The following is a 922,746-nucleotide window of genomic DNA, read 5'->3' as shown; positions in this document are numbered from 1 at the left end:
CATGCCGCTCGGCGAGAGCACCGGGTCCCAATAGTATACGGGCTGCTCCATGCCTTCTTTCTGCTGAATGCCTTCGCCCACTTTCGGACCGGCATACTCGATGCCGTAGGTGATCGTTGGCCAGCCGTAGTTTTTGCCGGGCTGAATGTGGTTCAGCTCGTCGCCCCCGCGTGGGCCGAACTCCACTTCCCACAGATCGCCCGATCCCGGCTGGAATGCCAGACCCTGCACGTTGCGGTGTCCATACGAATATAATTCAGGACGCGCACCGGCCTGACCAGCAAAGGGGTTGCCGGGGGCGGGTTGCCCGTCTTTCGTAATGCGGATTACCTTACCCAGCCCCGACGTGAGCGACTGTGCCTGCGGGCGGGTGACCAGATCAGAGCGTTCGCCGGTGCTCACAAACAGGTTGCCGTCGGGAGCAATCAGAATCCGGCCGCCGTAGTGCAGCGTGCCTTTGTATGCGGGTGTAGCGCGGTAGATTACCGTTGGGTCTTGAATCGTTTTCTCGTCGGCGGCTAGTTTGCCTTTGGCAACGGCCGTCAGGTTTCCTTCGGGCAGTGGCTCGGAAAACACCCAATAGACCATGCGGTTTTTGGCGAAATCAGGATCGACCCGGACCCCGAGCAGACCGCCCTGACCTTTGGCGTTGACCTTCGGCAGGCCCGTAATGGGTTCGCTTACTTTACCATCTGCCGTAGCGATACGCATGGTGCCTTCCCGCTCGGTGATGAGCAGTCGACCGTCGGGTAGGCTGGTGATACCCCACGGATTTTTAAGCGACTCCGTCAGGACTTTCCCTTCGTAGGGTGTCGTCGTTTTCACGCCCGCAATCCGGGTCTGCCCCGCCATCGCTGGCTTGTAAGCTGAATTTGGCTCCTTGGTTTCTACCGGGGGAGAGCCCCTGCTGTCGATGCGGTGGTCTGGTTACCGGCTGTCTGCTGCCCGTAGGTGGTTAGTGCCAGCGCGGATGCCGCCAGGAGCAGGAATAGTTGAGTTGGTACTGTTGGCATTGGGGTGTTTTCGTCGTGGTTATTGGTTGAGTGGCAGAGGGAAACCCCTGTACTCTGTGTTTACAAATAACGAATAGCGAACAGTTCAAATTGGCTGATATAATGAGCAGTTCAGGCCAGACTCTGATTTCGCCGTCTGTTGTTCCTACTACCGGCAGGCTGTTTTCGCCAGTGCGTAGCGGTAGGTTCCGCCGGGTTGTTTCAGTACCCATTTGCCCTGCTGCTGTACGCGCTCGCCATCGCCCCAGGCAATTGAGTCGCCCGACAGCGTCATGGTCAGCACATGGGTTTCGGTCACGCCCTCGCCCGACCGTTGCCAGTCGGCGGTGATGGTGTTGCCGGTTCGGGTACCGCTGAACGGGCCACGCGCCTGGTCTTTCTCGTAGGGGTTCACGTCGATCTGCCCCGACGCCCGGTCGCCTGTCAGTACCAGTTTTAGCGAGGTTGTATCGCGATTGAATACCTGCCGAAAACAAAGCGAATCTGGTGGTGCCGATACTGCCGATGCCGTAGTCGTTTGCGTTACGGCTGTCGAATCGGCATTGGTGCTGTCTGACGACGAATTCGATTTGCAGCCCAGCCCGATAAGCAGGAGGATCAGCAGATGGCAAATAGTGCGAATGGAGTAAGGCATGTGTCAGGGATTTAACAAATCGATTGCGCGTAAAATCAACGGATTAACTCAGCTAAATACGGCAATCCGACCAGTATTAAGGGCATCCGGCCCGGTCAGAACAACATTTTAACCTGACCGGGGGTTTGCCAAGAACGAGACTTTGTCGCTCCGATGTATCTAGTTCCAAACCTTCTACCAATGCACACCGATTACCCAAAGGCCACTGTTCGGACAACGGCCCTGCTTCCTCTGCTGCTGCTGATGTTAGGCTACCTAACTTCCTGCAAACCCAACGACGACAACACGCCTACAGTATCGACGATCAACGACCTGATTGTAAACGGGAACGGGTCAGTCGGGAATCGGTTCACTTTGTTGAACGCAGCCCTTCAGCGGGCTGGTCTGAGCGGAACGCTGGGTCAGGCCGGAACATACACGTTGTTTGCGCCCACTGACGATGCATTCAAAGCCGCTGGCTATACCGATGCAAACGCTATCAGCGCGCTTTCGGTCGCCCAGCTACAGGCGGTGTTGCAGTACCACGTGCTGGCCACCCGGCTCGATGCTTCGTCGATACCAACGGGTTTCAACACGGCCCAGACTACGGCCGCCGGGAGTTCGGTTTACCTCTCGAAAGGTACACTAACAACAACGACCTCGACAACAGGTACCTCAACAACGGCTACCTCGACGACGGCCACTTCGACAACCGCGACGGTTTTTTCTGTCAACGGGGCTCGTATTCTGACATCAGGCACGAATGCCAGCAACGGAATCATATACCCCATCGACCGGCTGCTGCTGCCCCCGGCCTTCGGGGACATCGCTGCGACTATTCAGGGTATCCCCACGCTGCGGCCCACGCTGTCGTTTACGTTTTTGAATGCCGCCGTAGCCCGCGCCGGTATCCTGTCGGCACTGACTTCGACCACCGCGCCCGTCACCGTCTTTGCTCCGACCGATGCGGCCTTTACAGCCGCCGTTCCGTCGATACGGTCGGTGGCTGATGTGAGCGCGATGCCCGTTGATTCGCTGCGTAAAATTCTGACTTACCACGTTGTACCGGGTCGGGTATACAGCCCACTCATTACGGCCGGGTCGAGCCTGACGACGGCGCAGGGGGCACGATCACGGCTGGCACGAGCACTACCGCCCTGACCGTAACGGGTCGGCGTAACGGCGGCACGGCATCAGGCATTACCGCCCCCGACATTACGGCTACCAACGGCGTCGTTCACGTGATCGATCGGCTGCTGCTACCTTAATTCAAGCCATAAATTTGTCCCTGACAGCAGGATGCTGTGGGAGATAATAGCTGTCCTTTATCGACAACGCAAAACGGCCATTTCTGCACAGGAATGGCCGTTTTGCGTTGCGCTAGCCGGAAAAAACCGGAATCAAAACCGGCCCGGAACTGTTAGGTAAAAAGGCACTGATCTGTCGTCAGGGCTGGTATCTTTGTGGGCGGTAGGCGTATGCTGTGATGGCAAACTACCGACTGTTTCGTATTTGTATTGTCTGCTTTTTCGCATGGCCAAACCCCAGAAAAAACTGTTTTTGCTCGACGCCCTCGCGTTGATCTACCGCGCTCATTTCGCCTTCAGTAAGTCGCCCCGGATTTCATCACGCGGGGTCAATACCTCGGCCGTTTTTGGTTTTATGAACGCCATGATCGAGGTGCTGACGAAAGAAAAACCAACCCACATCGGGGTAGCGTTCGACTCGTCGAAGAAGACGTTCCGGCACGAGCAATTTCCGGAATACAAGGCCACCCGGCAGAAACAGCCCGAAGATATCAGCGTCGCGACGCCCTACATCAAGCAAATCATCGAAGCCATGCACATCCCAATTCTGATTCTGGATGGGTACGAGGCCGACGATATCATCGGGACCATCGCCAAGAAAGCGGCACTGGCTGATTTTGAGGTATATATGATGACGCCCGACAAAGACTATGGGCAGTTGGTCGAGGAGCATGTGCATATTTACAAGCCTGCGTTCATGGGCAAACCTGCCGAAAAGCTGGGTGTGAAAGACGTACTCGAACGCTGGCAGATCGAGCGTATCGAGCAGGTAACGGATATGCTGGGGCTGGTTGGCGATTCGGTCGACAATATTCCCGGTATTCCTGGCGTGGGGGAAAAGACCGCCCAGAAGCTTATTGCTGACTTTGGTTCCGTCGAAAACCTAATCGCCAACGCCGATCAGTTGAAAGGCAAACTGCGCGAGAACGTTACCAATTTTGCCCAGCAGGGCATGCTCTCGAAGCAATTGGCAACGATTCACCTCGACGTACCATTGGCGTTTGACGAAGACAAGCTGCGCCACACCGAATACGACAAACCCCGGCTGGCGAACCTGCTTGATGAGCTGGAATTTCGGCAGATGAAGAGCCGGTTGCTGGGTAGTAATTACGACGAGCAGCCACTGCCCACCGCGTTCCAGAACAAACCCGCTGCCGGGCAGATGAACCTGTTCGACTCGCCGGGTGGGGATGCACCGGCGTTCCTGCCTTTCCCAAACATGGGGCCGTAAACCCGTCGGGGGCCGACGAACTGCCGTTTGATTTTGGGTCGATTGGTAGCGAACCTTCCGGTACGAATGCGTCCGGTGTAGATGCTCCTGCACCGGCCGAACCGAAGAAACGGGCGAAGAAAACGCCTGTGCAAGTGCCTGCCGCGTCGGGGTCGGAAGCGACGCCCGATGCCGTAACCGAAACCGTTACGACGGACGATACGGCTGGTGCGGAGCGGTCCGTCGACACGGTGACGGAAGCACCGGCTTATCTGGATGTATACCCCGACTACGAAATCGATGAGGTACAGCCCGAACGCCGGAAAACCATCCTGACGACCGTTCACGACTACCGGCTGGTCGACACGGCAGCACTGCGCGACAGTCTGGTGCATTTTCTGAATCAGCAGGAAAGCTTTTGCTTCGACTCCGAAACGACGGCCATCGACCCCGTCGAGGCCGATCTGGTAGGACTTTCGTTTGCCTACCGGACGGGTGAAGCGTTTTACGTGCCCGTTCCGCCCGACCGCACCGAAGCGCAGGCCATTGTCGATCAGTTCAAGCCCGTTTTTGCCAACCCAGCCATCGAAAAGATCGGTCAGAATCTGAAGTACGACCTGCTGATGCTGAAAAAATACGGCGTCGAGGTGCAGGGCAAGCTGTTCGATACGATGATTGCCCACTATCTGATCGAACCCGAAATGCGGCACAACATGGACATGATGGCCATGACGTACCTCAACTACAGCCCGGTCGAGATCGAATCGCTGATTGGTAAGAAAGGCAAAGGCCAGCTGACCATGCGCGACGTCGACATCCAGAAAGTGGTCGACTATGCCGGGGAAGACGCCGACATTACGCTGCAACTCAAGCACACGTTTGCACCTCAGCTGGAGAAAGACAGCCTGCACAAGCTGTTCGATCAAGTCGAGATGCCGCTGGTACAGGTGCTGACCGATCTGGAACTGGAAGGTATCACGATCGATACGAATGCATTGGCCGAACTGTCGGCGACGCTGGAAACGGACATGCGGCAGGTGCAGCAGGAGATTTTCAGTATCGCCGGGGAGACGTTCAACATCGGTTCGCCGAAGCAACTGGGCGAGATTCTGTTTGACAAACTCAAGCTGGACAAGAACGCCAAAAAGACGAAAACCGGCCAGTATGCGACGGGTGAGGAAGTACTGTCGAAACTCGAAGGCGACAACGAGATCGTGCAGAAAATTCTCGATTACCGCGAACTGATTAAGCTAAAGAATACCTACGTCGACGCGCTGCCGCTGCTCATCAGCAAGCGCGACGGCCGTATCCACACGTCGTTCAATCAGGCGGTGGCCAGCACCGGGCGGCTGTCGTCGGCCAACCCGAACCTGCAAAACATCCCGATCCGAACACCACGGGGCCGCGAAATCCGCAAAGCATTCGTGCCACGCGGGCCGGAGTTTCAGATCATGTCGGCCGACTATTCGCAGATTGAACTCCGCATCATGGCCGCTTTCAGTGGCGACCAAACCATGCTGGAAGCCTTCAACAACGGCGTTGACATTCACACGCAGACGGCTAGTAAGGTCTTCCACGTCGGGCTGGATGAGGTGACGGGTGATATGCGCCGGAAAGCCAAAACAATCAACTTCGGGATCATCTACGGTATCTCGTCGTTTGGGCTGGCCCAGCGGCTGAAGATACCGCGAAAGGAAGCCGCGCAGATCATCGAGGAATACTTCGCGGGTTTCCCGGCGGTGAAAGATTACATCGATCAGTGCATCGAAAAGGCGCGGGGCTTTGGCTATGCCGAAACGATCCTGGGCCGTCGGCGCTACCTGCGCGACATCAACTCGCGCAACCAGACCGACCGGATGTTTGCCGAGCGCAACGCCGTCAACGCACCAATTCAGGGCAGCGCGGCCGACATGCTGAAGATCGCAATGATTCAGATTCACGAGTTCATGCAGCGCGAGCAACTGAAATCAAAAATGATCCTGACTGTTCACGACGAACTTGTCTTCGACGCCCACCGCGACGAGATTGACCACCTGCGCGAACGCGTTGACCACATCATGAAGCACGCCATTCCGATGGCCGTCAAGATGGAAATCGGCATCGGTGTTGGCGCAAACTGGCTCATCGCGCACTGAGTATGGCACGTGATATTTTTCATCCCGTCGTTCGGGACGTATTGCTAAATGATGGCTGGACAATAACTCACGATCCGTATTATATAAACGTTATGGATCGCAGTTATGAGGTTGATCTCGGGGCTGAACAATTGATGGGTGCTGAAAAGGGCCGGAAAAGATAGCTGTCGAGGTGAAGAGTTTTCTGGCTCCATCGTTCAATTATGAGTTTCATACCATTTTGGGGCAGTACCTGAACTATCACACGTTTATGGGTATTCAGGAGCCTGACCGCGTATTGTATCTAGCGGTGCCGATGGGAATTTACTCTACTTTCTTTACCGAGGCTGCTACTCAGCTAATTCTGACTAAATTCGGATTGAACGTGGTTGTCTACGATGTTGAGACCAAAACGGTAGAAAAATGGATAAGAAACTAGTTCACTATGCATCAATCATCACGGAATGGTTTGATGCGTTTATAAAGCGTCGAAATAGTGGCCCGGATGCTGAATATGAATTAATTACTGACACGGATCACGGTCATTTTCAGGTGATTCGTACCGGATGGCGGAAAGATGCTTTTGAGTACAGTGTTGTGCTGCATTTTCAACTCAAACCGACGGGAAAAATCTGGATACTGGTCAACAATACTGATCGGCTCATCACCGATGATTTGCTTGAGCGGGGCATACCATCATCAGATATAGTTATCGGCTTTTTGCCAGAGTATATGCGTGCCCACTCAGGGTTCGCTGTCGCCTAATTACCCGATTTCTAGGATACAACGTTTTCACAGGCGCATCAGGGCGACGTAGGTTTCTAAGGCGTCCCAGAGGTTTTGCAGGCGTAGGTTCTCGTTTTCGGCGTGCTGATTATTGTCGTGGTTAGCGATGGGCACCGTGATCGTTGGGGTGTGCAGAATCTGATCGAACAGGTACAGCGGCAGGCTACCACCGAGACTGGGCTGCACCACAATCGGCTCTTTCGCTGTCGATTGCACGGCTTTAACGACGGTTTGCGCGATGGGCAGATCGAGCGGAGTGCGCTGGGCACGGTAGCCTGATTTGGCGATGATCCGGGCGATGCGCGGGTACTTTGCACGCTCCTCGTCGGTGATGCTTTCGTTCTGTGTGACGTAATACCCCTGCGCCTTCACGTGGTCGATTACGGTCTGCACCTGCCGCTGCGGGTCGTTGCCAAGCACCAGCCGCAGGTCGAGGGCGGCCGTAGCAGACGTCGGGATGATGTTGGTCGCCAGCTTGCCGACGTTGGCGCTGGCAAAGCCGTTGATATTCAGCGAGGGACGCATCAGTAGTTCCGCCAGTGACTTGCCACCGCCTTCTGCCTGTCCGAAGCCGAGTTCCTGCCGAAGCTGCTCATCGACGGGCGGTATCCGGGCCAGTGCCTGCTTTTCTGATTCGCTCAGGGGCGTTACGTCGTCGTAGAACCCCTTGATCAGCACGTTACCATCCTCATCCTTCATCGACGTCAGCAGCCGGGCCAGCATCAGCGCGGGGTTAGGGGCCCAGTTGCCGTAGTGCCCACTATGCAGCGGCCGTTTCGACGCAAATACCTTCAGCTCCATATTCACGTCGCCCCGCACGCCGAACAGTACCTGCTTGCGCCCGGTCTGATGCACCGGCCCGTCGCAGATGATCCAGAGATCGCTGCTGAGCAGGGCTTTGTGCTTGTCCAGAATCTCACCCAGATGCACCGATCCGGCTTCTTCCTCACCTTCAAAGAAAAACTTTAGATTCACCGTCGGTTTCACGTTCATCTGCCGCAAGGCATCGTACGCGCTCAGAATGGCAAACACCCCGGCTTTATCGTCGGAGGTGCTGCGGCCGTAGATGCGCCAGTTTGGGTCGAAGGGTTCGCCCGCTTTGGGGAAGGGAATCGGCTGACCGCCCGCGTCGAGGGCTTGTGTGTAGAGCGATGGTTCGAACGGTTTCAGCCCATCCGCCCACTGATTCGGGTTGACGGGTTGGCCGTCGTAGTGCGCGTAGAAAATCACCGTTTGTTTGGCGCCCGGCACCCGCACTTCCCCATAGACGGCAGGCGGTACACCGGGTGTTTTGGCGTCGAGCAGTTTCGGTTCGATACCCCGTTTGCGGAGCATATCGGCAATGTATGCACCTGTTCGGCGGATGTTTACCGTATCGTAAACGACGTTGGGAATGGCCAGTAGCCCCTGGAATTCGTCGAGTAGCTGGTGTTCGTGCTGCTGCCGGTACGCGCGGGTTTTCAGCGTCAGGTCGTTTTGCGCATGGGCGACTCCAGTCAGCAGGAGCAGCAGCGCGAGGAGGGGTAATTGTCTGGTCATGGGCGGTTGTATGTTCCCAAGATAGCTATTGACAGCCGATTGCCGCCGACTACGGCCGCTTAATAAATCAATCAGCTATTTATGAGCGCCTTACAACGATATGTTCTGTCGTTGGGTCATGCCTCTGTACCTTTTCCTATCAACCGCTATGAACCGAATCCTTGACCTGCTGGTGTGGTTGCCCGTCGCGTGGCTGGCTACCGCCTGTACCGATAACTGTACCGAAACACGCACCTTCCGCCAATACACACCCGTCACCCTGTCGACCACGCAGGTGCGGCAGGCAATCAGCGTGATGGGCGCGCGCACGCTGGCGAAGCCGGGTAAAATCTACACCAAAGACGGCTACCTATTCATCAACGAACTGAAAGAAGGTATCCACGTCATCGATAACCGCGACCCGTCGGCACCGAAGCAACTGGCGTTTATCAACATCCCCGGCAATGGCGACATCGCCGTTCGCGACCACTTCCTCTACGCCGACAGCTACATGGACCTGGTCACGTTCGACATCGCTAATCTGGCCGACATTCGCGAAGTAGCGCGGGTGCAGAACGTGTTTACGCAAGGCCGGTTCGAGGGCGGCTGGTGGTTCTACCAGCCCACCAACAACAACGTGCTTATCAGCGATCAGCGGGTCGATTATGTTACGCAAACTGTTCAGACCAACTGCGAAGCAACCCCCGCATCAACGGGCTGGTGGGGCGTCGATGTGATGTTTGCAAGCAGCGCATCCAGCGATATAAAAGCTGGGTCAGCGGGTGGCAGCAGCGGCACGGGTGGGTCGATGGCTCGGTTTGCCCTGTACGACAAGTATCTGTACGCCGTCGGGTCGTCGGATATGAAGCTGTTCAACGTGGAAAAACCGGCCAGTCCCGCCCTGAGCACGACGTTGACGATGGGCAACGGGATCGAAACCATTTTTCCCTACAAAGACAAACTGTTTATCGGTTCGCAGACGGGCATGCTGATCTACGACAACAGCAACCCCGCGCAGCCCCGCCAACTGTCGACGTTCAGCCACGCCCGCGTCTGCGACCCGGTGGTTGTTAACGGCAACACGGCGTACGTAACGCTCCGGTCAGGCAACACCTGCACAGGCAACGCCAATCAGCTCGACGTGGTCGATGTATCGAATCTGGTCAGCCCCAAACTGGTGAAAAGCTACCCGATGCGTAACCCGCACGGGCTGGGCATCGACTTCCCAAACCTGTTCATCTGCGAAGGGGCCTACGGGCTGAAATCGTTCAACGCCAGCGACCCGCTTCATATCGACCGGAACATGCAGCAGTATATGGAAGATTTGCAAGCCTACGACGTGATTCCGCTCGGGACGGTATCGGGCCAGAAAATTCTGCTGATGATCGGGCAGGACGGCTTCTACCAGTTCGACTACAGCAACCCCGCCCGGCTGCGGCTGCTGAGCAAAATTCCCGTCACTCGCCCCATCCTGACCTAACATGCAACGGCTCCGTATGCTGGGCTGCCTGCTGGCGATGCTGGTCGGTAGTTCGCCGGGACTGTACGCGCAGGTCCCGGTTGTTGAAAAAGCGCACCCCTTCGTCAACTATACGGAGCTGGGTGCCCTGTTTGGGCGGGTAATTTACCCGTCGTTTATCGGGTCGCAGAGCAACGTGGTGCAGAATAAAGTCAACCTGACCATACAGACGTTCAACGGGGTACGGCTGCTGCCCCGGCTGGCGGTGGGGGCGTCGTCGGGGTCGACTGGTACAACGGGGCACTGCTGCTGCCGGTCGGGGCGGGGCTTCGCTACGACCTCACCACCGAGGAATTCGACCGGGAAAACATCCGCATCTTTGCCTCCGCCGATGTCGGCTATGGCCTGACCTGGCTCGACAAAGCATCGACGGGCTACGAACTGACGCGGGGTGGGCTGATGCTCAACCCCGGTATCGGCCTGCGTATTGGTAAGCCGGGGAAAGGCGCGTTTGTCATTTCTCTCAGCTACAAACGGCAGATGGTGGATGCCCAGCGACCACTAAATACGAACGATATCCGGCGCGACGAACACCGGATATACAACCGGCTGGCGGTGCGGCTTGGCGTTAGCTTCTAGAGTGTTGAACGGACAGGTCTGCTGTCCCCGGCAGCTTCCAGCTGTCGGAGCCGCGCTAGCGGCTAACTATGCACTTCCATTTTAGCCTGGCGGCTCGACAGCTGGAAGCTGCCGGGGACAACCTTATTGGTAAGTATATCTTCTTGCTGAACAGACAGCTATATCAACCTGATTGTATTGAATCGGTAAGAAATTAGAACATTCGCAGGACAGGAAACGAATTTCGTCGTTTTGCATTTCTCCAAGAATAATAGCCTCGAAAAGGTAATCAGTGGCAGTGGAATTGCACTGATATTCGCGAGACTTGCTAAACGTATGAAAAAGAATCTGCTTCCGCTGACGATGGGTGGCTTCGGTATCGGAATGACCGAATTCGTGATGATGGGTATCCTGCCGGACCTGGCCCGGACGCTGCACGTCTCGATTCCGGAAGCCGGTCACCTGATTTCGGCCTATGCGCTGGGTGTGGTGCTGGGGGCTCCATTGCTTGTAGCTATCGCGGGCAACTACCCGCCGAAGAAAATCCTGCTGGGGCTGATGGCTATGTTTACCCTCTTCAACCTGCTGTCGTCGTTTGCACCCAGCTACGAAGTGATGCTGGTTACCCGGCTGCTGTCGGGCCTGCCGCACGGCGCGTTCTTTGGCGTCGGGCAGTGGTCGCGAGTCGGCTGGCTGGTAAGGGAAAGGAAGCACAATCTATCTCGATGATGTTTGCCGGGCTGACGGTAGCCAACATCGTTGGTGTACCGCTCGGTACATATATCGGCCACGAATTGAGCTGGCGGCTGACTTTCGTTGTCATCGGTGTGGTGGGTCTGATTACGCTGGCGGGCATCTATAAACTGCTGCCGGATATGCCAGTAGTTGGGCAAACCAACCTGCGTAAAGACCTGAAACTGTTTACTTACGCCGAACCCTGGCTGATTCTGGGTATCACGGCCATTGGTACGGGGGGGCTGTTTGCGTGGTTCAGCTACATCGCTCCGCTGCTAACCGAAGTTGCGCATTTCCGGGCCGATCAGATCACCTGGATTCTGGTGCTGGCGGGCGTCGGTATGGCCGTGGGTAACCTGATATCGGGACTTGTCGCTGACCGCGTTTCGCCCATCAAAGCAACGATGCTGTTCCTGGGTCTGATGGTCGTCAGCCTGATTGCGGTGTACTACCTGTCGCCATTCAAGCTGCCGTTGCTGGCCATGACCTTCGTGACGGGGGCGATCTCGTTCTCGCTGGGCGCGCCCATTCAGATTCTGATGATTCGTGCATCCAACGGCTCCGAAATGCTGGCATCGTCGGTAACGCAGGCCGGTTTCAACATCGGCAATGCGCTGGGTGCTTTCCTCGGTGGTTTGCCAATCGCGGCCGGGCTGGGCTACGCATCGCCCCAATGGGTAGGTGCCGGGCTGGCCTTTGCCGGTTTGTTGCTGGGGGCGGTGCTGTATGTTCGTCAGCGAAACGCGAGAACGACCGTTGTCGATGTCGAGATGCCGGAAGAAATAGTAGCCTAGTAGCAGTAATAAATACCCCCCGGCCCCTGAGAGGTTGTTTGGGGAAGGAGTTTTTGTCATCCCGACGCCAGGAGGGATCTTCGGTAATAGGCGGTTTGATTCGTCAATACCGAAGATCCCTCCTGCGTCGGGATGACAAAAAAGGCGATTCTAGGATCCTGAAATCGTTCCCCAAACAACCTCTGAAGGGGAGAAGTTTGTTCGCGGACTTCTCCCCCTTCAGGGGCCGCGGGGTATTTATCACTGCTGAATTAGATTCATCCACTTGTGAATCTGGCGCGGATGCAGCCTGTCGGGGTTGCATCCGCTTTTTTTTTGCGCTCATCAACACCCACGCACGGGCTGTGTTCTTTTAGGCCGTTCATCCGATAGAACAGGCTATCGATCAGGCGAAACCGGTAGATTCGGCCCGTCAACCTAAACGAAAGAATACCATGCCGTTTCTTCTGATTTTATTGGTCCTCGCGGCCACTGTTGTGTTCCTTTCTGTTGTGATCGTGCAGCAGGGTACCGTAGCCGTCGTCACGATTTTCGGCAAATACGCCCGGATCATGACGCCCGGTCTGAATTTCAAGATTCCGTTCGTCGAATTCATTTACCGGCGCGTGTCAATCCAAAACCAGTCTGTCGAGCTGGCGTTTCAGGCGATCACCTCCGATCAGGCCAACGTCAATTTCAAGGCGATGCTGGTGTATTCGGTGCTAAATCAGGAAGAGGAAACGGTCAAGAACGTTGCCTTCAAATTCATCGATCAGGGATCGTTTATGCAGGCGCTGATCCGCACCATCGAGGGTTCGATTCGTAGTTTCGTGGCCACCAAACGGCAGGCCGAAATTCTGGGGCTGCGGGGCGAAATCATCGAACACGTCAAAGCCCAGATCGACACACTACTCGAAAGCTGGGGCTATCACCTGATCGATTTGCAGCTCAACGACATCGCGTTCGACGAAATCATCATGCGGTCGATGGCGCAGGTTGTGGCTTCCTCGAATCTGAAAGCTGCCGCCGAAAACGAAGGGCAGGCCCTGCTCATCACCAAAACCAAAGCTGCCGAAGCCGAGGGTAACGCCATTCAAATTTCGGCTGAAGCCGAGAAAAGTGCGTCGCAGCTGCGGGGTCAGGGGGTGGCATTATTCCGCGAAGAGGTGGCGAAAGGCATGGCCGAGTCCGCCAAAGTGATGACCGAAGCCAAACTCGACGCATCGCTGATTCTGTTCTCGATCTGGACCGAAGCTATCAAGCATTTCGCCGAAAACGGGAAGGGCAACGTGATCTTCCTTGATGGGTCAACGGAAGGGATGGACAAGACCATGAAACAGCTGCTGGCGGTCGAAAAAATGGGCGGGATTGCCACGGACAAGCCTGCACAGTAAACAAAATTCCGGTCGGGACGGGAACGTTGGTCGTTTCGTTTGTTCTTCCATAAAGACCATTCACAACGCATGAACAATCTGCTCTTTCCGACCGATTTCTCCGCAACAACCGACGCACCACTAGCCTGGGCGCGGCTGTTCGCGAAAAAAACTGGGGCCACTATCACCCTGCTGCACGTGTACCAGCCCATCGTTCCCGACACGACGCTGCCCAGCATTGCCGACCCCGGCGCGGGCATTGGCGTTGGGGCACCGGTCACGATGGAACTGGAAGATATCAGCCGGCGAAATCTGAACGAGTTAGGCACTACGCTTCAGGCCGAAGGTTTCTCCGTACAGTCGGACTGGCGGGTAGGCTCGGTTGAGGACGAAATCATCGACGCGGCAAACCAGTACAGTGCCGACCTAATCGTGATGGGCCGCAGCGACGTCAGTACGTTTTTTGATCGGTTGTCGGGGAGTTCGGTGAGTGATGTCGTTGATAAAGTGCGCTGCCCGGTGCTGGTCGTACCAACGCCCGATCAGGATGGAGATAAAGCAACGTACCCGGTGGACGTAAAGTCGATCGCGTATGCCATGCAGCCCAAAACAACGCAGAGTGACGTGGCAAAACAGACGGGGTCACTGGTCGATGCGTTCGACGCTACGCTGATGATTCTGACCGAAGAACAGATGGAGAAAACGCTGGCGGATCTGATTGTGATGGAGTTGTATCCGCAGACGGGTTTTATCGATAAACTACTGCATCCAAACCGTACCACTGCCCTGATCGCAAAATCGGATGTGCCGGTGCTGGTATATCATCAGCCGGAGTAGTAGGTGTCATATTAAAAAGCAAGTAAAGCTGCGGCAGAACTGGGTTACCTTTCAGGCAGTGGTGTATCAACGGCGAAACCATTAAATACACGATTACCATGAAATCTTTCGTCAAATCTACCCTCTTCTTTGCTGTAATGTTGTCGATGGCTGTTGGTTGTCAGTCGAAGAAAACCGAGTCATCGGCCGCAACCACCGACACGGCTACTATCGTTGAAAGCGAAACCGTCGTTAGCGGTGATTCGGCCATGATGATGACCGACACAACGAAAGTTGTTATGCCCGATTCAACGAAATAAACCAGTCCGTTTATACCACTGGAATACGTAAAATGCCCCGGTTCTGCAATTGCAGAACCGGGGCATTTTTTTTGATCTGCTAGCTTGTCTGGTAAGGCTGGCTGCGGGTTTGGTGTGGTAGGATGAGTGAGTCGGTTCTACGCTGCCGAAATCGCCGGGTGTTGTCAATAACAAAAAAATGCCGACCTATCCGGAATGTCTAGTGCGTTCAGAATGGTAAAAAACAACACTAGAAGGCGACCTGATAAACACGTTCGGTGAGTAGACAGTTGTAATCAACCTCACGTAGCAATTAGTACGCTATTGATCTCACCGATCAGCGCGCTTTGAAGGCGGGGAATCCAAGGAAAAAACAATAGCCTTAAATTGTGAATCGACGCATACGACCCAGCGATCTTGACCAGCCGCCTTACCACGAATTAACTCAGCTGCTTGCCAATCAGTGGAGTCAGACAACCCTGCCCGATCCGGAATTAACGCACCAGGATTACATACGAACGATTAATACACTGTTGCTGACAACGCAGAACCCGGAGCGCACAGCTGACGTCACGCGGGCGGTGCTTTTGCAGGCTACCACGCTTCATAAATCGGCGCGGTGGGTGGAGCAGGAATTAAAGTTCGAAGGTATGATCGAAGGGGCCGACCGGGCTGATTTTCTCCTCTTTGACCTCTATCAATCAGGCCAGCCCGACGATGCGCAACTTGATCTGTATAACGAACGCATGCAACGGTTCGTTACCCACAATAGCTGATTACTTTCCCGGATAACAGCCGATATAGTCACCCAAAATGGAGGCCGTATTAGTTAGTTTGTCTGGCAAAATAGCCGCCCGTAAACAGTAGTTTTTGGGGCTTCCCGCATTTACAATTAGTAGCTATGCGTAATTTTAACGGATTGCTTTTTCCTGTAAATCAAAAACAGAAAATATCCATGAGAAATCTGATTGTCGGTCTTGCACTGACCAGCTGCGTTACGCTGCCTGCGCTGGCGCAGTCGGGGGCAGCGTCACAGCCACAAGCGAAAGTCGCCAACGGTACATTGGCCGGAACGCTGGAGAGCAGCGGTGTTCGTGCGTTTAAGGGGATTCCCTTCGCAGCGCCACCTGTTGGCGATCTGCGCTGGAAAGAGCCCCAGCCAGCTGCCAACTGGCAGGGTGTCCGGCAGGCCACGGCGTTCGGGCCACGCGCGATGCAGCGACCAATTTTCGGCGACATGGGCTTCCGGTCGAACGGGGTCAGCGAAGATTGTTTGTATCTAAACGTCTGGACACCAGCTAAATCGGCAAAGGAAAAACTGCCCGTACTCGTTTATTACTACGGCGGAGGTTTCGTGGCGGGTGACGGCTCAGAACCGCGATACGACGGCGAAAGTATGGCAAAGCGCGGTATTGTGGCCGTTACGGTCAACTACCGACTCAACGTATTCGGCTTTATGGTGCATCCCGAACTGACCGCCGAGTCGCCCCACAAAGCGTCGGGCAACTACGGCCTGCTCGATCAGTACGCAGCATTGAAATGGGTGCGCGATAACGTTGCCGCGTTTGGTGGCGACCCCAACCGGATTACCATTGCCGGGGAATCGGCAGGGTCTGTATCGGTTAGTGCGCTGATGGCGTCGCCCCTGTCGAAAAATATGATGGCCGGAGCCATCGGCGAAAGCGGATCGCTACTTGGCACGCTGTCGCCGGTGTCGCTGGCAGAAGGTGAAAAACAGGGCGTTGCGTTTGCCGAACAGCTGGGTGCCAAATCTTTGGCCGATCTGCGGGCGATACCGGCCGAAAAGATGCTTCAGGCAACTGCGCAGCCCAACACACCACGCTTTTCTGTTGTGATCGATGGGTACTTTTTCCCGAAGTCGCCACTCGCGATTTTTGAGAGTGGTCAGCAGGCACACGTACCCTTGCTGGTTGGCTGGAATTCGGAAGAAATGAACTACCGGGCGATGCTGGGAAAAGAAGCACCGACGGTCGAAAATTACACCAGCGCGGTGAAAAAAATGTACCCCGAACAAGCCAACGACATTCTGAAGCAGTACGCGGCTCAATCGGATAATGATGTAGAATCGGTCGCGACGAGTTTAGCGGGCGATCGGTTTATTGGGTTCAGCACGTGGAAATGGTCGGACCTGCAAAGTCAGACGGGTGGCAAGCCTGTGTACCGGTATATGTACACGCGGGCGCGTCCGGGAATGACGGCAAAAATGGGCGATGCTACCCCCGGTTTGGCGGGTGGAGTAGTTAAAAACAACGACCCCAATGCCATCAAAATGCCGGTGGCTAAAGGGGCTGTTCACTCGGCTGAAATTGAATACGCGATGGGAAATCTGGGCACAAATACCGTCTACGCCTGGACTCCCGACGATTATACCGTGTCGAAAACCATGCAACAATACTTCGCTGATTTCATCAAAACGGGTAATCCAAACGGAACCGGTTTACCAAATTGGCCCGCCGTTGTACCGGGAAAACCTGCGAGTGTGATGATGATCGACGTAAATACGCGGGCTGAAACGGAAAAAAATCGGGACCGTTACCTCTTGCTCGATCGGTTTATGCTGAAGTAATCTGAGCCGTATTGGCTGGTGTGTTTTTCTTAAAGCGCTGTTAACTCTTTACGAGTTGACAGCGCTTTTTTTGGTTACATAGGGTAGTATAAAGCTATGTTTATTTGAACCCTTAAGTAATTGGTTTGTAGTGATATGGGCCACAAAATGATAGAAGTGAGTTAAATGCTTTTATGCAGGATAGTATAGCTACAAACGAAAAACATATACAGTTTTTCTGCGGCTGTGCAGTGTCATATAACCGTATCTGCTGAAAATAACGGATAGGTGTATTTAGTAGAAGTGTACTTTTTTGGACTCGACATTGTCAACTTTTTGCGTAAAAAAGTGTTGGTCGTAAAAGCAAACGTAGGAAAACTGTAAATGGGTTTATTACATTTGCAACGTCAGAAAATCACCCGATCGAATGAAAGCAAAAAATATTCGCTTCTACAAGCCCGAAGACAATAGCGTTCAGAAAGAAACGAAACCGGCTACCGAAAAAAAAGTGGTTAGTACCGGATATATTTCGGGCGCTGGTAAACTAGTATTTCCGATGAAATCAGTGGAACAACTAGGTTTGCGCCCTGAAGAAGGTCAGTTCATGGTTGGTACACAGGAGGGAAAGCGTAAAATTAAATCCCTGTATCTTGTTCCGGCGGGTGCTGACAGCGAAGAAAGTTTTGCAATGGATAAAGCAGCAAAAAGCTATACGATCTCGCTTGGCACAATTCTGCAGAAAGGGAAAATCGACTATGCCAACACAAAGTATACCTTTGTGATAAAGCCTTTTTCGTACGAGGAAGGAGTCACTGCCTACGAATTGCTGCTGGATGACGCCACTGAAAAGGTGCAATACACGGGCAAGCCACGTGGCCGTAAGCCAAAAAATACGGAGGTATAAGAAGCAGATTTATAAGAAAGGCCTGACCCCTCTACGGGTCAGGCCTTTTTGTTTTAGGGCTACGAAAGAGAAGGTAATCGCCGATTATCAGGCATATAAGTTCAGAATCTCCTGCGCCAGTAATAAGGCATCTCGTCTGGTGAGCGTAATGAGTGTCGCATCGGACGGAAACGAACCGGCGTCCGGGTCAGCGTAGGTGTTCAGCATCAGGTGGCAATCTTCCAGGCCGTCGCTGGCGTATTTGGTTGCGTAAATCAGCTCATGACGGCTATCCGGCTGTTTCGTTTTATAACGGTCCGTTTCTACGGAGAATGTCGTTTTTTTCATGTCGTTGTATTATGTGCGGGGCCGTGAAATGAATTGCGGATAAATTGTTTATTTTTAAACGCGAACAGGCTAAGTGCTGTTTTTAGAATATACGGTTTGTACGATAAACGGGTTTGATATGCACCCGTTCCATTTGTTTCCCGAATCTGCATGACCCGAAACCAACTCGATGATCTGATTGCGCGGGGCGAAGGTACCCAGCTCGAATTCAAGCGAACCATCTCTGCCGCACACCGCATAGCCCGCACGCTTGCCGCGTTTGCCAATACAGCAGGCGGTACATTACTGATCGGTGTGGCCGACGACGGGCGGATTGTGGGTGTGTCCTCGGAACCGCGAGAGATGCACCGGATTGAAGAAGCCATCGACCGGCTCGTTGACCCGCCATTGGCCATCAGCTACGAAGTACACAAACCCGACGGCCGCGTCATTCTGGCCATTACGATTGCTGAGAGCGAGGAGAAGCCCCACTACGCTATCGATGAGCATAACCGGCGGACAATCTATGTTCGGGCCAAGGACAAGTCCGTGCCAACCAGCAAATTGATTCTGGGGGGCGGGCCAGCCGATGCGCAACTGCTGAAATCGCCCACTGTCCGAACGCTGGTACAGTACCTGCGCCGGAATGAGTTCATAACCGACGACAAACTGGCCAAGCTCATTAACATCTCGGCGTACCGGGCGGGGAAAATGCTCCGGCAATTGGCCGAACAGGGGCTGCTACTGCTAATCGACAAGCAACGGCCGACGCGTTACGCACTGAAATTAATCGAGTAAACCCCCCGCTTTCGCCCGGAAACGGCGAACTTTGCGGCTATGAATACCGATACAACCGTCAGCAAAGAAACCGTCAGTCAGTTTTTCATGCAGTTGCAGGACCGTATTTGCCAGTCGCTGGAAGCAGCCGACGGAGCAGGGCAGTTTCGCACTGACGCCTGGGAACGGCCGGGTGGGGGCGGAGGCCGGTCGCGCACGCTGGCGGGCGGAGCCGTGATTGAAAAAGGGGGCGTGGGCTACTCGGCGGTCCACGGCGATGCGACGGAAGCAACACTGCGCTCGCTCAACCTGACCGAACCGGCTGAGTTCTACGCAACGGGCGTATCCATCGTGCTGCATCCGCGCAATCCGATGGTACCGATCATTCACATGAACGTGCGGTACTTTGAGATGAGCAGTGGCCATAGCTGGTTTGGGGGCGGTATCGACCTGACGCCCCACTACGTCGATGACGCCGATGCGCGCTGGTTTCACCAGTATCTGAAAACCGTTTGCGACCGCCACGATCCGGCCTATCATCCGCGCTTTAAGACCTGGGCCGATGATTATTTCTACATTCCTCACCGGCAGGAGACGCGGGGCGTAGGCGGTATCTTCTTCGACTATCTGAAACCCGAAAGCGACGCGCACAAGGCTGACCTGTTTGCGTTTGTTCAGGATGTGGGTAATGCCTTTGCTCCGATTTATACGCACTTCATGACCGCGAACCGCGACCTGCCGTTTGGTGAGCGCGAACAGCAATGGCAACGGCTACGCCGGGGGCGTTATGTGGAGTTTAACCTGGTCTGGGACCGGGGAACCAAGTTCGGGCTGGAAACGAACGGCCGCACCGAATCAATCCTGATGAGCATGCCCCCGCAGGCGAACTGGGCCTACGATTATCACCCCGAAGCGAATTCGCCCGAAGCCGAAACGTTGTCCAAGCTGGTGAAAGGTATTGATTGGGTGTGATCTTGTCCCAAACAGCAAGATGCTGTTTGAAATTCGGCTACGAAACAAACAGCAGGATGCCGCTTCGGCGGACCGATGTTTGGGACAAGATCCTCTACTCGCCAGCCTATTTGAGTTCTGTCACCTTGTTCAGATTCCAGACCTGGGTGGGATTGTAGTGGAGAGTGCCGTCGATGATCGTGAGCGGGCTATCGACGTTGTTGTGGTACAAGTGCCCGGTGCCGAGTCCCTGTGGCGGCAGATTACGAAACTTGGCTGTGTATTGGGCGATGGCATTCAGACCGATGTTCGATTCAAGTGCCGAGGTTATCCACCAGCCAATATTCAGCCGCCCGGCCAGTTCAATCCATTCGTCGCAGTGGCGCATCCCGCCCAGCAGTGTGGGCTTCAGAATGATGTATTGCGGTTGAATCTTGCGGAGAAGCCGGAATTTCTGAACGTATTCCATCTGCCCGATCAATTCTTCGTCGAGCGCGATGGGAACGGGCGTGTGGCTGCACAGGTCCGCCATTAGTTCGTGCTGCCCGGCCCGGATCGGCTGTTCGATCGAATGCAGCTCGTAGGTGGCCAGCCGTTCGAGTTTGTGCATAGCCTCGTCGGGCGAGAAAGCCCCGTTGGCATCGACGCGCAGTGTTATCTGATCCGCCGTATACCGGCTCCGGATCATGGCCAGCAGGTCGCATTCGCGCTCGAAATCGATAGCCCCAATCTTGAGTTTGATCGTCGTGTAGCCGGCCGCGAGTTTCTCGTCGATCTGCTGGCGCATAAACGATTCGTTGCCCATCCAGATCAGACCGTTTATCGGCAGGTTGCGTTGTCCGGCCGTGAAATCAGTTGGGAACAGGATCCGCTGCCCGTCCGACAGGAAATCGTGCATGGCCGTTTCAAAGCCAAACAGAATGCTGGGAAACGTAGGCTCGATTAGCTGATTCAGAATGATCGGGATGTTCCAGCTAAAGAGTTGCAGATCGAGGGCGGTAAACTGCTCGCAGTAGTCCTGTAGCTGCGTCTCGAAATCGGGCCGGTCATCGTAACTCAGGCCCTTCAGCGGGCCACACTCGCCGTACCCAACCACCGTCGGATCATCGGTGTCACACAGCCGAATGATGTACGACGTTTTCTCCGTCAGCGTACCGCGCGACGTACCCGCTTCGAAGCGAAAATGCAACGTGTATTTCAGGTAGTCGGCCTTTAGACTCATCAGACGGGTGGGTGTAGGAGGGGCTTTGGCAACCCTAAAAGTACTACTTTTGACTGCTCAGCAAGGGCAATGTTACGAAAATATTAGGTCGACAGACGGTGAGCGGTAACATACTGGTACCCCTGGGGTATTTGTACGGTGGAATCATGCGGTTGCGTAATGCATTCTACGACAATGGATTATTTAAAAAACAACGACCTGCCCTGCGGGTGATCAGCGTTGGAAACCTTACCGTAGGCGGTACGGGAAAGACGCCGATGGTGGAGTTTTTGATTAAACGGTATGGGTCAGATCGGGCATCGGGTTTGCCGGAAACGGCTACGCTGAGCCGGGGATACGGTCGCATCACGACCGGCTTCCGCATTGCGACCGATGCCGACACGGCGGCCACGCTGGGCGATGAACCGCTGCAACTGTACCGCAAGTTTGGCCGGTTTGTCTGCGTCTGTGTGGGCGAACGACGGGCCGACGCCCTGCATCAGATGCAGCAGCGATTCCCCCAGCTACGACGCGTGTTGCTCGACGATGCGTACCAGCACCGGGCCGTTGACCCACACCTGAATTTGCTGCTATCCGACTACAATCGCCCGTTTTACGCCGATTACCCGTTCCCGGCGGGGCGACTGCGCGAAGGCAGGGCCGGTGCTGCACGGGCCGATGCCGTCATCATTACGAAGTGCCCCGGTGCCCTGTCGGCCGACGAACAGCAGCAGATTCGGTGGGCTGTACACCGCTACAGTGGGGCGGGGGTGCCGGTGCTGTTTGCCGGGCTGCGGTATGGGCAGCCGGTTGCTTATGCCACGCAGCAACCGACCGACAAACTCAGGGCCGTGGTGCTGGTATCGGGGCTGGCCAACGCTGATCCGCTTGATACCTACGTGCGGCAGACCTTCGATCTGTTGACGCACCATCGCTTTGCCGATCACTACGCCTACAAACGCGCCGATCTCGACCGGCTGCTGGCCGATCAGCCACCCGGCGCAGCCCTGTTAACGACTGAGAAAGACTGGGTTAAACTCGACGCGCTGCTGACGACCGATGAGCGCGCTACGTTACCGTTGTATTACCTGCCCGTATCGGTGCAGTTTTTGCCTGGTTACGAGCAGGAGTTTGGCCGCTTGCTGGATGCGTTCGACGCGGGAGACAGACCGCCCCGGCCGCTTTCCGATGGGGCAAGGCCGCTGCCAATGTGACGATGATGTGGCCTCGAAAGAAAGTAAATCAACCCAGTTTCTTAAAAAAAGCTAACACGCACGTGCCGACACCGCGAACACTCGCTTTTGGCGTACTTTTGGGCTAATGAATAGATGCATACGTTTACTGGTTCTGTTTTTAAGCCTGGCTGGTGCAGCCTGGGGGCAGCAGATTCCGGGTGGTTTCGGCAATACGGGTTTCGGGGCGACTCAGCCCATGTCGACAACCAGTAATACACCTTCCGGCATTGACGATTCGACCAAGGTAATCTACGGCCCCACCACGACGCGCTACATACTGGAAGACGATATTCTGAACAACCGCCGGACGCTTTATCCCGTCGATACGACGATGGACGAAGTACACCGGTTTCTGTACGTACAGCGCAGTCACAATATGTATCAGGATCTGGGCGCGCTGGGTACGGCTATGCGCCCTGTGTTTGTGGCTATGCCGCAGCAGCTGGGATCACAGACGGGGTACAATGCCTATGATGCCTATGCTTACCAGCCCCTGAGTGTAAAATACTACAATACCAAGTCGCCTTTTACGGATATGTACGTGGCGCTGGGTGGCCGCAATCAGAACATTCTGCGGTTCGATTTCGCTCAGAACATTACCTCCCGCTGGAACGTCGGTTTTGCCGTGCAGCGCTTCACCTCGCAGAAGCAGTACGGCGTCGGCGGTACTAGCGATCCTAATAAGCTGCTGGCCCAGAACTGGAGCGGGGTGGTACATACGAACTACCGCTCGAAAAACGAGAAGTACACGCTGCTGGCAAACTTCATCAACATGAACCACTCGGTCGACGAGCAGGGCGGGGTGTTGTCAGGGACGGCGGTAACGGGTGAAACGATTGTTTATGATTACACCGGCAACTCCCGGCTGACGGGTGTGACGATCGGTAGGGGTTATTTCGGCAGTCCGAATAGCAGCGAAATCCGCAACGATTACCACATTTATCAGCAGTACGCACCGGCGGAGGGGATTCAGTTTTACGACAAACTCGACTACCAGCGCCACAAGAATTTTTATCAGGATACGACGCTGTCGCTCAACGTCGGTTTTTACCCGGCCGTGCTGGGCGACTCATCGAAAGCGTTCATCGACGCGCGGTTCAGGCTACTCGAAAACCAGTTTGGGCTGAAAGGTATCTTTGAGCGGAATGGCTCGGCGTTCAACTACCGGGCCTACCTGCGAAACCGGATTTATGGGCAGTACACGCAGTACGCAACCGGCGTTTCGCGCACCAATGAGTATGAGACCCGGCGCGTCGAGACGTTTCTGGGCGGCTGGCTGGGCTATTATTTCCCCGATAGTCTGTCGCAGATTACGGCGGAGGCTGAGTATCAGGTGGGTGGGGGATACCGGCTCCAGGGGCAGCTCACTAGCCGTCTGATAACGGCGGGTTACTCATCGATTTTCGTGCAGCCGACACTGTTGCAGGAGCGACTGCAAAGCAACCTCTTTTACTGGCGCAACGAGAATTTTAACCTAAGGGGATATAACCACGCGTTTGGCAAGCTGAACCTGCGCTACCGCAAGCTGCAACTCGAACCGGGGCTGGATTATTACCTGCTGACCAACTACGTTTATTACGACGAAAAGGCCATTGCCCGGCAGGCGTCCGGCTCGTTCTCGGTTCTGCAAACGGGGCTGGGGTACCGGCTTGAAGCGGGCAAGTTTCTGGCGTCGGGGCAGGCGTATTACACCTTGCAGTCGCGCCGGGATTACCTCCGGACACCGCCTATCTTCGTGAACGCCCGCTTCCAGTATGAAGTGCTGTACGCGAAAGCCCTGTACATTCAGGTGGGGGTCGATCTGCACTACAAATCGCTGTACTACGCCAACGCCTACATGCCCGCTACGCAGCAGTTCTACATTCAGAACAATCAGCAGGTTGAAGGGTACCTGCTGGCCGACCTGTACGCCAACCTGCGCGTCAACCGCACCCGTCTGTTCGTGAAGCTGACCCACGCCAATCAGGGCGTCTTCCAGCCGGGCTACTTCGTAACGCCCAACTACCTCCAAATGCGTCGCGGCTTCGCCTTCGGAGTCGACTGGTATTTATTTGACTAGGTAATTACCGTATAGTAATCCAAAGAAATTGTAAAAGTATTTAGGGATTTTCCTGGCTTTTGTGACTATACATAAATTCACATCAGTCAGGTTTCCGCATGCACTACCCGTCTGTTCCCGATGAGCAGTTAGTCCGTTTCCTCGCAGACGGAGACACCGCTGCCTTCAAAGAGCTGTACGATCGATACTGGTATAAGCTGTTCAGCGTAGCCTACCACCGGATCGGGACAAAAGAAGAAGCGGAAGAATTGGTGCATGACGTATTCGAGCAACTCTGGAATCGGCGTCAGAGTCTGGCTATCACCCACGTAGGGGCGTATCTGGTCGTAGCGATCAAGCACCTGTCGATGAACCACATACGGTCGCAGATTAACCATCGCCGGTTGCAGGAGCACCTTATCCTGAACCAGTTGCAGCAGTCGTTCGCCACGGAAGAGCTGGTCAATTTTACCGACCTGTCGGACGCGCTGGCCCATGTGCTGAAGCAACTCCCCGAACGCAGCAGCGAAATTTTTCGGCTCAGCCGCTTCGAAAATCAATCCGTCAAGGCTATCGCGGCTCAGTTCAATCTGAGCGAAAAGGCCGTGGAATACCATATCACCAAGTCGATCCGGCTATTGAAAGAGAATCTGAAAGCATACCACACCAACAACTAGCCATCCGGGTGTAACCTCTCAACCCGTGGCCCGGCAAACTAATTGGCTTATGTCGCAGTACGAATTCGACGAATTATTGCAGAAATATCTCGCCGGGGCCTGCACCCCGGCGGAGGAGAAGCTGATTCTCGACTGGTACAGCGAGATCGACAGCGAAGGGGCAGCACCGCTCAACAAAGCAGAAAAGCGGGCTATTCAGCAGCGAATCTGGCAGCGACTGGCCGCGAAAACAAGCCATTTTCCCGCTTCGCGCCAACCCGTCCGGTACGCGTGGGCAGCTGTCGTGGCGGCTGGTCTGGTCGGTATTGGCCTTTTCATCTACTGGTCTGGTCGGCCAGTTGCCGCAGAAACGGCAATGGCTGAATCCGGTTCTGTCGCCAACACCATCGTAACCGTCAACCGTATTAGCCGGTCGCAGGCTATCCGGCTCGACGACGGCACTGTGGTCGTTCTCAAACCGGAAGCTAGGCTGACCTACCCCGCTCACTTTGGCCGAACGCGCCGGGCTGTGACGTTGTCTGGGGAAGCCTTTTTTCGGGTCCGGCGCAATCCCGTCAGTCCGTTTATGGTGCAGACGGGCGATCTGATTACGGAGGTACTCGGTACCACGTTCACCATCAAATCGAGCGCCGATACCCGTAACGTCGAAGTCGCCGTGCTAACGGGGCGGGTGTCGGTGTACCCGGTGGCCGATCAGGCGCAGCGCGGCCGACACGAGGTCGTGCTGAAACCCAACGAACGGGTTACCTACCGAAGCGATAGCCATCAGCTGGTACCGACACTGGTCGACCAGCCCGTGTTGGTTGGGCCTGTCCGGGAGTTGCCGGATCTGACCTTCGATAAGGCCCCACTGCCAGCGGTGATGGACCGGTTACAGGCGCTCTACGGCATCGACATCGTGCTGGAAAACGATGCGCTCAGTACGTGTTCGATCAATGCCGACCTGAATGACCTCTCACTCTACAATCAGCTCGATCTGGTGTGCCGCTCGGTCGATGCCAGCTACGAGGTGCGCGGTACCAGCATCTTCATCCGGGGGAATGGTTGCCCATGACCGACCCGTTCCAACCTATTTTTTTACTGATTACCTAAACCGTACGTGTATGACCACAAACGTTTCCTTACGAACCCGGCTATCCGAATTGCTGCGTTTGACCCTACTGCTGACCATCGCCTGTAGCTGCTTCCTGCCCTGCCGGGCGGCCGATGGGCAGGAGATGCTGGACCGGCCCGTTTCGCTGGTACTTGAGTCCGTCGAGGTCAGGAATATGCTCGTACAGATCGAGCGGCAGACGGGCGCGCGCTTTGTATACAGCGGACAGACAATCCCGGCCAGTAAAAAAGTGTCGCTACGTGCGCAGAACCGCGTTTTGTCGTCGGTGCTGGCTGAAGTGCTGACCCCGCTGGACATCACGTTCGAAGAAGTCAGCTCGCGGATTCTGTTGCGAAAAACGACCGCCCCGCTCAACACAGCTGCGGCAGGTGCCGACGCCCGTGCGCCCCAAAAACCAGTGACCGGTCGCGTTACAGATCAGAAAGGGGGCGCAATCCCCGGCGTCTCGGTGGTTGTCAAAAATACGAACGTAGGAACGATTACCGACAGCGACGGTAAGTTTTCGCTCAACGCGCCCGACAACGGCATCCTGGTGTTCAGCGCCATCGGATTTCAGGGTAAAGAAGTGGCCGTTGGGCAGCAAACGCAGTTTCAGATTACGCTGGCTGATGCCAATCAGAATCTGGACGAGGTAATCGTTACGGCGCTCGGTATCAAAAAAGAAGCAAAACGGCTGGGGTATGCCACGGCGGTTGTGCAGCCCGAACAGGTCACTACCAACCGGACGGTTAATTTCATCAACGCGCTACAGGGGAAAATTGCCGGTGTCAACATTTCAAGTTTGGGTACGGGCGCGGCCGGAACCAGCAAGATCCGGATTCGGGGACAATCGTCGTTTTCGGGGCAGAACAGTCCGCTCATCGTTGTCAATGGTGTGCCCATCGATAACACGAACTTTGGGCAGAATACTGGTAATACCGGCAGTGATAACTCTGTCGCCAGCCGCGACGCCAATTACTCCGACGGGGGCGACGGCCTTTCATCCATCAACCCCGACGATATCGAAGGGATGACCGTGTTGAAAGGCGGTACGGCGGCTGCCCTGTACGGCTCACGGGCCAAAGACGGCGCGATTCTGATTACGACCAAAACCAAAGGCAGCGGGCAGGGCATCGGCGTGACGTTCAACAGCAACTTCACCACCGACCACCCGCTCGATTTCACTGATTTCCAGTACGAATACGGGCAGGGTGAATACGGCAACCGGCCAACGGCACCCAATCCGACGTCGGGCGTGTGGAGTTTCGGGGAAAAATTTGCCGGACAGAGTCAGGTGCTTTTCGGCGGCATCTCGCTGCCATACCAGCCCGTCAGAAACCGGATCAACACCTTCTACCGCGACGGCTATTCCTGGACCAATTCGGTATCGCTCTCGTCGGGCAGCGACAAAGGCGGCTTCAGCCTGTCGCTGTCGAACCTGACTAACAACGGCATCACCCGCAACAATACCTACGGCCGCAAGACGATCAACCTGGGGTTCAGCTACAACCTGTCGCCCCAGCTTACCGTGACGGGTACGGTCAACTACGCCAATGAACTAAACAACAACCCACCCCAGATTGCTCAGCAAGACAACAGCACGCCGACGGTGATTTATACGCTGGCCAATTCGCTGCCGCTCGATGTACTGGAGGCTAACCAGATCAACCCGGCGACCGGAAACGAGTACGTCTATTCGCGGTTTATGAACCGCACCAACCCGTACTTCGTCCTGAACAACAAGTTTGAAACGATCCGCCGGGACCGGCTTTTCGGCAACCTGACCGTTCGCTACAACGTAACCAGCTGGCTGTATGCGCAGGTGCGGGCCGGGCAGGATTTCTGGGCCAGAGATCAGGAATACAACTTCCCGACCGGGCAGGCATCGCTGGCGGCTGCTCCGGCCGGGTTCGTCAACGGGCGGTACGTGCAGGAGTCGCGTCGGTTCCGCGAGGTAAACACCGATTTCCTGATTGGTGCCAACCGCCGGTTTGGTAAGTTCGGTATCGACCTGACGGCGGGTGGCAACCAGCTTTACCGGCGCAGTGACCTCAATAGTGTCGCCGTTACGGATTTTGTGGTTCGTGGGCTATACGTGGTTCAGAACGGGCGGGTAAAAGACCCGATCTACGGCCTGAGCGAACGCCGGGTAAACTCGCTGTACGCAGCCGCCGAATTCTCCTACCAGGATTTCCTGTACCTCAACGCCACCGTTCGTAACGACTGGTTTTCGACGCTGGCTCCCGCCAACCGCAGTATTCTGTACCCGTCTGTCACGGGCAGTTTCGTGTTTTCGCAGGCCTTCAACAACCTGCCCGACTGGCTGAACTTTGGTAAGGTGCGGGCGGCTTACGCCGAAGTGGGCAGCGACGGCGACGTGGCTCCTTACTCCAACAACCTGTTCTACGCCGTCAACGCCAACCTGTTTCCCAATCCGGCGGGGCAGGGGCAACCGGTAGGATTTATTAATTCGAATACGATACCGAGTAAGACGCTGAAACCCAGCCGTACCTCCGAAGTCGAGTTTGGGCTGGAACTGAAACTGCTCAACAACCGCGTCGGGCTGGACGTGGCCGTGTACCGCAAAATTACCAGCGACCAGATCGTTGCGGCCCAGTCGTCGGATGCGTCGGGCTATACCAGTACGCTGATTAACAACGGGCAGAGCCGGAACCAGGGTATCGAAGTGCTGTTGAACCTGTCGCCGGTGCGTAGCCGGGATTTCTCCTGGGACGTGACACTAAACGGGGCCTATAACAAAACGAAGCTGCTGCGCCTGCTGACGACCACGCCCGGCGAACAGATCGTGGTAGGTACGGGCGTGTTTGTGGGCGACCTGCGGCAGGTTGTTGGCGAAGAGCTGGGGCAGCTTTACAGCTTTGGCTACCAGCGCAATGCTGCGGGGCAGATCGTGCATGGCAGCGACGGCCTGCCGCTACGTACGGCGGCTCCGATCTCGTTTGGCTCGGCATTACCCAAGTACACCGGCGGTATTACCAACACGTTCACGTACAAGGGGTTGAGCCTGACGGTGCTGATTGATTTCAAGCTGGGCGGCAAGATGATTTCGGGAACAAACCTGAACCTGTTCCGGCATGGTCTTCAAAAAGAAACGCTGGTGGGCCGGGGCGATGCCGACAACAAGATGGTTGGCGCGGGCGTCAACGCCAACGGGGAAGCCAACGCGGTGCGCGCTTTCGTGCAGGACTACTACTCGGTGGGGCGGTCGAAGAGTTTGGGCGAGCAGGTCGTTTACGACGCTGGTTTGTGGAAACTGCGCCAGATCAGCCTGGGCTACGACTTTACGAAGTTTCTGCCCAAGAGTCTGTTTATCAAGGGCGTTCGCCTGAGTGCAGTGGCCAGCAACATTGCCATCCTGAAAAAATGGGTGCCCAACATCGACCCCGAACAGTTCGGCTTCAGCTCCGACAACCTCGTGGGTCTCGAAGCTACGGGTTTGCCGACGACCCGCAGTGTTGGCTTCAACCTGAACGTAAAATTCTAACTCACCGACGCATCGTACCATCATGAGAACTATACTGCTTACGCTCAGCCTGTTCACCCTGCTAGCCTGCCTCGGCAGCTGCGACAAAGGGTTCGATCAGCTCAATGTGAATCCTACGGCGGCAACGTCGCTCAACCCGGTATTTACGTTCAACAACGCCATGATCAGTACGGCGTTTCCGACGTCGATTCTGGTGTTTGAAGAGCCGATTGTCCAGCAACTATTTTCGCCTAACTCCGGAATCCTGTCGGGTGGTAATTTCAACATCGACAACCGGGGGCCAACGGGCGCCAACGGCGGTATCTGGCGGCAATACTACCAAAACGTAGTCCGCTACCTGATCGACATTCAGGACCAGACCAAAAGCGACGCCAGCCGTGCCAACCTGTACCAGATGAGCCGCATCTGGAAAGCTTATACGTTTATGGTGCTCACCGATACCTACGGCGACATTCCGTACGCGCAGGCCGGACTCGGTTATCTGAGCGGAAACATCACCCCTCAGTACGACGCGCAGCAGGCTATTTATAACGATCTGATTAAAGAACTGACAGAAGCATCGGCCGCACTCGACGCAGGCAAGGCAACGGAAAGCGGTGAAATCACCTACGGGGGCGACATTACCAAATGGCGTCGGCTTGGGTATTCGACGCTCCTGCGGGTGGGGATGCGGCTCACGAAAATAAACCCGACACTGGCCCAGGCTACGGTGGTCAAAGCATTGGCGGGTGGGCTGATGCAGTCGAATGCCGATAACGCGGCTGTGCGCAACAATGCCAACTACCAGAACCCGGTTGGCACGCTCATTAACTCAACCGAGGCCGCCAACTTCTACCTCACCGGTACGTTTGTCGATTACCTGAAAGCAACGGCCGACCCCCGGTTGCCGTCGATTGCCGTCCGGTACGTCGGTGCCCGTAGCGGGCCGGAGCAAACGGCTACCCGCGCTGACCGTTCGGCGTCGGTACAGATCGGTATGCCCCTCGGCTACGACAACGGTACGATCGTGGCCAAAGCGCAGGCCAACAAACTGGCGAGTTTCTACGACTATACGCAGCTCGACCGCACCCGGCTCGGCAAATTCGACGCCCCCTGTTTTCTGGTGACGTATGCCCAGACTCAGCTGCTATTGGCCGAAGCGGCCCAGCGGGGCTGGGTCAGCGGCAACGCTGCCGACTACTACAACGCGGGCGTAACGGCCCACATGCAGCAACTGGCTGACTACGACGTCAATGCGGCTGTGTCGTCGTCGGCGATAACGACCTACTTGCAGGCCAACCCCTACGTGGCATCGCGGGCGCTGGAACTCATCAACACCCAGTACTGGATTGCTTCGTTCCTGAATGGCCCCGAGGTGTTTGCCAATTTCCGACGCAGCGGCTTCCCATCGCTCACGCCCAACCCGTACCCCGGCAAGGAAATAAAAGGAAACTTCATCCGGCGGCTCAGCTACCCGGACACCGAAATTGCGGTGAACCAGGCCAGTCGGCAGTCAGCAATCGACCGGCAGGGGGCCGACGATCTGGAAAGTCGCGTCTGGTGGGATAAGCAGTAGGTTTTGAGGTTTAAAGTCTAAGGGTTAACGTTTAAGGTCGCTCATTGCAAACAGCCTTAAACGTTAACCCTTAGACTTTAAACTTGTCTCTGAATTCCCTTGGGCTGTCGCCCGTTGCGCGTCGGAAGATGCGGTTGAAGTACGACAGGCTCTCGAAGCCGGTGCTGAAACAGGCGTCTGTCACGCTGCTCTGCTGGCGTAGCAACAGCTTGGCCTGTTGCACCCGGTACTGATTGACGTATTCGGTAAAGGTCATGCGGGTCATTTGCCGCATATACCGGCAGAACGCTTCGGGCGTCAGGCTGGTCAGGCCGGCGAATTCGGCCAAGTCGAGTTTGCGCCCGTAATGCTGGGCGATGTGGCTGTGTACGAGCTGAATCCGGTCCTGCTGCCGCCGGGTGTAGGGCGACTCGACGGGGTGGGAGTGAAGCAAGTCCGCATCGGGAGCAGCGGCCAACTGGTTGAAAATTGACAGTAACTCGACGAACTGCTCAAACTGACTGAGGCCGGGTAGCCGAAGCATCCGGTCACCGATGGCGGTTTTAGTCACTTCGCCAAACGCAATTGCCTGCCGCGACTGATCGAACAGTCGTCCGATGGCCGTCAGTTCGGGCGTCTGTGTCAGGGCGGTACCGAGAAACGTAGGGCCGACCTGCACGACAATCTTCCGGTAGTCGGTTCTGACGCCGTAGTCGAAATTCAGGTGCGGGATATACGGTCCGATCAGTACCAGATCGCTGTCGGTAAAGTGCGACAGATGAGTACCAACCTGCCGGGTGCCGCTGGCCCGGTCGATGTAAACGAGTTCGTACTCAGGGTGAAAATGCCAATAGTAGAAGTCGTTCAGGTGGGGCGTCACCAGAATACGGAACGAACTATCGGCGTCCGATCGAACGTCTTCGCGAACCAGTGAACTGCTTGCCTTTTTGAACATACCTGTGCGTTTAGGCGAGTCAAACTACGCAAAAGATCAATATTGTTCAACTTCTGGCTAGCCGGGTTGTGGAATAGGTGGTCTGGTTCAATGAATTTTGTCGTACTAATTCGCGAAATACTACTACGATGATTCCTGAACCACAGCAGACAATGGCCCCGACGATGGTGCCCAACAACGCCCACAAAGACATTCCCGGTAACCCCTCGACGGCCAAGAGCAGCCATCTTAAACTCAACGACCGGTCCAACGGGAAACCGTTGCGCGTGCTGTCGGAAGCCGATTGGCAGTTCTGGCTCGACAACGGTTATGTTGTGATTCCCAACGCCGTACCGCGTGAACAGGCGCAGCAACTGGCCGATTTACTGTGGGAGTTTGAAGAGAAAGACCCCAACGACCCGTCGACCTGGTACGCGCCACCCCGCGCCGAGATGCAGATGAAAGAATTGGTCGGCAGCGGCATGGTCGAGCTGTACAACCATCCGCTCGAATGGGCCAACCGGCAGACGCAACGGCTGTACGACGCCTTCGTCGACATCTGGGGCACCGAGAAACTGTGGGTGACGATCGACCGGGCGAACCTGAACCTGCCACTCCGCCCTGAAGACACGTTCAAGGGCTTTATTCACTGGGATTATGACCCCGAAACCCGGCCGCAAAACGTACAGGGTGTGCTAGCCCTCGCCGATCAGACCGACGAGAACATGGGCGGTTTCCAGTGTATCCCCGAACTGTACCGCACCTACGACAGCTGGAAACTAACCCAGCCCACCGACCGCAACCGCTTTCGCCCCGACACTACGGGTTTTGAGGATAAGCTAGTAAAGGTGAAAATGAACGCGGGCGATCTGCTGATTTTCAACAGTACGCTCCCACACGGTATCCGGCCTAACCGGTCGGAGGGGAAAGTCCGGCTGGCGCAGTACGTGTCGATGATGCCCGCCGAGGAAGACAATGAAGAACTGCGGCAGTGGCGTATCCGGTCTTGGCGCGACCGGATTGCCCCCGAAGGCTACGCGTTCCCCGGCGACCCGCGCGGCTGGGAGCAGTCGCGCTACCCCACCGCCGAACTCTCCCCATTGGGCCGTCGCCTACTTGGGCTGGATAACTGGTAGGGAGTGTAGCTTGTGTAGCCTAGAGCCGCGTCGGCGGGCCGGTCCAGGCTACACGTTCGCAGAAGAATACAAAGCCTGGTCAATATAAAGGGCATTGTGGGTAAATAATGAGTATGTATACGGCCAATTTGGCTTGTATTGGTAGAAGTCAACGGTCGGTGCGCCTGTTATTGGCCGCCGACCTTTATTTTAGTAGTGCTGTTTCAACAGCGTGCTGTCTATTTCTAATCTCAACTTGTTGTATGGATCCCTTTCAGATCAAAAAAGCTCCGGTAGAGTACGATGTTGCCATCGTTGGTTCGGGAGCCGGTGGCGGTATGGCCGCCTACTCGCTTGCCAAATCAGGGGCAAAGGTCGTACTGCTCGAAGCCGGAGGCTATTTCGACCCTGCCGACCCGAAATACATTACCCAGCTAAAATGGCCGTGGGAGTCGCCCCGGCGCGGTGCCAGCACGACCCGCCCGTTTGGTGATTTCGACGCGGCCTGGGGTGGCTGGGATATCGAGGGTGAACCGTACACAACGGCGAAAGGGACCGAGTTTCACTGGTTCCGCTCGCGGATGCTGGGGGGGCGCACCAACCACTGGGGTCGTATCTCGCTCCGCTTTGCTCCCGACGATTTCCGACGCAAAAGCATGACCGGTATCGGCGAAGACTGGCCAATCGGCTACGACGACCTCAAGCCATTCTACGACCGCGTTGACAAACTGATTGGCGTATTTGGCTCGATTGAAAACATGCCGTCGGAGCCGGATGGTATTTTCCTGCCCGCCCCTAAACCGCGTCTGCACGAGTTGATGATCCGCAAGGGCGCACGTAGCATCGGGGTACCCGTCATCCCGTCGCGTCTGTCGATCCTGACCAAGCCCATCAACGACGAGCGCGGTCAGTGTTTCTATTGCAGTCAGTGCGGCCGGGCGTGTCAGGCGTATGCCGATTTCTCGTCGTCGTCGGTGCTGGTGAAGCCCGCCATGAAAACGGGCAACGTCACCCTTATCAACGGCGCTATGGTCCGTGAAGTGATGACCGACCCGGCGACGGGCTTGTGTACCGGCGTCAGCTACGTCGACACGCAGACCTTGCAGGAGGTGACGATCAAGGCGAAGACGGTGGTGCTGGCAGCTAGTGCGGGCGAAACGGCGCGGCTGCTGCTTAACTCGAAGTCGGCCCGTTTCCCGAATGGTCTGGCCAACAGCAGCGGTGTCGTCGGTAAGTACATCAACGACTCGACAGGTGCCAGCCGGTCGGCGTTTATCCCGGCCCTGATGGACCGCAAACGGTACAATGAAGATGGTGTCGGCGGGATGCACGTCTTCACACCCTGGTGGCTCGACAACAAGAAACTGGATTTTCCGCGCGGCTACCACATCGAATACTGGGGTGGTATGGGCATGCCTGCTTACGGCTTCGGTTGGGGTATCGAAGCGATGAACGGTATGATGGCCGCCCGCGACGGGGCGAAAAAGCCGGGCGGTGGCTACGGTGCCAGCCTGAAAGACGATTACCGTCGGTTCTACGGTGCCTATATCGGCATGGCCGGTCGGGGTGAGCCGGTGCCGCTCGAAAGTAACTACTGCGAAATTGACCCCAACGTGGTCGACAAATACGGTATCCCGGTGCTGCGCTTCAACTACAAATGGTCGGATTACGAGATCAAGCAAGCCAAGCACATGCAGGATACGTTTGAGGAGATCATCCACGCATCGGGTGGTATCGCGTTGGGTAACAAACCCGGTGCTGACACGAACTACGGGCTGGAAGCGCCGGGCAAGATCATCCACGAAGTTGGTACGGCGCGGATGGGTAAAGACCCCAAAAACTCGGTGCTGAACGGCTATCAGCAGGCTCACGACGTGAAAAACCTGTTCATCGTCGACGCGGCTCCGTTCCCCTCGCAGGGCGACAAAAACGTTACCTGGACGATCCTGGCCAGCTCGATGCGCACCTCGGAGTACATTTCGGATTTGGCAAAGAAAAAGGTTTAAGGTTTTCGGTTTAAGGTTTAAAGTTGGTCTGATGGCGACGTTGCAACGGTTTGAGGAATTGAAAGCATGGCAACAGGCGCGTCTGGTATCGAAGGAAGTGTACTAGATTACGTCGAATGGCGCGTTTGCTTGTGACTTCGACCTGCGGAGTCAGATACGACGGGCGAGTGGTTCTGCTATGGATAACATTGCCGAAGGCTTCGAACGTGGAGGTAAAGGCGAGTTTATCCAGTTTCTCGGCATGGCCAAAGGATCGGCTGGCGAAGTACGATCGCAGCTGTACCGCGCCCTCGACCAACAATATATCGATCAAACCGCTTTCGATCACCTATGCAGTCAGGCAGAATTAATCAGCAAACTGATTGCTAATCTGATTGCCTACTTGAACCGAACTGATTACAAGGGTACCAAATACATTGTGAAAGAAGAGTTGGGGGAATACAACATTGAACCTCAAACGTCAAACATGAAACCCTACGAAGTATGAAACGCAGAGACCTGCTCAAAGGCATACCCGTTACGGCATTTGGCTTTGCCGTCAACCCCACAGAAGCGGCTGTACCCGCACCGCCAGACGTTAAGCCGCTAAAAATACCCGGCGGACGGCAGAAGTTCGAAGCCGTGCGCGACGCGGCTCTGAACGCCGAGAAGTTCTTTACCCCCACGAGTTGCAGACCGTTACCGTGCTGTCGGATATCATCATCCCGGCCGATGCGAAGTCGGGGAGTGCGTCGCAGGCGGGCGTACCGGCCTTCATCGAGTTTATGATGAAAGATCAGCCCCGCAACCAGACCCCCATGCGTGGCGGCATCCGGTGGCTCGATAACACCTGCACCAAGCGCTACGGCAAGCCATTCGTGGAGTGTACCAAAGCGCAACAGATTGATATGGTCGATCAGATTGCTTACCCAGCCATCGCGAAGCCTGACATGACACAGGGCGCGTCGTTCTTTACCATGATGCGCAACCTGACCGCCAGCGGATTCTTCAGCAGCCAGATGGGTATCAAAGACATCGGCTACGTTGGTAACACGCCCAACCAGTGGGACGGTGTCCCCGACGACGTGTTGAAGCAGTACGGCCTCGCCTACGAAGAGCGCGAACTGAACGCAGGCAAATAAGGTGTTTCTGAACTGTGATTTTTGTGATTGCTTTGATTTCGCTGATTGTTCTGAACTGTGATTCATCTGATTACATGATTTCGCTGATTCACAGGAAAGGAATCACAGTCTATCAAAGCAATCACAAGAATCACAGTTCAAGACCATCTGAACTGTGATTCTTGTGATTACATGATTTCCCTGATTCACAGAAAAAGAAAATCACAGCTAGTCAAAGCAATCACAAAAAATCACAGTTCAGACAAAATAAAACCCCGCATCGAATACGGATGCGGGGTTTTATTTTGTGAACAAATGGCAATTGCCGGTTACTAAGTGGGTCGAAAAGCTGTCGATTTTGTTGCTTTTTTTGTATATTTGGCATAAATCAATCGGACCGTCGTAGCGACGGTTGCTGACCGGGGAAACAAGGTCAGCGTTGTATCACATCAAGTAGCTGAACTCTTGACATTTTCCGAATTCAATCTCCACGACGACCTGTTGGCTGGCGTGGACGCCATGAACTACCTGAAGGCAACGCCCATTCAGGAGATGGCCATCCCCCGCATTCTGGAGGGGAAAGACCTGATCGCCAGTGCCCAAACCGGGACCGGTAAAACAGCCGCCTACCTCATTCCGCTGCTCGACAAGATTTCGCACGCCAACCACGACCACACCAGTACGCTGATTCTGGTGCCGACGCGGGAACTGGCCAAGCAGATTGACGAACAGGTGGAAGGCTTTGGCTACTTTGTACAGGCCAACAGCATCGCGATCTACGGCGGTGGTAAGGGCGACGACTGGGACAAGCAGCGCAAAGCCCTCGAAACGGGTGCTGATATCATCATCGCCACCCCCGGACGGCTTATCGCGCACATGCAGCTCGGTTACGTCAAATTCGACAAGATCGACTACCTCGTGCTCGACGAAGCCGACAAAATGCTCGACATGGGCTTTTCCGACGATATTCTGAACATTGTCGACAAGATCCCGGCCAAGCGGCAAACCCTGCTGTTTTCGGCTACGATGCCCAACAAAATCCGCACGTTTGCCAGTCGCATCCTGACGGAAACGGAAGAAATCCGGCTGGCGGTGTCGAAACCAGCCGCTGGTATCGATCAGCAATTTTACCTCGCTTACGACAATCAGAAGCTGCCGCTGTTGGCCCACCTGATTAAAACCAGTACCAAACCGGTACAAAGCATGGTACTGTTTACGTCGCGCAAGTCGGAAGTGAACAGCATCGTTCGGGCACTGAGCAAGCTTAATTACGAAGCGCGGGGCATCAGCTCCGACCTTGAGCAGGACGAGCGCGAAGTCGTGTTGCGCGATTTCAAAAACAAGTCGTTCCCGATTCTGGTGGCCACCGACGTGCTCTCGCGCGGTATCGACATTGACAACCTGACGCACGTGGTGAACTACGACATCCCGCGCGACGCCGAAGATTACGTACACCGTATCGGCCGGACAGCACGGGCCGCCACAACCGGAACGGCCATCACGTTTATCAGCGATCAGGACCAGAACCGTATTGTCGCGATCGAAAAGCTGATCGAGCGCGAGCTTGATAAGCAATCGATTACAGAAGAGTTAGGCATGGGTAGGTCGCCCGTGTTCGACCCGAAGCGGTTTAGCGGACTGCGTGGCAAAGGCGGTTCAGGCCGTGGAAATGGCGGACGCAACGACAACCGTGGCCGGGGCGACGATCGTAATCGTACACCACGCAACCCGCAGCCCGCGTCGGCTGAAACTACCTCAGAAGGAGCAGTTGAAGGGATGGTTAGCGAAACGAAAACTGATGATAAACGATCGTCGCGCAATGATCGCCGACGTCGGCAGAAGAACCGGCCTGGTACGGCTGAGCCGGGTATGACCCCGACCGCGAGTGATGGTGCTGCGACAGATGGACAGCAAACGCAGGCTGTCAGTGCCGATGGCGTACCCTCCGACAAACCCAAACGCCGGAAAAAACGTCGTCGGGGGCCACGTGGGGAAGGCCAATCGCCGGAAGCCGCGACAGCACCTCCCGTGCCGGTAGCGGAATAAACGAATCGATCAGATAGTGAATAAACAAAGCCCGGCTCTCAATGGCCGGGCTTTTTCGGTTGTAATGTGGCTGTGCGTGCGTAGTTTACAGACTAATCCTACCGCCTGTGACCGACCCTGTTTTCATCCTGACTGTGCTGTGTGCCAACGTCGTGCTGTGCGAATGGCTCATCAAAAAGCCACTTTTTGGGCATATCGGTACCGCCCTGCTGGTTATCATCCTGACGGCCGTAGAAGCTAATGTGGGGCTTATCCCGACCGTCGAAACACCGATTTACGCCGGGATCTTCGACTACGTCGCGCCATTTTCGCTGTTTCTGCTGCTGCTCAGCGTCAACCTGAAAGACGTACGACTGGCGGGTCTGCCCATGCTTACGATGTTTCTGATCGGCTCGGTAGGTACTATCGTGGGGGTGCTGGTGAGCGTGTGGGTGTTTGCGGCCCCGCAGACGGTAGGCAGACTGTTCTACGCGCTGGCGGGGATGTTTACCGGCACGTACATTGGCGGTAGCATCAACTTCCACGCGGTGGCCCTGCACTACGGCGTCTCGAAAGCGGGCAATCTGTTTATTGCCGCTACAGCCGCCGACAATATCATTACGGCGATCTGGATGGGGGCTACGATCAGCCTGCCGCGCCTGTTGCAGTCGCGCTACCCCCGGCAGTTACCCACCGCTGCGGCACCCGTTCCCGGCGGAATAACCGCTGCCGATCCTTTTTCTGACACGGAAACGGTTGGTCCGGCTGATCTGGCAATCCTGCTGACGCTGGCACTGGGGAGTATTTTTGTGTCGAAACAACTGGCGGCTGTACTGCCGGGCCTGCCGTTTGTGCTGATCCTGACAACGGTCGCGCTGGTGCTGGCGCAGTTCCGGCGCGTCAACCGGCTACGTGGTGGGCGACTGCTGGGCCTGTTCGGTATCTACGTTTTTCTGGCCGTGATCGGGGCGTACTGCGATGTGCTGGCCCTGGTGCGCGATGGCCAACTGGCCCTTACGCTGTTCGGCATGATTCTGCTGCTGGTGCTGATTCATGCCGGATTCATCTTCGGGCTGGGTGCACTGTTTCGGCAGGACTGGGCCGTGCTGGGTATCGCGTCGCAGGCTAACATCGGCGGGGCCACGTCGGCACTGGCGCTGGCCCGCAGTCTGAATCGCCCCGACCTGCAACTGCCCGCCGTGCTGGTCGGAACGCTGGGCAACGCTATCGGTACGTATCTTGGTATTCTGGTCGCTGAACTGCTTCGTTGACCGCCACTCCAGCCACTCATGCAACTCCACCCCATTCCGCACCATCCCAACCGTTCCGACGCTCTGTACCAATCCCCGGACGTACAGACGCTACTGGACGTGTACGAATCGTACTACCCAACTAGTGGGTTTACTCCGCCCTGGATTGGCTACTTCATCGTGCGCGATGGGACCGTTGTGGGGAGTTGCGCCTTCACCGGTCAGCCAGTCGATGGGCGGGTCGAACTGGCGTACATGACGTTTCCGGTCTACGAACGGCAGGGCATAGCTTCGTTTGCCTGTCAGGCGTTGCTGGCGATTGCGCACGAAACGGACCCGTCGATTAGCGTAATCGCCAAAACTAGTCCCGAACCCAATGCGTCGACCCGTATTCTGGAGCGCAACGGGTTTCGGTACGATGGCATCGTGCAGGATCACGAGATTGGCGATGCCTGGTTGTGGGTGCGTACGCCCAACAACCGGGTATAAAAGGGGCCACTCAGATACTTGGCTAACGAGGTTCTTTCGCTTCGCTTAAAAATAATCTTCGTCTTCACCGGCGGGGCGCTTGCCGAACAGATATGAAACGAACACATAAAAAATGCTTGATTTGAGGATTCTGTAAACAGAAGATTTTGGCTTTTTCTTGCTACGTGAAACTGATGTTCGGGTAAGTAACCGTCTGGATAAATTTATTGTCATGGATCGTGTCGATTAAGTATTACTACCGTCAAAGTACGATCGCTAACTGGACTCAGATGTTAAATCGGTGTTAAGTATATTGTACGGGTATTTTTTATAACGTGCAGATAGTCAGTTATTTATTTGAAAATATGATAGTATAAACGACTAACGCCACCGCTCAATTAAGAGCGGTGGCGTTAGTCGTTTATACGCAGAATGTATCTCAGTCTGCCACCACAATGAGTGGAGCAACGCGCTCCGGGCTGTTTTCGGGATCGGCTTTGCGTTCAACAGCCTTTCGGGCTATCTTCTTGAGTTTCACGTCGTAGAGGTCGGTACGCCGGTCTTTCAGCACCTGTACTGCCCCGTGCTCGTGCAGTTCTTTCAGCAGGCTCAGGTCGACGTCGGCGATCAGCACCATCTCGGTGTTGGGCGTCGCTTCGGCCTTTACCGCGTTGGTTGGGAACTGAAAATCCGACGGGGTGAAAACTGCCGACTGCGCAAAGTTGATGTCCATGTTATGGACCTTAGGCAGGTTGCCGACGCAGCCTGCAATGGCCACGTAGCATTCATTCTCGATGGCCCGGGCCTGCGCACAGTGCCGCACGCGTGAGTAGCCGTTCTGCGTGTCGGTCAGGAAGGGGACAAACAGAATCTGAATGCCCTGCTGAGCAAGAATGCGGCCCAGCTCAGGAAATTCAACGTCGTAACAGATCACCATGCCTACTTTGCCGCAGTCGGTGTCGAACGCCCGAATCTCGTTGCCGCCAACCATGCCATAGTGCTTCACTTCGTTGGGCGTAATGTGGATCTTGCGGTACTCCTCAAACGACCCGTCGCGCCGACACAGGTAAGCCACGTTGTACAGCTTCCCGTCTTCATCGACCAGCGGCATCGATCCACCCACGATATTGACGTTGTACGAGATTGCCAGTTCGCATAGCCGATCCCGTACCGGCTCGGTGTAGTCCGCTAGTTTGCGAATCGCGACAGGCTCCGGCAGGTCGTTGAACTCCGCCATCAGGGGCGTGTTGAAAAACTCCGGCAACACCATAAAATCGGCCCGATAGTCGCTGACCGCGTTAGCGAAAAACTCGACCTGATCCATAAACGCGTCGAGGTTTTTGAACAGACGCATCTGCCACTGAATTACGCCCAGCCGAATAATCGAGTCGGTATGCGGTTTTTTATCTTCCTCCTTGACGTAGTAAATGTTGATCCACTCCAGCAGCGTCGCGTACTCTTTCGACTCGGTATCACCGGGCAGGTAGCCACGCAACACCTTCCTGACGTGGAAGTCATTCGATAACTGAAAGGTCAGCGTCGGGTCGTAAATCTCTTTTTGCTTCACCTTCGTGATGTATTCACGGGGGCTAAGCTCATCGGAATATTTGTTGTAATTCGGAATCCGGCCACCAGCAACGATACCTTTCAGGTTGAGCTGTTCACAAACTTCTTTGCGGGCGTCGTAGAGCCGCCGGCCCAGGCGCAGATCGCGGTAGTCGGGGTGAACAAACACCTCGATACCGTACATGTAGTCGCCCTCGTCGTTATGCGTTTTGAAGGTATAGCCGCCGGTGATTTCGCTGTACGTGTGGTTGTCGCCGAAATCATCGTAGCGCACCCGAATGGACAGCGCGCAAGCCACCACCCGGCCGTCGACTTCAACGCAAAATTGACCTTCGGGAAACATATTGAGCAGCTTGTTGATCTTGCTCTTTTCCCAATAGTCACCGCCGATGCCGCTGTATACTTCGATCATCGCTTCCTTAAGGTCCTGATAATCGTTTTTCTGTAGATTTCTTACTTGTATATGCATAGTGTTATTTCTGACCGTTGATTGAGGTGATTTTTTCTGAACTGTGATTTTTGTGATTACGCTAATAGACTATGATTTTCTTTTCTGTAAATCAGCGAAATCAGATAATCAATTGTAATCACAGTTCAGGACAATCTGAACTGTGATTCGCCTGATTACTTTGATGGACTGTGATTTCCTTTTCTATGAATCAGTGAAATCACGTAATCAGATGAATCACAGTTCAGGACAATCAAAGTTCAAGACGATTTTCCAGTTCGTGCAGCATATCGTCGGTAAAGTCGAGGTGCGTGACGAAACGAACCAGATGCTTGCCAAACGATACGGCTTTGATGCCCTTGCTGCCTAAAGAATTAACATAATCGGCGGCTAGTATGGTTTCGGGAAGGCGGAAAATGACAATGTTCGTGTCGATGGGCAGAATGTCCTGCACGACCGGGAGTCGTTCCAGCATGGTCCCGATCCGGCGGGCGCGGGCGTGGTCGAGTTTCAGCCGTTCGACGTGGTGATCCAGGGCGTAGATGCCCGCTGCGGCCAGAAAACCGGCCTGCCGCCAGCCACCACCCATCAGCTTCCGGTACCGGCGCGCCTGCCGGATCACGTCGGCCGTGCTGAGCAGCACTGACCCTACCGGACAGCCCAGCCCTTTCGACAGACAGATGCTGATCGAGTCGAACAGTTGTCCGTAGGCCTGCGTCGGTTCGCCCGTTTCGACCAGCGCGTTGAACAGCCGGGCACCGTCGAGGTGAAGGATCAGGCCGTGCTCGTCGCACACCTGTCGGATGGCCGCAATCTCCGGGATCGTATAGTAGCAGCCCCCACCTTTGTTGATCGTATTTTCCAGCACTACCAGCCGGGAAAGGGGCTTGTGCGGGTCGGCGGGGGAGTAGATATGTCCGCGAATCAGGTCAGGCGTCAGTTTGCCGCGTTCGCCCTGCGGCAGACTCGCCGACGCCAGCGCATTGACCGAAATACCACCCCCTTCGTACTGATACACGTGCGACAGGTAATCGCAGATCACGTCGTCGCCGGGGCGGCAATGAGTACGGATGGCGAGCTGATTGGTCATCGTACCGCTGGCGCAAAACAGGGCCGCTTCCATGCCGAACAGGGCGGCTGCTTTGGCTTCCAGCGCGTTGACGGTCGGGTCGTCGCCCAGCGCATCGTCGCCGAGAGGGGCGGTAAACATAGCCTCGCGCATGGCGGGCGTGGGTTGCGTAACGGTATCGCTGCGAAGGTCAATAATCATTTTATAAAGGTCGGTCAGAATGCTGTGTGGGCCAAGCGATGCCCCGGTTAAGATTGGGCAAAATGCGCGTCAGCGTTGAACAGGCGCGGCAAATGTGTAGTTTTACGACGCACCGTTTACCCATCCATATGCTGGCTGCTGACCCGAATCATACGCCCATGACTATCGACGAGTACCTGCTTCGGGAGGAAAAAAGCGAGGTTCGCCATGAGTTCTACGATGGTCACGTGTACGCGATGGCAGGCGACACTGTCAACCATAACCGGCTGATCGACAATGCAAAGGATAGCCTGAAGAGCCAGGTCAGAAAGCGTGGCTGCCAGGTCTTCTTCGAAAATATGAAGGTCGATGTAATGCAGGGTGTATACATGCCATACCCGGACGTAGTGCTGACCTGCCATCCGTTCGATTTGCGGGGTGATGATACTGTCGTCCGGCAACCCCGGCTGTTGATTGAAGTACTGTCAAAGTCGACGGCTTCTCAGGACCGGGGGTTTAAATGGCTGCGTTACCGCCGGATGCTGTCACTGTGGTACTACATGCTAATCGACCAATATTCCACTACGGTAGAACTGTTTAGCCGGGTTGAGGAAACCGACGAATGGATCAACACCGTCTACGAACACCTGAACGACGTGATCGTATTGCCCCGGCTGAACTGCGAACTGCCCCTCGCCGATATCTACGCCGACATTGAACTGATTCCTGAACATTCAGCTGACACAAATTAAGATCAACACGGCGGCACAGAGAACACAAAGGTTTTATCACCAACTTTCTCTCAGTTCTCCGTGCCTCTGTGTTTAAAACTCATTTCTCGTGAATTACAATCTAGCTCAGATTACCGACGAAATCAGTGCCATCGCCATCGATGCGGGGGCGTTTTTATTGCAGGAACGCAGCCGGTTTCAGCCCGACGCCATCGAATACAAGGGCCTGAACAACCTGGTGTCGTACGTCGACAAAGAAACGGAGAAGCAACTGGTCGAGCGGCTTAGTAAGCTGCTGCCCGAAGCCGGATTTATCACCGAAGAGGGTACGACAGGGCAGGACGCCGACAAAAACGCGCTCAACTGGATCATCGACCCCCTCGACGGTACGGCTAATTTCATCCACAACCTACCCGTGTTCTCGGTCAGTATCGGTCTGGCGCAGGGCAGCACGCCTATTGCCGGTGTCATCTACGACCCCAATCGCGATGAATGCTTTTCCGGCTGGCAGGGTGGGGGTGCGTGGCTGACGCACAAAGGCCAACGCTCGCCAATCCGGGTGTCGGGCGCAACGAAGCTCGGCGAAAGCCTGATTGCCACTGGCTTTCCGTACTATCAGTTCGATCAGATGCAGCCGTATTTGCACATTCTGGAGTCGCTGATGCAGCAGACCCACGGCCTGCGCCGGATGGGGTCGGCGGCTATCGACCTGGCGTACGTTGCCTGCGGGCGGTTCGAAGCATTTTACGAATACAACCTCAACTCGTGGGACATGGCCGCTGGTGTGTTGCTCGTGCGTGAAGCCGGTGGTGTCGTCACCGACTTTACTGGTGGCAACGAATTCCTCTTTCGGGGCGACGTCGTTGCCGGTTGTCCCGCCCACACCGAGTTGATGGCCGTAATTCAGGAATATTGGGGGCAGGTTTAATGGTTAAGGTGTAAGGTTCAACGTTGTTGACCGACCTACCCTTAAACGTTGAACCTTAAACATCAAACGATTTATGAAATTCACCTCCGACCCCGACCCACTGCGGTACCCGATTGGGCAGCACGACCTGACTGTTGAGCCCGATGCTGAACAGGTACAGCACAACATCGTCAGCATTGCGGCCCTACCGCTGAAACTGATCGAACTGGTGCAGGACTGGTCTGACGAGCAGCTCGATACACCGTATCGGCCCGGCGGCTGGACCGTCCGGCAACTGGTGCACCACATCGCCGACAGCCACATCAACGCCTACCAGCGCACCAAGCTGACCCTCACCGAGTCGAACCCGACGATCAAGCCGTACGATGAAGGCGCGTGGGCCGAGTTGCCCGACTCGACCCTTCCGATCGTGCCCTCGCTGCACCTGCTGACGGCCCTGCATCAGCGGTGGGTAACGATACTGCACAGCCTGTCGGCCGAAGACTTGCAGCGGACGTATTACCATCCCGGCATGCACCAGTCGTTCACGCTGGCCACGATGACAGGTCTGTACAGCTGGCACGGTGAGCACCATTTTCAGCATGCCTACCGGCTGGCCGAACGGAACGCCTGGCTGTAAAGGATTGTTAGCCGACTATGCAGGAACTCATCATCGGTCTCATTTTTGCCGTAGCTCTGTTTTATCTGGGGCGTCGGGCATACCGTAGCTTTTTCAGCAAGAAAGCTGGTTGCGGCAAGGGGTGTGGCTGCGCTACAGATACCTCGGCGCCAACCGTACGAATACTGGAAAAAGGCAAGCTAAACCGGGTATCCTAACATTTTGCGGCTGGCCCCTGTTTACACAATCAGTAAATAGAGTAACCAATGCCCCGAATCTTTACATACGCCCTCTTACTCCTTTGCAGCCTGATTAGCTGTCAGCGGGTCAAACCTGAATTGCCCGTTGCTCAGAACTATGAACCGGCACTGACCGAACCAATATCGTATCTGGCTGGTCAGATCACGTTTCCAATCGATGAACTCGAGCGCAAGATCAACAAAGCACTTGACCCTGTGCTGGTTACGGAGGAGGCATTTGAAGGGAAATCGGGTGAAGCCTGGCGGCTGCGCGTCGAGCGCACTGGCCCTGTCAAGATTCACTACGACAATCAGCAGGCATTCTTCTCGGCCCCCCTGCGCGTATTGTACAGCAACCCGATTGCCCTGACAAAAAAGCGGAAGAGCCATACCTTGTGCGCCCTGTCAGTCAATTTCGCGTCGCCCCTGTCAGTTGGCGAAAACTGGCGCCTGACGACGCGCTCTCAGCTCAAAGATTACGAGTGGATTCAGAAACCGACGATTAAACTGCTCGGTATAAAAATCAACGTAACGAAGCTGGCCGACAACATTCTTCAGAAACGCCGGGCCGACATTCAGACGATAATTGACAAGGCGGTTCGCGACGAACTACAGTTGAACAAAGAGGTTCACAAAATATGGACTGATATGCAGAACCCCCTGCGGATCAGTAAGAAGCCCGCCGAGTTATGGCTGGTACCCAAGCCATTCAGTGTGGCAACCTCTCCCGTACGAGGTGGGAAAAACGCCATCATCGTACCCATTCGCATTGCGTTTCGGGTAGGAACGAAAGTCGGAGAAAAGCCAGTGCTGACGGAACGGGAGCCCCTGCCCCGACTCATGCGCCGTGATTCGCTGGCCGGTGAGTCGAGCCTACACGTGCTGACGTTTGTGACCTATGATGACATCAACCGGGTGTTGTCGGAGACGATTAAAAACGACAAGATCAGCCTGTCGGGTAAGAAGCTGACTATCAAAAATGCCGCTATATCGGGAGGGGGAAAGTCGCTGATTCTCAAAACGGATGTAAAGGGCATCGTCAACGGCACGCTCTACTTCCGGGGGAAGCCGCACTACGACACGCTGACGAATACGCTGACTGTGCAGAACCTGGATTTCGATGTGCAGACGCGCGAAACATTGATGAAAACCGCTGATTGGCTACTGCACGACTCCCTCCGCGACACACTACAGGCGGTTACGGTGGTGCCGCTCAGCAAAGAAATCGAGCAGTTGCCAACCAAAATAGAAACCGCCTTTGAGAAGGGCGGTCCCGGCAAAAACACCGATCTGGATATCAAAACCTTCCGGCTGGTTCCGCAGCGGCTCGTGGTCCGGCCCACCGGTATTCAGGTACTTATCAGCGTTCAATCGCGGATCAACGTGACCGTTCAGCATATCTAGGCGGGTTTCCATTTCCATAGGTATCTACTGGCCGTGCTGCGGTAGGGTTGCCACGGCGCAGCAATTTCGTGCAGCACCTTGTAGAGTACCCGTCCGGTCAGCCCGGCGGTTCGCTCCGGGTAAGCCCGCACCATACGCTGCCGGATAACCAGATCATCGATGGGAAATACGTCGGGTCGGTCGAGCACAAACAGCAGCAGCATCTCGACTGTCCACCGGCCAACGCCCCGGATGGGCAACAGATATTGCACAATTTCCTCGTCGGTCAGTGTATCGACGTAAGCCCGATCCAGCGAATGCTCCCCCGCGAACGTTGCCACGCTGCGCAGGTAGCCGATTTTCTGCCCCGACAGGCCCGCGCTACGCAGTTCGTCGGTTGTCAGCAGCAGCAGTTGATCGGCGTGAGGATAGTTGTCGGCGAACAGGGCGCGAAACCGGCGGAAGATAGCGTCGGCGGCTTTGACCGAAATCTGCTGCGACACGATGCTTTCCAGTAGAGCGAGGTACAGGTCGTTAGCCCAGTCGGCAAAGGCGGGTTGGGGGGCAGGCGTCTGCTCAATAATGGCTGCCAGAACCGGATCCTGACTGAGATGGCGAATGGCTTCGGGTGGCATGCAATGACTTGCTTTCGTGCAAATTAGCTGTGGGTAACGCGTTTGTGTTTATTGGAGAGAGGTTGTATAACTACCATTATGTTATTCGATTTTCTTAGTAGTGACAATATCCTCAGCTAACATCACTATGATTTCTTATACAGGAAAAATACTATAATGAAAGCAGTAATAAAGCTGCCAAACGCACCAGCAAAAACGTATCTGTAGAGTTTCACACGACTAGATTTTTCAGAATTAGAAAGTATGAAGTCAAAGTTTTCTATGATCGAAGACTTTAAAAATAATCTGTAGAATAAGTAAGGTATCATTAGTGCAAATACAGAAGCCTTTAAAAAATCAAGACGCAAGGGTCCTGAGAGCTTTACTATTATACCTTCGAGCAGAATTAATGCAGCTATATAATAGACGTACAGAACGGTACTAAATCTCGTGAAAGCGGATTTTTTAGCTGATTCAGGAGATTCACTTTTACAATAAGCCAGATAAGCCCCTTGCTGTAGATTAATAAGAAAACGCCTGAGATTGACTATCACTGATTTGTTATATAAGTGGAATTATAATAAGTAAACGCTTAAAACTGGCGCTGATCTTGCTTTCCTGAAGGCTTGAAGGCTAATCGAATAAAGGCAGCAGCAGTAACCAAATCAATGATACGCCAAGTTTGCTGAGGCAGATGAATAGGAACCAATGGGTTAAACAGGATAGCCACCATTAGCAAACCAATCAACGCTACAACTGAGTCCCTTACTTGTATAGCGACACAGATGGCTACGCCACAAACTATGATCCGCAAAAAGGTAAAAAAACCATAAGGCAGAGATAACGCAGCTAGAGTAGCCAGGAATAACAAGACAGCCGCTGTTAGGAGAATTGCTCGGTACATCTTCATGATCTAGAAAGAGAATATCCTAGTTTTTCATACTTAAACCTGTTATATAATCAGTTATATGTCAATCAGTTGCCAATTGTAAATCGCAGCTGCCATCCTTACAAACGCGCATCAAAACAGGCTTAGTTGTCCCTGCTTTTGGGCTGGTAACGCTCCTTCATGTTCGAGGAGCCATTGCTTGCGCCAAAGCCCACCCGCGTAGCCCGTCAGCGATCCGTCGGAGCCGATAATCCGGTGGCAGGGTACGACGACCCAAAGCGGATTTTTACCGTTGGCAGCCGCTACCGCCCGTATTGCCTTCTCGTCGCCCAGCCGGCGGCTTAGGGTCAGGTACGATTCCGTCGTGCTGAAGGGAACGTCGCGCAGGGCCTGCCAGACGCGCTGCTGAAACGGTGTTCCGGCCGGATTGATCGGAAAGTCGAAGGTTTGGCGTGTGCCGGCAAAATAAGCCGTCAGTTGTTCGGCTGCCTGTCGTAGTGGGAGAGGGGCTTCAGCAGTAGCGTTTTCCGGGGCGGGTTCGTCGGTGCAGGTGATCGCTGAGACACCCGTTTCGTCGCCTGTGATGAGCACCGGACCAAGCGGAGAGAGAATCGATAAAACAGCCATGGTAGTCGTAAATGGACTGGTAAGGTACGATTCTGGCTGTAGATAAACACGGGGCTAGTGCCGAAAATGAGCGCGCCAGCCACAAAAAACGCCCGACTTAGCTGAGTCGGGCGTTTGGGTACTGGAGCAAAGCGCTGGTCAGTGGGGCTGCTTGAACTGATCGTTGAGATTTTGCGCTTCGATGGCCGTTTCTGTTGGAATTTGTTCTGTCTCGTGGGGCAGGTTCGACGAAAGTGTCTGCGAATAAGGGATGTTCTGCGGGATGTAATCTTCGTCAGCGCCCGGTTTGCTATAGTCGTAGGGCCAGCGGTAAACGGCGGGTAGCTCGCCCGGCCAGTTACCATGACCGGGTCGGATGGGCGTTGTCCATTCCAGCGTGTTCGAATGCCAGGGGTTTTGTGTGGCTCTGCGGCCCCGAATCAGGCTGTTGATAAAATTATAGACGAAGATCCACTGCGCGGCAAACGTAACCACGGCGGCTATTGTGATAAACGAATTCATGTCACCGAACACATTCTTGGTGAAATCATAGCTGGTAAACGCATAATATCGGCGCGGAAAGCCAGCGATGCCGAGGTAGTGCATGGGGAAGAAAACCAGGTAGATACCCACGAATGTCAGCCAGAAGTGAACGTAGCCCAGGCGTTCGTCCATCATGCGCCCGAACATCTTGGGGAACCAGTGATACGTCCCCGCCAGCAGGCCGAAAGCCGACGCGGCCCCCATCACCAGGTGGAAGTGGGCGACGACGAAATACGTGTCGTGCAGTTGAATATCGAGCGCCGAGTTACCCAGGATAATACCCGTCAGGCCGCCCGAGATAAAGAACGAAACGAAGCCGATACAGAACAACATGGCTGGGGTAAACCGGATGTTGCCCCGCCAGAGTGTTGTGATGTAGTTGAACGCTTTAACGGCCGACGGTACCGCGATGATCAGCGTCAGAAACATAAAGATGGACCCCAAAAACGGGTTCATCCCCGACACGAACATATGGTGCGCCCAAACGCCAAACGACAGGAACGCAATACCGATCATCGAGGCAATCATGGCGCGATAGCCGAAAATAGGTTTCCGGGCGTTGGTCGCAATTATTTCTGATGAAATACCCAGCGCAGGCAACAGCACGATGTACACTTCCGGGTGACCCAGAAACCAGAACAGGTGCTGAAACAGGATGGGACTACCCCCCACGTTGGGCAATGCTTCGCCTTTGATATAAATCTCCGACAGGTAGAAACTTGTCCCGAAGCTACGGTCGAAGATCAGCAACAGCACCGCCGACAGCAGAACCGGAAACGAGATCAGGCCCAGAATGGCGGTCAGGAAAAACGCCCAGATTGTAAGCGGCAACTTGCTGAACGACATACCCCGGGTTCGCAGGTTGATAACCGTGGTGATGTAGTTGATGCCACCCAGCAGCTGCGATATGATAAACAGCGCCATGCTCCCCAGCCACAGCGACGTACCCAGCCGTGAACCGGGGATGGCCTCCGGGAGCGCACTCAATGGCGGATACATAACCCAGCCGCCAGCCGACGGACCCGTTTCGACAAACAGCGACGAGAACATAACGACGCTGGCCAGGAAGAAAAACCAGTACGACAGCATATTCAGGAAACCCGACGCCATGTCGCGCGCACCAATCTGGAGCGGAATCAGGAAATTAGAAAACGTGCCGCTGAGCCCGGCGGTCAGCACGAAAAAGACCATGATCGTACCGTGCATCGTCACCAGCGCCAGGTAGAACTCCGGGTCAAGCTGACCGTTTTCGCCAACCCATTTTCCCAGAATCGGGCTTAGAAAACCGAGCTTCATCGTCGGGAATCCCAGTTGCAGCCGGAAAATGACCGACATGCTGAGACCGACGACGGCCCAGAGAATCCCCGTGATGAGGTACTGCCGCGCGATGGTCTTGTGATCTTCCGAGAAAATGTACCGGCTCAAGAAACTCGGTGGTTCGTGATGCTGATGGGCAACCTGCGTGCCGCCTTCGGCTGAATCGGGCAGATCGGGCGGGGTGGCAAACGAGCCGTCCCGCATACGGCCGTAACCTGAGAATATCCAGCCCAGAAAAATGGCCGAGATGAGAAGAACGCCAGTAATAAGCATAAGGGTAGGGAGTTGAGTATTCGCAGACGACCTGCGCCGGTATAACGGCCGGGCTACGACAGCTACCCTCAACTCAAACATCTAGTGAGGAAATGGGTGACCCTCACTCGGTTGCCTTATCGGATTGGTGCGATGTTGGTGGATTTGTTCGAACGCGCTTCCCAATACTGCTACAGCGTCTGCTCCAGCGTTGGCGTATTCGCTCGCGCTGCTCGGGAATGCCCGAAGGGTATGGCATAAAACATGTAGTCGTCACAAAAGAAAAACCAGATTTTATTGTATTTATTTACGCTAATTGCTATTCAGTGATTAACAGATATCAGCCTTTAAAAAATACGGTAGTGAACGTATACATACTTCAATCAACAAAACTATGCTGACAGATGTGAAACGGCGGGTGTATACCTGGGAAGATGCGGAAGCTCCGCACTCCTGCCACTACGTAACCCCGAAGGTGATAGAATGTGTGGAGGCACTGCGCCCCCGGCGCATTCTGGATATGGGCGCGGGCAACGGAGCCTTGTGTGCCGATCTGGTTCGGGCCGGGTACGATGCCGTTGGAACGGATTACGACGAGAAGGGTATCGACATTGCCCGGCAAACCTACCCCAACCTGACGTTTTACGCCTACGGTGTGCAGCATGACCCGGCGGAGATGCTGGAAACCGAAGAAAAGTTTGATATGGTGGTATCTACCGAAGTAGTTGAACACCTGTACAATCCGCATCAGCTATTTACCTATGCGTCGGCAGTGCTGAACGAAGGCGGGTATCTGCTCGTGACAACGCCTTACCACGGGTACTGGAAAAATCTGATGATTACCCTACTTGGTAAATGGGACCAACACCACGCCCCGCTCTGGTACGGTGGCCATATTAAGTTTTTCAGCAAACAATCACTCCGGCAGCTTTTTGCCGACACGGGTTTCGACCCAATCGAGTTTCACGGCGTTGGCCGCTTTCCCTATTTCTGGAAAAGTATGGCCGTGCTGGGGCGTAAGCGGAGCTAATAAGAATTTGCTACGAAGCGTCGGTTGAGTCGGTTGGGGGCGTCGATCGGTCTGGGCGGCATCGGTTGCCCCAAAATTGCCGCATCCGGTCGCGCTGTTCGGGCGTCAGCTTCTGCCAGTGTTCGGCCATACGGCCTTTCCACTGGTCGCGTTTGAACGTGCCAAAGTCGGTCCGGTTCCAGGGGCCGCGAAAACCACCAAACAGCAGTCGCGACAATACCAGCAGGGCAATGGCCTGCCAGAAAGTGATGGCTGAAACTCCCCGTACCAGCAGGGGAAGGGTAAGGTTCCAAAGGCTCATTACAGCGAAGCCCATCACGCCCACAAACAAGGTCGTGAACAGGACAAATCGCAGTACCTGACTAAATCGAAATCGCTTCATAATTAAATTAACTCAGTGCGGTTAAGTAGGGGCTAAACTAGCTGATTAGTCGGTCAGGTCGTCGTACAGATCCTGGAGCCGTTCGCGCAGGTGCAGTATGGCGTATCGTTTCCGCGACAGTAACGTGTTGACCGAAACCCCCAGTTCAGCCGATATGTCTTTAAACGGTTGTCCGTCGATCTCGTGTCGCCAGAATACGTCCCGCTGTTCGGCAGGTAATTCCTCCAGCGCGTCGGTCAGCGAATCCAGAAAAGCCTCGCGAAAGAGTTCGGTTTCTGGTGAATTATCCGAGCCGATAAAGTCCATCAGCATCGGGATATCGTCGTCCAATGAGTCGTCACCGAGGGGCGCATTGAGGGAAACGGGGCGGGGCTTCCGATACCAGTCCGCGATTTTATTGCGGGCCACGGCGAACAGCCACGCGGCCGCCCGACCGATGGGGCGCGTCAGTCGGTACGCTTCCGTCAGTTCATAGAAAACGTCCTGAAGCACGTCTTCGGCGGCTTCGGTATCGGGCAGGCGACGGCGGATAAAGTCGAACAGGCGACCGCGTTCACGCCGGACCGTCTCCTGAATCTGGTCGTTCTGCGCCTGCCAGCCGCCTGAGTCTGGGCCATCCGGTGGAGTAATCAACTGGGTATATGTCAGCGTGGTTGCATTCACTGGTAAGCTGAACCATCGAAAGAGCGGCTCATACGGATAGAGTCGGTTTCGGAACAAAAATATTGTAGTGAACCGACCACTATTTACGGATTGTATCGCTGAACGGTCGGGATTGTGGTTTGCCGGGCAAGGGGTTGTACAGACGGTTGTTGGTGAAAAAGCAGTCGGGTATACGGCCTTGTGATTGGTTATCGTACTTTTGCGGTTACGTATGAGCACTACACAAAACGCGTCCGCCGAAACACCGGCGGCATCCTTGCAGGATATAATTGCCCACGCTAAGGAATACGGCTTCGTATTTCCGTCCTCCGAAATCTACGATGGGCTACAGGCCGTGTACGACTACGGTCAGAACGGGGTTGAACTGAAGAATAACCTGAAAACGCTGTGGTGGAAAGCCATGACGCAACTCCACGACAATGTGGTTGGTATCGACGCGTCGATTTTCATGCACCCGCTGACCTGGAAAGCGTCGGGTCACGTCGACTCGTTCAACGATCCGATGATTGATAACCGCGATTCCAAGAAACGGTACCGGGCCGACCAACTGCTCGAACTGAAAGCGGAAGAATATGCCAACGCGGGCGATGAAGCGCGCAGCACTGCGCTGTTACAGGAGATGGGTCGGCTGCTGGGCGACAATGATCTGGAGGGTGTCCGCAATCTGATTATCGCCGAAGGCATCAAAGACCCCGTGTCGGGCACCGACAACTGGACCGAAGTGCGGCAGTTCAACCTGATGTTTTCGACCCAGGTCGGTTCGCTGGCTGAAGACGCCAGCCTGATCTATCTCCGTCCCGAAACGGCACAGGGTATTTTCGTCAATTTTCTGAACGTGCAGAAAACGGGCCGGATGAAGGTACCATTCGGGATTGCGCAAATCGGTAAGGCGTTCCGCAACGAGATCGTAGCCCGGCAGTTCACGTTCCGTATGCGCGAATTCGAGCAGATGGAAATGCAGTTTTTCGTTCGCCCCGGCACCGATCAGGAGTGGTACGAACGCTGGCGCGATACGCGGATGAAGTTTCACCAGGCCATCGGCTTGCCCGCCGAGAAGCTCAAATTCCACATCCACGAAAAGCTGGCTCACTACGCCAACGCAGCCGTTGACATCGAGTACAAGTTTCCGTTTGGTTTCCGCGAGATGGAAGGCATTCACTCGCGTACCGATTTCGATTTGAAAGCGCACCAAGAGCTGAGCCGTAAGAAGCAGCAGTACTTCGACAATGACGTCGACCCGGCAACGGGTAAGCCCTACGGTAACTACATCCCGTACGTGGTCGAAACGTCGGTTGGGGCCGACCGGCTGTTCCTGGCGACGTTCTGCAACGCGTTTACCCGCGAAACCGTCGGCGAAGGCGACGACAAAAAAGAGCGGACGTACCTGAAGTTGCACCCGGCACTGGCACCCGTGAAAGCGGCTGTGTTCCCGCTGGTGCGTAAGGATGGTCTGCCGGAGAAAGCAGAGCAGATCGTTAAAAGTCTGCGTTCGGAATTCCGGGTAGTCTACGAAGAGCGCGACGCCATCGGCAAACGATACACCCGGCAGGATCTGATCGGTACACCGTTCTGCATCGCCGTCGACTACCAGACGCTGGAAGATGACACCGTAACGATCCGGTACCGCGACACCACCGAGCAGATTCGTATCCCGATCAGCGAACTCAAAGCCCGCATCGGCCAGGAAGTCTCGATGGAGCGGGTACTGGAAAAAATGTAGTTCAAGGTTTAAAGTCTAACGTTTAAGGTTGCCTTCACTGAACCTTAAACGTTAGACTTTAAACCTTGAACCTTAAACGTAAAAAGGGTGGTCGAATCAAGCGATTCGACCACCCTTTCTTTTTACAGCTATCGGGATCAGTTGAGGTGTGGCATCATAGAAACCAGTTGACGGCGTACTGTGCTCCACCGCCGACGCGACACTGGAAGTTTGTCGCCTGTGGTCAGGTGTACTACGCCCCCCGCGTCGGTCCGCTCCAGCCGATCGATGTATCGGCGGTTTACCACGCAGTTGCGGTGTAGTCGGATAAACCAGTCGGAGGGAAGTTTGGGGGTGTAGTATTTAAGGGTGCGGGGCATCAGCATTCGCTTGCCGTCCATCCAGTTGAGCCAGCTGTAGTTAGCAACGGCCTGCATATAGACCAGATCAGAAACGGGGAATGACTGCCGGCCTGACTCACGAAGATACAGTTTGAGCGGTGGCCAATCGGCGGGCATCGTGCGCGATGCAGGTGTGATAGATGAAAAGTAAGTCATACGGTTGATAGCGACTAGAGTTTGCTGGAGAAAGGCTGTATGCAATGTTAAGCAACGCCTAATCAACCGACTTACAGTTATGTAACACGTCCTATCAATTTTGGAACATCGCCCAAATTGGGCGCTCAGATGTGTATGAACGATCGGAAAGCAAGGATGAACGACAGCAGCAGCCACACACAGACTAGTGTGCTACGAATCGAATTGTGACCTAATGGTTATAGGTCAGCTGAGGATTAGCTCGGGCGATGCTGCTCGACAAATTCAGACGGCGTGACGCCGTAGTGCTCTTTGAACACTTTGGAGAAATAAGCGGGGTTGTCGAAGCCAACCGCGTAGGCTACCGACGATACCGACGTTTGCTCAAGCAACAGCTCGCCCGCCCGGTTTAGCCGCACCGTGCGGATCAGTTCGTTGGGGGAAAGACCTGTCAGCGTTTTCAGCTTTCGGTTCAGGTGCATCCGGCTCAGGCCAACGGCGTCGGCCAGGTCGCCAACGCCAAATTTGGCGTCGTTCAACTGGTCACGGATCGCGCCGTAAACCGTGTTCATAAATTCATCGGCCGGCTCGGGGCTGGCAACAGGAACGTGCCCCTCGCCCAGCAACTGACTCCGGAGATGCAGGCGGGTTCGGTGTTGCTGTTCCAGCCGGTTGCGCACCCGCCACCGCAGTTCATCGACCTGAAAGGGTTTGGTGAGGTAATCGTCGGCCCCGGCCGAAAGCCCCTGTAGCCGACTCTCGGCAGCCGACTTCGCCGTCAGCAGCAGAATCGGGATGTAGCTGGTGGCCGGATTTTCCTTGAGCTGCCGACACAGTTCGTACCCATCCAGTTCGGGCATCAGCACATCGCTGATAACCAGATTCGGCCCATAACGCAGCGCCATCTCAATGCCTTCCTTGCCATTACGGGCCCGCCGAACCGACCATTCGTCGTTGAGAACACTCGCGACAAACCCGGCAATGTCGTCGCTGTCTTCTACTAATAGAATCTGCACGCGACCCAGCTGCGCGTCGGTTTCCGACAATGCATCGGTCTCGTCGTTCAGGGGAGCGGCATCCGCCGGTTGGGGTTCTACCGGCGAACTGGTCGTGGCCGGTTCGAGGGGCAGATCGACCGTAAACGTCGTGCCCTGACCGGGCTGGCTCTCGACACGGATCGATCCGTTCATTAACTCCACCAGTTCGCTGACGTACGACAGCCCGATACCTGAACTTCCCACTGGCCGGTCGCTGGTGGCGTCGGACTGGTAAAAACGTTCGAAAATGTGCGACAGGTCGTTGGGCGCAATGCCTTTACCCGTATCGCTGACCGTAAGCCGGATGTAATCGACGAGCGAGTCGGTGGCGTTGGCCGGGTCGGTAACCAGCAGCGACTGATGCGTTAGCGACACGTCGATCTGCCCGTTGGCCGAGGTAAACTTCAGCGCGTTGATGAGCAGGTTATTGATGATTTTCTCCAGCTTATCGGGGTCAAAGCGGTAGGTGGCGCGCGTAAGCTGTGACTCAAACCGAAGCCGTACCGACTGCCGCTGCGCTTCATCGACGAATACCGCGACAATCTGCTCCACGAAATCGATCAGGTTGGCCTGCGTCAGTGTCAGGCGCAGATTCCCCGCTTCCATACGGGCAATATCGAGTAGTTCGTTGATAAGCCGCAGCAACTGCGTTGCGTTGCGGTGTACCATTGTCAGGCGGTTGCGTTGCTGTGGGTCGCTGATTTCGGCCAGCGTAAGCTCCAGCGGTGGCAAAATCAGCGTCAGCGGGGTGCGAAACTCGTGGGTAATGTTGGCGAAAAAGCGCGACCGCCACTGATCGATCTGCTGCAACTGCCGTGATTCCTGCTCCCGAAGAGCCACCTGACTGCGTAGCTGAACCCGCCGGACTCGCACCCGGATGAACAGTGCGACGAGCAAAATCAGCAACAACGCGTAGAGCGTATAAGCCCACCAGGTTGCCCAGGGGGCGGGCTGGATAATCAGGCGAATCTGTCGTGTGTCCGGGCTCCACACGCCCGACGTGTTCGACGCGTTGACAACGAAGGTGTACGTGGCGGGGGATAGATTGGTGTATGTCGCCGTGCTTAGGTTCCCGCTGTACACCCAGTCGTTGTCGAGCCCGACGAGTTTATACCGGAACTGGTTCTGCCCGCTTTGATTGTATTGAAGGGCCGCAAAATCGAACGCCAGGAAGTTCTGCCGGTGCGACAGCTGGATCGACGTAAGCTGGTCGGCGGCTGCCGCGATGGGTGAATTTTCATTAAATGGGCTGACCTCACGGTTGTTGATGCGCAGGCCCGTCAGGGCAACCGCCGGTGCGTAGGGGTCGTCTTGAATCTGGTTGGGCATAAAACTGGTATAGCCGCCCACCCCGCCGAAAATGAGCCGCCCGTCGGGCAGGGCAATGTCCTGATGGCGTGTAAACTCGTCGCTGGGTAATCCATCGGCACCGGAGTAGGTGCGAACTTCAAACGAGCGGGTATCGAACCGGCACAGACCCCGGTTGGTGCTCAGCCAGAGGTGCCCCGCCCGGTCGGCCTGGATACCGTGGACGACGTTGTCGGGCAAGCCCTGTTCCGCAGTGAACGTGCGTATCTGGCCGGTATGTTTGTCGAGCCGACACAACCCCCGGCCGTATGTGCCAACCCACAGATAGTCGTACTGGTTTGGGTCCTGGAGCAGGCTCAGCAGAAACCGGATCGGCAGTGCGTTGGGGCTAAGGGGGTTTTCGCGCCAGCGGATAATACGCTGGGCCGTGCGGTCGACCCGTACCAGCCCGTAATTCTGCGTTGCCAGATATACGTGGTCGCCGTCGACACTCATATCCGTAACATCGCAGACCGGGTAGGTGTCGGGCAACAGCGGCCACGCCAGAAAGCGGTTCCTGGCGCGGTCGTACTGGATTAGTCGTCGCCCGGCTGCGTCGGTCAGGGCCCACATGTTTTGGGCCGCATCGGTCGTGATTGCCTGAACGTGCAGCGCGCCGTTGACCAGCCAGTTATCGGGAATTCCTTTCGTTGGAAGCGGGGAAAACGTTTGTGTGGCAGACTGGTAGCGGTACAGCGGTAACTGCGGTCCGCCAAGCCACAGGGCGTCCTGATGGTCGAAGTGGTAACGAATACCCGCCGGACGTTGCCCGGCCACAGCAGCCGGAATCGCCGAAGCGGGCACTTTGATCTGCTGGGTCAGCCAGTCGAGGGCAAACGAGCGGGATGGCCGGGTCGTGAAGGGTAGCGGATTGAGGCTTAGTTTGACAATGCCGTTACCGCCCGTGCCAATCCAGAGGGTATTTGAGCGATCGACCAGCATACAGACCGGTGCGGACGGTATCTGCGGGGCGTTGATGGGCAGGGGCGAAAGGCCGGTCTTGTCGGTAAAAATGTTCAGGTCGACGTATTCTTTTCCGGCTGGCCCCTGCGCGAACAATGGCAACCGACCCTGCCCCGGTAAGTTAATCAGCAGCCGGGCGGTTGCCAGTCGCGGATTGACGACGTGTAGCTGACCAGCCGTGCCCACGATTAGTTCGCCGTTACTTCGCTGCCGGATCGACTGAATCGGCTGGTCGGGCAAGCCGTTCGTCACGCCAAACAGCCGTACTTGTCGGGTAGCCGGAACGTAGTGGTATAGTCCGGCCCGGCCACCTAGCCACACCGTGCCGTTGCGATCAGTCAAGATACTTTGAATCAGCACCGGATTGGTACCTGCGCCGGGCATCGGTTGTCGGTGCGTAATCTGTCCGGTGGCAGTGAGGTGAAACAGGAGACCGGCCCGCGTCACGATCCAGGCTCCGTTGGCCGTATCGACCGATATACCCGCTATGGGGGAACCCGCCGTGATCTGCTGAAACAGGGGGTTGTTCGACACCCGTACCGCCCGTTCTGATACGGGGTTAAACCGGTCGATGCGATTATTTTCGGCCTGTGCCCAAATCCAGCCTGCTTTGTCAAGTTGGATGTCAACGATGCTGCTGTACGAAAGGGAGTGATCGTTCAGTGGTTCGTAGTGGAACACTTTGAAACGAGCCCCATCGTAACGGCAGAGACCGTTGTGGGTGGCAAACCACATGAATCCCCGACGACTTTGCACCATAGCACCGATGTATCCCTGCGGCAGTCCGTTTTGAACGGTCAGGTATTCGGGTACGGGTGTTGCTGCGAAGCCAACCGGCATGGTCAGACCCACTAGCATTACCCAAAGCCAATACCGCAGCTTATGCATGGTGCATCGTACAGGTGAACTCAACTAACGACAGTCTTACGGTGAGTAACTAAAAAACGTCAATAGGTTTATAATTAGCGTTTGCCTACCCCTCATGCTGGGAAATTTTTCGGATTCGGGCAAGCTAATCGATTGACTATTGTGTTTAGCGGGTATGCACATCATTCTAAAAACGCCCGTTCGCCAATCACCGGATCAGGTGTGGGCTGGTTTTGACCGGACATTGTTCGACCGATTAAGCCCACCATTTCCCCCGTCGATGTGGTTCGGTTCGACGGTTGTCTGCGGGGCGACGTGGTGCATTTGCGGCTTAACTTCCTGTTTTTCAAGCAAGACTGGATCAGCAACATCGTTGACCAGCAGACGACCGCTGACGAAATTTATTTTGTCGATCAAGGAACAAAGTTACCGTTCTTTTTGGCTTACTGGCATCACCGGCACCGACTTCTGCGCGATTCGACCGGCGGTACCTGCGTGATCGATGACATCACATTTCGCACGCCCTTTCGCCTGACCGACTATCTTATTTACCCGGTGTTGTGGGTACAGTTTGCGTATCGGAAGCCCATTTATCGCCGGATTTTTGGGTCGGTTAAAAGCTAATTGGAAATTCTTTCGGTAGGTTAGAGTGGGCAGGTGAATGAGGGGCGTGGGCTGGCAGTTTGCGGGAGCGGCTTTCGGATGTGGCCGGTTTGCGTTATTTTTGTCTAGACCGCAACCCTCATTGCATGAAATTACCCAACTTGACTACACGCATTTTTCTGGGCATGGTGCTCGGTATCCTGATCGGTTATCTGTTTCCCGTAACCGATTCGGGTTTTTCCGGCACCGACCTGAATATTCTCTCCAAGATCTTTCTGCGGCTGATAAAAATGATTATCGGGCCGCTGGTTTTTGCTACTCTGGTGGTGGGCATCGCCAAACTCGGCGACTTCGGAACAGTTGGGCGCATTGGGCTGAAAACACTGGCTTACTTTTATTTCGCGACGATTCTGTCGCTGGTGGTGGGCCTGCTGGTGGTTAATATCATGAAGCCCGGCGAGGTGATGAGTCTGCCGCTGCCACCGAAAGGTACCGACACTGGTGTTGAAGTGCAGAAACTGACCTTCGATAACTTCATCACGCACATCGTCCCGACGAGTTTCATCGACGCGATGGCGACCAACGAAATTCTCCAGATCGTTATTTTCAGTATCTTCTTCGGCATCGCCGTCGGCTCGATCGGTGATTATGGCAAGGTGCTGATAAAGGCACTCGACGCACTTTCTCACGCCATGTTCAAGGTTACGAGCTACGTGATGTCGTTTGCGCCGTTTGGGGTGCTGGGGGCCATTGCCGCTGTCGTCGCGCAGCAGGGACTGGGTATTCTGGCGGGGTACGCCTACCTGATTCTGTGCTTCTTCGGCGGATTGCTATTCTTCATTTTCGTCGTACTGTCGGTCATCTGTCTGGTTGTGGGCATACCCTACGTGGCTTTGCTGCGGGAGGTGCGGTCGGCCATCGTGCTATCGTTCAGCACGGCCAGTTCGGAAGCGTCGTTCCCGCAGACCATCGAAGCACTGCGCCGGTTTGGCTGCTCCGAGCGGATTATCTCGTTTGTGCTGCCGCTGGGCTACTCGTTCAACCTCGACGGGTCGATGCTGTACATGACGTTTGCCACCGCCTTTATCGCGCAGGCTTACCACGTGCCGCTATCGATTGAGCAGCAGATCACGATGATGTTGACACTGATGATTACTTCGAAAGGTATTGCCGGTGTGCCACGTGCTTCGCTGGTGGTCATCGCCGGAACGATGTCGCTTTTCAATCTGCCTATCGAAGGGCTGGCCCTGTTGCTGGGTATCGATCAGGTGCTCGATATGGGCCGGAGCGCCACGAGCGTAGCCGGTAACGCTGTCGCTACCTGCGTTGTGGCCAAGTGGGAAGGTGAATTCCGGACGGAGCCGGTTAAGACTGAGGAGATAGCTGCCTGATAAGCTGGTGCTTTCCTGTAAGAAGTAAACGAAAACGCCCGGCTATCATAGCCGGGCGTTTTCGTTTACTTCTTTTTCTTTTTTCGATCGTCGACCATTTGCTTTATGGTCGGGGAGATGGCCTTTTCCTGTTCCAGCCGCTTGTTCTTAACGTACTGGAAAGCCAGCAGGCAACCCAGACACAGCATTAGCAGCCAGTAGCTTTCGCCAAAGCTGGTTCGCTGGTATTCGGCAATCCACAGGATCATGAAACCGACGCCACCCGCCAACAATAGTATCTCGTGCAATTTCAGCTTCATTACTGTTTCGGTTTACAGTTTGCGGTGTGTTTTCGCGTTGTGTGTTCTGGTCAATGCTCGCGCCAGCTACCGTAAACCGAAAACTGGCTTCCGAAAACTAACCGACTAGACCGCTTCCTTTCCCCGCATTTTAGCAAACTCCCGATACCGCCGAACGGTTGAGATACCGAAGCCAAGTACCACCACCAGCGTACCGATCCAGAGAATATTAACCAGTGGCTTTTCGTACGCTTTCATAACGATGTAATCGCGCTGCGTACGGTTGACGGCGAATGTAAACTTACCCGTCTGCGGATCAATCTGCGTCAGCTGAATCCGTACGCCCAGCTCATCGCTTGTCTCGGCGGGGTGCGCAACCATGCGGTCTTTGATAACGAAGGCCGGGTTTAAGACATTTTCCCCGTTTTTACTCAGCACCCGAACTTTCGCCCGGACAGCCGCGTCGGTTGCACTGATCTGAATACCATCGACCTCATTAGTCCGTGCGACATCGTCCAGAATCGCGACGTAATCGTTAAGGAAGAACGTGTCTTTGATCGCTACCGAATACGTTTCCGTTTTCTCCCACTTGTCTTCGGCATTCGGGTCCGGCACCGACGAGACGAAGGTGTACATGTCGCGGTCGATCTTGTGCCGAATGTCGGGCGATGCCAGCAGGCCCATCCGCTCATTTACCTGCGCCCGTGGGTACAGCGTAAAGATTTTGCCGCTCGGCTCGCGGTACTCGACGGCGTAATACGTGTTCTCGGGGTAGAGGGCCAGCGTATCGCCTTTTTTGTGATACAGCTTACCGTCCTGCACAATGTCGGTACGGGCGATGCCGTGGAAATTAAACTGCTTATCGCCCTCGATCAGCTCAATGTCATTTCGGGGAATATAGCCGGGCACGTCGCGAGCTTCAATCCGTTGTCCCCGAAAGGTAAGCTGATAGGGGCCCATCTGCTCCGGCTGATTCAGCCACAGCAGCTTGTTCTCCTTATTTTCCTTGTTGTCGTTTTTGGTGAACTCTTCCTGCTTCGAGATCAGCAGACCGCTGTCGTTGAGCGAAATCACCTTCGTGAATCCCGACGAATACAGAATACCGATCAGCATGAGGGCCATACCCATGTGGGCAACTGCACCACCCGACAGCCGGTAATTGCCCCGAATAACGTCGAGCAGAATCGATCCGTTGGCTGTCAGCGCGAAGACCGACGCGACAACCAGTACCATATACACCGGGTTTTTGATCGAGCTGAAAGCGATAATCGCGGCACTGATCAGCAGGGTTAGAATCAGCGGTGTCATTAGGGCTTCCCACTTGCGACCTTCGATCCGACGCCACCACATAAACTGCCCGATACCGGTCAGCACGGCGATGACAACGAAAAACCAGATCTGAAACTTAGTGTAGTGCGCGATCTGATCGGCGGGCAGGGCCAGGTTGGAAATCTTGCCAAATGACTCCATGATTTTGTTGTAGACCGGAATCGACGTGGTAGCGATGACCTGAAACGCGGCCAGGCAAAGGACCAGCGCGCCCATGAACAACCAGAATTCTTTCGTGTACACAGACGTCTCTTCGGCGTCGGTCGGCAGGTGTTTCCACTTCCAGAATGCCAGCCCAATCGCGACCACGACGAAGACCATCATGTACAGCAGCAACTGCCCCGACAAACCCAGATCGGTAAACGAGTGAACCGATGCATTGCCGAGTACACCGCTACGAGTCAGGAAGGTTGAGTACAGTACGAGCAGAAACGACGTAATCGTCAGGATGATCGTCGATTTAAGACCGGTCGAACTGCGCTTGGCAATCAGCATGGTGTGCAACGACGCGACCATGACCAGCCACGGTACGTACACGGCGTTCTCGACGGGGTCCCAGTTCCAGTAACCGCCGAAGTTCAGCGTTTCGTAGGCCCAGTAGCCACCCATCATAATACCGGTTCCCAGCACCAGCGATCCAAACAGCGTCCAGGGAAGAGCGGGGCGAATCCAGTTGTAGGGCTGATTGCGCCACAGACCGGCTATGCAAAAGGCAAACGGCACCAGCGACAGGGCAAAACCCAGAAATAGGGTAGGGGGGTGAATAACCATCCAGTAGTTCTGGAGCAGCGGATTCAGGCCATTTCCATCTTTGGGAACAAACGTCGGGTCGGCGGTGAAGATGGGCGCGTCGGGCATCGCTTCTGTTAGCAGGAGGAACGGCGACGAACCAACTTTGAACGTGTCACCGAAAACGACACCCAGAATCATCGACGCCAGAAACGCCTGTACCAGCGCAAAAATGGCCATCATGGGGGCTTCCCATACTTTACCCGCCGTGCGAATCAGCACAAAGCCGACGAGTGCGTCCCAGAACAGCCAAAGCAGAAATGACCCTTCCTGCCCTTCCCAAAAGCAGGAAATGACGTACTGCACCGGCAGCGACCGCGATGAGTGGCTCCAGGCGTAATGGTACTCGAAATAGTGATTGTAGATAATCCAGTACAGGCAGACCCCCACACCAGTCACGGCCAGACCGTGCAGGTAGAACGCCCAGCGGGCCAGCGTCCGCCAGTCGTCTTTCTCGTTTGCCGCAGCGACCGCCGGTTTCGCCGGACGACGCTTTGCCGTTTTGCCACCGAAGCTACCTTCTCCGGCATAGGCCAGTTGTGGTTCTTCAACCTCCACGGCTTCGGCCACCGACCGTTTGCCAATAGCCGATAGAAAATAAGCCACCGTAGCGACGAGTGCCGTCACAAACGACAGAATAACGAGAAAGTGGCCGAGTTGCCCGACTGTAGTATGTATCATTGGGTAATTAATCTATCGTATTCCGAGTGGTGACCGATCCAGAACCAGTAGAAAGTATCGTCTTCCCGAAAGGCCAACGCCCGAAACGAGTCGCCGACGCGTGCTGACCAAAGACTTTTTCGGTTACTAATCTCCTTGAAATGAATGGACGGATGAAACGAATCGCCTTTGAGTAGGTTGAAGTTTTTGTCCGCCAGTTCCTGAACTGATTCGGGTAATGTGTGGTACCGCTTCCAGAATTTGGCGGTTGTCCGGTGATTCATAAAGGAGACGTACGGCCCTGCCGAATGTCCTCTTTCAGTTCGTCGAGCAACGCGTCGAGTCGCCCACTGTCAGCATCCTCTTTTATTTGTTGATCCCAAAGCTGATTCCTGCGTTCAATCAGCCAATCGGCCAGAGTATGTACATCTTTTTCGGGGAGGGCTTCTATGGCCTGTTCTATCTCCTGTACGCTCATAGCTGTGCTGTTTTCGCTTCGTGTTCGGTAGTTTCCAGCTTACCGTCCTGGTATTTGGACGGGCACTTCAGCAGGATTTTCTGGCACTGGAAATGGTCGCCCTGCATCGCCCCGATCACAACGATCTGCTCCGACCGGTCGAAGTCCTGTGGCTTCGGGCTGCTGTAAACTACTTTCTCCGCCCGGTTCGCATTGTCGACCAGTGTAAACTCGAAGTGGTTTGGGTCGATGGCCGGGTTGTACAGCATATCGGTAATGCGGCCCTGTGCGTCTTTCTGCACCTTGCCGACCACATGAACCTGCTTGGCATCGCCATCTTTCGCGAGTTCGTTGGCCTGTGTGAAGTTGAGGTAAACACTGGCATCGCCCGCCGTCGAAACAATGATGCCGATAGCCAGCGCAATAACGATGATGCCGATGATGTGCGTAATTTTCATAGATACGTAAGCAACGATTTACGGGATATGTACTGACTAACGAATGCGAACGTCCGACTCGTGCTGGGGTGTGTCCTGCACGTCTTTTTCCAGCTTGCCCAGCCGCATATCGAGCCGAACGAGGTAGACGATAATGCCCGCGAAAACGGCCGCGATAACCGCCACAACGACCCATATCTTGCCGTCGGCCCGGAGCCGGTCGGCCATTTCGACGCCATCAGCAACGGGCTGCTGCGCCAGAACGCTTTGAGTTGTGAGCAGCAGAGAAGCCGCGAGGCCGGTTAGAAAATGCAAAGGGCGCATAAGAAAATCAGTACTAGCTTATCAACGAAAAAAAGGGGCGAAACATTCCGAAATTACTCATCGAGTGCTGCCTGTAATCGGCGCATTCTGACGCGCAGTTCGGTAATCCAGACGCCTAGTAGGGTAAAGCCGATAATAGCCGGATAAAACACCAGCCGTAAGTTGTTGTCCATGTCGTATTTACCGAAAGCAGGGTTGCCGCCGTTGCCGGGGTGCAGCGATGCATTCAGACGGGGGACGATGAAAATCAGCGGGATAAAAACGGCAAAGGCGAAGATGTTGTACACCGCCGAAATCCGGGCGCGACGCTGTTCATCGTCGAACGAGCCGCGCAGAATCAGGTAGGCGAGGTACATCAGCATCCCTACAGCCACACTGTTGAGCTTGGGGTCATTCGGCCAGGGTTCGCCCCAGGTGTAGTTGGCCCACAACGAACCCGTCGCGCAGCCGAGCAGCCCGAACAGGATCGACGTGTTGGCGAATTCAACGGCAATCCGGTCGTCGTCGGGGCGGCCGTTGCGGAGGTACTTAATCGAGTAAACCGCCGAGGTCAGCAGCAGAATGACCATACCAAACCAGAGCGGTACGTGGAAATACACGTTGCGAATGCTCTCGTTCAGAATCGGCTGACGCGGTACCACGCCCAGCAGCCCCTGCAAAATGACGTAGGTCAGAATAACCACCGCCAGCACTTTCCACCAGTTCTTTTTCATTGTTGTTTAAGCCTGTTCGATTAGTGTAATCAGCAAATCGAAACGTTTAAAATTCTATCAAAGTAGTTCACGGCTAAACGATTCCGTTCTATCTGGCAAAGGCGCATCATACGTCGGAAATGATAACGCAGTTTTACTGGCCAGATTTACGTTTGTCTCGTCGTAAACAACAACGACTTCCAGCGGACCAGTCGCCGGAATGGGCTCTGCCAGCGTCACCCGACCATTTTCGTAAATTCCCCTTATTGATGTCATACAGTATTCGGTTTTCAGCCTTCAGTTTCCGGTGTAACGTTCGTCGTGGGGTTGGCCACTGTATACCGTCTACCGCAAACCGAAAACAGAGTTAACTCCGCCATAAAAACGGAAAGAGCAGCCACGACAGTGTCAGTACGATCACGTCGATAGCGAGCACCACACCCATCTCATCCCAGTTTGAGCTACGATCAAGGCCGTCGAGAGCGTTTTTCGACAGTTTCAACAGCATCAGCAGCAGCGGTAGAATGATCGGGAAACTCAGCACCGCCATTAGCGTCGCCGGGTTCTCTGCCTTGCTGGCGATGCCCGATACCAGCGTTAGCGAAGCGGCAAAGCCAATCGCCCCTAAAACCAGCGTCAGCAGGTACATACCGACATCCTGCACGGGGTTGCCCAGTACGAACGCGTAGACGCCAAACCCCAGCAGCGCCAGAATCAGCATCAGCGCCGTGTTGTAGCCAATCTTCGACAGGATAATCAGTTGCGGACTGGCCAGCGTGTAATAGTACAGTTGCCGCCCGGCCCGTTCCTGCACAAAGCTTTTAGCAATGGCGTTGATGGCCGTAAACAGCAGAATAATCCAGAATAGCGTGTTCCAGACAATCGGCGTCAGCTGACCGCGCCGGGCGTTGAAGCTCAGATAGCAGACAAAAACGGCCCCGACAATGTACAGCAGCATACCGTTGAGGGCATAGCGTTGCCGCCATTCCAGCAGAAATTCCTTCCGCATCAACGCGCTCCACTGTCGTACCGATTCTGCCATACTGCAAATTTACGGCGCGATAATGAGGGGTAAAAGAAATAGTTTTGCGGGCTGAACGCCTATGGATTACACAAGCCTGATTACCCTTTGCTCCTTCGCCTTCCTGGCAGGTTTTGTCGACGCTATCATCGGGGGCGGTGGCCTGATTCAAACACCCGCCACGCTGTTTACCCTCCCGCAATACCCCGTCCCGACCCTGCTCGGTACAACCAAAATACCGTCGCTGTCGGGTAGCCTGATGGGGGCGTTTCAATATAGTCGGCGGGTGGCGGTGGTGGGGCGGTTTATTGGGCCGATGCTGGGATTGGCCTTCGGAGCCTCGTGGCTGGGATCGCTGGTGCTGACGCGAGTGCCGAACGGATTTATGAAACCGCTGGCATTGGTCATTCTGATTGCTGTATTCATCTACACACTGACCAAAAAAGATTTCGGGCAGATACCACAGCGCGTCGTGACGGCCCGGCAGCAGCAGATCAGAATGGCCCTGATGGGCATTGTCGTTGGGTTTTATGACGGCTTTTTCGGGCCGGGAACAGGCAGCTTTCTGGTGTTAGGATTCATTGCCCTGGTCGGCTTTGACTTCCTGCGGGCGAGCGCCCATGCCAAGCTGGTCAACGCATCGACAAATCTGGCGAGTGTACTCTTTTTCGTCAACAAAGGCACGATCATTTATGCCGTTGCCCTGCCAATGGCCGTCGCCAACCTGACCGGCGCGTTTCTGGGGGCGCGTCTGGCCATTCTGAAAGGCAATCAGTTTATCCGCGTCTTTTTCCTGCTGGTCATTGCCGCCACCATCGTGCGGTTTGCATGGGATATGGTTGGATAGGAGTAGGACAGGTAAAACTCCACACCCGCTACGACAGAGGCAACGACCGGCACGTCTTCACCAGCCAACCTGTTCAACTCACCGACACCACCCCGCTAACTCTCCCCGCCTGGCACGTTCGGGTACTGGTGAGGAAATGAGTTTAAGGTTTAACGTCCAAGGTTTAACGTTGTTTGCCTCCATCGGAGTAACCTCAAACCTTGGACATTAAACGTTAAACCTACTTCAAAATCGGCTCCAGGGCGGCCCGGTTCTCTTTGAGCCACTCGTGAATATCGCTGACGATGTCGCGGATGCCGAGTTTGGGTTCCCAGCCAGTGAGCTGCGTTACCTTCGTATTGTCGGTGATGTACAGGCGAATGTCGGCCGCGCGGTTTTCGGTAACCTCCTTGATCGGGATGGTTTTGCCCGTCACTTCCTGACACACCTTCGTCAGTTCCTGCAACGACGCGCTGCTCTGCGTGCCACCACCCGCGTTCAGGATTTCGCCGTTGACTTTGTCGATGTTGTGCAACTGCCAGTCGATCAGGCGGTAGAGGTCGGCGATGTGGAGCATGTCGCGGGTTTGCTTGCCCGTGCCGCCGTAGCCGATGTAGGCCAGTTGCTGCTCGAAGAAGTGCTTGGCAATCCAGAGCACCATCACGCCCTGATCGACCTTGCCCATTTGCCACGGTCCCGTAATAACTCCGCAGCGGTTGATGACCGTTTTCAGGCCGTAAAACTCGTTGTACTCCTGAATCAGCAGCTCCGACGCTAACTTGGTGGTGCCGTACAGCGACCGCGCGCCCGTCAGCGGGAAATCTTCGGCGATACCCTTCGACGATACGCCCGGAACCGGCTGCTCGTCGGTCAGGACAAAGCGGGTGTCGGCTTCTTCGAAATTAAGCGTCTCAATCGTTTTGATCGGGTAGACCCGGCTCGTCGACAGAAAGATAAAGTTGGCCTTGTGCTTCAGTGCGAAGTTCAGGCAGTTGACCGTACCGAACAGGTTGGTGTTGATGAGGTAATCCGGCGTGCCGTCCAGACCGGCCAGTACCGACGGCTCGGCAGATGCTTCGATCACCGTATCCACGGCGGGCAGCGCGTCGAAGTCTTCCTTGCTGCGAATGTCGCCGTGCAGAAACTCGATACCGGCCGCTTTCAGTCGGGGCAGACTTAATTCTGAGCCGCGCCGTTTGAGGTTGTCGAGCGCAAAAATCTGGTAATCCGGGTAGTTCTGCTTAAGCGAAATGGCCAGCGATGCGCCAACGAATCCGGCTCCGCCGGTAATGAGAAGTTTCATAAATTAAAGTATGAAAGAGCGAATGAGCGAAAGTGCGAAAGATTATTACGACGAAGTCGCGCTCGTTCACTCTTTCACTCGTTCGCTCTTTGTTTCGGTTGCAATGCGTTTGAGCCGGACGTTCTCGACAGGGCGGATAACAAGGGGTACTTTCTCGACTTTTACCGAACTGCTGTCCAAACCGAACCAACGGTCTTCGGGGGTCGTGAAGCTCTTGATGTTGAAGTAGATATTCATGATGAACCGCTCACGGGCAGGCAGTTCATTCTCGAACGACAGGAATTTTTCGAGCACAACGAAGCGGAAATCACCGATTACGTTTTGTCCCCGCAGCGATTCGTAACGGCTGGTAATATCCACTTCCTTATTCTTCACCATGTCCTCGATCACCTTACGGAAGAACAGGTTGATGCGCTGCTCAACCCGGAAACCGAGCCGGAACGTGACTTTGTAGGCGTCGTCGGGAGCCAGCGTATTCACCTTGTACTCCATGGTATACGGGTCGTCGGTCGTGTCGACGTGGACGAACCAATAGATGTCGGCGCGTTTGGGGCGTTTCTGGAAAATGGAATAGATAATCTTCGACTCAATTTCCGACTGCCGGGCCGCATTACTCATAAAGACGAGGTGCGTCGCGTACTTCGGGATACTGATGTCGCGGCTCAGTTCCTTGATCGTTTGCAGGTAGTGATCGATACGGACGTATTCCGTCAACCGAAGTTTGATTTGAAACGCCTGTAACCATACGTACATCACACTGGCAATGGCCGCGCCGATCAGTACCGATACGAAACCACCGTGGGGGAATTTAATCAGGTTGGCGATCAGGAAGGAGCCTTCAATAGCCAGATACACCAGCAGAAACAGGACAACCCCCACGCCTGGTATTTGTGCGTATACAGGTAGTACGACATCAACATCGTCGTCATCAGCATCGTCAGCGTAATCGCCAGACCGTAGGCCGCTTCCATGTTCGACGATTCGCGGAAGTACAGCACGACGCCCACACAACCCGCCCACAGGAGCAGGTTAACACTCGGTACGTAGAGCTGTCCTTTCTGGGCCGACGGGTAACGTAGCCGTACTTTGGGCCAGAAATTGAGTCGGATAGCTTCGCTAATGAGCGTAAACGACCCACTGATCAGCGCCTGACTGGCAATGACTGTCGCGGCCGTAGCAATGACGATACCGATGGTCAGGAACCAGGCGGGCATCACCTCATAGAACGGAATCCGGGTTTTCAGCACCTGCCCCTGAATGCTCAGCAGCCACGCGCCCTGCCCGAAGTAGTTCAGGATCAGGCAGGTTTTAACGAACACCCAGCTCACGCGGATGTTTTTACGACCGCAGTGCCCCATGTCGGAGTACAGCGCTTCGGCACCCGTCGTACAAAGAAATACCGAACCCAGCAGCCAGAAACCACCCGGATACTTCACCAGCAGCCAGTAGGCATAGTAGGGGTTCAGGGCCGTCAGGATGCCGGGGGCCTGAGCAATCTGCACCAGACCCAGCGTGCCGAGCATGACGAACCAGACCAGCATGATCGGGCCGAACGCCGTACCCACCACGCTCGTACCAAACGCCTGAATAAGAAACAGCACCGTCAGGATGATGATGACGATGGGGATAGTTTCGATGTTCGGATAAATCAGCGTAAGCCCTTCCACCGCCGAGGATACTGAGATGGGCGGGGTGATGATGCCGTCGGCCAGTAGGGCCGCCCCACCAATGATGGCGGGAAGGGTCAGCCAGCGGGCGTGCCGACGAACCAGCGCGTAAAGGGCGAAAATACCGCCTTCCCCCGGTTGTCGGCCCGCAAAATCAGGATGACGTACTTGACGGTTGTCTGAAGCGTGAGGGTCCAGAAGATGCAGGAGAGTGCCCCCCGGACAACGTCGGCCCGGACTACGTTGTCGGCTCCGATGATGGCACGGAGCGTGTACAGGGGCGATGTGCCAATGTCGCCGTAAATGATACCCATAGCCACCAGCAACCCGGCCGCTGTGACGGTATCTATATGTTTCTTTTCTTCCATGAAGTCTGGACGTAGTCGTTTCGCAAGTCCGCTGGCGTTGGTAAGACCGCGCAAAGATAAACGTTGTTATGCGTGTTTGACGTACTGGCTACGGAAAGATGAACGAACGGAGCGGGCCGCCAAATAGCTATCTACGCTAAATCCAAGGCAACCAATCAATCGTACATAATGACAGCTATCCTATCGATTATAGCTGTTGGTAGGACGGCTTAATTAGGTGTGTTTAGGCAGAGAGCCTGCTCAATTGAGCAGGCTCTCTCTGGTTTTTTGAAGGGTTCAAGGTTCAATGTCTAAGGTTCAAGGTTCCTCCGGCAGCAGCAAACAACCTTAAACCTTGGACATTGAACCTTGAACTCACCTAAGATACTGAGCCGCCGTTCCAGACGGGCTGGTCGGGCTGGAGCATAGCTAACTTGCCATCGCGGTCTTCAGCCATCAGAATCATACCCTGTGACTCGTGGCCCATCATCTTGCGCGGGGCCAGGTTTGCCAGGAAGGTTACCTGCTTACCGATGATTTCTTCGGGACTAAAATGCTTGGCGATGCCGCTCAGAATCTGTCGGGTGCCCATGCCATCGTCGACTTTCAGCTTCAGCAGTTTATCACTCTTGGGAACCCGCTCCGCTTCGGTGATCGTGCCGATGCGGATGTCCATTTTGGCGAAATCGTCGTACTGAATCTGCTCGCGCAGGGCAGGTACGGTCTTTGTTTCTAACTCATTCATTCGTTTGGCGGCCAACAGCTTTTGCATCTGCCGGTCGATTTCGTCGTCTTCAATTTTAGCAAAGAGCAGTTCGCCTTTGCCCAGTTCGTGCCCCTCGGTCAGCAGATCGGCCCGACCCGCGTTCGACCAGTCGAACGGGTCGGTGATGGCGAGCTGCGCCCGGAGTTTGGTGGCGGTAAACGGCAGAAACGGCTCGCAGACGATACTCAGCGTCGCTGAAATTTGCAGCGCCAGATTCAGGATCGTGTTGGCCCGCGCGGGGTCCGTCTTGACGGCCTTCCACGGCTCGGTTTCAGCCAGATACTTATTGCCCAGTCGGGCCAGGTCCATCAGGCTCGCGAGTGCTTCACGGAACCGGTACTGCCCGATCGACTGCCCGATACGGTCGGGGAACTGGGCCAGTTCGTCCAGCACCTGCCGGTCGTAGTCAGTCAGGCTGGTGATGGCCGGTACTTTATTGTCGCAGAACTTCTGCGTCAGCACAACGGCGCGGTTGACGAAATTGCCGAAGATACCGACCAGTTCGGCGTTGTTGCGGGTCTGGAAATCCTTCCACGTAAACTCCGAGTCCTTCGTTTCAGGAGCGTTGGCCGCCAGTACGTAGCGCAGCACGTCCTGCTTGTCGGGCATCTCTTCGAGGTACTCGTGCAGCCAGACCGCCCAGTTCCGCGACGTGCTGATTTTGTCGCCTTCGAGATTCATGAACTCGTTGGCCGGAACGTTGTCGGCCAGTACGTATGACCCTTCGGCCATCAGCATTGCCGGGAAGATAATGCAATGGAAAACGATGTTGTCTTTTCCAATGAAGTGCACCAGCTTCGTGTGCTGGTCGCGCCAGTACGATTCCCAGTCGCGGCCCTGCTGTTCGGCCCATTCTTTCGTCATCGAAATGTAACCGATGGGCGCGTCGAACCAGACGTATAGCACCTTGCCGTCAGTATCGGGCAGCGGTACTTTAACGCCCCAGTCGAGGTCGCGGGTCATGGCGCGGGGGCGTAACCCTTCCTTCAGCCACGACTGGCAGGCACCCGCCACGTTGGTTTTCCACTCGGGATGGCTGTTAACGTACTGCTCGATCTGCGGCTGCATCCGGTCGAGGGGCAGGAACCAGTTTTTGGTGGCCCGCAACACCGGCCGCGAACCCGACAGGGTCGAGTGGGGCTCAACCAGTTCGGTAGGGCTAAGGGCGGTGCCACACCGTTCGCACTGATCGCCATAGGCGTTGGGGTTGCCACAGACGGGGCAGGTACCGACGATATACCGGTCGGCCAGAAACTGATTGGCAACCTCATCGTAATACTGCTCGGTCACTTCCTCGACAAAATCACCCTGTTCGTAAAGCTTCGTGAAAAACTCCTGCGATGTCTTGTGGTGAACCGGGCTGGTTGTCCGCGAATAAATATCGAACGAGATGCCGAAGTCGCTGAACGATCGTTTGATCTGCTTGTAGTACTTATCGACAACTTCCTGCGGGCTGATCCCTTCTTTTTTGGCTTTGATGGTAATAGGCACACCGTGCTCATCGGTACCGCTGATAAACGCTACGTCTTTACCCGTGGCGCGCAGGTAACGAACATAAATATCGGCGGGGAGATAGCAGCCAGCCAGGTGGCCGATGTGAATGGGGCCATTGGCGTAAATCAGGGCTGCCGTGACGGTGTACCGCTGGGGATTTTCTACTGACATGAGTTGGTTTCGATTCCTGGCTTCTGGCTGCGCGGCCGATAGTACCAACCGGCCGATACACGTAGTTTGAAACCCATATTCACCCGTAAAATTAGTGATTCAGCACCATTCGGCAGTATGTTTACAGAAAGTGACTAGCCTACCCAACAGCAGTAGAATGAAACAACAGGCGTATCTATCACAGCGAAGTGTCTGTTTTTCGCGACCGTCAGTACGAAATTCTTACCCTGACTAAGTGACCGTTCGATCAACAATTTGTCGGCTCAGCGAGTCTACTGAGCATTTAACAGGATTGAACATAGCCAACTTTGTATACGGCTACTTAATTTGTGTGCATAATGGGCTAGTTGTTGATACAACTCGCTGAACCAGCAACAGGGTAGTTTGCCTGCTCATTGCTGCACTGTCTCCCTACCACCGTACGTTATACATGACTTCTCCCACTGAAACTAAACACGTATTTATCACCGGCGCTACCGGGCTTGTTGGCTCGCACATCACCCGCCAATATCTCAGCGCGGGCTATCGGGTCTCGGCCCTCAAACGACCGGCATCCAGCTACGGTCTGCTCGCTGACATAGCCTCGCAAATCGACTGGCATGAGGGTGATGTGCTCGATATTCCGTCGCTGGAAGCCGCCATCCAGCCGGGTACAGACGTTGTTCACGCTGCCGGCTGCGTGTCGTTTTTGGGTCGGGATGATAGCCGGATGGAACGAACCAACGTGGAGGGAACCGCCAACATGGTCAATGTATGCCTGAAAGTGGGCATCCGGAAGTTTGGCTACGTCAGTTCGGCTAAAGCCATGGGGCGGCCCAGTCACCGGCAGGAGTCGGACCCCGACAGTCAGTTTGAGCCTATCCTGATCGATGAAGGGCAGAAGTGGGAGGAGTCGCCCCGCAACTCGCCCTACGCCAAAACGAAGTACCGGGCCGAGCTGGAAGTGTGGCGGGCCATTGCCGAGGGGCTGACTGCCGTTATCATAAACCCCGTCATGACGCTGGGCGTCGGTAACTGGGAGCACAGCAGCCTTCAAATCGTCAGTTATATAGCCAAAGAAAAACGGTACTACGCGGGTGGTCTGATCAACATCGTCGATGTGCTCGATGTAGCCGAGGTGATGCTACGGCTCATGGAGAGCGATGTTGTTGCCCGGCGCTTCATCCTCTGCGGAGGCACCATTCCGTACAAATCGTTGTTTGATCAATTAGCGGGGCAATGCACAAGCGCGCGCCGGACATACGGGTAGCCCGTTGGGTTACCGCACTGATCTGGCCATTTGAAGTTGCCCGCGCCTGGTTATTCCGTACCACCCCGATGATTACGCACGAAACAGCCCGGTCGGCTAGTCTGCTTTACATCTACGACGGTCGCCGAATCAGGCAGACCCTTGGTTTTCAGTATCGATCGCTGGAGCAGACAATTCGACGGGTTGGGGAGGGCTTTCGGACGGGGAAAACGGGACGATAATATTTGCCGGAACCGGCTTGGATTTCCGTCTAACAGAGGTATATTGACTTGCCACAGGATAAACCGCGTCGATGATGCGGCCCCCATCCGATCAACAATTTTAGAGGCACACGTATGGAGCAAGAGTTTGAAGAACGGGAAGGGGACATAAAAGAGTCGATCCGGCGGTTTGAACAAATGCTGGATCAGCAGGAGAGTCAGTTTTTCGACCTTGACGTTTACGAACAAATGGTCGAGCATTATCTCAACCAGGGCGATCTTGATAAAGCGTTCAAAGCCGCCGAAGCGGGCCTCGAAAACTTCCCGTATGCGTTGGAGCTGATGCTCGACAAAGCCCAGATTCTGGCTAATTTTCAGCGCTTCGATGAGTCGCTGGGGCTGCTGGAACGGGCTTCACTATTTAATCCCGGCGATCTGGACGTATCGTTCATGGAAGGTTCGGTACTGAACATGGCCGGTCGCTACGAAGAAGCCATCAGCGTATTGGAGGAGTTGCTCGAACGCGCCGAGGATAAAGACGACATTTTGTTTCAGCTGGGGCAGAGCTACCAGAACTGGGGTAAGTATGCCGAAGCGATCACGCAGTACAAACGGTCGATTGCGCTGAATATCAACAACGAAAACGCGCTCTACGAACTGGCTTTTTGTCTGGACGTAACCGGTGAGCTGGAAAATAGCCTGAGTTACTATCAGCAACTGATTGATCAGGACCCGTATTCGTACAATGCGTGGTATAACATCGGTATTGCGTATAGCAAACTGGCCCGTTACACCGAAGCGGCCGAAGCCTACGACTACGCCATCATTATCAAGGAGGATTTTTCGTCGGCGCATTTCAACCTGGGTAATACGTACATGAACCTGGGGATGTTTGAAAAGGCCGAGCAGTGCTACCGCAGTACGCTGAAGTACGAAGAAGCTACGGCCGACACGTACTGCCATCTGGGGGCCAGTCTGGAGAAGCAGGACCGGATCACGGAAGCCGTTGCCGAGTACCGCGAAGCTATCCGGCTCGATGCCCTCTGGGATGAAGCCTGGTATGGTATCGGCGTTTGTCTGAGTGAGTCGGGCAAGTGGTACGAAGCACTGCCGTTTTTGCAGAAGGCAATCAAAATCAACGACAACAACAGCGAGTACTACCTTGCACTGGCCGAAACTGAGTACAAAGTAGGTAATGTGCTGTCGAGCGTAGAAGCGTTTGAGAAAGCCGCCGAAGTTGATGCGCAGAACCCGGACGTATACCTGACCTGGTCATTGGTGCCGTTTGATCAGGGCGATTTCCTGAAAGCAAACGACATCATTCAGATGGGTATCGACGATATGCCTGCTGAAGCGGATCTTTACTACCGGTCGGCGGTGTATCTAATTCATGGTGGTCACTATCGCGAAGCCCTGATTCGGCTTGAAGCTGGCCTGTCGCTCGATTACGATGCCCATGTACAGTTGTTCGAGTTTTTCCCCGAACTGGAAAAGCAGAAGGCGCTCTACAAAATCATCCAGCAGTATAAGAAGTGAGTTTAAAGTTTGTGCCGGGCGGTTTAAGGTTTAAAGTTGGCTACCGCTCGCTAAGCTGGACAGTAACTTTAAACCTAGAACATCAAACCTTAAACCTCCCGATTTGGGCACAAAAAACCACCGTTTCGCGGTGGTTTTTTGTGCCCAAATCGGGACTAATTGCTTTGGTCGAGGATATCTTTTCTGGAGATGTTTTCCGGCGGTGCCTGATTATACTGAGCGCGCCATTCCTTACTCTTGTAGTCGCCCCGCTTAACCGACCGGATGAAGTTTGCCCACGCGAAGGGGTTGGTAAACGCAAACGTCGGGGTGAAACTACGATTGGCGACCGATTCGCGACCCAGGAACTGCTGATTGACAAAATTCTGGAAGTTGCCCACAGCACCCATCGGCATAGTCGCAGCCATACGCATGATGGCGGCCGGATCGGTATTACGGGCAAGGTTAGCCCGTTCTTTCTCGTCAGGCAGTTTCAGATTTACGAACGCTTCCTTGAAAAGTTCTTCCGTTGCGTAGGGATAGACCTTTACTTCGGCCAGTGTTTTTACGTCTTCCTGCAACGCGACAACCGCCGAATAGGTGAGTTCAGTAAGTCGTTTCGGGATAACGTGATACTGCGCTTTGAAACCAACGTAGCTAAACACGATACTGTCGCCGGGGAAAACGGGTAAGGCAAAATAACCGTTCGGCGCAGTAAGCACGCCCTTCCCCGCTCTAGGAATGTAGACGTATGCACCCGGAAGCGGTTCGTTGTTTTTGCCGCTCGTCAGAAATCCGGTGAACGTTACCTGCCTGTCCTGCCCCTGTGCTCTGACGTCCGTAAGCGATCCCGCTGCCAGTAGCAGGAGCACCGAGAAGGCCATATAAACTAGCGATTGCCTCATGCTGATCGAATCAGTCCTCCGTAGATGCCGACAAGATAACGAAGGTAGTTGCGGACTTTCGTATCTCATCCAATCTTTTAAGATATGTTAAGAATCAGGCTGCTGACGCGCAGCCAATCATCAAAGATACTCTTTTTTGGCTTCATCAAGGTCGGTTTCCGTAAGTTCGCCCATCTGTCCCAGCGTAGTCAGCACCTCGATGGTGTGCGCCCGTTCGGGATCAGTCGACTTGTCGAATACGACATCGCCGTATACGGCCTGCTCAACGGCGTCGCGTAGCTGGTTAACGTTAGTCTCGGCGAATGATTGACTCGTGTTGTGGAGGAGGGGAGACGAGTGTCCGTCTGGTACGGTTGAATCGGATGTGTTCATGTGCGCGCGAAGTTTCTGTTTAATTAGTGTTAAACAGAAAAAATGCCCGTTGGTTAGTCCAGCGGGCATTTTTAACGTAGATGATTCTTCCGGGCCAAAAACGGTTACGTACCGACGCTCGTCAGGTAAACTTAGATCAGGGCTAGGGAAATAATTTCAGGAACGTGACAATGAACGGAGCTGCCAGCAGCAACCCGTCGAAACGGTCCAGAAAACCACCGTGGCCGGGAATGCTCGTACCGGAATCCTTGATAGCGATGCTCCGTTTGAACAGCGACTCGACCAGATCGCCGTAGGTACCCGTCACGACAATGATGGCCCCTACGCAATACCACTGCCACGGGCGCAACTCGTTGTCGAGCACAGCCAGCCCGAGGGCAACCAGCCCGGCTGCGACGGCTCCACCCATGGCCCCTTCCCACGATTTCTTCGGCGACACCCGCTCGAATAATTTCCGACGACCGAAATACGTACCGGCAAAATAAGCCCCGATGTCGCTGGCCCAGAGCAGCAACAGGCAGCCAATGATCGTGATCGGATGGAAGGAGTTGTCGCGCAGCGCCAGGATAATCAGCAGCGCAAACGGCATAGCCACGTAAATGATACCCAGAAATGTAAAGCCGATGTTGGTAAACGGCTTCATGTCGCGCTTTTTGTAGAGCTTGATTAGGAAGATCATCGACGATGCCGGACAGATTATAAAGTAGCTGCCCATGCTGATCTGGTTGGTTTCGACGAAGTAAGCCAGTACGCAGATCAGCGTTCCGACGACGGTGCCGTAGGCTGTCAGCGGTTCGAAGCCGTCGAGGCCCAGCAGTTTGTAGAATTCGCGCTGTGTGAGGGCGCTAATGAAGCAAAATAGCAGGGCCAGCGTCCAGGGAGCGTACCATAGCATGAAGATAATTAGTGGTGCACCGGCGACGGCCGCAATAACCCGCTGTTGCAGGTTAGTCATATTAGCTAAAGCTTGCTTCATTCTCCAGAATAATCTTGGCTACGATGGCGTCTTTGGTTGGCACGTGTACTTCGCTGTTGCCGAGCCCGGCGACGGGGTAACTGCTGCTCTGCCGGTTAATAACTACCGCCGGGATGTTGTGTTCGTGCAGGAGCGCTTTGGCCAGCTCGGCCCGGTGGGGCAGGGGCGTGGTAAGAATTGATTCCCAGGGTTCGTTCATTCTGTTGTTACTGAAAAGCCTGTTGGCAAAAGTGGGGTAAAACCTGATGGGCTAAATGAGCTGCGGACGGTTGCGTTGCTGAAAGTAGTAGAGCAGACCGGTCGTCAGTAGCCCCGCTGCCAGCGCGCCCAGCATTGGTACGGCTTCGGTCTTTTCAACATCGATACTGGTCATCTTTTGCTGGTACAGATAAACCATAAACACCGTAAATCCATTGTTGGTGAAGTGGGCTAGAATAGGCACCCAGATATTGCCCGACCAGACGTAGAGGTAGCCAAACAATGCGCCCATCAGCATCCGGGGAAAGAAGCCCAGAAACTGCACATGGATGGCACTGAACAGCGCAGCCGCCAGCCAGATAGCCAGGTGTTTGTTGCCGGTCCAGTACATCAGCATCCGCTGCAACACCCCCCGGAACAGCACTTCTTCACCGATGCCCGGTATGATGGCGATCACCAGCAGGGCCACCAGCAATTGCGGGGTGGTGGCGAAAGTGGTTAAATAGCGGGTGACTGCTGTTGTGCTTTGGTCTTTGTCTCGCACCCACTCTTCAATTGGAGCTAGTGTCTGTGGCAGGTGGATGTTCTGGTTCCACTCGATAATAAGCCCGTCGAAAGGCATAAACAGAATAACGATCAGCACGACGAGCGAGAATCCTGCGACTTGCTCCAGCGGGCGGGGATTGAACTGCGACCACGTCCGCCGTTCGATCCGGTACCAGTAGGCAAGGGCTGGCAGTAAGAATGAGCCGAGGTGATTGACCGCCTGCCAACTCATCAGTTCGTACCAGCCGCCCGGCAGCGACGCCGGGTCCCTGGCTATAATCCGCAGGTGCATCTTTACGTCGGCGTAAGACATCCCGCCGAACAGCATAAAGCCAAGCAGCATTAGCCCCGTGCTGAGTACACCACCCATCAGAATAAAGCCCAACAGCATCAGTAAGCCGCCAAAGGTAGGCGGGCGCGAAGTCGGGAGTGTGGGGGTATAATCTGCGTTCATAAATCGCGTAAATTTACAGACTCGTTTGTATAATCCGAAAAAGGGAACCGAATGGCCCTTTGAATTGTGCTAAATGAGCGTGTGAGCCTGCGCGTAGTCTGGCGCACACGCAACGACGAACGAACTATGGTAACGATTGGTAATATAGAACTACCGGATTTTCCGTTGCTGCTGGCTCCGATGGAGGATGTCAGCGACCCGCCGTTTCGGGCGGTGTGCAAGGCCAACGGAGCCGACCTGATGTACACGGAATTTATTTCGTCGGAAGGGCTCATCCGCGATGCGGCCAAGAGCGTGCAGAAGCTCGATATTTTCGAGTACGAACGGCCCATTGGCATTCAGCTCTTCGGCTCCGACGTCGAGACGATGGGCGAGTGCGCCCGGATCGCCAGCCGCGCCCAGCCCGATTTGATTGACATTAACTACGGCTGTCCGGTGAAAAACGTAGCCTGCCGGGGGGCGGGTGCCGCGCTCTTGCAGGACATCCCGAAGATGGTCCGCATGACCGAAGCCGTTGTAAAAGCGACTGATCTGCCCGTTACGGTGAAGACCCGACTGGGCTGGGACGAATCGACCAAAAACATCGGTGAAGTGGCCGAGCGGTTGCAGGACATCGGCATCAAAGCCCTGACCGTACACGGCCGTACCCGCGTGCAGATGTACAAAGGCGAAGCCGACTGGACACTGATTGGCCGGATCAAGGAAAATTCGCGCATTACCATTCCCATCTTCGGCAACGGCGATATCGACTCGCCCGAAAAGGCGCTGGAATACAAGAACCGGTACGGCGTCGATGGTGTGATGATCGGCCGGGCCAGCATCGGCTACCCGTGGATTTTTGACGAGATCAAGCACTTTGTAAAAACGGGTGAACATCGCCCGGCCCCGACCATCGCTGACCGTGTGGCGGTGTGTCGGCAGCACCTTGATTTTTCTATTCGGTGGAAAGGCGAAATCGTTGGCCTGTTCGAAATGCGTCGGCACTACGCCAATTATTTCAAGGGCCTGCCCGACTTCAAACCGTACCGGATGCAGCTCGTCACGACGGATTCCTACGCTGGTGTCAGCGCCGTGCTGGATGAAGTTGCCGAACAGTACATGGGGGTTATGGCGTAAGCCGTCTGGTCAGCATCGGCGTTCGACCGGGCGCGAGTAAAGCAGGGTGGTAACTTTGCTTTTTAGCCGGTTTGGTAGGTCTGCCAAACCGGTTTCCATCGTTTTGATTCCACTGGAAAGTAAACCGTTCTATGCTTGCTGCGTCCGTCAACAACACCGAATCTGTTACCATCGATTTTACGCCCGCCGGGCCAACGGTCAATGACGAGCCGTTTGCCTGGGATCTGGTTCGGCTGTCGGACCGGACGTTCAGCATCCTGCATCAGAACCGGTCTTATACGGCTGAACTGCTGGAACTGAACCAGACAACGAAGACCGTCAGTCTGAAAATCAACGAACACAAGTATACCGTTCAGTTAAAAGACCGCTTCGATCTGCTGCTCGAAAAGATGGGGATGAGCAACATGGCCAATGCGAAGGTCGATGACCTGAAAGCACCCATGCCCGGCCTGATCGTGGGGGTCAGCGTGCAACCCGGCGACGCGGTGCAGAAGGGTGATAGTCTGCTGATTCTGGAAGCGATGAAGATGGAAAACAACCTCAAAGCAGCCGCTGAGGGTACGGTCAAGGCCATTCGGGCGGCCAAAGGCGACCGGGTTGAGAAGGGGCAGGTACTGATTGAATTTGTATGAGCCGGTAGCGCAACCAATCGGTGAAGCGGTGCCACAGGCTTGTTCAGTTCCGCCCGTCAGCCTTTTTCTTCTATCTTTGCCCCCGCAAAAAGTAACCCCATGACATCACAGACGAACTACAAACGGATTCTGCTCAAACTGAGCGGGGAGGCACTGGCTGGCCCGTCGGGCTACAACATCGACCCCGCTGTGCTGGAACAATACAGCAAGGAAATCAAAGAAGTAGTCGACATGGGCGTACAGGTCGCCATCGTCATCGGCGGGGCAACATCTTCCGGGGCGTGTCGGGTGAGCGATCGGGAATCGACCGGGTGCAGGGCGATTACATGGGAATGCTGGCAACGGTTATCAATGCCATGGCGATTCAGAGTTCGCTGGAAAAGCACGGCATGTACACCCGTGTGATGTCGGCTATCAAGATGGAGCAGGTCTGCGAACCCTACGTACGTCGGCGGGCGGTGCGGCACCTCGAAAAAGGCCGTGTGGTCATCTTCGGGGCCGGAACCGGTAACCCTTATTTCACCACCGACTCGACGGCTGCACTCCGCGCCATTGAAGTAGAAGCCGACGTTGTGCTGAAAGGCACAAAGGTCAATGGTGTCTACACCGCCGACCCGATGAAAGATCCCACAGCGACGCGGTATACGACGGTTTCCTTCGACGACGTTTACGAAAAGAAACTCAACGTCATGGACCTGACCGCGTTTACGCTTTGCCAGGAAAACGACCTGCCGATTATCGTGTTCAACATGAACGATCCGGGTAGTCTGCTCCGTATCGTGCAGGGCGATACCAGCACCGGCACACTCATTACGTCGAACGTGTAATTCTAAAGTTGGACAGTTATAAAGTTGTAGAGTTGCTGGCGCGTCGGGTGATGGCGGTAGCAACTTTACAACTCTACAACCAGCCAACTCTACAACTATAAAAAGTACGGTAAAAAATGGAAGAGATCGAATTATATCTGGACGATGCCAGAGATACGATGGAAAAGGCCATCAAACACCTTAATATCGAATTGACCAAGATCCGGGCCGGGAAAGCCAATGCGGGCATGCTCGACGGTATTCAGGTCGAATATTACGGGATGCTGTCGCCCCTGAACACGATCGCAGCTATTAACACCCCCGATGCTCGTACCATCTCGATTAAGCCGTTTGAGAAAAAGATGATCGGCGAAGTCGAGAAAGCCATCCGTAACTCAAACCTGGGGCTGGCTCCCAACAACGACGGTGAAACCATCCGGCTCAGTATCCCGATGCTGACCGAAGAACGTCGGCGCGATCTGGTAAAGCGGGTCAAACAGGAAGTGGAAGTGGCTAAAGTTAACGTGCGCAACATTCGCAAAGATACCAACGACGGTATCCGTAAGCTGACTAAAGAAGGTGTATCGGAAGACGCCGTGAAAGTAGGTGAGGAGCGCGTTCAGAAGCTGACCGATACGTTCATCGCCCGCGTCGACGAAACGTTTGTCGCTAAAGAGAAAGATATTCTGTCGGTGTAAACAACGGACGGTTTTTGGGCGGGTCGATGCTACAGTTTGTAGTGTCGACCCGCTCTGTATTTGTAGTCATGTCAACCGCCACGATTCGGCCGACACCATGCCCCACACCTGCGGGGCTTGGCCTGTTCGGCTCAGACGGGTATCGGCCAATAGCCGCTGCCAGTTGAGTAGCTGCCGCGTTTCGATGTGAGCCGTCAGCCGAAAAAACCAGATCATCAGCTGAAGCAGTGCGCGTTGCCAGGGCCGGTCGGTCCGGACAAAATCGGTAATCAGCACGGTGCCGCCGGGTTGTAAAGCACCCGTAAGTTTCGGCAGCATATGGTCGCGCACGGTCGCTTCGGCAAACAGGTCGAGCACAAACGGCAGGATGATGATATCGAATTGGTCGGTTAGCTGCAAATCCTGCTCGGTACCGCGCTGAAAGTCGACCTGACCCGGTAGCTGCTCTTGAATCATGCGCCGACCTGCCCGCGCCAGCATTTGCCCCGATGCTTCCAGAAACAGCACCCGCCCCGGTTGCCGGGCGAGTAGCGGGCCGAGCAGACTCCCCGTTCCCCCACCGAGCACCAGCACCGACGCGCCCGATGAAATCTGCCCCAGCCATACTGTTTGCGCCCGCTCCAGCCGACGCCCGAACACAAGGCGGCTGAGCGCATCGTAAACCGGCGTAACGGCGTCGAAGTTGAAGCGGAAACTGTGATTCATTGGTAACGGCTGTCTCAAACAGCATCTTGCTGTTTGGCTAGGTCTGCAACCAAACAGCAAGATGCTGTTTGAGACAATAGATTACGCTTCTACAGCCGTTGTTGATACGGTTTGCGACTGTTCGCCAGCCACCGTAATTGGCTGATCGGCAATAAGCAGCGTGATCGGCTGGGCCGAAAAGTTCTGCACGGTTACGTCTTTCTGCGTGGCCGTGATCGCCAGCAGATTACCCCGGAAGCGGATTTTGAACGACAGCGCCTGCCAGTTGTCGGGGCAGTACGGCGCAAACTGCAACTCCCCGTCGTGGCTGACGCGCATACCGCCGAAGCCCTTCACCACGGCCAGCCACGTACCGGCCATACTCGTGATATGGCAACCGTCTTCGGTGTCGTTGTTGTAATCGTCGAGGTCGAGCCGGGCCGTACGCAGGTACATTTCGTAGGCTTTTTCTTTCATCCCCAGCTTCGACGCCTGAATCGAATGCACGCAGGGCGACAGCGACGACTCGTGTACGGTCATTGGCTCGTAGAAGTCGAAGTTGCGCCGAAGCGTGTCGGTGTCGAACTCGTCTTCAAAGAAATATAACCCTTGCAGCACGTCGGCCTGTTTGATGAAGCACGACCGCAGAATCCGGTCCCACGACCAGTTCTGGTTGAGTGGCCGCTGCCCTTTCGGGATGTCCGAAACCGGCATCAGCTCCTTGTCGAGGAAGTCGCTCTGCTGCAAAAACACCTGCCGCTCCGGATCGGCCGGGAGGTGCATATTGTCGATGATGTGCCGCGCCGTGGTCGTTTCCTTTTCTTCGCGGAAGTGAATCCGGTCGACGAGTTCGGCGTACCGATCAGGGGCAATGGATTTTACAATAGCCACCGCTTCGAGCGTATAGCGTAGCGTCCAGGCGGCAATGTAGTTGGTGTACCAGTTGTTGTTGACGTTGTTTTCGTACTCGTTCGGGCCCGTCACGCCCAGCATCACGTACTGGTTTTTCGCCTTCGACCAGTTGACCCGCTGACTCCAGAACCGGCTGATCGCGATGAGCACTTCCAGCCCGTAGTCGGCCAGATACTGCCGGTCGCCGGTGTAGCGTACGTAGTCATAGATGGCGTAGGCGATGGCTCCGTTACGGTGAATTTCCTCGAACGTGATTTCCCACTCGTTGTGGCACTCTTCGCCGTTCATCGTCACCATCGGGTACAGCGCAGCCCCGGCCCGGAAGCCCAGCTTCTGCGCATTCTCGATGGCTTTGCCGAGCTGCTTGTGCCGGTAAATCAGCAGGTTGCGTGCTACTTTCTGGTCGGCCGTCGACAGGTAAAAAGGCAGGCAGTACGCTTCGGTATCCCAGTAGGTGCTGCCGCCGTATTTCTCACCCGTAAAACCCTTTGGGCCGATGTTAAGCCGCTCATCTTCACCCGTATAGGTCTGGTTGAGCTGGAAAATGTTGAATCGAATACCTTGCTGGGCTGCTACGTCGCCGTCGATGGTAATGTCGTTGGTTTTCCACTTGTCGGCCCATGCCTGCTGCTGTTCGTGCAGCATCTTCTCAAAACCCTTCCGGCTGATTTTCTGAATAGCCGAGTGGGCTTCGCGAATGAGCGAGTCGCTGGGGAAATTCAGCGACGACAAGTTCACGGCGTATTTGTAAACGACCGTTTCCTGCCCCCGCCGACAGTCGAGCGAGATGCGATTGGCAACGTATTTTTCGTACTTGATCGGCTGCGACTGATAATCGATTTTCAGACCGTTCTGCTCGATCTCCACGCACATGCCCGTCGCGACGTGAAAGCCGGTTTTGCGGGTGCGCAGTTCGATGTACGCTTCGCCGTAGCCGGTTTCTTTCCGCACCTCATCCCAGAACGTTTCGTCGTAGTTGGCGTCGCGGTTGCGGATGGCCCCGTCGATGTAGGGCGTGATGGTAATTTTAGCGTCGAAATTCAGCGGAGTGACCGAGTAGCGGATGGCACCAGCTTCGTCGTCGACGATCGAGCAGAAACGTTTCGTGTTGATCTGTAGCTCTTTACCGCTTTTCAGGACGGCCACAAACTGCCGTTCCAAGTAGCCTTCCTGCATGTTCAGCTCCCGCCGGAAATCGCGGACTTCGCAGTGGGCGAGGTCAAGGCTTTCGTATTCAATATCAATGTCGATACCGATCCAGTTGGCAGCGTTGAGCACTTTGGCGAAATATTCCGGGTACCCGTTTTTCCACCAGCCTACGCGCGTTTTGTCGGGGTAATAGACCCCCGCTACGTAGTTGCCCTGCAAGGTTTTGCCACTGAATTTTTCTTCAAACGAACCGCGTCCGCCGAGCCGCCCGTTGCCCAGCGACATGACGCTTTCGGTGATTTCGTTGTAATCGCGGTGGAACCCTTCTTCAACAATGCGCCAGGGATCCTGAGTCAGGTAGTGTTTCATCAATAGGTCAGATCAGGTTGCCAGAACGGTTAATGGCTCACAATTCGTGGGCGAACCGCCTTGCAGAATACCCGGCAATCTACTGATTTTTTTGGGGATGATGGTCAACCACACAGTCGGGTGCCACCATCGCGAGAGAACCTGTCACAACCAGACTTACTCGTCAGACAGCAGTTCACCCGACGACGCGGCCAGGTAAGCCTGCCGGAACTGTTCTACGTCGCGCCGGGAGTCGAGGTCGACGGCCCCGGCTTCAAAGGGCACTTCCGAGCAGTCGTCGCGGTGCCGCCCGATTACCCATTTCACCCCTTTGTCGCCCTTTAGTTGCAGCAGTTCGTCAATGTACGTGCGGTCAAATAGGGCGGGCACGCTGAGTTGGGTGTCGTACCGGCAGGCCACGATGCCTTTGCCCTGATCGTCGTTGACCTCAACCATGTACAACAGCAGGCCAAGCGACACCATTGGCTGATCGACGTGCAGCACCAGTACCGCGTCGATGTCTTTGTGGGTCAGATAGAGCGCAGCCAGCCCGGTTTTCAGCGACGACGCCTGCCCGGTGGGCCAGGCGGGGTTGTCGATGAGCGTAACGGGCAGATCGGTGAGTTCGCCCGCAATACGGTCGCGGTTCGCGCCAAGCACCACCACCACGGGGCCCCGCTGAAGCGCCATCGCCGTTTCGACGGTACGGCGAATCAGGGTTTGCTCTTTATACACAAGCAATTGTTTCACCTCGCCACCCATGCGCGATGCGTCGCCCGCTGCCAGAATAATTGTTCCGATTGTCAAAAGAAAGCAGTTTTAGAGTCGTAGGTGGCTGATAGCGGCCGGCGTACGTTGCCAGGTGTAAAACGCCTAAGAGGGGCCGGTGGTTCGTTCGGCGAACACGCTTTCTGGGTAACCGATCGCTACCAGCGACAGCCCTTCGGCCGGGGCTGCCCGCCCTGCCCGCTTCCGGTTCCGGGCCTCGATTATGGCATCGAACTCCGCAACCGACAGGCGACCCTGCCCCACGGCGAGTAAGGTGCCGACGATAGCTCGCACCATACCGCGCAGAAATCGATCGGCCCGGATATGAAATGTCAGATCACCGGTGTCGTGCTGCACCCAATAAGCGAAGTCGATGCGGCAGTCGAACGTTTTGACGTCAGTTTTTACCTTGCTGAAACTCTCGAAATCGGTGTGCGTCAGCAGTAGGGAAGCCGCTTCGTTCATACGCACTACATCCACCGAAAACGGAAACTGATACGCCAGATCAGCCCGAAACGGGTCTTTCCGCCGACAAATCTGGTACTGATAGTAGCGGTAGGTAGCGGTAAATCGAGCGTGGTCGTCGGGCCCGACGGGAAAGCAGTCGTACACGGCCACGTCGGCATTGGTCATGCCGTTGAGCGAACGAATCAGTGTATCGGGCAGGGGTTGACTAGTCTCGAAATGGGCGAATTGCTGTCCGGCATGAACGCCGGTGTCGGTTCGGCCGCTACCCGTCAGGGCGATGGGCTCACGCAGAATAGTGCTCAGCGCCGTTTCAAGCACTTCCTGCACACTGATACCATTGGGTTGCCGCTGCCAGCCGTGGTAGTGAGTGCCCCGGTAAGCGAGTTCGAGAAAATAACGCATAAGTACGGCAAAACTACGAACCAGCCGCCGTAAACAGGTAGGGGCTTCGGATCGGGGCGTGTAAACAAACCCGTCAGCGAAGCCCCGTTCAAAAGAGGAAGGAAGACCGAACTAACCCGTCTGATTGGCAGGTCAGTTTCGTTAAAATAACTGAGTCTATAGACTATTGGTCATGCAAAAATCAACATGATCAGGCAAAGCGTCAAGTGTTTAGCTTACTTTTTTTTACACTTGTATGTAATTTTCGTCGTTCGAAGCGCAGGTCAATGACCATTTTAGAATCGCCCGACTTCCAGCCGCAATTCATCGACAAGCTGGCGGAGCCGGTCGGTGCTGGGCACGGGTGGCGGTAGTTGCTGGCTCACGAAAGCGCATATCTCCCATACTTCAAGCACATCTTTCAACCCGATTTCCAGATTGGGGGTATCGGCTCGGTCGGCGGTGAGCAGGAGCGAGCCTTTGATTTTTACCTGATTGTACACCCGACGGCTGCAAATGCCCTGATGTGCCGTCAGGACCACGTAAAACTTGCCGTCGGCAATGTCGAACCAGTTACGAACGAACTGCCCGACGAGCAGCGCACCGGGAAACGTGAAGTCGGCCCCGGCCTCGAAGGCGCGGTAGTGGCCATCGGTCAGGGTGGGTAGCGACATAACGGGCATCTGATGCACAAATTCGGCCTGCTGATACCGCTGACTATACTCAACGAACTGCGTCTGCATCACCACCGGAATCGCTACGCCCGACCCGGCGGGTGCGGCAGATACGGTTGCTGCCGGAGATTCGTAGTTGCGATTGAAACTCGGCATATCTGCCGAACGAACCGCTGCCGCAGGACGTGATTCCGGGCGGCTAAAGAGCGGGTCGTTGGCGGGGCCGTTTGACACGGGTTGAAACGAAACGCCGGATACCCCGTCGGCGGTTGAGGGCCGGACGGGTGGGGTGATGATGGGCGGAGCCGGGGCCGTGCGGGTTTCGCGCACGGGGGCTTCCTGATAGTACTTGTTCAGCACCTTCGCCAGCGGTTGCGGCATCGGGGTTGTTGGCTCGTCGTCGGCCGATTCGCCGAAAATATCGGGGAAGTCGGGGTGCTGAAACGGGTCAGAGTCGCGGTCGATTTTTCCGTCGGACCGGATGCTCGACCCATCGACCCGGGCGGCCGGTTCGCTGTGCCGCGCAGGCTGGCCAAGGGGGATGCTCAGGCTGGGGGTTTCGCGCAGTTTCCGCAGGTCCTGCCGGGTCAGCAGCTCGATGGTAGTGTTGAAGGCTTTAGCAATTGCCGTCATGTTCTGCTGGTTGGGGTTGGCGCGCCCTTCCTCGTAAGCACCCAGCAATGAGCGTTTGATGTTGATTTTGCGGGAAAACTGTTCCTGCGTCAGCCCGTTGAGTTTGCGCAGGTAGCGGATATTTTCGCTGACGAGAGACATGCGGTCGTGGTTTTGCTAAAGTTTTGCTAAAGATAGTCGTTTCGCCAACTAAATCGCAAACGAGCCAACTTCGTCGGGTTTTCGTTACATTTAATCCGCCGGGCCACTTTCTGGCCGGATGTTCATACCGCTATGCTAACCGAAACCCAACCATCTGTTCAGCGCAACGATTTCGCTGCGACCTTCGACCGTCAGCGTCGACACGCGCCACAAATGGCCCTGACTACAGCTAGCGAACGGATCGAACGAATCCGGCGCATTCAACGCTGGGTCGTGGCACATCAGGCCGACATCGAGCAGGCGATGTACGATGACTTCCGCAAGCCGCCCGCCGAGGTGATGATGGGTGAACTTATGGCCCTGAACGGTGAGATACGCCACACGATCCGGCACCTGAAACGCTGGATGAAGCCGCAGCGGGTCCCGACTCCGATTAGTCTGATCGGTACGACGAGCCGAATAGTACATGAACCAAAGGGGAATGTGCTGATTATTTCGCCCTGGAACTACCCGTTTGTGCTGAGTATCCGGCCGCTGGTGTCGGCGCTGGCGGCTGGTAATGTGGTTATTATCAAGCCTTCCGAACTAACGCCCAACACCGCCGGTCTAATCAGCCGGATGATTGCCGAGCTTTTCCCCGCCGACGAAGTGACGGTGTTCGAGGGCGACGCAACGGTATCGACGGCGTTGCTGGAACTGCCGTTTAACCACATATTCTTTACGGGGAGCCCGGCTGTGGGGCGCATCGTGATGGCGGCAGCGGCCAAACACCTGGCGTCGGTGACGCTGGAACTGGGGGGCAAATCGCCTGCTATCGTCGATGAGTCGGCTAATCTGGGGCAGGCAGCCGGGCAACTGGCGTGGGGCAAGTGCCTGAACAACGGGCAGACCTGCATTGCACCCGACTACCTGCTGGTTCACGAGTCGGTCAAAGCGCCGTTTGTCGAGGCTCTGCGCAATGCGATGGTGAGCATGTACAGCCCTGATGGGAAGCCGGTTGAAGCGTCGGACAGCTACGCCCGGATCGTCAACAGCAATCACTTCCGGCGGGTGAAAGCGCTGTTTGATGATGCGCTGGCGAAAGGAGCAACGGTTGCGCTGTGCGGGCAAATGAACGAAGCCGACAATTTCATCGCACCCACGCTGCTGGAAACTGTTACCGACGAGATGCGGGTGATGCAGGAGGAGATTTTCGGCCCGATACTACCCATTCTGACGTACCGCACGCTGGACGACGCGCTCCGCACGATCAATCAACGGGAGAAACCGCTGGCCCTGTACATCCACAGCCGCGACCGGCAACGCACGCAGTACATCATCGACCGGACGTCGGCGGGCGATACAGTCGTGAATGATACACTGCTTCAGTTTGGCAACGTCGAATTACCGTTTGGCGGAGTCAATAACAGCGGATTGGGGAAATCGAATGGCTTCTACAGCTTTCAGGAGTTTTCCAATCAGCGGGGCATTGTGAAGCGGCTATTCGGTACGCTGCGCCCCATCTACCCGCCCTACACCAACCGCGTTGAAAAAACCATCGCGTTCCTGATGCGGTATTTTTAATTGGGTCTAAGGTCTGAGGTTTAAGGTTCCTCCGGTGGCATCCCCTAATCCTGGATCTGTTAAGTTCCTGAATTTAAGCGGATGAGGGCCGAATTTTATTGGAGTGTCAATACCCCCAGCCCCCTGAAGGGGAGCTGCTCATTTACGGAACGCTCCCCCTTCAGGGGGCTGGGGGGTATTGATGATCAGAATTAATAGCCCTTCTCCCCATCCGGTAGTAACCACAGGAGGAACCACAAACCTCGAACTACAAACCGCAAACCCGCTATGCCGTCGTGCCGCCACAGCTGGAGCCGGCCCCGGCGGTGCAGCCGTAGCAGTGCTCATTGACGATGATGGCGCGCTGCATGAGCGCATCGGCGTCGAATTCGCTGATATGCCGACCCGGAACGCGAACCGTCAGGTCGAGCATCTGGTTGAAGTCGCAATCGTAGAGCTGACCATCCCAGCCGACCGAAATCATGTTGCGGCACATCACCCCCGCTGCTGCCGTCGGGTTGAAAGCGTTCACTAGCTTTTCCATGTAACTGTCGTAGTTACCCGATGCCACGAGGTAGTCGAGGTACCGGCTGACGGGGATGTTGGTGATGGCAAACAGGCTGTTGAACACGATGCCGAACTCGCTGAGCAGCACCCGCTTGAACTGCTGCTCCAAGCTGACCTGCGAGCCGGGCATAAACGCACCCGCCGGATTGTAGACCAGATTGAGCACCAGCCCGGTGTCGGGTTGGCCGTAGCCCACGGCGTTGAGCATGTGCAGCGCCTTGATCGAATCCTGAAATACGCCCTGCCCACGCTGCCGGTCGGTTTTGTCGGCATTGTAGAACGGTAGCGAACTGACCACTTCGATCTGATGCTGCCGGAAAAAGTCGGGCAGATCGTTGTATTTCGGATTGGCCACGATAATCGTGAGGTTGCAGCGTACGATCACGTGCCGCCCCAGCTTTTTGATCTCTTCCACGAACCACCGGAAGTTGGGGTTCATTTCGGGCGCACCACCCGTCAGGTCGACAACCGGAATGTTCGTTTGAGCCAGCACGTCGATGCATTGCTGCATCGTTTCGCGGGTCATAATCTCCTTCCGGTCGGGGCCCGCATCGACGTGGCAGTGTTTACAGACCTGATTACACATCTTGCCGACGTTGATCTGCAACACGTCGATGCCGGTGGGCCGCAGCGGAAACAGATCGATCGACTCCAGCTGATTCCGGAACGTCGGGCGTTGCCGGGTCTCGGCCTGCTGCTCCAGCAGCTCAATCTGCGCTGCCGCACTTGCCAGCTGATGCCCGCTCGCTTTAAGGCTTTTCATATTCTTCGTTTAAAGTTTGCGGTTCAAGGTTCAACGTTGCTGGTGCGCTTGTGGTAAAAACCTTACACCTTAAACGATAAACCTTAAACCCGCCCGTCACATTGATACCTGTTTCACTTTGTTCATCATCTGGACGCTGTGGACCAGCGTCGAGCCACTGCGGATGGCAGCGGCTACGTGAACAGCTTCCATCATCTGCTCTTCAGTGCATCCTTTTTCGAGCGTATCGTTGGTGTAGGCGTCGATGCAATAAGCACACTGAACCGTGTGGGCAACGGCGAGAGCGATTAGTGATTTCTCACGGGCGGTCAGCGCGCCTTCGGCAAACACCGAGCCGTAGTACGAGAAAAACTTGTCGGCTAATTCCTTCTGAAATTCGCTGATCTGGCCAAATTTCTTAAGATCGGCGGGGTCATAGTAGGTTTCCATGCGGGTATTAACGGTTTGTACGTGTGCGCTGTTTGTCACGAATCCGGCGCGCTGATTAACTAACAGCAACGGCGGAATAAGATTCATTGGATGGTTGGCCTTATATACGAATTATCGAAAGTACATAGTTTTTTCGGGGTCGAAATCAGTAGACGAATACTTTTGCGTTATCGCCTATGAGAACTCACCGCCTTGTACTGCTTTTCCTGATTGGCTGCCGGTTCGGTAGCGCGCAAACATTGCCGGTTCTCGACCAGAACCCGGCCAGTCTGCGCTGGTATCAGCTCAACACCCCCCACTTCCGGGTGCTTTACCCAACGGGCTTCGACAGTACGGCCGAACGCACCGCCGGGCGGCTCGAACAGCTGTACGAACCTGTCAGCGCATCATTAGGCAAACGCCCCCGCCGTATTTCAGTCCTGCTGCAAAACCAGAGCACCAGCAGCAACGGCTTCGTTACGCTCTACCCGCGCCGGTCGGAGTTTTTCGCTGTGCCACCCCAGGACCCAACGCTGCTCGGCACCCTCGACTGGCTCGATCTGCTGGCCGTGCACGAGTTTCGCCATGTGGTGCAGTACGACAAAGCGCTACAACATTACGGCCGGGTGCTGTATACGCTCTTCGGTAATACGGGCCTGTACGTTCCGTTGCTGACCGTGCCCGACTGGTTTGCCGAAGGCGACGCGGTCGGTACCGAAACGCTGCTCAGTACCAGCGGCCGGGGGCGGATTCCCAGTTTCGACCTCGGTATGCGCGCCAACCGACTCGCCGGACTCGACTTCGACTACCAGAAAGCCGTTTGTGGCTCATTTCGCGACAACGTGCCGAATCATTACGTGCTGGGGTATTTCATGACGACCTACCTGAAGCGTACCTACGGCCCCGACGTGTGGAGTCAGGTACTGAACCGGAACTACCGCCGATTCCCGTGGCCGTTCGCCTTTTCGCGCAGCATCCGCGACGTGACGGCGACAGCTACGCAGCCGGGCCTGAGCGTCGAAGCCTTATACCAGCAGTCGATGAATGACGCAACGGAAAGTTGGGAAAAACAGCGGGCGGGTCTGGTGCTGACGTCCGCTGCTGCGCTGCCTGCTTCGGTTGAAAAAGGCGCAACCCGCCGACCCGTGTTTACCAACTACCAGCACCCGCAGTTTCTGGACGACTCGACGCTGATCTGCATCAAAAGCGGGCTGGGCGATACCCCCGGCTGGTTCTCCTGCGGAAGAATAAGCCCGAACAGACGCTGCACGTGCAGGGCTTTCCCAAAGATCCCGGTATGCTCTCGGCCACGCCCGCGCTGGTCAGCTGGATCGAGTTTGGCTTCGACCCCCGCTGGGGGCAGCGCGTCTACTCGAATATCCGGCTGCTCGACGTAAAAACCGGCAAACTCACCCGCCTGACCCACCGCGCACGCTACACTACCGTTGCCCTCTCGCCCGACAACAGCCGGCTGATCGTCGTTGATAATACAACGACGTACCAAACCCGGCTCGTGATGCTCGACCGACAGACAGGCCGTGTGCTGAAGACGCTGGCCAACCCTGACGGGGCTTTCTACCAGCACCCGCGCTGGCAGGCCGACAACCGGACTGTAGTGGTCGTATGGCTTAAAAACGGGCAGAAGACGATTCAGCGCATCGACACCCAAACCGGAGAAGCCACCGATGTGCTGCCCCGCTCCAACGATAATCTCAGTCATCCGCAGGCCGTCGGTCCGTACGTATTGTACAATTCGCCCCGCTCCGGCATCGACAACATCTACGCCGTTGATACGCGGTCGGGGCAGGCTTTTCAGGTAACATCACGGCCACTGGCGGCTTACCACGCGGCTGTGTCGCCATCGGGACAGGCGTTGGCGTTCGATGATTTTGCCGCTACTGGTTCGCGTATCGTCACCACGCCGTTTGTCCCGAACTCGTGGACGGCTGTTGCGGCCGTACCCGCCAACGGGGGGGCAACTCCGCCCGTACGGTTCTTCGGCAAGCTACCGCAGCAGGACCCCGGTGCGGCAGCGGGGCGGGCCGTACTGCGCGATTCAACGCCGTCGGTGGCGTATCCGGCCCGGCGATTCAGTCGGCTGGGGCATGCGTTCAATCCGTATTCGTGGGGGCAGTGCTGGGGAGTACCGGGCAAAACCTGACGGTCGGCATCAATTCGCAGGATCTGCTGAGTACAACCCAGTTCGGCGTGGGCTATGCTTACAATCAGGCCGAGCAAGTGGGAAATTTCTTCGCGAACCTGAGCTATCAGGGCGCTTACCCCATTTTCGATCTGAGCTTCCAGCGGGGTAATCGAAACACATCCATTTACATCGACCGTGACCGGAATGCCCCTCTCGATTCGCTGCGCTCGGATCGCTGGCAATACAACCAGTTGTCGGCGGGTGTCCGGCTCCCCCTCCGGCTGACCAATTCGGCCTATGTGCGGTCGATGAATTTGTCGACGTACTACAATTACCAGCAGGTTACGGGCTACGACCTGCCCGCCCGGTACACGACTGATGTCGGGTTTGCGGGTTCGCTGAGCGCGCTGACGTACGGATTTAGTTATTCGCAGCTGTTCCGGCAGAGCAAACGCGATGTGGCTCCGCGATGGGGGCAGGCCCTGTCGGCGGTGTACCGCAATACCCCGTTCGGCGGTCGGCTCATGGCCAGTCAATTGGCTGTGCTGGGGACGCTGTATGTACCGGGATTTGGCAAACACCATTCGGTGCGGCTGCGGGGCGGGTATCAGCAGCAGGGGGTAGGCGACACCTACCAGTTTAGCCCGGCGGTGTTTTACCCGCGCGGGCAGGCTTATATCACAGCCCCGCAACTCGTTACGACCAGCATTGATTATCGCTTGCCCCTGGCCGACACGCACTGGTCAGTGGGGCGGCTGGCTTACGTGCAGCGTCTGAAAGGCGGGCTGTTCTACGATACGGCATTCAGCAGTGCGTATTCGACACAGACGGTGGGCGCGGACCTGAGTATTGTTTTCAACGTACTGCGCATCCGGACGCCACTGGAGGCCGGTGTTCGCACTACCTACAATACGAACACCGGCGCCGTAGTGGTCAGCCCACTCGTTATTGATATCGGTTTCTAGACCCGTTCGGCCCGCACCGGCTGGTCGGGCTGTAGGTCCATATAGTGCCAGCGCCCCCGGTTGGGGTTGGGCTGGGTGATTCCCAGTTTCTGGTCGACCTCGCGGAAGAGTCGGCGGCTAACCGGGAGCCACACGTTACCAACCAGCACTTCGGCTGTTTTGGGTGCCACTAGTCGAACCTTGACAATGTACCGCAGATTTACCGCGTATTGCCGATGGATCCGGACAAAGCCGGGGAGTTCGGCCAAACAGGCTTTCAGGGTTTTGGCAAGTAGCCAGTTGGTGTGGTCGGTGCAGTAAATCGTGGTGTAATTACTACTGCTCGACAGGTAGTCAATTGCATCAGACTGACTGGTTAGATTGATTCGCTTCATTAATAGAGTTTGTTGTTAGATTACATATACGGTTGAAATGTTAATACCGATTTCATTCTCCTGATTTGGTAGACTATCAACTATCGGACCAGTGAATGAAGAGCGAATGGTGTAATCGTCTTGCATGCGTGCCCGGCGGTGCCTACCTTTGTCCATCAAATCAGCCAGTCGGGTCTTTCGGAGGTTGATTTATACAGAGAGGTGTCCGAGTGGTTGAAGGAGCACGCCTGGAAAGTGTGTATACGGGCAACCGTATCGAGGGTTCGAATCCCTTCCTCTCTGCCGCTTTGTTGAACTAGTTAATAGCCACGCACTTCGGACGTGGCTTTTTCTATTCGTGTCAACTGGGTTTACGTGCCAAAACGGGCAGTCCACTCATCCTTCTATCCATGAAAAATCTTTTCACGGAACAAACGCTTATCCCGTTTCTCGAACAGTTCGATTTTTCGCTCGTCCTGCGGGCCGACACTCCCCATTATACCGTGCTGGTTGTCAGCGATCAGGCCGAACAGCTAACCGGCTACCGACGGGCTGACCTGGTAGGCAGGCCGCTGTTCGACTGCTTCACGGAGTCGCCGTTTGACCCGATCGGCAACGAATCGTTCCGGCAGGTGCTAGACACGGTTATCGGGCAGCGTCAGACGGTTACCCTGCCCACCTACGAGCAGACGAATGCCGCCGAAACAGCGGTCATATATGTCAAGAAGGTGCTGAAGCCCATCATCAACACCGATCAGGATGTTGCGTACGTGCTGGTTACCACGGCCGATGTTACGCAGGAGATCCGGGCGCAGCAGGCCGCCGAGCGTAGCGAGCAGCGACTGCGGACCGTAATTCAGCAGGCACCCGTCGCAATTGCCCTGTACCGCTCCCGCGACATGGTTGTCGAGCTGGCTAACGAGCGGATGCTGGCCCTGTGGAATCGGTCGGCGGATGTTGTCGGAACCCGGTTGGTCGACGTGCTGCCTGAAGCCGGATCGCAGGAAATCATGGCGATGATGGAGGGTGTTTTCGACAGTGGAAAACCCTACTACGGTGCGCAGTTTCCCGCGCTCGTCTGGCACGATGGCCGGCAGGAGGAAGGTTTTTTCGACCTAGTCTGCTCCCCCGTTCGCAACGCGGCCAATGAAATCACGTCGGTGCTGACCGTAGCTACCGATATTACCAGGCAGGTACAGGCTGGCAGGGACGTGGAGCGCAGTGAACAACGGCTTCAGGGACTCATAAACGAGTCGCCAATGGCTATTGCCGTGTACAGAGGGCTGGAGTTTGAGATTGAACTGGCCAACGAAGCCATGCTGACCATCTGGGGTAAATCGCCATCGGTTGTCGGGCTGCCGCTGCATCGGGCACTGCCCGAGCTGGAGGGACAACCGTTTCTGAACCAGCTGACCGGCGTTTTTACCACCGGTATTGCCTACCACGCCTGGGAAGCTCCGGCCACGCTCGCCGTTGATGGAAAGCTCATCCGGTCGCATTTTAACTTTACGTACAAGCCCCTGTTCGATGAAACGGGGCAGGTGTATGCCATTCTGAACGTAGCGATTAACGTTGAGGAGAGCGTGCAGAACCGGCAGCGGTTGCAGGAAAGTCAGGACCAGTACCGGCAGCTGGCCGAGCAGCTGGAAGAACGTGTACACCAGCGAACGCACGAGCTTGACACGCTGAATGACGCCCTGAGCCGGTCAAACGAAAACCTGCAACAGTTTGCTTACGTCGCCAGCCACGATTTGCAGGAGCCACTACGCAAAATTCAGTCATTCGGCGATTTGCTACTGGAGAGTTACGAACAGCAGTTGGGTAATGGGGTCGAATACCTCCGGCGGATGCAGTCGGCCGCCGGCCGCATGTCGACGCTGATTCGTGAACTGCTCAATTATTCCCGCATTAACACCACCAGCCACCAGCGTTTGAATGGGCAGGTGTCGCTGGGGCCGCTGATCGATCAGCTCAAAGACGATCTGCTGGTTGCCATTCAGGAAAGCAACGCCCGAATCGTCGTTGACCAGCTACCGACTGTGTCCGGCGATGAGCTGCAACTGCGGCAGTTATTTCAGAATCTGCTGAGCAATGCCATCAAATTCCGGCAGCCCGGCGTGCCACCCCTGATCCGCATCACCTGCGGCACGATCACGGACGCTCAGTTGCCGGCCGGTGTGGTACCGGTCAGTAAGGCGGCTCAGTACTACTGCATCGGCGTTCGGGACAATGGTATCGGGTTTGATGAGAAGTACCTCGACCGTATTTTTCAGGTGTTTCAGCGGCTGCACACTACGAGTCAGTATCAGGGTACGGGTATCGGGCTGGCTATCTGCGAAAAGGTCGTGACCAACCACGGCGGGGCTATCCACGCCGACAGCAAACCCGGCGCGGGGGCAACATTCAGTATTTACCTGCCCGTCAGCGACCCTCGTAAGCTGGCGTCGGTGCGGCTCTAATTCGGTCGATCATGCGCGCCCGCGACGAACTTATCCTTTTTGTGTCGGTCCTGAAATGGCTTGTGATCTCTACGGTTATTGGCTGTGTGGCAGGGCTGTGCGCATCGACGTTTATCCGCTTTATTCACTTCGTTATTGAGCAGGGCAATCGCTACGAGCACGTTTTTTACCTGCTGCCGCTTAGCTTTTTCATGGCTAACCTGCTGAGTCAGTTTGTCCTGAAACGGCACCTCGGTACAGACGCAGTTATTGCCGCCATCAACAAAAACCACGGCAAACTCGAAGGAAGCTTTATCCCAACCAAAGTCATCAACGTGGTACTGATTCTGGCAACGGGTGGCTCGGCGGGCAAAGAAAGCCCCTGTGCGCAGATCGGTGCCGGAATCGGGTCGGTATTTGCCAGTCTGTTCCGGGTCGACGACATCGACCGACGAAAGATGGTGCTGTGCGGGTTCTGTGCGGGCTTTGCCTGTGTGTTTGGCGCTCCGCTGGCCGGTGCGCTGTTTGGCATCGAACTGCTGGCGGTGGGCGTAATCCTGTACGACGTGCTGCTGCCCGCCTTCGTCGCGTCGATCACGGCTTATCAGGTATCGTCGGCGCTGGGGGTCACGTTTTTTTACTATCCGCTAAAATTTGTTCCGGCGTTCGGGCAGGGGTTCTTTCTGAAGCTGATGGCGGGGGGTATTTTCTTCGGCCTCTGCGCCTACGGTATGATCTGGGCGATCCGCAGCAGTACCCGCGTCGTGACGGGCATTCCGATCTGGCGCCCCCTCAAAGGCTTGCTCGGCGGGGCTGTACTCGTCGGGCTGACGCTGCTGTTCTCCCGCGACTACCTGGGGCTGGGCCTGAATCTGATGGAGTCGTGTGTACGCGGGGTGCCGGTTGTGGGTTACGCTTTTCTGCTCAAAGCCCTGTTCACGATCATAACGCTCAGCATTAGCCGCAGCGGTAGCGTTATCACCCCCATACTGTTCATCGGCGCAACGGCGGGGAGCTTCTTCGGCGATCTGGTCGGGGCCGATCGGGCTACGTTTGCCGCCATCGGTTTCGTTAGCCTGCTGGCCGGAACCACCAACACGCCTATTGCCACGAGCATACTGGCCATCGAGCTGTTTGGCGCGTCTGTTGCGCCTTACGCAGCCGTTTCGTGCGTTATCAGCTTTCTAATGTCGGGCCATCAAAGTCTGTACACGGCTCAGGTGCTGGCCGTAGCGAAATCGCGTGGTATCAGTGCCCGGCTGGGCCGGGAGATGGGTGCGTCAGACAACAAAACATGAGTAGCTGGTCTGCTAAACCGTGGTAAACAGATCTATTCCGAAAAAGTAAAGGCCCTTCTGGTTGGAAGGGCCTTTACTTTTTATCGTTTTTTCTTCGATCGGTCTGCGATTGATGAGCCAGTTAGCGGGGCCTCTGATACAGGCCGGTCTGGTTCGGGCAGCACCGGTTCGGGCGTCGAGGGGCCGTTGGTCGGCTGGTTGCGGGTCGATTTGAAAATGACGAAGCCGAACAGAGCAATCAGTAGCACGTTACAGATCAGGTCGATGGTATCGCCGGTGCGGGCCAGTGGCGGGTCGAAGCGGAACTCGACCGTGTGTTTACCCGCCGGTATCCGCATAGCCCGCAGCACGTAGTTGGCCCGGAAATGCGGTACCGGTTTTCCGTCGACAAACGCCTGCCAGTCTTCGTTGCCCCGGTAGTACACCTCCGAAAAAACCACGACACCTTCGCGAGCCGCATTGACGGTATAGGTCAGCTTATCGCCCCGGTAGCTGGTCAGTTGGACGCTGCTGCCCGTGTGGCCCAGTTGAGCGGGTAAGCCTGCCAGCTTAGGCATATCGGCCTGACTGACCAGGGCTGAGTCGCGGGTGCTGAGCGTTTTCATGGCTGCAATCTCCGCGTCGGCATCGGCTGCCGGGATGATGGTGCCGACAAACCAGCCCACGCCAAGTGCTTCGGGGTTCGTCAGTGCCGCCGGTTCAGTAGGCTGCTGCTGGGGGTTATTGGGGTTCGGCTGGGGCTGCTGAATGACGTATTTGACGTTCAGCATGTTCAGAATATTCAGCGTATTGCCCTGAAACGCGTAGGTGACCAGCTCCTGATACCGGCGCAGTTTGGCTGCATTGTACCCACCAATCGACCGGTGGAAATACGATGCCCGGTTGCTGCTCATAAAATCAGTCGTCTGATCGAAGACCCGGTACCCCAGCGATTTGTCCTGCTGAATTTGCAGATCGGCGGCCGTCGGCGTAAATACTTCCGCTGCCTGCGCCTTGCTGATAAAATCGTTGCTGTTCAGAAACCGCTTGTCGACCGAAAACAGATCGAACACGACCACTGCCAGCAGCAGCGGATAGAACAGCCCGCTCTTGAGTTTGCCGCTTACAAAGGCCCAGATCAGCCCGGCGGTCAGGATTATCAGGATGAACGACCGGAACGCATCGGCCCGAAGCAGCCCCTGTCGGTCGCTGATGATGGCGTTTAGAATGTCTCGGGCCGCTTCGCCGAAGCTACCGCTCAGCCGGTCGAGGTCGGTGGCCGTTTGAAACGTGAAGAACGTACCGCCCAGCAGTGCCAGCACCAGTGCCAGCCCAGCTGTCAATGCCAGACTGATCGTCAGTGGCTGCTTCAGTTGCGCGAACGTCAACTTTTGGTCGATGATGGCCTGAACACCCAGCGCGGCACCGACGGCCATAAACAACTGAGCCAGACACAGCGCCATCGTCATCGCCCGGAACTTGTTCAGGTAGGGCAGGTAGTCGAACAGCAGTTCGTTGAACCAGAGCAGGTTTTTGCCCCACGCCAGCACGATCATCAAGCCGGCTGCGCTCAGCAGCCACCACCGTACGGGGCCACGCAGCACAAACAAACCCAGCACGAACAGAAAGACAAGAGCCGCCCCCGCGTAGGCCGGACCGCCCACCATCGGCTGATCGCCCCAATAGGCTGGCGCGCCCAGTTCGGCATATTGCTTGGCCATGCCCGGATCGACACCCCGGCCCACCATCGCTTTGTAAAATTCGGAACTCGTCGTTAGCCCGCCACCCGATGCGCCACCGTATAGGTTGGGAATCAACAGCGTCAGGGTTTCGGCTTTGCCGTAGCTGTAGCTGAACGCGTAATCTTTGTCCAGCCCACCCTTCGATTCGGCAGCGGCCGAGTTGCCGTCGGGGTTAGTCGTTTTGGCGGTCAGTTCCGAGCGGCCCCGGATGGTTTCTTTCGTGAACTGGTTCAGAACCAGCAGGCGTTTGCCGAAGCTACCCGCGCCCAGCACACCGACGACCGCCAGCACCGCCAGCGCGATGCCAAGCTGTTTGCCCCGCCCGGCCCGCACCAGCGCGATACCTTCGATCAGGACGAGCAGACCCAGTGTCAGAAAAAGGTAGTACGTGATCTGGATGTGGTTGGCCCCGAACTCCATGCTCAGAAACAGGCCCGTAACGGCCGCGCCAATCCAGTACCGACCGCGCAGGCAGAGGATGACGCCTGCCACCACTCCGGCCCCGTAGCCCAGCGCCAGCAGTTTCGACACGTGCCCTGCTTCCAGGCTGATGATGGAGAAGGTGCCCAGCCCATACGCAGCCGCGCCCAGTGCCGATAGCCACGGGTTACACCCCAGCACAACCAGCAGAATATACGCGCTGACCATCATGATAAACACGATGCTGGCGAAGGGCGGCAGCAGGTTCTGTACCGCCGTGATGGCTTTGTAGATGTAGATGTGCGGGTAATCGAAGTCGATCATGTAGGCCGGCATCCCGCTAAAGAGGGCGTCGGTCCAGAGGGGTTTGATCCCCGTTTCTTTGGCTATCTCGCGGATTTCCTGCGTCGAAGCGGATGCCTGCTGCACGTCCATCAGGGCCAGCGTTTTGCCCGACAGCACCGGCGAAAAATAAACAATCGACAGCACCAATAAGCCCAGCACGGCGAGGATATGCGGCAGGTAGCGTTGAAAAAAAGACGGTTGGTTCATGGAGAATAGACAGTACAGCCCAAAGATAGGGCTTTCCTAAAAACGGATGGCGACGGGGATGGATTGTGAGACGGCCGAACGAATCGTTGCCGGAATGGCTACAGGTTTTCCAGCGTTCGGGTCAGGTCGGTGAACGCGCTGATGTTGTACCACTCGTCGGTGCCGAGATTCAGCCACTGACCGGGTGCTTTGGGGCGTTTGGGCTGGGCCATATCAGGGTCGTAATCGTTGGCGTAGACCGCCGTCATCAGCTTCTGCAAGGCCGTCCACGGCAACGACTGGTTGCGTTCGCGCCGGTTGCGAATGGTTGTGAACGTTACGCTGCGCTGCGCAAACGAAGCCGTTACCCGCACTTCAGCTTCGTCGGGGCCGATACGCAGGTAGGTCAACTCAAAAGGGCGTTCGCGGTTGTCGGCTTCGAGCGTGGCCTGGGTCAGTTCCTGCACTAGATATTGCCAGTCGTCGGTGCTGCCCGCCCCGGTATCTGCCGGGCGTCCTTGCCGGTCGGGGCCGGGATTCCGGGCAATTTTCAGTTCCCAGAAATCGTCGGCCTCGTCCAGCTTGTCTTCGTCGGCCGGTTGCAGCGTTGTCTGATCGGCCAGTTTTGCCACGGCCTGGAGCCACGCTTTCGGCAATCGGCCCGACCACGAAAAATCGTCGTCGCGGGTGAATCCTTCCGCAATCAGCTCATCGTCGTCGATATCGTCGCGGTCGGGGTAAGTAATCGACAGGTCGACCTGCAAAAAATCGCTGAACGCGGGACGCAGGTCGAGGGTGTAGAAATAAGCGTAGGGTGCGGGCAGCGACCGGGCGGTTTGAAACCGAATGCGAAGACTGGTGAATGACATAGCGTAAGAATCGACCCGTAAAATTAGCGGATTTGGGCGACTGTTGCCTGTCGGTCGATTTTGCCGGTTGCTGTTTCGCTGAATGCGTCGACGGTATGCCAGCTTTTCGGTACGGAATAGGGTCCCAGTACATCGCGTACGGCCTGCTGACTGGCGGCCCACTGCGCGTCGGTGAGCGAACAGTTTTCCAGCACCAGCACCACGCGCTGCCCCAGCCGGTCGTCGGGTAGGCCAGCGATAAACAGGCGCGGAGCTAGCCCGGCCCCGGCCAGCGTCGACTGAATCAGCCGCTCGATGGCTTCCGGCTGCACCTTGACGCCCCCGCTATTGATCACACTATCGGCTCGGCCCAGCAGCCGAAAGTGCATCGGGTCGATCAGGTCGACGACGTCGTTGGTCTGGATACGCTCGAAGTTGGTAGCCGCCGACGTGATGTGCAGACAGCCCCGCTCGTCGGTGCCGAGGTCGACGCCCGTCAGTGCGGTAAACACATCGGACACGTCGGGGCCATTGAGTCGGCGCAGGGCGATGTGCGACACTGTTTCGGTCATGCCGTAGGTGGCGTAGACGGGCGCAGTGATCGGCTGAATCAGGGCTTCTAGTGCCGGACTGGTAGCGGCCCCGCCAACCAGAATGGCCTTCATGCCGTCCAGCACCGCTTTTTTCTCCGGTGTTTCGGTCAGAATGGTTTGCAGCTGTAGCGGCACGAGCGCGGTAAACGCAAACGATTTGCCCGCAACCTCCGGCAATGCAAGCGGGTTGCTGACGGGTTCGACAATGGTCATGGGCAGCCCCAACTCCAGCCCGCGTACGAGCATCATGATCCCGGCGATGTAGTTGGTATTGAGGCACACCAGCGCGGCATCGCCCGGTTGCAGGCCCAGCGTCTGCCCCGTCAGGTGGGCACTTGCCCGCATCTGCGCGCGGGTCAGCTCGATCGGCTTAGGGGTACCGGTCGAGCCAGACGTGTGCAGGGTAAACCGTTCCTGCCCACTCCGCCAGGCATCGAGAAAATCTCTCATTTGAGGTTGTAAAGTTTTAGCGTTGTAAAGTTATAGAGTTGGCTGGCGCGTCAGACCATCCGGCGGCAGCCACGCGCGCCAGCAACTTTACAACTCTATAACTATCCAACTCTATAACTCTAAAACTATCTAACCACCAGAACACCCGCGCTGGGGCTGGAGACGTCGTAGGTTTTCAGGGGAACGGTGGCCGGGCCGCTAATGACCTTGCCGCTGAGGTTGTAGCGCGACAGGTCGAGCGGGCAGTAGAACTGGTTGTCGGCGGGGCGAAATACCAGAATCGTGTTGTCGTGCGAGCAGCGACCACCAGCAGCGACGTACTGATCGGCGTTGGTACGGGCCACTATGATGTTGTTTGTGAAGACATAGCCACCCTTGATACTGAGCGCCTGATTGGCTTTGTCGCTGAGGTTCAGCGTCAGCACGTCGGGTTGCGGGTCGGGAGCCGCTTCTGTACCGGAACAGCCCGATGTGTTGCCCGAGAAAAGCAGCGTAGTAAAGCCTGCGCCCAGTAGCTGAAAAAACGACTGGCGCGACAGGCGCGGGGTGGTAGGCGGGGTAGAGGGGGTTTCCATCGGTTTGTCGTACTTTTGTCGGAGTAGCGGATACAGTGTTGTAAAGATGCTTTTTTTTAGCAACAACCGCCGAAGAAACAAAGCTGTTGATCCGGCGGTTTGCCAATTCATATGGAAGAAGCCAAAGTTATTGTCAATCCAATATCGCCGGAAAAAGTAGCCGCATCGCCGGGGTTGCTCGAATACGCGCACACGGCGGGTGGGGCAGTAATCCGGCCCGAAGACAAAGGTAAGATAACGGGTCGGGCCGTAGCCGCCATGCGCGAGCAGACCGATATGCAGCTCAGCCAATTGTACAAGCAGATGCAGCTACTGGCCGAGCAGGCAACGGCGATCCGGCACCGGGTCGAAATTTCGGAGCGCATCTACGCGGCCCAGATGAGTTTTGAGCCAGTCGTAGGGCACACCTATCACTTTTACCAGCGCAAAAACGGTACCGATCTGCTATCGATGGTCGGCCCAACGGAGTGGGGGCGGAAATTCCCCTTCGAACGTTGCCTGGCGACCGTCCGGATGATGGCCGACCACACCTGGGATGTGCAGTATCACGATGTTTCATATACCGAATGATAGAATGATTGAGTGATTGAATAAGCTGACGCATCACATTCAATCACTCAATCATTCTAATACTCAATCATTCTATCATTCTAGCATTCACTCATTAAAATGACAAGCAATTACCCCTGGGAGACGATTAAGGAATATCAGGAAATCCTGTTTACCTATTACGACGGGATCGCCAAGATCAGCATCAACCGGCCACACAAGCGCAACGCATTTACCCCGCAGACGGTGAAGGAAATGTCGGAAGCGATGGAGTTGGCCCGGCAGGACGAACGCGTCGGCGTTGTTATTCTGACGGGTGAAGGGGGCGAAGCGTTCTGCTCCGGTGGCGATCAGTCCATCCGTGGGCACGGTGGTTACGTGGGTGAGGACAAAGTGCCGCGCCTGAACGTACTCGACCTGCAAATGCAGATTCGCCGGATTCCCAAGCCTGTTGTAGCGATGGTAGCCGGTTACGCGATTGGTGGGGGGCATGTACTGCACGTTGTCTGTGACCTGAGCATTGCCGCTGATAACGCCCGCTTCGGGCAGACGGGGCCAAAGGTTGGTTCGTTCGATGGCGGCTTCGGTGCTTCGTACCTGGCGCGGGTCGTGGGGCAGAAAAAAGCCCGCGAAATCTGGTTCCTATGCGATCAGTACGACGCTCAGGAAGCCCTCGATATGGGACTGGTCAACAAAGTGGTGCCGCTCGACAAGCTGGAAGAAACGACGATCGCGTGGTGCCGGAAGATGCTCGAAAAGAGTCCGATCGCGCTGCGTATGCTCAAAGCATCGTTCAACGCCGAACTCGACGGGCAGGCCGGTATTCAGCAGCTGGCCGGTGATGCTACCCTGTTGTACTACCTCTCGGAAGAAGCCAAGGAAGGAAAAGACGCTTTCCTCGAAAAGCGCAAGCCCGACTTCAGCAAGTTCCCCAAGTTTCCGTAAGGATAGTACGGGTTGGACCAGGCTTCCCATTATTCCTGAACAAACAAAAAGGTCAGCCGCGAAGCTGACCTTTTTTTACCCATCGACTTTATACGTTATGGCGTTTACATTTCTCTCCGCTGAGTGGCGCAACCTGATTTTCGCCAACTACCCCATAGACCGCGCTGTGTTGCAGCCGCTGGTGCCGCACGGTACCGAACTCGATGACTACAACGGCGTTTGCTTCGGCAGCCTGGTTGGGTTCAACTTCGAGAAGGTCAGGATGCTGAGCGAAGTGCCGGTGCCCTTCCACACTGAATTTGAAGAATTCAACCTGCGGTTCTACGTCCGGCGGAAGACCGACAAAGGCTGGCAGCGGGGCGTCGTGTTCGTGAAAGAGATCGTGCCGAAACCGGCTATCGTGTGGGTTGCCCGAACGCTTTACGGCGAACCATACGAAGCCCGCCCGATGCGCCACACCTGGCAAACGCACGACGATCGCCAGCATATCCGCTACGAGTGGCAGGTCGGCAGCGACTGGAATTATATCGACGTCGACGCCAGTCTGACGGGGAGCGAAGCAACGCCCGGTACCGAACCCTGGTTTATCACCGAAAACTACTGGGGCTACACCACGCGGAGCAACAAACACACCTCGGAGTTTGAAGTCGTGCACGACCGCTGGCAGATTTACCCCGTCAGCCGCTTCGACGTCCGCTGTGACGTCACCACCCTTTACGGGCCGCAATTCGCCCCCTTCTTCACCGGACCTCCCAGCAGCGTGTTCCTCGCCGACGGTGCCCCCGTCACGATCCGCTCGGGGCAGGATATTAAGGGGTGATTTTTGAGTTTGTGGTTTGTAGTTTGAGGTTCGTGGTTCCTCCGGTGTACAGCCATGCGGTAGCAACCGCCGGAGGAACCACGAATCTCAAACTACAAACCCAAAATCCTACCGATCGTAGTCCACCGTCTGGGGCTGTAGTTCGTCCAGTTGGCGGCCCAGTTGTCGGTGCCGAACGCGCCCCTGTAGGTTACTGAGGTAAAGAAACTGTTCAGGCGGTTACCGCTGACGGCATCGCTCAGCAGGGGTGAACCCGACTGCGGCAGGAAGCTGGGCGAGGTCAGCGTGAAGTTGTTGGCGTTAAGCAGCAGCGCCGATAGACTGCCCGACTGGATCACCTGGTTGTTACGCCCGGGAGTGATGTAGTACTGCGCTACCTGATCGGTCGTGACCACGCCACCCCCCACAACGGGCAACGGCGTATTGGCCAGTACCAGCCCGCGCAGGTCAATAATGCCGCTCGTCAGGCTGCTGGGCCCCGTGATCGATTCCACCCGCAAGCCTTCCGGATAACCGTAGAAAACAGAGTTGTACACGGCTACGGCGCTGTTCCGGCGGAGGTAAGCCCCCGACTGATAACCAGCGCGGGCGTTGCTCGCTGTTGGCGTTGTGCCAAAGGCGAAGCTGCTCATGTTGGCGAATACGGGTACGTTCTGCGTTTGCCCGTTGATGGCCACTACCGGCGTAACGTCGGTGGCCGCTGTTTCGTAGTTTTCGACTTCCAGCCCGTTGGACCCCGACGCGTCGAACACGTTGGGGTCGCGCAGGGAGGCACCGAACTGTACGTTGCCGGTATAGCCCCAGTCAACGGTCCAGTCGTCGTCGGTAGTGCGGTAAGCCATCAGGTTTTTCGCGTTTACCGTACCGCCAAACCAGGCGTAGGCATCACCGGCACCGTAGGATACCTGGATGTGATCGACGGTCGTTCCCGCCCCGACGCCGTAGAACGACAGGCCTGGCAACCGTACTCCAGTGTTTCCACCCATCGGCGCACCGCTGTACTCGATACGCACATACTGCATGACACCTGAGCTACCAGCCGGTTCGCCGTACGTTTCGACCGTGCCGCGAATGCTGCGTGGGTTGGCCGTGGTGCCGGGTCGGTTTACCGGCGACCGGCCGATCAGCACCACCCCGCCCCAGTCGCCGTAGTTACGCTGCCCGGCTGCTTTAGCCGACGTAAAGATGATGGGCTGGGTTGCGGTACCTCTGGCATTGATGAAGCCTCCCCGCTCGATTACCAGTGAGCCGGGCATGTTGGCTCCCGACGGGTCGGCGTCGGCGGCTGCCCCGCGAATAACCGTTCCCGCCGGAATGGTCAGCGTGTAGGTCTGCGGTATGTACACGAGGCCCCGGAGCAGATACACCGTGTCGCGGCTGAGGGTCCGGTTGCTGAAGATTGTTCCCTGAAGGGTCGCTGTGGGCTTAACCGGCTGCGGAGTTATGGTCAGCGTTGACGAACTCTGGGCTGTCTGCCCCCCGGTAGAGACACTAACTGCGCCAGTTGTGGCACTGGCGGGTACCGTAACGATAAGCTGCGTCGATGAGGCCGATACGATAGTGGCCGGCACACCCCCGATCGTGATCGTGTTGCTGCCGGGGTTGGTGTTGAAGTTCGTACCGGTGATCGCGATGGTGCTACCGACAGGGGCCGACGTGGGGTCGATGCTGGTAATCGTTACCGCCGTTGAGCCGGGGGTGGGTGTTGGGGGCTCCGGGTCTTTACAGGCGACGAAAAAGGCTGCCATACTGACAAACAGCAGCAGCAGGGCGGGTAATCGGTGAAGATTGGGGTTCATATATAACGGGTAATTAGTGGATATTCCAATTGGTCAGGAAGCACTGGCCTCAGCAGGTGCCAGTAGCGAAAGAAGCTGGCCGGCACCCGCGTGGATAGCGCTGCGGCCCGTCCGGGGTTCTACGTTTATTGTCTGCTCAGCCCGTGAATCCTCCCTGAATATCGCTGAAATTCAGCAAACTACGGAGGGTAACTGTAGGGGCTGGTATTAAGGCTGACCGGGCTACCAACCCGGCCACCAACCCGAAACTAAACAGCCTCGGGAACGGCTCTTGTCGACAACGACTGCTCGTACAACGCCAGATACTGGTCTGTGACCTTCTTCAGATCGAACCGGCTGGCAATGCTGGCACGGGCCTTTTGCCCCAGCGACTGCGCCAGTGCGGGATCGGTCAGCAACCGGTCGACGGCGGCAGCGATGGCGGTGGGGTCCGTCACGTCGACCAGCAGACCGCCCTCACCAACGACCCACGGCACGGCACTGAGCTGACCGGCTACTACCGGTATGCCACAGGCCATAGCCTCGGCGGGCACCATACCAAACGATTCTTCCACCGACGTGTGCAAGACCAGATTACTCTGGGCAATGCCCTGTAGCATGGTCTGGTGGGGCGTCAGGCCAAACAGGCGAACATTCGGAATCGCGTGCTTCCGGCAGAAATCGTCTGCCTGCTTACCCGGTTCAAACGCCGTACCGTAGGCCCACAGCACCGCGTCGGGGTGTCGCTGCTGAACCTGTTTAAACGCCAGCAGCGCTATTTCCAGATTCTTGTGCTTGGCCCAGCCATTCGCAGCCATCGTAATAACCGGGTGATTTGGTTTGATGACTTCGTCGAGCACGGGCATCACGACCGGGTTGGGAACGACCTGTATGCGCGCGGACGTCCAGGGCTGAACCGACCGGGCCGTGTAGGGCGAAACCGCCGTAAACCGGCGTCCCTTGTGAAACACGTACCGGGCCATACCCAGCATAAACAGCCGTTCCAGCGTGGGGATGTACTTCAGAATCAGCCGGGCATTGTCGTGGATGGTAATCAGCGAGTTGGGGTCGTAGGCCATGGCCGCCATCGCGAATTCGTAGGTCCAGTGCCCATGAACGACATCCGGCTTGTACTGCCGGAGAATATTCAGGATGTGCTTCCGCTCGACCCGGAAAAAGTCGGCCGTGCGGCCCAGGCGTTTGCCGTTCAGGCGGAAGATACGCTGGCGGCTGGGGGCCACCACGTACGTCAGGTTACCCTGCTCGTACACAAACGGTGGCTCGTCGTCGTCCAGCATCCGGTCGGTGGTAATGGCCAGTACGCGGTGGCCCTGCCGGAGTAATTCCTGAATGAGGTGGCTAACCAGGGGGGCTTCGGCCCGCCCCTTGGGAAACGTGCGTAAAGTTGCCGGGTCGAGACCAACCAGTAAGTCGTTGGTAGCGATAGGCGCAGCGATAGCAATATACATAACCGAGGTGGCTTGTCGTGTGTAATTAATAACGGGCCGCAGTGGCTTCGTTAACAGGTTCTGGGTTGAGCAGGGGGGCGTAGTACGTGCGTAGCAGGCGGGCGATTTTTTTCTCCCAGCACTGTTCGCGCGCAAAACGAAAGGCGTTGAGGCCCATCTCCAGTCGCTTTTCTTCGTTGTAATACATCCATTCGATGGCTTTGCCCAGCTGCTCGGCTACCGAATCGGGGTCGGTAACTGGCACCCGAATGCCCGTTGAGTCGTCGACGAGCTCGGCCTGCCCGTGCAGGTTTAGTGTTACCACTGGTAGGGTGTAGCCCATCGCTTCCATCAGTTGCCCCGGCCCGGTATCGCGCAGGCTGGTAAAGTAGAACACGTCGGCGTTGGCGTAGTGGGCTTTCAGATCGGTGTAAGGCACCTTGCCGACCCAGGTTACGCGCTTCTCCAGCCCGTACTGCCTGATATACTCGTCCACGTACTGCCCCATCTCTCCGTCGCCGATGATGGTGAAGTGTACCATGCAGGCCGGATCGACTTTGCTAAGGCCGTGCAGCGTCAGTTCAAGCCCTTTACGGGGCATCAGCCGACCTACCCAGATCAGTTCCAGCACCCGGTGCGTCGGCCGGTGGGTCGGCGTGGTCGGAATAAAATTTTTATCGATCCCGCCGAACACTTTGTCGACAGCCTGCCGACGACCGAGTTTATGGATCATCCGGCTGGTATCTTCGTTCCAAGACAGCACGTAGTTGGCCCGGCGTACCGACTCGTAACAGCCCGGATTGAAGCGCAGCATCAGCTTGCTGACGGCCGAGCGAAGTTGCTCTTTCAGCCAGTACTGTTTGAAATAGTGCCGGAACGAGACGGGAGCTTCCTGCCCGCCACCAACGGGCCCGTAGATGAACGGGCAGTTGAGCCGATACAGAAAACTGCCCATTTGCAGGCTCGTGTAGCTCACGTGATGAACCAGGTCGAAGGCTTGCTCTTTGTGCAGGGCCAGGGCAACTTTCGCGGCCGCCCACTGCCAGTAGATGTAGTGGAAATACAGCCCAAACAACCCCTTGTGGTAAGCATTGTCGATCCAGCGCGGAACGGTTACGTACACAAACGTCAGGTTAGGGTTTGGCGAACTGGCCAGTTTCGCTTCGATCTGTTTTTGCCCGATATTCCGCGTGATACACCATACCTTATAGCCATGCTGGCTGATGATTGACGAGTAGTTCCAGCCGTTGCCTTCTTCGGATCCCCGGTCGGGGATGCAGGCGTAGGCTGAGATCAGGATATTTTTCATAAACGTTGGCTTATAGAGAGAGCAGGAACGGCCGACGTCGATACTGCTTCCGGGCAAAAGCGGCTGTCGGCAGTATAGGGTTCAGGTAGGCTGGTATGGAGGAGCGTGCGTCGTGCGGGAAATCAGGAACTGGCGAGCAGGGCCGGTGACTCGGTCAGAACGGAGGGGTAGATACGTTCGGTAAACAAACGAATCTTGGTATCCCAAAGCTGGGTTTTGGCAAACGCGTAGCCCGCCTGACCCATCGCGAGCCGCTCGGCCGGGTGATGATACATCCACTCGATTGCCCTGGCCAGATCGGCCACGACCTGCGCTTCGGTATCGACCGGTACCCGGATGCCGGTCGAGTCGTCGACGAGTTCGGCCTGCCCGTGCAGATTGAGCGTCACCACCGGCAGCGAATACCCCATGGCTTCCAGCAGCTGATGCGGGCAGGAGTCGCGCAGGCTGGTAAAGAAGAACACGTCCGACTGTTCGTAGTAATCCTTCACCTGCTGAAACGTGACGTGCCCAACCCAGTCGACTTTATCGCGAACGTTGTAGCGGTCGAGGTAGCCCGGTACCTGATCGACCATCTCGCCCTTACCACCCACAATCGTCAGCGTAACGGGTACCGACGGATCGACTTGGCCCAGCGCCTGAATGGTCAGTTCGAGTGCTTTGCGGGGCAGCAAACGCCCTACCCAAAGCAGCTTGAGCGTAGCGCCGGGTATGTGCTGAATGGGTTCGGCGGGTAAGAAAGCCGCACTCAGGCTGGCGTCCCAGATGCGCTCGACGGGTGCCGTAGGCCGCAGGGTACGGGCCAGCTGGAGCGTGTCGAGGTTGGTTACAATCAGCTGATCGGCTTTCCGAACCGTGCGGAAGTAAGCGGGGTTGACGTATTCCAGTACTTTGCCGACCACGTCGCGCATCCATTCGCGGTTCCAGAACTCGCCGAAATACCGCTTCATGGACTTAGGAGCCCGCTGCCCACCACCTACGGGGCCAAACACGAAGGGCTTGCCGAGCCGGTACATGAAACTACCCAGCTGAATGCTGCCGTACGACACGTGATGAATCAGGTCGATAGGCTCCGTCTGATCCAGCGTTTTCGCCAGCTGCGCAGCCGTCCACTGCCAGTAGATGTAATGAAAATACATCCCCGTGAGTCCCTTGTTGCAAAACGTGTTGACCCAATCGGGCACGTGCACGTAGTGGACGGTCAGGTTGGGAAACTGCCCATCCGCCAGAATTGGGTCGATGATGGCCTGCCCGTCTTTTTTGGTCAGGCAGTGAACCCGGTAGCCCTGTTGACTCAACGTCGATGCATAAGTCCAGCCGGTTCCTTCTTCGGAACCTTGACCGGGGATGCAGGCATAAGCCGAAATCAATATTGTTTTCATAACGGTCGACTGGATTGGCGTTGCCGCTGATGCTGAATGTGGACGACGAACTACGAAACGGTCTGCTAACCGACCCGGCTCATCCGAATTTTGCGCAGCAGAAAACCAGCGCAGATCCGGCCAATGTCGAAGCAGAAATACAGGTGCTTGGTGCGCGAGTGTTCAATCGCGAAGTTGTACCGGACGGTCAGGTTAGTGGGCGACTTGATCGAGGTAAAGCTGTTAATGAACTGCTTGAACGTCAGTCCTTTCTCGACCTGAATGCCCGTTGCCCGGACAATTTCGTAGACGATGCTTTTGGCGTCGACAATGAGTCGGTACCCCGCTTTCCGGGCCCGGATCGAAAACTCGATGTCGGCCATGTAGTGGGCGTACTTCTCGGCGTTAAACAGCCCGACTTTAGCGAACACCTCCATCGGAATCAGCGTACCCCGGCCTGGTAGCGACTGCGACTCAACGTGGTCGGCCTTGCTGATCAGGTTTGCGTAGCTGTACTGATAATCTTCCGCGAGGTGACGCCCCCCGGCGGTGTACAGCTCAAAAGCCGACCCGGCGTATTCGAGCCGTTCAGGATTCTCGCTGTCGACACTGACCGACCCGATCAGGCAGGGCTTGTGGGCCTGCCAGGCGTTGAGCATCGATTGCAGGTAGTCCGGCTGTACGATGGTGTCGTCGTTCAGCGTCAGTACAAAGTGCGGGCCGTCGCCGTCGGTCTGCTTCATGGCGTAGCGGATACCGACGTTCGTAGCTTCGGTCCACCACAGGTTGCCATCGCCTTTGATGAGCACAACCTCGGGGAATTCTGTTTCGATCATGAGATCGGTACCGTCTGTCGAGCCGTCATCAACGACGATGATTCGGAAGTCGCGGTACGTCTGCGCCATCAGGCAGTTGAGACACTGCCGGGTGTAGTCGAGACGGTTGTGGACGGGAATTACGACACTAATCATAGGAGCGTGAGAACGTAAAGTAGGTAATTAATCGGCTGGCTGAAGCGCGTGTTCGTGTTCGTCTTCGTGCAGTTCCGGTACGGTAAACCGGTGCGCGGGCCGTTGCAGGCCGTAGAACATACCCATGCCGACCAGGCCCCAGTAGTAGACCGGAAGCTGGTAGGAAACGCCGTAGATCAGCCCGCCCGCTATAAAGCCAAACAGCACCAGCTGCTCGGTCGTATACAGTTGTTTCCGGCGGTAGATGGTAGCCAGCGTACCCAGAATAAGCAGCAGGTTGATCGCCAGTCCTACGGCACCGTAGTTGTACAGCTGATCGACGTATTGCGAGTGAATGATGGTCCCTTTTTCGGGGAAATCTTCGTGGCGCATCACTTCCCCGCGGTCGTAGCCGTCGTAGCGCCAGCCCAGAAGCGGGCGTTCAGGTACCAGCGCCATGTAGTGCTGCGACTGCTCCAGCCGCCAGCTGCCGGTATTGTCTTCTTTGGGGTCCAGAATGCCGTTGATGCTTTCCATAAAGGCATCGAACTTCTTATCCGAGAGCATCCCCGCCAGCGGAGTCGACAGGCTGACGACCACAATGAAGAACATAAACGTGCGACCCACCGGAAACCCTTTTTCCGACGATTTACTCATCAGCATCAGGCCTGTAACCACCCCGGCCGCGATGACCGCCGTTGAAATAACCGACCGGTGCAGCAGGATAACGATGAACAGAAAAACGGCCAGCGACGAAAACAGCGAAATGAGCTTGTGCTCCCTGTAGTACTGAACCAGAAAATACAGGAACGGCACAACCAGATACAGGGCTTCGGGGGCCGTTGTGGTGCGGCTCTCCGACGACAGCGAATACGTGTAAATCTGCCCCAGCAGAATCTGATTGACGAAAAACAGCACCAGTACCAGATAGCCGATGTACTCGAACCGGATCGGGCCCGATCGTTTGGCCGCGTAGTAGGCCGTCATGGCCAGCGCGCAGTAGACAAACCGTTTGATTACGAAATACGAGTAAACGTACTGACCGTATTCGTACTTCGATTCTAGTAGCAGCAGAATGGCACCGATGAAAATGGGCCATGCCATGATCTTGTAAAAGCGGGGCAGGTCGAAGAAGCAGATGACCAGTGAAACCAGCCCGACCAACGCCATGCCGCTCGTTACTTTGTCGAGCACGGGGTGCAGCGAGTCGCCACCGTAGGTCAGCGGGCTCAGGCCAAACAGGATCATGAAGAGCGCGAAGCGAAATAGCCAGATCGTCATGACAATACAGGAATTGGGGCCGGAGCCGGTGAGGACTCACTGCCGGTTAGCTGTTGGTAATAGGCCAGTAATTCGGCGAGGTTGCGCTGGTGGTTAAACACCCGGTCGGCGTAGGCCGCCTGCTGCTCGGCTATCTGCTGCCGCCGGTCAGCGTCGGCATAGGCCAGCAGTTCGTCTGCCAGTTCGGGGGCTGTCTTCCACGCGAGCAGGCCCAGCCCGTTGGGTACCATCTCCGGGATGCCGCCCGATGGCAGGGCTACCACCGGCACACCAACCGCCATTGCTTCGATCAGGGCGTAGGGGCAGTTGTCGTTGAGGGCCGTATGCACGTATAGATCGCTCTGCGCCACCAGCTCCCAGGGGGCCGACTGCCGCCCGTAAAACGTTACGTGGCCGGAAAGCTGCCACTGCTCGGCGAGGGCTTCGTACTCCGCCCGTTTAGGGCCGTCGCCGATCAGCCAGATCCGAAAATCCGGCTTACCCCGCAGCAGTAGTTCGCGCCCGATAGCCAGCAGCAGTTGCTGATTTTTCCGTTCGTCGAGGTAGCCAACATTGCTGATTATCAGAGGACCCTCGCCGGTATCGTGCCGACGGGGGGTGTAGGCCAGCTGAACCGAGTTACGCAGCACCCGCTTGTCGATGGTCGCGGGCAGAAACTGCTTCGAAGACGTGTAGGCGTAGTTCGAGACAAACACATAGTGGCGGATATGCGAGAACAGGTACACGTACCAGTTCGTAAGAACGCGCTTAACCCGCGGACCCAGCGAAAACACACTGACCAGTTCGCTCACCGGATCGTCGTTAAAGTGACACGTCAGCACGACCGGTACCGACGAGTCGAGGGCCAGCCGGGCAGCCGCGCCCGAGCGGGGGTCCTGCGCGTGAATCAGTTCGATACCAGTGTTTTTAAGCCGACGCGCAGCCAGATAGACCCCGGTGAAGTAAGCGAACTCGTCGTAGAAGGCCGCAAACGTGCCGCCCAGCGGACGCATCAGCCGCTTGGCAAGGCCGAGAAATTTGCGCCAGCCAACGGGCGTACTGCCTGCATCGATTACCTGCACACCAACACCATTGGCCATCAGGTCGCGGGTCAGCGTTTGGGTATACGTGACCACGCCCGAGGGCGAGTTGGTTGCCAGATAGGTTGCAATCAGTACGTTCATCGGAGTGCTTATTTGTTCATGAACTGATAGAGCCGCAGGGTGTAAATCGTGTTGGGCCGCTTGCGGAAGTTGTTGAGCAGGCTGTCGGATGCCGCTTCACCGTAGAGCATAAAGTTGTAGAACCGGTTTTTGCGCTTCGTGGCCAGCTGGCTGAACGTGGCTTTCATCGACCAGAACATAAACATGATAAAGCCGTACTTGTCGCCGTGGGCGTTCTGAAACACGCGCCGTTCGTTGCGGATGCGGTAGTAGTTTTTCCACGCGCCCGGCCAGGGGATGCCATCCCGATCGACGGAGGGGGGTGGAACAGCAGCGACGTCGGGACGGTGACTACGGGGAAGTGATTTTTCATCGCCCGCGTCATGTACTCCACTTCGTCGCCCCAGATAAACAGCTTCTTGTCGGGGACACCAATCGCCTTAATCACTTCCGAACTAATCAGCGTACCGTTGAAGAGCGACGCCACCCCGTAGATGAGGTCGTATCCGTCCATATCCGACACCCGCTGATAATCTTTGTTGTTCTGGCGGACGAAGAAGGCCAGCTCTTCGTGGTTCTTCACGTTGATCGACACGCAGTTCTTGATACCCGGTCCGATGTTAGGCGACTCGACCAGGTTTTTCAGCGCATCGGGGGTTGGGACGCAGTCGTCGTCCATGCACCAGATTTCGTCGTAACCGTCGTTGTAGGCCCGCTCAATACCCGTGGCAAACCCACCGGCTCCGCCCAGATTGGCCTGCGTAACGACCGTCAGGTCCGGCTGTTGGGCCAGCCATTCATCCGTCCCATCATTGCTGCCGTTGTTGATGACGTACACGGCGTTGGGCTGATGGGTTTGCTCCCGAATGCACGACACGCACACTTTCAGGTCGCTGAGCCGGTTGTACGTAACGATTAAGGTTGCTATTGTTTTCATAACTCTTGAGGGTGCATCAATGTCGCCCGGCTGGGCCGCGATGCAGGTCATGTGGCGATTGCATAACTGGTTATCGGTTTATGGTGCGGGTTTAGTAAGGGGGATTAGTGACGGCCGGGTAGTCGTTTCGACAGGACGTGCAGGCGGTCTTTGGTAAAGGCAATGGCTTCGGTAAGGGCCGAAAGCTGAACAACTTCGATCTTTTGCGACCGGAGGTATATGTACATCGCGATGGTGATGCACCCCTCCGTGATGACCCACGCCCAGGCCGCGCCGATGTGCCCGGAGGTCTTGATAAGCAGCATGTTCAGCGTCAGTCCGATAACGGAGCCCATGGCGGTAATGGCGAAAAAGGCTTTGTCCATCCGCAGGTTCAGCATCGTGTGCAGGCCCAGCAGATTACTAATGCCAATGGCGAGCGGCAGCAGGGAAACGATACGCAGAATCGTGATGGCGTCGCGGAAAGCGTCCCCGTAAAACAGCGTGATAAAAAACGGCGCGATGACCCACAGACCCAGCGAAATAACGCCCATAAACGCGGCCAGGGGAAAGAACGTTGTCCGAACCAGTCGCAGCCCCTGCTCGCGGCTGCGCCCGAAGGCGTTGGCCACAATGGGGAAAAACGCCTGATTCAGGGCGATACCGGCAAACGCCCGGCTGATGCTTTCCAGCCGCGTACCGGCCGCGAAGATGCCCACGTTGTAGGCATTGCTCAGCAGCCCCAGCAGAAACACGTTGGACCCGGCGTAGAGCGTGATGGTCAGCGACGAGAAAAACAGGGTGCGGTCGTCGATGAATCGTTGCTTGAGGTTCGTCCAGAGCGGCCAGCTGATCGTCAGGTTATAGCGCCGGATGGCTACCACCAGCGCCACCACACTGACCAGCACCTGCGCCACGCTCATCGACAGATTCTGGTAGATGTAATCGCCCGGTTGCCGGATCAGTACAAAAACCGACAGCGAAAACAGCACTTTGACGATCAGGTTGAACAGGGCTACGCGGCTCAAATCTTCCATGCCCTGATAGAGCCACAGCGGAAACAGCACTACCCCGATACAGGTCAGGTACGTGCAGGCATGCAGCACCCACTGCTCCCGAAACTCAGGAACAGCGATGACGATACCGGCAAACAGCACCGTCGACAGGATCCAGAGCAGCACCTTACCCGCCAGTACTTCACAAAAAACCCGGTTAACCTCGGCTTTGTCGGTTCGGTTGGCCGCGATATTCCGCACCGCAGCCATGTCGAAGCCGTAATTGATGACAAGGTTGAAGTAGGCAATAAACGCTAGTGAGAAATTGAGCAGCCCCAGCCGCTCCGGCCCAATAATCCGCACCACATAAGGCACGGTAAGCAGCGGCAGCAGCATGTTGGCGAGCTGCACGCTGAACAACGACGCTACGTTGACGACAAAGCGCTTGACGACCGACGGTGGTGCGTCGGTTTGTGGTTCGTGGATAGTATGTATTTCTTCGGTGGTCATTCGTAGATAGGAACAGAGCAGGGAAAGTACCCTGCCTGAAGCGTTAGGCGTGCGACGAGCGGGGGGCGTCAGGGCTTCTTTCAGGTTAAGCAGAATAAACAGGGGCACCACGCGCAGGTAGCGACTCGCCAACCGCCGGGGCTCCATCATCAGCCGGAAAAACCACTCCATCGACAGCCGCTGAATCCAGCGGGGGGCCTGCGCCACCCGGTTGGTGTGAAAGTCGAAAGCCGCGCCGACCGTAACCAGAAAATTGACGTCGACCAGCTTGGCCAGCCGGGCGGCAAACCGCTCCTGCTTGGGGCTACCCAGCCCGACCCAGACGATATTGGCACCCGACTGATTGATAGTGTCGGCCAGCTCCCGCAGTTCGGTGTCGGTCATCTCGCGAAACGGGGGGCAGTACGTACCCACAACCTTGTCGTTGCCGAATTTGCTACTGACGGCTGCTTTCAGCTCGTCGGCAACGCCTTCCTTACCCCCGCAGAAAAAGTGGGTCACGTTTTGGTTGGCCCCTTGCGACAGTACCAGCTTGAAAAAGTCGGGCCCGTAGCAGCGGGTCATCTGCTCGGCGCCCTTCCAGCGGCCCAGCCATACGCTCGGCATACCGTCGGGCAGCACCCAGTAGAACGAGTCGAGCAGCGCTTTAAACTCCGGCTTTTTGTAGGCCGTCACCAGCCCGTGGGCGTCGGTAGCACTGATGCAGTGACTGTGGCGGGGCTGGGTCGTTGCGCACTGATCCAGACAGCCCTGCACGGCCGAGTCAAGACCGGCGTCGTACAGATTGATTCCAAGAACGTTCATGAGTTGGGGTAGTTAGAGACTGGGTATCAACGGGCATTCCGATTGCCGTTCAGGGCGGCTTTCACCGTCCACCAGCAGATTTTCATATCGAGTCGCGACGACTGTCGGCGGATGTACAGGTGATCGTACCGCACGCGTCCCTTCATTTTGTAGAGCACGTCGGTTTCGCCCCGTGCGCCCCGCGCCTGTGCCAGTCCGGTAATGCCCGGCCGCACCGTATAGCGATCCTTATAGCCCGGCATCGAGTGCCAGTATTTGGCGTCGAGCGGAATGGGGTGGGGGCGGGGCCCAACCACGCTCATGTGGCCCAGCAGCACGTTGAGAAACTGGGGCATCTCGTCCAGATTGCTCCGGCGCAGGATGTGGCCCAGGCGCGTTACCCGTACATCGTTGACTGTTACCTGCTTGAACTCCGCATTCGGCGCGTGAGTCATCGTGCGGAATTTGAAGCAGCGAAACGGCTTACCGTCGCGGCCGGTACGCATCTGCACAAACAGAATCGGCCCGCGCGAGGAAAGCTTTATCAGCAAGCCGATCAGCGGGATCAGCCAGATCAGCACGGTAATGGAGACGACACCCGCTATTGCCAGATCAAACACCCGTTTTTCCAGGTTTCGCAAATCGGTGCGGGTTAGGGTGCGGCCAGCTTTACGCGAGCTTATGCGTACGTTCGCCTGATCTTTCTGAGGTGCTTTACTCAGATGCGTATACGTGGTCGACATAGCAAGTGTGGTTAACAGAATGACAAAGTGAGAGAGACGTGGTTGAGTAAGTCACGTAGGAGGTTGTACCGGGCTACCGGTACGAATAGCTGTTTTTGTACTGGTGGCTATAGTGGTAGGAGTTGCCCCGCTCTACAGCGTTCAGCACGATGCTGAGGTTTTGGAACCGCTGCTCCCGGTGCAGGTTGTCCAGAATCTTCAGGCAGTGCTTGGGGGTCAGGCCGTGACGAACGACGAACAGCGTCGAATCGGCCATGGGAGCCAGCAACTGAGCGTCGGTTACAATCCCGATCGGCGGAGCATCGACCATGATGTAGCGGAACCGTTCGCGCAGCGTGGCCATCAGCGTCCGCACTTCCATCCCGCTGAGCAGTTCAGACGGGTTCGGGGGCAGCGGCCCGCTCGGAATGATGAAGTAGTTGGGGTGGCCCGGCACGGGTTGCAGAATCTCGTCGAGCGTGGCTTCGCCGTTGAGGTAGTTGCTCAGCCCCACACTGTTGTCGATGCCAAATACCTGATGCAGCCGGGGCATGCGCAGGTCCATCTCCAGAATCACGGTCGGCTGCTTGAGCATCGCCATGCTGGCACCCAGGTTGAGCGACACAAACGATTTGCCTTCACCGCTGATACTCGACGTAAACAGGATAACCTGACTGGCGGTAAGGTCCGGATTGCCGATCTGTAGGTTGGTGCGGATGGTTCGAATCTGCTCGGCAATGACCGACTGGGTATTCTGCCCAACCACCATAACGTCGCGCTTCCGCTTGTTCATCACCTCGCCCAGAATCGGGACGTGGGTCATGTCCTCCACGTCGAGTCGGCGGGTCACTTTGGTATTAACGGCGTTCCGACCGGCGATCAGGGCCGTTGGCACCAACAGACCAACCAGTCCGAACAGGGCGTACATCACGGCACCGACGGGCTTGATGGGTGCACCACCGGCGGTCGGTGGGTCGACAACCCGGCTGTCGGCCTGCGTAGCGGCAAACAGCACGGCCAGCTCTTCCCGCTTTTTCAGCAGGTAGGTGTACAGATCGTTTTTGATGCCCTGCTGCCGGGTGATGTTGACCAGCGCCCGCTCCTGCTGCGGAATCGACCGGATCGACGACTCAACTTCCTGACTCTTGCTGGTGTACTCGCGCTGCGAATTTTGCAGCTGACTCTTCATCGTTTCGATGTTCTGGCTGATGTTCGCCTTCGTGCTTTTAATCTGATTATCAAGCGATACCAGCATCGGATTTTCTTCCGATGTAGTGGCTGCTTTCTCTTCGCGCTTCAGTTCCAGGTCCGACAGTTGGTTGATCTGCCCCAGCAGGGTTGCATCGGTAAGGCCCACGGTAGCGGGGGTGCTGCTGCGCTTGTTCGATGAGTTGTTGATAAACTTCTGAAGGTCGTTGAGCGACGCCAGCTGGATGTTTACCTGATTGATCTGCGCGTCGTTCTGCCGGGCCGTTTCGACCAGCGCCGACGCCTGCGTGCTCAGGTCAGTGATCCCCTTGCTCGACTTATACGACTCAACATCGCGCTCCACCGACGACAGTTCGCCCGACACCATCCGCAGCCGTTCTTCCACGAACCGCAGGGTGCTGGCAGCCACCTTGTTTTTGTCGACAACAGCCGCTTGGTTGTATTCCTGAATCAGCCCGCCCAGAATAGCTTCCCCTTTTTCGGGTACGGCGTCATCAAGCGTCAGATCGATCACCGTCGATGTTTTGCTGGTTGGTTCAGCCTTCAGCTTGCCCAGATACGTACCGATGGCCGCTGCGCGGGGCATCGCCTGTAAAAAGACGCTTTCCGTCGTATCGCTGACCGGCCGCCGGGTTACCACCCGCAACTGACCGTAGGGGGTCGTGATCGACTGGTTGAGCGGATAATCTTTGGCGTCGATCCGAACCGTTTTGTCATTGACGAAGTCCAGTTCAACCGGCTTTTTGTACACCGCGTCGTTACCTTTTTCGACCATTACCAGCACCGGCGATGCGCTGAAGATTTCGCGCTTGCCAAACGAGGTCTGCCGCAGGTACTTCGAGGTCAGGTTAAGGTTGTCGACCACCTGCCCCATCAGCGACGATGATTTCAGCACTTCCAGCTCGTTCTCGACTACTTTCTTCGGCGAGTAGGTTTCCAGCTCTTTCAGCGGGTTGCTTTGCTCGCTGCCCCGCTTTTCATCCTGAAGCAGCAGGCTGGCTTTGGTGCGATAAATGGGCTGCTGGTAAAGCAGATACACATACGCACCCGCCAGCGCTACCGCCAGCGACAGCACAAACCAGGGCCACCGTTTGAAAAAAGGTTGCAGATGAACCATCGCCGACGTGCTGTTTGGCTCGACGACCTGGTAAGGGATATATGATTGAGAAGATTTAGCCATAGTATTGAGTAAATGATGTCTGATTGGTCGGCTAGGGCCGGGTGGCGATAATGGCGATGATAGACAGGATGCCGGTTACGAGCGGAGCGACCAGATAAACTCGGTCGACACTGGTGGCGCGGGCCTTACCCGGTTCGATGTACACGATATCGTTGGGGCGCAGCGAGTAGTACGGTGATTTGAACGTTTCGCGCCGGGTCATATCCAGGCGGGCGAATACGCGTTTGTCGCCTTCCTCGCGAATCACCAGCACATTGTCGCGTCGGCCGTAGATCGTCAGGTCACCCGCAAGGCCCAGCGCTTCGGGCAGCGTAATCTGTTCGTTGGGGATGGTGAACAGCGAGGGTCGGGCCACTTCGCCCAGCACCGAGATGCGGAAGTTGGTATTCCGCACGATAACCGTTGGTTCTTTTAGGTAAATTTTCAGCTTGCTGGCAATCAGGTCACTAGCAGCTGCATTGGTGAGCCCGGCCACCGTTAGCTGACCGATCAGCGGTAGTCTAATGCTGCCGTCGGGGGCTACCAGATAGCCTGTTTGTCGGGCAAGTGGGTTCGTTGCTGCGTTAATGGGTGCGTTATTGTCGGCCACCGCTGCCGGGTTGAAGTAGTTTGAAGCCTCAGCGTTCAGGCTGCTTACCTGAACCGACAGCATATCTCCTTTTCGGATAGTAGGAACATAGGTCGATGCTACGGTGAGCGTGTCATCAAGGGGGCTGGCCGATTGGAAGTAAGCCAGCTTTCTTACGGGGGTACAGCTACTGATCAGAACCAGGCAACCCAGCAGGGCCACCACATAGTTACCAAGTCGTCTGCTGCTATTTTTACACGTACTAATCATCAACTAATCAAGCTTAAGTTGTAGGGGTGATGGTGGAGACTAAGGCGGAAAACAAGCAATTGATGCCTGCGGAGAGCTGCATAAAGCCTATCCGTCAGTATCGGAATTGCAATGACCGTTTACTCAGAATAAATAATTGACGAAGCCGGTAGAATCAGGTTGTTAGCTGACTTTCTTTTGAGAATCAGATTGACTTTTTCTACGTAGCGATAAACTGGTACAGACCTTGCTTCTGATTAATAAATCCGACTCAATTAGTGAGTCAGACGAAGGCATTCTATAAGTACGGCGAGCGAAAGAAACAATCCATTTTATCGGACATTCCCTACATCAAATATCACGTATAAGCCGGGTTGGGTGGTCTGATTTGGGGCTAATGTGATCTATTGGTTTAGTAGATTAATTAAACATAAAATTTATCTGATCTGAATAATTCTGAAATTATTGATCCTACTAGTTTAGGTGTATAGACTATTGGTAAACTATATAATATACTTTTTTGAACTTATAATATGACTTTTGTGGCTAATACCCGATAAGACATTTATTGATGAAACCGTCCTTTCTGAGTGAGTGGTTATATGAATTTATATCAAACAATGAAATTGTTATATCATTAAAACAGCAGTGATTTATCCGGCTGGTATTTTGACAAATCTGCGTCAATTAAATCCCAAGACCGATCAGTAAACAACCAATTGGTGTTTTATAAACTGAGCAGTTAAAAATAGAATTATTCTCGGATTTGAATCTGGCATAACTTGCTTAATTTATCGGTCCTAAATGCATTTGGGCACAGCATACGTATGCTGTGCCCAAATGCATTTAGGACCGATAATTAGAATACGCGCAGTGAAAGCTGGGTCTGATCGTCTTCCCCGTTGGTGTAACCATTAGCGGGGGTAGAGTCAATATCCGGCGTCTGACAGCTGAATACTTCGGCATTTGTAATCCACGTACCCGTCTGAATGACCCTGGCGCGGAACCAGACTGTTTGCTGACTGCCCGTGGGTAGGTTACTGAGACTGGTCGTCAGGGTTGCGCCGGCGTTGGTCCAGTTCTGGCCATCAACGAGTTGCAGGCCCGCCGGAAGCTGGTAGCGTAGCTGAACCGGCCCCGAAGCACTCCCGCCCGTATTGGCGACGGTCAGGCTTAGACTAACGATGTCGCCTAGTGCTGCCGCCGTTTTGTCGATGCTGGTCGCTACTGACAGGTCCGTGTAAGAACTGTTTGGCGCGGGCTGGTTGGATACGACGGCGGGGAGCGGAAGCTGACTGGGGTTGGGCGATTCAAACAGCGTGCTGATTTCCTCATCCGTGCGTGAATCAATCACGGCGGTATCGTCTTCGCCATCGGCCGTGCCCGAGTTCGGCGAACTGTCGGGATCGGGAAGGGGCGAATAACTAATCTGGGCTGCCACCCGGTAGCAACCCGGCTGCTTCGGACTTACGGTGATTGTAAACGTCGTGTCGCTGCCCGCATCCAGGTAGTAGGCGGAGCCCGTCAGTAAACCGTCCTGATACGTCATGCCTGGTGCGGCTACAAGCGTGAGGTTTGCCGGTAGCCGACAACTCCATTGCACCCGCCCCGTCAGCGGGGTACGGTCTTCATTACGCAGCGTGATCTGTATCGTTTGCTGACTACCCAAACGAACCATCCGGGTTCTGGTGCACATGCGCAGCGACAGGTCAACGGGGCCCTGCCCGGTCATGGGAGTGCTGCTGCGCATCAGTACAACCGACGAAAATGGACTGACCTGTACTGTTTGGCTGGTCGATTGTACGGAAGGGCTGTTGGTTTGCAGCGTGGTGGCGCTGGAGCGTCCACCGTTTCTGTACAGGTTGTTCAGCTGAATCAGGCTGTCGCGGGTGGTCGGGTTATACGCCAGATAGATCGAATCGGACGGGCTGGCAACCGACAGGTCGACTTCGTTGATACTGACGTTGTCGAACCAGACGGTCTGGCCGTTTTCCGCCAGCTGGGTTACCAGCAGAGCAGTAGGCTCGTTGTCGGTGGCGGTGAATGCCATCTCATAATGCTGCCGATCGGCACCGATCCAGACCATTTTACGGCTGCTCAGGTCGCGGTAGCCGCCGTCGCGCTGCCGAAGAAAAAACGGTATCTTCTGCCCGGCTCCCGACCCGATCGCGTCGAATCGAAGCAGGTACTGTTTGCCTTTCGTGACGGTGCCCACGTTGACAAACGCATAAAGAAACGAGTCGCGCTGCCCCGACGAACCCGTAAACCCAACGCGCAGGCAGTTGCCGTCGAGCTTACCCGACCGGTCCTGCACGACCTGCGTATTGTTGTTGGGCCCCCAGCTCGACCAGTCGCCGTTGTTGGTGTCGAACGTTTGGTTCAGGCGCGTCGCTCCCAACCGCGTCACCGTGTAATTGCGGTACGTAATGGGGCTGTTCGTCGAGGCAAGGTCCTGCCCCGATTGCGTTTGCCACTCGCCCAGCGTCAGGTCGTTACCGATGATAGAGCCATTGACTCCTTTCACCGCCCGAATCTTGACCAGATCATCGAACGGGCGGGCGTAGGTGTTTTTGTTGAACGTACCATAACTGGCCAGATCGTCAGACAGCGACTCGTAGGCGGCTACCAGCTGCGTAGCGGTCTTGCTGACGAACAGGTTGCTTTGCACGGTATTGCTGCGCGCCGGGCACCCGCCGTTGTTGTGCGAAATCTTAAACTGCCCTTCTCCATTGTCGATGCTGGTGTTACCGCTTACGGTCGTGTTGTTGGTGGCGTGCAGAAAGATGCCCAGCCCGGCGCACCCGAATACGGTATTGGCTTTTACGTCGATGTTGTAAGTGCAGTCGTCGAGGTAGATGCCATTGGCCCCCGAATAAGCACCGCCGGGCGTACCGGCGGCTGCGCCCGTGCCGCCATACACGATATTCGACAGGATGCGGTTGTTGCTCATGGCCAGTTTGTTGCCATTCCAAACGTAGATACCACCCCCGTCGCTCTTGGTCAGGCAGAAATTGGAAATGATGTTGCGCTGAATCAGGGCATTGTTGACGAAGCAGATACCGTTGAAGCCGAGGCTGTCGAGCACGTTGTCTTCCAGCAGTAACCCCCCCGATCCGGACGACAGAATCCCGACCGACTGTCCGTCGCCACTGCGCCCGCGACCGGCCTGTACGCCAACGGCCCGCACCGTGCTGCGCCGAATCGTAACGTTCTGGTAAGGGCCTGTGGTTATGCCGTTGTTATTGACGTTGTCGAGCTGAACGTCCTGGATTAGCACGTTGCTGCCGCTGCCTTCAACGTACACGCCATCCTCCCCGCCGTTGCTGACCCGGAGGCCCGTCAGGGTTAGCCCCGTTGCGTTGGTGGCGCGCAGGTTGGTTTTGCGGGCCTGTATCAGGTGGATATTCTGCACCGTCACGTAGTTAGCTGTGATGAGCAGGGCTTCGTCGAAAGCCGTCGCCGTAACGGCACCCGAAGCCGGCTTCTCCGTCGCGTACAGCTGAATGGTTTTGGCGTTTGGGTCGTAGTACCACTCGCCGTTCTGATCGAGGGTAGCCGGGTGATTCTGAATGAAATAACCCCAGCCGTCGGCCAGATTGTAGTTCGTGTTGTTTGTGAGTGACAGCGTGTTGCCGTTCTGGCCGGTGATTATTGCCCGATCCAGAATCCACTGTACGGGCCTGACCACGGCTTCGGCTCCCGTCCAGTTGGTCGTCAGCGGTTGCTGGCTGGTCAGCTGGGTTTTGCCACTGTGCGACTGAATGGTCAGGTAGCCTTTGTTGCTGTCGTTCGGGTTAGGGAATCGACCGAGCGGTAGCTGTCCGTCGTCGCGGAAGAGGGCCGTCACCCGGCTGCCGCAGCTGGGGCAGGGGGCCTGCCACCGGTTGGTGCCCACCTGGGTCCAATCCGTCAGGGGCAGTGCCCCGGTGATGCGCGGGGGCTGGCCGGTGCCGTAGGCGTCGACGCGGATGGGTTGCGTGGGCGAACCGGCCTGGCGGATGGTGAGCGTACCGGTGAAGGTGTCGCCCCGCCGGAAGAGGATGGCGTCACCGGCTTTGAGGGTGAGGCTGTTGATTTTATTCAGCGTTTGAAACGGGACATCCGACGACTGGCCGGTGTTGGTATCGCTCCCGGTGCTGGCTATGTAGTACGTGGTCTGCGCAAAGGTGTCGGCGGAAGCGAACAGCAGGCTACATACCAGCGTCAGCCAGCCAACGGGCCGACTAGCCGAATAGAAACGGGTGTTTAGGAGCGTGGGGAAACGGTGAATCCGGGCGTTTGACAATCCCATCGTATCGAGCAAAATCAGTAAGTATGGTCACGGTGCGTTCTTGGGATGGGTTAGCTGCATCGACCACGCTAATGCAGGATTAGTGAAGTCGGGTAAATTTGCGATTGCATTAAGTATACCAAATCCATAATAAATAAATAAAATAGATAAATTAATCGGCTTGTGATCGACAGTGTCAATCGCACAGCGCTACGAAACAAAACGGCCCGGCCCGCTCGGAGCGACTACGAAGAGCAGTCGTTCTGAACGGGCCGGGCCCTGGATCAGTGTTGTTGGGAGAATACTAGCGCATACCCGCGTAGGTTTTCAGCTTGTTGAAAATGCGCGTAGGTATGCTGTATTTGTTCAGCGTCTGCCGATGATAGTACGGCGTTGGTTCGATGTTGTCGGTCAGCGTGAATGTCCGCCGGGTGCCATCATCGAGTTGAGTTTTGTACCGGTTGTAGATGTTGGTGTGGGTGGCCTGATCGCCGAAGCCGATGTTCTGCACCTTCGAAACGGTCGGGTACACGCTCAGCCCGTCGGCCATGAACCGGTTGAAGCAGAAGCGGATATCCCAGGCGTCGGAGCGGCCTTCCATCTGATCCTGTAGCATCTTGACCAGATCGGAGCCGCCCTGCATAAACGCTTTTTGCTGCTGCCGGTCGTGGGCAAAGGCCGGATAGTCGGCCATGTCCCAGTCGATCGACTGCCAGCGGTCGCGCCAGGTGGCCCAGCCCCAGGGGCTGTGCCGCGGAATCAGGTAAGTGTCCGTCGTGTGGTCGGCGGGCTGCTTAAACGGAAACGTGTAGCCCGCGATCGAGTACACCCGTTTGTGCGGCTCGTACTGAACCAGCGCCTGATTCATATAGTCGAGGAAGTTGGGCGACGTAATCAGGTCGTCCTCCACGATGATAGCCGTTGGGTACCGGTCGAGCACGTAGGAGATGCCCCGGATAATGGAATCGGCACAGCCAATATTCTGCTTCGCGTAGTCCCGGTAAATCGACTTGAAACCCGTTATACCGTCCATTACCTCGTGAACAGCGGCAACACCGGGCTCGTCGGTTGGGCGTTTGGGGGCGTCAACAAAAATAAACAGGTCACTTTCCGGAGCCAGATAATTGGCCTTGAGTGCTTTTACTGTGGCTTTCAACTCGTCCGGACGTTTGTAGCCGAACAGAACAATTGGAGCAGGCATAATGGAAAAGCGGGTAAGCACACTACCTGACTAACACAGCACCGGAGACGAGCTATGGGTCGCCGGGGCTGCGGTCTGGCAGAAGAATAATTGACTGGATAGGTCCAGTCAGCGGTTTACTGAACAGCTTTGAGCTGCGTGTCGGTGTAGGTCAGGCGGCTGCGCGATACGGGCAGAATTTTGCCGTTGTGGAGCTGCACCCAGCCGGCCCGGCTTTTGCGCTGCTTGAATTCGCGCACGTACATTGGATTGACAATAGCTGACCGATGGACCCGGATAAAATCGAGTTTCTGATCGAACCACTGGAGGGGATGCGTAACGAGCGTAAAGCTACCGTCCCGGTAATGGACACGTGTGTAATTGGCTTCGCCTTCAAGCCAGACAATCATGTCAACAGGTGTGGGCTGCCTGTGCGCAGGTAGTTGAACTGTAATCATAGCGCTTCGTTGTTTTTGAAGATATGGGTATTATGTACCACGCAGGCGTCGCTACCGTATAAACGATAAACGTCGATTGCAACAGAGTGGGAAAATCTTTAAAACAGCTACGGCTAGTTGACGGCATCATACCGTTGGGCGATATGAGTTACGTCGTCAATGTTGTACAAATATTTAGCGGAATAAAATGAAATACACAATACGCGACCGTATTATTATCTACCGTGTCTGTAGTGTAAGTAAACCGGAGTAAGGGGCGTTATTCTTGTTTGTTAGCTGTAGTTTATCGCTTGTTTCCAGATATGAACTTATGTAAACAATGATACAGTACTTTTCTAACGGTCGATACTACTTATTCGATAAATACCCATTTGTACAGTTAATTCATATTTCGTGGCAAAATGAATTAACAAACTGTAGGGGCAGTGTCATCAAAATTGGATAATTACTCAATTTATTGGTATTGAGTAATTTAAGGTGTGCTTACCCATAAGATAAGCATTCGTGTAAGCGTACCGGTGCCGATAGAAATGCTTGTATCTTCGTAAGGAATTCGCAAAAAAGCTGTTACCACTATACCACGTTACTAAAAAAAACGAGGGCCAGATTCTATCGCTGAAAAGGGGTGGTGTAACGATATACGTATGAAAACTTCTGAATTGACGATAAGTGAGCAGGCATTGACGTTTGCCAGGACCGTACCCGGAAAGCCCGTTTTCCTAGTGCTGCGTGTCGCAACCAACGAGTCAGACACACAGATAACGGCGTCTACCAGCCTGCCTGATGTGTTTCAGCTTGCCACCGACAAGCGTCCAATCTTCGGATCGGCAGTGACGTTGGTGCCGGAACCGGCGGGAACGTACATACATATACGATATCAGCCAGCACGATCGGGCGTACACGAGGGCGAACTACTGCTTCAATCACCAACGAGCACCCAGACCGTGACGCTAACCGGTCGATGCACCCGCCTGGCGACGGACGATACCCGCACGAATAAAGCGTTGACCCGCACGGTTGGCCCAGCCCGATCCAAAACCGCATTTGGTCGGCTCGGGGCTACCGTAGCCGGATTGGCCGTTGCGATCGGTCTGTTGTATACGGGTATTACTTACCGCTGTCAGCTGGCTCCGTCGCTCTGCCGGGAAGAGCCGGTCGTTGGTCAACAGGCGGAGCTCGTAGCGCCAGTGGTGGAAGCGCCCGTTGCAGCCGCGCCGGTTGTCGATGTGGCACGCGAAACACGGACAACGCCGGCAAAATCGGTGCCTGCGCCGGTTCGCCAGCAAAGCGAAGACCCAGCTACGGCGCAGGCACCCCGACCGGTAACGCGTCGCAGCCAGTCGGTAGCCGCCAGCGAGTCGAAAGAAGCCGCCACTGCTGGCACATCAGCACCGGGTCGGTCGGAGCGCGCGGCCGAAGCCAAAGTAGAGCGGACCGTAAAACGGCAGGCTGAATTGCCCCGTCCGGTTAAACCGGCCACTGAGGAGAGTGATCTGGAGCGCGAACTAAACGGTCGCAGTAATCAGGACGTACCGCTGTAAACCATGCCGGGTTTATAAGCAGCAGTGAACACAAACATGAATCACCCCAGTCTGTCTCCGTGAGTAAACGAAGATAGGCTGGGGTGATTCGTGTTATAAACAGGCCCAAAGAATCATCTGTCAGGGCTGGAAAGGAAAATTGATTCGTGAGTGCGGTAATTGACGTCGAAGCGGCCTTCGCTACCGATGACGTTCACAAGTGGGTGTCTGCTTTAAATTGAAAGTAGAACGCTTGCGGGATGAGTACCTGCTATTTGCTAGTCTTGTTTGATCATCCGACAGTCTGTTTGTGTTAGTGATTATTTACAAGAGAAAGAGTCGGTTGAACCGGTTCATTGAGGCTCGTTTTCCCATTTCTGGCGGCCCCGGCGCAATCCTAATAGCCCGATGAGGCCCAGCAAACCAACCACGCCGATATTCGGCAGATTCGATCTGTCGCTCTCTGAATCGTTGTCATCAGCGGCATGGTACCCGTTATCTTGGGAATTGGTCTGGGCGAAGGTGGGAGTCATTATCCACAGCGTGGTACTCAGGGTCATTGCCAGACCGACAACCATCAGTACATTCATTCGACCGGCTGGTCTACCGCTGCCTGACCGTCGATTTGACAACCGATCTGGCCCTACCACGCCCACTGCGCCCAGCAGACCGAACAAGCCAACCCAGCCCAGCATCGTCTCGTGGTCTTCATTGTCTCGCTAGGACGTTTTGACGGATTGCTCGCCATCATAGCCGTGGTCGGTTTGTGCCCAAACGGGGGCTTGCGCTGTCAGGAGTAAGCTCAGGACGAGTGCGCGAATAAGAGTCAGCATTTTTTTCATTTTAGTCGGGTTTAAAAGGGTAATGTGATATCTCTTTTGGCTCCGGGACGAAGCCCAATACGTACATGTCAGCGGTAATCAACGTACCCAATTGTGTTTCCTTGACCAGGACCAGCTTCGTCAGCAGATCCACCCCAATCCCGAGTACACCGAAAATGACGTGGCATGGATACACTCAATCAGAAACTTCGAGTAGTCAGGGCGGATCGTTAAAATCAGTTTACGGCGTTTGTGCGGTTCGTCGAACTGGGCCGTTTGTTTTAAATCGATTTCGTTTGATCTAACATGGTCGTTTGTATTGAAGCCATACTCTTCACGTTTAAGTGAGGAAATGGTTTGCCAGACCCCATGGCCGGATCATAGCCTTAGTCAGGGGGTGTATTTCTCATTCTCATAGGTCTCCACTGAAGTAAAGGCACTGGCCAACAATAGATTGAGTAGTGTGCTCAGACAATCTGACGAGGAATTAATTTGAGAAATGACTAGTTGTTTGTACTCAATCAGCCCCTGTGATGCGTAAAAAGCTACTGGCCTTGTTTACGGTACTTATTTTTTCGGTCGTCGTTATCCAGGCCTGTACAAAAGAGGACCCCACTACGACCATAACGCCCACAGTAAGCACACCCGTCCAGGCCCTTACGGTTGCCAACTCAATTACCAATGATACGGCGCTGCTGGGTCAGGCTCTGTTTTGGGACCCAATCCTGTCGGGCAGTAAAGACATTGCCTGTGCTACCTGCCACCATCCCAATAATGCGTATACCGATGGCCTAGACCTGCCTTTGGGTACCAATGCTGTCGGTTACGGGCAAAACCGTCGCTTTCTGAAGCCCAACGACGTGCCGTTAACCAGACGAAATACGCAGACCATACTCAATGCAGCGTTCAATGGCATGGATGTGAGTGGAAGTTATGAGCCGTCGACCGCGCCCATGTTCTGGGATTCCCGCCTAAAAAGCCTCGAAAATCAGTGGATTGACCCGCTGACTACGTTTGAGGAAATGCGTGGCCATGCCTACACAGAGGCTGTTACGCTGGACAGTCTGGTGGCCCGGTTGACAAAAATCCCTGAGTACCGACAACTGTTTCAGACCGCCTTTGGCAGTAATCAGGCCATCACGGCGGCTAACATCGGGAAAGCTATTTCGGCGTTCGAGCGCACCCTGGTTGCTATAAATTCGCCCTATGACCGCTATCAGAAGGGGGATAAAACGGCGCTGACTGCTCAGCAAATTCAGGGGATGCTGATCTTCAAGGACGAAGGCTGTAACATCTGCCATTCGGGACCGATGTTTTCCGACTATAAACTGCACATCATGTCGGTGCCCGACAATACGCAACTGACCAGTTCTGACGCAGGCGCGGTGGGGAGCTATGCGTTCCGAACGCCCTCGCTGCGAAATGTTGGGCTGACGTTTCCGTACATGCACAATGGGGTTTTTCAGACGCTGAAGCAGGTACTGAAGTTTTATGACGACATCGGGGAGCCTATTTCGCAAAATCCACATGTGCCGGCGAAGCAATTGGACGCAAACATCCAGCGAATTGCGCTGCTCCCCGCTGACCAGGATAATCTAATTGCGTTCCTGAACGCCCTGACCGATCCTGCTTTCGACAAGTACATCCCCGCACGTGTGCCCAGCGGCCTTAATCCGGGTGGCAATATCCGTTAGGTAGACTCATTTAAAGAGCAATGTGGGTGTTTCGCTCCGCACACCAATCGTTTTTTCGCTGACTGCCGTTAGTTAAGTTAATTATTCCGACCGGTCGCGTTGTAAGGCCGACGTTTACACGTGTACGTTCGCTCAATAAGTCGATACGCTTAATAAATAAGTAATACAGTATATGACGGATCATTCTTGATAACCGCCTGAATAATAGTATGTTGGTTCTTTGGTATGTGCGTAGTAGATCGGCCGGGGGAAGCCATTTCAACTTAACCTACCGAACAAGGGTTTTACTGTTAACTAACTCAACACATGAAATCAATTTCACTCGTATTGCTGCTGCTACTGGTGCAGCATGTCCGGGCGCAGGACGCCCGCGACATGACACAGGCCGTGCATTATATCAAGCTGGCCAATACATTACGCGCTGTACACAAAGCACAGGCATCCATCGATTTGCTGAAGCGCGCCCTGCCCATCACGCAGCGGAAAAGCGCGTATTGGGAGGCTGTGACCAACGAACTACTAGGGTTGGCATACGGCGATCTGAACGAACAGAAACAGGCGCTGCCTTACCTGGAAAAGGCCCGGTCACAATACGCGCAGCTCAAATACGTCGCCAGCGGCTGGGCCGTCAATGAGGTGATTCGCGACATTGCCGGGAAGAACGTGTACGCTGGTATTCAGATCAATGCGTCGGATATTAAAGTAGCCATCTTCAAGACGAAGTACGAAAGCGAATTCTACGACAAAGACATCCAGTCGACGTTCGACATTGCCAACAATAATCTGTTTGCCGACGCATCGGGTACGTATCGGGTAGGGCAGGATGCGCTCCGTACCTGCCTCGACTCCATTCAGCACTACAACATCCCGAACGAGCGGATTTTTATCGTGCTGGGCAGTGAAGTGCGCGAAGGGCTGAACCGAACGCCCGAAAGTGCCCGCAACCTATACACGCAACTGGCGCAGGCACTGCCTAACGGACAGATTCGCATCGACACGACGGTGAACCCGCGCCGGGAGGCCGAACTCTTCACGATCGGGGCCATACCGCGCAAAGTGTGGCCGAGTACATCGGCCCTGAATATCGGTGAGAACAGCACGGTGGGTGGGTATATCGACGTCGACAAATCGTTTTCGGGTCTGTACGTGCCGGTGGGCGTCGGTACGCTCATGAAGCAGATCGAAGGTCGGCGGTCGCTGTCGATCGATGCGTTCCGGCGGGAAGCTCCGCGGCTGGTTAAAGCGGTAGCTGATACCGCCCTGACCCCGCAGGTCAGACGGCTGCGGTCGGGGCTGACGCAGCGGTCGACGGTCGGTATCGGGGGCGATGTAGCACTGGCGATTGTCACGTATCTGCACCCCGACCGGGCCAATACGGCGGCTATTCCGATCCTGGCGGATGATGTTGAGCGGTTCAAAAAGCTGGTGATGACGGATTACCGTACCCTGACCCGCCCCAGCCTGGATAACGTGGCCGACCCGGTCGCGCGAAACCGGGCGGAAGCCGATATCAGCGGATTGCTCGCCCGCACGAATGAAAAACAACTGATTACCGGCGTGCTATGGCTGGAGTCGATCATGAGGGCATACGGCGATGCCGGGGCGGCCAAACGGTTCGTCTTTATCCGGGATGCGGACATTAGCTGGGTAACGGGAAAATTTCTGGAAACCATCAACTACGAATACGAATCAACCATTGCCAAAGGGGCCCTGTACACCCGCTAGGGGAGCCGTGTTCCTTCGTTCTGAGTCAGTTAACCGCTGGTTCTTTTTTTTCTGAATCGAGTTATGAGCAAGCTGTGCGTTGCTGCTTTTTTTTACTGGACACTACTGGCCCTGACGCTGGTAGCTAGCCCGCTGTGGGCGCAGACGACGTATTACGTAGCAACGAATGGGCAGGATACCAACGACGGTAAATCCCTGCTGACACCGTTTCAGACGCTGAATAAAATCAATAGCCTCGCGCTAAAAGCCGGGGACGCCATCCTCTTCCGGCGGGGCGACACCTTTACCGGTACGCTCACCATCCGGCAGGGCGGTTCTTCCACGCAGCCCATCCGCGTCGACGCCTACGGCACCGGACAGCCCCCGCGCATCAGCGGAGCGCTACCCCTGACGGGCTGGACCCAGGCGGGCACCAACCGGTGGCAGGCCCCCTGCCCCAGCTGCGGCAGCCGGGTGACGGCTCTCTTCCGCGACGACAAACAGCTGCCACTTGGCCGCTTTCCCAACCCCACGGAAGCGGATGCCGGTTTCCTGACAATCCAGAGCCACGTTGGTACCAGTCAGCTGAACAGCCGGCAGGCGCTGTCGACCAACTGGGTCGGTGGTGAGGTTGTGGTCCGGCCGACCCACTGGATTATCGACCGGGCGTCGATCACGGGTCAGGGGGGCAATACGCTTTTTTTAAGCAACAAATCGACCTATGAATTAACCGACGGCTGGGGCTACTTCATTCAGAATCACCCGGCTACCCTCGATCAGAACGGCGAGTGGTACTACGACCCGGTGAAGCAGATGGTCCTGCTCTACGAAAGCCGGTACAACCCCGCTACCCAGTCGATCAGGGCTACTGCTTTCGACGACGGGATCAATATTGCCAATGCGTCGAATATCAGTATTCAGAACATACAGGTCGCCCAAACGCGGAGCCATCACTTGTACACCAGCAATGTGTCGAGTCTCAGCGTCAGCAACGCAACCTTTACGGGGTCGGGGGAGGATGGTATTACGCTGACCGGAACGGGGCAGAACATACAGATCAGTCAGGTGCAGCTAGCCGATGTCAACAACAACGGCGTCAACGTTGGCGCTTATAAACAGGTACTCTTTCGGAATAACAGCATACGAAACGTTGGGCTGCACCACGGAATGGGTAAAAGTGGCGATGGGCAGTTTTGTGCAATCCAGTCATCGGCGCAGGATCTGCTGATCGAGAACAACGTCATTGACAGCGTGGGGTACAACGGCCTGTTAGTCGGCAACAACACCACCGTTCGGCGCAACAGCATCAGCAATTTCTGCGCGATCAAAAGCGACGGCGGGGGTATTTATATGTGGAACGGCAACCGGCTACCCATGGCCAATGTCACAATTCAGAGTAACATTATCCGTGGGGGCATTGGCACAACGTCGGGAACGTCGGACACTGTTTTTAGTGGTGCACACGGCATTTTCATGGACGATTGCGTGTCGAACGTCAACATTCTGGACAACACGGTGTCGGCCTGTAACGGTACTGGTATAGCGTTACACGGTGTCAACAATGTGTCGATTCTGCGAAATACCAGTTTCAACAACCAGCTCGGCCAGCTCACGCTGTACACCTATAGCGGTATCTGCCCACCCCACGACAACGTTATTCAGCATAACAAATTCGTGGCTCGCGGCAGCACGCAGTCCGTTGTGGGATTTTACTCGAACCACGACGATTTGGCCAACTACGGCGCAATCGACCACAATTACTACGGTCGACCGTTTGACGATGTGCTGACCATCGGCACCGTATACAATGGGAATATCGTGGCTAATCTGGCACTGGCGCAGTGGCAGGATCGTTTCCAGCACGACTTATTCTCCCACACCAGCCCGGTTGATTTTACTGGTTATCAGGTGCAGAATGTCAACACGGCCAGCCGGATTGCTGATTCATTCGGACAGCAGATCGGTGGCTGGGAGTCGTGGAGCCTGCGCAATAACAGCCGCGTAAACTGGGACAACGACGGGCAACTGGACGGGGGAAGTATGAAGGTGGCGTTTTCGGCCCCATCACCCGCCCGTGACTCGTACCTGCTGCTCTACAAGCCCATACAGGCGGTGGTGAAAGGCAAATCGTACCTGCTGCGCTTCGACGCGGTAACGCAGGGGGTGAGCCAGCCGATTTCGGTTTACATTCGTCGGCACAACGCGCCCTACAACGACCTCACCGCCCGTTCGGCCAAGCTGGTAACGACCGGGCGGCAGCACTACGAAATTCCGTTTACCGTCACCGATTCGGAGTCTGACGCCCTGCTGGCGTTTCAGATTCAGGAGAACGGGCAACCTATCTGGTTCGATAACGTGTACATTCAGGAAGCGGTCGTACAGGCTGTTGACCCCGGTGGGTATATGCAGTTGCTGAGCAATCCCAGCCAGCGCGACAGCACCTTTACGCTACCGGCCAATGCCCGTGATTTGCAAAGCCGGGGATATAGCCAACAGGTTACGCTGGCCCCGTTTCAGTCCATCGTACTACTTCGCGACACCCTGCCGTTCGTCGACGTGAGCCTGTCGATGCAGCTGGCGCGGTCGACGGTGCAGCTCAACGATAACGCGGCTGTATCGGTTACGCTGCGCAGTGGGGCGGGGGCCAATAGCCAGGTGCCGAACCGCGTGCAATGGGCGTGTCGGCTACCGTCGGGGCTGACGCTGGCCGATACGCAGGGGCTGGTCTGGCGCGACAGTACGGTGATGGGCACGGTGCAGAAGCTAACCCGCGACACTACCTTCACGTTCCGGGTCCGGGCCGTCCGGACGGGCTCGTACCAGCTTAGCGCACAGGTTACGGAAACCGCTTATGCCGACCCTAACAGTTCATCGGATTCGGGCACAGACGACAACGAAAACGATATGGCCCGCATCAGTTTGAAAGTTGTTGCGCAGGGTTCGCTGGATACGACCGGCATTATCACGGCAACGGAACCGGGGCTGCCGGCGGTTCAGAACGCCGTTTACCCCAACCCGTCAGCGGGGAGCTTTACGTTTGTTGCCGATGGCGATTTGCAGCAGATCCGGGTGTTTGACCTCAACGGACGCGAGTACCTGCAACTGGGGGCCGTCCGGCGCGATCAGCCGATTCACTTTGGCGATAAGCTACCCACCGGGCAATACGTACTCCGGCTTCAGTATACGGGTGGCGATGCCCGGTCGATCAAGCTAATCAAGACGTCGCTTTGAGGGGCAATGACCGTAGTTGACTGTATAGCAAGGCGATACCCCAGCCCGCCAATCCCCACGCCACAACCGGCAGGCCAGCCATGATGGCCATCAGACCGACGATAAACCCGGCGAAGAGGAATGCCAGCCAGCGGTTTGGATCTACGGCGCGGCCATATGTAGCCATGTGCAGCAGCAACAGCCAGCCCCAGCCCGTCAGCCAGAGCAGCACCACATAGCCAACAGCAACGGCGTCGGGTCGATTTCGCAGCAATAGGGCCAGTTCGGGTAGCCAGATCAGGCCATACAGGAGCGTGTACAGCCCGGCCCGTCGGCCAGCCGAATAGGGCAGGTTGTCGAGCAATGGCAGATACCGCCCTTCAAACTGACTTAACTGGCGAGGTACCGATGCATGAAACAGCACGGCCAGCAGCAGCCCGATAAGCAGTAGCCGCTCGTCGTAATCGTCGGTGGGGTACAGGCGGCAAACGCCGATGAGCAACAGCCCCGAGCATCCTTTGGTCAGTAGCAGCGACAGCGGTTCGTGGCGCAGCCAGTAGGTCGGGAAGAACAACAGATAAGGCAATCGGAATGCTGGTCGGGGAAGACGGAACCGGTCAGGTGCCGGGTGGTGCAGCCGGTAATCGATAGCAGCCACCCCGACGCCAGCCAGACCAATCAGAAAACCGATGATGCAACTCAGGGCGAACCATTGGTCATAATGAACGGCACGGGCCAGCATCCAGCCCGCATAGCCGAGAATGGGTACCAGCAAACTAAGCATCACCGACGACCAGATAAGCCACCGATTGGCGCGACTCACCAGCCGGAAAGCCGCCAGAAACAGGTAAGTCGGATCGTTGAGCCGCGCCAGAACAAACGTGATGGCGTTAAGCGCATACAGCCCCCACAGCAGAAAAAACAGCCCCAGCAGCAAAGGCGATCCGAGAGCGGCCGTGATCAGGGCTTCGTGGTCCATCGGGCGCATGAAGCCGAACGCCAGCAACATCACGACCAGCAGCGACCCCGCGATCTGCTCGTAAAACGGCCGAACAAACAGGCGATTAAACAGCGGTATCATCCGGGATTGGTTGAATGGTACCGGCACTGACCTGCCAGCTTGCCGTTAGAGGAAGGCCCGTCAGGGTAATGTCCTGATGCGATGTTAACCAGACGGAAACACCCTGATTGACCCGCTCGCGCGTAAAGTCGAACAACCGACCGGCGGTTTCTACGTCGAGCGTGGTTAGTGGTTCGTCGAGCAGTACCAGCGTTGGTTGGCCCAGCCACGCCAGCAGTAGCGATAGTTTTTTAAGCATACCGCTCGAAAACGTGCGCGTGGGCTGGGTCCAGAAAGCGGTAACACCCAGCAAATCGGCCAGCTGATCGACTTGCCCGGCGGGAGCACGCTTCGCGTTGGCTACGAAGGTCGCGAGGTCACGGGCCGTCAGGAAGTCGGGGTAGAGCGGCTCGGCTTCGGCGTAGTTGACCCGTAGCCGGTAGTCGACGGGCTGTTGGCGGATGTCGTACGCCTGCTCCAGTATAATCTGTCCTGAAAAGGGGAGGAGCCCGGCTACGATGCGCAGAAATGTCGTTTTGCCTGACCCGTTGCTACCCCGGAAATAATGGATGCCGGGCGGAATGGTCAGATTCGGGACCGTCAGTACAGGGGTGCCATCGTAGGCTTTCAGCAAATTCGTAACGGTCAGCACAGGCAGTAGGAGTGAGGAGACAACCAGCGGCAAAACTACAGCCGTACCGCTGGTAGCCCCTTACCACTCATCACCATTTCAGACCAAGCCGTAACCCGGCCAGTCCGTTACGGGCGGGGGCTGCGTTATAGTAGCGGTTGCCCACAGCGTTGAGGTCATAGCCCAGCGAATATATCTGATTCAGCAGGTTGTCGCCACTGGCGTAGAAATCGACTGTCCAGCGCTGCGCCCATGTCAGCCGGTAGCCCAGCGTCGCCTGAAGTAACCGGGTTGGGTCGGAGCTGACCGTTCCGGCATCGTTTAGCGGAAACTCGTTCAGGTACTGATAGGTCAGGTGCGCGTACAGGCCCGGCCGCGTTTCAAAATCAAAACCCGCTACGACTGTCACCGGAGCCACGCCCGGAATGCGGTTGTTTGAGAGGTCGGCGCTGCCCTGCTGATAGTCGCGGAAGCGGTAATCGGTCAGCGTCAGGCTCGTCCAGAGCCGGCCCAGCGTAACAAACTGGCGAACGGCTGGATCGGGGTTGCTCCGCAAAAAATCGTACGAAAACTGCCCTTCCAGTCCCCGTTGATCGGTACGTCCGGCATTCACAAAGAACTCCGCCCCAGCCGCGTTCGACCGCCGGACAATGGTCTCCCGCAGTCGAAACTGGTACAGGGCCAGATCGACCCGTAGCCGCCCATTGCGGGTTGAGCCGCGCAGACCCAGTTCGTAATTAATGCCGCGTTCGGGGTTCAGCGTCGTGTTGAAGCCCCCCGCCGACGGCCGTACTTCCTGACTCGATGGAGCCGAATACCCTGTGCTGATGCTGGCGTAGGCCGACAGCCGCTGTCCGAACGTACGCAGCAGGGCCACACGTGGCAACCAGACCGGGTCGAACGTACGGGTTAGCTGTTGCGCCGGTACGGCGTTGGCCGATCGCACCGGGAAGCGCGTAAACCCGTAGCGAACGTCGTTGCGGCTCAGTCCGGCTGTCAGCCGGAACTGGGCGGGTAACTGCGTCTCGGCCTGCACGAACAGCGTCAGTTGGCGGGCGGTCAGTTCTTCGTCGGTTTGGATGGTGTCGGGTACGCCCTGCCGGTTGCCAAAGTTCCGGTCGACGGTGAAGGTGCGGAGCAGTTCACCCCCGGCGGTGAAGGTCGTCGGCAGGGGGCCGTTGGGCAGGCGAAACTGCGTGATCGTGCGGCCACCCAGCCCCTGATCGGCGCGTTTTTCGTAGTTGGTGATAAACGGATTCGCAAAGTCAGTTGTCGAGCCATACAGCACCGTTGTGTTCTGAATCCGGTCGTTCCAGCGGTACTCCTGCGATACGCCGAGCAAGCCAAACTTCTGGTAGATACCGGCCTGCTGCTGCGCGCTGCCGGGCAGGGTGGCCGTGGCTGGTCGCGATGCGCGCGGATTGGCCCGGTACTGCGCTTCGTTCAGCCCGCCCGGTGTTTCATAGTGCAGGTCGGAATAAAGGCCCAGCACCGAAATCGTGCGTTTGGCCGACACCGCAAACGAACCTGTCAAATTGAAATTATCGCGTACGGCGGCTGTGTGATCGCGGTAGCCATCGGCCTGCAAATGGTTGTAACTAACCGACACCGCCGAATTGTCGGTACCCGACTGAATCGACACGTTGTTGCCAAACAGGCCGTAGCTACCCGCCAGCCCCGATAGTTCGACGCTCGTTTTGCCGCTCGGCACCGCTAGTCCTCTGAACAGCAGCGTACCACCCGTACCTGCCCCGTACAGGCTGCCCGATGGGCCTTTGATGATTTCGACCCGGCCCAGCGCCCGCACGTCGAGGGCGTTGAGGGGGGTGTTGCCACCCGCGTCGGTCAGCGGAATCTCGTTCCAGTACGTCTTCACGTTGCGCACCCCAAATGGTGAGCGAATGGCACTGCCCCGAATCGCCAGCCGGTAACTCCCCGGCGACCGTTCATCAGCCCGGACACCGGGTATCGTGTTGAGCGCCGGGATCAGCGTCGGAATGCCGAACCGCTGATTCAGCTCGCGCCGACCCAGCAGACCAATTGATGCGGGTGTTTCCAAGAGCCGCCGGTTGGTGGCATAGCCCCGCACGATCACCTCGTTGAGCTGTAAGGTATCATCGAGCGAGCGGGTAAGGGAATCCGGGGCCGGTGTTTGTGCCGACGCCAGGGTCAGCGTACCAATAACCAGTACTGTTGATGCGTAGTAATACTTCATAAAACCCAATAAGAAGCCACCCAACGGCAGCGGGCCGGGGTGGCTTGGTACGGGATTAACCCGAAATTAACGCAAATGGTCGCGCACAGCGGAAAATTGAATTGTAAAGTTAGAGAGTTGTAGCGCTGTAAAGTTGCTGGCGCCGGAGGTACTGGACGCGCCAGCAACTTTACAACGCTACGACTATCCAACTTTACAACTTCTAGTTAGGAAGTTTCATCCGGTACAGGCGGTATGGGTAATCGGTTTTGTCTTCGCCGTCGTTGTACTTTTTGCCCCGGTTGATCTGCGCGCAGGTCAGGTATAGGTACCCATCCCAACCCACGGCGAAACTATCGGGCCAGATCAGCCGTCCGTCGCGGACGAGTGTTTTCAGCTCCCGCTTCGGCGTAAAATACCGCACAGCCTGATTGGGTGAATCGGTTAAGTACACGTTTCCGGCTTTGTCGGACGTCATACCGTGCGACACGCCCACCTCACCCATCGTTTCGACCTTCGCCGATAACTGCGCTGGACTGAGCGATTCGTTCCGCAGATCTTCGGTCGGGATGCGGTATAGCTTAGTCTGGTTGATGGCGCGGTAATAAAAATACCGATTGTCGTCGGTCAGGGCGATGCCGTTGACGTTACTGCTGAACGGCTTACCCGTTTTGTCTTTCACAATTTTGCCATCCAGCCGCAGCGTGAAGCCCGGTTCTGCTTTCGTCGATTTGTCGTCGGTCAATACCGTCCGGCTTTTACCCGTTTTCAGGTTCAGCACGACCACCGACGACCGTTTGGGGTCCGATAGGTAAGCATACTGATGTTCCGTGTCGATGCGGACATCGTTAAGCGCCGTCTGTTCGCGGGGTAAGTCGTTGAACCGGTAAATCTGTTCGACTTTGTTATTCGCCAGGTCGATCTTCATCAGCTTGACACCATCAGGAATGGTCGCTTCTTCACCGGGGTTACCGGGATCGAGCACCCAAAGCGCGTTGGTATTGTCGACAAACAGGGCCTGCACGTTCATGAACCGGTCTTTGGGCTTCAGCGAATCCCATTGATTCCATTCGGCATTGGGGTACGGTTTCCGTTCGCCGTTGACGATTTCGGCCAGGCCGTAATTGTAGTTTTCGGGCTTCTTGGGGAAGGTGACGAAAATTCGGCGCTCCTTGGAAACGCCAAGACCGATGGGCTGGAATTTGCCGAACTCGGCGACTGTTTCGAGCGGGGTTTGCGACTGACCCGGCTGGGCCTGCGTTGATGCGATACTCATTAGGGTAAACAGACCTAGTAGCTGCGTTTTCATGCGTTGAGCGTGACGGATAAACTGCTCAGATAACCGATCGTATGCGCTAAGGTTTCAAAATGGGCCTGGGTGGTACAAGTCGGTCGGCGCTAAATAATCTTCATCGGAATCAATAACATTCTGCGCTGAGTTTTCGGTTTGTAGTTTGTCGTTCTGCCATCACTGGTCAACCACGAACGACGAATCTCAAACCGAAAACTCAACGTTATGCGATTTCTGTCTGCCTGTATCGTCAGTAGCTTACTGGCTGGGTCTGTGATAGCCCAGTCTCCCCAATACACCACCATTGGTACCGTCATCAGAATGGACCCGCAGCTCGACAAACTGATTGCCCCCGGCACGACCATCGAAGTTGTCGGGTCGGGATTTGGGCATCTGGAAGGGCCGGTATGGGCCAGAGACAGCAGCTACCTGCTCGTCAACGACACTAAAGCGCAAACTACCTATAGCTGGTCCCCAACAACAGGAACGGCTAAATTCCTCGAACATACGGGTTACACCGGCCGACTGCCGTACAGCGAAGAGCCCGGCACCAATGGTATGTCGGTCGATTTGCAGGGGCGGCTGATCGTCTGCGATCACGGCGACCGGCGCATTGCCCGTATGCCATTGGTGGGTCATGGCGGCAAAGAAACCCTGAGCGACACCTATCAGGGAAAACGCTACAACAGCCCTAACGACGTGATCGTCCACCCCGACGGTAGCATCTACTTCTCCGACCCCTCATACGGCCTGCCGAAGAAGGATCGTGATCCCGCCCGCGAACAGCCCGTAAACGGTGTGTACCGACTCCCGGTCGACGGTAGCGGCCCGGCCACGCTACTCATCCGTGACATGACCCACCCGAACGGACTGGCGTTGTCGATGGATGGTAAAACGCTGTTTGTTTCCCAGTCCGATTCAACCAAACCGATCATCATGGCCTATCCCATACTGGCGGGGGGCAAGCTGGGCAAAGGACTGGTTTATTTCGACATGAGTAAACTGCCCCGGCTCCGCTACAAAGAAGTGCCGGACGGCCTGAAGGCCGATAAAGCGGGGAATCTGTGGGCAAGCGGCCCCGGTGGGTTGCTGATTATCGCGCCCGCTGGAGCTGGTAAGCCCGGCAAACTGATCGGTCGGCTCGATACGGGCGAAGTGATCGCCAACTGTGCCTGGGGCGACGACGGCTCAACGCTCTACATCGCGTCGGGAACATACCTATGCCGTATCAAAACCACCACGAAAGGCCGTATTCAGGGCAAACTCAGCCTTTAGCGCCAACGGATAGATAGAGTTGGATAGTTGAAAAGTTGTAGAGTTTGATAGTTGCAGAGTTGGACAGTTGCTACCGCGTCCAGTACATCCGGCGCCAGCCAACTTTACAACCATACAACTATCAAACTCTACAACTTTTTAAACAGAACTGGTATCGGTCAGTCACAGGCTGATACAGCGGCAAAAACAACTAGTGCAGCTAATCGGCGCGCCAAATCCGCTCGGCCGACTATATTTGTCATAGTGGTTTGTCGTTTGTCGCGTGTCGTTCGTAGTTAGCTGGCGCGCCGAACCAATAAACCACGAACTACAAACTGCAAACTGAACTATGCTGCGTACCGACTGGACCCGTGCTGAAATTGCCGACATCTATAATTCACCCGTTCTGGACCTGATTTATCGGGCCGCCACCGTACACCGCGAAAACCACGACCCGCAGGAAGTGCAGGTCTGTACGCTGCTGTCGGTCAAGACGGGTGGTTGCCCCGAAGACTGCGCCTATTGTCCGCAGGCCGCCCGCTACCACACCGCCGTCAAGACCCACAAGCTGATGGAGGTCGATGAGGTACTGACGGCTGCGCAACGGGCCAAAGACACGGGCAGTACGCGCTTCTGCATGGGTGCGGCCTGGCGCGAAGTGCGCGACAACCGCGATTTCGATAAGGTGCTCGACATGGTACAGGGCGTCAATGAACTGGGTCTGGAAGTGTGCTGCACGCTGGGGATGCTCACCGAAAGTCAGGCGCAGAAGCTGAAAGACGCGGGACTGTACGCTTACAACCACAACCTCGACACCAGCGAAGAATACTACGGCGACATCATCAGCACCCGCACCTACGACGACCGGCTCGACACGCTCGGCCACGCCCGCAAAGCCGGTATCTCGGTTTGCTCGGGTGGCATCATCGGCATGGGCGAGTCCGATCAGGACCGGATCGGGATGTTGCATACACTGTCGACACTCCCGCAGCACCCGGAGTCGGTGCCGGTCAACGCGCTGGTGCCGGTAGAGGGTACCCCGCTGGAAGATCAGCCCCGCGTGTCGGTCTGGGAAATGGTACGGATGATCGCGACGGCTCGTATCATCATGCCGAAAGCGATGGTCCGGTTGTCGGCCGGTCGCGTCCGGATGAATACCGAAGAGCAGGCACTCTGCTTCATGGCTGGCGCCAACTCGATCTTCGCCGGCGACAAGCTCCTGACCACGCCCAACCCCGACGAAGACGCTGATCTTCAGCTGTTCCAGACGCTGAACATCCGCCCCCGTAAAGCATTCAAGAATAACGACCAACCCGCCGTCGTTTTCGAGCAAATTCCTCTTTAAGAAGTTGTAAAGTTATAGAGTCGTATAGTTGTAGAGTTGCTACCGCGTCAGCCATCCGGCGGTAGCAACTCTACAACTATACGACTCTATAACTTTACAACTTAATTTCTATCGTTTGTAAACTGAAAAAGGCCGTCGCATGACGGCCTTTTTCAGTTTACAAACGATAGAAATTAATGACTCTCCATCGCCCGGAAATATTCTTTATCCAGAATGCGCTCCATCAGGACTTCCGCCATCAGTTTAGCGCGCTCTTTCTTCACCTCGTTCTTGTCTTTTGTTTCGACCTGAATGTTGATGATGTGGTTGATATACAGGACGTGTAGCGCTCCTTCTCCTGCATTCCACACAGCTTTGTCGCCTACGTTCTTAACGGGCTCGTATTCGCCATGCGCAACGGCGGGTTTGATTTGTGGCAGGTCTTTATCCGCTTCGCCTTTGGCCGAATCGGGGGGTGTGCCAGCAGCCTCGCCGGGAGTGGCCGTAACCGTAGCGCCCGAAAGCGTATCGGCTTTGGCAACGTCGTCTTCACCTTTCGCTTTACCTTGATACATCTTATCGAACTGATACGAAGCGATGAACATCGACTGGTAAGGGCGTTTACCGCCAAACGACAACATTACTTTGTTACCAGCCCACTCGTATTCGCAGCCTTTGCCCGTACTAACGTCTTCCAGTTTAACATCTTCACCAAGGTTGAACGTTTTGCGGAAAAGCTCTTCGTCGACAATGGCGCAGGGCTCATCGTAGATGACGTCAGACTTGATAACGTTTACGCCAGCTACTTGCTTGGCCAATATTTTGCTGCCGTAATCAGCCGTATTACCCGTCGATGCATCGGTGTCCGTGTCATAGCAGGACGTGAGCAGTAACACGGGCAGTGCGTACAGGAGTGAGTTGATTTTCATAGTAAAATGATGATGCGCAAAATTAACAACGGTTCTTTCTAATACCACCAGTTTCGGAAAGATGTTTGTAACGAATGCTGCGCAGACGATGCAGACACGGCTGTTGATCGCAACTGATTCCGGTTAATTCTGCGGCTTCAGCCGTATCCGCGTGCTATTCATCCTGTTAGAAGCCGTAGCTTTGCCTGTCATGACCGACGTTGAGACCATTCCGCTGCCCCCCGGCCGTAAAGCTTATTTCGCTTCCGACTTCCACCTGGGTACACCAACGCCCGAACAGAGCCGCGCCCGCGAACGGGCCGTTGTTGCCTGGCTCGATCACGTAAAAATCGATGCGTCCATCATTTTTCTGGTCGGCGACGTGTTTGATTTCTGGTTTGAATATAAGCACAGTATCCCGAAAGGATTTTCCCGCCTACAGGGTAAACTGGCCGAACTTACCGATGCCGGACTGCCCATCGTGCTCTTCACCGGCAACCACGATATGTGGATGAATAGCTACTTCACCGATGAAATGGGTATTCCGGTGTACCGGGCCCCGCGCGAGTATCAGCTGGGCGAAAAAGCGTTCCTGATCGGGCATGGCGATGGACTCGGGCCGGGCGATTACGTCTACAAACAGCTCAAAAAAGTGTTTGAGAATCGGTTAGCCCGGCGCTTGTTTCGGTATGTCCACCCAGATCTGGGCATTGGGCTGGCGCATAAATGGTCACGCAGTAGCCGGGCCAGCAACGAGAAAAAAGATGAAGAACGGTTCCTGGGCGAAGACCGCGAATGGCTCATGCAGTATGCCCGCGAAGTCGAACAGCAGCGGCACCACGATTACTACATCTTCGGGCATCGCCATTTACCGCTCGATTTGAGCGTGACGGCCAACAGCCGCTATATCAACCTTGGCGAATGGGTATCGGCCCGAACCTATGCTGTATTCGACGGCACCGACCTGCAACTACTAACCTGGCCCGACAACCAGCCGTACCAGATGAAACATCTGTAGGCTACAGGCGATTCGTCGGGGATTTCGTAAAAACGCATCGGCCCGAACTACCTAGTTCGGGCCGATGCGTTTTTAAGTATGGGCGAAAATTAAGCCTGCTGACCTTTCAGCACCTGCTCCACTTTTTCGGCGGCTTCTTTCAACAGCACTGCCGAGAAAACTTTCAGGCCCGACTCGTCGATGATACGCGCGCCTTCTTCGGCGTTGGTACCCTGCAAACGAACGATGATAGGCACTTTGATATCGCCAATCGCTTTGTAGGCTTCCACGACACCCGTAGCGACGCGGTCGCAGCGAACGATACCGCCGAAGATGTTGATCAGGATGGCCTTAACGTTTGGATCTTTCAGGATAATGCGGAAACCAGCTTCAACGGTTTTGGCATTGGCACCACCCCCCACGTCGAGGAAGTTGGCCGGTTCGCCACCCGACAGCTTGATGATGTCCATCGTAGCCATTGCCAGACCGGCACCATTTACCATACAACCCACGTTACCGTCGAGTTTTACGTAGTTCAGATCGCTGGCTGTGGCTTCAACTTCAAGCGGATCTTCCTCCGCGATGTCGCGCAGGTTAGCCAGATCGGGATGGCGGTACAGCGCGTTGTCGTCGAGGTTCACCTTCGCGTCGACGGCCAGAATCTTGTTGTCCGACGTTTTCAGCACCGGGTTGATTTCGAACATGGCTGCGTCGGAATCAACGTATGCTTTGTAAAGCGACGTCACGAACTTAACCATCTCTTTGAACGCTTCGCCTTCCAGCCCGAGGCCGAAAGCTACTTTGCGCGCCTGAAACGGCTGTAAACCAACGGCTGGATCGACCCACTCCTTCACGATCTTCTCGGGGGAGTGCTCGGCTACTTCTTCAATGTCCATACCGCCTTCGGTGCTGGCCATGATTACGTTGCACGCTTTCGACCGGTCGAGCAGGATACTCAGGTACATTTCCTTCGGTTCCGAAGCACCGGGGTAAAAAACGTCCTGCGCTACCAGCACCTTGTTCACCTTCCGGCCTTCCGGGCCGGTCTGGTGCGTGACCAGTACATTACCGATCAGGTTCTTGGCAATATCGCGCACCTCGTCGACCGATTTGGCGAGCGCAACGCCCCGCTGTTCTGAACCGACAACCTTGCCTTTACCGCGACCACCCGCGTGGATCTGGGATTTCACGACGACGAACTTTGAGCCCGACTGTGCCATGATCTGCTTGGCCGCTTCAACGGCTTTCTCGGGCGATTCGGCAACGATGCCCTCCTGAATGCGGACGCCGTACTTTTTGAGAATTTCTTTACCCTGATACTCGTGTATATTCATGGTAATGGCAACATGGAGTGTTGGAAATCGTACTTTTGTGCGGCAAGTTAAGCATAAATGAGTTTGTAGTTCGTGGTTTGTAGTTTGTAGTTGTGCACTGTGGCCGGACCAGGCCGCAATAATCTTTTGCCAACAGCCTACAGACCATAACTCGCAAACCACAAACGATAAGCCGGGTGCCCCTGTTACAAACCACCGATCTGCGCCGTCAATACGGTAATCTTCCCGTTCTTAAAGGTATCAATCTCGGCATCGACGCGGGCGAAGTCGTCTCGATCGTTGGCGCATCGGGAGCGGGTAAAACAACCCTGCTGCAAATTCTCGGTACGCTCGACCGCCCCGACGCCGGGACGCTCGAGATCGACGGGCAAAACGTCTTCGCCCTCAATGACCGCGATCTGGCCCGCTTCCGCAACGAGAAGATAGGGTTTGTGTTTCAGTTCAATAACCTGTTGCCGGAGTTTACCGCGCTGGAAAACGTATGCCTGCCGGCGTTCATCGCCGGGCGCGACGAAAAGGCTACTCGCCTGCGGGCCGAATCGCTGCTGACAACGTTGAACCTGGCCCACCGGCTGAACCACTTTCCCTCCCAGATGTCGGGCGGTGAGCAGCAGCGTACGGCCGTGGCGCGGGCACTTATCAACGAGCCGGCCATCGTTTTTGCCGACGAGCCCAGCGGAAACCTTGATTCTCAGAACGCCGAGGAGCTGCATCAACTGTTTTTTCGCCTGCGCGACGAGCTTGGTCAGACGTTTATTATTGTAACCCACAACGAAGTTCTGGCTACACTTGCCGATCGTACGATCACCATTCGGGACGGGGTTGTGTATGGCTGATACCAGTCGGTAATAAGTAGATATTCCGATGTAATGGCTCTTTAGCTGTAAGTAATACTACCTAATTTTCGTCGTACAGCAAGTTAAAATTAATAATATATACTACTGATATTCATATAGTTAACTTGCTAAGTAAAAAAAACTAACCGATATAGAACCAATTATTACTGCTTTTGTTTTATCATTGTGTCGAAAAGAAAAGTTTTTCATAACGTTGAGTAAATCAGAAAGCCAGGGGAGTGTCTCGCTTGGCTTTTTTGTTTGCCCGAGCGTTTGCGTCACCTTACCGTTCTCTCCGCAGGTGTAGTCACTATCGCCACTGACTGACGTGCTATCTACAAAGCTGACGAAATACAGGCTTCGCTGTCCGATCAGTTTGTAACCGATATCTGTTTCAAAAAATTACCTTTTGTTTTATATTTGGTCTTTAACCACCGTTCTAAGTAGCTGGGTGTCCTACTATACTTTTGCTTGCCAGTATTTGCCGGTTTACAGCAAAAGGCAACGCACGTATCGCCGGCTACAGCGCAATTTGTACTCATCAGTCGCTACCGTATATGAATGAAGAGCACAAGCCCTTCAATCAAAACGTTGTTATTAACAACGAACAAACACGTCTTTCACTCGAAGCCGCCAATATTGGAACCTGGAGCGTCGAACCTCTCGAAGGACAGATTTACTGGGACGAATTATGCCAGAAACTGCTTCATTTTGGTGCCGGTGAAACCGTCGCTTACGATCAGGTGCTGGCCCATGTTCATGCAGATGATGTTGGGCTGATACACGACACCAGCCGTCGGGCGTTCGATTCCCGGAAAGAGGCAAGCTACAACTTTACATTTCGTACAGTTAACCCCCATAGTCAGGAAATATGCTGGCTAAGTTGTAACGGCCGTGGCTATGTCGACGACGAGCAGCGGCTGTATCGGATTAGTGGTATCCTGCGCGATGTCACGCGGGACCGGCGGGTGAAACAGGTACGTACTGAAGCTCAGACGCGCTTTGAAGCAGCGTTCGACAATGCTTCACTGGGCTTCGTTATCACCGGTATTGATGGGGTGATCGTACTGGGAAATAAGGCATTTGGGCGGATGCTGGGTTACACACCCGAAGAACTGGTCGACATGCCGTATACCGGCATGATTCACCCCGATGACAGGGCGCGTAACGAAGCACTGATCGATGAGGTGGTGGCAGGTAACGTACCATTCTTTGATATTACCAAACAGTACGTACGGCGGGATGGATCGGAAATGTGGGTGCGTATGAATATGACCCCGCTGACCGATGAGCAGGGAAACATTCGTAACCTGCTCGGTATCGCGCAGGACATTACCCGCGATCTGGAAAAGCGTCGGGAGAATAACCGCCTGGGTCAGCTGGTCAGGAATGCGCCGGAGATGATGGTGTACATGGATCTAAACGGGCATGTACAGTTTATGAACCCATACGGGCTTGACTTGCTGGGGCTTACTGCCGAAGATGTGATAGGAAAGACTGTCGATTTTTTCAGCCCTCCCGAAGAACACGACCGGATTCGTACCGACATTCTGCCCAATATTCGGGTAGGGTCCTGGTCGGGCGAACTAATGAAGTGGCATCGGCTCAGCGGAGAGCGGATTCCGGTAACCACAAACATATACCCCATCAACGACCCGATTACGGGCGAACCCTATGGCATGGTCGCCATATCGCGGGATCTGCGCCAGGAAAGACAGGTGCAGCGCGAGATCGAAGCAAAGAATCGGGCGCTGGAACTGGCACTCGAAATCGGGCAGTTGGGTACGTACCAGATCGACCTGCAAACGAACCGGATTGTCGCGTCTGAACGGGCGCGTACGTGGTGGGGATTACCCGATGGTAGCTCGTCACTCGACGAACTGCTTGGCAAAGTGCTCCCGGCCGATCAGTCGAAATGGAGTGCTGTGCTGACGCAGGCCCGGCTTAAGAAACTGGACGGTCATCACGACCTGACGTACCGGATCATAAACCGGCAGACGGGCGAGTATCGGTACCTGCGCTCACTGGGGCAGGCCGTGTACGACAACGATGAAGCCGTGACGCTATCGGGAACGGTACAGGATATTACGCCCCAGATTCTAACGCAGTTAAAAATCGAGAAGTCTGAAATCCGGTTGTCGAGCGCCGTCGATCTAGCTGATCTGGGTATGTGGCAGATTGACCTGGCGACGGGGATGTTGACCTTTTCTGACCGCATCCGGGTGTGGTACGGCTTCAGCAGCGACGAACCAATTCCGCTGGAGCGGAGCTACGAGCCAGTTGATCCCGCCGACGTACAGTTACTGAAAGAAGCCCTTGATGGCGCGGCCAGCAGCGACAAAAAAAAGGAATACGACGTCGAGTACCGAATAAAGTCGCTAACGACAGGTCGTAAGCGCATTATCCATGCGAAAGGCCACGTCTACTACGACGCATTCATGGAAGCTTACCGGGTCAGTGGCACCATGCAGGACGTTACGGAGCAACGGCAGACCGAACTGGCGCTCGAAATGGAAGTGCAGGAGCGCATCGAGCAACTGGCAGCTACCAACGAGGAAATGGCTGCCATCAACGAAGAAATGATGGCGACCAATGAGGAACTGGCTGCCACCAACGAAGAATTTCTGGAAACGAATCGAAACCTGACCCGATCGAACCAAAACCTGGAGCAGTTTGCCTACATAGCCAGCCACGATTTGCAGGAACCGCTGCGTAAGATTCAGCAGTTTGGCGACCTCCTCAAGACGCGCTACGCCAATGATTCGACGGAAGAATATCGTTATCTGGAGCGAATGCAGCTGGCTGCCAGCCGGATGTCGGTGTTAATAAAAGACTTGCTGGCTTTCTCGCGAATTTCGACCCAGCAGGTAACTGCAACTGAGATTTCACTAACGCAGGTCATAAGTGTTGTGCAGGACAACCTGACGGTGTCGATTGAAGAATCAGATGCGCAGATTGACGCTGATAACCTACCTATGGTTCAGGGCGACGTAACACAACTGGAACAGCTTTTTCAGAATCTGCTCAGTAACGCCATCAAATTCAGCCGTGTCGACCTGCACGGCGACCCGGTGATACCGCATATCAGGGTCACGGCACGACTAGTGACGCTGGATGAACTTCCAGCGTCTATAAAGCCCGGCCGACAGATAAAAACCTACTACCGAATCGACGTTGTCGATAATGGCGTTGGCTTCGAAGAAAAATATACGAACCGTATTTTCCAGGTTTTTCAGCGTCTGCACGGTAATAACGAGTTTGCCGGTACGGGTATAGGCCTGGCAATCTGCCAGAAGGTCGTTACGAACCACGGTGGCATTATCACAGCAACCAGTCAGCCAGGGCAGGGGGCCACGTTCAGTGTATATTTGCCAAAATAGGCGTGGTCGGGCTTGTGATATAGATTTCGGGCAACTCAACAACCCACAAAAGACAAAACCCTCCGGCTGCGAAGCCAGAGGGTTTTTTAGTACACCAATCGAGTCGATCAGTATAGGCTGCGTGATGATTACATCATGCCGCCCATACCGCCGGGGTGACCGTGGCCTGCGCCACCAGCCGGAGCCTCTTCGGGCTCGTCGGCAATCACACACTCGGTCGTCAGCAGCAGACCCGCGATCGAGGCCGCGTTCTCCAGTGCCAGACGGGTTACTTTCTTAGGGTCGATGATACCAGCAGCGAACAGGTCTTCGTACGAATCGTTTTTGGCGTTGTAGCCAAAACCACCCTGACCGTCTTTTACCTTGTTGACCACTACCGAACCTTCACCGCCAGCGTTGGCAACGATCGTGCGGAGGGGAGCTTCCAGCGCCGTGCGGATGATCGCAACGCCAGTCTTCTCGTCTTCGTTGATCGTGTTAACACCGTCCAGCGACGAGATAGCGCGGATCAGAGCGATACCACCACCGGTTACGATACCTTCTTCAACGGCTGCGCGGGTTGCGTGCAGGGCGTCGTCGACACGGTCTTTCTTCTCTTTCATCTCTACTTCGGTAGCGGCACCGATGTACAGGATGGCAACACCACCCGACAGCTTAGCCAGCCGCTCCTGAAGTTTTTCACGGTCGTAATCCGACGTCGTGTTTTCAATCTGTGCTTTGATCTGGTTAACGCGACCTGCGATATCGTCTTTCGCACCAACACCGTTTACGATGGTCGTGTTGTCTTTATCGATCGTCACTTTGTCGCACTGACCGAGGTATTCGATTGACGCGTTCTCCAGTTTGAAGCCACGCTCTTCCGAGATTACCTGACCACCCGTCAGGATAGCGATATCTTCCAGCATAGCTTTCCGACGATCGCCAAAGCCCGGAGCCTTCACGGCGGCAACTTTCAGCGCACCCCGGATTTTGTTGACCACCAGCGTAGCCAGTGCTTCTCCGTCGACATCTTCTGCGATAATCAGCAGAGGACGGCCCGTCTGAGCCACCTGCTCCAGTACCGGCAGCAGTTCTTTCATCGACGATACTTTCTTTTCCGAGATCAGGATGAACGGACGCTCCAGCTCCGCTTCCATTTTCTCGGTGTTGGTTACGAAGTACGGCGACAGGTAACCCCGGTCGAACTGCATACCTTCAACCGTTTTAACTTCGGTTTCGGTACCACGCGCTTCTTCAACCGTGATAACACCTTCTTTGCCGACTTTCTTCATAGCCTCGGCGATCATCGAACCGATTTCGTCGTCGTGGTTAGCCGAAATGGTAGCTACCTGCTGAATCTTGCCGAAGTCGTCGCCAACGGTCTGTGCCTGCTCGGCCAGATTGCCCGTTACAGCCAGTACGGCTTTGTCGATACCGCGCTTCAGGTCCATTGGGTTTGCACCGGCAGCTACGTTTTTCGCACCGATCGAGTAGATCGCCTGCGCCAGAACGGTAGCCGTGGTCGTACCGTCACCGGCTGAATCAGCCGTTTTCGACGCTACTTCCTTCACCAGTTGCGCGCCCATGTTTTCCATGGCGTCTTTCAGTTCGATTTCTTTTGCTACCGTAACACCGTCTTTGGTGATGGCAGGCGAACCGAATTTCTTGTCGAGGATAACGTTACGGCCTTTAGGTCCGAGCGTAACTTTTACCGCGTCAGCCAGCGTGTCGACGCCTTTTTTGATGCGCTCGCGGGCTTCTGTATCGAAGAATATTTTCTTAGCCATGATTGTTAAGTTGAAAAAGTTGTAGAGTCGGAAGGTTGTAAGGTTGCGTTTGACAGTTGTTTGACTGACCACATGCTACCAAATCCTGCATACTCAGGTTAAAGGATTGCGAAAATATCGGATTCGCGCATGATGAGGTACTCCTTACCGTCGATGGTCAGTTCGGTACCGGCATACTTGCCATACAGTACCGTATCACCCACCTGAACCGTCAGGGGCTCATCTTTTTTGCCAGCACCTACGGCGATAACCGTACCGCGCTGTGGCTTTTCTTTCGCCGTGTCAGGAATGATAATCCCGAAAGACGTCTTTTCTTCTGCCGGAGCGGCTTCTACCAGCACCCGGTCGGCCAGCGGTTTCACGTTTACTTTCACGCTTTCCGTTTCTGTTACCATGATAATGAGTTGATTAAGGTTGTTAACTGATCTGTTCAGCCAGTATGACGGTCTTCACTCGCCAATTACTATGCCAGAGCCAAACCCTGCCAGATTTACCGCTTTTTAGCTGACAACCTGTCGATTTTCAGAAAACCGCCCTGAATATTTGGCCTGAAAGCGATCTGCGGCAATAATATGTGGCAATTTGGGTTAGATTCAATACCTTGAGAATGACACCATCTTTGCTCACTTGTATGAAAGCGCTGGCTCCTGACTGGTTTATGCAAAATTGGCTGGATTCTGAATACCAGCAATATGTCGTGATGGCATATTTACAGTCTGTTCAACAACACTTTGCCGGAAACCAGCTGCACCCCGCGCTGCCTGATCTGCGCGAACACTACAACAGGGGGGCTACGTTTATGCAGGGTAAGGGTTCGTTGAGCGCGTCGTTTCCCCGGCGGGTGCGGGGTATCAAGGGTCCACCACCCAGCATCGACTACGTTTCCGACGTGCCTGACGACAATTTCATGACTGAGATTGACGCCACACTCGCGTTTGCACTACCCCGTTTCCGGCAGGCTGTTGCTGAGGGTGAACAACGCTGGGCCGACATCGCGCAGGCACTAACGCTGGAGCCGGTGGGCCTGCTGCCATTACGCCCGGAAGAAGGCTATCTGTTTGTGTATGCGACGCAGCAACGAAAAACGGACGTGTACCAGTTTCGGCTTACGCTATATGCCAGTCAGGTACCGGGAGGCCGTATCGTGCGGTTCCGGTATCTCGAATCGGTGCAGCAGGGGCTGGCCAATACGCTCGAAAACATCAAGCTTGACCTCATCCGCCGACACACGCATTTACCCAATCCCGCCACGTTCCGGTTGGAAAGCAAACAGCCGCTACCCGTCGCCGAAACGCTGCTTCCCATCGCCAACCAACTCCTCGCGCAAGCGGTAGCGTGACGGTTTTCGGTATACAGTTTACAGTTTTCGGTTCACAGATGTGTGGCCTGGACGTCTACGTCCGGGTGGGCGCGTCAGCGACCAATTAACTGCCGCATGCACCAATTGGCCTGACGGCCACCCGGACCTGGAGGTCCGGGCTACACCACTAGCCCACAAAAACACAGCCACTTCCCGGATGGAAAGTGGCTGTAAGTAATACGGAAAACCGTAAACCGAATACCGAAAGCTTATTTCTGCGGTGTCAGGGCCGAGGTCGACGCGCCCGGCGTAGCAGCACCCGGAACCGCCTGACTTGGCGCAGCACCCGACGCAGCCGGACTAGCCGCTCCAGTGGCTGGAACCGGTGCAGGAGCCGTTGTCGGCAGCGTCTGCTGCTGAGCCCGGTCGACGTTGATGCTATTAATAACACCTGTCTGATTCCGGTCGACCATGATGTATGATGCCAACGACAGGACCATTACGCCTATACCCAGCCCCCAGGTGATTTGCTCCAGCAGATCGGTCGTTTTCTTGACGCCCATCAGCTGATTAGAGCCCAATCCGCCGAATTCTCCGGCCAGTCCGCCCCCTTTGGAGTTCTGGATCAGCACAATCAGAATGAGCAGTACGGTAAGAATACAAATAATGACAATCGTTGCCGTTAACATGAAAATAGAATTCTACGAGTTAAAATGCGTTCGTTACTGTAGTTAGTGTGGTGCGGCAAACGCTAGGTAGCCGATGCGTTACCAGCATCTAATTCAGCGATTTTTGCCGCAAAGTACGCATTTTTCTGCGGATTACGCTGCATAAGTTGCTGGTAGATTTCGCGGGCCTTTTCGACCTTACCCTGCTTAAGCAAAATCCTGGCGAAACTTTCGGTGACAAGCGCGCCCCCTCCGCTGGGTGTCCGTTTGGCCAAATCTTCCTGTTGCTGCTCCTCGTCGGGTCGGCGCTGTATCCGCGAAATGCTGGGCTCTTTCTGAATAAACGAATCAATCAGTTCGAGCTGCCGCTGTCGTTCCAGTTCGGTCGCTGTCAGGATGGGCGTGGCCGGGGCTTCGGCAATCTGCGTAAGTTCCTGCCGCAGGGTTGATTCCGACAGCGTGGGGTCTTCCGGGGTTGGGATCGTGGGCGTAGGGTCGACAAACAGCTGTTCCGGCTGATCGGCCAGTCGCACACCGGGCACCGTCAGGCGGGGCAAGCCACCCGTCAGACCCGCTTTCGACTTGAAGAACGCGTAACTCTCCTGCTGGTAATCGTCGGGGATGGGTACGTGCCGGGCCGATAGCTCGTTGAGCCGCGACAGTAGGTTATCGGACCACTGAAACTCATTGTCGATCAGCTTCCGCAGGGCGTTGCGGCTCAGCGCGTAGGCGGCTGCCTGCCGGACGTAAGGTACGGTTTGGCCCTTCTGATGGATGGACGCGGCCTTGGCGGTCAGGGTATACAGCGACTGGCAGTACGGATATGTAGCCATACTTTCCTGGAGCTGCGCAAAATCGGTAGCCGTCAGATCGTCGGGATGAGTTACCCAGTAGGAGAATGTTTCTTTGTCGATGGGAGTCACGGGCGAGGGAGGTTAGCAGGTATGTTACCGCACGAAAATGGCGAAAAATCGGCTAACAGGCAAAGCGATAAGCGGGCTGTACCTACCAGTCGGCGGCTGTTTTATTGAAGATGTCGAGTACGATCTGATCCAGAATCTGCGGGACAAGGCGGCTTTCGTTCTGGCTCAGCGTCTGGCTCTGGGGAAAATCCCGGTAGAACGAAAAAGGCTGTTCGAAGTTCTTGGTTTCGTCTTTGTTGTTGTAAAAACGCACCAGAATCGTGATTTGCAGCCGGTTGACGCCCGCCTGATCCTGGGCAGTGGGGGCCACCGGAATCAGTTCGTAACCCGTAATGTTGCCCTCCAGTAGCAGATCGCCGTTGGCCGGTACGACTTTCAGGTTGGTATATCGCTGGTAATATTCCTTCAGTCGTTCGTTGAACGTCAGCGGCAGGTTTGCCGGTCCACCGGCCGTTGCCAGCACGAAGTTGTTGACAGTAACCGTTTTAATCGTTGGCGACAGGGTAGTGCCCGTAAACGAATATACCCCGCAACTGCTGGTTACCAGCGAACAGAAGAGAAGCAACAGGTATGCAGTATACCGGGCCTTATTCTTCATCAATTTCATACTGCTTGATTTTACGGTAAAGTGTACGTTCGGAGATGCCCAGCGCCTGCGCGGCATACTTGCGCTTGTTATTGTTTCGACGCAACGCCTTCTGAATCATCTCTTTTTCCTGTCGTTCGAGCGACAGCGAATCGTCATCGGCGGTTTCGTGGGTCACATCTTCGACTTCCGTAAGGTCGTTGATGTCGCCGTCGGTTTCATCGTAAATCTGCACCGGCGGATGCGAGCCGTACGTTTCCGATGGGGGCGAGACTGTATTGCGGGGTACAGGCGTACTGGCGGAGGGCAGGTAGCGGCCCGACGATGGCTCGGCAGGGGCATACGCGTCGGCATCGGTCGGAATCGAATCGAACAGATCCTTGTGGTTGTTCAATACCTGACGACCGTCGACCTGATCGTTGCCCAGCACATCGCGCACTAGCTTTTTGAGTTCGTTGACGTCCCGGCGCATGTCGAACAACACCTTGTAGAGTAATTCGCGCTCGGAAAAATTATCGGCACCGTTACCCGTGGCACCCGGCGGAAACAGAGTCAATCCGCGATTGGGCTGCTGCGCCTGCTGGGGTTGGGGCAGGTACTTCGACAGGGTCATCGAATCGATGGGCTTGTTCTGCTCCGATTCCAGAATCGACACCTGCTCGGCAATATTTTTCAGCTGTCGGATGTTGCCCGGAAATGGAAACGCCACCAGCGTCTGCTTGGCATCGTCGGTCAGTTGCAGCGGCTTGATGCGGTAGCGTTCGGCAAAATCGGTCGTGAATTTGCGGAACAGCAGTTCGATGTCGGCACCGCGTTCGCGCAGGGGCGGCACAAAAATCGGTACGGTGTTGAGCCGGTAATACAGGTCTTCCCGGAATTTGCCTTTCTCGACAGCGTCGATCAGGTTGACATTGGTCGCTGCCACGACGCGCACGTCGGTTTTCTGCGTTTTCGACGAACCTACCCGGATAAACTCACCGTTTTCGAGCACGCGGAGCAGCCGGGCCTGGGTACCGAGGGGCATCTCGCCGATTTCATCGAGGAAGATGGTGCCGCCGTTAGTTGTTTCGAAATAGCCTTTGCGCGAATCGACAGCACCCGTAAACGAGCCTTTTTCGTGGCCAAACAGCTCCGAATCGATTGTGCCTTCGGGAATAGCTCCGCAGTTGATCGCAATAAACTGACCGTGCTTTCGGGCACTCAGGCTATGGATAATCTTGGAAAACGATTCTTTACCGCTGCCACTTTCCCCCGTTATCAGCACGGTCAGGTCAGTGGCGGCTACCTGCATGGCTACGTTGATGGCGTAGTTTAGGGCGGGTGCACTGCCTATGATCCCGAACCGTTGCTTGACGGACTGTATTTCCTGATTGTTCATTCAGATCTGCTTTCTATTTACGGTTCCCGGTTTTCAGTAGTCAGCTCCCGGTACGCGTCAGCCACCCGTAAACCATAAACCGAAAACCGTATACCGTAGATACTAAACTACTTCGCCCCGCAGCGTGGCCGATGTGCATTCTGTAACCAATACGTTGACGTACTGCCCTTTTTGCCAGTCGCCACGCGGGAAAACGACCATTTTGTTTTGATCGTTACGACCGCAAAGGTCTGCATCCGACCGTTTGGAAGGCCCTTCGATCAGTACGCGCTGCACCTGACCAACGTGCCGCTGATTGCGGGCGGCCGAGTGGGTAAGCTGTTTGGCGATGATCTCATTCAGCCGCCGTTTTTTGACGTCTTCGGGAATGTCATCCGCGTATTTCTTGGCCGCCAGCGTGCCGGGCCGCTCTGAGTAAGCGAACATATAGGCGTAGTCGTACTGGGCGAAATCCATCAGCGACAGCGAGTCCTGATGCTCTTCTTCCGTCTCGGTGCAGAAACCCGAAATCATGTCGGTCGATATGCCGCAGTCGTCGCCCAGAATCCGGCGGATGCTCCGGATCTTGTCTTCGTACCAGGGCCGGTCGTAGGTGCGGTTCATCAGCTTCAGCACCCGGCTGTTGCCGCTTTGGGCGGGCAGGTGGATGTAGTTGCAGATGTTGTCGTACCGCGCCATCGTGTACAATACGTCGTCGGTAATGTCTTTGGGGTGCGAGGTCGAAAAACGAACCCGCAGGTCGGGGTGAATCTGAGCAACGAGTTCGAGCAATTTGGCGAACGTGACCGTATCAGCCGTCGGCAAAACGGGTTCGCCCGGCTCGCCAATCTCCTGAACCGTATCTTCCGTGCCCCGCCATTTGTAGGAATCGACGTTCTGCCCCAGCAGCGTCACCTCGCGATAGCCCTGATCAAACAGATCCTGCGCTTCGCGGACGATCGAGAACGGGTCCCGGCTGCGTTCGCGGCCACGGGTAAATGGCACTACGCAGAACGAGCACATATTGTCGCAGCCGCGCATGATCGATACAAAAGCCGTTACGCCGTTGGAATTCAGACGAATAGGCGCAATGTCGGCGTACGTTTCTTCGCGGGAGAGAAAGACGTTTACCGCTTTCTGCCCTGACTCAGCTTCTTCGACCAACTTCGGAATGTCGCGGTACGCGTCGGGACCGGCCACGATGTCAACGACTTTTTCTTCTTCCAGCAGTTTAGTCTTCAGACGTTCGGCCATGCAGCCCAGCATGCCGACCAGCAGCGCCGGTTTCTGCCGTTTTAGCCCGGTCAGGTGCTTGAGCCGGTTTCTGACTTTCTGCTCTGCGTTTTCGCGAATGGCGCAGGTATTCAGAAAAATAAGGTCAGCATCTTCGGCGGTCGATGTTGTGGCAAAACCGGCGTTGCGCATCACCGACGCGACGATTTCGCTGTCGGCAAAGTTCATTTGGCACCCGTAGCTTTCGATATACAGGCGTTTCTTACCGACTGCTGGCTCATCGGGGGAAGTCCGAAGCAGGTCAACCTCTTCCTTGTCAGCCGGTTGGAGTATTGATAGTTCTGAAATCAGTGTCATACGTAAGCGTATCGGCTTCGTCAGCGAGAAAACCGATAGGCAAATTTACGAATATCCACCCGGAACGCTGTCATTTTGTCAGGAAATGCCGCGTTAAAAAATGTGAACATTGGGTTTAAAGTTTGAGGTCTAATGTTCAATGTTGAATCCGTAGATAGCAGCCATCGCGTTGATCTCGAATTACTTTAAACAGTAAACCTCAAACTTTAAACTCAGAATGGATAACCGATACCGAAGTTGATGACCAGCGGGTTTGGGCCACGGCTGAGCTGGCGGAGCGAAAACTTCGGCAAGATGAAGCGATCATCGACCAGCCTGTTTTCGCTGTCGAAGTACCGCCGGGCCGGGTCCCACACTTTGATGCCACCGTCGAGCCGAATGACGAAGAAGGAAAAGTCGATGCGCAGCCCTACACCCGTGCCAACCGCGATCTGTGGGAAGAACGAATCGAGCTGGAACGTAGCGCCGGGGCGGGTCGAGTTGTTGTTGCGTAAGGTCCAGACGTTACCCGCGTCGATGAAAAAAGCCCCGTTGATATCGGCACCCAAATGAAACAGACGCCCCCGCACTTCGGCCGATCCTTCCAGCAGGACGTTGCCGGGTTGCTCGAAGAGGTAAATAAACTGTTCGGTGTTAGGGTCGATGGCGGGTCGGTTGGGTGAATTGGCCAAGTACGGGTAAGCCGCCCCCGGCCCCAGGCGACGGGGTAACCACGCCCGGACGCTGTTGCTGCCGCCAACGAAAAATAGCTTTTCGTAGGGTACCGGTCCACCATCGGGGCCGTATCCATACGCTACACCCGTGTTGATCCGAAAAGCCAGCATCGCGCGGTTACGCAGGGGTATGTAATGCCGGAAGTCGACGTTGAAGCGCAGGAATTTGTAAAACTGTAAATTCGTATTGGCCGTGTCGATCAGACGGTTCGGCAGAAAATTCAGTGTCGTACCACCCGACTCGACCACCGTTCGGAGGAAGTTGGTTGGTCGGCGCAGACCGCCCTGTGAAATGCCGGGCGCGTTGTTGTTGTAGGTGTAAGCGAAGCTGATACTGGAACTCAGCGAACGCCGGAAACTCAGCTTGATCGTGCTGCCCAGGTTGGCCAGCGAATCAAGTTGCTGCTCGAATAACCGGCCCAGATCCGTATCGAAATTAGCGTTGATGAGGTTAACGTCGGCAATCAGGAAGCTGAACTGTTTGTTGGTCGTTGTCTGCCAGGAGTACGCCATCGTTCCGCGCAGCAGCGACCGCCGAAAGTCGGGCCGCAAGGTGTTGTTATAACTCAGACTGACCTGCGTGCGTGGGTTGTACGGATTGAACCGGTTGCGGAGTGGACCCGGGAACAGAATTTGTGGGAAAATCAGCGACGAGCTAATCCCCAGCTCCTGCGAGGTGTACACTTGCTTCGACGCGCCGGGAGCGGTCAGAAAGCCGGTTTGCGCTTCCAGCCCATACCGGCCGGTGAGTTCAAACGTTTCGAGACCGCCGAGCAGGTTGCGTGCGCGGAATGACAGACTCCCGAAGCCCCCCGGATAGCTCTGCGCCTGATACAGCACGGTCAAGCCCCCTTCGGCCGTGGCTTCGTACTTGTCGAGCGGAGTTGCCGTAATCAGCGTTTGCAGGCGTCGGCTGGTGGTGTCGGTGAAGTTGAGATTGACAAACTTGAACTGATTGAGCAGAAACAACTGCCGCTGTGTTTCGCGGTACTTGATCTGACTGTACAGGTCGCCCGGCCGGAGTAGAATTTTGTTGTCGAGCAGCCGCGACGACAGATTGCGGCCATTCAGCAGGTACAGCACACCGTTCCGCGTGACCGTGTCGGGCTGACTGACGAAAGCAGCTGGCTGGGTTTCGTCGGGGCTGATACGGACGTCGACGGCACCGATGCGGTAGACCGGGTGAGCGGCCATTCCCGGCGGGTTCAGCACGGTGAGCGACACGTCGACGGGGCGGTGCAGCGAGTCGGTTGCCAGGCGGTCGGTAGCGCGCCGGATGGTGTCGACATCACCAAACTGCACATACTGCCGCGTGAACGCGTAATACCCCTGATCCCGCAGCTGCGTTTCGATCCGGACGCGCTCGGCTGAGATAGCGTCGAGGTCGAAGCGATTCCCGACTTTTACTGCTGCCCGGTCGAGCGACTGCCGCACCAGCGAATCGACGCGTGGGTCGGCAATGTTGTACGTGACCGTACGGAGGTAGTAGCCCGCGCGCTCATTGACGCGGTAGTTGACCCGAATCTGACGGCCCCGCAGGGTGTCGAGCCGGTAGCTGGCCTGGGCGTTGAAAAAACCTTTGTCGAACAGGTACCGCTGCATTTTGACGGCGTTGGCCTGGGCGTCGCGGGCGGCAAAATAGGAGGGGGCTGCCCCAGGTTACGCATGAGCCAGTTGCCCTGTTCGGCCTTGATCCGCAGCCGTTTCAACTGCCGTTCGTAGCGCCGGTTGAGTTGGTGGAGGGCTTTCGGCTCGTCGGCCAGTTGCTGGCTTTGCTGCTCGAATTCATTAGTTTTGGCCTGCAACGCACGCACGGCGGCTTCGCGATTGTACGTACGCAGCCCCTGCTCGTAGAACCAGAGCCGGGGGGCAATCGGCAAACCCAGCACCCGGCTGTTCGGCTTCTGCGGAATCAGACTTTCGAGCTGACTGGTTTCAATGATTCGGTTGCCGCGTACGTTCTGCGAAGTCAGCAGGTAGCCGCTCCGGGAGCTGCGCGTCGTCAGGCAACCGGTCAGGCTCAGCAGCAGACCCAGCACAAGCACCCCTGTTCTGAAGCGGGATGACTGAGCGGTTGTCTGTGGGCCGGGTTGCCGATTCACTATCAAGTAGATATGCTTTCTAAAAATCAACTTAAATACGTTCAGTCGCTGCACCAGAAGAAGTTCCGGCAACAGTACGGGGCTTTTCTGGTCGAAGGGGCCAAGAGCGTGCAGGAAGTGCTGGCCGCTGATTTTACGGTCGAATTGCTATTGGCTACCGAAGCGTTTCACAAAGAAAACAGTCGGCTGACAGACCGCCAACGAACACCCGTCGAAATTGCGACGGTGGCCGAACTCGAACGCGCCGGTACGCTCGAAAGTAACAACGCAGCTATCGCCGTGGTCAGAACGAAGGAGAACACCCCTTTAGTCGCGGAAGCCGGTGAAATAGTGCTCGTTCTCGACGACATCCGCGATCCGGGTAACCTCGGTACGATTCTCCGCATTGCCGACTGGTACGGCGTCCGCAAGATTCTGTGCTCCGAAACGACCGCTGATGTCTACAACCCGAAGGTTATTTCGGCCAGCAAAGGCTCGTTTACGCGGGTGTCGTGGTGGTACGGCGACATTCGATCGGTGCTGGAAACCGCAGCCCGCGAGCCTGGCTTTGCGGCTTACGGTGCGTTCCTCGATGGGCAGAACGTACACAGCCTGTCGTTTGGGCAGGGTGGCTATCTGGTAATGGGCAACGAATCAAACGGTATCCGGCCGGAGATAGGGCAGTTCGTAACCGAGCGTGTGACGATCCCGCGCTTTGGCGATGCCGAGTCGCTCAACGTCGGTATCGCCACGGCCGTGCTGCTCGACAACTGGCGCAGGGGGTTGACGAATTTATCCCCAGCCCTTACATAAAGCTGCTCATGGCCGACTCGTTGGCCAGTTCTTCGGCGTGTTCTTTACCCAGATACCGGTCGATGAAGTGGTGGGCCACGTAGAGCAGGGGCGTCAGGACAATTGCCGACGTTGCCTTGTAGATGTAGTTAATGATGCCGACCGCCAGCACCTGCGTCAGCGACCAGTTGCCAAACACGTAAAAGGCGATCCCCAGCACGACGAACGAATCGACCAGCTGCGATACCAGCGTCGAGCCGGTTGCGCGAAGCCAGATTTTCTGGCTACCGGTGATTCGGCGCAGTGAGTGGAATACGTACACGTCAAGAATCTGCCCGATCAGAAAAGCCGTCAGCGAACCGATGATGATGCCCAGCCCCTGCCGGAAGATCATCTGGAATGCGTTATTGATATTGATCGGGTTGCCGGCCGCGTCTTTGGCGTTGACGTCGAGCCAGAATTGGGCGGGTGGCAGATTGGTTACGGCGTAGATAATGATGAAACTATAAGCCACAAACCCGGCCGTCAGGAACGAGATGCGCCGAACACCGGCCTTACCAAAGTACTCGTTGATGATGTCGGAGGTGATAAACACAAACGGCCAGATAACGGCCCCGGCCGTCAGGTTGAAGTCGAGGGTAAAGCCGCCGAAGAGGTGAATCTGCGCGGGTGTAGTACCCAGCAACGCTTCCGCCGAGAATATCTTGACGCCGATGATCTCGGCAATCAGCGCGTTGGTCAGAAACACCGCGCTCAGAAAAATGTACAGGTTTGTACGCTTGTTAGTAAAGGACGGGGACATAGCTGTTACGGTTCAAGGTTCAACGTCTAACGTTTAAAGTTCAAGGCTAATCCGGGGTAAACCTTAAACATCGGACTTTAGACGTTAAACACTATTTCAGTTTATATACATCCGGGTAGGCGGTTTTTTCATAGCGGGCGGCAAGGGCGGGAACACGCTGAAACAGCTTGCCGACAACCTGCTCCCGGTCGATGATAAACGTGGGCGGGTCGTTGCGGAAGTTGTCAAACACGTGTACAACGGCCTGGTAGTTATCCAGATTTTTCAGGTCGTACTGCGCCAGATCCCAGTTGAGGTAAGGCGTGGCGGGGCGGTTATCGCGGTAGGCGCTCAGATCTTCGCCGATCACCAGAATCGGCTCGTTGCGAATAACCGCCGGTAACGATGTTTTCTGCACGCGCAGGTTCGTGAGTTGCCCCAACTGCCCCGGTATCAGGCCCAGCAGGCCCTGATAAAACAGCAGCAGCATCAGGGCGAACGACAGGCCAAAGGCTGTTTCAGCCAGCCAGCTTTTGCGCTGATTCTCGAAGTAGAAAACCGCAAAATACGCCATTGGCGGCACGAAGCTCAGGAACGACATGGGCGCCAGAAACGGTACCAGTGCTATCGTCAGTACGGCCGTTACGAACCAGAGCATCATGATTTGCTGAATACGTTGCTGCACGTTGACATACCGGTTGCGCGTGTCGAACAGGCTCACAAACCCCAGTATGCCCAGCCCCATCGGAATTAGCAGCGAGAATAGAAGCGACTGAAAATCAGATAGATTGTACTGACGTACCCGAAATACCGACGACAATAAGTTCCGGTTGACATCGTCGAGGCCGTCGCGCATGTAGTAGAACAGCACCATCACGGCAAACGGAAACAGAAAGCCGAAAAAGGTGAGCGAGTGCTGCCGAAACGTTGCGCCCGTATACAGCAGCAGCGACACCGATGCCCAGACGATAAACAGGGCCGAGGGCAGGTAAAACAAGGCCGCCAGGCCGAGGTAAAACCCGACCTCAAACACTTCGTCGGTGGCACCGCGCCGTTCCATCTGCCGAATCAGCGTGCCAAACGCCAGCAACAGAAACGACGTCGACATTAGCACCGGCGATAAGGTCAGGCAGTCGAACGACAGGTGCAGAAACAGCATGTATACCAGCCCCGGCCAGAACGAACGGTCGGAATACACATCGCGGGCGTTGGTCAGATAGTTGAAGTAGACGATCTGAAACACCGATACGATCGTAGCGGCCAGGTGAAGGGCCAACGCCGAGCGGCCAAACAAACTGTGTAGGCCCCAGTACACCGTTGCCGATAGGGGGCTGATACTGTCCCAGACGTCACGGTACAGCAGATGACCTGCCCCCATCTGCTCACCGACCAGCATCCAGTTGAGTTCGGGAATGAGCAGGGGCATCGGGCGCAACAGCAGCGGCAACCGAATCAGAACCAGCAGGCCCAGCAGAGCCACGTACTGGTACGAAAAATAAGAGCGAAAAAAACTGAGCAAAGCAGGCAGCGCGTTTGGCCGATACCGATGCCGCCGGACCGACGCTATCAGCGAAATTACGCCCATTTTCGGCAGAACGAAAAAAGGTGCGGATATTTGCAACCGGGTCGAAACCGCAGCGACATTGTTTAGCGGCAGCGGAGAACGATTTGCCCGGCGAACTGTTCATCATCGTACCCAACCTTGCATCATGGAATCGAAACGACAACAGAAAGTAGCCCGTCAGCTACAAAAAGACTTAAGTGAAATTTTTCAGCGCGACGTGCCGCACCTGTTCAATGGTGCGTTCATCACCGTAACCAGCGTACGGGTGTCGCCTGATCTGAGCGTAGCGCGGGTATACCTGAGCTTCCTGGCGACCAAGAATAAGCAATTACTGCTGGAAACCATTCAGGAGAAAAGCAAAGTGATCCGACAGCACCTCGGCGACCGTGTCCGGCATCAGCTACGCATCGTTCCCGATATCAGCTTTTTCATCGACGACACCGTCGAATACGCCGACAAAATGGACAAACTCTTCGCCGGCCTCGAGATCCCCCCCGCGCCGGAGGAGGACGAGGATGATGAATGATAGAGTTATTGAATGATTGAATGGGCTTTTGCGCCAGCTTATTCAATCATTCCATCAGTCAGTCATTCAATCATTGACACATGAACCTCGCCCCCTGGATTGCCCGCCGGTACTTCTTTTCCCGCAAGAAACGCAGCTTCATCAGTTGGCTGTCTATCCTGTCGATGCTCGGCGTAGGTGTCGGGACGATGGCGCTGGTGGTCGTGCTGTCTGTGTTCAACGGCATGGAAGAGCTGAACCGGCAGATTTTCAAGACTTTCGAAGCCGATCTGACCGTGTCACCCAAACAAGGGAAACGCTTTGCGGCCCCGGCTACACTGATCGACAAACTACAGGGCGCAGCAGGGGTGGAGGCCATTACGCGCGTTGCGCAGGACAATGCACTGGCCCGCTACACTACCGGGCAAACAGTGGTGCGGCTGAAGGGTGTCGACGATAATTACCTCAATCAGACCGCCCTCGATTCAGCCCTGCTCGAAGGTCGGCTGCTGCTCCGGCGCGACGGGATCAACTACGCAGTCGTCGCCGACGGGGTCCGGGCCGACCTGTCGATTTCTCCCGCCGACATACTGACGCCCCTCGATATTCTTTACCCGCAAAACGGCAAAACACTTAACGCGCTCAATCCCGACATTTTCAACGAGCAGCGCCTGACAGTCGCCGGGGTGTTCTTCATCGAATCGCGTTACGACAACTATGTGTTGGCTCCCCTCGACGTAGCCCGCCGGTTGTTTGATTATCAGCCCGATGAAGTAACGACGCTGGAAGTTCAGCTCAAGCCGGGCGTCAGCGAGATACAGGCAAAGCGGGCTCTACAGGCAATCGTGGGCGATAACCTGTTAGTGCAGGATCGCGATGACCTGAATCTGGATCTATACCGGGCTATACGGGTCGAAAAACTGTTCGTTGCCGTTACGCTCGCGCTGATTATTCTGGTGGCTAGTATCAACATCTTCTTTTCGCTGTCGATGCTGGTGATTGAAAAGAAAAGCGACATCCAGATCATGTACGCGCTGGGCGCAACCAGCCAGCTGATTCGCCGGATCTTCCTGACCGAAGGGGCTATCATCGCGCTCAGCGGAGCGTTTACCGGGCTGGTGCTGGGTATTGGCCTGTGTCTGGCGCAGGAAACGTACGGCTTCGTCAGTATGGGAATGACCAGCTCGATTGTCGACGCTTACCCCGTCCGGCTGGAACTGAACGATATTTTACTGACGGGGCTACTGGTTGTGCTTATGACCGCCCTGACTTCGTGGTTCCCTGCCCAACGCGCAGCCACACAGGGGCCAGCCAAATAGGGGTTGAATCAACACACCGCGTTTTCCGAATCGCCGTTACAAGGATATAGATGTATTCGCTAGGATGCCGACGGCTGGTCCTGCCACAGAAAGAGTTGTTGCAAAGAACCCCACAACCGACGTTTCAGGTTTTGGTCGGCTTCGATGGTCGGTAGCGAATCGGCCATCAGGAAGTTGATACCGAAGAAGCGAACCGGGTGATAGCGATCCATGCCGATGTCAAGCTTGATACGGGTAAACGGCACGCCAAACGTGATAAAATGGTGGATATGCTTATCCTGCACCATCGCAGCAAAATCAATATCTTTCGCGCCGTTCAGGTTCAGCAGATCGACACCGTTGATGTTGAGGTTGACTGCTTTCAGAATTTTTTCGAGGAACAGCAAATTGCTGGGGTCCAGCTCTTCGTCGGCCAGCAACAGTACCTTGTGGTTAAGCTGAACCGGTCGTGTGCTGGGCTTGTCGGGTGGCCGCACGGACGGGGTCGAGGGACGGGGTGGGGCGGGCGGAAGCGCCGTTACCGACTCCGGCGGGGCAATCAGCGTTTCCATCGGGGCCTGTGCCACCACGACGACCGGGCCTGCCGCCAGACGATCCAAATCAGCCAGTAGATCCGGCTTTTCAACAATCAGCTCATCGGCAACGTCCGGGAGTTGTTCGGCTGCTACCGGCTCGGCAGGCGTTGCCCCCCACGATTCACCGGGGAGTCGAAACAGCTGATCGGTTTGGTAGAGCGTCTGGTAAAAAGCGTTGGCTGACATACGGCAAAGATACGGCTTTACGTACAGATGGCCGGTAAAGCAGAAGAGCCGAATCTGCTTTTAGACAGACCCGGCTCAACAAAATACGGTGGGAGTAGAATCGGTTACGATTCATCCACTGTAAAAGTAAGATAAGGTATTGCTACCCACATATGACCGATCGAAATTTAACGAATGCTTAAATTTGCACCGCCTGCCGGTGAATAAGTGCTTCGCGGTCGGGGCTGGTCGAGATAAAGCTGATTGGCAGATTCAGCGTTTCTTCGAGATACGACACGTAAGCAGCCAGTTCGGCAGGCATGTCGTCAAACATACGCGCAGCTGACAGATCCGTTTTCCAACCCGCAAACGAGCGATAAACGGGTGTGATGTCGGCGTCGATCAGGTCGTACGGCATCTGATCCGACAGCGTACCATCCGGCATTTTGTAGTGCGTGCAGACTTGAATCTCGTCGAAGCTGTTCAGCACGTCGACTTTCATCATCACTAGCTGCGTCACCCCGTTAATCATGATCGCGTAACGCAGGGCGGGCAGGTCGAGCCAGCCGCACCGACGCGGACGCCCGGTTGTTGCGCCAAACTCACGCCCTTCCTGCCGGATACGTTCGCCCGTTTCGTCGTTCAGTTCGGTTGGGAAGGGGCCACTGCCGACACGCGTGCAGTAGGCTTTGAAAATACCGTACACCTCACCAATCTGCCGGGGGGCAACGCCAAGACCCGTGCAGGCACCGGCCGCCGTCGTATTCGACGACGTAACGAACGGATACGAGCCAAAGTCAAGGTCGAGCAACGACCCCTGCGCTCCTTCGGCCAGAATCTTACGGCCGTCGTTCAGCGCGTCGTTGATCGCGTATTCGCTGTCGGTCAGTGAAAATTGCTTCATGAACTCCACAGCCGCGAAAAATTCTTCTTCCGCCTGCGGTAGTACCGACGCATAATCAAAGTTGTTCTGCTCCAGAATGATCTTGTGGAGGGCCACCAGCTTGCCGTATTTGTCGGCGAACTTGGGCGAGATCACGTCACCAACGCGCAGCCCCTGCCGGGCCACTTTGTCCTGATACGTCGGGCCAATACCACGCAGCGTCGATCCGATTTTCGACTCACCTTTCGCCTGTTCGTAGGCGGCATCGAGCAGCCGGTGGGTCGGAACGATGATCGATGCTTTACGCGAAATCTGAAGGTTTTTGGTCAGGGGCAGGTTGTACTTCGCCAGCGCGTCGATTTCTTTCTTGAACGTGATTGGGTCGAGTACAACGCCGTTACCGATGATATTCTGGATATCGCTCCGAAAAATGCCGGATGGAATCTGGTGCAATACGTGTTTGAAGCCGTCGAATTCCAGCGTGTGCCCTGCATTGGGGCCACCCTGAAACCGGGCGACAACCTGATATTGTGGCGCCAGTACGTCCACGATTTTACCCTTACCTTCATCGCCCCACTGGAGGCCTAACAAAACGTCAATCATGAATTACAAATTAAAAGATGCCCCTATCTGGAAGCCTTATTTTATCGTTGAATCGTAAGATGTCAACAGTCACTTTGCCGATTGGCGTCAGCGGTTCGATGAAACCACCTGCCAATCTGAAATGCTCAGCCCAAATATCGGTTCTAGGATTGTAGAAACGAACTATTTCTCTGTTTTCCCAGTCGATAGACGCAATGTCGCTTCCTTTGCTACGATTGCAGTCAGGGCAGGCATAAGCCAGGTTGATTGCGTCATTCGAACCACGGTGCTTACGACTTATGATGTGATCTACTTCGAAGCCAATGAATGAACCTACATCCTCTGCCAAGCAATACTCGCAGGCGTAGTTGGCACGTTCCGCCACTAATCTCCGTGTTGATGCTGGAACGGAACTGTTATTGGTGGACATACTGCCGGGCCTTCGCTTTCGCTAAGCGCATGATATGCTCGACTTGCATAAACTTGTCGATAAGGTCGATTTCTTCCGCCGTAGCCGATCCACTTTTTTCTTTTTCCAGAAGCTCATAAAAATGGTCATGCTGCTCTTCGGTTGCTCGGAAAGACAGCACCGTCTCGGGCTTGATATGAGCTAATAAAAAGTCAGCTAATTCAGCATACGGATTCATAGTCAAACAAGGAGTAGGTTTTTCACGCTTACCGATGCTCCTGAATATCGGCCGGATAGTCGACTGTTCCCTGCCGGGCATCGGGATGATCGGCGGGGGCGGGGTGTTCCCGGTTTTCGCAGAGGTCGCGGTTGCAGGAGCCGTAAAAAATCAGCGAGTGGTGCATCACGTTGAACTTCAACAGATCGCCCACCATGTTCTGAATGTTCTGTACACGCGGGTCGCAAAACTCCATCACCTTGTGGCAATCGGTACAGATCAGGTGGTCGTGCTGCCGGTAGCCGTACGACTTCTCATACTGCGCCAGGTTACGGCCAAACTGATGTTTCGTCACCAGGTCGCAGTCAACCAGCACGTCGAGCGTGTTGTACACCGTTGCGCGGCTAACCCGGTACTTTTTATTTTTCATGGAGATGTACAACTCGTCGACGTCGAAATGGTCTTCGCGGTGGTAGATCTCTTCCAGAATGGCGAAGCGTTCGGGCGTTTTTCGCAGACCCTTCCGTTCGAGGTAGGCTGTGAAAATAGTCCGGGCGGCTTCCAGATTTGTTTGCTTCGGCGCAGGCATGTCCGTTCCGATTGAATTAGTCAGGTGCAAAGGTAGGGGTTTCGGTTTGTAGTTCGTCGTTTGTAGTTCGGCGGTAGCATAACCACAAACTACAAACCACGAACGACGAACCGCATCACGAGTCGAAGCGGATGACTTCGAAGACACCCTGTACGCGTTCGAGTTTGCGCATCAGCGTTTCGAGGTGCTCCGTATCGTGTACATACAGCCGGATGTTGCCCTCGAAAATACCGTCTTTCGAGTCGATCGCCACCGACCGCATGTTGATGTGTAGTTCGTTGCTGATGACCCGCGTTACGTCGTTGATCAGGCCCACCCGGTCGGTACCGGTGATGCGCAGCCCCGCCAGAAACGCCAGCTCCTTCTGACTCGTCCACTTCGCTTTGATGATCCGGTTGCCGTGGTTCGACATCAGCTCGACGGCGTTGGGGCAGGTCACCCGATGAATTTTAATCCCGTCGTTGATCGTCACGAACCCGAATACGTCGTCGCCCGAAATCGGGTTACAGCACTTCGACAGTGTGTAATCGATTCGGTCCATGTCTTCGCCGATAAGCAGCATGTCGGCGTCAGCGCGTTCGCCATGAATCTTTTTAAGTTCTTTGGTGAACGACTTCCCATCCTGAATCGCGCTGGTGTCAATCTTGTTGGCGCGGTTCTCACGGGCTTCCTTGTCGGCCTTGAACTTACGCAGCTCCTGCACGTCGATATGGCCCTTCCCGACGCGATAGAAAAAGTCGTCAGTGGTTTTCGAGCCGAAGTACGCCCGCATCTGGTTGGTAAGCTCGTTGCTCATTTCCATCCGCAGCACGCGTACCTTCTTCATCACGAGGTCGCGGCCGTCGGTAACGTACCGCTTGTTTTCCTCCTTGATGAGATCTTTAATTTTGGTCTTGGCCTTCGACGTGACCACAAACCGCAGCCAGTCTTCGCTGGGTTTCTGCCGGTTGGAGGTGATTACCTCCATCTGATCGCCGTTTTGCAGTACGTAACTCAGCGGCACCAGCGTGTTGTTGACCTTCGCGGCCATACAGTGCGCCCCCACCTGCGTGTGAATATCGAACGCGAAGTCGAGGGCCGTAGCCCCCCGTTGCAGCACTTTCAGATCGCCCTTCGGCGTAAAGACAAAGACTTCTTCACTGTACAGGTTCGAGCGGAAATCATCGACAAATTCGATGGCCGCTTTTTTATCGCCACTACCCGCCGACTCGATCATGTCGCGCACCTGACTGATCCAGGTTTCGATACCCGCGCCGGTTTGTGTGTCGTTGCCCTTGTATTTCCAGTGGGCCGCGTATCCTTTCTCAGCAATCTCATTCATCCGCTCGGTCCGAATCTGCACCTCCACCCACTGCCCAGACTTGCTCATCACTGTCGTGTGCAGCGATTCGTAGCCGTTGGTGCGCGGGGTACTGATCCAGTCTTTGAGCCGGTCGGGGTTGGGTTTGTAATGATCCGTGACGATGGAATAAGCCCGCCAGCAAGCCGCTTTCTCCTGCTCCGGCGGCACGTTGAGGATGATCCGGACGGCGAAAAGGTCGTAGATTTCTTCGAACGGCTTTTTCGATTTACTCAGCTTGTTCCAGATCGAATAAATGGACTTGGGCCGCCCTTTAACGACGTATTGAATGCCGGTTTCGGCCAGATCGCGGTCGATGGGTTCAATAAATCGGCTGATAAACCGGTCGCGGGCCAGCTTCGTTTCGCGCAGTTTCTTGGCCAGATCCTTGTAAGCCTCCGGCTCGACGTGCTTGAGGTACAAATCTTCCAACTCCGACTTGATCGCGTACAGACCCAGCCGGTGGGCGAGGGGCGCGTAGATGTAAATCGTCTCCGACGCGATCTTCAGCTGCTTGTCGCGGGGCATCGAATCCAGCGTCCGCATGTTGTGAAGCCGGTCGGCGAGCTTGATCAGAATCACCCGCACGTCGTCGGAAAGCGTCAGCAGCATTTTCCGGAAATTCTCCGCTTGCTGCGAGGTGCCGTACTCGAAATAGCCCGAAATCTTGGTCAGCCCATCGATGATGCGGGCTACTTTGGGGCCAAAGCTCCGATCGATGTCGGCAATGGTCGTTTCGGTATCTTCAACGACGTCGTGCAGCAGGGCCGCTACGATGCTCGTCGGCCCCAGACCGATCTCTTCAACGGCGATCTGAGCAACGGCGATAGGGTGATAAATATAGGGTTCACCCGACCGTCGACGCATGTTCTTGTGTGCGTCGGCCGAGGTATTGAATGCCTTCTTAATCAACTTGGCATCATCGCCTTTAAGCATTGGCTTGGCCGCCCGTAATAACCGGCGATACCGTTTTAAAATCTCCTGTCGCTCCAGTTCCAGGTCGATAACGGGTTCGGCAGCGGGAGCCTGACGCCGTTCGGTCGTATTCATCATCGTAGGTTAAATTTTGGGGCAAGTCAGTCCCGGTGGTCGTACTCGTTCTACCAAGATAACAATTAAATAACAGGAAACTGAGCCGGTTTCAGGAAAAAAAGTGATCTGGTCAATTTGTATTTGGAGGGTAAATATTTTTGACTACTTTTGCACCCTCAAACGGGGCGAAGTTGTACAGTCGTGAAGTTGTACAGTTGCAAAGTTGTAAGGTTATAAAGTTGCCATTCGGCGTTAGTCAACCATACAGCAGGTCAACTATAAAACCTTATCACTCTACACCTTCAGAATCGCGGGCGTGGCGAAATTGGTAGACGTGCCAGACTTAGGATCTGGTGCCGCAAGGCATGGGGGTTCGAGTCCCTCCGCCCGTACAATGTTTAAAAGCGAAAGAGTGAAAGAGCGAAAGAGCGTTTGTCAAAAGCAATTCACTCTTTCGCTCTTTCACTCTTTCGCTCTTTATTTTTAAACCGACACAAACGTGGAGATTACCCTCGACAAAGCCAGCGATACCAACGCATCGCTGAACATTACCATCAGCCCGGCCGATTATAAGCCCGAAGTCGATAAGAAACTGAAGCAATACAGCAAAACGGTTTCGCTGAAAGGCTTCCGGGCTGGCCACGTACCGGCGTCGCTGGTGCAGAAGATGTACGGCAAGAGCATCCTCGTCGACGAAATCAACTCGATGCTGAGCAAGACCGTCAGCGACTATATCCGTGAGAATAAACTGCAAGTTGTTGGTGACCCCGTTCCGAATCGCGAACAGGCCGATGCCATCGACTGGGACAGCCAAAGTGATTTCGCGTTCAGCTACACACTGGGTCTGGCGTCGGAGTTCGACATCGACTTTGCTGAGCTGCCAGCTGTTAATCAACACGACATTCAGGCGGGCGACGCTGAAGTAGACAGCACAATTGCTGATCTGCAAAAGCGGTTCCACGAGCATACCCACGCCGACGAAGTGGGCGACGGCGACACGATCTACGGTGAGCTAAAGCAGGTAAATGCGCCGGAAGGTGCTGAAGGCTTTACGGCCAAGACTGCTTTCCCGCTGAACCAAATGGCCGAAGACGCCAAAGGTCAGTTCATCGGTAAGAAAAAGGACGACGTCATCACGTTCAACCTGGAGCAGGCGTTCCCTGATGAAAAAGCACGGGCAACGGCTACGGGCGCACCGAAAGAAGAAGTTGCTGGTCTGACCGGTGAGTTTACGTTCGCTATCGACGACATCACCCGCCACGAGCCGGCCGGTCTGGATCAGGCGTTCTTTGATAAAGTGCTGGGTGCTGGTGCCGTTTCTGACGAAGCTGAGTTCCGCACGAAGGTTGCCGAAATCATCAAGAGCAACTATAACCGGGAATCGGAGCAGCTGCTGCGTCTGGACATCGAAAAGACGCTGCTCGATGCTACGCCGATCATGCTGCCCGATGAGTTCCTGAAAAACTGGCTGCTGGAAGTGAACGAAGGCAAATTCACGCCAGAGCAAATCGATGAGCAGTACGGCGATTTCACCAAGTCGGTGAAACTGCAACTCATCAAGAACAAAATCGCTGATAAGGCGGATATCAAAGTCGATCAGGAGGAAGTACTGGAAGCAACGCGGCAGATGGTCCGGGAGCAATTTGGTTTTGCTGGTAGCGAAAACGAAGAGATGAACCAAACCATTGACCGGATCGCCCGCAACTACCTGACCGACGAGAAAAACAACGGACAGAACTATACGAGCACCTTCAACCGGGTGTTCGACGATAAAGTGCTTGGTTACGCCAAAGAGCAAATGACGATTGCGTCGCAGGACACGACCGTCGACGAGTTTAAAGCGCTGGTTGAAAATCGGCAGGCATAAGCAGACAACAGCCCCGACGATTCGGGTAGCTTGAAAGGGCAGTTCCATCGGCGATGGAACTGCTTTTTTTTGCCCGGGATTTTGACAAATGACGTTTGAAGTTGTCCAATCCGTGGGGTTGGAAAACCATAGTACCCCCCTGCGTCGTTTATAGGAGACTAACGACCCTACGAACCATCTTATACACTACTCGTACGTCAATGAAGCGTTTGTTGCCAATTCTTACCTTGTTTATCGGTTACCTGTTTATGGCGTCGACTCCCCCCGCTGATGATCCGGATGCGGTGCTGGGACGATGGCTGAGCAGTAAAAAGCGGAATCAGGTTCAGATCTACAGGCAGGGTGATAAATACTACGGTCGGCTGGTCTGGATGCTTGAGCCAAACGACCCGACAACTAAGCGCCCTAAAACCGACATTGAAAACCCCGATGTATCCCTGCGGAGCCGCCCGTTGCTGAACATGGTGATGATGAGTGATCTGGTTTATAAAGGCAACAACACCTGGACGGGTGGGCAGGTATACAACCCCGAAGATGGCAAGACATACAGCTGTGACCTGAGCCTGCGCGATCCTAATTCGCTCGATATTCATGGCTACGTCATGGGTATCAGTCTGTTGGGCCGCACGAAGACATGGACACGGGTGCGCTAGTCAGAACCATCTTTGGCATAAAAGAAAAGGCCGCTCCTGCGCAGGAGCGGCCTTTTCTTTTATGCTTGTCAAACCTACTGGTACTGGATGTACATGGGCTTGGGGTTCAGTGCGAGTACTTCGGCGGGCGTCATGATGCGCGAGCCGGGTTTGCGGAAGTCGTTCTCGTAGAACAGCTTGAAACCTGTGTACTGCACCGGCTCTTTCTCGATATAATCGCGGTACGAGTCCTTTTTGAGCACTGGCGGTCCCCAGCCGTCCATATCCATTACGATCTGTACGTTCGGGTTCAGCTTGATGTTTTTATAATTCTTGATCATACCCTGCGTGAAGCGGTGAACGACCAGCACTTTAGGCGGCAGGTTGTTTTCCTTCACGATGTTGCTCAGGAACGTTACCGCCTGGTTGATATCAGCCGCATCGTACGAACCGATTTTCTTACCCGGTTTAGCACCCGTCACCATCGAAAACTCCGGGTCGATACCCAGGTGAACGAAGGGCAACTTCAAGTATTTCTCCATGTACTTCATCTCCGGGCCCAGCGGGGCATGGCCGCGCTGAATATCCAGAAAAACGATTGCGTTATGCTCGTTGCCCCACTTCAGTACTTTTTTGATTGTCTTGTCGGACATACGCAGGCGATACCCGCCGTCTTTGCCGGGAGCGCCCTGCGCCGAGGTGGCAACGAGGTGAAGCGCGGGCTGAATCGGAGTGGACGGATCGGCTTTCTGCCAGTTTTTGATCTCGGCGTCCAGGCGTTGCAGCATTTCTTCCTTAGGGTACTTACCCAGCGCGCCCATTTTCTTGGAGTGCGGGTTACCGTAGTACGCAAAGATGCGATACTTGGGAAGAATAGCGCCTTTGGGGGCGTAGGTGAGCGAATCGAGGGTTGAATCGCCTGTACTTACTGAGCCGGAAGGACGGGTGACCGGCTTGACAGCGGCTGTTTCGGTGGCGTCGGCTTTGGCGGAATCACCGGCAGCAGCCGTAGTTTTTTGCTTTGATTCGGTGGAAGAACAACTGGTGGTGAGATGTCCCAGCAGCAGCAAGGATAAAGCGGCTAGCGGTAAGCGCATGGAGAGATTTTAGATCGATTTTCCTACAAGTATAGCGGGTAGGTATGGGTTTTCAAAGAACGAGCTCGCCGAGTCCCTGCCTGACCACGGTAAAGTCGTCATCGGTAGCGTCTACAATCGTGGATGGGATGTTGCCACCGTAACCGCCGTCGATAATAATGTCGGCCTGATGCTGAAATTTCTCGAAAATCAGCTCAGGATCGGTCGAGTACTCAATCACCTCGTCTTCGTCGCGGATAGAGGTCGTGATGATTGGGTTGCCCAGCTCATGCACGATCTGACGCGGAATGTCGTTGTCGGGCACGCGAATACCAACCGTTTTTTTGTTGGTGTTCAGCAGCTTCGGTACGTTGCCGCTGGCTTCGAGCAGAAAAGTATACGGCCCCGGCAATACCCGCTTCATCAGCTTAAAGGCCGAGTTACTGACGCGGGCGTAATCGGCGATGTGGCTCAGATCGTAGCAGATAAACGAAAAATCGTTTTTAGTCGGCTTAACGCCTTTGATGCGGGCTACCCGTTCAACCGCGCGGGCGTTGTGAATGTCACAGCCGATGCCGTAGACCGTGTCGGTTGGGTACACAATTACCGCACCCCGGCGCAGCGCCTGAGCTATGTAATCGATTCGGCGCGGGTCGGGATTGGTCGGGTATAGTTTCAGAAATTCGGCGGCCATTGTTAACTAAGGTCAGTGAGGTCAGTTCGTCCGTACTGTCGGATCTGGTTCACCTGTTAACGATGAATAACCCCGGCCAGTTTCAGCTGACGACTCAACTGCCAGTTCCGATAACGCCGGTACAGCCCATTGACCGGCAGGTGGACGTAGCTCATACCGAGGAAGAGCCGGGTTGCGGCACCGGGCGATTCGATACGGCTCAGCAGCTGCCCGAAGCGCAGCGCGAGGTCGAACTGCTCAGCGTAGAACGCCTTGCGAACGAACTGCCCGATGCGCCGGGCCAGAATATGCTGTTCGTTGTCGGTTTGGCAGGTATCGAAAGCGCGCTGACAGACTATGAGCGAAGACGCCAGCAACTGATTGTTGCGCTGCATAACCTGCGTCGACAGCGAGTCGGGCAGTCGGCGTTTGAGCGTCAGCACATCGTCCAGGTAAGCGTAGTGGTAGGAGCGGGCCGAGCGCACCCAGAAGTCGAAGTCCTCGAAAGCCAGCGACTCATCGTAGCCACCCAGTTCGTCGAGCACGCTACGGCGCATCATCATGGTGGGGGTACAGACGAAGTGCCGGTCGAGTACGTCGCAGAATACGTTGCCCGAAGGTACCCGCACCCGCGCCCGACCGTTGCTGTCGAGTGGGTAATGGGTACCCAGCCGATTGCCCTGCCCGTCGATGAAGGCTGCATTGGTGAACACCACCGCGTAGTAACCGGGTAATCGGTTGAACAGCTCGGCCTGTTTGGCTATCCGGCCGGGCAGCAACACATCGTCGGCTGCCAGATCGATCACGTACCGGCCCACGGTTAGCTTCAGTCCCTGATTAAAGGCGCGGTTCAGCCCAACATTGGTCGGATTTTTGATAACGCGCACGGCCGGGTGCCTAGCGGCAAACTCGTCGATCTGCTGAATAGATTGATCGGTACTGCCGTTGTCGATAACGACTAACTCAACGTTAGGATAGTCCTGCTCGACAACCGAGCGCAGCGCTTCCCCGACAAACGAACCTTGATTGTAGCAGGTGCAGATGACACTGACCCACGGCTTACTCTGGTTTAAAAACGGACTCATCGGCAGGTGCGTTGCCTGAACCGTGACTGATACCATAGTGTATGCTGCTGTTACTGTAGAGCGGGAACTAGTACTTAGTAGCAAAGGCTGTTCCCAATTGACAACCCAAAGTAGCCAGTTCCTGAGCAGTTATCCCTGTTCTTTTGAGCCAGCGGAAAAACAACTATACTTCATATAACTATGCCTACACCGGGCTACATACTATGTCTGTGTACCGATGAAGTCGCTAAAACCGGGCCGTGAGCGACCTAAATGAGCAGAATCGATGAAAAAGGGACGATTCGTAGGGGAAGTCTGGCACGGTTTTCGTTTAAAATTCAGTGTAGTTGGCACAGTCCACTACAAGGTACTTACATTTATGGGTTAGGGTTGCAAACACCACTTCGTTCATATGGAGGTGGTGTTTGTTGTTTTCGGGCCATCGGCACTTTTGGGTTCGCCCTTTTCGCCGTACAGAATCGCGTTCACTTCAAACCCCAGGATCAGCAGCAGCGCGATCAGGTTGATCCAGATCATCAGCGCGATCAGCGTACCGATGGAGCCGTACACTTTGTTGTACGAACCGAAATTCGACACGTAATAGGAAAAGCCCAGCGTAGTCAGCACGATCAGTACCGACGCGAGCACGCTGCCCGGCGTGATAAACGACCACCGCAGGTATTTGTCGGGGCCGAACCGATAAATGACAGACACTGTGGCAACGAACACCGCAAATACAACCAGATACCGGCCCAGCGCCAGCAGGTAAACAAACAGGTCGTTATTGAGCACGTTGAAGCGCAGCAGGTAATCGCTGATGACGCCCCCGACGATCAGGGTCAGGATGGCCAGGACCAGCGCAAAAGCCAGCGCGAAGGTAAGCCCCACCGCCACCAGCCGCATCCGGAAGAAACCCCGGCTATCGTCGCGATGCGACGAGTTGAAGGCGTTCATCAGGGCGACCAGCCCACTCGTAGCGGAGTACAGCGCAAGCAGGAAACCGAACGATAGTACGTTGCCGCGCGGTCGACTGACGATGTCCTGAATCGTGGTGCCCACCGTGCTGAATGTGTCGCCAGGGAGCAGGTCCTGTACAAAGCCCATAATCCGGTCGTCGAGGTGCGGAATGGGGATGTACGGGATGAGCGTAAAGAGGAAAATAACCGTGGGGAAAACGGCCAGAATCAGGCTGTACGACACCGAAGCGGCCCGTTCACTGGTATCGTTTTCGATAATCTTGTTACCCAGTTTTTTTAAAAAAACGTACCACGTAATCGGCGACTTGAACGGGTGATGGTTGTTGAGCCATGTCCGCAGCCCGCGCATTGGCTTCAACGCCAGTAGTTTGTCGAGCATGGATGGTGGTTTGTGGTATTCTGTTTACGGTATACAGTTTACGGCGAACGCAGGGTACGGTAAACTGTATACCGTAAACCTGATAAAGCAACCTACTCCCCAAAGAAAGGTTTGGCAAGGGTGGCCAGTTCGGGCGGGACGGGGCAGGGGCGACCCGTCGCCGATTTGACGAATACCAGCGTGGTGCTGCCGGTGTTGAGCAGGTGGCCGTGCTGGTTGAACACCTCGTACTGAAACAGCATCCGGGTGGTGGGCATCTGCGGTACCGTCACCCGGACGGTGAGCAGGTCGTCGTAGCGGGCGGGTCGGATGAATCGGGTACTCATGTCGTAAACCGGCATCCCGACGCCATCAGCTTCGAGGTCTTTGTAGTCCATGCCGATGTGCCGCATCAGCTCGACCCGGCCAATTTCGTAGAAGCGGGCGTAGTTGCCGTAATAAACGATGCCCATCTGATCGGTATCGTAGTAGCGAACCCGGATGCCCGTAACGTCGTGTGTCAGCATGGGGGCTTACTTCATAATCTTCATCTTCGTCAGCGCCTGCTGGTAGAGCCGGGCGTTGGCGAGGTGTTCCGACAATGTTTTCGAGAACGTATGGTAGCCATTGAACCGGGCGTCGACTACGAAAAACAGATAGTCGTGTTTCTCGGCGTTCAGCACCGCGTCGATGGTAGCGGGGGCGGGGAGGTTAATTGGTCCCGGTGGCAGACCCGTGTAGCGGTAGGTGTTGTAGGGCGAATCGACGGCCAGCTGTTTGTTGAGCAGTCGCCGGATGCCGAAGTCGCGCAGGGCGTAGATCACCGTCGGGTCGGCTTCGAGTTTGATGCCGCGCTTTAGTCGGTTGAGGTATACACCTGCCACACGGGGCTGCTCGTCGGTTTTGTTGGTTTCGGCTTTTACGATCGACGCCAGCACCTGCACCTGCGTCTGGGTCAGACCAAGGGCTTTTGCTTTGGCCTGCCGTTCGGGCGTCCAGAATTTCTTGTATTCGCTGCCCATCCGTTCCAGGAACGCGTCGGGCTTGATGGTCCAGAAAAATTCGTAGGTGTTGGGTAGAAACAGGCAGACGATGGTCGTGGTGTCGAAGCCATACTTTTCGCAGACGGCCGGGTCGTTGAGCCGCTTGCCGAGGGCGTCGGGGCCAAATTCAAATTTGCTGCCCAGCCGCTCGATGAGGTCGCTTTTGAGCCGGATGTTGTTGAATGTGATGGGCAGTGCATCCTGACTGCCGTTGCGTAGTTTGACGAGCGCGTCGCGGTTACCCGTGCGGGGTTTGATCTCGTAGCGCCCAACCTTCACGTGGTCGGGATACTTCATCAGCTTAGCCAGAAACCGGAACGATACTTCGTCGTCGAGGACCTTGTGGGTTTTCAGCGTATCCATGACCGACTCGAACGTCGACCCGCTGGGAATGAGCAGCGCGAAGGTTTTGTCGCCGTCGTTCGTCTGTAGATTTGGCGTCCGGAAAATCTGCCAGAAGTAAAACGTGAAGGTGGTGAGTAAAATGGAAACGGTAAGGAAGAGACCGATTTTAACGTTGCGGGACATAGCCGGGGGAATGAGTAAGCGGGGCAAAGGTACGAAAGAGTGGTGGACCTCACCCCCGGCCCCTCTCCTAAAACAGGAGAGGGGTGTCGTCAGCGACCAGCTAGCATTCGTTTCATCGTGATGCTAATGGCGAATCAGCTGTCTAGCCGATAAATAAAAGCCGAAAGCTTATCTGCCGCTAGTCACCCCTCTCCTGTTCTAGGAGAGGGGCGGGGGGTGAGGTCAACCGCTCTTTCGTACCTTTGCGCCAGATCATCCCCGTTTGTCCGCTGAAAACGCTGCTCATTCGTCACCCCTTTGGCCAGTCAGCCCTGTATACGCTGTCGTTCTGGCTGCTGTGCGTCAGTAATTTTCTGTTCTGCGCCAGCTTTCAGATGATGATTCCTGAATTGCCCGACCATCTGACGCGGCTGGGTGGCCGCGAATACGTCGGGCTGATTATCGCGCTGTTTACGCTGACGGCGGGACTGTCGCGGCCGTTCAGCGGTAAAATTACGGATACGGTGGGGCGGGTGCCGGTGATGGCGTTCGGGTCGGTTGTCTGCTTCCTGTGCGGTTTTTTATATCCGTACCTGCTGACGGTCGGTGGTTTTCTGACGTTGCGACTCGTGCACGGCTTCTCGACAGGTACCAAACCCACGGCAACGTCGGCTTACGTCGCCGATATCGTACCGGCCGACCGACGGGGGGAAGCTATGGGCATGCTGGGGCTGTTCACGGCGATGGGGATGTCGCTTGGGCCAGCTATCGGGAGCTGGCTGGCGGAGTCGTATTCCCTCGACGCCATGTTCTGGACCTCGTCGGCCTTCGCGCTGCTGTCGATTCTTATCCTGATTCAGATGCCCGAAACGCTGGTCAACACGCAGCCGTTTCGGTTTGGTCTGCTGAAGTTGCGGAAGAACGAAATCTTCGACCGGCAGGCCATCCCGCCGTTTGTCGTACTGCTCCTGCAATCGTTCTCGTCGGGCGTTGTGCTGACGGTTGTGGCGGGGCTGAGTAGTTCGCTGGGCATTGCCAACAAAGGGCTGTTTTTCAGCGTCTATACGCTGGCATCGCTGGCGGTGCGGCTGGTGTTCAGCCGCTCGTCAGACCGGCACGGGCGGGTGCCGGTGCTGCTTATTTCGACTTCGGTGCTGGCCGTAGCCATGGCGACGCTGATGTTTACCCATTCGACGATCCTATTCTGGACGGCGGCTGTGCTGTTTGGCATGTCGTGGGGTATGAATTCGCCGACGATAACGGCCTGGACAGCTGATTTGAGCGATGAAGCGACGCGGGGCCGCGCCATGGCGACCATGTACATTGCGCTGGAAGCAGGCATTGGCATTGGGGCCGTGGCTGCGGGCTGGCTGCTCAACCGCTTCGGTATGGCGCAGGGAATGTACGTTTCGTTTGGTGCATCGGCCGGACTGGCCCTGCTGGCCGTGGGTTATCTGGTCACCCGCCCGAAATAACGAACTACCGGCTGGCCTCCTGTCTGGTGCCGCCGGACTGGTAACAAATACGCTTACTGTGCTTTATCCTATCTCCTGCATATGAATCACCCCGCCGACACAATTGAACCCGGCATTCGCCCCCTGGTCGATGCGCTGAACGCTACCGGACTCGTACAGACGTTTGCCAGCTGCGAAGGGCATTACGACGCTGATGCGCAAACCCTGGTCGACCGAAATCTGGCGTATGTCCAGTTTATACCGGCGGAAGACGTATCGGCTGCGCTGGTGGAGCAACTGCTGATGTCGGTACTGATGCGGTTCAAAACGGCGCATGGCCTGATGCCCGTTGTGGTGGGCGGTTACAAACGCTATACCCCCATCGAAGGCGATACAATCGACGAAACATTCGTGCTCGACCTGCGTCCGTTTAACCGGTTCGACCCACCCGACCGTAAGCGCGCCGACACCGACCGGGCGATCGGGCAGGTTACAGGGCTGGTGAGACAGTTATTGTTTTAGAAATTCCCTCACCCCCAGCCCCTCTCCCAAAACAGGAGAGGGGTGACTCCAACGACTAGCGACTACAATGTTACTTATGGAGTTAGTATTACCTCACTCCATTAAATATCTAGACTTAAACAATGTACTGGCCGCAGGCTGATTCGCGGCTAGTCACCCCTCTCCTGTTTAGGAGAGGGGCCGGGGTGAGGTTATCGCTGAGGTCATTATCCCCCGGCAGTTCCTGAATCTGGTACGCGACCGCGTCGGACGCCGGTTGGGCGTCGAGGTGGAGCCAACTGGCGTATTCGCGGGTGAAGCTGGCGCCGTAGTACAGGATCAGGGCGGAGTAGAAGATAAACAGCAGGATCAGGATAATAGCCCCCGACCGGCCGTAGAGTGCCCCGACCGGGCTTTTTATCAGCAGCCGGTCGAGAATCTGTTCGCCTACGCCGAAGAGCAGGGCCGTAACGAGCGCACCCCGCCACACAGCCTGCCAGCGGATTTTAATGTCGGGCAGGTACTTGAAGAGTACACATAGCCACAGCGTCAGCAAAACCGTCGACAGCAGAAAACGCCCGGTGGCCATGAGCCAGAACGGTGGTGGAAACGAACTTGCCAATTGCGTTTTTAGGGGCATCAGCATCTGCTGCACCAGAAACGACCCCAGCACCAGCAGGCCCGTAAACAGAATCAACCCGAAAGCGATGGCCCGGTCGGCGGCTGATGCCCACCATCGTCGATGGGCCGCGTGCTTCACCTGCCACAACTGATTCAGCGAATTTTTAATGATCGCAAACAGCGTTGTCGAGGCCAGCAGGAGCAGGGCCACGCTGAGGGCCGTCAGCCAGCCGTTGGCGCGGGGTTGTTGCAGCCGCTGCGAAATATCCTGCAACTGCCGGGCACTCTGCCAGCCAAACAAATCGGCCATCGTGCGAAACAACTCCGTGCTGATCTGCCGGTCGGCGTCGGCAAGTACCTGTCCGTAGAGCTGCGTCAGGATGATAACGATGGGCGGCAGCGCAAAAAAGCTGAAAAACGCCGTCGCTGCCGCCATCCGAATGGGGTCATTCTCGGCCAGGTTGGTAAAGGCCCGGCCCGCAATCTGCCCAAACGAGCGAAGCTGTTTCACGATAAGTGGGTTACATGAAGACGCGACTGCCGGGCGCACCGGTCTCTACAAAATGAACTGGCTTAGATCCCGGTTTTTGACAAGGCCGGTCAGTTTTTCCTGCACCAGTTCTTTCGTCACGACCACCTGCGCGTTAGCCCCGATCACGTCGGGGATGTCGAACATGAAATCGTTCATCAGCTGACTTAATACCGTTTGCAGCCGACGCGCCCCGATGTTTTCGACCTCGCTGTTGACCTCGAACGCAATTTTTGCCAGTTCGCGCAGGGCGTCGTCGTTGAAGGCGAGCGACACCGATTCGGCCTGCAACATGGCTTCGTACTGCTTGGTCAGCGCGTTTTTCGGTTCTTTCAAAATCTGGTAGAAATCGTCTTCCGACAGGCTCTGCAACTCCACCCGGATCGGGAAACGCCCCTGCAATTCAGGAATCAGATCGCTGGGTTTGGCGACGTGGAACGCTCCGGCCGCGATAAACAGAATGTGGTCGGTGTGAATCGATCCGTACTTCGTGTTGACCGTGCTGCCTTCAACAATCGGCAATAGGTCGCGCTGAACGCCTTCCCGGCTCACGTCGGGGCCACCCCCGCCATTGCCCGACCGCGCCGACGCTACCTTGTCGATTTCGTCGATGAAAATAATCCCGGCGTCTTCGGCTTTGCGGATGGCTTCCTCCTTCACCTCGTCCATATCGATCAGCTTGGCGGCTTCTTCTTCCAGCATAATCGTGCGGGCTTCAGCGATGGTCACTTTCCGTTTCTTGCCTTTCTTCGGCATCATATTGCCGATCATCTCCTGAATATTCATCATCGACAGGTCGTCCATGCCCCCGCCCATAACGCCGATGCTGGGCGTAGCCGACTGCTGCACGTCGATGTCGATTTTGCGGTCGTCCATCTCGCCGGAGCGGATTTTTTCGCGGAACCGCTCGCGCGTCCGTTCGTTAAGCTCGGAGTCCGACGAACTGGCGTTTCCGTCGAATCCGATTGTGCTCGTCGCCGGGCTGGCTGATTTAACGGGCGGGATCAGAATGTCGAGAATGGCGTCTTCCACGTTCTGCTGCGCCCGTACTTTCACTTCTTCTTTCTTGGCCGTGCGGACCATATTGACGGCCTGTTCGACCAGATCGCGTACCATGCTCTCCACGTCGCGCCCGACGTAGCCGACTTCGGTAAATTTCGACGCTTCGACTTTCACAAACGGGGCGTCGGCGATGCGGGCCAGCCGCCGGGCAATCTCGGTCTTGCCAACGCCCGTTGCGCCGATCATCAGGATATTATTCGGGGTTATTTCGTGCTGCATATCGGCCGGACTGTTCATCCGGCGCCAGCGGTTACGCAGGGCGATAGCCACGTTGCGTTTGGCGTCGTGCTGGCCGATAATGTACTGGTCAAGTTCGGCAACGATCTGCCGGGGGGTAAGGTCTTTCAGTAATTCAGTCATTGACTCGGTATTGTACGATGAGTTGGTGTTTGTAGTCTAACATCAGAAACCCGAAAATGTGTCCAACATCCCGGATTTTGTCGTGGGGCGGTAGGGTTGGGGCAAATCTGTTATTTTTGAGCGGCCCGACTCAACCGGGCCAGTCGACCCTTATCTATTTCCTCATTATGCAGCTTACCCGTATGCTGGTACTGGCCCTCGGTATTACCGTTGCCCAGGCTCAGACCCCCATTCACCTGATTCCGCAACCCGTCAGCGTTCAGACCAAATCCGGTACGTACCGCCTGACCAACTCCACCAGTATTCAGTACAATCAGCCCGCTGGTAAAGCCACGGCCGACCTGCTGGCAAAGCAACTGAACGGCCCGACGGGTTTTTCGATCACCCCAAAATCCGGTACGTCAGGTAGTATTCAACTGGAAATCAACACCACGCCCGACGCGAAACTTGGCGACGAAGGCTACACCCTGAACGCTACGACGAAGGGCGTTCGTATCACGGCCAACAAACCCGCCGGGCTGTTCTACGGGGCGCAGACGCTGACGCAGCTGCTGCCCAAAGAGATTGGCAGCAAAACGGCGGTCAGCACCAACTGGACGATTCCGGCCGTGCAGATTACCGATTACCCGCGCTTCGGCTGGCGGGGCATCATGCTCGACGTGAGCCGTCATTTCTTCCCCAAGGAAGACGTTAAATCGTTTATCGACCAGATTGCCGCCCTCAAATACAACACCTTTCACTGGCACCTGACCGACGACAACGGCTGGCGTATCGAGATCAAATCGCTGCCCAAACTGACCAGCGTCGGTGCGTTTCGCGTGGCCCGCACGGGGCACTTCGGCGACCGGGCCGACCCCAAACCCGGTGAGCCAACACCCTACGGCGGCTTTTACACGCAGGACGACATTCGCGAGATTGTCTGGTACGCGCAGGACCGCAACGTGACGATTGTTCCCGAAATCGACATCCCCGGCCACAGCATGGCGGCACTGGCGGCTTACCCCGAACTAAGCTGCACGAAGCAGCAGGTAAGCGTCAACCCCGGCACCAACTTCGCCGACTGGTACGGCAACGGCACGTTCAAGATGAAAGTCGAGAACACGCTCAACCCATCAGACGAGAACGTGTATGTCTTTCTGGATAAGGTCTTTACGGAAGTGGCCGCGCTGTTTCCCAATCCATACATCCATGCCGGGGGCGACGAATGTTACAAGGGCTACTGGGCGCAGGACCCCGGCTGTCAGGCGCTGATGAAGAAACTCAACATCCACCACGTGGAGGATTTGCAGGGCTACTTCATGGGTCGGGTCGAGAAGATTCTGGCGGCTAAAGGCAAGAAGTTCCTGGGCTGGGATGAGATTCTGGAAGGCGGCATCTCGCCGACGGCAACGGTGATGAGCTGGCGGGGTATCAAAGGCGGTATCGAAGCGGCACAGATGGGGCACAACGTCGTGATGACGCCCACCACCTTCGCCTACCTCGACTACAATCAGGGCGATAATTCCGTCGACCCGCCGATCTACGCGACGCTGCGGACGCAGACGAGCTACAACTATGACCCCGTGCCCGATGGCGTCGATGCGAAGTACATTCTGGGTGGGCAGGGCAACCTCTGGACCGAGCAGATTCCGAACCTGCGCTACGCCGAATACATGCTGTACCCGCGCAGCTGGGCCTTGTCGGAGGTATACTGGTCGCCGAAGGCCGCCCGCAACTGGCCCGACTTCGTAACGCGGATGGAAAACCATTTCGACCGTGCTGACGTCGCGCAGATCAACCACTCGAAAGCGGTCTACGACGCCATCGTGAAAACCAGCATGAACGGTGATAAACTGATGCTCAACATGGCGGGTGAAATTCCGGGTCTGACCATCTACTACAGCACCGACGACACCATGCCCGACCAGTTTTCGACCAAATACACGCAGCCCGTCGCGCTCCCCGACGGCCCCATTACCCTACGCGTCGTTACGTACCGCGCCGGAAAACCCGTCGGCCATCTCATCACCCTCTCGCGCGACGCGCTGATGAAACGGGCAGGACAGTAGACTGTATGTCTCAGACAGCTTCCAGCTGTTGAGCCGTAGGCTTATTTGTTATGCTAATTTGTTGGCCGCTGTCGCGGCCCGACAGCTGGAAGCTGCCGGAGACAAAAAAGGCCAGTCCGAGCAATCGGCTGGCCTTTTTTGTTGGTTGGTGTAAACTACCGCAGCAACCGGTTGACGTCTGTTTTTAGTAGAGACGCGACCCTTCGCGTCTCAGCGCGCGTCAGCAATGCCATCCGGCGGTGTACCATCCGGGTGCTGAGACGCGAAGGGTCGCGTCTCTACTAAAAAACTACCGCAAAAACCGGTTGATGTCGATGCTGAGCGAAAGCTGGCTGGTTCCGGCGGTGGGGGCGGCTGAAAAACGGGCGTAGGTAAGCTGAAAACCCCGCGCCTGCACCATTGCGCCAAACGAGATGCCCGCCAGGCCGCTGCCCGTCGTTAGGCGGCCTTCCTGTCGTTTCTGGTGATTATAGCCAACCAGCAACTGCACGTTCCGGCTCAGCAGCAGTTCCGCTCCGATGCTCAGGTGCCGGGCCACTTTTTCAACTGTGCTGATACTCGTCGGGATGGGGTTACCGCTCAGGTCGTAGCGAACGTTCAGGTTCGTGTCGTTGTAGGCGATGTCGAAGCGTTGGAGATGGTGGGCCGTGAGCGTCAGCCGAATGGGTGCGTGGAGCGGCTTGACCGTAACACCCGCCTGCAAATCGAAGGGGAGGTCGGCGTTGGCCGGGCCGTAGTTTTTAAACAGGTAACCCACGTTTTTTGCCGTCAGGCCAAACGTCAGTTCGCGTTTCGGGTGCCGCCATACCCCACCGAAATCAGCCAGCAGGCCAAAAGCGGAATACGTTTCGATGGACGAACCGACCGCCTTGATCGTCGCGCCGAGTGTGAAATTGCCTTCCGTACGGGCGTGGGTCAGGCCGAGGGCGTAGTCGTTGGCGGTAAACGTGCCGAGCTTGTTCCCCGCCGGGTCGGTCAAGTCGAACTGCCCGTAACTCAGGTACTGCATGCCTACGGACCAGCTTGTCCGGCGGTCGGTGCGGGGTTTGACGGGTAACCCGTATTGCAGCGTGTAATACTTTGCCGCAGCCAGATACGGCATCAGGCTGATCGACAACTGATTAGTCGGCAGGGAGTCGGCGAGGGCGGGGTTGTTCTGAAAATAGGGTGCGCTGGGCTGCGTGGCCGTCGCTACCTGTCCGCCAAGCGCGGCCACACGGGCGTGGGTCGGCAGGTCGAGAAACGAAAAAACGCGCTGCCCACCCAGCGTTTGGGCGAACCCAATTTTGGTAGTAAGCAGAAGTAGCGCGTATAGCAGAAAACGACCCAAGCAGCAAACGGGAAAGAGCGTATGGCAAAGGTCAGCAAACGGCGTCAGAGCGCAAAACCCAGTTTCAGGCCGAGCGACAGGCTGGGGGCAGGGGTTATGCCCCGGCGGGTAAATGAACGCCCGAAGCCACAGCCGCAGGTTTCTACCGTCAGCTGGTCCGCCCCCTGATTGGTAATCAGCCGCACTCCCACACCCCAATAAACGTCGAGCAGCGCCCGCGAGAAGACGCGTCGGTGCGGATCATAAAAAGCGAACTGCCGCCCAAACTTGATGTGCGAACCGGCGACATACCGGCGGATATTGTGGGGATAGATGATGGTTGATACGCGCGTCACGGGATCAGGCTGACCAATGTATTCGGCCGTGGTGACGTTAGTTTGCTTGAACAACCCCTCGACTGCCCAGTAGTTGCCCAGCGGAAAATCGCTCCGAATCGCAATGCCCTGTTTGCGGTTGGTGCGGTAGCGGCCCAGGTAGAACCGGACCTCGGCCCGGCCGCGCCAGACTTCGGCATCCGCAAATTTCTTGATGTCGCTCTGGAACGGCGACAGATTCTTACCCCCGTAACCTAGTTCCGCCTGCACCGACGTTCGGCGACCGGTCCGGTACTCCAGCCCGGCCTGTAGCGTTGCGTCCTGATCGAGCACAGCAAGCGGAGACAGTTTCAGGACAAAGCGCGACGGGTGATTGTACGTAAGCGTTGAATCCTGCCCCAAAGCCGTCTGTAGGCATAGTCCAGTAAGCAACGCGGTGAGGTAACGTATTCGCATAAAAACAGGGCTAACTGGCTACGACACGATGATACAAAATCGGGTGGAACCGTTGGATTCAGTCGGTAAAAATTAACTTTGCCAATAACGATTTAGCTTTTCCAAACCCAGTCTATGCAGCCCGCATCCTCCGACACGACAGCACAAACAACCAATCATAAGCCAACAAAACCTGAACTGCTGGCCCAGAAGAACGCCGAAGCCGAACTCGGCGGGGGGCAAAAACGCATCGACGCCCAGCACGCTAAAGGCAAGCTGACCGCCCGCGAACGCATCGCCCTGCTGGTCGATGATGGGTCGTTTGAAGAAATCGGTAAGTTCGTCATGCACCGCACCCGCGATTTCGGCCTCGACAAAGAGCACTACCTCGGCGACGGCGTCGTGACGGGCTACGGCACCGTGGAGGGGCGGCTTGTGTACGTTTTCGCGCAGGACTTTACCGTGTTTGGCGGTGCTTTGTCGGAAACGCACGCCGAAAAAATCTGTAAGCTGATGGACCTGGCTATGCAGAACGGCGCACCCATCATTGGGCTGAATGACTCCGGCGGTGCCCGGATTCAGGAGGGCGTGCTGTCGCTGGCGGGATACGCGGATATTTTTTACCGCAACACCAAAGCATCGGGCGTGATCCCGCAGCTGTCGGCGATTATGGGACCGTGTGCGGGTGGGGCCGTGTACAGCCCGGCCATCACCGACTTTATTTTCATGGTCGAGCACACGAGCTACATGTTCGTGACGGGGCCGAACGTGGTCAAGACCGTAACCCACGAAGAGGTGACGGCCGAAGAGCTGGGTGGGGCCAGTACCCACAGTACCAAGTCGGGCGTGACGCACTTCGCCTGCGCCAACGAACTGGCCTGTATCCAGCAGCTCAAGCAATTGCTCAGCTACATCCCGCAGAACTGCGAAGACGACCCCATTCGCCTGCCCTACGAGTCGACCGACGAAAGCCGCCCGGCCCTCGACAGTCTGATTCCGGCCGGTGCCAACCAGCCGTACGACATGCGTGAGGTGATCGACGAGCTGGTCGACATGGGGAGTTTTATGGAGGTGCACAAGAATTACGCGGAGAACATCGTCGTTGGTTTCGCGCGGATTGCCGGGCGGAGCATCGGCGTCGTGGGTAATCAACCGGCGGTGTTGGCGGGTGTCCTCGACAGCAATGCCAGCACCAAAGCCGCCCGGTTCGTACGCTTCTGCGACTGCTTCAACATCCCGCTGCTGGTGCTGGAAGACGTTCCCGGTTTCCTGCCCGGTACCGATCAGGAGTGGAACGGTATCATCAGCAACGGGGCCAAACTGCTCTACGCGTTCTGCGAAGCCACCGTGCCGCGCGTGACGGTCATCACCCGCAAAGCCTACGGCGGGGCGTATGACGTGATGAACTCCAAGCACATCGGGGCCGACCTGAACTACGCGTGGCCGAGTGCCGAGATTGCCGTGATGGGGGCGAGTGGTGCCGCCGAGATCATTTTCAAGCGCGAAATCGCCGAGGCTGCCGACCCGCAGGCCAAGCTTCAGGAGAAAGTGCTCGACTACACGGAGAAATTCGCCAACCCGTATCGGGCCGCAAACCGGGGCTACATCGACGAGGTCATCATGCCCGCCGACACCCGCAAAAAGCTAATCCGGGCATTCGGGATGCTCAAAAACAAGGTAGCGGCCATGCCGAAGAAAAAACACGGAAACATTCCGCTGTAAGTTTTTTTAACACAGAGGCACAGAGAACACGAAGAATGCTTTAATGCTCTGTGTTCTCTGTGCGGCTAGTGTTGATTTTTATTGTGATGGACGGCTCAATCACTTGAGCGAATAACGGGTTTACATGGTAAGGAACAACCTTAAACCTTAGACATTGACCATTAAACTCAACAGTATGAACTACGATGCCGTTGTTGTCGGGTCGGGGCCGAATGGGTTGAGCGCGGCTATCACGCTGCAACGCGCCGGGTTGGGTGTATTACTGCTGGAAGGCAAACCGACCGTTGGGGGTGGGATGCGGACGGCTGAACTGACGCTGCCCGGCTTTCACCACGACATCTGCTCGGCGATACACCCGTTGGGAGCCGGTTCGCCCTTTTTTCAGACCCTGCCATTGGCTGACTTTGGCCTGACGTTCGCCAATCCGCCGATTGCCGCTGCCCACCCGCTCGATGGGGGGCGGGCGGCTGTCCTGCGCGGGTCGGTGGCCGATACTGCTGCCGGGCTGGGTGTCGATAGCGAAACATACGCCAGGCTGATGGGACCCATCGTAAACGACTGGCCGACGATGGCGGGCGACGTGCTGGGGCCACTACGCTGGCCGGAGCACCCCATCGATATGGCGAGTTTCGGGGTTAGTGCCGTGCCGCCGGTTACGCTACTGACGAAGCGGTTTCAGACCGAAGAAGCGCAGGCGCTGTTTGCTGGCATGGCCGCGCACTCCATTCAGCCACTGACTAACCTGACCACATCGGCGATTGCACTCGTGCTGCTGGCGGCCGGACACCTGCACAACTGGCCGATTCCGATTGGTGGGTCGCAGCGCATCGCCGACGCACTGGCGGGCTACTTCAAATCTATCGGTGGGACGATTGAAACCGACCGGATGGTGCGCTCGATGGCCGACATTCCCCCGGCGCGGGCCGTGCTGTTCGACCTGACGCCGAAGCAGATTCTCCAGATTACCGGTGATCGCTTTTCGGCCCTGTACCGCAAACAACTCGAAAACTATCGCTACGGCTTCGGCGTGTTCAAAGTCGACTGGGCACTCGACGGGCCGATTCCGTTTACCAACGCCGACTGTCGGCAGGCCGGAACGATTCACCTAGGTGGTACGCTCGAAGAGATTACGGCGGGCGAGCAGGCCGTAGCCGACGGTAAACATCCGGATAAACCGTACGTCCTGCTGGCGCAGCAAAGCCTGTTCGACGATACCCGCGCCCCCGATGGGAAACACACCGTCTGGGCGTATTGCCACGTACCCAACGGCTCTACCGTCGATCAAACCGACATCATCGAGCGGCAGATTGAACGGTTTGCGCCCGGTTTCCGCGACCGGATTTTGTCGCGCCACACAATGAACACCGAACAGATGGAAGCCTACAACCCAAACTACATCGGGGGCGACATCAACGGCGGTATAATCGACATCGGGCAACTCTTCACCCGACCCGTCATCAGCCTGTCGCCGTACAAAACCTCGGCGGATGGGTTGTATATTTGTTCGTCCTCGACCCCGCCGGGCGGTGGTGTCCACGGTATGTGCGGCTACCACGCAGCCCGCGTCGCCCTCGCCGACGTGTTCGACAAACCCGTCCCGTTCGCGCTGGCAAGGGGGTAAGGTTCGGTAGGCAGTTTACGGTTTTCTGTTTACGGCGGAGGGCAAACTGTGTCGACACTACGGAACCGTTCGCGTCGGCACTACTGAAAACTGTATACTGAAAACCCGTTTCTCAACGTGCTCAACAGATCAACGCTCTTACTGCTGGCTGGATTACTGACAAATCAGGTACAGGCGCAGACCACCACCGACAGCCTGCCCGTGGCGATTCAGCAAACGGCCAAGTCGGTGCAGCCGCAGAACATCGAAGCCCATATGCGCTACCTGTCTGACGACAAGCTGAAAGGCCGCAAGCCGGGTACAGAAGGCTACGAGATGGCGGCTCGCTACGTGCAGGACCAGTTGAAAAGTTTCGGCTTCAAACCCGCGGGGGAGAAGGGAACCTACCGGCAGGCGGTGCCGCTGCGTCGGGCGCAGGTGCGCGAAGACCGTAGCAACCTGACGTTCGTGCGCAACGGCCGCGACTTGCCCATGACTTACGGCAAACAGTACGTACTGAGTCCCAACTTCGGCAGTCAAACCAGCGACGTGTCGGCCCCGCTGGTATTCATGGGGTACGGCATCGACGCACCCGAACTAGGCCACGACGATTACAAGGGCGTCGACGTCAAAGGTAAAATCGTTGTGTGTGTCAACGGCGCACCGGCTAGTTTTCCATCGAACGAACGGGCCTACTTTGGGTCCGCAAAGGCAGAACTGGCCGCAGCGCATGGTGCCGTTGGTTTGCTGACGTTCAGCCTGCCGTCGGACGTTGGGTCGCGGATCATGGCGGCATCACCCCGCGCCCGGCAGGCTACTTACCGCTGGACCGACGCCAACGGGAAAGCCCAGCGCACATATCCGGAGTTGCGCGTTGTTGGGGCGCTGAGCGATTCCACCGCCCGGCTCCTGTTCGACGGCGCGCCCGTCTCATTTATGGATGCCATCACGCAGACGCGGAAGGGAGCCATCACGCCCGTTGCCCTACCGCTGTCGGTAAAAGCGCATACTGATACCGAACAGAACGACGGACTGATTGGCGAAAACGTGGTGGCTGTATTGCCCGGCTCCGACCCGGTGCTGAAAAACGAATACGTCGTCTACGTGTCGCACCTCGACCATCTGGGTGTCGGTCGGCCGGTGAAGGGTGATTCGATTTTCAACGGTGCCCACGACAACGCGTCGGGAACGGCGATAAACCTTGAAACGGCCCGGCTGCTGGCGTCGCTGCCCACGGCTCCGCGCCGGTCGATTTTGTTTGTGGGGGTGACCGGGGAGGAGATGGGCCTGCTCGGTTCCGACTATTTCGCCAGCAACCCGACCGTTTCGAAAGACAAGATCATCGCCAACCTGACACTCGATATGCCGTTTTTCTTCCACCCCCTGCTCGACATTGTCCCTTACGGGGCGCAGCATTCGAGCATGGGCCGGTCGGTGAATACGGCGGCCCGGTTCGTCGGTGTGAAAATCGCACCCGACCCGATTCCCGAACAGGCGGTATTCATGCGCTCCGACCATTTCAGTTTTGTGCGGCAGGGTATCCCGGCGATCTACATCAAAAGCGGCTCAACCACCGGCGACTCCCGCGACGGTACTAAACTCAACCTCGACTGGCGGGCTACGATCTACCACACGCCACAGGACGACATGAATCAGCCCTTCGACTGGACAGCCGCCGGACGCCATGCGCAACTCCAGTTTCTGATCGGCTACCTCACCGCGCAGGCCGACGCCCGTCCGGTCTGGAACGCTGGTGATTTCTTTGGTACTAAATTCGGCCCGGCATCCGCCAGCCGTCCTTAACGTTTCTGCGTATGTCATCCCCCAAATCGCCCAACGCCGGTGGCCCCGGCCGCACTTTTCTCATCGGCCTGCTGATTCTGTTCGGCCTCGCCCTCATCGTCGGTACGCTAAGTGTGCTGTTTCCGTAGCCTCGCTCCTTGTCTTGACGAGAATGGATATTCAGACACTACTTGACATTATAGGGAAAGCGTTCAAGGATGAACGTATAAACGGGCTTGTTGTAGACCGGTTTGGTTTAGCACCTGCCTATCCGGGCCTAATTGAGCACTCATACATTTTGGGTGTCAGTGCCCCCACAATCGTCAATTCGTTCAACTGCGTTGACAAATCAGATACGATCATCGACGTTCTGTTTGCCCGACTGACTACTGAGCAGCGTAGATACATAGACCGGGTCCGGGTGTACGATTCGGCCGACGAATACGAACGCCATGCCCGGTGTAATTTTGATAATTCGTACTACGGCTACAGTGAATCTCCGTTTATGCTTACGCAGACGCGAGCTGTCGCGTAGAACTACTCGATTATGACAGGTGGTCGGCCAAGTCTTCTATTAAGAACAGGATATGCGAGTCCATTCGCATTCAGATAGTTATAAATGCTGCCTTCTACAGATTGCGGCTGGGCCTCACTACACCAGTATACGTACAACTCTGTAATCCCTGTTTCAATCATAAAGCTATTCCAATGAACAGCTCGCTTTATCGATGGATTACCGACGACATTATTGATTCTGCCTTTTAGCTTTTGATTGATTACTTTGCCCTTTTGGGTGGTGCCACCAGCTTTTCCGAAATAAAGTAGATGATACTCTGTCTTATCTAAATAAAAACGTAGATGTTCTTCACTGGGCATACTCAAAATTTCTTTAGCGAAAACAAAATATAGACCGCTAACATCTGGCACGTACTTAGAAACTTCTCTCAAATGTTTGCTAGGCTTATCCTGCTCCGATTTGAAAACAAAATGACTAAAGCTACTTCGATTAAGCAAGGGTAAAATGGTCTCTTTCATGAATAGGTGTACACGCAAGTGTGCTCTCAATAAATGGACTTTCTGAGAAGTAGTTAAGTCTACACCACCTCCTCAATCGCCTGCAAAATCACGGTGCAGGCGTCGCGGATCTGGGATTCGGTGATGATGAGCGGGGGGGCAATGCGCATTGAATTATCGCAGAACAGAAACCAGTCGGTGATGACGCCGAGTTTGATGGCCCGGTCGATGATGGGTTTGAGAACGTCGAAGGAGTCGAATTCGACGGCCAGCATCAGCCCTTTGCCCCGGACGGCGCGGATGGCCGGGTGAACCAGCAACTGCCGGAATAGCTGCCCCTTGGCTTCGGCTTGTTCGTAGAGTTTTTCCTGCTGAATCACCCGCAGCGTCGCCAGCGAAGCCGCGCACGAAACGGGGTGCCCGCCAAAGGTGGTGATGTGGCCCAGAATCGGGTTGGTGCGGAGAACACGCATGATGTCGGCTGAGCTGATAAAGGCACCAATCGGCATACCGCCACCCATACCTTTCGCGCAAAGCAGTACATCCGGCACAACGCCGACGCCATCCTGACCGACGCCCTGAAAGGCCCAGAATGTACCCGTCCGGCCAAAACCCGTTTGAATTTCATCGAAGATCAATAGCGCACCAACTTCGGTACATCGCTCGCGGACGGCTTGCAGGTAAGCCGGGTCGGGAACGCGCACGCCCGCTTCGCCCCCAACTACTTCCATCACAACCCCGGCTGTGGCTGTCGTAATCTGATCCAAGTCGTCCCAATTATCGAAACGAATATGGCGCGTCGCGGGCAGCAATGGCCGGAAGCTGCGCTTGAAGTGCTCGTCGCCGGAGAGGGAGAGGGCACCCTGCGTGGCACCGTGGTAGGCGTTGACGCAGCTGACCAGTTCGGTACGGCCGGTGTAGCGCTTCGCCAGCTTCATCGCCCCTTCAACCGCTTCGGTACCAGAGTTGGTGAAGTAAACCGTGTTGAGCGACGGCGGCAGCGTACCGGCCAGCGCGTGGGCCAGTTGGGTCTGGGGCGTCTGTACGTATTCGCCATACACCATCAGGTGCAGGTACTTGTCGAGCTGGGTTTTAATGGCGTCGAGCACCTCCGGGTGGCGGTGGCCGACGTTGCTGACGCCGATGCCCGAAATCAGGTCCATATACCGCTGTTGGCTACCGTCTGGGCCGGCCGTCGAATAAATATAAACGCCCTCGGCCCGGTCGATTTCCAACGCCAGTGGAAAATCGGAGGTCTGTGCTACGTGTTCGAAAAATAACTGCCGCTGCGTGAGTACCTGCATGATGAAAAAACTACCTTACTATCCGTTTCTAACACCCTCGACCATGAAAACAGTTCTTTTCTGTCTGCTGCTGCTAAGTGCTTATGCTGCTTCGGCGCAGTCATTTCGAATCAGTCCACAGGATACCCAGCGTAAGGAGTCGTTTGTGCTCATGCGCGACGGAACCGTGCTGAAAGGCCAGATTCTGCGGCAGGACAGCTCGATTATCAGTGTGCGTCGGCGGGGGGGCGATATGAGTTTTGTCGAAGCCGATCAGGTCGTCAGTATCAGCGATAAGGAGCCCGAAGAAATGCGGCCTGCCGAACCCGCCAACGGTAGCTACCAGGTGTTTGTTTTTCGCGACGGTACGCAGATAGAAGGTACGTTTGTGAAGCGCGATAGCACGATGATTACGGTTCGTAAGCGCAATGGGAGATTAACGTATTTTGAACCCGAACTGCTGCTTAAATCCGACTCGGTATCGACGCTGACTACCGTACCTGTCAACAAGCACCGAAACCGTTTTCCCACCTGGATGCTGACCGGGCAGACGGCGTACAATCCCGAAAAAGGCCGTTTCTACTACCGCAATACGTGGTTGCTGTTGAACGAGTTTACTTACGGTATCACTAAGTTCTGGAGCGTGAGTGCCAACTTCGTCACCCCGATTCCGTACCTGCTGGTGCGCGAAACGTATGCGGGTGGCGGGAGTGCTTATGTGCAAAACAACAGTAGTATAAGCACCCGGTTTAGCGCGGCACTGGGTCAGTATGTACATGCCGCCGTGACGGTATCGTACCGGCAACCCTACGGCTACCCACAAGGCAAAGGAGAGGGCACGTTCCGGGGGCTACTGACGCTGGGTAGCAGTCAGAATAACCTGACGCTCGGCTACGGACTGGTGGCGACCCGTGCTCGATTTCTAATCTATTATAATCCACCTTACTATTCCAGTGCCCCGCCTGTGTACTCGTATGGTATACCCAATCGGTCTTTTCTAATAGTCGGTCTTGTGCAGAAACTATCGCCTGGTCTGACGCTTATCAGCGATAACCAGATACGGCTCGATAACGTGAATTTCTACGTCGATACGAACTGGAAAACGTCCCTGTCGGCGGCTCTGCGCATCGACCGGCCCCGGCACGCGTTCGATCTGGGGCTGTTCGGTTATGTCAATGCCGGGGAGTATCGGGTCAATGGTAAGCGGGTTAATATTCTGCCTTATGTCGGCTATAACCTGCTGATTGGTAAACCGTAAGATGATGACAGCTATAGGCGATTTGCTGACAACTAGTCCGGCTGTATTGCCGGAGGAACTGGTTGATGATCTGCTCCGGGGGCAGTCGTTTCGCGTCGAGCGGATTGTATCGCGGGGGCACGCGTCGCCGGACGATTTCTGGTACGATCAGGACGAAGCCGAGTGGGTGCTGGTGGTACAGGGGGAAGCCCGGCTACGACTCGAAACCGACGCTGAGCCAATTGAGCTGAAGGCAGGTAGCTACATCAACCTGCCCGCCCACGCCCGGCACCGCGTCGAGTGGACGCACCCGGACGTAGACACGATCTGGCTGGCGATTTTTTACACGGTGTGAGGCCGCTTTGCTTACTGCACACGGTACGAAAAAGCCGCGCCGAATCCTGAGATCCGGCGCGGCTTTTTCGTGAATGCGATAGGGGAGACTAGGTAGCGACAATGAACGGCGCGACGATCTTGAGAACGTCTTCCTTGCTGAGCGGCTCATCCCACGCCTGCGTCGAATTTTCCAGTGGAACGCCCGGCACGATCGAGGATATTTCCAGGTGAACGGTCGATTCGTCGCCCGCGTAAATGGCCGATGGGACGCCCGGACTGGTGTTGCCCGTTACCCAGGGTTTGACCCCCCGCAGCATCCGTACGCGTGCCGCGTGCTTGGCTTCGACCGAGTGAATTCGCAGGGCGGTGGTCAGAATGGGGTCGCTTGGCATCAGTACCGGAGCCTGCCCTTTGTAGGCCCGTACACCAGTGTCTTCAAAGGCCTGCGACAGCGTCAGGTACACACCGTAGTTGCTGAATGGGCTGGGAAACATGCCTTTAGCTGTAAAATCGAAGGCCGGTTTGGCAACAGCTGCGCTGCCCAGTGCATCCTTCAGGAGTTTTACGTGGGCGTTTTCGTGCTTCTGAATCTGGCCGTACACCGTCCGGGCGGTACCCGTCAGCAGCCCCGCCGAGTCCATGCCGACATTATAGTATTCCGCTTCGAGGTATTCCAGTGTCAGGGCGAAATTAAGCACGTCGACGATGGGTTGTGGGAGGGCCTGCCCATAGGCCCGGCTCACGGCCGACATTGCCACGACGGGCGCGGCCAACTGGGCAGCTTTGCGACCGATCATGGAAAACATACTCCGGCGCGACACGTGTTCCAGTCGGTCGTAAAGTTCGGGGTCTGTACTGGCTAAGTCAGCAATAATTCCTTGAATGTTCATGACATTGAGTCGGTTAAGCCATTGGTGTTGGCAGGTTGGCAGTAGAGAGGATTTCCTTGATAAACTTCGATGCAATCGGCACAACCTCGTTGGGCAGTTTAGCCGGGTCGAGCCCCGTCGCCGGGTCAACGACGTCGTCGCCCGCAAACTGCGCCGTGTTGGGGTAGCGCAACTCCCGAACGACTGCCGCGTGCCGAGCTTCCACCGACACGATGATTCCGCCGATCGCCAGGTTGGTTGCGTTGGTGAGCAGTTGCCCAGCCCCGTTGTAGGCCGCCGTCGCGAGGTCGGCGAAGGCGATGGCCGTGTCGAGTACGCTGTCGCGGTTGCGGAAGTTTACGCTGCTGTAGTCGAGCGTCAGCGTCGGGATCGCCATACTGCCGAGTACTTTTTTAAAAAATTCGCGGTGCGTGATTTCCTGGTTGCGCAGCTCGATAAACACCTGCTTGTCGATGTCGGTGGCGTTATCGTAGAAGTTGTCGCATACCAGTTCCAGAAAGCGCAGTTCGGCCTGTTCCAGCGCGTAGGCATAGTTCAGGACGCCAACATCTCCCGACCCCAGATCGATCACGTCGCCAGCGCGGGCATTGGCTGTGGAGCCACCGCCCGGCCCGGCCAGCGGTTCGGGAATGATGTTACTCGTGCAGGCATTCAGTACCAGACCAGTGGCCGTGGCTACCCCGGCATAGCGCATAAACATACGCCGGCCGGAGAACAGTGGAACAACGGGCAACACCGATAGCGGCTGCTTAGCCGGCGGTTGCTGCGGGGACACATTTTTCATACACGTTCCTGTTGAGTTGATTGACACCGAACGACTGCCCGGCATCGATAAGGTACGAATTGGTGAGCCAAACGGTTAGGTTTATTGCCAGAAAAAAAAGGAATAATTCGGCTAATTGATTGAATGGTATGTTTGGTATATATTTTTAGTAGATTAATTAACTTCGTGTAACATCCACCAGGCAGGAAGCAGGCCGTGAGCCGCTCATCCGACGCAGTAACCATCCGCCACGGTACGCACCAACAACGGCCTGACACGCTTAGCTTTGTGATGGTCACGGCGGCCCTATAACGGAGCCGAAGTTCGTGACAGAGTCGTCTATGAATTTTGTCGAGAATATTCGCGAGGGGCTGCGGTCCATCACCGGCAACCGCCTGCGCACTGTCCTGACGGCGCTGATTATTGCCATCGGCATCACCTCGCTGGTGGGCATACTAACCGCTATCGACGGCTTGCAGCAATCGGTCGATGATAGTTTCGCCGGACTGGGTGCCAACACATTCAGCATCGGTGCCCGGCAGGAGGTGTCCCGGCGCAGTGGGCGGGTGAGAAAACAGGACAAGCCCATTTCCTATCAGGAAGTGAATGCTTTCAAACAGCGGTTTCCGCTCGGCGCCACCATCGCGATATCGAGTCAGGTGGCAGATGCCGCACAGGTAAAGTTTGGTTCGCGGAAAAGCAACCCCAACATGCAGCTCGTGGGGGGCGACGATAGCTACCTGCCCGTAAAAGGGTACAGCCTGAGCCGTGGCCGCAATCTGAACACCAACGACCTGGCTTACGCGCTCAACGTTGCCGTGATTGGCAGTGAGGTAGCGAAAACCCTGTTTAAAGGAAAGCTCAACCCCATCAATCAGGTAATCCGGGTGGCGGGTGTGCAGTACAAGATTGTGGGGGTGCTGGACGAAAAAGGCGGGCTGACCGGCGGGGGCGAAAACCGAATCATTCTCGTTCCGCTCGACAATGCCCGTGCCGTAGCCGGATCCGGCAAAATGACGTTCGATATTACCGCTTCCGTTCCCAATGCCGCCGATCAGGACGAAGCTGTGGGGGAGGCTCGCGGAGTGATGCGGCTGGTGCGGCACGATCCACTCGGTCAGCCCGATTCGTTCGACATTGAACGCGCCGACGAACTGGCCCGCGAAACCGACAACATCACCGGTTATCTCCGCATCGGCGGGTTCGGCATTGGCTTTATCACGTTGCTGGGAGCAGCCATTGCCTTGCTGAATATCATGCTTGTGTCGGTAACGGAGCGCACCCGCGAGATCGGCATCCGCAAGTCGCTGGGAGCCACGCCCAAGCGCATCCGGGAGCAGTTTCTGATCGAAGCCATCGTGATCTGCCTTCTGGGTGGCGTGGGCGGGATCGTGCTGGGGCTGGGCGTGGGTAACCTGATCGCCCTGCTGGTCAGTGGGGGCAAAGGCGGCTTTGTGGTGCCCTGGCTCTGGATGGGACTTGGCCTGCTGGTTTGCGTTAGCGTAGGGCTGTTTGCCGGCCTTTACCCCGCCGTTCGGGCGTCGCGCCTTGACCCGATCGAAGCCCTCCGTTACGAGTAACGAAATCAGGTTTTTTCAGGCGGGGGCTTTCACTCTTTCGCCTTTTTCCGTACGTTTGCATCCACGTTCGCGTTCAGAACAGCTTCCAAGGCCATTTTGAACGTCTTTTTGCCGGGATGGCGGAATGGTAGACGCGATGGTCTCAAACACCATTGTCTGCAAGGACATGCCGGTTCGAGTCCGGCTCCCGGTACAGTTAAAATGCCTGATTAGCTCTTTCATGAGTTGGTCAGGCATTTTTCTTTGTCCGGGCTACGTGTGGTTCTCTATTATTTAGAATCTTTCTTAGTAGCTTTGCGGTCTACGCTGGTCCGTTCGTATGTTGGTATACGGGAAGGAGCCAGTCGACCCTCGTATTCACCCGTTCTATTGTATGAATAAGCTAGTAAGTGTTGTGCTGATGGGGGTTGCCCTGTCTGCGCAGGCGCAGAAAAATACGTTGCTGGAACAGTCGTTCTGGCAGACGAAGCCCGGCGTCGATCTGGTAAAGGCTGAGGTCGAGAAAGGCAACAGTCCGTCGCAGTTCAACGGTAGCAGCTTCGACCCCGTTGTGCTGGCGATCAATGCGCAGGCACCCAACGAAACGATCAACTACCTGCTGGCACAACCCGGCAACGGCGTCGACAAGATCACGCACGACAGCCGTAACTACCTGCACTGGGCAGCGATGCGGGGCAACGGCGAAATTGTGCAGAACCTGCTGGGCAAAGGGGCGAAAGTAAGCGCGGAAGATAGCCACGGCACCACACCCCTCAACTTTGCCGCCGGGGCGGGTATGGCCGATACGCAGGTTTACGATATGCTGATCAAGGGCGGAGCCAACCTCAAAAAAGACGTCAATCACGATGGGGCCAACGCGCTGCTGCTGGCCGTTGCCGCCGATAAAGCCCTCAAACTGACCGATTATTTCGTCTCGAAAGGGCTGGACCTGAAAAGCATGGACGCCAACGGCGACAATGCGTTCGGTTATGCTGCCCGGAGCGGCAACATCGATCTGTTGAAGGCGCTGCAACAGCGGGGCGTCCCCGTCGACCCGAACGCGATGATTATGGCCGCGCAGGGATCGCGTCGCGGACCCGCACCGGCAGAAGTGTTTCAGTACCTGGAAAGCGTAGGGGTGAAGCCGTCGGCGGTGAATAAGTCGGGTGAAAACGCGCTGCACGCGCTGGTACGTCGGCCCGGCCAAACAACCCTGATCGAGTATTTTATCGGTAAAGGTGCCGACGTGAATCAGGCCGATGAGGATGGTAACACGCCGTTTATGAACGCAGCCGCCAGCAACCGCGACATCGCCACGCTGGAACTGCTGACACCAAAAGTGAAAAATATCAACCAGGGGAACGCCAAAGGCACCACTGCACTGGCGCTGGCCGTGCGGGGCAATTCGCCGGAGGTCGTGACGTATCTGCTCGGCAAAGGGGCCGACATCAACGTAACCGACAAGGCGGGCGACAACGTAGCGGCTTATCTGATACAGGGTTACCGGCCAGCAGGCCCAGCCGCCGGTCCCGGTGGTATGGCTGGTGGGCCTGGCATGGGTAGCGCAGCTGGTCAGGCGCGTCCTGAAGGCGGGATGGGTGCTCCGCGTACCGACGATTTCAGCGCCAAGATGGCGTTGCTCCAGCAGAAAGGGCTGGACGTGAAAGCTCCGCAGCAAAACGGCAACACGCTCTACCATCTGGCCGTCGCCAAAAACGATATGGGGCTGCTGAAGAAGCTGGAACCGCTGCAAATCGACATCAACGCCCGCAACAAAGAGGGGATCACGGCGCTGCACAAGGCCGCGATGATCTCGAAAGACGACGCCATGATGAAGTACCTGCTGTCGATCGGGGCGAAGAAAGATATTTCGACCAATTTTAAAGAAACTGCTTACGACCTGGCCTCGGAAAATGAGTCGCTGTCGAAGGGTAATGTATCGCTTACTTTCCTGAAATAACTATGTCGTTTTTGCCCAAAATTGGTCTGCTGGCGCTTGTGCTGGCTTTTGCGAACCCTGCGAATACACAGGCGCAGCAGACGGCCAAGTATAAATGCATGATTCAGATGACAAACTACATGGGCGAAGGGGCCTACGTGGTGGTGTCGCTGATTAACCCAAAAGGAGCCTACGAAAAAACGCTGTATGTGCTGGGTTCCAACAAAAAATGGTACCCCGACCTGAAAGAGTGGCACAAGGCGCTGGCGAAGAAAAGTCCGGCGGTGAGTGCCATCACAGGGGCGTCGGTTGGTGGGGGCGACCGTGCCGTAAACGTCATCGACATCGACCCGGCGACCATCGGCAAGAACTACAAAATCCGGTTCGAGAGCGCGGTCGAAGACAAGGAATACTACGTCAAAGACCTCGAAATTCCGCTGACGACGGAAGCCCTGTCTGCCAAGAGCGAAGGCACCGGCTACATCCGCTACGTGCGTTTCAGCCCCAGCGCGGCTAACTGAGTTAGCACTCGTTTTTTGTCATCCCGACGCAGCCGGGCGGCCGGTGCCGAGGGATCTTCGCTAAAAGGCAATCTTACTCGCCACTACCGAAGATCCCTCGGCGCCGGCCGCCCTCCTGACGTCGGGATGACAAAAAGCATTCGGTAAAAGACTGTATAAGTGACGTTTTGCACGAATGACCATTTCCATCTGGCGATACAGCCACCTAGCCCTGGCTGTGTCGTCTTTTTTGTTGCTGGCACTGGCGTCGATTACCGGGATTATCCTGGCGGTGGAGCCCGTGTTGCAAAAAACGCAGCCGTACCGCGCTGAGGGTTTCACCGACGTTACGCTGGCGCAGACGCTGCCGGTACTGAAAAAAAAATACAGCGAGCTTACAGAGCTGAGCGTCGATCACAACGGCTTCGTCAGGGTACAGGGTAGCGATGCCGACGGCGAAAACGTAGACGCTTACGTTGACCCGCGCACGGGCAATGTACTGGGCGCGTTTACCAAAAAAAGCGAGTTTTTCGACTGGGTCGAGGCTCTGCACCGGTCGCTGTTTCTGCACGAAGCGGGCCGGTTTTTTATTGGCCTGACCGCTTTTCTGCTGCTGCTCATCACCGTGTCGGGAACGGCCCTGATTATCCAGCGACAGCGGGGCATTAAGCGATTCTTTACCCGGATCGTCCGCGACAATTTCGCCCAGTACTGGCACGTCACGCTCGGTCGGCTGTCGCTCATTCCCATCCTGATCATCGCCCTGTCGGGTACGTATCTCTCGCTCGACCGCTTCGAGTTGTTGGGTAAAGAAGAGAAGATTTCGCCCAAAATCGACCTCGACGCGATCAAAGACTCGCCAAAACGTACAATCGCCGAGATACCGGTATTTCAACAAACCCGGCTGGCCGATGTGCAAAGTATCGAGTTTCCCTTTGCCGACGACCCCGAAGAATTTTACGTCATCAAGCTCCGCGACCGCGAACTGACGATTAATCAGGTCACGGGCGAGGTGCTGAACGAAACGCCGTACCCAACTACGGTGCTGCTGGCAAACCTGAGCCTGAACCTGCACACGGGCCGGGCGAGCGCGGTCTGGGCGCTAATTCTGGCGATTGCGTCGGGAAACATCCTGTTCTTTATCTGGTCGGGTTTTGCCATCACGCTGAAACGACGCGCCAACCGGATCAAAAACAAGTACACCGCCAGCGAGAGCCGGTTTGTGATTCTGGTCGGGTCGGAAAATGGCAGTACGTTCCGGTTTGCCCGGTCGGTGCAGGAGCAGTTATTGGCGCAGGGCGAAACGGTGCATATGGCCGAACTGAACGGGTACATGACGTACCCGAAGGCTGAGCACCTGATTGTGCTGACGGCGACTTACGGCCTGGGCGACGCGCCAACCAACGCAGCACGATTTGCGGCTCTGCTGGAAAAACACCCGCAACGGCAGCCCGTCCGGTATTCGGTCGTTGGTTTCGGGTCGCGGGCGTACCCCGACTTTTGCCAGTTTGCCTTTGCCGTCAACACAATGCTATCGCATCAGTCGTGGGCCCAGCCGCTGGTCGACATTCACACTGTCGACGACAAGTCCCCGGCGGAATTCAGTCTGTGGGCCGAAGCGTGGTCGCAACAGGCCGACCGACCCATGCTGCTCGCCGACGAACTGCGCCACATCCCCACCGAGCTCGACACGCTAACCGTAACGGCCAACACCCGCACCGCCCAGCCCGACGGTACGTTTCTGGTCCGCTTACGGCCCCCGCGTCGGCAGCGCGTCAGGTCCGGTGACCTGCTGGCGATTTACCCCGCCAACGATTACCGCGAACGGCTTTACTCCATCGGTGTTGTCGCGAACAGCGGTAGTGACGATGTGCAACTGAGCGTTCGGCTGCACCCCGCCGGACTGGGGTCGACATTTTTGCACGAGCTGACGCCCGGTCAGAACATCCGCGCCCGCATCGTCGATAACGCTCATTTTCATTTTCCGCGAAAAGCGCCCGGCGTGCTGATGATTGCCAACGGTACCGGCATCGCGCCTTTCCTCGGCATGATCAGTCAGAACAAAACAAACGTGCCCACGCACCTGTACTGCGGCTTTCGGCACAGCGCGTCGTTCGAGATCTACCGCGAGATGCTGGAAACAGACCGTGTCGCCAACAAGCTCACCAGCCTGCACGTCGCCTATTCCCGCGAGGGCGACAAACAGTACGTCAGCGATCTGCTCACCCGCGACGCCGACCGCATCGCCAGTTTGCTGCAAACGAACGGTGTCGTCATGATCTGCGGCTCCCTGGCGATGCAGAAAGACGTGCTGACCCTGCTGGAAACCATCTGCCAGACCAAACTCAACCAGCCCCTCAGCCATTACCAGTCGCACGGGCAGGTACTGACGGACTGCTATTGAGTTGCTTTGCCATCCCCCGCAGGTCTGGGTCGGATGGCCGGAGCTATGACAAAAAAGGAAGGCAAAGCCGGCTTCCGTAAGCCGAATTCAGTAGCTTTGGTATTGCTCCAAAAGCCATTGGCCACGTATCAACTATGAATAAACTTGTCTACGTTTCGGCAGCCCTGTTGTTGGCAGGTGCCTGCAAACCCGCTATTGCCCAGAATCCAAAGCGCGTTGTTATTACCGGCATCGACGCGTCGAAGAAGCCGGGCGACGATTTTTTTATGTACGCCAACGGTATCTGGTCGGATACGGCCCGGATTCCGGCGAGTCAGACAGGGGTAGGGTCGTATTCGTTTATGAACTACCCGCAGCGCCTGCGGATGCAGAGCATTCTGGACAGCATCGCGAAGGGGAAGTACCCGGCGGGAAGCCTTGAACAGAAAGTCGGCGATTTCTACGCGTCGGGGATGGACATGGCCGCTATCAACAAGCGCGGCTACGAACCCATCAAACCGCTGCTCGCCCGCATCGACGCCGTAACCGACGTGCCCACGCTGCTGAAACTGGTGGCCGACGAAGAAAAAGCGGGCAACGGGTCGATCATCGGGTTTCGCGTTGGGCCAGATAATCGGCGCAGCACCCAGAACATCGCCCAGCTTCGGCAGACGGGTATTGGCCTGCCGGAGCGGGCGTATTACGTCAAAACCGACTCGTCGACGCTGGCGATTCAGCAGGCATACCGGCAGTATCTGACCCGGCTGTTTGAGCTGACCGGCACCAGCGCGGCTACGGCCCAGAAAATGGCGGCTTCGACCTATGACCTCGAAAAACAGCTCGCCAGTGCTCACCGCACTAACATCGAACTCCGCGACGTGCAGGCCAACTACAACAAAATGGCGGTGGCTGATCTGGCGAAAAAAGAGCCCGCGATCAACTGGCCGACTCTGCTGAAAAGCCTGGGTGCTACGGTGGATACCGTCGTGGTGGGGCAACCGGGGTACTACGACAAGCTGAATACGCTGCTGACCGCCGTGCCTCTTGCCGACTGGAAAACGTACCTGAAAGCCCACGCCCTGACCAACTACGCCAGTTACCTGAGCCAGCCGTTTATCGATGCGTCGTTTGCCTACGCGAAAACCCTGACCGGGCAGGCGGTGAAGAAAACCCGCGCCGAAGAAATGGTGCAGGCCGTCGACGGGTCGCTGGGTGATGCGCTGGCGCAGTTGTACGTCAAAAAATACTTCCCCGACGAAGCTAAAAAACGGATGCGGGTGCTGGTCGACAACCTCAAAAAAGCCTTTGAAGCCCGCATCAACCGGCTCGACTGGATGAGCGATTCGACCAAGACGAAGGCCGTAGAAAAGCTGTATGCCTTCACGGAGAAAATCGGCTACCCCGACAAATGGCGCGACTACTCGACCGTGACCGTGAAGCGGGATGCGTATTTTGAGAATCAGCTATCGGCGGAGAAAAACGATTACCAACATAATCTGGCCAAGCTGGGGCAACCCGTCGACCGGACCGAGTGGCACACGACCCCGCCAACGGTGACGGCCTACAACAACCCCCCGCTCAACGAAATCGTGTTTCCGGCGGGTATTCTGCAACCGCCGTATTTCGACGTCAACGCCGACGACGCCCTGAACTACGGTGGTATCGGTATGGTAATCGGGCACGAAATAACCCACTCGTTTGATGATCAGGGCGCGCAGTACGACAAAGACGGGAACGTGAAAAACTGGTGGCAACCCGCCGATTACGCCAAGTTCAAAGCCAGAACCCAGCAGGTGATCGATCAGTACAACTCGTTCGTCGTGCTCGATTCGGTACACGTGAAAGGCCCGCTGACCGTGGGTGAAAACACCGCCGACATCGCCGGAGTCGCCATTGCGTACGACGCCTTCAAGCTGACCGAGCAGGGTAAAAGCAATACAAAACTCGACGGCTTCACGCCCGATCAGCGGTTCTTTATTTCGGTGGCCCGGATCTGGCGGGTCAAAACGCGGGATGCGTTCATGCGGATGTACGTCAACACCAACCCGCACTCCCCGGCGAAGTGGCGCGTCAACGGGCCGCTGATGAACTTCACCCCATTCTACAACGCCTTCAACGTGCAGCCGGGCGACAAAATGTACAAGCCCGAAAAGGAGCGAATCACGGTCTGGTAAGCGGCCGACGCGCAAACCCGGTAGTAACAGCACTAGCCGGGTTTGCGCGTCGGACTAATCAACCCTGCGGCAGGATGATCTTGCTTCCGGTGTCGGCAGCGCGGTAGATACCCTCGATAACCCGCATGTCTTTCAGGCCCTCTATCCCGGCGATGTGGCTGGGCAACGGCTTTTTCTCCAGTATGTGCCTGCCGATGTCGTCCAGCAGTGCCGCCTGCTGATTGACCACCGGAAAATTGAACGGTCCCTGGCTGCTACGCCCCTTAAATGGACCGTAACTCAGAGCCGGATTGAGTTCAAAAAAACCATTGTCGGCAGCTGCGTAAAACCGGTCGATATTGCAGTTCGACGTCGTGGCCGACGTACAGACGGCTCCGCCCGGAAACGTCAGTTGCCAGGTGATGTTTTCCTCGACTTCCTTAAACAGACTGGGCATCGTGACCGGCCCATACTGCGCCGTGACGCTGAGTGGTTCTTCACCCAGCACGTAACGGCCGCTCTGCACGCAATAAACCCCCAGATTCATCAGCGGCCCACCCCCGGCGAGGGATTTTTTCAGGTGCCAGTCGTTGGGAGGAGTACCCGCCAATTGGTAGCCGAGCGAAGCGTCAATCAGACGTACCGGTCCGAATATGTTCTGCTGCCCCAGCCGCATAAGTTCGCTATGATGCGGTTCGTAGTGCAGTCGGTAGCCAACGGCGAGCTGAACTCCCGCCTTCTGGCAGGCGTCGATCATGTCTTGACAATCGCGCACGGTAAAAGCCATCGGCTTCTCCACGATGACGTGTTTGCCCGCCTGCGCTGCCCGGATCGTGTATTCCTTGTGCATCCCGTTTGGCAGCGTGATGTACACCAGATCGATGTCCGGGTTGTTTTTTAACTGATCGAAGGTCTGGTAGGAGTAGACGTTCCTGTCGGCTAGTTTATAATCCTGCTGCCACTGTGCGGCTTTGGCGGGCGTCCCCGTCACGATGCCAGCCAGCCGACAGTACCTTGATTCCGCAAACCCGCTCCTCAGTACATTGGCGTACCGGCCTAGTCCGCAAAGCGCCACGTTCAGTTTGCGGGCTGGCGGCTGGTCTGCGTCGTTTCTGGCGGCAAAAGACGGGTGGCTGACAGCCGCGCCAAGGCCCGCACTGATCGTTTCGATGAATAACCGCCTGGTATACTGGGTCATGGTAAGGTACGTTGGACGAACGAAACTATACCAGAGCGCAGCGCTACAGCTTTTTATTCGACAGGTGGCGGAAACGCAGGACGGATGGATGACCAGTGCAGGATACGTTCAAAATTTGAGTAACGAACCTGTGGCCTAACCGCTAGATTTGGCAATTTGAAGGACAACAAAGTAGGCGTCAGCCGGACATAAACGCGCTGGATTATGTTTGACCAATAACCGGTACCTGGTCAATCTTACTATTGTATCGTGCACCACTAATCCTGACAACGCGCTATGGCTGTTTCTCAAGTTGTCGATGATACCTTCGTCGACGTGCTGATCGTAGGGGCCGGGCTATCCGGCATCGGCGCGGCCTGCTGGCTGCAACGGGAATGCCCTGACAAACGGTACGTCATCCTGGAAGCGCGCGATGCGATGGGCGGGACCTGGGATCTGTTTCGCTACCCCGGCATCCGCTCCGATTCGGATATGTACACGCTCGGTTACGCGTTCAAGCCCTGGCTTGGCGAAAATGCCATCGCCGACGGTCCGTCGATTCGGGACTACATCGAAGAAACGGCCCGTGAACACGACGTACCCGCACACATCCGGTATGGCCACAAAGTCGCAGCTGCCAGCTGGTCGAGCAAAGACGCCTGCTGGACGGTAGAGGTGGAGCAACCGGCAACCGGTGCGCGGCTATCGATGCAGGCTCGTTTTTTGTACATGTGCAGCGGCTACTACAGCTACACGCAGCCACACCGCCCGGAATTTGCGGGCGAAGCTGACTTCGATGGTACCGTCGTGCTGCCGCAATTCTGGCCCGCCGATCTCGACTACACGGGTAAACGCGTAGTTGTGGTGGGCAGCGGAGCCACGGCCATGACTATCGTGCCGAACATGGCTAAATCGGCCGGACACGTAACGATGCTGCAACGGTCGCCGACCTACGTAGCCGCCCTGCCGAGTCAGGATACGTTTTCGCGACTGCTCCGGCGATGGTTGCCCGAACGGCTGGCCTACCGACTGACGCGGCTGAAAAATATAATGAGCAGCATTACCCTGTTCTGGCTCGTGAGGAGTCAGCCGAAGCTGGCGAGTAAGCAGATGATACAGGGTGTTTCTGACCAGCTCGGCCCCGATTACGACGTCAAAACGCACTTTACGCCCCGCTATAATCCCTGGGATCAGCGGGTGTGTGTAGTGCCCGACGGCGATTTGTTCACGGCCCTGAAAGCGGGTCGGGCAACGGTCGTGACCGACGAAATCGAGCGGTTTACGGCGGATGGGCTGCTGCTGAAATCCGGGCAGGCTCTCCCCGCCGATGTGGTGGTACTGGCAACTGGTCTGACGGTTCAGCTCTTCGGCGGAATGCAGCTGACCGTCGACGGGAAAAGCTACCAGCCCAGCGAATTGATGGCTTACAAAGGCATGATGCTGAGCGATGTGCCTAACCTGGCCCTGGCGTTTGGCTACACCAATGCTTCGTGGACGCTGAAAGCCGACCTGACGGCCCGGTATGTCTGCCGACTGCTGCGCTACATGGACCGCAAAGGCTACACCGTTGCCGTTCCTCGCCGGCAAGCCGACGTACAGCCCGTGCCGTTCCTGAATTTTTCGTCCGGCTATGTGCAGCGGGCCGGGAAGCTGCTGCCGCAGCAGGGCGCACGCCGACCGTGGCAGGTGCACCAGAACTACCTGCGCGATACCGTTGCCACTCGCTACAGCCGCCTTGCCGACGGGGTACTTCGCTTCGGCACGAAAGGCGTTATGCCCTGAATGGTTACTTGGGGAAGTACTTTTGTCATCCCGACGACAGGAGGGATCTTCGCTGATAGGTGGTTCTGCTTGCTTTTACCGAAGATCCTTCGCAGGCTCAGGATGACAAAATCTGTTCCCCAACAACCTTTAAACGGAATAGACAGAAAAGCAGCGAGCCTACCCCTTTCTGACCGGGGGTGGGCTCGCTGCTTTTCTATCAGTTAGCTGCTGTTATTCTGCTGCAATACTATTCAGCGCAGCCATGTCTTCGTCGGTGAGGGTGATGTTGCCGACAGCCATGTTTTCTTCGAGGTGTTTTACGCTCGACGTACCCGGAATAAGCAGAATGTTATCAGCGCGGTGTAGCAGCCAGCTCAGGGCGATCTGGTGCGTCGACACGCCGTGTGCGTCGGCGACACCTTGCATGATCTCGTCTTTTTTCGCATCCAGACCGCCCCCGATCGGGAACCACGGGATGAACACAATGCCCTGCTGCTGGCAATAGTCGAGCACCGATTCCCACTCGCGGTTGTAAACGCTATAACGGTTATGCACCGACGCGACGGTAAAGAATTCCTGCGCTTTTTTGATCTCTTCAATCGATACTTCTGACAAGCCGAGGTGCCGGATTTTGCCTTCCTGCTGGGCCTGTTTCAGAAAACCGAACGAAATCTCGGCGGGTACTTTCGGGTCGATGCGGTGCAGTTGGTAGAGGTCGATGTGGTCGAGTTTCAGGCGTTGCAGGCTACCGTTCAGCGCATCGTGCAGGTGCTGCGGGCTGGCGTCGTTGTTGATGTCGGCCCACGGACCGAAGCGAACCAGCCCGCCTTTTGTACCGATCACCAGATCGTCAGCGTAGGGGTGGAGCGCGTCGGCAATGAGTTGTTCCGACGTAAACGGCCCGTACTGATCGGCGGTGTCGATGAAGGTAACGCCCAGTTCGACGGCCCGACGGAGTACGTCGATCGAGTTTTGCGGGTTTTCGGGCATCCCCCAGATTGCGGGACCGGTGATACGCATGGCGCCGTAGCCGATGCGGTTTACGGTCAGGTCGCCACCCAGCGTCAGGGTGGTCGTAAGCGTGTTGGTTGTCATAGTTAGTTAAACGATTGTCTGAATTGCAGGGGTGATTGGTTGGTCTTGCTCTTGAATAGCTTGTTGAACGATTGCGGGTAGGTGAACCCCAGCTGATACGCGATTTCGCCGACCGATAACGTGGTGGTGCTCAGCATCGTTTTTGCTTTGTCGATGAGTTGCTGCTGAATATGCTGCTGCGCGCTCTGACCCGTCTGGTTACGAAGCAGGTCGCTCAGGTAGTGGGGCGACACGTTCAGCTCACCGGCCACATACTCGACGGTTGGCAGACCAGTGCGCAGACCCTGCTCATCATTGAAGTAGGCCGACAGCAGCGTTTCGAGCCGGGTGAGCAGGTCGTTGTTAATGGGTTTGCGGGTCAGAAACTGCCGACTGTAAAAGCGGTCGGCGTAGTGCAGGACTAGTTCCAGTTGCGCGATGATAATATCCTGACTGTGCCGGTCGAGGTTAGCGTGGTACTCCGTTTCGATGTTCGCCAGCAAGCCTTCGATCACCTGCTGCTCTTTGTCGGATACAAACAGGGCTTCGGTCAGTTCGTAGCCGAAAAAGCCGTATTGCCGGATGGTTTTCGCCAGCGGATAGCCCAGCAGAAAGTCGGGGTGAATCAGCAGTACCCATCCCTCCGTAGCGGCCGTTTCCGCCGACAGCAGCTGGCCGGGCCCGATGAACGACAGAATACCCTCGTCGAAGTCATAGCGGTTCTGCCCGTAGCGCAGGCCCCCGCGTAGTTCTTCTTCATACACACCTGATAGAACGGGTAGATCATCTGTCCGCTGGTCGTCTGTAGCGCCGAATCCAGCTGGTCCAGATGAAGAATGCTCACCAGCGGATGGACCGGTTTGGGCAGGTTCAGCAGCCGGTGCAGCTCGCTGATCGACCGGATGGTGCGGATGGATGATTCGTCTTTTTTCATAACTCGGTTGTGCGGTCTGCCAGGGCTTTGTTTTTCGCTTTATTAACAATACGAAGGTCGCCCGACTGGTAACGCCGAAAGTAGCCCGATTGCGGATTGTTGTATCCAAACCGGAGCGGGTAGCCAACGGTCTGGCTGTCAGTATAATCAGTCAGGGCTTCACTTTATGCAGGCAGTCAGCGTACTACGATCGACTGCCTGCACTGGCCGATAAGCGCTGCTGATTTCCTGAAGCTACCTTACTTAACTGATGAATCGAATGTCTGCTTATTTGCCAAAATCAGGTCCGTTACTGGTGGCCTGCCTGCTGGCTGCGTCTCCGGCTTTTACCCAGACACCCATACAACCCGCGCTGGGGCACCGGTCGATCAGGCTACTGACGCAAAATGGCCTGTCGTTCAAAGACCTTAACAAAAACGGGAAGCTCGACGCGTACGAGGACTGGCGGCTACCGGTGCCGACGCGGGTGCAGAACCTGCTGGGGCAGATGACGCTGGACGAAAAAGTGGGCCTTATGCTCATCAGCACGACCCGCATGGCCGGTGATAATTCGCTGCGGGGTGGCGATGGCAAAACGGAGATTACCGACGGCTTTAACGAAGAGGATCTCGTGCAGCCCAACAATATGTTTACCCGCAAGCCGCTGCCCGTGCCCATCATGTCGGCGGTGGGGACTACCAAAGGCGTCACGCAGTACCACCTGCGGCACTTTATTCTGCGCGCCAATCCACCGGCAGCGGTCATTGCCAGTTGGACCAATAACCTCCAAACCCTGTGCGAAACGTCCCGGCTGGGTATTCCGGCGATGGTGGCCTCGAACCCCCGTAATCACGTCACCATCGATGCCGCTGTCGGCCTGAGCGTTGGCAAAACCGCCTTCTCGACCTGGCCGGGCGAACTGGGGCTGGCGGCTATGCGCGACCTGAAGCTGACCCGCGCCTTTGCCGACATCGCCCGGCAGGAGTGGGCCGCCGTGGGGTTGCGCAAGGGCTATATGTACATGGCCGACCTGGCCACCGAACCCCGCTGGCAGCGCATCGAAGGCACGTTTGGCGAAGATGCAGACCTGGCAGCCGATATGGTGCGCGAAATCGTGCTGGGCTTCCAGGGAACAAAACTGGGCTCGACGTCGGTGGCCATGACGACCAAGCATTTTCCGGGTGGTGGGCCGCAACTGAACGGGCTGGATTCGCACTTCGACTGGGGTAAGTTTGCCCACTATCCGGGCGGTCTGTTTGCCTACCACCTCAAACCGTTCAAAGCCGCCATCGCAGCGGGTACGTCGGCCATTATGCCGTACTACTCGGCCCCGAAGGCTGGCCCGGCCGGGGAGTTTGAAGAGGTCGGTTTTTCCTACAACAAAGCGATCATTCAGGATTTGCTGCGGAAACAGCTGGGCTTTAAAGGTATCGTCAACTCCGACACCGGACCCATCGAAATGATGCCCTGGGGCGTTGAAAACCTGACTATTCCGCAACGCTACCAAAAAGCCCTAGACGCGGGCGTCGACCTGTTTTCCGGTACCGCCGATCCCACCATTCTGCTGGATGTGGTGAAGCAGGGATTGGTGCCGGAAACCCGCATCGACGAGTCGGTGGGGAGGTTGCTGGCGGAGAAATTTGCGCTGGGTCTGTTTGAAAATCCCTACGTCGATGTCGACAGGGCGCGGACGCTGGTGGGCAATGCTACTTTCCAGCAAAAAGCTGATCTGGCGCAGCGCAAGTCGATCGTGCTATTGCGGAATACGGCCAACCTGCTGCCCTTAGCGCCCAAAACGAAGGTTTATTTCGAAACGTACTACGATAATGGCCGGTCGGCCAGCCCGGTTACGGTGTACAAACCGACCAAAGCCACTAATCTCGAACTGGTGGGCACCAAAGAGGAGGCCGACGTGGTGGTGCTGTGGCTGATTCCGACAACCGGCGGTCTGTTTGCGTCCGCCGATAAACCGATCGATCTGACCCTCTCGAAGAACAAAATCGATCTGAAGCACGTCAGCACGCTGATGGGTAGCAAACCAACCGTACTGGCGATTAATTTCTCCAGCCCGTGGGTGCTGAGCGAGATCGAAGGCGACGCAAAAACGGTACTGGCCACGTTCGGCACCACGCCCGACGCTCTGCTGGACATCGTCGGCGGAACCTACAAGCCGACGGGAAAGCTACCCTTCACCATCCCGGTGTCTCAGCAGGCCGTAGCCGACAACAAATCGGACGTTCCCGGTATGCAGGAACCCAAAGGCTACGCCCTGTTTCCGTTCGGTGCTGGGCTGACCTACGGCCTGGTCCGGGCAGCAAAATAAGTTATCGTTTCGACCTGATTGGTGCCGTCGCGGGCGTGGCTACCTTGCGGAGTAACTCCTCGACGAACGATGCCCACACTACGTGCTTATCTTCTTTTGGCTGGCCTGCTGCTGACCGCGTCACTGAGTTTCGCCCAGACGCAGGGCCAGCTGAACGCCACCGCCTATGCCCGCTATCAGAAGGCAGATCAGGTTCTCAACCGGACGTATCAGGCGATTCTGAAGCAGTACCGTACCGACACGCTGTTTATTCAGAATCTGAACAAAGCGCAGCGGCTTTGGCTACAGCTACGAACGGCCGATCTGCGGGCCCGCTACCCGGAATATGAGTCTGGACACTATGGGAGTTTTCAGCCCGTCTGCGAATCCGACGAGCTAACCGCACTGACCGAAGCTCGCACCCGCCAACTGCGAATTTGGCTGACGGGCGTTCCTGAAGGAGAAATGTGTACTGGCTCCGTTAAATTCGTCCCCGAACCAAAACGGAAGTAAGGTTATCGGTGCCGAACAGGTTGACTACATTGTCCCCGGCAGCATCCTGCTGTCGAAGCCGATAGGCTAACTGATAGCAGCCCTATTAGCCGCTATCGCGGCTCCGACAGCAGGATGCTGCCGGGGACAATGTAGTCGCTCAATATGGGTAAGCGAGTAGAAAAGTACCATCTTCGTGCTGTCTGTCAATCCCGTAACCGTCCGATTGACGAACGAACCCACTTTTTGTGTACACCCATGAAGAAACTCTCCCTCTGTTTTGTCCTTGCCTTCCTGCTTGTAACGGGTTGTCTGGTAAATGCCCAGCCCGTTGATCCCGGTTTTATCAACGGGGATTTGCTCCCCAACGCCCCTGAATTGGCCGCGCGAGGCAGTTACGGGGTGGGCGTACGGACGCTAAAACTGGTGCACCCGGCCCAGGTGGATGTGCTGCACGGCAGCGCGGGTCAGCATCCGCTCTACGACCGCCCCCTGACGCTGGAGGTCTGGTATCCAACCCGGACATCGGCCAGTCAACAGTCGACCGTTACGTACCAGTCTACCCTGGGCCGGTCCAATGACCCGAAGCGGCCACTTGTTCCCTTTACGTTTCCGGGACGCGCCACGCGCGATGCGCAGCCCGACCCCAGCGGGGGCGCATATCCGCTGGTGATCGTGTCGCACGGGTATCCCGGTTCGCGCCTGCTGCTGACCTACCTGACCGAAAATCTGGCGTCAAAAGGGTACGTCGTGGTGGCCATCGACCATACCGAATCGACCTACAGCGATCTGGCGGCTTTCTCCAGCACCCTGTTGAACCGTGCGCTGGACGACAAATTTGTGCTGAACGAAATGGCCCGGCTATCGGGCAAAGGCAGCAACAGTTTTCTGTCGGGCCTGCTCAACGCCGACAATACCGCCCTGATTGGCTATTCGATGGGTGGTTATGGGGTGCTGAACGCGGCTGGTGCTGGCTACAGCCCGCAGGCACTGAAACTGTTCGGGCAGATGAGCGGGGGCAGCACGGCGCTGGAACCCCGGATGCTGGCCTCGCCCACCTACCAGGCATCGCTGGACCCTCGCATCAAGGCCGTCGTGGCGTTTGCGCCCTGGGGTATGGAGCGTGGCGTTTGGGATGCCGCCGGGCTGGCTAATCTGAAGCTGCCGACGCTGTTTATCGCGGGCGGCAAAGACGACATATCCGGCTACGAAAAAGGGGTCAAGGCGATTTACGAGGGGGCTATCAACGCCGACCGGTATATGCTCACTTACCTCAACGCCCGTCATAACGTAGCGCCCAACCCACCCCCGTCAGCCTCGATGCAACCCGGCGTATCGGCCGACGAGTACATGCACTATGCCGAGCCTGCCTGGAACGAACACCGGATCAACAATATCAACCAGCACTTCGTAACGGCTTTTCTGGGCATCCAGCTGAAGGGTATGGAGTATGGCAAGTATCTGGTAGCACCAGCCGGGGATTCGACTGAGGCATGGCCCGGTTTCAAGCCTCGCATGGCTGTCGGGCTGGAACTGCACCATGCCAAACCCTAATGGTCAAATTTGACCTGATACACGAACCATGTGCCAGTTCGTGCAAACAAATCAGGCTAAAAAAGGTACAGATTTACGGAGTACAGGGGCTTTGCGAAGGCCCGCATACCACAACGTAGACGAAGCGAATACAACATATACAGTATGCCCTCAGGATTTTTTGCCTTGTTAGATGATATTTCGGCGCTCGTAAAAGCCAGTGCCGCCAGCCTGGACGATATACCCACTCAGGTCGCCAAGACCACCGGAAAAGTGTCGGGCATTGTTATCGACGATACGGCCGTTACGCCTAAGTACGTCGTGGGGCTCGATCCATCCCGTGAACTCTCAATCATCTACCGGATCGCCAAAAAATCGCTGATCAACAAGATCCTGATCTTAGGCCCGGCGGCTCTGGTACTCGGTTATTTTGCCCCGTGGGCCATCACGCCTATCCTGATGGTGGGAGGTGCCTATCTGTGCTACGAAGGGTACGAAAAGGTGCATTCCCTGTTCGGTACGCCACACGATGAGCAGGCTGAAAACGAGCCAATACAACAGATTACGCCCCAGGAGCTGGAAGAGCAACGCGTGGCCAGCGCCGTCCGTACGGACATCATTTTGTCGGCCGAGATCATGGCGATCGCGTACAGTCAGGTGACCGGTCAGGCAATCGTCAACCAGATTGTGGTGCTGCTGGCCGTGGCCGTTTTCATTACCGTGGCCGTGTACGGGTTTGTTGGTCTGATTGTTAAAGCGGATGATCTGGGCGTCCACCTGGCCGGTGATAAGTTCTCGCCGGGCGTTCAGAAACTGGGTCGCGGTATCGTAAAATTCATGCCGCACTTCCTGACGATTCTGGGTTACGTCGGCACGGCTGCGATGCTTTGGGTGGGAGCCGAAATTATCGCCCACGGCATACCATATACCGCTCATCTGCTGCACGAGTTAGAGCAAAGTCTGGCCAGTATACCGGCCGTAGCCTGGTTCGCCAAGGCACTGGCCTGTGGCATCGCCGGACTTGCGTTAGGGTTCGTTATTGATAAAGTCGTGAAGCTGGTGAAGAAGTAAATCCGTGGTGGGTAGTTTGACCAGACTTGCTGATTTTACCCATCGCGGGGATAAATCGCATACTATTCAGCCTGCCTGCTATGATAGCCCTATTGATGTACGCCCTGGCCGCGGGTGCCGCTTTCCTGCTGGCGTTTCTTTGTCTGGTCGGGTTTGACGCGAAAAATCAGCTGGCCGTTCGTTGGTTTGGCCTTTTTCTAGTGTCGGTCGGTTTTGCGTTGATTGGTAGCTACGTCTGGAACGGTGGCTATGCCGCTGCTAACCCGTACCTCATAGTCATTTCGGAATTGCCCCGCTTCGCGATGGCTCCGGCGCTGTATCTCAGCATATGGCAGTTCACCCGGCCCCTACCGATGAAAAGGACACAGGTGTGGCCACATTTTATACCAGCCCTGCTCTTTTTTCTGTTTAGCCTGCCGCACCTTGTTTCCGGGTCAGCGCCCCCCGTTACACCGCTGCTACCCGACGGCTTGTTTCGGGGGCTGGGTCAGGTGCTGCGCTATAGCCTAAAACTTCAGTTTATCGTCTACTGGGTGCTCTCTTTTAGGTTGCTCCATCGACATCAGCGCCATGTGCTGTTGTTTGCTGCACATACTGAACCCATCCGGTTGACGTGGTTATACGGCTTGCTGGGCACCATAGCGGGCATGGGCATACTGTGGATTGTCCAGAGCATCCATCCCGACGAGCAGTTGACCCGATGGCTGAGCTACCCGTATCTGATCGGGGTGTTTGGTATCAGCTACTGCCTGGTAAATCAGGAAGAAATATTTGCATTCAGCGCGACCGAAAAAGAATCGGTTGATCGGCTATTAACGCAAGCCGACGACGCACAGGAGCCAGCCCGACCGGCGCGGCTACAGGAAGCGGAAATTGCAGCCTTGACGAAGCGACTTGACCAGCTACTCATCGCCGACCGGGTATTTACCGATCCGGACCTTGATTTGCCCCGCCTTGCCACGCAGATGTCGCTCTCGATCAATGACCTTTCGTATCTCATCAACGAAGGGTATGGCGTGAATTTTTTCGGGTTGGTCAACGGTCTCCGCGTCGACGAAGCGAAACGGCTCCTGCTTTCACCCCGGCACCGGCACTTGAGTATTCTGGGGGTTGCCTACGAAGTGGGATTTTCGTCTAAAACGACCTTTTACACGGCGTTCAAAAAGTACACCGGTCAGACCCCGTCAGCGTTTGTAAAGGCCAACCCACCGGAGAAAGGGATACGAACGGGTACAGTCGAACGATAACACCCGCAAAACCGCCCAGTCTTGCTGCATGGAAACAAAGCAGGAGCGTATTGGGACGGTTGGAGCCATTCGTAATTGTGTATGGCTCGGTTTAGTAAGTGGGCTGGTCAATGGGTTTGTTTTTCAACGAATCGGCCGAAAATACCTGACCCCCTGGCTACCCATTTCCGTGGTGGAGGGTGTGTCAATTCTGCTGCTGGTGTTGGGATTGGGGGCCGCGTTGGTCGCTCACTGGCGCAGCAGGCAGGGTAAGCCGGGCGGGCAGGCCATACGGTCGTGGCTCCAGTACAGTATCATTTACTGGCTGGCCCTGGACCTGTCGCTGTTTGGCTGGCAAAAAATTTTGAAACTCCAGATGATGGTGCCTCTGGGCATGCTGGACTCGCCATTCAGTAGTATGAGCGGAGAGACGCTGGTCTGGGCGTTTTACCGATGGTCGTATCCGTTTACGGTCGCGATTGCGCTGCTCCAGCTAGTCTCCGGCTACCTGCTCCTGTTCGCCCGTACCCGGCTGCTGGCTTTGCTACTGATGGTGCCGATGCTGGTAAACATTATCGGGCTTGACTATTTCTACGATATGCCGGTTTGGGTGCTGCTGCACGCACTGGTCTTACTGTCGGGCGTCGCCTATCTACTATCGCTATATGCCAGACAGATACGGGTATTTCTCCATAGCAAGATCGATGAACTAGTACCCAGCAGGCTTACGGTCACGACCCGAAATGCGCTCAAACTGTCAGTCTTCCTACTGCCCATTCTATTTTTTACGACGTTCGAATTCCCGGACAAACACCCTGCGCTGACCGGGAAATACCAGATAACGGATGTTGTGGTAAACGATACCCTTCAACGGATAACCAGCCCCAAAGACAGCGTGCTGAGCGTGGCGTACATAGATTTTGCGGATGATTTCGTGCTTGATTTCAACGACTACCGGTTCCGGTACATCGGCTCGTACCAATATCAGCCAGCTACGGATTCGCTCGTCGTCAACTGGCGTTACCCGGTTGGCAAGCCGCCCCTTATCGGCACGCTGACGAAGGAGGGCACGGGCCTACGCTTTACCGGCCTGATGGCGGGAAAAAGACTGAAAATGGTGCTACAGAAATAGGTGGATTCACCTTACCGATAGCCGACGCTGTTTCAAGCCCAGACCCGGCGATGAGATAATTTCGCCTGCGTCGGTGATGAGGATGTACTGGTAGTCGGGGTAGTGGCGGATGAGCTTCAGCCCGGCTGCTTTGCCCAGCACCATCATCGACGTGCTGAAACCGTTGGCCCGTTCGGCGCTGGGACCGAATACCGTCACGCTGCTTACACCCGTAGCGGGATAGCCGGTTTTGGGATTGATGATATGCGCGTAGCGTTTGCCGTTGAACACCACGAACTTCTCGTAACTCCCCGACGTCACGACAGCGGTTTTATGCAGCGGCACGACGGCGAACAGCGTGTCGCGGTGGAGCGGGTTGGTGATGCCGATGGTCCAGGGGGTGCCGTCGGGCTGGGTGCCCCACGTGCTCATGTCGCCTGAGCCGTTGACGATCCCGGCCCGGATGCCCCGTGCCAGCATCATCTGGCGGCAGCGGTCGGCGGCATAGCCTTCGCCCAGCGCGCCAAAACCGATTTTCATGCCTTTCTTCTTCAGGAAGATGGTCGAATTCGTTTTGTCGAGGATGATGTTCTGATAGCCCACGTTGCGCACCGAGTTTTTGATGGCTTCTGGGCTTGGCATGGCGGTCATTGAGCCGTCGAACTTCCAGATACGGTCCATCGCGGCAAAGCTGATGTCGAACGCGCCGTTGGTCAGTTTCGACAGTTGAATCGCCCGCTCGGTGAGGGCCATCACCTCTGCATCCACCCGTACGGGCGCGATGCCCGCGTTCTGGTTAACCTTCGAAATCTGCGTGTACGAACGCCAGTCGGAAATCAGGTTTTCGATGCGTGTCACTTCGGCAACGACCGTGTCGATGTTTTGCACCGCCGTTAGCGAGTCGTTGGCAACGAGCGTAATGTCCCACCGGCTACCCATTAGCTTCACCGTCCGTTTACGCAACACCTGCGCGTGGGCAAGGCCCGACAGGGTCAGCAGGAAAACCAAAAACGCGTGTTTCATCCCGCAAACATCGGCGTAATTTTTTAGACAGGATTACAGGATTGACAGGGTTTTTATTTACAGTGGACATAGACTGGGCTGACGCCATAAAGGCAGTAAAACAGCTATTTTCTGTCATCCCGACGTCAGGAGGGATCTTCGGAATTGACTAGAAAATAGCCCGCTACCGAAGATCCCTCGCAGGCTCGGGATGACAGAAAAAAAGCGCACATCTTGTGCGATTTCGCACAATTTGAATCTACTTACTTAGGGGTAATGGTTTGAAAATCAACAGATAACTGGCTGGCATCGTCTTTGGCGTAGTAAGAGGGAAAACGCACACTGATGGATCGTGAACTAGCCCCTGAATACGTAAGCCAATCCCGCCGGAAGAAAACGGGTTGGATACTGGTCGTTCTGGCCGGGCTGCTGGCCGTTGGTATTGGCTTCCGGCAGTTACTGAACACGTCGGTCGAGGCCAGTAAGATTCGCTCGGCGGTGGCGGAGATTGGGGCCGTTGAGAATACGCTGTCGGCAACGGGGGAGGTAATGCCCGCTTACGAGCAGATCATCACCAGCCCAATTCAGGCCAGTATCAAACGGGTGCTGTTGACGCCCGGTACCCGCGTCCGGGCGGGCCAACCGATTCTGGAACTCGACAAGTCGCTGACGAAGATCGAATACGATAAGGTCAACGATCAACTGGCCCTCCGGCAGAACGGTATCGATCAACTCCGGCTAAAACTGGACAAAGACCTGGCCGATGCGGACCTGAACGACCAGATCAAGGCGCTCAACATCAATAAACTACAGGCCAATCTCGATCACGCCCGGCGGCTGGTGCAGGTCGGCGGACAAACGCCGGAAGATGTGGTGCAGGCCGAAACCGCGCTGAACATCGCCCGGCTGGAAAAGAAGCAACTCGAAAACAGCCTGACTTATAATCGGCAGTCGATGCGGGCCAGTTTGCGCGAGTCGCAGCTACAGGCGCAGGTCGAGGCTACCAACCTGCGGGTGATGGCGCACAAACTCCGGCAGGCCGATATCCTGACCGACCGCGCCGGGGTGCTGACCTGGGTCAACGAACGCATCGGCTCCGCTGTAAATGAGGGCGATATGCTGGCAAAACTGGCCGATCTGGGCAGCTTCCGGGTCGATGGGTCCTGCGCCGACGTCTATGCCGATCAGCTTAAAACAGGGCAGCCGGTCATCGTGCGGGTCAACGAAACGGACTTGCGGGGCAGATTACACAGGTCAAACCAGCCGTGCAGAACGGCACGGTACAGTTCAGCATCGACCTCGAAAACAACCGGCATGCCTCGCTGCGGCCCAACCAGAAAGTCGACGTGTTTGTGGTGACCAACCGCCGGGCCCGGACGGTGCGGGTGGCCAACGGGCCGACGTTCAAGGGCAAACGGCAGCAGTTCGTCTGGGTGCTGACCAGCCCGACCAAAGCCGTTCGGCGCGAGGTCGAAACGGGCCTGTCGAACATCGACTGGGTCGAGCTGAAAAGCGGGGTGCAGCCGGGCGAGCGCGTCATTCTGACCGACCTCAGCGAGTATGAACACGTGCAGGAACTAACCATCGACCCAACCCCATGAGCCACCGTTTTACCCTTTTGCTGGCCGGGCTGCTGACCGCATCGGCTGCGCTGGCTCAGCCCGTTTCGCTGACCCTTGATGATGTGGTGTCGCTGGCCCGTGAGCAGTCGCTGGCTGGAAAACAGGCGGCTACACTACAGAAAACCAACTATTGGACCTTCCGTACATTCATGGCGGGCTTCAAACCGCAATTGAGTCTGAGCGGGTCGCTGCCCAGCTTTACCCGCTCGTTCGTGCAGGTGATCCAGCCCGACGGCACCATCGTGTTTCAACCCGTATCGAACAACAATTCGATTCTTAGTCTGTCGCTGAGTCAGAACATTCCCCTCACGGGCGGGTCGATTTACGTGCAACAGCAGGTCCAGCGGTTCGACAATTTTCTGGCGAAAAACACGCTCTACAACGGCGTCCCGTTTGAGGTCGGGCTGAGTCAGCCGCTGTTTCGGTTTAACCAGATGAAGTGGGACCGCCAGACCGAGCCGCTGCGCTATGCCGAAAGCAATCAGCAATACATCGAAGCGATGGAGCAGGTCGCTCTCGACGCAACGGGCTTCTACTTCGATCTGCTGGTGGCGCAGGTAAACCTTCAAATTGCCGAAACCAACCGCGCCAACAACGACACGCTCTACAAAATCGCCCAGCACAAACTGACCCTGGGCCGGATTTCCCGCAACGACCTGCTCCAACTCCAGCTCAGCGTGCTGAACGCCCAGAAAGACCTCGCATCGGCCCGGCAAACGGCGGAAGTAGCCGCGCTCAAACTCCGCTCGTTCGTCGGCTCCCGCGACGACCGGCCACTGGCGCTGGCTATTCCCAACCGGTTGAACCCGTTCACCGTCGACATCAAGCTGGCATTGGAACAAGCGTTTGCCAACCGATCGGCCGCGCTCACCTTCCGGCGGCAGCAGCTCGAAGCCGACCGTGATCTGGAAAAGGCCCGGAAAGAAAACGGACTGAATGCAACGCTGAACGCCAGCTTCGGGCTGTCGAACCGGGGGAGTCGTCCGACGGATTTATATGTTCAGCCGCAGGACCGGCAGTTTGTCGAAATTCAGTTCGTGCTACCGATCATGACGTGGGGCCGGGCCAAAGCACGTACCGAGACGGCGTTGGCCACCCAGCAACTGACGGTACAGATCGTTGAGCAGAACAAGCGCAGCATGGAACAGCAGATTTACACGCAGGTGACTTTGCTTGACATGCTGCGGCAGCAGGTGACGCTGACCGCCGAAGCCGATCAGATTGCGCAGAACCGCTACCAGATTGCCCAAGACCGGTTTAAACTCAGTGACCTGAGCGTCACCGATCTGGGCATTGCTACTCAGGACAAAGACCGCGCCCGGCGCGACGCGATCCTGGCCCTGCGCGACTACTGGCAGGTCTATTACACAATCCGGCTATTGACTTTATACGATTTTGAAACCAATCAGAAACTGACACAATCCCGATGATTAAACTGACCAACATCGAAAAGGTGTACCGCACCAGCAGCATCGAAACGCTGGCCCTAAGCACCATCAACCTGCACGTTGCCGCCGGTGAATTTCTGTCGATTATGGGCCCCAGCGGCTGCGGTAAATCGACGCTGATGAACCTGATGGGCCTGCTCGATACGCCCAGCAAAGGTACCGTCGAGATTGCGGGTCAGCTCGTTACGCAGTACCGCGACAAAGAGCTGGCCCAATTGCGGAATCAGCAGATCGGCTTCATTTTCCAGAGCTTTCACCTGATCAACGACCTGTCGGTACTCGACAACGTGGAGATTCCGCTGCTGTATCGGAAGGGCGATCCGGCGGGGGCGTCGCGCCGGGCGATGGCGAAGGAGGCCCTCGAAAAAGTGGGGCTAAGCAACCGCATGAGCCATTTTCCGGGGCAGTTGTCGGGTGGACAAAAACAGCGCGTCGCCATTGCCCGCGCCATCGTCGGCAACCCCGCCATCGTGCTGGCCGACGAACCGACGGGTAACCTCGACAGTGTGATGGGCAACGAGATCATGAACATCCTCCAGCAACTCAACACCGACGGCAGCACCATCGTGATGGTAACGCACGACGAAGCGATGGCCAAAAAAACGCACCGGCTCGTACGGCTATTCGACGGCTCGATGGTCGGGGATGCGGTATTAAAGAGCGAAAGAGTGAAAGAATGAAAGAGCGAAGTTCGGTCGCTCCATTGTGGTCGACGAAGTGGAACATAACCTGCGTTAGCCAATCGCTCTTTCATTCTTTCGCTCTTTCACTCTTTAAAATTATGATAACCAACTACATCAAAATCGCCTGGAAGGTGCTGATGCGGCACCCGGTCTACACGTTTATCACGCTCTTCGGTATCAGCCTGACGCTGACTGTGCTGATGGTGCTGACCTCGTTTCTGGATCATCTGCTCGGGCCGCATTACCCCGAGACGAAACGCGATCGTTCGCTGTACATTATGCAGATGGCGCTGCGGGATTCGACTCAGCAGGGGCAAAGCTCGGGGCCTATGAGTTTTCGGTTTTTGACCGATAACGTCAAAAGCCTCAAAACGCCCGAACGAGCGACGATCTGCACGTTCGTCAACAGTTCAAATGCGTATGTCGGGTCGCAAAAGATCAAGCTGAATACAAAGTTCACCGACGCGGACTTCTGGCGGGTCATGGACTTCACGTTCATCGACGGAAAACCTTACACGGAGCAGAACATCGCCAACGGCGACTATGTGGTGGTGATCAACGACGACCTGCGGAATCAGTACTTCGGTCGGGGGGAAGAATCGGTTGTTGGAAAACCGATCGAGATCGAAAACGTACGCTATCGCGTCATCGGGGTTGTCAAGGGCAGTCCGTTTACCCGTCCGTTCTCTTATGCCGACGTGTATTTTCCGTACACCACACCCAGAAGTAATTATCAGGAGAGCGGCATACGGGGCAACTATATCAGTATAATCCTGGCTAAGAAGAGCGCTGATATTCCCGCTGTTCAGGCTGAATTTCAGCAGCGAATGGATCAGATCCCACTGCCGATCACGTACTACGGCGCCAAGTACACCACACTGGAATTGAACGCGGAGACGTACGCCGATAACTTTCTCCGGCCCGTGCTGGCAAGAGATACCGGTCTGCGAACGATTCTCTTTGGCGTCATTGCCTTCGTGCTGTTTATGCTGCTTGGCCTACCAGCCATCAATCTGGTAAACGTAAACGTCAGCCGGATTATGGAGCGGGCATCGGAGATCGGTATTCGGAAAGCCTTCGGGGCATCCGTCAAAACGCTGGTCTGGCAATTCATCATCGAGAATATTTTTATCACGTTTATCGGTGGGGTCATTGCGCTGGTGCTGACCGGGATTGTCATTCACTTCATCAATCAAAGCGGCTGGATTGCATACGCTGATCTGACCATCAATCTGAGCGTGTTCATTATCAGTCTGTTGGTTTGCCTGCTGTTCGGTTTCCTGTCAGGAGTCGTACCGGCCCTACGCATGTCGAAGCTGTCCATCGCCGACGCGCTGAAAGCGTAAGGCGAAGGCGCGTATCATCCATTCAATCATTCAGTAATTCAATCACTCAATTATGATACGTCATCTGTTTAGACTCATCTGGAATAAAAAGCGGGCGCACACGCTATTGATCGTTGAGATCTGGGCGTCGTTTATGGTGCTGTTTGGCCTGTCTACCCTGATCGTGGTCAATGTCAGAAAGTACCAGGAGCCGCTGGGGTTCACCTATGATAACGTGTGGGCCGTTCAGCTGCACAACAACCAGGATACGACGGATGTGGCCAGTAAATTACTGCGTATAATTCAGCGCGTCAGAACCTACCCGGCGGTTGAATCGGCGTCAGGTATGGGCGATAATTTCCCCTTTTCTGCCTACCAGAACGGCAGTAGTATCACGTATAAAAAGCATGACGTACAAGCTGATTATTACTCGACGGACGACAACTTTGCCAACACGCTTGGTATCGCCGTGCCCACGGGACATTGGTACCGCAGTGCCGACAGCGTGGGTAAGTATAGGCCCGTTGTTATCAATGAGCAGATGCGAAAAGAACTGTTCGCTGCCGAAAATCCGCTGGGTAAAATCGTAAACGACCAGTACAAAATCGTCGGGGTAATCGATAATTTCAAAGCGAAGGGGGAGTTTATGGCCAACCGACCCGCCCTGTTTGAGCTAGCCAGGGCCAACAACACGTGGATAAATACGATACTGGTTCGGGTCAAGCCCGGCACCGACGCGGCCTTCGAAGCCACGATGGTTAAAGCTATCGCGTCGCAACTGCCGGGTTGGGGTGTCGAAGTCGATTACCTGACCGACTCGCGTAAGAATCAGCATAACCTGGTACTGGTGCCGATTATCATTGCGTCGATCGTCTGTGGCTTCCTGCTCATCAACGTTGCGCTGGGGCTGTTCGGGGTACTCAATCTGAGCATCACCCGGCGTCGGAGTGAGATTGGACTGCGCCGGGCGATTGGGGCTACCGGCAGCGGTGTATCGACCCAGTTTGTGGGCGAAACCTGGGTGTTGGCTACCTTTGCCATCCTGATTGGGCTGCTGCTGGCGGTGCAGTTTCCGCTGCTGAACGTGTTCGATCTTCGGGTGGGTGTGTATGTGACGGCGATGGGCATTGCCATGCTCATCATCTACCTGATCGTGACGCTCTGCGCCCTGTTTCCCAGTCGGCAGGCTGCGCTGATTCAACCCGCCACCGCCCTGCACGAAGAGTAATATGATTCTTGTCATCGACGACGATACCGCCATTCAAACCTCGCTTTCGCTGTTGTTCAGGAAAGCGGGGTACCGCGTGCGCGTGGCCGACGGCCCCTTCGAAACAAACGAGGTACTGGACCAGGAAACGCCCGCACTGATTGTGCTGGACATGAATTTTTCAATCGACACGTCGGGCGACGACGGGCTGCGGCTGCTGCGACGCATCCGGGAGCGGTTGCCCGCCGTGCCGGTAATTCTGCTGACGGGCTGGGGGACAATCGAACTGGCCGTTGAGGGAATGAAGGCCGGTGCCAGCGATTTTATTACCAAGCCCTGGCAGAATGACTATCTGTTGCAAGCCGCTGAGACAGCCATCAAACTGGCTGGTACCGATACCCGGTCAGTTAGTCGGCGGCAGCTCGATGAGCAGTTTCAGTTTGATAACATCGTGGGCAATGATCCGAAACTGCTCGACGTGCTGACGACCGTTGGCCGGATTGCGCCGACCGATGCCCCCGTTCTTATTACCGGCGAAAGCGGCACGGGTAAGGAACTCATTGCCGAAGCCATCCACCAGAACAGCCGCCGAAAGCGGCAACCCTTCGTCAAGGTCAATCTGGGCGGCATCTCCGAAACGCTGTTCGAGAGCGAACTCTTCGGTCACGTGCGCGGGGCCTTTACCGATGCCAAAGCCGACCGCGTCGGGCGCTTCGAGCTGGCGAACAAAGGGAGTATTTTTCTGGATGAAATCGGTGATCTGGCACCGGCTTCGCAGGTAAAGCTCCTGCGCGTCCTACAGGACCGGACGTTCGAGCCGCTGGGCAGCAGCAAACCCAAGGCGGTCGACGTGCGGGTGATCTGCGCAACGAACCGCGATCTGGAAGCGATGGTCGCGCAGGGCACGTTTCGGGAGGATTTATTTTACCGAATCAACCTGATTACGATACCCTTACCCGCCCTTCGTCAGCGCGCCAATGACATTCCCACGCTGGTTCGGTTTTTCCTCGACAACCTGAAAGTACTCTATAATCGGCCCGATCTGCGCGTCAGCGACGAGGCTCTTAGCTGGCTGAAGGCGTTACCGTTGCCGGGGAATGTTCGGCAACTGAAAAATCTGGTGGAGCGAACCGCCCTGCTCGTTCCCGGCAACGAACTGACTGTCGCCGACTTCGAGAGATACGTTCCGCCATCGGTGCCGACAGCGGCTGTGCGGTTACCGCAGGTTGGTAGCCTGACGCTGGATCAGATGGAACAGCAGATGATTCAGCAGGCTATGGCCTTTCACCAGAACCGGGTGAGCAAGGTAGCCCGGTCGCTGGGGATCACGCGCTTTGCGCTTTACCGCCGACTGGATAAATTCGGCATCGCCTACTCCGCCGACGAATGAGTTTTCTAACGCGTTACCTGCTCTACCTGACCGGTTTACATCTGACCCTGGCCGGACTGGCGTACACGGCCTTCAAAACGGAGCCGGTATGGCTCGTCGGTAGTGAGGTGGTATTGCTGGGGTCGCTGTTGCTCGGTGCGGATATGTACCGAACCTTTCAGCGGCCGGGTCAGTATATTGGGTCGGGTATTGAAGCCATCCGCGACAAGGATTTTACCATCAAATTCGTGCCGACGGGCAACCGGGACGTCGACGAACTGATCCGGGTCTACAATCTGATGATCGATCAGCTTCGGCAGGAGCGGACGCATCAGGCTGAACAGCAATCGTTTCTCGACAAGCTGATCGACGCGTCACCCATTGCACTGCTGATTTTCGATTACGACGGTCGCATTACGTCGGCCAATCCTAAAGCCGTCACCCTGCTACGGCGACCGCTCGATACGCTGCTGAATCGACTGCCCGACGAGATCGCCCATCCGCTGCTGAGTCAGTTTATGGGCCTGCCAGCCGAGCAACCCCAATTGGTTCAGCAGACCGGCATCGAGCGGTATCGGGTGCTGCGCGCAACGTTCATGGACCGGGGTTTCGCGCGGCAGTTTCTGCTCATCGAAGAGCTGACGGCCGAACTGATTACGACGGAAAAGAACGCCTACGGCAAGGTGATTCGGATGATGGCCCACGAGGTCAACAACTCCATCGGGGCGGTCAACTCCATCATGCAAACGCTAACACCGGAACTGCCCGACGCCGATTCGCAGCGAGCCATGCACGTCGCCATCGACCGCAACGACCGGCTGAACGGGTTCATGCGCCGGTTTGCCGATGTGGTTCGTATCCCCCCGCCCGTCCGAACGCGGGTCGATTTGCGGGATGTTGTGCAGCAGGTCGGGCAACTGATGGGACCACCCGCGTTGAAACAGGGGGTATCCATTACCGTAGCCGTACCCGACAACCCTGTTTGCCTGTCGGTCGACGTCGGGCAACTGGAGCAGGTGCTGGTCAACATCGTGAAGAATGCACTGGAAGCCTGCGAGGCTGGCCGTCAAGTGCAAATCCGGCTGGAAGCGCGTCGATTGCAGGTACTGAACAACGGTCATCCCATCCCGACGGAACTGGCGAACCGGTTATTCGACCCCTTTCTGAGTACGAAGGCGACCGGGCAGGGTATCGGCCTGATGGTTGTCCGCGACATCCTGCTGAACCACGGCTTCACGTTCTCCCTGAAAACCCAACCCGACGGCTGGACTGTCTTCCGCATCGAATGGGATCAACTGGGTAATGGGATGGTCTGACAGAGGTGGACCTACACTCTGTACTGCATCAGTAGGCAGACGGGTGCGGGAACGGAAAGCTGGTCACCGGTGGCGGTCAAGGTGTCACGGTCTGTGTCCAGTTTGAACACCGTGATCGTATCCGACTCCTGATGGCCAATCAGCAGATAGCCGCTGCGCTCGTCGAGCAGGAAGTTGCGGGGTTCGTCGCCACCCGTGTAGTGCAGACCGCGTTGGGTAAGCGTACCGTCGGCCTCTAAAGCAAAGATTGCCAGTGTGTTGTTGCCCCGGTTGGTCGCCAGCAGATGCTGCCCGTCGGTATCCAGGTGAATATGGCCCCCTGATCGCTCGCCAGTAAAGGTGTCGCTTAGGAAGGGGATGTCATCTTCCAGCAGTTCAACCGCGTTCGTCTGCCGGTCGCGTCGGAGCCGGGCCACGGTCGAGCTCATTTCTTTGAGACTGTACAGCCATTCATCGCCCGGATGAACGACCAGCATGCGGGGACCCGAACCAGCCGAGACACGTACGTATGGCGTTGCCGAACCGGCGCTGATACGGCCCTGCTGTTCGTCGATCTGGTACACATGAATCGTGTCCGTACCCAGATCTGACACGTACAGCAAGCGATTGTCGCCCGATACCACGCCCGAGTGAACGTGTGGCGAAGCCTGCCGCTCCGGATCGACGCTATGGCCCGTATGCTGAATCACCTGGCTGGCTTCGTGCAGTGACCCGTCCGGCGAAATAGGGAGTACGGTCAGGCAGCCACTCCCGTAGTTCGATACAAATGCCAGTTTACCGCTTCGGTCAATAGCGACATGGCAGGGAGCCTTACCCTGCGTCAGTTGCTGGTTCAGTAACGTCAACTGTCCCGTTTGCGGGTCGATGGCGTAGGCGCTGACGGTACCAGACTGATTCGGGCCTTGTTCGTCCTCTTCATTGACCGCGTACAGGTACTGACCCGACGGGTGAATGGCGAGAAAGGAAGGGCTTTTGCCATCATCGACTGTTTGCTGCAACGTAGCCGCTCCGGTGTTTGGGTCGAACGAGAATACGTAGATGCCTTTGCTGTCGCGAACAGCGTATGTGCCGACATAGAGCGTAGGATTGGCTGGCTGGGTCATAACTGAAAACAAACGATATAAACGCCAACCCCGTCTTTGGTGCAGGGTTGGCGTTCCCGCCGAATGTTCCGCCATTAATCAGCCACCGGTCCACCGCTACCTCAATCAAAAACGTTCCGGGCTCAGCCTTTTCGTTGACTGAGCCCGGAACGCGGATGAACTAATCAGTACACTTTTCTGTCGCAGAACGCCTTGCTCGCCACCCGGACGGGAGGCTGAATAAGCTCAGGTCATCATCCCCGAATGGGTGTCAGCCGACAGGCTACGCCAGCGATTTGCGGGCTTCGCGGTCGGGGTCGTTGACGAGGGCGCATGTGTCGTCGAGAACCATCGTTTCGCCGTTTTGGGGCGTGTAGGGTTTCCAGTTCGGTAAGCCGCCCCCGTTGGGATTGCCCGTCCGGGCGAAGTTGATGAACGAACCGGCCATCTTTTCCGACAGTGCCCGTGGCCGTTTACCCCCGCCGGTATGGGTCAGCATCAGGTCGGTGTTATAGAACCAGAAGCAGATATCGTCGCAGTGGAACGCCCGCATCCGGTTGTCGAAAAGGGGCGGTTGCCACCCAAACCAGGCCACGTAAACCGGCGCTTTCTGCTGCGACGCCTTCGCATCGGCGGCAGCAACGGCATTTTTTCGGTTCGATACGATCAGCGCCCACAGTTCGATGGGTCGCGCTTTGGGAAAATTTCGGGCGTAGGCGTCCACAATTTCGCCCGACCTGTCGCCGAAGCGGGGTTTGATCTTCTCCTTTACCCCGTCGAGCGAAATGCTTTCCAGTGATGCATCTGTCCGGTCGGGGTTTTGCTCGTGAAAGGTTGTGCAGATCAGCAGCGGAATATCTGCCGAGAAATCGCTGGCGCTGCCAAAAAAGGGTTTGTCGCTGAGGTAGGTGCCGTCTCCGACGGGCGAATAACCACCCCGTTGAATGTTCATCCGTTTGGCTTCGTCGGCCATTTTCTCCGCGGCCCGGTTGGCGATGTCGATGTACTGCCGCCACGGAATCTGTTGCAGCTTGTCGATCTCACCGGCTTGCAACCCGGCTTCCTGCATCACCTGCTGCCCAAGCTTTTCGGCGTACGCCTTGTTAGATCCCGCCAGTGAGGTGCCGCTCAGTGCCACGGCCTTGTGAAACAGCCCCTTCGCCGAAGGCATATTCATCAGCGTCGTCACCTTCGCGCCCCCGCCCGACTGCCCGATGATAGTTACGTTATTCGGGTCGCCCCCAAAATTGGCGATGTTGTTTCTCACCCATTCCAGTGCCGCGACCATGTCCAGATTACCCACGTTACCCGATGCGGCCAACGATTTGGCATCCGGCCCACCGGCGGCTTTCAGGTCGGTATACCCCAGCGGACCGAGTCGGTGATTGAGTGAGCAGAAGACCAGATTACCCTTCCGGGCAATGTTTTCGCCGTGGTAGCCGTCCTGTTCGATACCGTTGCCGTTGGTAAAGCCACCGCCGTGCAGCCAGACTACGACAGGTCGCTTCTGACTGTCGAGGGCGGGCGTCCAGACGTTCAGTTTCAGGCAGTCTTCCGACACATCGTCATAATTCCAGTGGTCGACAAACGACGCGTAGGGATTGGCGTACCGTTTTTCCATGATCTGCGGGGCCGAGTTACCCCACCACAGCGCCGGGCGAACGTCGGTCCAGGGCTCGGGTTTCTGCGGGGGCATGAATCGGTTTTTACCCGACGTATCGGCACCGTAAGGGATGCCCAGAAACTGGTTGATACCGCGCAGCACAAAGCCCCGCACTTTGCCGTACTGCGTGCTGGCCACGGCGATGTCGTCGCCCACAAACAGGACCTGATCGTCGGCGGCAGCTTTGGGGAGTTTGGGAGCGGATACTGTTTCGGCTACGGCCGATTGGGATGCGCCAAGGCTGGCCACGCCAACCCCCAGCGATTGCAAAAAATTACGTCTTGATGGATGCATGATAAAGCAGGCTTAGTAGAAGAGGAGACGGGCGAAATGTGCCGTCGTACTGCGTCTGAAAGCCTGTCTGTGAGCGGTTTTACTACCAGTAGTCTGAGTTTTCGCCATGGTCTCAAACATAGATGAATGAGGCCGTGTTACGAGCTGGTCGTTGTCGGTAACAAACGGGCTGGCGGCAGCTGATCAAAACGATTGTTTACTTCTGTACGGTAGAATAAGTAGTGTCTGGAGAATTCCTTATTTTTAAGGTCAGTGTTGCTGACCTGTCATCGTATTATGCTATAAACTACTGATTGCCAGTGTAGTCAATCAGTAAAAGGTCTATCCAAACCAACTGTTTTCTTACACCATGTATTTATTCAACCGCTGGTTTGTCGGTCTGCTCGTAGTGGCAGCGACCTGTGGCCAATCGGCTATGGCACAGCAGGGGCAGCAGCTTATCGACAGTCTGAAGACGTCGCTGACCCTGAAACTGCCCGATACCACCCGCGTTCACGCCTATTACGATATTGCCAACGCGTTTTACAAGCAGAGCCAGTTTGATTCGGCGCTCGCGTACCTGGGCCCGGTGCTGACGATTAGTCAGAAAAAAAAGTACTGGGCCGGGTTGGGTGATTACCATCGATTAAAGGGCACTGTACGGACGTACCAGGGGCAGTACGAAGACGCGCTGACCTGTTATCAGCAGGCGATCGAGCAGTACAACAAAGTAAATAAAGTACAGTCGATTGCCAAGACGTATCATAGCCTGGGGTTGCTTTACAAACTCATGGGCGACAGTCAGGGGGTCAAAGCCTACACCCGGCAGGGTATTGCCTACATGCAACAGGCTATTGCCATGAACCAGCGCCTGAAAGCGACCAAAGAACTGCGTACCAACTACATTAATCTGGGGATTCTGTACGAGGATCTCGGCGAAATAAAGCAGGGGCGGGAGTGCTTTTTAAAGGGGCTGGCACCGATGAACAACACGGAGGTGCAGCCCGAAGACGCACGGATATTCTACAACAATCTGGGTAAAAATTACAACGTCGAGAAAGACTACCAGATGGCGGTTCAGTACCTCGAGAAAGCGTTAGCCATTAATTTAAATCTAAAACGCTACAGCAGTCTGGCGCATAATTACCGTAATCTGGCGACCGCGCACATTGGACTAAAACAGCCCGACAAGGCAGTGATGTTCGCCGAAAAGTCGCTTGAACAGCTCAAACGGTCTGGCGACGCACCACTGGCGAATTCGGTGTATGGCACGCTGTCGCGCGCGTATGCCGCGGCCGGGCAGTACCAAAAGGCGTACGAAGCGGCCGTGAAGTACAAGCAGATTGGCGATTCGCTGGTGAATCAGGCGAAGACCCGCACCATTGCCCAGCTGGAAGGCCGCTATGCGGTGCAGCAGGCGACTGAAGTGGCCAGTATCAAAGCGAGCGCCGAGTTGGCTAAAACGCAGGCCGTTGCGCAGGTCGAAGCCAATAAAGCGCGGGAAATTGCGGCTATTCAGGCGGCTGAAACCCGACGGCTGGCGCAGATGAAAACGGTGGCCGACATCGAAAAGACGCGGGCAATCCTTGAGTTGCAGACCCAGTACGACACCCAGGCCAAACAGCGTCAGATCGCGGATCTGGGGTCGCGTAACCTGGAAAAAACGCGGCAGGTCGAGTACATGAGCGGTGGATTGGGCCTGATGGCCGTGCTGGTCAGTCTGCTCATCGGGCAGTACCTGATAATCCGGCGGTCGAATCAGAAGCTGGCCACGCAGAACGGTATTATCACGGGGAATAGTCAGCAACTGGCGACGCAGGCCGAGCAGCTGAAAACGCTGATGAAAGAACTTCACCACCGCGTAAAAAACAACCTCGCTATCGTGTCGAGCCTGCTGTCGCTACAGGCCAGTAATTTGCAGGACGAGAAAGCGGTGCAGGCGGTGCGCGTTGGGCAACAGCGGGTCGAAGCGATGGCACTCATTCACCAGCGCCTGTACCAGACCGACGGTATCACGACGATCAATATCCGGTCGTACCTGACCGACCTGGCGCAGAGTCTGATGTACGCGTATGGCTATTCCGACCGCGATTTTGACCTGGTAATCGACGCTGATGAGCAGGAGCTGGACGTTGATGTTGCCATCCCGCTGGGCTTGATTGCCAACGAGTTAATTACCAACGCGTTCAAGTACGCCTACGCCCAGAGTAAGCATCCCCGGCTGCGTGTTGGCCTGCACACGCAGAATGGCCTGACGCTGGAAGTGCAGGATAATGGCCCCGGCATTCACCCGGACGACTGGCTGCTGCGGGGTGGACGACCCTCGTTCGGTAAGCGGCTGGTTGCGTCACTGAGTAATCAGCTCGATGGACAGGTCGAGTTTATCCAGCAGAACGGCGCGCTGTGTCGGCTGCACATTCCCGAAGCGCGGCTCAGGGCGGCTTAGTAGCCAGCGGCCTGTCCGTCTTTGCGCGACTCGGTGGCCCCGTGGTACACCTTGTTTTTGGCGTCGTACATAATCGCCTGATACCCGCCGTAGCCGCCCAGCCCGTAGCCGACGCGGTGCCCCCGGCGCATCAGGTCGCGGATGGTCTCGTAGGGAAAGCCCGATTCCAGCGTGATCTGCCCGGAATCAACCATGCGTTCGCCCGTCGGCTCCGACGACCCCTGATGGTCGATGCGGGGAGCGTCACCGGCTTCCTGCGGGTTCATGCCGTAGTCGATCATGTTCATCAGAATCTCGACGTGACCCAGCGGTTGAAAGCTGCCGCCCATCACGCCAAAACTCATATACGGCTGTCCGTCTTTGGTAACGAAGGCGGGGATAATGGTTTGGAACGGGCGTTTGTGGGGCGCGTAGGTGTTGTTTTGCCCGTCGGTCAGGCTGTAAAGTTCACCCCGGTTCTGTAATGTAAAGCCCAGCCCGTCGGGTACCATGCCGGAGCCGAAGCCCCGGTAGTTGCTCTGAATTAGCGAGACCATATTGCCTTCGTCGTCGGCGACGGTAAGGTAGATTGTGTCGCCGTCTTTCAGGGCCGGGTTTCCCGCGTCGACCCGCGTGGCGGCTCGTTCGCCGATGAGTTTTCGCCGTTCGGCCGCGTACGGTTTGCTGACGAGTTCCTTCACAGGAATTTTGACGAATGCTGGGTCGGCGTAGTACTTCGCCCGGTCTTCAAACGCCAGTTTCTTTGCTTCGATAAAGGTGTGAATGTGCTCGGCACTACCCCACGGAATTTTTGAAAAGTCGTAGCCCTCCAGCAGGTTCAGCATCTGCAACGCAGCAATGCCCTGACTGTTGGGCGGCAATTCCCAGACGTCGTACCCCCGGTAGTTGGTCGACACTGGTTCGACCCATTCAGACGTGTGATCGGCGAGGTCTTTCGCGCTCAGAAAACCGCCGTTGCGCTTCATAAACGCGTCGATAGTCTGGGCAATCGGACCTTTGTAGAAGGCGTCGCGCCCACCTTTGGCGATTGATTCGAGGGTGTTGGCGAGGGCTGGATTTTTAAATACATCACCCCGTTTGGGCGCGGCCCCGCCCGGCGCGTAGGTTTCTTTAACGTTGGGGTACTTGCTGAACCGGGCAAGCATCGACGGCCAGTAAAACGCAGCTTCGTCGTGGACGGGGTACCCCTCGCGGGCGTAGCGGATCGCGTGCGACAGAATCGTCGGCATGGGCGTTTTGCCGAACCGTTTGTGCAACTCAAACCACCCATCGACGCAACCCGGCACCGACACCGGCAGCGGCCCGTCGGACGGAATGTGCATCAGCCCCCGCTTTTGAAACTCCGCCAGCGTCAAGTTATACGGCGACCGACCCGATGCGTTAAGGCCGTAGAGTTTCTTGGTTTTAGCGTCCCAGACAATCGCAAACAGGTCGCCCCGATCCCGTTGACGTGCGGTTCCACGACACCTTCCATCGCATTAGCGGCAATGGCGGCATCAATCGCGTTCCCGCCCGACCGCAGCACGTCGATAGCCGCCTGCGTCGACAGGGGGTGGGAGGTACAGGCCATCCCGTGCCGCGCCATTACCACGGCCCGCGTGGCGAAGGTTTTGCCACTAAGCCGGTCCTGCGCCGGGGCTAGTGTTGAGATTGATAGAAGGGCAATGGAGTAGGCGAGTAGTTGTTTGCGCATACGAGGTAGGGGTAAGGGTACAATATGCGACGAAACGGGCAGAATGTCATGTGCCCTCACCCCAACCCCTCTCCCAAAACGGGAGAGGGGCTATTGCTGGATGCATATATTTTTACCGTATGCGGGTTTAAAACAGGAGATGTCAAATTATTTTCAAACAGCAGAACCTCAGTGAAAGAAGAAAGACTGGACTGGTACACAACAAAAAGCCCCTCTCCCGTTTTGGGAGAGGGGCGGTCCGACGGGTCGGTTGGGGTGAGGGGAAACCAACTTTACTCCATCACCATTTCCGCGTGGGCGGGTGCTTCAATTTTCTTGCCGATGAACAGCAGCAGCAGCGGTATACAGACGAGGAAGAAGCCGCCGATAATTAGGAATGAGTCGGCATAGGTCATCACCATCGCCTGCTTGATCGCCCCGCCCTGCAACAGCCGGTATGCTTTCGCCGTCGCTGCGGCCAGGGCGTCGCCTTTCGAGAGGAACAGCCCCGTGTATTGCCGGATGCGCTCCGCCGAAATCGGGTTGTAAATCGACAGGTTGTCGGTCAGGCGCGAGATATGCAGCACTGAACGGGTCGAGATATAGGTCGTCATGATGGCCGTACCGAACGTACCACCCAACTGCCGAATCGTGTTCGACAGGGCCGACCCCTGCGGAATCTCGACGGGCGACAAATCGGCCAGCGTTACGGTCGTCAGCGGGATAAAGATCAGGCCCATGCCGATACCCCGGATGATGAGCGGCCAGAAGAAGTAGTCCGGCCCCGCGTCGGGCGTGATGTTCGACAGGCCGTAGCTGAAGCCGAAGAACAGCAGGAAACCGGCGGCAGCGTACCAGATCGGCGAAATCGCGTTTTTCTTCAGCAGACCACCCACGATCGGCATCATGAAGCCGGTCATGATCGAGCCCGGCATCAGCAGTAAACCCGTCTGACTGGCGGTAAAGCCTAGAATCGTCTGGCAGAACACTGGAATCAGGAACACCGACGCGAACAAGCCGAAACCGAGGATGAAGTTGAACAGCGTACCGACGGCAAACCGACGACGACGTAGCAGTCGCAGGTCGAGGATGGGTTGGCTGACGGTGAGCTGCCGCCAGATGAAGCCGATCAGGCAAAGCACGGCAGCCGTGGTCATGATGGTGATAAAGCTCGAATCGAACCAGTCTTTCTCTTCGCCCTTCTCCAAGATGATCTGTAAGCCACCAATCCCGACAATGAGCATGATAAGCGCGAGCCAGTCCATCCTACCCGCCAATATCTTCTCGACCGGTTCCTTGATGTACAGGTACGTCAGGACGGTAGCCGCGATGCCGAACGGGATGTTGATGTAAAACACCCAGTTCCACGACAGGTTGTCGGTGATGTAGCCGCCCAGCGTGGGGCCAATCGACGGACCGATGATGACGCCCAGCCCGAAGATGGCGTTGGCGATACCGATGTCTTCTTTCGGGAACGTCTGAATGAGAATCGACTGCGCCGTCGTCAGCAGGCCACCACCCCCGATGCCTTGAAGCACCCGAAAAAAGACCAGTTCCCAGACGTTGGTCGACAGTCCGCAGAGTACCGACGCGATGGTAAAGACGACAATCGACGCGGCAAAGTAATTCCGGCGACCAAGCTTGGCGCTGAGCCAGCCCGACATCGTAATCATCACGGCGCTGGCAGCCGCATAGCCCGTCACGACCCAGCTAATATCCCCAGCGACGCGCCGAGGTTCCCCATCATCTGGTTCAGGGTCACGTTCACAATCGACGAGTCGATTGTCTGGAGCAGGGCCGCTGTCGTCACCGTCAGCACCACCACCCATTTATCAAAGCCTAATTTCATTTCGTTGGGTTTCAGGTTTACTGTCTAAGGTTTAAAGTTGAAAAACTGCCCCAACCTTGAACCTTGAACAGTAAACGTTAAACTACTTTTGCAAATCCACCGCTACGTTGACGCTCATGCCGGGGCGAAGGCGGGCGTAGAGGGGGCGTTTTTGTCGAGGTCGATACGGACCGGAATGCGCTGCACGACTTTTACGTAGTTGCCCGTTGCATTGTCGGGGGGAGGAGCGAGAATTTGGCACCCGTCGCACCGGCAAACGAACCGACTTTACCCGTCAGCTTTTCACCGTCGAACGCATCGATGTCAATCGTCACCGTCTGACCGGGCTGCATCTGATTCAGCTGTGTTTCCTTGAAGTTAGCCGTCACCCACAATGTGCTGGTGTTCACGACCGAACACACCGCCTGACCTGCCTGTACCAGTTGCCCAAGCTGCACGGCCCGCTTCGAGACAACCCCCGAAATTGGTGCCCGCACGATGGTGTACGACAGTTGCAGTTTGGCCAGATCAAGATCGGTCTGCCGCTGCTTGATGGCTGCCTGCGCTACCGTAATCTGCCCTTCCGTGGCCCGACGCTGCGAACTGGTAATGCCCGTCTGCGTACCGGCAGCGGCTACCTGCGCCTGTGCCGTCTGGAGCTGTGCCTGAGCCGCCTGAAGCTGGGCGTTGGCTGCGTCGCGTTCGGCTTCAACGGCGTCGAACTGCTGCTGCGGAACGGTTTTTTCGGCCAGCAACCGGCTGTACCGCTCGAAATCCTGACCCGACTTACGGGCGCGGGCCTGCGCTGCTACTACGTTGGCCTGCGCCGTCGCGACCTGATTGCGGGCCGTAAAGACGCTGGCCTGCGAACTCTGGATCGTAGCCGAGGCCACGCCCACCTGCGAGCGGCTCACCCCGGCAGCGGCCATCGCGCTTTGCAACGCGGCTTCGGCCTGCTCAACCCGGATGCGGTAGTCGGCATCGTCGAGTACCAGCAGCGTGTCGCCCGCTTTCACCGGCTGATTGTCGGCAAATCGGATGGCTTTTACATACCCGCTGGCTTTAGGAATAACGGGGTTCACGTCCCCGTCGATCTGTGCGTCGTCGGTGGTTTCGTGGCGTTGCAGGTAGCGAAATTCGCTGTACCCAAAGAAAATTGCGACGACCAGAACGACGACGCCCGCAATGCGAAAAATGGTTGACTTGTTCACTGGAAAGTTAGTTTAATGTTTGTGGTTCAAGGTTTAAGGTTCTGTTGTTCGACAACTTTAAACGGTAGACCTTAAACCTTAAACCAATTATAGATTTGTCCCCGTGGCTTTCAGGAGTCGCTGGTAAGCGAGCTGGGCGTCGACGGTGGCGTTGATGACATTTAATTGAGCCTGTAAGAGGAAGCTGTCGGCTTCGAGCAGGTCGGTTGAGCCAACCAGCCCGTTGCGGAAGCGCGATTCCGTCAGGCGGTAGTTTTCCTGCGCCTGCCCAACCGCCGTGCGGATTACGCTCTGCTGTTCGAGGGCAAGCTGGTAGTTGTTATAGGCCGTCACGACTTCGGAGCGAATCTGATCGGCCTGCTGCTGACTCTGGATCGTGGCCTGATCGATGCTATTTTTGGCCGTATTCAGGCGACCCTTCATGTTGTAGAGCGAACCGATGTTGTAGCTCAGTCCAGCCCCCACGTTCCAGGCACTGACAAACGAGCTGGCCTGCGGAATCAGCCGGGCCGACGGGTTGATGTAGTTGTAGCCTGCCGATACCCCGAAGTGCGGATACATACCGCTTTTCGTGTTGCGTAGCTGCTCCTGTGCCGACTGTACCCGCAGCGAATTGGCTTCCGTTTCGGGCCGGGTCTGTTGCGCCTGCGTCAGAAACGTACTCAGTTGCTGCGTAACAGCCGCCGGATTAGCCAGCGTCGTGTCGACCGCAACGGACTGATCGTCGGGGAGGCCAAGCAGCAGGTTGAAGTTATATAGGGCCGTTTGCCGGGCCTTGTCGACTTGCAGGCGGCTCAGGTTGAGGTTATTTTTCTGCAACTGAATCTTCAGTACCTCATTGGCCGTCACGACGCCTTCTTTTTCCAGATTCCGGGCTTCGCGTTCGCGCTCGTCGAACTGCCTGATGTTCTGCTCGATGACCGTCGTTGACCGAATCAGCTTGACGATGTTGTAGTACGCGTCCGTGACGGTATAAACCAGTTCCGAACGGTTACGCTGCGCGTCGAGCCGACTGGCTTTGGCGAGTAGTTCGGCCGATTTCTCTGCCGACTTTTCCGCGAAGCCGCCGAAGATTTCCTTGCTGATCGTAGCGCCCCCGATGGTGGCGTTGAAGGCCCCCGCCGGGATGCCGAATAGCGGTTTGCCGTCGCTGCCTTCGCCGAAAGCAAACGGACCCGTCAGGCTGTAGCGCGAATAAGCCAGCTGCGCCGTTGCCGTGGGCAGGCTCCGGTCTTTGGCTTCCTGCGACCGGGCTTCGGCCGCCAGCGTGCGGGTGTCGGCCAGCCGGATACCCTTGTTGTTTTGCAGAGCGGTCTGAATGGCTTTGTCGAGCGGCATCACCGCCGGGCTGGGCTGGGCGATGGCACCACCCAGCAGCGTAAGCCACAAACCGGCTCCAATTACGTACTGTTTCATTGTGGTTTGTTTCTGATTTTATCCAGGAGTGTATTCAGGGTAGTCACTTCATCATCGGTCAGGTGGCTGACGATGGATTCAAAATCGCTGAACTCGACGGCTACCGTATCGACAAACTGTTTCGATTCCTCGGTCAGTCGCAGGTTCACACGCCGGCGGTTCTGCGGGTCGATTTCCCGCACAATCAGGTTCTTGGCAACCAGCCGGTCGGTCAGGCGGGTGACGTCGGAGTTCATGTCGGTCATTCGCTCTTTCAATTCCCCCGCCGACAGGCTGTTAGGGTACTCGTACGACAATAGCCGTAGTACTATGTATTGTTGAACCGACAGGTCGAACGGGGCCAGTTTCTGCGAAAAATGGTTGAAAATATAGCCGTCGGTCCGGTGGAGGTTGCCGATCAGGCGCTGGTGTTCATTGCGATAATTCTTGTGCATGATCGTTGTGGTGGCGCAAAGGTATAACTGATATTTGTTTAAACGAGTTTTGTTTGAACGGATATTATTTAGGTTTAATTGACGTTTAATCCCGTAGATTGGCGGTTGAAATTGATGGTTCGGCCGAACGGATGCTTCTTGCGGCCCCGGTCTTGTCGACAGGTGGGCCGGTTGGGCAGGCGACAAACAAACGAATGCAAAAACGACTAGTACGGAAACTTACTCCCGACGTGGCCGATGGCGCGTCGACCACACAACGCGACAGACAGGCAGGCAGGGCACTTATCGCATTACTGGCTGCTTTTGGCCTGGCTACTCCGGCACTACACGCCCAATACGCACAGTCATATACGCCCTACGACCCCGTTACGCCCAATGCAACGACCGTTCGGGTTGAGGTGGGGGCTACGGCGTCAATGGGGCGCAGATGCCGTTCTGGCTGCGCTCGAATCAGTGGGGCGCGGTGCCGTTGGCCGGATCGGCGGGAACTATCCGCGCCGGTATCTGGGGCGACCACAACGGAAACGCCCCAGACAGCACGACCACCCGTCCGAAGTTTGGCTGGAACTACGGCCTCGACGTGGTGGCTAACTCCGGTCTCAACGGGAAGGTGCTGCTACCCGAAGCCTACGCTGGTATACGGTTTGGCAAGTTCGAACTGTTTGCGGGTCGGCGTCGGCAGATTGTGGGCCTGTGCGATACGCTGCTGACGTCGGGTTCGTATATCTGGTCGGGGAATGCGCTGCCGCTGCCCAAAATTCAGTTCGGCACCATCGGCTACGTGCCCATTTTCAAAGGGGTGCTGGCCTTCAACGCCATCTACAACCACGGCTGGTTTGCCAACAAAGACGCGTCGGGCCGTGAGCTGATCGTGCGGAACTCGTACCTGCATCAGAAAACATTGTACGTACGACTTGGCAAACCTTCCTGGGCATTCCGGCTCTACGGTGGTGTAAACCACCAGGTGCAGTGGGGTGGTTATGCACCGTCGCTGCCCTCCGGACTGGCTAACAAGGGTTATCTGCCATCGAGCCTGCGGGCGTATCAGTATGTCGTATCGGCGCAGGCGTACCCCGATTTCACGATAGATCCTAACCTGACGGAAATCGACGTCGACAACCGGGTGGGTAATCACCTGGGCTCTATCGACGTCGGCGCGGATGTCAACATCGGTTCATTCAACCTGTTGATGTACCGGCAGAGCCTGGTTGAGTCGGGATCGATTTTTTACCTGACCAGCATTGCCGACGGACTGAACGGTATCCGCCTGCGCAATAATCAACCCGGCGACGGGTTTCTGACGCTCGACAATGTGCTGTTTGAGTTCTTTTACTCGAAAAGTCAGGGCGGACCGGAGTTCGTTATCAACGATCCGCAACGGCGGGGTAAGGTTAATTACTTCAACCACGGGCAGTATCAGGACGGGTGGATTTATGAGAACCACACTATCGGCACGCCCTTCCTGACGCCCCAGACCGACGTGCGGCCTAACCTGCGCACCGGCCGGGCTATCGTCAACAACCGGGTGGCGCTGTGGCACGGCGGCCTGTCGGGGCGGGTGGCGCAGCGGGTGCAGTGGCAGATGAAACTGTCGTACAGCCAGAATCTGGGTACATATGATTCCCCGTATCCGGCCAACACCAACCAGTTTTCGGGTATCCTGTCGGCCAGTTCACCGCTGACGCTGCCTGTGCTGGGCGACTGCGACCTGTCGGCGTCGGTGGCTTACGATCAGGGTCAGCTGTTTTACAATTCGACGGGCGTCTTTGCCAGTCTGCGCAAAACCGTGCGTATGCGTCGGCAGCCAAGCAGCGCAAGCAGCGAGTGGCGCGTACCGACCAGGTAGAGGTGCGAAGGCCGGACCGGTCGCGTCTCTACGTTTACTACGTAGCCATGAAAAAAATCCTGATTATCGAAGACGACCGGCGCATCGCCCAGAATATCAGCCGGGGGCTTCAGCAGGAGGGGTACGCAACGGAGGTCGTTTATGAGGGTATCAACGGGCGGCAAATGGCCCTGCAACCGGGAATCGATTTGCTGATTCTGGATATCAACCTGCCGGGCATCAACGGCTTTGAAGTGTGTCGGTCTGTCCGGGCCGAACGGCCGCATCTGCCGATTATTCTGCTCACCGCGCTGGACGAAATCGACGACAAAGTCGAAGGGCTGGCACTGGGGGCCGACGATTATCTGGTGAAACCGTTCGACTTCCGTGAACTCATCGCCCGCGTGGCAACCTGCCTGCGTCGGTCGGCCCTGCTCGGCGACGTGGCCGACCCCGCCGAAACCATCCTGCAACTGGCCAACCTGACCGTCGATCTGGCCCGGAAAGAGGTTCGGCGCAACAACACAACCATCGACCTGACCGCCCGCGAATTCGCCCTGCTCGAATACCTGCTGCGGAACCGGGGGCGCGTGCTGTCGAAACCCGACATTGCCGAAGCCGTCTGGGATCTGAACTTCGACACGGGCACCAACGTGGTCGAGGTGTACATCAACTACCTGCGCAAGAAGATCGACCGTGATTTCGAGCCGAAGCTGATTCATACCCGCCCCGGCATGGGGTACGTGTTAAAGGAAGAAGCATGACCATTCGCAACCGCATCGCGCTCCAGTTTTCGCTGATCGTCGCGTCGATTCTGATCGTCTTTTCCGTCGTGATCTACGTTGTGTCGGCCACCTACCGGCGCGAGGAATTCTACGACCGGCTGAAAAACAAAGGGCGGACGACGGTGCGGTTTCTGGTGGAAGTCAAGGAGGTCGACCGGGATTTGCTCAAGATCATCGATCGCAACACCCTGACGGCTCTGTTCAACGAAAAAGTACTGGTGTTTGACCAGCATAACCGGTTAATATACAGCAGTGTCGACGATCAGGTGATTGATTACTCGCCAGCCTTGCTGGCCGAAGTTCGCCGGGAAAAAGATATCGAAACCCACAGCGGCAGTAACGAACTGGTGGGGCTACTGTACCGACAGAACGGACGCGACCTGGTTATTCTGGCGTCGGCTTACGATGAGTTTGGGCGCAGTAAACTGGAGAACCTTCAACTGACACTCGGATGGGGACTATTCGTCGGCATAAGCATCACGATCGGGCTGGGCATTTTCTTCGCGGGTCAGTCGCTGCGACCCATCAGTCAGCTAAACGAGCAGGTGACGACCATCACGGCGGGAAATCTGCAACAGCGACTCGATGAAGGCAATCGGCAGGACGAGATTGCCCGGCTGGCCATCAACGTCAACGATTTGCTCCGGCGGTTGCAGCGGGCCTTTGAGCAGCAGCGCAGCTTTGTCTCGCAGACGTCGCACGAACTGCGAACCCCCCTGGCCGCGCTGAAATCCGAAATCCAGCTGGGGCTGCTGCACCCGTTGACGGTGGCCGAACACGAAACGATCCTGCAAAACCTGCTCTCGGATGCGGATCGACTGATCGGTCTGACGAACAGTCTGCTTCAGCTGGCCCGTACGCTGGAAACCATCGATCTGCTACCGCTGCATCCGATCCGCACCGACGATTCGCTCTTTGCCGCCCGCGACGAACTGACGACTGCCCGGCCCAGCTACCAGATTGCGATCGACTACGGCAATATCCCCGAATCGGAAACCGAAACGCTCGTGGCGGGCAACGAAGAGTTGTTGAAGCAGGTGTTCAGCAACCTCCTCGACAACGCCTGCAAATATTCGGCTGACCACACCGCCCGGGTTCGTATCAGCACCGACGCTACGCACTGCCGCATCGCCGTCAGCGACCGGGGCATCGGCATGACGGAGGCAGAGATCGCCCGTATTTTTGAGCCGTTCTACCGGGCCGAAACCGCCCTAGGCTATCCTGGTTTCGGCATTGGTCTGTCGATTACGGCCCGGCTAATTGATCTCCACCACGGCACGCTCACCGTCGAAAGCGCACCGGGGCAGGGGAGTACCTTTACCGTGTCGCTGCCGCACCTGTGAGCTTGCTGTACAGCGAGCGATGGCAAACGTAGGCTGTCGTTGATCTGGTTAGACTCAACCATCCCCTGTACCGCGTATGCTACAGGCTGGGTTAGGAGAACGGATGAAAATCGCCCTGACTTGAGTGGTCCAGGTTTCAGCTGGAGTTAAATCAACCGCTGGCTAAACAACTCATCAACAGCCTAGTAATTTCTGCTTACTTCGATACTTATGAGGCAGTTTTGACTTTACAACGCTGATCGGATATGCAACGAGCTAATTTTCTGAAAGCCAGTTTGGCGACAGCCACCTTGCTGGCATCTCCTTTCGTGTGGGCGGCCGATACCCTCAAACGCTACCGGGTCGACAAAGGGTTTAAAGTCGATGCGGGGAAAGATCGATTCAATCAGGCTATTTCCCTTTTTGATGGCGACACCTTCATGACGAAGGTATCCACTAAAGACACCAACGGAGATCTGTACGTGTACGAATCCCGGCGGGTGAAGGAAGGAGGGCCGGCTCTACACGTTCACTTCGAGCAGGATGAGTTGTGGTATGTGCTGGAAGGCGAGTTTCTGATTAAGGTTGGTGATGTCATTCATCAGGTGAAAGCGGGTGATACCGTATTCGGTCCTCGTAATGTGCCGCATTGCTTTGCTAAAGTGGGGTCTGGCGAAGGGCGTTTGTTGATGACGTTTCAGCCAGCGGGTAAAATGGAAGAGTGTTTCCAACAGATCAGTGCCGGGGTGCTGAAAACGATGAATGAAGCCCAACAGGATGCGTTTCGGGAAGCGCATGGGTTCAAGCGCGTGGGGCCGCCCATCAATCAGCTCAAACAGTAAGGCTCAGAAAATTGACTGAGCGTCGAGCACACCTGGCAAACGTCGATTCAGTAGTGGACGTAAAGAACAGGTGATCACAGCCAGGTGCATCGGCCAACGCTGAACTCATTAGCTGGCCGGGCTCGAAGAGGTGCCCAGTTTGTTTGGCCAGTGCATAGATGACCACGGGAGCGGCCAGAGTTCAGCTGCGGGTTCGATACAGATAGGGGCAATGCAATGGTACTCAATCTACCGCTTTCAGCGGGAACCAGCGGGCCATGGCCAGCATGAATACACTCATCAGCAGAAAGCCCAGCGCAGCCGCCAGTTGAACGCCCCAGCCGCCGGGGAAGTGTTCCATCGCCTTGAGCAAATCGTCGGTGCCACGAATCCAGTCCGGGTCTTTTTTCAGGGCACCTTTGATCAGGTACCAGCCCGTGACGGTGAGGGTACCCGCAACGGTCAGGAAACCGGCGAAGCTGCAAAACCGCAGAAACGCACAGACATAACGGTTCGATTCCTGCGGTAACTCCAGACTTTTGTAGACCTTGCCCGATACACCTTTGTACGCCTGTAAGCCCGCCCAGATCAGCAGTATAACCCCAACGGTGATAATCAGCCAATCGCCCCCGTCGATCTGGAGCAGGCGCGTCACCCAGAGTTTTTTGGCGTCGTCGGGGCCGCTGCCCTGCCCGGTCAGTAGCCGGAACGCGGTAATGCCCAGGCTGGCGTACGTAATACCGCTGAGCAGATAGTTCAGGCGGTACAGGATGCCCCACGGCCCCAGCCCTTGTCGTAGGGGTCGTTCCAGATTTCCACGATGCGCCAGAGTGTATGCCCCGCCAGTGCCAGCACCATCAGCGCCAGCAGCAGATGCCCCATCGTGTTCCCCGTCAGTTGGGTCAGAACCTCCTTGCGGTTAGGGTCGGCACTGTGCGGGCCGAAAGCCAGTTCGAGCGTAAACACGCCGATGGTGCCGTACAGAATTCCTTTAGCCAGATAACTCCCCCGCGCCAGCCACTCAATCCCCTGAATCGATTTGTCTTTTACCTTATCCGCAACAACCATACGTTCGAACCACCAGTGATCTAGTAGACTAACTCCGGCTGGCCGGTTAAGTTGTGAATAGATTCTTTTCAATGGGGCTTACAGCCAGCGTTCGATCCAGGATGGGCTGGCAAAAGAGTAGTTAATGGCCTTGTTCGGCTTGACCAGTCTGGCAACCGGGCGGGGTGGTTACGCAGTAAACAGCTGCGGGTAAACGCTCGGTTTGGTTGACTCATCCGACCCGATTATCTTGTGTGAATACATGATGAACACAGACACGACTGTACTTCCTGACGCTGTGACGAAGGCTCGCACGGCCACGCAACTGGTTTTTCTGGTTTGCGGGCTCGGTATGGCGAGCTGGGCACCGATGGTCCCCTTCGCCAAAGACCGGCTGGGGCTGGACGACGCCACGCTGGGGTTGCTCCTGCTGCTGTTGGGCGCGGGTGCGATGGTGATGATGCCCACATCGGGCTGGCTGGTGAGCCGGTTGGGTAGTCGCGTCGTCATTGCCGGGGCGGCCCTGCTGATGGCGCTGACCTTGCCCCTGTTGATGGTTCTGACCTCACCCGCTGCCATGGCCGTAACGCTATTTCTGTTCGGCGCGGGCGTCGGCGCGATCGACGTGGCCATGAACGCGCACGGCGTACAGGTGCAGAATCTGTACGGACGGCCCATTATGTCGTCGCTGCACGGGCTGTTCAGCGTGGGTGGCTTGTTCGGCTCGCTGGGGCTGGGCTTTCTGGTCAGAATGGGCCTAAATCCGCTTTACGCGATCAGCAGCATAGCCGCGCTGATGGTACTCATCGTGCTGACGCAATACAATCAGTTGTTTCCTGCCAACACCGAACGACAGGTGATGGCCCGTTTCGCGGAGGATACCGGCCAGTCGACAGCGGAAAAAACGCGGTTTGGCTGGCTGAAAGGCAGCGTGCTGTTTCTAGGAATGATGTGCTTTGCCGTATTTCTGTCGGAAGGCGCTATCCTCGACTGGAGCGCAATCTACCTGCGCGATACCAAAGGTGTCGACCCAACCCTGGCGGGAACCGGTTACGCGGCTTTCTCGGTAGCGATGGCCATTATGCGGCTGGTTGGCGATAAGCTGGTCGCGCGGCTGAGCGGCAAGGCGGTTGTGGTCGGTGGCAGTCTGCTGGGGGCAGCTGGTCTGGCAATGGCCGTTCTGGTTCCCGGCACATACGGGGCGTTGGCTGGCTTTGTGCTGCTGGGGCTGGGCGTGGCCAACATCGTGCCCATTTTCTTCAGTGCTGCCGGGCGGTTGCCGGGTGTTGCGCCTACGGTCAGCATACCTGCCATCACAACGATTGGTTATACCGGTTTGCTAACCGGCCCGGCCTTGCTTGGGTTTATCGCTCAGCAGTTTTCGCTCAGTGTCGCGTTGGGCTTTGTATCGGTGCTACTGATTCTGGTTGCCCTGAGTTACCAGCTGAAAGGACAGACCAACTGAATAAACCGTGTCCAGTGCGTCCTGAACTCCGTTCTAATTAATTTCTAAGGCATTTCTAAGCGCCTTCTAAACCAGCTCTAAGCCGCCTGCAAGGTTGGGTACGGAGCTTTGTGGCCGTATTGTACTCACCGTATGCGGCTATTGATTGCGCTTTTCTTCCTGACACTAACTATCCCCCGGCTGTCTCTTGCCCGGACATTGCCACCCGCCGATTCGTTGCCGTTGACGCTGCGGCAGGCCGACAGTCTGTTTCTGCGAAATAACCTGCTGTTGCTGGCCGAACGTTTTCGTATCGATGCGAGCCAGGCGCAGGTGTTGCAGGCGGGTTTGTACGATAACCCGACGGCGACGCTGGAGCTAAGTACCTACAACCCCGAAACCCGGCGCGTGCCCGACATCGGTCGGCAGGGGCAGAAAATCGTGTCGGTGCAGCAACTGCTCTACACGGCGGGAAAGCGCAACAAACGCGTTGCCCTGGCGTCGGAAGCCACCCGCCTGACCGAATACGAGCTGCTCGACCTGCTACGAAGCCTGCGCTTTGACCTGCGCAGTCGTTTTTACGCTATTTATTTCCAGCAGCAGACGCTGAGTCGGTTCGATCAGCAGATCAATACGTTGCAGACCACCGTGTCTGCTTATGAGGTGCAGTATGGGCGGAACAACGTGTCGCTGCGGGAGTTGCTGCGGCTGAAGGCCCTGCTGTTTGAGTTGAATAACCAACGTACGGCGATCCGCTTTCAACTCGCCGACGGTCAGCAGCAACTGCAAACGCTGCTCTCGATCACAACCCCCGTCCGGCCCGTCGTAACCGATGCCACGCTGACGCGCTATCGCCTGCCCACTCTCCCCGACGATTCGCTGCGGCAGCAGGCCCTGCGCAGTCGTCCCGACCTGCGGGCGGCTGAATCGTTGACGCGGCAGGCCGAACTGAACCATACCCTGCAACGCGCATTGGCCGTGCCCGACCTGCGCGTGGGCGGCACGTACGATCAGGCGGGTAGCTATGTACCCAACTACGTGGGGCTGTCTGTATCGGCCGATCTGCCAGTGTTCAACCGCAATCAGGGCGCTATCCGGGCGGCTAAATCGCAGATTGGCTATCAGCGCGAATTACAGCGGCAGCGGGCGATTCAGATCACCAACGAAGTCGACGCCGTGCTGGCGAAGGTGCGGGAAGTTGAAGGGCGTATGCAGACGATGGAGCCGCAATTCACCGATCAGTTCGAGCAGCTAAACCGGGGTGTGGTGGTCAGTTTCCAGAAAGGTAACCTGAGCCTGATCGAGTTTGTCGACCTGATCGAAGCCTACAACGACAGCGTGCAGCAACTCAACCGCCTGAAAGCCGACCGCGTCAGTGCCTACGAGGAGCTGAATTACCTGGTGGGACAGGAGTTGTTCTAGGGAGGGTTTAAGGTTTGTAGTTCAACGTTTAAGGTTGCTTGTCCCCGGCAATTACTGTCCCCGACAGCTTCTAGCTGTCGGCGGTCCGATGTCGGAGCCGACAGGCTAAGGAGGGAATACCAAGTGTCGGCCTGTTTACCCCCCAGCCCCCTGAAGGGGGAGCATTTCGCAAATGAATAACTCCCCCTTCAGGGGGCTGGGGGGTAAACAGACCAGCACTAAATAGCCTAATGGTCAGTGAAGTATTTGGAATATTTCAGATAACACACATGAAAAATAAACTGAGTTTACTCCTCATCAGCCTGACCCTGCTCACAGCCTGTTCGCCCGACAAAGCGGAGACGGGAGAGGGTGCGGAAAAAGTGTTTCGGCTCTCCGACACCATGATGCGCCGGATCAAACTTGATTCGGTCGTGACGCGCCCCGTCCGTAGCGAACTGACGCTGGTGGGCAAGGTCATGGCCGACGAAAACCGGGTCATCAAAGTATTCCCACTGGTCGGGGGCGATGTCGAAGCGGTCAACGTCGAGCTGGGCGACTACGTGCGGAAGGGGCAGGCGCTGGCGTCGATCCGGTCGGGCGAGGTGGCCGACCTGGAACGGCAGGGCATTCAGGCGCGGTCGGACCTGCTGCTGGCCGAGAAAAATCTGCGGGTCGCGCAGGATTTGTTCGAGACCAAACTCAACTCGCAGCGGGAGGTGGTCGCGGCCCAGAAGGAAGTCGAAAAAGCGCAGGCCGACGTCAATCGGGTGTCGGCGGTGTCGCGCATTTACGGCATCGGCAAATCGTCGATGTACACGGTGAAAGCCCCCATCGACGGGTACGTGATCGAAAAGAACGTAAACCGGGGTACTCAGCTCCGCTCCGACAACGCCGATAACCTGTTTACCATCGGGCAGATCAGCGACGTGTGGGTGCTGGCCAACGTCAACGAGAGCGACATCGGGCGGGTACGCACCGGCATGGACGCGAGCATTCAGACGCTCAGCTACCCCAACGACCTATTCCGGGGCAAGGTCGACAAAATCTACTCCGTCCTCGACCCCAACACCAAAGCCATGACCGTCCGGATTCGCCTGCCGAACCCCGGCAGTAAACTCAAACCGGAGATGCACGCGACCGTCACACTGCGCTACGAAGACGGCGGTCAACTGGCGACGGTACCCGCGCAGTCGGTGATTTTCGAGCGATCAAAGCAGTATGTCATGGTCTTCCGCGACCGTACCAACATCGAAACGCGCGAGGTCACCGTCCTGAAATCGCTGGGCGACGTGGCTTACATCAGGCAGGGCGTTCAGCCCGGCGAGCGCATCATTTCCAACGATCAGTTGCTGATTTTCAACGCACTAAATAAATAAAGAGCGGTCCTTCATTCTTTTGATAAGCTAGTGGTGTCAGGTCAGGGACCTGACACAGATGCGACAGCAACTCGCTTCGCCCGGAAATGTGTCAGGTCAGGGACCTGACACCACTGGAACTCAACTTCAGTAACCCATGTCCAGATTCATTCGTACCATCGTCGGCTTTTCGCTGAAGAACCGGTTCTTCGTCTTTTTCATGACGGGCGTGCTGGTCATTGCGGGTGTGGTCAGCTACCTGCGTACCCCGCTCGAAGCGTTCCCCGACGTTACCAACACGCAGATCGTGGTCGTGACGCAGTGGCACGGGCGGTCGGCGGAGGAAGTTGAGCGGTTCGTAACGGTGCCTATCGAGGTGGCCATGAACTCGGTGCAGCGCAAAAGCAACGTCCGCTCCACGACCATGTTCGGCCTGTCGGTGATGAAGATCATTTTCGACGACGGCGTCGAGGACTTCTTCGCCCGGCAGCAGGTCAACAACCTCCTCCAGAACGTGTCGCTGCCCGACGGTGTTGGCCCCGAAATTCAGCCGCCCTACGGCCCGACGGGGGAGATTTTCCGCTATACGCTCGAAAGCAAAACCCGCGATAGCCGTGAACTGCTAACCCTGCAAAACTGGGTTATCGACCGGCAACTCCGCAGCGTACCCGGCGTGGCTGATATCGTGGCCTTTGGCGGGCGCGACAAAATCTACGAACTCCGCGTCAACCCCACCCAACTCGCCAAATACGACATTACCCCACTGGAAGTGTATCAGGCCGTGACGCGCAGCAACGTCAACGTCGGGGGCGACGTGATCGAGCGTAACGGGCAGGCCTACGTCGTGCGCGGCATCGGTCTGCTGACGTCCATCCCCGACATCGAAAACATCCTGATCGAAGAAGCGGGCGGCAACCCGGTGCTGGTCAAGCACGTAGCCGAGGTGATCGAGTCGGAACTGCCGCGCGTGGGGCAGGTTGGGCTGGATGCGCAGGACGACGTGGTCGAAGGGATCGTGGTGATGCGTAAGGGCGAAAACCCCAGCGAGGTTTTGGGACGTGTGAAGACTAAGATCAACGAACTGAACACGAGCGTGTTGCCGTCGGACGTGAACATGGCGACCTTCTACGACCGCGACAACCTGATCGAGTTTTGTACGCAAACAGTGCTGCACAACCTCACCGAAGGCATCGTGCTCGTGACGGTGATCGTGTTTCTGTTCATGGCCGACTGGCGCACCACCGTCATCGTCAGCATTATCATCCCGCTGGCTCTGCTGTTTGCGTTTATGTGTCTGCGGCTGCGGGGTATGTCGGCCAACCTGCTCAGCATGGGCGCGGTCGATTTCGGGATCATCATCGACGGGGCCGTCGTGATGGTCGAGGGGATTTTTGTCGCGCTCGATCATAAAGCGCACAAGGTCGGGATGGCGCGGTTCAACCAACTCGCCAAGCTGGGTCTGATCCGCAAAACGGGTGGCGAACTGGGCAAGGCCGTGTTCTTCTCCAAGCTTATTATCATCACCGCCCTGTTGCCCATTTTTTCGTTCGAAAAGGTGGAAGGCAAGATGTTTTCGCCCCTCGCCTGGACACTCGGTTTCGCCCTGCTCGGTGCCCTGCTCTACACCCTGACGCTGGTGCCGGTACTCTGCTCGATGCTGCTCAACAAGAACGTCCGCGAGAAATCAAACCCGCTGGTGCGCTTCTTCGACCGGGTCGTGATGCGCGGGTTCGGCTGGTGTTTCCGCCACCGGCGCACGAGTCTGGTGGCTGCGCTGGGCTTTATGGTTGCTACGTTTTTCTCGGCGTCGATGCTGGGCACCGAGTTTCTGCCACAACTGAACGAGGGCGCCTTGTGGGTGACGGCCGAACTGCCGATGAGCATGTCGCTGCCCGAAAGTGTGAAGATGACCAAAACGATTCGGGCCGATTTGCAAAAATTCCCCGAGGTGCGGCAGGTGTTGTCGCAGGTGGGCCGCTCCAACGACGGCACCGACCCCAACGGCTTCTATTTCTGCCAATTTCAGGTCGATTTAAAGCCGAAAAAGGAGTGGTCTAGAACGATCACGACCGAACAACTGACCGACGAGATGGACGCCAGGCTGAAAAACTACGCGGGCGTACTCTACAACTATTCGCAGCCCATTGTCGACAACGTGGCCGAGGCCGTGGCGGGCTACAAAGCGAGCAACGGCATCAAGATTTTCGGTCCCGACGTCTACGAACTGGAAAAGTACGCGGCTCAGGCGATGGCTGCTATCGAGGGCGTGCCGGGCATTAAAGACCTGGGTATCATCCGCAACGTGGGCCAACCCGAAATCAGCGTACTGCTCCACGACCGGCAGATGGCCCTCTACGGCGTCTCAACGGCCGACGCGCAGGCGGTGATCGAAATGGCGATCGGCGGTAAAACGGCGTCGGTGCTCTACGAAGGCGAGCGTAAGTTCGACATCCGGGTGCGGTTTCTGCCCGAATACCGGCAGAGCGAAGCCGATATCATGCGGCTGATGGTGCCCACGATGAGCGGGGGTAAAATTCCGCTCAAAGAAATCGCGACCATCCGGCAGGTGACGGGTCCGGCCTTTATTTACCGCGACCTGAACAAACGATTCATCGGCGTGAAATTCTCCATCCGGGGCCGTGACCTGGGCAGTACCATTGCCGAAGCGCAGCAGCGTGTACGCGCCAAACTCCAGCCTGCCCGCGAGTATTCGGTCGATTGGGTCGGCGAGTTCGAGAATCAGGTGCGGGCCACCGACCGGCTGAGTCAGGTCGTGCCGATCAGCATCGGGGCTATTTTCGTGATTCTGTTCGTGCTGTTCGGCAACGCCAAAGACGCCGGGCTGGTGCTGCTCAACGTGCCCTTCGCCCTGATCGGTGGTATCCTGGCTCTGCACGTGACGGGCATGAATTTCGGCATCTCGGCGGGGGTAGGCTTCATCGCCCTGTTCGGTATCTGCGTGCAGAACGGCGTGATTCTGATTACCGTCTTCAACAACAACCGCAAGGAGCGACTACCGCTCGATCAGGCAATTCGCGAGGGCGTGCAGTCGCGGGTGCGGCCGGTGGTGATGACCGCGCTGATGGCGGCAATCGGTCTGCTGCCAGCCGCCGTCTCGACGGGTATCGGCTCGGAAACGCAGAAGCCCCTCGCCATCGTGGTCATCGGCGGGCTGATCACGGCCACCATCCTGACGCTGCTGGTCTTCCCCATCATCTACCGCCTGTTCTACCGGAAGGATACTAAGACGATTGAGCCTGAACCCGCCGTTGCGCTATCGTAGGTGCACTGGTATTGATCAAGGCTCCTGTAGCAGGGCCGTTGGCGTTACGCCGAATTTTTTCTTGAACGAATGCGAGAAGTGAGATATGCTTTCAAAGCCCAGTTTGAGGTAGATCGCCGACGGCTTTTGCTGGCTGTTTTCGATCAGGTGGCGGGCTTCGCTCAGTCGTTTTTCCTGTAGCCAGTGACGGGGTGGAGCGCCGAACGTTTTCACGAAATCGCGTTTGAACGCTGCCAAGCTCCGGCCCGTAAGCTGCGCGAATTTTTCAATCGGAACATTGAACTGAAAATTGTTGAGCATAAACTTTTCCAGGTCGATCTTGTGGGAGACCGAGAAGTCGAACAGCTGGTTGCGCAGGTCGGGCAGAGTCAGCAACAGTAACTTGACTCCTTCCTTTAACTTCAAAATACCCAGTTCGTCGGTCATGCTCGCGCCTGAGCTGCGGGCGTACGGAACAATCGATTGAAAATAGCCCCGCAGAAAATCGTTGATGGGAATCAGGCTGTTGGGTGCGCCGAGGTGTCTCCGGTCGGCCTGTACATGGTCTTCCAGCGCGATCCGGCGCAGCAGTTCCTCCTGCAACGATATGACGATGGTTTCGTAGTGTCCGCCGGGTGGGGGCGTTTTCGTAAGCGTGCCTACCTGATTCTTACCAATCAGCATCAGTTCGCCATCGCTCATCGAAAGGCGTTGCCCGGCGGTTTGCAGCACAAGCTGCCCGTACACCTGCAAAATCAGGGTGTGGTGATTCCAGACGCACACTTTCTCGTTCGGCTTAGCCGAGTGGTACGAATAAAAGAGAACGCCGGGCAGGATTTCGGCTGGACTGGTCATTTAGCGTTGCAGGTACGTGTCGCCCCGTATGGCACCGATGGCAAACGTGGTGTTCAGTAAATTCATCTCGTCGGACGTGATGACAAGATCCAGCGCGGCTATGTTTTCGGGCAGGCGCGACCGGCGGCTCATGCTAACTAACGGCATAATCTGCTTGCCTTGTTCCTTCACCCAGGCGATGGCCAGTTGCGTAGGCGTACAGCCTTTGTCGCGGGCTATCTGTTTCAGCACGTCAACTTTTTCCAGGTTATGACGCAAATTGTCCCCCTGAAAACGGGAAAAAACCTGCCGATAGTCATTCGGGGCCAGTGGAACGGGCAGGTCGCCGGTCAGCAACCCCTCCGCCGTGTTGGCGAAAGCGACAACAGCGATGCCTAGTTGCGCTGCGGTCGGTAGCAGATCACGTTCGATCTGCCGGTCGGCCAGTGAGTAGCCGATCTCCAGCGCGCTGATGGGGTGAACGGCGTGGGCCCGGCGCAGTTGGCCGGCCGTGATTTCCGAAACGCCGATATACCGTACTTTACCTTCCTGAACCAGGTCGGCAACTGTGCCGATGATGTCTTCCAGAGGCACGCTGTTGTCGATTCGGCTGGGCTGGTAGAGGTCAATGGTGTCGATGCCTAGCCGGGTCAGCGAATAGTTGATGAAATTCTTGATTGAGACGGGGCGCAGGTCCATGCCGATGGGCTGACCATTGTGAAAGATAGCCCCGAATTTTACGCTGATGAACGCATCGTCGCGCCGACCGTTGATGGCCCTGCCGATCAGTAACTCATTATGGCCAGCCCCGTAAAAGTCGCCGGTATTCAAAAAGTTGATACCACTGTCGAGGGCTTCTTGGATGGTCGCGAGGCTTTCCGTTTCGTCGGGCGTGGCCCCGCCCCAGATTGACGACATGCGCATACAGCCTAAACCAAGCCGGGATACCGACGGGCCGCGCTGACCCAGTTGAATTGTTGGGATGTTTTTCATGTGGCAAAGGTCCGGCTTCACGACGCCCGTCTGGTTGCGTCTACGGCTCAGATAATTTGCCTGTACGGCTCATCCAACCCATAGCGAAAAACAGAGAAGCGTGTTGGGGAACAGGTTTGGCAATGATTGTGGCGCGAAACACGTCCAATAGTGACGCGGAAGGGCTTCCGGGCGAAAATCTCCACGGCCTTGTTGCGCGTCCGGTTAAGGTTATAAGTAGTTTTACTGCTCTGTGGCATAACGCGTCGTAACCGCCCGATTTGAGGTAATCTACCGCGCTTTACATTTAACCGCCTGCCAATGTTTCTGGAGAAAATAAAATCAGCCGAATCGGGCATACTGCTATACGGCATCACCCCGCCTAAAGCCAGCACCCAGCCGGAGCGAATAGCCGAGATCGCCCGAAACACCCTGGATCGACTGACGAGCCTCGACATCGATGCACTCGTGGTCTATGACGTGCAGGACGAGTCGGCACGGACGGCCGACGAAAGACCGTTTCCCTTTCTGCCAGCCCTCGATCCGTTCGTGTTTGCGTCCGGCTACCTGACTGCGTTGGCGATTCCCAAACTGATCTATCGGCCTGCCGGTAAATTTTCCCCGCAGGAGCTTACCGATTGGCTGCAACAACTCCATCAGCATAGGTTTTACCCGGTTTTCGTGGGCGTTCCGGCCCCTAATTTCCCCGTAAAAACGACACTTGCCGACGCTTACCAGATCTGGAGCCGCCACCAGGAGACATCGGTTGTCGGCGCGGTAACTATCCCCGAACGGCACAATCTGCTGAACGACGAGGATAGCCGGATACTGGACAAAATGAGTTGTGGCGTATCGTATTTCGTCTCCCAGTGCGTGTTCAACGTCGACTACGCCCGGCAGGTGATCGACGACCTGGCGACCCGCTGTCATGCACAACAGGTTGCCCCACCGACGATCATTTTCACGCTCACCGCCTGTGGGTCTGAAAAGACACTTCACTTCATGGAATGGCTCGGTATTCACGTCCCAGACACGGTGAAGGAAACGCTGAAAACGTCGGCGGATATGCTGGAAACGTCGGTGCAGTTATGCCTTGCCATTGCCGACAGCCTGACGGCTTTTTGTATGGAGCGTTCCATTCCGTTCGGTTTCAATATTGAAAGTGTGGCTATCCGGAAAGCCGAAATCGAAGCCTCGGTCTACATCACGACGAAAATAGGGCAGATGCTGAGCGAGAAAGGTCTACGAAAGTCGCCTGTTGCGCATAGCGTATCGATTGATCGTTGAGTCTGGATCACGGCAACCCGCCGTTGCGACAGCGTAGCGGACAGACGACTGAGAGTATTTGCGGGCCGCTCATAACCACTGTACATCATTTCGTTGGCAGCTGGTTATGAGCGACTTTGTTTCTGAACCTGCGATCAATCTGTTCGCCCCAAAAAATCTGCCGGTCAGTCAAGTCCCGAGGAGCTTAACAGCCAGCAGTTGCTGGAAGCCACACTGGACAGCTCGTTCAACTTTATTCAGGTCTTCAAAGCTGTTCGCGACCAAAGCGGCCAGATCATCGATTTTGTCTGGGTGCTTACCAACCGGCGCTGGCAGCAGGCCTACGGCGATATTATCGGCAAAAGCCTGTTGGAACTCAATCCGGCCGTCGTCCAGACGGGGGTGTTTGCCCGATTGGTAGACGTTACCCAGACGGGCGTGGCCCAGACCCACGAACATTACTATCCGTTCGAGCAGTTCAACGGCTGGTTCCATCAAACCCTGACCAAGCTTCAGGATGGGGTGGTGTTGACCACCGAAGACATTACCATTCGCAAACAGGCCGAGATCCTGCAAGCGTTCTTGCTGACGCTGAGCGACCATCTGGGCCAAATGGTCGACGATCTGCTCGACGTTAGCCGAATCAGTCAGGGTAAGATTCAACTGAAGAAAAAATGCCTGGACCTGGGCCAGCTCGTTGAGCAGGCGCTGGAATCGATCCGGGCTGTTGCGAATCCGGAAGTACGAAGCTGATACGTGTTTGAGCGGTTTGGAAGCGCTGACGATTGTGGCATCCCACCCGCCAGATGCGGTACTGCTTGATCTGGGTATGCCGGGTATGGACGGCTACGAAACCTGTCGTCGGCTGCGGGAGTTGGCTTGGGGCAGGAAGGAATAATCGTGGCCCTGACAGGCTACGGGCAGGAGAAAGACAGAAAACGGACTCAGGAAGCGGGCTTCGACGGGCATCTGGTTAAGCCCGTTAATTTACAGACGCTGACCGAGCTGCTGGACAAGCTGCTGGACTGACCCGAATCGTATGGTCGGGCACGTAATCCGGGTCGATTTATTCTCCTGAAGGTAGTGCCACGCTTAACAAAAACACTGTCGGCGACTAACTGTGCCCTATTCTGCCAAACGGCCATGTTCCCGCTAATCGTCTATGTATTTTCCTGAAGACAGAAATTTCGTAAGGTGAGAGCCAGCTAGTGGCCGTCTGATACCGACAGATGGCCACTAGCTGGCTCTCATCCGGTTTAAGCGACGTCTTCCCACAGTTCGATGCTGTTACCTTCCGGGTCCAGGATGTGGACGAACTTACCATAGTCATACTCGGCAATTTCATCTACCACAGTCACTCCGGCCCGTTTCAGCTCCTCGACAAGTTCTTCGAGTTGCTCCACCCGATAACTGATCATAAAATCCTTGGTGGAAGGCGCAAAGTAGCTGGTGTCTTTGTCGAAGGTAGCCCAGACGGTTGTTCTTTCTTTGCTGGGGTCGTGGGCGTCGCGCCATTTGAACAGGGTCCCGTACTCCGCTACGGGTAAGCCCAGATGGCGGGCATACCATTCGTTCATCAATGTGGGGTCATCGCATTTGAAGAAAATGCCGCCCAGTCCTGTTACTTTGTTCATTTTCAGGGGTTTTCAGTTCGTTTGCCAATAGTACTTACGTCTCAGCGTAATCTATTTACGTTGCCACCCGAGTCCGCTGATGCGTAAACCCTTTTTTTTGCGAGGACTTGTTTACACCAATTTGAGCAACAACCAGATAGCGCAACGTGAATTGGCTCCGGTCCGCGCCTACGTTGCCCATGCCCAATTACGAAGCTGAAAATTTCTTGGGCTTCATACCGATATGCTCCTCAAACACGCGGCTGAAATGACTCAGGTTACTGAACCCCAGCGCGTACCCTACTTCACTGACCGAGAGTCGCTTCTCCCGCAGCAGTGAGGCCGCTTCGTTCATCCGCATCGTCTGGTAATAGCCATACGGCCCGCAGCCAAACACCTGCCTGAACAGCCGCTTCAGCTTCGACAGGCTCATACCCACCAACTGGGCCAGTTCGGTAAGCGGAGGGGCTTCAACCAGATTACCAATCAACCGATCCCGTACAATGTATAGGGCCTTTAAATCAGCCGGGTTGATTGAGTGAAGGGAAGGCTGTGGTCCTGCCGCTGTACCAGTTCCATCAGCAGGCAGCAGATCAGCTCTTCGGCTTTCACTTTGTAGAAGAACCGTTGCAGTGACGCCGGTATGGGCCTGTCCATCATGTCGAGAACGATCTCCTGAAGCCGTAGCGAAACCAGTTCTTCGAATACCAGCGGCTGGCGGTTGTCGAGCAGGGTTTTTAGCACCAGATTTTCCGCTTCGCCCGCCAATAGTTCGCGCAAATAGGCCGGGTCGACGGCCAGTTTGATGAGGTTGAAGCGAACCCCACGAGGAATGTGAACCTCGGTATCTAATCCGTGAGTGCTGATCGTGACCGATGGTAAGGCTCGTTTCGGTGTACCGCCCGCAACATCCTCTGACTGCTCTTCTTTCAGAATGCCGCTGATCCCGATCTGAATCATACTGTCGGGCAGATTGACGCTTTGCCGTTTAATCAGCAGATCATCGTGCAGCGCATAGTGCCGCACAAGCAGCCGCAGGTGACTGCCAAATAAAAACCCCATCACGTACCCGCTGCCGTAGGGTGGGGGGATGGTCACCCGCCCGTTCTCAACTGAACTACCAACTGTTTGGGCAAACGCATCCAGAAAATTGTCGCCATCAATAGCGGTCAGTTGCCGGTCCATTCGTAAGCTTTTACGACTATTTATAGGGCTAAACTAGGTATTTTGTCAGAAACGTACCGATGACCTTTGTGCTGTTCTTTTCAACAAACAACGGAACAGGTACAACAATGATAGTTATCACAGGAGCGACCGGCAGTATTGGGTCCGAATTGTGCCGTTTACTGGCGGCTGACAACACGCCCTGCCGGGCGATATACCGCAAAGAAAGCCAGCAACCCTTTTTCGACGCGTTGGAGCTGGAAGCCGTTCGGGCTGATTTCGACGACATCGATTCGATGCGACGGGCCATGCAGGATTGCACTAACCTATTCCTGCTCACCGCGCCCGATCAGCGACACGTCGAGCGGGAAATCGTCATGATTAGGCTGGCCGTTGAGTCGGGTGTTCAGCACATCGTCAAGGTGTCGACAGCCAACACCAACCAGAGTTCGGCACTGGCCTATGCCCGGTCCCACGCCCAGATCGACCACTATTTACGTGGCCAGCCTATCGACTGGACGATCCTGCGGCCCACGGGTTTCATGCAGAATTTCATCGAGTACGCGCACCCGATCGGGAAGGGCATTCTGCCCCATATGCTGGGCGATGGCCAGATCAGTTACATCGATCTGCGAGATATTGCGCTGGTAGCCAGACACGTACTAACCCAGCCGGGCCATGCCAACGCGACCTATTACCTGACCGGACCAGCCGCGTTGACGGTATCCGATGTAGCCGCTGAACTGACTGCAGGCTTGGGCCATCCGGTACGGGCCGTCAACCAGTCGGAGGCCGACACCCGGCAGGCGCTGATCTATGCTGGCCTTGATGCCTGGTACACCGATGCCCTGATCGAGCAGTTCAGGATTGGGGCCAACGGCGGTGAAATTGACACAACCGGCGAAGTGGCCCGGCTGACGGGGCGGGCCCCCAGAACACTCCGGCAATTCGTCCGCGATTACAAAAATCAGTTTACAAACCAGTAACCCCAACAACGATGAAAACCGTGTCGATTGGCAACTTCCTGATTACCCTCGTGGCACTTTGGACCACGGTCGGCTCTTATATTTTCGACTGGAACGACACCCACATTTACAACCCCGCCTGGCCCCCGCACGCCAGGTTCCATAATGCCCAGACCATGTTGCTAGGAACGGTCATCGGCCTGACAGCAGGCTGGGTATTGTGGGTACCCAAAGCCAACGCGCTTTATCGTCTCCAGGTGGCTTCGGCTCTGGCCAGTTACTACTGGATCACGCAGGCGGGTTCCCTCTTGTTTCCGGGTACCGCCCTGGTCGATCCCCAGTTTGCGTATCCGGGTCAGCCGCCCGCCCAGCTAATCGTTGATGCTGTAACGCTCGTGCTACTGACTATCGGCTTCGTACTGGAGCGGGACCGACTGAAGCGTAATCCGCAGCTGTAAGAAAGCTGCATTGGCCTGTTTAGATCACTGTTTAACTACTATCAAATGAATTCAAACCACGAAGTTGCCAAACCAAAAATCTGGAAAATGCTGCTCATTGGCTGGCTGTTTGCGTATCTGGTCGTTAACGTGGTATTCGCCCTGCTTGGGCCGTATCTAACTGATTTACGCCCGTTGGTGCGGAGCGGCATTATCACGACTGTTCTTGTCCCCGCCTTCGGATCGGGGTTGCCCGCTATCCAGCGCAAGCTGTACGTATGGACCATCCGCTAATGACTCTCTGCAGTAGCCTGAAGCGATTTTTGTCGTAATACCGCTGTTGGCGGGTAGCCGTAGTATTTCTTAAACGCAAACGAAAAATGGGATAGATTTTCAAAACCCACTTCCAGATAGATATCGGCTGGTTTCCGTTGGCTTTGCGCCAGGTGGTAATGGGCCAGCTCTAATCGTTTCTGCGTGAGCCACTTTTGTGGCGTGGTGTTAAACGCTTTTTGGAAGTCCCGCTTGAACGTGTTCAGGCTGCGCCCGGTCAGATGGCCAAACTTATCCATCGACATGTTGATCATGAAATGCTTTTCCATGAACTCCACAAGATCAAGTTTACCCGGATCGGAAAAGTCGGATAGGAGCGTATCGATGTCACTGTCCAGCGCACGCAAAACGGCTATGGTCTCGCCAAGCTTCAGGGAGACAATGTTTGCTGGCAATTTGCTGGATAGCTGGAAATAAGGCTCCAGCGAGGCAAATACACTGTCTAGCAGCGGGTGTTTTGGGAACGACCGGATTTTGTGGGTATGCGGTTTGATGGATTTAAAGCCATCCGCAGCGTACAGCTCCTTCAACCGTTCGGTCGTGAACGTCATCATCACCGACCTGAATGGCTTGCCACCCAGAGACGTCTTGGTAATCATGGAAAGCTGATTTCTGGGCAGCAACAGCGTATCGCCGGCAACGAACGTGTACGAGTCATCTGCCTGCGTCACGTGCATCTGGCCCGATATTACGCGGATCAGCGAGTGGTGCTTCAGCACGATTTCTCTTTTCAGATGCTCCTCCTCCAGACACGACAGAACAATGTCTGCGTGGCTGTTTTGTTCTTTTTGTGCCATACGATCAAAACTACCGAAGCCAAACCAGAACGACTTTAGCAAGCCGTTTCATGCCCTATCCCAAAAATGCCAGTTCTTCTGCGGACAGCGATATGTGGGCGGCATTTATGTTTTCAACCAAATGTTGAACCGACGTTGTTCCCGGAATGGGCAGCATGAATGGTGATTGGTGCAGTAACCAGGCAATGTTGAGCTGTGCTTCGGAGACCCCTTTCGCCAGGGCGAGTTCCTTCATTTTGGGCTGCTCGGCAGGCAACGATGTCTGAAGCGAAAAGAACGGGATAAATGGGATTTGCCGCTGCTCACACAAGCTCAGTACCTCACCCCCCTGGAAGCCGTACGCACTGGTGGGATCGGTAACCCGTTGCGCATAGCTGTACATATTTTCAACGCTGGCCACGTTACCCATGCTGATGGCGGAGTTGAACTGGTCGATGGTTGCGTTGGTCAAGCCAAGATGCTGTATTTTACCCTCTTCCTGCAAGGCCAGCATGGTCGCCCAGCCTTCCTCAAAATTGTCTGAACTGTTGATGGCCTGACCAAAATGAACCAGGCTCAACTGCTCGACTTTCAACTGGTTGAGGTTGTTTTCGACGCTCGCTCTTAATTCAGCTGGCTTGCCGAAGGGCAGCCAGCTTTTGTCGTCTCCCCGTCGGGCACCAACCTTAGTGGCAATGATCAGGTCAGGCGTATAAGGATACAGGGCCTCTACCAGCAGTTTGTTCGTGACCCCGGGTCCGTAAAAATCAGCGGTATCGAAAAAATTGACGCCCAGCTCGATGGCTTTTCGCAGGAGCGCAATAGCCCCTTGCCGGTCGCGAGGCTCGCCCCAGAAATCGTCGCCCGTCAGGCGCATGGTTCCGTAACCGGGTCTCTGGGCAAGTAGTGGGTTAGCCGAGTTGGTTCCGATGGTGATTGTGTTCTCTTGTCTCATTTTTAGTGATTTAATGAGACAAAAGTAGGTGGCTGCCGGGCGGGCAATTTTGTTGTAAGGCCCAACTTTACTTTGTTTTAAAGCCCACTTGCGACCTTAATCGAGTCAGCAGACTTGACTGAGACTGTGGATGCGTTGAATGAAAACGGGCTTATTTGGTCAATACTTACCCGTACACCCCTCTGGTAGTTGCCAACGGCTTACGCTGGCAAACGTCTGAATGATTTCGAGTCAAGGTTATAAAGCGTGAACCGATACTGCCAGTTCTCACCCGACTGCCGATAGCGTAAACAGCTACCATTTTGACTACAAGATTTCCCAATTTCATTACAAGCGGCAACCGGTAGCAAATGAGCTTTGCATCTCGTAAAAACGAACAAAACGACATGACAAAGACCATTTTTATCACCGGCGCTTCGACCGGAATTGGTAAAGCAAGCGCAAAACTGTTTGCGGGCAAAGGCTGGAAGGTGATCGCTACCATGCGTAAGCCGGAGGCTGAAACGGAGCTGACCCAACTGGAGAACGTAATCGTGCTGCCCCTGGATGTGACTAACCGCCAGCAGATCGACGAAACTGCCCGTCAGGCCCTGGCAATGGGTGACATCGATGTGGTGTTTAACAATGCTGGTTATGCGTTGCTGGGTGCCCTGGAAGCCATCACCGATGACCAACTGGTTCGCCAGATGGAAACCAATTTTCTGGGTGTTGTCCGGGTTACGCAGGCGTTTATTCCGTACTTCCGTGAAAAGAAAGCGGGACTTTTTATTACGACTGGTTCTTCCGCTGGCTTGATGGGCTTTCCCGTCAGTTCAATGTACGATGCCAGTAAATGGGCGCTGGAAGGCTGGAGCGAAAGCCTCTCGTTTGAGTTAAACGAATTCGGCATTGGTATCAAGACGATCGAACCGGGTCTGGTAGCCACCGAAATTGGCGCCAAATCCGTGATCGCTACGCATCCGGCCTACGAAACCTTGCTGGGTAAGTTTCAGGCGGCCATCAGCACCGACAACGTTTCGTCTGCCGAACAGATTGCTCAGGTAGTTTACGAAGCCGCCACCGATGGCACCAATACGTTGCGCTATGTATGCGGTGACGATGCGAAAGTCCTGTATGCCCAGCGACTTGCCGTAGGCGATGAAGCCTTCCGGGAGGGCATCCGGCAAATGCTGACTACATTTTAACTGAAATCCCGGGCATTCTTTTGCCGGTACAGCTTGTTGCCAGTCTGTACCGGTAATGCCTTTTTCGAGCATGAAAGGAGAACTCAGAAACAAACCCCGTCTCTTCCGTTCGATATCCGAACTACAAAGGACATTTGGTTTACCCCAGCCGCTGCATCCACTGATCAGCCTGCTTGACTACAGCAAGGTGCGTATTACGGGTGAGATGCTGGCTGCCACCTTCGCGATGGATTTTTACAACATCACTTACAACGAGTCGGCGGGTTGCCGCATGCGCTACGGCCAAACTACCTACGATTTTGAGCAGGGCGGTCTGTTTTTTACTTCACCCGGCCAGCCGCTGACGGGCGTCGAGACCTATGACTCGACTGTGGGTTTCACCCTGCTGTTGCATCCCGACTTTCTGAGACAGTATTCGCTGGCTACTAAAATTAAAAACTACGGCTTTTTCTCGTACTCGGTGAGCGAATCGCTGCACCTGTCGGATAAAGAAAGGACAATCATTACCGGCATTGCCAAAAACATTGGCGACGAGCTGGAAACGGCCATTGACGACTTCAGCCAGGATGTGCTGATTTCGCATCTGGAACTGCTGCTGAACTACAGTCAGCGCTTTTATAAACGCCAGTTTATCACCCGCAAATCGATCCATAACGCGCTGCTGGAACGCTTCGAGGATTTACTGTATCGGTATTTCAACGACGAAACGGCATCGCAGAAAGGCCTGCCCACGGTTCAATACCTGGCCGATGAACTGAACGTTTCCCCCCGATATCTGGGCGATATGCTGCGGGCGCTGACGGGCCAAAACACCCAGCAACACATCCACAACAAACTCATTGAGAAAGCTAAAGAAGTGTTGCTGCTCAATGAGTTAAGTATTGGCGAAATAGCCTATCAACTGGGTTTCGAACACTCCCAGTCGTTCAGGAAGCTGTTTAAATCAAAAACGCAGCTGTCGCCGGTGGAATTCAGAGCAAGTTTTAATTGACCCTTCTGCAATGAATCAGGCATAGGCCAATAGCCGAAGTTAGCCGCTGTTAAATTGTTCAGTTGACATAGGTCGCGCTCCAACGGAGCGCGACCTATGTCGTTCTCTACTAATTGCATTTAGGTATAGTCATAGACTGACTGATTTTCGCAGGCCAAAAATTTGCGAAACCGATTGGTTGCGAGTAAATTTGCAACCAATCGGTTTCGCAAAGTAAAAAGTAGACCACATGAGACGAGATATTTTTCAGGCAATAGCCGACCCGACCCGGCGGGCCATCATCACCCTGATTGCCTTTCAGGCCATGACCCCCAACGCCATTGCCGACAATTTCAACACGACCCGACAGGCCGTTTCCAAACACCTGCGCATACTCACCGAATGCGAACTGGTGAAACAGGAACAGCAGGGCCGTGAGATTTACTATTCGCTGGAAGTTGAAAAAATGAAAGAGATTGATCAGTGGGTAAACCAATTCAGGAAAAGTTGGGAAACCCGTTTCAATCAACTTGACGACGTATTATCAACCCTTAAAAAACAATAAATATGAACGATTTCACCGTCGACAAAGCAACCAAAACGGTAACCTTCTCCCGAGAGTTTGACGCCGACCTTTCGTTGGTATGGGATGCGTACACGAAGCCGGAAATTCTCGATCAGTGGTGGGCACCCAGACCCTGGACCTCCAGAACGAAATTCATGAATTTTGAAGTTGGCGGTCGGCGGTTTTATGCGATGGTAAGCCCCGACGGTCAAGAGTTTTGGTCTATTCAGGACTACATGGCCATCAGTCCGAAAACCAATTTCAAATTGCTGAATGCCTTTGCTGACAAAGATGAGAACCCGGAACTACCCGGTTCTGAATGGGATCTGACCTTCAGCGAGCAAAACGGCAAGACAACCGTGCGAGTCAGCATTTACAACGAATCGCTTGAGCGCTTAGAGAAGATGCTCGAAATGGGCTTCAAGGAAGGAACGGCTATGACCCAGAAAAACCTGGACGAGTTACTGGCAACGTTGTCGCAACGAAAATAGAGGAGGCAAACCGCACTGAGCGTCCGATTTATCTCGTAACTACCTAGCTACGAGATAAATCGGACGCTCGTTTTTGGTTTAGTTAAAACAGATTCCAGTATCTGTGAATACGCAGTGCGTGTACGTCATGACAGTGAACCTATGTGATACTGCTGGCTAATACCCTTCGTCGGTGACGAGATAATACGTCCTGGGGGCTGAGTCACCGTTTTGCGCGGTAGCCGTTATCGTGAGCCATTCGATATGGGTATGCTCGTCGAAGCTGCCCGACTGCGTGTCCGTGACATTCTGACCGTCATCGAGAAGCTGTTCTTTCGCGAACGTAATAGCCTCCTCGCGCGAGTCGAAACTCCCTAACAACTGGTCAGGCGAGAGGTCGGGTTCCTGATCGGGCAGTTCGCCAACGGGGTTAGAAACGGGCGATTCGGTTGGGTGGGTATCCTGCACCGACGGGGCGGCATATAGTTCGACAAGCATTCGATACTGGGGTTGATTACGACTATAACCAGCCGCAAGTCATTTTGATCGGAAATAGCCCAAAAACCCACTCAGGACCCAGCAATAGCCATTTAGTTATCAGCCGATTTATAATTTGTGTAAAAAAAACACAAATCACTTGCTGCAATCAAATTCAGTTGATTTATTTGTGTAAGTATTGCATTAAGAGAAGTATTTATAGAATCAATTGGTGTTAGCGATAAGTAGAAATTAGGTTTATTCGGCTATTCCAGTGCTTGTATTCTGCCTGGAAACGTCGGATCTATCATCTGATGCACAGGCAGTAAAAAGGCTTACGTCCACCGAATTTATCCGCATTTATACTCATCGCTTGTCTGAAAGCAGTACGTCCATTATCACTCCTTAACCAACCCCTATTTTATGTTCAATTCGTTACGTATTTCTCATTTACGTAGGCTGCTGTACCCGCTCTGCGGACAACTGGTTCTATGTCTACTGCTAGGTGTATCGGTATGGGCCGCGCCTGCCGATCAGCCCGTTTCGGGTAAGGTGCTCGACGAAAAAGGAAGCCCGCTCGTCGGGGTAAATATTCAGCTAAAAGGTACGGCGCGCGGTACCGCTACCGATGCTGAGGGCGCGTTCCGGATTGATGTTCCCGATGCCGCTTCGGTGCTGGTGTTCAGCTATATCGGCTATGTGCGGCAGGAAGTGTCCGTTGGTAGTCAGCGGGTTATCAACGTGTCGATGCAGGCCGACGCCGGTGCGCTCGAAGAGGTTGTCGTGGTGGGCTATGGCGTACAGAAGCGGTCGTCGCTGACGGGAGCCGTATCGACGGTGACGCCCAAAGAACTGACGTCGTTGCCCGTACCCAACGTTGCTCAGGCCTTGCAGGGCCGCGTGCCAGGCGTGTCGGTCGTGAACAACGGTAGTCCGGGGTCGGCGCCAACGGTTCAGATTCGCGGTGTCGGCTCGATCAACTACGCATCGGGACCGCTGTACGTCATCGACGGCGTGCCGACCGGTGACCTGACCAGCTTCAACACCAATGATATCGAATCACTGGAAGTGCTGAAAGATGCCAGTTCGGCGGCTATCTACGGATCGCGGGCGGCTAACGGCGTCGTGCTGATCACGACCAAAAAAGGCAGCCGCGATAACCGGGTGAAGATCACAATCGATTCCTACGTGGGTACGCAGAACACCTGGCGCAAAATTCCGGTGCTGAACCGCGATCAGTACGTACAGTACGCAACGGCTCTGACGACCAACGCCGGTATTGCGGTGCCGTCGCGCCTGAGCAACCTGAACACGCCCATCTACACGGGGGCGTCGCAGACATTTGCTCAGACCGAGACCAACTGGCAGGACGAGCTATTTCGCAACGCACCCATCCAGCAGCAGCAGATTTCGCTGTCGGGTGGTAACAGCGTTTCCCGCTTCTTCGCGTCGGGCAACTACTTCAACCAGCAGGGTATTATGCAGGGCACGAGCTTCGAGCGCGGGTCGCTGCGGCTCAACTCCGACCACCAGATCGCCAAATTCCTGACCATCGGCCAGACCCTGACCGCGTCGTATAGCAACCAGCGTCCCGAACAGCTTGGCGCCCGGTCGCAGCTGATGCACGCCCTGCGGATGATGCCCTACTGGCCCGCGATGGACCCTACCAAGCAAGGCGGCTACAGCGCCCCGACGGCCCTCGACGGCTCCGACCCGGAGAACCCGCTGCGGTACCCGGCGCTGGATATTGCCCGCAACAAGTTTCTGAAAGCGTTTGCCACGGTATATGCCGACGTCCGGTTTACCGATTACCTGCGGTACCGGTTCAACTACGGGGCTGATCTGGGCTTCGGTACCAACACGACGTTCCTGCCGATCTACAACGATGGCTACACCGGTCGCACGTCGTCGACGATTACCGATTCGCGCACAACGAACATCTCACAGGTGTTTACCAACCAGCTTACGTTCGATAAAACGTTTGGTAAACACGCCCTCAACGTGCTGGCGGTAGCGGAGCAGCAGGTGGTAAAGTTCAACGGCCTCAATGGGTCCGGCAACCGCCCCAACAACGATATCGACGTTATTCAGGGGGTAAGCAACCCGGCCGTGACCAGCAGCCGGAGCGAAACCGACCTGATTTCCTACGTGGGTCGTATCAACTACGAGTACGATGGTAAGTACCTCCTCAGCGCGTCGATCCGGCGCGATGGATCGTCGCTGTTCGCACCGGGCAAGAAGTGGGGTAACTTCCCGTCGGCATCGGTGGGCTGGCGCGTCAATCAGGAGTCGTTCATGAAGTCGATGCCGCAGATTTCCGAACTCAAGCTGCGGGCCAGCTACGGCCGCACCGGCTTCAACGGCATCGGCAACTACGCCTGGCAGTCGCTGGTGCAGGCCGACGCAACCGCCTATCCGTTCGGAGCCGCCAACAGCCTGGGGTCGTATTTCAACTCGCTGGGTAACAACGAGCTGCAATGGGAAACGACCGACATGGTCAATGCGGGGGTCGATCTGGGCCTGTTCAACAACAAGTTCACCTTCACCGCTGAAGTCTACAACCGTTTCACCGACGGCCTGATTCTGGCGGTGCCGATTCCGAACTCGATTGGCTACAGCAGCGCACCGGTGGCTAACATTGGCAGCATGAAAAACTGGGGCTACGAGTTTCAGGCGGGGTACAACTACGCCAAAGGTGATTTCCGGGGTAACGTATCGGCCAATATCGGTATCACCCGCAACCGGGTGCTGAGTCTGGCTACGCCGACAGCCTCCATCTTCGCCGGTCAGGACGCCGATTACGGCGGCTTCGACATCACCAAGACGGAAGTGGGTCAGCCTATTCAGTCGTTCTTTGGCTGGCAGACGGATGGTATCTTCCAGTCGGTCGATGAGGTGTTCAACGGACCCCGCCAGAACCGGCCCGACACGCGCGAAACCTACGACCCAACGAAGAACACGGCCCCCGGTGATATCCGCTTCAAGGATATCAACGGCGACGGCAAAATCGACGCCAACGACCGGACGTATCTGGGTAGCTATCTGCCGAAGTTTAACTATGGTGCCAACTTCTCGGGCAGCTACAAAAACTTCGACTTCACGCTGTATCTACAGGGTGTGCAGGGCAACAAGATCTACAATGGCACACGGGTCGTGACGGAGGGTATGCTGCGGCTGTTCAATGCCGGGCCTGCCGTGCTCGACGCCTGGTCGTCTACTAATACCGGCAGCAGCATTCCCCGCGCCGTCAGTGGTGACCCGAACAACAACAGCCGGACCTCGAACCGGTTTATCGAAGATGGCTCGTACATGCGGATCAAGAACCTGACTATCGGGTACTCGATTCCGGCCAAAGTCCTTGGCAGCCTGACCAACAACGCGGTAAGCCGGGTGCGGGTGTACGTGTCGAGCCAGAACCTGCTGACGCTGACCAAGTACACGGGCTACGATCCGGAAATAGCGTCGCGCGCGGGTACCCTGCTGCGTAGCGGTATCGACTACGCCAACTATCCTCAGGCCCGGACTTTTCTGGCCGGTCTGCAACTCACATTCTAACCGACCGTTTGTAAACTCAGACTTTATATGAAACGATATTCTGTTATTGCGGGCGCAGTGCTGCTTGGCCTGAGCGGTAGCTGCAACGAGAAATCGCTCGATCAGCTGAACCCCAATGCTGTCACGACCGACAGCTATTTCACCAATGACGGGCAGATTCAAAGTGCTGTCAATGGCATATACGGTGCGCTTCAGTCGACGAACCTGGTGGCCCGGGAGTGGTTTTTTACCGAAGACCTCCGCTCCGACGATATGGCAGCGGGTGGGGGACAACTCGAAACACCGCGCAACCAGTTGCTGACGGGCTCGTATGATACGGGCAACGCGCTGGTGGGTTCGGTCTGGACGGGGGCTTACCGGGTCATTCACCGCGCCAACGTGGTAATCGACAAAGCGGCTGCCAACGCGTCGAAACTGACGGCCACCGTGTCGGCACGGGCCGTTGGTGAAGCGAAGTTCCTGCGTGCCTGGTCGTACTTCGAGCTGGTCAGCATGTGGGGTGGGGTGCCGCTCTACAAAAATTACGTGACCTCGCTCGATGGGTCGCTGCCGCGCAGCAGCGAAGCCGACGTGTACGCATTCGTCATCGCCGACCTGAAAGCTGCGCAGTCAGCGTTGCCAGCTACCTACGACGCATCGAACCTGGGCCGGGTTACGAGTGGAGCCGCTACGATGCTGCTGGCCCGCGTCTACATGCAGCAGGGCGACTACACCAACGCGAAAACCGAACTGCAAAAGCTGATCAGCTCGAATAACTATCAGCTGGTGAGCGAGTATAGCGACAATTTCATCGAAGAAACGGAGTTCAACAAGGAGTCGATCTGGGAAATCAACTTCCTGCCATCGGGCGGTACGTTCAACTGGAACGGCGATGCCGACGGCGCATCGGCGGGGGAAGAAACCGTCCGGACGCAGGAGTATTCGGCCATTGGCTGGCGCAACATCATCCCGTCGAACAGCCTGCTCAACGAATTCGAGCGGCCCAGCAAAGGCGACACTAAACTCGACCCGCGCTACGCCAAGTCGTTCTACAGTTCCGGCGACTTGTACAACAACGGCCAGAACACGCTGACCGACGCGCAGCAGAACGGCAACAGTTCGGTGGTAGCCGGAACGACGCAGAAGGTAAGCTGGCGGAAGTTCAGCCTGATGTACAAAACGAACAGCTCGTTTCTGACGGGCGGTATCAACCAGCGCATCATGCGCTACGCCGAAACGCTGCTGGCAATGGCCGAGTGCGAAAACGAATTGGGCAACACGGCCAGCGCCGTTACGTACCTCAATCAGGTGCGGGCGCGGGCGTCGGTAGCCATGCCTGCCTACCCAACGACTAACTACCCCGTGTCGAATAAGGATCAGGTGTTTCGGGCTATCATGCACGAACGGCGCGTGGAGCTGAGCGGTGAAGAAATCCGTAACCGCGACATTCTGCGCTGGCGCAAACTGGGTAAACTGACGACCGAGCCGCTGTCTTACTTCCAGAAGGGCAAAACCGAACTGCTGCCCATTCCGCAGCAGGAAATCGACAACAACCCGAACATCGGTGTGAAGGGCCAGAATCCGGGGTATTAATCGTAGCTTCACCCACTACAAGTACATAATTAATGACCTGCCTGGTTTACCAGGTAGGTCGAATGCAGACAGGACGCCGGTTATCCGGCGTCCTGTCTGTTATAGGTCATCTGATCGCATGAAACGAAGACATTTTGGCTGGCTGTGTGTGTTGAGCAGTGTACTGATGGCCTGCTCGAAACCCCTTCCTGATATGCTGGGGTGGGGAACGCCGACGCTGTTTGAGCAACTGCCCAGCCGCCAGACCAACATCACGTTTGCCAACACGCTTACGTCGACCGAGCAGCTCAACGGCTTTACGTTCACCAACTTCTACAATGGGGGTGGGGTGGCCGTCGGCGATGTAGACAACGACGGTTTTACCGATGTGTTTTTTACGGGCAACCAAACCACCTGCCGCCTGTACCTAAACAAGGGTAAAACCGGCAGCGCGTTTACCTTCGACGACATCACTGAGTCGGCGGGGCTGACCACCAACCGCTGGTGTTCGGGCGTGGTGATGGCCGACGTAAATCAGGACGGCTGGCTCGATATTTACGTATCGGTAGCCGCGCACCCCGCCCTCAAACAATCGGAAAACCTGCTGTTTATCAATCAGGGCGTAAAACAGGGGCGGCTTACCTTCCGGGAGATGGCCCGCGACTATGGCCTCGCCGATCCGTCGTTTACAACGCAGTCGACTTTTTTCGATTACGATCTCGACGGCGACCTCGACGCGTTTCTGCTCAACACGGCCCCCGACTTGCAAAACCCCGCTTACCTCCGGCCCCTCGTGACTGACGGAACGCACCCCAGCACGGGCAGGCTCTACCGCAACGAAGGCAGGGGAACTGGCGGGCACCCGGTCTTTCGCGACGTGTCGCAGCAGGCGGGTATCCGTTTTGACGGGCTGGGTCTGGGGCTGGTCGTCAGTGATTTCAACCGGGACGGCTACCCCGATCTGTACTGCTCTAACGACTTTAGCAGCAGCGATATCCTGTATCTGAACGACCAAAATGGGCACTTTACCAACGTTATCAAACAGGCGACGGCCCATACCGCGCTGTTTGGTATGGGGGTCGATGCCGCCGACCTCAACAACGACGCCCTGCCCGATCTGATGCAGCTCGACATGCTGCCGAAAGACAATGCCCGCCTGAAAACCATGCTCGTCGGGCAGGACTACGATCGGAAAGAAATGAGCATATCGCCCCAGTACGGGCATCAGATGCAGTACATGCGGAACGCTCTGCAACTCAATCTGGGCAACCAGCCGGACAGTACGGTGCCGATCTTCAGCGAGGTCGGCCTGATGGCGGGTGTTGCCCAGACGGACTGGAGCTGGGCCGCGCTACTAGCCGATTTTGATAACGATGGCTGGCGAGACATTTACGTGGCCAACGGCTACCGGAAAAACGTGACCGACCGCGATTTCATCAACTTCAGCGAAGACTTTTCGGGCTTCGGTACCACTGAATACAACACGAAGAAACGGCTCGACCTGCTGGACAAAGTGCCGGAGATTCCGCTGGCTCACGTCGCCTTTCGTAACACCGCCAACGGCGCATTTACCGACGTCTCGAAAGCGTGGGGACTGGATGCCAAATCCTTCGCCAACGGAGCCGCCTACGCCGATCTGGACAACGACGGCGACCTCGATCTGATCGTTAACAACGTCGATGCCGAAGCCTTCGTCTACCGCAATCGCAGTCGGGAGCAGTCGCCCGATACGCATTATCTAACCGTCCGGCTCCGGGGCGATACGGGCAACCGGCAGGGCATCGGTGCCGGGGTTACGGCCTGGGCGGGGGGGCAGCTTCAATACGCCGAATTGAACCCCGTCAGGGGGTATCTGTCATCGATGGAGCCGCTCGTACACCTCGGTCTGGGCACTCACAAAATCCTCGACTCGCTGCGTATCGACTGGCCGGGCGGGCGGCAGCAAACCCTATATCGTGTAGCTGCCGATCAGACGCTTACGCTCGACTATGGGCAGGCCCGGACCCCAAACAAGCCAGATAGCCTTAAAACCGGAAAGCCGTTTTTTGCGGATGTTACCGATATGTACCCGGTTGATTTTCAGCACCGGGAATCTGACTTTGTCGATTTCAAGCAAACGGCGGCTATGCACAAGATGCTGTCGCGGTCGGGTTTCGCGATGGCCGTGGGCGACGTCAACGGCGATAGTCTCGACGACTGTTTCGTGGGCGGGTCGTACCGGGGCAGCGGGGCCAGTCTCTTTGTGCAGCAGGCGGGTGGTAAGCTTATAAAAAAGCCAATCACCACCGGACCCGATCGGGAAGCCACCGCAGCCCTTTTCTTTGATGCCGACGGCGACCGTGATCAGGATTTGTATGTCGTATACGGCGGCAACGAACGGCCCGCTACCGACCGAAACTTTTACCAGGATGAACTGTATCTGAATAGCGGCACCGGCGATTTCATCCCAGCCCCCGCCGGTACGCTGCCCGACCTGTCGGGGAGTGGGTCGTGTGTCGTGTCAGCGGATATTGACCACGACGGCGACCTCGATTTGTTCGTGGGTGGGCGGCAGATTCCGGGCCGCTACCCGATGCCGGCGCGGAGTTACCTGCTGCGCAACGACCGGGGCCGCTTCACCGACGTGACCCGGCAGCTTTGCCCGGCTCTGCTCAACGTGGGTATGGTGTGCTCGGCCCTCTGGACAGACTACGACAACGACCACTGGCCCGACCTGCTGCTGGCGGGCGAATGGATGCCCCTGATGGTCTTACGCAACCAATCCGGCCAACAATTCACTCATTCACTCATTCGCTCATTCACTAATTCCACCGGCTGGTGGAACAGCCTTGCGCAGGGCGATTTCGACGGCGACGGCGACTTAGATTACCTTGCTGGCAACGAAGGGCTGAATACGCTCTACCACGCCAGCCCCGCCGAACCGGTCGAGATGATCGCGAAGGATTTCAACAACGACGGGACCGTAGATCCGCTCATGGGCTACTTCATCGACGGTGTCTGTTACCCGGCTATCCCACGCGACGCCCTCAATCAGCAGGTGATTCAGTTTCGGCGCAAATACCAGCGATTTGCCGACTATGCATCCGTCACCTTCGACGAGCTGCTGACCGCCGACGAGCGGAAAGATGCCTATCGGGTGCAGGCTACCTACCTGCAAAGCGCGTACCTCGAAAACCGGGGTAAGGGGCAATTTGTGGTGCACCCGCTGCCGTCTATGGCGCAGGTGTCGCCCGTTTTCGGTATCGTTCCCTACGACGTCAACCACGATGGCAAACTGGACGCAATCCTGACCGGCAACTTCTACCCAAATGAGGTGAATATGGGCCGGGAAGATGCGTCGTTGGGGCTGGTGCTTTTGGGCGATGGACGGGGGCATTTCAAGCCGGTCAGCCCGGTGGCGAGTGGTTTGCTCATCCGGGGTGACGCGCGCACGTCGGCATTACTGCGAACGAAAAACAAGCCGCCCGTACTACTTACGGCAGTCAACGGGCAGGGGCTTCGGCTGAATCAATGCCTTCGGTAGGAGGTCGGTTGGGGGCAATACGTAAAAAGTACGGTAGGGGTAGATGGACTGGTCGACAAAACGGGGAGTTCGGTCGGTGAAAACGGTCATTTAGTCGGGTTTAATCCGGTATATTCGTAAAAACAGACAATTTTGGCAGATTGCTTTTCGCTTTGCCGCACCAACTTGTTTGTTCTGCTGAAACCTGGAAACTGTATACCAAAACCGCATGACTACCCGCAGAGACTTTCTACGTAATTCTGGTGCCCTCACCCTCGGCGGGCTGATGCTGCCCCACCTGACCTCAGCTGCCGACTGGCTATCCGCTCCCCTGGCCGACCGACCGGTTGGCATTCAACTCTTCACCTTGTTTGGCCCCATGAACGACGACCCGAAGGGAACGCTCGAACAGGTGGCGAAGGTGGGCTACAAGGAAATCGAGTCGGCGTTCAGTTTGCGGGGCGGCTACTATGGCTACTCGGCAAAGGAATTTAAAGCGCTGGTTGAAAGTCTGGGAATGCACTGGCGGGCCCACCACGCAATGGGTGCCCCGTTCCGTCCCCGACCGGAGGGCCCCCGCCCAGAAGCGGCCCGGGCTGGAGGACCACCGGCGACTCCACCGGCTGGCGCATCGACCCCGACAACCCCCGGCGCAGCACCCCGCCCCCGCATGGACTTCTCCAAAATGCCGCCCATGCTGACCCTGCGCGATAACTACCAGCAGGCGGTCGATCAGGCGGCCGAGGGTGGGGTGTCGTATCTGGTGTGTGCGAGTACGCCCGTCGGTACGATGGACGAGATCAGCAAGTCAATCGAGGTGTTTCAGAAAACGGGTGAAGCCTGTAAAAAAGCGGGCATCCAGTTTGCCTACCACAACCACGCCACCGAGTTTGACCCCGTGGCCGATGCGGGCAATAAAACGCCCTACGAGCTGATTCTGTCGCAGACCGACAAAGACCTCGTGAAGATGGAGCTTGACCTGGCCTGGGCGACCAAAGCGGGCAAAGACCCCGTCGCGCTGTTCAAAGAACACCCCGGCCGTTTCCCGCTGTTTCACGTCAAAGACATCAAAGCCGACCGGCAGACGATTACCGAAGTGGGTAACGGCATGGTCGATTTCAAACGCATTTTCGCTGCGGCCAACATCGCCGGGATGAAGTATTTCTTCGTCGAGCAGGACATGGCCCCCAACGGCATCGCCGACATTACAACGAGTTTCAACAACCTGAAAAAGGTGCTGGCCTAGGGGCTGGTTCAATGTTCAACGTTCGACGTTTAAGGTTGGAAAACGACAGCTGCTTTGCTACTGCGCCTAACCTTAAACGTTGAACTTTAAACCTTAAACAAAACGTGAAACGTTTACTCCATCCCCTCGGTCTGGCGTTAGTGGTCGGTCTGGCGTCGTTTGTGGCACAGGACGGGCCTGGTAGTCAGAAGCCCGACGATAGCCGGTTCACCCCTGTGACGGTGGCCGAAGACCTCGATGAACCAATGACGTTCGAGGTGTTGCCCGATGGCTCGGCCTTCATCATCGAACGCAAGGGCGCACTCAAGAAATACGACGCGGCTACCAAAACCGTCGACCTGATCGCGACCATTCCGGTCAACACGAAATACACGTCGGCGGAGGGAAAAGTCAGTGAAGCCGAAGAAGGGCTGATGGGCATGACGCTCGACCCCAACTTCGCGAAGAATCAGTTTATCTATCTCTACTACGCGCATCCGACGGAGAAAAAGCACATGCTGACGCGCTGGATGTTGAAAGACAACAAGCTGGCCGATGAGAAGGTACTGCTCGACGTGCCGACACAGCGCGAAGTCTGCTGCCATACGGGCGGGGGCATGACCTGGGACCGCTCGGGTAACCTGTACCTGACCGTCGGCAACAACACGGGTAATCAGCAGGCGGCCCAAACCGACGAACGCCCCAACCGCAGTAGCTGGGACGATCAGGGCCACGCGGGTAACACGGCCGATTTGCGCGGTAAGATCCTGCGCATACACCCACAGGCCGACGGAACCTACACCATCCCTGAGGGCAATCTGTTCCCGAAAGGTACCGCACAAACTCGCCCTGAAATCTACAGCATGGGCCACCGCAACCCCTGGCGCATTTCAATCGACAGCAAAACGGGTTTTGTATACTGGGGTGAAGTTGGTCCCGATGCGACGAACGATTCGGAGATCGGTCCGCGCGGCTACGATGAGCTGAATCAGGCGCGCAAGCCGGGCAATTTCGGCTGGCCGTGGTTTGTCGGCAACGATCAGGCATTCCCCGTCTTCGATTACGCGACGAATAAGCCGCTGGCGAAGAAAGACCCGAAGCACCTGGTCAATGAGTCGCCCAACAATACGGGGTTGAAGGAGCTGCCGCCGGTGGCACCGTCGTTCGTGTACTACCCCTACGCCGTGTCGGAGGAGTTTCCGCTGGTGGGTACGGGTGCCCGCAGCGCGACGGGTGGGCCGGTGTATCACCAGTCGGATTTCAAAGGAGCGGCCCGGCCATGGCCAGCTTACTACGAAAATAAGTGGCTCGTAACGGATTTCTCGCGGGGCTGGATTATGGCCATCACGATGGACGAGCAGGGTAACTACAAGTCGATGGAGCGGGTGACGCCAAACTATCACCCCGTTGAGCCTATCGATATGAAATTCGGACCGTCGGGCGATATGTACGTGCTTGAATACGGCAGCAACTGGTTCCGCAAAAGCGACAACGCCCGGTTGATTCGCATCGAATACAACGGCGGTAACCGGCGGCCGGTCGTCATGGCGTCGACCAGCAAACCCGGCGGGGCTGTACCACTGACGCTGAATCTGCTCGCCGATGGCACCAAAGACTATGACGGCGACGCGCTGACGTATCAGTGGAAAGTAACCGGTGCCGGTGCCGCTCCGCGGACGTTCACCACCGCCAGCCCGTCGGTGACGTTTGCGAAGCCGGGCGTGTACACGGCTGTGCTGACGGTGAAAGACGCGAAGGGGGCTGCCAACAGTCAGTCGGTGAAGATCATCGCGGGCAACGAATCACCCACTGTGGCGCTCAATCTGGCTAACAACCGCTCGTTCTTCTTCCCCGATCAGCCGATTCAGTACGCGGTATCGGTCGATGATCGGGAAGACGGTAGTCTGTCGAACGGTAAGATTACCCCGGCGCGGGTTGCCATGAGCATCGATTATGCGTCGGAGGGGTTCGACTACGCCGAAATCAAGCAGAGTCACCGCAGCGTCGATGCCAGTACGCAATACGCCGTGGCGCAGGCCCTGATTAACCAAAGCGACTGTAAGGTTTGTCACCAGGTCAACACCAAATCCGTCGGGCCGATGTTCACCGACATTGCCGCCAAATACAAGGGCGACGAGTCGGCGGCAATGAAGCTGGTCAAGAAAATTCAGGCCGGGGGCGTGGGCGTGTGGGGTGAAGTGGCGATGCCCGGCCACCCCGCCATGTCGACCGCCGACGCGAGCACGATTGTTCGCTACATTCTGCACGTCACCGATAAGCCGTTCAGCACGTTGCCCGCGAAAGGTACGTATACGGTAACCCTGCCCGAAGGCGACAACGGCCAAGGGTCGGTGCTGATCCGCGCGGCCTACACGGATCGGGGTGGCAAAACCGTACCGATGCAGACAGGTGAAGAACTGATCGTACTGCGCAGCCCGGATATGAAACCGTCGGATGCGCCGATGACGAAGAACGTCGAAATGAAAACGCAGATCATGCGGAAAGATTTCGTGGCAGTACCTTACGACAATGGCTATCTGGGCTTCAAACAGATCGACCTGACGGGTATCAAACAGCTTAGTCTGGGTGCCCAGGCGCAGCGTCGGGAGGGAAGTGCTGGCGGTATGATTGAAGTACACATCGACTCGCCAACCGGCCCGATCGTGGCGGAGAAAATGCTGGAAGTAGCGCCCGAAGTCGACATGACGAAGCTGATGGCTGAACTGGAAGCCGGGGAGAAGAAAGCAGCGACAACCGCCCCCGGCTCAACGACCGGCGCATCCACGCCGGCAACGGCTAAGCCCGCCCCACCCCGCAACCGCTTTGCCGCTCCGCCCGTCATGGTGCCGGTTAAAGCGACCAACGGCGTTCACGACCTGTATTTCGTCTTTAAAAACGACAAGGCCAAGGCCATGCAGCCGCTGCTGTCGCTGAGCAGCATCCGGTTTATGGATAGGTAAGAGTTGTGAATTTTTATGTAGAGACGCGACCCTTCGCGTCTCGGCACCCGGACGGCCTTTGAAATGGCTGACGCGCGCTGAGACGCGAAGGGTCGCGTCTCTACGTACACCCATCGCAAAACCGGACTGGTTCTAAATTCGGCCGGTTCGGAACAAACCACCGGTTTCGGTTGTACTTTCGACAGGTCGTTCGACCTGTTGAACCTGATGAAAGCACTCGTTGCCTATTTGCTGGTTGGCCTGCTGCTGGGAAACAGTCTGATTCCCGGCTTCGGCCTGGATCAGTCGGCCCGGTTGGTCGAGCTGATGCAGCATTATGGGCACCATCAGGACGAGCAGCCCGGTTTAGGATTTCTGGACTTTCTGGAGATGCACTACGGCCCCAATTCCGAGCACCAGAAGCACCCCAATCATTGCCATCATAATCTGCCGGTAGCCGGTCATTCGGTCGTTGCCTTCGCACCGACCTTTCTTCGTTTACTCGACACGCCGACCGCTTTGGCTGTGCGCCTGTCGCAAAAAAGCTGCTTCGGCTACGCGAATCTCTATTCGTTTCTGGCGGTATTCTCGCTGATCAACCCGCCCCGACGTTAGTTGGTCGGGTTACGGTTTTCGGTATTCGGTTCACGGTGAGTCAACGCTCAACCCAGGGTCTGTGTCTTCACAGACCTCGCATCCGGTAGGACACAGACGGCTGGCGCAAGTGGGGTATGTGAAGACATAGACCCTGGAATTACCCCTGATGCTAAGCCGTCGTGCCGAAAACTTGTGAACAGATTCCGGCTGCCGTAAGCCCCCATTCTCCCTTTCCTGATCTACTTTCTGCGCCAGTTACGTAGTCTGTCTGTGCCATTTCGTGGCAAACTGACTCGTATAGCTGCGACCAGGCACTTGTCTGTTTACCGGGCCACATCACAGGGTTTCCGTAAACCGAATACCACAAACTGTATACCCAAAACCGTATACCGTCCAATGAATGCAATCATTCGATTTTCAATACAGAACAAACTCATCATCGGCCTGCTGATCGTTGCGCTGATCGGCTGGGGAGGCTGGTCGGCGACACAGTTGCCGATTGACGCCGTGCCCGACATTACCAACAATCAGGTGCAGGTCATCACGAGTAGCCCGTCGCTGGCTGCCGAGGATATCGAGCGGCTCGTTACGTTCCCGATCGAAGTGGGGATGTCGAACATCCCCGGCCTGATCGAACTCCGCTCGTTTTCGCGCTTCGGCCTGTCGATCGTGACCATCGTTTTTTCCGACGCAACCGACGTCTACTGGGCGCGACAGCAGATTGCTGAACGCCTGCAAACCGTTATGACGCAGATTCCGGCCGGGGTCGGTACGCCCACGATGGCCCCCGTAACAACGGGGCTGGGGGAGATTTTTCAATACACCGTGTCGCCCGCTAAAGGCTACGAACACAAGTATTCGCTGACTGAACTGCGCTCGATTCAGGACTGGGTGATCCGGCGGGGGCTGCTGGGAACACCCGGCGTAGCCGACGTCAGTGGGTTTGGCGGCTTGCTCAAACAGTACGAAATCGCCGTCGATCCCGACCGGCTGCGGAGTATGGGGCTGACTATTACGGCCCTGTTTACGGCCCTGCAACAGAACAACCAGAACACCGGTGGCGCGTACATCGACAAGAAACCAAACGCCTACTTCATCCGCTCCGATGGCCTGATCGGCTCGCCTGATGACATTGCCAATATCGTCGTGCAGCTCAACGACCAGAGTCTGCCGGTACGTATCCGCGACGTGGCGCAGGTGCGCATCGGTTCGGCGGTACGGTACGGGGCTGTAACGCGTAACGGACAGGGCGAAACCGTCGGGGCGGTGGTCATGATGATCAAGGGCGGTAACTCGTCGGAAGTTATCAAACGGGTGAAAACCAAGATTGCCGAGATTCAGCAAACGCTGCCCGAAGGGGTTCGGATTATCCCCTTCCTGGACCGGACGAAGATGGTCGACAGCGCGATCGGTACCGTAGAACGCAACCTGACGGAGGGCGCCCTGATCGTCATATTCGTGCTGATACTGTTGCTGGGCAACTGGCGGGCGGGCGTGGTGGTCGCGTCGGTGATTCCGCTGGCACTGCTGTTTGCCCTGGGCATGATGAACCTGTTCGGCGTGTCGGGCAACCTGATGAGCCTAGGGGCTATCGACTTCGGCCTGATCGTCGATGGCGCGGTGATTATTGTCGAGGCTACGCTGCACCACATCGTTCTACGTAATAAAGACCAGACGCTTTCGCAGCAGGAAATGGACGAGGAAGTGTTTGGCGCGGCCAGTCGGATTCGTTCGTCGGCGGCTTTCGGCGAGATTATTATCCTGATCGTTTACCTGCCGATTCTGGCCCTGTCGGGGATCGAAGGCAAGATGTTTCGGCCCATGGCGTTGACGGTAGCCTTCGCCATTCTGGGCGCGTTTATCCTGTCGCTGACCTACGTGCCGATGGTGTCGGCGCTGCTGCTGAGCAAGAAAGTCGTCCACAAGGAAACGTTCTCCAGCCGACTCATTGCCCGCATTCAGCGCGTCTACGAACCGGCGCTGCTGTGGTCGCTGCGCCACAAAGCCATTGTTCTGGGCAGCGCAGTTGGTCTGTTGATCGTGGCGGGGCTGGTATTCAGTCGGATGGGGGGTGAATTCATTCCGCAGCTCGACGAGGGGGATTTCGCCGTCGACACACGGACGCTGACGGGTAGCTCGCTGTCCGAAACCGTCGACGCGACTGTCAAAGCGCAGCAGATTTTGCTAAAGCAGTTTCCGGAGGTCGAGCAGGTCGTGGCCAAGATCGGGTCAGGTGAAATTCCGACTGACCCGATGCCCATCGAAGCGGCCGACGAAATGGTGATTCTCAAGCCCAAAGATCAGTGGACGTCGGCCACCACCCGCGACGAACTGGCGGGAAAAATGGCCGAAGCGCTTTCCGTGATTCCGGGCGTTACGTTCGGCTTTCAGCAGCCGGTGCAGATGCGGTTCAACGAGTTGATGACCGGGGCGCGCCAGGACGTCGCCCTGAAAATTTACGGGGAAGACCTGGTCACGCTGGAGCAACTGGCCAACCGGGTAGGCGCGATCGCCCGGCGCATCGATGGTGCAAAAGACCTGTACATTGAACAGGTGGTCGGGCTGCCGCAGATCATTGTACGGCTCGACCGGGCGCAACTCGCCCGCTACGGCCTGAACGTGTCGGACGTCAACCGAACGATCAACACGGCTTTCGCGGGACAGTCGGCGGGGCTCGTGTTTGAGGGCGAAAAGCGGTATGATCTCGTCGTTCGGCTGGCCGAAGACAAACGCGCCGATATCGAAGACGTGCGGAATCTGTACATCGCCCTGCCCGCGGGAATGGGTCATGCCGGTCAGCAGATTCCGCTTTCGCAGATCGCGCAGGTGCGGATGGAACAGGCCCCCAACCAGATTCAGCGCGACAATACGCACCGGCGGATTACGCTGGGCTTTAACGTACGTGGCCGCGATGTGGAGAGCCTCGTTGCTGAGTTACAGCAGAAGGTAAGCCAGCGGGTTAAGCTACCGGCGGGTTATTACGTTACCTACGGCGGTCAGTTTCAAAACCTGGTCGATGCCAAAAAGCGGCTGAGTATCGCCGTTCCGATCGCGCTGGCGCTGATTTTCACGCTGTTGTTTTTCACCTTCCGGTCGGTTCGGCAGAGCCTGCTGATCTTCATGGCGATACCCATGGCGGCCAGCGGTGGGGTGTTTGCCCTGCTGCTGCGCGGCATGCCGTTCAGTATTTCGGCGGGCGTCGGCTTCATCGCGCTGTTTGGCGTGGCTGTGCTGAATGGCATCGTGCTGATTGCGGAGTTTAACCGGCTACGGCACGAAGAAGGCATAACCGACATGATCGAGATTATCCGGCAGGGGGCGGAAACCCGGCTGCGCCCGGTTGTTATGACCGCGCTGGTGGCGTCGTTCGGCTTTATTCCGATGGCCGTATCGAACTCGGCGGGGGCTGAAGTGCAGAAGCCGCTAGCGACGGTTGTGATCGGTGGGTTGCTCACGGCAACGCTGCTGACGCTGATTATTCTGCCGGTGCTGTACGCGCTGTTAGAAAAAGGCGCTGTCGACCGGGAAGCGAAGCAGAACCTGCCAAAATCAACGAAACCGGCGTCGACGCTGGCTATGATTGTTGGTGCCCTACTAATCAGTACGTTACGCGGGCAGGCGCAGTCGTTGCCAACGGTGACGATCGATCAGGCCCTGCAACTGGCAACGAGTCAGAACGCGCAGTTGCAACTATCGGGGCTGGGCGTGACTCAGCAACAGGCCCTCCGCCGAACGGCTTACGACGCTGGTCGGCTATCGGTCGTCGCGCAACTGGGGCAGTACAACAGCCGCCGGTTTGACAACAACCTGACCGTAACGCAGGTCATCCCGAACCCCACGCTTATGCGCCGACTGGCTAACCTGAACGATCGGGCGGTAGCTGCCCGGCAGGCCGAAACGCTCGTCACGCGCAACGACGTGGTGTATCAGGTCCGATCGAACTATTACGAGCTGGTGTATCTGCATCAGAAAACGCGGTTGTTTCGGCAGCAGGATACCGTGCTGACGGAATTTGTCAGGGCGGCTAATCTGCGGTTTAAAACGGGCGAGACGGGGAGCCTGGAAAAAGCGACCGCCGAAAGCCAGCAGGCCGATCAGCGGGTCAGGCTGGCGCAGAACGAAGCCACCGCTACGGCTACCCGGAGTCGGCTGCAAACGTTGCTGTACCGCGCCGAGCCCGTCGATATTACCGAGCAGCCATTACCCAAACTGCCCCTGCTGGTCCCGACCGACAGCGTGTCTATCGCACAGAACCCACTGTTGCGGCAGCTCGACGCCCAAATCCGCGTTGCCCAGCAGACCCGGTCGGTCGAGGAAGCCCGGCGCAAACCCGATTTTCTGGTCGGCGTGTTCTCCCAAACCCTGATTGGTAACCAGCTGATTGGCGGGCAGGAGCTGTATTTCGGGCCCGGCTACCGGTTTTGGGGTGGCCAGCTCGGGCTCACCGTGCCGCTACTGACGGGGGCCAGCAAAGCCCGTATCGAGTCGGCGCGGGTGGGGGAGGACCTTGCCCAAAAACAGCTGCAATCGCAGCAGTTTGCCCTGCGTCAGCAGGTGTCGCAGGCAGTCGAACAGTTCCGGCAGTACCGCGACGCGCTGACCTACTACGAGCAAACCGGCCTGAGTCAGGCGCAACTGATTCAGACCAATGCGCGTCGATCATTCAGCAGTGGCGACATCGGTTACGTGGAATTTTCGCTGGCGATCCAGCAGGCGCTCACCATCCGGATGAACTACCTCGACCTGCTCAATCAGTACAACCAATCCGTTCTCTACATCAATTACCTGGCGGGGAATGCCCAGTAACCGCCCTTTCATTCACGACCATGTTTGTTAATTATATAGTAAAAGCAATTCGTCCGATAGGCGCGTTGCTGCTTGGACTAAGTCTGCTTGCCGCCTGCCAGTCGGGCGAAAAAAGCAGTGCTGACGTTGAGATGGCGCAGTCTGCTCCCAAAGAAGCCGAGCCCAAGCCCGGCGACCCCGTGCGGGTGTCGCTGACGCAGGCGCAGTATACTGTCGGCGCTATTCAACTGGGCCAGCCAACCGAACGGATGATGAGCACCCGCCTGAAAGTCAACGGTGTGCTTGACGTGCCGGCGCAGAATCAGGTGTCGGTATCGGTGCCGTTTGGTGGTTATATCCGCAGCATCGATCTGGAGCCGGGTATGCGGATTCGGAAGGGGCAGACACTCGTTGTGCTCGAAAATCCGGAGTACATCCAGCTGCAACAGGACTACCTCGATACGAAAGCCCGACTCGAATACGCCGATCTGGATTTTGCCCGGCAGCAGGAGCTGAGCCGCGACAACGTCAACGCGCTGAAAGTGTTCCAGCAGACCCGCGCCAACCGGCAGAGCCTACAGGCGCAGCTTGCCGGGATGACCCAACGGCTGGCCCTGCTGCACATCAACCCGGCCACGCTGACCCCCGCGACGCTGACCCGTACGGTTCGGGTACCCGCGCCGGTGTCGGGCTTCGTGACCGACATTCCCGTCAACAATGGTCGGTACCTGAACCCCGCCGACGTACTCGTGCAGATTTCGGATTTGAGTCACCCACATGTCCGGCTGAGTGTGTTCGAGAAAGATATCAGCAGTATTCGGCTGGGGCAGCTTGTTCAGTTCACGTTGGGTGGCAATCCGGCGAGGCACCGGGGCGAGGTATTCCTGATCGGTAAGTCAATCGCCCCCGACCGGACAGTCTCGGTGCTTGTTCACCCCGATGGGCCACCGGAGCAGTACATTCCCGGCAGCTATATTTCGGCGCAGGTCGACGTGAAAAACCGGCCGCTGCCCACTCTGCCCGAAGCCGCCATCGTCAGCTTTGGTGGTAAAAACTACGTGTATGTGCTGGAAAGCAAGGCCAATGGAGCGTATGAATTTCAGCAGGTAACCGTGACGACCGGGGTGCGGGAAAATGGCTACGTGGCCGTAACGTTGCCCGGTACTGTTGACGTCGCCAAAACGCCAATCGTCGTAAACGGGGCTTACAACCTGCTGGCTAAACTGAACAATAGCGAAGAGGAGTAGCCGGTAGTGCTGAGGAAAATGTACCGTTTATAAAGAAAGTAGGATTAGTCTGTAGAATAATTAGACAGTGATGCCGGAACTGCTTATAATTACCTGATAGGCAGCCAGCTGGCGCGTGTGCGGCTGGTGCTTGCTTCGCCCACTTTATGCATCGGCTGCTTGTTCTTCTGGTATTGGTCTGCTGGCCCGTGGTTACCTGGGCCAATCATATCGTCGGTGGTGACATCAGTCTGCTCGCGCTCGACAAGGCCCGACCGGGCTATTTCCGGATACAGATGACGCAGTACTGGGAAACGTCGGCGCTGGTGTCGGGCAATCAGGACGCGATTATCAACGTGATGGTATTTCGGAAGCGCAACCCGGTGCTGATCGAGAAAATTCAGGTCGACCTCCGCACGACTACACCCCTGATTTATGACAACGATGCCTGCGCTACGCAGCTGAACCTGCGCACGACGCAGGCGTTGTACTACCGCGACTATCAGTTCGACGTTGCGAAGTACGCCGATCCCGACGGCTACTACATGGTTTGGGAACGGTGCTGCCGGAACAACACGACGGTTAACATGGCGACCCCGACCGGGTTGGGCATGGCGATATACATGGAGTTTCCGCCCATGCTCCGCAACGGTGCGTTCGTGGCCAATTCGTCGCCATCGTTTGCGCTGCCCAATGGTGCGTATATCTGCCTGAATAAGCCATTTACGTTCGATTTGGGAGCGGTCGATGCCGATGGGGATGAACTCCGGTATAGTCTGGTGACCCCGCTTCAGGGCTACACGACAACGCAGGTGGTGTATGGCGACGAACAGGTTAGGTTGACGTATCCAGAAGTGGCCTGGGCCAGTGGCTACAGCGCGCAGAATGCCATTCCCGGAAATCCACCGCTGCGGGTCGATGCCAGAACGGGACTGCTGAGTGTACAGGCATCGCGGCAGGGTATTTTTCTGTTTACGGTGCAGGTCGAGGAATACCGGAACGGACAGCGCATCGGGCTGATTCGCCGGGATTTTCAGCTACCCGTCATCGAGTGTACCCCCCGCAAACCACCAGTGGCCCGCATCCAGTACAGCGGTCAGCCAGCCACTACGGTTGCTATCTGTCCGGCACAAACGGCGTTGCTGACCGTCGACAATGACCCGCTATACGCTTACCAGTGGCAAAAAGACGGGCTTCGGCTGTCGGGCATGACGTCGTACTCGCTGACAGCCGCGCAGCCGGGGGTGTACACGGTGATCCGAAGTTACAAAACCACCTGCGCCAGCGACACCGTATCGGAAGGGGTACAGGTTCGGCGCAGCGACTTGCCCCCGCCGACCTGACCGCCCAGAAAGCACCCTTCTGCGACGGCGATACCATTACCCTGAAAACCACCGATCCGGGAGGACTGCAATACAGCTGGCGCCGGGACGGGCAGCTACTGAACAACGAGCAGCGATCATCGTTGCGCACCAGCCGGAGCGGCACCTACATCGTATCGGTAAGTGCGACCGGTGGGGGATGCGCTAATGCTGATACGTTACAGATAAAGTTGTCACCACGCCCTGATGCCCGTTTGCAGGCGTCGGCGACATCATTCTGCGAGGGCGATTCGGTGCTGTTATCCGCCAGTACCGAAGCCGGGTACCGCTACCAATGGTTGCCGGTCGGTATAGCGGGTGGGTCACGGCTGACCGTTCGAGAGGGCGGCACGTACCGGGTGCAGGTTACCGACGCAACGGGCTGTTCCGCGCTGTCCGGCTGGATCACCGTGCAGCGAAAAGCCCGACCCACCGTTCAGCTCGACTCCATTCCGCCCTTTTGCCAGCCGGGTGGTGGCCCCGTCACGCTGCGCGGCACCCCGACCGACGGTACCTATGCCGGGGCGGGCGTAGCGGGAAATCAGTTTAACCCCGGCGCGGCCGGACTGGGTCGGCACCGGGTGAGCTATACCATTCAATCGGGGAACGGATGCCCGGCTGAAGCGGTGCGCTGGATCGGGGTTTCGGATGGACTACAGCTCAAACTACCCCCCCGCTACCCGCTGGCGCGTGGTGGACGGGTACAACTGGAGCCCACCCCCAACTATCCGATTGCCAGGGCCAGCTGGTCGCCCCCAACCGGGCTCGATAACCCCACTACCGAAACCCCCTGGGCCGCACCCGATCAGACAACGACCTATCGCCTACAGGCTATCGACGTGGCGGGGTGCCCGGCGTCGGGAGAAACGACGGTAGAAGTCGTCGAACGAATCTATATTCCTGACGCTTTCAGCCCGAACGGTGATGGTGTAAACGACGTCTGGGATGTGCGGAATGTGGCAGCTTTCACCGACTGTGAGGTGGCCGTGTATAACCGCTGGGGCGAAGTGGTGTTTCGGTCGACGGGCTACGCAACTTCCTGGAACGGAACCTACCAGCAGCAGGTTGTGGAGCCGGGCGTGTATACTTACCAGATTCGGTTAATTTCGCCCCTCCCGGCCGTGTATAAAGGCTCTATCACCGTGCTGAAATAAGACTCGCCCAGGCTTATTGCGTCGGGTAGGGGCAGCACCGAATACCGTAAACCGAATACCGCTATGTGGCGCGAAGAAGATAATCAGCTCGTGCGCGAATTTACATTCGCTGATTTTTCGGAGGCATTCGCCTTCATGACCCGCGTGGCGATGGCTGCCGAAAAGATGGATCATCATCCGTGGTGGTCCAACGTCTACAACAAGGTTACGATCAAGCTGACCACCCACGATGCGGGTAATACCATCACCGACCTTGACCGGAAACTGGCGAAGCTAATCGATACACTAGTCGCCTAGTATGTTGAGTGGATGAGTTGGCTAGTGCGTTGACAAACAGCTATTTGGCGATGATTGTATTTAGGAATGCGCGTATCTGACCAGTAGCTGACCGGTTACTAATTCGTTTTTATAGGATGTACTGATCGTGTGTACATTGGTGACAACTACCCACCGTCATTCGATCCGTACTTGTTTACCTATTCATTCCTGCTCTCCGCCGGGCTGCTCAGCCTGTGCCTACCCTTATCTGCCAACGCTCAGCGAGCAGCTATCTATCAGGAACAACCCGGCACATGGCTGGCATCGGTCAGTTTGGGAACGACGCGCTACGCTGGCGACATGAACGAACCCGGCGACTTCTCGCATCTGCGCCTGGGTGCATCCGTCGCCCTATCCGGTGCCTACCGCTTGTCGACCCACGCCGTTCTGCGCGCTGAAGCACAACTGTACTACATCTACGGCAGTCACGAGCATACCCGCATCGATTACAACAACCTGTCGTTTCATAGCCTGAATCCCGATGTGTGGGCGGGCGTACAGGTTGATCTGTGGCCTACAACCCACCGTACCCGCCCCCGGAGTCCGTACCTGCTGGCTGGTCTGGGCCTGACCTATATGTCGCCCAAAGCCACTTATCAGGGCCACGAGTACGATCTGGCCCCTATGCACACGGAGGGTGTCGACTACAACCGGTTACCGCTAATCATCCGGTACGGGTTTGGTTACCCGCTGGTTACCGATAAACGGTGGCGGCTGCACCTGGAAGGCACGTACACCCACGTGATGAGCGATTACCTCGACGATTTGAGTACCGTCTATCCAGATTTTAGCCAGATGAGTTCGTTGGCGGCTGCGCTATCTGACCGTCGTTCCGAAATCGGCTTACCGCCCAATCGGCCCGGAGCCAAGCGCGGTAACAGTGACAAAAACGACGGCTATTTTATCGTGTCCGTGCGGGGTGTTTACGTCATCAGAACGCGCTGGGATCGCGGTTATCGCCGAAGCCGCCGGGGCTGAATGGGCCTATGGTCGTCTACACAGTGCTGAGGAAAATGAACTGTCGCGTCCGGACAAAGCCTCAGTTTTACAAAGCCTGCTACCGTGTCAGTAACCACAACATAAGACGAATTACTCCTCGAAATACATTCACCGACCAGCTGTTTGAAACAGGTTGACTTTGCCCGCTAACAGGACATAATATGCGTGTCCTCTTTGGCTAACCTGTTTTATTATGTCTTTATCTCTACGGCTGTTTCGCTGTGTGGTTGCGTTGTTATTCCTCTGTGCCGGTGTGGCGCAGGCCCAGGTGACGGTTAGTAATGTCACGCCATCTACCGTCTGCGCAGGCGGTAACGTATCGTTTAGCTACACCAACGCGCTTGGCCTTTTTTCACAGACGAGTATTAACCTTGTTGGTCCCAGCACTAATACTACTACTCAGCTACTCGCAACAATTACAGCCGGCTCTACTAGTGGCACAGTATCAGTTACTATTCCGCGCAATAAAGCCGGGGGCTCCTACACGATTCAGGTACTCAATCAGAGTAATGGCGGGTCGGCGACGACACAGCCTTTTACAGTGGTTGCCCTACCTGCCGCGCCAACAACCTCGAACGTTACCTACTGCCAGAACGCCACTCCTACCTCGCTGACGGCGTCGGGACAGAATCTAAAATGGTATACGGCTGCCAGTGGTGGTGCGGCCTCCACGTCGATAACGCCCTCGACTGCCACACCGGGCGCGACAACTTACTACGTTAGTCAGACCAACAGCAGTGGCTGTGAAAGCGACCGTGCTCCGTTGACTGTTACCGTCAACGCGCTGCCCAACGCACCCACGACGACCAATGTCAGCTACTGCCAGAACGCCACCCCTACCTCGCTGACGGCTACGGGGCAGAATCTGAAATGGTATACCAGCTCTAGTGGGGGACGGCCTCCACGTCGATTACACCCTCGACAAGTACGACCGGTACGACGACCTATTACGTCACACAGACCAACACCAACGGCTGCGAAAGTGCCCGTAGCCCGCTGACGGTAACAATCAATCCGACTCCGCTGGCACCGGCTGTTGCCAACACGTCGGTTGCCTATTGCCAGAATACGACAGCGCAGCCGCTACAGGCGACGGCAACGTCGGGTAATACGCTCAACTGGTACAATAGTCAGGGAGCAGCATTAGGTAGTACGGCCCCAACGCCATCGACGACAAATCCGGGTACGACGTTCTACCAAGTAAGTCAGCGTAACGCCAGCGGCTGCGAAAGTCCCCGTGTTCAGATTACGGTAACGATTAATACGGCTCCCCCGCCCCGGCCACCAGCCCGGTCAATGTGTGTCAAGGGGGGGCAACGGTGTCGCTGGTCAGCAGTGTGACGCCCATATCGGGGAACTCGCTGAAATGGTACACCTCGCCCACGTCGGCCAGTTTGGCTGCGGCTCCGCAGGTCTCGACCAGCCAAACCGGTCCACCACAGGTGTTTTACGTGAGTCAGACGAACACCAATGGCTGTGAGAGCAGCCGGGCGGCCATTACTTACATGGTCTACGCACTGCCGAATCCGCCTTCGGTCGTCAGTCCGGTGGCCTACTGTCAGAACGCTACCGCGCAGCCCTTACAGGCAACCCCATCGCCGGGCGGTACGCTGAACTTCTATACGGTTTCGTCGGGCGGGACAAGTACCACATCGCTAACCCCGCAAACCCAGTCCAGCAACATCTATTACGTGAGCCAGACGGTCAACGGCTGCGAGAGCGGTTCACGGGCTCCGATCACGGTAACGATCAATGCCCAGCCGACCCGCCCCGCCGTTACGACGCCCGTGGTCTATTGCCAGTTTGCAACGGCGTCTCCGCTGAGTGCCACCGCTGCAACTAACAACACGCTGATCTGGTACGCGCTCAATGGGCAACAGCTGGGTAGCGCTCCCACGCCACCGACGACGGTAACGGGCGTAACATCGTATTCGGTTAACCAGCGCGATCCGTTAGGCTGTATCAGTCAGCCAGCGATCATCAGTGTAACGATCAACGCTAAACCGACGGCCCCCGCTACGGCTCCGTTGAGTGCCTGTCTGAACACAGTAGCCCCGTCGTTGCCGACCAGCGTTACGGCTACTGGCACGTTAAAATGGTACACGGCTTCAGTTGGTGGGGTAGGGGCCACCGTCGCACCCGTCCTGTCGACCACTGCGGTTGGCAGCACGACTTACTACGTGAGCCAGACCAGCGCCGACGGCTGCGAAAGCGACCGGGCTGCCATTACCTATACCGTCAACCCACTGCCCAGCCCGCCTGTGCCAACACCCCGTACGGTGCTTTACTGTCAGGGGGCAACTGCAACGCCGTTGACGGCCTCGGGCCAGAACCTGAAATGGTACCTGACCAACACGACCAGCGTATCGGCCACTTCGATAACCCCCTCGACTACCATTGCGGGTAGCGTGAAATACTTCGTGAGCCAGACGAATGGGAATGGCTGCGAAAGTCCCCGCGATTCGGTGACGGTCATTACCAGCTCGCGGCCGGTAGCACCCACGGTTGTCTCACCAGTAACGTACTGCCAGAATGCCGTAGCTACTTCGCTGTCGGCAACGGCCATACCCAACAACACGCTGAAATGGTACGGTACCGACCTCGCCAGCACGACCTTCACGACGCAGGCGACCGTTCCATCGACTACCACGCCCGGCACGTTCACCTACTACGTAACGCAGACCGACGGTAACAGCTGCGAAAGCGACAAAGCCGGTATCGTCGTACGCGTTAACCCGCTACCGACAACACCCGTCACCACGTCGATTACGGTTTGCCAGAATGCAACGACGGTCAGCCTGCCATCGGCGGTGGTGGCTACGGGCATCCTGAAATGGTACACAACACCGACGGGTGGCGTAGGTAGCACGACAGCCCCGGTACTGTCGACCTCGGCTGCTACGACCTACACGTACTACGTCAGCCAAACCGACGGCAACGGCTGCGAAAGCAACCGCGCTACGCTGACAGCAACGGTGAAACCGCTACCGGCCGCTCCAACGGTTTCCCTCAACGTGGTGCCACTCTGCCAGAGCAGTACCCCCACAGCCCTGACGGCAATGGCCAGCACGGGCGGCACGCTAAAATGGTATGATCCGTCGGGTAACACGTTTGCGTCGATTATCCCATCGTCAGCCGTAGTCGCGACTACGGTGTATCAGGTCAGTCAGCTCGTCGATGGTTGCGAAGGGCCGAAGACGAGCGTGTCAGTGGTCGTTATCCGCAAACCCGATGCTCCGACCGTTGCCGTACCTGCTGCTTACTGCCAGTTTGCGCAGCCAACAGCCCTGTCGGCCACGGCCGCTGCAACCAACACGCTGAAATGGTACGCTGGCCCGACAGGTGGTGCGGTTATTCCCACCCCCACGCCGTCGACCAGCTCCCCCGGCACAACGACTTATTACGTCACACAGACTGACCTGAACGGTTGCGAAAGCGACCGGGCCAGCATTGCCGTACAGGTGAAGGCTAAACCTGCCCCGCCCGTTACGGCCCCCGTAGCGTTCTGCGCCAATCAGGTGTCGTCGCTGAGTGCGGTGGCCGACAATGGCGGGACGCTCAACTGGTACGGCACCAGCCCGACCAGCGGCACGGCGACCGCGACGGCTCCGATTCCGTCGACCAGCGTGATCGGCGCACCGGTTAATTACTATGTGAGTCAGACGGTGAATGGCTGCGAAAGCGACCGCGCTGTGGTTGCCGTAACGATCAAGGCATTGCCCGTTGCACCGACTGTCAGCGCCACGCCTGTCGTTTATTGCCAGGGGGTAACGGCGCAACCGCTATCGGCCACGCCAGCGACAAACGGTACGCTTAACTGGTATCTGACGCAGACCGGCGGGACTTCCTCACCCACCGCGTTCACCCCGTCGACGGCCAGTAACGTTCCCCCAACCAGCTACTATTACGTCAGTCAGACGGTTGACGGCTGCGAAGGACCACGGTCGACCATTGCCGTAACGATCAATCCCAAACCCACAATACCGACCGTAACGCCAGCGGTAACCTACTGCCAGAACGCCGTTGCTACATCGCTGACAGCCACCGCCAGCGGTACCCTGCGCTGGTACACCGACCCGGCGGGTAGCCCGGCCATTCCAACGCCGACGCCCTCGACCACTTCGCCCGGCGTCACCAATTACTACGTCACGCAGACGAGCCCTAACGGCTGCGAAAGCGACCGTGCCACCATCGTTGTGACGATTAATGCGCTGCCTGCTGCGCCGGTTGTCAGCCAGACGGCTGTGGCTGTTTGTCAGAACAGCACCCCCGTTACCCTGACAGCAACAGCCAGCACGGGCGGTACGCTCAACTGGTACATGGTAGCTACCGGGACGCCTTCTCCGACGGCCCCCGCTCCGCCAACAACTGCGGCCGGGTCGACGATGACTTACTATGTGAGCCAGACAGTCAATGGGTGCGAAGGACCAAAAACAGCCATCAGCGTGACAGTGACCCCGCTGCCCGCTGCGCCCACGGTTAGCACCCCCGTCAATTACTGCCAGAACGCCGTTGCCCAGCCATTGACGGCCACCGCCAGCACAGGTGGTACACTTAACTGGTACGATCCGACGGGTAATGCGCTGGCGTCGGTTGCTCCAACGCCTGCTACCACCACGCCCGGCCCGGTTGTTTATCAGGTCAGTCAGACGGTCAACGGTTGCGAAGGGCCACGGGCGTCGATCACGGTTGCTGTGAGTCAGGCTCCCGTTGTACCGACAGCCACGACGACACTGGCCTACTGCCAGAGCAGTGTACCGCCGGCCCTGACGGCGACGGCCAGCACGGGTGGTACGCTCAACTGGTACACGGTAGCCACCGGTGGCACAGCCTCATCCGTTGCACCAATACCGAATACGACCACGGCCGGTGTACAGACCTACTACGTGAGCCAGACGATCAACGGTTGTGAAAGCAATCGGGTTACGATAACGGTAACGATCAACGCCCTGCCCGCTGCGCCGGTTGTCAGCCAGACGGCTGTGGCTGTTTGTCAGAACAGCGCCCCCGTTACCCTGACGGCGACGGCCAGCACGGGCGGCACGCTCAACTGGTACACCACGCTCAACGGGACGCCCTCGGCTACCGCCCCCGCCCCGCCAACGACTGCGGCCGGGTCGACGATGACCTACTATGTGAGCCAGACCGTCAACGGCTGCGAAGGAGCAAAGGCAGCGATCATCGTGACGGTCACAGCCCTGCCCGCTGCGCCCGCTGTCAGCACCCCCGTTAACTACTGCCAAAACGCCGTTGCCCTGCCGCTGACGGCTACGGCCAGCGCAGGCGGTACACTCAACTGGTATAGCCCGGCGGGTGGCCCTGCCTCATCCGCTGCGCTGACACCCAGCACGACCACGGCCGGACAGCAGACCTACTCCGTTAGTCAGACGGTCAATGGCTGCGAAGGCCCGAAAGCGTCAATCATTGTCAACATCTATCAGGCACCGGCCGTACCGGCAACAACCGCGGCCCTGGCGTACTGCCAGAACAGCGTTGCCCCGGTGCTGACGGCGACACCCAGCACGGGCGGTACGATTAACTGGTACACGGTGCCAACTGGCGGCACTGCATCGTCCGTTGCGCCGATACCGAACACAACTACCGCCGGTGTGCAGGTCTACTACGTGAGTCAGACGGTCAACGGTTGCGAAAGCGATAGAACAGGCATCACGGTAACGATCAAGGCCACGCCGGTCGCGCCGACTCCGGTTAGTCCGACGATCAGCCTGTGCCAGAGCGGTACCGCGACGCCGTTGACAGCGGTTCCCAGCACGGGCGGCACGCTCAACTGGTACACAGTCGTTGGTGGGACTGCTTCGCCGGTGGCCCCGACCCCCAATACGAGTGCCGCCGGACAACAAACCTACTACGTGAGTCAGACCATCAGTGGCTGCGAGGGCCCAACTACGCCGATCGTCGTTACGGTCAATGCGTTGCCAGCCGCACCGGTCGTTGCTGCTGCATCGGTTAGCTTCTGCCAGAACAGCGCGTCGACCGCGCTGACGGCCCAGCCAAGTCCGGGTGGTACGCTGTATTGGTACGCCGGTACGGGCGGTACCGGGTCGACCACGGCTCCCGTGCCACCGACGAGTACTGCTGGTACGCAGACGTATCTGGTTAGCCAGCGTGTCAACGGCTGCGAAGGACCACAGACGACGCTCACCGTCACAATCAACCCGCTCCCCGCTGCGCCGACGACCAGCCCAACGCCGATAACGTATTGTCAGGGTGTAACGGCGCTGCCGCTGACCGCTGCCGGTACGGGTACGCTCAACTGGTACACAACGGCTGGCGGAACCCCGTCGCAAACAGCGCCTGTACCACCGACAACCACACCGGGTCTGTTTACGTACTACGTGAGTCAGACAATCAATGGTTGCGAAGGCCCACAGGCGACCATTGTTGTACTGATCAACGCAACCCCGGCGGCTCCGACGGTTGGGGCTACACCAGTTTATTGCCAGAACGGAACCAGCACCGCGCTGGCGGCTATCCCGAGTTCGGGTGGCACGCTGGAGTGGTATACGACCCCAACGGGCGGCTCACCGTCCAGCACACCACCAACGCCCCCCGTCGGGTCAGCCGGTACGGTGACGTACTATGTGAGCCAGAATATCGGCGGTTGCGAGGGCCCACGTGTTCAGGTTACGGCCACGATCAAACCGTCGCCCGCTGCGCCAACGGTAACGCCTACGCTGGCCTACTGCGAGAACAGTGTGGCTCCGGCGCTGACGGCCACACCCTCGGGTGGTACGCTGAACTGGTACACGGTACCGACTGGCGGCACCGGATCGGCAACGCCCCCGGTACCACCGACAAACACCGTGGGTACGCAGTCGTACTACGTCAGTCAGATCACGGCTGATGGGTGCGAAGGTCCGCGGGCGGCCATTGCCGTTACGATCCGGGCCCTGCCTGCTGCCCCGACGACAACGCCGTTGAGTATCTGTCAGAACGCTACCCCGCCCTCGCTGGCCTTATCGGTAGCGGCTTTCGGGCCGGTAAACTGGTACACGACGCAGACGGGCGGCACACCATCGACGGTGGCACCAGTACCTGCAACGGCGAATCCCGGACCGATCACGTACTACGTTAGTCAGACCGACGCCAACGGATGCGAAAGCCAGCGGTCACTGTTGCTGGTGACGGTTACGGCAACGCCAGCGGCTCCCGTCGTGCCAACCAGTGCGCCGGTTTGTCAGAATACCGCCCCGATTGTATTGACCGCAGCGGGGCAGGGGCTGAAATGGTATGCCGACGCCACGTCGACGGGTAGCCTGGGTAGCTCGATTGTTCAGCAGACAGGCGTTGCCGGTACGTTCGCGTACTATGTTAGCCAGACGGTCGGTTCCTGCGAAGGACCACGGGCACTGGCGCAGGTAGTCGTCAATGCCAGCCCGGCCGCGCCGGTTGTACAGGCCACGCAGAGCGGCTGTCAGGACGCCCCGGCTCAACCGCTGACGGCGTCGGGTACGGCCCTGCAATGGTACGATGCCAACGACAGTCAGATCGGGACGCCCACGCCCGACACGCGCGTTGAGTCAACCCAGACTTATTCGTACAAAGTAACCCAGACCGTCAACGGCTGCGTTAGCCCGAAGGCAACGGTACTGTACACGGTGACGGTGTTGCCCGTGCCGACGGTAACGACGCCGGTTGCTTATTGCCAGAATCAGCAGGCGACACCGTTGCAGGCCAGCGGCAGCGGGCTACGTTGGGTAGACCCGAGTGGTGCCGTGACAACCGCAGCGCCGACACCACCCACCAGCGTTATCACGGCCGGTGCCAGTTATTCGGTCAGTCAGACAAACGCGCAGGGCTGCGAAAGCCGTAAAGCTGAAATCCGCGTTACGGTCAACGCCCAGGCGGTGGCCGTGCTGAGCGGCACCACCACGGTAAGTTACGGCAGTGGCGCACCGCTGACGCTGACGCTGTCGGGTGTTGGGCCGTACAGCTACACGCTCTCGAATGGTATCACGGGCGTGGCAGAATCGGCTTCGGTGGGTACAATCACCCGCACGATTTCGGTAACGCCCACGGCCTCGACGACGTACACGCTGCTCGGGGTGTCGAATGGCTGCGGGGCCGGTAACGCATCCGGTTCGGCAACCGTCACGGTCGATAGACCAGCGATCGTTGCGGGGGGGCTGTCGGTGTCATCGGTTTGCGCGGGCGGACAGATCGACGTGCCTTTCACGACCAGTGGTACATTTACACCCGGTAACACCTTCGTGGTGGAAATGGCGCTCGCTGGTGATTCGGCGACCCGGCAGTACCGGGCTATTTCCACGGGCGTAGTGCAGGGCCCTGTCATTCAGACGACTGTCCCGATCAACTACGCGCAGGGACTGTATTTCATTCGGGTCAGGGCGACAAACACAAACTACCCGGTTGTCAGTGCACCCAGTGCAACGACGCTCAACGTACGAGCGTTGCCCACCGCGTCGATCAGTGCGAGCAAAACCGTGGTGTACCGGGGTGAGCGCGTTCAGTTGAACTTCACCTTCAGCGGTGATGCGCCCTGGCAGGCAACCTATCGGGATCGCACAGGTGTTCGTCCGATCAGCCCGACCACCAATCCCTATTCGTTGACATTCACGGCCGACAGTACGACGACGTACAAATTGCTGAGTGTGACAAACGGCTGCGGAACGGGACACATTGACGGCGTCGACTCGGTCCGAATCCGCGTCGACATACTAACGGCGGATGAGTCTCCCTTTGCCACGTCGGTGAAGGTGTACCCTGTGCCAACGAACGGTGATGTGACCGTTGAGATTGATGATCCGATGCTGAAAAACGCAGCCGATATTCAGTTGACCCGTCTCAACGGAGAGGTGGCGCAGACGGTAAAAACGCGGCAGCGGCAAACGGTCATCAAACTCGGCGACGAACCCGCTGGTATCTATTTCCTGCAAATCAGACTCGGCGACCGGTCCACCGTCCGACGAATACTGAAGCAATAGGTTTTGAACTGTGATTCATCTGATTACACTGATGGACTGTGATTAGAAAAAATCAGCGAAATCTGTGTAATCAGATGAATCATAGTTCAGGATTGTCTGATTACATGATGGGCTATGATTGAAAAAATCAGCGAAATCTGTGTAATCAGACGAATCACAGTTCAAGATTATCTGAACTATGATTCGTCTGACGACACTGATGGACTGTGATTAGAAAAAATCAGCGAAATCTGTGTAATCAGATGAATCATAGTTCAGGATTGTCTGATTACATGATGGGCTGTGATTCAAAAAATCAGGGTAATCATCTAATCAGATGAATCACAGTTCAAGACAAGACTACCGATGACTCACTAGCAGCTTTTTTAGCGCGATAATGGCGCCCGGATCGCTGTGGAGCGCGTATTCGAGCAGGCCAGCCCGCATCGAAACGGCCTGCGACCGTAAGCTGCGCAGCTGCTCCCAACGCGTCGCGGAAAACGGTTGCTCGACGGTTTGGGGGGATAGAAATAGACTGTCGGCGTCGGTGAAGAGGTCGGGGCTGACGCTTAGCGCGTGTAACTCCAGCGACAGGGCCAGTAGACTGAAATCGTCGAGGTGCCGGTCGAAAAGATCGAGCGTCCGGGCGGGGTGCCGGTAGGGGAGCGTGCCCAGTTCGGTAGCGGTTAGCCCGTCGAGCATGGGTACGTAAAAGCCGTCGTAGTCGATCAGCGTCAGGAGCCCGTCAGGACCGACGAGGATATTGTCGGGTTTGAGATCGCCGTGGGCAAACGGCTGATTGATAAGCCAGTGCGCCAGCTTGTCGAACCGCCGGGCCAGTTGATTTAAGGCGTCTTTATTTTGGTCCTGACACAGATTCGCTACGTATCGGGCCAACGGTTGCCCGTCGACCCAGGGCATCGTTACCAGATCAAATTCCCCCGCCTGTCCGAAACGCGTATCGACCCACAGCTCGTCGGTGTGGTAGGTGAATGGAATCAGGTAATGCGGAAAATGGTCGGCGATGTAGCGGGCGATGAACCAGAGTCGGGTTTGTCGTTGCGGTTCGGCGCGGAGAAAGCAACGCACCGCCACCACATGCCCCGTCCGGCAGTCCTGCATCCGAAACACCACGGCAAAGTTGCCGCTGCTGAAATACAGTTGCCCATCGGGTCGACGTAGCGGTGTCAGGTGGTGCAACGTTTTGAACGTGTCGGCCGACAGTTCGATGGCCTGTATGTATTCGCTGATGGATGGATACATGGTCACGCGTCGATCAGCAGACAGGTATAATCATCGACGCCCAGCAACTGTTGCCGGCGAAGCTGTTGGGTATAGGCCAGAAACGCATCCGTCGACGACAGGGCGTTGCGCAGTGGGTTCCACACCAGTTCATCAAATTGCCCGGTTCTGTCTGTCCAGTAAGTCAGGTGCGTCTGCGCCCGCTGTCCCAATGCTGTAGGCTGTTGTGCCACTGCCGCTAGCGACGCCGTATCGCCCGACAAAGCCGCGTAGGCCATCAGCACGTACTGCCCCAGTGTGTCGGTGAGCAGGGCGTATTGCTGCCCCGGCTGATGCGACCACACGCCCGACTGCATACCTGCCGCTTTCGGAAAGTCCAGCCAGTTCAACAGGTACGGGGCTGACTCGAACTGGCGCAGGTCAGCATTTGCCGCCTGTAGTTCGCCCGTAGCGGATTGGTAGCAAACCACAACCGCGTCGCCGTAGATGAGCCAGTACAGTTGCGTATCGCGCTGATGGAGTGTCGCCAGCGTTGCCCCGGAACCTTCGTACATGAATTTGTAGCCGATAAACGGATCGGCTTTGGCGCGGGGCTGGTAGCGGTCGAAGAACGGTTTCCAGTGGCCATCCAGCCAGGTGCTCAGCGCAGTCAAATCTGCGAACGGATGGGCTGGTACGTGCCGGACGAGGTGCTGTGCCCATTCGCCGACGAAGATGCCCGTTCCCCCGGCACCGTCGGCCACGGCCCAAATGCCCGCCCGGTCGTCGGCGCGGGTGGCATCCTCATTGTCGAGGTAGGTGGGGGCTTCTTTGCCCACCGATTGCCAGCGACTGTTCACGGTTCCGGCGACAGGTTGGCGATGAAACTAGAATTGTGCTGCGTGGGCGTGCCGATGTTCATGAACTTGACCAGCGCATCCATATCGGCGTTACTGCACATACCCACGTAGCTCGTCCGCTGATCGAGGCCGAACAGGCTGGCGATGTCGGCGTGGTAGGGCGCGGGCATCTCGCTCGACATATCGTACAGCAGCCGTGCGTACTGATCGCTGCCCAGATCGTCGGCGCGGGCCGGAAACAGGATGCTTTTGCCCCGCTCGTCGGACACGTGAATGTTCATCAGCAGGACGTTACCGTCCATTGAGCGCAGTGCCTTCAGCCGTTCGCAGCAGGCCAGCAGTTCGTCGGCCGTGGCATCCGTCGCGACGCCATCGGTGATGTTGATGACCGTGGGAGGATAGACGTCGTTGCCCTGCTGTGCCACCAGCCATTCCCGCACCAGCGACTCAGCCAGGCAGATTGCGCTTTTCATAGGGGTGCGGTAGTTGTGCACCGCGTTGAGCCAGACCGGCCGTTTTTCCGTGACTGTCATCGACCGCCCCCGGATACTCCGCTCGACTGTCACTTCATCGACCCGGATGGTAGCCCCGGCCAATTCAGCGGGCGACAGAAAGAACTTCCCCGCCATAGCGCCCGACCAGAGCGAAACGGCCTGCTCGTCGTTGAGGCCGCCGTAACCGATGAGTGCAATGTCGTAGTAATGCCGGACCTCGTCGCCTTTCTGACAGCGCAGCACCAGTTCCAGCAGCGTCTGATTGACAATCTGCGCTACCGCTGCCGCCTTCGACAGCACCCGCCCCCGGTAGGTTGTCCGCTCGTCCATCGACCCCGATTGGTCGATCAGAAACAGGAAGGCCGTGGGGGACTGCCGCATGATCTGCGCCGAGTACGGCCGGGCTTTCAGGGGTGTTTGCAGGACGGTGTCCAGCGCCTGCTGCCATTCGGCAACGGGCAGGGCGGACGAGGGAACGGGGGATTGATCGTGCATGGCGGTAGTACGCAAGTTACGGCGGTTGCCCTACCGTTGCAACTGCGCCAGCTGCTGCGTTAACTCCCTGTGCATCCGGGCAAAATGCGCCGTCAGGTCCGTCCCGTCGGTCATGTACTGGTACGCTGATTCGGCTTTTAGTTGCTGAATTTCGGCCTGCAACGCCTGCTGCCGATCGGTGAGCCGCTGTAGCCACTGCTGGAGTGCATCGACGCTGTACGCCGTGTCGTCCTGCATGAGAAACAGCCGCCCGGTGGTCAGGTCCTGCACCAGCCGCCGGACGGTGGGTAAGTCCTGTCGTTGGTAGGCATCGTTGAGCTGCATCATAAAAGCCGTTGCCTGCGCCATACGGTTGGGGTCGGCCGCGTGCCGGTCGGGGTGGGCCAGCGTAACGGCCTGCCGGTAGAGCCGCTTGAGTTCATGCTGCGCCGTTTCCGCCAGGTCGACCGGCTGATGCGCAATGGCATCTTGGATAACCTGGTTGGTTTTGTCGAGCCGTTCCTGCCAACCCCGCGCGGCTTCCGCATCACTTCGCCGACCCGTCTGCCACGCCCGTCGCTGCGCAAGCTGCAATTGCACCGCCAGCAGCTGCGTCAGCAGATCGCCCACCTGCCCCCGCAGCAGCCGGTAATACTGCTCGATCTGGTACTGACACCCTGCTTTGTCTGTCTCCAGTTGGGCTACCGTGTCCTCCAGCGCCCGAATCTGCGCCAGTAGTTGTGCGGTGGCGGGGTGGAGTGTAAGCGTGGTGTGTTGAGCGATCATGGTTACCAAAGATACAGGAAAGGTCCGCTCAGTAAATAGCTGATTATGAGTAAATAATTTACCTGCCGTTTGTTTGAAAAGTGAGGATGACCGCTTGCCGGGACGGGTTCTTTTGACAACCTTGTCAACACGGTTTTGAAACCCGTCGATCACCTATGTCATACCCGTCCAGTACTTACCAGCCTGCTCATGCCCGCACTGTTTCCCCGGCATCATCGCCGTCGAGCGGTGGAACGAGGACCACCGTGTTACAGGCAAAAATCGACACGAGTCCCCGGCAGGTGATGCAGCAAAAGCGGGTGGCTATCCTGAAAGGGGCAATCATCCAGCGGAAGGGGTTGCCGGCTGGGCTGAAAGCCGGTATCGAGCAGCTTTCCGGCATGTCGATGGATGACGTACGGGTGCACTATAACTCAGCAAAGCCGGCTGGGGTAGGCGCACTGGCGTACGCACAAGGCAGCGACATCTACCTGGCTCCGGGTCAGGACCGCCACCTGGCTCACGAAGCCTGGCACGTAGTCCAGCAGCGTCAAGGGCGCGTTAGGCCTACTATTGATGTGAATGGAATGGCTGTTAATGACAATGTTCAGTTAGAGCGTGAAGCCGATGTGATGGGAGCACGGGCGAATGGCGGCTGATTTTTTGCTTTGTTAGATTGTAATTTTTTGATGAATTTTTAAGTATAATCTTATGAAGTCATTTGTGGGTTTATCAAAAGGCTCGACTAGCCTATCTAATGCCAATTCAATTCAACGGGTCAGTGAGTCAGCTAAAACGATTGAAAGTAATCGGCCGCAGCTGATTACGCAACGAAAGTTGCAAGAGGTTGCCAACAGGTATAAACAACCTGGAGCAACAGTTCAGTTGCGAGGTGGAAAAGCTAAACTAAAACATACTAGTGCGAACTGGCGGGGGCTTCCCCAAAATCTACAAACGCACATGATGAGCGTTGATGGGGGGCAGGCTCCTACGGGTTTACATGCGTATGCAAACGGTGCGCTGCCAGACGGAGCTATACTTCTGAAAAGAGTAGGTGGTATCAATTCGGTTCATCAAATCTGGTGGACTACCAGTGCTGGTGGCGATACATGTAAGTGGAGTACCATGTTCCCGGCTAATTTGACGGAACCTATGGTTACAGCTATCTTACAAAAAAGGCTTAGTCAACTAGGTAATACAGTTGATTGCTCGAAATTAGGTTTACCATACAGTGGAAAGATTAAGATAGAGTCGGCTGGAGCTACATATTTTCCAAGTTTAGGAATAACTCCGCAAAGCAAGGATGAAACAATTACTGTTGGTACTAGAACCTACACCGTTGCCAACCACAACTAAGTGCCATTGATAAAAACGTCGGCTGTTTTGATAGTTGTAGACAGAGCAGTAACGCGTTGCAAAATATGCGTTCGAATGCACCCAGTGCAAAGTATACTTTTTAATGATCTCGTTAGCTTTAATCTGTAGTCTATGAAGTCGCTTGGAATAGCTAAAGTAGCAAATAGCCGGCCTAGCGCTGACAGCATTCAGCGCGTCAGTCAAACCAGCAATCTTTTTGTCGATAACCGCGCACAAGCGGTTGCTCAGCGGCAATTGCAGGCTAACATTAATAACACGGTAGTCAAATCCGTAATGCAGCAGCGGTCCAGCGTTGAACCAGCAGCACGAAGCGTTGCGCAGTTAGCGAAGCGTACGTTAAAAGATAGATCCGAGAAACTGAAGGTAGGCCATACAAAATTATCCGCTATGCGCCGAGCGGCCAGAACCCTGCGCATAGAACGGAAACGGGGTAAATGGACTAAAAAGAATTTATTGGCAGCTACCATAAAGCATAGAGGATGGAACTTTACGGTACATCTGCAAAGTGCAGGCATGGGTGGAAAACATCCACTTTTTGGGGGTGTTTCCGCTGCCCATACAGAGCAACAGTTCCGCGCTTTAGTTAACGGTAAGAATCAGATTTTGAAAGGATTTATCAACGAACTGCTGGCTGAACAGAATGAAAAAACATTAGGTAAAACAGAAGAATTGAATACCAGAAGTATATTTTCTACTAACCAGGCCTGTAATAAAAATCCTAGTATGCCATGTGGTTGTGAGTCAATTCACGAACATGATATGGCTATGAAAAATGGCAAAATGCTATACGCCGTGGATTATACAACCGGAGGTCACAAAGGTAACATGACTCATAATGCGCAAAAAAATATGTTTGAGAGCGAAAGTAAGAAGAAGGGAGAAACCAGGCTTCGTCGGTCTAACTCTTTTGATATTCACATAGATTCGAACGCATTCCGGGGGAAAGAGATGAATAATCTGACACTGTCAGATTTGAAAAAAGCGATTACTCTTGACTTGGAAACGAACAAGCAATTGACATTTTAAGTAACAAAACGATACAGAAAAATCGAGCCGTAGAGACAAATATTTTTCAGACTATTGGCCAATTGTTACCGTGTCAGGTAGCTGCGACATTAGATTGATTTGCGGGCTGAGATACGCTAGTACCGTCGATTCGTACTCTTGGCTATATCTTCCAGCGTCTTCCCCGATTTGTGGAATTCTTTTTTGAGACCTGTCAGGATATCGTCCTGACGGATGGGGCGGTGGTGTTGCGACGCTGCCAGCACACAGTAGCGTAGCACGTTGATGATTGCTCCGCCCGCGATGGTATATTTCTCGGCGATGCTCTCAAAGTCTACATCTTTAGCCAATTCATAGGGGCCGTTGAAGGCCTGTTTCCAGAGCTGCGTGCGCTTGCTGGTGTTGGGGGGGGGAAGTGAATAATCGACTGAAAGCGACGCGCGAAGGCCTCGTCGATGTTGTCTTTGAGGTTGGTGGCCAGAATCACCACGCCGGGGAAATCTTCTATGCGCTGTAGCAGGTAAGCGACTTCCTGATTGGCATGACGGTCGTTGGACGAGTTGGTCTCGGAGCGCTTTCCGAACAGGGCGTCTGCTTCATCAAAGAAAAGAATCCATTTGCGACTCTGGGCTACGTCGAAAACTCTCCCTAAGTTTTTCTCAGTTTCGCCAATGTACTTCGACACGACCATAGATAGGTCGATTTTGTACACGTCCAGCCCGGTCGAGCGGCCGAGCAGACTGGCGGTTAAGGTCTTCCCCGTGCCGGGAGGGCCATAAAACAGCGCCCGGTATCCCGGTTTAAGGTACTTCTTCAGGTGCGCGTCTTTCATCAATTCATCCGCCTGATCGATCCACGATTTGATTTCCATCACTTCGGCCATCACGTGCGACTCGATGACCAGATCGGACCAGTCCATGTTGGTTAAAACGAGACTGGCGGGGAAGTCGGGGCTGAAGTTGGGCTTGCTGAATTCGCCGGTGGTCAAGTAAGCGACATAATCGGGTGTCAGCAGTAGGGGGGCGCTCAAGGCCGGTTCTTCAGGATCGGCTACGCTCAGCCGGATTATGTTCTTTCGCAGGAGGACCGACTCATGCAGCAGCATCGTTTGTAACCGGATGCGCCGTTGGATATCGTCGCCTGCCAGCAGGAATAGCGCCGTTTCGCCCGTGGGGAGAAAGCCACTGTGATTTTTGCCTTTAATACCGCCGAATTCGGTAAAGCCCCGGTCGTAAGCGGTATTCCGAACAAAAAAATAATCGAGCAGTTGCGGGCGGATGTGCGGGGTCAACGTCAGAATGAGAACCAGGCGTTCGACGGCGTTCAATCCGTTGCTGATAAGCAGACGACCGTAAGGAGACGGATCGTCGCTAACATCGGGCATAGGAATATCTTCGACGGATTCGTAGTCGCACTCGGTCTGAAAATACAGACTCATACGTGTACTGATCACCGCTTCCAGCCACTCAAGTTCCTGCTGGATCAGCGATGCATTGGTAATGATATGAAGTACTTCTTCCAAAACTAGCCGTCGTTAGGTATCATTCGTATTGGCAAAGCCGCTGGTCTTCTGTTGCAACTGCTCAATCGCCTGCTGTTGCGTGTGCATGGGCTTGCGGTAGCGCAGGTAAGCGATGCCCCAGCCCAGCGTAAAGGCGGCTCCCAGCAAAAACAGCATCTCGAACAGCGCGACCCAGGGGTTTAGCGAATTCATCAGGAAAGCAGATGGGTATAGTCCAGGTTGTTGCCCCGACGCATCTGTTCCTGCCAGCTGCGCAGCTCGTCCCAGCGTCCGTCGGCGGCCAGACCGGCCTGACCGGGCCAGGTAACGGGGTCGTACGTAAACAAAAGCGGTCCGTGTTCGGCCAGCACCCGGCGTACCGTCGTGACGGGCGTCTGGGCCAGTTGCTCAAAGCGAAAAATGCCGATGCCGTTCAGGATGGCTTCGGCTTTCGCGTTGACGCCCGCGATCTCCTTCAGGTCGTCGCTGCCGGGCGTCACGACGAATACTTCTTCGACCTCAGGTTCGATGATCTGAATCACATCAGACTCGGCCTGTAACAGTCGCCGGGTAGTCATCAGGTCACGCAGACGCTGTTCGTAATACCGGCTGAAGATCAGGTACCCCAGCAGAGCCGTTCCCTGTAGCATCAGGAAATGCAACAGACTGGCGTTCTGGAGGTGGTACGGATTCAGATCGAACATACTAGCGTTGGTCTACCACCAGCGTTACGCGCCGGTTCGCTTCGCGGCCTTCGGGTAGCGCGTTCGGCGCAATGGGGTTTTTATCACCCATCGCCACCACCGTAAACTGGCGGTTGGAAACACCCTGTTTTACGAGCTGATCCCGTACCGCCATTGCCCGCGCCCGCGACAGCCGGAGGTTACCCGCGACGGTACCCACGCTATCTGTATGGCCCGTGATGCGGAGCCGTTCGCGCGGGTGGATACGCAGATAAGCAACAGCTTCATGGGCGAACCGTTCATTGTCAGGGGTTTGGATGTATTCAGTGCTTCCGGTGGGGAAATACAGCTGAAGCGGGTGAACCAGGTCAACGTAATACTGATGCCGCGCCAGCCAGTCGGCGTCGATGCGGATCGGGACAAAGGCGAACGACAGGGCGCTGGTGGAGTCGCGCACGACCGGAAACGACTCGGCCCGTTGCCCCCGAATCTGTAGCTGCTCCTCGGGGACGTCCGCGTCGAGCAGGTAGTCTTGCACGGCCTGCGCCCGCAGCGCGCCGAGGTTCCCCGCCAGTGTTTGGCTGCTTTCGGTGGGGGTGTGGTAGCCCGTCACGATCAGCAGCCGGCGCGGGTTGCGTTTGAGGTAATCGGCCAGCGTGTCGAGGGCCGACCGATTACCCAGGGGGCGCAGATTGCTTTCGCCCTGATGAAACAGGTTGCCGGGTAGCCGCAACCGGAGCTGCGTACCGTCGACAATGCGGACGGGCGGCAGTACCAGTTCGGCCGAGAACCGAATGCGTTTGATGTAGAACAGGTGGACCAGTACGGACCCCGTTACCCACACGCCCAGTACTGCCCACCATGGCCAGAACCTGCTCATACGGACATTTTAACTATTGATCGGCCAGCCCGCGTCGTACTTGGCCGCGCCAACATCAACCTTCTCTGCGGTGATGGAGATGTCGGCGCTGAAATTGCTGGAACCAGCAGGCTGGAATCCCTCCTTATAGCTGGTAATGTAGCCGTTCGTAAATTCAACTTTCCGAAAGACGCCATCTTTGCCCGATTGCCAGAATTCGATCGTTCCATTAATCGCTTTATTCTGAGCATTGATCATCGTATCGATCAGATTCCCACTATCCGTGATTTCGATAGTGAGAGACATATCGCCCGCTCGTACGGCCGACGACGGACGGCCTTTCTGGTCGAAATCCCGGCTGAAAGACGCCCCGAAACCGAGCACGTCGAATTTGTTAGCGCCAATAGTAAGCGTTGATGTAAACCCTACATCTGCTGCATCTGCCATGATCGTGGTACTGTTAGTGGTTAGGAGAATTAGGATTTTTTAGGCCAGCGTTGGTCCAGCACGGCGGTCTGAATGGTGATCTTCTCAGCCGACAGGGTCAACGAACAGGTATAGGCACTACCAGCTGCCGAAAACGATTCCGAATAATTGACGATGTACGCGTTTTCAAAGGCAATCTTGCGTGTTACGCCATCATCACCCGCATCGGTGAATTCCAGTGCGCCTTTGTCAAACGGCTTATTTTGCGAATTGACCATTTGCTCGACCAGCGTTGATTTATCGGTCACTTCGACCGTAAAGGAGAACTGACCGCCCATCACGTGGCTGGATGGCCGCCCTTTCACGTCGACGCTCCGCGTGAAGCCGATGTCTCCGCCAAGAATGTCGTATTCCTGGTCGCCTAGTTTGATTTTACTTGAATAGGGCATGCTGTTGTCTGGATTAAGAGGTATGAATTGATTGGTGAGGGTTTACGATTTAAACACAGAGGAACCGAGACTACACAGAGCGCACAGAAAGAATAAATGATTGTCGCCATTACGTCTCTCTGTTCGCTGTTTTCTCCGTGAGACCTCCGTCCCTCTGTGTTTAAAACTACAACTGACCGTAGTCAGATACCCATTCCGGGCTTTCGACGTCGTCGCCCCGGCGACCGTCGAGTCGGATTACGAAGCTCTTGGCGGGGAAGTACGGCGTCAGCCGGATGTCGAGGTAGATGCGATCTTTCACTTTATCGTCGCGCTCCAGGCGCATGATGCGGAACTGATCGATGAGCTTGTCGGGGCCTTTGATGCTGTCGAGGAACCCGGCAATCTGACGGCGCAGGTCGGCTTCGATCAGCGAGTTCCAGTTTTCGAACGCCCGGCGGTTGAGGAAGTCGAACAGCACTTTCGTGATGTAGTCGAATACACGCACCACCGAGTAGGTCTGTAAGCCCATGTTGTCGCCGTTGAAGAGCGACTTGCTGCCGAAGGCCATTACCCGGCCGTACTCGTCGATCATCGGCACGAGGTTGAGCCGCTCTACGGCCGACAGTTCGCTTTTACGCAGCGGGAACCGCACGCCCGGCACTTCGTTCATACCACCGTGCTTCTTACCCGCCGTTACCTGCGACATCAGCGTGTAGTAAATCTTACCGGCCAGGGCTGCGGAGGGTGGCACGTACAGGTGCTCGGTCTCGCCGACTTCCGCTACTTTACTGCGCCCGACGAGCCAGTTACAGGTCATGACGATGCTCGATCGGAACAGTTCGGCTCCGCTCATGTTTGCCGTGCTGAACAGGTCGATCACGTCGTCGGAGCTTTCCAGATCGGCGAAGTCGGTGAAGAGCGTCACCTTGTTGGCGTGGGCGATTTTACCCCACTTCTCCAGCACGGCGTTCGAGCCCATGTAGCCCGGTACCACCAGCAGCGAGTAGTTCTGCCGTAGGTCGAGCCGGTCGTAGGTCTGCTTCAGCTCGTTGGCCACGTGGTCGATGAAGCGGGGATTATCGAGGTCGGTCAGCTGATCGAAACCGGCGTTCATCACCGATACGTTCGACAGCTTTTCGCCCTCTGTATTTTTATAGAACAGCGACAGTGCCCGATAGCTCGTTTCGAGTTCACGGGTCGTTTCCAGCGCCGTCAGCAGGTTTTTCTGGAGATTCTGCTCCACTTCAGCGGCTTTCTTGTTCGCCGTGTCGAGCATCTCGTTCTGGTTGTCCGACGATTGCAGGACTTCGATCCAGAGCTTGAGTTTTTCCTTCAGCACCGCCCGCTCGTTCGCCTTGGTTTCGTCGCCGAGGTAGATTTTTTTGCGGGCTTTACGGTCGGGGTTGAGGTTCTGCGAATTGTCGATAAAGCTTTCGATAAACGCATAGCCGCCGAAGGCTGAGAGAGCACCGAGGCCGGGGAGGGCGGTGGGGCGACCAACGGCGGTTGAGGGCCGGGCGTCGGCTTTGGTTTTTGGCACTGCTGCTTCGCTTTCCATAGAGGAGAACTGAGAATGATTGAGGGAAAGAAGGTTCTAAAAGGTTGACTTAGGCTTCGACTTTATCGTTTTCGTCGAGCTCGGCCACGAGCGCCTGTAGCGTTTCGATCAGCGCGGCTTTAGCCTCGGGGTTGCTGAGGGCGGTTTGCAGAACACGGTGGCCCTGTAGCCGGCGACCGATCTGGGTGTACTCCTGATACTGGGCATCGGCCGAGCGCAGAAACGGGCTGCGGGCGACCATTTCCTTTACGCGGAAATCGGCTACACTGCGGAACTGCATGGTCTCTTTAACGGGCATCCCGTCGATCGATTCCATCTCGACGTCTACCGCTGGTTTGTAGTGGTCGAACACCGCTTCAACGGTTTTCAGACCGTATACCACTTCGGGGTTGACGGGGGCTTCCTGCGTCAGTTTCTGGGCAAGCAGGGTTCGGTTAAAGGGAATACTGGCAATGCCCTCCGCTGATTCGGGCTTGATCTCGTTGCCACCAATTTCGAAGTCAAACATATTCTTCTGGCTAGATTTAGTTTGGTCAAATCTAGCTAGAAGAGGAGGGGGCGCAAGGCATCTAACCAGCCACGGGGAGTGTTTTCAAACAAACGGTCTGTTTATTTGGATACACCGATTTACATGTTGAGTAAACGGGTTTTGGCCGCTTACTCAGGGCGTAAATTCATGCTGTTTAAGGGCCGTATCGGTCACGATATTGCCCAGGCGAGTTCCCCCGCCGACTCGTTCCAGCCTACGTTGAGCAGGTGGCCTTTTTGCAGTTTTCCGCTGATAATCAGGCGGGAAATGGGTCGGCGGAGCTGATTGCGGATGATGCCGGATAGTGGCCGGGCACCGTATTGCGGGGTGAATCCCTGCAAGGCCAGCTGCCGCCGGGCGTCGTCGGAAACGGTCAGGTCGATACCCTGCTGGTACAGGCTTTTGTGGAGGTGCGCCAGCTGAATATCGAAGATGCGGATGACGTTGGCTTCCTGGATGGGCGAGAACGGGATGATCTCGGTGATGCGGGCCAGAAACTCGGGTCGGAACTGCCCCGCCATACGGCTCATCAGCTGCTGCGAGGTTGGCATACGCCCGGCCTGGAACTCACTGGTGATCCACTCGCTGCTGATGTTGGACGTGAAGATGAGCAGGGCGTTGGAGAAGTCGCCTTCGCGGCCCAGCTTGTCGTTAAGTCGCCCTTCGTCCATGATCTGCAAAAACACGTCGAACACCGAGCTGTGCGCCTTTTCGATTTCGTCAAACAGCACCACCGAGTACGGCTGCTTGCGAATCTTGTTGACCAGCAGACCGCCTTCTTCGTAGCCCACGTAACCCGGAGGGGCACCGTACAGCAGAGCCGCCGAATGCTCTTCTTTAAACTCCGACATATCGAAGCGAATTAGTGCCCGCTCGTCGTTGAACAGAAAATCAGCCAGCGACTTCGACAGCTCGGTCTTGCCCGTACCCGTCGGTCCCAGCAGGAAGAACGAGCCGATGGGCTGGCCGGCCCGTTGCAGGCCACTGCGCGATTCGAGAATGGCGTCGGACAGGGCATGCAGGGCGTGGTCCTGCCCCACGACCCGGCGTTGCAGCACGCTTTCCATCGATAGCAGCCGATCTTTCTCCTGCGCCTGCACCTTACCCATCGGGATGCCGGTTTTGTGGGCCACCACAGCCGCCAGATCGTTGGTCGATACGAGAGCTTCCTGCTGCCCGGCCAGTTCCTGAAAGCGGGTTAGTTTAGCCATGACATAATCGTGGTAGGCTTCGGCGGTTTCGAGGTCGGCGGGGTCGGTTTCGTCTTCCCACTGCCCCAGCAGCACGGGACTGATCTGGTGCGTCAGCAGGGTGTCGAGCCAGCGATATTCGGCCAGGGCGTCTTCGGGGCTCAGGTCCTGCGTTTGCAGGGCGCGAACGTCGGCTTCGAGCTGGGCTAGTTCCGTTGCCGACGTTTCGAGGGCCATGCGGACGGCGGCCATCGTGCGGTCGAGCAGGTCGAGGGCGGAGTCGGGCAGTCGGCGTTCCTTACTGTAGCGTCGGGCCAGCCGAACACTGGTTGGAATTACGTCGGGCTGAATCGTCAGCTGATGGTGCTGTTCGTAGGCCGGAACCAGCCCGCGCATCATCCGCTCGGCCATGATTTCGGTTGGTTCGCCCACCGTCAGCATCTCGAACCGGCGGCTCAGCGCCTGATCGGGTTCGATCAGCTTGCGGTATTCTTCGGGGGTCGTCGCGCCGATCACGGTCAGTTCCCCGCGCGCCAGTTCGGGTTTCAGCAGGTTCGCGACACCATTGCCAGCTGACCCTTTTGGGTCGAGCAGCATGTGGATTTCGTCGATGAACAGGATGCACCGTTCGTACTGTTTGACGTCTTTGATGACGGTTTTGAGCCGGTCTTCCACTTCGCCTTTGTACGACGCCCCCGCAATCAGCGCGCCGGGGTCGAGTTCGAGCAGTACGGCGTTTTTCATCCGGGCGGGTACCTGTCCGGCCACGATCAGCTGCGCCAAGCCGTCGATGAGGGCGGTTTTGCCCACGCCGGGATCACCGACGACCATTACGTTGGGCTTGCTGCGTCGCCCCAGAATTTCGAGCATCGTCCGCATTTCCTGCTTGCGCCCGATAACCGGGTCGAGCTTGCCGCTGCGGGCCTGTGCCGTTTTGTCGACGCAGAATTTGGGTTGCCCGTTCAGCGCTGCCTGTCCGGCCAAGCCGTTCATCGCTGCGCCATTGGTCGACGGATTGCTAACCGGGGGTGTCGATAAGTCGCGCAGGAACCGGTCGAGCAGGTCGCGTTCCTGCAAGGGCAGCGACCGCAGCTGATTAGCCGTAAAGCCGATACCGGGCTTGGTCAGAGCGGCCAGTACGCAGATGATCTCGATGTAATCCAGGCCCAGTTTGATGCGCAGAAAATCGGCTTCGGTCATCACCCGGTCGATGGAGTCGTCGTGGTCGGGTTCGGTTAGGAGCTGGGCCGAGCGGGGCAGTTCTTCCATCCAGACATCCGTCCAGTCGAAGATATAGGCCACGTCGTGCTGCATGGCCGTGAGCAGGGCCGTGCCTCCCACGTCGTCGTGCAGCATGGCCCGTAGCAGGTGAGCCGCCGAAACGGCATCGTTGTGGTATTCGCGGGCGAGGGCGCGGGCGATGTGCAGGGCCTTTTCGACCGATGTGTGGAGGGGTAACTGACGCATGAGTAGGGAAGTTGAGGATGGTTATCGAAAGAGGTCTTCGCTGATCCAGTAGTAGGTCCGGTTGTTGGACATGAACCGGCTGTTGCGGAAGGTGGGAATACGACGGAAATAGTCGCGTCGTTCGCGGAGCAGGTACAGCACCTGATTCAGCAGGGCGTCGGACACGATAGCCCGGTCATTGATCTGATTGACGGGAATGCGCCGGAACAGCGGATTCGCAACGGGCAGGTCGAGCAGCCGCCAGAGCACCTGATCCAGCGTAACCAGCGAGTCGGTCGGCAGGCCCACCGACTCGACCATCCGGCGGTACTGCCGTTGCAGCCGCTGCCGGTCGGCAAACGAAGTCGGGTCGATGTCGTCGCCACTGAGTTGTTCCAGCGACCGGCTGATGCCGTCGTATTCGTCGAGGGGTAGCAGGGCGGTGAATTTCCAGCGTGGCCCGCCCTTGATGGCGACGGGGGTGTAGGCGCGGGTCAGGTAGGGGTAAGCCGCCAGCTGCATCAGTGGGGCTGCGTTGGTCGGCAGGGCGACACCCGCCGACGCGTAAACGGGCGACAAACGCGGATTGACCCGTTCGCCCAGCGGTTCGAGTTGCCCGAAGGTGCTTTCCAGCGCCGACAGAACGGCCCGCGATTCGTCGGTTACCTGCTTGAACAGGCTGTCGGTGGCTGCGTACAGTTCTCGGAAGGGGAGCGCCTGATTTTTGCGGGGAAACAGCACCCAGCCGGGCACCATGCTGCGTTCGGGATAGGCCAGCTGGTAGACGTTGCGGTCGCCCAGTTTCAGGTTGAACTCGTTGGTGAGCGTAACCATGTCGGGCCGGACAAGCCGGTTTTTCTTGTTGGCGCTGCTCTTATCAGCGATTTGCAGGGCCAGCTCGCGGGAATGGACGACGAAGTTGTTCGAGATGTCGCCCGGTGCCGCGTAGACCTGAAACGACAGCAACCGGCATTCGGCCTGCCGTAGCGCACTGACCACCTGCGTACCGCTGCTGATCGATTGGACGTCGCCGTTGATGCCGACCAGAATCAGGATGTTGTTTTCGCCGGGGTAGTCGGCAAACATATCGAGTGCTTTGATGACACCCAGCCGAACGCCCTTTGCTTCGCTGTTGGCGCGGGGGTTGTAGGGCGGGGTGGCCTTGCGCAGTTCACTGAGCAGGTAGGTCGAATTATTCGTCAATGGTGTCGGGTCGACCGAACCGCGCGCGATCATCGTCCGGCCCTCGCCACTGCCCGTATCCTGCCGTTTGTAGCCATTGTAAATCACCGCGCCCACCCGCAGATCGACGGTTTGGCTGGTGTCCTGCGCGAGTTGGGTAATCGTAAACTGAATGGTATTGAGCAGTTCCCCCCAATAAGGCTGCATGGCCGAACTGCCTTCGACGACGTAGATCAGGTTGAACCGGTTTCGGCGTTCGGCAACCTCCTCAAGCGTCTGTTGCGCGATGGGCTTGCCCAGTACGTTCAGCACCGGAATCCGTCGCCGTTCGACCAGCGGGGTTTGGGCGTCGGTCAGCACCAGTGGCACACTACCGCGCGGGCTAAGCTGACTCAACACGGGGAGCTTTGTGCCCAGCCGGTTCCACGACACGGCCGGGAAGTAGCGATTAGCGACCAGCGAATCCGTTTCCCGGCGTAGCGCGGTTGACAAAGACCGAAACATCGGCACCGACTCATTGGGCCACCGCACGGTGTCGGCTTCGAGGAACAGACGCTGTCCAATGGGCTGCACCAGTTCGACCGGCATCCAGCCCATCAGTACCTGCTTGATGCTGTCGGTAGGAAACCAGGATGCCCGACCGACCAGCGCCTGCCGACGCGTTTCCGACAGCTTGTAGACATACGCCAGTTCGTAGAGCCGCATCCGTTCTTTCATCGGCACCTGCTGCCCCGGATCGGCAAAAAGCCGGACCGAATCGTTGGAGAAATAGCGGTCGGGGTTGGTCAGCAGCGCGGGCTGGGCCAGCACGGCGCTGACGATCTGCGCCCGGTTCTGCGCCCCCGACCGGCTGCTCTGGCTGGTCAGCAGAAAGCGGTCTTTGGGTGCCCATCCGTAGTAAACCACCGCCTTCCGGTCGGTGATGGCGCGGCTCGAAAACTTGCTGCCGATGGGTAGCGCCGGGTCGTATTTAATCAGCTTCAGGTAGCCATTCCGCTCTTTCAACACGTAGAAGGCATCCATGAAGTTCGCCTTGCGGAAGGGCGTGGTGGCGTTGGTACTGCGGTAGGTATTGTTGTTGTTGCGGTCCGAAAACACCACCCAGGGCACGCCACCGGGCGGGGGGAGCGTATTGCTGACGCCCTCTTTCGTTACGGTGATTTTTCCTTTTGCCGCGCCACTGATGGCTACGGGCACGAGATTGTCGGGTTGTTGAGCCACACGCGGAAACAGAAAGGGCAACTGCGCCCGTACGGATCCGGTCAGGCCCAGACCGCCAGCGAGCAGCAGGAGCCGAAACAGGAAACGCGTACGGTAAAAAAAAGGACAACTCATGGTTTATGCTGGGTAACGTCGAGTCGCACGATGCAGGACGTCACCGTGTCGGACACAACCGATACGGCGTCGACTTTAACGCCCCGGTCGAATTGGAGGCCCATGCAGTACGAGTAAAAATCGTTGGCCTTCGTGCCGTTGGTACGCACGAGGGCGTTGTTGCGGTTGCAGAGGTACCTGCGCAGCAGGTAGTCATAATGGGTGTTGAACGCCCTGCCGTCGGCGATCAGCTGCAACTGCCGCCGGATATCGCCACTGACGAAGTCGAGCGAGTCGACGGGCGGGTCGAACTTGTTGTAGCCCCGGTAGATGGTCACCTGCTTGCGAATGGGGTACTTGGTCACGTCGGTCATCAGTTCGACCGTGTAGCGCCGGGGGCGGCCGTAGTTGTCTTCGCGGGGATAGCTGTAGATGGCCGTCTGCTCCCGCGAATCGACCTGCCCGCTGGACCCGAACCGCCATGTGTACTGACCGGCCTGCCCACCGACGGCGGTAAACACGAGCTTTTCGTCTTCGTAGCCCGATGCAGGCCCCTGAATCCGCACAATCGCGCCTTCGTCGTCGGTGATGGGTTTGGGCTTGATGACCACCGTGAAGGTTCTGGTAATAGATTCGTTGACGGTCAGGCGAATCAGGTAGGTGCCGGGTTTGTGATAGATAAACAACCCTTTCTCCCGGCGGGTATCCTGCCCATTGCCGAACTCCCAGTGCCAGTCGTCGGCCTGGGCGGTGCTGTCGGTGTAGCGGATGGGTTGCCCCACTACCTGCTGGAGCGGGTAGATGCTGGCCTGAATCGCCGGGTCGGCCGTATAGGCATAAAGCCCCGACAGGGCCACCAGTGCCAATAGAAACGCCCGCGCTGACAAGGTCATCTTGCTGTTCATGGCGATCAACGAAGTCGGGGAGTGGATGAGGCTACACCCGGCGCTGCGGTAGCTGGCGCGGCCGCACCGGGAAACATACCGACGCCACAGTCGTCGAGCTGTTTCTGAAACAGACCGATGTTCGACTGTTTGCTCCAGACCACCTTCTTATCGACGTACATCATCTTGTAGAAATCGGCAATCTGCGCGAACGCCCGGAAGCGGGTACCATCGGCCTGCGGAGCCGACAGCCGCCGGACTTCGTTCAGATGTTCTTCAATGTCGACCTCCACGAAAATGGCGTTCACCTCCGGCCGGTACGTAACGATCGACCGGTACGCCGAGTCGAGCAGGGGCAGGTTAGCCAGCTGTTTTTTCAGCATCTGCTCCTTCCCCCGAATCTGCTCGGAGAGGTAGTCGGCTTCGTCGCTCGAGTAATTCTGATTGCGAAAGACGATCCAGCTTGTCAACAATGTCAGTACGCTGATAGCCGCCAGCAGGTACAGAAACTGTAGCCGCCGTTCGCGCATGGTCAGTCGAAAAAAAGTATCCATGTGTATGAATTTCTATGTGGTTCGTCGGTGAAATACTCCGTTTCAGAAGCATCGGGCAGGGCTGTCAAGTACTGGTCGACCATACCCCCCGCCCCCTAAAGGGGGAGAGGCTCATTCGCGGAACACTCCCCCTTCAGGGGGCGGGGGGTATAGTCGTAAAGTATAGTCCGAAACGTAAACGCAATACGTCGAAGATGGCTATCGCCTGCGCTGTCGGTGTTGTTCGACGGCCCGGTCGAGGCAGTTTTTCAGGTCTTCGCGCATGTCACTTTCCTGTAGAATGGCCCGGTTGAGGGAGTCTTTCACTAAAAGCATTTCGTTGATGTGGCCCAGCAGCCGGTTGTAGACCGTGAAGTATTTCTGCGTCTGCTGTTCCTGGTTAACCTGTCTGATAAACTCTTCTTTCTTCTTGGTAATCAGCCGCTGCATCTGCCGGTCGTTCCGAATCTGACTGGTGTTGAGCATACTCATGTACGTGTACAGCGAGTCGACCCGGTCGGATAGGGTAGCGTCGATGATATAGTAGCGGTCAAACGCTTCTTTCTGGCGGATTAGCTGCGTGGCCTGCTGCTCGCTCGTGCGCTGACACGAGTAGACGCAGGCTGTCGTCAGCACCAGCAACCCCCCAAACCAGACCAGAAACCGATTGAACGCCTGACTGATCTCCTTATGATTCAATGATTTCATTCAATTCCCGCTGCGCTTCTGTCAGAAACTACTTACCTTGTTGTGGCAATATGCCTTCCTCGTTTGCATGAATCAGTCTGCGCCTGTCTCCTCGCCTTATTTCCTTGATCTGCTCGATGTTGACTTCAAAGCCGAAGTGCTGGCGGCTTCGCTGGCCGATCAGCAGGTGACGCCCGAGCGCATCGTCATTAACCCGACCGGGTTGTACAGCCGGGCGTATTCCAAAGACATCGAGGACGTCAGCGACTGGCTGCTCGAAGGCTCGACCTTTATTTACAACCGCATCGACACGCCCCGCGAAGGCCTGTTCGACATGCTGCCGCACTACCTGTTTTTCAGCCCGAAAGACCCCGCCAACGCAGCCAATGCCGACAAAATCCTCGATGACCTCCGCCACGACCGGGATCAGGAGCGACAGGCCCGGTTGTTTTTCCTGCCCTTCGATTCCGAGCTGAATTACCTCCGCACACTCTCGGTTCACTACGACAATGCCGTCGATCACCTGAGTGGCGCGACCGCCGTTATCGATCAGTTTGCCGAACACTGGCCGATTCTGAACGACATGACCCCGACGCAGGCCGGTATCTTTTTGCAGATTCTGCCGTGGCTGCATCAACTGCGCAGTAACCTCGACTGGTTTGGCCGGTTTCTGCAACTCTTCCTCGACATTCCCGTTCGGCTGACGGTCGGCTCGCACCGACATCAGTCGACCCGCGTCGACGGGCTGCCGTCGCTCTCGAACAGTCGCCTGGGCATCGATACAGTGCTGGGTGACCGCTTTGACGACAGCCGCGAGATTCACCTCGTCGTGGGCCCCGTGCCCGACGACCGTGTCGCTGATTTTCTGCCCCATACCAAAACGCGTTCGCTGCTGCATGACCTTGTCGGTTATTTTCTGCCCGTTTCGACGGAAGTGATGATCTCAGTGGAGACCGTTCCCCCGGCACCCAATGCCCCCCGCCCGGACGTTTCGTACCTGGGCTTTAATTCGTTTTTGTAAGCCGTTTACCTTCCGTTGCTCTGAAGCGGAGGTCGCAAGTTCGAACCCCGTAGGAGGCTCTGTTCTACCGGTTATGTTTACCCCCCAGCCCCCTGAAGGGGGAGATGCTCATTTGTGGGATGCTCCCCCTTTAGGGGGCTGGGGGGTAGACGGACCACCACTGGTCTGTTTCTCCCCTTCAGTGGCGAGGGGTAAACTCACCGCCCTTTGTCCGTCGATGTTGTGGGTGGCTCCGTTGCTGGCGTGGTTGGTTCATCGGTTGTGGCGTGGTATTGCAAATAGCGGTTCTTCGTAGCTTCGCTGATGAACGATGTACAGCCATCGGGTTCAACGATCAGGTAGTGAATCTGGATCGGGATCGTGCGGCTGTTCGTCCGGCCGACGACGTACTGGTACACCGTCGGTTCGGCGGGTGTTGCCAGACTGTCGGGCCAGGTAAACTCGGCCTGTTGCGATACGCCTTCATAGACCAGCGTCGGCACGATACGAATACCCAGTCGGATGGAGTCGGGGACAGGCACCGGGCGCGCAGCCGGGGCACCCCGCCGACGGGAAGCTGGCGCGGGCTTGACGATTTTGGCAACGGCCTGCGAATCGGGTTTGGCGATGGGTACACTGCGCAGTTCGTAGAGCTTCCGGCTGTATTCGATGACGGTTTCGCGCGGGGGTGTTGGCTTCTTGTCAGCTGTCGTGCGCAGGTAAAACCCTTTTGTACCGACCACCGGCTCAGAGCGGCAGGTCCGTTCCAGTTCGTCGGTGCGGCTCGTAAACAGGGCGTAATAAAAATAGCTGCTGCTGTCGGGCAGGATGACCTGCGCGGGCCAGGCTACCTGCGTGTCTTTCGTCGTCTTTTCGTAAATCAGCTTGTTGCCCGGCAGCGTGTACAGCCGAAATACGTACTGTTCGCCCTCCGTGTACACCGGCGATCCGCTGCGCCAGCGGAACAGGGGACGGCTACCCGCGCCCACTTCGTACAGGCTCGGCTGGGTGACGTCGAGGATGGGCGCATAGCAGATCGGCATCGGCACGACGGGTTGCTGAACGGCTTTGGTTTGCCGACGCACCGGAGAGAACCGGTACGCCACCGACGCCTGAACGCCAAATGTGTTGAGCGCTACCCGGTACTGATTGAAATAGCCACTTTGCCCGATCTGATTATAGCCGAATGAGCTAAGCGAACTGTTGGCGGCCACGCCCATGCTGATCTGTGGCGTCAGCTGATATTGTAGACCAGCGAAGGCGATGACACCCCACCGGCCCCGCTGATCGTTCGACGAGATGTAGTTTTCTATCCGGCCCGTCAGCGATTCATCCTGCCCGCCACCCAGCGAATACGAACCCAGCACGGGCGCGTCGTTGTAGAACAGCCCCCCCCGCAGTTCGACGTTGAACGACACCCGGCTGCCCAGCGGAAACGACAGCGCCGGGCCAACCGCCAGCATAAAACTATGCAGCGACGTCAGGGGAAAAATGCGGGGAACGGTGGGCGCAATCGGAATCGACGGGTCGTTACGGTAGGCGTCGCTGACGGCCAGACTCTGATAGCCGAGCAACACGCCCAGGCCCAGGTTACGGCCGAAAAAGTAATCAGCCGCCAGGCTGGCGTGCAGGCCCCGCGTCAGATACAGTTCCCGGTAATCCGACTGGGGGTTGATGTTATAGCCCACGTAGCCACTGAGTCGCCACCGCGCCATGTCCGATGCGCTGATTGTACTGGGTTGGGTCAGTACCAGCGGGTTAGCGGAGAAGGCGAGCGAGTCCTGCGCGGCCAGGTGCCCGGCCGACGCCAGCATCAACACAACCAAAAACCATAGACGTAACTGCATGTAGTGTATTCTTCGCTAATGGGTTAAACAACGGTGGTGGGTTCGGCCAGAAACAGCCGGTAGGGCGTTACCTGCCCGGAGCGCTGTACCAGTTTTTGCTGCAAGCCTTCTAGCACGACTTTCCACTCGGCGGGGGTGAGCGCACAGTCGGCGGCCGGGTGCAGGGTAATATCGACGGTGCGCATCAGGCCTTCCTTCTGCGTTTGTCCGATGGCCACGCCCTTGCTGATCCGGACGGAGTCGAGCAGCGCGCCCAGTTCGTAATGGAAAAAAGCCCGCACATCCTCCTGCGTCACCAGTCGCTGATGGCTCATCAGGGCGTAGCGGTAGGTCTGCACCCGGTGCATGGCCGAGGGGCGGTCGCGCCCGCCGTTGGTGCCGGTCAGCAGCCGGATACTGTCGCTGTTGAGGCTGTCGGTGTTGAACGGTTGCAGCGGAGTACCGGCCGGCAGGCGATTGGCCAGTTCGCAGTTGGTGGTCCAGAAATCGACCTGCATGGTGTCGCCTTCCTCGTAGGGCCTGAACAGCACGTACTGATTCAGGGCGATGGGGGGCGTCGGGGTGGTCTGTACCTTGCGCTGCAACTGATCGAGTTGTTCCTGTAACTGGGTCAGCAGCAGCCGGATCGTATCCTGCCCGTAGACGGCAAAGGCCACCGATTCGTCGCGCAGTAGTTCGAGCAGAAAGGTGAGTTGCTCGCGGGCGTTGCGCACGTCGAACCGCTCGACACCACCGCGCCGGGTGACGTAGCTGCCCTCGCTGATGTGGTCGGCCTGGTGGGCGGGGAAGGGCGTAAAGATGCGCTCCTTGCTGTCGACGACGGTCTTAACCATCAGCAGCGTTTCAAACGGGCCGGTCCGCAGCGGCAGCAGGTTGAAGTTGGCCGTGGTGCGGTAGAGCATCCGGTTTTCCTTGCGGTTCAGCACCGGAAACGCGTTGAGGTCGACGGCGATTTTGTCGAGTACGTTTTCGTCAAACGGGGCCGGAAAGGTCACGCGTAGCCAGACCAGTGCGCCCCCATTGAGCGGTTCCAGGGCTTTCGCACCAAAGACATCGACAAAGTCGGCCGGATACGCCTGCCGGGTATCGTCAAGCTGAGCCGTGACGGACGGAGCCACGTGCATGAACCGCAGCTGGTAGGTCTGCCGGATGTCGGCTTCCAACTGGTAGTTGATGTCGTACTCGGTCAGCAGCTGCGCCGGGCCGTAGGCGATGGGCTGCGCCCGGTGTTCGTAGGCCGGTCCCGGCATGGTAGCGAGTGGCGCACCGTTGAGGTACCAGTTGCTGAGATTGAGCAGCGGGAACAGCGGTTGGGCGTCAATCTCCGTTGGCCAGTTGAACGCGAAATTGACGCGGTCCAGCGAGTCGATGGCCGGGTTCAGTTCCAGCCCGATCCAGAGCGTCTGGGGTGCGATGGCCTGCGTCGGCAGGGTTTGGCCCACCAGTCGTTTGCCCAGCTGCGGATGAATGGCGTGCAGGTGTGATCCGGCCGCCAGATACGCCACCCGCCCGTCGATCAGCCGCACCGAGTCGACGGGGGAGAAAAACAGGTCGCGCACGCTGTCGAGTTCACCCATCAGCTGCGACGCATAGCGCTGCTGAAACAGGAAACTCTGGCTGGCGGTCAGCTCCAGCACCGGTTCGGCCGGGTGCGCCTGCATGATGGCGTGAGCCGGGCGCGGTACGGTCAGCAGATCGGGCGTGAGCAGGTCAGCGAGCCGTTCCAGCACCCGCACCTCCGAGCCGATAAACTCGTTGCTGACCTTATAAATTTCGTTGGCCAGCGTATCGACCAGCATCCGCACGAACGTGTCGAGCGCGTTGAGGTCGCGCACGCCCCACATCTGAATCAGGTGGAGCAGCAGCCGCTGCCGGATGGCCTCCTGCGTGTAAAAAGACCGCTGATCGCTCAGTGCCATGGTACGTCCAAAAAGGGGTGAATCAGATACGACGCTCAGCGCATCGAGAGTTGACCGAGGTAGAGCCGGGTCGAGAAACGATAGGGCTCCTGCGTCGCTTCCAGAACCGCGTTGATCGTGACCATTACCGTCCGCTGAAAGTCGGCGGGCAGCGGTTCGATCCGGTGTTCGACGGGCAGAAACTGCACGCTGACCTTAGGGGTACGCAGGCGGGTTTCGTGGCGTCGGATGGCGGCTTCGAGCGACTCGCAAAGCCCCGTCATCCAGTCGTTGGTGCTGACGGTTCGGTCGTAGGTAAGGTCCCAGATCTGGCAGCCAAATGAGCGGTCGGCACGCAACTCACCGTACTGCGTATAGAGCAGCAGATAGAGCGTCTGGGCGATGGACGTGCCCGCTCCGCAGGTGGGCAGCTCACGCCCGGCCATCAATGGTCCAAAGCGGATGGGTAGCTGGTAAAATGTCTGATTCACAGTGGGTTGTCGGGTAAAAAAGAGGAGTGCGCTACAAACGCTTACCAATAAACAAATTTGATTGGGAATGGACAAGCCTTTTCTTACATTCGGCGTGCTTAGTTCTGACGCCCGATTTTGCCCCGATTTTTGGCTTTCGTAAGGCTCAGCAGACGGTGGTTCATACTCCTCCTTTTTTACCTCATGCCAGTCTACTCTATCGTTACGGAAACCACGCTGCTCGTCGAGGGTAAACGCATTTCCTCCTTCCATTCGCTGACCCTGCAACAGTCGATTCATACGACCCACGAGTTCCGGGTCATCTTCGAACACGACGCCATCGAGGAGCTGGTCACGCTGTTTCCCGATCAGCTCGATTCGCTGCACCGCAAGACGTTCGACCTGACGGTGAAAGGCGACTCGTCGAGCCCGGCGCTGGAGTTTAAAGGGATCATTACGCAGACCGAACTGCGGCAACAGGACGACGGCTACTGGGGGCGTATGATCGTCACCGGCCACGGCCATTGCGAAGCCCTGCGGACAACGCCCGGCACGCAGACGTTCAGCGACAAATCGATCGTCGACATTGCCAAAGCGAGCCTGAGTGCATACCAGCATCCCAAGAAAGTGACGGCTCCGCTCGGCCCCGCCGACCTGCCGTTCTGCGTTCGGTACAATGAATCGATCTGGACGTTTCTCAAGCGACTGGCCTACGATTTCGGGGCCTGGTTTTACTACGATGGCAGTCAGCTTCAGTTTACCAAAACGCCCGGCACGAGTTCATCGCTGACGCTGACGTTTGGCGGTAACCTGATCAACTTCCGGTCGGGGGTGCGGGCCGCGCCGACCTACGTCAAGCACTACGATTACCTGTCGGAAGACGACAAGCGACTGGAAACCGAATCGGGGAAAGATGAACTGCCCTACGGTAAACCCGAAAACGAAGGCACGATTAACCCGCACCCCGCCAAGGTCACGGCCGACATGACGCCCTACCGCGACAACCGCAAGGCCGCGCTGGGGGCGGAGGAAAAATACATGGAAGGGCAGGCCCGCGTGCCCGGCCTGTTTCCGGGGTGTAAAATCATCGTTAAAGATGCTAAGCGGGGGAAGGGCGGCCAATCGGCACCATACCTGATTACCGACGTCGTGCATTACGTAACAGGCGTTGGCGACTACCACAACCGTTTCCGCGCCATTCCCGCTGACGTGGTAGCGATGCCGGTGCGGAAGCTGATTCGCCCGATGGCGCAAACGCAGATCGGCGAAGTAGTAGACAACAAAGATCCGAAAGGAATGGGTCGGGTGAAGGTGCGGCTGCTCTGGATGAAAGCCCCACAGACGACGCCCTTCATTCGCATGACCCTGCCGCACTTTGGCCTGCACAAAGACAACAAGAAAACGCGCGGCTTCCAGTTTGTGCCGACCATCGGCGATCAGGTGATGGTCGGTTTTGAATACAACAACCCTGAACGGCCGTTTGTGATCGGGGCGCTGCCGCACGGCAAAAACAGCAGTATCGACACCAGCAAGCCGGAAGAAGAAAAGCACATCAGCGTGGGTAGCGGCAGTACGCTGACGTTCATCGAAAAGCCCACCACGAAGGAGATCCACCTACAGGTCGACGACAAGAACTTCGTTAAGATTACGGTGCCCAGCGGAAGCGGTACAATCACGGTACAGTCGTCAAAAGACATCATCGTCAAGGCCACCGCCAAGGTTACGATTGAAGCGCAGCAGATCGACCTGTCAGCGACAACGATTAACATCGAGGGTAAGCAGGGCGTCAACATCAAGGGGGCGCAGGTGAAGGTCGAAGCCACCGCGCAGATGGCCGTCAAGGGGGCCATGACCGACGTAGAAGGCACCGGCACGATGAACGTCAAAAGCTCCGGCATCACAACGGTCAAGGGTACGATGGTAATGATTAATTAGTTCAAGGTTCAATGTCTAACGTTTAACGTTCCTCCGGCTGACCGGTCTGGGCTACATGCGTCAGCCAACCTTAAACGTTAAACCTCAAACAGTAAACCCACCGTGACCAACCCACTCAGTCAGCGGATGGCCGTGCTGGAACGGCACTGGCAGGCGTTTCGCCGACGGCCACAGCTGCGGCTGTGCCGGTGGGTGTTTGCGCCCGATGAACAGTGGCTACTATCGCTGTTTTTGCAGGAGCAGGCAGGAATCGATGCGGTGTCGAACGATATTTTCGTGGTGCTGCGGACTCCGCTCCAGCACTGGCAAACCTACCTCGAACAGACACTGGAGGATCTGACCGACGCCATACGGCACGACCTGATGTTGCTCGATCAGCACGGCCTATCGGTAGAACTGGCTGACGCGCCAAACCCCGCCGGGCTGGATGCCGTGTCGCGGTTCGTACAATACCTGCATCAGCTGAGCCGGACTGTTCGGACGCACACCGACGGTGCATTGGTGCTGTGCCTGTTGCCCGAATCGGTCGAAGATAACGCGACGCTGGAACCCGTGCTGACTGCCCTGCTACAACGCGACCTCCCGCCCGATCTGCGGCTGCTAGTGACGGATACGGCCGGGGCTGAACAGCTGGCAACGTTATGCGGCCGGTTCCGAACCGATTGCTACAGTAGCACCGTCGACATGCAGTTGCAGAAGGTAATCCGGCAATTGGCCGCGCTGGGGTCGCCCACCGCTCCCGATGTGAAGTTCCGGCAGTGGCAGGCCGAACTGACCACCGCCCTCGCGCAACGAAATCTGCGCGATGTGCAGTACTTCGCCAACAACTGCCTGCTGATCTGCGGACAGCAAAACTGGCCGGTGCTGGCGGGCAGCGTACACCTGTCGGTAGCCTATGCGTACGTCGACCACCGTCGGTTTGAAGAAGCATTGACCCGCTACAGGCAGGTCATCGAGCAGATGGAACGACTGTACGAAGCGGGTGATGCACCGGCGGGGCAACTGAGTATCATGGCGTGGCTGGGTGGGGCGGAGTGTACGACGAGTTGCGTCAGCGGCAGCGCGCCATCGATTACTACCAGCGCGCGGCCGACCGGGCCGAAACGCTACAGGACTGGCTGCTGGCTGTCGAAAGCTACCGGCGACTGAGCGTCGTTCACGCGCAGGCTGGCAGCACGGCCGCATCGGAAACGGCGTACCAGCGGCTGTTCGATTCGGTCGAAAAACTACCGCCGGAGCAGCACGGCGCGGCCCGCCTGCCTGATATTGGCAAACGCTACTGGGCGCAACAGGCCACTTCCGCCGGACGACACAAAGCCGACGAACGACTTACCCAACTGCTCGGAACCAACTGGCGCCGGACTACCCGTATCTGATGACTACGACCCCCGCGTTTCGTACCGGCCTGCGCCGGTTACTGTACCCGGCCATTGCGCAGGCCATTCCGCCCGAGACCGACGAACGGGCGCAACTCGCTGATCTGCTCCACCGGCTCGACCTGACGCTTGCTGATTACCAGACACTGCCAGGCATGCACCGGGTACTCGACGGGCGGGCGGTCGACGTGGCAACGGGCGAAGTGGTGCTGGACACGACGGATATCACCATCCCCGGACCGGTGCCGTTCGCGTGGGGGCGGTACTGGCGCTCCAATCACCTGACTAGTGGATCGGTGGGAAATGGCTGGCGGCATTCGTACGACTACACGCTGCTCGAAGACCGGCGCACCCGGCAGGTCGTTGTCCGGACACCCGATAGCCGGGCGGTGGTGTTTGCGCTGCTGACGGACGGCGAATCAGCACAAAACCGGCTCGAAAAGGTCCGGCTCGACCGCGACGCGCGGGGCTACGTACTGCACCGGACCAACGGGTTACGGTACCGCTTCGCCGACAACCCCAGCGGAAGCCTGTGCCGACTGGTGGCGGTCGAGCGGGTGGGCCTGGCGTACCGGCTTCAGTTTACGTATAATCAGCTCGGTCAGCTGTTCCGCATCAGCGACGGTGGGCAGCGCGTAGTTGAGCTTACGACCAACGCAGGCGGACACATCAGTCAATTGACGCTGACCGCCCCCGACGCCACGCAGCAGCGCATCGTGCTGGCGCAGTATCGCTACGACGAGGCTCATAACCTGACCGAAGCGGCCGCATTCGACCGTCCGGCGACGCAGTACTACTACCGGCAGCAGCGCATTATTCGCCTGAACGACACCCTGCGCCGGTCCATCTTTTTTGCCTATACCAACGTCGACAAAGTGTTTCGGTGTACCGACGTCCGGCAGGAGGCCGGGCGCGTTGCGCAGTTTCGCTACTTCCCCGACGAGGGGCGGACGGTAGTGACCGACGAAGCCGGGCACGTTCGGCAATACATCCACGAAGCGGGGGTTGTGCAGCGGTTTATGAGTGCCGAAGGGCGGCAGCGCGTCTGGTTTCACAACGAGTATCACGAACTGATCAGCGAGCAGGACCCACTGGGTAACACCACATTTCTCACCTACGACGAGCGGGGCAACCTGACCCAAACCACCTGGCCCGACGGTGGTACGATGGCCATGACCTACGACGATACCGATCTGCTACTGACCCTGACCGACCGCGCCGGTGGCGTCTGGCAGTGGAGCCATGACCCCGCCGGGCAACTGCTGTTGTGCATCGACCCGGCGGGGGCTGAAACACGCTTTTCTTACGATACTGCAGGGCTACGCATTGGTCGGCAGACGGCCGGGCAGGTGGTGCGCTGGGAATATGACGCGTCGGCCAATCCGGTGCGGCAGCTGACCGCTGCGGGACAAACCAACTGGTCATTCGACGCGCTCGGTCGGCTTACATTTGCTGGCCGGTCCACCGAGACGGTTCCCCTGTTTCCGGTGGAGCCGTTACCCGCTTTGGCTGCGAATGGAACATCCGACGATTATCAGCCAGTTTATGATGCCGACGGGCAGCTCGTGCGGTTGCGCCGGGGGCGGCTCAACTGGCAGTTTATCCGGGACGCGGCTGGGGGTATTCGGGAGTACACGCGCCCCGACGGCCAATCGACGCGCTTCCACTACGATGCCGCTGGTCGGCTGACCGAAGCGCTATTCAGCGATGGTAGCTGGCACCACTACGCGTACCGCCCCGACGGCTGGCTGATCGAAGCGACATCGCCCACGACGCAGGTGCGGTTCGTTCGCAACGCACGGGGGCAAATCAGCGAAGAAGTGGCGGGTGAGCAGTCGGTACAAAGCACCCACGACCCGGCCGGAAACCGCATCAGTCGGCAGGTGGCGGGTGGAGAAGCCGTTACGTTCACGTATAATGTACAGGGGCAGTTGAGCAAACTGACCCACCCGGCGGGGGCGCTGTGGCTGGCCCACGACCGGCAGGGACGACTGACGGAACAGGTGTGGCCGGGCGGGCTGCGCTGTCGATGGCAGTATACCGATGGTCGGTTGCCGGTCAGTCAGTCAGTGTATTGGAGGAGTCAGTTAAACGCGGGTCGGCTGCTGAACTACGGCTGGGCCGGGCGGCAACTCAGTCGGGTCCAGGACGCCCGGCACGGCACCGTCGATCTGCGCTACGACCCGGCTGGCGCGGTGGTTGAAGCCGTCTGCTCGGCGGGCTGGACGGATCGCTGGGTTGCCGACCGACGTGCCTGGCAGCAACGGTTACTGCGTCCCGCTGCCGACACAACCGAACCCGGCTGGCAACTGATTGTCGTGGGGGGAATGCGCTTCTACTACGACGCCGAAGGCTACCTGCGCGAAAAACGGATCGCCGGGAAAACGTGGTCGTTCCACTGGCACGAGTCGGGTGTGCTGACGCGCGTCGTTCAGCCCGACGGGCAGGCCGTTACCTTCACCTACGACGCGCTGGGCCGACGCATCGACAAGCAGGTGGGTGACAAAAGCGTGCGCTGGGCGTGGGATGGTAAACGGCTTGCGCAGGAGTGGCATCAACAGGGTGATAATGCGCCGGTGCAGCTAACCTGGTATACGGTGGATAGTGCGGCACTATCCAGCGGGGTACTATCCAGTACGGCACCCGTGTTGCTACAGGTTGGAAGTCAGATCTACAGCGTCGTGTGCAATCAGCTGGGGCAGCCGCTGTCGATGCACGCGCCAACGGGCGAACCCGTCTGGGAATACGGCTGGTATCTGTTCGGCAAAAAGTACGGCCTGACCGGCCCCCACCACTGGCACACGTACCTCGGTCCCAATCAGTTCGACGTGCCCGAAGCCGGGCTGGTGTACACGGATTTTCAGTACGCCGACGCTGACACCGGGTTGCCGCTTAGTCCAGAATATTCCAGCCCCGCCGGGTGGGCGCGAGCTGAATGGGTGCTTCCTCACGCACCAGAATCGTATCTTTCCGCTGCCCGATATATTCGAGCGTACTGAGTTTGTTCCAGAGCTTGGTAAACACGCTCAGGAACTGCTCGACGGTGGTCATCGACACACCGATCTGATGGTGGTTGTAGTCGTGTTCGAGCAGCCGCAGCAACAGTTCCTCAAACTGCCCCGGCGTCACATCGGTCCATTCGTAGAAGTAGTGCAGGAGTTCCTCTTTCTGGCGCGTTGGCAGGCAGTACAGGGCCGTGTAGATGATGCTGGTGAGGTTGGCGAAGTAGCCCACCAGAAACACGGGTGGGTGCTGATGGTCGAGGTTGCGGAAATGGAAAAAGACCGTGCCGAGGTAATCCAGCATCCGCGTGCAGAGCATCAGCACATGCCGGGCAATGTCCGACGGCTGGGCCTGATCGTGGATCTTGCGGATGATCTTGAACGAGCTAACCTGAATCTCGTTCAGCCCCCAGCCAAAGGCTTTGTAGTACTGAATCAGGCGGGGGTGGCTGGCAATCGACGCGCAGGGCGGAATGTACTGACTGTCGACGATATAATGACCCTCGTGGTACACTGCCTTGCCGATCACCAGATGATGACTGCCCAATTCGTCGGCGTTGACCTGCTGCGACGGCACGACCATCAGCCGGTACGAATATTCCGTGTACGGGTGCCGCAGCGGGGCCTCGTCGGGATCGGGGTTACCCACCGGTATTTTCTCGAACGGGTTGACAACCAGTACGATGTCGTAGTCGGGGCGGGTCTGATTGTCGTGCTGCTGACTAACTGCAAAAGAGGCCGTTAATACCGTAAACTTCAGTACGTCGGGGTTGATGGCGATGCGGCAGCCGCCGGGCGTGATGGCGTTGCAACGGTACAGCCGCACCTCCACGTGGTCGCTGTTTTTCTCCAGCAGATCGAACTCGTGCGAGGCCGAGTTGCCCCGGACGGGCGGCAGGAGGCCGTAGTTGTAGCTGGTCAGAAACAACGACGTGGCATCGCGGACGAGGTCCTGCACGTGGTTATCGGTTTCGACAAAATGCTGCTGCGACAGCTTCATGCCGTCGGACCAGTTGATCGGCAGGTAGTGCCTGGGAAAAAGCATACGCTTGTTGAGTTAGCTGATTTCTTCGACCCGCCGGGCAACGATCAGGTAGTTTTCCTGCAACTTGTTCTGGGCGATGGTCTGTTCAAAATCGATGTACGACCGCAGCCGCAACAGCGACGGTTTGATGCTGTAGAACAGCCAGCCGTATTCGTGGGCCGTGTCGTCGAAAATCTGAATCTGATCGTTCGGAAACTTGTAGTTGTAGTCGTCGATAAACTTCTGAAACCACGTACCGAACGGGACGTCGCCCGCTGTCCGGGCCTTTACTTTGACGGGTGGCTCCTTGCGGCCGGGGTGCTTTTGTACCTGCACTTCCAGCAGCATCAGCCGGTAATAGTCGACCCCTTCCATGCTGATTTCCTCGGCATGGCGCGGGTAGTACCAGAGTTTGTAAATCTCGCTGGGCACCTTCGTCAGTGCGTTGAACGTGTAGGCAAACAGCATCGGCAGGCCAAACGGCAGCAAACTCGTAGCGGCCCACAGGTCGTACTGAATACTCCCGTATTGAAGACTGCTGAGGTAATTGAACAGGGGCGTAAATAGCAGGATGCCGAAGCCCAGCACGCTACCCGTCAGCAGCAGCACAAATGCGGGCTTGATCGTAAACGACGGCCCCATATCGACCAGCATCCGGTTGAGAAACAGGATGCCCAGCAGCAGACCAATGACCTGCACGACGATGTAATAAACCGGGATGAATTGCAGACCGATCAGGCCGAAGCCGCCCGGCAGCGCCAGTACCAACGCCCCGATGAACACCGTCAGCAATAGCCGTTTGGCACTCATCAGAGCGTGTTTCTGGTTGAGCCAGATAGTGGCGATAAACATACCGACCACCACCAGCAGAACCAGAATGTACGTAATCAGAAAAGGTGTAATCGCGACCATTGGTAAGATTGCCGGGCGGGGTTAGTCAGCGTATAAAGATATTGATAATCAACCGCCAATGATTACCGTTGGGCAACCCAGTATGATGACACCACCGTGGGCGGTGGAATCGCCCATCCGGGCGGCCGGTGCCCCACCAATCAGTACCGTCGCCGACCCTTTGATGATCGAATCGGGCGGTCCGACGCACACCAGCGAGTCGCCCACACGAGCCGCGGGCAGACCGCTGATTAGTACCATCGGCGAGCCCGGCCCGACGATTGGGCCACCCACGTGGGGTACGGGGCCGGTAGACATCGGGCAGGTGTGCATGTCGGTCAGGCGGGCAGCAGGCGGCATAGCGTCAGTGGGGGTAGTCAGTCAATAATGGAAAGGTGCTGAAGGGCTTTTTTTACCATTGTCCACCGACGACGCGATACGATAATTTCGGCGCCACAGGCCATCCGCAGAACCGGCCCCCGGTGCGTCAGCAGTGTTTTACGGACGAATTTCTGGTTGACAACGTGGTTTTGGTGTACGCGCAGGAAATCGTTTTCCGGCAGGCGGTCGGCGTAGTGCTTGATCGTGTAGGCCATGATCTGTTTGCTGCCATCGCTCCAGTACAGCCAGCTATAGCCACGCTCACCTTTTATCATAATGAGCTCGTTGACGGGTTTGCTGTGCCAGCCCGCTTTCGTGTCGTTGACGCGCAGCGACGGCATGTACTCCGGGGTGGTTGATCTGCGTGGGTCTGCATTAAGTAAGATGCTCATAGTAGTTTGGTTAATTTACTTTTTAGAGGAAGAGGTTGATAAATATGGCTCGGAAAGCAGCTGCAAAAACCACTACTTTATGAATGCAGTGGATTGTGTATACAGACGATGCGTTTTAGGATGTGAACCAGAGTGTTCGATAACACTAGCGCATCAGTCTGTGGGCTATACGCCGTGGTGATTAGCCGGGAGTATGCATGGCGAACCCCCCTGGTTACGCTGGTGTACATACGTCAGTACGCATGGTACTACCAGACTCAAAGAAGGACGATGGCCGGGCCGCGTAGTTGGTACCGGGAGCCAGCACAGGTACTGTAAAGGCAGGTCCGGGCGACCGGGCAGGAGTGAGGTGAGAATGCTGCTTCGTAATGGCAGCCAGCAACAGTGCGTTACGGACGGATAAACAACGTAATGGCGACATGTCAGATAAGCGTCAGTAGGTCAGGTAGATGCAAAACTACTGTGCGCCTGGGGGGCAGCCTTTCACTATTGTAACGTGTTCGATTGACAATGTAACATTGCCGTCAGAACCTACTCCGGAAGGTAGCTTGATGGGACTTTTCCGAACTGTTCGCGGAAACGCTGGCTGAAATAAGCCGGATTGGTGAAGCCGACAGCATAGGCCGCCTGGGCAACTGGTACACCACTGGTCAGCAGTGCCAGTGACTGCGTCAGCCGATACGACCGGATAAATTCCGTAGTCGACGAGTCGGTCAGAGCCTTGAGTTTCCGGTGAAGCTGCATACGGCTCAGGTGAACGGCTGCTGCCAGTTCGTCGACGCCGAAATCTGTCTGGTCGAGGTGCTCGTCCAATACGGTGTGCAGTCGCTGTATAAAGGGGTGGACAGGGGGGGGAGCGGGTTCGTTTGGCACCGGAGCCGGTCCGGCGAGTACTGCCTGTACCCGCTCGCTATACCGACGTTGCCGGGTAAGCAGGTTGTTTATCCGGGCCAGCAGTTCCGGCACGTGAAAGGGTTTGCTCAGGTAATCGTCGGCCCCAAGCTGAAGGCCATGCATCCGGTCGGCCAGTGTCGATTTGGCCGTCAGCAGCAGTACAGGGATGTGATCGGTAACGGGGTCAGACTTGATTCGTTCGCAAAACGTAAAGCCATCCATACCGGGCATCATGACGTCGCTGATGATGAGGTCGGGCAACAGATGATTCGCCTGAATCAGCCCAGCCTCGCCGTCCGAAGCCCGATACAGCTGGTAGTGATCCGGGAAGCTCAGGGCGATAAACTGAGCCATGTCTTCGTTGTCTTCCACCAGCAACACCCGGACCGGTTCGGGTGGAGAGTCGACTGCCGCATCCGAATTAGTTGTCACCCGCGTATTAGTTGTGCCGGGTGCATACGGTTCGTCCAGCTGGCAGGGCAGAAACACGTGAAAAGTTGTTCCCTGCCCCACCTGACTATCAACATCAATGGTGCCGCCGTGCAATTCAATCAGTTCGTTCACCAAGGCCAGACCAATACCCGAACCGGGTGATGGCGCGGGCGTATCGACGCGGTAAAACCGGTTGAGCAGGTGCGGAAAATGAGCCGAATCGATGCCAATACCCGTATCCGTTACGCTCAGGTACAGGCCCGGCTGCTGCATCGGCGTATTGGCCCGCAGCAGCACGGTTATCTGCCCCGGCGCGGTAGCGGTGGAGGGCGTAAACTTGATCGCGTTGTCGAGCAGATTAGTGGTGATACGCGCCAGCTTATCGGCGTCGAACCAGTAGGTCGCTGTCGTTTCTGTCTGGTATGTCAGACTGATATAACTTTCAGCGGCAACGTCCGCGAAGTTGTCGACGACTCCGCCAACTACCTGGTCGGGTTGCCCCCGCACCAGATCCAGCGTCGTCCGGTTGGCATCCAGCCGAGACAGGTCCATGAGCTGATTAATCAGTGTCAGCAGGTGCTGGGCGTTGCGTTCAATGAACCGAAGTCGTTCGCCATACTGACTTTGCCCCAGTTCGCTGATCAGTCCTACTGATGAGCCCAGAATCAGGGTAAGTGGGGTCAGGAGGTCGTGCGTGATGTTGGAAAAGAAACGGGTTTTTAACTCATCGATCTGCCGTAACTGTTCAGCTTCCTGCTGCTGCATCCGCTGCTTATCCTGTTGGCGTCGGGAGCGATACCGGTTGACGGCCCAGCCGGAACCCGCTGCCAATAGCGCATAACCCAGCCAGGCCCACCAGCTCCGCCACCAGGGAGGTTGAACCGTAATAAACAGACTATAGTGGTGCAAACTCCACTCTGTAATGCCCCAGCCCTGATTCAGCCCAACCAGCTGATAACGATACCGGGTGCGTGCCGTCCGGATAACACCTTTCTTAGCCTGAACAATGGCTGGTACAACTGATTGCAGTAAGCTGTGTGCGGGGGTGATAGGCTGAGTGACTGGAATACGAACTGACTGAGCCAGCGCAGGTGAGGCCATGAGCAACACAAGCGTCAGGTACAGACCGCAATGGCGGCTCAAGCCGACCAGATAAGATGGATGCCAGTGAGTCAGATTCCGCACTACAACGAGACAAAAAGGAGTGTTGCCTGAAATCGAAAAGATCAGCGCCAGTACGTGTAAACATGTTATCAGGCAAAGGTGAGGGGGCATCGTCATCACCAGATGCCGAATCAGCCCACTATGTATGTGGCTGGGCAGAAAATGAGTGCGAGCGTGCACATCTGATCAATCGTTGAGCCGCTGACCCATACCCAGCGTTGGTTCCTGGTGATGTTGGGGAAATGAAATAATGCTGATTTGAAGAATAAGGCGCACGTTGGCTGCTATCCACAAGTATGCCCTGGTGGGCCTAAAAGTGACCTACGGTGTTTTAAATAGGCATTTGCCGCTAAGTCCGCCCATTTCCGGACAGCCTGCAAATCGGGCTTTGGATTGTTTGGGATCTCCCTATTTGTTAGCAAACCCTGACTCGACAGCTTGCATCTTTTCAGAAGTGAACACGAGGTATGCCGCTACGATACAGCGCGGTCTTTTGGGAGGCTGGCGTGTCAAACGACATGGCCCTAACGCAGGTTTCCCCAACCGGTTTGGTTTTGACAGGAAAAGCGGGCCAACAGGATCGAGTCTCGTGCTGACCAGAGCCGGCCAACGAACTGAACCGCACTATCACGGCACGTGCCGCCTGTCGCACGTCAGTTACTGCCTGTTCGCTCCACCCAACGCTAATGGGTCTGTATGGTCTACCAGACTACTCACCTGAATACGGGTACGTTGGCACCTTTACAGGCTGGCGAATTTGACCTTGCAGCCTGCTTCTTATCGCCAGAAAGCGACCCCGATTGTAGCATGAAACAACCGGTCCGCCGGGTATTTTTCGATTATCAGCCTAGCGCAAAGCCTGAACGCACTGGATCGCTCCTGTCGAAGCCACCACCACCATCAGTCAGTGCCTTTCGGCCAAGGTCACGCAGATATGGCCTTTCGATAAGCTTATTCTACTGCTATGTTTGTTGCCTGTCGAGCGGTTAACTGCCGGCCATCCTTTGTCTTAAGCCACACGTCGGTATATCGTCTGGTCACTTTCTTGCCGGCATTGTCGGTCGCCTTCTCAGGCGTGACGATCTCCTTGCCCATAGTAATGCCTAAATTCTGCGTTACGGTAACTTTTTCAACAATCCGCTCAACGCTGGAATAATCAATCTTTCCTTCTCTAATGAAGCCAACGATCTGTTTCACCGTCACGATCTGATTGTAAGGATTATTGACTACATAATCTTTCGACCAGAGTTTAAAAAGCGTAGCGGTATCTCCTTTATGAACAGCTTCTAACTCCAACTGCTCCAGTTGTCTAATTTCCGTTTCGGCCCGTGACTGACTAAATGACTCAGTGGCGAGCAAGAGGAAAACGATAGCGAGTAGTTTTTCCATTAGTTGTATAGAAGATGAACAGGATAAAAGCGCAACCTCAGCAGGGATTAGTGGGGAAGTAAGCTGATCAAACGCAGGAGGTTAAATCGTTACACACCTGTTCGATTCGGCTGCGTACGAGGTATTGATCGGACAGTGCGAAGCCAAACTACAAACCTGACCGGCCACGACCAATTCTGTTTATCCATCGGTTAACCTGTCGAGCAGTGCGATCTGTCGGACGTATCTGCCCGGCTTGTCAAGCTTACCCACTCAGACGACCGGCCTGTCGACTGAAGCCGCTCAGCGCACCGGGTAGTTTGCCTTGTCTCTAAGTGCGACGTATCGACCGAAATAGGAGATGAACGAAGGGGAATTGCCCGCACGAGCCAGGGGATTGATGGGTCACGCAAAGACTCCACTGAACGCACGTACACTCAACAGATGAGGTTAGCCACGTGGTGTAATTCTTAAACCATTACCCGGACGCACGAAAGCCCGATAACAGGCTGCCAACTTAAGATGGCTGACCAATAGTCGGTTCCGTGTGTTTCAACTCCTTCAGGGGAAACCTTTACCGGATGCCACTGAATCTGGGAAAGGCCCGCTGATTGTAAAGCCGTTTCGTGGGTACGTTTTTCGAGGTGGTAATTGGTAACGGCGATGTGTGATGCATCAGGCTGATAAAAGCGATACGTAATAGCGGCCCCTTCCTCGTAACTGTCGTTTTCGCGGGTGAAGCCATACGGAAACATCGTCGCAACAACACCTCGGTAATCGGGATTGCTGTTGATGGTAACGAAGCGACCGCCCGGTTTCAAATGGTTGGCAATAACCTGGCTCATCTGATGGAGTTCGTCAGCTGTTTGGGCGTAATTAAGCAAGTAGCTGGCACAGATGAGGTCGAATTTCTGATCGAGATCGAGCGACAGAACATCCTGGCAATGATACCTGAGTCCGAGTTGCGAAGTAGCTTCGGCCTCCCGCGCGAGTTGGATCATACCATCCGAAATGTCAACTCCTGTAACCTGAGCAGCCCCTCTATACTTGATTTGCCGGGTATAAAAACCCTCTCCGCAAGCTAAATCAAGGACATCCAGGCCGGACAGGTCGCCTGCTAACTCGAAGAATGTGTGCGACTCGACATAGTTTCGCCAGGGTAATAATTTCGATGCCTGATACTCTTTTGCAATCGCGTTGTAGTCGGTTGCCATCACGTCGGTGGTTATGGTGTGGGAAAGAGGACACTTTTAGCACTAGATCACGACGTAAAGTCGTGATCTAAATATCAGAAATAAAACGCTCAGCCCTAATTTGACAACAGCAGGGCTACTCGATTTATATCACTAGTACTTCCTTAGTCTTACGGCCATACCACGAACATTACACCCAACACCCACGGGGGTTGATGGTAGGCGAGGGCCAGACTGAACAGACGTCACTCTGACCTTTACACCCCCGTTCAGTTGGGCTGCAAAGCACGACGTTGCGGCCTGCATCCTGTCGCCCGAAAGCCACCCTGCGCGGAACGAGGAAAGTTAATCGACAAATGCTTCTAAGTGGTCATTGAACGCATGTAAAATCAGCATATATTGATGGTATAGTTGCCCAGTATCATCCGGCCAAGTCTGCTCTTCATCTGTACAAAGTTCAAGAAAAGGGCTACCAGGGTCTTGCTCTCTGATTAAGGCTTTTACCTGTGCGAAAACGTATTTGGCTTCGTGTCGTTCGTAGTTATTGAGTTGCTTCTTTTTTTCTTCGGACCAGTTATTACACATTTCCATCCTCTCTGTTAATGTGTCAATTAATTCATGAGAGCGGTTTAATATTTTCTGGTAATCCATTCTTCTTTATTTTAAAATTTGACTTGCGGGGCGTTCATCCTATCGCTCAGACGCTGCTTTGCAAACCTAACCTACCGAACTAGGGCGTTTCTTATGTCAGCCGAAACCCGCCGAATGAGTAAAAACTTAACCTCAGACGTGCAACCTGTCGACCGAAACGCCGAACTGGAAGCCCAAACTTGCCCACGCGGAACGTTCAAATTGTCGCTCGAAAGCTGGAAGTTGACGCCCATTTTTGACCCGCCACCCAACGACTATGAGGGTTGATGGAGTGACTCACAAGTTAAGCTACCGAACGCAGCTTGGACCTTTACACCCTCATTTGGTTGGGCTGCTTGGCTTGACCTTGCGGCTTACTCCCTGTCAACCGGAACCTGCCCACGCGGAGCGCCCAAAAGCGCAAAATTTGTTTGAAGAAAGTCAATTATCCTGACTAGGCTTATTCTTTTTTAACCATCTTACTGCCTGCTTGACCTTCTCGTCTTGCTGAATATTATTGAACGAGTCGGTACTATTCACTAGTACATCGGGCTTAAAAGCACTTTTATACGTGACTCCTTTTCGGTCTCTTCCGTAAGAAGTAGATAGCAGGACATAAGCAGCATCATTGATCGGGAAACCCGCTACACTCGTAACAAACCCCGCCGTTTCTGTTCCTACTAGAATGGTTTTATCCCGACCTTTAAAGGCAATCAGCAGAAACTCGGCTGAACTCCCGGTTGGTGGGCTAATGAGAAAAGCAATTGGAATTTTTTGTCCGTTGACTGCACACGCTGGTTTTATGTTGGCAAGCACAGTTGTATCAAAAGAAAAACTAGTTTCGGTCAAATACCACTTTTCCCTTTTCTCCGACTGAAACGAACCAACCTGTCCCTTTTCTAACAATTGCTGTACACCTAGAATCATAGGGTACATCGCTCCGCCCCCGTTCAAACGGAGATCAATCACTAACCCTTTTATGTCCTTTTTTAGCAGAAGACATAAACTATCATTTAACTTTTGAGCGTTGCTATCCGAACTCTGTTTGCCAGAAAATTGCATACCTGGAATTCGTAAATAGCCAATATTGTCGTCTAAAAACGCGGTCTTGATCCCCGCCCCTCGTTTCCATTCCCGCATTATCGAATCGGAAATCGTCGGCTCTTTATGCTTCCAACGGAATGTACTATCCTTATAATAGAAGGACCCATGATAGTCATCTAAGGCTCTATATAAGTTTCTAATTACCGGCCCGAGCTGATATGGGTCGGTAACTGATTTAGCACCGCTGAGGGCCTCGTCTTTTATTTTTTTCCAGTCAACTAACTTCGTATTGACCGATTGCCGTTGCATGATTTGAATAGTCGTATCGAGTAAAGTAATTACTTTCTGTGATTGACCAAAGACAGCATTGCTTAATGAGGCCAGCGAAGAGCAGAATAACATCAGCGTGTATTTCATAAAGTTTCTGAACTCAAAAAAATGAACTGCTTGCCTTCTCTGTCAACTGTCTTTACTAAGCTACTAGCCAGTTGGGCGGAACCTACCTAATTTCCGGGCTGCCCTGTCGAGGAGTGCATCTTGTCAGCCACAACCAGTTGCGATTACCAAACTGCCCCTGTTCCTATTGATGCGTGAGTAAGTCCATAAAGGTTTATGCTTTAGCTCTTGATGGCTATCTATAAACAAGCGGATTACGAAGCGCTGCGTCGGCGGTGCGTCGAACTTAAACAGGCAGGCTGGAAACAGGCCGATATTGCTCGGGCCTTTGGCTTGACACAGGGCTGGGTCAGCCAAACACTGAAAACCTACCGTGAGCAAGGCGAAGCAGGCCTAATGACCGGTAAACGCACCGGAGCCCCGTCCCGGCTGACGGCGGATCAACTCGACCAACTGACAAAAGAACTGGCCAAGGGGGCTGAGCAACACGGTTTTTCAGGCCAAGTGTGGACCCGGCCCCGTATTAATGATGTGATTAACAAGCTTTTTGGTGTTAGCTATGACCCCTCTCAAATTGGACGGCTGCTTAAGAAAGTAGGCTGGAGTCGGCAGAAACCGGCTCGGCAAGCTCGCCAGCAGGACCCGCAGGCCGTGGCCAACTGGCAAGCCGAGCGACTGCCTGCGCTCAAAAAAAGCGCAGATTGAGGGGCGTACGATTCTATACGTGGATGAATCAGCGTGCTATTTGTTGCCTTTTGTGGCCCACAGCTGGGCACCCCGTGGTCAAACACCGTTGCTTCTGGAACAGGCTGGCCGCGCACATCTCAGCCTGATTGCTGCCATTTCGCCAACAGGCCGTTTGTATCTAGCGGGGCAGGATCAGCCCTTTACTAGTGACGATATCTGTTGGTTCTTGAGCAAGCTTTGCTGGCAGTATCGCCGTCAAAACATGGTGGTTGTTTGGGATGGGGCGGCCATCCACCGGTCGCAAACCGTTCGGAACTGGCTCCAAAGCCGACCGGGGCGGGTCCATCTGGAGCGTTTACCAGCCTACAGTCCCGCACTCAATCCGGTGGAATTAGTCTGGAGCCAGTTGAAGCGATCCTTGAAGAACCGAGTCTTCACAACTCTGGAATCGCTTCAAGCCGCCGTGATGAATGAAGTTGATTATTTGCAAGCAGATCGAAATCGTATTCGTTGTTTCTTTCGAAAGAAGGAGATTGCCTTCTTCACAGACTAATTCACGCATCTATAAATGCGCGCTGTCGACCGACGCTCAATAACGAATACAAAAAGCTACCTGTCAGCAGAGTGCAATTTGTCGCACGAAGCCACCGAACCCACACATGATGGATTCTTCACCCAACGACCCAGGGGGCTGATGGATGAGGAAGCCACGTACCTGAACGCACGTACTCTGCACCTTTACACCCCCTGCCGGTTGGGCTGCTTCGCCTACTTCTGCGGCCTGCCTCCTGTCGCCCGAGACCTGCCTTATACTCAGCAAACAGTATTCACAGTTGCACGACATCGAACCCTAAATTGGTCAGGTGATTTTGAGCCATGTAAGTTTGAAAATTGTTTGGATTTGGGTCAAGCTCTTCACCATTTGCGTAAATATTTGACCAAGAAATTAAAAGCTTACAGGGATAAATATCTCCTTCATAATTCAGAGCCCATTGCCTTGGCCCTCGTCCTGCGGGAATGCCTTCTCTTTTGATTTTAAGCATTGCCTGAAAAATGTGTTCCCTGTGAATGTTAGCCGGAATAGGCATAGGATCGAGTATAAATGTAAAAAATATCAAAGTCCAACTTTTGGGACGTTCACTCTGTCGCCAAGACGCTGGCCTGCAAACCAAAACGTGGACTGTCGGGGCGTTTAATCTGTCACACGGAACCCGCCCAACGAGCAAAAACCTGACTTCTGGGGCGTTCGCCCTGTCAGCCGAAACCCGGAGATGGAAGCCTAAATCTGTCTAATCGAGCCGTGCAATTTGTCGCCCGGACGCTGGACGTTGAAGCCAGGCACAGATGAACACCCAACGACCCAGGGGGTTGATGGTGAACGCACGACCCACCTGATCGAACATAGTCTCGCCCTTTACACCCCCTGCCGGTTGGGCTGCCCGGCTCGACCTTGCGGCCTGCTCCCTGTCACCCGGAAGCTACCCTACGCGGAGCGAATCTATTGATGACCGAGTTGTTTGTCGATGTTGTTGGCTGACTCGACGCAATGTGCCACCAGTTCATCAAGTTCGGTTCCCATCATTTCGACGATCGAGCCAAAATAGGCGGTGAGCCGCACATGGTAAACGCCATTAGAAATCTCTTGCTGGCTCAATGTCCAGCCGCTGGGAATGTTTATGCTTGTTTTTGCCTCACTCATAAATTGCTACCTGTCAACGATGCGCACCCTTGCAAATTTAAAATTGCCTAACCGGGGCGATTCTCGTGTCGACCGAAGCCGACCAACAAACCCAAACGTGGCCTAGTAGGGCGTTCGCCTTGTCAGCCGAGACCCGGAGATGGAAGCCAAGCTCGTCCACGCAAGGCGTTCAAATTGTCGCTCGAATGCTGGCAAACGAGCAACGGCTTGGATGATCCACCCAACGACCCAGGGGGTTGATGGAGTGGGAGCCAAGCCACCTAAACAAACGTAGTTCTGACCTTTACACCCCTGCCGGTTGGGCTGCTTCGTTCACCTCTGCGGCCCGCTTCCTGTCACCAGATACTTGCCCTGTTGGGTCAAAATTAATAGAACTGCCACGCTAACTTCTTGTCAACTTTAGGCTTCCAATTTGCCAATGCTTTTCCGAATGCATTGAAACTAGCAGGTTCGCTTTTGATGTAAAATTGGGCTTCGAAAGCATTAGGTACTTCGTAAAAGTTCTTCGCTACTACCCTCATAGCAGAAATACCACTGGGCGCAACACAAGATACTTCAAGCAATAAATAATGCCCCGACCGTTCCCAATTACCAGTTTCATATTGCACTACGTGTTCTATACTTTTAGGAAAGCTCATCAGTTGACGGGCAAATTCCAAAAGCGTTCCGTCATCCTGATAAAACTCTAACCTACATGAACTTTCGCCATTTGATGCACGGAATAACAACATCATTAAGTCATCATCTTCCCAAATATTTGTGATGTCAATACTTTTCATTCAATAGTTTCACGAGACTAGGTTAATAAGGCGGCTGGCCTGTCGACCGCAACCCCGCCCCGCTTATAAAGTGTCTCTACTAGGGCGTTTGGCTTGTCGACCGAGGCCCGACAACGAGCGAAAAGCGCTGCCTGTCCGAGCCGTGCGGCCTGTCGCCCGGACGCTGGCCTACACACCTTCGCTGTATGGAACACCCAACGCCCGAAAGGGCTGATGGATGAGGAAACTACTTACTTGAACAGGAGCAACTTCCAACCTTTACACCCTTTCCTTTGTTGGGCTGAACGCTCTCCTTCGGGGCGAGCAGCCTGTCGCCCGAAAGCTGGAATTTCAAATTTGCGTTTCCAAACTAATAATTTCCAAACACTTCCAAAGCAGCTTTGCTCGGTACTGTTGCGTTATCAATTCCATTGCGCTATCCAGTTCGATCAACTTCGATGGATTCCATAGCAGCCTATCAGTACCAAGTGGATAATCCTGAATTTGCTGATAATACTCTCTCAATAATGAAACATCAATGGGTAGAGGTCCAATTTGTTCTATCCAATAAAGTTGCTTCATCATCTTGTGGATACCCAAAGGCAAAGCAATTTGATTCGTCAATATTGCCCGTGCATTAGAGATGAGTTTCTCTGTGTGAGCTTGCCAAATTTTGGTTTTATGCTCCATCTATTGGTACACTTTGATGAATCTAGTGAGACGTACTCAAGTGTTTGGCCTGTCGCCAAAGAGCCGCCCCGTAAACCCAAACCTGCCAAACTGGAGCGTTTCTCGTGTCAACCAAAACCCAACTAACAAGCAAAAAGCCTGACCTTTGCGGCCTGCAACCTGTCAGTCGCGACCCGGAAATGGAAACTTAAAACTTGCCCCGCGAGACGTGCTTGTTGTCGCACGAGGACCGCAAATACGCTTTTCTATATTGTCTGGAGCACCCAACGCCCGAAAGGGCTGATGGATGAGCAAGTTACTTTCCTAAACAAATGTAGCTACCTGCCTTTACACCCTTTCTTGGTTGGGCTGCTTCGCCCACCTCTGTGGCCTGCACCCTGTCGCCCGAGACTTGACATCTGCTCATTTTTACTTTGACGCATCCAACAGAAAACAGTCCGCATACTCGATAAATCTATCCCCAGCATTGGTGAGAATTTTTATTTTCTGTCTTGTGAATAAGAACGGATTCAGGCCTGCGTTGAGCGGTTTTGTTACCGCTCCGCAGCTTTCTATATTTACGATAGCTGGTTGGCCATTGAAAGGTATTTCATCCACACTGTAAAAAGTGACGTCAGTAAACCGCAATATTTTAGGCTCAAAAACATTGTCGTCCCAGTTTGTAGGGAAACTCAATAAAAACTCAAAGCTTTGGTCTACAGTATTTTCTGCTACACTGATAATGATAGCGTCGTGAAATGAGAGGTCTTCAATGTTCATAAATGGTTGACACTGATTCAAGATTAACTTGTCGACCGACGCCCGACTTTAAAGTGAGAGTTGGCTCGTCAGACGAGTGTGGCTTGTCGACCGAAGCGGCTCCATCATGAAAAGCCGACCCTGTTCCCAAGTGCGACTTGTCGACCGGACGCTGGAAATACAGACACGGCATTAAGAATCACCCAACACCCACGGGGGTTGATGGTGGGGGCGGGGCCACCTGAACGAACGTACCCTGACCTTTGCACCCCCGTTGAGTTGGGCTGCTTGGCTTGACTTAGCGGTCTGCCCCCTGTCGCCCGAGAGCCAACTTATACAGAGAGCGAATAATGAGTAACATTATCCTACATTATTCTTGGCTTATAGCTAGCTTAAGATCTGCGATATCTTGTTGTAGAATTTCGGCAAAATTCCTTCCGCTTCCAACAGTCTTTCCAAGTACAAAGTCACTGATAGTGTTATGCACTGTGTTTACTGCTGCGGCTCTTCCCGAAAAGTTTCCACACAAAGAACCAAAGATCATGACTAGCATATACCTATCTTTTGCCTCACCCTTCAATTTCTTCTCTTTTACTTCCTGCTTCAAACCATTATGATGTTTGTAGAGATTAGGTAATAGTGTTCTATCAAAAGTAAGTTTATGTGCAATATCGTTTCGCATTTTGTTGATGACATTAATTTGCTCTATCAATGCAGTATCTTTTTCTGTATAAAGTCCAAGTAATCTACATATTTGAAATTTTGAGTAGAAGGGAAATTTATCGTCTAATCTATAATCATCTTCGGTAGAGTAATTTTCTATGAAAGAAGTAAACACATATTCTATCAATATTTGACCACGAACAAGTAAAAGTTCAATGTTGAAAATTTTCTCAAGTTCTTCGACAACAAAGTCTCTGTTTGCTTTCGCGTCAACGACCTTCTTTGTTTTTAGATAATTCATTGTATGGTTCGACTAAAATTTTAGTAGTTGTGTAACTTATTTTTGTCCTGTCAGTCCAAAAGCATCTAACTTACCTTGTATCATCACTCCGCCATTTGACTTGTCAGCCGCAACCTGCCGAACAAGCCAAAAGCCTGACCTCTGCGGCCTGCAACTTGTCGCCGGAGACACCGAAATATATACTTAAACTTGCCCACGCGGGGCGGTCAAATTGTCGCCCGAAAGCCCGAATTTGAGGCACTGCTTTGACGAACACCCAACGACCCAGGGGGTTGATGGAGTGGGATATAAGCCACCTGAACGCACGTACCTGAACCTTTACACCCCCTGCCGGTTGGGCTGCTCGGCATTCCTCAGCGGCCTGCCTCCTGTCAACGGGAAGCTACCCCAACCAGCCAACCAATAACTGCCAGCAGACCTACCGGCCTCTGATGGAAACAATCTTAATCCGATTCTCTGACTGCTCACAACCTTCTTCGGGCTGTTTGTAAGTAATGACCACCGGTGTATTGGGCTTGTCGTAAGGAGTCGTCACATGATTAGTAAAGTATAGTCGGCTCCCAATCTGCACTTGGTAGCCCTGACAGCAAGTACAGTAGACGGTTGGATTTAAGACCAACTTCAGAATTGTTGCTTCAACCTTTGCCTTTGGATCAAGCTCCGTTTTACTACAACTGATGCTACTCAGTAAGCACAGCGATAAAAGTAGGTTTTTCATGGTCAAGTTTATTTTTCAAGATGACCCAAAAGCTGGCTCAACCGTTGGAAATGTTAAGCTGCTTACAAAAAGGGTTTGCGCTGTCAAGCGGAACATGGGAATATAAACCCGAAGGCTAGATTTTTAAAGGAGTATCTAGTGTCAACCAAAGCTCCCAAAGAGCCATCAGCCACCAAACCGGGGCGATTCTCGTGTCGCACGAGACACCGAAATGAACACCTAAACCTACCTTTCGAGCTGTATGGTTTGTCGCTCGGATGCCTGAAATGCCCACCCGGTATAGACGAACACCCAACGACCTAGGGGGTTGATGGGGGTAACGCCATTTACCTGAACGAACGTAGTCTCGACCTTTACACCCCCTGCCGGTTGGGCTGCTTGGCCTCCCATTGCGGCCTGCCTCTTGTCACACGAGACCCGACTAGCGCACTTACGTTACATACGTATCAATATCTACTTCCGCTTGGAGCATCTCTACGCTGTTGAGAAATGCCCGGTTAAAGTAAATACCTGGCGTTCGTCCGTTCACAATGTAAATGACGATGTTAAACTTGGCCGACAAATGATTAGCACTCATGAACTGACAAATAGCTTCTTCTGAACCGTTTAACTTATTCAAAAGAGCCTCATACACTTCCGCCAAATCTAATGATTCGGTCGGACCTATGGACAAATCCCAGTAGGTTTCCTTGTAGGTCGTTCGCCTATCAGCAATCGGTTGCCCTTTAATACCAGTCTCAGTCGGGGTGACCCCGACTAAGGTTGTTAGAGCTGTCAAGTCGAAGCAATCACCAAACACCGAAAGGTAGACTCTGATAGAAGTTTGACTCATGCTTTTGTAATCAGTAGCTAATCTGTCCAATCGGGGCGATTCCTGTGTCAGACGCCAGGTGGTAAACACGCTTTTTGGTCTGCATCAATCGGGGCGTTTCTCGTGTCGACTGAAACCAACCAACAAGCCAAAACCATTCTGTTGGGTAGCGTGCTACCTGTCGCACAAAACCCCGAAATGAAAGCACATTTCGGCAAAATCACCCAACGCCCGAAAGGGCTGATGGCGCACCCGCTACTTGCCTGAACAGCCGCACCCTCGGCCTTTACACCCTTTCTTGGTTGGGCTGAAGAACGTGCCTTTGCGGCCTGCCTCCTGTCGCCCGGCAACGACCCCACGCGAAGCGAACCACAACGCACTGTCCGCTGAGACCGAGCGCGAAGCCTGACGCGGTAGCTTTCTATTTTGTCGGCCCGACCACAGCTCAAGTGCCTCATGTCGACTAATGCCTTTTAGAGCCTGTCAACGCTCAATTGCCCACTGTCACCCGCGAGTTGACCCGCCAAAAAAGGCTGGCCTGTCCCCAAGTTTGGCCTGTCGACCGACGCCCCACTGGCACCGTAAAAGCCTGCTTGTCAATCAAGTGCGGTGTGTCGACCGAGGCCGCCAAGCACATCTGATATGGACCTCCACCCAACGCCTGCGGGGATTGATGGGGCGCAGCCCCTTTACACCCCCGCCCTGTTGGGCTGCTATGCGTGGCCTGCCCAACCGCTTCCTGTCAACCGACAGCACAGCCCCCGCCGAGCGGACAACCACGTACTAACCGCTATGCGACTGGCGTGAAGCCAAGCTACGTAGTTGCTTAGTGAGGACCAACTGCTTTTACTGAGTGGTTGGCCTGGCGCATCGTTTGCCCTGTCGAGCGGCCCATGCTTGTCGGTTGTTGCCTCACGGGCGTTGGCCTGTCGACCGCGACCCAGCCCATCAAAAAAGACGTTCTGTCGGCCCGTGGTGTCTTGTCAGCCAGCCCATGACGCACCAAAAACTTCCGTCTGTCAGCAGGATGCGTCTTGTCGCCCGGCACGCGGCACACCCGTTTATGCTTAGTCGAGGTCCCAACGCCAACAGGGGCTGATGGATGAGCACACAAGATAGCTGAACGCGAGTTACTTCCAACCTTTACACCCCTGTTTGGTTGGGCTGCCAAGCCTTCCCAACCGGCGAGCATCCTGTCACCCGACAGCTACCCTTTTACTCATCTTCTTCATCAAGCTGCCATTGCATCAAATCATCTACTGGTCTGGGAAGGCGACCTTCTAACCACTGTTTTAAAGTGCCAGGCTTGAAATCTTTGTCTTTCGTCTCAATCACCCAAGATAAAAAATCCTGCGGGCCTCCATTTAAATAAGGTGGTGGCGAAACTGGATAAAAGACGGTTGGCAAACGTTCGTCAAGTGATAAATAATTGCAGACAAACCCCACTTCCTGAACCACTTGCCAAGCCAATTGGTGAGTTATGTCAATCCTGAATTTTACCCACCAAAGGCCATTGCCATCCACGCCGAATGCAATCGGTTTCTCAATAGCTGGCACTTTTTCAAGGTATTCATTTAAGGTTTTGAATGCTCTTTTGTCCATTTCTCGGTAATTATTTTTCAAGCCTGACCTGTCGAGCCATGCGGCCTGTCTGCGGAAAGCGGGCAAACCCACTTTTCAGACTGTCCAAGCGGGGTGTTCACTTTGTCACACGCAACCCACCCAACGAGCTAAAACCTGCCTTTCGAGCCGTGCGCCTTGTCGCCCGGAACCCGCCGAACAAATACATTTTTTGGACACCACCCAACAGGATATTGTGCGCGGAACTGCGGAACTAAAAGATGCTGATTGGTAGGTACTTATAGTTCCGTAAGTTTGTGCCCAACATATGTGGAGCAGTAATTTCGACAATTGCAGTTCCGCGTCAAAACTGATCCTATTGAATTGAGTAAATGGCAGGTAAGTACAGCTGTGCAACGCATCTGGGATATCGACGGATTTCCTGATCATTTCTTCGACGAACTTGGTCAACTGTACCGGATTACGAAACGGGGTGAACTGAAACTGCTCAGGCGCACGATCAAACGATACACACAGGGGTACGTCATTAGCAGCCGCTTTTATAGCCTGCATCAGCTACGCCCGATGCTCCGTCGGCATGATCCGGCTACAGATCGTCCAGTGGACTTTTGAGTGTGCTGATCTTATCGGCTGTGACATGTGTGTAGCGCATGGTTGTCAGCAGACTGGTGTGTCCCAGCAGTTCCTGAATGTACCGAATGTCGGTGCCTGATTCGAGCATGTGCGTGGCGAAACTATGTCGCAGGGTATGAATACCACCGATTTTACGGATTCCCGCGAATCGGGTGGTGTCGCTGTAGACCTGTTGGATTGTCCGAACCGCGAGTGGCTCGCCGGTATCTGCGTTTTCAAACAGGTAAGTCTGCGGGTGATAATGAGTCAGGTACTCGGTGATGATGCGTATCAGTTTGGCGGATAGCATGACGATCCGATCTTTTTTTCCTTTGCCAGCACGAACGTTGATGATCCGACGCGTACGGTCGAGGTCGGGCAGGCGCAGGCAGGCTACTTCGCTTACGCGCAGGCCGGTCGCGTAAACCAGCTGGAAGAGAGTCCGGTAACGCAGGCTGGTGGTAGCGTTGATGATAGCTCTGACCTCAGGTATGCTGTAAACAGTAGGGAGCTTGACGGGCTGGCGAGGAAGGTCGATGGTGTAAAACTCGCTGTCGTGTCCGCACACTTTTTCGCGGTAAAATATATAAGCGTTGATGTGAACATTGAGCGTCGAACTGCTTAGCTGCCGTTTGTCGACCAGAAACAGCAGGTACTGCTGGTATTGCGCTTTTGTCAGCGTGTCGATCGAGTGGGGACTTGTGTAGCGAATCAGGGCGATCAGGGCCTGTTTGTAGCTCTTCAGCGTCTTGTAGCTGTAGTTCTGTACGCGCAGCGCATTCGTAAGGGCGATGATAGCCGGGTGCTGGTCATGCTCGCGCTGCGCGGGGGCGTATCGAAACGGGCGTCGGGCGGGGAGGGGCTTACCGACAGGGGGCCAGGCGGGGTTTGTTGCCTGCTCGGCCTGGGCGGGGCTGGCGTCGGGTTTGTACAGGCGAACGACGGCTTCGTCGAAGCGGCAGTAGGCCTTACCGAAGAGGTGCCCAACCTGCACCAGTGATGCGCGGGTGTTGGGAATAACCCAGCATCGGCGCGAGAAACTCCAGCGCCGACCGGCTATCTGGCGGATGAGGTCGTTGCCGGTGTTGTCGGGGGGAAACGTTACGGTTAGCAAGGTAGCGTCCTGGCTGTCGATGCAGACGGTAATCATGGCTGGCGTCGGTGGGGAGTTGAAACGGCATGATACAACATGGCCCCTACGTTTGCAACTCAGGGCATGAGAAAGACGGTCATCGTCTTGGACCCGTGAGCGCCAATAACCAGCGATTGCTCGATGTCGGCGGTTTTCGACGGACCAGCGATGAACGTGCCAAAGCCAGTGTTTAGGTCAATGCGTTTGTAGACTTCGTGCATGGTGCCAACGAGATTACGGGCCGATACGACAGCAACGACGTTGAGCGTAATGAATGGCAGCGCCCGGATGCCCAGGGTGGCTTCGTTGAACCAGATGGCGGCATTTTCGGCCACTGCGACGCTACCTTCCAGCACCACCAGATTCAGATCATCGAGCAGACGCAGGTTTTCAGTCGGGGTAAAGTTATTCAGATCGAGACCGTCGACATGGCTGAGCGTTGGCAACGTCAGATCGTACTCCGACGCGATCTGCGCCCGAACGTCGTCCAGTGAATTGGCGCGTACACCAATTCCGCCGTTGGTTTTGACCATCGTCAGAAAGGTATCCGCCAGGTCAGCGTCGGCGATGTTCGACGGAAAACCGATAACGTCGGGGAGGGGTTGCAAGTCGGGTTTTCCTTGCCGGATAGCGGAAAGAATGCGTTCGCGGGACATAAGGTCAGTATACGGTTTTCAGTTTACGGTTTTCGGTGGTGTGTCGTACGGTTGAGTTCGATCATGGATACCTTGCTCGGTGATTGTACAGTGAACCGTAAACTGTATACCGAAAACCGTAACCTACTTTTTCTCCTGCTCGGCGTACCAGTCGCGGAAGCTTTGGGCGGGGGGCTTGGGCATATCGCGGTGGATGGCCCAGGGGTTTAGCTTGCCGTTGTTGGCCAGTGACGGGAACAGCTTCATCAGTCGGCGCCCGGCGCGACCGGCGAAGCGGTACAGGCTGGGCCGGCTAAACAGCACGTCCATTCCGGTCATGCCGACCTTCTTGGCGGGTTCAACGGCTCCGGCTTCGCCCAGCACCTGCCGCCACTTATAAAGCTGCTGGTGGATGTCGATTTTGACGGGGCAGACGTTCGTACATGACCCGCAAAGTGTGGAAGCAAAGGGCAGATCGGCGTACTGCTTCATGTCGATGTTGGGGGCCAGAATCGAGCCGATCGGTCCGGCGATGGCCGTGTGGTAGCTGTGACCCCCGCTGCGTCGGTAGACCGGGCAGGTGTTCATACAGGCTCCGCAACGGATGCACTTCAGCGAGTTGCGGAAGTCGGGACTAGCGAGCTGCCGTGTCCGACCATTGTCGACCAAAATCAGGTGCATCGTCTGGCCGGGAGCGGGCCGACGGAAGTGGCTGGAATAGGTCGTCGTAGTCTGTCCGGTGGCGGAGCGGGCCAGCAGCCGTAGAAAGACGCCCAGGTGCTCGCCCTTCGGAATCACTTTCTCGATGCCCATAGAGGCAATGTGCACCTTCGCCAGGTGCGCGCCGAGATCGGCGTTGCCCTCGTTGGTACAGACGACAAACCCACCCGTTTCGGCTACGGCGAAGTTGACACCCGTGATAGCGACGTCGGCCAGCAAAAACTTCTGGCGCAGGTGAATACGGGCGGCTTCGGTCAGGTACTGCGGATCGGTAGCCCCCGCGTCAGTGCCGAGATGCTGGTGAAACAGATCGCCGATATGCTTCTTTTTCAGGTGAATAGCAGGCAGTACGATATGGCTTGGCGGCTCGTTGCGGAGCTGTACGATACGTTCGCCGAGGTCGGTGTCTACCACGTCGATACCGTGCTTGATGAGGTACGGGTTGAGGTGACACTCCTCGGTCAGCATCGACTTACTCTTGACAACCTGCGTAGCGTTGTGCTGCCGCATAATGTCGAGAACGATACGATTGTGCTCCTCGGCGTCCGACGCCCAGTGAACCGTGATACCGTTCTGCTGCGCGTTTTTCTCCAGTTCAACTAGGTAGTCGTCGAGCCGGGAGAGGGCGTGGTTTTTGATGCGCGACGCCTGTTCGCGCAGGTCTTCCCATTCGGGCAGGAGCGTAGCGGCTTTGTCGCGCTTACTCCGGACGAACCACAGCGTTTCGTTGTGCCAGTCGACGTTTTCTTCATCACGTAGAAAAGCGGCAGCGGCTTCGGCATGATGGGTTGTTCGTACGGTCGTTTCCATAGCAGGATCAGTTTTCAGGCGTCGGCAGACTACGCGTCTGCTGTCAATATTTCGGCAATGTGCATAACCCGGACGTTGCTTCTCTGCCGACGCAGGGTTCCTTCCAGTTGCATCAGGCACGACATGTCGCCCCCGGTGATGACTTCGGCACCGTGCCGGAGGTGGTCGGCAACGCGGTCTTTCCCCATTTTGGCCGACAGGGCTTCTTCGAATACGCAGAACGTACCGCCAAAACCGCAGCACTCGTCGGGGTGGGCGAGGGAAATCAGCTCCAGCCCGTCAACCATGTTCAGCAGTTGTTCGGGTTTGGAAAACTTCGGTTTCATCAGTTCGGAGGCCGACGACAGGCCCAGTCCGCGCTGTCCGTGGCAACTCGTGTGCAGGCCAACCCGGTACGGAAACCGGACAGGTGGCAGCTGCTCAACCTTCAGCACGTCGGTCAGAAACTCGCAAAGTTCGTACACGTTGTTGCGCAGGTGGGCCGCTTCGGTGGGGTGCTGCTCATCGTGCAAATGTTCTTTCAGGTGCAGCACACAACTACCCGACGGACCGACGACAGCGTCGCAGTCGGCGAAGTTGCGGATAAAGTTACGGTCGCAGCCAGCCGCCAGTTTCTGGAAGCCTGAGTTAGCCATCGGCTGCCCGCAACAGGTTTGTTCCATCGGAAACGTGACATCCACGTTCAGGCGTTGCAACAGGCGTAGTGTCGCAATGCCAACCTGCGGATAAAACTGATCGATGTAACAGGGAATAAATAAGCCAACTTTCATGCGTACGCGGGAAATCACTAGCGAAGATACGCAAAACGGTGCCTAAACGTACCTACTCTTACCCCGCACTGATCGATCGGCGCACGTTCGTTGGCACCCGATCTATTGGTATTCAGCGGAAATACGCCAACGTTTTTGCCTGTCGAACGTTAGTAAGTAGCCGCCTTCCGAATGCGTTGTCCGATGAAATTAATATATCTCGTTTGCCTGCTTATTGCCGGGTTTAGTACCAGTTGCCGACGTCCGGTAACCAGCGACGAACCGCTACCGCTGACGTATCCCGAACTGCGCATTACCAGCATACGCTTTGCCGGTATTCCCGATGATGCCGTTCAGATCGATCAGCCAACCCGCACAATCCGGGTGCGTCTGCCCGCAACACTCCCAGCCGGTACAACGCCATCTCTGACGCTGTCGGACGAGGCCAAACTGGTCAGCGATCTGACGTCGGCGGGTATTGGTACGCTGAGTCGGTGGTGTACGTCGGACACGGCGAACTACCAGAAGATTTACCTGACCAGTAAGCAGAGCACGACGTCGGTACCGACGGTATCGTATAGCATCCGGCCAGTAGCTACCAGCCCCCTGATGGCGGCCGACGCGTCGACGTCGATGCGCCCGTTTGTCATTGGCGATTCGTCGCTGATTCACCTGCCGGTGCAGCATCTATACGGAAATCCATTGCCCCAATCCATCACGTTTACAAACCGCAGTACCGGAGCGCAGGTCGTCGTACTGAATCAGTCGTTTGGTACGGTGCTTTGCTCGTCGACACTGGCTAATCACGTCGACGTATCGGGCAATGGACTGGCGTTGGAGCCGGGATTGTATGCCGTAACTATGTTGCGTGCCGATGGCAGTACGGTTGCCGAACCCAATTCGCTCGACGTAAAAGCGGGAAAAGCCCGGCTCGACCGTGACCCGATTTTTGGCTATACGCTGGTGGCGGGTCAGCCCGCGTCGTTGACGGTGAGCGGCACAAATTTGTTCAGCGAGCAAGTGCAGGTTCGTTTACTCCGTCCCGATGGCACTACTACACCCGTCACCCAAACGCAGCGTCGGTCGCCGTTCGTGCTGATCCTGCCTGTCGACCTGAAACCGGGTTATTACGGACTTGATTTGTCGCAGGCGGGGCAGTCGGCAGGGGTTGTGTACCGGTTGAGCGTGCTACGAACACCGACGCAACCGTATATCGGCATGATCAATTACCAGCCCGCGGGTCAGGCACCGGTACAAACACCGATGTCATTACCCAGAAATCAGGCTGTTGTGGTCGCATATGTCAGCCGGGCCGGAACGGCAATGCTGACGCTGGTGAGTCAGACGAATGCGTCGCAGCTATATCGGTTGCCGCTGACAACAGCCCTAGATGGGTATCCAAAATTCACGATACCGGACAGCGTCCCGGCCGGGCGGTACACCGCGCAGATTCAGCAGATCGACCCCGCCACGCAGGCAGTTATCCAAAGCAGCGAACCCTTCGAGCGGCCCATCGACGTGCCCTGACTTGCCTCAAACAGCATCTCTGCTGTTTGTTAAACCTGCAGCTACTTACAACAAACAGCAGGGAGACTGTTTAAGACAAAATTAGGCTTGCCAGTCCCAGACGACGACAATCCAGTCTTCGCCGATAGCTGGGTCGTAAAAGCGGTGAATTGGAGCAAAACCGACGCGGGCATGGGCGCGTAGCGACCGGGTGTTGTGTTCGGAAATGTCGGTGATAAGCAGTTGGTAGCGATCGCCGTACACGACGCGCTGATGCTGATACATCCGGTCGAATAGCTGCTGCCCCCGATACCCCGTCCCGACGCAGACCTGCCCCATGACATAGTACGGGTAGCTATGAACCGGCTGACCGTGGTAGATCAGCTCGCCGATGGAGTCAAACAGGGGTTTTAGTTCGGGAACGTCGTCGGCGAAGTCGGGGAGCATGGTCAGGCAGTAGCCAACGACTGTGTCGCCGTCCTTCGCAATGACGCTTGGTGCCGCCTGATTCATCCGCGCCAGCACCGCCGGGTCGTGTTCGACAGTGACAAACCCCTGATCGAGCTGTACGTCCGCCGGTACGTTTTTGCGCAGATTGGCCTGTTGCAGGGTCAGGATACCCTGCACGTCGGCGTCCGATTGAACAGTAGTGATAGTAATCATGCGATGACGGTGGGGGAGAGCGTTTTCAAAAATAAAGGGTCAATGTCGGCACCAATACCGGGTGTGTCGGGCAGCGTGATTGTGTAGCCGTCGTACACGATACCACCGAGAACGGGATCGGCCGCGTGCTCGAAACAGCCGTCCAGATCGACAAACCGAACGTTTTGCCGGGCCGATGCAAAATGGGCGTTGGCCGTCAGCGCCAGCCGCGACTCCGACATGCAGCCGATCATGCAGGGAATACCGGCGGCTTCGGCAATGGCGTTGATCTTCAATGCCTCAAAAATTCCCCCGCTTTTGGATAGCTTGATATTGAAATAATCGACGGCTTCCTCACGCACGAGTCGGAGGGCGTCGGTTGCGTCGAACAGGCTTTCGTCGGCCATGATCGGTACGGGCGACTGCTGCCGAATCTGGCGCAGCCCGACGATGTTTCCCCGGCCGATGGGCTGTTCGCAATACTGCACGTTCCAGTCGCCGATGGTCCGCAGCACGGCCTGCGCCGTCACAACGTCCCAGCCCTGATTGGCGTCGGTGCGGATGGGCGTTTCGTCGCCGATGGCCTGCCGGATGGCCTCCACGCGCCGGATGTCGTTACGCCGATTCGTCCCCAGCTTCACCTTGATGGCTTCGGCTCCCTGCGCCTGTATCCGCACGGCATCCTCAACCATCCGTTCGGGCGTATTGAGGTAGATTGTTTCGTCGGTGACGAGCTTTCGTTTTGCCCCGCCCAGAAACCGGTATAGTGGCATGTTGGCGGCTTTCGCGGCCAGGTCGTACAGCGCCATGTCGAAGGCCGACCGCGTAGTGGGGTGGCCGGGCAGGTAGCGTACCAACGCGGCCAGGCACCCTTCAATATCGAGCGGGTCGCGGTGCAGTAGCAGCCGGGCCATGTCCTGCGCAGCCGCCAGCCCCGACGCCTGCGTTTCGCCCACGATCATCCAGAACGGCGATCCTTCGCCCCAGCCCACCAGCCCGTCGTCGGTTCGGATCTCGATCAGCAGATTTCGGGCGTGTTCAATCGTACCCAACGAAATGGCGATGGGCGCTTTGAGGGGAATATCGAAGGGGTAGAGAGTGACGGAGGTGATACGCATTGTGGATTTTAAACACGGAGAAACGGAGGGTACACGGAGGTAACGGAGAAACGTATTGGTTTAAACACAGAGGCACGAAGAACACGGAGGAAATGAAAAACTCTCAGTGCGCTCAGTGCCTCCGTGTTTCAATAAAAACTCAATTTGGAAACTGGCTCTTGTCCAGGCCGGGGATGATACGCAGGGCGTTTTTGTAGTACACTTTTTTCAGCACCTCGTCGGGCAGGGCCATGCCGTACATCCGCCAGAACGCGTGGTATTTTTTATGGTAGGGGAAGTATTCGTCGGCGGTTTCGAGCACGCGGAAATACGTCGCGTATTCGCTCGGTACCCAGCTGTCTTTGCCAAATAGAATTCGGTCCTGCCACTTCTCGAAAAACGCCTTTCCCGCCCGTGGCTGACGCCCCAGTTCGGCGATGACGGCCCCGATTTCGACGTTCATATTCGGGAATACCCGCATCAGGCTGTCGAGTTTGACCAGGTCGTTGGGGTACCAGCCCATGTGCGCGTTGATGAACGTCGTTTTGGGGTGCTTGCGGAACACGTTGTGCTGTTCGACCAGTAGCTGCGCCCACGGTGCCGGGTCGTTGGCCGCGCGTTTGCGACCGCCGTGCAGCTTTAGTTCGAGCCAGCGTTCGTTGTAGCGGTCCATCGGGTCCCAGAACGATTTGGGGTCGGCGGTATGAATCAGCACGGGTATGCCCAACTCACCGCACTTCGCCCAGATCGCGTCGAGTCGCGAATCGTCGACCTGCACGCGCTTGCCGCTTTTGTCTTTGACGTTTAGCCCCAGCGACTTGTAAATCTTCAGTCCTTTAGCTCCCGCTTTTACGTCAGCCTCCAGAATTTTTACGGCCTGCTCCGTCCAGCCAGCCTGCCCGATGTCGTCGAAGTTGATGTTGGAAAAAAGCACCAGCCGTTTCGGGTCCGTTTTCTGGATGTTGGCTTCGGCCGCGTTGAAGAATTTGGTGTTTGAGGCCACATCGCCCCAGCCGCGCCCGCTCAGATTGACCATGATCTGCATATTCAGGCTGTCCATCTGTTTGATCAGCGGGCGCAGGTTGGCCTCGTCCATCTGAAACTGATGGTTATGCACATCGATGAACGGGTACTTCGAGCGGGTCAGCTTATGCTCCGATACTTTCAGCGTTGAAACGGGGTCGTACTCTTCGAAGCCCAGCGGCATCTCGGCGGGTTTCTGCGCCCAAGCAAGGGAAGTCGAAAGAAGTAGGGCGGCAAGACTTGGTAAATAAAGGGATCGCATTGGCAGGTTGGTTATTCAGGAAGTGGGTTGAAAATAAGATTCTACAGCTATCTAATTTGTGGACGTAACTTTTCAATAAGCGTATAGACAGTCGTACAGGGGTTGTGATTGGCATAATCAGTTCGACCGATAAACTGCGCTACTAACTTCTTGGCTCGTTTGATAGCCTGCTCTTCATCGCCATGCTTAGAGAGCAGATCAAACACAGATTCGCTGTTCTTTTCGTAGGAAAACGGAGTACCCATGCGTTGGCTTAGTTCCCGCTCCAGCTTGCTTCGGTAATTCTGCCGACGCATAGCATTCTGGAAATCCTGGAAGTGAAGCAGAAACCAAAGTTCAAAGGCTTCATTGCTCCACGCGCAGTACACATTCAGTTCGTTGGCTTTCGCAATGGCATTATCAAAATGATGATTTGGGAAGCTATCACGATCGAAGACTGCCCAAACTTCATCCACCACACGACCCTGATTTTCGAATTCTTCTTTTATGCTGAGCGACTTTTTAACCAAGCCCAGTGTGTTTAAACCGGTACCCTGAGCGTCCAGATCGACTAGCTCAAGGACGTGGGGCGGTAACTTTCGTTTCAAACCGTTGAAATAGTGTGGCTCTGTCTTGATGCCTTCGCACACAATAAGGTAGAAGCGTCGCTTGGGACGGGTATCCTGCTTTCGTTTGGTCTCTTGCCGCTCAAATCGTTTCTTATCGGCGTTGTCAATTTTCGCTACCCGCGCCATGCTGCTGAAAGAGTTTTGAGAAGTCCCCGATGTAAGGGATTGCTCCGTAGCGTCCCTGAATGTAGTCAGTTTCAAACGACCGGTCTTTCCTAACTTTCGTACCGTCTTCTTCCTGATACTCAACTAATGAATAGAGACAGGTTGCGCCGTATTGGTCTTTCTCAGTAAACCAGATTTGGTCCCGTCTGAACTGACCATACGACAGTAGGTTCGTATCGTGCGTTGCAAAAATTAACTGCGCGTTGTTCGGATTTGTCACCGGATCGTTGAATAACCGAATAATTGCTTGCGTAAGTAGGGGGTGGAGTTTAGCGTCTAGTTCATCTATGATTATAAGTCCCGAGCCATCCAGCGATAAGTAAACTGGTGCCAACAAATCGAAGAACTTATTTGTGCCGGACGATTCATCTTCAGCCAGATCGAGTGCAATGTATCCAGTTAATTGATTATCCTTATCATACTGCTTATGGGCTGTCTTTACCGCAACCGTCTGTTTACCGTTCAACAGCATCTGAAAATGCCTTTGCTGTTCCTCAGAGAATCCTGATAAATAGTCTTCGCTCATCTCACCTTTTTGTAAGCCAATGGCGTCAAAGCCAAAGTTCATCTTACTAAATATTGCTGTTAAAATAGCTGCAATAGGAGGAGCATCTAGAAGTCGCAATAAATGCTCTCTGTGCACATCATGATCGACCCCGGATGTATAAATAACATGACGAAACCAATTGAAAATACGTTTTGCTGTGGGACCGTTGAATTGATCGCAAACGGCTAGAAATAATGCATTTTCCCGGGTTCTTTCCTCAAGTCCCTTTCCTTCTTTATATCCTTTCGATACCTCAATAGTATCGGTCTGCCTTAAAAACAAAGCCTTCTCCTGCACGTTCTTCGTTTCGAACAGCCACTCCGCATGTACTACCTTTTCGTCTACTTCAAAACCGTATCTAAATAGGCTTTTGTCGATTAGAAAGATAATTTCAAAATGGCTTGGCTGGTGTACTGTTTCCGTGTTCAGGCGGAATGGCTCGACGAGAATCTCATTAGTAGACTGATTTTGGGCAGAAGTCTTCAGGATAGAATTCATCGCGCCAATAGCCTTCAGTAAATTCGATTTCCCGCTGGCATTGGCACCGTATATAGCTGCGCTCCGCAATAGCTTGTGTCTACCGGCGGTGAACACCCGTTCCGGATAGTCGCTGATACCTGTTGCGTCCATCCGCAGCGTTTGGCGCTCTTTTATCGATAGAAAGTTGGCAACACTGAATTCTACGAGCATGTGTTTAGACTGCTTTTGCCTGTAAACCGCGGTATTTGAGAAAATATCTCAAATTATGTCAATTATCTAAAAATAAGGGCGACGCAGTGAGCGGCAATGCCTTCGCTGCGGCCGACGAAGCCGATGTGCTCGGAGGTCGTGGCTTTGATGGAAATATCGTCTTCGGGAATGCGCATAACCCCGGAAAGGCACGTTTTCATGGCCGGAATGTGCGGGTTCAACTTCGGCTCCTGCAAAACGACCGTTACGTCGACATTCGAGATTTCGTAGCCTGCCTCCCGGACCATACGCAGTACTTCGGCCAGCAGCAGCTTACTGTCGACGCCTTTCCAGCGCGGGTCTTTATCGGAGAAATGGTAGCCGATGTTGCGCATGTTGGCGGCACCCAGCAGGGCGTCGCACAGGACGTGGCAAACGACGTCAGCATCGGAGTGGCCGACGGGGCCAAAGTCGCAGGGGATCTGAATACCCCCCAGCCAGAACGGGCGCCCGGCTTCGAGCCGGTGTACGTCATAGCCCTGACCTACTCGTATTTTCATTCGGTTTTCGGTTGATTTGTATTGGGTTGTTCCCGTAAATAAGCACCTGCCTGCAACACAAATTCAGCGGCAGTATCAATAATTTGCTTCACAGCTACGCTATCAGTTGGGTCGTCTGTTTCGTAGTCACTGTCCTGGCGCAGATTAAACAAAATGTGAAAATCCTTTGCGTCTTTAGCCGTGAAAGGTCCTTCTTTGACGAAGTGTTCGCTAAACAGAGATCGGGTGGCCTGATGCGATTTTGTGAAAATGGCTTTCGTCAACAGGAGTGCCCGCACAGCGTCGAAAAAACCGTAATAGGCCCGATTGAGTGCGCCCCGGTCACTGCCAAGCTGAAACAATGCGTTAGCATCATCAATGCACTGTTCGGCCATTACCATGTACACACCTATCTTGCTATTCATATCGTAATACCATCCGTACGAACCTGATCGTAGAAAAAAAGGTCTGAAGACTCGTACTTGTGCGTCGATGATGGTTTGACCATAACCAGTACATCGTATTTTTCGGTAAGATCATAAACCGGGTCGATCATAAAGTTTATCTCTTGTCTGCTCTTTACCGGCTCATCGCGCAGTACGACCAGGAAGTCGACGTCGGACTCGGCGTGATAGTCGCCCCGGGCGTAGGAGCCGTAGAGAACCAGCCGGTCGAGCCGGGGGCCATAGAGGTCGGTCAGGGCCTGCTTCAACTCTTGGGAGAGAGCCGTTAGTTGCTCGGGCGTCAGGGCGTGGGGCGTGTAGGTCAGGTTCATACGCGTTGCATCAATGACCAAAAGTAGAAAGTTATCGGGGCTGGATGGTTTTCATGTATGCTTCGGCCTTGCTCAGAAATTCAGCGGCTTTGTTTACTGCGTCCTGCGCGTCGTCGAGCGTCGTGTCAAACTCAATTTCGTAGTCGCTGCCCTGCCTCAGGTTGAAAAGCAGCGTGATCGTGTTGCTGAACGAATCGGCGAAAAGCCCCGGCCTGATAAACTGCCGTCGGAACTCGGTATGAGCACCAGTATGCGTTTTCGGAATTGGGCCGTCAGTGGTGTACAGCAGCGCAATGATAGCGTGAAACAGAGCGTAATAAGCCCGGTTGCAGGTGCCATCAGGGAAACCGGCGTCGAGCAGGCTGCGGGCTTCGCGCAGGTCTTCGGCGGCTTTCTGTAAATGCGCTTCGGCCCGGTTCAGATCGTTCATAGGGGTATACCATCGGTGGTAGCCGACCGGAGAAACAGGGTTTCGTCAGCCGTGTACCGGTGGCTGCCTGTTGGAAAGACTGACACCTCAACACCGTATTTCAACGCCAGTGGTCCGACCACAGCTGCCATTTGCCTGACCTCCCGCCCCGCCCGTACCGGCTCATCGCGCAGTACGACCAGGAAGTCGACGTCGGACTCGGCGTGATAGTCGCCCCGGGCGTAGGAGCCGTAGAGAACCAGCCGGTCAAGACGGGGGCCATAGAGGTCGGTCAGGGCCTGCTTCAACTCCTGGGAGAGAGCCGTCAGCTGCTCGGGCGTCAGGGCGTGGGGCGTGTAGGTCAGGTTCATGGCTGATTTGGCTAAGCCGCAACTTCGTCCGGATTCTCCGCATTAGCCCGGCGGTAGAACAGCGTCGAGCAGTTGTCGGGACGCAGGACTTGCCGGGCGGTGGCCTGAATATCGTCGGCGGTGATGGCCTGAATCATCGCGGCTTCTTCGTTGACCAGATCAGGGTTGCCCGCGTTGGCAGCATAGGCCAGGTTCATGGCCCGGTTCAGCAATTCAATTTCCGAGAAGGCAAGGGTGGCCTCCGCCTGATTTTTTACCTTGCTCAGCTCGTCATCGGCAACGGGCTGATCGATGAATTCCTGAATGATTGCAGACACGGCGGCATCGGCTTCTTCGAGCGACACACCTTCGTTGAGCGTTCCCTGTACCACGAGCAGGCCGGGGTCGAGCGAGGATGTGCTGTAGGCACCGATGTTGCTGAACAGCGGGTTGTCGCGCAGGAGCCGCTGATAGAGCCGCGACGATTTGCCCCGGCCCAGCATATCGCTGAGCAGGTCGGCGGAGTAGTAGCCGGGTTCAAACCGGCCGGGCATGTGCCACGCTTTGTAGAGTGCATCGAGTGGCACTTTGGCGCTTGCCTCCTCGTGCCGCGCTTCGGTCTGCCGAACTTCGTTTGGCAAAGCCCGCACGTAGGCTGGTCCGGCCGGGATAGGGGCGAACCATTTGGCACACAGTTCTTTCACCTGCTCGACGGTCACGTTGCCCGCCACAACCAGATTGGCGTTGTTGGGCAGGTAGTATTTGAAAAAGAACGAACGGACGTCGTCGAGCGTCGCGTTTTCGATGTGGCTGATGTCTTTGCCGATAGTCGCCCAGCGGTAGGGGTGCTCTCTGTAGGCAAGCGGTCGTAGTTTCAGCCACACATCGCCGTAGGGCTGGTTGAGGTACCGCTGTTTGAACTCTTCGATCACTACTTTTTGCTGCACGTCGAGCACCTGCGGGTCGAACGACAGGCTCATCATCCGGTCGGATTCGAGCCAGAACGCCGTTTCGAGGTTGGCAGCGGGAAGCGTGATGTAATAGTTGGTAATGTCGGGGCTGGTGAAGGCATTATTTTCGCCACCCACTTTTTGCAGCGGTTCGTCGTAGCTGGGAATGTGCTGCGAACCGCCAAACATCAGGTGTTCGAACAAATGGGCAAAACCAGTGCGGGCAGGGTCTTCATCGCGCGAGCCGACATTGTACAGAATATTGACCGCAGCCATCGGCGTTGAGTCGTCCTGATGAACGAAAACGTTCAGGCCATTATCGAGAACAAACTGTTCGTAATGAATCATGATGAAACTTTTGCGAATGGCCGTCGTTAGCTATACGCAGTAAACAAAAGTACGGTTCCGGCCGTACAGAATCAACGTAATCCGCTCTGTCGCTTTGTTCCAGCTTTCCCGTTTTTTACCTCTCCTTTGTCTCGTTTGCCTGTTGCTTCCCGTGCGGGCACAGGTCATGACCGACCCTGCCGCGCAGCAGACGGTTCAGAAGGCTCTCGATCATATTTACAACATGGAGTTTACGCAGGCCGATGGGCTGATCCGGCAACTCCAGACGCGCTACCCGCAGCACCCGGTGGCGTCGATGCTGCGGGCTACCCAGCTGGATATTCAGAACCTGCCGATGGCCGAAAACAACGCGGCTATGGCGCAGTTCGGGCAGGCTGTCAATCAGGGTATGACGCTGGCTAAACGGATGCTCGACAAAAACGAGAACGATCCGGAGGGGGTATTTTTTACGCTCAGTGCCTACAGTTACATGGCGTCGCTGTACCACAATCAGGGCGAGTCGCTGAAGGCGGTGGGGGAGTCGAAAAAAGCATACAGCTACCTGCGCGACGGTGCCAAGCTGCTCGACAAAGGGTCTGATTTTTACTTCACCACCGGGTTATACAATTACTACGTCGAACGGTACCCGCTCGACCATCCGGTTGTGCGGCCGTTTATGTTTTTCTTCGCCGATGGTGATATGCCGCTGGGGCTGAAGCAGATGGATATTGCCACCCGCAAGGCAGTGTTTATGCGGCCCGTCGCCAATTATTACCTCGCTCATATTCTGATCAAGCACGAATCGAACCCGGTCAAGGCGAACGTGTACACCACGTATCTGACTGAGAAATACCCGAAGAACCCGCTGTTTGCCATGATTCAGGCCGAGTCGCTGCTGCTGTCGGGGCGGTATGCCGACGCGCGTCCGGCGGTGCAGCAGCTGCGGCAGTTTTCCAACAAGCTGGTACCGCTGGCGTACCAGACGTTCTCGGGGATGCTGGCCGAACAGGCCGATAAAAATGACAAAGCCGCTACCGACTTTTACGAAGCCGCGCTGAAACTGCCCGCCAACGAAGCGTACACGAAAGAATACAAGGCGTTTGCTTATTCAGGACTTGCCCGTATTGCGGCCCGCGCCAATGACCACGCCCGCGCCAAAGCGTATTACAAAAAAGCCCTCGACACGGCAGAATACAAGACGACTGTTCGCGAAGCGAAAGCGTTCAAGTAGCAACGCACAGGGTTGATCTGTGTCGAAAACCACTCAATCACGATGGGAATAGGGATGAGAATTTGCCTTCGAGCTTTATTTTCCTGACGGAAACGTGGAAAAGAAGAGTAGTTTGCGGCCCGTCGTTGCACGTGCGCAACGAATCTGGCAAACAGAAAAACTCTCACCGTACTACACACAATGACACCTGCCAATGCCAACCGCGAAGCTAATTCGCTGATTGATCTTAGCCATACCATCGAAGACGGGCTTATCACCTACAAAGGGCTACCGGCTCCCGTCGTTTGTGATTACCTGAGCCGGGAAGATTCAAGGCAGCTTTACGCGGAAGGGACTGAATTTCAGATTGGCAAAATCGAGATGGTTACGAATACGGGAACGTATATCGATTCGCCATTTCACCGGTACGCGGATGGTAAAGACCTGTCGCAGATTGGTCTGGAACGTTTCGCCGAACTGGAAGGCGTCGTTGTTCGGATACCGTATACCGATACCCTCGAAATTACCGATGAGCACTTCAAAAAGTATGCAGTCAGCAACCGTGCCGTGCTGATCCATACGGGTTGGGACAGTCACTGGAATACGGATAGCTACTACGAAAACCACCCGTATCTGACGGCCGAAGCGGCTACGTACCTCAGGGATCAGGGAGCGATACTGGTGGGTATCGACTCGCACAACATCGACAATACCACCGGGAAGCAGCGCCCCGTTCATACGACACTGCTGGGCGCGGAGATATTGATCGTCGAGCACCTCTGCAATCTGGCTCAGCTACCTGATGAGGGGTTTCTATTCAGTGCCGTACCACCCAAATTCAGGGGCGTCGGCACATTCCCCGTCAGGGCAATGGCAAGCGTTTACGGGGTGAGGTAACTAATTGATGCAAAGCAACATGACCGATGGCAGATTGCTGATAAAATCAGTAGTCGACTTCCAGATTCAACTCGCCCGGATTGCGGTCTGCGCCAACAACCGGCGCCCATGCTAAAGCATATTGCAAAAAAAACGCCTGATACGGCGGAGTGCAAAACGACCATCCGCAAAGCCAAAGCGCTTAAAACGGATACAAGCAGACAATCCGGCTCTGATTGTGCAAACGCTAATCGATTCTTCAACGCCAGGAGTCAATCTATTTTGAATTGATATGCGTTGGTATCTTCATATCTGAACTCGTAAACAGCGAACCTGCCATGAAGATAATGCACACAGTTTTAGATCGGTTTGATCGCTTCGATACCGCTATGAATAGCTGGATGGTTGCCAATAGCGTCGTTATTCTGCGGCTGAGTATGGGGCTGGTTTTTGTAGGGTTTGGTCTGCTGAAGTTTTTCCCCGGCTTGAGTCCAATCGAATCACTGGCTACCCGAACTACGGTTATTCTAACGCTCGGTATTTTCTCCGGTCATAATGCCATGGATTTTGTCGCGACGCTGGAATGTGTCATTGGTATCTGTTTCCTGACGGGCCGGTTCCTGCGGGTGGGCGTGTGGCTCATGCTGATACAAATGATTGGGGCTATGTCGCCCATTTTCCTGTTCTTCTCCGAGTTGTTTCCCGGTCCTGACCATACGCCCACACTGGCCGCGCAGTATATCCTGAAAGACATTATTCTGGTAGCTGCCGGTATGGTGATTGCTGCTACCTGGTCAGGCGCACGCATCACAATCGAACCCAAGAGCTTACGTCACTCGTTGCGGACACGTGTTCCGGCCGTGTATGGCACCCGGCGTTCCGCCGGGCACGTTATTGCGGCCTAGCTTAATAATCAACTTCCAGATTCAGGGCTTGTCGGAGCTCATGTAGGGCGGGGTTTTTATTGGCCATGAAGTTGTACTTGTCCTGCGAGCTGTAAATCATCTTCTTCGTTTCCTGCACCGTCACGGTGTGCTCCAGCTGAATCTGGCTGTTTTGCAGTTGCTCACGCAGATACATCATCAGTTCCGGCTTGATATCGGTCAGGTAGCCAACCTGAAGCGTGTTGTCCAGCGTCAGGCTGATCGTCGTGCCGTCGAGGACCAGTTGCCGGTTCAGCACGAGCTGCTCGGTGGCGGAGTCGTTTTGCTGGAGCCGTAGTTTGGTAAACGTTCGCCAGCAGGTTTGCAGGTCGTCGAAGTCGAACGGACGGTCGGGCCGGGCCGGGGCTAGTACCGCAACGACACTTGGTTCGCTGGTTGCCTGCACCGGGCTGGTGTTGAGCGACACCGTCGACCGGAGTCGGCTGCTGGCTGGCCGGGCCGGCATGGCGATCGGCTGCCGCATAGCCGTAGCAGGCTGCTGGGCTGGCGCAACCGGCGGTGCCACCGTCGACGCGCTGGCAACCGGCTGGGGAGCCGGTGACGGGGCGGACTGATAGCCGTTGACCGGCTCACTCGTGATTGGGTGCTGCGCCGTCAGGCCGTGGTCAGGCGATGGCTGTGGACTGTCGTTTTTTTTTTCAGCCCCGTCCGGCAGCGGTACGCCGTTGGGTACAGCGGCTTCCGTGATGACCGGGGCGGCAGGCGCATTGCTGCGGGTACCGCTGACGGGCTGCGCGGGGAGGGCGTCCCAGTCGAGCACGTTGCGCAGGTTCGCCAGTTTCATCAGCCACAGTTCCGTGTGCAGCCGCTGATCTTTGGCCTGCTTGTAGTTCATGTCGCACTGCCCGCCGAGACTCAGCGCCGACAGCAAAAACGACATGGGGGCCTGCATCGCCTGCTCAAGGTACTGCTTTCTGACGTTCTCCGTCACTTGCAGCAACTGCACCGTTGCAGCATCTTTGGCTACCAGCAGGTCGCGAAAATGGCGACATAGCCCCACGACAAACTGGTGCCCGTCGAAGCCTTTACGCAGAATCTCGTCGGTCGTCAACAGGCTCTGTACCAGGTTGCCGGCCAGCAGCTGTTCAGTCAGTTTGAAGTAATAGTCGTAGTCCAGAATGTGCAGGTTGTCCAGCACTTCCTTGTACCGAATTACCCGATCAGCGGCAAAGGTCACGTTCAGGTCGAACATCGACAGCGCATCGCGCAAACCCCCGTCGGCTTTCTGAGCAATCAGGGCCAGTGCCTCGGGCTCGGCCTCGATGTTTTCCGCTCCGGCGATCTTCGCCAGATGGCCCGCGATGTGCTGCGGCTGAATCCGGTTGAAGTCGAAGATCTGGCAACGCGACAGAATCGTGGGCAGAATCTTGTGCTTCTCCGTCGTGGCCAGAATGAAAATGGCGTAGCTGGGCGGTTCTTCCAGCGTCTTCAGAAACGCGTTGAAAGCCGCCGACGAGAGCATGTGCACCTCGTCAATAATGTAAATCTTGTACTTGCCCGACTGGGGTGGATAGCGTACCTGATCGATCAGGTTACGAATATCTTCGACCGAGTTGTTGGAGGCCGCGTCAAGCTCGTGAATGTTGAACGACGCGCTCTGGTTAAAGCTCACGCACGAGTCGCACTGATCGCAGGCTTCGCCGTCTTCCGTCAGGTTCTGGCAGTTGATGGTCTTGGCCAGAATCCGGGCGCAGGTGGTTTTGCCGACGCCACGGGGCCCGCAAAATAAAAACGCGGAGGCTAAGTGATTGGTCCTGATCGCGTTCTTCAGTGTGGTCGTAATATGCTCCTGCCCGACAACGGTGTCGAACGTAGCGGGGCGATACTTACGGGCCGAAACCACAAAATTTTCCATACTCAAAGATACCAGTTCCCGGCCAGACTTCAAACCGGCGATACCCGTCAAAACGCAGCGCTGCCGACCCGGCTTTGCCGGTTCAAACGAACGGCTAACCGGGTCGGCAGCGTGCTTGCAGGGCTATAACCAGAGCCTATTCGTCGGCGGGTGGAGTGCCCCGGAAGGCATCTTTTTTGTCGATTTTTGCCAGCTTGACAGGCTTGCCTTCCCGCGCCGACTGGTAAATAGCGTCCATAATCCGCTGATCCTGTAGACCCTCCTCGCCGGGCGTGAAAGGCGTTTTGTTGCCTGTCACACAGGTAGAAAAATGGTCCATTTCCGACATGAAGTGGTTTTTCTGGCCCATGTCGTGCTCGGTAATCAGGTTTTGTTTGCCCTGCGCCTGACTGGTCATCAGTTTCAGGCCCTGATACGGAAAGGCCGGGTCCATTTTGATCCAGCCTGTGTCGGCCAGCACCCGGTAACTTTTGTCGTCGTGGTGCCCGTAGCTGGTCGCGCAACTGGCCTGCACCCCGCTCGGAAATTTCATCAGCCAGTTGACCTGCTCTTCGACTTCGGTAAAGCGCGGATCGCCCGGTGTGCTGTGAATGAAAGCCGATACTTCGGTGGGTTCTTCGGCCAGCACAAAGCGGATGGTATTAAGGCAGTAAAGGCCCACGTCGGGCAACGAACCGCCCCCGGCCAGCGCCTTGTTAAACCGCCAGTGCTTGGGGTTGTCGGAGTTCTGCCCGTTGTTGGCAATGATCGATTTTACCTTACCAAACTGATTCGTCTGTACCATCTCGCGCACCTTGCGGTTGTGCGGTTCGTACTGAATCCGGTAAGCAATCATGAGCTTGACGTTGGCCTGTTTGCACGCGTCGATCATGGCCTGACACTCCGCTAACGAATTCGCCATCGGCTTCTCACACAGGATGTGCTTACCCGCCTGCGCTCCCCGGATGGTGTATTCGGCGTGCATGCCGTTGGGCAGCACGATGTAAATAACCTGTACGTCTTTGTTGTCGCGGAGCTTGTCGTAATCGGCGTAGCTGTAGCAGTATTCTTTCCTGACACCGTACTGCTCAGCCACTTTTTTCATTTTCTCCGGGCTGCCACTGACCAGCGCCACCAGCTTCGATTTCTTGCTCATACTGAGCGCAGGCAGAATCTCATCCAGCGTCAGGTGTCCCAGGCCAACAACGGCAAAACCAACGCGCTGATCGGGCGGCAAAGGCGTTGGCGTCGGCGGTTTTTCCTGTTCGGTCTTCGCTTCGATCTGTTCCAGTACGATCGGCCTTGCCGGATCCGACGGGACGGTGGCTGGCGGAGAAACCGGGGGAAGTTTGGGAACGGGACCGCTGGGTGTCGGCTGGGTCTGCGCCGTAACCGGCTGGGCGACCTGTTTGGCGCACGACGCCAGCGCACTGCTCATGGCACCGATGGCCAGTCCCCGACCCGTAACGGACAAAAACTGACTGCGCGACAGGTGATCCATTTGTTTCATAGCGTTGTCTTGAACTGTGATTTTTATGATTACACAGATAGGCTATGATTGTTTCGGTCTTGAACTGTGATTGTCTTGATTATATGATTTCGTGATTGCGCTGATTCAGAAAAGGGAATCACAGTTCGGATGTCTTGAACTGTGATTGCCGCTGATTACTTTGATTTCGCTGATTAAAAGAAAGAAGTAATCATAGTCCATCAGTGCAATCAGCGGGAATCACAGTTCAAGACGTCTTGAACTGTGATTCCCGCTGATTATGTGATTTCGCTGATTCAGAAAAAGGGAGTAATCACAGTCCATCAGTGCAATCAGCGGGAATCACAGTTCAGGCAATCACAGGTCAGAACTACTGAATCGGCGAGTAGTCCGTCGGGACCATGTACACCGATTCGACTTTCGTCGTGAGTGAGCCGTTCTTTTCGGAGTCGGCTTTGGCTTTCACCCATTTTGAGTCTTTACGAAATTCGTCGAAATGCTGTTTGCCTTCCGCTTCGCTGGGGTGCGCCAGAATATACACCAGCTTCGACTGACCGTCAGCGTCTTTGTCCTCGGTGAGCCAGTAAGCGACATTCGTCATGCCGTGTTTGCTGAACAGCTTGATGGTATGGTCGCGGAAGCGGCTCAGCAGGTCGGCGAGTTTGCCGGGAGCGGGGAAGTAGGTACGCATCTCAAACACGCGGGTGGGCGACGCTTTTTTGAGCTTGAGGGCGGGCGAAATGTCGGCTTCGCTCATGAAAATCTGGTCGACTTTAGCCACGATCTTCCCGTTAGCTTCTGTCTTGGCGACCACCGCTTTCCAGTCGGGGTCGCTGCCAAACGCTTTCCACGACGCGTCGCGGGCGGTCCGGTCGGGGTAGGCCAGGATGTAGATGAGCCGCTTGTCGGTGGTGTCGGTGGGCGTCCAGTAGCCGATGTTTTCCATGCCGTGTTTCTCAAACAGCTTGGTTGTATACTGTCGAAACCGGTCGACAATGTTGGCGTAATTGCCGGGGGTTGGGTGGTAAATACGCACTTCGTACAGCTTCGTGCCAGGCTTGGCGGGGGTAGGGGCAGGTGCTGCCGTGAGGCTTGAGAAGGCCAGCAGACTCATCGTCAGCAGCGTGTAAAACGATACCATAACGGAACAGATTGGGAATAGGAAACGAATAAATCGATTCAGGGTGAATCCAGATAAAGATACGGGCATATCGCCTTTACTCTTGTAAAATAGCCGCCAGAGCCTATTTTTGTCGATACCCCTCCGTTATCCCTAACTAGCTGACACTATGCTGAGCCGCGTCGCCAACTCTGTTTACTGGATGCACCGCTATATTGAGCGGGCTGAAAATTATGCTCGTTTTATGAGCGTCAACTTCAATCTGGAGCTTGATCTGCCCCCGACCGTCAACCAGCAATGGGAGCCACTGTTGATCGCAACGGCGGATAACCACCTGTTCGACAAGTACTACGACGCCCCGACGCGGGAGAACGTGATCCAGTTTATGACGTTTGAGAAGCGCAACCCCAACTCGATTATTTCGTGCCTGAGCAACGCCCGCGAAAACGCCCGGACGATCCGGGAAGTTATTTCCAAGGAGATGTGGGAGCACCTCAATCAGTTTTACCTGATGGTGCGCGATACCGACCCCCGGCAGCAGCAGGAGCAAACGCAGACACAGACGTATTTTAACGAGATCAGAAACGCCATTCAGCTGTTTTACGGCATTATCGACGCGACGATTACGCGGAACGATGCGTGGCATTTCGGGCGGCTGGGGCGCTTCCTAGAGCGGGCCGACAAAACGTCGCGCTTTCTGGATGTGAAGTATTTTACGCTGCTGCCGCAGGTGGAAGCCGTTGGGTCAACGCTCGATTTGATGATTTGGTCGGCCGTGTTGAAATCGGTGAGTGCCTACAACATGCACCGGCAGCAGTACCGGGCACTGACGCCCACCAGCATTGTCGAATTCCTGATTCTGAGCAAGGCATTCCCCCGGTCGGTGGCCCATTGCATCCGGCAGGCCGAATTGTCGCTCTACGAAATATCGGGCAACAACATCACCAACGGTTTCGGCAACGCAGCCGAACGCCGACTGAGTAAACTGCGTACGGAGATCGAATTCACCGAAACCACCGACATCTTCAAGAAAGGGCTACATCAGTACCTCGATAGTTTCCAAACCCAGACCAACGAAGTCGGAGCCGCCATTTTCGAGACTTACTTCGATTTGAAGCCGGTTGAGGTATAATGATTGAATGAGTGAGTGACGGAATGATTGAATAGGCTGGCGCATCCTGCTTTTATTCAATCATTCCGTCACTCACTCATTCAATCATTGAAATATCGGCAGTGTGACGGCCAGATAGGCCAGGCCGGAGCGATTGCGGAAGCGGTCGTTGTCGGCGATGACGTCCCGGTTGCTCATCCGTACTTCAGAGGTTAGCCACTGGTAGCCCACCTTGATACCAACGCGCTGACTGACGCGGATGCGGGCATACACGTCAGTCGATAAGGTGCCTAGGTTATTGTCGCCCAGCAGTCGGGCGTTGAGCCGCGAGGGCCGCGCCGACTGATCGGCGTTGGCACCCGTAAATGGTGAGGTTGTCGTTGAGTCGACCCGGTAGCGACCAGTCGACGACGTGACACGGCCGGTGCGGGTGCGGCCCAGCGTCAGGCCCACCAGATCGGCACTTGCGCCTAGCTCGACCCGCCCCAAATTAATCTGTGCCCGAACACCGATGCTGGCCGAGGTCATCGACACAAAATCGAAACGGAGGGTATCGATATTGGCCGGAACGAGCGGGGCTCCCAGCGCGCTGAAACCTGTTTTTTCGCGCGTCAGGCGGGCGGGGGCTGTGTAGCAGTCGATGTTGTCGCCGTAGAAAGCGCCCAGCCGAAAGTTCCAGCCCAGCGAGACAAGCTTGCGTTCGCCGATATTAAGCAACTGATAGTACTGAATCGACGGATTGTAGCGGTTGGTCGAGTAACCCATGCCGAGGTCATAACCGCTGCTCAGCCGCGCTGATACGGGCGACTGGGCAAAGGAAGTGACCGTGCCGAGCAGGCAGACGGCCAGCAAAAATTTCTTCATTCAGGCGTAATGAGATGATTGAGGGGGCAAAGATAGGGTATTGGACAGGATTACAGGATTCGCAGGATTTTTCTAGTAAAAAGCGCACCGATCCGCCAGCAAGCGAATCGGTGCGCTTAAATTTCAAGCTTATTATTCCTGTAATCCTGTCCAAAAGATTACTTCATTTTCAGCACGACGGCTCCCAGCGGGGGAATGTTTAGCTGAAGCGACTGCATCCGGCCCTGCCAGCCTTGCTCGTCCGAGTTTATTGCGTTGGGGTTGGTAACACCGCTGCCGTAAAACTCAGTAGCATCGCTGTTGAAAATCTCGTGGTACGTGCCACCCGTCGGTACGCCAATGCGGTAGCCATGACGCGGAACGGGCGTCATGTTCAACACAATCAGCAACGTATCTTCCGGGCGGTTGCCGTTCCGGGCATACGTAATCACACTGTTTTCCTGGTCCGACGTATCAATCCACTCGAAGCCGTTGGCCGTGAAGTTGCGGTCATACAGTCCCGGCTCGTTGCGGTAAAGCTGATTCAGTGCCTTAACGCAGGCCGCCATACCGCTGTGGGGCGCGTATTGCAGCAGGTGCCAGTCGAGACTCGAGTCGTATTTCCACTCTTCCGTCTGACCAAATTCACCACCCATAAACAGCAGTTTGGTGCCTGAGTGGGTAAACATGTACGAAAACAACAGCCGCAGGTTAGCAAACCGCTGCCATTCGTCGCCCGGCATTTTGCCGACCAGCGAATGCTTGCCGTACACCACCTCATCGTGTGATAGAGGCAGCATGAAGTTCTCCGTGAACGCGTATATCGTACTGAACGTCAGTTCGTTCTGGTGAAATTTGCGGAAGGCCGGGTCGCGCTCGAAGTAGCGAAGCGTGTCGTTCATCCAGCCCATCATCCATTTCATGCCGAAGCCAAGACCGCCCGTGTACAGGGGCCGCGATACGCCCGGGAACGAAGTCGATTCTTCGGCGATGGTCTGTGTGTCGGGGAAAGCTGCGTAAACGGCTTCGTTGATTTCCTTGAACAGCGAAATCGCGTCCAGGTTTTCGCGGCCACCGAACATATTCGGTTCCCACTCACCGGCATTGCGCGAATAGTCGAGGTAGAGCATCGACGCAACAGCATCGACCCGTAGTCCGTCAGCGTGGCAGCGGTCGAGCCAGAACAGGGCGTTCGACAGTAGGAACGAACGCACCTCCGGCCGACCGTAGTTGAAGATATAACTCTTCCAGTCGGGGTGGTAGCCTTTGCGCGGGTCGGGGTGTTCGTAGAGGTGCGAGCCGTCGAACTCGTACAGGCCGTGGGCATCGCCGGGGAAGTGACTTGGTACCCAGTCGAGCAACACGCCGATACCCGCCTGGTGCAGGCGCTCAACCAGGTGCATAAACTCCTGGGGCGTGCCGAATCGGCTGCTGGGTGCAAAGTAACCCGTGATCTGATAGCCCCACGACGGTGCGTAGGGATACTGCATGACGGGCATGAACTCGACGTGCGTAAAGCCCATATCCTGTATGTAAGGCACCAGCGCATCCGCGATTTCGCCATAGCTCAGCTCGCGCTCAGGGTTGCCCGGATCACGACGCCAGGATGCCAAGTGCATTTCGTACACCGAAATCGGGGCGTTCAGCGAGTTCTTGGCACCCCGGTTTGCCATCCAGTCCTGATCGTTCCACTCGTAGTAGGTGTCTGTGACTACCGACGCAGTTTTGGGCGGAACTTCCCACGAGTGAGCGTAGGGATCGCCTTTTTCCAGTTCGCGCCCACCTTCGTGGACGATGAAGTATTTATAGACAGTACCCCGACCGACGTTGGGTATGAAAATCTCCCAGATGCCCGACGAATCCCACCGTACGGCCATCGAGTGACTGCCTTTGTTCCAGCCATTGAAGTCGCCAATGACGGCTACGTAACGGGCCGAAGGAGCCCAAACGGCAAAGTACGTACCCGTCACACCGTTGTGCTCAACGACGTGCGAGCCAAATTTTTCGTACAGCCGCTGGTGCTTACCCGACCGGAACAGGTGAACGTCGAAGTCGGTAAAGCGGGAATATGATCCGGCCGATTCAGGGGCTGGTGCCGGCGAATCGGTTGCCGGAACTGGCTCCTGCACTGGGTCAGGCATTTCGGCCGGTGGGGGTGGGGTAGGCTGGCCGGGCGAATCCACGCTGGGCGAATCCACGCCGGGCAGTTGAGCCGTGGGCGCGTCGAGGCCCGGCGACATCACCGTAGCTGGGTCGATGGGGGCGGCTTCTCCGGTTTTTGGTTTGGGTTTACGGGCCGGTTTCGGCTTGGTTTCGCCCGACGAAGCGGGTTGTATAGCGTCGGCCGGTGGCGTGGGCTGCGCGTAGTTTTGAGTAGTGCTAGTCGTACGTTTTGCCATTAGGTAACGATTCGGAATACGTAGTGAACCCGAGGATCGGGCGGAAAGTTAGAAAAAACTCAGCCTTCAGTGTTGAACGTCCGCTCGATCTTGCTGCGAATAATCTGCACGTAGCGGGTTGGCAGCAGGCGCGTCAGCCACTCGATCTGCCGGGCGTCGGCCCCGATCAGCACCCGCGCTTTGTCCTGTTCGACCCCGCGCCAGATCTGCCGGGCGGCCTCGTCGGGCGTTGTGCGGGCGGCTTTCTCGAAGCTGCTGACCGCGTTTTGCTTCATCGCGTCCGTAACAGGCGTGTTTTTCCCCTGCCGGGCGCTGGAAGCAATGGCGGTTTTGATGCCGCCGGGGTGTACGCACGTTACCTTGATCGGCGTGTCGAGCAGTTCCATCCGCAACACGTCGCTGAACCCCCGAACGCCGAACTTCGCCGTGCTATACGCCGACTGATTCATCACCCCCGCCAGCCCGAACACGCTCGACAGGTTGACGATATGCCCCGCGTTGTGCTCCGTCATATACGGTAGAAAGGCTTTTGTCATGCGGATGACGCCCCACAGATTGATGCTGAGCAGCCACTCGAAATCGTCCAGCTCCGTCGTGGCGAAGGGGCCGCTGCTGAGCGCTACGCCCGCATTGTTGACCAGTATCAGCGGGCGGTTGCCGAGCGCCGGAATCGTTTCGTCGGCAAACCGCTGAATCGATGCGGCATCCGACACGTCGAGCTGGCGGGTCGTTACCGCACCACCCGCCAGCCGGTTGGTTTCGGCCAGCCCATTGAGGTTGATGTCGGTGGCAATGACCGGCGCGCCCGTTGCGGCAGCCTGTATGGCCAACTGCCGCCCAATGCCCGACCCGGCTCCGGTGATGATGATGACGTGATTCTTCAGGGTGGACATAGGTTTGTGATGTTTAGTGGTGTAGCCCTGCGAATGGGTGTAGCCTGGACGTCCACGTCCGGGTGCCCGTCAGGGCAACTTGTGCAGGCGGCAGCTTTTTGGTCGCTCTCGCGCCCACCCGGACGTGGACGTCCAGGCTACACCCATTCGTCAGGCTATATAGCCCTACCGCAACAGCCCTTTTTGCAGCATGGGAATGTCGGGGGAGAGCGTGACGCCGTCGCTGAGCCGGATTTTCTCGATCTCCGTAACGACGTCGATGATGCCTTTCAATGGAATTTTTACCCACGACGGCCGATAACTTATTTCGTAACCCAGCTCATACACCGCTTTTTCGAGCAGGTAGATCAGCAGCAGGAAGTTAATCTCGTTGTTGTTCCTGAAGAGGGGGTGCGGACTGCCGAAGGTGTCGAAATACGCGTCGAGGTACGTGTCGCGGATGAGGTGGAACCAGCGGTCGGAAACACGTTGTAGATAAGCCGGGTCGAGGTCTTCGGTTTCGGCAGAATTGAACAGCTTGGCGCTAACGGCATAGTGATACGAGCGAATCATACCGGCTACATCTTTCAGGGGCGAATGCTTGATCTTGCGGTCGGTGATGCTGCTTTCGGGTTCGCCCTCAAAGTCGATAATGACGAAATCAGTATCCGTTGCCAACACCTGCCCCAGGTGGTAATCGCCGTGAATACGGGTGCGGAGCGACCCCAGCGGACGCGTGCGGAAGTCATTGATAAAGGCTTCGATCATCTCGCGGGCTTCCATAAACACCCACGCCAGCCGCTGAGCCAGTGGGTCCAGCTCGGTATAGCGATCAATCAGCAACGTGTACCGCTGTTCGAGCAACGACTCGAAACGGTTGATGATAAACGTACGGTATTCGTCGGTGAAAGGCTCGGGGGCAAAGTCGGCGCTGGCAGTCGGATTGTAAAGGGCGTTGTGCATTTCGCCGGTTCGTCGGCCCAGCAGTTCCGCTTTCTCAAACACGTCTTCCCGAATCGTGAACAGTCGCTGTGGTACGGCGTAAAGAAAATCGTTGAGGTAGTCGCCGGTTTGTCCCCACGAATCTTTATCGTTGGGTACCATCCGCTGTACCATGCCCAGGGTCACGTCGGCAATGCCGTCGCGTTCCCAAACGAAGCTGCCGCCAAAGGCCGGGATGTGGGTAAACTGACCGACGTCCGTCAGAAACGCGACCATGTCGACCTCCGGATTGGTTTCACGAAATAGCTTGCGGTACAGCTTCATGAAGTATTTGTCGCCGAAGGTCATGGCCGAATTGCTCGAATCGACGGGCAGTACCCGCGATGGTAGCGACCGGTCGCCTTCGTCGAGCCCCTGCCCCCGCTGAAACCGAATCTGCCCCTCCGGCATCGCCATTGTCTGGTTGTCGTAGATGGCGTTGAAAAGCGCGTTGCGGAAGCGTTCGTCGTAAATCGCGTCGATGAGCAGCCCTGCCTTACCCGCCAACTGGACCTCACCGATGCGCCCCTTGTCGGGTACGTCGGCCACACCGAAGGTCCGCTCCTTCGTAGCCCGATCCGACACGAAGGACAGGGGGAGCAGGTAACTTTCGGGGTTACCATCGGCGTAGCTGACGGTCAGAATGGTCAGGTAGGCCACTTTGCCCGATTCGGCATCGATAAGCAGCGGCATAACCGCCCGCATCTGCAAGCCCGTTTGCTGACGCGCCTTTCCGGCAAACCAGCGACAGGTGTTGATGTAGGGAGGCAGCAGGGTCTGGCAGAGGTCCGACCAGATATCGGTATGCTGACCTGCATCGGACCAGGCTACGGGCGATGCAAAGGGTGGGGAAGTAGTCATGGGTTGTAGGAGAGCCATAATCGACACGGCAGAATTGACTTGATATGTGTCTGTTGGCTTTGTAAGGTATAAATAAATCTGGTTTAGGTTATACTGCCGCCTTCGTTTGTTCCCTTTCGAATGGCTGGTCGGGTGGTTGGCAGGGGTGTTATTGTCTCCGGGCTGATAGTCCAGTTGGGCAGTTGGCTGGCCAGTTTGTGGATGCGGTGGTCGGCATCCGTTTCAACCAGAACCGTCCGGCGGGACGTGTCGAGTAGCTGAGCCTGCTGCCCAATCAGCCGCAGGTCGTCGGGTGGTAGGGGGAGGGGGCCGTTGAATGCCAGCAGGTAACGTGCCATACGGGTAGGTAGTTAAGCGAGAGCATTGCCCCCGGCAGGGTTCTGCCGGGGGTGGTGTTAAGTTCTTGAATTGGTGTTGTCTATTGCCAAATTTTCTTCGGCCCGTTTACCCCCAGCCCCCTAAAGGGGGAGCGGTTCATTCGCGGAATGCTCCCCCTTTAGAGGTTGTTTGGGGAACAGATTTTTGTCATCCCGACGTCAGGAGGGATCTCCGGTGACAGGCGATTTTCGTGCTTCTAGCGAAGATCCCTCCTGCGTCGGGATGACAAAAAATGCGTTTTTGACTCGAAAAATCATTCCCCAAACAACCTCTTAGGGGGCTGGGGGGTATACAGACTAGCACTTAACAGCCCTGCTCACCTAGGACAGCCCCACTAACCGATTTGGTTACGAAACGGTTGGTGGGGTCGTTCCGTCGGGCAGAAGCAGCATCCCGGTTCCCTCGAACGTAGGGCCAAAACCCATCGGGCGAACGTACTTTGCCAACTGCTGAATCATCGCGTCGGACCGGGCGGCATTGCGTGGCATCTTAACCAGATCGGGGTGCCCCGACAGCAGCCGTGCCGCGATACCCGTTGCGGCCGGGCAGGCCATCGACGTACCGCTCAGGGGCGAATACCCACCCGGCACCGTCGACACAATGCCGACACCCGGCCCGGTAAAGTCGACACTGGAGCCGACGTTCGAGAAAGCCGCGATAAAATTCTTTTTGTCGGTGCCAAACGGAGCCGCTACGTTGGGCGCGTCGGTGGTGTTGGCCGGGAACGTGCCTTTGCGCCCCATCGCACTGACCGCCAGCGACAGCGAAAACGAAGCCGGAAAGCTGACCGGCTGCCGACCATCGTTCCCCGTTGCCACGAAGCAGAGCGTGCCGTTCTGGTACGCAAAGGTGATGGCTTCCTGCGTCGCCGTGTCCACCGGCCCACCACCCAGGCTCATGTTCAGCAGGTCGCACTTGTCGGCCACGGCCTGCTCAATGGCTTTGATAATCGCGAAGTTCGACGCACCGTTGCTGTTGCGGCCAAACACACGATACGCCCGCAGTGTGGCACCGGGCGCGATACCGCGTACGCCGGTCGGGGGTGTGCCCTGCGCGGCAATGATGCCTGACACGTGCGAACCATGCTCGTCGACGTCGGCAAAGTCTTTCGGATCGTCGCCCGTAACGGTGCAGGCTCCGCCCGCAATATTGAGGTCCGGATGGGGCCCCGCGCCCGTGTCGATAACGCCCACTGTCAGGCCGCTGCCGTTCGGTTCGCCGTCGGCCGGGGCAGGGTAGAAAAACGATTTGGCGTTTTGATAATCGAGCTTGACGGGCTGAATCGGTAGTTTGTCGCCCGTTTTGAGCGTTACTTTCTGCTTCCAGTAACTCCAGTAACCCACTTTGGGGTACACGTACAACTGGTCGATTTTCTGGTTCGTTATGTTCTTGAACGACACGACACCCTGCGCATCCGATGTCGCCTGTTCGCCCGTTCGATCGGCAAAGTTGGTAAACGCGACGACTGTTGCCCCGGCTACCGGTTTCGTTGTTTTAGCCTCGACGAGTTGAATTTTCAGCGCCACCTTCGCCTGCCCCTGTAACGGTCGCGCAACGGTGCGAATGCTTTCGCGGAACAGCTGCGGATAATAAAACACCTCCGGCACGATCAGCACACCCGGCAGTTGCGCCCGCAGTAAGGGCAGCTCGGACTCGGAAAGCTGTACCAGCTTCGCACCCTGCCCGTCGGTCGAGTCGAGCACAACCGCCACATTGGTCAGGTCGCCCGCCAGCACATCGCGCAGGCGGGTGTCGACGGTGAGGCTCTTAATGGCGTCGCGCGTGGTGGGGGTAGCGTCGGAAAACTGAATGCCCGTGCGGGGCAGCAGAATGTAGTTTCGGGGTGGTAGGTTGGCCATGCGCTTATCGGTTACGTTTCCTGTAATAACGCCATTTTGGGCCGTATAGCTGTAAATCGGGTGGGCATAAACCAGAAAAATCCGCCGGTCGCCCGGCGGATTTTGATTCGTGAAGGTGGGAGTCAGCTTAGTTCAGCGCAATCTGCCGCGCTGGCAGTTGTTCTTTCGGCGTGTTGATGGTTAGCTCCTGCGTTTTGGTTTCAGCACCGTTGGAGATTTCAACCGTGTAGACGCCGTCGGGCAGGGCGCTGATGTCGAACATAAACCGTGACTGCGTTTCGCGCTTGCCGACGTATTGGGTGAAGAGCGTGTTGCCCTTATCGTTTTTCATGCTGACCGTTACCCGACCGCCCTTTTGCTTGTCGAGCGCCAGGCGAAGGTTGCCGTTCGTTGCCGTGTACATAGACACCTCATAGGCGGCTGCCTGCTTAACCGGGCGGACGATGGGTTTGGCTTCGCAGAACGAAACAGCCGATGAAACAAGTGTGAAGGCAACGAGCAGTGATGTGACGAGCGTTTTCATGGTGTTGTGTGTTTTTGTGGTTGATTATGTTTTTGTGATTTACTTCCTGATTGGTGAAACAAAGATATATGCTACAGATGGTACTATGCATTGCAAACTACTGGAACGGTTGGTAAACTGGATGAGCGGTTCCCGGCCGGGTGATGAGCGGAAAATCGTACCTTCGGGCTATGTTGAGTTATACACCAGCGGAAGCGCAGCAGCTGCCGCTTTACCGCGTTCCCGGTCTGTTTACGTCGATTGATGGGTTGATTGCTGCCGAAAGCACCCGGCACGGTGGGGTTAGCCCGGCCCCGTTCGCGGCATTGAACCTGGGCATCAACACCGCCGACGATCCGGCTAATGTTGACGAAAACCGGCTCCGCTTCTTCTCGGCCATCGGTACCACCGAGTTTGGGTTTGCCTCGGCGCATCAGGTACATGGCACGGCGGTGCTGCACGTAACGGAAGCCGGTCGGTACGAAGGCTACGACGCCCTGATGACGAACGTATCCGATCTGCTCATCGGTGTCACCGTGGCCGATTGTGTACCCATCCTGATTTACGACAGTGGGCAGCGGGCCGTAGCGGCCGTACACGCGGGCTGGCGCGGCACCGTCGGGCGGATTGTGCAGGAAACGATCACCCAGATGCAGCAGCAGTTTGGTACCCAACCCGCCGACTGCCATATATATATTGGTACCTGTATCGATCAGCACGCGTTCGACATTGGGCCGGAGGTAGCTACCCAGTTCGACGCGTCGCTCCTTGGTACTAACCCGCAAACGGGCCGCACCTGCGCCGACCTGAAACGGGCCAATATGAATTTGTGTCTGGCGATGGGGGTACCTGCGTCGCAGATCGAGGTGTCTCCCTTTTCGACCGTCGCAAACAACGACGATTACTTTTCGTACCGGGCTGAGCAGGGGCAGACGGGCCGGATGCTGGCCGTAATCGGATTAAAGAATACTTAAACAAACCCAGCCTGTGGGTGTTATTATGGCTGTTTACCACCTATAAACGCACCTTTACTACTATGGGCTTCCTTGTTTCTATTCTCGTTGGGGCGGTGGCCGGATGGCTGGCTGACCTCGTGTTCAAACGGTTCTCGTTTTCGCTGATCGTTCAGATCCTGCTGGGTATCGTTGGTGGTTTCGTCGGCGGATTGATTTTTGGTAAATCAACTGGTATCCTCGACAACATCCTGACCTCGTTCGTCGGAGCGGTAATCGTACTTGGTATTGCAGCCTTGATAAAAGGGCAACAGAAGACGGTCTAGCCGTCAACTGGATAAACTAGAAAAGAGGTGATAGGAAAGACGCTAGCGCAAACCGGTCTTTCTTATCACCTCTTTTCTGTTCCTTATACTGTCTACTTCAATATCTGCCGCGAGATAACCAGCTTCTGAATCTCGCTCGTTCCTTCGCCGATGGTACAAAGCTTGGCGTCGCGGTAGAATTTTTCGACGGGAAAATCTTTGATATAGCCGTAACCGCCGAATACCTGTACGGCTTCGTTAGCCACCCGGACGGCCGCTTCCGACGCAAACAGCTTTGCCATTGCCGATTGCTTTGTTACGGTTTTACCTTCGTCTTTCAAATCAGCCGCCTGATAAGTCAGCAGTTTGGCCGCTTCTACATCGGTCGCCATGTCGGCCAGTTTAAAGCTGATACCCTGGAAGCTGGCGATAGGTTGCCCGAATTGCTGGCGTTCCTGCGCGTAGGCCAACGCTGCATCATACGCCCCCCAGGCAATGCCCAGGCTGAGCGCGGCAATCGAAATGCGGCCCCCGTCGAGCACTTTCAGGGACTGAACAAACCCGTCACCCACGGCACCCAGCCGCTGACTATCGGATATCCGGCAGTCTTCGAACAGCATTTCGGCCGTTTCGGACGCCCGCATCCCCAGCTTATCTTCTTTTTTACCACCCGAAAAACCGGGCGTGCCCCGCTCAACGATAAAGGCCGTGGCGTTGTGCGGAGTGTTTGGTTCGCCCGTCCGGGCAATGACCACCGCAACCTGCCCGCTGCGCCCGTGCGTAATAAAGTTTTTGGCCCCATTGAGCACCCAGTCATCACCTACCCGCACGGCCGTAGTTCGCATGTTACCCGCGTCGGAGCCGGTGTTAGGCTCGGTCAGACCCCAGGCTCCGAGCCACTCACCCGATGCCAGCCGGGGCAGGTAAGTAGCCTTCTGATCGTCGTTGCCAAACAGTAGAATGTGGTTCGTACAGAGTGAGTTATGGGCAGCCATCGACAGGCCCACCGCCCCGTCGACCCGTGACAGTTCAACGATCGCGGCAACATATTCCCGGTAGCCCAGTCCGGCACCACCATAGGCTTCCGGTACGAGCATACCCATCAGCCCCTGCTCGCCCAGTTTGCGAAAGAGATCGGCGGGAAAATACTGACTTTCGTCCCACTGCCGGACGTTTGGGCGGATCAGACGCTCGCTTAAATCACGAACTGATTGCGCTATTAATTCTTGGTTTTCTACAATTTCGTTAACCATGTACAGGTGCCTGCTAATGAAGTGATAATACCCTAATATCCAAAAAATAAGTGACGCGGCAAACTGTTATGGGTCAAGATTTGCAGGTATTCGTATATACCGGCAGTAACAAACAATTCGTTGATATTTAGCCTACTATCGGCTGATAATTTGGTTTATGCCCTTCTTTGCGGGTGCATCAGGCAGGCGTTAAACCGTACGTTTTTCGTGGCCGAACCGGAATTCATTGCATACCCGGAGACACCGTTTAGTCAGTATGGAGTGAGTAAACGGGGCATTTATTAAAAAACTCCTATTTTTGCGAGTGCCAGTCTGTCGAGCGGCTGGCAACGCAGATCGATTAAAGACACTCATTTATAACAAGTTCATATGAAACTGGCAGTTGTAGGTACTGGGTACGTGGGACTCGTAACAGGCACTTGTTTCGCCGAAACCGGCAATCAGGTAACCTGCGTCGACATTGACGTGCGGAAAGTTGAGAAACTGAACAACGGTATTATTCCGATTTACGAACCCGGACTTGATGTTCTGTTCAACCGCAACGTAGAACAGGGGCGGCTGACGTTCACAACCGACCTGGAAGAGGGTATCAAGGGGGCTGAGGTGATCTTCCTCGCGCTGCCGACCCCGCCGGGCGAAGATGGATCGGCCGATCTGAAATACATCCTGAAAGTAGCGTCGGACCTGGGGCCGCTCCTGAATCAGTACGCGGTTATCATCGATAAAAGCACGGTACCGGTAGGAACTGCCGAGAAAGTGCACGCGCACATCGCCGACAATGCCAAAGTCGACTTCGACGTGGTGTCGAATCCTGAATTCCTGCGGGAAGGTGTGGCCGTTGAAGATTTCATGAAGCCGGATCGCGTCGTGATCGGCACCAAATCGGAGCGGGCAAAAACGGTGATGAATCGGCTTTACGCACCACTCGTGCGGCAGGGTAACCCTATCATCTTCATGGATGAGCGGTCTGCGGAGATGACCAAATATGCCGCTAACGCGTTCCTGGCCACGAAAATCACGTTTATGAACGAAATCGCCAACCTGTGCGAACGGGCAGGCGCCAACGTCGACGACATCCGGCGTGGTATTGGTACCGACAGCCGTATTGGCAAGCGTTTCCTGTTTGCCGGTATCGGCTACGGCGGTAGCTGCTTCCCGAAAGACGTACAGGCACTGGCGAAAACGGCGAAAGATTTCGATTACGATTTCAAAGTACTGAAGTCGGTGATGGAAGTTAACGACAGCCAGAAAGTGAAAATGCTGCCCTACGTGATGAACCACTTCGGCAACGACCTGAAAGGCAAGACCATTGCTGTGTGGGGTCTGGCTTTCAAACCCTACACCGACGATATTCGGGAAGCACCCGCTCTCGACAACATCCGGGCCCTGCTGGAAGCCGGTGCCAAGGTAACGGTATACGATCCCGAAGCCATGGAGAACGTGCGCAATATCATGGGCAACAGCATTGTTTACGCACACACGCAGTACGCGGCACTCGACGATGCCGATGCGCTGATGATCGTGACCGAATGGCCGCTGTTCCGCACCCCCGATTTCGACAAGATGAATCTGCTGATGAAAAATCAGGTCATCTTTGACGGTCGTAACGTGTACGAAATCGACCAGATGCGCGAAATGAACTACACCTATTACAGCGTCGGTCGCGAAGCCGTCCTGGCTCCCGTCGAGCAGAAAGCCTAATTGTTGGTTTAAAGTTTAAGGTTTGTTGTTTAATGTTGTCAGACACCAAACCTTAAACCTAAAACTGTAAACTTTAAACCTACCAATGAAACGAGTACTTATTACCGGCGGGGCCGGCTTTTTGGGCTCGCACCTGTGCGACCGGTTTATCAAGGAAGGGTATCACGTAATTGCGATGGACAACCTGATCACAGGCGACATCCGCAACCTTGAGCACCTGTTCAAACTGCCGAATTTCGAGTTCTATCACCACGACGTATCGAAGTTCATCCACGTGCCGGGTGAGCTGGACTACATTCTGCACTTCGCGTCGCCGGCCAGCCCGATCGATTACCTGAAAATCCCGATTCAGACGCTGAAAGTGGGATCGCTGGGTATTCACAATTGCCTGGGTCTGGCGCGGGTGAAGAAAGCCCGCGTGCTGATCGCATCGACGTCGGAAATCTACGGTGACCCGACAATCCACCCACAGCCCGAAGAGTACTGGGGTAACGTAAACCCGGTTGGCCCGCGCGGTGTGTACGACGAAGCCAAGCGTTTTCAGGAAGCGATGACGATGGCCTACCATACCTACCACGGGCTGGAAACGCGCATTGTCCGGATTTTTAACACCTACGGCCCCCGCATGCGGCTGAACGACGGTCGGGTATTGCCCGCTTTCATCGGCCAGGCCCTGCGCGGTGAAGACCTGACGGTGTTTGGTGATGGTAGTCAGACGCGTTCGTTCTGCTACGTCGACGATCTGGTAGAAGGCATCTACCGCCTGTTGTTGAGCGACTACGCTTACCCGGTCAACGTCGGTAATCCGTCGGAGATCACGATCAAAGAGTTTGGCGAGGAGATCATCAAGCTGACCGGCACAACGCAGAAGCTGGTTTTCAAAGAGCTGCCCAAAGACGATCCGAAGCAGCGGCAACCTGATATTACCAAGGCGAAAGCGATTCTCGGCTGGGAACCGAAAGTTTCCCGTTCGGAAGGATTGCGCATCACCTATGAATACTTCAAGAACCTACCCGAAGAAGAGCTGTACCACGCGGCTTATCACCGGGAGTTCGCTAAAAAATAGCGTATATGGCCTGCTTGTATTAAAGCGGAAGGCCTTACTTTTGTCGTAGTATTGCCTTGAGCAGTACTACTTTAGCTGTCTTTAAAAACCTGCACGCTTTCTGGTATGCAGGTTTTTTGTGTTTAACCGGTTGGCCCGAGTGGGGGTGTCCCGTTCCGGTAAAACCAACACAAAGGCCGAACATTTGCCCGTATTACCGGTTCTGTTTCAACATAACTCAGCAACGGTATGAATCACGAAAAGGAGAAAATCGACAGTATGGTTGAGCGTACGCTGGCCATGCTTGGGGGTAGTGAAGACGCCCCTACGCCCGACGCCGGGGCCGACCTGGTGCAGGAATGGATCTTCGTTGTTCGCTCAAATGTCAGTACCCAGTGGGTGGCTGAGCCGCTCGAAAAGCTGCGCGATGCCATCTACAAAAACGACCTGCACGAAATCGACGGGCTGATGCACGGCCTGTCGGGTATGACCGTCGATCTGGCCAACAACGCAGCTGCTACCGAGTACATCGCCGAACTTCAAAATCTGTCGACGGTGCTGAAAGACTTTGCCGATGGGCTTGCCGACCTTCAGTCGGGTCAACAAATCAATACAACGGACGTAGAAAACGAAGACGCTGTATGATCTCCAACGACAAAAACCAGATCTCGCTCATTGACGAGACCGTGAATACGCTCGACGGCAATATCGACACCACAACGGGTACGGAAGGGCTGTCGCTGATCGACAAGTGGCTGAATCATTTGAATGACGCCGGTACCGACGAAACACAGGCTATTCTGGACACGCTCGAACTGCTGCGGCCGGAAATAGACACGGCGCAACGCTACAACCGCCCCGACAATCAGCGTATTGCTGAACTGCTGGAGCAACTGGTTAGCCAAACCCGCGCCGTTGCCGGTAAGCCGGAGGCCAGTGCCGAGCAGACCGAACTGGCGCAACTCATTGCCGTACTGGAAAATCTACATCAGCAGGCCGCCGGTCTGACTGCATAAACTACTAAACCCAACAATTTCATGGCACTCGATCAACATGCCGAAAACCTGGTTAGCCTGACGAAAAAAGCGTTCGGGGGCGATGCCAACAGCGTATCAATGACGGACGGTCTCTCACTCATCGAGAGCTGGACCAGCTTTCTGAAAACCGACCCATCGACCGGTACGGACATACTGGGCGGATTAGATGAACTCAAAACCCAGTTTGTGGGTGGGCAGCCCAACGCGACGCAGGTACAGCAGACGCTGCAAAAGCTGGCGAAGCAGACGGAGAAGCTGGCCGGTACAGTCGATGCCGAAGATAAGTCGACGCTCACATCACTCGCGGAGTCGTTACATAATATGAGTCAGCAAATTGGCGGAACGGGGCATCCGGCACCCACGGGCGGAGAGGCCCCCATGACAAGTACCGTCGGCGGGGAGTCCACGCGCAGCGGTGCGGGTATATCGGCCCTGGCTGATGATGGCGATGATCTGGCGGACCGTCAGGGCGGTACCCGCGACGATGCCGATGAATCCGACGACGTCGATTACATGGATGATACAACCGGCAGTGATGGCGGCATTCGTGCAGGCGAAGCCGAGGGTGACAGTGCCTACAGCCCGCAGACTGGTAATTCGTCAGCTAACTCATCACGTAGCAACGCGTCGCGCGTGAGCGGCATGGGCGTTTCGGGTGGTACCGCCGACTCTGAATCGTCGCAATCGGAAGGTCGTTCGCAATACTAAGCATTCACTAACAACACGCAGGCCCGGTCAGTAGCTCACTGACCGGGCCTGCGTGTTGTTAGTGATACGGATTCCGGTACTGGAGTTCATCAACTCGTTTGAAGTCCCGCTCATTTCGACTCAACAGTGACCGGTTGAGTGTGATAGCCGTTGCCGCCACCACCGCATCTGGCAATTTTATTCGGGCTGTTTTGCGAATACTGATCGCTTTATCAATAATGGCTGGATCCTGCAACGGTACCGTGTGCGCCAACGAAATCAGGTTTTGGCACGACTGATTATATGCTTCAGGTGCCTCAAAACAAAGTAATTCAATCTGGGTAATGACCGATATATACAGTTCGTCGTTGTCGATTAGCTCATTCACCAGATACGTGTACTCAGCGGGTAATGCGTCTGCCAGATAATCGATCAACACATTGGTGTCGACTAGATAAGCAGCTACCATTCGTTACGCAGGGCCGTTAGCTGACGGTGCAAATCGGCCGCTACTTCGGGGCTGATCGAGCCACGAAGCTGATCCGACCGTTTCCGAACTGGCTCGTTAGTCGTAATTTCTGGGAGCACAGATTGTTCTGTCAGACGGATAACTGACAGGTTTTCCAAATCCCGTAAAAGAGGAACGGCCTTATCGTCCAGAATTTCAACGACGAACGTTTGCATAGCAGCAGAATTTACCTCAAAATAAAACAGAAACAGGTAGTAAACAAGCCCTCGTTGATCGCTTAGCTCAGGCGGTCTTTGAAACTCTCGTAGCCGTAGGAGCGTATCAGCGAGAATGCTTCATCTTCTTTCCAGACGCCGATGCTAGGCAGGTTAACGCCATTAAACGTGCTTGTTTTAACCATCGTGTAGTGAATCATGTCATCGAAAACCAATTGGTCGCCAATTTGGAGCGGAGCATCGAACGAGTAGTCGCCCATGAAGTCACCCGCCAGGCAGGTCATGCCGCCGAGCCGGTATGTCGGTTTGCCCGCGACGGGCTCGTGGTACGAATTCAGAATGCGGGGCTTATAGGGCATTTCGAGCGTGTCGGGCATGTGGGCCGCAAACGAGGTATCGAGAATGGCCACGTCGATACCCTGACTGTCGACCACGTCGAGAACCGTCGAAACGAGGACGCCCGTCTGCCAGGCGATGGCCGAGCCGGGTTCTAGAATGATGTCGACGTTATATTTTTCCCGAAACGCTTTCAGCAAACCGATCAGGTGATCGGTGTCGTAGCCTTCGCGGGTCATCAGGTGACCCCCGCCGAAGTTGACCCATTTGGCCTGGTGCAGCAGCGCATCGAAGCGACTTTCGAGGGCTGTCAGCGTCCGTTCGAGCGTAAACGAATCGTTTTCGCAGAGCGTGTGGAAGTGAATACCATCCAGCCCGTCGGGGAGTTGGTCGGGTAGCTGATCGCGGGTCGAGCCAAGCCGGGAGCCGGGTACGCAGGGGTTGTACATATCCGTGGCTACTTCCGAATACTGCGGGTTGACCCGGATGCCGCACGAGACTGTTGGTTTGCCGTCGGCCTGTCGTTGGGCATTGTAAGCCGCAACCCGCCCGCTGAACCGCTCCCACTGACTCCAGGAGTTGAACGTCAGGTGGCTGCTGCGGGTCAGGACTTCGGCAAATTCGTCGTCGCGGTAGGCTGGGATGTACGAATGCGCCGGTACGTTCATGTACTCGTTTACCAGCCTGATCTCGTTGAGTGATGAAGCGGTTGCGCCACTCAGATACTCGCGTACGAGCGGGAAGGCGCTGAACATCGAAAAGCCTTTCAGGGCCAGAATGATCGTAACACCGGCCGATTTCTGCACCGAATCAATGAGCTGAAGATTCCGGCGGAGTTTAGCTTCTTCGAGCACGAAACAGGGAGAGGGAATGCTCGTTCCGGTGGGATTGTCGAGGTACTGTAGCAGGGGCGAATTCATACCGCAAAGGTAGGAAGGCCGCAAAGGCTTGCCAAGTTAATTCCCCGTGCCGAATGATACGGGTAGGGTGTATTTTACGTTCACGTACTCGTCGTTTTGTTTGCCGGGTATCCAGCGGGGCATTTCCCGAACGAGTCGAACCGCTTCTTCGTCGCAGCCGTAGCCGAGCCCTTGTAGTACGCTGACGTTGGTGACGTCGCCAGTTTTGCTGACGATGAATGAGATAAATACCTTCCCGGTAATAGCAGCCTGAGCAGCTTCGATTGGGTACGTACTGTGCTGATCGACGTAAGCGAGCAAAGCGTCGATACCGCCGGGAAATTCAGGATTACGGTTTGCCATAGAACACAGATATATGCTTAGATCGGGTGGATTCGGAGTTACCTGTAACAGCGTGGTCGAGCAGGACGAAAGTAACGCGAACCCACCAATTACACAACTCATCAGCCAGCTGTGTTTCATGCAGCCAATCATGATCGTATGGTTCATCTATTCGGTCAGTCCGAAAGCGATAGGAAGGTTGTATTTGACGCGAATAGCTTTACCAGATTGACTACCCGGTATCCATTTCGGCATACCCTTGACAAGGCGAATCGCTTCTTCATCGCACCCCAATCCAATGCCTTTGAGCAGTTCTACATCCTGAATACTACCATCCGTATTCACAACGAATGCGACAAATACCCGTCCCGAGATACCAGCTTTACGGGCTGCTTCGGGGTACCGCCGATGCTGTCTGAGGTATTGTTGCAATGCGTTCTGACCGCCCGAAAAAGTCGGCTGTTTCTCAACGACGGTGTAAATTTCACCCGTCTGCTTAAGCTCGCGCAGCAGCAGATCCTGCGCTGTAACCTGCTGGGCAGATACGAATTGGCTGATACATAGCAGCAGGCAAAAAAGTAGGGAAACAAATTGGAAGCGAGCCATGATAGAAACGGTTTCTCATATGGATGCACGCACCAGTTCGATTGCACAGCCATAAACGAAAAAAAGTCCGGCGACCACGTGGGTGCCGGACTTTTTCGTACACTCAAAAACTACCTAGTTCGCGACGTTGATGCGATAGGTGAAGGGCGAGCTGTAAAAAGCACCCCCCGTGATGTTTACGCCCGTGTTAGCCGCCGAAAACGACTTGCCATTGGTCAGGTTCATAACCGCCGTTACGGTGAAATAATCAGTGGCGGTAATGTCGGCCGACGTCAGCTTCACGGCGTTCAGTGCCTCGGTGCCGGTGATAGACAGCGTCGCACGTGGGTAGCCCGTTGTGGCGTCTTTGGCGAAGCTGCTCGACGGTAGCGATTTCAGGGCGACGGCCGAGACGCTCTTGGTGCCATTGCTCGGCGTTGCATCGACAAACGCAATCGACAGATCGTAGGACGAGAACAGCGCCCCAGAGTTGGGCGTTACGGCCTCAGCCACCAGTTCCAGCTTTGTGCCGCTCAGGTTCGCCTTACTGACGCTGAACGTACTGTTGCTGACAGGGTAGGGGGTAACGGTGCGCATATAGCCGCCGTTTTCCAGCGTTTTGTCGTCGAGGTGGCTGACGATATCGGTCTGACAGGCCGCGATAGCGAGGCCGACAAACAAAAAGGATATGATCTTTTTCATGAACAGATGCGAATCAGTTAGAGTGGCCTAGCGGAACAGACTGGTCGGGTTGTTGTCCCAGAACACCGGCACGGTAACGGCGGCTTTCTGCTTGGCGTTGGCGTTACGGGTGATGTACGAAGCCGGGTAGTAGTACGAACGGGCAAAGCTGCCGGGGTTCGGATCGAGGGCGGGCTGCTGATTAGCGGGCTTGCCCGTCCGGCGGTACAGGTTGTACGACTCGATACCGTTGCCGTAGAGCGCCAGCCAGTACTCGGTGCCGATTACGTTGAGCCGGGCATCGTCGGTGGTGGCTGCGTCGTAACGGGCCAGCACGGCGTTGACGTACTTCGTTACTTCATCCGACCATACGATTTTGTTGTCTGATTCGTACGCACTGATTTTGCCGCTTTCCGTCGTGCCGAGTACCATCGTACGTACGTCGGCCATCGACTTCTCGATACCTGATTTCAGCAGGTCACGGGCCGAACCCGTCGTGCCGAGTGTCAGGGCTGATTCTGCAAGCATGAAATCAACGAACGAGCGCATCATCATCGGGTGAATCCCCGCGCCACCGGCACCGGCACCCAGCGATACGGGTACCCCGGCGTTGTTGTCGTACAGACCGCCAGCCGGATACACACCCCAGGCCGTACGCAGCAGACCATCTGGTGGAATACCCTCGTTGCTCAGGTGATCGCGACCCCAGTACCCTACACTAGTTGGCAGGCAGAATACGTCGGCATCGGTGTAATGCGATGGCTTATTGTTGGTGATACACCGCAGCACGTTGACGTCCGTCGGGTTGCGTACCGTCTGTCGGTAGAAGTAGAACCGCATCCGGGGATCAGGGAAGCCCTTCGACGAGTACATCGTGCCCATGTATGAGTTCGACTGGTAGTCGCCACCGCCCGATGGTCCATACTGCCCGGCGTACCGTGGGTGCCGTGTGTCGGGGTTGGTCAGGTTCGAGCCGAACTTGAAGACGAAGTTCTGCGCGTTGGTCGAGATCAGCTTGTTACCCGCGATCAGCGTGTTAATCGCCGAGGTCGAGCCTGACTTGTCGATCAGACGGCGGTTCAGGTAAATCTTCAGCTTGAGCGTGTTGGCCGTACGAATCCAGCTATCGGTTGAGCCAGCGAAGATCAGATCGCCGGAAGCACCCGTGCTCGACGTAGCCGAAAAATTCTCGATGGCTTTGTCGAGTTCGGCCAGCGCTGCCGTGTAAATCGATGCGCCCCGTCGGTTTTGGGGTTGAAATTGGTCGGGTCGATAGCCTCCGTGTATGGCACGTCACCGAACGCATCGACCAGGTTCACCAGTGTCGACGCCCGTAGCGTCCGGGCGATACCCGCATGAACGAGCAGCTGCCGCGATTCCGCGATGGGGATAAGCGTTTTGACGTCGGTGAGCAGACCCGCGTAGGCCGTTGTCCAGACGCCGTCGTAGTTGCCCGGCGACACGGCATTGTCGTAGATCGCCGATCCCTGATTGAGCATCCGCGTCAGGCGCATGCCCGAATCGCCCACCCCGGCGAAGTGATCCCGGTAGGTCAGCTCAATCGAGTTGAGTAGGTAGTTGATATCGGTATTGTTGGTCGTTACAGCGTTGGGATTGTCGAGCAAATCGAGCTTGCAGGCACCCACCCCCAGCAGACTAGCTGCCAGTAACGAGACTCCTATATATCGTTTTAGCATTTGATAAGACTTGTTAAGGTAGACCCAAAGCGTAACAGGCTCGCTACGCTTCGGAATCGAATCGATTTAGAACGTCAGGCGCAGCGTACCGCCCAGCCGCCGGGAGCTGGGGCCCGTCAGGAACTCGAAACCAAGTCCGTTGCCGACGCCCAGGCCGAGGTTGTCGGTGTCGAAGTTGAGACCCTTCGGGAAGTAGAGTGCCCGGTACCAGAGGTTGTTACCCGTCAGCGCGAACGACGCGCTCTTGATACCGACTTTGTTCAGCAGCCGCTTGGGCAACCGGTACGACAGCGATACTTCCTGCAACCGGATCGTCGACCCGTCGTAGATACGGCCTTCGTCGCCGAAGAAGTAGTAGTTGTTGAAGTAGAAGTCCGAAGCCGTGATCTGCGTCGTGTTCGGTGTGCCGTCGGCCAGCTTAACACCGGGAATAATCATCGACTGCGCCCGGTCGATACCACCCCCAGCGCGTTGTCGATCGTCAGACCGCGACCCAGCAGGGCACCCGCCGTTGTCGAGTACATGGCACCGCCGTGACGGTAGGCCACCATCACTTCCAGCGACAGATCTTTGTAAGTGAAGTTGTTGATCAGGCTGGACGTGAAGGCCGGGTTCGGATCGCCTAGTACAACCGGCGAGGTCGTCGTCAACAGGTAGCCACCACCGTCGATCAGGTATTGGCCCTGTTCGTTGCGCCGGAAGCCCGTACCTTTGATCACATTGAAGGGCTGACCTACCACGGCGTAGTTACCCAGCGAACTGCCGAAACCAGCCACCTGTACTTCCTGCAAGGTGCCACCCAGATCGAGAACTTTAGGGCGGTTGCGCGAGAAAACCAGCGTTGGTGTCCAGGCAAATGACGCCGTCTTGAAGAACGTCCCGCTCAGGTTCAGCTCGATACCTTCGTTGCGAATCTTACCGATGTTGATCGTCGTGTTGGTGTAGCCCGTCGATGCGTCGAGTGGGCTGTACGTGATCAGGTTGCTGGTGTTGCGCTGATAAACCGTCAGGTCGAAGTTCAGAACGTTGTTGAACATCTTACCTTCCACGCCCGCTTCGTATTCGGTATGCAGCTCCGGCATCAGGTTGGGGTTACCCAATGTGTTGTCGACCGAGTGCGTCTGCACCGTCGTGCCGGCTGATGTCAGCCACGCCCGGGCGCTCTGATTCAGCACGTTGCGGGTGCTGTAGGGGAAGGGGAAACCCGCCGACGTACCCACGCCTGCGCGCAGTTTGAGGAAGTTCAGAACACCGCCCCCCTGCAAGCCCGTGAAGGCCGTGGTAGGCACGAACGACAGACTGGCCGAGGGGTAGAAAATCTCCCGGTTGGCTACTTCCACCGTCGAGGTCCAGTCGTTACGACCGGCCAGGTTCAGGAACAGGTAGTTGTTGAAATCAGCCGTTACTTCGCCGAAAATACCGATCCGGGTTTGCTCGTTGGCGTAGTTTGACGCTACGTTGTCGATAAAATTGTTGTGCCGGAACAGATTGCGGGCCAGCTGATTCTGACTGGTAACCGAGGTCGAGTTGTAGCGGTCGTTCCGCATGTTGGCACCCAGCCGGGCCGAGAGCGTAAACTTGTCGCTGACGGGTTTGGTGTACGACAGAATCGCGCTGTTGTCCCAGATGGTGTTCCGAACGTCGAAGGTGTTATAAAACCCGTTGACCAGGTCAGCCCCGCCCTTATTGAACATGTACTGCTGATTCTCCGTGTACGTGTCCAGCCCGACTTTGTACAGGAACGTCAGGTCTTTGGCGATGTCGTAGGTGAGCGATGTCGAGGCAAACAGACGGTTGACAACGCCCGTCGTCTTGTAGTTGTCCAGAATCCAGCGTGGGTTCGGGATGTCGTTGCCGCTGCGGAAATAGACCGACCCGCCCGTGATGGGGTTTTCGTAAGGCCAGCCCATCAGATCGACCTGCCGGGGGGTATACATTACGTTGGCGAGTACCGACGGGAAACCACCCAGCGTGTTGTTGCCTTGTCCGGCGTTGAGCGGGGGCGAAAACTGATCGGTGTTCGCGAAGTTAAGCGAGGTAACGATGCTCACTTTCTTGCTCAGCTGCGCGTTGATACCCAGGCCCAGGTTTAGCTTGCGCAGGCCGTTGTTGGGGATGTAGCCCTGCTCATTGTGGTAGCCCGCTGAGATGTTGTAGCTTACCTTTTCGCCACCACCCGACAGGTTGAGCGAGGTGGTCGCTACCTGACCCGTACGGAAGAAATCCTTTACGTTGTTGGGGTAAATCTGCATCTGATACTTACCCAGCGACGAGACGTATGGAGCCATTGCCTCCCGCAGCGACGCCAGACTGAAAAAGGCGTAGGGGTGGTTGGTCAGGGCCGTGTTGGTATTCTGCGAGGGGTAAGCATACGCTTCCGGCAGGGTAGGGCCGAAGTTGCTGAAGAAGTAGCCCAGGTTCTGCTGGAAACCACCCACGTAATCGTTCTGGTAGGTGGGCAGGTGCGCTGTGTTGGTGAAGTAAGACTGGGTAACGGATACTTCCGTCGGCCGGGCCGAGCGGGTACCGTTTTTGGTCGTGACCAGAATAACGCCGTTACGGCCCTGATCGCCGTAGGTTACGGTAGCGGCCAGTCCTTTCAGTACGGTAACGTTTTCGATGTTGTTGGGATCCAGGTCCAGGAAGCGGCTCGATGCCGACTGCCCACCCTGCGTAAAGCCGTCACGCGAGTTGGTGTTCGAGTTGAACGGTACGCCGTCGACCACAAACAGGGGCTGCGTCGAACCGGTGATGGACGAATAGCCGCGAATGGTGATGTTAGTACCCGTTCCCGATACGCCCGATGTCGCCGTGATGTTAACGCCCGGAATCTTGCCCTGCAAAATCCGGCCAACATCGGCCTGTGGGCGGTCTTCGATCAGCTTCTTGTCGAGGGCAGTAACGGCGTAGCCGAGTGCCTTCTTCTCGCGGGCGATACCCTGAGCAGTAATGACTACCTCCTGAAGCTGCTTGTTGTCCGACGATAGCACGACGTCGAGTACCGACCGGTTGCCGATCTGCACTTCGCGGGACACCATACCCACAAAGCTGAATACGAGCGTGGCGTTTTCAGTGGGTACGTTGATGGAGTACATCCCGTCGGCGTCGGTAGTAGCACCGGTTGTTGTTCCTTTAATGACGACCGACGCGCCGGGAATGTCGGTGCCGTCCTCTCCAGAGGTAACCTTCCCGGTGATTCGCCGGGACTGGCCGTAGGCTGCTGAGCCTGCGAGCCAGATTCCTAGTAAGCACGCGAATAAATGTTTTGTCATACGGACATTCTGTTGAACTGTTGGGTAAAAATTGGCTGAGGTTAAAATTATGTAAAAAATTTAAAGACTATTAAAAACGTCTTAAAAACTACTAATAGAAAATTCGTTAAATGATACTTTTGGGGGCATAATATTCTACGTAGATCGAAAAAATCGATAGTATAGTTTGAATGTAGATATTATGTTATTAACAGATTTGAGCATAATTATTAAGTACTATACAAGGTCCTTCTGCTGTAAATAGCTAAGTAATTCCGGGACGGATGGGCAATTTTGTACATTCACCGGGTATCACGATACTACCTACCCAACAGCTTTTTTCGTGGGGTGAAGCCTGTTGCATAGCCCTGATCTAGTAGGTTAGAGCAGAAATGCTGCTTTTAACCGACGTAGACTCAACATATCGATGAAGCGAACGAACAGACGAGCAGGCCGTTTGCTGCCTGTAATCGTGACTGCCTGGCTGCTGATGGCTACTGGTGCGCTGGCGCAGGTAAAGCCAACTGTTCGGGTGCTGGCCATCGCAGAAGCGGAGAGCGTTCACAAACCGTTTGTGCTGGCGGCTAAAGCGTGGCTGTCGACGCTCGGCCGGGACCAGTCCTTCTCCGTCGATTACATCACAACGACCGATTCCATTGACCGCCAATTTTTGCGACAGTACCAGCTATTCATCCAGCTGGACTATCCGCCTTACCGGTGGACAGACCGGGCCAAAGCGGCTTTCGTCGAGTACATAGAGCAGGGGCGGGGTGGTTGGATCGGCTTTCACCACGCCAGTCTGCTGGGCGAGTTCGACGGCTATGCCCTGTGGCCGTGGTTCTCGCAGTTTATGGGCGGCATCCGCTACAAAGATTATATTGCGAGCTTCGTCACGGCTACGGTGCGGGTCGAGAACCGGCAGCATCCAATGATGCAGGACGTACCAGCTTCGTTCACGATTGAGCGGGAGGAATGGTACACCTACGACAAAAGCCCGCGCCCAAACGTCGACGTACTGGCTGCTGTCGATGAATCAACATACCAGCCCAATTCGCCGAAAAAGATGGGCGATCATCCGGTAATCTGGTCGAACGAACGGGTCAAAGCGCGCAACGTCTATTTCTTCATGGGGCACCACCCCGCCTTGTTTCAGAACACAGCCTACACCACCATGGTGCGCAACGCCATCCGGTGGGCGGCCCAAACACCGTCGAATTAGTGATGAAAATTACCCGAGCGAGTCCCCTAATTTCTCGTTTCCTGCTTAGCGCCGTTCTTGCCATCAGTGGGTTGCCAACCGGCTGGGCGCAGTCCGTGCGCATACTGACCAATCAGGTTGGTTACGAACAGAACCGACCCAAGCAGGCGGTTGTCATGGCCGATAAGCAAGTGCCTGTTACTGCGTTTCAACTGGTCGATAGTAAGACTGGTGCGGTGGTGTACACGGGAGCGCCGACCTACAGCGGTCCGGTCGATCGGTGGAAAATGGGGGTGTTCTGGACGCTTGATTTTTCGCCGTTCACGACCGAAGGGACGTACCAGTTGCGGGTAGCTACGAAGAACAATTCGGTCGTGTCGCACCCGTTTCAGGTTGGGCGTAACGTGCTGGAACAGCATACGCTCTCCGACCTGATCTACTACTTCAAGGGGCAGCGCAGTTCGGGCCTGCTCAACAAAGCGGATCATCACCTGCCGCTTACCACGGGGCCGACAGCCACCACCGTCGACGCGCACGGCGGCTGGTACGACGCGTCGGGCGATTACGGTAAACACCTGTCGCACCTGTCGTTTTCGTCGTACTTCAACCCGCAGCAGATCAGCCTGACGGTATGGAGTTTGTTCAAAACGCACGGCCAACTGCTGAAACGACCCGGTACCGATTTCCGACAGTACCTGCGTCGGGTGCTTGACGAAGCCATGTACGGGGCCGATTATCTGGTGCGGGTACAGGCTCCCGGCGGGTCGTTCTACCGGTCGGTGGGGGCGCCGGGGCCGGGCAAGCTGGCAAAAGACCGGCTCATTCAGCCCGAACAGCAGAGCTACCGTATCAAGCAGTCGAAAGAGCAGTCGTTCCACGACCGGATCAGCAACGACAATTGGCGCAGCTATCAGGTCAGCTACCGGTCGGGGGGCGGGCTGGCCATTGCCGGATTGGCGATGGCCGCTGCATACCCGGACAGTGTCGCGGGCGATTACGACCGGAAAGCCTACCTCGCTGCCGCCGAACGCGCGTTCGACTTTCTGGAAAAGGATAATGCCAGTATGACCAACGACGGCCGCGAAAACATGCTCGATGACTACTGTGCCCTCAGCGCGGCCACCGAACTGTACCGGACTACGCAGCAGGAGCGGTATCGGCAAGTGGCCGACAGGCGGGCCCGGCAACTAATCAATCGGCTGGCCAACTGGAAGCAGTACCGCGATTACTGGCGGGTCGACGCGCAGGACCGGCCGTTTTTTCACCCGTCTGACGCGGGTTTGCCGCTGGCTTGTTTGCTGGATTACTATGCATTGGCACCGGCCGAAACGCAGTCGCTTATCAAAGCAGCAGCGCGTCGGTCACTCGATCACGAACTGTGGATTACGCACGAGGTAACGAATCCGTTCGGCTACAGTCGGCAACTGGTGCAGGATACGCTGGGCGTCCGGAAAAGCGCGTTTTTCTTTCCGCATGGCAGCGAAGCATCGCCCTGGTGGCAGGGAGAAAACGCGCGGCTGGGGTCGATGGCGACGGCCGCCCGGCTGGCGATTCCATTGTTCGCCGATGATAAGTCGTTTCAGAACCGGTTGCAGCAGTTCGCGCTCGATCAGCTCAACTGGATTCTGGGCCTGAACCCGTTCGACGCCTGCATGTTGCAGGGGGTAGGGTATAACAACCCGGCCTACGGTTTTTTCGGAACCTTCGAGTACACCAACTCCCCCGGTGGTATCGTCAACGGCATTACGTCGGGGCTGAATGATGAGCACGGCATCGATTTCAACCTGTCCTACAAACAGACTGGCAAAGACTACGACTGGCGCTGGGCCGAACAATGGTTGCCCCACGCGGCCTGGTACCTGCTGGCTATCTCCGTCAACACGCCCTGACAACTCAACGCTACGACTATGCTCTCAACGTCTGTACCCAACACTGCCGCCCCAACGCATCGACTGCTTACCCGCGTCGACTCGATCGACGTGCTGCGCGCCCTGACGACGGTGCTGATGATCTTCGTCAATGATTTATGGTCGCTGACGGCCATTCCCGCCTGGCTGGAGCACGTGCCGGGCGGGGTCGACGGTATCGGGCTGGCCGACGTGGTATTCCCGGCTTTTCTGTTCATCGTGGGCTTGTCGGCTCCGTTTGCCATTCAGCACCGGCGCAGCAAGGGTGATTCCGACGGGCAGATTGCGATGCATATCCTGAGCCGAACGCTTGCCCTGCTGGTGATGGGGTTGTGGCTGGTCAATGGTGAGTATATCAACGAAGCGGCAACGGGAATGAAGCGGGTCGTCTGGAACATACTGGCCTGCGGGGCCTTTATCCTGATCTGGAACAGCTACCCAAAATCGGTTGCCCGGCCGCTACTGATCGGCTTGAAAATCGTAGGTTGGCTGGTGTTGCTGACCCTGGCGGTCGTGTACCGGGGTGGCGAACCGCTTGGCCGGTTTCAGCCGCATTGGTGGGGTATTCTCGGGCTGATCGGTTGGTCGTATCTGGCCGGAGCGCTGGCAACGCTGATCGCCCGTAACCGGATCGCGGTGCTGGCGCTGATCTGGGTCGGCTTCTGCGCGCTGAGTATGATCGCCAAAGCGAATCTGTTGCCGCCGGTCGTTCGGCTCATCCCCGACGCCATTAGTGGCGGCACATTGGCCGGACTAACGTTGGGTGGCGCGCTGACGGCCAGCGTTTTTCGCTACTGCGTCGAACGGGGCCGGACTCGGCTTATGACCATCGGCTTCGTGATCGCCAGCCTTGTCTTAATTGGTTTGTCAATTTACACCCGTCCGATCTGGGGGTTGGCGAAGCTGGGCGCAACACCGGCCTGGTTGTTTCTGTGCAGTGCCTTCACGCTGCTGGCGTTCACAGCCCTGCACTGGCTCGTCGATGTGGGTGGCAACGGGCACTGGTTTCGGGTGATCAAACCCGCCGGAACCGATACGCTGCTGTGTTATCTGATGCCCTATTTTGCGTACGCAATCGTCGTGCTGGCCCACTTACACCTACCGCTTGCGCTGCTGGCGGGTAGCGTTGGTCTGCTAAAATCGCTGCTGTTTGCGCTGCTGTGCGTTTGGGGCACCGGCCGGATTAACCGGTTGGGGGTTCGTTTGAAACTGTGAACCTGACTACTTACAGTGTATCGTACTGTTTCACCAGCGCAATGGCCCCGTCCTCGGTTTTTAGGTCCAGCTTTTCCTTGTCGGCGTAGGGGCCAAGCATGTCGGCGCGGTCGTTCATGGCTTCCAGCAGGGCTTTTTTCGAGAGCTTAAGCTTGGTCAGTGTCTGGTCGGGCTTGAGCAGGTAGTACGAATTGGCGTCGCTGTAGGCGTCGTAGCGAACGTTGGCGGAATATCCCCCCTTGAAATCAGCAGGCTTGAACGTCTTGGCAATCCGTTTGAGCAGGGCGTTTTTGCCCGTGTACAGAATCAGGAAATACCCGTTCTTCAGCAGGTTATCGGTTGTCTGTACCGACGGGTAGCGGCCGAACAGATACGACTGCCCATCGGGTCCGGCGATCAGAAACCGGTTTACCGTGTTCTTATCGATAATAATCGAGTCGTTGTTCTGTTTTGGGCGCAGCATCAGCACTTCCTGCCGATAGGCATCGAACTTCAGCGGCACTTCCTTGTACTGCCGCCCATCGGTCAGGGCTATCTGCCCCGTCGTCCAGGTGTCGAGCAGGTAGGGCGTGCCGTGCTGCCCTTCATAGCGGTTATCGATGCGAAAAATCAGTGGACTGCCGCCGGGGCTCGACAGGTTGTTCAGCCGCAAACTGGCCGTGGGGTCGGCGGATTGAGCCATGGTCAACGAACCGCTCAGCAGCAGGGTGGCAAGCGTACACAGGAATGAAAAACGGTGCATGGATAATAGAATGTCGTTAGACCACCAATGTCGGAAAATTAGTTAGACGGTGTGCCGCTGCCGCCGTCGAAGTCTTTGACAAACTGAGCCGCCTGGGCTTCGTTGCCGACGGTCTGCTTGCGCAGGTCGTCGAGGTTGCGGGGAGCTTTCTGCGTCGACAGGTCTTCGGTCAGGGCTGCCAGCAGACTTTTGGTCGTCAGCTTTACCTTGCTGAGCCGTTGGTCGGGGCTCAGAATGTAATAATCCGTTTTGTTGTCGAACGCGTCGTAGCGAACATCGCGGGAGTACGTTCCCTGATAGCTGGCGGGCCGGAACGTTTTGGAAATGCGTTGCAGCAGTGTGTGCGGCCCGTCGGATAGCACGCGGTAGTAGCTGTTTTTCAGATTGGCGTCGGCCGCGCGCAGGTCGGGAAAGCGCCGAAACAGAATGGCCCCGTTGCTGTCGGGCGTCTGAATCACGAACCAGCTGACCCGTTCGCGGTCGATCAGAATGGAGTCGGGCCGGATGGGGGGCTGGGTAATGAGCAGTTCCTGGTGGTAGGCGTCGTACTTGATCCGGGCTTTGTCGTAGCGCTGGCCGGTGGTCAGCACGACGTACCCTTTGGCCCAGTAGGGAAACATATACGGAGTGCCGCGCAACCCCTCGTAGCGCTGGTCGAAGGTGCGGACGTTGCCCACGCCCATCCCCGGTGCCGAAGCCATGTCGACCATCTGCTGCCGTTCCTGCTGACTGATAACGTAGCCCGTTCGGGCAGGCTGGGCCGGGGTAGCCCGCAGCGAGTCAGTTTTTTGGGCCAAGCTGGAAACGCTGATGAGCAGACTTAGAATAAGGATAGGTTTCATCGGTAGAAGTCTATTTATACGACGTCTAAAAGTCGTAAAAAAATTGACCCCTACCGATGAAATTAAGATTATTTAGTATTCGTGTGGCAGCGTAATGTCGACACGCTCCTGCACGGGCAGCCCCTGCTTGTTCATCTGCTTGATAAACGGATCGGGATCAAGCTCTTCGCAGTTCCAGACGCCGGGTTTCATCCAGACGCCCGTCAGCAGCAGCATAGCCCCAATCATGGCCGGAACGCCCGTCGTGTAGCTGACGGCCTGCCCGCGTACTTCCTTGTAGGTTTCAGCGTGGTCGCAGTTGTTCCAGATGAAATACGTCCGGTCGGCGCCGTCCTTCACGCCTTTGATCTGGCACCCGATGCTGGTCTGTCCCGTGTAGTTTTCGCCCAGCGAATCGGGGGCGGGCAGCACGGCTTTCAGGAATTCGAGCGGTACAATGTCCATCCCCTGAAACTTCACCGAATCGATGCGGGTCATGCCAACGTTCTGGAGTACTTCCAGGTGGGTCAGGTACGCCTGTCCGAAGGTCATCCAGAAGCGGGCGCGCTTGAGCGTCGGGAAGTTCTTCACCAGCGACTCCAGCTCTTCGTGGTACAGCACGTACGATTCTTTGGGACCGATTTCGGGGTACTCGATGGGCTTGTGAATGCTCATGGCCGGAATCTCGACCCATTCGCCATTCTCCCAGTAACGCCCCGGCTGCGTGATCTCGCGGATGTTGATTTCGGGGTTGAAGTTGGTGGCGAATGCCTTGCCGTGGTTGCCCGCGTTACAATCGACGATGTCGAGGTAGTGCATCTCGTCGAAGTGGTGCTTATTGGCGTAAGCCGTAAACACCTGCGTAGCGCCGGGGTCGAAGCCGCAACCGAGCAGGGCCATCAGCCCCGCCTGCTCAAAGCGCTCCTTGTAAGCCCACTGCCAGCTGTATTCAAACTTGGCTACGTCTTTCGGCTCGTAGTTGGCCGTATCCATATAATGAACCCCCGCTTCCAGACAGGCATCCATGATCGGCAGATCCTGATACGGCAGCGCGACGTTGATAACAAGTTTGGGATTGACCTGCCGGATCAGCGCGACCGTTTCCGAGACGTTGTCGGCATCGACCTGCGCCGTCTGAATCGTTACGCCGTGCATCTCCTGAATCTCGGCTGCAATCCGGTCGCATTTTGCTTTGGTGCGGCTTGCCAGTGTAATGTCTGTAAATACGTCGCTGTTCATCGCGCATTTGTGCGCCACAACACTGCCGACCCCGCCTGCTCCAATAATGAGCACTGTTGCCATGTACTTGCCTGGTTGGTTATAAACTAAAATTCGACCGCAAAGATAGCGAATGAAGCGGGCCGGGGATGTTATCAAATTGGCTTCCCGGACCATAGGCTAGGTTTTACCGAAAGATCGCCTGATACCGAATGACTTATCTTTTTACGGGCTTGATCGCCAAACAATTGAGTACTATATTTGATTGATAGGTAAATGATTGTTCTCTCTATACGTCAGCCATGAAACTAAACTCCTCCACCGGCTCTTTCGAACTTTCGATTACGGGATACGCTGCCCAGGCCGCCAATTACCGGGAGCGTAGCAACCTGTCGTGCCGGATCTCGACAATGTGGCGGCAACAGGCCGATACCCAGGCTGCGTCGATGCGCACCTGGGAAGTGCAGCGGCTGGTTAATGTGCTGAAATCGTTATCGTCGAAAGCGGCCAACCGGGTATCGATGCTGTTTGCACAGCCGGGGCTGGCCGTCGATGGTATGGCGCTGCCTAACGATCAGTATCGGTTGAACATCCAGTTCGGTCAGTCGATAACACCTACCTGGCACCAGTACCCCGACTTTCCACTGGAGATGGATATGCTGCTTAGCAAGAGTCAGCTGGAGAAGGCTATTCAGGAGTTGTCTACCCAGCTGGACACATATCCTGAGTAGTAGGCAACCGAACCGCATAAATTTACGTACATAAGTATCAGATAGCCTGACTCTGCCAGTATCGAGTCAGGCTATGTTGTTTTTATACACACAGATATGCGGCTGACTGGTAACCAAAGCTTTTTCGAATTGCAGCTGATCGGTGTTCAGTACGGTCAACAGGCCAACGATCCGCCACTGCTGGAAGTGGCCGTGCGCTCGGGCTGGCATCAGCGCCGATCGGCCGGAATAGGCACACTGCTGCATACCAACGAAGTCGTACACCTTATCGACTGGTTGCGCCAGGCAGGCAAACCGCACACACTCATACCCCGCCTGCTTTTCAGCGACGCCAGTCTGGCGTTCGACTGCGTAACGGCCGACGTCGATGAATGCCTGCTTCAGGTCAAACTCGATCAGGAACTCACACCCGCCTGGCACCTCAATTCTCTACTACCTTTCTGGATTCCGTTGCTGACCAAGCGACAGGCGATTTTTCAGGCCGCCGATGAATTACAGCAACAATTTTATCGATTGGTTGGCAAGGAATGACGTTACCGCTTGGTAACATCATTCGTAAATGGCATATTTGTTTCTTAACTAGCTAGCTAGTGAACCTCTTTTTGGGTAAGCTGGATCATCCGTAATCCAGCTATGACCTCTTAAACCATTAAAACTCAGCAGGGATGAAAGTTGTTAAGCGCAGAAATCGACAATTGACCATGGAGCGTATTCTGCGGGCCATGGGCGAAGTGATGGCCGAACGTGGTACGGAAAAAGCGGGCATCAATGCGGTTGCCGAACGGGCGGACGTTAATAAGGTATTGATCTACAGATATTTCGGTGGGTGGAACGGCCTGCTGGAAGCCTACGTTCAACGCGGCTTTTTTCTGTCTATTTTTAACGAGAAGTTCCTGGAAACGGCCCCCGAATCGCCGTCGCCCGAAATTCGGAGCAAACTCTGGTCCGACTACACAATTCAGTTCATGCAGGAGTTTCGCGCCCGCAAATCGTCGCAGGAGCTGATTCGGTGGGAAATGACCCACGGCGCTACCGAACTGGCGCAGCGGCTGGCGGCTTTTCGCAATGAGTCGTTCAAAAATCTGATTAACAAAATTGCTCCATTCGCCGATTATGACCCGATGGCGATCACGAGTCTGATGGTGTCGGCTGTCACGCACATGGTGTTGCTGAGTGCGCAACACGAACGCATCATGGACATCGACCTGCAATCCGACGAAGGCTGGGGGCGTATGGAAACGGCCATCCGGCGTATCTATGCCGGGCTCAACATCGCCCTCGAACTCGAAACCAGCAAGAAGGTGTCGGTGGTTTAAGGGTTGATGTTTAATGGTTAAGGTCTAAAGTTTAAGGTTGGTTAGCCACCAGTGGGCCTACCGGTAAAACCTTACACTTTAGACCTTAACCATTAAACCTACCGATTCATTAGCTCCTCAATTTCGTCGGCTTCGATGGGGATGTTGGCCATCAGGTCGGTGTTGCCGGTTTCCGTGATAACCACGTTGTTCTCCAGCCGGATACCCAATCCTTCTTCGCGAATGTAAATGCCCGGTTCAACGGTGAACACCATGCCGGGTTCCATCCGCCGGTATTTGTTGCCCACGTCGTGCACGTCCAGACCCAGGAAGTGTGAGGTGCCGTGCATGAAGTATTTCTTGTACAGGGGTGCATCGGGGTCCTGTGCCGCTACGGCATCGCGGTCGAGCAGGCCCAGTCCGATCAGTTCCGACTCCATCACCTTGCCCACTTCGCGGTGGTACTCATCCCACAGATTGCCCGGCTTCAGCATCGCGCTCGATTCACGTAGTACCCGCAGTACGGCATCGTACACGGCCCGCTGCCGGGGCGTAAACCGACCATTGACCGGGATTGAGCGGGTCATGTCGGCGTTGTAGTTGGCGTACTCGGCACCAAGGTCCAGCAAAATCACGTCGCCGTCTTTGCACTGCGCGCTGTTGTCGATGTAGTGCAGTACGCAGGCGTTGGCCCCCGACGCAATGATCGGGTTGTAGGCCGCTCCCCGCGACCGACGACGCAGAAACTCGTGCATCATCTCCGCTTCGATTTCGTACTCCCAAACGCCCGGTTTCACGAATCCCAGCAGCCGCCGGAACATGGCGTCGGTCGTGTCGATGGCGGTTTGCAGCAAGGGCAATTCTTCGGGTTGCTTGATAGCCCGCAGGTTGTGCATCAGCGGAGCCAGCCGTTCGAGCCGGTGCAGCGGGTAGCGGTTGCGGAACTGCTCGATGAAGCGGGCGTCCTGCGTTTGCACCTGTACGTCGGCGCGGGTATGCTCGTTGGCGTTGAGGTACACGTGCTCGGCTTCGAAGACAAGCTGCGCGAAGATCGTTTCAAACTGATGCGTCCAGTAAATCTGCGATTCGGGCAGGCCGGTGGTTTGTGCCGCTTCGGCTTTGGTCAGCTTGTGGCCTTCCCAGATTTCGATCAGTTCACTGGTTTCGCGCAGAAACAGCACCGCCCGGAATTTTGGGTCGGGGTGTTCGGGAAAGAGCAGGAAGCGCGTTTCTTCCTGATCGACCCCCGTCAGGTAAAACAGGTCGTTGTTCTGGCGAAACGCCATCGTGCCGTCGGCATTGGTTGGCAGGATGTCGTTGGCGTTGACGATGACCAGCGATTTAGGTTTGAGTAATGAAGCGAGCCGTTCGCGGTTGCGGACGAAAAGCTGGTTGTTGATGGGCAAATAACGCATAGCGGGAATGATGAAACCCCGTTTAGGGTTTACGTTTGCAAAGGAAACGAAAAGCCGCCACAGTTGCGGCCCGTTCTCCCCGCTTAACCTTTCTTCCCGGTACGTCCGCGCTTATGCGATTTTTCCTGTCTGCGCTGCTGGTTTGTCTGTCCTTTCTGGGGCGGGCTACAGACCCTGTCAGCGACCCAACACCCAAATACTGGATTTTATTCACGGCCAAAGAGCCGGGTGCGGCCCCCGCGTTGTCGGCAGCGGCTCTGCACCGGCGGGCGGTGCAGCACCTGACCATCGACGACACCGACCGACCCGTTTCACCCGCTTACCTGACCGCCCTGACAAGCGCGGGTGTCACCCCGCTGAGCCGGTCGCGGTGGCTTAACGCCGTATCGGCGCGCCTGACGGCCGAACAGGTAAAACGCGTGCAACTCATGCCGTTCGTCAAAGCCGTACAGTCGATTGACCCAAACCTGGTTATATCCAGCCTGAGCCATTCGCCAGCGGAATCTGCCGACGAGCCCGTTCAATCGCAGCTCGCGCCGGTTATGACGCAGATTCAGGCTCCCGACTTCCTACAGGCCGGGCTGACGGGTCGGTTCGTGACCATCGGGGTAATCGACGCCGGGTATTTCGGAGCTGATTCGGCCAACGCCCTTAAACCAATTTTTGCCCGGAAAGGCATACGCGCCATTCGTGACTACGTCCACCGTGACCGCCCCGGTGTCGAATTGTATCGCTCGCTCGATGCCATGTCAGATTTTCACGGGACGGAAGTGCTGGCGGCCATCGCGGGGAATGATTTGCAGGAAAACCGGCAGTACGGCCTGGCCACCGAAGCGACGTTTTACCTGGCCCGCAGCGATCAGGGCAACCGCGAATACCGGGGGGAAGAAGATAACTGGGTGGCGGCTATCGAGTGGATGGACAGCCTGGGCGTGCGCCTGATAAATACCTCGCTGGGTTACGCGCGGGGTATGAGCAACCCGAAAGAGAACTACAAGACCAGCGAAATGGACGGCCACACGAGCCTGATTAGCCGGGCCGCGCAGCTGGCTGCCGACAAGAAAGGAATGCTGATCATCGTGTCGGCGGGTAACGAAGGGGAGGACCGGGGCTGGCGCATTATCAGCACCCCCGCCGACGCGCAGGGTGTGCTGGCTGTCGGGGCCACCAACGCCAAATACTGGAACCGCATCGGCTACAGCAGCATCGGCCCCGAACCGTTGCCGTACCTGAAACCCAACGTTGCCTGTTTCTCGCTCTACGGCACCTCGCTGTCGGCACCGGTGATTACGGGTTTTGCCGCCTGCCTGATGCAGGCCCGCCCCGAGCTGTCGAACAAGGAGCTACTAGCGATTATTGAAAAATCGGCGCATTTGTACCCGTACGGCAATAACTACGTGGGCTACGGCGTGCCGCTGGCGTCGCGGGCACTGGCGCTGCTCAAAAATCAACCGGTGCCCAATACCGCCCGGCTGGTGAAAGCAACCGGCAAAACAATTGAATTACCCGTCGAAACAACCGACCTCTCGGTGTCGGTATTTCGCAAGAAAGATGCGACGCACGTGATCCGGCAGGAGGTCGTGAAAGTCGCGAAAGGCAAGATCACCCTGCGCCGGGACAGCCACGAAGCCCGCACGACGGTCGATCTGAAAAAAGAAGTAATCGAGGTCGTCTGGCCGTAACTGGTCGCGTCTCTACAAAAACAAGTTGTTTCCCAAACGCTCCCGCAGCACGACTCATGGATGAGTTGGCTGTGGGAGCGTTTTTGTTGCAGTATTGTAAGTCTGTCAGCCGTATAATAAAGCGGTATTGCGATGATCGTCAGGAACAGGTAATTCGTGAAAAACCGTGACTGGAATGAGAAACTATTACGGATTGCTGATGGCTGGTTTGGCTGGTCTGTTACTGAGTCAGTCAGTAAAGGCGCAGCTGGGCAATGTCGATTCGTCGGCGCGTTACCTGAAAACGCACGCGCCCGTCGATACGGCTTACGTGCGGGCGATGGACCCGGTGATCATCGACATGATCTACAAAAAATCCGAGTACGCCCGCGCCGACTCGATGAGTAAGCAGATGATCGACCTGGCGACCCGACTCCGTGACTGGAACGGTGTAATCCGTGGCTACCGCAGCAAGACGATCCTGAACCTTATGTCGGCTAACTACGAGCAGTCAATAGCGAACTCGAAGAAGGCGCTGGAGATAGCCGATCAGCACAATATGCCCCCCGTAATTATCGGCGGACTCCTGAGCAACATGGCGGCTGGCTACGACCGGATGGGTAACGCGCCGATGGTGTTTCAGACGGCACTGCGGGCCATTCAGTTGCAGGAGAAACATGACTTCCGCCCACGGTCTCCGGTTGTGTACCGGCTGATCGGGGGGGCACTGGTGAAAATGGGCAAGAAAGAACAGGCGTTGCCCTACTACCAGAAGGCGGGCGTGCTGTTTCGCGAACTGGGCGACCCACGCGGCATTGCCATTTTCGAAAATCAGCTCGGCGAACTATACAACACGCTGAATCAGCCCCAGCAGGCTATGCCGCACCTGCGGGAGTCGTTGAAACTGGCGGAGCAGCTAAAATTCGACATGCTTCAGTTCGACGTATTCGACGGCATGGCTACCTCGTTGCGGTTGCTGAACAAACCGGACGAAGGGCTGGAATATGCCCGTCGCTCCCTGGCTATTGCTGAAAAACAGCAGAATAAACTGGCCGTTTGCCATGTATACGGCACCATCGCCAGCCTCTACCAGACCCAGAAAGACTACGTGCAGGCCGAAACCTATCTGAAGAAGGCGATGACGCTGGCCGAAGACAACGACTACAAAGACGATCGGAAAAAGCTGACGCAGCAGATGGCCGATCTCTACGGCGTTCAGAACAAATACCAGCTGGCCTATACTTTCCAACTGGAGAAAAATCGGCAGGTCGACTCGGCCATCGCTATTCGCACGAATGCTGAACTGCAACGGATGGTGGCGCAGTATGAGACGGAGAAAAAAGAAGCTCGTATCAAGTTGTTGCAGCGCGAAACGCAGCTGTTGCAGCAGGCCAAGCGGCTGGATCAGGAAGAAGCCCGGCAGGTGCGCTGGCAACGGAATGCCGGACTGATCGGTGGTCTGCTGCTGCTGCTGCTGGGTGGGGCCGTAAGCGCGTGGCTACTGAATCGCTCGAAGGTGCAGCGGCTGGAAGAATCGCAGCGGCTGCGGCAGCGAATCGCCCACGACCTGCACGACGAGGTGGGCAGTACACTCAGCAGTATTTCCTTGCTGAGCGGCCATACTGATAAGCTACTGAGTGAAAACCGGCCTGAGACGGCACAGCGGATGGTTCAGAAAATCTACGTCGACGCCCGCCAGATTCTGGAATCCATCGACGAAATTATCTGGACCATCAATCCCGGCAACGACTCGCTGCAACGAATTGTGATGCGGTTGCAGGAATACGCCCAGCCGTTGATGGAGTCGAAGCAGATTGCCTTTACGTTCAGCGTCGACCCATCGCTGGAGCAGTTGCCCGTGTCGATGGAGGTGCGCCGAAACCTGTACCTGATTGGCAAAGAAGCGATTAACAACCTGATTAAATACTCCGAAGCCACCCTGGCGACGATGCGTTTTGAACGGCGGGGCGATCAGTTCGCCGTACTGCTCGAAGACAACGGGCGCGGCTTCGACACCAATCAGCTCAGCAGCCGCACCGGGCAGCAGAGTATGCAGCAGCGGGCCATAGCCATGGGCGGTACGCTGACCGTACAGTCGACGCCGGGGCAGGGGACACGACTTGAGCTAACGGCCGCTACGCTCTAGGCGCCGGGTTTGCTGTAACGGAGTTGTCATATACTTATCCGATTTACACGAATCGGGCTGTCCCGTAGCTTTGTCAGACGGATCTGCATCCGGCACCCGTTCTACTCCACCCGTTCAGCCATGATCCGCATCACTATTTTTGACGATAACAAGTCGCTCCGCGAAACGCTCGCGCTGGTATTCGACGCTACCGACGATCTGATTGTGACGGGAACGTACCCCGACGCGCTCGACGCGGTTTGGTGCGTACAGCGCGATGAGCCCGACGTGATTCTGATGGACATCGACATGCCGGGCCGGACGGGTATTGAAGCGGTAAATCTGATTCGCCAGCAAACGACCCGGCCCAAGATTCTGATGCTGACCGTGTTTGAGGATGTCGAACGCATCTTCGCGGCTATCTCGGCGGGGGCGGTGGGCTACCTGCTCAAGAAAACCCCCGCCGACAAAATCATCGACGCGATTCGGGAGGTGATGACGGGCGGGGCCGCCATGACGCCGTCGATTGCGCTGAAAGTATTGCAGGCGTTCCAAACCCCAACGACCAACACGAATCCCTACGCCCTGACCGAAAAAGAGCGCGATGTGCTGTACCGGCTGGTCGAGGGCGATAGCTACAAATTGATCGCGTTCCATTGCCAGATCAGCATGGGAACCGTCCGGACACACATCGTCAATATCTATGACAAGCTGCACGTCAATTCCAAATCGGAAGCGGTTGCGAAGGCATTGAAAACGGGCATGTTCAAATGATACGGCTGTTGCTCATCGGCCTGCCGATATTGTTGTGGGCCTGTCAACCGGAGGACTCCAGTAGAAATACGACTACACCGTCGACCGCTGACCGGGATACCGCCGGGCCGGTCAATGATTTTCGGATCGTGCCCGGTCAGCGCGCCGGACTAATTCATTATTCGACCTCGGAATCGGAGTTGCTTCGCTTGCTGGGCGCGTCGGTTGTTACGACGGGCGACACGGTCTACGGCGCGGAAGGGGAGGTGTTCATCGGTACGACGCTCTACAAGGGCACCGCCGACGAAGCGCAGATTCTGTACCGCGACTCGTCGCAGCGGCAGCATCCCGAACTGGTGCTGATCCGGCCGACACTGACCGATATCGATGGCAACCTGTTGCCCAACCCAAAACCGACGCGCTGGACGACCGCTGATGGGCTGCGTATCGGCACGACGCTGCACGAACTGGAACGACGAAACGGCAAGCCGTTCCGACTGTGGGGCTTCGGCTGGGACTACGGCGGAAACGTTTCCGACTGGCAGGGCGGGCGGCTGGAAAAGGGCGGTCGGTCGTTGCTGGCCATGACGCTCGGCCCGCCACCGACAATGACGTCTGCCCAGCAGAAAGACTACGAAGCCGTGATGGGCGACGGTGAATTTATGTCGTCTCTGGCACCACTGCAACGGCTCGATCCGGTGGTGCAGGTCATGCAGGTAACGCTGGAGCCGTAAGCGACTTCCGGGCGAAACGGCACTTCTCCGCAGCCGGATACAGACGAAACCCAGTCAGTTTTTGTACGCACTTCTTTTTTTAAAACCACACCACAACCAGTCATGTCAACCATTACTACTGAATCTGTACGGCCAGTGGCCGTGCGTCGGACTCCGCTTACGCATCGCCCGTTTTTGTTCTGGCTCGTTGCCCTGCTGTTGATCGTCGGTGGCGTACTGCGCTCGAACTGGGCGACCCGGCTCGACACCTTCACGCTTGACGAAGCCTACCACATCATGGCTGGCGCGTCGTATGCCGGTACCGGTTCGTTCCGCATCAACCCAGAACACCCACCCCTGACCAAACTGTGGGTTGGCGAAGTTGTACTGCTGAATGGCTACAAACTGCCGCCGTTCAAGGCCCTCAACGACAAACGGGAGGAACGGCGGTTTGCCGAGGAAAACGTGTACCTGACCAACGACCCGGTGGCGGTGCAGCAGCAGGCTCGCTGGGCGATGTTTGCCCTGAACGGTCTGCTGCTACTGCTATTTACCGTCATGGCCCGGCAAACGCTGGGTCCGGTGATTGCACTGCTAACGTTGGCTTATTTGGTGATTGATCCAACCGTCGCGGCTCACCTGCCCGTGGTCATGACCGACCTGCCCGTGGCGCTGGCGTCGAGCGCGGCTATGCTCGTAGCCGTCCGGGCGTTCCGGTCGTGGCAACCGGCTGACCTGCTCGTGACGGCCGCTTGTCTGGGGCTGGCACTGGCGGCCAAGCATTCGGCCGTCATCACGGTCATTGGCGTTGGGTTGCTCGGTGTCGTGATGGCGTTCGTCGGGCGGGAGCCGCTGGGGCGTCGCGCCGGGCGGCTGGGCATGGTTGCCGGGGTACTGATTGGAGCGGTGGTGGTGCTGTGGGGTTTTTACGGCTTCCGGTATCGCGACAGCCGGGCGGAGGGTGAATTTTTCAACCGACCGCTGGCCACCAAAATCGACGATATTCAGTCGCCCCTGTCGAAAACGATGCTGCACAGTCTGGCCGACGCGCACCTGTTGCCAGCATCGTACCTGTGGGGGCTGGCCGACACCTTCCGGGCGGGCGTTGAAGGGCGACCGTTTCCGGCCTTCGCCTTCGGGCAGTCGTATCTGAACCGCGCGCCGTTCTACTATGCGCCCGGCATCTGGGGAGCCAAATTGCCGCTCGGCCTGCTCGTACTGACACTGGCCGGGCTGGTGCTGGTATGTCTGCGAAAGCTGCCGGTGTCGGTACTGCCGCCATTGGCTGCGCTGGGGGTACTGTTTGGCCTGTTCTGGCTGGCACTGGCAACGGGTTCGACGTATGGGGGTGTCCGTCATGCCCTGTCGCTGTTGCCGCTGCTGGCCGTGCTGGGCGCGTTGGCTGTCTGGTACGCGTTTCAGCACGGTGTCTGGTATCGGGTTCCGGTCGTGCTGGCGGCTGGTGCGGCTTTGCTGACGGCAATACCTGCGGTACGACCCTGGGAATACTTCAACGAACTGGCGGGCGGATCGGCTGATAGTTACCATTACTTCAATGACGAGGGTGTCGATCTAACGCAACGGTCGGGCGAACTGACACAGTATTATAACCGCCACCTGAAACCGACGGGGGAGGTGCCGTTCATCTGGTATAGTATGCGCCGGGCTGAAAAGCAACGTTACGGACTGCACTGGATCGGCGAAAATCCTGACCAGGATAGTAGTCGCTATCAGTCGGTTAATGTAGCCGGCACGTTCTTTTTAGCCACGGGGGATTTAAGCCCTAACCCATACGATGTTGACAACCAGATGGCTGTGTTTCGAAAGGCGCGACCCGTAACCCGGATGGGGAATCTGCTGGTGTATCGGGGCCGCTTTTACCTGCCCAACGTCCGCGCTATGTGGCTGGGTAGCAAAGGCTACAAAGCGCTCTTCGTCGATAAAAACCACGATACGACCAGCGCGATCCGGTTTATGGCCGCTGCCATGAAGCTGTATCCCAAAAGCGCGTTTATGAACTGGGAACTGGGCAACCTGTACGCCAAACGTAACGCCCGCGCTGAGGCTATTCATGCATTTGAACTGTCGCGGACCTACTGCGTCGACCCGGCCCTGAAACCGATGCTGACGGCGCATATCGGCAAGCTACGAACGGCTGACCTTCACCGATTGCCAACGCTGCGAAATCCAACAACCGAGTAGGGACGATTGCATTAATTCGTTTATTTACAAGGCATCTGTGAAGCCGTTGTCTAACCGCCGTGTGTAGACAACGGCTCTCTGCCGTTTACAAACTGACCACCATGAAAACCGTTTCGCTTGTTACCCTGCTGGGCTGTCTCTGCGTCTGGATTAGCACGGCTACTGCTCAGGTGAACCCGCTGACGTCGGCTCAGATCGACACGCTGGCCCAACGCGCCCTGACAACGTTCAATGTGCCGGGCATGGCTATAGCGGTGATTAAGGACGGAAACGTCGTGCATAGGAAAGGGTATGGCGTTCGATCGCTCAACACCCAACAGCCAGTCGATGAAAACACGTTGTTTGGCATCGCATCCAACTCCAAAGCGTTTACGGCGGCTGCATTGGCTATCCTGATCGACGAAGGAAAACTGACCTGGGACGACAAGGTGACGAAGCACATTCCGGAGTTTCGGATGTACAACGCCTACGTAACTGACGCGTTCACCATCCGCGATCTGCTGACCCACCGCAGCGGCCTGGGGCTGGGCGCGGGCGACCTGATGTTTTTCCCGGACTCCAGCAGCTTCACGATTACCGACGTCCTGCGCAGCTTTCAATACATGAAACCGGTGTCGGGCTTCCGAACAAAATACGACTATGATAACCTGCTTTACATGGTCGCCGGTGAGGTGATCGAGCGGGTGAGTGGTAAGAGCTGGGCCGCATTCGTGGAAGAACGACTGATGAAACCCCTGCAAATGACCCATAGTGCCGGTTCGTTCGAACGCCTTCCCGACAAAAGCAATGTGATCGACGTACACGCACCCGTCGACGGTACCGTCCGGGTTATCAGCCGGTTTTCGATGAAGGTGGGCGATGCGGCTGGGGGAATTAACGCGAGCGTTGCCGACATGAGTCAATGGGTACTGGCGCAGCTCGATGGCGGTCGATACGGTAACGGGCAACGGCTGTTCAGCGCGCAAAACCAGGCTGAAATGTGGAAACCACAAACGATCATCGACGTGTCGCCTACGCCGATACCACCCTATAACACGCATTTTGCTGCCTATGGACTGGGCTGGTTTCTGAGTGACGTAAAGGGCTACAAACAGGTGTCGCACACGGGTGGGCTGCCGGGCAATGTCACTCAGGTGATGCTCATTCCTGAACTGCGGCTGGGTATTCTGGTCTTCACCAATCAGCAGTCGGGCGCGGCTTTTTCGTCGGTTACCAATACCATCAAGGATGCTTATCTCGGCCTGCCCCCGACTGATTGGATTGGCCGACTGCGCAATCGGGAGCGTAAAGGGCAAGCGGAGGCTGACAGTGTCACCCGGTCGGTCTGGACCGCGATTGCGTCAGCGCAGAAAGCCAATATGACGACGATCGACTTCGCTCCCTACGTGGGTACGTACCGCGACCGCTGGTTTGGCGACGTTGTGCTGAGTCAGCAACATAACCGCTGGTGGTTTCGGGCGGTGCGCTCGCCAAAGCTGGTCGGGGAAGTATTGCCATACAAGGACAACACCTTCATTGTCAAGTGGAACGACCGCAGCTTCGATGCCGATGCCTACATGACCGTCAAACTGGATGGAAAACGCAACCCCGTGGCCATCAGCATGAAGCCTATCTCTCCCCTGACCGATTTCAGCTTCGACTTCCAGGACCTGGATTTACAGCGGGTGGTGAAGTGAAAACCAGGGGTTAGCCAACTGAATATGATGAACCTGTTACTGCTCTCGCTTTATTTGATTGGTTGGTTCGGCCAGCCGGTACAACCCGATACGTCGATTGAGTCAATTCACGTGTCGGGCGTATGCCATGACCTGACTACGGCGGTGTATCTGCCCGTAGAAATCTACGCGATGTCGGGAACGGGCCGAACCCGACTGGGGCAAAGTGACGAAGACGGCCGGTTTCGTATTCTGTTGCCGCTCTCGGCTACGTCGATCTCGTTTACCAGCCCAAATTACCGCACGGTTACCTTGCCCGTAGCGTTTGTAAACAACCCTACTCGAAAGGCTGATTTCCGAGTGGGAATCACCATGGGCAAACAGGATTCGGTGGCGGTTCGACAGGCGGATCAACTGATCGTGAGTAACGATCTGCCCGACGACGTAGATGTCAAATATACGGTCGATCCAACAGATCGACAGAAGGCTAGAACATTGGCTATTTCCGCTCACGGGTATCGCGTACCGCCCGGTTTGAACACTACATTCAGGAAAGGTAAAATAATACGATCGTTGACGTTCGAAGGGGCACAACCCGGCCCATATCAGGCACTCGTATCGACAACGGATGGCCGGGTACTGATCGACAAAGCGTTTACACTCAACAAGGGACTGACGTTTCTGGAAGTGCGCCCCGACGCGCCAGCGAAGCCAGTACCTGACAAGCCGACCGATGAAAAGCGGGTCGAGAAGGCCGCGCCCAGCACTGCGACTGTTTATTTCGATCAGAGCCGGTATGAGCTAACGCCGGAAACTAAAGCGTCGCTTGATTCGGTCGCCCGGCTGATGAAGAATCAACCGCAACTACTCGCTCACGTAACGGGCTACACTGACCACGTGGGCGAGCAGAAACTAAACCTGACCCTGTCGGAATTCAGGGCCAAACTGGTCGCCGGTTATTTGAAAAATCAGGGTATCGCCGACGCCCGACTGCGGGTTGATTGGCAGGGCGGTAACGCGCTGGTTTCGCCGGGCGATTCGGAAGCGGAAAAAGCCCGGAACCGTCGGGTCATTATTCAATTCAGCCGTCCGTAACCCCTGTTTTGCTGCTTGTTAAGGCAGTGGGCGTAATTCTAAGTGGCTTACTGACAGGGTGCTTTCAACGCATTTTTGTCGTCCCGACGCAGGAGGGATCTTCGGTAGGTAACAAGATCTACTGGCTACCGAAGATCCCTCCTCCGTCGGGATGACAAAGTCGGTCAATCACTGTCGTCAGCTGTTAAGAAGCCGTCAAATTTGCAGCGCGTGGAGAAGTCGCGTATTTTCAGGGTTTCGGAGCCGCCCTCTGAACACGCTCGAAACTATGACGACACCCGCTACCTTCCTCAGCGCCCTGCTGCTTGCATCAACCGCGCTGGCACAGTCGACGCCACCTACGTCCGCAACCAGCACCCGCCCCGCTTCAGCAACGACAACCACCACTAAACGACCAATCCGCCCGGCCGACGTTATGCGGCTGCAATCCGTCGCCGACCCACAAGTGTCGCCCGATGGGAAATGGGTCGCGTTTGTGCAGTCGGGGGTAGACGCGAGCAAAGACAAGCGCAACCCCGATATCTGGATGGTCAGCTGGGACGGTAAAGAATCAGTGCAGCTCACAAACAGCCCCGACGGCGAATCGACACCCCGCTGGAGTCCCGATGGTAAGTACCTGTCGTTCTTGTCGGGTCGCAGCGGTGCGCCCGGTACGGCCACCGGTGCACAGCTCTGGCTGATGGACCGGCGCGGGGGCGAAGCCAAAAAACTCACTGATCTGAAGGGTGATCTGGAAGAATACGAATGGTCGCCGTCGGGCCGGAAAATCGCGCTGGTGATTCAGGATAAGGACTATTCGGACTCGGCCAAGACCAAAATTCGTACACCCTACGTCATGGACCGGCATCAGTTCAAGGCCGACATGAAAGGCTACCTCGACCGTCGACCCATGCACCTCTACGTGTTCGACGTGGCTACGAAAACGCTGGATACGCTGACGAAAGGCGTGTACGACGAAACGGCCCCGGCCTGGTCGCCCGACGAAACGCAACTGGCCTTTACCAGCAACCGCAGCACCGACCCCGACAAAAACGAAAATACAGACGTCTACGTCATAGCCGCCCGGTCGGGTGCGCAGCCGCGTCAGCTTACCAACTGGCCGGGTCGCGACGGTGGTGCGGTCTGGAGTCCCGACGGCAAGCAACTGGCGTATCTGCGCTCGACGGCATCGACTAATTTCATCATGTACGATCAGCCGGTGCTGGCCCTCGTCGCCGTCGACGGCAGCACCACGACCGTGCCACAACCCCGCCTGCTGTCGCTTCCGCTTGACCGGCCGATTCGCAACGCTCGCTGGTCGGCCGATGGGCAGATGGTGGGCATCCTGGTCGACGACGACCGCCGAACACACGTCGCCGAATACCGCGTGGCGGATGGTAAAATGACCTACCTTACCACCGGTGACCGCGCCTTCGCCGACCTCGAACCCAACCCGAAGGGTGGCTGGGTAACGCTGATGAGTGAGCCGCAGTTGCCCACCGAAGTCTATGCTCTTGAATCTGGCACCACCCGCCGACTGACGACCGTACAGAACGACTTTGTGGCACCCCTGCTGCTGTCGACCGTAACGGGCTACACCTCACGCAGCAAAGACGGGGCGCAGGTGTCGAGCCTGCTGTTTATGCCGCCAAACGGCCCGGCCGGGAAATTGCCCGCCATTTTCTACATCCACGGCGGCCCCGTTAGCCAGGATACCTACGGCTTCGATCTGACGCGGCAGGTGCTGGCGGGCGGTGGCTACGCGGTGGTGGGCGTTAACTACCGGGGCAGCAACGGGCGCGGCATCGACTACACCAAAGCGATCTACGGCGACTGGGGCAACAAAGAAGTACTCGACATTCTGGGTGCGGCCGATGCTCTTGTCCAGAAAGGCACCGCCGACCCTGCCCGGCTTGGCATTGGCGGCTGGAGTTACGGCGGTATCCTGACCAACTACGTCATCGCGTCCGACACGCGCTTCAAAGCCGCTGCGAGCGGGGCGGGTAGTTCACTGCAACTGACCATGTACGGCAGCGATCAGTACGTCAATCAGTATGAAAACGAGCTGGGCCTGCCCTGGAAAAACCTCGACAAATGGCTCAAGGTGTCGTACCCGTTTCTGAAAGCCGACCGCATCAAAACGCCCACGATGTTTATGGCCAGCGAGAAAGATTTCAACGTGCCGGTGGCGGGTAGCGAACAGATGTATCAGGCTCTGCAAACGCTCGGCATACCGACGCAGCTCATCATTTACCCCAACCAGTTCCACGGCATCACCACGCCCAGCTACCAGCAGGACCGGCTCGTGCGCTACCTCAGCTGGTTCGACCAATACCTAAAAAGCAACTTGTCGACTACCCAGACGGGGCGCTAGGTCAGCCCCGTTTTCAGTCACATCCTCTCGAAATTCACCAAAATTCGTTGTCTGATACATTATGAATCCAGCCGTAGACGAGTACATCGATAACGCCAGACAGTGGCATCAGGAACTAACGGCTCTACGGACTATCGTGCTCGATTGTCCGGTCGAGGAAACCATAAAATGGGGTGTTCCCTGCTACACGTATCGAGGCAGTAACGTGGTGCTGATGCACGTCTTTAAAGACTATTGCGCGCTCCTGTTTGTCAAAGGGGTTCTCCTGGCTGATCCGGCTGGCATACTGATTCAGCAGACCGAAAACACGCAGGCAAGCCGCCAGATTCGGTTTACGAACGTGCAGCAACTGACCCCGCTGCGTGACACTGTGAAAGCTTATCTGTACGAAGCCATCGAGCTGGAAAAAGCGGGCGCAAAGGTCAGTCTCAAACAACCAGCCGACTATGCCGTCCCCGACGAATTTCAGCGTCAGCTGGACGGGAACGCTGCGCTAAAAACCGCCTTTGCTGCCCTGACACCCGGGCGCCAACGCGCTTATCTGCTGCATTTTGCCGCGCCCAAACAGGCTAAAACGCGGGAGTCGCGTATCGAGAAATGCATTCCTGATATTCTCGACGTAAAGGGGCTGAACGATTAGTGCCACGCATACGATACAGTATCTGTCGCCCTCACTGTGCATAGTTGGCTGTGCGGGTTTCTACGCAGGCATACCCCGGATTCTTACCGATTCTACCGTATAAACGTACGGCCGGGCGTAGTACAGAATGATGGTGTAACCTGTTGACTGTCAATTGCTAACAGGTGAACAGGTGCGGAGTCGGTCATACATTTATCCGATTGTGCAACGGGCTGATTACCAGTAGGTTTGTTTCCGTGATTCGGCGCTCTTCGACTAAGCAGCGTGAATCCACCGGACTCCCTGACCGACTGATGTATGCGCTCAACTCTACTGCTTACTGGCTTCCTGCTCCTGCTTAGTCGACCACTCTGGGCACAGTCGGCACCCGACCGGCGACCGTTGCCGGTGAAGGTGTCGGGGGGGCTGAATGCCTACGCGGGCTTCTATGCCGCCGATGGCATTGCCGCCCGGAATCAGGCGTCGCCGTTTGGCATCAGCGGGGCCGTTACGGTGGCACTTCCTGGCGGTATCTCGCTGCCGTTCTCGGCGGTACTAGGCAATCAGGGTAGCAGCTTCCGGCAACCGTTCAACCAGTTTGGTGTGTCGCCGACCTACAAATGGGCGACCGTTCACGCGGGCTACCGCAACGTCAGCTTTTCACCCTTTACGCTGGCCGGACACACGTTTCTGGGCGGGGGTGTCGAACTGAACCCCGGTAAGCTTCGGCTGGGGGCAGTCTACGGCCGGTTCAACAAAGCCATTTCCAGCAACCTCGCCGAACCCGACATCATCCCGGCCTATCAGCGCACGGGCTATGCCGTGAAAGTCGGTTACGGCAAACCCGGCAACTACGTCGACCTGATTATGCTGCGGGCCAAAGACGATTCGGCCTCAATAGCGTCGCAACCCCAGTCGCTGACCCAGACCGTCGTCCCCGCCGAAAATCTGGTCGTGGGCCTGACCACCCGGTTGCTGATTCTGAAACACATTACCGTCGAACTGGACGAGGCCGTCAGTGCCTATACCCGCGACATCCGGGCCACCCTCGTATCGACCGAAGGCAGCAACCCGGCTACGCGCCTGTTCGGCAAGCTGTTCACCCCCCGGCTCTCAACGCAGCTGACGCAGGCAACGCAGGCGGCAGTTGGTTATCGGGGGGGCAACGCGGGTATCAAACTCCAGTACAAGCGCATCGATCCGAATTTTCAGACGATGGGTGCGTACTATTTCCAGTCCGACATCGAAAGTTACGCCATCGCGCCCAACCTGACCCTGATCGACGGGAAACTTCGGCTGTCGGGCAGCTACGGCATTCAGTTCGACAATCTGGCCGGGAACAAAAACGCGCGGACGGGCCGGAAAATCGGGTCGCTCGTCGTGTCGTATAACCCTGCTACGGCCTACGGTGTCGACGTGCAGCTATCGAATTACGGCATCAGTCAGCAGGCGGGGTTACGGCCGCTGATCGATACGCTCCGGCTATCGCAGAACAACCTCTCGGCCACCGTCAACGGGCGGTACACGCTTCAGAAAGACGACGTCATGCAGGTTTTTACGCTGACGACGACCTACCAGAAACTCAGCGACCTGAACGCCAACACCGCCAATCAGACGGAGAACACGAATACCAACCTGAATCTGGGCTATTTCTACCAGCAGACCACGACCGGCTGGGGGATCAACGGGATGCTGTCGTACACGCAGACGCAACTGCCCATTGCCGTCGGCGACACCAATCAGACGGTCCGGTTTTTCGGCCCGACGCTGGGCGCGACGCAGGCTTTTTTCGAGAAAAAACTGACCACTTCGGCCACCGCCAGCTACCTCGTCAATCAACAGGCTGGCCTGACGGGCAAGGTGCTGACCGTTACGGCCAATGCGGGCTACCAGGTCGCTAAGCGGCAGACAATCAGCCTGTCGGCCAACTACCTCAACTCAAACACGGGCATTCAGTCACAGACGTTCAACGAACTCAGAGCGAACCTCGGCTATGGCATTTCTTTCTAACCACACCATGCTACGCAATCGACAGTCGTTCGCCCGGCAGTGGGGTTGGCTGGTTGTCTTCGGACTCCTGCTGACCGCCCTGACCGGGTGGGCGCAAACCTTCCCGCTGCAAGTGCAGGTCAGCGTGCTGCCGCCCTACAGTGCCTATTTGCAGGACTATCCCGGCGCGGGGCAGCAGGTGCGCGTGTTCATCATCAACACTAGCCGCAGCACCTACCAGATTCGGCTGGCCGGGCAACTGACCGGCGACAACGGTATCGAGATTCGTACGTCGGCCAACTACCGCCCACCGCGCCCGCTGACGGTGCCGCCGGGGCAAACACTGCTGAGCCGTAACGACCTCGAAGGCTTGTTCGATCTGAATCAGGTGGAGGTGACGGGTATCGACAAAAACTTACTGGCGCGGGGTCTGCCGCTGCCCGACGGCACCTACCAGCTTTGCATTCGGGCGTTCAACGAAACGGCGACCAACACCGCTGCCGTGCCTTTCGGCCAACCCCTGTCGGCGGAGTTTCCGATTGGCTGCTCGGCCCCGATCACCGTCCGGTCCGTCGAGCCGCCCATTCTGATTGCGCCCCTTTGCGACGCGGAAGTGACGGCGACGAATCCGCAGGCGATGGTGTTTACCTGGACGCCCCCGGCGGGTGTATCGCCCGTGTCGGTGGAGTACACTCTGCGCGTGGTCGAGCTGCCGCAGGCCGACGTTGACCCGAACGTATTTATCGACGCGGTGGCCCTGCCCCGGTCGGGTGTAGAAGTGCGCGGCTTACGGACGAGCACGTTTCTGTACGGCCCCACGCAGCCGCCCCTGCAACTGGGCAAACGCTACGCCTGGCGCGTGCAGGCCATCGACCGGAGCGGTAAGCTGCATTTTCTGAACGACGGCAAAGCGCCCGTCTGCTCATTCACCTACGGCACCGGCCTGCCCCCGCTGACCAAAACGCCGGGCCTTGAACTGGTACAGACACCCGGCAAGCTGATCCCGCTGCCCGGCCTGGTGGGGGAGGACACGCCACCGGAAGGGGCGACGGCGGTAGCCAGCAAAATTTCCCCGCAGTCGACTCCCTACGAACAGAAAATTACGAACTGCTCCTGCAAAACGCCACCGGGGGTAACTGTGGGTAGTGTCGACGACAACAAGACGGTTGTCAACAAAAAGCAACTCACCATCGCGGGCTTTACAGTTGATTTGACCAACGTCAGTCTCGACGAAAATCAACGGATCAATGGCAGCGGTACTGTGCAGTTGCCGTACGTTGGCGGTGGGTACATCAAGCTGCGCGTCAAACTCGACAAGGTGCAGTGCAACAGCGCGGGGCAGGCTGTCGCGGGTATCGCCCGTGGGTTGCTCAACCAGAATGCTGGTCTGCTCCCTGACTATGACAAGCCCGATTTTAGTGCCCTGTCGCTGAAACCGAATGACGTCAAAAAAATCGCGCAGAAAATCAGCGACATCAAAAACGACGTACTGGCGTCGAAGAACAGCGCGGGCTGGGAAATGCCGCTGGGTGTGTACATGTCGGCGGTCGACGTTGCCATTACGAACGTCGTTTTTGAACCGGCGCAGGCCTATTTCGATGCGGTAACGTGGTTTAAAGTTGCCAAAGCCAGCTTCGGTGGATTGCCGCTGAGTGCAACGAAAGTTTGTCTAAGCCCCGGTAAGGCTATGTGTGGCGACATGACGTTGTACCTCGGTCTGGATACACCCGTTCCTCCTTCGCTGACGTTCAAGGGAGCCTCCACCAATGTCAACGACAAAGCCCTTGGTAATCTTGACTTTACGAAGATTACCAGCGTCAACCTGAAAGAATGGGCGTTCAAGTCCATACATATCCTCGCCGATTTGAAACTGGCCGGCCTGAAAGAAGCAAGCGGAGCCAATAAAGACAAAGATGTTGCCTTCTCGCTGGTCTACGATTCGCCGAAAGCCGACCTCAACGACTGGACCGCCCGGGTGTCGTTCCCGGATTTCTACGTCGACAAGCTTTCCCGCGATTTTATCTTTTCGATGGATGGGCAGCAGGGTATCTACGATCAGTCCGAATCACCCGACGAAGCGCCAGACGAGCATACGGCCAAACTGCCCGGCGACTACCCGCAAAAAGGGCAGAAACCCGGCAACGAGTGGACGGGTCTGTTCTTCCCGAAGCTGAAGGTGACGACGACAGTGCTGAAATCGCTGAACAAGGGCGAGCCGACAGTACTAACGGTCGACAACCTGATCTATGATGATAACGGTTTCACCGGACTTATCAACGCCACGCCCATTATCAAGCTGGGTGCCGGGTCGCTGGACGGCTGGTACTGCTCGGCCGATACGCTGCGGCTGAATCTGTTCACCAGCGCGTTTAAGGAGGCCCGACTGGCTGGGCGGGTCGTGATGCCGATTTTCAAATACACCGACGACACCGACGAAACGCAGGTAGAAAAGTCGTCCATCTGGCCGTATACCTGTACCCTATCGAAGGACGAAAAACCCGGTAGTGGACTGGCTTATCAGTTCCAGATCGTCGCGCCGAAAGAAGAAGCGAGCGTAGCAATCTGGGCGGCCAAACTATCGGTGCTCAAGGGTACGAACATCACGGTCGGCAACAAGGGCAACAAAGACGGCGCGTTCAACGCGACGGTTACGCTCAACGCCAGGCTGAGTGTCAATGCCAAAATAGTATCGCCGGGCATGACCATCGAGGGGATGGAGCTGCAAAGTTCACCTCCTGACGGTAAAAGCTATTTCACGCCCGGTAAGTTTAACTCGTCGTTTGCGTCGCCCCAGAAATCACTGCTCGCTGATGCCGACAACGAAGGCTTTCCCGTCACGATCAAAGGCGTCAGCCTGACGACGGTTACGGGTAATCCGGGAAAGTATGATTTCAAATTTACCGGCGACATCACCCTGATGGAGGGGAATGTTCACGCGGCCGTTTCGCCCTACGTGCGCTTTACCATTGCCTTCGGTGCCGGGAAACGGCCAAACTGGGGTCTCGATAAAGTCGGCGTCGATTCGGTCGGTATTCACGGTTCCCTGAGTTTCATGCGTATCGACGGGTCGGCGGTGTTTTTTGATGCGGAAAGCAACCCCAAGTACGGTGATGGTTTCAAAGGCGATATGCGGGTGGCGGTGCTGGGCGCGGCCATGAAACTACAGGGCTATTTCGGGCGGGTCAATGGCTTCCGCTACTGGCAGGTGGGCGGACTGGCGGAACTGCCCACGCCGATACCGATTCCCGGCACACCGCTGTCGCTGGCGGGCTTTGGCGGTGGTGCCTTCCACAACATGGTGAAGGAAACGCAGCCGGGTGCTCCGGGCAAACCTAGCCAGATTGGGTATACACCCAGTAAAGATCATACGGGTTTCGAGGTAGCCGTAGAAGTGACCCTACAGCGGAGAGACCTGCTCGACATGACCGGCGTAATGGCCGCAACGGTGCGTACCGACAACGGCTTTCACCTGAGCGACCTGCGGCTCGACCTGACGGCCACCCTGCTCGGCCCTGAACCGGACAAGGCGCTGGCAAAGGGCGACGGTTACATCGACGTCAATTTCGATCAGGGATTCTTCGACAGCAAGTTCGCGCTGACGATGAGCTACCAGCCCGCTGGTACCAGCGCCCTGACCATCACGGGCAAGGGCGATATGGGTATGCACGTTACCTTTCCAGGTGCTCTAGGGGATGCTAGTGCTAAGCTGACAGACGACCAGAAGAAACCAGGCGGCTGGTATTTCTACCTCGGTCTGCCCGACGCGACGCCCTGCGGCAACGCTGATGATTGCTTTGCCAACTCGCAACGAATAAAGCTGGAGGTTAAACTCAGCGAACTGGGGAGCGTGGGTTTCGGATCGTACTTCGTGATGTACAACAACCTGAAGCCAACCGGCATCGATAAGTTGCCACCACCGCCCTGGGGTATTTCCGAGGCTGACCTGAAAGCCCTCGGCTATCATGGTGGTCAACCGGCCGGGTCGGATGCGTTAGCGTTTGGGGCCGGGTTTGTGGCTGATGGGCACCCGTCGTTCGGGCCGTTCCGGGCCGACTACCACGTGGCGCTCGGCTTCGATTTCGCCCTGCAAAAAGTGACGGCACCCTGCGCGGGTGGCGAGGTGCCCGGTATCAATGGCTGGTACGCCAACGGGCAGATGTACGCGGATATGCGTCTGACGCTGGGCATCGAGATCGACGTCTGGATTTATACGGGCTATCTGGAACTGCTCAAACTACAGGCGACGGCCCTGCTGGAAGGTGGTATGGTAAACCCGGTCTGGCTGCACGGCAGTATTCTGCTGCGCTACCGGGCACTGGGCGGGCGCATCAAAGGCAGTACCACGTTTGAGTTGTGGTACAACAAAGACGGGCAGTGCAAACCCGAATTTGAGCAGCCAAACCCCTTTGCTGACCTGCCGCTCATTTCAGGGATGACGCCCGAAAATGGAGGCACGAATGTGTCGGTGATTGCACCGTATTATGCCGAGTTCAGCTACCCCGTCCGGACCCTCATTCAGATTAACGATGTTGATCCTGAATCGAAACAGCCCATTGCCAGCTTCCGTACGTTCCGACTCGATTTTACCAGCGGTACCCCGGCGAACCCCTTCGTTACGACGGCGCTGTCGACGGACCCGCAATCGAAGTGTACCGTCAATAACGACGGACGGCTCCGCTTCGGCAGCGACCCCGACGGGGGCGGTAATTTCAACGTCAGCTTCTTCCGCGATGCTACCCTGCCGCCCAATACCAAACTAAGCGTTTCGCTGACGCTGGGCGTCAACCTGCTGAATACGGGTACGAACAAGTACGAACCTTATTCCTACAAAAATCAGCTTATTACGGAAACAAAGTCAAGCACCTTCACGACGGGCGAGTGTGTTAGTTCGCTTAGTCAGGATGGGGAAGTGCCGTCGGTAGCGTACTCGTACCCGTTCGAAGGGCAGCGTTATCTGACTATCAACGACGCGGGGATTTTCGGCTACGTCGAGCTGTCGAGCAACTTTGGCTGCTGCCTCAACAACATTCAGACCGACAAGTTTTACCGGCTAAGTGTTCGGTACACGGCACTGAAAGGCGGGAAGTTCGACAAAAAAGACCCCAGCACGGTCTGGACGAATCCCAACGCGCAGTTCGATGGGAAGATGCTACGGTTTGGCATTCCGCCTAATTTCCTCCAGAAAAAGACCCTGTACCGGCTCGAAGTGTTCCGCGAACCGACCGACGCGCTGGTGGCCGAACAAACAAAAATCATTGCCGCTCAAAAAGGGAAAATCCGCAAGGCACTGGAAGCCAACTATTTCGGTGGGCAGTCGGCGGAGTTCGGGTTCGGAACGGCCACCGTATCCACGAAGCCGGGTGCCGGGTTAGGATCAAAATCGGCCAGTATCAACGGGTTGGCGCAGAGCTACAACGGTGCCTATGCCGATCAGGCCACTCAGCAGACAAATGGCGGTAAACTGGGGACTGCTACCGGAATGAAAATAACCAGCCAGCAGGCCGGGGCCATGAACGACATCAAGCTGGGCAAGGGTAAAAGCGACGAAGTGGTCGACGTGAAAACGCAGCTGGAACAGCCCGTTTACAGCTATTATTTCCAGACCAGTCAGTACGGTACGCTGGCGGAGAAGCTGAAAGCGAGCCCCTTCCTGTTGACCGAGCAAAAAACAGTGCGGACGTCGACCATCGAAGCATACACCATACCGATGCAGGGGGCCGAGGGTTTCGACAGTTACGAACTGCTCTGGAAGAAGCTGCCTAACGGGAGTTACCTGCCCCCGCTCGTGTTGCAGAAGGTGCTGGACACCTCCAACCCCTGGTTTGCTGAATTTGTAAAGCCAATGCTGGGGCTAATCGATGGTATCTCGGCCTACAAGAATGCCAGTCAGGATATCCTGTTCAAGACGGCGGCCAATACGAGCTACGGCGTGGTCGACTATGAGACGCTGATGCGGCAGGTGGTGCTCGTCAACCAGGGTGGGTTCGACAAACCGCAGCCGCCCCTGTCGAAGTCCAGTATGAACGCTTACCTCAAGAACTGATGGCAATGAGAACGATGATGCATCAATTGGTTGCGGCCCTGCTTACGCTGATCGTCTGGGGCTGGTCGGGCAGCGATGGCCGGGCGCAGGCTGGCCTGAAAATGACCACTGCCGATATGAATAACGCGGTCAACAAGAACGTCACAGCGGACGGATTTGGCCAGAAAACACAGAGCATGGCGTTGGGCGGACAGGCAATCAGCAGTCAGCCGGGCAAATACGGTGTGATGTTCCTGAATGCGCCGATCTACAAGGTCTACGTCGAACGGTTAGAGGATAATGTCGATGTGATGCTTTCGACGCTGAACGATACCTATCCACTGCGAAAGGAGCTGATCGACCAGTTGATCGGCATTGCGGGCGGACTGACGTATGAGTACCATTTGGCCGTAGGTACGCAGACGGGCCAACCCAAAAGTATGAGTCCAGAAGCCCGTGAGAAATTCATGAAAAGCATCACCGAGTCGTTCACGGTGGGTTTTTACACGGATTATTTCATGTCGCTGAATGACGATTATCGGGTTCTATACTTTTCGAGCGACCTGCAACGAGCCGCCACGGCATCGGGCGAACCGACAATTGCGCAGTACAATCCCAACACGATGTACATGGCTTCGGCGGGCAGCGATCCCAGCCGGGGGAAAGACCGAATCCGTGATACGGCGAAAGACTGCGTGGCTTACGTGCTGAGTAAAATCAAGCAGACCGAAACGCTGGGAACGACCGGAAAACCGTCGGGTGGGGCGGGGCCGAATAGCGATCAGGTTAGCAAACTGTTTAATCAGTTTAACCAGATCAAGGGTGGTTACTACTGGAAACAAACCAAGCCGGGATCGTCGATTGCCTTCTACCTCAAGCAATTACCGGGGGCAACGTTGGCCTCCGACGTGGTCAGTGAGGACGGTACCGGCGACCGCTATGTTGATAGGTTTGCCATTGACAACGGGTTGTTGCCCTTTCCGTCGCCATCCCTGCTCAACATGGCGACAAACATTGGAAATGGGTTCTCTGGCATTGGCCTGGTAACCGTTCCCGACCCCAGCAAAATCGTTATTACGCCTACCAATTCGTCGGGTAACGATTCATCGAAAGACAAGAAAAACAACGACCCGCCGGTCATCATCCACTGACCATTCGCCTTCGACCAATACTGCTATGAAATCAGTCTGTCTACTAGTCTTGCTTATCGGTCTGTCGGGTGCATCCTTACTGGCGCAGCGTCCGCAGCGTCAGGCGGCACCGACAACCACGCGTCCGGCGGCTGGGTCGGCAACGGCCCGCGCCGACACGCACTTTGAGCTGTCGGCAATTGGCCGGGCGTTCGGCGACTCGGTCGTGGTCCGCTGGGCACCGCACAGCGTTATTCTCTTTCGCGAAATCAACCGAAACGGCGGCTACATTCTGACCCGGCGCAGCCTTGGCGCGGATGGACGGCTGCACCTGGATTTTCAGAAGGACGTCCGGGGCTGGACGCTCGACGAATGGAAGCAGCGCAGCCCCCGCACCGACAGTCTGGCTGCGGCCTGCGCGCAGCTGGCACACGGTAAAAACAGCGTGCTCAAATCAGCCAACGATGCCGTTACGCTCGACAAGCTGGTACAGCAGAAAACGCAGGACGATTTTCAGCTGATGTTGCTGCTGCTGCTGCTGGCCGACGAAAATGCGCGCCATGCCGAAGGGCTGGGGCTTGGCTACATCGACCGGGCGGTGAAGAAAGGCACGCAGTATTTCTATTACCTGACCCCCCGCTACGATGGCCGTTTTCTATCGGTTGATGAGCAGAAAGTAATGGTCAGCAATGTGGGGTCGTATGTGCGCCCACCCATGCCCAGCGTCCGGGCCGAGCAGCTCGACAAAATCGTTCGGCTCGTTTGGGATAGGCAGGTGAGCGACGAACTGTTTTCGGCGTACTACGTCGAGCGTTCGGCCGATGGCGGGCGCACCTACCGGCGGCTAAACCGACTGCCGTACACACAGGCACCCGTGCAGTCGGAGCAGGCGTTGTACAGCTATGTCGATTCGTTGCAGCGAAACTACGTCCGGTATCAGTACCGCGTTGTTGGCATTTCCCCGTTCGGGGAGCGCAGCGTGCCGTCGCCCGTCATCACGGCGCAGGGCATCGACCTGACCCCGCCCACCGCAGCCCGGAATGTGCAGGCCAAACACCTCGGCGGTAGCAAAGTCCGCATTACGTGGGAGCAGTCGGCGCTGCCGTCTGATTTTGCCGGGTACATCATTGCGCGGGGCAACGACGAAAAAAGCCCGGTCAGTCCGCTGACGAAGCAGGTGTTGGGCAAAACCGTCCGGGAGTACATCGATGAAACGGCGAATCCGTATGGGAAAACATTTTACAAAGTTGTCGCGCTCGATACGGCCAAAAACGCCAGTCCGTCGATGGCGGCTTACTGCACTTTTAAAGATGTGACAGGCCCGGCGAAGCCTAAAAACGTGCAGGGTTATATCGACACGACCGGTTATGTGCGGCTGGTGTGGGACCCCAACGCGGAGCCGGACCTGCTGGGCTATGCGGTGCTGATGGCAAACCAGCGCGATCACGTGTTCACCAACCGCACCAGCGATTACCTGCCCACCAGCGTGTACGACGACCAAACGACGCTGAGCACACTGACGAAAAAGCTGTATTACCGGGTTGTAGCCTACGATAAAAACTACAACCCCAGCCCGCCACCCGATATTCTCGAACTGGCTCGCCCTGACAAAGTACCGCCCAGCAGCCCGGTCATCAGCGACTTCGTAGCCAGCGACACGGCCATTGTGGTGCGCTGGACACCCAGCATCAGTCAGGATGTGCAGGAACAGGTGTTGTACCGGCGGGGAGCCGCGACGGAAAACTGGCGCGAACTGGCCAAACTGACCCCCCAGCAGGACAGCTACGCCGATCAGCAGGTAAAGCCCGACGCGCCGTACAGCTATATGCTGATGGCGGTCGATTCGGCGGGGTTGGCATCGCCCGCGTCGTTTCCGCTCAACTGTCAATACGTTACGGGCTATTCCCCGGTCGGCCCGGCAGTTGGTGGCGCAGGTCGGGGCCGATGGTCGAACGGTAGCGTTGCGCTGGCAACACCCCGATCCGTACGCCCGCTTCATCATCTACCGGGCGACGGGTGCCAGTTCGCTGCGCTCGTACGAGTCCGTCAACCGCGAACTGACATTCACTGATAAGACTGTGCCGCCGGGGCAATACGAATACGCCGTCAAGGCGATCTACCAGGACGGGCGTGAGTCGGGGCTGTCGAACCGGGTAACTATCAACGTCAACTAGCCATGAATCTATCCACACGCTTCTGGTTGCTGGCTTTGTTGCTGGCAACCGCATTCCGCCTGTCTGCCCAATCCAACGCGCCGTCGAATCTGGCAGGCTCGGCACCGGCCTATAACCGGGTGGTGCTGACCTGGAAAGACAATGCGACGAACGAATCCAAATTCGAGATCGAGCGGAAAGACTTCACCAGCTTCACAAAGGTAGGGGAGGCCGCTGCCAATGCTACGACCTACACCGACAATTCCGTGCAGGGCAGCGGGTCGTATACCTACCGGGTTCGGGCTATTGTGGCAACGGGTGCCGCTACGGGTTACTCCGCTGAAGTAACCGTGACGACTCCCGCCACACCCCCAACGACGCCCACCGGTCTCGGCGCTGCCACCCTGTCGACCTCGGCCATTCGCCTGACCTGGATCAACCCCGGTGCCGGAAGCGCCACCGACTTTCTGCTCGAACGGGCTGCGTCGGCGGGCGGGTCGTACACGCAGGTGGCTGTCGTGCCGTATAGCCGGACACCGACTTACGACGATGGCGGACTGAGCAGCGGGACCCAGTACTGCTACCGGGTCCGGGCGCGGGGACCGGGCGGCACATCGGACTACTCAAACGTAGCCTGCGCTACTACGACGGCCCCCGCACCAACGCCCCCCGTTACGCCCTCGGGGGCAACGGTATCGGCTGTCTCGACCAGTCAGCTACAGGTGTTCTGGCAGGATGTCAATGTCGTACCGGTCACGTTCGAGATTTCGCGGGCCAACAGCGCGGGCGGGACGTACACGGTTGTTCAGGCTGATTTCGGGCAGAAGATTTTTACCGACAACAACTTGTCGGCCAACACGCAGTACTGCTATAAAGTACGGGCAAAGAACAGCGCGGGTCTGTATTCGGGCTACAGCAACGAAGCCTGTGGCACGACCAAAGCCCCGGCACCTACGGCACCGAACGCCCCCGCCCGGCTGAGCGTGAATGCCGTGAGCAGTAGTCAGATCAATTTGCAATGGGCGGATTTGTCGGACAATGAAACGGGTTTTCAGATCGAACGGGCACCGAACAGCAGCGGTACGTTCATCAAAATTGCTGACCTCGGTGCGAACGCTACGACCTACAGCGATAATGGTCTGTCGGGCAGTACGCAATATTGCTACAGGGTGCGGGCCGTGAACGGGGTAGGGCCGAGCGGCTACACCGACACGCAATGCGCGACGACACCGGCTGCTCCGGCCGGGGTGCCCCAGAATCTGGCTGCAACGGCTGTGTCGACCACGCAGATCAATCTCAGCTGGTCGGGCGTGTCGGGCGCGTCGGGTTACCAACTGGAACGTAGCTCGAACGGAAACGACAGCTGGACGAAGATAGCAGACCCCGCCAGTACCGCCACAACATACAGCGACCAAAACCTAACGCCGAACACGCGCTATTTTTACCGGATTCGTGCGCTGAACGCAGCCGGTGCGCCGGGCGGTTACTCCAACACCGCCGACGCGACTACGCCCGATAGTCCACCCGCTGCACCGGCCCGGCTCGTAATTACGTCAGTGGCTTACAATCAGATCAGTCTGCAATGGGCGGCTGGCTCGGCCAATCAGATCGGGTTTCAACTGGAGCGCAGCCCTGACGGCAGCAACTGGGCCAAACTAGCTGACGTAGCAGCCAACGCGACAACTTACACCGATAATACGGTGCAGCCGCAGACGAAGTATTTCTATCGGCTTCGGGCTGTTAACGCAGCGGGGGTATCGGGCTATTCGAGCGTTGTTGATGCGACGACGCCTGCTGGGCCACCGGCCGCTCCGCAGAATCTGGTAGCTACGGCGGTATCGACCACCCAGATCAACCTAAGCTGGTCTGCGGTTGCTACGGCAACGAATGTGCTGGTCGAACGGAGCCCCAATGGGAACGATGGCTGGGCGCAGATCGCCAGCCTGCCGGGCGATGCAACGAGCTATGCCGATCAGGGACGAACGCCGAATACCCGTTACTACTACCGCATCCGGGCGACCAACGCCAGCGGTGCCGGCCCGTATTCGGCCGTCGCCAACGCCCTCACACCCGACGCGCCACCGGCCGCTCCTGCCCGGCTATCGGCCACGGCGGCATCGTTCAGCCAGATCAATTTGCAGTGGGCCGACCTGTCGGGCAACGAAAGCGGTTTTCAACTCGAGCGGAGCCCGAACGGGAGCGATGGCTGGACGAAAATTGCCGACGTTGCGGCCAATGCCACCACCTATAGCGATCCCAACCTCAGCCCCCGCACTCGCTATTTCTACCGAATCCGGGCCGTGAATGCGGCTGGCTCATCAGACTATTCCAACACCGCCGATGCAACGACCCCCGACAGTCCGCCCGCTGCACCGGCCCGGCTGACGGCCACGGCTACGTCGAACACGCAGATAGACCTGGCCTGGGCGGATTTGTCGGATAACGAAACGGGTTTTGAAATCGAACGCTCAATCGACGGCACGACGTTTACCAAAATCGCCGATCTCGGTGCGAACGTGACGACTTACCAGAACACTGGACTGACGCCCAATACCCGTTATTACTACCGGATTCGGGCGAAAAATGCGGTGGGTTTGTCGGCCTATTCGGCCGTTGCCGATGCCACCACCCCCGATGTGCCCCCCGCTGCCCCTGCCCGGTTGACGGCCACGGCCACGTCGCCCACGCAGGTCGCACTCGCCTGGGCCGACCTGAGCAACAACGAAAGCAGTTTTCAACTTGAACGCAGCAGCAGCGCCACCGGCACATTCACCAAAGTCGCCGACATTGCCGCCAACGCCACCACCTACACCGACAACAACCTGACTGACGCGACGCAGTACTGCTACCGCATCCGGGCCATAAACGCGGCTGGTCCATCGGGCTATGCCGATGCGGTTTGCGTCACGACGCCGTTGGCACCACCTGCGTCGCCCACCGACCTGACGGCACTGGTGCAGGACTATGATCAGATCCGACTCAACTGGACGGCTGTATCGCCCAAAGCCGTGACAATCAGTATCGAACGGGCGACCAGCGCGAACGGCCCATTTGTGGAAATTAAGCAGGTGCCGGCGGCTGTCACGAGCTACGTCGACCCCGGCCTGACCGAGTTCACGATCTACTACTACCGCATCAAGGCCATCAATACGGCGGGGAATTCCGGCTATTCCAACGTCGCGTCGGCCCGGATCAACGAAGTGATAATTGCCGTGGAGGACGAACTGGATACCCACACGGAACTGTACGTCAGCGACCGTGCACTGAACGTCGTCACCAACTGGTTTTCGACACTGTCGACAACGGTACAGCTGCTGACCCAGACCGGGCAATCGGTTCTAACCGATAATCGGCTGGTACGCCCCACTGCCCGCTGGCACTACGACCTGAACCACCTTCCGACGGGAACTTACCTGGTCCACCTTGTTGCCGACGGGCGTAAACTGACAAAACGAATCCTGCTGCCATGAAACCAAATCAAACACAGTTGATTCAACTGGCTGGGCTCGTAGTACTGAGTCTGCTGCTCGGTTGTCACCCCAAACCCGTCGCGTCGATCACCGATCAGCTGGGGCGTATCTGGCGGGCGCAGACCGTGAAAGAGGGCGACGTACTGGTCTACACGCAGGGGGGAAGCAGCAACACGAAGCCCGGCTACGCCAGCTTCCGGCTCGATCTGAGTCAGCCCGGTGTGGCGAAGCTGACGGATATCGACGGGCGGCTGCTGACTGGTACCTGGACTATCTCAACCAACAATCAACGCCTGATTCTGGCTGACCTGAACCCCCGACCGACCAACACGGGCGGCACCATCGAGTACTACATCGTGGAGGTGCCTACGAGCGCGTCGCTGAAGCTGGAGCGTACCGCCGAAAGCCGCAAAACGGGTAATTCGCTTAACCAGTACGGCCTCGTTCCTGAATAGGGTGCTGTGGCTCTGCTACCACGCCATTTACTAGTTTTCAGCGTTGCGTACCAGCGGTATGTAAAACGGAGAAGCCGGTTGCGTGGTAGTTTCGGAAAGAAATTGCCTTATTGGGAGCGAAGAACCTGAAAAAACGCAACGTTTTCGAATGCAGTCACTTGCTCAACGAACCCTGATCGCCCTCTTGGGGCTGACAACGCTTACCGCCACGGCGCAAACCGCCAGCCCGTCGGCCACCAAAACCACCGCCGGAAATCCGGTTTTCCCGGGCTGGTACGCCGACCCCGAAGGTATTGTTTTCAACAAGCAGTACTGGATTTACCCGACCTATTCGGCCCCCTACAACCAGCAGGTGTTCATGGACGCCTTCTCGTCGCCCGATCTGGTAACGTGGACCAAGCATCCGCGCATCGTCGACACGACGAGTATCAAATGGGCGAAGCGGGCGATGTGGGCACCGTCGATTACGGAGAAAGGCGGCAAGTACTACCTGTTCTTCGGGGCCAACGACATCCAGAACGATCAGGAGCGGGGCGGCATCGGTGTGGCCGTGGCCGACAAACCCGAAGGTCCGTTCCGCGACTATCTCGGCAAGCCGCTGATCGACAAGTTTCACAACGGCGCGCAGCCCATCGATCAGTTCGTTTTTCATGACAAAGACGGGCAGTATTACCTGATCTACGGCGGCTGGCGGCATTGCAACATCGCCAAACTCAAACCTGACTTCACCGGTTTTCTGCCGTTCCCCGATGGGAAAACGTTCCATGAGATTACCCCGGAAGGCTACGTCGAGGGGCCGTTTATGTTTATCCGCAACGGCAAATACTACTTCATGTGGTCGGAGGGGGGCTGGACCGGACCGGATTATTCCGTTGCCTACGCCGTCGCCGATTCACCGTTCGGACCGTTCAAGCGCGTCGGTAAAATTCTCCAGCAGGACCCGACCGTTGCCAGGGGCGCAGGCCACCACTCCGTCATCCAGGTACCAAGCGGGTCAACGGATGACTGGTATATTGTCTACCACCGTCGGCCGCTGACCGAAACCGACGGCAACCACCGCGAAACCTGCATCGACCGGATGGAGTTTGCCGCTGATGGATCGATCAAGCCGGTGAAAATCACGAAAGAAGGCGTCAGCCGCCGACCAATACGCTAGCGCGAAGTGGTGAAAATCGCATTCGTGTCGTCCCGATGGCAGGCGGGTTTTTCGTTGGAAGAAATACCCATTCCTGAAGAACCCGCCTGCTGTCAGGGCGATGAGAGCGCTGTATACCCCTATTTTGGGCAAGTCATTTAAGTAGACCGCCGTGCATGACACGCGCTGAACTAACCGTAAACTGACTTGACGTATGAAAAATCAATTGGCACAAATTGGGCTGGTTACAGCGCTGGTGAGTATCGGCTGGCTGGCCACCGGCTTAGCAACAAGCTGCACAAGCGGGACCAGTGTCGTTCAGCCCACACCCGTCCCCGCCGACTCAACGCCGAAACTGGTATGGTCCGATGAGTTTAATCAGGACGGCCGTCCCGACAGTAAGAACTGGGCGTACGAAACCGGGTTTGTGCGCAACAACGAACTGCAATGGTACCAGACCGACAACGCGTTCTGCCAGAACGGCATGCTCGTGATCGAAGGACGCCGGACGCAGCAGGCCAACCCCAACTATAAAGCGGGTAGTTCCGACTGGCGCACCAACCGCCAGACGATTCAGTACACAGCGGCCAGTTTGAAAACTGAGGGGTTGCAAAGCTGGCAGTACGGCCGGTTTGAAATGCGGGCGCGGATTCGGACGCAGTCGGGGTTGTGGCCTGCCTTCTGGACATTGGGTACCAAAGGAGAGTGGCCCTCGAACGGCGAAATCGACATCATGGAATATTACCGGGGTGCTTTGCTGGCTAACGTAGCCTGGGGCACCAACAAACGCTGGACGGCCAACTGGCGCAGTTCCAAACTACCCATCACCGAGATGAACGACCCCAACTGGGCCGATCAGTTTCACGTCTGGCGAATGGACTGGGACGAGCAGCAGATTCAGCTATCGGTCGACGGGCGGGTGCTGAATACGGTTAAACTCAGCGAAACAATCAACGGCGATGGATCGGGTATCAACCCGTTCAAACAGCCGCATTACGTGATGCTCAACCTCGCCATCGGTGGCGATAACGGTGGCGACCCATCGTCTACCGCGTTCCCCTCGCGCTACGAAATCGACTACGTCCGCGTTTATCAATAATGAATTGTCTCAAACAGCAGGGTGCCGGTCGGCGCTCCGATGTGTGAGACACTAGTTACCGGGCACTACCGTCACGATAACCCGTTTGTAGCGGGTCAGGGCGGGGGTGCCCTTGTCGGTTACCTGCAAAATGAAGTGAATCGTTTGCGGACTCGTAACTGACGGGGCCGTCATGGGCAGGTCGTACAGATTGGGTGCGTAGGGGCGGGTACTGACCTGACCGGGATACGTACCGGCTTCCGGGTACTGAAACCACAGATAGCTCATCGAATCGCCGTCGGGGTCAGTGGTGCCATCGGCGTTGAGGTGGAACGTCTCGCCCGACTTCACCGTGAACGAATCGGGCGTCGCCAACCGGGGGACGGGTGGATGATTGCAGGCTGCGTACGCCTTGGTACACCACGCCATCCGGGCGGCAAAATCGTTCTGAAACGCCTGCCGCCACCGCCAGATCGTTGCCTGCGGACTGCCGTATCGCTGCTTATCCTGCCCCGTTACAGAGTCTGCCGTATTTGTCCAGATCGGGCGCGTTTCGGGCTCGTCTTTGGGCCAGTTGTCGCGCCGGAACCGGCCGGTGTTGGAATCGCGAAAATCAGGTTTGTAAAACGTGTAGCGACCGCCCCAGCCGCCGTAGTCGGGCCGTTCGGGATTGTTCAGGCCGTTGGGAATCAGACCGAGAAACGCCGGGCTATCGCCTTCCATACCGTAGGCCACGTCGGGATAGGCCGCGCCCAACGGACCGTGGCTCTGCTGAATATACTTTGCCAGCCAGTCGGCCGAGATGACGTCGGCGTTGGAACCCGGAAACGGAAACGACATGCCCAGCCAGGTCGCGTCGGCGTAGTTGTAGCCGGGCGTTACGACGTAAAATATGGCTGGAAATGTCTTGCGAATCCACGGCCCCGAATCGTCCTGATCGGAGATCGTGTAGATGCGTACTTTCTGGTACAGTCGACTGGCGTTAATCGGCGTTTCGGTTTGCTGAATTTTCCAGAGCGCCTGCGCCAGCACGTTTGGGCCACCCCATACCGAAAACCAGACCGGTCGCGGGTCCGCCTGTTTTAGCACCCGCACAATCCAGTCCGAGCCTTCGGAATCGTGCCCGGCCCCGACGCCAGCCATGCCGTAGACGGGCAAACCCTGCTTTACTTTCGTCAGCAACTGTTGCGCGGACGGGAAGCCGGGCGCATGCTTCAACAGATTAGGCTGCACGGTACCATACGCCGACAGTATTTTGCGGATGCTCTCCGGCGCAACGCGACTTTTCTGGTGAATAGACGTCGTCGCGATCAACCCCTCAACGTCCCACTCGTTGGCATAAGTCAGAAAGCGAACCATCGACTCGGCATCGTCGGGGTCGGCTTCGATGTCGGTCAGTACGACAACGCGTCGTTTTGCAGATGGCTGGGCCTGAATAGCTTGATGAGTGAGCAGGAAAAGGAGAAAAAGGAGCGTAGCGGTGCGTTGCATAGATGGGGATAGCCTGTCTGGGAAAATCAGACCAGACAGATTTATTCGACACAAGCGAATAAATGAAATATATTGCTTGCTGAGTCAGCGCGTAGCTCATTTGTTCGTACTTTGTTACTATCCGCCGTAAGCAAGTTGATTACAAACCGTATCAGTAAGGAACAATTTCAGACCACTTTTTTCCGCATCACAAAAGACGATCTGCCGCTTTTGCAAAAGAAGTTCTGGTTGTTCGATTGGAAGAAAGAGATCAAAACCGCTGAGCGGGTTGTTTACAAGCTAACCACCAGAGAAAACCCAGCTGTTATACAAGGTTTGATTAGCTGCTCTGATTTTGGCGACCACATGTTTGTCAACCTGGTTGAGTCTGCTTCGTTTAATCGGGGCGAAAACCGTTTGTATCAGGGGGTAGCCGGTAACTTGTTTGCCATTATTTGTCAGGAGTCGTTCGACAAGGGGTACGATGGATTTATCGTCTTCGAGTCTAAGACAAAATTGGTCAGTCACTACCGGGATTTGCTGGGAGCGCAGCGGCTGGGCAATTCAGTACGAATGTTTGTTGATACGAAGGCTGCTAGTCAGTTAATAAAGAATTACTTATGAAGCCGAAACGTCCAAAGTTAATCGAAGAGGTAGACGTAGAAGTCGTCAACCGTCAGCCGAACGATGAAGAACGCCGGTCTATCAGTGCGTTCATTCGCGCTTACAAAGCGAAAACGAACCGACCGTCTACCGCGTCAACCAGTCCTGCCAAGGCGTAGCGTCATGGTGGAGCGTAGACTATACTAGCTCCATAACGGAACTGTCACCAAGCAAAAATGCCCGATACGTTAGCGCATCGGGCATTTTGACGTTTATAACGATAGGTATTACCACGGGCTGATGCCGGTGTCTGGGGCGTTGTCGTCGCTGTAGAACTGACCTGTGGGGCCGTCCGGTCCCAGGGTGGCGGCTTTAACGACTCGGGCAGCTGCATCGGGCACGGTACCGGGGCCGGAGTGGTGATTGAAATCCGTTGCGGTATAGCCCGGATCGACGGCGTTAACCTTGAACGGCGTGTCGCGCAGGTGGTTAGCGAGGGCAATGGTGTAGGCGTTGAGGGCTGCTTTCGACGCGACATAGGCCGCTGGCGTAATGCCGTAATAAACCCATGACGGATCACTCTGCCGGGTGAGCGACCCAAGCCCCGACGTGACGTTGACAATGCGCGGCTCCGGCGACTGATGCAGCAGATCGGCAAACGCCTGCGTCACCTGAATGACCCCGAAGAAGTTGGTGTCGAGCACCTGCCGGAACTCGCTGAGGTCTGTTGCTAGTGGGCCTGCTGTTACGCTGCCAGAGATACCAGCGTTGTTAATCAGCACGTCCAGCACGGCCGTTTTCTGACCCAGCACATCGCGGGCCGACTGCACCGATTGCGGGTCGTCGACGTCGATTGCGATGGGTTCGACCTGCGTTAGCCCGTCGGCCTGTAACTGATCGACGGCCTGTTGTCCCTTTGCCAGATCGCGGCTACCCAGGTAGACATAGTAGCCGAGCTGAAGTAGTTGCCGGGCCGTTTCGAAGCCGATACTTTTGTTGGCTCCCGTTATCAATACTGTTTTCATCGTGTTGCGTTTGTTAACGGGACAAAGGTACCAGGCGGGTCACGCACGGCTGGAACACATTCTACGGCATTACTGGTACATTTTACGGATGTTGCTGCGGTACTCGGCCGGGGTCACGCCCGTTTCGCGTTTGAAGAACCGGCTGAAGTACGAGGCATCGGCAAAGCCAAGTTCGTAGGCGATTTCTTTCAGTGCCTGTTCGGTGTGAAACAGCAGACGCCGGGCCTCCAGAATCAGGCGGTCGTGGATGTGCTTGATAGCTGGTTTGCCGCTCTGCTCTTTCACGACCTCGCTCAAGTACCCCGCCGACAGGTTGAGCATGGCCGCATACTCGCTTACTTCATGTACCTGCTGAAAATGAGTGTCGACTTTGGCCTGGAATTGCTTTAGCAGCAGAGTGTCGGCGGAGGTCTCGGTGGCCGGAAACTGCTCGGTATACAAACGGCTCAGGTAGGTGAGCAGCACCGTCAGGTACGCGCCAAGCATGCGCTGTTGCCAGTCGCCGGGTTGTCGATACTCCCGATTGATCTGATCCAGTATATCCTCGACGAAACGAACGTCCGCGTCTGTGAGTCGCAATTCATGTCCGTTCTGCGGATTCTGAATCAAGGGCAGGTTACGCAGCGACGCGTTTTCCTGAAGCGACAGAAACTCAGCCGTAAACGCGATCCCCTCGCTCCACGCCTGACTCAGTTCTTCCTTGACAATAACCTGTTCGGGACCGACAAAGTAGATGGTGTTGTCCTGAAGCACGTAGGGCGTCATATCGATCCATTGCCGCCCAACCGCATGCTTGACGAACACCAGCAGATAATGGTCTTTCCGATGCGGGACAAGCAATTCGGACAGATTGGGCATACTCCCCTCGTAGTGGTACAGCCTGAATTGCGGATGCCCGACTTCATCCAGTTCCAGCGGATAAACCGGTACCGGCACCCTCGCGCTAAGTACTTGCATAACCTAAATGTAGGCATTTGTGGGGTATGCCAGGCAAGGAATCAACTCATTGTTGTAGATGGAAAGATAACCGTGACGACGCGCCGGAATTGGTTGATTGATCCGACTGTTACTGAATTACCACTGCCTGAACGGCGATTACTTTGCCGTCACCTTGGCTCCACCGTTAAGATCGCCAGTTGCTGTAGCTGTGTTGCGCAGAAGCTGGCTAAAAACAAACGCACAACGTTATGTCGTTAAAATCAGAGGAAGACCTGCTCGGGATGCAGGCAATTAGCCAGATTGTTGGCCTGACTCTCAAAGGCATGCAGGAGTACGCCCGACCCGGTATGTCGACGTTTGCCTTGGATCAGTACGGGCGGCAACTGCTGCAACAGTACGGTGCCCGGTCGGCCCCCAAACTCACCTACGGCTTTCCCGGCTGGACCTGTATCAGTGTAAATGACGAAGTCTGCCACGGTATCCCGTCGGCCAGGCGGTTTTTGCAGGAGGGCGATCTGGTTAATATTGACGTGTCGGCCGAGCTGAACGGCTATTGGTCGGATAACGGCGGGTCGTTTGTGCTGGGGCAGGATATTCATCAGCGCGGTGAACTGGTCGAAGCGTCGAAGCGCATTCTGGCCAAAGCGATCAGCCATATCCGGGGGGGCGTACAAATCGCTGAGATCGGTCGACTGATTGAAACGGAAGCGAAGAAAAGTGGGTACCGGGTTATCAAAAACCTGTCGGGGCACGGCGTCGGGCGGAGCCTGCACGAAGAGCCGCACGAGATTCTGTGCTACTACGACCGGGCCAACAAAACGCGGTTTCGGAAGCACTCCGTGGTGGCAATTGAGACGTTTTTGTCGACCAAAGCGTCGTACGCGCAGGAGAAGGGCGACGGCTGGACATTGGTCGCCAAAGACAGCCTGGCCGTGCAGCACGAACACACCATCGTCGTCACCGACAAGCAGCCAATTATCCTGACCGCTGCGAATCAGTTATGGGTGTGAGGTAGCGCCGATCAGGCAGATACCACGTAGGCCGCGATTAGTGGTTGCAGGCGGGGGAGGATAGCCTCGATCTGTTCCTTTTCGGGCGCCGTCCAGTGGCGCGGACCATCGAACATACAGGGCTGCAAGATGCCCCACAGTTGCCCGTCTTTCTGAATGTGGGCGTGAATTAACGCCCGGTGACCGAATGTTTCCTGCTCAAACTGCCGGTTCAGCACCTGCGGACCGGCAGCTTCCACATCATCAACGTACACCGAAGGCTTCATGGCCAACCCAGCTCGGATCAGCGGGTCTTCGTTGGGCAGGTCCGTGGTGTCGGCTTGCCACTGGGGCTGAATCGTGTTTTTAGTGGGGATGTCTGCACTCCTGCGCCAGCAAAACGCCGTGCGGCCCAGCCCCAACGCAGGCCGACGGACATACAGGAAGCACCGGTCTGCATCTAGTGATTGCCCCACGCAGGCGACAATCGCGTCGAGCGTAGGACCGGGGGGCTGCCCCTGATTGATGAGTTCAGTAACTGTATAGGTTAGCGTGTCTATGGCGTTCATGCCCACCTAACCGCAGAGTCATAGCCGGGGTTTTGGCTTTTCCCGTATAGATCCCTTCGCTACTGACCGTCAGGAAAATACGAAAGGATTTTGTCATCCCGCCTTTTTCTGTCATCCCAAGCCTGCGAGGGATCTTCGCCAGGTGAGGATTGTTCGGCCAGCACCCTAAGATCCCTCGCAGGCTCGGGATGACAGAAAAATGCCCCAAAACGGGCAGGGGTTTCAGCGAGTACGTTACGTACTTACTGAAACCCCTGTCGTGGTTGACAAACCAACGGCTACCTCGACACGCGGATAAGCGTAGGAACTAGCCTAGTTCTCAACTTTCTTGGCTTCACCACTGATCGCGCGACCAGTAGCTTTCGTTGCTTTGGTCACGGCCCGGCCGGTTGCCTTAGCACCATTGGCCACAGCTTTTCCGGTAGCCTTGCCCGCTTTCCCTACAGCCCGGCCAGCCGTACCGACCGCGTGCGCGCCATCGGCCACGCCGTTTTCAACTTTGTCGCCTACCTTTTTGACATCCCGCCGTGTTTCCGCTTTCCGGGCTTCCTTGACGGCTTTGTCGTCCTGCGCCGAAGCACCAGTGGTAAGGGCTGCACACAAACCAAGGGCGAAGAGCATGTTCAGTTTCATATTCGTGTCGAATGATGGTGATGAGATTTGTTTTGAATGCGTTTAAAACCCAAACGAAACGACATAGCGCCATAGTTTGTTTGATTGCGGTGCTGTCCATTCTGTGCAACAGCCAGCAGTAACGAGCAAAAGTCGCTCTAAGTCAGATACAATTGATACGTTGACGGGTGTAGATACGGCGTACCGATCAGGTCGAAAAGCCATCAATCAGGCTTCCAGTTGGGCCGCCTTAGCGCATAAATCAACTCATCGAGGTACTCCCCATTCTTATAGAGCGTCCCCCTGAACTGAGCTTCCAGCACAAAACCGTTCTTCTGAAGCACGCGCTGCGACGCTACGTTCGTGCCGAAGGGCCGGGCAAAAATTCTGTCTATGTCGTACGTCTCAAAAGCAACGTCGACTGCCCGTTTTATGGCTGCACTGATGATACCCTTGCCCCAGAAAGGCTCAGCCAGCCAATAGCCAAGTTCCGCGTTCTTCCGGTGAATATCCGGTTGCGGATGAACGCCAATGCCGCCGACCGCTTCGCCCGCAACGTCAATGGCGAAGATGTGCGCCGAACTGTCAGCCGTGGCAAATTCGATAAAGGACAACCCATCGGCTTCCGTGTAGGGATGCGGAAACTTGTCGGTCATGTTCCGGGCAATGCGCGGATTGTTGGCGTAGCTGACCAGACTACCCAAATCATCCATTGTCCAGGGGCGCAGGTCGAAGTCTACAGCCAGTTGCATGGTGTGCGGAAAAGACTACTAGACGTCCTTTTCAAAAAACAGATAGATGTAAATAGCAAAGCCAAAATTGGTCGATGTTGTCGACGTTAGCCGGTAGCCTTTGGCCGTGTATTCATCCAGCTTCTCCTGAATTTCCTCTTTAGATGCCTTGAGTATGTGCTCGGAGTCAAGCGTTACTTTCGTGTAATAAATCAGGGCTTCAACTTTGCAATCTTTCATTGAATTGTGGGAGTTTGGTTATTGCCGTTTTTGATTAATGTGAACGAAGCGACTTTTATGCAGCAATGGGCCAAATTGATGCGTTACGTTATGTTCACTCAACGCCAATAGGGCCGATAGCGACTGTACGGAGCCTAAACACACATAGCCGGTTGGGCTGCAAACATCATATACCCGGCAAGCATCCTGTCAGGGGGGATGTTGCCCACGCCAAACGAATTCAACAACCTCATACAACTGAACCTCTCCAATTCATTGACACCTACATACCAAGTTGCGATTCGAATTCACCTTAATTCGGATCCGCTGACTCAAATTACACGATGTCACTCAGTGTTTTTTTATGAGGTGCTGAATTTGCGTTACTATTTACAGTATTCATTGTAAAATTTATGAGCGTTTTGATTACCTAACTCAATCGATTTTTTTAAGTCCAAACACCCATCTTGACCTAAAAATACTTTGGCAATCCCTCTATTCCCTAATGCCATACTGGAAAACTCTGTATTGTAATTATCATATTTTATTGTCATTGTAAAATCTATGATAGCACCTGTATAATCTTCAAGTAAAAGTTTAGCATATCCGCGATTATTGTATGCCTTAAAGTAATTAGGTCGGTGTTTAATCGCTTGCGTATAATCAGCAATAGCTCCTTTATAATCATTAATATAGCGTTTGTTTAAGCCACGATTGTATAAGGCTTCGGATTTCATGTATGTATCTTCAACTGGATAATTTTCAATTGCTTTTGTGTATAGACGTATGGCTTCTTGTCTATTTTCGTTTTCAGATTGCATCTTACCATCGTTGTAGTATTTTACAGCTATGTCGTGTTTTTGAGTGTAGTGTGACATATCTGTTACCATGCCTTTATCTTCTATTGAATAAACAATATTTATGAATTCTTTCTGGTCGTACTTAAACTCATCTTTGTAGCTGTAGCAATAAGTCATGAGGCTAGCTTTTTTTCCAAAATAGAAAGCAAACATTCCAACTAAATTTCCTTTGATACTAATTCCAATATCGTACGTGAGTATTAAAATTTTGTTTTGAGCATCATAATAGTTTTTGCCCACTGTGAGTTCAAGGCCAAACTTTCCATTGACCATATTTTGCACTGTTTTTTCAAAGGTAGACTTGCTTGTAAAATACTCTTGGACTTTTTTTATAGCAGTTTCATTATCAGTAGCAGCATGAATATTTTTAAACAATATGTAAGGATAATCCATATCTGCATTACCAATTTTTTGATAGCAAGCGTCAAATTGAACATCTTCGCGATATTCTACTAGTTGTTTTATGTCGTTCAATTTTTTTTGTAAAATTTCCTTTGGAACTCTTTTCCAAGTCTTGTCAAAATTTATTTTGAATCCGAGGGGACTTGCATAATAAGTCTGAGCAGAACAGTTAAAGGCGATGAGTATTGAAAATAAGATGCAATACGTCTTCATTTTTCCGTTGTTACAAAAATTGTCTTGATATAAATTAAATTACTGTCAAATATTCTCCAGTCACCTCTATGATTCACGACCAAATATAGAATTAAATTATCGCTCATATCGTAGATATTAAATGTTCTCTTATCTTTCGGAATTAGATAACAGGAGTACTTACCATATTCGTCTTCAACATAAGTTCTATCTCTATACTTAGGAGGTTCTGTTGAGTTTATTACATATCTGCTTTTATTACTCGCAGAAGGATAAGTGTATGTATTATAGTAAAAGGTACTATACCTACTGTCTGGCTCAATCCAGCCTGGCTTACCTGTATATGGATTTATATTACCCGTTGTGGAGAAATTATCTCTGTTAGTTGCGTTTGGAGCAGTACGAAAATACGGCTGAACATAAGTTCCATCTTTTCTTGTGTATCCGCTGACTCTGACATGGTTTGGATTTGTTTGTCCAAAAACAAATCCAAACCATACGAACAATACGACAAATAACGCTAGCGTTTTCTCAAACATTAGTGTTCTGTATTTGTTCCCCTATGCCTTTGGGATTAGGCCCATATTCGTTGGTGCCGGCTTGGCCGTCGGCGAATAACATCCAAAGTCCGTAGAAAGGGATAATTTGATACCAGCCGCTGTTACCCCTATCGTGACACCTTTTCGCACCCTGCGACCACAGAAACCACAATAAAGGAATATATGCTATTCCTATGAGTGCTGCCCCTTCACCTGCTTGCATAATGACATTTATAATCACAGCTGCAAAGGCATAAATAATGGCGCTTATACCGTACTCAGACCTTCTGATACGACATTCAAATGAAAAGGTATTTTTGAACATATTATTTTGTTTTAAGTGGTTTTTCTAATGGTCAAGAAATAGAACAGAGAAAATGTTTGTTGTATTATACCGCTAGCCCTTACTTAGCAGGACGTTCTTCACGTCTCGACTGACCCGCTCGATTTTTCAGAGCCGACCAACTCAATTATTTCACCTGTCGCAAAATGGAAGCGCTGCTTTGAGAAACACACAACATGTTATTGTACTGATATCTGGTGAACTATGAGTTGTTAGTTATTAGCTAATTGTAGTTCCGTAGTTTTGCTGTATGTGCGTACCTGAACTGTACGTCTTGTCACAATGGTACATTAACAAATGATAATAACCCACAGCGATTGATTATTCGGTAAGGCCGGTATCAATCGCTGTGGACGAAGACGATCATCTACTTAGCTATCTGTTTAATCAACGCGGTTTCGGCGGGGTCGAAGACGGAGCCGTCGGGGCGGAAGATGTCGTGGAACCAGACGGGCGGCTCCTTACCGTCGGGCATGGGGGCGTTCCAGGCGTAGATGGTGTTAGTCTTGCCCTTTACCAGTCCCCAGTTGATCGCGCCGACTTTGTATTTCTTGAAAATGGGCAGGCTACTCTGGAACGTGCTGTTGCGGGTGCGGGCCATGTATTCGGTGCAGATCAGCGGGCGGCCGAACCGTTTTTGCAGGTCGATGATCTGCGCTTCCAGCTTGGGGGCTTCGTTGTAGTTATGGAACGTGATAATGTCCGACTGACCAAACATGATGTCGTTGGAGAGTTCGTGATCGTTCCACCAGCCAGCGGTAATCGGCTGCGACGGGCGGGCAGCCTGCGCCCACGCAAACGTTTTGGTTAGCAGCGGCACCACGGCGTCGTTGTAGCCGTTGTTGCTGGGTTCGTTAAACAGGTCCCACACCAGCACGCGCTTGTCGCTGGCGAAGGCGGTCAGCACGCCCTTCGTGTACTGCTCCAGTCCGGCCCAGGTGCGCGAATCGAACAGGCGTTTGGTGCCGGGGGCGCGTACCCAACCCGAGTTGTGTTTCCCCGTCACGGGCGCGGGCTGCTTGCCCAGCTGCGGGTCGTCGTTCCAGCACGAGTCGAACAGCACGAACATGATCTTGATGTGGTGCTTGTCGGCGATTTGCAGAAACTGGTCGATGCGCTTTTTGAACCCTTCGGCGTCCTGTTCCCAGACCAGATTGTGCAGAAACACGCGCATGACGTTCATGCCGATGCCTTCCGCGTAGCCGAGTTCTTTGTCGATGGTAGCCGGGTCGAAGGTGTCGGCCTGCCACATTTCAAGCTGATTGATGGCGGTGCTGGGGATGAAATTGGCCCCCACCAGAAAGGGTTGTGTTTTGTACCAGTCGTTGGCCTGCTGGGCCGTCCATCGTTGAGCGTTCGCCGTCAGCATCAACAGGCTGAGCAGGAGGGAGAGGAAGATAGAGCGCATGAATCGTGGGTTTAAGGTCTGACGTTTAACGGTCAATGTTGGCGTGTGAGGGCGACGGTCCTAAAACACAAATCCGGGTGACAGACCAACTTTAAACATTGGACATTGAACGGTAAACATCAACCTCTAAAGGCCGCACAACCAAAAATATCACCATCCAGCGGGGCAAAGCTGTTAACTTGCGGGCATGAAATTGTATCTGGTGCCGACACCCATCGGGAATCTGGACGACATTACCCTCCGGGCGATCAACGTGCTTAAATCGGTCGACGTGATTCTGGCCGAAGACACCCGCACGTCGGGGGTGCTGCTGAAACACCTCGCCATCAGCAAGCCGTTGCAGAGTTATCATATTTTCAACGAACACCAGACCGTACAGCGGCTCATCGAGCAGTTGAAGGCGGGTAAAAGCTTCGCGCTAATCTCCGACGCGGGTACGCCCGGCATCTCCGACCCCGGCTTTCTGCTGGTGCGGGCCTGTGTGCAGCACGACATCGTGGTCGAGTGCCTGCCCGGCGCAACGGCCTTCGTACCCGCGCTGGTCAACTCGGGTTTGCCGACGGACCGGTTTACGTTCGAGGGCTTTTTGCCCCACAAAAAAGGGCGGCAGACACGGCTGGGCGAACTGGCCGACGAGGAGCGGACGATGGTGTTCTACGAGTCGCCCCACCGCCTGCTGAAGACGCTGGGGCAGTTTGCCGAGCTGTTCGGGGCCGACCGTCCGGCCAGTGTGTCGCGCGAGCTGACGAAGCTGTTCGAGGAAAACCGGCGCGGGCCGTTATCGGAACTCATTACTTATTTTGGCGAAAAAACAATCAAAGGTGAGCTGGTTATCTGCGTTCAGGGGAAAGAGCCTGAGAAAAATAAAGGGCGTCGCAACAAGTACGCCGACGAAACCGATGAGGAAGACGATGAGTAGTGCCGCCCGCTTGCTGCTGTTCGTAGTGGTGCTGCTAAGTGCGTCGCTGACCAACGCGCAGACGCTGTCGCCGGGTGCGCGGATCAGTCTGCTGACGGCAGGGCCGGGTGAGGAGCTGTACTCGGTGTTTGGGCATACGGCCATCCGCGTCTACGACCCCGCGCTCAACCTCGACCGTACCTACGGCTGGGGCGGTTTCCGGTTTACGGAAGATAATTTCTACGTGAAATTCCTGCGCGGAACGCTGCCGTACTACATCGACGCCTACGATATGTACCTGTTCATGTACGCCTATCAGCAGGAGAACCGGTCGGTGCGGGAGCAGGTGCTGAACCTGTCGGCCTCGCAGCGGCAACGGGTGTTTCAGGTGCTGGAAACCAACATGCTGCCCGAAAACCGGACGTATCAGTACAAGTTTTTCTACGACAACTGTGCCACGCGCCCCCGCGACAAACTGGTCGAAGCCTGTGGCGACAGCCTGCTGATTCCGTCGGCGACGGTGATGACGGGTAAGTCGTACCGCGACTGGATGAACGATTATCTGGGTGAGAAGCCGTGGGCGAAGCTGGGGATGAACCTGGCCATCGGTCGCCCGGCCGACGAGCAAACCGACGGCTGGCACGCGATGTATTTGCCCAATAACGTCCACGATCAGCTGGCCCGCGCCACGATCCGGCAGCCGAACGGCGTTACACAGCCGTTTGTAGCCGAGGATAAAACGCTGTCTCAGGCGGCAACGACTTTCCGGCAGCAGGTACCCATCATCTTCGACCCGACGGTGGTATTCGCCGTGCTGGGGCTGGTGATTGTTTTTGCGACTGTCCGGCAGTATCAGCGGGGCTATGTTAGTCGGCGGCTCGATTTGTGGCTGTTTGGCGTGGTAGGGTTCCTGGGCTGGTTTTTGCTCCTGCTCTGGGTAGGTACCGACCACGGCGTCACGACCTGGAATCCGACGCTGCTCTACCTAGCTCCGTACCATCTGCCGCTGATTTTCTGGGCGACGAACAAGAACGCAACGAATGCCCGGCGGTCGCGGTACTTTGCCTTTACGGGGCTGCTGATAATCGTGGGGATGTTCCTGTCGACAGTGCCGGGCGGGGTCGACGTGCTGTTTCCGATGACCTTGCTGGTACGCTGCCTGGCTAACCTCCGCCCGGTCGGTCAAAGCCGCGCGGTTATTACGGCGTAGACTGTGTAGTCTGGACTCCAAAGCGTGGGTTCAGATTCGGAGGCTGTAAGGGTTCAGGCTGTTTACCCCCGCCCCCTGAAGGGAGAGCGTCCCGCGAATGAGTTTCTCCCCCTTCAGAGGTTGTTTGGGGAAGCATGATCCGGGTCAAAATTGCCTTTTTTGTCATCCCGACGACAGGAGGGATCCGCTCCGGCGGCCCGGTTCGCTAGGGGCAAGAAAACGCCGGTTACCGGACCGGGCCGCCGGAGCGGATCCCTCCTGTCGTCGGGATGACAAAAATTCATTCCCCAAACAACCTCTCAGGGGGCGGAGGGTATTGTTAATCAGAACTTGATAGCCCTTCCCGATAGAGCAACTACGTAAGACGGCAGCTTTTTGGTCGCTGTCGCGCCCGTCCACACCTGGAAGGTGCAGACGACAAGGTGTAGCCTAGACCGGTGCGCTGGAGCGATCCACGTCCGGGCTACACTGACTGGTTACAAAGTCCAGACGCTGCGGATTTTTGAAATTTTGACTGTTAACTATGCTTCGACTACTACCGGCACTGGCGCTGTTTGGTCTGGTTTTTTTTGTCTTTGCCTACAACTCAGGCTACGGCTACGACGCGACGGAATATCTGTACGTCGCCCGTTCGCTGGATGAACACCGGGCCTTATACGACTTTATCCCGTCGAAATCGTACCTGATCTATTCGTCGACCCACGTGCTGCTGGGGCTGCTGGGCGGCTATAATCACGTCAGTATTTCGTTGCTGATAACGTTGCTGGCGATGTCGGTGGTAGTGTCGGCTTACTGGGCTGTTCGGCAGTTGGGCAACCGGGCGGCTGCGCTGGGCGCTGGGCTGACGGCACTGACGTGCTTTTTCACCGAAATGAATTTTCTGGAACCCGAAAGCTGGATCGCGCTGACGGGTTTGCTGGCCTTCGGACTGGTAATCCGCAACGGCGGACGCGCTAGCTGGCGTTGGCTGGGCGCGGGCGCGTTGCTGGGCGTCGGTATGTGCTTCAAAAGCGTGGCGGCTTTCTACATGGTCGGTTTCGCGGGCTATCTCACCCTGCTCTGGCTAACGGGCCATCAGACGTTCGGCCGGATGGTGGGGCGGGGGCTCCTGACGCTGCTGGGCTTTCTGCTGCCGCTGGGCCTGTCGGCAACCTATTTCTACGCCACCGGCCGACTGAACCCGCATATCGAGTGGACATATATTTACCCGTTTGGTGGCTACCCGTCGCATACTTTATTTCTGGCCAAGTTTTTGGTGAAACTAAGCTGGCTGCTGGGCTTGCTGGCCGTGTCGCTGGTGCTGGTGTGGTTGCCGCCGTACCGACGTCAGTACGCGCAGACGCCCGCGTTGTGGCTGGCGCTGCTGCTGGGCGTGTTCGCCTGCGCGTCGCTGCTGAAGACGCAGGCCAGCCACTACTTTTTCCCCGCTGCCGTGTTTTTCAACGTCCATCTCGGTTTTCTGATCGATCGGTTTCTGACGAATCAATCGTGGGAGTTGAACCGGTTACCGCGCGTGGCTATAGCCGGGGCGGTGGTGCTGGTGATCGGGCTGGGTGCTGGCTTGTGGCTGTACCGACCCGATGCCGTTCGGCGGTTTACGCAACTGGCCGACTACCGGGGCGAAGTGTACAACGCCGGTTTTATCCGGCAGCAGGTGGGGCCGGGGGGGAAAGCGCTGATCTTCGACAATGCGATGATGCTGTATTTTCTATCCGACGTTGTGCCAAACGTGCCGTTTATCAATACCGAGATGCAGACGACACACTACATCGATCAGCACCCGGACACGTACGCCCGCGCCCTGGCCGATACGAGTTTGAAACTAATCATCATCGACAACCGGGCGCACGTAATCGACGACAGCACAGCCGCGCAGAAACCCGCCAACGTATACGCGCTACGTCAGTTGCGAGAGGGGCTCGATCGCTATTTTCGTCCCGGTACCGATTCTACTTTTCTGATGAAGTATTGGGTTCGTAAATGATTGAATCTCCCTGTTTTTTTTAGATTGCATTTTCGTAATACCTCCCTATGCTTTTGTCTGTTCTGATTCCCGCCTACAACGAAATAAAATCGATCGACGCTATAATCGAGAAAATACAGGCGGTACCGTTGGAGAAAGAGATTATCATCGTCGACGATGGGTCGACAGATGGCACCCGTGAACGGTTGGCTACGTATAACGCCGTGCCCAACGTACGGGTCATTCACCACACGCACAATCAGGGTAAGGGCGCAGCCATCCGAACGGCCATTCAGCACATTCAGGGCGACATCGCCATTATACAGGATGCTGACCTGGAGTACGAACCGCAGGATTATGTCAAACTGATTGAGCCCATCGTAGCCGGACGGGAGAAGGTCATCTACGGGTCACGCTTTCTGAAACCTGAGAATCGCCATTCGTACTTCAGCTTTTACCTGGGCGGACAAATTGTTACCTGGCTTACGAATCTGCTCTACAGCCAGCGCCTGACCGACGAACCGACCTGTTACAAGGTATTCGATTCGAAGTTTCTGCAATCAATTCCGCTCGAATGCAACGGCTTCGAGTTTTGCCCCGAGGTAACGGCGAAAGTGGCGAAGCGGGGTGTCCGTATTCACGAATTGCCAATCAACTACTACCCGCGATCGATCGAAGAAGGCAAGAAAATTTCCTGGTTCGACGGTATCGAAGCCATCTGGGTACTGGTGAAATACCGGTTTGTACAGTAGGTCTACGGTTTACAGTTTACAGTATTCGGTTTACGGTGCTGGCTAGTGCATTCGCACACTCGTAAACCGACTACTGAAAACCGTAAACTTCATACCGTGCCCCGTTATTTCAGCACTGCCAGAAAGCCCTTTGGGATGGGGGCGTCGAACCGCATGGGAGCTTTCGTGATGGGGTGCTCAAACGCCAGCACTTCCGCGTGCAAACCCAGGCGACCGATGGGGTCGGATTCAGCACCGTATTTGGAATCGCCCGCAATGGGGTGCTTGATGTCCTGCATATGTACCCGTATCTGGTTCTTGCGGCCTGTTTCGAGTTCGAGTTCGAGCAGGGCATAGCCGTTGGCAGCGCGGACAACCTTATAATTCGTGATAGCGAGTTGCCCGGTGTCGGGGTTTTGGCTGGAGTAGACGATCAGCGCTTTACTCTCGTGCAGGTACGACTCTATTTTGCCCTGCTCCGGCGACGGAACCCCCTCGACAAGTGCTACGTAGGTGCGCTGCCGGATGGTTTCGTTCCAGCTCTCCTGCATCAGCCGTTGCACGCGTTCGCTGCGGGCAAACATCATTACCCCCGACGTTTCGCGGTCGAGCCGGTGAACGATAAAAATGCGGTTTTTGGGATTTTCGGTCTTGACGTAACTACTGAGAATGCTGTAAGCCGTATGGTCGCGCTGCTTCTCGGTACCCATCGACAGGATACCCGCCTGCTTGTTGATGATAATCAGGTGCTGATCTTCGTATAGAATCGTCAGACCCCGGAACTGCGCCGTGCGGGGGGCGCGGGCCGCCGATACCGTCACGATCTGACCCGGCCGGAGGGGCTGGTTAAACTGTGAACTGATCCGCCCGTCGATCTTGATCTGCTGGTTGCTCAGCAGCGATTTTATGTTGTTACGATTTTTGTGGGGCAGGCTGGCAATCAGAAATGCCATCAGTTCAGCGGGCTCTTTCACCGTCAGCTGCTGGTCGGTACGCTGCCCGCGTGGCCGGTGTTCGCGTTCCGGCTTCTCTGGGGTATAATCGTCTTCTTCGTCCTCAAACATGTCCTCCATCCCGCAAAGGTACGCCTTTGGCAGGTGGTTTACTGTTTAAGGTCTAGAGTTTAACGTTTCAATGGCTGCACCCACTCATGTCGTTTCTAACGCCAGAACCTTAAACTTTAGACCTTAAACATTAACCCGGCTCATTTGCCCAGCCACTCCTTGAACTCCGTCATACGGTCGCCACTGACGAAGACATCGTGGCGGGGGCGGGGCAGGAGGTCGACTTTGAGCTTACCGGCGGAGTAGGTATGAATGGTCTGAATGGCGGGCAGCGACACCAGATACTGCCGGTTCACACGAAAGAAATGCCGGGGGTTCAGCAGCTGCGCCAGCTTGTCGAGGCTGTAGTCGACGGGGAGGTTCAGGCCGTCTTTCGTGGACAGAAACACAACCCGGTCTTCCAGAAAAAAGTAAGCAATGTCGGGGGTTTCAATGCTGCGAATCTTCGTGCCGACCGAGATCATAAACCGGTCTTTGTAGTCTACCGGCTGCGATCGGCCGAGCAGGCTCATCAGCGTTTCCAGATCGGGCGCAGCCGGAATTGACTGCCCGAACTGCTGCTTCAGGGCTTTGAATTTGTTGATAGCCGCAGCCAGTTCGTCGAAGTTGATGGGCTTGAGCAGGTAGTCGATGCTGTTGACTTTGAACGCCTGAATCATGTATTCGTCGTAGGCGGTCGTGAAGATAACGGGGGTCGTCAGCTGGGTTTGCTCGATGATACGGAACCCAAGGTCGTCTTCGAGGTGAATATCCATAAACACCAGATCGAGCGCATCGTGGGGCGCGCGCAGCCACGCAATCGCTTCGGCTACCGACGGGATATGCGCCAGCACCCGAATCGAGGAGTCGTATTTGCGCAGCAGCGATTCGAGCCGGTTGGCGGTTAGGTTTTCGTCTTCAATAATCAGTACGTTCATAGGCGTGATGGTGGGGATGGGCTAGGTCAGCAGCGGAATCTTGACGACAAAATTACCGTCGCTCTCGCCCACCCAAACCGGGTGGTTGGTAAGCAAAGCGTAACGCGTAACAATATTTTGCAGCCCGACACCCGTCGAATGTTCGGCTTGCGGGCGCGGCTGTAGGTTGTTCTGAATGACCAGGCATTCGCCTTCCTGACTGATACGAATCGTCAGCGGTTCGCGGGTCGACATGCGGTTGTGCTTAACGGCGTTTTCGACCAGCAGTTGCAGCGTCAGTGGGGCGATGCTGTAGCGGGTCTGATCGGCTTCCGGCACGTCGATAATCACGTCGAACTTGTTCTCAAAGCGGATATTCAGCAGAAACCGGTACGCCTGAATAAAGTCGAGTTCGGTTTTGAGCAGCACCCGTTCGTTGTCGCGCTGCTCCAGCAAATACCGGTACGCCCGCGACAGCTGATCGATAAATTTCTCCGACAGGTCGGCGTCGGCGTGTACCAGCGACGACAGAATGCTCAGGCTGTTGAACAGGAAGTGCGGGTTGACTTGACTTTTGAGGGCGGCAAACTGCGCCGTCACGTTTTCTTTTTCGAGCCGTTCGGCCTTTATTTCTACGTCTTCCAGCCGACGATAGGCGCGTCGGTTGGCGGCCAGATAAAACGCCGACAGCATGGCCATAACGGTTAGCGCGTTGTTGGCCCGTCGGCGCTGATCGCGGTTTTCCAGCCGCATCCGCTCTTCGGAAGGAGTAAACGTACGGTGGGGCTGATCGCGGTATGTGGCAATGCGCGACTCCAGATAATCGTCGAGTGTGTGCCAGATAAAAATAAAGCAACTGTTGAACCCGACGGCGATCATACTGGCAATCGCCAGCGTAGTGAGCTGGGCCGGTATTTTGAATTCGATCAGGAAGCGTTCGCCAAACCAGACCGAAAAAAAACGGCGGTGAATCCACTCCGATATGCCGATCCAGACGAAGAAAAACAGCACGAACAACCCAAACTCCAGCACGAAAAACGGCAGTCGTGTTAGTTTGAACGCCCAGGCCGGATTCCAGATATTGACATACAGCCGCAACGGCCAATAGACCACAAACACGCTGAGTGCCAGTTGCCAGCGTTGGGCAGTCGTCAGTCGGTAGGAAGCGCGGGTTTTTTGGTTCACAATCAAATCTAACTGATCGCCGGGAGGGGCGAAAGACAAACCGCCCGAAAGCCTGATTCGGGTCTATGAATGACGATTGTAGAGTTGTAAAGGTGTAAAGTTGTAGCGTTATAAAGTCGTAAAGTTGCTGGCGCGTCAGCCCATCCGGCCGGTAGCAACTCTACAACGCTATAACTTTACGACTCTACAACTTTATAACGCTACAACCATTCAACCTTACAACTTCAAAACCATGCGTGTTCTTGCCCTTGCCCTGTTGCTGATGGGATGCGGTTCGTCGTCGACAACGAAGCAGTCGTCGGAAGCCGAATCGAAAGCGCCTGCCTATCCGTTTGCGTACCGGCTCAACCAGCCCGCCAGCGTTGTTAACCTGCCCAAGAAGCTGGACGAAATTTCGGGTCTAAGCTATTACAAGCCGAATCAGCTCCTGTGCATTCAGGACGAAGCGGCCGCTGTTTACGTGTATGATATCCAGGCCGGGAAGGTTATCGAAGACATTGATTTTGGCGGCTACGGCGATTTTGAGGGCGTCGAATACGTGAAGGGCGAGGTGTATGCGCTCGAAAGCAACGGCATGCTGTCCCGCTTCAAGCCGGGAGACCTGAAAGGGGGCCACGTAAAAACCGGCGTGCCCGCCAAAACGGAGGTCGAAGGACTAGGCTATGACCCTAAGAGCAATCAGCTGCTGATTGCCGTGAAGAAAGGCAGCACGGGGGCCAGCGACAAAGCCATTTACACCTACGACCTGACCCGAAAAACGGTTTACAAGGCGCTTAACATCAGTGACGTTCAGCTGGAGGAAGCCGGTATCGACCCCGACAGTTACAAGCCATCGGGTATTGCCGTTCACCCCATCACGGGCGACTGGTACGTGCTGACGTCGGCGGGGCACCGACTAGTGGTCATGAACCGACAGGGCAAAATACTGTACAGCGAAAAGCTCGATGAGAAGCTGCTTCGTCAGCCGGAGGGCATCTGCTTTGCGCCCAGTGGCGACCTGTTCATTGCCAGCGAAGGCAAAGGCAAGAAAGCCGTGATATTGACCTTTCCGTACCAGAAGTAACGGCGGTGCCGGTTTTGGCGAACCCCCCAGCCCCGACCCGCCCTGAAGGGGGAGTGGGGTTCGTGGGATACTCCCCCTTCAGGCGGTCCTTGTAGGGGGTTTCACACAGTGTATGGTAACCGGCTTCATGGACAGGCCTTTTTACCCCTAAATCCCCTGAAGGGGACTTGGCTCGCATGTAGAAAAAGTCCCCTTCAGGGGATTTAGGGGTAAAAAGGCTCCTTTTATAAGCCATCAGGTTAACATGCTCAAACCCCCTACAAGATTAACTCTCAGGGGGCTGGGACGGTCGACCGCTACCGGGTAAACAGGCAAAAGGAAGTTTAGCCACTACCAGTCCTGACTCAAGAACTTAACAGCCTCGGGAAGGCGGTGACTGATTGGCACCTCTAAAACCGGGCTTACTTCGCCTGATCTTCTTTGGGGCCGGTAGGAATAACAGCTACGTTGCGTTCGCGCTCGGTTTGCTCGACGTAAACGGCGTTTTCGGCGGGTTCAATCCGGATGCCGAGGTTGTTGGCGTATGCCTGCGTAAACTCTGCCCCGAAGTACAGAATAGCCGCCGTGTAGTAAATCCAGGTCAGCAGCACAATCAGCGAACCGGCAGCCCCGTAGGTCGAGCTGGAGCCCGTTGTTTCGATGTACAAACTGATGAGGTAACGGCCCAGCACAAACAGCAGTGCCGTAAAAAAAGCCCCCAGCGCACATCTTTCCAGGAAATCTTGGCGTCGGGCAGCACTTTGAAAATAGTCGCAAACAGCAAGGCGGCAACCAGCGTACTCAGCGCGAAGGTCAGCCCGCTGATGAGATATAGACTCAGACCCGGCGCAAACCGATTGATGTACGTGCCGAGTGTGGCGATCAGACCGCTGATAACAAACGAAACCAGCAACAGAAACCCCATACTCAATACCATCGACGACGACAGCACGCGGTCTTGCAGTAATTTTAACCAGCCTTTTTTGGGCTTGGCCTTCACGCGCCAGATCAGATTCACTGAATCCTGAATCTCAACGAATACGCTCGTTGCGCCGATCAACAGCGTGATAATGCTCACGATCAGCGCCGTACTCGACTTCCCCGACAGGCTCGTGCTTTTGATCATGTCCTGAATCTGTTTGGCGGCATCGGCCCCCACCAGGCCACTGATCTGCCCGACGATCTGTCCCTGAATAGCTTCTTCACCCAGAAAAATACCCAGCAGCGAGATAACGAGTACCAACAGCGGAGCCAGTGAAAAAACAGTGTAATAAGCAAGTGCTGCGCTTAGCTTCAGGCATCGGTCGTCGAGGAAGCCATTGAATGAATCGCGCAGAATAGGGCCTATCTTGGCGAAAAATGATTTGTTGGACGTTGACATAGGGAGTAAACAAACTACGATTCACAACCGTGAACCGAAATCTGTCAAATGGCTACAGGTGTAACCATCGGCCCTGTCGATTGTTAACGGCTTCTTGGCTGTTGCCAGCGCAGATCGGCCGTATTAAACCGAATATCACGGGTGTCCTGCCCGGCAAACTCGACTGTCACGACCATTCGTCGGGCGGTTCTCAGCTCATCAATCAGTTGCTGCTCGTTGCCAAAAAACAGGATGTTGGCCCGGCCGTTAGCCGCTGCGACAAGTGGAAATGAAACGGCCGGGCGGTTGTCGAACCGGACGCGGGCCGTGCCCCCCTGAAAGCTGCGGTTGAATTGCCCCTTCGAGATTTCGATGTAGGCGTGTGTTTCGCCACTCCGTCGGCGCAGTGTAAGCGAAGCCGTCGAGCCGCCTTCGTAGGGGAATTTGAACTGGAGTAACGTAGGCGAAACCGTTACGGCTTTATAGCCGGTACGGGTTTCTTCGTATAACCACCGCCCCGCATCGGGCGACGTAGCCGCGACGGCGGGCTGTGTGAAGGCCACGGGCGGTTCCATACCGGGGCTGGCCGACACGGTAGCGGGGGCCGTTGTGGCGGTCGTTGCCGAGTCGGCTTTACCGCCGGGTCGGCAACTGCTTAGCAGACTACTGGCGATCAAAAGAACACACAAAACCATCCCTTCCGCAGCCGGGAAGACTATCCCGCCACTTATCCGGTGAAACGGCGTGTTCAACATTTTTTGTGCGACATGGCGCATCGACCGGTTATTTTTGTTTGTCTGGAACACAGAACGCAACTTTTCCGAATTCATGCTACAATTTCTTAAATACGTGTTAGCGACCGTCGTTGGGCTGATACTGTTTTCGGTTATCGGGTTTATCCTGCTGGCCGGGCTGGGCGCTGCCTTCTCGTCGTCGAGTGGTAAACAATCCATCTCCGACAACGGTGTATTAAAAATCGACCTCGACAAGCCGGTACAGGAACGGACTACCGAAAACCCGTTTAAAGGGTTTGGTACGTTTGGTGGCCCCAACGATGCCATCGGGCTGATCGACATCAAAGAAGCGCTGCAACACGCCAAAACCGACGATAAGATCAAAGGTATTTACCTGACGGCTGCCACACCACAGGCGGGCTGGGCGTCGCTCGAAGAAATCCGCAACGCGCTGATCGACTTCAAGACGTCGAAGAAATTTGTGTATGCCTATGGCGAAACGATGACCGAGAAAGGGTACTACCTCGCGTCGGTGGCCGATAAAATTTACCTCAATCCGGCCGGTGATCTGGAGTGGAACGGGCTGGATGCTGAACTATCGTTTTTCAAGGGCACGCTCGACAAGCTGAACCTCAAACCCGAAATCTTCCGCGTTGGTGAGTTCAAGAGTGCTGTCGAGCCATTCATCCGGGAGAACATGAGCGAACCCAACCGGCTGCAATACACCTCGTTCCTCAACTCGATCAACGACTACACGCTGGTACGGGTGGCACAGAGCCGGGGTCTGCGTGTCGACTCCCTCAAACGCTACGCCGATAACCTCACCATCCGCGAACCCAACGACGCCCTCCGCACCAAACTCGTGACGAACGTCGGGTATCAGGACGAAGTTGAAGCGCTGATCCGGCAGCAGCTGAAGCTGGAGGAAAAGAAAAAAATCAACTACGTGTCGCTGAGTAAGTATCAGGATTCGTACGATGCCGACGAGGGTAGCGGCTCCAATCGAATCGCGGTCATCATCGCGTCGGGCGATATCAACTCGGGTAAGAGTGGCGACAACAGCATCGGCTCGGAAACAATCGTAAAAGAACTGCGCAAAGCCCGGCTCGACGATAAAGTAAAGGCCATCGTACTGCGGGTCAACTCGGGCGGGGGTAGCGCACTGGCCTCGGATGTGATGTACCGTGAAGTTGAACTGGCGAAAAAGGCGAAGCCCGTTATCGGTTCGATGTCTGACTACGCGGCTTCGGGCGGTTACTACATGCTGATGGGCTGCAACAAAATCGTGGCTGAACCCAACACCATCACCGGCTCGATTGGCGTATTCTCGCTGCTGTTCAACACCGAAAACTTTTTCAAAGACAAAGTGGGTGTGACCTTCGACCGGGTGAAAACAAACGAAAACGCTGACTTTCCGTCGGGTACGCACGAGATGTCGCCCTTCCAGAAGCAGGTGCTGCAACGGCAGACTGAGCGCATCTACGCGCAGTTTACCAGCAAAGCGGCCGCTGGTCGGAAACTGCCCATCGACAGTCTGCGCGCTATCGCGGGTGGCCGCGTCTGGACCGGTACGCAGGGCAAAGCCCTCGGTCTGGTCGATCAGCTGGGCGGTCTGGACGACGCAATCAAGCTGGCGGCTCAGTCGGCCAAGCTTAAATCAGGTGATTACCGGTTGAAATACCAGCCCGGCAAGAAGCCGTTCTTCGATCAGATTATGAGTTCATTCAGCGACAGCGATGAAACCCGTATGCAGGCGCAACTCGGTGAACTGGCTCCGTACGTCAAGTACCTGAAAAAGCTGAAAACCCTCGAAGGCGTGCAGATGCGTATGCCGTTCGAGATGGAAATACGTTGACGGGTTTACGGTTTGTAGTTCAAGGTTTAAAGTTGGCTACCGCACAGAAACATTAAACCTTGAACCACAAACCTTAAACTCACGAAGAGTCTGGTTTGCTGAAAAGTGACCCGTTTGGCCACAGTGCCGGGCGGGTCCTTTTTGTGCCGTGCTGTGTAGCCTGCAAACGCTTGTCTTAACGTGAATTGTAACTACATAATCGCTGCCAGTTCGGTCAATCAGACGGCAATATTACACCCTGGGCAACACGGTTTGCCAGGCTGATAGTCTCGTTAATTCCAGGTTCTACGGGTTCATAAAAAGCTGCCCCCCCGCTTCGTAAATTAGCTTCCCACCAGTAGTGTAACGGAGGTACCCGGCCTGGCTGGACTTACCGGACTGGATTGTGATGGTATTCTGTAGAAGGACCTGATCGCCAAAATGAGGCAGCGCGCCACACGACCAGACGGTTTGATCGTGCCAGTAACCTGATTTGGTTGTTGTAAGGGTGCCGTCGTATTCTCCCGAACCATTAGCGCAGAAAGAGGCCCAGTCGCCACCCCCGGGTAAGCCTGCATTACCGTTTATTTCGACCCGACGACCACAAAGATTCTTCAGTGAGGTAGGGATACAGCCCGAAAGCTGATTGACCGCCAGCGAAAGAACCATCAGTGAATTTATGGTACCCAGTGAAGCAGGTATAGGGCCCGTAAACTGATTGATAGTCAGGTATAATTCGCTGAGTGCAGGGAATTCATTAAAATAGTCCGGAACACTGCCTGACAAACGATTGCCAGATAAAGCTAACCGTTGCAGCGTTTTAAGCTGACGAAACGATGATGGAATTGGCCCGGTTAAATTATTGGAGCCAAGGTGGATGTCTTTTATTGATTTTAATTCGCCAAGTGCGGTTGGAATGGCCCCGGTCAAGCCGTTGAAGCCCAGATACAACAAGTCCACATTAGCTAATTTGCCGAGTGAAGCTGGGATAGCTCCTCCAAAATTATTGCTAAAGAGATCGACGTACCGTAAATCAGTCAGTTGCCCGAGCGAGCTGGGGATGGGGCCGGTAAGTTTGCTGTTAAAGGAAACGACCAGCTTTCGCAACTTTAACAATCCGCCGACAGTTTGCGGGAATGGACCGTCCAGATTATTGCCCTGCGTACGATTGACGGGGTTACCTAAATTTAGCTCTGTTACCCTGCCATCAGTACAACTCACACCGAACCAGCCGCTACAAGGATCGCAGTTCGATAGCCACCCCGAACGATTGAACCAACTGTCTCCCTTAGTCGAGTTGTATAAGTTTGCCAGGGGCAAATAGTCCGGATGAAGGTTTGTGCCAACGTCGACAGCCGCATTGCCAGTACAATAACCGGCTGCATCTGTCGCCGTAACGCTGTATGAACCGTTCATGGTTACCCTGGCCTCGCCAGTAGTATTGACTAATTCGAAGTCATAAGGCCCTTTGAAGGTATACTTTATCGTTCCGGTGCATGAAGTAGCCGCTGTTAGTGTAGTGCTGGGCTGTTCGCAGGTAAGGAAATTACTGCTAGTGATGGTTACCGAAGGAGATTGAGAATAGGATGCGTACGGCCAGCTCAACCGACATAGTACAAATAAAAGCGAAAAGAAACGAAGCGTGTAAGTACGCCGAAACAGACGATAGCCAGGAAGTGGAAGAAGCGTAGACAGTAGATGCATAGCACGGATAAGCAAAAATAAACAACAGATTGAGAATAGCTCGTTCATATGACACTACGAAGCTAATTTATACGGCGGTGCCCACTTTGCCGATTGCTAATCAGGTCATTCCGCCTGACCCGGCTGCCGTTTGGGCTGAAATAGGTATCTTTGTGTATGCTTACTGAACAGCAACAACAAACTATTGAAACAACGACGCTGCTGGTGATGGAGGCTTTCTACACCGTGCAGGGAAAAGGTATTCACACGGGCCGGGCGGCTGCGACGTGGGCTGCCACAGTAATCATTTCTAATTAATGCAATCCCTTCCAATTCGGCTTGATGTCTTTGCGCTGGCGATACTGCTGGGTATCGTGCAGGGTATTTTTCTGGGTTTGTTCCTGCTGACGGGAACACGCGGAAAAGACGTCGCCAACCGTTGCCTGGGCTGGTTTACGCTGGTGCTGGTGGCGATCATCAGCGAGATTTTCCTGAACTACACCAACTACACCTTCCGGCTGCTCTGGACGGTCGATCTGGCTGAGCCGGTCAATTTTACGGTGGGGCCGCTGTTTTATTTTTTCGTGTATAGCCGCCTGCACAAACGACTGCCGCGCAGCTGGGGCTGGCACCTGGTGCCGTTCGCGATCTGGCTGCTCAACGCCGTGACATGGATCGATCAGCCACTTGAATTTCGGTACAATTCCTACACCGACGCCTGGCACCCCGAACTGCCCAGAATAGCGGCTGAGCAGCGATGGCCGGAGGACTTTACGGACTTACGGCCGTACGTCAGCGAGATAACGGCCCTGAGCTGTGTGGTCTACGCCCTGTTGTCATTGCTGGTGATGCGCCGGGCGGTGCGCCAGCGGCCGGAGCTGACGGGCTCGCCGGTGCTGCGTCCGCTGTGGCTGATGAGCGGGCTGTTTGCGCTGGTGCCCATCCTGATCGCCCTGGTCAACCTTGTTTTCGACCACGATCTGGGCGACCATCTGCTGGCCAGTTACGTAACGCTGTCGATTTACGTCAACACGTTCCTGCTGCTGCGCGGGTCGGCCTTTTTCCAGCCGCTGCCCCAGCCCGTCGCCGGTCCGGCGGAGCCGAAAAAGAAGTACGAAAAATCGGCCCTGTCGGAAGAGGTCGAAGCGGTCGTTTTGCAGAAACTGACGCGGCTCATGGACGACGAAAAGCTGTACCTGCGCAGTGATCTGTCGCTGCCCAAACTCGCCGATCAGTTGAATACAAGTCCGCACCATCTGTCGCAACTGCTCAACGACCGGCTGCAAAAAAGCTTCTTCGATCTGCTGGCCGACTACCGCGTTCGGGAGGCCCAGACGTTGCTCACCGACCCACTTACGACCAATCTGAAAATCGACGAAATTGCTGAGCGCGTGGGCTACAATTCAACGTCGGCTTTTCATACGGCATTCAAGCGGCTGACGGGTCAAACCCCCGCCCAATTCCGCCAATTGACTGCGTACCGATAGGCGCGAACTTCACGACGACCGGAAAATAGGCTATTCTGACGCACTGGGCCGGACTTTTGGGCTATCAAACCAACTCCGCCCACCATGGCCCAATACCCCATTTCTGATGCTCCTTCCGACGAAGAAGCCGCTGCCCACCTACCCAAAGCCGTCCGGCGCTACGACCTCGACTGGCTGCGAATCATCGCCATCATCACGCTGCTGTTCTACCATACCGGCATGCTCTACGTGTTGGACTGGGACTGGCACATCAAAAGCCCGGAGCGTAGTGCCCCGATGAAAGAAGTTATGCGGTGGCTGCACCAATGGCGCATGCCGCTGCTGTTTTTTATTTCCGGGGCCGGTACGTTTTTCGCCCTCAAACGACGCACTTACGGTAGCTATGCCGGTGAGCGGGTTCGGCGGCTGTTCGTGCCGCTGCTGTTCGGCATGTTCGTGATCGTGCCGCCCCAGATTTATTACGAATGGGTGTTCAAAGGCTGGTTCAGCGGCAGCTACGTCGATTTTTACCCCAAGGTGCTGGAGTTTCAGCCGTACCGCGACGGGGTCAAAAGCGGGGCGTTTAGCTGGCATCACCTCTGGTTTATCCTGTACCTGTTCAACTACGCCCTCATCAGTATTCCCCTGTATCGCTGGCTGAAATCGTCGTCGGGGCAGCGGTTTACGGATCGCATCGTGCGCCTGGCCGACCGGCGGGGTGGGGCGCTGTGGCTGGCAGTCGGTCTGGTTCCCAGTCAGTTGTTGCTCAAACCTTACTTCCCGGAGGAAACGCACGCGCTGATTAACGACTGGGCCTACTTCGTGAAAAACCTGCTGCTGTTCTGGGCGGGTTATCTGCTCACCAGCCGAACGGATTTCGCGGAAGCATTCGCCCGGCAGCGACGGCTGTTTTTATACGCGACGCTGATCTGTACCGCGCTGTTCTACGGCATTATCGCAGTCTGGAACGGAGGCTATGGAGTTGAGGACGTACTGGAGCCGATCTACACGGTCACGGTCAACTGCCTGACCTGGTTTTCGGTGCTGACGACCATCGGCTACGGCTACCGCTACCTGAACGTCAGCAAGCCCATCCTGCCCAAACTCAACGAAGCCGTGTACCCGTTCTACATCCTGCACCAGACCGTCATTATCATCATCGGCTACTACGTCCTGACCCGCACCGGTCTGGGCGTATACGACGGCTTTCTGGTCGTCAGCCTGTCGTCTGGCCTGATTTGTATCGCGATTTATCTGTTGCTAATCAGGCCATTCCGCCTGACCCGGCTGCTGTTTGGGTTGAAGTAGGTATCTTTGTGTATGCTTACTGAACAGCAACAACAAACTATTGAAACAACGACGCTGCCGGTGATGGAGGCTTTCTACACCGTGCAGGGGGAAGGTGCCCACACGGGCCGGGCGGCTTACTTTATCCGGCTGGGCGGCTGCGACGTGGGCTGCCACTGGTGCGACGTTAAAGAATCGTGGGATGCCAGCCTGCACCCGCAGCTGAGTATCGATCACATCGTGGCCGGGGCGATGCAACACCCCGGACGGATGGCCGTCATCACCGGGGGCGAACCGCTCATGCACGACCTGACCACGCTGACCAACGCCCTGCAAACGGCGGGGTTCAAAACGAACATCGAAACGTCGGGCGTCTGCGCGGCTGTAACTGGCTCGTGGGACTGGATCTGCTTCTCGCCCAAGAAGTTCAAAAAGCCCAATCCGGCCATTTATGAGCGGGCCGACGAGCTGAAAGTCATCATTTATAACGCGTCGGATTTCGCGTTTGCCGAGTCGTTCGTACCCCACCTGCGGCCCGACTGCAAACTCTTTTTGCAAACCGAGTGGAGTCGTTCCAATGAAATGCTGCCTCGTATCGTTGAATACGTAAAAAATAATCCGCAATGGCAGATTTCGTTGCAGACACACAAATACATGGATATTCCCTAGGGGGAAGAAAGGGGAAAGGAGAACGAAGAACGAAACAGGACGGCCTGAAGCAACGCTGGTCGGCTGGTTTATCGCTGTCTTTCTTCTTTCTGCTCACCACTTTGTTCGCTCACGCTCAATCGCCCAAAGCCAAAGAACTGTACGTACAGTCGATCAAGCTGTTTGGCGAGCGCAAGGCATGGGAGGCAATCCCGTTTATGGAGCAGGCCGTTAAGGTCGACCCGTCGTATGGCGATGCTTACCTGAAACTGGGGCAGCTTTATGAGTTCACCAAACGCTTCGACCCGGCCATCATCGCCTACCGCGATGCCGTTAAACTCCAGCCCGACAGCCCGGCGTCGGGCGCGGCTTACCAGTCGCTGAGTATGATTCTGATGCGGCTGGGGCGCTACACCGAAGCGATGCCGTATCTGGAGAAATACCAGTCCCTGTTTGCGCCGAAGTCGGTGCAACACGAGCGCGTCGGGCGGTTGATTGCCAACGCCCGCTTCGGTGCGGAAGCCGTGCTGCATCCGCAGCCCGTCGAGCCGAAACCGGTGTCGCCGGTGCTCAATACCACGCCCTCGCAGTACTTCCCGGTCCTGACCGCCGACGAACAGACGCTGGTCTTTACCGCCCTCAAACCCGAAGGCGACGAAGATCTGATGGTGGCTACTTTCAACGGCGAAAGCTGGTCGCCCCCGGTGTCGCTGTCGCCCAACATCAACACCCCCGACAACGAAGGCACCGCCACGCTCTCTGCCGATGGGCGCACGCTGGTCTTCACCGCCTGTCAGGGCCGCAAAGGATTCGGTAGCTGCGATTTGTACATGAGCCGCAAAACCGGTTCCGACTGGTCGGCTCCCGAAAACCTGGGGGCGGTGGTCAACACGCGCTACTATGAGTCGCAGCCCTCGCTCACGGCCGATGGCCGGCGGCTGTATTTCGTCTCCGACCGGCCCGGCGGCAAAGGGCGTCGCGACATCTGGCGGTCGGATCTGAACGCCGATGGGAGCTGGCGCGAACCCGTCAATATCGGCGCGCCGGTCAACACGGTGGCCAACGAAGCGTCGCCGTTTATTCACGCCAACGGGCAGAGCCTGTTCTTCGCGTCGGAAGGTCATACGGGGCTGGGTGGCTACGACCTGTTTATCGCCGACAGCCTGACCACGGGCGATTCGGTACGGTGGTCGACACCAACGAATCTCGGCTACCCCATCAATACCTCGGAAGATCAGGCGTCGCTGTTTGTCGCGGCCAACGGTCGGCGGGCGTATTATTCGTACGAAGAGCAGAAAGAGGGCGTCTCGCAGAAGTCGCGGCTGTATGCCTTCGATTTGCCCGAAACCCTGCGCGACCACGTCAAGCCCGTCAGCTACGTGAAGGGCATCGTGGCCGACGCCCGGACCAATAAACCCCTGGCGGCAACGGTTGAACTGATCGACCTGAAAACCAACCAGCTCATCTCGCGGGTGCAGGCCGACGCACAGACCGGGCAGTACACGGCTATCCTGCCGAGCGGGGGCGAGTATGCGCTGTACGTGAGCGTCCCGGGCTACCTGTTCAAGAGCCTGTCGTTTGATTTTACGCAGAAAAGCAAGGGCACTGTTGGGTCGGGACTATCGCTATCCGTGCCGCTGGAACCGGCCGTGGCGGGGGCTACGGCGAAAGAAACGCTCAACAACCTGTTCTTCGAAACCGGCCGCTACGACCTCGCCGATAAGTCGCGCACCGAACTTGACCGGCTGGCACAGTTCCTGAAAAGTACCCCGGCTGTCGCGGTCGAAATTTCGGGTCATACCGACGATCGGGGCGATGCAGCCGCCAACCTGTTACTGTCGAAAAAGCGGGCGCAGGCGGTGGTTACGTACCTGACGCAGGCGGGTATAAGCCCCGAGCGAATCAGGGCCGTTGGCTACGGCAAGACCCGTCCGCTGGCGCCCAACACGACCGACGACAACCGGCAACTGAACCGCCGGATTGAGTGGCGGGTGCTGTAGAGGCAGGGGTTGTAACTTTGCTTTCGGGCGGAAATTTTTTCAAATTTGCGTATGTTGTCTTTATGAGCCGTTTTTAGTAAGCGGTCCCAGTGAGTGATTCGACAACATTATTTGCCTGTAACTGATGAATGCTGAACATGTAAAGTGCCTGATTATCGGCTCCGGCCCGGCGGGCTACACCGCTGCGATCTACGCGGCACGCGCCAATATGAAACCGGTGATGTATCAGGGACCCCAGCCCGGTGGTCAGCTTACGATCACCACCGAAGTCGATAATTTCCCCGGCTACCCCGAAGGCGTTCAGGGCCCGCAGCTGATGCAGGACCTCGAAGCACAGGCCCGCCGGTTTGGCACCGACATTCGGTACGGCATGGTTACGAAAGTTGACTTTTCCAGCCATCCCCACCGCGTCATCGTCGACGATCAGCACGAGCTGACCGCCGATGCCGTAATTATCTCGACGGGTGCGTCGGCCAAGTGGTTGGGTCTGCCGTCGGAAATGCGGCTCAACGGCCGGGGTGTTTCGGCCTGTGCTGTCTGCGACGGGTTTTTCTTCCGGGGGCAGGACGTTGCCATCGTCGGTGCGGGCGATACCGCTGCCGAAGAAGCCAGCTACCTCGCCAACCTGTGCCGCAAGGTATACATGCTGGTTCGGCGCGACGAGATGCGGGCGTCACGGTTCATGCAGCAGCGCGTCCGGACGGCACCCAACATCGAAATTCTGTACAATACCGAAACTGAAGAAATTCTGGGCGATGACGAGGTGACGGGCGTCCGCGTGAAAAACGTGGTGACAGGCGAAACCAGCGAACTCGACGTAACGGGCTTTTTCGTGGCCATCGGTCACAAGCCCAACACCGATATTTTTCAGGACTATCTTGAGCTGGATGAGCACGGCTACATCCAGACCGAGAAAGGAAGCACCCGTACGCGTGTCAACGGCGTTTTTGCCTGTGGCGACGCGCAGGACAACGTCTATCGGCAGGCCATCACGGCAGCCGGAACGGGCTGTATGGCCGCGCTGGATGCCGAACGGTATCTGGTCACGCTGGAAATGAAAGAGCAGGCGCTCGTATAAACTGACCTTACAGGACAAAGCCTTCGGATCGTTTCCTCCGAAGGCTTTGTGCATTATTGCGATAACGCATGAGAACACTGGCTTTCCGATGGCTTCTTGTTACGACCTGCCTAAGCCTGGTCATTACGGCACAGGCACAGGAGCGTGGGCGTTTCAAGAAAAACCTGACTATCACGCCGAAGACCAAAACAAACCAGAATCAGCCCGTTTTCGATCAGCCAGTAAAGGCCGACGATATCTACGATCAGGAAACAACCCAGCTGCGATTCAACAATCAGTTTGAACCGAAAAAAGAACTGAACCCGGTTGTCAGCGAAGATACCAGCCAGATCGATCAGGGCGAAACCAGCGTAGTCGAGATCATCGATTCAGCTCTTATCGGCAACGAATGGGTGAAAATTGCTGACTATTACGCCGTGTGGGACTCGCGCACCATCGATCCGTACAACATCGACCCCCTGGAGTTTAATGAAGCCATCGACATTAAACTGTACGATCCAGCGGCCAACCGCTACTGGTCGGCCCCGCTCAACGAAGGGAAGCTGACGTCGAATTTTGGGTACCGCTGGGGCCGGTGGCATACGGGCTCCGATCTCGACCTGGAAACCGGCGACCCGGTTTACTCCGCCTTCGACGGTGTGGTACGGGTGGTGGGCTGGAACGGAGACGGGTACGGTCGGTACGTGCTGGTCCGGCATTACAACGGGCTGGAGACGCTCTACGGTCACCTGTCGAAGCAGACCGTCGAACAGGGGCAGATGATCAAAGCAGGTGACCAGATCGGATTGGGGGGGAATACGGGTCGTAGCTACGGTTCGCACCTTCACTTTGAAACCCGCTACGAAGGCAACCCCTTTAGCCCGCTGACGATTTTCTCGTTCCCGGCCAATACGCTCAACTCCGATCACTTCCTGCTGACCAGTTCGGTCTGGGATTATCTGCGCGGTGGCCGGTCGTCGGAGTCGGGTGGTAGCCGGGTTCGGATCAAACGGACGGCCATTCACCGGGTTCGCTCGGGCGAAACGCTGAGTTCCATTGCCAGTCGGTACGGGTTATCGGTATCGTCACTGAGCCGGAAAAACGGCCTCTCGGCCCGGTCCCGCGTTCGGCCGGGGCAACGGCTTCGGGTTAATTAAGCCAATAAAAAAGGGTCAGGGGTGTCCGGAGCAACTACGTTGAAGTTGCTCCGGACACCCCTGACCCTTTTTTGAATCGAAGGCTAGCCCTCAGTTCTGTCCAGGAACATCGACTGGATTGTTTCCTCGGTGAATGCCGGGGTAGCCCCGCGTTGCGTAGCCACGTAGGCACCCGTTGCGCAGGCAAATTCAAGTATGTGCTGTGGTGGTTCCTGCTGCAACGTCTTGAACAGGAAAGCCGCCAGAAAGGCGTCGCCACTACCGATGGTATCTTCCACGTCGATATCGAAGCCGGGCTGCGTCGTGAAACCGTCCCGATCGAGCATAACCGCCCCGGCTTCGCCCAGCGTCACGCACAGCGTTTCGAGCTGATACCGGTCGCGCAGCTGTTCCATCGCCCGGTGCAGATTCGGTTCGTAGCCGTACCATTCCGACAGTTCGATCAATTCATGTTCGTTCAGCTTGGCAATATCAGTTTGCTGAAGAAGGTCTTCGATCAACGCCCGTTCGTAGTGGGGCGCGCGCAGATTCACGTCGAAGACGGTGCGCCGGGCCACGCTCAGCAGCCCCATCAGCGTGTCGCGGGTGAGCGGGCTACGCGCGGCCAGACTACCAAAAACAAACAGATCGCTGTTTCGAACGGCCTCCGTCAACTCGGCGTCCGGCTGAATGTAATCCCAGGCAACGGGCTGCACGATCTTGTAGGTGACCTCGTGGGCGTCTGAAATATTTGCTTTGGCAACGCCCGTCAGGTGCGTCTTGCCAATCTGAACCAGATCGGTCGGTATGCCTTTCCCCGACAGAAACTGAACCATCTCGACACCCAGCTCGTCGTCGCCGACCCGGCTGATGATTTGCGCGTTGACGCCGAAATTACGCAGGTCAGCGGCTACGTTCATGGGGGCACCGCCAGCCTGTCGGCTGGTAGGCAGGACGTCCCAGAGAACTTCTCCGAAACAGGTGATGAGTGGGGACATAGGAACTAAAAAAAAAGCCTGACTACACAAGGCAGATCAGGCTGTGGTAAACTCGGTTAGCACACCGTTTTTCTCCGGGCATGAAGCTGTCTCAATACCAAAAGAAAAACAGTGTGACTAACTCATCATAGGTTAATAGCAAATCGGATTAATAGTGCGATTACCTGATAAAATTACGCAAACGCAGTAGTATATGTTTTGTGAAAAATGTTCAAAAAATTTCACAAAAATGAAGCGTACAAATAGCTGTTTATGAACGAATTGGTTGGATAGTGGGGGTGTACAATTACAGTATTGATACGGCCGTTTTCGGTTTTGTTGCGGTCAGTATTTAGTCATTCAGCGCCACCCGCCGGGCGGGCCTGTAGCTGATGCTGGCTACGCGTTCAGGGTGGAGCGTCTGAACTCGGAGGGCGTCTTCTGGGTGTGCTGCTTGAAGAAAGTAGTGAAGTAAGCAGGGGAGTTAAAGCCGGTTTCCTGCGCGATTTCGCCCATCGTTTTCGTGCTTTCCGTGAGCAGACGCTTCGCTTTTTTAAGCCGGATTTCGGTCACGTAGTCGATGACGTTCATATTGAGCAGCGCCTGCACTTTCCGGTACAGCTGCACCCGCGACAGACCCATGTCGCGGCTGAGTTTCTCGACACCAAAGGCGGGTTCGGTCAGGTTTTGTTCGATCAGGCCCGTCAACTCGTTCAGGAATTTTTTATCCTGCCGGTTGCCGGGCGTCGCGGGCGACTGGGCCAGAAAATCAGACGCGTACCGACGCTGCCATTTCTCCCGATTCGCCAGCGTAGTGTGCAGTGTTTCGATGAGGTGGGTCATATTGAAGGGCTTGGTGATGTACACGTCGGCCCCGGCGCGTGTCCCTTCGATCTGCTGCTCAATCTGCCGTTTGGCCGTGAGGAGTACGACCGGGATGTGCGACGTACGCAGGTCGGACTTGACCCGCTGTGTGAACTGCATACCGTCGAGACCGAGGCCGTTCAGGCCGGGTAGCATGATGTCGCTGATAATCAGGTCGGGTATCGTTTCCAGCGTCCGTTCCCAACCCTGCTCCGCCGTGGCTTCAGCAACCACGTCAAACTCATCGCTCAGCCGACTGGCCAGATACGTGCGCAGTTCGTCGTTGTCTTCGATAATCAGCAGCGTTGCTGTCGGGCGGGTGCGTTCGGTGACGGGGGGCGTTGGCAACTCGTCGGCGGGTTCGATCAGCAGCTGGCTCGGTAACGCGTGATCTGCGCGCGGGCTGGACAGTTGCTCGGCAGCGTCGAGGTGGGCGTTGCCGAGCGGCAGCTGAACCACAAACGAGGTGCCCCGGCCTTTCGCGGACGTTACCTGGATGTCGCCCCGATGCAGCCGAATAAACTCCAGCGAGAGCGACAGCCCCACACCCTTTGCCAGATCGAACGGGCGCGGGCCACTGTAAAATAAATCAAACGCGTGAGCCTGCTCGTCGGGCGTCATGCCGTCGCCGTTGTCGGTAATTTTGATAAACGCCTGCTGTCCGTCGGTGCTGAGCTGCACGTGAATGAAGCCGCCTTTGGGCGTGTATTTAAACGCGTTCGATAGCAGGTTAAACAGTACTTTGTCCAGCTTTTCCGCGTCGAACCAGACGGGCAGGGCGGGCAGGTTGCTGGTGAGCAGCCGCAGATCGATGCGCTGTCGTTCGGCTTTGCGGCCAAAATCCTGAATGATGTCGCGGGTAAAGGCAATCAGATCCTGCTCGGCGGCTTTTAGTCTGAGTTTGCTGGCATCGGCCTTCCGCAGATCGAGCAGCTGATCAACCAGTCGCAGCAGCCGATACGCGTTCTTCTGCACCAGCGACAGATTACGCCGGATGTCCTGCGGACTAACGTTTTTCTTAGTCAGCAACTCTTCCGTGGGCGTCAGAATCAGGCCAAGCGGGGTGTTGAACTCGTGCGAGATGTAGGAGTAAAACCGGAGCTTGTCTTCGGTGGCCGTCCGCGCCTGCTGCGATACCACCTCGATTTGATTTTTCTGCTCCAGAATCTCGGCGTTCTGCCTTTCCAGGGTCCGGTACGCCACCTGCCTGGCCCGCACGAGGTAAAACGCCCAGATCGCCAGCCCGACGACGATAAGCAGGCTGACCAACGTGCTGTACAGCGCGGTTTTCTGCGACGCGTAGGTCTGCGTGAGATCGGTGATGTAGCGGCTCTGCTGCTGAATATCGGCCTGCTGCTCCATCAGCCGGTCGTCCTGAAGTTTGGTAATCTGCACGTTCGACGAATCGATCAGCGTGGTAGGCAGGCGATTCTCGCGTTTGAAAGGCTGTTTGTTCAGAATGGCCACAGCCGTGCGGATGGCTTCCTTGCCGCCAGTCGGGTACAGCACCGTTGCCGTCAGGGTACCCCGGTCGACGAGGTCGATGCCTTCGTCAGGTCCCGGCAACCCATCGACGCCGATGATCCTGATCGACCGGGTCAGTCCAAGCTGCCGGCATACACTATACGATTTGCGGGCGCTGCGGTCATTCTGGGCGAAGATCAGCCGAATATCGGGCCGGGTGTTCAGCAGTTGCGTCAGCCGACCGTCAAACGATTGCTTGTCCCAGTCGCCTGCCAGCTTGGCCACCAGCCGAATACCGGGCCGTTTGGCAATGGCGTCCAGAAAGCCCCGGTGCCGGTCTATATCCGCCGACGAACCGGGCGATTCTCCGATTTCCACGACGTTCCCCTGCCCGTTCAGCACCGAACCTGCGTACATACCGGCCGTGCGGCCCACTTCCACGTTGTCGGCACCCACATAGGCCGTGTAGGCGTCGGAGGCCGTTCGCCGGTCGAGAATAACCACCGGAATGCCCTGCTGATACGCTTTTTCGACAATGGGCGTGATGGGCCGGGCTTCGTTGGGCGACACGATCAGCAGGTCGACCTGCTCATCAATCAACTGCTGAATCTGCGCTGCCTGCCGCCCGCTCTGGCCGTTGGCGTCCTTGACGATGAGGTCGATGTTGGGGTGAAACGACAGCTCCAGCTTCATCCCGGCCAGCATCGTCCGGCGCCAGTTGTCGGTCATGGTGCGTTGCGAAAAGCCGATGCGTAGGGGTTTCTGTTCGCCCGTCTGGCAGGCCGTCAGCAGCCAGCCCATCCACAATGTTCCCAGCATGGCCGGCCAGAATGACCCCAACGCACGACGGCGCCGACTAACGCTTATCCGGCGCAAAGCAACAGGGGTCATAGGCGGTGGGAATTAAGACTGTATTTTTCAAAGATAAACGGTAATTCAGCACATACAAAAAAAGGAAAAGCCCGTCGCCGGGCTGTCCTGATGTGTCTAAATGACACGTATTCACTGGCCTAGCTGTTCGATCATAGCTTTCATCAGCTGGGTCAGCTTCGGTTCGGCAGCCGCAGCAGCCGCGATAATTTTCGCGATGTCGGCGCGTTCGAGTGTTTCGGGAATGCCCATGTCGGTGATGACCGATACGCCGAACACGCGAAGCCCCATCTGGTGCGCCACGATCACTTCCGGCACGGTCGACATACCCACGGCATCGGCGCCCCACTGCCGCAGCATCCGGTATTCGGCTTTGGTTTCGAGCTGGGGCCCCGGCGCGAAGACGTAGGTGCCCCGCTTGAGCGAAATACCCAGTTTGTTGCCCAGCGCAAAACCGAGTTCGAGCAGTTCGGCATCGTAGGGCGCACTCATATCGGGAAAGCGGTCGCCGAAGTGCGGGTCGTGTTTTCCGGTCAGTGGGCCCTGTGGCATCAGCAGACTAATGTGGTCGTCGATGACCATCAGGTCGCTGACGGCAAAGTCGGGGTTCATGCCACCGGATGCGTTGGATACCAGCAGCGTCGAAATGCCCAGTTCGCGCAGTACCCGTACCGGAAACGTGACCTGCTGCATGCTGTACCCTTCGTAGAAATGGAAGCGCCCCTGCATCACCACGACCGGCTGACCCGCCAGCGTGCCCAGCAGCAACCGGCCGGTGTGAAACTCAACGGTCGACAGTGGGAAATGCGGGATCTGTTCGTACGACAGTTCGGTTTCGATCGTAATCTCGGCCGCCAGCGCTCCAAGCCCCGTGCCTAAAATGATCCCAACGCGGGGCTGGACAGTGGTTTGCGATTGAATGTAGCGAGCGGCTTCCTGAATCTGGTCAAGCATTACGGTTTGTAGTTTGTGGTTTGTGGTTTGTAGTTATTAGTTTGTGTACAGGGTGCTGGGGACTGCTTTGGGCCAGTTGCGATACTGGTTCGTGAGTTATCGTCTGTGGGTTAGCTTGTGAATGGTTCGACAATCTGGTGTTTGCCGACATAACTTGGTGCCACAAGGCAAACTACGAACTACGAACCACAAACTACAAACCACGTCCCCCCATATTCTTCCCGGCTATGTAGCCCGTGGTCCAGGCGTTCTGGAAATTGAAGCCGCCCGTGATACCGTCGATGTTGAGGACTTCGCCCGCGAAGAACAGGCCCGGCTGAGCCCGGCTTTCGAGTGTTTGCAGGTCCAGCGTGGCCGGGTCAATACCGCCACAGGTCACGAATTCATCCTTGAATGTGCTTTTGCCGGTAATGACGAATCGGCTGTTGGTCAGCGATTCGATCAGGCGGTTGAGGGGCTTGGCGGGTAGGTCGGCCCAGCGCTGCTCGTCGGCGATACCGGCGTCGGCCGCCAGTGCCTGCCAGAGCCGCGACGGTAGGCCCACGGGGCTCTGCGAGAAAACCTGCTTTTTGCCGTTCTGCTGCCGGAAGGTCTGCATTGTATTCCGTAGCTGGGCTTCGTTTTGCTCCGGCACCCAGTTGACCCGCAGCGTAAACTGATAGTCGAGATCGGCGAGGTCGCGGGCAGCCCAGGCCGACAGGCGCAGCACCGCCGGACCGCTGAATCCCCAGTGCGTCAGGAGCAACGGCCCGCGCTGTTCCTGCTTCGTACCCACCACCGACACGGCGGCCATCGGGACCGACACCCCCGCCAGCGGCAGCAGCGGACTGGCCGGTGCGTTGAGCGTAAACAGCGACGGTACGGGTTTAATCAGCTCGTCGGCCTGTTCGGGAATCCAGTCGTAGCTGACCCGCTGCGGGTAGCCGCCCGTCGCGATCAATACCCGGTCGGCCGTCAGCGTTTCGCCGGTAAGGAGATTGATGTGCCAGCCCCCGCCGGGCGCGGCCGTCAGCGATTCGACCCCGCAGCTAGTGCGGATCTGGATGCCCAGCTGATCGGCCGCGTCGAGAAAGCAGTCGATGATCGTTTCTGACGTGTTGGTGGCCGGAAACATCCGTCCGTCAGCTTCGGTTTTGAGCCGTACGCCCTGCTGCTCGAACCAGCTGACCGTGTCCGACGCGTTGAATTGAGTAAGCAGTGATTTAAGCGGTTTTTCGCCCCGTGGATAGTGCCTGACCAGTTGCCGATTATCGAAACAGGCGTGGGTAACGTTGCAGCGCCCCCCGCCCGAGATCCGGACTTTATTGAGCACTGTGCGGTTTTTCTCCAGAATCGTAACGGTAGCGTCGGGGTAGGTTTGCGCGGCCGTAATAGCCCCAAAAAAACCAGCCGCTCCGCCACCGATCACGTACAAACGTAAAGCAGCCATACGGCAGCAGAACAGCGGGCAGGGTGGGGTAGTTCGATTACAGGTAGTCAGTATTCGGTTTATGGTTTACGGTGGCCACCGTGGCGCGGCCTGTCGCACGGTGGTTAAATTTCGGTTTACGGCAGCGCCTTGCCTGCTGGCATCCGCCGGGATGCCGCCAATTCATAATAACTTGCACCCGCTTTGAACCACCGTGCGACGGGTCGCGCCACGGTGGCCGCCGTAGACTGAAAACTGTAAACCGAATACCGTAAGCTTTATGAAAAACGTCCAACGCCGGGGCTTCCGGTTACGGGGCAACACGCTGGTGCTGCTGTTTGTCTTCTTCCTCATTGGCCTGTTTTTGCACTACGGCGGTCGCAGTCAGCCGGTCGTGGCGTTCTGGAACGACGTCCGGGCGCTGGTGGGTCTGGGTCCCGCGCGGCACGAACGCGAAGCCGACAACCCCTACAAAGCCCCTGAGCCAACGAATGGTGGTGATGTCGCCAGCGACCGGCGAACCGACGACGAGAGCGAGGCCAGCGACAACGGGGGCGGTTCGTCGGTGCCGACACCCAGCTCGGGCGGCAAAACGCTGTTTACGTTCGAGAAGCGGCCCGGCTTTATCCTGCCTGCCCACGGGGCCAATGATGAGATCATCGAGCACAGTGGCTATACCCTGCGTTTTCGGGACCAGTACAAGGTAGCTGACTGGGTGGCCTATCCGCTCCTGCCCGAAGAAATCAACGGCGACACGGAGCGCGAAGGGTCGCGGTTTGTGCCCGACCCCGCCGTGCCGACCGGCTCCGCGCTACCGTCTGACTACACGCGATCAGGGTACGACCGGGGGCACCTTGCCCCGGCGGGCGACTTTAAGTTTTCCCGCAAAATGATGCAGGAAACGTTTTTTATGAGCAACATGACTCCGCAGGCTCCGCAGTTCAACCGGGGGATCTGGAAAGAGCTGGAGGGGCAGGTTCGGGCGTGGGGGCTGCGCGACCGGGGTATCTACGTCGTTACGGGGCCGGTGCTCAAACCCGGTCTGCCGACGATCGGGAAGACGAACGAAGTCAGTGTGCCGGAAAAATTTTACAAGGTGCTGCTCTACTGCGACAGCCCTAACATCCGTATGATCGGCTTTCTGCTTAACAACGAAGCATCGAACGAACCGCTGACGGCGTTCGTCGTGCCGGTCAGTCAGATCGAACAGTTGACGGGGATCACGTTCTTCCCCTTCATCCCCGCCGACATGGCACAACGCCTGAAAAACCAGTCGCGCAGCACGATGATCAGCGAGTGGTTTAATTGAGCGTTTAAGGTTTGACGTTTAAGGTCTAAGGTTTGTGTGCGGTAGCCAACATCAAACCCTAAACTCAGCGCAACACCCGCTTCAGGAACGCCATTGTGTACTGCATCGTGGGTTCGAACCAGGGATTGAACAGCCAGAAGGGGTGGGGAGCGTCGGCAAAGGTATATACTTCGGTGTAAATGCCCCGCGCTTTGTAGACCGCCAGCAGAGCGTCGCGACCCGCATGCATCCGGTCGACGGAACTGTTCAGGATCAGAATCGGGGCCGGTTTGGTATCGGTACGATTAACATAGGTGAGGGGAGAGGCTTCGCGCCATAACGCCACCGTTTCTGTTTTCGGACCGCCAAACCAGTGCGTAGCGGCTGAGGTAGCCCGGCTGTCGTCGCCCTCGCCCGACTCCGGATGATCGAACGCCAGCAGCCCGTCGACATCGACAATGGCCTGCACGATGCTGGAATGACCGCTTGTGCAGCCGGAGCCCTCCAGCGCGCTCAGGTCGCCGGTGGTTCCGAGCAAAGCCGCCAGCTGACCACCCGCCGAGCAGCCCATCGCGGCAATGCGGCTGGTATCGATACCCAGCGTGTCGGCTTGGGCGCGGAGCCACCGCACCGCATCTTTCAGGTCATGCACAGCCGCCGGGTACAGTGAATCCGTCGACAGCCGGTAGTCGACGGTCACTGCCACGTAACCCGCATTTGCCAGCTGCTTCGCCATCGCCACGTTCATCGAGCGGTCGCCGGTGCGCCAGCCGCCCCCATGAATCAGCAGCACCGCCGGGCGTGGCTTTTTCGGGTTGACAGGCGGGTAGAACGCATCCAGAAACAACGTCTTACCATTGCGGGTGCAGTACGGCCAGTTGGCCGCTACGGTGACGCCTTTCGCCAGTTTCGGGTCGGCGATGCTGATCTGCGGGTGCTTCTTCCGGGCGTTCAGGTACGCACTGCTGACGGTAAATGAAGTGTCGCGCCGGTAGGTCAGGCCCGGCGCGGGATTCCAGCCGGAGTCACTGTCGAAAATGCGTTTGAGCGTGTACTGAGCCGCTTCCGGGTCGGTTAGTTGCTTCGCCCAATCGACGCGCTGCTGCGGGGTTGCCCCCGGTCCGCGACTCTGGTATTCGGCGTAAAACGTTGTCTTGTAATTCGTTGTCTTTGCCCAGTTGTCCCAGCCTTCGGGGCGAATGTGCGGCCCCATCTGCGTGCGGATAAACACGGTTCGGGCATAGGGTCGCCACGGTCGGCCGAGGTATACGCTCGTAACGGACGAATCGGCGGTGAGCGCGCAGTCGAGAAAGACAAAGCCAAACGGCTGACCGGGTCGGGTCGAAGCGGCCGTGATCCACGAATTCGCCAGACTTTTAATGGTACACCGCTGAAAAACGACCGTCGCTTCGCCGAACAGAAAATCGACCGTGCCTTCGATGTAACAGTCCTGATACAACTGGCGGCTTGTCGACGTGGCCATATACAGCGTGTCCTGATGACCCAGCAGCCGACAGTGCCGCACGATACACCGATCTCCTTCGACGTGCAACGCCACCGCCTGCTCGACGCGTGGCCCCTGCCGGTTTCGGTTGGCTGTATTTTCGATGGTCAGGTTTTCGAGGATAATGTCGTTGCCCTCGATCAGTACGGTGTGGGTGGTGTAGGTAATGAACTTCGCCCGGCCCGTTGCGTCGATTCCGCCGGGGAAGGGCTTACCCGCGTAGTCGTCGCCGGTAATGATCGTGCCAGCTTCGCTTTCGCCGATCAGCGAGATATTCGTTTTCCACGACGGCACCACCAGCTTCTCCCGGTACGTACCGTTTTTGATGTAAATCAATACCTGCACCTGCGACAGATCGCGCACTGAGTTAACGGCTTCCTGAATCGTTTTGAAGTTGCCGCTGCCGTCCTTCGCCACCGTAAATGAGGTCGGATACGGGAACTGCACCACCGGCGACTGCGCCATCAACCGGCTCGTTAGCAGTAGAAAGAACAGAAGCAGGTACAGACGGGGCATGGGGGCGGGTTTAGGGGAATGAGGGTTTGTGGTGGACTGGTGTGCCGGTATCGTAGAGACGCAACCCTTTGCGTCTCAGCAGGCGTCAGCTAGTGTGCGTCAGCCAGACCATCCGGTGCCGAGACCATCCGGGTGCCGAGACGCAAAGGGTTGCGTCTCTACTCATGCGAATAGACACCGGCGGCAACGGTGGTGCCGAGGCTGATTTCCTGTTTCGCTTTTGAACTATCAGTGTTTAGCAGGCGAATGTCGGCGGAACGGTTGCCGTTAATCTGCGTCAGCAAATCGGTGGTGGCCGGGTAGCGGATGGAGTCGAGGGTGATGTGGCGGCTGTTCTGGAACTGCATCACTGGTTTGGCGTCGCAGAGCAGGCTAACCCGGTTCAGGCTGATGCGTTCCGCTTCGACGCAAACCAGTCCTTTGTGACTTTGCAATACCGCGTCTTCGATGCGAATGTCGCTGACGGCCATTTCGGGTAGACCCCGGATCAGAATGGCCGTTTCGGCACCCCGGCATGTGATGTTGCGGACGGTAAACTGCCGGAAACGGGGCGTTGCGTCGGAGAGGGGCTGAGCAGCAATCTCGGGCAATTCGTTCGACTCGCCCTGCTGCGGCACCGGGTCTTTGGCCATGTAGTACATATCGAACAGAATGGCTTCCCCGGCAATGTCGGTTATGTCGACGTCGTCGACGTAGATGTTTTCTACGATGCCCCCGCGTCCCCGCGCTGTTTTAAACCGAAGCCCGACGTCGGTACCCATGAACGTGCAGTTTTTGAGCAGCACGTTGCGCACCCCGCCCGACATTTCGCTACCGATCACGAAGCCGCCGTGAGCGTGGTAGACCCGGCAATTACTGACCAGTACATTTTCGGTCGGCACCCCGCGCTTACGCCCTTCCTCGTCGCGCCCCGATTTCAGGCAAATGCCGTCGTCGCCCACATCGAACGTACAATCATCGATCAGACTGTTGCGGCACGATTCGAGGTCGAGCCCGTCGCCGTTCTGGGCGTACCACGGATTCCTGACGGTCAGCCCCCGTAACGTTACCTGTTCGCAGAGCAGCGGATGCAGGCACCAGGCGGGCGAATTCTGGAACGTAACCCCGGTCAGCAGTACCCGGCGGCAGCGCGTCAGACTCAGCAGATTGGGCCGAAGAAAATCTCTGGTGTCGGCATAGTCCGCCGGGTTCAGACTGATGTTTGCCTTCCCGGATTCCGCGTTTGTTGCGCCCCGCAGCGATTGTTCCGACGGGTACCAGGTGTCGCCCTTCACGTTGACAACCCCACCCGACGCCACCCGCTTTTTCCACTGATCGGTCGTGAGCTTGCTTTTCTTGACCATGCGCCACGCGTCGCCCGCCCCGTCGATAACGCCCGCGCCGGTAATGGCGATGGCCTCGGCGTCGGTTGCCGATAGGGGAGCCTGACAACGAATTGCGTCGCGCCCTTCCCAGGTTGTCCGAACGAGCGGATACGCCGAGCGGTCGCTGGTGAACTGGAGCAGTGCCCCATCGGCAAGATGCAGATTGACGTGGCTTTTCAGCACCAGCGGACCAGTCAGCCATAGCCCGCGCGGGATCAGTACCGTACCCCCGCCGTTGCGGTTGCACTGCTCAATGGCCTGCGTGATTGCACTGGTGTTCATCGTTTGTCCGTCGGCCACGGCACCCAGCCGCCGGATATCAATCGTATCGCGCCGGAACACAGGTTGCTCCACGCGCGGTAAAACTGGCGGAATTGGTTGCGCAACAGCGGGAAAGGATAGCAGCAGCGTAGCCGCCACGACCCAACGAGGTAATGAAACAGGCATAGGGTGGACAAAAAGAAACCGGCTTACATCGACAGTGTGGCGATATGAGCCGGTAAGCGGGAACGGGTTCATTTTTACTGCTAATGGCTTAAGCCGGGGATTGTCAGCGTTGACAAAAAAGCACGCAGTTCGTCGGGGCGCTGAGTGCCGAGCAGAATGCGTTTGTTGTCTGTCGTTTTGATGCGTAAACCCTGATTACCCGCTACGTTGTAGACCCATTCGCCAAAGTTCCAGCGAATACCATAGCCGACAAAGTCGTACTGCGTAACCGCTGCCGTGCTGACATCTGCCCAACGGATGGTGCGCCACCGCATAAACGGCCAGACACGGTAGTGAACACCGCTATCGTCGTAGCGCGTATCCAGTCGCCAGGCGAGCAATAGCAGACTGACCAGAAGAATTGTCAGCCAGCTAATCCATCGGAGGGCACCGCCAGCGGGTACAATCAGCATCAGCGCCGTAACGCCCAGCATGATGGCCCAGAGCCACCACTGCCGAAATCGCTGTGATTCGGTAAAATTGTTCATAAAAGGGAGCTGGCTGTAGATACAAAAAAGCCGCCCGAATATAAGTCCGGGCGGCTTTCCGTGGCTACGTCTTCTGTTTCTTCTTCTTGGCGGCCGGAAACAGGATGTTGTTAAGAATCAGCCGGTAGCCCGCCGAGTTGGGGTGCAGGTTGAGGTCGGTCGGTTCTTCGCCGATTTCGTGACGGTAGTCTTCGGGGTCGTGACCGCCGTAGAAGGTGAAGAAGCCCCGGCCATGGGGGGCGTGGAGGTACCGCGCTTCACCAGCCGCCCGGTTTTCGGCCAGAATCACCACTTCGGGCTTGATAAAGTTTTTCTTGAACGCCGTTGTCTGCCCCATGAATCCCTTAATCACGTTGAGGTGATTCTGCGTCAGCATCGTCGGAATGGGGTCGTACTTGGCTGAGAACTGAAACAGCGTAAAGTAATCGTTGTGCTCACTCAGACCCCGCTCGTCCGGCTGGTTGTCGATATTGGAAAACTCGACCAGATAGGGGTTGGTGTACACCTGAAAATTGCGGAACGCGAGCGTCTGCCCGAAGTCCAGTTTGTTGTTGGCATTGGGGTCGGCGGGGGTGCCGTCGTAGAACGAATCGACGATGTCGGTGTTGTGCGATGCCAGCGCGATGTCGTACGTATCGGTGGCGTTGCACATGGCGAACAGGTAGCCACCGCCCAGCACGAAATCGCGGATTTTCTCCGTCACGGCCAGCTTCAGTTGCGGTACTTTTTCGTAGCCAAATTTCCGGGCGATGCTCTCGGCTTCCTGCTTCTGGGCAATGTACCACGGCTGGTCTTTGAAGTGGAAAAACTTGCCGTACTGTCCCGTAAAGTCTTCGTGGTGCAGGTGCAGCCAGTCGTATTCGGGTAGTTTGCCGTTGAGCACTTCCTCGTCAAACACTACGTCGTACGGGATTTCGGCGTAGGTCATTACCATCGTCACGGCATCGTCCCACGGCTGCTTCGTCTTGGGCGAATACACGGCCACTTTTGGCGGCTTTTGCAGCTTCACCGCGTCCATGTTGGCGTCGGCAGCACTGACTTCGCTCATGATCTGCGCCGACTGCGCATCGGAAATGACCTCGTAGCTGACCCCCCGGATGACCATTTCATTGATGAACGCCTGATTCTGCGGCATCATGAACGCCCCGCCCCGGTAGTTGAGCAGCCAGTCGATTTCGGTGTCATATTTCTTCAGCACCCAGTACGCAATGCCGTACGCTTTCAGGTGATTCTTCTGGCTGTCGTCCATCGGAATCAGAATTTTCGACGCCCAGGCCCGTCCCGTCAGTACGAGCAGGAGACCAAGCAGTATGAGCCTTTGTTTCATTCAGTGTTGTCGATTGTACAGTAGCAGCGATCGCGTCTCTACATAAACGTAAGATACGCAAAAACTATGCAGGAAAGTTGGAAGAAACGCACCTGATTTCGGGAAAGAAGCCGGGTTTTTACCGTCGGTCAGATTTCTCCGGTCGGCTGAGCACAACGGGACGAACATCGGCAAGCAGCGAAAAAAAGTCGCGGATGCTAATCGACAAGCAATCAGCGGGGTAGTGACAACCGGGTAACTTTTTCCGAAGCAACGGGGCCGAAAGCTAGGTTTTTCTGCGTACTTTTATTCCCCGTAACGACCAAAACAGGTTTCACTCATGGCGGCTACGGGACCGAAATCCGCGAAATATATTTTTGTTACGGGCGGGGTAACTTCATCACTCGGTAAAGGCATCATTGCCTCATCACTGGCCAAACTGCTACAAGCGCGGGGGTTGTCAGTCACCATCCAGAAATTCGATCCATACATCAACATCGACCCCGGTACGCTCAACCCGTACGAACACGGCGAATGTTACGTAACCGACGACGGGGCCGAAACGGACCTCGATCTGGGCCACTACGAACGCTTCCTCAACCGGCCCACCTCACAGGCCAACAACATCACGACGGGGCGTATCTACAACAACGTTATCACCCGCGAACGCCGGGGCGATTTCCTCGGTAAAACGGTGCAGGTTGTGCCGCACATCACCGACGAGATCAAACGGAATATCCGGCTGCTGGGCGACACGGGTCAGTACGACATCGTCATCACTGAAATCGGCGGTTGCGTGGGCGACATCGAATCGCTGCCGTTTGTCGAGGCCGTACGACAACTGAAGTTCGAGCTGGGTGAAAAAGACACGCTCGTCATTCACCTGACGCTGGTGCCGTACCTGCAATCGGCGGGGGAGCTGAAAACCAAGCCGACGCAACACTCGGTACGGATGCTGCTCGAAAACGGCGTGCAGCCCGACATCATCGTCTGCCGTACCGAACACCCGCTACCGCAGGAAATCCGCCGGAAGATCGCGCTGTTCTGCAACGTGCAGGTAAGTTCGGTGATCGAAGCCGCCGACGCGAGTACGATCTACGACGTACCGCTGCTGATGCAGAAAGAGCGGCTCGATCAGCGTGCGCTCTACATGATGGGCCTTTACAACGACAAAGACGCCGATCTTGAGGAGTGGAAGTCGTTTTTGGGGCGGCTCAAAAATCCCGGCGACACGGTCAAAATCGGTCTGGTGGGTAAGTATGTCGAACTGAAAGACGCGTATAAGTCGATCGCCGAAGCGTTTATCCATGCCGGTGCGCAGAACGAATGCAAGGTGCAGCTGGAGTGGATTCAGTCGGAAACGCTGGTCGACGAAAACCACTGCGCCGATGTACTGTCGGGGCTGGATGCCGTGCTGGTAGCGCCCGGCTTTGGTGAGCGGGGTATCGACGGTAAAATCAACGCGGTGCGGCTGGCGCGCGAAAAGGGCATTCCGTTCCTGGGTATCTGCCTGGGCATGCAGATGGCCGTGATCGAGTACGCCCGCAACGTGATGGGTATCGCCGACGCGCACTCGACCGAGATGGAACCCGAAACGGCCAACCCGGTCATCAGCCTGATGGCCGGTCAGAAAGACGTGACCAACAAGGGCGGCACGATGCGGCTGGGTAGCTATGCCTGCAAACTCAAGCGCGACTCGCTGGCCCACAAAATCTACGGCAAAGCGACGATTCAGGAGCGGCACCGCCATCGCTATGAGTTCAACAACGACTACCTCGATCAGTTTGAAAAGGCGGGGCTACGCCCGACCGGTATCAATCCTGACACGGGGCTGGTCGAAATCGTGGAACTGGCCAATCACCCCTGGTTTGTGGGTGTGCAGTTTCACCCGGAGCTGAAAAGTACGGTGCTGAACCCGCACCCGCTGTTTGTAAAGTTTGTCGGGGCTGCGCTGACCTATAAACAACAAAAGCAGAACACGCCAATTTCGGCTACAGCCGACGCTACATCCGGCGTAGAGACCACTCCTGTAGAAACCGCCGAGGTAATTGGTTAACCGCACCGATTGGCGTAATTTTGCAAAAATTAAGTGTAAGGTTTACGGTTCAAGGTGTAAGGTTGATTGGGTCAGCCAGTAGCCTTAAACCTTGAACCTTAGACTTTAAACGTAAAAAATGGATCGTAATCAGATTATTGGCATCGTCTTGATCATGGCGATGCTGGTGGGCTATCAGCTGTTGGTGCCGAAACCGGCCCCGCTGAAAGAGCCTGCTCAAACCACAAAGACCACCCGCCCCACCACCGCATCAGCAGCCACGGCCGCCGTCGCAAAAGCCGGTCTACCCCTCGATTCCGCAGCTGCGCGGGCCACGTTTGGCGAATTCGCCACAGCCGCGACCGGCGAAAACCGGGACATCGTCGTCGAGAACAACGACATGAAGGTTACCTTCAGCACGCTCGGTGGGCAGGTGAAAGAGGTACTCCTGAAGAAATACAAAACCTACGATCAGAAGCCGCTGGTGCTGATCGATGCGCAGAGCAGTCAGAGTGCGCTTGAACTGCCAACCAATCGCGGTAAAATCAACCTGCACAAGCTGTACTTCACCACCGACGCGCAGAGTGGGTCGATCAGTGGTCAGCCCCGGCAGATCACGTTCCGGGCCGAAGTCGCACCGGGGCAGTCGGTGGAGCAGGTGTACATGATGCCCGGCGAAGGCTACGTACTCGACTACGACCTGAAACTGAACGGCCTGAACAACGTCGTGACGAACGACAACGTCCGGTTCTTCTGGGAAGACAAGATGCGGCAGTACGAAAACGACCTGAGCAACAACCGCCGGTCTGCCACGATCAACTACCTGTCGGCCGACGAGAACTTCGAGAGCCTGAAAGAAGGCGAAAGCAACGAAGATGTAACGGCCGAAGAACCCGTTCAGTGGTTCACCATCAAGCACAAATACTTCCTGTCGGGCTTTATTGCCCGGAACGGCGCGATGCCGAAAGCCGAGTTTAAAACGCTGGTCGATCCGGCCTTCACCGATGTCGTGAAAACGGCAACCGCCGATGTTGCCCTGCCAATGGCCGACATTAAAGCGGGCAAAGGGCAGTACCGGTTCTACTACGGCCCCAACGATTTTCAACTGCTGGGCGACGTCGCGCCGGAGTTCGACCGTAACGTCAACCTCGGTTATTCGTTGCTGAAGCCGATCAACAAGTACTTCTTTGTTCCGGTCTTCAATTTCCTTGGCAAGTTTATCTCGAACTACGGTCTGCTGATTATCGCGCTGGTGGTGTTCGTAAAACTGCTGCTGACGCCCCTGACCTACAAGTCGTACGTAAGCATGGCGAAGATGCGGGTGCTGCAACCCGAACTCAACGCCATGAAAGAGCGCGTTGGCGACGATATGGCCAAGCAGCAGTCGGAGCAGATGAAGATTTATCAGGAAGTGGGCGTGAGTCCGCTGAGCGGTTGTATTCCGGTGCTGGCGACGATGCCGATTCTGTTCTCGCTGTTTCAGCTGTTCCCGAACCTGATCGAACTGCGGCAGGAACATTTTCTGTGGTCGAATGACCTGTCAACTTACGACGCCTTCTTTACGTTTCCGGCCCTGCCGTTTATCGGTAGCCACCTGAGCCTGTTTACGGTGCTGATGACAGCCTCGTCGATTGCGTTTGCGTACTACAACAACCTGAACACCCCCACCCAGCCCGGACCGGTGAACATGAAAGCGATGAGCTACGTGTTCCCGCTGATGTTTATGTTCGTACTGAACTCGTACCCCGCTGGTCTGACGTTTTATTACTTCGTGTCGAACGTCGTGACGATCGCGCAGCAGCAGATCATCCGGCGCTTTGTCGACGAAGACAAAATCAAGGCCGTGCTGGACGAAAACCGGCGCAAAAATGCCGCTGGCGAAGGCAAAAAACCGGGTGGTTTTCAGGCCATGCTGCAAAAGCAACTGGCAGCGGCCGAGGAAGCCCGTAAACAAGCCGACGAAGCCCAGCGGAAAGCGAAGACCAAAAAATAAACCATACCGGCTCACACGTAGTCTGGTATATATACACTGTCTGGCCGAGAGCAACGCACGTGCGTTGCTCTCGTGCGTTAACCCACATAACCCAATGATCGGAAAGGGCATCGTTTTAAGCGGATTGATTGGTTTGTCGGTGCTGACTGTCGTCAGTGCGCAACCATCAACGGACGCACAGCGTCGCTACAAGGCGGCTGTGAAACTGGTGCAGACCGGCGACTACGAACGGGCCAAAACCGAACTAAACTCGATCATTCAGCGCGGTGGAGCGACGGCTCCCTACGCCCACTACTACTACGCACTGGCCGCGTACCGGCAGAAAAAATTCGATCAGGCCCGGCTCATGCTGCGCCAGCTGACCGACCGCTTTCCCGACTGGCCCAAACAGCCCGACGCGACCTATTTGCTAGGTATTTCACAGCTCGAAGAGGGGCGGTACGATGATGGTCTGAAAACGTTGGATGGCCTCAACGACCCTGCGCTTCGCAGCGATGCGGCCCGTGCCGAGCAGGCTATTCTGGGCCGGGCCACCGATTTGCGGGCACTCAAGCAACTCAACCGAACTTACCCGGACAACCGCATCGTTGGTCTGGCGCTGATCGATCTGATTCAACGGTCGTCCAGCGACCGGGCCGATCTGGAGTTGTCGGACGAACTGACGAACCGCTTTGGCGTTCCCGGAACGGCGGCTCCGCGTCTGACGCCAACGACCAGCACATCCGCGCAATCGCAACCGTCCCGTACAAACCGCCCAGCCGTTACGGCTTCGACGCGGCCCAACCGGGTAAAGAGTTCGTATAACGTGGCGGTGATGATGCCGTTTCGCATCGAGGATTTCAACAACGGCAAACGGTCGCGCAGTAACCAGTACGTCTACGACCTGTACAACGGTATGATAATGGCGAAAGCCAAACTACAGCAGGAAGGTATAACGGTCAACCTGCTGGCATACGACCTCGACAATGACCCCAACAGAACGCTTGAACTGGTTAACAGCCCGGCGTTCGCGCAGACCGACCTCATTATCGGCCCGCTGTATGTCGAACCGAACCGGATCGTGTCGGCCTGGGCCAATCAGAACGGCGTAGTTTTGTTGAATCCGATAGCAACGAGTAGCGAACTGATCCAGGACCAGCCGATGTCGTTTCTGGCGCAGTCGTCGCTGGCACGGCAGGCGGAGCAGGTAGCCGGTCAGGCGCAGTCGATCAACAATATACGCCGGGCGGCCATTTACTTCGGCAGTACGCGCAAGGACTCCTTACTGGCTGCTGCGTACCGCGATGAACTGCTGCAACAGCGCTACCAGATCGCCGACTTTCGCCGGATGGGACCGACGGCGCAGGCAACGGCGGCATCGTTGTTTACCCCCGTTCCCCGTCCCGGTGTCGCTACCCCGACCTCAACAACGCCAGCAGTGCCAGCAACGACTGTGCCTGCCATCGGCCATGTATTCCTGTCGAGCAGTAACGATACGGACGGGCCGCGTTTGCAGGAAGCCCTGAGTAACCGCCGGGTCAATGCGCCCCTGCTGGCAACGGCCTCCGCTTTTAATATGTACAAAAACGGATCGTCGACCTTCTCCCGGCGCGACCTGTACCTGCTGTACCCCGACTACGTCAGTTCTGATCGGGAGCCGGTCGTTACGTTTAACCAGACCTATCTGGCTGAGCTAAATACAATCCCGTCCGTATTTGCCAGTGAAGGTTACGACATGCTCTTATTCTTCGGCCGTCAGCTGGCGAAAAACGGTGGGCTGCGTAATCGTGACGCCATGCGTTCCGATACTGACGACTACCTGCTGTCGGGCTTCGATTACACGCAATCAAACGACAACCAGATCGTCCCAATCGTCAAATTCGACGGCGGACGATTTATTAAAATCAATTAGTGAGTGAGTGAATGAGTGAGTGATAGAATGATTGAATAGGCTGGCACATCCTACCATTCAGTCGCTTTATCACTCAATCATTCTATCATTCAATCAGTCAAAATTATGACTAGCGAACAACTGTTTGAGAAAGCCAAAACGCTTATTCCCGGTGGGGTTAATTCACCCGTTCGGGCGTTTCGGTCGGTGGGTGGGAATCCGCTGTTTATCAAATCGGCGAAAGGGCCGTATCTGTACGATGAAGACGGTCGCGAATACATCGAACTGATTAATTCGTGGGGGCCAATGATCCTGGGCCACGCCTTTGAGCCGGTCGAGAAAGCCGTTGCCGACGCTATTCAGCACTCATTTTCGTTTGGTGCCCCGACGCGTAAAGAGGTCGAGATGGCCGAGCTGATCGTGTCGATGGTGCCGTCGGTGGAGATGGTGCGGATGGTTAATTCCGGTACCGAAGCGACGATGGCGGCTATCCGCGTAGCCCGTGGCTTCACTGGTCGCGATAAAATCATCAAGTTTGAGGGCTGTTACCACGGTCACGGCGACTCGTTTCTGATTGCGGCTGGTAGCGGAGCCATGACGATGGGCATTCCCGATTCGCCGGGCGTCACAAAAGCGACGGCCGCCGACACGCTTACGGCTCCGTATAACGATCTGGCTGCGGTAGAGGAACTGCTGCTGAACAACCACAATCAGGTGGCGGCCCTGATCCTCGAACCCGTTGTGGGGAACATGGGCTGTGTCCTGCCCGAACCCGGTTTCCTTGAAGGCATCCGCGCCCTCTGCGATCAGCACAGTGTTGTCCTGATCTTCGATGAGGTAATGACCGGTTTCCGGCTGGCTAAAGGTGGCGCGCAGGAACGCTTCGGTATCACCCCCGACCTGACGACGATGGGTAAGATCATCGGCGGTGGTATGCCAGTCGGTGCCTACGGTGGCCGGGCCGATATTATGAAGATGGTAGCCCCCGCCGGGCCGGTTTATCAGGCCGGTACGTTGTCGGGAAATCCTATCGCGATGTCGGCGGGGCTGGCGATGCTGCACCACCTCAACGATCACCCGAACGTATACACGCGGCTGGATGCGATCGGCGACAAGCTGACGACGGGCTTCCGGCAAACGCTGGACAAGCTAGGGCTGGCCTACACGATCAATCACATCAGTTCGATGTTTACGCTGTTTATGACCGATCGGCCAGTGATTGACTTTGCCGGGGCCAAGTCGTGCGACACGGCGCTGTTCGGCCACTATTTCCACGCCATGCTCGACCGGGGTATTTACCTGGCGCCGTCGCAGTTCGAAAGCCTGTTCCTCTCCGTCGCCCTTACCGACGAGCTGGTCGACCGGATTATTCAGGCCAACGACGAAAGTTTACGTGAAGTGGTTGGTTAGTCTTCCAAACGTTGATGTGTATGAAATTACTTGCCTTGATAAGTCTGGCTGTTGCGGTGAGCGCAGGGCAGTTAGCGATCGCCCAGGTGCCTGCCGTCGAGACACGGACAGGTGGCATTTCGTATACTCATCGCATTGATGACAAAACGATAATCATCGACAAAGCGACAGGAGAACGCATTCCTGCCAGTAAGTACGAAGAACTAACCAGGCGGGACAGGAATGGCTATCATCTCGAAGAAGTAATGAATGAATACGGGCAACCGGCTTCTTACCTGTTACGGCCTACGACGAGCGAAGAACGCGAGACGCACCGATTCTACAACCGGGGTGACGAAAACCGCCCGAAAGTAGGGGCGGAGATGCCTTTGTTTGTGATGAAAGGTATCGACAACAAGGAGTACCGGTCGACGGAGTTGAAAGGACAGGTAGTCGTGCTGAGCTTCTGGATTAGTACGCACCGACCCTTCTGGAACCTTAAACACGTGGCGCAGTTTGCTGAAGCACTTCAGCCGTTCCAGACCGGAGCGGGGTTTATGTCATTGGGGATATTTAGTGATTCGGCCGAAGAAATAGCGGACGTACTGAAAACGCAGAAACTACCGTTTGTCGCTGTGCCGAACGCATACGGGTTTAATCGCAAATTTGGCGTCGGGGCGGGGTCAACCTGTATCGTGGTCGATCGGGATGGTAAAGTAGCGGCTTTCATCGATGGAGCCGACTATGCCGCCCTTAAAACGGTGCTCGAACGGCTGAACCGTAAGTAAGGGAGCCAGTCAATCAATCAATCATCAATCAAATCCAGTAACTCTGTCAACAAAACCTGATGCTCCGGTTTTCCATCATCATTCCCGTTTTTAACCGCCCCGACGAACTGCGTGAACTGCTGACGAGTCTGACTCGTCAGACCTACACCAACTTCGAAGTGCTGGTGATTGAAGACGGGTCGGTGGAGCGGGCTGAGGATGTGGTTGTTGAGTTCGCCAGCAAACTGGCGATCCGTTACTTTGAAAAACCCAACTCGGGGCAGGGTTTTGCGCGCAACTACGGCTTCGAGCGGGCCACCGGCGACTACTTCGTGATCTTCGACTCCGATGCCCTTGTGCCGCCCCACTATTTCCAAACCGTCAGTCAGCACCTTGCCGGGCAGTGGCTCGATGCGTACGGTGGCCCCGACCGCGCGCACCCTGATTTTACGCCCGTCCAGAAAGCCATCAGTTATTCGATGACGTCGCCCTTCACAACGGGCGGCATCCGGGGCAGCAAAACCAATCTGGGCGGTACCTACCATCCGCGCAGTTTCAACATGGGGCTGTCGCGGCAGGTGTGGGAGAAAACGCGCGGGTACCGACTCAGCCGGATGGGCGAAGACATCGAATTCGCCATTCGGATTATCGAGAGTGGCTTTACCACCGGCCTGATTCCCGACGCGTATATCTACCACAAACGCCGGACCCGCTTCGCTCAATTTTATCGGCAGCTTCGCTTTTTTGGTCGTGCCCGCATCAACATCTCGCGCTACTACCCCCGCGAACTGAAACTGGTGCACACGTTTCCGGCCCTGTTTACCCTCTACGTTTTTTCCGTTCCTGTCTGGCTACTCATCAGCCCCTGGCTGTTTGGGCTGGCCGTTGCGGGTCTGCTGGTGTTTTCGCTGGCTATTCTGATCGATGCAACCCGCAAAGAAAGCAGTCTGTACGTGGGCCTATTGAGCGTGGAAGCGGCCTTTGTGCAACTGATAGGCTACGGTATCGGTTTTCTAAGTGAGGGCTGGAAACGACTGCGCGAGCCGAAGGGATTTCGCGAAACGGGGGCTACTATCGATTACCCATCCTGACGCAAGGCTGGTCCGTATTTTGCCGTTCTACTAAAGAGAAAAGGCTTGACAATGGCCTGACTTTAATGTATATTACGTAATTGTTAAGTCTTCATACAGATGTATGAAACTGATTGCGCGAATAAAAGGACGCAGCCTACAGAGATGACTAAGCTTAGAAAACCACCCGGTCAACGGATGATTAACCGCATGAGTACACGCACTAAGTGGCAGCTGCTCACGCCGTTAAGTCTGCTGGCGTTTGTGGTGGGGCTATGCGTGTTTAGTGAAGCGGCTACCAGGCGGATGCAGGGTGCACCAACGACGCAGTGGGCACTTTGGGGTGCGTATGGCCTGATCCTGATTGTGGGTGGGCTGCTGTTGTTTGGGCAGGCGCAGCGTTTCCGGTCGCAACTCGATTATCGGCGGTTCGTCCGGCGGGAACTAAAGAAGCGGGATCGGGGGCGGAGCCGTAATCAGCCGTTAACCGTTACAAAACAAAAATCCTCACCCGGTCGGAGTGAGGATCGATGAGCAAGGCAAGTTGTGCTTAAGCCTGCTGCTTCTTTTCGTCAAACGAAGCCTTGATAGCCTCTACATCGACGTTGCGGATGATTGGCTTACGCAGCAGTTGTTTGATAGCGTTTGTCTTGTTGTTGGCGATGGCGCGGTTCCGACGGCCTTTCCGCTTCAGTTCAGTAACTCCCATGACGGTATTGTATATGATAAATGACGGTTCAGATTTTCGAACCGCAAAAATAGTGTTTTTCCTGATAAAACGACAGAAACTAGCAGTCTTTTTAACTACATAGGAAAGCCGGGTGGCCACTCAAAACCTCAGAATCCTGTTTATCCTGTAATCCTGTCCCTTATTTTTGCGCCATGCAAAAACCGACCTTACCCAAAGGTACCCGCGATTTCGGGCCGGAGCAGATGCGCAAACGGCTCTTCATTTTCGATACCATTCGCCAGACCTTTCAACGCTTTGGCTTTCAACCGCTCGAAACCCCATCTATGGAAAACCTGTCGACGCTGATGGGGAAGTACGGCGATGAGGGCGATCAACTCCTGTTTAAGATTCTCAACTCCGGCGATTTTGCCGGTAGCCTGACCGACGCCGATCTGCAAACGGGCAGTAAAAAGCTGACGCCGAAAATCAGCGAGAAAGGGCTGCGCTATGATCTGACGGTGCCGTTTGCCCGGTATGTGGTGATGAACCGCAACAACCTGCCGATGCCCTTCAAGCGGTATCAGATGCAGCCCGTGTGGCGCGCCGACCGGCCACAGAAAGGCCGCTACCGCGAGTTTTATCAGTGCGACGCCGACGTGGTGGGTACCGATTCGCTCATCTGCGAAGCCGAGATCATCCTGATGATTCACGAGGTGATGCGCAACCTGGGAATTCAGGATTTTACGCTGAAGATCAACAACCGGAAAATTCTGGCCGGTATCGCTGAAGCCATCGGAATGCCGGGGCAGGAGGGACCGCTCTCCGTCGCCATCGATAAGCTGGACAAGATCGGCAAAGACAAGGTACTGGACGAACTACGCGAACGCGGTTTTTCGGAAGAAGCAATTAGCCAGCTAGACCCGCTCTTTACCTTCGACAACGCATCGACAGCCGCCACACTCGATCAGCTAACCAATTGGCTGGCAGCATCAGCAACGGCGCAGAAAGGAGTGGCTGAGTTGCGCGAAACATTGCAATTAGCTGAACTGGCTGGGCTGGAAAACGCGCAGATCGAGATCGATCCGACGCTGGCGCGGGGGCTGTCGTACTACACAGGGGCCATTTTTGAAGTAAAAGCGAACGGCGTGTCCATCGGTAGCATCAGCGGGGGCGGTCGCTACGACAACCTGACGGGCGCGTTCGGAATGCCGGGGCTATCGGGGGTGGGTATCTCCTTCGGTGTCGACCGGATTTACGACGTCATGGACGAACTGGCTCTGTTTCCTGAGGGAGCCGGGCAGGGGACAAAGGTGCTGATTATCCCGTTCGACGCCGACGCACGCGTAGTAGCACTGCCGTTGCTAAGTCAGTTTCGGACGGCCAACGTCTCGGCCGAGGTCTACCCCGACTTGGCGAAAGTGAAAAAGATGCTCGACTACGCCAACGCCAAGCAGATTCCGTTTGTGGTCCTGATCGGCTCCGAAGAAGTACAGACGAATCAGTTGACGATCAAAAATATGGTCTCCGGCGAACAGCACAAAGTTGCCACCAACGATGTAGTATCGTTTGTGACCGAACGTATTGGGTAGACAGCAGAGCTACAACTAAAAAGCGCCCCACAGCACAAAAACTGTGGGGCGCTTTCATTTATGATGGGCCTGTTAGTCCTGACCTACGGCAGCCGCTATCGACGCGTATTGATCGGTCGTCAGGCCCGCAACGGCACCGATTACGATAATGGCCGGGTTGTCGATCTGCGTTTCGGCCACCCGGTCGACAATGGAATGGATGTGCCCCGTCACGACGCGCTGTTCGGGCAGGGTACCGTTCTGAATGATTGCTATGGGCGTATCGGCCTTACCCTGTTCGGCAAACAAACGGGCGATGTCGGGCAGCTTGTGCATACCCATCAGCACGACGACCGTTGCCGATGACTGAGCCGCCAGTGTCAGATCGGCGGATAGCTGCCCGGCTTTGGTGGTGCCCGTAACGACCCAGAAGCTTTCCGACAGACCGCGCGTCGTTAGCGGAACGCCCGCCGACGCGGGTACGGCGTAACTGCTCGACAGACCCGGTACGACGGCTGTGTCGAGGCCGTGCTGCCGGGCGTAGTCGAGTTCTTCGTAGCCCCGCCCAAACACAAACGAGTCGCCCCCTTTGAGCCGCACGACGTGGCCGTACTGCTGCGCGTAATGCACAATCAGCGGGTTGATATCTTCCTGCATACAGGAATACGCACCGCGTCGCTTGCCAACGTACACCAGCAGCGCATCCGGGCGGCAGTGCGTCAGTAGATCAGGGTGAACGAGCGCGTCATACATGACCACGTCGGCCTGTTGCAGCGCTTTCACACCCTTAAGCGTTATCAAATCGGGATCACCGGGACCGGCCCCTACGAGCGTAAGCTTCATGAATTGAATGATAGAATGATTAAATGACTGAGTGATAGAATGAATGTGCCAGCTTATTCAATCATTCTGTCACTTAGTCATTCAACCCCGTTAGCTGTCCTTGGCCTGCACGAGTTCGTGGAGTTCGGGGAGGCCGTCGTGTTCGATCTGCGCGTCGCGGTAGGTTTGTACCGAGTGCAGAAAAGCGTCGGCGTCGGTCAGGAACTGCCGGGCAAACGCTTCCGACGGCTCCTGCTTGTTGATGCTGAACACCTGCGCCTTGAAATCACCTTCGGTGGGGTGGAAACCCGGTTCACCCGCAAACGTTTTGTCGAAGTCGTTGATGATGCCGTACTGCGTGTTTGTCGGTACGTCGCGGCTCATCAGCGCAGCTTTAGCACCGGTAACGAATACGTTATACGCATGGTACAGCGCATCGGCCCAGCGACCGTCGGTCAGCGCTTCACGCGACCAGCCAGCTTTTTCGGTGGCTTCCTCCAGCGTCGTTGCGACGAGGTCGATCAGTACGCTGGCACATTCGCCCACGCCCACTTCCGTTACGTAAGCTTCGGTATGGTCCCAGTCGATGTAATCGGTATTGACGAGCGTTTTCAGATCGGCCAGCGGTTTCAGCAACTGGTAGAAATAGTTCTTGCCCTGCCGTGCGTAGTAGTCGCTGAAGTATTCACCGTCGAAGGCGTTGGTTTCGAAATCGCGGAGCAGGTAGCGCAGCGAATCGGGGCCGCGCTTGCTCGGAATCTTAATGACCTTGTCGGCGATCAGGCCTTCGCCTTTGCCGTTGAAACCACCACCGAGCAGCACTTGCAGCGCAGGCAGCACGTACGCACCGTTTTTCAGCGACGAGCCGTGGTAGCCAATGTTCGCGACAGAATGTTGACCACAACCGTTCATGCAACCCGAAATCTTGATCTTGATGTCGTCGTTGAAAACAAGATCGGGAAACTCTTCGCGCATCATCGTCTCCAGTGCCCGCGTGATGCCATAGCTGCTCGAAATGGCGAGATTACAGGTATCGGTGCCGGGGCAGGTCGTGATGTCGGCGGTGGTGTCGAAGCCGGGTTCGGCCAGGCCCAGCGCGTCGAGTGCGTCGAAGACGGCAGGCAGGTTCTCGGGCCGGACAAACCGGAGCAGATACCCCTGATTGACCGTCACGCGGATATCGTCGGCAGCGTATTGTTTTACAATCTCTGCCAGTGCCCGCGCTGTATCCGAGTGCATATCGCCCAGTAGCACGCGCAGTTGCACGGCATACCAGCCCGCCTGCTTCTGCTCGAAGACGTTGGTTTTCAGCCAGGTTGCGTAAGCTGGGTTTTCAGTTTGTGCTTCAATGTTTACCGTTGACGGCTGCTCATCTGACTCAGTGGCAACGTTAAACGTTAAACCTTGAACGTCAAACTCCTTAACTTTCAATGCCAGCGTTTCTTCCTCGACGAGCCGGAGCATTTCCTCCAGACCGATGTCGTTGAGGAGATATTTCATCCGGGCTTTATGGCGTTTCTGCCGTTCGCCATAGCGGTCGAACACGCGGATGACGCCCTCGATAAACGGGATGATCCGCTCCTCCTCCATGAACTCGGAGGCTGTTTGGGCCGAGAACGGTTGAGCGCCCAGCCCACCGCCGAGCATCACTTTAAAGCCCCGCTTGCCATCCTGCATACGCGGTACCAGACCCACGTCGTGCATGTAGCCGTAGGCCGAGTCGGCTTCGCTGGACGACACCGCAATCTTGAACTTACGGCCCATGTCCTGACAGATCGGATTCCGCAGGAAATAATCGAAAATCGAGTAGGCGTAGGGCGTAATGTCGAACGGCTCGGTTGGATCGATACCGGCGCGGGCCGATCCCGTCACGTTACGAACCGTGTTGCCGCAGGCTTCCTTCAGCGTAATGCCCGCGTCTTCCAGTTCGGCCCAAAGCTGGGGCGAATCGGCCAGTTTGACGAAGTGCAGCTGAATATCCTGCCGGGTGGTCGCGTGCAGATTCCCCGTTGCGTATTTGTCCGACAGGTCGGCGATGCGGATAAGCTGGTCGGCTGTGATTCGGCCGTAGGGCAGCTTGATACGAATCATCTGTACGCCCGGTTGCCGCTGCCCATAAACGCCCCGCGTAAGCCGAAACTTACGAAATGCTTCGTCGGCAATGTCGCCCGATTGAAACGAACTGATCCGGCGTTCGAGATCGAGAATGTCGCGTCGGGCGGCTGTACTTACACGGTCGGTGATGTCAATGGCCATAATAAATTTCTCTATAGACTTAATCAACTAATGTAGTAAAACGAAACGCCGGGTTTTTGTCCGGCGTAATGGGCGTGGTGGCGCGTTTGCAAGTATAACACCCCCGTAGCTAATCAGGGTTCCGGCCACTCATAACGTTTGGTTATGGCCGATAAATACCGATTATCGGCAGTACCGCCCGAAAATTGCGCTGGCTAACGTCAGTTTAACGGCCTATTTTCGCCTTTTGTTACCGCTGGTAGTCGGCAAACGACGATATCGGCCAATTCGACTGCACTGATGACCACTTCTTCCTTGTTTATTGACGACGCTTCGCTGCCGTGGGAAACCGTTGCCGAGGGTGTGAAGCGCAAAGTGATGAGCTACGAACCAGACATGATGGTTGTGAAGGTAGCGTTTGAAACGGGGGGCGTTGGGATTGTTCATCAGCACGTTCATGTACAAATGTCGTATGTGGAGCGTGGTGTGTTTGCCATCACCATCGGCGACGAAACCCGCGAACTGCGGCAGGGCGATATGTTTTACATCCCGTCGGACGTGTGGCACGGTGCCCACTGTCTTGAAGCGGGCGTTTTGATCGATAGCTTTACTCCCATGCGGGCCGATTTTTTATAAAGGGTTTAGGGTTTGATGTCCAAGGTTTAACGTTGTGCTTTGCACGCAACCCGCAACCTTAGACCTTGAACCCTGAACATTAAACTAGCCAAATGGAACTCATTATCAAGAAAAACCCGACCGACCTGGCGAAGGCTGCGGCTGATCTGATTACCAAACGCATCACCGACGCGCTGAAAACGCAGGACCGGTTTACGATTGCGCTGTCGGGGGGCAGTACACCAAAGGCCCTGCACGAGCTGCTGGCAAAACAGCCTTACGTCGAGCAGATACCGTGGGCGCAGCTGCACGTGTTCTGGGGTGATGAACGGTATGTACCCATCGACGATGAACAGAGCAACGCGGGTATGGCCTACGATACGCTGCTGGGCCATGTGTATACGCCCGAAGACCAGATTCACGTCTGGAAAACCGACCTCGAACCGCAGGAAGCCGCTGCCGACTACGACCGGACACTGCACGAGTATTTTGGTGAAACCGGTGAGAGTTTTGATCTGGTGCTGCTGGGTATGGGCGACGACGGACACACGCTGTCGCTGTTTCCCGGCACGGAGGTCGTTCACGAAAAAACGGCCTGGACAGCCGCTTACTTCCTGACCAAACAGGATATGTACCGCCTTACGCTGACGGCCCCCATCGTGAACCGGGCGAAGTGCGTGCTGTTTCTGGTAGCGGGGCCGAAGAAAGCCGCGCCCCTGAAAGAGGTGCTGAAAGGAGCCTATAACCCCGACCTGTACCCATCGCAGGAAATCAAACCCACCGACGGTGAACTGATCTGGCTGGTCGACGAGAAAGCAGCGGCAGACTTAAGTCAAACTATGTAACTAATTTAAGAAAAAAAGTGATTGGATGAAGTGTCTGATTATCAGCATACTTCGTCCAGTCGCTGGGTATTTTTCTTTCTTTTGAGAGTTTGGCATAAGCGCAGTGGGTAAATTTTTGTGTGCGTGTAAGTAACTTTGGTTTGACTTATATTCACACATGTTCATAAAATTATCCTCTTCGTGGTTTCTGCGCTGCCTGCCTATTTTTTCGTTGCTACTGTTTGCCCTACCCAGCGTACTGGCGCAATCTGTTTCCGCCGACCGCTACCGCGTTGACGCTGCCAACCAACTGATTCTCTGCAATAAGCTGCCCACTGCCACTAATACGCAGCCGCTGTCCGTCACGCTCGATCAGGTATACACCTTTCCTGATAGCGTTACGACGCTGAAACGGGGTGTTTTCTATCCCGTCGACCGCAACGGTGTTACGTACTCGCTGATGTTTACCGCCCTGCCCATGCTGAATATTCAGACGCGGGGCAAAGATATTGTAAATACCCCGGCGATCATGACGAAGCTGACCATCGCCGATACGACGGGCAGTACCAGACTCAAATGGTCGCAGGTGAATATCCGGGGGGCGTATACGAGTACGTTGCCCAAAAAGCCTTATAAAGTCGTTTTCTACACCGATTCCACCGGCAGGATCACGAAAGATACCGCCCTGTTCGGGATGCGTGAAGACAGCGAATGGCTGCTGCTGGCGATGTACAATGAGCCGCTGCGGGTCAATAATGCCACGTCGCATGCGCTTTGGCTGAAGATGTACAAGCTGTACTACGCCAGTCAGGAAACCGACGCCGTGCCGGGTATTCGCACCCGCTACGTCGACGTGTTTCTGAACGGTGTCTACAATGGCATCTACCTGCTCACCGAGCCGATGGACCGGAAGCAGCTAAAGCTGAAAAAGACAAACACCAACGGCTCGGTGCGGGGCGAGCTGTACAAATCCGTCAACTGGACGGACGCGACGCTGTTTACGGGCGTGCCTTCACTCGACGGTGCCAACCGCGATACCTGGGCTGGTTACGAACTCAAGTATCCTAACGACACTACGTTCTGGTCGAACCTGTATGGCCTGACTGATTTCGTGGTCAATAGCAACAGCGATCAGTTTAAGAGTAAACTGAGCACCCGCTGGCAGACCGATAACCTGATCGACTACTTCCTGTTTCTGAACCTGATCCGGGCCGCTGATAACCGGGGTAAAAACCTGTACATCGCCCGGTACAAAGAAAACGAACCATACATCTACATTCCCTGGGACCTGGACGGTACATTCGGCTATATGTGGGCCGGTAATCGCGATGAGACGACGACGGATATATTAAGCAATGGGTTGTACGATAAGCTGTTAGGGCTAAATCCGGGTTCGTTTCAGGAACGCGCGAAGACGCGCTGGTTTGCGTTGCGGAAGGGTGTCTTCGACGCGGGAGCCTTGAAAAGCAGCCTGACCGCGAATGTGCAGCGGCTGACAAACGAAGGGGCTTACCGGCGGGAAGGCCGGATCTGGCCAACCCCAAACGTAACCGACGAAACCAGCTATGCAACCGGCTGGATCGACCGGCGGCTGAGTTACCTCGATGGGTATTTCGGGGGTTTTCCGGATGTGTGCGCCAACCCCCGGCCCCGACGATCACGGCTACCTCGTCGACACTGACGCAGGGTGAATCCGTTACGCTGACGGCCACGGGCTGCGCCTACACGACCACCTGGAGTACGGGCGCGACGGGCAATACGCTGATCGCGGCACCGGCGCAGACGACCTCATACACGGCTATTTGTATCCAGACGAAAGCTACCAACTGCCAGAGTCCGGCCTCGACGCCACTGCTCATCACCGTACTGCCCGGCGACTCTACCACTGCGCTGGCAGACCTATCGGTGAGGCAATACCCCGACCGGGCCGTCATGTCTGCCGGTGAGCGACTGCGGCTGACGGTTGAGGTGGTCAACAGCGGCCCCGCTACTGCCCGAACGGTACGGCTGCAAAACCGATTGCCAGTTGGTATCAACTTCCTGTCGGCTGTGGATGGCAGCGTAACAAACAGTAATAACGTCATCGAAATGGCCGTCGACAGCATACGGGCGGGGCAAACCATCTTGTTTAGTTATGACGTGAGCCCTACCGTGCTGGCTACGTATCGTAACGCGGTGCAGGTCGTGGCCTGCGGAACGACCGATCCCGATAGTCAGCCCGGTAGTGGTACAGGCGACGGGGAGGACGATATGTCTGTAGCAAGCATTCGAACCTCTGACGCAGCAACACCCATTTATGAATCGTCGAACCCGTATCAGCGGCCGTTGCCCGCTGTTTCATCCAATCAGCCCCGTCCTGATTCGCTGTCGGCCGATCTAAGCTTAGGGCTGTCGGCGAGTGGCCTGGCGACACCGGAAGGTGGCCAGCTTACGCTGACACTTGACCTGTATAACCGGGGTGGGATAGCCGCTACGGGTGTCGTTGCGGGCTTTACACTGCCAGATGGCGGCACATTTATCGGTGGAGAGGGTATAACCGTCAGTGGTAATCTGCTTACGACGGCTGCCCTCTCGCTGGCTGTTAACGAACATAGACTGGTGTCGGTTGTCGTGCAGCTATCGGGGCAAGGTAACAGGATCATAACGGCACAGCTACTCCAGTCCGACCAGCCCGACCCGGACTCTACGCCGGGCAACGGAGCTGAAACGGGCGAAGACGACGGGGCACTGCTTAGCGTGCGGATTGTCGACTAACGGTGGACGCGTCCTCCTGTTTCTGTTTCAGGTCGTAGGTAACGGTTGGGAAAAAGAGCGTGATCTGGTTGGCGGCAAAGGCGCGCTTGATGGCTTTCATGCCTTCGCTGACAGCGGCCAACGGGCCGGTTTTGAGTGGGTCGACCCAGAACCAGACGATAAACTGGATCGAGTTGTCGCCGAAGTTTTTGTAGTAGAGATCGACGGGGCGGTCGGGTAGTACGAACGGTAACTGCCGGATTGCCTGCTGGGCTACCCGCTGCGCGTGGTCCAGATCATCGAGGTACGAGACGTTGGCCGCTACTTCGATCCGGCGCTGCCCCAGCCGCGAATAGTTGGTGATGGGCTTCTGAAACACGTCTTTGCTCGGAATCTCGACCGTCTGGCCCTGCCCATTGTCGATCACGATAGAGCGTAGCTTGATGTCGATGACTTTGCCGGTATAGCCGTTTGTTTCGACGGTATCCCCCACCTGAACTGGGCGGGCGAGGGCAATCATGGTGCCCGAAATAAAGTTTGTCGTCAGGTCCTGAAAAGCGAAGCCGACGGCGAGGGCCAGAATACCGGCTCCCGTCAGTAGGGAGGCCACCGTTTTATCGAGACCCAATACACCGAGGGCGATAAACAGCCCGACGGCCATCAGCAGCACACGGGCCAGCGCCCCGACGAGGTTGACCAGCGAAATGTTGTTGCTGACCCGATGCAGCCCCCGGACACCCCACTGACTCACCCAACGGGAGAGAAACGAAAAAACGACAAGAATGAGAATCGCCAGGCCGAGGTTGGGAATCAATTTAATTCCTGCCCGGCTCCAGCGCATCAGTTCGGCATAAATCAGATCAGCAGCTTGCGAAAAATCCATAGGTAGCGAATGAATACTGACGAAGTAACCGGTTAACTTCAGTTAGTGTTTTAGCCGGAAAACTGCCCTGGTTGGTCAGTTTCGTACCATAGTCGGTCAGGATTTGGTAGGGTAGGCGGCAACTTCGTCGTAATTTTGCGTGTTGACAAACTAAGTACCAACGTAGCTGTTATGACCACCACTGCGCCCGTTTATCTCGATAATGCTGCCACTACCAAACTCGACCCGGCCGTGCTGGAGGCCATGCTGCCGCTCATGACCGAGCAGTTTGGCAATCCCTCGTCGATACACAGCCACGGGCGGATGGTCAGGACGGCGATCGAGAAAGCGCGTAAAACGGTGGCTTCGCTGCTCAACACGTCGCCCGCCGAAATTTTCTTTACGTCCGGCGGCACTGAAGCCGACAATACGGCCATTCGCAGCAGTATCGAAACCTTCGGACTGACCCACGCCATTACCTCGCCCCTCGAACACCATGCCGTGCTGCACACCCTGCAACACCTCGAAAAGGCCGGTGCGATCAGGTTGAGTATGGTTGACATCGACGCGCAGGGCCGTGTCGACCTCAACCATCTGGAGAAGCTGCTGCGCGAACACCGCATTGCGGGCGGTCCCTCGGCGCGGTCGCTGGTGTCGCTCATGCACGGCAACAACGAAATCGGGAATCTGCTGCCCATCGAGCGGGTAGGTGAGCTGTGCCGGGCGTACGATGCTGTGTTTCACTCCGATACAGTGCAGACGATGGGCCATTTCCGTCACAATCTGCAAACGCTGCCTGTCGACTTCATCGTGGGGGCCGGACACAAATTTCACGGCCCCAAAGGTGTCGGGTTTCTGTACGTCAACGCCGATACGAAGATTCACCCGTTTATCTACGGCGGGGCGCAGGAACGCAACATGCGGGGCGGCACGGAGAACGTCTACGGCATCGTGGGGCTGGCCAAAGCCCTCGAAATTGCCTATGCCGAGATGGACGAACACCAACAGCACATCAGCAGCCTGAAACGACGGATGATTGGGCGGCTGCGCGAAGGGCTACCAGGCGTGTCGTTTAACGGCGAATCGGCCGATGTCGACAGTAGTCTGTATACGGTCCTGAATGTGAGCCTTCCTGCGTCGGAGCTGAACGATATGCTGCTGTTCAACCTCGACATTGCCCGGATTTCCGCATCGGGTGGGTCGGCCTGTTCGAGCGGGTCCAACGTCGGCTCGCACGTACTGGCGGCTCTGCCTGGTATCGACCCCGACCGGGGTTATGTCCGGTTCTCGTTTGGCAAATACAACACCCCCGCCGAAATCGACTACGCCGTCGATACGCTGGTTGGGCTGTATCAGAAGGAGCTAACGTTGTAATTGGCGCGGGTAGCGAAAGCCTGAGTAACCGGTGGGACTGGCCTGAACCGCGCACTCAATCCGCAGGCAAATAAATCATAAAGGTTGCGCCAAGCCCCGGCTGACTGATGGCGGTAATGGCTCCGCCGTGGTTGGCGACTACTTTCTCGCAGATTGCCAGACCGACCCCCGTCCCTGCGTATTGATCTTTGCCGTGTAGTCGCTGGAAGACCTGAAAAATACGATCGAGGTACTTCTCCTCGAAACCAATACCGTTGTCGGCGACATCGATACGGCAGTAAAATGCCATTCGGCGGGCGGGTTTGATCGACGCGGGCAGCTGCTCGGCCCGGATGATATGGCTGCTGATGCGGATTGCGGGGGGGACTCCCGGCTGGCGAAATTTCAGGGCATTGCTGATCAGATTCTGGAACAACTGCCCTAACTGAACGGCATCGCCCCGCACAGTTGGCAGCGCGTCGACGGCCACCTGTGCCTCCGTTTCGGTGATCGTCCAGTCGAGCACGGTTAGTGCAGCATCCGTAACGGTTTGCAGGGCCACCAGCTCATCGATGCTGCGCTGGGTGGAAATACGGGAAAAGTCAAGCAGGTCTTTAATCAGAATCGACATCCGGCTTGCCGCCACCTGCATTCGCTCCAGATAGGTCAGTTCGTCTTTATCTACCTGCCCGGCCAGCCGGGTCTTCAGCAGATCGCCGAACTGCTGAATCTTGCGCAGCGGCTCCTGCAAGTCGTGCGAAGCGATATAGGCGAAGGTTTGCAGGTTCTCGTTGGAGCGCGTCAGCAGATTATTGGCTTCTTCCAGCTCTTCGTTGATAGACGCATATTCCTCATTGCTGGCAGCAAGTTCCCTGTTGGTAGTGGCCAGTTCTCCCGTACGCTCCTGCACCTGTTGTTCCAGCAGTAGCTGTAACTCCCGCTGCGCCGTTATATCCTGCGCCGTCCCTTCAATTTTAACCGGTTGTCCGTTGGGTGCAAAGTAGACCCGGCCCATCGCGTGCAGAATCACCTGGTTTCCCGTTTTGGCGTTGATAGCCGAGTGAATAACATCGTAGCGGCCATCGGAACCCGGCAACAGGGTGTTATACAGGCTGGTACGAACGTGATCTCGATCGCCTTCGCCGACGCCGGAGATGAACGCTTCGGTATTCGCCGTCAGCTTGTCGAAGCCAAACCAGTCAGCCACGCGCGGTGAGGCCGTGAGCAGATTGGTGGCGACATCGACGCTGAACGTACCCAGTTCTGCCAGCTCGATGGTGTTATTAAGGGCAATCTCGTTGTTCTGCAACGTTTGGCGGATCAGTACCTGCTCGGTTACGTCGATGGCAATATTGATAACGCCGTATATCTGTCCGTCGCTGTCGTACAGCGGATTGTAGGCATGGTTGAACCAGACCGTTCTGGGCTGTCCGTTCTCGATCAGTTCTGCCATGCCCTCCGCCTGCCGAAACGGTTCACCCGTGTCAAATACGTGCTGAAGCTGGGCCAGAAAGGGCTGTCCGTCCAGTTCGGGGATGGCTACGTGCAGCGTCTTGCCAATTACTGATTCATCCTTTCCCCAGATGGCCAGCATGGCTGTGTTGACCTGCTGAATCAGCATATCACGACCCATATAGACCGCCGTAGCCGCTGGTGTCGCCTTGACCAGATCTGCAAGCCGGGCGTCGTCGCTGATCTTTTGTCTGTCTGTTACCTGCTGTGTTACTTCCTGTGTGATGCCCCCAAAGCGAATCAGTTCGCCCGATTCAGTACGGTAAGTCCGGCCTGCAAATCGAACCCACCGCAGCATTCCGTCGTCGACGCCGATGGTGCGATAGGTCTGATCGTATATCCCGCCAGATTGTGGATTTACCGCCCACTGTACTGCTTCATCAACCCGCTGAACGTCGTCGGGATGGATGTGCCGGATAGCCTGTTCATACGGTATGGAATTACTGTCGGCAATCCCAAACAGGGCCTGCGTCTGCCTGTCCCAGTCGATCAAACCCGTGACGGGGTTGTATTCCCAGACGCCGAGTCCGGCGGCCTGGAGGGCAAAATTGACGTCAAGCTGCTCGTGTAGTGTAGCCGAAAACTGCTGATCACCGGTCATCGAAGTACAAGTTTTATATCGCAAGTTAATCAATCAGGCCATTGTTGGTCAACTAGCCAGTTGAACAGACAGGTTGTTCGTAACCGGAAGCGGTTTGATCGGTAACGGCCGGGCCGCTTCAGCCTGGTGAGCAGCTGAAACGGCCTGTTGTAACGAGTTTCGCGCGCAGGTACCCCCGCGTGGTTATCGAAGGCGGTACAGCCGCCGACCCGGCTGCCGTTGAAACGATGGGTATATCGTTCAGAAAACCCGGAAGCTGCTGAATGTCGGTGCCGAAAAGTGATCTGGATAACAAGACAAGCCAACAAGTTACTGTGGCTAACCCGCATGACAACTGGCAGATAAAGGACTGGCCCATTCCGGTCTTAGCCCGTATGAATTAGCGATATTGGCTAACACTGAGGCTACGGTTGTTTCGGCTAACACATACGGTGTTTCGGCTAAATCTGTCGCGCTGGGGCTTACGACCTTTGTGTCGTAACCAAAACAGATATGTATGAAAGCCGTAAGAATTCATGAATTTGGCGGGGCTGATGTGCTGACAGTAGAGGAAATCGAACGGCCTGTTCCCGCGCCGGATGAGGTATTAGTGCGTGTGTATGCCAGCAGTGTGAACCCAGTCGACTGGGTGATTCGCAACGGGGCCAACGAAGGGATACGGTCTTTCCTGACCCTGCCGATGACACTGGGTTGCGATGGGGCCGGTATTGTGGAAGAAGCAGGTAGTGACGTAACGGGCTTCCAGAAGGGCGATGCCGTGTACGGACTGGCTAATTTCTTCAGCAACGGTACCTACGCTGAGTATTGCGCGGCCAAAGCCAGCCAGTTTGCTCTGAAACCCCAGCGGCTGAGCTTCACGGAAGCGGCTGCGGTGCCGTTGGCCGCGCTGACCGCCTGGACGGGGATGTACGAATACGGGAAACTTGAGTCGGGGCAGCGCATCCTGATTACGGGGGCATCGGGTGGGGTCGGTAGTTTCGCCGTGCAGTTCGCCAGAGCAACAGGTGCCTATGTAATCGCGGTGGCATCGGCCCGGAATCAGGACTTTCTCAACGAACTCGGAGCCGATGCCGTAATCGACTACACCACCCAGCCTGTCGACGAGTGGGTACAGGACGTGGACGTGGTGCTTGACGCGTCGCCCCTTCGCGACAACAAAGAGCGGGTAAAGTTGGTCAATACATTGAAAGAAGGCGGTATATTCGTCAGTGTCAACACCGACCTGCCATTTACGGATGAGGTGCTGAATGCCCTTGCCACCAGGCAGGCGACGGGTGAACTGGCGGCCAACCAGCCCCGCCGGGAGTGGCTGGAGCAGATAGCCCGGCTGATCGACGCAGGTGAGGTAAAGGTATTCATCAGCAAGGTGTTTCCGCTGGATGAGGTCGCTCAGGCGCACCGCGAAAGCGAACGCTGGCACACCCGTGGCAAACTTGTTCTGGACGTAGTTAAAGCCGACAACGAAGCATGAAGTCGTTCAAGTCGATCAGCGATTTTTACCGCTCCCTCGCGATACCGGCCCCGCAGCACCCGCTCATCAGCGTACTCGACGTGGGTACCGTTCCGCACGCTAACCATGATGAGCCGGTCAACATGACGATGAATTTTTATTCCATCGCGGTGAAGCGGATGAGCAACGTCCGGGTGAAGTACGGGCAGCAATCGTTCGATTTCAACGACGGTGTTATGTCGTTTATCGCGCCCAATCAGGTGTTCAGCATGACGGTCGACAATAAAGACGAAGCGACGACGAAATCGGGCTGGGTCATGTACATCCATCCCGATTTTATCTGGAACACGACGCTGGCTAAAACCATCAGGCACTACGATTTCTGGGATTATTCGCTCAACGAAACCCTGTGGCTGTCGGAAAAAGAGGAAGCCGTTGTGAGTGCGATCATGCAGAATATCAGACAGGAATGCGAGGCCAATATCGACGCGTTCAGCAAGCCCATCATCATCTCGCACATCGAAACCTTGCTGAACTACGCCGACCGGTTTTACCATCGTCAGTTCCTGACGCGCGATAAAGCGGCTCATCAGATACTCGACCGGCTGGAGACGTTGCTGGATACGTGGTTTGCCCATACTGATCTGGCCGACAGGGGATTGCCGACCGTCAGATACGTGGCCGAACAGCTGAATCTGTCGCCAAAATACCTGAGTAATCTGCTGCGCGTCTTGACAGGGCAAACTACCCAGCAGCACATTCACGATAAACTGATCGAGAAAGCGAAAGAAAAACTATCGACTACGGATCTGACCGTTAGCGAGATAGCGTACGAGCTGGGTTTCGAGCACCTGCCTTCGTTCAGCAAGTTGTTTAAGACCAGAACCCAGCAGACACCCCTGGCCTTTAGAACGTCGTTCAACTAATAAAACCGGCTGTGGTTGCCAGCAGAGTAGCAATAAGCAAAACGGCTCCGGATAGTATCCTGAGCCGTTTTTACTAAGGAGTAAATTAGGTGTCGGGTGTGTCCTGTAGGGTAAAAATATTGGAATTGTGCTTGAGCATAAAGTGTGCCTTTACTTAAGTGACTTATTTTATTTGAATTTCACAGACTTAATAGTTAAGAGGAATCTCAAACGGTGGCGTTAGAATCGTGGTCAGATAGCTTCTGTCTTCTTATTGAGGTCTTTTAACGTTTTTAAGCTGTTTCCTGAATAGTACTCTTTTAACAAACTCACTATTCTGTTATGGTTGCTCTTTATGTTGTCAATGTTCCAATCATTATATTTGAAAAACACGTGGTTAGTATTGGCCCTCGCTTCAAAAGCACCTTGAAATTTTTGTCTTTTGGTAGAATATGGTGAATTGCTAAGTGAAGCGTTTTTCCTTCTATCAACAAGTACAACGTTTCCAATCCTGTGTAACCATTCTGAATGACTGTCTTTTTCTATATCCCAACTCGTACCTTCTACTTTCTGAGGCATTAAATGCTCAAGCGAAGCAGAGTTTTTGCTAAAAAATAAATGTGTATTAATGTTACTAAGTATTAAGTCTAGTTTTAATAGTAGATATCTAGTTTTGTTAACTTTTGTTCCTGAGAACGCGCCCCATTTTTCTTCATCTATTATTCGAAATAAATTATTAATGTTTATAGCTGTAGAAGCTTTGTCGTCTACATAGTCATATTGTAACGTTGGATCAATTAAAAATTGATCGGCGGCAATTTTGTTATTATTCTGTTCTTTCTTTATTTCTTCCATGCGTCGAAGTATGATAAAAGTTCTAGACTGAATATTTCTGTTATCCAACAACCAGTAAGCGGAATAAAGATTATCTATCTTTATAATGAACTCTACTATACCATATTCGCCAAAGCACTCTCTGTAATGCATAAGCGGAACCATATATATGTTACTAAATGTGGTAGTTAGTATATAATTTATGTTAGAGAAACAGTTCCCACTACCAGATTGCTCTTGAAAATTATTGCTATTTATTACTTCAAGATGTTTAATGTATCTTCCTATGAAGTCAAAAGTCGAGCTGCCTTTCTCTAATAGATTCTGTTTACTGTACATGAAATCGAATGCTCTGATGAGGCTTTGGTTATCATCGCTTCTGTATTTCATTTTTATGTAAACCATAGCCCACAAGAATTCGTCAAAAGACTTATAGGGTGCACTTACACTATTCTCATACTCTTCCCAATTAGATGCATATTTTTTTCTTAGTTTTTCATCGTTTATGACTCGAAGGTTTTGCGCTCTCAATATATCACTAGATTGTAATTGTACTCCTCGACTATTTAGCACTGTAAATAAGTTATAAGCATCGTCGAGATTATCAGAGGTTGCTAGGAATAGAGCTAAGACTTTCGTTGATAAGTATATGTAAAAACTTGATAAATGTTGTTGGAATAGAGCATCACTATCTATTTCCATCTCTTTTTCTAACCACCATTCCTTAATAAAATTAATAGCCTTTGCCATATTTCTTGTAGAAATACTCTCATCTTTGTCTTTTATCAGATCACTTAATTCCATCTCTTTCAAAGTTCCTCCATCTTTTATAATAAATTTATCTATGAAGTCTTTGTCGTTTCTGATTTGGAACTCTATTCTATTCCTCTCTGGTATTCCCTTATATATATTACCTTTCTGCTGCATCCGCTCCAAGACGTCCTTCTTTAAATCATCACTTTTTGAAATGTCTCTAATTACCGCTTGTAAAATATAAATTGTTATAAATCTTTGTTGTCCATCTAAGATATCTTGACAGGCGTATTCAATATTTGCTTCTTTTATGTATTTGGTATTCCATATCATACAGCCTAGAAAGTATTCCTTTTTTTCTCCCTGTTTCCCATCCTGACCTAGAGCATTACTTATATCTTCTAAAAGATCTACTATTTGTTCGTTACCCCAGACATATGCTCTTTGATAATCTGGTATGTTATAAAAACGGTCAGAAGCGAAAATGTCCATTATGTATTTTTTGCCTGTGTCTAGCGAATAATCAGCCATTGTGATAAGTAAGTTGGTTAGTAGCTAAATGGCAAAATAAGCAATATGTCAAGAATTACCATGTGACATTTGTTATAAATTGTAATATTATCGCTAGAATCTATGAATATGTAACATATTGTATTATTTGGCTAAAAAATATTAAATTTTAATGTTATAACATAAAGCAAATAGTTCATAGACTTGAAGTGTAGAGATACACTTACCCGTTAACAATAGCAGTCTCGGACAACACTGTCCGAGACTGCTATTGTTAACGGGTAAACCAACTGTCGGGGATGTCCTGCGGGGCGGAGCCGTTGAGGCTGTATTTGAGTTTGAGTGTGAAGCCGCCACCGCCCTCGATGAAGTCGGCGGAGAACGGGTGCGCGCCTTTGCTGAGGGCCACCTGCCCGCTTTTTTCGATGGGGAAGTGGTTGCCGTCGTTGTCAACGACGAGCCGGTCGGCGATGTGCAGAACGCCCCCATCGTCGCAGGTGTAGAAGAAGCTGTAAACGCCCGTTTCCGGCACCGTCAGAAAGCCCCGGTATTGCAGACCAAAGCTCGGCGCATTGACCGACGGCGGCACGACGAGATTAGCCGCCGTGAACATACTGTCGGCTTTCAGATCTGTCATTTCCTTCACCGACTTAAAGGCTTTCTTGAAATAGCTGACCTGTAGCCCTGCTTTCGACGTGCCCACCGCGACGGGCTTGGCGTAGTCCTGCTGCTGATAGCGAAGCGTGTAGACGTCGCCCCGCACACCCGAGGGCGTAAAGGCGGCCACACTGACGGTCTGAGGCTTGTCGATCACCAGGCCGTCGGGTAGGGTAGGCGAGGTCGTCTGGGGCTGCGAGCCGTCGGTGGTGTAGCGGAGGATGTAGCTGTCGAGGGGTTTGCGGATGCGGAGGGTGGCCTTGTCGACAAAGACGTTTTCTTCGGCGAAACCCGTCAGGTCGGGCAGGCGGTAGTGAATGCCCATCTGCTCCATCCGCAGGAGGTGGGACAGGAGCCGTTGCTGAAACGACGGGTAGTCTTTTTTACCCGTCCAGACTACTTCCGAAAGGGCCGTCATGCGGGGCATGGTCATGTAATCGGCGCGGTTTTCGGTCGGGATGTATTCGGTCCAGAGGTTGGCCTGCGCGCCCAGAAACTGCTGCGTCTGCTGGGTTGTAACATCCTCCGGCACGACCGCCAGTTTGTACACGTTCTCCACCGACTGACTACCCGGCGGGCTGTCGAAGTACAGCGTGCTGACGGGTGTCATCACCACGTCGTTGCCGTTGCGGGCGGCTTTCTGCGGGGCATCTTTTACCCAGCTACGCCAGTACATGACGGCCGTCGACGGTTTCAGGCCCCCTTCGAGCGCGTCGTCCCAGACCATGAGTTTCTTGCCTTTCGACTGCACGAACCGCTCGATGCGATGCACGAAATAGCTTTGCAGCTCCTCAACGTTTTTGATGCCCTCGCGCTTCATCAACTCCTGACAGGCTGGTGTCTGCGCCCAGGTCGACTTCTCCACTTCATCGGCCCCGATGTGAACGTACTGACTCGGAAACAGGGCGATTACCTCGCTCAACACCGTTTCCATAAACGTGTAGGTCGGCTCGTTGCAGGGGCAGATGGGTACCGAAAACGTCTTGCCCCAACCCGACTGCCCGGTGCAACTCAGCATCGGATAGGCGTTGATGGCTGCGCTCAGGTGTCCCGGCATGTCGATTTCGGGGATGATCTCGATGTGTCGGGCGGCTGCGTAGGCGATCAGCTCGCGGATCTGCGCCTGCGTGTAGAAGCCCCCGTACTCAGTTTTGCCGTTCTGCTGCCGCAGGAATTTTTTTGGGAGGTCGAAGTCGGGGTTGGTCAGGGCGCGTTTCAGCACCACCGAATCCTGGTTGTTGTAGGTCCGAAAAGCACCTTCGCTCGTCAGTTTGGGGTAGGCTTTTATCTCCAGCCGCCAGCCCTGATCGTCGGTGAGGTGGAGGTGGAATTTGTTGAACTTATACAGCGCCATCCGGTCGATGTAGGCACGGAGGTAGTCGAGCGAAAAGAAATGCCGCGACACGTCGAGGTGCATCCCCCGCCAATCGTAGGTCGGTTGGTCCTGAATCGTGACGGCGGGCAGCGTTAGTGAAGCAACGGCCTTACCCGGCTTCTCGATACCCACGGGCAATAACTGACGGATGGTCTGCACGGCGCGGAACATCCCGACCGGCTGCGCGGCTTTCAGCGTCACCAGCTGGGGCGTAATCGTCAGCGCATAGCCCTCAGCCGCCGTCACCGATGGGTCGTGTTGCAGAACAATGCGCGGCCCGGTACCCGTCATAGGCAGCTTTTGGCCAAGACCTGCTTCGATTAGCGTTCGTAACTGACCAGCTTCGTTGCTGAACCGCTTATCAACCGAAACGACGGGCGTTTTGGCGGTAATCGTAAACTGACCGGTAGCCGGGCTGAGCGATGTTGGGTAGGGAATGAGCGGATACCGCTGCGCCGGGGTCTGAGCCTGCACGGACGCTGCGCAGACCAGAACAGCCAGTAAAGATGAATAAAATCGAAGCATACAAAACGTGACCCGCTGGTTGAGTTAGACTGGCTGGTGATACCGGGTGCTGTGTACCGGCCAACGTAGGTTTGTCGGGATGAAAATCGGCTACCAAAGATATAAATTAAACTTTTTTAAAATATGATGATCACTGAGTGCCGTAGTGGTTTTAACAAAAACGAAGGCTTCACTTCCAGTGGAAATGAAGCCTTCGTTGCTATCGAAACGTAGCCCGGTCTATGCTGCCCGATCCAGCCTGGGCGTGGTCAGCGCCAGGTCATGGGTGGCTTGTTCGGGACGGGGTTGCTTTCTGAGCCACAGGCCGATCCGCTGCCGTTTGGTGAACAGAAACAGCCAGTCGTTGATCGAGGAGCGCATGACCCGGCGGCTGGGGATGAAGTAATGAAAGAAAAGTAGCCGGATGGTCCAGGCCAGCCAACCGGTCGCCTGCACCCCGTAGAGTTCCAGGATGGCTTTCCCGACGCCCAGGCTGGCCGTTTCGCCCATACCCCGAAAACGGAATGGCTTCAACGACTGCTGCCGGATGGCGCGGGCAATATTGCGCCCGGCTGATTCACCATGCTTAATAGCCCACAGCGCGTTGGATGGACTGCCCTCCTGATGCCCGATACGCGGCACAAGACAGGCATCGCCACCGCCCCAGATGGTTGGATGGTCGAGCAGTTGCTGGTACGAATTGGTCTGAATTCGGTTCTGCGCGTCGCGCTGAAATGCTTCCGTGCCCGGAAGTTCCAGCCGCTGCTGACCCACCGTCGTAATCGTCATGGTGCTTTCCAGCACCGTGCCGTCGTCGAGTTGCGCACCGATGGCCGTTATGCGTGCCAGCCGCCGATTGGCAATGCGCTGGATACCGTAGGCGTCGATGGTTCGCTCCGCGTAACCGACCAGTCGCTGGCAGGTGTTGCCGAGAGCGGGCAGCACATGTGCTCCACTGTGGATGAGCCGAACCGTCGGGCTGACGTGCCGGAGGGTGTCGTGCTCTTTCACCAGCAGCTGGAGGTACTCCGCCACGTTGGTAGCCAGTTCGACGCCCGTAAAACCGGCACCCGCTACATTTACGCGCAACATCTGTTGCGCCTGCCGTGCTGGCATTCGGGCGGCCCGCTGAACCAGTTCGTAGAGCGCATCGTGGGTGCGGTGAAAGGCGTCGCGGTCTTTGATCTGGTAACCTAACTCCCGGCTTCCGTCAATCGTCAGGCTGTCGGTGGTGCCCATGCCCAGCAGCAGATGATCGTAGGTCAGCCATTGTTCCTGGCCTCCCGCGAGTTGCACCTGCACTGTTTTCGAGGGAGTGTTCACCGCTACTGCCCGGCCCGTAAGCAATGTCGCCTGCGGCATCAGTTCGGCCAGTGGACTAACCTGACTCTCGACCCGAAGAATGTCCGTCAGTGTTTCGGCGGTCCAGCCGTGATAGGCATGACCCGTCAGTGGGCAGACAACGGTGATCTGGACATCACCCCGGCGCAGTTCGGTGCGGAGTTTACGGGCTAGCGACCGGTAGGCCCACACGGAGACATACCCTCCGCCGAGGATAAGAACCTGAACAGGGTTCGTTTTCATTGTTGGTGGGTTTAGAACGCGGGAACGAGTGATGTGGTAACTGATGAATCGTCGTAGGTATTTACTGACTGCGGCAGCCGTTTGCCGAAGCTATAATCGGGGGCGAGGTCGAAGCCCAGGTGCGCGTACTGCTGGGCTAGCTTGCTAATGTATTCAGCCTGTTCCAGCGTGGGATTGCCAACACTGAAATGCCCTTCGTGTCCCGCCTGCGCCAGCAACATCGTTTCGGCGAGGCAGGCGTAGGAGATGCCGGGGGCCAGCCCAATCGAGCAGTTCATGCGGAGGTGTTTCATCGCCACCAGGCCACCATCGTACACGATTACGTCGGGTCGCTGGCTGACCAGCTCTGGGTGGGTGTTGCGCGGCATGGTATCATCGAGCACCACGGCTCCGGCCTTCAGGTGTTCCGCTTTCAGGACGGAGTCGGCCGCGCTGGTGAGCAGCACCACAATATCGGCCCGTTTGATGTCGTCGATCTGCTGCGATACAATAGGGTTGCAGTCTGGATGCTGGGCGTGCATTGTATTCGCCATTGCCCGCAGCTTCCGTTCGTTGCGGGCTACCAGCATATACCGGGCTTCGGGTTGGTATTTGGCGAGTAACTGACACAGCAGGCTGCCGACGCTACCGGTTGCGCCCACGAGTGCGACCGTCGGGTAATTGCTGTACGACTGCTGGATGAGTCTGGCGACTTTTTTCCAAGTGATGTAGGCCGTAAATGCGTTACCGTTCGTCACCGAGATGGGGGCGGTATCGACCAGGGTGCGTCCGCCCAGCGTGATGGGTGACGTGAATGCGCCAAGCCCCACGATCTCGGCCCCTTTTGACGCGCCCAGGTCGATAGCCGCCCGGATCTGGGGCATCATGGCACCCTGCTGCTCCAGCAATTGTCGGCCGGTATACGGAACCATGATGATGTGGCCTTCCGGGGCGGTGGCGCCGGGGGTCAGCGTCACGTCGCTCCAGAGAAAGGGCGATACGGGGCGGCTGCGCATAACAGACCGGTAAAACCCTTCAGGGATCCAGCCCAGCGGTTTAGACATCAGGGCCAGGTCTTTTTGATAGCTGTCACGAAGGTGTACGAGGAAGGCAAATTTTTTCATTAGTACCGTTAATTTGATCGTAGGGATGTGTTTTGATTGATGAATCAAAGGTCTCTACGGCTGGTTAACGACTCGTTTGCTTTCCGGTCAACAGCTATTGATTTTTGGTCATTCGTAAACTAAATTCTTTTTTTAGACACATTGATGGACAATACCAAGAGCAAACTGCATTTTTAGCTTCTCTCCATCGACTTTGTCGACCACGTTTACATCATATGTAATGGTCTGTGTACGAATTACTTGGTTAGCGCGCCCAGTTCAGCGATAGAGATGGTGGGGGCGTTGGCTTCGGTGGTTTCGAGTGCGTCGAACTTCAGGTAGCGGGCGGTTTCCGGTTTGCTGAACCGGATCGTCTGCAATACGGGACTGTTGTTGATGTTACTGAACGCACCCTGACTGACCGGGGCCGACCACGTGTTGCCATCCTGACTGACCGACAGGGCGTAGCGATAGACGATACCTTCTTTTTTGCCGTCCTGCCGGGGGAGGTAGGTGAAGCCACGCAGGGGCAGCGATTCGCCCAGATCAACCACGACCGACGTTGGTCCTTCGCCCGCTTTGGGTTGTCGCCAGAACGTATCGGGGTTACCATCGATCATAGCGTCTGCCTTTTTGTCGGATGAACTGACGCTCCATTTGGCGGAACTGATGTCGAACGCCGTCGTGACGGGGCTGCTTGCCTGCTTCATGTTATTGATGAACGCGCGGGCTTTTACCGTGCCGCCAGTCGCCAGCGCGAACGGCTTGGTAAAGCGCGGACTTTTCGCCGTTGGCTCCGACCCGTCGGTGGTGTAGGTAATGACGGGGTCGGAGGTGCGCGGGCTGGCAATGCGCACCAGTCCGTCTTTGCTACGGCTGATAACCGGTGTTACGATCAGCTCCGGCGCGTTATAGATTTCGATGTTACGGATAATCGGGCTGGCCAGCGACTGCTCGATGCTGACGCGCAGCTTACTGGTCGTCGTGGTTGGGAAGCGCAGGATCCGTCGGTTACCGATGGTCGTGCCGATGGCGATGGGCTGGTAGCTGCCGTTCTGGAAAGCGGCCACGGAGAATTTTTCCACCCGCTGCCCCAGTTCGATGTATTCTTCAATCAGCAGGCGGTTGAGCGTAGTTGGTTTGCCGAGATCGATGTCGATAGTGGCTTGCTTGGCTCCGTCGGCAGCGGCCCAGTAGGTGTCGCGTTTACCATCGAGTAGGTTGCTGGCCGCGAAGGTTGGCTTATTGGCAAACGAACTATTGGTCGACACCTGTTTGCCCCCCGCCAGATTGACCGTGGCTTTGTCGGTATACGCTTTGAGTTCCAGCAGCCGTTTGGCGTCGTTTTCGTGGACCAGCCCCCGCCGGTCAACGGGCAGGTTGAGCAGCCAGTTGCCGTTGCGCCCAATGGAGCTGTAGTAAATGTCGACCAGGTGTTCGAGCGATTTTACCTTATCGTCTTCGCTGGCGTGGTAGTACCAGCCCGGCCGGATCGAGCAGTTGACTTCGGTGGGCACCCAGTCCTTGGCGCCCTGTTCACCCACAGTCAGTTCCCAATAGTTGGGGTAGCCGGGGTAGACTTTGTCGCGGTTGATGGTACACCAGTTGGTTTCGCCCGCGTAGCCGTCTTCGTTGCCCACCCAGCGAATGTCGGGGCCGGCATCACTGAAAATGACCGCGTTGGGCTGGTACTGCCGCACCGTCGCGATGAAGCCCGGCCAGTCGTATACCTGCTTTTTGCCGTTGGGCCCTTCGCCGTTGGCCCCGTCGAACCATACTTCAAACACATCGCCGTACTGGGTCAGCACTTCTTTGAGCGTATTCTTGAAAATGTCATTGTATTCGGGCGTGCCATAGGCGGGGTGGTTGCGGTCCCAGGGCGAGAGATACACCCCGAACTTCAGCCCGTATTCCTTGCAGGCAGCTGAGAGTTCTTTCAACACGTCACCTTTCCCATTGCGCCACTTGCTGTTTTTAACCGAATGTTCGGTGTATTTCGACGGCCACAGGCAGAAGCCGTCGTGGTGCTTGGCCGTAATTACGATGCCTTCCATGCCTGCCTGCTTCGCCGTTCGGGCCCACTGCCGACAGTCGAGCTGCGTGGGGTTGAAGTCGTCTGGTTTCTCGGTGCCATGCCCCCATTCCTCGTTCGTAAACGTATTCATGTTGAAGTGAACAAAGGCATAGTACTTCATCTTGTGCCACGCCAGTTGCCGCGGTGAGGGTAGCGCACCGTACGGAGCAGGTGTTTGGGCGGAAGCCAGCACAGACAGGCTAAACAACAGAATGCCAATAAGAAAACGCATGAGCAGGCAGGATAAATAGATCAGTAGAGTACCGAAGTCGTCAACCAACAGTATGTACTGATGAATGCGCGTTCAGCAAAGCCGAAAGTTACTAAGTAAAAAATTTTAAAAATATAGTTTGGTCAAATTCATCACCGGCCAAACCCGTCCGTATTGATAAAGAATTGGCTGGCGCCCCGGTGTAAAAGGATGGGTATACGCCAGGTTTCCGTCATGCTGACGCAGGAAGCATCTTCGGTAGCCAGTCACGGCTGGAACTAAGGTGACTGGCGTCACAAGCATTCCGGCCCGTCGAAGCCAGGGCGATTGCCGTAGCTCCGACAGGCCGGAGTTTGAGGGTACTCGATCGAAATATTCTACGCCTTGTCCAGCACGTTTTGCAGCGTTCTGGCGAACGACTTATCGTTTGGCGGATCAAACAGGCTATTGTGATTTCCCGGCACTTCGTGCACCGTAACGCCCTTTAGAGCGAACGGTTTCCAGCCGAGAAATTCGAAATCGTGCATGTAAAAAATCCGCTCTTTGGCCCGAAACAAATCGATGCGCACCTGATGCGGAACCAGCACATATTTGGTGTATGCCGCCTGACTTTTCTGGTAGACATCGTAGTAATTGCCCAAAAAGACTTTGAGGTGATCTTCGTCGTACTTGACCCGCCGGTACAGCTGACTAATCTTACGCTTCAACGATTCTGTTTTGACAAGTAAGGTGTGCTGAGGGTCGTCTTTCAGTTGCGTCAGCACGTAGAACCTTGTTTTAAGCGAAACAAGCATGTTACCGCTCATTTTTCGCAGCCAGGAGTCGTACTGCCTTGCCTCGTACACGTAGGTGTCGAACATGGCCAGCATCTTCACCACTTTACCCTGGGCGGTCAGTTGCCGGCTCATCTCATACGCGATAACACCCCCGAAGGAGAAACCGGCCAGGGCATAGGGGCCGTCCGGGTTTTTGGCCATGATGGCGTCGATGTAGTACGTCGCCATCTCCTCGATACTGTCGTGGGGCTTGTCCGCACTGTTAATGCCTTTCGCCTGTAAGCCGTAAACGGGCTGGTCAGGGTCCATGTGCATGGCCAGTGTGTTGAACAGCAATACGTGCAGGCCCGCGCCGTGTACGATGTAGAGCGGCATCTTCGTACCCTGCGGCTTGATGGGAACGAGCGCATCCCATACGACAGACGTACCGTCCATTTGTAGGGCCAGGGCTAACTTTTCGACCGTCGGATACTCAAACAACGTCGATAGTGGAAGCCGCTTGCCGGTTTCCTTCTCCAGCCGGTTCATCACCTGTACGGCCACCAGCGAATGGCCGCCAAGTTCGAAGAAGTTGTCGAAAACGTCCAGTTTGTCGAGCTTCAGGCAGTCCAGCCATATGGCGGCTACCCGTTGTTCGACGTCGGTGCGCGGCCCCACGTAATCGGTGCGGGTTCCGGGCTCACCCACGAGTGGGGCGGGCAGTGACTTACGATCTACTTTCCCGTTCGGGGTCAGTGGAATGTGTTTCACTGCCACAAAATGAACTGGAATCATGTAGTCGGGCAGGTGTTGCTGCATCTGTTGTTTCCAGACCAGAATCTGCTCCTGAGAAGCCAGGTGAAGCGGAACCACGTAAGCCACCAGTTGCGGATGGCCCTGCCGATCGTCGTGCGCTGTAACGACAGCTTCTTTAATCCCCTCAAGGGCCGCCAATACCGCTTCGATCTCCAGCAGTTCGATGCGATGCCCCCGAATTTTTACCTGATGGTCGACGCGCCCCAGGCAGTGTATGTCGCCATCGGCCCGGAACTCGCCCAGATCACCCGTTCGATACATGGTGCCGGGTGCCCCTCCGGTGAATGGATTGGTTACGAACCGTTCGTTTGTCAACTCCTGCCGGTTCAGGTAGCCGCGTGCCACGCCGTCGCCAGCAATGTAAATTTCACCGGCTAAGCCTTCCGCTACGGGTTTGAGGAACGCATCGAGTATGTAAACCTGCGTGTTGTTGATGGGCCTGCCGATGGTAATATCATCCGCGCTGACGATTCGTTTGACGGTCGACCAGATCGTTGTTTCGGTTGGTCCGTATACGTTCCACAACTCATCGCATCGGGTGAGCAGGTGCGTGGCCAGGTCTTTCGGCAGGGCTTCGCCCCCGCAAAGCGCTTTCAGCGGCAAGCGATCAGTCCAGTCGCTGTCGAGCATCATTCGCCAGGTCGAGGGGGTTGCCTGCATCACGCTGATCTGTGCCGATTTAACGAGAGCCAGCAGAGCCCGGCCATCCTTAGCCGTCGCCGTGTCGGTGAGGTATACGGTGGCCCCCACAAGCAGCGGAAGAAACAGCTCCAGACCGGCGATGTCGAAGGAAATGGTGGTTACGGCCAGTAACGTGTCGTTGTCGCTGATACCGGGTGCCTGGGCCATGCTCCACAACAGGTTGACCAGGTTGCGGTGTTCGATCAGCACGCCCTTGGGCTTCCCCGTGGACCCCGACGTATAGAGTACGTAAGCCAGACTGTCGCCCGAGTGCGTAAGGGCGGGAGCTGTCGTGGGGTAACCGGCTATGGCGAGCGCCGTGTCTTCCATGACCAGCTCGGTGGTCTGACCGCGCAAACGCCCCTGGTAGTTGCGGGATACGAGCACTCGTTTGGCGCCCGAATCGGCTACCATAAAGCTGATCCGATCCTGGGGGTAGGTTGGGTCGAGGGGCAGGTAGGCGGCACCGGCCCGCAGTATGGCGAGTAGCGCTATCAGCATGTCCGGCGAGCGGTCAACCGCCACACCGATTATGTCGCCCTGTCGAACACCCGACGCCAGCAGGTAATGCGCCAGCTGGTTGGCCGTTTCGTTTAGCTGCCGATACGACAGTGTACTGCCGTTGAAAATAAGGGCTGGTTTGGTCGCGTAGGTTGCCGACGTTTGTTCGATCAACTGATCGAGGGGCGTATCGCGCGGGTAGTCGGCCTGAGTGTTGTTCCACCGGGCCAGTTGTTCGAGCAGTCTGTTGGTTTCAATCAGGTTAATCGACCCGATCATGACGGACGGATCAACCGTAATCGTGCTCAAAATATGCTCAAACTCGACCATCATTTTACGAATGGTCTCCGCCGTGAACAACTGCGTATTGTACGACCATTCCACGGTGAGCGCATTGCCGGCCCCGCTGATATTGACAAACAGCTCAAAATTTTCGTAGGCCCTCGGATTACTGATTAACTGAAAGGTTAGATCGTGAAAGTGAACGCCATCGTCCAAACCCATATCGACGTTAAATACGACGGGAACCAGCGGAATCGTCGACAGATCACGGGCCATGCTCAACTTTTTCAGTAAGCTACCAAACGTGATTAGCCGATGGTCAAGCGCATCCTGAACCGCCGTTTTTCGATGCTTTAAAAACTCCAAAAAGCTAACATCGGCCGTCAGCTTGCTTCGTAGCGGCAGCAAACTCACGCAGTGGCCTACCAGCTGATAATGTCCGGTAGCCGACTGATCGGCAGCCGGCAAACCGAGCACAATATCATTCTGGCCCGTCAACCGATACAGCAATACTTCGAACGCGGTCATGAGCGTAGTAACGAAGCCACATCCCGCTTTCAGGCCCATTTTCTTCACGGCTGCAACTACGTCCGGCTTTAACGGATAGTCCAGCCGGTCGCTGTCAAAACTGCGGGGTGTTTTTCGGGGGAAATCGGTTGGCAGATGCACCGTCGGTATATTGTCGGCGTACTGATCGAGCCAGTAGCGTTCGCTTTGCTGGTAGTCGTCACTCTGATTGAACAGAAACCGTTCCCGGGCGTACTGGCTGAACGGAATCGCATCGGGGAGTTTCGCGGCCATTTTTTGGGTATAGGCCGAGTACAGCGTACCCAATTCCTGTAGCATGATACCCGTAGACCAGCCATCGCAAATAATATGGTGAGCGGTCATTACAAAATAATGACTCGATGCCGACAGGGAGAAAAGCGTGGCTTTCAGTAAGGGGCCATGCTGCAAATCGAAAACGTATGTTGACTCTTCGCGCGTATAATCAGTTAGTTGCCGTTGCTGGTTTTCCGGCAATTCGGCCGACACATCCCGAAACTGTAAACGAACAGGAGAATCGGTGTAGACGCAAACTGTTTTGCCATCAGGACTCAATACCGACCGTAGCGCTTCATGACGGGTGATTAGCGTGAACAGGGCTTGTTCGAGCGCATACCGGTCTAAAAAGCCGGTGAATTGAAGTGAAATAGATTCGTTGTAGGCTCGGCTGGCATCATCACCGCCCAGCAGGCAAGCCGCCCATATTTCCATTTGCGCTTCTGTCGAAGGGGCGATGTGGGAAAAGGCAGGGCCTGCGAATGGGTCAAAATCAACAATTTTTGCGTGTGGAGTAGATAGAGTCATGCGTGTTGGATTTTTTAAGCTTTGGTTGGAGGAATTTTCATGTGTTTATATGGTTGATACAGGTTTAGTCGAATTTGCTTGGTTAGTGCAACAGGATTCGTCGGGTTTTTTGAGAGCAGACTTGTGCTTACAATTTCACCTGACGTTTTGATAAGGTAATTGCTGATAAAATGATAAAATGGTCCTTTTATGGCCATGTATCATAGCTAACTGTGTGGCGTGAATTTTTAGAAATGACACGCCATAGATATGATATTATTTTCTACCTTTGAGCCGATTTTGAACAGGCTAAGAGCGCTGTTAATGAATCTATTCAGTTGAACTACGTCGGCCTTGTTTAGCTTTCGATAGTATATTTTATTAACATGTGAGACGTTTATAATGGGTGGATAGAAACGGGTAATTAGTATGCAATTTATTACAGCAAATTTCTGATAATGCTATCTGTTTTTTTGAGTTAATCCTGACTGTATAAGCTTATAGTTAATTTCGGTTTCTAACAGACTGAATATGTTTTCTTGAAAAGTCAGAAAAGAACATAATAGAAATTAATTGGCTAATTTTTTAACGAAAAAATAGAAAGTTAAAAGTCAATATTTACTTATCGGTAGTCTACTTTTTTTAACTAAAATGAGCATAGTTTCATAGGGTATAATTCGGTTTTTACGCAGACCATAAAAGCAAAAAGACCCGCTATCAGCGCTGATAGCGGGTCTTTTTGCTGTGTAAAATGCGGTCGGCTAGTGACGGGGCCGGTGGGGTGGCGTACCTGTGCCACTCTGCGGAGGTGTCGCCGTTCCAGCACGTGGTGGTGTGGCCGTTCCACTGCGGGGCGGGGTTGCGGTGCCGCTGTGGGGGCCGGTCGCCGTACCGCTATGCGGTGGTCCGTTGTGCGGACCAGTTGCAGTACCGTTGTGCGGTGGCGTTGCAGTTCCGCTATGGGATGGCGTGGCCGTTCCACTGTGCGGGCCAGTTGCCGTACCATTGTGTGGGCCAGTCGCGGTGCCATTGTGGGGACCAGTTGCCGTACCGTTGTGTGGGCCGGTGGCTGTACCACTGTGCGGACCACCGGCGGTGCCATTGTGTGGGCCGGTCACCGTGCCGCTCATAACGCTGCCGCTACGGGCTGCACCGCTGGCATCGGCGGGGTTTAAATCAGAACTCTTGGTGCAGGCGTAGCCGAGTGCCAGCACAGTAAGCAGCGAACAGGCAACAAATACTTTTTTCATAGGAATAACCAGCGGGGGAATAGTTTGGACAACATCCATGAGCCATTACGTGACATCAGCTGCTATCGTGGCAGCGTTAATGCAAAATTAATCTCTGTCAGAATTGATTTAAAATACTGAAAATGAGTTAATTGTAATTGTAAAGGGTGAGTAATAATAACTAAATTTTCACGTTAGGATCAGGCTGTCGAACAAAAAAACGGGCCTACCTGCGACGATTCGCAGGTAGGCCCGTTGCTATCAAACTGTATGCTACTACTCGTTCTTAAGCGTGGCCAGAAAGCTGACCACGTCGCGGATTTCGCGCTTTGTCAGTAGGTACGTCATCTGCGGCATACTCGACGGGTCAGTGGTGCGCTTGGCGATCTGACTCTTCGGAATTGTCATCGTCGGTTTGTCGCCCTGCTTCACCTTGACATCGGTGCTTGTTTCGCCTTCCATCGTGCCGCTAACGGTCTTACCGTTTTTCAGCTTCAGCGTTACCGACCCGTAGCCGGGGGCAATCCGGGCGCTGGGGTTGATAACGGCTTCGAGCAATTGGTCACGCGTCAGGCGGCTGGCGACGCCGTTGAGCCGGGGACCCGCGTTACCGCCGAGATCGTCGTACGAGTGGCAACGGATACACTGCGCGGTCGGGTGGCGGAAGAAAACGCGACGCCCTTTGTCGGGTTCGCCACCAAACAGCGCGCCCTTAAAGGTAGACGACAGCGCGTCGGGCGAGAGTTTGGCAAGCGTGCCTTTGTACTGACTGATAAGGGGTGCCGAATGGGTGCTGTCGATGGCTTCTTCCAGTTCGAGTTGAATTTCCGGCGCAAGGGTTCCTTTCGCCAGCTTACCCATCATCTGCATGAAGATCGGCTGCGTGTACTTGATCGGCAGTTTACCCAGCGTCAGCAGAGCCGCCTGTTTTTCTTCGGCCGTGCGGGTGTCGATGACGTTGGTCAGCAGGCTAACCATCCGGTCGCTGGGCATATTGCTTTTCGCGACTAAATCCAGACCGGCAACGCGCACCGACTTGTTCTGATCGGACAGCGCCTGCTCGATGGCTTTGCTGAGTTGCGGGTCGTTGAGCGACGCCAGCGTTTTCAGGGCAGCAATGCGGACTGGCGCGTCGGCATCGCTCGTGAGCCGGGTCATCAGCACAGGGCCGGCCGACGTGATTCCCAGTGTCTGAATCGCTTTGATGGCGCTGAGCCGAACGGGCAGTTCGTTGCTACCAACCAGTTTGGTATACAAATCGGCCGTTTGCGTACGTAGCGTACCCGCGTCGCGCTTTGCCTCACCCCGGTAGCGACCGTCGACCCGGTCGAGCACCGATGGGTCGGCCCAGGTGCTGAGTGCGTCGAGGGCTTCGGCCCGCATCTCGGCGGGGTTGGCGTCGTTCTGCGCGTAGGTCATCAGGTGCTGCATGGCTTCGGGCGTGCCGACGCGCAGGTTGGCGTTGATGGCCCGGCGAATGAGCGGCTCGTTCGTAAACTTCGTGCTGACCAGCAGGTTGCTCAGCGCGGGCAGGGCTTTTGGAATCGAAAAATCGTCGTTGATACCTCGTGATGCTTCCGTCACGACAAACGCATCCGAGTCGTTGAGGAACCGGGCGATTTCGGGGCTTTCCATCCGGCGCAGGGCCACCACGGCGGCAATCCGCAACGCCCGCGAGGGACTGCTGCTCAGGGCTGCCACCGGCTCAACCTTGCCGATGCGAGACAGGGCCAGACTACCGGCGTGGCGCAGGTAAGCGTCAGCGTCGTTGTTGGCTTCCAGCATCTTGATGATTGGCTGAACCGCCGGTTCGTAGGCAATGCGGCCGAGGGCTTCGGCGGCAAAGAACCGGGTGCGGGCGTTGGTATCAGTCAGCAGCGGGATCAAGGCAGCTCCTGCGTCGGCGTAGCGAATGTCGCCCAGCCACTTAGCTGCCTGCGCCCGGATTTCGGGATCGCTGTCGGTCAGCAGGGGCATGATGCCCTGCGCGTACTGCTTATCTTGCCGGGACAGTTGCGCCATCCCCCAGATGCCGTGTACCCGCGCCAGTTGGTTGGCCGTCTGCTTCGTCGCGGCTGTCAGCACCTCGGCACCCTTCGCCTTCCGGTCGACCAGTTCGAACTGCGCTTTCATCCGCACCCGCATGTCGGCGTTATACAGCAACTTGCCCAGGTCGGCTTCCGGGCGTCCGTTGAAATCGGCCGCCAGCAGCATCTTGGTTTCCTTGCGTTCGGCCGACGCTGCCGCCGATTTATCGTCCAGTTTCCAGATACGGCCGTAGTCTTTGGTATCCCAGCCGTTGACCCAGTCGGCTACGTACATCGCACCATCGGGGCCGAAGTCAATGCCGGTTGCCAGCACACCACCGAGAATTTTCTCCTGCTGACCCAGCTCAAACGACGCGCCTTTGGGCTTCAACTTAAACGCGTGAATGCCCGACTGTGCGGGGTTGCCGACGAATTCAGCGATGAAAAATGTGTTTTTGTACTTGGGCGACAGCGCCGTGCCGGGGTTGTAAAGCATACCGGCCGGGCCGCTGACGAAGTTGGCGAGGGTGGGGGTGATGTAGGCCGCCTGCCCTTCGAAGCGCGGCAGGTACATCTTTTCGTCCATCCAGACCTTATACGTGTTGTTTTTCGGATCCCGGTATTTGCCGTACTGCCAGTTGCTGCGCCAGCCCGTATCCGATCCGTTGGTGATGTAGACCAACCGTTCTTTTTCGCCCGCGTGGTCGCCGTCGTTATCTTCGCTGATGAGATTGCCGTATTCGTCGAACACGAATTCGTGCGTGTTTCTGACGCCGTGAGCAAACACCTCGAAATCACTGCCGTCGGGGTTAGCCCGCACGACAACACCCGTGTTGGCGTAGTTCATCGACTTGCCGTTGGCGTCCTTCCCGCCGTTGAACCCGATGTCGCCGATTTGCCAGTAGATTTTGCCGTCCGGCCCCATCTCGACGCCCGACATCCCGTGGCCGCTGAAGCCGACGTGAATACCGTAGCCGGTCGAGAGTGATTTCTTCTCATCGGGAATACCGTCGCCGTTGGTGTCGCGCAGCCGCCACAGGTCGGGCGCGACGGTCACAAACAGGTCTTTGCCGTTGGCGAGTACACCCCCGGCGACGTCGGTTACTTCGTCGTTGAAATCGTTGACAACCAGTTGCGTTTGGTCGGCTACGCCATCTCCGTTCGTGTCTTCGATGCGGTAGACGTTCTCCTTCTCGACGGTCATATCGCGCCAGTCGTGCGACCCGTCGCCGTTGACGTCTTTGAGCCACTCGTTCTTTTTGCTGTTTTCCGGCGATAAGGCCCGGTGCAGAAAGGCGCGTTTGTCTTCGATGCTTTGCAGCTTGTTCGACTCGATTTCCCAGTCCTGATGCCCCCGAATGTCAAATTCCGAGTTTTTCTGCCGATTGGTACGGGTGTAGTATAACCGTCCGTTGTCGTCGATGTCGATACCGATGGGGTCAGCGACGAGCGAGTCGACACCCCATACGGTGAGTGATAGCCCTTCGGCCAGTTTCGGGCTGACGGTGGCTTCGATAGCTTTGGCCATCTGAACTGCCTTAGCCGGGTCGAGTCGCTTGATCGGCTCTTTAACGGGGTCGTTGGCCTGCTGATACCCGGCCAGCATCAGCACCGGAATCAGACCGCCCAGCCATACCGACGTGGGTGTTACATAGGGACGGAAACGGGCCAGTTTGTGACTTATTTTCCAGTCAGGTTTGCGCATGATCGACTTTTTCTTGAGTAGTAAAGACAAGGCAAAAATGCTCTGTTTTTACTTATATAATTCGATTCGTATGCGCAGGAACTGTGAAATAAGCCGGGTAATGGTCTGCCCGATAGTTTGTTTTACTTTGCAGATAAATCCCACCCGGGTAAACTATGGATTCAATCAGTAAAGCCAGGCGCAACCTCGACGACGCCCGTACTATTTTACGCGAAAAAGCCAACAAAGAAGAAGGCTATTATCAGGATGCTAAGTACGTCAGGATGGCTGGTCGCACCGCCTATGCGGGCGTGTTGATGGCACTGAATGATGTGCTGGGGCTTAAACGTAATGATCGGAAGGATGTAGACTGGTACGGACAGCAACTGTTACTTCTCAATAAGGACGTACTAAGTGCGTTCAGGACTACGTACCAAGTGCTACACCTCAGCATGATCTACGACGGTTTGCAGGATGCGGTAATAGTGGAAATTGGTTTGAAACGGGCCGACTCGATTATAGATTGGGTAGAGCAGCGTTCGACTGCCGCAGCGTAAACGTGTAGTCGGTAGTGTGTGGCAACAAGTTCGTAAACAACAGTGATGTCAGGTCGCTAGACCTGACATCACTGTTACATTTCACAAGAAGAACCTGTCAGATTACTCGTCGCTGCTGTCTGATGAAGGAATGGAATCGATGGCCCGGTTCACCAGGTCATCATCGGCCCCCTCGACCACGACTTTTCCGGTTCTCATGTCGACCGAAACCGTTACCTGAGCATCAGGCTCGATAGCGAGAATGGCTTCGCGGATGCGATCCTCCACGTTTTTTTTAAGCTGCTCTTCGTCAGGAATAGAATTCATGGGCTGATTGCTAGACGTTGTACGTTGCGTGTTAAACGGTTATCAGGCTGTCTGCTCGGCACCGACCCACCGCTGTGCCACGGTAAGCGTGTAATCGAGGAACGAACGGACGGTGCGCTCGTACACTTCATGGCCGACAAACTGCCCGTTGGGGTCAATGTTTTTGTCGGTTTCGTGCGATTCGTACAGCTTCGGCGACACGATAGACGAGCTGTTGGTGAAGCTAATGATCTTGTTGACCACCGTGCCCATATCGAGGGCCGGTTGCCGCCCACCCCGCCCATTCGAAATACCAACCATCGCAAACACTTTGTCGGCAAACAGGTGCTTGAACGCGGGGGTGCCTAGCTGGTGAATGGCATTGGTGGCCTGCGCCGGGGCCGTCCAGTTGTATTCAGGTAAGGCGAAGATCACCAGATCGGCCGAAGCCCAGGCGGTGGTCAGTTCTTGCTGGAAGGGCGTCAGCGCATCGGCGTTGAGCCAGCCCTGACCGGCAAATGGTATGTCGTAGTGCTCGTAATTAACGATGGTGACGGTATGCTGATTCGTTTCGGCCAACAGGTTGTTCAGGTAATTGACGAAACGAAGCGAGTTGCTGTTGGGGCGCGACGAGGTCGCTATAAGCGCAATATGCATAGGAGTGGGGTCGTAATTGCCTAACCAACCCAGTGTCGCACAGATTGGTTTCGGTTTGTGATAATAGGGCAGGTGCCGACTCTTTTTCAGGACGTTGGCTGCAACGGTTGTGGAAGTCACGGGGTCTTTGTCATCAGATAGACAAACCAAAGTGTACTACGACCATGAAATCACTATACGTTTTGCTGATGCTGGCTGCGTATCAGACATACGGACAAACGCCCGGTCAGGTCCGGCCGGATTCGATGCCGGTTGCCCGGCCCGAACGCGGCAGCAAGATTATTCTCCGGCCGAACAATTTCTCCGACAGCGTTACTCACGAACTGTTGAAAAGTCTGCCCAATGCCGACCGGGGTAAACCCGACGATATGCCGGTTGCCCGGCCCGAGCGCGGTAGCACCATTCCCATGCCGACGACGGTACCCGACAACGCCTTTTACCGCTCACCAAAAGACCCATCCAACGTCGTTCGGGCTACTTTGGACAATATGCCGATACATGGGTACGACACGACCAAACGGCATTCATCAGCCATCCGGCGAATTAGGCCGAGGAAGTAAACTCGGTATTCGGTTTTCAGTATATGGTTTACAGTAGCCTGGACCGGTGCGCCGGCCACCGTGGCGCGGTGCGATCCACGTCTGGTAGCCGTAGGCTAACTACGTAAGGCGGCAGCTATCTGGCCGCTATCGCGCCCGTCTACACCTGGAAGGTGCAGACGACAAACTGTAGCCTGGACCGGCCCGCCGGCGCGGCTCCAGGTCCGGGTGGTCGCAAAGCGGCCAAAAAGCTGCCGCCTGATATAGTTGCCTTGACGGGCACCCGGACCTGGAGGTCCAGGCTACACATGCGCGTCAGCCGCCGTAAACCGAAAACTGTAAACCATATACCGCAAACTTACCGCAACGCCTGCGCCAGATCGGCGATCAGGTCTTCGGCGTGTTCGAGGCCGATGGATACGCGGAGCAGGTTGGCAGGCGTGGTGGAGTTGGGGCCTTCGACGCTGGCCCGGTGCTCGATCAAACTTTCGACACCTCCCAGACTCGTGGCGCGGGTGAACAGTTTCAGCTTACCGATAAACGCCAGCGCTTCGGCGGCTCCACCGTTTACCTGCACCGATAGCATGGCCCCTGGCCCGTTCATTTGCTGGGCAATCAGCGCGCGGTCGGGGTGATTGGGCAGGCCGGGGTAATGCACTTTTTCGACCGATGGATGCCCGTCGAGGAAGTCGGCGACGGCCTGCGCGGTGGCCATCTGCGCCCGCATTCGGACGCCCAACGTTTTGATGCCCCGACTAATGAGCCAGCAATCGAACGGCGACGGCACCGCCCCCGACAGACTTTGCAACGACCGGACCCGCTGGGCGAACTCGTCGTTGCGTTTGAATACCAGTGCCCCGCCCAGCACGTCGGAGTGGCCGCTCAGGTACTTGCTGGTCGAGTGCATCACGATGTCGCAGTTCAACTCGAGCGGGCGTTGCAGCACGGGCGTCGCCCAGGTGTTGTCGCAGACGCAGAGTGCCCCCGCGTCGTGCGCCAGTCGCGCAACTGTTAGTAAGTCAGTGATTGTCAGGAGGGGGTTCGAGGGCGTTTCGCACCAGACCAGCCGCGTGTTTTCGTGCATCGACTGCTTCACCGCGTCCAGATCGTCCATGTGTACCCGCGTGTAGGTCAGGCCCCAGGGGTGAAACACCTGTTCGAGCAGGGCGGGGGTGCCGTAGTACGAGTCGGTGGCTACGAGTACGTGATCGCCGGGGCTGAGTGCCTGCAAGAGCGTCATGGTAGCCGCCTGCCCCGACCCGAACGCCATCCCGACGGCTCCGCCTTCGAGCGTCGCCAATGCCGTTTCGAGGGCTTCGCGGTTGGGGTTGTTGGGGCGCGTGTACAGGTACGGCCCGGTTAGTTCGTTGGCTTCGTCGCGGGCAAAGGTCGTGGCAAGATGTATGGGCGGGACCACGGCCCCCGTTGTTGGGTCGGCCTGATGAGTGGCTTTCAGGGCAAGCGTATCGAAATGCATAGCGCGGCACCAGCCGGAGCTGGCGGGTTAGTCTGAACACCGAAGTACCGCATTTTACCCCGCAAAACCGAAGCATATCGGCGTTCCGCTTACATGTACCCGTGTTCGCGGGCGTGGGCGATCAGGTCGATGGTTTTGTTGACGTTGGCTTTTTTCATCAGGCTTTTCCGGTGCGTATTGACGGTGTTGACGCTGATAAATAGCCGGTCGCCGATCTCCTGACTCGACAGTCCCTGCCCAACCAGCCGGAGAATATCCTGCTCGCGTTCGCTGAAGAGGGGTTGGGTACGCTGAAGATAATCCCGGAGAAACTGCGGGAACGTTTCACTGCGGGGTCCCGCCAGGTGCCAGTTGATACGGCTGGATGTCGTAACCAGGCTAATGTCGGTGCAGATACTCAGGTGGGCGACGACCTCATTCTGCTGGTTGATGATAAACGGGGTACTCTGCCGCAGGATGGTTATGTAGGTGCCGTCGGCCTTTTGCACCCGGTAGTTCATCTGGAATGTCGTCAGAAACGGAGCGAGGTAGGGCGCGTTGCCCAGCACGAACGACAACAGGGCCTTCGACAGGGTAAAATACGTGCTGCGGTCGGCCGGGTGGATAAACCGAACGATGAAGTCGGCCGTCAGATCCGACAGCTCATAGCCGAGACAAGAGTCGAAACCCTTGTGAAAAAACCGGCCCGACCGGATGTCGTGGACGTACATAAACTGCGTCGGCAGGAGCGGCACCGTTTGCAGGTACTGCTCAACTTCCGACTGGAAGATGGGTTTCAGGTCGTCGTGCAGCGAGCGCAGACTATTCAGAAACGTGACAAATTCCAGACCCTCGGGGGTAGTAGCATCGACCAGCCCGTTCTTCATACGTTGCGGCTTTTTTCATGGGTTGTAGCGATTGAAAGACGATAACGACCCGCAGGCGGTACGCTACCGGATAGGGAGTAGACAAAAATCGGATATGAATGATTGAAAACCAGTCTATCTGTTAATTAATATTTTGCGTGTAGTTGTATTATCTATAGATAATATTGTTTTATTGGAAAATACAGCTATAAAAATCACTAATTCAGGTGATTGACCTTATTTTAGACAAGTCTTAGGTTTGTTGTGGCTGCACACTGGAGCCAATCACGTAAACCTGACCATGTCATGCCCAAAGTAGAACTCGAACCCCACAAGGACGGTGATTATTTTGTTGATTATGAGGAGAAAGTATTTGAGGACGTCAAGGCCGAACCCGGCCAGAAAGCCCTCGTCACGTTTCACACGGTAGCGTTCGAAGGGTCTATCGGACTGGTCAATATCCTGTCGGCGACGCGGCTGCTACGGAAAGGGTTCGACACATCGATTCTGCTCTACGGCCCCGGCGTTACTCTCGGTATTCAGCGCGGTTTTCCCAAGATCGGTAGCGAAGCCTTCCCCGGTCACCTCGTCTACACGCAGCGGCTGATGAAGTTCATGGAAGAGGGCGGCAAGATCTTCGCCTGCCGCTTTGCGCTTCAGGCACTCTACGGGCATGGCGAACCGTCGCTGCTGCCCGGTATACGCCCCATTGGCCCGCTCGATGTGCTCGATCTCAACCTGATCCACCGGCGCGACAACTCGGTGATTATCGACACCTGGACCCTGTAGTGAGGTAGGGAGTGGGCGACTCCGCCTGCTGCCGTGACGTTCGCTGAAAGCAACAGACTGAAAACCAGAAACCGTAGGTATGGCTACCAAAAAAGTCATCAAAGCCGCAGCGGCACAGATTAAACCGGTACTGGGCGACGGGATCGGCACCATCGAAAAGGTCTGCGATACGATCCGGATGGCGGCAGCGCAGGGCACCGACATCATCGTGTTTCCCGAAACGTTCGTGCCCAACTACCCGTATTTTTCGTTCATCACCCCGCCCGTTGCGGCTGGCAAGGAGCACCTGAAACTCTACGCCGAATCGGTCGTGGTGCCGGGTCCGCTGACCGATCTGGTCGCGAGTGCGGCCCGCGAGTGCTCGATGGTGGTGGTGCTGGGGGTCAACGAACGCGACGGCGGTACGCTCTACAACACCCAGCTCGTATTCGATACGACGGGGGAACTGGTGCTGAAACGACGGAAGATCACGCCCACCTACCACGAGCGGATGATCTGGGGGCAGGGCGACGGCAGCGGCTTGCACGCCGTCGACACGACGATTGCGCGCGTGGGGGCGCTGGCCTGCTGGGAGCACTACAACCCGCTGGCCCGCTACGCGCTCATGGCCGATGGCGAAGAAATTCACTGTGGGCAGTTTCCGGGGTCGATGGTCGGGCAGATTTTCGCCGATCAGATGGAAGTCACGATCCGGCACCACGCGCTGGAAGCTGGCTGCTTCGTGATCAACGCCTGTGGCTGGCTCGACGACGAACAGATTACGTCGATCACGCCCGACCCGGCCCTGCAAAAAGCCCTGCGCGGTGGCTGCATGACCGCCATCATTTCGCCGGAAGGGGTTCATCTGTGCCCGCCCATCACCGAAGGCGAAGGTATTGCCTATGCGGAACTGGACATGGCCCTAATCTGGAAACGAAAGCGAATGATGGATTCCGTTGGGCACTACGCCCGGCCCGAATTACTGTCTGTCAACCTGAATCAGGCGGCCCACCAGCCGGTACACACCCACGGCGGTCGGCCTGACGTAACGACACCTGCCTATGCTCTCCGAGGAACTATTGACTGAATTGCAGACGATGGGGCTGCGGCTCGACGACTTGGTAGCTGGCACGACACCCGCCCGCCGGGGTGGTGCCGGACCAACGGACCACAAAGCCGTGCGGATTGCCGGTACGACGCTGATGGTGCCGGTCTACAATCAGTCGTCGGGATCGTCGCCCTACCACGCGGGTGCCCCCAACGTGCTGGGCGTGGCCGATCTGCTGCGGAACGGCGAAAAGCTGGGGCTTATCAGCTTTCCGCGCCAGCCCAACTTTTACAGCCATACGACCACCGACGGGGTACCGTTCTGGAAAATAGCCCAGCTTCACAGTCACAACGTACTGGCAACGACGCTGTTGCAAAATTGTATCCGGTACGGCGACAGCAGCACGTCGTGTCAGTTCTGCGCTATCGGCGAGTCGCTGAAGTACGGAACGACCATCGCCTACAAGAAACCGCTGCAACTGGCTGAAGTGACACGCGTGGCCGTCGAGCAGGACGGGATCGAGCAGCTGGTGATCACGACCGGCACTCCCGCTACCAAAGACCGGGGGGCGAAAATCCTGCGCGACACGGTGGCCGTGCTGCGCGAACAGGGTATCACGATTCCGATTCAGGTGCAGTGCGAACCCCCCGACGACTTTAGCTGGTTCGCCAAACTGCGCGACGCCGGTGTCGACACGCTGGGGATGCACCTCGAAGCGGCCGGGCAGGCGGTGCGGGAGCAGATCATGCCGGGCAAAGCCGAGGTGCCGCTCGATTATTACATGGACGCCTTCCGCGCGGCCGTTGCCGTGTTTGGCCGGGCTCAGGTGTCGACTTATTTGCTGGCGGGTTTGGGCGATAGCGTCGACGCGCTCGTTGACCTTAGCCGCGAGCTGATTACCATTGGTGTGTACCCGTTTGTCGTGCCTTTCGTGCCGGTTCGCAATACGCCCCTGCAAAACCACCCCTCGCCCAGTCCGGTGTTTATGAAGGCGGTGCTGGGTCCGGTCGGGCAGATGCTGGCCGAAGCCGGTATGACCGCCGACACGATCAAGGCGGGTTGCGGCAAGTGCGGTGCCTGCTCGACGCTTAAATCATTCGAGAAACTCAACGCGGCCGCTGTATGCTGATCGAAACGCCACCGCCCTTCCGAAACGACGATCTGCTGTTCGATTTTGCCCGGCAACCGTGGCAGCTTCGGCAGTATACCGACCTTCGCCGACGGATTTTCTGCACCGAACAACGCATTTTTTCGACCACCGACCGCGACGAAATCGACCGGAACGCCCTACCCATCGTGGCCGTCTCGAACTGCATGGGTATGCCCGACCGGGTGGTGGGTGTCGTGCGGATCGACGAGCGCGAACCGGGGCTTTGGTTTGGCTCACGGCTGGGCGTGGCGGATACGTACCGGCAGAAAGCCCGGTTTACCATTCAGGGGCTGTTCGATGCCGACAACGCACCCGATCTGTTTAAAACGTCGGTTGGGGCCGCGCTGATTTTTAAGGCCGTATCGACGGCAACAGCACTCGGATGCCGCCGGTTTCTGGCGAACGTACAGATGCAGAATGTCAGCTTTTTCGAACGTATGCAGTGGACCACGCTGCACACCGTCGAGCTTCACGGCATGACCCATGCCCGGATGGAAGCCAGCCTGCGGTACTATCCACCGTCGCAGGTTTCACTGGCGCAACTGAAGCAGGGGTAGGGCGTGGTGTCGTCGTACCAAACGCATCGGCTGATCCGGCCGATACCCAGTCTCAACAATCCGTAAAATCCATTGCCATGTCCGACCTGCACCAACTGATCGAATCCCTGCTGGCCATACCATCCGTTCGGGATAAGGTGTTGATCGAACGCACGTATGAACCGTTGGGCGACAGCGTGTCGACGGGGCTGTCGGCGGGTGAGCAGGTACGCCTGGGCGACGACTGCGCGGCCATTCCCGACGGGATGGGCGGCTACACGCTCTTCGCATCGGAAGGAATCATTCCGGCTTTTCTGAACCGCGACCCGTGGTTTGCGGGCTACTCGGCCGTGATGGTGAACATCAGCGATGTCTGCGCGATGGGTGGCCTGCCGGTTGCACTGACCAACGTGATCTGGACGCCCGATCAGCCCGGCAGTCGGGCGGTGTGGGAGGGGATGCTGGCGGCCTGCCGCGCCTACGACGTGCCGATGGTGGGCGGGCACACCTGCTACGGTAGCGATGGCCTGCACCTTGCCGTGTCGATCATCGGCAAGGCCCACCGCCTGCTGACGAGCTTCGACGCCCGACCCGGTGAGCAGTTGCTGATCGCTGTCGACATGAACGGGGCCTTCTATGGCGACTATCCGTTCTGGAACGCCAGCACGACGGCATCGCCCAATGATTTGCAACGAACCCTGCGCCTGCCCCACCAGATCGCTCAGATGGGCTGGTCGTCGGCGGCCAAAGACATCAGCATGGGCGGTATCATCGGTACGCTGGCGATGCTGACCCGAACCTCCGGGGTGGGGGCCACGCTGAACCTCGACGCGCTGCCCATTCCACCCGGCGTGTCGCTGCTGAAATGGCTGACCAGCTTTCCCAGCTACGGCTACCTGCTGTCGGTGCCCGACCAGTACCTACAGCCGACACTGGACTTGTTCGCCAGCAACGGCATTACGGCGGCCACTGTCGGCGGAATTACGGACGAAGCGGGTATTCAACTGGCTTACAACCAGCAGCTTGTTTCGTTTCCGTTGGATGAAATTATGCCCGCTCAATCGTATTGACACCATGCCGGAAACATACGTACATATTCAGTGGCCCGACGGTCGCGACGAAACGATTTACTCACCATCGAGCGTGATCCGAACGTATTTTGAGCCCGGTACGGAGCTGAATCTGCCCGATTTTGAGCAGCGGTGCGCTACCGCCCTGCAACACGCCAGTCGGCGGGTTCGGGAAACCTATGGCTACGAATGCACGGCGGCAATGGCCGAAAAACACCGGATGGCGGCTGCGATTCAGGCCATTCGCCGGACCCATCCCGGCCCCGACGAATCGACCGTTCGTATCCTGACTATCCATTAGCCCGCCGACGGGTGGCCGATGACAACGAACCAGAAACACAACTGCTTATGAATGCGCAAGTGACAAAAAAGAAGACGTTTGCCGAGCTGCTGGCTTCTGATAAATTCATTGTGTCGGCCGAACTGACGCCCCCGCGCCACCACGACCTGACGGGGTTTATGAACGCAGCGGCTATCGTGAGCGAATACGTCGACGTGGTGCAGATCAACGACCACCTGCTGTCGCGGGCGCGGCTCAGCAACATGGTGGCCGGGCTGCACTGTAAAATGGCGGGGATGGAGCCGATTCTGCAATTTACCCTCCGCCATCGGAACCGCATTGCCTTGCAGGGCGACCTGCTCGGCTTCGCCAATCTGGGATTGAACAACATCATCATTCTGGGCGGCTACCCCTGCGCCATCGGCACCGACCCAACCGCCGTCGACGCGACTGATCTGGGTAGTGTCGAAGCTATCGAGCGCATTACGGCCCTGACCGAACGGGGCGAGATGTTCAACGGCGACATCATCAAACCGGCCCCCAGCTTTACCGTTGGCACCATCGACTTTCCCTGCTCGCCCGATAAAATGGACGAAAGTTTTGCCCGGCTCGAACAGAAAATTGCCGCCGGGGCTAAGTTCATTCAGGTGCAGGCGATCTTTGAACTGGGGCCGATGGCCCAGTGGATGCAGGAAGTTGTCCGGCGGGGGCTGCACAAAAAAGCGCGGTTTATCGGCGCAATTTTCCCGTTTAGCGGGGCCGAGCGGCTGCACGTGCTGAAAGAAATTCCGGGGCTGAGCATTCCCGACCACCTGCTGCACCGCATCGAAAGCCACAACAGCGAACGCGAGAGTCTGGCTATCACCCTTGAACTGATCGACGGTATCCGGTCGATGGAGGGCATCACCGGGCTACATATCCGTTCCATCGGTGCGGAAGATTGGGTGCCCCGCATCATCACAGCCGCTGGCCTGGGCGAGCAACTGGTGTACTGAGTGTTGGTCGATTTTGGTACTGTTATTGCGATTCAGTAACAAAACTGAGTGCATGCCCAGTCTCGATCCCTACACGCAACCGTTAACGGCAAAAACGGCCGCGCATCTGCTGCGCCGGGCCACGTTTGGCCCCACGCAGGCCGAGATTTCGGCCTTTACGGGTCTGACGGCCGCTGACGCGGTGAACCGGCTTATCTCGAACGCGAACTATTCACCCTCGCCCCCCATCGATCTCGACAGCACGCAGTCGACGGCGGGGCAACCGTATCTGGGCTTGCCCTTCAACGGCGACCGTAACTTCGACTTCGGCCACTACCTGCGCTATTGGTGGATGCGGCTGATGACCGATCAGACCACCCCGCCGAGTCTGCTCGATAAACTCACGCTGTTCTGGCAGAATCATTTCGTTGCCACCCGCGAGGTGATCGACGACTACCGATTCGTCAATCGCTATTTGTTGCTATTGCGAAATAATGCGCTCGGTAATTTCCGTACGCTCGTGACGGAGGTGAGTAAAGACCCCGGTATGCTGGTGTTCCTCAATGGGGGACAAAATGAAGTCGGTAAGCCCAACGAAAACTACGCGCGGGAGCTACAGGAGCTGTTTACGGTAGGTGCCTTCGACGCTGACGGCAACAAGAATTACACCGAAGACGACGTGAAAGCGGCTGCGCGGGTGCTGACGGGCTGGAAATACACCAACTTCTGGAAAGCTGGCTCCACCACATTCGACACCACCTTCACCAGCACCAAGCACGATTCGACCAACAAAACCTTCTCGGCCAGCTACAACAACACCGTCATCACAGGCCGGACGGGCACGACGGCGGGCGACGCCGAACTGACCGATCTGGTGGCGATGCTGCTGCGCCATCCGCAGACCCCCCGCTTCATCTGCCGCAAACTCTACCGCTGGTACGTCAACCCGAACGTCACGGCCGACATCGAAAATACGGTCATCATCCCCCTGGCGCAGTTCTTTGCCAGCACTACCAACAACTACGCTATCCGGCCGGTGCTCGAAAAGCTGCTGACGAGTCAGGTATTTTTTGACGATACCAACATCGGCTCGATGATAAAATCACCCGCCGATCTGGCTGTTGGGTCGATGCGGCTGTTCAATCAGCCCGTTCCCGACATGAACACCGACTACACGGCGTTCAAAAAATACTTCGATTTCATGTTCTGGCGGATGCGCGATATGCAAATGGCGCTGATCGACCAGCCGACTGTTTTCGGCTACGACGCGTACTACCAGACGGGCTATTCGCGCATCTGGATCAACACCACGACGCTGGCCCTCCGCAGCGACTACACCGATGCGTACATCTGGCAGTGGCTGGAAATAAAAACGGGCTACAAAATGGGGATCGACGTAGTGGCGTGGGCTACCAGCCTTCAAGCCAACTTCGCCGACCCAACCGGAACTCCCGCCATCACCTGCGTCGACGTACTGACGGCCTTCTCGAAGAATCTGTTTGCGCTCGACCTGTTTCAAAGCCAGAACGATTTCCTGATCGACACCATCATGATGCAGGGAATCCCCCGCACTTCCTGGGCCTTTGAGTGGAATGCCTACCGTAGTGCACCCACCAACACCAGCAAACGCAACGCGGTAAAATACCGCCTGCAAAACCTCATGCGCTACATGCTCCGCATGGCCGAGTATCAACTGTTTTAAAGAGTGAAAGAGCGAAAGACTGAAAGAGCGATGGTTAGCGCGAATCAGATGATGCGCCAGCCACTCTTTCGCTCATTCGCTCTTTCACTCTTTCGCTCTTTAAAAACATGAAACGTCGTGATTTTCTGGCGGCAGCGTCGGCGAGTGTGCTGCCCGTTTTACTGGATGGGTTTGGGTTGAAAGCCCTCAATCGGCAGTCGGCACTGGTGCAGGCACTGCTCGAAACGCAGGCCGATTACTCCGACCGGGTGCTGGTCATCGTGTACCTCAACGGGGGAAACGACGGCCTGAATACCGTGATTCCGCTCGATCAGATGAGCCAGTACAACGCCCTACGGAGCAATATTGCCATTCCGCAAAGTAAGGTGCTGACCCTCGACGGGAACGATACGACCGGCCTGCACCCCGCCATGACCGGCCTGCGCGACCTCTACAACGACGGCAAACTATCGGTCGTCCACTCGGTGTCGTACCCCAACCCCGATCAGTCGCACTACCGCGCCACCGACATCTGGATGACGGGCGTCGATGCCGACGTGACCGCGACGACGGGCTGGGCCGGGCGGTACCTGGAGAATCAGTTTCCGGGCTACCCAACTGGTTACCCCAACGCGCAGATGGAAGACCCGCTCGCTATTCAGATCGGCTACCTGACCTCAACGGCCCTGCTGGGTAGTCAGCAGTCGATGGGGATTGCCCTGAGTGACCCCGACAGTTTTTACCAGCTCGTGGGTGCCAGCAGTGTAACTTCGCCGGGCGGGTTGCCCTGTTGCGACGCGGGTGACCTGATTGCCTACGTGCGGAAGCAGCAGGCGCTGTCGGTGGGCTACGCCAGCGAAATCAAGCGGGCCGCTGACGCTGGCAAAAACCTCGCGACCTACCCCGACAAAGCGGTCGGTAATTCGTTGGCTGAACAGTTAAAAATTGTGGCCCGGCTGATTCATGGCGGCCTTAAGACCAAAATTTATTTCGTGTCGCTGGGGGGCTTCGACACCCATGCCGCGCAGGTCGATGCCAGCGATACCGCGACCGGCGACCATGCCACCCGGCTCGGTAAACTCTCGGCGGGGATTGCGGCTTTTCAGCAGGATATGCTCTTGCAGGGCACGGCTGACCGGGTAGTGGGCATGACCTTTTCCGAGTTTGGGCGACGGGCCAATTCCAATGCGTCGCGCGGCACCGATCACGGCATTGCCGCTCCGATGTTTGTGTTTGGTACGAACGTCAGGCACCGCACCATTGGGCAGAATCCCAACCTGTCGGCCCTTATCGGGCAGAGTACCAACAAGGATATTCCGATGCAGATCGACTTCCGGCGCGTATACACCGACGTGCTGACCGACTGGTTTGGTACGGCGCAGCCAACGACCTCGTCGCTGCTGTTCCGGCAGTTTCCCACCGTCTCGCTGTTTTCCGACATGGTTGAAACCGTCGCGTCCGGCGACTGGAGCAACGGCAACGTCTGGACGGTCGGGCGGAAGCCGATGGCGAGTGAGTACGTGCGGGTCAACGCGGGGCACACCGTCACGCTGCGGCAGTCGGTCAACGTCCGCAACCTCCGGCTCGACGGCAAACTCATTACCGGTGGCTACACCGTGCAAATGACCGGCTAACCGGGCGAAACTGTAAATTCCGTCAACGTACTGACGGAATTTACAGTTTGCGGCTGTGGCATTGCTCGTGTTCACGCTGATCAATCGCGACAATTATCTTTCGTTTATCAGCTAACAGTCGGGAATGGTCGCCGGTTGTGCATACACAGACGGTTGCGTAGATGAACTGAAATCTACACTTTTACGCCCGCTGTATGCACGCATACCACTTGCTATGGAACCGACGACCTATCAATCCCTCGCACTCACTACCGACGACGGCGTACTGACCGTTACGCTCCTAGGACCCGGCAAAGGCAACGCCATGGGTCCCGAATTCTGGGAAGAACTCCCACAGGCCATGACCGCTATCGACCAGATGGACGATGTCCGCTGCGTCATCGTCCGGGGCAGTGGCGACCACTTCAGCTATGGCCTCGACGTCCACAAGATGATGCCCAAACTGAGCACCATGACCAGTGCTGAACGCTCGGAAGTCACGACGCAGATTCGGCAGATGCAGTCGGGTTTTCAGAAGATGCACGAGTCGCCCCGGCCGGTTATCGCGGCTATCCACGGCTGGTGCATCGGCGGTGGGGTCAACATGATCGCTGCGGCTGACATCCGGCTGTGCTCGCGCGACGCGAAGTTTAGCCTGCGCGAAGCCAAACTCGCCATGACGGCCGACATCGGGGGCTTGCAGTTTCTGCCGCCAATTATTGGGCAGGGCTTCACCCGCGAAATGGCGTTCACCGGCAACGACTACGACGCCAGCTTCGCCGAACGCATTGGCCTCGTCAATCACGTATACGACACGCCCGACGCCTTATTTGAAGCCGCTATGACACTGGCCCGGCAAATCGCCGACAACTCATCGTCGGCCGTGACGGGTGTGAAGCAGGTGCTAAACCGCAGTCTGGATAAGTCTGTCGAGGAGGGCTTGCAATACGTCGCCGAACTCAACTCCGGTCAGCTCCAGTCCGACGACTTCAGCGAAGCCATCAAAGCCACCCAGGAAAAACGCCAGGCCCGGTTTAATAAAAAGATTAACCGGGGGTACTAACCTTAAAGAGCGAAAGAATGAAAGAGTGAAATCGGACCGCCGAAGCGGAGCCAATGATGCGCCAGCCACTCTTTCGCTCTTTCACTCTTTCGCTCTTTCACTCTTTCATTCTTTCGCTCTTTAGAAACATGAACGCAACAGGAATGCTCCGGGATGGGGCTTTGCAGGGAAAAACGATTATCGTGACCGGGGGCGGTACGGGGCTGGGTAAGTCCATTACGCGCTACCTGTTGACGCTGGGTGCCAACGTCACGATCTGTAGCCGTCGGCAGGCGGTGATCGATGAAACGGCGCAGGAACTCACGACCGAACTGGCTGCTGTTGAAGGAGTCGGACGCATACTGGCGGTACCGTGCGACGTGCGTAACCCGCAAGAAATCGAGAACGTGCTGGCGCAGACGGTCGAAACGTTTGGCCGGGTCGATGGGCTGCTCAACAACTCGGCGGGAAATTTCATCAGCCCCACTGAACGGCTGTCGTACAAAGCCTTCGACACGATCGTCGACATCGTGCTGCGCGGGACGTATTATTTCACGCTGGCTGTCGGCAAATACTGGATCGAGAACAAGATTTCCGGCACGGTGCTGAACATCTCAACAACTTATGCCACAACGGGTTCGGGCTATGTCGTGCCGAGTGCGGTGGCCAAAGGCGGTGCCCTGATTATGACCAAGTCGCTGGCGGCTGAGTGGGGCAAGTACGGTATCCGGGTCAACGCGATTGCACCCGGCCCGTTCCCGACAAAAGGCGCGTGGGACCGGCTGTTCCCCGAACCACTCGCCAGCTTGATGGATGATCCCGGAAGCCGTATCCCGCTCAACCGCGTTGGCGACCACGGCGAACTGGCTAATCTGGCGGCTTACCTGCTGTCGGATTTCTCGGGCTACATCACCGGCGAAAGCATCACTATCGACGGGGGTGAAGTGCTGATGGCGGGCGAGTTCAGCCACCTCCGCGACGTCACCGACGAGCAGTGGGACGAAGTATCCAAAAGCATCAAACAGGCCAACCGGGCGAGTAAATCGTGATAGTTTAAGGTTTGTAGTTTGAGGTTTAAGGTTCAACGTTACCTCTTCAGGCGACAACCTTAAACATTAAACTACAAACTTTGAACCAGCTTCTCATACGCCAGAAAGCGCAGGCCGGGGCGGAAACTGAGGGTGATGTCGCCAGCGTATCGGTAGCCGAGTTTAGGGAACAGCCGCTGCGTGATCTGGTTTTCCGAATTGGTGTCGATGCGCAAATAGCCGATACCCCGGTCGAGAGCGAGTTGTTCGGCCTGCTGCAACAGCGCAACCGCTACGCCCTGCCCTCGAAACTGCGGGTCGACGGCCAGTCGGTGCGTCACGATAGCCCGCTCGATGAGGTCGAAGCCCACCTGCGCGTACTCTGGTTCCTGATCTTCCGTCAGAGCCGCCAGTCCAGCTATATCATTGCCAATCAGGGCTATCCAAAGCTGCTTTTTGTCAATGTCCTGCCCGAACACGGTGGCGTTGGGGTAGTGGTCATCCCACTGAAAATTGCCGCTTTCGCGCATCACCGGAATCACGCGTTTCAGCAGCGTCAGCAGCGCGGGCATATCATCGGCCGTAGCCAGTCGTAGGGTCATTGAGGGTTTAATGTTTAAAGTCTAAGGGTCAAGGTTTGTGCCGGGCCAACGGGCGGTTTGATGTTTAAAGTCGTTGCTAACGCAGTGTAACAACGTTAAACATCAAACAATAAACCTTGAACCCAACTACAATTCCTCCTTCAGCATCTCTACCACCATCGCCAGTTCTTTGACGGTCGTTTCGGGGTTGCCGTTGTAGCCGATGGATCGGTACCGAACGCGCCCTTTGCCGTCGATGATCACCTTCGTTGGGATGCCCTGCACCTTATAAGCATTGGCGACGCGCTGCTGAACGTCGATGGGCACGACGAACGGGTAGGTGTTGCGCTCCATGAACGAATGAACGCGCTGCAACGGCCCTCCTTCGCGGGTGTTTACGAACAGAAACCGGACGTTAGGGTCGCTCTGGAAGCGGGTCTGTGCCTGCTGCATCGCCGGAAACGACGCGATGCACGGGCCGCACCAGGTCGCCCAGAAGTCGAGCACGACCACTTTGCCCCGGCAGGCCGACGACGAGATCGTACGGCCCTGTAAATCAGTCATGGAGAAGGCGGGCGCAGGTTCGTTAATCATTACCGATCGCAGTTCGTCGCGGAGGTTTTCGCGCAGGTCGGATTCAAGGTCGTGCAGATGGGCGTCGGCGTTGGCGAGGGATTGGCCGGGCTGTTTAGCGTACCAGTCGCGGTAAGCGGTTTTGAGCCGGTTCGTTGCCAGACCAAGCTGAATGGCTTCTTCGGTGTAAGGCTGGGCAGTGGCCGCGTGGTTCGTTTGCAGGGCGCAGAGGAAATAGCGTTCGTTGGTGCGTTCGTCGCTGGTTTCGACGTCGGCCGGGCTAACGACCGTCTGGTAAACCGGCCACGCATCGGCGTAACGGCCCTGCTGCTCGAGCGCACGAGCGTATGTGTTCTGCAACTGCCGGTGCCGGTTCTGCTTCTCCGACGCCCACTGACTGGCGGCAATGTTGCCGGGTCGGGGCTGTACGTTCAGGTCGGCGAGGGCGCGTTTGATGAGGAGTTCAGCGGTGGGTACGTCGCGCTTTTCGTCGGCCATCTGAAAGGCGATCGTGTTGAGCATCAAGACGTCGGTCTGCGTTGGCGGCAGCGCGTTGACCAGCGTCATCATCCCCGAATGTCGTTGTTTTTGTAGTAGCCGTCGGTCATCATCACGCTCAGCGCGGGCAGGTACGACGAAGTCGGAAATTCCTTCGCAAAGGCCTGATATAATGTTTTCTTCTGGGTCCAGTCGGTCTGATTTCGCACCGCCATCGACCGGTCTTTCTGCGCCATTGACCCCGCCGGGTCCGCCGTTTTCTGGCGTTCGCGCAGGGCGTTGGCCTTCGTAAAGTCGCCCATACTTTCATAAAGCTGAGCCGCCGTGGTCAGTTCCGCCACCGTTGGTTTGGGTCGCGACGCCAGATATGACCGAATCCCCGCGTCGACTTTCGGGCCGTAGCCGGGCTTCTGCTGTTTTACCAGCGCGGCCAGATAATCCGACCAGTAGAGTGGGCGCAGGTCGGGGTGCTCGGCCAGTTCGAGTTCGTACAGCTGCACCACCCGGCTGGGGTCGGGCCGCGCGTCGGATTCGTACAGAAAATGACTGCGCGTGAACACCGACGCCTGACCTCCCAGGGCGTGGGGCAGCGGGCACCCCTTCTCATCGCAGACCGGCACCGCGTACAGCATTCCCCGATTCAGATCGACCCGGCGTGTTTGCTGTGGGTTGCGGAATAGCAGCAGCATCCCCGACACGTTATTGTTTGGAATAGTCAGTTGCCCGACATAGTCGCGCCCCTGCCTTACCAGCGTCAACCCCCTCGGCTGACTCAGGCTCATAACGGCGGGTGCCCCGTAGCGCACAAATCGGGCTTCGATCAGGCTATCGGTAGCCAGTGGTGTGCCCTGTGGCGAGTACGTAAACGACACGGCCTGCCCAACCTGCGGAGCGACAGGCAGATAGCGGAACTGCGCCTGACTAATGCCAGCCAGCAAGAGGAGCGGGGAGAAGAAAGCAAGGTTTTTCACTCCTCCAAAGTACAAACGCCCAGCGCATAATGCTACCGAAGCCCCATTTACTTACTGAGTTTTCGTCGAAACAGCGGTGAATCGAGCCACCCTGAACGGGGTGATGGACGTCAGTTGACCGGATATCACCGGAAACGTGCCCATTAAAATCAGAACATTCAAATCAATTACGTGAACAAAGGAGGAAATCATAAACAATCGTACACTGGAGTCGGCGGGATGGAATGAAAAATGCTTATCAGCGTGTATGGTAAACAACAAGTTTATGAAAAATAAATTTGCTAAACTTATATACATATTCGCCTTCTTTCTTTTGATTGCAAGGGCACAGGCGCAGACAGATCGTAACATTAGCTTCGCCTACAGTCTGAGCGACTCAGCCACCACTTCGGCCGGTCTCTTCGCCAGCGATTCAACACTCATCAACACCCTGTGGTCGGCCCGGCTAACACCGCCCGGCACCTTCTCGGCCGCCCTCGCCCCACCGACCAGACCGGACGCGCCCTGCCCCCGGCAGCTACCACGTCCGCGTCCTGAGTAGCCGCGTGCGCTACCAGTGGCAGGGCGTGCTGGCCAACTCCTCCACCGCGGCCCGCGTCGCCCCCGCCCGCCAGCACCGCGCCTTCCAGCCCATCCAGGCCATGGCCTTCGCCCCAACGGCCAGTACGCCTTTGCCGCCCTGGGCTACGCTGAGGGCAATCCCGCCCAGATCAAACTCGACCCCCGCCAGCCCCAGGCCCGCACCGAGCTCTTCGCCAAAGGCACCACCGACCAGGCCTCCCGGCTGGTGGCCACCGACGGGCAGAGCGTCTACTGGGGGGGCTACGAGGGGGTCTCCAACGGGGGGCGCTGGTTTGTCTTTGCCACCAACGCCAGCACCGATGCCGAGGTGAGCTTTGCCAGCGGTCGCTCGCTGCCCATGACCCACGGGCGGACCTACGCGTCGTGCATCGACGTCATCGAGTCGACCGACGGGCGGATGGGTGGGCTGGCCGTGCAGGCCAGGGGCCGTTACCTGTTTGTGAGCCACCCGGCCCGGCATGAGCTGCGGGTGTTCGACAAGAGCAGCGGCTCGCTGGTGGCCACCGAGTTTCTCAACGACGGGGGCGCGCTGGCCGTCGACGGCCAGGACCGGCTGTGGGTGGTGAACGGGGCGACGGTGGTGCGCTACTCGGTGAGCAGTCAGGGTCGGCTGAGCGGGGTGGAGCAGCAGCTGGGTGGGCTGGTGGCCCCCGTGTCGGTGGCGGTGAGTCCGGTCGACGGGACGGTGGCGGTGCTGGAGGGGGGCGCTCGTCAGCAACTGCGTGGCTACCGGGGCAGCGACGGGGCTAACCAGTGGGTACGGGGGGTGGCGGGCGGCTACCTGACCGACCCGGTGGTGAGCGATGAGAAGTTTTACGTCACCGACGGGCTGGGGGTGAGTGACGGGGTGTTTGTGAGCTACGGGGCTGACGGCAGCGTGTGGGTTGGCGACGGGGGCAACTACCGGGTGCAGCACTACGGGGCGGGCAGCGGCAGCGGTGGTCCGGGCGGTCTGGTGGACCGGATTCAGTACCAGCCCCACAGCTACAGCAGCCAGGTGGTGGGCGGCAGCGGGGCCCGCCGGGTGCTGGGGGAGTACCTGGAGTACGGGATCGACTACAGCAAGTCGGCGGTGGATGGCTGGACGCTGGTACGCAATTGGCGGGGCAGTATCCCGGCGGCCTACTTCAACGAGCGGTCGCTGAACTACCTCTTCATCACTGAAATCTTCAAGGATGTTACGACCCTGAGCAACGGCCGGACCTATGGTTTCCTGCGCCGATACACCGACCAGAAACTGGTACTGGTCGAACTGCCGCCCACCGGGCCGGTTCGGTTCACCAATATCACGTTCGACGCCCAGTACCTGTACACCTACCAGCTGGCCCCAGACGGCTCGCTTCGCCAGTCGCTCAACGATCTGAGCGGCACGGTTGGCACCATAAAATGGCAGACCCGCCCACTGACCGGCTTCGACAGTAACAACAACCCCGTCTGGGGGAGCGCGGTCAACTACGCGTCGGCTCCCGTAGCAACCGGCGAAGAACCGATCAACTGGTACGGGGGGCAGCAACGGACGGGTGAAACAACTGCCTCAAACGTGCTGGTCACCTTCGACAACGGTAAAGTAAATGGGCCGCGCGGCACCGGCTTCCACCTGGGGGGGATCCGGGTTGGTACCAGCAAATGGCTCTGGAAAACCGCCCGGGCAACCAATCCAAACTATACCGGCGAGTACCCCACCGACGGGGCGTACGACGTTGGTAACGATGTTGAATACGGTGGTGGCGGTGTCACGGTCAGCGGTCGGCACATTTTCTGGAATTACCACGGCGAATTCTGGAAAAACAGCCAAACCAACAAATGGCACCACGTTTACGACAATGGCCTGGTGGTGGGCAGCTTCGGCATGACGGGCCCGGACGCGGTGCAGCAGGCCCCCGACCGGTCGCCCGTACCGGGCATGGCGGGCAACGTCTTCTACGGTACGGCTACCGCTGGCCCGGACGGGGCGATTTACATTTACCACGCCGAAGAAGCGGGGCACGGCGGCATTCATCGCTGGCGCGTCGATGGGCTGGAAACCATTCGCGAGCAGGTCATTCCCATAACCATCAGCGCATCGGCGGGCAAGGGGCTACGGGCGCAGTATATGCAGGGCGATGACCTGAACAACTGCCAGCTTCGCACGGTACGAATCGACAGCACGATCAATTTTACGTGGAAAAATGACGGGCCAATCGACAACGTAGCGGGTGGTTCATCAGGCCGTTGGACGGGCTATGTGTCGCCCCCGAGCGCCGGGACATACACGTTTGCCGTCACGGCTAATCGGGGCGTCCGACTGTGGGTAGATGGCCGGTTACTGATCGATAGCTGGACCAGCCGAAGCACGGCGACGAGCAGCGGAACCATCGCGCTGGGCGCCGGTCAGTATTATCCGATCCGACTGGAAAGCCGGGGTGGGCAGCGGTTGAGTTTGACCTGGTCGGCACCCGGCCTGTCAACGCAGCCGATCCCGTCGGCGCGGCTGTACCCTGCCTGCGCGCCCGATTCTGACACCACAGACCTGCTCGATGGCTTAACAATGAGTAGCCAGCTTGTCGATGGGCAATACGGATGGAACCGGTTTCCGGTGCAGGAAGACAGCACCGACCGGGAGTCAGATTACTGGACGGCCCGCACCAGCATCAAAACCTACGACCGGTCAAAGTCGCCCGATCTGTACGTTTCGTTTCGGCAGCAACTGGGAAATTACAGCGTGAGTCGCAAACTGGATGGGCAAAAGAAAGTCCTAGACGCTTGGCAGTTGCGCGGGCGCGTGAACTACAGTGGCTCCTTTTTTTCGATTGATGAAGGGGCCAACCGCAACGGAGGCTGTGCCATCGAGGTACTCGACACAAACGGCCGGGTTATCGTGCAGCTCATCAACCGGGTATTTCTCAACCGGCCCAACGCACCCGCTGGCATCTACGCCAACAACGTGCCGATTACGGAGGGAAGCTACTTCAACGAAATCTGGGCGGTGGCCTCCCGGTCGCAGCCCATCACGATTCAACTGGTCGATGGAAAGTTACAGGTTCAATATGGCAAGTACGCGCCGGTGGTAGTCAGTGCATTCGACTCGCTGGCCAACGGGCGGCAACCCGGCACGGTACGGCTGCGATTCTGGGGTAACAACTACAATCTGGCCCGGATCATCGACGTCGAACGGCTGACGTTTGCCGCTCGCACGGTTACGCCAAGTCAGCGTGCTGTCGATCTTGATCTGTCGCTGCAAACCAACCGTCGGGTTGTGCAACTGGGCGAGCCGGTTACCTTCTCCCTTCGCCTGCGCAACACCGATTCGACCGTCAGTTCCACCCCAATTCAATGGGCCTGCCGATTGCCGGCTAATCTGATACTGATGGGAGGGGCGGCTGGTGCCGGCGACTCGCTGGTGACTGGCAGCATCCCCGTATTGCGCCCGCAGGCCGATACGGTCCTGACGTTCCGGGCCAGTGCGCGGGCGCTGGGCGAGTATCGGGTTGCCGCTCAGATTACCGGCAGCGGCCCCGATCCGGATAGCGTGCCCGATTCCGGTACGGGCGATGGTCAGGACGATGCCGCTGAGGTCGATGTTCGAACGGTCGACATAGGCACGGCTGTTTACGCGTCGGCTAACCCCGGCAGGTACCGTTACCTGTGGTTGTGCCCACGCCCTATACGCGTGATTCGCTGGCTGTGCTGCTGGCGCTCGATGTTACGCTCTTAAACCGAACCCCGGCCCTCAACGATCAGGTAGTATGTCAGGTAATGGTTCGAAATACGGGCGTAAACGCGGTTCGATCGGTTAAGTTGTGCCATCAGTTGCCGACCGGTCTGCTGTTTGTGGACGGCGCTGGCTGGCAGTCAGCCGGGCGTAGCATCACCACAACAGTCGATAATCTACCCGCCGGGCAGCAGGTCAGTACCACCTTTAAGCTGAAGGTGACGCAGGCAGGCCACTGGGTGTTACCGGTCAATGTTTGTCAGTACCAGGTTGTCAGTGCTGCTTCCGGGAGTGGCCCGGCTAGCGATGTGTCGGCACTTGCTGATTTCCGGGTTCGGTAGGGGTTAAACCAACGAATCCAGCCGGTAAGTGGCTGAATTCGTTGGTTCTGCTAGTTTGCTTACTGCGTTACGGCCAGCCGCTCGATCATGCTGTCGTGGATCTGGGTCATCGTGCTGCGCAGATCGTAGGTCCAGTCCCAGGTCGGGTAGTGCTCCTTGAAGCGGCTCAGATCCGAAATGTACCAGATATGGTCGCCACTGCGGTTGGTCTCCGAATACTGGTAGTTCATCTTATTGCCCGAAATCTCTTCGCACAGCGCCATCGCTTCCAGCATCGAGCAGTTGGCGTACCGGCCACCACCCGCATTGTAGACTTCGCCCGGACGCGGGTTCTGGTAGAAATGCCAGAACATGTTCACCAGATCCCAGCTGTGAATGTTGTCGCGCACCTGCTTGCCCTTGTAGCCGAAGATGGTGTACTGGGTGCCGGTAATGGCGCACTTCATCAGATAGCTCAGGAAGCCGTGCAGCTGCGCCCCCGAATGGTTGGGGCCCGTCAGACAGCCGCCCCGGAAGACGCCCGTGTTCATGCCGAAATAGCGGCCGTACTCCTGCACCATGATGTCAGCCGCCACTTTACTGGCTCCGAAGACCGAGTGCTTGGTGTGGTCTAGACTCATGTACTCGTCGATGCCGTTTTTGTAGTAGGGGTGGTTGGTGTCGATTTCCCAGCGCGTCTCGGTCTCGATCAGGGGCAGGAAGTTGGGGTTGTCGCCGTAGACTTTGTTGGTCGAGGTAAAGACGAAAACGGCCTGGGGCGCGTGCAGGCGGGTCATCTCCAGCATGTTGAGCGTACCAACGGCGTTGACCCCGAAGTCGGTGAAGGGCTCACGGGCGGCCCAGTCGTGGGAGGGCTGAGCGGCCGTGTGGAGCACGAGCTTGATGTCGGTGCCGTACTTCTGGAAGATGGGTTCCAGCTGGCTTACCTCGCGGATGTCGGCGGTGTGGTGTTCGTAGGTAGCGAAGTCACTGGCCAGCCGGTCCTGATTCCACTGGGTAGAAGCTTCAGGTCCGAAGAAGTACTGGCGCATGTTGTTGTCGATGCCGATGATGAGGTCGAACTTATCGGCGAAGAACGAAACGGCTTCGCTGCCAATGAGGCCACCTGAGCCGGTAACTAATGCAATATTCATGTGTATCGTCTGATTAGTGAATAAACTGGATTGGTTGTTAATGAATTCGCTGCCGTGCTGGGGCATCAGTTATGACTAGGGTAGGGGTACCGTTTTATAATGACGAGTTCGGGTTTGTCAGCACGTATTTGTAAAATCGGATTGAGCAAACTAGTATTACAAGCTGGTAATTGACAGTCGATTCCGGGTGCCAATCAATTGGTCTTCGTACGTTCCATCGTAGTCTATCCAACAACAATTAGAAAAACAGGGCTGTAACGTCTGTCCGGTGTGTTTTTTGTTACTTTTAAAGTCGTTGTGAATAGATCAAAATTCTACCAGTTCATTCCCGGTCCCTGGACCATCATACTTGTGGTTGGCTTCTGTCTGTTCGTCTGGGCGGTCTGGTGGCTTCTTCATTAAGTAATGGTCATATGCTGTTCACTACTAACCGTGCGCTCAGCCGTTGTTCATTCTGCTCGAATCGTACGACGTAAACGCCCGGTGGCAGATTATGCACGTCGGCCGTCGTTGTTGCGGTACCCGTTGTCGGTGTCCACTGCTGCACAAGTCTCCCGTCAGCCGCGTACAACCGGATTGTGCAGTCGCCGACCACGGACGGATGCCCGATTGTCAGCCACTCACTGGTTGGATTTGGCGAAAGTGTCAGGTGCGGGTTTTCCGGGCGGGTCGTAAACGCCGGGCTGTAGACAATCTGACCGGCTGCCGCTGAAGTGGTTGCCAGCTGAAACCGCCAGTAACCCGCCGGCCGTTCAACGTCGCCAACCTGAATCGGGGTCGTGTAGGGCACGAAAGGGCCTCCGTCGGTGCTGACCAGGATAGTAGCCGCCCCGGCCGACAGGGTGGCCGCCAGCTGATCGCGCTCATCGTCGGCCAGGAGGTTGATCTGCGTTGTCCCCAAGTCTGCGAAGAAACGCAGATTTTGCAGGTTCATTACCCGATTGACATTGTACCCATCACCCCAGAAGTACAGCCGGATCTGCCGGGGCTTTCGCCAGTTGCCGCCCTCGTCGGCCAGCGGAGCCGTAACGGGCGGGTAGGGGCCGTATTTGATCGTTACCTGCCCGTTGCTGACGCTGATGTCGATGGGCTGATTGCGGTGAACGACCGGCGTCAGCGCGTAGTTATAATCGCCCTGCGCAATTAGCTTGTTGTTGATGAATAGCCGGCCCGTGGGCGATCCTTTAAGGGTAACCTGATTGTTGAACCGAACCAGCAACCGGCCTGCGTCGTCAAGTACATCGAAGTAGACGCCACCGGCTTTGTTGCGCCCTTCGTCGATGTTAAAGAACGAATCTTCCTGGTTGATAACCCCCGTCAGTCGCCAGCCCTCGTTCGCTTTCGTTGAATCGCCCAGGCTGCGGGTAACGGTATGAACGGCCTTCGCCTGCCGAAACCGGATATTCAGATCCGTCGCCTGGAACCGGTCGTAAGTCTTGACATTCGTTCGTAATGACCAGTACTTGTTATTGTAGTCGGTCAGGTCTTCCTGTGCCGGGCTTCGCTGCCAGCCGTACAGCCCGTTGACCAGCGACGTACCCGCAGACAGGCCGTCCAGCAGATTCAGGCCGGGAAGCGTGTTCGGATCGACGGCGGGTATCAGGTACTTGCTGCTGATGGGTTGCCGGGCCAGATTCGGGGCCGACCAGCTCAGGGTAAGCTGAGTGCCGCCGAAGCTTTCCAGCCGGATCGGGTAGCGCGTTCCGGCGTCCAGCGTTATCAGCTGTTGATGCGTAGTCGACTGGCTGGCTCCCGGCTGGTCGATGAGCAGGGTGTTGTCGACCCACAGCCGGACGCCCTTGTCGGCCGTCACGTAAAAGGTATACGGACCCGCTCCTGGTGGCACCACAAAACCCTGCCAGCGTACGGACGACACGCCCTGCTGCGCGCGGGCCTGCACACCGGTCGACGCAGCGGGCAGCACCGGCACCGTATCGATGCGGGTGTAGTAGGCGTTGGCGTTGTTCAGGTCGGCGCCGGTCATGTAGGTACTGGATAGCCCCTGCTGACTGGATTCGGATACCGTGACGGGAATAAACTGCTCGCGAATGGTTTCCAGCCCGTCGACGCGCCAGCGGTGAATACCGCCATGCCCCGCTTCTTCGGCGTGGTAAATGTAAATCGCACCGTCGGGGCCGGCAGCTGCCGTACCGTAAAAGACGTTGCCCGCCATCCCCGGCACGGGTGATCGGTCGGGGGCCAGTTGTGCCGCTTCCGGACCCGTTATCCCGAAGTTGCCGACGACGAGTCCATCTTCGTACACGTGGTGCCATTTGTTAGTCTGGCTGTTTTTCCAGAATTCGCCGTGGTAATTCCAGAAAATATGCCGACCGCTGACCGTGACATCACCACCGCCGTATTCGACGTTGTTGCCGATGTCGTACGCCCCGTCGGTCGGGTAGTCGCCGGTGTACTCTTTCGATGTGGCGGGGGCTGTGCGCCAGGTCCACTGACTTGCGCCGGGCCGGATACCGCCCAGGTGAAAGCCGTACCCGTTGGACCCGTCGCTGCTGAGTTTTCCTTTGTTAAACGAAACAATGGTACCATTGGTGGTCGACAGGCCGGGGCGCATGCCGCCAAAGCCTGTGAAATCGACCGGGTCTAGGGGCGAAATAGTCGGGATGCGGGCTGTCGTGACCGCGTCGCCCCAGATCGGGTTGTGCTGACTGTCGAAGCCCGTCAGCGGGCGTTTTTGCCAGCGTATCGTGCCGCCGACCCCGGATGGAAAGCTAATTGTCTGATTTAGCGAGCCGTCGGGGGCTATGTAGTAGGGCATGTCGGGCAGGAACAGGCCCGTAAACCGAACCGGCCCCGAGGAAGGTAATTCGACAACGGCCCAGCGGTTGGTCGACGGCTGTTTGAGCAGGGCGTACGTCCGGCCGTTGCTCAGGGTCGTTACGGCTTTAAAGACATCGGTGATGAAGAGGTAGTTCAGTGACCGCTCGTTGAAGTAAGCCGCCGGGATGCTCCCCCGCCAGTTGCGCACGAGCTGCCAACCGTCTACTGCACTCCTGCTGTAGTCGATCCCGTACTCCAGGTACTCCCCCAGCACCCGGCGGGCCCCACTGCCGCCCACCACCTGGCTGCTGTAGCTGTGGGGCTGGTACTGAATCCGGTCCACCAGACCGCCCGGACCACCGCTGCCGCTGCCCGCCCCGTAGTGCTGCACCCGGTAGTTGCCCCCGTCGCCAACCCACACGCTGCCGTCAGCCCCGTAACTCACAAACACCCCGTCACTAACCCCCAGCCCGTCGGTGACGTAAAACTTCTCATCGCTCACCACCGGGTCGGTCAGGTAGCCGCCCGCCACCCCCCGCACCCACTGGCTAGCCCCGTCGCTACCCCGGTAGCCACGCAGCTGCTGACGAGTGCCCCCCTCCAGCACCGCCACCGTCCCGTCGACCGGACTCACCGCCACCGACACGGGGGCTACCAGCCCACCCAGCGGCTGCTCCACCCCGCTCAGCCGACCCTGACTGCTCACCGAGTAGCGCACCACCGTCGTCCCGTTCACTACCCACAGCCGGTCCTGGCCGTCGACGGCCAGCGCCCCCCGTCGTTGAGAAACTCGGTGGCCACCAGCGAGCCGCTGCTCTTGTCGAACACCCGCAGCTCATGCCGGGCCGGGTGGCTCACAAACAGGTAGCGCCCCTTTGCCTGCACGGCCAGCCCCCCATCCGCCCATCAGTCGACTCGATGACGTCGATGCACGACGCGTAGGTCCGCCCGTGGGTCATGGGCAGCGAGCGACCGCTGGCAAAGCTCACCTCGGCATCGGTGCTGGCGTTGGTGGCAAAGACAAACCAGCGCCCCCCGTTGGAGACCCCCTCGTAGCCTCCCCAGTAGACGCTCTGCCCGTCGGTGGCCACCAGCCGGGAGGCCTGGTCGGTGGTGCCTTTGGCGAAGAGCTCGGTGCGGGCCTGGGGCTGGCGGGGGTCGAGTTTGATCTGGGCGGGGTTACCCTCAGCGTAGCCCAGGGCGGCAAAGGCGTACTGGCCGTTGGGGGCGAAGGCCATGGCCTGGATGGGCTGGAAGGCGCGGTGCTGGCGGGCGGGGGCGACGCGGGCCGCGGTGGAGGAGTTGGCCAGCACGCCCTGCCACTGGTAGCGCACGCGGCTACTCAGGACGCGGACGTGGTAGCTGCCGGGGGGCAGGGCGCGTCCGGTCTGGTCGGTGGGGGCGAGGGCGGCCGAGAAGGTACCGGGGGTGTTAGCCGGGCCGACCACAGAGTAGCTATCAGCGTGGAGTCAGCGCCAAACAGCCCGGCCGAAGTGGTGGCTGAGTCGCTCAGGCTATAGGAAAACGAGATAGGACGAGCCTGCTGCCCAATAACCGGCTGCACACCACTGCTGAAGAGGAGAATCAGCAGGCGTGTGCAACCGCCAATCCACCGGGAAAGGCGAAGGGTGTTGAATCGGGCAGCAGGAACGTCGTACACAGTCATTACAGGGTTGCTTCTTTCAGCGATGGTAGAGCTACGGGTGTTTCGGTGAGGGTTGACAGGATGCGCGACAGCACGACATCGCGCCGGAACTGACGCACAAACTGACCAGCCGCCGTCTTGTGCCGGTCTACGATCGGATCATCAGCCAATACGAGCCCAATCTGCCGGCGCAGGGTATCCATATCGCCGTAGTCGCTCACCAGCGCCAGATCGTGTTTTTTGGTTGTCTTGTACAGCTCAGAGTCGGCATCGGCGTTGATGATAAGCAGTTGCTCCATCGCCATGATACCCAGCAGCTTGGACGGGAAGTAGATGTCGAACGCAACCTTAACCTGCGCAATGAATACCGCATCGACATCGGCCAGAAACGTCAGGTACTCGGCCGGGTTTAGAAACGGCATGAACGTCACGTTTGGGATAGACTTGGCTGCTGCGTACTCTTTGAGTCGCTCCAGATCAGCCCCTTCGCCGATGATGAGAAAATGCAGGTTGGGCGTGCCGGCAAAAGCCAGGGCGGCATCGAGCATCACGTCGAGGCCCTGTTTTTTACCGATGTTACCCGCGTAGCCGATCAGTTTCGTGTCGGGTGAGAAGCCGTACTTTTTACGGAACAGACCCGCTGGTGGCCGTTCGGTAGTGCTGTCGTCGCTGTGGTTCCAGTTGGGCCACGAAAGCACTTTTTCCGCTGGTAACTGCTTCCGGTGGCGTAGCAGATCGAGCATACTGTCGGAGATACTGGACACGTAATCGGCCTGATTATAGCTCCAGACTTCCAGCGCTTCGGTAGCTTTCAGCACCGGAGAATCACTCATCATACCCAGTGAATGAGCCGCTTCAACCTGAAAGTCCTGCACGTTGATAACCAGCTTCCGACGCCAGAACAAGTTCATGAAAGCTGCCAGTACGCCAATGATAACGGGCGTCGTGAAGACAACGATGACGTCGGGGCGCTTGACCCGGCAGGAGTTGATCAGCGCAAAAAACGCCAGCGACAGCTCGTGCAGAATCCGGCCGAACGTCGATGGATTGCTCGGCACGTAGAGATAGCCCCGGTGAATCGTGACGTTGTTGATGACGTCGGTCGCGAACAGTTTGCCTTTATCTTCCGGGCGTTTTTTCCACTGCGGGTAAAACGGAAATCCGGTGATTACGTCGACATCGTGGCCTTTTTCGGCACAATAGAACGCAAAGTCCGATGCGTAGATGGGAATGCCGCTGTGATCGGGGGCAAATGCCTGACTGTAGATTAAGATACGTTTGTTTTCCATAAATAATGGTAGTCGTCCTGATGACCAGTTAATACGTTTCGTTCAATCGGGGCTGTTTCCGTAGGCTACCGGTGTGTGACCAGTAGCCGCCCAAAACTCCCCTCTACCAGCAGACCGGCCGCGCTCCCGGCTGCTCCCCAGCCAATATCGCCCCAGTCGAAGTGGCGCAGCGGCTGAAGCAGCTGACCCGCTTCGGCCAGCCCCACGACCCCGACCAGCCCCAGCCAGGCAATGCCCCAGCTTCGTAGCGGCTGCCGGGTAACGACCAGCCAGATGCCCGTAACCAGCCCCAGAAACAGCAGGGGGATGGCCGTCCGCAGGTTCATGTTCTCGTCCTGATCGGCCCACCGGCTCAGCCAGTCGGGCAGCAGGGCCGTCAGTTCCAGCCGGGGTTGCGGTATCCAGCTGAAGAAAAAGACGAGGCTAATGCCTGCTGCTATCAGTCCGTACAGGAAAAACCTGGGCATAGTCACTGGTTAGTTGTTTGCCCCCACTACGTCGAGCGAGCGGTTTTTCTGGGCAGCCGTCGGGGCTGTTGTTGTCTGCTTCTGCAATTCACGGGTACGCAGCACGATGAAGTATTCGTAGATGGCCTGCATCGTAGCGTAGGTAACCCCCGCTCCACCGTCCAGAAATGCCCGCCGTCCGACGACCATGTACAGCCACTTGATAAACGGCCGACCGGGCATCTGGTAGAACAGGCCCTTCTGGTGAAAGCGTTTCTCCGTAAAATCGGCGCCGAACAACGCTTTGCGTAGCGAGAACGTCGTTGCACCCGCCATGTTAGTCATGTGCGTAGCCGCTTCCATGTCGGCATAGCCGAGGTGCCGCTGCCACCACGCGCGAAACCCTTTGCTGAACGGATAGTGATCCAGAAAGCCGGTTAGCCGGGTGGTGGGGCCGTCGGGTATCGATACGGGGTTTACCAGTCGTTCGTACCGCATACGTTCGGGGCGAAACAGGCGCAGGTAGTAGGGCGAAATCTGGGCGTGTTTCAGCCAGGTACCGTCCCAGGCGAAGTCGCGCCGTTGAATCTCGTAGGCCACGGCGTCGGACTGACTCGGATCAAACTGTTTCAGCGACTCATACAGGCTGTCGGACACGCGTTCGTCGGCGTCGATGTACAACACCCAGGGGTGCTTGAAAGCGATGTTGGCAAGGCCCCAGTTCTGGTGCGCCGACCAGTTGTCGAACCGGCGCTGGGTGACGTGCGCTCCGGCGGCTTCCGCAATGGCAACGGTCTGATCGTCGCTCAGTGAGTCGAACACGTGTATATCATCGCACCAAGCCACCGATTTCAGGCAGCCGGGCAGGTCTTTTTCTTCGTTTTTAGTTAGAATCAGTACTGAAATCATACCCGTGTTCGTCAGATAAGTAGAAAACAAACGATGGTTGTTGAGTCATCAGGCGCGGTTAGCCGTCTGGTAAACCTCCTCATACAGCGCCTTGTACATAGCTGAGATGTGGCTCAGTTCATACCGCTTAATGTTGGCAAACCCATTGGTGATCAGCTGTTCGCGCAATTCGTCGTTGATGATGATGGATTCGATACCCTGTCGGATGGAGGCCGGGTCGTATGGATTCACCAGTACCGCAGCGTCACCCGCTACCTCGGGCATTGACGACGTCGTGCTGGTAACCACCGCGCGCCCGACGGCCTGCGACTCCAGGATAGGCATACCAAACCCCTCAACCGTCGATACAAAGCAGGTAATGTCGCACTGCCGGTATTCGTCCAGCACTTCCTCGTCGGAGAGGCCCTCTTTCCAGGTGTAGTCGATTCCTTTTTCGGTCAGCAGCGCACGCAGATGAGCTTCCTGTTTACCCACGATGACCAGCTTGCAGTTGAGGGGCGCAATGGCTTCGATCAGGTTTTCGATGTTCTTGTTAGAGCGGGTACCGATCTGGAGTAACACCGGTTTCTGCTTGTTGAACGGTTTGGGGTAAGGCTGGTAGCGCGGATCATAGAAGTTCGGAATGACCCGGATTTTTTTAGCCAGAAACGGTACCCGCTTGACAACGTCTTTCCGGGTTTCCTCGGAAACGACCGTAACAGCTTTCACCCGGAGAATCGGGAGCAGGAGCCACAGTGAATAGTATTTAAGCAGGTAACCGGGGTGCCGACGCTTTATGAAGTTGATGTCGTGAATCGTCAGGATCGTATTCTTTCCGGGCAGCCCGAGCGCCAGATAGTGGATGTCGCCCGTGATGTGATTGATTTCATCCGTTTGCTTCGACGCCCAGCGAATATTCTTGCTGATAGCCCCCTCCGACGCGCAGTGGTGCGGTACCGTTTTCCGGTCGAAGTGGAAGTTGGTTTCATCGGCTATCGAGTGTTCGATGTCGTTGAACAAACGTTCGATGCTGAAGTGAAACGAGTTAATAGGCTTTCTGAAATAATGAGTAATATTCATATAAAGGCTATTATAATGATGTAGATAGTAGTATATCTGTCTATTAATGAGCGAGTACGGGTGAAGCTTCAACCATAAGCCGTTCTTTCAGCGGTTTACAGGGATGCCCGGCGCAGACCGTCCAGGCGGGCATGTCGCGCGTGACGACCGAGCGGGCCCCAACGACGCAGCCTTCACCGATCGTTACGCCCGGATGCACGAAGGCTTCAGCCGCCACCCAGGCCAGGTCGCCGACCTGAATCGGGTAGGCAACGAGCGGTGAGCCGGGGCGGGTGTAGTCGTGCGTACCGGCGCAGAGGTGCGTTCCCTGCGAAATCACTGTCCGATAGCCCAGGCTGATGCGGGCCAGCGAATACAGGATAGCCCCGTCGGCAACGCCACATTCATCGCCCAGATCGAGGTTCCACGGTGCCCAGATTTTTACCCCCGGATACACGTGCACACCCCGGCCCACCTTTGCCCCGAAGCTGCGCAGCAGAAACGAACGCCACGCGTGAAAGGGGCGGGGTGAGAGCCGAAAGAAAAGGGCCGCGACGACGCCCCAGACCAATCGGCCCAGGCGATTCTTCAGCGAGAAAGACGGCCCCGTGAATGTGTCCTGATTAACCATGCGAAACAGTGCTTTTGTGATCGTTGAGTACAAGCGCATCGATAAGCCGGTCGGTGGCCGGGTCGATGAAAAAATGCTGCTGAAAGGTCTGGCGGGCGCGCTGACGCATTAGCTGCTGATCGCCGGGCGACAGCCGTAGCCAGTCAGCGAGCAACTGCTGCGTACCGGCCTGCGTGTCGGGGCCAACCAGCCCACCACCCGTCGCGTCGATTTCGCGCCAGATATTAACCTGATTCGAGATCAGCACCGGGCTTCCGCAGGCGAGTGCTTCGACCACGGCAATGCCGAAATTTTCCTGATGGCTCGGCAGCACAAACGCCTGACAGCCGTAAAACGCGCCCCATTTAGCATCGCCGGTCAGCATCCCCGGAAACAATACTCTGCCTGCCAGCGCGGGCGACTGCGCTACCTGTTGCCGAATCTGATCGCCGTAGGCCGAATCAAGGCCCGGCCCGGCAATAACCAGTTTGGGCAGCGACGCCTGTTGCTGCACGAGGGCAGCATAAGCATTCACCAGCAGGTCGACGCCTTTTTTAGGGTCGATACGGCTCAGAAACAGCAGATACGGCTCGTTTGCCAGTTCCGGACAACGCTCCCGGAAGGCGATCGGCATGGCGGGGTCGAACGCCGGGACGTCGGCGATGCCGTGCCCAACGTTCAGTTCGCGGGCGGGGTGGTAGGGGCGGAACGGCTCCCGTGCCAGCAGTAGCTCGGTCTCGCAGGTAAAGAGCAGGCCGTCGGCTTCGTTGATGACGTTGTTTTCGATCAGTTTCCAGTACGCCCAGTTCCGGAGGGCTTTAATCCGTCGACCGCTGGCTTTCTGGAACCACGGGTCGAGCATGCCGTGGGGCATCACCAGAAAACGGGGCAGCTGTGCCGATGGCGTCTGCCGTAGCTGCGTCATGGCCTTGCGGACGGCATGGCTGGGGTATAGCCACAGGCCGTGTACAATGACGGTGTCGAACCGGGTCAGGTTGTCGAGTAGCCAGGGCAGTAGCCGGGCGCTGTAGTGCCAGCCGTTGGCGGCCGGGCCCAGGGCGTGGACCGGAAACGTGTACTGCGCCAGATACGGCGCGTCGGGCGCGTCGATCGTGGCTACTTCGTTCTGAATCCCCCGCCGGGCCAGTCCGTCGACGATGGTCCGAATGGCCTGACATACGCCACCCGACTGCGGGTCCATATTGGCAACGACGTGAAGGATGTTCATACGGCTAGTTGTTTTATACGACAAAACCCTCGGCGCGGGTGAAATAACGGGCGCTCGACGGGATGCCCTGCACCGGTTTGGCCGGTACGCCCGCGTAAAGCATCCATTCCTCGTGGTATTCTTTATTCAGCAGCGACTTGGCTCCCAGCACAGACCGGTCGGGAAGGGTAGCCCCACCCAGCACGACCGAGTTGGTGCCGACAAACGTGTAGTCGCCGATGTGAATGGGCGCGCTGTTCTGCCGGTTTTCAAATACGTCGATCGAATGGGTCAGCAGTTGGGTCTGGTACCCGGCGATGGTAGAAAACCGGCCGATCCGAATCTGATCGGTGCAGTCGATGTGGTGATTTTTGGTGATCGCAGCCGACTCGCCCAGCGAAAGCGAGGGTTGCCGGTTGGTCTGATGCCTGAAGTGGGCCGAGTTGGTGTTGATCGGGAAACCCGTGATCCAGTTGCCCCGTCCGATGGTAGCGTGCGCCCCCAACTCCACCCGACTCAGGTTGATAGCCACCGTCAGGTGATCGATGTAGCTGTGCTCATCCATGACGAGCATATCGGGGAAAATCCAGGCCATGCCGATACGGGCCGTCGGCGCGATGCGGTAGCCGAACCAGCGATTCAGCGCGCGCCGGCGCAGCGACCAGGGCAACAGGCAGGTGATTAGTTTTTTAAGCATCAGGCAACAGAAACGGGCGTCAGGTTGTGCAGCCGGAGATAGGCATGCATGATAGCTTCCGGCGCAAAGCGGGCGGCATTGGTTAGTCCGCGCTGGCGGTAGTCGGCGCGGTTGTCACCCTGTTGCAGGGTCAGCAGGGCCTGTGCGAAAGCCGCCGGATCGGTCGGATCGGCGTGCAAGGCCGTTCCGCCACTTACTTCGGGCATCGGTTCGACATCACTGGCGATAACCGGGGCTCCGCAGGCCTGTGCTTCGATGAGCGGCCAGCCGAACCCTTCCGAAAACGACGGAAAAACAAACGTGTCGCAGGCACTGTACAGGGCAACGAGGGTCTTGTGGTCGGGGCCAGCGACGGATACTACCCGGTCGGTGAGACCCAGTTCGTTGGCCAGCGAGCGTAGCGAATCGTCGATGGCGGCTCCAGCAAAACAGATAGCTCCGTTCCACCGCGTACCCGCCTGCGCCACCATCTTCAGCAGCATAGCCCGGTTTTTGCGCGGCATGTCTGAGCCAACGTGCAGCATAAACGGACCGGGCAACGCAATACCCTGTTCGCGCAGGTGCTGCCGGGCAGCCAGCGTGTCCATCGGCCAGAAGTCACCGTTGAACGTGTTATGGATAACCTGCCAGCCCGGCCGCTGAGCCGCCGTTGTGCCAGCCAGTTCTTCGAGTTGCCGACGGGTCAGGTCCGAGACGCAGGCGACGTTACGGGCGCGGCTGAGGTAGTGCAGAATCCAGCGTTGCAGAATCTTGCCAAAGCCCGACGCAGGGCAATGAGCATCGGCATAGCCCATGGCTCCGCGAATGGCCAGCACGTCGTGGCAGGTGACGCCCGTACGATCGGCGGGGAGGTGGGCCAGGTACGGCGCGTTGGAGTGGTCGCAGACGTGAAACCGGACCGCTTCGCCCGACCGCGTCAGCTGACTAACCCGCCAGCGCAGTTGCAGCGGAAACAGCACCCATTTGTCGATGTAGCCGAGCCATTTGCCCATACCCGTTTTGGTATGGCGGAACGGTTTGCCAAACAGTACCCCCGGCCGCCAGATGGTCGTTGCGAGATCGACCTGCTGGAAGCCCGCCCGCAGCATCTGCGCAAAGCGTTCCATGCTTTCCTGCTGGTCGGGTGGGTAGTTGCCAATCAAGATGATACGCATAGATCAGTTGGTTTTGGGTTGACGGAGCGACGCCAGAAACGTGCCGCCGATAATGGTGCTGAAGCCCAGTGCTGCTGGTTGGGCCCACTGCGCCTGGGGCACCATCATCAATACGTAGCCGAGCTGCATCCACGGCAGGAAATCGCCCTGTGCCAGTCGCCGGTAGCCCTGCCAGCAGAAGTCGAGGCTCAGGCCGACGCGCATCAGAATCAGCAGCAGACCCATCAGCGGTCCCAGCTCACCGATAACTCGGCCCCATTCACCTTCGGCAATCAGAAAGTCGCGGCTCGACCCGCCCCGGATCAGGACGCTGCCCGCGTTGGTGCCCATGCCCTGCCCGTAGCCCCAGAACGGCTGATCGAACGAGGCTAATACGGCCTCGAACATACCACCCAGCCACCGCCCGCCCAGCGACCCGGAAACGCCCCCTTCGACGTCGCTGGCGCTGGTAAAGCGCGAAACGAAGGCTTCGATGGGGGTTTGCAATACGGGTAACTGACTGAGTACGGCGACGACGACCAGCGCACCGACGACCAGCAGGATCATCTGCTTGCCGTACTGCGGGTTGCGCAGAATGGCGATGGCGGCAAAGCCAAAGTCGATGGCAACGAACAGCAGCAGGCTTCGGCTGATGGAAAAAGGCACCGCTGCCGCCATCCCGGCGGTTGCTGCCAGCAGCGCCAGTCGGTTGATGCCTTCGGCTTTCAGCCAGAAATAAAAGATGAAGATGCCCGCCAGCCCGAAGTACAGGTGCAGACCGTTGGTGAACGAAAACGTGCCGGGTGGGCGGAAATAACCCATTGCCCCGTCGAAGCCAGCCCCCGCCGTATCACCCCCAACGCCCCGGTTGACCCAGGCCGACTGTGGGCTGTAGAACTGAATGGCAATGAGTATGGCCATCGGAATGGTGATCCAGACAATGGTTTTGCCCAGCTTGACGACGTCGTCGCGGTTGAACACCGCCCCGATGATAAACATGAGGGGAAAGTGAAACAGCAGAATCCGGGCACCGTACAAGGCCACGGCGAGATTGCCATGCCCTAGAAAAACGGCCGTGTAGATGCCGATTATACCGATCAGCACCACCCCCAATAGGTATTTGTTGATGGGCAGAAAACCACGTCGCCAGGCTTCGAAGATCAGGAAGATGGCCACCGGGTCGCGCACGATGAGCAGGGGCGTTGCCAGCCCCGGCAGCACCCACTTACGCAGGGCCCCCTCCAGAATCAACAACCAGAAGTACAGCCAGATACCCCGGCGTAGCCACCGACGCGTGTCGGTCAGCTCGACGACGGGCAAACCCGGAGCCCGGTAGGCTGGCTGCGGTATTGCGGACTGGGTAGCTAACGTGGTTGTGTACATGGTAAAAACAGTCTAAAAATCAGGCAATCAGCGAATGCAGGGCATCAACGATGGTGGTGCCGTAGCGTTTCCAGGTGTAGGTGGCTGCGTGCGCCTGTGCCTGCTGGCCCATCGCCGGAATGGCCGATCGGTTGTCGAGAAACCAGGCGAGTTTCTCGGCGATAGCCTGTGGGGAACGGATGGGTACCAGAAAGCCGGTCTCGCCTTCCTTCACCAGATCGGCCCCGCCCGTGTTGGCCGTGATAATCAGCGGTAATCCCTGACTCATGGCTTCCTGCATCACCAGCGCCCGTCCTTCCACGATCGACGGCAGGCAGAACACGTCGCACGTCCGCATCAGCGCCAGTACCTGATCGTGGGGCGGCTGGACTCATAGGTAAACGTCGGTAGTTCGGCCCGGTAAAACTCCATCGGTACCAGCGGATGCCCCAGCACGACGAGTTCGAGGTCGGCGGGCCGGTTGAGGAGCTTGATCGCAGCGAACAGATCGCCCAGCCCTTTGCGCTGTCCCATCGACCCGGCGAACAGCACCCGCAGGGGTCGGCGCGTGTCTGATTTCTCAGCGGCCGACGGGCCGTTGGCTGATGTCGTTACGGGCGAACCAAACGGCGAAACGATGGTCGGTTTGTTGGCGGCCCAGGCCGGAATTGAATCCATGACGAACGAACCAGGCCCTACAACGACGTCGGCCAGTTCCAGCTCTTCCGTTTTGCGCTCCAGCTTCGCGGCAGAATCCTGAATGCCACCGCCCAGCGTAGCGGCCCAGGCGGGCAGCCGGTCGGCTTCTTCGAGCATGAGTCGACGCCCCGTTTCCCAGTAGGCGATAGGCAGGTCGTAGATGCACTTCAGCCCCATCTGCCGCGCCTGCCGAAACGTGGCCAGCGCACCATCTTCGTAGGCGTAAACGGCGTTGACGGCCGAATGACTACCCAGCCGGGCGAGCCGCTGGGCGTTAGTTTTGTCGAAATCCTGATAAACGGCGTCGATGCTGGCCCAGCCCGTTTCGTGGTGGACTGACTTCCCGAAGCCCAGCTTTGGTAGTGCCAGCCGGGCCATCTCCCGCATCGGGTGCGTATGTACCTGCGCGGCCGGAACGGCAAACGTCCGGCGCAGCCATTCGTTGCGTACGCTACCGGGCAGCAGCTTCAGCCAGGCCGCGTCGGGATTGGCGGACAGCGTGGTGCTGAACTCACGCAGCGTGTTGCTGTCGAGCAGAGCGGCCAGTACGGCCCGGACGTTGGCGTTGCCGGTAGGATGCGTCAGAACGATGGTCATATACGTACTAAGTCAGATACGGAAAATCAATGGGTAGCCGGTGTCGATTGCGGTCGGTCGAATCGAATGTTGAACACCGTGTGCAGCACCCGCTTGATACCCCGTGGCGTCAGGAGTCGGCTCCGGTACCAGGGGCCGAACAGGATCGACATAGCTTGCCGACGGTCTCCCATCAGCAACGCTTCCGTGATGGCGATGGGTGCGCGTTCGCGCAGACGGATCGCCCGGATCGACTTCCCCAGCTGCGTTTCGGGCGCGGCTTCGACCAGCAGCTTATACGCGTGGTAAGCGGGGTTACTGGCCCTGCTGTGGGAAATCGACTGGTTGTGCAGCCGGTATTTGCCCAGGTAGCTGTCCACGAAATAAGTCCGGTGACCAGCTGCACCGATCCGGTAGCCGAAATCAAAGTCGCAGGCGTCACCCGACTCGTTGGTGTACTGAATCTGCCGGATGATTGCCGTGTCGATCAGGTAACCGTTGTTGGGAAATTGCTGACTGATGCCCGCTTCAAACGGAGTCATGTTGACACCCTCATACGGCGGAATCCGGTAAAAATCGCGGTTGAAGATCTCCGACGATGCGTAATCAATTTGGCCCGTCTGGTCGATCAGGTACTGCTTACCAAACGCAACCGCTACCTTATCGTGCTTCCGAAATACATTGACGAGCGTTTCGAGGGCTTCCGGTAGCAGCAGATCATCGTCGTGCAGCAGCATTGTTTTGTCGCCCGTAGCTGCGTCGAACAGGCGGTTGACGTTGGCTACCTGCCGCAACGACGGTTTATTGTGAATATGCCGGATGGGTATAGACGTAGTTACCTGCATGGCTTCTACCACCTGGCGGCTTTCGTCGCCGGGCGAGTCGTCGCCAACAATCAGTTCGCTGGGCGGATAAGTCTGATCCAAGCAGGAGCGAATGGCTTCTGCCAGCAGCGCCGGGCGATTGTAGGTTGGAATAACTATCGAGACCGTGAACATAGTTTCTGATTCGTTATTAGTATAATTGGGCAACAAGCTGGTTGGCAGCCGATTGCTGGTTGTCTGCGCCGGCCATCCACGTGTGCATGTCGCGGCCGATGGTCTGCCAGCTGCGGGTCGACCAGAACCAGTCGTGCAGCAGCCGTCGGCGAACAACGCCCTCGTCGTTCAGGAGCAGTGCCGGATCAGCCATCACTTCGCGAGGGAGGAAGAAGCCGCCGTGTGGTGGCTGAACAAGTCCGTCGGGTGCATCGCAGATAACGGGTACGCCGTGGCTCGCCAGCGACGCAAAACTCCCCGATTTGGGCAGGCTGTCGGCATCCTGCCGGATGACGGCGGCTTCCACGCTGAGCAGGTGCTTCGAGACATCGCCAGGGCTGAGCGCGCCCAGCTGAACCAGTTTGCCGGGCCCAAATGCCTGTTGGGCAAAGGCCGCTTCCTGATCGGCGTAGGTATTGTCGACGGGGCCGATGGCCAGCAGACTTGTGAGATGCCCCCGCTCGAACAGTGATTGCAGCAGTTCCTTGTGAGCCTGCATGGCCCAAAGCCGTGTGTGGGCCATGCCAAACGTAGCCCATACACCCGGCTGGCGCTGGCTCAGGAAACCCTGCTCGGGTTCGGAGGGGAGAACGTTGGCGCCCACCGTACCCATCTTAACGACGAGCCGACCACCAAGCAGCTGGGTAAGCTGCGTCTGTTGACCGATGGTCATCACCGTTACACCATCGGCCAGCTGACCCATGCGCCCCGCCGACCATCGGGCCATCCGGTTGCGGGCGAGGTGGTGGGGCCGGATGGCCAGTTCGTCGCTCCAGGCTTCGTGAACAAGAATAAACAGCCGATTCAGCGGATTCGATTTTCGGAAACGGCGGACGGCCCGTACCAGCCGGATCGGTAAGCCCGTGCGGGCGTAACTGGCCGGGGTAAAATGCAGCAGTAAATCCGTTGGGGCGGTGCCGTTGGTTATCAGTAGATCTGCCCAGTTGCCGACGGGAATGTCCAGCAATTCGGTCGATGATTTTAACGGAACCCGACTAACGCCCAGCCATGCCGACTGGTAATGAGCCCGTAGCTGTTGGGCTGTCAGGTAGGCGTAGTCGCTTACACCGCAGACATTGGGTGGTGCAGTGGGGCAATGACGATTAACGTGCGGGTAGAGTTTTTCATAGTTGGTGTGGTTGAGCGTATCGGCGTAATGAACTCAGGCGAGCTGCTTGCCCGCGTATGCGTTCCGGTAGAAACTCATTGGTTTCAGAAAGCTGCTCAGCGTTTTCTGGCCGGTGAGGGCGCGCCGGGCGTACTCATCGTCGCTCATCTGCGTGGCCTGCTTCATGCAGCGGGCCAGATCGGCCACGTCGCCCGGTTCGGCGATCAGGGCTTCCTGTCCACCGGCTTCGGGTAGCCCCCCGTCGCGGGTGACAATGGCCGGTACGCCCACGCTGCGGGCTTCGATGGGGTAAGCCCCAGGTCTTCCTGCGTGCGGGCGGGAGCCAGCAGCCACCGCGAGGAAGCCATGTACTGCTCTTTCTGGTTGTCGTTGACGAAGCCCGGCATCCGTACGCCCGTTAGCTTCAGTTCATCGATAAGCCCCAGCACGGTTGGCTTCAGCGGCCCATCACCCAGAATCGTCAGTGGCCACTCGTCGGGGTTGAACTGATTCTGTGCGTAGGCTTTCAAAAGCTCTTCGATGCCTTTGTTGCCGATCCAGCGGCCAACGAACAAAAATCCTTTCCGGTCGGCCGGGGGGCACCAGCCTGTTGGCAGACGGCAGACGGTTGGTACGCAGCTGCTGTTAGCGGCTTTGTTGTCTTGCTCCCACGTATTCCAGACGAAGTTGGAGTTATACCAGCGCTGATCGGCCGTTTGTATCGAAAAGCGCCAGATCAGGTTGTGCAGGTTGCTCTCGGGGAGTCGGCGGTTATGAACCGTCAGGAATATTTTCTTGCCCAGCAGCCGGGCGGGAAACACGATATCGGGCGGCATATTCTGCACGTGCAGCACGTCGGCCCAGCGAATCAGCGACAACAACTGCCGACTACCCCGGCGGACAAAGTGCACGTCGGGGCAGGCCGCGCGGGCCGAATTGATCAGATTATCAACCGTTTCCATGCCCTGCACGATTTTGAAGCAAAGTTTTACTTCGTATTCCGGCCAGGCCGATGCGGCTTCGGCCAGCGCAATCATGTACGCTTCGATACCGCCGTAGACGCCCTGCGATGAGCCAATAATCAGTAAGTTCTTTTTCGGACTAGCCATGTTCGGTAACTGTTGGATTAGTAAGCGGCCAGACTTGCCGACTCCGGTTCGGGCTGAGCTTCTTTGACTTTGTTGATCGAATAGAGCGCATACGTGGTATGCATCACCAGTTGAACAACCGTCGTAACGATGTCGAGCATAAAAATGCCGCGCAGGGTGCTGATGTCGAGCAGCCATACGCCAGCCGCAACCGACAATATGCTGATCGAGATAGACACGACCGGGTTGATCACCCAACCTTTGCTGGTGCAGAGCAGAAACAGCGAGGAGGCTACGAAGCCCAGGCACTTGCCCGTCATCATCAGTACCAGTTCGGTGTTTAGACCGCTGTAATCGCGGCCCAGCACCCACAGAATCGGATCGGCAAACAGGAACGTCAGTCCCACAACACCGGCTGAAACCAGCAGCAGCATGGCCTCCAGCCGAATAAACATTTTAAACAGATTCTGCCGGTTGTCGGGTTGCCGGGCAAAGCGTGGCAGAATCAGCGTGGCAAACAGCGTCGTCAGCAGGGTCAGCGTAATTGCCAGTCGCCCCAGTGCGCCCAGCTGCGCTACGGCCGCCGTAGAACCGTAAATGGAGACGAGCCAGACGGCAAACTGACACCAGATGCAGTAGTACAGGGCGTCGGGCAACAGCCGCTTCACTTTACTCAGAATCTCGCGTCGTACCGTCGGGTCGGGGCCTGACTGGTGTCGGCAAACTGGTCGGAAAGTACTTTCAAGCGTTGATTGGCCCATATCTGGGGCAAACCAGCGGCCAGCACGGCTATACCGGCAAACGGAAAAACAAAGATACTGACCAGCAACAGGGCGAGCCGGCCCAGGTAGGTGCCGACCTGAATGCGCTGCATGGGGATAATCTCCTGCCGCAGTTTCGGAACGATTTCCAGCAACGCACCCGACAGTGAGGTGAAAAAGGCAGGCACCAGTGCCAGTACCAGTAATACGGCTGTGAGCCAGCTGGCCTCGTGGTGCCGCAGCAGGTAGATCAGCACCGGCAGGGCGAGCAGCAGGCTACCGACCGCAAATTTCCGGCGCAGCTCCATACCCGTTGCCAGCACGGAACCCAGCCGGGCGCGGTCCTGCCAGACCCGGCCACCCTGCGCCATAACTCCCGTAGAGATACCGCCGTCGGCCAGCAGAAGCATCGTTCCGAGCATCGTGTTGGTCAGCGTGTACATGGCATACTCCTGCGTCGACAGCATCCGTATGACCAGGATGCCGCTGAAGAAGCTGATGGCCTGTACAGATATCTGCGCCAGTCCCGTTACCGACGCCAGCCGGGCCATACCCATCAGCCGGGCATAAGCTGGATTCGTACGTAACCGGGAAATCGTCTCTTTCATACGTGAGTACTAGTCTTGTGTACGGGGGGAGTAACTTGACCGACTCTGCGGCCAACTGGTGATCAGTAGGCTTTGCTGCTGGCGTAGGCGTAGCCGTAGCCAAAATCTTCGCCGTTGGGGTAATTGACGGCGTTGACGATGACGTTCAGCGACGGGAAACGCTGACTGTCGTGGAGGTCAGACAGCAGGCGCATGTAGTTGCGGGGGGTGTACTCGTGGCGAACCACGTAGAACGTCGTATCGGCGTACTCACTCAGCAGACTGGCATCAGCCAGCATACTCACCGGTGGCGTGTCCATGATGATGAAGTCGTACTCCTGACGCAGGCTGGCGATCAGCGAGTCGATACGCCCGTTCGACAGCAGTTCGGTTGGGTTGGCCGGGATAGGGCCGCTGGGGATCACGTACAGGTTTGGATTAACGACAGACTGGCGCACCAGCGAATCGGCCATTGGTTGACCCGTCAGGAAATCCGACAGCCCTGACTTCGTCCAGTCCATGCCGAGGTACTGAGCGATCTGGGGCTTCCGCAGATCCAGTTCCAGCACAACTACCTTCTTATTCAGCGTAGCCAGGCTGAGTGCCAGGTTGACGCTGATAAAGCTTTTGCCCTCACCACTTACCGACGACGTGACCAGAATTACCCGTCCTGCTGACGACTGACCGGGTCCGGCCGCGTACTGTAGGTTGGCGCGCAGCATCCGGAACTGCTCGGCGATAATCGAAGGGGTCGACAGGTCAACGAGGTTGGTACGCTGCCCTTTTGGTTTCCGAACGATCTCGGCGAACACGGGTACTTTGGCTTCCGTTTCAATATCCCGCTTCGACTTTACTTTGTCACTCGCTGCACTGCGGGCTTCAATGAACCCGGCCGGGATTAGCAGACCCGCAAACAAAGCCAGCAGATACACCCCGCTGGTGCTGGGCTTCACCGGGCGTGGCGACGCGTAGGGTTTGTCCATCACCCGGCTGTCCTGCGATTTCGACGCATGGGCAATCGTGGCTTCCTCACGCTTCTGCAACAGCAGGAGATACAGATTTTCCTTGATTGCCTGCTGCCGCTTGATGGTCAGAAACTCCCGCTCCTTGCGTGGAATCGTACGGAGCGACGAAGTCAGCTGGTTGCTGCGGGCTTTCAGGTTGTTTTGCATCACCTGTAGGTTCTGCCGTTCGTTGACCACGTACTCGTCGATAGCTTTCCGGGTGTTCTGCACCTGTGCTTCAACCGTCTGGCGGAAGGGGTTGCCCGGCTGCGTCGTGCGGTTGTATTTTTCCTGCTCACCCTGCAAGTCGCCGAGTTTGGTCAGCAGGCCGGTCAGCATCGGGTCATTGATCGAAGCAACGGCCGGAGCTACTCCGCTACCATTGCTCTTTAGGTATTTTTCGACGCCATCGAGGGTTTGAACCTGAAACTGAATGTCATTCATCTTGGCGTCGTTGGCCTTGGCGGCCTCAAAAACCAGATTGCCCTCGGTGCTCAAATCCGTGATACCCTGTCCTGACTTGTACGATTCAACGTTTTTCTCGACGCTGTTCAGCTCACCCGTGATAAGCCGGAGCCGCTCGTCGATCAGCGCCAGTGCGCTGTTTACTTCCTGACTCCGATCGTTGGCCAGCGAAAGAGCATAATCGTTCATCAGCCTGCCCAGAATCGCTTTTCCCCGGTCGGGCAGCGTGGTTTCCATGCTCAGCTTCAGGGTGGTTCCTTTTTGGTTGACCAGCTCCGCCTTCAGCGACGTCTGAATGGACTGAGCTACTTCCTCCGGGTCAGAAAACGTGACAGCAACGGGCCGCGTGTCGAGGCTACCGGTTGGGTTGGTGAGCCGAACCCGGAACGTGCCGAACGAACGCTTCACCGGCTGGTCGAACGAATACCGGGCGGCTGGGCTGCCTTCGCCTTCCTGAAGCTCAAACTGGTTGCGGTTCAGCACCTGAATCTGTAGCGGTGTGGTGTAGGCTTCCGGCGCGAGCGAATCCTGAATAACAACGGCGATGGGCGACTTTGTATAGACTTCTTCCTGCTTCCGCACCGCTCCCGGCTGAAAGTAAGCCACCGACAGGTTCAGCTCGTCGACGACCCGGCGGATCAGGTTTCTGGACTTGATTACCTCGATTTCGTTTTCGATAATCTTCTCCGACGCTGGCCCTTTCTGGGTGGCAATAATTTCAGCATCCGTCGGGTCTTTCGATTCCTTCTGAATCAGCAGCACTGAACTCACCTGGTAGACCGGGGGCGTGTAGCGCAGGTAGAAATAAGCACCTGCCAGCGATACGACTATCGCCAGCGCAAACCAGTACCAGTTTCGGGTGTACTTAGCTAAAAACGCGCGCATGTTCACGGGCTTTTTAACTTCTGAATAGGCTGAATCGATCATATATTTCGTGTGGCTCTAAACGGGCAGAATCGACTTCGATTCTACCGGAGGAGGTTGATCAGGAAAAACAGGGCTGTGGCTACGCCGACGTAGACGGGCAACAGCTGAACCGTGCGATCTGAAGCCGTCAGGCGGCCTTTACGGGCTTCTACATACAGAACGTCATTGTTCTGAACGAAGAAATAAGGCGAATTCAGGATACGACGATCGGTTAGATCGAGCCGGATTACTTCCCGTTTTCCGTTGTTCACCCGAAGCAGCATGACATTGTCGCGCCGACCAAAAATTGTCAGGTCACCGGCCATACCCATTAATTCGGGTAAGGTCGTTTCGTTGTTTGGCAGGTTAAACACACCCGGCCGGTTTACTTCGCCCAGCACGGTAATGCGGTGGTTCAGCTGGCGGATCGTTACGACGGGGTCGCGCAGAAATTCACCCGCTTTTTTCGTCAGCAGCGCACTCGCTTCCTTGATCGATAAGCCATCAACCTGTACCCGACCGATCAGTGGCATGGTCACGTATCCCGTATCGTCGACCAGGTAGCCCAGTGGCTGCTGTCCCTGCGCGCTTGATCCGGGCAGTACGGTGGTGTAGATGGGGTTTACGTTTTGAAAATTGAACAGCGTATTCGATTCCGCGCTGGTACTCGTTACGAAAATAGCCAGGAGATCTCCGGTCTGAATCGTTACTTTAGGTGGGGTAATGGGCAATAACTGCGATACTTTTGCACTGTCTACCGCTTTGCTACCCTGAAAATAGGTGACCGAACGGGGGGAAACACAGCTTGATGCAACAGCAATAAGCAGCAAAAACAAAGTACTCTTATACATTGTCGACTGATGATGTGGACTAGTTGATTGAGCAACGGGCGATCCGTTGCGTATTGACTGGCGGCAGGAACCGCTGATCTACCAGGCGTTTTTGTCGCCCTTGACCATGGTGCCGATGGTCCAGAAGAAGATGGCGGTGTCCAGCTTCAGGCTTTTCCGGCTGGCGTAGAACAGATCATACTTCACCCGATGAAACATCTTCTGATCCTGCTCCGTCTCGCCCCGCGAACCCCGAATCTGCGCCAGCCCGGTGATACCCGGCTTGATGCTGTACCGGCTACGATACTCTCTCGATTCCCAGTAGAAGGCGTCGTGCTGAACTGCGTGTGGCCGGGGGCCAACGATGCTCATGTCGCCCAGCAGGACGTTAATAAACTGTGGCAGTTCGTCGAGATTAGTCCGGCGTAGAAACCGCCCCGTGCGGGTCACCCGCTTATCGTTTTGCACTGTCTGCTTAAATTCCCGTTGCCGCTGAGCTGCCGGTTGATGTTGCATCGTGCGGAACTTGAAACAGGGAAATGTGATGCCTCTCCGTCCGGTCCTTGGCTGAATAAAGAAGATAGGCCCTCGCGAATCAAACAGGATAAATAAGCTGATTATCGGGATCACCCAACTTAGTACGAACAGAATTACCAGTGACGAAATAAGTATATCAACCAACCGCTTTCCGGCACTGCTGTACAGATCAGATTTAGTAACTGGTAAGAAATCCTCGCTCTCCTGCCAGCTCAGCGTACTGGTACGTGGCACAGATGAATAACGGACTTTAAAGCGTCGGTTTACAGCGGCCTGACCAGAAAGCATGTTCCGTGAATACATCGTTTCTGAAGAGTCGTTCATGTCGGTGTGAGCAGTAGTTAATGATAAATAGCTGGGTTGGTCGATTACTCTCTACTACAGAAAAAATTTATCTAGGAAAAGTTAAAAGAATATAATTGACCAATTGATTTTCTCTTCGGTTTGACAAACGAATTTAGAGTAATAACTTTTAGGAGTAAAACATGGCTTCCCGCCCTTCGTCCGGCAAATGGAATCAGTTTACTTGTTTATAGATGCTGTAAAAATTTGTTGTCTGATAAGATGTATGTTACTACATGAGTATTAAGAATAAACAAGAACGGGCAATAAATGATGGATTATCAATATTTGTCTATTGATGAGCTAGAATGAATTTTTATTTTAATTGTACTATTCGGTGTTGGCGCGGATTATCCTACAGGACCGTTTCTTCTTAAGTGGGTATTTTATTTTGGGGGAAGGAATCAAGAAAAATAAATTATCCACGTAATGTCCTAAATAGTGATTTATAGAATTCGCATGTAGAAGTTAGCAGCACAGCGGTACCATACATAAATACATACATGATTCAACAAACCTTGTGCTTCATCTATCGATAAAACTCTGCGTAGAGTCAGGTTGCTGATAATTAGTTACTTATGAATTTTACTATGCGTTTTTACGAAAGAGATAAGGCTGTCACCGTATAGCTTGACTTTAAGCACCGCCCCGACTGATCTACTGTGTATCGCAAATCCAACACAGAACCGGAAAAAAACCAGTCGTAGAGGTAAAGTTATAATCCGCTCAGTATACAATGGATGGACTCATGTGGTTGAACTTCGTTCCTGATACATTTTACATCGATGTGGCATATGATAAATTATAGAGACAACACGAGCACAATGCGTGAATTAGCATATGTGTCAGGTAAGATCGTTTACTGAGAAATAACGCAGTCTCCAAATGCCATAAATCGATCAACAATGCTGAAATTTCTATTAGTATTGATTTGACTATCAACTAGTTATTGTCTAATTTCTTTTGCTGAACGATCTGGTATGCCAGCGGTAGCCTTAGGTAGGTCGCCAGCTTATGATATGTCGCCCGTTCAGTCATTGTCACTTATTTGCTAGAGCTATTAATGCTTACTAGTTGCGCATTCCAATACTGCAATTAGGTCTGGTAGTTATTAAAAAGTACTTAACTGAGAGTAGCACTATTTTTAGTATGATTAATACATAAGTGCATAAAAGTCAACATCAATTGTATGTTGTAAGGTACAATTCCTATTATTTTTTATGTGAATCAATCAACGCTGTTATTTTTATAGAACTAAGTCATTCCTTAGACATCCTTTCTATTATATGATTAACAGAATTGATAATTGACTAATTAGATGAAACTAGTTAATACAATTGTACATAAAACCAGGCTCTGATATAAGATTTAGATAGAAGTGGTGCCGTTCAAATTATAACACTTGCTTGTTTTTATCTGCCGGTCTACCGATGATTATACCTGGCAAATGATCAGTCTTCGATACATTGGTAGTTACACAAAGAATGATAGAAAATCTAGAATTAGCCGATATTAACAAAAGCGCAGTCAATATTGATCGGATGAGCTGTTTTGGTGAAGAAAAGCGGCACAGTATTGCTTGCCGATTTTTCTTCACCAATGCTCAAATAATATTATTTAAACCTCTGAATATGATCAATTAACCGACTGAGGTCAGGGGTGAAAATTAAAATTTTCAGAGGTATTTTAATGAGCTTATGACTCAGTTTGCCGATCTGAAGAATTGAGCAGACAGGCGATTGGGAAGGCAGCGAACAGCGATCCCGCAGTGTACCGATCGGCTGCACTAAAAACGGCGTCTGTCAGGCAGCTAGTCCACTGAACGGATAACGTTTCCGGTAGCAACACGGTCGTGTCTGCCCAGTCGAGGGCGGGTAGGTAGACCTGTTGCTCGCGACAAAGCCGGGCCACATTCAATGGGACAACGACGAGTAGTCGCGTGTTTCCCTGGGTTCGCAAAAAAGCCAGTACATTGGCTGCGTACCGCCCCTGCACGACTACGGGGGTGTACGCGCCAGTCGAAAACAGGGCCGGGTGCTGCTGCCGATGTTGGAGTAGCTGATGGGTTAGCCACTGCTTGACGCGTCCGCTGTACCGATCTGCCCATAGGTCGCGCCAGCAGGTATCGGATGTGTTGTCAGGCCGGTCCAGCAGCGTCTGTAAATCACGCTGAAGTTTTTCGTAGGGTACCGGACGCCGATTGTCGGGGTCGACCATACTCAAATCCCAGCCTTCGTTACCCTGATAGAGGTCGGGAACGCCGGGTGTCGTGTATTTCAACGTACTCTGCACCAGCGAGTTGACAATGCCGAAATCGATTATGCTATGGTAAAACGACTCGAACGATGACCAGAATGGCCGGTTCTTGTCGAGTAGCTGCTCTGTAAACGACGTCGTTACCTGCTGGTAAGCATCGTCGGTGTGGCGCTTGGCTTCCGACAGGGCTTTCTCCATGAACGCCTGCATCCGGTCGGCAAAGTCGTCTTCCGTGCCGGGCATGGGATAGGAGCCGAGCAGTGACTGGTAAATCAGGTATTCATCGATGAAGTTAGGGGCGTCATCCGTTTTGGCCGTTGCGTTAAGTTCCTGCCAGCTGCGGACGGCGGCAAACCACTCGTCGGCGACATCCGGCAGCACGGCCAGCCGGGCCCGGACATCTTCGCCCCGTTTGGTGTCGTGCGTCGCTGTGGTGCTCATTGTCAGGGGCCAATGCTGCTGCCGCTGTTGAATGAACCGGTGAAACCCATCCGCCGACAGGCCAAAGCGTTCAACGGAATCGCCAACTTCGTTATGGCCGATAAAGCAACTATTCGTGTAAAACAACGTGTCTTCAACGCCCTTCGCCATCAGCGGCCCCGCATACTGCATACACCGTTGGTAAAACAGCGCGATCCGTTGCCGCCGTTCGGTATCAGCCGCGCCGGAATGACCGAGCAGTGTTTCTGCCAGTTGGTCGACAGTACGGCTTAGGCCGGGGCGTGCGTCGTGAATCTGAGCGAAGATTGTTTGGTGAGCGTCCGCTTCGGCGTCTTTCAACGGAAACTGAGTGCCGAAATAGCGATATACGGGAAAACGAATCAGCCACTCGCCAATGGTCAGTTTCAGGGAACCCGCGGGCAACTCCGCCGATTCGGCTTCGCTCATCAGGCCGAGCGTATGGTAGTAGTTGGTGAGGTTTTCCAGTTCGCCCCCCATTTGCTGATACAGCAGGTACGCCTTGCGCCCGTATGTCTGATCGGTCAGTGACGTTGTGTCACCGGTCTGTTCGGCGTAAAACTGCTGAAAAGCGGATTCCTGCCGTTCGTCGGTCAGCAGGTTGTTGGTAGCGGCCAGAAATTCGTAACCCGTCGTACCGGCCACAGGCCATTCGTCGGGAAGGCTTTCGTCGGCCTGCAATATCTTCTCGACGACGATATACGTATCCTCGCCCACGGCCTGCCGGAGTTTGTTCAGGTAGGCGGTCGGCGCAAACAAGCCGTCGACGTGGTCGACGCGCAGCCCATCGATTACCCCCGTTTTTAGCAGATCGAAAATCAGTCGATGGTAGTCGTCGAAGACGGTATCGTTCTGCATCATCAGACAGATCAAATCACTAACCGTGAAAAATCGGCGGTAGTTGATGTGTTGATTCGCATCGTTGGCCAGGCAGAGCTGGTATTGCTGCCCGTCAAGAATCGAGCGTAACTGCTCCGGAGCAGCGTTTGTCTGGTGCAAACGCTGCTCTATATACGCATTGGTCACAGCATTGCTTGTCAGACCCGCCAGTTGTTCGCGCCACTCATCCCAGGCAATCGCATACGCGACAGCGTCTTCGGTTCGGTGCAGATCGGTTAGCTGACTGAGTAGCTGCTGAATCGCATCCGGCGCATCGCTACCTGCCAGTACAGTCGCGTAGGAGCGGGGCGTCAACGGGTAGGTGGTGTCATTGACGCTGATCGCGAACCGGCCATCACAGCTAATCAGCGTCAGTTTGTGCTGATCGATTAACTGCTCGGGCGTTTCGGTCAGAAATGGCACCCGAATACGGCCCGCAAACAGATCGCTCGCCAGCGCGGTGTCGAAATAAGGGGCGTAGCGCGACAGCGGACCTTTTTCAAGCACATCGGTCAGCCAGGCGTTGCCGGGGTGAAACGCCATGTGGTTGGGCACAATGTCCTGCAACCACTGCATATCATTGTCGTGCAGCCACTGACAGATGCGCTCCAGATCAGCCCGCGTGCCGAGGTCGGGCGCGATCCGCACCGGGTCGATACCATCATAGCCGTGCTCACTACCGGGCGTCGCTTCGGTAATGGGCGACGCGTAAATGGTTTTGACGCCTAACGCCCTGAGATAGGGTAGGATAGCTTCGAGATGGGCAAAAGTGAAGTCAGCGTGGAGTTGTATTCGGTACGTATTAATCAGATTATGCATACCAAAGCAACCCTGCGAAAGGGTCATTGTTGAGTATTTCGATGGTTTATGAGGATTTGAGCCCGGGTGTCAGAGCAGAAACGCCAGCCCCGACACCATGGTCTATGATTTGTCTCAGACAGCATCCTTGCTGTCGTAGCGGATGACTTGATTAGCCGCTATCGCAGCTTCGACAGCAGGATGCTGTCTGAGACACATCATAGATCGTCGGCGTGGTTGGTGTAGAGCAATAATGATTCGGGTTGCACCAGTACCTCAACATCGCCCGGCGACTGATCGGGACCGGCGGCCGGTCCACCCCAGATGGGGTCGGCCGAATCGAACCGGCGGGTCCACGGCTGATCGCTGTCGGGCAGGCAAACCGGCTGCGCGACCCGCGAAAAATTCATTAGACAAGCTACCCGGCGGTGTTCGTGCCAGCGTTGCAGCACCAGCGTCTGTGTATCGTCGCTGAAGGTGACGTACACGTTTTTCCGGTTCGGAAACCGCAGCACCGATGTCTTGCGTAGCTTAATCAGCGCCTGATAGTACCGGAACATGCCCTGATGGTGCGGTTCGCCAAGCAGTGACCATTGTAGTTTCGATTGCTGAAACGTGGCTTCCGACTGCGGATCGGGCGCGGGAACGGCCGTCTGAAACGCGGCAAATTCGCGCTGACGCCCCTGCCGGACGGCTTCGATCAGATCGGGGTCGGAGTGGCTGACGAAGTAAAGAAACGGGTGCTGTTCGCTCCACTCTTCACCCATAAACAGCATCGGTAGGTACGAACTCGTCAGCACAGCCCCGGCCATCAGCCGCTGCATGGCGTCGCTGACGAGCTGGCCAGGTCGTTCGCCCAGCATCCGGTTACCGATCTGATCGTGGTTCTGCGAGAACACAACAAACTGTCGGCCGGGCAGGTCGGTAGTGGGTGTGCCGACGATTTTTGCCCGGCGGGGCATAAACGTACCGTCGTACACGTAGGCATCGCGGTAGGCTTTCGCGAGGTGTTTGATACCGTCGTAGTCGGCGTAGTAGCCCTGCTGTTCACCCCCGCCGTGACGCGCAGGGCGTGGTGAAACTCATCGTTCCACTGCGCATCCATGCCGTAGCCACCGTCGGTAACGGATTTGATGTAACGCGTTTCGTTCTGGTCGGATTCGATAATCAGGTAATGCTGCCGCCCGGTCTGCGCCACCAGCTGATCGACGTGCAGGCGGATGTCGCGGAGAATGTGTGATTCGCTGTCGTCGCGAATGGCGTGGACGGCGTCGAGCCGGAGCGCGTCGATATGGAAGTCGCGGAACCACATCAGCACGTTTTCAAGCACGTACTGCCGAACACCCTCGCTGCCGGAACCGTCGAAGTTGATAGCATCGCCCCAGGGCGTGCGGTGGCGGCTGGTAAAGTAAGGGCCGTAGCTGGAAAAGTAATTGCCCTCCGGCCCCATATGGTTGTACACGACGTCGAGTACCACGGCTAGCCCCCGCGCATGGCAGGCGTCGACCAGTTGCTGCAACCCCCGCGCTCCGCCGTACGAGTGCTGGGCCGCAAACGGACACACGCCGTCGTAACCCCAGTTGCGGTCGCCGGGGAACTGCGCAATCGGCATCAGCTCGACGGCGTTGATGCCCAACTCAACGAAGTGATCGAGCCGGGCGGCAACCCCGGCGAAAGTGCCTTCGGGCGTAAATGTGCCGGTGTGCAATTCATAAAACAGGTAGTTGTCGAGGGCGGGATTTTGCCACTTCTCATCGGTCCAGTTGAAAACTGTCGGGTCGTACGCCAGAGAAGGACCGTGTACGCCCTGCGGCTGCGCCAGTGAGGCCGGGTCGGGTAGGCGTTGCCCGTCGAGCGAAAACCGGTACAGGTCGCCGGGCCGTAGCTGATCGGTCGTTGTGCGCCAGCAACCCCCGTCGCCGGGTGTCAGCGGTAGTGTTTCGCCGGTTGTTTCCAGCACGAGTTGAACGGTGGTTGCATTGGGTGCCCAGACCTGCACGGTAGCGGTCGCGTCGGGCGCAAACGTTACGCCCAGTGTCCGCCGGGCGATGGGTACTTCAGTCATAACGTTGGTACGTTGGGTTTAAGGTTTGTGGTTCAAGGTTTAACATTGTTTGCTTACCCCGGAGGAACTTTAAACCTTAAACCACAAACCTTAAACTACTCTAAGAAACTACCACCGGCTCCGGGTGTTTAACGGGGCGCGAGACGGCCCAGAGGCCGAGCGTGGTAATCAGGCCGTTGAGCAGCAGCCGCTCGAAGCCGAACTGGTAACCGCCAAACCAGGCGGCTGAATTCTGATTGATGATGTATGTCAGCACGGGCGAGGCCAGGCAAATCCACGGCACGAAGCGGTCGACGACGGGGCGGTGGCTGAAAATGCCAAAGGCGTACAGCCCCAGCAACGGTCCGTAGGTATAGCCCGCAATGTCGAACACCGCCGTAATGACTTCCTTGCTGTTCAACTGCCGGAACAGGATGATGACCACATAGAACAGCAGCGAGAAGCCGATGTGAACGATATGCTTGATGCGCGACCGCTCGGCTTCGGGCCGTTGCTCAACGTTCATAAAATCGACGCAGAACGAAGTCGTCAGGGCCGTCAGGGCGGAGTCAGCACTGGCGTAGGTTGCCGCCGTGATGCCCAGCAAAAATGTGATACCGACCAGCGGGCCGAGGTGATTCAGAGCCAGCAGCGGGTACAGATCGTCGGTGCGTTCGGGGATGGCGATACCGTCGCGGCCGGCGTAGATGTAGAGCAGCACGCCCAGACACATGAACAGGAACGTGACAATGACCATCGTAATCGTGAACCAGAACATATTTTTCTGCGCTTCGCCGATGTTTTTGCAGGTCAGGTTTTTCTGCATCAGATCCTGATCGAGACCCGTCATCACAATGGCGATGAATATGCCCGAGATAAACTGCTTGTAGAAATTCTTGGGGTCGTTGGCGTCCCAAAAGAAAATTTTCGAGTTCGGGCTGGCTTTGATCGAGCTGACGAGTTCACCGAATGAAAAACCGAGTTCCTGCGAAATTAGCACGATCGTCAGCACGACGGCCGACACCAGAAATATCGTTTGCAGCGAATCGGTCAGGATAATCGTTTTGACGCCCCCCTTGAACGTGTACACCCAGATCAGGGCAATCGTAATCAGCACCGACACTTCGAACGGAATGCCCAGCGCGTTGAAAATCGCCAGTTGGAGCACGTTGGCCGCGACGTAAAGCCGCACCGCCGATCCTACCGTACGGGCCAGCAGAAAGAAGCCTGCGCCCGTTTTGTACGACCAGTAGCCGAAGCGCTTTTCGAGGTAGCCGTAAATCGAAATCAGGTTGAGCCGGTAGTATAGCGGCATCAGCACCGTGCCGATGACGAGGTAGCCGATGATGTAGCCCAGCACGACCTGAAAATAGGAAAAGCCGATCTTGCCCACCGCCCCCGGCACCGAAATAAACGTGACGCCCGACAGCGACGTGCCGATCATCCCGAAGGCCACTAACCACCACGGCGACTGCCGGTTGGCGGTGAAAAACGTGGTGGTATCGGCCCCACGGGCGGTGTAGAACGAAACGGCAACCAGCAGCCCAAAATAAGCGATCAGAATGAGCAGTGCGAGGGTGGGATTCATGGGCAAAAAAGCAACTTTATGGGGCAAATAACGGTTAGTTTAACAGATTATTACCCGTTTCGTAAACTGCCTGATTTGGCGTAAATTTGCTAAATAAACACGTTTTTATTGCCCATGCAACCTTTTGAAGAAAGCGAAGTAGCCCTGCTGGAAGACGTAGTCGAAACCGACGTGCACAATCTGGTCGTTTTCAACGACGAGGTCAATACATTCGATCACGTCATCGACACGCTGATGGATGTGTGCGAACATACGTCTGAGCAAGCTGAGCAATGCACGCTCCTGATTCATTACAAAGGCAAATGCACCGTCAAAAACGGGTCGTGGGACGAACTGGTACCCATGCGCAACGAAATCTGCCGACGCGGCATCAGCGCGGAGGTGTTAAATTAAAGAGCGAAAGAGTGAAAGAGTGAAAGAGCGACAGACGCACCACCCACTCCGGCACTCTTTCGCTCGTCTCCGGGCTGACTCCCAGTCGGAGCAATGGTGATATGAGCACTTAATTGCTGTTGTTGGCAACCGCTCTTTCACTCTTTCACTCTTTCGCTCTTTATAAATGGAGTATCCATCCAAACTGATAGAAGACGCGGTCAATGAGGTGGCGAAGTTGCCGGGTATCGGCAAGAAAACCGCCCTTCGACTCGTGCTGCATTTGCTCAAACGCGACGAAGAACAGACCGAAACGCTGGCGACGAGTCTGACCGCTATGCGAACGGGGGTGCAATACTGCCGCAAGTGCCATAACCTCTCCGACCATGACCTGTGCTCGATCTGCGCCAGCAACAAGCGCGATCAGTCGATTATCTGCGTCGTAGAAGACACCCGCGACGTGCTGGCGATTGAGAACACGGCGCAGTTTAAAGGGCTGTACCACGTGCTTGGCGGCATCATTTCACCCGTTGAAGGTGTTGGCCCGAGCGATTTGCAGATCGACTCGCTCATGGACCGGATGAAAGGACCGGAAGGCGAACAGGTGAAGGAAATCATCTTGGCCATCAGCCCGACGATGGAAGGCGATACGACGGCCTTTTATCTCCAGAAGCGGCTCAAACCGTTCAACCTGAAAATCTCGACCATCGCGCGGGGCGTCCCCATCGGTGGCGACCTCGAATACGCCGACGAAGTGACGCTCGGTCGCAGTATCCTCAGCCGCATTGCCTACGACTAAGGTTTTCTTGTACAGGATTTTATTCACTGCGCCGGGTTGATGCCCGGCGTTTTTGTTGTAATGCCGTGGTGTCGGGTCTGGAACGCCAGCCCGGCCCAGCCCGACACGGTTCCGGGCGAAGCGCGTTGCTGACGCGTGTGTATGCCCCCCGTCCCCCTGAAGGGGGTGAGGACACGGCCTAAAATGCGGTTTAAAGTTTGCAAGTCCTCACCCCCTTCAGGGGGACGGGGGGTAATCGTACGCCCCCATGCCGGTTGTGAAACCGTTGCGTTTCCAGGGTGAAAATCAAAATCCTGTTCATCGGGCAATCCTGTCAAAACAATTCCGAACCAAAAAGGCGTTTCTTTGTAGACGGTAACCCGCATCCCTGCCCGTTGCTGATACATAACGTTAGTTAGTTGCCTACAAACCAACATTCGCATGAATCGCTCTGAATTTTTGAAACTGGCGTTCGGTGCTTCGGCCGGACTGATGGCATTCCGCTCGTTTGGCATCACGCCGACGCAGACCGAAGGCCCGTTCAAGCTGCCCCCGCTGCCCTACGATTTTGCCGCGCTCGAACCCCACATCGACAAAATGACGATGGAGATTCACCACGACAAGCACCACAAGGCCTACGTCGACAACCTCAACAAAGCCGTGGCCGGTACCGACATGGCGAAGATGGACATCGACGCGCTGGTGAAGAGCATCAGCAGCAGCACCCCGGCGGCCGTGCGTAACAACGCCGGTGGGCACTGGAATCACTCGTTTTTCTGGACGATCATGAGTCCGAAAGGGGGCGGGGCACCGAAGGGCGCACTGGCCGACGCGATCAACAAGAAGTATACGTCGTTTGATAATTTCAAGGCCGAGTGGGCAAAAGCCGCCGGGTCGCGCTTCGGATCGGGCTGGGTGTGGCTGATTAAGTCGGGCGACGGCGTAGAAATCGTCACGACGCCCAATCAGGACAACCCGCTGATGGCGCTGGCCGAGAAAAAAGGCACGCCCGTGATGGGTCTCGACGTGTGGGAACACGCCTACTACCTCAAGTACCAGAACAAACGCCCCGAATACGTCACGGCCGCCTGGAACGTGTTCGACTGGGACAAAATCGCCAAGAACTACGGGGCGTAGGTAAAGTTCTAAAGTTCTAAAGTCGTAGCGTAGTAGAGTTGCTGGCGCGTCTGGGCTGACGCCGGGTGGCAACTTTACTACGCTACGACTTTATAACTTTAGAACTTTTTATATTTGTAGAAATTAGATTAGTCTATGTCAAGCGAAGAATTATATGACGAGATCCCGTCGTTGGATCTTGCCGATTTTACGTCGGGCGACCCTGACCGCAAAGCCCGCTTTGTGCAGGATCTGGGACGCGCCTTCAACCAGATCGGCTTCGTAGCAATCAAGAACCACGGCCTTACCGATGAGCTGACCGGAAAACTCTACGCGTCGGCGAAGGAGTTCTTCCAGGCCCCCGACGACGTAAAGCAGAAATACGAGCGGCCCGACCTCAACGGGCAGCGCGGCTATATCGGCAAGGGTAAGGAAACGGCCAAGGGGTTTAAAGTGGCCGATCTGAAAGAGTTTTACCACGTTGGGCAACCCGAGCCGATAGGTGATATGCCGGACAACGTGTTTCCCGACGAGTACCCCGCCTTCACCGATGCGACGCTGACGACGTATCGGACGCTCGAACAAGCGGGACGTGAACTCCTGCGGGCCATTGCGCTTTACCTCGAACTGCCCGAAAACTACTTCGACGACAAGGTGCAGAACGGCGATAGCATTTTACGTGCTCTGCACTATTTCCCGCTCAACCCCGACACCACGCCCGACGGAGCCGTCCGGGCTGCTGCCCACGGCGATATCAACCTGATTACGCTGCTGATGGGTGCGTCGGCCGATGGACTGGAAGTACTGCGTCGCGATGGTAAGTGGATTAGTATCACGGCGTTGCCCGATCAGATCATCGTCAACGTTGGCGATATGCTCGACCGGCTGACGAACCACAAGCTGAAATCGACCATCCACCAGGTCGTCAACCCCCCGCGTGAACGAATGAATCAGTCGCGTTACTCGATTCCATTCTTCATGCACCCCCGCGCCGACATGAACCTGAGCAGCCTGCCCAGTTGCGTTGATGCGCAGCACCCCAAACTATACGTCGACATGACGGCGGGCGACTTCCTGAATGAACGCCTGATGGAACTGGGCCTGAAAAAAGCCTGATTATATAGCCTGCGCCGGAGCCTGCACGACTTCGGCGCTCTTTTTTTGGCTGGTCTATGGCCTACCATGTACCGACGATTGCTCCGGTCCGCCGGATTCGTTATTTCATCTTCCTGAAAGACGTCTTGATCCTGGCCCTGACTACGTTCGGTGGGCCGCAGGTGCATTTTGCCATGCTCTACGAACGCTTCGTGCAGAAGCGTCGCTACATCACCGAGGCCGAACTGCTGGAGCTGAACGCCCTGTGCCAGATTCTGCCCGGCCCCACCTCCACGCAGACAATTACGGCGGTGGGCTTCAAAATCGGCGGCCCGAATCTGGCGTATCTGACGCTGCTGATCTGGGTGTTGCCGGGTGTAAGCATCATGACGGCTTTCGGCATGGCCATTTATTACCTGGAGCAGCACAACCTGTCGCTTCGGTTTGCCCGATTTATTCAGCCGATGGCCGTCGGCTTCCTGATTGTGGCGGGGTATCGCATTGGGCAGAAAGTTATCAAGAACCGTACGGGGCTGGTGCTGGCCCTTCTGGCGGCCGTAACGGCTTACCTGTTTCGATCGCCCTACATGACGCCCCTCGTGATCATCGTCGGCGGGCTAACCACCGGCCTGACCTACCAGAAGCAGGAACGGATGGAAAAACGACCCCTGCAAATCGAATGGTCGAACTTCATCCTGTGGCTGGGTGTGCTGATCGTGGCCGCTGTCGCCGGTGCCCTGACGCAGTCGCTACCGGTGCGACTGTTTGAAAACTTCTACCGCAATGGCAGTCTGGTCTTCGGCGGGGGGCAGGTGCTGACGCCCATCCTGTACAACGAATTCGTAGCGTTCAAGCACTACCTGACCCGCGAGGAATTTCTGTCGGGGCTGGGGCTGGTGCAGGCGGTTCCGGGTCCAGTGTTTTCGTTTGCGTCGTACATCGGTGCCCTGTCCATGCGCGACGCCGGGCCACACGGTCAAATCTGGGGCAGCTTCGTTGCCACGGCCGGTATTTTTCTGCCCGGCGCGTTCCTGATCTTCTTCGTGTACCGCTTCTGGGAGCAGCTCAAACGCTACCGCGTCGTGCGGGCGTCGCTGGACGGCATCAACGCAGCCAGTAGTGGCCTGACCGCTGCGGCTGCCGTAGTGCTGTTGCAGCCGATGGTGCCGCATTGGCCGTCCGTCGCCGTTGTCTTGATCACGATGGGCCTGCTGATCTATACTCGTATCCCGCCCTTCGTCCTGATCCTCGGCGGCTTACTGGCGGGTGTGCTGCTGTAGCCGACTATTTCTAATGATAAATTAAGCGCGTTACGTGCTGAAAAGCAGTTGATTGCATCGTAAACACACGATAGCCATGAAACAATATGCTTTTTTCGGCCTGCTCACATTGAGCGTTACGTTCGCGTTCGGACAATCGGTGCTAACAACGAAAATATATCTGGTGAAAAGCGGCAGCGTATACTCACCAGCGGTCAGGTCTTATACCACATTAGATGCCGGTAGGCCGATTGTCGTCAGGGATAATGCGTACACCGTTATCGAAACCGACGCTGACAGTCTGGGTATTCTGCCCGATGGCCAATACAACGTTTCTCCATCTGCCGATGACTATCAAAGTGGTAGACCGGTCGCACCCAAGCCAACGTTCCTCACATTCGAAAAGGGTAAAACGTATTATTTCAAAGTCGGTCGGATTTACCAGAACAGCTTTTTCGACATAAGTGATCTGTCTGAACAGGCGTTTAAATTGTTCGTGGGTATCAACCAGATTGACAAAACACCCCGGCGCTATTTCCTCAGTAAATCGGGGGAAGGTGTCAGCAAACGACCATAAGTTGCGGACTGAAGCACCGTGGAAGTTATGTTTTGTGATGTTGAATCACTCTGACTTGAATGCTGTATTCTGACATTGCCCGCGAGCTGATTGAACGGCGGGAGCATGACCTTGCTGTTCGTCAGCGGCTTATTGAGGAAGGTACGCTGTTTCGGGGCTATAGCCCGGAGATGGAAGCGGTGCATCTCGACAATGCCCGACAACTTCAGTCGATCATCGCTCAGATTGGCTGGCCTGCGCGCGAACAGGTGGGGGAAGAAGCAAGTCAGGCTGCGTGGTTGATTGTTCAGCACGCAATCAGTTGGCCTGAGTTCATGAAAAGTACGCTTGCGCTGATGCACGAACAGAAACCGACGCGAACGATTGACCCCGTCGCGCTGGCGTTTCTGTCGGACCGGATTGCCATGTACGAGGATCGACCGCAAGTGTACGGGACTCAGTTTGTCGATGATGAGCATGGTCGGCTCGTTCCGTATCTGCTTGACGGTCCCGTCGATGAAGTGAATCAACGTCGGGGGCAGGTGGGGCTGAACACTGTTGAAGAACGGTTAGTTGAGTTGACAGCCCAATTGTCTGTCGAACAAAGAAAACAGCCGACCGCCGACGAACGGCAGCAGGAGCGGATCGCGTACGATCGCTGGCGTAGGAAAGTTGGGTGGATTACTGCTTGATTTTCTGTTAAATACGTCGTCAGCAGGCTGGCAGACTAACCTGGTTAGTGAATGGAATCACCGCAGCATTTAGCCGATTTTTACCGCGAGCGACTCAACTACGTGCCTGATACGGTAACTAGTGTGCTGGGCCATCTCAACGTATTCGACATGGCCGATTTCTCGGGGCCCTACGCCAAACCCATCTTTTACACCCGCAAGAATTACTTTAAGATCAGCTTACTGACGGGTAAGAAAAAATTAAGCTACGCAGACAAAGTTATTACCATCGACCAGCATGCGCTGATTTTCTCCAATCCCCTGATTCCGTATAACTGGGAGTTGCTCGAAGAAGCGCAGTCAGGCTTCTTCTGCATTTTCACGCAATCGTTTTTCGCGCAGTTTGGTGGTATAAGTCAGTACCCCGTTTTCCAGCCGGGCCAAATCCCGGTTTTCCCCCTGGATGATGCACAGCAACGCGCCATCGAACCGATCTATCAGGATATGCTTCAGGAAATTCGCTCTGATTATGCTTATAAGCAGGATCGGCTGCGAAATCTGGCGTTTGAGCTGATTCACCGGGGACTGAAAATGACCCCGGCAACGGTCGCTACGCCATCGGATACCACCGCGAACTCACGTATTGCCGCCCTGTTTGTTGAATTGTTGGAAAGACAGTTTCCCCTCGAGCCGTCGGCGCAGATGGTATTGCAGACTCCGTCGGCTTTTGCCTCGCAGCTGGCCGTGCACGTCAATCATTTGAACCGCGCCCTGAAAACCGTTATGGGCAAAACGACCTCGCAGGTTATCAGCGAACGGGTGGCCAGCGAAGCGGCTTTCCTGCTGACGCATACTACCCGACCGATCAGTGAGATCGCGTGGTGCCTGGGCTTCGATGACCCGTCGTCGTTCGTTCATTTCTTCAAAAAAGCCTTCGCCCAGCCACCCCGGTCGTTTCGTAATCAGTCGCTTGTTTGATCAGACCAAGTATCGGTTTGATTGGCTCAACGCCACCCCCTGACCACCCGCTACTTTTGCAGTGGTTCCCGGTGGTTGTCAACGGGGAAAGCGTTTAAATCTGGTTGCGTATGAATGAGTCATTGAAGGGGAAAGTCGCCCTGATTACGGGAGGGACCACCGGGATCGGTCAAGAAGTTGCTCAGCAGTTGGTTGGGCTGGGCGTTCGGGTGGTTATCGCCGGGCGCGACAGGGAGCGGGGCGAAGAAGCCGCCATAACCATTGGCGACGTAGCCAGCGTACGATTCGTGCAGGCCGACGTTAGCCGCGAAGAGCAGGTTCAGGCGCTGGTTCAGCAGACAATAGCTGAGTTTGGCAGGCTTGATTTTCTGTTTAACAATGCCGGTGTTGAGGGAACACCCGGCCCCATTGCCGACACCACGGAGCAAGACATCGACCAGATTCTGGCCGTCAACGTGAAAGGGGTGTTGCTGGCGATCAAACACACGCTGCCCCGTATGCTGGCGCAGGGGGGCGGTATCATCGTTAATACGGCTTCGTTTATTGGTACGGTGGTTCCGTTTCCCGACGCCATGCCCTACGGAGCCTCGAAAGCCGCCGTGCTGAGTATCAGCCGGTCGATGGCGGCTGGTTATGGCAAGGATCATATTCAAACCTACGCCGTCTGCCCCTGGACGACCGATACGCCCATGGTCGACCGTCTGTCGGGCGATCAGCCGGATGCCAAAGCCACGTTTGGTGCGTCGAATCCAAGTGGTCAGCTCGCTACACCCGCCGACATTGCTCAGGTCGTGGTTGCTCTTTTTCGGGGCGAAGTAACCCTGGCCAATGGGGAAGCGGTGCTGGTCGACAGTGGGGGAGTAAGCAGTCTGATTTATCCCATGACCTTCGATAAACCCTGAATGCCGCGGTCGTCAGTGCAGCCTGTCGATGTGCTCCGGCCGTGGCCCCATACCGATCATGTGCCCGATGAAGCGTCGGAGGGCCGGGATGTGGTTGAGTGCCCAGACGAACCCCGCCGGAACCGATGCGTTCTGCCCGTTGATGATCCGGCGATGCACGAAGATCTGCGCCGACTGAATCAGCCTGACTGGTAGCAGCCGCCGACGCTGAATCCGCTGGCAAACGGCTTCGCTGACAGTGCCGTTCAGCAGCGGTTCGGCCAGGTAATGGGCAGCCGCAACGGCGTCCTGAATCGCCATGTTGATACCGACACCACCCGCCGGCGACATGGCGTGGGCCGCATCGCCGATGCAGAGTAGCCCCGGTTGATACCATTGCCGGAGCCGGTCGATTTTCACGGTTAGCAGGCTGATCTGATCCCAGCTATCGAGTTGCCGGATGTGTTCACCGACGAACGGGGCCATCCGAACGATGGTGTCCTGCAAGGCCGCAAGTCCCCGCTGTTTGATCGCGTCGAATTGCCCTTTGGGAATCAGGTAGCCGCACTGGAAATAGTCGTGCCGGTCGATGAGCACCATAAACTGCCCCCGGTCGATGTAGCCGAGTGCCTGATCGGTCTGGGCGGGGTCTTTGGGTATCCGCATCCAGAGCACGTCGATGGGCACCTGAAAATCCTGAACGGGGAGTCCGGCCTGTTTGCGCACCCGCGAATGCCGCCCGTCGGTGCCAACGACCCAATCGGCATCGATGGTCAGTTCGCCAGCGGGTGAGGTGGCCCGCACCCCCACAACGCGCCCGTTCTGCCGGATCAGGTCGGTCATCTCGGTTTGCATCAGCAGATGAAAATTGGGGTACTGCCGGGCTTTATCGCTCAGGAAACTCAGAAAATCCCACTGCGGCATGAACGCGATAAACCGACTGTGTACCGGCAGGCGCGAAAAATCGGCGACGGGCACCATCCGCGCGTTCAGCGACAGATTGACCGAGCGGAGTTCCTGGTGCGGCAGTTGCAGAAACTCGGCGTCGAGTCCCAGTTCGTGCATCAGTTCCAGCGTCGACGGGTGGATGGTGTCGCCCCGAAAGTCGCGGAGAAAGTCGCCGTGTTTTTCCAGTACCGTAACGTCGACACCGGCCCGCGCCAGCAGATACCCAAGCATCATTCCGGCGGGGCCGCCCCCACCACGCAGCAGGTCGTTTTCATACAGTGTCCGGTTTTCGATATAGGGTTTACGGTGGCCGGGGCTGTACCGTAAACCGCTATAGTTGATCGGAGAGAAACTGACGGATAGTCTGGTAGGGCCGTTGCGCGGGGGCTTTGCCGTTGGTAAGCTTGTCGGCGGCTGAGCCGTTGGACGAATCGGCCGGGCGAGGGGGGCGGTTGGTGGTTGCCAACAGTCGTTCGCGCTGAAGCTGCCGTTGCTCGTCGTCGGAGAGGGTGCCGCGAATGGCTTCGCCCTGTCCGTACCCATCGTTGAAGTTGCTGATACGGCTGTCGGTCTGCGCCAGTTTCAGCTCAGCCAGCAGCAGATCAAGGTCTGCCATGATCGTGCTGACCCGATTTTTTAGTTCATTCAGATTGGGCAGCAGATCGAGATTGTGTTGCAGTACGTTTTGTTGGGTGCGGTGCTCGGCCAGCTGATTTTCCAGCGGGGCAATTTCTTTGTCCATCCGGCGCAGTCGACGGCGGTACTTACCCAGCCGAACGTCGGCCTGTAACCAGCGAAACCAGAACGCCGACAACACCGGCAGGGCAATGCCGAGGCAAACGGCCCCGGCCAGCGCAAACAGAATGCCGCTCAGCACAAACGACAGCAGCGCCCACGGACTGTTGACGAGGGCCAGATTCAGCTCGCTCGACTCCGCCAGCTGCTTCTCGATCTGATTCATCACCGCCGGTGGAAGTGTGGTTGTCGTTGCCAGCGGGTCGGTACTCAGCTGCAACTGCCGCACCGATTTATTGATGGCGGCTTTCAGCTGATCGGTGCGGTATGCTTCGTACCGAAACCAGCCCAGTACGGCCAGCGTCAACACGGCGAACACCGCAAGCGCTATTTTGAACCGTTCGTAGCGGCCCCGGTTCTGTTCGGGATTTTCCTGGTACGGCTGTTCGATCAGGCGGTCGTAGGCGGGTTTTAGCAGAATCGATACCATCGCCAGACCAACCGCAAACGCCCATGCTTCGTCGGAATTGCGGATGTTGAGCGCGTAGGCTACGATCTCGTGCGAGATAATCAGGTCGCCAGCCAGAAATGAAATGCCCGCTACCAGAAATAGTAACCCGGCCAGCAGCGAGTAGTCGGGCGCGGCTTTGGCGCGTCGCTCGCGTAGGGCGTCGCGCTCGGTCAGTACCGCCTGCCGGTCGCTCTGCCGCTGGGCCAACTGCTGCGTAAGCCGATCGGTTTGCCCGGCGGCCGGTTGCAATTCAGCATAAGCCGTGCGGTGGGCATTGGTCGCGTCGGCCAGTCGCTGTTCGGTCGCTGTCAGCTCGGCACGTTTCTCCTCGATACGCTCCGTCAGCCAGTCGGTGCTGATCTGACTCGACAGGTAACCCTCGTAGGTGTCGCGGTCGACCCCGCCAACACCACTGCTGTAACCGTGCTGAAAATCAGGCTTATTGTTTGGTTCCATGTCGTATTCGGTTTTCTGTCTACGATGGTCTGAGCGGAATTGCTCAAAACGGCAACAGGAACAGAAGCCACACTGGGGCAGATCGTTGCCACGCCGGATCACCGTATTCCGTAAACTATGCACTTAAGTAAACAGCGCTTCCCGCTGATTTTCAGTCAGGCGATCGCGGAGACTGCGGGCCAGCGCGAACTCGCTCAGAAACAGCTGAATCAGCGCGTCGCGTTGGGCGTGTTGCCGGGTCAGTTCGATTTCGTTCTGGTTAAGCAACGCTGTAAGCCCGGCTTTCTGTGCCCCGACGATATTGATTTCTTGCTGCACCACGGCTGCCTGCGTTGCCAGCTCGTCGATGAGGGCAGGATACGTAGCCCGAACCGCCCGGCTCGACATAGCCCGTAGTCCACTGCCCATCAGCCGCCCGGCGGTGGGCAGCAACACCAGCAGCAGCCCTGACAGCATTAAAGCCTGACCGATCGATTCATTGGCAGCGGCTGTGGCCAGCACGAAACCAGATACGGCCAGCGGCAAACCCAGCGTGTTGAGGAACCAGCCAATGGCCCGTTGGCGGTCTGGCTCGGCGGGTTGGCTAAACGGCCCGGCCAGACCAGCCAGACAAATCCCCAGGCTGATAAACAGATTACCGTAGGCCGGTTGCAGAGCCTGATCGATCAGAAAAAAAGCCCCTGCACCGCTACCGATGCCCAGTGCAAGACTACCGATCGAACGGGCCGGATGGGGGGCGGTCAGCTGTTGATTACGTAAACTATCGAGTCGTTGCCGGATTGCCTGCTGCTGTTGCTCATGCTGCGTCAGCTGGGCGGTCAGTTCGCGAATTTGTGCCGTGAGCTGGCCGATTGTCTGGGTGAGGGGCGCGGTCTGGCGGCTGCTGTACACCCGGATCAGGGCCAGCTTGTCGTCCGGGTCGGCATCCGACAGGCCGTATAAAACACCCTCGTCGCGCAGCGTTTCTTCGTCGGTCAGCCAGGTTGGTAGTGGTTCAGCGGGAACCTGCGCTACGCCAGCAACGGCTGACACAGGTGCGGGAAGGGGTGGCTTGACCGCGGGGGCAAGCGACGAAGCCGGCGGGGCAGCGGGAGTGGAGCGGACAAGCGAGCGCAGACGTTCGGAAAAAGACATAGGCAGTCCCGATGTTGCCATCGGACAGTGATAATGGCAGCGGAAAGGCCGAAAATACGCATTTAAGCCGGGCTGCTCACACGACTCGCTGCCGAAAACGGGTCAGTTTGCACGGAGCTGCCAGCGGAAGAGAAGCCACGCAACAGCCATCAGCCCCACGAATAACAGGCTAAGGCCGGGGTTGTACCAGCCAATGGCCAACAGGCAAACAATGGACAGCACAAGGGCCAGTACCGGTATGAACGGATAGCCCGGCGTTTGAAAAGGGCGTGACAGGGTGGGCTCCGTTTTGCGTAACCGAAACAGACTCAGCAAACTGCTGATGTACATAACCAGCGCACCGATTACCGATAGCGTAATAATCTGCCCCGTCGTGCCGGAAAATAAAGCCGCCAGTCCGACCAGCCCACCCGCAATCAGCGACCAGTGGGGCGTCTGAAACCGGGCGTTGACGTCGGCCAGAAAGCGGGGTAAGTAACCCGCCCGCGCCAGCGCAAAAATCTGCCGCGAATAGCCGAGCGTGTTGGCGTGAAACGACGCGATCAGGCCAAAGAGCCCCAGCCCGGCAAACAGTTTTGACCACGGATTCTGCCGTCCCAGGGCCATGGCCAGCGTTTCGGGCAGCGGGTAGTCGATGTTGCTGAGCTGCCGCCAGTCGCCGACACCCGCGCAAAGCAGCATGGTCGCCAGCGCGAGAACAACCAGCGTAGCGATGCTCAGCAGGTAGCCACGTGGAATCGTTTTCTGCGGGTCTTTGACTTCTTCGGCCACCATCGCGACGCCTTCAATGGCCAGGTAAAACCAGATTGCAAAGGGGATGGCGGCAAACACCCCGCCGACGCCAAATTCGTCGTTGTGGGCCAGCACGTTTTCCGTTCGGTACGCGGGGGCTACCAGCAGCAGAAATACCACCAGTTCGGCAACCGACAGAAACGTGATGATGACCGAGAAATTGGCCGACTCCCTGATGCCGAGCAGGTTGATACCAATAAACACAACGTACGAGCCCACGGCTACCCACAGCACCGACAGGGCCGGATTGAGAAAATGGGCGTAGGCACCGAGCGCAGCCGCAATGGCCGGGGGCGCCATCAAAAAATCAACCAGCGTCGCGAAACCAGCTACAAAACCGCCCGTCGGCCCGAAGGCGCGCAGGGCGTAGGCAAACGGCCCGCCCGCGTCAGGAATAGCGGTTGTCAGCTCGGTATAGCTGAAGATAAAGGCGAGGTAAAGCACCGTAACCAGCAGCGTGGCAATGAGAAAACCAACCGTTCCGGCCACCGCCCAGCCGTAGTTCCAGCCGAAATACTCACCCGAAATCACCATGCCAACGGCAATCGCCCAAAGCTGCGTGGTGGTGATGGCTTTTTTTAGACTGGTTTTTTCAGGCATACGCAGGGTGATTTTTTAAACACAGAGGTAGGGAGGTAATCACAGAGAACATAGAGAAAAATTACTCCGTGTGCTCTGTGAATCTCTCTGTATCTCCGTGTTTAGAAAAAAATGTTCCGTCGTCAACCGTAATCACATACGCTTTGCCACCTGCGCGTTCAATGGCGTCGGCGACCTGTTCGGGCTGGTTGGGTGCGTAAACAAACATACAACCACCCCCGCCGGAACCGTTGATTTTGCCACCCAATGCTCCGGCGTTTAACGCTACGTCGAGCATACGGTCGATTTTGGGCGTCGAGATACGCTGGGCTTCGCGGAGGTTCGTCTGATGATCGTTGAGCAGCCGACCAAACCGGGTGTGGTCAAACGAATCGGCTGGCTGTTGCAGCAGGTGCAACGCGTCGCGCAGAATATCGCGGTTGGCGAGGTTGCCCTTCAGCAGGTTGTACTCGTCTTTGATCAGAATGTCTTTGTATTCGGGGGCCTGCGTTAGTTCGGTCGTGTGCAGCGAGAATGTTGGGTCGATAGCCGCTAACCGCCTGACGATATCGAGCATCCCAAACTTCACCCGGCTCAGAATACCGATGGTGTCTTTAGGTTCGCGCGAGTCGCCCAGCACGAAGGTGCCAAGCGGGGGCGTCAGCGTTTGAAGGGCAATCGCCGGGGTCGATTCGAGGTAAATCAGATTACCCACCGCCGTCGAGTAATGGTCCATCATGCCGCCCGGCTCGCCAAACTCCAGCACTTCTGCCGTGTAGGCCAGTTCGGCTATGCGTTCCTGCGAAAGCGTAACCGGTTGATCGGCAAGGTGCGTCAGCAGGTTGAGCCAGCTAACGAGCAGGGCCGACGAACTCGACGTGCCGGAGTTGATCGGGATGTTGCCCCGCACTGTTCCCGAAATACCGCGGCTAAACGTAAATCCTTCCCGCAGCAGCACATTCACCGCCGACCGGAAATAGTCGCGGGTGTTGGGGTATGGCAGAACGTTTCCGTCGAATGGAATATCGATCTGACTCCCGATGTCGGGCAGTGCAAGCCGAAAGCCGGGCTGCGCATCAGGCTGCGCGGTGATGGCGATCCGGCGCGAGATAGCCGCTGCAATCACCGGCAGGCCCAGATAATCCTGATGTTCGCCAAACAGACAGATTCGCCCCGGCGTCGACGCAGTGAAGGTTTCGGGCATTGATTACTGGGTTCGTGGTTTGTTGTTCGTGGTTCGTAGTGATGCGATTCGGAAAAACCACGAACCACGAACGACAAACCACGAACTAGTTCTACCAGCTATTACGCTTGTGGCCCGATATGGCGTAGTACAGGATAAAGCCGAACAGCGGCAGCAGCAGGGCATAAGCCGACTGCGCGCTGTACGTATCGGTCAGGTAGCCGTGTACGAGCGGCAGAATGGCACCGCCCGATATGCCCATGATGAGCAGGGCCGAGCCCAGTTTAGTGAACCGGCCCAGCCGGTTTAGAGCGAGTGGCCAGAGGGCAGGCCAGATCGGAGCCAGACCGAAGCCGAGCAGTGCCACACACAACACCGACGTAAAACCAGTGGTAAACAGCGTTGCCGTAGTCAGCACCAGCCCGTAAGCCGCGCCGAAGCGCAGGGCCGTCTGCTGCGAAATCACGCGGGGAATCAGCACGATGCCGAGCACGTAACCCGCCAGCAGACCGTAAAGTGTGTAGGTCGTGAAGTATTTGGCTTCGGCATTGTCGAAACCGAGTGCTTTGCCGTAGTTGATGATCGTATCGCCCGCAATGACTTCCGCACCGACGTAACAGAACAGGGCCAGCACGCCCAGCACGAGGTTTGGGAACTGCCAGACGCTGTCGTGCGTGGCCACGTCGCCCGGTGTGTCGTCCTGCTCTTCCGAAACCTCCGGCAGCGTCGAGAAGCGGATCAGCACCGCCAGCACGATCAGCACGCCGGTCAGGATGAGATATGGCGTAACAACCCGCGCCAGTGAGTCGGCTGCGCTGAGCGATTCGCTGCTGGTTAGCAGCAGGTTGCCGAAAATAAGCTGGCTGATGATACCCGCCAGTTTGTTGGCGATACCCAGAAAGCTGATGCGCTGGGCGGCACTCTCACGCGGTCCGAGAATCGTTGCGTAGGGGTTTGAGGCTGTTTGCAGTACCGTCAGGCCGATACCGATCAGGAACAGCCCGACCAGAAACAGGGGGTACGACACGGCGTTGGCAGCCGGCACGAAAATCAGCGTACCCACGGCCATGACGATTAGTCCCAGCGACATTCCGTTTTTAAATCCCGTCCGTTTCAGCACCGCCGATGATGGAATGGCCATCAGCGTGTAGGAGATGAAAAACGCAAAGGCCACCAGATTCGACCCGACGGTGCTGAGGGCAAAGGCTTGCTTGAAGAAGGCAATCAGTACGCTGTTGACCCAGGTGACGAAGCCGAAAATGAAAAACAGCGCGCCAATAATCAGCAGCGGTCCGACGTATGAACTGGTTTTGGGCGGGGGGGCGGTTGGTGTCATACCGAGATGCAGAAGCGATTAAACCGAAACGGAGGAATATTTTAAATTTTTTTACAAAATAAACGAAATCAACCGTAATTCTGCAATAGGTCGGTTTAAAATGCGTCGTTTAGGGCAAAAACAGGCTTATTTGTTTTCCACTTTCCCCGTGTAAAGTCAGGAATGTCAACGGCTTTACTGCCCCCGGCAATGCTTTGCTCTGATAATGGGCTGATGGCACTCCAGACGGCAGCATCGTAGACGTCGATGGGAACCGGGCCTTTCGCTTTGACGGCTTCGATAAAGGCCCGCAGCACGAAAAAGTCGATGCCGCCGTGCCCGCTGCTTTCGGCCGTCTGCGCGTGTCGCTTCCAGAGCGGGTGGTCGTATTTCTCCTGGTAGGCAGCGAACGGTTCCCAAGTGTGGGCCTTCGGCGTAACGCCTTCCAGATAGATCATGTCGTTGTCGTCCATCCAGATGCCCTGCGTACCCTGCGCCCGGAAGCCCAGCGAATAGGGGCGGGGCGAGTTGGTATCGTGAATGATAACGATGTTTTCGCCGTTGGCACATTCGATCATGGTGGTCACCACGTCGCCGAGTTTGAAATTGACTTTTGCGTTGGGGTGATCGGCCCCGCCGTGATCGACAACGTACTTGTGCAATCCCCGGCTTTTGGTGGCCATACTCGTCAGGCGGACGAACTGATTGCCCCGGTTGATGTTGAGCCAGTGCGCAACAGGTCCCAGCCCGTGTGTCGGGTATAGATCACCGTTGCGGTCGACGGAGTGCTGCGTGCGCCAGCGGGCTTCTGAGTAGGCGTTCTTACCAAACTCTGCCCCGGCGCCGTGGCCTTTGCCGTCGTTGAATTTGATACCCCGCAGGTCGTGCTGATAGCCGCAGTGGGCGTAGGTCATCTCGCCGAACAGCCCCTGCCGCACCATATTCAGCACCGCCAGCACGTCGCGCCGGTAGCAGACGTTCTCCAGGATCATGCAGGGCATACCCGTTTTCTCCGAAGCGTCGACCAGATCCCACGATTCCTGAAGCGTCACCGTTGCCGATACTTCGACGGCGGCATATTTCCCGGCTTTCATCGTTGCGACGGCCATCGGCACGTGCCATTCCCAGGGTGTCGCAATCACCACGCCGTCGAGGTCGTCGCGTTTCAGCATTTGTTCGAACGCTTTGTCGCCTTTGCCGTACGCTTCCGGCAGCGGGCGACCGGCTTTTTTGAACAGCTCATTGGTCGCGGCAATACTGGCCTGATCAACGTCGCAGATCGCTGGTATGACTACGTCGTCGCGGAACAACGCCTGCTGCACGTGATTTCGCCCCCGCAGGCCGACGCCAATAAAGCCGAGTCGAACAGTGGCTTTCGGCGCTTTGGCACCGGTCAGAAAGGTGGGGAATACGGTGGCCGCAGCGCCGGTCAGGGCGGTGGTTTTGATGAAGTCGCGACGAGTTGGCTGGCTCATACAGAACTGTAGATTAACGTTGGTAGAAATGAGTGATGGAAAAACTTGACCCGACAGACAGCAAGATACGCGTTATTTCGCTGGTTTTGCCGGTTCGGGGCCTCTAATAACGACGGTTGACGGTGTGGCTAACTCCGCATCGCCGGGCCATGTAACGAACGTATCCCGCTCTTCTTCGAGAATGGCTTCGTACATGCTGGGTGGATTGACGAATGCCCGGATCTCGAAGGCCATACCAATGTTCAGGGCGTCGAGCCCACCGATAAACACCTGCCCGCGCCACGTGCCATCGGGGCGCACCGGAATCGGCGGCTGCACGTAGCATTTAGCACCCAGCGCAACCGGCCGAACCACGATCCAGACCGTGTCGGCATTGGCAACCTTACCGGCCACGAACGGCCTTCGGGGAACGACCTGCCCATGCAGCGGGGACGAAATAACCAGTTTATCAGGCCGCAGATCGGCGGATGGGCGCCGGTACAGAACATACCCGCCCACAATGATAGTCAACAAAAGTAAACCGGCAGCCACATACCAGCCAGACAGCCTGCGCGGGGGCGGTTGAGAAGCAGGAACGGGTGCCGGTACGTCATCAGGCGGCACCACTCGCTCGTAGGCGAACGAGCGGCATGTGTTCAGGATTTTCCGGCTGGGAACGTAGCTATTGTCGGTGAAGAGCAGCGCCAGCGTATTCGTGCTTGGAATATGAATGGTGGCGTTGGACCTGTGCAGCCCCCGCACGAGGTAAAACTCGTCGTCGAAGGCCGTTCGCAGTGGTTCGTAGTTGGCGCGGTTGGTGTTGAAATCGAAGTCAGGAAACCGGTCCTGATCGCGCTCGTGGAAGGTATAGTACTTCCGTTTTATACCCTCGCGAAGGGCAATTGTTTCGTTACCGGTAGATGGGTGGCTGTCGATTTCCATGCCGAAAGAAACGGGAAGTAAACGGGAACAAACAGGAAAACGGGCTAAATAGAAACGAGAGTTTACTGTAAGGTAAACGAGAAACCAAACGGCGGGCCCAGTATGGACATATATATTTTTGTGTAGCAACCCAGCCAGGTGGTTATCCAACTAGCGCCGATCTGGCTTGCCATTCTATCCACACCAGTTCGCAACTGTATCGGGCCAGGTAACGGTACTCGATACGTAAGCAAAAAGCCGTCCCAACGTTCTATTGAGACGGCTTTTTTGTGTGACATTGAGGCACTAGTCGTTCCACCACGGCTGGCGCGGGTAGGAACCACCCAGGCTGAACGGCTCGCCGATCCGGGGTGTCACCAGCGGCAGAGGTGTTTTAAGTACCTGCGCTTCCAGTCGTTTGATCGACTCATTCCACGAATGCACCGACAGGGCAAACTTCCCCCAGTGTACGGGCAGTAGCAGCTTGGTGCGGAGGTCGTGGGCGGCCTGCGCGGTTTGCTCGGGAAACATGTGAATGTTTGGCCAGTCTTTGCCGTATTGCCCGCATTCGAGCATTGCCAGATCAAACGGACCGAACTTCTCGCCGACAGTTTTGAACTGTTTGTCGTAGCCCGAATCTCCCCCGATAAACAGCCGGTAGCCGTTGAGGTTCAGCACAAGCGATGTCCAGAGGGTTTTGCCCCGCGTCAGGCTGCGCCCCGAGAAGTGGCGGGCGGGAGTGGCCGTCAGGCTGATACTGTCGCTGACGGTGTGGTTTTCCCACCAGTCGAATTCCACGATCTGCTCGGGGGTGTATCCCCAGCGCTCAAGGTGCGCCCCTACGCCCAGTGCGGTGTACACTTTCTTTACCTTCGGCAGCAGCTTTGGCAACGTGGCCGCATCGAGGTGGTCGTAGTGATCGTGCGTCAGAATCAGCATGTCGATTGGCGGCATGTCGTCGGCACTGTAGATGTTGGTGCCGGGAAATGCTTTGCTGAAAAACGACACGGGGGCTGTATAGCCGCTGAATACCGGGTCGACCAGAATCGTCGTGCCGTTTGATTTGATGAGGTATGAGGAGTGCCCGAACCAGACAACGGTGGGCGTACTGTCGGGCAGGGTAGTCAGGTCGGTGCGGACGGTGGGCAGCGGATGCTGCGGAACGTTGTCGGCTGGTTTGTCGAAAAAGTCACGGGCCATCTCCAGCTTCGATGCTTCCTGACGCATGACCTCGGTTGGTTCGATGTTCTGAAACGAGCCATCGCGGTAGTGCGGGGAACGCTGGATGCGGGCGAGCCGATCACCGGCTGGATTGCGTCCGAACGGCTGCGACTGTAGGAATAAAAAGACGCCAAGGGCCAGAACGGCTAGAATGAGAATTGTCGCTACCATGAAACGGCGGAAGGAAAACATATCCGGCAAACCGGTTCGGGTGGGCTTCGGTTCCTGAGCTACGGCACCAAAGCGGCTGCTCCGTTACCCATTCATACAGCTCGTCGGCCGGCCCTGCGCCGGATATGATCGAACCGAATCGATGAACAATCTGTTGGGAATGCGTTAATACGAAGGGGATATCTGACCACATAGCCCGACAGTCGATCGCGTAGTACACACCCTTTGTCCGGGCGACCGACTGAATACCTGACTTGATTTGCTTCTATGAATGATGTTTTCCCTGTAGATGTGCCCGGCATGGATGTGCCCGGCATGGACATGCCCGGCATGGACATGCCCCGCGTGGCGGTGTTTCGGAAGGAACACTTTAACGCGGCCCACCGGCTGCACAATCCCAATTGGTCCGACGAGAAAAATACGCGGGTCTATGGCAAGTGTAACAACCCCAACTACCACGGTCATAATTACGACCTGATTGTGCAGGTCACCGGCCCGATTGACCCCGAAACGGGTTATGTCATGGACATGAAGGTGCTGGGCGACCTGATTAAAGAGCGGGTCACCGACCACTTCGATCACAAAAACCTTAACCTCGACACGGCCGAGTTTGCTGACCTTAATCCGTCGGCCGAAAACATCGCCATCGTTATTTACCACCGGCTGCGAAGCCACTTACCTCAGGGGCTCGACCTCAAAATAAGACTCTATGAAACCGAACGGAACTTCGTCGAATACCCCGCCTAGTGACGGAAACCGGCATGCAAACGGTGTCCACCGCGACGGCATTCACCGCGACGGGCAGGGCTACAACGGGCATGACGTCGATCACCTGCTGGCCGACGAAATCGGTGACGTTCACGGTGCGGCTGCTCTTGACACACCGATGCGCCCCGACGCGTTTGATCTTGACGACGACACCAAAATCGACCTGATTGAAGAACATTTTCGGGAGATCATGAACGTACTGGGCCTCGACCTGACCGACGATAGCCTGAAAGGATCGCCCCGGCGTGTGGCCAAGATGTACGTCAACGAAATATTCAAAGGGCTCAACCCCGACAACAAGCCAGTAGCGACGCTGTTCGACAACAAGTTTCAGTACAACGAGATGTTGGTTGAGAAAGACATCAACGTACAGTCGTACTGCGAGCACCACTTTGTGCCGATTCTGGGTAAAGCGCACGTTGCGTACATATCCAGCGGCAAGGTGATCGGGCTGTCGAAGCTGAACCGAATCGTTGAATACTACAGTAAACGGCCGCAGGTGCAGGAGCGCCTGACCATGCAAATTGCCGACGAACTGAAGCGGGTGCTGCAAACCGACGACGTGGCCGTTATCATCGACGCTAAACACCTGTGCGTATCAACGCGGGGGGTGCAGGACCTCAACTCAACGACCATCACAGCTTCATACAGCGGCAAGTTCGAGGACGAAGCCACCCGGCAGGAGCTGCTGCGGTATATTGGATAGAGTTTTAAAGTTGAATAGTTGTAAAGTCGTAGGGTTGTAAAGTTGCCATCCGGCGTCAGCCAAGACGCGCCAGCAGCTTTACAATCCTACGATTTTATAACTTTATAACCATCCAGCCGTACAACCCGTTGTGTCGGCATGAACGGTAAGAATATCCTGATTATCGGTGCCAGCTCGGGCATCGGTCACGCATTAGCCCAGCAACTGCAAGCTGCCGGAGCCACCCTGTTTACCGCCGGTCGGCAACAGCCCGACGGCATCAACTCGACACACATGACGTGGGACGTCAGCCAGACGCCCGCTGCCGACGCGCTGACCAGCCTGCCCGACGTGCTGCATGGACTGGTGTACTGCCCCGGCACGATCAACCTCAAACCATTTCAGCGGCTTGAACCCGCCGACTACCGGGCCGATCTGGAAATCAATGTGATGGGGGCTATCGCGGCTATTCATACCTCGTTTCCGGCTCTCAAAATGGCGAAAGGAGCCGGTATCGTGCTGTTCAGTACCGTTGCCGCCAAACTCGGCATGGGCCTGCATTCGTCGGTATCGGTGGCGAAATCGGCTGTTGAAGGACTAGCGAAGTCGCTGGCGGCTGAGTTTGCTCCGCTGAAAATTCGCGTCAACGCCGTTGCACCGTCGCTCACCGACACACCGCTGGCAACCAACCTGCTCAGCACCGACGAACGGCGCGATGCCGCCAACAAACGCCATCCGCTCAGCCGGGTTGGCACACCCGACGACATTGCCAGCATGGCCGCTTACCTGCTCGACGATAAAGCCAGCTGGATAACGGGGCAGATTATCGGCGTCGACGGCGGTATGGGAAGTTTGAAATAAAGCTTTACTCAAACAAAAAAGGGTCAATTCATTACGAATTGACCCTTTTTTGTTGACTTGTCAACCTATTCCGGCTTGCCGTCGACCATGCGCCGGATGCCGAGCGGGTTGGCCTGTTGCAGCGCGAGCGGCAGCAGGTCGTCGGGGAAACTCTGGTAGCTGACGGGCCGTACGAAGCGGAGGATAGCCCCCGTCCCGACCGAGGTCGAGCGGCCTCCGTCGGTAGTAGCGGGGTAGGGTCCGCCGTGGGTCATGGCTTCGCTGACCTCCACACCGGTCGGGAAGCCGCCGAACAGCACGCGCCCGGCTTTCGCCTGCAACAGCTCGACCCAGTTCATGTCTGATTGCCGGAGTTCATCGGTCGTTGCGTAGAGCGTGGCGGTCAGCTGACCTTCGAGCTGACTCAGGCAGTCGCGCAGGGCGGCTTCCGATTCGCAGACTACGAGCAGCGAACTGGGACCGAACACTTCTTCGCCCAGCTCGGCGTTCGCCATAAACTGCGACGAGGTCGTTGTCAGCAACGTTGGCCGACCCTGATTCTGGTTGGGCTGAGCGTTGGTTTCGCTTTCGGCCCGGCGATGAACCCCCGGCATCAGGGCCAGGTGGTCGATACCCTGCTCGAATGCCTGCCGAATGCCATCGGTCAGCATCGTGGCGGGTGCCGATGCCCGAATCTTCTCCGATACCGTGTCCAGAAAAGCATCGGTGTTGGGTGAGTCGAGCAGGAAAACCAGCCCCGGATTGGTGCAGAACTGCCCGACACCCAGCGTAATCGAAGCCGCCAGACCCCCGGCGACCGTTGCGGCCGACGACGGTCCTTCCTGATTGGCGATGGCCCCCGGCAGAATGACAACCGGGTTAACGGCGCTCATTTCGGCGTAAACCGGAATGGGTTCGGGGCGATTTTGCGCGACCCGCAGCAGGGCCAGTCCACCTCGGCGCGAACCGGTAAAGCCCACCGCTTTGATGGCCGGATGGGCGACCAGCGCCTGCGCCACCTCATTGTCAGCGTGGAGAAGCGAGAACGTACCATCGGGCATACCGGTCTGTTTGGCGGCAGCAATGATAGCTTCACCCACCAGCGACGAGGTGCCGGGGTGTGCCGGGTGCGCTTTGAATACGACCGGGCAGCCAGCCGCCAGCGCCGACGCGGTATCGCCCCCGGCGACGGAAAATGCCAGTGGGAAGTTGCTGGCACCGAAAACGGCTACCGGCCCCAGCGGCACCAGCATCTGCCGCAGGTCGGGGCGTGGCAGGGGTTGCCGGTCGGGGAGGGCGGGGTTGATTCGGGCGTCGACCCAGGAGCCTTCGCGGATCAAACTGGCAAACAGGCGGAGCTGCCCCATCGTGCGGCCGCGCTCACCCGTAATCCGGCCCGTTGGCAGGCCACTTTCGAGCACCGCCCGCTCGATCAGTTCATCACCCAGCGCGTCGATCTGACTCGCGATAGCGTCCAGAAAGTCGGCCCGTTTGTGGGGGTGCAACTGGCTGTACGGCCCAAAAGCCGCAGCCGCTTTCTCGACGGCTGCGTTGGCCTGAGTGGCCGTAACATTGGTAAACCCGTCGGGCAGCGATTCCCCCGCAGCGGGTGCGTAGGCCATAAACGGCAACCCGTCGCCCTGAACGGCTTCCTGGCCGATAAAGCTGACGTTGAGTTGATTCTGAGTAAGCATAGCGTGTTTAAAGTTCAATGGTTAAGGGGTAAGGTTCAGCACATTAAACATTGAACCTTACCCCTTAAACCCAATTATACCATCGGCCCGACGCGTTCGAGCAGGGCTTTGGTTTTGCGGATGCCGTCGTATTCGTTCAGCGTATCTCCTTCGTATTCAATACCGACCGTGCCTTTAAAGCCGCTGTCTTTTACGATCTTCATGATGCGCGGGTAGTCTGTTTCGACGCAGTTACCACTGCCGTCGAAGTTGAACGTTTTGGCCGACACCCCTTTGGCGTAGGGCATCAGGTCTTTGGTGCCAGTGTAGCGGTCATACTCGTCGGCGCAGCTGTGGTCGGCGTTACGTTTGATGCAGAAATTGCCGAAGTCGGGCAGCGTACCCACGTTTTTGCGGTTGACCTGCTTCATCACGTTGGCCAGCCACTGTCCGTTGGACGAGTAGCCGCCGTGATTCTCGACGATGACGTTGATGCCCGTTTTGCCGGCAAACTCACCCAGCCGGCTCAGTCCCTCGATAGCGCCTTTGCTGACTTCCTCCGCCGTGCCCTCACCGGCCGCGTTGACCCGGATGGTTTTACAGCCTAGATACTTTGCGCACTCGACCCATTTGTAGTGATTCTCAACGGCTTTGGTGAGTTCGGCTTTATCGGTCGAGCCCAGGTTGCCTTCTCCGTCGATCATAATCAGGTGATTCGTTACGCCGTTATCCTTGCAGCGGGTCAGCAGATCGGCGAGGTAGGTTTTGTCCTGCGCTTTGTCTTTGAAAAACTGATTGACAAACTCGATGATACTGATGTCGAACTCCTTGCGGGCAATGGCCGGGAAATCGAGGTTAGTGATTTTTTTGGCGAACAGGGCTTTGTGCAGCGACCATTCGGCCAATGAAATGTCGAAAAACAGCTTGCGGGGTGCAGCTTCGGCGAAGAGCGTTGGCGTCAGGCTCAGGGCCGCCAGCGAACCGGCCGTTTGTTTGATGAAATCACGTCGGGTAGCGTTCATATTGGTCAGGAAAAAGGGTTTCTTTTACTTACAAAAGACCGCTTTCCCCCGCGAAAAAACAAACGAACGGCCCCTCCGGCAACAGCCCGTAAAGTCCGGGGTCGGGTTGCGCCAGTTTTATACGTACTTTGGTCACTTTTCTACCAGCTATGATTTCGCTCGACACTATTCTCGCGGCTCACGATCGCATCCGGCCGCATATTCACCATACGCCCGTTCTGACCAACCACACTATCGATGAGCAGACAGGGGCATCGTTGTTTTTCAAGTGCGAAAACTTCCAGAAAATTGGGGCATTCAAAGCCCGTGGCGGCCTGAATGCCGTGTTGCAGGTCGCGGACAGCCGGGAAGGAAAGGCGATTGCTACCCATTCGTCGGGCAACCACGCACAGGCCGTTGCGTATGCCGCCCGGCAGGTGGCCATGCCCGCTTATATCGTGATGCCGCGCACGGCTCCGCAGGTGAAGAAAGAAGCGGTGCGCGGCTACGGAGCCGAGGTGGTCGAGTGCGAACCCACGCAGGCGGCCCGCGAAGCCGGTGTGCAGGCGGTCATGGCGCAGACGGGGGCGGTGCTTGTACACCCCTATGACGACGACCGCGTTATTGCCGGGCAGGCGACAGCGGCCGTCGAACTGATCGCCGATTATAACAACCCGCCCTTCGATCTGATCCTGACGCCGGTGGGTGGGGGCGGGCTGCTCAGCGGTACCGCGCTGGCAACGCATTACCTGTCGCCCACGACCCGCGTTATCGGCTGCGAGCCAGCCGGAGCTGCCGACGCGGTGCTATCGTTTGAGAGTGGCCGACTGGAAAGTGCGCCTTACATCGACACGATCGCCGATGGCCTGACGGCCCGCCTGAGCGAACGCACGCTGGGCTACATTCGGCAGCACGTATCGCAGATCCTGACCGTGCCCGACGCCGATATCGTCGCGGCCATGCGGCTGGTATGGGAGCGGATGAAGATCATCATCGAACCGTCGTGCGCGGTGCCACTGGCCGTGGTCCTGCGCTACCCCGACCTGTTCAGAGGCAAAAAAATCGGTATCATCCTGACCGGCGGCAACGTCGACCTCGGTAAGTTGCCGTTTTAATTTTTTTTGACGGGATTTTATTGGACAGGATTACAGCCGGGCCGACGTTCGGATTGACAGGATTTCGCGGCTACAGAAAAGAAGATTCAAATCCTGTCAATCCTGTCCAAAGAACTGTCTGTATATACTATGCTAATTCAGTCGATTACCCCGGAGCAGACGTACCCGCTGCGGCACACGGTGCTGTGGCCCGATAAGCCGTACGAATACGTGCGGGTCGATAACGATCACGAAGGGCACCACTACGGCGCTTTTCTGGATGAGAAGCTCGTCGCGGTAATCTCGCTGTTTGTCTATCCCGACAACGGGCAGACGGTTGCCCGGTTTCGGAAGTTCGCTGCCCACCCCGACTACCAGCGGCAGGGGATCGGTACGCTGCTCATGCAGCACATACTGACCGAAGCCCGGCGCATGAAGGCAACCCGGCTCTGGTGCGACGCCCGGCTCGACGCGGCCGATTTTTATCGCCGGTTCGGGATGCAGCCCGTCAGCGACGTGTTTTACAAAGGCCCCGTTCCCTACGCAGCCTACTCGGTTGCGCTGACGGAGAATGCGGGTTAACATTGCCTTAAACTGTATACCCGTTTAGTTGGTTGAGTATATATAGCCGGCAACAAAACAAAGCCGGGGTCTATTGACTCAACATGAACAAACAAGCACTCTTACTGGCGGCTGTGCTCGTCGCCACGTTTGCCGCCTGTAGCGACAAAAAGAAAAGCGAGGGCACGGCCGAACGGGTCGAAACGGCTGACACGACGCTTGTGCTGCCAGCGCCGTACGCAACGAAATCAGCGAAAAACTTCAGCAACGTAGTGGATTGGCCCGCCGGAAAAACACCGCAGGCACCCGCCGGTTTCACCGTCACCGAGTATGCCGGGGACCTGGTGAACCCCCGCTGGATGTACGTAGCCCCCAACGGCGACGTGTTTGTGGCGGAAGCCAACACCGAGCGGAAAGGCATCAAGAAAGAAGTCATCAACGCCGTGACGGGCCGGGACAAATCGGAACGGTCGGGAGCGAGTGCCAACCGGATCACCGTGTTTCGCGATACCAACAAAGACGGTAAGCCCGACATGCGCGAAGTGTTCCTGACGGGGCTCAACCAACCGTTCGGCATGCTGGTCATCGGCGATAAATTTTACGTGGCCGACACCGATGCCCTGATGATGTACCCATACAAGGAAGGGCAAACGAAAATGACCGCGCCGGGTAAAAAAATCCTGTCGCTGCCCGCCGGTGGGTATAACAATCACTGGACCCGCAACCTGCTGGCCAGCCCCGATAACAAGAAAATTTACGTGTCGGTCGGGTCGGGGAGCAACGTTGGTGAAAACGGGATGGAGAACGAAGTTCGCCGGGCCAACATTCTGGAAATCAACCCCGACGGTACGGACGAGCGCATTTACGCCAGCGGCCTGCGGAACCCGGTCGGGATGGGTTGGCAACCGACTACCAACAAACTGTACACGGCTGTGAATGAGCGCGATGAGTTGGGCGACGAGCTGGTGCCCGATTACCTGACGAGCGTGAAAGAAGGGGCTTTCTACGGTTGGCCGTACTCCTATTACGGACAGAATGTTGACCCGCGCCGGAAAGACGAACGCCCCGATCTGGTTAAAAAAGCCGTTGTGCCCGACGTACCGCTGGGGCCGCATACGGCATCGCTCGGACTGGCTTTTTACAACAAATCGGCTTTCCCGGCTAAGTACCAGAACGGCGCGTTTATCGGTCAGCACGGATCCTGGAACCGGTCGACACTGTCGGGTTACAAAGTTGTGTTTGTGCCGTTCAACGATGGTAAGCCCGGCACGCCCGAAGACTTCCTGACGGGCTTTATCGTCGGCAACAACAAAGACGTGTACGGTCGGCCGGTGGGGGTAACCGTACTGCCCGACGGCGCGATGCTCGTCACCGACGACGTATCGAACCGCATCTGGCGCGTATCGGCCAGGAGCTAGGCGGTAGCCTTACCAAACAGAAGCGGGGAGCCTGATTATCAGGCTCCCCGCTTCTGTTTGGTAGTAACGTTGTTTTGGCAGAAAGGCTTCTTAAAACTGGAAGAAAGCCCGCGCCCGAAGTCCGCCCGACAGGCTGCTGACCCAGTCCGGGTCAGGCTGCGACGAAATGGTCAGAATTGGGCCGGCCTGTATGCCCCAGTGTTTCCGCTGCCATTCGACGGTAGCACCCAGCGTGACGTTGTTCAGCATCGAAACCGGGCGATACTGGCAATCCGCATTCGAGCTGTATTCCGACCCATAGCCGTAAGGAGGCATACTGGGCGGACGACGGATGATGTACGACACCTGCTCCTGACTTTGCAGGTTAAGAATCGTTCCGAGCGTTGGCGTAATGGCAAACGACGAACTGACCGGCAGTCGATAGCCGATGGTAAGTGGCATGACAAGCCGGACGGTTTGCAGACCGATGTTGATGATCTCATGCCGGGGATCGATTCGTTTTTCCAAACCAAACTCACGGCGGAAATCTGACCCCGCGGGGCCACCTACGAGTCCGGCCTGGTACCGCTGGTTAAAGATCCCTTCGGTTATGTAGTTGCCATTGTCGAACGTGGCCCGGCTGATTCCGATACTGAACGTAACGTGTTTGCCGGCAAGTAACTCCGCGTAGCCACCGGCGCTCCACAACCGGCCGTTCAGATCGCTGCCAGCACCGATCCGGACTTTTACGAGTGACGGCGCAGACTGGCGGGCGGGCTTCTCCGGAGCGGCCTGCTCCTCGCTGGATTTGGCCAGTGTCGGCCCACCCACGACGACAGTCCGCGCTGGGCGCATGCGTCGGCTGCGTTGCAGCAACCGCTGGTCCCAGGCGATGTTGCTTGCCAGAACCGGCTGAACCTGAATCGGTTCGGCTACGATGGCTGCCAGCCCGGCTATTTCGCCCGCTACCGACGCCGGTTTATCTGTCCGTGCATCGATCCGCTCGATCACTTCCGTGCGGGAAATGGAGGGGGTATTACTGCCCGCCACCGATTCACTCCCGGACGGAATAGACGTACCGTTCGAGCCGCTGCCCGCACCTGCGTTACCACCGACCGGCTTGTCCCGACCGATCGTGGCTGTGTTACGGTCGATGGCCGCTCCCGCACGATCACCGGCGCGGTTAGCCCCCGACTGGCGGGCCAGGGATGACGACTGATTTCTGGACGGCTGGCCCGGTTCACGAATACCCGACTCACTCGTACCCGGTTGCTCGGTTGAGCCGCTGGGCCGGTCGGCTGGGGTTGTTGCGCGCTGGTTGCCAGCAACCGTCGCTGGTTCGACAGCGTCGACCGGTCGATTGGCGGTCGGGGCTGGTTTTGCCGAAGTATACCGTCGTTGTGGTACGTCACGGTCAGCCGTGGATTCACGATCAGCCACTGATTCGGTGGACCGGTCGATAGCTGCGTTCGGTGTGCGCGCCAGTCGCTCGGTCCGCTCTGGGGTGGTGGTTGCCGGAACGCGGATGTAGCGGTCGATGTACACCGTATCCCGCACCACGGCCGGTGCCGATTCGGGCGCGTCGGTAGCGTCCGTATCGGTGGCAGATCGGTCGGAGCGGGTCAGCATCGACGTGTCAGTGGTAATTGTCCGGGCCGAGTCGACCTGAGCAGTGGTGTGACCCGTTGGCTGGGTCGAGTTACGTAAACGGTTTAATTCATAGGTCTGATAAAGGGTGGTACCTAAAAACAAGGCGGTGCCGGCCGCACCGGCAGCAATAAGTCGGGCAGCCTGCCCCGAAAACATACGAGGCCGCGTGGGCGTTGCGTTGGGCAGCGGGCCAGTCTGTTTCAACATGGCCTGCATCTTCGTCCAGTCTCGTTCGGAAAATTCGGGGCGGATACTGTCCAGCTTTCGCCGGATACTATCGGCAAATCGGTCAGTTTTCATAATAGCGCATGGAGCCGTCGGGGCTCGGATTGTTGTGGAGTAGTGTGGCTTCCTTAATGAGTACCTGTAATTTCTGCCGGGCGCGGGCAAAGTTGGAGCGGACTGTCGCTTCGTTGTGCGCGAGCAGCCCCGCAATCTCGTGGAGCGTATACCCGTCGACCACGTGCATCATAAACACGGTGCGGTAGGTAGGGGAGAGTTGCTGTACGAGCGCCAAAATCTCGTCGGCCGCCATCCGATCGACAATGTTATCGTCAAAGGCGACCTGCTCGCCCGACTCCAGATCACTGTGATTGTCGTACCGCTGGTTGCGTCGGTAATGACTGATGGCCGTATTGACCAGAATCGTACGCAGCCATGCTTTGAACGGTTGCCCGTCGTCGTATCGGTCGAGGTTCTGGAACACTTTCAAAAACCCCTCATTCAGCACGTCTTCGGCTTCTTCCCGGCTGGATGTGTAGCGCAGGCAGATGCTTTTCGCGTAGCCGAAAAATTGTTTGAACAGGGTGCGCTGCGCGCGTGCGTCGCCGGAGCGGCAGGCCTGAATGACACTGGGGAGGTCAGCTTCCTGAAATGAAGGTGATTTTCTGAACAGCAAGGCCGGTGTCGATTAAAATAGAACGTGGCATAGACTCTATGCTGGTACGCGCTGAACTAACGAACCGTTGCATCAGATCGCGCCAATAAAACGATCTATTTTCTTACTGTCGTGTGCCACGTTTGAAAACAAGCCCACGTAACGACTAGCAGACACCGTTTATTTCGATTGCGACATGAAAATACTGGTCATCGGCGACGCACACGTAACGGGTTTTGGTCTGTCGGCCGGGCAGGTTGGTTTCGTCGGGCACTTTGTTCGGCAGATTAGCCGGGCCGGACAGCCGGTCACCGTCGAACTGCATTCCCCGCCAACGCTGGCCGACTGCCACGCCCAACTGGTCCGGTTGCCGCTGGAACGCTACGACCTCATTATCTGGCAATGTGGTGCCGACGCCTTATCCCAGCCGCCAACCCCGACTGAGCCGACCACGGGCTGGCAGCGGATTTGCCAGCAAATTCGAGCAGTCGTAAGCGGTAAATCGATGCGGGATGATGCCGCGACTTACCGGCAGGCGATGCTTACCCTGCTCCGGCCGCAACGGCACAAAGTGCTGATTATGCTGCCCATTGAGCAGCCGCAGGATCTTACGTGGTGGGGGCGGCAACAGCGTCGGGCTTTTCTGGGAGAAGGGTATCAACAGGGGTTCAGTATGTTCGACACCAGTTTGCACGTTCGCCCCACCGATGAATACTTCCTAGACCGGCACCCTGCGTACCTGAACGCCATTAGTCACGAACTCATCGGCCGCGCTCTGTTCGACTTTTATCAGGCCACCCCTACCATCGTCGCTATACGATGGGTGCGAAAAAACGAGTAATTTACAATAGACAAATCGTTTGTTTACATTGTTCAGTTTATATAATGTAAACTGTTGTTAATCAGTATGTAAACTGAACAATGTAAACCGTTAAACGACCACTTCGCGGTGTTGCGTCGGCTCGCTGACGGGCGTTTCCGGGGCGATATCTTTCTTGCGGCTCATGTAGGTGTAGATGACCGGAACGACGTAGAGTGTCAGCACCAGCGAGAATAGTAGCCCACCCACGATCACGATACCGAGCGGAACCCGGCTCTTGGAAGCCGACCCGAGCGCGAGGGCCAGCGGGAGCGCACCGAAGGCCGCCACAAGGGTTGTCATCAGAATAGGGCGGAGTCGCAGGGCCGCCGATTCCACGGCCGCGTCGAATTTGTTCTTACCCGTCAGCCGCTGTTCATTGGCGAATTCCACGATCAGAATTCCGTTTTTCGTCACCAGCCCGACCAGCATAATGATACCGATCTGGCTAAAGATGTTCAGCGTCTGGTTAAACATCCAGAGCGAGAACACCGCCCCGGCCAACGCCAGCGGTACGGTAATCATGATGATGAGCGGGTCAATGAACGAGTCGAACTGAGCCGCCAGAATCAGGTACACCAGAATCAGGGCCAGGCCGAAGGCAAACAGGGTGTTCGATGAACTCTCCGCGTAATCGCGCGACGGCCCCGACAGAGCGGTCTGGAAACTTTGGTCGAGTACCCGCGCGGCAATGGCGTTCATAGCATTTACACCGTCGCCAATCGTTTTACCCGGTGCCAGACTGGCCGACACCGTCGCCGACTTAAACCGGTTATAGTGGTACACCTGCGGGGGGCTGCTGACCTCCTGAAACTTCACCAAATTGTCGAGCTGAACCAGTTCGCCCTGATTCGAGCGCACGTAAAAGGATTGCAGCTTATCGGGCGCGTCGCGGTCTCGCCGGTCGACCTGCCCGATGACCTGATACTGCTTACCGTTCATCAGAAAGTACGCCAGCCGCCGGTTGCTGAGGGCCAGTTGCAGGGTTTGGGCCACGTCCTGCACCGAGATGCCGAGGTTGGTCGCTTTTTCCCGGTCGATGCTGATGTTCAGTTCAGGCTTGTTAAACTTCAGGTCGACATCGGAGGTCTGGAACGTCGGGTCTTTCGCTACTTCGTCAAGGAAGATCGGCAGCTTTTCGCGCAGCTTCTCGAAGTTCAGATTCTGCAACACAAACTGCACCGGCAGACCACCGCCCCGGCCCACCTGAATCGTCTGGTCCTGGGTGGCGAACATCCGCGCTTCGCTGAATTTTTTCAGGTTCTTCGTGATAAAATCGACGATTTCCTGCTGCGACCGGACCCGCTCGTTGGGTTCGGTAAGGTTGACCAGCACGAAAGACGAGTTGACGGCTCCCGCCCCTGAGAAACCAGGCGCAACCACGCTGAAGGCCAGCCGCGTTTCGGGAATCGAGTCAAGCACAAACTGCATCACCTTGTCGGTCACGTTCGCCTGCGATTCGTAGCTTGTTCCCTCTGGCGATGTGATGGCGATACGGGTGCGGCCCCGGTCTTCCAACGGAGCCAGTTCCGACTTGAGCAGTGCGCCCAGCCCCACGATCATAATCAGGCAACCGGCAATCATAACGAACGCCCAGCCGCGTTTTTTCATGAAGCCATCGAGCGAATCGCGGTAGCTGGTGTCGAGCCAATGAAAAAACGGCTCTGTTTTCTGGTAAAACCACGACCGTTTGCTGTGGTCTTTAGCGGTCATTTTCACGCTCAGCACCGGGGTCAGCGTCAGCGAAACGAAGGCCGAAATCAGGACAGCCCCCGCCACGACAATACCGAACTCGCGGAACAGGCGACCGACGAAGCCTTCGAGGAAAATGATGGGCAGGAATACCACCGCCAGCGTAATCGAGGTAGCCAGTACGGCAAAGAAAATCTCGTTGGAGCCTTCTTTGGCCGCCTGCTGGGTGTCCATGCCCTGCTCGATTTTCTTGTAAATATTCTCCGTGACAACAATACCATCGTCGACCACGAGCCCCGTCGCCAGTACGACGCCCAGCAGGGTTAGTACGTTGATACTGAAGTCGGCCACGTACATGATGAAGAACGCGCCGATGAGCGAAACGGGAATGTCGATCAGGGGGCGGAAGGCGATAAGCCAGTCCCGGAAGAAGAGGTAGATGACGAGCACGACCAGCACGAACGACAGGATCAGCGTTTCGCCCACTTCTTCAATAGCGCGCCGGATAAACGTGCTCCGGTCGATACCGACGTTGACCAGAATATCGCTTGGTAAGTCTTTTTTCAGCGCGTCGAATCGTTTGTAGAACTCATCGGCGATGCTGACATAGTTGGCACCCGGCTGCGGAATCAGCACCAGAATCACGCCCACGGCTCCGTTCTGTTTGGAGAGGGTTTCTTCGTTTTCGGCCCCCAGCGTCGCGTAGCCTACGTCTTTAAACCGCACGATCTGGTTGGCCGTCTGCCGCAGAATCAGGTTGTTGAAGTCTTCTTCTGTTGTGAGTCGACCCACGGCTTTTACGGTCAGCTCGGTCGTGTTGCCATACACCTTACCGCTGGGTAGTTCGACGTTCTGCGCGTTCAGGGCCGCCTGGATATCCTGCGACGTCAGGCGGTAGGCCGACAGTTTGATGGGGTCGATCCAGAGCCGCATCGCCTGCCGCTTCAACCCGTAGATATTAGCCTGACTAACGCCAGGAATGGTCTGTAGTCGCTCCTGCAAGACGTTCTCCGCGTAGTCCGACAGCTGGGTCGGGTTGCGGGTTGTGCTTTGCACGGTCATGAAAATGATAGGGTCGGAGTTGGCGTCGGCTTTCGTTACCACCGGGGGGGCGTCGATGTCCTGCGGCAACTGCCGCTGGGCCTGCGCTACCTTGTCGCGTACGTCGTTGGCGGCCCGCTCCAGATCCACGTCGAGGTTAAACTCAACCGTAATCGTACTGGCACCCAGCGCGCTGTTGGATGAAATAGTCCGAATCCCTTCGACGCTGTTCAGCGATTTTTCAATCGGCTCGGTAATCTGTGACTCAACAATGTCGGGGTTGGCACCCGTATAGTTGGTGCGGACGGTAATCACCGGCGGGTCGATGGCCGGGTACTCGCGTACGCCCAGAAATGTAAAGCCAATGACCCCGAACAGCACGATGACGATCGACATCACCATCGCGAAGACCGGGCGGTTCAGACTTAGTTCGGGTAGACTCATGGTTCGTTGAGTTTTACAACTCTATTTTGTTGCCACTTTGGGTCCCGCGCCGGGGAGGGTAATCGTTTTGCCTACTTTCACCGGCGCGTCGGGCTTGAGGAACAGCAGACCCGTTGTCGCGACGGTATCGCCAGCGGTCAGGCCCGACAGGACCTGAATCGAACCGGCCGTCCGTAGGCCCGTCGTTACATCTTTAAACTGGGCTTTGCCGTTTTTTATGACGACAACCTGGTTCGTGCGTGTCTGCGGAATTACGGCCTGCGTTGGTACTACCAGCGCATTGTCGGTCTGTACCGTCAGCGTTACGCGGGCAAACGTCCCCGGCCGGAACCGGCTCGACGAGTTGGCCACCCGCGCCCGTATCCGCAGGTTGCGCGTTTGCTCCTCCACACCCGGCTCGATGGCATATACCGTGCCCTGGTTGGTCGTATTGCTGCCATCGACCTGGAACGAAATCAGCGATCCGGTTCTGACAGACGGACCGTATTTTTCGGGAATCGAGAAATCCAGTTTCAGCGATGACACCTGTTGCAGTCGCGCGATCAGCGTATTGGGCGATACGAGTGCACCCGAACTGACGTTGCGCAGGCCGATGATACCCGAAAAAGGTGCCCGGATCTCGGTACGTTGCAGATTGGCCTTCACCAGATCGATGTCGGCCAGCGACGAGCGTAGGTTGGTCGTGACAATGTCGTACTCCTGCTGACTGATGCCGCCCCGCGCCAGGAGCTGCTTGTTTCGCTCTTCGGTCCGCCGGGCGTTGTCGGCCTGGGCTTGTAGCTTCTGCAACTGCGCCCGCAAATCGGCGTCGAACAGTTTTACCAGCAGCTGCCCCTTCGCGACGGGCTGACCCTCCTGAATGGTAAGCTGTGTGATACGGGCCGAAATTTCGGGGTAGATATCAACCTGTTCAGCGGCCAGTAGTGAGCCGCTCGTGATAACGTTTTCTTTGATGTCCTGCGCCCGCACGACGTAGGCATTGACGGCTGGCGTAGGCCCTTTACCAGCGCCCCCCTCTTTGCCGGGTGCGCCTTTTTTGTCGCCACCGCCCCCTCCGCCGGGCGATGAGCCGGGGGCCGGGTGCAGTACCTTATTGTACACAATGATTCCGCCGAGCACTAGCACGACGAGGCCGATAGCAATCCATCTTTTCACAGAAACAACGTTGCAGGGGAGGAACAGACACTGAATGAGTGCTTCGGGCGTTTGGTGCCCATTTACAAAGCTAGAATCCCTGTCCGTGATAACAACGCACTGATGCGTATTGATAAGCGAGTTTTCGGCTGAATTGCTGTTTTTTTTAGCTGAATACCCAAAAAACTAGTTTAAGGAGCGTAGTCTTCCCCACCGTCAAAAAACAAACACAATCCGCACGAATCAGGGCATCAAAAAGAGAAGAATCACAGCTATCTACCCGGATTAATGAAACTAAGTGACAATAATCGGGGTTAAAAACAGGTTAAAAAGACAAAAAATTGGTTGGTCTCAGAGTTGATCGACCGGCCGTAAACAAGTTTCCATTCATACGCACATGGCTGTTAACACTACAGTCGAGCCACAACCAACACCCACCGAACGGCTCATCCGGTTATTATCCACCGAGAAACAGGATATCATTTACGTTTATCTGTACGCTATCGTAGCTGGCCTTATCAGTTTGTCGCTGCCCCTTGGCACGCAGGCTGTATTCACACTGGTATCGAGCGGTACAGTTTTCAGTTCAATCTATGTGTTAATCGGGCTGGTTATTTTCGGCATCATCGTGTCGGGACTGTTGCTGGTCGCGCAGCAAACACTAGTCGAAATTCTCCAGCAGCGTGTCTTTGCCAAGGCCGCGCTCGAGTACACGTATCGACTGCCCCGTATCGACTCCGAAGCGCTGTCGGCGTATTACCCGCCTGAACTGATGAACCGCTTCTTCGATGTACTGACGATTCAGAAGGCCATGCCCAAACTGCTGGTCGACCTGACGACGGCAAGTGTACAGATCATCTTCGGTCTGCTACTGCTGGTAGCCTACCACCCGATTTTCATTGCGTTCGCCATCTTCGTCGTACTCGCTGTCTGGCTGATTACCAAGATCCTGTCGCCGAGCGGTATCGAAACGAGTCTGGCCGAGTCGAAATACAAGTACAAGGTAGTGGCTCATTTGGAGCAAATGGCGGCCGATCTACCGGAGAAAACGGTAATTCCCGACACTCAGGCCGAATCGATGGCGTACATGGATGAACTGGTGGCTGGCTACGTGGCCAAACGGCAGGCGCATTTCAGCGTGATCAAGAAATTCCTGTACAGTGGCGTGGCCTTTAAGGTGATCGTTGTGGGCGGGCTGCTCATTATGGGAACGACGCTGGTCGTAAGCCGGCAGATGTCGCTGGGGCAGTTCGTAGCGTCGGAACTGGTAATTGTAATCATTACGGGGTCCGTCGACAAATTCCTGACCGGTATTGAAACCATCTTCGACGCACTGTCGGGCGTGGAGAAAGTAGCCAACGTTACCGACCTGCCGCTGGCCATTGCGCCCGAACACCACGAGTAACCCACACACCAGACTGGTAAAAATCCACCGCATACTATGTTAAATATTTCCAACGAGCGAATCGATACGGACGATCTCGACCGGTATCCGCTCAACACACTGCGTGAACTGCCGCATCCTGATAGTGCCCGCCGACTGGGTCGCTGGATGCTGTTTATTCTGATTGTCGGCATCATCGTCATGTTTCTACCCTGGCGGCAGAACATCAACGGTACGGGCAAGCTCACGGCCCTGACCCCCAAAGATCGCCCCCAGACGGTACAGAACGCCGTAGCCGGGCGTATCGAACGGTGGCTGGTGAAAGACGGCGACTATGTGAAGAAGGGCGATACGCTGCTGGTTATCTCCGACATCAAAGACGAGTATTTCGATCCGAACCTGCCCCAGCGACTCGATGAACAGCTAGTCGCTAAACAAGGGTCGCAGGACGCTTACGAAGCGAAAATTACGGCCCTGACCGGGCAGATCAACGCGCTCGACGCGGGTGTACAGGTCAGCCTGGAAGCCGCGCGCAACCGGGTGAAGCAGGCGCAGTACAAACTCGACTCCGACATTGCCGATCTACAGGCTGCCCAGCGAAACTATCAGATTGCCCTCGACCGAATTGCCCGCTATGAAAAAGCGTATCAGGATGGTCTGATTTCGCTGACTGACCTGGAAACGCGTCGTCGGACGGTGCAGCAGGAGAACGCACTCGTCGTGACGGAGCAGAACGTGGTGTCGACGTCCCGTCAGGCACTCCTGAACGCCCGACTCGACCTTGGCACCATCGAAGCGAAGTACCGGGAAGAACTCGCTAAAGCCCGCTCCGACCGGAGTTCGGCCGTGTCGAGCCGGACACAGACGGAGGGCGAAATCGCGCAGCTCCGCAACAAAATTACGAACGTCGACATCCGGCGGGATCGGTACGTGGTGCGGGCTCCGCAAAACGGTTTTCTGGTGCAGCCCGCCAAAACGGGTATCGGCGAAACGATCAAGGAAGGGGAGCCCATCGCGACACTCCAGCCCGACCGGCCCCAGCTGGCCGTTGAGCTGTACGTTCGGGCAATGGACGTTCCGCTGATCGAGCGCGGCCGGATCGTGCGGCTTCAGTTCGACGGCTGGCCTGCCATTCAGTTTTCGGGCTGGCCGAGCGTTGCCGTCGGTACGTTTGCCGGAAAGGTAGCCGTCATCGACGCTGTCAGCAGCACCAACGGCACCTACCGGATGCTGATTACGCCGACCACGCAGGCTGGTGATCAGCCGTGGCCCAAACAGCTGCGGATCGGGTCGGGCGTGTACGGCTGGGTTATGCTCGACAACGTACCGATCTGGTACGAACTGTGGCGATTGCTGAACGGTTTTCCCCCGAGCTTACAGGATGAGCCGGAGAAAGGGCTGAAAGCATGAGTCGGCTTACCCATATTGCCGGGGTTCTGGCGATGCTGATCACGCTGTTGCCCCTGCGGGCCGATGCACAAACGCCCACCCGCACGATCGATACGACGATTTTTCCGGCGCAGACGTTCTACGAGATCATCCGGCAAAACCATCCGATCATCCGGCAGGCCGGGTTGTTCGGCGAGGAAGCCCGGCAGGTGCTGATGCAGGCGCGGGGCGCGTTCGACCCCAAGCTGGTAACGCACTACGACCGCAAGGAATTTGGTAATGACCTCTATTACGATCACTGGCAGAACAAACTGGCCGTACCGATCTGGCCGGGGGTATCGACCTGAACATTTCGTACGACCGTAACGACCCGCGAGGGCGCTACATAAACCCTGAAGAACGGACGCCACCCACCGGCCTGACGGGCGTAGGGCTAAGTTTGCCCATTGGCAAAACGATGCTCATCGACGCCCGGCGGAACGCAGTTCGGCAGGCCCGGCTGGCGCAGACGCTGGCTGAAGCCGACCGGCTGTCGCTGGTCAACAAGACACTGTACGACGCGGCTAAAAGTTATTGGGACTGGTTTTTGGCGCACCGGCAGCGGGTGCTGCTGGCCGAAGGCTTCGAGCTGGCCAACACCCGGTTTCAGGCCCTGCGCCTGCAAGCGTTGCTGGGCGAAATCGCGACCATCGACACAACCGAAGCCTTGATCACAGTGCAGGATCGACTGGTACAACAGCAACAGGCCGTGCTCGACGAACAAAACGCCCGGCTACGGGTAAACACGTACTTGTGGAATGCCGACGGGCAACCCACCGAACTGCCCGAGCAGACGATTCCGCAGCTCACCTCGCCGATGGTGGCCGCCGATACGTTGCTGCAACCCCTGCTCGAACAGGCCGCTCAGCAACACCCCGAACTGCTGAAACTCGATACCAAAATCGGGCAGCTTACGCTCGAAGAGCGGTGGCGGCAGGCACTGGTACAGCCGCAGGTTGCGGTGAGTGCCAGCTTGTTGAGTCAGACACCATCCGTTGATGAGCGGTACGACTGGAGCAGCTATTATTCGTTCCGACCGCAAAACTACAAGGTAGGTCTCGACGTCGTGTTTCCGCTGTTTCTGCGAAAGGAGCGAGGTAAACTACGGGAGGTGCAACTGAAGAATCAGCAGACGGCGCTCGAACGGCAACAAACCGGTCGCGACGTGCTGAACGGTGTACAATCGGCTTATAATCAGCTACAGGTGCTGGGTCGGCAGGTAATTGTGCAACAGCAGACTATTCTGAACCAAACGATTCTGGTGCGCGGTGAGCAGGCTAAGTTTGAACTGGGTGAAAGCTCCCTGTTTCTTATCAATTCCCGCGAGACCAAACTCATCGACCTGCGAATCAAGGGGGAGGAGCTAAAAGCCAAGTATCAGAAAGCGGTCGCTCAGCTGTACTACGCAGCGGGTGGAGCCCTTTAGAAGTTATTTAGGGAAGTGTTTTTGTCATCCCGAGCCTGCGAGGGATCTTCGGTAATAGGCGATTTGATTCGTCATTGTCGAAGATCCCTCGCAGGCTCGGGCCGGGTGGCCGGAGCCGTGACAAAGACTAAGCCATGGCTAACCGCCCAGCACCATCAGCAACTCGCTGATCATCATGGCGGTAGCGCCCCAGACACGGTGCCCCTGAATCTGGTAGAAAGGAGCGTCGACGGTTATGCCCCGCACATCGATTTTACTGTCGCCGACGATGGTTTCATCGAGCAGCGTGTCCAGTTCGACTTCAACGATGTCTTCGACTTCGCGGGGGTCCGGGTAAAAGTCTGGCCGGTAGGGCAGAACACCGACGACGGGCTGCACGTAAAAATTGCTCGGCGGAATAAACAACTCCGTCAGCAGGCCCAGCACCTGCACATCCGATACCCGGATACCGACTTCTTCCTGCGCTTCCCGCAGGGCCGTGCGGGTCAGGTTTTCGTCGAACCGCTCCACGCGTCCACCCGGAAAAGCCATCTGCCCGGCATGCACTCCGTCGTACTGCGGGCGCAGGATCAGCGGCAGGTAAATCGACTGCTGGTAGGGGTAGAAACACAGCAAAACCGCCGACCGCCGGGTGCGCTCGTTGGGTTTGATACCCAGCCGTGTCCGGGCCGATGACGCCATTTTTCGGTGCGCTTCTTCGCCGGGCAACGGCTGTTGCAGCCGCTCCCGTAGTCGTTCGCTAAAAACCTGAAAACTGGTGTCGATCATGGTTTAGTAGGGTTTAAGGTCTGAAGTCCAAGGTTTAACGTTGATCGGGTCAGCTGATAACCTTAACCGTTAAACCTCAAACCTTAAACTCATTTATACAACTTAACTAATTCTTCGGCGCAACGTTCACCGTCCATGGCGGCTGAGACGATGCCACCCGCGTAACCGGCTCCTTCGCCACAGGGAAACAGCCGCCTAACGGCAACGTGCTCGCAGGTGTCGCGGTCGCGCGGGATACGCACGGGCGACGACGTGCGGCTTTCCACGCCGATAATCTGACCGTCGTTGCTCAGGTACCCGCGCATCTTCCGGCCAAAGTCGCGCAGCCCCTGTTGCAGTGGCTGGGCAATGTGGTCGGGCAGCACCTCATACATATCCACCGACCGGAGCCCCGGCTGGTAAGACGTCGGCAGCAGACTGGCCGATACCCGGCCATCGACAAAGTCGGCGACGCACTGCGCCGGAGCTACCTGATCGAGTGTCGGATCACCGGCGCTACCAATCCGGCAGGCCCAGCGTTCAAGATCCTGCTGAAGTGCCAGCCCGGCCAGCGGCCCTTCGTCGGCGTAGGGTTTCAGATCCGCATCGGTGATGGCAACGACGAGCCCTGAATTGGCGAATTTTGAATCGCGACGCGAGGGCGACATCCCGTTGACGACCAGTTCGCCGGGGGCCGTTGCTGCCGGTACGATGAAACCGCCCGGACACATACAAAACGAAAAAACGCCCCGATCTACCCCTTTGAAGCGGGTTTGTGTTACCAGACTGTACGATGCAGCGGGCAGATAGTCGCCACGGTCAGGCCGGTGGTATTGGAAGCGGTCGATGAGTTGCTGCTGGTGCTCGATGCGTACACCCATGGCGAAGGGCTTGGCTTCGATGCGTACGTTGCGGTCGTGGAGCAGATGGAAAATGTCGCGGGCCGAATGACCCGTCGCCAGAATGACGCCGATACCGGTCAGCGCATCGCCATTGGCCAGTACCACCCCTTTGAGTTCGTTCTGTTCTACAATGAAATCCGTCACTTTGGTATCGAACCGCACTTCGCCACCCGCCTGCCGGATGCTTTCGCGCAGGTCGGCCACCACATTCGGCAGTTTGTTGGTGCCGATATGCGGGTGGGCGTCAACCAGAATCTGCTCCGTAGCCCCGTGAGCCACGAAAATCTCCAGAATCCGGCGCACGTCGCCCCGCTTGGTCGAGCGGGTGTACAGCTTCCCGTCGGAATACGTACCGGCCCCACCTTCGCCAAAGCAGTAGTTCGACTCCGGGTTAACGATATGGTCTTTGTTGATCGCGGCCAGGTCGCGTCGGCGGGCGCGGACGTCGCTGCCCCGTTCGAGTACGATGGGTTTGATACCCAGTTCGATCAGGCGCAGGGCGGCAAACAACCCGGCTGGCCCGGCCCCGACGACAATGGCCTGCGGAGCCCGGCTGACGTCGGTTTGCGGTTTCTGGTACTGAATCAGTGGGGGCGGGGTTTCGCCGATAAACACGTCGGTGTCGACCTGTACCCGAACCTGCCGGTTGCGGGCATCGATCGACTGTCGTTTTTTGCGAACCACGATTGGTTCGTCGGTGGGTAGTCGCAGATGCTGACTGACATGGTCGCGAAACCGGTCGTCGTCGAGGGCCAGTTCGGGCGGCAACGAGAGCGTAAGCTGATGAATCATACGATTGGCGAGTGGTTATCCCGCAGCGATATGGGCCCAAATGGCCTTCTAGCTGCAACGCAGACCCGATTCGTTGGGTTCAGTCGGGTGGGTAGTTTGGTGATGGGGCTGGCGGCTGGCAAAGCCGGAAAATGTGCATCTTTACCAATCAGCCGCCCCGACTGGCTGGCTCGTTTTTGTATGGCTATTATTTCAAAGAAAAAGATTCCGTTTTCGATCAGCGATGGGCTGCGCACCTACCTGCGCGACTACGACCGCGAAGTGCCGACCAATATTTCGTACACTGATCTGAAACGGGCCGATAACTCGTTTGCCGTGCTGGACCGCAACGGGCGCGACACGCTCTGGGAAACGATGCTGTACCCACCCTCCGAGCTGGCGGACATTCACCTGTCGCTGCGCACGATCTACGCGTATCTGAAGGCGGACGGCGACCTGAACGTGACCAGCCACCTGGCCATCGACCGCGTCGATCTGTGCACCTACGGGAATACGATGCCGTTCCGGGTGCGGGTTGTCAACATGGTCAACGATAACTTCGATTATTTCTACGTCAAGAACGCCGACGCGTCGCGGATTTACGGGCTTGAACTGGAAGACATCCTGTCGCCCAACCAGGTTAGTTATCTGACAAGCGGGCCAACCCTGATCGAAGAGCATATCGTGGGTATACCGGGGGATATGTTCCTAGAAAACCGCCTGTCTGACCCTGACCTGAACCCAATTCGGTTGTGCAAAGAGTTTGTCAAGTTCAACGAACGGTGCTTCGTACGACTACTTGGCGATATGCACTCGTCGAATTTTGTGGTCGATGTAACGCCTGATTTTGAGGAAATGTACTACCGGATTCGGGCTATCGACTTCGATCAGCAGTGCTACGAAGGAAAAAAATCGGTGTACATGCCGCAGTATTTTCGGCAGAACAACGCACTGATCGAGCTGGGTGTGCGGTACATGACCCCGGAGAGTGTGCGGCAGTATCAGGTCGAGGAGCGGGCGCAGATTGCCGGTCGCATTCGGATCGAACACGCCCGGCTCACCAACCTGCTCAACCTGATGCGTCGGGAAACACTATCGTCGCCCGAGCGTATCGCGCAGCTTAGCCACGAGCTGAATCAGCACTACCGCAGCAACCGGTTTGCCAACTGCCAGACGATGGGCGAAGTGCTGGAAGAAAGCCTGAGCTGGCTCGTCGCCGTGCACTGATTAGTTGGTGGTTGGTTGTCCCCGACAGCTTCTAGCTGTCGAGCTGTAAGCTGAGTGGATTGCCTGGTTAGCCGCTGACGCGGCTCCGACAGCTAGAAGCTATCGGGGACAACTACCAATTAACTAATCAAATCAGCGTCTGAATCAGGGCGATTTCGGTTTTGAGCTGAGACTCCAGTTCAATCAGCCGCGTTTCGTCCAGCCCCGCCAGTTGCTCAACTTCACTCGCCAGCGTTGCCAGTATGCCGAAACTCAGGTTCAGCGCACTCCCCTTTAACTTGTGCGCTATCGCCTTGACCTCAACCCAGTTGCGGCTGGTGCGGTAGTGGTGTAGCTCGGCCGGGAAGCCGCTCAGATAGCCGTTGACCTCGCTCAGCAGTTCGTCCATAAACTCTTTGTCGCCCCCCACCCGAATTCGGAGTTCTTCTTCGTCGAAGTGTGCGCGCATGGGTAGCAGCACCGGGCTGGGTGCTGGCACTGCCGGGGCTTCCTCAACGGAATCAGTTTGGGGTAACCACTGTTGTAGAATCCGGGCAATCGTATTTTTCACGACCGGCTTGGTGATATAGTCGTTCATCCCCGCGTTCAGGCAGCGCTCCCGCTCCGACTTCATGATGCCCGCCGTCAGCGCGATAATGGGTACCGTCTGCCCGGTGTCGAGGGCCCGGATGGCGGCTGTGGCTTCGTAGCCGTTCATTTCAGGCATCTGAATGTCCATCAGGATCAGGTCCGGCTGCGACTGCACAAACACGTTCACACCTTCGAGCCCGTTTTTGGCTGTCAGTAGATTGATGTTGGGCGACACGTTACGCAGGATGGCACTGGCCAGCAGCATATTGACCGGATTATCCTCAACGATTAATACCGTTTGCCCTGTAACGGTGAGGGATGGCTGGGCAACTGGTTCGGACAGGACAACGGGCTTCGACTGCGGCTGATGAACCTTGGCCAGCGCCTGAAAAAACTGCTGGATCTTGATCGGCTTCATCAGGTGCTGCTGCACCGACAGCGTGTTGCAGGCCGCTTCGACGTACGCATCGTCGGCCGAACTACCGAGCAGCAGGATGGGCAGTTGTTCCGGGGAGAAATTCAGCGTACGCCGAATCTTGCGGATGGTTTCGATTCCGTCCATGTACGGCATGTGGTAATCCATCAGCACCAGATCGAAAGCGGGGCCATTCGTCAGCTTGTCGAGGGCGTCGAGGCCGTTGATGGCCTGTATCGATTCGATCTGCTTCAGAGTCAGCATGTTCTGCACGATCAGTCGATTGGTCGCGTTGTCGTCGACGATCAGAACCCGACTGATGCCGGTGATTACTTCGTAGTCAAGCGGTTCGCCGGGTTCGGCCCGGAACGAAACGTCGAAGAAGAAGGTGCTGCCCTGGTTTTCCTCGCTTTTCAGCTGTAACTGACTGCCCATCAGGGCAAGCAGTTTGTTGGAGATGGTCAGCCCCAGCCCGGTACCGCCGAAGCGTCGGGTGGTAGAGGAGTCGGCCTGCGAGAAGGCATTAAAAATTTTCTGTTGGTTCTGCGGAGCAATCCCGATACCGCTGTCGTGTACCAGAAACCGGAACGCCATCTGATCGGGCTGCGCAGTAGGTATCGTCTCGATGCGCAGCTCGATCTCACCCTGTTGCGTAAACTTAACCGCGTTGCCCAGCAGGTTAACCAGAATCTGCCGCAGCCGGACCGGGTCGGCCCAGATGTAGCGCGGCACGTCGGGGGCAATGTTGAGCAGCATCTCCAGCCCTTTCTGATGGGCCTGGTACTTAATCATATCGGCCACCTGACTGCCAATGTCGTAGATGTCGGATTTTTCAACGGCAAGGTCAAGTTTCCCCGCTTCAATCTTCGAAAAGTCAAGGATGTCGCTGATAACGTCGAGCAGTGAATTGGCCGAGTGATTGACCGTCGACATATATTCCTGCTGGAGGGCGTCGAGTTTGGTGCGCATCAGCAGGTCGGTGAACCCGATAACGCCGTTCAGGGGCGTACGAATTTCGTGGCTCATATTGGCCAGAAACTCCGACTTCGAGCGGCTGGCTTCTTCGGCGTTCTGCCGCTCCCGGATCAGCTCCTGCTCGATTTGCTTACGGGTCGTAATATCCTGAAAATACCCGTGCCAGAGCGTACTGTCGGGTAGTAATTCTGGTACCGAGTCGGCATGAAGCCAGCGTTCGCCTTTGTGGGGCAGGATAACCCGAAAATCGGCGTTCCAGTTGGCCAGCGACGTTCGCGAATTACGGACGGTTTCCATCATCATGGGCAGGTCGTCGGGGTGGATACGACCCAGGATCAGTTCGGCGCATGAATCAGTCTCATCGGCGGGTGCGGGCAGATCAAACAGGTCAGTTGCCCCGGTCGACAGATACGGGAAGTTCACGTGTCCGTCTTTGAACGACTGAAACTGGTACAGGCAGCCCGGTACGCGGTCCGACAGTTTTCGGAGCATCAGGGCGGCACTGTGCGCCAGTTGCTGCGTCCGCTTTTGCTCGTCGATGTCCTGAAACGTTCCTACCAGCCTTACGCATTGCCCATCAACAAACTCGCCCTGCCCAATGGCCCGCACCCAGATTTCCCGACCCGTGTAGGTAATGATTTGCAGGTCGAGGGCGTAGGGCGTTCCTTCCCGAATGCAGATGTCTACTGCCTGCGTAATGGCCTCACGGCTACCGCCTTCCTTGTAGAACGCAATCGCCTTGTCGAGCACAGGAATATAATCGTCGGGCACTTCGTGAATTTCGCGGGTGATGGGCGAAAAATAAATGGTTTCCTCGACCAGATTCACCTCCCAGCCACCCACGCGGGCAACCTGGTTAGTCCGCTCCAGCATTTCCTTGGTCCGCTGTAACTCAAGTTCCGCCTGTTTGCGCGACGTAATATCGAGGCTGATGCCCAGCAGCCCCGACGCGGTTCCCTGCGCATCGTAGAGCGGAATTTTAGAGGATAAAAACCAGCAGGGATCGTCGTCACGGCGCGTATTAATCGTTTCCTGAGCCAGCATCGGCTCACCGGTGTTCATCACGTGTTGGTCTTCCAGAATCGACTGGCGGGCCGACTCGACCGGAAATAACTCGTAGTCGCTTTTGCCGAGGATGGATTCCGCGCTGTCGGCCCCCATGTAGGTGTACTCCGCGCGGTTAGCAAACAGCTTTCTGGATTTGGTATCCTTAATATAGACGTGAATGGGCAGGCTGTCCAGAATCGACTGAAGCAACGGATTACCCGTAAACGTCTGGAGCAGCGATGAGGAGGCCGCTGCCTCGTCGTCGGCCTGCACGGCATCGGGCAACTCGCTGTCAGCTACATTTGTAAAGACAAGCAACTGGCGCGCTGACCCATCCGGGGCCGTCAGGAGCCGTAACCTGCCGCAGAGCCAAACCGTACTACCTGCGCTTCCGGTAAAGCAGTAGGGCAGTGGTGACTGGCTGGCATCTGCTGCCGGTGGCTGGCTACGGAGCAGTGTTGTCCAGTCAGGAAACAAAGGCTGAGGGCGTTCATAACCCAGCGCAGCCCAGAAAGCCGGGCTCACGTAGTTAAGAGCGGGCTGAGCCGGGTCTCCATAGATGAGTCCTTGCAAACCAGCAGTTTGCATAAAATCGAACAAAGAAACGTCTCTGCTCAGCAGCGTGTAAAACTCCAGCTTACTCTCGTCTGTCGTTATCAATGATGTACTTACTTGTTACTAGTGGTTTACCTAAACTAAGCTAACGACAATGATGTGTTTACAAAATGTGTACAAATATTATGCAACTTCCCCATTTTGATCGATATGACTTAGCGTGTGGAGGTAGATTGGTGAAAAAACCGTATATCGCCTAACATCCGGTGACCCTTACCCGTTGACCTGTTATGCAAGTTCAGACTTCCTCTCCCGCTTCGACGCGCGGCAAAGCCGACCTGTTCGACGCCCCCGATTTTTACTGCCTCGACGACCTGCTGACGGCCGAGCATAAGCTGGTCCGGTCGGCTGTGCGCGACTTCGTTAAACGCGAAATGACGCCCATCGTGGAAGACTACGCACAGCGGTGCGAATTCCCCCGGCAGCTCGTTGCCAAGTTTGGGCAGATCGGTGTTTTTGGGGCCACCATCCCAACCGAGTATGGAGGGGGCGGGCTCGACCAGATCTCGTATGGCCTTATGACGCAGGAGATCGAGCGGGGTGACTCGGGTATGCGCTCCTGCGTGTCGGTGCAGAGTTCGCTGGTGATGTACCCGATCTGGGCGTTTGGGTCGGAGGAGCAAAAGCAAAAATACCTGCCCGGTCTGGCCAAGGGTACGCTGCTGGGCTGCTTCGGGCTGACGGAACCCAACCACGGCTCTGACCCCGGTAGTTTGGAGACCAATTTCATCGAGCGCAGCGACTACTACCTGCTCAACGGGTCGAAACTCTGGATTACCAACGCCCCCATCGCCGACATTGCCATCGTCTGGGCGCGCAACGAGCAGGGTAAAGTGCGGGCACTGATTCTGGAGCGTGGTATGGAAGGGCTGACGGCCAGCGAGATACCCAACAAATGGTCGCTACGGGCCAGTAGCACGGGGCAACTGCATTTTCAGGATGTACGCGTACCGAAAGAAAACCTGTTGCCCGAAGCGTACGGCCTTAAAAGCGCGCTGAAATGCCTGGACCAGGCCCGTTACGGTATTGCATGGGGCGCGTTGGGAGCGGCTATGGAGTGCTACGAAGTGGCCCGCCGGTATGCGCTCGAACGGATTCAGTTTCGCAAACCCATTGCCAGTTTTCAGCTCATCCAGAAAAAGCTGGCCGAAATGCTGACCGACATTACGCAGGCCCAGCTGCTCTGCTGGCGACTTGGCATGCTCAAAAATGAGGATAAAGCCACCACCGCGCAGATTTCGATGGCCAAGCGTAATAACGTGGAGGTCGCGCAGCGGGTGGCGCGGGAAGCCCGGCAGATTCTGGGTGGCATGGGAATCGTGGGCGATTATCCGATCATGCGCCACCTGATGAACCTTGAATCGGTCAGCACCTACGAGGGTACGCACGACATACACCTGCTGATTCTGGGCAACGAAATCACGGGTATTCCGGCCTACAAGTAACCGAAAAGTCGCCGGACGAACAGGCAGTAACGAAGCAATCGGGGCCGGGTAGCCGACTTAACCAAAACGATCGGCCCCGGTTTCATTAGTACATGACGCAACTAACCCATGCACGAAACATCACCATTGACAAATAACGAGTCGGCCCGGCGGTTTGAAGTAACCGTTGATGGTAAACCCGCTTTTATCAACTACCAGAAGCAGGGCGATAAGACGCTCATACTCACACATACCGAAGTAGACCCGACGCTGGAAGGCAAAGGTGTCGGTTCGAAACTGGTGGCGGATACGTTGGCTTACATCGATAGTCGGGGCATGAATATCGTATCGGCCTGTCCGTTTGTGAGTGTGTACATCAAGCGACACCCCGACTGGCAGCGGCTCCTGGTTGAGGACCTCGCCGAAGACTAATATTTTCCAACGTACACTATAGATGTTCCCCTGTGTCTGTTCCTCACAGACACCTGCGCGTCAGCTACCATCCGGCGGGGCGTCTGTGAGGATACAGACGCGGGGCTATCTACGTGCTGGCTTCGGGCAGGCCAACTTACTACATCGCGTTATGCCGACGGCTGATTCGACACGGATTGATCGCGTAGTTGCCGGGTCGTTTTGCGGGTGCCGTCGTGACTCCAGCCCGGCGGTCCGAACACATATCCCAGCGCCGTGCGGAGGGAGCCGGTTTGCCGATACGTGCGTACGGTATCCTGCCGGATCGCGTCCCATTCGTGAAAGGCAATACGGATCGGGTTGTGCGAACCAACATTTGTTGTCAGGCCGTAAGTAGGGCGCTGTTTTTCGGCCGTAAACGTCCCAAACAGCCTGTCCCAGATAATCAGAACCCCCGCGTGGTTTCTATCGAGATAGTCGAGGTCAGAACCGTGGTGTACGCGGTGGTGCGACGGCGTATTGAAGATAAACTCGATTGGCGCGGGTAGTTTGCCAATCAATTCGGTGTGTATCCAGAACTGGTAAAGCAGACTAATCGACTGCATGGTCATCACGGCTACCGGCGAAAAACCCACCAGCGGTAACCATATCCAGAAAACAAACGAGCCCGTCAGCGTCCCCGTCCAGGTTTGCCGGAGGGCAGTTCCCAGGTTGTACTTCAGCGATGAATGGTGTATGACGTGCGAAGCCCAGAAGTAGCGGCTGCTGTGACTGATCCGGTGAAAAAGATAGTAGCTGAAATCGTCGGCGAAGAACAGCATCACCCATGCCCACCACTGAGTCATGTCGACCGTTGCCAGCCGAAACCGGTACACCAGCGAATAGGTACCGAAGACCACCACTTTGCCGACGACCCCGATCAGCACGTTGCCGATCCCCATCGCCAAGCTGCTGGCTGTGTCGCGGGCGTCGTAATAATCACGCTGCTGAACGGCCGTCACGATCACCTCCGCCACCAGCAGCACTACAAACCCGGGAATAGCATACTGGATCAGGTCTTTCATTGGCGTGCTGGCAACCGCAGAAACTACTAATAGCTCGACTCGTTCTCGGCGGCATCCTGCCGGGCGATGGCGATGCCCCGATCAATGATTGACCTCAGCATTGAGTAGCTGGGCGGCTTCACCATGTAATCGTCGGCTCCCAGCTCTATACTCCGCTGCCGATCGCGCTGTTCGTCGGACGTTGTCAGGATTACAACCGGAATCATGTGCCAGTCGCTGCGCTGTTTGATGATTTTCAGAACATCGAAGCCATCGATACGGGGCATGTTGAGATCGAGCAAAATCAGGTTGGGATACTGCCCTTCCGGCACCTGCTCAAGCTGTTTGATCAACTCAATCCCGTCGATAAACTCATTTATCTGGCATAAAGCTGGATGTTGGCGAAAGGCCTGCCGAAGTAGCAGCCGGTCATCCTCATCATCATCGACCAGGTAGATCAGTAAGTCATTCATTATTGGATAAGCTCGGTGAGTATGTAATTTGCAGGGCAACCGAATGAAATCAGGACAGGGAGTGGGGTTGAGCCACATCGCATCCGATCACGACCGGGCCATTCTGCCTATAACGCATGAGCCGAAAAAATGGTACACGCGCTGGCATTCAGTCGTTAAAAATAGCAAAAAAAGCCGGGAAAGTTTACAACTGACCCGGCTTTTTTGTGGCTTACAAAACGACCGGTTACCGGTTCATTGATATCAGAAATTCTTCGTTGGTGCGGGTACCTTTCATTCGGTCGAGCAGGAAATCCATCGTCTCCATCGAGTTCATGTCGGCCAGATGCTTACGCAGAATCCAGACGCGTTGCAACGTTTCCTTGTCGAGCAGCAGGTCTTCCCGACGTGTGCCCGAGGCCAGTACGTCGACGGCCGGGTAGATACGCTTGTTCGCCAGCTTGCGGTCGAGTTGCAGTTCCATGTTACCGGTGCCTTTGAATTCTTCAAAGATCACTTCGTCCATCTTAGAACCCGTGTCGATCAGCGCCGTAGCGATAATCGTCAGCGAGCCACCATTCTCGACGTTGCGGGCCGCACCGAAGAACCGCTTGGGCCGGTGCAGGGCGTTGGCATCGACACCCCCCGACAGGATCTTGCCCGACGACGGCACGACGGTATTGTAGGCCCGCGCCAGACGGGTAATCGAGTCGAGCAGGATCACCACGTCGTGACCGCACTCCACCATCCGTTTTGCTTTTTCCAGCACCATGCTCGACACCTTCACGTGCCGGTCGGCCTGTTCGTCAAACGTCGACGAGATGACCTCTGCGTTCACACTCCGGGCCATGTCGGTCACTTCCTCCGGCCGTTCGTCGATCAGTAGTACAATCAGGTATACCTCCGGGTGGTTGCGCGTGATGGCGTTGGCAATCTCCTTGAGCAGTACCGTCTTACCCGTTTTGGGCTGCGCTACGATCATACCCCGCTGACCTTTACCGATGGGCGCGAACAGATCGAGCACGCGCGACGAATAGTTTTCGGGGCGATTGCTCAGGTGTAGCTGCTCTTCGGGAAATAAGGGCGTCAGGTATTCAAACGGAATCCGGTCGCGAATTTCCTCAGTCGTCTTCCCGTTGACTGTCGTGATGCGAAGCAGGGCAAAATATTTCTCGCCCTCTTTCGGGGGCGGATCGCGCCCTGCACGGTGTCGCCCGTTTTCAGGCCAAACAGCTTGATCTGCGAGGGCGATACGTAAATATCGTCGGGGCTGGCGAGGTAGTTGTAATCAGCCGACCGCAGGAAGCCGTAGCCACCGTCGGACATGATTTCCAGCACGCCCTCGTTCTCGATAATACCGTCGAACTCGCGAATGTGCTGATTATACTGGCGCCGGATACGGTTCTGGTACTCCTGCGCTTCCCGCGATAGCTGCGGAGCGGCTGGCTGAGCCGGAGTGCTGGTTGCTTCCGCTGACTGGTCTGTCTGCGCGGGCTGATCCGCCTGCTGCACCTGTGCTGCGTCGCCGGTTGTATTCGTATCTGGCTGGTTAACAGCTGTTTGCTGATTGCCCTCCGTGTCGGCGCTGACAACTGTGGGTGTCAGAAAATCTTCGTCGTGTTGATTATTAAGCCGCTGGGCCGATTCGTCGGTAACCACCCGCTGGGTGCGGGGGCGCTGATCGCGGTCGCGCCGGGCGAAATTATCCCGCTGCTGGTTCGTATCCCGATTGTCCCGGTTTTCGCGGTTGTTCGTATCCCGCTGATCACGCGAATAGGATCCATTGTTGGTATCGCGGCCGTTATTGTCCCGGAATCGGTTGTTGTCCCGGTTATTTCCGTTCGTCGACTGCTGATTGTCGGAGCGGTTGTTTCGCTGCCGGTTCGGGTCATTCCGCGTCGACGGATCCCGATTGACTTCGTAGCGGTTGCGGTTGTTGGTTTGCTGACCGGCGTTTCCATTTCCGGAACGGTTGTCGGGCCGCGTTGCCGCAGAAGGCTCAACCTGAGCGGGTTGCGCATCGGCCGGGAAGGTGCCGGGCTTTGTTTCGACGGCTTCTGTCGCGGCTGTACTGGTTGCGCCATCTTCGGGCGTAGGTGCCGGGATGTCTGAAGCATCAGCGTCGTGACGGATCCGTTGCCGGGTGCGGGGCGTTGATGCCGCTTCTACCGCCGGAGCCGGCTCCGTAGCAGCCGCTGGCGTTTCTACCGTGGTAGTGGGTGCCGCAACAGTTTCTGGTGCAGGGGCAGCCCCGGTACTTGTCGTTTCGTCGGCTGGCGTAGCTTTTTTGCGGCTTCGCTTGGCCGGTGCCGCCGTTGTCGGTTCGACGGATTGCACGTCAGAAGATGGACTAGCCTTCTGATTGTCAAGGATTTTGTCGACTAAATCTTTTTTGGAAAGCTTGGTAGCGTCGCGGATGCCAACTTCATTAGCAATACCGCGAAGCTCAGAAACAAGCTTCATCGTTAAATCGTCATTGGTATACATACAGTGCTGTAGCAATAAATCGTAGCGGGGCGCGGTTGCACCGGGGGTGGAAAGGAAGTTAAAGTCGGACCGGCTTCGGTAGGTGGGGAAGTGAAAAAAGCGAACGGATGAGTTGCTTCGTCGAGCAATCATCAGCCTGCGGGCCTAACGAGAGTCAGGTGCGTACGCAACGGAAACAGGTCAAAGTGAAAAAAAAGTGGTTTGTTAGATCCAGATACGAGCGACTGGCAGAGTCAGGCACAGACGCTGACGGATATAATCGGGAAGTCAGTGCGGTAGATACGACCGGAGCGTGGCCATCCACTTGCGATACTGACAAAAGCAAAGGTAGGCTATCAAGCAATAAATGTCAATAGTGATATTAATTTATAAACTAAGGCCAGGTGGCGACGACTGACGAAATTGGGCAATCACCCTTAAAAAACCTTAAAACGGCGAAAAATGACAATGTTTGTACCGCTGCCCGTCGTTACCTTACCGATATTTGCCGGTACAAATCGATCCAGCGGGCGGCTGTTTTGTCATGAATCTGGTGATAGACTGGGGCAACTCAAGCCTGAAAACGGGTTGGTTCGATGGGGTAGAGCTGGTAGAAACGGGTCATTTCAATACCGTGTCAGCCCTCGTACAGGCAATTGGCCTGTCGGCTGACCGGCCGCTGGAACAGGTTCTTGTCTCGTCGACGAGCCGGTCGGCCGACGTTATTCAGCAGGAATTGACGGGGTTGCCGGTGCCGGTACATGTGTTTGACAATCAGACGCCGGTACCGATAAAAAACGGCTACGATACTCCCCATACGCTGGGCCCTGATCGGCTGGCAGCTGCCGCCGGAGCCGCCGGGCTGTTTCCGGGCCGGGCCTGTCTGGTGCTGGATCTGGGTACCTGCCTGACTGCTGATCTGGTCGATCCGGACGGTACGTTTCGGGGTGGACTTATTGCGCCGGGCCTAACCATGCGGTTTCGGGCTATGCACGAGCACACGGCCCGGCTGCCGATGATCGACAACCCGCTGGCCGACGCCAATTGGCCCGACCTGGTTGCCCGCAACACGCGCGATGCCCTTCGCAGCGGGGTGCTGAACGGGCTTGGTTTTGAACTGAACGGGCTGATCGAAGCTCACCGGCACAACTGGCCCGACCTCGCCGTCCTGCTGTGTGGGGGCGACGGGCCGGTTTTGAGAAGTCGGCTGAAAGAGCCGATATTTGCAGTACCGGAACTGGTGCTGACGGGATTGAATCGAATTTTACGCTATAATGTTGAAACTATACACACGGGTCGTCCGGCTGATTGGAAGTAGTATACTGGCTGTTACGCTGGTATCGTCGCTGGCGCACGGACAGGGCCTGGGTAACACACCTTATTCGGCGCTGGGTCTGGGTGAGGCCTATCCGCTGGGCAACGCGGCCAATATCGGGATGGGCGGACTTGGCATCAGCAATCCGAACCCGTTTTACCTGAACCTGCAAAATCCCGCCCTGCTGGCTACGCGCCCACCGGTTACGGTATTCGAAGTGGGCTTGCAGGGGCTGTCGCGTTCGCTTACGCAGCGCATCAGCAACAGCACGCAGAGCCAGCAGAACTTCGGAGCCAATCTGGGGTACCTGGCCGTAGCGTTTCCGGCTAATCCGCGCTGGAGCATGTCGGTCAGCCTGCGCCCGTTCACCTACGTCAACTACTCGACGGTGCAGGTTCAGCAGGTGCCCGGTACGAACCGATCTGGGGTGTACGACTACAAAGGGTCGGGTGGGCTGAACAAAGCGTCCTTCGCTACCGGGTTTCGGCTGTTCGAGAAAAAGAACGTGTATGTCGGGGGCGAAGCGTCGTTTTTGTTCGGCAACATTACCAACTCATCGGCGGCTTATGTAGCCCTCAACGGTAATGGTACCGATACTCAGGTCAACCTGCTGAACCGGGTGAACTACGGTGATGTCGTGTTTAAACTGGGTGCTGCCTGGCGGCCTAAACTAAGCGAGAACTGGACGCTCAATCTGGGTGCCACCTATGACCCGGAAACGCGGATAAAAGGCACGCAGACCGATATTTATCAGCTTACTCAGAGCAGTTCCCCGATAACGACGCCGGACACCGCCCGCAACAATGTAACGGGCAAAACGACCCTGCCGCAGCAGGTACACGCCGGTATCAGTATCGAGCGCAACAACCGGTTCACGGCCGGGGTCGATGTTGGCTATCAGCAGTGGAGCCGGTTCCGCAATAACGACAACGTAAGTACTGGCCTGCTCGATGCGATTACAACGGCGGTTGGGTTTGAACTGACGCCTAAATCCAATTCGACGCGCTACCGCGATCTGATTACGTACCGACTGGGTGCGCAGTACAACCAGATGCCATACGAAATTGGCGGTACGCGGATCAACGATATGAACGTCAGTACGGGTGTATCGCTGCCGCTGGGCCGCTACCGCGTCAATCAGGTGACGCTGTCGCTGGTCTACGGACAGCGGGGTGTACTGGCGGGAATGCAGGTGCGCGAGCAGTATCTGCGCATGGCCCTCGGTTTTTCGCTGGCCGATCGCTGGTTTGTTAAACGGGTTATCGATTAGTGTTGTTTGGTACGTAACAACCACCAGCGCCTACGATTTACCATGTCTTTATTCCACCTGAAAAAAACGGCACGAGCCGGTGTATATACCGGCCTGCTGCTGAGCTTGCTGGCCTGCGAAGAAGCAAAGACAGTCAAGAAAGTAGACCCGTTCAACGGCCCTGTCGAAACTATCGACAACGTCGAGATGCTGTATAGCGAAGCCGCTAAACTCAAGGTGAAGCTGACGACCGCCAAGCAGTTTCGCTATATCAACGACGACCGTAAATACCCCAAACAGGTCAACATCGTTTTTTACGACGCAACCGGCCAGCCGACCACGACGCTGCGCTCCGATTCCGGCCGGTACGATAAAGCCAAAGATCTGTACACGGTGATGGGCAACGTGGTGGTAGTCAACACGCTAAAGCAGGAAAAACTGCTGACGCCAACGCTCAACTGGAAGCCCAGCACGAAAAAGGTGTATACCGAGAAACGCGTCACGGTGATTAGCCAGCTGACGGGCGAAAAACTGTACGGTATCGGTATGGATGCCAATCAGGATTTCTCGCAGTACTCCATCCGCAAGCCGACCGGTATTTTCAACGTCAACGGGGGAATCTAGTACTCCCCCGTGTCTGTGTTTATGAAGACACATGAACTCACCTGTCCAGTTTTTGCCAAGCGGTTCGGGGTGCGTTACTGCTTCGGGCGGCACTTTTCGAGGAGCGGCCCAACGGTTTTAGCACTGGTCAGCGTCGTTTCATTGCCCCACTCATTGTAGATATACGTGGTCAACTCCGCTACTTCGAGGTCGCTGAGTTGAGGCTGGGCGGGCATTACCCGGTTGTAAGTCTTACCGTTGACAACGACCGGCCCCTGCATCCCATAGCGAATCAGGCAGATTACCGAATCTTTGTGTTTGAGGTAATCAGACCCAGCAATCGGTGGGTACAGAGCCGCCAGCCCCTGTCCTTTGGCCTGATGGCAATTGGCGCACTGATTCTGGTAGATCAGAATCCCTTCCGTAATGTATTTCTGCCGCTTGATTTCCTCGTCGCTCTGGCAGGAAATAAGCCCCGTCAGCAGGATAAATAGACCTGCGAATCCGTACAAAAGCTGCCTCATGCCTTGTTTTCGGCCAGCAGCCGGTCCATGTCCTTCATTAGTTTATCGACGCCCGCTTCGGTCGTTCCATCGTAGATGCCCCGAATGTGTCGGTCTTTGTCGACCAGAATAAACGCCCCGCTGTGGACCACGCCCCCCGGCACCGACGAATCTTCCTGCGCGGTTACCATGTAGCTGTTCTGACCGATGTCGTAAATCTTGTCGCGATCGCCGGTCAGGAACAGCCACTGCTTGCCTGCGATACCCAGGTTATCGGCGAATTTTTTCAGCACTGCCACCGAGTCGTGTTTCGGGTCGATGGAGTGGGAGAGCAGCAGCACGTCAGAATTACCCTTGTACTTCTCAAACACGCGCTTGAGCTGCACCTTCATCTTGGGGCAGATCGTGGGGCAGCTGGTAAAGAAAAAATCGGCCACGTATATTTTCCCCGCTACGGTCTTAGCCGTCACTGTGTCGCCGTATTGATCGACGAAGGCGAAGTCCGGGATCTGGTGCGCGACTGAATCCGTCACTGTTTTACCATCGACAGTGCGGGTAACGAGTTCTTTCTGCCCCAGAACGGGCAGTTTATCGTCGCCCGGACCGCAGCTGATTGCGAATATTGACAGGCTGATTAGCAGAGCCGTTGTACTAAGGAGTTGCCAGGAACTGGCGGGTATGCTCGAGACTTTCATTGACTTTGGTTGTAACATCAGTGATGCTGGCTTTCTGGGTGTCGAGGTAGCGCAGAGCCTCGTCGGTGGGTAAGCCAGCCAGGGTATCGTATCGGTAGTGTGCCATCCAGCGGGTCATCAGGCTATCGGCAACGGTGAGATCGTGCAGGAGCCGCCGGGCCTGATTCCGGTCTTCATCGAGCCGGAGTGCCGACGATGCCGACCCGTTCTCGGCTGTACTGTCGAGCGTAATCAGGCGGGCCTTGAGTTGACGCTGAGCCGTCAGCAGATCATCTATCTTCGGCATGATGGCGTCGTGGATAGACAGTACATCCCGCTCGGCCTGCTCAACGGCTGGTCGGCTACCGTCAGCGCAGGCACTTAGCCAGCAGACCGCACCAAACACAACGGCTATCCTCCGTAACCGGGTAAGCACACACAACGGCGAACGAAAAAAGGGCATTATTTGGCGGCAACGCTGCTGCGTTGTTTCAGAATTTCACGGGCGTTCTTAAGCGCGCTCGCTGATGGGTTTTTGCCCCCGATCATCTGCGCGATCTCGTGTACCCGCTCGTCGAACGTTAGTTTACGAATCCGGCTGACTGTTTTATCGGCCGAATGGTCCTTGTAGACGAAGTAGTGAGCCGTGCCCTGACCGGCAATCTGGTGCAGGTGCGTGATGGCAATAATCTGGTGACTACCCGACATATCGCGCATCATGTTGCCCATCTTGATCGCGATTTCACCCGATATACCCGTGTCGATCTCGTCGAAAATAATCGTCGGCAACGACCGCTTACTGGCCAGGATATACTTGATTGCCAGCATCAATCGGGAGAATTCACCCCCCGATGCCACGGCTTTGAGCTGCTGTGGCTGAATGCCTTTGTTGGCGCTGAACAAAAACGAAATCGTGTCGATACCGACGGGGCCGGGCTTGCTGGCTTCGGCTTTAATGTGCAGCGACGCGTTGGGCATACCCAGTTCGTTGAGCAGGCCACCAATCTCGGTTTCAATCAGCGGCAGTACGGCCTGCCGGGTTTCCGACAGTTCGTGGGCGCGCTCCATCAACTGCCTGCGGGCGGCTTCGGCATCGGCTTTCGCTGCCGCCAGATTATCGTCGAGGTTCAGCACCGTGTTGACTTTCTGGCCCAGTTCGTCGCGTAAGGCAATCAGTCCGTCCACGTTCGTTACCTGATGCTTGGTCTGCAACTGATAGATCAGGTTGAGTCGCTCCCGAATCGTTTCCGCCCGGCCATCGTCGACGTCGACGTTGTCCTGTTCCGTGCTGATTTCGAGGGCCAGGTCGCGCAGTTCGATCAGGGCACTCTGTGCCCGCTGCTGCAACTGCTCGTACTGATCCGACAGCTTGCTGATGTACGACAGGTTGCTGACGGCCCCTTTCAGAAAATCGATCACCGACTGCTCGGCGTTGTCGAGGTATTCGTAAGCCAGTTGCAGCCGTTCCTTGATGTCGCCCGCGTTTTCCAGAATGGTCAGTTCCTGTTCCAGCGTTTCCTGCTCGTTGGGCAGCAACTGCGCTTTTGTCAATTCGTCGTACAGGAAATTGTTGTAGTCGAACTCTTTCCGCATGGCCGCTGCCTCCGACTGAAGCTTGTCGAAAATGGCACGGGCGGCCCGGTAAGTCTGGTAATCAGCGCGGTACTGACTGAGTTGCGAGTCGTTTTGCGCGTAGGTATCGACAATGCCCAGCTGGTAATCGTTGGAGCCCAGCAGTACCGAATCATGCTGGGAGTGGATGTCCATCAACTCGCTCGTGACGCGCCGAAGCGTATCGAGGTTGACGGGTGTGTCGTTGACAAACGCACGTGACTTGCCGCTGACGCCGATTTCGCGCCTGACAATACAGGTATCCGAAAAGTCCAGTTCTTCTTCGTCGAAAATGCGTTCGATGCGGTAGCCCGTTACGGCAAACGTGCCTTCGATGACGCACTTTTTTTCCGGGTTGTACAGCACCCGCGTGTCGGCCCGGTTTCCCAATAGCAGTCCGATTGCCCCCAACATGATCGACTTGCCCGCGCCCGTCTCGCCCGTGATGATGTTTAATTCACGGTCGGGGCGAAGTTCAAGCTCGTCGATCAGCGCATAGTTTTTTATCAGTAGATGCGACAGCATAAAGGAAGGAGTCTCACTTTGTCAACACGTGGGGGAGGGATGAAGTTCGAGGTTTGGTTTAAGGTTTAATGTCTAACGTTTAAGGTTCTGTTGCGGACTACTTTAAACCTTACACATTAAACCTTAAACCCAAAAATCACCCCCCACCAGCTTGCGGTAGGTCTCGGTTTTGGAGGGATCGAGGTACGAGAGCAGGTCGAAGGCCTGTTTACGTTCGGCGGGTGTTCCCTCAAACATAATGTTGTAGATCTCCGTTGATTTGGCGTCAAAAAATGAGTTAATCAGCACAGAGTTAGGTAGTTGCAGGCCAATCCGACGGATGGTGTTCAGCATCTCCAGCGTTTGTTTGCGCACCTGAATCGGGTTGGCTGCAAACTGATCGAGGCCGAGCCGATGGTAGGTGTAAACGGCATCCCGAAAGGGGATTAGCTGCTGGTTTTGCAGATTTTCGATCAGCCAGAACCGGTTTCGCCGGTCACCCCCGGTTTGCCACGCTCCGTTGGCCGAGCCCTGCTGCGCCAGGTTGGTAATGGCGTAGGCGCGCTGAACGAACAGGTTGCCGCCCTGCTTACTGAACGTGTCGTAATCGGTCGCCAGAATAACGTTGGCGTAAAAGCCGAGCAATGAGGTCAGGTCGTCGGAGTACTGGTTTTCCCGAAAATACACCGGGGTTGTGGGCAGATAAATAAAATTGAACGCCCGATCGACGTAGCTCAGCGTCGTGGTTTCGTAGTTGGTGCCGTAAACGGGCCGTGTCACGACAATCTGAGCCGTTGCTTCGAAGGCTCCCTGCGTCAGCGATTTGATCAGGTTGATGTTCAGGGAGCAGTTGATGCGCTCGGAGGGAGTAAACTGATCGTTGCTCCATCGGCGCGTGTTCATGAACTCGCTGATGATGCCCTTCAACTGATTCACGTACGAAAAATCAGTTTTTTGCTGGGCAAACAACTGGTCGGCGTTGACCGTCACGGTGCAGTTCAGTTCCTGCGCCTGCGCTGTCGCAGTCAGACCAAGCAGCAGGCAAAGTAGGCGGAGTTGTTTCATACGGAAGGTGCTGTCAGGGCATTGGCAACCAGGTCGAGCAAATCCTGCGCCACGGCGTCTTTCGATTTTAGGTCGAAGGCATGAGTCTGGCCGGCCTTATCCATAACGGTGATCTTGTTGGTGTCGTATCCGAAGCCCGCGCCGGAGTCGCGCAGGGAGTTCAGTACGATCCAGTCGAGGTGTTTGCTTTGCAGCTTCGACAGCGCGTTAGCCTGCTCATTATCTGTTTCCAGCGCAAAGCCCATCAGCCACTGACCCGGTCGTTTCTGCGCCCCGAGCGTAGCCGCAATATCGGTGGTTCGGGTTAGTTCCAGCGCAAATTCTGTCTCTTTCTTTTTGATTTTCCGATCAGCCACGTGTACCGGCGTGTAGTCGGCCACGGCCGCGTTCAGAATCAGCACGTCGGCAGTCGGAAATTCGGCTGCGGCAGCGGTAAACATCTCCTGTGCCGAGCGCACATCGATTCGCCGAACGCCCAATGCAGGCAGGGGCAGAGCCGTTGGTCCGCTGATGAGTGTCACCTGCGCGCCAGCCATGGCGAAGGCGCGTGCGATTGCGTAGCCCATTTTTCCCGTAGAGTGGTTGCTGATATAGCGCACCGGGTCGATGGGCTCCTGCGTTGGCCCGGCCGTTATCAGCACGTGCCGTCCGGCCAGTTCAGGCCGTTGGGCAAGGTGAGCCGCAAGCACTTGTACGATGGTTTCCGGCTCGGCCAGTCGACCTTCGCCTACCAGCCCACTCGCCAGCTCGCCGTATTCGGCTTTGATGATGTGGTTACCGTACGACGACAACCGGGCCAAATTGGCCGTTGTGGCCGGGTGCTGGTACATGTCGAGGTCCATGGCCGGGGCGAAAAATACCGGACAGCGTGCCGACAGATACACCGCCGACAGCAGATCGTCGGCCAGGCCGTTGGCGCAGCGGGCCAGCGTACGGGCCGAAGCCGGGGCAATGACCAGGACATCGGCCCACAAACCCAGCTCGACATGGTTCGTCCATTCGCCGGTCTGCCCGTTAGCAACGAACTGACTCAGAACGGGCCGTTTCGAGAGCGTCGACAGCGTCAGCGGGGTGATGAACGTCTGGGCCGACTCGGTCATGATGACCTGCACCTCGGCCCCAGCCTTCACCAGCAACCGCACCAGCAGAGCCGATTTGTAGGCGGAAATACTGCCCGTAACACCCAGTAGAATTCGTTTTCCGGCAAGCATAATAGGTGGGAAGGAAGAAGAACGGAGTTCGTCTAAACAAGAACAACCGCCCGGCAGATGTGCCGGGCGGTTGCCGAAACAAACGATGCCGATTACTGCTGCGGCTCTTCGTCGTTGTAACGCCAGTACACTTTGCCTTCCAGAAACTCGTCGGTAGCCGTCGAGGTTGGCTTGGGCATCCGCTCGTAGAATTTCGAAATTTCGATCTGCTCACGGTTCTCGAATACCTCTTCCAGGTTATCGACTGCCGATACAAACTCCGACAGCTTGCTGCTCAGCTCTTCTTTGTTTTTAACCGCAATCTGACGGGCCCGCTTCGAGATGATCGAAACAGATTCGTACAGGTTACCGGTTTCGCGCGCGATTTTGTCATTATCGCGGGTGATGATAGATTGGTTGGTTGCCATAGTCGCTTATTGTCAATACTCGTTTATGGAGTCGATACTGGGTTTACTGCCGGGCCGCCGTTACTTTGCCGGGCCGGTTGGCAGGAGCCTGCTGCTGTTTCTGCAACTGTTTTTCCTTTTCCCGTTCTACTTCCAGTTTTGTCAGCCGGTCGATTTCTTTCTGGCTGGACTCAAACATTTTTTCGGCCTGCTTCAGGTATTTGCTGTTCGGATACTTGTCAACAAATCCCTGATAATAAGTCATTGCTTCCTGATAACGTTCCTTCTGCTTTGTTTCCAGGCTGTTCTGCGCCAGGCTATACTCGGCATCGACTTTCAGGAACGCCAGTTCTTCGTTGTAGGGCGAATCCGGGAAGTCGCGCTGAAAGATGTTGATCGAGATAACCGACGACTTGTAGGAGGCAATGTTGAAGCCGCTGGTTTTGAAGTACAGTTTGGCTTTTTCGTAGGCCTTGCGCTCCAGTTTCTGACGAAGCTCCAGAATCATCTTCGTGGTTTCGTCGCGGTACTGCGTGTCGGGGTAGTTATTGATAAAGTCCTGCAAAGCCGATGTCGCCGTCAGCGTATTCGACTGATCGAGGTTGAAGTCGGGCGCGTCTTTGTAGAGCGAAACCGCGTACATGTACATGGCTTCCTGCGCGTGTTCGCTACGGGCAAACGTCTCATAGAACTTCTTGAACAGCGTTGAGCTCAGCAGGTACTGCTGCTGATTGAACTGCGTGTACGCATGGTAAAACTGCGCCATCTCTGACTCCGTGCTTCCTTTCAGAACAGGAATCAGTTCCTCGAACAGCAGACCGGCGTGGTACCAGTCTTTTTTCTCGTAGTATTGGAGGGCGGCTTTGTATTTCTGTTCGTCGGTGGCGGTTTTCTGTAGTTTGTTGAACGAACTACAGGAAACGAGGAAACCAAAACAACAAACGAGGGCTAGCAGCCGAGCAAAACGAAGGTATTGCATAGGGGCAAAGGTACGAAAAAAATACGGGCTACACCGCTAAAACGTTGGTGTAACCCGTATAGTACGGCCAGAAAGCGACCCGAAGAGTGTTATTAAGCTTTTTTAAGAACTGATGACCCGTCTACTGATGCCGGACCAGCAGTTTTTTAGTGGCTACCTTCTTACCATCCAGCGAAAGCTGATAGAAATAGTAGCCTGTCATCATGTCGCTCGTGGCGATGCGGAGTTTGCGGTCATTCTTCGCCAGCTCGTACTCTGCAACCGGCGAACCCAGTACGTTAATCAGCACCAGTTTTGCTTCATTGACAGCCCCCGTGTACTGATACGAGATCTCGGCGTAGTCGTTGGCGGGGTTGGGGTAGATGTTCGACACGGCAATGTGCTCATTGGCAAACATCAGGTTGTCGTCGCTCTCCGAGACTTCTTTTGTGATTTTACCTTCAACACTACCGGCGGCTTCCGCTGCTGTTGTGCGAGCCCCGGCTTTGGCACCTGCGCGGGCTACCAGTAGTGACCGGTAATAGGCGTTGATGGGAGCGTTTTTACTAACCGAAAGGGCCCGGTCGAGGGAAGCGGTCGCGGGCTTTTTCACCAGCGAAAACCGTTGGTTGGGAAGACCACCTGCGGTTGACTTCGGCGTGGCACCCGTACGGCCCAACTCCAGCCGACTACCCTTTCGGGCGTCGGAATCGCGCGGGGCAACCTGTGCCCGGAGCGGGGAGTTGACCGACAGTAAGCCGGCGAGTAAACCAAAAAGTATAATTTGTTTCATGAATTGCTATTTCGGGTACACACGTATTCACCACAAACCTATCAGGCACAGAAGAGAAAGTCAACGTATGTACAATTTAATTATTGTTAAATTACGCAATTTATAGCTCTTTGAACCTATTTCTTAGCCAAAGGTTTAACCGGCTGCCTCTTTTTAATCAGCTTGCGGGTTGCTGGCTTTTCTTCCGGTGGTGTTTCCAGCCAAAGTACCTGTCCTTTTGTTGGTTTCTCGGCTACCCGCCAGCGAAAGCCATCCAGTTCCTGTACCTCCGGGCTGAATTCCTGGGGGGCACAAACTGCGCATCAGGACGGCCGTAGAACCGGATTCGCTGTACCTTATTATCGGCGAATTCGAGGTTCATCCGACTGCACTCCACATGATTCATGCCAATCAGCTTGTTTTTGTCGTCCAGCGCGAAGTATATGCTTTGGCCGTTTCCGTCAACAAGAACGCGATCCAGCGCTGTACGCTCCTGCTGACCGACCGTCAGCGAACGGGCTGGCGTTGTCCGGGTTACAGTTACGGCTTTACCCGCGCGTTTGGCCACCACCTGCTTAGTCGCTCCGGCTGTGACCGACACTATTTTAGTCGTAAAAAACGCGGTGATCGTGCGGCCTTTGACCTGATTAAACTGATTCAGTGTATCGAGCGAAATCGAGAAGGCATGACCACGAAGAAACATGGTGTTGATCTTATCGTTTTTCATCAGCGCCCGCATCGAATCCGCTTCCATCTGATACCGGTTCTGACTCCAGATAATGGGTTTCTTGTAGAAGTAAAGCGTTGAGTCAACCGTGTCATAGATCAGCGAGTCGCACTTGCTTTGCAGATCTGATTTGTAAACAAATACGTTTTTCTGCCCCAGCAGCCGGCGCGCATTCGTGACTTTATTGTCGAAGGAAAACAAGGTGTCGGCCCGCATAAATAGCGTATCATCGCTGACGACGCTTTTGGCCACGGGATGGCCCGTCACCCGCGACACCCCGGCTTTACCGTTGTAGCGCACGTGGTCGCCCAGAATAACCGCTTTTCTGTCTTTCGCCACCATAATCACGTTGCCGTCTGCAATGCCCAGATCGGCGATATTGTCGTAGTACAGCGTGTCGCCCGTCAAACGGTACTTGGGTGTTTCGACGGTTGCCCGACGCTGAAAGTTCGAAATACCCGTTACAGTGTTATACTGCCCGGCCACCGCCGTCAGGACCCCGTCTTTGTTGACAATACGCGTTGGCCCCATAAACGTGGCAATGCGGCTCGTCGAATTGTACAATAGTGAGTCAGCGGTCAGCGTGCCTTTTGGGTTGACCAGCTTCACATTCTGCCGAAACGTAAACAGTTTGCTGCGGGTATCGTAAAACCCTTCGCGACTCGTCAATACGTTTTCTTTATCGACGATACGGCCGGGGCGGTCGGGTGCGCCGGGGGGTAATGGGCGATGCCGGAAATTAGGTCATAATCAAGCTTGTTCGTCGTCAGCGTCATCTTACGGTCGCGCATAACAACGCGGCCGCTGACGTTGGCCTGCCGCATGTTGCCGTAGTAGAACATGGTGTCACCCCGTACACTGACCGTATCGCCCTGCACCAGCCGCACATTGCCGTAAGCTTCGATTATGTTGGTCGTCGCGTTCTGAACGGCCAGATCGCAGTACATTAGCATGCCTTTCTGGCGAAACTGTACGTTGTTGTACACCCGCCTGACAGCCTGACCGGGCACATTCACAATAACGAGGCTATCGGCCCGCAGTAACTCGATCTTGTCGCCGGTTGGTCGGCCCGGCTGCGCCCGGACAATCGGCGATAGCCCGGCCAACAGCAACAAAAGCAGTATCGTGATGCGGAATGAGTAACGTACCATAGTACAAAACTACGGCTTCGGGCCTAAACCTGATGTTTGAGCAGGATTTTTTAGGATTTATTAACGACAACAAATTGGTCGACACAACGGGCCGCACACTGCTTGCCGTGAGCGGTGGGCTGGATTCGACGGTCATGGCCAACCTGTTCAGTTGTGTGAATCTCCCCTTTGCCATCGCGCACGTCAACTTCGGTCTGCGCGGCACCGACTCTGACGAGGATGCCCGTTTTGTCGAACAGCTTGCCGGGCAGTACGGCGTCCCGTTTCACCTGACCCGCTTCGACACGGCGCAATGGGCGGCTGAGCAAGGGGTATCGATTCAGATGGCTGCCCGCGACCTTCGATACCAGTGGTTCGGCTCCATTCGGCAGCAGTACAGCTATAGTCGCGTTGCGACGGCGCACCATTTGAACGACGTGCTGGAAACGATGCTGCTCAACCTGACACGGGGCACCGGACTAGCGGGGCTGCATGGTATAGCCGTTCGGCAGGAGCACGCACAGGTGGGCACGCTGATCCGACCATTGCTGTTTGCTCACCGGGATCAGCTGGTGACTTACGCGCAGGCGAACGGGTTAACCCACCGTGAAGATCGCTCGAATGCCGATGATTATTACGCGCGCAATCGCATTCGTCATCACGTCATACCTACATTGACCGGGCTGAATCCGGGCCTGTGGCAGACGCTGCCGCGTACCGTCGAACGGCTACGGGCGGCCGAACAACTGATGCAGCTTGAACTTACCCGGTCGTGGCGGCAACTGACCCAGACAGAGCCGGACGGAACGATTCGCGTACCGATCAGGCAGTTGATGGAGCTGGACGAGGGCGTGTTTCGACTGACGGAGTGGCTGCGTCCGTTCGGATTTACCCCCGAACAGGTCCGGCAAATCTGGGCCACGCTGGAGCGCGAGCCGGGTGGTACGTTTGATTCAGCGACGTATCGCATCGTCCGGGAACGACAATGGTTGCTACTGTCTTTGTTGAAGGTAACACCGTTAACAGGCTATAAATCAGATTTACAAATTATCGGATCCGGCGCTGTGATTAGCCTGGGTGACTGTTCTGTGCGGGTAGATGTGATCGAGCGTTCGGCAGAGTTTGTTCCCGATGCTGAACTATCCGTCGCCTGGCTCGACGCTGACCGGCTTGCTGAGCCGCTCACGTTGCGCATCTGGCAGCATGGCGACCGCTTTCGGCCCCTGGGACTGGCGGGTACCAAACTGGTCAGCGACCTGCTGAACGATCTGAAGCTTGAACAGCGCGACCGGGCACAGACGCTGGTACTTTTATCCGGGCACGACATAGCCTGGGTCGTGGGTCGGCGGATTGCACACCGATTTCGCGTTCGGCCAGACACGCGCCGACTGGTTCGGCTGACCCAAATACAGGGGAGTGGCCCCGCAGAAAGACCACCTTTATAAAAAGGAAAGGCGAAAAAGTAACCAGCGTGATCAAATCAGGTCAATAGGTCAACGCTTACTCTGCACATTTGGTAGTGCATATGGACTTGTCTGGTGGGCTGAAGCTTGGCCGAAAACCGCAATCTGGCATTCTATTTGATACTTTAGTCTGATAACCCATTCCGGGGATTTCATTGTTTACTGCACACATGAATCGATTTTTACGCTTTGTTCTGCTAATCGGGTTGGGGTTTGGCTGGGTCAACGGCTACGCGCAAAGCGCGCGGCTGCGAGCCGCCAACCGACAGTTCGACAATCTGAGCTATGTCAATGCGGTACGGGGTTATGAGGAGTACTTACGCACAGACCGCAAAAAAGAGCCCGCTGAAACCCGTGAGGCTCTCATAAAACTGGCTTACAGCTATCGGAAGCTGGAGGACACCCGCAACGCCGAGCGGATTTACGCCGATCTGGTGAAAGAGTACACCGACCTCGACAGCGAGATTTACCTGTACTACGCGCAGTCGCTGGCGGCCAACGGCAAGTACCGGGAGTCGCAGAAATATTACAGTCAATACGGCGAAAAGCAAAGTCAGGACCTGCGGGGACGTCGATTTACGGTGTCGTACATGGACATGAGCCGGTTTTATCAGGATTCATCGTCGACCCGGATCAGCAGCTTGCCCATCAACTCCCGGCAGGCCGATTTTAGCCCGATGTATTACAAAAACGGGCTGGTGTTCGTATCCGCACGCGACGAATCGGGCGCCGTGAAGCGGGTGTTTAGCTGGAATCAGACCCCATTTCTGGATCTGTATTTCCACCCCGACACGGTGCAGCTGCGCACTGCTCCCGTCGAAACGACCCGCAACCCCGGTACGGCCGTACTGGGCGGGGGTAACGACCCCAGTGTGGCGACGCCGGATGCGACAACGGCTGAGATGCAAACGCTGACTAAAACGCAGATTTTCAGCCGGACGCTCAATACGAAGTACCATGAGGGGCCAATGACCTTCACGCGTGACCAGACAACGATCGTTTTTACGCGCAACAACGGGAGCAAGGGCAAGGCCGGTAAGAGTTCCGACGGGGTGCGTAAACTAAAACTCTACACGTCGGTCAACCGCAACGGCAAGTGGGTCGACATTCAGGAAGTGCCGTTCAACAGTGCTGAATACTCGGTTGGTCACCCTGCTTTTGCGCCCGACGACAGCAAACTGTACTTTGTTTCGGACATGCCGGGCGGCTACGGTGGCACCGATATTTACGTGGTCGAGTACAACAACGGGCAGTGGGGCACTCCTGTTAACATGGGAAAGGACATCAACACCGAGGGTAATGAGATGTTTCCGTACGTTGACACAGACGGGAACCTGTATTTCTCGTCGGACGGCCACGAAGGACTCGGTGGGCTGGATGTGTTTTTGGCTGAACTGAAGGACGGGGTAGCCTACCGGGGCGTCCGTAACGTGGGTGCGCCCATCAACTCTGACAAAGACGATTTTGGCTATATCACCGACCGGACCCATACGACCGGCTATTTCAGCAGTAACCGTAAAAAGGGTATCAGTGATGACGATATTTATTCGTTCCGGCGCGTCTGCAAGCAACTCGATATCCTCGTCTACGATAAAAAAACGGGGGCACCCATCGACATGGCCGACGTTCGGATTCTGCGTAACGGCACCAACCAGGAATTGCGCGTAACCAACGCAGAGGGCCGCACCGACCTGTGCCTGGATGCCAACACGGAGTATGAGTTCCGGGCGGTCAAAGACGGTTACGCGCTCAACAGCGTACGATTCTCCACGCTGACACAGTCGCCCAAGCCGGAGTTGAGCGTGTCGATCTACCTGACAAAGAGCGAGAATACGCTGGTACGGGGTATTGTCAAAACTGAAGTAAACCAGAAGCCGGCGCAGGGGGTGAAAGTGACCTTACGCAACGATAAAGACAAGAGCGAACAAAGTGTGGTGACGGGCCCCGACGGCGGTTACGAGTTCAACACAAAGGCCAACGCACCTTACACAATCACCGCTCAGAAAGACCAGTATGCAACCAAGAAAGCCCAGTACGGCAAAACAAAGCGCACTGGCCGGGCGGTTACCGATTCGATTGGCCTGTACGGGGTAGGTGACGTGTTCCAGCTGAAAAATATCTATTACGATCTGGATAAGTTCTTTATCCGGGCCGATGCTGCTCGCGAACTCGATCACGTCCTGGCATTGCTGAAGGAATATCCAAAGATGAAAATCGAACTGCGCTCGCATACCGATGCCCGTTCTTCCGACGCTTATAACATGCGTCTGTCGGAAAACCGGGCGCGGGCGGCAATGGATTATCTGGTGGCGCGGGGTATCGCGGCCGGTCGTCTATCGGCCCACGGATACGGCGAAAGTGAGATTGTCAACGGCTGCGTGGATGGGGTGGCCTGCGCGGAAGCCGAGCACCAGAAAAACCGTCGTACCGAATTCAAGATACTGGCCGTCGAGTAAAGACGACCAACCAGGTTCACCGCCGACGCCCGGTCTGGTAGCACAAACTACCGGCCAGGCGTCGGCTTTTGTTTCCGTGGGCCGCCAAACACTTGCCCAACACGACCCGTTTGTACAGAAAACAACCTGAAAAATGCGATTTAAAGATAAAGTCTGCATCATAACCGGTGCAACATCGGGGATAGGCCGGGCTACGGCCGAGCGAATAGGGGAAGAAGGGGGAAAAGTGGTTGTGGTGGGCCGTGCCGACGACCGGGGGCACGAAGTGGTAAAGTACATTGAAGACAAAGGCAGTGAAGCGTTCTTCGCTGACATCGACCTGAGCGAACTCGATTCGATTCAGACCGTCGTAAAAGAAGCGCTGGACCGCTGGGGGAAGATCGATATTCTGGTCAATGACGCAGCTATGATGACTTTTGACCCCATTGTCGACCTGTCGCTTGAGGACTGGGAGAAGGTACAGACGGTGAATATGCGGTCGGTGTTTCTGCTCTGCAAACTGACCATTCCGCACATCAATGGTGGGGCTATTGTCAACGTCAGTTCAGTGCACGCGTTTCAGACTACGGCCAACGTTGTGCCGTATGCCGCCAGCAAAGGGGCGATGGAAGCATTTACGCGTGGACTCTCGCTGGAAAACGACATCAAGAAAGTACGGGTCAACTGCGTAGCGCCCGGTGCTGTCGACACGCCGATGCTATGGGATAACCCGAACGTGAAGAGCGGTAAAGAGAAAATTACGGGTGCGGTCGGTAAGCCGGAAGACATTGCGTCAGCGATCTGCTACCTGGCCTCCGACGAAGCCTGTTTTATCAACGGCACAACCCTCGCCGTCGACGGTGGTCGGCTGGCGCAGTTGTAAATCGATTGCCCGAAACAGACGGTAGCGATGGCGAATGTTTGCCTTTTGGTGTAAACCGTCTGTATGAACCGTTTCACCATAACGGGTGTGCTACTTTGTGTGCTGGGAAGTACCGCCTGGCTTGCCAACCGTGCGCCCGACCCCACCACCGAATGGCCCGAATACCTTGGTGGTCCTGACCGTAGCCATTATTCGACACTCGACCAGATCAATACGACAAATGTTGGGCAACTGAAACCCGTCTGGGAATACCATTCGGGCGATTCGGGGCAGGTGCAGTGCAACCCAATCATCGTTGGCGGCACGCTGTACGGCGTTACGGCATCGAATCAGCTGTTTGCGCTGGATGCGGCTACGGGCAAGCAACGTTGGCGATTCATTGAATCGGGTGGGGCCTCGTCGCTGAGTACCAATCGGGGTGTGGTATACTGGCGCAGTAGTCGGCCGGGCGACGCCGACCCGACGCGCATTCTGTACGCGTACGGGGGCGATTTGTACGCGATTGATGCGGTTACAGGTAAGCCTGTTGCATCATTTGGCACCAATGGACACGTCAGCCTGAAAACTGGGCTTGGCCCGACAGCCGCCAACAAATTCGTTATTTCAAATACCCCCGGCACGCTGTTCGAAGACCTGATCGTAATGCCGCTGCGCCTGTCGGAAGGGGCCGATGCGGCACCGGGTGCCATTCAGGCGTTTAATGTCCGTACGGGTAAACTGGCGTGGGTATTCCACACCATCCCGCAGCCCGGCGAATATGGGTACGACACCTGGCCTAAGAATGCCTACAAAAACACCGACGTCGGCGGGGCAAACTGCTGGTCGGGTATGTCGGTCGACCGGAAGCGGGGGATTGTATACGTGCCGACCGGCTCGGCTGCGTTCGACTTTTATGGCGGCAATCGTACTGGTACAAATCTGTTTGCCAACTGCTTGCTGGCGCTCGACGCCCGAACGGGCAAACGGCTCTGGCATCAGCAGCTCGTTCACCACGACATCTGGGATCGCGACCTGCCCGCTCCACCTAACCTGTTGACGGTTACGCAGCAAGGTCCCGACGGTCGGCCCCGGACAATCGACGCGGTGGCGCAGGTGACCAAGCAGGGCTACGTGTACGTATTCGACCGCGTAACGGGTAAGCCGCTGTTCCCGATTCAGGAGGTGCCCATGCCCAAATCGGCGCTGCCCGACGAAACGACCTGGCCGACGCAGCCCCTACCAACCAGGCCCAAGCCATTCGCCCGACAAACCCTGACCGAAGCCGACGTCAACCCCTATTCCGACGACCGCGACTCACTGCTGGCGCAGTTCAGACAGGCGAAGAAGGGGCCGTACGTGCCGCTAAGCCTGACGCCGACGCTGGTGCTGCCGGGGGCCGATGGGGGCGCGGAGTGGGGTGGTGCGGCCGTCGACCCCGATGGGATTATGTATGTCAACGCCAACGAAATGGCGTGGCTGTTTAGCCTGCGCCCGACACCTAAAGCGGACGAACTGGCGCAGCTTAGTCCCGGCCACCGAATCTATACGATGAACTGTCAGACCTGCCACGGCCCCGAACGAAAAGGCAATGTCGCGAGTGGCTATCCGTCGCTGGTGAATATCGGGCAACGACGCGACCGAGCCTATGTCTCGAATCTGGTCGGGCACGGGAAGGGGATGATGCCCGGCTTTCCGAGTCTGTCGGCGCAGGAAAAGCAGGCGTTGATTGCGTTTCTGTTCGGTGATGAAAAAAGCGAAGCGACGCCCATCGCAGCGGGGCAAAAGGAGCCATATGTGCCCTATAAATTCAACGGCTACACCAAATTTCTCGACAGCAAAGGCTACGCGGGGATCAAACCGCCCTGGGGTACGCTGACGGCCATCGACCTGAACACCGGCGAACACCGCTGGCAGCAACCCCTCGGCGAACTGCCCGAACTGACGGCCAAAGGTATTCCGCCAACGGGTACCGAGAACTACGGTGGCCCCGTCGTGACGGCGGGTGGGCTGCTGTTTATCGCGGCCACGAAAGACGGCATGTTCCGGGCGTTCGACAAAAGAACGGGTAAGCTGCTGTGGCAAACGACTCTGCCTGCCGCCGGATTCGCCACCCCGCCACCTACGCCGTCAACGGGAAGCAGTACGTCGTGGTGGCGTGTGGCGGTACGAAACTGGGTACGAAAAAAGGCGACAGTTATATCGCGTTCGCCCTGCCCTGACCGTAGCATTACGGCTGGTGCAAACCAGATGGTTGCCGCCGGGGTTAACAGAGCGAAGCTCAATCCGCTCCGTACTGATGCCCGTAACGTCGAAAATTATCAATGACATTCACCAGCGCAACTGGTCCGCGCTCAAGGGCGTCGTCCCGTACCTCGACCCCAGCGAACTTGCCGATCTGCTCAACGAACTGCCACCCCACGAGCAGGCGGTTTTCTTTCGACTATTGCCCGAATCGGTTGCGGCTCAGTCATTTGAACACCTCGACGCTGATCAGCAGCAGGGACTGATGGAGCAGTTGGGGCAGCGGGAAGTTGCCACGCTGCTCAACGGGCTGGCCCCCGACGACCGCACGGCCTTGCTGGAAGAGTTGCCCTCGCAGGTGCTGTACCAGACGCTTAACCTGCTGACCGACGACGAGCGGGCCATCGCCAGTTCGTTGCTGGGGTACGCCGAAGGGTCGATTGGCCGCCGGATGACGCCCTATTATCTGGCGGTCAGGCCGGAGCAGACGGTGCGGCAGGTGCTCGAACACATTCGCACCAAAGGGCAGCGCAGCGAAACGATCACCCACATTTACGTCGTCGACGGGGCGCATCGGCTTATCGATGACCTGCGAATCTCGCAGATTCTGTTTGCGCCGGAAATGGCTACGGTCGACTCGCTCATGGACCGGGAGTTCGTTTGTCTGCACGTGACCGATGGGCAGGAAGCGGCCATCAGCGCGTTTAAACGCTACGACCGGCCGGCCCTCCCCGTCGTGACGGATGACGGTGTACTGGTTGGGATTGTGACCGCCGATGATATGATCGACGTGATCGAACAGGCTGATACCGAAGATATTCAGAAGTTTGGTGGTCTGGAATCGCTCGACCTGCCGTATACTAAAACGCCCATGCTGGAGATGGTGCGGAAGCGGGCCGGGTGGCTGATCGTGTTGTTTCTGAGTGAGATGCTGACGGCCTCGGCGATGGGCTATTTTGAGAACGAGATCGAGCGGGCGGTGGTGCTGGCACTGTTTATTCCGCTGATTATTTCCAGCGGGGGCAACTCCGGGTCGCAGGCGGCAACGCTCATCATCCGGGCCATGGCACTCCACGAACTGACCCTGCCCGACTGGTGGCGCGTAATGCGGAAAGAACTGTTTTCGGGGCTGTTGCTGGGGCTGATTCTGGGCGTAATTGGCCTGCTGCGCATCGTTATCTGGCAGAAAACCGGCCTTTACGACTACGGGCAGCACTGGTTTCTGATTGCGCTGACGGTTGGGTCTACGCTGATCGGCATCGTCCTGTGGGGAACGCTGTCGGGGGCGATGATTCCGTTTCTGCTGCGCCGGTTCGGGCTTGACCCCGCCACGTCGTCGGCCCCGTTCGTCGCCACACTCGTCGACGTTACGGGACTTGTCATCTACTTTTCGATTGCGTCGATTATCCTGCGCGGTACGCTGCTCTGACCGGGATACCTACCGAATCACCACAGGTTCAGCCGGGTAACAGCCGCGCCGTAACGGACAACTGCCCGACATGCCGCATGGTGTGTTCGGCCGCATGGACCAGCAGCCCAAGTACCGTCGAGGGGAGTTGCTGACGACCAACGCCCCGCCAATCGGTCAGGGTAGCTTCGTCCGTGGTTTTTAGCTGTACCATCGCCCGGTCGACCTGCTGACTGAACTCCGAGACCAGGGCTGCTACCGTTCGGCCCGTTTCCGTCGGTGCCCCTTCCGCCGACAGGGCGGTTAGCTGAGCAGGGGAGAGGGCTTCGGCGCGGGCATAGGTAAACGTCCGGTCGAGAACGCCCGTCAGGTGCTGCAAATGAAACCCCACCGACGCGACTTCGCCACCCCGCCCGCCCGGACGAACCCACAACAGCTCGTCCGAGAAGTCGGTCATCAATTCGGTAATCTCCTCACGCGCCTGCAACAACGCATGCGCTACCGGTTGCAACAGGGGCGGCACATCCGGCAGTGCCCCCCGCATCCATACTTCAGGCATACCTTCGGTTGGTTTAGGGTTCAATGTTTAACGTTCAGGTCTGCCCAACCTTAAACATTGAACCTCAAACCTTAAACCCAATATTAAATTACCGTCCCGCCGTCGGCGTAGAAGATTGAGCCGGTGCTGTAGGACGAGGCTGATGAGGCCAGGAACAGGGCTAGCGGGCTGATTTCGTCGGTTGTACCCATGCGGGCGATGGGCAGGCGTTGGGTGAAATGGTCGAGGATCTTTTCGTTTTGCCAGAGCGCCTGCGAAAACTTGGTCTTTATCAGGCCGGGTGCAATCGCGTTGACGCGGATGCCGTCGGGACCCCATTCTTTCGCCAGCACCTTCGTCAGCATATTCAGCGATGCTTTGCTGACGCTGTAGATGCCCAGGCCGGGGTCGGGGGTGTCGCCCGCGATGCTGCTCATCATGATGATACTGCCCCCGCCCCGCGCTTTCATGCTGGGGTAGCACAGCTTACTCAGCTCAAACGGGGCTTTCACGTTGGCCTGCATGATCTTGTCGAAGGCCGAACCGTCGCAGTCGAGCGAGGGGCCGAATACGGGGTTGGAAGCCGCATTGTTGACCAGAATGTCGATGCCGCCGTATGTCGCGATGGTTTTGTTGACGAGCTGGGCAAGCTGGTCCATATCGCCGACGTGGGCGGCAATGCCGGTGGCGTCGCCCCCCTGCGCCCGGATGTCGCTGGCGAGTTCGTCGCAGGCGTCCTGCTTGCGGCTGCTAACCACGATTTTTGCGCCGAAGCGGGCGTAGAGCCGGGCAATGTCTTCGCCGATGCCTTTGCTGGCACCCGTGACGATGGCTACTTTACCGCTCAGGTCGAACAGGCTTTGCTCGGCGGCAGAAACAGATTGTGGGGTCATAGGTATACCGGCTGAACAGACGGCCGAATTGCTAACCTAGATCATTTCGGCACGAATTCAAAGGATATGCCGCGTTTGCCGTACTTTCGGCGTTCTATTTGCAGATACTGCCCCGTATGCCTGAAACCCCCACCGACTTACCACCGTTTGCCCGCTCATGGCCCCACCTCTACGCCATCGTGCTGGGTAGCCTGCTGCTCGAAATTGGCTTGTTCTACGCGCTGATGCACTGGCTGTCATGAGTACGCTCGACTGGGGGGTGCTGGTAATTACACTGCTGGGGCTGGTGCTGTACGGCGTGCTGCGGAGCCGGGCCGAGCAGCGGCAGAGCGGGCAAAACCTCGGCAGCTATCTGCTGGCGGGGCAGTCGCTGCCGTGGTATCACGTCGGGCTGTCGGTGATGGCAACGCAGGCGAGTGCCATCACGTTTCTGTCGGCACCGGGGCAGGGCTTTTCCGACGGGATGCGCTTCGTGCAGTTCTATTTCGGTTTGCCGCTGGCGATGGTCGTGCTGTCGATCACGTTTGTGCCGATCTTCCACCGGCTGAAAGTCTTCACCGCTTACGAATACCTCGAAACCCGTTTCGATACGCGCGTCCGGACGCTGACGGCCGGGCTGTTTCTCCTGCAACGTGGCCTCTCGACGGGCCTGTCGATCTACGCGCCCGCTATCGTGTTGTCTACGATTCTTGGCTGGAATATCTACTGGACCAACATCATCATCGGGGGGCTGGTGCTGGTCTACGCAGTTGTTGGCGGTACGAAAGCGATCTCCTACACTCACCTGCAACAAATGGCCGTCGTGACGTTTGCGATGGTGCTGGCGGGGTACCTGACCGTGAGGTTATTACCCGATGGCGTGGGCTTTATTGATGCGCTGCACGTAGCTGGTAAAGCGGGGCGAATGAACCTGATCGACTTTCACTTCGACCCCAGCAGCCGCTACAATCTCTGGTCGGGCCTGATCGGTGGTTTCTTCCTGCAACTGTCGTATTTCGGCACCGATCAGTCGCAGGTGGGCCGCTACCTGACGGGCGAATCCATAGGGCAGAGCCGGTTGGGACTGCTGATGAACGGGCTGCTCAAAGTGCCGATGCAGTTCCTGATTCTGCTGCTGGGTGTGCTCGTATTCGTGTTTTATCAGTACAACCCGTCGCCCACGTTTTTCAACCGGCAGGAAACCGACAGGCTGCGCGAAAGTCCCTACGCCAGCGCTTATCAGGTCGCTGAAATCAAACACCAGAACCTGACCAACGTCCGGCAAAAGGCCGTACTCGACCTGCAATCGGCGCTAAAAACGGGCGACGAACCGGGGCAGGACGTGGCTGGTGAGCGCATCCGACAAACGGACGAAGCGCTGAAAACGGTAAAAGCTGATGTTGTCGGGCTTATCAAAAAGAACAACCCGGCGGCCGATACCAACGACGTCAACTACGTGTTTCTCCGCTTCGTACTCGACTACCTGCCCCACGGCCTGATCGGGTTGCTGATCGCCATGATCTTCCTGACATCGATGGGTTCGGTCGCGTCGGCTTATTCCTCGCTGGCGTCGACAACCGTAGTCGACCTGTACCGGCGGCTCATCCGCCCCGGCGATACCGATGCCCACTACCTGAGTGCATCGCGCTGGTCGACCATCGGGTGGGGGCTGTTCTGCATCGTCGTCGCGCAGTTTGCCAACCAGTTTGGCAGCATGATCGAAGCCGTTAACGTGCTGGGCTCGTTGTTCTACGGCGTTGTGCTGGGCGTGTTCGTAGTGGCGTTCTACGTCAAATCCATCGGCGGCCCGGCTACGTTCTGGGCCGCCATCATCGCCGAGCTGTTCGTAATCTTGAGCTGGTACTTCGATCTGACGGCTTTCCTCTGGCTCAACGCCATTGGCTGTCTGCTGGTCGTCGGCATCGCGTGGGTGTTGCAGCGGGTGTTGGCGCGTTAAGTCGATTTACAGTATGCAGTTTACGGTTTTTGGTGATTAGTCCATCGTATTGGATAGCCCGCTGATTTGCAATACATTAGAAACTGAATTCGGCGGTTGGTCGTTTTTACAGAAAAGAGAAACCATGACGCGCACCATAATTATAGAAACTCAGAGCGATGCTGACTTCGCATTGCTACAGGAACTGGCTCACCGAATGGGCCTGAATACGCTTGATGTCAAGCAAAATGGGCAGGGTGAACTTACATCGTCGCAATTGCTCGAACAAGTGGCTGGTAGCTGGCAGGGCGACGAAACGGGCGATGAAATCAACGCTATGCTTCGGAATGATCGTTGGGATAAATCGCGGGAAATTGACTTATGAGTGGTTTTTTGCTGGACACCAATATTTGTGTACACCTGCTGAAAAACGAGTACGGTATCAAGGACAGAATTGCAGACGTAGGGATAGAATCGTGCTTTCTGTCGGAAATAACGTTGGCTGAACTGCTATACGGAATTGAGAATAGTGCGCCCGAGCAACGGGTGAAAAACATAGAGCGCTTCGAGCGGCTGCTCCTGCTTTTCAACGGCCGTGTTTTGTCTATACGGGATGGGTTGTCCGTGTACGCTCAGCAAAAGGCACGGCTACGACGGGCGGGCCGACCCGTTGGTGAGTTTGATCTGCTAATCGGGGCAACGGCTATCGCTCACAACCTGACACTCGTTACTCGCAATACCCGAGATTTTGTCAACCTTGAGTCAATCCGACTCGAGAACTGGATTGACGTGTAGTTAAACAGGCCGATACAAGCCGATCCGATCCGGTACGCGAGTAGTTGGCGTTTCGCTGAGTCAACTACAGTAAAACAGGTATGATCGCGGCCGTCAACGTGCTGGGCTCGTTGCTTTACGGCGTCGTGCTGGGCGTGTTCGTAGTGGCGTTCTACGTCAAATCCATCGGTGGCACGGCTACGTTCTGGGCTGCTATCATTGCCGAGCTGTTCGTAATTCTGAACTGGTACTTTGACCTGACGGCTTTCCCGTGGCTCAACGGTGTCGGCTGTTTGCTCGTCGTCGGTATCGCGTGAGTGTTGCAGCGCGCAGTGCGGTAGGTCGGTTCTCAGTATATAGTTTGCGGTTTACAGGGAGGGAGTCGCTGTAAACCGTATTTTTTGGGCAGGACCACTTACCAAATGCATGAGCCCACAATAGAGAAGGGTAAGAAACCATACGCTTCTATGTGGAAACAGATCCTGAATCTCGGAATAGCAGGTAGTTTGTTGGGTTGGTTCGTCGGTTGTACTACCCTGCGTGAACCAGAACCGATACCCAACCACCCGCCAGCCTCATTTGCAGTAAAACCAACGCTAGCCCCCAACAATACCGACGTTGTCCTGACCTGGACACGGGCCAAAGACCCCGACGGCGACCCGGTCACGTATGCTGTCGTGTACAAGGATACGTTGGTCAGAAACCTGACCGACACGACGTACGTCATCAAAAACGCAGGCTATGAAATTACCGCGACGGGTAGCGTTGTGGCCTACGATAGTCACCGTGCTTCAACGGCAGCATCGTTTAGTCAGGTCACGGGTCTGGCCCGCCTGCGCATAAAATCGGTTGGTACAGAGAGTCGTAAAACCGTGTACAGCTACGACAGCCAAAATCGGCTGGCCAGCATAATCAGTGCAGATGGGAACCGTGTGGAGTGCATTTACGGCGACAATGAGAAGCGATACCTTGACATTCGGCTCTATTACGGGTTGGGCGATTATGGCACGACTACGCAATGGCCCTACGACTATCCGAACCCAACGTCCGGGTCAAGTAGACAGGGGATTGTTCGCCAGATTAAAAACGGCAAAGTCGACAGTACCTGGAATGGCATTACGAATGGAATCAGTTACAGCCTTACCACTGATAATCTATACATCACTATGTGGCTTGGGCCGCCACCCGGTAATACGAGTGGACTCCAGCACTTTCGATACAGTTACGACGGCCGCAATCTGACAAGGCAGTACTTCAATTATGTCAACAACCCCATCTACATCACTTCTTACGAGTATGATGATAAAATAAATCCGTTCTACCTGTCTATAGCGCCGACTATCAGCGAAACCGCGCGATTCAGTTATAACAACGTTACCAAAATCAGTATCTCACAGACGCCGTATCAGGCAACTCCTGTTAGCTCCCTGACGACGTTCAGCTACGAATACAACAGTCGGGGGCTTCCAGTCAGGCGAACGGCAACCACTGACGGAAAGTCGAGCACCGTTGACTATACCTACGAAACATATTAGACGGCCCGAATCATGCCGGTCAAAAGCTGCTGATAACCAAGGGGTATAAAAAAAAATGGGTCGCGATGTTAACCGCGACCCACAACCGAAAACTGTATACTGTAAACCGAAAACAGACCTTACGCCCGCTTGCCTTTTTTGCCTTTCGTCGGCATGGCAGGAACCTTGGCCGTGTACTCCGCAATGGCTTTCTCGATACCATCTTTGAAGAATGGGAAAGCCGCGTCGTTGGACGCCTGACCTACCGACAGGGCTTTCTGCGCGATCGGCAGGGCCTCGGCGTATTTGCCCATCTTACCCAGCAACTGCGCTTTTACAAGCAGGTTGCGGTACGTTTCCTTCATCGATACCGACTTGTCGATCCAGGTCAGGGCCTGATCGAGGTTGCGGCCTTTCGAGAGGTTGTAGTTGGCCGCAGCCTGCAATACAGCCGCGTCTTCGGGCTTCTCAGCCACCGCCTTATCGACGTTGGCCGCTGCATTGGTGTTTACATCAACGCGCAGAGGAGCCATCGCCTTCGCGGTGCCAAACATAAACGTCATGTTGGCCGTGCTGTCGGTTACGTCGCTGAAACCGATGGTGAACGTCTGCGTCGGGTCGGTTTCTTTCACAACCTTGATCGGAACCCGCAGGGCGTCTTCTTCCTGCTTGTAGGTCTGTTCGGTCACGGCCATGTTCTTGTTAAAGATCAGCGTCCAGTCGTCGGCCATCGGGATTGACAGAATGGCGTATGAACCAGCGGGCAGTGTCTTGCCGTCGATCATCAGGTCCGTTGAGGTGGTGAAAGCCGTGGCCTGATTGGCACCCGTCCGCCATACTTTGCCGGTCGGGAGAAACGCGTCGGTGAAGGGGGTACGGCCTTTCAGGCTTGGGCGGGAATACTTTACGGTCAGGTCCGTTGTGCCGACAGTCTGCATGATGGTAGCACCGGGGCTGGGCGAGGGGAGTTTGATCTGGGCAGTCGCCAGTTGAGCCGCCAGCGCGACCGTAGCACAACTCAGTACGAGTTTACGCATGATTGGAATTAATAAAGATGTTTGTCAAAAAACCGGACGAAATTGCCCCTTTTTTACCGTAAAAACCAACCCATGCACCGCCAGCATCTGCTTTCTTTGCTGCAACAGCACCTCGACAACCCGGCCACCACCGACCCCAGCGAACGGGCCATGACCGAAGCCACCCAGCAGTTCGTGCAGCAACACTCTGATTGCTTCGAGCGTACGCTGCTGGTAGGGCATGTAACGGGTTCGGCCTGTGTCGTCAGCCCCGACCGGCAGCAGACGGTGCTCATCCATCACGGGAAACTCGATCGCTGGTTTCAGCCCGGTGGGCATGCCGATGGCGACCCCGATGTAGTGACCGTGGCGCTGAAAGAAGCTCAGGAAGAAACTGGCCTTATCCGGCTGGCACTGGTGACGGAGCCCGGGAAATCAGCCCCTATTTTCGACGTCGACGTGCATCCGATACCGGCGCGTGGTGAGGTTCCGGCGCACCTGCACTACGATATTCGGTTTTTGATCGAAGCTGATCCAACGGAGCCGTTTGTTCGTACGGAGGAGGTACAGAATGTTAAGTGGTTTTTGCTGGATGATGCCAAATCAATGGCTGATTCACCCTCATTGGGCAGAATGCTGACGAAAATCAGCTAGAACTAAGAAACTAGTAGCTTGTATAAGGGTGTTTTTAATGTCAGATTAATGAATATACATTTGCTGAACAACAAAACCACTTGACCATGAAAGCGACAAACTTCTGGCTGCTGGGCATTGCGCTGGTGGCACTAAGCAATTGGAGTTGTGCACAGGATAAACCCTCCTGGGCAAACGACCCGACGTATTCGACCAGCAACTATAAACACCCGAATAAAGCACAGGCCGCCCGTCAGGCGAGTACGAAACAGGCTGTCTCGGTAACGGCCCCGGCAACGGGCGACGGGCAACTGGCGAACTACAAACGACAGCGGCCCAACCAGGCACCAGTGGGCGGTGTTACCGTCGATCATATCCCATCGGCTTCACTGGCGAATCGGAATTACAAAATTCAGATTCCTGTCCGCGAGGAAGCGGCTCCAGCCAGCGCAATCAGCCGCCGAGCGGGCACTAAGAAAGACACCACTTCAGGGTCGGGGAACGAGTAAGGTTTTTTAAACACAGAGGCACAGAGGGCTGCACGGAGATAAGAGAGCAAATCAGGTAAGCTGATTAAACTCCTTTTACTCTGTGCAGCCCTCTGTGCCTCTGTGTTTAAACCAAATTAGCGCTTAATCACCTTCAGGCTGCGTTTGTTTTCGCCCGCTACCAGTGTCAGCACGTACATGCCTGCCGACAGGCCGATGTCGGGCACCGTGAACGCAGCCAGACCCGGCGGGGTGGTGCGCGTTTGCCAGAGTACCCTACCGGCGAGGTCCGTCAGGGTCGCGTCGAGGGCTGTATTGGCATCGAGCTCACCCCAGCTAACCGTCAGCGGTTCGAGATCTGAAAACGGAACGGGATACACCGCCAGCGATTTCAATGTTTCGGCAACGGTCTGCGCCCGGCTGAAGTCGGGAATGCCGTAGCCCAACCGAACGTCGGGGGTCGTGAACTGACTACCCGACCGGCGCAGCGCGGCCGTGACCTGCGCGGCCGTCAGGCGGGGATTCGCCTGCCAGAAGCCAGCTGCCAGACCTGCCAGCAGGGGAGTCGCGAATGATGTTCCGTCGCCCGATGCGACCCGGCCGTCGGGCGCCCCAATAACGGTGCCCTGCCCGCGCGCGACAAGGTCGGGTTTGAGCCTCAGATCAGCGGTTGGACCAATCGAACTGAACGACGCCCGCGTTCCCGCTGATGTGACGGCCCCCACTGCCAGCACCGACACGGCATCCGAGGGGGCCGATATGTACCGCCACGCGCTGTTGCCTTCGTTGCCAGCCGCTACGCAAACGACCATGCCCGTTTGGGTGGCGATCTGCGCGGCCCGTGTGCAGAGGGCCGTTTTGCCGTCCATGTTGGCGTAGGTGTAATTGCTGCCTGCATCGTCGAACTGCGTATAGCCCAGCGACGAGCTGATGACGTCGACGCCCGCGCTATCAGCGTATTCGGCCCCGAACAACCAGTTGGCTTCCTCCACGCGGCTTTCGGTAGCGGCATCTTCTGTGCGGAGCAGGATAAACGAGGCTTTGTAAGCCGTGCCGTAAAGCATGCCATCCGAGGTGGCCGCAATGGCCGACAGGCACGACATGCCGTGCGAATCGTCTTCGTAAACGCTCGTTTCCTTCTTGACAAAGTCGTAAGTCGCCAGTATCCGCTTTTCGTCGAACAGGGGTTTGAGAAAGCCAACCCGGTCGGCGTTGAGATAGCCTGCATCCAGCACGCCAATCAGCATGCCCTCGCCGTGATAGCCTGCGTCGTGCATCTTGTCGGCCCCAATCTGCGTCACCTGACTTTGCGATGCGCCGTAGCTGAGGGCTGCCACGTTGCCAAACTTCCGGCTGGCATTCGTTTCGACTGGTTCCGCTTCGGCACTGCGCCGGGCACCCGACAGCGCCCGGTTGAACTCGATGCCACGTACAAACGGCAACTGCCGGACGGTGGCTAACACGGCGTCGCTCGCTTCGATCAGTACTGCGTTGAACCAGCGCGACGGAAACCAGATTTTGGCACCCGCCTGCTGCAACTGCGTCATGTAAGCGGGGTCGACGGGCAAATCGCGGGTTTGAACGGCGATATTCTGTCGCTGCCGTCGCAAGATGGACCGTTGCGACAAAAACTGCTCGGGCCGGTCGACGGTATAGGGCGTATTGGCTTTGTCGCTTAGCAGCACGAGGTACTTACGCGTCTGCGCCTGACCGGGTACGATCAGGCTAACCAGCAGCAGAGCGGCCAGTATCCATCTAGTTTGTCCCGTATTGGCGAAGTCGGTAAATCTGTCTGATGCCATAGTCAATCTGATTGGTACCCACGCAGGCAGGTGTTGATGAGCAAAACTGGAGCTGAACCCGTTCGCGGTAGACGATGCCGACCTGTTGTGCAAACACTGTCAGCCGCTTGTCCTGCGACACCAGCGTTGAATCGTTCTGCCCCACGACCGTCAGTGTTTGGTCGTAGGTCGTATCCGATACGCGGTATGGTAGTCCGACGTTGCGGAGTTCGTAGGGTTCCTCGCCCAGCGCGTTGTATCGGTTGCCGTTCCACTGGAGCCGCTCCCTAACTGGGAACAGTAACGAAACGAACGCTTGCCCGTTTTCCGTGCGAAGCAACTGGTTATCGGTACGTTGAACGGCCCAGATCGAATCGAGTTGCCAGTCTGTAGTCGCTGAGGCCCGGCGGTAACGCAAAAGTCGGTAAGCCGGTTGCCCCGTCGCGTCGGTGTAGGGAGTGCCGACGACTTCCTTCACTTGATACGTACGCTGTAGGGGAGCGGCATTGAGCGCGTACCGCTGCTCGCTGACGTCGTAGATGTTGTACCGGCCTGTTGCGACAGGGGCGTAATCATACCAAGGCCCCGTGTCGGCAACCGGTTCGCGTTGGCAACTTAGTAGCCATACGAAAGAAAGCAGCAATAAATAGCGCAAGGCAAGTTTGAGGAAATCAAGTTACGGTGGGTACGGTAAGTAGTCACAGGCAATTGTCCTGCCAAAAAAATCAGCCCGTTCAGAGTCATCTGAACGGGCTGATTGTGTGCTTTGTAGCCTGGACCGGTGCGCCGGTGCGATCCACGTCCGGGTGCCCGTCAGGGCAACTGTTGCAGGCGGTAGCTTTTTTGGCCGCTATCGCGTCCACTCGGACCTGGAGGTCCAAGCTACACAAACGCGCCAAGCTACCGGTAACTACTTCGTGGTCAGCAGGAAGCCGATGGTGAAGTTGGCATCCCAGTCGAACACGAACTGCTTGCAGCCCGTCGCGTCGGCGACGGCTTTGTAGATGTTGATACCCGCTTTGTCTTTGGCGTTGTCGAGTTTGTAAGCCGTTGGCGCGTCGAGGACCGTGTACCGCTCTTTCCCATTGCGCGACACCTTGGCCATGTCGAACGGCACACCGCCGATGATAAAGCAGGTCTTCCGCAGGTCATTGGGCACCTGCTTCGCTTTGGCCGATACTTCGCTGGCTACCGTTTCGTCGCTCGTATTGTTTTGGAAATACTTGGCTCCGTAGGTTTCCACGGCCTTTGTCGATTCGCCGTTTTTCCACGAAATCTTGGTGTTACCCGAGCCAATGTCGACCACAAACGCTTTGTTGGCATACTCAGCAGGCAGCACTGACCTCAGGCCCAGTGATCCTTCCTGCTCTGGCGTAACGGTGTTGACGACGTAGTTCAGCGACTTCAACGCCTTGATAATCTTCTGCGTACCCTCGGCTTTTACAGCTCCCGAACTCACCACGAAGTGAATGTCCCGACCGCCCACGCCGTAATCGAGCATCTTGCCGATGTAGCTTTTCAACCCCTGCCGGACGTCGTCGTCCGACGCCATGTTTTCCATGACCAGACTGTTGCCAAATTCGGCTTTTTCCAGCTTCCAGCGTTTCTGATCGTCGACTTTGATAATGAACGAATTGAAGCCGCTGGCCCCCAACTCCACAACACCCTTTAGCTTGCCGCCTTCAGGGGCGGGCGGGGTGAAGTTGAACGCGGATCGTACCGTACCCGGACTATCCATGTCCGGCCCGTCGGAACTGGCCGTCGACTCGTTGCTGGGACTGACTGGAGCATTGTTGTTGTCGGCCCCCGGCTCGTCGGGGCGGGGCATGGTCGAGGATTCGTCGGCCTGACGCGGGGCCATCTTGCGCAGGGCGTCGTTGCCGCCGAAATAGCGGAATCCAAAGAAAACAGCGGCCAGAATCAGGGCCGTAATCAGCAGCCGTCCGGCGGTAGTGAGTCGTTGCATAACCAATGAGTGATTGAGTGAATGATTGAATGAGCGAATAATGAACGGTGAATCAAAACTATTCACTCATTCACTCATTCGCACATTCGCTAATTAATCCAGCAGGTTCCGATATCCCGCATCTTTGGGGGATTGATTTGGCCTCTTTGCGGGGCGGTGATGGGGTTGGGCGATGCGCTGGTGTCGGTCTGAATCAGGCTGAATTCGCCCTTGTTGTAGGCGTCGAGCAACGTTTGCCCCTTGTCCGACAGGATGCCGTTCTGAATGTCGACGCCGTTGATAAAGTCCATCGAGAGGTCCATGGCCCGCTTCATTTCGCCGAGTTTTTTGCTCATATCGTCCTGAATGTATTCCATCGACTCGTCGAAGTAAAACCGCTTGTCGGGGTCGCCTTTGAAGATGCTGACGGCCGTTTTCAGCGCGTTCGAGCTTTCTTTAACGATCTGATACTCCGTTTCTTTCAGCCGGACTTTGATCTCCGTTTCCTTAATGATGTAGTCGGCGCTCTGGTTGACTTTCTCCATGAACGCCAACACCATGGTCATGTTACGTTGCAGCGGAGCCAGCTTTTCGTTCATCTCCTGCAAGCCCGCGCCTTCGATGGTCGCCAGTTGGGCCTGCTCTTTCATGCCGGGGCGGTCGCTGAGGCTACTTGCTTTGTTGGCTTCGGCGAATTTCTGCTTGATCGCGTCGTTGTTCTCGTTAATCTTTTTGTTGAGTTTAACGAGTTGCCCGGCCAGCGTGTCGATCTGCCCCTGCATCTTCTGCCGCTTGTCCTTCAGATCCTGCACGTAGATTTTCATGATCGCAATCGGGTTCAGCTGAATCACCGTGCCCGTAATGCTGCGCATCAGCGACTTAAACAGGAAGAACACCGCCGTGCGGACGTCCTTGCTGGTGAACAGGAAGATCAACACACCCAGCGCACCCAGCAAGAGCGACAGTTCGAGGATGTTGCTCGTTGCGCGGATCAGGAATTCCAGAATATCGTTGAGGTGCAGGAGACCATAGCCCGCGATTGCCGCCAGCACGATCATCCCGAAAATACCCTCCGGTCGGCTCCAGAACGACTTTTTGTCGGGTTCTGTACTGCCGCCAATCTGCGAAAAATCAGGTGTTGCCATAGCTTGTGTTTGAGGTTCAAGGTTCAACGTTTAAGGTTGATAGGGAATAACTTTAAACGTTGAACTACAGACTTTAAACTTATTTCAAATACTGCGTTAGTTTACGGATGTCGTCGTTGATCTGTTCAACGAAATGAGCGTAGGTCGTTTCGTAGTTCTGTTTGTTCTGCCGAATCTTCGCGCTTTGCTCGCTCATTTCGCCCGTGATCGAGTTCAGCCGGTCGGTGTTGGCCGCCCGTTTCTGCTCGATTTCCTGCAATTGTCGGGTCAGTGCGTCGTTCTCGGCTTGCAGTCGCTTCTGCTCGTTTTCCAGCCCCCCGACGCGTTCTGATAAGGCTGCGTCGACGCTCTTGGCGAAGCCGTCGCGGTCTTTTTGTAGGGCCGATACGTATTGGTTCGCCGTTCTGGTCAGCACCCCCGCATCCGCCGGACCGCCCAACGCTTTGAAGCTGGCCCAGGCTGCCTGAAACTGCTTTTCTTCCGACAAGCCCAGGTTCATCAGGCTTTTGAGAGTTTCACGAAACTCAAAATAATCGGGGCCGAGTGGGTTGTTCTGCGCCAGCACGTTCGCCAGATGCTCCGCAAACTTCGGGTCGACGCTGCCTTGGGTGGATGTGCCCGGCTCGGATGCATTCGGCATGGATGTAGCCGTCGAAGCCGCGGGTGGATCTGTTGGAGCGGGCTGGTCGGGCGCGGGTCGGGGGGAGGCCGCTTTGGTTGTTGGCGGTACTCCGCTGGCGGTCGGCGCGGGTTCTTCTTCCTTGACAAAGAAGCGCAGGATGCGGTTTCCGAGGGATTGATCTGGTTCAGGCATAACGTCAGTCGGTGCGGGCGTGACCCCGATTGGTGAAAGACTGAACAATGTTACAAGGTTCGCTGCATATCATCAACGCCGTTTTACGCCGAACGGTTAACCGCCCTGACGAACTGTCGCAGGACAGGCCGAATTGCGTACCTTTGCAAGTATTGAGTGATAGAATGATTGACTGATTGAATAAGCTGACGCACCCACAGCAACGGCGGATCACTCAATCATTCAATCACTCATTCATTCAATAAGTATGATTAGTCTGATTACCCCCGCGCCCTGGTCGGCTTATGAGCTGATCGATTCGGGCGATTTTTACAAACTCGAACGCTTTGGCGATTATGTGCTGTCCCGGCCCGAGCCACAGGCCGTCTGGCGTAAGTCGCTCTCTGACGACGAATGGGCAGACCGCGCCCACGCTACCTTCCGGCGCGACCGTAGTTCGCCCGAGCGGGGCGACTGGCAGGTAAAGCCCGGTATGCGTGATCCCTGGCAGATTCGCTTTCAGCAACAGGGGCTGAACCTGACGTTTAAACTCGCCCTAACGACCTTCAAACACGTCGGTATCTTCCCCGAACAGGCCAACAACTGGGCGTATATTCACGATGCGGTGACGGCGATGAAAAGGACGACCGAACGTCCCGGCGTGGAACGGCCTCGTGTACTCAACTTGTTCGCCTACACGGGTGGGGCGTCGCTGGCAGCCCGGCAGGCAGGGGCCGACGTGACGCACGTCGACGCGGTGAAGCCGGTGATTAGCTGGGCGCGCGAAAACATGGACTATAGCGAACTCGACAACATCCGCTGGGTTGTGGAGGACGCCGTAAAATTCGTCCGGCGGGAAGTGCGCCGGGGCAACAAATACAACGGCATCATCCTTGATCCACCCGCCTACGGACGCGGCCCCGACGGCGAAAAGTGGGTGCTGGAGGAGCAGATTTACGACCTGCTCGGTGCCTGCGCTGACCTGCTCGACGGCGACGATTTTTTCTTCATCATCAACCTGTATTCGCTCGGTTTCTCGTCGCTGATCGTTGACAACCTGATGGCGCAGCTCTTCGGCGACGTTCCAAACGCTGAATCGGGCGAACTGTACCTCGCCGACACCTTCAACAAACGACTCCCCCTGGGCGTGTTTTACCGGTTCAAGAATTAAAGAGCGAAAGAATGAAAGAGCGAAAGAGCGAAAGGCCGGACTGGCAGGCGGTGAAAGAGTATTGCTCGTTCACGTTAGCGAGTGCCCAAAAACGGCGTTGGCTGTTCCGCCATCTCTCGCTCTTTCTCTCTTTCACTCTTTCGCTCTTTACACTGTTCGCCTGCTCCTCCGACAACCGGCAGGGAGCCTACATCCCCGACTTCCCCAAGCCCGGCGATACAAGCCGTACGGCCGGGACGCTGCGGGCACTGACGCGGGCCATCGGTCAGTCGTCGTCGCCGACGGCCTACGCCAAGCGGGCGGCTGTTTATCTGGCGATGGGGCGGGAAACTGAAGCACTGGACGACATTAACGAAGCCATCAGCCGCGACGGTGACGTGGGCAGCTTCTACCTGACCCGCGCCCAGATCCTCCGCGACCGGCAGCAACCCGACAAAGCGCTCGAAAACGCGCAACGGGCCGAAATTCTGGGTGTCAACACGCCCGGCCTGTACACTTTGCAGGGCGACCTGCTATTGCAGCAGAATCAGTTCGACAAGGCCCGGCTGTTTCTGGCCCGCGCCCTGCAAATGGCACCCTACGACGGCGAAGCCTACTTTTTCCGGGGGTTGATGGCCGCGCGCACCGGCGACACCGTGCAGGCACTGACCCTGTACCAGCAGTCGCTCCGGCTCAAACCGCGCTATCTTGAAACGTACAACCAGCTGGCGTCTATTTACCGCACCCGGCGCGACCTGTATTCGGCCCTGAACTACATCACGCAGGCCACGCAGTACTTCCCCAACAACGCCCGGCTTCAGTACGGTCGGGGGCTGATTTACCACACGGCCGGGCGTCTCGACAGCGCGCAACAGTGCTATCAGCGCGTCATCAAGTTGCAGCCTGGTTATTACCAGGCGTTTTTCCAGTCGGGGCTAATAAATCAGCGGTTTCGCAACTACTACGCGGCCCTCGCCGACTACCAGCGAGTGCAGCAGCTACGGCCGCAGTTTCCGCGCATCGACACATACATCGGCTACTGCCACGAGCAGATGGGGCAGTACGACCTGGCCGTTGCTGCCTACACCACCGCCACAAAGCTGAACGTCGGCGACCGGCAGGCGGCAGCGGGTTTGTGGCGTTCGCAGCGTCGGCAGTATCAAAACCAATATAACCCCGTATTTTTGCCCAATCAGACCGACGACGGTGCGACCGCTACCCGCGAGCGCACCCGGCTCGACACCACCCGCGTCCGTATCTCAACCATCGCCCCCAAAACCCGGGAAATTGGCAATGGTAGTGATTCGCTCCGCCGGGCCGTCAAGCCGTTGAATTAGTAGGCTGGGTTTAATGTTTGATGTTTAAGGTTTAAAGTTCAATGTTTAACGTTGTTGCCGCATCCATTATCTACGCTGGTTGACTCATGAGCAACCTTAAACGTTAGACGTTAAACCTTAAACCAGCAAGTAAGCTGTCCGCAGTTGTAGGCGGGCGGTGGGTATCTCTAACAACCAATAAGTTATGATTGCGCAGGACGAACAAATCCGCGTGACGCTGCCCGATGGGAGCGTAAGGCAGTATCCAAAGGGCTCGACCGGGCTGGATATCGCCACCCAAATCAGCGAAGGACTGGCCCGCAACGTGCTGGCTGCCAAAGTAAACGGCGTTGTGCAGGACGCGACCCGGCCCATCGAGTCGGACGCCAACGTGCAACTGCTGACCTGGAACGACCCGGAGGGTAAGGCAACGTTCTGGCACTCGTCGGCCCACCTGATGGCTGAGGCCCTCGAAGCCCTGTACCCCGGCGTGAAGCTGGGCATCGGTCCGGCTGTCGAAACCGGCTTCTATTACGACGTCGATCTGGGCGGACAACCGTTTTCGCAGGAGGACTTCAAGAAGCTGGAAGACAAAATGCTCGAACTGGCCCGGCAAAAGCAGGCGTTCGTGCGGAAACCCGTCAGCAAAGCCGACGCGACAGCGTATTTCGAAGAAAAAGCCGACCCGTACAAGCTCGACCTGATCGACGGGCTGGAAGATGGCAGCATCACATTTTACACGCAGGGCGGCTTCACCGACCTGTGCCGGGGACCGCATATCCCGAATACTGGCTTCATCAAAGCGGCTAAGATCATGAACGTGGCTGGCGCGTACTGGCGCGGCAACGAAAAAAATAAGCAGCTGACCCGCATTTACGGCGTTACCTACCCCAAGCAGAAGGAACTCGACGAGTACCTGCACTTGCTGGAGGAAGCCAAAAAGCGCGATCACCGGCGGCTGGGCAAAGAACTCGACCTGTTTGCGTTCTCCGAGAAAGTAGGGGCCGGTTTGCCACTGTGGTTACCGAAAGGCACGATGCTGCGCGAACGGCTGGAGAATTTCCTGCGGAAAGCGCAGTTGCGGGCCGGGTATTCGCCCGTCGTAACGCCCCACATCGGTAGCAAGCAGCTTTACGTAACGTCGGGGCACTGGGAGAAGTACGGCGAAGACTCGTTCCAGCCGATCCGCACGCCCGACCCCAACGAGGAGTTCCTGCTGAAGCCGATGAACTGCCCGCACCACTGCGAAATCTACAAAACCCGGCCCCGCTCGTATCGTGACCTGCCGCTGCGGCTGGCCGAGTTCGGTACGGTGTACCGCTACGAGCAATCGGGCGAGCTGCACGGCCTGACGCGGGTACGTGGCTTTACCCAGGACGACGCCCACATCTTCTGCCGTCCCGATCAGGTGAAAGAAGAGTTTATGAAGGTGATCGACCTAGTGTTGTACGTCTTTCGCACGCTGGGTTTCAATGACTACAGCGCGCAGGTGTCGCTCCGGGACCCGGAAAATAAAACCAAGTATATCGGCTCCGATGATCTGTGGGAAAAGGCGGAGTCGGCCATTATCGAAGCAGCCGCTGAGAAAGGCCTGCCGACCGTAACTGAACTGGGCGAAGCGGCTTTCTACGGCCCTAAGCTCGACTTCATGGTACGCGATGCGCTCGGTCGGCGCTGGCAGCTTGGCACGATTCAGGTCGATTACAACCTGCCGAATCGGTTTGAGTTGGAGTACATCGGTGCCGACAATCAGAAGCACCGCCCCGTGATGATTCACCGCGCCCCGTTCGGGTCGCTGGAGCGGTTCATCGCTATCCTGATCGAGAACACCGGCGGTAACTTCCCGTTGTGGTTGTCGCCCGATCAGATTGCGATTCTGCCGATTTCGGAGAAGTACGAAGACTACGCCAACGATCTGTTCTTTACGCTCCAGGAAGCCGATATCCGTGGATTCGTCGATCTCCGCGACGAGAAGATTGGCCGGAAAATCCGTGACGCCGAAGTCAACAAGGTACCGTATATGCTGATCGTCGGTGAGAAGGAAGCCGCCGAAGGGCTGGTATCCGTCCGGCGCAAAGGTCAGGGCGACCTTGGCAGCATGCCCATCGACGAATTCATCAAAACCTTCCAGGCGGAAGTGAAGGTTTAGTTTAAGGTTTATGGTTTACGGTTTACTGTTTAAGGTTGGCTGACGCGTGGTACTGCGGGTAACACCAACCTTAAACAATAAACTTTGAACGTTAAACCAACTTTCAATACATTCCCGAACTTTTTACCGTAGCTGTCGTTATTTAAACGACTTTTACAGTCTATTTTTTCACGAAAAACACCATATGGCATTACCCCAGCGCAGACCACCCCGTCGCGTGGTTGAAGAACCCTACAAAGTCAACGAACGTATTCTCGCCCGTGAGGTGCGGTTGGTCGGTGAAAATGTAGAACAGGGCATTTACGATGTGAATAAAGCGCAGGCGGTGGCCAAGGCGCAAAATCTCGATTTGGTGGAGGTATCGCCTAACGCGGTGCCGCCCGTCTGCCGGATCGTTGATTATTCCAAGTTCAAGTACGAGCAGAAGAAGAAGCAAAAGGAAATCAAGTCCAATGCTACCAAAGTCGTCATCAAAGAGATTCGGTTCGGTCCGAACACCGACGATCACGACTTTGAGTTCAAGCTGAAACACGCTATCAACTTCCTGAAGGAAGGTGCCAAAGTAAAGGCGTACGTGCAGTTTGTCGGCCGGGCTATCGTCTTTAAAGATCGCGGTTTCCAATTGCTGGAGCGTTTCTCAAAAGGGCTGGAGGAGTATGGTAAGATCGAATCTGAGCCGAAACTCGAAGGCAAGCGGATGAGCATGTTCCTGTCGCCGAAAGTCGCTACCCCGAAAAAATAAATACGGACTACCGTACAACGAAGCAGCCTGACAATGGGCTGCTTTTTTGTTTTGACAGGATTTCAACGATGGTACGCAGATGACGCGGATTTCGGCGGATAACTGCTGGTCGTTTAAAAATCCTGTCAATCCACAACGGCGGCCCGGCTGTAATCCTGTCTATAAGAAAATAATTCGTATCTTTGCGGCCTGTTTACTTAATACTGTCCTAAAAAGCGGTTACCACAATGCCAAAAGTTAAAACAAACTCGGCTGCCAAGAAGCGTTTCAAGCTGACGGGTACCGGCAAAATCAAGCGGAAGCACGCCTTCCACAGCCACATTCTGACCAAGAAAACGACCAAGCAGAAGCGTAATCTGGTACACGACACGACCGTTAACAAGTCGGACGAGAACCGGATCAAAGCACTGCTGAACGTCTAGTCAGTTTAAAATCAGGGCGCGTTGCCCGGTTTATGTTTCACCCGATTGCTGGCACATAAGCACCGACTAATGCGGTCGCCAGTCGTCAAAAAACAATTATCAAATGCCACGTTCCGTCAATCACGTTGCCTCACGGGCGCGTCGGAAAAAAGTAATGAAGCTGGCCAAAGGTTATTATGGTCGGCGTAAGAATGTTTGGACGGTAGCTAAAAACGCCGTTGAAAAAGGATTGGGTTACGCCTACCGTGACCGCCGTGCCAAGAAGCGGGACTTCCGCTCGCTCTGGATTCAGCGGATCAACGCCGGTGCGCGGATCAACGGCCTGTCGTATTCGGCCCTGATGGGTGCTCTGAATAAGTCGGGTATCGAACTCAACCGCAAAGTACTGGCCGATCTGGCCATGAACCACCCGGAAGCATTTGCCGCCGTTGTGAGTCAGGTAAAGTAAACAGACTAGCGTAAAATGAAGCAGCCGCCCCGGTGTATAATCGGGGCGGCTGCTTCGTTTTTGGGCTTACTCGTTCAGTCGCCACGTTTTTGGCGGCTCGCTGGCGGTTGTCGTCAGGAGCAGGGCCTCACGTGGATGTTTTTGTACGGAACTGACGGGTTCCGGATTGTGGCCCACCACCTGCGTGTTTTCCTGACCGGGCGTCAACACGATCACATCGCCGTTGGCCGATCCCAGGGCGACGGTTGATCCCATCTTGCCGACCGCTGTAAGCGGGTAGGCGGTCGGTAGTGAATGGGTCAATACCCAGTTTCGGCCGGGGTGGCACCACATCGTCAGCACGGGATCGCCGGAAACGGTCAGCAGGGTATCACGCCCGAAGGCCAGATCGCGAATGGCCGTTTTCTGCCGGACGCGCTGCTGCTGTCCCGTTGCCAGATCACTGACAACCAGTTGACCATTGGCATAGCCGACGGCCAGCTTTGCCCCGTCGGGACTGAACGCCATCGCTGTGATGTCGGATCCGGTCAGTCCGGGCAGCAATAGGCGCCGGGAGTCGCCCGAGGTGTTGACGAGCCACACCATCCGCCGACCGGCAACGGCTACCTGCGGTTTACCCGGTTGAACCCGCACTAGTTTAACTGGCGCGGATACGTGGCTACGCCGAAGGACGGTCAGATCGCTGGTGCGCCAGAACAGCAGGTTGCCGCCAGCATCACCGCTGACGACCGTGTCGCGGTCTGGCCAGCTTTCCAGATCACTGATGGGTTTACGGTGGCCAGCGAATTCGCGCACCAGTAGCGCCGTCCGACCGTGAAATAGGGCAATTTGGCCCGCCTGGGTGCCAACCAGCACCAGCCGCCCGTCGTTGCTGAAGGTGGCTTTGGTGGTTGGGCTGGCGGGGTAAACGAAGGCCCGGCGCGGGGCAGGCAGGGTTGGTGACAGCCAGCCCAACAGACCCGCGATGAAAAGGGGAAAGACTACAGGCATGGCTTATCGTCCGATGGTGAAGGTTTTGGTTGTTCCGTCGACGGGAATCAGCACACTGACGTTTTTGAGAATAACCTGATCGTCGTCGATGTCGAACGTTGGGTTGCCGTAGCGCATCTGACTAAAATTGGCCCGGACGCGTTCAGCCTCGCGTGGAGGAACATGCAGGCGCATCTTGTCGCCGAACAGCCTGGAGTGCAGCGTAAATGACTCACTATCTGCGTTGTACTGCGCGATGGTAAACGGTTGCCAGTTGGCCGTATTCCCATAAGAGTTCACGATTTTTTCCTGACAGCCGCGCGTCAGGTCGGCGAGCTGTCGGTCTTTTCGCTCCTGCCGCTTCTGGTACTCATCCGATTTCTCGAATTCGCCTTGCTTGCTCCATTCGCTCATACCCTGTTTGACATAGGCACTGATACGTTCGGTGGTGCCGGGCAGGTTCCAGGTCCGGAGGGTACCGTCACGGCTTACGCTGGCTAGGGTTTTCCCGTCGGGGCTAAAGGCAATGTTTTCCACCTCACCGGTGTGCAGCTCGCCCGATACGTCCTGCACCAGAATGCCGGTTGCCATGTCCCATACTTTTACTTTGTGATCGCCACCACCACTGGCAATCAGCTGGCCATCGGGGCTGAAGGCGACGGCCCAGGTGTCGGATACGTGCGCCGGAAAGGTGTAGATCAGCCGTTTGCTGTCGACCTCCCAGACGCGGGCCGTGTTGTCCCAGGCCCCCCGACCACGTACCGGCCGTTGGCGGAGTAGCGGGCGTCCCACACTTCGTCAGTGTGCCCCATCAGGGCATATTTCTGGTCCCAGGTGCGCGTGTCCCAGGCCCGGATGGTTTTGTCGCCACTGGCCGTAAGCATTTCTGTGCCGGACGGATTAAAGGCTACCGACGTAACGTTGTCGCGGTGTTTGTCGATGGTCGCGACTTTATTACCGCTCAGGGTTTCCCAGACCATCGAGCGGCCATCCCAGCTGGCGGTTGCGAGCAACCGCGAGTCAGGGCTGAACGCAACATCGCGCACGTAGTCGGTATGGTCGGTCGTTTTGCGGATGATGTCGCCGGTGATCGCGTCCCACAGGATCAGCGCGTTATCGACTCCGCCCGACGCCAGAAAACGGCCGTTGGGGCTAAATTGTACCGTCACCACATCGTCGGTATGCCCCTTCAGGGTCATCATGCGTTCGCCCGATTGGGCGTTCCAGATCACCACTTCGCGTTCCTGCCCGCCTGTCGCGATTCGTTTGCCGTCGGGGCTGTAGGCAAGGGCCAGCACGGGCGCACCGGTTTGAATGCTCAGCCGGGCCTGGGTAGGCCCCTGAGCCAGCACTGACTGCGCAGGCTGGGATTGTGCGTGGGCTAGTCCCAGCGGAAGCAGCAGGGCCAGTAAAAATGTAATCTTCATTTGGTAGAAATTGGCTGTTTGATTAGATAGGTCATTATTAATAGTTGCCACCGATGCGCCGGGTAGGTGCCTGCCGGATGAAAGGCAGCACTGTGGGCGTTTCGGTGGTGGATGTGGAGTCGGTAAGGGTGGCCAGAAAAGACCGGAGATCGGTCAATTCATCCGGTGTCAGCGACCGGCCGATGTGTTTCTGGTGCAGTGGCAGTGACAAAGCGGCTTCGATGGTGGGGGCCGATCCGTCGTGCAGGTAAGGCGGGGTTTGCAGTACGTTTCGCAGACCGGGTGTTCGCACCGGCTGAGTGGTTTGGTCGGAATGGAGCCGATCGTCGCGAAACCAGGGTGGCGTATGACAGCTGGTACAGCGTAACTCGCTGGTGAAGAGCACATACCCGCGCCGGGCGGCTTCGGGTAGTCCGGTTTCCCCGCGCTGGTAGGTGTCGTAGGCCGATGTTTGCCTGCTCAGGCTCAGAACATAGGTGTTCAGCGCGTCGTTTAGCCCGGTTGCCGACACGTCGGTACCGTAGCTGCGCCGAAACTGGGCCTGGTAGTCCGGGCTGTTACGAAGCCGACCGATAATCAGTTCGTAGCTGCTATTAAATTCAGCCGGGTTGGTGATGACCGCCTGCACGACTTCCGATAGGTTGTGTGCCCGGCCGTCGTGGAAGAAAGCGGTTTGCCCCGAGATATTCAGTATCGTCGGGGTATTGTGGGGCAGATTATCTGAAAACGAAAACGCTCTCGGCCGGATGCGCTGGTCCGTGAAGGCTTTTTCGGGCCGGTGGCATGAAGCACAACTCCGCTTGTAATTAGCCGATAACACCGGATCAAAAAATAGCAGCCGCCCCAATTCGCGTCGGGCGTCGATACGTCGGGCGTCGGTGCGCCTGAAGTGGCAGGCTGGCGGTCGGGGAGGCAGGGTGAGGGCCAGGGCGACTGCCAGTAACGCAGCATGAAAAAATGTCATTCAGTTGGTTTCCGGCAGTACAGACAAAGGCCGGAGGTCACTTTATCGAGGGGGTAAGAAGTTAGTTTGTTTATGGAAAAGCGCGTATTTAATGACCTGTATGACGCTTACTAAGGATAGTAGTAACTGCTTGTTGAAGAAATTTATACAAAATTTAAACAAGTGGTGCTGGTTGACAGCGCCTTAAACGGCAGGGGCAGACAGCTTATCGGCGAACGAGCTGTCTGACCCTTAGTGTCTTACTCAGTATAGGCGAACGATACTAACTCTCCACGACCATCGTCTGGACACCGGCCCGCGTGCCGTCGGTTAACCGGCCGAGCAGGTACAGCGTAACCTCCGTGTTGCCCTGCCGGAACAGTTGCTGCCCGGTCAGGTGCTGATCGAGTACGGTTTTTAACTGGTTAAAGGCTGCCGTTCGCTTTTTTTCGTCGTCGCCGTACCAATCTTCTTCGGTCAGTACCGGTTCCCAGAAGTCGGACGCGGGGCGTTCTTCAACATAGGTCGAGGGCGGTACCATCTGCCATTCCTTTATCTGTACTTCCGTCAGGGGAGCTTCCTGCGCCAGATAACACGTCACGAAGGTGACCGGCTCGTCGGATTCGCTGGGGTACAGCAGACCTTCGAGCAGCGGGTTTACCAGCGCGGCCAGTGAGTCGGCAGCCGGTTTGTCGGTGGCTGGTGCGGGTGCAACCGGCGTTTGTGGCTGCGCAGCGTCCGGCTGGACCGGCTCCTCAGCGTTACGTTTCGTTGGGTCGTTCGTCATAGGTGCAAACTAAGCGGGTAACCGGTACAGTGGTTGTTTGGTAACGTTTGCCGCGAATTAAGTACGTTTGAGTCAGTAACCACACAACCACGATACTGGTTATTCCTAAAAACACAACGATCATGTTAGAAACCCTGATGAACTTAGTGCGTGAACACGCAGGCAGTGCCGTTGCCAACAACCCGGCCGTACCCCAGGCACAAAGCGAAAACGTCATGCAGACCGTTGCCAGCAGCATCCTCGGCGGACTGGGCCAACAGGCACAGGGGGGCGGTCTGGGTAACATCATCAGCATGATGACCAATGGTGGGCAGAACGTGCAGCAAAGCCCCGTGACGCAGGGTGTTCAGCAGCATGTTGAAGAAAACCTGATGCAGAAGCTCGGCATATCCCCTCAGGTAGCCATGTCGATCGCAGCGGCTGTTGTACCCATGGTGCTGGGTAAGCTGATGAATAAAGCCGCCGATCCGAACGACTCGAGCGTCGATGCTAACAGCGTGCTGAGTGCAGCAACGGGGCAGCAGGGCACCGACTGGATGGGGATGGCACAATCGGCAATGGCCGATGGGAAGCTGGACATGGGCGACCTGATGCGCGTATTCAGCGGGCAGGGTGGTCAGGCTGCGTCGGGCAACCAGAATCAGCAGTCGTCGGGCGGTGGCCTGGGCGGTATGCTGGGTGGCCTGTTTGGCAAATAACCGTAGCGAGTAATCGCAGGAGTCGACAGCCGATCCGTAATGGGTCGGCTGTTTTTGTTGTCGTTCGGTAAAAACTGTCAGGCCGCTCGGTATGAAATAGCCTTTGCGGGTCAATTTGGCTACTTCTTCGGTGAAAACTGTCATTCTGACAGCTAATTGGCAAAACCTTCGAACTGGCATTTCTATTGATATGTAGCTATCATCTGTCAGTAGTTCGACACACAAAAAAGAAACTAAACCATAGTATGGGAAAGATCATTGGGATTGACTTAGGCACCACAAACTCGTGCGTTGCCGTAATGGAAGGGAACGAGCCGGTTGTGATTCCAAACTCGGAAGGCGCCCGGACAACTCCCTCGGTGGTTGCCTTTATGGACAATGGAAACGGCGAACGTAAAGTCGGTGCGCCCGCCAAACGTCAGGCTATCACCAACCCTAAAAATACGATTTCCTCGATCAAACGCTTCATGGGTAAGCGCTTCAACGAGGTTGCCAACGAAACCAAAAGCGTCGCCTACGACGTAGAAAACGGCCCCAACGGTACGCCACGGGTGAAAATTGGTGACCGTCAATATACGCCACAGGAGCTTTCAGCGCTGATCCTGCAAAAGATGAAGCAGACGGCCGAAGATTACCTGGGTCAGACGGTAACGGAAGCCGTTATCACGGTGCCCGCGTACTTCAACGATGCTGAGCGTCAGGCCACTAAAGAAGCAGGTCAGATTGCCGGTCTCGACGTAAAACGGATCATTAACGAGCCGACGGCCGCTGCGCTGGCGTACGGGCTGGATAAGACCGACAAAGACCAGAAGATCGCTGTTTTTGACCTTGGCGGTGGTACGTTCGATATTTCGATTCTGGAACTGGGCGACGGCGTGTTTGAAGTAAAAGCAACCGATGGTGATACGCACCTGGGTGGCGACGACTTCGACCAGGTTATCATCGACTGGCTGGCCGACGAGTTCAAGAAAGACGAAAACATCGACCTGCGTCACGACCCGCTCGCGCTGCAACGTCTGAAGGAAGCCGCTGAAAAAGCAAAGGTCGAACTGTCGAGTTCTAACTCGACGGAGATCAACCTGCCGTACATCATGCCGGTGAATGGTATCCCCAAACACTTGGTCCGGACGCTGAGCCGCGCGAAATTTGAGCAACTGGCCGATTCGCTGATTCAGCGGAGCCTGGAGCCCTGCCGCCGTGCCCTGAAAAACTCGGGTCTGTCGGCAAGTCAGATCGACGAAGTGCTGCTGGTGGGTGGTTCGACCCGGATTCCGAAAGTGCAGGAAGAAGTAGAGAAGCTGTTCGGCAAGAAGCCGTCGAAAGCCGTTAACCCCGACGAAGCCGTCGCTATCGGTGCGGCCGTACAGGGTGGTGTACTGACGGGTGAAGTAAAAGACGTACTGCTGCTCGACGTTATCCCGCTCTCGCTGGGTATCGAAACGATGGGTGGTGTCTTCACCAAGATGGTTGATGCCAACACGACCATCCCGAGCAAGAAAGTAGAAACGTACTCGACGGCTTCGGACAATCAGCCGAGCGTAGAGATCAATATTTTGCAGGGCGAACGCCCGATGGCGGCTCAGAACCGTCAGCTGGGTCGGTTTATCCTGAGCGACATTCCGCCTGCTCCGCGTGGTGTGCCCCAGATCGAAGTAACGTTCGACGTTGATGCCAACGGTATCCTGAACGTAACGGCGAAAGACAAAGGCACCGGCAAAGAGCAGAAAATCCGGATTGAAGCGTCGAGCGGTCTGACCGAGACGGAAATCAACCGGATGCGCGAAGAAGCCAAAGCCAACGAAGCGGCCGACAAAGCCGAGCGCGAAGCCATCGAGAAAGTCAACGCGGCCGACTCGATGATTTTCCAGACCGAGAAGCAGTTGAAAGAGTACGGCGACAAACTGTCGGACGGTAACAAGTCGGCCATTGAATCGGCACTGACTGAACTGCGCACTGCCCACGGGTCGCGCGATGCCGCCAGCATCGATGCCGCGCTGGAGAAACTGAACGGTGCCTGGGCAACGGCCTCGACCGAGATGTACAATGCGACCAACGGTGCGGGTGCTAACCCGGCCGACGGTGCCGGCTTCGACGGCGGCAATACAAACCCGAACCAGGGTCAGCCTTCGGGAGACAATGTATCGGACGTGCCGTACGAAGAAGTAAAGTAGTCTGAACTATGATTCGTGTGATGTATTGATTGCACGGATGCTGAATTATAACAAACAAGCCCCTGCCGGAAACGGTGGGGGCTTGTTTGTTATGAGTGACTTGCCCGTTGAGCTGACCTATTTTTCAGCTTATTTTGTGCATTACCCCACCAGTCAACGATGTAAGCGAGCAACGCAGGATGAATAAAAAATCAGTGATCAGGTTTGTCGTCGGCGTGTGTTTGCTGGCTCTTCCGGGCTTGACTGCAACACACGGTCAGGTTACCAAATCAGCTATGACGCCGGTCGAGGTAGCCCGGCGGATATTCGATGCGAAGGGATTTCCGGCGTTGGGGAAGTACATAACCGGAGAGTACAAAGAGGACAAGGGGCACCCCAACGGCAAAGACAGCAGAAAAAGTGCGACGTTTAGGTTCAAACTGCTAAGCCAAACCAGCAGAGATGCGGTTGTCAACCTGACAATTCCCAACAAGTCGGGGTCGGGTACTGATTACTACCTGTTCTTTGTAAAACAGGGTGTCTGGAAAATGCACGCGTTCCGGTCATTGGCGATGGCTGGATTTGGACTGTTCGAGAAAAACTATCTGGAGCGTTTGAGCAGCCGACAGGTCGATAGTGTTATCGCTGCATCGGATCCAAAGACGCATGGCCTTTTTTCGTCGCGTGAAGAGTACAGTTACAAGCTGGGTAACGCTCGTTTGCTAGCCTTATCGGATGATGAATTAATCGGGTATTTCAACGAGCACCGGCACCAATTTGACGAATTGAAAAAAATAATTATTGCGGGAAAGGAAGAGCTGGAGCGAAATAAAACGGCGGATATCAAACTTGCTATACAGAACCAGAAGCCGGTTGAGGAGAATTGGAAAAAGGATTACAAAACGCTTTTCATCACCTATGTGCCTGCCAGCGACATGGACTTTAAAAATGCGGTTGAATTAGTAATCTGGGGGATGGTTGATAATTTGGTTGGGTACGTTTACATTCCTGATAAGCAGAATGTTCCGATGATGAGCCCAGACCATATCATTCTATTGCGGGCCATGGGTGATGGGTGGTTCCTTTACAAGACTACGTAAACCCAACGGTACACTAGCCAGAAGCCCCTGCCGGAGATGGTAGGGGCTTCTGATTAATAAGCGGAATCAGGCAGCCGATAAGCCCGGCAATTCCCTCGTTTTGTGTGCCATTGTACTATTTTTACGGTACGAATGCGCGTCAGGCCGAATGAAACGAACCGGCTCGTAATCCGCTCACGCTAGTTTACATTCACGATTTATCCTGTCCAGTGCAACACGGCTCCATAGTGCTTATTGAAGACGACGAAGACGATCAGTTCCTGATTCAGCAGATGCTGACCGAACTCGGCGTGCCAAACCGAATTCAGTTCTTTGCCAACGGTGAGCAGGCTATGGCGTACCTGCTCGCGATGCAGGAGCAGCCGTTCATTATTCTGTGTGACGTCAATATGCCGGTTATGAACGGAATCGAATTGCGGCAGCGAATCGACGAGAACCCGGAACTGCGTGAAAAAGCGATTCCGTTTATCTACCTGACAACCGACGCGTCCCGTGGGTTGGTCGAAACCGCTTATAAAGCCACGATTCAGGGATTCTTCAAGAAAGAAACCGCCTACGGGAAAGCCAAAGAGCAACTCCGCTGTATCATTAGTTACTGGGAGCATTGCCTTCACCCGCAGAATATCGGGTAGAGGCCGTTGAGATTGCTCCGGTGCCTGCCATCTGCCCATGTCACTACGCTTTGAACTGACCACGCCCGAAACTGACGACCGACCGGTATTTCTGTCGGGTAATTTCTGTGAGTGGTACCCCGACCTGGCTCCGTTTCAACTGCACCCGACAGCCCCCGGCCAATACGCGCTGGAACTTCCCCTGACCGACGACCTGCCCGACACCCTGGAGTACAAGTATACGCGTGGCGGCTGGGATGAGGTCGAACTCGACGCGTGGGGGCAGGTGCCGCTTAACCGGACGACGCGCCGGAAAGCGGGAACACGGCGCGACACCGTACCGCACTGGCGCCACAACGGCCACGCGGTAAACCCCGATTATTGGCCCATTCTGGCCCTGGATGAACCGCTGCCTGTGCCGCAGCTGAACGCCGGGCGTCGGGTGCGGGTATGGCTTCCCTACGACTACAACCAAGCCGACCGGGCCTATCCGGTGCTGTACCTCAACGACGGGCAGAACCTGGCGGGGGAAGGCGAAGGGTACGGTAGCTGGCGCGTCGACCGAACAATGGCCCTGCTGGCGAGTCAGCGTCGGCACGAAATTATCCTGGTGCTTATCGATCATGGCGGCAGCAATCGGGTGGGGGAGTTCACGCCCGACCGGACGCTGGCCGGAACGGGTAACGGGCGTCGCTACCTCGACTTTCTGGTCGACACGCTCAAGCCCCGCATCGACGCGCAGTTCCGCACCCGCCCCGAGCCGGCGCATACCGGGCTGGGCGGCAGTTCGCTCGGTGGCCTGATTAGTTTGTACGGTGGGCTGCTCCACCCCGGCACGTTTGGGCGGCTGCTCGTATTTTCGCCATCGCTCTGGATTTCGCAATCCGTCTTTCGCGATGTCCGACGCCTAAACCCACCGGAGCCGATGCAGGTTTATCTGTATGGCGGGCAGCAGGAAAGTCGGCATATGGTATCGGCGCTGGAGCAGTTGGTTCGCTCACTCACCCACGCGCCGGGCCGCGACCGTATCGAGCACAAGCTGGTTATCGACCCGACCGGTCGCCACAACGAAGCGACCTGGGGGCGGGCGTTCCTTCCCGCCATACAATGGCTGTTCTAAACTAAATTCGTGGTCAGCCACCAAACCCACGAACGACAAATTATACACGAGCTATGAATTTTTTTCTTTGCGATTCCCCGTCCCCCACTGACTTGCTGACACGGGTAGTGCCGGTGCTAAAACAGGCGGACGAAACCGATGCCGCCGGGCAGGCCGATCAACTGGCTGCGCTCACGGGACTACCCGCTACGCTGCTGACGCAAACATTTAAAGCGGGGTTGAACGATGTTTTGCCGGTGCTGAAACCGGACGGATCGGCGATCTATCTGCTGGGACTGGGCGACACCCCCACCGTGCAGGACTGGTTGAAAGCCACCCGTAAATTTTTCGTTGCCTGGAAAACGAAGCTCCCCGCCGACGTAACCATCGACCTGCGTAGCCTGCCTGCCGAGGTACTGACCGAACCGGCACTGGAATCCATCGGGCTGGGTGCGCTACTGGGTGGCTACGATCTGCGGCTGTACCAGACCGACCGGCCCGATAAACCTGTTTTATACGCCGAAACGGGTCGGTTAACACTGTTAATCGACCCGAAGCAGTTGGAATGGGCACAAAAAGTCATTGATCGGGTGGTGGTGCTGGCCGATACGCAGCTCTCCCTGCTCGACCTGATGAACGCCCCGGCCAACTACAAAACCCCGCAGACGCTGGCCGACTGGACGACAGAATCGGGCCGTCAGCACGGGTACGCCGTGCGCGTGCTCAACAAAGCCGACCTGGAAGCTGAGGGCCTGGGTGCGTTGCTTAGCGTCAGCCAGGGGAGTGAGGTGCCGCCGGTGCTGATTATCGCCGACTATACACCGGCAAACCCCGCCACCGACGCTGTGCCGACGGTAGGGCTGGTGGGCAAGGGGGTGACGTTTGACACGGGCGGTATTTCGATCAAGACGTCGGCCAACATGCACCTGATGAAAAGCGACATGGGCGGGGCTGCGGCTGTGTTGGGGGCGGTGGCCGTTGCCGCCCGGTTGCAGCTGCCCGTTCGGGTGGTTGGCATCGTACCCGCCACGGAAAACAGTATCGATGGCCGCTCGACCAAACCCGGCGACGTCATTACATCGTACGTGGGCAAGACCATCGAAATCATCGATACCGACGCAGAGGGGCGGGTTATTCTGGCCGATGGGCTGGGCTACATGATCCGTAATTACCAGCCCGACGTGCTGATTGATCTGGCAACCCTGACCGGTAGCGTGATCACGACGCTGGGTTACCATGCTGCCGGGTTGTTTACGGCCAACGACACGCTGGCTCAGCAACTGACAGCCGCTGCCGACACGACCGGCGAACGACTCTGGCGCCTGCCCATCTGGGAGGAGTACAGGGAGGATATTAAATCGGACGTCGCCGACGTCAAAAATTTCAGTGGTAAACCGCTGGCGGGTGCGATCACGGCCGCCAAATTTCTCGAAGCCTTCACCGATAAGCACCCCGCCTGGGCGCACCTCGATATTGCCGGCACCGCCTTCGCCGACAACGAATTCGGTACCCAGAAAAATGCCACCGGATACGGAATCCGGTTGCTGACGAGGTTCTTGTCAAAGAGTGAAAGAGCGAAAGAATGAAAGAGCGAACGATTATTTGTGCCGTAAAATCACTCTTTCATTCTTTCGCTCTTTTAAATACCTTACTTTCTCTCAACCAACTAACTCCATGTCGTCACTGTCGTTTTTGTGCATTGCTACGTTTTTTAAGGGTGAAGAATTTATGCGGACCTGTAAGCAGCTGGGCAACACTGTTTACCTGCTGACCGATCAGAAAATAGCCGATAAAGACTGGCCCCGCGATGCCATTGACGAGTTTTTCTACCTGCCGACGTCGGCGAATACCACCGAGAATCACGCGGAAATGCTTGCCGGACTGGCCTTTCTGATGCGGTCGCGGTCCATTGACCGGGTGGTGGCGCTCGATGATTTCGATGTGGAGAAAGCGGCTTTGATTCGGGAAACGTTTCGCATCCCCGGCATGGGCCAGACAACGGCCCGCTTTTTCCGGGATAAGCTGGCGATGCGGATGCGGGCGCAGAGCGATGGCATCCGGGTTCCGGCATTTAGTGCGCTGTTTCACGATCAGGCAATCACTGATTTCCTGACCACAACGGAGGGGCCGTGGCTGATAAAACCCCGGTCGGAAGCGTCGGCAACGGGTATTCGTAAGGTGCATTCGCTGGATGAAGCGTGGTCGGCAATTCACCAGCTTGGTAACGACCGCCCCAATTACCTGATCGAGTCGTTTAAGCCCGGTATCGTTTACCACGTTGATTCACTATCGTACGAAGGGCGGATTGTATTTTCCCGCGCGAGTCAGTACCTGGCGACGCCGATGGACGTGGCCCACGGTGGTGGGGTGTTCCGCACGACCAACCTGGCACTCGACGCGCCCGAAGGGGCCGACCTATACCGGATGAACGAAGCGGTGATGAGTGCCTTTCGGATGGTGCACAGCGCGTCGCACTCCGAATACATCCGTTGCGACGACGGTGAACTGTATTTTCTCGAAACGTCGTCGCGGGTGGGCGGGGCGCACATCGCCGAAATGGTCGAGGCTGCTACAGGGGTGAATCTCTGGCGTGAGTGGGCTACGCTCGAAAATGCCGTTGCCCGTGATCTGACCTACCTGCCGCCCGTCGACCTGCCGCAATATGCCGGACTGATCGTGTCGCTGGCGCGGCAGCAGTGGCCCGACCTGTCGGTGTTTACCGATCCCGAAATCTGGTGGCGCATGAACCGCGAGTACCACGTCGGGCTGATCGTGCGTTCGTCCGACCCCGGCCGGATACGTCAGCTGCTCGATGAGTATATGCAGCGGATTTACAGCGAGTTTCACGCATCGGCACCCGTGCCTAACAAACCGACGAGCTAGGCGTCAGTCCAGCTCGTGCCGTTCCTGCGTGGCCTGCCAGTCGGCCGCCATCTCGTGAAACCGGTCGGCGACGCGTGTCAGAAACGTATCGTCGAGCAGCGTCAGTACATCGTCCTGCTCAACAACGTCCATCTCGCTGACCTTGTAGGTCTGTTCGTACGGACCCGCGTCGATTTTGAGAATATATTTGCCGTTCCAGGCGTACAAACCAATTCGAAACTGCGGGTGGGGGATGTCCTGAACAAAACGCATGTCGCTAACGAAGCAAGAGATAAGCAGCACCGGTCGGCTGACCGGGCGAGTGGTAAAGATAGCAGGTGGATGCCTGTTGGCGGGTATGACTTTGCTAACCGCCTGTACGGATCGATCCGACGAAGCGGCTCAGTTTTTCCTGAAAGGTAATTTGCAGCTGCAAAAGCGGGAATACCGCGAAGCGATCCGCTACTACACCGAAGCCCTCGAAAAAAAGCCGGACTTTGCCGATGCGTATAATAACCGGGGGCTGGCCAAATTTCGCAACGATGATGCTGAGGGGGCGCTGGCCGACTACACCCGCGCTATCGATACCGACCCTGATTTTGGCCCTGCTTACCTAAACCGTGCCGAAGCCCGGCTCGAAACGGGCGACGCGGGCGGGAGCCTGGTCGATTTGCAGCGTATCGAGAAACAGTATGCCGACTCAACATTTTACCAGCTCCGGCTCGGTGATACGCACGTCAGGCTGGATGAGCCCGCCCGCGCCCAGATCGCCTACGACCGGGCGCTTCGGCTCGACCCGGCCAATGTCGAAGCCCTGACCAATCGGGGGGCCTTGTTTTTCAGTCAGAAAGCGTACGAACCTGCCCGGCAGGATATTCAGAAAGCCCTGCAACTGAACCCGAAGCAGGACGCGGCTCTTAACAATCAGAGTCTGTTGCTGGCACAGGCGGGTAACTACGCCGAAGCGCTGACGTACGTCGACCGGGCGCTGAGTCTGCGGCCGACCCAGCCGTATTACCTCAATAATAAAGCGTACCTGCTGTTGCGGCTCAACCGCCCGGCAGAGGCTTTGCCGCTGGTTGAGCAGTCGATCAAGCTGGCTGATGGTAATGCCTGGGCCCATCGAACGCTCGGTATTTATTACCTGAACCAGAAAGAGCCCCGTCGGGCCGTGGCCGCGTTTCGCCGGGCCGAACAACTTGATCCTTCGGTCGATGCGCTGTACTACTACATAGGTGTGGCGGAACTGGCGAATGGGCAGCGCGAAGCGGCCTGTGCGGCCTGGGCGCGCGGTGTGCAGGCTGGCGACCCGCAGGCTAAAGCCGAGCAGGCGGCACAGTGCGGCAAGTAAACCGACACTCACCAGAGGAGAACTAATTTAACACAGAGGCACAAAGAACACAGCGATAAATTATTGTTAACTCGATAATTACTACACAATTCAAATTCTGTGTTCTCTGAACCTCTGTGTTGAATTACTTCTATCTCACTACTTACAATGCTAAACCGCGACACACGAAATGATCTATTAACTATACCTGTAGTTTTAGTTGGTCGATTGTTCGCTTGTTCGCTTAACTTATGAATTGGTCAATTGCTGCCTGTAGCGGTTAAACTGTTCCTGATTGGCAAATTTGTCCGTCGTGATTTCCAGCAATTGTGCCTGAGCAGAGGGGGAAAAGAAGTCGGGGAGGAGGGTTGTTAACGCGTGTAAATCGGTGCAGGTATGGTACACAAGACCAGCATCTTCGGCTGTTCGGCGGGCGGTGTACCCGTGGGGGGTTTCAAAATAAGGCTCCAGCTCGGGCTGATTACCGGGCCCGTCGATAATTCTGAAAATGTGCCCACTATCATTGTTTAACAGCACGATCCGCAGGTTGACCGGTATCGGAGCCGACCATAACGCATTCCGGTCGTAGAAGAAAGCAACGTCGCCGATGAGTAGGGTAACGAGTTTATCCGTTTGTAAAGCCGCCCCGACGGCGGTACTCAGGCAACCGTCGATGCCGCTGACGCCCCGGTTTGCCCAAACAGAAATCTGCTGATCGGCGCGCAGGCCACACAGGTTGGCGTAGCGCACCGGCATGCTGTTGGCCAATTGTAAATGGGTGGTCGGGGGGAGTTGTTCCAGTACCCGCTGCACGGCCGACCAGTCAGTTAATGGGTCAGCGGGCTGGTTTACAACCTGCGTTACGCGCCGGGCTGCCTGCCGGTCGGCGGTTTGCCAGCGGGTCAGAAATTCGATATCCTGCTCAGTGTCGTCAGTATCGCCCTGCCGGAATTGTTGGTAGTCAATGTCAGTAAACAGCTGTTGCAGAAACGCAACCGGCTCCATTGCGATCAGCCGGGTCAGGTTCTGGAATGAATCGCTGATCCGATCTGGATTGGGCTGGATGTGCCAGTGCTGATCGGCGGGGTACTGCCGGAAAAACGTTTTCAGATTACGGGTTAACAGCGAATTGCCAAGTGTAATCAGGAGATCGGGGCGGAGTGAAGCCGCCTGTTCAGCCGTCAGTCCTGCGAGTACGGTATCGGTGTAGGTTATAAATACGCCATTCTGCGCCAGATTAGCCGTTATTTCGCCCACCACCGGGATATTTAGCTCAGTGCTGATTGTTTGTAGCAGGGTATTCAGTTCAGGATTGTACACCTGCTGGCCAACCAGTATCAGAATCCGTTCGCTGGCTTCCCAGTCGTCGAGGAGTTGACGCCATTGGTGCGTCGACAGGTTTAACGGCGGTTGCATAGTGTCAATTACGCGTACCGGCCCGGGGCGAAACACGTCGTCAGCGGTGGGGTAAAACGGTTCGCGCACCGGTACGTTCAGGTGTACCGGACCGGGTGGATCAAGCTGACTGAGGGTGATGGCTTCGTTGACCGACCGATTGATGGCCCAGCGTGTATCGGTCTGGCTGTAATCAGCAGGGAGGTCATAACTTCGCTTGACGTGCGACCCGTAAATCCCCGCCTGATCGATTGTTTGCCCGTCCTGCTGGTAAAGCCACTCGTGGGGGCGATCGGCGGTGAGCAATAGCAGCGGCACCTGTTGAAAATACGCTTCGGCCACGGCTGGGGCGAGGTTATACACCGCGCTGCCCGATGTGCAGATCAGCGCGACCGGCCGGCGACTCAGCTGCGCCATACCCAGAGCCACAAAACCCGCTGCCCGCTCGTCGGCCATCACCCGAACCCGCAATCCAGGGTTTCGGGCCACGGCTAACGTCAGGGGAGCCGACCGCGAACCAGGCGACACAACAACATCGGTAATACCGCGCCGGACCAGTAGCTCGGCGAGGTCAATTATGGGCTGAAGAATAGGCATGAAAACGAGGCTCAGACTGCAAACATAACCAACCGGGTGAATGGATTCCCGGCTTTTGTGTTACTTTGTTTACCTGGCGGGTTTCGCACAAACGAAGCCGGCACGAGACAACGTTATAGAACAAGCCATTAAAAACCCTTTCGTCGCTACCGCATGAACCGGATCACCTTTGACAATGAACGTGAGATTCGTTTTAAATCGCTGGCGGGTGCGTTTATCATCAACGCCCTGCTGGTGGCTGTGCTGCTGCTGGTTAACCTGACGCAGACTGTCCCTGACCCGCCCCCAATCGAATTTATCGAAGTCAATTTTGGCACCACTGACCGGGGGAGTGGAAACATTCAGACATACAACAAACCTTCTGATTCACCCAACCCGGTTGATGTCAAACCCTCGAATGACCGGCCGAATCCTAAGGAAACGGCGCGGCCGCGTGTTGAAAAAACAACGGTGACGCCCCAACCGAAAGTAGAGGACGCCAAGCCGGACCGGACACCCACTGAAAAGCCCGTTATCACCAGTAAGGTAGAAAGCCCCGTCACGACGCCCGAACGCCCGGAACCGCGCCGGGTGGAAGCGGCTAAACCCACGGCCCCCGTCGAGCGGCCGGCACCACCCGCTCCGCCGAAAAAAGTAGAGACGGTCAATAACGACGCCCTGTTCCGGAAATCGTTGGGTGGTGGTGGTTCCAACGGCACCATCGGCAAAGCAAACGGCGTGGGTGGTAACAGCAATGGCGACGATGCCAGTGGCGTTGGCGACAAAGGAAACCCCAACGGTAGTATCGACGCCAAGAGTTTGTACGGCACACCGGGCGGGTCCAAGTCAGGGGTTGCTTTTGATGTGTCGGGCTGGTCGCTGGCCGGTCGCCCCAGCGTATCCGACGACTCCGACGAAACGGGCAAGATTGTCTTTAAGATTACGGTCGACGGCGACGGAACTATCACCCGGGTGCAGCAGCAGCAGTCGACTGTTAGTCCGGCCGTAGCGGATGTATACCGGAAAGCCGTGCAGCGGTTGCGGTTACGGCCCAAAGGGGGTGCGACACCGCCCACCGCCACCGGTACCATTACCTTTATTATTACCGCCAAGTAAATGCAGTATTCGGAAGCCATCGACTATCTGTACAGTCGGCTCCCTGTTTTTCATCGAATTGGGGCTAAAGCCATCAAACCCGGCCTGGGTAATACCCTGCGGCTGTGTGAGGCTCTGGGAAACCCGCAGCAGCAGTTCCGTAGTATTCACGTGGCTGGTACCAATGGAAAAGGCAGCAGTTCGCACATGCTGGCCGCCATTTATCAGTCAGCGGGGTACCGGGTTGGTTTGTACACGTCTCCCCATCTGAAATCATTCACCGAACGAATCCGGATCAGTGGAGTACCCATTGCTGAGGAAAGCGTCGCGCAGTTTGTGGTTGACCACCAGACGCTGATTGAAGCCGTTGAGCCATCGTTTTTCGAAGTGACGGTCGCGATGGCGTTCGATTATTTTGCCCGGCAGCAGGTTGATCTGGCCATAATCGAAGTAGGGCTAGGTGGCCGGCTGGACTCGACGAACGTGATCACCCCCGCCGTTTCGCTGATAACGAACATCGGCTACGACCATACCGATATTTTAGGCACGACACTGGCCGAAATTGCCGGCGAGAAGGGTGGGATCATCAAATCGGGCATTCCGGCAGTCGTTAGCGAAACCCAAGCCGAAACGGAGTCGGTCTTCCGGCAAATTGCTAAAGACAAGGGGGCCGGTATCACCTTTGCCGATCAGCAATGGCAGGTAGTTGACGCTGGTTTGCTAAACGGCAAACGGCAACTCCGGGTAACGGACACGACTGGACACGACTACGCCCTGTTGCTCGATCTGGTCGGTGGGTACCAGGTAAAGAACGTTGCCGGTGTGTTATCGACAGTTGCCGAGGTGGCTGGCGAGTGGCCCGTAACCCCCCAACAGATTGCCTCAGGACTGGCTAACGTAGTCGGGCTGACAGGACTGAAAGGACGGTTTCAACAACTGCGTGATATGCCCCGGGTTATCGTCGACACGGCCCACAATCAACCCGGACTGGCGGCTCTGTTCGACACGATTTATTCGCTGCCATACAGGACGCTGCACCTGGTCGTCGGTCTTGTCGCCGACAAAGACCGGTCGGCAGTGCTCGCCCAATTTCCCTCTGATGCCTGCTATTATTTCTGTCAGGCACAAACCCCCCGAGCCTTACCAGCGCACCAGCTTGAGCAGGAAGCCGCCGAAGCTGGCCTGTCTGGTACCGCCTATTTAGATGTCAATCTGGCGCTCGCTGCTGCGTTGGCAGCGGCCCAGTCAGATGACCTGATTTTGGTTACGGGGAGTAATTACACCATTGCTGAATTAATCGATTTATAGTATCCGTGACGCGTCGTAAACAACACCGCTTTTTACAAAATCAGGCAAGTTCCAATGTGATTGAAGTTGGTAAGCCCGAGTACAAAACCATCAAAGGAAACTGGCGTTCTGACCAGTTTGGTAATGATAACCCGGTCGTGCTGGAACTTGCCTGCGGTAAGGGTGAGTACACGGTTGGGTTGAGTCAGGCTTATCCTGAAATCAATTTTATCGGTGTCGACATTAAGGGCGATCGGATCGCCCGAGGCTCACAGACTGCACTTTCGCTTGGATTAACCAACGCTGCGTTTCTGCGCACCGACATCAATTTCATTGAGGAATTCTTTGAGCCAGGGGAGATCGATGAAATATGGATTACGTTTCCTGATCCGCAGCCGCGCCCCCGGCAGGAGAAGCACCGGCTTACTCATCCCCGTTTTCTGGAAGTGTATAAGCGGCTGTTAAAACCCGGCGGACTGCTTCACTTAAAGACAGACAGTCCGCTTTTATTCTCGTACAGTCTGGAAACAGTGCAGGAAAACAAGTTCACAGATGTAAAATACACAAATGACTTATACAAATCACCACTTAACAATATACACTTAGGGATAAAGACAAAGTACGAACAAATGTTCTTTGATAAAGGATTTACAATCAACTATTTACAATGTAAAACGGGCACAACCTGTTAAGATTGCGCCCGCAGTTTATTTCTGTAACAACATTAAATTTACATCTACTCTACAACGTCGAATACTTATGTGAATAGATGTAAATTAACTTAGTTAAACAGTTTAACAATTAAGTCAGCAACCCGGCTCGAGTAGCCAAACTCATTGTCGTACCAGCCAACCACTTTTGCAAGGGTACCGTTGGCCGCCGTCAGCTTCGAATCAAAAATGCACGAGTGAGGATTGCCGATGATATCAATAGATACGATTTCATCGGTCGTGTATTCCAGATATCCCTTGAGCGTCGTATCAGCCGCCTGCTTGATGGCGTTGTTTATTTCCTCGACAGTAGCTGCCCGCTTCAGTACTACGGTCAGGTCAGTCAGGGAACCGTCTGGTGTAGGAACGCGCATGGCGTTACCATCCAGTTTGCCTTTCAATTGAGGCAACACAAGACCTACAGCTTTAGCCGCACCAGTTGACGTTGGCACGATCGACAGGGCAGCAGCCCGCGCCCGGCGCATGTCTGAGTGAGGAGCATCCTGCAAATTCTGGTCAGCGGTGTAGGCGTGGATCGTGGTCATATAGCCACTCTCGATACCGAATACGTCGTCCAGTACTTTAGCCATTGGGGCCAGGCAGTTTGTCGTGCACGAAGCGTTCGAAACAATCGTTTCGTTGCCCGTCAGCGTGTCGTCGTTTACGCCTAGTACTACTGTAGGAATATTGCCTTTGGCGGGAGCCGAGATAACAACCTTTTTAGCACCAGCCTGCAAGTGCATACCAGCACCGGCTTCATCGACGAAGCGACCGGTCGACTCAAGTACTACATCGATATTGAGATCTTTCCAGGGAAGATTCTTAGGATCCCGTTCAGCATAAGCGTTGATGCGCTGACCGTTTACTGTGAGGCTATCGCCATCTGATTCAACCGTACCCGAAAACCGACCATGTACAGAATCGTACTTGAGCAGGTGAGCAAGCGTTGCATTGTCCGTTAGGTCGTTTATTGCTACTACCTCAACGTTTTCCTTATTGAGTAATGTACGGAAAGAGAGACGTCCAATCCGACCGAAGCCATTGATGGCTACGCGTATTTTTTCCATGAACTGCTAATAGTTTTGATTTGGAGGCAAATATACAGAACATTAATCGGTACGACTAACAGTACGAGATAGGCTAGTCATAACGTCATACTTTAGTAAAATAGACGAGGCAGAATTAGTTCCATATTTAGTAATCGTAGTATTGTCGGCAAAAAATTAGTATTTTATAGCATAATTGCTACTATTTCTTAGCAATTACCGCGTTATTTGTTACATATTATAGTATTTTGCTACTATGATTGCTAATTAAAGTGGAGAATATGCTCTTTACTAAAAACCATTCTTTTATATTGCTAAATAGTGGCATATAATATTTGATCATCTAAGTAAGCATAGTAAGTACATGCATATTAGTATTTAGACCAGCACGAATCATCTCAACTAACCAATAGGGTCAATAGGGGATATCAAGCCAGAAAAAGAACAGTTAGTACGATAACAACAGACCGTAAAACTCTTATATCTGACATGCCTAACTTACTAAGTAGGCTTGTTCAAGTAATAATTAATACCTCTACGATACTGCCGATCAGAAACTCTCTATAGATAAAGCTGGGTATCGAATAGTCACAAAAAATGCTGTTCTACAAATAAAAGTCAATGACGCTACTAGCCAAACTTAGTTCTTCTGCTGACGCTCAGCCAGACATTACTATCTCACTCAACGTTGATTAATTTCTCTAACATATCCTGCCTGGAACTACATACTAAGCAATGAAAATCATAGGTGGCGTACCATCAGATAAGACAGACCTGATTAAACTTTGGGGCAAAGTGATACAGAACATTATTTACGAACAGTTGATTCTGTACCCTACAGCACATGAGATAAACATACCATAAATAGAACCAACAGCTTCCACTAATTAGAGAGAATATCCATAAAGACTCTAATCGCTCAGTAGAATAACTCTACAAAGCAAAAACATTTATTATCGCATATATTTAAACTATACGGCACGGCCTATTATCTTTGATTTGAGCTTCTAATCGAAACGCAGCCGACTATAGACAAACAGAATATTATTCTGACTATTTATATAAGTTGCTGATTTTGAGACATTTGTTATCTTTACCTTATTTCATTACTTTATTTGTATGACCGCACAGATTGAACAAATTTGGTCCGACCGAACACTATTACAACAACCCGAATCATTACAGCTTATTCACGATGTAATTCATCAATTAGATAGGGGAGAGCTGCGAGTGGCCACCCCCGCCACTGACGAAAGCGGAGATTGGGTGGTAAATGAGTGGGTGAAAAAAGCAATTCTCCTCTACTTTGTTTCCCAACAGATGAAGCCTGAAGAAGTGGGAATTTTCTCCTTTCACGATAAAATTCCGCTGAAGACAAACTTTGTCGAAACTAAGGTTCGCGTGGTTCCACCAGCAGTTGCCCGCTACGGATCCTTCCAGGCTCCCGGTGTAATTCTGATGCCTTCATACGTAAACATTGGTGCCTATGTAGACGAGCGTACTATGGTCGACACATGGGCTACAGTTGGTAGCTGCGCACAAATTGGTAAAGACGTTCACCTGAGTGGGGGAGTTGGTATCGGTGGTGTGCTTGAACCACCACAAGCATCTCCGGTAATTATTGAAGACGGCGCTTTCATCGGATCACGCTGTATCGTAGTAGAAGGGGCGCGCATTGGCAAACGGGCAGTTCTGGGCGCTGGCGTAACAATTACTGGTTCTTCCAAGATTATCGACGTTACAGGTAGCGAGCCTAAAGAATACAAGGGCTACGTTCCTGCTAACTCCGTTGTCATCCCCGGCAGCTATGCTAAACAGTTTCCGGCGGGTGAATTTCATGTACCCTGTGCGATTATTATCGGGCAACGTAAAGAATCGACCGATCTAAAAACGTCGCTGAATGAAGCTCTCCGCGAAAACAATGTATCTGTGTAGATTGTAAATAATCAACCAGTACAATTTACACTCATCGAAGTACAAAACACATTCAACATATTAAATTGTATTTTGTACTTCGATATACATTTATAACTATCAGCTATTTACATAAGTATAGTATTTAAATTTATATATTTGTGCTACTAGTTCACATTTACACTAATTCATAGTTATGAATATAAATGACAAGATTAAACAGATACTGATTGATCGTAACTTCTCACCATCTTATTTCGCCGACGAAATTGGTGTACAACGATCCAGCATCTCACACATCCTATCAGGTAGGAACAGACCTAGTTTCGACATTATTCAAAAAATAATACGCCGTTTTCCTGACCTAGGCTACGACTGGATCATGGAAGATGAGCAACAGAACTCGTCACCGGCACCGACTTCACAGGGCGCATATAGACAGGGGAGTACTCAACCAGCAGCGGAGCGCTACAATATGGGGTACTCCAATGCGCCGAATCAGCCTGTTCAGTCGTCGATCCCGCGGAGCAGACCTCGTGAATTAGCACCGCCACAGCCCGAAATGCCCGCCGAAGAAGATTTTCCAATGGAAGATTCCGGCGCAGAAAAACGAGTCGAACGTATTTTACTTTTCTACACCGACGGGTCATTTCGTGAGTTTCTGCCATCGGTGTAAAAGGCGGTTAAAGATAAGCTTTCCAATCAATAAATCGATTAAAGTACCACTTCATCAACCTGTACACAGGTAATCAAAAAAGGGCTCCTACGTGCGTAGGAGCCCTTTTTTGATCGACACACACATAACTCGCTGTAAAGCAATGCTTTAGTGTTCCACGTGGATATTTTCACAAATCGCCGTTAAAATCGACACACAACTACCCATAACTGTAGCCCGGACGAATCTCGATAAGCGATCGTTAAACGCGTAGGCTACTTCTCTAATCAGCCAGCCACTCATCAGTGTAAAAGGCAATCCTACGAATCAATCCGGAATTAAACCCTGGTACTCGGTTCTGGCAAACTGCACAAACTCATCCGGGCTTGGTCGACTCACAAATTGATCCATATATAAACCACCATAGTCGACTACCACCAAGCTGCTTGTTACGGAAACGCCGTTCATATAACTCCTCAATCGTGATATAGCCGGGCCGGGCTTTTTATCCGACCAGAAAAGTAGAACTTAGCGCACAGGCTTGCTGGAACCTATCCATTATGCAAAGCGACAGGCCAACATACCTATTCTTATATCCCTCACTGAACACACAGTAAAGAGTCTAGCTGAGGTTACTCCATCGATGTTTTACTTACAGTATGCATAGATTCAGTAGCATACGAGTTGTTTTATAATTTATATTATGTTAAGTAGACTTTATAAATAAGTAGGGCTGTCAATTGACAGCCCTACTTGTCCTGATTATGTGTCGTTCCTAGTTAGTAGGTTCTACACAAACGACTTTACGCTCTTCGTACTGCTTCAGAATGTTTTGCAGGTTCTCCAGATTCTGGGTTACCTCCTGATCATCTTTCGCAGTTTTCGCTTTCTGGAAGTATGGCAGTGCCTGCTTGAACTTGCCGCAAACCTGACCATCTACTTCTTTACCACGCTTATTGTACTCAGCCATGTCCATGGCGTCAACGGCACCTTTCATACGGACGGCTTCGTTGAAGTACGTTACACCCATTCCGAAGTTAGCGTCGTAGTTGTTAGGATCAACAGCAACAGCTTTCTTGTAGTAATCGATCGCCATCATCCGATCGCTGTCGAATTTCTTTTTCGAATCAGCTAACTTCTGCTCGTTACCAGCGGCAGCACCCGAATTGGCAGCTGCTTCTTTAGCCGAAGCCTCCAACTGAGCAATCGTTGTTTTCTGATCGGCAGCGCGCTTCTGAACATCCGTCAGCTGACGCTTCAGATCTGCATTTTTAGGCTGCTTCTTCATGGCAGCGCTCAGACGTGTCACCTCACTATTATACGTATCCAGCAGTCCTTTAGCATCTGCCAGTTTTTTAGCTGGGTTACCGCTTTTCTTGCTCTCACCTTCCATCTTACGGATTTCTTCGTCGAGCTTAGCGGCACTGTTGTCGTAGATCTGACCAAGCAACACGAGCGTCTGCGCGTTCTTAGGATCTTTATCAACCTGCTTTTTCAGATCAGCAACAGCCTCATCCATCCGGTTCGAGGTCAGCATGATGTTGATGCGCTCGTTAACCAGATCCTTATTGGTCGGGTCGATAGCCATACCCTTTTCGAGCGCAGCCAAGGCCTTGTCGATCTGCTTGTCGTTGCGGTACAACTGAACCAGCGATCCGTACACGACGGCGTCTTTACCACCGTTGGCCATGTACTTCTCCAGCAGTTCTTTCGCCGTCTCGTTGTCACGAACCTGCTGCGCACCGATAGCTCCATAAAGTGGAGCTGTCGTATCTTTCGTGTTAATTTCCGACGCTACTTTCAGCGACTTCACCGCATCAGCGTAGTTCTTGCCCTGGAACTTAGCTACACCCTGCTGCATGAAAGCCGCGTACAACTGCTGTGACTTAAGAGCTTCCTCAGCTTCCTTTGCCAACCGGCCCGGGCCGCCTTTCTTGTCTTTATCGAGTTCGATTACCTTTTTGAATGCATCATAGGCCGTGGTGGCAGCCGCTGAATCCATCCGGATGTACTGATTGGCGATCGACTGATAGGTTTTGGCCCGGTCCATCCAGGTACTGGCTTTCGCCCCCGCCTTGGCATCGGCAATGTCTTTATCGCTCTTCTCTTTCTCCTTCTTAACGGCGTCCATCTGCGCCTGATCCAGCGTAGAAGCGGCCCCGCCCTGCTGGTTCTGAGCGTATGCCCCTACCGACAGACAACAGGCGACTACTGCAACTGCAATTGATTTCATGTGAAATTGGGGTTGTGTTTTATCCTTTTTTAACAAACGAAATTACGGAATCTATCTGTATAAGCGCGAGACGCTGAAAAATGTTTGAGCCGCCCGCCCGATCATCGCTGTCGGTACAGGCGGCTCAACAAACGCCGTATCTACTGGCTAATCAACCAGTTCTGTCTCGGACGAATCGACAACAGGACCGTTTTCGGTACCCGGCACCGTTTCAATTTCCTCGTCATCTTCACGCTTGATCTTTGTCACGGACGAGATTTCGTCGTCACCGCGTAGTGTAATCAGACGCACACCCTGCGTGTTCCGCCCAATCACGCTGATGTCAGCAATCGGAGTCCGGATCGCGATACCTGACCGGTTGATAATCATCAGGTCGTCGGTATCATCAACATCCAGTACGGCAACCAGTCGGCCGACTTTTTCGGTTACTTTCAGCGTACCGACTCCTTTGGCACCCCGGTTCGTGACGCGGTAGCCTTCGATATCAGACCGTTTGCCGTAGCCTTTTTCCGATACAACCAGCAACTGCGCATCCGGCGAGTCGATACAGACCATACCGATAACATGGTCGGCTTTATCCTCTTCGTCGAGCGAAATGCCCCGCACACCAGCGGCCGTACGACCCATCGGGCGCACCCGGCTTTCGTGAAAACGAACCGCTTTACCCGCGCTCGACGCAATTACGATGTCGTTATTCCCATTGGTCATACACACGCCGATGAGCTGATCGTCCTCATCGATCGTAATCGCGATAATACCGTTCTGGCGGGGCCGCGAATACGCTTCGAGCATCGTTTTCTTAATCGTCCCCTGCCGCGTACACATCACAATGTAATTATTGTTGATGTAGTCGTCGTTTTTCAGGTCGGAGACGTTGATGACCGCCCGCACTTTGTCGTCGGCTTCGATATTGATGAAGTTGGCCAGCGGCCGCCCCTTAGACGTGCGCGACCCTTCGGGCAATTCGTACACCGGCAACCAGTACATCCGCCCCTTCTGCGTGAACGCCAGCAGGGTGTTATGCATCGTTGCCGTAAACAGGTGTTCGGTGAAATCTTCTTCCTTGGTCGCTACAGCCTTCGCACCTACCCCACCCCGGCTCTGCGCCCGGTACTCGGTCGTTGGCGTCCGCTTGATATACCCCTCGTGCGAGATGGTGATAATCATGTCCTCATCGGCAATCAGCGACAGATCACTGATGTTGCCATCGCCGAGCGCGTTGATCTGGGTCCGGCGCGCATCGCCGTAGCGGCTGCGGATGTCGATCAGTTCGTCGCGGATTACCTGCCGCTTCCGATCTTCATTCGCCAGAATTTCCCGCAGGTCATTGATCTCCCGCATCAGCTCGTCGTACTCAGCCTGTAGCTTGTCACGCTCCAGACCGGTCAGGCGTTGCAGACGCATGTCGAGAATGGCCCGGGCCTGCAATTCGCTCAGCGCAAACTGCGTCATCAGTCCCGAGCGGGCAATTTCCGGATCGCGCGACGAACGGATCAGGTTGATTACCGCATCGATATTATCGAGGGCAATCAGCAGTCCTTCCAGGATATGCGCGCGTTTTTCAGCTTCCCGCAGTTCGTACTGCGTCCGGCGGGTTACTACTTCGAACCGGTGCTCGACGTAGTATTTCATCATGTCCCGCAGGTTGAGCAGCATAGGCCGCCCCTTCACCAGGGCCACGTTGTTAATGCTGAACGACGACTGCAAAGCGGTATGCTTGTACAGGTTGTTCAGTACTACGTTGGGAATAGCATCTTTCCGCAGGTCGTAAACCACCCGCAGGCCGTCGCGGTCCGACTCATCGCGGAAGGCCGTGATACCTTCGATCCGCTTTTCGTTGATGAGTTCAGCCGTCTTTTCGAGCATGACCGATTTGTTGACCATGTACGGTACATCGGTCACGATAATCTGCGTCTTGCCTTTGTTTTCCTCGATAGTTGCGTTGGCGCGCAGCACCACCCGACCACGACCGGTTTTAAACGCCGACTTAACGCCTTCCATCCCGTAGATCGTAGCCCCCGTCGGGAAGTCGGGCGCTTTGACGTACTGCATCAACTCGTCTACGTCGATCTCCGGCTTATCGAGGTAAGCGATAATACCGTCGACCACTTCGGTCAGGTTGTGCGGAGCCATGTTGGTGGCCATACCCACGGCAATACCCGACGAGCCGTTCAGCAGCAGGTTGGGCAGTTTAGCCGGCATCACGCTGGGTTCTTCGAGCGAGTCGTCGAAGTTAGGCTGGAAGTCGACCGTTTCTTTGTAGATATCGGTCAGCATTTCCTCGGCGATCCGCTTCAGCCGCGCTTCGGTATAGCGCATGGCCGCCGGTGAATCGCCGTCGATGGAGCCGAAGTTTCCCTGTCCGTCAACGAGTGGGTAACGCAACGACCAGTCCTGGGCCATGCGTACCATCGTATCATATACTGACGAGTCGCCGTGCGGGTGGTACTTACCCAGTACTTCCCCAACAATACGGGCCGACTTCTTATGTGGCTTGTTGTAATTGACTCCCAGTTCGGCCATCCCAAACAACACGCGCCGGTGCACGGGCTTCAGCCCGTCGCGCACATCGGGTAATGCACGGGAAATGATAACCGACATCGAATAGTCGATGTAGGCTCCGCGCATTTCGTCTTCAATGTTGATGGGGATAATGTTACTGGGCGCTTCGAGGTCGGGATTTTCTTCCGCCATGAGTAAGTGGAGTTTCGCAGAAAATTACTATTCCGATGCACACAAAAAGCGTACACCGCTGTATAGACAAATATACAAATTTTTAGCGACAAAAGAAAAGAAACGGGCTAAGGAAGGCGTCAGAGCGCGTATAACTGGCTATATTCTCCGCGTACAGATGCCTTTTTGCCACCCCGGATGAACGCCAGTATCATCTATATCAAATACAATTCTATTTCATCGGTAACACAACGCTCTTTTCCGGGCAGAAACGTCAGTTCTACAGGCTGGCTTTGATGCGCGGATCGAACCGGAACGGCTCAGTAGCAATCAGTTGGATCTGACTGAAATCGGGATGGGCGGGGCTAAGCAGGTAATTGTATTCGCCCGGTACGATGGCCGACGGCACCCGCAACACCGCCGACTTACCGAGCATCAGCCAGTCGCCCCCCCGACGCTGACAACCGCCATACTGTTGAAAATCGTCCCAGTCGGCAGGCAGCGTATCCAGTTCGATCATCTCTACCGTCAGGCTGTCGGGAATCTCGATGACCATAACCCTGAATAAATCGTTGAGCCCCTCCCCGCTTCGGTGCACCACGTTTTCCAGACAGGCCAGTGCCCGGCTTGCAGCTGTGTAAACAACGAACTGCCCCCGGCTATTCCAGCGGGCTGCCCCACCCGACGCCGTCAGCCGGTCGGCGTACTGTGCCTTGGTAATTCGATAAACCAGCATGTATGCTACGCCAGATCGCCGTATTCGATCCGGACAACTTCATCCGTGACCAGGTCAATACCGCCGGATGTGTGCAGCAGATCGAAGGGTACCTGATTGCCCAGCCCGTAGGCCGGTTTGTCCATCCAGCGCCGGAAAGCGTCAGCGGTGCCGAATACCGCTTCGCCGGTTTGAAAGAGCGCCATAATTTTCAGCACCTTTTCACTATCCTGCGGATTCAGCTTCTTCTGCTCACGCTCGTACCGCTGAAATGTTTTGAGCGATGTGTCGAACACCTCTGCCAACTGCTCACGGCGATACCCCGTCAGTTCGGCAATTTCAAAAAAACGGGTCGCCGACACCCCTTTCAGGGCCGATAAAACAAGAGCGGTGCGGTCTGGGATCATCATAGCACAAATCTAGGTCATTTGTCTGATAAACTAAGAAATTTGTCTGAAAGTTTACCAATCTCTACTATTCTGATCGAGAAACGACCCATTTTCTCAACAACAACGCGAACAGGCTGTTATTAGGCTACTCGCTCACGTGAGTATACTATTCATCTACCTACCTCTTCATGACCATCGCTGATTCGGGTTCCCCTTCCCTATCCGAGCCTGACCCTACTTTATTTTCGGCTTGCCCGCCACCCCACCCACACCTACAGGTATCCGTAATCGTTCCCGCTCGCAACGAAGCGCATCACCTTACGGAGACGCTCGACGCACTGCGTGGGCAATACCGTTCCGACGGCAACCCGCTGTCGACTACGCAATACGAAGTCCTCTTACTCCTCAACAATTGTACGGACGCGTCGGAACAGGTAGCCCGGCAGTACCAGCAAACCTACCCGGCCTTCCCCTTGTATGTCGAGGCTATTCAACTGCCCGTCTCGATGGCTAACGTCGGTACAGCCCGCCGGTTGCTGATGAACGAAGCCTGCCGACGGCTTCAGCGGGTTAATCCGATGCAGGGCATCATTGCCTCGACGGATGGTGATACAGTAGTGGATTCGCAATGGCTGTACCAGATACTCAACGCCATTCGGGAAGGAAACGAAGCTGTAGGGGGACGAATTCTGACCCGACCCGACGGGGGATCGGTACGGCTCAATCACCTGCGTGACGTGACGTACCGTATGCTGATCGCGCAGGTAGAAGCCCAACTCGATCCGCAGCCCAACGATCCCTGGCCCCGGCATTTCCAGCATTTTGGAGCCAACATGGCGGTAACCTGTACGGCGTATCTACGCGCCGGTGGACTCCCCAACGTACCTCATCTGGAAGACGAAGCATTCTACCGGGCGCTGTTGCGTACCGACGCGCGCATTCGCAAAAGCCCGGCCGTGCGGGTCTTTACGTCTACCCGCCTGAACGGACAGGCAACCATCGGATTTGCCGAGCAACTCCGCTACTGGCAGCAGCAGAATCAACAACAGCAGCACCAGCTGGCCGAGCCAGCCGACGGTATTGTTCACCGCCTGCGGTGCCGACAACAACTGCGGGCTATATGGCAACAGCGGCAGCAATCCAACGCGCCAACTCTTGCCCTACCCCTTTCGCTGGTTGCCTCATCCCTATCGCTCAGCGTCGATAGTATCGGGCAGCTACTGGCCCACTGCCGCTATTTCGGTGAGTTTTGGGAACAGATCGAGCAGCGGATCAGCAGCAACTGGGCAACCCGCTACCCGCCCGTAGCGATCACGCGCGCCATCGCCGACCTTCGACGATGTCTGAACGGGTCGCCTGTACTGGCGACTGCCGAGCAGACACCGGGCCGCTAACCAGCCGTTTTGTTGTACATACTATCGCTTGCGGAACAGATCCAGTCGGTAGGTATCAGCCCGCTGACCCAGTCGGTGCTCCAAAGGGCCATCGGCGGCAGCAGCCTGAAGAAAAAAATCGTGCACGGCGTCACCCGTCAGCGGGTAATCGGGCACGAACGGGGTCCAGTGCACCAGCAGCAGATCACCGCCCGGCTTCAGCGTATCAATCATCCGCTGTCTGGCCCTTGCCAGATCGTTTTCGGAGAGGTAATACCCCACTTCTGATACCAGGATCAGATCAAACGGCCCGTCGGGAAACGTGGCCGGAATTGCCATGCGCTCTATCCTGACGTTGGCCTTATCGGCCAGTCGCTGACGAGCTTTTGTCAGGGGCAGTTCACTGGCGTCGACGGCCAGCAGCTGATCGCAGCGATCGGCGAGCTGCCGGGTCAATACACCAATGGAGCAACCAATTTCAAACGCCGATGCGTACCGCGGCTCCGGTAACGCAGCCAGGGTGGCTTCGTATTTTCCGCGTTCATACTCGCTCGTTTCAAACGACCAGGGGTCTTCATTAGCCCGGTACACGTCGTCGAAATAAGTTGGGGGTAGAGAGGGCATAAGGTAGTTTGTGGTTCAAGGTTTAGCGTTTGAGGTTCAGGGTTAGAGCGGGTATTCGGCTAACGTCGAACCTTAAACGTTAAACCTTGACCCCTAAACCTCCAGAAATAACTCGTACGGCCGCTCGAAGTGGGTAAGCAATTCGGGAGACAGGTAGAAGGCCGTGGGGTCGTCGTCGATCAGGCGGGTAACCTGCGACGCGTGGGCGGCAATAGCCCGGTTGCGCTGGTCAATGACAGTATCGATGGGTACTTTCCAAACACGCCGTTCGTCGGGGCGGGGCATGTCGTCGGGCCTGCCGAGTTCCCAGAGCCAGATTAAGTACTCCAGTACGCGGGTAGGCATTGTCAGGTGCGTGCGGGCGGTCTGTAGCAGTTGCCAGGTTGCGCGATGGTCGCGGTGTGGGTCGCGCTCCCAGGGCACCAGAATCGTTGCCGGGTGTACCGCTTCGATCAGACCCACCAGCGTAGCTACTGCCTCGGCAAAGCCCTGTTGGTCAGGAAACGGAACAGCGGTATCCGGCAGCCGCATAAACGTGCAGGCATCGGCGGAGACGCCCAGCCGGCTCAGTGCTTCGCGGGCTTCGGTTTCGCGCAGGTCGCGTAATCGCCCGGCCGGATACGTCGGGGAGTTCGGGTGCGACATACTGCCGTCGCTTACAAACACAACGTACACGGGCAACCCCGCCTGCCGGAGCCGGATAATCGTTCCGCCACAACCCAGCGACTCATCATCGGGGTGCGGGGCCAGGATCAGCATACTCCCCAAAGACTGCACATCGTCCAAGATAATCGCCCGTTGGTCGAGGGCGCGGGCTTTTTCAGGTCCAGAGTGCATGCGCAGCGGTGGGGTTTGTTAATACATACCGGCCAATATCGACGAGCGTCGCGTCGGGGGCGGGCTGACGAAGGTACATGGTCAGGTCGCGGTGAATCCGCTCGAACGGGTGCGGTCGCAGCAAGCCGCGCGCGCCAACGCAACGTTCGCAAAGCGGCATAACCTGCAAGCAAATGGCTTCAATGGCCGTGCGGGTCATATTGGCATACGCCACAATCGTTGCCGGGTCGGTCTGATCGGCCAGCCACTGATCCGTTTTGTCGCCCGCACTACGCAGCCACTGATTCCCCGACTCGATCAGGTAAGCTAGTTCGGCCAGCCGGGTTTGCTGGAGTACATCGTCAAGGCGGTGCATATCAGCCAGAAACCGGCGGGTGGCGTCGAACAGGGCGCTGGCCCCACCCAGTTGCACGGCCGCGAATCGAATAGCGCCCCCACTGAAATACGGCTGCTCGAAGTACCGGTTAGGTTCACCCAGCAGATCGTCGTGCTGCACCGTTACGTCCGTAAAATCAAGTTTGAAACTGGCCGACGCCCGCATGCCTAGCGGTTGCCAGAACCGATCATCGACCGGAATCGGCTGGACTCGTTCCGTCGGTACGACAACCATCTGCCAGCCCCTGCGTGGCGAGTCCACGCGGGGTCCGCTTAGCTCGCCCGTTATCAATGGCCGCTGTATCCAGCCAGCACCCGAACAAAACGTTTTGGATCCACTAAGCCGGTATGACTCCTCGTCGATCGGCTCGATGCGAATGCCGTCCTGTGCCTGCGTATTCCAAACGCTGAACAGATGCCCCCCTCGCGCACATCGGCATACCAGCGTTGCCGTTGGTCGGGAGTAGCATACAGGTGAATGAGGTAGAGTGCGTTGATGTGGCCTTCGTAGACCCGACCCACCGCCAGATTAGCCGACCCAATACGGCTGAGCAACGTAAGCAGCCGGGCGGTTTGGCCCCGCTGAAAATCGAGCGGCTCGCCGGGCAGCGTAACAGCCAGCAGACCCGCGTCGGTCAGCCATTGGAACGCGTCAGTGGGGAAGCAACCCTCGGCGTCGGTATCGGGGGCAGCCGCAGCAATCCGGTCGACAAGTGCGTCGAAGGCATCCGTACCTGGTAACGTAGTATCTATACTAGATGGAAGAGGTAGGTTCATACCTCTATAAGACCCGAATCCGGCCGATTGTTTGGGCAATCAGGCATTCAGCTGCATGTACCGGTCGTACAGGCGGTCGCGGGTGCGCTTCAGCCGCATCTTAACGGCACTCTCCGACAGCCCACACTGCTGGGCAATTTCCTTGATCGAGAGGTTGTGTTCGTATTTGAGCTGGAGCAGGTGAATTTCTGACTGGGGAATTTCTTCGGCCAGCCGGGCCAGATCGCTGAGTCGCTCTTCGAGCATATCCTGACGGTCGGCATCCGGCAGCTGCGCCAGTTCCTCCTCCGACACATCTTCCCGTACCATTCGTTTACCGATCCGGAGCTGGTCCAGGCAATAGTGGTGCGAAATGGCGTACAGCCAGGTCGAAAAGCGGGACCGATGCTGAAAGGTATCGATGCTGCCCAGCACTTTGATAAAAATGTCCTGTGTGAAGTCTTCCGCTACGTCCGCATCACGGGTAATCGACAGGCATTTATTGTACACTTTGCCGACGTATCGATTATACAACATTTCAAAACAGTCGGGAGCCTGGGTATCGCGATAGAGTTCAACGAGCGTCTCGTCAGCCAATACATTTTTTGTCATAACTGTACAGAATGAGGGCTAAGCAATTAGCCAAATATAACGCCTTCCCAAAAAAAGTAACTACTCAGTTACAGTTGTTGTATGCCAATGGTACGGTAATTGAGTATGAAACCCACCCAAATTCGGCGACTACAACTAAAAAAGCGGTATTTCACCCTAAAAAAGGTAAAATACCGCTTACTCAATATTGTTACTGATTTTTTACTTACCGGCGCTATTTAGTTGATGTACAGCCATTTTCTATACAGGCTTTTCTGCGCATCCGTCGGGTTGCTGACGGGCTCGAGCCGGTAGCTGACCAGCGGATTAGCGCCCAGGGTGACGTTGATCCGGCGCAGCAGCCCCGCCCGGTTCACCAGCACGTTCAACGTATCGCCCACGGGCCGGCCCGCCAGCAGCCGGTTTAGGTCGTCGCCGACCCGCACCTGATCGATCGCCACAATTTCATCGCCTACGTTTAGTCCGTCCTCGTACGCACCCGACCCGCGCCGTACTTCCCGCACGACGGTCCGGCCGTTCGTTACCGCCGTGCTTGCGCCCAGAAACCCGTCGCCGTTTTTCCCGGCTCCATTGACCAGTTGCAGCCCCACGGCGTTGAAGTACGCATTATAGTCAATCGGCTCGGCGGAGTTGACGCCCACGTTGAAGAACGCATCCAGCGACCGCCCGGCGATCTGCTCGGCGGCCCGGCGGAATTCCTCGTCGGTGAAGCCGCGCTGCTGCTTTTTATAGTATTCCTGGTACAGGTACCGCATCAGATCGTCCATGTTACGCGCGCCGTTGCTGCCCGATAGAATCGCCAGGTTCAGCAGGGTTCCCAGCACGCTACCCTTGCTGTAGTACGAGATGGTGCTGTTGTCGGAGTTTTCGTTGGGGCGGTACCCTTTGATCCACGCATCCCAGCTCGACTCTGCCGCCGATTGTACGCGGGTACCCGGCTGGTTTTCGATCTGATTGATCTGGTAGGCGACCAGACTCAGGTAGGCATCGGGTGTGTAAAAGCCCGCCCGGCGCAGGATGTATTCCTGATAGAACGAGGTGCATCCCTCCGACAGCCAGAGCAGGTGGGTGTAGTTTTCGTTTTCGTAGTCGAACGGTCCGAGCGCGATCGGCCGGATCCGCTTGACGTTCCAGAGGTGGAAGTACTCGTGCGCCACCAGACTCAGAAACCGCTTGTAGCTCGCTTCAGTGTCGTAGGCACTGCGGGTCACTTCGAGCGTGGTCGAGTTCAGGTGCTCCAGCCCGCCCCCACCCGGCGGAATGTGGTGGACGATAAAGGTGTAATTCTCGCAGGGATGCTCGCCCACCACCGACGCGGCCGTTTCACAGACGCGGGTGTAGTCGGCTGCGAGTCGCTTTTCGTCGTAGCTGGTCAGACCGTACATAGCCACCGTGTGGGGTACCTTGGCGGCCGTGAAGCCAAACGTCCGCTGATTGCCGATCTCGATGGGCGAATCGACCAGCAGATCGAAGTTGGGGGCCTCGAAGGTATTGGCCTGCCCCGCTACGGGTTTGAGCGCGGTCGTAACGGCTTTCCATTCCTTGTACGGCTCGACCGTCACGCGCAGCGGCTGGGCCTTCAGGGCGTCGTGGTACATAAACATACCGGCCGGGGTAACGTAGCCGTGGTCGATGTCGACAAAGCTGGTCCGCACGGTCAATTCGTTAGCGTAGACACGGTAGTGAATCGTCAGGTTATCGGCACTGGTGTAGACGCGCCAGGTATTCTTGCGGATCTTCTCGCTCCGCACCGCCTGACCGCCCGTCATGGCCGTAAAGCCCTCAACGTTTTTGGCGTATTCGCGAATCAGATACGAGCCGGGCGTCCAGACGGGCATCCGGATATCGTAGTAACCGTTCTTGCGGGCACCCGTTGCGGTGGCCGCGCCGGACAGCGTCATCTCGACCTCAAAATAGTGGGTTTGTGGTTCCGGCATGGTCAGCCGATAGGTAATAGCGGGGGTTACGGCCGGCGGGGTTTGCCCGTCGTCGGCGCGGCTGTCGATGAAGAAAGGGGGGAAACCGAAAAGTGTCCAGACAGTGAGTAAATACAGAAAGCGGGTGCTTTTTTTCATACGGAAACGGGAATACCTTCGTTTTTTGTCCAGATTTAGGGTGATTTTTGCCAACTGTCAGCGAAACTACGACGCTTCGCAGGCTTTCACAACCGCTGTTTTTCGTTTATGCCTAATCCGCTTCCCCCATCAGAACACCCGCAGTCGGTCGGCTTTTCCGCCAGGCGGTTGCTGCTGTCGCTGACGCTGGGGGCTGTTACCCTGGTGCCCGCTACGGCCCAGCGTACGCTCAGTTACGCCGAACCCGACTACCACTACCGCAACGGTCTTGAACTGTTCGAGCGCGCCAACTACGCGGCTTCTCGCTACGAATTCCGGCAGTACCTCGAACCCAGACGCGGCAATGGCACCCAGACGGCCCTCAACACTACCGATCAGAATGCCGTCGAAGCCGAATACTACATCGCCCTGACGAGCCTGTACATTGATGAGCCGGGGGCCGAAGTGCTGGTCGACCGCTTCGTCAAGAACCACAGCGAACACCCCAAAGCCGGGCAGCTTTACGGCGATCTGGGTTCGTATTATTATACGCGGCAGGATTACCCCAAGGCTATCAGCTTTCTGGAGAAGGCCGTTGCGCAGGGCGGTGGTGCCCGGCAACTGGCCTACAGCTATCAATTGGCCGTGGCCTACTACAACACGCAGGATCTGGCCAAAGCCCTGCCCCTCTTCAATCAGGTCAAGACCGATCCCGCTTCGCCCGATGCCGCTTCCGCTTCGTACTATGCCGGGGTAATCAATTTCCGCAACCGCAACTACAGCGAAGCGGTCGCCGACTTCCGGCGCATCGAGTCGAATCCGACGTATCAGAATCAGGTACCGAACTGGATCGCGCAGGCGTACTACCGGCAGCGCAAATTCGACGAACTGCTGGCCTATACCGAACCGCTGCTGCGCCGGAACACTGGCCCGGCCCTGAGCGAAGTGGCTCTGTTTACGGCCGAAGTTTACTATCAGCAGAACCAGTTTGCCAAGGCCATTCCCTACTACAAGCAGTACATCAACGCGGCCGGTGCAAAGGCCCCCGGTGCCGTTCGGTTTCGCTACGGGCAGTCGCTGTTCCGCACCAACGCCTACCCAGACGCCATCACGCAGTTGAAGACGCTGGCGGGCGGGCGCGATACCACCGCGCAGTATGCCGCCTACACACTCGGCATCAGCTATCTGCAAACCCAGAACCCGACCTACGCGCTGAACGCCTTCGATCAGGCCGGGCGGCTGTCGTTCAACCCGTCGATTCAGGAAGAAGCCCGGTTCAACCACGCCAAGCTGCAACTCGACCAAAACAACGGGGCCGATGCGGTGAAGGAACTGACGGGCTTTCTGAAACAATACCCCGATAGTAAGTTTGAAAACGAAGCCAACGAACTGGTCGGGCAGGCGTACTTCGCGTCGAACAACTACCCGGCGGCCATTGCCTACATCGAAGGGCTGAAACGCCGGACACCGAAGATCAACGCGACGTATCAGCAACTGACCTACAACCAGGCCGTCAGCGACTTCAACGCCGAACGTTACCCAACGGCCATCGCTAATTTCGACAAATCACTGCGTTACCCGGTCGACTCGAAACTGCAACAGGGCGCGCAATTCTGGAAAGCGGAGTCGTATTCGGCGCAGAAGCAGTACGATCAGGCTATTCCGCTCTACACCAGCATCGGCAAGGGCGACGACGAGCTGGCAACCCGCAGCCTCTACGCGCTGGGCTACGCTTATTACAACCAGAAGAACTACAGCCGGGCTATCCCCTACTTCCGCGATTTCGTAAGCCGGGGTGGTGAAGCCGCGCCCGTTGCCGACGCGACGATCCGCCTGGCCGATGCCTACTTCGCCACCAAACAGTACGACGCGGCCCTACGGTCCTACGATCAGGCGATTGCCAAAAACGCGCCCGACAAAGACTATGCGTCGTACCAGAAGGCCATTATCCTGAGTTACGTCGGGCGCGACGCCGAAGCCAAAGCGCAGTTCGAGCAGGTGCAGCGGCAGTACCCCAACTCCCGCTTCGTCGATGAATCGCTGTTCCAGACGGCCAACGTCGATTTTGAAAAGGGCGCGTATCAGGCGGCTATTCGCGGCTTCACACGGCTGATTCAGGACAAACCCAATAGCACACTGATTCCGGCGGCTCTGCTCAAACGGGCGATTGCCTACGGAAACGTCGAGCAGTACGACCCCGCCATCGCCGACTACCGCCGGATTCTGAGCAATTACGGCAACTCGGAACAGGCACAGAGCGCGCTGTTGGGAATTCAGAACACGTTGAACGACGCGGGTCGGCCCGAAGAGTTTTCGCAGGTGCTGGGTCAGTACAAGAAAAGCAATCCGGGCAGTTCGGACGTCGAGCGCGTTCAGTTCGACAACGCGAAGAACATTTACTTCAGCCAGAAATACCCGCAGGCAATTCAGTCGCTGACGACCTACATTCAGGAATACCCGGCCAGTCCCAACGCCAGCGAAGCGCGCTACTACCTCGGTGAAGCCTACCGGCAGACCAACGACCCGGCGATGGCCCTGAAACTGTACGATCAGGTGCTGACCGACCGGCAGTCGGACTTCTTCGTCCGGGCCGCTACGCGCGTCGCCGATCTGGAATCGAAGCAGAAAAACTACCCCCGCGCCGTTCGGGCCTACCGCCTGATCATGACGCAGGCCAACAGCCGCCCCGATCAGGTGACGGCGCAACTGGGCCTGATGGATACGTATTTCGCGGGTGGCAAAGCTGACTCAGCCGCCGTGATGGCCCGCGAGCTGGTAAGCGCAGGCAACGTGGTGCCGGGCGCGCAAAACCGGGCACAGCTCATGCTGGGCAAGGTCGCGTTCGCCAAAAACGACTACGCCACCGCCAAAACCGAGTTCGACAAAACGATTACACTCGGCACCGACATCAACGGGGCCGAAGCGCAGTATTATCTGGGCGACATTCTGTATCGGCAGAAGAAGTACAAAGAGTCGGTGGCTACGCTGCTGAAGTTCAACGAACAGTTTGCCGAATTCGACTACTGGAAAGGCAAGGCGTTTATCCTCGTCGCCGACAACAACATCGCGCAGGACGAACTCGCCCAGGCCAAAGCCGTCCTCAACTCCATCATCGAAAACTCCACCGATCAGGCCATCGTCGCCGAAGCGAAACAGAAACTGGCCGGATTGGATAAGTAATGGTTCAACGTTCAACGGTTAAGGTGTAAGGTGTCTCACTCTGGCAGCGGAGGTTCCGATGTTCTCCGCCCCCAACCTTAACCGTTGAACAAAAAACATTAAACGTGCAGATGCGTACCACCCCTATACTCCTCCTTTCCACGTGCCTGACGTTGCCGGTGCTGGCCCAGCAGCGGCAACCGGCGAAGGAAGGCGAGGTCGACAATCAGGAAATCACCGTCGAGAAAAGTCGAAAAATCGACCTGCCACCGGCCACCCGGCTATTCGACAAGATTCAGTCGATTCGCCCGACCCCGGAGCAGCGGAAAATGACCTTCGAGTTCGACGATCGTAAACTCACCGTCGGCGACCCAAAGATCACGACGAATGTACTAGCCCCCACAACGGGGCAGGCCGACAACACACCGGCGTTCGGCAACTACGTCCGGCTGGGTGCGGGTAACTATAATTCCTTTCTGGGCGAAGGCTATTTCGGGCTGAACACGCTGCAAAACCTTGCCCTCGAAGGATCGGTGCGGCATCTGTCGTCGGGTACCGGCCCAGTGGACGGTAAAAACTCCGCCCAGGCCGACACGCGGGTGAAGGTGACGGGAAAGTACCTGACCGACGCGTTTAAACTTCAGGCCGACCTTGGCTACGACCGCAATGCCTACAACTTCTACGGATACAGCCGTGAGTACGCGGCACAGTCGACGTTCAACCCCGACTTGATCAAGCAGCAGCTTAACACGGTCAGTCTGCGGCTGGGTATCGAAAACGCGAAGTCGGAAAGCAACATCGACTATTCGCTGCGGTCGGGTATCACCAACCTCCGCGACCGGTTCAACGCATCTGAATTCGACTGGGGAACCAACTTCAACAGCTCGCTCGGCATCACCGACAACGTGGTGGCTCTGCTGTCGGCCGATGCTTACGTGACACAGCGCAGCGACGGGTCCATTGTCGACAACCGCAATCTGTTTCGTATCAAGCCGACGTTCAAATACACCTCGCCTTTGCTGACCGTGACGGCGGGTATCAACGTGGCCAACCAGACCGATCAGCGGCAGAACATCAACGACACCCGCGCTTTCCCGGTCGTCAACATCGACTTTGTTCCGGTCAGCACGGTTCACTTCTTCGCAGGCGTCGACGGCGACATCAATCGGAATACACTGCGTACCCTGCTGACGGAAAACAAGTGGCTGGCTCCGCAGGTATTGCTGGTTAACACCGTTAAGTCGCTGGATATCTATGGTGGTTCCAAGGGTGATCTCGGCGGTGGCTTCGGTTACGAGGGTAAAGTGTCGTACGCGAAATACCGCAACTTCGCCACCTTCAACAACAGCCTGCCCGACACGTCGAAGTTCTTCGTGCTTTACGACGGGGGTGTCTCGCGCGTCCTGACCATCTCGGCGCAACTGGGCTATACCCTGAAAGAACGCTTTCGCTCGTCGCTGAAGGGCGAGTTTTTCAGCTACGGTCTCGACCGGCTTGAAGCCGCCTGGGGGCGCCCGCGCATAGCCGCTACTTGGAGCAACTCGTATACGTTAAATAAAAAGCTGTTCGTCACCGCCGATTTGTACTATTACGAGGGCATTCAAAACAAAAATTTCGCATCAGGACTGACTTACACGCTAAAACCGATCTACGACGCGAACCTAAAAATTGACTATTTCCTGGGTAAGCAGATTTCGGCCTTCGTTTCGATCAATAACATCATCGGGCAGAACTACGAGCGTTATTTGTATTATCAGTCGCAGGGGCTTAACTTTCTCGCTGGAATCAGTTATTCGTTTTAATCGCTTCGCTTTACCCTTATATGGCAACCGTTACCGACTATCTGAAGAAACTGCTGTATCAATATGACTGCGTAGTTGTACCCGAACTGGGCGCGTTTCTGACGCACTACCAGTCCGCGTCCTTTTCAGAGTCGACCGGTTTGTTCCTGCCGCCCCGCAAGCGGGTGGCGTTCAACGAAGCCCTGCGACTTGACGACGGGATTCTGGCCAACTACATCATGCTGCACGAACCCGTCAGTCGGGAGGGTGCCCAGCGGATGATCGCGCAGTTTGTACAGTCACTTCACCAGACCCTCGACAGCAGCGACCGCTTCGACCTCGACGGCATTGGCAGCTTTACCCGCAACGAAGAAGGTAAGCTTCAGTTTGAACCGGGGCTGCGTCATAATTTCTTTGGCGAAGCTTTTGGCATGAGTGATCTGCCCGCACAGCTCGTCAATCGCAAGCCTGTTCAGGAGCCGGTGTTCGAAGCCGTGCTCATGCCAGCTACGGCGCTCGGCCCGGTACGTACACTGCCCGAGTCGGATGCTGTATTGACGCCCCTCCGCCGATCGACACCGTATTGGCGCATTGCGGCTTCGCTGCTACTGATCGGCTCACTCGGCGCGGTCAGTTACTTTACCGTAATCGAGCCGGGCGCGCCCTTGCGTAGTGGTCTTGACCCCGCCAGCCTGTTTCGCTTCTCCCCGACTCAACCAGAGGTAGCTAATCAGCAGCAGGTCAAATCGGAGGAGCCCGTCGTTGCGCAGCCGGTTGTTCCGGTAGCTATTGAGACTCCTGTTCCAGCGGCTACTCCTACTCCTACGCCTGCACCATCGGTCGAGCCAGTTGCAGTCGTCCCGACGTTTCCTACAGCGTCTGTCGAACCAGTCGCGGTTAGCGCGGTGCGGGCGAAAACAATGCCGACTACTCGCGTGAAGGTAGCCCCCAGACGGGCTGTCCGCGCCGTGGGTGATGACCACTTCACGATCATTGCCGGTAGCTTTGCCAGCAAGCGGAATGCGCTACGGCTTCGTCGGCAGCTGCAAAAAGCAGGCTACACTGATGCTTATGTGATTCCGCCCTACACGCGCAAACAACTGTACAAGGTAGCGGCTGCCAGTTTCGAAGAACGCACCGATGCTATCAACAACGTTGATTCTATCGGCCAACTGGCGCACACCAAGCCTTGGATTTTTACGCATTAGTCCGTTCGCCATGAACATTGACCCGACGCCGACTCCACAGTCGGCGTTTTTTTTGCTGTTTACTATGATCAGTATACCGATCCAGACCTTTTTTTAACGATTAATTAATTAAAATCTGGCCATCAAGTGACTTAACGTCCCGTTATTGGGTATGATTTGTTTTTCAACTCGGTTTGATGAACCGCATTCGCTCGACGCTTTATTGGCTACTGTTACCTTGCTTGCTACTACCGTTAAAATCTGTTGAAGCACAGTCGTTGCCCATACCGGTGCCCGAACTCACTGACTCGACAAGATCGGATACCGTAGTAGCCGCCGACATTGTTGACTTCGTTAAAAAAACCTGGCCGCGACTGCCTGTTCATCCTCACGAAGCAAGCAAACTGACATCGGGCGGGCATTTCGTCTGGGTAATTCCGCAGGTTGGTTACTCACTATCGACGGGCCTGCTCGGTCAGGTATTGGGCAACGTGACGTTTCGCCGACCAGGTGCCAACCTATCGGCTATCATCAGTAGCCTCACCTACACCCAGAATCAACAGGCTTTGCTGACGGTGACATCAACCATTTGGACACCCGGTAATCAGTGGGTACTGACCGGCGACTGGCGGCTGATGCACTATCCCCAGGCTACCTACGGGCTTGGGATGTTCACGACAACCGACCGGGTGGTCAGCATGGACTACGCCTATCTGCGCTTTTATCAGGGTGTGCTTCGGCGCGTACGCCCCGCCCTGTACGCCGGACTTAGCTACCAGCTTGACGATCACTGGAACATCCGCAGCTGGGACGACCGGCACGACCGCACGCGCATTTCCGGCTACGAGTACGGTATCGAAGGTCGGTCGGTATCATCGGGAATTGCCATGCAGTTGCTGTACGACAACCGGCCCAACGCCGTCAACCCGTCGGGTGGGCAGATGCTAAACCTGGTCGTTCGCAGCAACAAGCAGGCACTGGGCAGCGACACCGATTATTCGTCAATGCTGATCGATGCCCGGACGTACCTGCATCTACGGCCCGGATCACCGAACATCCTGGCGCTGTGGTCATACAATGCACTGACGCTCAACGGCAATCCACCATTCCTCGACTTGCCCAGTACGGGCTGGGACGCAACCAGCAACCTCGGTCGGGGGTACATTCAGGGCCGGTATCGCGGTAAGAAACTCCTATACGCCGAAGCCGAATACCGTTTTCAGGTCAGCCGGAGCGGCCTGCTGGGCGGGGTTGTTTTTGCTAACGCACAGACGGTTACGCAGCCCCTCAACCAACAGTTCGAACGCATTGCCCCGGCAGGTGGTGTGGGTCTGCGTATCCGCATGAACAAAGTTACCCGTGCCAATCTCTGCATCGACTACGCCGTCGGTACCGATGGCTCAAAGGGTCTTTTCTTCAATCTGGGCGAAGTGTTTTAGTTACTGACAAAAGCAAAACGGCCTCTACAGATGTAGAAGCCGTTTTACCAAAAGCAAACAGGATTGTTTAGCCGAGATACGTCTTCAGCGCCTTCGACCGTGAGGTGTGGCGCAGCCGACGAATGGCTTTTTCCTTAATCTGGCGAACCCGCTCGCGGGTCAGATTGAATTTCTCACCGATTTCTTCCAGCGTCATGGCATGTTCGCCGTTCAGACCAAAGTAAAGCGTAATCACGTCGGCTTCGCGCTGCGTCAGCGTCGACAGGGCGCGCTGTACCTCTTTACGGAGCGAATCGTTGATCAGGCCCGAATCCGGCTTGTCTTCACCATCGTTCTCTAGCACGTCGAGCAGGCTGTTCTCTTCACCCTGCACAAACGGCGCATCCATCGATACGTGACGGCCCGAAATCTTCAGTGTATCGACAACTTCAGCGGCCGAAATTTCCAGTACGGCGGCAAGCTCTTCCGGCGACGGTTCCCGCTCGAACTTTTGCTCGAGGTCCGAGAATGTCTTGGAGATTTTGTTCAGCGAACCAACCCGGTTGAGCGGCAGCCGCACAATCCGTGACTGTTCGGCCAACGCCTGAAGAATCGACTGACGAATCCACCAGACGGCGTATGAAATAAACTTAAACCCACGGGTTTCATCGAACCGTTGCGCGGCTTTGATCAGACCGAGGTTTCCTTCGTTAATAAGATCACCCAGCGACAGACCCTGGTTCTGGTACTGTTTGGCAACCGATACAACGAAGCGTAAGTTGGCTTTCGTCAACCGTTCCAGCGAGAGCTGATCACCTTCCCGAATCTTCTGGGCAAGTGTAACCTCTTCGTCCGGAGTAAGCAGATCTACCTTACCAATTTCCTGGAGATACTTGTCGAGCGACTGGCTCTCCCGGTTGGTAATCTGTTTTGAAATTTTTAGCTGTCTCATTGTTTATTGACCCAGGTGGGGGTAGCTACAAAACGCGTATATAGGACGCGCTGGTACACAAAAAAGTAACACAGCCGATTTAATTTTTGTTCTCCGGCTTGGGAAGCAGCACCTTACGCGACAACCGGTATTTTCCCGTCTTCTTGTCGACATCGATCAGCTTCACCGTCACTTCCTCACCGACCTGCAACACGCCTTCCATGTTTTCCAGTCGCTCCCACTTGATCTCCGAGATGTGCAGCAGCCCATCTTTACCCGGCATAAACTCGACAAACGCGCCGAACGGCTGAATGGTCTTTACTTTACCGACGTAGGTTTCGCCCACTTCCGGTATCGCAACGATGCCTTTCACGCGTGATACAGCCCGATCCATGCTTTGCTGATTGGTCGCGAAGATGCTAACCCAACCGGCATTGTCGTGCTCATCGATGTTGACAACGGCACCCGAATCTTTCTGAATGTCCTGCACCACCTTACCACCGGGTCCGATAACAGCACCGATCTGGTTGGTATCGATCTTGATGACGATAGCACGGGGAGCGTGCGGCTTAAGATCGGCCCGAACAGCGTCGATACCTTTCTTCATCTCACCCAGGATATGCAGCCGGCCCCGACGGGCCTGCTCCAGTGCCTGTGCCAGCACTTCATACGACAAACCGTCTACTTTCAGGTCCATCTGGCAGGCAACGATACCTTTCTCGGTACCCGTCACTTTGAAGTCCATATCGCCCAGGTGATCTTCGTCACCCAGGATGTCCGACAGAACGGCGTATTTGTCCGAACCGGGCTCGGTGTCCTGAATCAGCCCCATCGCGATACCAGCTACGGGTGCTTTAATTTTGATACCGGCGTCCATCAGCGCCATCGTACCGGCACAAACCGTCGCCATCGACGACGAACCGTTCGACTCCAGAATGTCCGATACGATCCGGATCGTGTACGGGTTTTCGTCGCCCGTAGGCAGTACTTTCTTTAGCGAACGGTGGGCCAGGTTACCGTGACCAATCTCGCGCCGACCGGCACCCCGGTTTGGCTTCACCTCACCCGTCGAGAAGCCGGGGAAGTTGTAATGCAGCAAAAACTTGCTGTAGCCCTGGTACATCGTCTGATCGATGATCTGCTCGTCCAGCTTGGTACCGAGCGTACAGGTCGTCAGCGACTGGGTTTCGCCCCGCGTAAACAAAGCCGAACCGTGGGGGCCGGGCAGGTAGCCAGCTTCCGCCGAAATTGGCCGGATCTGATCGAGCTGACGACCGTCGAGCCGGGTACGCTGATCGAGCACCAGCCGCCGGGCTGCTTCCCACTCAAGATCGTGGAAGTACGTTTTCACCAGCCCTACATTCACGTCCGATCCTTCGGGGAACGACGCGATGTACTCATCCCGCACGGCGCGGAAGCTCTGCGAGCGCCCCTTTTTGTTTGGGTTCTGCTGCGCAGCAACAGCGTAGATTTTATCGTAACAGGCAGCACGCACGGCAGCACGCAGCTCTTCGTCGTGCGTTTCGTGGTTGTACTCGCGCTTCTCCGTCTTACCGACTTTCGCTTCGAGTTCTTTCTGCGCCTGACACTGTACTTTGATGGCTTCGTGAGCGGCTTTGATAGCCTCTACAACTTCGGCTTCCGAGCATTCGCTCATCTCGCCTTCCACCATGCAGATATCTTTTTCGGTAGCCGCCACAATCAGGTCGATGGTAGCGCGCTCAATGTCGGTCGTCTTGGGGTTGATCCGGTACTCGCCATCGATTTTCGCGACGCGCACTTCCGAGATCGGTCCGTTGAACGGAATATCCGATACCGCCAGCGCCGACGATGCAGCCAGCGCAGCCAGGGCGTCGGGTTGTACTTCAGGGTCCGACGAGATCAGCGTGATCATCACCTGCGTATCGGCGTGATAGTTATCCGGGAAGATCGGACGAAGAGCCCGGTCGACCAGACGGCTAATCAGGATTTCGTGGTCGCCCAGACGACCTTCCCGGCGCTGAAAGCTACCCGGAATCCGACCGGCTGACGCGAATTTTTCCTGATAATCAACGGAGAGCGGCAGAAAGTCGACGCCTTCTTTAGCTTCTTTGCTGGACACTACGGTCGCCAGCAACATACAGTCGCCCAGGCGAACGACTACCGCACCATCGGCCTGACGAGCCAGTTTGCCGGTTTCAATGGTGATCTCCCGCCCGTCGGGCAGCGCAACGGATTGCGTGTTTATTTCGAACATACAGTTAGTTATTTCTCCCTCTTACAGCTTTTCGACCGCGCCAGCTCCGTTCGAACGACACCGGGCGGTCATACCTCTTTACTTCTCGCCATCATAAACCATAAAAGGAGGGAATCTACTGATGGCCGCAGATTCCCTCCCTTTCCTGTACGGATACTTATTTCCGCAGACCCAGCGCAGCCAGGATAGCCCGGTAGCGTGCGATGTCTTTTTTCACCAGGTAGTTCAGCAGACGCCGACGCTTACCAACCAGTTGCAACAGACCCAGTTGTGTGCCGTAATCGTGCTTGTGAACTTTCAGGTGGGCAGTCAAGTGACTGATCCGGTAAGTAAACAGCGCGATCTGGGATTCGGCCGACCCGGTGTCAGTTGCATTTTTTGCAAACCCCGAGGTGGAGAAAATCTCCTGCTTTTTTTCGGTCGTTAGATACATCTTCAGACAGCTAATTAATTAATGAAAAATGTGTTTTCGGCCGCAAAGGTACGACTTTTATTGACAGGATTACAGGATGAACGGGATTTTAACAACGGCACGCGAACGACGCAGACAGGGCTGATTTTCACAGATTGGTAAACAAAACATCCGTCGCATACGGCTAAATCCTGTCAATCCGAACGTCGGCCCGGCTGTAATCCTGTCTAAACCACTGTTTTTGCGGGAAACCAGCGGTTGCGAAAGCGGGTCCAGGCAATTATGTAAACGTCTTTGTCGAACAGCCGCGAATCATGGCGGGCGCGCTGCATCAGAAACAAACCGATCGGGAACAGAACTAGATTCGCCATCCAGGCTCCGGCCGGTACCCAGATCAGCCCATCCTTCGCGTACTTATCGCCGACGATGGTCAGCACGTACAGAAAAATAAAGAAGATAATCGCGATCAGGACCGGCACGCCAAAACCGCCTTTTTTAATAATCGCCCCCATCGATGCCCCAATCAGGAACATGACAAAGACCGATACCGACTGCGTGAACTTATGCTGACTCTCCAGCTGATAGCGCCAGATATTTTTTTCCTTTTCGGTCAGATACGTCACATTCGAATTCGCATACGACAGCATGTGCTGCGCCTGACTCAGGGCCAGCTGCGCCATATCGGGCCGGGGCGGTCCCGCTTTTTTCAACAGCTTATCGACCCAGGGGCCGTCTTTAACCACAAAGGGCTTCGGCCCCACTGCCATGTTCACCGACGGCGTCGGTGCGGGCTTGAACTGGTAGTTGTAGTACTGCCGCGACTGACTGGCAACACCCAGCCCCGTTGTCCGGAAGTCTTTGCGCAACGAATCAGTCAGGTGGTTGAGCTGCCCCAGGTCTTTCATGAACTCGTGGTACTCGAACTGATTTTCGTTGGTGCGCTTCAGGCCGAACGACTCCAGGCTGATAACGAGCCGGTAATCTCGGAAACTGTTGCGCATGAATTGCCCCCCCTTTTGCCCCGATGGCCCGGTAGTGGCGAAGGACACGGCACTATTGTCGGAATACTCCTGATAATCGTTGCCGTTGAAAAGCTCGAACACCAGGTAGGCCCGGTCGGCACTGGTGTACATCCGCCCGGAATCGGCCAGGATGACTTCGCGATTACCCAGATCGGTACCGTTCGTCGTGTGTTTGTAGATAACGAGCCCTTTTAACAGATCACCGTTTTTGCTCTCTTTTCCGGTTTTTACCTTCTGATCGACTTTGATGCTGTAGCCAGGCAGGTCGTTGTAGAAAATACCTTCCTTCAGATTCAGCGTGGCCTTCGCGGTTTTGATGTCGTAGAGCAGACTGTATCCTTTCAGATTGGCCCAGGGCGACACCTTGTTGTTGAACCAGAACGAAAACGCACTGATGAAAATAGCGACGACCAACAGCGGACGCATAGCCCGCGTCAGCGAGATGCCTGCACTCTTCAGGGCAGTTAGTTCAAAGAATTCACCCAGGTTACCGAACGTCATCAGCGATGATAACAGTACGGCCAGCGGCAACGCGGTCGGGATGGTCAGTAATGAGAAGAAAAACAGTAGTCGGCCGAAGGTAGCCAGATCGAGATCTTTGGAAACGAACTCGTCGATATACGACATCAGTAGCCGCATCAGAAAGATGAAGATGACGACGCCAAGGGTCAAAAAAAACGGCCCCCAAAACGAGCCGAGTACTAGTTTGTCAATCTTTTTCATGAACAGACAGCAGCGTTCAGTGTATCGCTTGCGAGTGGTGAAGCGATGCTAGTTTATGAACGCATCGAGCGGGGGTTTAGGTCCGTTCTTCACATTTTTTAACTACCGACGATCTCTTTGAGCTTGTCGATCAGCCCATCCCACAGGTCGACAAGCTCGTCGTCGTCGGTGGTGCCGGAGTAATCGGTGATCCGAAGGTAGGTCGACTGCGTCAGTTCGGATTGATCGACGCGGAAGTCGACGTAATTGTTGTCGTCGCCTTCGTCGGCGGCTGTATCGAGAAATTCAAAGCGGACGCCTTTGTTCTGCCGCATCGACACCTGCCGGGCAATATGGCTTTCGTTGTCCCACTGAAAGTCGAACCGCTGTTCGGGCATGGTGTTGACCTTACTGGCAAACCACTGCGACAGACCGGAGGCCGTACTGATGTACGGAAATAGCATTTTGGGCGAGGCCCGGAGTTCATACTCGGTAACGAACTTGTGTTTTTCCATGCCGCTGACCGTTAAGGGTGAAGGAGGGGTACTGAGCAAAGGTAAACGATTTTTTTTGCGAAAGTCAACGCAGCTATTTGCATCCGGCCAGATTTTGCCTACTTTTGTGAACTCAAACGGCGGGGTAGCTCAGACGGTTAGAGCGTAGGATTCATAACCCTAAGGTCGGCAGTTCGATCCTGCTCCCCGCTACTAGGGCCAAAGCTCAAACGACTTCGTTTGAGCTTTTTTTATGCCCCAGCCCGTACCCATTGCGGACGCGTTTGCCTTTCGAATACCCGGAATCTGCCGCGCACGGCCAACATTTTAAGGTTTATTCGCTTTAGATAGCATGGCGAATACCCCTACCAAGAATATGGCCCTGTCGCTGACTGATTCGCCCGGTCGTCAGTTGCTGGAATCCCAACTCAATGATTATATCGCGTTTCTGCGCCGACAGCCCGCGTTCTGTGGGACGCCCGAACAGCACGAGACGCTCGTGAAGCACGTGGCGCAGGGCAACGAGCTAATCAAACTGGTCACGGCGGAACGGTTGAAAATCACGCGGCAACTCGATCAGCAGAAGCACGACTGGATGACCATCGAGAAGGAACTGACCGACCCGATCGTGCAGGCAATGGAACCCCTCAAAAATGCGGTAGATCACTACAACCGGGAATTGTTGCGAATACAGGAACACCAACAGGCTGAACCCGCCCTGGCTGAACCCGCCGATGGAACCGAACCGGCCACAACCTGGCTGAACCCGCAAATCGAAGCTGTACGTTTGCCCAAGAACGTCAGACTGGACTGGCGGTTCGACGTTATCGACCCCAACCAATTGCCGAACGGGTACTGGAAAATTGACGAAGCAGCCATCAGGGCGGCTATCGCCGATGGTGTGCGGGAGATTCCCGGTCTGCGAATCTACGCCGAGCCCGTGACCACCTTCCGCAAATAATGTACTCAGCCAACTAATCCATATTCACCACCATAGTCAATCTACATCATAGCGAAAGCAAACAATGAGCCTACGTGCCCGTTCACTCAACCCTAGTTTTTATCGCTCAACGGCGTCCGTCGTTACCATGCTGATCGGTTTCTGGCTGCTGGGCGGGTCCACTGGTCTGGCGCAGGTAGCTAAGGCTCAGCCGGTACCCGACGGGGCCACCCGCATCGATATCAAAACCAGTTTGTCGGATTCGCTCCTCTTCGAGCGGGTCGTGACGCTGTTGCAGGCCGACGGCTACTCAGGAAACTTCCGTACGGAGAAAGCAAAGATCGTTACCGACAGCCGGGGCATCGACTCGGGCGACTGGACCGCCCGGATTGTAGCTGTGCTGGAAAAAGGGACGGTGCAGCTGCTCACGGAAGGCAACGACAAGACGGCGAATCCGCCGGTGGTGAACGAACGGCTAACATACAAAGGGAAGCCGGATGGTCCGAACAGAGCCGGATTTGCCCGACTTGATGCCTTTGCCCACCACCTGGCCAAGTCTATCGTGGGTGCAACGCTGACCTATCAGGTAATGCCCTGACACCGGGCTGCTACTTAAGGTAACGGGCGTTTGGAGACGTAAACGACACCCCGCCCCTGCTTACTGTTGCAGAATCGGAACGGTTCGTTGGTTCCGGCCCGACTGCAAACGGCATCGGTACCGGCAATGTATAAACGTTGCTGCTTGTCGAGATACAAGCTGTTCAGTTGATGCAGGTTCGGTAGGTCAATGCGCTGAGCCGTATTGGTAGTAACGCCCGGCGTTTCAAACGTACCGGTTGTCGCCGTTGGACCACCCAGAAACACCTGATTGATTTTGTAGGCCGTACCGGTCGATGCGACGACCGGGTTTATCTCCAGGTAACGATTGATAACGCCCGGTTTGGGGTCGTATTCAAGGCCGGGATTGTAGCGCTGATACGGCTGCCATGTCTTCCCATCATCGACACTGTAGTTGTCTGGATTGTTCAAGGCCTTGCCGTTGCGAAGACCACTCATCGTGTACAGTGTATCGTTGTACTGTACGACGCTGAACATACCGGTTGACTGCTGCTTCACTGATTCCCAGTGTTTGCCCCGATCCGTTGAGCGGTAGATGGTGGACATAGTGGAGATAAGCAGCGTCCTGTCGATGTCGCCCCAGACACCTTCTATGTCGCGGTCGACAGGCGCCTTTAGTACGTACCAGTTCGGGTACTCGTCCGCGACAGTATCATTCGCAGGCGACACCACGGACGAGTCGGAGCGGCCACAGGAAAGCGCAGCCAGTACCAGCAGGCAGTAAGTAAGTGTTTTCATTTGTGTTGAGTCTTGTATCGGGCTGAAGGAATGCCTTTTACCAAAACTATAGATTAAAAATCAATTAATAACCTGCTATAGCTCTATTTAACATAGAGATAATTTTATGCTATTCTTCCGGGTCCTAATTAACTTTTAATAGCGCGATTCTAAACTCGGCGGCTATATTTGCCGCAGCTTAGTACAAGCCAAACTTTAGGGGTGCCTGCCTTCGGGCGGCTGAGATGATACCCTTTGAACCTGAACAGGGTAATGCCTGCGAAGGGAAAAGTGACCTGTCCGACCGGGACGATGTGTGCTTTTTCAGCACCCGTCTGATCGTACTGCATCCTCCTCTGCTGTTTGGCCCAACCGTATCCGGTAGCCAGACCATGCTCGTCCATCTTAATCGCCAACCCGTCGACTGCCCCACGGCCAGCACCTTGCAGGAGCTGCTCAATTCGCTCGGCCTGTCCGACCGAAAGGGCATTGCCGTCGCCCGCAACGATCTCGTTGTGCCCCGCCCCCGTTGGCCCCAGACCCCACTTCAGGAAAACGATTCAATCACCCTTATTCAAGCCACTCAGGGCGGATAACCATGAGCCAGAGACCCGAAAAACTACCCACGTCGGAAACGATTACCCGTCAGCCGCTGACCGGTTCGCGCAAGATTTACGTACCCGGCCAGCTGCACGACATTCAGGTAGCGATGCGCGAAATCAGCGTGTCAGACACGGTAAGTCACCCCAGCGGCCGACGGACGCCCAACACGCCCGTAACGGTCTACGACACCAGCGGCCCCTACACCGATCCGTCGGCGCAGATCGACCTCAAAAAAGGGTTGCCCCGCCTGCGTGAGTCGTGGATTCGCAATCGGCAGGACGTCGACGATCTACCCGGCTTTTCGTCGATCTACTGCCAGCAGCGCATGGCCGACCAATCGCTCGATGCCCTGCGGTTTGAGCACATCCGTACCCCGATGCGGGCGAAAGTGGGCCAGAACGTGACGCAGCTGCACTACGCCCGGCAGGGTGTCATTACGCCCGAAATGGAGTACATCGCCATCCGGGAAAACCAGCGGATCGATCTGCTGAACAGCGATCCGCTGTCGGTACAGCACGGCGGCAACAGCTTCGGGGCCAACACGCCGAAGGGCTATATCACGCCCGAATTTGTGCGGCAGGAAGTCGCCAGCGGGCGGGCCGTGATTCCGGCCAACATCAACCACCCGGAAGCCGAGCCGATGATTATCGGGCGCAACTTTCTGGTCAAGATTAACACCAACATCGGTAACTCGGTCGTCACGTCGAGCATCGAGGAAGAGGTTGAGAAAGCGGTGTGGAGCTGCCGGTGGGGTGGCGATACGCTGATGGATCTGTCGACGGGGAAGAACATTCACGAAACCCGCGAATGGATCATCCGCAACTGCCCCGTGCCGGTCGGGACGGTACCGATTTATCAGGCACTGGAGAAAGTGAATGGCAAGGCTGAGAATCTGACATGGGAGATTTTCCGCGACACGCTCATCGAGCAGGCCGAGCAGGGCGTCGATTACTTCACGATCCATGCCGGGGTGCTGCTGCGCTACATTCCGCTGACGGCCAAACGCGTTACGGGCATCGTCTCGCGGGGCGGCAGTATTCTGGCGAAATGGTGTCTGGCGCACCATCAGGAGAACTTCCTGTACACGCATTTTGAGGAAATCTGCGAAATCATGAAAGCCTACGACGTGGCCTTTTCGCTGGGCGACGGACTGCGGCCGGGGTCTATCGCCGACGCCAACGACGCGGCCCAGTTTGCCGAACTCGAAACACTGGGCGAGCTGACTAAGATTGCCTGGAAGCACGACGTGCAGGTGATGATCGAGGGGCCGGGCCACGTGCCGATGCACCTCATCAAAGAAAACATGGAGAAGCAGTTGCAACACTGCGACGAAGCGCCGTTCTACACGCTCGGCCCCCTGACGACCGATATCGCGCCCGGCTACGACCACATCACCTCGGCCATCGGCGCAGCCATGATCGGCTGGTACGGTACGGCCATGCTCTGCTACGTGACGCCCAAAGAACACCTCGGCCTGCCCAACAAGCAGGACGTGAAAGACGGGGTAATTACGTACAAGATTGCCGCCCACGCGGCCGATCTGGCCAAAGGGCATCCGGGCGCGCAGTACCGCGACAATGCGCTGAGCAAAGCCCGCTTCGAGTTTCGCTGGGAAGACCAGTTCAACCTCTCCCTCGATCCCGATACGGCCCGGAAGTTTCACGACGAAACACTGCCCGCCGAAGGGGCCAAGATTGCCCACTTCTGCTCGATGTGCGGTCCGAATTTCTGCTCGATGAAAATCACGCAGGATGTGCGCGATTATGCGGAACAGCAGGGCCTGACCGACGCCGACGTACTGGAAAAAGCCATGGCCGACAAAGCGAAGGAGTTTGTCGAGCAGGGCAGCGAAATCTACCAGTGATGCCCGAAATGCCACCGATTCAAACCGAGCGGCCCTACGCTCTCTCCATCGCCGGGCTGGACCCCAGCGCGGGGGCGGGGCTGCTGGCCGACGTTAAAACGCTGGAAGCCTGCGGGGTGTATGGGCTGGGCGTCTGCACGGCCCTGACCATGCAGCACGACAGCGACTTTCGGGCCGTCGACTGGGTACCGCTGGACCGGATTATCGCCCAGTGCGAACCGTTGTTCGAGCGGTACCCAATCGACGTGGTCAAGATCGGGCTGATCGAATCGCTGGACGTACTGGCAAACCTGCTCGACTGGCTGCAAGGCATCGCGCCGGGCGTTTCGATCATCTGGGACCCGATTCTAAAGGCGTCCGCCGGGTTTAGCTTTCACCAGATCGACGGTCGAAGTCCGGTCCTGCCGTTGCTGGCTAGACTATCGCTACTAACGCCCAACGCGCCGGAAGCTGTTCAACTGGCTGGCACCGACCAGCCGTGGGCAGCCGCCGAACAGCTCAGTGCTTACTGCCCGGTTTACCTGAAAGGGGGGCACCTGCCGACGCATGACGGGCAGGTCGCTGATTATCTGCTGGTGGATGGCTACGGAACAACCTCGTTCCCCGCTTTTTTCATTGCCAACGGGGAAAAGCACGGCAGCGGCTGTGTGCTGTCGGCGGCAGTAGCGGCCGGACTAGCCCGGGGGCTGCCGCTGCCGGATGCCTGCCGCACGGCCCGCCGGTACATGAATCAATACCTGGCCAGTTCGCCCACGCGGCTTGGCTTTCATTCGACAATTGCATGAGTACCAATAAACCGATCAGTACCCTACACTACATCACCGACCGACCCGAACACGCCGAACACGCGTGCCGGGCCGGTATCGATTGGGTACAGTTACGCGTCAAAAACAAGCCCTATACAGAGTGGAAAGCACTGGCGCTCGATACGCTGGCCATCTGCCGGGCGTTTGGTGCGCGGCTGCTCATCAACGACAACGTCGCGCTGGCGGGTGAGGTCGGGGCCGACGGGGTACATGTGGGATTAACCGATATGCCCGTCGCCGACGCCCGGCGACTGCTCGGTCCTGAACTGATTATCGGCGGCACGGCCAACACGCTGGCGGATATTCATACACACCACCTGGCCGGCGCTGACTACGTTGGGCTGGGCCCGTACCGGTTTACGGCGACGAAAGAAAAGCTTAGTCCGATTCTGGGTCTGGCGGGATACGAGACTATCCTGACCACCTGTCAGCAGGAAGGGATTACGTTACCCATCATCGCCATCGGCGGACTTGACGTAGCCGACGTTCCGGCCCTGATACAGACGGGTTTGCATGGCATTGCTGTTTCGTCGGCCATTACCCGCGACCCGGCCACACAGGTACCGGCGTTTCGGCACGCGCTGATCAACAACTAGTTGTCTCAGACAAAACAATGTGCAACCTTAATCCTGACAACCATGACTACAGAACCACTACGCATTGCCGACCGGACGTTTTCGTCGCGGCTGTTTACCGGCACCGGCAAGTTCAGTTCGACCGGACAGATGGAAGCGGCCCTGCTGGCGTCGGGTTCGGAACTGGTGACGGTGGCCCTCAAACGCATCAACGCCAATGACACGGCCGACGATACGCTGCGCCACCTGACTGCCCCGCATATCCATTTGTTGCCCAATACGTCGGGCGTTCGGACGGCGCGCGAAGCGGTGTTTGCCGCCCAACTGGCCCGCGAAGCCCTCAAAACGAACTGGCTCAAGCTGGAAATCCACCCTGATCCGCGCTACCTCCTCCCCGACCCTATCGAAACGCTCAAAGCCGCCGACGAACTGGTCCGGCTGGGCTTCGTGGTGCTGCCCTACATTCACGCTGACCCTGTTCTGTGCAAGCGACTGGAAGAAGTTGGCGTGGCAGCGGTGATGCCGCTGGGGTCGCCCATCGGGTCGAATAAGGGGTTGCGGACGATTGATTTTCTGGAAATTATCATCGGGCAAAGCAAGGTACCGGTCGTTGTCGATGCGGGAATCGGTGCACCGTCCCACGCGGCTGCCGCGCTGGAACTAGGGGCCGATGCCGTGCTGGTTAATACCGCCATTGCGGTCGCCGACAACCCGGTGCAGATGGCAACGGCCTTTAAGCTGGCGGTCGAAGCAGGACGGCTGGCCTACGAAGCTAAGCTGGGCGTTACGGCATCGACCGCCGTTGCCAGCAGCCCCCTCACCGCTTTCCTGGACGATTGATTGGGTGCACGTATTGGACTAATTACCCCACCCAGGTCTGTGTCTTCACAGACTTCGCATCCGGCAGGATTGGCTGACGCGCGTGAGTCTGTGAAGACACAGACCTGGGATCGGATCACTTCCCCTGAATGAGCATCGATATGTTCACCGATTTACTAAATCAATATGATTGGGCCGATGTCAGCCGACTGATCGACACAGCCACGGCAACCGACGTCGAGCGGGCACTGACCCGCCCAACCCGGACGCTGACCGATTTTGCCGCCCTGATTTCGCCGGCCGCCCGGCCGTATCTGGAAGCGATGGCCCGGCAGAGTCAGCAGCTGACGCAGCAGCGGTTTGGCAAGACCATGCAGTTGTACGCGCCACTGTATCTGTCGAACGAGTGCCAGAACATCTGCACCTACTGCGCTTTTAGTCTGGACAACAAAATCCGGCGACGCACGCTGACCGACGCCGAGATCCTTCGCGAAGCCGACGCGCTTAAGGCAATGGGCTACGACCATGTACTGCTCGTTACCGGGGAAGCAAACCAGACCGTGGGAGTACCCTACATCAAAAACGCCATCCGGCTGCTGCGTGACCGCTTTGCCCATATCTCAATGGAAGTACAGCCGCTCGACCAGCCAGCCTACGCCGAACTAATCGCCGAAGGGTTACATACGGTACTGGTCTATCAGGAAACCTACAACCGCGACAGTTACCAGTTGCACCACCCGAAAGGCAAAAAAGCCAGCTATCGCTACCGCATCGAAACGCCCGACCGGCTGGGGCAGGCGGGCATTTACAAGATCGGGTTAGGCGCGTTGCTGGGCTTATCGGACTGGCGGACAGACAGTTTTTTCACCGCCCTGCACCTCGATTACCTCGAACGGACCTACTGGAAAACGCGCTACAGCCTGTCGTTCCCACGACTGCGCCCCATCGATGTGCTGGGTGCGTCGGGGGTGCAGTCGCGCGATTTTGGAGCCTGCATGACCGACCGCGACCTCGTGCAACTGATCTGCGCGTACCGGCTGTTTAAACCCGACGTCGAACTATCGCTATCGACCCGCGAGAGTCCCCGCTTCCGTGATCACGTGATTCAGCTGGGCATTACCAGCCTGAGCGCGGGATCGAAGACCAACCCCGGCGGCTATGTCGTGGAGCCGCAGTCGCTGGAGCAGTTCGAAATTTCGGACGAACGCAGCCCCGCTGAGGTTGCCGACATGATTCGCCGGGCCGGTTACGAGCCGGTCTGGAAAGACTGGGACCCAACGCTGATGACCGTATGCCACTGACAGAAGCTGAACAAAGCCGCTACAGCCGCCACCTGCTGCTGCCCGAGATCGGCACGGCCGGGCAGGAAAAGCTGCGCGACGCCCGCGTACTGGTCGTCGGAGCGGGCGGATTGGGTTGCCCTGCGCTGCAATATCTCGCGGCTGCGGGTGTCGGCACACTGGGCGTAGTCGACGGCGATACGGTCGCTGAGAGCAACCTGCATCGGCAGATTCTGTTTGGCCCCGCCGACGTGGGTCAGTCGAAGGCGATGGTTGCTGCGGCCCGGTTGCAGGCCCAGAACCCGCTGATTGCCGTAAAGCCGCACCTCACGTTTCTGACCCGCGACAACGCACTATCCCTGCTGGCCGACTACGATCTGATCGTCGATGGGTCGGACAATTTCGCGACGCGCTATCTGGTCAACGATGCCTGTGTACTGCTGAACAAGCCACTCGTGTTCGGGTCGATCTATCGTTTCGAGGGGCAGGTGAGCGTGTTCAACGTCGGCGACGGACCGACCTACCGCTGTCTCTACCCCGACCCCAGCGACCTGCCGAGCTGCGCGGAAGCCGGAGTACTGGGCGTGCTGCCGGGCATCGTAGGTTGCCTGATGGCGAACGAAGTCATCAAACTACTGACGGGTGTGGGTAATCCGCTCATCGGTCGACTCTTGCTGTTCGACGCCCTGACGATGCAGTTTCAGACCGTCCGTTTTGCCACCGACCCGGCCAACAAACAGATTACGGATTTGCCGGCTGGTCTAGCCGTCTGCGATCCCGTTCCGGCCATCGCCTACGCCGACTATCTGGACTGGAAAAAACGCGATGACACAGTGTTGCTGATCGACGTACGACAACCAGACGAAGCGGCCCGGCAAACGCTGGGTGGGCAGTTGATACCGCTGGCGGAGTTGCTGGCGCATCCCGAACAAGTTCCGACAGATCGGCCAGTCGTCATCCATTGTCAGTCGGGCGGGCGGAGCAGTCAGGCAGTAGCCTTTCTGCAAGAACGGGGTTATACGCAAGTCTGGAATCTGACCGGCGGCATTAATAGTGTAGACCCTCGTGGTGTCAGGGTCGCGACCTGACACCACGGAGCAACTCCTGCACAACAACGACAGGGTCAGGGCTTTGCCAGAGCGTACCGAGCACGGCGGCTCCGTCGAAACCGGCTTCGTTTACGAGTTGAATCATGTCGATTTGCACACCACCCAAGCCAATCAGGCGGGGCAGGTTTGGGTGGTGTTGCCGCATGATGTCAATTTGCCGGGCAATCTCGTCCAGCGATTGCGCAGGTCCGTAGCCCGGCTTGCTGATGCTGGCGAAAATGGGGCTGTAAAACACCTGCTCGACCCGCCCGGCCAGCGCAGGCCAGTCGCTGAGGGAATGGATGCTGGTCGAGAACGCGCGTTCATCAGGTAAAGCCGACAGCCGAGCAGCTTCTTTCCAGTGTCGGCGAAACGAGCCGCTGGGTATGTCGAACGGCACAAGCAACCGGGACTGATGCGGTTGTAATTCGTTACTGTCCAGTCGTTGTCGCAGGGCGTCGCTGTCCGGTTGGCGAACGTACAGGTACGACAGTCCAGCCGCGAACAGGTCGGGGACGATGGCCCATTGACCATCCGAGAGCGTATCCGGCGTGATGCCGATTAGTTGAAAACTCATGCATCAAAACACGTTATAGCCATTCCCACGCACTTCGGTAGGCGTCGTGCTCCTGCGCGTAAGCCACCAGATCAGCGTAAAAACTGTGAGTCGACAGCGTGGCACTGTCGCCGACCATGACCAGCTTCTTTCGCGCCCGTGTCATCGCCACGTTCATCCGCCGAATGTCGGACAGAAACCCGATTTCGCCCGCTGCGTTGCTGCGCGTCAGGGAAATATAGACGATGTCGCGCTCCTGCCCCTGAAAACTGTCGATGGTATTGACCGAGATACTGCTCAGGTACGGTTGTAATTCCGGCGTAGCCAGCAGGTGCTGATTCAGCTGAGCCAGCTGCTGTTTGTAGGGCGAAATCACCGCAATACTCGGAAAATCGGCAACGGGGTACACGTTACCCAGGTCAGCGACGGTCTGACTGAGGTGGCGAATCAGGAAGGCAGCTTCGTCGGGGTTGGTCGAACTGGTACCCTCCAGTTGATCCTCAAAGCCGCAGCCCGCCGTGTCGATAAATAACATCGGCTCATCGTCGGGGCGCAGCGTATGGCTGGCCACCGACTCGTGCGCCCGTAGCTGCCCCCCGTAAAACACCTGCGACGAATAGCCCATGATGCGTTCGTGCATTCGGTACTGCTCCTCCAGCAGGCTGACGGCTTCGGGGTGGCGACTTACATTCTTTTCCAGCAGCGTTTCGCTCAGTCCCTTCCGGGCGGCTTCGGCCGATTTAATCGTTGGTGGCAGTTGACAGTGGTCGCCCGCCAGCACGACTTTTTCGGCTTTCAGAATTGGAATCCAGCAGGCGGGTTCGAGGGCCTGCCCCGCTTCGTCGATCACGACGGTATGGTAACGCCGGTCGCGAATCAGGTAGTTGTTCGACCCGACGAGCGTGGCCGTGATGACCTGCGCCTGCCCCAGCACTTCGTCGATGATGTACTGCTCCGACTGGGCCACATCTTTCATGATCCGGTGCGCTTCGTCGAACAGGGCTTTGCGCTGCGCCCGCTCCGACGGCCCAAACTGCCGCTTGTATTTGTGGGCCATCGATTTGAACTCGTTGGCCTGCTTGCGGCTCTTTTTGATGTCGCGCATCAGCCGGTGGTCGGCCATTTGCTGATCGAGTGTCAGGGCCGCGAGTCGTTCGGAGACGCGAGCCGGGTTGCCCACCCGCACCACGCGAATACCTTCCGCATGCAGCTTCTCACTCAACAAATCGACGGCCGTATTGCTCGGTGCAACAACCAGCAACTGCCGGTGATCCTGTTGACGTAACGCTTTAACTGCCTGGACAATCGTCGTGGTTTTGCCCGTTCCAGGCGGGCCATGCACAATCACTAACTCGTTCGCAGCCAGCATCGTACCTACCGCCCGCTGCTGACTACTGTTGAGCTTGGGCAGGTGCGGTACGTTGGGTTGCGGGTGAAACATCGGGGCTTTTTCACCAGCGAGAATATCAATAATCCGGCTTTCGTGTTTGTCGGCCAGCAGGTCGGCCTGTTTGAGGGCGCCCTCCATCTGCTCGTAGCTCTGATCGTCGAACAGCAGCTCAACACCCAGCTTGCCGTCCCGCGACCAGTCGGGTAGCTCGTCGGTGAGCAGGGTAATGCGGAGCCGGTTGCCGCCCTGATACGCAATGGTACCCTCCACACGGTCGGTCTGGGGGGCGTGGTTGCTGAACAGAACGGCGGGCATCCCGACCCGAAACTGATGGGCTGTGTCCTGATGCGTCGGCCGCTCGACCTCGACGGTCAGGTAGTCGCCCCGCCCCAGTTCCGAGCCGCGAATAGCGATGGGGTACCAGGTCAGGCCATTGGCCCGCCGTTCGGCAACCGTGGTCGATTCAGTCAGTCGCCGGTACTGCGCCCGGTCTTCGTCGCGCTCGGTGCGGAGAAGCTGGAGCAGGTTTTTAAAGTAATCCATGAAGAAGTAATGTTTCAAACATCGGACCGCCGAAGCGGCATCTTGCTGTTTGCATAAATAGTTAACAAACAGCAAGATGCCGCTTCGGCGGTCCGATGTTTTAGCCAAAAGCACGTGTCAACTACCCAAATCAGCGACCAGTTCGTCGGCGAGACGGTATCCGGCGAGGGCGACCTGCCGCTGGGCAATGGGGCGCACGGTAGCGACGTAATCCGGGGGCAGCAACGAGCCCTCCTGACTGGTACCCGGTTGCAGCGTATTACTGCGGTAGGCGTTGTCCTGTGCCAGTTGGAAACTTTCCTTCGACCAGGCCATAATGCCCGAATTACCCAGTTGCGGCAATTGATTGCGCGCGAATTCGTGTTGTTCCCCCACGGCCATACTGTCGACCGATGCATATGTGTCGGTGTGGAGCAGCATCCCATCCCAGAACGAGTGCAAGTTACTGGTGGGGCTGCTCATCATCACCTTGATGCGAAACAGGTTGCCGCCTTTGTCGCCCTGCGGAAACTGCGGGTCAACGAGGGCCGTCGTGTGCAGGGGCATATGGACGTCGCCCGCGAGGTGAAACAGCCAGCATAGGGACACGGCCTTTGAACTGTCGGGTGACGGACTGGTCAGTAGCTGCCGGTTTTGTTCATAGGCTTGCAAAATCGTTTCCCCCGTCGCCAGTGTGGTATCAGTGCGGGCCACACCCTGTTTGGGGGCGTAAACGTAGTTGATAAAGTGCCAGGTTGGCCGGTCGTGGTAGGGGTCTCGCCCCCGAATGTCGTCGGGCCAGCGAGCGGCCAGCATAAACAGATATTCGTCGCGCTGGGCGGCAGGCAGTTGCAGGCTGTCCATAAGTGGTAGCCATTGCCGCTGGTAGTAGGGGTGCTGTTTCAGCAAACCCGCGACACGCCCGGCGGTCTGGGGCGACGCGGTTTGCAGGTCGTGGTAAGCGATGGCCCCAATGGCCATGTGCGTCGGTTTATTCCAGCCGTAAGCCAGCCGGTTTGTCGCAAACAGGGTCAGCAGGAGAGCCAGGCCCACGAAAAGTTGACGAGAAAACATACGTTGATGAGTGATGCTCATCGGTACGACACACGACGCAGCCTGTGGGTTCCCGCTCGGGTCAATCTACCGCATTACGGGGTGAATCAGCCGACCACTTAACACCGTTAAGTCAATCAATAAAGGCACAGCTTTCGCAAAGAAAAACGGCTTTTCCGTGCTGAAAACGGCTTTTATTTTGTTATTTCTATACAACGGTATTCAACTACAACGAACCATGAACACAACGTCTGTCAGCCCCGAATTTACTACACGAAAAGCAACAAACCGGACCACCCGACGCCGGGCCGACGGACAGGCAACTGCTGCTCTGCTGATTCAGATGGCTACCGAAATCCTGTCGGCCTCGCCCACCCTGCGGCAGAAGGCAGGTATCACGCTCACCGACCTGTCAGCCGCCGATAAGGTGCGTAAGCAACTACTGAAGCACGGCCTTACCACAATTAGCTAGTACCAACATCCATACCTAATGTCCGTCGCAAAAGCGGGCTACGAAACTGATTCGTAGCCCGCTTTTTTATTTTTATTGGCCACTCTGAAACGAAACGTATAGTATTCAGGATCGATCTACAGTTTTGGTTTGGCTGTATAAATTCGATAGCCAGTACTGTGCCAATTCCTACCCGCCCAAGAGGTATTGCTCCAAGACAAACAATCAATATATCTGTCGACCTGTTTTAGGACGGGTTAGCAACGCAGCTATTTCATATCCATCTGGTAATGCGATTGATATGACCACACTGTCGTGCCTGTTCTTACGAGACCGTACCCAGACCCAGCATTCGAATGGCGTTTTCTTTCAGGATTAGCGGTTTGACTTCCTCCTTGAACCCGGCATTCTCGAAATCTTTCAGCCAGCGTTCGGGCGTGATAAGCGGAAAATCGGTACCGAACAGTATCCGGTGTTTGAGCTGCGTGTTGGCGTATTGCACCAGCTGGGGCGGAAAATACTTCGGCGACCAGCCCGACAAATCGATGTACACGTTGGGCTTGTGCATCGCTACCGACAGGGCCTCATCCTGCCACGGCCACGAGGGGTGCGCGATGATGATGGGCGCATCGGGGAAGTCGATGGCGACGTCGTCGAGGTGAATGGGGTTGGAATATTCGAGCCGCAGCCCGCCCCCACCCCGCACCCCAGACCCGAAACCCGAATGGCCGGAGTGAAACAGCATCGGCAGTTTGTACTCGGCAATGACTTCATAGAGGTGATACGCCATGCGGTCGTTCGGGTAAAAACCCTGCACCGTGGGGTGGAATTTGAAGCCTTTCACGCCGAACTCTTCGATGAGCCGACGCGCTTCACGGGCACCCATCCGGCCCTTGTGCGGGTCGATGCTGGCGAAGGCGATCATCACGTCGGGGTTTTCGATGGCGGCTTCGGCGATTTCTTCGTTTGGAATCCGGCGACGGCCCGTTTCGTGCTCCGAGTCGATGGTGAACATGATAAAAGCCATTTTCAACTCCCGATAATACGCCACCGTTTCCTGAATCGTGGGGCGGTGGTCGGACTTGAAATAGCGGGCAAACGCTTCGTCGAACTCCGGCCGGTAATCGTCGTGGGGTTGGCGGCACGACACTTCGGCATGCGTGTGTACGTCGATGGCAATCAGGTCATTTGTATTCATACAGTCTTGATAGTCAGTTTATTTTGCCGCCATGCGAATCGCGCCATCCAGCCGGATAACCTCGCCGTTGAGCATCGTATTGTCGAGAATGTGTTTAACCAGCGACGCGTACTCGTCGGGCTGACCGAGCCGCGACGGGAACGGCACCTGCTGACCCAGTGACAACCTAGCCTCTTCGGGTAGGCTGGCCAGCAGGGGCGTTTCAAACAGGCCCGGCGCAATGGTCATCACTCGGATGCCAAAGCGGGCCAGTTCGCGGGCGATGGGCAACGTCATACCAACGATGCCCCCTTTGGAGGCCGAATAGCCCGCCTGCCCGATCTGCCCGTCGAACGCGGCTACCGACGCCGTCGATACGAGCACACCCCGCTCTCCACCCGGACTGGGTTCGTTGGTTTGCAGCACAGCCGCCACCAGCCGGATGACGTTGAACGTACCGATAAGGTTGACCGTGACGGTTCGGGTAAAACTCGCCAGGGAGTGCGTGCCATTTTTGCCAATAACCCGCTCCGCCGGACCAATACCTGCACAACTGATGGCGCCGTGCAGCCCACCGAATTCGCGCAGGGCCGTGTCGATGGCGTTCTGCACGCTGTCTTCGCTCGTTACGTCGGTCTGCACGAACCGGGCGTTGTTGCCCAGTTCGGTTTCAGCCTGTTGCCCGGCGGCAACGTTTACGTCGGCCAATAGGGCAAAGCCACCCGCCTGCGTAATCATCCGGGCGGTGGCCAGCCCCAGGCCCGACGCCCCGCCGGTCACGATAAAGGTTTGCTTCTGAATAGTCATTGTGTGGCGTTGATGGTTGGGCTCTACTCCTCCCCCCACACAGTGCGGGCGGTGTTGACGACCAGTTCGAGCTTGCGCCATTGGTCATCGGGGGTCATAGCGTTGCCGTGGTGCGTGCTCGAAAAGCCACACTGCGGACTCAGAGCCATGTTTTCCAGCGGCATGTACTTCGCGGCTTCACTGATGCGGGTCGTTAGTTCGGCTTCGGTTTCGAGCTGGGGCACCTTCGACGAAACCAGCCCCAGCACCACCCGTTTGCCATCCGGCACGAAACGCAGGGGCGCAAAATCGCCGGAGCGTTCGTCATCATATTCCAGAAAATACCCGTCGACGTTGATGCTATTGAACAACACTTCAGCCACGGGCTCGTAGCCACCCTCGGCAAAATAGGTGCTGCGATAGTTACCCCGGCACAGGTGAATGCCCACCGTCAGGTCGTCGGGGCGACCGTCGATGACCGAGTTAATCAGCGCGGCATAGGTACGCGGCAGTTCGTTGGGATCTTCACCGCGCTCTTTGGCCGCTTCCCGCATTTTGGGGTCGCAGAGGTAGGCCAGGTTCGTATCGTCGAGTTGCAGGTAGCGCAGACCGGCCTTGTACAGGTGGTCGATTTCCTGCCGGTACGCAGCCGCCAGGTCATGAAAAAACTCGTCCATCTCGGGGTACGCGTCGATATCGATGGATTTACGGCCACCCCGAAAGTGCACCATCGTCGGCGACGGAATGCTTACTTTGGGCGTTTGCGTCACCACCGATTTCAGGTAATTGAAATCATCCATCTGAATGTCGCGGGCGTGTTTCAGCTTGCCCGTCACGCTCAGTTTTGGGGGCGTAAACCCATCTTCAGCGGCTTTGGCGTGGGGGTTGGCTTCGATGCCGCCTGTCACGGTTACGCCGTCGAGCTGTTTCAGGAAATCGAGGTGGAAATAGTCGCGCCGGAATTCGCCATCGGTCACGGCTTTCATACCAATCGCTTCAACGCGACGGACCGTATCGGCAATGGCGGCATCTTCGATAGCCCGCAGTTCGTCGGCGGGTAGCTCGCCTTTTTTCCAGCGAATCCGGTTTTCCCGAACGGCATCGGTACGCAACAAACTGCCGACCTGGTCGGCGCGGAATGGGTATTTGGTCATTTGATTTAGGAGATTTTCTTAGTTGCAATGTACAGTGTAGCGATGCCAGCCAGCAAGGTTGGGACAGCGAAGGCCAGAAAATTATCCGCCAGCGACAGGCCCATACCGATGAGCACTCCGCCCAGCGCGGGACCGATGATGCCACCCAGCCGCCCGACGCCAATGGCCCAGCCAACCCCGGCGGCTTTAAACTCGGTTGGGTAAAGCCGGGCCGAAATGGCGTACAGACCCACAAACCCGCCCTGAATGCCGAAACCGAGTAGTCCGAACAGCGGCAGCAGCAGGTTGCTACCGATGAAAAACCGGAACGACGCCATCAGCACCGCCGTGATGATAAGGAACGTACCGATGGTTTTTTTCAGTCCGAACCGCGACGAGCAATAGCCCTGCGTCAGCACGCCCACGAAAGCCCCGCCGTTGAAGACCGTACCCGCGTAGATAGCCAGCGAGAGTGACAGCCCGGCGTTGGAAGCCAGTTTGGGAATCCAGGCGGTCAGGAAATAGAGCGACGCGAACGACAGGAAGAGGGCGGTCCAGAGCTGGAAGGTCGGAAGGCGGTATTCGCTACCCAGAACGTCCTGAAACGGCAGGTTATGTGCTTGTGGCGTGTTGGCAGGCAGGGCCGCGAGCCGTTCCCGGCCGAGTTTTTCCAGAATCGTATTAGCCTTGTCGAGCGCACCGGCGGGTTGTTTTCTGAGGTAAAACGCCAGCGACTCCGACAGGTAATACCACGCCACCGGCAGGGTAACGAACGACGCCAGACCGGCCAGCTGAAACATACGCGGCCAGCCGTCGTGCGGCACCACCGAAGCCGCGACCATCCCCGACAGAATAGCCCCCATCGGATAGCCCGCAATCGCCAGACTCACCCAGAAATCGCGGCTACGGTCGGGGGTGTATTCGGCGGTCAGGGCCGCCGTGCTTGCCAGCATACAGCCGATACCGAACCCGCTGATAAGCCGCATAACAAGCAGCATGGCTACTGAAGTGACAAACGAAGTCAGGAAGATGCTGCCGCCCATGAGCACCGTACTGACCAGAATCATGGTTTTTCGGCCCACGTGGTCGGCAGCGGGCGCGAGCAGCAGCGCACCGAGCGTCATGCCCACCAGCCCCGAACTGAACACGACGCCGAGGGCTTCCGGCCCGACGTTCCAGGATTTGGCAATGGCGGGTGCACAGTACGAAATCACCAGCACGTCCATGCCGTCGAGCACATTCATCAGGAAGCAGATAAAAATGGTCGCGTACTGGAGCGGCCGGATGGCGGTTTGCTCGATGGAAGCGGGTATGGCGGGATTCATGGGATCAGGTAGGTTTAGAAAGCGTTGGTTTCGTGGGGTTTCCTCAACTCGACAGGATTCGGGACGACTCTATGTTCGGGTGCGGGCCTGCGCGGCCAGCCGAACCTGGGCGTTGATTTCACCGAAGCGGCTGTACGAACCCTGCCGGTGGACAATCTCGATGAACAGGCCATTTATCTCCTTGAAATAGACGTGAAAAAACACGCCCGATTCGTTGCGGTCATACAGGATATTGTGCGCCTGCATGGCCGCAATCTGCGCGTCGGGCAGGTCGGTTTTTGCTTGCAAATCGTCGTAATAGTTAGCCGGGATGGGCAGAATCAGGTCTTTGTTACGAACCGATGCGACCAGGCCAAAAATATCGTCGGTATGCCAGGCAATCTGCTGAATACCGCTCCCACTCCGCGCCACAAACTGGTCGGACGAGGTGCCCTGGCTTCGGCTTGAACTGAGCGGAATCCGAATCGACCCGCTACCGTTAGCGGCCACCCGGCTATACACAATCCCGCGCGGGTCGAGCAGTTCGAGCGACTCATCAACCGACAGCCCCAGCAGTGTGCGGTAATACAGCGTATTCGACAAATAGGCGTCGTGGCCAACGGTATGCCCGATGTGGTCGAAGCGGAGCGCGTCCGGCCCCGTTGGGGTGTGGCCGGTCGGGTCAAATTCAAGGTCGTAAATAGCATTCCCCGCCGACTCATCGATGAAATAATACAGCATACCACCGATGCCCCGGCTGGCGGGCATGTCGAGTTCGTTGGGGCTGCGGCTCCGCTCCTGCCAGTCGTAGCGGAGCTGCTTTGCCCGTTGGGCCACCGCCTGCTTGTCGGGCGTGCGGAACCCAATGGCGCAGACCGTGTTCGGGGCGTAATCGTCGGCCTGTCGGTTCAGCACCACCGTAACCTGCCCGCACTGCCACAGGCTCACCGCTTTGGTGCGGTGCCGAAACGTTTCGGCAAAGCCCAGATTAGCCAGCAGGTCGATGAGGTCCGGCTGCGCATCGGGCGTAGTAGTAAACTCCACGAATTCAAGGCGTTGCAGATCGGGCTTGGGGGTCTGGTTCAGCGTTTGTTCGAGCCAGATCAGCGACCGTTTGCCATCCACCGCCACCGGCTCGATGGCCGACGACCGGAATTCATCGCTGAAAATCTCGTGCGACAGGTACCCGTCGTACCCCGTTGACTGCACCGCCTTCAGAAACTCGACGACCGGAAACGACCCCTGCCCGGGAAAGCAGCGGTAGTGCCGACCCAGGTGCATGGCCCCCATATCGAACCGGGGTGCGTCGGCCATCTGCACAATGGTCAGCTTGTGGGCCGGAATGGTGTAAATATCTTCGAACGTGCTGTTAAGCGCGCTGATGTGGAAGTTGTCCAGAATGTTGCCGAGGTTGGGGTGGTTGGCCCGCCGGACAATCTCCACCGACTGATGGTAGGTGTTGACGTGGCGCCCCCACGAGAGAGCTTCATAGCCAATGCGAAAGCCGTGCTGCCGGGCCAGTTCGGCCATATCGTACAAATCTTCGGCGGCTTTTTCGAGGCTGTCGATGGTATGGGGCGAAGTGTTGGAGCAGATAAAGAGCGTTTCCGTATCCAACTGATGCATGAGTTCAAACTTCCGTTTGGCCCGGTCGAGGCTACGGGTTTTGAACGGCTCAGGCATCGCTTCGTAGTCGCGGAAGGGTTGCAGGCCCACCAGTTCCAGCCCCAGTTCGGCCAGCAAATTCCGGTAGTCGGTGGGTGAAACGGTCGAGATAGTCAGGTCATTTTCAAACAGTTCGATACCGTCGTACCCCGCGTTGGCGATAGCCCGCGTTTTTTCAAGCAGCGTACCCGACAGCGAAACGGTAGCGATGGAATGAAGCATGGCGAAACGGGTTTTGGGTACGATGCGTCAGGCGGTCAGGTCGATAATCAGCTTACTTTCCTCGCCCGTCGCGGCTCGCTCAAACGCAGCCTGAATGTCGTTCAACGGGTAGTAGCCGGAGATGATGGTGGCGGGTGTAATCTGCTGTCGGCGAATGAGTTCGATGGTTCGGCGGAAGTCAGTCGGGTGCTGATAGATAAGCGACGGAACGATGGTAATGCCTTCGCGGGCAATTTTGAGGGGCGTAAACTGCGCGTGCTTTTCCGACAGGCCCAACAGCACAATTTCCGACCCGCGCGGTGCCGCCCCGGCTACCAGCGACACGGCCCCGGCCGACCCCGCACATTCGAAGACAGCCGCTACCTCGTGAGCTTCCCAGATGGCGTTCAGCGTTGGGGCGTCGCCCTGTGCGGCAATAGCCCCCTCATTCACAGCCTTTTGCAATTTCGACTCGCTGATTTCGCTGACGAGCACCCGATAGCCCAGCCGCAGCGCAAGGTGCGTGAGCAACAGTCCGATAGCCCCCAGCCCCACCACCGCGATGGTATCGCCCGGCCGGGCCGACGACAAAAACAGAGCGTGAACGCTTACCGCCGTTGGCTCGATACAGACCGCATTGGCCGCGTCGATTTCGTCGGGAATGGCCCAGCAGAACGCTGATGGCAGGCAGACATATTCGGCAAAGCAACCGTTTTCGGTCAGGCCAATTACCCGCTTGTTGGGGCAGATGTGTCCTTTCCCAGTGAAGCAAAACCGACAGTTCATGCACGGAATGTTGGGTTCAATAACTACCCGTTCGCCGATAGTTCGGTTTGTGACGGCTGCGCCCAGCTTATCGATAAATCCATAGCCTTCGTGCCCAATAACCGTTGGGCGGCTGAGGGGCCGGTGCCCCAGAAACACGTGTACGTCGGAGCCGCAGACCCCCACCTGCGCCAGCTTGACCCGCACCTCACCCCGCCCCGGCTCCGGCACGGGTATGTTGCGGGCCGATAGCTGCTGCGGTTTTTCCAGAAAAAATGCGTTCATCATACCGTTGATAAGGTTTTTTACGCCTGTTTATCTTACCCCCCGTCCCCCTGAAGGGGGTGAGGACTTACACTTTACAGGACATGCTACATACCGAGTCCTCACCCCCTTCAGGGGGACGGGGGGTAGGTAGACTGATGCACTCCTCTATCAGCGCAACCATATCCCCAAATCCATCACAGTTGCCCGGAGCGGAGCGACCAGATGCAGCACCCCATTACGAGCAGTGGCAGAGAAAACAGCACAAACAGGGTCTGAATGCTGACCCCACCGTCGGAGAGGTAGCCGAACAGCAGCGGACCCAGAATGGCCCCCAGCCGCCCGATACCAACCGTATAACCCACGCCCGTCGCCCGGATACCCGCCGGGTACAGCCGCGACAGCGTGGGCCAGATACCGTTGAAACCACCCTGCACGAAGAAGCCAATCAGCAGCACCAGCCCGAAAATCAGGGTGGGCGTCAGCGGGGTGAATGCGTAGACCTGCATCACCGCAAAAGCCACCAGCATAAATGTCAGGACACTTTGGCGCAGCCCGAACCGACTCCCGAAGGCACCGATGGAAGCCGACCCCAGCGCAGCCCCAACGTTCAGCATGATGCCCACGCCAGTAGCCAGCGCAAACGGCAGGCCCGCGTCTTTCGCAATGGTTGGCACCCAGCTCATGAGCGTGTAGAGCGTCATAAACCCGAAAAAAGCCCCCACCCACACCGTCAGCGTATTTCGTTTGTAGGTCGTTCCCAGCAGAGCCGGTAGCCCCGGCTGCGGAGCATCCCGCTGAACGGTTGGCAACGCAGCGATTGGGTCGGCGTTCATGCGGGCCAGAAGCCGGTTCACGGCCGTCAGCGTTCTCGCCGATTGCCCACTGGCGGTTCGCTGATTGAGCATAAAGTCAAGTGAGTCGGTCATGAAAAATAGCACGAGCAGCCACATCACCACCGCAAGGCCACCCGCCACCAGAAAGGCACTATGCCAGCCATAGACCGGGATGTAGTTGGCACAGAAGAGGCCCGTCAGGATAGCACCGATCGGCCAGCCCGCCTGCACCAGCCCCACGTTGATGTCGCGGTATTTCTGGTTAGAGAACTCAGCCGCTGTAGCCGCCATCGTCGGCAGGATTCCACCGATGCCCAGCCCCGTCAGGAAGCGCAGCGCCAGCAGCAGCCCGTAGTTATGGCATAGCCCCACCCCCAGCATCCCAAGCGCAATCACACCCACCGACACCAGAAAAATTGCTCGTCGGCCCCGGCGGTCGGCAAGGGGGGCAATCAGGAAACAGCCCAGCGTCATGCCGGCCAGCCCCGCGCTGAACACGTACCCCATCTCCACCTTCGACAGCCCCCACTCCGCGATAATGGCCGTGCTCGAAAACGATACGATGAGCACGTCGATACCGTCGTTGAAGTTCAGAATGAAGCAGATAGCAACCATCAGCCACTGAAACGCCGACATGGGCCGGTGCGACAGGTCGATGGGCGATGATGTCTGTATGTCGAGCGCAGGTGCTGCCATTTACTTATGTTTTTAACTCAGGAATTTTACCCCCAAACAACCTCTGAAGGGGAGCTTTCCGCAAATGAACCACTCCCCCTTGAGAGATTGTCTGGGGAATCTTTGACCGCGGCAAAATGGTCTTTTTTGTCATCCCGACGACAGGAGGGATCTTCGCTAGGAGCAAATAAAACCGCCTACTACCGAAAATCCCTCCTGTCGTCGGGATGACAAAACTCATTCCCCAAACAACCTCTCAGGACGGTCCGACGGGTCGGGGCCGGGGGCAAAAAGTTTCACTATTCAAGGTAGCCAGCTTTCGCTTTTTTGCCCGTTTTCACCCACGCCCGCAGCGCGTCGAAGGCAGCACCGGTTTGTTCGGGGGTGAAATTACAGTGGCCCTGCCCGTTGGTGTAGCGCACTGTGAAATACTGGTCGCGGCCCTGCTGATGCACCATGTTCTCGAAATTATCGACAGCATACCGGGCCGGAATCAACTGGTCATACACGGTGTGCATGAGCACCGTTGGCTTGTCGATTTTCCCCGTCCGGTCATACTTTTTGAAAATCTTGTCGGGGTCAGCCGTGGCGGGTAGCCGTTCGGCTTTCTGGTTCACCTCCAAGTCGTTCGGGAAACCGCTGTAGAGCGTGTTTGTGTTGTCGAAAGGATTGCCGCCTTCTTTCTGGGCGATGTCGCGGAGCACGTTTTCGTTGAAAAACAGCGACATCGGCAGGTCGTCGAGTTTCAGGTCGTAGCGCCGGGCGAAAGCCACCGCCAGCACCGAATCTTTAGCCAGTATGGCCGTGCGAATGGCTTTCGATTTCTCGGGCATGGTGCGGGCGTTCTGCGCCTTGTACGGCTTCGACAAATCGAAAATGTCGGCTAGCGGGGTGGCGATACCGGGAAACAGACCGTTGAAGGTTGCGTAGAGGTCGAACTCTTTGCGGCACTGCAAATACGGGCGGCTCGACAGCGGGCACATGGGCAACCCACCCACGTAGTTCTGGCCGAAATTTTCCAGAGTCGCCAGCGTAATCCCCCCGCCCATCGAATGGCCCACCATAAACGTGGTGTCGGGTTTGCCGTACTTTTTCACAAAATAGGTACGCAGCGTTTCCGTGTCATCGACTCCCTGCGGCAGCGCAAACCCCTGATACTGGTAATCGGACGCGGCCACAGCAAACCCCCGGTCGAGAAAGGGAGCCATGCGTTTGGCAAACGCCGGGTTTTTGCTTTGCAGCGGGGAACCCATAAACTCGTATCCGTGGGCATACATCACCAGTTTCCCCTTCCAGTTGGCGGGAAAAAAGATGCGGTAGGCGGCACCGTTGATGGCCCCCGAATCAACCTTTGCCACGTTCTGGCCCAGGGCCGACATGCTCAACAAGCAACAAATCAGTAGTTTTTTCATAGCGATAAACAGACGGCTCAGAAACGGTAGGTGGCGGTGAGGTAATAGGCTCTCGGCATATTCCGCAGGCCAGAAAACACGTCGTTGGGATTAGCTTTTACGTAGTCGGGCGTAATTCGGTCGCGGTTCAGGTTGGCTGGAAAGCCGCCCGACCCCAGCCACTCCAGCAGCCCATACTGGCTGAACAAGTTATTGACATTCAGTTGAAGACCCAGCTTGCTACTAACCTGATAACCCATCGACACATCAGTATTGGAGTACCCTTTCATCATGAAGCCGTTGGGCGTGTTGGCGGGACGATCTGATACGTAGTTAAAATTCAGGATGGCGAAAAACTTGTTCGTTGTGTACCGGGGCGACAGGCTATACATGACCGGCGGTACGCCCCCCGTTTTGTTGCCCGAAAAGTCGAGTAGTACGTCGTCCTGCGGGCCGTTGGCGTTGGCTACCCAGGTTTTGTACTGATCGGCCACCGAGTTCTGGAACAGCGCCGATGCCCGCACCGAGATCCGTTTCGTCAAAGCCACGTCACCCTCTATCTCTACCCCTTTCGTGATGAACGAGTTATGCTGAAGGGGCGGCACATACGAGGTATTGTCGACGTTGCGGAAATTGTTGACGGTGATCACATTGGTCAGGCGGCTCACGAACGGCGTCACGAACAGCTTGAACCGCTCACTGGTGTATTTGTAGCCAAACTCGTACTGGTCGACGTTCTGCAACAGCGTGTTGCCGGTGTTGTTATCGACCAGAAACTGCGAAGTCAGCGTGTACAGCGTGTTTACGTCCGGCGATTTGCCCCCCCGCGATACCCGCGCATAGACTGACTGCGACTCGCCCAGGCGATAGTTCAGCCCGAACGAATACGACATATAGCGCGACTGGATATTGTAATTGATCGGTGTGGCCGGTACCCCGCCGAAGTTGTCGTACAGCGTCAGCGGGTTGTTGTCGAAGCCGCCGAACGTAACGGCGTCGGCCGTGTTGGTCGGTATAGTGGTGGCGTTCCAGCCCCTATTGCTCACCATTTCGTAGCGCAGCCCCCAGTCGAAATTGAGCTTGGGAATAATCTGCCAGTCGTGGCCGAAGAAGACCGAAGTCACCGTCTGATCGACGTAGCTGGTATTCTGCCCGCCCTCATCGAGTTTCATGAACCCCTGCGGATTGGTCACCTGATACGTCTTACCGTCGGTCGCGGCCAGACTGATGCCAATCATGTGGGGGCGGTCCTGAATGGTGGCCGCACCGGGGCCGGAGCCGGTGCCCTGCCCATCACTGGTTTGGGTGGTGGTGCCGTAGTACATCCCCGCCGTAAACCGCATGGTTTTGAGCTGCTTCGATACGCTGGCCTGACTCATGCTTTCTTTAGCCGCCCGGCGGGTCATGAATGCGGGCATAAACAGCACCTGATTGTTGACACCGGGAAAATTGTTTTTGTCGCCCGCCACGATTGGCTGACCCGGCAGGCGCGTAAACGTGCCCAACTGCTGCCCCGTGGCGAGGTCGGTGAAGGTGTAGGTCCCGAACCGCCCCGCCAGCCCCGGCAGGATATAGAAAATGTTTGTGGTCGGAATAAACGGCGACACAATCTGCGACCCCTGCTGAAGCATATCCTTATTGGAATACTTGGTGTTGAGGGCCAGCGAGAAACCGTTGCCCAGTTCGTGCATCCAGTTCAGGCCAATGCTCTGCTCGGTCGAGTGGTATTTGTTGCGCGAATCGAAATCGACCGTCTGCCCGTTGCGAGGCAATTGCATCTGAATCGACGGCATATCGTAGGAGTCGGTGTAATTGAAACCGGCAGGTAGTGCCTGTTCCGCCCAGCCCTGCGTCGGCATAAAGGAATATTGCAGGTTGCGGTCGTCGAGGAATTTACCGTACAGTTTTATCGTGCCGTTTTTGTACGTTTTCGTCAGGTTCAGCTTCACCTGCCCCCCGTTGTTGGCGGGGTAGCCGGGGTAGCGCGCACCGTTGGCGTAGCGGTAGAAACCACCCAGGTTAAAGCGCAGGCTTTTATCCTTGTTCAGTGGCCCGCCGAGGTCAAAATCGGCGCGGTAGTACGGGTTTCGTCCGTCGCCTTCCAGCCCCACTTTCGCCCGCACTTCACCCCCCATCACCTCACCACCAGTTTTGGAAATGTAGTTGAAGATACCCCCCGGTGCATTCGGCCCCGTCACGGCCGCCGACCCACCCCGCAGTACCTCGATCCGGGCCGTCGTCGCGTCAGGGCGGATATAGTAGTCGGTCGCGTAGTTGATATTCGTTACCGGCAGGCCATCTTCCTGCATCGATACGTAGTTGTACGAATACGCATTCGGGTAAAGCGTCAAGCCTCTGGTTGTAAGCTGATTGGCAATTTCACCCCGCCCCGCATTGACGAACACCCCCGGCACGTTTTTCAGGTAATCGGCCGCGCTCGTTGCCGCCATCCGCTCCACATCCTTCGTTTTCAAAATGCTGACCGAGGTCGATGTTTCGAGCCGGGTACGCGGGTCGAACACCCCCGTAACGACCACCTCATCAAGCGACTTGTTGACCGCTACCATCGTGACGTTGATTACCGACCGGTTACCCACTGCTATTTCCTGCGGAGCGTAGCCCACGAACGAAAACACAAGCACCGCCTTCGCGTCGGGCACCGTGATACTGAACTGCCCTTTCGCGTCGGTTTGCGACCCTTTGGTACTGCCTTTCAGCAGCACATTGGCCCCGGCAATGGGCGAACCGGCATTATCCTGCACCAGACCCGTTACGGTCTGCTCGGCCCGATAGAACGACGGCACAGGGGTAGCCCGAACCGCCGGAACACCCAGCGTCAGGCTCAGCGCAAGCAAGAGTACATTTGTCTTCATCACTGCTACGGTTAAGGAATTAGGAATGGGAAAAAGGTGGGGATGCGCAGTCCGGGACGCGTGGTCCGGGGCTTTGTCAGACCGGGTAAATCTGCGCCAGCAATTCCGGGTGATTGGCCAGAACAGCCCGCTGATTAATACTGCCCTTGTCGGTGATTTCGCCCCGTTCGGGCGAGGGCAGAAAGGGAGCGAACACCGCTTTCCTGACCTGACTCGCACTACCGCCCGTGTTGCTCTTGGCGAAGGCCGTCAGCACGGTATCGAGCGCGTCAAGGAGCGGGGGATATATCGCTATCTCGCTCATTGTCAGACTATCGAGTGCGTAGTGTTTGCGGCAATGGTTGAGGTCGGGAAACAGGATAGCCCCGATAAACCCCTGGTCGTGACCCGTAATAACGGCATCGGTAAACAGCCCCTGCCCCGCTTCGATGAGCCTGGCCCGCAACGCCCCCACACTTACCCACGTGCCGGTGTTCAGCTTGAAATCTTCGGCAATGCGCCCGTCGAACACCATGCCCTCGTTGGGGTCGTTGGGGTCAACGAAACGGAGCGCGTCGCCGGTGCAGTAGAACCCTTCTTCGTCGAATGCGTTGGCCGTAGCATTGGGGTTGCGCCAGTAGCCGGGCATCACATTGCGGCCCCGGTAGCGCACTTCCAGCTTGCCGCCGTTGGGAATCAGTTTCAGGTCAAACGCCCGCACCGGTACGCCCAACAACCCCGCAAACCCGCCCGGCCGGGAGGCAAACAGGGCTGAAGGGCTGGATTCGGTGCAGCCAAGTCCGGTGGTAATGACAATTTTTTCGCCGGTGGTGGCCACCGCAACGTCTTCCAGCGCGTCCCAGACGTGCTGCGGCATACCGGCCCCGGCATAAAACAGCAGTTTCAGGTTGCTGAAAAAGGTTTCGGCCAATGCGCCATCACTACGCAGGTACGGAATCAGGTCGGCAAACCCTTTCGGTACGTTGCAGTACATCGTGGGGCGGCACTCGCGCAGGTTTGCCACGGTTATGGCGAGACCGGCCGGCGTTGGGTTGCCCTCGTCGATGTAGAGCGTTCCCCCGTTGAATAGCGTGAGTCCCAGGTTATGATTGCCGCCAAAGGTGTGGTTCCACGGCAGCCAGTCAATCATCATCAGCCCGCCGTTTTCCATGAACGGAAACGTCTGGGTAATCTGCTGCCAATTGGTGCTGACGTTGTCGTGGGTGTTGATAACCCCCTTCGGCAAGCCCGTAGACCCCGACGTAAACAGGATTTTGGCAATGGTTTCGGGTCGAATCTGCTCATGCGCCTGCTTAACCGCGTCGGCATCAGCAACGGGCGCGGTCGTCATCACGGCTTCCCAGCCGATACTGCCGGGCAGGTCGGGTGCGTTCACAACACTCAGCACGGTGGTGTTGCCCGCCAGGGCGTGCAGCGCATCGGCATAGGCGGCTCCATCCTGCGCAAACAGCACACCCGGTGTCAGCAGGTTCAGCACGTGCCGCAGCTTGTCGAAATCCGTCGACCGCAGGGCGTAGGCGGGCGAAATCACCGAAACGGGCAAGCCCACGTGCAGCGCAGCCAGGCACAGCAGGGCGTGTTCGATGCTATTCTCCGACAGAATCACCACCGGTCGTTCGGGTGATGCATCAGTGGTGAGCAGCCAGCCCGCCAGCCGGAGCACCTGCCCGTAGGTTTGAGCGTAGGTCAGCGTTTTCCAGGGGCCTACTTGCCCGACGGGGGCTTTTTCACGCTGCCCGATAAACACCCGGTCGGGGGTTTCTGCGGCCCAGTGTGGTAGTCGGGCGGTCAGTCGGTAGGGCCGTTCAGCGAGGGGTTCGTCGGTGCGAAGTAGTACCGACCCGTCGGGCCGCTGCTGCGCGTAGACGTGCGGCTGATGCATCCCGACAGACCGGAACGGAGCCGTTTTGTAGTTGGTGGGTGTGGCGTTGGTGTGCATGGCTATTGACCTACTTTCGGGGTTCTTCCGGCCAGAAAATCGTGCAAACGGGCTTTCGCTTCGGGAGCCTGCTGGGCAATAGCCGCCATCAGCGATTCGATGAGCAGCCCTTCCGTCTGGCCCGAATCCACGATGCGGGGCAGTACGTGCATCAGGGCGTAGTTGGTCATGCCCGCGTTCCACGCTATTTTCTTCGCCAGCGTGAGGGCGTGTTCCAGCCCCTGCCCGGCCTCCACCACGTATTGCGACAGGCCGATGCGTTCGCCTTCGTCGGCCCGGTACACACGCCCGGTCAGCATCATGTCGGTCATGCGGGCCATACCGATGAGTTTGGGTACCCGCACCGAGGCCCCGCCCCCGACAAAAATGCCGCGCTGCCCTTCGGGTAAGGCGTAGAAGGTGCTGGTTTCGGCCACGCGAATGTGGCAGGCGCTCGCCAGCTCAAGCCCCCCGCCCACGCAGGCCCCGTGCAGCACCGCTATGACGGGAACGGTACCAAACTGCACCCGGTCGAGAGCGCGGTGCCACATTCTGGAATGGTGCAGCCCCTGCACGGCGTCGCGCTCGGTTAGAGCCGACAAGTCGAGTCCGGCGCTGAAATGATCGCCTTCGCCATAGATAATGGCGCAGCCGATACCCGCCGGAATGTCGGAAAACACCTGCTCAATGCCGAGCACGGTTTCATCGTTCAGGGCGTTCCGTTTTTCAGGCCTGTTTAGTTTGACAATCAGGATATTATCCCGTATTTCGGTATGAATAGTTGCGGGAAGCATACGACGTTTCATCGGGTTTAGGAAACCGACGACGTCGTAAAAGTCTAATTAACTATCCGGATAGTCCAATACGGTTTTTGAATAGTCTAATAAGTTTTACTTATTGAAGCGCCCGGATTTAGAAGAATGGGCAACTACAGATGAGGCATTATTAGTAAGAGAGTTTATACTAATTTGTCACCCCGACGACAGAACCGGACTGATAAAGCGGGTTTCTCAATACATCTGCACTTTGACAATATACACTATGAGATCCCACCTTCAGCGCAGGACCGTTAAGTTCTTGACTCGGTCTTGGCTGCTACCAAATTTCTTTCGGTCCATTTACCCCCCAGCCCCCTGAAGGGGGAGCATTCCGCAAATGAACCGCTCCCCCTTCAGGGGGCTGGGGGGTAAATGGACTGGCACTTAACAATATGAAAAAAATACTCAAAAGCTAATTACTCGTCGTATGGAAAAAGCAGCTTATTATCTGGACCGGTTTCGGCAGGAAACATCGCCTGAACAACGTTCGACCCTGATTCAGGACTATCAGGATTACTTAAAAACGCTCCCGGCCGATGAACAGAAGAGCGTGCGCCAGTTTATGCAGGAAGCCATGCGTCCACAGCTACAGGAACGCATCGAAACGTTGGATGCGCTGGTCGAAAAAGCGGAGTTGATCCTCAGTCAGCGAGGAAAAGTTACCTACGAAGGCAAAGAGTACGTTTTCGGCGACTGGGTGACGCTGGCTGATTATTGCCGACTGTATGACTTCAAACCATCGCGTGTACAAAACTGGATTGACCGGCGTATCGTACCCTCCGATAACGTGGTGGTTATCAGGGAACTGAATAACCTGAAACTGATAAAGAATCAGCGTTACCGAGCTGCGTAAAGAGTCAATTTTCGGCTAGCCAATCAGTCCGGCGAGGGCCTGCACAAGGGGCGTTGGTCGGTCGGTGCAGTGTATTAGTACGTGTTGGATGATGACCTGCCGGAAGGGGCTACCGTCGGCGTTGACGATAGGTTTAGCCACCAGATTCGGCTCCTGTGACAGGTTGAGCGTTGCCGGGGTGAAGGCGACGCCCCGGCCCATGCTGACCAGACTTTTAAGCAGATCAAACGAAGGTACGACCTGCACGATATTGCGTTCGCGCTCGACCCCCACCTGCCGACAGACATCTTCCAGTTGCCCGAAAAACAAGCCGAAATCCCGTCCGTGGTCAATCCATTTATCGGCCTGAAACTGGTCGATACGCACCGTCGGCTGGTCGGCAAGCCGGTGCTGGCGGCTCATCAGGATACTGTATTCGGCTTCAGCATACTGGTGCACCGTCAGGCCGGGTTTGAGCAACGGCAGCACCGTCAGCCCCATGTCAATTTTTCCGCTGGCAACCTGTTCCTGCACCTGAAGCGTGTTGCTCAGTTCAACCAGTTGCACGTCGATATTGGGGAAGTGGCTGGCAAACAAATCGAGCATTCGCAGGATACGTTCCGGCAAAATCAGTTTAAACACACCCAGCGTTACGACGGTCTGATTTAGCCCGACCTGCCGCGTTTTTTCGATAGCCTGCCGACTCAGTTCAAGAATCTGCCGGGCTTCGGCCAGCAGCACCGCCCCCGCTTCGGTCAGTTCGACGCGCCGGGCCTGTGTCCGCCGTAAACCCACGAACAGCTCAACACCCAGCTCCCCTTCCAGCAATTTAATCTGCTGACTCAGTGCGGGTTGCGAGATGAACAGTTTCTGAGCGGCACGCCCGTAATGCAGTTCATCAGCGACCCCCACAAAGTATTTGAGCTGGCGAAGTTCCATAGGTAGTCAGGTAGGGCTGGCGGAAAGATCGGCTTATGGGCAACTGTGCCGATAAGATTTGCTTATAAAGGTACAGGAAATACGAATTAGACTTTTCAGTTATATTCTTGTCTTTTTGCATTGACTCATTCCTACCGCTATGCACCTCCGTTTGTTATTGCTCCTGCTAATCAGTTGCGCCCTCCTTACCACCGGCACATTCGCGCAGACCACGCCCACTGCGCCGGGGCTGGAATTTATCTACGAACTACAGGTCACTGTCGACCCCGCGCTTGTCGTTGGCGAGACGATGCACGGCACCCGCCGGATTATCCCGATTACGGGCGGGACATTCAGCGGCCCCAAGCTCAAAGGCACCATCGTCAACGGCGGGGCCGACTGGCAGCTTGTTCACCCCAACGGTGTAGCCGAACTAAACGCACTTTACACGCTGAAAACCGACGATGGCACACTGATTTACATCAACAACCGGGGTATGCGTTCGGCAACGCCCGAAACAGCTCAGCGCATTGCCAACGGCGAATCCGTCGACCCTCGCGAGTACTATTTTCGGGCCGCGCCCTCGTTCGAAGCCCCACCCGGCAAATACGACTGGCTAAACCGCGCCCTGTTTATCTCGAAAGGCATCCGCGCTCCGAAAGGCGTCACGATTCAAGTCTGGCAAGTTCTGTGATACTCGACTTGTCGATGTTTGTTTTGTCTGATTCTCCATCGATACCTGCCGGGGATGTAGTGCGCTGCTGTTCGCGAAACTGCTTCGGGGAAAGGCCCGTCTTTTTACGGAACAGCCGCGAGAAATAGCTGGCATCCTCAAACTGAAGCAGGTAAGCGATTTCGGCAATCGAGTACGACGAATGATGCAGGTACCGCTTCGCTTCCAGCAGTAGTTCATCCTGTATCAGTTGCAGGGTCGACAACCCCGCCACCGACCGGCACACCCGGTTCAGGTGAACGGAGGTGATGCCCAGCCGTCGGGCATATGCGCTGATAGACAGTGGATTAATTGGCACATCTGCCGTTCGATTTTCTTTCAGCAGTTGTTGAAACTGCCTGAAATACCGCACGTTACGATTGTCAACGGCCAATTCGTCCTGCAACCGCTGCTCCCCCAGCCGGTACACCGCAATGAGCAGCAGCCCGATATACGATTGCAGGGCCAGCCCACGCTCGGGGCGGTCGGCGTAGAGTTCGGTGTGAATTTGCCACGCCAGTTCAGACAATTGCCGGAACGCAGCCGGATCAGTAGACTGACGAATCAGGTGCATCCGGCTGAGTTCGAGCAGTACGCCCGGCGATTCGGGAAATAACTTTCCAACGTACTCGTCTGACAGCGAAATGATTAATCCCTTTACGTCCTGACTAAACAGGTACCCATGCAGCACGTCGGCGGGCACCGTAATCAGGCAGGGTTCGGTGAGTTGAGCCGTTTCGGTATGATGGGTAAACTCCGCACTGCCGCTGTCGATCAGTACGATCTGAAACAGATTGGTATGCATGTGCGGCCGGATAACCCAACCGTGCTGCTGACAGCGCGTTTCGTGCAGTTCGCTATGCACAAAGCCGGGCAGCCGGGGTTCGTAGCTTTCCCCGTACAACCCATAATTCACGACGGTCTGCCGACCCGACTGATTCTCTTTTTTTGACACAGTCGCGAAGTACGGAAATTTTCGTGTTTGTATTGTGCTATTATTTGTACGTATAAGTCAAGGCTAAACGCCCGGTATCGGGTAGTTTTGCCAAACCACGTTCCGACGACATAAACCCGTTTGCCATGAATTTGGATGAGCGTACCCTCCCGATGTCAGACACCCAGCCGCCGACCGATCCGGCCGGTGTGCATCCTCCGCATCTGTATCCGCCCTATAAATCGTCGGTGCTGCGGTCGCCGACTCAGCCGCTGATGCCGGTGGCCGAACTGCTCCGCGACCGGTCGATGCCCGCCTTTGGCGAGTCGGCCCTGCGGCCCTTTGACAACGATTTGACCCGCAACGCCCGCATCAACGGCGAACCCATCGGCGAGCGCATCAAGGTGATGGGCCGAGTTCTGGACGACCGGGGACGACCGCTTCCCAACGTACTCATCGAAATCTGGCAGGCCAATTCGGCGGGTCGTTACGTGCACAAAGCCGAGATCCACGACGCCCCGCTCGATCCCAATTTTCTGGGCGGGGGGCGCGTATTGAGCGGGGCCGACGGTAGCTACTCGTTCTATACCATCAAGCCGGGGGCCTATCCGTGGGGCAACCACTACAACGCCTGGCGACCCAATCACATCCACTTTTCGGTCATCGGTCCTCAGTTCGAGCACCGGCTCATCACGCAGATGTACTTCCCCGGCGACCCGCTGTTTGCCTACGACCCAATTTTCCAGTCGACGCCCCAGCACGCCCGCGAACTGATGGTTGCGACGTTCCGCATAGACTGGACCGAACCCGAATTTGCACTGGCCTACCAGTTTGATATTGTCCTGAACGGTCGTCGCTCAACCCCTTTCGAGTAATGGAACAACTACGCCAAACGCCCTCCCAGACCGTGGGGCCTTTTTTTGCTTACAGCCTGACGGCCAAGCAGTACGACTACCCGTACGATAGCCTGACCGACGAAGCATTGGTGGGTCCCGACGCACCCGGACCGCGCATTTACATCACGGGTACGCTCTACGACGGGCAGGGCGCGCCCATTCCCGACGCTATCGTGGAACTGTGGCAGGCCGACCCGCAGGGGCATCACCGCACCACATCCATAGATACCAACACAAACGCCAGCAACCGGCGCGGATTCGTCGGCTTCGGGCGCATGGGAACGGGGACGATGGCCCCCGGTCAGTTTCGGTTTACGACGCTAAAGCCGGGTGCCATCGACGCAACATCAGCCCCGCACATCGACGTAATTCTGATGATGCGCGGCTCGTTGCGTACCTTGTTTACGCGCCTGTATTTCGACGATGAAGCCGAAGCCAACGACCGAGACCCACTGTTTCAGACCATCCCCGCCGACCGTAGGGCGACGCTGCTGGCCCGTAAACGCACGGTGAACGACGAAACTGAATATGTTTTCGACATTCACATGCAGGGACCCGACGAAACGGTTTTTTTTGATCTTTAACCTGACCCCGCTGGGGCGAACGTAGCACGTATGCTTGCCGACGCACTTTTTACCACGCCGTTTCTGGACGACCTGCTGAACGACGAAACCGAACTGCGGTACATGCTCGCGTTCGAATCGGCACTGGCGCAGGTGCAGGCCGAGGTGGGCGACATTCCGGCATCGGCGGCACGGGCGATTACCGATGTTTGCGCCCAAACGGACTGGCGGGCCGACATCGACTACATTCGTCAGCAGACCCCGCTGGCTGGCAACCCGGCTATTCCGTTTGTCGACCGGCTACGGGCGCGGGTGGCTGAGACGGACGCGGAAGCAGCGCGGTACGTGCATCGGGGGCTACCAGTCAGGACGTACTCGACACGGTGCTAATGATGCAGTTGCACCGGGCCGTCAGTCAATTTCAAACCGACCTGACGACCCTGACGGACCGCCTTTCAGTGCTGATTCAGACCTACGGCAAAACGCCGATGATGGGCCGGACCCTGCTGCAACACGCTCTGCCGATCACCTTCGGCGACAAGCTTACGGGCTGGCTCGATGGGCTGACCCGCTCCGTCGACCGGCTGCAACGGCTGGCCGATTCAGGGCTGGTGCTTCAGTTGGGCGGGCCGGTCGGAACGGGTACGTCGTTTGGCGCACAGGTAGCAACTATTCGGCAGCGCGTGGCGCAACAACTCGATTTACAACCGACTGACCACGCCTGGCACACCCAGCGCGACCGCCTGAACGAACTGACAACTGCGCTCGGCATCCTGAACGGGTCGCTGGGCAAACTGGCCAACGACGTGATTCTGCTGATGCAGACCGAAGTTGGGGAGGTGCGCGAAGGAGCCGCCGAAGGCAAAGGCGGATCGTCGTCAATGCCGCACAAGCGCAACCCCGTTTCGGCTACGTTCATGCTGTCGATTGCCCATCAGACGCCAGGGCTAGTATCGGCCATGCTCGGGGCCATGATTCAGCCGCACGAACGGGCCGCCGGTGCCTGGCATAGCGAGTGGCCCATTGTCCGGCAACTCGCCCGACTGACCGGTGCTAATCTGCACCACGCCAACGAGTTGTTCGCCGGGTTGGAGGTTGATGTCGATCGAATGAAGAAGAATATGGGAGGTGGATGATAGAAAACCATTATCCGAATTAGGTTTTTTTGTCATTCCGACGACAGGAGGAATCTCCGTGAATGGGCGATTTCAGCTGCTTTTACCGAACCGGGCCGCCGGAGCGGATCCCTCCTGTCGTCGGAATGACAGAAATCAGTTATGATCTTAAAAATCATACGAATCTGTCGGTCCGCCGATGCGGTTCCATCAGCCACATAAACCCGTGAATACACACTATCAAATCGACGGAGAAACCGGCCCAGTGCTTGTTTTCTCCAACTCGCTCGGTGCCGACCTGATCATGTGGGACAAGGTTGTGCCCCGGCTCTTACCCCATTTCCGTATCCTGCGCTACGACACACGCGGCCACGGGCAGACACCGGTTTCGGCAGAACCGTTTACCATCACTGATCTGGGGCTGGATGTGCTGAACCTGCTCGACAAACTGGCTATCGACAAAATCGTTTTCTGCGGTCTGTCGATGGGTGGACTGATTGGGCAGTGGCTGGCGATCAATCACCCGGAGCGTGTCGAAAGACTGATTCTGAGCAACACGGCGGCTAAAATCGGCAACGACACGACCTGGAATGAGCGCATCGACCGGGTGCGTCAGGTGGGGCTACCGGCCATTGTCGACGGGGTGCTCGACCGCTGGCTGACACCCGACTATCGACAGGCGAATCCCGCCGAACTGGCCCAACTCCGCGACAGCTTTCTTCGGAATACCGTTGCGGGCTACGCGGCCTGTTGCGAAGCCATCCGCGACGTTGATTTCCGGGAAACAATCGGGCAAATCAGCGCACCCACCCTCGTGATTGCCGGTACGCACGACCCGGTTACGACCGTTGCCGATGGGCAGTTTTTGCAGCAACACATTCCCGGCGCGCAGCTTGTCGAACTGTCGGCGGCCCACGTATCGGCTATCGAATCGCCCGACGCTTTTACCGACGCGATCCGTTCGTTTCTGATTGCAGAAGCCCCAAAGCAGTCTGTTTACGACGCTGGTATGGCCGTTCGTCGGGCGGTGCTGGGCGACGCGCACGTGGACCGAGCCACCACTGGCATCACCGACTTCAACGGCGAATTTCAGGACTTTATCACCCGCTACGCCTGGGGCGAAATCTGGACCCGTCCCGGTTTACCGCGTCATTCGCGCAGCCTGATTACGCTGGGAATGCTGATCGCGCTGAACCGCGAAGCCGAGTTTAAAATGCACGTGCGGGCCGCGTTCAACAACGGCGTCACCATCGACGAAATCAAGGAAGTCATCATGCATTCGGCCTTATACTGCGGTTTACCAGCCGCCAACGCTGCCTTTCACGCGGCACAGGACGTAATCGCGATGGAACATAAAAACCTGTAGGATAGCTTGAAAACCATGAAAACACAGGTAGGAGTCATTGGTGCGGGACCGGCGGGGTTGCTGCTGGCGCAGTTGCTGCATCAGCACGGCATCGAGTCGGTGGTGCTGGAAAACCGGCCCCGCGAGCGCGTCGAAAGTCGGCAGCGGGCGGGTCTGCTCGAACAGGGCACCGTCGACCGGCTGCGGCAGGCGGGCGCTACTGACCGGCTCGACCGCGAAGGGCTGATTCACGACGGGGTGATGCTTAGTTTCAACGGCAAACGCCACCGCATCGACCTCGCCGAACTGACGGGCGGCTCACGGGTGACGATCTATGCGCAGACCGAGGTGGTCAAAGACCTGATCGCCCTGCGGCTGGCGGCTGACCTACCCCTCTATTTCGAAGCCGAAGCTACCCAGCTTGACGGACTTGACACCGATCAGCCCACGATTCAGTTTACCCACAACGGTGAAACGCATACGCTAACCTGCGACTTTATAGCGGGTTGCGACGGTTTCCACGGCATCGCCCGCAAGACCATACCGGCTGAAATTCAGGGCGTTTACGACAAGGTGTACCCGTATAGCTGGCTGGGCATTCTGGCCAACGTCCCGCCCTCGACCGACGAACTGATTTACGCGTACCACGAAAACGGCTTCGCCCTGCACAGTATGCGGTCGCCAACGGTGTCGCGCCTGTACGTGCAATGCGACCCGACCGATACGCTGGCCGACTGGCCCGACGAGCGCATCTGGGCCGAGTTGCAAATCCGGCTCGGCACCGAAGGCTGGACGCTGCACGAGGGGCCAATCATCGAAAAAACCATCACACCGATGCGGAGCTTCGTCAGCGAACCGATGCAGCACGGACGGTTGTTTCTAGCCGGTGATTCGGCGCATATTGTTCCGCCAACAGGTGCTAAGGGTCTCAATATGGCCGTTGCCGACACGGGTTACCTCTTCGACGCCCTGCTCGACTGGTACCAATCGGGCAACGCCGAGGGGCTGCGGACCTACACTGAGGGGTGTATGCGCCGGGTATGGCGGGTGCAGGAGTTTTCCAATTTCATGACCGAAATGCTGCACCGCAACCCCGACAAATCTCCCTTCGATCAGGCCTTACAGGCATCCCGATTCAACCAACTTATCACCAGCGAATCAGCCGCTGCCACCGTCGCCGAAAACTACGTCGGCCTGGGCGCGCAGAAGGCGGTTTCAAAGAGCGAAAGTGTGAAAGAATGAAAGAGCGAAAGAGTTGCTGACGCAGGCCATCGCTCCGCTTCGGCGGTCCGATTTCATTCTTTCACACTTTCGCTCTTTAAAGTACTCATTCACAATTCACTCATTGCCCATGAAATCCGTCCCCATACTTTCACTTACCGATGCGGCTGCGCTGGTCAACGATGGCGATACGCTGTTGCAGGGCGGCTTCGGCATGACCGGCAACCCCGTTCACCTGATGCACGCCCTGGCCGAACGCGGCACCAAAAACCTGACATTTATCGGCAACAATACCGGCGAGCCGGGGCTGGGTGGCGGTCGGCTGCTGCGTAACGGGCAGATCAGCAAGATGATCGGTTCCTTTTTTACGTCGAACCCCGATGCGGTGAAAGCCGCTCAGTCAGGGGCGGTGGCGTATGAGTTACTGCCGCAGGGTACGCTAGCCGAAGCGTTGCGGGCGGGCGGAGCCGGTATCGGCGGTTTTTACACGCCCACGGCGGCCGGGACACTGATTGCAGAAGGTCACGAAACCAAAGTCATCGACGGCGTAGAGCAGGTGTTTGTCAAGGCCCTGCGCGGCAACGTCGCGTTCATCCGGGCGTGGCGGGCCGACACGGCGGGCAACCTCACCTACCGCATGACCGAAAATAATTTCAACAAAGCGATGGCAACAGCCGCCGATCTGGTTATCGCTGAGGTTGAGGAGATTGTGCCCGTCGGCGACATTGCGCCTGAGCACATTCATACACCCGGTTGCTATGTCGATTATCTGGTCGAAGCTAAACTCACGCTCGAAGACCTGGGTAGTTCGGCGTCGGTATCGTCGTCGAAAAAAGTAGACGAGAGCCGGATGAACATGGCCCGCCGGGCGTTGGACGAACTGCACCGGGGCGACGTCGTAAACCTAGGCATCGGCATCCCGACGTTGGTAGCCGACCTGATTACGCCCGAGCACGGCATCATTCTGCACACCGAAAACGGAATGCTGGGCGTGGGTCCGGTTCCGGCCGATGGCGGTGGGGCGATGGATTACCCGGTCAACGCGGGCAAGATTCCGGTGACGGCCCTGCCCGGCAGCAGCTACTTCGACAGTGCCGATTCATTCGCCATGATTCGCGGAAAGCACGTCGACGTGGCCATCATGGGCGGGCTGGAAGCCGACGAGTCGGCCAACCTCGCCAACTGGGCTGTACCGGGCAAACCCCTGCTCGGCGTTGGCGGAGCGATGGACCTCGCCAAAGGAGCCAAGCGCCTGATTATCACAATGACGCACACCAACCCCGACGGGTCGCCCAAGATCGTGCCGCAGTGTACCCTCCCGCTGACGGCCTCGGGCGTGGTCTCGATGATTATCACCGACCTGGCCGTATTCACTTACCCCAACAATCAGCTCACCCTGCTCGAACTCATGCCCGGCGCCACGCTGGCCGAAGTCCAGGCAAAAACGAGCGCGAGCTTTTTAATGAGCGAAAGAGTGAAAGAATGAAAGAATGAAATCGGACCGCCGAAGCGGAGCGAAAGTTGCTGACGCACGCCACCCATCTTTCACTCTTTCATACTTTCACTCTTTCACTCTCTGAACTATGGATGCTTACATAATTGACGCGATACGTACCCCGATTGGCAGTTTTGGGGGGAGTTTATCACCGGTTCGGGCCGACGATCTGGCGGCACTGCCTATCCGCGAACTGCTGGCCCGCAACCCGTCGCTGGCTCCTGATGCTGTTGAGGACGTGCTCCTTGGTTGCCACAATCAGGCGGGGGAAGACAACCGCAACGTAGCCCGCATGGCCCTGCTGCTGGCGGGTTTACCCATAACCGTGCCGGGCGTAACCGTCAACCGGTTGTGCGCGTCGGGAATGTCGGCGGTGGCGCAGGCGGGGCAGGCCATCAGTACGGGCGACGGCGACGTGTTCATTGCCGGGGGCGTCGAGCACATGACACGCGGGCCGTGGGTGATGTCGAAAAGCGCGAAACCGTTCGGTAACGACGTTCAACTGTTCGACTCGAGCTTCGGCTGGCGATTTATCAACCCCAAAATGCGCGAGTTGTACGGCGTCGATGCAATGGGCGTAACGGCGGAAAACCTGGCCGAACTGTACAGTATCAGTCGGGAAGATCAGGATCTGTTTGCGTATCGGTCGCAGCAGAAAGCCGCGCGGGCGAAACAATCGGGTCGGCTGGCTGAGGAAATTAAGGCCGTCGAGATTCCCGGCAAGAAGGGAGCCGTGACCGTATTCGATCACGACGAATTCGTAAAACCATCGACCACAACCAACGTGCTGGCGACGCTGAAACCGGCTTTTAAAACCACCGGCGGCACCGTTACGGCGGGCAACGCGGCTGGTCTGAACGACGGGGCAGCGGTTATGTTACTAGCGTCGGAAGCGGGGGCCAAACAGCACGGTCTCACCCCAAAGGCGCGCATCGTGGCGTCGGCGGTGGTGGGTGTTGAACCGCGCATCATGGGTATCGGCCCCGTCCCGGCCACGCAGAAAGTGCTCAAAAAAGCAGGTCTGACGCTCGATCAGATCGACGTTATAGAGCTGAACGAAGCCTTTGCCGCCCAATCGCTGGCCTGCATCCGGCAGCTCGGCCTGGCCGACGACGACCCACGTATCAACCCCAACGGCGGGGCCATCGCGCTGGGGCATCCGCTGGGGATGTCGGGTACGCGTATTCTCCAGAGTGCCGCGCTGGAACTGGCGCATCAACAGAAACGCTACGCCCTGGCCACCATGTGCGTTGGTGTCGGGATGGGGTATGCTGTCGTGATTGAGCGGGTTTAATAACCGCAACGTCAGGGCGAAGACCATTCCTATCATCAGGATGACGAAAAAGCAACAAGCCCCATCTCTCACCAGCGAGAAACGGGGCTTGTTGCGTTGATAACCGTCCGCTGGGCCTACTTGATCACGACCGGGAATGACGTATCCAGATCGGTAGTACCGGGTTGCTCCGTCCCGTTTTTGCTGTTTGGCTGATGGCGCAACACCACGTGCATTGACCCCGAACCGGCCGTCGATCCTGTCTGCATCCGGGTTGTCAGCCCAACCGGATACGGCCCCGGCGACGGGTTAGTATCGCGGTCGGTGATCGTTACTGACACTGCCGATGTAGTTGTGCCGCTGGGCATATACATGTACACAAACAGGTGCTCGTTGGTCTTTTCCCGAATTTCCTCCGTTGCGTCGACCGTTGGGGTTTTGGTTTTATCGAGCAGCGAGATACTGCCATTGTACGTCGTGTTGGCTTTCAGATTCAGCGTCGCATTGGTGAAACTGGCCGACGTGTTCAGGTTCTCAATCGTCCCGGAGACGACTTCAGACGGGGAAGCTACGTTGGTTAGCGAAAGCGTCGCCGTGGTGATCGCTTCGTTGTCGTCGGTCGGGTCGACGTTCTGTTCGTCTTTTTTACAGGCACCAGCCATCAGGCCAACGGCCAGCAAAAACAGCAGCGAGGATTTTTGCATGGGTTGCATAGAGTTGTTTGTTTTAGTTGAGAAGAGATTAGCTTTTCCGCTGCCCCAGTGGCATACGGAGTTTGAGCATAATGTTGCGGCCGGGCTCGTCGGCGAAGTAGCGGAATCGGTCGAGGTAATCGCGGTAACGTTGGTTGAGCAGGTTTGACCCCGTCAGGATGATGCTCAGCGGATGCCCGGCTACCTCCCAGCGCATCCCCACTTCGGCACCGACCAGCGTGTAGGCCGGTGGTGGCGGGGCAAAGTCACCGGTGAAGATAAGCTGCCCGTTTTCCTGCCGTTCGCTCACCGCCGGGGCCCGGTTCTGCCGGGCTACGTATAGCACGTTGGCACGCACGTACAGCCCCGACACCCGGCGCGACGAGCTGGCATCGTCACCGATAAAATCGTAGCGCAGGCCGTTGTCGGTCCGGTTTGGTGGGATGTAGACCAAATAGCCATTGTTAGTATGGTCGTAGGCGTAAAGCAGCGAGGTCTTGGAAATCAGCGTCAGCCGGGGCAGCAGCTTGTACTGAATCGTCGCATCGACACCCCGGAATGTGGCCAGCACCTGATTATAGGTGTAGGCCGGGAACGCCCCCCGCTGCCGCACAATCGGCACCGAGTCGGGTTTGAGGTAGATGTAGTTGTCGATTCGGTTGTTGTACAGACTCAGATCGACACGCAGCCGATTGTGGTTGTATTCGATGTTCAGGTTAGTGTTAACGGCGTATTCGGGGTTCAGATTCGGGTTGCCGCGTTCGTAAGCCACCGCACTCTGATGCAACCCATCGGAATACAGATCGCTGACGTTGGGCGCCCGCCAGGCCGTACCGAGCGTACCGGTCAGCGTCAGTTCGGGCGTTAGCTGAAACGTCGCCCCCAGCGACCCCATCACGTTCTGCCAGTCGCGGGTTTTGTTCGTGACCAGTTCGGTCACTTCGTCGCGGAAATACGCCCGCAGCCAGCGGTAGTCGTAACGTAGCCCCCCTTCGACCGTCCAGCGGCCACGGGCATAGCGTTCGATGGCAAACAGCCCCGCCCCGTAGTTGCGGAAGTTCGGGATCAGAAACAGAAACCGACGGACGTTTCCCTGCGTAATACCGCTAAAGCCTGCGCTGCCCGTCCAGCGACCGCCGTTTTTGGTCTGAACGGGCGCATGTTCCCAGACCAGATCGGCCGTGTGCGTCACCAGTTTCAGGTACAGTTCAGGGTCGGTGGAGCGGCTGAACGAGAGCAAATCGTACTCCTGCCGGACGTTCTGCTGCCGCGCCACGGTCGCCGTCAGCGTCCCCAGCGATCAGACCGGACGAAGGCCCGCAGGCGAAACAGATCGTGCTGCACGTCTTGGTAAGGCCGGTCGAGCGCGTACGAAAACCCCGGCTGACTTAGTGGCTCCGGTCGGGCGATGGCCGCGTAAAAATCCGCAAGGCTACCGACCTGCGCCCCCCTGAATAACCCGATCCGCGTAGCAAACTGACTGTAGAACAAGTCGATACCGGCATTTTTCCGAGTGTAGTTGAGCGCGGCCGAATAGTTGGTTTCGTGGTAACTGCTGTTCTCCAAGAAGTAATCGGGTGTTCGGGCGTAGCCAACCTTTTTGAGCGTTCCCTGAACCCGCCAGCTTAATCCAGTGAGTGGACCACCCAATGCCTGCTCGATCAACCCCGACGCGGTCTGCTGCCGCCCGTTGGTTGCGCCAACCAGATTCAGTTCGCCACCCAGTCCGGGCGCGGTGGGCATGGCGGCCGGTTCGATCAGGATAACGCCCCCGATGGCATCGGAGCCGTAGCGGATACCGGCCGCACCTTTGATGACGGTGATGCGCGTGGCCAGAAATGGGTCAATCTGGGGCGCGTGTTCGGTACCCCACTGCTGATCTTCCTGCCGAACGCCGTTGTTAAGCGTAATAATCCGGTTGCTGTACAGGCCATGAATGACAGGCTTGGAAATCGACGGACCCGTCTGAATTGAGTACAGGCCCGGCAGTGATTTCAGGCTCTCCCCTAGCGACTGCCCCCGCACGGCGTTGAGGGCGTTGCCGCTCAGGTCCGTCTGCACCTGCAACAGCTTCTGCGCTTCCGACCGATGCTCCGTCACGACGACCTCCTGCAAGGTATGATTGTCGGGAACAAGCCGGACTGTGGGCATCGTCGTCAGCAAATCGGTGCCAACCGTTGCGGACACCGTCAGCGTTTTGTAGCCGATGTATTCGATGGTCAGCGTGTAGTTGCCGGGGCACAGCGGTGTAACCCGAAACTGCCCGGCCGTGTCGGCGACGGCCCCGGTCTGCCGTTCCCGCACATACACCGACGCACCGGGTAATGCCTGGCCGTTATCCTGCCCGACGACTCGCCCGGTCAGCACACCCGAACACGGCTGCTGACCCAACACCGTCAGCGGCAACAGGTGGCTTGCTAAAACAAGAACAGTAATGAAAAAACGGTATATAGGCATGAATGCCAGAAAGACTTATGCAATCACATTTGCAACGACGTTGCAATATTAACGGAAAAATCCGGGTTTGGTTGTGGTGGGGTTGAAAAAGCGTTGACCTCACCCCCGGCCCCTCTCCTAAAACAGGAGAGGGGTGACTTGCGGTAAAATAGCCTTCGGCTTTTTTCTAGTACCTAGTCTGTTCTACATTGAGTATGTAACGAAATATTGTCTGTCGTTAGCGACACCCCTCTCCCGTTTTGGGAGAGGGGCCGGGGGTGAGGGTAACACAAAAGAACCTTTTCCCCATCCCCCACCGTTTTCCAATTAAACAGACGGCCGCAATGCCGTTGCTACTCCTCTCGGTTATGATTCCTTTTTCAATTCTTGACTTATCCCCCGTCGTTGCGGGCAGCACCCCCGCCGACTCGTTTCGTAGCACGCTGGCGCTGGCGCAACGGGCCGAAGCACTGGGTTACAACCGATATTGGCTGGCCGAGCACCACAACATGCCCGGCGTAGCCAGTGCGGCTACATCGGTTGTCATTGGCTATGTAGCGGCTGGAACGAAGACGATCCGCGTAGGGTCGGGCGGCATCATGCTGCCCAACCACGCCCCGCTGGTCATTGCCGAGCAGTTCGGTACGCTGGAATCACTGTATCCCGGCCGAATTGATCTGGGACTGGGCCGGGCGCCGGGTTCGGATGGGTACACCTCGCAGGCGCTTCGGCGCAACAACACACAGGCCGACAGTTTTCCGCAGGACGTGCTTGAATTGCAGCAGTATTTTCAGGACGCCGAAGATGGGCAACGCGTGCGGGCTGTGCCGGGCGAAGGGCTAAATGTGCCGATCTGGATTCTGGGGTCGAGCCTGTACGGGGCGCAGCTGGCGGCTTATCTGGGCCTCCCCTACGCTTTTGCGTCGCACTTCGCCCCTACGCATCTGCTACAGGCCATTCACACCTACCGCACACAGTTCCGGCCGTCGGCAACGTTATCAGAGCCGTATATGATGGTCGCGATGAACGCCGTCGTGGCCGATACCGACGCCGAAGCACAGCGGTTGTTTACGTCGGTACAGCAGCAGTTTCTAAACATCCGGCGGGGTAAAGCGTCGCAGATGGCCCCGCCCGTCGACGACATCAGCCGACTGGCTTCTCCCGACGAACTGGCGGGTATGGAACAGATGCTGCGTTATTCGGTAATCGGCTCGCCCGACACGGTGCGGCAGGGGCTGGCCCGCATCATCGACGAAACGGGTGCTGACGAGCTGATCATGACCGCCCCCATTTTCGACCAGGCCGCCCGGCTTCATTCCATCGACCTGGTGGCTCAGGTACGGGAAGAGCTGGCCAGTGTAGCGGTCTAACGGTTTGACTCGTCGGTCGTTACGCTGCATGACTTCAACGGCTCGACAGTCCGTAAGCCATCTGGCAGGATTAAATAGCCGTTAGCAGCTAACCTTTGCCTGTACCGCTGGTTAATCAATCGGGTCGGTAGTGTATACCCGACCCGATTGACTTACTCAACGAATACAGGAATGGACACATCGAATTCAGTAAGCCGTCGCCAGGTGATCGGCGGCTTGAGCAGCGGCCTGGCAGCCGTTATTGCTACCCCCGCTCTGGCCGGATCGCCGGATCAGCAGCCCGACGCAACAGCGCCACCGGCTCTCGAAAATCCGGTCAGCAAATACCCGAAGCCACCGTTTAACACCCCCATGCAGCCCTTCCCGGGTCTGGTCAGCAAAATGAATCCCCGGCCTGATCACGGCGAAACCAGCTACAAAGGTTCCGGTCGTCTGACGGGTCGCCGGGCCCTGATTACCGGGGGTGACTCAGGCATGGGCCGGGCCGCAGCCATTGCGTACGCCCGGGAGGGGGCCGACGTAGCTATCAACTACCTGCCGGCCGAAGAGTCTGACGCGAAAGAAGTCATTGACCTGATCAAAGCGGCTGGCCGAAAAGGTATTGCCATTCCCGGCGACATCCGCGACGAAGCGTTTTGCAAGCGGCTGGTCGATGAAGCCGTGAAAGGATTGGGCGGACTGGATATTCTGGTCAGCAACGCCGGTCGGCAACAACAGCGCGAGTCTATTCTCGACCTGACGACCGAAGATTTTGACGCGACGATGAAAACGAACATCTACGCGCCGTTCTGGATCATCAAAGCGGCTTTGCCCCACATGCCAGCCGGTTCGGCCATCATCGGCACCACCTCCGAGCAGGCATACGACCCGTCGCCCAACCTGTACGATTACGCGCAGACCAAAGCCGCGACCATGAATTACGTGAAGTCACTGGCCAAGCAACTGGGGCCGAAAGGTATCCGGGTCAACGGTGTTGCGCCCGGCCCGATCTGGACACCCCTGCAACCGAGTGGTGGAGCCACGGCCGAAAAGCTCAAAACATTCGGTGAGAACACAGCACTGAGTCGGCCCGGTCAGCCGGCTGAACTAGCCTCTATCTACGTACAGTTGGCAGCCAGCGACGCCAGTTTCGCCACCGGTCAGGTTTACGGCTCGGCGGGTGGTAACGGTCAGCCCTGATCAGCAGATTCAGTTACCCAGCAAACACAAAAGGGGACGCATCTGATAGATACGTCCCCTTTTGTGTTTTTGTAACTTCAGATGGACTTGATCACATTGTATCCGGCAGCATCCTGCTGTCGGAGCCGATAGGCTAATTGGTAGAAGCCCTGTTAGCCGCTATCGCGGCTCCGACAGCAGGATGCTGCCGGATACAAAGCAATAGCTTTACAAATTCCACAAACCTTAAACTACCGTTTGTAGTACTTCATAGCCTCTGGCATGAGCTTTTCCAGGTCGGCGATCCGGCGGGCGTCGGAGGGGTGATCCGACATAAATTCGGCGGGGGCTTTACCACCACTCGCTTTGGCCATGCGGGTCCAGAACGTAATGGCTTCGTGAGGGTCATACCCAGCCATTGCCATGAAAATCAGGCCCAGATGGTCAGCTTCCGACTCCTGACGGCGGCTGTGGGGCAACCCGACGCCATACTGATACGCCAGCGGACCCACGATGCCAAACGCCTGCTGAAAAATAGCCTGCGTCTGCGGGCTGCGCGACGCCGTGCTGATACCCGTCGCGACCTGACCGACTTGCAACAAACGGTTGGCGACCAGACTTTCACTCATCCGCTCGTTACCGTGTTCAGCCACGGCGTGCGATACTTCGTGGCCCAGCACCGTTGCCAGTCCGGCTTCGTTCTGCGTATACGGCAGGATGCCGGAATAGACTACGATTTTACCGCCGGGCATACACCAGGCGTTGACCTGCGGGCTTTGCACCAGATGGTATTCCCATTTGAACCCTTCCAGCCGCTTGCTAAGGCCGTTGCTGTTCATGTACGCTTCGACAGCCTGCCGGATACGGCCACCTACTCGGCTGACCATCTCGGCGTCGCCCGAATTACTGCTAACAACTTTACTGGTATCCAGAAACTGTTTGTACTGGGTAAAACTCATGCTCAGCATCTCGTTATTCGGCACCAGAATCAACTGCTTGCGCCCCGTTAGTGGTACCCGCTCACAGGCCGTTACGGCCAGCGCAATACCAATCAGCGCGATCATCATCTTCTTCATAGGGTACTTTGTTTTCTTTTGTGTAGGAATGGTAAAATCAGAACACCCATTATGACTGTTACACCGCTTGGTTTGTTTGAATTTTTTCCCGTTGGCGTGGTCAGGGGCGCTTTACTCCTTAGATTTGCGATGGTTCCGTTCGTTTAATCGACGAGCCTGTGCCGGTTGCCTTAGCGCCTGCCCGATTCCTTTCGCCCTCTTCTGACCGGGGCCAGCCCCCGTAGTAACACTATGAAAATCATTTGCGTCGGTCGCAACTACGTCGACCATATCCACGAACTCAACAACGAACAGCCCGACGATCCCGTCATTTTCCTCAAACCGGAAACGGCCCTCCCGCTGCGCCACGAACCGTTTTTTTACCCCGATTTTTCCAAAGACGTCCACCACGAAGTGGAGGTGCTGGTCAAAATCAATCGGGTTGGCAAAAACATCGACCAGAAGTTTGCCCATAAGTATTACGACGAAATCGGCGTAGGTATCGACTTCACGGCCCGCGACGTGCAGAGCAAGCTGAAAGCGAAAGGTCTGCCGTGGGAACTCGCCAAAGCCTTCAACGGCTCGGCCCCTATCTCGAACTTCGTTGCCAAAACTGAGTTTGCCGACCTGCAAAACCTGAACTTCCGGCTCGACATCAACGGTGAAACGCGGCAGCAGGGCAACACAAGCCTGATGCTGTTCAAAATCGATTACCTGATCTCGTTCGTGTCGCGCTATTTCCTGCTGCAACAGGGCGATATTATCTTCACCGGTACGCCCAAAGGCGTTGGCCCCGTACAGATCGGCGATACACTGACCTGCTACCTGGAAGACCGCCCTATGCTAACGGTCGACGTAAAATAAATTATTGACCGGCTGCGTCTAGTAAATAGATACCGGATTGCTTTTTCCTGTTTTTCATTGAAACGACTGCTGTTTTACAGTGCCCTGCTTGCCCTGACCACGCTTGGCCAATCGCGGGGACAAACTCCGGCACCCAACCGCCCGAATGGTTACATTCAGCCGGGTACGATTCAGCCCGGCTATTTTTTGTTTCCCATTCAGCCGGGTGGGGCCAACTCGCTGTCGGGTGGTCTCGGCGATTTGCGGCCCAACCACTTCCACGCGGGGCTTGACATCCGCACGGGGGCCGCGAGGGGCTACCGGTCCATGCCGCTGCGGATGGCTACGTGTCGCGCATTGCGGTGTTTACCGGCGGCTACGGCAACGTCGTTTTCCTGAAACACCCCAACGGTCTGACGACGGTATACGGCCACCTCAAAACCCTCAACGACACGCTGGGCCGCTACCTGCACGAGCAGCAGTACGCCCGCAAAACGTTCGAGATCGACCTGCGCCCCGCCCCCGGTCAGTTTACCGTTAAGCAGGGCGACATCATTGCGGCATCGGGCAACACGGGCGGGTCGGGCGGACCGCACCTGCACTTTGAAGTCCGCGACGCCCGCGACAACCTCATCAACCCGCTGCTCTACAACTTTTCCGAACTAGGCGACGACGTACCGCCTTACTTCGAGCGTATCGCCCTGAAAACGATGACCGCCGAATCGCGCATCAACGGCGAATACCAGCGGGTCACATATGCGCCGGTCCGCCGGTCAGATGGTTCGTATACACTTACCCAGCCAGTGTCCGCGTCAGGGCTGATCGGGCTGGAAGTACTGGGCTACGATAAAGCCAACGGGTCGCCCTACCGCAACGGTATCAACTGCATGGAGGTCCGGCTCGACGGACGGGAGGTGTTCGCCTACAACATGAACAGCTTCCCCAATGAGCAGACGCGACTCCTGAATATCCACGAAAATTACGAGGTCGAGCAAACGACGGGGCAGCGGTACCACCGGGGCTATATCGCCGACGGCAACACGCTGCAATTGTATTCAGCAACGAATTCGGCCTACCGGGGCCGATTGCCGCTACTCGATAAACAGCCGCACGAGGTGACGATCACGCTGTTCGACGCCTACGACCACGCGGCCCGCCTGACGTTTACGATTCTGCCCGACGGCGTTCCCGTTCCCCCGCCCCCCGCGGACACGCTCACCAACGATCCGAACGCCGAACCCATCGACAGCAGCGAGGTGGGGTTGCCCGCGCCGGGGGTGTCCCCTCCCCTGGTACAGCCATCCGGTCCGCCCGTCGCGACGATTACGACCGACGAAAACGTGCTGAAACTGACCGTCCGCAACGTGTCGACCAGCAACCCGCCCACCGCGCAACTGATGACCGGGCGCAGCAGTGTCAGTCAGGCCGTCAGCTACGTGCAGGGCGACAAAGCCGTGTACCTGATCGACCTCCGCAAGACAATGCCTGACTCGATTCTATTTGGTCGGCAGGTGGTCCGCACTAACTTCCGCAAGCGCATTCTGCCCGGCCGACCGGAGACGCTGACCACTGGGAATGCGCGGCTGTCGTTCTCGCCCAAAACCCTGTTCGACACGCTTCATCTGGCCGTACGTTCGCTGCCCGAAGGTGGTATCGAAATCAACCAGTCGACGATTCCGCTGAACGATTTTCTGTCAGTGCAGTACCAGTCCGGCTATTCGCCGGGCACCGTCGACACCATGCGAACGAAGATGTACTGGGTCAGCGGTGGACGGCCAAGTTTTCTGGGTGGCACCTGGCAAAACAGCCGGATCGACTTCCTAACCCGCAACCTGGGCCGCTTCAAACTCCTGACTGACAACACCCCGCCATCGGTACAGATCACTGGTGCCACGCCCAACGGCATCACGGCCAAAATCCGCGACGACCTCTCGGGTATCGCCGATTTCCGCGCCCTGGTCAACGGCGAGTGGGTACTAATGCAGTACGATTACAAACGCGCCCTGCTCTGGTCGGATAAACTGGACCCCGCCGAACCGTTCGAGGAGGGTGCCGAAATCCTGATTCAGGTAAAAGATCGAGCGGGCAACATCGGGCAGGCCGAAACCACCGTTCACGTTCCCCGCCCCCCCGTCCGCAAGACAGTGACGAGGAAACGCAGGCGGAAATAGATGAGGAGTTTAAGGTTTGTAGTTTAACGTTTACTGTTAATTTCCGAACCTTAAACATTGAACCACAAACCTTAAACACAATGCTCACCACCGGCGATCCAGCCCCTGACTTTACGAGTACCGACCAATACGGCGAACCTGTTCGGCTATCTGACTACCGGGGTCGGCGGGTGGCCCTGTACTTCTACCCCAAAGACGACACACCCGGTTGCACGGCGCAGGCTTGCAGCTTACGCGACAACTACAACGACTTGCAGGCGGCTGGCTACGAAGTGCTGGGCGTTAGCATCGACAGTCAGGCGTCGCACCAGAAGTTCGCGCAAAAGTATGACCTGCCGTTTCGGCTCGTTGCCGACACCGACAAACAGATTGTGAAAGCCTACGGGGTGTGGCAGGAAAAGTCCAACTACGGCCGTACCTACATGGGTACCGTCCGCACGACCTTCGTCGTCGATGAGCAGGGCATTATCACCAGCATCATCGGTAAAATCGATACGAAAAACCACGCGAAGCAGCTGCTGGGCTGATTTTCATCGACAGGATTGCAGGATTAACAGGGTTGGATGGCAAGCGGATGACGCGAATGGTGCGGATCAGCACAGAGTACGCTCTTCGGCCTGTTAAACTGCAATCAGAAGTAGATAAAATCCTGTCAATCCGGTAATCCTGTCTACAAAAAGCCTGTCAGTTCCTTCTAAAGCCGTATTATTACACCCGAAATTCATTACTAACTACGCATGGAAATCGAACAACTCGAACACGTTGCCACCGCCGTTCGGCGGGATATTGTCCGCATGGTAGCTGCTGTCAGCTCTGGCCACCCCGGTGGTTCGCTTGGCTGCACCGACTTTCTGGTTGCCCTGTACTTTGACGTAATGCGTCGGAAACAAAATGCCGACGGCACGCCTATCTTCGACATGAATGGCACCGACGAAGACCTGTTCTTCCTCTCGAACGGCCACATTTCGCCCGTTTTCTACTCCGTACTGGCCCGCGCCGGTTACTTCCCACTGGCCGAACTCGCGACATTCCGTAAGCTCGACAGCCGCCTGCAAGGACACCCCACCACCGCCGAACACCTACCGGGCGTCCGCATCGCGTCGGGTTCGCTGGGACAGGGCCTGTCGGTAGCCGCCGGTGCTGCCTACTCGAAAAAACTCAACGGCGACGACAGACACGTCTACGTACTGATGGGCGACGGTGAGCAGCAGGAAGGCCAAATCTGGGAAGCCGCCCAATTTGCCCCCAACAAGAAACTCGGCAACCTGACCGCCGTTGTCGACTTTAACCTCGCACAGATCGACGGCACCACCGAGAACGTCAACGACAACCGCGACCTGGCCGCTAAGTACAAGGCGTTCGGCTGGCACGTCGACGAGATGAAGGGCAACGACATGGCCGACGTGGTTAAGACGCTGAAAAAAGCGCAGGAAAACCCCGACGTACCAACGCTGATTCTGATGCACACTGAAATGGGCTTCGGCGTCGATTACATGGTGGGTAACTACAAGTGGCACGGCGTCGCCCCCAACGCGGAGCAGGTTACGCAGGCCATGAACCAACTCCCCCTATCCGTCGGCTTCTCGGACTATTAATCCTGACAAATTTGTCTCGAACAGCATCCTGCTGTTCGTACAACCACTTGCCGTGCCGCCTGCGTCATGAAGATCAACCGCCTGGTCATCGAAAATTTCAAGTCCATTGAACGGATCGAACTCATTGAGCCGAATCCGTTCACGGTCTTTGTCGGCCCCAACGGTTCCGGCAAATCGAATATTTTCGAAGCTCTGGAATTTGTGAACAGCTATACTCGGGTTTATCCTTCTGAGGCTGTACGATTGTTCGGTGGAACTGAAAAACTAACAAATAGAGGTAACAAAACTGCTAAGAGTTTTCGCTTCGACAGTTCATTCGACAGTTTCCCGCACACAGCTTTTATCAGTCATGATTTTCGCAATAAAGCGGCCCTTGAATCTAAAGGAATTCCTGGAGCACGCGAAAGAGGGCAAGGATCACCGATATTCGTTCAAGATGGAGAAAGATGGCGCACTAGTGCAACAGACCAATTTTTCTACCGCTTCCTTAGACTGTTCGTCGGGAATAGAGATACGTTGAGATTTCCGTATCAGGATGAGATTTCGCTTGACTTGGCAGCGACTAATTTAGAGCCTGTGTTGAAGCGCATCCTAACTAGTCCCCTCCTGCGCGACGAAATATTCGAGTGGCTGGAGCTGTTTATACCAGGCTTCAAAGCGGTAGAAGTTGATGATCGGGACGAGTTGCACTGGTTTGAGAATTCATCTTCGGAGTATTTTACCAAAGACCTGATTTCCGACGGCACGTATAACATTCTGGCCCTGCTGACCGCCGTTTACCAAAGCGACGACAAGCCGCAATTTCTGTGCATTGAAGAGCCGGAGAACGGTCTACATCCGCAGGTAGCGGGAGAACTGGTTGATTTCTTTCGCATTATGTGTGAGGAACGCGGTCATTATATCTGGCTCAATACGCATTCACAGTCGATGGCGTCGCGCGTACGGCCGAATGAATTTGTTGTCGTTGAGAAAAAGGATGGAGCAACTACCACCCGACAGTTTCGAAATGAGGATTTCAACGGAATGCGCGTCGATGAAGCCTGGCTGACGAACGCCTTAAACGGAGGACTCGCATGGTAGACGTCGGGTTTATCTGCGAAGGCGATACGGAAGTGAAGATCGTCAGGTCCGATGCGTTTCAGGCGTTGCTCACGGTCAGCGGACTGCGCTGTGTGTCGCCAATTCAAGATGCCGATGGAAACGGTAATCTGTTGCCGCGTAATCTTGAAAAGCGACGAGCAGCTTTGTACAAAGGTGGAGCTACGCACATTGTGATCCTTACCGATCAGGACAACGATGTATCGGCTGATGACACGCGAAAGCGAATTGGCGACCATCCCAACCAGCATACGGTGGTGGCCGTTCGAGCCGCAGAAGCCTGGTTTCTGGCCGATTCTACCACGATGAGTGTGATCATGGGTGTAGAATTTCACCACGACCGCCCTGAGCAGGAAGCCGATCCGTTCGAGACTATCCGACAACTGTTTATTCAGCAAACAGGGCGTGGTGTGGGGACGAAACCTATTCTCGCTCGTCGTATGATAAAATGCGGCTTCACCATTGAGCGGGCGGCAGCGCATGAGAACTGCCCGTCGGCACGGTATTTTTTAACGAAATTGCAAACCCTCGCTTCGGCGAACTAACTACGATCGACGTTCCTGGAGCGTCGCTACACCAAATGAAGAAATACGAATACACAGAATCAAAAGATACGCGCTCGGGCTTCGGCGCGGGTATTGCCGAACTCGGCCGCACCAACCCCAACGTCGTAGCGCTGACCGCCGACCTCGCCGGTTCGCTTAAGCTCGACACGTTCATTAAGGAAAACCCCGAGCGGTTTGTGCAGTGCGGCATCGCCGAAGCTAACATGATCGGCGTATCGGCCGGCCTGACCATCGGCGGACACATCCCCTTCGCTACGACCTTTGCCAACTTCGCTACGGGTCGCGTTTATGACCAAATCCGGCAGTCGGTTGCGTATTCGAACAAGAATGTCAAAATCTGCGCATCGCACGCGGGGCTGACGCTGGGCGAAGACGGGGCTACGCACCAGATTCTGGAAGACCTGGGCATGATGAAAATGCTACCCAACATGACCGTTATCAACCCCTGCGACTACAATCAGACCAAAGCGGCTACGTTGGCTATCGCCGAGCATGAGGGGCCGGTTTACCTGCGGTTCGGCCGTCCGGTCATTCCCGTATTTACCCCCGCCGATCAGAAGTTCGAGATTGGTAAAGCGTGGACGGTAAACGAAGGCAAAGACGTGTCGATTTTCTGCACGGGCCATCTCGTTTGGGAAGCGATCAAGGCGGGCGAAAAGCTGGCGGAAGAAGGTATCGAAGCCGACATCATCAACATTCACACGATTAAACCGTTGGATGAAGAAGCAATCCTGGCGTCGATTAAGAAGACGGGCTGCGCCGTTACGGCCGAAGAGCACATGCTCAACGGTGGTCTGGGCGACAGCGTGGCACAGGTATTGTCGCGCAACTATCCTGCCCCCATCGAGTACGTCGGTGTTCACGACACGTTCGGCGAAAGCGGCACCCCAGCGCAACTGATGGAGAAATACGGCCTGACTGCCGAGAACATCATCGCGCAGGTAAAGAAAGTAATGAGCCGCAAGGCTTAATTGTAGTTTAAAGTTCAAGGTTTAAGGTTCAAGGTTGGTCACTGAAGCAACCTTGAACCTTAAACTTTGAACCTCAAACTTCCCCTGAATGACTGACGAAGAACTGCTTGCCAAATTTCGCGATCCGTCGAGCCGGAACTATGCCTTTAATCTGCTGGTGCGCAAGTATCAGCAGAAGATTTACTGGCACGTTCGGAAAATGGTCATTGACCACGACGATGCCGATGATCTGGTGCAGGAAACGTTTATCAAAGTCTGGAACAGTCTGGAACAGTTTCGGGGGATAGTCAGTTGTACACATGGGTGTACCGCATTGCCACCAACGAGTGCCTTAACTTCCTCAACAAGAAACGTCGGCGCTTTTTTCTGCCCATCGGCGACGTGGAAGGCGAGCTGATGGAGAAGCTGGAAAGCAATTCCGACTACACCACGTCGGGTAGAGAACCGAGTGGCGACGAAGTGCAGTTGAAACTACAGCAGGCCCTGCTCAAACTACCCGACAAACAGCGGCTGGTGTTCAACATGAAGTACTTCGACGACATGAAATACGAAGACATCGCCGAAGTCACCGGTACGTCGGTTGGGGCGCTGAAAGCATCGTATCACCTGGCGGTTAAAAAAATAGAAGACTTTATTAAGAAAACCGACACATCCGATTAAACCCAGGCGCTGGGAATCAGTCAAATCGGTATATACAATGATTTAAGACAGCTGCTCGCTCGACCTCCTTTATGAATACGGACGACTTTTTTCGGCTTGATGAACTGCCACCGGAACACCCCCTCCGGCAACAGCCGTTTCACGCACCCGATGGCTACTTCGATGAACTGCCAATGCGGCTTCAATCCCGCATTGCGCGTAAGTCGAAACCGGCCTTTTCGATCAGCTGGTCGTGGCAACGGTCGCTGGCGACGATGGCGGGAGCGGGTCTGGTAGCCGTACTCGTCTGGCAAACGATACCGCAGCGGCAGGAGGCTTTACCTTCCGAAGCCCTGACCGGTGTCAGCGATGATGTTATCGCAGCCTATCTTGATGATCAGGGACTCAACCCATACGAACTGGCCGATGTCGGTCAGATCAACGCGTCGATGGGCAGCGATACAACGGCAATCCAGTTTCTGAACGTGCAGCCGACTGATATTCGCCAGAAACTCGACGAGCAAAACCTAACGGAGACAAAAAACCTGGACTCCTGACCGTGATAAAACGTACAACCACCATGAATTACGCATGTGTTGCTCTGCTGATCGGTTCGCTGACGCTGGCCACCGCAGCCGGTGCACAGGACCTGAACGGTCGCCAGAAGATCGAATCCGCCAAAATTGGCATGATTACGAATCGGCTGAATCTGACCCCCGAACAGGCTCCCGGCTTCTGGGCCGTGTACAACGACTATAACAACAAAAAACTGGAACTGAACCGGCGCATCCGGCAGCTTAACAACGAGCCCGGCCGCAGCAGTCTGAACGACGACCAGATTATGAATGGCATTCGCGAAGTCAACGCGACACGGCAGAAGCTGGCCGATTTGGACGAAGAGTACTCAAATCGTTTCCTAAAAGTAATCAGTCCCCCGCAACTTGCTGAACTCTACAAAACCGAGCAGATGTTCAACAACATGCTGTTGAAGCGGCTGAAGGACTAGGTATTCAGTTTATAGTTTTCGGTTTTTGATGGTACGCATCACAGAACCGTTATACGAAAGGGGCCTGCAATGGATGCAGGCCCCTTTTTGCGTGTCTCAGACATCGGACCGGCGAACCGGCATCCTGCTGTCTGAGACAACCGAATACCGTAAACCGACCTAGTACCGAACCACTTTCAGGCTCGACAGCCCACCGTCGAAGCGGATCGTGATTTTCTTTGTCGATGCTTCGTAGCCGGGGCTGAGAAATTCGCCACCACCGGTTTCTGTGAAGCCGTCAAGGTTTTCGGATGTCAGCGCCCCGTCTTTTTTCACACGGCACCCCACGCCTTCGGGAACCCGTACCGTTACCGACGCAGCACCAACGTCCAGCTTTACATCTGACTGATCGGCTTTGTCGCTTAGCTTGACATCCAGGCTGGCAGCTCCGGCCGCTACTTTAAGCGATTTTACGGCATACTGACTTAGGTCAAGCTCGCCCTGCCCGGCCCCCAGCGCAATGTCCATCGTCCAGACCGGTGCCGTGTTGAGGTGTACGTCGACGCGGTTTTCGAAGTTGCCATCTTTCAGTTCAATATGCTGATTACCATCGGTCGGTTTGAGTTCGACGGTCGGGATGCGCGTTGCCGGGTCACGTTCGACCGACATGGAGTACGTACCGACTGTTTGCTTCGTGTCTGCTTTGATCAGCTCAGACGAGGGTTCGCCGATGTTGAACTGACCGGCTCCGCCAGCCAGTTTCAATACCGCTTCGCGCGTGTCGGGCGACATTGCTTCGGTAAACGTGCTGCTGTGCATCTCACCGTCGCCCCGGCGGTCGCGCTCGGCCCGATAATCGTCTTCGTTATCATTGTCTTCGTTGTCCTCGTCATCCGTGTCATCCTCATCCTCATCGTTCTCGTCCTCTTCCTGGTCGTGGTCGTCACTGCTGCTCCACCCGATGTTGTAGCGGCTATGATCGCGGGAGAAGAACCCGAAGAGCGTGGTCGGGACAGCGACGGCCAGCATAACCGTTGTGATGAAAGCTGCCGGGTTGCGGGTGCGTATCAGAATCAGGTTGATACCGGCCAAGATCAGCAACACCGGCCATAGGTTGGTCAGGCTGTGCCAGTCGACATTGAGCCAGCCCGCCCGACGGGCCAGAAATAGAACGCCCAGCGTGAGGAGCGCGATGCCCCAGAATAAACCGTTTCGTCGTTGATACATGGTAGTTGTCAGAATAGCCGCGCTGACTGTGAAGTCAGCGCGGACAGTTGGTTTACAGGCCCGACGAAGGAGGGTTGCTATTGTTGTCGTAGGGTGGCCGAATCCGGTCCCGGAAGATGAACCAAAGCCCCAGCGCGATCAGGATGAACGGAAACAGATCGCCCAAGTCGATGTCGAAGTAGCGGTCGATCAGGAACAGCACACCAAGCACAATCAGGATGGCGCCACCGATCAGGCTGCGGTTCTGGGTGTTCGGCTGGTTGGGATTGTATGGATTCATAGAAAACAGGGGGTTTGCGTATAAAGTCGACGAGTGAACAGACATGCCCTGCGGCTGCTGCGGCATTACGATCCACAAGATACCGTAGATCAGCAGTGAAGGAAAGCCCGGCAGCGGAATACCGATCAGAAACAGTAAGCGAACAACCGTGCGGTTGATACCGAAATAGTGGGCCAGTCCGGCCGCCACACCACCGACTACGGCTTCGTCGGCAATGCGCTCTAATCGTTGGTTCATGGCGTTTTTTGATTGATTAACGATGTAAAGCTATAGCGTAGCCGGGATCAGCGGTAGTAGAATTGGACGGATGGACGGGGCCGTTGATGGAAGTATGTTTTCAATGATAGTAGGTAATACACAGTAGCGACCGGCACCGCTGATCGGCTGGTAGCGATACAACTGGTATCAGCTATGGTCAGCTACCACCCTGGCTGGCTCGGCCGATCGTCTGTTGAGCAGATAATCGGCAAAAATTGTCCCCCTTGATTCGCCGATAAACTGGTCGATCAGAATATGCGCGTTGTAGTGGCTGAGCGTTTTGATCGGATCGTACAGGAACGCCCGCTCCTTGATCCGGTCACGGATAAACCGGGGAATCAGCTGATCTTCGTGATGGGCTACCAACACCTGCCGGGCTGCGTACAGGTAATGACTACCCGTAAAAAACACCGACCGGGTCAGTTCCAGCCCTGGCGTGATACTCCCGATCAGCAGATAAACCAGCAGCCCCACCTTGAGTTTTCGTTCCACCTGTCGGTCCAGCAGTGTTTTGGCGGTGAGCACGAACAGGACAAACAGATAGGCGATGGACGCCCGCATACTGAAGTCGTACAGACTACCTATTCTGACGAATGGGATGAGTAGCAGCAGGACAGCGCAAAACAGAAGCAGTTGTCGGTGCGCACGCTGAACCACAAATAGAAAGCCGATCAGTAGTCCGACTTCCAGCAACAGAAAGAGCCCGTACCCCAGGGGAGCCATCGGGACGATACCCCGGAGTGAACCCGCTTTGTTGGCCGTAAAAAACAGGAACGTAATGCCGAACACAGTAGCTGCTCCAACCAGATTCACGACGTTGAGATAGCGGTTGACCGTAGCACCTACCCCCCGTTCAGCCGCTTCTTTTACGAGCAGGAAAATAACCAGCGGCACCAGACCAATGGTACCAAGCGGGGCAAGAAACAAACTCAGTGTCAGCACGAAAAATAAGTACGCCGAACTCCTGTTTATCAGCACCAGCAGAATGCAGAGCCACAGCGGAATTGTCTGGTTGAATACCCAGTACAACAGCGTGGTATTCGACGAAAACTGCGCGTTGACATTGGCCGGTTCGGCCCACCATTCGATATGCGAGAGTAACCCAAATTCAGGGCCCTTTCCGTACATCAGCGTCATCAGCATTGTGCCGACACCGTCAAGGCCGCTCCAGAACACGAGCAGTACCACGATCAGAAACGTGGTCTTTTTCAGGTAGATGCACAATAGCGCGTAAACGAGACTGAGGCCCAGCAGCGCCCACACCATCAAAAACAGATTGGCCGCCTGCAAGCCCGCGAGTTTGCCTACTCCGGCAGCCGGTAGCCAGTACCCGAAGTAGTAGATCAGCACGAACTTGTTTTGTATGGTTGCCTGACCGGGCGCATTGATATTGCTACTATACATAATAGGCCACTCCTGCTCGACAAGATCGCGCAGGATGGCGTTGCGTACTTCAAAGTCCGAATTCTGGTATGCCAGGTTGCCGATGCCGGAGAAAAAAACCCAGACGGCGAGTATGCCGACCCCGATGTAAATCTGGCGCAACTGCCGGGGTGATAGCTGACTCTTCACCGGGTCGTTCGCCCGTATATCGCGGCTGGCTTGGTACAGGCAGTACAACACAATACCAATTACCGGAACAGCATAGATTGCTTTCAGCCAGAAGGTGACAAAGAGCAGGAAAGGAACAAGCAGATAAAGAAGCGTCGATAAGTAAACGAACGACTTGCTCAGCGGTATGTTCATATGTGTAAAGTGCCTGATAGTCAGCGGATACGCTAAACTAACAGGCCTTACAACAGACCCACGTCAGAACTATACAAGTGGGAACAAAACTGTAGAGCGGGTCCTTCTTCCGCCACTAACGACAGGTAACTCAACCCACCTTATTCCTCTTCGATAGCTTCGAGAATATCCATCAGTTCGCCAAAATCCTTGTCGCCGGGTTTGTCTTCGTCGCCACCGCGCAGGGCAATTCCCCGGATGGGTAGTTCGTCGAGCAGTTCGTGTACATTCTCGGCGGTAATGCCAGCCCCCAGCAGGATCGGGTATTTACCGGCCAGTTTGTACAGCATATCGGGCGGCACGGTCGTCAGGGGCTCGGCAACGCCGTTTTCCAGCAGGATGTATTCGGCCGTGGCCGAGCCATCGCGGATCGTGGCTTCGAGCTGCGGCAAGGGGGTCTGCGTCATGTCGACACGCAGGATGAGCGGCTTTTCAAAGGATGCCAGGTAAGGCAGCATCGCGGCATCGTCGACCTGAAGGTAGTCGGGCTGGTACGTTTGCACTAACTGTTCGATGGCAACGGGGTCTGTCGAGTGGGTTTCGCCCACGATCTGCACGCCGGCGACCCAGCCCCGGATATCGGCAAAACGGACCGGATCGATGTAATCCGGCGCGTCGGCGTCCATTGAGAAGCCCAGCATATCGACGCCCATACCGGCGCAGTACCGGGCATCGCTGAGGTTGGTAACATTGGAAATTTTGACGAGGGTAGTAAGTGCCATACTGCTGGTAAACGAATGTCGGAAAGGCTGGTATCCGCACAAAGGTAGGCTCAAGCGCTGAATTGACGTCGTTTTGATATATACAACCCCGACGGCCCCAGCTTACCGGACCCTGCCGGCGGTTCAACGCTCAGTTGGTCACGCAGTTGAGCGAAACATCACGTACGATACGTAACTTTACCGCTCCGCAGCCACGCCCAGCCATGTCAACAGCGCCACTTAGTCCCATCATCAACCTGTTGCAGTACGCCTACGGGCACAGCCGGTCGGGGCGGAGGTTGCTGGTCGGTCTTACCCTGCTCGCGGGCCCGATAGCCTGCCAGTCGAGCACTCAGCAGCCGAGTGCGGTTCGGGATCTGCTCATCGATCGCATCAGCTGGCAACCCACTCCCGGCGACTCCGCCAATCAGCATCAGTTTTCCATTACCAACACATCACCCCGGTACAGCTACCAGCAGATCAAGCTTTGTTTTGCCTACTATACGAAGGATTACCGGCTACTGGGGTCGGATACCAGCGTCGTAGACACCATCATCAGGCCGGGCACGATCGTCAAACAAATACCTATGCGCCTGGGAGCGCTTCGACCGGGTACGAATCGCACCGAAATCCGCGTGTTGACAGCCGCAGCCGACTCGTAATCGTAAGCCAATCGACCTGTATCGACGTTCGTCAACCAGTCAAAACGGCTCCACTCACCTGCCAGTGAAGCCGCGTTGGCGTGCCCAAAGCAGCCACATCAGGTATCAGGTTGCGTATACGGCGCACCGTTTCCTCACTAACACATGCACATTCTTGTATACTCCGCGCAACCTATTGTTTATTAGCACGTTGCATAAATAAACTCGTCAAAACGGATCGTTTACAAAGTATAATTTTTTATAGACTTTCTATAAATTCGATTAAACATTGGCCTATTTTTAAGAAACTATCACTCAGTTACAGCGACAGCTGATTTGTAGGCGAAGTAACCACCACGGATATGAATCGACGAGAAAGAAATCTGCTTCAACCAGACACGAACAGTCAAAGCATTGTACTGGCTAACTGGCTGGCGGTCATTGGAGACTTCAATTCATTGTACAATCAGCTGAGCAATTGCCTGGCAGCAAGTGCCCATTCCCCCGTTATTTCGGCACAGGACCCGCCCTGGGTGGGGAATTGCCGTACCACTCAGATTAAGGCACTGCTTTCAACGATGCATAACGAGTTGGAAATCATGCTCAACGATGCTGACCGATTCGAGAACCTCAACACGAAGGAGGGGTACGCTCAACTCGCCATTCACGTCACCCACCTCAGACAACTCAATGAGCAGGCTCAGATACTACTTTGTCTGGCTTCATTACCGACGGGTTGAGTCTGACGACCAAATCATCAAGCTATAAACCTTTCGTTCCCATGAATCCGGCTTTAGCCCATTTTAACCAGCTTCTGGAACAATACGCCTTTAAAATAGCCAGTCACCAGATTGGAGGAGCTGACCCGGCTACGCAGACGGCACTGATTACTTTCTGGCAGACCCTAAATAAGGAAACAACCGCCAATGGTCCGGCTCCGGATGTATCCTCCCCACAGTCAACCGAGTGGGAAGCAGTCTTGCACGAGCCAATCAACTGGCGCTCGGTAAATCAGCAATGGATACAGGGAATCATTCGCGAACGTAGTCAATGCCACCGTGAATATCTGGTGCGGCTAAGCGAAGCAATAGAAGCCACCCGTACGCGCCTGCTGTCTCTGGAAGACAGTGTATATTCTGAATCATCCCGCGCCCGGCTAACGGCTCACTACAGGCAAACACTGCTGATGTACCAGCAGCAGCTGACCAAAGCCCGACACCTCCAGGCTATTTACTTTGCGCATTTGAGCGCAGGCATGCCCTGAAGGCGATTTTAGAAAAACCACCTTCAGTGCTCTGTTTCCGTTCGGCCTTGTCTACGGGCTACTGTGAGAGGCTCCTTGCTGGCCGGGAAACCAAATACGCTGCTTCGAGTGTTTGGTAGGGAACTGGTAAACCTACCGGTATAGTACTAAACAGAGGGCTTTGAACCCTCCTGGGCCGTAACCACGGCAGATTCTGCAATGAGCAAACACGGACGCATTCTGGTCGCCATGAGTGGCGGCATCGATTCTTCGCTGGCAGCGGTCATGCTGCACGAAGAAGGCTATGAGGTCATCGGTATGACCATGAAAACCTGGGACTATGCCTCGTCGGGCGGCTCCAAAAAAGAAACGGGCTGCTGTAGCCTCGACTCGATCAACGACGCCCGCAACATCGCCGTCAGTCTTGGTTTCCCCCATTACATTCTCGACATCCGCGAAGAGTTCGGCGACTCCGTCATCGACCATTTTACGGGTGAATACCTCGAAGGCCGCACGCCCAACCCCTGCGTACTGTGCAACACCCACATCAAATGGGACGCGCTGCTGCGCCGGGCCGACCGGCTCGACTGCGAATCCATCGCGACGGGGCACTACGCCCATATTCGGCAGGACGTGGGAGGACCATCGGACGGGCGGTACGTGATTTCGCGGGGCGTCGACACGTTGAAAGATCAGTCGTACGTGCTGTGGGGCGTGTCGCAGGAGAGTCTGAGCCGCACGAAGCTACCGCTGGGGCACCTGCGTAAGTCAGAAATCCGGCAGATGGCGACCGAACGCGGTTTTATCGAGCTGGTCACTAAATCGGAATCGTACGAAATCTGCTTTGTACCCGACAACGACTACCGGGGTTTCCTGAAACGGCGCGTGCCGGGGCTGGAAGCCGAAGTCGCCGGGGGGAATTTCGTGGAAGAAGGTACCGGGCGGGTGCTGGGCAAGCACCTGGGCTATCCGTTCTACACCATCGGTCAGCGGAAAGGACTCGGCATGGCGTTCGGGCAACCTATGTTCGTCACTGAAATCCGGAAAGACACCAACGAAGTCGTGCTTGGCCTCGATAAAGACCTGTTCCGCGACGGCATGTACGTTAGCAAGCTGAATCTGCAAAAGTACGCAGCCATCACCAGCCCGCTGGAAACGGTCACGAAAGTGCGGTACAAAGACCCCGGCACCCCTGCCACCATCTCGCAGGACGGCGACCGGATTACGGTGCTGTTCAACGAGGGAGTGTCGGCCATCGCGCCGGGGCAGGCGGCCGTATTCTACGAAGGCGACGACGTAGTGGGCGGTGGCTGGATCATGAAAAGCTTCCGGCAGGCCGATACGCTGGCCGCTGAACAGCAGCTGCTGGCGGTTTAACTTCCTGTCTCCGGCACCATCCTGCCGTCGAGCTGCTACAGCGGCTAACCACTTATGCCCATTAGTCGCTATCGCGGCTCGACAGCAGGATGGTGCCGGAGACAATTTCTGTATCTTTACTGCGCAGCCTCACCACCGGGGCTGCGCAGGGCTTTTCCGCATGACCACCGAACCGATTGACCCACTCCGTCACCCAATAGGCACCTGGCAACCGCAGGAATCCTACACGCTGGCCGACATCAAACAGCTTGTCGACCAGATCCGTACCTTGCCCGACGTGTATGCGCTGGTACTGGCGGATGCCACGCCCAACGATCTGCAAAAGCAGTATCGGCCCGGTAGCTGGACCGTCCGGCAGCTGATTCACCACGTCGCCGATATTCACATGCTGCATTTCATGCGGCTTAAAAACGCGCTCGTCAACCCCGGCACTCCGGGTATTCTTGTCGACATGGATGGCTGGGCCGCCCTCAACGAAGCACAAAACGCGCCCGTAACCGACTCGCTGACTATGCTGAAAGGCATTCACCAGCGGATCGCGTTTCTGGCCGGGTCGCTTCAGCCGGAGGATCTGGCGGTTTCGTACTACCACCCCATCCGGCAGCGCGATCTGACGATTCCCCAGGCACTGTCGATGACGGTCTGGCACGGCGAGCACCACCTGGCGCACATTCGGCTGGCCATGCAATCGGCCTGATCGGCTCTGCCTGCCCAGCGTTGTTCGTTTACTTCTTTCGTTGCCTCATGCGTATCCCCTATTTCGTTGCCCTACTGGTCGCGACCAGCGTTTCCCTGTTTGCTCAGACGCCCCCCAAAGGCCACCCCAACACGAGTGGACCGGGTTGGGAATACCTGTTTGAAACCAATCTGACAAACGCAACCTTCCCAAAAGGCGTCTGGCACATGGACGAGGGCGAACTGACGGCGACGGACGACAAACCGATCTGGATCAATCAGGCTTACGACGATTTTATACTGGATTTGCAGTTCAAAACCGCCGATGGAACAAACAGTGGTGTCGTGGTACACGCCAGCGATACGACCAACTGGATTCCCAACTCCGTCGAGATTCAGATTGCCGATGATTACGCCAAAGAGTGGGCAGAAGCCCCCGCCGACTGGCGATGCGGAGCTTTTTTTGGCCACCAGGCCCCTACGAAGAGCGCGGTCAGAAAACCCGGCGAATGGAACCGCTACACCATTACCTGCCAGGGCAAAATCATCTACGTCGTGCTGAACAACCAGCTCGTCAACACCATCGACCTGAGTCAGTTTACGTCGGCGACGGTCAACCCCGACGGTACGAAGCCGCCAGCCTGGTTCAGCAAAGCCCCGGCCACGCTGCCGCTGCACGGCCACATCGGTTTGCAGGGTAAACACGCGGGGGCACCGATTTACTACCGAAATCTAAAGATCAAACCGCTCTGACCATGACCGAAACCCGCCATAGTCACGCGCTGCCCGAACTGCGTTTTTCGCTCAGCCTGCTCTACGTAGGCCGGGTACTGCTGGGTATGAACAAAACTACGGTGCTGGACGACGAACGGCTCACCGACGTCGACGAACGCATCGAAGCGATCACCGACGAACTCGTCGCCACCGAACTCCTCCACGAAGCCGCCGTCCTGGCGGGAGACGTGATTGACTAGTTTGTTTAAGGTTTGAGGTCTAACGTTTAAGGTTAGCTACCGTAGGAAAACCTTAAACATTAGACGTTAAACTTTAAACAAATGAATCTTCCCCCCTTCGCTGCGCTGTTCGATATGGACGGCGTATTGGTTGACAATACCGATTTTCACATTAACGCCTGGATTCAGTTTGCGCACCACAACGGGCTGACACTGACCCGCGAGCAGTACGTCGAGCACATCAATGGGCATGTATCCGCCGACTCGATGGCCTACGTGTTCGGGCATCCGCTGTCACCGGCTGAGCTGGCAACGCGCACGGAGGAAAAAGAGCAGATCTACCGCGACCTGTACTTACCCCACCGCCAGCCACTGACGGGCCTGATGGATTTTCTGGACGCTATGCGGGCCGAGGGTATTCCGATGGCCGTGGGTACGTCGGCTCCAGTCAGCAACCTGGGCTTCACACTTGACGGGCTGGCCCTTCGCCCCTATTTCGCCACGGTGGTCGATGCCAGCATGGTTACCCACGGCAAGCCCGACCCCGAAATTTACCTGAAAGCCGCCGAACGGCTGAACATGGCACCCGCCCGGTGCGTCGTGTTTGAAGATGCGTTTGCGGGTATCGAAGCGGGTCTACGAGCGGGTATGGTCGTGGTAGCGCTGGCAACGACACATACGCGCGCTGAACTGGCGACGTCGGGCGCGGCACTCATTCTCGACAACTTTTCGGGCCTGACACCCGCATCGATTCAGCAGTTGTTACCAGCGGAATAGGCGGGTCGATACCGGGTCAGCCGGGGCTTTTTTGTAGCTTTACGCCCTCATTACCGATTTAAGACATGGCCCCGCTTTCCACCTCGTCGGCCCTGACCGACGATTTTATCCCGGCTCAACACGGCTTTTTCTTTCCCCCTGAGTGGCATCCCCACGTCGCGACCTGGCTTAGCTGGCCCCATACCGAAGCGTCGTGGACGTCGGACCGGCTACCGCTGATGCTGCCCGCCTACATCGATTTTATTAAAGCGATTTCAGCCAGCGAACAGGTCTGTATCAACGCGCACAACGAAGCGGTGATGCAGACAGCCGCGCGGCACCTGACCGAAGCCGGGGCCGACATGAGCCGGATTACGCTGCTTCCCCACCCAACCAACGACTCGTGGTGCCGCGATCACGGTCCGGCGTTTCTCATCAACCCCGACCGGCAGGAGCGTATGATCGTCAACTGGGGTTACAACGCCTGGGGGGTAAATACCCACCCTTTACCCTCGACGATCAGATTCCCGTTGCCATTGCCAACTACCGCAATCTGCCCTATGTTACGCCCACAACCCCGGCGGGTCCGGTCATCATGGAAGGTGGTTCGGTGGAGTTCAACGGGGCCGGAACTGTGCTGACAAGCCGGGCCTGCCTGCTCAACCAGAACCGAAACGCCCACCTGTCGCAGACCGATATCGAGCGGTATTTGTGCGACTACTACGGCGTGCAGCAGGTGCTTTGGGTTGAAGAAGGTATCGTCGGCGACGACACCGACGGGCATATCGATGATACAGTTCGGTTTGTGAACGAAGACACCGTCATTGCCGCCTACGAAGCAAACAAAAGCGACGATAACTATCCGTTTTTGCAGGAGATTCACCACGAACTGAAGCAGATGCGCCTGCTCAACGGCAAGCAGCTGAACATTGTAGAATTGCCCATGCCCAACCCGATCGTCAGCGACGGGCTGCGGCTACCGGCGTCATACGCCAACTTTCTGATTACCAACGATTCGGTTATCGTCCCGACTTTCCGCTGCCAGCAGGATCAAATCGCGCTCGATTTGATCGGGCAGTGCTACCCTAACCGGAAAATTGTCGGGATCGATTCGACGGATATTGTGTGGGGACTGGGTAGTTTCCATTGCCTGAGTCAGCAGGAACCCTTGGTCTGATTGTAACCAATATGCAGTTCGATCAGCTTCCTCCCGCCCTGCAACGGCTACTACCGCATACGGACTGGCGTACCGACTCATTGGGTATGTCGTCAGCGCAAACCGTATATATAAACGGGCGGGAACCGTTCTATTTGAAGGTAAACCCGGTAGATCCTTGGGGCGGCTTACGGGCCGAAGCTGACGCACTGATCTGGTTACGGACTTATCTGCCAGCTCCCGAAGTGGTGAGCTACGAACGGGCCGACGGCGTCGATTATTTGCTTATGCGGGCGTTAACCGGTTTACCGTCGTCGGACGAAAGCTGGAAAGCCAGCCCTGAGCGTCTGGTCAGGCGGTTGGCGGAGAGCCTGCGAACGCTGCACGATCTGAACCCGGCTACCTGTCCATTCGATCAGCGAAACGAGGTGAAACTTAGTGCTGTGACAGCGAATGTTGCTCATAACCTGGTTGACACTGACAACTTCAGTGACCCAAATCAGGGTCGGTCACCACAAGCTATTCTAGATCAACTCCGTGCGCAGCAACCTGCCCAGCGCGAACTGGTTGTTACCCACGGCGACTTCTGTCTGCCCAACCTGATCCTTGACAACTGGTCGCTAAGTGGCTTTATCGACGTTGGACGACTGGGTGTCGGTGACCCATATCAGGATTTGGCTCTCTGCATACGCGACCTGACTGATGAATTAGAAACGGATCGATACAACGAACTTTTTTTCGCGACCTACGGGCTGACAGACGTCGATACAGCACGAATGCGCTATTTTACATTGCTCGATGAATTAAATTAACCTGTATGTACGACGGTAAAACGTTTCGCTCGGTAACCAACACGGCCAATGGCGAAGTAAGTGGCGACACGCTCTTTCACTATCATCAGGCGGACACCATCGTCTGGGCCGAGTATGGCGGGGGTGCTATCGTGCGCGGCACTTTGATTGCAACTGTCGCCCCCGACAATAGCCTTGATATGCGGTATCAGCACGTCAATACGGCGGGTGAACTGATGACCGGCCGCTGCCAGACGACGCCCGAAACCCTGCCCAACGGGCGGCTGCGGCTGCACGAACACTGGCAGTGGACGAGTGGCGACGGCTCGATGGGTGAGTCAATTGTTGACGAAGTCAGGTAATATGTCGAACCACCCCCTATTGCTCCGTTTACGCCTTGCTGGCTGGCTGGTGCCCCTCTTGCTGACGGGGGCCTGTTCACCACAACTGATCCGCACGGCGCAGCTTCGGCCAACCCAGCTTACAGCCGTTAATCTGGAAGAAACCGTGAGTCAGCGCGACGAAATCATGCTGGCGTATTCACTGGCGACGTTCGACGCGCAGAACAAACCCGCCGGGGTCGTCAACGGTGGTTGGGGTGTCGAGCCCGTTCGCAAGGGGCAGGTTGTCGAGCTGCAATCGGGCGAAAAACAAGCCCTGCCCATCGAGATTTCTGTGCCACGCGGGGGAAGGGTCGTGGCATCGCTGGTGCTGGTTGAAGTAGACGCCTACGACCGGGCGCAACAGCTGGTCGATCAGGTCAAGCGCGTGCACAACGTTGTGGCGGGTCCGGCCTCGTGGCTCCTGACAGCGACGGAGGTGCTGACACCCCTGCGCTACGTATCGGCGGGACTGGCCGCATCGGGAGTGGGCCTGAAACTGGTCGATCATCTCGACGACGATGACCTGCTGGGTCAGAGCAGTGTGGAGATGACCGAGACGGAACTGCGTCAGAATAAGCAGGGTTATGTGCGTGTGCCGGTAATATTCGCGGGCCGTAACCTGCGTGACGCCTACGAATATCGCCTGACCTACGATATCCGCCTGGGCCATGTCAGGCCGGGAAAAGGCAAAAAAGAATCGATTCGCCAATAGGCAGTTTAGTTGCTTCGTTTACGGTTTACAGTATTCGGTTTTCGGAAGTGAAAGCATCGCGCAAACAGCCACAGTAAACCGAATACCGTAACCCATATCTACTACTTTATGCGCGTACTTACTGGCGGCCTGCTGCTGACGCTGCTGGCCGCTGCCTGCAAAACGACGACACCGACTACGGTTCAGACTGTGCCCGCCCAGCCCGTGTTGCTGACGCTCGGCAACAGGTCGTTTACCACCGACGATTTCTTTCAGTCGTTTACCAAAAATCAGTTATCCGCCGATTCTGTTCAGCGTACCGACGTTCGTAACTACTTCGACCTGTACACCAATCTAAAGCTGAAAGTGCTGGCGGCACAGGCCGAAGGACGCGACACCACGGAAGCGTTTCGGGAAGAGATAGCCACGTATCGCAAGCAACTGGCTCAGTCGTACCTGACCGACAAAGTGCTGATCGAGTCGCTGGCGGCCGAAGCCTATCAGCGCATGCAGCAGGAAGTCAATGCGTCGCACCTGCTGGTGGCGGTTTCGGAAGATGCAGCCCCGGCCGATACCGCAGCGGCTTACCAACAGGCGATGGCCCTTCGGCAGCGAGCGATGGCCGGTGAAGACTTCGTCAAACTGGTGCGCGAAAACTCGAAAGACCAGGCCACCGCTGCTACTGGCGGCAACCTGGGCTATTTCTCCACCTTCTTCGTCGTCTATCCGCTCGAAACGGCGGCTTACGCGACGCCGGTCGGTAGTGTTTCGCAGCCAGTGCGAACCCGTTATGGCTACGATTTGCTGAAAATTAACGACCGGCGACCCAGCCGGGGTACCGTGCGGGTTGCACACATCCTTGTCCGGCTCAGCCCCACGGCCGACGAAGCCGGGCAGCAGGCAGCCAAACAACGTATCGACGCCGTCTACGAACGACTCCAGAAAGGCGAACCGTTCGACGAAGTATGCCGCGACGTATCTGACGACCTGACCTCCAAACTCAATGGTGGCGTATTGCCGCTAATTGAAACGGGGCGGCAGGTACCCCCGTTTGAAGAAGCCGCCTTCGCGCTGACCAAACCCGGCGAGCTATCGAAGCCCGTGCGGACAAACTACGGCTGGCACATTCTGAAGCTCATCGACCGGCGGGGTGTTCAGCCGTATGCCGATCTGGCAGCGTCCCTCCGGCAGCGCGTCGCGACCGATTCGAGAGGGGAAGTGCTGCGGCAGGCCGTCTTACAACGCTTAACTAAAACGTATCCCGTTCAGCCAAACGCAGCGGTGCTCACAACTGCGCTGACCAAAGCCGACAGTAGTTTGCTGCGCGGCCAGTGGCGCTACACTGAACCGCTTGATCCAGCCCTGCAAAACAAGCCATTGGTTACGATCGGCGGTCAGCCGTACACGGTCAACCAGTTTTTTGCGTACGTGCGGCAGAAGCAGCAGCCCGCCCGGAAGCCAAACACGGCTGCCCCTACCCGCCCCGCCGAACAGCCGCTGACGGGTTCGCCCGCCGTAGCGATGCAGCACCTGTACGACCGCTACGTCGGCGACCGGCTTCTGGCAACGGAAGAAAGTAATCTGGAGCAGAAGTCGTCCGAGTTCCGGTCGCTGATGAATGAAATCCGCGATGGCGTGCTTATGTCGCAGGTGATGGAAGAGCACGTCTGGGGAAAATCGATTGCCGACTCGGCGGGCCAACTGGCTTACTACGAGCAGCATAAAGATCGCTATCAGTTTCCTGAACGGATTCGGGCAACCGTCATCACGGCCCCTACCGACGCTCAGCTGACGCAGGCCCGGGAGTGGCTGGGTGGCAAAGCCCCTTATTCACTCCGCCGTACGAGCCCGGCCCTGGTGTACGCGCCCAATCAGACCACGGTTTCGGCCAAAGACCGGGAATCGCTGTACGAGGTCGTCGTTAACCTGAGCCGGAATCCGGACTACATCGTAGAAGTGGCCGCGTCTCACGACCCCACCGAACGGGATTCAGTATCGGCCGGGCGCATCCGTAACGCCGTGGCATACCTGCGCCAGAACGGTATTGGGCTGGGGCGGATCATGGAGAAAGATTACCAGGGCACCCGGCCGGGCGAAGCCAAACAGGCTCCCGCCACCCAGCGCCGGTTGACGTTCCAGTATTTTTCCACCAGCAAAGCCGATGTCGTACAGGCCCTGACCGGGCATCTGGGCCTGCCAACCGATGCCATTACCGTGTCGGAGGGGCTGTTTGCGAAGGGGGCAAATCCATACGTAGACAGTGTTAATCCCCGGAAGCCCGGCACGACAACGACGCTGCGCCCGGCAGGAAAAGTGGTATCGGTGCAACTGGATCAGCTCGAACCGGCCCGCCCCAAGACCTTCGCCGAAGCGCGGGGCAGCGTTATCAACGACTATCAGGCGCAGTTGGAGCAGCAGTGGCTGGCCCAGCTGCGACAGCAGTATCCGGCTCAGATTAATGACACCGAGTTGCGCAAACTCGCCAAATGATTTTTATGGACAGGATTACAGCCGGGCCGACGTTCGGATTATCCTCTTAAGGAAAAAATTCAATCCTATTAATCCTGTAATCCTGTCCATACCCCTTAAAAAACCTTAAACACAGCCCGAAAGTGGCATTACCTCGTTATCTTTAGGACATGAAACAAGTCATTAATCGCCTTGCCTTTAGCCTGATCGGTGCGCTTTTCGCGACGGTCGCGTTTGGGCAGGGGCAGCCCATCAGCCTCAATAAGATCATTGCGAAAGTAGACAACTACTACGTGCTGCGGTCGGATCTGGAAGAAGCCATGCAGTCGTACGCCGGTCAGAACCAGACGCCCCCTCCCGCTGTCAGCTGCTGGAAAGTCTGGTCATCAACAAAATGATGCTCGCCAAAGCCGACATCGACTCAGTAGTGGTCGACGACAAAATGGTCGACGGCGAACTCGACACCCGGATGCAGTACATGATCTCGCAGTTCGGGTCGGAGAAGAACATTATCGAAGCCTACGGCAAGAGCCTGGAAATGCTCAAGAGCGAACTGCGCCAGCAGGTGAAAGACCAGAAGGTGGTGCAGAAAATGCAGCAGAAAATTACGTCTGACGTCAAAGTGACCCCCCGCGACGTACGTAAGTTCTTCGACGCTATCCCGAAAGACAGTCTGCCGTACATGCCCGCCGACGTTGAAATCGGGCAGATCGTCCGGTTTGCCAAGCCGACCAAAGAGCAGAAGGAAGCCCTGCGCCAGCGGCTGCTCGACATCAAAAAGCGGGTTGAAGCCGGTGAGGATTTCGCCAAGCTGGCCAAAGAAACATCCGAAGACGTAGGCTCCGCCGAGAAAGGTGGCGACCTCGGCTTTGCCAAGCGCGGTATGATGGTGGCTCCGTTTGAAGGCGCGGCCCTGAAACTGAAGCCCAACGAAATGTCGGACGTTGTTGAGTCTGATTTCGGCCTCCACCTGATTCAGCTGCTGGATACGCGCGGTGCTGAATACCACGCCCGACACATTCTGCTCCGCCCCGATTACAACCGGCTCGATCTGACTACGCAAACGCACTTCCTCGACAGCCTGCGCAAAGAAATTCAAATCGACTCGATTAAGTTTGACAAAGCCGCCAAGGAGTTTTCGGAGGATAAAAATACGGCCGATGCCGGTGGTTTACTGCGCGATGCCCAATCGGGCGGTTCGCGGCTGGCGATGGACGGTACGATGGACTACGCGCTGTTTTCACTGCTCGACACGATGAAAGTAGGCAGCATCTCGGCTCCGTTGGCATACCGCACGGAAGACGGTAAGAGCGCCATGCGAATCCTGTATTTCAAGAGTAAAGTTGCTCCGCACACCGCTGATTTTAAAACCGATTTCGAGCGGTTGCAGACCATCGTGCTGCAAAACAAAAAGAACCGCGCCATCGATGAGTGGTTCAAAAAATCGATCAGCGACGTGTACATCACCGTCGACCCCGAATTTCAGAACTGCCGTATCTTCGGTAACACCCAAACCAGTGCCGCGCAACTTGGGGGCGGGGAATAGTCTCGAATGAGTGAATGATTGAGTGACTGAATGCATCAGCAACTCAATCATTCACTCATTCTATCACTCAACATTAACCTCACAACCTGTGCCTTATTCTTCCGATGTGGAGGCTGCCAAAGCCCTGACTACTTCCTACGAAAAACTCAAACGCGAAATTGGTAAAGTCGTTATTGGGCAGGACGAAACGGTTCGATTGCTGCTAACGGCTATCTTTTGTCAGGGTCACTGCCTGCTCGTGGGCGTGCCGGGACTGGCCAAAACGCTGCTCATTCAGACCATTGCCGGGGTACTCGATCTTGAGTTTAACCGCATTCAGTTTACCCCCGACCTGATGCCGTCCGACATTCTCGGCTCGGAAACGCTCGACCAGGAACGCAATTTCAAGTTCATCAAAGGCCCCGTTTTCGCCAACATCATTCTGGCCGACGAGATCAACCGGACGCCACCCAAAACGCAGTCGGCGTTGCTGGAAGCCATGCAGGAGTACTCCGTAACGATTGCCGGGCAGAAGTACGGACTCGGACGACCATTCTTCGTACTGGCCACGCAGAACCCCATCGAGCAGGAAGGTACCTACCCCCTGCCGGAAGCGCAGCTCGACCGGTTTATGTTCAACATTTACCTCGATTACCCCTCGTATCAGTCGGAGCTGGACATTGTCAAGAACACGACGACTGATACGCGTCAGGCTGTAGAACGGGTTGTGACGGGTGAGGAAATCCGGGAGTTTCAACACCTCGTCCGGCGCGTACCTGTCGTCGACAACGTGATTGAATACGCGGTGAAGCTGGTGCACAAAACCCGGCCCAACACCGAATTCGCGACCGCTGATACTAATCAGTACTTTGAGTGGGGCGCAGGGCCGCGGGCATCGCAAGCGCTGATTCTGGCGGCCAAGTGCAACGCTCTGCTCAACGGTAAGTATTCACCCGATATCGAAGACGTGAAGGCCGTTGCCTTACCGATTCTGCGGCACCGGGTTGTACGCAACTTCAAAGCCGAAGCCGAAAATATCTCGGTTGAGCAGCTTATCAAACGCCTGATGTAAGCTTGATATGGGCACAAAAAAGGGGCTATCACTCGATAGCCCCTTTTTTGTGCCCGTAAGCTGCCGTTAGTCTTCGTCTTCTTTGTTTGTTTTGCCCAGGTAATCGTCCTTTTTACCAGTTGAATTGTCGTTTACCCCCGACGCGTCGACGTCTTCGGTTTCTTCCCCGACCAGAAAGCCATCGGTAGGATTTTCGCTGGTGTCGGTCTGGCGTTCGCCTTCGGTCTGTTTGTAATCCATGACAGTCGTGTTGTTTAGTCTGTCTCTACAACCCATTGATGAACGCAAGGGTTATCAGTTATTCAGGAACGAAGCGGCCACACCGCATCGGCGTTGACCCGGATATTCACCAGTTGCCCAACCTGTATATCGGCGCGGGTAGTGAGCAGGCGCAGGCTGGCGTAGCGATTCAGCTCAACCTCCAGTTCGTAATGACTACCCATAAAAAATACGGCCCTAACTCTAACCGCTACGCCCGACTCGTCAATCGTTACCTGTTCCGGGCGGATGCTCATTAGCCGGTCGGGCGAATCGCTGGCGGGCAGGCCCAGCAGCGGGCGGTACTTCTCGGCTAGCACCGTAACCCGGCCCGTCAGCCGGGCCGCGTAGGCCGTGTCGGGCCGGAGGTAGACCGACTCAGGGGTGCCGAGTTGAATAAGTTTACCGTCGCGCAGAATACCGATAGTGTCGGCGATAGAAAGGGCGTCGACAGCATCGTGCGTGACGAACAGGCAGGCCGTTTGCTGCTCACGGACCAACTCAAACAGCAGGTCGCGGACGAGCAGGCGGTTGGGCAGATCGAGGTGGCTAAACGGTTCGTCGAGCAGCAGCACGGCGGGCACGTCGGCGATGGCGCGGGCGATGGCCGTGCGTTGTTTTTCGCCCCCCGACACCTGTCGGGGCAGCCGGTCCTGCACCGCCGTCAGTCGGCACAGTTTGAGCAGCGCATCGACCCGGTGGGTGCGGTATTCTTTCTCGAAATAGCGAACGGCGTAGGCGATGTTTTCGCGGATCGATACGTTGGGCATCAGCTGGTATTCCTGATGCACCAGGCGAATGTCGGGATGCCCGGCAATCAGCACGTCCGATGGCCCCGGCACCCGTTTGTCGTTAAGTAGTACGCTACCGGTGTCAACGTCGGCTAGCCCGGCCAATAGGTTCAGCAGGGTGCTTTTCCCCGACCCACTCGCGCCCACCAGCCCCATAATCTGGCCGGGTGCCAGCGAAAACGACACCCCACGCACGGCCCGAACACTCCCCGCGAACGCTTTACTTACATTATCGGCAACTAGCATGAAGGCAATAGTGACGAAAGAAGTGGGTTTTTCTCCCCTGAATTTCCTGAAAGACAGGGCTGTTGAGTGCTGGTTAGCTTCACCCCTAAATCCCCTGAAGGGCAGGGCTGTTAAGTTCTTCTCTTGGCTGTAGCAATTGCCAAATTTCCTTCGGCCTGTCTACCCCCCAGCCCCCTGAAGGGGGAGTGGTTCATTTGCGGAATGCTCCCCCTTCAGGGGGCTGGGGGGTAAACGGACTAGAACTTAACAGCCCTGCCCTGAAGGGGACTTTGTCTATGAACGAGCAAAGTCCCCTTCAGAGGTTGTTTGGGGAGCGAATTTTTGTCATCCCGACGACAGGAGGGATCTCCGGTAACAGGCGTTTTCCTGCTCCTAGCGAACCGGGCCGCCGGAGCGGATCCCTCCTGTCGTCGGGATGACAAAAAAGGCACTTTTGACCCGGATTGTGCTTCCCCAAACAACCTCTCAGGGGATTCAGGGGTAATGCCCCCTCTCACCTCTTCCGTCTAAAAGGTTAAAAAATGAAACTGGTGCTCAGGAAATTCGACTGGTGTTCCCCGACGATTTCGTTCAGAATGGCTTTGTTCTCGTCGGTTTCCTTCGTGGCCACGCAGGTACGAATCGAGAACGAGCGTAGCGCGTCTTCCACCGATAGCGTCCCTTCCGCCGAATCTTTGCGCCCCGTAAACGGGAATGTGTCCGGCCCGCGCTGACACTGGGCGTTGATGTTGACCCGGCAAACCAGATTCACCAGCGGGTCGATCAGATCGGCGATGGGTTTGGTATCGGTACCGAAAACGCTGGCCTGCATCCCGTGGCTATCAGTAATCAGATAATCGATAAACTCCTCGACATCGTCGTACGCCACTACCGGTACTACTGGTCCGAACTGCTCGTCGCGGTAAAGTTTCATACCGTCTTTGACGGGGTATACTACCGCCGGTTTGAACAGGCCACCCGCGTAGTCGCCCCCGCCATCGTTAACGATTTTAGCCCCGCCCGCTTCAGCGTCGCGGATCGTATCGGTCAGGTAATCGACCTTGTTTAGTTCGGGCAACGGCGTAATCTGCACACCGTCGGTCCAGGGCATACCCAGTTTCAGCGCACTCACTGCCGGAGCGAATTTTTCCAGGAATTTATCGGCGATTGAACGGTGCGCCCAGATAATTTTTATGGCTGTGCAGCGCTGCCCGTTAAACGACAATGATCCCAGCAGACACTCTTTCACGGCAATGTCGAGATCGGCGTCGGGCAGGATGATCGCGGCATTTTTGGCGTCGAGGCTCAGAATCGAGCGGAGCCGGTTGAGCTTCGGGTGCTGCCGTTGCAGTTCGTCGGCCACTTTACTCGACCCAATCAGCGTCAGCACGTTGACTTTACCCGACTGCATCACGGGTGGCACCACCACAGCCCCGCGCCCGTAGATCGAGTTAACGACGCCTTTCGGAAAGCTCGTACGGAAGGCTTCCAGCAACGGATAGTGCAGCAGCGAACCGTGTTTGGGCGTTTTAAACAAAATTGTGTTGCCCATCAGGATGCTTGGGATCAGCGTCGTGTAGGTTTCGTTGAGTGGGTAGTTGAACGGCCCCATCGCCAGCACAACGCCCAGCGGTGCCCGCCGAATCTGCCCGATAATGCCTTCCTCCACCCGAAACCGCGACCCGGCCCGGTCTATGTCTTTCAGCGAGTCGATCGTGTCGTAGATGTATTTCACCGTCCGGTCGAACTCTTTGGTCGAATCAGCGAGATTCTTACCGATTTCCCACATCATCAGAGCCACGACGCGCTGCTTCTGCTCCAGCATTTTGCCCACGAATGTTTCCATGCAGGCAATACGCCCGGCTACCGACATCGTCGGCCATTCGCCACGACCGTTGTCGTAGGCGGCCACGGCCGCGTCGAGGGCCTCCATCGCTTCGGTTGGCGTGCAGACGGGGAAGCTGCCAACCAGCCGGGGCTTGATACTACCGTCGGGCTGGGGCGTCCCGATCTGTGAATATACCTCCGTCGTGGGGCCGTCCCACTGACGCATTTCTCCGTTGATAAGGTACTCCCGCTGATGAATGGGTTCGATCCGGTAATCGGCCGGAATCTGATCGTCTGCGGGGAAAAGCTGCGCTACTTCAGGGGTGCTCATAACGAGTTCGGTTGTTTAAACAAACGGCGGTAAACGTCGCCAATGTCGGGCCGATTTCCAACCCGCTCCCGTAGATAATCAGCGGCCGGACCCGATTTGTTTGGCCCGTTCCACGTATTTCTACTCAACAGTCAACCCACGCATTACACGTTATCGGCGTGCCTGGTACTACAATTTTCCGATTGCACGCTAGTAGGTAGAATAGCTGAAAATCAAGCCGTTACCGTTCCCTAAATATTTATAACCATTCATATAACTCGCTGATTGTGAATTAAATAATCTTTAAGAAATTGATTAATCGGTAGTTGAGCCCTATTTTTAGTCGATAGTAATCCGCACCCCCACCCTGAGCTAAACTACATCCTCTGTTTATTCCATCGTCTACTTGTGTTAACCGTAACTGTACAGAATTACCCACGCCCCACCCGGCGTATTGGTCGCGGTATGTCCGCGCTGCTGCTTTCACTACTCGTTGTCCCGGCAGCCTTTTCCCAAACCACCTATTACGTAGCGGCCAACGGCAGCGACGGCAATTCGGGCCGCTCGGTCGACAGTCCGTTTCAGTCGCTGGCCAAAGCCAGTAGCCTGTCGTTGCAGCCCGGCGATCAGGTGCTGCTCCGGCGGGGCGATACCTTCCGGGGGACACTCTATGTCCGGCAGTCGGGGGCCTCGGGCAACCCGATCGTGGTGGATGCCTACGGTTCCGGCAACAAACCCGTCATTGCCGGATCAACGCTCATAACGGGCTGGAACAACGTCGGCAACAACACCTGGCAGGCCAGTTGCCCCAGCTGCGGTAGCCGCGTGACGGGGGTGTACCGCGACAATACCGTCCTGCCGCTGGGCCGCTATCCAAACCTGAGCGATTCGAACAAAGGTTACCTGACCATACAGTCGCACAACGGCCGGGGACAGATTACCAGTCAGCAGGGACTGCCAACCAGCTACGCGGGGGGCGAAGCCGTAATACGGTCGGCAACCTGGGTGCTCGACCGGGTGACTATTGCTCAGCAAAATGGCAATACGCTATCGCTGGCGGGCAGTACCACTTACGAGCCCACCGATGGCTGGGGCTATTTTATCCAGAACCACCCGGCAACCCTCGATCAGGTCGGTGAATGGTACTACAACCCGTCGGATAAGACGATTCGGCTGTTTGATAACCAGAACAACCCCAACAACCAGTCGATTGCCCTGACGACGGCGGGTGAAGGGATCAACCTGACCAACGTCAACAACGTAACGGTGCGGAACGTTAAAGTGACGCAGACACTGTCGTCGGGAGTACTGTCGGTCAACGGCAACGGTATTGCGCTGTCGGGCAACGACATCACGAACTCCGGCGAAAACGCGGTGTTTTTCAACGGGTCGGGCAGTGGGATTACGGTTGAGAATAACCTGCTCGAAGATGCCAACAACAGCGGTCTGACGATTCAGTCATTCCAGAATTTCACGTTTCGGGGCAACACCGTACAGCGCATCGGTCTGGTGCCGGGCCGGGGCGTCAACGGCGACGGCAGCTACTCAGGTCTGCAATCGAGCTGCCCGGCCAACTCGCTCATCGAGTACAACGTCTTCGATAACATTGGGTACACGGGGGTTTCGGTCGTGACCAGTTCGACGGTGCAGTATAACCGGGTGTCGAACTACTGCATGACCAAAAGCGACGGCGGTGGCCTGTACACCTGGAACGGTAACCGCAACAACGTCACCGGCCTGCGCTTCCTGTCGAACATCATTTACAACGGCGTGGGCGCGCCGGAAGGGGCACCGATCAACGCGACAACCGGCGCACATGGTATCTTTCTGGACGACTGCACAGTGAACGCCGAAGTGACGGGCAACTCGATATTCCGGGTGGCCGGTATGGGCATCTTCCTGCGTGGGGCTTACAACAACACGCTCAAGAACAACACGGTGTTCGACAACGGCGAAGAGCAGTTGAAAATCGTTGCTAATCAGGTCTGCACACCCCGCAACATCACCAGTCAGAACAACATTTTCGTCAGCAAACTGGCCACACAGACCGTAGCCGGTTACGAGTCAAGCGCCAATGACCTGAGTCAGTACGGCTCGTTCGACTACAATTATTACATGCGGCCTTTCGAGGATCAGTTCAAGATTCTGGCCGTTTACAACCCCGGCTCCGGCCTGACGGGTCAGCAGATGTCGCTGGCCGAGTGGCAGAACAAATACGGGCAGGATCGGAATTCGGGCAACAGCCCCATAACCTACAAATCGCAGATGGTGACGCAGACGGGCGCTACCCTGCTGAACTTCCCCTACGGTGGCGACATCAACGGCTGGGGAGTCTGGTCGCCCTACGGCAATGGCCGCGCCGACTGGAACAACCCCGGCACACTCGACGGGGGGCGATGCGCCTGTCGTTTGCATCGTCGTCGGGGAAGGGCGACAGTTATCTGCTGGCGACGATCAATTTGGGCAGCGTACGAAAAGGGCAAACCTACCAGCTGGTACTGGACGGCATCGCGTCGGGGGCCAACAAGCGCCTTACCGTGTACCCGCGTCAGCAGGCTGGCAGCTACCGCGATCTGGCCGACCGCACCACCTTCGTGCTGGGCACAAGCCGGCAGGCGATGGAAGCTACGTTTACCGCCAACGCCGATGAGTCGAACGCGATTCTGGTGGTGCAGGCCTACGAAGACGGGCAAACAGCCTGGGTCGACAACCTGATTATGCGGGAAGCCACACTGGCGACCCTCAACCCCGACGATTACGTCAAGATCGTTTATAACGCATCGGGGCAATCAACCAACGTCGGGCTGGACGGTACGTACCGCGACGCTAAAAACACGGCCTACACTGGTCAGATTACGCTGGCCCCCTATACGTCGGCCGTCCTGCTCAAGCAACTGAACGCAACGACCACGCCAACCCCGGCCCCGGTAAGTCTGCGTGATCCCGAGAATCCGGGCAACGCCGTGACCGGCACCGACTATCAGTACTACGAAGGTTCCTGGAGCAACCTGCCCGATTTCACCTCGCTCACCCCCGCCAAAACCGGCACCGCCAGCCAGATCGACTTCTCGATGCGGGGCCGCGATCAGAACTACGGCCTGCGCTTTACGGGCTACATCAACGTACCCACCGACGGCACCTACACCTTCTACACCACCTCCGACGACGGCACCAAACTGATGATCGGTAACACGACCGTTGTCAGCAACGACGGCGTGCACGGCGATCAGGAGCAGTCGGGCAGCATCGGCCTGAAAGCGGGCAAACACGCGTTTACGATAGTTTATTTTCAGGGTGTCGGCGGGCAGTCGCTGAGTGCCAGCTACAGCGGCCCGAATCTGGGCAAGCAGGCCATTCCGGCCAGTGCGTTCTACCGCGTCCCCACCACAACCACTACGCCGACCACACCGACCACACCAGCCCCCACGGGTTCGGGCGTTTACCTGTCGGATCTGACCTGGTCATCGGCGGTGAACGGCTACGGGCCGGCCGAGAAAGACAAGAGCAACGGCGAAGCCAACGGGGGCGACGGGCGCACCATCACCCTCAACGGACAAACCTACGCCAAGGGGCTGGGCGTCCACGCCAGTTCAACCATCAGCTACAACCTGGGCGGGCAGTACACGCAGTTCATCACCGATATGGGCATCGACGATGAGATCGCCAGTGCGAGTTGCGGTACGGTCGAGTTTCAGGTCTTTCTGGACGGCAACAAAGTCTACAGCAGCGGTACGATGAACGCGGCCACAGCCACTAAATCGGTCACGTTGGACGTATCAGGCAAACAAACATTGACGCTGGTGATGACCGACGCGGGCGATGGCGCAGCCTGCGATCACGGCGACTGGGCCGGGGCACGGCTCATGCCGAAGTCGACGACGACGACACCCACGACCCCAACAACGTCGAGTCTTTATTTGTCGGATCTGACCTGGTCGTCGGCGGTAAACGGCTACGGGCCGGTCGAGAAAGACAAAAGCAACGGCGAAGCCAACGCGGGCGACGGACGCACCATCACCCTCAACGGGCAGACCTACGCCAAGGGGCTGGGCGTCCACGCCAGTTCAACCATCAGCTACAACCTGGGCGGGCAGTATACGCAGTTCATCACCGATATGGGCATCGACGATGAGATCACCAGTGCGGGGTGCGGCACGGTCGAGTTTCAGGTCTTTCTGGACGGCAACAAGGTCTACAGCAGCGGCACGATGAACGCGGCCACGGCCACCAAATCGGTTGTGCTGGACGTATCAGGCAAGCAGACGCTGACGCTGGTGATGACCGACGCGGGCGATGGCGCAGCCTGCGATCACGGCGACTGGGCCGGAGCGCGGCTCACCAAAACCGGCAGTAGCCGCATAGCTGCGACGGTGCAGCCCGAAGCGGGTACATTTACGGCAGAACTGTACCCCAACCCTGCCCACGAAACGCTCCACCTGCGCTATTGGGCCGAAACCCCCGGCGACCTATCGCTGCAACTGCTTAGCGAATCAGGGCGGGCAGTGCGGCAGCAGGTACAGGCCGTTACGACGGGTGAAAACCTGATCAGCCTGCCCGTTCAGGACCTCAGCCGTGGTTTTTACGTGCTGTCACTCATTCAGGGGCAGCAGCGGGTTACGCGCAAGGTGATATTGTCGGAGTAATTCGTAATAGTGCACTCGTTCAAACAGAGAAAGCGACCCCGTGAAGGAGTCGCTTTCTCTGTTTACAATACCGTATTTTTGTCATCCCGAGCCCGCGAGGGATCTTCGGCAAAAGGAGACTATACGCCTGCTAACGAAGCTCCCTCGCGGGCTCAAGGCGACAAAAAAAACCGACAAATCATTAACCGACTACCCAACTATTTTATAGCCTGAAAAGGGGTTGGAAGCCTTTTAGTATACAGCCCACACGCTAACGCAATGCCTTTGCCGCGTCAGCGACGCGGTCGGTGTTGATGATGTCGACGCCAATTTTCCGGAGCACTTTCCAGGCATCCGGCTGGTCGGGAATGGCCCAGAACCGAACGAGTTTACCATCGCTGTGCGCCCGTTTGATGACGCGCTTGAGCTTATCGCGATCTTCGCCGGAGAGTTCGCCGGTACCGTTCCAGCGTGTGTACGATTGGAAATTATCACTAATCATCGCCACCTTTTGCAGCGTTTCCTGATCGTATACTTCGCTCGGCCGCCCGTCGAACTGAAGCAGCGGGTAATCGAAAAACTTCTCGGGTCGTGGGCGGTTGCCGCTGATGATAACCTGCACGGCAGTGGCGTTGGCGTTGCGGTTGAAACTGATCAGGCTGGCTTGCAGCAGTTCGATCAGTTTGGGCAGCACCACCGTCGGGTCGTCTTTCACGTCGATCATCAGCCCAAACGTGTAAGTGCGGTCGGTACTGACCCGCCCGTCGTTTTTGGCAAACAGGGCCGCGATCGGTTTCAGATACAGCGAATCAAGCGTAGGCGCATTGGAAGCGGGCTTATCATGCGACACTACCAGCTTGCCATCCTGTACCCACACGTCGGCTTCGATGTAGTCGGCCCGTTGTTCGTAGGCATTCAGGAACGGACGTGACTGGGTATAGTCGTTGTGAGCGTGTATTTTCTGGGCAAACAGGCTGGTTGTCGACGACAGAAAACTCAGCAGAATTAGTGAATGTAGGCGCATACAGAGTCGGTCAGAATAGTGGGCAGAAAGGTAAGCAACCTGACCCATTTTGGACAAGTTTATCGTTTAAAGTCTACCGTATAAGGTTGTCCGCGTCGAAACCCTTTACTTTACAAGTAGCTGCCACGCGGCAAACCTTGTACATTAAACTATAAACCTTAAACTGAAGCATGAGTTACCTCGATGCCACCGTTGACGTGTACCGGCAGGCTGCCGAAGAACCACAGGTTGGGCTGTGCTGCACAACCAACCCCGTCTGGCAATTGCCGGGCCTGAGCATACCCAAACGGATGCTGGAGATGAACTACGGCTGCGGCAGCACCGTCAACCCCCGCGACCTGGTCAACAGCCCAACCGTGATGTACGTGGGCGTTGGGGGCGGCATGGAACTGCTTCAGTTCGCCTACTTTAGCCGCCGGCCGGGGGCTATCATCGGCGTCGACGTGGTGCCGGAAATGCTGAAGGCTTGCCAAGACAACCTGGGAGAAGCTGAAGCCCAGAACGACTGGTTCAGCAGCGACTTCATCGACCTACGCGAAGGCTCGGCCCTCGACCTGCCCCTACCCGACAACAGCGTCGACGTGGCCGCGCAGAACTGCCTGTTCAATATTTTCCGGGTCGAAGACCTGCACCGGGCACTGGCCGAAACCTACCGCATCCTGAAACCGCACGGTCGGCTCGTCATGTCGGATCCCGTTTGCGAACAGCCCATGTCCGACGAACTCCGTAACGACGACCGCCTTCGCGCCCTCTGCCTGACGGGGTCAGTACCGCTGCAAACCTACCTTGATATGATTGCAAGCGTGGGCTTCGGCACCATCGAAGTGCGGGCCAAACGCGCCTATCGGGTGCTGCCGCCGGGTCAGTACGCCACCGACGAGCTGCTGTATATCGAAAGCGTCGAAGTCTGCGCGATCAAAGACCCGATGCCCACCGACGGTCCCTGCATTTTCACCGGCAAAACGGCCATCTACTACGGCTCCGATACGCACTTCGACGATCAGAAAGGCCACGTCCTGCTGCCCAATCAGCCGCTGGCCGTCTGCGACAAAACCGCTGGTGCGCTGGCCCGGCTTAACCGCAACGACCTGTTCATTTCGCCCTCGACCTACCACTACGACGGCGGGGGCTGCTGTTAATGGCGGGCCGCCGTTGGCGATTCAGTGGCAACCGGCTATTTTTGACCCATTCTTACGATCAGACCACCGCACCGGTCAACTAGTCTGGCTGGTGCGGTGCTGTTATTTTTAACCAATGGATTTACTGAAAGGCAAAGTGGCACTCATCACGGGTGCATCGCGGGGTATCGGCCGGGCCATGGCCCAGAAATTCGCGCAGGAAGGGGCTACCGTAGCCTTTACCTACCTGTCGAGCGTTGAAAAAGGGCAGGCGCTGGAAGAAGAACTCCGGCAGTTTGGCGGGCAGGTGAAAGGCTACCGCTCCGACGCGTCGGACCACAAAGCCGCCGACGAACTCATCACGCAGGTCATCGCCGACTTCGGCAAGCTCGACGTGCTGATCAACAACGCGGGAATTACCAAAGACGGGCTGCTGATGCGGATGTCGGAAGAACAATGGGACGCCGTTATCAACGTTAACCTAAAGTCGGTCTTTAACCTGACCAAAGCAGCCATCAAACCGATGATGAAAGCCAAAGCCGGGTCGATTATCAACCTGACGTCGGTGGTCGGTATCCGGGGCAACGCGGGGCAGGCCAACTACGCTGCGTCGAAGGCGGGCATCATCGGCTTCACCAAGTCGGTCGCGCTGGAACTGGGGTCGCGGAATATCCGCTCCAACGCCATCGCACCAGGCTTCATCGAAACCGAAATGACCGGCGAAATCAACGAAAAAGCCGTCGAAGAATGGAAGCAGCAAATCCCGATGAAACGGGGTGGTCAACCCGACGAGGTGGCCGACTGCGCCGTTTTTCTGGCGTCCGACCTCTCCCGCTACATCACCGGTCAGGTGTTGCAGGTCGACGGGGGGATGTTAACTTAGGGGTTTACGGTTTAACGTGTAAGGTTTAAGGTTTTCTACGGGCATTACTTTCCCGATAGTGAACCCTAAACCTTACACGTTAAACCTTGAACGTTAAACTCACCTCAATGTCCAACGTTATTTTTCAGTCGTCGCCCTGGTGGATACTGGTTTGTTTGCTGGTGGGGGCCGCGTATGCCTATGCGCTGTATCAGCCGCTGCCGCTGGCTACCACCGGTACGTCGGTAGGTGGATTCGACCGGCGCACGACCTACGGGCTGGCCGTGCTGCGCTTTCTGGCCGTGAGTCTGCTGTGCTTTCTGCTGCTCGACCCGCTCATCCGCAGCATTCAGACGACGACGGAAAAACCGAAGATTGTGCTAGCCGTCGACAATTCGGAGTCGGTAGCCGTCGGCGGTCGACCGGCCATCAACCGGTCGCTGGCTGCGTTGCAGTCGCTGCGGCAACAGTTGACCGACAAAGGCATGGACGTGTCGGTACGCACGCTCGACGACACGCTGAACGACCCCGGTGCCGACCTTACTCAAATACCCTTTACCCGCCGAACCACCGATCTATCGGGTCTGCTCAACGGCATCCGCTCCGACTACGAAGGCCGCAATCTGACCGACGTTGTATTGGTGACGGACGGTATTTTCAATCAGGGCCTGTCGCCCACCTTCGGGCAATACCCGTTTTCGGTTAACACGATCGGGCTGGGCGATACCATTCCCCGCAAAGACATTCAGCTCAAGGGCGTCATTGCCAACCGCATTGCGTATCTGGGCAATCAGTTTCCGGTGCAGGCTGAAATCGTCAGCTATGGCTACGCCGGACAGGCCGCCACGGTCGTGATCCGGCAGGGCGGGCAGGAATTAAGTCGTCAGTCGGTGCGGTTCGGACAGGGCGATGCGTTCAATCAACTGACCTTTCAGACCACCGCCACCCGAAAAGGGGTGCAGCATTACGTGGTCGAGGTGCTGCCCCAGCCGGGCGAATACACGATCAGCAACAACCGGCAGGACGTGTACATCGACGTGATTGACGGTAAGGAAAAAGTGCTGCTGCTGGGCCTGGCCCCTCACCCCGACATCCGGGCGATTCGCAGTATCCTCGAAAAAAACCAGAACTACGACGTCGACGTGCGGGTACTGACCGGCTCGATCGACCCGACACCCCCGGTTGACAAAAAGTACGACCTGATCATTCTGCACCAGATCCCCGACAGTCGGGGTACGGGCAACGCCGTTTTCCAGACCCTGCTGAGCAGCAACACGCCCATGCTGTTTGTGCTGGGCGGTCAGTCGGCGATCGGGCCGTTTACGGCGTCGAACCCGGTGCTGCAAATCAGCGGGCCGGGGACGCAGACGGATAAAGTCACGGCGACGTTCAACCCCGACTTCAAGCAACTTGCGTTCGACCCCGCCAAACTCGACCTGCTGGCCAAGCTCCCCCCGCTGACGGTACCCTACGGCGATTACCGCGCGCAGCCGGGCAGCGAAGTGGTCTTGTGGCAGCAGATCGGCACCGTGAAAACGACCAAGCCGCTGCTGGCTTTCAACGTAACCTCGCCCCGCAAAACGGCCGTGCTGGCGGGGAAGGGCTGTGGGCGTGGCGGCTGGAAGAGTTCGCGCTGACGGAAAAACAGGAGGTAGTCGACGAGTTACTCCAGAAAATCATCCAGTTGATTTCGGTGAAGGAAGACCGGCGGAAGCTGCGCGTTTACCCCATTCGCAACGAGTTTGTCGCGGGCGACAAGGTCATTTTCGAATCCGAACTCTACAACGACATCTACGAGCGGCAGTACGACCAACCCGTCCGGCTGCAACTGACCGACGAGCGCAACCTGACGCGCAGCTACACGTTTACGCCCACGGCTGCCAACAGCCGCTACGAGATCAGTCAGCTACCGGAAGGCGCCTATCAGTTTCGGGCGACGGCCACGCTCAACGGCCGGGCCGAGCAATCGTCGGGGCAGTTTGTCGTCCGGACGCAGCAACTTGAAGCCCTCAACACCACCGCCGACCACGCCATGCTCCGGCAGCTGGCGACGCAGACGGGTGGCCGTTTCTACAAACCCGCCCAGGTCGACGCGCTGGTAAACGCGCTGACAAGCCGCCCCCACCCCGCCCGCCTGAGCAGCACCGAAGCCATCGACGAAATCATCAACTGGCGTTGGCTGTTCTTCGTCGTACTCCTGCTGGCCACCATCGAGTGGGGTCTGCGTAAGTTTTACGGGGGGTACTAAGCGACGATTTCTTCGCTGGCCAATACTTGTTAACCAGAAAAGAACTTACGGGTACTTTTCGGTCGTTTTGTCTTGTGGTAACCACACATTGATTACCCCTAGGCCCCGATTCGACCAGACCTAGCAGAAAATGACTTTCACTAAGCCCACTGACCGGGTTTGGTCACCACGATGCCGGTAATAACGTTGACTACACTACGTCAAATAACTCGGGCTCCGCATCGAGCATGGTCAGACCGCTGACTAACGCAATTGAGTACAATCTTCTATTCAAGCGAAACAGTTAGCTTTTGAATTGATTCTGCCTTCGCCAGCAACTTGCCATTTGAAAAACACAACAACCCTCTTCCCTTGTTGTATTTTGTCCCAAAACGATCGAACAACACGGTGAGTGTTTTGCCATGGTATGTAATATTGTCCAGGCAGAACCAATCCCATCCATCAGCTGGAACCAATGGATTAACAACGATACTATTAGTATCCTGCGGTCGTATACCGATGAGCCCCGAAATGACCAAATCGCAGAATGTAGAGTGGTTATAATCTTTTCCTCGCTCGACCCCTCCTTTATCAGCTCGCCAACCCATTGATTCTAACATTGTCCGGGAAATCCAGTCCCCCGTATACGGATTTACTACTTCGTCAATCCAAGGCAGCAGGCGACCATTTTCTGAAACTCGACGGTGGGCATTCGAATAAATAACCAACTGATCAAAATAATCCCGAGGTTCGATTATCGTCTGCTCATACTCATTAAGTACGTTGGCCATGGCCGTTAATGTTACTGCCGTTGAAAAAGGCCAGCTCGGTCCATTCCATTTGCATTCGTGTCCTTCATACGTTAATTCAAATTTCGGATGACTTTGTTCGGCGGTGGTTAATCCATAAGGAGCCTTAAATCCCTGGTCCGAGAGTAGCAGTCGCCAGGCTTTTTCGTATCCCTTCCCCTGAGTAGGTAGTTTAAAATACCAGGGTGTGTACCCCAAAATCTCCCGAACATCAACCAGTTTCGACTGGTTATAGGGCATGGTTTTGAAGAAGTTAGATTGATTATCCCACAGCTTCATTAGCACCAATTTTTGTAGCGTATCAGCTTTCGACAAAAACAGCTTCTCACTTTGTTTGTCTCCTTTCAGGCGTGCAACACGGGCAATAGCTTTGGCATCACCATACATATATGAATTAATGGTTGGGCGCTTACCATGTTGGCCAATGGACATTTCCATTCCGTCCCGATCATCAATTGTACTAAAAAGTCCATCGGGATTTTTACCAATAAAATATTTATCTTGATACATTCGCCCCGTTTCCCATCCCTGATAATTCTTGATTAAATCGGGTAGCAGATCGGTTAATAAGGCTGAATTAGGTTTAACCTGATGAAATGACCACAATGCATCCGAAATCCAAAAGCTATAACTTCGTAAATCCCCTCCCTTTCTTAGCCAGAAATTTGCATAATCATTTAAGTATTTGGTATCCTTTAGCCAACGACCTTCATAAAAATGATGAGCGGCTGCACAACTGATCGAATTATGCTTACCCGCCCAATATACAGAGGGCAAAAACTCGGTAACGATAAAACCATCAGGCGTCGCCTTTATTTGTTTGCGATAGGTCCACCAACGGAAATAATACGTTAATTCCAAATTCTTGTCCGGGCAGTCCAGCAGCGGCACGTTCGATTGAATGAATTGCCAGGCTGAATCATTAGGAATGTATTGTTTATACAATTCGTTATCGTCAGCATTAAACTGATCAATGTAAGGCTTATAGCGTTCAGGATTGAGTACAAAAAAAGACTGGCTTTGCGCGGAAAAACTGAGCCAGGTTAATAGACCCAGAACAGCTATTACTTTTTTCATCATGATCGCAAAAAATCAATTGGTGCTTATGCTTTTGTGCTAAGTACGGTTTATGAATTGGACGCAACATGCGGATAATTGATCCCTGCCCTGTCTGGAAACGCCCACATTGCGGCACACGTATTACTTGACTAGCCGCGTTGCCACGACGTATTCTCCTATTCGCTGCCCCTCGTTCAATCCTTCTGTAACTGAATCATTGAAATGAATGCCGCCGTAGAACCGCGATAGGCCAGCTTCCTGCGCGGCCTGCCGGAACGAGGTAAACCGCCGGGGAGCCAGTCCAAAACCAATTTCGGTGGAGTCGGTGTACGCCAGGTTGTCACCGAAAAAGTGGGTCAGTACCTCCGCCGACGCGCCCGAAATCACCGAATGGCCGCTCACGTATTCTGGAAACGGAGGTGTTTGCAACAGCGGCTTCCAGTCGGGGTCGATGTATTGGCGGATGACGGTTTCTGGGCGGATGCGGTTGCTGCGGTACTTCTCGGCCCAGCAGCAGATAAAGGCGTCCATCAGCGTCATGGCCAGTACTGTATGTACCTGTAGCGTCCGGCTGAACGACGCGCGTTGCCGCCGACAGGCGGCTCCGGCAATAGCCATCCAATGCGCCCCCGGCGACATCTTTTTCAAGCCAATTTGAAGATGCCCCGCGTCCTGCACGGCGAAGGGGTTGCAATCCCAGAACTGGGCGCTGGCTTTTTGGTCGGACGTCAGCGTTTGCCCAGCCCGGCACACATCGGCCATTTGCCGGTAAAAGGCGCTTTGTTTGTTGGTCGAAAAAACGGTAGGTGGCCGGGGCGTGTACGTACCTGCTGAATCGATCAGAAACGGGCGAATTTGGCCGAAATGAGGCTCTACGGCCGACAGAAACGCGGGCGGGGTCGGGTACCAGTAGCCCTCGCCTTTGGTTGGGGTATAACGCGGGTAGTCGCTTAGGCGGTTGTAGCCGTCCTGCCGGGCGTAGCGCACCACCGCGTCGGCGATGGTTTTGGCAACTTTCTGTGACCCGGTCAGTATATCATCGGGCATACCCTTTTTCCGGCTATCGTCCAGCAGGCTCGTACGGCAGCTATCCAGGTTCCGGCCGGACGGTTGCAGGCGCCCCGCCGTTTCGAGCATCGCCAGCAACGCAGCCAGTTGAGGGTTATAGTTTGTTACGGTGGGTGTCGGAATACTGGGGTACTGATTGAGTCGGCGCAACAGCGGGCGCAGCGTCGAATCGGAGTGACTGAGCGTTTCGTAACCAGCCAGCGTGGCGTAGGCAAAGAACCGCGCGGCCAGCGGGGGATTGGTGACGTCGTGCATCATCACGTCGTTCATCGCGTCGACTACCCGGCTTACTTGATCGGCTCCAGGCTGATAGGACGATGACTCCGTCGGTCGGCAGGCCCCAGCAGCAGGCATCCCAGGACTATGATTAGCAGCAGACGCATCAGTTTTCCCTCCGTTTAAATGCCAGAAACGGCTGGTTATTGACCCCGGCCAGTAACAGCCCGTTCAGCCAGGTAAAGCTGCGGATATCCCCTCGAACCGCCAGTCCCGACCGAGCCTGACTGACCGCCGTAAACGTACCGGTCCCATCGTTTCGCAGCAACAGCCCCAGCCCCGCGTCGTTGTTGCCGAACCGAATCCGGCTGTGGTTTATGTTGCCGCCCAGCAGCAAATCAGGGTGACTGTCGCCGTCATAGTCGGTGGTGGTGATGGCGAAGATGGGCGTGTATTGTGCTTCGGCAGGAAGCCGGGCCAGCCGGTATTTCTTCCCGGCGGGGCCGCTGACGAACACGGTTGTTTGCAGCCGGTCGGCCCGGAGGGTCGTCGCGCCGGTTCGCTCGTCAGCCGTCAGCACGTCGGTCAGGCTGGCGTCGGCGTAGCTTTTGTAGTCGGTGAAGCGAGGGCGCATAGTGGTCATCTGATCGAGCAGTTCGTCACGCGACACGAACGGGTACATACGTCCCTGAATGGGCATCATCAGGATGGGGTCGACGGTGCCGTTGTCGTCAAAGTCTTTGTAGATCAGTTCGGCGGGTCGACCAACCGACGCCCGGCACTGCGTGTTCATGCCCATGTTGCCCGCAACGATGTCGGGCCGACCGTCGCCGTTCAGATCCGCGACGAATAGTTTGTTCCACCAGCCCGACAGCCGGGGCAGGTAGTCGGTTGTTTTGTCGACCAGTCGGCCGTTCTGATTGATCCAGACCTGCACCGGTAGCCATTCCCCCGCCGTAATCAGGTCCGGCCGACCATCGGCGTTCATGTCCGCCCAGGCGGCATCGGTTACCATACCCAATTTTTTGAGTGCGGGGGCTACGCGGCTGGTTGCGTCGGAGAAATGGCCGTGCCCATCATTGAGCAGCACGTAGCTGTCGGGTGTTTCGGGATACCGCGCCGGTACGACCCGCCCGCCCACGAACAAGTCGGGATGACCATCGGCGTTAATGTCGGCCACGCGCACGCAGCTTTTGCTGGTGTACAGGCGCGGTAGGGCGTCGGGTTGCCGGGCGAACTGACCCCGGCCGTCGTTGAGATACAGGCGATCCTGCAAGAGTGCGTCGTTGGGCAGAAAATTATCGTACCCCCCACTACACACGTACAAATCCAGATCACCATCGCGGTCAACGTCCACGAAAGCTGCGTCGGTGTCTTCCTGCAAATAATCGGCAATGAGCGCGGGCTGACGCGTATCGGTGAACCGCTCTGCCCGCTGCACCAGTACCCGCCCGGCATAACCCGACGCGCCACCGATGAATAAATCCTCGAGGCCGTCGCCGTTGACGTCGCCCTTAACCAAGCACGGCCCACTGTACGACAGCGAGTTGGTGAGCAGCGGTTGCCGCTTGAAATCGTTGACATCGTTTTCCGACGCCGTACCGCTGACCGGCGACGTTGCCGGCTGAAAAATAGAACCTTGAATACCGACGGGTTGCTTCACCCCAGCCTGCGCGTCTTTTTCGTGCAATGTGAGCGTTTGGTTGGCGGCTACGTTACGCAGCCACTGCGCCTGTCCGCCCGGCCAGTCGACCCGTAGCGAATCGATTGTTTTCGACGCTCCCAGCCCGAAGTGCAGCACCGGTGATACGCTCGACTGAAAGCCGCGGCACAGGAGCTGCTCCTGCCGCTGTACCGTACCCCGGCTGTAGAGCGTAACCGCAGCGCCCACACCGTAGCGGTTCGCCCCGGTCCCGTCCAGTCTGACCGACAGCGTGTTGTGTTTCAGTAGTTTTTCAGCGTCGTTGCGGTAGACAAACGCTTCCTGATTGATGTTATTGACGACCAGATCCAGATCGCCGTCGTTGTCGAGGTCGGCGTAGGCGGCTCCGTTACTATTCGAGGGTGTGTCGAACCCCCAGGCCCGGCTCACGTTGCTGAACAGGCTTCCCTGTCCGGCCGTATCCGTGGGTGGCCGACCGGCGTTGTTGCGAAATACGTAGTTGATAACGTTGGACGACGGCATCTGCCGCACCAGATCGAGCAGGTTACTCCGCTGAATACTGCCACTGTTGGCTTTCACGAAATCGCCCATGTATTTCAGAAAATCCATGTTCGTGTAGTCGTGTACGTAACCATTGGTGATGACCAGGTCTTTCCAGCCGTCGTTGTCCAGGTCAGCGGCCAGCGGTGCCCAGCTCCAGTCGGTGTTCGACGTGCCCGCCTGCTGCCCGATTTCGACAAAAACGGGCGTTTTACCGCCGGTCGCGCCCTGATTCAAGTGCAGCATATTGCGCATGTACTGCCGGTGCAGGCCCGTGCGTTCGCGCAACGCAAAGAGTTCGTAGTTGTCGTTGGCGAAGAGCAGTTTCTGCCGGTGATTGTCTTCGGGTAGCATATCCATCGTGAAGATGTCGCTCCAGCCGTCGTTGTTGACGTCGGCAATGTCGTTGCCCATCGAAAACTGCGACGTGTGACCCAGGGCCGCGTCGGTCTGATCGGTAAAATGCCCACTCTGATTGATGTACAGGTAATCGGGGGCGAGGTAATCGTTGGAGAGATAAATGTCGGGCCAGCCGTCGTTGTTAACGTCGGCGACCGACACGCCCAGGCCGTAGGAAAGCCGGGCGTTGCGCAACCCAACTTCCTGCGCTACCTCAGTGAATTTATTGGTATCGTTGCGGTACAGTTTGATACCCGTAAGGCCGTCGGGCGTATTCATGATTCGCTCGATTCCCGTCTCGTCCAGATTCTCGAACCGGCGCGGGCTGTGGTTAATCAGCAGCATGTCGAGGTCGTGATCGTGGTCGAAATCGAAGAACGCGGCCTGTGTGCTGAACGCCGAATCAGCCAGTCCAAACTGGGTGGCTTCGTCGCGAAACTGTGGGATGCCCTGTTTGTCGTTCCCCTGATTGATGAACAGCCGATTTTGCCGCTTCTCCGGGGCCAGATTGCCGGAGTGGCAGACGTATAGATCGAGCCGACCGTCGCCGTTGACGTCGGCCATCGTCACGCCCGTTTTCCAGTTCTCGGCATCAGCCACGCCCGCGGCTTCGGTGATGTCGTCGAAGCGAATTGCCGGGTTAGGCCCCTTCGCCGTGCGGTTCAGATACAGCCGGTTCGGCCCCTGATTAGCGGTGAAATACAGGTCGTCCAGGCCATCGCCGTTCAGATCACCAGCCGCCACACCCCCGCCGTTGTAGGTGTATTCGTAGACCAGCGGGTTTGTATCTTCGTTTTCGGGCAGTTCATTCCGAAAGGCTATGCCCGTCTCGTCGACCGACAGCCGATGCAACAGAGTGGGGCTAACCGAATTCTTATCAGTCCCCTTCTGTTGACAGCCGGGCAAACCCCATAGCAGCCAGCCAGCGATCAAACACAGCAGCAAACAGCGATACACACGCATGAAAGAAGATAATCGATTCAGCAAACAGAAGTCGCTATGGCAATTGACCGGCCGTAATTCAGTAATACGTAGTACAGGTTACCAAATTACGCCCGGTCATAAGAGCTAGTACCCCGGATTTTGTTTCAGCTTGGGGTTCTTGTTTAGTTCGGCCTGCGGAAGGGGCAGCAGAATGCGATAGTCGCCGTTGGGCGAGTGCGAGAGCCACGATTTTTTGGTGTACGTGCCGAAGCGGATCATATCCTGCCGACGGTGTCCTTCCTGCGTGAACTCCCAGCCCAGCTCGTCTAGAAACCGGCCATACTGCACATCGTCGCCGGTTTGCGTGGTTGTAAACTGACCGTTCCGCGTCAGACCATATTTGTATATACTGCCTTTTATCAGGTCAGCCGCCGTTACGGTCGCTTTGGTCGAGTTGTTTTTGAAACTACGCGACCGGACTTGCGTCACCAAAGTAGCAGCCCCACCGGCGTTACCAGTTCGCAGCAGACATTCGGCTTTCATCATCAGCAGGTCGGCATACCGGAACAACGGCACATCGTTGCTCATGTTGATCCGCAGGCCCTGCTTATACTCGTACTTACCCATGCGAAAACCGTGTACTTCCTCCGACGAATCGACACCCGGCAGTTGGTTAAGATAGATCAGCGGCTTGCCGTTGGTGGCCCGCATACTGCCTAACAGCGGTTGTCCGGAGGCATCGTACTGCTGTCCCTGAATCCAGTTTTCCTTCAACCGGCTGTCGTCGGGATCGTAGGTGTTGATGAATTGCGGTACGGCGCAGGTGCCGCCCCAACAGGCCGCTTCAACACCGTAGGTTTTCTGGTTGGCGGGTTGCAGCGTCTCCATCGCCATGCTGAACGTACCCCCGTATATTTCGTCGTACGGAATAGCGAAGACGATCTCTTTCGAGTTTTCATTAACCGTTTTGAACACGTCGCGCTGATTGGTTTCAAGCGCAAAAAGTCCAGCGTTAATAACGGCGTCGCAGGCCGCAGCGCACTTGTCCCACTGCGCCGTACCCGAGTACACCTGTGCGTTGAGGTACACCCGCGCCAGCAGTGCATAGGCCGCCCACTTATTATTGAACCGGCCATACGTGCTTTTATCGACCGTGTTGCCCAGCAGCGGCAGCGACTCGGTAATTTCTTTTACGATGAAGTTATACACCTCGGCACGTGAGCTTTGATCAGGCAGAAAGCCTTCCTCTACGTTGAACCGCGTGACGATGGGTACGTTACCGAAGATGTCGCAGAGCACGTAGTAGTACGACGCCCGCAATACGCGCAGTTCACCCAACAGGGCGTCTTTGCCCTGCGTCACCGGAATCTGCCCCGACTCAATCTGGTAGATCACCCGGTTGGCGTTGGTGATGCCACCAAAGGCGTTATTCCAGTTATCGTACGCACTGCCGTCCTGCGAGGTCCACTTGTGTTCGTGCAGCCGCCGGAAAATCCCCCCGTCGACCCAGCCGTTGGGCCGGGCGGGGATTACGAGTTCGTCGGCACCGATTTCGTTGGTGCGGAAAAAGCCGTTGTTCTGCATCATCAGCGGACGCCAGTTGCCGTAGGCTGGCCCAACGAGCGACGCCAAATCCTGCGGGGTCGGTACGAAGCTGCTGCTGACGAGCTGCGTGTAGTTTTCGTCCTGGAGTTTGGTGCAGCCCGGCATCAGCGCGGTTAGAGCTGAAATCAAGAGGGCGGTACTGCCCGCCTGCCGGTATGGTTTGAAAGTCATGGCGGATATAAGTTAAAAAGTTAGGTTCAGGCCAAACGTGTAGGTACGTACCGATGGGTACTTGTCACGGTCGTCGAGGCCGGGAGCCAGCCCACCCCGGTTAACTTCGGGGTCAAGCCCTTTGTAGCCGGTGAACTGGAACGTATTCAGCGTCGAGACGTAGACGCGGGCATTGCGGATGATCTTACTGCTGGTGGGCAGGTTGACGTTGTAGCCCAGCGTGACGTTATCGATCTTCCAGAAATCGCCGTTTTCAACATAATAGCTGTTGTATTCGAGCGGTACGTTTTTGTTCAGTACGACTTTGCCGAACACCGGCTCCTGCGCCGACCGCAGCTGGTTGTATTGCACCACACCGGGGTTTTCGTAGTACATCCGCTGGAAGTTCAGAATCTGGTAGCCAAACGCACCGCGCATGGTAACGGCTAGGTCGAAGTTTTTGTAACGCAGGTTGTTGTTCCAGCCCGCGTAGTACCTGGGTAGGCCATTGCCAAGAATCATCTTGTCTTCGTCGCTGTGGGCAAACTGATCGTATGGCACCTGCTGCCCTTCCCGGTTTTCGTAAATCCATTTCCCGTCAGCCCCCACATCGACTACCTTGAAGCCGTAGAAGTTACCGATGGGTTGCCCTACCCGCACCCGGCTGGTGTAGGTCTGGATGGGTTCACCCGTGTAGCCGGTGTTGAAAAAGTCGTTGGTCAGCGTGTACAGGTCGTTGGTCAGCGAGGTCAGTCGGTTCTGGTTGGTTGAGAAGTTGACGCTCGAATTCCAGACGAACGACTTTGTCTGCACCGGCACAACGTTGACAATGACTTCAACACCCCGGTTGCGCATCGAACCCACGTTGGCGCGGGTGATGCCGAACAGATTGGGGGGCGACGGCACGGGGTAGTCGTAGAGCAGGCCGTTGGTTTCGCGGTTGTACAGGTCGATCGAGCCGCTGACCCGCCCCTTGTAGAGCGAAAAATCGAGGCCGATGTTGGTTTCGCGTTTTTCTTCCCAGCGCAGGTACGGGTTGGGGTTACTGGCTGGCACCAGGCTCGGCACCCACGTACCGTTGACCAGGAAGAAGCCGCTGTAGTTGAGCCGGGCTACGCCCAAAAACAGATCGTCGGGGGCCGTACCGGTGACGCCGTAGCCTGCCCGCAGTTTCAGGTCGTCAAACACCTTGACGTCCCGCATGAACCCTTCCCGGTTGATACGCCAGCCCAGCGATACGGCCGGAAACGTACCCCATGGCTGATTGGCCCCGACAAACTTGGACGACGCTTCCCGGCGCACACTGGCCAGCAGCAGGTATTTGTCTTCATAGTTGTAAGTCAGTCGACCGAAGAAACCGACCAGGTTCCAGGCCCCTTTGTAGCTGCCGATGGGTGCCAGACCGGTCCGCAGGGCGTTCCCCGTGCCGATGTTATTGTAGGTAAACTTGTCGGTCGGGAAATTCCAGTTCTGCATGAAATAATCCTCGTACACGTTGTCCTGATAACTATACCCCCCAAGAACCGACAGGCGGTGTGCCCCGAAGTTGTGGTCGTAGTTGGCCGTCAGTTCAAGCAGCCGGTCGGTTACGGCCTGCGTCCCTCGCGATGCGTAGCCGTTACGACCGTCGCGGATGGTCGAGATATGCTGCTTGGTTTCGGCGTAGCCCCGCGTCTGGTTAAACTGGTTTAGCGAAGCCAGGGCTTTCAGTTGCAGCCGGTCGATGGGGAGCCAGGTTAGGCTACCGTTGTAACGCGTGTTGAGCGACTTATTTTCGCCATCCGATTCGTAGATGCGGGCCAGCGGGTTGTCGTAGTTGAACAGACCCGGCTGCTGATACCAGGTTCCGTCAGCATTGGTGATCGGCTGCGTCGGGTTTTGGATCACCGCCTGCCGGTACGTGTAGCCGCTAAAGCTACCGCCGTCGGTCAGGGTTGTATACCGGTTGTTAGAGCTGAGCAAGCCGACATTCAGTTTCAGCCGACTGTCGAACATGTTGTGGTTGACGTCGATCCGGCCGGTGAAGGTGCGGTTGTCCGACTTCAGGAAAATACCTTCAAAATACCGGTACGTGCCGTTGGCCAGGTAGTTGGTCGTTGCATTACCACCTCGCAACGTCACGTTGTTGACGTGAATGAGCGGAGCCCGCGAGAGTGCGTTGATCCAGTCGGTATCGCCCCCAGATCCTGAAAACCGACGCCCTGCGGAATGAGCCGCCGGTAGTCGGTCGCCGTCAGCAGATCAGGTTTGCGGGTGATCGTCTGCGTACTGACGTAGCCGCTGTATTCGATTGTCGGTTTGATATCGCCCTGCGCCCGGCGGGTCGTAATCAGGATAACGCCGTTGGTGCCGCGCGTACCATAGATAGCAGCCGCTGAACCGTCTTTTAGCACGTCGATGGACGCGATATCTTCCGGGGCTACCGTGTTCAAACTTCCCGGCACGCCGTCGATCAGAATCAGGGGTTGGGAGCTGCTACTGAGCGTAGCCGTACCGCGCAGCAAAATCTGCGTGTTGGCCGTTGGGTCGCCACTAGGGTTACTAATCGTCAGACCGGCGACCTTGCCCTGAAGCAGTTGCCCGGCATCTTTCACGGCTCCTTTCACGAAATTCTCCGACTTTACGCTGGCGACGGCGCTGGTCAGGTCAGCCTTCCGCTGCGTACCGTAGCCCACGACAACCACCTCCGACAACGACTTATCGTCGGATGCCAGTTGCACGTCGACCGTGGTACGCCCGCCTATGGCAACCTCCTTCGACGTGTAACCGATAAATGAGATCACCAGCGTTTCAGTACCCGTCGGTACTGAGAGCGAGTAAGCGCCATCGGTATCGGTAACCGTCCCCGTCGTACTGCCCTTTATCAGGACGTTGGCACCGGGCAGGCCCATGCCTTTATCGTCGGTCACGCGCCCCCGAACGGTTACGGCTTCGGCGACACCGACCTGCCCACCAGTAGACGTCGGTTCATCGGCGTCGCCTGTCTTTTCCTGGCGGTAGAGAATGATTTGGCGTCCCTCCACGCGATACGCAATGTTCAGCGGTGTCAGAAGCCGGTTCATCACATCGGACAGTCGCTCATTGGTAACCGACAGGCTGACGCGCCGATTGGTTTCGACAACCGACGAACTGTACGTAAACCGCACGTCCACCTGCTTACGCAGCAGTCCTAGCACGGACCCAATCTGCTGATTCGTGACTTGCATGGTTACCGAGCGGTCAAGCACCCCCTGCGCTGCCGATGGGCCAGCCAGTACGATGCTGCCCACGAATGCCGCCAGTAAAAGCTGACAGATAATGAGTTTCATAATCCCAAACGTCAACCGTTGAAACGACTCACATTTATGCATAAATTTGCTGGATTTGTTCAATTTGATTAAGGATAGGACAAATACGTCCCCGTCAGCTTCTGGAAGCCGTTGCAGGTACCGATACGGACGAGGGATGAATCAGGCAACGGTGCTGGACCCACCGTTGCTTTTTTTGTGTTACTACTGAGTAAACTTTGCTTAAATCATAGGCGCTGGGTTAGTTGGTGAAATTGGTAGCCGGTGAACATCCCTGGCTCATGACGTCGATTCGATCGGCGCCGATCCGGTAGGTGGCCCCGATTGCCCGACAGATGCTGCTCAGCCGTTCCGGCAGGGTTTCGTCGGCGAAAGACGTGGTGATCCGACAACTGCTGAGTCGATCAGCGTCGAATGAGATGGTTACTTCGTACAGCTGAGCGAGCGTTGTCAGCACATCCGCGACGGGCCGATCATCGAATGAGATCTCCGTGGGGCCTACCTGAATTGGAGCGACTGCGCTGCGATTCAGCACATTTCGTTTAGTTAGTACGCCGTCCGCGATCTCCACCTGCTGATTGGGCAGCAACACGTCGCTCTTCGTCGACGCATCCGACGGGTTTCCTGCCTTGTCCAGCGCGTAAACAGCTACCCGCCCCGTACGCACCAGCACGCTAACCGGTTTTTGCTGAAAGGCCCGAATTCGAAAGCTAGTGCCCAGCACGCGGGTCACCGACCGGTCTGTACGGATCAGAAACGGCCTTTTCGGATTCTTTCTGATATCGAAGAAAGCCTCGCCCGACAGGTTGACCAATCGGGTGTCAGCGGCAAACGTTCGCGGGTATGATAGCCAGCTATTCGGCTCCAGCGTAACGACGCTGCCATCGCTCAGCAGCACCGTCATGGGGTGCGTGCCCGTATTCGACCGTTCGATCAGCGCGAGTTCAGCAGTCGTAGCGGGACTGGATGATCCAGTCAGCCGGGTTGGTGATTGCACATACCAAAAGCCCGCTACTACTAATAAAACCGCAGCGGCTGCGACCGACGACCACTGCCACCAGGTCGCCCTTTGGCCAACAACCTTATCGGGACGCCAGTCCGTAGACTGGGCGGTTGTTACAATTCGCTGTACGTTTTCCCGCAAATGCCGATCGACCAACTCATCGGTATCGTACAAGCCATGTATGGCCTGCACGAGTATGACGGCCTGAACAATCGTTTCCTGCTGTTCGGGGTGCTGGGCTACCCACCCAGCCCAGAATGCGTAGCGTGGGTCGTCGGGCCGACGTACCCACTCGGCGAAAGTAGGGTCAGCTGCCAGGTCATCGGCCGTGTAATTAGAGAAGTTGTTCATCAACGCGTAAGGAGTCTCTAGTATCAGTAGTCCAGCTCCGCGTTGTTTATCACCAAAAAAAAGTAAACTTTTTTCCGAAAAAATATGAATCCTTTCTAACTCACCCAGTTAGCGCAAGGCCGGGCCCAGCAGTAACACAAACACAACGATGGGTAGTTGAATCTTTTTACGTAGCTCTTTCAGCGATATACTGAGCAAATTAGCGACAGCGGGGCGGCTTATTGTCAACAGTTGAGCTATCTCGTCATTGTTTAGGTGCTGGTAGAACCGCAGGTAGATGATCTCCTGCTGACGGGGTGTCAGTTGCAGTATACTGCGCTGAAGATGACGCACCTGCTCCTCCTGATGCTCTCCTGCGATCAGCACCTCTTCCACCGGCCGCTCGACGGCATCTGCTGAAAATGTCAAATCGTCGATTGGCCGGAAAAAATCGGCACGGCGCAGTGCTTTCAGCAATCGGTTCCGTACAGCCGTTAACAGGTATGCTTTTACGAACACGGTCTCGCTCAGGCTGGCCCGATTGTACCAGAGGTCGAGAAACACTTCCTGTAAACAGTCTTCGACAAAGGCGCTGTCCTTCGAGAACTTCGTCGCGTAGTTATACAGCAATTTGTAATGTTGCGTCACCAACTGACCAAAAGCCAGTGAGTCGCCGTTTTTAAAACGACTCCATAACAGGCTTTGCTCATCGACGGTAGTGGGCTGCAACTCATTATTCATTGTGTACGTGTGTCTGTGACACAAACATACAATTATAATCTAGTAAAGAATATATTGCACCTAGCTCATTATTGCAGGCAACAAGTTAATCACACGGTAGCAGTTGATAGACAAACGCATGATGGTGCCTACCACCCTGCTTTTTTGCTACCTGAGTAATCACAGCCACATATCTTTTCCGCCCTACCGAAACATGTAAATGGCTTGCCAAGCGGGTAAGAGGTGGATCAGGTCGAGCGAAACCACGCGTTTATCCCCACCATCGTAACGTTCCCTTCTCAGTATCTCCTCATCACAGCGAAAAAGCGGTACTTTCCCCGTATACTTCGCCCAATCATGACGCTTGAATCGACCATCACTTGCCCCCAGTGCAGCCATCAGCAAACCGAAACCATGCCGACGGACGCCTGCCAGTTCTTCTACGAATGCACCCATTGCCAGACGCTGCTCCGCCCCCTGCCGGGCGACTGCTGCGTATTCTGCTCCTACGGGTCGGTCAAGTGCCCACCCATTCAGCAGCAGAAGTCGTGCTGTTCGTAAGTAGTATTTACGGACCATCGCACTTATTGAACAAATCACCGGTGGTCATGCGTCGCTTCTCCGTTCAGATTCCACAGCCCTGTCCCCAGTCGTGGGACAATATGCAGCCGAATGATACGGGCCGATTCTGTACCAGCTGCCAGAAAACGGTAGTCGACTACACAACTTTATCCGATCAGGAACTAATAAAACGACTAGCCCGGCCAACGGCCGAAACCCAGTGTGGTCGCCTGCGTGACGATCAGTTCAATCGCCTGCTGGTGGCAGACACGATTGAAAGCAGTTGGCAGCGTTGGCTAAGCCTGTTGGCTATGAGCTGGCTCGGTCTGCAAACAGCTCTGGCTCAGCAGCACTCAACAAAGTCAACCCCGTCACACCCAACGCAAACGTCGCCGGTTCAGCCCAGTTTTACACCAATCGTACGAGCCGATCTCCCACTTACTACGGATCGTACGAAGTCGCTGATGATCACCGGACGCGTACTGCTGCGCGATACAACTGGTACGGTGCAGCCGCTAGCAAACGCCTACGTCCAGGTTGGCTACTACCACGGCAGTTGGCAGGTGAAAACCGATCGTGATGGTACGTACAGCCTTACAATTACCGCGCTGGAAAAGCCGACTACGCTCAACGTTCACATCAACAGTGGTGGCACAGTACGTACAGACTACTATAGTTCATGCCAGATTCAGACCACGGGAACGGAGAAATCACTTCAACTTAACGATGTTACGCTGGTGCAATCCGTCACCCGTAACCTACAAACGATCACCGGAGGTGGCATAGCGATTATTCCCGCGCCAACCCGCTGGCAACGGTTCTGGCGCAGCCTCCTGCACCGGGAGCCGCACCAGAACGGGTAAGTTAACCCTTATAGAACACCCACTTTGATAGTTCTTTGTAGGTGATTTTTTTGCCGTACATCAGGATACCGACGCGGTAGATACGGGCGGCCAGCCAGATCGTGCCGAGGAAGCCCAGCACCAGCAGCACCATCGACAGGGCCAGTTGCCAGCCCGGTACGCCAAACGGAATCCGGACCATCATAATCACCGGCGAGGTAAACGGAATCATCGAGGTCCAGAACGCCAATGGGCCGTCGGGGTCGCGGACGACGAACTGGGCAAAGGCGATGGACGCGATGATGGGCAGCATGATCGGGAACATGAACTGCTGCGTCTCCGTCTCGTTGTCGACGGCCGCGCCGATAGCCCCGAACAGCGCGCTGTAGAGCAGGTAGCCGCCGAGGAAGTAAAACATAAAGCACGAAATAATCAGCGGCAGGTTCAGCGTGTCGATAGCCGCCATGATGTTGGCCGCGGGGCCGTCGGCAGCGGCCATCTTGCGTTCCATAGCCTCCCGATCACTGGCCGACATTGTCGGTACATTACCAACCCGGCTGGTCACGGCCGACTGTGCTGTTTCTTTGGGCGATTTCCCCAGCATAGACGAGCCAATCGTGAGCAAACCTACCGTCAGCACGATCCAGAGCAGAAACTGGGTCAGGCCCACCAACGCGACGCCGATGATCTTACCCAGCATCAGTTGAAACGGCTTTACCGACGAGATAATCACTTCGATAATGCGGTTGGTTTTTTCTTCCATTACCCCCCGCATCACCTGCGTGCCGTAAATCAGCATCATAATGTAGATCATCACGGCGCAGGCACCACCAATAATCGACGTGGCCACCGAACTGCTGTTTTTCTCGCCTTCCTCGCTCAGGCTGATCGTCTGCGCGTCGACGTTGACTTTGGCGTCTTCGATCACCTGCTGCGTGATGCCCGCCCGGTTCAGCTTAATCGTTTCGATTTCGCGCGAAATGGCCCGTTCAACGTTGTTCTGCACATCAAGACTGACGCTTTTTTCGGCAAAAATCCGCACCGTCTTCGGCTGCTCGATAACGTCTTTGGGGATGTACACCAGCACGTCGTACCCCTGCTTGACGAACGACTTCTTGGCCACGTCCAGCGATTCTTTCGGGTACGCATACGCCGACTCTTTTGTCTGCTTGAACTTGCCTTTGAACAGACCGCTGTCGTCGACAACGGCAATTTTCTTCTGGTTGATCGAACTGATAGCCGCCCAGCCAATGACCCCGTAGAACGCCGTGATAAGCAGCGGCCCCAGGATAGTCATGATGATAAACGACTTCTTACGCACCCGAACCAGGTACTCGCGTTTGATAATGATAAAGATGGTATTCATGACTGAATGATTGAATTGTTGAATGATTGATTTATCGAGTGTTGAAATGAATGACTTAAACAGTGGGCGTTAGCCTATTCAATCATTCTATCAGTCACTAATTCAATCATTTGCACCCACCGTCCGGATGAAGATGTCGTTCATGCTGGGAATGTTTTCGCCGAATGAGCGCACGGCTACGCGATCGAGGAGGAAGCGGATCAGGTCGTTGACCGATGCGTCGGGGGGAATCTGAATGTCGGCACGCTCGAAACCGTCGTCGGTGGTGCCCGTCTGTTTGAGGGCGAAGGCAGCGGGCAGGTCGCCTAGTGCGCCCTTGTATTCGACGTGGTACGTGTGCGTCCGGAACTGCTCTTTGATGGCCCGCTTGGAGCCGTCGAGCACCTTGTGCGACCGGTTGATGAGCGCGATGTGATCGCACAGTTCTTCGACGGATTCCATGCGGTGGGTCGAGAAAATGATCGTTTTGCCCCGGTCGCGCAGTTCCAGAATCTCGTCTTTGATGAGGTTGGCGTTGATTGGATCGAAGCCGGAAAAGGGTTCATCCAGAATAATCAGGTCGGGATCGTGCATGACCGTTGCTACGAACTGCACCTTCTGCTGCATCCCCTTTGAGAGGTCTTCAACCTGCTTATCCCACCAGGTTTTGATATCGAACTTGATAAACCACGTTTTGAGCTTATCCAGCGCCTGCCGTTCGTTCAGCCCTTTGAGCTGCGCCAGGTACAACAGCTGCTCGCCGACCTTCATTTTCTTGTACAACCCCCGCTCTTCGGGCAGGTAGCCAATGTTACGGATGTGGCCGGGATTGAGTCGCTCCCCACCCAGCAGTACCTCACCTTCGTCGGGGGCCGTAATCTGGTTAATGATGCGGATGAGCGAGGTTTTCCCCGCTCCGTTGGGGCCCAGCAGACCGAAGATACTACCCTTCGGCACGGCCAGACTAACATCGTCAAGCGCACGGTGTTCGGCGTACTGCTTGACGATGTGATGCGTTTCCAGAATGTTCATGGTATATAGGGACGGCATGAGCCGCTGTGTTTCGTAAACCTACTGACATTGCCGTGACCCGCAAACAAATTAGGTTAAATGGCGATTGAATTTGGTGAGTGGTGGTAAATCACGGCTTGTATACTGGCGATCCGGCGGTACGTCGTAATTTTGCGGAGCGGTCGTGGTTGCTCCACACCCTGCTACCCGAATCCTGTATTTATGCCCATAGACTCATACGCGCTACTGCTGGGTGCCCTGCTGGCCCTGATTCTGGCCGGTTTTTTCTCCGCCGTCGAGATGGCCTATGTGTCGGTCAACCGGTTTTATTTCGAGCTGCACGGCAAGCAGGGGCCTCTGGGCGAAAAGCTGGTGTCGGAGTTTTTGCGCAACCCGATCCTCTTTATCGGCACTACGCTGACGGGCAACACGCTCTTTCTGGTTATCTACGCGGTACTGGGCGTTACGGTCCTGAACCCGCTGCTGATCGACCTGCTCCCCCCCGACTGGACCCGGCACGAGTCGGTACTGATCGGGCTGGAAACGCTGATTCTGACGATCATTTTCCTGCCCGTTGCCGATTACCTTCCCAAAAGTCTGGCGCTGATTCACCCCGACCGGTTTCTGGAACGGCTGGCCGTACCGCTCTGGATCATCTACCGCACCATCGCCCCGCTCGTTCGGGTGCTGGTCGGCATCGCCCGACTGATTATCCGCTACGGCTTTCGCAAGCGCAACCCCGAAATCCGGCCCGTTTTCGGCCTGACCGATCTTAACCATTACCTGCAACAGCTCAATCAGACGGCCAACACGGAAGAGGATGTTGAGATCGACACCCGTATTTTCAACAACGCCATCGAATTTCGCGACGTCCGGGTGCGCGACTGTCTGGTGCCGCGCACGGACATTACCGCCGTCGAAGTCGACGATACGATCGCGGAGCTACAGCAGGCTTTTCAGGATAGCGGCCACTCCAAAATTATCGTGTACCGCAACACCATCGACGACGTAATTGGCTACTGCCACGCACTGTCATTGTTCCGCAAACCCGACACGATCGAATCCATTGTAACGCCCATCATCACCGTACCGCAAAGTATGCCCGCGCAGGATCTGCTGCTGCGGTTTCTGTCGGAACGCCGGAATCTGGCGCTGGTAGTCGATGAGTTTGGTGGCACGGCCGGTATCGTCAGCATCGAAGATATGGTCGAGCAGATTTTCGGTGAGATTCAGGACGAGTTCGACGCCAACGAAGACTGGGAAGAGCGGCAGATCGACGCCAACACCTGGCTGCTGAGCGCCCGTCATGAGATCGACGATCTGAACGAGAAGTACGGCTGGGCGATACCCGAAGGCAGTTACGACACCCTCGGCGGCCTGATTCTGGCCACCAACGAAGACCTGCCCCGCGTCGGAGAGGTGATCGAACTGGCCCCGTTTACGTTCACCATCGTTTCCATGAACGGCTCCCGCATCGACACGGTCAACGTCCATCGGAATCGGGAATAAGATTTAAGGTTCAAGGTTTAAAGTCTAAGGGTTAAGGTTGGGAATCACACTGACTGCCAACCTTAAACTTTAGACTTTAAACCTTGAACAACATTGTAAAAACCATGAACCAAAAACAAACCATTGCCCGGCACCTGCTGGAAGTAAAAGCCGTCCGGCTGCAACCTGAGAATCCGTTTACCTGGAGTTCGGGCTGGAAGTCGCCCATCTACTGCGACAACCGCGTGACGCTGGCTTTCCCCGCTGTTCGCACCTACATCAAAAATGCGCTGGCCGACGCCATCCGGCAGCAGTTTCCGGGCGTGCAGGCCATTGCCGGTGTCGCTACGGCGGGTATTCCACAGGGGGCACTCGTCGCCGACGTGCTGGGTTTGCCTTACTGCTATGTCCGGCCCGAGCCTAAAAATCACGGCATGGGTAAGCAGATTGAAGGGCAACTGGAAGCGGGTCAGTCGGTTGTGGTGATCGAAGATCTGATCTCGACGGGCGGCAGCTCGCTTAAAGTTGTCGATGCGCTGCGTGCCGCTGGTGCGGAAGTGCTGGGCATGGCCGCGATCTTCACGTACGGCTTTCCGGTTGCCGACAAAAACTTCGCCGACAAAGGCGTTACGCTTGTTTGCCTGAGCGACTACAACGCCCTGCTGACCGAAGCAGAAGCCATGAACTACATCTCGGCCGACGCGCTGGATTCGCTGGCCTCCTGGCGCGAAAATCCGGCCGACTGGACCGATCAGTAATTCACCGCATACCCACCGTCATCATGCCAATCATCACCGCGCGCATTGAGCGTACGCCCTACGAAACCCACCTTACAACCGGCACTCAGGTCATCGTTTCCGACGAGCCGACTGATGTTGGCGGACAGGATCGGGGCATGAAACCGGGCGAGTTGCTGGCCGGGTCACTTGCCGCCTGCACCGCCATTACCCTGCGCATGTACGCGGATCGCAAAGCGTGGCCCCTCGACACGGCCGTCGTTCACGTCGACTACAGCCACGACCGGGAGCACAAGCGGTCGCGCTTTGAGGTGCAACTCGTTCTTACGGGCGACCTGACCGATGAGCAGCGGATGCGGTTGCTGGAAATCGCCGACAAATGCCCGATTCATCAGGTTCTCGAACACCCCGCTGAGTTCAGCACGACACTGGCAGGCGAATAAGCTATTGAGTTGTTAGGCTGTCCCCGGCAGCTTCCAGCTGTCGGAGCCGCGTTATCGGCTGATTAGGCAATCGCACTTAGCCTACGGCTCCGACAGCTGGAAGCTGTCGGGGACAAACTAATCCGTTACTCTTTTAGCATGTAGCTGATATCCGATGAGCGGGTTGGGTACGCGTAAATCGTTTTGGTCAGGTCCGACGCGGTGATCTTGTGGGCCATCGCTACGGCGAAAATATTGATAACCTCGTCGCTGCCTTCGCCCAGCAGGTGCGCGCCAACGATTTCGTCCGTTTTGCTATCGATCAAAATCTTCGATCCCGCAGCGGGTTCGTTGATGCGTTTTGAGGTGTACCAGGACACGGCGTCTTTGAAAATTACCTTTACTTTTTTACCCTGCTCCTTCGCCTTCGCTTCCGTCAACCCGACCGACGCCATCGGCGGAATAGCATAAACCGTTGTCGGAACAGGCTGCTGCTCGTACTTCGTCGTGTTGCCTTCCACCAGATTCGTCCCGACGATCTTGCCTTCGTACGACGCCATCGGTGTCAGTGGCAACCCCTTCTCGGCCACGTCGCCACAGGCATACACGGCGGGATTCGATACGCTCTGCATGTAGTCGTTCACGACCACGCCTTTCTTGCCGACCGTTACACCCGCCACATCGAGCGCGAGTTCGTCGATATCGGGCGCACGACCGGCCGCATGTACAGCCAGTCCCGCTTTAACCGACTGCGTTTTACCGTCCTGTTTGTACTCAACCGTCAGCTTACCCGGCTTGCCGGAGATGCCCGACACGGCTGCGTTGACCAGGATCGTGATACCGGCGTCTTCCATCGTCTTCACCAGTAAATCGACCAGATCAGGATCAAAGCCACCGAGCGGTCGGGGCGTGTCGTTGATGATTGTCACCTTCGCTCCAGCCCGCATGGCTACATTGGCAAATTCAAACGCGATGTATCCCCCGCCAACCAGCACGATTTCGTCCGGTAGTTCATCCAGATCAAGGAAGCCGGTGCTGTCGATCAGCAGTTCTTCGCCGGGAATACCGAGCGTCATCGGTTTGTTGCCCGATGCAATCACGATCTGTTTACCCTTGATTTCCTTGTCGTTCACGCGAATGGTGTCGGCCAAGATAAACGTCGCGACGCCGTGAAACTGTTTCAGGCCTTCGTCCTTGAACTTCTCCACCGTGCGGTCGGGTATGGGTTCCGTGAAGGTTCGCTTGAAAGCCATCAGATCGGCCCAGCTGATTTTGGGTTGCTTATCGATGCCTTTACCGGTCATCCAACTGCTGCGCGCGCTGATCTCGGCCACACCAACCAATACTTTTTTGGGGTCGCACCCGCGCTGCGAGCAGGTGCCGCCAAACGGCTGTTTATCAATAATGGCTACGGATTTACCAGCTTCACGGGCAGCTTCGGCAGCAGACACCCCCGCCGACCCGGTCCCGATTACGATTACATCTACGGTTTGCATGTACGGTTTTTCGTTTCGTCATAGATATAACCAGTTACATAGCCCTTGTGGCTAAAAAAATGGTTTACTACCGGTCAGCCGATGCGTCGATACCGGACCGCGACGGCAGGACGAACGAAACACGAGTCGTTTCTTTTACGTTAATCAGCGAAAATTGAGCAACCCATGAACCAACCTGAAACCAGCATCTGGTTTGTCACCGGCATCTCCGGCGGCTTAGGCAAGTCACTAGCCGAAACCATCATGCAGCACGGCGACTTCGTTGTCGGCACCTTCCGCAATCACGAACAGGTCGACGCCTTCAACGCCCAGCACGACGGCCGGGGGCTGGCCCTGCTCCTCGACGTCACCAAGCCCGAGCAGATTCAACGAGCGGTACAGACAGTTCAGGACCGTTTCGGCCGACTCGACGTACTGGTCAACAACGCGGGTTACGGGTTTGCCGGGGCCGTCGAAGAAGCCACCGAAGCAGACGTACGGGCGGTGTTTGAAGCCAACTTCTTCGGTATGCTGGCCGTAACACAGGCGTTTTTACCCTTGTTCCGGCAGCAGCGGCACGGGCGGATCATCCAGATTTCGTCGCAGTCGGGCGTGAAAGCCGTACCGGGATTCGGCATTTATAATGCCAGCAAATTTGCCGTCGAAGGGCTCAGCGAAGCACTGGCGGCTGAGATTGCCCCGCTGGGCATTCACCTGACGCTCGTGGAGCCGGGGCCGTTCCGCACCAACTTTGCCGGGTCGTCGTTCGGAAAGGCGGAGCAGCATATTGCCGACTACGACGGCACAGCCGGGGCCTTCCGGCAGCGAATGGAGCAAGCCAATGGTAAGCAGGAAGGCGACCCCGATAAAGCCGCCGACGCTATCTGGGCCCTTTCCCGGCAGGACAACCCACCCCTGCGGCTACCCCTTGGCAAAATCTCCGTTACGACTATTCAGGCCAAGATCGATAGTCTGCAAGCCGACCTCAACGCCGGTAAAGCAATCGCCGAGCAGGCCGTGTTTGCGTAACAGGTTTCGCCCAAGCAGTTATTTAGGCATACATGAAAAAGCTTTTTCTGTCATCCCGACGTCAGGAGGGATCTTCGCCAATGGCTGGTTCTGTTCGCTGCTAGCGAAGATCCCTCCTGACGTCGGGATGACAAAATCAGCGATTTTACCACAGGTGATGAAATTCTGGACGACCCTTGTGGTTGCGAGAGACAAAAAGCAGAAAGCCCGCCAAGGATATCCTTAGCGGGCTTTCTGCTTTCGGTAGTAAATCTATGCGACGGCAGCATACAACTCCTCGCGCTGTTGTTTAACGCGGGCGTCGGTTAGGTATTCGTCGTAGGTCATCAGCTTATCGAGCAGGCCCGTCGGGGTGATCTCGATGATGCGGTTGGCGATCGTCTGGACAAACTGGTGGTCGTGCGATGTGAACAGCACCGGCCCTTTGAAATCGATCAGGCCGTTATTCAGCGATTCGATCGATTCGAGGTCGAGGTGGTTGGTCGGCTCGTCGAGTAGCAGCGCGTTGGCTCCCGACAGCATCATCTTCGAGAGCATACACCGTACTTTTTCACCCCCGCTCAGCACGCTCGATTTCTTCAGCGACTCTTCGCCCGAAAACAACATCCGGCCCAGGAAACCCCGGATAAAGCTTTCGTCTTTCTCCTCCGAGTACTGCCGCAGCCAGTCAACAAGGCTCAGGTCGTTCTGGAAAAACTTGTCTTTCTCGGTATCGTTGGGGAAGTATGACTTCGTGATCGTGATGCCCCAGCGGAACGTGCCCGAATCGGCGGTGCGCTCGCCCGACAGGATATCCAGCAGCGCCGATACCGCCAGACCATCGCGGCTATAGAGGAAGATCTTGTCGTTTTTATTAACCGTGAACGACAGGTTTTCAAACAGCTTAACGCCGTCTTCGGCCGTGTACGTCAGGTTTTCGACGGTCAGGATCTGATCGCCGGGCTCACGTTCGGGCTTGAAATGCACGTATGGGTACTTCCGCGACGACGGCTGAATATCGTCGATCGTCAGCTTTTCCAGCAACTTGGCGCGGCTGGTAGCCTGCTTCGACTTCGACGCGTTGGCCGAGAAGCGACGGATGAATTCTTCCAGTTCCTTACGCTTGTCTTCGGTCTTTTTGTTCTGATCCTGCCGCTGTTTCAACGCCAGCTGGCTCGACTCATACCAGAACGAATAGTTACCGGCGTAGAGTTTTACTTTGCTGAAATCGACGTCGACAATCTGCGTGCAGACCTGATCGAGGAAGTGGCGGTCGTGGCTGACCACGATTACCGTGTTTTCGAAGTTAGCAAGGAAGTTTTCCAGCCAGCCCACCGATTCAACGTCGAGGTTGTTGGTCGGCTCGTCGAGCAGCAGCACGTCGGGGTTGCCGAACAGGGCCTGTGCCAGCAGCGCGCGCACCTTCTCCGATCCGTTCAGGTCGCTCATCTGCGCGTAGTGCATGTCTTCCTTGATACCCAGACCCGACAGCAGGCTTGCTGCATCAGACTCGGCATCCCAGCCGTTCATCTCGGCAAATTCAGACTCCAGCTCAGCGGCTTTCTCGCCGTCGGCGTCGGTGAAGTCCGTTTTGGCGTACAGCTCGTCTTTCTCCTGCATGATGTCGTACAGGCGTTTGTTGCCCATAATGACGGTTTGCAGCACCGGAAACTCATCGTAGGCCGACTGGTTCTGGTTCAGCACCGACATCCGTTCGCCGGGCGACATGCTGACCGTGCCGGTCTGGGCTTCGATTTCGCCGGACAGGATTTTGAGAAACGTGGACTTACCGGCCCCGTTGGCACCAATGACGCCGTAGCAGTTGCCGGGGGTAAATTTTATCGTGACATCGTCGAACAGCACCCGCTTACCATAGCGGAGTGAGACGTTGGATACATTAACCATCTGGTGATTTTTCTGGTCAGATTGAGACGACAAAGATACGACTTTTTGGCCGGAAAGCCGCCTGACCAGCCGGGCTTACTGCGCCAGTACACCCTTCATAAACTCGACGCGGTAACTCCGCCCGACGGGGATTGTCTGCCCCCCACCTGCACTTCCTGTTCGCTGAACGTGGTGACCTGCCGCAGGTTAACGGCGTACGAGCGATGAATCCGGACAATGTTGGTCCGGGCCATTTCGTTGGCGTGCAGCTTTTCCAGTACCCGGTTCAGCACCAGCCGCAGCGTATACTTGTGGCTCGCCGTAACAATGTCGGTGTAGTTGCCCTCCGATTGCAGATGGCGGATGTCGGAGATCGGAAATTTGACGAAGCGGTAGTTCTGCTTGACAAACACATGATCCTTCGTCAGCATGATAATCTCCCCGCGCGACGGCTCCTCGGTCGGTAACGTATCAGTGGCCGGTTGGATGGGCGAAACAACCGTTGCCGACCGGGTGACGTTGTAAATGGCCAGGTCGATAGCGATACGTAGGTTCAGGTCGTTGAAGGGCTTGGTGATGTAAGCCGACGGGCCAACCTGCCGGGCGCGATCGATGGTAGGTCCATCGGTCAGGGCCGTCAGAAAAATAAGCGGCATCTGGCTGATCTCCCGGATGCGCCGGGCCGTTTCGACCCCGTCCCACTCGCCCCGAATATGAATATCGAGCAAGACCAGATCGACCGTCTTTTGCTCGCAGATACGCAGCGCGTCGGGTCCGTTATCAACGGCGTCGACTACGTAGTACCCCATCTGTTCGAGCCGGTAGGTAAGGTCCATGCTCAGAATAGCTTCATCTTCGACTAGTAGAATAGTAACGGATTGCATGTATTGATCGAGCGGTTAAACTTTTCTGATGTGTGGGCACAAAGAGGTATTGCAATTTACATAGTCTATCGTTCCTAAAGACAAATGTACTAATAAACATAGACATTATGTGTCCAACTGGTTACAGCGCAACATGAATCGACTGAACCGGTTCGCCATAAAACATCGTGGCTTTTCGGTCGAAATCAGCCGGCGAGTCGGTGGTCAGAAACTGGCGTTGCCCGGTTTTTGAACATTGCTGCTCTATCGCCGGATGCCGCCGAAGGTAATCGGCCAGACTGTCGGCAACAATCTGCCCCTGACTCAGCACAGTCGTAGCTGTCGGCACAGCCTGCCGTATCTTGTCGATCAATAGGGGGTAGTGTGTACAGGCCAGCAACAGGGTGTCGATATCGGGCGACTTTGCAATAACACGATCAATATGTTGCCGGACAAAATAATCGGCACCGGGGCTATCGTATTCGCCATTTTCAACCAGCGGTACCCACATCGGGCAGGCTTCCTGGAACACCGTTACGCCGGGGAAAAACTTTTCGATCTCGACCACGTACGATTCCGACGCCACCGTTCCCTGGGTTGCCAGTACCCCCACCGCGCCCGTTTTCGAATACGTTCCGATCACTTCCGCCGTAGGCCGGATCACGCCCAGCACCCGCCGTGCCGGGTCGTGGGGGCCAGCACCGGGGTAAAGCCGGGGCAGATCAAGCTGTTGAATGTTGCGCAGGGCTTTGGCCGACGCGGTGTTACAGGCCAGAATGACAAGCCGACACCCCTGGTCGAACAGGTGCTGCACGCATTCCAGGGTGTAGTGATACACCGTTTCGAACGAACGCGGGCCGTAGGGCGTCCGGGCGTTATCGCCCAGATACAGGTAATCGTACTGCGGCAGTGCCCGGACAATCTCACGCAGGACCGTCAGGCCGCCGTAGCCCGAATCGAATACGCCAATCGGTTGTAACATGGTACTGGTTTATAGGGATCAACAGTTGAGCGAAGTAGCTGAACTGGCTGCGGTTTTCAACAAACGCGGCTGCGGCCCGGAAGTTTCGTCCTGCAAGCTGCGCACAAACGCGAATATTGCAACGGGTCGTACACCGACGCCTGGACAACGCTCGATTAGTCGGCGGCCGATTGATTTAAAGGCGCCCTCATCCGGCTGCACAATCCCGGCTTTGACCCGCCCCCAACTACCCGATAGATGAGCAAGCTACCGTATCTTGCAGCGCCAATAAACCTGGCCGGCAGAATCCCGGTCAGTTGCTTACCTATGCTTGTCGGTCGGTTGGCGAGACGTGCCACCTGACCGGTTACCGCGCTTGACTCAATGGACTGGATTTATTCCTTACCGAACTGGTTATTTTTCATTTTCTGCTGCGGCACAACCTGGCTTTTCTCCATAGTCGGGCTATACGGCCTGCGTTCCTGGGTCGCAAAAATCGTTACGGAGACGGCTGAACACAACGACCTGGTGAGTTATTTTCTGGGGTCGGCGGGGGTCATCTACGGCATTCTACTTGGCCTGGTCGCTGCGGGCGCGTGGAGCAATTTCCAGAGCCTGTCCAATCAGGTCGATGAGGAAGCGACCATTACGGCGGCTCTGTATCAGGACATGGCCACCTACCCGGCCAATTACCGGAAGGCCTACCAGCAGGAGCTGAAGCAGTACGTCAAATCGATTATCTACCAGGACTGGCCAGCTCACCATCGGGGCGAGGTACCGCAGGAAAGCAGCAAAATTCTGCGGTCGTTCAAGAACCATCTGTTTGCCTTCATACCCAATACACCCCGGCTCAATGTCGTTCATCAGCAGGCGATTAATCAGCTTAACGAGCTGTTGATCGCTCACCGGCTACGGCTGCGCGGAGATCAGGCAAACCTGCCCGAGCTGCTCTGGTGGGTCATCATACTGGGTGCCCTCATCAACGTGGCCATTTCGTGGTTTTTCGTATCGAAAGACCGTGCGCACCAGCTGGCGCTCACCTCGCTGATCGCGCTGTTGCTGGGCTCACTCCTGTTTCTGACGGCCGCGATGGACAATCCCTTTCGGGGCGGTTTCAGCGTCGATGCCAGTGCTTTCGAATCCGTACTCTACGAAATGGTGACCTACTAAGCTTTATAGTTGTAAAGTTGGATAGCTATAGCGTTGTAAAGTTGCTACCGCTCGCAGCTAGCCGCCGGATGGGCTGACGCGCCAGTCCCGGCACCGTCCGCGGCTGCGGGGGAACCGCAACTTTACAACTATCCAACTCTACAACTATCCAACTTTTTTCATCGTGTCAGCCGGTACAGCAGCAGGGCGGTGCGCTGAATCAGGACCGGGTATTCCTTCAGGTTCAGGGTTTCTTCGATGCTGTGGGCGCCTTTCCCCGACGCGCCCAGGCCGTCGAGGCAGGGCATAAATTCGGCCACGAACGATACATCGCCTGCGCCCCGGCTACCGGGATCAACGGCTCCAACCGGCCCCAGACCCATGTCGCGGCTTACTTTGTCGACGATCATGCGTAGGTTTTCGTTGGCGGGCGTGGGGTCCATCGACGGGATGCCGTCAGCGAAGGTGATTTTTGAACCAGTCAGCGGCAAACTCTTCTCGACGATCTCCCGCATTTTGGCGCGGGCTTTTTCCTTCTGCGCTTCACCCAGAAACCGCAGATCGCCCTTCACCAGCGCCGATTCGGCGACGATATTGGTTTTGCCAACGGTTTCGGCGCGGGCGGTTTTGTCGTCGTATTTCACCGACGAACCACCAACGATCAGACCGGGATTGAAGGTCAGGTATTGCTCCTGCCCCAGTTGCCGCCGAAACTCGGTCAATACGCGGGCGGCTTCGTAGATAGCCCCATAACCGAGATCACTAAAGATGCGTGAGGAATGGCCCGTCCGGGCTTTTACGGTCAGCGTCCAGCTACTCGACCCCCGCCGACCCGTCGTAACGTTGTGCAGCCCCTGCGCCCCTTCGAAGGCCAGCGCGATGTCGTTTTTCCGGGCCCGCTCGATGAAATCACGCCGACTTTCGGGGCCGCCGGAGCTTTCTTCGTCGCCCGTCATGTAGATAGTAATCGACGTATCATCCAGCAGTTTCTGGGTCTGCATCGCTTTCAGGGCCGCGATAATCAGCACGTCGCCCCCTTTCATGTCGTTTACCCCCTGCCCGGCCGCCGTTGTGTCGTTGACGCGGGTGTAGGGCTCCATCGGCAGGCTTTTCTCGAAGACCGTGTCGAGGTGACCGATGAGAAACAGTTTTTTGCCCCGCTTGCCGGTACGTGTTGCCACAAGGTGCCCCGCCCGGTTGAGCGAGTCGGGCAGCGGTACCCATTCAACGGCGAAGCCCAGCTTTTTCAGTTCGTCGCCCATCAGATCGCCGACCTGCCGTACGCCTTCCTTGTTGAGCGTGCCGCTGTTGATATTGACGACCTTTTCCAGAAAACTCATCGTTTCGGGCAGCTGCTTCGTAACGGTACCGACGAGGGTTGCTTCGGGTTTGGTCAGCGACTGTGCCGACGCGCCGGAAGCGGACACGCCGAGACTTCCCAGCAGGAACAGTGGTAACAGTTTTTTCATAGCGGGTACAATTTTGACAGGTTGTACCGGCTAAAATACGGAGCGGGCGCAGAAAACCACGATCAGGGGCCGTTGGCTTTAATTGGAACCTGCCGGATATAGCCGTCCGAAATCCCCATCTTTGACAAACCAACGTCTTTGCCATGAAATTACCCTTCCAGACAGACCCGTTTGTCGCGTTTCGTTACGAATTGCACCGCTTCCCGGAACTGTCGGGGCAGGAAACGCAGACGCAGCAGCGAATTCGTGCGTTTATCAGCCTGTTCGACCCGGCCGATATAACGCCGATTGGCGGTACGGGGCTGCTGGTCCGGTACGGTACCGGTACCGGTACCGGGGGGCCGGTTACGCTGATCCGGGCCGACATCGACGCGCTGCCCATTCCCGAAACGAATACGTTTGCGCACCAGTCCCGGCACGAGCGGGTGTCGCACAAATGCGGGCACGACGGCCACACGGCCATTCTGGTCAGGCTGGCGGCTTCGCTCCACGCCAGTCCGATCGCTACCGGTCTGGTGTATCTGCTATTTCAACCCGCCGAAGAAACGGGTGAGGGAGCGGATCTGGTCCTTCACGACAACGCATTCAGGGCCCTGCGCCCACCCGACAGAGTCTTCGCCCTGCACAATCTGCCGGGGTTTGCCGAGGGCGTTATCGTCTGCAAACCCGGCCTGTTTACGGCTTCGGTATCGGGTATGGATATCCGCTTTACAGGACACGTTTCGCACGCGGCCGAACCAGAAAACGGAAACAATCCGGCCTACGCGATGGCCGAGTTTGTTCTGCAAAGCCGCGCCCTCCAGCAACCCGACCCGCAGCTTGACACCTTCGCACTGATTACCCCGGTGCAGACCACGATGAGCGACTGGTCGTACGGTGTCTCGCCCGGTACTGGTCAGGTTCATCTGACGCTGCGCAGCCGGACACCCGCCCGGATGGACGACCTAAAAAAGCAGATCGGTCAGCTGCTCGACACACTGGCCGACGCCCACAAGCTGGTTATCGACAGCACTGACGTACAGCCGTTTTACGCGACGGAGAATGACGCGGATGCGGTCGATCAGATCAGAAACTGCGCCGAGACACTGGGGTTCCCCTATCAGGAACTGACGCAACCCTTTCGCTGGGGAGAGGATTTCGGCCTGTTTACGCAGCATTTTCGGGGGGCGATGTTCGGCATCGGCGCGGGTGAAGACAGCCCCGCGCTACACAACGACGACTACGATTTCAACGACAACTTAATCGAACCGGCCGCCCGACTATTCCGTGCCCTGATCGATCTCAAACATACATAAGCGGTCGTTCTGTGGGAACGACCGCTTATGAACAGCCATTTTCGGATGGTCTTCCTTCTCAATTGACCGACAACGACACATCGTCGTAGTAAGCCGTACCGATTGTGTTGGGCAGAAAAAAAATCAGCGCGTACATACTGTGCATATTCGCCGGAAACGAATCGAACGTAATCGCGTACTCTTTAAAATCGTTCGTGCCGGTAATCGTCGTTTTTCCTTCCGTTGAGGTATAAAATGCCGTTTCATATTTCCGATCGGAACCATAGTTACCGCCAATGGCGATGGAAATACCGTTGCCCTGGATGTTGACCGTCTTGATTTTAACCTTCATCGTCAGCTTTCCCCCGGTCGGTATCGAAATCACCCTCCCGCCCGCCGGGGCCGTTGCACTCGACAGGTAAAAAAACTGCTGGATCAACTGGTATGTCGAGTCGTTGTAGGCGCCATTGCAACTAACTTTCATCGAATGGCTGGGTGATGACGCGGCTTCGGTGCTGTACTCGATTGTGTAGCCGTTGGATTTTGTTTTTGAGACTTTATTAATGTCTATCTTCCAGTCCTGATAGGGCGATGTTTCAAAGTCGCCATTCGTCAATACATTCGCAACAGACTGAGGCTGTGCATCGTCCTTTTTACAGGCATTGACCAGACCAGCAATAGCAACAAGCGGAACGAGTAGTTTAAGTAGGCGCATAAGGACGGTAAACAGATGTGGTGAATCAATTGAGAACAACGACGTCAGGTAAGCTATACAAATGAAATTAAGATAGTTAAATGTAGATTAAATACAACTTTAGCCAACAAATACCCATCCCAGATCATTGATTACACCGTTCTCTCCCGCACATCAGCAGACAACCAGATTTAGTCACTTCTTCTTACATCAGTTCACCATTACTCTCCAACCGATGAATCAATCGTCCAATTCTGTTTCGCGCCGTCAGTTTATGAATGGCAGCCTGGCCACAGCCGCCAGCCTGAGCCTGACCGGCGCCCTACCCGCCCTGGCCCACACACTGCCCGCTCCGCCAGAAAACAACCTGCTTGTTGTGGGGCCGGTGGAAGGGTACTCCCCCATGATCGGGACACTGGTGTCGATGATGCGCTACAACCGCGACACGATCATCCGCACGGTAAAAGACCTAACTCAAACCCAGCTCGATCACCTGTTCGACGCGAAAGCCAACACCATCGGCGCGTTGATTATGCACCTCGGCGCAACCGATAAATTTTATCAGATCAACACCTTCGAGGGACGGCAGGAATTCAACGACGCGGAGAAAAAAGACTGGGGCGCAGCTATGGAACTGGGCGACGCGGGGCGCAGCGAGATCAAAGGCCACGACGCACAGTATTATCTCGACAAGATCAATGCTGTGCGCGATGAAACGCTCGCCAGACTAAAGACCAAAGACGATAAGTGGCTACTGGCCCTTGACCCAATCTGGTCGAAGCAACAGCCGGTGAATACGTACTGGAAGTGGTTCCACGTCTGCGAACACGAGTCGAACCACCGGGGCCAGGTGACCTGGCTCAAAGGCCGCCTGCCGGGCATGAAGGCGGGGAAGGAGTGACGGAATGATTGAATGATAGAGTGATTGAATGAGTTCGTAAGCCAGTTTATTCAATCACTCTATCATTCAATCATTCAACCTTTTAGCGCCGACTTGTCCATGTACTGGATGACGTTTTTGGTGTCGATTTTCTTGCCGGTGCGGGCGGCTTCGAAGATGGCGGAGATCAGCTGCACGTCGCGCATACCGAGTTCACCGGGAACGGTCGTCGGTGTGTCGGTCAGGATGCATTGCGCGAAGGCGTCCATCTGTCGGGCCTGCTGCGGCACGTTATCGATGTTCATCTTACCCTTGCTGGTTTCGCCCGATAAGCCACCGTACGCGTAGGCCGGGTCGAGCTCAAACCAGCCGTTGGCCGCTTCGGCCCGCAGCTTGTTCATCTTTTTGTTGAAGCTGGCGGAACAGTCGGCCGTCGTTCCGTCGGAGAAGTATAGCTGAAAATCAGCACCTTCTTCGACCTTATCGAATTTCTTTGGGTCGGTAATGGGGTGAAATTTAGCGGTGATCGCAATGGGAATTTGCCCCTTTGTGTAGATCGCTCCCTGCAAGGCGTAGATGCCCACGTCGCGGATGGGGCCACCGCTGCCAATACCCCGGCCCAGCCGCCACGGGTTATCTTCACTCTGCACCTGTCCGTCCTGCGCGATGATCTTGTTTATTTTCCCGAACGTCTGGTTCTGTCCCAGCCGCATCATCTCCTGATTGTGCGGCTCGAAGTGCAGCCGGTAGCCAATCGACAGTTGTTTCCCTGCTTTCTTACAGGCGTCGATCATCTGCTGACATTCCTCAGGCGTCATGGCCATCGGCTTCTCGCAGATCACGTGCTTACCCGCTTTTGCCGCCCGGATAACGTATTCGGCGTGTAGCGCGTTGGGCAACACGACGTACACCACGTCGATGTCGGGGTTGTCGGCGATGGTGTCGAAGGTTTTGTAGTCGTAGACGTTCTTATCGGGAATGTCGTACTTCTTCTTCCACTTCTCGGCTTTTTCGGGCGTTCCCGTCACGATACCGGCCAGTCGACAGTTGGTCGTTTTTTCGAGTGCGGGAGCCAGTTGCCCCTCGCTATACTGCCCAAGCCCGACGAGCGCGATACCAATTTTGCGGGCAGCCCCGGTCGTCGCAGTTGTCGATGTAGCTTCGTCGGCCGTTTTTTCGCCCGCCTGTCCGCCACAGGCCTGAAGGCCAAGCGTGGTTATCGCCGGAACGGCCAGCGACGCCAGCCCAAGCTGGTGAACGAAGCCCCGGCGCGAGAGTGATTCGTAATTCATAACGCAGGTTAGTTGAGCATCAGGTCGATACCACACCGACCGTTAACGTCTTTTTAACCCACGGGACTAGTGAAAGGTTAACAGCAGGTTTGAATGACTGAGTGATAGAATGATTGAATGAAGGCAAAAACACAATTAGTCAATCATTCTATCACTCAGTCATTCAACCATTCTATCACTCTGCGTCAAGCACAATCCGGTAGTGGGCTTTACCCGAACGCAGGTGCTCCATCGCTTCGTTGACCTGACTCATTGGGAAGTGCTCCACAACGGGCGAAATCTGATGGTGAGCGGCAAACTGAAGCATCCGGTCGATCTGACTGCGGCTACCCGTCGGTGAACCCGAAATGGATTTTTTGCCCAGCACCAGCATCATCACATGTACCGGTACCGGCTCCAGCACGGCACCAACGAAGTGCAGCTTACCGCCCGGTTTCAGCATCCCGATAATATCGTTCCAGTCGAGCGAAACGTTGACCGTAATCAGGATAAAGTCGAACGAGTTGGCGAGTTTCTTCATGTCGCTGGCGTCGCGGCTCGACGCTACGAAATCAGCACCCAGTTCTTTCGCTTCAGCGTGCTTGTCGGCGCTCGACGTGAAGGCCGTCACTTCGCAGCCCCAGGCGTTGAGGAACTGCACGGCCATGTGACCCAGTCCGCCAATGCCGAACACGGCAACTTTGTGGGTGGGCAGAATGTCCTGATTGAGCAGGGGTGCAAACACGGTGATACCACCGCACAGCAGCGGCCCGGCCGCCGAGGCATCGACGCCGTCGGGGATAGGTACAGCCCAAACCCAGTGGCTACGCACGTGCGACGCAAACGCGCCGTGGTGACCTACGATCGTCGGCTGAACCGACGTACACTGATGCTGATCGCCTTCCAGGCAGGGTTCGCAGTGCAGGCAGCTGCCCACGTTCCAGCCAACACCCACGCGCTGACCGATTTTCAGCCCTTTCTGAGCGGCAATGTCGCCCATGGCTACCACCCGGCCGATGGCTTCGTGGCCCGGTACCAGCGGATACGCCGAAATACCCCATTCATTGTTGAGCATCGACAAATCGGAGTGGCAAACGCCACAATACTCCACCGCAATGTCGACATCTTCCGGGCCCAGCTGACCGGGGTCGTAGGTGTACTGTTCCAGTTTTCCGGCCGCCGAATGCGCGGCCCATGCCTGTACTGAACTCATAAGTTGGTTGGGATTTTTAGTACAAGTATCAGCGTGATACCTGACCCCATTACCGGCTGATTACCCAAACGGTTCCCATTGCATGTATCGACACGCATTAAATCGAGTTTGCGGACTGCCGAAAACCGGGTACATTGACCTTCGTCTTTGTGTCGTCTTTCTTCCCGAAACGTCCCTATGCTAAGAACTCCCTCCCCATCGCCCGGCCCCAGCTGGCAGAGTAAAGTGCTCGAAAAGGGCTTCCGGCTGTTCCAAGTTCCCCGGTTGTTTCTCTGGCTTAGCAAGCATGGCAAAAACCGCATCGGCGATTTCAAAACGGCTGCGAAACTGGGCTTTGTGGCCGAAGACATCGCCGGTCTGCGCTGCTACTGGCTCAACGAATCCAGCCGCGACCGGGGGGTGCTGATCTACCTGCCGGGGGGCGGTTTCGTGACCGGCCCGACCAACCTTCACTGGTACCACTGCCTGCGTGTGAGCCGCCGACTGCGCTACGCCGTACTGGTCATCCCCTACCCGCTCGCACCCGAGCACCCGTTTCCAGCCGCGATCAACAGCATTACGGCCGTGATTCAGGCCTTGCAGCAACAGGACAGACTACCCGACAACTGGCTCATCAGTGGCGACAGTGCCGGGGGTAACCTGTCGCTGACGACGACGCTTAACCTGCGAACGCTGGGGGCACCGCTGCCGAAAAAGCTGGTACTGCTGTCGCCGGTGGCAAACATGAACAAAATTGGCTGGGAAGGCCACCCGCCCGACCCGATGCTCTCGGACGCCTACCGCGACTACGTCGATCAGTCGTACGTGCGACAGTCCGACCCGGCCAACCCGCTCCTGTCGCCCCTCTCCGCCGATCTGAGCGGTCTGCCGCCGGTACTGATTCAGATGGGTACGCACGACATTCTGATTCACGAAGTCCGCAAGCTGGTGCAGCGGATGCAGGCCGATGGACAGTCAGTTCGGTTTGAGGAGTATCCAGCGATGATCCACGTATTCATGCTGTTCTGGTGGCTCCCCGAAGCCCATCAGGCCATCCGCGATCAGGTGGCGTTTATTTCGCGGGTTTAATGTTTGTGGTTCAAGGTTTAACGTTGCTATCACTGGCATCTTGCTGCTGGAGTCAACCTTAAACTTTGAACTACAAACATTAAACCCAACTACAGATTCTTCATCCACGCGTCGCGGAGCTGGAGTTGCTGCGGGGTGGCCTGCGGATCAGGGGTGAAGGCGAAGCGTTTGACGATTTCGCGCTCCTGCACGGGCAGTGTCAGGTTTACGTCCTGCCCGTCGCGCCGGACGGTGACAGTGTAGGTTTCGCCCGGCTTCAGTTGCCGTACGGCTTTCTGCACCGGCGCAATGGTTTCCAGTTTTACGGGTTGTCCGTTGAAGCCGGTCCACTCGTCGTTTTCCTTCAACCCGGCTTTCAGTAATGGCTCACTGATGCCCGTCAGTACAAACTTTGAATCGGTGTCGAGGTAGGTCGGCTTCATACCCAGCCAGGCCGCTTTCTGCCCCGTTGGGGTGGCGGGGGTAAACGTAACGCCCAGCTTGCCGTAATAGTCGGCGTAGGGCAGCGGCTCGGCGGCTTTCACGTAGCGGTTGAAGAAATCGCCGATTTCGGGGTACGTTTTCTGGGTGAAGATGGTGAAGAAATCCGCTTCGGGAAATGGGCGGTTCGGGCCGTAGGTCGTCGCCAGTTCGTTAATCACTTCGCGCAGACCCCGCTTCCCACCCGACAGTTCAAGCAGACGAATGTCGAGTAATCCGGCCGTCAGGGCACCACGGGCGTAGATGTTGCCGTATTGCCGCTGCCCCGAATCTGAGTAGCAGGTCAGGCCGAGTTTGGCAAGGCTGTACGTGCTGTCGTAGCTTTTGTCCTGCCCGATCTTCTGGGTCATCTCGCCCAGGTAGGTTGGTAAATCCATCAGGCCACCGCGTAGCTGCATGGCTTTGCTGGCCCATTCGGTTACGCCTTCATACAGCCACAGGTGCTCCGAGGGCGTGGGCGTTACGAAGTTGAACTGCTGAATAATCTCGCTGTGGATGTTGAGGGGCGTCACGACGTGGAAAAACTCGTGGGCCGCAATCGACGTCACCTCATCGGCCAGCTGCTGCGAGTAGGGTGCTTCTTTCAGCACGTACTCCGAGCTGTACGAATGCTCCCACGCGCCCCAGCTCTGGTCTTCGAAGTGGTACAGGAACGTGTAGCGTTTCACCGGCAACTGCTTCAGAAACTGCCCGGCAGCCGTCAGCATCGACTTCATATTATCGAGCAGTTGCTGCGAGGTTACCTGATCGGTTTTCGAGTAGGTGTACATATCGACCTGTGCCCCGGCCACCGTCGTGCTGGCTTTGGTCAGCTTACCCAGCAGGATCGGCGAGTCGACGATACGGTCGTAGTTATCGGCCAGGAACGTGCCCGACACCGTTTTGTCCAGCGCGGTACCCACCTCCCACTCCGCCGGGCGGGCAATCTTCACCTCGATGGGTGCGTCCTGCATACCGGTTGGGTAGCCAAACACCCCCTGCCCGTTGATGAGCGCGTGGTCTTTCTCGATCGACGTGCCGCACATGTTGTACGGATGGTGCTCCTTGACGGGTGTATCCCAGGTTTCGGCGATGCTGTACTGAATCGTGCGCACTTTCTGCGGCTGATCGAGTTTCCACTGATTAGTCGATACAGCTTCGGTTTTTAGTTCGCGCCCTTTCGCGTCGAACGCCTTGAACGACCGAACGTACCGGCCAATGTCCATGATCTGATACGTACCGGGGGCCGTCGACGCAAACTGGTAGATGGCGTTATCAGGCGTCAGGCCGTCGACGTGCAGCGTGACCTTAAACTGATCGTCGGCGCGGTCGTTGAGGTTGATGTCGTAAACGAGGGGCGTTTTGGGTTTGGCCAGCGCCAGTTGCGTCAGCAACAGACCCGACGCCAGTAATGCAGAACGAAAGTGCATCATGAAGTGCGTAATGAGCTAAATAAGCTGCAAGCTACAACCGTCCGGCCGACGACTCAACCTACCTGTTTGTCGGCGGACTGATTTCGGGATGGGCGGTCTTCGTATCTGTAATACTGGTTAGCTAGTTCGACAGCAAAAGACCGCGTGGGCACCGTTGCAGGATTCTCACCGATTAGAAACCGTACCGGGCCACTTGTTGCATGACCAATGTAACTGTCTATTTCATCCACTAACCCCGACGTACGTAGAATTACTCAGGTAAAAATCATTAAATCAATATTAATTCTAGAAATACACTCATTGCCGTGTTACTTTTTAGCACTATTCTTGTCTTACAGTTACCGTAACACAAAAAAGAAATGATAACCATTCGCAACACCTCAATTGATCTGGTTAGCCTGGGCGCCTGGATTTTCGTCATTGTAACGTCCGTCGTATTCACTGCTACCGTACTGCGCCTGCTGTTTTAAACCATTCTGGCGTTTTAGTACCCACCGCTTCTAACAAACACGTCCGGTTCCAGCCAGTCTTATCGACAAGGGCGGAACCGGACGTTCTTCATTTAGTAGCAGTGTGTTCCCGTCAACGGATCGTCGACTGTCCATTCCGTGCCGGATCGCCCGGCGTCTTGGCTACCTGCACGCTCTCGGTTGTCTGGTGCGTGATCGTCGTCGTGGGCGTAACGGGAGTTGGGTCTTTCCGAACCAGATTGATGGAGTTGATAAGGCCTTTCATCCGCGACGGATCGTAGCCCGCCAGATACGCCAGCAGTGACACCGACACCGCAAATTTGAAGTACGACGAAGCCGTCAGCCCAACAAAACTGGCCGTGTCGCGCGGATCGACCGAGGTGGTAAAGTTGGTCAGGTACGACCCGGCAATGAAAATCAGGTACGTGATAAACCCCCGCAGCATCGACACCAGCGGACTTTCGGTCATGTACAGATAGCTTTTGAAGTCGTCGGAATTAGGGTCGAGCGTGGCCGGACGAACATAGCGGAACTGGTTACTGGCCGCCAGATTACTGGCGAATCCACCCAGCACCCCGGCCAGCGACGCCAGTACAGCTACATTGGTTGGTGTAAAGGTCGTGGCGTACAGCAATAGGTAGCTCAGATCTAAGTGTTCGTTTTTGAAAATCTGGCCACGATAATCGTCGGCTTTCAGACTCATACCGAAGATAAACAGCAGCAGCCAGCCCAGAAACAGCACCGTACCAACGGTGGTTTTCACGAATATTTCAACCGCACTCAATCGTTGAAACATCGGTGGCTCAGGCCCCATTCTGGCCGAATGATCGGTTAATGTAGCAGGAGTATTCATGATAGTCAGTGGTTAGAGGAGACACAAATTTCGCCCTATACTACTGATTATCAACAGACTGCTTATTATTCGGCGTATATATCTACAAAACAAGTAGAACTACTTGGCCGATTACGGATTTCGCTTTACCCAGCGGTTTGCCTGCCCGGTCAATCTCACTTCGGCCCGGTCTGACAGTGTCGAGGTAAAAGCATCAATGCGCGTGCCGTCCAGATGAATTTCGCTCGAATCCTGAACAGTCACTTCCACTGCTTTATAGCTTCCGCTTCTTAGTATGGCAAAACTGTTCTGTGTTTCGGTTAACCGGAGTGAAGGAGAAGCGGTCAGTTTATTTGCAAACAGAACACTGTTCTGTAATGACACATCAAGCGTAGGCTGCGTCCGGTCCTGTATGGTTAGCCGGGTGTTAATTCCATTCACGCTGACAAACGCAGGTAGCCGAAGTACCAAGCCTGTCAACCTACTATTCCAGACGGTTTGAATTGGTCGCTGATGATCTGCCGTATCCGGGTTGAATGAAACATGTAATGTGTCGTGCTGCATTCGGAAACTAAAGAACAAACTATCTTCGGGTGCAACAAGGGCCTGCGCCTGCGGACCCGTTTCGACAAGAATATCCCGGCTCTGTGTCCCCTCAATCACAATATGTTTAGCCGCAGGCAGGGGGCGCCGGGCGAAAAACTGATACGGGTTGCTCCAATCAATTTTCTCGTATTCCCGCTTTAACAGTACGTCCGTAGTGACCATACCCGTCAGGGTAATCAGAATCGCAGCAATCAGCAGATAATAGCTTGTTTTCATGGCTGAACGGGGGTTTGTGGAGTTGATTGCATAGCAGCAAACTGTTCGTACCGCTGTTCGATTTCGCGCAGGTCGATACCGAGCAGTGTCAGGTTTTTAAAGAAAATAGGCAGGTCGTTCGCCAGAAACTGCTCGCGCCGAAACGACCGGATTTTGTCGGTCGCGTCGTCGGCGGGGAAGTAGCCAATGCCGCGCTTATTAGCGATCACGCCCTGTTGACTCAAAAATTCGTAGGTCCGCATCACAGTGTTTGGGTTTACTTCCAGTTCGGCCGCCAGTTCGCGCACCGACGGTATGCGGTCGCCCGCGTTCCAGCGGCCCAGCAGTACCTGCTCGCTGACGTACTCGGCGATTTGCAGGTAAATGGCTTGTTTATCACGAAATTCCATACTCACACCTCCCGTTCTTTCAGCCGGAAAAAGGCCATTACATACAACAAAAGCATCACCAACGCACCGACCCCGTAGCGGATTGCATCACCAACAGGTTGAGGCAGTGCTACCGTCTTCCAATCGTCACTCGTCCGCAAAACAGACATTTTGTCAAAGGGGGACGCTGACACCTCTTTCACAGAATCAATCATACCGCTCAGCAATTGATGATTAATCAGTATTACGAGAATCAGCGCAAAGAATAGAATTACCGGAATCAGGGGTAATGTGTACCGGCGAATCAGTAAGGCCAGTGCCAGTGCCACTGGATGTAACAAAAGTGCGTCAACCCAGAGCATTGGGGGTATCTCGCGCAATTGACTCGGTTCAAACCACGGCTTTATCGTTGATCGATCAAGCAAATCTTTCAGTTGTTCAGGCTTCCATTCTCGATGGTTGACGTACCAGACTCCAACCGTATCAATTACGGTAAACAACAGTGTGTACGCTATGATGAATCCTAGCCCGGAAACCAATACGAGTTGCGCCCACTTTTCTAGTTTCGATGCGGGACGCAGCAAATACGTAATTGCCCGTTCTTTCTCATTTAATAAGGTGATTTGTTGAACAGTAAATACATACCAGGCTACCCCACCGGCAAAAAACAGGAGCATAGCGCGAGTGCGTGGAATGGACCAGGGAAAGCTAGAATATATGAGGAAAGCCAGTCCAGCCAGCCCCACAAATAGTACCGCGACATTGGCCAGCAGAACGTTCCGGTTTTCTACAAAATACGTGCGCAGGAGCCGACCGAAGCGGCTCAGGGAAAAGGTCTGATTCATAGAACAGCAACGGTTGAAGATGATGCGAACAACGTGCGGATACGGGCAGGATCGGCCTGAACGGCGTTGAACAGGCGTTCCAGATCAAGTCGGCTGGGTTCGCCGGTGGGGTTCTCGGCCACCACGGCATAACCGCCCACAGCCCGCTCCGAAAACAGGATGGGCCGATGTGTGTCCAGCGTCGGCAACATACCGAACCACAGCCGCGCCGTAATCTCTTCGACGCTGGCTTGCAGGGCCACCGTCATCCGACTATCGCGCTCGGCCAGGATAATGACCGGGTCGATCAGGGCTTCGAGGTCGCGCACCTGATGGGTCGAAATCACGACCGTCCGGCGCTCATCGACCGCCCCCGCCACCAACCGCCGAAACTGACTCTTCGACGGAATATCGAGTCCGTTAGTGGGTTCGTCCATGAGCAGCAGGGCCGTATTGGTAGCCAGCCCAAAGCCGATCAGCACCTTCTTTTTCTGGCCGTACGACAGTTCGTTCAGTTTCTGCGTATCGGCCAGACCAAACTCGCGCAGGTAATGATTCATCTGCTCATGGCTGAAGCCCGGATAAAAGCGCGCGTTGCTCTCGACAAACTGCCGAATGCGAACGGGCGGCAGGTAAAACTCCTCCGGCACCAGAAACAGCTCTTCCAGGAACGCAGGCTGTCGGTCGCCCGGCACCCGTTCCCCTACCCTGATCTGGCCACGCTGTGGATAGAGCAGCCCCGACAACAGCCGCAGCAGCGTCGACTTTCCGGCCCCATTCGGTCCCAGCAACCCATACACCGAACCCGGCCTTAGCGTCAGGTTCAGCCCGGCATACAACGGCTTTTTGCGGCTGTAGCCAAACGCGACATCATCCAGTACAATCATTGTTATAGTGTATTAGATAAATAGTACACCGCAATAGTAAGCGTTCTAATTATCGCTGTCAAGTAGTCACTCAATAAAATTTCGTATACGGTCGACCGGCAGTGGAAACAGGCTATGACACGTAGTATCTTGCTGCACCAACACACATACATATGTCTTTCCGGTTTATCGGTCGCATCGCATGCAGCCTGCTGTTCATCAGCCTATCGCAACTCGCATGGACCCAATCACTGCCCGCCGGACGATGGACCTCCCTATTCAACGGAAAAAGTCTGGCGGGCTGGGATATGTACCTGCGGCAGCCGGAGGGTACCAACCAGCCCCCCTATGGCCTGAACAACGACCCGCTGCACGTATTCACCGTGGCCGATGGGGCTATTCGGGCATCGGGACAACTCTGGGGTGGGATCAGTACCTGGCATGAATACGACAACTATCACCTGCGACTGGATGTCCGCTGGGGCACGAAAAAGTGGTACCCCAGCGACAGTACCCGGCGCGATGCGGGGCTGCTTTACCATGCCACCGGCCCGTACTCGTTTGCTTATAATTGCTGGCTTCGCAGCAGCGAACTCCAGATTCAGGAGGGCGAAATCGGCGACTTCTTCGGGGTTGGCGCAGGGTCGGCGGAGTTCCCGATGCAGCCGGTAACCGTGCGCGGAAAAGTGCTGGATCAGTACGCGTTCGACGCTCCCTTACGGCGCAATGCCGACGCCGTTGGTAGTGGACGCGTGTATCGATCGGGAAATTTTGAGCGTCCGCACGGGCAGTGGAACACCGTCGAGCTGATTACGCGCGGGGCCGATGCGGTCTATATTATCAACGGTTATGTAGTCAACCGGTTGTTCAACACCTACCGCCCGGCGATTCACCAGCAGACGACACGCGGCAAGATTCAGCTTCAGTCGGAAGGGGCCGAGGTTTATTACCGGCAGATTCAACTGCGCCCGATCAGTTACGCGTCTCCCCAATCGCTAAGCCTTTCCGCCGACAAAACCACCCTAACCGACCTCATCCCCGACAAACCGCAAACCGTTCGGATCACCAACCGGGGCGACGCCGTCGAGCTGGTGGCGGTGGAGTTAAGCGGCCCGGCGGGCGATCAATTCCGGGTGAAGCTACCGCCCTTCCCCCGGCGACTGAAACGGGGCGAAACCCTTGATTTGCTCGTCATGCTTCTATCAGATACTCCCGGCAAATCCGTAACGGCTACGCTCCGGCTGGAAACGGTGCTGGGGCCGGTTCCTGATCTGACAGTAACGCTGCAAAGCCGCTAATGCATAGCTTGTCAGATCAACAGTATTCGTTTAAAGCAGTCGGTTTATGGAGGCAATTTTTATTATCGCGTTGTTCTCGCTGGTGGCGAATCCGATAATCGGCATGATACTGGTCAAAGTGAATAGGAATCGCCCTGACCGGCAAAAAATGCTGGCGCGTGTGTCGGTCGGCACACTTGCATTTGTTAGCCTGGCACTTTTCACAAACGTTTCGACCTCGTCTGATGCCATTGACTGTGTTTTCCTGGGGCTTTTTTATCTGGCTATTTGTGTATTGCTCTGGCTGGGCACTTCGAAAAAAAACAAAGTCAGTTTGATTTTCTCCAGCGTTCTGCTGGTCATTTTATTCGGATTAAGCTGCTTATTCAGCACGATTGGCATTCTGGGACTTGCTTTCATAGTGGGCGAGTTTGAGCCGTCAAGATCGGTCAGGATAAACGGCAGTACGCTTTACCGAGAATACGGTCGTGGCAATGCAACCACGGCTACAGGCGGTTCCGAGGTGTCGCTGTTCACCAGCTTTCGGTGGTTCCCGTTCGTTGAGCGGAAGTTTTTTTCCAAACAATACATCAGCGGTTTCGCCACAACAAACGACAACAAACAAAAACGCTTCACGACGCCAGAAAACTCCCCGATCAACAATACCCCGACTTTCTACGGAACCCATTTCAAGTTGACATACGACACCACGAAAAACGACCTGATCCTGTCGTACCAACAAACACGGGATACGCTGCACCTCGACAGGTGATTTCGCATACCTAGAAGGTTTTGAAAACCGTTTAAGTATCTCGACCGCAACCAGTTACTATATTTTCATTGGTGAGCCAACGAATGTCCTTACTTCTCACTCCCACCAATAGGCACTCTATCAACCTTTTACACCATGCGTATAATTTTCAACCTGATTGCAATTACTGCGGTTCTCTTCACGCTGCTTTCGACCAGTTCGTATGCGCAATTTCAGATTAACGTTACCGGCGGTCGGCTAATCCCAACAGCTAGAGGCACATCCCCCAGCGATGGGGTGTGGGGGCCCGGAGCTACCCTCCGGTACTTCGTCAAACCCAATCTGGCGATTGGCCTGAACACCCGCTATTTTACCCGAAGCAGTTCGTATCAATACGGCGGAGTATCGTCTTCCAACAGAGGTTCGGCTCTCTCTGGAACCGGACAGGTGGAGTATTTTTTCACGGTGAAATCTGCCCTGCAACCATACATCGGCGCTGAAATCGGCGTCTATCACAGTTGGTACAAAAATGAGTACACCACAGCTGGCAAAACATCGTCATATCGCGGCAATGACTCCAATCTAATTCTCGGGCCTAAAGCCGGGCTGCAATATGCGATCACGCCAACAGCGGGTCTAAGCCTCGATGCTAGTTATCAGTTTCTTGTCGACCGGGGTTATACCGCTCATTTCCTGCTTGTCAACGCTGGTGGCTTCGTCAAATTCGGCAGGCGCTAACCCGGATCAGCTAACCAACTGACCAGCACATAACTGCCGTTTACTCAAAAGCGTGTTTTTCCGCTTTACTAAGTTTGTTCAGTACTGGATTTTCGTTGGCTCAGACCGGCCGTTTCCCGACTAAGAAACGGCCGGTCCGGTCAGTCAAACCAAAAACTATCCTGAACATGTACACTATCCTTTCTATCGACGGCGGAGGTATTCGCGGCATCATTCCCGGCCAGGTACTGGTCACGCTGGAAGAAAAACTAGCTAAAAAAATAGCCCAGAATACAGACCTACAGCAGCAGTTTTCGGACACGCCCCGCATCGCTGACTTTTTCGATTTCATCGCCGGTACGTCGACGGGCGGAATCCTGACGAGTCTATACCTCTGTCCTGATTCAAAACAGCCGGACCGGCCCCGCTTCTCGGCTCAACAGGCAGTAAACCTCTACCTCGAACACGGCGACGAAATTTTCGAGATTCCAGTCTGGAAAAAGGTTCAGTCGGCCGATGGGGTGCTCGATGAAAAACACGATGCTGCGCAGTTGGAACGCGCCCTGAGACGGTTTCTGGGCAACACCAAACTGAGCGAACTACTCCGCCCCTGCCTCATCACGTCCTACGACATCCGCCGTCGGCGCACCCATTTTTTCAATCAGAACGACGCTAGAAAGCGCGGCAACTCCCACGATTTCTACGTGCGCGACGTAGCGCGGGCTACGTCGGCGGCTCCTACTTACTTCGAAACGGCCATGGTTCACTCCCTCGATGAGGTGGGCTACCCGCTGATCGACGGTGGTGTGTTCGCCAACAATCCGTCGTTGTGTGCCTATTCGGAAGTACGCAATATGTACCCCAAACTCACGGCCAAAGACCTGCTGATTGTATCGCTCGGAACGGGCAGCGAAGCCGAGCCGTATCCCTACAAGGTGGCTAAAGACTGGGGATCAATTGGCTGGGTTCGGCCCGTGATCGACATTATGATGTCGGGAGCCGCTGAAGTGACCGATTACCACCTGGCCAAGATGTACGAGGCCGTGAAGCACCCCGAACAGTACATCCGGATTCAGCCATCAGATCTGGGCGATGCCGATATGGCAATGGATAACGCGACGCCTAAAAACATGAAGGCTTTACTTGAGGTGGGCAAGATCACGGCCACCAACTGCGCCAGCACGCTCGACAAGCTGGCCGATACGCTGATCAACCACCGGCTGAAAACAGCCGCCCCGGCAGCAAATTAGTAACCCATCTCTCTGTCAGGCGCGGCTAACTTGCCGCCAAACCTCCCATACCCCCACCCCTGAAGGGGGAGCACTCCGCGAATGAATTTCTCTCTTTTAGAGGTTGCTTGAGGCAGCATTTTACGAGCCAAAATGGCCTTTTTTGTCATCCCGACGCAGGAGGGATCTTCGGTAGTAGGCGGCTTTATTTGCTCCTACCGAAGATCCCTCCTGCGTCGGGATGACAAAAAAGGCGATTCTAGGATCCTGAAATCGTTCCCCAAACAGGACCTCTCAGGGGGCTGGGGCCGGGGGGTTAGTCTACTACCCCACGAAACTAGCCTTACAGCAGCCGGATACCAGCGTCGCGGAGACGCCCGACCAGTTGTTGCAGGAAGTCGCTTTTCAGGCTGGCTTCGCTGGAAATGCTCCGAATCCAGGCAACGATTTTCAGATCGATCGAATCGGCACCGATACCCGTCACGACGACGTCGGGCGGCATTTGTTGCGGTGAGTCGTCAAGCTTACTGGCGATTTCCTGAGCGATCGTCCGGAGTTGCTGCATGTCGGTGTCGCCCCCTACTTTCAGGGTAAACTCCGTTTTCAGGTACGTCCCCCGCGATGACCAGTTGACCAGCCGGTTCGACAACAGATCGCCGTTGGGGATGATAACCTCGGCCCCCTGCCCGGTGAGCATCTTGCTGGATCGAATGCCGATGTCCAGAATTCGACCTTTCCTGTCGGCCAGTTCGATATAGTCGCCGATGCGGAACGGCTTCTCGAAGATCAGGATGATGCCCGACACGAAGTTGGACACGATGTTTTGCATACCCAGACCAATACCGACGCTCAATGCCCCCAGCACCACCGTAAACTTATCGACCGACACGCCCGATGCCACGACGGCCAGCAACACACCGCCGATGATGATGGCCAGCCGGATCAGGGCCAGCACCGAACTGACCTGATCGATTTGCCCGTCGGCGGTGGGTACCCGGCTTTCGCCGAAAAATAAGCCGATATTTTTCTGGAGCAGACTCGACAGGTACAGGATGATGACAAACGAAAGGATATTGCCCAGGCTAAACGTGACACTGCCGAATGTACGGGTTCTGCTCAGCACGTCGCCGATAAAGTCAAACACGCCGTCGGCGATGCCCAGGTTGATGAAAAAGACCAGAAACCACAGCGCAACGGCCAGAAAGACCAGCACTTTTTTGGCGGAACGGCGGGTGTGATCGACGTTTACCCGTGAGAAAATCCCCTGCGACCGCGCACTGATTCGCATTTGCAGATCAAGGGCTTCCAGCACAATCTCGATCAGTACGGCCAGACCGGTAATCTGCACCAGCCCTACAACGGCCGTGATACTGAACGTTTTCGCCAGGCTGATCCGACCGATGATGTTGAGCAGGATCGCCAGCACGTGCAGGACGAAAAACAGCTTCGTAACCGGCCGGATGATGCGCGTGCTGACGGAGTTACGTTGCAGGTGGCTGGCGTAGTGATAGCCGATGTACAGAAACAGCACGTTCAACCCAATAAGCCACAGTCTGACAATGAGCGCGTTGCTGGACAGGCTGTTTGTCAGAATCAGCAGCACATAGAGAGCCGCGTTCAGCAGCCACAGCCGCAGGTCGGGTTTGCTCAATCGGGGCCACAGATGAACCGTCAGCGCCAGCAACAGCAAAAACTGGGTGAGTTCAATGTAAAACGACGGCGAACCCGGCTCGAACAGCGGAATCAGGTTGAACAGGACGATCAGCGAGGCAACGACCGGCACCGGCCGAAGATTGGTGAGCTGTAGCGTGCCAAGATCCTCACTCCCCGAGCGAGCCTTGTACGTCCGGAAATTGGTAAACACCCACACGAAGAAGCCAATCGTCAGCAGGTAGAGTAGCACCCGGTCGTCCCAGGTCGATGCCAGAAAGTACGTCAGAATTTTTTGCTGCCCCTGGTACGTCGACCGGACGATGGCCTGCTGATTACTGGTGTTTGGCCACACAGGAGCGCGCCACAGGTACGGCGATTCCTGCTCGAACACGTTTACGGTCGACTGCTGCAACTGCTCGTTCAATGTCGCTTGCAGGTCATTGACGCCCAGCGACGCCCCCGACACGTCGGCCAGCAATCGGCTGACGGTATCCAGCCGGGCGGTAGTCTGCGTGCCCGACTCCTGCAATTGAAGCTTGAGGCTAACCAGCTGATCGCGGTACAGTAGCCGGGCCGTGGTGTCGTTGCTGGTCACTGTCAGCAGCGAATCGCTGCTCAGCGCCAGCAGCTGGTCGAGCTGACTCTGGAGGTCGTTGTTTGATCTGGACAGGGAAGTTTGCCAGGTCGTGAGTTTTCCCTGCGCGTCGGTTAGGATGAGCCGGTAGTTGGCCAGACTCTTCGCGTCGATCGACTTTTTGTGCAGCTTGACATCGGTCAGGATGGGGGCCACGTTGGTGTTCACGTTCGCCAGCCCGGTGCGTATCCGGGCAATGCCATAGCCCCGCTTCCCCGCCGATTTGATCTCCGTAACGATCGACTGGGCTTTCTGAATTTTGAAAAGCAGCGTGTCGGGAATGCGCTGCCCGGCCAACGGCACAGTGGCCGTGTCCTGCGCCCGCACCGATCCGAAAGCGGTGAAAATAGAGAAAAGAAGAAGGTAATAAATCCAGCAACGTTGATTCTGCATGCAACTATAGACCGATGGTATTAGGTAGTTTAACGAACAAGGTCGGTCTATTGATCGTATTTTTTGAAAAATGAGCTGGGCACTGGGGGTCAGTTTTTGTCATTGACCGGCCGCTGGCACACTGCGAACCAGTTTCGTTCGGCCGGATCAGTGCATCCAAAAAACCCCGTGCGTACTCGATACGCGCGGGGTTTTTTGGATGACCAATGCCGCACCGGGAGCGACTAGACCGGATCAGTCGTGACGGTGATATTTACGTCGATATTACCCCGTGTCGCGCGTGAGTACGGGCAGCTTTCGTGCGCTTTTGCGACCATATCCTCCGCCTGCTCCTGCGTCAGACCCGGCAGGTTTACGTGCATCGACACGGTCAGCGTTGGTAGCTTCTCCTCGTTCAAAAACATATCGACCGTCGAATCGACTGCAATTTCGTCGGGCGTCAATTTGGCGGCCCGGAGGTGGAAACCCAGCGCCCCGCCGAAGCAGGCCGAATACCCGGCGGCAAACAGTTGCTCGGGGTTGGTGGCTCCCTCGCGGGCACGTCCGCCGAGTGACTTAGGCAGGGTAAGTTCCAGATTCAGGTTATTGTCGTTGGACGTCACCTGACCATCGCGCCCGCCGACTGATTTGGCCTGGCCCGTATGCAGAATGTTGGTTGTCGTCATAATCGTATAAAAAGTAAACGTAAATACGCTTGTTCAGGCGAACAGCGTCGGCGGGCGGTTGGGTTCACCCCGCAGCGGATAAGTTGACGGGCGACCCGGCTAGGCAGCGTATGGGGCGGCATTGACTAACGCGACGAAGGCGCGGGCGAATTGCTGAACGGCCGTTTCAGTAGCCGCATCGGTGATGGTACCAGCCCGGTCGATTTTGCCTTTGATCGCCTGAATGAGCAGATTCGTTTCGTCGGACAGGCGGGGTGTGAAGGTTTCCATGATCAGATACAGCTCCTTGTGCCCCAGTTCGCCGTTGGCCGATGCGGTGATCAGGCCCGTGGGTTTACCGTCGAAAATTATGGTCGCTACGCACCATTCGAGCGCGTTTTTTAGTCGGCTGGGGATGCTGAAAATGTATTCGGGCGTGCAGAACAGCACGGCATCAGCCTGTTCGACGGCATCGCGAAAAGCCAGGACCTCCGACGGCGTATTCTCGAACGCATACACTGGATCAAACGGCGGTATTTTGTGCAGTTCTTCAAAAATTGTCAGTTCCAGCTGATCGGTGGTCAACTCCGCGATTCGGTCGACAAGTCGCCGGTTCGAGGAGTTCTGGCTGGCACTACCGATGATGACGAACACATTCTTTTTCGTACGCATGGACCGACAACAGCAAATCAGTACTCCCTGTTCCGACCCGTATGTCCCAACCGTGCCAGTTGATACGGCCCACTCCTGACCCTGGCAACGGGCCATTTCCGGCTATCGTCGTCGGCTTTTCGCCTTACTGCCGGTTTCAGTTTCGGTCATTGGTGCGTAGCTTTAGCCAGTTCTTCACGACAAACGAATACGACCGTATGACCTCATCCCGACGTAGTTTCCTGCGCCGAACAGCGCAAGGCAGCGTGGCCCTCTCGACCGCTGCCCTGACCGGACAGGCAACTGATCTGCTGGCCAGCCCCGCGTCAGCCCCCGTCCGCATCAAGCCCGACCACGTCGTTCGTTCCTTGCCCGAAAATATGGTGTACGGCTATTTCGGAGCCGACGTGCCACCAGTGGCGCGGGTGAAAGACGGTGACGTGGTGGAAATTCAGACGGTCAACCCGTCGGGGGTGAGCCGCACTGATCCCGAAGCATTTTACACGAAAAACAACCTGCCCATCGACGCCCACGCGCAGGAGGTGATCGCAATCATGAAAAACGTGAAGCCGGAGCCGTCGGGCATCCGGGGGCACATGCTGACGGGACCAATCTACATCGACGGGGCCGAACCGGGCGACTCGCTCGAACTGCGCATCCTCGACCTGACGCTACCCGCCGACTTCGGGGTAAATAGCGTGTGGCCCGGCGGGGGCGGCATTCCCGACGCCGTGACCACCCGCGAATCGTTTGTGTACCGCTACGACGCCAAACGCCGGACCGCGACCTTCCGGGAAGGCATCGAGATTCCGCTGAAGCCGTTTATGGGCGTGATGGCCCTGTCGCCCCCGCCCGAGCAGGGCCGGGTCAGTTCGATACCGCCCGCGTTCTTCGGCGGCAACCTCGACATCAAGCACCTGACGAAAGGCACGACGCTGTACCTGCCCGTATCGGTGCCGGGCGGTCTGTTCACCACCGGCGACGGCAACGGGGCGCAGGGCAACGGCGAAGTCAGCGGAGTGGCGATTGAAACGGCGGTGACGCTGACGGCCAAATTCATCGTGCACAAGGGGAAGAAGCTGACCATGCCCCGCGCCGAAACACCCACGCATTTTATCGCCGTCGGGCTGGATAAAGACCTGAACAAAGCGATGAAAAACGCGCTGACCGAAGCCGTCACGTTCATTAAAGACGAACTGGGTTTTACCTTCAATGAAGCCCTCTCGATTGCCAGCACGGGCGTCGATCTGGAAGTCAGTCAGGTAGTCGATCAGACGCTGGGCGTTCACGCGATAATTCCCAAGTCGATCTTCACCAAGAAGAAGTTTAGTTACTGGGTGTAGCTTCATAGTCCGATCACCGGGAAAAATTGACCTTAGCTGCGAATCAACCAACTGGTAGTCAACTAATCCGTTTGTCGGGAACGATCAATCCAGTACAACTGTAGGTTTAGCAACCACAGTGCTTTTTTCGTATGACGCGCCGACAGTATTTCGTCGTGATCCTGATTCTGGGGGCACTCTCCACTATCGGACCGTTTTCCATCGATATGTATTTGCCGGCGTTCCCGGCCATCGCCCGCGACCTGCGTACGTCTGTGTCACAGGTGCAACTTTCGCTTACGTCGTACTTTATCGGGATTGCCTTCGGGCAGTTGCTGTACGGCCCGCTCATCGACCGGTTTGGTCGAAAGAAGCCGCTGTACGCGGGTTTGGCGGTGTATCTGCTGGCCACGTTCGGCTGCGCGACGGCGGGTTCGATCGAGGTGCTGATCGGAATGCGGCTGTTGCAGGCACTGGGTGGCTGCGTGGGGCTGGTAGCGGCTCAGGCCCTCGTCCGCGATTTGTTTCCGGTCGGTAAAATTGCGTCGGTGTTCTCACTGCTCACGCTGGTCATTGCCGTTTCACCGATGATTGCCCCGACCGTAGGCGGCTATGCCACGGTCGCGCTCGGCTGGCATTCGATCTTCCTGATTCTGGCGGGAATCACGGTGTTGATGCTACTGGCTATTCACTACCTGCTGCCCGACGGTCGCCCGGCCGATGCGTCGTTGTCGCTGCGTCCGCAGGCGGTGATGGGCAGCTTTTTTACGGTGTTGCGTCAGCCGCAGTTTCTAACCTACGCGCTGGCGGGTGGCATCGCGACCTCGGCCCCGTTTGCTTACATCGCCGGTTCGCCCGACGTGATGATGAACATCTACCACGTCAGCGCGCAGCAGTACGGCTGGATTTTCTCGTTTATAGCCATCGCCATACTGGCTCCCAATCAGCTGAATCACGTCCTGCTGAAGCGTTTCAGTAGCGAGCAGCTCGTTTACGCAGCGATGCTCTACCAGACGCTCATGGGCATTCTGCTGGTGCTGGGCGTGTGGGCTGGCTGGTTCGGCGTGTACGGTCTGATCGCTATGATTTTTCTATTCCTCTGCGGGCAGGGCTTGATCTCGCCCAACGCGTCGGCCCTGTCGATGGCCCCGTTTGAGCGGCACGCAGGTAGCGCGGCTGCGCTGATGGGCAGCTTCCGCATGGCATTCGGGGCCGTCGCATCGGGAACCGTCAGCGCCCTGCACAACGGCACCGCCCTACCGATGGTCGGCACCATGCTGGCCTGCGTGCTGACGGGCCTGACGATCCTGCTGATCGGTCAGCAGTACAAAGAGCGAAAAAGAGCGCGCGTACTGGCGTAAGCAGCTTTCGCTCTTTCACTCTTTCACTCTTTCACTCTTTATTCCTAGTCTGCGATGAACGTGATTTCCGGGAAGCCGTACATTTCGTATTTCACGTTAATCGTCTGGTCGGGGAAGGTAGCCGTACCGGTCTGCCGATAGGCCGAATTGTAGACCAGAATGTTTCCTTTTGTGAATGGCATGAACTCAAGACTACTCCCTTTGTGGGCGTAGTTGTACTTTTTAGTCACCCCATCGGCCTGATTGTTAATACTGACCATCAGCTTCTTGTTGGCCGCAACAGCCAGCGATTCAATGTCCCCCATCGTCAGCGTGTTGGGGGCTGTTTGGGAAATGGTTTTCTGCCGCAGAATCTGTTTGGTGTCGTTGTCCCAGATAATGATTCGGTAGTTACCGGGATCGACCATTCGACTGCCCACCTGCGTAATTTTTCCGGCCGTCGACGCGCTCAGCACAATACCGAGTTCCCAGGGCCCCGACGTGCGGGTGTCGGTCGTAATGGTCGTTTCAGACGTCATAAAACTCGTAACCGGGTTCTCTGCGGGCTTGGCGGTGTCCCCACCTTTCTGGCAACTATTCAGGCTCAACAAACCGGCCACTGTCAGGCCAACGAGTAGGATAGATTTCATTGGAATCAAGAGATTGATGTTCGATTCCATTCGTCGCAATCCGGCCGTTTTCGCTAACAACGCTTGAGCCAACGGTAATGCTATGTTGTAGAAGTTGTAGAGTTGGCTAGCGCCGGATTATTCGTCCCGCGTCGAAGAATCAGCCAGCAATCGGTCAACTACTCGCTTAAGCGGCTTACGTTTATTCACGGCAGTATCCCACAACACTATCCCTCAAGGAACTCGTCAACGTATGTAATCGCCTGAAGGATATGAAGCAGCCGTGCCCTGTCGCTAAGCGACTCTTTCATAAATCAGCTGCTTTTCGCGGTCGATGAACGGCTTGATAAACGGCGATAGACCATTTGCGCTAACCAGATCGACAGGCCTGTCAAGTAGTTCAGACAGTTGCTCCTGCATGGTTAGAAACTGGTAAAAATCAGCACCACCCGCATAATCGAGTTCCACCAGAATGTCCACGTCGCTACCGTCTGTTTGCTCTCCCCTCGCGACGGAGCCAAACACGTATGCCCGCTTAACAGGCTTGTCGTGAAAATACGTGACTAGTTGCGGAAACATGCGTAGATGACCAGCTTGATTTTAGGACAATATACGGTTTTACCCAAAAAAGAGCGCCCCGACCTGCCTGCGCAAATCGGGACGCTAACTGTTTACAGCCTGACAACCATCGAATTCACCCAGTCAGTGAATTGTTGTCGAGTCAACATACCTTCAGCCACTCGCAGAATTATGTTCTCCTGTTCATCGACGTCGGCCACTAATTCAAACCCGTTCAACACCAGGATTACCTCCATCACAGCATGCCCGATACGCTTATTCCCATCCATGAACGGATGGTTGCAAATGAGAAGATACCCTGCTAGTGCCGCTTTTTCAACAAGGGTAGGATACAGTTCCTGCCCGTCGAATGTAGCAAAAGGCTGTAAAAGAGCCGATTCTACATCGGCTCGATTGCGAACTCCAGAGCTTCCACCTGACTGTTGAATAATACGCTCATGCAACAGAAACGTCTCCTCAAGCGATAGAAAAACCATTAAGCGAGTCGCTCGTATAGTGACTTATTTTTTGTCAGTACGTAATTCATCGCCTGCTCAGTAGCTGACGGCTGCGCAAGCGCTGCACTAATCATCTCCTTCAGCAGTTCATCAACCGTCAGATTGGCTGCCCGCGCTTTCTGTTCCAGCGCTGACAGCTGTTGTTCGGGTAACACCAGTTCGATAGTTGCCATTGCACGTTTCAATTATATCAACTCGCTAACGCTACAACTCACAAAAGCAGTTCTTTCCCCTGCACCAGAGCCGCATCCAGCCCCGACGAATCGGAGCCACCGGCGGTCGCGAAGAAGGGTTGGCCACCACCCCCGCCTTTGATGTTTTTAGCCAGTTCTTTCACCACCTGACCAGCGTTCAGCTTGCGGTCCTGAATCAGTGAATCGGGCAGCATGACGGCCAGTTGGGGCTTGCCGTTGATGTCGGCACCCAGCACCAGCGCGAGGTTGTCGATTTTGGCTTTGAGATCGTAGGCCAGTTGTTTCAACGCATCCGCCGATGGTACGTCGACGCGCTCGACCAGCACCATGTGCCCGTTGGATGGCGTCACTTTATCAAGCAGGCTGTTTTTGATCTGCTGCACTTTCTCGTTTTGCAGGGCCTCGATCTGCTTCTGCAACGCGCTGCGCTCGGTTAGCAAATCCTGCACGGCTTTCACCACGTCCTTCGGTGCTTTCAGAACGTCCTTCAGTTCCGTTACAATCGCCATCTGCTCGTTGACCAGCGTTTCGGCACCCAGCGCAGTCTTGGCTTCGACGCGCCGAACGCCCGTCGATACCGAACCTTCAGCGGTGAACTTGAACAGACCGATATGCCCCGTCCGGTAGACGTGCGTGCCGCCACAGAGTTCGACCGAGTAGCTGGGGTCGAAGGTAATAACCCGGACGAAGTCGCCGTATTTCTCTCCGAACAGGGCCGTAGCGCCCATGTCTTTCGCCTGCGCAATGGGTACGTTACGCTGCTCATCGAGCGGAATGTCTTCGCGAACTTTCTCGTTTACAATCCGCTCGACTTCGGCCAGTTGCTCATCGGTTACTTTCGAAAAGTGCGAGAAGTCGAAGCGCAGGGCGTCGGGACCGACGTATGACCCTTTCTGCGCCACGTGCGTACCCAGTACGTCGCGTAGGGCCGCATGCAACAGGTGCGTCGCCGAGTGGTTAGCGGCAATCTGCGCCCGGCGCGTCGTATCGATTTCGGCGTACACCGAATCAGCGTCGGTCAGCAGGTCGTCGATGTTAGCAACATTCTCAACCAGATGAATAACGAGGTCGTTTTCCTTCTTCGTGTCCAGCACCACCAGCTTACCCGTTACAATACCGCCCGCCGTGAACGTCAGCGTACCGGTATCGCCAATCTGCCCACCCGACTCCGCGTAGAACGGCGTCTTGTCGAGCACAACCTGCACCTGCGTGCCCTGCTTATTCTGAATCTTGCGATACTTCACCACATGGGCGTAATCGGCGGGTTGATCGTAACCGACAAACTCAACCCGATTGTCCATATCGGTCAGGTCGATCCAGTCGCCAGCCGACGACGCGGCATCTTTGCGGGAACGGGTTTTCTGCTCCTGCAACGCCTTTTGAAACCCTTCTTCATCGATACCCAGCCCTTTCTCGCGGGCGATCAGGGCGGTCAGGTCGGCGGGGAAGCCGAAGGTGTCGTTTAGTTCAAAGACCGTTTCGCCAGCAATGGCGTCGCTACCCGTTGCTTTCGTGTCGCTGACGATCTGATCCAGCCGACCCAGACCCGTGCCAAGCGTACGTAGGAAGGCGATTTCTTCTTCGCGGATCACCGTCGCAACGAAATCGCGCTGGGCGTTCAGTTCGGGGAATACCTCGGCAAACTGGATCGCGAGCGTCGGCACCAGCTTGGTCATGAACGGCTCGGTCAGGTTCAGGTACGAATAGCCGTAGCGGATAGCCCGACGCAGGATCCGGCGGATTACGTAACCCGCCTTGCTGTTGCTCGGCACTAGCCCGTCGGCAATGGCAAACGAGACGGCCCGGATGTGGTCGGCGATGACACGCATAGCGACGTCGCCCATGTCGGTGCCAGCCGTGTATTGTTTACCCGACAGTTCTTCGATGACGTGAATCGTACCCGAAAATACGTCGGTGTCGTAGTTCGATTTTTTGCCCTGAATGGCCATGCACAACCGCTCGAAACCCATGCCCGTATCGACGTGCCGGGCGGGCAGCGGCTCCAGCGAACCGTCGGCCTTGCGGTTGAACTGCATGAACACGAGGTTCCAGATTTCAACGACCTGCGGATGGTCGGCGTTGACGAGTTCCTTGCCGGGCTTCTGCGCTACTTCCTCGGGTGAGCGCAGGTCGACGTGGATTTCCGAGCAGGGACCGCACGGCCCCGTATCGCCCATCTCCCAGAAGTTGTCTTTCTTGTTGCCGTAAATAATCCGGTCTTTGCCGACGATGGGCTCCCACAGGTCGAACGCTTCCTGATCGAAGGGCACGTTGTCTTTCTGGTCGCCCTCGAATACTGATACATACAGCCGGTCTTTCGGCAGGCCGTACACCTCCGTCAGCAGTTCCCACGCCCAGTGAATGGCTTCTTTCTTGAAGTAATCGCCAAACGACCAGTTGCCCAGCATCTCGAACATGGTGTGGTGGTAGGTGTCGAAGCCTACGTCTTCCAGGTCGTTGTGCTTACCCGACACGCGCAGACATTTCTGCGTGTCGGCAACACGTTTGGCCGGGGGTGTTCCGTTACCCAGAAAGAAATCCTTGAACTGCGCCATGCCCGAGTTGTTGAACATGAGCGTGGGGTCGTTTTTAGCGACCAGCGGGGCCGACGAAACGATCAGGTGCTGCTTGGACTGGAAGAAGTCGAGAAAATGCCGACGTATTTCGGAAGAAGTCATAGTATGAATAGGGTCAGCCGAAGGCTGTCAGCGTGGGTGCTGACTCGGTCGATTCGATGACCTGTTGCCACAGTACAAGTACCGCTTAATAAACAAATGAATTGAGTCGCAAATTTACAGAGAATCTTGCGGTTTTTTCAGGTGCTTACCTAACCCAACTATGGAACAACCGGAGAAGATGTATTACGGTATCCGGGAAGTATCGGATATGCTGGGCGTCACCGCGCCGACGCTTCGCTTCTACGAAAAGGAATTTCCGTCGTTACAACCCAGAAAAAATAAGTCCGGTGACCGGGTCTATACCCCTACCGATATTGCCCTGCTACGCGAGATCCTGACGCTTACCAAGGATAAGGGATTTACACTGGCGGGAGCGCGCGAGGAGTTGAAAAAGCGCGAACAGCAACGCCACGAAAACGCCCGCTTTCTGGGAAAACTCCGCGAATTGAAGTCGTTTCTGGAGCAAATGCGCATCAGTCTCGATCCACCCGACCCTAACAAACCCGCCGAAGAAGACGAGGATGAGTAAGGAGCGAATCGATGGTGTCAGCTCCGAAACACCAACCCGATATGACGCACAGATTCCCGTTACAACGCCTTTAAAAACGCGACGAGGGCAGCCTGTTCCGAACGGGTCAGGTGCAGGCTATAGGGCGGGAGGGTTTGGTTGGGGAGGTTGAAGCCCAGCCCCTGTCCGCCACCCCGATTGTAGAAATCAATGACTTCTTCGAGCGTACGGTACACGCCGTTGTGCATGTACGGGGCCGTTCGGGCACTGTGCCTGACGGTCGGCGTCTTGAACGCGTAGCGGTGCTCGGCCATGTCTGTCGTGCGAAACCGGCCGAGGTCGGTGTCGAGCGTTTTGTTGGCGGCAGTAGCGGGGGTGCCGAGTACTTCGCTTTCCGTTTTGGCGTAGGCCGGGGGAACGGTGCCGTTGAAGAGCGGGAAGAAATGGCAGGTCGCGCACTGCCCTTTGCCCATAAACAGATTGAAGCCCTGCTGCTCGGCGGGCGTCAGGGCAACGGCCTGCCCGCGCAGGTGCTTGTCGACGCGGGAATCCATTTCCGACAGCGACCGCACGTAACTGGCCAGTGCATTCTTGACGGTTTGTTCGGTCACGCCGGCGGAATAAGCCTTTGCAAACAACTGCCGGTAATGAGCCTGCTGCTGCATAGTCTGCACCGCCGTCGTCAGCGAACCGTGCATCTCCGTTTTGTTGGCAATCACGTCGCCCGCCTGATCTTCCAGATATACCACCCGCGAATCCATAAACTGTGAAGCTTGTAGAGCCGCATTGAGGAGCGTCGGGGCGTTGCGGGCTGCGGAGCCGCTGCCAACTGCCAGACTTTTCGTTTCGCCATCGGTAAAGGCGCGGTCGGGCTGGTGACAGGTGGCACAGGTACGCTGCCCGTTACCCGACAAAACCGGATCGAAAAACAGTAGTTTACCCAATTCGACCCGTTCGGTAGTGGGTCGGTCGTCGGTGCTGCTGACGAAATAAGCCGGGTCGAAGGCGTCGGGGTCATTGAGCGTCCGGGCCGAGGGCGACAACAAGCGATTTTCGCGAAACACCGGGATATCGAGCGATTGCTGGGCGTCGAGCAGGAGGCTGCTGAGCGGATTAGCGCGTTTGGCGATGAACGTCAGCCGGTCGAACTGGTTAAAATCGGGCGATTGCCGAAGCTGGGCGATAGCGTCGGTAAAAGCCCGGTCGAGCTGGAGGCTCAGCGCTTCGTCGCGGTTGCGCAGATCGTAGAAAGTCAGGTGCCGACGCAGGCTTTCGAGGGCTTCCGCTGCTTCCGGAATCGAGGTATGAGCCAGGGGTGCATCGAAGCCGGTAATGCCCAGCGAGATAACCCGAAACACGTCCAGCCGCATCGCATCGAACACATGGCTGTCGGTCATTTCGTTCGTAGCAGCCACTTTGCCCAGCCGCCCTACGTTCGATACAAGCATGGCCGCTTGCTGGACCAGTTCGGCCTGATTGGCCGGGTCATGGGGAAACAGCCCCGCTTCAATGACCTGCAAGCCTTCGGGCTGCTCCACCTTTTTGTCGACCTCATCGACTTCGGGCAGGTTGGCTCCGTTGATGCTTTTCGCCGTTTCGGGATTGTAGAGTTCGGCCAGAAATTCGACCCGCTTCCACGCCAGCCGGGCCGTAAATAACCGCTGCCGGAGTGTGGCTTCCGACTGTCGACTATCGATACCCTGTTTAAGTTGCTGCACCGCCGAATCGAGCCGGGCAAGGTCGGCTACGTACTGCTGATGCACCTGTTGCAGGGGTGTCAGCACCGGCGGTTTTGACAGGCCGTACACCCCAAGCATCAACCCGACCGCCGACACCGCGCAGATCAGCCACCACGGGCTAAGCCGGGTGAGTCGGGGTACTGGCATGGGAACGGTTGGCTGAGCAAGCATGATTTGCAGTTGTTTGGGGGTAAACACAGAGTCACAGAGACAAATCACAGCGTTTATGCGCCGTGGTAAATCTCTGTGACTCTGTGTTTAAAAAATTTTACCGGGGTAAGCCCTTGATAATGACGATCTGGCTACCCTGACGGGCAGAATTGTCGCTGATATTACGCTTGGCTCCGCCGTCGACGCCTTTGTATTTGTCGTCGATCCAGGTGTGCGACTGCATACCGACCGAGAACGTATTGGGTACACCGATAGCGTCCGAGATGTCGATCATGCCGCTGATTTCCCACGACCCTTTGCTCGACATACCACCGACGTTGTATTTAGCCGCGTCGGTTTCGGTCCGGCGGTGGTCAATCACCAGCACTGGCTTCAGCTCACCGCTTTTCAGGTTGTATTGATACAGGTAAGCATCGTGGGTTTCGTCGCCGTAGCCGTTCGGGTCTTCCTGAATGTAAGCGTAGTTCTCCGTAATCGTGATGTTGTCGGGGTCCTGGAAGGTTTTGGCTACACCCGAGCGATCGTCGCCGTCGAGCAGCACCTCCAGCGAACCTTTCGTAGGGTCGTTGGCGTCCAGCGTAACTTTGTAGATCCGGCCGTATTTCGAGCGCGAATAGTCGGCGTTCGTACCAGTGTTATTCTGTCCCGTTACGGTGAAATACACGTTCCGACCGTTGGCGGCATCGCTGCCTTTGCCGTAATCGACGTCTTCTACCCGACCAAACTTCAGTGCTTTCAGATCATTGACTTTCGCGTTGATCTGCGCGCCCGTCAGGGTCTTATGGTTGTCGATTTTGGCAAACTCAACCGGGTACTTCGTCCCGACTTTCATGTCCATTTCTTTCTGGTTGCCGTCGGTGCGCTTCATCATATAGAGCGTACCGTTGTCCAGATCACCCACCGTGCCCGACACGTACATGGCCAGCTGACCGCCGTAGGTATCCGAATCGTCGTCGCCGATTACAATCACCGTTTTGCCAGAGAACGCTGTTTTTGGCAGGGGAACCGCGTTTTCCGCGCTCCACCGACCCAGACCGGCCACTTCTTTCGACATACTCGCCGAGCCAACGTCGCCCCGTGGGTTCACTGCGTGGGTACGCGACTCCTGTCCGCTTTCACCGCAGGTCAGAAACGTAGGGCCAAAGCCGTGCTCTTCGGGCGTAACCATCGTCGCCGAGCAAAGCCGCCACTGCGCGCCGTCGGAGTTGAGGATGTACTCACCTTTGACGGGCTTAAAGGTTTTGTCGAACGTCAGGCGCGACACAGCGAAGTTGTCTTCGTTGTTGACGAGCATCGTGTAAGTACCGTCGGTATTTTTCAGGATACCTTCACCGTCGGCCGAACCACCGAAGATATAGCTTGGCGACTGCGCCAGTTGGTCGTCGCTGCTGATGAGCGAGTACATTTCCAGGTTCTCGAAGCCCGACATTTTCTTAGCCAGTACGGGCGTTACCGACTGATTTTTCAGGACAATGTCCGATGTGGGCTGCGTAGTCGGATTGTTGCTGTCGGGCGTGTTGCAGGCTGCCAGCGCAAAGAGGGAAAGCAGTACGGTAGATGATAGAGCGATAGAGACGCGCATGTTCGTTAAATGTAGATTAAAACGATTCTACAAAGAAACAATTTGCAGATTACCCCAATGTAACCAAACTATTACCGGACTGCTATTATTTGGGGGGCGACCTCACCCCCGGCCCCAGGAGACCTCACCCCCGGCCCCTCTCCTAAAACAGGAGAGGGGAGATGTAAACGACCAACAATCTTTTGTTTTATACCCGTCGCATAGCAGACGCTAGAAAAATAGTCGAAGGCTACGGTGCCGCCAGATGCACCCCTCTCCTGTTTTAGGAGAGGGGCCGGGGGTGAGGTCAGCCCCCAACCACACGGCTATATCCAAAAACTTCGTAGTTTGGGCACATTAACACCGTTTCTGTGCCCACCGACCTTCATTCATCCATTGCGCTGACGCTTGTTCCGGGCGTCGGCAGCATCCTGCTTCGGCAGCTCGTCAGCTATTGCGGCTCCCCAGCCAGTGTGTTCACTACGCCCCCGGCCCGACTCCTTCGTATTCCCGGCATCGGCGAGGTTACGGTCCGCGCTTTACTCCGGGCCGACGTTCAGCGCGAAGCCGAAGCCGTCGTCAAACGGCTCGACGCCATGCGGGCTACGGCCCTGTTTTACACCGACGCCGACTACCCCACCCGTCTGAAAGGGCTGTACGACGCCCCCGCCCTGCTGTATTGGCAAGGGGGTGGCTCGCTCAACGCGAATCGCACAATCGGAGTTGTTGGCACGCGACAGGCGACAGACTACGGGCGACGAATAACGGGCGAACTCGTCGAAGCACTGGCCCCGCTGGGTGTCAACATCATCAGCGGACTGGCCTATGGGATCGACATTGCCGCCCACCGCGCCAGCCTGATTCACAACGCGCCCACCGTGGGGGTAATGGCGAGTGGCCTTGATATCATCTACCCGAATGTGCACCAGAAAACGGCGCAGGATATGCTTGGTCTGGGTGGACTGCTCACTGAAAGTCCGCCGGGGACCAAACCCAATCCACACCTGTTTCCCGCCCGCAACCGCATCATCGCTGGCATCAGCGACGCCGTCGTGGTGGTCGAAGCAGCCGCGAAAGGGGGCGCGCTCATCACGGCCGAATACGCCAACAACTACCACCGCGACGTATTTGCCGTGCCGGGCCAGCTAAGCCAGACTTTCTCGGCGGGTTGTAACAAACTCATCCGCGAGCACAAAGCGCAGATTTACACGAGCCCCAGCGACCTGATCAGTGCAATGAACTGGGAGCAATCGGCGGGCGTATTGCCAATGACCCACACCCCCCCGCCCCTGCCGCTCGACCTGACCAACGAAGAAAGTCAGGTACTGGCCCTGCTGCGGAAACATACCGATATGCACGTTGATGAGCTTAGCTGGCAAACGCAGATCCCGATGAACCGGCTGGCGGCTCTGCTCCTCAATCTGGAGTTTCGGGGGTTTGTACGGGCAAAGCCGGGAAAGACGTTTGCGGCAGTGCTGACGTAGGCATTTCATCTTTCAGATGCACACCGGATAGTTGGCGGGTGTGCATCTGATCGAGCAGCCACAGCAGTTTCCCAACGGCAGCCTCGGCAGGAAAACCTTCCGGCCGGATATTCGACACGCAGTTACGCGACTCGTCGGTCAGGCCGGGGCGGGGCTGGTAGGTCAGGTACGCGCCCAGGCTGTCGGGCGACGATAGCCCCGGCCGTTCACCAATCAGCACCACCAGCAAACTGGCCCCGAACGCATTACCGATGGCATCGCCGATAGCCACGCGCCCCTGCTCCACCACGCAGACGGGTGCCAGCGACCACCCCCGGCTTCTGGCCCCGGCCGCCAGCCCCAGCACCACCGGCAGGGCGTGCTGCTGCACTGCCGTCGCCGACAGGCCATCGGCAACAACAATCACCAGTGTTGCTTCCTGATCTCGGTGGTGCAGCTCCGCCTGCGACGCATCACTTAACTGCCGCCCCAGATCGGGGCGTTTGAGGTAGGTAATTCGGTCGGGGGCGCGGCTGGTCAGGTGGAGCGCGTCGAGGTTGTTTTGGGCGAGAGCGGCAAGGAGCGTACGGGTGTCGAGCGTAGCGTGAACGGCATCGCGGGCGCGGGCGTGGTCGAGCTGAAAGTCGAGCAGGGCGCGGGTAGGCAGGCTGTTCCCGGCGCGGCCCTGCGCGATACGGGCGGCTGTGTGGGTACGCAGAAACGCCCAGGCATCAGAGCCGTCGGGGTATTCGCTGGGTTCGCTCATCACTCCCTGTTATCAGTGCTGTCGCCTGCGAGCCGGGTATTTTCGGCAGCGACGGCGTGTGTGGGATAAAGGTACTCGATTCTGGTCAATGCCCCGATAGCCTACACTGACGATACGCGGTCAACGCTCGATCACCATCGAGCGTATCTTTCCATCCTCGAAGTGATATACGTGGCTCAGTTGCTCATCGCTTATAACCTGACCAGTCAGATCACGGATAAGCTGACGAACCGTAACTGCAACCCGACCGTCTGGCCGTACTGCAAAGGCAAGCGGCTCCACCGTCGGGTCGATCTGTTTCCACTGACGAAGCCAATAGGCCCGCACTTCATCATGACCCGCCACATACCCGCCTTCCCACCCGTTGGGCCAGGCCACATCGGTATGCATATGAGCCAGGACGGCATCGATGTGCCGGGCGTTGAAATCCTGATAGAGCTGATGGATAAGGGTTTGATCCTGCATGGCCTGACGATTGCGTTTTGATCTGTTAGCAATGCGTCAAAGCTACGCCAGAGCCAGCCCGGCCAATGGTCGGTGGCAGTTGAGCGTTTATCGGATTTTCTTGAGAAACCGGTGCCGCTTCATGCCCGCCGGGGCGACCCATCACCTGTGTGTGCGTCGGTACTGTTTCGTCAGCGAACGCAGTATGGCGGGTGGCAACGGTTGCCCCTGTTCATAAGCTAGTAAAACGGCTTCCTCCCGTTTTCGGTTGTAGCGAATCCGTTTGACGAGTCCGAAGGTGGTAATCAGCAAGCCGGGGGATGCTAGTTGTAACGTAAACGAAGCAATCCTGCCCGGATCAGGTTTTGTCCCGACAAGGCCACTAACAAGATTAACGAGCGCCACAGTCGGTATCACAAACACGCCCGCCACGCCGACGGTCAACAGGCCCACGTTAACCGCATACCCGGCACCGTCGCGTTTGGCAGCAAAGAGTTGACGCACTGCCTGTAATGTATCGTAGCTTTCAGCATAGTAGACGACAGGCTTGGCGGCAACGGAGTCAGCCTCATTGCTACTTTGAGCATACCCCGACAGCGCAAAGCTGAGATAAAACACCAATGGTAGATAGTTGCCGCGCATTTTCTGGTTATGTACGTTACATTAATTCGACTGTGCAGTTACCTGTGTTTTTCCCGGAAGCGTTTTAGAACTACACGTATGTTATGTGAATCAGTTAAGAATATTTATTCCGCTCATTATGCCCCTTAAAATGAAATGGTGTGAATCCTATTCAGTGAGTCAATCGATTTAATCTAACTAATTCTTTCCGGTTTGTTTCTTTTGTCAAAGTACAAATGCTAGTGTAAAACATATCTAGTATACTTTCTTTTATCACTTTTCTGATAGTGTCCTTTTGCTCCCAGTTAGTAGCGTATACAATATATTCTTTACCGATTTTGAAGGCGTATCCACAGTCAGCTCCATCTTGACCAGTGATAATGGATACCGTATCAGGTGTGTTAACTGGAGATTTGTACTTATTCTTGATAACAAGCCTGAATAACTTTTGAGGCCAAGGAAATTCAGGAGCTATGTAGTCAGTCACGCTAATGACTTTACCCTTGACAGCCAGACTTGAAGAATTCAGCTCATCTTTAAGTGTCCATGTTGGATTTCTAACACAACCACAAGCATAGGTCACTATGCTCGTAGTTGATAGAAGAAACGCTATAGCAAAGGTAGGATAGCTAAATTTCATCAATATGACCTCTTGTTGAGTTATTTTATATTAATCAGTGTTGGAAAGTTGTTCAACAGTCGCTTTTGAGATACTAAAAGGTGTTGCTAGTGTCCTCAAAACTTCAGCCTTTGTCCCCATATCTAACATATTCCAATCGTTTATGTGGGCTAAATGAATTTTTAGGTTTTGAAAACTCTGATTATCATCCTCTATTGAACCGAACACTAGTCTATAATCAGGTTTGATTTTTTGGTAATAGGGTTCTAATTCCTTGCTAACTCGCTCAAGCAATTTTCCTGATGAGGGAGATCCGGCCAAATACTGAGCATCATAATCGGTGTAGGAGAATTTAATAAAAGTTAACGCCTTTTGAAGGAAAATAAGGTCTAGTGTGTCATCAATCACAATGGCCATTCTTTTATACGGTCAAACGTTGTGTTATTTACAACCAGTGATGAATCAGGGAAATCGGTTTGGCACCAGCGTTTCCGGCTGTAAAATCCTACCACCGATTGCCGCTATCGAATAGCAACTGTAGTCGGGTTCATTGCTTCACTTTATCAATTACCCGGATTAGTGAGTATCGGTACGGCAGCGCATCCATGTACCCTTCGTTGGGCAACGTTTGACGCCATACTTCCACCGTATATCGATAGCCAGGTTCGTACGAGAATCCCTCGATACCTTCGTACATAAATAACCATCGTTCGCTGTCGTTATGGCGGACCAAAAAGCATTTACGTGGCTCCAGAATGATACAATCGCCCAGTTTACTATCAAGTTGAAACGTTAGTCGGACGGGGGGTTCCGGCCCAACTCGCTTCTCGCAGGCAATTACCGCCAGTAGTAAAACAAACGTGAGTACGCGTCCGGTGACCATAGGTTGTGAACTTAAAGCGTTGATAGAGATGCTACAAGCCGATGACCCGTTTGAACCGGCTGGAGTTGTAACGCATCATTGACAATGCCCATGTTCAGCAGCCACTGTTCAAATTCCGGAGCCGGGCGTCGGTTGAGCTGTTGCCGGAGGTAGAGGGCGTCATGGAAGCTGGTGCTCTGGTAGTGCAGCATTACGTCGTCGGCACCGGGGATACCCATGATAAACGTTACCCCGGCCGCACCAAGCACCGTCAGCAGCGTATCCATATCGTCCTGATCGGCTTCGGCGTGGTTGGTGTAGCAGATGTCGACGCCCATCGGCAGGCCCAGCAGTTTCCCGCAGAAATGGTCTTCCAGCCCCGCCCGGATAATCTGCTTGCCGTCGTAGAGATATTCTGGGCCAATAAACCCGACGACCGAATTGACAAGTAGCGGGTCGAACGCCCGCGCAACGGCATAGGCCCGCGCTTCGACGGTCTGCTGATCGACACCGTGGTGGGCATTGGCCGACAGCGCACTCCCCTGCCCTGTTTCAAAATACATTACGTTTTGGCCCAGCGTACCCCGGTTCAGCGACCGGGTCGCGTCGAACCCTTCGCGGAGTAGTACCAGATTTACCCCAAACGACGTATTGACGCCCTCTGTACCGCCGATACTCTGAAACGCCAGATCAACGGGCGCCCCCTGTTCGATGGCCTGAATCGTCGTAGTCAGATGGCTCAGGATGCAGGTCTGGGTGGGGATGGCGAAACGTTCGCGGACTGAATCGAGCAGGTGCAACAGCCGGATGGTCGTTTGCAGGTGGTCGGTGGCGGGGTTGATGCCGATAACCGCGTCGCCGGAACCGTACAGCAGCCCATCGACCAGACTGGCGGCAATACCACGGGCATCGTCGGTGGGGTGGTTGGGCTGGAGCCGGGTGCTGAGTCGCCCGTGCAGCCCGATGGTATTACGAAACCGCGTAACGATCTCGCATTTGCTGGCGACGGCAATCAAATCCTGATTACGCATCAGCTTCGAGACAGCCGCCACCATTTCGGGCGTCAGCCCCCGGTGTAATGCCCGCAGCGTATCGGTCGTGGTAGTGTAGCTAAGCAGGTAGTTGCGCAACTCGCCGACGGTCAGGTGGCGAACCGGCGCGAACGCCAATGCGTCGTGCGTGTCGACGATCAGCCGGGTGACTTCGTCGTGCTCGTAGGGGACAACGGTATCCGACAGAAAATGGGTCAGTGGAAGATCGGCCAGTGCCAGCTGAGCAGCAACGCGCTCTTCGGCCGACTGCGCCGACACCCCCGCCAGTTCATCGCCCGACCGGGGTGGGCTGGCCCGGGCCAACAGCGTTTTCAGGTCTTCAAAAACGTAGGTTCGCTGACGAACCGTGTGGCGAAACGACATACGGGCAGTGGCTCAGTCCCGACGAAGATACGTCAGTTCAGGCCACTACCCGTATGAAACGGGCTATTTTTTACGCTGTTCGTATGGTCCGTCGGGTACGGCGCATCGGTTGGGGCGGAACTAGTTCTTCGGTCACTTCCACCGTTTCGTCGGTCCCGTCGACTTCGAGGACGTACCGCCCATTGTCGTATACGACCCGCGCACGGGGCATATTGGCGTAGAAGTACAAATACTTGGGCTCCTGTTGCCGCCAGACGCTACCATCGACAAACGTGAACCGAGTGTCCAGATTCCGAAAGCCACGAAATGGGCCTTTCAATTTCCCCACTTTTACCACCATTTTCCGTTACCGTTGAGTTAACTAACATACGTATATACGTTAATAACAGTCTTTCTGTTGCCTAGGGTTAGTCGTCATAGAAAGAACTGATAATACGGTCCGCCATCATGCCCGATCGGGGGCATAGTAGCGCTGCTGATCGTCGGTGCGCCAGCATCAATGCACAGCATCGCAGGCCGGGCAAGGCAGTGTTTTAGGCTGCCAGAGAATGCAGGCCCCATTTCTCGATTCTGACGTATACACTGAACCGTGTAGCTACACCAACAGTTTATAGATTTAGAACACCCAACCTCCCGATCCATCATGATGTAGAGCGGTTTGCGGCTCAACGGTGTTAAACCCAACAGCACGGATTATCAGCTTTCGCATCGGCGTAACCCCTGCCCGATCCGGTCGACTACCGGGTTGACAGCCAATCCCGCCCGTGAACAAAAAACATGCGCTAGCTTTATATGTTTCCCTGTATGAATGACCTACGATAATGAGCGAACGATTACAATTACCCAACGAAATAGGCCGGTTAACTGCTCTTAACCAATACAATGTCCTTGATTCGCTACCCGAGCAGGAGTACGATGACATTACCCGACTGGCCGCCGAAGTCTGCCAGATGCCCATCGCGTTGATAACCCTGGTCGACGAGGACCGTCAGTGGTTCAAATCCCGCCAGGGGTTCCCGCTGACGCAAACGCCCGTTCAGCATTCATTTTGCGCCCACGCCATCACGCAGCCCACCCAAACGATGATTGTGACGGACGCCCGGCAGGATGATCGCTTCAGCGACAACCCACTGGTGACCGGTGAACACAATATCGTTTTCTACGCGGGGGCTCCCATCGTGAACAAGGAAGGCATAGCACTGGGGTCATTGTGTGTAATCGACAACGAACCGCGCCAGCTCAGGCCCTCGCAACTGCAAGCGTTACAGGCCCTCGCCAGGCAGGTGATGACCTTACTCGAACTGCGCAGAGCCAACCACGATCTGATGCTGCGCGAAGCGCAGATACAGGCCGAAATCCGCCTGCAACAGCAGACGCAACAGGCCCTGGCAACGAGCGAACTTAAATTTCGCAGCCTGATCGATGAAGCACCCGTAGCCACCAGTCTGTACGTGGGTCAGGAGTTTCGCGTCGAACTCGCCAACACCCCCATGCTGACCTATTGGGGTAAGGATCGGTCAGTCATCGGCAAGCCCCTGATCGCTGCGTTGCCGGAACTGGACGGACAATCCTTCCTGGCTATTCTGGATAATGTATTTTCAACCGGCAAATCCTACGAAGCCCGCAACGCCCCCGCTACTTTGCTCGTCGGCGGAGTACTGCGCACCTACTACTTCGACTATACGTACAAACCCCTCCGTAACCCGGCCGGCGAAGTCTATGCCATCATGAACATGGCCGTCGACGTGACGGCTCAGGTCATGGCCCGCCAGCAGCTGGAGGAAAGCGAAGCCCGTTTCCGGAACGTAGTCGAGCAGTCGCTATCACCGATTTGTATTCTGAAGGGCGAAGCACTGGTTCTTGAACTGGGCAACCAGCCCCTGCTCGACATATGGGGCCTAGGCTGGGAAGCGCTGGGCCAGCCGCTGCTGACGACCTTGCCCGAGCTAAACGACCAGCCCATCGTCGGGTGGTTGCAGCAGGTGTTCCGTACGGGGGTAACGCTACAGCTTCAGGATATACCCGCCTACTTCATCAGCAACGACGGCGTACGGAAGGATCGGTATTTCAACTTCGTTTTCCAGCCGTGGCGCGAGTCTGACAATACCATCACGGGCGTAATGGTCATGGCCACCGACGTTACCGATCAGCTTCGGGATCGGCAGGCACTTGCCGCCAGTGAAAACAGCTACAAACTACTGGCTACCGAGCTGGAACAGCGGGTCAGCGAGCGTACGCAGGAACTTACGTACGTCAATCAGGACCTGCTCCGCTCGAACGAAAACCTACAGCAGTTTGCTTATGTCGCGTCGCACGACCTACAGGAGCCGTTGCGCAAAATTCAATCGTTCAGCACCCTGCTCGACGAGCGATTCGGTGACAACCTGGGTGACGAAGGCCGCGATTACCTGAATAGAATGTGCTCGGCTGGTGCCCGGATGTCGAATCTCATTCGGGATCTGCTGGCCTTTTCCCGCATCGCCACCCGGCAGCAGGCATTCGAGCCCGTTTCGCTGTCGACAATCGTAGCCGAGGTGTTACGCACGCTGGAACTGACCATTGCCGAACGCGATGCCCAGCTGACCATCGGCGAGCTACCCGTCGTCAACGGCGATGAGTCGCAGCTTAGTCAGCTACTCCAGAATCTGCTTTCCAACGCTCTCAAGTTCACGCCCGCCGGTCAGCGGCCGGTGGTTTCCGTACAGGCTCGCTACTGCAAACGGTCTGAGCTGCCGCCCCACCTGCGCCCAACCAGTTCGGCCGCGCGATTCTGCCACCTTACGGTTACCGACCAGGGTATCGGTTTCGACGAAAAGTACACCGAACGAATCTTTCAGGTATTTCAACGGCTGCACGGAAAGCAGCAATACGTGGGTACGGGCGTGGGACTAGCCATCTGCCAGCGGGTGGTCGACAACCACGGCGGCAGTATCACGGCCCAAAGCAAACCCGGTCAGGGAGCCGTCTTCTCTGTCTATTTGCCAATGCCGCTGTCGGACTAGACCGGGACCGGGTACTAGCGCAGACCCGCTGCTACCACCGCCATTTTCTGTTGCCAAAACGGCCTGTCAGGTTGCTGTGTACTCGTCAAACAGATACAGCAACCTGACAGGCCGTTTCGTTACGCCCTATTTTCAGACACGTGTATCAGGCTGATCCCATCCCTATCAATTGGCTCAACATATTTTTTTTGCACGGTTTTTACTTTCGTACCACTTTAATAGTATTTTTATATCCCCTTTCTATAATTGATTAACTTGTATTTACACGTAACCTGTTTTTAACCTATGAACGGCTTTCAATTGTATAAGGAATATGTGGCGAGGGGAGAGCGCGCAGACAGGGGAACGTCTGACTGGTCGTACGGTCAGGTGTTGGTGAGTGCTTTCTATCTGGTTGGCATCACCCGGCTATTCGATATGCTGGAACAGGCCGAAACACTCGGGTGCCGTATCAGGCTCGTTTATTCCCTACAGGCTGACTCGGGCGTACCCGCCCCCTGCGGTATCGAACTGATCCCAACGGAGCAGGAAACGATACTGACTTCGGCCGATCATCGGTCAGAGCTGGCCTACTGGCCAAATTTTATGGCCTAGTGACCTACCGTTTCGCAAGGCGCTGGTTATGAGCACGATTGATTACCGCCGAACGGCGTCGTGTAAATTGTCTGATTACTGAACTTCAATCAGGCAACTTACACGACGCGTCGCAGCCAAGAACAATATTCAGGCTACTTATCAGCAATGAAAAAGGTGCATAAAAAACTGAAAATTAGTTTTTTATGCACCTTTTTTTTGCAGAGAGAAAGGGATTCGAATCACCTGAATCAACTACCCTTTTTAATCCCAATTAGCCATCCGGCTAACAGAGTACCACTGACTTCACTAGCGACGAGCCGCTGAGAACTATGCTTCGGCAGTGCCATATACGGCTGGTTACCCAGCGCGAGTTGACGATACTGACAGAACATGGTTTCAAACGTGGTCTCTTCATCAGAAAGTTGGGGAATAGTGACGCCCTCAGACTTTCCCAAAAGCGCGCCAACCGTGTACTGCAATTCAGCTATCTATTGATTCTTTGTCGTCAGTTCCTACACGCCTTCGACAACTTTATCTAATACCTGAGCGTGGCCGATTGTCATTCGTCTTCGAGGATTAGAAATTGAGTTTCATCTAAATACCACTCACTAAACTCAGTAGAGCGTACAAAACGAAGTAATATAGCGCCTTCACCTTTGTGAGGTGAGTCGTTAGGGAAGCTTTCCGGTGACAGATAGCTGGGTACGTATATCTGTTGTTCCAAAATTGCCTCGCTATCCAATCGTTCAGATTCAGTAAGCAGCTTGTTTAGGGCCAATGACACGATGCTGCGTCTCACTCTCGTTTTTTCTGGCAGCGGTCGTTTCGGGGGCATCGACGGATAGCAACGAATTTACAGGCCTGGTTTTCCAGAGATTGTGTGCTCTCTAGCGCCTGCGGTTGTATATAGATTCGTGGGGCGAACTGGCAGCCTCGTGTTTATAGAAATATCTGTCACCAACCATTTGGTCGAATCGAGATTTGGTTATCAGTTTCCAGTCCCCATTTATGTACGCATAGTACGTAGTTAGGCCTGTCAACATTGATGATTTCAAGTGTTCGGCACTTTCGAACCTGTTCCAGAAGAAGTTTATCATGTATGGGTATGAATATGTTGCCTGGCTGCTGAGCAGACGCTTTCGTACAGCTACGCACCGTTTTGTTAAACGGCTATAAGATATGATATAATGATGCTGTTAGGTGAAAGCATTTATGTAACGGTAAAGGATATATTTGGAAACTAGTCGTGCCGACAAATCAACCGTATCAGCAATCGACCATAACTGGGCCAATTGGGCAAAAAAAAGCCCGGTACAGCTATGTACCGGGCTTTTTTGAGTTAAGAAGAAAGGCTTTTACACCTTTTTTGCAGAGAGCGAGGGATTCGAACCCCCGGTACCCTTGCGAGTACTTCTGATTTCGAATCAGACCCGTTCGACCACTCCGGCAGCTCTCTGTGTGGTTTGGGACTGCAAAGATGCACGTCTGAACGGCTATTGTCAAGCCCCTACCGCAAAAAAAGTGCTTACACGCTCATTTCTCCGCTAATTGGCTGACTAAGCCGCGCCCGTACACGCGCCGGGTCGTGCTCCTGCCCCAGCACAACCATCAGCTTCGTAATGGCCGCTTCGGTCGTGATATCGGCACCGCTCACAACGCCAAGCTCGTCCATACGCTTGCTGGTCTGGTATTGCCCCTGCGTTACGCGTCCACCTTCGCACTGCGACACGTTGAAGATCGTCAGGCCGCGCTCGATCGCGGTCTTGAGGCTGTTCAGAAACCAGCTCTCAGTGGTGGCGTTGCCCGCGCCGAACGTTTCCAGCACCACTCCCCGCAGGGCCGGATTCAGCACAATGGCTTCTACTACGGCTGGTGTGATACCCGGAAACAGTTTCAGAATGGCAACGTTCGGGTCGAGGGCTGTTTGCAGCGTAAGCGACTGGCTGGGGTCCACCGGCCGGATAAACGGGCGATTGTAATCGATACTGACACCGGCATTGGCGAGGTGCGGGTAGTTTTCCGACGCAAACGCATTGAACTGCACGCTTTCCTGCTTGGTCGAGCGGTTGCCGCGCAGTAGCAGCGAGTTGAAGTACACGCACACTTCCGGCACGATTGGCTGCCCGTCAGTCTGCGCGGCTGCAATCTCCAGCGCCGTGATAAAGTTCTCGCGGGCGTCGGAGCGGGCAACCCCGATGGGTAGCTGGGCCCCCGTCAGGATCACCGGCTTGTTGAGCCCCAGCAGCATAAAACTAAGCGCCGATGCCGTGTACGACATCGTATCGGTGCCGTGCAGAATAACGAAGCTATCGTACAGCGCGTAGTTGGCTTCGATCAGTTTTGCCAGCTCGACCCATATGGCGGGGGTCATGTTCGAGGAATCGATGATCTCGCTCAACATCGTGATGTTGATCTGGAAGTCGAGCCGGTTCAGTTCGGGCAGTCGATCGAGCACGTCCTCAAAATCGAAGGGAATCAGCTGGCTGGCTTTGGGGTCGTACACCATCCCGAAGGTGCCCCCGGTGTAGATGACCAGTACCGAACGCGGTGTAGTCGACGATGACGTTTTTCGGGGCTGAGCAGGTGTCAGGCAGATTGTTTTATACGGCATAGGCCGCAAGTTACGGAAAGGATTACAGCCGTGCCGCCGGGCGGATTAACAGGATTTGGTTACCAGCACGCGGATAACGCCGACACGGCCGATCATCGGCAAGCTACCTACCCTCAGGCATCGTTCTGGTCCTCAACTCAAAAGGCTGATGCGCGTGGATCAGCCACCGATTCACCCGTCAACGTATATACGGTCAGGTGCGGAGCCATCAACTTCGTTTGCTATTCCGGCTTCATACGCTGTCAGAATGGACAGGTTCAGTCTCCTTTTCCCGGCTTTCTGACCATTTCCTCACTTCTACCTGAATGTCTTTCCCGACGACGGGCAAATACCAACCAAAGCAGACCGAACCAGTTCAGCAGTTAACTAACCCGCTGAAAAACAGAGAACCGGTTCTCCTGCCAGACGCAGCAGGATAGCCGAACTGTCTAGTAAGCTCTCCCTAATGACCCATAAACTAGCCTTACTTTCTGAACATGCGTCTCCGCTGGCAACCATTGGTGGTACTGATGCGGGTGGTCAAAATATTGCCGTCGCCGAACTGGCAATGTGCCTGGCCAGACTGGGCCACCAGGTTGATGTGTTTACGCGCTGGGACGATCCCAGCCAGCCTCAACAGGTTCAGTGGCAGGCAGGTATCCGCGTGATTCACATTCAGGCTGGCCCCTGGCACCGATGGCCAAAGAGGATCTGCTCCCTCACATGGATGAATTTGCGCAGGGCATGATCCAGTTTTTTCAGCAGCAGTCCCAGCCTTATCGATTGGTTCACGCCCACTTCTTTATGTCGGGCTACGTAGCCTGCCAGCTCAAGCAGCAGCTGGGGATTCCGTTTGTGATTACGTTTCATGCGTTGGGCGAAGTGCGCAAACGCTGTCAGGGAACAGCCGATCGGTTTCCGGCCGAACGAATAGCGATTGAACAGCAGATTATCCAACAGGCCGACGCTGTTGTTGCCCTGTGCCCGCAGGACCATGACGATCTGGTGGAGCTGTACCGGGCGAATCCGCTGCGTATCGCGACGATACCCAACGGCTTTAACCCGCAGCAGTTTTACCCCGTCGATAAACCACTTGCCCGGCTCCTGATTGGCCAGGACACAACCGAACCCATTCTATTGCAACTGGGCCGTCTGGTGCCGCGCAAGGGTGTCGATACGGTTATTCAGGCACTGGGTTGTTTGCATCGGGAGTATGGTATCCGGGCGCGACTACTCATCGTGGGCGGTGAGTCAAGTACGCCCGATGCTACGCTGACGCCCGAAATTGGTCGATTACGGCAGCTGGCCGTTCAGGAAGGGGTTGCCGATTGGGTGCTGTTTACCGGCAGTCGGGAGCGCGATGATATCCGGTATTATTACAGCGCTGCCGACGTCTTCATCACGACGCCCTGGTACGAGCCGTTTGGCATTACGCCCCTCGAAGCTATGGCCTGTGGTGTCCCCGTTGTTGGCACGGCGGTGGGCGGTATCAAATCGACCGTGCTGGACAACGAAACCGGATTTCTGGTACCGCCCAAGCAGCCTAAAGAACTGGCCGCTATCCTGGCCGTGCTGCTGTATCACCCCCCACTCTGCTCACTGCTGGGCAAGCAGGCCGTTCAGCATGTGCAGGCTAACTATACCTGGCAGCACGTAGCCACACTGACCAGCACATTGTACGAACAGGTGCTGACAGGGCAACCCTTCACGGGTCATCAGCCCCAGACCGCGTCTGAATCCAGCCGTAAGCCGGTTGTTTTGCCCGAGCTTTCCCCGTCAACGCGTATGCAGGACGAGCTATGAGCAAGGCCGTTTTTCTGGATAAAGACGGCACGCTGATCGTCGACGTTCCCTACAATGTTGACCCGGACCAAATCGTGCTCTACCCCGACGCAGGCCCCGCGCTGCAACGAATGCAGTCGGCGGGGTACCGGCTGGTGGTGGTGTCGAATCAGTCGGGGGTAGCGCGGGGGTACTTTGCCGAAACCGCCCTGTCTGCCGTCTGGAAACGCCTGACCGACCTGTTCGCCCCGTTTGGTGTCGCCTTCGATGGGTTTTACTACTGCCCGCACGATTCGCTGGGTACCACAGGTGCCGACGCACTGGCCTGCGACTGTCGAAAGCCTAAGCCCGGTATGCTCCACCGGGCCGCTCTGGAGCTGAATATCGACCTTGCCGGGTCGTGGATGATCGGCGATATTTTACAGGATGTGGAAGCGGGTAACCGGGCGGGCTGCCGAAGTATTCTGGTCGATCGGGGAAACGAAACCGAGTGGCTCAACGGCCCATACCGGACCCCGACGATAAAGGTAGATTCGTTACTGGAAGCCGCCGGGCAACTTGTTGTCTCCTGAACTCGATAGCCAGCCATGAACCAGACAAGCTTAGAAACCTGGCCCGACGGGTGGCGAATTCTGTGCGCCCGCCCCGACAATCTGGGCGATGTGCTCATGACGACGCCCGCCTTCGGGGCACTGAAAGAGTCGTTCCCGAATTGCCAGCTGACCTTACTGACATCCTCGGCGGGTGCAGCCATAGCCCGGCTGATTCCGGCTATCGACGACATAATCGTCTTCGATGTGCCCTGGGTTAAATCAGACAGTCAGGCAGCGGATTCGTCCAGTCTGGTTCACGTGGCCAGCCAGCTTCAGCAACGGCAGTTCGACGCGGCTATCGTGTTTACGGTCCAAAGTCAAAATCCGCTGCCGATGGCGATGCTGTGCTATTTGGCCCAGATCCCGTGCGTGCTGGGTTATTGCCGCGAGAACCCGTACAAGCTGCTGACCAACTGGATTCCTGACCCGGAGGTGCTCATGGCTACCCGCCACGAGGTTACCCGGCAGCTGGACCTGGTCAGCACCATCGGGGCCACCACAACGAATGAGCGGCTGTCGCTGGCGCTGCCTGCGGGTGCCCGCGAAGCCGCCCGCCAGTTACTCATCGAAACCGGTGTCGACCTGAACCGACCCTGGCTGCTGCTACACGCGGGGGTGAGCGAGGAGAAACGACGCTACCCAGCCGACCAGTTCGCCGAAGTGGCCCGACGGTTGATTCTGGACAATAATCTACAGATAATCCTGACGGGGGCCGGTCGGAGTGGGCCTATGTGGAGCGGCTTCGGGAACAGGTCGGAACGGGTGCGTACAACGTGGCTGGCCAGCTGGACTTACCCGAATTTTGCGGCCTCATTGCCCTGGCCCCGCTGCTGATTTCCAACAATACCGGCCCGGTTCATATCGCGGCTGCGGTGAATACGCCCGTGGTGGTAGCCTATGCCAAAACCAATCCGCAGCATACCCCCTGGATGGTGCCCAGCAAAGTCTTGTATGTGGAGGTGGCCCGGCATCTGCGTAGCCGAAACGTACTCCTGCAACGATTTCCCGAACCCGCTGCCCCGGAGGCCACACCGCACCGAATCGTAGAAGCCATAACAAACCTGCGTCAGGAGGTAGCTGACCGTAGCCCGACGAAACCCGAACCGTCCACGGTCAGCAACGAACCAACCGCCCCTATCCATTGATTTTTTAACCCTCAACGTTATGTACACCCTGGGAATTAATGCCGCTTTTCACGACCCGGCAGCTGCGCTGGTGCGCGACGGCGTCGTGCTGGCAGCCGCCGAAGAGGAACGCTTTTCGCACATCAAACATGGCAAACGACCGGTTCCCTTCTCGACCTGGGAGCTGCCCTATAATGCCATTGATTTCTGCCTCAAAAAAGCGGGCATCACCCTCACCGATGTCGACCACATCGCCTATTCGTTCGATCCGGTGCCTCTACTGGGCGATCACCGCGACAGCCTAACTATCGAGATTCCCTTACGACCCGAAGGCATTCATCGGCCCGGCGATTCCCGCAACGGGCCGGAGCAGAACGAAGCGTCGACCGGTGCCGTACACTGGCAAAATCCGTACGAGGGCCTGTTTTTATCGTCCATTCTAAACGCACCCGGCCATCTGGTCGATGGCGTGCCGCTCCATCTGTCGAAGCGGTTTCGGGGCGCTACGCTTGATACGCAGGGGGAATGGCAGTTTGTGAATCATCATCTGGCGCACGCAGTCAGCGCCTTTTTGCCCAGCCCGCACACTAAAGCCGCCGTACTCGTTATCGACGGGCGGGGCGAAAAAGCCACTACTAGCTATTGGCTCGGCGAAGGCAATCAGCTGACACTGCTGGGGGAAGTAGACCTCCCGCATTCGCTGGGTCTGTTGTACGAAGACCTGACGCATTATCTGGGCTTTCTGCGCTCGTCGGATGAGTACAAAGTGATGGCCCTGGCTTCCTTCGGCAAACCGATTTACGCCGATTACTTCCGAAGCCTGATTCACCTGGGCGATGACGGTCAATACACCATTGAGCAGCCCGATTTTGTCGCCCGGTTTGGCCCCGCCCGCGCCAAAGGCAGCGAACTTCATCAGGACCATTTCGACATTGCTCATTCACTCCAGCTGGTGCTGGAAGAAACCGTGCTGCACCTTATCTCGTGGCTGCACGAACAAACGGGCGTCGCGGCTCTGTGCATGGCGGGCGGAGTGGCGCTCAACTGCGTGATGAACGCCCGGCTGCGCGACGAAGGGCCGTTCCAGCACATCTGGGTGCAACCTGCCGCCGGAGACGCGGGAACCGCTCTCGGCGCGGCTATGTACGCAGACGCCCAGCAGCGGAATACGGACCAGAGGGCCTACGAAATGGAACACGTTTACCTGGGACCGGCCTATACCGACGACGAAATCGAGCGGTTTTTGCAATGGTCGAAGCTGCCTTATCAGCAGTTGGCAAACGTGGCCGATGAGGTCGCTGCCTACCTGGCCGACGGGCATATCATCGGCTGGTTTCAGCAGGGAATGGAGTTTGGGCCACGGGCACTAGGCGCACGCTCGATCCTGGCTCCCCCGTTCCCGGCCTCGATGCAGGCCCGGCTCAACGACCTGAAAGATCGCGAGGACTTCCGCCCCGTCGCCCCGGCTGTGCTGGAGGAAGCCGCCGACCGCTATTTCCTCAATGCCCACCAATCGCCCGGATCACCGACCGCTTTCATGCTATTCGTAAACGAGGTTCGCCCCGAACGGCGCGACGATATTCCCGCCGTAACCCATACAGACGGTACGGCCCGCATCCAGACCGTCAATGCCCGGCAAAATCCGCCCTATTACGCCCTGCTGAAGGCGTTTGAGCGCCGGACGGGTATTCCCATACTGGTCAATACGTCGTTCAATACCCAGGGCGAACCGGTGGTTTGCTCGCCCCGCGATGCCGTCGAGTCGTTCTGGGCTTCCCCCCTCGATGCGCTGGTGATTGGCTCGTTTATGCTGGTGAAAACGGGCGCGGCCTTCTCGCGCGAAAGTGAAGCGACGTCCAAAGAATTTTTGCCCATTTATGAATAACCTGCTCATCAGCGTTGTCATCCCCACCTTTCAACGGCCCGACCTGTTACAACGCTGCCTGACGGCTTTAGGGTCGCAAACATTACCCACCGATCAGTTTGAGGTGGTGGTGGTAGACGATGGCAATGACGCCGATACGGCCGCGCTGGTTCGCAACCTAGCTCGGCAGGGGGCGCTACAACTGAGCTATCTTGGTCAATCGCAACGGCGCGGGCCAGCGGCTGCCCGAAACCGGGGCTGGCGAGCCGCCCGAAGCCCGATCATTGCCTTCACCGACGACGACTGTATTCCGCAACCAGACTGGCTACGGGCCGCGCTAAAGCGGTTTGATGCCGGTGCTTCGGTGGTTACGGGCCGGGTCGAAATGCCTCTCCCCAACCGCCCAACGGCGCACGACCGGACCACCGCCCTGCTCGAAACGGCGGAGTTTGTCACGGCGAACTGTTTTTGTCGGCGCACCGCCCTGGAGCATGTGGGTGGGTTCGATGAAGCGTTCGACATCGCCTGGCGCGAAGACAGTGCGCTTCAGTTCGCGTTTCTGCGGGCGGGCATCCCGATCGACGCCTGCCCGAAGGCCGTACTGGTGCACCCCCTCCGCCCTGCTCGCTGGTACGCCCCCCTGCGCGACGAACGAAAAAACCGCTACGACGCACTGCTCTACAAACGCTATCCCAACCTGTTCCGGGCACGCATTCCGCACTATCCGGCTTTGGTAACGGCCTATTACGGAGTCGTTGCCAGCGCCCTGATGACCCTTGGTGGAGCCGTGGCCGGCAACAAATCAGTGGTCAGAGCGGGCGGAGTTGGCTGGCTGCTGCTGACCACTGGTTTGCTGGCTTATCGGCAGGCGAACCAACCCATCGGTGAGTTGCCCAAAAACGGGCTCGTGACCATCGTTTCTCCTTTTCTGTCGGTTTACTGGCGTTTGTACGGAGCCATCAAACACCGCGTCTGGTATCTGTAAGGGCTCACTGACTCCGTTCTGACATGGATAAACTAACGCACCATCTTGGTTATTCGCCCCGGCGCATCGTTGTGTTTCGGGCGTTGAAACTGGGCGATCTACTGTGCAGTGTGCCCGCGTTTCGGGCGTTGCGGCACGCCTTCCCCGACGCGCACATTGCCCTCCTGAGCCTGCCCTGGGCGGCTGAGTTTGTCCAGTTGTTTCCCGATTATTTCGACGAATTCATCGATTTTCCCGGTTGGCCGGGTTTGCCCGAGCAGGTGGTTGATCCGGTTCGGACGGTAGCGTTTCTGGCTCAGATGCAAACCCGCCACTGGGACGTGGCGATTCAGATGCAGGGCAACGGCACCTTCGTCAACGGTATGCTGAGTTTGTTCGGAGCCGGGGCCGTTGCGGGCTATTTCCCCCAAACCAAGCCGGAAGAGCGCATGGGCGAACCGTCGCTGTGGTTGCCTTATCCCGAGAAGGCGCATGAAGTGAAGCGGCACGTTCAGCTGATGACGTTTCTGGGGCTGGACTCGACCGGCTACGAACTCGAATTCCCGGAAATAGCGACTCCTGTTGCCCTTCCCGCTGCCTTACAAACCCTCGACCGGCCTTACGTCTGCATCCATGCCGGGGGCATTTCCGGGCGACGGTGGCCCGAAGCCAGCTTCGCCGAGGTAGCCGATCAGCTGGCCGATCAGGGCTTTGCGGTTGTCCTGACGGGTAGCCTGCCGGAGCAGACAATCACGCAAACGGTCCAGCAGCACATGCGCCACCCGGCCATTGATCTGGCCGGTCAGACAACCCTGACGTCGCTGGCTGCTGTCCTGCGGCAATCGGCCCTGCTGGTCAGCAACGATACGGGGGTGTCGCACGTAGCGGTAGCCTGCCACGTACCGAGCCTTGTCATTTTCACCTCCGCCGACCCCGCTGAGTGGGGCCCGCTAAACGAGCAGCGGCACCGCGTAATCCGGGAAGCGGATGCGACTCCGGCGCGCGTTGCCAGCGAAGCGTTACGCCTTTACCATGCCCTGACCTAGACTACTCAAACGAGTAAACCGTTTGCTTCAACGATGAAAAAACTATCGATTCTAATCTGGCACATTCACGGGGCTTACCTCACGGCCATTACGCAGACCGAACATAACTGGTACGTACCCACAAAATCGGATGGCTCCGAAGGCTACAGTGGCCGGGGGAAAGACTCGACTTTGCCCGGCTACGTGCGGGAGGTGCCCGCCGATCAGGTGAAAGACCTGCCGCTGGATCTAATCATCTTTCAGACCCCCAGAAACTATCAGATCGATCAGTACGAAATTCTCTCGGAGGTTCAGCGGCAGGAAGTTCCCGGCATCTATCTGGAGCACAACACGCCGGAGCCGCACCCGACCCATACGCTGCACCCGGCCGCCGAAAACCCCCGTGTGCAGCTGGTTCACGTAACGCATTACAACCGGCTCATGTGGGATAACGGCGAGGCCCCTACCCGCGTAATCGAACATAGCGTGGCCATCGACCCGACCATACGCTACAGCGGCCAACGTCCCGAAGGCATCTGCGTGATCAACAATATGCAGCACCGGGGCCGGATTGCGGGGTATGACCTCTTCGAAATCCTCCGGCAACGAGTCCCACTGACGAGCGTCGGCATGGACGCACTGGCGATCGGGGCCTAGGCGAAATTCATTACCGCGACCTTCACCGGACGGTAGCCGACTATCGGTTTTTGTTCAGCCCCATGCGGTACAGCAGTTTGCCGCTGGCCGTCATCGAAGCCATGACCATCGGGATGCCGATTGTGGCGCTGGCTACCACAGAGCTACCAACGGTCATTCAGAACGGTGTGCATGGATTTGTCTCCAACGAGATCGACGTACTGGCCGAACGGATGCAGTTTCTGATCGACCATCCGGACGAAGCGGCCCGCATGGGGCAGAACGCCCAAAAATTGGCGCAGGCGCACTTTAGCCTACCCCGTTTCGTAGCCGACTGGAACCGTCTCTTTGCCGAACTGACGCAGAACGTGACCACACTTTCTGATGCGTCAACCTAGATGAGTTAGCCGTCAATTGCATTCGCTGGCCCCGTTTGCCTACAGCTGCTGTACGCCTGTCGACACCATGTTTCCCAGCAAAGCAGCCGCGTTGGCGGTGGTCTGACGGGCTACTTCGGCGAGGGGAAGCTGCTTCAGATCGGCGATACGCTGGGCGATCAGCGGGATATACGCCGGTTCGTTGCGCTTGCCCCGATACGGCACCGGCGCGAGGTAGGGCGCATCGGTTTCCAGCACCAGATGTTCCAGCCCGATATGCGGCAACACCGCGTCGAGTCCGCCATTCTTGAACGTACTGACGCCCCCAATGCCCAGTTTAAAGCCCATATCGACGGCCCGACGGGCTTCATCGAGCGTACCGACAAAGCAATGGAAAATACCCGTCAGGCCGGGCAGGGCCAGCTTTTCGATGAGGTCAACGGCTTCAGTAAACGCGTTGCGGTCGTGCCCGGAACGCGTATGCATCGATACGAACAAACCCCGGTCGGCGGCCCAGCGCAACTGCGTATCGAAGGCCGCAAACTGCCGGTCGACGTGGGTCATATCCCAGTAGAAATCGAGCCCGATCTCCCCGACCGCGATAAACGGGTGTTTATTCAGCCACTGCTCTACGGCAGCTAATTCATCATCGACGCTTTCGTTGACGTAGGCGGGGTGCAGCCCCATCATGGGCAGGCAGGCGGTGGGGTACTGCTCAGCCAGAGCCATCATACCGGCGATCGTTTCACGGGCGCAGTTGGGCATCCAGATCTGCGTAACCCCGGCAGCCAGAGCGCGGCCAATCACATCGGCACCGTCGGGCGAGTCAGCGGCAAACTGCTCGTCGTAGACGTGTGCGTGCGTATCAATGTAAGTCATGCAGAAGCAACGCCGGGGCGGGCGCGTCGGTTCATCAGAAACCGGCGTAGACCGGTTGCGGCACGGCCCGGAACGAGTAGCCCCGCTGGGCGAAGTGGGTCAACATACGGGGCAGTACGTACCGCATCGTCGGCCACGCTTTCAGGCTGTCATGGAACACGACAATTGAACCGGGTTCGGTGTGCTGAATCGTCTTTTTCAGGCATACGTCGGCGGGCAGCGTCTGGTCGAAATCACCGGTCAGCACATCCCACATTACGATGGAATGGTGCTCCATCACCTCGGCAGCCTGGGCCTTGGTAATGCGGCCGTATGGCGGACGAAACAGGGCCGTTTCGATACCAAGTTCATCCTGGCAGGATTGTATATTTTCCAGATAGACCTCATCGTCGGTCTTCCAGCCGTTTAGGTGATTGTATGTATGGTTACCGACCATATGACCGGCTTCCAGCACCTGATACAGTACATCGCGGTGCTTACGAACATTATCGCCGATGCAGAAGAACGTGGCCTGTGCCGCGTGACGATCGAGTTGTTCGAGCACAAACTCGGTCACGTCGGGGATGGGCCCGTCGTCGAAAGTCAGGTATATCGTCGGTTCAGCATCACCTTCTACCTTCCACCAAAACTCAGGATAGACCGTTCTGAGCAGGAAATTCGACTTATGTAGGAAGAAGCCCATGGTTGGTTTTAGGTTTACAGTTTAACGGTTAAGGTTCATGATTCACATACACGGCGACCGTACAATCTGTTGCATTGTCAACCTTATACGTTAAACTATAAACCTTGAACCCTATTCAAGCTTCCGGCCTTTCCAGCGGTACCCTTTTCCCTGCGCGGCCAATCCGAAAAAGATAACGTAAAACGGATAAACCAGCTGAGTAATCGGGATGGCCCGGACCGACGATTTTTTTTGTAAAAAAACAAGAACCTGTCGTAAAAACAAAAACTCCGGCAGGGCCTTCAATCCGACAACCAGCAGTAGTACTGAAACGTTTAAAAATCCGAGCAGCCAACCTAAAAATACGAGCACCGGGGCCAGGTTGCTCAGAAAAATAAACACAGCCAGCGCAGTTGGTCCGTACGATTCGTAGGCCCGCCACTTGCTCGCCCACCGCCTGCGTTGCTGGTAAAACGCCCCCCAGTTTCGGTGCGGCCCTGTCTGCACAATCGCTGAGGCCGCTTTCACAAACCGAACCCCGTTTGGGTACCGCCGGGCAATTTTGTGCATCAGCAACTCGTCGTCGCCCGAAGCCAGATGGTCGACACCGGCAAAGCCCCCGACCTCCTCGAAGACCCGCTTTTCGTAGCAAAGGTTGGCTCCGTTGCACATCGTTGGCCTACCCATTGCCATCGTCGTCGCCCCCGACCCGATCAGACTAGCAAACTCGACGGTTTGCAGGTGATCGGTCAGCGTACGTTCGGGGGTAAACGTCACCGGGCCCGACAACAGCTTCGCTCCGGTCTGCTGATAGGCCGTAGCGAAGGTCGCCAGCCAGTCGGGGCCAACGCGGCAGTCGCCATCGGTCGTTACGATCAAATCGCCCCGCGCCTGCTCGATGCTTTGCCGGATCGCCCGCTTCTTGGGCGACGCAGTCGGTTCGTCGGTCAGCGAAAGCAGGTGCAGCGGGTGTCGGAAGCCAAACATAGCCTGCCGTACCAGCAGCCGCGTATCGTCGGTAGAGAAATCATCGGCGATAATTACGTCGAAAGCGGGGTACGTCTGTCGGGCCAGATCGCCCAGCAACGCGCTGATGGTAGCGGCTTCGTTGCGCACCGGCACGATCACGGTAATCGAGGGACCGTTTGGCTGGCTGGCCGCTGGTTTCGTGATCGGCATGCGCAGCCAGGTCAACCAGAGCACGAGGGTAAACAGGGCGTACAGCGCACTGATACTCAGCAAAAAAAAGATCATTCAGTTACGAGATTAAGCCGCCACACCCAGACAAGCCCGATCAGTACGGGCGTCAGGACGTTGACCAGCCAGAGCGTCAGCGTAGCCGTCAGCACCACGGGAGCCAGCAGGCCGAGCGGAGCAAAGACCCAGAGCGCGGCCGCTTCACGAACGCCCAGATCACTCACGACATTGATGGGCGGCACCAGATTTTTCAGCAGGTAGATCAGCCCGATGCCCGCCAGCAGTTCATCAGCCGGAGCCTGAATACCAACCAGCCGCAGGGCGACGTAAAACTGACACGCAAAGATACCGTACCGCAGCGTAGCCACGCCCAGCCCCAGGCCGATTTCAGCGTCGGTGTACTCACCGGCTACGGTCCAGTAGGGGGCAAATCGGCGCACCCGACGCCAGCGGGCCAGCCGGTTGAGCACCCGCTGCCGCCATAGGCCAAACACAACGCCCAGCCCCGACAGCCCGGCCGCTGTCGCCAGCAGCCACCAGCCCGCCGGGGTTTGCCGGTCGGGAACCTGGTGCAGGTGCCAGGCCAGGGCTCCGGCTCCGAGCACCAGCGTAACATAGGTCTGCATGCCGCCCGCCACCATCGACGCGCCCACGGCTGCCCCCCGCCCCGCCGACCGCAGCGACAGCACCCGCCCCGCCACATCGCCCACCTGAGCGGGCAGGGCAAAACTCAGCGTCATGCCGGCCAGTACGGCCCGGTACGCGTCGGCGAAGGATATGGGTTCGACCCGGCGGATCAGAAGTTGCCATTTCAGGGCTTCGAGGCCCCAGTTGACGGGTGCGAGCAGGAGCAGCAGCGCGGCCCATCGTTCGGGATGCCGCACGGTCCGGAACTGCGTCTGTACCTGCGCCCAATCGAACGGTTGCCGCAGCAGGACGTAGCCGATGTATGCCAGCAGCAAACAAAACGTGGCTAGTTTGAGCCAGAACTGGATTTTCTTTGACAGATTAAACGACAAAACTGGGTCGAATACGTTACTTTGCAGAAACACTCAACGAAGTACCAATGCGCGTCGATCCAAAAGCAGCCCCTGTCACTCCCGAAAAGATTATTCTGGGAATAGACCCCGGCACACAGATCGCCGGGTACGGGATTATTTCGGTCAAAGGCGGGGTGATGCGTATGATTCAGTACGGCGTTGTTGAACTGAACAAATATAGCACCTACCAGCTGAAGCTCCAGAAGCTGTTCGACACCATCCTGCGGCTGATCGACGAATACCACCCCGACGAGATGGCGATCGAAGACCCATTTTTCGGCAAAAACGTGCAGGCTATGCTGAAGCTGGGCCGGGCGCAGGGTGTGGTTATGGCGGCTGCACTGTCGCGCAACATACCCATTGTTGAGTATGCCCCCCGGCGCATCAAGCAGTCGGTGACGGGCAACGGCAACGCCACCAAAGATCAGGTGTCGCACATGGTTGGGCACCTGCTGAAGGAAGACCTTCACCCCAAATTCTTCGATGCCACCGACGCCCTGGCGATTGCGGTCTGCCATCATTTCCACGAAAACGCCATCCCGCTGGTCTCGAACAAAAAGACCAAGAAGGGAGCCTGGGGCGCGTTCGTCAGCGAAAACAACGACCGGATTCTGTAACCAACACGGGGCTACACAATCCGGCCGCAGTCGTCAGCGACTACCTCATCAATACGTTTCGTAATCGATTTTCAGCGTTTCGGTGGTGCTGCTGCCACCGGCATTGTCGGCTGTCGTTTTGGTCCGCAGCGTAGGCAGTCCCGCCGTGTTGTATTGGTACTGATATGTTTCGGTCGTGCCGGAATTCGACACCGCCGACAGCACGTTGTTCGCGCTGAGGTTGAGCACATTGTCGATACCACCAAAGTACGTATCGACCATTCTGACCCCGAACGTCAGGTTTACGAAACCGGCGGGGTATGGCCTCGGAATAATGTAGCTGCCGAAGAACGGATTCGTGCGATTGTCGTACGTAAACGTCGTCGTAGGCCCACTAAGGGGGCTACCGGGTCCGCCATGTCCGGCAATGCTGATGGCGGTATTGTACGTTGTCAGGTTGCTCCCCGTAAACGTAAAGCTGTCGCCACCGGTGATGATAAGGCCACCGGTTGAGAAGTTTCGCCGGGTGGAAACAGGCTGGTTGCCCGTTGCCCCGTAGTTGTAACCCAATGAGAAGCCGTTGGCGTACGAAATTCCACCCAGCTGATTGCCCGTCGTATACGACAACTGGTATACCTCGACGGCGTTGGGCTGGCTTCCGCGCGGGTAGCGGGTCACCTCCCGGCGCAGCTGAGTCAGCCGGTTCTGGTTATCGTAGTCTAAGGTGCTGAGTTCAGTTTCGGCTACCGTACTGTCGGGAGTCTGGTATGTGCGAATCGTACGGATTGCGCCCTGACTGTCGTAAGTGAGCGTACTTACTTTGGCAAGATTATTCGGCAGTACCAGCGTGAGCGTTTTGGGGCGTAGCCGTTCGGGCGTCGGGTTGGGCGGGGTTTGGTGGTCGATGCAACCCGACAGCGACCCCAGCAGGAGGAGGATTAGTAAACGGTTCATGGCAGTTGGTGGTTTAGAAGCTAACTGATTTGATCACGTACCCGACCAACGTAGTTTCCACCGTTGCCCGGTTCGATTACGCAACGATATTCGGCATTTTTTCAGGCGTCTGTCTTCGTAATTAACTAAGCGGCATTTTACTGATAATCAACCTTTTCAGTGTAACTTTTCCGTTTATGGCTGTATACCAGCAAACGATTCAACTGCCTGCTTTTCCGCGCGGCTTCCACCTGATTACCCGAATTATCGAACGCGAATTCGCCGACCTCTACCAGATTCAGGCCGGGGTGCTGCACGTATTTATCCAGCATACGTCGGCCAGTCTGAGCATCAACGAGAATGCCGATCCGACTGTACGGCAGGATTTTGAAAGCTTTTTCAACCGCACCGTACCGGAGAACGCACCATATTTCAAACACAATTACGAAGGCCCCGACGACATGCCCGCGCACCTGAAAGCGGCCCTACTGGGTCATGCCGTCACGATACCGATCACCAACGGACAGCTTAATCTCGGCACCTGGCAGGGTATCTACCTCGGCGAGCACCGCGACCACGGCGGCCGTCGCACGCTGGTGGTAACGGCGTGGGGGTGAACTGTGATTTTTTTGAACTGTGATTCTTATGATTAGATGATTGCGCTGATTTTTTTGAATCGCAGTCTATCAGTGAAATCAGACGAATCACACGGGGCCGCCCGGCGGTTCAAGATTTCTGAACCATGATTCGTCTGATTAGTTGATTACCCTGATTAAAAAAGGCAATCATAGTCCATAATCTTGAACTATGATTGACGATGATTTCTGGATTACCCTGATTTCTCTTTAATCACAGCCCATCAAAGCAATCAAACGAATCACAGTTCAGGACATCACGGTTCAGGACATCACAGTTCAAAACACACAAGCCATGACAGACACAAATCAGGACCCAGAAAAAGACGAAGTAAACGAACCGGAAACCGATAACGTCGTTCACGACGATCTGCTGGCTGATGAAGACGGCGACGTCGATAATCTGGTGGAAGACCGCGACTACACGGCACCCGCCTGACCTTACCAGTGGGTCTGGCGTAGCTTATCTGGCTGGAGAACGTGAATCGCTCCGCCGGTCTGCTCGATAAGGCCGTCTTGCCGGAATTCGCTTAGAATCCGGATTAGTGACTCGGTAGCCGTACCCACGACCGAGGCCAGATCGTCGCGCGATAGCTGAATCAGGCCAGCTGACGGCGCATCACCGGAAACGTGATGCAGCCGTAACAGCGTATCGGCTACGCGCCGGCGCAGTGAGTTGTAGGCCATGCTTACCAGTTGCGTCTCGCGCTCGCTGATGTGCCCGGCCAGCAGTCGAAGCAGTGGCTGACCCACACGCGGATCGGTCACTAGTGGCAGAAACTCGTCTTCGGGGATGTAGACGAGTTCGCTGGCTTCGAGGGCGACGGCGGAGTCGGTGTAGGGGGTGTTTTCGAGCAGGGGTACATAACCAAAAAAGTCGCCGGGCCCGTACAAAGCCGTAATCAGTTCCTTGCCGTCGGGGCTGGCGCGTACCGTTTTGACGTTGCCCGCCTTGAGAAAATACAGCCGGGTGGGGTCGTCGCCTTCGGTGTAGATGTACTGCTTCCGCCGAACGGTGTGCACCTTCCGATCGGCAATCAGGTCAGTGAGAGCGCTGATGTGCCCTACGGCGTTCGGGGCCGATGGCCGACCAGCCGCCGACGGGTTCAACTCCGCAGCGCCCGGACCGCTCATCTGCTCCAACCGTTTCAGCCGCCCTTCGATCGCACTGAGCAGTTCGCTTTCGTCGAACGGTTTGGTCAGGTAATCGTCAGCTCCCAGCTCCATACCCCGCCGAAAGTCGGTCCGCTCGGTTTTTGCCGTCAGGAAAATGAACGGAATCCCGGCCAGTTGCGGATTTTTATTGACGATGTGCAGCACCCCGTAGCCGTCCAGCACCGGCATCATAATATCGCAGATAATCAGGTCGGGCCGGGTTTCGAGTGCTTTTTCGATACCCACTTTCCCGTTTTCGGCCGTCAGGACGTGGTAGCCCGTCAGTTCCAGAATTTCGGCGGTGTTCTCACGGATACCGTCGTTGTCTTCAATCAGCAGGATATTCTTCATAAGGGAGAGTCAGCGAGACGGTTGTGCCCCGATTCAATTCACTGTGCAGGCTTACGCGCCCACCCATCAGGTCGACGTAACGACCGACGATGTGCAGGCCGAGCCCCGTGCCGGGTACGTTGCCCGCGTTTTTGGCCCGGTAAAACCATTCAAACAGATGTGCCTGATCGGCCGGGGCGATACCCACGCCCTGATCGATAACCGACAGCTGTAGCTGCCCGTGCTGCCAGCTTGCCCGTACCCAGATCACCGAACCGGCATCCGAATACTTGATCGCGTTGGACAGCAGATTAACAATCACCTTACGCAGCAGCGACGCGTCGAGCCATATCCAGTCCGGGCCGTGCATCTCCGTCTGAATTACCTGATCGGGCTTACGCAGGGCCTGCATATCGCCAATAACTTCGTCGACGAGCCGGGCCAGTTCAACGCGCACCGGCCGTACGTCAATGTTGCCTTCCTCCAGCCGACCAACCGACAAAAATTCTTCGAGAATGTCGTTGAGATGGTCGACCGACGCCCGGATGCGCTGAATGTGCTTCTGCCGTTTGTCCTGCTGATCGAGGCCAGGGTACTTTTCGATCAGCGTCGCCGACGTCAGCACGGTGGTCAGCGGGGTGCGAAACTCGTGCGACGCCATTGAGACAAAGCGGGATTTCAGTTCGCCCAGCCTGCGCTCGGCCGACAATGCTTTCGCCAGTTCGTCTTTCGATTGTTCCAGCTGTTCGAGCGTCGTCATGAGGGCGTGGGTCCGGTCGATCACCTTCTGTTCGAGTTCGGCGTTGAGCCTTTCGATCCGGTCGCGGTGGGTCAGCAGCTGGCTTTCGGCTTCTTTCTTGAATGTGATGTCGATGATGTACGCGACGGCGTATAGCTGATCGTCTTTCTTGAAATAGCTGAGGCTGACTTCGACCGGAAACACTGATCCATCCCTGCGCCGGGCGTGCAGGTCGCGGTTGTGCCCCATTGCCCGCACCTGTGGGTTGGCGTTGAACGACTGCCGCAGCTCCTTGTGACACCGACCGACGTTGGTCGGTACGAGCTGATCGATCGACAGGCCAACGAGTTCGTTGTCGGGGTAGCCGAACAGGTGCCGGGCAAGCTGGTTGGCCGACACGATCTGCCCGGCCTGATTGGCGACGATAATGCCGATGGTGGCATTCGTAAATACCGCTTCGTAGCGCAGCAGACTTTGCTGCAACGCCCGCTCAGCCTGATACAGCCGCCCCAGATTTCGCAGTCGCACCAGCCAGATATCGTGGTTGTTTTCAGGGATGTTCGTCACCGTCAGCCGGGCGTGAAACTGCGTTCCGTCGCGGTGGACCAGTTCAACTTCGGTACCCTGCGGCAGCTGGGTCAGCCCCGGCCGGGCAATTTGCATAACGGCCGACACGAGTCCCGCTGACGGGTTAGCCTGATTCAGCTGCGTCAGCAAATCAGCTTCGGTCGCGAAGCCCAGCATCAGGGCCCCGGCGGCATTGACGCGGGTAAACTGCCCGGCACCGGGATCGAACAGACCAATAAAATCGTCGCCCGGTTCGGCAAGCAGAGCCGTCAGAACGGGCGTAGCGGAGTTTGTTGACATCATTATGTAGACGGTCGATCGGGGCGAACCGTCCTGCTAACCGGTTTCTTTTTGCGGCAACGGGGCCATCTGTCGAAAATCAGCCACGGGGATGACGGCGGTCAGACGACCCGCGCGGCCAACCCGTCAATTTTACAACTGATTCTGACCAGCCGTTTATGCCCTACTCATCCCCGCCCGCTCTTTCTGGTTTCAATTCGGCAGTGCTGCTGGTTTTCGTCACACCAGCGGCAACCGACGAGGTGCAGCGCCAGCAAACGCAGCTCACCGACCACCTGAAACGCCAGCCGGGGCTATCCGTGCGGGTCCTATACATCGACGCCAGCCAGCATCCGGCCGTTGTCGGCTGCTTCAGCGTCACCCGTTTCCCCACAATCGTACTGGTTCAGCGGGGCATCGAACTGTTTCGGCACGAGGGGACTATCGGGGCGTAAACGCTCGCCAAAGGCTTACCTGTTCAGCCCCCAAAATTGAGCGATTCCGGCCATAGCCAGCCTGCCGCTCGTCAGCCGTTTGCCTGACAGATATCAGTCGACGGCCTACCCCCGATCAACGACAGGGTAACAACACGACTTTATTTTTATCCCAACGCATAGACCAACCACTTTTCGACATGACCGATTCACAAACCGCACTCCCCTTTGACGAAGACGCAAATATGCTGATCAATTGCCGCACACAGCACCAGCAGTGGAACCAGGCGCTGATGAAACACGAGCAGGACATCAACCAGTTAGTTAGCCTGCTGACTGATCTGCTGGCGCAGCATAACTCGTCCCGGCTCCGCCCCCGGGCGATTCAGTACGTGACCCGATTCAACAGGCTGAAGAGTCAGTTGCGCCGACTTCGTCTCGACATGATTTGTTCGGGCTCCGCCTGTTTCCCTACCGAGCACCCGATCTGCGCCGAACCACATGCTGGCTTTTACACGGGCCTTGACCTCAGCATGCATCGACTAAGCGACGAGTTTAGCACGCTCAGCACTGGCTGTTACCAGTTTCTTTCCGTGCTTGTTTCGCTGAATTTATTGTAACCTGAGGCCGGAGTACTGATGGTGTCGGGTCTGACACTGCTGGCCTGGTAACGACCAACTACCCTACTAATGAACCGCCCGACTGTTTGGTAGCAGCCGGGCGATTCATTGTTGGGGAGTCTTTTTCTGTGTCGGGATGACAAAAACAGCGATTGTACAACCTCGAAACGATTTCCTGAACAACTGCTTACAGGATATTCAGCAGAATGATAGCGGCCTGAATAACGAAGCTGAGGACGAACGCGGGGACAAGGGTTTTCAGCGGCATGGCGGCCAGAATTGGAATCAGCACCAGCAGAAAACAAAGCATCCCGGTCAGGAATTGCCAGTCGCCCCCGCCCAGGTACGCCATCGTCAACAGTAGCGTGGGCGACAGGATACACCCCTGAACAGCCAACGCCGTAGCCGCCCAGCCCGTCCGGTTAAACTCACCATCGGTGACGAATTTTTGGTAGCGGGCCAGCCATTTATTGGTTGGGGTACTGGTGTAAGCGGATGTGTGTGAAAGCGTTGCCATGATCGTTGTGCGTTTACTTAACGACACAAAACAACGGCAGCTTCACCAGCACGACCATGACCCGTATCAGCGCACTGCCAGATGCTTGTCACCCAGATTACTGACCTTACTCAGGCTCATAAACCTGCGCTCACCGGGTTTCTGCACCCTTGTTTTCAGCGCAGAAACCCGGCGAACAGGCAGCGCTATAGCAGCGGCCAGACGGCGTCGACGCTAGTGACAGGCAACTGGCAGGTACGGTTGTAGCAAACGTAGATCGCAGTTTTGCCGTCGAGCGTACCGCGCTGATCGAGTAGCGGCAGATCGCTCCGGCCGACGGTACCGCTCAGCACCTTGTTGGGGTAATACACCGCGTCGATTTCAGCCCGGAACCGGTCAGCGTCGGGGCCGACAATGGCGATTTCGGCGGTTGGCTGAGCGCGGAGGGCAAACAGGCCAGCCCAGTTGGACAGGTAATCGGCGTTGGCCTGCGCCAGCGGCTGCATCCGCCCCAGCATCCGGTCAGCGCGGTCGGCGTAGGCCGGGCGTTCGAGCAGCAGACTGAGCACAAACAGGTTTTCAGCCATCATCGAGTTCGACGCCGGGATGACGTTGTCGAACAGTTCTTTCTTGCGGGCAATAAGCTCTTCGCCGTTCTTATCGGTAAAGAAAAACAGCGGATCGCCCTCTTCACCCGTATCGCTGAAATTCAGAAGCACATACTGCATCAACTGATCGGCTTCGGTGAGCCAGCTTTCCGTAAACGTGGCCTGATAGAGGGCCAGCAGTCCGTCGATAACGGCCGCGTAGTCATCGAGGAAGCCCGGCTGCCGCGCCCGGCCCAGCTTATAGGTGTGCCAAAGCCGACCGTTACGACTGTCGCGCAGCTTGCGGAGCAGAAAGAACGCCTGCCGCAGCGCCAGCGTCAGGAACTCTGGCTCGTTGAACACGCGGTAGGCCGTTGCCAGCCCTTTCAGCATCAATCCATTCCACGAGCAGAGGATTTTATCGTCAAGCCCCGGCCGGATACGAGTGTCGCGCACAGCCATCAGCCGGTCGTGAATAACGCGCAGCTTCGCGCCCAGCTCCGCCGGCCAGCCCATACGCCCGGCAAACGACTCATCAGTTTCCGTACGGTGCAGGATGTTTACGTGCTCCCAGTTGCCGGCCTCCGTGACATGATACAACTCGGCAAACCAGCCGAAATCGTCGCCGAGCAGGTCGCGGAGTTCGGGCGTGGTAAAGGTGTAAAACTTACCTTCGACCCCTTCGCTATCAGCATCAAGGGCCGAATAAAAGCCGCCTTCGGGGCTGAGCAGTTCGCGCTGGGCGAAGGCAATGGTCTGGTATACGATCTGTTTGTAGAGCGGGCTGCGGGTCAGGCTGTAGGCTTCCGAATACAGCGTGATTAGCTGCCCGTTGTCATACAGCATCTTCTCGAAGTGGGGCGCCAGCCAGTCGGCATCGGTCGAGTAGCGGGCAAACCCACCGCCGAGCTGATCGTAGATGCCGCCCAATGCCATCCGGTCGAGCGTCTGCGTAACGAGGTGCAGAGCCGACTGGATTTCGGGCGCGTTGGGGTCGATATGATCGATAGCGGCCTGATACCGCAGCAAAAACCGCCAGATCGTCGGCATCGGGAACTTGGGCGCCCGGCGCATCCCGCCTTTTTCGTCGTCGGCTTTCACGGCAATCTTCCGGTACAGCACATCCAGAAAATCGGGCGTTACGCGAAAATTGGTTCCCGACAGGCCGTAGCGTTCGGTGTCGGACAGGTTCAGCTCACGGGCAAAGGCCTCGGCCGACTGACTCAGATCGTCGCGATTTTCGATGAACGCGTTATTTATACTGGCCAGCAGGTTCACCCATTGCTGCGTCGGCAGGTAGGTAAGACCGTAGAATGGTTTGGCGTCGGGCATCAGAAAGACGTTAAGCGGCCAGCCGCCCTGCACGCCCATTGCCTGCACCGCATCCATGTAAATCGCATCGACGTCGGGCCGCTCTTCCCGGTCGACTTTTATACAAACGAAATGTTCGTTCATCACCCGCGCGACGCCCTCCCGCTCGAACGATTCGCGCTCCATGACGTGGCACCAATGGCAGGCCGAATAGCCAATACTGACCAGTATGGGCTTGTCTTCATCGATAGCGCGGTTGAGGGCTTCCTCCCCCCACGGGTACCAGTCGACGGGGTTGTTGGCGTGCTGAAGCAGGTAAGGGCTTGTTTCGTATTGCAGTTGATTGGGCATCGGGCTGTTAGTCTTGAACTATATGTCTTGAACTATGATTTTTGTGATTGCACTGATAGACTATGATTGTCTTGAACCGTGATTTGTCTGAACTATGATTTTTATGATTAGTTGATTGCCCTGATGATTGTCTTGAACTTTGATTACCGCTGATTATTTGATTACCCTGATTTCTGTCCTAATCACAGTCAAGGATTATTTTGAACCGCCGGGCGGCCCCGTGTGATTTACATAATTGATGGATTACCCTGATTTCTATTTTTAATCATAGTCCATCAGTGCAATCATATAAATCACACGGGGCCGCCCGGCGGTTCAAGACAATCACAGTCCATCAGTGCAATCATAAAAATCACAGTTCAGAAAAAATCACAGAAATCAGCGGTCACGGTTCAGGATTACTTTGTGGGTTTGACGACCACCGTCGGTGCTGATCGTCAGCACGTACGTTCCGGTGGGGAGAGAGGCTACGTTCAGCATCTGTGTCGCATTGGTGACGGGCCATTGGCCGACGGCACGACCGGTTACGTCGGCCAATGTCAGCCTAGTCGGGTTGGTGGGTAGCTGACCGAATGACACTGTAAGGCTGGTGCTGGTGGGGTTGGGAAATACACTGACGGTGGGTATGGTCGGCTCAGTACCCGTTACGACGCTCATATCGAAGCGACACAAGTACACCTCCCGGCCCGTCAGCTGAATTGTTTGCTGCCAGTTTTTGTAGCGCACCGTTAGGCTGGTCTGCTGCCCTTCAGCCGCGTAGGAATTATGAGCCGCAATCAGAATATTATTACCCTTGACAATACCCCGCCATACCGGCAACTGCTTCTCCATCAGGTCGCGGGCGGGCGTTTCGATAACCCGTTCGTAGCTACCCTGAAACATATCGCTGAACTGCGATAGCCGATACAGGCCGTGCGTAAAGTACTCGTAAGACGCGTACACATCCGAGCGGGAGCTTTCCAGCGTCGGGTCGTCCCAGAGCCACAGTCCGGCTGCGCCCGAAAAGACGGGAAAGATAGCCGTCGCTTCGGCCATAAACGGCTGCACGAAACCCGGATAACTACTCGACGACGGGTGATAGCGCAACCCCACAAACGGCACGATGGGTTTGCTGCTCCACGCCCGATTGACCTCAATCTGAAACAGCAGATACGGCAAATAATCGCGGGCAAAGGGGTTGGGGTAATCGTAGTAATAATACCCCGACGGAGCCATTTCCGTCAGCTGCTCGTAATACGGCCCACCAGGGCGGCTGTTGGTTGAATCGTTCGTCAGGTAATTGACCCGGTTCAGGTTGGTTGTCCAGTCGGCCCAGGAAAACGTGGTAATATTGAGGGCGTTATTCAGGATGGGCGTGTCAGCATATCCACTCAGGGCGATGTTGCTCAGGTCCGACCGTTGCCGGATGTAGCGGGCCGCTTCAGCGTACAGATTTCGGATAGCCCGTTTGTAGGCCACCAGAAACTCAGCATCAGACAGACTCCGGTACTGCTGCGGCACCAGACTGTTTGTTTTGATACGAAGAATCTGCGTGTCGGTTTCCAGAATCCGCTCTATATCAAGTACGAGTCGGCTGATGGGTAGCACATACTGCCCGGCCGCGTTTTTCTGCCCACCCGACACGCCAATCATCCAGTTTTCCCAGTTGGCGCGGTAAGCCGTCAGATTGTTATTCCACGGACTCTCGATCTGCTCCCACGGCTGCCCCAATCCGTAGGCAACACCGTAATAGATTATAGCCCGCTGCGCGCTGGTCGTCAGTGCAGCTTCGCGCTCCGTGATATTGCCCAGCTGGGCAAAGCCGTGCGCCAGCGGACTGGCCTGCGTGTCGCCCAGCCGGGGACCGCTGTAGATGACGGGGAAGGGTAGCGAAAACGTCGGAAACTTGCTCCACTCGATCCGATTGGCCTGGCTAACAGGCGTGAAGTTCAACGCCGTAGCGCACTGCTGCTGTGCCGACGCGCCCCCGCCAGATAGAAGCCCCATCAGTGCCGCCAGCCCGTACCAGACGCTCAATCGATTCCGCATACCTTGTATTTTGGGCAAATCTATGGAAATTTAGCCCCGTAGCCGCCGAAGCTGGCGGGCCGTACCCTAACAATGCCAGCCCGGATCAGTTCGTTAGGCAATCAAATCAACGACCATGATTACACCTCGTTTTTCCGCATACACCCTCCGCCTGCTGGCCGTCGCCCTGCTGTTTCTGGCATTCACAACAGGCTGCAACAAGGACGACAACAACCCCACTTCGCAGACGGGCCTGCTGGTCGCCAACAACTGGCAGGTCAGCAACGTAACCACGACGGACGGGCAGACAATCAACCAAAGTCGGCTCAACCTGGCCACGTCGGTGCTGTTTAGTCTGAGCATGCAGTTTCGCAACGACAACACCGTCCGCGCACTCGACCCCAAACAATCGAATCAGGTCATCAACCAGGGCACCTGGAAACTAGCCAGCGACAATCAGTCGATGGACGTGGTCGTTACCGGGTTCAACGGCAACTTCCCCATCGTCCAGCTCAACCGCAGCACGCTGATTCTGCGCCAGCAAGCCCCCGTCGACGGCAAAACGACACCCATCAATCTTGAGTTTAAACCGGTACTGTAAATGAATGAGTGATTGAGTTATTGACTGATTGAATAAGCTGACGCAACACAGATTTATTCACTCAATCACTCATTCACTCAATCGCTCATTGATATGAGGAACGATCCCCGTACGCTTACCGCCTGGACGTTTTATGACTGGGCTAACTCGGCGCATGCGCTGGTCATCGTGTCGAGCATTTTTCCGGTGTACTTCTCGGCAACGGCCCTTAACGACGCGGGTGGCCCGATGATCGACTTTCTGGGGTTTTCGGTCAAAAATACGGTTCTGTTCTCCTACACCATCTCGGCGGCTTTCCTGCTGACGGCGCTGCTCTCCCCTATCTTCTCGGCCATCGCCGATTATAGCGGGCGAAAAAAAGCGTTTATGAAAGCCTTCTGCTACACGGGCGCCATCAGTTGCAGTCTGCTGTATTTCTTCACACAGGAAACTACCACCTTCGCCGTCATCTGCTTCTGGCTCAGCCTAATCGGCTGGAGTGGCAGCATCGTTTTTTACAACTCGTACCTGCCCGACATCGCCACCGAAGATCAGTTTGACCGGGTGAGTGCGCGGGGCTTTTCGATGGGGTACATTGGCTCGGTGCTGCTGATGGTGCTGAACCTGGTGGTTATTCTCAAGCGCGACTGGTTCGGCAATATCAGCGAAGGACTGGCGTCGCGGCTGGCTTTCCTGACGGTCGGGCTGTGGTGGATCGGCTTCGCGCAGATACCCTTCCGCCAGTTACCCGATGGAATCCGCAAAGCTACTGCCGGGGTTGCCCAGACGGGCAATTACCTGCTGAACGGCTTCCGTGAGCTGGGTAAAGTCTGGCGTCAGCTCAACGGCCTGCCGCTGGCGAAGCGATTTCTGGTCGCCTTTTTCGTGTACAACATGGGCGTACAAACGGTGATGTACGTGGCCACCATCTTCGGCAGCGACGAACTGAAACTCCCCTCGACCAGCCTGATCGTCACCATCCTGCTGATTCAACTCGTAGCCATCGCGGGGGCTTACCTGTTCTCCCGACTGTCGGAAGCGCTTGGCAACACCCACGCCCTGATGATCGCCGTCGTGGTCTGGATCGGCATCTGCGCCGGGGCTTACTACGTCAGCAGCGAGACGCAGTTTTTCGGACTGGCGGCCGTCGTGGGGCTGGTTATGGGTGGCATTCAATCGCTCTCCCGCTCGACCTACGCCAAACTCATCCCCCCCACCGCCGACACGGCATCGTATTTCAGCTTCTACGACATCACCGAAAAGCTGTCGATCGTGTTGGGCACGCTCGTCTACGGCCTGATCGAGCAACTAACGGGTAGTATGCGCAATTCGGTGCTGGGGCTACTGGTGCTGTTTGTCATTGGGTTAGGGCTTTTGTGGCGTATTCCATCGCAAAAAGTTTACCGCCCACGTTGGGAAGCCGAAGAAGTTGCCTAGTTTTGCAACAGCAAAGGAGGTTAGCTCAGTTGGTTCAGAGCGCTGCTTTGACAGAGCAGAGGTCAGCGGTTCGAGCCCGCTACTTCCTACCACAAACCCGATCCCCGAAGCAGGTTGCTTTGGGGATTTTTGCGTTTCTGCGGTTTGGTTCATCCGGGATAGGTAGCTATTTAAGTATCTAACACATCGTTTCAACGTGACCATTTTGACCATTTACCTAAAAATGATGCGTCGAAGAAGGAGATTGCAGATCTGATAATGTAACCCGGTAAATCTGCCCCAACCCGATGAACTGGCTAGCAACATCGTGGAGAATCCGGAAGCGGCCCTGCTTAGTTTCCGCAGTGTTGTAAAGCAATTGGCCTGATCCAGTACTGACTCCACCGGCCCGCAGCAGCTACAGGCCCTATGTCACATTTAAGACCGAATATGTTGATAGCCGATTGGGCAGTTTGTTACCGTTAACTCAAAAGAATTGCTCTTTTTTGATACAATGAGTTAGATAAACAACTTTTTTGCGTAGCTTTTGTGAGGCACTTGTCTTTCAGGCATAGACGGCTCAGCATGTGGCATTTATCATCCGAGAAACTTAGCCTACGGGCTGTCCAAATACTGGTTTAGAGGCTTTCAGAGCCCTTTTTGCATAATTATAAATCAATTAACGCTTTTCTTATAGCGTTTTGATTCGGTACTTTGATGTATCAAACACGCTCGTTTCGGGCGTGAATGGTGTGGATAGAAGCGAAAAGCCTGCGACCAATGGTCACAGGCTTTTTTGTTTCTCTGCAAAACGGCTGACCCGCTGGATAAATGCTATGCCTACTCCAGTTGGTGTCGGATAGAATCACGGTCTTTGTCGGTAACGATACCGTCGGCCATCAGTTCCAGCGCCAGGACTGGCAGCGTAATCGTTTTGAAGCCGTCGGCGGTGCGAACTACGACCCCGCAGGTATAGTCTGGGCGTACGGCGTGGCCCTGGTACTTGGCCGTCTGCGGACTGGCCGTGTTGAGCAGCGTCTGGATTAGCTGCGGGTACCGACCGGCACTAGCAGCTTGATGATAAATGTTCATAAAACGTCGAGTGTGTTAACTGTCCTTATTATTGGACATGCATTCGTAAACTACGTAACGCAGTTAGCTTTCCTTTCGTGCGAAATGTGTACCAACGCACACAGTTGGTATGCGAATTCTCACTATTTGACCAATTCATAGCCAGTGCAGGGCCGGATACCTCCTGCCCTGGGTATTGCCGGTTTACGCGCAAAACAAGGTGATGTCGGTCAGGGAGGTCCCGACGACAGGAGAAATTGGCCGTGAGCGGTTGACTTTTTTGCGCACTGACAACACATGCCCGGCAGCCCGTTTATGGCGTCGGTACGAAAGGAAACAGACCTGATTATTTTGTAGACAGGATTGGCTGTAGCCGTAACGCGCGCTGATTCACAACAGCGCGAAAGGCCACTGATGGCCTGCACTCACACAACCAGCAGGAGTTGTGCTGCACCCTCACGCATCGACGCGTATCCAATGATGCTCTGTGAATTCTGTAATGAGGTTTTCCAGGTAGTGGCTGACGAATACGCCAGCGAAACAAATCCGAACGGATCAATGCGCGTATCTTCAGCGGGCGTTGGCAGACCGGCTACACAGATCTTGTCGCAGGATTACTGACTTACCAAGTTCGGGGCGGGGGCGGGTATGTTATCAGCGCGGAATCGGCCCGGAACCGGTCGTTCGTTAGGTAACTCGGCCTGACGAATTTGTAAAACGTATTGCCAATCGTCGGCCGACAAGTGGCACTTCAGATACCCATCGAGGGTTCCGTACTGTTGTTTCAACCAGGCCGGATGCAAACTATGAGCCTGTTTCAGGCGAGAAATAACCCGGTCGATCTGGCCAAGTAGCCGCTGCTGCCGGACGCGGTCGGCGTGCCTGCCCATTAGCGCAGCCGCCGTACTCATGAATGCCGCTTTTGCTGCTCGCTTATGCAATGTCCAGATCATGTTCCAAAGTCGGTTAGCACATGGAAATCTATTACGTTACAATATTCATAAATATATTATTAAAAACAAAAAGTATTTTTTTATGTCTTTTTGGTAACATGTAGATTACTATGCTCGCAACTGTGCCAGATGCATTACGACACCAGGCAAACAAGCTTTATATAAATAGGAAAAATCTGGAGGCACTACCCCGCTGCAACCGCTGACCCACGCACTGAATTGCGCTCAGATAGTTCAGGGGTTGGTTAGTAGCGACCCATGTGCGGTAAGCTGCACCAACCGGGACCTTTACGGGCCGCTTATTTTCCGAGCAATTGAAATTCGCCGGTTAGCGGATCGTACTCGTACTGCCGGGGTACACCCGTCGCCAGTTCAACGGTTTCGATGTGTTCGGGGCTAATTTCCTCCAGTCGCATCAGCAACGCCCGCAGGCTATTGCCGTGGGCAACGATCAGTACGGGTTCGTTGCGATTGAGGTGGGGTAAGATCTGCTGCTCAAAATATGGAACCACCCGGTCGACGGTGTCGTGCAGGCTCTCCCCGTTGGGTGGCCGCTCGTCATAGCTCCGGCGCCAGCGGTACACCTGATCGTCGCCAAACCGTTTTCCGGCTTCTTCTTTGTTTGTTCCCTGCAAATCGCCGTACATCCGCTCGTTGAGGGCCGCATTGCGTTCGACAGGCAGGTCGGTCTGCCCCGTTTCGTGGAGGATGATGCTCATCGTGTCGATGGCACGTTGCAGCACCGACGTAAAGCCGATCGTGAAGCGGTCGTGTTTGAGCAGTATACCGGCTTCGCGGGCTTCATGACGCCCCAGCTTAGTCAGCGGGGTATCGACACTACCGGTAAAGCGGTTTTCCAGATTGAATTGCGATTGGCCGTGGCGAACCAGAACGAGCAGGGGCATAGACGGTGAGTGCGGTTTCTCCGGTTCTAATCCGTTTCAGCCTGAATTTGTTTGAGCCGGCTACCGCTGCGCCAGCATACCCGGCGACTGCGCCAGCGATTTTTTAAGCACGTAGCGGGCCATCACGGGAAAATGGTCGGAGAAGGTGACGCCCGACAGCGTCCGGCAGGAGGTTACGTACCAGTCGGCGCTGAAGAACTGCTGATCGATACGAACGCAGTACGGATGGCGGTTGAGGGTGAAACCAAATCCTTCACCTGCTTCTTCGAATGCATTGCGAAACCGCATCCGCAGCTTGCCGTAGGCGTAACCAAAGGGTGTTTCATTGAAATCACCGCAGATAATAACCGGGTACCGACTCCCCGACACGTACTGCTCGACTTCCCGAATCTGTTCGTCGCGCCGGTCGAACCCTTCCTTTAGCCGGTGGAACGTGTCGCCCAGCTCAGAAAAAAAGGTACTCAGACGACCGGTTTGCCCAGCCCGGTACGCCTGTTCGACGCGCACGCCCATCGACCACAGGTGTACATTGACGACCCGCACCGTATCCCGTCCGTAGGCAATGTCGGCGCAGAGAAACCCGTTGATTTCGGGCGCATTCGCCCGTTTCCAGATCCGGCCATACTGCCGAACGATCGGACAGCGCGAAAACAGGGCCAGCCCCACCTCCCGATTACCAGCGAAGCGGGTAAGCCGGGTGAGCCGGTCGGGGTATTGATGTTCCAGCTGGGCATTGGGTGAATACTCCTGAAAACAGGCGATGTCGGCCCGCAGATCACCCATGCCCGCAGCCGCCGTCGGGCCGAAGCACTCCCCGTTGAAACTAAGTACGCTCAGGGCAGGTGCCGAGACATTGGTGGTCAGTTCGTTGCCGTACCCAAACAGCCGCTTACCGATGGGCAGCGTCAGGGCGAGCCACACCAGCCCGACCGTGCCCGCCAGCAATTCACGCTGCCGCAACAGGTACAGACTCGCGACCAGCCCGGCCAGTATCGCGATGGGCAGACTCATCATAACGAAACCGCCAACCCAGTGCCCCACGGGCGGGTGGTAGCAGAACGCCATGGTCAGAAACAGATAACCCAGTACCGAACAGGCACGCGGGTGCCGACGCCAGCACAGACCAGCCTCCTGCACCCAGTCGAGTGCGGTTTGCATTGCCAGCAGTCCGATGCCCAGCAACTCAAACAAGGCCGTCTGTATCTGTCGTTTCATATGGGTATTGTTTGAAGTTCAAGGTTCAAGGTCTACTGTTTAAGGTTTGGCGTCTGTAGAAGGCTGCCGTCGAAGAAACTTTGAACCTTAAACCTCAGACCCTGAACTCATTTCAGTATAAATTCCCCCTGCCCGATGCGGAACCCTTCAGCGTATAGTTCAACGGTGTAGGAGCCGGGGCGATACGGTGAGTCGCGGTGGTACAGCAGTTCGACCCGTTGGTCGTTGTTCTCAAACGGCACCGCCTGACGCATGCTGTATCCGACAGCAAGGCCGTCGTACGTCAATGTACCACCCACGCGGTCGTCGCTCAAGACGCTGCCGGTTGGGTCGAGCACGCGCAGGTAAATGTCTTTGGTATTTTTCGTCGCCAGCGGGTTAGCCGCCAGTGTGAAAAGAATTTTGAGCCGGTCGGTGCGCGACGCCCGGTAGGTACCGCCCTGCCGTTCGCGCCCGGTTTCCGTCAGCGACCGCACCTCGACATTGAGAGCTTTCATAGCCGACGCCAGCGTTACTTTCCGTTGCAGATCATCGTTCTGAGCCGAATAGGTAGCCACGGTTCGGCTCAACTCATCGCGGTCGTAGCGCAGCCCCGCGTTTTCGCTCAGCACCTGTTCACGCTCCTCTTCCAGCACGCGAGCACGGTCGGCCAGCACATTCTTTTCATCCCGGATAAGCCGTATGTCGGCATCGCGCGACGCCAGAAACGATTCGTACTGGTGAATGCGCCGATCGTACGTGCGGGCCGAAAAGCGCATGTCGTACGTCAGTCGCTTTTTGTCGGCTTCGAGGCTGGCTTTCACCTTTTCCAGCTTCCCAACACTGCCACCCAGCCGACGAACATCGGCGATACGGGTATCGAGCACCGTCGACAGCGAGTCGAGCTGCGTTTGCGTGCGGGCGAGCTGCTCGACCTGCGTCGTTACGGCCTCCTGAAGATCCCGCGTTTCGTTCTGTGCCCCCACGAACAGATACACCAGCAGCGACGCAACGCCCACCAGCACACCGACGGCAACGGGGCGAATGCCTTTATTTCGACTGGACGTATTGGCGGAGGTGGTTGCTGAGTAGTCGGTCATCGTACAGACAAAGGACGACCAACGAGCTTAGGCACGACTTAAACTGACCTTAAATCAGGCTTAAAATCGGGCCAGTACGGGCAGTATGAGCGTAAACGTAGCGCCCGAATCATTCGATTCGGCGGTGATCGTTCCCCGGTGCAGGTCGGCGATGCGGGCGGCAATCGCGAGCCCCAACCCATGCCCCGGTGCGTAGCTGCGGTAAGTCGGCTGCGGTAGAACGGCTCAAAAATATGCGGCAGATCAGCCGGGGGGATGGTCGGGCCGCTGTTAGCTACCTGAACGGTGATCGTGTCGCCGTCGGCCCGGAACAAAACAAGCGCCTGGTTGTCGTCGGCGAATTTGCAGGCGTTATCAATCAGGTTGAGCAGCAGATTCTTCAGGGCCGCTTCGTTACCCATCACCAGCAACGACTCCTCCTCGTCGGGAAAGTCGGCAAAGGTTATCGACACCCGGTACAGTTCATTCCACTTCTCAACCTGCTCCTTAACGCCCCACAACAGTTCGTCGAGCCGCACCGGCTGCATGGGCAGCGACTCAGCATCGGTACCGGCCAGCGTCAACAGCGTGTTGGTGAGGTCGGTAAGGGCAATCGTGTCGTCGCGCAGGGACGTCAGCAGGCGAGCGTAGGTGTCGGGGTCGCGGGGCTGGCGAAGGGCCACGTCGAGTTGCGACCGGATCTTGGTCAGCGGGTTTTTCAGTTCGTGCGACACATTGGCAATCAGCAGCTTCTGGTTCAACAGGGCCTCTCCCACCCGATCCAGCAGCCGGTTGACCGTCGCGACCAGCGTTCCGATTTCGTCGTCGGGGTTGTCGTGGGCGACGCGACGGGTCATGTTGGCCGGAAAAATCGCGTTGACCTGCCCGACAATATCGTCCATGGGTGCCAGTGCCCGCCCCGCAAACAGCCAGCCCGCCAGACTCAGCAGCAGCCCCCCTGCCAGACCCATCACACCCAGAATCTGCCGCAGGTCGGTCAAGGCCGCCTGTCCCTGCTGATCGACCGCACTCACCAGAATCCAGTTGCCGCGGGCTGCCCCGGTCAGCGAGATAGCCAGCAGTTGCCTGTCGCCCTGACGCAGATACAGCCGGGGCCTTCCCGGTTTCAGCTGACCAATGAACGGCTCGTGAAGCCCGGTGCGGCCGGTATCGGCACTGAAAATGGTGCGGTGGAGTGTTTCGTTGTAGACAGATACCAGTTCGGCAGGCAACGGGTCGGTAGTCGCCG

The 922,746-nt window shown here is 56.3% G+C and carries 784 protein-coding genes, 6 tRNA genes, 19 pseudogenes and 1 riboswitch (2 of these 810 cut by a window edge); of the genes and pseudogenes, 387 read left to right on the top strand and 422 right to left on the bottom strand.

All coding sequences use genetic code 11. From position 1 onward, the window contains the following. A pseudogene (locus tag HH216_RS20540) lies at positions 1 to 1,013 on the bottom strand (PQQ-dependent sugar dehydrogenase); it reaches 228 nt to the left of the window's first position. A 148-nt stretch (positions 1,014 to 1,161) separates the two neighbouring features. Next, a complete protein-coding gene (locus HH216_RS20535; RefSeq protein ID WP_169552497.1) occupies positions 1,162 to 1,647 on the bottom strand; it encodes a hypothetical protein in 486 nt (161 codons plus the stop codon). A 153-nt stretch (positions 1,648 to 1,800) separates the two neighbouring features. Here HH216_RS20535 and HH216_RS20530 point away from each other — a divergent pair. The 4 genes and pseudogenes from HH216_RS20530 (at position 1,801) to HH216_RS20515 (ending at position 7,022) form a co-directional block, all read left to right on the top strand. Then, positions 1,801 to 2,894, top strand: a pseudogene (locus tag HH216_RS20530) (fasciclin domain-containing protein). Between the two features lie 265 nt (positions 2,895 to 3,159). Beyond that, positions 3,160 to 6,278, top strand: a pseudogene (gene polA / locus HH216_RS26940) (DNA polymerase I). A gap of 2 nt (positions 6,279 to 6,280) precedes the next feature. Beyond that, positions 6,281 to 6,696: pseudogene (locus HH216_RS26935) on the top strand (element excision factor XisH family protein). Next, positions 6,681 to 7,022, top strand: a complete 342-nt coding sequence (locus tag HH216_RS20515) for a XisI protein (RefSeq protein ID WP_169552496.1) — start codon at positions 6,681 to 6,683, stop codon at positions 7,020 to 7,022. Before HH216_RS26935 ends, HH216_RS20515 begins: the two are co-directional and overlap by 16 nt. A 27-nt stretch (positions 7,023 to 7,049) precedes the next feature. Here HH216_RS20515 and HH216_RS20510 read toward each other — a convergent pair whose 3' ends face one another. Beyond that, a complete protein-coding gene (locus HH216_RS20510) occupies positions 7,050 to 8,582 on the bottom strand; it encodes a M20/M25/M40 family metallo-hydrolase (RefSeq protein WP_169552495.1) in 1,533 nt (510 codons plus the stop codon). Positions 8,583 to 8,730: 148 nt separating this feature from the next. Here HH216_RS20510 and HH216_RS20505 point away from each other — a divergent pair, with 148 nt between their 5' ends. From HH216_RS20505 to HH216_RS20465, 10 genes and pseudogenes are all read left to right on the top strand, one after another. Beyond that, on the top strand, positions 8,731 to 10,041 hold the full coding sequence (locus HH216_RS20505) for an LVIVD repeat-containing protein (protein WP_169552494.1): 1,311 nt from the start codon (positions 8,731 to 8,733) through the stop codon (positions 10,039 to 10,041). A 1-nt stretch (position 10,042) separates the two neighbouring features. Next, the gene (locus HH216_RS26245) at positions 10,043 to 10,429 is read left to right on the top strand and encodes a hypothetical protein (RefSeq protein ID WP_254448538.1); all 387 of its coding nucleotides are present in this window, start codon (positions 10,043 to 10,045) and stop codon (positions 10,427 to 10,429) included. Between the two features lie 50 nt (positions 10,430 to 10,479). Beyond that, positions 10,480 to 10,659, top strand: coding sequence for a hypothetical protein (locus tag HH216_RS26240; RefSeq protein WP_254448537.1), 180 nt, complete (start codon positions 10,480 to 10,482; stop codon positions 10,657 to 10,659). 315 nt (positions 10,660 to 10,974) lie between these two features. Continuing rightward, positions 10,975 to 12,167, top strand: a pseudogene (locus HH216_RS20495) (MFS transporter). Between the two features lie 434 nt (positions 12,168 to 12,601). Then, on the top strand, positions 12,602 to 13,540 hold the full coding sequence (locus HH216_RS20490; protein ID WP_169552493.1) for an SPFH domain-containing protein: 939 nt from the start codon (positions 12,602 to 12,604) through the stop codon (positions 13,538 to 13,540). 69 nt (positions 13,541 to 13,609) lie between these two features. Continuing rightward, positions 13,610 to 14,356, top strand: a complete 747-nt coding sequence (locus HH216_RS20485; RefSeq protein WP_169552492.1) for a universal stress protein — start codon at positions 13,610 to 13,612, stop codon at positions 14,354 to 14,356. A gap of 98 nt (positions 14,357 to 14,454) precedes the next feature. Beyond that, complete coding sequence (locus HH216_RS20480; RefSeq protein WP_169552491.1) at positions 14,455 to 14,655, top strand: hypothetical protein; 201 nt, start codon at positions 14,455 to 14,457, stop codon at positions 14,653 to 14,655. A gap of 368 nt (positions 14,656 to 15,023) precedes the next feature. Then, a complete protein-coding gene (locus HH216_RS20475; RefSeq protein ID WP_169552490.1) occupies positions 15,024 to 15,410 on the top strand; it encodes a hypothetical protein in 387 nt (128 codons plus the stop codon). A gap of 179 nt (positions 15,411 to 15,589) precedes the next feature. Continuing rightward, on the top strand, positions 15,590 to 17,221 hold the full coding sequence (locus HH216_RS20470) for a carboxylesterase/lipase family protein (RefSeq protein ID WP_169552489.1): 1,632 nt from the start codon (positions 15,590 to 15,592) through the stop codon (positions 17,219 to 17,221). A 406-nt stretch (positions 17,222 to 17,627) separates the two neighbouring features. After that, positions 17,628 to 18,104 carry a hypothetical protein gene (locus HH216_RS20465; RefSeq protein ID WP_169552488.1) on the top strand — a complete coding sequence of 159 codons (477 nt, stop codon included), beginning with the start codon at positions 17,628 to 17,630 and terminating at the stop codon, positions 18,102 to 18,104. A gap of 87 nt (positions 18,105 to 18,191) precedes the next feature. On the opposite strand, the gene HH216_RS20460 is transcribed toward HH216_RS20465, so the two are convergent. Then, on the bottom strand, positions 18,192 to 18,431 hold the full coding sequence (locus HH216_RS20460) for a hypothetical protein (protein ID WP_169552487.1): 240 nt from the start codon (positions 18,429 to 18,431) through the stop codon (positions 18,192 to 18,194). Between the two features lie 150 nt (positions 18,432 to 18,581). On the opposite strand from HH216_RS20460, the gene HH216_RS20455 reads away from it, so the two are divergent. Both HH216_RS20455 and hemF read left to right on the top strand, forming a co-directional pair. Next, positions 18,582 to 19,208 carry an ATP-binding protein gene (locus HH216_RS20455; RefSeq protein ID WP_169552486.1) on the top strand — a complete coding sequence of 209 codons (627 nt, stop codon included), beginning with the start codon at positions 18,582 to 18,584 and terminating at the stop codon, positions 19,206 to 19,208. Positions 19,209 to 19,247: 39 nt separating this feature from the next. Beyond that, positions 19,248 to 20,159, top strand: coding sequence for an oxygen-dependent coproporphyrinogen oxidase (hemF, locus tag HH216_RS20450; protein ID WP_169552485.1), 912 nt, complete (start codon positions 19,248 to 19,250; stop codon positions 20,157 to 20,159). A 106-nt stretch (positions 20,160 to 20,265) separates the two neighbouring features. On the opposite strand, the gene HH216_RS20445 is transcribed toward hemF, so the two are convergent. Continuing rightward, positions 20,266 to 21,360 (bottom strand): o-succinylbenzoate synthase, encoded by a 1,095-nt coding sequence (locus HH216_RS20445; protein WP_169552484.1) that lies wholly within the window; start codon positions 21,358 to 21,360, stop codon positions 20,266 to 20,268. A 146-nt stretch (positions 21,361 to 21,506) separates the two neighbouring features. Between HH216_RS20445 and lpxK the strand changes: the two genes are divergently transcribed. The 6 genes from lpxK to HH216_RS20415 all read left to right on the top strand — a co-directional run bounded on the left by lpxK (position 21,507) and on the right by HH216_RS20415 (position 31,442). Further along, positions 21,507 to 22,553, top strand: coding sequence for a tetraacyldisaccharide 4'-kinase (gene lpxK / locus HH216_RS20440; RefSeq protein WP_254448534.1), 1,047 nt, complete (start codon positions 21,507 to 21,509; stop codon positions 22,551 to 22,553). 106 nt (positions 22,554 to 22,659) lie between these two features. Further along, positions 22,660 to 24,633 carry a putative porin gene (locus HH216_RS20435; RefSeq protein WP_169552483.1) on the top strand — a complete coding sequence of 658 codons (1,974 nt, stop codon included), beginning with the start codon at positions 22,660 to 22,662 and terminating at the stop codon, positions 24,631 to 24,633. Positions 24,634 to 24,731: 98 nt separating this feature from the next. After that, the gene (locus tag HH216_RS20430; RefSeq protein ID WP_169552482.1) at positions 24,732 to 25,289 is read left to right on the top strand and encodes an RNA polymerase sigma factor; all 558 of its coding nucleotides are present in this window, start codon (positions 24,732 to 24,734) and stop codon (positions 25,287 to 25,289) included. A gap of 49 nt (positions 25,290 to 25,338) precedes the next feature. After that, a complete protein-coding gene (locus tag HH216_RS20425) occupies positions 25,339 to 26,343 on the top strand; it encodes a FecR family protein (RefSeq protein WP_169552481.1) in 1,005 nt (334 codons plus the stop codon). Positions 26,344 to 26,392: 49 nt separating this feature from the next. After that, a complete protein-coding gene (locus tag HH216_RS20420; protein WP_254448533.1) occupies positions 26,393 to 29,887 on the top strand; it encodes a SusC/RagA family TonB-linked outer membrane protein in 3,495 nt (1,164 codons plus the stop codon). Positions 29,888 to 29,909: 22 nt separating this feature from the next. After that, positions 29,910 to 31,442 (top strand): SusD/RagB family nutrient-binding outer membrane lipoprotein, encoded by a 1,533-nt coding sequence (locus HH216_RS20415; protein WP_169552480.1) that lies wholly within the window; start codon positions 29,910 to 29,912, stop codon positions 31,440 to 31,442. A 70-nt stretch (positions 31,443 to 31,512) separates the two neighbouring features. On the opposite strand, the gene HH216_RS20410 is transcribed toward HH216_RS20415, so the two are convergent. Continuing rightward, positions 31,513 to 32,376 carry an AraC family transcriptional regulator gene (locus HH216_RS20410; RefSeq protein ID WP_169552479.1) on the bottom strand — a complete coding sequence of 288 codons (864 nt, stop codon included), beginning with the start codon at positions 32,374 to 32,376 and terminating at the stop codon, positions 31,513 to 31,515. Positions 32,377 to 32,504: 128 nt separating this feature from the next. Between HH216_RS20410 and HH216_RS20405 the strand changes: the two genes are divergently transcribed. The 7 genes and pseudogenes from HH216_RS20405 to HH216_RS20375 all read left to right on the top strand — a co-directional run bounded on the left by HH216_RS20405 (position 32,505) and on the right by HH216_RS20375 (position 40,340). Continuing rightward, positions 32,505 to 33,491 (top strand): phytanoyl-CoA dioxygenase family protein, encoded by a 987-nt coding sequence (locus HH216_RS20405; protein WP_169552478.1) that lies wholly within the window; start codon positions 32,505 to 32,507, stop codon positions 33,489 to 33,491. 242 nt (positions 33,492 to 33,733) lie between these two features. Then, positions 33,734 to 35,476, top strand: coding sequence for a GMC oxidoreductase (locus tag HH216_RS20400; protein ID WP_169552477.1), 1,743 nt, complete (start codon positions 33,734 to 33,736; stop codon positions 35,474 to 35,476). Between the two features lie 178 nt (positions 35,477 to 35,654). After that, the gene (locus HH216_RS20395; RefSeq protein WP_254448532.1) at positions 35,655 to 35,963 is read left to right on the top strand and encodes a four helix bundle protein; all 309 of its coding nucleotides are present in this window, start codon (positions 35,655 to 35,657) and stop codon (positions 35,961 to 35,963) included. Then, positions 35,960 to 36,597: pseudogene (locus HH216_RS20390) on the top strand (gluconate 2-dehydrogenase subunit 3 family protein). The gene HH216_RS20395 and the pseudogene HH216_RS20390 overlap by 4 nt, the downstream one beginning before the upstream one ends. A 498-nt stretch (positions 36,598 to 37,095) precedes the next feature. Beyond that, positions 37,096 to 38,622: a DEAD/DEAH box helicase gene (locus HH216_RS20385; RefSeq protein ID WP_169553459.1), complete on the top strand. Its 1,527-nt coding sequence runs from the start codon at positions 37,096 to 37,098 to the stop codon at positions 38,620 to 38,622. A gap of 107 nt (positions 38,623 to 38,729) precedes the next feature. Continuing rightward, positions 38,730 to 39,872, top strand: coding sequence for a DUF819 family protein (locus tag HH216_RS20380; RefSeq protein WP_169552476.1), 1,143 nt, complete (start codon positions 38,730 to 38,732; stop codon positions 39,870 to 39,872). Positions 39,873 to 39,890: 18 nt separating this feature from the next. Next, entirely contained in the window at positions 39,891 to 40,340 is a 450-nt protein-coding gene (locus tag HH216_RS20375; protein ID WP_169552475.1) for a GNAT family N-acetyltransferase, read from the top strand. Positions 40,341 to 40,758: 418 nt separating this feature from the next. Here HH216_RS20375 and HH216_RS20370 read toward each other — a convergent pair whose 3' ends face one another. Beyond that, a complete protein-coding gene (locus HH216_RS20370; protein WP_169552474.1) occupies positions 40,759 to 42,354 on the bottom strand; it encodes a carbon-nitrogen hydrolase family protein in 1,596 nt (531 codons plus the stop codon). Positions 42,355 to 42,586: 232 nt separating this feature from the next. Continuing rightward, positions 42,587 to 43,603: a threonine aldolase family protein gene (locus HH216_RS20365; RefSeq protein ID WP_169552473.1), complete on the bottom strand. Its 1,017-nt coding sequence runs from the start codon at positions 43,601 to 43,603 to the stop codon at positions 42,587 to 42,589. A gap of 128 nt (positions 43,604 to 43,731) precedes the next feature. Here HH216_RS20365 and HH216_RS20360 point away from each other — a divergent pair, with 128 nt between their 5' ends. The 5 genes from HH216_RS20360 (at position 43,732) to HH216_RS20340 (ending at position 47,482) form a co-directional block, all read left to right on the top strand. Further along, on the top strand, positions 43,732 to 44,334 hold the full coding sequence (locus tag HH216_RS20360) for a Uma2 family endonuclease (RefSeq protein WP_169552472.1): 603 nt from the start codon (positions 43,732 to 43,734) through the stop codon (positions 44,332 to 44,334). Between the two features lie 88 nt (positions 44,335 to 44,422). Next, complete coding sequence (locus HH216_RS20355; protein ID WP_169552471.1) at positions 44,423 to 45,241, top strand: inositol monophosphatase family protein; 819 nt, start codon at positions 44,423 to 44,425, stop codon at positions 45,239 to 45,241. A 73-nt stretch (positions 45,242 to 45,314) separates the two neighbouring features. Further along, the gene (locus HH216_RS20350; protein ID WP_169552470.1) at positions 45,315 to 45,860 is read left to right on the top strand and encodes a YfiT family bacillithiol transferase; all 546 of its coding nucleotides are present in this window, start codon (positions 45,315 to 45,317) and stop codon (positions 45,858 to 45,860) included. 17 nt (positions 45,861 to 45,877) lie between these two features. Beyond that, positions 45,878 to 46,057 carry a FeoB-associated Cys-rich membrane protein gene (locus HH216_RS20345; RefSeq protein ID WP_169552469.1) on the top strand — a complete coding sequence of 60 codons (180 nt, stop codon included), beginning with the start codon at positions 45,878 to 45,880 and terminating at the stop codon, positions 46,055 to 46,057. Positions 46,058 to 46,105: 48 nt separating this feature from the next. Beyond that, positions 46,106 to 47,482 carry a DUF4403 family protein gene (locus tag HH216_RS20340; RefSeq protein ID WP_169552468.1) on the top strand — a complete coding sequence of 459 codons (1,377 nt, stop codon included), beginning with the start codon at positions 46,106 to 46,108 and terminating at the stop codon, positions 47,480 to 47,482. On the opposite strand, the gene HH216_RS20335 is transcribed toward HH216_RS20340, so the two are convergent. The 4 genes from HH216_RS20335 to HH216_RS20320 form a co-directional block, all read right to left on the bottom strand. Next, positions 47,479 to 48,096: a DNA-3-methyladenine glycosylase family protein gene (locus HH216_RS20335; protein ID WP_169552467.1), complete on the bottom strand. Its 618-nt coding sequence runs from the start codon at positions 48,094 to 48,096 to the stop codon at positions 47,479 to 47,481. The genes HH216_RS20340 and HH216_RS20335 overlap by 4 nt on opposite strands. Positions 48,097 to 48,667: 571 nt before the next feature. Further along, positions 48,668 to 48,985: a DUF6804 family protein gene (locus tag HH216_RS20330; protein WP_169552466.1), complete on the bottom strand. Its 318-nt coding sequence runs from the start codon at positions 48,983 to 48,985 to the stop codon at positions 48,668 to 48,670. A 111-nt stretch (positions 48,986 to 49,096) separates the two neighbouring features. Then, a complete protein-coding gene (locus HH216_RS20325; RefSeq protein WP_169552465.1) occupies positions 49,097 to 49,591 on the bottom strand; it encodes a methylated-DNA--[protein]-cysteine S-methyltransferase in 495 nt (164 codons plus the stop codon). 138 nt (positions 49,592 to 49,729) lie between these two features. Then, on the bottom strand, positions 49,730 to 51,703 hold the full coding sequence (locus tag HH216_RS20320; RefSeq protein WP_174842724.1) for a cytochrome c oxidase subunit I: 1,974 nt from the start codon (positions 51,701 to 51,703) through the stop codon (positions 49,730 to 49,732). Between the two features lie 373 nt (positions 51,704 to 52,076). Between HH216_RS20320 and HH216_RS20315 the strand changes: the two genes are divergently transcribed. Continuing rightward, on the top strand, positions 52,077 to 52,712 hold the full coding sequence (locus tag HH216_RS20315; RefSeq protein WP_169552464.1) for a class I SAM-dependent methyltransferase: 636 nt from the start codon (positions 52,077 to 52,079) through the stop codon (positions 52,710 to 52,712). A gap of 10 nt (positions 52,713 to 52,722) precedes the next feature. On the opposite strand, the gene HH216_RS20310 is transcribed toward HH216_RS20315, so the two are convergent. Both HH216_RS20310 and HH216_RS20305 read right to left on the bottom strand, forming a co-directional pair. After that, positions 52,723 to 53,094 (bottom strand): hypothetical protein, encoded by a 372-nt coding sequence (locus HH216_RS20310; RefSeq protein WP_174842723.1) that lies wholly within the window; start codon positions 53,092 to 53,094, stop codon positions 52,723 to 52,725. 45 nt (positions 53,095 to 53,139) lie between these two features. Next, positions 53,140 to 53,757, bottom strand: coding sequence for an RNA polymerase sigma factor (locus HH216_RS20305; protein WP_254448531.1), 618 nt, complete (start codon positions 53,755 to 53,757; stop codon positions 53,140 to 53,142). A 211-nt stretch (positions 53,758 to 53,968) separates the two neighbouring features. Here HH216_RS20305 and HH216_RS20300 point away from each other — a divergent pair, with 211 nt between their 5' ends. Next, a complete protein-coding gene (locus tag HH216_RS20300) occupies positions 53,969 to 55,477 on the top strand; it encodes a glycine--tRNA ligase (RefSeq protein ID WP_169552463.1) in 1,509 nt (502 codons plus the stop codon). Between the two features lie 137 nt (positions 55,478 to 55,614). On the opposite strand, the gene HH216_RS20295 is transcribed toward HH216_RS20300, so the two are convergent. Then, on the bottom strand, positions 55,615 to 56,013 hold the full coding sequence (locus tag HH216_RS20295; RefSeq protein WP_169552462.1) for a LytR/AlgR family response regulator transcription factor: 399 nt from the start codon (positions 56,011 to 56,013) through the stop codon (positions 55,615 to 55,617). Between the two features lie 236 nt (positions 56,014 to 56,249). Beyond that, on the bottom strand, positions 56,250 to 60,227 hold the full coding sequence (locus HH216_RS20290; protein ID WP_169552461.1) for a hybrid sensor histidine kinase/response regulator transcription factor: 3,978 nt from the start codon (positions 60,225 to 60,227) through the stop codon (positions 56,250 to 56,252). Between the two features lie 154 nt (positions 60,228 to 60,381). Here HH216_RS20290 and HH216_RS20285 point away from each other — a divergent pair. Both HH216_RS20285 and HH216_RS20280 read left to right on the top strand, forming a co-directional pair. Beyond that, positions 60,382 to 60,830, top strand: a pseudogene (locus tag HH216_RS20285) (SRPBCC family protein). Positions 60,831 to 60,955: 125 nt separating this feature from the next. Then, positions 60,956 to 62,200, top strand: coding sequence for a dicarboxylate/amino acid:cation symporter (locus tag HH216_RS20280; protein ID WP_169552460.1), 1,245 nt, complete (start codon positions 60,956 to 60,958; stop codon positions 62,198 to 62,200). 65 nt (positions 62,201 to 62,265) lie between these two features. On the opposite strand, the gene HH216_RS20275 is transcribed toward HH216_RS20280, so the two are convergent. From HH216_RS20275 to HH216_RS20240, 8 genes are all read right to left on the bottom strand, one after another. Beyond that, positions 62,266 to 62,499: a hypothetical protein gene (locus tag HH216_RS20275; protein WP_254448530.1), complete on the bottom strand. Its 234-nt coding sequence runs from the start codon at positions 62,497 to 62,499 to the stop codon at positions 62,266 to 62,268. Between the two features lie 105 nt (positions 62,500 to 62,604). Continuing rightward, a complete protein-coding gene (ccsA, locus tag HH216_RS20270) occupies positions 62,605 to 65,277 on the bottom strand; it encodes a cytochrome c biogenesis protein CcsA (RefSeq protein WP_169552459.1) in 2,673 nt (890 codons plus the stop codon). Beyond that, positions 65,274 to 65,540, bottom strand: a complete 267-nt coding sequence (locus tag HH216_RS20265) for a ParE family toxin-like protein (protein WP_169552458.1) — start codon at positions 65,538 to 65,540, stop codon at positions 65,274 to 65,276. The genes ccsA (HH216_RS20270) and HH216_RS20265 overlap by 4 nt, the downstream gene beginning before the upstream one ends. After that, positions 65,537 to 65,734 (bottom strand): hypothetical protein, encoded by a 198-nt coding sequence (locus HH216_RS20260; protein WP_169552457.1) that lies wholly within the window; start codon positions 65,732 to 65,734, stop codon positions 65,537 to 65,539. Before HH216_RS20260 ends, HH216_RS20265 begins: the two co-directional genes overlap by 4 nt. Next, positions 65,731 to 66,171 (bottom strand): cytochrome c maturation protein CcmE domain-containing protein, encoded by a 441-nt coding sequence (locus tag HH216_RS20255; protein ID WP_169552456.1) that lies wholly within the window; start codon positions 66,169 to 66,171, stop codon positions 65,731 to 65,733. The genes HH216_RS20260 and HH216_RS20255 overlap by 4 nt, the downstream gene beginning before the upstream one ends. Positions 66,172 to 66,207: 36 nt before the next feature. Beyond that, entirely contained in the window at positions 66,208 to 66,474 is a 267-nt protein-coding gene (locus HH216_RS20250) for a CcmD family protein (protein ID WP_169552455.1), read from the bottom strand. A 53-nt stretch (positions 66,475 to 66,527) separates the two neighbouring features. Next, on the bottom strand, positions 66,528 to 67,187 hold the full coding sequence (gene ccsA / locus HH216_RS20245) for a cytochrome c biogenesis protein CcsA (protein ID WP_169552454.1): 660 nt from the start codon (positions 67,185 to 67,187) through the stop codon (positions 66,528 to 66,530). Between the two features lie 346 nt (positions 67,188 to 67,533). Beyond that, positions 67,534 to 68,208 (bottom strand): heme exporter protein CcmB, encoded by a 675-nt coding sequence (locus HH216_RS20240; RefSeq protein ID WP_169552453.1) that lies wholly within the window; start codon positions 68,206 to 68,208, stop codon positions 67,534 to 67,536. A gap of 61 nt (positions 68,209 to 68,269) precedes the next feature. Here HH216_RS20240 and HH216_RS20235 point away from each other — a divergent pair, with 61 nt between their 5' ends. Next, positions 68,270 to 69,034, top strand: a complete 765-nt coding sequence (locus HH216_RS20235; RefSeq protein WP_169552452.1) for a sulfite exporter TauE/SafE family protein — start codon at positions 68,270 to 68,272, stop codon at positions 69,032 to 69,034. Positions 69,035 to 69,254: 220 nt separating this feature from the next. Here HH216_RS20235 and HH216_RS20230 read toward each other — a convergent pair whose 3' ends face one another. From HH216_RS20230 to metG, 3 genes and pseudogenes are all read right to left on the bottom strand, one after another. After that, positions 69,255 to 70,316, bottom strand: a complete 1,062-nt coding sequence (locus HH216_RS20230) for an NAD-dependent epimerase/dehydratase family protein (RefSeq protein WP_169552451.1) — start codon at positions 70,314 to 70,316, stop codon at positions 69,255 to 69,257. Between the two features lie 66 nt (positions 70,317 to 70,382). Next, positions 70,383 to 72,351, bottom strand: a pseudogene (locus HH216_RS20225) (KUP/HAK/KT family potassium transporter). Positions 72,352 to 72,709: 358 nt separating this feature from the next. Then, the gene (gene metG / locus HH216_RS20220) at positions 72,710 to 74,761 is read right to left on the bottom strand and encodes a methionine--tRNA ligase (RefSeq protein WP_169552450.1); all 2,052 of its coding nucleotides are present in this window, start codon (positions 74,759 to 74,761) and stop codon (positions 72,710 to 72,712) included. A gap of 430 nt (positions 74,762 to 75,191) precedes the next feature. Between metG and HH216_RS20215 the strand changes: the two genes are divergently transcribed. From HH216_RS20215 to HH216_RS20210, 3 genes are all read left to right on the top strand, one after another. Then, on the top strand, positions 75,192 to 76,010 hold the full coding sequence (locus HH216_RS20215; RefSeq protein ID WP_332871427.1) for an NAD-dependent epimerase/dehydratase family protein: 819 nt from the start codon (positions 75,192 to 75,194) through the stop codon (positions 76,008 to 76,010). 68 nt (positions 76,011 to 76,078) lie between these two features. Then, positions 76,079 to 76,231 (top strand): hypothetical protein, encoded by a 153-nt coding sequence (locus HH216_RS26755; protein WP_332871426.1) that lies wholly within the window; start codon positions 76,079 to 76,081, stop codon positions 76,229 to 76,231. 114 nt (positions 76,232 to 76,345) lie between these two features. Further along, positions 76,346 to 77,746 (top strand): tetratricopeptide repeat protein, encoded by a 1,401-nt coding sequence (locus HH216_RS20210; protein WP_169552449.1) that lies wholly within the window; start codon positions 76,346 to 76,348, stop codon positions 77,744 to 77,746. Between the two features lie 155 nt (positions 77,747 to 77,901). On the opposite strand, the gene HH216_RS20205 is transcribed toward HH216_RS20210, so the two are convergent. The 5 genes from HH216_RS20205 to HH216_RS20185 form a co-directional block, all read right to left on the bottom strand. Further along, positions 77,902 to 78,609 (bottom strand): carboxypeptidase-like regulatory domain-containing protein, encoded by a 708-nt coding sequence (locus HH216_RS20205; RefSeq protein WP_408641802.1) that lies wholly within the window; start codon positions 78,607 to 78,609, stop codon positions 77,902 to 77,904. A gap of 141 nt (positions 78,610 to 78,750) precedes the next feature. Next, entirely contained in the window at positions 78,751 to 79,002 is a 252-nt protein-coding gene (locus HH216_RS20200) for a hypothetical protein (RefSeq protein WP_169552447.1), read from the bottom strand. Positions 79,003 to 79,144: 142 nt separating this feature from the next. Next, positions 79,145 to 79,978 (bottom strand): phosphatidate cytidylyltransferase, encoded by an 834-nt coding sequence (locus HH216_RS20195; RefSeq protein WP_169552446.1) that lies wholly within the window; start codon positions 79,976 to 79,978, stop codon positions 79,145 to 79,147. Further along, positions 79,959 to 80,177 carry a putative signal transducing protein gene (locus HH216_RS20190; RefSeq protein WP_169552445.1) on the bottom strand — a complete coding sequence of 73 codons (219 nt, stop codon included), beginning with the start codon at positions 80,175 to 80,177 and terminating at the stop codon, positions 79,959 to 79,961. The genes HH216_RS20195 and HH216_RS20190 overlap by 20 nt, the downstream gene beginning before the upstream one ends. A gap of 51 nt (positions 80,178 to 80,228) precedes the next feature. Beyond that, positions 80,229 to 81,176, bottom strand: a complete 948-nt coding sequence (locus tag HH216_RS20185; protein WP_332871425.1) for a CPBP family intramembrane glutamic endopeptidase — start codon at positions 81,174 to 81,176, stop codon at positions 80,229 to 80,231. Positions 81,177 to 81,302: 126 nt separating this feature from the next. Here HH216_RS20185 and dusB point away from each other — a divergent pair, with 126 nt between their 5' ends. The 4 genes and pseudogenes from dusB to frr all read left to right on the top strand — a co-directional run bounded on the left by dusB (position 81,303) and on the right by frr (position 84,428). Further along, entirely contained in the window at positions 81,303 to 82,292 is a 990-nt protein-coding gene (gene dusB / locus HH216_RS20180; protein WP_169552444.1) for a tRNA dihydrouridine synthase DusB, read from the top strand. A gap of 131 nt (positions 82,293 to 82,423) precedes the next feature. Continuing rightward, positions 82,424 to 82,924 (top strand): acetyl-CoA carboxylase biotin carboxyl carrier protein subunit, encoded by a 501-nt coding sequence (locus tag HH216_RS20175; RefSeq protein ID WP_169552443.1) that lies wholly within the window; start codon positions 82,424 to 82,426, stop codon positions 82,922 to 82,924. Between the two features lie 99 nt (positions 82,925 to 83,023). Beyond that, a pseudogene (gene pyrH / locus HH216_RS20170) lies at positions 83,024 to 83,751 on the top strand (UMP kinase). Between the two features lie 116 nt (positions 83,752 to 83,867). Beyond that, positions 83,868 to 84,428, top strand: a complete 561-nt coding sequence (gene frr / locus HH216_RS20165; RefSeq protein ID WP_169552442.1) for a ribosome recycling factor — start codon at positions 83,868 to 83,870, stop codon at positions 84,426 to 84,428. A gap of 66 nt (positions 84,429 to 84,494) precedes the next feature. On the opposite strand, the gene HH216_RS20160 is transcribed toward frr, so the two are convergent. The 5 genes from HH216_RS20160 to HH216_RS20140 all read right to left on the bottom strand — a co-directional run bounded on the left by HH216_RS20160 (position 84,495) and on the right by HH216_RS20140 (position 90,586). After that, positions 84,495 to 85,133 (bottom strand): class I SAM-dependent methyltransferase, encoded by a 639-nt coding sequence (locus HH216_RS20160; RefSeq protein ID WP_169552441.1) that lies wholly within the window; start codon positions 85,131 to 85,133, stop codon positions 84,495 to 84,497. 81 nt (positions 85,134 to 85,214) lie between these two features. Beyond that, positions 85,215 to 87,542, bottom strand: a complete 2,328-nt coding sequence (locus HH216_RS20155; protein WP_169552440.1) for a glycoside hydrolase family 65 protein — start codon at positions 87,540 to 87,542, stop codon at positions 85,215 to 85,217. A 156-nt stretch (positions 87,543 to 87,698) separates the two neighbouring features. Then, entirely contained in the window at positions 87,699 to 88,283 is a 585-nt protein-coding gene (locus HH216_RS20150; protein ID WP_254448856.1) for a nucleotidyltransferase family protein, read from the bottom strand. 111 nt (positions 88,284 to 88,394) lie between these two features. Beyond that, a complete protein-coding gene (truA, locus tag HH216_RS20145; RefSeq protein ID WP_169552438.1) occupies positions 88,395 to 89,159 on the bottom strand; it encodes a tRNA pseudouridine(38-40) synthase TruA in 765 nt (254 codons plus the stop codon). Positions 89,160 to 89,434: 275 nt separating this feature from the next. Then, positions 89,435 to 90,586 carry a helix-turn-helix domain-containing protein gene (locus HH216_RS20140; protein ID WP_169552437.1) on the bottom strand — a complete coding sequence of 384 codons (1,152 nt, stop codon included), beginning with the start codon at positions 90,584 to 90,586 and terminating at the stop codon, positions 89,435 to 89,437. A 132-nt stretch (positions 90,587 to 90,718) separates the two neighbouring features. Here HH216_RS20140 and HH216_RS20135 point away from each other — a divergent pair, with 132 nt between their 5' ends. Beyond that, positions 90,719 to 92,149: an aldehyde dehydrogenase family protein gene (locus tag HH216_RS20135; protein ID WP_169552436.1), complete on the top strand. Its 1,431-nt coding sequence runs from the start codon at positions 90,719 to 90,721 to the stop codon at positions 92,147 to 92,149. 265 nt (positions 92,150 to 92,414) lie between these two features. Here the strand turns inward: HH216_RS20135 and arsS are convergent, their stop codons facing one another. Together arsS and HH216_RS20125 are read right to left on the bottom strand one after the other, a co-directional pair. Then, positions 92,415 to 93,458: an arsenosugar biosynthesis radical SAM (seleno)protein ArsS gene (arsS, locus tag HH216_RS20130; protein ID WP_169552435.1), complete on the bottom strand. Its 1,044-nt coding sequence runs from the start codon at positions 93,456 to 93,458 to the stop codon at positions 92,415 to 92,417. Between the two features lie 96 nt (positions 93,459 to 93,554). Then, positions 93,555 to 93,887 (bottom strand): arsenosugar biosynthesis-associated peroxidase-like protein, encoded by a 333-nt coding sequence (locus HH216_RS20125; protein WP_169552434.1) that lies wholly within the window; start codon positions 93,885 to 93,887, stop codon positions 93,555 to 93,557. A gap of 176 nt (positions 93,888 to 94,063) precedes the next feature. On the opposite strand from HH216_RS20125, the gene HH216_RS26230 reads away from it, so the two are divergent. Genes HH216_RS26230 through HH216_RS26220 form a run of 3 tightly spaced genes read left to right on the top strand, consistent with a single transcriptional unit; the run spans position 94,064 to position 96,974 of the window. Further along, positions 94,064 to 95,263: a hypothetical protein gene (locus HH216_RS26230; protein ID WP_254448529.1), complete on the top strand. Its 1,200-nt coding sequence runs from the start codon at positions 94,064 to 94,066 to the stop codon at positions 95,261 to 95,263. Then, on the top strand, positions 95,164 to 96,027 hold the full coding sequence (locus HH216_RS26225) for a TolB family protein (RefSeq protein ID WP_254448528.1): 864 nt from the start codon (positions 95,164 to 95,166) through the stop codon (positions 96,025 to 96,027). Before HH216_RS26230 ends, HH216_RS26225 begins: the two co-directional genes overlap by 100 nt. Further along, positions 96,000 to 96,974 carry a BamA/TamA family outer membrane protein gene (locus tag HH216_RS26220; RefSeq protein WP_254448527.1) on the top strand — a complete coding sequence of 325 codons (975 nt, stop codon included), beginning with the start codon at positions 96,000 to 96,002 and terminating at the stop codon, positions 96,972 to 96,974. Before HH216_RS26225 ends, HH216_RS26220 begins: the two co-directional genes overlap by 28 nt. Here the strand turns inward: HH216_RS26220 and HH216_RS20115 are convergent. After that, positions 96,971 to 97,348 (bottom strand): LytTR family DNA-binding domain-containing protein, encoded by a 378-nt coding sequence (locus HH216_RS20115; protein ID WP_169552433.1) that lies wholly within the window; start codon positions 97,346 to 97,348, stop codon positions 96,971 to 96,973. The two genes, HH216_RS26220 and HH216_RS20115, sit on opposite strands and share 4 nt — an antisense overlap. A gap of 195 nt (positions 97,349 to 97,543) precedes the next feature. On the opposite strand from HH216_RS20115, the gene HH216_RS20110 reads away from it, so the two are divergent. From HH216_RS20110 to HH216_RS20100, 3 genes are all read left to right on the top strand, one after another. Then, positions 97,544 to 97,630: transfer RNA gene (locus HH216_RS20110), tRNA-Ser, on the top strand. A gap of 107 nt (positions 97,631 to 97,737) precedes the next feature. Continuing rightward, complete coding sequence (locus HH216_RS20105) at positions 97,738 to 99,786, top strand: PAS domain-containing sensor histidine kinase (protein WP_169552432.1); 2,049 nt, start codon at positions 97,738 to 97,740, stop codon at positions 99,784 to 99,786. Between the two features lie 11 nt (positions 99,787 to 99,797). Next, positions 99,798 to 101,063: a chloride channel protein gene (locus HH216_RS20100; RefSeq protein WP_169552431.1), complete on the top strand. Its 1,266-nt coding sequence runs from the start codon at positions 99,798 to 99,800 to the stop codon at positions 101,061 to 101,063. 80 nt (positions 101,064 to 101,143) lie between these two features. Here HH216_RS20100 and HH216_RS20095 read toward each other — a convergent pair whose 3' ends face one another. From HH216_RS20095 to HH216_RS20080, 4 genes are all read right to left on the bottom strand, one after another. Then, a complete protein-coding gene (locus tag HH216_RS20095) occupies positions 101,144 to 103,756 on the bottom strand; it encodes a YfhO family protein (protein WP_169552430.1) in 2,613 nt (870 codons plus the stop codon). A 98-nt stretch (positions 103,757 to 103,854) separates the two neighbouring features. Further along, positions 103,855 to 104,604, bottom strand: a complete 750-nt coding sequence (locus HH216_RS20090; protein ID WP_169552429.1) for a hypothetical protein — start codon at positions 104,602 to 104,604, stop codon at positions 103,855 to 103,857. Positions 104,605 to 104,627: 23 nt separating this feature from the next. Beyond that, positions 104,628 to 105,626, bottom strand: a complete 999-nt coding sequence (locus tag HH216_RS20085) for an AMP-binding protein (RefSeq protein ID WP_169552428.1) — start codon at positions 105,624 to 105,626, stop codon at positions 104,628 to 104,630. 125 nt (positions 105,627 to 105,751) lie between these two features. Beyond that, positions 105,752 to 106,201, bottom strand: coding sequence for a QcrA and Rieske domain-containing protein (locus HH216_RS20080; protein ID WP_169552427.1), 450 nt, complete (start codon positions 106,199 to 106,201; stop codon positions 105,752 to 105,754). Between the two features lie 111 nt (positions 106,202 to 106,312). On the opposite strand from HH216_RS20080, the gene HH216_RS20075 reads away from it, so the two are divergent. From HH216_RS20075 to HH216_RS20065, 3 genes are all read left to right on the top strand, one after another. After that, on the top strand, positions 106,313 to 106,771 hold the full coding sequence (locus HH216_RS20075; protein WP_169552426.1) for a DUF2452 domain-containing protein: 459 nt from the start codon (positions 106,313 to 106,315) through the stop codon (positions 106,769 to 106,771). A 99-nt stretch (positions 106,772 to 106,870) separates the two neighbouring features. Continuing rightward, positions 106,871 to 107,695, top strand: a complete 825-nt coding sequence (menB, locus tag HH216_RS20070; RefSeq protein ID WP_169552425.1) for a 1,4-dihydroxy-2-naphthoyl-CoA synthase — start codon at positions 106,871 to 106,873, stop codon at positions 107,693 to 107,695. A 97-nt stretch (positions 107,696 to 107,792) separates the two neighbouring features. Next, on the top strand, positions 107,793 to 108,515 hold the full coding sequence (locus HH216_RS20065) for a YqjF family protein (RefSeq protein WP_169552424.1): 723 nt from the start codon (positions 107,793 to 107,795) through the stop codon (positions 108,513 to 108,515). A 92-nt stretch (positions 108,516 to 108,607) separates the two neighbouring features. Here HH216_RS20065 and HH216_RS20060 read toward each other — a convergent pair whose 3' ends face one another. From HH216_RS20060 to HH216_RS19980, 16 genes are all read right to left on the bottom strand, one after another. Next, positions 108,608 to 110,314: an IPT/TIG domain-containing protein gene (locus tag HH216_RS20060; protein ID WP_169552423.1), complete on the bottom strand. Its 1,707-nt coding sequence runs from the start codon at positions 110,312 to 110,314 to the stop codon at positions 108,608 to 108,610. 248 nt (positions 110,315 to 110,562) lie between these two features. Beyond that, positions 110,563 to 111,762 carry a glycosyltransferase family 4 protein gene (locus HH216_RS20055; protein ID WP_169552422.1) on the bottom strand — a complete coding sequence of 400 codons (1,200 nt, stop codon included), beginning with the start codon at positions 111,760 to 111,762 and terminating at the stop codon, positions 110,563 to 110,565. 25 nt (positions 111,763 to 111,787) lie between these two features. Continuing rightward, positions 111,788 to 113,050 (bottom strand): glycosyltransferase family 4 protein, encoded by a 1,263-nt coding sequence (locus HH216_RS20050; protein ID WP_169552421.1) that lies wholly within the window; start codon positions 113,048 to 113,050, stop codon positions 111,788 to 111,790. Positions 113,051 to 113,172: 122 nt separating this feature from the next. After that, complete coding sequence (locus HH216_RS20045; RefSeq protein ID WP_169552420.1) at positions 113,173 to 114,432, bottom strand: glycosyltransferase family 4 protein; 1,260 nt, start codon at positions 114,430 to 114,432, stop codon at positions 113,173 to 113,175. Positions 114,433 to 114,497: 65 nt separating this feature from the next. Further along, positions 114,498 to 115,382 carry a glycosyltransferase family 2 protein gene (locus HH216_RS20040; RefSeq protein ID WP_169552419.1) on the bottom strand — a complete coding sequence of 295 codons (885 nt, stop codon included), beginning with the start codon at positions 115,380 to 115,382 and terminating at the stop codon, positions 114,498 to 114,500. Between the two features lie 27 nt (positions 115,383 to 115,409). Beyond that, the gene (locus HH216_RS20035) at positions 115,410 to 116,642 is read right to left on the bottom strand and encodes an O-antigen ligase family protein (protein ID WP_169552418.1); all 1,233 of its coding nucleotides are present in this window, start codon (positions 116,640 to 116,642) and stop codon (positions 115,410 to 115,412) included. Further along, a complete protein-coding gene (locus HH216_RS20030; RefSeq protein WP_169552417.1) occupies positions 116,639 to 117,805 on the bottom strand; it encodes a glycosyltransferase family 4 protein in 1,167 nt (388 codons plus the stop codon). Before HH216_RS20030 ends, HH216_RS20035 begins: the two co-directional genes overlap by 4 nt. A gap of 8 nt (positions 117,806 to 117,813) precedes the next feature. After that, positions 117,814 to 117,990, bottom strand: coding sequence for a hypothetical protein (locus HH216_RS20025; protein ID WP_169552416.1), 177 nt, complete (start codon positions 117,988 to 117,990; stop codon positions 117,814 to 117,816). Then, positions 117,969 to 118,721, bottom strand: a complete 753-nt coding sequence (locus HH216_RS20020) for a glycosyltransferase (RefSeq protein ID WP_169552415.1) — start codon at positions 118,719 to 118,721, stop codon at positions 117,969 to 117,971. Before HH216_RS20020 ends, HH216_RS20025 begins: the two co-directional genes overlap by 22 nt. A 104-nt stretch (positions 118,722 to 118,825) precedes the next feature. After that, positions 118,826 to 121,009, bottom strand: a complete 2,184-nt coding sequence (locus HH216_RS26215; protein WP_254448526.1) for a WecB/TagA/CpsF family glycosyltransferase — start codon at positions 121,007 to 121,009, stop codon at positions 118,826 to 118,828. A gap of 26 nt (positions 121,010 to 121,035) precedes the next feature. Further along, the gene (locus tag HH216_RS20005; RefSeq protein WP_169552414.1) at positions 121,036 to 121,731 is read right to left on the bottom strand and encodes a sugar transferase; all 696 of its coding nucleotides are present in this window, start codon (positions 121,729 to 121,731) and stop codon (positions 121,036 to 121,038) included. Between the two features lie 73 nt (positions 121,732 to 121,804). After that, the gene (locus HH216_RS20000; protein WP_169552413.1) at positions 121,805 to 124,099 is read right to left on the bottom strand and encodes a GumC family protein; all 2,295 of its coding nucleotides are present in this window, start codon (positions 124,097 to 124,099) and stop codon (positions 121,805 to 121,807) included. Positions 124,100 to 124,130: 31 nt separating this feature from the next. Further along, the gene (locus tag HH216_RS19995) at positions 124,131 to 124,937 is read right to left on the bottom strand and encodes a polysaccharide biosynthesis/export family protein (RefSeq protein ID WP_169552412.1); all 807 of its coding nucleotides are present in this window, start codon (positions 124,935 to 124,937) and stop codon (positions 124,131 to 124,133) included. An 838-nt stretch (positions 124,938 to 125,775) separates the two neighbouring features. After that, positions 125,776 to 129,207: a right-handed parallel beta-helix repeat-containing protein gene (locus tag HH216_RS19990; protein WP_169552411.1), complete on the bottom strand. Its 3,432-nt coding sequence runs from the start codon at positions 129,205 to 129,207 to the stop codon at positions 125,776 to 125,778. Between the two features lie 283 nt (positions 129,208 to 129,490). Continuing rightward, positions 129,491 to 130,387 carry a glycosyltransferase family protein gene (locus tag HH216_RS19985; RefSeq protein ID WP_169552410.1) on the bottom strand — a complete coding sequence of 299 codons (897 nt, stop codon included), beginning with the start codon at positions 130,385 to 130,387 and terminating at the stop codon, positions 129,491 to 129,493. 116 nt (positions 130,388 to 130,503) lie between these two features. Beyond that, positions 130,504 to 130,776 carry a LytR/AlgR family response regulator transcription factor gene (locus tag HH216_RS19980; protein WP_169552409.1) on the bottom strand — a complete coding sequence of 91 codons (273 nt, stop codon included), beginning with the start codon at positions 130,774 to 130,776 and terminating at the stop codon, positions 130,504 to 130,506. A gap of 692 nt (positions 130,777 to 131,468) precedes the next feature. On the opposite strand from HH216_RS19980, the gene HH216_RS19975 reads away from it, so the two are divergent. Beyond that, the gene (locus HH216_RS19975; RefSeq protein ID WP_169552408.1) at positions 131,469 to 132,365 is read left to right on the top strand and encodes a hypothetical protein; all 897 of its coding nucleotides are present in this window, start codon (positions 131,469 to 131,471) and stop codon (positions 132,363 to 132,365) included. 332 nt (positions 132,366 to 132,697) lie between these two features. On the opposite strand, the gene HH216_RS19970 is transcribed toward HH216_RS19975, so the two are convergent. Continuing rightward, positions 132,698 to 132,934 (bottom strand): WGxxGxxG family protein, encoded by a 237-nt coding sequence (locus HH216_RS19970; protein WP_169552407.1) that lies wholly within the window; start codon positions 132,932 to 132,934, stop codon positions 132,698 to 132,700. 764 nt (positions 132,935 to 133,698) lie between these two features. Between HH216_RS19970 and HH216_RS19965 the strand changes: the two genes are divergently transcribed. The 3 genes from HH216_RS19965 to HH216_RS19955 all read left to right on the top strand — a co-directional run bounded on the left by HH216_RS19965 (position 133,699) and on the right by HH216_RS19955 (position 139,794). After that, a complete protein-coding gene (locus HH216_RS19965) occupies positions 133,699 to 134,859 on the top strand; it encodes a cytochrome-c peroxidase (protein WP_169552406.1) in 1,161 nt (386 codons plus the stop codon). A gap of 306 nt (positions 134,860 to 135,165) precedes the next feature. After that, positions 135,166 to 136,584 (top strand): tetratricopeptide repeat protein, encoded by a 1,419-nt coding sequence (locus HH216_RS19960; RefSeq protein ID WP_169552405.1) that lies wholly within the window; start codon positions 135,166 to 135,168, stop codon positions 136,582 to 136,584. 63 nt (positions 136,585 to 136,647) lie between these two features. Next, entirely contained in the window at positions 136,648 to 139,794 is a 3,147-nt protein-coding gene (locus HH216_RS19955; protein WP_169552404.1) for a right-handed parallel beta-helix repeat-containing protein, read from the top strand. On the opposite strand, the gene HH216_RS19950 is transcribed toward HH216_RS19955, so the two are convergent. The 4 genes from HH216_RS19950 to HH216_RS19935 form a co-directional block, all read right to left on the bottom strand. Beyond that, positions 139,778 to 140,854, bottom strand: coding sequence for a hypothetical protein (locus tag HH216_RS19950; RefSeq protein WP_169552403.1), 1,077 nt, complete (start codon positions 140,852 to 140,854; stop codon positions 139,778 to 139,780). The two genes, HH216_RS19955 and HH216_RS19950, sit on opposite strands and share 17 nt — an antisense overlap. Further along, positions 140,838 to 141,485 carry an ABC transporter ATP-binding protein gene (locus HH216_RS19945; protein WP_169552402.1) on the bottom strand — a complete coding sequence of 216 codons (648 nt, stop codon included), beginning with the start codon at positions 141,483 to 141,485 and terminating at the stop codon, positions 140,838 to 140,840. Before HH216_RS19945 ends, HH216_RS19950 begins: the two co-directional genes overlap by 17 nt. 70 nt (positions 141,486 to 141,555) lie before the next feature. Next, the gene (locus tag HH216_RS19940; protein WP_169552401.1) at positions 141,556 to 143,679 is read right to left on the bottom strand and encodes a TonB-dependent receptor; all 2,124 of its coding nucleotides are present in this window, start codon (positions 143,677 to 143,679) and stop codon (positions 141,556 to 141,558) included. 202 nt (positions 143,680 to 143,881) lie between these two features. Continuing rightward, positions 143,882 to 144,967: an SMP-30/gluconolactonase/LRE family protein gene (locus HH216_RS19935; protein ID WP_169552400.1), complete on the bottom strand. Its 1,086-nt coding sequence runs from the start codon at positions 144,965 to 144,967 to the stop codon at positions 143,882 to 143,884. Between the two features lie 207 nt (positions 144,968 to 145,174). Between HH216_RS19935 and HH216_RS19930 the strand changes: the two genes are divergently transcribed. Both HH216_RS19930 and bioB read left to right on the top strand, forming a co-directional pair. After that, positions 145,175 to 146,224, top strand: a complete 1,050-nt coding sequence (locus HH216_RS19930) for an SMP-30/gluconolactonase/LRE family protein (RefSeq protein ID WP_169552399.1) — start codon at positions 145,175 to 145,177, stop codon at positions 146,222 to 146,224. A gap of 328 nt (positions 146,225 to 146,552) precedes the next feature. Then, positions 146,553 to 147,548, top strand: coding sequence for a biotin synthase BioB (gene bioB, locus HH216_RS19925; RefSeq protein ID WP_169552398.1), 996 nt, complete (start codon positions 146,553 to 146,555; stop codon positions 147,546 to 147,548). Positions 147,549 to 147,721: 173 nt separating this feature from the next. Here the strand turns inward: bioB and HH216_RS19920 are convergent, their stop codons facing one another. Further along, positions 147,722 to 148,456, bottom strand: coding sequence for a hypothetical protein (locus tag HH216_RS19920; RefSeq protein WP_169552397.1), 735 nt, complete (start codon positions 148,454 to 148,456; stop codon positions 147,722 to 147,724). A gap of 190 nt (positions 148,457 to 148,646) precedes the next feature. On the opposite strand from HH216_RS19920, the gene HH216_RS19915 reads away from it, so the two are divergent. Then, the gene (locus HH216_RS19915) at positions 148,647 to 149,453 is read left to right on the top strand and encodes a UDP-2,3-diacylglucosamine diphosphatase (protein ID WP_169552396.1); all 807 of its coding nucleotides are present in this window, start codon (positions 148,647 to 148,649) and stop codon (positions 149,451 to 149,453) included. An 89-nt stretch (positions 149,454 to 149,542) separates the two neighbouring features. Here HH216_RS19915 and sucC read toward each other — a convergent pair whose 3' ends face one another. After that, positions 149,543 to 150,766: an ADP-forming succinate--CoA ligase subunit beta gene (gene sucC, locus HH216_RS19910; RefSeq protein WP_169552395.1), complete on the bottom strand. Its 1,224-nt coding sequence runs from the start codon at positions 150,764 to 150,766 to the stop codon at positions 149,543 to 149,545. Between the two features lie 176 nt (positions 150,767 to 150,942). Here sucC and HH216_RS19905 point away from each other — a divergent pair, with 176 nt between their 5' ends. Then, a complete protein-coding gene (locus HH216_RS19905; RefSeq protein ID WP_169552394.1) occupies positions 150,943 to 151,602 on the top strand; it encodes an ABC transporter ATP-binding protein in 660 nt (219 codons plus the stop codon). Positions 151,603 to 152,159: 557 nt separating this feature from the next. After that, positions 152,160 to 154,982: a PAS domain S-box protein gene (locus HH216_RS19900; protein ID WP_169552393.1), complete on the top strand. Its 2,823-nt coding sequence runs from the start codon at positions 152,160 to 152,162 to the stop codon at positions 154,980 to 154,982. A 128-nt stretch (positions 154,983 to 155,110) separates the two neighbouring features. Here HH216_RS19900 and groL read toward each other — a convergent pair whose 3' ends face one another. After that, positions 155,111 to 156,748, bottom strand: a complete 1,638-nt coding sequence (gene groL, locus HH216_RS19895; RefSeq protein ID WP_169552392.1) for a chaperonin GroEL — start codon at positions 156,746 to 156,748, stop codon at positions 155,111 to 155,113. Between the two features lie 98 nt (positions 156,749 to 156,846). Then, positions 156,847 to 157,143: a co-chaperone GroES gene (locus HH216_RS19890; protein WP_169552391.1), complete on the bottom strand. Its 297-nt coding sequence runs from the start codon at positions 157,141 to 157,143 to the stop codon at positions 156,847 to 156,849. A gap of 263 nt (positions 157,144 to 157,406) precedes the next feature. Here HH216_RS19890 and HH216_RS19885 point away from each other — a divergent pair, with 263 nt between their 5' ends. Next, on the top strand, positions 157,407 to 158,087 hold the full coding sequence (locus HH216_RS19885) for a hypothetical protein (protein WP_332871424.1): 681 nt from the start codon (positions 157,407 to 157,409) through the stop codon (positions 158,085 to 158,087). Positions 158,088 to 158,317: 230 nt separating this feature from the next. Here HH216_RS19885 and secG read toward each other — a convergent pair whose 3' ends face one another. From secG to tamL, 6 genes are all read right to left on the bottom strand, one after another. Further along, positions 158,318 to 158,737: a preprotein translocase subunit SecG gene (gene secG, locus HH216_RS19880; RefSeq protein ID WP_169552389.1), complete on the bottom strand. Its 420-nt coding sequence runs from the start codon at positions 158,735 to 158,737 to the stop codon at positions 158,318 to 158,320. A gap of 62 nt (positions 158,738 to 158,799) precedes the next feature. Beyond that, positions 158,800 to 159,639, bottom strand: coding sequence for a hypothetical protein (locus tag HH216_RS19875; protein WP_169552388.1), 840 nt, complete (start codon positions 159,637 to 159,639; stop codon positions 158,800 to 158,802). A gap of 82 nt (positions 159,640 to 159,721) precedes the next feature. Further along, positions 159,722 to 160,204: an LPS assembly lipoprotein LptE gene (lptE, locus tag HH216_RS19870; RefSeq protein ID WP_332871423.1), complete on the bottom strand. Its 483-nt coding sequence runs from the start codon at positions 160,202 to 160,204 to the stop codon at positions 159,722 to 159,724. A gap of 22 nt (positions 160,205 to 160,226) precedes the next feature. Further along, the gene (locus HH216_RS19865) at positions 160,227 to 161,603 is read right to left on the bottom strand and encodes a sigma-54 interaction domain-containing protein (protein ID WP_169552387.1); all 1,377 of its coding nucleotides are present in this window, start codon (positions 161,601 to 161,603) and stop codon (positions 160,227 to 160,229) included. Positions 161,604 to 161,705: 102 nt separating this feature from the next. Continuing rightward, positions 161,706 to 163,172, bottom strand: coding sequence for a tRNA (N6-isopentenyl adenosine(37)-C2)-methylthiotransferase MiaB (gene miaB, locus HH216_RS19860; RefSeq protein WP_169552386.1), 1,467 nt, complete (start codon positions 163,170 to 163,172; stop codon positions 161,706 to 161,708). A gap of 212 nt (positions 163,173 to 163,384) precedes the next feature. Beyond that, a complete protein-coding gene (tamL, locus tag HH216_RS27065; protein ID WP_456300614.1) occupies positions 163,385 to 165,487 on the bottom strand; it encodes a translocation and assembly module lipoprotein TamL in 2,103 nt (700 codons plus the stop codon). Positions 165,488 to 165,999: 512 nt separating this feature from the next. On the opposite strand from tamL, the gene HH216_RS19850 reads away from it, so the two are divergent. Further along, positions 166,000 to 166,779, top strand: a complete 780-nt coding sequence (locus HH216_RS19850) for a TrmH family RNA methyltransferase (protein ID WP_169552385.1) — start codon at positions 166,000 to 166,002, stop codon at positions 166,777 to 166,779. Here HH216_RS19850 and HH216_RS19845 read toward each other — a convergent pair. Both HH216_RS19845 and HH216_RS19840 read right to left on the bottom strand, forming a co-directional pair. Further along, positions 166,772 to 167,560 (bottom strand): queuosine precursor transporter, encoded by a 789-nt coding sequence (locus tag HH216_RS19845; protein ID WP_169552384.1) that lies wholly within the window; start codon positions 167,558 to 167,560, stop codon positions 166,772 to 166,774. The two genes, HH216_RS19850 and HH216_RS19845, sit on opposite strands and share 8 nt — an antisense overlap. Positions 167,561 to 167,651: 91 nt before the next feature. Then, on the bottom strand, positions 167,652 to 169,058 hold the full coding sequence (locus HH216_RS19840) for a hypothetical protein (RefSeq protein WP_169553452.1): 1,407 nt from the start codon (positions 169,056 to 169,058) through the stop codon (positions 167,652 to 167,654). Between the two features lie 190 nt (positions 169,059 to 169,248). Here HH216_RS19840 and rbfA point away from each other — a divergent pair, with 190 nt between their 5' ends. Both rbfA and HH216_RS19830 read left to right on the top strand, forming a co-directional pair. Further along, positions 169,249 to 169,629 carry a 30S ribosome-binding factor RbfA gene (rbfA, locus tag HH216_RS19835; RefSeq protein WP_169552383.1) on the top strand — a complete coding sequence of 127 codons (381 nt, stop codon included), beginning with the start codon at positions 169,249 to 169,251 and terminating at the stop codon, positions 169,627 to 169,629. An 80-nt stretch (positions 169,630 to 169,709) separates the two neighbouring features. After that, positions 169,710 to 170,927 carry an ABC transporter permease gene (locus HH216_RS19830; protein WP_169552382.1) on the top strand — a complete coding sequence of 406 codons (1,218 nt, stop codon included), beginning with the start codon at positions 169,710 to 169,712 and terminating at the stop codon, positions 170,925 to 170,927. Positions 170,928 to 170,986: 59 nt separating this feature from the next. Here HH216_RS19830 and HH216_RS19825 read toward each other — a convergent pair whose 3' ends face one another. From HH216_RS19825 to HH216_RS19800, 6 genes are all read right to left on the bottom strand, one after another. Next, the gene (locus HH216_RS19825) at positions 170,987 to 171,688 is read right to left on the bottom strand and encodes a hypothetical protein (RefSeq protein WP_169552381.1); all 702 of its coding nucleotides are present in this window, start codon (positions 171,686 to 171,688) and stop codon (positions 170,987 to 170,989) included. A 178-nt stretch (positions 171,689 to 171,866) separates the two neighbouring features. Further along, entirely contained in the window at positions 171,867 to 173,153 is a 1,287-nt protein-coding gene (locus tag HH216_RS19820; RefSeq protein ID WP_169552380.1) for an adenylosuccinate synthase, read from the bottom strand. A 10-nt stretch (positions 173,154 to 173,163) separates the two neighbouring features. Further along, the gene (locus HH216_RS19815) at positions 173,164 to 173,517 is read right to left on the bottom strand and encodes an HNH endonuclease (RefSeq protein WP_254448523.1); all 354 of its coding nucleotides are present in this window, start codon (positions 173,515 to 173,517) and stop codon (positions 173,164 to 173,166) included. 31 nt (positions 173,518 to 173,548) lie between these two features. Then, positions 173,549 to 173,779: a hypothetical protein gene (locus tag HH216_RS19810; RefSeq protein WP_169552378.1), complete on the bottom strand. Its 231-nt coding sequence runs from the start codon at positions 173,777 to 173,779 to the stop codon at positions 173,549 to 173,551. A gap of 28 nt (positions 173,780 to 173,807) precedes the next feature. Continuing rightward, positions 173,808 to 174,347: a Fur family transcriptional regulator gene (locus tag HH216_RS19805; protein WP_169552377.1), complete on the bottom strand. Its 540-nt coding sequence runs from the start codon at positions 174,345 to 174,347 to the stop codon at positions 173,808 to 173,810. Positions 174,348 to 174,462: 115 nt separating this feature from the next. After that, positions 174,463 to 176,739, bottom strand: coding sequence for a RelA/SpoT family protein (locus tag HH216_RS19800; RefSeq protein ID WP_169552376.1), 2,277 nt, complete (start codon positions 176,737 to 176,739; stop codon positions 174,463 to 174,465). 289 nt (positions 176,740 to 177,028) lie between these two features. Between HH216_RS19800 and HH216_RS19795 the strand changes: the two genes are divergently transcribed. The 3 genes from HH216_RS19795 to HH216_RS19785 all read left to right on the top strand — a co-directional run bounded on the left by HH216_RS19795 (position 177,029) and on the right by HH216_RS19785 (position 179,238). Next, positions 177,029 to 177,110 (top strand) — tRNA-Leu (locus tag HH216_RS19795). A 107-nt stretch (positions 177,111 to 177,217) separates the two neighbouring features. Then, complete coding sequence (gene tig / locus HH216_RS19790) at positions 177,218 to 178,585, top strand: trigger factor (RefSeq protein WP_169552375.1); 1,368 nt, start codon at positions 177,218 to 177,220, stop codon at positions 178,583 to 178,585. A gap of 200 nt (positions 178,586 to 178,785) precedes the next feature. Continuing rightward, positions 178,786 to 179,238: a DUF2147 domain-containing protein gene (locus HH216_RS19785; protein WP_169552374.1), complete on the top strand. Its 453-nt coding sequence runs from the start codon at positions 178,786 to 178,788 to the stop codon at positions 179,236 to 179,238. Positions 179,239 to 179,312: 74 nt separating this feature from the next. On the opposite strand, the gene HH216_RS19780 is transcribed toward HH216_RS19785, so the two are convergent. The 6 genes from HH216_RS19780 to mltG all read right to left on the bottom strand — a co-directional run bounded on the left by HH216_RS19780 (position 179,313) and on the right by mltG (position 184,936). Next, the gene (locus HH216_RS19780) at positions 179,313 to 180,314 is read right to left on the bottom strand and encodes a hypothetical protein (RefSeq protein WP_169552373.1); all 1,002 of its coding nucleotides are present in this window, start codon (positions 180,312 to 180,314) and stop codon (positions 179,313 to 179,315) included. A 52-nt stretch (positions 180,315 to 180,366) separates the two neighbouring features. After that, positions 180,367 to 180,987, bottom strand: coding sequence for an L-threonylcarbamoyladenylate synthase (locus HH216_RS19775; protein WP_169552372.1), 621 nt, complete (start codon positions 180,985 to 180,987; stop codon positions 180,367 to 180,369). Between the two features lie 56 nt (positions 180,988 to 181,043). Further along, the gene (locus HH216_RS19770; RefSeq protein ID WP_254448522.1) at positions 181,044 to 182,087 is read right to left on the bottom strand and encodes a glycosyltransferase; all 1,044 of its coding nucleotides are present in this window, start codon (positions 182,085 to 182,087) and stop codon (positions 181,044 to 181,046) included. Positions 182,088 to 182,438: 351 nt separating this feature from the next. Continuing rightward, the gene (locus HH216_RS19765) at positions 182,439 to 183,386 is read right to left on the bottom strand and encodes a YihY/virulence factor BrkB family protein (protein WP_169552371.1); all 948 of its coding nucleotides are present in this window, start codon (positions 183,384 to 183,386) and stop codon (positions 182,439 to 182,441) included. A 92-nt stretch (positions 183,387 to 183,478) separates the two neighbouring features. Beyond that, positions 183,479 to 183,892: an acyl-CoA thioesterase gene (locus HH216_RS19760; RefSeq protein ID WP_169552370.1), complete on the bottom strand. Its 414-nt coding sequence runs from the start codon at positions 183,890 to 183,892 to the stop codon at positions 183,479 to 183,481. 6 nt (positions 183,893 to 183,898) lie between these two features. Beyond that, a complete protein-coding gene (gene mltG / locus HH216_RS19755; RefSeq protein ID WP_169552369.1) occupies positions 183,899 to 184,936 on the bottom strand; it encodes an endolytic transglycosylase MltG in 1,038 nt (345 codons plus the stop codon). Between the two features lie 251 nt (positions 184,937 to 185,187). Between mltG and HH216_RS19750 the strand changes: the two genes are divergently transcribed. Next, the gene (locus tag HH216_RS19750) at positions 185,188 to 186,390 is read left to right on the top strand and encodes an MFS transporter (RefSeq protein WP_254448854.1); all 1,203 of its coding nucleotides are present in this window, start codon (positions 185,188 to 185,190) and stop codon (positions 186,388 to 186,390) included. Between the two features lie 81 nt (positions 186,391 to 186,471). Then, positions 186,472 to 186,891 (top strand): hypothetical protein, encoded by a 420-nt coding sequence (locus tag HH216_RS19745; RefSeq protein WP_169552368.1) that lies wholly within the window; start codon positions 186,472 to 186,474, stop codon positions 186,889 to 186,891. Positions 186,892 to 187,006: 115 nt separating this feature from the next. Here the strand turns inward: HH216_RS19745 and HH216_RS19740 are convergent, their stop codons facing one another. Further along, the gene (locus HH216_RS19740; RefSeq protein ID WP_169552367.1) at positions 187,007 to 188,002 is read right to left on the bottom strand and encodes a YihY/virulence factor BrkB family protein; all 996 of its coding nucleotides are present in this window, start codon (positions 188,000 to 188,002) and stop codon (positions 187,007 to 187,009) included. Between the two features lie 45 nt (positions 188,003 to 188,047). After that, positions 188,048 to 189,442: an ATP-dependent protease ATPase subunit HslU gene (gene hslU / locus HH216_RS19735; protein ID WP_169552366.1), complete on the bottom strand. Its 1,395-nt coding sequence runs from the start codon at positions 189,440 to 189,442 to the stop codon at positions 188,048 to 188,050. Between the two features lie 167 nt (positions 189,443 to 189,609). On the opposite strand from hslU, the gene HH216_RS19730 reads away from it, so the two are divergent. Further along, positions 189,610 to 191,490, top strand: coding sequence for a beta-N-acetylhexosaminidase (locus HH216_RS19730; protein ID WP_169552365.1), 1,881 nt, complete (start codon positions 189,610 to 189,612; stop codon positions 191,488 to 191,490). A 289-nt stretch (positions 191,491 to 191,779) separates the two neighbouring features. Here the strand turns inward: HH216_RS19730 and porQ are convergent, their stop codons facing one another. Continuing rightward, the gene (gene porQ, locus HH216_RS19725; RefSeq protein ID WP_169552364.1) at positions 191,780 to 192,820 is read right to left on the bottom strand and encodes a type IX secretion system protein PorQ; all 1,041 of its coding nucleotides are present in this window, start codon (positions 192,818 to 192,820) and stop codon (positions 191,780 to 191,782) included. 44 nt (positions 192,821 to 192,864) lie between these two features. After that, on the bottom strand, positions 192,865 to 193,590 hold the full coding sequence (locus HH216_RS19720; protein WP_169552363.1) for a hypothetical protein: 726 nt from the start codon (positions 193,588 to 193,590) through the stop codon (positions 192,865 to 192,867). A 114-nt stretch (positions 193,591 to 193,704) separates the two neighbouring features. Here HH216_RS19720 and HH216_RS19715 point away from each other — a divergent pair, with 114 nt between their 5' ends. The 3 genes from HH216_RS19715 (at position 193,705) to HH216_RS19705 (ending at position 198,694) form a co-directional block, all read left to right on the top strand. After that, positions 193,705 to 195,291 carry an acyl-CoA carboxylase subunit beta gene (locus tag HH216_RS19715; RefSeq protein WP_169552362.1) on the top strand — a complete coding sequence of 529 codons (1,587 nt, stop codon included), beginning with the start codon at positions 193,705 to 193,707 and terminating at the stop codon, positions 195,289 to 195,291. A gap of 175 nt (positions 195,292 to 195,466) precedes the next feature. Beyond that, positions 195,467 to 196,912 carry a phytoene desaturase family protein gene (locus HH216_RS19710; RefSeq protein WP_169552361.1) on the top strand — a complete coding sequence of 482 codons (1,446 nt, stop codon included), beginning with the start codon at positions 195,467 to 195,469 and terminating at the stop codon, positions 196,910 to 196,912. A gap of 117 nt (positions 196,913 to 197,029) precedes the next feature. Continuing rightward, positions 197,030 to 198,694 (top strand): M28 family metallopeptidase, encoded by a 1,665-nt coding sequence (locus HH216_RS19705; RefSeq protein WP_408641739.1) that lies wholly within the window; start codon positions 197,030 to 197,032, stop codon positions 198,692 to 198,694. A gap of 516 nt (positions 198,695 to 199,210) precedes the next feature. Here the strand turns inward: HH216_RS19705 and HH216_RS19700 are convergent. Both HH216_RS19700 and HH216_RS19695 read right to left on the bottom strand, forming a co-directional pair. After that, positions 199,211 to 199,708, bottom strand: coding sequence for a hypothetical protein (locus HH216_RS19700; RefSeq protein ID WP_169552360.1), 498 nt, complete (start codon positions 199,706 to 199,708; stop codon positions 199,211 to 199,213). 59 nt (positions 199,709 to 199,767) lie between these two features. Further along, positions 199,768 to 200,991 carry an aspartate aminotransferase family protein gene (locus HH216_RS19695; RefSeq protein WP_169552359.1) on the bottom strand — a complete coding sequence of 408 codons (1,224 nt, stop codon included), beginning with the start codon at positions 200,989 to 200,991 and terminating at the stop codon, positions 199,768 to 199,770. Between the two features lie 43 nt (positions 200,992 to 201,034). On the opposite strand from HH216_RS19695, the gene HH216_RS19690 reads away from it, so the two are divergent. Then, complete coding sequence (locus tag HH216_RS19690) at positions 201,035 to 202,228, top strand: hypothetical protein (RefSeq protein ID WP_169552358.1); 1,194 nt, start codon at positions 201,035 to 201,037, stop codon at positions 202,226 to 202,228. A 1-nt stretch (position 202,229) separates the two neighbouring features. Next, on the top strand, positions 202,230 to 202,562 hold the full coding sequence (locus tag HH216_RS19685) for a cupin domain-containing protein (protein WP_169552357.1): 333 nt from the start codon (positions 202,230 to 202,232) through the stop codon (positions 202,560 to 202,562). An 88-nt stretch (positions 202,563 to 202,650) separates the two neighbouring features. Here the strand turns inward: HH216_RS19685 and HH216_RS19680 are convergent, their stop codons facing one another. Both HH216_RS19680 and HH216_RS19675 read right to left on the bottom strand, forming a co-directional pair. After that, on the bottom strand, positions 202,651 to 203,433 hold the full coding sequence (locus HH216_RS19680) for a ferritin-like domain-containing protein (RefSeq protein ID WP_169552356.1): 783 nt from the start codon (positions 203,431 to 203,433) through the stop codon (positions 202,651 to 202,653). Between the two features lie 13 nt (positions 203,434 to 203,446). Beyond that, complete coding sequence (locus HH216_RS19675) at positions 203,447 to 204,217, bottom strand: ferritin-like domain-containing protein (protein WP_169552355.1); 771 nt, start codon at positions 204,215 to 204,217, stop codon at positions 203,447 to 203,449. A gap of 320 nt (positions 204,218 to 204,537) precedes the next feature. Here HH216_RS19675 and HH216_RS19670 point away from each other — a divergent pair, with 320 nt between their 5' ends. From HH216_RS19670 to HH216_RS19645, 6 genes are all read left to right on the top strand, one after another. Next, entirely contained in the window at positions 204,538 to 205,776 is a 1,239-nt protein-coding gene (locus HH216_RS19670; protein ID WP_169552354.1) for an ABC transporter permease, read from the top strand. 110 nt (positions 205,777 to 205,886) lie between these two features. Further along, positions 205,887 to 205,969, top strand: a tRNA-Leu gene (locus HH216_RS19665). A 180-nt stretch (positions 205,970 to 206,149) separates the two neighbouring features. Next, positions 206,150 to 207,715 (top strand): ankyrin repeat domain-containing protein, encoded by a 1,566-nt coding sequence (locus HH216_RS19660; protein ID WP_169552353.1) that lies wholly within the window; start codon positions 206,150 to 206,152, stop codon positions 207,713 to 207,715. A gap of 2 nt (positions 207,716 to 207,717) precedes the next feature. Beyond that, positions 207,718 to 208,215, top strand: coding sequence for a DUF2271 domain-containing protein (locus tag HH216_RS19655; RefSeq protein ID WP_169552352.1), 498 nt, complete (start codon positions 207,718 to 207,720; stop codon positions 208,213 to 208,215). Between the two features lie 175 nt (positions 208,216 to 208,390). Beyond that, complete coding sequence (locus HH216_RS19650) at positions 208,391 to 210,598, top strand: PepSY domain-containing protein (RefSeq protein WP_169552351.1); 2,208 nt, start codon at positions 208,391 to 208,393, stop codon at positions 210,596 to 210,598. Between the two features lie 134 nt (positions 210,599 to 210,732). After that, positions 210,733 to 212,751: a M13 family metallopeptidase gene (locus HH216_RS19645; protein WP_169552350.1), complete on the top strand. Its 2,019-nt coding sequence runs from the start codon at positions 210,733 to 210,735 to the stop codon at positions 212,749 to 212,751. Positions 212,752 to 212,809: 58 nt separating this feature from the next. On the opposite strand, the gene HH216_RS19640 is transcribed toward HH216_RS19645, so the two are convergent. Continuing rightward, positions 212,810 to 213,928, bottom strand: coding sequence for a Gfo/Idh/MocA family protein (locus HH216_RS19640; RefSeq protein WP_169552349.1), 1,119 nt, complete (start codon positions 213,926 to 213,928; stop codon positions 212,810 to 212,812). 276 nt (positions 213,929 to 214,204) lie between these two features. Between HH216_RS19640 and HH216_RS19635 the strand changes: the two genes are divergently transcribed. Next, positions 214,205 to 215,689 carry a flavin-containing monooxygenase gene (locus HH216_RS19635; RefSeq protein ID WP_169552348.1) on the top strand — a complete coding sequence of 495 codons (1,485 nt, stop codon included), beginning with the start codon at positions 214,205 to 214,207 and terminating at the stop codon, positions 215,687 to 215,689. Positions 215,690 to 215,902: 213 nt separating this feature from the next. Here the strand turns inward: HH216_RS19635 and HH216_RS19630 are convergent, their stop codons facing one another. Both HH216_RS19630 and HH216_RS19625 read right to left on the bottom strand, forming a co-directional pair. Then, a complete protein-coding gene (locus tag HH216_RS19630; RefSeq protein WP_169552347.1) occupies positions 215,903 to 216,766 on the bottom strand; it encodes an aldo/keto reductase in 864 nt (287 codons plus the stop codon). Positions 216,767 to 216,768: 2 nt separating this feature from the next. Beyond that, positions 216,769 to 217,509: a helix-turn-helix domain-containing protein gene (locus HH216_RS19625; protein WP_332871422.1), complete on the bottom strand. Its 741-nt coding sequence runs from the start codon at positions 217,507 to 217,509 to the stop codon at positions 216,769 to 216,771. A 420-nt stretch (positions 217,510 to 217,929) separates the two neighbouring features. Here HH216_RS19625 and HH216_RS19620 point away from each other — a divergent pair, with 420 nt between their 5' ends. The 6 genes from HH216_RS19620 to HH216_RS19595 all read left to right on the top strand — a co-directional run bounded on the left by HH216_RS19620 (position 217,930) and on the right by HH216_RS19595 (position 225,414). Beyond that, complete coding sequence (locus HH216_RS19620) at positions 217,930 to 219,981, top strand: glycoside hydrolase family 3 protein (RefSeq protein ID WP_254448521.1); 2,052 nt, start codon at positions 217,930 to 217,932, stop codon at positions 219,979 to 219,981. 69 nt (positions 219,982 to 220,050) lie between these two features. Next, positions 220,051 to 220,473, top strand: coding sequence for a lysozyme inhibitor LprI family protein (locus HH216_RS19615; RefSeq protein WP_169552346.1), 423 nt, complete (start codon positions 220,051 to 220,053; stop codon positions 220,471 to 220,473). A gap of 237 nt (positions 220,474 to 220,710) precedes the next feature. Next, positions 220,711 to 222,006, top strand: a complete 1,296-nt coding sequence (locus tag HH216_RS19610; RefSeq protein ID WP_169552345.1) for an alpha/beta hydrolase family protein — start codon at positions 220,711 to 220,713, stop codon at positions 222,004 to 222,006. A 144-nt stretch (positions 222,007 to 222,150) separates the two neighbouring features. Continuing rightward, positions 222,151 to 223,056: a DUF808 domain-containing protein gene (locus tag HH216_RS19605; RefSeq protein WP_169552344.1), complete on the top strand. Its 906-nt coding sequence runs from the start codon at positions 222,151 to 222,153 to the stop codon at positions 223,054 to 223,056. An 80-nt stretch (positions 223,057 to 223,136) separates the two neighbouring features. Then, on the top strand, positions 223,137 to 224,303 hold the full coding sequence (locus HH216_RS19600) for a helix-turn-helix domain-containing protein (RefSeq protein WP_169552343.1): 1,167 nt from the start codon (positions 223,137 to 223,139) through the stop codon (positions 224,301 to 224,303). Between the two features lie 28 nt (positions 224,304 to 224,331). Beyond that, positions 224,332 to 225,414, top strand: a complete 1,083-nt coding sequence (locus tag HH216_RS19595; protein WP_169552342.1) for a hypothetical protein — start codon at positions 224,332 to 224,334, stop codon at positions 225,412 to 225,414. A gap of 6 nt (positions 225,415 to 225,420) precedes the next feature. Here the strand turns inward: HH216_RS19595 and HH216_RS19590 are convergent, their stop codons facing one another. Further along, a complete protein-coding gene (locus HH216_RS19590) occupies positions 225,421 to 226,416 on the bottom strand; it encodes an FAD:protein FMN transferase (RefSeq protein ID WP_169552341.1) in 996 nt (331 codons plus the stop codon). A gap of 324 nt (positions 226,417 to 226,740) precedes the next feature. On the opposite strand from HH216_RS19590, the gene HH216_RS19585 reads away from it, so the two are divergent. The 8 genes from HH216_RS19585 to HH216_RS19555 all read left to right on the top strand — a co-directional run bounded on the left by HH216_RS19585 (position 226,741) and on the right by HH216_RS19555 (position 235,365). Beyond that, the gene (locus HH216_RS19585) at positions 226,741 to 227,754 is read left to right on the top strand and encodes an HlyD family secretion protein (RefSeq protein ID WP_332871421.1); all 1,014 of its coding nucleotides are present in this window, start codon (positions 226,741 to 226,743) and stop codon (positions 227,752 to 227,754) included. Beyond that, positions 227,661 to 227,996 carry an efflux RND transporter periplasmic adaptor subunit gene (locus HH216_RS26745; RefSeq protein WP_332871420.1) on the top strand — a complete coding sequence of 112 codons (336 nt, stop codon included), beginning with the start codon at positions 227,661 to 227,663 and terminating at the stop codon, positions 227,994 to 227,996. The genes HH216_RS19585 and HH216_RS26745 overlap by 94 nt, the downstream gene beginning before the upstream one ends. Then, entirely contained in the window at positions 227,993 to 229,447 is a 1,455-nt protein-coding gene (locus HH216_RS19580) for a TolC family protein (RefSeq protein ID WP_169552340.1), read from the top strand. The genes HH216_RS26745 and HH216_RS19580 overlap by 4 nt, the downstream gene beginning before the upstream one ends. Beyond that, positions 229,444 to 230,145, top strand: a complete 702-nt coding sequence (locus HH216_RS19575; protein WP_169552339.1) for an ABC transporter ATP-binding protein — start codon at positions 229,444 to 229,446, stop codon at positions 230,143 to 230,145. The genes HH216_RS19580 and HH216_RS19575 overlap by 4 nt, the downstream gene beginning before the upstream one ends. A 101-nt stretch (positions 230,146 to 230,246) precedes the next feature. After that, on the top strand, positions 230,247 to 231,494 hold the full coding sequence (locus HH216_RS19570; protein WP_169552338.1) for an ABC transporter permease: 1,248 nt from the start codon (positions 230,247 to 230,249) through the stop codon (positions 231,492 to 231,494). Positions 231,495 to 231,546: 52 nt separating this feature from the next. After that, on the top strand, positions 231,547 to 232,701 hold the full coding sequence (locus tag HH216_RS19565) for an ABC transporter permease (protein WP_169552337.1): 1,155 nt from the start codon (positions 231,547 to 231,549) through the stop codon (positions 232,699 to 232,701). Position 232,702: 1 nt separating this feature from the next. Continuing rightward, positions 232,703 to 234,070 carry a sigma-54-dependent transcriptional regulator gene (locus HH216_RS19560; protein WP_169552336.1) on the top strand — a complete coding sequence of 456 codons (1,368 nt, stop codon included), beginning with the start codon at positions 232,703 to 232,705 and terminating at the stop codon, positions 234,068 to 234,070. Next, complete coding sequence (locus HH216_RS19555; RefSeq protein WP_169552335.1) at positions 234,067 to 235,365, top strand: sensor histidine kinase; 1,299 nt, start codon at positions 234,067 to 234,069, stop codon at positions 235,363 to 235,365. The genes HH216_RS19560 and HH216_RS19555 overlap by 4 nt, the downstream gene beginning before the upstream one ends. 11 nt (positions 235,366 to 235,376) lie before the next feature. Here HH216_RS19555 and HH216_RS19550 read toward each other — a convergent pair whose 3' ends face one another. Both HH216_RS19550 and HH216_RS19545 read right to left on the bottom strand, forming a co-directional pair. After that, positions 235,377 to 236,468 carry a lactonase family protein gene (locus HH216_RS19550; RefSeq protein WP_169552334.1) on the bottom strand — a complete coding sequence of 364 codons (1,092 nt, stop codon included), beginning with the start codon at positions 236,466 to 236,468 and terminating at the stop codon, positions 235,377 to 235,379. 262 nt (positions 236,469 to 236,730) lie between these two features. Then, positions 236,731 to 238,404 (bottom strand): carboxylesterase/lipase family protein, encoded by a 1,674-nt coding sequence (locus HH216_RS19545; protein ID WP_169552333.1) that lies wholly within the window; start codon positions 238,402 to 238,404, stop codon positions 236,731 to 236,733. A 349-nt stretch (positions 238,405 to 238,753) separates the two neighbouring features. On the opposite strand from HH216_RS19545, the gene HH216_RS19540 reads away from it, so the two are divergent. After that, the gene (locus tag HH216_RS19540; protein WP_169552332.1) at positions 238,754 to 240,829 is read left to right on the top strand and encodes a tetratricopeptide repeat protein; all 2,076 of its coding nucleotides are present in this window, start codon (positions 238,754 to 238,756) and stop codon (positions 240,827 to 240,829) included. Here HH216_RS19540 and ggt read toward each other — a convergent pair. From ggt to HH216_RS19515, 6 genes and pseudogenes are all read right to left on the bottom strand, one after another. After that, positions 240,826 to 242,522 (bottom strand): annotated as a pseudogene (gene ggt, locus HH216_RS19535) (gamma-glutamyltransferase). The gene HH216_RS19540 and the pseudogene ggt overlap by 4 nt on opposite strands. Before the next feature lie 272 nt (positions 242,523 to 242,794). Continuing rightward, complete coding sequence (locus tag HH216_RS19530; protein ID WP_254448520.1) at positions 242,795 to 244,174, bottom strand: DHA2 family efflux MFS transporter permease subunit; 1,380 nt, start codon at positions 244,172 to 244,174, stop codon at positions 242,795 to 242,797. A gap of 26 nt (positions 244,175 to 244,200) precedes the next feature. Beyond that, on the bottom strand, positions 244,201 to 244,350 hold the full coding sequence (locus tag HH216_RS26205; protein WP_254448519.1) for a hypothetical protein: 150 nt from the start codon (positions 244,348 to 244,350) through the stop codon (positions 244,201 to 244,203). Positions 244,351 to 244,541: 191 nt separating this feature from the next. Beyond that, positions 244,542 to 245,540 carry an HlyD family secretion protein gene (locus tag HH216_RS19525; RefSeq protein ID WP_254448518.1) on the bottom strand — a complete coding sequence of 333 codons (999 nt, stop codon included), beginning with the start codon at positions 245,538 to 245,540 and terminating at the stop codon, positions 244,542 to 244,544. 87 nt (positions 245,541 to 245,627) lie between these two features. Then, the gene (locus HH216_RS19520) at positions 245,628 to 246,956 is read right to left on the bottom strand and encodes a TolC family protein (protein ID WP_169552331.1); all 1,329 of its coding nucleotides are present in this window, start codon (positions 246,954 to 246,956) and stop codon (positions 245,628 to 245,630) included. Further along, positions 246,953 to 247,390 carry a MarR family winged helix-turn-helix transcriptional regulator gene (locus tag HH216_RS19515; protein WP_169552330.1) on the bottom strand — a complete coding sequence of 146 codons (438 nt, stop codon included), beginning with the start codon at positions 247,388 to 247,390 and terminating at the stop codon, positions 246,953 to 246,955. Before HH216_RS19515 ends, HH216_RS19520 begins: the two co-directional genes overlap by 4 nt. A 427-nt stretch (positions 247,391 to 247,817) precedes the next feature. Between HH216_RS19515 and HH216_RS19510 the strand changes: the two genes are divergently transcribed. The 4 genes from HH216_RS19510 to HH216_RS19495 all read left to right on the top strand — a co-directional run bounded on the left by HH216_RS19510 (position 247,818) and on the right by HH216_RS19495 (position 252,164). Then, positions 247,818 to 249,236, top strand: coding sequence for a capsule assembly Wzi family protein (locus HH216_RS19510; RefSeq protein ID WP_169552329.1), 1,419 nt, complete (start codon positions 247,818 to 247,820; stop codon positions 249,234 to 249,236). A 47-nt stretch (positions 249,237 to 249,283) separates the two neighbouring features. Further along, positions 249,284 to 249,979, top strand: coding sequence for a response regulator (locus tag HH216_RS19505; RefSeq protein ID WP_169552328.1), 696 nt, complete (start codon positions 249,284 to 249,286; stop codon positions 249,977 to 249,979). After that, positions 249,976 to 251,343 carry a HAMP domain-containing sensor histidine kinase gene (locus tag HH216_RS19500; protein WP_169552327.1) on the top strand — a complete coding sequence of 456 codons (1,368 nt, stop codon included), beginning with the start codon at positions 249,976 to 249,978 and terminating at the stop codon, positions 251,341 to 251,343. Before HH216_RS19505 ends, HH216_RS19500 begins: the two co-directional genes overlap by 4 nt. A gap of 245 nt (positions 251,344 to 251,588) precedes the next feature. Then, the gene (locus HH216_RS19495) at positions 251,589 to 252,164 is read left to right on the top strand and encodes a cupin domain-containing protein (RefSeq protein WP_169552326.1); all 576 of its coding nucleotides are present in this window, start codon (positions 251,589 to 251,591) and stop codon (positions 252,162 to 252,164) included. A gap of 223 nt (positions 252,165 to 252,387) precedes the next feature. On the opposite strand, the gene HH216_RS19490 is transcribed toward HH216_RS19495, so the two are convergent. Both HH216_RS19490 and HH216_RS19485 read right to left on the bottom strand, forming a co-directional pair. Then, the gene (locus HH216_RS19490) at positions 252,388 to 252,843 is read right to left on the bottom strand and encodes a DUF1206 domain-containing protein (protein WP_254448853.1); all 456 of its coding nucleotides are present in this window, start codon (positions 252,841 to 252,843) and stop codon (positions 252,388 to 252,390) included. 56 nt (positions 252,844 to 252,899) lie between these two features. Then, positions 252,900 to 253,211, bottom strand: a complete 312-nt coding sequence (locus HH216_RS19485) for a DUF1206 domain-containing protein (RefSeq protein WP_169552325.1) — start codon at positions 253,209 to 253,211, stop codon at positions 252,900 to 252,902. A gap of 277 nt (positions 253,212 to 253,488) precedes the next feature. Here HH216_RS19485 and HH216_RS19480 point away from each other — a divergent pair, with 277 nt between their 5' ends. The 4 genes from HH216_RS19480 (at position 253,489) to HH216_RS19465 (ending at position 260,676) form a co-directional block, all read left to right on the top strand. Then, positions 253,489 to 254,655 carry an MFS transporter gene (locus HH216_RS19480; protein WP_332871419.1) on the top strand — a complete coding sequence of 389 codons (1,167 nt, stop codon included), beginning with the start codon at positions 253,489 to 253,491 and terminating at the stop codon, positions 254,653 to 254,655. Between the two features lie 132 nt (positions 254,656 to 254,787). Beyond that, complete coding sequence (locus HH216_RS19475; RefSeq protein WP_169552324.1) at positions 254,788 to 256,056, top strand: TolC family protein; 1,269 nt, start codon at positions 254,788 to 254,790, stop codon at positions 256,054 to 256,056. A gap of 269 nt (positions 256,057 to 256,325) precedes the next feature. Then, on the top strand, positions 256,326 to 257,414 hold the full coding sequence (locus HH216_RS19470; RefSeq protein ID WP_169552323.1) for an efflux RND transporter periplasmic adaptor subunit: 1,089 nt from the start codon (positions 256,326 to 256,328) through the stop codon (positions 257,412 to 257,414). Between the two features lie 136 nt (positions 257,415 to 257,550). Then, a complete protein-coding gene (locus HH216_RS19465; protein ID WP_169552322.1) occupies positions 257,551 to 260,676 on the top strand; it encodes an efflux RND transporter permease subunit in 3,126 nt (1,041 codons plus the stop codon). A 15-nt stretch (positions 260,677 to 260,691) separates the two neighbouring features. Here HH216_RS19465 and HH216_RS19460 read toward each other — a convergent pair whose 3' ends face one another. Further along, on the bottom strand, positions 260,692 to 261,510 hold the full coding sequence (locus HH216_RS19460) for a helix-turn-helix domain-containing protein (RefSeq protein WP_169552321.1): 819 nt from the start codon (positions 261,508 to 261,510) through the stop codon (positions 260,692 to 260,694). Next, positions 261,511 to 262,482, bottom strand: a complete 972-nt coding sequence (locus tag HH216_RS19455; protein WP_169552320.1) for an aldo/keto reductase — start codon at positions 262,480 to 262,482, stop codon at positions 261,511 to 261,513. Positions 262,483 to 262,782: 300 nt separating this feature from the next. Here HH216_RS19455 and HH216_RS19450 point away from each other — a divergent pair, with 300 nt between their 5' ends. The 4 genes from HH216_RS19450 to HH216_RS26460 all read left to right on the top strand — a co-directional run bounded on the left by HH216_RS19450 (position 262,783) and on the right by HH216_RS26460 (position 264,756). After that, a complete protein-coding gene (locus tag HH216_RS19450) occupies positions 262,783 to 263,748 on the top strand; it encodes a methylenetetrahydrofolate reductase (protein WP_169552319.1) in 966 nt (321 codons plus the stop codon). A gap of 198 nt (positions 263,749 to 263,946) precedes the next feature. Then, entirely contained in the window at positions 263,947 to 264,480 is a 534-nt protein-coding gene (locus HH216_RS19445) for a hypothetical protein (protein ID WP_169552318.1), read from the top strand. Positions 264,481 to 264,487: 7 nt separating this feature from the next. Then, positions 264,488 to 264,625 carry a response regulator gene (locus HH216_RS25585; protein WP_217371874.1) on the top strand — a complete coding sequence of 46 codons (138 nt, stop codon included), beginning with the start codon at positions 264,488 to 264,490 and terminating at the stop codon, positions 264,623 to 264,625. 2 nt (positions 264,626 to 264,627) lie between these two features. Continuing rightward, positions 264,628 to 264,756: a response regulator gene (locus HH216_RS26460; protein ID WP_256366339.1), complete on the top strand. Its 129-nt coding sequence runs from the start codon at positions 264,628 to 264,630 to the stop codon at positions 264,754 to 264,756. A 227-nt stretch (positions 264,757 to 264,983) separates the two neighbouring features. On the opposite strand, the gene HH216_RS19435 is transcribed toward HH216_RS26460, so the two are convergent. The 3 genes from HH216_RS19435 to HH216_RS19425 all read right to left on the bottom strand — a co-directional run bounded on the left by HH216_RS19435 (position 264,984) and on the right by HH216_RS19425 (position 266,525). Beyond that, entirely contained in the window at positions 264,984 to 265,361 is a 378-nt protein-coding gene (locus HH216_RS19435; protein ID WP_169552317.1) for a VOC family protein, read from the bottom strand. Positions 265,362 to 265,548: 187 nt separating this feature from the next. After that, on the bottom strand, positions 265,549 to 265,830 hold the full coding sequence (locus HH216_RS19430) for a helix-turn-helix transcriptional regulator (RefSeq protein ID WP_169552316.1): 282 nt from the start codon (positions 265,828 to 265,830) through the stop codon (positions 265,549 to 265,551). Positions 265,831 to 265,856: 26 nt separating this feature from the next. Then, complete coding sequence (locus HH216_RS19425) at positions 265,857 to 266,525, bottom strand: hypothetical protein (protein WP_169552315.1); 669 nt, start codon at positions 266,523 to 266,525, stop codon at positions 265,857 to 265,859. Positions 266,526 to 266,632: 107 nt separating this feature from the next. Here HH216_RS19425 and HH216_RS19420 point away from each other — a divergent pair, with 107 nt between their 5' ends. From HH216_RS19420 to HH216_RS19410, 3 genes are read left to right on the top strand one after another with little or no spacing between them, the layout of a single operon-like run. After that, on the top strand, positions 266,633 to 267,490 hold the full coding sequence (locus HH216_RS19420) for an SDR family oxidoreductase (protein WP_169552314.1): 858 nt from the start codon (positions 266,633 to 266,635) through the stop codon (positions 267,488 to 267,490). An 11-nt stretch (positions 267,491 to 267,501) separates the two neighbouring features. After that, entirely contained in the window at positions 267,502 to 267,927 is a 426-nt protein-coding gene (locus tag HH216_RS19415) for a DUF6640 family protein (protein WP_217371873.1), read from the top strand. A gap of 45 nt (positions 267,928 to 267,972) precedes the next feature. Further along, positions 267,973 to 268,200: a hypothetical protein gene (locus tag HH216_RS19410; protein WP_169552313.1), complete on the top strand. Its 228-nt coding sequence runs from the start codon at positions 267,973 to 267,975 to the stop codon at positions 268,198 to 268,200. Here the strand turns inward: HH216_RS19410 and HH216_RS19405 are convergent. Both HH216_RS19405 and HH216_RS19400 read right to left on the bottom strand, forming a co-directional pair. Then, on the bottom strand, positions 268,197 to 269,036 hold the full coding sequence (locus HH216_RS19405) for a helix-turn-helix domain-containing protein (RefSeq protein WP_169552312.1): 840 nt from the start codon (positions 269,034 to 269,036) through the stop codon (positions 268,197 to 268,199). The two genes, HH216_RS19410 and HH216_RS19405, sit on opposite strands and share 4 nt — an antisense overlap. Positions 269,037 to 269,091: 55 nt before the next feature. Then, positions 269,092 to 269,970 (bottom strand): aldo/keto reductase, encoded by an 879-nt coding sequence (locus HH216_RS19400; protein ID WP_169552311.1) that lies wholly within the window; start codon positions 269,968 to 269,970, stop codon positions 269,092 to 269,094. Positions 269,971 to 270,356: 386 nt separating this feature from the next. Between HH216_RS19400 and HH216_RS19395 the strand changes: the two genes are divergently transcribed. The 4 genes from HH216_RS19395 to HH216_RS19380 all read left to right on the top strand — a co-directional run bounded on the left by HH216_RS19395 (position 270,357) and on the right by HH216_RS19380 (position 273,180). Then, a complete protein-coding gene (locus HH216_RS19395; RefSeq protein ID WP_169552310.1) occupies positions 270,357 to 271,154 on the top strand; it encodes an SDR family oxidoreductase in 798 nt (265 codons plus the stop codon). A gap of 70 nt (positions 271,155 to 271,224) precedes the next feature. After that, on the top strand, positions 271,225 to 272,145 hold the full coding sequence (locus tag HH216_RS19390) for a helix-turn-helix domain-containing protein (RefSeq protein ID WP_169552309.1): 921 nt from the start codon (positions 271,225 to 271,227) through the stop codon (positions 272,143 to 272,145). Between the two features lie 229 nt (positions 272,146 to 272,374). Beyond that, positions 272,375 to 272,689: an ArsR/SmtB family transcription factor gene (locus HH216_RS19385; protein ID WP_169552308.1), complete on the top strand. Its 315-nt coding sequence runs from the start codon at positions 272,375 to 272,377 to the stop codon at positions 272,687 to 272,689. A 2-nt stretch (positions 272,690 to 272,691) separates the two neighbouring features. After that, positions 272,692 to 273,180: an SRPBCC family protein gene (locus tag HH216_RS19380; RefSeq protein WP_169552307.1), complete on the top strand. Its 489-nt coding sequence runs from the start codon at positions 272,692 to 272,694 to the stop codon at positions 273,178 to 273,180. Between the two features lie 156 nt (positions 273,181 to 273,336). Here the strand turns inward: HH216_RS19380 and HH216_RS19375 are convergent, their stop codons facing one another. Further along, positions 273,337 to 273,657 (bottom strand): hypothetical protein, encoded by a 321-nt coding sequence (locus HH216_RS19375; RefSeq protein WP_169552306.1) that lies wholly within the window; start codon positions 273,655 to 273,657, stop codon positions 273,337 to 273,339. 402 nt (positions 273,658 to 274,059) lie between these two features. Between HH216_RS19375 and HH216_RS19370 the strand changes: the two genes are divergently transcribed. The 15 genes from HH216_RS19370 (at position 274,060) to HH216_RS19310 (ending at position 305,814) form a co-directional block, all read left to right on the top strand. Next, positions 274,060 to 277,191 carry a SusC/RagA family TonB-linked outer membrane protein gene (locus HH216_RS19370; RefSeq protein WP_169552305.1) on the top strand — a complete coding sequence of 1,044 codons (3,132 nt, stop codon included), beginning with the start codon at positions 274,060 to 274,062 and terminating at the stop codon, positions 277,189 to 277,191. Positions 277,192 to 277,218: 27 nt separating this feature from the next. Further along, complete coding sequence (locus HH216_RS19365; protein ID WP_169552304.1) at positions 277,219 to 278,763, top strand: RagB/SusD family nutrient uptake outer membrane protein; 1,545 nt, start codon at positions 277,219 to 277,221, stop codon at positions 278,761 to 278,763. A 118-nt stretch (positions 278,764 to 278,881) separates the two neighbouring features. Further along, positions 278,882 to 282,265 (top strand): VCBS repeat-containing protein, encoded by a 3,384-nt coding sequence (locus HH216_RS19360; RefSeq protein WP_169552303.1) that lies wholly within the window; start codon positions 278,882 to 278,884, stop codon positions 282,263 to 282,265. A gap of 208 nt (positions 282,266 to 282,473) precedes the next feature. After that, the gene (locus tag HH216_RS19355; protein WP_169552302.1) at positions 282,474 to 283,490 is read left to right on the top strand and encodes a sugar phosphate isomerase/epimerase family protein; all 1,017 of its coding nucleotides are present in this window, start codon (positions 282,474 to 282,476) and stop codon (positions 283,488 to 283,490) included. A gap of 104 nt (positions 283,491 to 283,594) precedes the next feature. Then, positions 283,595 to 286,429 carry a PQQ-dependent sugar dehydrogenase gene (locus HH216_RS19350; RefSeq protein ID WP_169552301.1) on the top strand — a complete coding sequence of 945 codons (2,835 nt, stop codon included), beginning with the start codon at positions 283,595 to 283,597 and terminating at the stop codon, positions 286,427 to 286,429. Positions 286,430 to 286,636: 207 nt separating this feature from the next. Next, the gene (locus tag HH216_RS19345; RefSeq protein ID WP_169552300.1) at positions 286,637 to 287,023 is read left to right on the top strand and encodes a hypothetical protein; all 387 of its coding nucleotides are present in this window, start codon (positions 286,637 to 286,639) and stop codon (positions 287,021 to 287,023) included. A gap of 378 nt (positions 287,024 to 287,401) precedes the next feature. Further along, positions 287,402 to 291,811, top strand: a complete 4,410-nt coding sequence (locus HH216_RS19340) for a CusA/CzcA family heavy metal efflux RND transporter (protein WP_169552299.1) — start codon at positions 287,402 to 287,404, stop codon at positions 291,809 to 291,811. Positions 291,812 to 291,831: 20 nt separating this feature from the next. Beyond that, the gene (locus HH216_RS19335; RefSeq protein WP_169552298.1) at positions 291,832 to 293,037 is read left to right on the top strand and encodes an efflux RND transporter periplasmic adaptor subunit; all 1,206 of its coding nucleotides are present in this window, start codon (positions 291,832 to 291,834) and stop codon (positions 293,035 to 293,037) included. Positions 293,038 to 293,183: 146 nt separating this feature from the next. Next, positions 293,184 to 294,359 carry a hypothetical protein gene (locus tag HH216_RS26200; protein WP_254448517.1) on the top strand — a complete coding sequence of 392 codons (1,176 nt, stop codon included), beginning with the start codon at positions 293,184 to 293,186 and terminating at the stop codon, positions 294,357 to 294,359. Between the two features lie 272 nt (positions 294,360 to 294,631). After that, positions 294,632 to 295,531: a gliding motility-associated C-terminal domain-containing protein gene (locus tag HH216_RS26740; RefSeq protein ID WP_332871519.1), complete on the top strand. Its 900-nt coding sequence runs from the start codon at positions 294,632 to 294,634 to the stop codon at positions 295,529 to 295,531. A gap of 63 nt (positions 295,532 to 295,594) precedes the next feature. After that, positions 295,595 to 295,828 (top strand): 4a-hydroxytetrahydrobiopterin dehydratase, encoded by a 234-nt coding sequence (locus HH216_RS19325; RefSeq protein WP_169552296.1) that lies wholly within the window; start codon positions 295,595 to 295,597, stop codon positions 295,826 to 295,828. Between the two features lie 171 nt (positions 295,829 to 295,999). Further along, positions 296,000 to 296,827 carry a hypothetical protein gene (locus HH216_RS19320; protein ID WP_169552295.1) on the top strand — a complete coding sequence of 276 codons (828 nt, stop codon included), beginning with the start codon at positions 296,000 to 296,002 and terminating at the stop codon, positions 296,825 to 296,827. A 214-nt stretch (positions 296,828 to 297,041) separates the two neighbouring features. Further along, positions 297,042 to 297,848, top strand: coding sequence for an immunoglobulin domain-containing protein (locus HH216_RS19315; RefSeq protein WP_169552294.1), 807 nt, complete (start codon positions 297,042 to 297,044; stop codon positions 297,846 to 297,848). Continuing rightward, complete coding sequence (locus HH216_RS26930) at positions 297,758 to 298,189, top strand: immunoglobulin domain-containing protein (protein ID WP_408641801.1); 432 nt, start codon at positions 297,758 to 297,760, stop codon at positions 298,187 to 298,189. The genes HH216_RS19315 and HH216_RS26930 overlap by 91 nt, the downstream gene beginning before the upstream one ends. Next, on the top strand, positions 298,147 to 305,814 hold the full coding sequence (locus HH216_RS19310) for a T9SS type A sorting domain-containing protein (protein WP_169552293.1): 7,668 nt from the start codon (positions 298,147 to 298,149) through the stop codon (positions 305,812 to 305,814). The genes HH216_RS26930 and HH216_RS19310 overlap by 43 nt, the downstream gene beginning before the upstream one ends. A 339-nt stretch (positions 305,815 to 306,153) precedes the next feature. On the opposite strand, the gene HH216_RS19305 is transcribed toward HH216_RS19310, so the two are convergent. The 4 genes from HH216_RS19305 to HH216_RS19290 are packed head-to-tail and all read right to left on the bottom strand — an operon-like array spanning position 306,154 to position 309,628. Then, positions 306,154 to 307,056 carry a serine/threonine-protein kinase gene (locus HH216_RS19305; protein ID WP_169552292.1) on the bottom strand — a complete coding sequence of 301 codons (903 nt, stop codon included), beginning with the start codon at positions 307,054 to 307,056 and terminating at the stop codon, positions 306,154 to 306,156. Between the two features lie 2 nt (positions 307,057 to 307,058). Further along, on the bottom strand, positions 307,059 to 307,874 hold the full coding sequence (locus tag HH216_RS19300) for a hypothetical protein (protein WP_169552291.1): 816 nt from the start codon (positions 307,872 to 307,874) through the stop codon (positions 307,059 to 307,061). After that, a complete protein-coding gene (locus tag HH216_RS19295; protein ID WP_169552290.1) occupies positions 307,871 to 308,863 on the bottom strand; it encodes a vWA domain-containing protein in 993 nt (330 codons plus the stop codon). Before HH216_RS19295 ends, HH216_RS19300 begins: the two co-directional genes overlap by 4 nt. 30 nt (positions 308,864 to 308,893) lie before the next feature. Next, on the bottom strand, positions 308,894 to 309,628 hold the full coding sequence (locus HH216_RS19290) for a J domain-containing protein (protein ID WP_169552289.1): 735 nt from the start codon (positions 309,626 to 309,628) through the stop codon (positions 308,894 to 308,896). 155 nt (positions 309,629 to 309,783) lie between these two features. Between HH216_RS19290 and HH216_RS19285 the strand changes: the two genes are divergently transcribed. From HH216_RS19285 to HH216_RS19275, 3 genes are all read left to right on the top strand, one after another. Further along, entirely contained in the window at positions 309,784 to 310,266 is a 483-nt protein-coding gene (locus HH216_RS19285) for an eCIS core domain-containing protein (protein ID WP_217371872.1), read from the top strand. Between the two features lie 52 nt (positions 310,267 to 310,318). Continuing rightward, positions 310,319 to 310,963, top strand: coding sequence for a hypothetical protein (locus tag HH216_RS19280; RefSeq protein WP_169552288.1), 645 nt, complete (start codon positions 310,319 to 310,321; stop codon positions 310,961 to 310,963). A 132-nt stretch (positions 310,964 to 311,095) separates the two neighbouring features. Next, a complete protein-coding gene (locus HH216_RS19275; RefSeq protein WP_169552287.1) occupies positions 311,096 to 312,010 on the top strand; it encodes a hypothetical protein in 915 nt (304 codons plus the stop codon). A 116-nt stretch (positions 312,011 to 312,126) separates the two neighbouring features. On the opposite strand, the gene HH216_RS26190 is transcribed toward HH216_RS19275, so the two are convergent. From HH216_RS26190 to HH216_RS19210, 14 genes are all read right to left on the bottom strand, one after another. Next, positions 312,127 to 312,339: a hypothetical protein gene (locus HH216_RS26190; protein ID WP_254448516.1), complete on the bottom strand. Its 213-nt coding sequence runs from the start codon at positions 312,337 to 312,339 to the stop codon at positions 312,127 to 312,129. Next, positions 312,324 to 313,511, bottom strand: a complete 1,188-nt coding sequence (locus HH216_RS19270; protein ID WP_254448515.1) for an ATP-binding protein — start codon at positions 313,509 to 313,511, stop codon at positions 312,324 to 312,326. The genes HH216_RS26190 and HH216_RS19270 overlap by 16 nt, the downstream gene beginning before the upstream one ends. A 12-nt stretch (positions 313,512 to 313,523) precedes the next feature. After that, positions 313,524 to 313,703 (bottom strand): hypothetical protein, encoded by a 180-nt coding sequence (locus HH216_RS19265; RefSeq protein WP_169552286.1) that lies wholly within the window; start codon positions 313,701 to 313,703, stop codon positions 313,524 to 313,526. Beyond that, on the bottom strand, positions 313,703 to 314,194 hold the full coding sequence (locus HH216_RS19260; RefSeq protein ID WP_169552285.1) for a hypothetical protein: 492 nt from the start codon (positions 314,192 to 314,194) through the stop codon (positions 313,703 to 313,705). The genes HH216_RS19265 and HH216_RS19260 overlap by 1 nt, the downstream gene beginning before the upstream one ends. A 1-nt stretch (position 314,195) precedes the next feature. Further along, complete coding sequence (locus tag HH216_RS19255) at positions 314,196 to 315,053, bottom strand: OmpA family protein (RefSeq protein WP_169552284.1); 858 nt, start codon at positions 315,051 to 315,053, stop codon at positions 314,196 to 314,198. 9 nt (positions 315,054 to 315,062) lie between these two features. Beyond that, on the bottom strand, positions 315,063 to 315,479 hold the full coding sequence (gene tssD, locus HH216_RS19250; RefSeq protein WP_169552283.1) for a type VI secretion system tube protein TssD: 417 nt from the start codon (positions 315,477 to 315,479) through the stop codon (positions 315,063 to 315,065). 29 nt (positions 315,480 to 315,508) lie between these two features. Beyond that, positions 315,509 to 315,907, bottom strand: coding sequence for a type VI secretion system tube protein TssD (tssD, locus tag HH216_RS19245; RefSeq protein WP_169552282.1), 399 nt, complete (start codon positions 315,905 to 315,907; stop codon positions 315,509 to 315,511). 166 nt (positions 315,908 to 316,073) lie between these two features. Continuing rightward, the gene (locus HH216_RS19240; protein ID WP_169552281.1) at positions 316,074 to 317,447 is read right to left on the bottom strand and encodes a DUF5458 family protein; all 1,374 of its coding nucleotides are present in this window, start codon (positions 317,445 to 317,447) and stop codon (positions 316,074 to 316,076) included. A 49-nt stretch (positions 317,448 to 317,496) separates the two neighbouring features. After that, a complete protein-coding gene (locus HH216_RS19235) occupies positions 317,497 to 317,955 on the bottom strand; it encodes a hypothetical protein (RefSeq protein WP_169552280.1) in 459 nt (152 codons plus the stop codon). A 191-nt stretch (positions 317,956 to 318,146) separates the two neighbouring features. Beyond that, complete coding sequence (locus HH216_RS19230) at positions 318,147 to 320,633, bottom strand: ATP-dependent Clp protease ATP-binding subunit (protein ID WP_169552279.1); 2,487 nt, start codon at positions 320,631 to 320,633, stop codon at positions 318,147 to 318,149. Between the two features lie 21 nt (positions 320,634 to 320,654). Next, entirely contained in the window at positions 320,655 to 323,129 is a 2,475-nt protein-coding gene (tssR, locus tag HH216_RS19225) for a type VI secretion system protein TssR (protein WP_169552278.1), read from the bottom strand. Next, positions 323,126 to 324,013, bottom strand: a complete 888-nt coding sequence (locus tag HH216_RS19220) for a PKD domain-containing protein (RefSeq protein ID WP_169552277.1) — start codon at positions 324,011 to 324,013, stop codon at positions 323,126 to 323,128. Before HH216_RS19220 ends, tssR begins: the two co-directional genes overlap by 4 nt. A 5-nt stretch (positions 324,014 to 324,018) precedes the next feature. Then, positions 324,019 to 324,546 carry a type VI secretion system TssO gene (gene tssO / locus HH216_RS19215; protein WP_169552276.1) on the bottom strand — a complete coding sequence of 176 codons (528 nt, stop codon included), beginning with the start codon at positions 324,544 to 324,546 and terminating at the stop codon, positions 324,019 to 324,021. Positions 324,547 to 324,744: 198 nt separating this feature from the next. Further along, positions 324,745 to 325,233 (bottom strand): type VI secretion system TssO, encoded by a 489-nt coding sequence (locus HH216_RS19210; protein ID WP_169552275.1) that lies wholly within the window; start codon positions 325,231 to 325,233, stop codon positions 324,745 to 324,747. 67 nt (positions 325,234 to 325,300) lie between these two features. Between HH216_RS19210 and HH216_RS19205 the strand changes: the two genes are divergently transcribed. Further along, the gene (locus HH216_RS19205) at positions 325,301 to 326,233 is read left to right on the top strand and encodes a type VI secretion system baseplate subunit TssG (protein ID WP_169552274.1); all 933 of its coding nucleotides are present in this window, start codon (positions 325,301 to 325,303) and stop codon (positions 326,231 to 326,233) included. 197 nt (positions 326,234 to 326,430) lie between these two features. Here HH216_RS19205 and HH216_RS19200 read toward each other — a convergent pair whose 3' ends face one another. The 3 genes from HH216_RS19200 to HH216_RS19190 are packed head-to-tail and all read right to left on the bottom strand — an operon-like array spanning position 326,431 to position 330,448. After that, positions 326,431 to 328,059, bottom strand: coding sequence for a hypothetical protein (locus HH216_RS19200; RefSeq protein WP_169552273.1), 1,629 nt, complete (start codon positions 328,057 to 328,059; stop codon positions 326,431 to 326,433). A 23-nt stretch (positions 328,060 to 328,082) separates the two neighbouring features. Beyond that, entirely contained in the window at positions 328,083 to 329,978 is a 1,896-nt protein-coding gene (locus tag HH216_RS19195; protein ID WP_169552272.1) for a type VI secretion system baseplate subunit TssF, read from the bottom strand. Between the two features lie 35 nt (positions 329,979 to 330,013). Then, positions 330,014 to 330,448 (bottom strand): GPW/gp25 family protein, encoded by a 435-nt coding sequence (locus HH216_RS19190; RefSeq protein ID WP_169552271.1) that lies wholly within the window; start codon positions 330,446 to 330,448, stop codon positions 330,014 to 330,016. Positions 330,449 to 330,631: 183 nt separating this feature from the next. On the opposite strand from HH216_RS19190, the gene HH216_RS19185 reads away from it, so the two are divergent. The 4 genes from HH216_RS19185 (at position 330,632) to HH216_RS19170 (ending at position 336,737) form a co-directional block, all read left to right on the top strand. Then, entirely contained in the window at positions 330,632 to 332,362 is a 1,731-nt protein-coding gene (locus tag HH216_RS19185) for a type VI secretion system Vgr family protein (RefSeq protein ID WP_169552270.1), read from the top strand. A gap of 102 nt (positions 332,363 to 332,464) precedes the next feature. Further along, a complete protein-coding gene (locus HH216_RS19180) occupies positions 332,465 to 333,511 on the top strand; it encodes a hypothetical protein (RefSeq protein ID WP_169552269.1) in 1,047 nt (348 codons plus the stop codon). Continuing rightward, positions 333,409 to 333,738 (top strand): hypothetical protein, encoded by a 330-nt coding sequence (locus HH216_RS19175; RefSeq protein WP_169552268.1) that lies wholly within the window; start codon positions 333,409 to 333,411, stop codon positions 333,736 to 333,738. Before HH216_RS19180 ends, HH216_RS19175 begins: the two co-directional genes overlap by 103 nt. Then, a complete protein-coding gene (locus HH216_RS19170; protein ID WP_169552267.1) occupies positions 333,738 to 336,737 on the top strand; it encodes a DUF6531 domain-containing protein in 3,000 nt (999 codons plus the stop codon). The genes HH216_RS19175 and HH216_RS19170 overlap by 1 nt, the downstream gene beginning before the upstream one ends. Here HH216_RS19170 and HH216_RS19165 read toward each other — a convergent pair. The 9 genes from HH216_RS19165 to HH216_RS19125 all read right to left on the bottom strand — a co-directional run bounded on the left by HH216_RS19165 (position 336,631) and on the right by HH216_RS19125 (position 345,130). Then, complete coding sequence (locus HH216_RS19165; protein WP_169552266.1) at positions 336,631 to 337,785, bottom strand: hypothetical protein; 1,155 nt, start codon at positions 337,783 to 337,785, stop codon at positions 336,631 to 336,633. The genes HH216_RS19170 and HH216_RS19165 overlap by 107 nt on opposite strands. Before the next feature lie 12 nt (positions 337,786 to 337,797). Continuing rightward, positions 337,798 to 338,676 carry a TssN family type VI secretion system protein gene (locus tag HH216_RS19160; protein ID WP_169552265.1) on the bottom strand — a complete coding sequence of 293 codons (879 nt, stop codon included), beginning with the start codon at positions 338,674 to 338,676 and terminating at the stop codon, positions 337,798 to 337,800. 48 nt (positions 338,677 to 338,724) lie between these two features. Further along, positions 338,725 to 339,015, bottom strand: a complete 291-nt coding sequence (locus tag HH216_RS19155; RefSeq protein WP_169552264.1) for a PAAR domain-containing protein — start codon at positions 339,013 to 339,015, stop codon at positions 338,725 to 338,727. 17 nt (positions 339,016 to 339,032) lie between these two features. Further along, a complete protein-coding gene (locus HH216_RS19150) occupies positions 339,033 to 339,428 on the bottom strand; it encodes a LytR/AlgR family response regulator transcription factor (protein ID WP_169552263.1) in 396 nt (131 codons plus the stop codon). Positions 339,429 to 339,642: 214 nt separating this feature from the next. Further along, positions 339,643 to 339,849 (bottom strand): hypothetical protein, encoded by a 207-nt coding sequence (locus HH216_RS19145; RefSeq protein ID WP_169552262.1) that lies wholly within the window; start codon positions 339,847 to 339,849, stop codon positions 339,643 to 339,645. A gap of 110 nt (positions 339,850 to 339,959) precedes the next feature. Beyond that, the gene (locus HH216_RS19140) at positions 339,960 to 341,939 is read right to left on the bottom strand and encodes a hybrid sensor histidine kinase/response regulator transcription factor (protein WP_169552261.1); all 1,980 of its coding nucleotides are present in this window, start codon (positions 341,937 to 341,939) and stop codon (positions 339,960 to 339,962) included. Between the two features lie 930 nt (positions 341,940 to 342,869). After that, positions 342,870 to 343,307, bottom strand: coding sequence for a nuclear transport factor 2 family protein (locus HH216_RS19135; RefSeq protein ID WP_169552260.1), 438 nt, complete (start codon positions 343,305 to 343,307; stop codon positions 342,870 to 342,872). 449 nt (positions 343,308 to 343,756) lie between these two features. Further along, positions 343,757 to 344,500 carry a class I SAM-dependent methyltransferase gene (locus HH216_RS19130; protein WP_169552259.1) on the bottom strand — a complete coding sequence of 248 codons (744 nt, stop codon included), beginning with the start codon at positions 344,498 to 344,500 and terminating at the stop codon, positions 343,757 to 343,759. A gap of 324 nt (positions 344,501 to 344,824) precedes the next feature. After that, on the bottom strand, positions 344,825 to 345,130 hold the full coding sequence (locus HH216_RS19125; protein WP_169552258.1) for a hypothetical protein: 306 nt from the start codon (positions 345,128 to 345,130) through the stop codon (positions 344,825 to 344,827). A 114-nt stretch (positions 345,131 to 345,244) separates the two neighbouring features. Here HH216_RS19125 and HH216_RS19120 point away from each other — a divergent pair, with 114 nt between their 5' ends. Next, the gene (locus HH216_RS19120) at positions 345,245 to 345,397 is read left to right on the top strand and encodes a hypothetical protein (RefSeq protein WP_169552257.1); all 153 of its coding nucleotides are present in this window, start codon (positions 345,245 to 345,247) and stop codon (positions 345,395 to 345,397) included. A 153-nt stretch (positions 345,398 to 345,550) separates the two neighbouring features. On the opposite strand, the gene HH216_RS19115 is transcribed toward HH216_RS19120, so the two are convergent. Then, positions 345,551 to 346,570, bottom strand: a complete 1,020-nt coding sequence (locus tag HH216_RS19115) for a S41 family peptidase (RefSeq protein WP_169552256.1) — start codon at positions 346,568 to 346,570, stop codon at positions 345,551 to 345,553. Positions 346,571 to 346,780: 210 nt separating this feature from the next. Here HH216_RS19115 and HH216_RS26185 point away from each other — a divergent pair, with 210 nt between their 5' ends. Together HH216_RS26185 and HH216_RS26180 are read left to right on the top strand one after the other, a co-directional pair. Continuing rightward, complete coding sequence (locus tag HH216_RS26185; protein WP_254448425.1) at positions 346,781 to 347,254, top strand: helix-turn-helix domain-containing protein; 474 nt, start codon at positions 346,781 to 346,783, stop codon at positions 347,252 to 347,254. Positions 347,255 to 347,273: 19 nt separating this feature from the next. Then, positions 347,274 to 347,789, top strand: coding sequence for an IS630 family transposase (locus HH216_RS26180; protein ID WP_254448426.1), 516 nt, complete (start codon positions 347,274 to 347,276; stop codon positions 347,787 to 347,789). A gap of 274 nt (positions 347,790 to 348,063) precedes the next feature. On the opposite strand, the gene HH216_RS19105 is transcribed toward HH216_RS26180, so the two are convergent. From HH216_RS19105 to HH216_RS19075, 7 genes are all read right to left on the bottom strand, one after another. Then, complete coding sequence (locus tag HH216_RS19105) at positions 348,064 to 348,324, bottom strand: hypothetical protein (RefSeq protein WP_169552255.1); 261 nt, start codon at positions 348,322 to 348,324, stop codon at positions 348,064 to 348,066. Between the two features lie 410 nt (positions 348,325 to 348,734). After that, entirely contained in the window at positions 348,735 to 348,935 is a 201-nt protein-coding gene (locus HH216_RS19100) for a hypothetical protein (protein ID WP_169552254.1), read from the bottom strand. 365 nt (positions 348,936 to 349,300) lie between these two features. Then, the gene (locus HH216_RS19095) at positions 349,301 to 349,714 is read right to left on the bottom strand and encodes a hypothetical protein (protein ID WP_169552253.1); all 414 of its coding nucleotides are present in this window, start codon (positions 349,712 to 349,714) and stop codon (positions 349,301 to 349,303) included. Between the two features lie 330 nt (positions 349,715 to 350,044). Continuing rightward, positions 350,045 to 350,383 (bottom strand): hypothetical protein, encoded by a 339-nt coding sequence (locus HH216_RS19090; protein ID WP_169552252.1) that lies wholly within the window; start codon positions 350,381 to 350,383, stop codon positions 350,045 to 350,047. A 408-nt stretch (positions 350,384 to 350,791) separates the two neighbouring features. Beyond that, positions 350,792 to 351,142, bottom strand: coding sequence for a hypothetical protein (locus HH216_RS19085; protein ID WP_169552251.1), 351 nt, complete (start codon positions 351,140 to 351,142; stop codon positions 350,792 to 350,794). A gap of 349 nt (positions 351,143 to 351,491) precedes the next feature. Next, on the bottom strand, positions 351,492 to 352,085 hold the full coding sequence (locus HH216_RS19080) for a hypothetical protein (RefSeq protein ID WP_169552250.1): 594 nt from the start codon (positions 352,083 to 352,085) through the stop codon (positions 351,492 to 351,494). Between the two features lie 1,148 nt (positions 352,086 to 353,233). After that, the gene (locus HH216_RS19075; protein WP_169552249.1) at positions 353,234 to 353,704 is read right to left on the bottom strand and encodes a DUF4279 domain-containing protein; all 471 of its coding nucleotides are present in this window, start codon (positions 353,702 to 353,704) and stop codon (positions 353,234 to 353,236) included. A gap of 33 nt (positions 353,705 to 353,737) precedes the next feature. Here HH216_RS19075 and HH216_RS19070 point away from each other — a divergent pair, with 33 nt between their 5' ends. Beyond that, positions 353,738 to 353,881 carry a hypothetical protein gene (locus tag HH216_RS19070; protein WP_169552248.1) on the top strand — a complete coding sequence of 48 codons (144 nt, stop codon included), beginning with the start codon at positions 353,738 to 353,740 and terminating at the stop codon, positions 353,879 to 353,881. 948 nt (positions 353,882 to 354,829) lie between these two features. On the opposite strand, the gene HH216_RS19065 is transcribed toward HH216_RS19070, so the two are convergent. Beyond that, entirely contained in the window at positions 354,830 to 355,216 is a 387-nt protein-coding gene (locus HH216_RS19065) for a hypothetical protein (RefSeq protein ID WP_169552247.1), read from the bottom strand. A 369-nt stretch (positions 355,217 to 355,585) separates the two neighbouring features. Here HH216_RS19065 and HH216_RS19060 point away from each other — a divergent pair, with 369 nt between their 5' ends. Then, a complete protein-coding gene (locus HH216_RS19060) occupies positions 355,586 to 355,807 on the top strand; it encodes a hypothetical protein (RefSeq protein WP_169552246.1) in 222 nt (73 codons plus the stop codon). Here the strand turns inward: HH216_RS19060 and HH216_RS19055 are convergent. The 4 genes from HH216_RS19055 to HH216_RS19040 form a co-directional block, all read right to left on the bottom strand. Further along, complete coding sequence (locus HH216_RS19055; RefSeq protein WP_169552245.1) at positions 355,782 to 356,957, bottom strand: tyrosine-type recombinase/integrase; 1,176 nt, start codon at positions 356,955 to 356,957, stop codon at positions 355,782 to 355,784. The two genes, HH216_RS19060 and HH216_RS19055, sit on opposite strands and share 26 nt — an antisense overlap. A 59-nt stretch (positions 356,958 to 357,016) precedes the next feature. After that, on the bottom strand, positions 357,017 to 357,595 hold the full coding sequence (locus HH216_RS19050; RefSeq protein WP_169552244.1) for a LutC/YkgG family protein: 579 nt from the start codon (positions 357,593 to 357,595) through the stop codon (positions 357,017 to 357,019). A gap of 123 nt (positions 357,596 to 357,718) precedes the next feature. Then, entirely contained in the window at positions 357,719 to 359,104 is a 1,386-nt protein-coding gene (locus HH216_RS19045) for a lactate utilization protein B (protein ID WP_169552243.1), read from the bottom strand. Positions 359,105 to 359,133: 29 nt separating this feature from the next. Further along, entirely contained in the window at positions 359,134 to 359,874 is a 741-nt protein-coding gene (locus HH216_RS19040; RefSeq protein WP_169552242.1) for a (Fe-S)-binding protein, read from the bottom strand. A 183-nt stretch (positions 359,875 to 360,057) separates the two neighbouring features. Here HH216_RS19040 and HH216_RS19035 point away from each other — a divergent pair, with 183 nt between their 5' ends. Further along, positions 360,058 to 361,380, top strand: coding sequence for a hypothetical protein (locus HH216_RS19035; RefSeq protein WP_169552241.1), 1,323 nt, complete (start codon positions 360,058 to 360,060; stop codon positions 361,378 to 361,380). A gap of 81 nt (positions 361,381 to 361,461) precedes the next feature. Here HH216_RS19035 and HH216_RS19030 read toward each other — a convergent pair whose 3' ends face one another. From HH216_RS19030 to HH216_RS18980, 11 genes are all read right to left on the bottom strand, one after another. Further along, the gene (locus tag HH216_RS19030) at positions 361,462 to 362,022 is read right to left on the bottom strand and encodes a GNAT family N-acetyltransferase (protein WP_169552240.1); all 561 of its coding nucleotides are present in this window, start codon (positions 362,020 to 362,022) and stop codon (positions 361,462 to 361,464) included. Further along, on the bottom strand, positions 362,019 to 363,119 hold the full coding sequence (locus HH216_RS19025) for a mandelate racemase/muconate lactonizing enzyme family protein (protein WP_169552239.1): 1,101 nt from the start codon (positions 363,117 to 363,119) through the stop codon (positions 362,019 to 362,021). Before HH216_RS19025 ends, HH216_RS19030 begins: the two co-directional genes overlap by 4 nt. A gap of 139 nt (positions 363,120 to 363,258) precedes the next feature. Next, positions 363,259 to 364,383 (bottom strand): amidohydrolase family protein, encoded by a 1,125-nt coding sequence (locus HH216_RS19020; protein WP_169552238.1) that lies wholly within the window; start codon positions 364,381 to 364,383, stop codon positions 363,259 to 363,261. A 47-nt stretch (positions 364,384 to 364,430) separates the two neighbouring features. Beyond that, positions 364,431 to 365,117, bottom strand: coding sequence for an RloB family protein (locus HH216_RS19015; RefSeq protein ID WP_169552237.1), 687 nt, complete (start codon positions 365,115 to 365,117; stop codon positions 364,431 to 364,433). Continuing rightward, positions 365,095 to 366,393 carry an AAA family ATPase gene (locus tag HH216_RS19010; RefSeq protein WP_169552236.1) on the bottom strand — a complete coding sequence of 433 codons (1,299 nt, stop codon included), beginning with the start codon at positions 366,391 to 366,393 and terminating at the stop codon, positions 365,095 to 365,097. The genes HH216_RS19015 and HH216_RS19010 overlap by 23 nt, the downstream gene beginning before the upstream one ends. 62 nt (positions 366,394 to 366,455) lie before the next feature. Further along, positions 366,456 to 366,932, bottom strand: coding sequence for a 2-C-methyl-D-erythritol 2,4-cyclodiphosphate synthase (gene ispF / locus HH216_RS19005; RefSeq protein ID WP_169552235.1), 477 nt, complete (start codon positions 366,930 to 366,932; stop codon positions 366,456 to 366,458). Next, positions 366,929 to 367,312, bottom strand: coding sequence for a HEPN domain-containing protein (locus HH216_RS19000; RefSeq protein WP_169552234.1), 384 nt, complete (start codon positions 367,310 to 367,312; stop codon positions 366,929 to 366,931). Before HH216_RS19000 ends, ispF begins: the two co-directional genes overlap by 4 nt. A gap of 20 nt (positions 367,313 to 367,332) precedes the next feature. Further along, entirely contained in the window at positions 367,333 to 367,686 is a 354-nt protein-coding gene (locus HH216_RS18995) for a nucleotidyltransferase domain-containing protein (protein ID WP_169552233.1), read from the bottom strand. 31 nt (positions 367,687 to 367,717) lie between these two features. After that, positions 367,718 to 368,116, bottom strand: coding sequence for a HEPN domain-containing protein (locus HH216_RS18990; protein ID WP_169552232.1), 399 nt, complete (start codon positions 368,114 to 368,116; stop codon positions 367,718 to 367,720). Further along, positions 368,113 to 368,466: a nucleotidyltransferase domain-containing protein gene (locus tag HH216_RS18985; protein ID WP_169552231.1), complete on the bottom strand. Its 354-nt coding sequence runs from the start codon at positions 368,464 to 368,466 to the stop codon at positions 368,113 to 368,115. The genes HH216_RS18990 and HH216_RS18985 overlap by 4 nt, the downstream gene beginning before the upstream one ends. 11 nt (positions 368,467 to 368,477) lie before the next feature. Next, entirely contained in the window at positions 368,478 to 369,743 is a 1,266-nt protein-coding gene (locus HH216_RS18980) for a M16 family metallopeptidase (RefSeq protein ID WP_169552230.1), read from the bottom strand. Between the two features lie 166 nt (positions 369,744 to 369,909). Between HH216_RS18980 and HH216_RS18975 the strand changes: the two genes are divergently transcribed. From HH216_RS18975 to HH216_RS18965, 3 genes are all read left to right on the top strand, one after another. Continuing rightward, a complete protein-coding gene (locus HH216_RS18975) occupies positions 369,910 to 370,953 on the top strand; it encodes a tetratricopeptide repeat protein (RefSeq protein WP_254448514.1) in 1,044 nt (347 codons plus the stop codon). A 180-nt stretch (positions 370,954 to 371,133) separates the two neighbouring features. Further along, positions 371,134 to 371,829, top strand: coding sequence for a cyclase family protein (locus HH216_RS18970; protein WP_169552228.1), 696 nt, complete (start codon positions 371,134 to 371,136; stop codon positions 371,827 to 371,829). A 326-nt stretch (positions 371,830 to 372,155) separates the two neighbouring features. Continuing rightward, on the top strand, positions 372,156 to 372,713 hold the full coding sequence (locus tag HH216_RS18965) for a DoxX family protein (RefSeq protein ID WP_174842722.1): 558 nt from the start codon (positions 372,156 to 372,158) through the stop codon (positions 372,711 to 372,713). Position 372,714: 1 nt separating this feature from the next. On the opposite strand, the gene HH216_RS18960 is transcribed toward HH216_RS18965, so the two are convergent. The 3 genes from HH216_RS18960 to HH216_RS18950 all read right to left on the bottom strand — a co-directional run bounded on the left by HH216_RS18960 (position 372,715) and on the right by HH216_RS18950 (position 377,216). After that, entirely contained in the window at positions 372,715 to 374,607 is a 1,893-nt protein-coding gene (locus HH216_RS18960) for a DNA polymerase III subunit gamma/tau (protein WP_169552227.1), read from the bottom strand. A gap of 136 nt (positions 374,608 to 374,743) precedes the next feature. Then, entirely contained in the window at positions 374,744 to 376,096 is a 1,353-nt protein-coding gene (locus HH216_RS18955) for a Gfo/Idh/MocA family protein (RefSeq protein ID WP_169552226.1), read from the bottom strand. A 349-nt stretch (positions 376,097 to 376,445) separates the two neighbouring features. Continuing rightward, entirely contained in the window at positions 376,446 to 377,216 is a 771-nt protein-coding gene (locus HH216_RS18950; protein WP_169552225.1) for an NIPSNAP family protein, read from the bottom strand. 148 nt (positions 377,217 to 377,364) lie between these two features. Between HH216_RS18950 and HH216_RS18945 the strand changes: the two genes are divergently transcribed. Continuing rightward, positions 377,365 to 378,327, top strand: a complete 963-nt coding sequence (locus HH216_RS18945; protein ID WP_169552224.1) for an alpha-E domain-containing protein — start codon at positions 377,365 to 377,367, stop codon at positions 378,325 to 378,327. An 84-nt stretch (positions 378,328 to 378,411) separates the two neighbouring features. Here the strand turns inward: HH216_RS18945 and HH216_RS18940 are convergent, their stop codons facing one another. The 7 genes from HH216_RS18940 to HH216_RS18910 all read right to left on the bottom strand — a co-directional run bounded on the left by HH216_RS18940 (position 378,412) and on the right by HH216_RS18910 (position 387,022). Next, positions 378,412 to 379,170, bottom strand: a complete 759-nt coding sequence (locus HH216_RS18940; RefSeq protein ID WP_169552223.1) for a hypothetical protein — start codon at positions 379,168 to 379,170, stop codon at positions 378,412 to 378,414. 158 nt (positions 379,171 to 379,328) lie between these two features. Then, entirely contained in the window at positions 379,329 to 381,290 is a 1,962-nt protein-coding gene (gene glgB / locus HH216_RS18935; RefSeq protein ID WP_169553443.1) for a 1,4-alpha-glucan branching protein GlgB, read from the bottom strand. Between the two features lie 317 nt (positions 381,291 to 381,607). Next, on the bottom strand, positions 381,608 to 382,441 hold the full coding sequence (locus HH216_RS18930; RefSeq protein WP_169552222.1) for an SDR family NAD(P)-dependent oxidoreductase: 834 nt from the start codon (positions 382,439 to 382,441) through the stop codon (positions 381,608 to 381,610). A gap of 165 nt (positions 382,442 to 382,606) precedes the next feature. After that, the gene (locus tag HH216_RS18925; protein WP_169552221.1) at positions 382,607 to 384,262 is read right to left on the bottom strand and encodes a putative maltokinase; all 1,656 of its coding nucleotides are present in this window, start codon (positions 384,260 to 384,262) and stop codon (positions 382,607 to 382,609) included. 83 nt (positions 384,263 to 384,345) lie between these two features. Continuing rightward, a complete protein-coding gene (locus HH216_RS18920; RefSeq protein WP_169552220.1) occupies positions 384,346 to 384,600 on the bottom strand; it encodes a hypothetical protein in 255 nt (84 codons plus the stop codon). A gap of 387 nt (positions 384,601 to 384,987) precedes the next feature. After that, positions 384,988 to 386,499, bottom strand: a complete 1,512-nt coding sequence (locus HH216_RS18915) for a S8 family serine peptidase (protein WP_169552219.1) — start codon at positions 386,497 to 386,499, stop codon at positions 384,988 to 384,990. A gap of 127 nt (positions 386,500 to 386,626) precedes the next feature. Continuing rightward, positions 386,627 to 387,022 (bottom strand): T9SS type A sorting domain-containing protein, encoded by a 396-nt coding sequence (locus HH216_RS18910; RefSeq protein ID WP_169552218.1) that lies wholly within the window; start codon positions 387,020 to 387,022, stop codon positions 386,627 to 386,629. A 170-nt stretch (positions 387,023 to 387,192) separates the two neighbouring features. On the opposite strand from HH216_RS18910, the gene pgeF reads away from it, so the two are divergent. Next, positions 387,193 to 387,975, top strand: a complete 783-nt coding sequence (gene pgeF / locus HH216_RS18905) for a peptidoglycan editing factor PgeF (protein ID WP_169552217.1) — start codon at positions 387,193 to 387,195, stop codon at positions 387,973 to 387,975. A 62-nt stretch (positions 387,976 to 388,037) separates the two neighbouring features. Next, positions 388,038 to 388,280 (top strand): GlsB/YeaQ/YmgE family stress response membrane protein, encoded by a 243-nt coding sequence (locus tag HH216_RS18900; RefSeq protein WP_169552216.1) that lies wholly within the window; start codon positions 388,038 to 388,040, stop codon positions 388,278 to 388,280. A 92-nt stretch (positions 388,281 to 388,372) separates the two neighbouring features. On the opposite strand, the gene HH216_RS18895 is transcribed toward HH216_RS18900, so the two are convergent. After that, positions 388,373 to 389,512: an acyl-CoA dehydrogenase family protein gene (locus HH216_RS18895; protein ID WP_169552215.1), complete on the bottom strand. Its 1,140-nt coding sequence runs from the start codon at positions 389,510 to 389,512 to the stop codon at positions 388,373 to 388,375. Between the two features lie 369 nt (positions 389,513 to 389,881). Between HH216_RS18895 and HH216_RS18890 the strand changes: the two genes are divergently transcribed. The 5 genes from HH216_RS18890 (at position 389,882) to HH216_RS18870 (ending at position 394,003) form a co-directional block, all read left to right on the top strand. Next, complete coding sequence (locus HH216_RS18890; RefSeq protein ID WP_169552214.1) at positions 389,882 to 391,213, top strand: UDP-glucose dehydrogenase family protein; 1,332 nt, start codon at positions 389,882 to 389,884, stop codon at positions 391,211 to 391,213. Between the two features lie 85 nt (positions 391,214 to 391,298). Next, a complete protein-coding gene (locus HH216_RS18885) occupies positions 391,299 to 392,279 on the top strand; it encodes a UDP-glucuronic acid decarboxylase family protein (protein WP_169552213.1) in 981 nt (326 codons plus the stop codon). A 228-nt stretch (positions 392,280 to 392,507) separates the two neighbouring features. Then, a complete protein-coding gene (locus HH216_RS18880) occupies positions 392,508 to 392,903 on the top strand; it encodes a hypothetical protein (RefSeq protein WP_169552212.1) in 396 nt (131 codons plus the stop codon). Further along, positions 392,900 to 393,274, top strand: a complete 375-nt coding sequence (locus HH216_RS18875) for a hypothetical protein (protein ID WP_169552211.1) — start codon at positions 392,900 to 392,902, stop codon at positions 393,272 to 393,274. Before HH216_RS18880 ends, HH216_RS18875 begins: the two co-directional genes overlap by 4 nt. A gap of 21 nt (positions 393,275 to 393,295) precedes the next feature. Next, positions 393,296 to 394,003: a hypothetical protein gene (locus HH216_RS18870; protein ID WP_169552210.1), complete on the top strand. Its 708-nt coding sequence runs from the start codon at positions 393,296 to 393,298 to the stop codon at positions 394,001 to 394,003. Between the two features lie 58 nt (positions 394,004 to 394,061). Here HH216_RS18870 and HH216_RS18865 read toward each other — a convergent pair whose 3' ends face one another. The 10 genes from HH216_RS18865 to HH216_RS18830 all read right to left on the bottom strand — a co-directional run bounded on the left by HH216_RS18865 (position 394,062) and on the right by HH216_RS18830 (position 402,478). Beyond that, on the bottom strand, positions 394,062 to 394,451 hold the full coding sequence (locus tag HH216_RS18865; RefSeq protein ID WP_169552209.1) for a type II toxin-antitoxin system VapC family toxin: 390 nt from the start codon (positions 394,449 to 394,451) through the stop codon (positions 394,062 to 394,064). Then, positions 394,445 to 394,666 carry a hypothetical protein gene (locus HH216_RS18860; protein ID WP_169552208.1) on the bottom strand — a complete coding sequence of 74 codons (222 nt, stop codon included), beginning with the start codon at positions 394,664 to 394,666 and terminating at the stop codon, positions 394,445 to 394,447. Before HH216_RS18860 ends, HH216_RS18865 begins: the two co-directional genes overlap by 7 nt. Before the next feature lie 62 nt (positions 394,667 to 394,728). Continuing rightward, positions 394,729 to 395,922 carry a carboxynorspermidine decarboxylase gene (nspC, locus tag HH216_RS18855; RefSeq protein WP_169552207.1) on the bottom strand — a complete coding sequence of 398 codons (1,194 nt, stop codon included), beginning with the start codon at positions 395,920 to 395,922 and terminating at the stop codon, positions 394,729 to 394,731. 36 nt (positions 395,923 to 395,958) lie between these two features. Further along, positions 395,959 to 396,264, bottom strand: coding sequence for an energy transducer TonB (locus HH216_RS18850; RefSeq protein ID WP_169552206.1), 306 nt, complete (start codon positions 396,262 to 396,264; stop codon positions 395,959 to 395,961). Positions 396,265 to 396,411: 147 nt separating this feature from the next. Beyond that, positions 396,412 to 396,849, bottom strand: coding sequence for an energy transducer TonB (locus HH216_RS18845; protein ID WP_169552205.1), 438 nt, complete (start codon positions 396,847 to 396,849; stop codon positions 396,412 to 396,414). Positions 396,850 to 396,963: 114 nt separating this feature from the next. Next, on the bottom strand, positions 396,964 to 397,530 hold the full coding sequence (locus HH216_RS18840) for a hypothetical protein (RefSeq protein WP_169552204.1): 567 nt from the start codon (positions 397,528 to 397,530) through the stop codon (positions 396,964 to 396,966). A 27-nt stretch (positions 397,531 to 397,557) separates the two neighbouring features. Continuing rightward, positions 397,558 to 398,724: a SusD/RagB family nutrient-binding outer membrane lipoprotein gene (locus HH216_RS26925; RefSeq protein WP_408641800.1), complete on the bottom strand. Its 1,167-nt coding sequence runs from the start codon at positions 398,722 to 398,724 to the stop codon at positions 397,558 to 397,560. Next, positions 398,655 to 399,206, bottom strand: a complete 552-nt coding sequence (locus tag HH216_RS26920) for a SusD/RagB family nutrient-binding outer membrane lipoprotein (protein ID WP_408641738.1) — start codon at positions 399,204 to 399,206, stop codon at positions 398,655 to 398,657. The genes HH216_RS26925 and HH216_RS26920 overlap by 70 nt, the downstream gene beginning before the upstream one ends. A 66-nt stretch (positions 399,207 to 399,272) precedes the next feature. Continuing rightward, the gene (locus HH216_RS26165) at positions 399,273 to 399,644 is read right to left on the bottom strand and encodes a hypothetical protein (RefSeq protein ID WP_254448512.1); all 372 of its coding nucleotides are present in this window, start codon (positions 399,642 to 399,644) and stop codon (positions 399,273 to 399,275) included. Further along, positions 399,641 to 402,478, bottom strand: coding sequence for a SusC/RagA family TonB-linked outer membrane protein (locus HH216_RS18830; RefSeq protein ID WP_254448511.1), 2,838 nt, complete (start codon positions 402,476 to 402,478; stop codon positions 399,641 to 399,643). The genes HH216_RS26165 and HH216_RS18830 overlap by 4 nt, the downstream gene beginning before the upstream one ends. Before the next feature lie 406 nt (positions 402,479 to 402,884). Here HH216_RS18830 and HH216_RS18825 point away from each other — a divergent pair, with 406 nt between their 5' ends. The 3 genes from HH216_RS18825 to HH216_RS18815 are packed head-to-tail and all read left to right on the top strand — an operon-like array spanning position 402,885 to position 406,777. Beyond that, positions 402,885 to 403,676, top strand: coding sequence for a ThuA domain-containing protein (locus HH216_RS18825; protein WP_169552203.1), 792 nt, complete (start codon positions 402,885 to 402,887; stop codon positions 403,674 to 403,676). Between the two features lie 2 nt (positions 403,677 to 403,678). Continuing rightward, positions 403,679 to 405,544 (top strand): glycoside hydrolase family 9 protein, encoded by a 1,866-nt coding sequence (locus tag HH216_RS18820; RefSeq protein WP_169552202.1) that lies wholly within the window; start codon positions 403,679 to 403,681, stop codon positions 405,542 to 405,544. An 18-nt stretch (positions 405,545 to 405,562) separates the two neighbouring features. Beyond that, positions 405,563 to 406,777, top strand: coding sequence for a DUF5009 domain-containing protein (locus tag HH216_RS18815; RefSeq protein ID WP_169552201.1), 1,215 nt, complete (start codon positions 405,563 to 405,565; stop codon positions 406,775 to 406,777). Positions 406,778 to 406,787: 10 nt separating this feature from the next. On the opposite strand, the gene HH216_RS18810 is transcribed toward HH216_RS18815, so the two are convergent. The 3 genes from HH216_RS18810 to HH216_RS18800 all read right to left on the bottom strand — a co-directional run bounded on the left by HH216_RS18810 (position 406,788) and on the right by HH216_RS18800 (position 409,642). Beyond that, complete coding sequence (locus tag HH216_RS18810; RefSeq protein ID WP_169552200.1) at positions 406,788 to 407,519, bottom strand: hypothetical protein; 732 nt, start codon at positions 407,517 to 407,519, stop codon at positions 406,788 to 406,790. Between the two features lie 38 nt (positions 407,520 to 407,557). Further along, entirely contained in the window at positions 407,558 to 408,361 is an 804-nt protein-coding gene (locus HH216_RS18805) for a hypothetical protein (RefSeq protein ID WP_169552199.1), read from the bottom strand. Positions 408,362 to 408,433: 72 nt separating this feature from the next. Then, the gene (locus HH216_RS18800; protein WP_169552198.1) at positions 408,434 to 409,642 is read right to left on the bottom strand and encodes a saccharopine dehydrogenase family protein; all 1,209 of its coding nucleotides are present in this window, start codon (positions 409,640 to 409,642) and stop codon (positions 408,434 to 408,436) included. A 218-nt stretch (positions 409,643 to 409,860) separates the two neighbouring features. On the opposite strand from HH216_RS18800, the gene HH216_RS18795 reads away from it, so the two are divergent. From HH216_RS18795 to HH216_RS18785, 3 genes are all read left to right on the top strand, one after another. Continuing rightward, the gene (locus HH216_RS18795; protein WP_169552197.1) at positions 409,861 to 410,289 is read left to right on the top strand and encodes a WapI family immunity protein; all 429 of its coding nucleotides are present in this window, start codon (positions 409,861 to 409,863) and stop codon (positions 410,287 to 410,289) included. A 96-nt stretch (positions 410,290 to 410,385) separates the two neighbouring features. Continuing rightward, entirely contained in the window at positions 410,386 to 410,820 is a 435-nt protein-coding gene (locus HH216_RS18790; protein WP_169552196.1) for a WapI family immunity protein, read from the top strand. A gap of 164 nt (positions 410,821 to 410,984) precedes the next feature. Then, positions 410,985 to 411,605: a TetR/AcrR family transcriptional regulator gene (locus HH216_RS18785; protein WP_169553442.1), complete on the top strand. Its 621-nt coding sequence runs from the start codon at positions 410,985 to 410,987 to the stop codon at positions 411,603 to 411,605. Between the two features lie 98 nt (positions 411,606 to 411,703). Here HH216_RS18785 and HH216_RS18780 read toward each other — a convergent pair whose 3' ends face one another. Beyond that, positions 411,704 to 412,999 (bottom strand): aminopeptidase P N-terminal domain-containing protein, encoded by a 1,296-nt coding sequence (locus tag HH216_RS18780; protein ID WP_169552195.1) that lies wholly within the window; start codon positions 412,997 to 412,999, stop codon positions 411,704 to 411,706. A gap of 113 nt (positions 413,000 to 413,112) precedes the next feature. Here HH216_RS18780 and HH216_RS18775 point away from each other — a divergent pair, with 113 nt between their 5' ends. The 17 genes from HH216_RS18775 to HH216_RS18695 all read left to right on the top strand — a co-directional run bounded on the left by HH216_RS18775 (position 413,113) and on the right by HH216_RS18695 (position 443,628). Further along, a complete protein-coding gene (locus tag HH216_RS18775) occupies positions 413,113 to 414,681 on the top strand; it encodes a S8 family serine peptidase (RefSeq protein WP_169552194.1) in 1,569 nt (522 codons plus the stop codon). A gap of 175 nt (positions 414,682 to 414,856) precedes the next feature. Continuing rightward, a complete protein-coding gene (locus tag HH216_RS18770) occupies positions 414,857 to 416,806 on the top strand; it encodes a tetratricopeptide repeat-containing sensor histidine kinase (RefSeq protein WP_169552193.1) in 1,950 nt (649 codons plus the stop codon). A 120-nt stretch (positions 416,807 to 416,926) separates the two neighbouring features. Continuing rightward, the gene (locus tag HH216_RS18765; protein WP_169552192.1) at positions 416,927 to 417,559 is read left to right on the top strand and encodes a response regulator transcription factor; all 633 of its coding nucleotides are present in this window, start codon (positions 416,927 to 416,929) and stop codon (positions 417,557 to 417,559) included. Next, positions 417,556 to 418,272: a hypothetical protein gene (locus tag HH216_RS18760; protein ID WP_169552191.1), complete on the top strand. Its 717-nt coding sequence runs from the start codon at positions 417,556 to 417,558 to the stop codon at positions 418,270 to 418,272. Before HH216_RS18765 ends, HH216_RS18760 begins: the two co-directional genes overlap by 4 nt. Positions 418,273 to 418,374: 102 nt before the next feature. Beyond that, positions 418,375 to 420,453, top strand: a complete 2,079-nt coding sequence (locus HH216_RS18755) for a phospholipid carrier-dependent glycosyltransferase (protein ID WP_169552190.1) — start codon at positions 418,375 to 418,377, stop codon at positions 420,451 to 420,453. 101 nt (positions 420,454 to 420,554) lie between these two features. Then, on the top strand, positions 420,555 to 422,129 hold the full coding sequence (locus HH216_RS18750) for a serine hydrolase (protein WP_169552189.1): 1,575 nt from the start codon (positions 420,555 to 420,557) through the stop codon (positions 422,127 to 422,129). Positions 422,130 to 422,153: 24 nt separating this feature from the next. Then, entirely contained in the window at positions 422,154 to 423,203 is a 1,050-nt protein-coding gene (locus HH216_RS18745) for an OmpA family protein (RefSeq protein ID WP_169552188.1), read from the top strand. A 268-nt stretch (positions 423,204 to 423,471) separates the two neighbouring features. Beyond that, positions 423,472 to 425,556 carry a S9 family peptidase gene (locus HH216_RS18740; protein WP_169552187.1) on the top strand — a complete coding sequence of 695 codons (2,085 nt, stop codon included), beginning with the start codon at positions 423,472 to 423,474 and terminating at the stop codon, positions 425,554 to 425,556. 61 nt (positions 425,557 to 425,617) lie between these two features. After that, on the top strand, positions 425,618 to 426,196 hold the full coding sequence (locus HH216_RS18735) for a YdeI/OmpD-associated family protein (RefSeq protein ID WP_169552186.1): 579 nt from the start codon (positions 425,618 to 425,620) through the stop codon (positions 426,194 to 426,196). A gap of 297 nt (positions 426,197 to 426,493) precedes the next feature. Beyond that, a complete protein-coding gene (locus tag HH216_RS18730) occupies positions 426,494 to 428,185 on the top strand; it encodes a TonB-dependent receptor (RefSeq protein ID WP_169552185.1) in 1,692 nt (563 codons plus the stop codon). Between the two features lie 7 nt (positions 428,186 to 428,192). Then, positions 428,193 to 434,207, top strand: coding sequence for a hypothetical protein (locus HH216_RS18725; protein ID WP_169552184.1), 6,015 nt, complete (start codon positions 428,193 to 428,195; stop codon positions 434,205 to 434,207). Further along, the gene (locus HH216_RS18720) at positions 434,207 to 435,337 is read left to right on the top strand and encodes a hypothetical protein (RefSeq protein ID WP_169552183.1); all 1,131 of its coding nucleotides are present in this window, start codon (positions 434,207 to 434,209) and stop codon (positions 435,335 to 435,337) included. The genes HH216_RS18725 and HH216_RS18720 overlap by 1 nt, the downstream gene beginning before the upstream one ends. A gap of 25 nt (positions 435,338 to 435,362) precedes the next feature. Next, the gene (locus HH216_RS18715) at positions 435,363 to 437,387 is read left to right on the top strand and encodes a fibronectin type III domain-containing protein (RefSeq protein WP_169552182.1); all 2,025 of its coding nucleotides are present in this window, start codon (positions 435,363 to 435,365) and stop codon (positions 437,385 to 437,387) included. A 105-nt stretch (positions 437,388 to 437,492) separates the two neighbouring features. Beyond that, positions 437,493 to 440,939 (top strand): fibronectin type III domain-containing protein, encoded by a 3,447-nt coding sequence (locus HH216_RS18710; protein ID WP_169552181.1) that lies wholly within the window; start codon positions 437,493 to 437,495, stop codon positions 440,937 to 440,939. Beyond that, positions 440,936 to 441,394 (top strand): hypothetical protein, encoded by a 459-nt coding sequence (locus HH216_RS18705; protein WP_169552180.1) that lies wholly within the window; start codon positions 440,936 to 440,938, stop codon positions 441,392 to 441,394. Before HH216_RS18710 ends, HH216_RS18705 begins: the two co-directional genes overlap by 4 nt. A 148-nt stretch (positions 441,395 to 441,542) precedes the next feature. After that, positions 441,543 to 442,550, top strand: coding sequence for a glycoside hydrolase family 43 protein (locus HH216_RS18700; protein ID WP_169552179.1), 1,008 nt, complete (start codon positions 441,543 to 441,545; stop codon positions 442,548 to 442,550). Positions 442,551 to 442,743: 193 nt separating this feature from the next. Further along, positions 442,744 to 443,628, top strand: a complete 885-nt coding sequence (locus HH216_RS18695) for a glycoside hydrolase family 16 protein (RefSeq protein WP_169552178.1) — start codon at positions 442,744 to 442,746, stop codon at positions 443,626 to 443,628. A gap of 51 nt (positions 443,629 to 443,679) precedes the next feature. Here HH216_RS18695 and HH216_RS18690 read toward each other — a convergent pair whose 3' ends face one another. Next, a complete protein-coding gene (locus HH216_RS18690; RefSeq protein ID WP_169552177.1) occupies positions 443,680 to 445,098 on the bottom strand; it encodes a DUF1593 domain-containing protein in 1,419 nt (472 codons plus the stop codon). Between the two features lie 135 nt (positions 445,099 to 445,233). On the opposite strand from HH216_RS18690, the gene HH216_RS18685 reads away from it, so the two are divergent. After that, positions 445,234 to 445,701, top strand: a complete 468-nt coding sequence (locus tag HH216_RS18685) for a hypothetical protein (protein ID WP_169552176.1) — start codon at positions 445,234 to 445,236, stop codon at positions 445,699 to 445,701. Between the two features lie 266 nt (positions 445,702 to 445,967). Here HH216_RS18685 and HH216_RS18680 read toward each other — a convergent pair whose 3' ends face one another. Together HH216_RS18680 and HH216_RS18675 are read right to left on the bottom strand one after the other, a co-directional pair. Next, positions 445,968 to 446,705 carry an SDR family oxidoreductase gene (locus HH216_RS18680; protein ID WP_169552175.1) on the bottom strand — a complete coding sequence of 246 codons (738 nt, stop codon included), beginning with the start codon at positions 446,703 to 446,705 and terminating at the stop codon, positions 445,968 to 445,970. A gap of 69 nt (positions 446,706 to 446,774) precedes the next feature. Continuing rightward, positions 446,775 to 447,662 (bottom strand): helix-turn-helix domain-containing protein, encoded by an 888-nt coding sequence (locus tag HH216_RS18675; RefSeq protein ID WP_169552174.1) that lies wholly within the window; start codon positions 447,660 to 447,662, stop codon positions 446,775 to 446,777. A 230-nt stretch (positions 447,663 to 447,892) separates the two neighbouring features. Between HH216_RS18675 and map the strand changes: the two genes are divergently transcribed. Next, on the top strand, positions 447,893 to 448,654 hold the full coding sequence (gene map / locus HH216_RS18670) for a type I methionyl aminopeptidase (RefSeq protein ID WP_169552173.1): 762 nt from the start codon (positions 447,893 to 447,895) through the stop codon (positions 448,652 to 448,654). 11 nt (positions 448,655 to 448,665) lie between these two features. Here map and HH216_RS18665 read toward each other — a convergent pair whose 3' ends face one another. The 8 genes from HH216_RS18665 to HH216_RS18630 form a co-directional block, all read right to left on the bottom strand. Further along, positions 448,666 to 449,202, bottom strand: a complete 537-nt coding sequence (locus HH216_RS18665; RefSeq protein ID WP_169552172.1) for a GAF domain-containing protein — start codon at positions 449,200 to 449,202, stop codon at positions 448,666 to 448,668. Between the two features lie 312 nt (positions 449,203 to 449,514). Further along, positions 449,515 to 449,835: a hypothetical protein gene (locus HH216_RS18660; RefSeq protein WP_169552171.1), complete on the bottom strand. Its 321-nt coding sequence runs from the start codon at positions 449,833 to 449,835 to the stop codon at positions 449,515 to 449,517. A gap of 203 nt (positions 449,836 to 450,038) precedes the next feature. Continuing rightward, positions 450,039 to 450,566, bottom strand: a complete 528-nt coding sequence (locus HH216_RS18655) for a GNAT family N-acetyltransferase (RefSeq protein WP_169552170.1) — start codon at positions 450,564 to 450,566, stop codon at positions 450,039 to 450,041. An 18-nt stretch (positions 450,567 to 450,584) separates the two neighbouring features. Next, positions 450,585 to 450,785 (bottom strand): DUF4177 domain-containing protein, encoded by a 201-nt coding sequence (locus HH216_RS18650; RefSeq protein WP_169552169.1) that lies wholly within the window; start codon positions 450,783 to 450,785, stop codon positions 450,585 to 450,587. A gap of 365 nt (positions 450,786 to 451,150) precedes the next feature. Then, entirely contained in the window at positions 451,151 to 452,239 is a 1,089-nt protein-coding gene (locus tag HH216_RS18645; RefSeq protein ID WP_169552168.1) for a tetratricopeptide repeat protein, read from the bottom strand. Beyond that, a complete protein-coding gene (locus HH216_RS18640; protein WP_169552167.1) occupies positions 452,236 to 452,757 on the bottom strand; it encodes a hypothetical protein in 522 nt (173 codons plus the stop codon). The genes HH216_RS18645 and HH216_RS18640 overlap by 4 nt, the downstream gene beginning before the upstream one ends. Further along, positions 452,750 to 453,082: a DUF805 domain-containing protein gene (locus tag HH216_RS18635; protein WP_169552166.1), complete on the bottom strand. Its 333-nt coding sequence runs from the start codon at positions 453,080 to 453,082 to the stop codon at positions 452,750 to 452,752. Before HH216_RS18635 ends, HH216_RS18640 begins: the two co-directional genes overlap by 8 nt. A gap of 385 nt (positions 453,083 to 453,467) precedes the next feature. Next, positions 453,468 to 454,508, bottom strand: a complete 1,041-nt coding sequence (locus HH216_RS18630) for a glycoside hydrolase 5 family protein (protein ID WP_169552165.1) — start codon at positions 454,506 to 454,508, stop codon at positions 453,468 to 453,470. A 187-nt stretch (positions 454,509 to 454,695) separates the two neighbouring features. Between HH216_RS18630 and rsmI the strand changes: the two genes are divergently transcribed. The 4 genes from rsmI (at position 454,696) to HH216_RS18610 (ending at position 459,331) form a co-directional block, all read left to right on the top strand. Beyond that, on the top strand, positions 454,696 to 455,427 hold the full coding sequence (gene rsmI, locus HH216_RS18625; protein WP_169552164.1) for a 16S rRNA (cytidine(1402)-2'-O)-methyltransferase: 732 nt from the start codon (positions 454,696 to 454,698) through the stop codon (positions 455,425 to 455,427). Further along, complete coding sequence (locus HH216_RS18620; protein WP_169552163.1) at positions 455,408 to 456,616, top strand: Lnb N-terminal periplasmic domain-containing protein; 1,209 nt, start codon at positions 455,408 to 455,410, stop codon at positions 456,614 to 456,616. The genes rsmI and HH216_RS18620 overlap by 20 nt, the downstream gene beginning before the upstream one ends. A gap of 523 nt (positions 456,617 to 457,139) precedes the next feature. Continuing rightward, positions 457,140 to 458,600, top strand: coding sequence for a glycosyltransferase family 39 protein (locus HH216_RS18615; protein WP_169552162.1), 1,461 nt, complete (start codon positions 457,140 to 457,142; stop codon positions 458,598 to 458,600). 47 nt (positions 458,601 to 458,647) lie between these two features. Then, on the top strand, positions 458,648 to 459,331 hold the full coding sequence (locus HH216_RS18610; RefSeq protein WP_169552161.1) for a glycosyltransferase family 2 protein: 684 nt from the start codon (positions 458,648 to 458,650) through the stop codon (positions 459,329 to 459,331). A 104-nt stretch (positions 459,332 to 459,435) separates the two neighbouring features. On the opposite strand, the gene HH216_RS18605 is transcribed toward HH216_RS18610, so the two are convergent. The 3 genes from HH216_RS18605 to HH216_RS18595 all read right to left on the bottom strand — a co-directional run bounded on the left by HH216_RS18605 (position 459,436) and on the right by HH216_RS18595 (position 462,455). Next, positions 459,436 to 460,383, bottom strand: coding sequence for an RluA family pseudouridine synthase (locus HH216_RS18605; protein ID WP_254448510.1), 948 nt, complete (start codon positions 460,381 to 460,383; stop codon positions 459,436 to 459,438). Between the two features lie 131 nt (positions 460,384 to 460,514). After that, complete coding sequence (locus tag HH216_RS18600) at positions 460,515 to 461,291, bottom strand: LytR/AlgR family response regulator transcription factor (protein ID WP_169552160.1); 777 nt, start codon at positions 461,289 to 461,291, stop codon at positions 460,515 to 460,517. A gap of 21 nt (positions 461,292 to 461,312) precedes the next feature. After that, positions 461,313 to 462,455 carry a sensor histidine kinase gene (locus HH216_RS18595; RefSeq protein ID WP_169552159.1) on the bottom strand — a complete coding sequence of 381 codons (1,143 nt, stop codon included), beginning with the start codon at positions 462,453 to 462,455 and terminating at the stop codon, positions 461,313 to 461,315. 232 nt (positions 462,456 to 462,687) lie between these two features. Here HH216_RS18595 and HH216_RS18590 point away from each other — a divergent pair, with 232 nt between their 5' ends. Continuing rightward, positions 462,688 to 463,518 (top strand): SdiA-regulated domain-containing protein, encoded by an 831-nt coding sequence (locus tag HH216_RS18590; protein WP_169552158.1) that lies wholly within the window; start codon positions 462,688 to 462,690, stop codon positions 463,516 to 463,518. Between the two features lie 401 nt (positions 463,519 to 463,919). Here HH216_RS18590 and HH216_RS18585 read toward each other — a convergent pair. Then, positions 463,920 to 464,878 (bottom strand): annotated as a pseudogene (locus tag HH216_RS18585) (YihY/virulence factor BrkB family protein). An 83-nt stretch (positions 464,879 to 464,961) separates the two neighbouring features. Continuing rightward, positions 464,962 to 465,546, bottom strand: coding sequence for a hypothetical protein (locus HH216_RS18580; protein WP_169552157.1), 585 nt, complete (start codon positions 465,544 to 465,546; stop codon positions 464,962 to 464,964). 139 nt (positions 465,547 to 465,685) lie between these two features. Between HH216_RS18580 and sppA the strand changes: the two genes are divergently transcribed. Continuing rightward, positions 465,686 to 467,446, top strand: a complete 1,761-nt coding sequence (gene sppA, locus HH216_RS18575) for a signal peptide peptidase SppA (RefSeq protein ID WP_169552156.1) — start codon at positions 465,686 to 465,688, stop codon at positions 467,444 to 467,446. A gap of 285 nt (positions 467,447 to 467,731) precedes the next feature. Here the strand turns inward: sppA and HH216_RS18570 are convergent, their stop codons facing one another. Then, the gene (locus HH216_RS18570; RefSeq protein WP_169552155.1) at positions 467,732 to 468,841 is read right to left on the bottom strand and encodes a leucine-rich repeat domain-containing protein; all 1,110 of its coding nucleotides are present in this window, start codon (positions 468,839 to 468,841) and stop codon (positions 467,732 to 467,734) included. Between the two features lie 444 nt (positions 468,842 to 469,285). Here HH216_RS18570 and HH216_RS18565 point away from each other — a divergent pair, with 444 nt between their 5' ends. The 7 genes from HH216_RS18565 (at position 469,286) to HH216_RS18535 (ending at position 476,723) form a co-directional block, all read left to right on the top strand. Then, positions 469,286 to 469,426 (top strand): hypothetical protein, encoded by a 141-nt coding sequence (locus HH216_RS18565; RefSeq protein ID WP_254448509.1) that lies wholly within the window; start codon positions 469,286 to 469,288, stop codon positions 469,424 to 469,426. Continuing rightward, positions 469,426 to 470,595: a helix-turn-helix domain-containing protein gene (locus HH216_RS18560; RefSeq protein WP_169552154.1), complete on the top strand. Its 1,170-nt coding sequence runs from the start codon at positions 469,426 to 469,428 to the stop codon at positions 470,593 to 470,595. The genes HH216_RS18565 and HH216_RS18560 overlap by 1 nt, the downstream gene beginning before the upstream one ends. 84 nt (positions 470,596 to 470,679) lie before the next feature. After that, positions 470,680 to 471,882: an acyltransferase family protein gene (locus HH216_RS18555; protein ID WP_169552153.1), complete on the top strand. Its 1,203-nt coding sequence runs from the start codon at positions 470,680 to 470,682 to the stop codon at positions 471,880 to 471,882. A 12-nt stretch (positions 471,883 to 471,894) separates the two neighbouring features. After that, the gene (locus HH216_RS18550) at positions 471,895 to 472,530 is read left to right on the top strand and encodes a 7-carboxy-7-deazaguanine synthase QueE (protein ID WP_169552152.1); all 636 of its coding nucleotides are present in this window, start codon (positions 471,895 to 471,897) and stop codon (positions 472,528 to 472,530) included. After that, positions 472,485 to 474,509: an OmpA family protein gene (locus HH216_RS18545; RefSeq protein ID WP_169552151.1), complete on the top strand. Its 2,025-nt coding sequence runs from the start codon at positions 472,485 to 472,487 to the stop codon at positions 474,507 to 474,509. Before HH216_RS18550 ends, HH216_RS18545 begins: the two co-directional genes overlap by 46 nt. 124 nt (positions 474,510 to 474,633) lie before the next feature. Further along, positions 474,634 to 475,587, top strand: coding sequence for a thioredoxin-disulfide reductase (trxB, locus tag HH216_RS18540; RefSeq protein WP_169552150.1), 954 nt, complete (start codon positions 474,634 to 474,636; stop codon positions 475,585 to 475,587). 68 nt (positions 475,588 to 475,655) lie between these two features. Beyond that, a complete protein-coding gene (locus HH216_RS18535) occupies positions 475,656 to 476,723 on the top strand; it encodes a peptidoglycan DD-metalloendopeptidase family protein (protein WP_169552149.1) in 1,068 nt (355 codons plus the stop codon). Positions 476,724 to 476,806: 83 nt separating this feature from the next. Here the strand turns inward: HH216_RS18535 and HH216_RS18530 are convergent, their stop codons facing one another. From HH216_RS18530 to HH216_RS18515, 4 genes are all read right to left on the bottom strand, one after another. Next, positions 476,807 to 477,700, bottom strand: coding sequence for a carbohydrate kinase family protein (locus HH216_RS18530; protein ID WP_169552148.1), 894 nt, complete (start codon positions 477,698 to 477,700; stop codon positions 476,807 to 476,809). Positions 477,701 to 478,078: 378 nt separating this feature from the next. Further along, the gene (locus HH216_RS18525) at positions 478,079 to 480,898 is read right to left on the bottom strand and encodes a substrate-binding domain-containing protein (RefSeq protein WP_169552147.1); all 2,820 of its coding nucleotides are present in this window, start codon (positions 480,896 to 480,898) and stop codon (positions 478,079 to 478,081) included. 111 nt (positions 480,899 to 481,009) lie between these two features. Beyond that, complete coding sequence (locus HH216_RS18520; RefSeq protein ID WP_169552146.1) at positions 481,010 to 481,831, bottom strand: purine-nucleoside phosphorylase; 822 nt, start codon at positions 481,829 to 481,831, stop codon at positions 481,010 to 481,012. 193 nt (positions 481,832 to 482,024) lie between these two features. Then, complete coding sequence (locus HH216_RS18515; protein ID WP_169552145.1) at positions 482,025 to 483,260, bottom strand: BaiN/RdsA family NAD(P)/FAD-dependent oxidoreductase; 1,236 nt, start codon at positions 483,258 to 483,260, stop codon at positions 482,025 to 482,027. Between the two features lie 259 nt (positions 483,261 to 483,519). On the opposite strand from HH216_RS18515, the gene HH216_RS18510 reads away from it, so the two are divergent. After that, positions 483,520 to 484,548: a DNA/RNA non-specific endonuclease gene (locus tag HH216_RS18510; protein ID WP_169552144.1), complete on the top strand. Its 1,029-nt coding sequence runs from the start codon at positions 483,520 to 483,522 to the stop codon at positions 484,546 to 484,548. Between the two features lie 64 nt (positions 484,549 to 484,612). Here HH216_RS18510 and HH216_RS18505 read toward each other — a convergent pair whose 3' ends face one another. The 4 genes from HH216_RS18505 to HH216_RS18490 all read right to left on the bottom strand — a co-directional run bounded on the left by HH216_RS18505 (position 484,613) and on the right by HH216_RS18490 (position 490,212). After that, complete coding sequence (locus HH216_RS18505; RefSeq protein WP_169552143.1) at positions 484,613 to 486,547, bottom strand: pectinesterase family protein; 1,935 nt, start codon at positions 486,545 to 486,547, stop codon at positions 484,613 to 484,615. Positions 486,548 to 486,705: 158 nt separating this feature from the next. Next, positions 486,706 to 488,358 carry a glycoside hydrolase family 28 protein gene (locus tag HH216_RS18500; RefSeq protein ID WP_169552142.1) on the bottom strand — a complete coding sequence of 551 codons (1,653 nt, stop codon included), beginning with the start codon at positions 488,356 to 488,358 and terminating at the stop codon, positions 486,706 to 486,708. 80 nt (positions 488,359 to 488,438) lie between these two features. Next, positions 488,439 to 488,885, bottom strand: coding sequence for a hypothetical protein (locus tag HH216_RS18495; protein ID WP_169552141.1), 447 nt, complete (start codon positions 488,883 to 488,885; stop codon positions 488,439 to 488,441). Between the two features lie 64 nt (positions 488,886 to 488,949). After that, a complete protein-coding gene (locus HH216_RS18490; RefSeq protein WP_169552140.1) occupies positions 488,950 to 490,212 on the bottom strand; it encodes an asparagine synthetase B in 1,263 nt (420 codons plus the stop codon). Positions 490,213 to 490,531: 319 nt separating this feature from the next. Between HH216_RS18490 and HH216_RS18485 the strand changes: the two genes are divergently transcribed. The 7 genes from HH216_RS18485 to HH216_RS18455 all read left to right on the top strand — a co-directional run bounded on the left by HH216_RS18485 (position 490,532) and on the right by HH216_RS18455 (position 499,849). After that, positions 490,532 to 492,247 carry a CTP synthase gene (locus HH216_RS18485; protein ID WP_169552139.1) on the top strand — a complete coding sequence of 572 codons (1,716 nt, stop codon included), beginning with the start codon at positions 490,532 to 490,534 and terminating at the stop codon, positions 492,245 to 492,247. 118 nt (positions 492,248 to 492,365) lie between these two features. Then, positions 492,366 to 494,219, top strand: coding sequence for a membrane protein insertase YidC (yidC, locus tag HH216_RS18480; RefSeq protein WP_169552138.1), 1,854 nt, complete (start codon positions 492,366 to 492,368; stop codon positions 494,217 to 494,219). A 94-nt stretch (positions 494,220 to 494,313) separates the two neighbouring features. Beyond that, positions 494,314 to 496,110 (top strand): ABC transporter substrate-binding protein, encoded by a 1,797-nt coding sequence (locus tag HH216_RS18475; protein WP_169552137.1) that lies wholly within the window; start codon positions 494,314 to 494,316, stop codon positions 496,108 to 496,110. Positions 496,111 to 496,212: 102 nt separating this feature from the next. Further along, a complete protein-coding gene (hemL, locus tag HH216_RS18470) occupies positions 496,213 to 497,499 on the top strand; it encodes a glutamate-1-semialdehyde 2,1-aminomutase (RefSeq protein WP_169553440.1) in 1,287 nt (428 codons plus the stop codon). A gap of 20 nt (positions 497,500 to 497,519) precedes the next feature. Further along, positions 497,520 to 498,266, top strand: a complete 747-nt coding sequence (locus HH216_RS18465) for a peroxiredoxin family protein (RefSeq protein WP_169552136.1) — start codon at positions 497,520 to 497,522, stop codon at positions 498,264 to 498,266. A gap of 59 nt (positions 498,267 to 498,325) precedes the next feature. Further along, positions 498,326 to 499,336, top strand: coding sequence for a glycosyltransferase (locus tag HH216_RS18460; protein ID WP_169552135.1), 1,011 nt, complete (start codon positions 498,326 to 498,328; stop codon positions 499,334 to 499,336). Positions 499,337 to 499,525: 189 nt separating this feature from the next. Further along, complete coding sequence (locus HH216_RS18455) at positions 499,526 to 499,849, top strand: hypothetical protein (RefSeq protein ID WP_254448508.1); 324 nt, start codon at positions 499,526 to 499,528, stop codon at positions 499,847 to 499,849. Between the two features lie 16 nt (positions 499,850 to 499,865). On the opposite strand, the gene HH216_RS18450 is transcribed toward HH216_RS18455, so the two are convergent. Continuing rightward, positions 499,866 to 500,024, bottom strand: a complete 159-nt coding sequence (locus tag HH216_RS18450; RefSeq protein ID WP_169552133.1) for a hypothetical protein — start codon at positions 500,022 to 500,024, stop codon at positions 499,866 to 499,868. Positions 500,025 to 500,197: 173 nt separating this feature from the next. Between HH216_RS18450 and hisS the strand changes: the two genes are divergently transcribed. Continuing rightward, positions 500,198 to 501,574: a histidine--tRNA ligase gene (gene hisS / locus HH216_RS18445; protein ID WP_169552132.1), complete on the top strand. Its 1,377-nt coding sequence runs from the start codon at positions 500,198 to 500,200 to the stop codon at positions 501,572 to 501,574. 72 nt (positions 501,575 to 501,646) lie between these two features. On the opposite strand, the gene cobA is transcribed toward hisS, so the two are convergent. Continuing rightward, positions 501,647 to 502,396, bottom strand: a complete 750-nt coding sequence (gene cobA, locus HH216_RS18440) for a uroporphyrinogen-III C-methyltransferase (RefSeq protein WP_169552131.1) — start codon at positions 502,394 to 502,396, stop codon at positions 501,647 to 501,649. Positions 502,397 to 502,486: 90 nt separating this feature from the next. Continuing rightward, the gene (locus HH216_RS18435; RefSeq protein ID WP_169552130.1) at positions 502,487 to 504,631 is read right to left on the bottom strand and encodes a nitrite/sulfite reductase; all 2,145 of its coding nucleotides are present in this window, start codon (positions 504,629 to 504,631) and stop codon (positions 502,487 to 502,489) included. A gap of 279 nt (positions 504,632 to 504,910) precedes the next feature. Between HH216_RS18435 and HH216_RS18430 the strand changes: the two genes are divergently transcribed. The 4 genes from HH216_RS18430 to HH216_RS18415 all read left to right on the top strand — a co-directional run bounded on the left by HH216_RS18430 (position 504,911) and on the right by HH216_RS18415 (position 508,803). Then, on the top strand, positions 504,911 to 505,246 hold the full coding sequence (locus HH216_RS18430) for a cupin domain-containing protein (protein WP_169552129.1): 336 nt from the start codon (positions 504,911 to 504,913) through the stop codon (positions 505,244 to 505,246). Between the two features lie 92 nt (positions 505,247 to 505,338). Then, positions 505,339 to 506,070 (top strand): 6-phosphogluconolactonase, encoded by a 732-nt coding sequence (gene pgl / locus HH216_RS18425; RefSeq protein ID WP_169552128.1) that lies wholly within the window; start codon positions 505,339 to 505,341, stop codon positions 506,068 to 506,070. Positions 506,071 to 506,227: 157 nt separating this feature from the next. After that, positions 506,228 to 507,730, top strand: coding sequence for a CotH kinase family protein (locus HH216_RS18420; RefSeq protein ID WP_169552127.1), 1,503 nt, complete (start codon positions 506,228 to 506,230; stop codon positions 507,728 to 507,730). Next, positions 507,682 to 508,803, top strand: coding sequence for a DUF11 domain-containing protein (locus tag HH216_RS18415; protein ID WP_169552126.1), 1,122 nt, complete (start codon positions 507,682 to 507,684; stop codon positions 508,801 to 508,803). The genes HH216_RS18420 and HH216_RS18415 overlap by 49 nt, the downstream gene beginning before the upstream one ends. On the opposite strand, the gene HH216_RS18410 is transcribed toward HH216_RS18415, so the two are convergent. Then, positions 508,781 to 509,665, bottom strand: a complete 885-nt coding sequence (locus HH216_RS18410; RefSeq protein WP_169552125.1) for a mechanosensitive ion channel family protein — start codon at positions 509,663 to 509,665, stop codon at positions 508,781 to 508,783. The two genes, HH216_RS18415 and HH216_RS18410, sit on opposite strands and share 23 nt — an antisense overlap. 171 nt (positions 509,666 to 509,836) lie before the next feature. On the opposite strand from HH216_RS18410, the gene HH216_RS18405 reads away from it, so the two are divergent. Further along, the gene (locus HH216_RS18405) at positions 509,837 to 511,018 is read left to right on the top strand and encodes a cysteine desulfurase family protein (protein WP_169552124.1); all 1,182 of its coding nucleotides are present in this window, start codon (positions 509,837 to 509,839) and stop codon (positions 511,016 to 511,018) included. Between the two features lie 55 nt (positions 511,019 to 511,073). Here HH216_RS18405 and HH216_RS18400 read toward each other — a convergent pair whose 3' ends face one another. Next, a complete protein-coding gene (locus tag HH216_RS18400) occupies positions 511,074 to 513,110 on the bottom strand; it encodes a PAS domain-containing sensor histidine kinase (protein WP_169552123.1) in 2,037 nt (678 codons plus the stop codon). Between the two features lie 496 nt (positions 513,111 to 513,606). Here HH216_RS18400 and HH216_RS18395 point away from each other — a divergent pair, with 496 nt between their 5' ends. Further along, a complete protein-coding gene (locus HH216_RS18395) occupies positions 513,607 to 514,581 on the top strand; it encodes an NADP-dependent oxidoreductase (RefSeq protein ID WP_169552122.1) in 975 nt (324 codons plus the stop codon). Beyond that, positions 514,578 to 515,486, top strand: coding sequence for a helix-turn-helix domain-containing protein (locus tag HH216_RS18390; RefSeq protein ID WP_169552121.1), 909 nt, complete (start codon positions 514,578 to 514,580; stop codon positions 515,484 to 515,486). Before HH216_RS18395 ends, HH216_RS18390 begins: the two co-directional genes overlap by 4 nt. Positions 515,487 to 515,717: 231 nt before the next feature. Here HH216_RS18390 and HH216_RS18385 read toward each other — a convergent pair whose 3' ends face one another. The 8 genes from HH216_RS18385 to HH216_RS18350 form a co-directional block, all read right to left on the bottom strand. After that, positions 515,718 to 517,583, bottom strand: coding sequence for a DUF262 domain-containing protein (locus tag HH216_RS18385; protein WP_169552120.1), 1,866 nt, complete (start codon positions 517,581 to 517,583; stop codon positions 515,718 to 515,720). 253 nt (positions 517,584 to 517,836) lie between these two features. After that, a complete protein-coding gene (locus HH216_RS18380) occupies positions 517,837 to 520,119 on the bottom strand; it encodes a family 20 glycosylhydrolase (protein ID WP_169552119.1) in 2,283 nt (760 codons plus the stop codon). A 219-nt stretch (positions 520,120 to 520,338) separates the two neighbouring features. Continuing rightward, positions 520,339 to 521,682 carry an NAD(P)/FAD-dependent oxidoreductase gene (locus tag HH216_RS18375; RefSeq protein WP_169552118.1) on the bottom strand — a complete coding sequence of 448 codons (1,344 nt, stop codon included), beginning with the start codon at positions 521,680 to 521,682 and terminating at the stop codon, positions 520,339 to 520,341. Between the two features lie 11 nt (positions 521,683 to 521,693). Further along, on the bottom strand, positions 521,694 to 522,785 hold the full coding sequence (locus HH216_RS18370) for a polysaccharide biosynthesis protein (RefSeq protein ID WP_169552117.1): 1,092 nt from the start codon (positions 522,783 to 522,785) through the stop codon (positions 521,694 to 521,696). 236 nt (positions 522,786 to 523,021) lie between these two features. After that, a complete protein-coding gene (locus HH216_RS18365; RefSeq protein WP_169552116.1) occupies positions 523,022 to 525,070 on the bottom strand; it encodes an alpha-L-fucosidase in 2,049 nt (682 codons plus the stop codon). Between the two features lie 356 nt (positions 525,071 to 525,426). After that, on the bottom strand, positions 525,427 to 529,434 hold the full coding sequence (locus HH216_RS18360; RefSeq protein ID WP_169552115.1) for a non-ribosomal peptide synthetase: 4,008 nt from the start codon (positions 529,432 to 529,434) through the stop codon (positions 525,427 to 525,429). A 740-nt stretch (positions 529,435 to 530,174) separates the two neighbouring features. Next, positions 530,175 to 530,663 carry a hypothetical protein gene (locus HH216_RS18355; RefSeq protein WP_169552114.1) on the bottom strand — a complete coding sequence of 163 codons (489 nt, stop codon included), beginning with the start codon at positions 530,661 to 530,663 and terminating at the stop codon, positions 530,175 to 530,177. A gap of 255 nt (positions 530,664 to 530,918) precedes the next feature. Then, on the bottom strand, positions 530,919 to 534,275 hold the full coding sequence (locus HH216_RS18350) for a DUF7133 domain-containing protein (protein ID WP_254448849.1): 3,357 nt from the start codon (positions 534,273 to 534,275) through the stop codon (positions 530,919 to 530,921). A 254-nt stretch (positions 534,276 to 534,529) separates the two neighbouring features. Here HH216_RS18350 and HH216_RS18345 point away from each other — a divergent pair, with 254 nt between their 5' ends. Then, positions 534,530 to 534,910: a DUF5618 family protein gene (locus HH216_RS18345; RefSeq protein ID WP_169552113.1), complete on the top strand. Its 381-nt coding sequence runs from the start codon at positions 534,530 to 534,532 to the stop codon at positions 534,908 to 534,910. 102 nt (positions 534,911 to 535,012) lie between these two features. Here HH216_RS18345 and HH216_RS18340 read toward each other — a convergent pair whose 3' ends face one another. Both HH216_RS18340 and HH216_RS18335 read right to left on the bottom strand, forming a co-directional pair. After that, positions 535,013 to 535,216 (bottom strand): hypothetical protein, encoded by a 204-nt coding sequence (locus tag HH216_RS18340; RefSeq protein ID WP_169552112.1) that lies wholly within the window; start codon positions 535,214 to 535,216, stop codon positions 535,013 to 535,015. Between the two features lie 42 nt (positions 535,217 to 535,258). Continuing rightward, complete coding sequence (locus tag HH216_RS18335) at positions 535,259 to 535,852, bottom strand: NADPH-dependent FMN reductase (RefSeq protein ID WP_169552111.1); 594 nt, start codon at positions 535,850 to 535,852, stop codon at positions 535,259 to 535,261. A gap of 164 nt (positions 535,853 to 536,016) precedes the next feature. On the opposite strand from HH216_RS18335, the gene HH216_RS18330 reads away from it, so the two are divergent. Then, on the top strand, positions 536,017 to 536,412 hold the full coding sequence (locus HH216_RS18330; RefSeq protein WP_169552110.1) for a hypothetical protein: 396 nt from the start codon (positions 536,017 to 536,019) through the stop codon (positions 536,410 to 536,412). A 337-nt stretch (positions 536,413 to 536,749) separates the two neighbouring features. Here the strand turns inward: HH216_RS18330 and HH216_RS18325 are convergent, their stop codons facing one another. Further along, the gene (locus HH216_RS18325) at positions 536,750 to 537,868 is read right to left on the bottom strand and encodes a trans-sulfuration enzyme family protein (protein WP_169552109.1); all 1,119 of its coding nucleotides are present in this window, start codon (positions 537,866 to 537,868) and stop codon (positions 536,750 to 536,752) included. A gap of 89 nt (positions 537,869 to 537,957) precedes the next feature. Continuing rightward, on the bottom strand, positions 537,958 to 538,734 hold the full coding sequence (locus HH216_RS18320) for a LuxR C-terminal-related transcriptional regulator (RefSeq protein WP_169552108.1): 777 nt from the start codon (positions 538,732 to 538,734) through the stop codon (positions 537,958 to 537,960). Positions 538,735 to 539,019: 285 nt separating this feature from the next. Here HH216_RS18320 and HH216_RS18315 point away from each other — a divergent pair, with 285 nt between their 5' ends. From HH216_RS18315 to HH216_RS18265, 11 genes are all read left to right on the top strand, one after another. Then, positions 539,020 to 539,502, top strand: coding sequence for an MSMEG_0572/Sll0783 family nitrogen starvation response protein (locus tag HH216_RS18315; RefSeq protein WP_169552107.1), 483 nt, complete (start codon positions 539,020 to 539,022; stop codon positions 539,500 to 539,502). Positions 539,503 to 539,581: 79 nt separating this feature from the next. After that, positions 539,582 to 540,568: a Nit6803 family nitrilase gene (locus tag HH216_RS18310; RefSeq protein ID WP_169552106.1), complete on the top strand. Its 987-nt coding sequence runs from the start codon at positions 539,582 to 539,584 to the stop codon at positions 540,566 to 540,568. Next, positions 540,543 to 541,658 (top strand): MSMEG_0568 family radical SAM protein, encoded by a 1,116-nt coding sequence (locus tag HH216_RS18305; protein ID WP_169552105.1) that lies wholly within the window; start codon positions 540,543 to 540,545, stop codon positions 541,656 to 541,658. The genes HH216_RS18310 and HH216_RS18305 overlap by 26 nt, the downstream gene beginning before the upstream one ends. Beyond that, positions 541,652 to 542,236 carry an MSMEG_0567/Sll0786 family nitrogen starvation N-acetyltransferase gene (locus tag HH216_RS18300; RefSeq protein ID WP_169552104.1) on the top strand — a complete coding sequence of 195 codons (585 nt, stop codon included), beginning with the start codon at positions 541,652 to 541,654 and terminating at the stop codon, positions 542,234 to 542,236. The genes HH216_RS18305 and HH216_RS18300 overlap by 7 nt, the downstream gene beginning before the upstream one ends. A gap of 77 nt (positions 542,237 to 542,313) precedes the next feature. Further along, on the top strand, positions 542,314 to 543,285 hold the full coding sequence (locus HH216_RS18295) for a sll0787 family AIR synthase-like protein (protein ID WP_169552103.1): 972 nt from the start codon (positions 542,314 to 542,316) through the stop codon (positions 543,283 to 543,285). 4 nt (positions 543,286 to 543,289) lie between these two features. After that, positions 543,290 to 543,586: an MSMEG_0570 family nitrogen starvation response protein gene (locus HH216_RS18290; protein WP_169552102.1), complete on the top strand. Its 297-nt coding sequence runs from the start codon at positions 543,290 to 543,292 to the stop codon at positions 543,584 to 543,586. Between the two features lie 47 nt (positions 543,587 to 543,633). Continuing rightward, on the top strand, positions 543,634 to 544,560 hold the full coding sequence (locus HH216_RS18285; protein WP_169552101.1) for a methylenetetrahydrofolate reductase: 927 nt from the start codon (positions 543,634 to 543,636) through the stop codon (positions 544,558 to 544,560). Positions 544,561 to 544,612: 52 nt separating this feature from the next. After that, the gene (locus HH216_RS18280) at positions 544,613 to 546,241 is read left to right on the top strand and encodes a DUF1800 domain-containing protein (protein WP_169552100.1); all 1,629 of its coding nucleotides are present in this window, start codon (positions 544,613 to 544,615) and stop codon (positions 546,239 to 546,241) included. Between the two features lie 107 nt (positions 546,242 to 546,348). Next, positions 546,349 to 547,854 (top strand): DUF1501 domain-containing protein, encoded by a 1,506-nt coding sequence (locus HH216_RS18275; protein WP_169552099.1) that lies wholly within the window; start codon positions 546,349 to 546,351, stop codon positions 547,852 to 547,854. 214 nt (positions 547,855 to 548,068) lie between these two features. Further along, the gene (locus tag HH216_RS18270) at positions 548,069 to 548,896 is read left to right on the top strand and encodes a crotonase/enoyl-CoA hydratase family protein (RefSeq protein ID WP_169552098.1); all 828 of its coding nucleotides are present in this window, start codon (positions 548,069 to 548,071) and stop codon (positions 548,894 to 548,896) included. Positions 548,897 to 549,024: 128 nt separating this feature from the next. Continuing rightward, positions 549,025 to 549,924, top strand: a complete 900-nt coding sequence (locus HH216_RS18265) for an SDR family oxidoreductase (RefSeq protein WP_254448507.1) — start codon at positions 549,025 to 549,027, stop codon at positions 549,922 to 549,924. 71 nt (positions 549,925 to 549,995) lie between these two features. Here the strand turns inward: HH216_RS18265 and HH216_RS18260 are convergent, their stop codons facing one another. The 3 genes from HH216_RS18260 to HH216_RS26155 all read right to left on the bottom strand — a co-directional run bounded on the left by HH216_RS18260 (position 549,996) and on the right by HH216_RS26155 (position 552,526). Then, the gene (locus HH216_RS18260) at positions 549,996 to 550,505 is read right to left on the bottom strand and encodes a GNAT family N-acetyltransferase (RefSeq protein WP_169552097.1); all 510 of its coding nucleotides are present in this window, start codon (positions 550,503 to 550,505) and stop codon (positions 549,996 to 549,998) included. A 126-nt stretch (positions 550,506 to 550,631) separates the two neighbouring features. Then, the gene (locus HH216_RS26160) at positions 550,632 to 551,627 is read right to left on the bottom strand and encodes a TlpA family protein disulfide reductase (protein WP_254448506.1); all 996 of its coding nucleotides are present in this window, start codon (positions 551,625 to 551,627) and stop codon (positions 550,632 to 550,634) included. Beyond that, the gene (locus HH216_RS26155) at positions 551,624 to 552,526 is read right to left on the bottom strand and encodes a hypothetical protein (RefSeq protein ID WP_254448505.1); all 903 of its coding nucleotides are present in this window, start codon (positions 552,524 to 552,526) and stop codon (positions 551,624 to 551,626) included. Before HH216_RS26155 ends, HH216_RS26160 begins: the two co-directional genes overlap by 4 nt. Before the next feature lie 265 nt (positions 552,527 to 552,791). Here HH216_RS26155 and HH216_RS18250 point away from each other — a divergent pair, with 265 nt between their 5' ends. From HH216_RS18250 to HH216_RS18240, 3 genes are read left to right on the top strand one after another with little or no spacing between them, the layout of a single operon-like run. Continuing rightward, on the top strand, positions 552,792 to 553,067 hold the full coding sequence (locus tag HH216_RS18250) for a hypothetical protein (protein ID WP_169552096.1): 276 nt from the start codon (positions 552,792 to 552,794) through the stop codon (positions 553,065 to 553,067). 15 nt (positions 553,068 to 553,082) lie between these two features. Then, positions 553,083 to 556,802 carry a PA14 domain-containing protein gene (locus tag HH216_RS18245; protein WP_169552095.1) on the top strand — a complete coding sequence of 1,240 codons (3,720 nt, stop codon included), beginning with the start codon at positions 553,083 to 553,085 and terminating at the stop codon, positions 556,800 to 556,802. Next, positions 556,739 to 557,140, top strand: a complete 402-nt coding sequence (locus HH216_RS18240; protein WP_169552094.1) for a DUF11 domain-containing protein — start codon at positions 556,739 to 556,741, stop codon at positions 557,138 to 557,140. The genes HH216_RS18245 and HH216_RS18240 overlap by 64 nt, the downstream gene beginning before the upstream one ends. A gap of 59 nt (positions 557,141 to 557,199) precedes the next feature. Here the strand turns inward: HH216_RS18240 and HH216_RS18235 are convergent, their stop codons facing one another. Then, a complete protein-coding gene (locus HH216_RS18235) occupies positions 557,200 to 558,273 on the bottom strand; it encodes an NAD-dependent epimerase/dehydratase family protein (RefSeq protein WP_169552093.1) in 1,074 nt (357 codons plus the stop codon). Between the two features lie 409 nt (positions 558,274 to 558,682). Then, the gene (locus HH216_RS18230) at positions 558,683 to 561,787 is read right to left on the bottom strand and encodes a PA14 domain-containing protein (RefSeq protein WP_169552092.1); all 3,105 of its coding nucleotides are present in this window, start codon (positions 561,785 to 561,787) and stop codon (positions 558,683 to 558,685) included. Between the two features lie 139 nt (positions 561,788 to 561,926). Between HH216_RS18230 and HH216_RS18225 the strand changes: the two genes are divergently transcribed. Continuing rightward, positions 561,927 to 562,571, top strand: coding sequence for a hypothetical protein (locus HH216_RS18225; protein ID WP_169552091.1), 645 nt, complete (start codon positions 561,927 to 561,929; stop codon positions 562,569 to 562,571). Positions 562,572 to 562,716: 145 nt separating this feature from the next. Here HH216_RS18225 and HH216_RS18220 read toward each other — a convergent pair whose 3' ends face one another. From HH216_RS18220 to HH216_RS18120, 24 genes are all read right to left on the bottom strand, one after another. Next, on the bottom strand, positions 562,717 to 563,985 hold the full coding sequence (locus HH216_RS18220; RefSeq protein WP_169552090.1) for a glycosyltransferase family 4 protein: 1,269 nt from the start codon (positions 563,983 to 563,985) through the stop codon (positions 562,717 to 562,719). Positions 563,986 to 564,050: 65 nt separating this feature from the next. Continuing rightward, positions 564,051 to 564,452, bottom strand: coding sequence for a hypothetical protein (locus tag HH216_RS18215; RefSeq protein ID WP_169552089.1), 402 nt, complete (start codon positions 564,450 to 564,452; stop codon positions 564,051 to 564,053). Positions 564,453 to 564,461: 9 nt separating this feature from the next. After that, a complete protein-coding gene (locus tag HH216_RS18210) occupies positions 564,462 to 565,340 on the bottom strand; it encodes a glycosyltransferase family 2 protein (RefSeq protein ID WP_169552088.1) in 879 nt (292 codons plus the stop codon). A 48-nt stretch (positions 565,341 to 565,388) separates the two neighbouring features. Next, positions 565,389 to 566,399, bottom strand: coding sequence for a glycosyltransferase family 4 protein (locus tag HH216_RS18205; protein ID WP_169552087.1), 1,011 nt, complete (start codon positions 566,397 to 566,399; stop codon positions 565,389 to 565,391). A gap of 43 nt (positions 566,400 to 566,442) precedes the next feature. Further along, entirely contained in the window at positions 566,443 to 567,009 is a 567-nt protein-coding gene (locus HH216_RS18200) for an LbetaH domain-containing protein (RefSeq protein ID WP_169552086.1), read from the bottom strand. Then, positions 567,002 to 568,216 (bottom strand): glycosyltransferase, encoded by a 1,215-nt coding sequence (locus HH216_RS18195; protein WP_169552085.1) that lies wholly within the window; start codon positions 568,214 to 568,216, stop codon positions 567,002 to 567,004. The genes HH216_RS18200 and HH216_RS18195 overlap by 8 nt, the downstream gene beginning before the upstream one ends. A gap of 13 nt (positions 568,217 to 568,229) precedes the next feature. Then, complete coding sequence (locus tag HH216_RS18190; protein ID WP_169552084.1) at positions 568,230 to 568,892, bottom strand: acyltransferase; 663 nt, start codon at positions 568,890 to 568,892, stop codon at positions 568,230 to 568,232. Further along, a complete protein-coding gene (locus HH216_RS18185; RefSeq protein ID WP_169552083.1) occupies positions 568,892 to 570,046 on the bottom strand; it encodes a glycosyltransferase family 4 protein in 1,155 nt (384 codons plus the stop codon). Before HH216_RS18185 ends, HH216_RS18190 begins: the two co-directional genes overlap by 1 nt. Positions 570,047 to 570,049: 3 nt before the next feature. Continuing rightward, complete coding sequence (locus HH216_RS18180) at positions 570,050 to 571,408, bottom strand: hypothetical protein (RefSeq protein ID WP_254448504.1); 1,359 nt, start codon at positions 571,406 to 571,408, stop codon at positions 570,050 to 570,052. A gap of 19 nt (positions 571,409 to 571,427) precedes the next feature. Further along, a complete protein-coding gene (locus tag HH216_RS25580) occupies positions 571,428 to 571,745 on the bottom strand; it encodes a glycosyltransferase (protein ID WP_217371871.1) in 318 nt (105 codons plus the stop codon). After that, positions 571,745 to 572,683 (bottom strand): glycosyltransferase family protein, encoded by a 939-nt coding sequence (locus HH216_RS18175; protein ID WP_217371870.1) that lies wholly within the window; start codon positions 572,681 to 572,683, stop codon positions 571,745 to 571,747. The genes HH216_RS25580 and HH216_RS18175 overlap by 1 nt, the downstream gene beginning before the upstream one ends. Before the next feature lie 26 nt (positions 572,684 to 572,709). Further along, the gene (locus tag HH216_RS18170; protein WP_169552082.1) at positions 572,710 to 573,660 is read right to left on the bottom strand and encodes a glycosyltransferase family 2 protein; all 951 of its coding nucleotides are present in this window, start codon (positions 573,658 to 573,660) and stop codon (positions 572,710 to 572,712) included. Between the two features lie 16 nt (positions 573,661 to 573,676). Beyond that, positions 573,677 to 574,666, bottom strand: coding sequence for a hypothetical protein (locus tag HH216_RS18165; protein ID WP_169552081.1), 990 nt, complete (start codon positions 574,664 to 574,666; stop codon positions 573,677 to 573,679). Positions 574,667 to 574,861: 195 nt separating this feature from the next. Further along, positions 574,862 to 575,098 (bottom strand): hypothetical protein, encoded by a 237-nt coding sequence (locus tag HH216_RS18160; protein ID WP_169552080.1) that lies wholly within the window; start codon positions 575,096 to 575,098, stop codon positions 574,862 to 574,864. Next, positions 575,032 to 575,916 (bottom strand): glycosyltransferase, encoded by an 885-nt coding sequence (locus HH216_RS18155; protein WP_169552079.1) that lies wholly within the window; start codon positions 575,914 to 575,916, stop codon positions 575,032 to 575,034. The genes HH216_RS18160 and HH216_RS18155 overlap by 67 nt, the downstream gene beginning before the upstream one ends. Positions 575,917 to 575,933: 17 nt before the next feature. Further along, on the bottom strand, positions 575,934 to 576,563 hold the full coding sequence (locus HH216_RS26150; RefSeq protein ID WP_254448503.1) for a polysaccharide biosynthesis protein: 630 nt from the start codon (positions 576,561 to 576,563) through the stop codon (positions 575,934 to 575,936). A 5-nt stretch (positions 576,564 to 576,568) separates the two neighbouring features. Further along, positions 576,569 to 577,264, bottom strand: coding sequence for a polysaccharide biosynthesis protein (locus tag HH216_RS26145; RefSeq protein ID WP_254448502.1), 696 nt, complete (start codon positions 577,262 to 577,264; stop codon positions 576,569 to 576,571). Positions 577,265 to 577,326: 62 nt separating this feature from the next. Then, complete coding sequence (locus tag HH216_RS18145; protein WP_254448501.1) at positions 577,327 to 579,597, bottom strand: GumC family protein; 2,271 nt, start codon at positions 579,595 to 579,597, stop codon at positions 577,327 to 577,329. An 83-nt stretch (positions 579,598 to 579,680) separates the two neighbouring features. After that, the gene (locus HH216_RS18140; RefSeq protein ID WP_169552077.1) at positions 579,681 to 580,469 is read right to left on the bottom strand and encodes a polysaccharide biosynthesis/export family protein; all 789 of its coding nucleotides are present in this window, start codon (positions 580,467 to 580,469) and stop codon (positions 579,681 to 579,683) included. A 78-nt stretch (positions 580,470 to 580,547) separates the two neighbouring features. Continuing rightward, the gene (locus HH216_RS18135) at positions 580,548 to 581,273 is read right to left on the bottom strand and encodes a sugar transferase (RefSeq protein ID WP_254448848.1); all 726 of its coding nucleotides are present in this window, start codon (positions 581,271 to 581,273) and stop codon (positions 580,548 to 580,550) included. A gap of 1,749 nt (positions 581,274 to 583,022) precedes the next feature. After that, on the bottom strand, positions 583,023 to 585,767 hold the full coding sequence (treY, locus tag HH216_RS18130; protein ID WP_169552075.1) for a malto-oligosyltrehalose synthase: 2,745 nt from the start codon (positions 585,765 to 585,767) through the stop codon (positions 583,023 to 583,025). 170 nt (positions 585,768 to 585,937) lie between these two features. Then, complete coding sequence (locus tag HH216_RS26140) at positions 585,938 to 586,618, bottom strand: DUF3459 domain-containing protein (protein ID WP_254448500.1); 681 nt, start codon at positions 586,616 to 586,618, stop codon at positions 585,938 to 585,940. Next, on the bottom strand, positions 586,531 to 587,784 hold the full coding sequence (locus HH216_RS18125) for an alpha-amylase family glycosyl hydrolase (protein ID WP_254448499.1): 1,254 nt from the start codon (positions 587,782 to 587,784) through the stop codon (positions 586,531 to 586,533). The genes HH216_RS26140 and HH216_RS18125 overlap by 88 nt, the downstream gene beginning before the upstream one ends. Before the next feature lie 100 nt (positions 587,785 to 587,884). Then, the gene (locus HH216_RS18120; RefSeq protein ID WP_169552074.1) at positions 587,885 to 589,351 is read right to left on the bottom strand and encodes a sodium:solute symporter; all 1,467 of its coding nucleotides are present in this window, start codon (positions 589,349 to 589,351) and stop codon (positions 587,885 to 587,887) included. A 114-nt stretch (positions 589,352 to 589,465) separates the two neighbouring features. Between HH216_RS18120 and HH216_RS18115 the strand changes: the two genes are divergently transcribed. Beyond that, positions 589,466 to 589,744: an ATP-dependent Clp protease adaptor ClpS gene (locus HH216_RS18115; RefSeq protein WP_169552073.1), complete on the top strand. Its 279-nt coding sequence runs from the start codon at positions 589,466 to 589,468 to the stop codon at positions 589,742 to 589,744. 166 nt (positions 589,745 to 589,910) lie between these two features. Next, positions 589,911 to 590,522 carry a recombination mediator RecR gene (recR, locus tag HH216_RS18110; protein WP_169552072.1) on the top strand — a complete coding sequence of 204 codons (612 nt, stop codon included), beginning with the start codon at positions 589,911 to 589,913 and terminating at the stop codon, positions 590,520 to 590,522. A 23-nt stretch (positions 590,523 to 590,545) separates the two neighbouring features. Here the strand turns inward: recR and HH216_RS18105 are convergent, their stop codons facing one another. Continuing rightward, positions 590,546 to 590,908, bottom strand: coding sequence for a hypothetical protein (locus tag HH216_RS18105; RefSeq protein WP_169552071.1), 363 nt, complete (start codon positions 590,906 to 590,908; stop codon positions 590,546 to 590,548). A 34-nt stretch (positions 590,909 to 590,942) separates the two neighbouring features. Between HH216_RS18105 and HH216_RS18100 the strand changes: the two genes are divergently transcribed. The 7 genes from HH216_RS18100 (at position 590,943) to HH216_RS18070 (ending at position 597,078) form a co-directional block, all read left to right on the top strand. Then, positions 590,943 to 591,638 carry a superoxide dismutase gene (locus tag HH216_RS18100; protein ID WP_169552070.1) on the top strand — a complete coding sequence of 232 codons (696 nt, stop codon included), beginning with the start codon at positions 590,943 to 590,945 and terminating at the stop codon, positions 591,636 to 591,638. 135 nt (positions 591,639 to 591,773) lie between these two features. Further along, positions 591,774 to 592,733 carry an isopenicillin N synthase family dioxygenase gene (locus HH216_RS18095; RefSeq protein WP_169552069.1) on the top strand — a complete coding sequence of 320 codons (960 nt, stop codon included), beginning with the start codon at positions 591,774 to 591,776 and terminating at the stop codon, positions 592,731 to 592,733. A 56-nt stretch (positions 592,734 to 592,789) separates the two neighbouring features. After that, positions 592,790 to 593,992: a chromate efflux transporter gene (chrA, locus tag HH216_RS18090; protein ID WP_169552068.1), complete on the top strand. Its 1,203-nt coding sequence runs from the start codon at positions 592,790 to 592,792 to the stop codon at positions 593,990 to 593,992. 76 nt (positions 593,993 to 594,068) lie between these two features. Continuing rightward, positions 594,069 to 594,548, top strand: coding sequence for a hypothetical protein (locus tag HH216_RS18085; protein ID WP_169552067.1), 480 nt, complete (start codon positions 594,069 to 594,071; stop codon positions 594,546 to 594,548). Between the two features lie 59 nt (positions 594,549 to 594,607). Then, the gene (locus HH216_RS18080; RefSeq protein WP_169552066.1) at positions 594,608 to 595,219 is read left to right on the top strand and encodes a DUF6624 domain-containing protein; all 612 of its coding nucleotides are present in this window, start codon (positions 594,608 to 594,610) and stop codon (positions 595,217 to 595,219) included. Between the two features lie 51 nt (positions 595,220 to 595,270). Continuing rightward, a complete protein-coding gene (locus HH216_RS18075; RefSeq protein ID WP_169552065.1) occupies positions 595,271 to 596,176 on the top strand; it encodes a helix-turn-helix domain-containing protein in 906 nt (301 codons plus the stop codon). A 110-nt stretch (positions 596,177 to 596,286) separates the two neighbouring features. Next, on the top strand, positions 596,287 to 597,078 hold the full coding sequence (locus tag HH216_RS18070) for an SDR family NAD(P)-dependent oxidoreductase (RefSeq protein ID WP_169552064.1): 792 nt from the start codon (positions 596,287 to 596,289) through the stop codon (positions 597,076 to 597,078). Positions 597,079 to 597,090: 12 nt separating this feature from the next. Here the strand turns inward: HH216_RS18070 and HH216_RS26135 are convergent, their stop codons facing one another. The 9 genes from HH216_RS26135 to HH216_RS18025 all read right to left on the bottom strand — a co-directional run bounded on the left by HH216_RS26135 (position 597,091) and on the right by HH216_RS18025 (position 608,477). Then, complete coding sequence (locus HH216_RS26135) at positions 597,091 to 598,236, bottom strand: FAD-dependent oxidoreductase (protein ID WP_254448846.1); 1,146 nt, start codon at positions 598,234 to 598,236, stop codon at positions 597,091 to 597,093. Between the two features lie 100 nt (positions 598,237 to 598,336). After that, complete coding sequence (locus tag HH216_RS18060; protein WP_169552063.1) at positions 598,337 to 599,707, bottom strand: LapA family protein; 1,371 nt, start codon at positions 599,705 to 599,707, stop codon at positions 598,337 to 598,339. A 123-nt stretch (positions 599,708 to 599,830) separates the two neighbouring features. Then, positions 599,831 to 600,841 carry a hypothetical protein gene (locus HH216_RS18055; protein WP_169552062.1) on the bottom strand — a complete coding sequence of 337 codons (1,011 nt, stop codon included), beginning with the start codon at positions 600,839 to 600,841 and terminating at the stop codon, positions 599,831 to 599,833. 102 nt (positions 600,842 to 600,943) lie between these two features. Beyond that, positions 600,944 to 602,233 carry an ethanolamine permease gene (gene eat, locus HH216_RS18050; RefSeq protein ID WP_169552061.1) on the bottom strand — a complete coding sequence of 430 codons (1,290 nt, stop codon included), beginning with the start codon at positions 602,231 to 602,233 and terminating at the stop codon, positions 600,944 to 600,946. Positions 602,234 to 602,294: 61 nt separating this feature from the next. Then, positions 602,295 to 603,416, bottom strand: a complete 1,122-nt coding sequence (locus HH216_RS18045; RefSeq protein ID WP_169552060.1) for a mevalonate kinase family protein — start codon at positions 603,414 to 603,416, stop codon at positions 602,295 to 602,297. A gap of 91 nt (positions 603,417 to 603,507) precedes the next feature. Then, complete coding sequence (locus HH216_RS18040; RefSeq protein WP_169552059.1) at positions 603,508 to 604,731, bottom strand: sugar MFS transporter; 1,224 nt, start codon at positions 604,729 to 604,731, stop codon at positions 603,508 to 603,510. Positions 604,732 to 604,826: 95 nt separating this feature from the next. Then, a complete protein-coding gene (locus HH216_RS18035) occupies positions 604,827 to 606,185 on the bottom strand; it encodes a Gfo/Idh/MocA family protein (RefSeq protein ID WP_169552058.1) in 1,359 nt (452 codons plus the stop codon). A 72-nt stretch (positions 606,186 to 606,257) separates the two neighbouring features. Then, the gene (locus HH216_RS18030; protein ID WP_169552057.1) at positions 606,258 to 607,106 is read right to left on the bottom strand and encodes a hypothetical protein; all 849 of its coding nucleotides are present in this window, start codon (positions 607,104 to 607,106) and stop codon (positions 606,258 to 606,260) included. Positions 607,107 to 607,391: 285 nt separating this feature from the next. Then, complete coding sequence (locus HH216_RS18025) at positions 607,392 to 608,477, bottom strand: MBL fold metallo-hydrolase (RefSeq protein WP_254448498.1); 1,086 nt, start codon at positions 608,475 to 608,477, stop codon at positions 607,392 to 607,394. A gap of 330 nt (positions 608,478 to 608,807) precedes the next feature. Here HH216_RS18025 and HH216_RS18020 point away from each other — a divergent pair, with 330 nt between their 5' ends. From HH216_RS18020 to HH216_RS18010, 3 genes are all read left to right on the top strand, one after another. After that, positions 608,808 to 609,224, top strand: coding sequence for a 6-pyruvoyl trahydropterin synthase family protein (locus HH216_RS18020; protein WP_169553435.1), 417 nt, complete (start codon positions 608,808 to 608,810; stop codon positions 609,222 to 609,224). After that, the gene (folE, locus tag HH216_RS18015; RefSeq protein WP_169552055.1) at positions 609,187 to 609,951 is read left to right on the top strand and encodes a GTP cyclohydrolase I FolE; all 765 of its coding nucleotides are present in this window, start codon (positions 609,187 to 609,189) and stop codon (positions 609,949 to 609,951) included. The genes HH216_RS18020 and folE overlap by 38 nt, the downstream gene beginning before the upstream one ends. A gap of 138 nt (positions 609,952 to 610,089) precedes the next feature. Beyond that, entirely contained in the window at positions 610,090 to 610,791 is a 702-nt protein-coding gene (locus HH216_RS18010) for an SDR family NAD(P)-dependent oxidoreductase (RefSeq protein WP_169552054.1), read from the top strand. Positions 610,792 to 610,856: 65 nt separating this feature from the next. Here HH216_RS18010 and HH216_RS18005 read toward each other — a convergent pair whose 3' ends face one another. Both HH216_RS18005 and HH216_RS18000 read right to left on the bottom strand, forming a co-directional pair. Then, the gene (locus HH216_RS18005) at positions 610,857 to 612,464 is read right to left on the bottom strand and encodes an aldehyde dehydrogenase (NADP(+)) (RefSeq protein WP_174842720.1); all 1,608 of its coding nucleotides are present in this window, start codon (positions 612,462 to 612,464) and stop codon (positions 610,857 to 610,859) included. A 74-nt stretch (positions 612,465 to 612,538) separates the two neighbouring features. Next, the gene (locus HH216_RS18000) at positions 612,539 to 613,465 is read right to left on the bottom strand and encodes a sugar phosphate isomerase/epimerase family protein (protein WP_169552053.1); all 927 of its coding nucleotides are present in this window, start codon (positions 613,463 to 613,465) and stop codon (positions 612,539 to 612,541) included. A gap of 149 nt (positions 613,466 to 613,614) precedes the next feature. Between HH216_RS18000 and HH216_RS17995 the strand changes: the two genes are divergently transcribed. The 3 genes from HH216_RS17995 to HH216_RS17985 all read left to right on the top strand — a co-directional run bounded on the left by HH216_RS17995 (position 613,615) and on the right by HH216_RS17985 (position 616,517). Then, positions 613,615 to 614,559 carry a threonine ammonia-lyase gene (locus HH216_RS17995; protein ID WP_169552052.1) on the top strand — a complete coding sequence of 315 codons (945 nt, stop codon included), beginning with the start codon at positions 613,615 to 613,617 and terminating at the stop codon, positions 614,557 to 614,559. Between the two features lie 129 nt (positions 614,560 to 614,688). Further along, positions 614,689 to 615,120: a GNAT family N-acetyltransferase gene (locus HH216_RS17990; RefSeq protein WP_169552051.1), complete on the top strand. Its 432-nt coding sequence runs from the start codon at positions 614,689 to 614,691 to the stop codon at positions 615,118 to 615,120. An 83-nt stretch (positions 615,121 to 615,203) separates the two neighbouring features. After that, entirely contained in the window at positions 615,204 to 616,517 is a 1,314-nt protein-coding gene (locus tag HH216_RS17985; protein ID WP_169552050.1) for a PQQ-dependent sugar dehydrogenase, read from the top strand. Positions 616,518 to 616,607: 90 nt separating this feature from the next. Here HH216_RS17985 and HH216_RS17980 read toward each other — a convergent pair whose 3' ends face one another. Together HH216_RS17980 and HH216_RS17975 are read right to left on the bottom strand one after the other, a co-directional pair. After that, positions 616,608 to 618,446, bottom strand: coding sequence for a hypothetical protein (locus tag HH216_RS17980; protein WP_169552049.1), 1,839 nt, complete (start codon positions 618,444 to 618,446; stop codon positions 616,608 to 616,610). Next, a complete protein-coding gene (locus HH216_RS17975; protein ID WP_169552048.1) occupies positions 618,436 to 619,044 on the bottom strand; it encodes an RNA polymerase sigma factor in 609 nt (202 codons plus the stop codon). Before HH216_RS17975 ends, HH216_RS17980 begins: the two co-directional genes overlap by 11 nt. 175 nt (positions 619,045 to 619,219) lie before the next feature. Between HH216_RS17975 and HH216_RS17970 the strand changes: the two genes are divergently transcribed. Next, positions 619,220 to 619,864, top strand: a complete 645-nt coding sequence (locus tag HH216_RS17970) for an SGNH/GDSL hydrolase family protein (protein WP_169552047.1) — start codon at positions 619,220 to 619,222, stop codon at positions 619,862 to 619,864. Between the two features lie 90 nt (positions 619,865 to 619,954). Here HH216_RS17970 and HH216_RS17965 read toward each other — a convergent pair whose 3' ends face one another. Together HH216_RS17965 and HH216_RS17960 are read right to left on the bottom strand one after the other, a co-directional pair. Beyond that, complete coding sequence (locus HH216_RS17965; RefSeq protein ID WP_169552046.1) at positions 619,955 to 623,059, bottom strand: efflux RND transporter permease subunit; 3,105 nt, start codon at positions 623,057 to 623,059, stop codon at positions 619,955 to 619,957. Positions 623,060 to 623,080: 21 nt separating this feature from the next. Further along, positions 623,081 to 624,214, bottom strand: coding sequence for an efflux RND transporter periplasmic adaptor subunit (locus tag HH216_RS17960; RefSeq protein ID WP_169552045.1), 1,134 nt, complete (start codon positions 624,212 to 624,214; stop codon positions 623,081 to 623,083). A 376-nt stretch (positions 624,215 to 624,590) separates the two neighbouring features. Here HH216_RS17960 and HH216_RS17955 point away from each other — a divergent pair, with 376 nt between their 5' ends. From HH216_RS17955 to HH216_RS17945, 4 genes are read left to right on the top strand one after another with little or no spacing between them, the layout of a single operon-like run. Further along, the gene (locus tag HH216_RS17955; RefSeq protein WP_169552044.1) at positions 624,591 to 625,598 is read left to right on the top strand and encodes an ABC transporter transmembrane domain-containing protein; all 1,008 of its coding nucleotides are present in this window, start codon (positions 624,591 to 624,593) and stop codon (positions 625,596 to 625,598) included. 36 nt (positions 625,599 to 625,634) lie between these two features. Further along, on the top strand, positions 625,635 to 626,987 hold the full coding sequence (locus tag HH216_RS17950) for an HlyD family secretion protein (protein ID WP_169552043.1): 1,353 nt from the start codon (positions 625,635 to 625,637) through the stop codon (positions 626,985 to 626,987). Further along, the gene (locus HH216_RS26130) at positions 626,984 to 627,313 is read left to right on the top strand and encodes a hypothetical protein (RefSeq protein WP_254448497.1); all 330 of its coding nucleotides are present in this window, start codon (positions 626,984 to 626,986) and stop codon (positions 627,311 to 627,313) included. Before HH216_RS17950 ends, HH216_RS26130 begins: the two co-directional genes overlap by 4 nt. Beyond that, complete coding sequence (locus HH216_RS17945) at positions 627,265 to 628,431, top strand: TolC family protein (protein ID WP_332871518.1); 1,167 nt, start codon at positions 627,265 to 627,267, stop codon at positions 628,429 to 628,431. The genes HH216_RS26130 and HH216_RS17945 overlap by 49 nt, the downstream gene beginning before the upstream one ends. A gap of 138 nt (positions 628,432 to 628,569) precedes the next feature. Here the strand turns inward: HH216_RS17945 and HH216_RS17940 are convergent, their stop codons facing one another. Together HH216_RS17940 and HH216_RS17935 are read right to left on the bottom strand one after the other, a co-directional pair. After that, on the bottom strand, positions 628,570 to 629,199 hold the full coding sequence (locus HH216_RS17940; protein ID WP_169552042.1) for an NUDIX hydrolase: 630 nt from the start codon (positions 629,197 to 629,199) through the stop codon (positions 628,570 to 628,572). Between the two features lie 89 nt (positions 629,200 to 629,288). Next, entirely contained in the window at positions 629,289 to 630,872 is a 1,584-nt protein-coding gene (locus HH216_RS17935) for an NAD(P)/FAD-dependent oxidoreductase (RefSeq protein WP_169552041.1), read from the bottom strand. Between the two features lie 180 nt (positions 630,873 to 631,052). On the opposite strand from HH216_RS17935, the gene HH216_RS17930 reads away from it, so the two are divergent. Then, on the top strand, positions 631,053 to 632,078 hold the full coding sequence (locus tag HH216_RS17930) for a hypothetical protein (protein WP_169553433.1): 1,026 nt from the start codon (positions 631,053 to 631,055) through the stop codon (positions 632,076 to 632,078). 127 nt (positions 632,079 to 632,205) lie between these two features. On the opposite strand, the gene HH216_RS17925 is transcribed toward HH216_RS17930, so the two are convergent. Beyond that, positions 632,206 to 635,745, bottom strand: a complete 3,540-nt coding sequence (locus HH216_RS17925) for a response regulator (RefSeq protein ID WP_169552040.1) — start codon at positions 635,743 to 635,745, stop codon at positions 632,206 to 632,208. Between the two features lie 185 nt (positions 635,746 to 635,930). Here HH216_RS17925 and HH216_RS17920 point away from each other — a divergent pair, with 185 nt between their 5' ends. Both HH216_RS17920 and HH216_RS17915 read left to right on the top strand, forming a co-directional pair. Further along, on the top strand, positions 635,931 to 637,145 hold the full coding sequence (locus tag HH216_RS17920) for an acyl-CoA dehydrogenase family protein (protein WP_169552039.1): 1,215 nt from the start codon (positions 635,931 to 635,933) through the stop codon (positions 637,143 to 637,145). 108 nt (positions 637,146 to 637,253) lie between these two features. Then, the gene (locus tag HH216_RS17915; protein WP_169552038.1) at positions 637,254 to 637,556 is read left to right on the top strand and encodes a GNAT family N-acetyltransferase; all 303 of its coding nucleotides are present in this window, start codon (positions 637,254 to 637,256) and stop codon (positions 637,554 to 637,556) included. A 149-nt stretch (positions 637,557 to 637,705) separates the two neighbouring features. On the opposite strand, the gene HH216_RS17910 is transcribed toward HH216_RS17915, so the two are convergent. The 3 genes and pseudogenes from HH216_RS17910 to rho all read right to left on the bottom strand — a co-directional run bounded on the left by HH216_RS17910 (position 637,706) and on the right by rho (position 641,517). Further along, complete coding sequence (locus tag HH216_RS17910; RefSeq protein WP_169552037.1) at positions 637,706 to 638,599, bottom strand: sterol desaturase family protein; 894 nt, start codon at positions 638,597 to 638,599, stop codon at positions 637,706 to 637,708. 26 nt (positions 638,600 to 638,625) lie between these two features. Further along, a complete protein-coding gene (locus HH216_RS17905; RefSeq protein WP_169552036.1) occupies positions 638,626 to 639,051 on the bottom strand; it encodes a response regulator in 426 nt (141 codons plus the stop codon). Positions 639,052 to 639,277: 226 nt separating this feature from the next. Then, a pseudogene (gene rho, locus HH216_RS17900) lies at positions 639,278 to 641,517 on the bottom strand (transcription termination factor Rho). 523 nt (positions 641,518 to 642,040) lie between these two features. On the opposite strand from rho, the gene HH216_RS17895 reads away from it, so the two are divergent. Genes HH216_RS17895 through lptC form a run of 3 tightly spaced genes read left to right on the top strand, consistent with a single transcriptional unit; the run spans position 642,041 to position 644,684 of the window. Further along, positions 642,041 to 642,814: a type III pantothenate kinase gene (locus HH216_RS17895; protein ID WP_169552035.1), complete on the top strand. Its 774-nt coding sequence runs from the start codon at positions 642,041 to 642,043 to the stop codon at positions 642,812 to 642,814. Further along, positions 642,771 to 644,081 carry an OmpP1/FadL family transporter gene (locus tag HH216_RS17890; protein ID WP_174842719.1) on the top strand — a complete coding sequence of 437 codons (1,311 nt, stop codon included), beginning with the start codon at positions 642,771 to 642,773 and terminating at the stop codon, positions 644,079 to 644,081. The genes HH216_RS17895 and HH216_RS17890 overlap by 44 nt, the downstream gene beginning before the upstream one ends. Before the next feature lie 42 nt (positions 644,082 to 644,123). Next, positions 644,124 to 644,684, top strand: coding sequence for an LPS export ABC transporter periplasmic protein LptC (gene lptC, locus HH216_RS17885; RefSeq protein WP_169552034.1), 561 nt, complete (start codon positions 644,124 to 644,126; stop codon positions 644,682 to 644,684). A 74-nt stretch (positions 644,685 to 644,758) separates the two neighbouring features. Here lptC and HH216_RS17880 read toward each other — a convergent pair whose 3' ends face one another. From HH216_RS17880 to HH216_RS17835, 10 genes and pseudogenes are all read right to left on the bottom strand, one after another. Continuing rightward, positions 644,759 to 645,187 (bottom strand): c-type cytochrome, encoded by a 429-nt coding sequence (locus tag HH216_RS17880; RefSeq protein ID WP_169552033.1) that lies wholly within the window; start codon positions 645,185 to 645,187, stop codon positions 644,759 to 644,761. Then, positions 645,184 to 645,861 (bottom strand): SCO family protein, encoded by a 678-nt coding sequence (locus HH216_RS17875; protein ID WP_169552032.1) that lies wholly within the window; start codon positions 645,859 to 645,861, stop codon positions 645,184 to 645,186. The genes HH216_RS17880 and HH216_RS17875 overlap by 4 nt, the downstream gene beginning before the upstream one ends. Next, positions 645,818 to 646,276 (bottom strand): viral A-type inclusion protein, encoded by a 459-nt coding sequence (locus HH216_RS17870; protein ID WP_169552031.1) that lies wholly within the window; start codon positions 646,274 to 646,276, stop codon positions 645,818 to 645,820. Before HH216_RS17870 ends, HH216_RS17875 begins: the two co-directional genes overlap by 44 nt. A gap of 26 nt (positions 646,277 to 646,302) precedes the next feature. Beyond that, on the bottom strand, positions 646,303 to 647,976 hold the full coding sequence (gene recN, locus HH216_RS17865) for a DNA repair protein RecN (protein ID WP_169552030.1): 1,674 nt from the start codon (positions 647,974 to 647,976) through the stop codon (positions 646,303 to 646,305). Positions 647,977 to 648,099: 123 nt separating this feature from the next. Next, a complete protein-coding gene (gene porD / locus HH216_RS17860) occupies positions 648,100 to 649,020 on the bottom strand; it encodes a type IX secretion system protein PorD (protein WP_169552029.1) in 921 nt (306 codons plus the stop codon). Then, on the bottom strand, positions 649,017 to 650,231 hold the full coding sequence (gene coaBC / locus HH216_RS17855) for a bifunctional phosphopantothenoylcysteine decarboxylase/phosphopantothenate--cysteine ligase CoaBC (RefSeq protein ID WP_408641737.1): 1,215 nt from the start codon (positions 650,229 to 650,231) through the stop codon (positions 649,017 to 649,019). Before coaBC ends, porD begins: the two co-directional genes overlap by 4 nt. Positions 650,232 to 650,323: 92 nt before the next feature. Next, positions 650,324 to 650,638: a DNA-directed RNA polymerase subunit omega gene (locus HH216_RS17850; RefSeq protein WP_169552028.1), complete on the bottom strand. Its 315-nt coding sequence runs from the start codon at positions 650,636 to 650,638 to the stop codon at positions 650,324 to 650,326. A 43-nt stretch (positions 650,639 to 650,681) separates the two neighbouring features. Beyond that, positions 650,682 to 651,596, bottom strand: coding sequence for an outer membrane protein assembly factor BamD (locus HH216_RS17845; protein WP_169552027.1), 915 nt, complete (start codon positions 651,594 to 651,596; stop codon positions 650,682 to 650,684). A 121-nt stretch (positions 651,597 to 651,717) separates the two neighbouring features. Then, complete coding sequence (locus HH216_RS17840) at positions 651,718 to 652,368, bottom strand: T9SS type A sorting domain-containing protein (RefSeq protein ID WP_169552026.1); 651 nt, start codon at positions 652,366 to 652,368, stop codon at positions 651,718 to 651,720. Between the two features lie 116 nt (positions 652,369 to 652,484). Then, positions 652,485 to 654,225 (bottom strand): annotated as a pseudogene (locus HH216_RS17835) (OstA-like protein). A gap of 32 nt (positions 654,226 to 654,257) precedes the next feature. Between HH216_RS17835 and tilS the strand changes: the two are divergent. From tilS to mgtE, 5 genes and pseudogenes are all read left to right on the top strand, one after another. Beyond that, on the top strand, positions 654,258 to 655,649 hold the full coding sequence (gene tilS, locus HH216_RS17830; RefSeq protein ID WP_169552025.1) for a tRNA lysidine(34) synthetase TilS: 1,392 nt from the start codon (positions 654,258 to 654,260) through the stop codon (positions 655,647 to 655,649). Between the two features lie 188 nt (positions 655,650 to 655,837). Continuing rightward, positions 655,838 to 658,123, top strand: coding sequence for an OmpA family protein (locus tag HH216_RS17825; RefSeq protein WP_169552024.1), 2,286 nt, complete (start codon positions 655,838 to 655,840; stop codon positions 658,121 to 658,123). 133 nt (positions 658,124 to 658,256) lie between these two features. Then, the gene (locus tag HH216_RS17820; RefSeq protein ID WP_169552023.1) at positions 658,257 to 658,985 is read left to right on the top strand and encodes an SDR family NAD(P)-dependent oxidoreductase; all 729 of its coding nucleotides are present in this window, start codon (positions 658,257 to 658,259) and stop codon (positions 658,983 to 658,985) included. Positions 658,986 to 659,048: 63 nt separating this feature from the next. Continuing rightward, positions 659,049 to 661,183: pseudogene (locus HH216_RS17815) on the top strand (outer membrane protein assembly factor BamB family protein). Positions 661,184 to 661,260: 77 nt separating this feature from the next. Then, positions 661,261 to 662,634 (top strand): magnesium transporter, encoded by a 1,374-nt coding sequence (mgtE, locus tag HH216_RS17810; RefSeq protein ID WP_169552022.1) that lies wholly within the window; start codon positions 661,261 to 661,263, stop codon positions 662,632 to 662,634. 28 nt (positions 662,635 to 662,662) lie between these two features. Here mgtE and HH216_RS17805 read toward each other — a convergent pair whose 3' ends face one another. Then, positions 662,663 to 663,172 carry a DinB family protein gene (locus HH216_RS17805; protein ID WP_169552021.1) on the bottom strand — a complete coding sequence of 170 codons (510 nt, stop codon included), beginning with the start codon at positions 663,170 to 663,172 and terminating at the stop codon, positions 662,663 to 662,665. Between the two features lie 83 nt (positions 663,173 to 663,255). Further along, positions 663,256 to 664,044, bottom strand: a complete 789-nt coding sequence (locus HH216_RS17800) for a glucose 1-dehydrogenase (RefSeq protein ID WP_169552020.1) — start codon at positions 664,042 to 664,044, stop codon at positions 663,256 to 663,258. A 116-nt stretch (positions 664,045 to 664,160) separates the two neighbouring features. Between HH216_RS17800 and HH216_RS26455 the strand changes: the two genes are divergently transcribed. The 6 genes and pseudogenes from HH216_RS26455 to HH216_RS17775 all read left to right on the top strand — a co-directional run bounded on the left by HH216_RS26455 (position 664,161) and on the right by HH216_RS17775 (position 668,268). Continuing rightward, complete coding sequence (locus tag HH216_RS26455; RefSeq protein WP_256366331.1) at positions 664,161 to 664,286, top strand: hypothetical protein; 126 nt, start codon at positions 664,161 to 664,163, stop codon at positions 664,284 to 664,286. Continuing rightward, positions 664,283 to 665,980: a sodium:solute symporter gene (locus tag HH216_RS17795; RefSeq protein WP_169552019.1), complete on the top strand. Its 1,698-nt coding sequence runs from the start codon at positions 664,283 to 664,285 to the stop codon at positions 665,978 to 665,980. Before HH216_RS26455 ends, HH216_RS17795 begins: the two co-directional genes overlap by 4 nt. 124 nt (positions 665,981 to 666,104) lie before the next feature. After that, on the top strand, positions 666,105 to 666,344 hold the full coding sequence (locus HH216_RS17790; protein ID WP_169552018.1) for a hypothetical protein: 240 nt from the start codon (positions 666,105 to 666,107) through the stop codon (positions 666,342 to 666,344). Beyond that, positions 666,341 to 666,754 carry a type II toxin-antitoxin system VapC family toxin gene (locus HH216_RS17785; RefSeq protein ID WP_169552017.1) on the top strand — a complete coding sequence of 138 codons (414 nt, stop codon included), beginning with the start codon at positions 666,341 to 666,343 and terminating at the stop codon, positions 666,752 to 666,754. The genes HH216_RS17790 and HH216_RS17785 overlap by 4 nt, the downstream gene beginning before the upstream one ends. Before the next feature lie 80 nt (positions 666,755 to 666,834). Next, positions 666,835 to 667,050: pseudogene (locus tag HH216_RS17780) on the top strand (sodium:solute symporter); the annotation flags it as partial. A gap of 150 nt (positions 667,051 to 667,200) precedes the next feature. Beyond that, the gene (locus HH216_RS17775) at positions 667,201 to 668,268 is read left to right on the top strand and encodes a hypothetical protein (protein WP_169552016.1); all 1,068 of its coding nucleotides are present in this window, start codon (positions 667,201 to 667,203) and stop codon (positions 668,266 to 668,268) included. A 119-nt stretch (positions 668,269 to 668,387) separates the two neighbouring features. Here the strand turns inward: HH216_RS17775 and HH216_RS17770 are convergent, their stop codons facing one another. Beyond that, on the bottom strand, positions 668,388 to 669,284 hold the full coding sequence (locus HH216_RS17770; RefSeq protein WP_169552015.1) for a DUF2911 domain-containing protein: 897 nt from the start codon (positions 669,282 to 669,284) through the stop codon (positions 668,388 to 668,390). A gap of 72 nt (positions 669,285 to 669,356) precedes the next feature. Between HH216_RS17770 and HH216_RS17765 the strand changes: the two genes are divergently transcribed. Together HH216_RS17765 and HH216_RS17760 are read left to right on the top strand one after the other, a co-directional pair. After that, positions 669,357 to 669,917 carry an NUDIX hydrolase gene (locus tag HH216_RS17765; RefSeq protein WP_169552014.1) on the top strand — a complete coding sequence of 187 codons (561 nt, stop codon included), beginning with the start codon at positions 669,357 to 669,359 and terminating at the stop codon, positions 669,915 to 669,917. An 86-nt stretch (positions 669,918 to 670,003) separates the two neighbouring features. Continuing rightward, the gene (locus HH216_RS17760; protein WP_169552013.1) at positions 670,004 to 670,405 is read left to right on the top strand and encodes a hypothetical protein; all 402 of its coding nucleotides are present in this window, start codon (positions 670,004 to 670,006) and stop codon (positions 670,403 to 670,405) included. Between the two features lie 116 nt (positions 670,406 to 670,521). On the opposite strand, the gene HH216_RS17755 is transcribed toward HH216_RS17760, so the two are convergent. From HH216_RS17755 to HH216_RS17735, 5 genes are all read right to left on the bottom strand, one after another. Then, positions 670,522 to 672,186, bottom strand: a complete 1,665-nt coding sequence (locus tag HH216_RS17755) for a S8 family serine peptidase (RefSeq protein WP_169552012.1) — start codon at positions 672,184 to 672,186, stop codon at positions 670,522 to 670,524. Next, a complete protein-coding gene (locus HH216_RS17750) occupies positions 672,140 to 672,820 on the bottom strand; it encodes a hypothetical protein (protein WP_169552011.1) in 681 nt (226 codons plus the stop codon). Before HH216_RS17750 ends, HH216_RS17755 begins: the two co-directional genes overlap by 47 nt. Before the next feature lie 255 nt (positions 672,821 to 673,075). Then, a complete protein-coding gene (locus HH216_RS17745) occupies positions 673,076 to 674,131 on the bottom strand; it encodes an acetate and sugar kinases/Hsc70/actin family protein (protein ID WP_169552010.1) in 1,056 nt (351 codons plus the stop codon). Positions 674,132 to 674,220: 89 nt separating this feature from the next. Continuing rightward, positions 674,221 to 675,255 carry a hypothetical protein gene (locus tag HH216_RS17740; protein ID WP_254448496.1) on the bottom strand — a complete coding sequence of 345 codons (1,035 nt, stop codon included), beginning with the start codon at positions 675,253 to 675,255 and terminating at the stop codon, positions 674,221 to 674,223. Positions 675,256 to 675,334: 79 nt separating this feature from the next. After that, on the bottom strand, positions 675,335 to 676,069 hold the full coding sequence (locus HH216_RS17735) for a hypothetical protein (RefSeq protein ID WP_169552009.1): 735 nt from the start codon (positions 676,067 to 676,069) through the stop codon (positions 675,335 to 675,337). A gap of 247 nt (positions 676,070 to 676,316) precedes the next feature. Between HH216_RS17735 and HH216_RS17730 the strand changes: the two genes are divergently transcribed. The 6 genes from HH216_RS17730 to rplT all read left to right on the top strand — a co-directional run bounded on the left by HH216_RS17730 (position 676,317) and on the right by rplT (position 682,275). Next, a complete protein-coding gene (locus HH216_RS17730) occupies positions 676,317 to 677,219 on the top strand; it encodes a class I SAM-dependent methyltransferase (RefSeq protein WP_174842718.1) in 903 nt (300 codons plus the stop codon). 11 nt (positions 677,220 to 677,230) lie between these two features. Next, a complete protein-coding gene (locus tag HH216_RS17725) occupies positions 677,231 to 678,535 on the top strand; it encodes a tetratricopeptide repeat protein (protein ID WP_169552008.1) in 1,305 nt (434 codons plus the stop codon). Positions 678,536 to 678,719: 184 nt separating this feature from the next. Continuing rightward, a complete protein-coding gene (thrS, locus tag HH216_RS17720; protein WP_169552007.1) occupies positions 678,720 to 680,663 on the top strand; it encodes a threonine--tRNA ligase in 1,944 nt (647 codons plus the stop codon). A gap of 184 nt (positions 680,664 to 680,847) precedes the next feature. Continuing rightward, the gene (gene infC / locus HH216_RS17715) at positions 680,848 to 681,405 is read left to right on the top strand and encodes a translation initiation factor IF-3 (RefSeq protein WP_169552006.1); all 558 of its coding nucleotides are present in this window, start codon (positions 680,848 to 680,850) and stop codon (positions 681,403 to 681,405) included. Positions 681,406 to 681,632: 227 nt separating this feature from the next. Then, positions 681,633 to 681,827: a 50S ribosomal protein L35 gene (gene rpmI / locus HH216_RS17710; protein WP_106136047.1), complete on the top strand. Its 195-nt coding sequence runs from the start codon at positions 681,633 to 681,635 to the stop codon at positions 681,825 to 681,827. A gap of 103 nt (positions 681,828 to 681,930) precedes the next feature. Next, complete coding sequence (gene rplT, locus HH216_RS17705; protein ID WP_169552005.1) at positions 681,931 to 682,275, top strand: 50S ribosomal protein L20; 345 nt, start codon at positions 681,931 to 681,933, stop codon at positions 682,273 to 682,275. A 66-nt stretch (positions 682,276 to 682,341) separates the two neighbouring features. Here the strand turns inward: rplT and HH216_RS17700 are convergent, their stop codons facing one another. The 5 genes from HH216_RS17700 to HH216_RS17680 form a co-directional block, all read right to left on the bottom strand. Next, the gene (locus tag HH216_RS17700; protein WP_169552004.1) at positions 682,342 to 683,265 is read right to left on the bottom strand and encodes a WD40 repeat domain-containing protein; all 924 of its coding nucleotides are present in this window, start codon (positions 683,263 to 683,265) and stop codon (positions 682,342 to 682,344) included. A gap of 3 nt (positions 683,266 to 683,268) precedes the next feature. Continuing rightward, positions 683,269 to 684,036 carry a WD40 repeat domain-containing protein gene (locus HH216_RS17695; RefSeq protein WP_169552003.1) on the bottom strand — a complete coding sequence of 256 codons (768 nt, stop codon included), beginning with the start codon at positions 684,034 to 684,036 and terminating at the stop codon, positions 683,269 to 683,271. Further along, the gene (locus HH216_RS17690) at positions 683,943 to 684,671 is read right to left on the bottom strand and encodes a WD40 repeat domain-containing protein (RefSeq protein ID WP_169552002.1); all 729 of its coding nucleotides are present in this window, start codon (positions 684,669 to 684,671) and stop codon (positions 683,943 to 683,945) included. Before HH216_RS17690 ends, HH216_RS17695 begins: the two co-directional genes overlap by 94 nt. 37 nt (positions 684,672 to 684,708) lie before the next feature. Further along, the gene (locus tag HH216_RS17685) at positions 684,709 to 685,635 is read right to left on the bottom strand and encodes a cytochrome-c peroxidase (protein ID WP_169552001.1); all 927 of its coding nucleotides are present in this window, start codon (positions 685,633 to 685,635) and stop codon (positions 684,709 to 684,711) included. Between the two features lie 262 nt (positions 685,636 to 685,897). Continuing rightward, positions 685,898 to 686,401, bottom strand: a complete 504-nt coding sequence (locus HH216_RS17680; protein WP_169552000.1) for a nuclease A inhibitor family protein — start codon at positions 686,399 to 686,401, stop codon at positions 685,898 to 685,900. A gap of 122 nt (positions 686,402 to 686,523) precedes the next feature. On the opposite strand from HH216_RS17680, the gene HH216_RS17675 reads away from it, so the two are divergent. The 7 genes from HH216_RS17675 to HH216_RS17645 all read left to right on the top strand — a co-directional run bounded on the left by HH216_RS17675 (position 686,524) and on the right by HH216_RS17645 (position 694,942). Further along, positions 686,524 to 687,099 (top strand): DUF937 domain-containing protein, encoded by a 576-nt coding sequence (locus HH216_RS17675; protein ID WP_169551999.1) that lies wholly within the window; start codon positions 686,524 to 686,526, stop codon positions 687,097 to 687,099. Positions 687,100 to 687,344: 245 nt separating this feature from the next. Continuing rightward, positions 687,345 to 689,270 carry a molecular chaperone DnaK gene (gene dnaK, locus HH216_RS17670; protein ID WP_169551998.1) on the top strand — a complete coding sequence of 642 codons (1,926 nt, stop codon included), beginning with the start codon at positions 687,345 to 687,347 and terminating at the stop codon, positions 689,268 to 689,270. A gap of 179 nt (positions 689,271 to 689,449) precedes the next feature. Continuing rightward, positions 689,450 to 690,349: a hypothetical protein gene (locus tag HH216_RS17665; protein ID WP_169551997.1), complete on the top strand. Its 900-nt coding sequence runs from the start codon at positions 689,450 to 689,452 to the stop codon at positions 690,347 to 690,349. Positions 690,350 to 690,558: 209 nt separating this feature from the next. Beyond that, positions 690,559 to 690,981, top strand: a complete 423-nt coding sequence (locus HH216_RS17660; protein WP_169551996.1) for a response regulator — start codon at positions 690,559 to 690,561, stop codon at positions 690,979 to 690,981. A 37-nt stretch (positions 690,982 to 691,018) separates the two neighbouring features. After that, the gene (locus HH216_RS17655) at positions 691,019 to 692,080 is read left to right on the top strand and encodes an alpha/beta hydrolase (protein ID WP_169551995.1); all 1,062 of its coding nucleotides are present in this window, start codon (positions 691,019 to 691,021) and stop codon (positions 692,078 to 692,080) included. A gap of 53 nt (positions 692,081 to 692,133) precedes the next feature. Beyond that, complete coding sequence (locus HH216_RS17650; RefSeq protein WP_169551994.1) at positions 692,134 to 693,645, top strand: leucyl aminopeptidase family protein; 1,512 nt, start codon at positions 692,134 to 692,136, stop codon at positions 693,643 to 693,645. A gap of 88 nt (positions 693,646 to 693,733) precedes the next feature. Next, positions 693,734 to 694,942: an ATP-grasp domain-containing protein gene (locus HH216_RS17645; protein WP_169551993.1), complete on the top strand. Its 1,209-nt coding sequence runs from the start codon at positions 693,734 to 693,736 to the stop codon at positions 694,940 to 694,942. A 3-nt stretch (positions 694,943 to 694,945) separates the two neighbouring features. Here the strand turns inward: HH216_RS17645 and HH216_RS17640 are convergent, their stop codons facing one another. Then, positions 694,946 to 695,194 carry a hypothetical protein gene (locus HH216_RS17640; protein WP_169551992.1) on the bottom strand — a complete coding sequence of 83 codons (249 nt, stop codon included), beginning with the start codon at positions 695,192 to 695,194 and terminating at the stop codon, positions 694,946 to 694,948. Between the two features lie 85 nt (positions 695,195 to 695,279). On the opposite strand from HH216_RS17640, the gene HH216_RS17635 reads away from it, so the two are divergent. Then, the gene (locus HH216_RS17635; protein ID WP_254448844.1) at positions 695,280 to 696,272 is read left to right on the top strand and encodes a tetratricopeptide repeat protein; all 993 of its coding nucleotides are present in this window, start codon (positions 695,280 to 695,282) and stop codon (positions 696,270 to 696,272) included. Between the two features lie 228 nt (positions 696,273 to 696,500). Here the strand turns inward: HH216_RS17635 and menD are convergent, their stop codons facing one another. Further along, the gene (gene menD / locus HH216_RS17630) at positions 696,501 to 698,243 is read right to left on the bottom strand and encodes a 2-succinyl-5-enolpyruvyl-6-hydroxy-3-cyclohexene-1-carboxylic-acid synthase (RefSeq protein WP_169551990.1); all 1,743 of its coding nucleotides are present in this window, start codon (positions 698,241 to 698,243) and stop codon (positions 696,501 to 696,503) included. Between the two features lie 153 nt (positions 698,244 to 698,396). On the opposite strand from menD, the gene HH216_RS17625 reads away from it, so the two are divergent. The 3 genes from HH216_RS17625 to trmB are packed head-to-tail and all read left to right on the top strand — an operon-like array spanning position 698,397 to position 701,296. Beyond that, the gene (locus tag HH216_RS17625; protein WP_169551989.1) at positions 698,397 to 699,338 is read left to right on the top strand and encodes an energy transducer TonB; all 942 of its coding nucleotides are present in this window, start codon (positions 698,397 to 698,399) and stop codon (positions 699,336 to 699,338) included. Next, a complete protein-coding gene (locus HH216_RS17620; RefSeq protein ID WP_169551988.1) occupies positions 699,339 to 700,625 on the top strand; it encodes a bifunctional folylpolyglutamate synthase/dihydrofolate synthase in 1,287 nt (428 codons plus the stop codon). A 5-nt stretch (positions 700,626 to 700,630) separates the two neighbouring features. Next, the gene (gene trmB / locus HH216_RS17615) at positions 700,631 to 701,296 is read left to right on the top strand and encodes a tRNA (guanosine(46)-N7)-methyltransferase TrmB (RefSeq protein WP_169551987.1); all 666 of its coding nucleotides are present in this window, start codon (positions 700,631 to 700,633) and stop codon (positions 701,294 to 701,296) included. A gap of 89 nt (positions 701,297 to 701,385) precedes the next feature. On the opposite strand, the gene gap is transcribed toward trmB, so the two are convergent. Continuing rightward, positions 701,386 to 702,381 (bottom strand): type I glyceraldehyde-3-phosphate dehydrogenase, encoded by a 996-nt coding sequence (gene gap / locus HH216_RS17610; protein WP_169551986.1) that lies wholly within the window; start codon positions 702,379 to 702,381, stop codon positions 701,386 to 701,388. Positions 702,382 to 703,479: 1,098 nt separating this feature from the next. Between gap and HH216_RS17605 the strand changes: the two genes are divergently transcribed. Both HH216_RS17605 and HH216_RS17600 read left to right on the top strand, forming a co-directional pair. Continuing rightward, positions 703,480 to 704,295, top strand: a complete 816-nt coding sequence (locus HH216_RS17605; protein WP_169551985.1) for a 2,3,4,5-tetrahydropyridine-2,6-dicarboxylate N-succinyltransferase — start codon at positions 703,480 to 703,482, stop codon at positions 704,293 to 704,295. A gap of 175 nt (positions 704,296 to 704,470) precedes the next feature. Beyond that, positions 704,471 to 704,950 carry a helix-turn-helix transcriptional regulator gene (locus tag HH216_RS17600; RefSeq protein ID WP_169551984.1) on the top strand — a complete coding sequence of 160 codons (480 nt, stop codon included), beginning with the start codon at positions 704,471 to 704,473 and terminating at the stop codon, positions 704,948 to 704,950. A gap of 754 nt (positions 704,951 to 705,704) precedes the next feature. Here HH216_RS17600 and HH216_RS17595 read toward each other — a convergent pair. The 4 genes from HH216_RS17595 to parS form a co-directional block, all read right to left on the bottom strand. After that, a complete protein-coding gene (locus tag HH216_RS17595; protein WP_169551983.1) occupies positions 705,705 to 707,162 on the bottom strand; it encodes a tetratricopeptide repeat protein in 1,458 nt (485 codons plus the stop codon). Between the two features lie 147 nt (positions 707,163 to 707,309). Next, positions 707,310 to 709,856 carry a DNA gyrase subunit A gene (gene gyrA, locus HH216_RS17590; protein ID WP_169551982.1) on the bottom strand — a complete coding sequence of 849 codons (2,547 nt, stop codon included), beginning with the start codon at positions 709,854 to 709,856 and terminating at the stop codon, positions 707,310 to 707,312. A 259-nt stretch (positions 709,857 to 710,115) separates the two neighbouring features. Next, entirely contained in the window at positions 710,116 to 710,571 is a 456-nt protein-coding gene (locus HH216_RS17585) for an RES family NAD+ phosphorylase (RefSeq protein ID WP_169551981.1), read from the bottom strand. Positions 710,572 to 710,576: 5 nt separating this feature from the next. Beyond that, entirely contained in the window at positions 710,577 to 710,960 is a 384-nt protein-coding gene (gene parS, locus HH216_RS17580) for a type II RES/Xre toxin-antitoxin system antitoxin (RefSeq protein WP_169551980.1), read from the bottom strand. Positions 710,961 to 711,127: 167 nt separating this feature from the next. Here parS and HH216_RS17575 point away from each other — a divergent pair, with 167 nt between their 5' ends. Beyond that, positions 711,128 to 712,333: a glycosyltransferase gene (locus HH216_RS17575; protein ID WP_169551979.1), complete on the top strand. Its 1,206-nt coding sequence runs from the start codon at positions 711,128 to 711,130 to the stop codon at positions 712,331 to 712,333. A gap of 21 nt (positions 712,334 to 712,354) precedes the next feature. Here HH216_RS17575 and HH216_RS17570 read toward each other — a convergent pair whose 3' ends face one another. The 6 genes from HH216_RS17570 to HH216_RS17550 all read right to left on the bottom strand — a co-directional run bounded on the left by HH216_RS17570 (position 712,355) and on the right by HH216_RS17550 (position 717,591). Continuing rightward, complete coding sequence (locus HH216_RS17570; RefSeq protein WP_169551978.1) at positions 712,355 to 712,936, bottom strand: class I SAM-dependent methyltransferase; 582 nt, start codon at positions 712,934 to 712,936, stop codon at positions 712,355 to 712,357. Between the two features lie 93 nt (positions 712,937 to 713,029). Beyond that, on the bottom strand, positions 713,030 to 713,773 hold the full coding sequence (locus HH216_RS17565) for a PIG-L deacetylase family protein (RefSeq protein ID WP_169551977.1): 744 nt from the start codon (positions 713,771 to 713,773) through the stop codon (positions 713,030 to 713,032). Beyond that, entirely contained in the window at positions 713,757 to 714,410 is a 654-nt protein-coding gene (locus HH216_RS26125; protein ID WP_254448495.1) for an acyl-CoA dehydrogenase family protein, read from the bottom strand. Before HH216_RS26125 ends, HH216_RS17565 begins: the two co-directional genes overlap by 17 nt. Before the next feature lie 26 nt (positions 714,411 to 714,436). Beyond that, a complete protein-coding gene (locus HH216_RS26120; protein WP_254448494.1) occupies positions 714,437 to 714,925 on the bottom strand; it encodes an acyl-CoA dehydrogenase family protein in 489 nt (162 codons plus the stop codon). A gap of 39 nt (positions 714,926 to 714,964) precedes the next feature. Beyond that, on the bottom strand, positions 714,965 to 715,516 hold the full coding sequence (locus HH216_RS17555) for an RNA polymerase sigma factor (protein ID WP_169551976.1): 552 nt from the start codon (positions 715,514 to 715,516) through the stop codon (positions 714,965 to 714,967). 218 nt (positions 715,517 to 715,734) lie between these two features. Then, on the bottom strand, positions 715,735 to 717,591 hold the full coding sequence (locus tag HH216_RS17550; protein WP_169551975.1) for a M61 family metallopeptidase: 1,857 nt from the start codon (positions 717,589 to 717,591) through the stop codon (positions 715,735 to 715,737). A 108-nt stretch (positions 717,592 to 717,699) separates the two neighbouring features. Between HH216_RS17550 and HH216_RS17545 the strand changes: the two genes are divergently transcribed. From HH216_RS17545 to HH216_RS17530, 4 genes are all read left to right on the top strand, one after another. Then, positions 717,700 to 720,750 carry a tetratricopeptide repeat protein gene (locus tag HH216_RS17545; RefSeq protein ID WP_169551974.1) on the top strand — a complete coding sequence of 1,017 codons (3,051 nt, stop codon included), beginning with the start codon at positions 717,700 to 717,702 and terminating at the stop codon, positions 720,748 to 720,750. A 110-nt stretch (positions 720,751 to 720,860) separates the two neighbouring features. Further along, positions 720,861 to 722,531 carry a TonB-dependent receptor gene (locus HH216_RS17540; RefSeq protein ID WP_169551973.1) on the top strand — a complete coding sequence of 557 codons (1,671 nt, stop codon included), beginning with the start codon at positions 720,861 to 720,863 and terminating at the stop codon, positions 722,529 to 722,531. A 20-nt stretch (positions 722,532 to 722,551) separates the two neighbouring features. Then, positions 722,552 to 723,718 carry an HU domain-containing protein gene (locus HH216_RS17535; RefSeq protein WP_169551972.1) on the top strand — a complete coding sequence of 389 codons (1,167 nt, stop codon included), beginning with the start codon at positions 722,552 to 722,554 and terminating at the stop codon, positions 723,716 to 723,718. A gap of 269 nt (positions 723,719 to 723,987) precedes the next feature. Further along, a complete protein-coding gene (locus HH216_RS17530) occupies positions 723,988 to 725,136 on the top strand; it encodes a BamA/TamA family outer membrane protein (protein ID WP_254448493.1) in 1,149 nt (382 codons plus the stop codon). A 67-nt stretch (positions 725,137 to 725,203) separates the two neighbouring features. Here the strand turns inward: HH216_RS17530 and HH216_RS17525 are convergent, their stop codons facing one another. The 5 genes from HH216_RS17525 to HH216_RS17505 all read right to left on the bottom strand — a co-directional run bounded on the left by HH216_RS17525 (position 725,204) and on the right by HH216_RS17505 (position 730,933). After that, on the bottom strand, positions 725,204 to 726,067 hold the full coding sequence (locus HH216_RS17525) for a sigma-70 family RNA polymerase sigma factor (RefSeq protein WP_009282104.1): 864 nt from the start codon (positions 726,065 to 726,067) through the stop codon (positions 725,204 to 725,206). Between the two features lie 79 nt (positions 726,068 to 726,146). Beyond that, on the bottom strand, positions 726,147 to 728,282 hold the full coding sequence (gene pnp, locus HH216_RS17520) for a polyribonucleotide nucleotidyltransferase (RefSeq protein WP_169551970.1): 2,136 nt from the start codon (positions 728,280 to 728,282) through the stop codon (positions 726,147 to 726,149). Between the two features lie 157 nt (positions 728,283 to 728,439). After that, positions 728,440 to 728,715, bottom strand: coding sequence for a 30S ribosomal protein S15 (gene rpsO, locus HH216_RS17515; protein ID WP_169551969.1), 276 nt, complete (start codon positions 728,713 to 728,715; stop codon positions 728,440 to 728,442). 206 nt (positions 728,716 to 728,921) lie between these two features. Beyond that, the gene (locus HH216_RS17510) at positions 728,922 to 730,439 is read right to left on the bottom strand and encodes an LptF/LptG family permease (RefSeq protein WP_169551968.1); all 1,518 of its coding nucleotides are present in this window, start codon (positions 730,437 to 730,439) and stop codon (positions 728,922 to 728,924) included. 98 nt (positions 730,440 to 730,537) lie between these two features. Continuing rightward, on the bottom strand, positions 730,538 to 730,933 hold the full coding sequence (locus HH216_RS17505) for an START-like domain-containing protein (protein WP_169551967.1): 396 nt from the start codon (positions 730,931 to 730,933) through the stop codon (positions 730,538 to 730,540). 118 nt (positions 730,934 to 731,051) lie between these two features. On the opposite strand from HH216_RS17505, the gene HH216_RS17500 reads away from it, so the two are divergent. The 3 genes from HH216_RS17500 to HH216_RS17490 all read left to right on the top strand — a co-directional run bounded on the left by HH216_RS17500 (position 731,052) and on the right by HH216_RS17490 (position 732,450). Further along, positions 731,052 to 731,125 (top strand) — tRNA-Met (locus HH216_RS17500). Between the two features lie 139 nt (positions 731,126 to 731,264). Further along, positions 731,265 to 731,873 (top strand): hypothetical protein, encoded by a 609-nt coding sequence (locus HH216_RS17495; protein ID WP_169551966.1) that lies wholly within the window; start codon positions 731,265 to 731,267, stop codon positions 731,871 to 731,873. 64 nt (positions 731,874 to 731,937) lie between these two features. Beyond that, a complete protein-coding gene (locus tag HH216_RS17490; RefSeq protein ID WP_169551965.1) occupies positions 731,938 to 732,450 on the top strand; it encodes a hypothetical protein in 513 nt (170 codons plus the stop codon). 14 nt (positions 732,451 to 732,464) lie between these two features. On the opposite strand, the gene HH216_RS17485 is transcribed toward HH216_RS17490, so the two are convergent. After that, entirely contained in the window at positions 732,465 to 733,208 is a 744-nt protein-coding gene (locus HH216_RS17485; RefSeq protein WP_169551964.1) for a beta propeller repeat protein, read from the bottom strand. 187 nt (positions 733,209 to 733,395) lie between these two features. Next, positions 733,396 to 733,492: riboswitch (TPP riboswitch) on the top strand. An 87-nt stretch (positions 733,493 to 733,579) separates the two neighbouring features. Here HH216_RS17485 and thiS point away from each other — a divergent pair. From thiS to moeB, 7 genes are all read left to right on the top strand, one after another. Further along, a complete protein-coding gene (thiS, locus tag HH216_RS17480; RefSeq protein WP_169551963.1) occupies positions 733,580 to 733,783 on the top strand; it encodes a sulfur carrier protein ThiS in 204 nt (67 codons plus the stop codon). Between the two features lie 2 nt (positions 733,784 to 733,785). Continuing rightward, on the top strand, positions 733,786 to 735,654 hold the full coding sequence (gene thiC, locus HH216_RS17475; RefSeq protein WP_169551962.1) for a phosphomethylpyrimidine synthase ThiC: 1,869 nt from the start codon (positions 733,786 to 733,788) through the stop codon (positions 735,652 to 735,654). Then, positions 735,654 to 736,439: a hydroxymethylpyrimidine/phosphomethylpyrimidine kinase gene (locus HH216_RS17470; protein ID WP_169551961.1), complete on the top strand. Its 786-nt coding sequence runs from the start codon at positions 735,654 to 735,656 to the stop codon at positions 736,437 to 736,439. The genes thiC and HH216_RS17470 overlap by 1 nt, the downstream gene beginning before the upstream one ends. After that, complete coding sequence (locus tag HH216_RS17465; protein ID WP_169551960.1) at positions 736,436 to 737,056, top strand: thiamine phosphate synthase; 621 nt, start codon at positions 736,436 to 736,438, stop codon at positions 737,054 to 737,056. Before HH216_RS17470 ends, HH216_RS17465 begins: the two co-directional genes overlap by 4 nt. A 42-nt stretch (positions 737,057 to 737,098) precedes the next feature. Further along, positions 737,099 to 737,875, top strand: coding sequence for a thiazole synthase (locus HH216_RS17460; protein WP_169551959.1), 777 nt, complete (start codon positions 737,099 to 737,101; stop codon positions 737,873 to 737,875). A gap of 128 nt (positions 737,876 to 738,003) precedes the next feature. After that, a complete protein-coding gene (gene thiH, locus HH216_RS17455) occupies positions 738,004 to 739,155 on the top strand; it encodes a 2-iminoacetate synthase ThiH (protein ID WP_169551958.1) in 1,152 nt (383 codons plus the stop codon). Beyond that, a complete protein-coding gene (gene moeB, locus HH216_RS17450) occupies positions 739,146 to 740,222 on the top strand; it encodes a molybdopterin-synthase adenylyltransferase MoeB (RefSeq protein ID WP_169551957.1) in 1,077 nt (358 codons plus the stop codon). Before thiH ends, moeB begins: the two co-directional genes overlap by 10 nt. On the opposite strand, the gene HH216_RS17445 is transcribed toward moeB, so the two are convergent. From HH216_RS17445 to HH216_RS17435, 3 genes are all read right to left on the bottom strand, one after another. After that, the gene (locus tag HH216_RS17445; RefSeq protein ID WP_169551956.1) at positions 740,206 to 740,799 is read right to left on the bottom strand and encodes a thiamine phosphate synthase; all 594 of its coding nucleotides are present in this window, start codon (positions 740,797 to 740,799) and stop codon (positions 740,206 to 740,208) included. The genes moeB and HH216_RS17445 overlap by 17 nt on opposite strands. A 13-nt stretch (positions 740,800 to 740,812) precedes the next feature. After that, positions 740,813 to 742,711, bottom strand: coding sequence for an AAA domain-containing protein (locus HH216_RS17440; protein ID WP_169551955.1), 1,899 nt, complete (start codon positions 742,709 to 742,711; stop codon positions 740,813 to 740,815). A 117-nt stretch (positions 742,712 to 742,828) separates the two neighbouring features. Beyond that, entirely contained in the window at positions 742,829 to 743,764 is a 936-nt protein-coding gene (locus HH216_RS17435; protein WP_254448492.1) for a S1/P1 nuclease, read from the bottom strand. Positions 743,765 to 743,981: 217 nt separating this feature from the next. Between HH216_RS17435 and HH216_RS17430 the strand changes: the two genes are divergently transcribed. Further along, positions 743,982 to 744,215 (top strand): hypothetical protein, encoded by a 234-nt coding sequence (locus HH216_RS17430; RefSeq protein ID WP_169551953.1) that lies wholly within the window; start codon positions 743,982 to 743,984, stop codon positions 744,213 to 744,215. 304 nt (positions 744,216 to 744,519) lie between these two features. On the opposite strand, the gene HH216_RS17425 is transcribed toward HH216_RS17430, so the two are convergent. From HH216_RS17425 to HH216_RS17375, 11 genes are all read right to left on the bottom strand, one after another. Further along, positions 744,520 to 745,392: an amidohydrolase family protein gene (locus tag HH216_RS17425; protein ID WP_169551952.1), complete on the bottom strand. Its 873-nt coding sequence runs from the start codon at positions 745,390 to 745,392 to the stop codon at positions 744,520 to 744,522. Positions 745,393 to 745,410: 18 nt separating this feature from the next. Continuing rightward, positions 745,411 to 746,178, bottom strand: a complete 768-nt coding sequence (locus HH216_RS17420; RefSeq protein ID WP_169551951.1) for a 3-hydroxyacyl-CoA dehydrogenase — start codon at positions 746,176 to 746,178, stop codon at positions 745,411 to 745,413. 23 nt (positions 746,179 to 746,201) lie between these two features. Beyond that, positions 746,202 to 747,311: a 5-methyltetrahydropteroyltriglutamate--homocysteine S-methyltransferase gene (locus HH216_RS17415; RefSeq protein ID WP_169551950.1), complete on the bottom strand. Its 1,110-nt coding sequence runs from the start codon at positions 747,309 to 747,311 to the stop codon at positions 746,202 to 746,204. Between the two features lie 5 nt (positions 747,312 to 747,316). Further along, positions 747,317 to 748,615, bottom strand: coding sequence for an MFS transporter (locus HH216_RS17410; RefSeq protein WP_169551949.1), 1,299 nt, complete (start codon positions 748,613 to 748,615; stop codon positions 747,317 to 747,319). Between the two features lie 69 nt (positions 748,616 to 748,684). Continuing rightward, complete coding sequence (locus HH216_RS17405) at positions 748,685 to 750,481, bottom strand: bifunctional sugar phosphate isomerase/epimerase/4-hydroxyphenylpyruvate dioxygenase family protein (protein WP_169551948.1); 1,797 nt, start codon at positions 750,479 to 750,481, stop codon at positions 748,685 to 748,687. 27 nt (positions 750,482 to 750,508) lie between these two features. After that, positions 750,509 to 751,513: a zinc-dependent alcohol dehydrogenase gene (locus tag HH216_RS17400; protein ID WP_254448491.1), complete on the bottom strand. Its 1,005-nt coding sequence runs from the start codon at positions 751,511 to 751,513 to the stop codon at positions 750,509 to 750,511. A 173-nt stretch (positions 751,514 to 751,686) separates the two neighbouring features. Next, positions 751,687 to 753,021, bottom strand: coding sequence for an MFS transporter (locus HH216_RS17395; protein ID WP_169551947.1), 1,335 nt, complete (start codon positions 753,019 to 753,021; stop codon positions 751,687 to 751,689). 278 nt (positions 753,022 to 753,299) lie between these two features. Further along, the gene (locus tag HH216_RS17390) at positions 753,300 to 754,412 is read right to left on the bottom strand and encodes an alpha/beta hydrolase (RefSeq protein ID WP_169551946.1); all 1,113 of its coding nucleotides are present in this window, start codon (positions 754,410 to 754,412) and stop codon (positions 753,300 to 753,302) included. Positions 754,413 to 754,429: 17 nt separating this feature from the next. Next, on the bottom strand, positions 754,430 to 757,264 hold the full coding sequence (locus HH216_RS17385) for a TonB-dependent receptor (RefSeq protein ID WP_169551945.1): 2,835 nt from the start codon (positions 757,262 to 757,264) through the stop codon (positions 754,430 to 754,432). 76 nt (positions 757,265 to 757,340) lie between these two features. Then, positions 757,341 to 759,203: a feruloyl-CoA synthase gene (locus HH216_RS17380; protein ID WP_254448490.1), complete on the bottom strand. Its 1,863-nt coding sequence runs from the start codon at positions 759,201 to 759,203 to the stop codon at positions 757,341 to 757,343. Positions 759,204 to 759,205: 2 nt separating this feature from the next. Beyond that, positions 759,206 to 759,976, bottom strand: a complete 771-nt coding sequence (locus HH216_RS17375) for a crotonase/enoyl-CoA hydratase family protein (protein WP_169551944.1) — start codon at positions 759,974 to 759,976, stop codon at positions 759,206 to 759,208. A 451-nt stretch (positions 759,977 to 760,427) separates the two neighbouring features. Between HH216_RS17375 and HH216_RS17370 the strand changes: the two genes are divergently transcribed. Then, on the top strand, positions 760,428 to 760,853 hold the full coding sequence (locus tag HH216_RS17370) for a hypothetical protein (RefSeq protein WP_169551943.1): 426 nt from the start codon (positions 760,428 to 760,430) through the stop codon (positions 760,851 to 760,853). 15 nt (positions 760,854 to 760,868) lie between these two features. Here HH216_RS17370 and HH216_RS17365 read toward each other — a convergent pair whose 3' ends face one another. Beyond that, entirely contained in the window at positions 760,869 to 761,771 is a 903-nt protein-coding gene (locus HH216_RS17365; protein ID WP_169551942.1) for a LysR family transcriptional regulator, read from the bottom strand. A gap of 139 nt (positions 761,772 to 761,910) precedes the next feature. Between HH216_RS17365 and HH216_RS17360 the strand changes: the two genes are divergently transcribed. Further along, positions 761,911 to 762,444 carry a DUF3237 domain-containing protein gene (locus tag HH216_RS17360; protein WP_169551941.1) on the top strand — a complete coding sequence of 178 codons (534 nt, stop codon included), beginning with the start codon at positions 761,911 to 761,913 and terminating at the stop codon, positions 762,442 to 762,444. Here HH216_RS17360 and HH216_RS17355 read toward each other — a convergent pair. After that, on the bottom strand, positions 762,416 to 763,417 hold the full coding sequence (locus HH216_RS17355) for a helix-turn-helix domain-containing protein (protein ID WP_169551940.1): 1,002 nt from the start codon (positions 763,415 to 763,417) through the stop codon (positions 762,416 to 762,418). The genes HH216_RS17360 and HH216_RS17355 overlap by 29 nt on opposite strands. Before the next feature lie 125 nt (positions 763,418 to 763,542). On the opposite strand from HH216_RS17355, the gene pcaH reads away from it, so the two are divergent. From pcaH to pcaF, 8 genes are all read left to right on the top strand, one after another. Beyond that, positions 763,543 to 764,271, top strand: coding sequence for a protocatechuate 3,4-dioxygenase subunit beta (gene pcaH, locus HH216_RS17350; protein WP_254448489.1), 729 nt, complete (start codon positions 763,543 to 763,545; stop codon positions 764,269 to 764,271). After that, complete coding sequence (gene pcaG / locus HH216_RS17345) at positions 764,271 to 764,876, top strand: protocatechuate 3,4-dioxygenase subunit alpha (RefSeq protein ID WP_169551939.1); 606 nt, start codon at positions 764,271 to 764,273, stop codon at positions 764,874 to 764,876. Before pcaH ends, pcaG begins: the two co-directional genes overlap by 1 nt. A gap of 30 nt (positions 764,877 to 764,906) precedes the next feature. Then, positions 764,907 to 765,245, top strand: coding sequence for a hypothetical protein (locus HH216_RS26115; RefSeq protein ID WP_254448488.1), 339 nt, complete (start codon positions 764,907 to 764,909; stop codon positions 765,243 to 765,245). Then, positions 765,245 to 765,991, top strand: coding sequence for a lyase family protein (locus HH216_RS17340; protein WP_254448487.1), 747 nt, complete (start codon positions 765,245 to 765,247; stop codon positions 765,989 to 765,991). The genes HH216_RS26115 and HH216_RS17340 overlap by 1 nt, the downstream gene beginning before the upstream one ends. Before the next feature lie 205 nt (positions 765,992 to 766,196). Further along, positions 766,197 to 767,336, top strand: a complete 1,140-nt coding sequence (gene pcaDC, locus HH216_RS27060) for a bifunctional 3-oxoadipate enol-lactonase/4-carboxymuconolactone decarboxylase PcaDC (RefSeq protein ID WP_254448486.1) — start codon at positions 766,197 to 766,199, stop codon at positions 767,334 to 767,336. A gap of 15 nt (positions 767,337 to 767,351) precedes the next feature. Next, entirely contained in the window at positions 767,352 to 768,557 is a 1,206-nt protein-coding gene (locus HH216_RS17330; RefSeq protein ID WP_169551937.1) for a 4-hydroxybenzoate 3-monooxygenase, read from the top strand. A 109-nt stretch (positions 768,558 to 768,666) separates the two neighbouring features. After that, the gene (locus tag HH216_RS17325; protein WP_169551936.1) at positions 768,667 to 770,022 is read left to right on the top strand and encodes a 3-oxoacid CoA-transferase; all 1,356 of its coding nucleotides are present in this window, start codon (positions 768,667 to 768,669) and stop codon (positions 770,020 to 770,022) included. Positions 770,023 to 770,119: 97 nt separating this feature from the next. Beyond that, positions 770,120 to 771,325: a 3-oxoadipyl-CoA thiolase gene (pcaF, locus tag HH216_RS17320; RefSeq protein WP_169551935.1), complete on the top strand. Its 1,206-nt coding sequence runs from the start codon at positions 770,120 to 770,122 to the stop codon at positions 771,323 to 771,325. A 116-nt stretch (positions 771,326 to 771,441) separates the two neighbouring features. Here pcaF and HH216_RS17315 read toward each other — a convergent pair whose 3' ends face one another. Genes HH216_RS17315 through HH216_RS26105 form a run of 3 tightly spaced genes read right to left on the bottom strand, consistent with a single transcriptional unit; the run spans position 771,442 to position 774,453 of the window. Then, on the bottom strand, positions 771,442 to 772,017 hold the full coding sequence (locus HH216_RS17315; RefSeq protein WP_169551934.1) for a hypothetical protein: 576 nt from the start codon (positions 772,015 to 772,017) through the stop codon (positions 771,442 to 771,444). Between the two features lie 28 nt (positions 772,018 to 772,045). Next, a complete protein-coding gene (locus tag HH216_RS26110) occupies positions 772,046 to 773,272 on the bottom strand; it encodes a TonB-dependent receptor domain-containing protein (RefSeq protein ID WP_254448485.1) in 1,227 nt (408 codons plus the stop codon). A gap of 8 nt (positions 773,273 to 773,280) precedes the next feature. Next, on the bottom strand, positions 773,281 to 774,453 hold the full coding sequence (locus HH216_RS26105; protein WP_254448484.1) for a carboxypeptidase-like regulatory domain-containing protein: 1,173 nt from the start codon (positions 774,451 to 774,453) through the stop codon (positions 773,281 to 773,283). Between the two features lie 347 nt (positions 774,454 to 774,800). On the opposite strand from HH216_RS26105, the gene HH216_RS17305 reads away from it, so the two are divergent. Together HH216_RS17305 and HH216_RS17300 are read left to right on the top strand one after the other, a co-directional pair. Then, positions 774,801 to 775,802, top strand: a complete 1,002-nt coding sequence (locus HH216_RS17305; protein WP_169551933.1) for an LLM class flavin-dependent oxidoreductase — start codon at positions 774,801 to 774,803, stop codon at positions 775,800 to 775,802. A gap of 171 nt (positions 775,803 to 775,973) precedes the next feature. Next, positions 775,974 to 776,981 carry an SDR family oxidoreductase gene (locus HH216_RS17300; RefSeq protein WP_169551932.1) on the top strand — a complete coding sequence of 336 codons (1,008 nt, stop codon included), beginning with the start codon at positions 775,974 to 775,976 and terminating at the stop codon, positions 776,979 to 776,981. Positions 776,982 to 777,211: 230 nt separating this feature from the next. Here HH216_RS17300 and HH216_RS17295 read toward each other — a convergent pair whose 3' ends face one another. Continuing rightward, positions 777,212 to 778,036: a M48 family metallopeptidase gene (locus HH216_RS17295; protein WP_169551931.1), complete on the bottom strand. Its 825-nt coding sequence runs from the start codon at positions 778,034 to 778,036 to the stop codon at positions 777,212 to 777,214. Positions 778,037 to 778,267: 231 nt separating this feature from the next. Between HH216_RS17295 and HH216_RS17290 the strand changes: the two genes are divergently transcribed. From HH216_RS17290 to HH216_RS17245, 11 genes and pseudogenes are all read left to right on the top strand, one after another. After that, positions 778,268 to 778,879, top strand: a complete 612-nt coding sequence (locus HH216_RS17290; protein WP_169551930.1) for a fumarylacetoacetate hydrolase family protein — start codon at positions 778,268 to 778,270, stop codon at positions 778,877 to 778,879. A 57-nt stretch (positions 778,880 to 778,936) separates the two neighbouring features. Continuing rightward, on the top strand, positions 778,937 to 779,257 hold the full coding sequence (locus HH216_RS26730; RefSeq protein WP_332871415.1) for a hypothetical protein: 321 nt from the start codon (positions 778,937 to 778,939) through the stop codon (positions 779,255 to 779,257). Then, the gene (locus tag HH216_RS17285) at positions 779,206 to 781,029 is read left to right on the top strand and encodes a M23 family metallopeptidase (RefSeq protein WP_332871414.1); all 1,824 of its coding nucleotides are present in this window, start codon (positions 779,206 to 779,208) and stop codon (positions 781,027 to 781,029) included. The genes HH216_RS26730 and HH216_RS17285 overlap by 52 nt, the downstream gene beginning before the upstream one ends. A gap of 80 nt (positions 781,030 to 781,109) precedes the next feature. After that, the gene (gene bcp, locus HH216_RS17280; protein ID WP_169551929.1) at positions 781,110 to 781,556 is read left to right on the top strand and encodes a thioredoxin-dependent thiol peroxidase; all 447 of its coding nucleotides are present in this window, start codon (positions 781,110 to 781,112) and stop codon (positions 781,554 to 781,556) included. A 210-nt stretch (positions 781,557 to 781,766) separates the two neighbouring features. Continuing rightward, positions 781,767 to 782,624, top strand: a complete 858-nt coding sequence (locus HH216_RS17275; RefSeq protein WP_169551928.1) for a transketolase — start codon at positions 781,767 to 781,769, stop codon at positions 782,622 to 782,624. Positions 782,625 to 782,690: 66 nt separating this feature from the next. Further along, entirely contained in the window at positions 782,691 to 783,704 is a 1,014-nt protein-coding gene (locus HH216_RS17270; RefSeq protein WP_169551927.1) for an AAA family ATPase, read from the top strand. Further along, positions 783,698 to 784,267: a hypothetical protein gene (locus HH216_RS17265; RefSeq protein WP_169551926.1), complete on the top strand. Its 570-nt coding sequence runs from the start codon at positions 783,698 to 783,700 to the stop codon at positions 784,265 to 784,267. Before HH216_RS17270 ends, HH216_RS17265 begins: the two co-directional genes overlap by 7 nt. A gap of 35 nt (positions 784,268 to 784,302) precedes the next feature. After that, the gene (locus HH216_RS17260) at positions 784,303 to 785,259 is read left to right on the top strand and encodes a transketolase family protein (protein ID WP_169551925.1); all 957 of its coding nucleotides are present in this window, start codon (positions 784,303 to 784,305) and stop codon (positions 785,257 to 785,259) included. Positions 785,260 to 785,347: 88 nt separating this feature from the next. After that, a pseudogene (locus HH216_RS17255) lies at positions 785,348 to 785,919 on the top strand (RNA polymerase sigma factor). 71 nt (positions 785,920 to 785,990) lie between these two features. Beyond that, a complete protein-coding gene (locus HH216_RS17250) occupies positions 785,991 to 786,455 on the top strand; it encodes a hypothetical protein (protein ID WP_169551924.1) in 465 nt (154 codons plus the stop codon). A 23-nt stretch (positions 786,456 to 786,478) separates the two neighbouring features. Beyond that, a complete protein-coding gene (locus HH216_RS17245) occupies positions 786,479 to 786,904 on the top strand; it encodes a hypothetical protein (protein ID WP_254448483.1) in 426 nt (141 codons plus the stop codon). 159 nt (positions 786,905 to 787,063) lie between these two features. Here the strand turns inward: HH216_RS17245 and HH216_RS17240 are convergent, their stop codons facing one another. The 4 genes from HH216_RS17240 to HH216_RS17225 all read right to left on the bottom strand — a co-directional run bounded on the left by HH216_RS17240 (position 787,064) and on the right by HH216_RS17225 (position 791,155). Continuing rightward, positions 787,064 to 788,110, bottom strand: coding sequence for a LiaI-LiaF-like domain-containing protein (locus HH216_RS17240; protein ID WP_169551923.1), 1,047 nt, complete (start codon positions 788,108 to 788,110; stop codon positions 787,064 to 787,066). A gap of 52 nt (positions 788,111 to 788,162) precedes the next feature. Beyond that, positions 788,163 to 788,627: a PspC domain-containing protein gene (locus HH216_RS17235; RefSeq protein WP_169551922.1), complete on the bottom strand. Its 465-nt coding sequence runs from the start codon at positions 788,625 to 788,627 to the stop codon at positions 788,163 to 788,165. Positions 788,628 to 788,795: 168 nt separating this feature from the next. Next, positions 788,796 to 790,394, bottom strand: coding sequence for a hypothetical protein (locus tag HH216_RS17230; protein ID WP_169551921.1), 1,599 nt, complete (start codon positions 790,392 to 790,394; stop codon positions 788,796 to 788,798). A gap of 140 nt (positions 790,395 to 790,534) precedes the next feature. Next, on the bottom strand, positions 790,535 to 791,155 hold the full coding sequence (locus HH216_RS17225; RefSeq protein ID WP_169551920.1) for a beta/alpha barrel domain-containing protein: 621 nt from the start codon (positions 791,153 to 791,155) through the stop codon (positions 790,535 to 790,537). 203 nt (positions 791,156 to 791,358) lie between these two features. On the opposite strand from HH216_RS17225, the gene HH216_RS17220 reads away from it, so the two are divergent. From HH216_RS17220 to HH216_RS17150, 15 genes and pseudogenes are all read left to right on the top strand, one after another. After that, complete coding sequence (locus HH216_RS17220) at positions 791,359 to 791,796, top strand: hypothetical protein (RefSeq protein ID WP_169551919.1); 438 nt, start codon at positions 791,359 to 791,361, stop codon at positions 791,794 to 791,796. A 341-nt stretch (positions 791,797 to 792,137) separates the two neighbouring features. Further along, on the top strand, positions 792,138 to 792,515 hold the full coding sequence (locus HH216_RS17215) for a hypothetical protein (RefSeq protein WP_169551918.1): 378 nt from the start codon (positions 792,138 to 792,140) through the stop codon (positions 792,513 to 792,515). A 41-nt stretch (positions 792,516 to 792,556) separates the two neighbouring features. Then, positions 792,557 to 793,039 carry a hypothetical protein gene (locus tag HH216_RS17210; protein WP_169551917.1) on the top strand — a complete coding sequence of 161 codons (483 nt, stop codon included), beginning with the start codon at positions 792,557 to 792,559 and terminating at the stop codon, positions 793,037 to 793,039. A 198-nt stretch (positions 793,040 to 793,237) separates the two neighbouring features. After that, a complete protein-coding gene (gene mnmA, locus HH216_RS17205) occupies positions 793,238 to 794,395 on the top strand; it encodes a tRNA 2-thiouridine(34) synthase MnmA (RefSeq protein WP_169551916.1) in 1,158 nt (385 codons plus the stop codon). 160 nt (positions 794,396 to 794,555) lie between these two features. Continuing rightward, positions 794,556 to 795,092 (top strand): DinB family protein, encoded by a 537-nt coding sequence (locus tag HH216_RS17200; protein WP_254448482.1) that lies wholly within the window; start codon positions 794,556 to 794,558, stop codon positions 795,090 to 795,092. A 47-nt stretch (positions 795,093 to 795,139) separates the two neighbouring features. Then, entirely contained in the window at positions 795,140 to 795,823 is a 684-nt protein-coding gene (locus HH216_RS17195; protein WP_169551915.1) for a 3-keto-disaccharide hydrolase, read from the top strand. Between the two features lie 2 nt (positions 795,824 to 795,825). Then, the gene (locus HH216_RS17190; RefSeq protein WP_169551914.1) at positions 795,826 to 796,044 is read left to right on the top strand and encodes a hypothetical protein; all 219 of its coding nucleotides are present in this window, start codon (positions 795,826 to 795,828) and stop codon (positions 796,042 to 796,044) included. Positions 796,045 to 796,125: 81 nt separating this feature from the next. Beyond that, positions 796,126 to 796,800 carry an HAD family hydrolase gene (locus tag HH216_RS17185; RefSeq protein WP_169551913.1) on the top strand — a complete coding sequence of 225 codons (675 nt, stop codon included), beginning with the start codon at positions 796,126 to 796,128 and terminating at the stop codon, positions 796,798 to 796,800. A gap of 65 nt (positions 796,801 to 796,865) precedes the next feature. Continuing rightward, a pseudogene (locus HH216_RS17180) lies at positions 796,866 to 797,956 on the top strand (agmatine deiminase family protein). An 11-nt stretch (positions 797,957 to 797,967) separates the two neighbouring features. Beyond that, positions 797,968 to 798,747: an APH(3') family aminoglycoside O-phosphotransferase gene (locus HH216_RS17175; protein WP_169551912.1), complete on the top strand. Its 780-nt coding sequence runs from the start codon at positions 797,968 to 797,970 to the stop codon at positions 798,745 to 798,747. Positions 798,748 to 798,752: 5 nt separating this feature from the next. Continuing rightward, complete coding sequence (locus HH216_RS17170; RefSeq protein WP_169551911.1) at positions 798,753 to 799,088, top strand: n-acetylglutamate synthase; 336 nt, start codon at positions 798,753 to 798,755, stop codon at positions 799,086 to 799,088. Between the two features lie 19 nt (positions 799,089 to 799,107). After that, a complete protein-coding gene (locus HH216_RS17165) occupies positions 799,108 to 799,821 on the top strand; it encodes a hypothetical protein (protein ID WP_254448481.1) in 714 nt (237 codons plus the stop codon). A 108-nt stretch (positions 799,822 to 799,929) separates the two neighbouring features. Further along, complete coding sequence (locus tag HH216_RS17160; RefSeq protein ID WP_169551909.1) at positions 799,930 to 802,290, top strand: peptidylprolyl isomerase; 2,361 nt, start codon at positions 799,930 to 799,932, stop codon at positions 802,288 to 802,290. A gap of 149 nt (positions 802,291 to 802,439) precedes the next feature. Then, positions 802,440 to 803,815: pseudogene (locus HH216_RS17155) on the top strand (peptidylprolyl isomerase). A gap of 88 nt (positions 803,816 to 803,903) precedes the next feature. Next, on the top strand, positions 803,904 to 804,866 hold the full coding sequence (locus HH216_RS17150) for an AAA family ATPase (protein WP_169551908.1): 963 nt from the start codon (positions 803,904 to 803,906) through the stop codon (positions 804,864 to 804,866). A 66-nt stretch (positions 804,867 to 804,932) separates the two neighbouring features. On the opposite strand, the gene HH216_RS17145 is transcribed toward HH216_RS17150, so the two are convergent. From HH216_RS17145 to HH216_RS17135, 3 genes are all read right to left on the bottom strand, one after another. Further along, on the bottom strand, positions 804,933 to 805,106 hold the full coding sequence (locus HH216_RS17145) for a hypothetical protein (protein ID WP_169551907.1): 174 nt from the start codon (positions 805,104 to 805,106) through the stop codon (positions 804,933 to 804,935). Between the two features lie 62 nt (positions 805,107 to 805,168). Beyond that, on the bottom strand, positions 805,169 to 806,161 hold the full coding sequence (locus HH216_RS17140) for an ABC transporter ATP-binding protein (protein ID WP_169551906.1): 993 nt from the start codon (positions 806,159 to 806,161) through the stop codon (positions 805,169 to 805,171). Between the two features lie 514 nt (positions 806,162 to 806,675). Next, the gene (locus tag HH216_RS17135; RefSeq protein WP_169551905.1) at positions 806,676 to 808,298 is read right to left on the bottom strand and encodes an NADP-dependent glyceraldehyde-3-phosphate dehydrogenase; all 1,623 of its coding nucleotides are present in this window, start codon (positions 808,296 to 808,298) and stop codon (positions 806,676 to 806,678) included. Positions 808,299 to 808,685: 387 nt separating this feature from the next. Between HH216_RS17135 and HH216_RS17130 the strand changes: the two genes are divergently transcribed. Together HH216_RS17130 and HH216_RS26100 are read left to right on the top strand one after the other, a co-directional pair. Continuing rightward, entirely contained in the window at positions 808,686 to 810,992 is a 2,307-nt protein-coding gene (locus HH216_RS17130) for a right-handed parallel beta-helix repeat-containing protein (protein ID WP_254448480.1), read from the top strand. Continuing rightward, complete coding sequence (locus HH216_RS26100; protein WP_332871516.1) at positions 810,896 to 812,920, top strand: NPCBM/NEW2 domain-containing protein; 2,025 nt, start codon at positions 810,896 to 810,898, stop codon at positions 812,918 to 812,920. The genes HH216_RS17130 and HH216_RS26100 overlap by 97 nt, the downstream gene beginning before the upstream one ends. A 250-nt stretch (positions 812,921 to 813,170) precedes the next feature. Here the strand turns inward: HH216_RS26100 and HH216_RS17120 are convergent, their stop codons facing one another. Continuing rightward, positions 813,171 to 813,923 carry a phosphatidylinositol-specific phospholipase C/glycerophosphodiester phosphodiesterase family protein gene (locus HH216_RS17120; protein WP_169551904.1) on the bottom strand — a complete coding sequence of 251 codons (753 nt, stop codon included), beginning with the start codon at positions 813,921 to 813,923 and terminating at the stop codon, positions 813,171 to 813,173. A 170-nt stretch (positions 813,924 to 814,093) separates the two neighbouring features. Here HH216_RS17120 and arsM point away from each other — a divergent pair, with 170 nt between their 5' ends. The 3 genes from arsM (at position 814,094) to HH216_RS17105 (ending at position 817,540) form a co-directional block, all read left to right on the top strand. After that, positions 814,094 to 815,062, top strand: a complete 969-nt coding sequence (arsM, locus tag HH216_RS17115) for an arsenosugar biosynthesis arsenite methyltransferase ArsM (protein ID WP_169551903.1) — start codon at positions 814,094 to 814,096, stop codon at positions 815,060 to 815,062. A 115-nt stretch (positions 815,063 to 815,177) separates the two neighbouring features. Then, a complete protein-coding gene (gene fabG / locus HH216_RS17110; protein WP_169551902.1) occupies positions 815,178 to 815,924 on the top strand; it encodes a 3-oxoacyl-[acyl-carrier-protein] reductase in 747 nt (248 codons plus the stop codon). A 107-nt stretch (positions 815,925 to 816,031) separates the two neighbouring features. Continuing rightward, a complete protein-coding gene (locus HH216_RS17105) occupies positions 816,032 to 817,540 on the top strand; it encodes a hypothetical protein (protein ID WP_332871413.1) in 1,509 nt (502 codons plus the stop codon). A gap of 877 nt (positions 817,541 to 818,417) precedes the next feature. Here the strand turns inward: HH216_RS17105 and HH216_RS17100 are convergent. The 9 genes and pseudogenes from HH216_RS17100 to HH216_RS17065 all read right to left on the bottom strand — a co-directional run bounded on the left by HH216_RS17100 (position 818,418) and on the right by HH216_RS17065 (position 831,924). Then, complete coding sequence (locus HH216_RS17100) at positions 818,418 to 820,019, bottom strand: MGH1-like glycoside hydrolase domain-containing protein (RefSeq protein WP_217371869.1); 1,602 nt, start codon at positions 820,017 to 820,019, stop codon at positions 818,418 to 818,420. Positions 820,020 to 820,139: 120 nt separating this feature from the next. Further along, positions 820,140 to 821,420 carry a vanadium-dependent haloperoxidase gene (locus tag HH216_RS17095; protein WP_254448479.1) on the bottom strand — a complete coding sequence of 427 codons (1,281 nt, stop codon included), beginning with the start codon at positions 821,418 to 821,420 and terminating at the stop codon, positions 820,140 to 820,142. A 28-nt stretch (positions 821,421 to 821,448) separates the two neighbouring features. Further along, positions 821,449 to 824,736 carry a VCBS repeat-containing protein gene (locus HH216_RS17090; protein WP_254448478.1) on the bottom strand — a complete coding sequence of 1,096 codons (3,288 nt, stop codon included), beginning with the start codon at positions 824,734 to 824,736 and terminating at the stop codon, positions 821,449 to 821,451. A gap of 216 nt (positions 824,737 to 824,952) precedes the next feature. Beyond that, complete coding sequence (locus tag HH216_RS26905; RefSeq protein ID WP_408641797.1) at positions 824,953 to 825,879, bottom strand: RagB/SusD family nutrient uptake outer membrane protein; 927 nt, start codon at positions 825,877 to 825,879, stop codon at positions 824,953 to 824,955. 69 nt (positions 825,880 to 825,948) lie between these two features. Continuing rightward, positions 825,949 to 826,392, bottom strand: a pseudogene (locus HH216_RS26900) (RagB/SusD family nutrient uptake outer membrane protein); the annotation flags it as partial. Positions 826,393 to 826,596: 204 nt separating this feature from the next. Beyond that, positions 826,597 to 828,684: a SusC/RagA family TonB-linked outer membrane protein gene (locus HH216_RS17080; protein WP_254448477.1), complete on the bottom strand. Its 2,088-nt coding sequence runs from the start codon at positions 828,682 to 828,684 to the stop codon at positions 826,597 to 826,599. Further along, positions 828,681 to 829,871: a SusC/RagA family TonB-linked outer membrane protein gene (locus HH216_RS17075; protein ID WP_169551899.1), complete on the bottom strand. Its 1,191-nt coding sequence runs from the start codon at positions 829,869 to 829,871 to the stop codon at positions 828,681 to 828,683. Before HH216_RS17075 ends, HH216_RS17080 begins: the two co-directional genes overlap by 4 nt. Positions 829,872 to 830,091: 220 nt before the next feature. Further along, entirely contained in the window at positions 830,092 to 831,204 is a 1,113-nt protein-coding gene (locus HH216_RS17070) for a FecR family protein (protein ID WP_169551898.1), read from the bottom strand. Between the two features lie 108 nt (positions 831,205 to 831,312). Continuing rightward, entirely contained in the window at positions 831,313 to 831,924 is a 612-nt protein-coding gene (locus tag HH216_RS17065; RefSeq protein WP_169551897.1) for an RNA polymerase sigma factor, read from the bottom strand. Positions 831,925 to 832,260: 336 nt separating this feature from the next. Between HH216_RS17065 and HH216_RS17060 the strand changes: the two genes are divergently transcribed. Beyond that, entirely contained in the window at positions 832,261 to 832,464 is a 204-nt protein-coding gene (locus HH216_RS17060; RefSeq protein ID WP_169551896.1) for a GDCCVxC domain-containing (seleno)protein, read from the top strand. A gap of 47 nt (positions 832,465 to 832,511) precedes the next feature. Further along, positions 832,512 to 833,327 carry a hypothetical protein gene (locus HH216_RS17055; RefSeq protein WP_169551895.1) on the top strand — a complete coding sequence of 272 codons (816 nt, stop codon included), beginning with the start codon at positions 832,512 to 832,514 and terminating at the stop codon, positions 833,325 to 833,327. 1 nt (position 833,328) lies between these two features. Here the strand turns inward: HH216_RS17055 and HH216_RS17050 are convergent, their stop codons facing one another. Next, complete coding sequence (locus HH216_RS17050) at positions 833,329 to 834,672, bottom strand: ABC transporter permease (protein ID WP_169551894.1); 1,344 nt, start codon at positions 834,670 to 834,672, stop codon at positions 833,329 to 833,331. Between the two features lie 102 nt (positions 834,673 to 834,774). Then, a complete protein-coding gene (locus HH216_RS17045) occupies positions 834,775 to 835,683 on the bottom strand; it encodes an ABC transporter ATP-binding protein (protein ID WP_169551893.1) in 909 nt (302 codons plus the stop codon). Positions 835,684 to 835,890: 207 nt separating this feature from the next. On the opposite strand from HH216_RS17045, the gene HH216_RS17040 reads away from it, so the two are divergent. The 3 genes from HH216_RS17040 (at position 835,891) to HH216_RS17030 (ending at position 838,330) form a co-directional block, all read left to right on the top strand. After that, positions 835,891 to 837,171 carry a hemolysin family protein gene (locus tag HH216_RS17040; protein ID WP_169553420.1) on the top strand — a complete coding sequence of 427 codons (1,281 nt, stop codon included), beginning with the start codon at positions 835,891 to 835,893 and terminating at the stop codon, positions 837,169 to 837,171. 104 nt (positions 837,172 to 837,275) lie between these two features. Further along, entirely contained in the window at positions 837,276 to 837,908 is a 633-nt protein-coding gene (pyrE, locus tag HH216_RS17035) for an orotate phosphoribosyltransferase (RefSeq protein ID WP_169551892.1), read from the top strand. A 23-nt stretch (positions 837,909 to 837,931) separates the two neighbouring features. Further along, positions 837,932 to 838,330, top strand: a complete 399-nt coding sequence (locus HH216_RS17030) for an OsmC family protein (protein WP_169551891.1) — start codon at positions 837,932 to 837,934, stop codon at positions 838,328 to 838,330. A 125-nt stretch (positions 838,331 to 838,455) separates the two neighbouring features. On the opposite strand, the gene HH216_RS17025 is transcribed toward HH216_RS17030, so the two are convergent. Further along, positions 838,456 to 839,805, bottom strand: coding sequence for a dihydrolipoyl dehydrogenase family protein (locus HH216_RS17025; protein ID WP_169551890.1), 1,350 nt, complete (start codon positions 839,803 to 839,805; stop codon positions 838,456 to 838,458). 165 nt (positions 839,806 to 839,970) lie between these two features. On the opposite strand from HH216_RS17025, the gene HH216_RS17020 reads away from it, so the two are divergent. After that, positions 839,971 to 840,813 carry an oxidoreductase gene (locus tag HH216_RS17020; RefSeq protein WP_169551889.1) on the top strand — a complete coding sequence of 281 codons (843 nt, stop codon included), beginning with the start codon at positions 839,971 to 839,973 and terminating at the stop codon, positions 840,811 to 840,813. 252 nt (positions 840,814 to 841,065) lie between these two features. Here the strand turns inward: HH216_RS17020 and HH216_RS17015 are convergent, their stop codons facing one another. The 3 genes from HH216_RS17015 to murI all read right to left on the bottom strand — a co-directional run bounded on the left by HH216_RS17015 (position 841,066) and on the right by murI (position 844,521). Beyond that, positions 841,066 to 842,697, bottom strand: coding sequence for an ABC-F family ATP-binding cassette domain-containing protein (locus HH216_RS17015; protein ID WP_169551888.1), 1,632 nt, complete (start codon positions 842,695 to 842,697; stop codon positions 841,066 to 841,068). Between the two features lie 95 nt (positions 842,698 to 842,792). Beyond that, positions 842,793 to 843,560 carry a response regulator gene (locus HH216_RS17010; RefSeq protein WP_254448476.1) on the bottom strand — a complete coding sequence of 256 codons (768 nt, stop codon included), beginning with the start codon at positions 843,558 to 843,560 and terminating at the stop codon, positions 842,793 to 842,795. Positions 843,561 to 843,681: 121 nt separating this feature from the next. Then, complete coding sequence (murI, locus tag HH216_RS17005; protein ID WP_169551887.1) at positions 843,682 to 844,521, bottom strand: glutamate racemase; 840 nt, start codon at positions 844,519 to 844,521, stop codon at positions 843,682 to 843,684. 363 nt (positions 844,522 to 844,884) lie between these two features. On the opposite strand from murI, the gene HH216_RS17000 reads away from it, so the two are divergent. Beyond that, positions 844,885 to 845,670 carry a bestrophin-like domain gene (locus HH216_RS17000; protein ID WP_169551886.1) on the top strand — a complete coding sequence of 262 codons (786 nt, stop codon included), beginning with the start codon at positions 844,885 to 844,887 and terminating at the stop codon, positions 845,668 to 845,670. Between the two features lie 158 nt (positions 845,671 to 845,828). Here the strand turns inward: HH216_RS17000 and HH216_RS16995 are convergent, their stop codons facing one another. Then, complete coding sequence (locus HH216_RS16995; RefSeq protein ID WP_169551885.1) at positions 845,829 to 847,118, bottom strand: M20/M25/M40 family metallo-hydrolase; 1,290 nt, start codon at positions 847,116 to 847,118, stop codon at positions 845,829 to 845,831. Positions 847,119 to 847,261: 143 nt separating this feature from the next. Here HH216_RS16995 and HH216_RS16990 point away from each other — a divergent pair, with 143 nt between their 5' ends. Next, positions 847,262 to 848,413, top strand: coding sequence for an amidohydrolase (locus HH216_RS16990; protein WP_169551884.1), 1,152 nt, complete (start codon positions 847,262 to 847,264; stop codon positions 848,411 to 848,413). A gap of 58 nt (positions 848,414 to 848,471) precedes the next feature. Here the strand turns inward: HH216_RS16990 and HH216_RS16985 are convergent, their stop codons facing one another. Continuing rightward, positions 848,472 to 849,107, bottom strand: coding sequence for a hypothetical protein (locus HH216_RS16985; protein ID WP_169551883.1), 636 nt, complete (start codon positions 849,105 to 849,107; stop codon positions 848,472 to 848,474). Positions 849,108 to 849,321: 214 nt separating this feature from the next. Here HH216_RS16985 and HH216_RS16980 point away from each other — a divergent pair, with 214 nt between their 5' ends. After that, the gene (locus tag HH216_RS16980; RefSeq protein WP_217371868.1) at positions 849,322 to 849,987 is read left to right on the top strand and encodes a DinB family protein; all 666 of its coding nucleotides are present in this window, start codon (positions 849,322 to 849,324) and stop codon (positions 849,985 to 849,987) included. 74 nt (positions 849,988 to 850,061) lie between these two features. Here HH216_RS16980 and HH216_RS16975 read toward each other — a convergent pair whose 3' ends face one another. Beyond that, entirely contained in the window at positions 850,062 to 851,258 is a 1,197-nt protein-coding gene (locus HH216_RS16975) for a Gfo/Idh/MocA family protein (protein WP_169551882.1), read from the bottom strand. 175 nt (positions 851,259 to 851,433) lie between these two features. After that, positions 851,434 to 852,450 (bottom strand): NADPH-dependent aldehyde reductase Ahr, encoded by a 1,017-nt coding sequence (gene ahr / locus HH216_RS16970; protein ID WP_169551881.1) that lies wholly within the window; start codon positions 852,448 to 852,450, stop codon positions 851,434 to 851,436. Between the two features lie 177 nt (positions 852,451 to 852,627). On the opposite strand from ahr, the gene HH216_RS16965 reads away from it, so the two are divergent. Beyond that, positions 852,628 to 853,518, top strand: a complete 891-nt coding sequence (locus HH216_RS16965; protein ID WP_169551880.1) for an alpha/beta hydrolase — start codon at positions 852,628 to 852,630, stop codon at positions 853,516 to 853,518. A gap of 89 nt (positions 853,519 to 853,607) precedes the next feature. Here the strand turns inward: HH216_RS16965 and HH216_RS16960 are convergent, their stop codons facing one another. From HH216_RS16960 to HH216_RS16935, 6 genes are all read right to left on the bottom strand, one after another. Beyond that, positions 853,608 to 855,410, bottom strand: coding sequence for a M61 family metallopeptidase (locus HH216_RS16960; RefSeq protein WP_169551879.1), 1,803 nt, complete (start codon positions 855,408 to 855,410; stop codon positions 853,608 to 853,610). 582 nt (positions 855,411 to 855,992) lie between these two features. After that, positions 855,993 to 856,643 carry a hypothetical protein gene (locus HH216_RS16955; protein WP_169551878.1) on the bottom strand — a complete coding sequence of 217 codons (651 nt, stop codon included), beginning with the start codon at positions 856,641 to 856,643 and terminating at the stop codon, positions 855,993 to 855,995. A gap of 201 nt (positions 856,644 to 856,844) precedes the next feature. Continuing rightward, complete coding sequence (locus tag HH216_RS16950) at positions 856,845 to 857,534, bottom strand: hypothetical protein (RefSeq protein ID WP_169551877.1); 690 nt, start codon at positions 857,532 to 857,534, stop codon at positions 856,845 to 856,847. Then, a complete protein-coding gene (locus HH216_RS16945) occupies positions 857,531 to 857,923 on the bottom strand; it encodes a GntR family transcriptional regulator (protein ID WP_169551876.1) in 393 nt (130 codons plus the stop codon). Before HH216_RS16945 ends, HH216_RS16950 begins: the two co-directional genes overlap by 4 nt. 2 nt (positions 857,924 to 857,925) lie before the next feature. Next, a complete protein-coding gene (locus HH216_RS16940) occupies positions 857,926 to 858,747 on the bottom strand; it encodes a hypothetical protein (RefSeq protein ID WP_169551875.1) in 822 nt (273 codons plus the stop codon). Next, complete coding sequence (locus tag HH216_RS16935; RefSeq protein WP_169551874.1) at positions 858,744 to 859,613, bottom strand: ATP-binding cassette domain-containing protein; 870 nt, start codon at positions 859,611 to 859,613, stop codon at positions 858,744 to 858,746. Before HH216_RS16935 ends, HH216_RS16940 begins: the two co-directional genes overlap by 4 nt. 152 nt (positions 859,614 to 859,765) lie before the next feature. Between HH216_RS16935 and HH216_RS16930 the strand changes: the two genes are divergently transcribed. The 4 genes from HH216_RS16930 to HH216_RS16915 all read left to right on the top strand — a co-directional run bounded on the left by HH216_RS16930 (position 859,766) and on the right by HH216_RS16915 (position 863,587). After that, positions 859,766 to 860,890, top strand: a complete 1,125-nt coding sequence (locus HH216_RS16930) for a 3-keto-disaccharide hydrolase (RefSeq protein WP_169551873.1) — start codon at positions 859,766 to 859,768, stop codon at positions 860,888 to 860,890. A gap of 46 nt (positions 860,891 to 860,936) precedes the next feature. Continuing rightward, complete coding sequence (locus tag HH216_RS16925; RefSeq protein WP_169551872.1) at positions 860,937 to 861,641, top strand: MraY family glycosyltransferase; 705 nt, start codon at positions 860,937 to 860,939, stop codon at positions 861,639 to 861,641. A gap of 135 nt (positions 861,642 to 861,776) precedes the next feature. Beyond that, positions 861,777 to 862,358 (top strand): opacity family porin, encoded by a 582-nt coding sequence (locus HH216_RS16920; RefSeq protein WP_169551871.1) that lies wholly within the window; start codon positions 861,777 to 861,779, stop codon positions 862,356 to 862,358. Positions 862,359 to 862,525: 167 nt separating this feature from the next. Beyond that, positions 862,526 to 863,587 (top strand): patatin-like phospholipase family protein, encoded by a 1,062-nt coding sequence (locus HH216_RS16915; RefSeq protein ID WP_169551870.1) that lies wholly within the window; start codon positions 862,526 to 862,528, stop codon positions 863,585 to 863,587. A 322-nt stretch (positions 863,588 to 863,909) separates the two neighbouring features. Here the strand turns inward: HH216_RS16915 and HH216_RS16910 are convergent, their stop codons facing one another. The 3 genes from HH216_RS16910 to HH216_RS16900 all read right to left on the bottom strand — a co-directional run bounded on the left by HH216_RS16910 (position 863,910) and on the right by HH216_RS16900 (position 867,562). Beyond that, positions 863,910 to 866,246 (bottom strand): mechanosensitive ion channel family protein, encoded by a 2,337-nt coding sequence (locus HH216_RS16910; protein ID WP_169551869.1) that lies wholly within the window; start codon positions 866,244 to 866,246, stop codon positions 863,910 to 863,912. 224 nt (positions 866,247 to 866,470) lie between these two features. Further along, positions 866,471 to 866,911: an organic hydroperoxide resistance protein gene (locus tag HH216_RS16905; RefSeq protein ID WP_169551868.1), complete on the bottom strand. Its 441-nt coding sequence runs from the start codon at positions 866,909 to 866,911 to the stop codon at positions 866,471 to 866,473. 99 nt (positions 866,912 to 867,010) lie between these two features. Continuing rightward, entirely contained in the window at positions 867,011 to 867,562 is a 552-nt protein-coding gene (locus HH216_RS16900) for an NADPH-dependent FMN reductase (RefSeq protein WP_169551867.1), read from the bottom strand. A gap of 197 nt (positions 867,563 to 867,759) precedes the next feature. On the opposite strand from HH216_RS16900, the gene HH216_RS16895 reads away from it, so the two are divergent. Then, on the top strand, positions 867,760 to 868,884 hold the full coding sequence (locus HH216_RS16895; RefSeq protein WP_169553418.1) for an acetamidase/formamidase family protein: 1,125 nt from the start codon (positions 867,760 to 867,762) through the stop codon (positions 868,882 to 868,884). A gap of 131 nt (positions 868,885 to 869,015) precedes the next feature. Next, positions 869,016 to 870,224: a multidrug effflux MFS transporter gene (locus tag HH216_RS16890; RefSeq protein WP_169551866.1), complete on the top strand. Its 1,209-nt coding sequence runs from the start codon at positions 869,016 to 869,018 to the stop codon at positions 870,222 to 870,224. A 44-nt stretch (positions 870,225 to 870,268) separates the two neighbouring features. Here the strand turns inward: HH216_RS16890 and HH216_RS16885 are convergent, their stop codons facing one another. From HH216_RS16885 to alaS, 5 genes are all read right to left on the bottom strand, one after another. After that, positions 870,269 to 870,853: a DUF4082 domain-containing protein gene (locus HH216_RS16885; protein ID WP_169551865.1), complete on the bottom strand. Its 585-nt coding sequence runs from the start codon at positions 870,851 to 870,853 to the stop codon at positions 870,269 to 870,271. A gap of 273 nt (positions 870,854 to 871,126) precedes the next feature. Beyond that, the gene (mntA, locus tag HH216_RS16880; protein ID WP_169551864.1) at positions 871,127 to 871,411 is read right to left on the bottom strand and encodes a type VII toxin-antitoxin system MntA family adenylyltransferase antitoxin; all 285 of its coding nucleotides are present in this window, start codon (positions 871,409 to 871,411) and stop codon (positions 871,127 to 871,129) included. A 92-nt stretch (positions 871,412 to 871,503) separates the two neighbouring features. Then, positions 871,504 to 871,887 (bottom strand): type II toxin-antitoxin system death-on-curing family toxin, encoded by a 384-nt coding sequence (locus HH216_RS16875; RefSeq protein WP_169551863.1) that lies wholly within the window; start codon positions 871,885 to 871,887, stop codon positions 871,504 to 871,506. Then, entirely contained in the window at positions 871,887 to 872,081 is a 195-nt protein-coding gene (locus HH216_RS16870) for a DNA-binding protein (protein ID WP_169551862.1), read from the bottom strand. Before HH216_RS16870 ends, HH216_RS16875 begins: the two co-directional genes overlap by 1 nt. Before the next feature lie 38 nt (positions 872,082 to 872,119). Then, the gene (gene alaS / locus HH216_RS16865; protein ID WP_169551861.1) at positions 872,120 to 874,780 is read right to left on the bottom strand and encodes an alanine--tRNA ligase; all 2,661 of its coding nucleotides are present in this window, start codon (positions 874,778 to 874,780) and stop codon (positions 872,120 to 872,122) included. Positions 874,781 to 874,940: 160 nt separating this feature from the next. On the opposite strand from alaS, the gene HH216_RS16860 reads away from it, so the two are divergent. Then, positions 874,941 to 875,309, top strand: coding sequence for a MerR family transcriptional regulator (locus HH216_RS16860; RefSeq protein ID WP_169551860.1), 369 nt, complete (start codon positions 874,941 to 874,943; stop codon positions 875,307 to 875,309). Between the two features lie 59 nt (positions 875,310 to 875,368). Here HH216_RS16860 and HH216_RS16855 read toward each other — a convergent pair whose 3' ends face one another. Both HH216_RS16855 and HH216_RS16850 read right to left on the bottom strand, forming a co-directional pair. Further along, entirely contained in the window at positions 875,369 to 877,198 is a 1,830-nt protein-coding gene (locus HH216_RS16855; RefSeq protein WP_254448475.1) for a cytochrome c peroxidase, read from the bottom strand. Between the two features lie 97 nt (positions 877,199 to 877,295). Beyond that, complete coding sequence (locus tag HH216_RS16850; RefSeq protein ID WP_169551859.1) at positions 877,296 to 878,780, bottom strand: PhoX family protein; 1,485 nt, start codon at positions 878,778 to 878,780, stop codon at positions 877,296 to 877,298. Positions 878,781 to 879,130: 350 nt separating this feature from the next. On the opposite strand from HH216_RS16850, the gene dprA reads away from it, so the two are divergent. Beyond that, positions 879,131 to 880,243: a DNA-processing protein DprA gene (gene dprA / locus HH216_RS16845; RefSeq protein WP_169551858.1), complete on the top strand. Its 1,113-nt coding sequence runs from the start codon at positions 879,131 to 879,133 to the stop codon at positions 880,241 to 880,243. On the opposite strand, the gene eutC is transcribed toward dprA, so the two are convergent. From eutC to HH216_RS16805, 8 genes are all read right to left on the bottom strand, one after another. Further along, entirely contained in the window at positions 880,176 to 880,988 is an 813-nt protein-coding gene (eutC, locus tag HH216_RS16840; protein ID WP_169551857.1) for an ethanolamine ammonia-lyase subunit EutC, read from the bottom strand. The genes dprA and eutC overlap by 68 nt on opposite strands. A gap of 120 nt (positions 880,989 to 881,108) precedes the next feature. Continuing rightward, complete coding sequence (locus HH216_RS16835; protein ID WP_254448842.1) at positions 881,109 to 881,378, bottom strand: nuclear transport factor 2 family protein; 270 nt, start codon at positions 881,376 to 881,378, stop codon at positions 881,109 to 881,111. 216 nt (positions 881,379 to 881,594) lie between these two features. Further along, a complete protein-coding gene (locus HH216_RS16830) occupies positions 881,595 to 882,074 on the bottom strand; it encodes a hypothetical protein (RefSeq protein ID WP_169551855.1) in 480 nt (159 codons plus the stop codon). A gap of 151 nt (positions 882,075 to 882,225) precedes the next feature. Further along, positions 882,226 to 882,693, bottom strand: a complete 468-nt coding sequence (locus HH216_RS16825; protein WP_169551854.1) for a hypothetical protein — start codon at positions 882,691 to 882,693, stop codon at positions 882,226 to 882,228. Positions 882,694 to 882,723: 30 nt separating this feature from the next. After that, positions 882,724 to 883,089, bottom strand: a complete 366-nt coding sequence (locus HH216_RS16820) for a hypothetical protein (protein WP_169551853.1) — start codon at positions 883,087 to 883,089, stop codon at positions 882,724 to 882,726. Positions 883,090 to 883,219: 130 nt separating this feature from the next. Beyond that, the gene (locus tag HH216_RS16815) at positions 883,220 to 883,555 is read right to left on the bottom strand and encodes a DUF4377 domain-containing protein (protein ID WP_169551852.1); all 336 of its coding nucleotides are present in this window, start codon (positions 883,553 to 883,555) and stop codon (positions 883,220 to 883,222) included. An 11-nt stretch (positions 883,556 to 883,566) separates the two neighbouring features. Then, the gene (locus HH216_RS16810; RefSeq protein WP_169551851.1) at positions 883,567 to 884,949 is read right to left on the bottom strand and encodes an ethanolamine ammonia-lyase subunit EutB; all 1,383 of its coding nucleotides are present in this window, start codon (positions 884,947 to 884,949) and stop codon (positions 883,567 to 883,569) included. A 70-nt stretch (positions 884,950 to 885,019) separates the two neighbouring features. After that, positions 885,020 to 885,268 (bottom strand): hypothetical protein, encoded by a 249-nt coding sequence (locus HH216_RS16805; RefSeq protein ID WP_169551850.1) that lies wholly within the window; start codon positions 885,266 to 885,268, stop codon positions 885,020 to 885,022. A 502-nt stretch (positions 885,269 to 885,770) separates the two neighbouring features. Here HH216_RS16805 and HH216_RS16800 point away from each other — a divergent pair. Then, on the top strand, positions 885,771 to 887,951 hold the full coding sequence (locus tag HH216_RS16800) for a GAF domain-containing sensor histidine kinase (protein ID WP_169551849.1): 2,181 nt from the start codon (positions 885,771 to 885,773) through the stop codon (positions 887,949 to 887,951). A 285-nt stretch (positions 887,952 to 888,236) separates the two neighbouring features. Beyond that, positions 888,237 to 888,545 carry a hypothetical protein gene (locus tag HH216_RS16795; protein WP_169551848.1) on the top strand — a complete coding sequence of 103 codons (309 nt, stop codon included), beginning with the start codon at positions 888,237 to 888,239 and terminating at the stop codon, positions 888,543 to 888,545. A gap of 1,351 nt (positions 888,546 to 889,896) precedes the next feature. On the opposite strand, the gene HH216_RS16790 is transcribed toward HH216_RS16795, so the two are convergent. Together HH216_RS16790 and HH216_RS16785 are read right to left on the bottom strand one after the other, a co-directional pair. Beyond that, positions 889,897 to 889,983: transfer RNA gene (locus HH216_RS16790), tRNA-Ser, on the bottom strand. 69 nt (positions 889,984 to 890,052) lie between these two features. Continuing rightward, positions 890,053 to 891,138 (bottom strand): asparaginase, encoded by a 1,086-nt coding sequence (locus HH216_RS16785; protein ID WP_169551847.1) that lies wholly within the window; start codon positions 891,136 to 891,138, stop codon positions 890,053 to 890,055. Between the two features lie 445 nt (positions 891,139 to 891,583). Between HH216_RS16785 and HH216_RS26725 the strand changes: the two genes are divergently transcribed. From HH216_RS26725 to HH216_RS26080, 10 genes are read left to right on the top strand one after another with little or no spacing between them, the layout of a single operon-like run. Continuing rightward, positions 891,584 to 891,865 (top strand): glycosyltransferase, encoded by a 282-nt coding sequence (locus HH216_RS26725; protein WP_332871411.1) that lies wholly within the window; start codon positions 891,584 to 891,586, stop codon positions 891,863 to 891,865. Beyond that, positions 891,814 to 892,920, top strand: coding sequence for a glycosyltransferase (locus HH216_RS16780; RefSeq protein ID WP_254448474.1), 1,107 nt, complete (start codon positions 891,814 to 891,816; stop codon positions 892,918 to 892,920). The genes HH216_RS26725 and HH216_RS16780 overlap by 52 nt, the downstream gene beginning before the upstream one ends. Next, positions 892,917 to 893,471, top strand: coding sequence for a D-glycero-alpha-D-manno-heptose-1,7-bisphosphate 7-phosphatase (locus HH216_RS16775; protein WP_169551846.1), 555 nt, complete (start codon positions 892,917 to 892,919; stop codon positions 893,469 to 893,471). Before HH216_RS16780 ends, HH216_RS16775 begins: the two co-directional genes overlap by 4 nt. Before the next feature lie 15 nt (positions 893,472 to 893,486). Continuing rightward, positions 893,487 to 894,326, top strand: coding sequence for a glycosyltransferase family 9 protein (locus HH216_RS16770; RefSeq protein ID WP_254448473.1), 840 nt, complete (start codon positions 893,487 to 893,489; stop codon positions 894,324 to 894,326). Continuing rightward, a complete protein-coding gene (locus HH216_RS26090) occupies positions 894,266 to 894,637 on the top strand; it encodes a glycosyltransferase family 9 protein (RefSeq protein ID WP_254448472.1) in 372 nt (123 codons plus the stop codon). The genes HH216_RS16770 and HH216_RS26090 overlap by 61 nt, the downstream gene beginning before the upstream one ends. Before the next feature lie 19 nt (positions 894,638 to 894,656). Beyond that, positions 894,657 to 896,501, top strand: a complete 1,845-nt coding sequence (locus tag HH216_RS16765; protein ID WP_169551845.1) for a carbamoyltransferase family protein — start codon at positions 894,657 to 894,659, stop codon at positions 896,499 to 896,501. Beyond that, the gene (locus tag HH216_RS16760; RefSeq protein WP_169551844.1) at positions 896,494 to 897,465 is read left to right on the top strand and encodes a glycosyltransferase family 2 protein; all 972 of its coding nucleotides are present in this window, start codon (positions 896,494 to 896,496) and stop codon (positions 897,463 to 897,465) included. Before HH216_RS16765 ends, HH216_RS16760 begins: the two co-directional genes overlap by 8 nt. A gap of 23 nt (positions 897,466 to 897,488) precedes the next feature. Then, positions 897,489 to 898,490 (top strand): glycosyltransferase family 9 protein, encoded by a 1,002-nt coding sequence (locus HH216_RS16755; protein ID WP_169551843.1) that lies wholly within the window; start codon positions 897,489 to 897,491, stop codon positions 898,488 to 898,490. Between the two features lie 33 nt (positions 898,491 to 898,523). Beyond that, positions 898,524 to 899,126, top strand: coding sequence for a hypothetical protein (locus HH216_RS26085; RefSeq protein WP_254448471.1), 603 nt, complete (start codon positions 898,524 to 898,526; stop codon positions 899,124 to 899,126). A 5-nt stretch (positions 899,127 to 899,131) separates the two neighbouring features. After that, positions 899,132 to 899,503 carry a glycosyltransferase gene (locus HH216_RS26080; RefSeq protein WP_456300620.1) on the top strand — a complete coding sequence of 124 codons (372 nt, stop codon included), beginning with the start codon at positions 899,132 to 899,134 and terminating at the stop codon, positions 899,501 to 899,503. A 39-nt stretch (positions 899,504 to 899,542) separates the two neighbouring features. Here the strand turns inward: HH216_RS26080 and HH216_RS16745 are convergent, their stop codons facing one another. The 4 genes from HH216_RS16745 to HH216_RS16730 form a co-directional block, all read right to left on the bottom strand. Beyond that, complete coding sequence (locus tag HH216_RS16745; RefSeq protein ID WP_169551842.1) at positions 899,543 to 900,361, bottom strand: TatD family hydrolase; 819 nt, start codon at positions 900,359 to 900,361, stop codon at positions 899,543 to 899,545. Positions 900,362 to 900,395: 34 nt separating this feature from the next. After that, entirely contained in the window at positions 900,396 to 901,043 is a 648-nt protein-coding gene (locus tag HH216_RS16740; protein ID WP_169551841.1) for a polysaccharide deacetylase family protein, read from the bottom strand. A gap of 111 nt (positions 901,044 to 901,154) precedes the next feature. Then, on the bottom strand, positions 901,155 to 902,276 hold the full coding sequence (locus HH216_RS16735) for a glycosyltransferase family 2 protein (RefSeq protein ID WP_169551840.1): 1,122 nt from the start codon (positions 902,274 to 902,276) through the stop codon (positions 901,155 to 901,157). Continuing rightward, positions 902,273 to 903,238 (bottom strand): lysylphosphatidylglycerol synthase transmembrane domain-containing protein, encoded by a 966-nt coding sequence (locus HH216_RS16730; protein WP_169551839.1) that lies wholly within the window; start codon positions 903,236 to 903,238, stop codon positions 902,273 to 902,275. Before HH216_RS16730 ends, HH216_RS16735 begins: the two co-directional genes overlap by 4 nt. Before the next feature lie 47 nt (positions 903,239 to 903,285). Here HH216_RS16730 and ruvC point away from each other — a divergent pair, with 47 nt between their 5' ends. Next, positions 903,286 to 903,876 (top strand): crossover junction endodeoxyribonuclease RuvC, encoded by a 591-nt coding sequence (gene ruvC / locus HH216_RS16725; RefSeq protein WP_169551838.1) that lies wholly within the window; start codon positions 903,286 to 903,288, stop codon positions 903,874 to 903,876. Positions 903,877 to 903,924: 48 nt separating this feature from the next. Here the strand turns inward: ruvC and HH216_RS16720 are convergent, their stop codons facing one another. After that, on the bottom strand, positions 903,925 to 904,809 hold the full coding sequence (locus HH216_RS16720) for a hypothetical protein (protein ID WP_169551837.1): 885 nt from the start codon (positions 904,807 to 904,809) through the stop codon (positions 903,925 to 903,927). 176 nt (positions 904,810 to 904,985) lie between these two features. On the opposite strand from HH216_RS16720, the gene HH216_RS16715 reads away from it, so the two are divergent. Continuing rightward, complete coding sequence (locus tag HH216_RS16715; RefSeq protein ID WP_169551836.1) at positions 904,986 to 905,405, top strand: secondary thiamine-phosphate synthase enzyme YjbQ; 420 nt, start codon at positions 904,986 to 904,988, stop codon at positions 905,403 to 905,405. A gap of 313 nt (positions 905,406 to 905,718) precedes the next feature. Beyond that, positions 905,719 to 905,862, top strand: coding sequence for a hypothetical protein (locus HH216_RS16710; protein ID WP_169551835.1), 144 nt, complete (start codon positions 905,719 to 905,721; stop codon positions 905,860 to 905,862). A gap of 2 nt (positions 905,863 to 905,864) precedes the next feature. On the opposite strand, the gene HH216_RS16705 is transcribed toward HH216_RS16710, so the two are convergent. After that, positions 905,865 to 906,929: a response regulator gene (locus tag HH216_RS16705; RefSeq protein ID WP_169551834.1), complete on the bottom strand. Its 1,065-nt coding sequence runs from the start codon at positions 906,927 to 906,929 to the stop codon at positions 905,865 to 905,867. Next, on the bottom strand, positions 906,907 to 908,514 hold the full coding sequence (locus HH216_RS16700) for a sensor histidine kinase (protein WP_169551833.1): 1,608 nt from the start codon (positions 908,512 to 908,514) through the stop codon (positions 906,907 to 906,909). The genes HH216_RS16705 and HH216_RS16700 overlap by 23 nt, the downstream gene beginning before the upstream one ends. 158 nt (positions 908,515 to 908,672) lie before the next feature. Here HH216_RS16700 and HH216_RS16695 point away from each other — a divergent pair, with 158 nt between their 5' ends. Together HH216_RS16695 and HH216_RS16690 are read left to right on the top strand one after the other, a co-directional pair. Further along, on the top strand, positions 908,673 to 908,948 hold the full coding sequence (locus HH216_RS16695) for a thioredoxin family protein (protein WP_169551832.1): 276 nt from the start codon (positions 908,673 to 908,675) through the stop codon (positions 908,946 to 908,948). Between the two features lie 179 nt (positions 908,949 to 909,127). Further along, positions 909,128 to 909,547: a hypothetical protein gene (locus HH216_RS16690; RefSeq protein WP_169551831.1), complete on the top strand. Its 420-nt coding sequence runs from the start codon at positions 909,128 to 909,130 to the stop codon at positions 909,545 to 909,547. A 187-nt stretch (positions 909,548 to 909,734) separates the two neighbouring features. Here the strand turns inward: HH216_RS16690 and HH216_RS16685 are convergent, their stop codons facing one another. The 3 genes from HH216_RS16685 to HH216_RS16675 all read right to left on the bottom strand — a co-directional run bounded on the left by HH216_RS16685 (position 909,735) and on the right by HH216_RS16675 (position 914,338). After that, entirely contained in the window at positions 909,735 to 910,064 is a 330-nt protein-coding gene (locus HH216_RS16685) for a hypothetical protein (RefSeq protein ID WP_169551830.1), read from the bottom strand. Between the two features lie 185 nt (positions 910,065 to 910,249). Beyond that, positions 910,250 to 912,292 (bottom strand): thioredoxin domain-containing protein, encoded by a 2,043-nt coding sequence (locus HH216_RS16680; RefSeq protein WP_169551829.1) that lies wholly within the window; start codon positions 912,290 to 912,292, stop codon positions 910,250 to 910,252. 378 nt (positions 912,293 to 912,670) lie between these two features. Then, positions 912,671 to 914,338: a T9SS type A sorting domain-containing protein gene (locus HH216_RS16675; RefSeq protein ID WP_332871410.1), complete on the bottom strand. Its 1,668-nt coding sequence runs from the start codon at positions 914,336 to 914,338 to the stop codon at positions 912,671 to 912,673. 97 nt (positions 914,339 to 914,435) lie between these two features. On the opposite strand from HH216_RS16675, the gene HH216_RS16670 reads away from it, so the two are divergent. The 3 genes from HH216_RS16670 to HH216_RS16660 all read left to right on the top strand — a co-directional run bounded on the left by HH216_RS16670 (position 914,436) and on the right by HH216_RS16660 (position 916,408). Continuing rightward, the gene (locus HH216_RS16670) at positions 914,436 to 914,900 is read left to right on the top strand and encodes a hypothetical protein (protein WP_169551828.1); all 465 of its coding nucleotides are present in this window, start codon (positions 914,436 to 914,438) and stop codon (positions 914,898 to 914,900) included. A 93-nt stretch (positions 914,901 to 914,993) separates the two neighbouring features. Beyond that, positions 914,994 to 916,316 (top strand): MFS transporter, encoded by a 1,323-nt coding sequence (locus tag HH216_RS16665; protein ID WP_169551827.1) that lies wholly within the window; start codon positions 914,994 to 914,996, stop codon positions 916,314 to 916,316. Positions 916,317 to 916,330: 14 nt separating this feature from the next. Then, a tRNA-Val gene (locus HH216_RS16660) sits at positions 916,331 to 916,408 on the top strand. Positions 916,409 to 917,135: 727 nt separating this feature from the next. Here the strand turns inward: HH216_RS16660 and HH216_RS16655 are convergent. The 6 genes from HH216_RS16655 to HH216_RS27055 form a co-directional block, all read right to left on the bottom strand. Beyond that, positions 917,136 to 917,387 (bottom strand): hypothetical protein, encoded by a 252-nt coding sequence (locus tag HH216_RS16655; protein ID WP_169551826.1) that lies wholly within the window; start codon positions 917,385 to 917,387, stop codon positions 917,136 to 917,138. Positions 917,388 to 917,980: 593 nt separating this feature from the next. Further along, positions 917,981 to 918,319, bottom strand: a complete 339-nt coding sequence (locus tag HH216_RS16650) for a hypothetical protein (protein ID WP_169551825.1) — start codon at positions 918,317 to 918,319, stop codon at positions 917,981 to 917,983. A gap of 299 nt (positions 918,320 to 918,618) precedes the next feature. Beyond that, positions 918,619 to 919,224 (bottom strand): 2,3-bisphosphoglycerate-dependent phosphoglycerate mutase, encoded by a 606-nt coding sequence (locus HH216_RS16645; protein WP_169551824.1) that lies wholly within the window; start codon positions 919,222 to 919,224, stop codon positions 918,619 to 918,621. A 60-nt stretch (positions 919,225 to 919,284) separates the two neighbouring features. Further along, entirely contained in the window at positions 919,285 to 920,439 is a 1,155-nt protein-coding gene (locus tag HH216_RS16640) for an endonuclease/exonuclease/phosphatase family protein (protein WP_254448469.1), read from the bottom strand. Positions 920,440 to 920,546: 107 nt separating this feature from the next. Beyond that, a complete protein-coding gene (locus HH216_RS16635) occupies positions 920,547 to 921,518 on the bottom strand; it encodes a coiled-coil domain-containing protein (RefSeq protein ID WP_169551823.1) in 972 nt (323 codons plus the stop codon). Between the two features lie 38 nt (positions 921,519 to 921,556). After that, on the bottom strand, positions 921,557 to 922,746 hold the 3' portion of the coding sequence (locus HH216_RS27055; protein ID WP_456300609.1) for an ATP-binding protein. The gene runs 196 nt beyond the window's last position; 1,190 of the gene's 1,386 nt are visible here — the last part of the coding sequence; its start codon lies beyond the right edge, outside the window; its stop codon occupies positions 921,557 to 921,559.

It is taken from the genome of Spirosoma rhododendri (assembly GCF_012849055.1).
Classification (GTDB): Bacteria; Bacteroidota; Bacteroidia; order Cytophagales; family Spirosomataceae; genus Spirosoma; species Spirosoma rhododendri.
The sequence above is the reverse complement of the archived record's forward strand: the minus strand, read 5'-3'. Positions and strand labels throughout refer to the sequence as shown.

Bases quoted from the DNA above. Each gene is read 5' to 3' on its own strand.
- HH216_RS20320 (WP_174842724.1), bottom strand. From the start codon at position 51,703: ATGCTTATTACTGGCGTTCTTCTCATCTCGGCCATTTTTCTGGGCTGG.
- HH216_RS20055 (WP_169552422.1), bottom strand. From the start codon at position 111,762: ATGTATATTGCTATCGCTGCGCCTATCGCTACCAACGACTTACTGGTT.
- HH216_RS18910 (WP_169552218.1), bottom strand. From the start codon at position 387,022: ATGAAAACGCTCGTCACATCACTGCTCGTTGCCTTCACACTTGTTTCA.
- HH216_RS19745 (WP_169552368.1), top strand. From the start codon at position 186,472: ATGAATCACCCCGCCGACACAATTGAACCCGGCATTCGCCCCCTGGTC.
- thiH (WP_169551958.1), top strand. From the start codon at position 738,004: ATGAGCATCGATATGTTCACCGATTTACTAAATCAATATGATTGGGCC.
- HH216_RS18840 (WP_169552204.1), bottom strand. From the start codon at position 397,530: ATGAAAAAGATCATATCCTTTTTGTTTGTCGGCCTCGCTATCGCGGCC.
- HH216_RS17990 (WP_169552051.1), top strand. From the start codon at position 614,689: ATGCTAATTCAGTCGATTACCCCGGAGCAGACGTACCCGCTGCGGCAC.
- HH216_RS18795 (WP_169552197.1), top strand. From the start codon at position 409,861: ATGAAACTAAACTCCTCCACCGGCTCTTTCGAACTTTCGATTACGGGA.
- HH216_RS18105 (WP_169552071.1), bottom strand. From the start codon at position 590,908: ATGTATCAGCAACGGGCAGGGATGCGGGTTACCGTCTACAAAGAAACG.
- HH216_RS17315 (WP_169551934.1), bottom strand. From the start codon at position 772,017: ATGCAACCCATGCAAAAATCCTCGCTGCTGTTTTTGCTGGCCGTTGGC.
- HH216_RS18210 (WP_169552088.1), bottom strand. From the start codon at position 565,340: ATGATTTCAGTACTGATTCTAACTAAAAACGAAGAAAAAGACCTGCCC.
- rplT (WP_169552005.1), top strand. From the start codon at position 681,931: ATGCCACGTTCCGTCAATCACGTTGCCTCACGGGCGCGTCGGAAAAAA.
- HH216_RS19425 (WP_169552315.1), bottom strand. From the start codon at position 266,525: ATGGACCGGCAACTGACCGCTATTGATGGCGACAATTTTCTGGATGCG.
- HH216_RS19035 (WP_169552241.1), top strand. From the start codon at position 360,058: ATGAAATTAATATATCTCGTTTGCCTGCTTATTGCCGGGTTTAGTACC.
- HH216_RS19195 (WP_169552272.1), bottom strand. From the start codon at position 329,978: ATGGCACTGAGCGATCAGCGGTCTTTTTACACGCAGGAGGCCATCCGG.
- HH216_RS18690 (WP_169552177.1), bottom strand. From the start codon at position 445,098: ATGCAACGCACCGCTACGCTCCTTTTTCTCCTTTTCCTGCTCACTCAT.
- HH216_RS17015 (WP_169551888.1), bottom strand. From the start codon at position 842,697: ATGGTTAATGTATCCAACGTCTCACTCCGCTATGGTAAGCGGGTGCTG.
- HH216_RS18745 (WP_169552188.1), top strand. From the start codon at position 422,154: ATGATGAACCTGTTACTGCTCTCGCTTTATTTGATTGGTTGGTTCGGC.
- eat (WP_169552061.1), bottom strand. From the start codon at position 602,233: ATGCCTGAAAAAACCAGTCTAAAAAAAGCCATCACCACCACGCAGCTT.
- HH216_RS19285 (WP_217371872.1), top strand. From the start codon at position 309,784: ATGTCATACCCGTCCAGTACTTACCAGCCTGCTCATGCCCGCACTGTT.
- HH216_RS18860 (WP_169552208.1), bottom strand. From the start codon at position 394,666: ATGCAAACGTTCGTCGTTGAAATTCTGGACGATAAGGCCGTTCCTCTT.
- HH216_RS18180 (WP_254448504.1), bottom strand. From the start codon at position 571,408: ATGTACACAACCACGTTAGCTACCCAGTCCGCAATACCGCAGCCAGCC.
- HH216_RS19595 (WP_169552342.1), top strand. From the start codon at position 224,332: ATGGAAACAAAGCAGGAGCGTATTGGGACGGTTGGAGCCATTCGTAAT.
- HH216_RS16650 (WP_169551825.1), bottom strand. From the start codon at position 918,319: ATGATCTGGACATTGCATAAGCGAGCAGCAAAAGCGGCATTCATGAGT.
- HH216_RS17680 (WP_169552000.1), bottom strand. From the start codon at position 686,401: ATGACGAACGACCCAACGAAACGTAACGCTGAGGAGCCGGTCCAGCCG.
- HH216_RS16705 (WP_169551834.1), bottom strand. From the start codon at position 906,929: ATGAAGAATATCCTGCTGATTGAAGACAACGACGGTATCCGTGAGAAC.
- HH216_RS18400 (WP_169552123.1), bottom strand. From the start codon at position 513,110: ATGACCGGTGATCAGCAGTTTTCGGCTACACTACACGAGCAGCTTGAC.
- HH216_RS17265 (WP_169551926.1), top strand. From the start codon at position 783,698: ATGGTAGACGTCGGGTTTATCTGCGAAGGCGATACGGAAGTGAAGATC.
- HH216_RS19580 (WP_169552340.1), top strand. From the start codon at position 227,993: ATGAGCCACCGTTTTACCCTTTTGCTGGCCGGGCTGCTGACCGCATCG.
- HH216_RS16640 (WP_254448469.1), bottom strand. From the start codon at position 920,439: ATGAAACGACAGATACAGACGGCCTTGTTTGAGTTGCTGGGCATCGGA.
- HH216_RS18495 (WP_169552141.1), bottom strand. From the start codon at position 488,885: ATGAACAATTTTACCGAATCACAGCGATTTCGGCAGTGGTGGCTCTGG.
- nspC (WP_169552207.1), bottom strand. From the start codon at position 395,922: ATGAATTCGCCCCTGCTACAGTACCTCGACAATCCCACCGGAACGAGC.
- HH216_RS16905 (WP_169551868.1), bottom strand. From the start codon at position 866,911: ATGACGACAACCAACATTCTGCATACGGGCCAGGCCAAATCAGTCGGC.
- HH216_RS18665 (WP_169552172.1), bottom strand. From the start codon at position 449,202: ATGAACGCCATAGACACGCTAACCTATACAGTTACTGAACTCATCAAT.
- pcaG (WP_169551939.1), top strand. From the start codon at position 764,271: ATGGAACAACTACGCCAAACGCCCTCCCAGACCGTGGGGCCTTTTTTT.
- HH216_RS20005 (WP_169552414.1), bottom strand. From the start codon at position 121,731: ATGTCGACCACGTATACGCATCTGAGTAAAGCACCTCAGAAAGATCAG.
- HH216_RS17240 (WP_169551923.1), bottom strand. From the start codon at position 788,110: ATGTATCAACGACGAAACGGTTTATTCTGGGGCATCGCGCTCCTCACG.
- HH216_RS18975 (WP_254448514.1), top strand. From the start codon at position 369,910: ATGACCGACCCTGCCGCGCAGCAGACGGTTCAGAAGGCTCTCGATCAT.
- HH216_RS19940 (WP_169552401.1), bottom strand. From the start codon at position 143,679: ATGAAGTATTACTACGCATCAACAGTACTGGTTATTGGTACGCTGACC.
- HH216_RS17250 (WP_169551924.1), top strand. From the start codon at position 785,991: ATGAATACGGACGACTTTTTTCGGCTTGATGAACTGCCACCGGAACAC.
- HH216_RS18390 (WP_169552121.1), top strand. From the start codon at position 514,578: ATGAAGTCGTTCAAGTCGATCAGCGATTTTTACCGCTCCCTCGCGATA.
- HH216_RS20290 (WP_169552461.1), bottom strand. From the start codon at position 60,227: ATGCATAAGCTGCGGTATTGGCTTTGGGTAATGCTAGTGGGTCTGACC.
- HH216_RS16820 (WP_169551853.1), bottom strand. From the start codon at position 883,089: ATGGCCATTGTGATTGATGACACACTAGACCTTATTTTCCTTCAAAAG.
- HH216_RS20185 (WP_332871425.1), bottom strand. From the start codon at position 81,176: ATGAACGCAGATTATACCCCCACACTCCCGACTTCGCGCCCGCCTACC.
- HH216_RS18365 (WP_169552116.1), bottom strand. From the start codon at position 525,070: ATGCGTTTTCTTATTGGCATTCTGTTGTTTAGCCTGTCTGTGCTGGCT.
- HH216_RS20195 (WP_169552446.1), bottom strand. From the start codon at position 79,978: ATGAAGCAAGCTTTAGCTAATATGACTAACCTGCAACAGCGGGTTATT.
- HH216_RS18720 (WP_169552183.1), top strand. From the start codon at position 434,207: ATGGCAATGAGAACGATGATGCATCAATTGGTTGCGGCCCTGCTTACG.
- HH216_RS19275 (WP_169552287.1), top strand. From the start codon at position 311,096: ATGAAGTCGCTTGGAATAGCTAAAGTAGCAAATAGCCGGCCTAGCGCT.
- HH216_RS17890 (WP_174842719.1), top strand. From the start codon at position 642,771: ATGTTGAAACTATACACACGGGTCGTCCGGCTGATTGGAAGTAGTATA.
- HH216_RS18990 (WP_169552232.1), bottom strand. From the start codon at position 368,116: ATGAACGATCTGAACCGGGCCGAAGCGCATTTACAGAAAGCCGCCGAA.
- HH216_RS18870 (WP_169552210.1), top strand. From the start codon at position 393,296: ATGGCACTCGATCAACATGCCGAAAACCTGGTTAGCCTGACGAAAAAA.
- HH216_RS18680 (WP_169552175.1), bottom strand. From the start codon at position 446,705: ATGAAAACAGTATTGATAACGGGAGCCAACAAAAGTATCGGCTTCGAA.
- HH216_RS16900 (WP_169551867.1), bottom strand. From the start codon at position 867,562: ATGCGTACGAAAAAGAATGTGTTCGTCATCATCGGTAGTGCCAGCCAG.
- HH216_RS19475 (WP_169552324.1), top strand. From the start codon at position 254,788: ATGCGGCTATTGATTGCGCTTTTCTTCCTGACACTAACTATCCCCCGG.
- HH216_RS19235 (WP_169552280.1), bottom strand. From the start codon at position 317,955: ATGTTTGACTTCGAAATTGGTGGCAACGAGATCAAGCCCGAATCAGCG.
- treY (WP_169552075.1), bottom strand. From the start codon at position 585,767: ATGACCCTTTCGCAGGGTTGCTTTGGTATGCATAATCTGATTAATACG.
- HH216_RS18085 (WP_169552067.1), top strand. From the start codon at position 594,069: ATGAAACAATATGCTTTTTTCGGCCTGCTCACATTGAGCGTTACGTTC.
- HH216_RS18080 (WP_169552066.1), top strand. From the start codon at position 594,608: ATGCTGTATTCTGACATTGCCCGCGAGCTGATTGAACGGCGGGAGCAT.
- HH216_RS16810 (WP_169551851.1), bottom strand. From the start codon at position 884,949: ATGTCGTTTCGCCACACGGTTCGTCAGCGAACCTACGTTTTTGAAGAC.
- HH216_RS16800 (WP_169551849.1), top strand. From the start codon at position 885,771: ATGAGCGAACGATTACAATTACCCAACGAAATAGGCCGGTTAACTGCT.
- HH216_RS16645 (WP_169551824.1), bottom strand. From the start codon at position 919,224: ATGCCCCTGCTCGTTCTGGTTCGCCACGGCCAATCGCAATTCAATCTG.
- HH216_RS18350 (WP_254448849.1), bottom strand. From the start codon at position 534,275: ATGCTGGCCGGGTATCAGCAGGCCAACGACCCCGTTAAAGAGCCGATC.
- tssD (WP_169552283.1), bottom strand. From the start codon at position 315,479: ATGGCAGATGCAGCAGATGTAGGGTTTACATCAACGCTTACTATTGGC.
- HH216_RS19715 (WP_169552362.1), top strand. From the start codon at position 193,705: ATGCAGCCCGCATCCTCCGACACGACAGCACAAACAACCAATCATAAG.
- HH216_RS17160 (WP_169551909.1), top strand. From the start codon at position 799,930: ATGCGCGTACTTACTGGCGGCCTGCTGCTGACGCTGCTGGCCGCTGCC.
- HH216_RS17895 (WP_169552035.1), top strand. From the start codon at position 642,041: ATGAATCTGGTGATAGACTGGGGCAACTCAAGCCTGAAAACGGGTTGG.
- parS (WP_169551980.1), bottom strand. From the start codon at position 710,960: ATGATGATCCCAGACCGCACCGCTCTTGTTTTATCGGCCCTGAAAGGG.
- HH216_RS20190 (WP_169552445.1), bottom strand. From the start codon at position 80,177: ATGAACGAACCCTGGGAATCAATTCTTACCACGCCCCTGCCCCACCGG.
- HH216_RS19565 (WP_169552337.1), top strand. From the start codon at position 231,547: ATGATACGTCATCTGTTTAGACTCATCTGGAATAAAAAGCGGGCGCAC.
- HH216_RS19325 (WP_169552296.1), top strand. From the start codon at position 295,595: ATGTGGCGCGAAGAAGATAATCAGCTCGTGCGCGAATTTACATTCGCT.
- groL (WP_169552392.1), bottom strand. From the start codon at position 156,748: ATGGCTAAGAAAATATTCTTCGATACAGAAGCCCGCGAGCGCATCAAA.
- thiC (WP_169551962.1), top strand. From the start codon at position 733,786: ATGAGCCAGAGACCCGAAAAACTACCCACGTCGGAAACGATTACCCGT.
- HH216_RS20265 (WP_169552458.1), bottom strand. From the start codon at position 65,540: ATGAATCACCGGACAACCGCCAAATTCTGGAAGCGGTACCACACATTA.
- HH216_RS18945 (WP_169552224.1), top strand. From the start codon at position 377,365: ATGCTGAGCCGCGTCGCCAACTCTGTTTACTGGATGCACCGCTATATT.
- trxB (WP_169552150.1), top strand. From the start codon at position 474,634: ATGAATGCTGAACATGTAAAGTGCCTGATTATCGGCTCCGGCCCGGCG.
- HH216_RS16785 (WP_169551847.1), bottom strand. From the start codon at position 891,138: ATGCCGTATAAAACAATCTGCCTGACACCTGCTCAGCCCCGAAAAACG.
- HH216_RS17600 (WP_169551984.1), top strand. From the start codon at position 704,471: ATGAATATAAATGACAAGATTAAACAGATACTGATTGATCGTAACTTC.
- HH216_RS19515 (WP_169552330.1), bottom strand. From the start codon at position 247,390: ATGCACAAGAATTATCGCAATGAACACCAGCGCCTGATCGGCAACCTC.
- HH216_RS16740 (WP_169551841.1), bottom strand. From the start codon at position 901,043: ATGGGCTTCTTCCTACATAAGTCGAATTTCCTGCTCAGAACGGTCTAT.
- HH216_RS19095 (WP_169552253.1), bottom strand. From the start codon at position 349,714: ATGAAAAGTATTGACATCACAAATATTTGGGAAGATGATGACTTAATG.
- HH216_RS18710 (WP_169552181.1), top strand. From the start codon at position 437,493: ATGAATCTATCCACACGCTTCTGGTTGCTGGCTTTGTTGCTGGCAACC.
- HH216_RS17055 (WP_169551895.1), top strand. From the start codon at position 832,512: ATGCGTCGCTTCTCCGTTCAGATTCCACAGCCCTGTCCCCAGTCGTGG.
- HH216_RS17505 (WP_169551967.1), bottom strand. From the start codon at position 730,933: ATGGAAAAACACAAGTTCGTTACCGAGTATGAACTCCGGGCCTCGCCC.
- HH216_RS17000 (WP_169551886.1), top strand. From the start codon at position 844,885: ATGGACTGGATTTATTCCTTACCGAACTGGTTATTTTTCATTTTCTGC.
- HH216_RS16870 (WP_169551862.1), bottom strand. From the start codon at position 872,081: ATGGCAACTATCGAACTGGTGTTACCCGAACAACAGCTGTCAGCGCTG.
- HH216_RS19690 (WP_169552358.1), top strand. From the start codon at position 201,035: ATGAAAACAGTTCTTTTCTGTCTGCTGCTGCTAAGTGCTTATGCTGCT.
- HH216_RS17045 (WP_169551893.1), bottom strand. From the start codon at position 835,683: ATGAACATTCTGGAAACGCATCACATCGTCAAGCAGTACGCCGAACAC.
- HH216_RS16945 (WP_169551876.1), bottom strand. From the start codon at position 857,923: ATGGAATTTCGTGATAAACAAGCCATTTACCTGCAAATCGCCGAGTAC.
- HH216_RS19960 (WP_169552405.1), top strand. From the start codon at position 135,166: ATGAAATCAATTTCACTCGTATTGCTGCTGCTACTGGTGCAGCATGTC.
- HH216_RS19360 (WP_169552303.1), top strand. From the start codon at position 278,882: ATGAAACGAAGACATTTTGGCTGGCTGTGTGTGTTGAGCAGTGTACTG.
- HH216_RS18620 (WP_169552163.1), top strand. From the start codon at position 455,408: ATGAGGAAGACGATGAGTAGTGCCGCCCGCTTGCTGCTGTTCGTAGTG.
- HH216_RS18290 (WP_169552102.1), top strand. From the start codon at position 543,290: ATGCCGGAAACATACGTACATATTCAGTGGCCCGACGGTCGCGACGAA.
- HH216_RS19890 (WP_169552391.1), bottom strand. From the start codon at position 157,143: ATGGTAACAGAAACGGAAAGCGTGAAAGTAAACGTGAAACCGCTGGCC.
- HH216_RS18980 (WP_169552230.1), bottom strand. From the start codon at position 369,743: ATGATTCATTACGAACAGTTTGTTCTCGATAATGGCCTGAACGTTTTC.
- HH216_RS18820 (WP_169552202.1), top strand. From the start codon at position 403,679: ATGAAAATTACCCGAGCGAGTCCCCTAATTTCTCGTTTCCTGCTTAGC.
- HH216_RS17735 (WP_169552009.1), bottom strand. From the start codon at position 676,069: ATGCCTGAACCAGATCAATCCCTCGGAAACCGCATCCTGCGCTTCTTT.
- HH216_RS20510 (WP_169552495.1), bottom strand. From the start codon at position 8,582: ATGACCAGACAATTACCCCTCCTCGCGCTGCTGCTCCTGCTGACTGGA.
- HH216_RS18610 (WP_169552161.1), top strand. From the start codon at position 458,648: ATGCTTTTGTCTGTTCTGATTCCCGCCTACAACGAAATAAAATCGATC.
- lptC (WP_169552034.1), top strand. From the start codon at position 644,124: ATGTCTTTATTCCACCTGAAAAAAACGGCACGAGCCGGTGTATATACC.
- HH216_RS17220 (WP_169551919.1), top strand. From the start codon at position 791,359: ATGTCAACAGCGCCACTTAGTCCCATCATCAACCTGTTGCAGTACGCC.
- HH216_RS18535 (WP_169552149.1), top strand. From the start codon at position 475,656: ATGAGAACACTGGCTTTCCGATGGCTTCTTGTTACGACCTGCCTAAGC.
- HH216_RS18385 (WP_169552120.1), bottom strand. From the start codon at position 517,583: ATGGCTGATTATTCGCTAGACACAGGCAAAAAATACATAATGGACATT.
- HH216_RS19590 (WP_169552341.1), bottom strand. From the start codon at position 226,416: ATGAAACACGCGTTTTTGGTTTTCCTGCTGACCCTGTCGGGCCTTGCC.
- HH216_RS20300 (WP_169552463.1), top strand. From the start codon at position 53,969: ATGAGCACTACACAAAACGCGTCCGCCGAAACACCGGCGGCATCCTTG.
- HH216_RS16855 (WP_254448475.1), bottom strand. From the start codon at position 877,198: ATGCTTGCTCAGCCAACCGTTCCCATGCCAGTACCCCGACTCACCCGG.
- HH216_RS19915 (WP_169552396.1), top strand. From the start codon at position 148,647: ATGACCGACGTTGAGACCATTCCGCTGCCCCCCGGCCGTAAAGCTTAT.
- HH216_RS19635 (WP_169552348.1), top strand. From the start codon at position 214,205: ATGGCTGTTTCTCAAGTTGTCGATGATACCTTCGTCGACGTGCTGATC.
- hemF (WP_169552485.1), top strand. From the start codon at position 19,248: ATGAATACCGATACAACCGTCAGCAAAGAAACCGTCAGTCAGTTTTTC.
- HH216_RS18075 (WP_169552065.1), top strand. From the start codon at position 595,271: ATGGAATCACCGCAGCATTTAGCCGATTTTTACCGCGAGCGACTCAAC.
- HH216_RS19085 (WP_169552251.1), bottom strand. From the start codon at position 351,142: ATGAACATTGAAGACCTCTCATTTCACGACGCTATCATTATCAGTGTA.
- HH216_RS20385 (WP_169553459.1), top strand. From the start codon at position 37,096: ATGAACTACCTGAAGGCAACGCCCATTCAGGAGATGGCCATCCCCCGC.
- HH216_RS16680 (WP_169551829.1), bottom strand. From the start codon at position 912,292: ATGCCCAATCAACTGCAATACGAAACAAGCCCTTACCTGCTTCAGCAC.
- HH216_RS17430 (WP_169551953.1), top strand. From the start codon at position 743,982: ATGAACACAACGTCTGTCAGCCCCGAATTTACTACACGAAAAGCAACA.
- HH216_RS18040 (WP_169552059.1), bottom strand. From the start codon at position 604,731: ATGACACCAACCGCCCCCCCGCCCAAAACCAGTTCATACGTCGGACCG.
- HH216_RS18250 (WP_169552096.1), top strand. From the start codon at position 552,792: ATGAAAAATAAATTTGCTAAACTTATATACATATTCGCCTTCTTTCTT.
- HH216_RS16685 (WP_169551830.1), bottom strand. From the start codon at position 910,064: ATGGCAACGCTTTCACACACATCCGCTTACACCAGTACCCCAACCAAT.
- HH216_RS26240 (WP_254448537.1), top strand. From the start codon at position 10,480: ATGCTCAACCCCGGTATCGGCCTGCGTATTGGTAAGCCGGGGAAAGGC.
- HH216_RS19150 (WP_169552263.1), bottom strand. From the start codon at position 339,428: ATGAGCATCTTACTTAATGCAGACCCACGCAGATCAACCACCCCGGAG.
- HH216_RS17595 (WP_169551983.1), bottom strand. From the start codon at position 707,162: ATGAAATCAATTGCAGTTGCAGTAGTCGCCTGTTGTCTGTCGGTAGGG.
- coaBC (WP_408641737.1), bottom strand. From the start codon at position 650,231: ATGCTTGCCGGAAAACGAATTCTACTGGGTGTTACGGGCAGTATTTCC.
- HH216_RS18895 (WP_169552215.1), bottom strand. From the start codon at position 389,512: ATGGTTAACGAAATTGTAGAAAACCAAGAATTAATAGCGCAATCAGTT.
- HH216_RS18660 (WP_169552171.1), bottom strand. From the start codon at position 449,835: ATGAAACTGAACATGCTCTTCGCCCTTGGTTTGTGTGCAGCCCTTACC.
- rpsO (WP_169551969.1), bottom strand. From the start codon at position 728,715: ATGTATCTAACGACCGAAAAAAAGCAGGAGATTTTCTCCACCTCGGGG.
- HH216_RS18920 (WP_169552220.1), bottom strand. From the start codon at position 384,600: ATGGCACGTTACCTGCTGGCATTCAACGGCCCCCTCCCCCTACCACCC.
- HH216_RS19770 (WP_254448522.1), bottom strand. From the start codon at position 182,087: ATGGTATCAGTCACGGTTCAGGCAACGCACCTGCCGATGAGTCCGTTT.
- mgtE (WP_169552022.1), top strand. From the start codon at position 661,261: ATGCCCGTAACGTCGAAAATTATCAATGACATTCACCAGCGCAACTGG.
- HH216_RS18845 (WP_169552205.1), bottom strand. From the start codon at position 396,849: ATGGCTCGCTTCCAATTTGTTTCCCTACTTTTTTGCCTGCTGCTATGT.
- HH216_RS19710 (WP_169552361.1), top strand. From the start codon at position 195,467: ATGAACTACGATGCCGTTGTTGTCGGGTCGGGGCCGAATGGGTTGAGC.
- yidC (WP_169552138.1), top strand. From the start codon at position 492,366: ATGGATCGTAATCAGATTATTGGCATCGTCTTGATCATGGCGATGCTG.
- HH216_RS16770 (WP_254448473.1), top strand. From the start codon at position 893,487: ATGAACCAGACAAGCTTAGAAACCTGGCCCGACGGGTGGCGAATTCTG.
- HH216_RS19600 (WP_169552343.1), top strand. From the start codon at position 223,137: ATGATAGCCCTATTGATGTACGCCCTGGCCGCGGGTGCCGCTTTCCTG.
- HH216_RS17910 (WP_169552037.1), bottom strand. From the start codon at position 638,599: ATGAAAGACCTGATCCAGTATGCTATTCCCGGGTTTGTAGTGCTGCTG.
- HH216_RS20255 (WP_169552456.1), bottom strand. From the start codon at position 66,171: ATGAAAATTACGCACATCATCGGCATCATCGTTATTGCGCTGGCTATC.
- HH216_RS20240 (WP_169552453.1), bottom strand. From the start codon at position 68,208: ATGGCAGAATCGGTACGACAGTGGAGCGCGTTGATGCGGAAGGAATTT.
- HH216_RS17020 (WP_169551889.1), top strand. From the start codon at position 839,971: ATGAACCAACCTGAAACCAGCATCTGGTTTGTCACCGGCATCTCCGGC.
- HH216_RS19585 (WP_332871421.1), top strand. From the start codon at position 226,741: ATGGATCGTGAACTAGCCCCTGAATACGTAAGCCAATCCCGCCGGAAG.
- HH216_RS19520 (WP_169552331.1), bottom strand. From the start codon at position 246,956: ATGAAACAGTACGTAATTGGAGCCGGTTTGTGGCTTACGCTGCTGGGT.
- HH216_RS19395 (WP_169552310.1), top strand. From the start codon at position 270,357: ATGACAAAGACCATTTTTATCACCGGCGCTTCGACCGGAATTGGTAAA.
- HH216_RS16700 (WP_169551833.1), bottom strand. From the start codon at position 908,514: ATGTCAACAAACTCCGCTACGCCCGTTCTGACGGCTCTGCTTGCCGAA.
- HH216_RS18000 (WP_169552053.1), bottom strand. From the start codon at position 613,465: ATGAACGCTACCCGACGTGATTTCATCAAACAAACGGCCGGTTCGCTG.
- HH216_RS18055 (WP_169552062.1), bottom strand. From the start codon at position 600,841: ATGTCTTTTTCCGAACGTCTGCGCTCGCTTGTCCGCTCCACTCCCGCT.
- HH216_RS17225 (WP_169551920.1), bottom strand. From the start codon at position 791,155: ATGGCACTTACTACCCTCGTCAAAATTTCCAATGTTACCAACCTCAGC.
- HH216_RS18550 (WP_169552152.1), top strand. From the start codon at position 471,895: ATGCTTACTGAACAGCAACAACAAACTATTGAAACAACGACGCTGCCG.
- HH216_RS18010 (WP_169552054.1), top strand. From the start codon at position 610,090: ATGAACGGTAAGAATATCCTGATTATCGGTGCCAGCTCGGGCATCGGT.
- HH216_RS19165 (WP_169552266.1), bottom strand. From the start codon at position 337,785: ATGCTTTTTCCCAGGCACTACCTGCCGATCAACTGGTCCGACGGCATG.
- HH216_RS16985 (WP_169551883.1), bottom strand. From the start codon at position 849,107: ATGCGCCTACTTAAACTACTCGTTCCGCTTGTTGCTATTGCTGGTCTG.
- HH216_RS17555 (WP_169551976.1), bottom strand. From the start codon at position 715,516: ATGACAAAAAATGTATTGGCTGACGAGACGCTCGTTGAACTCTATCGC.
- HH216_RS20485 (WP_169552492.1), top strand. From the start codon at position 13,610: ATGAACAATCTGCTCTTTCCGACCGATTTCTCCGCAACAACCGACGCA.
- HH216_RS20035 (WP_169552418.1), bottom strand. From the start codon at position 116,642: ATGACGATCTGGCTATTTCGCTTCGCGCTCTTCATGATCCTGTTTGGC.
- HH216_RS19210 (WP_169552275.1), bottom strand. From the start codon at position 325,233: ATGAAATCATTGAATCATAAGGAGATCAGTCAGGCGTTCAATCGGTTT.
- HH216_RS17370 (WP_169551943.1), top strand. From the start codon at position 760,428: ATGGAAAAAGCAGCTTATTATCTGGACCGGTTTCGGCAGGAAACATCG.
- alaS (WP_169551861.1), bottom strand. From the start codon at position 874,780: ATGACTTCTTCCGAAATACGTCGGCATTTTCTCGACTTCTTCCAGTCC.
- HH216_RS26920 (WP_408641738.1), bottom strand. From the start codon at position 399,206: ATGCTAAAACGATATATAGGAGTCTCGTTACTGGCAGCTAGTCTGCTG.
- HH216_RS20085 (WP_169552428.1), bottom strand. From the start codon at position 105,626: ATGAGAGATTTTCTCGATGCCTGGCGGAGTGGGCAGGAACGGTTTACC.
- HH216_RS17930 (WP_169553433.1), top strand. From the start codon at position 631,053: ATGGCTATTATTTCAAAGAAAAAGATTCCGTTTTCGATCAGCGATGGG.
- HH216_RS17290 (WP_169551930.1), top strand. From the start codon at position 778,268: ATGAAAATCATTTGCGTCGGTCGCAACTACGTCGACCATATCCACGAA.
- HH216_RS17105 (WP_332871413.1), top strand. From the start codon at position 816,032: ATGTCCAACGTTATTTTTCAGTCGTCGCCCTGGTGGATACTGGTTTGT.
- HH216_RS16930 (WP_169551873.1), top strand. From the start codon at position 859,766: ATGTCTTTCCGGTTTATCGGTCGCATCGCATGCAGCCTGCTGTTCATC.
- HH216_RS19345 (WP_169552300.1), top strand. From the start codon at position 286,637: ATGAAAGCACTCGTTGCCTATTTGCTGGTTGGCCTGCTGCTGGGAAAC.
- HH216_RS19640 (WP_169552349.1), bottom strand. From the start codon at position 213,928: ATGACCCAGTATACCAGGCGGTTATTCATCGAAACGATCAGTGCGGGC.
- HH216_RS19900 (WP_169552393.1), top strand. From the start codon at position 152,160: ATGAATGAAGAGCACAAGCCCTTCAATCAAAACGTTGTTATTAACAAC.
- HH216_RS20410 (WP_169552479.1), bottom strand. From the start codon at position 32,376: ATGTTCAAAAAGGCAAGCAGTTCACTGGTTCGCGAAGACGTTCGATCG.
- HH216_RS17665 (WP_169551997.1), top strand. From the start codon at position 689,450: ATGAATAAAAAATCAGTGATCAGGTTTGTCGTCGGCGTGTGTTTGCTG.
- HH216_RS17050 (WP_169551894.1), bottom strand. From the start codon at position 834,672: ATGAATACCATCTTTATCATTATCAAACGCGAGTACCTGGTTCGGGTG.
- HH216_RS19020 (WP_169552238.1), bottom strand. From the start codon at position 364,383: ATGCGATCCCTTTATTTACCAAGTCTTGCCGCCCTACTTCTTTCGACT.
- HH216_RS18600 (WP_169552160.1), bottom strand. From the start codon at position 461,291: ATGAACGTACTGATTATTGAAGACGAAAACCTAACCGCCAACCGGCTC.
- HH216_RS20405 (WP_169552478.1), top strand. From the start codon at position 32,505: ATGATTCCTGAACCACAGCAGACAATGGCCCCGACGATGGTGCCCAAC.
- recR (WP_169552072.1), top strand. From the start codon at position 589,911: ATGGAGTATCCATCCAAACTGATAGAAGACGCGGTCAATGAGGTGGCG.
- HH216_RS19780 (WP_169552373.1), bottom strand. From the start codon at position 180,314: ATGCGCTTACCGCTAGCCGCTTTATCCTTGCTGCTGCTGGGACATCTC.
- HH216_RS17495 (WP_169551966.1), top strand. From the start codon at position 731,265: ATGGCGAATACCCCTACCAAGAATATGGCCCTGTCGCTGACTGATTCG.
- HH216_RS17640 (WP_169551992.1), bottom strand. From the start codon at position 695,194: ATGCGTTTTGTTCAGGACATCCCCCACCCGCAGTTTCGAATTGGTTTG.
- HH216_RS20515 (WP_169552496.1), top strand. From the start codon at position 6,681: ATGGATAAGAAACTAGTTCACTATGCATCAATCATCACGGAATGGTTT.
- HH216_RS20310 (WP_174842723.1), bottom strand. From the start codon at position 53,094: ATGAAGCGATTTCGATTTAGTCAGGTACTGCGATTTGTCCTGTTCACG.
- HH216_RS19050 (WP_169552244.1), bottom strand. From the start codon at position 357,595: ATGTCCCGCGAACGCATTCTTTCCGCTATCCGGCAAGGAAAACCCGAC.
- HH216_RS17725 (WP_169552008.1), top strand. From the start codon at position 677,231: ATGAAAGAGCGAAAGAGCGAAAGGCCGGACTGGCAGGCGGTGAAAGAG.
- HH216_RS18830 (WP_254448511.1), bottom strand. From the start codon at position 402,478: ATGACAAAACATTTATTCGCGTGCTTACTAGGAATCTGGCTCGCAGGC.
- HH216_RS17850 (WP_169552028.1), bottom strand. From the start codon at position 650,638: ATGGCAACCAACCAATCTATCATCACCCGCGATAATGACAAAATCGCG.
- HH216_RS18780 (WP_169552195.1), bottom strand. From the start codon at position 412,999: ATGCGTTATTTGCCCATCAACAACCAGCTTTTCGTCCGCAACCGCGAA.
- HH216_RS17920 (WP_169552039.1), top strand. From the start codon at position 635,931: ATGCAAGTTCAGACTTCCTCTCCCGCTTCGACGCGCGGCAAAGCCGAC.
- HH216_RS17760 (WP_169552013.1), top strand. From the start codon at position 670,004: ATGAAAGCGACAAACTTCTGGCTGCTGGGCATTGCGCTGGTGGCACTA.
- HH216_RS19680 (WP_169552356.1), bottom strand. From the start codon at position 203,433: ATGAACATTCAAGGAATTATTGCTGACTTAGCCAGTACAGACCCCGAA.
- HH216_RS18465 (WP_169552136.1), top strand. From the start codon at position 497,520: ATGAAATTACTTGCCTTGATAAGTCTGGCTGTTGCGGTGAGCGCAGGG.
- pgeF (WP_169552217.1), top strand. From the start codon at position 387,193: ATGTTGAGTTATACACCAGCGGAAGCGCAGCAGCTGCCGCTTTACCGC.
- HH216_RS18555 (WP_169552153.1), top strand. From the start codon at position 470,680: ATGGCCCAATACCCCATTTCTGATGCTCCTTCCGACGAAGAAGCCGCT.
- HH216_RS19675 (WP_169552355.1), bottom strand. From the start codon at position 204,217: ATGAAAAATGTGTCCCCGCAGCAACCGCCGGCTAAGCAGCCGCTATCG.
- HH216_RS18330 (WP_169552110.1), top strand. From the start codon at position 536,017: ATGAAATCACTATACGTTTTGCTGATGCTGGCTGCGTATCAGACATAC.
- dnaK (WP_169551998.1), top strand. From the start codon at position 687,345: ATGGGAAAGATCATTGGGATTGACTTAGGCACCACAAACTCGTGCGTT.
- tamL (WP_456300614.1), bottom strand. From the start codon at position 165,487: ATGCAGCGGTACCTGTTCGACAAAGGTTTTTTCAACGCCCAGGCCAGC.
- HH216_RS20465 (WP_169552488.1), top strand. From the start codon at position 17,628: ATGAAAGCAAAAAATATTCGCTTCTACAAGCCCGAAGACAATAGCGTT.
- HH216_RS19695 (WP_169552359.1), bottom strand. From the start codon at position 200,991: ATGCAGGTACTCACGCAGCGGCAGTTATTTTTCGAACACGTAGCACAG.
- HH216_RS20400 (WP_169552477.1), top strand. From the start codon at position 33,734: ATGGATCCCTTTCAGATCAAAAAAGCTCCGGTAGAGTACGATGTTGCC.
- HH216_RS19185 (WP_169552270.1), top strand. From the start codon at position 330,632: ATGCCAGTCTACTCTATCGTTACGGAAACCACGCTGCTCGTCGAGGGT.
- HH216_RS20365 (WP_169552473.1), bottom strand. From the start codon at position 43,603: ATGATTATTGACCTTCGCAGCGATACCGTTACGCAACCCACGCCCGCC.
- HH216_RS17405 (WP_169551948.1), bottom strand. From the start codon at position 750,481: ATGCTTCATTCCATCGCTACCGTTTCGCTGTCGGGTACGCTGCTTGAA.
- HH216_RS18510 (WP_169552144.1), top strand. From the start codon at position 483,520: ATGAAAAACGTCCAACGCCGGGGCTTCCGGTTACGGGGCAACACGCTG.
- HH216_RS18360 (WP_169552115.1), bottom strand. From the start codon at position 529,434: ATGACTCTATCTACTCCACACGCAAAAATTGTTGATTTTGACCCATTC.
- HH216_RS20430 (WP_169552482.1), top strand. From the start codon at position 24,732: ATGCACTACCCGTCTGTTCCCGATGAGCAGTTAGTCCGTTTCCTCGCA.
- HH216_RS17935 (WP_169552041.1), bottom strand. From the start codon at position 630,872: ATGATTCATCAGCTTACGCTCTCGTTGCCGCCCGAACTGGCCCTCGAC.
- HH216_RS19935 (WP_169552400.1), bottom strand. From the start codon at position 144,967: ATGAAAACGCAGCTACTAGGTCTGTTTACCCTAATGAGTATCGCATCA.
- mntA (WP_169551864.1), bottom strand. From the start codon at position 871,411: ATGTTTCCGCAACTAGTCACGTATTTTCACGACAAGCCTGTTAAGCGG.
- HH216_RS17010 (WP_254448476.1), bottom strand. From the start codon at position 843,560: ATGCAATCCGTTACTATTCTACTAGTCGAAGATGAAGCTATTCTGAGC.
- HH216_RS18915 (WP_169552219.1), bottom strand. From the start codon at position 386,499: ATGGCCAACCTACCACCCCGAAACTACATTCTGCTGCCCCGCACGGGC.
- HH216_RS19115 (WP_169552256.1), bottom strand. From the start codon at position 346,570: ATGAAATACACGCTGATGTTATTCTGCTCTTCGCTGGCCTCATTAAGC.
- HH216_RS19390 (WP_169552309.1), top strand. From the start codon at position 271,225: ATGAAAGGAGAACTCAGAAACAAACCCCGTCTCTTCCGTTCGATATCC.
- HH216_RS19450 (WP_169552319.1), top strand. From the start codon at position 262,783: ATGTTTCTGGAGAAAATAAAATCAGCCGAATCGGGCATACTGCTATAC.
- HH216_RS18435 (WP_169552130.1), bottom strand. From the start codon at position 504,631: ATGGCCATTGACATCACCGACCGTGTAAGTACAGCCGCCCGACGCGAC.
- HH216_RS18630 (WP_169552165.1), bottom strand. From the start codon at position 454,508: ATGCGCTCTATCTTCCTCTCCCTCCTGCTCAGCCTGTTGATGCTGACG.
- HH216_RS26245 (WP_254448538.1), top strand. From the start codon at position 10,043: ATGCAACGGCTCCGTATGCTGGGCTGCCTGCTGGCGATGCTGGTCGGT.
- HH216_RS19670 (WP_169552354.1), top strand. From the start codon at position 204,538: ATGAATTTTGTCGAGAATATTCGCGAGGGGCTGCGGTCCATCACCGGC.
- HH216_RS17985 (WP_169552050.1), top strand. From the start codon at position 615,204: ATGAACAAACAAGCACTCTTACTGGCGGCTGTGCTCGTCGCCACGTTT.
- HH216_RS20425 (WP_169552481.1), top strand. From the start codon at position 25,339: ATGTCGCAGTACGAATTCGACGAATTATTGCAGAAATATCTCGCCGGG.
- HH216_RS18325 (WP_169552109.1), bottom strand. From the start codon at position 537,868: ATGCATTTCGATACGCTTGCCCTGAAAGCCACTCATCAGGCCGACCCA.
- HH216_RS17550 (WP_169551975.1), bottom strand. From the start codon at position 717,591: ATGAAAAAAAGCACCCGCTTTCTGTATTTACTCACTGTCTGGACACTT.
- HH216_RS18235 (WP_169552093.1), bottom strand. From the start codon at position 558,273: ATGAATATTGCATTAGTTACCGGCTCAGGTGGCCTCATTGGCAGCGAA.
- HH216_RS19365 (WP_169552304.1), top strand. From the start codon at position 277,219: ATGAAACGATATTCTGTTATTGCGGGCGCAGTGCTGCTTGGCCTGAGC.
- HH216_RS18460 (WP_169552135.1), top strand. From the start codon at position 498,326: ATGCTCCGGTTTTCCATCATCATTCCCGTTTTTAACCGCCCCGACGAA.
- HH216_RS20230 (WP_169552451.1), bottom strand. From the start codon at position 70,316: ATGAAACTTCTCATTACCGGCGGAGCCGGATTCGTTGGCGCATCGCTG.
- HH216_RS18275 (WP_169552099.1), top strand. From the start codon at position 546,349: ATGAAACGTCGTGATTTTCTGGCGGCAGCGTCGGCGAGTGTGCTGCCC.
- HH216_RS17145 (WP_169551907.1), bottom strand. From the start codon at position 805,106: ATGGATTACAAACAGACCGAAGGCGAACGCCAGACCGACACCAGCGAA.
- HH216_RS19255 (WP_169552284.1), bottom strand. From the start codon at position 315,053: ATGAGCAGGTTCTGGCCATGGTGGGCAGTACTGGGCGTGTGGGTAACG.
- HH216_RS19685 (WP_169552357.1), top strand. From the start codon at position 202,230: ATGATGACAGCTATAGGCGATTTGCTGACAACTAGTCCGGCTGTATTG.
- HH216_RS17295 (WP_169551931.1), bottom strand. From the start codon at position 778,036: ATGAAGAAGATGATGATCGCGCTGATTGGTATTGCGCTGGCCGTAACG.
- HH216_RS20000 (WP_169552413.1), bottom strand. From the start codon at position 124,099: ATGGCTAAATCTTCTCAATCATATATCCCTTACCAGGTCGTCGAGCCA.
- HH216_RS19355 (WP_169552302.1), top strand. From the start codon at position 282,474: ATGACTACCCGCAGAGACTTTCTACGTAATTCTGGTGCCCTCACCCTC.
- HH216_RS17400 (WP_254448491.1), bottom strand. From the start codon at position 751,513: ATGATGAACGCATTTTTTCTGGAAAAACCGCAGCAGCTATCGGCCCGC.
- moeB (WP_169551957.1), top strand. From the start codon at position 739,146: ATGCCACTGACAGAAGCTGAACAAAGCCGCTACAGCCGCCACCTGCTG.
- HH216_RS17915 (WP_169552038.1), top strand. From the start codon at position 637,254: ATGCACGAAACATCACCATTGACAAATAACGAGTCGGCCCGGCGGTTT.
- HH216_RS19785 (WP_169552374.1), top strand. From the start codon at position 178,786: ATGAAGCGTTTGTTGCCAATTCTTACCTTGTTTATCGGTTACCTGTTT.
- HH216_RS18815 (WP_169552201.1), top strand. From the start codon at position 405,563: ATGCTCTCAACGTCTGTACCCAACACTGCCGCCCCAACGCATCGACTG.
- HH216_RS16715 (WP_169551836.1), top strand. From the start codon at position 904,986: ATGGCTGTATACCAGCAAACGATTCAACTGCCTGCTTTTCCGCGCGGC.
- HH216_RS20030 (WP_169552417.1), bottom strand. From the start codon at position 117,805: ATGAACGTACTGATTGCAACCTATCTGGCAACCAACTCGCCCTCGGGC.
- HH216_RS19730 (WP_169552365.1), top strand. From the start codon at position 189,610: ATGCAGCTTACCCGTATGCTGGTACTGGCCCTCGGTATTACCGTTGCC.
- HH216_RS16960 (WP_169551879.1), bottom strand. From the start codon at position 855,410: ATGATGCACTTTCGTTCTGCATTACTGGCGTCGGGTCTGTTGCTGACG.
- HH216_RS16825 (WP_169551854.1), bottom strand. From the start codon at position 882,693: ATGAAATTTAGCTATCCTACCTTTGCTATAGCGTTTCTTCTATCAACT.
- ccsA (WP_169552459.1), bottom strand. From the start codon at position 65,277: ATGATACATACTACAGTCGGGCAACTCGGCCACTTTCTCGTTATTCTG.
- HH216_RS19955 (WP_169552404.1), top strand. From the start codon at position 136,648: ATGAGCAAGCTGTGCGTTGCTGCTTTTTTTTACTGGACACTACTGGCC.
- HH216_RS20420 (WP_254448533.1), top strand. From the start codon at position 26,393: ATGACCACAAACGTTTCCTTACGAACCCGGCTATCCGAATTGCTGCGT.
- murI (WP_169551887.1), bottom strand. From the start codon at position 844,521: ATGTTACAACCGATTGGCGTATTCGATTCGGGCTACGGCGGCCTGACG.
- HH216_RS18545 (WP_169552151.1), top strand. From the start codon at position 472,485: ATGGCAGATTTCGTTGCAGACACACAAATACATGGATATTCCCTAGGG.
- HH216_RS18570 (WP_169552155.1), bottom strand. From the start codon at position 468,841: ATGAACGGTTCATACAGCGTTACGGCGACAGATGCAGCCGGTTATTGT.
- HH216_RS17170 (WP_169551911.1), top strand. From the start codon at position 798,753: ATGTACGACGGTAAAACGTTTCGCTCGGTAACCAACACGGCCAATGGC.
- HH216_RS16990 (WP_169551884.1), top strand. From the start codon at position 847,262: ATGAAATTACCCTTCCAGACAGACCCGTTTGTCGCGTTTCGTTACGAA.
- pgl (WP_169552128.1), top strand. From the start codon at position 505,339: ATGGAACTCATTATCAAGAAAAACCCGACCGACCTGGCGAAGGCTGCG.
- HH216_RS17995 (WP_169552052.1), top strand. From the start codon at position 613,615: ATGATTTCGCTCGACACTATTCTCGCGGCTCACGATCGCATCCGGCCG.
- HH216_RS18715 (WP_169552182.1), top strand. From the start codon at position 435,363: ATGAAATCAGTCTGTCTACTAGTCTTGCTTATCGGTCTGTCGGGTGCA.
- HH216_RS16665 (WP_169551827.1), top strand. From the start codon at position 914,994: ATGAGGAACGATCCCCGTACGCTTACCGCCTGGACGTTTTATGACTGG.
- HH216_RS19575 (WP_169552339.1), top strand. From the start codon at position 229,444: ATGATTAAACTGACCAACATCGAAAAGGTGTACCGCACCAGCAGCATC.
- map (WP_169552173.1), top strand. From the start codon at position 447,893: ATGTCGTTAAAATCAGAGGAAGACCTGCTCGGGATGCAGGCAATTAGC.
- HH216_RS18770 (WP_169552193.1), top strand. From the start codon at position 414,857: ATGAGAAACTATTACGGATTGCTGATGGCTGGTTTGGCTGGTCTGTTA.
- HH216_RS19545 (WP_169552333.1), bottom strand. From the start codon at position 238,404: ATGCATCCATCAAGACGTAATTTTTTGCAATCGCTGGGGGTTGGCGTG.
- HH216_RS17490 (WP_169551965.1), top strand. From the start codon at position 731,938: ATGAGCCTACGTGCCCGTTCACTCAACCCTAGTTTTTATCGCTCAACG.
- HH216_RS19340 (WP_169552299.1), top strand. From the start codon at position 287,402: ATGAATGCAATCATTCGATTTTCAATACAGAACAAACTCATCATCGGC.
- HH216_RS17730 (WP_174842718.1), top strand. From the start codon at position 676,317: ATGATTAGTCTGATTACCCCCGCGCCCTGGTCGGCTTATGAGCTGATC.
- HH216_RS20080 (WP_169552427.1), bottom strand. From the start codon at position 106,201: ATGGAAACCCCCTCTACCCCGCCTACCACCCCGCGCCTGTCGCGCCAG.
- HH216_RS19985 (WP_169552410.1), bottom strand. From the start codon at position 130,387: ATGCCTGCTCCAATTGTTCTGTTCGGCTACAAACGTCCGGACGAGTTG.
- HH216_RS26105 (WP_254448484.1), bottom strand. From the start codon at position 774,453: ATGCCTATATACCGTTTTTTCATTACTGTTCTTGTTTTAGCAAGCCAC.
- HH216_RS19970 (WP_169552407.1), bottom strand. From the start codon at position 132,934: ATGAATGTACTGATGGTTGTCGGTCTGGCAATGACCCTGAGTACCACG.
- HH216_RS20415 (WP_169552480.1), top strand. From the start codon at position 29,910: ATGAGAACTATACTGCTTACGCTCAGCCTGTTCACCCTGCTAGCCTGC.
- HH216_RS20075 (WP_169552426.1), top strand. From the start codon at position 106,313: ATGGAAGAAGCCAAAGTTATTGTCAATCCAATATCGCCGGAAAAAGTA.
- HH216_RS19495 (WP_169552326.1), top strand. From the start codon at position 251,589: ATGCAACGAGCTAATTTTCTGAAAGCCAGTTTGGCGACAGCCACCTTG.
- HH216_RS19605 (WP_169552344.1), top strand. From the start codon at position 222,151: ATGCCCTCAGGATTTTTTGCCTTGTTAGATGATATTTCGGCGCTCGTA.
- HH216_RS20455 (WP_169552486.1), top strand. From the start codon at position 18,582: ATGACCCGAAACCAACTCGATGATCTGATTGCGCGGGGCGAAGGTACC.
- HH216_RS19015 (WP_169552237.1), bottom strand. From the start codon at position 365,117: ATGGCGCGGGTAGCGAAAATTGACAACGCCGATAAGAAACGATTTGAG.
- HH216_RS20360 (WP_169552472.1), top strand. From the start codon at position 43,732: ATGCTGGCTGCTGACCCGAATCATACGCCCATGACTATCGACGAGTAC.
- mnmA (WP_169551916.1), top strand. From the start codon at position 793,238: ATGAGCAAACACGGACGCATTCTGGTCGCCATGAGTGGCGGCATCGAT.
- arsS (WP_169552435.1), bottom strand. From the start codon at position 93,458: ATGAAAAGCCTTAAAGCGAGCGGGCATCAGCTGGCAAGTGCGGCAGCG.
- HH216_RS19510 (WP_169552329.1), top strand. From the start codon at position 247,818: ATGCCGTTCTGGCTGCGCTCGAATCAGTGGGGCGCGGTGCCGTTGGCC.
- folE (WP_169552055.1), top strand. From the start codon at position 609,187: ATGAAACCGAACGGAACTTCGTCGAATACCCCGCCTAGTGACGGAAAC.
- HH216_RS20295 (WP_169552462.1), bottom strand. From the start codon at position 56,013: ATGACTTACTTTTCATCTATCACACCTGCATCGCGCACGATGCCCGCC.
- HH216_RS18115 (WP_169552073.1), top strand. From the start codon at position 589,466: ATGCAACCTTTTGAAGAAAGCGAAGTAGCCCTGCTGGAAGACGTAGTC.
- HH216_RS19550 (WP_169552334.1), bottom strand. From the start codon at position 236,468: ATGACCCAGCCAGCCAATCCTACGCTCTATGTCGGCACATACGCTGTT.
- HH216_RS19930 (WP_169552399.1), top strand. From the start codon at position 145,175: ATGCGATTTCTGTCTGCCTGTATCGTCAGTAGCTTACTGGCTGGGTCT.
- HH216_RS17655 (WP_169551995.1), top strand. From the start codon at position 691,019: ATGTCACTACGCTTTGAACTGACCACGCCCGAAACTGACGACCGACCG.
- HH216_RS20505 (WP_169552494.1), top strand. From the start codon at position 8,731: ATGAACCGAATCCTTGACCTGCTGGTGTGGTTGCCCGTCGCGTGGCTG.
- gyrA (WP_169551982.1), bottom strand. From the start codon at position 709,856: ATGGCGGAAGAAAATCCCGACCTCGAAGCGCCCAGTAACATTATCCCC.
- HH216_RS19380 (WP_169552307.1), top strand. From the start codon at position 272,692: ATGAACGATTTCACCGTCGACAAAGCAACCAAAACGGTAACCTTCTCC.
- HH216_RS18755 (WP_169552190.1), top strand. From the start codon at position 418,375: ATGTCAACCATTACTACTGAATCTGTACGGCCAGTGGCCGTGCGTCGG.
- HH216_RS19980 (WP_169552409.1), bottom strand. From the start codon at position 130,776: ATGATTGTCTGGCTTGAAGGCGAAGCCAATTACACACGTGTCCATTAC.
- HH216_RS17950 (WP_169552043.1), top strand. From the start codon at position 625,635: ATGTTAAATATTTCCAACGAGCGAATCGATACGGACGATCTCGACCGG.
- HH216_RS17440 (WP_169551955.1), bottom strand. From the start codon at position 742,711: ATGGATTACTTTAAAAACCTGCTCCAGCTTCTCCGCACCGAGCGCGAC.
- HH216_RS17230 (WP_169551921.1), bottom strand. From the start codon at position 790,394: ATGAACATACCGCTGAGCAAGTCGTTCGTTTACTTATCGACGCTTCTT.
- HH216_RS18515 (WP_169552145.1), bottom strand. From the start codon at position 483,260: ATGGCTGCTTTACGTTTGTACGTGATCGGTGGCGGAGCGGCTGGTTTT.
- HH216_RS19820 (WP_169552380.1), bottom strand. From the start codon at position 173,153: ATGATTGACGTTTTGTTAGGCCTCCAGTGGGGCGATGAAGGTAAGGGT.
- HH216_RS17540 (WP_169551973.1), top strand. From the start codon at position 720,861: ATGCGTACCACCCCTATACTCCTCCTTTCCACGTGCCTGACGTTGCCG.
- eutC (WP_169551857.1), bottom strand. From the start codon at position 880,988: ATGAGCGAACCCAGCGAATACCCCGACGGCTCTGATGCCTGGGCGTTT.
- HH216_RS17795 (WP_169552019.1), top strand. From the start codon at position 664,283: ATGAGTACGCTCGACTGGGGGGTGCTGGTAATTACACTGCTGGGGCTG.
- HH216_RS18185 (WP_169552083.1), bottom strand. From the start codon at position 570,046: ATGCGTATCATCTTGATTGGCAACTACCCACCCGACCAGCAGGAAAGC.
- HH216_RS19645 (WP_169552350.1), top strand. From the start codon at position 210,733: ATGAATAAACTTGTCTACGTTTCGGCAGCCCTGTTGTTGGCAGGTGCC.
- HH216_RS19265 (WP_169552286.1), bottom strand. From the start codon at position 313,703: ATGAATTCGCTAAACCCCTGGGTCGCGCTGTTCGAGATGCTGTTTTTG.
- HH216_RS18410 (WP_169552125.1), bottom strand. From the start codon at position 509,665: ATGGATTTTTCGCAAGCTGCTGATCTGATTTATGCCGAACTGATGCGC.
- gap (WP_169551986.1), bottom strand. From the start codon at position 702,381: ATGGAAAAAATACGCGTAGCCATCAATGGCTTCGGTCGGATTGGACGT.
- HH216_RS19045 (WP_169552243.1), bottom strand. From the start codon at position 359,104: ATGGAAACGACCGTACGAACAACCCATCATGCCGAAGCCGCTGCCGCT.
- miaB (WP_169552386.1), bottom strand. From the start codon at position 163,172: ATGACACTGATTTCAGAACTATCAATACTCCAACCGGCTGACAAGGAA.
- fabG (WP_169551902.1), top strand. From the start codon at position 815,178: ATGGATTTACTGAAAGGCAAAGTGGCACTCATCACGGGTGCATCGCGG.
- HH216_RS20215 (WP_332871427.1), top strand. From the start codon at position 75,192: ATGACTTCTCCCACTGAAACTAAACACGTATTTATCACCGGCGCTACC.
- HH216_RS18370 (WP_169552117.1), bottom strand. From the start codon at position 522,785: ATGAAAAAATTTGCCTTCCTCGTACACCTTCGTGACAGCTATCAAAAA.
- HH216_RS26185 (WP_254448425.1), top strand. From the start codon at position 346,781: ATGGCTATCTATAAACAAGCGGATTACGAAGCGCTGCGTCGGCGGTGC.
- glgB (WP_169553443.1), bottom strand. From the start codon at position 381,290: ATGCCTGACCCAGTGCAGGAGCCAGTTCCGGCAACCGATTCGCCGGCA.
- HH216_RS19080 (WP_169552250.1), bottom strand. From the start codon at position 352,085: ATGAATTATCTAAAAACAAAGAAGGTCGTTGACGCGAAAGCAAACAGA.
- HH216_RS18345 (WP_169552113.1), top strand. From the start codon at position 534,530: ATGGATTCAATCAGTAAAGCCAGGCGCAACCTCGACGACGCCCGTACT.
- HH216_RS18195 (WP_169552085.1), bottom strand. From the start codon at position 568,216: ATGAACATCCTTCACGTCGTTGCCAATATGGACCCGCAGTCGGGTGGC.
- HH216_RS19530 (WP_254448520.1), bottom strand. From the start codon at position 244,174: ATGATTACGATGTCGGGCTGGCTCAGCGCCAAGCTTGGTCGCCGGAAT.
- ahr (WP_169551881.1), bottom strand. From the start codon at position 852,450: ATGAGTTCAGTACAGGCATGGGCCGCGCATTCGGCGGCCGGAAAACTG.
- HH216_RS19885 (WP_332871424.1), top strand. From the start codon at position 157,407: ATGCAAAATTGGCTGGATTCTGAATACCAGCAATATGTCGTGATGGCA.
- HH216_RS18725 (WP_169552184.1), top strand. From the start codon at position 428,193: ATGCTACGCAATCGACAGTCGTTCGCCCGGCAGTGGGGTTGGCTGGTT.
- HH216_RS18790 (WP_169552196.1), top strand. From the start codon at position 410,386: ATGCGGCTGACTGGTAACCAAAGCTTTTTCGAATTGCAGCTGATCGGT.
- HH216_RS19700 (WP_169552360.1), bottom strand. From the start codon at position 199,708: ATGAAAGAGACCATTTTACCCTTGCTTAATCGAAGTAGCTTTAGTCAT.
- HH216_RS19155 (WP_169552264.1), bottom strand. From the start codon at position 339,015: ATGCCGCCTGCTGCCCGCCTGACCGACATGCACACCTGCCCGATGTCT.
- HH216_RS18215 (WP_169552089.1), bottom strand. From the start codon at position 564,452: ATGCCCAGGTTTTTCCTGTACGGACTGATAGCAGCAGGCATTAGCCTC.
- HH216_RS17970 (WP_169552047.1), top strand. From the start codon at position 619,220: ATGAAAATACTGGTCATCGGCGACGCACACGTAACGGGTTTTGGTCTG.
- HH216_RS19435 (WP_169552317.1), bottom strand. From the start codon at position 265,361: ATGAACAAAGTAACAGGACTGGGCGGCATTTTCTTCAAATGCGATGAC.
- HH216_RS19280 (WP_169552288.1), top strand. From the start codon at position 310,319: ATGAAGTCATTTGTGGGTTTATCAAAAGGCTCGACTAGCCTATCTAAT.
- HH216_RS17570 (WP_169551978.1), bottom strand. From the start codon at position 712,936: ATGCCCTCTCTACCCCCAACTTATTTCGACGACGTGTACCGGGCTAAT.
- HH216_RS26455 (WP_256366331.1), top strand. From the start codon at position 664,161: ATGCCTGAAACCCCCACCGACTTACCACCGTTTGCCCGCTCATGGCCC.
- HH216_RS17410 (WP_169551949.1), bottom strand. From the start codon at position 748,615: ATGAATCCCGCCATACCCGCTTCCATCGAGCAAACCGCCATCCGGCCG.
- HH216_RS18125 (WP_254448499.1), bottom strand. From the start codon at position 587,784: ATGACTGAAGTACCCATCGCCCGGCGGACACTGGGCGTAACGTTTGCG.
- HH216_RS18750 (WP_169552189.1), top strand. From the start codon at position 420,555: ATGAAAACCGTTTCGCTTGTTACCCTGCTGGGCTGTCTCTGCGTCTGG.
- HH216_RS18205 (WP_169552087.1), bottom strand. From the start codon at position 566,399: ATGAATATTACTCATTATTTCAGAAAGCCTATTAACTCGTTTCACTTC.
- HH216_RS17875 (WP_169552032.1), bottom strand. From the start codon at position 645,861: ATGAAAGTCTCGAGCATACCCGCCAGTTCCTGGCAACTCCTTAGTACA.
- HH216_RS18300 (WP_169552104.1), top strand. From the start codon at position 541,652: ATGCTGATCGAAACGCCACCGCCCTTCCGAAACGACGATCTGCTGTTC.
- chrA (WP_169552068.1), top strand. From the start codon at position 592,790: ATGGCCTACCATGTACCGACGATTGCTCCGGTCCGCCGGATTCGTTAT.
- HH216_RS19135 (WP_169552260.1), bottom strand. From the start codon at position 343,307: ATGGAAAAACTACTCGCTATCGTTTTCCTCTTGCTCGCCACTGAGTCA.
- HH216_RS19800 (WP_169552376.1), bottom strand. From the start codon at position 176,739: ATGATGAATACGACCGAACGGCGTCAGGCTCCCGCTGCCGAACCCGTT.
- tssR (WP_169552278.1), bottom strand. From the start codon at position 323,129: ATGAGTTGTCCTTTTTTTTACCGTACGCGTTTCCTGTTTCGGCTCCTG.
- HH216_RS19455 (WP_169552320.1), bottom strand. From the start codon at position 262,482: ATGAAAAACATCCCAACAATTCAACTGGGTCAGCGCGGCCCGTCGGTA.
- HH216_RS19170 (WP_169552267.1), top strand. From the start codon at position 333,738: ATGACTACGACCCCCGCGTTTCGTACCGGCCTGCGCCGGTTACTGTAC.
- menB (WP_169552425.1), top strand. From the start codon at position 106,871: ATGACAAGCAATTACCCCTGGGAGACGATTAAGGAATATCAGGAAATC.
- HH216_RS16875 (WP_169551863.1), bottom strand. From the start codon at position 871,887: ATGGTTTTTCTATCGCTTGAGGAGACGTTTCTGTTGCATGAGCGTATT.
- HH216_RS20050 (WP_169552421.1), bottom strand. From the start codon at position 113,050: ATGAAAAATATCCTGATCTCAGCCTACGCCTGCATCCCCGACCGGGGA.
- HH216_RS18890 (WP_169552214.1), top strand. From the start codon at position 389,882: ATGAAACTGGCAGTTGTAGGTACTGGGTACGTGGGACTCGTAACAGGC.
- HH216_RS20490 (WP_169552493.1), top strand. From the start codon at position 12,602: ATGCCGTTTCTTCTGATTTTATTGGTCCTCGCGGCCACTGTTGTGTTC.
- HH216_RS26145 (WP_254448502.1), bottom strand. From the start codon at position 577,264: ATGAAAGAGACGATTTCCCGGTTACGTACGAATCCAGCTTATGCCCGG.
- HH216_RS18700 (WP_169552179.1), top strand. From the start codon at position 441,543: ATGCAGTCACTTGCTCAACGAACCCTGATCGCCCTCTTGGGGCTGACA.
- HH216_RS16895 (WP_169553418.1), top strand. From the start codon at position 867,760: ATGACCTCATCCCGACGTAGTTTCCTGCGCCGAACAGCGCAAGGCAGC.
- HH216_RS19130 (WP_169552259.1), bottom strand. From the start codon at position 344,500: ATGGCAACCGACTACAACGCGATTGCAAAAGAGTATCAGGCATCGAAA.
- HH216_RS26725 (WP_332871411.1), top strand. From the start codon at position 891,584: ATGACCCATAAACTAGCCTTACTTTCTGAACATGCGTCTCCGCTGGCA.
- HH216_RS20040 (WP_169552419.1), bottom strand. From the start codon at position 115,382: ATGATTAGTGTCGTAATTCCCGTCCACAACCGTCTCGACTACACCCGG.
- metG (WP_169552450.1), bottom strand. From the start codon at position 74,761: ATGTCAGTAGAAAATCCCCAGCGGTACACCGTCACGGCAGCCCTGATT.
- HH216_RS17275 (WP_169551928.1), top strand. From the start codon at position 781,767: ATGGAAATCGAACAACTCGAACACGTTGCCACCGCCGTTCGGCGGGAT.
- HH216_RS26085 (WP_254448471.1), top strand. From the start codon at position 898,524: ATGAAAAAACTATCGATTCTAATCTGGCACATTCACGGGGCTTACCTC.
- HH216_RS19760 (WP_169552370.1), bottom strand. From the start codon at position 183,892: ATGCTGACACACGACGTTACGGGCATCCGGGTTCGCTACTACGATACC.
- HH216_RS18005 (WP_174842720.1), bottom strand. From the start codon at position 612,464: ATGCTTACTCAGAATCAACTCAACGTCAGCTTTATCGGCCAGGAAGCC.
- ccsA (WP_169552454.1), bottom strand. From the start codon at position 67,187: ATGAAAAAGAACTGGTGGAAAGTGCTGGCGGTGGTTATTCTGACCTAC.
- HH216_RS17445 (WP_169551956.1), bottom strand. From the start codon at position 740,799: ATGAGTTTTCAACTAATCGGCATCACGCCGGATACGCTCTCGGATGGT.
- HH216_RS17375 (WP_169551944.1), bottom strand. From the start codon at position 759,976: ATGCTTCCCGCAACTATTCATACCGAAATACGGGATAATATCCTGATT.
- HH216_RS17065 (WP_169551897.1), bottom strand. From the start codon at position 831,924: ATGAATAATGAGTTGCAGCCCACTACCGTCGATGAGCAAAGCCTGTTA.
- HH216_RS19560 (WP_169552336.1), top strand. From the start codon at position 232,703: ATGATTCTTGTCATCGACGACGATACCGCCATTCAAACCTCGCTTTCG.
- HH216_RS19485 (WP_169552325.1), bottom strand. From the start codon at position 253,211: ATGGTTGTTGCGGATAAGGTAAAAGACAAATCGATTCAGGGGATTGAG.
- HH216_RS18560 (WP_169552154.1), top strand. From the start codon at position 469,426: ATGCAATCCCTTCCAATTCGGCTTGATGTCTTTGCGCTGGCGATACTG.
- HH216_RS19990 (WP_169552411.1), bottom strand. From the start codon at position 129,207: ATGGGATTGTCAAACGCCCGGATTCACCGTTTCCCCACGCTCCTAAAC.
- HH216_RS16830 (WP_169551855.1), bottom strand. From the start codon at position 882,074: ATGCGCGGCAACTATCTACCATTGGTGTTTTATCTCAGCTTTGCGCTG.
- HH216_RS20260 (WP_169552457.1), bottom strand. From the start codon at position 65,734: ATGAGCGTACAGGAGATAGAACAGGCCATAGAAGCCCTCCCCGAAAAA.
- HH216_RS26215 (WP_254448526.1), bottom strand. From the start codon at position 121,009: ATGAACGTTCTTGGAATCAATCTGTACGACGCCGGTCTTGACTCGGCC.
- tssD (WP_169552282.1), bottom strand. From the start codon at position 315,907: ATGCCCTATTCAAGTAAAATCAAACTAGGCGACCAGGAATACGACATT.
- HH216_RS19145 (WP_169552262.1), bottom strand. From the start codon at position 339,849: ATGTCGCCATTACGTTGTTTATCCGTCCGTAACGCACTGTTGCTGGCT.
- rpmI (WP_106136047.1), top strand. From the start codon at position 681,633: ATGCCAAAAGTTAAAACAAACTCGGCTGCCAAGAAGCGTTTCAAGCTG.
- HH216_RS18615 (WP_169552162.1), top strand. From the start codon at position 457,140: ATGCTTCGACTACTACCGGCACTGGCGCTGTTTGGTCTGGTTTTTTTT.
- HH216_RS20470 (WP_169552489.1), top strand. From the start codon at position 15,590: ATGAGAAATCTGATTGTCGGTCTTGCACTGACCAGCTGCGTTACGCTG.
- HH216_RS19205 (WP_169552274.1), top strand. From the start codon at position 325,301: ATGAATCAGTCTGCGCCTGTCTCCTCGCCTTATTTCCTTGATCTGCTC.
- truA (WP_169552438.1), bottom strand. From the start codon at position 89,159: ATGCGTTATTTTCTCGAACTCGCTTACCGGGGCACTCACTACCACGGC.
- thiS (WP_169551963.1), top strand. From the start codon at position 733,580: ATGCTCGTCCATCTTAATCGCCAACCCGTCGACTGCCCCACGGCCAGC.
- HH216_RS19830 (WP_169552382.1), top strand. From the start codon at position 169,710: ATGAACCTCGCCCCCTGGATTGCCCGCCGGTACTTCTTTTCCCGCAAG.
- HH216_RS19125 (WP_169552258.1), bottom strand. From the start codon at position 345,130: ATGGATTACCAGAAAATATTAAACCGCTCTCATGAATTAATTGACACA.
- HH216_RS18020 (WP_169553435.1), top strand. From the start codon at position 608,808: ATGGACATGCCCCGCGTGGCGGTGTTTCGGAAGGAACACTTTAACGCG.
- HH216_RS17510 (WP_169551968.1), bottom strand. From the start codon at position 730,439: ATGAAAAAGATTGACAAACTAGTACTCGGCTCGTTTTGGGGGCCGTTT.
- HH216_RS18605 (WP_254448510.1), bottom strand. From the start codon at position 460,383: ATGGAGGACATGTTTGAGGACGAAGAAGACGATTATACCCCAGAGAAG.
- HH216_RS17235 (WP_169551922.1), bottom strand. From the start codon at position 788,627: ATGAACCAACGATTAGAGCGCATTGCCGACGAAGCCGTAGTCGGTGGT.
- HH216_RS17245 (WP_254448483.1), top strand. From the start codon at position 786,479: ATGAATTACGCATGTGTTGCTCTGCTGATCGGTTCGCTGACGCTGGCC.
- HH216_RS26160 (WP_254448506.1), bottom strand. From the start codon at position 551,627: ATGATGACGCTGGTCAACGCGCTGCCGCCAACGCAGACCGACGTCTTG.
- HH216_RS17675 (WP_169551999.1), top strand. From the start codon at position 686,524: ATGTTAGAAACCCTGATGAACTTAGTGCGTGAACACGCAGGCAGTGCC.
- HH216_RS17060 (WP_169551896.1), top strand. From the start codon at position 832,261: ATGACGCTTGAATCGACCATCACTTGCCCCCAGTGCAGCCATCAGCAA.
- HH216_RS17575 (WP_169551979.1), top strand. From the start codon at position 711,128: ATGACCATCGCTGATTCGGGTTCCCCTTCCCTATCCGAGCCTGACCCT.
- HH216_RS17365 (WP_169551942.1), bottom strand. From the start codon at position 761,771: ATGGAACTTCGCCAGCTCAAATACTTTGTGGGGGTCGCTGATGAACTG.
- HH216_RS17260 (WP_169551925.1), top strand. From the start codon at position 784,303: ATGAAGAAATACGAATACACAGAATCAAAAGATACGCGCTCGGGCTTC.
- HH216_RS19845 (WP_169552384.1), bottom strand. From the start codon at position 167,560: ATGTCCCCGTCCTTTACTAACAAGCGTACAAACCTGTACATTTTTCTG.
- pcaF (WP_169551935.1), top strand. From the start codon at position 770,120: ATGGATGCTTACATAATTGACGCGATACGTACCCCGATTGGCAGTTTT.
- HH216_RS17525 (WP_009282104.1), bottom strand. From the start codon at position 726,067: ATGAGACAGCTAAAAATTTCAAAACAGATTACCAACCGGGAGAGCCAG.
- HH216_RS19385 (WP_169552308.1), top strand. From the start codon at position 272,375: ATGAGACGAGATATTTTTCAGGCAATAGCCGACCCGACCCGGCGGGCC.
- HH216_RS19465 (WP_169552322.1), top strand. From the start codon at position 257,551: ATGTCCAGATTCATTCGTACCATCGTCGGCTTTTCGCTGAAGAACCGG.
- HH216_RS20155 (WP_169552440.1), bottom strand. From the start codon at position 87,542: ATGAAACACTACCTGACTCAGGATCCCTGGCGCATTGTTGAAGAAGGG.
- HH216_RS18285 (WP_169552101.1), top strand. From the start codon at position 543,634: ATGAATGCGCAAGTGACAAAAAAGAAGACGTTTGCCGAGCTGCTGGCT.
- HH216_RS18095 (WP_169552069.1), top strand. From the start codon at position 591,774: ATGTCAAGCGAAGAATTATATGACGAGATCCCGTCGTTGGATCTTGCC.
- HH216_RS18475 (WP_169552137.1), top strand. From the start codon at position 494,314: ATGATCGGAAAGGGCATCGTTTTAAGCGGATTGATTGGTTTGTCGGTG.
- HH216_RS25580 (WP_217371871.1), bottom strand. From the start codon at position 571,745: ATGCGGACGTGCGACGTGTTCTGCCTGCCGTCGATCGTGGAAGGACGG.
- HH216_RS17690 (WP_169552002.1), bottom strand. From the start codon at position 684,671: ATGAAGATTACATTTTTACTGGCCCTGCTGCTTCCGCTGGGACTAGCC.
- HH216_RS17545 (WP_169551974.1), top strand. From the start codon at position 717,700: ATGCCTAATCCGCTTCCCCCATCAGAACACCCGCAGTCGGTCGGCTTT.
- HH216_RS17645 (WP_169551993.1), top strand. From the start codon at position 693,734: ATGTCGTCACTGTCGTTTTTGTGCATTGCTACGTTTTTTAAGGGTGAA.
- HH216_RS20045 (WP_169552420.1), bottom strand. From the start codon at position 114,432: ATGAAAACAATATTGATTTCGGCTTATGCCTGCATCCCCGGTCAAGGT.
- HH216_RS19630 (WP_169552347.1), bottom strand. From the start codon at position 216,766: ATGACAACCAACACGCTTACGACCACCCTGACGCTGGGTGGCGACCTG.
- HH216_RS17535 (WP_169551972.1), top strand. From the start codon at position 722,552: ATGGCAACCGTTACCGACTATCTGAAGAAACTGCTGTATCAATATGAC.
- HH216_RS18765 (WP_169552192.1), top strand. From the start codon at position 416,927: ATGATCCGCATCACTATTTTTGACGATAACAAGTCGCTCCGCGAAACG.
- HH216_RS17395 (WP_169551947.1), bottom strand. From the start codon at position 753,021: ATGGCAGCACCTGCGCTCGACATACAGACATCATCGCCCATCGACCTG.
- HH216_RS19160 (WP_169552265.1), bottom strand. From the start codon at position 338,676: ATGGTCGCGATTACACCTTTTCTGATTACGTACATTCTGGTTCTGCTG.
- HH216_RS18030 (WP_169552057.1), bottom strand. From the start codon at position 607,106: ATGGAAATCGACAGCCACCCATCTACCGGTAACGAAACAATTGCCCTT.
- HH216_RS20250 (WP_169552455.1), bottom strand. From the start codon at position 66,474: ATGCGCCCTTTGCATTTTCTAACCGGCCTCGCGGCTTCTCTGCTGCTC.
- HH216_RS16765 (WP_169551845.1), top strand. From the start codon at position 894,657: ATGTACACCCTGGGAATTAATGCCGCTTTTCACGACCCGGCAGCTGCG.
- HH216_RS17825 (WP_169552024.1), top strand. From the start codon at position 655,838: ATGAATCGATTTTTACGCTTTGTTCTGCTAATCGGGTTGGGGTTTGGC.
- HH216_RS17325 (WP_169551936.1), top strand. From the start codon at position 768,667: ATGAAATCCGTCCCCATACTTTCACTTACCGATGCGGCTGCGCTGGTC.
- HH216_RS18735 (WP_169552186.1), top strand. From the start codon at position 425,618: ATGAATCCAGCCGTAGACGAGTACATCGATAACGCCAGACAGTGGCAT.
- HH216_RS17940 (WP_169552042.1), bottom strand. From the start codon at position 629,199: ATGATCGACACCAGTTTTCAGGTTTTTAGCGAACGACTACGGGAGCGG.
- HH216_RS16950 (WP_169551877.1), bottom strand. From the start codon at position 857,534: ATGAAAACAAGCTATTATCTGCTGATTGCTGCGATTCTGATTACCCTG.
- HH216_RS17300 (WP_169551932.1), top strand. From the start codon at position 775,974: ATGGACACATCGAATTCAGTAAGCCGTCGCCAGGTGATCGGCGGCTTG.
- HH216_RS17390 (WP_169551946.1), bottom strand. From the start codon at position 754,412: ATGAAAAAACTACTGATTTGTTGCTTGTTGAGCATGTCGGCCCTGGGC.
- HH216_RS19500 (WP_169552327.1), top strand. From the start codon at position 249,976: ATGACCATTCGCAACCGCATCGCGCTCCAGTTTTCGCTGATCGTCGCG.
- HH216_RS18355 (WP_169552114.1), bottom strand. From the start codon at position 530,663: ATGAAAAAAGTATTTGTTGCCTGTTCGCTGCTTACTGTGCTGGCACTC.
- HH216_RS17905 (WP_169552036.1), bottom strand. From the start codon at position 639,051: ATGAATGACTTACTGATCTACCTGGTCGATGATGATGAGGATGACCGG.
- HH216_RS18280 (WP_169552100.1), top strand. From the start codon at position 544,613: ATGCCCAGTCTCGATCCCTACACGCAACCGTTAACGGCAAAAACGGCC.
- HH216_RS17380 (WP_254448490.1), bottom strand. From the start codon at position 759,203: ATGCACACCAACGCCACACCCACCAACTACAAAACGGCTCCGTTCCGG.
- HH216_RS19865 (WP_169552387.1), bottom strand. From the start codon at position 161,603: ATGAACAATCAGGAAATACAGTCCGTCAAGCAACGGTTCGGGATCATA.
- HH216_RS19090 (WP_169552252.1), bottom strand. From the start codon at position 350,383: ATGGAGCATAAAACCAAAATTTGGCAAGCTCACACAGAGAAACTCATC.
- HH216_RS17360 (WP_169551941.1), top strand. From the start codon at position 761,911: ATGCACCTCCGTTTGTTATTGCTCCTGCTAATCAGTTGCGCCCTCCTT.
- HH216_RS17880 (WP_169552033.1), bottom strand. From the start codon at position 645,187: ATGAGGCAGCTTTTGTACGGATTCGCAGGTCTATTTATCCTGCTGACG.
- HH216_RS19120 (WP_169552257.1), top strand. From the start codon at position 345,245: ATGAGTAAAAACTTAACCTCAGACGTGCAACCTGTCGACCGAAACGCC.
- HH216_RS19240 (WP_169552281.1), bottom strand. From the start codon at position 317,447: ATGGAAAGCGAAGCAGCAGTGCCAAAAACCAAAGCCGACGCCCGGCCC.
- infC (WP_169552006.1), top strand. From the start codon at position 680,848: ATGGCATTACCCCAGCGCAGACCACCCCGTCGCGTGGTTGAAGAACCC.
- HH216_RS19025 (WP_169552239.1), bottom strand. From the start codon at position 363,119: ATGCGTATCACCTCCGTCACTCTCTACCCCTTCGATATTCCCCTCAAA.
- HH216_RS19335 (WP_169552298.1), top strand. From the start codon at position 291,832: ATGTTTGTTAATTATATAGTAAAAGCAATTCGTCCGATAGGCGCGTTG.
- HH216_RS18100 (WP_169552070.1), top strand. From the start codon at position 590,943: ATGAATCGCTCTGAATTTTTGAAACTGGCGTTCGGTGCTTCGGCCGGA.
- HH216_RS18500 (WP_169552142.1), bottom strand. From the start codon at position 488,358: ATGCCTGTTTCATTACCTCGTTGGGTCGTGGCGGCTACGCTGCTGCTA.
- HH216_RS16720 (WP_169551837.1), bottom strand. From the start codon at position 904,809: ATGAACCGTTTACTAATCCTCCTCCTGCTGGGGTCGCTGTCGGGTTGC.
- HH216_RS16925 (WP_169551872.1), top strand. From the start codon at position 860,937: ATGGAGGCAATTTTTATTATCGCGTTGTTCTCGCTGGTGGCGAATCCG.
- HH216_RS17025 (WP_169551890.1), bottom strand. From the start codon at position 839,805: ATGCAAACCGTAGATGTAATCGTAATCGGGACCGGGTCGGCGGGGGTG.
- HH216_RS18310 (WP_169552106.1), top strand. From the start codon at position 539,582: ATGGCTACCAAAAAAGTCATCAAAGCCGCAGCGGCACAGATTAAACCG.
- HH216_RS20020 (WP_169552415.1), bottom strand. From the start codon at position 118,721: ATGAAAACAATAGCAACCTTAATCGTTACGTACAACCGGCTCAGCGAC.
- HH216_RS26130 (WP_254448497.1), top strand. From the start codon at position 626,984: ATGAGTCGGCTTACCCATATTGCCGGGGTTCTGGCGATGCTGATCACG.
- HH216_RS18025 (WP_254448498.1), bottom strand. From the start codon at position 608,477: ATGGTAGCGACAATTCTCATTCTAGCCGTTCTGGCCCTTGGCGTCTTT.
- HH216_RS19720 (WP_169552363.1), bottom strand. From the start codon at position 193,590: ATGCGAATACGTTACCTCACCGCGTTGCTTACTGGACTATGCCTACAG.
- HH216_RS19825 (WP_169552381.1), bottom strand. From the start codon at position 171,688: ATGTCAGCCAACGCTTTTTACCAGACGCTCTACCAAACCGATCAGCTG.
- HH216_RS19470 (WP_169552323.1), top strand. From the start codon at position 256,326: ATGAAAAATAAACTGAGTTTACTCCTCATCAGCCTGACCCTGCTCACA.
- HH216_RS19995 (WP_169552412.1), bottom strand. From the start codon at position 124,937: ATGATTAGTACGTGTAAAAATAGCAGCAGACGACTTGGTAACTATGTG.
- HH216_RS18140 (WP_169552077.1), bottom strand. From the start codon at position 580,469: ATGTATAAGAGTACTTTGTTTTTGCTGCTTATTGCTGTTGCATCAAGC.
- HH216_RS19105 (WP_169552255.1), bottom strand. From the start codon at position 348,324: ATGCCTATTCCGGCTAACATTCACAGGGAACACATTTTTCAGGCAATG.
- HH216_RS17075 (WP_169551899.1), bottom strand. From the start codon at position 829,871: ATGAAACTCATTATCTGTCAGCTTTTACTGGCGGCATTCGTGGGCAGC.
- HH216_RS19555 (WP_169552335.1), top strand. From the start codon at position 234,067: ATGAGTTTTCTAACGCGTTACCTGCTCTACCTGACCGGTTTACATCTG.
- HH216_RS19460 (WP_169552321.1), bottom strand. From the start codon at position 261,510: ATGACCAGTCCAGCCGAAATCCTGCCCGGCGTTCTCTTTTATTCGTAC.
- HH216_RS20200 (WP_169552447.1), bottom strand. From the start codon at position 79,002: ATGAACACATCCGATTCAACCGTACCAGACGGACACTCGTCTCCCCTC.
- secG (WP_169552389.1), bottom strand. From the start codon at position 158,737: ATGTTAACGGCAACGATTGTCATTATTTGTATTCTTACCGTACTGCTC.
- HH216_RS20375 (WP_169552475.1), top strand. From the start codon at position 39,891: ATGCAACTCCACCCCATTCCGCACCATCCCAACCGTTCCGACGCTCTG.
- HH216_RS18875 (WP_169552211.1), top strand. From the start codon at position 392,900: ATGATCTCCAACGACAAAAACCAGATCTCGCTCATTGACGAGACCGTG.
- HH216_RS18760 (WP_169552191.1), top strand. From the start codon at position 417,556: ATGATACGGCTGTTGCTCATCGGCCTGCCGATATTGTTGTGGGCCTGT.
- HH216_RS18045 (WP_169552060.1), bottom strand. From the start codon at position 603,416: ATGCCCGAAACCTTCACTGCGTCGACGCCGGGGCGAATCTGTCTGTTT.
- HH216_RS16670 (WP_169551828.1), top strand. From the start codon at position 914,436: ATGATTACACCTCGTTTTTCCGCATACACCCTCCGCCTGCTGGCCGTC.
- HH216_RS17785 (WP_169552017.1), top strand. From the start codon at position 666,341: ATGAGTGGTTTTTTGCTGGACACCAATATTTGTGTACACCTGCTGAAA.
- HH216_RS18650 (WP_169552169.1), bottom strand. From the start codon at position 450,785: ATGAAAGATTGCAAAGTTGAAGCCCTGATTTATTACACGAAAGTAACG.
- HH216_RS18120 (WP_169552074.1), bottom strand. From the start codon at position 589,351: ATGAATCCCACCCTCGCACTGCTCATTCTGATCGCTTATTTTGGGCTG.
- HH216_RS16690 (WP_169551831.1), top strand. From the start codon at position 909,128: ATGACCGATTCACAAACCGCACTCCCCTTTGACGAAGACGCAAATATG.
- HH216_RS18940 (WP_169552223.1), bottom strand. From the start codon at position 379,170: ATGAAGAAATTTTTGCTGGCCGTCTGCCTGCTCGGCACGGTCACTTCC.
- HH216_RS18295 (WP_169552103.1), top strand. From the start codon at position 542,314: ATGTCCGACCTGCACCAACTGATCGAATCCCTGCTGGCCATACCATCC.
- HH216_RS18260 (WP_169552097.1), bottom strand. From the start codon at position 550,505: ATGACCCTACGACTGGCTACGGCCGATGATATGCCCGCGCTGCTGACG.
- HH216_RS26115 (WP_254448488.1), top strand. From the start codon at position 764,907: ATGCTTGCCGACGCACTTTTTACCACGCCGTTTCTGGACGACCTGCTG.
- HH216_RS19220 (WP_169552277.1), bottom strand. From the start codon at position 324,013: ATGAACAGCAAGATGACCTTGTCAGCGCGGGCGTTTCTATTGGCACTG.
- bioB (WP_169552398.1), top strand. From the start codon at position 146,553: ATGCTGCGTACCGACTGGACCCGTGCTGAAATTGCCGACATCTATAAT.
- HH216_RS19610 (WP_169552345.1), top strand. From the start codon at position 220,711: ATGAAGAAACTCTCCCTCTGTTTTGTCCTTGCCTTCCTGCTTGTAACG.
- HH216_RS18490 (WP_169552140.1), bottom strand. From the start codon at position 490,212: ATGAAACAAAGGCTCATACTGCTTGGTCTCCTGCTCGTACTGACGGGA.
- porD (WP_169552029.1), bottom strand. From the start codon at position 649,020: ATGAAACAACTCCGCCTACTTTGCCTGCTGCTTGGTCTGACTGCGACA.
- HH216_RS17485 (WP_169551964.1), bottom strand. From the start codon at position 733,208: ATGAAAACACTTACTTACTGCCTGCTGGTACTGGCTGCGCTTTCCTGT.
- HH216_RS16995 (WP_169551885.1), bottom strand. From the start codon at position 847,118: ATGAAAAAACTGTTACCACTGTTCCTGCTGGGAAGTCTCGGCGTGTCC.
- HH216_RS18825 (WP_169552203.1), top strand. From the start codon at position 402,885: ATGAAGCGAACGAACAGACGAGCAGGCCGTTTGCTGCCTGTAATCGTG.
- HH216_RS18955 (WP_169552226.1), bottom strand. From the start codon at position 376,096: ATGAAACAAATGGATCACCTGTCGCGCAGTCAGTTTTTGTCCGTTACG.
- HH216_RS18900 (WP_169552216.1), top strand. From the start codon at position 388,038: ATGGGCTTCCTTGTTTCTATTCTCGTTGGGGCGGTGGCCGGATGGCTG.
- HH216_RS20210 (WP_169552449.1), top strand. From the start codon at position 76,346: ATGGAGCAAGAGTTTGAAGAACGGGAAGGGGACATAAAAGAGTCGATC.
- HH216_RS17565 (WP_169551977.1), bottom strand. From the start codon at position 713,773: ATGCACTCTGGACCTGAAAAAGCCCGCGCCCTCGACCAACGGGCGATT.
- HH216_RS19065 (WP_169552247.1), bottom strand. From the start codon at position 355,216: ATGGACAAAAGAGCATTCAAAACCTTAAATGAATACCTTGAAAAAGTG.
- HH216_RS18800 (WP_169552198.1), bottom strand. From the start codon at position 409,642: ATGGCAACAGTGCTCATTATTGGAGCAGGCGGGGTCGGCAGTGTTGTG.
- hisS (WP_169552132.1), top strand. From the start codon at position 500,198: ATGCAAAAACCGACCTTACCCAAAGGTACCCGCGATTTCGGGCCGGAG.
- HH216_RS18635 (WP_169552166.1), bottom strand. From the start codon at position 453,082: ATGTTCAAAAATACCTTTTCATTTGAATGTCGTATCAGAAGGTCTGAG.
- HH216_RS17425 (WP_169551952.1), bottom strand. From the start codon at position 745,392: ATGAATACAAATGACCTGATTGCCATCGACGTACACACGCATGCCGAA.
- rbfA (WP_169552383.1), top strand. From the start codon at position 169,249: ATGGAATCGAAACGACAACAGAAAGTAGCCCGTCAGCTACAAAAAGAC.
- HH216_RS16860 (WP_169551860.1), top strand. From the start codon at position 874,941: ATGGAACAACCGGAGAAGATGTATTACGGTATCCGGGAAGTATCGGAT.
- HH216_RS17635 (WP_254448844.1), top strand. From the start codon at position 695,280: ATGACTTTGCTAACCGCCTGTACGGATCGATCCGACGAAGCGGCTCAG.
- HH216_RS20095 (WP_169552430.1), bottom strand. From the start codon at position 103,756: ATGAACCAACCGTCTTTTTTTCAACGCTACCTGCCGCATATCCTCGCC.
- HH216_RS17805 (WP_169552021.1), bottom strand. From the start codon at position 663,172: ATGCCTGAAGTATGGATGCGGGGGGCACTGCCGGATGTGCCGCCCCTG.
- HH216_RS20275 (WP_254448530.1), bottom strand. From the start codon at position 62,499: ATGAAGCTGAAATTGCACGAGATACTATTGTTGGCGGGTGGCGTCGGT.
- HH216_RS16780 (WP_254448474.1), top strand. From the start codon at position 891,814: ATGGCCAAAGAGGATCTGCTCCCTCACATGGATGAATTTGCGCAGGGC.
- HH216_RS18155 (WP_169552079.1), bottom strand. From the start codon at position 575,916: ATGGCTAGTCCGAAAAAGAACTTACTGATTATTGGCTCATCGCAGGGC.
- HH216_RS20125 (WP_169552434.1), bottom strand. From the start codon at position 93,887: ATGGAAACCTACTATGACCCCGCCGATCTTAAGAAATTTGGCCAGATC.
- HH216_RS18995 (WP_169552233.1), bottom strand. From the start codon at position 367,686: ATGAACCTGACCTACACGCCCCACGCCCTGACGCCCGAGCAACTAACG.
- HH216_RS26225 (WP_254448528.1), top strand. From the start codon at position 95,164: ATGCTCTCGGCCACGCCCGCGCTGGTCAGCTGGATCGAGTTTGGCTTC.
- recN (WP_169552030.1), bottom strand. From the start codon at position 647,976: ATGCTGTCGCATCTACTGATAAAAAACTATGCGCTGATCGACGAGCTT.
- HH216_RS17770 (WP_169552015.1), bottom strand. From the start codon at position 669,284: ATGCGTAAACTCGTACTGAGTTGTGCTACGGTCGCGCTGGCGGCTCAA.
- HH216_RS18320 (WP_169552108.1), bottom strand. From the start codon at position 538,734: ATGAAGAACGGGCTGGTCGATGCTACTACCCCCGAGGGTCTGGAATTT.
- HH216_RS26120 (WP_254448494.1), bottom strand. From the start codon at position 714,925: ATGAACCTACCTCTTCCATCTAGTATAGATACTACGTTACCAGGTACG.
- HH216_RS20480 (WP_169552491.1), top strand. From the start codon at position 14,455: ATGAAATCTTTCGTCAAATCTACCCTCTTCTTTGCTGTAATGTTGTCG.
- HH216_RS20335 (WP_169552467.1), bottom strand. From the start codon at position 48,096: ATGCCACCCGAAGCCATTCGCCATCTCAGTCAGGATCCGGTTCTGGCA.
- HH216_RS19055 (WP_169552245.1), bottom strand. From the start codon at position 356,957: ATGATTACCGTCTGCATCGACAGCCAGGACGCTACCTTGCTAACCGTA.
- ispF (WP_169552235.1), bottom strand. From the start codon at position 366,932: ATGAAAATACGAGTAGGTCAGGGCTATGACGTACACCGGCTCGAAGCC.
- HH216_RS19765 (WP_169552371.1), bottom strand. From the start codon at position 183,386: ATGCTCGACAAACTACTGGCGTTGAAGCCAATGCGCGGGCTGCGGACA.
- HH216_RS18810 (WP_169552200.1), bottom strand. From the start codon at position 407,519: ATGCACCGTTTTTCATTCCTGTGTACGCTTGCCACCCTGCTGCTGAGC.
- HH216_RS17385 (WP_169551945.1), bottom strand. From the start codon at position 757,264: ATGAAGACAAATGTACTCTTGCTTGCGCTGAGCCTGACGCTGGGTGTT.
- dusB (WP_169552444.1), top strand. From the start codon at position 81,303: ATGGTAACGATTGGTAATATAGAACTACCGGATTTTCCGTTGCTGCTG.
- HH216_RS17305 (WP_169551933.1), top strand. From the start codon at position 774,801: ATGATTCCTTTTTCAATTCTTGACTTATCCCCCGTCGTTGCGGGCAGC.
- HH216_RS17845 (WP_169552027.1), bottom strand. From the start codon at position 651,596: ATGCAATACCTTCGTTTTGCTCGGCTGCTAGCCCTCGTTTGTTGTTTT.
- HH216_RS18035 (WP_169552058.1), bottom strand. From the start codon at position 606,185: ATGAGCCAGCCAACTCGTCGCGACTTCATCAAAACCACCGCCCTGACC.
- HH216_RS18960 (WP_169552227.1), bottom strand. From the start codon at position 374,607: ATGGAAAATTTTGTGGTTTCGGCCCGTAAGTATCGCCCCGCTACGTTC.
- HH216_RS20395 (WP_254448532.1), top strand. From the start codon at position 35,655: ATGGATAACATTGCCGAAGGCTTCGAACGTGGAGGTAAAGGCGAGTTT.
- HH216_RS20060 (WP_169552423.1), bottom strand. From the start codon at position 110,314: ATGAACCCCAATCTTCACCGATTACCCGCCCTGCTGCTGCTGTTTGTC.
- hslU (WP_169552366.1), bottom strand. From the start codon at position 189,442: ATGACTGAATTACTGAAAGACCTTACCCCCCGGCAGATCGTTGCCGAA.
- HH216_RS16710 (WP_169551835.1), top strand. From the start codon at position 905,719: ATGACAGACACAAATCAGGACCCAGAAAAAGACGAAGTAAACGAACCG.
- HH216_RS19040 (WP_169552242.1), bottom strand. From the start codon at position 359,874: ATGAAAGTTGGCTTATTTATTCCCTGTTACATCGATCAGTTTTATCCG.
- HH216_RS18060 (WP_169552063.1), bottom strand. From the start codon at position 599,707: ATGGAACCAAACAATAAGCCTGATTTTCAGCACGGTTACAGCAGTGGT.
- HH216_RS16815 (WP_169551852.1), bottom strand. From the start codon at position 883,555: ATGGTCACCGGACGCGTACTCACGTTTGTTTTACTACTGGCGGTAATT.
- pyrE (WP_169551892.1), top strand. From the start codon at position 837,276: ATGAACCAAAAACAAACCATTGCCCGGCACCTGCTGGAAGTAAAAGCC.
- bcp (WP_169551929.1), top strand. From the start codon at position 781,110: ATGCTCACCACCGGCGATCCAGCCCCTGACTTTACGAGTACCGACCAA.
- HH216_RS17200 (WP_254448482.1), top strand. From the start codon at position 794,556: ATGACCACCGAACCGATTGACCCACTCCGTCACCCAATAGGCACCTGG.
- HH216_RS16760 (WP_169551844.1), top strand. From the start codon at position 896,494: ATGAATAACCTGCTCATCAGCGTTGTCATCCCCACCTTTCAACGGCCC.
- HH216_RS20025 (WP_169552416.1), bottom strand. From the start codon at position 117,990: ATGTTTATGTTCTGGTCGATGAAAGCCACGTTCAGCCAGCTGGCCACG.
- HH216_RS26230 (WP_254448529.1), top strand. From the start codon at position 94,064: ATGAGAACTCACCGCCTTGTACTGCTTTTCCTGATTGGCTGCCGGTTC.
- HH216_RS18200 (WP_169552086.1), bottom strand. From the start codon at position 567,009: ATGGTTAATCAGGACACATTCACGGGGCCGTCTTTCTCGCTGAAGAAT.
- HH216_RS18070 (WP_169552064.1), top strand. From the start codon at position 596,287: ATGAATGAGTCATTGAAGGGGAAAGTCGCCCTGATTACGGGAGGGACC.
- HH216_RS19405 (WP_169552312.1), bottom strand. From the start codon at position 269,036: ATGGCACAAAAAGAACAAAACAGCCACGCAGACATTGTTCTGTCGTGT.
- HH216_RS19660 (WP_169552353.1), top strand. From the start codon at position 206,150: ATGAATAAGCTAGTAAGTGTTGTGCTGATGGGGGTTGCCCTGTCTGCG.
- HH216_RS17470 (WP_169551961.1), top strand. From the start codon at position 735,654: ATGCCCGAAATGCCACCGATTCAAACCGAGCGGCCCTACGCTCTCTCC.
- HH216_RS17775 (WP_169552016.1), top strand. From the start codon at position 667,201: ATGTGGAAACAGATCCTGAATCTCGGAATAGCAGGTAGTTTGTTGGGT.
- HH216_RS18380 (WP_169552119.1), bottom strand. From the start codon at position 520,119: ATGCTTCGATTTTATTCATCTTTACTGGCTGTTCTGGTCTGCGCAGCG.
- HH216_RS16920 (WP_169551871.1), top strand. From the start codon at position 861,777: ATGCGTATAATTTTCAACCTGATTGCAATTACTGCGGTTCTCTTCACG.
- HH216_RS17190 (WP_169551914.1), top strand. From the start codon at position 795,826: ATGACCGAAACCCGCCATAGTCACGCGCTGCCCGAACTGCGTTTTTCG.
- HH216_RS18450 (WP_169552133.1), bottom strand. From the start codon at position 500,024: ATGGGAGTTACTGAACTGAAGCGGAAAGGCCGTCGGAACCGCGCCATC.
- HH216_RS19260 (WP_169552285.1), bottom strand. From the start codon at position 314,194: ATGTTCGATCTGAATCCGTACCACCTCCAGAACGCCAGTCTGTTGCAT.
- HH216_RS16835 (WP_254448842.1), bottom strand. From the start codon at position 881,378: ATGCATACCGATGTGGCCTGGCCCAACGGGTGGGAAGGCGGGTATGTG.
- mltG (WP_169552369.1), bottom strand. From the start codon at position 184,936: ATGTCCCGCAACGTTAAAATCGGTCTCTTCCTTACCGTTTCCATTTTA.
- HH216_RS18505 (WP_169552143.1), bottom strand. From the start codon at position 486,547: ATGCCCCGTCTGTACCTGCTTCTGTTCTTTCTACTGCTAACGAGCCGG.
- HH216_RS18270 (WP_169552098.1), top strand. From the start codon at position 548,069: ATGGAACCGACGACCTATCAATCCCTCGCACTCACTACCGACGACGGC.
- HH216_RS26165 (WP_254448512.1), bottom strand. From the start codon at position 399,644: ATGATTATTCCCGGTGTTAAGCTGGCCGACGGCACACCGAACACGACG.
- HH216_RS18530 (WP_169552148.1), bottom strand. From the start codon at position 477,700: ATGTCCCCACTCATCACCTGTTTCGGAGAAGTTCTCTGGGACGTCCTG.
- HH216_RS16980 (WP_217371868.1), top strand. From the start codon at position 849,322: ATGAATCAATCGTCCAATTCTGTTTCGCGCCGTCAGTTTATGAATGGC.
- HH216_RS20205 (WP_408641802.1), bottom strand. From the start codon at position 78,609: ATGGCCTTCTCGGTGCTCCTGCTACTGGCAGCGGGATCGCTTACGGAC.
- HH216_RS16795 (WP_169551848.1), top strand. From the start codon at position 888,237: ATGAACGGCTTTCAATTGTATAAGGAATATGTGGCGAGGGGAGAGCGC.
- HH216_RS20435 (WP_169552483.1), top strand. From the start codon at position 22,660: ATGAATAGATGCATACGTTTACTGGTTCTGTTTTTAAGCCTGGCTGGT.
- HH216_RS20100 (WP_169552431.1), top strand. From the start codon at position 99,798: ATGCGCGCCCGCGACGAACTTATCCTTTTTGTGTCGGTCCTGAAATGG.
- HH216_RS19415 (WP_217371873.1), top strand. From the start codon at position 267,502: ATGAAAACCGTGTCGATTGGCAACTTCCTGATTACCCTCGTGGCACTT.
- rsmI (WP_169552164.1), top strand. From the start codon at position 454,696: ATGAAATTGTATCTGGTGCCGACACCCATCGGGAATCTGGACGACATT.
- HH216_RS18265 (WP_254448507.1), top strand. From the start codon at position 549,025: ATGAACGCAACAGGAATGCTCCGGGATGGGGCTTTGCAGGGAAAAACG.
- HH216_RS17790 (WP_169552018.1), top strand. From the start codon at position 666,105: ATGACGCGCACCATAATTATAGAAACTCAGAGCGATGCTGACTTCGCA.
- HH216_RS17965 (WP_169552046.1), bottom strand. From the start codon at position 623,059: ATGAGTCTACCCGAACTAAGTCTGAACCGCCCGGTCTTCGCGATGGTG.
- HH216_RS20325 (WP_169552465.1), bottom strand. From the start codon at position 49,591: ATGGCTGTTTTATCGATTCTCTCTCCGCTTGGTCCGGTGCTCATCACA.
- HH216_RS20350 (WP_169552470.1), top strand. From the start codon at position 45,315: ATGAAATTCACCTCCGACCCCGACCCACTGCGGTACCCGATTGGGCAG.
- HH216_RS19620 (WP_254448521.1), top strand. From the start codon at position 217,930: ATGAATCGAATGTCTGCTTATTTGCCAAAATCAGGTCCGTTACTGGTG.
- sppA (WP_169552156.1), top strand. From the start codon at position 465,686: ATGCTACAATTTCTTAAATACGTGTTAGCGACCGTCGTTGGGCTGATA.
- HH216_RS18965 (WP_174842722.1), top strand. From the start codon at position 372,156: ATGCACACAGTTTTAGATCGGTTTGATCGCTTCGATACCGCTATGAAT.
- HH216_RS18485 (WP_169552139.1), top strand. From the start codon at position 490,532: ATGGCGGCTACGGGACCGAAATCCGCGAAATATATTTTTGTTACGGGC.
- HH216_RS17095 (WP_254448479.1), bottom strand. From the start codon at position 821,420: ATGCCTGCTGCTGGGGCCTGCCGACCGACGGAGTCATCGTCCTATCAG.
- HH216_RS18805 (WP_169552199.1), bottom strand. From the start codon at position 408,361: ATGAAACCTATCCTTATTCTAAGTCTGCTCATCAGCGTTTCCAGCTTG.
- HH216_RS17195 (WP_169551915.1), top strand. From the start codon at position 795,140: ATGCGTATCCCCTATTTCGTTGCCCTACTGGTCGCGACCAGCGTTTCC.
- HH216_RS19400 (WP_169552311.1), bottom strand. From the start codon at position 269,970: ATGAGACAAGAGAACACAATCACCATCGGAACCAACTCGGCTAACCCA.
- HH216_RS17625 (WP_169551989.1), top strand. From the start codon at position 698,397: ATGAACCGGATCACCTTTGACAATGAACGTGAGATTCGTTTTAAATCG.
- HH216_RS17215 (WP_169551918.1), top strand. From the start codon at position 792,138: ATGAATCGACGAGAAAGAAATCTGCTTCAACCAGACACGAACAGTCAA.
- HH216_RS20345 (WP_169552469.1), top strand. From the start codon at position 45,878: ATGCAGGAACTCATCATCGGTCTCATTTTTGCCGTAGCTCTGTTTTAT.
- arsM (WP_169551903.1), top strand. From the start codon at position 814,094: ATGAGTTACCTCGATGCCACCGTTGACGTGTACCGGCAGGCTGCCGAA.
- HH216_RS18145 (WP_254448501.1), bottom strand. From the start codon at position 579,597: ATGCGCGCGTTTTTAGCTAAGTACACCCGAAACTGGTACTGGTTTGCG.
- HH216_RS18640 (WP_169552167.1), bottom strand. From the start codon at position 452,757: ATGTTTGAGAAAACGCTAGCGTTATTTGTCGTATTGTTCGTATGGTTT.
- HH216_RS20535 (WP_169552497.1), bottom strand. From the start codon at position 1,647: ATGCCTTACTCCATTCGCACTATTTGCCATCTGCTGATCCTCCTGCTT.
- cobA (WP_169552131.1), bottom strand. From the start codon at position 502,396: ATGAAGCTTACGCTCGTAGGGGCCGGTCCCGGTGATCCCGATTTGATA.
- HH216_RS17185 (WP_169551913.1), top strand. From the start codon at position 796,126: ATGAATCTTCCCCCCTTCGCTGCGCTGTTCGATATGGACGGCGTATTG.
- HH216_RS20135 (WP_169552436.1), top strand. From the start codon at position 90,719: ATGCTAACCGAAACCCAACCATCTGTTCAGCGCAACGATTTCGCTGCG.
- HH216_RS17840 (WP_169552026.1), bottom strand. From the start codon at position 652,368: ATGAAACAAATTATACTTTTTGGTTTACTCGCCGGCTTACTGTCGGTC.
- HH216_RS19375 (WP_169552306.1), bottom strand. From the start codon at position 273,657: ATGCTTGTCGAACTATATGCCGCCCCGTCGGTGCAGGATACCCACCCA.
- HH216_RS20150 (WP_254448856.1), bottom strand. From the start codon at position 88,283: ATGGGTGGCGAGGTGAAACAATTGCTTGTGTATAAAGAGCAAACCCTG.
- HH216_RS18950 (WP_169552225.1), bottom strand. From the start codon at position 377,216: ATGGTATCGTTTTACACGCTGCTGACGATGAGTCTGCTGGCCTTCTCA.
- HH216_RS20160 (WP_169552441.1), bottom strand. From the start codon at position 85,133: ATGAATCACAGTTTCCGCTTCAACTTCGACGCCGTTACGCCGGTTTAC.
- HH216_RS19315 (WP_169552294.1), top strand. From the start codon at position 297,042: ATGTCTTTATCTCTACGGCTGTTTCGCTGTGTGGTTGCGTTGTTATTC.
- pcaH (WP_254448489.1), top strand. From the start codon at position 763,543: ATGAATTTGGATGAGCGTACCCTCCCGATGTCAGACACCCAGCCGCCG.
- HH216_RS18220 (WP_169552090.1), bottom strand. From the start codon at position 563,985: ATGGAAAACAAACGTATCTTAATCTACAGTCAGGCATTTGCCCCCGAT.
- HH216_RS26135 (WP_254448846.1), bottom strand. From the start codon at position 598,236: ATGCTTGGGTATCTGCTGGCGCGGGCCGGTGTCGACGTTACGGTACTG.
- HH216_RS17030 (WP_169551891.1), top strand. From the start codon at position 837,932: ATGCCAATCATCACCGCGCGCATTGAGCGTACGCCCTACGAAACCCAC.
- HH216_RS19650 (WP_169552351.1), top strand. From the start codon at position 208,391: ATGACCATTTCCATCTGGCGATACAGCCACCTAGCCCTGGCTGTGTCG.
- HH216_RS26755 (WP_332871426.1), top strand. From the start codon at position 76,079: ATGATTACGCACGAAACAGCCCGGTCGGCTAGTCTGCTTTACATCTAC.
- HH216_RS19295 (WP_169552290.1), bottom strand. From the start codon at position 308,863: ATGCACGATCAATCCCCCGTTCCCTCGTCCGCCCTGCCCGTTGCCGAA.
- HH216_RS16915 (WP_169551870.1), top strand. From the start codon at position 862,526: ATGTACACTATCCTTTCTATCGACGGCGGAGGTATTCGCGGCATCATT.
- HH216_RS18430 (WP_169552129.1), top strand. From the start codon at position 504,911: ATGACCACTTCTTCCTTGTTTATTGACGACGCTTCGCTGCCGTGGGAA.
- HH216_RS16910 (WP_169551869.1), bottom strand. From the start codon at position 866,246: ATGCAGAATCAACGTTGCTGGATTTATTACCTTCTTCTTTTCTCTATT.
- HH216_RS19570 (WP_169552338.1), top strand. From the start codon at position 230,247: ATGATAACCAACTACATCAAAATCGCCTGGAAGGTGCTGATGCGGCAC.
- HH216_RS16850 (WP_169551859.1), bottom strand. From the start codon at position 878,780: ATGCGCGTCTCTATCGCTCTATCATCTACCGTACTGCTTTCCCTCTTT.
- HH216_RS18655 (WP_169552170.1), bottom strand. From the start codon at position 450,566: ATGCAACTGGCTGTAGACTTCGACCTGCGCCCCTGGACAATGGATGAT.
- lpxK (WP_254448534.1), top strand. From the start codon at position 21,507: ATGCGGTTGCGTAATGCATTCTACGACAATGGATTATTTAAAAAACAA.
- HH216_RS18985 (WP_169552231.1), bottom strand. From the start codon at position 368,466: ATGAACCTGACCTACACGCCCCACGCCCTGACGCCCGAGCAGCTGACG.
- HH216_RS19805 (WP_169552377.1), bottom strand. From the start codon at position 174,347: ATGCCTGCGCCGAAGCAAACAAATCTGGAAGCCGCCCGGACTATTTTC.
- HH216_RS18520 (WP_169552146.1), bottom strand. From the start codon at position 481,831: ATGCTTGACCAGATTCAGGAAGCCGCTCGCTACATTCAATCGCAAACC.
- HH216_RS17465 (WP_169551960.1), top strand. From the start codon at position 736,436: ATGAGTACCAATAAACCGATCAGTACCCTACACTACATCACCGACCGA.
- HH216_RS17330 (WP_169551937.1), top strand. From the start codon at position 767,352: ATGAAAACACAGGTAGGAGTCATTGGTGCGGGACCGGCGGGGTTGCTG.
- menD (WP_169551990.1), bottom strand. From the start codon at position 698,243: ATGCCTATTCTTCAGCCCATAATTGACCTCGCCGAGCTACTGGTCCGG.
- HH216_RS19850 (WP_169552385.1), top strand. From the start codon at position 166,000: ATGCTTTCTAAAAATCAACTTAAATACGTTCAGTCGCTGCACCAGAAG.
- HH216_RS16775 (WP_169551846.1), top strand. From the start codon at position 892,917: ATGAGCAAGGCCGTTTTTCTGGATAAAGACGGCACGCTGATCGTCGAC.
- HH216_RS17415 (WP_169551950.1), bottom strand. From the start codon at position 747,311: ATGACCAAATACCCATTCCGCGCCGACCAGGTCGGCAGTTTGTTGCGT.
- HH216_RS18970 (WP_169552228.1), top strand. From the start codon at position 371,134: ATGACACCTGCCAATGCCAACCGCGAAGCTAATTCGCTGATTGATCTT.
- HH216_RS17765 (WP_169552014.1), top strand. From the start codon at position 669,357: ATGCACCGCCAGCATCTGCTTTCTTTGCTGCAACAGCACCTCGACAAC.
- HH216_RS17955 (WP_169552044.1), top strand. From the start codon at position 624,591: ATGGCTGTTAACACTACAGTCGAGCCACAACCAACACCCACCGAACGG.
- HH216_RS19010 (WP_169552236.1), bottom strand. From the start codon at position 366,393: ATGCTCGTAGAATTCAGTGTTGCCAACTTTCTATCGATAAAAGAGCGC.
- HH216_RS17135 (WP_169551905.1), bottom strand. From the start codon at position 808,298: ATGAGCACCCCTGAAGTAGCGCAGCTTTTCCCCGCAGACGATCAGATT.
- HH216_RS19655 (WP_169552352.1), top strand. From the start codon at position 207,718: ATGTCGTTTTTGCCCAAAATTGGTCTGCTGGCGCTTGTGCTGGCTTTT.
- HH216_RS19410 (WP_169552313.1), top strand. From the start codon at position 267,973: ATGAATTCAAACCACGAAGTTGCCAAACCAAAAATCTGGAAAATGCTG.
- HH216_RS18925 (WP_169552221.1), bottom strand. From the start codon at position 384,262: ATGACTACTTCCCCACCCTTTGCATCGCCCGTAGCCTGGTCCGATGCA.
- HH216_RS16635 (WP_169551823.1), bottom strand. From the start codon at position 921,518: ATGACCGACTACTCAGCAACCACCTCCGCCAATACGTCCAGTCGAAAT.
- HH216_RS20140 (WP_169552437.1), bottom strand. From the start codon at position 90,586: ATGTCTCTCGTCAGCGAAAATATCCGCTACCTGCGCAAACTCAACGGG.
- HH216_RS19965 (WP_169552406.1), top strand. From the start codon at position 133,699: ATGCGTAAAAAGCTACTGGCCTTGTTTACGGTACTTATTTTTTCGGTC.
- HH216_RS18420 (WP_169552127.1), top strand. From the start codon at position 506,228: ATGTTCATAAAATTATCCTCTTCGTGGTTTCTGCGCTGCCTGCCTATT.
- HH216_RS16755 (WP_169551843.1), top strand. From the start codon at position 897,489: ATGGATAAACTAACGCACCATCTTGGTTATTCGCCCCGGCGCATCGTT.
- HH216_RS18705 (WP_169552180.1), top strand. From the start codon at position 440,936: ATGAAACCAAATCAAACACAGTTGATTCAACTGGCTGGGCTCGTAGTA.
- HH216_RS18190 (WP_169552084.1), bottom strand. From the start codon at position 568,892: ATGCTTAAAAAACTAATCACCTGCCTGTTGCCCTGGTCGCTGCGCCGG.
- HH216_RS20330 (WP_169552466.1), bottom strand. From the start codon at position 48,985: ATGAAGATGTACCGAGCAATTCTCCTAACAGCGGCTGTCTTGTTATTC.
- HH216_RS20460 (WP_169552487.1), bottom strand. From the start codon at position 18,431: ATGAAAAAAACGACATTCTCCGTAGAAACGGACCGTTATAAAACGAAA.
- HH216_RS18645 (WP_169552168.1), bottom strand. From the start codon at position 452,239: ATGAAGACGTATTGCATCTTATTTTCAATACTCATCGCCTTTAACTGT.
- HH216_RS18170 (WP_169552082.1), bottom strand. From the start codon at position 573,660: ATGTTCACGGTCTCGATAGTTATTCCAACCTACAATCGCCCGGCGCTG.
- HH216_RS18880 (WP_169552212.1), top strand. From the start codon at position 392,508: ATGAATCACGAAAAGGAGAAAATCGACAGTATGGTTGAGCGTACGCTG.
- HH216_RS16655 (WP_169551826.1), bottom strand. From the start codon at position 917,387: ATGAACATTTATCATCAAGCTGCTAGTGCCGGTCGGTACCCGCAGCTA.
- HH216_RS19030 (WP_169552240.1), bottom strand. From the start codon at position 362,022: ATGATTACTATCACTACTGTTCAATCGGACGCCGACGTGCAGGGTATC.
- HH216_RS16695 (WP_169551832.1), top strand. From the start codon at position 908,673: ATGCCCTACTCATCCCCGCCCGCTCTTTCTGGTTTCAATTCGGCAGTG.
- HH216_RS19810 (WP_169552378.1), bottom strand. From the start codon at position 173,779: ATGAATCCGTATGCTGAATTAGCTGACTTTTTATTAGCTCATATCAAG.
- HH216_RS17340 (WP_254448487.1), top strand. From the start codon at position 765,245: ATGATGCAGTTGCACCGGGCCGTCAGTCAATTTCAAACCGACCTGACG.
- HH216_RS19775 (WP_169552372.1), bottom strand. From the start codon at position 180,987: ATGGCCGCCGAATTTCTGAAACTATACCCGACCAATCCCGACCCGCGC.
- HH216_RS20065 (WP_169552424.1), top strand. From the start codon at position 107,793: ATGGCGTTTACATTTCTCTCCGCTGAGTGGCGCAACCTGATTTTCGCC.
- HH216_RS26100 (WP_332871516.1), top strand. From the start codon at position 810,896: ATGGAAGCTACGTTTACCGCCAACGCCGATGAGTCGAACGCGATTCTG.
- HH216_RS19200 (WP_169552273.1), bottom strand. From the start codon at position 328,059: ATGCAGTTACGTCTATGGTTTTTGGTTGTGTTGATGCTGGCGTCGGCC.
- HH216_RS18305 (WP_169552105.1), top strand. From the start codon at position 540,543: ATGCTCTCCGAGGAACTATTGACTGAATTGCAGACGATGGGGCTGCGG.
- HH216_RS20280 (WP_169552460.1), top strand. From the start codon at position 60,956: ATGAAATTACCCAACTTGACTACACGCATTTTTCTGGGCATGGTGCTC.
- HH216_RS19615 (WP_169552346.1), top strand. From the start codon at position 220,051: ATGCCCACACTACGTGCTTATCTTCTTTTGGCTGGCCTGCTGCTGACC.
- HH216_RS19975 (WP_169552408.1), top strand. From the start codon at position 131,469: ATGAAAACTTCTGAATTGACGATAAGTGAGCAGGCATTGACGTTTGCC.
- HH216_RS18375 (WP_169552118.1), bottom strand. From the start codon at position 521,682: ATGAAAACGAACCCTGTTCAGGTTCTTATCCTCGGCGGAGGGTATGTC.
- HH216_RS20315 (WP_169552464.1), top strand. From the start codon at position 52,077: ATGCTGACAGATGTGAAACGGCGGGTGTATACCTGGGAAGATGCGGAA.
- HH216_RS17435 (WP_254448492.1), bottom strand. From the start codon at position 743,764: ATGTTTTCTCGTCAACTTTTCGTGGGCCTGGCTCTCCTGCTGACCCTG.
- HH216_RS18565 (WP_254448509.1), top strand. From the start codon at position 469,286: ATGCTTACTGAACAGCAACAACAAACTATTGAAACAACGACGCTGCTG.
- HH216_RS16935 (WP_169551874.1), bottom strand. From the start codon at position 859,613: ATGATTGTACTGGATGATGTCGCGTTTGGCTACAGCCGCAAAAAGCCG.
- HH216_RS26200 (WP_254448517.1), top strand. From the start codon at position 293,184: ATGCATCGGCTGCTTGTTCTTCTGGTATTGGTCTGCTGGCCCGTGGTT.
- HH216_RS17820 (WP_169552023.1), top strand. From the start codon at position 658,257: ATGCGATTTAAAGATAAAGTCTGCATCATAACCGGTGCAACATCGGGG.
- HH216_RS17100 (WP_217371869.1), bottom strand. From the start codon at position 820,019: ATGATGAAAAAAGTAATAGCTGTTCTGGGTCTATTAACCTGGCTCAGT.
- HH216_RS17620 (WP_169551988.1), top strand. From the start codon at position 699,339: ATGCAGTATTCGGAAGCCATCGACTATCTGTACAGTCGGCTCCCTGTT.
- HH216_RS19420 (WP_169552314.1), top strand. From the start codon at position 266,633: ATGATAGTTATCACAGGAGCGACCGGCAGTATTGGGTCCGAATTGTGC.
- HH216_RS17585 (WP_169551981.1), bottom strand. From the start codon at position 710,571: ATGCTGGTTTATCGAATTACCAAGGCACAGTACGCCGACCGGCTGACG.
- HH216_RS18730 (WP_169552185.1), top strand. From the start codon at position 426,494: ATGCGCTCAACTCTACTGCTTACTGGCTTCCTGCTCCTGCTTAGTCGA.
- HH216_RS16940 (WP_169551875.1), bottom strand. From the start codon at position 858,747: ATGAATCAGACCTTTTCCCTGAGCCGCTTCGGTCGGCTCCTGCGCACG.
- HH216_RS16965 (WP_169551880.1), top strand. From the start codon at position 852,628: ATGCTAAGAACTCCCTCCCCATCGCCCGGCCCCAGCTGGCAGAGTAAA.
- HH216_RS17740 (WP_254448496.1), bottom strand. From the start codon at position 675,255: ATGGCAACACCTGATTTTTCGCAGATTGGCGGCAGTACAGAACCCGAC.
- HH216_RS16975 (WP_169551882.1), bottom strand. From the start codon at position 851,258: ATGAATTACGAATCACTCTCGCGCCGGGGCTTCGTTCACCAGCTTGGG.
- HH216_RS17685 (WP_169552001.1), bottom strand. From the start codon at position 685,635: ATGACATTTTTTCATGCTGCGTTACTGGCAGTCGCCCTGGCCCTCACC.
- HH216_RS19540 (WP_169552332.1), top strand. From the start codon at position 238,754: ATGTATTTATTCAACCGCTGGTTTGTCGGTCTGCTCGTAGTGGCAGCG.
- HH216_RS18395 (WP_169552122.1), top strand. From the start codon at position 513,607: ATGAAAGCCGTAAGAATTCATGAATTTGGCGGGGCTGATGTGCTGACA.
- HH216_RS18175 (WP_217371870.1), bottom strand. From the start codon at position 572,683: ATGACCATCGTTCTGACGCATCCTACCGGCAACGCCAACGTCCGGGCC.
- HH216_RS18340 (WP_169552112.1), bottom strand. From the start codon at position 535,216: ATGAATTCTATTCCTGACGAAGAGCAGCTTAAAAAAAACGTGGAGGAT.
- HH216_RS16735 (WP_169551840.1), bottom strand. From the start codon at position 902,276: ATGATCTTTTTTTTGCTGAGTATCAGTGCGCTGTACGCCCTGTTTACC.
- HH216_RS18405 (WP_169552124.1), top strand. From the start codon at position 509,837: ATGACCACCACTGCGCCCGTTTATCTCGATAATGCTGCCACTACCAAA.
- HH216_RS20175 (WP_169552443.1), top strand. From the start codon at position 82,424: ATGCTTGCTGCGTCCGTCAACAACACCGAATCTGTTACCATCGATTTT.
- HH216_RS17070 (WP_169551898.1), bottom strand. From the start codon at position 831,204: ATGAACAACTTCTCTAATTACACGGCCGATGACCTGGCAGCTGACCCT.
- HH216_RS17270 (WP_169551927.1), top strand. From the start codon at position 782,691: ATGAAGATCAACCGCCTGGTCATCGAAAATTTCAAGTCCATTGAACGG.
- HH216_RS19305 (WP_169552292.1), bottom strand. From the start codon at position 307,056: ATGTATCCATCCATCAGCGAATACATACAGGCCATCGAACTGTCGGCC.
- HH216_RS18850 (WP_169552206.1), bottom strand. From the start codon at position 396,264: ATGGCAAACCGTAATCCTGAATTTCCCGGCGGTATCGACGCTTTGCTC.
- HH216_RS20090 (WP_169552429.1), bottom strand. From the start codon at position 104,604: ATGTCATTCACCAGTCTTCGCATTCGGTTTCAAACCGCCCGGTCGCTG.
- HH216_RS19950 (WP_169552403.1), bottom strand. From the start codon at position 140,854: ATGATACCGCTGTTTAATCGCCTGTTTGTTCGGCCGTTTTACGAGCAG.
- HH216_RS17120 (WP_169551904.1), bottom strand. From the start codon at position 813,923: ATGCGCCTACATTCACTAATTCTGCTGAGTTTTCTGTCGTCGACAACC.
- HH216_RS18590 (WP_169552158.1), top strand. From the start codon at position 462,688: ATGCGTGTTCTTGCCCTTGCCCTGTTGCTGATGGGATGCGGTTCGTCG.
- tssO (WP_169552276.1), bottom strand. From the start codon at position 324,546: ATGGATACTTTTTTTCGACTGACCATGCGCGAACGGCGGCTACAGTTT.
- HH216_RS18315 (WP_169552107.1), top strand. From the start codon at position 539,020: ATGCCCAAAGTAGAACTCGAACCCCACAAGGACGGTGATTATTTTGTT.
- HH216_RS26205 (WP_254448519.1), bottom strand. From the start codon at position 244,350: ATGAAATTAGGCTTTGATAAATGGGTGGTGGTGCTGACGGTGACGACA.
- HH216_RS16745 (WP_169551842.1), bottom strand. From the start codon at position 900,361: ATGACTTACATTGATACGCACGCACACGTCTACGACGAGCAGTTTGCC.
- HH216_RS18930 (WP_169552222.1), bottom strand. From the start codon at position 382,441: ATGTCCACCCTGAAGAATCACGTCATCATCATCACCGGAGCCGGGTCG.
- HH216_RS20115 (WP_169552433.1), bottom strand. From the start codon at position 97,348: ATGAAGCGAATCAATCTAACCAGTCAGTCTGATGCAATTGACTACCTG.
- HH216_RS20370 (WP_169552474.1), bottom strand. From the start codon at position 42,354: ATGCATATACAAGTAAGAAATCTACAGAAAAACGATTATCAGGACCTT.
- HH216_RS16890 (WP_169551866.1), top strand. From the start codon at position 869,016: ATGACGCGCCGACAGTATTTCGTCGTGATCCTGATTCTGGGGGCACTC.
- HH216_RS17800 (WP_169552020.1), bottom strand. From the start codon at position 664,044: ATGACCCCACAATCTGTTTCTGCCGCCGAGCAAAGCCTGTTCGACCTG.
- HH216_RS18525 (WP_169552147.1), bottom strand. From the start codon at position 480,898: ATGACCCCTGTTGCTTTGCGCCGGATAAGCGTTAGTCGGCGCCGTCGT.
- HH216_RS18865 (WP_169552209.1), bottom strand. From the start codon at position 394,451: ATGGTAGCTGCTTATCTAGTCGACACCAATGTGTTGATCGATTATCTG.
- HH216_RS17745 (WP_169552010.1), bottom strand. From the start codon at position 674,131: ATGCAACGACTCACTACCGCCGGACGGCTGCTGATTACGGCCCTGATT.
- HH216_RS17210 (WP_169551917.1), top strand. From the start codon at position 792,557: ATGAATCCGGCTTTAGCCCATTTTAACCAGCTTCTGGAACAATACGCC.
- HH216_RS18695 (WP_169552178.1), top strand. From the start codon at position 442,744: ATGAAAAATCAATTGGCACAAATTGGGCTGGTTACAGCGCTGGTGAGT.
- frr (WP_169552442.1), top strand. From the start codon at position 83,868: ATGGAAGAGATCGAATTATATCTGGACGATGCCAGAGATACGATGGAA.
- thrS (WP_169552007.1), top strand. From the start codon at position 678,720: ATGATTGCGCAGGACGAACAAATCCGCGTGACGCTGCCCGATGGGAGC.
- HH216_RS20235 (WP_169552452.1), top strand. From the start codon at position 68,270: ATGGATTACACAAGCCTGATTACCCTTTGCTCCTTCGCCTTCCTGGCA.
- HH216_RS16885 (WP_169551865.1), bottom strand. From the start codon at position 870,853: ATGAAATCTATCCTACTCGTTGGCCTGACAGTGGCCGGTTTGTTGAGC.
- ruvC (WP_169551838.1), top strand. From the start codon at position 903,286: ATGCGCGTCGATCCAAAAGCAGCCCCTGTCACTCCCGAAAAGATTATT.
- HH216_RS20445 (WP_169552484.1), bottom strand. From the start codon at position 21,360: ATGAGTCTAAAGGCCGACTACCTGAAATACACGTTGCATTTTCGCTTC.
- HH216_RS19370 (WP_169552305.1), top strand. From the start codon at position 274,060: ATGTTCAATTCGTTACGTATTTCTCATTTACGTAGGCTGCTGTACCCG.
- HH216_RS17605 (WP_169551985.1), top strand. From the start codon at position 703,480: ATGACCGCACAGATTGAACAAATTTGGTCCGACCGAACACTATTACAA.
- tilS (WP_169552025.1), top strand. From the start codon at position 654,258: ATGTTTGAGCAGGATTTTTTAGGATTTATTAACGACAACAAATTGGTC.
- HH216_RS19100 (WP_169552254.1), bottom strand. From the start codon at position 348,935: ATGAGTGAGGCAAAAACAAGCATAAACATTCCCAGCGGCTGGACATTG.
- HH216_RS17460 (WP_169551959.1), top strand. From the start codon at position 737,099: ATGACTACAGAACCACTACGCATTGCCGACCGGACGTTTTCGTCGCGG.
- HH216_RS17140 (WP_169551906.1), bottom strand. From the start codon at position 806,161: ATGCTAGTTGCCGATAATGTAAGTAAAGCGTTCGCGGGGAGTGTTCGG.
- HH216_RS18335 (WP_169552111.1), bottom strand. From the start codon at position 535,852: ATGCATATTGCGCTTATAGCGACCTCGTCGCGCCCCAACAGCAACTCG.
- HH216_RS19920 (WP_169552397.1), bottom strand. From the start codon at position 148,456: ATGAAAATCAACTCACTCCTGTACGCACTGCCCGTGTTACTGCTCACG.
- HH216_RS17175 (WP_169551912.1), top strand. From the start codon at position 797,968: ATGCAGTTCGATCAGCTTCCTCCCGCCCTGCAACGGCTACTACCGCAT.
- HH216_RS17980 (WP_169552049.1), bottom strand. From the start codon at position 618,446: ATGAAAACTGACCGATTTGCCGATAGTATCCGGCGAAAGCTGGACAGT.
- HH216_RS18135 (WP_254448848.1), bottom strand. From the start codon at position 581,273: ATGCTTTCTGGTCAGGCCGCTGTAAACCGACGCTTTAAAGTCCGTTAT.
- HH216_RS18885 (WP_169552213.1), top strand. From the start codon at position 391,299: ATGAAACGAGTACTTATTACCGGCGGGGCCGGCTTTTTGGGCTCGCAC.
- HH216_RS18675 (WP_169552174.1), bottom strand. From the start codon at position 447,662: ATGCAAGTACTTAGCGCGAGGGTGCCGGTACCGGTTTATCCGCTGGAA.
- pnp (WP_169551970.1), bottom strand. From the start codon at position 728,282: ATGTTCGAAATAAACACGCAATCCGTTGCGCTGCCCGACGGGCGGGAG.
- HH216_RS17755 (WP_169552012.1), bottom strand. From the start codon at position 672,186: ATGGCATCAGACAGATTTACCGACTTCGCCAATACGGGACAAACTAGA.
- HH216_RS18455 (WP_254448508.1), top strand. From the start codon at position 499,526: ATGAGTACACGCACTAAGTGGCAGCTGCTCACGCCGTTAAGTCTGCTG.
- HH216_RS20105 (WP_169552432.1), top strand. From the start codon at position 97,738: ATGAAAAATCTTTTCACGGAACAAACGCTTATCCCGTTTCTCGAACAG.
- HH216_RS17700 (WP_169552004.1), bottom strand. From the start codon at position 683,265: ATGCCTGTAGTCTTTCCCCTTTTCATCGCGGGTCTGTTGGGCTGGCTG.
- HH216_RS19230 (WP_169552279.1), bottom strand. From the start codon at position 320,633: ATGCGTCAGTTACCCCTCCACACATCGGTCGAAAAGGCCCTGCACATC.
- HH216_RS18740 (WP_169552187.1), top strand. From the start codon at position 423,472: ATGACGACACCCGCTACCTTCCTCAGCGCCCTGCTGCTTGCATCAACC.
- HH216_RS19505 (WP_169552328.1), top strand. From the start codon at position 249,284: ATGAAAAAAATCCTGATTATCGAAGACGACCGGCGCATCGCCCAGAAT.
- HH216_RS18775 (WP_169552194.1), top strand. From the start codon at position 413,113: ATGCGATTTTTCCTGTCTGCGCTGCTGGTTTGTCTGTCCTTTCTGGGG.
- HH216_RS17420 (WP_169551951.1), bottom strand. From the start codon at position 746,178: ATGACTATTCAGAAGCAAACCTTTATCGTGACCGGCGGGGCGTCGGGC.
- HH216_RS20340 (WP_169552468.1), top strand. From the start codon at position 46,106: ATGCCCCGAATCTTTACATACGCCCTCTTACTCCTTTGCAGCCTGATT.
- HH216_RS19000 (WP_169552234.1), bottom strand. From the start codon at position 367,312: ATGGTAATGGCCGAACAGTGCATTGATGATGCTAACGCATTGTTTCAG.
- HH216_RS17650 (WP_169551994.1), top strand. From the start codon at position 692,134: ATGAATTTTTTTCTTTGCGATTCCCCGTCCCCCACTGACTTGCTGACA.
- sucC (WP_169552395.1), bottom strand. From the start codon at position 150,766: ATGAATATACACGAGTATCAGGGTAAAGAAATTCTCAAAAAGTACGGC.
- HH216_RS19290 (WP_169552289.1), bottom strand. From the start codon at position 309,628: ATGATCGCTCAACACACCACGCTTACACTCCACCCCGCCACCGCACAA.